This is a genomic window from Proteus hauseri (assembly GCF_004116975.1).
Classification (GTDB): Bacteria; Pseudomonadota; Gammaproteobacteria; order Enterobacterales; family Enterobacteriaceae; genus Proteus; species Proteus hauseri.
The window spans coordinates 576,713-1,499,458 of sequence record NZ_CP026364.1 but is presented as its reverse complement, the minus strand read 5'-3'; the positions used below and the strand labels follow the sequence as shown (position 1 = coordinate 1,499,458).

Sequence of the window (922,746 nt, the reverse complement as noted above, 5' to 3'; positions counted from 1 at the left end):
AGTATGTCACGATCAAGATTATCGATCTGATAAATATTGTCCATAAACTCCCCTTGTTTTTAACGATAATACAATTTTATCGTGTTATTTTTAACGATTTAAAACAGTAAAGGCTATTTTTAATGAAGTATATTGAATTTAGTGCCTGTTTTGTTGCTTAATCTATATCAGCAAATGACGACACCGCCACTAGGGATATAAAAAATGAAAAAATCATTCATTCAAACTCAGCAACAAATTAGCTTTGTTAAATCATATTTTTCATCTGCATTAGAAAAAGAATTAGAGCTGATTGAAGTTCAAGGACCGATCTTAAGTCGTCTTGGTGACGGAACTCAAGATAACTTATCTGGGCATGAGAAGGCGGTACAGGTTAAGGTGAAATCTTTACCAGATTCCACATTTGAAATTGTTCATTCATTAGCAAAATGGAAACGTAAAACATTAGGTCGTTTTGGATTTAGCTCAGGTCAAGGCTTATATACAAATATGAAAGCCTTGAGACCTGACGAAGATCGCTTAACCCAGCTCCACTCAGTTTATGTTGATCAGTGGGATTGGGAAAAAGTGATAGAAGATAAGGATCGCACACTTCCTTATCTCAAACAGACAGTGGGTAAAATCTATCAGGCAATAAAAGAAACTGAAGAAGCCGTCAGCAAAAAATTTGGTCTGGTACCGTTCCTACCAGATCAAATCCAATTTATTCACACTGAAGAACTACTGAGTCGTTATCCTGATCTTGATGCAAAAGGTCGTGAAAAAGCGATAGCTAAAGATTGTGGTGCTGTTTTCTTAATTGGTATTGGCGGTAAACTTTCTAGCGGTGAATCTCATGATGTCAGAGCTCCTGATTATGATGACTGGACAACTCCAAACGAAGAAGGTTTTGCAGGACTAAACGGCGATATCTTAGTATGGAATCCAGTATTGCAAGATGCATTTGAGTTATCATCTATGGGTATCCGTGTTGATCCTGAAACGTTAATGCGCCAATTAACATTAACTGATGATACTAAACGTCTTGAATTAGATTGGCACAAAGCATTAATTCATGGCGATATGCCACAAACTATTGGTGGTGGTATTGGCCAATCTCGTTTAGTGATGTTGTTGCTGCAAAAAGAGCATATTGGACAAGTTCAATGTGGTGTATGGGAAAAAGAAACCCGTTTAGCCTTCGCTGATATATTGTAATTATTGGCGCCAGCGTCTAAGTAAACGACTTTTTAATCCAGTATCAAAACGCCATATATGGTCAAATATTTTCATGATACTGGGTTTACCGTAATTGGATAGGGTAACCGCATGGAAGCGATTGTGCTGTTGCTGTTGGCTTTTTTTAATTTTGTTGATTAGGTTTTCGGGTAACCTTTGGGCAACAAAGTCAGAGATAACGACAGCATCAGCATCTTTCCATATTGGGCTATTAAGTTTATCGGCTACATTCTCCATACAAGCACTCAAATCCGTTCCTCCTCTAAATGTTTGATTCAAAAACTTAATAAGTTCTTGTAATCCTTGAGGTGATGATAATTGATAATGAATGATTTCTGTCGAAAATAGCATCACATGGCATGAACGATTATCGGCAAGCGCGATTTTCATTAATGCTAAGCCGAAAGCTTTAGCGCACTGTTCATTAAAGCCCCCCATGGAACCAGATGTATCAATACAAACAATAAAAGGTCCTCTAGGACGCTCTTCATCATGATGATGGGTTACTGGGCGCAATACAGTGCGTTCTTGCCAGTTATCGCCTTGTAAACGGTAAGTATTAAGCTGTTTTTCTATTAATTTTCGATAAAACTCATACTCTATTTCATCGACACCTAATAAGGCCAGTTCGGTAGGAAGAAGACGTAACACATCATCACTAAGACCGATACCATTCACTTGTTCTGGTGTAGTGTCTGGTGCTTTTTCTACTATAGTGATCGGCTCAAAAATAACACTTTCTTCAGGGAGCGATTTCGCTGTTTTACTGCGGCCTAATAAACTAGCAAGCTTGTGCAATTCAGGTTGTTGATCAAGAAAATCACTATACCTTTGAATTATTTTCTCATCATAAGGGGTTTTTGTAAGAACGCCTTTGCTCATATCCCATAAACGACCCGCAGCACGTTCATTTTCAGCAAAGGTATTACTTAAACTACCGCTTAGTGCGAGGCGCTCTTGAAGTTCTGCTAGTAGTTGTTCTTGCTCTTGTTCAAACAACATTTTATGTAAGGTCGTAACTTGAAATATTAAGCTAATACGCCAACGCTGAATAAATAGTGCCTGTTGTGCTGAAGTAAAAGGTGTGTTGTTTTTACATAGCTGAGAAGCTTCTTCAGTAAAAGAAGATTCTAATTTATTTAATTCAATAAGAATTTGTGCCGTTTTTTGATTAAATAACGCATTACCTAAGGATTGAGTTTGCTGATAAAGTGCAAATTCATCAGCAATCATTGTAGGAACTAATGTTTCTTTTACTCGTTGCTGTAAATTTTTTTTCCACTGATGGATATCTTTTAGTAATGCTTTTTTTAATCTGGGATGTTTTTCAAAAAATACAGCTAATTGAGGAGATGCGAGTAATGCCACAATAACTTCTTCTATTAACTGTCCTTCATTTATTGCTAAAAGCATATCTATCGTTGAAAGTGTTAACATAATATCGTCACTTTATTTGGCTTTTTAATTGTGCCAACTTTTCGTTTAACTGAACAAAGCTTTGCTCAATATAAATAAGCCAATCATCATTAATAAATAGATTTGGTTGATGATGATTAAACTTCTCCTGTTCACTATAAATTTCTTGAGCTAGATTTTTTAATTTATCTAGCCACTCTTTATTATTCTCAACGGTAGTGATTATGGCTTCTTGTTGTTGATAAAGAGAGGTGGTTCGACGGCTAACATCAAGTATTTCTAATACTCCATCTTGGCGGATTTGTGCCGTAATAGGTTGCGGGAAACCAATGCCATTTAAACGTGCAGATAATTCATCACCTTTGTCTAAAAAGTTTTCTAATGATTTTTTTTCAATGGTAATAAAATTAACCTGGATACTGTGGATATGCAGAGGAATATGCAAAAACAGTGTAAATTTATCTGCTTGCATTTTTTCTGATAGATTAAAATGAATTTTTCTACCAAACATGCCACTTTGTTTTTCAAAGCGAAATGCTTGTTGGTCTTGCTTACTTCTTGTTGATTGCATCCACTCAGCCCAGAGTGTTTCTGTTTTTCTTATTAATTCTAGCTGGTGGTAAGCTTGCTCGGTTAATAAACTTTGCAATAATTTATCAAGTAAGGCAAATGATGCTTGGTCATGCCAAAGACAATCACGTAGTAAGATAAAATCAAGCGGTGAAATAGCACTACGGCCATTAAAAAAAGCACTCGCTTGTAAAAGTCGCACTGCTTTTTTCCATCGTCTATCTGAAACATAAGGTGCTGCATCACTTTTTTCTAATGATTGTCTTAGTTGATAAATTAAATCAAATAGATGGTCATCAAGTGTGACTTTTTCTAATTCAGATTGCCAACGATTAAATTCTTCAGCTGTAATTTGCACTTGCTCTGGAACATTAAAAGACTCAACTTCTTTATTGACGAGTAATGCACGAAAATTTTTCTTTTCTTGAACTGGAGTTAGCCAAATACGAACAAGCATACGGTCATAAAGAGCTTCAAGGCTACTATCCGAATCTGGTAATTCATTTGATGCAGAGACTAATAAACGCATTGGAATAGCAATTTCTGTTTCGCCATTACGAAATTTGCGTTCATTTATTGCAGTTAATAATGTATTGAGAATAGCTGGGCCAGCTTTCCATATCTCATCAAGAAAAACAATTTCTGCATTAGGAAGGTAGCCTTCTGTTAAGCGCTGGTATTTTCCTTCATCTTTTAGAGCTTGAATTGATAATGGACCAAAAATCTCTTCTGGTGTAGAAAAGCGGGTCATTAAATATTCAAAAGCTTTAGCATTTTTAAATGCCTCTTTCATTCTTCTTGCTATAAGACTTTTAGCTATACCAGGAGGACCGAGTAGAAAAACACTTTCTCCACTTAATGCGGCAAGCAAGCAAAGGCGAATCGTTGACTGGCGCTCATAAAGCCCAGTTTCAAGGTATTGGCTCAATTGTGAGATCCGTTCCGCTAGTTGCATAAAAACTCCTAATAAGGGGATTTATTATTGCTCTTAAAAGAAAATATCAGAAAACGAAGTACGATATACAGATAAACATTTAATTTGTATTCCTTTCGTTTATAACAAAAATCGATTCAGCTTTATATAGCTTATTTTTGGTTCTTTTTTGTTTTTGCAGCGAAACGTTTCGATAGTGATCACGTTTTTTCATTTATGTTGCTGAGATGATCGGTTTAAAATATTGAATGTCATTTATGCCATACATTTAGAACATATTACCCAGAGAGTAAGGAAAAAATATGGAAGCAAAGAAACTTGTGATTTTAGGTAGTGTTAATGCTGATCATATTCTTAATGTTGCCAATTTCCCGCTTCCTGGTGAGACTGTTTCAGGCAATCATTTTCAAATGGTTTTTGGTGGAAAAGGTGCTAATCAAGCTGTTGCTGCGGGACGTTGTGGCGCTAATATTACTTTCCTTGCTTGTTTGGGCGATGATGATATTGGTAAGAAAGCAAAAGCACAGTTATTAACAGATAATATAGATATCAACAGTATTGAATTAATTGAAAATGAAGCCACGGGCGTAGCGCTAATTTTTGTTAATCAGCACGGTGAAAATGTTATTGGTATTCATTCTGGCGCGAATGGTCGATTAAATACGGATTATGTAGAACGTCATGCTGGCGTTATTAAAGGTGCTGCTGCTTTATTAATGCAGCTTGAATCACCTCTTGATTCTGTTTTAAAAGCGGCTGAGTTTGCCAATCAAGAAAAAGTGCAGGTTATATTAAATCCAGCACCCGCGCAGGCTTTACCAGATAATTTACTTTCTTTAGTCGATATTATTACTCCAAACGAAACTGAGACTGAATATTTAACGGGTATAAAAGTTATCGATGATGAAAGTGCTCAAGAAGCAGCTAATATTTTACATAATAAAGGCATTGATACAGTGCTAATTACTTTGGGTAGTCGCGGTGTTTGGGTAAGCCAGATAGGTCATCAAGGTTGTTGTGTTCCTGCTTTTAAAGTTAAAGCTGTAGATACTATTGCGGCAGGAGATACTTTTAATGGTGCTTTTATTACGGCGTTATTAGAAGAGCAACCAATGATGTCTGCAATTAAATTTGCTCATGCTGCTGCTGCTATTGCTGTAACAAGATCAGGTGCTCAACCATCAGTGCCTTGGCGAGATGAGGTTGATGCTTTTTTATCTGCGTCTTTATAACTCATGAGTGTTCATAAAAAAGAGAGCATCAGCTCTCTTTTTTATTGGGTTTTATTAAGAAATTTATTTTTTTCTCTTTTTATTAGTCAGATTATCGCCATCATGTTTATCTAGTAATAAGAAGACAAAGGAAGATAATAAAGTAATAATACCCACCGTAATGAAGGTGTAATGGAAATTATCTACCGTTGTACCCACATTTTCAGTATCAAAATATCCTAAAATAGATGCACTAACGGCAATACCAAAACTAATTGCCAGTTGTTGGGTAACAGCTAGCACGCTATTTCCTGAACTTGCATTATTGTCAGTTAAGTCAGCTAATGAAATAGTATTCATCGAAGTAAACTGAATCGACATAAAAACACCCAATAGAAATAGTGGTAACACAAGATAATAAATAGACATACCTGGTGATTGTAATGAAAATTGGGCAATCATCAGACCAATAATAATAGTGATAGCAAAGAGTGTTCGCCGATAACTAAATTTCACCAATATGTGGGTAACAAAAGATTTAGCAAATATAGAACCTAATGCCATTGGTGCCATCATCATTCCGGAAACAATGGCGGGATAACCAAATCCCACTTGTAACATAAGAGGCATTAAAAACGGAATACAACCTGTACCTAGTCGAGTCGCAATATTTCCAGCAATACCTACAGAGAAAGTTCGAGTTTTAAATATATTGAGTGGGATCAAAGGTTGTTGGTGGTGCCTTGCATGGTTGATATATAGTATTAATAGAGAGAAGCCACCTAAAATTACAGCAATAGGAATATAGCGAGAAATTGCTCTGTCACCAAAAAGATCTAAGCTGACAGAAAGCATTACTAATCCAAAACCAAAGAAAATAAAGCCAAGTAAATCAAATTTCCGTTTTGGCATCGTAAAATCGGGCATGTGCTTAATGGCATAAAAAATACCAAGTAAGCCGATAGGAATATTAATAATAAATATCCAATGCCAAGATGCATAAGTAACCAATACTCCACCTAATAAAGGTCCAGCAATAGGCCCAACAAGCCCAGGCATAGTCACAAAGTTTAAAATAGGTAATAGCTCGCTACGAGGATAAGCTCTTAATAAAGCAAGGCGAGCAACGGGCATCATCATTGCACCACCTATTCCTTGTAAAATACGAGATATCACAAGAGAAGTTAAGTTAGGAGAAAGTGCGCAAAATAACGACCCGATAGAAAATAAAGAAACAGCAATAATAAATATTTTTCGAGTACCAAACCTATCGGCTAACCACCCACTAACTGGAATTAGTAAGGCCACTGTTAGCGTATAGCTAATTACGGCAGATTGCATTGCTAATGGGGAATGGTTAAGGCTCCTTGCTATATCAGGGAGCGCAGTATTAAGTATCGTTGCATCGAGTGCCTGCATAAAAAAAGCCATCGCGGCTATCCAAGGCAATCCTGACATATTTTTGGCGGATTTAAACATAAATACATATACCGTCTTTGCTCTCTATTTATTTACTCTTCTATTATAAGCAGAGAACTCATTTAATTTGTATTAAAAATATTCAATCACTAGTTAGTAATACTAAACAGAGATCTCTAGCTCTATTTCCGTCACCATCAATAATCGCTTGAACAATTTGATTGTGAGTTTCTGGTTGAACTGTTTCATTACCCACAATAAGGTCAAAGTACTTCTTATAAGCTGAAAGAAATAATGAGCCAAAAGATGCAAAGAATGGGTTACCGCTAGCTTGATAAATAAGATAGTGAAATTGGGTATCAATATCTAACCAGTGCTGCCGATCAAAATGCTCATCAAGTAATTGCATTTCTTTTCCAAATAAAGAAAGCGATTGTTTTTGTGCTTCAGTTGCATTGAATGCAGCTAAATAACAAGCTTGAGGTTCTATTGCTAAGCGGACATGATGGAAATAGTGACTTACTTTGTTAAATTCACCACTATCAATCCACCAAGTAAGAAGATCATTATCTAATAAGTTCCAATTTTGCATTGGCGTAACTCGTGTTCCGATCCTTGGGCGAGGTAAAAGCATACCTTTTGCCGCTAACATTTTTATTGCTTCGCGTATAACAGTTCTGCTAACGGATAACTGTTCTGCCAGTTCTATCTCTCCAGGCAGTAAAGATTCAGGTTCATAAGTAGAAGAAAGGATTTGTTTACCTAGTTTTTCAGCAACAATATAAGAAAGATTTTTTTGGGAAGCTGAACGTTGCTCGCTAAATTGCATAATAATAATTACCTATACCATAATTTGTTGCTTATATTACGTGAGTCAGAGATAGAAAGCTGTTTGGATTTTATGCTATCAGCATAAAATTAGAGCAATTTTCCTTAGATTGTTGAAAAAAAAAGCGAACAGTAATTAATTTCAAATAAACACTTGCGCTAATCTCAGATGTCCCTATAATGCGCATCCACTGACCCACGATGAGCTAACAACAGCCGCGAGGGACAGCGAAGAGAAAAGAAAAAAGTTTGAAAAAACTCTTGACTCTTCAGAGGAATAACGTAATATACGCCTCCTCGCAACAACGCAGAAGACCGGAAACGGCAGCGAATGTTGCACTGCTCTTTAACAAATTATCAGACAATCTGTGTGGGCACTCGCAGAGACGATATCTTCTAAAATATTTAGATGTATATAAGTCTTAAAGAGTGTTTACAAAAGTAAAATTCATTTATGAATGAAGCTAAGTATTCGATTTCTTTGAGCATCAAACACTTTTAATTGAAGAGTTTGATCATGGCTCAGATTGAACGCTGGCGGCAGGCCTAACACATGCAAGTCGAGCGGTAACAGAGGAAAGCTTGCTTTCTTGCTGACGAGCGGCGGACGGGTGAGTAATGTATGGGGATCTGCCCGATAGAGGGGGATAACTACTGGAAACGGTAGCTAATACCGCATGACGTCTACGGACCAAAGCAGGGGCTCTTCGGACCTTGCGCTATCGGATGAACCCATATGGGATTAGCTAGTAGGTGAGGTAATGGCTCACCTAGGCGACGATCTCTAGCTGGTCTGAGAGGATGATCAGCCACACTGGGACTGAGACACGGCCCAGACTCCTACGGGAGGCAGCAGTGGGGAATATTGCACAATGGGCGCAAGCCTGATGCAGCCATGCCGCGTGTATGAAGAAGGCCTTAGGGTTGTAAAGTACTTTCAGCGGGGAGGAAGGTGTTAAGATTAATACTCTTAGCAATTGACGTTACCCGCAGAAGAAGCACCGGCTAACTCCGTGCCAGCAGCCGCGGTAATACGGAGGGTGCAAGCGTTAATCGGAATTACTGGGCGTAAAGCGCACGCAGGCGGTCAATTAAGTCAGATGTGAAAGCCCCGAGCTTAACTTGGGAATTGCATCTGAAACTGGTTGGCTAGAGTCTTGTAGAGGGGGGTAGAATTCCACGTGTAGCGGTGAAATGCGTAGAGATGTGGAGGAATACCGGTGGCGAAGGCGGCCCCCTGGACAAAGACTGACGCTCAGGTGCGAAAGCGTGGGGAGCAAACAGGATTAGATACCCTGGTAGTCCACGCTGTAAACGATGTCGATTTGGAGGTTGTGCCCTTGAGGCGTGGCTTCCGGAGCTAACGCGTTAAATCGACCGCCTGGGGAGTACGGCCGCAAGGTTAAAACTCAAATGAATTGACGGGGGCCCGCACAAGCGGTGGAGCATGTGGTTTAATTCGATGCAACGCGAAGAACCTTACCTACTCTTGACATCCAGAGAATCCTTTAGAGATAGAGGAGTGCCTTCGGGAACTCTGAGACAGGTGCTGCATGGCTGTCGTCAGCTCGTGTTGTGAAATGTTGGGTTAAGTCCCGCAACGAGCGCAACCCTTATCCTTTGTTGCCAGCACGTAATGGTGGGAACTCAAAGGAGACTGCCGGTGATAAACCGGAGGAAGGTGGGGATGACGTCAAGTCATCATGGCCCTTACGAGTAGGGCTACACACGTGCTACAATGGCAGATACAAAGAGAAGCGACCTCGCGAGAGCAAGCGGAACTCATAAAGTCTGTCGTAGTCCGGATTGGAGTCTGCAACTCGACTCCATGAAGTCGGAATCGCTAGTAATCGTAGATCAGAATGCTACGGTGAATACGTTCCCGGGCCTTGTACACACCGCCCGTCACACCATGGGAGTGGGTTGCAAAAGAAGTAGGTAGCTTAACCTTCGGGAGGGCGCTTACCACTTTGTGATTCATGACTGGGGTGAAGTCGTAACAAGGTAACCGTAGGGGAACCTGCGGTTGGATCACCTCCTTACCTAAGAGATACGTGTTATGTGTAGTGCTCACACAGATTGTCTGATGAAGAACGAGCAGAAATACCGGTATAGGCTTGTAGCTCAGGTGGTTAGAGCGCACCCCTGATAAGGGTGAGGTCGGTGGTTCAAGTCCACTCAGGCCTACCAAATCGTATTGATACTGCGTTGTGAAATCACTCGTTTACTGATGTAAACTTCGTGACTCCACGCCTTGTTTCACTGCGATTGGCTCAATTCTTGCTTAGCGGAACGTTTCCAATAAGAAAGAAACCTGAGTAACGAAATCGGTATTAACATTGCATTATGGGGCTATAGCTCAGCTGGGAGAGCGCCTGCCTTGCACGCAGGAGGTCAGCGGTTCGATCCCGCTTAGCTCCACCATAATCTCTTTAAAATATAATTCAGAGTATATTAGCAATAGTATACTGCGAATTATTTTGCTCTTTAACAATCTGGAACAAGCTGAAAAATTGAAAACAAATCAATATATCACCGAGGTATATTGATGAGTCTCTCAAAATCTCAGACCTTGAATTTGTGATACTCCAAGGCGAGTGTCATGAGCGAGCAATAGCAATTCTAGGCGGACAGCGCGCAGTAAGCGCAGCATACATAAGTATGTGAGCATTACGAGCACTGCCCAACAATGAATTGATACTTGTGTAGCCATGACCTTTAAAGTCGTCTTCGAGAGAAACACCTTCGGGTTGTGAGGTTAAGCAAATAAGCGTACACGGTGGATGCCTAGGCAATCAGAGGCGATGAAGGACGTGCTAATCTGCGATAAGCGTCGGTAAGGTGATATGAACCGTTATAACCGACGATTTCCGAATGGGGAAACCCAATATCCAATGGATATTATCATTACGTGAATACATAGCGTAATGAAGCGAACCGGGAGAACTGAAACATCTCAGTACCCCGAGGAAAAGAAATCAACCGAGATTCCCCTAGTAGCGGCGAGCGAACGGGGAACAGCCCAGAGTCTTAATCAATAGCAGCATCAGGAGAACGGTCTGGAAAGTCCGGCAGTAAAGGGTGATAGCCCCGTATCTGAAGATGCTGTTATTGTGAACTCGACGAGTAGGGCGGGACACGTGTTATCCTGTCTGAATATGGGGGGACCATCCTCCAAGGCTAAATACTCCTGATTGACCGATAGTGAACCAGTACCGTGAGGGAAAGGCGAAAAGAACCCCGGCGAGGGGAGTGAAAAAGAACCTGAAACCGTGTACGTACAAGCAGTAGGAGCCTCTTTTATGGGGTGACTGCGTACCTTTTGTATAATGGGTCAGCGACTTATATTCTGTAGCAAGGTTAACCGTATAGGGGAGCCGTAGGGAAACCGAGTCTTAACTGGGCGAATGAGTTGCAGGGTATAGACCCGAAACCCGGTGATCTATCCATGGGCAGGTTGAAGGTTGGGTAACACTAACTGGAGGACCGAACCGACTAATGTTGAAAAATTAGCGGATGACTTGTGGATGGGGGTGAAAGGCCAATCAAACCGGGAGATAGCTGGTTCTCCCCGAAAGCTATTTAGGTAGCGCCTCGTGAACTCATCTTCGGGGGTAGAGCACTGTTTCGACTAGGGGGTCATCCCGACTTACCAACTCGATGCAAACTGCGAATACCGAAGAATGTTATCACGGGAGACACACGGCGGGTGCTAACGTCCGTCGTGAAGAGGGAAACAACCCAGACCGCCAGCTAAGGTCCCAAAGTCATGGTTAAGTGGGAAACGAAGTGGGAAGGCTCAGACAGCCAGGATGTTGGCTTAGAAGCAGCCATCATTTAAAGAAAGCGTAATAGCTCACTGGTCGAGTCGGCCCGCGCGGAAGATGTAACGGGGCTAAACCATGCACCGAAGCTGCGGCAGCGACACTTAGGTGTTGTTGGGTAGGGGAGCGTTCTGTAAGCCTGCGAAGGTGTGCTGTGAGGCATGCTGGAGGTATCAGAAGTGCGAATGCTGACATAAGTAACGATAATGCGGGTGAAAAACCCGCACGCCGGAAGACCAAGGGTTCCTGTCCAACGTTAATCGGGGCAGGGTGAGTCGACCCCTAAGGCGAGGCTGAAAAGCGTAGTCGATGGGAAACGGGTTAATATTCCCGTACTGGTGGTAACTGCGATGGGGGAACGGAGAAGGCTAGGTTGTCCGGGCGACGGTCGTCCCGGTTCAAGCATGTAGGCAGAGTGATTAGGCAAATCCGGTCACTTAATGCTGAGGTGTGATGACGAACCACTAAGGTGGTGAAGCAATTGATGCCCTGCTTCCAGGAAAAGCCTCTAAGCTTCAGGTTACCAACAATCGTACCCCAAACCGACACAGGTGGTCAGGTAGAGAATACTCAGGCGCTTGAGAGAACTCGGGTGAAGGAACTAGGCAAAATGGTGCCGTAACTTCGGGAGAAGGCACGCTGGCGGTAAGTGAAGTCCCTTGCGGACGGAGCCCAAGCCAGTCGAAGATACCAGCTGGCTGCAACTGTTTATTAAAAACACAGCACTGTGCAAACACGAAAGTGGACGTATACGGTGTGACGCCTGCCCGGTGCTGGAAGGTTAATTGATGGGGTTATCCTTAGGGAGAAGCTCTTGATCGAAGCCCCAGTAAACGGCGGCCGTAACTATAACGGTCCTAAGGTAGCGAAATTCCTTGTCGGGTAAGTTCCGACCTGCACGAATGGCGTAATGATGGCCAGGCTGTCTCCACCCGAGACTCAGTGAAATTGAACTCGCTGTGAAGATGCAGTGTACCCGCGGCAAGACGGAAAGACCCCGTGAACCTTTACTATAGCTTGACACTGAACATTGAGCCTTGATGTGTAGGATAGGTGGGAGACTTTGAAGTGTGGACGCCAGTCTGCATGGAGTCAACCTTGAAATACCACCCTTTAACGTTTGATGTTCTAACCTAGGTCCATAATCTGGATCGGGGACCGTGTCTGGTGGGTAGTTTGACTGGGGCGGTCTCCTCCTAAAGAGTAACGGAGGAGCACGAAGGTTGGCTAAGCATGGTCGGACATCATGCGGTTAGTGCAAAGGCATAAGCCAGCTTGACTGTGAGAGTGACGGCTCGAGCAGGTACGAAAGTAGGTCTTAGTGATCCGGTGGTTCTGAATGGAAGGGCCATCGCTCAACGGATAAAAGGTACTCCGGGGATAACAGGCTGATACCGCCCAAGAGTTCATATCGACGGCGGTGTTTGGCACCTCGATGTCGGCTCATCACATCCTGGGGCTGAAGTAGGTCCCAAGGGTATGGCTGTTCGCCATTTAAAGTGGTACGCGAGCTGGGTTTAGAACGTCGTGAGACAGTTCGGTCCCTATCTGCCGTGGGCGTTGGAAGATTGAGAGGGGTTGCTCCTAGTACGAGAGGACCGGAGTGAACGCACCACTGGTGTTCGGGTTGTCATGCCAATGGCATTGCCCGGTAGCTAAGTGCGGAAGAGATAACCGCTGAAAGCATCTAAGCGGGAAACTTGCCTCGAGATGAGTCTTCCCTGTCACCTTGAGTGACCTAAAGGAACGTTTAAGACTAAGACGTTGATAGGCTGGGTGTGTAAGCGTAGCGATACGTTGAGCTAACCAGTACTAATGAACCGTGAGGCTTAACCTGACAACACCGAAGGTGTTTTGTCTGAGAGAAGAGACTAACATCAATAAAGTAAGCTTGTTTTAAGATTGAATTACTGGTTACGTGGAGAGATTGGCGTAACGGGTAATAACAGAATTTGCTTGGCGGCCATAGCGCAGCGGTCCCACCTGATCCCATGCCGAACTCAGAAGTGAAACGTTGTAGCGCCGATGGTAGTGTGGGGTCTCCCCATGTGAGAGTAGGGAACTGCCAGGCATTAAATAAGACGAGAAAGCCAACCCACTGGGTTGGCTTTTTTGCGTTTAAATTTTAGTATTTTTTAAAAAGTGAGAAATAATCGTTATCACTCTGCAATCTTGGATTATTTTATAATTTATTTAAAGATAATTATTAAATAATACCTTGGCTCCAACGTGTAAATTGATTAAATCCCATATGTTTTAATATATAGCAAAACCATACACTGTAATCAGAGGGGTTTTGTTCAATATCTTGATAAAGAGAATCGAGAGATATCCAACGATAATTCTAACGTCCGTCGTGAAGAGGGAAACAACCCAGACCGCCAGCTAAGGTCCCAAAGTCATGGATTACTTCATTCGGATTACACTGAGGAGTTTGATCAGTGAAACCAAGGTATAAATGATCAAATTCATGTTCTATCAGATTATCTGTCACTTTTTCATTATATAGAACTTGTAGGATTTTTATCCTAGTCTATTATTTGCTTTAATTTATCTACTTTAATTGCTGATAAAGCAAAGATCCCGCAGCTGCCCTTGCAATATCATAAGCAAAATCATGCCAACTCCATTGTTGCTAGCCTTTTTGAGATTATGTTTAATATCTATTCTCATAATTACTAAATACTTAATAGATTTAACTCAATAAACATAACCTTTCTTTATGAATGGTTACGCTAAATGAGTAAAGATGAAGCAATAATAAAATATTAAATTAGTTTATTGAGGTTCTTGCTGTTCTGATTTTAATAAATTGTAGTTTAAGATATTTTTATTCCCATCAATAACCATAATTGATTTTCTTTCTTGATAGCAATAACTTAATGGTGAATTACACGCTTTAGGAGAAGTATGTTTTATACCTAACCAATCACTAAGTAACCAATAATTATCGACTGTAGAATAAGGCTTAGTTAAGTGTTTAGCATCAATATTTGGATGTGTAGATGATGGACTATACCAAATAAATAATGGAATATCATAAGCCTCTTTTCTTGGGCTATTTACACCATGGTGGTAGCGGATCTCTCTATTCTTATCAAAACGCTGTAAGGCGTGATCAGAAAAATAAAGAAGAGTTGCGGGCTTATTGTTAACTTTATTAATGATCTGTTTTATAAGCTTATCTGTATAAGCTATAGAGCTATCGTAACAGTTATCATCTTCTTGTTGGGTAAAGTTAATAAGCTCACTGGCAGGAAACCGGTTACATGAAGGTTCATGGCTACCATAGGTATGTAATACGATTAACTTTTTCTTCGATGAATCATCATTCAGTGCTTTATCCAAATAAGAAAGTAATTCTTCATCATAGCCAATAAATTCATTCCATTTTTTATTCTGTGCCATATTTGCAATTACGGATATTACACTTGTTTTTTGGCTACTTTTACCCTGATTACTTAACCAGTAAGTTTTAAAACCTGCATGATTTGCGAGAGAAATAATATTATCCGCGTAAAGATTTTTATTTTGTAATTGGTCTAAGTCAATATTTGAAAGAGATATAGGTACAGAAAGTATCGTTACTGGAGCGGGAGAATACACTTGATTAAATAACAAAATATTCTCTTTTTCTTTGGCTAAGTTAGGTGTTGTATTGTAAGGATAACCATATATGCCTAAATGATCACGACGAACAGATTCGCCAATAATAAGAATATAAATCTCTGTTTTATTATCATTTTTAGTATATTTATAAGTTACTTCTTGAGTGGCTATTTTTCTTATCTGTTGATTTTCATGAAGTGTTCTTACTAGTGCAGCTGCATTGTAAAATGGAGTATTAAGCAAGATTGTTTCAGCGATTAATTTGTTATTATTCTCTCTTAAATTTAATTTTTCATAAAATGGAATAATTAAAATTAATACAATAATTGCAATTAGGTTCTGCTTGCTTTTTTTTATTGTTAAATAATTAGCACTTTTATGAATAAGAAAAAAATAAGTTACAAAAATACCAATATAAAATAAAACATAATACTTATTATAAGAAAGCATTCCTACAGTTTCACTACCATTTGTATTAATAAAGGTTTCTGCGATAGATGATGAAAAAGCAATATCATGCTCACGATAAAAAAATAAAGAAATAGAGAGATTTAAAGACCATAATGCACTAATGATAAAGGTAATACCCTTTCCAATTATTGAGTGATAAATACCACCGCATGTTAGCATGATAAGCCAACCCATTATGATGATATAAAACTTTTGCTCAATATGTAGTGTTGCCCCCCTAGCATTGCGGGCATTATAGATAAAATAAACAAAAGTAAGTAACTCGTTAATTTGGGCATAGTCTATTTAAAGTTGTCACCTTTTTTACATGGACTAAAAGTTAACCATTTACCTTTTGATAATACAAGTATTGATTGACTAAAGTGAATCTGAAATTGTTATCTTAGCTATTTTTTTACAGTGATTTATGGTTTTTTATGAGGATAAATTGTGTGATATTTACAAAGCGGAAAGTCTATTAAAAATGATAATTTATTGATTTTTATTTTAAATAATAATTATTTAATAAATAATATTACTATTATTTAAAATATCGTATAGATATGTATTTAAAAGTTTAATTATTTAAATTTAAAACCAAAATAGTTATAGAAAGGCCACTATTGTAGTAATAGCTAATAAAAACAAAAAAGTGCTAAATAATGTCAGCACTTTTTTGCAAATTTGATAAGACTAATTAATCCTTATTAATGTGATTTACCCTCTTCTATACCTAGTCCTATCTGAGAACGAATAAATTGCGCTTGGAACTTTATCTTTTCTTGCTGACCCAAAGATGATTTATCTGTGATAGAAAATAACCATGAGACAACAAAAGCAATTACCATAGAAAATAGTGCTGGATATTCATAAGGATAAATAGGTTTTTCATGACCTAGTATATTTACCCAAATCGTTGGACCTAAAATCATGAGAGTTACTGCGATTAATAATCCAGACCATCCTCCTGCAACAGCACCTCTGGTGGTTAACCCTTTCCAATACATCGAAAGTAAAATAATCGGGAAGTTACAGCTTGCAGCAATAGAGAATGCTAGACCCACCATAAAGGCGATATTTTGTTTTTCAAACAGAATACCTAGCCCAATAGCTACAATTCCCAAAATAACAACGGTAATTTTAGAGACGTTTAACTCTTTTCTTTCATCCGCATTACCGTTTTTAATCACATTGGCATAAAGGTCATGAGAAACAGCTGAAGCACCCGCTAAAGTTAGTCCCGCAACAACGGCAAGAATGGTGGCAAAAGCAACTGCGGAGATAAATCCAAGAAAGAAATTACCACCAACAGCATCTGCTAAATGAACTGCTGCCATATTGGTTCCACCAATTAAAGCACCAGCGGCATCTTTGAACAGAGGATTAGGGCTAACGAGTAAGATAGCGCCGAAACCAATAATAAAAGTGAGAATATAGAAATAGCCGATAAAACCTGTTGCATAGAATACACTCTTACGGGCTTCTTTAGCGTCGCTAACAGTAAAAAAGCGCATGATGATATGAGGGAGTCCTGCGGTACCAAACATTAATGCTAGCCCTAAAGAAAGCGCAGATATAGGATCTGACACCAGCCCGCCTGGACTCATAATAGAAAAGCCTTTTTGATGGACATTGACGGCTTCTTTAAATAGCGTATTAAAATTGAAGTTAGCGACTTTCATTACCATTACCGCCATAAATGTTGCGCCAGCAAGTAATAAAATCGCTTTAATGATTTGTACCCATGTGGTGGCTAACATCCCGCCAAAGAGAACATAAAGCACCATTAAGATACCAACAAGAACCACTGCAATATGGTAATTTAATCCAAAAAGAAGCTCGATTAACTTACCTGCACCCACCATTTGAGCAATAAGATAAAGTGCAACAACGACAAGCGATCCAACAGCAGAGAGTGTTCGGACTGGTTTAGGACTTAATCTATAAGAGACAACATCGGCAAATGTGTAACGACCTAAATTACGTAATCGTTCAGCAATAATAAATAAAATAATAGGCCAGCCAATGAGAAAGCCTATCGAATAAATTAAACCATCATAGCCTGAAGTATAAACCAGAGCAGAGATACCTAAAAAAGAGGCTGCTGACATAAAATCGCCCGCAATAGCCATCCCATTTTGAAATCCAGTTATTTTGCCACCTGCAGTATAATAATCAGAGCGTGAGCGCGTTCTCTTTGAGGCCCAATAAGTAATATATAGAGTTAATCCTACAAATATCAGAAACATGATAATTGCCTGAATATTCATAGGTTGCTTTTCACCACTTTCAGTAATTGCTGCGGCATAACTCAATGTTGATGAAAGCATAAATAGACTTATAACGTAGAGTAGCTTTCTCATTTTTCTACCTCACGAATGATTTCAGTCGTTAATTTGTCAAACTCAGTATTCGCCCTGATAACATAAATGCCAGTGAGTACGAATGAAGCAACAATTAAACCAATTCCAATAGGAATTCCCCTTGTTATATAAGATCCCTCATAAAGTGGGGTTGCTAGCCATTGTGGGTAGAAAGCAATAAGTAATATAAAAGAGACATACATTGCCAGCGTGATAATAGAGAGTGTCCATGAAAAACGACTACGTTTTCTAACCAGTTCTTTAAAGCGAGGGTTATCTTCTATCTCTTGATAAATATTAGAATTCATCAGAGTTCTCCTCTATATAATTGTTTGGTTTATCACATGACTTAGAGGCGTAAATCCCCGCATTTCATGATTTTTAGGTGAGACAGCCTAGCAAAGGCATCGAAATGCCTTTGCGCGTAGTTTTAATGAGAAACTCTTTTTATTAAGCCACCTTTAAATGAGTGGCTTTTAATAGAACATTAAGCTGTTAGTGACAGAGACTGTTTTTCTTCTAACAGTTTATCTACAACACCAGGATCAGCGAGTGTTGAGGTATCTCCGAGATTGGTTGTATCGCCAGAAGCAATTTTACGTAAGATCCTACGCATTATTTTTCCTGAACGAGTTTTGGGTAAGGAATCTGTCCAATGAAGGATATCGGGAGTCGCTATTGGTCCTATCTCTTTACGTACCCAGTTACGGACTTCAGCGTAAAGTTCAGGAGTCGGTTCTTCGCCATGATTTAAAGTGACATAGGCATAAATCGCCTGCCCTTTAATATTATGAGGAATACCTACCACGGCAGCTTCTGCAATTTTAGGGTGAGCAACAAGTGCAGATTCTATTTCTGCTGTACCTAGACGATGGCCTGAAATATTAAGTACGTCATCAACACGTCCTGTTATCCAGTAATCACCATCTTCATCACGGCGAGCGCCGTCACCAGAGAAATACATTCCTTTGAATGTGGAAAAATAGGTCTGTTCAAAGCGGTCGTGATCACCAAAGAGTGTTCTTGCTTGGCCTGGCCATGAGTCAACAATAACTAAATTACCTTCACAAGCACCTTCTTGAATTTCGCCCATATTATCGACAATAGCGGGCTGCACACCAAAGAATGGGCGTGTTGCTGAGCCTGGTTTTAAATCCATTGCACCTGGCAATGGCGTTATCATAAAACCACCTGTTTCAGTTTGCCACCAAGTATCTACAATAGGGCACTGACTGCGTCCCATCTTCTGATAGAACCATTCCCAAGCCTCTGGGTTGATAGGTTCACCTACAGAGCCTAAGATGCGTAGTGATGTGCGCTGAGTGCCTTCTATTGCTTTATCACCTTCAGCCATTAAAGCGCGGATTGCAGTTGGTGCAGTGTAAAGGATATTGATTTGGTGTTTATCAACCACTTGAGCCATTCGGTTGACAGACGGATAGTTAGGAACGCCTTCAAACATCACCGTTGTGGCTCCATTAGAAAGCGGGCCGTAAAGTAGGTAACTATGCCCTGTTACCCAACCAACATCAGCAGTACACCAATAGATTTCACCTTCATGATAATCAAAAGTGTATTTAAATGTCATTGAGGCATAAACCAGATAACCACCCGTGGTATGCAATACACCTTTTGGTTTTCCTGTTGAACCTGATGTATACAGAATGAATAGCGGATCTTCAGCATCCATAATTTCCACATCGCATTCGGTGTTTACACCTTTAATGGTTTCATCCCACCATAAGTCACGCCCCTCAATCCACTGATCTGTGTGTCCTGTGCGGCGAAAAACAACGACATGACTAATCGGTGGGATATCAGCATGATTTAAAGCGTCATCGACATTTTTCTTTAATGGAATTGCTCGACCTGCACGTAATCCTTCATCTGCGGTGATAACGAGCTTTGCTTTTGAGTCAATAATACGACCAGCAACGGCTTCTGGTGAGAATCCACCAAAAATAACAGAGTGAATGGCACCGATACGGGTACAGGCTAACATGGCAACCGCAGCCTCAGGTACCATTGGCATATAAATAGCCACTACATCGCCTTTCTTAATACCCAAATTTTTTAATACATTAGCGAATTGGCAAACATCTTGATGAAGTTGTCGATAAGTGATTTTTTTCGACTCATTAGGTGAGTCTCCCTCCCAAATAATAGCAACTTGATCTGCTCGGGATTTCAGATGGCGATCAAGGCAGTTCTGGCTAATATTTAGTTGCCCGTCTTCAAACCAGCGAATGCGGACATGACCAGGGTCAAATGAAGTGTTCTTTACCACAGTATAGGGTGTTATCCAGTCAATAATTTTCCCTTTATCTGCCCAAAAGGCCTCTGGGTTTTTGATGGATAATGCATAATCTTTTTGGTATTGCTCTTTATTGATCAGGGCATGTTCTGCAATGTTAGCAGGAATATGATGTTGATTTATTTTTGTCATAGTAGTTCTCCTCACTATTGTTAATATTATGTCAAAAAGTGGTTAACAAAAGAGGGTAAATAAACATTGTTTCTTTTTTGCGCAGAAGATCACGAAATAATGGAAGTGGTTTTCATGGTGTGATCAATTAGTGCTAAAGCAAGTGGCATATGATTTATCTACTTTTTTCTTGTTTAATAGCGTTTTGATTTATTGAAATGCTTTTAAATTGAAATAATATGCTATGAAAATGAATCGGACAGTGCGGTATAAAAAACCACAAAAATAATATGGATATGATAATGATTTTCATTAGCGTTTTTTTAACTATAATGAGAAAGATAAGTCACATGGTGTGATCGAATATAAAACAGCACTGGAGATTAATATGAGCTATACATTACCTGCACTTCCTTATGCTTATGATGCATTAGAGCCACACTTTGATGAACGTACAATGGAAATTCACCATACTAAACATCATCAAACTTATGTGAATAACACCAATACAGCATTAGAAAAATTACCAGAACTCGCTGGTTTAGATATTGATGAATTAGTTAAAAATTTACATAAAGTTCCAGCTGATCAACGTACATTTTTACGTAATAACGCAGGCGGCCACTCTAACCATTCTTTGTTTTGGAAGGGGCTAAAATTAGGTACTCAACTGCAAGGTTCTTTAAAAGATGCTATCGAACGTGATTTTGGTAGCGTAGATGCATTTAAAGAACTCTTTGAAAAAGCAGCTGCAAGTCGCTTTGGTTCAGGTTGGGCTTGGTTGGTACTTAAAGATGATGGCAAATTAGCCGTTGTTTCTACTGCAAACCAAGATAGTCCATTAATGGGTGAAGAGTTAGCTGGCGCATCTGGTTATCCTATTGTTGGCTTAGATGTTTGGGAGCATGCATATTACTTAAAATATCAAAACCGTCGCCCAGATTACATCAAAGCTTTCTGGTCAGTTGTTAACTGGGATGAAGCGCAAAAACGTTATCAGAGCAAAGCGTAATTTTTCTTTTCTCTTCTGATTTTTCAATGCCGACTTTTGTCGGCATTGTTTATTGACGCCACTATCATTTACTATGGGTTACTCTTTTTGTTTAGGTAGTGAATTATGCGCTATTTACCCGCTGTTTTTATTGGCAATATCACAACAATATCCAATGGATTTACCAGTGCGATCACAAAAAGGCTGGTGGATGGTAATATTCAATTAACGCCTATTGGATTAATTGGAGATGAACAAGCAGAAAAAGCCTTTCATGGCGGGCCTGATCGCGCATTGTGCCATTATCCTCAAGAACACTATCTGTATTGGTCTGAACAATTTCCTGAGTTAGCAGATTTTTGTAATGCTCCTGCTTTCGGTGAAAATATTTCAACCGTTGGCATGACGGAAGAGAATGTTTTTATTGGTGATGTTTACCAATGGGGCAATACTTTTATTCAAGTCACCCAACCGCGTTCGCCTTGTTACAAGTTAAATACAGTAACGGATGTCAGTAATTTTTCACAAATTATGCAAGATAGTGGCTATTGTGGCTGGCTTTATCGAGTTATTGGTACTGGCGAAACAGGAAGTCATCATCCACTGGTTTTGGTGTCTAGAAATAGCGATGTTTCTGTTAAAGAAGCAATTTCTATCGCCTTTCATATGCCATTTGATGAAGAGCTTTATCGACGTTTATTAAGCGCAGCAGGGCTATCTGCCAGTTGGAGTAAGACAATGCAGTTACGATTGCAAAACCAAAGTATTGAGAGTTTTGATAGACGACTGTTTAAAAAAGCGTGAAATAAAAAAGGCCAGAAATGATATCTGGCCTTTTGAGTCAATATTACGGATGAGCAATAAATCCTATTGCGTCATACACTTTATCTAGTGTTGCTTGGGCACGAGCTTTGGCTTTATCTGCACCTTCTTTCATGATTTTATTCAGTAAAACATCATCATTACGGAAAGTATTAAAACGCTCTTGAATATTGGTTAGCATCTCTGAAACAGCATCAGCGACAGCACCTTTTAGATGACCATACATTTGGCCTTCAAATTCAGCTTCTAACTCAGGGATCGTTTTGCCTGTTACGCCAGCTAAAATATCTAACAGGTTAGAAACACCTGCTTTATTTTCAAGATCGTAAATAACACGAGGTGGTTCTTCAGAATCTGTCATTGCGCGTTTGATTTTTTTGGCGGCTGCTTTGGGATCTTCAAGCAATGCGATAACGTTATTACGGTTATCATCAGACTTAGACATTTTCTTGGTCGGATCTTGCAGTGCCATAACACGAGCACCACCTTTCGGAATAAAAGGATCTGGCACAGTGAAAATATCACCATAAATAGCATTAAAACGCTGTGCAATATCACGACTCAATTCAAGGTGTTGCTTTTGGTCAATACCAACCGGAACTTGATTCGTTTGGTAAATAAGAATATCTGCCGCCATCAATACAGGGTAATCAAATAGACCCGCGTTAATGTTTTCTGCGTGGCGTGCTGATTTATCTTTAAATTGAGTCATTCGGCTCAATTCACCAAAGTAGGTATAGCAGTTTAGTGCCCAGCTTAGTTGTGCATGTTGTGGAACATGAGACTGAACAAAGATGGTACTTTTTTCAGGATCAATACCACAAGCAAGATAAAGCGCTAAAGTATCTAAGGTTCTCTTTCTTAGTTCTTTAGGATCTTGGCGAACAGTAATGGCATGCTGGTCGACGATACAGTAAATGCAGTCATAATCATCTTGCATTTGTACCCATTGACGTAATGCACCCATATAGTTACCAATAGTTAATTCACCTGAGGGTTGTGCACCACTGAATACTATCGGCTTGTGAGCCGTTTTTTCTACTGAAGTCGTCATCTTAATTCTGTTCCACAGTTGTCATTGGCGAGATGTCGAGGATAGAAAGCAAGTCAGCAAAATTATCAAGAGTAAAGTCTGGTTTGCTGTCTGCAATAGGTTCGCCATAGTTGTAACCGTATGTCAGACCAACACAAGGACATTGCGCTTCTTGGGCTGCGATAATATCGTTGCGAGAATCCCCAACAAAAAGAAGTTCTTCCTTTTTAACACCAAAAGTACCCATTGTTAAATATAATGGTGCTGGATGTGGTTTTTTTTCTTTGACATCATCACCACCTAATATCATAGAGAAATATTTTTCGATCTCTAATTGTTGTAGCAGTGGAGCGATAAATGGTGAGGGTTTATTCGTGACTATACCCAGAGGAATACCTTGAGCAAATAGTGTTTCAAGCGTTTCTTTTACGTGAGGGAAAAGGTCACTGCCAGTTTTCACTGAAGTCGCATAATGTTCGTCAAATAGGTCACGCATCTCTTTTAATAAGCTATCAGTGACTTTCTCAACGCCAGAATGATGCAAAGCACGGGTTAACAGCATATCAACGCCATTACCTACCCATATTGTGACATTATGTTTACCAGCAGGAGGAAAGCCTTTTGATTGTAATGCATAATCTGTTGCTTCTGTTAAACCTACAGCGCTGTCAGTCAATGTGCCATCAAGATCAAAGGCGATAGCACGAATACCTTTGAGTTTTTTATCAGTCATTACGATACCTTTTCTAATTCACGGCGCATGTTATCTATAACATGCTTATAGTCTGGTTGGTTAAAGATAGCGGAGCCAGCCACGAACATATCTGCACCTGCTTGTGCAATTTCAGCGATATTATCTACCTTCACACCACCATCAATCTCTAAACGAATATCATAACCACCATCATCAATCATTTTACGAACTTGGCGTAATTTATCGAGAGAGTTTGGAATGAAGGATTGGCCACCAAATCCAGGGTTAACCGACATGATAAGAATAAGGTCGAGTTTATCCATTACATAATCAAGATAGCTTAATGGTGTTGCAGGATTAAAGACGAGGCCCGCTTTACAGCCACAATCTTTAATTAATTGAATAGTGCGATCAACATGGTCGCTGGCTTCTGCGTGAAACGAAATATAAGTTGCGCCAGCCTCTGCAAAATCAGGGATGATGCGATCAACCGGTTTTACCATTAGATGGACATCAATAGGTGCGGTAATGCCATACTTGCGCAGGGCTTTACAAATAGGAGCACCAAAGGTGAGATTTGGCACATAATGGTTATCCATCACATCAAAGTGGACAACATCGGCACCAGCAGCAAGTATTTTGTCTGTATCTTCACCAAGACGAGCAAAATCAGCCGATAAAATAGAAGGGGCAATCAGAAAGTCTTTCATCGCATTCTCCTGACAACACTCCCATTGTCGGGAGGTGTTAACAATTATTTATATAAGGCAAGTAATTCATTCACTTTGCTACGAGCGAGTGTGTTGCTACTAATTGTTCTTCTGACTTTCACACTATGTAGCTCTTTAGCATCGGCATACCACTCTTTGGTTAAAGTAGTATCGTGATTTGATATTAACACGGGTATCTGTCTCTCGTAAGCCAGCATTGAAGCAAGTTGAGCGAGATGTTCTTGCTCTTGAAAACTAAAACTATTCGTGTGATATGCCGTAAAGTTTGCTGTTGGTGACAGTGGAGCATAAGGGGGATCACAGTAAATGACCGACCCATCAGGCGCATTTGTCATGGTAGATGAATAGCTTTGGCAAATAAAAATGGCTTTTTGTGCTTTTTCAGAAAACCAGTTCAATTCAGTTTCTGGAAAATAAGGTTTTTTATAACGCCCAAAAGGAACATTATATTCACCTCTTGAATTATATCGGCATAACCCATTGTAGCAATGACGATTTAGATAGAGGAATAATACACTACGCTGATAAGGATCTGTGGATAAGTTAAATCGTTGTCTTAACTTATAAAATTCATCAGCTGTGTTCATTTGAGGTGTGAATAACAAACGAGCATCATTAATAAATTTTTCAGGATGCTGTTTTACCGTGTTATAGAGATGGATTAAATCGCTATTTATATCGGCAAGAATATATGAATCGTACTCTGTATTTAAAAAAACAGAACCCGCACCCATAAAAGGTTCAATTAAACAGTTACCTTCTGGTAGATGACGTTTAATATCATCTACCAAAGGATACTTACCACCAGCCCATTTTAGGAATGCGCGTTTTTTTTTCATGCCGTCCAAATTTCTCAATCGTTTCAGAGTCGCCGATTGTACTCTGTTTCAGACAGCATATCAGCGGTGAACTTCGTCTTAATTATTTTTTTAGGTCTAGATGAACATGTTTCATCGGTCTAACCCAAGGTTGTTTCGCTTGAACAGGTGCTGGTAATGAAGAAACCGCCTGTTTTGCTTCGCTTATATTACGATAATTACCATAGATGAGCACATACCAAGGGTTACCATTACGTTGGGTCTTATAAATCGTATAGTTCCCATTTAAGTTCTTTTTAGCGAAAGCTTCTAAAGTGTCTTGGCGACTCGCACCACTTAACTGCAAGGTATAATTCGTTGCTGGAATCGACGCAAGATTAGCTGCAGATAATTGACCTGAAACGACGGGTTTTGTCGTTGGTTTACTTGGTTGAGTTGCTGGTGGCGTTACTGGTTTTACTGTTGGTGCTTTCACTTCAGGTTTTTGCACCGGTTGTTGTGTTGGTTTGGTAACCGGAGCTGGAGTTACAGGTTGCGGTGTTTGAGGCTGATTTTGTGCATTAAGTTGTTGTTGATTAACGGCATGGTTAATACCTGGTTGTTGCTGATTTAAAGAATCAACAATATCACCTGGTAATTCGACTCGTTGCCCTTGAGAGTCAATCATCGGTGGTAAATTTTGTGCTGGAGCCGGAGTTGGCTCAGTTGACGGTTGGATCGGCTGGCCAGAAATCTCTTGTGGTGAAGATGGTGTATTTTCTGTTGGCGTAACGGATGATGGCTGCTGAGAAAGATCGATATTTCTTTCTGTATTTGCCTGATTTGTTGGTTCAGTTGTTTCAGGTGATTTTAATGCGGAACTGATTGCAATAATCAACAGAATTAAGACAAGAACCCCAACACCAATCATCATCTGCTGACGGGATACAGAAAAACGAGCATTTTTTAATGGGTTATTGCGCGGTCGGTTGGTTCGACGCTCGGGTCTATCCGATGTATCAGGTTTGAGTGTGTTATCACTCTTTGTTTCATTTTCAGGTTTGAACTCGTCCATTATGCCCTCCGTCAGAGCGTCAAAAAGCGAAGATAATCTATTCAGCCTTAGCCATTACCTATTAGTATAAGGATGAAACGCTTTTTACGAAACGTTGCATTTGACAATATTAACCAGAATTATCCTTAAAACAGATAAATTGGTTTCTCTCTAGTCAGGTAATGGGGAGCTTAATTTGCATTAATGCAAGATGTTATCGCTTTGTGCACCTGTTCGCGAGAAATATCCGCTCGCAGTTCTGATTGGCCGATACCTTTTGGTAAAACAAGGTGTAATTTGCCACCAGAAACCTTTTTATCTCGCATCATATGCGGTAAATAATCATCAGGAAGCATTTCTTTAGGGCCAGAAACAGGAAGTTTTGCTTTTTCAAGCAATTGAATAACACGTTGCGTTTCTTCAGGAGAGAATTGGCCAAGAGCCTGCGCTGTTTTTGCTGCCATAACCATGCCAGCAGAAACAGCTTCGCCATGTAGCCAAACACCATATCCCATATGTGCCTCAATAGCATGACCATAAGTGTGGCCAAGATTCAGTAATGCACGTAAACCGCTAGTTTCTTTTTCATCGGCAGCGACTACATCAGCTTTAATTTCGCAGCAACGACGAATGCAATAAGCAAGAGCTTGAGGATCAAGTGCTAAAAGTTTATCAATATTATTTTCAAGCCAGATAAAAAATGCTTTATCTAGAATGATGCCATATTTGATAACCTCAGCTAAACCTGATGATAATTCTCGAGAGGGTAAAGTCGTCAAACAATCGAGATCGATAACAACAGAGGCTGGTTGATAAAAAGCGCCAATCATATTCTTACCAAGTGGATGATTAACCGCCGTTTTTCCACCGACTGATGAATCCACTTGTGAAAGTAAGGTTGTCGGTACCTGAATAAAACGTACACCACGTTGATAGCTTGCAGCTGCAAAGCCTGTTAAGTCACCGATAACACCACCACCTAAAGCGATAAGTGTTGTATCTCGATTGTGATTTTTTTCTAAAAGTGCAGTAAAGACGTCATTCATTATAGAAAGTGATTTATACTGCTCACCATCAGGTAAAATTACGCTATCTACCAGAATACCTTGGTTTTTTAAGGTAGTCATTACCCTTTCTAAATAAAGCGGCGCGAGAGTCTCATTAGTGACTATCATCGCTTGTTGTCCCGCTTTTAAAGGTAAAAATGTTTCTGGTTGGCGAAAAAGGCCAGAAGCAATGGTAATGGGATAGCTTCTTTCACCTAATGTAACAGCGATACTTTCCATAAAAGTAGCCTTCTTTTATCGTCTTTATTTGTTGCTTAATTTACTGAGAATATTAGTTTTTTTCTAACATTTCAATGATTTGGTTGGCAACAATTTTTGCGCTTTGATCATCTGTGTGAATGGTGATATCTGCAATTTCTTCGTAAAGAGGATTGCGTTCTTCAGCCAATGTTTCTAGTACATCACGTACAGGTTCTACACCCTGTAGTAATGGACGTTTCTTATCACGTTGAGTACGAGCTAATTGTTTTTCGATATTAGTTTCTAAATAAACAACAACACCGCGTGCAGATAGTCGGTTACGGGTTTCTCTCGATTTTACCGAACCACCACCTGTTGCTAGCACAATGCCTTGCTTTTCAGTAAGTTCGTTGATTATTTTTTCTTCTCGTTGACGGAAGCCTTCTTCGCCTTCTACATCAAATACCCAACCTACATCCGCACCTGTACGCCGCTCAATTTCCTGATCGGAATCATAAAACTCCATACTAAGTTGTTGAGCTAACTGACGACCAATAGTGCTTTTGCCGGCACCCATAGGCCCAACCAGAAAGATATTACGTTTCTCTGCCATGTTTTTGGTATTACTAAGATATTCGTTAATGATAACCCGCCCCGCCAAATTCATTCAGCGACGGGACCTAAACTGAAATTATGAGTGTCTATCTAATTCACGCCTGATAACGTTTCTATCTACTCTCATATCAAGATTGAGTTTTTTCAGTAGATCGCCATAAAATAACTACATGGTGTCGCAAGCGACATCATAAGATAAAAATCCCTTTGCCTACAGTACATAACAAGATACTACTAAAAAAAATCAATCATCTTTGTTGGCAATGCGGAGATTCTAACACAATTTAGTCAGAAAACTGTATCTGATCACTTTGTCTTTTTAGTCATCTGGCAATCAATATTACATATAAAAAGCCCTGCCTCCAATAATAGAGGAAGTGCATAAAATGTATCCGTATTATAGTTGCGATAATTCAGGCTCACTCAATTAGCTAACCCTTGTAAGCTAAATCGTCCTCAGCGTCAAATCTATAAATAGAGATTATAAGAAAAAACAATGAATAGCAGTTCATTTTATTGCAGATAAAAATACTTAATTAGTTGTATTTTATAGTTAAATTATTTATCGTTCTAAAGATTAGATTAATTTGGGTGTAATAAAAATAACCAATTCATGGCGACTGTGTTGCTCTCTTTTGTGGCTAAAAAGTGTCCCAAGTAATGGTATGGACGATAAGAGCGGAATTTTTGCGTCATGCTCTTGTTGTTTTTGTTGGAAAATTCCTCCTAACATTAAGGTTTCACCATCATTAATCATGACTTCTGTACTAATTTCTTGTTTATCGATAGAAAGATGTTCACTTCCCCCTTGAACAAGTGTGACACCTGGTGTGTTTTGCGTAATTTTTAGTATCAATCTAATTTTTTTGTTTCTTTGAATGATTGGCGTCACTTCCATACCTAATACTGCTTCTTTAAATTGTATTCTGGTAATTTCATTATTACTGCTGATATAAGGGATTTCTGTTCCTTGTTTAATCGAAGCCATTTTTTCATGTGCCGCTGTTAGTCTAGGGCTTGCGATAATTGATAGTTGTTTTTCTTGTTCTAGTGCACTGAGTTCAAGTTCTAATAGACGACCATTAATTCTCGCAATATTTAATGCGAGGTAGTGAAGAGGGTTTTTAGTATTTTGATGAACGGATAATGCAGAAAGAGAAGGGGCTCTGAGAGTGTTATGCGTCGTCGATGATAATGCTGTGGAGGTATTTTCTGTGGAAGGGAAACTTTCTGTAGCGAGAGGTTTTGGTGTTTGTAATCCCCATTGAACACCTAATTCGTTTAATGCATCCTGACTGCTGCTAATAATATATGCTGTAATATGAACTTGCTGTTGTGGCATATCTTTCATTTTTAACCAATCTGCAATTTCAGACAGCGTTTCATCATCATCCATAATAGAAAGGCTATTTGATTCTATATCTGCAATAACTCGCCCTTGTGAGCTTAATAGAGGTATTACATCAGAGTGTAATTGAGCTGCAAGATCTTCAGCATTGGCATAATTTAATAGATAAATACGCCTATGTAGGCGCTTGTTAGGTTCTATTTTTTGTTCTGCTATTTTTTTATTTACTTGGTTCTCTTCTACTGATACTGAAATTATTTCGGGAAAAAAAGGGTCTCTAGCATCAGCAAAAAGAGTATGAGTTATCAATAATGAGGCAAAGAAAGAAAATAAAAATTTCATGATTTTTCACTCAATAATAAGGTTGATATTGGTTGGTTTAGATCGATTAAGTGAAGTTGTACTGAAAGTATTAGGGAATTTATTGGTATAACATTAATGGAAGAAAGAGAAAATCCCACTTGGCTAACATGTTCTAATAACATTAGAAATCGTGAATAAGAGAGTGTGAAGCGAAGTTTATAAAAGGTATTGTTATCGCGCTCCCAACTATCAGGAATAAATTGATGTTTATTTAATACTTGTTGTAGTCGCTCATCGGCAGAAATTGAGTTGAAAGGGATATGATAGTCATTTTGTAATGCCTTTAATGAACTAATAGAAGGCATATTATCTAATGTTGTTCGATATTGTTTAATACGTGTTTGACTTTGTGTTATTGCTGCTTGTTGTATTTCTATTTGTTGAAGATAGTTAGCAAATATAAAGGTACAGCTGATAAAGCCAATACTCATTGGAGCAAAAAAGCTCAATACTAATTTTTTCCAAAAAGGGAGAAAGACAAGATATTGTGCCCACCGAAAGTTAGTCATCGCTGTTTCCTTCTTCCTGTTTTTCTCTCCCCTTATTATCTGTTTTTTTGTAGTTATCTGTATCCCAATCACCATTAAAAAATAGCTCTGTATGTGCTGGCTGAGTGACACTTTTTTGTAATGTATTTAGTGTCAGCACAGAAAGCATAGGGTGGTGATAAAAATATGACATCAGTAAAAGTGATTGTTCATAAGGTAAGATCAAATGCAAAGAGAGTTTATTATCCATCTCTGAAAATTGGCTTATCCAGCCTGTTGTAGGCAAGCAGGTTTCTATAGATTGAAAAAAAGTGATATAGCGTAAGTAGCGATACCAATTTTGATAGTGTAACCAGTAGTGCTGATAATCTAATTCTGTTCGTTCTTTTTCTTGATGGCGCTCAGCAATATGTTGAGTAAGCAAAGCTTCTTGGTATTGATATTGGCGTTGTAGTGTTGTGAGTAAATGTGATTTTTTTGCTAAGTGATTAGTATAATAACTACAAGTAATTATACTAATAACAATAAGTGATAAGGTTTGATAAAGCCAGTTTTGGGCTTTTTTGCTCATAAAAGAACTGCGCCAAGGAAGGTAATTTACTTGATACATAATTCCTCCCAAGGGCGTAATGCTAATCCTAATGCGATAAGTGGAAGTTCTTTTTTTTGTGTTACTTTTTGAAAAAGAGGGTTCGTAATATCAGGCCAAATAGGCATAAGATGGCTAAAATTATGTGAATTATCGCCAGCGAAATAGCATTGTTCTCGCTGCCATTGATATTTCTTTGCTAGTTGATGAAAAGAGATTTCTTGTGCTCTCTCATTTTCATAATAAAGTGTGCCGTAATGCGGCATATTTTCATCGGATGAAACCCAATACATTTTTTTATCTTCACAATAAATAAGTGTGCAATCAGAGGGTAAGCCAAGATAAGACGCTAAATAACGTAATGAACAAGCAGGCGTGTCGATGGCAGATATTGCTAAATTTAAGCTAGAAAATAACGCAATATAGTGGTCAATAGGATTTTTAGGATACAAATGAATGGCGAGATTTTGATTATTTTGCCGATAATCATAATTAACCACTGTTTTGGTTGTTTGTGTATGCGATGTTGCATGTAGTTGAGCTAACCGATAACACGCCGCTGGTGTAAGAGAAATAGGGTTAGGTAAAGGAATAGTATGATAACTTTCATAAATATCAGGCAGTGAGACAGTAACATTATTGATGGGAGGTAATGTTTGTCGCCAAGGCCTTAAGATATTTCTTAATTTTAAATGATCTATATTGTTATTAAAAGGTAAAAGGAATTGCCAAAATGCATTGATTTTCCATCGTCTATCTTGCTGTGAGACCAATACTGCATTGATATAATTGATATTAATTTCAATACCAATCTGGTGATTGAGTGTTTTCATAAATGATATCCATATCGATTGAATTCGTAACAGCCTATTTTCAGTAAGGCGTTACCTTTATACTACGCACTGTTTGTTTATAAACTGCCCAATCCACATTACATGGGAAATTTAAGGTGAAGTTCTTAAAATATTTTTTCATCTTCGTTTTTGCTTGCATAATTTTGGGAGCAGCCTCGATATACGGTATGTATAAGTATGTTGAGCCTGAGCTTCCAGATGTAGCAACATTAAAAGATGTTCGTCTACAAACCCCAATGCAGGTTTTTAGTGCAGACGGAGAGTTGATGGCACAATACGGTGAAAAGCGCCGTTTACCTCTGACGTTGCAGGAAATGCCACCTCAGTTAATTAATGCTTTTATTGCGACAGAAGATACTCGTTTTCGTGAACACCATGGTATTGATCCAATAGGTATTTCTCGTGCGGTAATGGTCGCGTTAACCTCAGGACAAGCATCACAAGGTGCTAGTACGATTACACAGCAATTAGCTCGAAATTTCTTTTTAACACCAGAAAAGAAATTAATGCGAAAAGTTAAAGAAGCGTTCTTAGCTATTCGTATTGAAAAAGAGTTAACTAAAGATGAAATTTTAGAGCTTTATCTCAATAAAATTTATCTTGGTAACCGTGCTTATGGGGTGGGAGCTGCTGCTTATGTCTATTTTGGTAAAAGTGTACATGATCTTAGCTTAAGTGAGATGGCAGTGATTGCAGGGTTACCTAAGGCGCCTTCTACGCTAAATCCTCTCTATTCTTATGATCGTGCATTTAAACGACGTAATATTGTTTTACAACGTATGTTTGAAGAGAACTATATTACTCGAGCACAGTATGAGAGTGCTAAAGCAGAACCTATTGTTGCTAAATATCATGCACCTCAAATTGATTTTTCTGCGCCATATTTGACTGAAATGGTTAGAATGGAAATGTATGAACGCTATGGTGAAAATGCTTATACTGATGGCTATAAAATCTACACCACAGTGATACGAAAAGATCAGCTTTCAGCAGAAAAAGCGTTACGAGATAACGTTATTGATTATGATATGCGTCATGGTTATCGCGGAGCACAAGAAGTACTTTGGAGTGCAGGGCAAACGCCTTGGGATAGCAAAGCAATTAGCGAAAAATTAAAAGGAATTCAGACTTATGGTCCGCTTATTCCTGCCGTTGTGTTATCGGCTGATGCTAAAGAAGCCAACGTTGTATTAAAAAACGGTGACACCATTTCGCTTGATTTAAAAGCAGTACGTTGGGCGCGTAAATTTATTTCTGATACATCTCAAGGTGCTACACCGTCTAAAGTAGATGCAGTTGTTCATGCGGGTGAGCAAATATGGGTTCGCCAAGATAATGCAAATAACTGGGTTTTAGGGCAACTACCAGGTGTAAATGCGGCTTTTGTTGCATTGAATCCGCTTGATGGCAGTATCATTGCGCTGGTTGGTGGTTTTGATTTTGAGATAAGTAAATTTAACCGTGTTTCTCAATCATTACGTCAAGTCGGTTCAAATATTAAACCTTTCTTATATGCAGCAGCATTAGATAAAGGTTTAACCTTATCAACGCTTCTTAATGACTTACCTATTAGTCGATGGGATGCAGGTGCGGGCACCGATTGGCGTCCTAAAAACTCACCTCCAACCTATGCGGGGCCTATTCGTTTACGCCAAGGATTAGGTCAGTCTAAAAACGTTGTTATGGTACGAGCCATGCGTGCAATGGGGGTGGATTATGCCGCTGATTACTTATTACGATTTGGCTTTCCTAATCAAAATATCGATAGAACTGAGTCGTTAGCATTAGGTTCTCCGTCATTTACGCCAATGCAGATGGTTCGTGGTTTTGCCGTTATGGCTAATGGTGGTTATTTAATCGAGCCTTACTTTATTCAACGTATTGAAAACGCTGAAGGTGAAGTGTTATTTACCGCTAAACCTAAAATCGCCTGTCCTGAATGCACCGATATTCCAGTTATTTATGGTGATACCAATCGTTCTATCGCATTATCTGATGATTACATGGAAAATGTAGCGCAATCTAGAGCCGCTCAGCCTTCAAATGTGGCACCAGACATTGAGTTAGAAGCTGCACCATTAGCTGAAACAGTACAAGAAAGCCAATATGCACCTCATGTTATCAGTACACCTCTTGCCTTCTTAATGCATGATGCATTAAGAACGAACCTTGTTGGTGAACCGGGTTGGTCGGGAACAGGATGGCGAGCTTTGCGTGATCTGAAACGACAAGATATTGGTGGCAAAACAGGTACCACAAATAGCTCTAAAGACGCATGGTTCTCTGGATATGGTGCCAATATTGTCGCAACCGCATGGATTGGTTTTGATGATAGCAGTCGTAATTTAGGGCGCACTGCAGCAAGTGGCGGAGAGGCGGGCGCTAAAACCGCACAACCTATTTGGAATGACTTTATGAAAGTCGCACTTGATGGTGTTCCTGTGAATATGATGCCAGCACCAGAAGGTATCGTTGCAGTTCAAATTGATAGGAAAACAGGTAAGTTGGCTGGCGATGGCCCTTCAATGAAAGAATATTTTATTGAAGGAACACAACCAACGGAAAGAGCAAAAAACGAAGTGGGTACACAGATTTTTGAAGATAACGGCGAATCTAATGAGTTATTTTAATTAATCTAGTTAAAAAGCCGGATGTAATAATCCGGCTTTTTAGTTTCTTACTATTGCTGTTTTTGTAAAAAACGATGAGCTAGAAATAGCGCACTGACACTGCGTGCTTCAGTAAAATCTGGGTGATCGAGTAAATCCATCATTTTTGCGATAGGCCAACGAACTTGGATCAATGGTTCTGGCTCGTCACCTTCAAGTTGTTCTGGATAAAGATTATCAGCAATAACAATATTCATTTTGCTAGAAAAATAAGAAGGAGCCATAGAGAGTTTTGCAATTTCAGTTAAACAGTGGGCACCATAACCAATTTCTTCTTTGAGTTCTCGGTTAGCTGCTTGAATTGCATTTTCGCCTGGATCAATCGCTCCTTTAGGAAAACCAAAATCATAGCTTTCGATACCAACAGCATATTCACGAATAAGAATAAGGTGATCATCAATAATTGGAACAATCATCACCGCTTCACGATTAGCGGGTTTCATACGCTCGTAAATACGTTTTTCCCCGTTACTAAATTCCAGATTAACGGATTGGATCTGAAATAATCGAGAACGGGCAATGTTATCAATATTAAGTATATTTGGTTTTTTTAGTTGGTTCATAACAGCCCCTGACAATAAAAGAGATTAACCCGAATTTAACACATTAATGACAAAATAAATCTAACAATTAGATTTAGCTTTTAAGGGAAAATTGAGTACACTCCGCTACTACACCCAGTTATTGATTGATTTTTTGAGAATATTATTATTTATTGATTCGCTATTTTAATTGAAGATAGCGCAGTAGGCGGATATAAAATTGATAAGAGTTATAAATTATAACGCGACTACAAAAATATAATCTATTGTATTTAAATAAAAAATAGAACAAAAGAATAGGAATTGCCTTATGTTAGGCAGGGTTTCAATTTTGTTATTGTTATTACGCAGCATCAGTATAAGCATGGGGAAAAAATGAGATTATCAGTCATTATATTGGCTATCTTTATGATTAGCCTATTTATAATGGCCGCCTTTCTATTCTTTAAAAGAAGGCGGCTTGATGACTCACATCATCTTCCCTCGCTTGCAAAACCCACTCATCGTAAACTTACCCCAGATGATTATGGGCTTATTGCTGATTATTTATCTTATTTTGGTACATCAGATTTTTCTTCGGGTTATTCATTACAAAACTTTCCTGAAATACCCGCCAAAGGCGAGGTGGTGACGACATTACGCAATATCGTTAATCGATTTGCTGGTTCTGCCGAAGGGTTAAACCATTGGCGCTATTATATTGATGCCGTAGAAATTCATATTCCCCCTTTATTAGTCCCTTATCTCCAACAAGAGAATGTTTTAGATGTTGTTTGTACCCCATCAATCCCTATTGTTGTGGGTGTTAATGGGCACTTTTTAAAAGATGAGAAATCACATTTTTCTGCATTAAGCCTAAAACAACTTTCAGAACCTATATTGGCAAATGGTTCATCAACCATTCAAAAAAATGAGGGTGATGCAGCCCATTTATTGCAGATCCGTGAAGAAACTAACGAAGAGTACCGATTACATAATTCATCAGGCTTTTGGGATGGCTCTTTTGTTTGTATTGGGCTGACATTATGGCTAACAGCATTGATGATGCCCCAAGTTTTTCTCCCTTTGATTTTAGCAACTGGTGGTGCCTTTTTTCTTCTCGGAATATTTCTCATTCACCGACCACTCATTAAACCACGTAAACAAGAAGTTCACTGTTTTAAAGGTCGTTTAAAGCGTTGGGGGCTTTTTGGTAACTTTGATCATGGGCAAGTTAAAAATATCTCTTTAGGGGGTATTGATCTTGTTTATCCCCCACATTGGGAGCCTTATATCCAAAATGATATTGATAAAGTTACTTATTTAGAAATGTATCCTAATCATCATGTAATAAAGCAAGGTAGCTATCTTTCTTTGCATGATGAAGAAAAAAATTATCCATATAAACGTTATATTAAAAATATTATTTTCGTTTTATGGAGTCTTTTTATTATTGTGATGTTGTATCTTTATCAACCCCTTTCTCTTTCTATGAAATTAAGTTTTTCATGGTTGAAAGATACCGAACCTCATTTAGTGACAAATTTTACAGAGTTGGAAACCACGACATTGCATGTGGGTGATATTATTCAGGCTAAAGGGGTAGGGATGTGCTATATGCCGCCTAACCTTTCAAGTAAAAATAATAAAACAATTTTTGCTCCCTTTGATTGTTCAGGAATTTATTGGAATAACAGTAATCCGATGCCAATGCCAGAATCAAGTACGATAGAAAAAGCAGCGGCTTTACTGCATACGGTTGAAGAACAACTACATCCTATTTCTAATAATCGGGTGAACCCAAGTTTAGGACAAGCAATTACCAAATCGGGTATGAATCTTTTAGATAATTTCGATGGAATTATATTGAAAACACAAGATTTATGCCCAAGAGAAAATGAATGTATTCGGCTTAAAATGGCGTTGGTTAATTTAAGTAACGTCAATGATTGGCCAGCGTTAGTACAACGAGCAGAAAGTGGCAAATTGACGGGTACCAATGTTTTATTACGTGCAGTTAGTGCTGAGGCCTTGGAAAAGCTCATCGACACCACCACATCTTCTTTTATCTATAGAGAAATAGATAAAGCCGCAATACTGTTAAATAGCCCTCCACCAGGAGGTGTGCTGTTAATCAGTGATGAAAGAAAGCAGCTCGTTGATTACGCGTCAAATTCAAATTCTGTATTTGAACCAACCCCGCTAGAACAATGGCGAGAACTTCAACGTTTATCAGATATTTTATTACATACACCTTTTGATACTGGTGGTGTTATCACCGGAATGGTTGTTGATGCGAATGGCACTTTACAGATCTTTTTGCATAGCCTGCCAGACTCAATGACGATGTTATATTATATCGGTAATACGTTATTATTACTCGTTGCTATAGGGTTCCTTATGTTGAACCTATTTCTTATCATCCGGCGTCGGCGACATAATAACCAACGCATGAATAAAATCAGCCTCTATTACGAGCACTGTTTTTATCGCCCTCCTCAGTAAGCACTTTGTTGTGGAAGGCTATGTGTTATCACTATCGCCTTCACAAAGAAGCTTAAGGAGAAAGGATGAGTCAACTATCGCAAGAAAGCGGTGTCCGTTTAGATAAATGGCTTTGGGCTGCACGTTTTTATAAAACACGAGCTATCGCACGCACGATGATTGAGGGCGGTAAAGTCCATTACAATGGTGTGCGAGGTAAGCCGAGTAAAACCGTTGAAGTCGGTGCTGAAATACGTCTACGACAAGGTAATGATGAACGGACGGTAACCATTTTAATGGTAAGTGCACAGCGACAAGGTGCTACACAAGCACAGGCACTGTATTGCGAAACGCCAGAGAGTATTGCTAAAAGAGAAAAAATTGCTCTAGCAAGGAAAATGAATGCGTTAACAATGCCTCATCCTGAACGTCGTCCTGATAAAAAGGAAAGACGCACCTTACTTCGCTTCAAACAGACAAATTTACAAGAGTCGGATTAACCGACTCCCTGAAATGAGAGAAAATTATGTCTAAAAAAGACTCTTTATCACGTTTTTTATTTGAAAAAAACGCGGTACGCGGTGAAATAGTCAATGTGACTGAAACCTATCAATCAATGTTAGAAAATCATCATTATCCTGAGCCAGTTCAATGTCTTCTGGGTGATTTACTCGTTGCAACAAGTTTGTTAACAGCAACGCTTAAATTTGAAGGAGATATTACGGTTCAATTACAAGGTGATGGTCCTGTTCGTTTGGTCGTAATTAATGGTAATAACAACCAACAAATGCGTGGTGTTGCACGCGTTGGCGAAGAAGATGTTAAAGCAGGAAGTACACTAAAAGAGATGATCGGTAATGGTTTTATGGTTATCACTGTTACACCTAAAAAAGGTGAACGTTATCAGGGGATTGTTGCCCTTGATGGTGAAACCATAGAAGCTTGTATTGATAACTATTTTAAACAGTCTGAGCAGTTACCTACTCAAGTCTTCATTCGTAGTGGTATGCAAGCGGGTAAAGCCGCAGCGGCTGGTATGCTATTGCAAGTGCTACCCGCTACTGAAGAACACTCCGTAGAACAGACTGCGGAACATTTTGAATTATTGACCCAACTGACCCATACGATAAAAGCAGAAGAGCTGTTTGCTCTTGATACTAAAGAGATATTGCATCGTTTATATCATGAAGAAGATGTGACGCTTTATGAGCCTCAACGTGTTGAATTTCGTTGTACTTGTTCTCGAGAAAGATGTGAAGATACATTAGTAACATTGTCAGAAGAAGATGTGAATCACCTGTTGCAAGAACAAGGAAATATTGATATGGAATGCGAGTATTGTGGTACACACTACATCTTCAATGAGGATGATATTAAGAATATCAATAAGTTAGATAAGTCAGAATTGCACTGATTCGATTTAGCAAGGTGATATTATAAGAAGGGTGCTATTTTGCACCCTTTTTTATTCAACAATTTTACTGTAGTTTTGTGCATTAGCTCTCGTTCTGAACATAAAAAAATTATAAATTTTCAAAATATTGATAACAATCGCTGTTAATAAATCGTAACACCTTAATATTGTTCATAGAAAAGTCTATTTATCAGGAGCAAAACTATGAGCGTTAAAGGTCTTACCCCAAAGGATCTCCAGCAATATGGTATCCATGACATTAGTGAAATCGTTTATAACCCTAGCTATGAGCTGTTATTTGATGAAGAAACTAAACCTGAATTAACAGGTTATGAGCGTGGCACCTTAACTTCATTAGGTGCTATTGCCGTTGATACTGGTATTTTCACTGGACGTTCTCCGAAAGATAAATACATTGTTCGTGATGATATAACCCGTGACACAGTTTGGTGGGCTGATCAGGGTAAAGGTAAAAATGATAATAAGCCGTTATCTCAAGAGGTTTGGGCTGATTTAAAATCATTAGTTACTGAACAACTATCAGGCAAACGATTGTTTGTTGTTGATGCTTTTTGTGGTGCCAACGCAGACACTCGCTTAAAAGTTCGTTTCATCACGGAAGTGGCTTGGCAGGCGCATTTTGTTAAGAATATGTTTATTCGTCCTGAACAAGAAGAGTTGGTGAATTTTACACCAGACTTTATTGTGATGAACGGTGCGAAATGTACAAATCCAAATTGGAAAGCACAAGGGCTGAATTCAGAGAACTTTGTTGCATTTAATTTAACTGAACGCATTCAGTTAATTGGTGGTACTTGGTACGGTGGTGAAATGAAGAAAGGGATGTTCTCTATGATGAACTACTTCCTTCCTCTTAAAGGCATCGCCTCTATGCACTGTTCTGCAAACGTTGGTGAAAGTGGAGATGTTGCCATATTCTTTGGTTTATCGGGTACAGGTAAAACCACACTTTCTACAGATCCTAAGCGTAAACTGATTGGTGATGATGAACACGGTTGGGATGATGACGGCGTATTTAACTTTGAAGGTGGATGCTATGCAAAAACTATTCATCTTTCAAAAGAAGCCGAGCCAGATATTTACGGTGCAATTAAACGTGATGCTCTATTAGAAAACGTAGTGGTGTTATCTGACGGTTCAGTTGATTTTGACGATGGTACAAAAACAGAAAATACCCGAGTTTCTTATCCCATTTATCACATCGATAATATCGTTAAACCAGTGTCTAAAGCGGGCCACGCTAAGAAAGTTATTTTCTTAACTGCAGACGCCTTTGGTGTATTACCCCCTGTTTCACGGTTAACACCAGAGCAAACGCAATATCACTTCTTATCTGGTTTTACCGCAAAATTAGCAGGTACAGAGCGTGGTGTAACAGAACCTACGCCAACATTTTCTGCATGTTTTGGTGCGGCTTTCTTATCTTTGCACCCAACGCAATATGCTGAAGTATTGGTAAAACGTATGCAAGATTCAGGTGCTAAAGCTTATCTTGTTAATACGGGGTGGAATGGAACAGGTAAACGTATTTCAATTAAAGATACCCGTGCGATTATCGATGCCATCTTAAGTGGTGATATTGATAAAGCGCCAACGAAAACATTACCAGTGTTTGATTTAGAGATCCCAACTGTGCTACCCGGTGTTAATGGTGAGATTTTAGATCCCCGTGATACTTATACAGATAAAACTCAGTGGGATGTAAAAGCAGATGATCTTGCAGATCGTTTTGTGAAAAACTTCGATAAATATACGGATACACCAGCAGGTCAGGCTCTCACAAAAGTTGGACCAAAACGTTAGTTATTAGTTAATTGCTAAATAATCATTAATAATACAGTCCCAAAGTCGGTAGTTTACCACTTTGGGATTTTTTACCGAAAAATAAGTAAAAAAACCCCTGAACTACTTTCGTCATTCAGGGGATTCAAAAGAAAACAAAGTGAAATAGGTTGTTTAGAGAAAAAGTGACTTTAGGGTGGTAACCCAACTATGCTGTTACTGCTGGCAAATCAAACAGTAAAACCTCACTGTCTTCGTCGCCAACGAAACGAATAATATCCTCATTTGAGATAGCAACACCATCACTCGTGGTCGCAATTGTGTCATTAATAGTTATTTTACCTTTGACTATTTGTAACCAAACATTTCGACCTTGTTCTAGTTGATATTCGGCTAGCTCGCCTTTTTTCAAGTTCCAACGCCATAGCGTCATATCTTGAAAAACTTTTAACGAACCATCGCGAGCATCTGGCGATAAGATCAACTGTTTGCTTTCTGTTGTATCAAAGCGGCGTTGAGCGTAACGCGGTGTAATACCTAGGGTGTCTGGCATAATCCAAATTTGGTAAAAATGCAGCCCTTGCTGACGATTAGGATTATATTCAGAATGAGTAATTCCAGTACCTGCACTCATTATCTGAAATTCACCAGCCGGTACATTTTCTTTGTTACCCATGCTGTCTTTATGTTCAATGTTACCTTCAAGTACATAGGTTAAAATTTCCATATCTTTATGAGGATGCGTACCAAAACCTTCACCTGCAAGAACACGATCTTCGTTAATCACGCGTAAAGCAGAAAAACCCATAAAGTTTTGATCATAATAATTTGCGAAAGAGAAGGTATGCCAGCTATCTAGCCAACCATGATTAGCATGTCCTCTTTCATTTGCTTTGCGTAGATAAATCATTGTGTATTTCCTTCTCTGAAGTTGTTGAACACAGTTTACGCAATAGCACAAAGTAAAACAGCGGAGGAATTTAATCTGAGGATCCAAATAATTTGAATAAGAGAGAACAAAAACATCGAAGAAGAACTTAGTGGAAGAAGATAAAAGTAGGAAAGAAAAAAGCCAGCACCCGGCTGGCTAAAATAAAACACTGGAAGCAATGTGAGCAATGTCGTTCTTTCATATGACCCTGAAGGAGGTGCATCTGAAAGTGTTGATAATGATAATGGTTCTCAGTATCATTTGTAAAGTCTTTTTTTTAAACAAAATACGATAAAACATAGAAATACAGTTAACCCTCTGATTAAAGAGTTATTTTATTTTTCTTTTTTTTTAAAAGATTAATATAACCAAAGAGTTAATCATATTCTTTGTAGGGTTATTAAAGTAGAAATAGGAGTAAAATATCGATTATATCCATATTAAAATAGAGGATATGGCAAGGTTATGAGAATAAATCAAAAATTAAATAATAATAAGCCATCAATGATTGATGATGGCTGTATTTGGTATGTTGTAATTTATAATTTTTAAACTCAATAATATTTATTTAGGCGTTGAAATAAGTGCCTGAGCACAGGCATAAGCTGAACTCCATGCCCATTGAAAGTTATATCCGCCTAACCAGCCTGTTACATCAACCACTTCGCCAATAAAATAGAGTCCTTTAACGCTGGAGGCTTCCATCGTTTTAGAGGAAAGGGCGCGAGTATCGACGCCTCCTAATGTGACTTCGGCTGTACGATAGCCTTCAGTGCCATTGGGTTGTACTTGCCATGATTGTAGTAGCGTTACAATTTGCTCTATACGTTCATTACTTAGTTGAGCTAAAGCCACATCAGGTAGTTGCTTTGTTTCAATCATTATTTCGATAAGACGTTTTGGCAATAAACGAGAAAGGGTATTTTTTAATGATTGATTAGGGTGCTCTTGGCGTTTTGCTTGCAACGATGCTTGAAGATCAATATTAGGAAGTAAGTTGATGCTCACATACTCACCAGGATGCCAATAGCTTGATATTTGCAAAATAGCTGGGCCAGAAAGTCCACGGTGAGTAAACAAAATATTTTCTTTAAAGCTAGTACCATCTTTTGCAGTCACTATTGCGGGTACCGCAACACCAGAAAGCGAATTTAGCTGTTCTAATAATGGTTTATGCAAAGTGAAAGGGACTAAGCCTGCTCGAGTAGGTAAAACGGGAAGGTTAAATTGCTCTGCGATGCGATAACCAAAGGGGGTAGCACCTAAGCCTGGCATGGAAAGACCACCGCTTGCTATCACTACTGAAGGGGTCGAAATTTCATTACCATCAACAAAAATCGTAAACCCGTCTGCCATTTTTTCTATTTGAGTCACTTCGCTACGTAAGCGAATACTCACTTTCCCTTTTTGGCACTCTGTGAGCAATAAATCAACAATTTGCTGTGCTGAGTCGTCACAAAATAGCTGTCCTAATGTTTTTTCATGATAGGCAATTTTGTATTTTTGTACTAACTCAATAAAATCCCATTGTGTATAGCGAGCAAGTGCTGACTTACAAAAATGGGGATTTTCTGACAAATAGGCAGAAGGTTCGATATACATGTTAGTAAAGTTGCAACGACCGCCCCCTGACATAAGAATTTTTCGACCGGCTTTTTTGCCATTATCGAGCACTAAAACAGATAAACCGGCTTGTCCTGCTATTGATGCACAAAAGAGCCCAGCGGCTCCTGCACCTATAATTACTGTATCGAATGATCCCACAATAAAGTCTCGTTTTTGGTTATCTCTAATTACTTATCAATGATTTTTGCGTAAGATCAGAGTAAATTTGTAAAATTATATGGAGAAATCCACATTTTTCACCTAAATTCTTATTAGCAAGCTGAAATATTGACAGAAATTTACTTTTTTTATTTTTTTGCTAATCTAATGATATATAAAGTATTATTAGGGAAACACTTTGAGTTTCTTAGTTATCAAATCAAAAAAAGGTTAAATTTCGCTTCCACCGTTCGCATTTGTCCATGATAATGCGCCGCGTTCATGTCCAACTAACTGGCTTAACGTCTATGCTACATTTGTTTACTGGCCTGGAATTTCATACAGGTTTAATGTTGGTTTTAGCACTTATTTTTGTGCTATTTTACGAAGCTATTAACGGCTTCCATGATACCGCAAATGCGGTAGCAACTGTTATCTATACTCGTGCAATGCGAGCGCAATTTGCGGTCGTGATGGCGGGTGTGTTTAACTTCCTCGGGGTTTTGCTCGGTGGGTTGAGCGTAGCTTATGCTATTGTTCATTTGTTACCGACAGACCTTCTGCTAAATGTGAGCTCTTCACATGGCCTCGCCATGGTTTTCTCGTTGCTGTTAGCCGCCATTATCTGGAACTTAGGTACGTGGTATTTAGGTATTCCAGCATCAAGTTCACATACGCTAATAGGTGCAATTATTGGTATCGGTTTAACGAACGCTATCATCACGGACTCGTCCATTGTTGATGCGTTAAACGTACCAAAAATGATCAGTATCTTCCTTTCACTCATTCTTTCCCCAATTGTTGGTTTAGTTATTGCGGGTGCGATGATTTTTATTCTACGCCGTTACTGGAGTGGAACGAAAAAACGCCGCCGTATTCACCTAACACCAGCAGAACGTGAGAAACAAGATGGTAAGCGTAAGCCACCATTCTGGACTCGTACTGCGCTGATTTTATCTGCGATAGGTGTGAGCTTCTCTCATGGTGCGAATGATGGGCAAAAAGGGATTGGTCTTATCATGCTGGTTCTTATTGGCGTGGCGCCTGCGGGCTTTGTCGTCAATATGAATGCGAGTGGATATGACATCACTCGAACCCATGATGCCGTTGTACATTTACAACAGTATTATGAAAAACATCAGCCAGCATTACAGCACGCTATTGAAAATACACCAGCAGTATCAGCCGAATCTGTAACAGCTGACGATGAATTTCATTGTAATAGTGCAAGAACACCAATTGTTCTTAATCAAACAGAGCAAATGCTTGCAAATATAAGCTCTTACGATGAACTGAGTGCAGACCAACGTGCTCAAATGCGTCGATTACTGATGTGTATTGCCGATACAGCAACAGAAGTTGCTAAACTACCAGAAACAAGTACCCAAGATGCGCGGTTCTTAAAAACATTGAGCCGTGACCTGCTAAATACAGTGGAATATGCTCCAATTTGGATCATTATCTCTGTTGCTTTAGCGCTCTCTATTGGGACTATGGTTGGTTGGAAGCGTGTTGCCGTAACTATTGGTGAAAAAATTGGTAAGAAAGGTATGACTTACGCTCAAGGTGTTTCTGCTCAGGTAACTGCAGCGGTTTCTATCGGTGTGGCAAGTTATACAGGTATGCCTGTATCAACGACACAAGTCCTTTCTTCTGCCGTTGCTGGTACTATGATTATTGATGGTGGTGGTGTTCAAACTAAGACAGTGAAAAGCATTGCTTTGGCTTGGATTTTAACTTTACCTGTCAGTATCATCTTATCCGGTGTGCTTTATTGGATATCGTTATCACTTCTCGTGAGCAGCTGATAACAGTAACAAGATCCTAATTATTGAAAAACGGTGACTTTTAGTCACCGTTTTTTTATCTATAATTAGCAAAATAATAAGGCGATTAGACTAGCGACGACAAGAATACAAAAACGGCTGATAAGGTAAAATTGTCGATAAATTCGCTCGCAGCGCATGATGACTTCAGGATCATGATGGTTAGTATATTGTCGCTGATTAATATAACGAATAAGACGTAGCTGTTTTGAAAACTGTCCATGCGTAGTAAAAAAACCATTGCCATCAACAGATTGATAAAGCAAAGGATCCGATTGGCGCAATATGGATAATAATACCCGAATAGATGAGAAATAACGCATCATATTAATCAGGCAAAGAATACACAGCGCCCAAAATATAACAATGACACTAAACATAATCCCCTCCCTAGAATAATTGATTCTGAGATGAGAAAACCTTTACCTACAGAGGTTATTTTTTCTCTTATTTAAGTTTAGGTGAAATTACCAAATAAATAAAAGCGACTTTATCAAGTTGATTAGTTTTTCAAAGAATGGATTAAAAATTAACTCTAAAAGGGTGTTTTTATTATTTTTTGTACTAAATTCACATTATTATGCTCATTTCGATGGCAGCTAGATAGTGCTAATGTAAAATGTAGTATATTGTTATTTACCGATAGATGCTCTCTTGATGTAATTTGCGTTAAGTTGTGATCTAGACGACATCTAACTTTCATCTTAAAACGTTATATTTAATGTAAAGGATATAGGCGTAAAGCCTTTCCGACCGATTAATCAGCTTATGGAAGGAGTTCACGATGGCTTATAAGCATATTCTAGTGGCAGTTGATTTATCCCCTGAGAGTAACGTCTTGGTACAGAAAGCTGTATCTATGGCAAAACCCTATAATGCCAAAGTTTCCTTAATTCACGTTGATGTTAACTATTCTGATCTGTACACGGGTCTAATTGATGTCAACCTTGGTGATATGCAACAGCGCATCACTGATGAAACCCGTAACGCATTAAAAGACCTGTCTGATAACTCTGGTTATGAAATTCAGGAAACACTCAGTGGTAGTGGTGATTTAGGTCAAGTCCTTGTTGATGCAATTAAAAAATACGATATGGATTTAGTCGTTTGTGGTCATCATCAAGATTTCTGGAGTAAGTTGATGTCATCAGCGCGTCAGCTCATCAACACGGTCCATGTTGATATGTTAATTGTTCCTCTAAAAGATGATGAAGAATAATTAATTGCTTTTTTAAGCAAAAAAAATGCCTGCTTATGCAGGTATTTTTTTGCCCACAATTCCTGATTTGAATACCCTTGCGAAGGGTCAAGCTTTTTTTTTTGTCTAATTATGAAAAAAATGTCTTGAAGTGTGAATGTGTTTTAATGATATATTCAAGAGGCAAAACAATATCGACCTCACAAAACCCAAAAATATTCCGAATAAATGAGGTTATACACACATCACATCACACAAAAAAGGAATAGCTGAATGACTATATCTGGCTCGTTGTCTTCATTTTTAGAAGGGGTAGAAAAATATAACGCTCATCAACCTGAGTATCATCAGGCGGTACGTGAAGTATTTACTACTTTGTGGCCTTTTTTAGATAAAAATCCACAATATCGTGAACAATCATTACTTGAGCGATTAGTTGAGCCTGAACGTATTATTCAGTTTCGTGTTTGTTGGTTAGATGACAAAGGACAAGTCCAGGTTAACCGCGCATGGCGTATTCAGTTTAACTCTGCTATTGGCCCTTACAAAGGAGGGATGCGTTTCCACCCTTCAGTTAATCTATCAATCCTAAAATTCCTTGGTTTTGAACAGACTTTTAAAAATGCATTAACTACATTGCCAATGGGTGGCGCTAAAGGCGGTTCAGACTTTAATCCTAAAGGTAAAAGTCATGGTGAAGTAATGCGTTTTTGTCAGGCATTAATGACTGAGCTTTATCGTCATTTAGGGGCAAATACGGATGTGCCTGCAGGTGATATTGGCGTAGGTGCACGAGAAGTTGGCTTTATGGCAGGGATGATGAAAAAACTGTCTAACAGCAATGAATGTGTATTTACGGGCAAAGGGCTTTCTTTTGGTGGTAGTTTAATTCGCCCAGAAGCGACAGGTTACGGTTTAGTTTATTTTACTAACGCAATGCTTAAACGTCATGGTATGTCTCTTGATGGGATGCGTGTAGCGGTTTCTGGCGCAGGTAATGTGGCGCAGTTTACTATCGAGAAATGTTTAGAGCTAGGTGCAAAAGTTGTCACTGCGTCAGATTCTGGTGGAACGGTTGTTGATGAAGCCGGTTTTACAACGGAAAAGCTTGCACGCTTAACTGAGATTAAAAATAACTATGGTCGTGTTGAAGAATATGCCAAAGAGTTTGGTCTGACTTATCTTGCAGGGCAACAACCTTGGGCTGTTGCTGTTGATATTGCACTGCCTTGTGCAACACAAAATGAATTAGATCTTGAAGCGGCTAAAGTGTTAATCAAAAATGGCGTTAAAGCCGTTGCAGAAGGCGCGAATATGCCAACGACAATTGCAGCAACGGATGCCTTTATTGAAGCTGGTGTTTTATTTGCTCCAGGTAAAGCCGCCAATGCCGGTGGTGTTGCCACATCAGGTTTAGAGATGGCTCAAAACGCAGCACGTTTGAGTTGGAAAGCTGAGAAGGTAGATGCTCGTCTACATCATATTATGTTAGATATTCATCACGCTTGCGTAAATTACGGCGGTGAAGGTAAGCAAACTAACTATATTCAAGGTGCCAACATTGCGGGTTTTGTAAAAGTTGCCGATGCGATGCTAGCGCAAGGTGTATTGTAGTATTTTTCTTTATTCTGAACGGGTGTTAAACACCCGTCAGACTTTGCCAGATAATCCCCTTATATTCTTAGCCTAATTTTTCATCTGCTATGCTTAAAAGAGTGGCTCTTTAATTGAGTATTCATTTTATAGCAGGAGGATGTATGGCAACTCAGATTGATTTTACACTCCAAAACAAAGTCGCGGTGATCACGGGGGGTGGTGCTGGTATAGGGCTTTCAATGGCTCAAATGTTTATTGAGAAAGGCGCTAAAGTCGCATTATTAGATAGATCAGAACAGGTCGAGCAAATCGCTCAGCGGTTAAATAATGCGGTGGGTATTCAGTGCGATGTTTCAAATGATGAGTCTGTAAAAAGAGCTATACATTCGGTGATTGAAGAGTTTGATCGTATTGATATTTTGGTAAATTGTGCAGGTATTGTGGCATTAGCACCCGCAGAATCACTTTCCCTTGATGATTGGAATAAAACCTTGTCTGTCAATTTAACAGGTACATTTTTATTATGCCAAGAAGTCGGTCGACATATGTTGCAAAGGGGACAAGGTAAAATTATTAATTTAGCTTCTCAAGCAGGGGTTATCGCATTGCCTGAACATATTGCTTATTGTGCCAGTAAAGCGGCAATTATTAATATGACAAAAGTTATGGCATTAGAATGGGCGCCAAAAGGATTACAAATCAATGCAATATCGCCAACTATTGTGATGACCGATTTAGGAAAGAAAGCGTGGGAAGGTGAAAAGGGAGAAAACATGAAGGCTCAAATTCCTGCAAGACGTTTTGCAGAGCCTGAAGAAATAGCGGCCGCTGCTGTGTTCTTAGCGAGTAACGCTTCAGATATGATAAATGGCCATAATCTTGTCATTGATGGTGGATATACCATTCAATAAGCTGAAAAATTAGTATTACAAAAAATTAAAAACTAGTAGCAAAGAGGGGCTAAATGCCCCTCAACTATTTTGTTATTACGAATAAATTGTTATTACGAATAAATTAAATGCAGGGATAAATATCAAAACGATGATTTTTGGTTGTTACACTAGCATGTGAAGGCTGATTGTTTAACGGCTCAGCATAATCAGGACGCTTTACGACTACTCGTTTTTTCGCCAAATTCATTGCTGGTGTCAGTAATGCATTTGCATCTTCATCTGCACCCACTAAAGATTGAAATACGCGCATCTCTTTTTTAACTAATGCACTTTTAGTTTTATGAGGATACATAGGGTCTAAATAAACCACATCGGGTGGGGGGGTTATTTCCGTTAGTGCTTGGATTGATGAAGCATGGATTAACTTCATGCGCTCTTGCATCCACTCACCAATATCCGCATCTGCATAAGCGCGTGTTAAACCATTTTCAAGCAATGCAGCAACAACAGGATGACGCTCGACCATTCTTACGTTACAGCCAATAGAAGCAAGTACAAAGGCATCTCGACCTAATCCGGCTGTTGCATCCACAACATCGGGTAAATAATCTTTTTTAATACCGATAGCTTTTGCAACAGCTTCGCCACGGCCACCACCAAATTTACGACGATGCGCCATAGTGCCACCAACAAAATCAACGTAAATACCCCCTAATTTAGGCTCATCTTGCTTACGTAGCTCAAGGTGAGTTGGCGTTAAAACTAACGCCATTACTTGAGTATCGTCGTGAACCAATCCCCAACGCGTGGCTAAATCAGATAAGGCGCTGTTATCAGCGCCTTCTTCACAAACTAAACAGATATTCACAGATTACCCTTTAATACCATAGCCTTTGAGCATTGCATCAAGCTTAGGCTCACGACCACGGAAGCGTTTAAATAGTTCCATTGGTTCTTCTGAACCACCACGCGTTAAAATGTTATCAAGGAATGATTGGCCTGTTTCGCGGTTAAAAATACCTTCTTCAGAGAAACGAGAGAATGCATCCGCAGCTAAAACATCCGCCCATAAGTAGCTGTAATAGCCCGCAGCATAACCGCCTGCAAAGATATGACTAAAGGCATGAGGGAAACGTGCCCACGGTGCAGAAGGTACCACAGAGACTTTCTCTTTCACGCTATTTAAAATTTCCATAATACGAGCCCCCTTTTCTGGTGAGTACTCAGCGTGTAAACGGAAATCAAATAGACCAAATTCTAATTGGCGTAACACAAACATTGCGGATTGATAATTTTTTGCTGTTAACATATTTTCTAACATTGCTTGTGGCAGAGGTTCACCAGTTTCGTAATGTCCAGAAATAAAGGTTAATGCTTCAGGCTCCCAGCACCAGTTTTCCATAAATTGGCTTGGCAATTCGACTGCATCCCAAGGCACACCATTAATACCTGCAACATCAGCGGTATCAATTTGCGTTAGCATATGATGTAAGCCATGACCGAATTCATGGAATAGCGTTGTGACTTCATTATGAGTGAAGAGTGCAGGCTTATCGCCTACAGGTTTATTGAAATTGCAGGTGAGATAAGCAACTGGGTTTTGTAGTGAGCCATCAGCATGACGCATTCTGCCAATACAATCATCCATCCATGCACCGCCACGCTTATGTTCACGGGCATATAAATCGAGATAGAAACTGCCGCGTAGGGTATTGCTCTCATCATAAAGCTCAAAGAAACGCACATCATCATGCCATGTGTCGATATCTTTGCGTTCTTTAGCGGTTAAACCATAAATACGATGAACTACTTCAAATAATCCACTGAGCGCACGTTGTTCAGGAAAATAAGGACGTAATTGTTCATCATCGATGGAAAATAGATGTTGTTTTTGTTTTTCACTGTAATAAGCCAGATCCCAAGGTTCTAACTTATCAACACCATAGTGTTCTTTGGCAAATTGCGTTAATTCAGCGAGCTCTGCTTCACCTTGAGAATGAGCGCGTTGTGCTAAATCGGTTAAGAAATTAAGGACTTGCTCTGGTGATTGTGCCATTTTAGTTGCTAGTGATTTTTCAGCGTAGTTTTTAAAACCTAACAACTGTGCTAATTCATGACGTAACGCTAAGATTTCAGCCATAATCTCACTGTTATCCCACTGACCTGCGTTAGGGCCTTGATCAGAGGCTCGCGTGCTATAAGCGATGCTCATCTCTTTTCTAAGTTCGCGGTTATCAGCGTAAGTCATTACAGGCAGATAACTAGGCATATCAAGTGTTAATAAATAGCCCTCTTGTTCTTTAGACTCTGCAATAGCTTTGGCTGCATCAATAGCACTTTGTGGCATCCCTGCTAAGTCATTTACATCGGTAATTAATTTAGACCAACCCATTGTTGCATCTAACACATTATTACCAAATTTTGCGCCAAGCTCTGACATACGCGCACTAATTTCACCAAAACGTTGTTGTTTTTCTTTTGGTAAGCCAATACCAGATAGCTCAAAATCGCGTAGTGCGTTTTCTATGGCTTTTTTCTGTGGTTGGGTGAGGTGATTAAAATCAGCACTTTCTTTTATTGATTTATAGGCTTGATATAACCCTTCGTGTTGACCCATCCAAGTACTAAATTCAGAGAGTAATGGTAAACTTTGTTCATAAGCTTCGCGCAATTCAGTACAGTTTTTTACTGAATTTAAATGACTAACAGGAGACCATGCTCGGGCAAGTTTATCGCCCGCTTCAGCTAAAGGCTGGCAAAGGTTATCCCAGCTAAATTGAGTATTGTCAGCGAGTAATTTCTCAACAGTTGCGCGATAGGTTGCTAAAATTTCTTTCAGTGCAGGTACAACGTGTTCTGGTTTTATTTGGGAGAATGCAGGTAATCCCGTTGTGCTAACTAATGGATTTGACATAAAAACATCCTGTTAATTGGGTTGTAGTGATATGAAACACACCACTAATGTTTATTCGTTATAGATAGTAAGATGAGGATGAAACAGTATAAGTTCAATAGTATCGCGGTCATTATCAGCAGTTTTACTCAAAAATGGGATTATTTTCTTTGAAAGAGGTTTTATTGATTTAGGATACTTGGGAATATAAATGATTCAGCGTATAATCAGCTCGTTATTTCCTAATAATACTCCTAAAAAGGAAGATCATCGTCCCCGGTGGGGCGGCTGGACTTCAAATCCAGATGGGGCCGCCAGCGGTCCTTGGCAGGTTCGACTCCTGTGATCTTCCGCCACTCAAGTTCAATACACCTCCACAAATTTCAATTAATTCCTTATAATATCAGCTATTAAGCCACGTTCAACTCAACTGATGTCAACCAAAGTCAACCTACATCAATAGGTTTTTGGAGACACATTCAGGGGCACTAAAAATTCTCCCAAAATGAGGTGCCCCCAATGACACTAACAGCCCGTCAAGTTGAGACTGCAAAGCCTAAAGAGAAGTCATATAAATTCATTGATGGCGGTGATTTATATCTTGGTTACAGCTAAAGGCTCACGCTACTGGAGAATGAAGTATCGCTTTGGTAAAGAGCATCAATGCTTACAGGAGAATTTAATCAAGGGAGGATTATCTGGTCGGAGCGCTAAAGGTAAGTGGGCTCGCACTCGTTCAGTGAATGGCATCGATGGTGATATTAAATTGAATAAAGCACTGTGGGTGATGACAGAAAAAATGCATGAGTGTTTTTCTGGCAGAGAGAGAATATAAAAATGGGAGCACATTGTTTTTACATAAAATAATGTGCTTGATATCTATTCATTGATGGCCTTATTTTTTTGTTAAATATGCTATATTGTTGTTCATAGTTTATGCATAACGTATAGAGAGTGGAGGCAATTTCATAGTTTATGTATAACGGATAGAGTGGAGGCCATTTGATGAGATGCTCGAACGCATCCGTAATATTCGCGCCAGTTAGCGGCGGGTGTATTTACGGGTGAAAGAAATATTCATTATGACAACGGCAGAGCTTATTGCCAGTCGCGCAGATGCCAGTCAGCCTTAATCAACTATAAATCGGACGAAGTGCGTAAAACGGATGTTACGATTGCGAAGAATTATCTACGTGAAAATGAGCTCAAAGAATTAAACCGTATCGTCAATATGTGGCTCGACTTTGCTGCGCCATAAGCTGGTTTTTTCACAGGATTGGGATATAAAACTAGATCAGTTTTTAAGTTTCAATGACCGTGAAGCATTGCAAGGTGCTGGTGGGATTAGTAAGAAAAATCACTATTTTTAACTTTAACTAAATTGTTAAAGCCAGCTTTATGCTGTGAGTTAAACGGTTCATAACAACGAAAAGTATATTAAGAACCTTCTAGTATTAGTGGGTCATTACAGATTTTAGTTGGGTTGATTTTATAACTAGAAATCAGTCTTAGAAAAACCAGTCATATCATCCAGCCCCATTTCGCGGCCTAATGCCGTCATTGGGTGGACAATTATCAAGCCTCGCACTGCTTTCTTCAGCTTGCCAATATCAGCTTGTTCTTTCTTAGTAATAGGGCGTTTAAATGGCATATTTACTAATTTCTGCGCTTCTTTGCTTAGTTTATTGTTACGTACCGCCTTCAGACGAACGATTTCAGTTTCTAGCGTCGCTTTTTCTTTCTCAAGTTCTGTGTACTTTTCCGCTTCGTTCGTCAGTTGCATATTTGCCATCTGGTGACGAATACTATCTAAACGGTCGCTAAGAAGTTTAATTTGTGCTTTTTCGATTTCTTTCATTATTAATTAACCGTGAATAACTTTCTTGTCAGCGAGTATACACCATTGTGCGTAAGAGAGCGAAAAGGGATACTTATTGATAGCTATTTACCAATTTAATCTGGCTGTTAGACTGACTATCAAAATACTTCTATTTCGTTATTTTCTAACCATCATCCCATTCAAAAAACAATCTAGGGGCATTTATTCCTCTATGACATCCTTTTGCGTATGTTAAATACTCGCAAATAGATTGAGCCATAATATCTGTCGGATAATGAAGCTATTTGAAGGCTTTTCGGATTAAAAGCATGATAAGAGCACAGAGTAAAATCGAGAACTTAGCTGTTTTTGTTTTAATGCAATAAAACCCTTATTTTTACTCATCTTATTAGGAGAAAATCCTCACTAAAAAGCGAGGATTTTGTCAGCTGTCGAAATAACAGCAACCAACAGGTTGCTGTTATTAGTATTAATTATTCACTATCTTTATTGCTCTTATCATCATGTACTAAATGATAAGTCGAACGTGCACGAGGGTGAATAAAAAAGTGGTTGGTTGGCGCATTGTGCGTTTTGATGTGTACCATCACAACGCCGGTTTTCTTACCTTGTTTGTTATGAAGCGCATAAACAATAAACGGCAGTAAGAAAATAACCACAAAACTTACTACAAGCAGTGTTACATAAGTATTATCGCTAGTTCCACCTGGTAATGAACTTGGTGGGAAGAATGAAACGATAAATGCCAATATAGAGACAATCAACCCGACTAATGCGACGATAACTTTAAATGTTTTACCACCCGGAATACTGAATGCCCGTTTTTTCTCTGGCTGTTTACGCACTAAATGTATATAGCCAAGGAATAGCATAAAGTAACTGCATAGGTATATAACGACGGTCAGTGCTAAAGCGATTAGGAAGGACATATTACCGCCGCCCCCTGTATTCGTTAGCACAATAATGGCAACCGTTGTAATCAATAACTGGCAGATAACCAGTGTGACTGGTACACCATTTTTATTCACTTTAGCAAAGCTTTGCGGCAAAATTCCTTTTTGAGCAGCAACATACATACCGCGTGATGGCCCTACTATCCACGAAGCTATCTCTGCAAGCACTCCCAGTAGCAGTAATGCAGCAATAATTCTTACAGCCCATTCAAGAGTTGAATTAAAATGAGTGACTAATACATTAAAGGTTTGAACTACACCCGCAGAAAGGTTTATCTCACTGTTTGGGATCACCGCAGCAACAGACAGCCCACCTATTGAACTTAAACAAATTGCGGCTATCATGAGTAAAAACATCGCGATAGGGTAATCTCTACCAGGGTTTTTCATTTCATTGACATGAGTGGCAGAAGCTTCTACCCCCATGTAGCTTAAGATAAAGGCAACAAAAACGACTAGCGTACCGATTTTAGTGAAATCAGGGAAAAAGGTGTCAGCACTGATTTCGATAGCTAAAGGAGCGCCATTAATTAAATAACTGATAGCTAAAAATACTAAAATGAGTGCGGGTAATAATATACCTGCGAAGAAGCCGGCTTTAGCAATGGTTGCGGTGTATTTTGTCCCACCAAATTGGGTAAATGCTAGTACCCACAAAATAACCAGTGCCCCAATAGTTTTGGTTATTGGGTCGGTGTTGAGTTCAGGCCAATTGAGGATATAAGACAGTGCACCCAATACAAAATACAGCATTGGAATAAAGCCTATCGCAATTTGTAGATAACCAAATGAAATTGCCGCAAAGCCCCAACGCTCGCCAAGGGTATTTGAAACCCAAGCAAATACCCCTCCTTCTTCCCAACCTTCAACTGTGGCCATTTCAGCTGCACACAAGGCAACAGGAATAAACCACAACAATCCACCTAATAATAAGAAGAAAACTAAGCTAAAACCTGACGTTGCAAATGTCGGGTATTCGTAGACTGCCATCACCATTGAGGCAGTAATAGCAAAAAAGCCTAATAATGTCAGCTGTTTTGCGGCTGGAGCTGTCGTTGTTGTTGCCATACGAGTTCTCCTAAAATCCATAAATAATCTGCTTTACTGCACAGATCCCAATAAAAGCCAAAGAACCTTGAGTTCTTTGGCTTCATAGCGACAAAACAAATTAACTATGATTAAAGCCGCCACCTTCTTCTTCGGTTAACGGTTTATTGACGGGGTGTTTATCAAAGTACTCAAGAGTACGTTTGAAATCTTCAATTAATAATGCGGCCAAGTCTAAGCTCACACCGTGGCGCACTAAAATACGTTGGACAACCAGATCTTCTCGGTTAGCAGGCATTGAATAAGCAGGAACTTGCCATCCACGGCTGCGTAGTTTGTCTGCGATGTCATATAGGGAATAATTACTGGTGGCTGCCCCTTTTTTCAGTTTCCAAGCCAGAGCAGGGATCCCTTTTTGGCTATCACCATCAAAAATCATTTCGAATGGGCCGAGTTTTTCTATTTCACGAGCAAGATATTGTGCGGTTGCGTAACAGGCGTTATGAATTTTGGCATATCCCTCACGGCCTAGTCTTAAGAAGTTATAATACTGTGCGATGATTTGACCACCAGGGCGAGAGAAGTTGAGTGCGAACGTTGGCATGTTGCCGCCTAAATAATTCACATTGAAAATGAGTTCTTCTGGTAAGTCTTTTGCTTCACGCCAAATTACCCAGCCAGCACCCAGCGGTGCTAATCCAAATTTATGGCCAGAGGAGTTAATCGATTTTACGCGAGGTAAACGAAAATCCCATTCTAATTCTGGAGCACAAAACGGCGCTAAGAAACCACCACTCGCACCATCGACATGGATAGGAATATCAAGTCCAGTCTCTTTTTGTAGCTTATCTAATGCATCATGAACAGCTTTAACCGGTTCATATTGGCAAGTAAATGTAACGCCTAAGGTCGGTACAACGCCGATAGTATTTTCATCGACACGTTTGAGGACTTCTTCTGGGTTCATGATGAGACGATCACCTTCAAGTGGGATCTCTCTGAGTTCTACATCAAAGTAACGTGCAAATTTGTGCCAGCATACTTGAACAGGACCGCAGATCATATTTGGCTTATCTGTTGATTTACCTTGAGCTGCGCGTTTTTTACGCCACTGCCACTTAAGTGCTAATCCACCTAGCATCGCGGCTTCGGATGAACCAATGGTTGAACAGCCTAATGTGTTAGCGGCATCTGGCGAGTGCCAAAGATCTGCTAACATATGGACGCAACGGTTCTCAATTTCAGCAGTTTGAGGGTATTCATCTTTATCTATCATATTTTTATCGATAGATAAGTCCATCAGGCTTCGAATTTCATCATCTACCCATGTTTGACAGAACGTCGCTAAATTTTGACGCGAGTTTCCATCTAACATTAATTCATCACGTACTGCACTAAATACATTACGTGGATCTTGTTCTTTTAATGGAAATTTATTTTTCGGCAATGATTTCGATAATTCTAATGACGCGTAAACATCATCCATTCCACTGTGTTTTGGATTTAATGAATTATTACTCATATTTTAACTTCCTCAATAACTATGTGGCAATTAAGTGGTATTAATATTGAGATCAATATTAAATATACGCCTATTTTGTAAAATTACCAAAGTCATAGCCTAAAAAGATTTAATTTAATGAATGAAGTCTTAATTAGAGCATTATTAGGGTAATAACAGTGTGATGTAAGATAAAATGATATATTTTATATTAGCGCTTAAATAACACGTGAAAAGTTTATTTAATTTTATCTTTCTGGTTTTATTGTTTTGATTACTCTGTTGTTGATGATTTAAATCAGCGTTTTATTTTTATAATCAATTGATAAAATTAAGTATTTTATTATTTTTAGCTATCTTTATTAATATTAACACGCTGATTCTTATCATATTTAAAATCGAGTTAAATTATTAATAGACAAATATGGTATTCTAAATAAGATGTATTCAGACGAAATTTTGAAGTTTAACCTTGGCAATATGGCTGAAAATAAACGGATATTTATATTATAAAACGAGTAAATGTATAAACTCATGGTTTAAGTATCAAATCACTTTTTCTATATTATTCAGGTGTAAGTTATGTATAAATATACAACTAATACTCATAACCATACGAAACAATTACTATGAAAAGTAAAATCTTTAATAAAGTTTAATTAATGTTAAATAATCTCGCGAGTTCTCATCTTTTCTTGTATTAGGCCATCGTTTCATTTTAAATTTTAATAAGATGCTATGGTATTAATTAGGCGATAGCTCATTTCGAGAGTATCAAGAACTTCGCGTTCACATTTAGCCATATCTGCTATTTTGAAAGACGCAAAGCATAAACGCAGTATTTCAATCCGATTGTTTAATTTGATTGGTATATAAATTTAATTCATCAATATTAATAAGATATATAAAGTTTTTTGTATCAGTTTTTAACACTATTGGCGATGATCCTTTAACCGATACCTTATTGCCTCTACAAAAGCCATAAAAGCAGGTGAAGACTGACGACGGTTTGGATAATACAGATGAAAACCTTCAAAGTAAGGACTATAGTCGGTTAATACCGATAGCAGCTCACCTTTGGCAATATAAGGTTCTGCTAAATGTTCCGGAATATATGCTATTCCCATACCATCAAGCGCTGCATTTAACTGATGTAGTGTGCTATTGAAAACTAATTGCCCATCTACCTTTATACTTGTTGTATGACCCTCTTGTTTAAATTCCCACGCATAAATAGCACCCGCCGCACGATGACGAATATTGATACATTTATGTTCAGACAAATCGGTAGGAATAAGAGGCTTAGAATATTGTTTAAAATAAGCTGGGGAAGCTACTGCAACTAAACGCCAATCGGGCCCAATACGTACCGCTATCATGTCTTTATTTATATCATCACCAATTCGTATTCCCGCATCGAAGCGTTCTTCAACAATATTTGTAAAACCATAATCTACATATATTTCTAACGTGATATCAGGATATCTTTGTAAAAAATCATTCAATATTGGGCGGATATAAATTTCAATTTGGTCATCTGTACAACTTAAACGAATAGTTCCACGAGGATTATCCCTTAACTCACCTAACGCATTAAGTTCAGTTTCAATTTGTTCAAATAATGGGCTGATAGCGTTCATCAGTTGTGCGCCGGCCTCTGTCACAGAGACATTCCGGGTTGTTCTTGCGAGAAGCCGAATACCTAAACGCTCTTCTAAAAGTCGTATTGTATGGCTTAAGGCCGAGGGTGTTACACCAAGTCTTGCTGCCGCTTTTGTAAAACTTTGCTCTTGAGCAACGATAAGAAAAGCATGCAAGTCATTCATTTTACTTTTAGTCATTAGTGAATTTTTCTCACAAGTTTATAAAGATTATACCTACTAATTAAATTATCACCTGTATGTCATGATGATGTCCATTAAATATCCTAGTCAGAAAGGCAAATAGAACAGATGGATAATGCAATTTTTCAACAGCAAAAATCCCCTGAAAGGGCGAATTGGAGCGCAGTCTTCGCCATGACGCTATGTGTTTTTGTATTAATAGCTTCAGAATTTATGCCTGTTAGTTTGTTGACACCTTTAGCGATTGATTTTCAGGTGACTGAAGGGATGGCGGGACAAGGGATTACAATATCAGGGGTATTTGCTGTCATAACAAGCTTATTTATTTCCGTGCTTACACGTAATTTAAATCGCAAAGCTTTGTTACTAGGGCTTGCGCTCTTGATGGGAATGTCAGGGGCAATGATTGGTTTAGCACCCAATTATTATATTTATATGCTTGGTCGTGCACTAATCGGTGTTGTCGTTGGTGGTTTTTGGTCTATGTCTGCTGCGATAGCCATGCGCTTAGTTCCGATAGAACAAGTTCCTAAAGCACTTGCTATTTTTAATAGTGGTAATGCGTTAGCAATGGTTATTGCTGCACCATTAGGGGCTTATTTAGGCGCAGTAATTGGCTGGAGAGGCGCTTTTCTTTGCCTAATACCTATCGCGATAGTAACAATTTTCTGGCTATGGATCAGTTTACCTACAATGCCAACTGATTTAGCTGGTCATCAAAATACCTCACCGGTTTTTAGCATTTTTAGCTTGTTTAAAAACCGTGTTGTGACATTGGGTATGCTTGCTATTGGGCTATTTTTTATGGGGCAATTTACTCTATTTACGTATGTACGCCCTTTTCTCGAAACCGTGGTAAAAGTCGATATTTCGATGGTGACATTTATTTTGTTACTGATTGGTATTGCCGGATTTATCGGAACACTGTTTATTAATCGCTTATTAAAAACAGGTTTTTATCAGACATTAATCGCTATTCCATTATTAATGGCCAGCATTGGCGCATTGTTAATTTTCTTTAGTTATTCCATTTTTATTGTCATCGTATTACTGAGTTTTTGGGGTTTTATTGCAACCGCAGCACCTGTTGGCTGGTGGAGTTGGGTACCTCGAGTATTTTCAAATAATGCAGAAGCAGGAGGTGGGCTGATGGTTGCTGTGATCCAACTTTCCATTGCCTGTGGCGCGTCGATGGGAGGCATATTATTTGATGCCGGAGGCTATGAGAGTGCTTTTGTTGTCAGTGCATTATTGCTTGTTGTGGCAGCAATACTTGTCCCCTGGGCGGATCCGCTGAGGAAAAATAACCTATGAACTGAATATCTACAATTTAAATCACTAAAAAAACGGTAATTGAACCTACTCAAGAAAATAAATAGAAGAGGGTGCACATATGAACAATGAACGTCGACATTTATTAAAATTAACGGGTGCGAGTCTTGCTGTTGCAAGTATGGCGTCAATAATGGCATCTCCAACATTAGCGCAATCAGATATAGCTGTTAGTAATCAATGGGATAAAACCTTTGTGAAAAATAAAAAAGTTGAACATAAAAAGGTCATGTTCAAAAATCGCTATGGTTTAGTTTTAGTAGGGGATTTATATCAACCGAAAAATATTAACGGTTCATTAGCTGCGATAGTATTAAGTGGTCCGTTTGGTGCTGTAAAAGAGCAGTCCTCGGGGTTATATGCGCAAACATTAGCAGCGCGTGGTTTTATTACGCTAGCGTTTGATCCTTCTTTTACTGGAGAAAGTGGTGGTGAGCCTCGAAATGTTGCTTCTGCGGATATCAATACGGAAGATTTTAGTGCCGCTGTCGATTTTTTAGGCCTACAGCCAAATGTTGATCGCGACCGTATCGGTGTATTAGCTATCTGTGGATTAAGTGGTATGGCTTTAACTGCCGCAAGTAGTGATTCGCGCATTAAAGCGATTGCGACGGCATCAATGTACGATATGTCTCGCAGTATCAGTCGTGGATATCAAGATAGTTACACTCTTGAAGAACGACATAAAGTTATTGATTATCTTAGTCAGCAGCGTTGGAAAGATGCAAAAAATGGATACTATGCTTTGGGCTATCATGAGGTACCATTCGATAACAATAATCATATTATTGAAGGACAACGTGTTTTACCCGAAGTCTTGCCAGAGAATGCACCACCTGTATTAGCGGCATTTTTTGATTATTACCGCACGCCTAGAGGCTTCCATCCTCGTTCAATTAATTCGACAACAGCATGGACAGCAACAACACCCATGTCTTTCTTCAATTTCCCAATGTATGCCAATATTGCAATGATATCGCCAAGACCGATTTTACTGATTGCTGGGGAAAATGCACATTCTCGTTATTATTCTGAAGATGTATATAAAGTGGCATCAGCGCCTAAAGAGCTATTGATTATCCCAAATACTGATCATGTTGATTTATACGATAATTTAAACAAAATTCCGTTTGATAAACTCACTACATTTTTTCAACAGAATTTATAAGTTTTGAGGTAGTTTACTCAAACATTGAGTTTGAGCAGAAAGGATGAATTTTCTCTTGTATCAAACCGTCATTCCACCTCATCGTTTCACCCAAAAAACCAGAGGCATATAAAGGCACTGATGTTTATCCAACTTGATAAGCTGATTAATATCAATGCCATTACCCATTAAAGACGGCTTTTATAGTTGATTATTTCTTCTTATTAATCATCGACTTTAAATCAGCAAAAGGATTATAGGTTGCTGCATCAATATCTTTTTGTGCATCCTCTCCTGCAATTACTGTGGTGCCGTATTGGTCTGCTTGAGTATATTTAGAGTGCTCGTGATCATGACAAAATAGGCATAGCAACTCCCAGTTACTACCATCTTCAGGGTTATTAGTATGGTCATGATCAATATGATGAACGGTTAATTCGCGCAGGTTTGAATATACAAATTCTCGTGCACAGTGTCCACATACCCACGGATAGATTTTTAATGCTTTCTCACGATAGCCGCTTTCTAGTCGCGCGTAGTTTTTGGGGATCAGAGCCATTGCTATTATTACCTGTTATAGAGAGAGTTTTACGATAGTGTTTTCAATATACTCCGAATGCACTAATTGGTTCAAATTTTGCTAAAACCACTCACCCTATTTTAGTTATAGTTTAATTATTTTTGTGCCAATCATCGTCGCTTGCCCACCAACTTTAACACGGTTAATTGCTCCATCTTGTGAATCAATACTTACTTGAATAAGAGATGAACATTTCATTGCTCGCCCTTGTTCTAATTGAAAGTGAGAGCTATTGGGGTAAACATAATTCACTAAATAACATCCTAGTGCACCACTAGAGCTACCCGTTGCAGATTCTTCCTCGATGCCGTAAAGCGGTGCGAAATTGCGGCAATGAGCAGTGATGGACTCTTCTGGGCTTAATTCAAATACGTGAAAACCTATCGTGTTAAATTCACGGCTTAAATTTGCGATCAGGCTATAATCAGGTTGCAAAACATCTAATTGGCCAAGCTGTACTGGAACTAAGATATCAGGTAATCCAGTCGAGATTATCTTAATAGGCAAGCCTGTCGCTTCAATAGCTTTATGATCTATACCAAGGGCTGTGGCAATATCGTTAATGTCAGGGCCTTGGCGTATCATTGGTAACGTCTGTTCCATAACAACACCATCAGGACTGACAGAAACACGTAAAATACCCGCTTTGGTTTTTTGTGTGTAATGACCTGATGTCAGCAATTTAAGTGAAGATAAGGTGAAGAAAACAGCTAATGTTGCGTGTCCGCAAAAATCAACTTCGCCTTCAGGGGTAAAAAAATCCACCTCGAAATCGGTCTCTTTGCCCTGATAAACAAATGCAGTTTCAGAGAAGCCTACTTGTCGTGCAATAGCTATTTTTTGTTCAACACTCAACGCTGGTGGGGAGAGAACAACCCCAGCAGGATTACCGCCAGTATTATTTCGAGTAAATGAGTTCACAAGATAGACTTTAATATCGTGCGTTGCCGTGTGTATTTCTTCATTTTGCATTTATTATTCCTGTGTAACGCCTAATCCAACCAATATTTTCTATCACCTTTTAAGAATAAAAGCATATAAAAGCGTTTACTTTTTGTTTGTTATCTTTAAATTCGTTTCTCTAATTAGAGATAAATAATAAACAATTAAATATTAATTATCACTAATGCCCAATATTGCAACCTAATGCAGTCTTAGAAATTACAGGTATAATCGTTTAAATTATTTCCCTGATTCAGAGATAAAAATGGCCAAACTTACTTTACAAGAGCAAATGTTAAAAGCCGGTCTTGTGACCAGCAAAAAAATGGCAAAAGTGCAGAGAACAGCTAAAAAATCACGCATTCAGGCTCGTGAAGCGAGAGAAACGGTAGAAGAAAATAAAAGAGCACAGCTTGAGCGTGATAAGCAGCTTAGTGAGCAACAAAAGCAGGCGGCTTTGTCTAAAGAGTATAAAGCGCAGGTAAAACAACTGATTGAAATGAATCGGATCACACCATCAAAAGGTGATATTGATTTTAATTTCACGGATAACAATTTAATTAAAAATATTGTGGTCGATAAGTTAACACAATCTCAATTGATTAGTGGTCGTCTCGCCATTGCTCGCTTGGTGACGGATAACAGTGGTAAAACGGAATACGCCATTATTCCAGCCAGTGTTGCTGATAAAATTATGCAAAGAGATGCCAACAGCATTTTACTCAATAATGCACTTAGCCAAACTGAACAAGATGAAGATGATCCTTATGCTGATTTTAAAGTACCAGATGATTTGATGTGGTAATCATTTTATCAAAATGGGCTCGCACTGTGAGCATTGATTGGTGCTTTGTTTATAGGATGCAAAAAATGCAATTCACTGGCATGTAGCATTAGCCGTGGCGTTTTTTCAGTACCTGTTGGTAAAAGACCACCATATAAATCACAGCCTAAAATAGGATAACCTAAATACTGACAGTGAATGCGTAGTTGATGCGTACGCCCTGTTTCGGGGGTGAGTTGAACTCGTGTTAATGGCACAGATGTGCCATCTTCTCGCGTTTGGTAAAAACGTTCGATAACACGATAGCGAGAACGAGCCGGTTTACCTTGTGTGGCACTAATAGACATAAGCGGAAATAGCGCAGGATCTTTAGCAATTGGCGCATCTATAACACCGCAGTCATCACTTAAATGTCCACAAAGTAGCGCATGATAGACTTTAGTCACTGTACGCTGGCTAAATTGCTGACAAAGTATCGCATTTATCACTTTATTGCGAGCCACAACCATCACCCCTGAAGTACCAAAATCTAAACGATGAACAAGTGTACAACCAGGAAAAACTTGTACTAATCGATAATGTACAGAATCTAAATTCTGTGGATTTTTTCCTGAAAGGCTGAGTAGTCCAGAAGGCTTATTGATAACAACTAAATGTTCATCTTGATAGAGATATTCAATTTCGTCATAGCAAGGTGGCGCAATAAAGGTATCAATAATCTTAGACATTGGTTTATCCAGCGAAGAGTAGGCGAGAATAATAACCAACTTTAGGTTGATTAGCGAATGACACCTAGAACACACTTGTTTACACATTGTAGAAATTTCTCATCTAGACTTAAACTAAAGGCATAGTCTGTATAAGCATTGTGCTTTATACTGCGCGCTGAAAAAATTGGTTAGATAATGATTAAGAGGCGGTAATAGCGATGGATGGAACGATCACAACGTGGTTTGAAGATAAAGGTTTTGGATTTATCAAAGATGAAAACGGTGATAATCGTTATTTTCATGTGGTTAAAGTCTCTAACCCTGATCTGATTAAAAAAGGTGCTATAGTAACTTTTGAACCGACCACGAATACTAAAGGTTTGTCAGCTTACGCTGTTAAAGTTATTCCAGATAGCAAATATATTTATATTGCGGGTGAGCGCATCAAACTTACTGCTATTAAGTCTTATGTGGTTTATAGCGAAGAAGTGCCAGCAGATACCCGCATTGATAAAGAAAATGCGGTATTGTCTATAGGCGCTCTGATGAATAGCATTAGACCAAAATCGGCTAATCCTAATGAAATGCGCTCACTAAAAAAATTAGCGATAACGACGCTTCATGGAACGATATTAACTTTTTCTGAAGATGAAATAGATATCGATGCGACAGTAAAAGTAATTAAGAACATTTAATATCAGATAATAAGTCTCCACTCTAAACTTTTGAGGGCGATCTATGAATAATGAAATACCATTTAAATATTATGACATCGTGGAAGAGTACGCGATGGGTTCGGCAAAATCTGTAGATAAAGCCGAAGAAGACGCGCTTGCTCGTTATTTTCAGTTATTGCTGGCTCGTTTAACAAATAACGAAGAAATAAGCGAAGAAGCACAAAAAGAGATAGCGAAAGAAGCGGGTATTAATGAACAGCGCATTGATGATATCGCGACATTTTTAAATCAATGGGGGAATGAATAGCGCTGAATCTCTTGCTTGAAAGGTATCTAATAAACGCGACACAATATCAAATTCAACGTCGCGTTTTGAGGCTATCATGATTGGTTGTAATTATTACTTCAATTCACAAAATACTGCTCTAACACTATATAACTCTCTGATTTAACGTATACTCAAAACACGAACGATGGACTTTAATTCACACCATTTTAGATGATGATAAACACGAATTTTTAGACTAATTGATTGGGTGAGATATGCTGGATTTTTTAAAAAATTATGACAACTTAACAGTCAGCGAAAAAAAAGTATTAAAATATCTCACTGATAATATTGCCGATATACCCTTCTTAAATATTAATGAGTTAGTAGAAAAAACGTTTGTATCAAAAACGGTAATTATTAATTTATCGCAAAAATTAGGATTTAGTGGGTTTAAAGAACTTAAATTTCAAATTAACAATTATAATTTAACAAAAAATAAAGCAGAAAAAATAAACTCTTCATCTTATAAAAAACAGCTAGAAAAAAACATTAATAAAAGTTTTACATTAATTAATGAAGAACAGATCCATGATTGTGCTAAAACGTTACGTCATTCTAGAAATATCTTTATTGTTGCTAGAGGTACCAGCAAAGCGGTGGGATATTACCTTGAGCATTTATTATTTGCATTGGGGTTACACTGTTTTTTTATTAATGATTACAATCTGTCTGATTCTTTTACTCGGTTAGTTAATGAAGATGATACTGTGATATTTATCTCCCTTTCCGGTGGTACTAAAAAAATTATTGAAACGGCTAAAATTGTTCAATTAAAAGATGCCAATATTATTAGTATGACGGCATTTCATACCAATGAACTCACTGCTTATGCCAATAATACTTTGTTTTGTTTTGCTGATAGCCACGATACGAAAAGAGATGATACAAAATCTAGAATAGGTTTTTTTATTTTGGTGGACTTGTTGATTAACGAATTAGAAAATTTACTTTAAATTTTTATAACGATAATGCTATTAGTCATAAAGGTTGGTATTTTTATTACTTTTTATCTATTAATATTAATAAACTATTCTAGTATTAAAAATAATAATTAAAAAATTTAACTCAATAATAACAGCTGTTTCTTTCTGATTTTCTTTTTTTTAAATAATAATATATAAAAGATATAAAACTATTTTATATCTTTTATTCCTATACCTATTTTCCTTACAAGACCTAGGTCATAAATAATGACTTAAGATAATATTTAAAACCGCAACGTCATTCATTTTATAGAACACCCAGTGCTAGAGTAGCTCTGTAATTATTTATATTCAGAGTCATAAGGAAAAAAATATGGCCAGAAAAAAGTTCAGTGAATCCATTCAACGCTTTGGTAGAACCCTACTCCTACCTATCGGCGTTTTGGCGCCTATTGGTATGATACTGGGTATCAGTGGTGCTCTAGTTCAGTCTTATATGATTGCACGATTTCCATTCTTAGGAAATGAAACAGTCAATGCATTATTAGTCAGTATCCGTTCTATTGCTGGCGTTATTTTTGACAATATTCCACTGCTATTTGCTATGGGGGTGGCTTATGGTATGAGCCATAAAGATAAGGGAATTGCCGTTTTTGCCTCTGTAGTCGGGTATTTAACCTTGATAAGTACTATCAATATCTGGCTGGTATTGACAGGTAAGCTTGCCGATCCTGCGATTATGACGCAAGTGGGGCAAATCAAGGTGTTAGGTATACAAACCATGAATATCAGTGCTGCTGGGGGATTATCACCGGATTAATTGCCGCTTGGGCGACTGATAAATTCTATAACCTTGAACTTCCTACCGCATTTGCTTTCTTCTCTGGTAAAAAATCTGTCGCCATTATTATGGTTGGATTGATGATCGGTGTCGGTTCATTGTTACCGTTTATTTGGGAAGTCTTAGTGATGGGGTTAACTAAGCTCTCAGCCGTGTTTTTAAGCCCAGTTGGCCCATTCTTTACTGCGGGTGGTGAACGACTGTTTATTCCATTTGGTTTACACCATGTATGGAACGTTCTGTTTAGATTCACTGAAGCGGGCGGCTCTTACATCATTGATGGACAAACCTACGTTGGTGTAGTTCCTGCAATGACAGAAGTGTTATTTAACCAAGGACCAAGCAGTGAATATTGGGCAATGATGCCAAGTCTGACGCGTTTTATGGCTCAACAGCAAATGTTGGTGACGCTATTCTTATTTCCTGCTATTGCATTGGCTATTTACAAAACCGCTAAAAAAGAAAATCGCGTTGAAGTGAAGTCGATGTTAGTCACTATGGTCTTGACGGCGATGCTCGGAAACGTAACTGAGCCGTTAGAATTTACCTTCGTCTTTATCGCGCCGCTCTTATATTTAATCTACGCCATTATCGTGGGTATCGGTGCGGTTCTACTCTCGTTTGCTGGTGTGGCTATCGGTTATATCCGAGGAACTATTTTTGACTTCACTATCTTTGGCTTACTTTACGAAAATACCAACTGGATTTTCTTAGTCCTTATTGGCACCAGTTTAGCTGTTGTGACTTACTTTATCTTCTGCTGGGCTATTGTGAAATTCGATATCAAAACACCTGGTAGAGAAGAATCAAGTAATCTTAAAAATACATTAATCAAAGAAAAACGTTATGGCGAAATTGCAGAAATATTAATTCAAGCATTAGGTGGAAAACAAAACATTCGCAACGTTGATAACTGTATTACTCGACTTCGAATTGATATTTCAGAAGTTAATCAAATAGATAAAGAATTAATGTTGGAGTCAGGTTGTACAGCATTCTTTATACCTGCGGCAAATCATGTCCATGTTGTTTACGGACCTAAAGTCGAATTTGTCCGAAATGCTGTTGATGAAGCAATGAAGAAATAAAAAAGGATACATGATGAGAGCGTTATACGATTCTAAAAGTAAAACAATTGATGATCGCGGTATAAAAGAGCTGCTATCCAATGAAGCCAAATATTCAACTTGGTTAATGTTTGAATCAATGTTAGCTCAAGCTCAAGCAGAACAAGGTTTTATTCCACAATCAGCTGCAGATGAAATTAAAGAAAAGGCAGTCATTGAAAATATAGATTTTGAAGAGATGAACCGTATTTATCAAAAAATCGGTCATGGCTTTGTGCCTTTTTTAAAGGTATTAGTGAATGCGTGTTCAGAAGAGAGTGGTAAATATATTCACTACGGTATTACTACGCAAAATATACAACAAAGTTCACAGCTCTATATGATGAAAACTGTGCACCATAAATTTATGCTGCTCTTAAGTGAGATCATCGAAAATTTATCAGGTTTAGCCGAGAAAACTAAGCATATGGTTATGGCGGGGAGAACACATGGACGCCATGCTATTCCTATCACTTATGGTTATAAAGTTTCTGTTTGGATAAGTGATTTTATCGACTGCTATCAGCGCATGAGAGAGTGTGAAAAACGAGTATTCACTATCATGATGGGCGGGGCAGTTGGTGCATTTAACTCAATGCCTGAAGTAGGAATAAAAGTACAAAAACGTGTTGCTGAATTAGTGGGGATGAAGGCAATGGAAGTCCCTTCTCGTAACCTCAGCACTCATAAATTAGAATATATGGCTAATTTAGCGCTGATGGCAAATATCTGTCATAAAATTGGCGAAGAAGTGTATAGCACAACACTTGAAGAAATTGCTGAAGTTTCGGAAGGGTTTACTAAAGGCACAGTGGGCAGCAGTACAATGCCCCATAAAATAAATCCCAAATTAGCAAAAGGAATTATTGCTAACTCACAAAAACTTTATTCTCTGCCAAGTGTGGGGATGTATTCCGCAGTGAGGCCTTATGAGGGAGATAGTAGCTCTTATATGTTATTTGATGGATTACTTGAAGAAGCTTTAGAGCTGACAACAGAAATTCTATTAAGAACAGAAGAGCTGTCTAGAACGATAGTTCCTCATGAAGAGAGAATGCTGCATAACGTATTAAGAAATAAAGGATTAGATAATACCGAATACGTTATGATGAAAATGGCAGAAAAATTAGGTAAAGATAAAGCCCACTCTCTGTTATATGAAGAAGCGATTAAAACCGCCGCAGATGGTGAAGATTTCTATACTAATCTGATGAAAAATAAAACTATTACAGCTGCCTTTAATGCTGATGAAATTAAGGCGATGTTGGATCCTCGCTCTTATATTGGCTTATCTGTAGAGATTGCTGAAAAAGAAGCAAAACGTGGCATGGCGATAGTTAAAGAAATTAAGCAGCATTACAAATAACAAAGTAGAGTAATTAAGTATCCATTAAGGTAGTAATTACATATTAAATAGAGAGTTACCTGTTTTTATATCAACATCAGGTAGCTCTCTTTTTATTTCAATATTCAGATAAACTTCTGTCTTTTCTACAAGTTCGACAATAAGGCCATTGCCAAGTTAGTCGTAATATCATTATAAAAGCAGTATAAAAATCGCTCTATACTGCTTTTGATTTTATAGTTTAACCAATCAATCCATGAACTAAAATAACACCAATACATAATGGGCCGATATAACGCCATACCAGCAATAAACATTGGCGTTTTAATCCCACAATATTCTCAGGAATTAATGCGCTTGCTCTACGTGACCAGCCAAAAATAAGACACATCGCAATACCAAACAAAGGCATCAGAATATTTGAGGTCAGGTAATCCAATAAATCAAATATTGTTTTTCCGCCTAATGTCACATCGCTCATAGGGCCAAAGGATAATGAAACAGGAATACCCATTAACATAATCGATGCGGTAACGACTAAGCCAGCTCTGCGACGAGTCCATTGAAAACGCATTTGTACATAAGCAACAATATGCTCAAGTAATGAAATTGCAGATGTTAATGCCGCCATCAATAACAATACAAAAAAAGTGACCGCTAAAATATTGCCACCAGGTAAGTGAGCAAAATAGACAGGCATAGTCATAAAGGTTAAGCCGGGGCCTGCATTAGGTTCTAAACCCGCAGCCGATAATGCAGGAAAAATCATCAAACCGGCTAATACACACACCAAACAAGAAAGGATAACAACCCATACACTTGAATTGGCAATGCCTTTATTGTCCGCTAAATAGGCGCTATAGGTGATGTGAATACCTAAACCAATAGACAATGAGAAAAAGGCTAATCCCAGCGCATCTAACACACCTTGAGGTGTTAATTTACTAAAATCAGGATATAAAAATAATTTTAAACCTTCGGAAGAACCCGGTAAGCTAATGCCGACAATAATCAGTAAAATCATAATGATAAATAACATTGGCATCATGATTTTAACCGCTTTTTCTAATCCTCGCTGTACTCCAGCTAATACCACAAAACAAGTTAAGCCAGAAAAGACGAGATGAGCAAGTATTGGCCACCACGGATCACTAATAAAACGCGTAAAAATACCTGTTAATTCAGTGCTATCAGTAATATTTAACTCACCAGTTGCTGCCATTACGGTATAACCAATGGTCCAGCCGCCGACAACACTATAAAAACTATAAATACACCATGAGCTGAAAACACCAATTACGCCAATGACAGCCCAATTGCGTCCCATCATCTTCTTAAAAGCATTAACAGCTTCAGCTTGAGTACTGCTCCCAAGAATGTTTTCGGCAAGTAATACCGCAAGCCCGATAATAAAACTAAATAATAAAAATACGACGAGGAAGGCACCGCCACCATTATTTGCAGCAACGTAAGAAAATTTCCATATCGCGCCAATACCAATTGCAGAACCTGCGGCAGCTAAAATATGTCCAAATCGAGATGTCCATTGTTGGCTCATTTTTCCTCCTGGTTAATTGTTTTAGTCGTGGAGGTTATTGCCAAACAATAGATTGAAGATAACGCGTTGTAATTCATAATCTTTGTGGTGAAACTAAACATCATAGAACTCCCTAAAAATCAGTTCCACCAGTAGGTTACAAACAAAAAAGCCACCTTACTGGTGGCTTTTGCAAAAGATGAATAAGCGCAGCCACCTAACGAAGTAGTAGGTTTAGGCTTAGTAGTCGTAAATTATTGATACTCGCTTTCATACTTTTGCTCTTTATTGATATGAATATAGTTGAATGCAGGGTTTTTGTGGACACCACTGCTAAAACTCGACCCTTTTTTTATATCACAAAAATAAATTAAAGAAAGCCTTATTTTTAAAGTCGTTAGTATATAGAGAGTTTTATTTGCTTTGTTTTCACCTCGTTTCAACAACATGTTGTATTAAAGGCCAAGTACATTTTTAAATAAAAATTAATACTAATAATGAAAGTATTAACGGCAAGAACAGCCTTATACCTATAAAGATTGTTTTTTGTCGTCAAAAATGTCGAAGTCTATTTATTTCTCACTAAGATTATCTCTATTTTATTGATAATTAATAAAATATTTATTGGCATAATTTGTGCTTAGTTGAAAGTTCTTTATGACTCTTTTACTCCCTAGTTAGGGGAAAGGATATCACATGAACAAAATCAACTCCGTCTGTCCTTATTGTGGCGCTGGCTGCAAAATCAATCTCTGTGTCGAAAATGGTAAAATAATCAAAGCTGAAGGCGCTAATGGTGTCACCAATCAGGGCGAGCTATGTTTAAAAGGGCTCTATGGTTGGGATTTTTTAAACGACAATAAATTGCTAACAGCCAGAATTCATGAACCCATGATCCGCCGACAAAAGGGAGGTGATTTTGAAATAGTGAGTTGGAATGAGGCTATTAGTTTCACCTCTCAAAAACTGCAAGAAATAAAAGATAAATACGGTGCAAAATCAATTATGTGCACAGGTTCTTCTCGTGGTACAGGGAATGAAACCAATTTTGTTATGCAGAAATTTGTCCGAGCTGTATTAGGTAATAATAATGTCGATTGTTGTGCCCGAGTTTGTCATGGCCCTTCTGTTGCAGGTTTACAAGAAACATTAGGTAATGGCGCAATGAGTAATTCAATCGCTGATATTGAAGATTCTGATTGTTTATTGGTATTTGGTTATAACTGTGCAGATTCTCATCCTATAGTGGCTAGACGCGTTGTTAAAGCAAAACAGAAGGGTGCCAAAATAATTGTTTGTGATCCGCGAAAAATAGAAACCGCTAAAATTGCTAATCAATACTTACCCCTAAAGAATGGAACAAATATGGCATTAGTTAATGCCTTTGCTTATACACTAATAGAAGAAAATCTTTACGATAAAGATTACGTTAGCCGCTATACCGAGGGTTTTGATGAATATAAAAAGCAATTAGAAAACTATAGCCCTGAGGCGGTGCAAGATATTGTTGGTATTCCTGCTATCGAAATTCGTAAAGCAATGCGCACTTATGCGAGCGCTAAAACTGCAACTATTATGTGGGGTATGGGGGTTACGCAATTTGGTCAAGCTGTTGATGTTGTTAAAGGATTATCGGGCCTTGCATTATTAACTGGAAATTTAGGTAAGCCGCATGTGGGGGTAGCCCCCGTTCGTGGACAAAATAATGTTCAAGGTGCGTGTGATATGGGAGTTTTACCCAATATGTTTCCGGGTTATCAATATGTCACAGATGAAAAGACGCGCAAAAAATTTGCTCAAGCGTGGAATATTCCTGTTGAAAAACTCGACCCAGAAGCGGGTTACCGCATCACCGAAGTACCTCATTTGGCTATTGAAGGTAAGGTGAAAGCCTATTACATCATGGGTGAAGATCCACTCCAAACAGAGGCTGATTTAGGGTTAGTGAGAAAAGGATTTGAAGCCCTCGATTTTGTAGTAGTACAAGATATTTTTATGACTAAAACGGCAGAGCAAGCGGATGTTATTTTACCTTCTACTAGCTGGGGTGAGCATGGCGGCATTTTTACTTGTGCAGATAGAGGTTTCCAACGCTTTGAAAAAGCCGTTGAAGCAAGAGGCAATGTAAAACGTGATTGGGAAATTATCAGTTTATTAGCCACCGAAATGGGATATCCAATGTCGTATGCTGATAATGAAGAAATCTGGAATGAAGTCAGAGAGTTATGCCCACTATTTTATGGTGCTACTTATGAGAAGTTGGCTGGTTTAGCGCATATTCAATGGCCTTGTACTGATTTAGACCACCCTGGTACACCTTATTTATATTCAGAAAATGAATTTAATACGCCATCAGGTAAAGGAAGGCTTTTTGCGACACAATGGCGAGCACCGGCTGAATTACCTGATGCTGATTACCCGATGATCCTCTCTACTGTACGTGAAGTAGGGCATTATTCTTGCCGTTCAATGACGGGTAACTGCAAAGCATTAGCCTCATTAGCCGATGAGCCGGGTTACGTTCAAGTGCATCCAGAAGTTGCAAAAAAAGCAGGAATTCGCGACCAAGAAATTGTCTGGGTTGAATCTCGTCGCGGAAAAGTGATGTCTCGTTGCAATGTTAATGAAAGCATTAATGAGCAAGCTATTTATATGACGTATCAATGGTGGATTGGCGCTTGTAATGAACTAACACAAGATAATCTTGATCCTGTTTCAAAAACACCAGAAACAAAATATTGTGCTGCAAAAGTCATTAAAATTGATGACCAAAAATGGGCTGAAAGCCAAGTTTCTCAAAGCTATCATACGATGAGAAGTCGTTTAATTAATTTAGTTGAACAGGCTAAAACAGCAGCACATTAAACGTGGTATACAGTTATAAAAATAGAAATGGAGGCGTTTTAGCCTCCATTTTTTCTCACACATTAATTAAGCCGTTTATTATTTTGGTGTATTTTTATTTTCTGCTGCTTTTTTCTCTTCGTCTAAAATCTCACGATACCAACGAGGGTGATGCTTTTTAGCCCAGCCGCGAGTTACCCAACCTTCAATCATGCTACGAATCGAGCCTTTAACCCAAAACGCGGCATAAGCATGAACAATAACAGTAATAATCAGTAAAATTGCTGAAATTGAATGCGCTAGTAATGCGATACGAATGACTGGAATAGAGAAATAATCAGCAAAATAAGGACGCCAAATGATAACACCACTAATGGTGAGAACGATAAGGCTGATACTTAAAGTCCAATAAATTCCTTTTTGGCCTAAGTTGTAATGCCCGATATCACCCGCTTCTTCATTTTGCAGTACTTTGTGAATATTTTTAGCCCACACTAAGTCATCTTTATCAATAAAGTTGTGCTTCAAGTATCTGAAGAACATAAAAATAAAGAAGAACACCATCGCAAGACCCACAAATGGGTGCAGTAAACGTGAAAGTTGTGGTGTACCTAAAATATTCATAAACCAATTTAATGAGGGAAAGAAAAATCCTAACCCACTAAAGGTAGTGAAAATAAAAAAGATAGCGACAACCCAGTGGTTAATTCGCTCTGATGCGGTATGGCGAAGAATTTTATCGCTTTTCTTCTTCATTATTTTTGCTCCTCTTTATTTGCAGAGCTTGATGTTTTAGAAGATGCTTCCATTTCTTTAAGCGCTTCTTCTTCGTCTTCTTCTGTTGTATGGTTAGGGCCAATACCTAAGTAATGGAACATTGCGCCAGCAAATGTTGCTGCAAAACCAACAGCAGCCAGTGGTTTCCAAATGCCTTTCCAGAATTTAACCGTTGAGCTAATTTCTGGGTTTTCTGGTAAGCCATGATACAAATTAGGTCTATCCGCATGATGAAGTACGTACATTACATGAGTCCCACCTACACCTTGTGGATCGTACAAGCCCGCTTTGTCATAACCACGCGTGTTAAGTTCAGCAACACGCTCATTAGCCAGATTGATCATTGATTCTTTAGAACCAAAATGAATCGTGCCAGTAGGACATGTTTTTACACATGCAGGTTCTTGACCAACTTCAACACGATCAACACATAATGTGCATTTATAAGCGCGGTTATCTTCTTCGTTAATGCGAGGCACATCGAAAGGACAACCCGCAATACAATAACCACAACCAATACAGTGTTCAGATTGGAAATCCACAATACCGTTAGCATATTGAACTATCGCGCCTTCAGCAGGACAGGCTTTTAAACAACCTGGATCAGCACAGTGCATACAGCCATCTTTACGAATTAACCATTCCAGTTTGCCGTTTTCTTCAACTTCAGAAAAACGCATGACTGTCCATGATTTGGCCGTTAAATCCATAGGATTATCATAAACACCCACGTTAAGACCGACTTTGTCACGAATATCGTTCCATTCAGAACAAGCAACCTGACAGGCTTTACAGCCGATACACGTTGTGACATCGATGAGTTTTGCTACTTCTTCTTTAAAATCGCGCACGTGTGGTGCTGGCGTTAAGGAGTTGGTAGCAGAGCGACGAATAATATCTTGAGATTGCAATGACATTAGTTTCCCCTTATGCCTTTTCGATGTTAACTAAAAACGCCTTATATTCTGGCGTGAACGAGTTCGCATCACCTACAGACGGCGTTAATGTATTAGCAAGGAAACCTTTACGTGTTGCACCTTCAAATCCCCAGTGACAAGGAATACCTATCGTATCAACGACGTTACCGTTGATAGTGAGTGGTCTAATACGCTTAGTGACAACGGCTTTTGCTTTTATATAACCGCGTTTTGCACTAACTTTGACTTCATCACCCGCAACAATACCTTTGCGTAATGCCAATTGCTCACCAATCTCGATAAATTGATCGGGCTGTGCTATCGCATTGATTAATGAATGTTTAGTCCAATGGCGGAACAATTCGGTAATTGAATAGGTTGTTGCAACAAATGGAAATTCGTCAGCTTTACCTAAGTGATCAGCATCGTAGCTATATAAGCGTGCAACAGGGTTACGTGAAACCTCTGGGTGTAAAATATTATGCTCAACAGGTGATTCAAATGGTTCGTAGAATTCTGGGAATGGACCATCAGCCATTTTATCGACAGCAAATAAGCGGCCCATACCCTCAGCTTGCATAATAAAAGGTCCAACACCGCTATTTGGGGCAGCATTATTGTAGTCAGGCACATCAGGGCCTACCCATTGCGAACCATTCCATTTGATAAGCTGGCGTTTTTCATCCCACGGTTTACCCTGAGGATCGACAGAAGCACGGTTATATAATACTCGACGGTTTTGAGGCCATGCAAAAGCCCAACCCGGCGTACAACCTAATCCAGATGGATCTGAGTTATCGCGATTGGCCATTTGGTTGCCTTTTTCAGTCCAGCAACCAGAATAAACCCAACAAAAGCTTGCTGTTGAACCATCAGATTTCAACTGATGGAATCCATCAAGTTGCTGTCCTTTTTTAAATAATAATTTGCCTGAATCATCGTAGATATCACGCATTGCTTGGCCATTAGCTTCTCTTGCCACTTCTTCTGGTTGAGGATCATAAGGGTCGACATAATTCCAAGCTAGATTCATCACAGGTTCAGGACATGCGCCGCCTTCTTCGCGATATAATTCGCGTAAGCGCATTAATAAATGCCCTAAAATTTTACCATCGTGCCATGCTTGTGCTGGTGGCTTAGCACCAGCCCAGTGCCATTGTAACCAACGACCTGAGTTAGCAATTGAGCCGTTTTCTTCAGCAAAGCAAGACGAAGGTAGACGAAATATCTCTGTTTGAATATCCGCAGAGGTAACATCGTTCATTTCACCGTGGTTTTGCCAGAAGTTAGAAGATTCTGTCACTAACGGATCGATAACGACCATATATTTCAATTTGGCTAATGCGGCACTGCATTTATTTTTATCAGCAAATGCGGCTAATGGGTTAAAGCCTTGAACAATATAACCATTCATTTTGCCATCAATCATCATTTGCGTTTGCGCCATGATATCGTAGCTTTTATCCCATTTAGGTAACCAGTGATAACCCCATTCATTACTTTCTGTCGCACTATCCCCCCAAAAACTTTTTAATAAGCTAATAAAAAAGTCAGGAGTTCTTTTCCAGTAGTTGATTTGGTCAGCAACGACAGTTTTAGGCGTAATTTGCGATAAATAAGTTTCTAATGAAGTCTGTTTTTCATTAGGTAATGGCATATAGCCTGGTAAATTTAATGATAATAATCCGAGGTCACTATAGCCTTGAATATTTGAGTGACCACGCAGTGCGTTAACACCACCACCCGGCATTCCTACATTCCCTAATAACAGTTGGATCATCCCTGCGGCACGAATAGTTTGTGCTCCACCGGTGTGGTGAGTCCAACCTAAGGCATAAAGAATAGTTGAGGTACGATCATTAACACTTGTTGAAGCTAATGCTTCACAAATATAGAGAAAATCTTCTAATGGTGTGCCACATAAAGAGGTCACCATTTCAGGGGTATAACGCGATACGTGGTGCTTTAGTAAATTCCAAACACAACGGGGGTGTTGCAGAGAATCATCTCTTAACGCTAAACCATTTTCATCAAGTTCATAGTGCCATGAGGTTTTATCATAGCTTTGGTTTTCTTTATCAAACCCGCTGAAAAGGCCTTCATCGAAGCGATAGTCTTCGCGAATAATTAATGGTGCATTGGTATAGGCTTTAACATATTCATGCTGAATTTTATCATGCTCAATTAGATAATTAATGACGCCTAATAAAAAGGCGGTATCAGAGCCTGCACGAATAGGAGAATATAAATCAGCTACAGCGGCGCTGCGGTTAAAGCGAGGGTCAACGACAATAACCTTAGCATTATTTTTAGTCTTTGCTTCAATTACCCACTTAAAACCTACAGGGTGTGCTTCGGCTGGATTGCCCCCCATAATTAATACAACGTTGGCATTTTTAATATCAACCCAGTTGTTAGTCATTGCACCACGACCAAAGGTGGGCGCTAATGCCGCTACCGTTGGCGCATGGCAGAGTCTTGCCTGACAATCGATAGCAATCATGCCTAATGAACGTGAGAATTTGTTATCTAGAATGCCAGTTTCATTACTTGCCGCAGATGAACACAACATACCTGTTGTTAGCCAGCGGTTTACTTTTTGTCCTTTTTCGTTATGAGTAACAAAGTTTTCATCACGATCTTTTTTCATTAAACGTGCGATTTTGTCTATCGCCTCATTCCATGAAATTCGTTCCCATTTATCTGAGCCTGGTTTGCGATATTCTGGGTATTTTAAGCGGTTTTCACTATGAATATAGTCGACAAGGCCAGCGCCTTTTGGGCATAAAGAACCACGGCTGACGGGATGGTCGGGGTCGCCTTCAATGTGATAAATGCTTTTATCTACGTTTTTTGCACCATCGCCTAAGCTGTACATTAAAATGCCACAACCTACAGAACAGTAAGTACAGTTATTGCGCGTTTCTATAGAACGTAAGAGTTTATATTGACGAGAGCTTGCCGCGACTTCAGGTGAAAAGCCGAGTAATGCCGCAGATGTACCAGCCATTCCGCCAGCACAGATCTTAAAGAACGATCTCCGACTGATTTGCATCAGAGTCTCCTGGTTAATTGATAAATAACATCCGTACCGGGCGTTTAAAAAACGTCCAGCAGAGAATAAGAATTCATTTTTCAATCATTCAAGACAGACCTGAGTATCTTTAAGCGAACTCAATGTGATGAACTACTACTTAAAATGACGGGAGAATTATAACGAGTAAAATAAATAAATCCATACTAACAATGCGGATACAAATTATATTAAAAAATAACAATTTGATTTGATTCTAGTCATATTAAATAACCAATTTTTCAATTAGCACACATGGTATTAATGATGAAAAATAAATTGCCTTAATGGTTTTATTTGTTATGCATCTAATAAATTTAAAGTGGTTTTTTCATATCAAAGCCATATTACATTCACTCCTTATTTTGAAATTTTCACTATGACAGTAAGTCCCTTTAGTCATAATCGTCAGACGCATTATCGTATTAAATTGCAATTTAATTTTTAATTTCCATTAAAGAAAACAAGCTAAATAAAGAGGGAGAATGATAAGAATATCATTCTCCCTCTTTATTTTTATTATTTATCAGTTGGTTACAGTCTTTCGTTTATTGTTTGATCCTCTTCACAAATTGTCTTTTTTTTGATTGAGAAATCAAACTCCGTAAAATATTATAATTTGGAGTTATATTTCAAAAAAAGAGAGCGGTGTATTAAAAATGGCGCTAATTAAAACAATGATTAAAGATATTCAACAAAAAGGTGGGTTAATTGTGTCTTGCCAGCCTGTTGATAATAGTCCAATGGATAAGCCAGAAATTGTTGCTGCAATGGCTCAAGCCGCAGTAAATGCTGGTGCTATCGCTGTGCGTATTGAGGGAATTGATAATTTAAAGGCAACTCGTCCACTTATCGATGTACCGATTATTGGCATTGTAAAGCGTGATTTACCCGATAGTCCTGTGAGGATCACGCCGTGGCTTAGTGATGTTGAGGAATTAGCGGCAGAAGGTGCAGATATTATTGCTTTTGATGGCACTGATCGTGAGCGTCCCGTGGCGGTGAAAGCGTTATTGGCCCGTATTCATTATTTAGGAAAATTGGCGATGGCTGATTGCGCTACTTTTAATGAAGGCATGTATTGCCAAGAATTAGGTACAGAATTTATTGGTTCAACAATGTCAGGTTATACCGGCGGTGAAATACCGAAATTACCTGATTTGGATTTAGTGACTGCATTGGCAGAAAAAGGATGTCGAGTGATTGCTGAAGGGCGTTATAACACGCCAATGATGGCAGCAAGAGCTATGCAAGCAGGTGCTTGGGCTGTCACTGTGGGATCAGCATTAACGCGTCTTGAGTGTGTATGTGATTGGTTCACTCAGGCATTAAAGTGGCAGCAGGAGCTAGATAAATGAATACATTAGCAATTGATATTGGAGGAACAAAAATCTCGGCGGCATTAATTAGTCGAGATAACCAATTGACACAACATACTCAAATCACCACACCAGCCAGTGCATCACCAACACAACTTTATGAGGCGTTAGTTGCCATTATTACACCACTAAAAGCTCATGCTGATAGTGTTGCGGTGGCATCAACAGGGATTATTTGTAATGGCGTTTTAACAGCATTGAACCCTGATAATTTAGGTGGGCTAAGGAATTTTCCTTTAAAGGAAAAATTATTTGAGCTTACTGGATTGCCATGTTGGTTACTCAATGATGCTCAAGCGGCAACATGGGCTGAATATAATTACCGTCGCGAAACCATCTCTGATATGGCGTTTATTACTGTATCGACAGGTGTTGGCGGTGGCGTTATTCAGCAAGGACAACTCTTTATAGGAAAACGAGGTATTGCAGGTCATTTAGGTCATACATTAGCTGATCCTCATGGGCCACGTTGTGGGTGCGGTCGTTACGGTTGCGTTGAAGCAATTGCCTCAGGCCGAGCGATAGCGGCACAAGCGACCAATGAACTTGCCGGAAAAGATGCTAAAGCGATTTTTGCAGCCTTTCATCAGGGAAATCCGCAAGCAAAATCAATTATTGAACGTTCAGCAAACACAATCGCAAATTTGGTGGCAGATATTAAAGCAACAACCGATGCCGATTGTGTCGTCCTTGGCGGTAGTGTTGGGTTAGCAAAAGGGTATATAGAGCTCGTTCAAGCAGCCATGACACAACAACCATTAACATTACAAGTGCCCATCTTATCGGCTCATTATCATCATGATGCTGGGCTCTGGGGTTCAGTTCTTTGGGCCAGAGAGCAATAAAAAACTGTCGTAAAACTTACCCTTTACCCTACATATGGCAGGACTAAAAAATGCAATTACATGATTTTGGTTTCGTTAATTATGCAGTACTGTTCGGTTATTTAGCGGCAATGTTACTTGTTGGCGTTTATTTCTCTAAACGTCAAAAAACAGCAGATGACTATTTCCGTGGTGGTGGTCGTGTTCCGGGTTGGGCTGCAGGTGTCTCCGTTTTTGCAACCACATTGAGTTCTATTACTTTTATGTCCATTCCAGCAAAGGCTTATACCTCAGACTGGACTTTTATTCTTGGGCAATATTTAGCTATCGCTATTTTGCCATTAGTTTTTTATTTCTATATTCCTTTTTTTAGGAAATTAAAAATAACATCGGCCTATGAATATTTAGAAGCACGTTTTGATGTACGCAGCCGCTTATTTGCTAGCCTTTCATTTATGTTATTTCATATTGGTCGAGTTGCCATCATTACTTATTTGACTGTACTTGCGCTGCGTCCTTTTATGGGGATCGATCCGGTAGTATTAATTGTGTTGATTAGTTTGCTATGTATTATCTATACATGGATGGGGGGTATTGAAGGGGTTATTTGGACCGATGTTATTCAAGGGTTATTACTTTCTGGTGGTGCCGTACTTATCTTTATTATGATCTGCTTTAAAGTCGATGGTGGAATTAGTGAAGTATTCACAATGACATCACAAGCAGATAAATTTTTCCCGACAACTCAATTTCGTTGGAGTTGGACGGATAGCACTATTCCTGTTTTGATGATTGGATTTTTGTTCGCTAATATTCAGCAATTCACAGCGAGTCAGGATGTCGTACAACGTTATATTGTGACGGATTCAATTGAAGAAACTAAGCGTACGTTGATCACAAACGCCAAATTAGTTGCCATTATTCCTATTTTCTTCTTTGCTATCGGCTCGGCGCTATTTGTGTATTACAAACAAAATCCTAGTTTATTACCTGAAGGTTTTAATACCGGCGGTATTCTACCTCTATTTATTGTGACTGAAATGCCAGTGGGTATTGCAGGATTAATTATTGCAGCCATTTTCGCTGCTGCTCAATCTAGTATTTCCAGTAGTTTAAATAGTATTTCCAGCTGCTTTAACTCTGATATATACACTCGCTTAAGTAAGGTCGAACGCAGTGCTGAACAAAAAATGAGAATAGCCAGACTCGTTATTATTGTTGCTGGTGTGTTCAGTAGTTTCGCGGCAATTTGGCTTGTTTTATCTGATGAGGCTGAAATTTGGGATGCTTTTAATAGCTTGATCGGTTTAATGGGTGGTCCAATGACAGGGTTATTTATGCTTGGTATTTTTGTTAAACGTGCCAATGCAGGTAGCGCTGTTGTAGGTATCATTGTCAGTATTATTGCGGTATTAGCAGCGCGTTATGGTAGTGATCTTAATTTCTTCTTTTATGGCGTCATTGGCGCGATGTCTGTGGTGATTGCTGGGTTTATTACGGCACCACTTTTTGCATCAGCAAAACAAATTTCATTAAATGACAGTGAAATATCAGAAAATTAATAAGGGATAACCTATGTTATTTGGACATATATCAGATCTGAAAATGATGCCAGAAATGAATTCAGCGCTACGTGGTGCAATAGAAAAAGCATTAGCACTTGATCCCGCCTCTCTTGCTCCAGGTAGTTATAAAATTGAAGATGAAACGCTGTTTATGAATGTGATGACATTTGAAACGCAACCTCGAGAGCAAAAGCGAGCTGAGTTGCACCAGCGTTATATTGATATTCAAATACTGTTATCAGGTGAAGAGATTATTGATTTTGGTATAAAAGGTTCGGCGCAAGATACGACACCTTATAATGAAGCAGATGATTATCAACTTACGGATACAATAACTCATCGACAAACATTATCACTCTCACCGAATATGTTTGCTATTTTTATGCCTTATGAACCGCATAAACCGGGAATAGCGGGTGAAAAAAGTGTAAATACAGTAAAGAAAGTTGTTATTAAGTTAGATATTGCAGCATTGTGTGACTAATCGCGGTTGTTTTAATAACGTGCTTTATTTCTGATGTATCAGTAAGTTATATCATGATGATATTGGAAATAAAGCGCTTTGTTATTATCACATTATTGTATGAGCAAGGCTTTTTTTAACGTGTTGGAATTGGTACTCTTGTTGGCAGAATTCTTTTTCCGTGTATCTTCTGCAACCAAGGATAATGTCCATGACAGAACAGGCAACGACTCGACTAAAGCCGGGTAAAATACTTGATACGCTAGGTGCAATGAAAAATAGCTTAACGCGAGTATCACAGCGTATTGCAGACTATATCCTGTTTCATCCTACAGAAGTAACTCAACTTTCTATTGCTCAACTATCACAAGCGACAAAAGCAGGTGAAGCCACGGTTGTACGTTTTTGTCGTACATTAGGTTATAAAGGTTTTCAAGATTTTAAAATGGATTTGGCAATTGAGATGGCAACTTCAGATAGTGAAGAGTCACCTATCCTTGATGCTGAAGTGAGTCACGAAGACGATATCCATACTATTGGTTTAAAACTACAGGCAACAATTAATAACGTATTGTCGGAAACATTGAATTTGCTCGATATGAAACAAGTTCAAGGTGCGGTAAATGCTTTATTGCCAGCCAACTATATTTTTATTTGTGGTGTAGGTTCTTCAGGTATTACCGCAGAAGATCTTAAAAATAAGCTCATGCGAATTGGCCATCGAGTTGATGCGGTAACAAATAACCATTTTATGTATATGCAGGCCTCATTATTAAAACCAGGCGATGTTGCTATTGGGATTAGTCATTCGGGTAACTCACCTGAAACTGTTCATGCCCTTAAAGTTGCAAAAGAAGCAGGAGCAATCACCATAGCACTGACTCATAATTTGGGTTCACAGATAATGGAATATGCAGATTATCATCTGATTAATGGTAATCGCCAAGGGAAACTGCAAGGTGACTCTATTGGGACCAAAACAGCACAGCTTTTTGTGTTGGATCTCCTCTATACGTTGTTAGTTCAAGCCCAGCCAGAATTGGTAAAAGAACAAAAACTTCGAACATTGAACGCATTAAAACACACTCATTGCGCATAAGTTTATTTCTGTATTGTGTGGTTTTTAGCAAAAATCTGTGAAAGATCACACTTTCATTTTTCTCTTCCTTTAACGCTGATTTCGTTATTGCGTTCTGAAGTTTTGCTCTCTAATATAGAGCAAAGCTCCATTATATAAATAATAAAGAAATTAACCTCCAAAGGAAGTCATCATGAATAAACTCTCTGGATTGATTGCCGCTCCTCATACTCCTTTTGCGACAGACGGTAGCGTTAATTATCCTGTCATTGATGAGATAGCAAAACACCTTATTTCAAGTGGTGTAACCGGTGCTTATGTATTAGGAACAACAGGTGAAGGTATTCATTGCTCCGTTGAAGAACGTAAAAAAGTTGCCGAGCGCTGGGTTGCTGCGAGTCAGGGTAAATTAGATTTAATTATTCACACCGGTGCGTTAAGTATCGCTGATACTATCGAACTTGCTCACCATGCTGAGACTTTAGAGATTAAAGCAACATCAGTGATTGGCCCTTGTTTCTTTAAACCGGGAAATGTTGATGATTTGGTTGAATATTGTCGTTTAGCAGCAGAAAGCGCACCGTCTAAAGGTTTTTATTATTATCATTCCACCATGTCAGGTTTGAGCATTGATATGGAAAAATTCTTACAAGCTGCGGGTAAAAAAATTCCAAATCTATCGGGTATGAAGTTTAATTCTCCTGATATGTATGAATTTCAGCGTTGTTTGCGTGTAGACAATGGTAAGTATGACATCCCATTTGGCGTTGATGAGTTTATTCCAGCAGGACTAGCCTGCGGTGCACTAAGTGCAGTAGGCAGCACTTATAATTATGCTGCGCAGTTATACCTTGAAATAATTGATAAATTCAATGCAGGTGACCATAAAGCTGTTGCTGCCTGTATGGATAAAGTGATTACGATAATTCGAGTTTTAGTTGAATACGGTGGTGTTGCGGCAGGAAAAGTCGCGATGCAATTGCATGGTATTGATGTTGGTGATCCTCGTCGCCCATTGCGTCCAATGACTGCGGAACAAAAAGCCGATGCATTAGCGAAGTTTAAAGCTGCTGATTTTCTGTAATCCCTTTGATTTTGATTGAGTATTTATAAGTAACCCCATCTTTTAACATCTCCCCCTTTGATGTGACTGTGGCTTTTTATTAGAAGGCCACTTTTTTATCATTTGCGCTAAAACTTGATTTTCCAAACCACGCAAACCAAAGTGTTAGTAATAATCTTATTTTTACTAAGGCATATTTATGGCTTATGAGTTTTTGACACAAGCAACTGGTAGAAAACTAGCAACAGGCGAAGCGTGGTTAAAGCAGGTGAATGATGAAACAATAATTGATATTAGTTTAAACGCAGGGCAATTAGCGGTAAATGAAAGAGAAGCTGATAAAGATTTTATCGCTATTGTTCAGCAACTTGATATTTATTGTCGAAAGCTTGAAAGGTTATTTCCGTTTATTAAGTTTACTCAAAAAGCAGATTTCCATTCTACACTGCTCGCTATTTTTAACCGAAAACAGCAAAATTTTATTAGTAATAAAGAGATATTACACCAATGGTGTAGTGAAATAGCTTGCTTATTTCAGCGACACAACACCATTGAACTTATTTTTAGTGAAGTCGTGTTAACGTCAAATGGTAGCGTGGTATTAACTGCAATTTCACCAGAATTAGAGCATTTTCGCCAAAGGGTTTATAAAGATATTCCTATTGATACTGGTTTACATAAGAATATTGTTCATCTTACATTGGGGCGACTAAGCAAAAATACGTCATCAAAAGAGATAAAAATTTTTTACGACTATATTATTAATAATAATCTTGATACGGTTTTCTCATCACCCATACCTTGTTGGAAAATAGTAAAGCCTAAGTTTGTTATTAGCCAAGGTTCATTATCGAGCAAAGTTATTTTAAATATTACCCATGATTTTAATCAGATATGGTTTGGGAATTATTAATTTATAGATAAAAAATTAGTATATAATTTTGAGATTGTTATTAATTGGGATTATGTACTGAGTAATGAATATTAAATATCGTGCTGATGTTGATGGGCTTAGAGCGGTTGCTGTTATTCTCGTGCTCCTTTTCCATTTTGATAAGAATATTGTCCCTTCTGGTTTTATTGGCGTTGATATTTTTTTTGTGATCTCTGGGTTCTTAATTTCCTACATTATTAAAACCGCTCTAGAAAAAGGGAATTTTTCACTAACAGATTTTTATAATCGTCGTTTGTGGCGATTACAACCGCTTTACCTGATGCTATTGATTGTAGTTTTACTGATATCAGGTGCTTTTTATCTGCCAAGTGATTTTCTAGATATTACCAATAGCGAAAAATATGCCTCTGCGTTTATCTCAAATAAATATTTTGCAAGAGCAACAACCAGCTATGCTGCACAAGATGCGCTATTTTTACCGTTATTACACACTTGGTCTTTAGCCATAGAATGGCAATGGTATTTATTTTTACCTTTTGCCCTTTACGGACTACATAAATTTAATCGTAAAGAAAAGATAAATCATTTTTATATTGTTGTTGTTATTACGATTCTGGCTTTTCTGATAGCAATGCATTATCAAAAAGATCAGCCCCGTAACTACTATTTTTTTACGGCTAGAATATTTGAATTTATGCTGGGAGTTTGCGCTGCTTATTTTCCTCGTAAATTTAAACTTCATCCAATTATTAATCATATTATTAGCTTAATTGCACTGGGAAGTATTTTTTGGATCGCTTTTCAAGATGACGTTATTTTAGGTTACCCAAATTATCAAACACTTTATGTCTGTTTAGCTGCTGCATTGATAATTTATACCGGGCAACAAGGTAGTGTTATTGAGAAAATACTCGCATTCAAACCTATTGTTATTATTGGTCTATTATCTTATTCGCTTTACCTATGGCATTGGCCGTTATTTGCGGTCGCACGTTATGTGGGTGTCTTTGATACGGCAACACAAAAAGGACTTATTTTAGCCCTAACGGTATTACTCTCTGTAAGTTCTTATCTGCTTATTGAAAAACCATTTAGAAGAAAGCGTTTGGCATTTAAATATTCGATAACATTACTGTTAATTGTTCCAATCTTAATCACATTGAGCCTAAATGCGTTAAATGAAAAATACCAAGGTTTAGGTGTAAGGCTAGGGCAAAATTACGTTAATCTAGAGCATAAATTACAGCAATTTGAGTATGTAAATCGTTCTAAGTGCATGAACTTTGAAGCGATAAATCCTGATGAAATATGCCATATTGGTGAGATAACCAGTAAGAAAAAAGCATTTCTATTGGGCGATTCTCATGCAAATCATTTTTGGGGTTTTATCGATATATTGGCTAAAGATGCACACTTAGATGTATATGCTCAGGCAACTTCATCTTGTATAACTTTGCCCAATATCTATCTTTATGATTGGTCAAATCATAAAGATGCAGTTTATCAACGTTGCTATGATCATACGGTTAAATATTATCAAATGATCAAACAAGGTCATTTTGATTATGTGATATTTGGACAAGTTTGGAATAACTACGCTTCAAATCATGTAATTAATAAAGTAGGAGATAAAAGAACGCTTGATGATTCAAGAACACGGGTCGAAAAAGCAATGCGTGAGGCGTTGGATATGGTTATCGCAACAGGCGCGAAACCTGTGATAATTAAAAGTATAAATGCAATGCCAAGCGGGTTTATGACCTGTTTTTATGAAAATGCAAAATTAAGAAAAGATTTTGCGGATAATAACTGTAATCCTAAAAATTACAAAAGTGAGGATAACAGTTGGTTTAATCAATTATTTGCAAAACTGGAAATAGATTATCCCACTTTAATTGTTATCGATCCTAAAGATGTACAATGTAATAAAAATAGTTGTTTAACCGATATTGATGGTGTGCCGGTTTATCGCGATGTTGGTCATATTACAGATTATGCTTCTGTGTTGTTTGGTCAGATGTATATAGCGCGCATTGGCAACCCACTAAAAGAAAAATAACTAAATTTAATTAAAATAAAAAATGCCACTTTTAATAAATAATAAAATTATTGGTGGCATTTTTGATTAGGAATTTATGCTCGCTGTTTTAACCAGTATATTAGTGTAGATCAGTGATCAAGAGAAACCGAATGAACATGATCTAATTGTTTTAATGAGCAATAAAACTCAGGTAAAGTTACTTTTTGACGTACTAATAATTTTAAATTTACTTCTACTCGTTCTTTTTTAATATCTCGTATAGTGAGGTTTTCTATAACATCTTTATGATTATTTAAATACTCAATTAATAGCGGTACACCACGCTCATGGGTAAATAACATACGTACTTTAATTTTACCTAATCGCTGATTTTTCATCTGAAATAGCACCACTTGTGGGCTAAGTTGAATAGCCAGAAAAAAGAGAATAGTCACAATAATGGCATGCCAATAAAATCCAGAACCACAGGCAATGCCAACTCCCGCAGATGCCCATACAATAGCGGCAGTTGTTAATCCTGAAATGGCATCATCACGACGATGTAATATAACTCCTGCACCTAAAAAACCTACCCCACTGATAATTTGTGCCGCTAATCTCATTGGATCGCTACGGATATTGTCAGAAATATTGGCATAATATTCTGCTGACTGAATTGAAACGATTGTTAATAAACAGCTGGCAACCGCAATAATGACACAAGTTTTAAACCCAACTGGTTTTCCCTTTGATTCACGTTCTAAGCCAATAAGACCGCCCAAAACAAAGGCGGCCAGTAATTTAGCAATACTTGATAGTGATAAAGGGCCAACAGTATCAACAAACTGTATTAATGCGTTCATGGTTTGCTCCTGATGTTGGCTTATTCCTTTATTAATGTGGTATTAGGGTGTGGCAATACCTTCTTGTGTTTTTTTATCTTCATTATTTTGCTTTTTAGACACATCGTCTTTAAAGAAGAAGATAAAGAACACAGTGACAACAGCAGCAACAATGGCAGGGTAATACCAGAATGTTGACCATTGAGGTAAGGCTGCATTGCCTGTTTCTGTTACGGTTGAATTAAAGATTTGACCACAAATAGTGGAAGCAAATAATAAGCCGAAACCATTAGAGACAATAAAACGTAAACCCTGCGCTTGAGCACGAATTTCAGGTTTTGCTTTGCGGTCAACATAAATATCACCAGCAGTAAAGAAGAAATCCCAACATAATCCCTGTAGCATTAATCCGATAACGATAAAATAGAAACCGGAATCAACTGCAGCATAAGAAAATAAAATAGAGCGAATAATCCAACTTACAGCACCAAGCAGTAAGGTAATTTTAAAGCCGAATTTCATTAAGAAAAACGATAGAACAAACATAAATAGCACTTCACACGCAATACCAATTTGCATAATAGAAGCAGCGTTATTAAATCCTAATGCTTTAATAAATACAGGGATATAAGCAGAATAAGCGGTTTTAGGGATCATCAAAATAAAGATGCTAAACATTAAAATAGCGAAATAGCGATCTTTAAATAATGACAACGCATCTAAGCATAAAATATCTCGCGCTGAGAAAGGTTTCCCTTTGGCTTTTGGTGGCGTATTTGGCAGCGTGAAGCAATAAAAGCCTAATACAACCCCGACGGCAGAAGCGATATACCAAGTCATGGTACTACCAGAGAAACCCATTTCTCCTAAAATAAATCCTATCGCCATAAAACCAAATGTACCGAAGACGCGAATAATCGGGAAATATTTCACACCATTAATGTGAGAGAAACTGATACTGTTAGAAAGTGCAGTTGTTGGGTAAAACAGTAAACCAATGATGAAAATCATAAATAATGTCATACCACTGTTTTGCGCCTCAATAAATTGAGGTACACAAACAATGACTGCGGCATTAATAAGATGCAGTATGCCCATGACTTTTTGTGAAGCAAAGAAACGGTCGGCCACCATACCAATAAACAGTGGGGAGATAATAGTCGCGACACCTAATAAAGCGTAGGCGTTACCAATAATACTTGCCATGCCATAGCTGCTTAATACTAATCCCATTGTCATATTCCATGCACCTTGCATAAAATATTGGACGAACATCATGATTAGTAAACGAGAGGTAATTTTCATATCCATCATCGTTCTCCTCTTAATTTGTTTCTAACGTTAATCCGTCGTATGCAACGCGGATATTATGAGGAGCACAAATTGCTTCTAATTCGTGATGAAGCAATTTACCACTGTGTGAAATATGCGAAACAGCAATTTGGCTATCTTGATGTAAACAACCTTGTTGTTGCAGTTTTTCTTTAGCTGCAAATACAGTTTCAAGGCTCATATGATTATCTGTGCGATCTTTACCATTTAAGCCATAAGTACATTCAAAAACCACGATATCTAATGGTTTATTTTCTAACCATTTCCATGTTAATTCAGGGAACCAACCTGAGTCGTGGCCATAAAAAATAACCTTGCCATCTTTTTCAATATGATAAACATAGCAAAGTTCCCACTTGGCGTGATTAGCCAGTAATGGTGTAATTTTATAGCCATTTCTTTCTACGGTAACAAAAGGAATTAAACAGTGAAAAGCGAATCGCTCTTTGCTGTAGCCGGGTAAGACTTCAATACAGCCGTTAATTGCGCGATCATTACCAAAAATATGTAGTGCGTGGTTAATTTCAAAACCATAGCCTTCCATACGACTGAAAAGCTCGCCAACATTAAAATGATCTGGGTGAGTATGAGTAAATAGCAAGCTTTCAAAGCCTGTTGCATCCATACCATCACGCATTAATTGATAGCTAAATGTAGGTGATACGTCGATCAACATCAGATCATCAACGATTGCAGAAGAGTGCGTTCTAATATCTTTTCCTGCGAGTTCTCGTGCTTTCAGACAGTGTTCACAACGGCAGAATGGGTTTGGAATGCCTTCAGAGGCAGCCGTCCCTAAAAAATGAAGTTTCATAGAAAATCCCCTTATCTTATTGTTTTATTATAAGTTTATTAAAATTCTGGTGCTGGTTATCTATAATGAATAGATGAATTTGAACGTTCCAATAATAAAGTGGCCATTAAAATTTGCCAATAAATGAAGTTGAGATCAGTGATCACATTCAAATTATATTTTTTATCTATTTGATAAATATGATTATTAAAAATTAATGATATTGATAATCATTAATTTGGTAATAAAATATATGAGGTTGTTTTATAAACAAATTTGAAGTGGAACGATCAAATCAATTATCGGTAGTCGTGATAAATAATTCAGGTATGCTATTGAGTGAGAAAATTGAGGTGGAAATAGACAAATGGCGACGATTAAGGATATTGCAAAATTAGCGGGTGTTTCTCATGGTACTGTTTCTAACGTATTGAATAAGCGTGGAAATGTCAGTGTAGAAAAAATTGAAGCGGTGTATCAAGCAGCTAAACAAATGGGTTATCAGCTAAATACACAAGCTCAAATGCTAAGAACCAATAAGAGCCATAAAATTGCGATACTTTTGCCACAATTAGTGTCCGAAAAATATGCTGTTTTCTTTAACTCGTTAAGGCAGTCTATCGTCCATTTTTCAGAGATAACTTACGATCTTTTTTTAACCGATGATCTTGAAACCACAGAGTTAGAGGCATTGCAAAAGATTGCGGCTGGGGGATATAAACAGGTTATTTCTGTTAGTTGCCTTAAAGATGCCTCAATCTATTTTGAAACGTTAAAATTACCTCCTGCTCAAATCGCTTTTATTTATCGCCGCCCTTTAAATGCTGTGCGCTTTTTTACCTTAGATTTTTCACAAGCAGCTGATGTTATTTGCCAGCAATTAGCCCAAACAAGCAGTAAATTAGTGGGAATATTTATTGATAATCGAGACTATTTAAATAGTCAGATTTTCGCTAGTGAATTGCAAAATAAAATTAGCCAATATTCACCAGATAAAAAATCCGTTGTGCTGAGTGCCTCAGATGAAGAGAGTTATAAAATTGCATTTGATTTTTTCTCTATGGAGCAAGTGCCAGATATTTTTATTACGCAGGACATCGAAAAAGCACGCTATTTAACCCAAGCCAGTTATTTTGGTAGCCATAATGATTGCTCCCCTATTTTTGCTTTAAGTGACAATATTCCTCCTGTTTTAAAGGGGTTGTATTACTTTCCGATGAACTATGCGCAGCTAGGTTTAGAAGTTATTGATTGTCTGATACAAGAATTAGATAACGATAGCGTCACTGATAATATTATTTGTGTGCGTAATCAAGGTGAACATCTTTATACTGCGACACCAGCAATAATAAATAAAGACGAGCAAGATATTAGTCTCAATTTATTGATATTACCCAGCCCATCCACAAGCGCATTAAAAAAACTATTGCCTCATTTTTATCGTCAAACGGGTATTCAAGTTAATTTAGCGGTTCACCCTTATGATGAGGTTTATCAAATATTAAGCCAATTACATCTACATCCTTATTATGATTTGTTACGTATTGATATGGCGTGTTTTCCTTGGTTTGCAGAGCGCGTATTGCAACCGTTGGATAAAATTGGTAATGGATTAACTGATTTACTAAAGAATTTTTCTTTACCCACACAGCAAAAATTTAGTTTGGTAAATAATACGGCATATGCAATGCCATTTGATGCGAGTGCACAATTACTGTTTTATCGTAAAGATTTATTTGAAGACACTATTTTAAAAAGAATGTATTACGAGAAAACAGGCAATGAATTAACTGTGCCAGAGACGTTTGAAGAATATGATCAAGTTACCCAGTTTTTTACAGAAAATTATGAAGTTGGGCAATTTTCTCGACCAATGGGCGCGTCAACAACATTGGGTAGTGCCGGTCTTATTGCAACAGAATATTTATTACGTTACTACGCACAAGGTGGTCGGTTAATTGGTGATGACAATATTCCTAAGCTAACAATGCCATTAGCTGGCAATATTCTTAAAGAATATCTACATCAGTTGTCGATCACCGAAAATATTCATAATAAATGGTGGAGTGAGTCAGTTAGGCAATTTGAGCAAGGTAATTTGGCAATGCTTATTGCTTATATGAATTTATTTAACGATGTCGCTCATAGCGATATTTTACCTAAAATTGGTTTCGCTCCTGTGCCTGGTGGTGTTCCTCAGTTAGGTGGTGGTGTGTTAGGGGTTTCTCGTTATAGCCAAAAAGCGCGATACGCAGAACAGTTTTATCGTTGGTTATATTCGCCAGTTGTTATGGATCACCTGATTTTGTTAGGAGGAAATAGTAATCATCAAAACTTTAGCCATAATCAGGAAATTAGCCATCGTTATCCGTGGATGACATTAGCGTATCAGGAAATTAATAAAGGGATCCGTGAATCTTCAGTGCCTAATGGTAAGTTGTTTAATCTGAGGCAAGCTGAAATTATTATTGGGCAAGGTATTACAAACGTTGTTAATAATATTATGACCATAGGTGAGACAATTGAATATATTAATCAACGTTTATTAATAGATACGCAAGGTGAGCGCTAGTTTTATTATTACTATTTGAAAAATAGTAGGGGGGTAAAGAATACCCCCACTAATTATCAACATTATTCGCCAGCTAAAGCTCTTGGAAATAATAAGTTATTTTCTAAGCTAATATGATTCATTAAATCGTCAATAAATTCATTAATTCCATTATAAAGTACACGCCATGTGGTGCAGGCTTCGGGTGGTGGTGTCACATTTTTAGTAATAAATTTAATTACCTCAACAATTTCACCCGCATCATCGTGTTCATGTTCCATTACACTAATAGGTGCCCCCGCTTGGCTGCCAAGGCCATTTTTTATCATAGGAAAGAGTACTCGTTCTTCTTTCATCATATGACTAGTTAGCTCTTCAAGTAATAACGATAACTGGCGAGCTAAGCCTTTAGGAACAGTAGGTTTAGCCTCATGAACACGCTCTACTTTTTCAGCTTGTAAAATTAGCTCAGGTAATTGTGCACGGTGTTTATCGTGATAACGGACAATAATAAAATCAATAATTTCGCTTAAAGGTACTTTGCGCCAATCTTTTTCTAATGGTTGTTGTGAGAGTGCGAGTAATTTATTTTCAATTTCATCAATATCTAATCCGGCTTTTTCTGCGGATTTAATGAGAGTTCTTTTTCCACCACAGCAAAAATCGAGATTATATTGACGAAATATAGCGCTTGCGCCTGAAATAGAGAGCGCTAATTGTCCTAGTGGTTGATCACGTAAATTCATTGTATTCACCTATTTTTAAATAATCATAGATGCTAATTAAGCATTCTAAATTTAAGCATTAAGAGCACGTAATAGAGCAAAGGTTTCTTTTACTTGTTCTTGAGTCACCACAAAAGCGCGAAATATATCATTTGTATCATAGCCTTTAGCAATAATACCGGATTGTGTGGTGTTGATAGTCCAATTTAAATCGCTGCGTGTTGTCTCGCCAGCAAGATGCAGTGGCATTAAGGGGGTTTTCACTCGAATTATCATTGGCGGTAAAGACAGCGGTGCGGTATTTTCCCCCACTAATGTTTTAGCTAAATGCATAGCACTTAATTGAATTGGCTGTAAAAACGGTAATAAGTTACCGTTAATTTGTGCACAATCTCCTAAGGCATATATATCTTTTTCGCTACTTTGCAGATATTCATTTACAGTAATTCCACGATCAGTATGTAAGCCAGCAAGCTGAGCTAATTCAATATTAGGAGAAAGCCCAGTTGCCGCAATAACACAATCAACCGTTAATTGATGATGCTGATTAAAAGTAGCCAAAATACCTTTATCTATTTGGGTTAATGACTGTAGTGGTGATTTTAAAAGTAAGCGAACACCAATATCAGTCAAATTTGCTTGTAAGCGGCCACTTAATTCAGAAGGAAGTAGTGACGCCAGCAAATTACCAGAGATATCAGCAAGTGTTACTTCTTTACCCGCTCGACAAAAATCCATCGCTAATTCTGTACCAATTAACCCAGCACCTAAAATTAATACGCGTTTAGCATGATGAATTTGGGCTTCATAAGTACGATATTCTTGTTGGCTATTTAAGGTAAACATCAGTTCATGTCCTGATATAGCCGGGCAATACGTTTTGGCGCCGGTTGCTAATACTAATTTATCGTAGTGCCATTGCTTACCTTGCGTACTTTGAATAAACTTTTCGGTTCCATCAATATAGGCAATTTGCGTATAAGGATGAATATTCAATTGATATTGCTGTGCAAAATCCTCTGCTGTCTGTTTTGTTAAATCATCGGCAGTTTGTGCTTGGCTAATAACATGGCTTAAATCTGGTTTGTTATATTCATCAATACTGTCCGATGCGATTAAAGTGATCGGAATATCTGTATTAAATTTGCGAATGCTTTTGACTAATTGGCGAGCTGCAAAACCCGCCCCAATTATCACTATGCCGTGGTTTATATTCGTTGTGCTCATTTTGTTTCCTTTGCTATCGCATCAAAAACATCTTTACCTAATGAGCATTCAGGGCATAAGAATGAATCAGGAACCTCACTCCACGGTGTATTAGGTTGTACGTTTTGAATTGGCTCACCTATCGCTGGGTCGTAAATCCATTGGCAAACACTGCATTGCATACAAGAACCTAGGTTGACAGCTGTTATTTCAGGTGTGACTTCTGGTGGCAAAACGGTGTTTTTGATAGGTGTTGGTAAAGGCGCTAATGCCCATTGGCGAGCAAGCTCTCTACCATATTCACGGCAAATTTCTTGTGCATCCATATCAGGACGCCATTTGGTTTTTAATGCCAACGCAGTTTCAAAACCAGCATCCATTAAGCGAGTTTGAATGCGGTCAACCGCACCGCCATTCCAGCCATAACTACCAAATGCAGCCGCTTTTTTATTACGAAAACGTAGGCCTGTCATTTCTTCAAGCATGGCGGCAATTTTTGGCATCATCACATTATTCATTGTGGATGAACCCACTAGAACACCTTTAGAGCGAAATGCACTGGTAATGATGTCATTTTTATCACTTTTGGCGACGTTATAGCTTTTTACAAACACATTTGGGTCAATTTCATTAATACCCTGCGCAATAGCATCCGCCATCATGCGTGTATTATTTGACATGGTGTCATAGAAAATAGTGATGCGATCTTCTTGGTAGTCAGCTGCCCATTTTAGATATAACTCAACGATTTGAGTCGGATTATCGCGCCATACCACACCATGAGATGTTGCAATCATATCGACAGGTAAATTAAAGCCGAGAATTTCATTAATTTTTGGTGTTACAAGGCGGCTAAAAGGGGTCAAAATATTAGCGTAATAACGTTGGCATTGTTCAAATAATTCAGTTTGGTCAACTTCGTCGTTAAATAATCGTTCATCACAATAGTGCTGACCAAAAGCATCATTACTAAATAAAATTGCATCACCAGTTAAATAGGTCATCATGCTATCTGGCCAATGTAGCATTGGGGTTTCAACAAAAATAAGCTGTTTACCGTTACCAATATCCAAACTATCACCGGTTTTAACGATATTAAAATTCCACTCTGGGTGATGATGATGACCATTAATAGAATCGATAGCATTGGCTGTGCAATAAATCGGAGTATTAGGAATAAATGACATTAATTCTGTTAATGCACCTGCATGATCTTCTTCTGCATGGTTAATAATAATGTAGTCGATATCTTCTAAATTAATTTGTGTGCGTAGGTTCTGTACAAATTCGCGGCTAAATTTATGATCAACAGTATCAATAAGTACATTTTTTTCTTCACAAATTAAATAGCTGTTATAGCTGCTACCTAATAATGTTTTATATTCAGTACCATGAAAATCACGAACTTCCCAGTCACGTTGCCCAACCCAGTTAACATTATTTTTTACATGAATAGCCATTTTGTATTGTTCCTTTGATTAATCTTTTTATCGGGATATATATTGATATAATCAAGAAGCGTGCCAGTTTTTATCTTATTGTTTTAAATCGATTTTTATTTATAAGTTAATTAAAGTATTGTCAATATGACTATCTTTATCATGTCAAAATGACCATAATAGGGGTCATAATGACTATGAGGTGTTTTTATGGGATTTTCGGTTGATGTGCTGGCTAAAATAGCCATTGAATTGCAAAAAGATGTGGGTCATCAAGACCGTTTTCAGCGTTTAGTAACGACTCTTCGACAAGTGCTCGGTTGTGATGCTGCGGCCTTGCTGCGCTATGAGCCTCATCAGTTTATTCCATTAGCCATTGATGGTCTTGTGCCTGATGTATTAGGTCGTCGCTTTTTACTTGAAGGCCATCCTCGACTTGAAACGATAGCTCGTGCCGGTGATGTGGTGCGTTTTCCTGCTGATAGCGACCTGCCTGATCCTTACGACGGACTTATTCCTGATAGAGAGCATTTAAAAGTTCATGCTTGTGTGGGTTTACCACTATTTGCAGGACAAGATTTAATTGGCACATTAACGCTCGATGGTATGGATCCGCATCAATTTGATACCTTTAGTGATGAAGAATTACGTTTAATTGCGGCATTAACCGCGGGCGCATTAAATAACGCATTATTGATTGAGCAGCTTGAAAATCAGAATATGTTATTTACCCCAACCACTTCATTTAAGCCCACGGTAAAAACGGAAATTATTGGTTTATCTACTTTGATGGAGCAATTAAAAAAAGAAATAGAGATAGTTGCTCCCGCTGATATGAATATTTTAGTAAGTGGTGAAACGGGCACAGGTAAAGAGCTGGTGGTGAAGGCGATTCATGAGATGTCTAATCGTGCAGATAATCCGTTGGTTTATTTAAATTGTGCCGCACTACCTGAAAGCGTTGCGGAAAGTGAATTATTTGGTCATGTAAAAGGTGCATTTACTGGGGCAATTAGTCATCGTAGTGGTAAGTTTGAGATGGCCGATAATGGCACCTTATTTTTGGATGAAATAGGTGAATTGTCGTTAACACTACAAGCTAAATTACTACGAGTATTACAATATGGTGATATTCAACGTATTGGTGATGATCGTAATTTACGCGTCAATGTGCGTGTATTAGCTGCGACTAATCGTGATTTATGGGAAGAAGTATTAGCTGGGAATTTTCGTGCCGACTTATTTCATCGTTTAAGTATTTTCCCTCTTCATGTACCGCCATTACGTGAACGTCACGACGATATTTTGTTATTAGCTGGCTATTTTTGTGAGCAATATCGTCAGCGTTTTAATTTATCTCAAGTTGTGATTAGCCCTGAATTGCGCCGTTATTTATTACATTATTCTTGGCCTGGTAATGTGCGTGAATTAGAGCATACCATTCACAGAGGTATTGTACTCGCCAGAGCAGGAAGTAAAGCTGACAGCCTTATTTTGCAGGTGAGTCATTTTGCCTTGGGATCAGAAAACCAAGTTATTCCGACACCGCACTCTTTGCCTTCGGTAGATAAAAACTTAAAACAAGCAACAGATGAATTTCAGCGTGATTTAATTAAACAAGCCTTGCTGCGTAATAATCATAATTGGGCTGCAACTGCACGAGAATTAGCGATAGATCCGGCCAATTTACGCCGTTTAACTAAGCGATTAGATTTAAAGTAGTATTATTCTGAGAGCACATTGAGCAAACAAAATAGAAAAAGGTAATTTGGGTGCGTCGTCCAAATTACCTTGAAGCATTATGTTAGGATGATAAGTCTTTAATAAATATTACTTTCTAAATTCATTCACCGTGATGGATACCAGTTCTGTTAATGCACTATAAAATTGGCTATAGCCACTCATCTTTAATTTATTTAAATATAAGGGCAGCCAGGTTTTTAAATGATGGGTCAATAATTCATCAACCGCCGTTTCTCTTTTTTCAGAGGCTAATACCGCTGCCTGAAATAGGACTAAACCAATATGATCAACCGATTCAGGAAATGGGGTATTTATCTTTAAACGTTCACGTTTTAAAAACTCACTTAGGGCAAATGTTGAGTCACCCTGTAATAAACCTTCCGGATCTAAATAAACTGAGCCCCAAGGTGGCGCTGGTAATGCATTAGGGTCAATAAATAAATTTTCCCACTGTGTTTTTAACTGTTCAGTGCCAATAGAGACTGAATTAATTAAACGTTCACAAAGACGATTTTCTATTTTGCAAGGCCACTGTGCTGCAAAATTGCCGGTTTTAAAAAAGCTGAGTGCTGTTTTATTGGTATCGTCATCTGGTGGGAATAAATAACAAATTCCCAATAAATTAAATGCAGCCGCGTAATAAGAGAGTCTGCTCATAATTTGTGATACTTCCTTAAACAAACCCCAAATATTTATTTGAGGTTTTCTTTTTTATTATTTAAAAGTCGTTATAGCGTGTGGTTAGTGAATCGAGTAAAAAACATAGCGCAATATAAAGTCAGCAATAATTGCCAGTACACAACCAATAACAAATAACGATTCTGTTGATGTTGCTTGGTTTTTTTGCGTTAGGAATTTTACTAAGCTATATCCACTTGCAATCACCGCAAGTGTAGCAAGTACCCAACAAGTGATGCGAAGTGTGCCAATTGAGTGATAAACCTCTATTGGTGACAGCGGAAATGTCACGGATTTTTGGCTATATAATGTACTTGTTAAATATTGCTGATAAAAAGGTTGATACAGTAATCGGGTGATTAAGCTAAATGCCATTATTCCCCATAATTGCCATTTCCAGCGAATAGGTAGTGGTACTTGTGGAATTTCAATGCCTAATTTATGTCCAATGTTTTGTAATATTTTAAGTAATAAAAAGAAAATGGCGGCACCAAGTGTCAGCATTGCACCAAAGAACATAATATAAGTATTGTGATCCATCCATGTCAGTATGGAGGTATGGCGGTAAATAGATGCCATGCAATAAATATCAAATAGACCAATAAGAATACTGCTAGTTAATAACAGCATTGAGAGCTTGCGGGTACGCCACAACCATAAAAAGGTTAGCCCTAGGCAGCCAACAAAAATAGCAGTAACAACAACTTCACGGCTTAACCATGCAGAGAAAATATTTCTGACCGCATTAGGGGCGTTTAATGGCACACCTAAGTGAGTAATAGAAGCAATAGAGCCTAGTCCGGCTAATGCGCAAATTACAAAGAGAGTGAGTAACATAAAGCGATAATAGCTTTCGGCATTGAGATAATCAGCAAGGCGACGAGCAAAAATACCTGTAGTTAGCGCTAACCCAATAGTGGCATTCATCATGAATGTGAAGATTAATAACGACCATTCATTCATTTTCTTTCTCCCTTATTATTTATACCGTCGTTATTCGCACCTTGATGCGGGTTAATAACGAGGTTGGGATGTGTAATTGATGGATCAGGTAAGCCTGTTACATAGTCTAAATCGCCATAACGTTCACGAAGTTCATCAATAGGGCCAAATTGGATTGCACCGAGAGGACAAGTCGCAACACAAACCGGTTGCTCCCCTTTTTGCTGTAGATCGACACAGAAATCGCATTTCGACATCTGTTTAGTTTCTGGATTCATTTGTGGTGCGCCATAAGGGCAAGACCACGCACAAGCACCACAACCAACGCATTTATCAGTATCAACCATAACAATGCCGTCACCTTTACGTTTGTGCATCGCTGTTGTGGGGCAATTTTTTACACAAACAGGATCTGCACAGTGATTGCATGAGATTGATAAGGTATAAGCAAAAACGTTGTTAATTAACGCGCCATTGGTATTACGAGTGTAACCACCTCCCGTAATTTCATAAACACGACGGAATTTACGTCCCACATCAAGATTGTTTTTATCTTTGCAACCAACCTGACAGGCTTTACACCCCGAACAACGGGCGCTATCAATATAGAATCCTAACTGCTTGCGACTTACAGCGGGATAAACGATAAATTTACTCATGCTTTTGCTACCTCAACCAATAATGTTTGGTGAGCATTGCCATGTGCCATTGCGGTGCTACGAGATGATGTTAATACGTTGGCACATCCACCTTGATCAATACCTTTCGCATCAGGTTGCCACCAAGCACCTGCTTGCAATGCGACAACCCCGGGCATAATACGCTGTGTCAATTTGACGGGGATCATCGTGATACCTCGGTCGTTATAGACTTTGACCTTTTCACCCTCTTTGATATTTCTATCTTGCGCATCAAGCGGATTTATCCATAACTCTTGGCGCTGAACTTCTTGTAACCAAGGGTTAGCAAATTGTGTGGAGTTAGCACGATTACGGCCTTTCCACGTAATTAGCTGAAGTGGAAACTTACCCGTTAACTTATCTTCGGGGCCTTCAATTGCTGGTACATAGTGCGATAAGGCAGGGATATCGAGGTTATTCATGTCATAAAGACGTTTAGAGAAAATCTCAATTTTTCCTGATGGTGTTGGGAATGGATTGTTCTCAATATCTTGAATATTTTTTTCAAATCCGACATTTTGGGTGTGTGGACGATGTTTTAATAAATGACGACGTTTAACGAGTAACTCATTAAAGGTAGGGATGCCGTCCTCAGGGCGTTTAACGCTAGCGTCATTGACTAAATATTCAATCCAATCGCGGTCGGTTTCTTTCCCTTCGCTAAATTGTTCACCAACGCCTAATTTATCTGCAACTTCACGTAACCAATCGTAGTCAGTTCGACGTTCAAATTCTGGTTCAATGACTTTTTCAGATAAAATAATGTAGTCGCCATAACTCCATGTGCCGCCGATATTCCAACGTTCTAAGAAACTAGTTTCTGGTAGTAGAATGTCGGCATATTTTGCACTTGGCGTTAAATAAAGATCACTACAAACGATAAACTCAACCTTAGATTCGTCTTCTAACACGTTAGCCGCATGAAGAATATCGGTGTTTTGGTTGGTCATGTAGTTACCCGCCATTGAGAAAATCATCTTGATTTCAGTATCAAGTTTCTCGGCATTGAGTAACCCGTTTTGTGGAGTGACTAGCTTTTTATTTTCACAAGCTTGTACCCAGTTGGTGATATTGATTTTTGCCTTAACTGGATTTGTGAGTAAGCTTGGTCCTGCAATGGTCTTGCGTAAATCTGGGTTTAACGCCATACCATAACCCGCAGCCCAACCACCACGCACACCAACGTTACCTGTAATAGTTGCCAATAATGTCGCACCACGCGCTGTACGTTCACCACAAATATGACGTTGCGGCCCCCAGCCTTGCATTAATGCTGCTGGTTTTGTTGATGCATATTCACGAGCTAATTGACGAATAATATCTGCTGGTACTTTAGTAATAGGTTCTGCCCACTCTGGTGTTTTCACCACACCATCTTTTTTACCCATTAAATAGGCAACTAATGATTCGTTTTCACCAACACCATCTGGCATTTGGTGTTCATCAAATCCAAGGGTGTATTTATCAATAAAGGCTTGGTTATGCAGATTTTCGCTGATGATGACATACATCATCGCGTCCATCATGGCGTTGTCAGTGGTTGGTAATAGTGGGATCCACTGGTCTGCTAATGAAGAGGCGGTATCAGAATAACGCGGATCAACGACAATAAACTTAGTGCCGTTTTTCTTCATTTTTTGGAAATAATGATTGGTATGGCCAAACACAGTTTCGTTTGGATTATGACCCCATAAAATCACTAATGGTGTGTTTTCTAAGGTATCTAAAGTGCTGCCACTTGCGGATGTGCCATAAGTGTAAGGGGTAACCGCCATCGTGTTACCGTTACTTACTGAGTGGTAGTTTTCTAGAAATCCGCCAGTGATATTAAACAATCGACGCAGCATATTGGCACCAGAGAATATTCCGCCAGTCACACCCGTACTTAAGCTTACAAAGCGAGAAGCAGGGCCGTATTGTGCGTTAATTCGCTGCATATTTTGTGCGATGAGTGTTGTTGCCTCTTCCCAACTAATTCGTTCAAATTTACCTTCGCCCCGTTTGCCTACGCGTTTCATTGGGTATTTTAAACGGTCGGGGTGATAGACAAATTTACGGTAGCCTCGCCCACGTACACAGGCGCGCATAATGGGCATTTCTTCGTCTAAATCAGCGTCAGGGCGTGTGCTAATGCGCATCACTTTGCCATCTTTAACATGGGCGCGAATGTCACATTTACCGCCACAGTCAAAACTACTACAAGTAGAAACAACACGTTCGCCATCTTCAGTTGTTATTGGTTTTACAGCGCTAGCATCATCAATGGTTGCAGCAATAGATCCTGATGCAAGAAAAGGGAGGGTAACTAATGCCGAGCTGGCTTGTAAAAAGTGGCGGCGGCTAACATCGCTAAGAATATTCTTTTTATCACTATCGTGATCGGACTGATTGCTCATAATGAACTCTACCTTAAACATAATAGGCGGATCCCGATATACCCGATACTTGATATAAAGAATTAGTGTGGTTTTTCTAGGCTATGAATATAGGGAATGTCTGGTATCCGCTGCATTATTATTGAATGCATAGATAATTGCAGAACGTCCGAAATAACGTCTGCGAGAGGGATAGTAGTTGATTAATCTTTTGCCAACATTCTAAAACCAGACAATGACATCTGAATTTCAGCCTATTTACGATAGGTGTTAAAAGCGCGTTTTTTGATTGTTAATGAGGTTTATTAAATAGATATCAGTAAGGTTTAAATTTAACATAAGTTAATATCGTTATTTATTTAAATATATAGCGAATTTAATAATATGACCTTTATTTGCCGGTGTGCGGATAGAGGGATAGCTGTTATATTAAATAAGACAAAAATAAGAAGAGAGCGACCCAAACTGTGAGAAATGTGCCTTTAAAAAGCGTTGATTCACTTGACCGAGATATTATTGCGCTTGGTACAGATTATTTGCCTAATACACTATTAGAAACGCATCAGCATCGTCGAGCACAGTTTTTATATCCTGCGACAGGACTTATTGAAGTAAGTACTGACGATGGCGAATGGGTTATTCCTCCTTCTTGTGGCGTGTGGATCCCACCGCAAACAGGCCACGAAACACGTATGCTTGAAGTCAGTACTCGCAGTTTATATATAGAGCCTTTAGCTGCTCCTCGTAATAGTAAGCAGTGTGAAGTATTGAGTGTTTCACCATTATTTCGTCAACTGTTATTAGAGGCAGTTGATGTGCCGGCAAAATACGATAAAAAAGGTCGCGATGGTATTTTAATGCAGTTAATCTTATGTGAATTAGCTAAAGCGAAACCCTTGCCATTTTTTGCTCCGATTCCTCAAGATAATAAATTAGCGACGCTGTGTCGTGATTTTATCCGTGATCCCAAAATAGATTCATTGCCTCAACAATGGGCTGATAAATTACATAAAAGTGAGCGTTCTTTTAGCCGTTTTTTCCGTCAACAAACAGGAATGTCATTTTCACAATGGCGTCAGCAAGTTTGCTTATTGAATTCATTAACTCAAATTTTATCGGGCCGAGGAATTACCGAAATTGCTTTTGACTTGGGTTATAACAGCGCGGGTTCGTTCTCAACTATGTTTAAAAAGCAGATGGGGTTATCGCCTTCTCACTTTAGTATGGATGCCTTGGATATTGATCGGTTTTAGTTATTTAACGTATTAACCTCATTATTAAAACGCGCCAAAATGGCGCGTTTATTTTGTAGAATATCTTTGTTTTTAAGCCACTTTTTTCCGTATTGTATTGCGTAAGCAATAAGGTAAAAAAATCAGATTTAATGCTGTAATAATCGCGGTAGCAATTAAAACAACTAAAAAAGCTTGCTCAAATGCGGTGTTAGCTTGAGTAATTAATAAAGTCGATAATGTGTCTGGTAATTTTTCAGACACAATTAATGCTTCATCTAAACTGTCATAAACGACATCACTGACATTTAGTGAGTCTGGTAATATCAGCTTTAAGGTGTATACCGTACTCATTAAACTTCCCATAAACGTAACACCAATAACACTACCTAATTCATAAGCCACATCTTCAATTGAGGCTGCCATACCAGCTTGTCTATCTGCCACGCTTAACATAATAGAAGTGGATGCTGTGGTAAAAATCATTCCTAAACCAAAGCCAATTAAAAATAGACTACCGATTAATACCATTGGTGATGTAGTTTGATACACTGCGATTAACCAAATATTTCCCACTAAAGTGAGTGTAAATCCGGCGATAATTAACCGAACTTCGCCTAATCGTGCTAAAAAATAACCGGTTAATGGGGATGCTAAAACAGAGCCAATGGGGATGGGTAAAATAACTAGCGCTGCATTTAATGGAGTAAAACCTGCCACTAATTGTAAACGTTGGCTTAGTAATAATTCTATACCAACGATTATCACCATTGAAAGTACCGCCATCGCAATACCAATACTAAAAAATCGATTTTTAAATAAGCAAAAATCAATCATTGGGTGAGTCTGTTTTCTTTGACGCAAGGTAAAAATAGTTAGAAAAACAACGGCAATAAGGGTTGCAATAGCCGCTTCACTCCACTGTGTGTAAGGTTTTCCTAGCTCTTTTAAAGCATAAATTGCGCTGACTAAACCAATTAGAATAAGTACAGAGCTTAAGTAATCAATTTTATGTTTACCATGCCCAGCATATTGAGGAATAAGCCAAATCGCAAAAGGTAAAACAATCAGGACTATCGGCACATTAATTAAAAATACCGAACCCCACCAAAAGTTATTTAATAAAGCACCGCCAATTAATGGCCCTAAAGCTGCACCTCCAGAAGCAACCGCAGACCAAATACCGATAGCCACTGCACGCTCTTGTGAATTGCTAAACACTTGGCGAACTATCGAAAGAGTCGCTGGCATACTCATTGCTGCACCAATCGCTAAGAAACCACGAGAAGCTATTAATGCTGTGGCAGTAGGGGAAAATGCGGCACAGAGTGAGGCAATTGCAAATAGCGGTAGCCCACTAATAAATAGTGTTTTATGGCCGATACGGTCAGTTAACATGCCTGCTGCTGGTAATAATCCCGCAACAATCAGAGGATAAGCATTCATTATCCAAAGTTTTTCAGAAGCACTGGCGTTTAAATCATGGGTTAAACGAGGTAACGCGGTATAGAGCACTGTGACATCAACGACAATCAGAAACAGCATACTCGATACTAAAAGCAGTATGATCCAGCGTTTATAATCTCTTAACATAAAAATCTCAGTTATTATCATGGGTATTATTTTGTTGCTAACAGTAGTAATATAAATCCATACGACCGTATTGAAAAGAGGTTTTTTTAAATGGGACGCCAAAGAACAATTGATAGAGATAAACTGCTTGAAGCCATTTTTGATATCGTTATGGAGCAAGGTGCTGCGGCATTGACGATAGATACCGTTGCTAAAAAAATGGGCATTTCGAAAGGCGGTGTTCAATATTGCTTTAGCAGTAAAGAAGCGATGATTGATGCAATGTTTGAGCATTGGGAAGGTGGGTATGAAGCCCGATTTAATGAAATTGCAGCAAAAGAAAACTCACCAGAAAATCGCGTTACTGCACATATTCATGCAACCCATAATCATGACCAAGTTTCTTTTGCCAAAGGCGCTAGTTTGATGGCGGCACTGTTGCAAACCCCTGAATATTTGCAAAGTACCAAAGAGTGGTATCAACAACGATTAGCAGGGTTAGAGACAACAACAGAAGCAGGAAAGCGGGCAAGATTGGCATTTTTAGCAACAGAAGGTACTTTTTTATTACGCTATTTCGGTTTGATGGATATTGATGATGCAACATGGCAATCAATATTTGAAGATATTAATTCAACGCTGATTCAACCAGAAAAAAAATCAGAAAAGAAATCATAAAAAAGCATGTTATTTAAGATGAAAATAACATGCTTTAGTCTTTGTTGAATTAGTAATACATTGCGATGAGCTTGTTATCAAGCTCTTTGATTTCAACAGGAGTATCGAAAATATCTTCGATAATCTCTGCTTTCATGATCTCTTTTGGTGAACCATGATAATAGAGTTGCCCATTACGCATTGCTAAAATATAGTCAGAGTAAACAGATGCAAAGTTGATATCATGAATAACAATAATAATGGTTTTTCCTAACTCATCAGCGGCTTTTCGCAGAAGTTTCATCATTATTACTGCATGTTTCATATCTAGATTATTTAGTGGTTCATCTAGCATAACGTATTCAGTATCTTGGCAAAGAACCATCGCTACATAGGTACGTTGGCGTTGTCCACCAGATAATTCATCAAGATAACGGTGACGAAATTCGGTTAGATTTAAAAAATCTAATGACTCATCAATGACTTTTTTATCTTCAAGTGTCAGACGGCCTTTGCTATAAGGATAACGACCAAAACCTACTAATTCTTCCACTGTTAAACGGCTCACAAACTGGTTTTCTTGGCGTAGAATTGATAGGTTTTTGGCTAGTACATCGCTATCTGTGGCAGCAACATCCATACCATTAACACTTACCATGCCACTTTCAGGAATTAATAAGCGTCCAATAACAGAAAGCAGTGTAGATTTACCTGCACCATTAGGACCAATGATCGAAGTAATACCGCCACGTTGAATCGTTGTTGTAATATTATCTAAAACAGTAATATCTTGATAATGTTTCGATATTTTGCTGATTTCAATCATGTTAAAGTCTTCTTAATACTAAATAGATAAAGAACATCCCACCAATAAACTCAATAACAACAGAAAGTGTGCCTGTCATTTTCAAACCGTATTCTAATATTAACTGTCCGCCAATTAAGGCAATCGTGCCGAGTAAAAATGCGACGGGCATAAGAAAACGGTGTTGGCTGCTACCACTGATATGATAAGCAAGGTTAGCAACAATTAATCCTAAGAAGGTTAAAGGACCCACTAATGCAGTAGAGACAGCAACCAATACTGAAATCAATAACAGGATATAAGTGGTCTGTTTACGGTAATTAATTCCAAGGTTAATCGCATTGGCTTGGCCTAATGCCATGACATCAAAGCTATAGCGCATACGCCAAAGTAGCACACCCACAACGACGATGATGGCTAATGCACAGAAGATAAGATCAGGTGTTGCTCTGGTGAAGGTGGCAAACATGCGACCTTGCAAAACAGAGAACTCATTGGGATCCATTAGGCGCTGTAATAAGGTGGCGGAGCTGCGAAAGAGCGTACCTAGAATAATACCGATCATCAAAACTAAGTTGATATTAAAGCGAACCGAGCTAAATAACCATCGGTATAACAACACAGAAAACAGCACCAATAACGCGGATTCGATAAAAAATTTGGTGATATTGAGCATCCACGATGCTGGCATATCACTTTCAAAGAAGACAAACAGCGTTTGTAGCAACACAAACAGTGCTTCTAATCCCATTAATGATGGGGTGAGGATCCGGTTATTGGCGATAGTTTGAAACAGTATGGTCGAAACACCCGCAGAAAAAGCGACAATAATCATTGTCAGTACAATATAAGCGCGATGAGTCAAAATATAAGCGATATTGCCGCTTAGGTTGATCGACATAAATAGAGCGATAGCCAGCAACGATGCACCTAGCAATAACCCAATTCGGGTAGTAGGCGAAAGGCACTTTTTTTCGCGTAAGGCAGCGCCAGTACATTTGCTGATAAGTGATGAGTTAACTTTTTGCATAACGTTGCTGCTTTAGTAGTAAGAATAAGAAAATTACTGCACCCACAGCGCCTAAAATCACACTGGCTGGAATTTCAAAGGGATAGCGAATTAAACGACCAATAACATCACAAAGTAAAACTATTGCTCCACCGCTTAAACAGACCCAAGGGATGGTTTTACGGATATTATCGCCCATTACCAAACTGACCAAGTTTGGCACAATCAAACCAAGAAAGGGTAAAGCACCGACAACGGAAACCACTACGCCACTGATTAATGCGATAATTGAAAGGCCAATGATCATCACCTTACGGTAATTTAATCCGACGTTAATGGAAAACTCTCGACCCATTCCGGCAACAGTAAAGCTATCGGCGACCCAACAGGCCATTAAGGCTAATGCGCCAACCAGCCAAAGAAGTTCATAACGACCCTGTAATACGCTAGAAAAATCGCCACTAGTCCAGGCATCTAATGATTGCAATAAATCAAAATAGACCGCTAAAAAGACGGTTAATGCACCAATAACCGCGCTGAGCATAATGCCAACAAGAGGAACAATAAGCGCTGTTTTTAGAGTTATTCTTTGTAATAGCATCATAAACAGTATTGTGCCAAGCATGGCAAATACAGTTGCTACCATCATTTTGGTGAAGATGCCTGCTGCTGGGAATAGCAGCATAACGACTAATAATCCAAGGCTGGCAGATTGTGTGGTTCCTGCTAAAGACGGCTCTACAAAGCGATTTTGTGTTAGTAATTGCATAATTAATCCAGCAACACTAATGGCTCCACCGGCAAGCAATAATGACAGGGTTCTTGGAATACGGCTGATAAAGAAGATATCGCGCATATCAGGATCAGCAAAAAGCGAAGCAGGAGTAATATCTCCTGCGCCGATAAATAGACTGATCATTGAGAGGATAGCAACAAGTCCTATCCCCAATGATAAATGATACGTTTTCATTCAGTTACTTTATTTTTTTATTATCCAAAGCCTGATTAATAGTATCCATTAAGCGAGAGTAAGTTTGGATCCCGCCTGAAATATAAATCGAGCTTGAATCAAGATAGATAACTTGGTCTTTATTCCAAGCATTCACTTTTCTAACCAACGCGTTATCTAATACTTGCTGTGCAGGTTGTGAATCTTCTCGACCAATAGCAGCGTCGCGGTCAATCACAAACATCCAGTCTGGGTTTAATTTCAGTAATAATTCTGAGTTTACAATATTACCGTGAGAACCTGGGCTATCAAATGTGTAAGCCGGTTTAAAACCAAGTACATCATAGATAAAGCCAAAGCGAGAGCCTGGGCCATAAGCCGAGATTTTTCCGCCGCTGACTAAAACCACCATTGCTGTACCCGCATCTGATGTTTTTGCTTTTACGGTATCAATTTTGCTATTGAAATCAGCCAGTAATTTTTTGGCTTGTTCTTCTTTACCAAAAATTTGACCAAGTTCTGTCGTGCGCTCTGACAGACTTTCGATAAAGCGTTTGCTGTCGATATCCATAGAAATTGCAGGTGCAATTTCACTTAATTTTGGATAAGCATCACGAGCACGGCTACCACTTAAGATAAGGTCTGGCGCAGTGTTGCTCAGTTTTTCGTAGTTAGGCTCAAATAATGCGCCTTCATTGATGTAGTCGTTGCTGTTGGTGTATTTAGATAAGAATTCAGGTAAGTGAACATTCGTCTGTGGAAGTCCAACAATAGGCACACCTAGCGCATCAATAATGTCTAAGGTTTCCATATTCATCACAACCACTTTTTGTGGATGTGCTGGGATTTCGGTTGTCCCTTGAAAATGTTCAATCGTGAGAGTTTGTTTCTCTGTTGATTGTGCTGTTGATGTGTCTTGAGCGTTATCACAACCTGCGATAACAAGTGAAGAAAGTAGTAAAAACAGTGGGTTTAATGACTTTTTAAACATTCTCTTTCCCATATTGTTGCAACTCGAAATAAGACGGATCTTTACAGCAACGGCCTAAATCTCGATCCACTAAAAGACAATAATAACATCAAAACGATAAAGAGTAATGATACTAATTCACATTCTCATAATAATAAAGAGTTAACTTAATTAAAGTGATGAATTTTTGCGAGAGATCATATGGGCTTGATTGATGCTTAAAGAGGGGAAAACCGAAGAAAACTAAAGATTATTTGCTCAATTTGTGAAGAGTGTCAAAAGAGTAGGTCAAGGAGAAACAATTCTTATCTGCTAGGAAATATCGTTCCCTAGTATCATTGCGTATACTTTATTCAAGCAGAAACAATCCTTATTTTAATCTTATTTCTGTTTCTGTACTGACACAGTAATGAATGCACATGAGAAAGCATGGTTATCTCTAGGGCAAATCGTTGCCAACTCAAGAGGGTTTTATGCAAAAGAAATATATTTATCTATTTTGTTCTGCCGGCATGTCAACATCTCTTTTGGTTACAAAAATGCGCGCGCAAGCAGAAAAATATGATGTTCCTGTCGTGATTGAAGCATTTCCTGAAACATTAGCAGAGCAAAAGGGACAGGAAGCTGACCTTATTTTACTCGGACCTCAAATAGGTTGGATGCTTTCAGATATTCAAAAATTATTACCGAATAAACCTGTCGAGGTTATCGATTCTTTGTTATACGGAAAAGTGGATGGTTTAGGTGTGCTAAAAGCGGCCGTTGCCTCTATTAAAAAAGCAGTAGCAACAACAAATTAATTTTTTATTTTTGAATTTTATTTTTATTTCAGTCAAAGAGTGAATTTTTCAGCTAGCCGTGCTGTTAGCGGCATTTTAAGGGTATTTTTCTATGAGTAAGTTCATCGGTTCACTTGAAAAGGTACTCCTTCCTTTTGCGGTTAAAATTGGAAAGCAACCTCATGTCAACGCCATTAAAAATGGTTTTATCCGTTTAATGCCGTTAACCCTAGCAGGGGCGATGTTTGTTCTTATCAATAACGTTTTTCTTAGTTTTGGTGATGGCTCCTTCTTTTATTCTCTCGGTATTCGTCTTGATGCATCAACAATAGAAACACTCAATGGTTTTAAAGCGATTGGGGGTAATGTCTATAATGGTACATTGGGTATCATGTCATTAATGACGCCTTTCTTTATCGGCATGGCATTGGCAGAAGAACGAAAAGTAGACCCAATTGCCGCTGGGTTACTTTCTATTGCCGCCTTTATGACAGTAACACCTTATAATGCGGGTGGTGCTTATGCTGTTGGTGCCAACTGGTTAGGTGGTGCAAATATTATCTCTGGTATTATTATCGGTATTGCGGTTGCCGAAATGTTTACCTTTATAGTGCGTCGTAATTGGGTGATTCGATTACCGGATAGCGTACCTGCCTCTGTTTCCCGCTCGTTTTCTGCGTTAATTCCTGGCTTTATTATTCTCTCAATTATGGGGATTATTTCTTGGGGACTGGCACACTACGAAACGCATTTCCATCAAATCATCTTAGATTCCATTTCAACTCCATTAGCTTCTATGGGTGCCGTTGTTGGTTGGGCCTATGTGATTTTCACTTCATTGTTGTGGTTCTTTGGTATTCACGGATCGCTCGCACTCGCAGCACTTGATAGCGGAATTATGACGCCTTGGGCGTTAGAGAACGTAGCAATTTATACAGAATATGGTTCTGTTGACGCAGCATTAGCCGCAGGTAAGAGCTTCCATTTATGGGCTAAACCAATGTTAGACTCCTTTATTTTCTTAGGAGGGACTGGTGCAACGTTGGGGCTTATTCTGGCAATCTTTATCGCTTCTCGTCGTGCCGATCACCGTCAAGTTGCCAAGCTCGCATTGCCAGCAGGTTTATTCCAAATTAATGAGCCGATTATTTTTGGTTTGCCAGTCATTATGAACCCAGTGATGTTTATTCCCTTTATTCTTATTCAGCCTGTTTTAGCTGCAATTACTGTCACGGCTTATTATTTAGGGATTATTCCACCTGTCACGAATATTGCACCTTGGACAATGCCTACAGGACTAGGTGCATTCTTTAATACCAACGGAAGCATTGCCGCATTATTACTAGCGCTGTTTAACCTTGGTGTCGCAACGGTGTTCTACTTGCCTTTTGTTATTATCTCTAATAAAGCACAAAGTGAGATTGAGAAAGAAGAGAGTGAAGAAGATATTGCCAATGCATTGAAGTTTTAAGTTAGAAAAAATAGGTGCAGAGTTTTCTCTGCACCTAAAAGTCAAAGAGGAAATACGATGTTAGATATTGAAAATGCCGAAGACAGTTCAGCAACAGAAGATGAATTTGAAGAGATAGTTATGGGGCTTATTATTAATTCGGGGCAAGCGCGTAGTGTGGCTTATGGTGCATTAAAAAAAGCCAAAGAAGGTGATTTTGAGGGTGCAAGAAAATTAATGGAGCAATCTCGCGCAGCATTAAATGAAGCCCATAAAATTCAAACGCGCTTAATTGGCGATGACCAAGGATTAGGAAAAACCAAAGTCAGCTTAGTATTAGTGCATGCACAAGATCATTTAATGACCTCTATGTTAGCAAGAGAGCTGGTTACGGAATTAATCGAATTACATGAGAAGATAAAATAAGATGAATAGGGTGGTGGAGTCATTAAAAGCCCAAAGCGAAATACGTATGGTCTATGAGGACCAGCTATTTAATGGCAAAAACTTTCATGTGTTTATTTATAATAAAACAGAAAGTGTCAGCGGATTGCATCAACATGACTATTATGAATTCACCATTGTTTTAACTGGGCGCTATTATCAAGAGATTAACGGTAAAAAGATTTTATTAGAACGTGGGAATTTTGTTTTTATTCCTATAGGTTCTCATCATCAAAGTTTTTATGAATTTGGTGCGACTCGTATTTTAAATGTGGGTATTAGTAAATCTTTTTTTGAAAAACATTATTCTTCTTTATTGCCTTCTTATTTTATTGCATCACAAGTTTATGAACTAAAAAATGAATTTCTCTCTTATATTGAATCCGTTATTAGCTCATTAAATTTTCGTCATACTGAATTTAATGAATTTATCGAAATAGTCACCTTCAATGTGGTTAACCGTCTACGACATCATAGAGATAATCGTATCGAAGATGATATTCCTTTATGGCTAAGAGATACGGTAGCAGAAATGCACGATAAACAGAAATTTGGTGAAAATGCTTTAGCTAATATGGTGATATTATCAGGGAAATCACAAGAATATTTAACCAGAGCGACGCGACGTTATTACGATAAAACACCAATGCAAATTATTCATGATATTAGGATTAACTTTGCAAAAAAACAGTTGGAAATAACCAACTATTCGGTAACGGATATTGCTTTCGATTCTGGCTATAGCAGCCCAAGTTTATTTATTAAAACATTTAAAAAGGTTACTTCGTTAACACCAAATAGTTATCGAAAAAATTTATACAGTATTAAAGAAACAAATTAATTCATTATTAAGCGTAAAAATTTAATCAATAAATAAATTGATTTTATTTAGCCATTTAAATGAAAAGAAAAATTAATTGATTTTTCTTAGGGGCTTTTACGCCTGAAATTCACCATTAATACACAAATAACAGCATTATTATGTTGTATGGGAGTATTTTATGAGTCATAAATTAAAAGTGGTTACCATTGGTGGTGGCAGTAGCTATACACCTGAGTTATTAGAAGGCTTTATTAAGCGCTACCATGAGTTACCTATTACAGAGCTGTGGTTAGTGGATGTTGCTGAGGGTAAAGAAAAGCTCGATATTATTTTTGAGCTTTGCCAGCGGATGGTAAAAAAAGCGGGTATTCCTTTAACTATTCATAAAACATTAAATCGTCGTGAAGCACTAAAAGATGCCGATTTTGTCACAACACAATTACGTGTTGGGCAATTAAAAGCGAGAGAACTTGATGAGTCTATTCCTTTAAGTCATGGTTATTTAGGTCAAGAAACTAATGGTGCTGGTGGCTTATTTAAAGGCTTACGTACTATTCCCGTTATTTTTGACATTATTAAAGATGTTGAAGAAATATGTCCAAATGCGTGGATTATTAATTTCACCAATCCAGCAGGCATGGTGACAGAAGCCGTTTATCGTCATACCAATTTTAAAAAGTTTATTGGTGTTTGTAATATTCCTATTGGTATGAAGATGTTTATTACAGATGTTCTGGATCTTACAGATAAAGATGAGCTTTCTATTGATTTATTTGGTTTAAATCACATGGTGTTTATTAAGGATGTAATTGTAAATGGTCAGTCTCGTTTCCCTGAGTTATTAGATGGTGTTGCTTCTGGCACATTAACTGCGGGCTCAGTAAAAAATATTTTTGATTTACCATTTAGTGAAGGATTAATTCGTTCTCTTAATATGCTGCCGTGCTCTTATTTGCTGTATTACTTTAAGCAAAAAGAGATGCTAGCAATAGAGATGGGAGAATATTATAAAGGCGGTGCTCGCGCTAAAGTGGTGCAAAAAGTCGAAAAACAATTATTCGACCTTTATAAAGACCCGGACTTAAATATCAAACCTAAAGAGCTTGAATTACGAGGTGGTGCTTATTATTCCGATGCTGCCTGTGAGGTCATTAATGCCATCTATAATGACAAACAAGCTGAGCATTATGTCAATATTCCACATCATGGGCATATTGATAATATACCTGCGGATTGGTCGATAGAGGTAACGGCTATTTTAGGGCGCGATGGCGCTAAACCACACCCGCGTTTAACGCATTTTGATGAAAAAGTGATGGGATTAATTCATACCATTAAAGCCTTTGAAATTGCGGCAAGTAAAGCGGCAATAACAGGCGAATTAAATGATGCATTGTTGGCAATGAATTTAACACCATTAGTGCTTTCAGATAAAGATGCTGAAGTATTAACGCGAGAATTATTATTAGCACATAAAGCGCATCTACCTAATTTTGCTAAAGCGATAGCACAGTTAGAAAAGAACGCTCATTAATCATTAAAATGATGCGAAAATAAGTAAAAAGGAGACAAAATGGCGCGTTTATTGATTGTTAATGCAGATGATTTCGGGCTTAGCAAGGGACAAAACTATGGCATTGCAGAGTGTCATCGTTATGGTGTGGTGACATCAACAACCGCATTAGTTAACGCCGAAGGCATTGAACATGCAGCGCAATTACGTAAAGAGTTACCTAACTTGGGTGTAGGGCTTCATTTTACGCTGACAATGGGTAAGCCACTGTCTCCTTTATCCTCTTTAACGCGTGATGGTGTATTAGGTAAGTGGGTTTGGCAGATGGCAGAAGAGGGTGATTTACCTTTAGATGAAATACGCATTGAATTACAGGCTCAATATCAGCGCTTTATCGATATTTTTGCTTGTGAACCCGACCATATTGATAGCCACCATCATGTACATATGTTTAAGCAAATTTTTCCTATTGTTGCGGAGTTTGCAAAAGAAAAATCACTGCCATTACGAGTGGATAGACCTTTGGCAAAACAAGATTCTATTGAAACTCAAGGTGTTTTAAGTAGCGATGGTTTTGATAGCCAATTTTATGGTGATGAAATATCACAAGCACTATTTTTAAAAGTACTTGATGAATCATTAGCGCGTAAAGAGCATTCTTTAGAGGTGATGACGCATCCCGCGTTTATTGATAATCCATTACGTGCAAGCGGTTATTGTTTTCAACGTTTAGCGGAGCTTGAAGTATTAACAGAATTATCGTTAAAAAAAGCAATAGTAGAGCGAGGATATCAATTAGGCACTTATCAAAATTTAATTTAATCATGTAGTTTTTTAAAACGGATGTATTAGTGTTATACCCTGGTGTGAGTCATTTTGGTTTTTAATTTGCCTCTGTTTTTATATAAAGCAGAGGCGTTTTTATTTGAATAAATGTTATCGTATTATTTTAACTAAGATAAGCACATACTATATTAATAATATATGCTCGCTGTGATTAAAAACGATAACCAATATTGGCGATAAAGCCATCGATAATCATTTTATTTTTAGCAATTTCGCTAAATTTATAGCGGCTATTTTCATATCCTAAAGAAATAGACAGCACTTCAGTTGGGTTAATCATAATACCCGCCCCCCAGCTAAATGCATTTTTTTTAACTTTATTTTTATTAAATTCGCTTTTATCTATATTTTTAAATTGTATTTGACTGATACCCGCAACACCATAAACACTAAAATAATCATTTAAGCGTAAAGTAGGTCCTGTCATAACAGAATAATAACGAGTATTAATATCTTTTAATACTCTTTTGACTGATTTATCTAAATCATATTCGTTCTGGGTATAGGTGGTGGTTGCTAAAATACCAAATTGTTTATTGAGTTCTTGACGAAGTGAAATAACACCGCCATGCATTGGATTTTGACCTTCCATTTTTATCTGTGAATAACCCGCAGAAAGTGTTGTCTTACCAAATTGTAGATCATCATGTGCATTGGCAGAAGAAATAGAAAATAAACCTGTGATAAGTAAAGCTGATAGCAATTGTTTTTTCATTTGTTATATCCCTTTATTAATCGTAAAGAAGCGGGATTATAGTAATGAGGATATTTTTTAGGATATTAAAAAAGGTTCTTTAATTTGATAACTGTGTTTTTTATAAAAAACACATAACTAATTTAGAATTAATTTAATGTCAGCATTATAATTAACTATATTTTTTTAATTATAACTCCCCATAAATTATATGGGGAGTTATAAAGTATTTTACTTCAGCCCTAAATCACTTTGTAAATCGATCACTTTATTTTGTAGACCTTCTAACTCGAGCTGTTTTTCCATCACTGATTTTGATGGATTGTTTTGTACAGCTTTCATTCTTTTATCAATATCATCAATTTGTTTTTGAATATCACCTTGGCCTTTGGTTTTTTGGCGAATTTGATTTAACAAATTATTCATTGATTGATTTAAAGCGCGTTGATTAGCTTGTTGCGTTTTTAAATCAGCGTTGCTTTGCTGTTTTTCTTTCTCAATAGCAGCAAGTACTGCTTTAAACTCAGTATTTAATGCTTGTTCATTACCTAAGACTGCTTTTTTCTGCTCTATGCGATTATCATAAGTGCCTGAATAATTACAATTAAATTTTGTAATAATACTGACATCACCTGTGGTAGGGTCGCAATCTGCTGGATTTGTTACACAACCACTTAACAGTAGTGTCATACCCACAAGGGAGAGAGGTAAAAGTTTCATTATCATCCTTTTTAACTAAGTCTTATTGCAGTGCGTTGAGAGTAGAGGCTATCTAGCTCTTCTTGTAAAGAGGCTACTTGTTGTTTCATCCCAGTGATTTGCTTATCAAGTTGCGCTGTTTTTATACCGTCATCACGACTTTTAGCCGCAATATCTCGCCATTCTGCTTCACGTTTTGTCATATCAGATAAACGAGAACGCAAAGCGGCGATATTGGCATCGATACCTTTTAATTGTTTTTCAGCTGCGGCTTTATTTAAGCGTTGCTGCTTCATATCTTGCTCGATTTTAGCTAATGCTTTTTTGTCGTCATCAATGACAGCTCTTGCTGCATTAGATGCACTTTGTAAATGCTGATTCTCTTTTTTAATATCAGCAATCATCGAGTTAAGCATCTCTTCCTTAGAAGAATAATCTTTACGTTTATTATCTAAATAGGCGTTAGCACCAATACCCACACCACAGCCAGCAACTGCGGCGATAAGCATACATGCGCCTTTGTTACTTGAATTTGATACTAAGCAACCTAGAGCACCAATAGCAGCACCACCAGCACAAGCTGTAATACCTGATTTGCTGAAGAACTCCATATCGCTATTGTTGGTGATACGAGGATCTGCGCCATTATTGCTTTGACATCCCGATAAGACCAACACAGTACTTAAGCCAAGCACAGCCATTAACTGCTTTTTCATTTCACACCCATCTCAAGTCAATGTTATTGTTTTTTGCACGCTTCAAGCCATTCGTTCCGTGAAACCTTACCATTTGTCCAATATCCTTGGAGCCCTTGCATATAAGTTGAAAGGTACGTATTTAAATTTGATTTTCCTCTTGCTTCCATGAGTTGACGGACAACATCAACCTGAGGCTTCACAAGTGATGCATCATAGGTTGTTGCCATATCCACCAAAGTGTCAGCGTAATAGCTAACAACAAAATCGAGTGTTTTCTTGTGTTCGTTAACTTGTTCTTGGCGACGTTCACAGGTGGCATCTTTTGTGCCAGCAGGGCAGTTTTTATTATGAAGCGCAATGAGCCGGTCATAAAACTCGCCATCATCTTTTAATTTAGTGCAAAGAAATGCACCTAATTGCAATGAGGTTCTAATTGCTTGATCTCGTTGTTCATCACGCAGTTGAGCATTGGCTCGTAAGGTATTTTTTAACTCAGCCAATTGCTTTTTCAGCGCTTCATCTTCAACTTGCGTGGATAATGTATTTAAACTATTAATTGAGTTATCACTATTGGCTTTCGATTTATTGTTCGCCGGCTTTTCATTTCCTAACTGCTGCCACTCTTTTTCGATCTCTTTAATTTTGTCTCTAGACGTTAAGGTTGGCGCTACAATCGCTAAACGAAAACCAGTGTATTTATTTTTATTTGCACCCGTATTGGTGTAATAAGGCTCTTCTTGACGCCATGAGCTGCGCATATCGCTTTCTGGTGTTAAATAACTTCCGCCTCGTACAATAAAGCCACCGGCTTGGCCATGTAAGCGGTCGAGTTTATTCAGTCTAAAAGGTTCAAACATCATTTCAGCCGCGTTACCTAACATATCGTGTAATCCCAACGGGTTTGGCGATAGTAATCCAGTGAGTTGTAAAGAGCCGTTAGCGGATTGACTTCCTGCCGACCAAATGTAGTTTTTCGCGCCTTCAGGCATTGGAAAGCGGGTATCACGAAATTCTGAAGCAGATACTTTTAAGCCACCGCGAGCAGCAAATTCCCACTCAGTTTCTGTTGGTAAACGAGCAAAACCTTTGGTGCCATCTTCTACGGGTAAGGCTTCAGGGTGTTTGCTTCTTAGCCACTGATTATATTGATCAGCAAATTGCATTGCTTCATACCAGCTCACATTCACTTTAGGTAAACGTAATTTATTAGATGCTGTTGGGCACTCTTTACCATTAATCACAGCTTGCATTGCGTTAAATTGCAAATCAGTTACCGGGTATTTAGCCAGTAAATAATAGCGCCCTTTTTCTTTGGTTTTTAGCGGGAAACTGCCTGAAATATATTCAGCGCGTGATTGTTCTAAGTACCCCCATTCATCACCTTCTTGCCCTAGTGTCACACTGTAATCTTGTAGCGGCTGACTAAGTGGAATAGCGACTTGGCGAAAAACCATGGAACCTTCACAAGGAAAGGGCAAAACCACATCATCAGGCAGGGGTTTTGGATTAACAAACTTGTTATCCCACGCCGCAGATGCTGTGAAACTGCTAGATAACAGCGTGAATGATAAAGTTAATAGCGATAAATTAAATTTCACGTAAGCTCTCCGCGGGTTGAATAGAGACAGCGCGTAATGCGCCAATGCCAGCAACCACAAACGCCACTAGCAATGCACTGCCCATTGCAATCAATAAATCCCCAAATGTGAGCTGGCAAACAAATGCCTGTTCAGGAAGATGGGTACCTAATAATGTTGTAAATAGCTGGCTACCAACGCCATAGAGCATCAGCGCTAATATAAAGGCGAGACTGGTTAACAATAGGGCTTGCAGTACGATATATAAAGAAACCGCAAATTGACGAAAACCTAATAAGCGCAATACCGCCATATCTTTGCGTTTGCGGTCAATATTGGCAAGAAAAGCACCAATAAGAGATGCAACACAACCCAATAAAGAAACCCATGCAATGACAGAAAAAATGACATTCAGCACATAGCTAATCGCTTTAACCGAGTCAATTTGGCTTTTTTGCGTGATTACATCGATATGTTGTTGCGTAAACCAGTTATCTAAAGGCGCGATAGCATCTAAATCAGTGGCATAAAGGCGGGCTTTAGCAAATTGATTACGCGGTTTTGCTTCAACCCCCTCATTAATACCAAAAAGGGGAGCTTGATAGCCGTCACGATAATCTTCCATTGCAACTAATACATCAAGAGAGACAAATGCTGCCGCTCTTGGAAATTTGCTATCACTGATAATGGCACCAACAACAAAAGTACGTTTAGCCCGTTCATTAACGCCATTAAGTTTACGGCCGATAAACAAACGGACATTATCCCCTACATTGGCTTGGAGTTTTTGCGCAGCGTTAGCGGAGAGCACCAAGGTGTCATTATTTTGTGGAATAGCGACGTCTTCTAATAACGGGTCATTTTTCGCTGTTGGAATAATTTCTGCATTATCAATAAAATGCTGGCCATCAATAACAATATCAGCTTGTGTATTTAGGCTACGAGTCAGAGGAATAACAAAACGAACTTCTTTTTTTTGCGCAATCTCATCAAACCACGATGGTGGGTAATTGCCATTACCTAACATACGAATTTCGAGGTTACGAGGATCGTTAAGTAATTGGTGATGCAACTGCGTCACAATGCCATTTTTCAAACCAAATAGCAGAAGTAAAGGTGCAATCACAGAAACCAATGAAAACACAATACATAACGCGACCTTGCGATCATAAAGTAAGTCACGCCATGCTAATGAACAGAGTAATCCAAGGCGATTAGGTGTCTGGTTATTGTTTGATAAAGACACTGCCGCCTCCTTCTAATTGAGCGTGGTAATGGCTAAAGCCAAAGCGTTCAACCAAAGACCAATCGTGACTCACCACTAATGCTGAAATATTAAGTTGCTTTACCATCTCAACAATAAGCGCATATAACGCTTGTGCGTTATGAGGATCAAGCGCTGCTGTTGGCTCATCAGCGAGCAATAATGCCGGTTCGTGGGCGATAGCTCGAATAAAAGCAGCACGTTGGCGTTCGCCAATAGAGAGCTGGCGAGGTAGACGATTAAGCAAAGAACGCAATTGTAAATGGTCGATAACGTGATCAAGCCAGTCAGAATGAGGAGATAATCCCAACATTTTTCGTGGTAATTGGATATTTTGCATGACGGTTAAAAAAGGCAATAACCCGCCATTTTGCAGCATAAACCCCAGTTTTTCAGCACGTAGTGCAGAAAGTTGAGCTTGTTCATTACCTAATACGGCTTGTGTTATCGAGAAATTATCACCTAATTGAAATTGACTGAGCTCATCAGGACGTAAAATAAGCCCAATCATTTCTAGTAAAGTGCTTTTACCACAACCACTTAATCCCGTTAATGCACCAATTTCGCCTTTATCAAGCATTAGTGAAGGAAGCGCAACCCGAAAACCTTGTTGCGCATCACCACGGGTAATTGCCATTCCTTCAATCTGGATCATTAAGGTAAGTTTTCCAGAGGCACAGGATAAACGTGATCGCGAGGATCGCTTTGTGGTGCAAGGGATATCCAACGATCTACATCTTCGTTATAACGCTGATAATACTGTAGTTTCGTATTTAAGCGGCGAATAAATTTCTCTTGCTCAAGGCCATCCCAGCTTTTCCATGTTTCTTCATCTAAACCCAATACCTCACTAAGGTAAGGCAGGTTTTCGACGTATTCACCTAATAAGCCCATTTCGCCAAGCTTAGTGGCTGTACCTTGTTTGATTTGATTTGGATCGTTACCCATTGTTGCAGCAATAGAGCGTAAATCTGCAAACATATTGTCAGGTGAAATCAGTCCTTCGTTAGCGGCATTAACGATTTTTTTCATTACATCACTTAAATCGCTCAACTCACTTTTGGTCAGTAAAACCTGAACCTCTGTGGTGGGTACATTTTGTTGTAATAAATCGCGATCACTAATCCATGCTTTAAATACAGGCGGTGCTTTTGTACCTTGCTTTTCACCTAAATAGGCCAAACGCATGGCGTAACCTAAATCATGAGCATCGTTTAGTAAGGTGTTTGTTTCTTTATCTTTGCTATAGGTAGGATCGGCATTTAATGCGCTACCCACGGTTGCTTCACCACGATAAGCGGTCTGAATTTGTGTCGTGACCGCGGTGGCTAAGCTGTCGACCATTTTACCAAAATTATTTACGTCACCTGAATTGATGGGGTAGTAAAGTGATTTGTGTAAAAACGGATTTAGCGTTAACGCTTCATACTGCGCTTGCGCAGAGGCGTGATTTTTAGCACCGGATGGTGTTTTTAAATGCAGAGTATAAAGCGCAACACCACGATAAGCGGCTTCTTGACGAATTTGCTCTGCATCGAGTTTGGTTGATGAAAGCGGGTCATCGCCAGTTAACGCGCCAGCATCAGTAATTAAAATCACATAACGGGCACCAAAACGGGTCCAATCAACATCATCTAGCGCTTGCATAACACCAGCATAAGCATCTTCATCAAAACGACTACTTGAGACTTTTGCTTGGCGTAGCTCTTTTACTTTATTAAGGAAATCAGGACCATCTTTCACATCATTGGGATTAACAAACATTTTGCTGTCATATTCCAATGCAGGTACGGCTTTGATATTAGAGCGGAATGCAACTAAGCCAAATTTTACCTTATCAAGCATGTTGTCTTTTTCGACTTGAGCATAAACCTTTTGAATCGCTTCTTTGGTTCTATCAATATAAGGATCCATTGAAATGGTCGAGTCAATAACAAACACCACTGCCGCAGAGAAACCTTGCATCATATTTTCTGCATTAGCATCTTCTGGTGAGGTTGGTTTAGTTTTATTGGTAGTATTGGTATTTTGCGCTTCTTTGTTGTCTTTGGTTTGTGAAGAGACGGAAGCTACATTTAATACACGTACTTTATAGCCCGCATCAGTAAAGACCTCATCTGAATCTAAAACAGGTAATAGATAAAAATTGCTTTTCTGATCAATCATATAATCAGGCTCTTTTGCTAAAATCGCCGGATTAACTTTTTGATTTTTAATGTCAGTTAAGAATGGTTGATATTGTTTTTTAGGATCAGGGCTATCTAATAAGCCTTCTAAGGTCTGTTTCTCTTTAAAAAACAACATAGGATTACGACCCGCTGGGTTAGTAAATGCCAATGTTAATTGCATTTTCCACTCAGAAGTACAGTTTGCATTCATCCAACCACTAACATGACCTAAACTATCTGGCCCTACTTGTAGCCACTCATCTGCACCTTGTTTTTGGCGTTGATAAACATAAAAACGGCTAAAAGCAGGTTGTTCTTTTCCTGTTTTACCCACTGCATCTGTAATTTGGCAGCCAGGATAAGTTAATACACGTTGGTACAACGTTTTTTTGCCATCTTGTAACAGTGGTTTTTTCTCTTCAGCACTTACGGGTGCTGCCAGTATTAAACTACTGAGAATAAGCGTGAGCCAATGAGCTTTTTTCATCTGACTTTCCTATTTTTTCAGTGCTTCAAGACGCGTTTTTGCTTCGCTATTTTGTGAGTCGTGATTTAACACGGCTTCATACCAATAAATAGCAGTCTCTTTATCAGCATTAAAACAACCTTGTGAAGATGCCGACGCAGGGTCGTATTCACGGGCATAATTTAGTGCGATTTCAATATCTCCAGCCTGTGCTTTATAAGCATATAAACGCTGAGCGATATCACACTGTTGATTTTGTTTTGCTTGTTCAATAATCGTGATAATTGCTTTGCTATCAGGTTGGCTTTGTAGACAACTTTGAACAAAAGCTAGCGCTGTACCTGTTTTCATATTTTCGACACTACAAACCGCAGGCGCTGATGGTTCTGGGGTCGGTTCTGGTGCGGGTTCTCCGGCAGGATTACCACGAAGTAAGAAGAACCATGTTAATACGCCAGCCAGAATAACAATTAAAATAATGGCGAAAATAAGGCCATTTTTTGATTTTTTAGGTGTGGGTGTAGGGCGATGAGGGGGCTCATCTGCTGTTATTTCAGGAATAATCGGTTCGGGTTCTACAATAGATTCTGGTGCTTTGATTGGCTCGGGTTCAGGGCTATTTTCTACCACTGGTGCTGGTGGGATAGCTTGCTGATTAAGTGTTGCTGTTGATTTTAACGACTCACTCTGACCTTGTGCTTGTGATGCTAATACACCATCGCGAATACGTAATCGGCCAATATCTTGCGTTTCGTTATCGTCTTTTAACGTAAACTGGTACGCCATTTGTAAATTACTGACTAATGGATCGACCAAGGTTTTATCAAGAACAATTTGATAGCCGTCATCACACTCATCAAGAGAAAGTTGGTGAAAAAAGGCATTACCTACCCATTCACCTTGATCATTGAGAAAATAACGGTCTTGGTTACGCTGAATACTTAAATAAACAGGGGAAGCTTCACCTTCCCAATTACGAATACTTAATACTGCAAAGCCAGGACGGGCAGGTTGTACGGGTTTTAATTCTGGATTAAACACGAATTATGACTCCACGACAGAGGATTTCATGGTTTGAATAATTTGACCTAACAGTGCATTTTGTTCAGCACTGATTTCTCTACCTGCGGAATGTCCTGCATTCTCTGTGATAATTGCTGATAGAGCGATAAGCCAGTCAAATACAAACAAAAAGGTGTAGTTAACAGGCGTGGTAGGTAAACGAACTAAACGTTCGTCGTTACCCCATTGCACACTGTTACTGTCAGGTCTTTCAAAGATTTTATGACCTGCGTTAATTTTACTATCAGGACGCTCAGCATCGACATCTTTGAAATTAAACCAAGTAATAAAATCACCCAGTACATTATGAACACGAGAAGATTGCTGCTCAGCTAAGTCGTCACGACGAGCAATGGCTTCAGTACCCGCGAGTATTTTTAACATACGTTGTTCAACACCAAGGCGATTAATTGCGGTGATTAGTTCATCAACTAATAACACCATGATTTCTTGATCAATCCCTAGATAACTTAATAAGGCATTGTTATCAGGCAAGCTGCGTAGGTGGTTTATCCATAGCGCCATTACTTTGCGAGGATAAGCGACTTCGTTACCATGCCCTTTCGGCGCGTCATCTTCTTGTGGTACTAATGAAATTGGTGCATCACCTAGCAAATCAAAAGTGGGTTGTTCCATTGCGGCAAAGGCAGAAACCGGTGCCGGTGAAACCGCTTTTTTATCTGCGCTATTTAAAGTATTGAGCACTTCTTTTTCTTGCATATACAAGTCGTAAAGCGCTTTACGAGGTGGTAGCAGATAATCTAACAATGCCCCTTGAAGATAAGGGCGGCTTTGCATAAAACGTAAAATAGTTTCTGCATTACGACGCTTCACCAGTAACTCTTCTTCACCACCAGACTGATACCATTTTTCAAGATGATGACCAATTAAGTCACGCTGTACTTCTTGTAGTTGCTCGTTAATTCGCTCTAATTTTAGAGATTTCAGTGCAACAGTTTCAAGATAGCTTGCAAGGCGCTGCATACCACCATCGTTAAGCGATAGCATGGCATCCCAAGCTTGGTCTGGCTCTTTAATATAACGTTGGACGGTCTCATCTTCAGCAAAGGTTTTTTTCATCAAGCGTAGCTGTGAAACACTACCATCATTTAAGACGATTTCTTTGCCATTATCGATTTGAATAAAGGGTGTAGGCACACCTGGTTTACGCACTAAGAAGGTGTTATTAAAGGCTTCGCCATTCACCCAATCAGACATCCAAGGATATTGGCCAAAACGCTCTAACATGGCCATTTTGATCATGCCACCTTTACCCCATGACTGACGAAGTAATGCTTCATTCATATTCAGTGAGTTGGTGATACGCATATCAAACATTGTCATCGCCCAGATTAAACCTGAGGGACGCTTAGCGCGTGTTTGGGCATCTTTACCTTGAGTGTTATGGATCCACTCAGTTAATACGCCACCGACTTCTTTTACGTCAGATTGTTTATTTGATGCGGTACAAACAACCAGTACGTTCATTTCTTGATTATCGGTATAACGCTCAAAAAGATAGGCGACTTTACCACGTAAAATAAGCTGAGCCAGTGGGTTTGCACTATCATCATTAACCTGACGACGTACATCATCCATTGTTTCAACGCCTAAACGGCCGCGATAACCCGGAAAATCGAGTAATTCAACGTGTTCAAATAACGCTTTACTTGGTGCATCTAACAGCGGCACAACTAACTCAACCGTTAAGGCGGTTAGCTCTGCTAATGAGAGCCTAACAGGAGCTCCGACGCTGTCAGCATTAACAGGACAAACGCTAATTTGACTGTCGTTTTCAGTATTCAGACGCTCTAGCATATCAACGTTCATAATGCTGTCGTTTTGTACCAACATGCCGTCTTGCTCTTTGACTAGCGCAGACAGTGGTGCTAACACTAATGGCGCATGACCAAGTTGGCTTAATGTGGTACTAAAACGTTGATAAGCTGCGGTAAGTTCATCAATTTCACCCCACAATACAGCAAATAATTTTGCACGTTGTGCAATGGTGAGGTAAGGCGCGAGTTCAATTGCTTTAGGCCAAAATGTGGTTGCTAGTTTCTTCTGACTTTTCTCAGCATGACGTTGTAAATAGTCCCATAACGAGACGACATCGTCATGTGTAATACCCGCGATAGGCGTTGCATTTCGTTGGGTACTTAAGGTATTGATTAAGCGAGAAACCTTCTCTTCATCTAACTCAAAATCAATTTTTTCCTGATTAAAATCATACAGATAAGCATTGGCGAGAATTTTGATGATTTCGATTTCACTAAACAGATGCAGCTCAACAGGGTGATCTTGCGTGCCTTTAGTTGGTTTGCGGCTAAAGCGTGTGACTAACCCGGTCGCTTCTTTACCACCACCCGGTGGGTTAATATGTTCAATAAAATCAAGGGTTTTACCAGACATGCTGGTTTTAAGTCGGCCGTCTTCACCCGCTGCTAATGCGGAAATTAAGTAAGATTTGCCTGCTTGTGATAAGCCAAAAAAGCCCACAGACATTGGTCGCTGGGTTGCTAATGATAAGTTTTTTGCCATATTACGACTACGGCGTAGGCGATAAATTAGGCTATCGGCTTCAGTATTTAAGCGTGGAGCATTACCTCTGACGGAGGTTATCCAATCGATAGCTTTATCTGCACCTTGATAAATTGCATCCCACTTAGCGGTTAACTGTTTTTCATCAATCATATTCATTTACCTAATACACTCCCGCTATCTAGCCAATAGGATGTTTCACCAATACCACTATCTGCTAACGTATTGAGTTTAAAACTTAATTCATTTTTCGTTGCTCTGCCGTTAGTAATGCTGACTTCTTCAATTCGTAGTTTCTCTGATTTACTGTCATCATTTTCATGGCTAGATGCCCCTCTTTCGCTACCCAGTTTGATATGCAATACGCTATTTTCTTGGCTTAATTGCTGCGCAAGTTTTTGGCTCTTAATACGTAAAGTATAAAGTGGCGATGCTGGCCAACGTGCATTATCTAACTGACGGAAACCTAAGCGAATACCACCTCTTACTTCAAAGTAGGTATCAGGGTCAGGCTCAAATTTATCTTGGATATCACGATAATAAACATCGTTATCAGAGATAGTATTGTTGTTATCTAACATGCCCAAATAGCGTACTGTTGAGTAAGTTTTAAAGTTACCCGTTGAGAAATAAAAATTGAGTAAACGTGCATTCTCAGCCATTAAACACAGCATTGCGCCTACTGCAGCTGTCGATTTCGGGTCATCAATGCGACCTTTTTTATTAAACGGATACCAGCCACCCGTTTTATAACCATGTAGCGGTAAAATGCGCGATGGCGGTACAGGTTGTAAGACTTTAAATAGTGCCTGAATACCCGGTAAGCGAGATGGACGACCCGTCAGTAATAAAACATCACAAGAGTAGTAATAGAGCACTTCACACAGCGCTTTTAAGCTACGAGTGATATTGATCCGTTCACCAGAAATAAATTCAGCATGAAGTTGTGCAAAGTTAATTTGAACAGGTACATTTAAAATAGAGAATGCATCGCCACCGCCTAGCTCTTTATTGGCTGCGTCATCAATATAACGACGAACGTGTTCAGTCGGTTGAACCGCTAATAATTCACCAAAGGTACTGTTAATCCCCTCATGAGGAACCAGTGGGTCGTAATTTTCATATTGACTTAAAATACGCAACCCAATAGGGCTGAAGATTTGTAATGTGAGCTGTTGGCGTAACACTTGCTGTCCGGCATCTAATCCTTCACTACCAAAGAGTGAAGACATCAATGCATCAGCATCAGTAATGCCCGCATCTGTTAATGCAGTGCGCAACGCGGGTAAAACACAAATTTGAATGATATCTAATAAGATATCATCACCAGCAATTTTGAATCCTTCACGAAATAGTTGTGTTGGAATAATTTTAACGTTGCTACCTGTACCGGTATCGAGTTTATAGCGTGTGATAACCAAGTCGGTCGTACCACCGCCAATATCAATAGAAGCGATTTTTAGTGTGCTATCACCGGTGAGTAAGCGGTTGTCTTCGCGTACTTGGCTGGCAAAAAAGGCTTCAGTACGTTCACCAAATTTAATTTGAGTTTCGTTATAAAGATAAACCAGCTGACCACAGGTTGCTTCATCCCATTTAACGTGAATTTTTGGTAGTGGTGGACGACATTGTTCATCTTTGCCATCAAAACGCAGCTTTTCATCCGTTGGATCCCAATTCATTGCTTTCCAAATTAAACCTAATGCATTTTCCATACAGGTTTCAAAAATGGCGCGCTCTGGTTTTGGCATCGCTGGTGGAATGGTCAAAATGATATTGCGCAATTGGCGAGGGGCGCTTGCATGACTCATTTTAAGGCGCTGAGCTGGGCTGTTCATTTGCGTTAATGCTTGTGCTAACACTTCGGTTAGCATCATGGTCATTAGTGAACTACGCGTATAGTTTGGCGTAAAAACAGGCATCCGATCATCAGCGTCTAAGCGAAATAGTGGCTCACCATGATCGTTTAATAAATAGGTCATTGGAACAGCGGTAGCTAAAGGTTCTCTGTCGGTTTGACCAAAAGAGTGACTAAAACGCCAGCCCGGCGAATAAGGCGAATCATCCCATAAATAACGTTTTGGACTTGAAATCCCGGTTGATCCTTCAGTACCTAAACGTTGTGCCGCCATGCGATTAGCTTCTGGGCCAACTCGCCCAATTGTCGGCCACATAAAGGCGTTATTGCGTCCACTGCTCACTGAAAAATCTTGTTTACCAAAATCAGCTTGAGCAAATTCAACGCGACTTTCAAAAGGCTCGTTATAGATTTGATAAGGGCGATTTAAATCACGCAGTGTCATTTCATAAAGTTGCGTTAGCCCTTTGTTATCGTTGATATGGTCTTCAATTAAAATGCCACAAGTACGAGAGTTGCCTACATCAAGAATAAGATCTACTTCTATCGCAGGCTCTTGTGCTTTGGTTTCATTAATTTTGATCTCAGGTAGGCGAATTTTCTCACCTAATATATTGAGCAAATTAAGATAATGCGCTTGATGTTGAAACTCTTTTAGCGCCTCTTCTAACTCATCGTGGTACATCTTACTGACAGTCAGTGCTTTTTCGCTAAACACTTCTTTTAACCAACCATCAATCCACGGTATTTCAAGAAAGTTTTCAACTTCATAGCCTAAGTAGGCAAGGGCAAACGCGACACCAGAGCGAATATCTTCTTCGTTAGGAGCAAGATAAGCGGTATTGGCGCGATTAGGTTCAATACGGGTATCAAACGCCACAACAATGCGATGAGTATGACCATCTTCATCAGGCTCAGGCAGTTGATGGAACATCATTCTTACCCAGTTATCAGGGCCTTGAGAAAAAGCACGTGGTGGATTAAAGCGGAAAAATGGCACTGGTAGCCATGTTTCATTTAATAAGGTGAGTGATTCTTCAAGTGAAAAGCTAAGTTCAGCTTCTCTTGGGGTTTGAGGCTGATTTTTTGGCGCTGGGTAAAGGTAGTTATCATCACGCTCATTATAGATGAGTCGCATTAACGGGCCGTTCTCGCCTTTTTTAACAAATTCACCGTACTCTTTACGCTGAGGCAGTGTAAAGCCAAAATCCAGAAACTGAATATTACTGTCACGGATAAGGGTAATTTTATCTTTATAATCGGTCAGTGGCGCTAACATGAATTATTTATTCTCCCGCTTCATTGATAATGGGAATGGCTGGCTGTTGTCATATTTCCCTTGGCAATCAGCGATATTTTGACTTCCTGGTTGGCAGATAATATTTGGCATGAGGTAATTAGAACCATCGCTACAATTTGCCTGACCTTGATTGTTAATATTTAAGCCGCCTTGATTAACGGCTGCATTAACGGGTGCCTTACAGGTCACACCATCACTACGTGTCATCACGACGTGCCCTTTACCGTTATCTAATTGGTAATCTAGGCTTAATGGTTTACCTGTTTTTTGATCTTGAATGCCTGCACCTGCACGCCATTGACCATTTAAAAAGTCAGTTGAACCATTGGCTAATGCGCTAGCTGGTATGGTAAGCGGTGTGGTGTTATTGGCACTAGCGGGTGGTGTGACATCAGGAGGTAAAGGTTGTTCCTGATTATTTGCAGTTTTATTATCAGTTCCTTTTTGTTCAGTACCACTATTTTGTCCATCATCGGTTTTATTGTTGTCAGTTTGAGGCTGTTTATTTTGCGCTGATGGGTCAACGGGCGGCACTTCTGGCGGTTGTGTACCTTCTGGTAAAGCACCTTGATTGTTGTCTGTCTGAGCATCAACTAAAGGCAGACCCGTATTAGGATCGATGACTGTACCATCAATGGCGAGTCCATTCGTATCAACACCACCAATAACACCATTTGTTCCGGTAGCAATAGTGCCAGTAGGTACTTTAACACTGTGTCCATTGGTAACAACTGTAGGCAGTTGTGGTTTTTCTAATGTTGGATCTGGCAACGCTGGTTTTTCGATAGTTGGCGTATTGATATTCACCAATGGCAGTGATGGCGTTGAAAAACAGCCTCGTAAAAATAAGATAGCCAGCAAAAGAAGTAACAAAGGCAGTAACCACCATAAAAAGCGCCACCAAGGGCGTTTTCGTTCGGTTATTACGGCGGTTTCTTGTACTGGTGGAATAATTGTTGCGGCAGGTTGTAGAGGGGGTGCGACAGCAGGTTTAAGACAGGCAACAGGGTCGACTCTCAATACCTGATTTGCGCTAACAAAGCCCCAAAAAGTGATAACAGGCTGCCCATTAACGATAAAAACGTGGTTTTCATCAGGAAATTGGATCGTTTTGCTGAGTAAGGCACCAAACAGTTGACTCTCTTTGTCTGCTTTTTGCTGTTCTTTCTCGCTAAAAGCCAGTAAATCAGCCTGATTTTGCTTTAATATCTCATAAGCTGATGTCCGCTCTTCTTCTGATGCTGCGGACCAAGGGATCACAGAACCATCAATAGCTGAATACCAGTCAATACGTTCTCCGGTTTCATTTGGCTGAGGAATAGCGAGACATTGAGAAATGTGCGCTTTTCCTCTTAATCGGAGTGTTTCACGCAGCTGCAATGCAGAGATATAAACAGCCTGTCCATTTTCCCCCATTGGGAGGTAACTTTCTAATTTACCACTTCGTAAGAATGCTTTATTCACGACGATCATTCCGCTAGGCAAGATTATCTATGGGTAAGTTGGCTTATCCGTAAATAGGCTTTGAGGCTAAAAATATACATATATAATTTGAATGTATTTTATATTATCAGAAATTGAGTGTCTATCTAGCGGATTATTTAACAATAGCTAACTGATTATTATTAAACACTTTTTAGTTTTTCTTGATAACAATGGCGAATATTAAAATAACATAATAGAGAATAACCGCGTGGCATTACATAATGCGCTATATTTTCTTAAATATATGGCGTAAATCACCGATATATTACCTTTTTCATTAAAAAATAACGCTGTTAGATTGAATTGATAAGGAATATAAAAGAATAGCCCATCAAAAATATAAGATTGTTGTGATAATAATCACAAAATATCCTTATTTTTAATCATGTTAAAAATATTTAAAACATAAAAAAAGCTAAAAATAAAGAATAGTCTTAATTAGCTTAGTGATTGATTAACTCTGCGTATATTAGTGTTCGAAAGAATAAGCCCTCAATTATTAACTAAAAGAGGGCTAAGAAATTATTAGTAAATGTTATCAATGATTATCGGCAGTTTTTAGGAATATAATCATCAATTGCCTTTTTCATCATCACATTAACTTCGTTAGCATTGCGTGCAGTAAAGACTTGGCCACCAGTTGCTTTAGCTACGCAGTTACCTGCACCAGTACCTAAAATATCAACAACATTAATGACAGCTCGAGGGTGTGCACGTTTTAATGCACTCGCGGCAGCGCAAGGGTCTTGGTCACAAGATTCTAAGCCATCTGATAACAACACAATCAGTGTATCGCGGTTGTTACTCTGAATTAACGAGCCAGCTCGTTTAATTGATTCGGCTAAAGGCGTGCCGCTATCAGGTTCAATACGTTTGATATAGCTCAATAGTTTAGAACGTTCATTACCACCATAAGCAGGGCTTGATTTCACCACACCACAATCAGAGGCTACCACGGTAGTGATTTTCATATCTGATGGAATGCTATTAATAATTTTAGTCGCGGCATTTCTTGCTACGGTAATTCGGCGAGGTTCTGCATCATAGCCAGCAAATAACGTACCTGTATTAGCAATAAAGTCTAAATCGTCTTCCGTTAAGTTCATGCTAAGTGCCATCGAACCGGATGCATCAAAAATTAAAATAACTTGTGGAGCCAACTCAGCAGGGCGTTCAGATGGACACATCTGTTTAATCTTATTGGCTAAACGATTTTGACACGTTGCGTTTGCCGTTTTCTCGCTCACCCCTGATTGTTTTAGCTCATCTTGGACACAAGCTTCTAGTGGCGTGAGTTTTTTCGGTGGTACAGCCGGTTTTGGCTCTGGTTTAGGTTCAGGCACAGGAACGGGTTCAGGAATAGGTTCTGGTATTGGCTCAGGTACAGGTTCAGGCGTGGGTTCTGGCTCGGGTACAGGCTCTGGTGGAATAACCTGTTGTGGTTTTTCGTCAATAACAGGGGGAACGGCTTTAGGGTCAAAACAGCCTTTTAGCCAAGATGCCAATAGCAGTAAAAAGAGTAAGAATAAAAATAATAATAACCAGCGTAACCAACGGCGACGCGTTTTGGCTGGAATATTAGCAAGCGCAGCACCTGCCGCAGCGGCAGAAGCACCTCCTGTGATTTGTGCAATAGGAGGTGGCAATGGTGTTGTTCTTGGCCACCATGTAATAACCGGTTGGCCATTAATTACATATATACTTTCAGTATCGGGTAGTGTGGACGCGGTATCTAAAAGATGGCGTTCTTCATCCGAGATCCTATTTTGTGATGCTAATAACGCTGTTTGCGTTTTAATATCATTAAGGCGCTCATCTAAAATACGTCTTATTTCTTGTTGTTCTTGCCCTTGCAATGAAGAGAGAGCGATAGGATTGCCTGAAACCACGCTATACCATTCAATAACGCCATCTGATTTTTTTTCAGGCGTCGCAAAAAGAGTACGATATTTTATCGGAAAATGTTGCGTCAACAATTGAAGTAATTGCTGCTGATGGGTTAAGGCAAAATCGGCGCGTGTTATATCAGCCGTTAATCGTGATATTCGATTCATATTTAGCGAGCCTTATTCTACGGCTATATTTGTTTAATAATGGATATTATTGTCTATAAAGATTATTGACTATAACGCGTTTATAAAAAAGGTAAAATTAACGTATTAATCTTTCAGACTATGGATTAAAAATCAGATCTTGGTTTTATTTTGCGCTTTTATTTAAGAATTCGCGCAAATTATTACTATATCTTCGCAATCCCCTTTCTCTGCACATAATCTGTTTGCTTAGTTATCTTACTCCATCTTAGGATGCACATTATTGAGTATCGATATGTTCACAAACTAATGATAAGCCTTAATTGATCACTAATGTTCATTGATATAGCACATAGAGCATACAGGGGTTACAGGGTATGTTAGCCACACTAAAAAATAGTCAACGCCTCTCTTTTTGGGAATAAATTCCTCTCTTTACGTTGATACAACAGCAGGTTTCTGATGACAAATAATATTAACAATAGCCAATTACTTAATGATGTTACCCGCTACTGGAATATCAGAGCAGAGAGCTATAGCGAGTCAAATCAGCAAGAATTACTCAGTGAAAAACAACAAAAATGGCGTCATTTGCTGCTAAGTCACGTTAAAGAAGGTGAAACCTTAAAAGTATTAGATATTGGGACTGGGCCTGGTTTTTTCGCTATTTTATTAGCGTTATCTGGGCACGATGTCACGGCAATTGATGCAACTCAAGGCATGTTGTTAGAAGCAAAAAATAATGCAGCTCATCATAATGCCAACATTCAATTTGTTCGTGGCGATGTGCATCAACTGCCTTTTGGTCATGAACAGTTTGATTTAGTTGTGAGTCGTAATGTGACATGGAATTTAAAAGCACCACAACAGGCATATCAAGAGTGGTTTCGAGTACTTAAACCCGGTGGCAGTTTGATTAATTTTGATGCTAATTGGTATTTACATCTTTTTGATGATGCATATTGGCAGGGTTTTCTGGCTGATAGAGAACAAGCAGCAAGCCAGCAAGTCTCTGACCATTATGTCAATACGGATACCAAAGAGATGGAAAGAATTGCGCGCCAGTTACCCTTAAGTCGAATTAAACGCCCTCAATGGGATCTTAATACTCTAATGGATATTGGATTTAGTCGTTATATGGTGGATCTCAATATTGGTGATTTAGTCTGGGATAAAGAAGAAAAGATTAATTATGGCTCGACACCAATGTTTATGATCCACGCACAAAAACAGAAAACACGTTAATAAAAAAGAAGGAGATGAGTGTGAAACCCTTATTTTCAGTGATACCAACGCTATTATTAACGTTGGCATGTGCTTTCCCTGCGTTAGCAGATAAAAGCAATAATATGTTGGATTATGCCAGCACAAAAGATATTCGTGATATTAATCCGCATCTTTATTCTGGCGAAATGGCCGCGCAGAATATGGTGTTTGAATCATTAGTATTAAATACGGATAAAGGCGTAGCACCTTATTTAGCTGAGCGTTGGGATATTTCACCTGATGGCAAAACCTATACTTTTTTCTTACGCCATGATGTGACTTTTAGTGACGGTGAGCCCTTTGACGCGCAAGCAGTAAAACTGAATATGGATGCGGTATTAGATAACTATGAGCGTCATGCATGGTTAGAGTTAGTGCGCCAAATAGATAGTGTGGATGTGGTTGATGAATTTACGGTTAAGCTGAACCTTAAAAACCCTTATTATCCAACTTTAACTGAGCTAGGTTTAACCCGACCTTTTCGTTTTATTTCGCCAAAATCATTTATTAATGGCAAAACAAAAACAGGTGTCAGCGATTATATTGGTACAGGTCCTTGGGTGCTAACAGAACATAAAAAAGATCAATATGCCCAATTTAAAGCTAATCCGAATTATTGGGGTGAAAAACCCGTATTAAATGGTGTGGTATGGCGAGTGATCCCCGATAGACAAACTATGCTACTTTCTCTGCAAAAAGGCGATATTCAGCTTATTTTTGGTGCAGATGGCGATATGTTGGATATGGACTCTTTTGCAGCATTAATGAATTCAGATAAGTTTAAAACACAAATGAGTGCACCTATTGCTTCTCGTGCTTTGGTGTTAAATAGCAGTCGTGCTATTACATCAAGTCAAAAAGTACGCCAAGCCTTGCAATATGCGGTAGATAAAGAAGGCATTGCGCAGGGTATTTTGGCGGGTAGTGAAAAAGTTGCAGATACTTTAATGGCGCGTAGTGTGCCTTATTGTGATTTTGATTCACCAACCTATGATTACGAAATACAAAAAGCGGCCATGTTGCTAGAGGCCGATGGTTGGGTGCTACCAAAGGGTGAAACTATTCGTGAAAAGCAAGGGCAGAAGCTACAATTATTGCTCTCTTACAATGTGAATAACGCGGTTGAAAAAGAGATAGCCGAGCTTATTCAAGATGATTTCAAAAAAATTGGTGTTGCTTTAACGGTATTAGGTGAAGAAAAACAAGCCTTTTTAGATAGACAAAAAAATGGTGATTTTGATTTACAGTATTCGCTTTCATGGGGAACGCCGTATGATCCTGCCTCTTTTGTTTCATCCTTTAGGATCCCTGCTCATGCTGATTATCAAGGGCAAAAAGGATTAGCTAATAAAGCACAACTTGATGCCATGATTGGTGAATTATTAATTACACCAGATGAAACACAGCGTCAGACACTTTATAAAACCTTGTTTACTACTTTAGCAGATGAGGCAGTTTATATTCCTTTAACGTATTCACGAACTAAGGCGATTCACCGTAGTGAGCTGGAAAATGTTGGCTTTAATCCGTCACAATATGAAATACCGTTTGAGAAAATGCGTTTTAAACCTTAACTTTTAGACTTTATTAGAAATAGGTTATTTAACTTTAACAAGTGTGGTGACTTAAATGAGTTACCACACTGATGAAAAACTATGCTGCGTTATATATTCTGGCGTTTACTGGCGATAATTCCGCTAGTATTAATAATCTCATTTTTTGCTTTTATTTTGCTGGATCTTGCGCCGTCAGATCCAGCGGAAGTCGCTTTGCGCATTAATGAAATTGTACCCACACCAGAAGCTATTGAAGGAATGCGTCAAGAATTAGGTCTTGATAAGCCCTTTTTCACTCGCTATTTCTTATGGTTGGCAGCCAGTTTACAATTTGATTTTGGTACTTCTTTTCTTACCAGAACGCCTGTTATTCAGGAAATGCTCAGAGCGTTACCTCCGACATTGTGGTTGGCATCAACGGCGCTTTTCTTTACGATAATTCTGGCACTGCCTTTGGCTTTATGGTGTGTTGCTAAACCACAAAGCTTTGCTGATAAAAGTATTCGTTTTGTTGTTTTTGTTTTAACTGCAATTCCTAACTACTGGCTGGGGCTTTTATTAATTTGGGGCGTTGCTGTTTATTTAGATTGGTTACCTGTTAGTGGTATGTTATCGCCACAATCGGTTATTTTGCCTGCATTAGCATTGGCTTTGGGTTATATCGGTACTTATTTGCGTTTATTACGAGGGGCGATGTTAAACCAATGGCACCAGCCTTATGTATTTTATGCCAGAGCAAGAGGTTTACCCGATAACCTGATTTTACGCCGCCATATTTTACGCAATTCGCTTTATTCATCATTAACTGCCTTGGGTATGAGTATTCCTAAACTTATTGCAGGAACAGTGGTTATTGAGAATATATTTGCATGGCCAGGCGTGGGGCGTCTTTGTATTAGCGCTATATTTGGTCGTGATTATCCTATGATACAAGCCTATATTTTATTGATGTCTTTACTCTTTCTCTTTTTTAATTTTTTAATGGATATCATTCAAATTGCGGCTGATCCTCGGTTGAGGAAATAATTATGTGGCAACTTTTCTGGCAAAGACTCTCTCAAGATAAAAGCGCACAACTGTGCTTTTTCGTGATTATTGTTGTTATTTTTGCTGGAATATTTGCGCCTTGGATTGCGCCACATGATCCGACTTTAACCTCGATACGCTTAAAATTTCAGCCAATAAGTATTAATTACCCACTAGGTACTGACAATCTTGGGCGCTGTATTTTCTCGCGCTTATTATTTGGTATACGCACCACGGTTTTTTACGCGTTATTGGCAATGTGCGTCACCTTAATAATGGGTTGGTTAATGGGGATGTTAGCCGGATATTTTCAGGGCAAAACAGACACCTTTATTATGCGATTATGTGATGTGGTGCTGTCATTTCCTGCTGAAATAATGATTTTGGCATTAGTAGGAATTATGGGCCCTGGAATTGGTAATATTTTAATTGCCGTTATTTTAGTGAAATGGGCATGGTATGCCCGAATGATACGCGGCGTAGTACGACAATATTCTCATCGTAATTACATTGCTTATGCTCGTGTTATTGGTGCGCCATCTAGCCATATTTTACGTCGTCATTTATTACCAGTGACGCTGGCAGAAACTATTGTTTTAGCCTCAGCTGATATTGGTAGTGTTATTTTAATGATCTCTGCACTCTCATTTTTGGGATTAGGTGTGCAACCACCAACGCCAGAATGGGGAAATATGCTAAGCGAAGCTAAAAACGTGATGATATTACACCCAGAACAAATGCTACCCGCAGGTATTGCGATAACAGTGGTGGTGACGGCATTTAATTTTTGGGGTGATTTTTTACGAGATGTGTTTGATCCTGATAATCGTCAGTCAGTAGGAAAAAAAGATGAACAAATTACTGACGCTTAACTCAATTTCAGTAATACATAAAAACTCAGAAAAAAAGCTAATTGAAGATGTTTCATTTTCTGTCAACCAAGGGCGTACTTTAGCTATTGTTGGTGAAAGTGGCTGCGGAAAAAGCCTTCTTAGTAAAGTGATTATGGGCTTATTACCAGAAACATTGCAATTTTCCGGTGAAATTTATTTGGCAGAAAAACCTATTGAGCATCAATCTTTATCTCAGCGACGCGCTTTATTAGGTACTACTTTGGGCGTGATTGTACAAAATGGCATGAGTGCTTTTGATCCCCTAATGACCATTGGTAAACAATTTAGCCAAACGTTAATTTATCATTTTGCATTAAATAAAAAGCAGGCAGAAGCTCAAACCTGTGACGTATTATCTCATATTTTTCCGACACAATATCAAACAGTCATACGTGCTTATCCAAACCAATTAAGTGGTGGCCAATTACAACGCGTAATGATAGCTATCGCGCTGGCGTTATCACCGAAGCTTTTAATTGCAGATGAACCAACAACTGCGCTAGATGCACCACTACGGCGAGATATTTTACAATTACTTCAGCAGGTAATTGAAAGTCAAAAATCGACACTGATTTTTATTTCTCATGATTTGGGATTAGTTAATGAAATTGCCGATGATATTTTAGTGATGAAAAAAGGGCGAGTGGTGGAATATGGTGAAAAAAACCAAGTATTAAATTATCCCACACAGGACTATACCCGTTATCTTATTGATGCGAGAACGCGGCTTTCGATACGCTTTAATCAATTAATTAATCGAGAGTGATAGAAAATCATACTTAAAAAGAGGGAGCGATAAATAATGTTATTGCGGGTCGATAATATCAGTAAATATTACTCACAAAATGGTTCTCTTTTGGGACGTAAAAATAAAACTGTAATAGATTCACTCTCCTTTAATATTGCCAGTGGCGAAGCTTTCGGTTTGGTGGGCGAAAGTGGTAGTGGAAAAAGTACCTTAGCACGATTAGTGGGTGGTTTAGAGTTACCCAACAGTGGGGCTATTTATCTAAATAATAAGCCTGTCAGCCAAAGGTTGCATCGCCAAGGTATTATTAGCATTGTTTTTCAAGACTATACGACATCAGTCAATCCTACATTAACCGTGGGTGAAATTATTGCTGAGCCAATACGGATCATGAATAGCACGTTGACGAATCAAGGAACACAACAGCTTATTTTTTCTTTATTAGATAGAGTAGGTTTAGCTAAAAGTCACTATCAACGTTATATTTATGAGCTTTCTGGTGGACAAGCACAACGAGTCTGTTTATGTCGTGCTTTGGCTTCTTATCCTCAATTTATTGTATTAGATGAAGCACTGAGTTCTTTAGATTTACCGACACAAGTACAAATACTCGATCTATTAAAATCATTAAAAGAAGAGTTTCAATTATCTTATCTTTTTATTAGCCATGATATTCAAACAGTGGCTTATTTTTGCGATAAAGTGATGTTTTTCTCTCAAGGAAAAAAGATTGAGCAATGTAATATCACTGAGCTTAATCAAGTGACTCAAGATTATTCTAAACAACTTTTAGCTAGTGTTATTTAAACAATAGCGATTTAAAAAAGTTAAATCGCTATTTATCAGATAGGTATAAAAGAGTGATTAAAGATTATTCATTAAATATTCTTGTACTGCTTTTGCATCATTGCTCGCATTAAAATCGATACCAAATAACAGTGTACCTTCTTTTATATCAATAGTACGTGGTGTTGCTTTTGTGCAGGTAATATTCTGAATTTTCTCTTTTACTGTTTCTTGTGCTGCTTTGGAGCTTTCACACACATTAATGACACCGGTTAAACCCTCGCTGCAATAGCCATCAACGCCTGTTGTTTTTAGCTCATCAGCAGTAAATGCAGTCCAATCAAATGCCACATTAATATTAGCGTTACAGCTTTTATTAACGTCGGTGATACGAGATTGAATATTATCTTCAAATTTCTGTTGTAGTTCTTTTTCAGCTAATGTGGCTGAAAATGCAGAAGTTGAAATGAGTAATAAAGAAAAAGTCATTATGTATTTCTTAAACATATTAAGATGCTCCAAAATTGAATAGACATAAAAATCAATATCTATTTAATGTAGTCGTATATAAATTGATATCAATAAGAATGGTTTTAATTTTTTACTATTTTAATGATATTTAAATTGTATTTATAATATTACTTTTTGAAAATACACTTATTATTTGTTATTTAATCAATAATGACTTTAAATAAGTAAATTAATTATCTAATTAAACATAATTTGAGTATTATTACTTAGTATTGTTTGTATTTTTTTTATTTTGTTATGCTCGTTATTTTAATAGCGAACATAATCGATTCAGTCGCTATATTTCTATGTTGATTTTCTTCATTTATTAAATATTCAATTAAATCAATCAAATAAATTATCTATGTAGATCTGTATCACAATATAGTCTCATTGAGATTGTTTTTTCATCATGCTCGAATTAACGTGCTAACTCGAAGTAGCAAAAATTAGCATAGCGTTAGCAAATGATGAGGGTTCGCATGGAACAACAATATTTTATTGGCGTTGATGTTGGCTCAGCCAGTGTCCGTGCAGCGGTATTTAATCGCAATGGAAAGCGTTTAGGCTTTTCTGTTCGGCCTATAGCTCAGTTTCGTCCTAAAACAGATTTTGTTGAGCAATCTTCGCGTGATATTTGGCAACAGGTTTGCACAACAGTAAAAGAGTCTGTAAAGCAATCTGCTATTGACCCTGCTCATGTGAAATCTATTGGCTTTGATGCCACTTGTTCTTTGGTTGCTGTTGGTGAGCAAGGAAAAGCGCTATCAGTTTCGCCAAGTGGCCATCCTGAGCAAGATATCATCATGTGGATGGATCATCGTGCAGTCGAAGAAACGATGACGATTAATCTGACCAATGATTCTTCACTGAGATATGTCGGTGGTGAAGTCAGTATTGAAATGGAATTGCCCAAAATTCTTTGGTTGAAGAATAACTACCCTGAACGTTATCAGGATGTTTGGCGATTCTTTGATTTAGCCGATTTTTTAGTATGGAAAGCAACCACAGGAGATGTAGCAAGTACTTGCACATTAACCTGTAAATGGAATTACCTTGCTCATCAAAGCCAGTTTAGCGAGACCTTGTTAGCCGATGTAGGATTGGATGAATTATTAGAAAAAGTACCTCAAACCATCCTTGCTTTAGGTGAACAGGCCGGCTGCCTTAGTGATCCTGTGGCTGAGGCTTTCGGATTACATACGGGAGTGATTGTTGCTTCCGGCATTATTGATGCCCACGCAGGTGGACTTGCTTTAACAGCGGCACAGCCTGAAGGCAGCTTGGCAATTATTAGCGGTACATCTAATTGCCATATGATTGTTAGCCAATATCCAATTATGGTTCCGGGAGTTTGGGGGCCTTATTTTGGCGCTATGTTGCCTGATTTATGGTTAAACGAAGGTGGACAAAGTGCTGCTGGTGCATTGGTTGAATGGTCGATCCGTCGCCATGAATCATGGGCTGAATTATCGCTAGAAGCTGAACAAAAAGGCGTGAGTTATTACGCATTGCTTAACGATGCGGTTGCAGAATTAGAAACATTAGAAGCTTATCCAACAGCTCAATTTCATGTTTTAGCTGATCACCACGGCAATCGTTCTCCTCGTGCTAATTCATCAGCAAAAGGCATGGTAAGCGGTTTAACACTCGAAAGTGGCCGTGTATCACTGGCTCGTTATTATCTAGCCACATTGCAATCTATCGCTTATGGCACTCGCCATATTATCGACACCCTTGAAGATGCTGGACACCAAATCAACCGTATTGTTATGTGTGGCGGTGCAACGAAAAATGCATTGTGGTTACGCGAGTATGCCAACGCAACAGGTCGTGAAATTCATTTGGCACAAGAAGAAGATGCGGTGAATTTAGGCGCTGCCTTGTTAGGTGCTGTTGCATGTAAAGCATTTGATGATTTCTCTCAAGCCGCCAGTGCTATGGTGCGTGAAGGCGGTGTAATTACACCCGATAGCGATACTTACGCATTCCATCAAGCCAAATATCAAGTTTATTTACAGATGTATCAAGATCAGCAGCGCTACAACGAGATGATGTCAGATTGCTGAGCATCGATAACGAACGAATTTACTTCACCAGGGATATCTTATGTTGAACTTAAACCTACCAAAATTACCAGAAACCATCACCACAGGTCCGAAAGAGATCTTGATGGTAACTAACGCAGACTTACGTGAGCCTGCAAACGTGACTTGTTGGCCTGTACAGAAAAAATTTGAAGATAAATTAGAGTCAGCATTGGCTGCGCAAGGCTACAAAATGAAACGTGCTCATGCAATCAATGAAGCACGTGGTCATGGTTTTATCAGTAGTCAGCGCGAAGGTTGCGATATGTTTGCTGCTATCGACCCTGATGCACCAGTTATTGTGTTATTAACTGCATGGCAATATTCACATCATATTGCTTCTTCATTAGCGCATCACCGTGGCCCAATTTTACTATTGGCTAACTTTGATGGTACATGGCCAGGTTTAGTTGGAATGCTGTGTTTAGCCGGCACCATGACCAGCTTAGGTAAAAATTATTCACGTTTATGGTCAGAGAATTTTGATGACAAATTCTTTGTTGATGGATTGGCTACTTGGTTAGATTATGGCTCGGTAAATCATAAGCTTAGCTATTTAAAAGATATCGCACCAACGCATAAAGTGATGGCGACAGAGGCCGGAAATGTTGGTCGTCAAGTCGGCGAATACATAATTAAAAATAAAGAAATCATTGGTTTGTTCGATACATTCTGTATGGGAATGATTAACGGAGTCTTCCCACAACAGGCAATGATTAATATTGGTATGCCAATTGAATCACTTTCTCAGTCTGCGTTACTGGTCGAAATGGCCAAAGTGCCAGTGGAATTAAGAGAAGCGTGTTTGCAGTGGTATGAAGATAACGGGATGACGTTTATGTTTGGTCAGGATGACAAAACTGAATTGACTCGTGAACAGGTAAGGGAGCAGTGCGCCATGATGATTGCAATGGCGCGTTTCGTGAAACGTTTCGGTTTAACCGCAGTGGGTGTGCAATATCAGCAGGGCTTAAAAGATTGTTGCCCTGCATCTGATTTTGCTGAAGGTGCAATTGGTTCAACAGCACGCTTCCCTCTGCCTGACGAAAATGGCGAAATCATCTGCCCTAATACGCCAATTCCTTGTATTAATGAAGTGGATATGGGAACGGCTATTCCTCAAACGATGTTATGGCGTTTATTAACTTCGTTAGGATTACCAGCAGAAACCACGCTGCATGATATTCGTTGGGGTAGTGAATACGAAGGAACATTCTACTGGGATATGGAAATTTCAGGTTCTGTTCCATTCGAGCATCTCAAAGGTGGCCTTAAAGGTGCGACAGGTTATAGACAGCCTGCAATGTTCTTCCCTAAAGGGGGCTCAACAATTGCGGGACAAGGTAAAGCAGGACGCCTGCTATGGGGTCGTGCACACTATGAAGGTACTGATGTGATTATGCATATCGGTACGGGTGTTGCCGTTGAATTACCAGAAGCAGAATTTGAGCGCCGCCGTAGAGCAACTAACTATGAATGGCCATTATTGAACTGCACGTTAGATGGCGTCACTCGTGATGACCTTATGGGTGGACATCAAAGTAACCACATTACTGTGGCTTATATCGATGAAGATAAACTGGCGTTTGTGCTGCAGGCATTTGTTGCTCAGGCATTAACACAAGGTATCAAAGTGAAAGTGGCAGGCGATGCCATTAACTTACTGTAAGGACATCACGATGAATCAGCAAAAATACGTTGGTATCTGGCCTGTTATGCTCACCCCCTTTGATGCTAAAGGGGAGATTGATTGGGCGTCATTAGAACGCCTTGTAGACTGGTATATCGATTCGGGTGTACATGGGCTATTTGCTGCCTGTCAATCAAGTGAAATGTTTTATTTAAGTGATGAGGAAACTCAAGCACTGACCCGTTTTATCGTCGCAAAAACAGATGGAAGAGTACCTGTAGTTGCTTCTGGTCATACTGCAACAGCATTGAGTCAGCAAAAAGAACAATTGCAAGCAATGGCTGCAACGGGCGTCGATGGCGTCATTATGATCAGTAACCGCTTGGCTTTAGTCGGGGAGCCTGATGAGAAAGCGTTAGAAACACTACAAGTTTTAACAGCTGTTGTACCACAAGAGATCGATTTGGGCATTTATGAATGCCCTTATCCATATAAACGATTGTTATCAGAAGAAATTGTCGAGTGGTGTGCGAAAAGCAATCGCTTTACCTTTATCAAAGATACCTGTTGTTCTCTGCCGATGATAGAACGTCGTTTGGCATTATCAAAAGGAACTCGTCTGCATCTTGCAAACGCCAACAGTCAAACGCTATTAGCTTCATTCCAAGCGGGATGTCAGGCATATAGCGGTGTTATGGCAAACTTCCATCCAGAGCTTTATGTTTGGCTTTATGAGAATTGGAAAGATAAACCAGAGCAGGCTGCGGTGTTAGCAGATTATTTATCAACAGCAGCGATGACCGAAACACTGGATTATCCAGCATGCGCCAAATATCATCAGCGCCTTATTGGTAATTTCAGTACGCTGGTCTGCCGTTCCCGTAACAGCAGCCAGTTTGAAAATTCATTTTTCCCAAGTGCCGTTAACAGTATGACGGCGTTAGGTGAAAATATGAAGAAATGGCTTTCGTTATCTTAATTTAGGACACAGGAGTAGGAATATGCCTTTCGTGATGAAGGAAACTCAGTTTGTGCTAGATAATGCACATTCACTTTTTAATCACTGCCATGCTTCAACGATTGTGCGTGTGCCTAATACTGAGCGTTTGTTAACCGCTTTTTTCGCTGGTGATAAAGAAGGTAGTGGTAATACTGCTATCTGGCTGGCGATAAAAAAAGGTGATAGTTGGCAACATGCTCAGCCTGTTGTTAAAAATCTGGGCGTTGCACATTGGAATCCGGTCTTACATGTTGAGCCATCAACAGGTAATATCTGGCTGTTTTACAAAACTGGCCCCGATGTACATAGTTGGACAACCCACTATGTTATTTCGAAGGACGGCGGAAATAGCTGGAGTTTACCTAGTGAGCTGGTTTCTGGTGATGTGACACCTAGAGGTCCTGTGAAAAATAAAGTATTAGTGATGTCAAATGGCGAGTGGTTGGCACCAGGGTCGGTCGAGGATGACCAATTCTGGGATGCGTTTGTCGATATTTCTGGCGACAATGGTCAACACTGGCAGCGAGTGGATATTCCAATAGAACACCATCAAGGTGGGCAAGCGGAACATGAAATCTGGCAAGGCTTAAAGGATGATGCCTTATGGGAGACAGATCTACAGCGCGTTTTTCAATGGGACGGCGTAATACAACCAACACTATGGGAATCCCGGCCTGGACATGTGCATGCCATGATGCGAAGTACTCGCGGCGCTATTTATCGCAGCGACTCAACGGATTATGGCCGCAATTGGTGTCCGGCATATGCAACAATATTACCAAATAATAATAGCGGCATTGATGTCGTCTCCTTCGCAGATGGTCAGTTGGCATTGGTGTATAACCCGAATTCAGGAAACTGGAGCCGACGTTATCCCATCTCTGTCAGTCTTTCATCCGATAATGGCAGTACTTGGTCTGAACCGTTCGATTTACTGGATGGGGAAGGCGAATTTTCATATCCGGCTATTATTGCTCAAGACAATACCCTACATGTTACCTTTACATGGAACAGAAAAAACATTGTCTATCAGCAACTAGTAGCTACTCAATAAAAAAGTGGAGAAAGGGTTTTATGAAAAAGAGTCTACTCGCAGCGTTGGCGATTACGATGACACTGGGCATGGGGAATGCAGTAGCCCAACAGTTAACGTATCCTACAAAAAATATTGATGTAATTATCCCGAAAAATCCGGGTGGTGGTACAGATACTTCTGCGCGCACTATCGCTGAGTTTGCGAAAGATGTTATGCCAGCCGGTCGTATTTTTGTTCCAGTGAATAAACCAGCAGGTAATGGTTTAACAGGTTTGATTGAAGTTGCAAATGCTCGTCCTGATGGTACTAAGTTAGTCATGACAACGGTTGAGTTGGCGATGTTCCCACATCAGGGTAAATCGCCGGTCACTTATAAAGACTTTACACCGATTGCGACCACAATAGCTGACCCTGTTGTATTAGTCGTTAATGCTAATTCACCTTATAAAACACTACAAGAATTTATCGATGGTGCGAAAGCGAATCCAGGTAAATTAAAAGTAGGTAACTCTGGTATGGGAGCAATCTTCCACCTTGCGGGTGTGAATATCGAACGTACTACGGGAACTAAGTTTAACCATATCCCTTACAACGAAGGTACTGGCCCATCTATCGCAGCATTAGTGGGTGATCATATTGATGGCGTATTAACGACTCCGGGTGCAGTAAAATCCCAAGTTGATGCTGGTATTTTACGTGTATTAGGTGTAATGGATGAGCGCCGATTCCCATTATTCCCAGCTGTTCCTACCTTTAAAGAGGCATTGAAGTTAGATACTAACGTGAAAATGCGTGCTTGGGCTGTATTAGCAACAACGGCCGATGTGCCAGATAACGTTAAAAACGAGTTAGTGGGTGCTTTCTCTGAAGTTGTTCAAAAGCCTGAATATCAAGAAGCGCTGAAAAAACAAGGCATTATGCCTGTATTCATCACGGGTGACGATGCTTACCAAATGATGAAAGAAGACCACGAGATGTACGCTGAATTAATTTCAACAACTCTGAAAAAATAACCTTTCTATAAACCACCCTATCCGCTAGCCGGATAGGGTCGGGGAGATCCCGACATGACTAAAATCAATACAATCATCGGTGCGATTTCAGTAGCTTTTGGGTTACTAATTATCTATCTCTCCCGTGATATGAGTATGTTTGATGAATATGGTGTACCAGGGGAGCGTTTTTGGCCTTATGGTTTAGCCATCTTATTTGTTTTACTGGGGATTTTTCAATGGATAAGTGTGGTTGTGCAAAAAGTTAAGCATATCCATCAATCTGTTGATCTAAGTTCGACTGCAGTTAAGCGTGCTTATGGCTTAGGTATTTTTATGCTGCTGTATGCAACCGGCTTGCATTTCTTAGGCTTTATTATTCCGTCATTGCTTCTTATCCCAATCATTATGTGGTTGATGAATGAGAGAAAACCTATCGCAATGGTCATTATTCCTATCGTGATTGTTGCTGCTGTTTATGTCTTTTTTGACATTATCTTTAATTCACCTCTGCCAACCTCTGTCTTTTTTGAGTAAGCGGTAAAGGAGCTTTGGTATGGAAATATTAGATGCTTTAATGGTCGTTTTCAGTTTGGAAACGATAACGATGATCCTGTTAGGGGTATTTGCGGGTATTATTATCGGCGCATTACCTGGTCTAACAGTAAATATGGGAATTGCCCTTCTTCTTCCATTGACTTATTCGTTTCAAGGAATGACAGGAATTCTATTACTACTTGGTATGTATTGTGGTGCGGTATATGGCGGGTCTATTACAGCAATATTAATTAGTACACCGGGAACACCTGCATCAGCTGCAACGGTATTGGATGGTTATCCAATGGCGAAAAAAGGTGAAGCTGGGCGCGCTTTAGGTTTATCTACGATGGGGTCGATGTTTGGCGGGATCTTCAGTACCATCGCACTTATTGTGATTGCGCCGCAGTTGGCCAAAGTGGCAACGGGGTTTTCCGCTGCTGAATACTTTGCGCTTGCTGTATTTGGCATAAGTATTATTACCAGTGTATCATCGCAATCGATTGTGAAAGGATTGATGGGGGGCGCAATTGGTTTAGCTATCGCAACTATTGGGCTAGACCCGATGACATCAGGCTCTCGTTTTACTTTTGATACCGTGTATTTAATGGGGGGAGTTTCTTTTATTCCAATTCTGGTTGGGCTGTTTGCATTCTCTCAAGGATTAATTAGCTTTGAAGAGGAATACCGCGAGCGTAAACAGAAGAAGAGTGAAAAGATTAATGCTCGTATTCATCGTGTATTACCAACTTGGTCTGATTTTAAACGTGTACTGCCAACCTATTTCCGCTCATCTGCAATAGGTACGACCATTGGTGCTATTCCGGGAACGGGTGGAGATATCTCATCATTTATCTCTTACAACGAAGCAAAGCGTTGGTCAAAACACCCTGAAGAGTTTGGCCACGGTTCACCAGAAGGTGTTGCTGCACCAGAAGCCGGTGCAAACTCAGTAACCGGTGGAACAATGGTACCTTTAATGACCTTAGGGATCCCCGGTGATGGCGCAACAGCCATTATTATGGGTGCCTTTATGGTGCAAGGACTTGCTTTAGGACCACAGCTTTTTACTGATAATCCCGTTGAGGTTAATAGTATTTTTATTGGCTTAATGATGGCGAATATATTCCTTGGTATCTTAGGTTTCTTATGTATGAAACTCTTTGTTCGAGTGATGGATGTACCTCGTCGCGTTTTAGTCCCCATTATTTTTGTATTATGCAGTGTGGGTGCATATTCAGTTAATCATAGTATCATTGATGTATTTGTGATGATGGGGGCTGGGTTATTAGCTTATATCATGATTAAGCTTGATTTCTCTATGTCACCGGTTGTGATAGGTATTATTCTTGGGCCGATGGCGGAATCTAATTTACGTCGTGCGTTAATGATGTCTCAGGGTGATTTATCTATTCTGTATACACGCCCAATTACCGCAACATTTTTAGCAATTGCACTATTAACGCTGGTATTGCCGATAGTGGGACCAACGTTAAAATCAATGTGGAAGAAATGGCGAGCTAAACCCGCTCAATAATGGTTAACCCGCCCTCACTGATAAGGTGAGGGCAATCTTAATGATGGAATATTAATGGCAAAAACAGTTGAACAGATTGCAAATGACCTGAATTTGTCTATTACCACAGTTAGATTAGTATTAAATGGTAAAGGTGACCAATATCGGATCAGTGCAAAAACACAAAAGAAAATCGCTGATTATGTTGAAGTTTTTGGTTATACCGTTAACCATGCAGCAAGAAGCTTAAAACTGAATAAAACAGATACCTATGGTCTGGTTATTCCTCGTCTCTCCAATCCATTTTTTGCAGCTTTAGCTGAAAAATTAGAAATGCATTGTCACCAAATTGGTTGTCAGCTCACAATTAGCTGTACCTATGGTGATATCAAAAATGAAAATAAGCTTGTTAAATCAATGGATGAACGCAATGTCGATGGCATTTTTATTGTATCGGCAAGTCGAAAAAATCAGCTACATCATGTTAAACATCGCCAGAAACCTTTAGTTTTTTTAGATAGAGATTTTTCTGTACCTGATGCAATTTGTGTTGCTTCAGATAATTGCGACAGCGGTTTGCAACTAACTAAAGCCATGATAAGAGATAATTCACCCATTCATTTTTTTGCGGGAGATGCTTTGCTGCCGACCATTGCTGCGCGTTTACGTGGTTATATTCAAGCTATTAAAGCGCATTATGGCGATGATAACCAAGTGACGGTCTCTTATGCTGAACACAACACCACAAAAGATGGTGAGCAGATGATGAGGCAATATTTAACGCAATACCAACAAATACCTTCTCATTTTATTGCGTCTTCATTGCCTGTTTTGGAAGGAATATTAAGCGTAATACGTCAACAACAGGGTGCTATTCCTGAGCATTTGCATATTGGCACATTTGATGAACATATTATGCTGAGTTTTTTACCTAATAATGTGTGGTCAATGAAGCAAGACGAGGCATTACTGGTAGAAAAAGCCTTTAAAATCATGGCGGCAAAAATTTCAGGTGAAACTGTAAAAGCACCGCCATTGGTTAAAACTCAGCTGATCGAACGCCTTATTTCTGCTTAGATAAGGCAATTAATTTTCTTATTTTGCTTACTTTATGAAGTTAAATAGAGTCATTATTTGTCTCATTGTGGTGTATTTAACACACTATCGTGACATTAGTCCGCTTGTTTTATTGCTATTCTTTTTTTTATTTCTTTTATTGCGCGTTACCCTATCTGTTGTCTTAATGAAAATAGCAGCCCTTGATTATCATTAATCAGAGGCTCATAATTTAGGCAGATAGTTCCATTTTATTAATATAAAAGGATATTAAAGAAAGATGAACGATGATGTTGACCGATGTCCTGAGTGTCAAGTAAGGGCATTTTATACGGATAAATTTGTTCGTGTTTATCAAGCCTACTCGAATACAATTGCTCAGAGCGCAGTCGCAAACGGGACTTTTGTTTCCCCACCTTTCAGCTTAACGCGTATGACATGGGTAAAACCCTCTTTTCTTTGGATGATGTATCGTTCTGGTTGGGGACGTAAAGATCCTAATCAAGCCTCTATTTTGGCGGTTGATATTACCCATGAAGGGTTTCAAACGATGCTTACCAAAGGCGTTATAAGTCATTTTGATCCAGACAGCTACGCAAGTGGTGAAGCATGGAAAAAAGCAGCCGAAGCTAGTGATATTCGCATTCAATGGGATCCAGAGCGAGATATTTATCTTAACCGATTAAATTATCGCACTATTCAAATCGGTTTACGTAATCAAGCCGTTGAACAATATTGCAAAGATTGGATTGTGAATATTACGGATATCACTGATAAGGTTCATCAAATTGATGCCTGTATCGCAAATGGTGATTTAGATACAGCTTATCGCTTATTGCCAGTAGAAAAACCTTACTGTTTTGGTGAGTAGTCTTCGCCAAAAAGTCACCCCGCTATATTGATTGGCGGGGTAATTGTTTTTTATGCTGTTACCAGTTCTGGACGTACACCCAGTGTATGACAAATTGCATAAGTTAATTCTGAGCGATTAAGTGTATAAAAATGAAAGTCTTTCACGCCTTCACGACTTAAAATTTTCACCATATCAATAGCGATAGATGCGCCCACCAAACTACGTGTTTCTGCGTCATTTTCTAGCCCATCAAACATTTTATTCATCCAACCAGGAATTTTAACATTAGTTAATCCAGCAAAACGGGTAAGCTGTTTAAAGTTGGTCACGGGTAAAATACCTGGAATGATTTCGACGTCTATTCCTGTTGAAACACAGCGGTCACGAAAACGTAAATAGCTTTCTACATCAAAGAAAAACTGTGTAATTGCTCGGTTTGCTCCTGCGTCCACTTTTTTCTTTAAATTGATTAAATCGGCTTGGGCGCTTTTTGCTTCAGGGTGAACTTCTGGATAAGCGGCGACAGAAATATCAAAATCACCCACACTTTTCAGTAAATGCACTAAATCAGTGGCATACATTTGCGGTTTTTTTGAGTTATCAGGTAAATCACCACGTAATGCAACAATATGACGAATACCGCTTTGCCAATAATCTTGGGCGATATGCTGTAGTTCTTCATGGCTTGCATCTACACAGGTTAAGTGTGGTGCAGCTTCTAATCCTGTGCGTTCTTTAATTCCTTTAATAATTGAATGTGTTCTATCTCGCTCACCTGAATTTGCACCATAAGTCACAGAAACAAAACGAGGTTTTAAGGTATTTAAACGTGCGAGCGATTGCCAAAGTGTATTTTCCATCTCTTCGGTTCGAGGCGGAAAAAACTCAAAAGAAACATCAATCTTGCCATTTAACTCAGCTAGATTTTGGTTAAGTGCCTCATGTTGGCTTGCGTGATAAAAGCTCATACCTATACCTCATTGATGTAATGTCACTGTATTTTTTATTTTTATTTTATTACGTATTACTGCTTATTTAACCGTCCAAACGTTTAGACGTCTAGATGTAGACTCTCTTAATTAGGTTATTTAGTCAACAGTTATTCACCTTATTTTTGATGAGGATAATTCAATGGAAATAAGAAAAAATTTCATGTTGAGGTAATGGCTTACGTAGAGTTTAAGAAAGAAAAAGGGTACTAAGGCGAAAAAATAAGGACTTTGTCTGATAAATAAAAGTCGTTATCTTCTACAATAAAACTAAATTAGGTTGTTATTGGGGGCTAAATGATTATATGTAAGCGAGTTTATGATGATAAAGAAAGCGAGAATGAAGGTTATCGAGTATTGGTTGATAGACTTTGGCCTAGAGGCATTAAAAAAGCAGATTTTCATTATGATGAGTGGAATAAGAATGTTGCGCCATCATCTGAATTAAGAAAGTGGTTTCATGGCGGTGAGGGCGATTTTATTGAGTTTACTCAGCGCTATATTAAAGAGCTGGAAGTCGCTCCTGAAAATTGGCAGCCGTTGTTGCAAATAGCCAAAAAGAAAACATTAGTTTTACTCTATTCAGGTAAAAATGAGCAGCAAAATAACGCAATAGTACTAAAGGATTTTTTAGATAAAAAGCTCTGATATCAGTAGGTTATTATTTAAGAGACTCTTTGTAAAAAAGCAAAAAAAGTGGCGCGGTATAAGGCGCCACAAAAATTGCTAATAAGAACATTAAACAGAGTCAGAGAATATGTTTACCGCTTGTGAGTTAAACAGTTGCTTTTGTATTGGTCTCTAGCCATTGGGTAATACGTTGTTTTTGTTCGTCATTTAACCACATACCGAGTTTGGTACGACGCCAAATAGCATCATCAACACCAATTACCCACTCATGTTTTACTAAATAACGCAATTCAGCTTCATACAGATTATGGCCAAAGTTCTCGCCCATACCGGCTAAATCGCTAATACCTTCAAGTAGCAATTCAGTATTGCTACCATAAGTGCGAGCAAAACGCAGAGCCAATGCTTCTGGTAACCATGTATGACGTTGACGAATTAAGCGTGAATAGCCATCACGGTCACAACCTTCTAAATTACCACCGGGTAACTGTCCTTCTTTAGTCCAAGGTTTACCCATATTAGGGAAATAGGCATTAAGTTTATCAACGGCATGCTCACCTAATTTACGGTAAGTGGTTAATTTACCACCAAAAACAGACAGCAGTGGCGTTTTACCATTGTCATCATGTACATCAAGAGTGTAATCACGGGTGATGGCTTGTGGTGAATCAGATTCATCATCACATAATGGGCGAACACCGGAGTAATTCCAAACAACGTCATCTTTAGTCAGTTGTTTCTTGAAGTGATCATTGTAGACTTTCAGTAAGTATTGAACTTCGTTGTCATCAATGGCCACATCTTTAGGATCACCGTTATATTCTACATCTGTTGTACCGATGATAGAGAACTCATCCATCCAAGGAATAACGAATACAATACGATTATCTTCGTTTTGTAAGATATATGCTTGTGGCTCGTTATGGGCACGAGGAATAACAATATGGCTGCCTTTAATGAGACGAATACCATAAGGTGATTTGAGTTTTAAGCCTTCATCAAATAAGGTTTTAACCCAAGGCCCAGCCGCATTAACTAAAGCTTTGGCTTGATAACACGTGGTTTCGCCAGAACGCATATCTTGTGCTTCGACCATCCACAGATCATTTTCGCGCCATGCACGAGTGACTTTGGTGCGAGTTCGCACTTCACCACCACGACGAACGATTTCTTGCGCATTAAGTACGACTAAACGCGCATCATCAACCCAACAGTCTGAATATTCAAAACCACGAGTAAAATCAGTTTTTAGTACAGAATTTGCACCGAATTTGATGCCCTTACTGCTTGGTAAACTCACGCGTTTTCCTAAATGATCATAAAGGAACAAACCAATACGGATCATCCATGCTGGGCGCAAGTGGGGTTGATGTGGCAAACGAAAACGCATTGGAAATGCGATATGTGGTGCCAGTCTTAATAATACTTCACGCTCAGCCAGCGCCTCGCTAACTAAACGGAATTCGTAATGCTCTAAATAGCGTAAGCCACCATGAATTAGTTTTGAACTAGCGGAAGACGTTGCGCTTGCCAAGTCTTGAGCTTCCAGCATTAACACTGAAAGGCCTCGGCCTGCTGCATCCGCCGCAATTCCAGCGCCGTTTATTCCGCCGCCGATGACAATCAAGTCTTTGGTTTCCATAACATCCTCCTAAGAATGCGCGAAAAAATTCTTTAATGTTCGTTTTCGCTCATAATTGTAATGATATTTGCAGAAAATGCCAACTATATAACTGATAAAAAACATTAGTGCGTGATATAGATAACAATTTATTATCATATCCCCACAAATTGTGTGTTTATTAGTGCAAAGGGAACATGGCTAATTGATTGATAAAAATAGAAAAGATAATTAATGAAGAGAAAGTATAAAGAATAGACGAAAATAGAAAAACAATAAGGAAAACGAGAGAAAGTTAATAGGTCGAAATATAAAAGAAAAAGTACCTTAAAAGGTACTTTTTCTAGTCAGATATAAAGTTAGCAAAGTTCTAACTGGACGTTATGTTGCTCTACTATCTTCTGTATACCGGCGGGTGGCTCTTGGTCTGTAAAGAGATAATCAATGAGGTTCATATTGCCAAGATTAACCATTGCATTACGACCAAATTTTGAATGGTCAGTCACTAACATGACACAACGTGAATTTTCGATAATTGCGCGCTTTGTGCGAACTTCATGATAATCAAACTCAAGTAATGAGCCGTCCATATCAATACCGCTTATCCCTAAAATACCGTAATCAAGACGGAATTGAGAGATAAAATCAAGGGTTGCCTCGCCTACAATACCGCCATCTCGTGTGCGAACTTCACCACCCGCAAGAATTAATCGAAAATCCTCTTTTCCCATCAGTAGAGTAGCAACGTTGAGATTGTTGGTCACAATTCGCAGATTTTTATGGTTAATTAGCGCATGTGCTACGGCTTCTGGCGTAGTGCCGATATCAATAAATAGCGTTGCGCCATCAGGTATTAAACTGGCGACACGTTGTGCTATACGTGATTTTTCATCAGACCACATGATTTTGCGATCATGATACGCTGTATTGACGGAGCTAGAAGGTAATGCAGCGCCACCGTGGTGACGTTGGATTTTGTTCTTTTCCGCTAATTCATTTAAATCACGTCGGATTGTCTGTGGGCTGACTTCAAAATGCTCCACCAATTCTTCGGTGCTGACATAGCCTTGTAGGCGTACCAGTTCGATGATGGCATCATGTCGTTGTGTTTGCTTCACAGGTATCCCCTAATGTTAAAAATATCATGTTAATTTTATTATGATCGACGAGATAATTGGTGTCGATTATCCCACAAAGCCATCAATAAGCCGATAAGGAAACCTGCGAAATGTGCAGCATTCGCAATTGAATCACCTAATGCTCCCATTTGGCCGGCAACAATCCAAATAATCGAGAAAATAATCAGCCCTGTTGGTACGCCAATGCCTTTTTCTGGGTGACGTAAACCCGTCAGTCCCACATAACCAATGAGCGCATACACCACGCCAGATAGCCCGCCAAAATTGGATTCAGTAAACAGCGATTGCGCCCAATTACTAAATAGCGCCGAAACCAACATAATGACAAAAAGCTTTCCTGTACCTAATTTTTGTTCGGTTTGGCTCGCCAGATACCACCACATCGCAAGGTTAAACGCGATATGAGTGAGTGAAAAATGGACAAATGCAGGGGTAATATAGCGCCAAATTTCTAGGTTTAAACTTTCATCATATGGCCAGGCCAGATGAATCATAACATCGTAGTCACCAACCACTTGCTGCCAAATATAAATAAGCACACACAAGATCACCACAAGTACAGTTAAAGGACCTGATTGTTGCACCATGTTTTTTAGTGAAAAGGATGGGCGATATTTAATACCCGTGCTTTGCGGATTACCCGCTTGCCAGCTTGCAGCTTGATATCGTGGGTGGAAAGGCTCACGAAGAAAAGTTTTTAGTTCTTTTTCAACCAGTTCTAACTGTTGTTGGTCTTCTAACCAAAGGCTGACTTGCTGAGATTCTACTTGTGTATGAATGCGAACATGTTGTGTCGCCATATAATTAACAAATAGATCAGCGAGTTGAGGATTGGATAGCGTGATAATGTGGATCATCGGGAAACTCATCTGTAGTTATTGCAGAGAAGTTATCGCTTGTGGAAACTCTCTTCGCCACGCTTCAAAACCCCCATTTATACTATAAACGGTTTCAAAGCCCATATTGACCAGATATTGTGCGGCACCTTGACTGCTATGGCCGTGGTAACACATTACCATTACTGGAATATCATAATCAGCATCTTGTAAGAACTGATTTATAGTTTCATTGGTGAGATGAAAAGCACCTGTTGCATGACCAAGTCTGTAACTCTGTGGATCTCTTACATCAACTAAAATGGCTGATTGAGATACCCAGAACTGATAAGCTTGTTCAATACTAAGAAATTGAAAACGATCCATAATTGTCTTGTTTATTATATTGTTAAGTAATTTATTATGTTCTGAGCGAGAGAACGATACATCTATAATAGCGTCAAATTAGTAAAAATGACGTTAGCTTTTGTAAATGATAATTTTTGTATACAAATCCCCAGTGATATCAGTGCAGGTGAATACCAAAGGGGATTTGAAACTGAGGATCAGTAGTAGGAGTGCTCACCACGTTGGTGTTCAGTTAAATCTTTCACACCTTTTAATTCATCAGGGAATAGGTTGAGAAGTTCTTTTTCGATGCCGTCTTTTAAAGTGACATCTATCATTGAACAACCGTTACAACCACCACCAAATTGTAAGATAGCATAGCCATCTTCGGTGATTTCCATCAGGCTAACACGACCACCATGACCGGCTAATTGAGGGTTAATTTGCGACTGAAGCACATATTCAACGCGTTCAATTAATGGAGCATCAGCATCTACTTTACGCATTTTGGCGTTAGGTGCTTTCAGTGTTAATTGTGAACCTAATTGGTCAGTAACGAAGTCGATTTCAGCTTCTTCCAGAAAAGGGGCGCTAATATCATCAACGTAGGCAGAAATTTTTTCGAACTTAATTTCAGTATCGTTAGGTTCAACTGCATCTGGTGGGCAATAAGAAACGCCACATTCAGCGTTAGGCGTTCCGGGATTAATAACAAATACGCGGATTTGGGTGTTGGGTTCTTGGTTAGCCAGTAGTTTGGCAAAATGCGCCTGTGCGGCATCAGTAATTGTAATCATATCGTCTTGCTCAATAGTTGACTGTTCTGGTTGGTTATCATACGCCCAATTGGCGGTTAACTACAAGGTTCGACAAATTGCCCATACCTCAACAGAGCGTGCTCCCGCACGAATTAACAACGGCACAATGGCATTGAGTGTCGCACCTGTAGTGATAACATCGTCAATCAGTGCCAGATTTTTCCCTGATACCGACACTGTGTTATTTAATACAAATGCATGGTCTAAATTCTGTTGCCTTTGACGGGCACTCAGATGACTTTGCATCAGTGTAGCACGAGTTCTTATCAAGGTATCTGACTGATAAGGACAATTTAACCACATAGCCAAAGGCTTAGCGATAACGCTGACTTGGTCAAATCCTCGATGCCAACGACGGTATCGATGCAAAGGTACACTAATAATTCTATCTGGTTTATGCACGATATTTTCTCGACGATGTGATAACCACCGTAATAAAAAAAGTCGTGCAAGACATAAGGCTATTTGAGGGCGAGGATGGTATTTATAAAGGTGTAATAATTTATTTAATGGCGGGCGATAATCTGCCACCGTCAACATCTGTTTCCATTGAGGGGGCGATTTTAAACATCGGCCACATAATATCATTGAATGCGTTGAAGGATACAGGCAAGTAGGACAACGATTTTTTTGCAGTGGTAAATGGCGAATACAAATTGAACAAATACCTTTATTATCATAATGCAATGGTTGGCGACATACCCAGCAATATCCTGCTATCGTTATAAGCATAAAGAAAGCCTTAGTAAGAAGAGAAGAGAGCATAACAATGAATAAACTGTATTGGCAGACAATTGGAGAAGGTAAAACGCATCTTGTGCTATTGCATGGATGGGGCTTGAACGCACAGGTCTGGCAATCATTAATAATGCGATTGAACTCGACATTTACTTTGCATCTTGTGGATTTACCAGGATATGGGCGTAGCCAAGGTTTTCCTGTATTAACGTTAAAAGAGATGGCTGATGTTGTGTTTGCACAAGCGCCGGAAAATGCAATTTGGCTAGGCTGGTCATTAGGTGGATTAGTTGCAAGTCGCATTGTGTTAGATAATCCACATCAAGTTGCAGCGTTAGTGACAGTTGCTTCTTCACCCTGTTTTAGTGCTCATCAAGATTGGCCGGGTATCAAATCTGAAGTATTAAAAGGCTTTGAACAGCAGCTCAGTGAAAATTTCCATCGTACTGTTGAGCGTTTTTTAGCCTTGCAAACATTGGGGACACAAAGTGCTCGTGAAGATATGAAAGCGTTAAAATCAGTGGTATTAGAACAACCGTTGCCATCTGTTGAAATACTTAATGGTGGTTTAGAAATACTTCGTTCAGAGGATTTACGTGAAGAATTAAAAACAGTGAGCTGCCCATTTATTCGTTTTTATGGCTATCTAGATGGGCTAGTGCCGAGAAAAGTGGTTAATTTATTAGATGAAATATATCCTGATTCTCCGAGTGTTATTTTCCGTAATGCGGCTCATGCACCTTTTATTTCACACCCTGATGAGTTTAGTCAGGCACTAGTTAATGCGGTTAAAAATATCCATTAAATAGCCAAGTGATGTTATTTCTCTATCGCCTTGATTTTATAATCAGCCCTGATCTTAGGGCTGTACATATTTAAACGGCGATATCCTCAGTACTCTTTTCGAGACTGTATGACGTCTCACAAATAGGGGGATTTTTAATGGTATCAAAGACAGGACAAGTACGTTCAATAAAGGCAATAAACGCAGCTATTTCTTCTTCGCTATTATCTGCCTGAATAAAAAAGTGTGTTGTGATTTTACTGAAGCCAATTTTGGCTTGTTTGTTTTTACCTGTAAAACCATCAGTATCAAGCTCACCTTTGACTTCAATGCGGATATCATTGAGCTTAATGCGATGCATACGAGCAAAGCTTTTAGCGACAATACCTTTACATGCACCTAAGGTTCCTAATAGCGCTTCCACAGGGTTCATGGCGCTATCTTTTCCGCCTAATGATGTAGGTTCATCGAGTAAAAGCTGAAACTGGCGTGATGCGCACTGCATTTGTAACCCACCTTGTTCGCCACTTGTTACTATTGATGAAAATTCGGTTATCGGCATATTTCATATCCTTATTGTAATATATTATTTTTAATATAAATGGACGTCTTTACATCTAAAGATAAATCAAATTATGCCGTGATGATGAGAAAAGTAAATCAAGAAGTAGGAAGATGAAAATGGTTCATTTTGGCGCTTTGTGTGAAAAATCGGGTGATGATGGATAAAAAAAATCCCCAATTTTGTCGGGGATTTTTTATCAAGACGAATGAGTTTAGCTTAATTGATAAAGCTTTGTCTGACACGCAGTGGCTTCAGGGCAGCTTTTGCAACTGCCACTAAGGCACTCTTCCACATCCACTTCATCAAGCTTACCCATCTGGGTGAGTCGCTCAAGCATAGCCTGCACCAATGGTTCTGGTGCGTTTAATTGATGGCTAATGAGTCGAGCATCAGCTCGGCCATTAAGTGCGACACAATCACGGACCTGTATCAAACTTGCCATCTTACTTTTCCTTTATCACTTAGTGACAATTACCTTTAGAACAACACTGTTTTGCGAATGAATGTTTGTTACTTAAGTTAATTGTTAGGCGATTACGCGATTTACGCAATAGAAGAAAGATAATTAAGTTAAATATGACTACGCCAGCAATGGTAATAGCGCTACTTTCTGGGTGCTCGCTAAATGTTGCTACTTGATAGAACAACGCTGCTAGCGAGTAAGCAATATTTAAGCCCCAAAGAATGGAGAATGTCATCCATCCACGGCTAGTTTCACGGGCAATTGCACCCATGACAGAAACACAAGGCACATACAACAGAACGAAAATCAGATAGCTATAAGCTGCAATACCGGAACCAAATTTAGCACCCATGGTGCCCATCGTCCCAGTATCCATTTCGCCATCACCTTTACTGGCTTCAATTGGATTAGAGAGTGCGGCTAAAGTAAAAGTCTCTTTTAAGCTATCCCATGTTTCACCAAAGGCATCGCCAATCTCGCCCAAAAGATCAAACTCTTCGGCATTAAATGGCTCATTAACAATGCTTTCAGCGGTATAAAGGGTATTTAATGTACCCACGACCACTTCTTTTGCCATTGCACCTGTAACTAAGCCGACAGTCGCTTGCCAGTTATCATTATGCACACCAATAGGTTGCAGTAATGGAGTGATAACTTTACTAACAGAAGCAAGTGCAGAGTCGTTGATGTTATCTGCAGGTTTACCTGAGAAGGTAAAGCTATTTAACGCACCGATAAACATACTGGCGATAATAATGACTTTACCCGCACGGACAACAAAGCCCTTTAAACGCTGCCATGTTTGCAGTAATAATGTTTTTGCATGAGGCACATGGTAAACCGGCAGCTCCATAACAAATGGAGATGCATCACCGCGCATAATGGTATGTTTCAGTAGTAAGCCGGTTAAGATTGCAACCAAAATACCAAGGATATAAAGGGAGAAAACAACACTCGCGCCATTTTTGCCAAAGAATGCAGCGGCAAAAACCGCAAAGATTGCTAAGCGAGCACCACAAGACATAAACGGTGCCATTAAAACGGTAATTAAACGTTCTCTAGGTGCATCTAATGTACGAGCACCCATAATAGAAGGAACGTTACAACCAAAGCCAACAATGAGAGGAACAAAAGATTTACCTGGTAAACCTAATGCCTGCATTAATCTATCCATTACAAAGGCCGCTCGAGCCATATAACCAGAGTCTTCAAGAATAGATAGAAAGAGATACATCATCCCTATTTGTGGTACTAATGGTAAAACAGTATTAATACCGCCACCAACACCTTGAGCAAGGAAAATAGTCAGCCATTCAGGGAAGTTAAAGGTTGCCCCAATCCATTGAATACCATGAATAAAGATAGCTTCAGAGCCGCCTTCAAATGCAGGCTGCAAAGCACCACCAATATTAATGGCTAGCACGAACATTAAATACATCACAAATAGGAAAATAGGGACACCTAACCAACGGTTTAATATCACTTTATCGATATTTTGCGTGAGTCGATTGGGTTTTATCGCTTCCATATTAATAACAGCATGACAAATACGTTCAATATTTTGATAACGGGCATCTGCAATGACTAATTCAGCTTCGTTATTATGTTCATCTTGAATACGTTGACGAATAGTTTTGATATCTTCCGCAGTTACTTGTGCACGCTGGTGGGTGTAAATATCACCTTCTAAGCACTGTAATGCCATCCAACGACGTTGTTGAATATTGAATTCGTCATGATTAATTTTTCCCGCTAATGCCTCTACTTCATTTAATAACCAAATTGGGTATGAAGTAAGGAGTTCTTGAGGTTTTTTCTTTTCAGCAGGAAAAGCATCAATAGCTTCTTTTAATTTATCAATACCAGAGGCTTTGGTGGAAACCATCGGAATAACAGGGCAACCCAGTTGTTGTGAAAGCGCCTCAATATCAATTTGTATATCTTGATGCTCTGCAATATCTAACATGTTTAACGCCACAATGCAGGGAATACCAAGCTCAAGTAGTTGTAATGTTAGATAAAGATTTCGTTCTAAGTTTGAGGCATCAACAACGTTGATAAGCATATCGGCTTCATTGCTAAGAATGAAATGGCAGGCGATTTGCTCATCAAGAGATGTTTGTTCTGAAATTGTGGTTAATGAGTAAGTGCCTGGTAAGTCAACTAACTCAATTTTATGGTTAGCCGTCGTAAAGCGGCCCACTTTACGTTCAACCGTTACACCCGCCCAGTTTCCCACACGTTGGCGGGAACCTGTCAGCTGGTTAAAGAGTGTTGTTTTACCGGCATTAGGATTACCGATAAGACCAATAGTGAGAGGAGTCATAATTGTGATGCCAATAGTTGCGTTGCCAGAGTGAGAGAGAAATTAACGGTTATTTTTCGTTATGGATCACTTCGCTAAGATTAATTAGCGCGAGATCTTTTTTTCTCAGAATTAAAGATACGCGGTGTGTCTCTATCTGAATGGGATCGCCAAGTGGTGCGATACGGATAACGTTAAATACAGCTCCTGGTAGCATTCCTAATGATAATAATTTTTGGCGATAAGCGGGGCTTATCTGAGGTGAATAGCCCAGGATTTTATAACTATGATTTGGGATTAGAGACATAAGTCGTCCTTCCACAGATGTTGATACAAAAAATAATGATACTGATAATTATTAACGCATGTAAAAAATGATCACACAAGATAATTAAGGTAATTATAATAAATATTTTTAATGCTAATGAGAATTATAACTATCCTTATTGGGTATAATTTAGCCTACTCTAGGCTTACCTACTCTTGATTTAAATCAATTCTAGAAAAGATAACCAAGGGAAACTGAGCGTTAAATGTAGAGTGGGCGCTGTTTGTTACTAGAAAAAAAATGAAATGTAATTTTTTTAGCTGATGATGTAGCAACAAACTAACAACTAATTAATGGTGTTAACGGGTCACGGCACTAAAATAGATTGTCAAAATAATAAATTTGCGGGTTTTCTTTCATAATAAAGCTGAAATAGCCCGCATTATTCGTAGGGATAATGAAAAATTAGTGAGTTTGTTGATGGCTAAATAATTGATAAATATTATTAGGGGTATAATTATTATCTTGATAAGTAATCACCCAATCTGTTATTAACGCAATATCAATAGGATATACTTTCCCCTCGTCCATATCTTCAATATAAAATGGTACGTTAATCAATTTGGCATATACCGTATTACCATTGAGAGATTGAGGAATAAACCACATATGTTCTAGTTCTTTCTCTTTTTCATTTTTACCATAAGGGATGCCAAACTTAATCATAAATTGCCACGAGTTATCGGTTTCTTCCGTTTTACCTTTACCCAGCCATTTTGAGAATAAGTTATTTTTTTGTTCTACAGGGGGCTGATTATAATTATTAAACATCGATACAAAATATTCCCAACGAAGTTTCGCTTTTTCTGACATTTCATAAGTTTCTTCATTGGTGCGCAATAGCATTATTGCTTGTTGTTCTTCATAGCCTTTGAAGAACGTTTCCAATACGGGATTTTCTTCATTGGTACGAAATAGCATAGAGGAGGGGTGCTGATGATATTCATCACGGTCAGCCATATCACCTAAAAATATGCCATTAGGTGCATCATTGGTGTCATAACGCATTTCTTCTAAAGAACGAAGATTATCAAGCGGTGTAGATTGATTTACGTGACGAATACCTTCTTCGTAAGGTAATGCCACAAGGTATTCTAAGCCGGAGGAAGTTTGCCCACAAAGCATAGGCTCACCAAATTCGATTTGCTGATGATTGATGCTGTTATTAACAAAGCAGCGAAAAATATCAGGAATACCATAATAAGATTCAAGCATACTAGGAATGACTAAATCGACTTCGGTTAGACCACAACGTTCTAAACCATGAGTATGGAACCAAAACATTGTTGGTGGATCATTTTCAGTATCATAAACTGCATGAATAACATACAGACTTTCAACTTCAGGATAAAGATCCGGTGTTTCTAACTGAAAACGTATCCACTCAGGTGTTAATGCTTTACCTGCTGCGGATTCATCGAGTGCCAATACCATTTCTGGCGCAATGATATTAAGAAAATTAAGCTGATGGTGATAACTTGCAAGAGGATGCAACGCATCCGAAAACAAGGTTTCTAATAAAATATCTTGAGTGGTCGCATTAGCATGTGCCAGTAATTCGGGAGTGAGTGTATCTGTAGAATAAGCTGGGCAAATTTTATAATCAGGAGAACGAGCTAATAGACAGACAAAAAAACGCAGTTCATCGCCATCTTGCTGGCAGGTATAAAAGAAACCGTCTTCAATATCTTCAGTTAAATAATCAATTTCACCTTCTGTATAATCGGTCTGCTGTTCTAGACGTTGCTCAATTAAAGCATAGTTTAGCGGCTGTGCAGGAAATGCCACTATACGAGAGGGTTCTTTTTTTCCTTGCCCTGTGATGATATCTAAATATTGTTGTTTATTATCCATGTTTTTATTACTCGTATATTTAAAATAGAAAATAATAATATCAGGGTTAGTAGCGAAGAAATAGATGGAGTAATCTTAGCTTTTATTTTATTTATTTAAATCATCGCAAGTTACACTTATAAAGAGTAATTAACAGCGAAATCATCATTAAAGATTTATTTATCTAAAAAACAGGATATCATAATGAAAAAAATAGATAAGATTATTATTAATTATAAAAAATGATTTGATGAAAAATAAGATGTTGAACGCTTATCTGCTGCGCTGGCCTATGTTTAGTGCAACGAAAATAGCATAGTATTTGAAATACGCTATGAGTGTTTATGTAAATGTAATATTTTAATCACATAATTAAAATATGATAAAGCAACACAGATCAGTAATAGATTAATAAAGCTATCAAAATTAAATTTTATTTATATGCGTGGAGTTTATTACGTCAAATTAATAATATATTAATAAAGATGGGTGTAAATGAAAATAAATAAAAAAGAGAGATATTCAAATTTAAATAAAAATACAAAAAGTCTGACAGAGACCTGTTATTGGTTTCTGTCAGATAAAATTCAGTAAGATAAATTACTTACCTTTTAATAACTGCATGATGTCTTCGGTTTTTTCTTCGTCGTCATCATCTTCAAACTCAATACCTAACTCAACCATTAGCTCATCAATACGATCAAGTGTTTTTTCAGTATAAGCTTGTTCTTCGGCCGTTAATTTTTCACCACTTTCAAGACGAGATAGAAGTTCATCTAAACGAGCATCATTTTCTAACAGCTCTAGCTCTTCTGCTGGTGATAAGCGAACGGGTTCAGCTTTTGCTGGAGCCGCTTTTTTAACTGCTTTTGTTGCTTTTGGTTTATCAGCCACGATCAACGGAATAGGTTTTTTACTACCAATACGTGGATCTTTCGGCTCTTGAGCTTGTGTTTTTTTGTTATCAATGGATTCCTGCTGACGGTTACCAGCAGGATTGCCACGGTGTTTCTTTTGACGCTTACGGTCGCGTCCTTCCGCATTTAGCTCTTCACGCGTTTTTCTACGAACTTTTGCGGCTGGCTTTCTTTTAATCATATTCATAATGGTAACTCGGCTTGTGATCTTCTGGTTGCGCAATCTATCAGAAACTATTTTGTGATAAAAGCGCGATTTTAAGACAATTTAATTTTTGCTCACGTACAATACACGGCTCGTTTCACTATACTTTACTGTGTTGTGACATCAATTAACTATAAATTTAAATTTATCAACTTAACTTTTTTTTATTATGACATTATCATCTGCTCAATTACGCAAACCAGTATATTGGTGGATTATTGGTTATGCGACGTTATGGATTATCGTCAGTTATATGTTCGATCCTACTGTGCCTTATGATGCAGTGGAAGCGGTCAATTGGGGTACTAATGGAGAATGGGGTTCCCCTAAGAATCCGTGGTTTGTTGGCTTTTTAATGTGGCCTGCTATCTATGGTGGCATCGATTTTAGCTTTTATTGGTATTTTATCCACTTTATTGTGATTGCCATAGGGTTATTAGGTGTTTGGAATCTGGCTTATCAACTAACAAAAAATCAGTATTTAGCTTGGTTTGCCCTGTTAGGGCTTAATTTATCAGGAATAATTAATTTTGATATTATTCCTTACAATGATAATTATATTTTAGTTGGTTGTTGGGCTTGGGCACTTTATTTCTTTGTTTTTGCTATTAATGAGAATCCTAAGTATTGGCTTTGTTTTGCTATCACCATGGGTATTGCAACCATGGGAAAATATTCTTCGCTCGCCATTATTGGTTCCGTTTTTTTATTAAGCCTATTTGTTCCTAAAGTACGTCAAAGCTATTGTTCACCTTATTTTTATCTGGCTATCGCTATCTGGCTTGCTTTTGTTATACCCAACTTTATTTGGTTATGGCATAACGATTTTGCTGCTTTTAAATGGGTCGATTCACAAATAGATCACCGCTTTAATCTGCGTACTGCGCGTGCTGCATTAACGGTATTTTACCCTGTGATTATTATGTGGGGTATTTTGCACTTATATGGTGGGCGTGTTAGTTGGTCGGCATCTCAAGATAGCCGGTTACTCAATTTTATTTTGCTATTTCCATTGGCGATTATTTTTGTCTGGTTTAGTTTTAATGACGGTGGACGAATTACCGAGTGGCTACAACCTTTTATGTCGGTAGCAACAGCGTTATTTGTCAGCTCAATTACAGTTATGCCTAAGCGTTCATTACGTGGCGCACTCTATGGTTTAGGTGTATTTGGGATGTTGGTGTTGTCAGGCTATACCGTAGTACAAGCTGCAAACGTGCGTGATGCAGGGCAAAAATTTATTGGTGTAAAAACATTTGTGCAAGAGGTTGAACAGGCTTGGTATCAACGTTATCACACACCTTTATCATATGTTGGTGGTGAGTATTTGCATGAATGGATTACATTTTATGGCAAAGATAGGCCTTTATCATCGCAACCTTGGCTATTAGAAGAAAATATTCAACCGCCAAATATTTATAATCGACACATCACCTTACAACAGCTTGAAGATAAAGGCGTTGTATTGGTTTCAAAAGTCGGTGATAACTGTACAAATGCGCATTTTGATACAGGATTAAAGCATTGGCCAAGTTTGAAAATAGCGAGTACTCAAGAAATTTTATTTCGCTCTGAACCAACGGCTATAGCAGAGCCAGTATGCATTGCTTTTGTTGCGCCGAAATAAAAAAAGGAAAATAAATCATGCATTATGCAGATGTTCGTATTGAAACGCAGCGGTTGTTATTGCGTCCATTTGAAATGAATGATGCACAGTCTTGGTTTCAGATGATGAGTTCACCTGAGGTCACTCGTTACTGGAGCCATCTTCCTTGGCTATCCTTGCAAGAAGCAAAAGAAGATATTGTTCAAGATATTACTCACATGGAGAGAAAAGAGTATTTGCGTTTAGCAGTAATAGATAAAACCAGTGGCGTTATGCAAGGAATGTGCGTCTTTTTTAATCATTACCCTAATTCGCAACGTGGCGAGATTGGCTATTGTCTTGATACGCAATATCAGGGCAAAGGGATTATGAAAGAGGCGATGGTTGCATTTATTGATTATTTGCAAACGTATTTATCTGTTCGCCGTTTAGAGGCTGATATTCATCCAAGTAATAAAGCCTCTGCTGCATTACTCGAAAAGCTGGGTTTTGAACAAGAAGGGTATCTTAAACAGCGCTGGGTTGTGGGTGATGAAATTTCAGATTCTGCAATTTATGGTTTGTTACTCACTACGAAAACGCAATAACCACTATTTTTGCTATAAAACACAAGTGGTGTGTACCACTTGTGTTTTATTACTGATTATTTTGCTAGAAATAATGCTTGATTTTGTCGGCTTAAGGTTTGGTTTATCGCAAATATTTCACCGCGAACTTCAGGTACACCAAAAGATTTTAAGCGAGCACTGTGTTTTTCTAGGTAAGCTTGTGCATCTGAAACAGATGTAAAAAGATAAATACCGCCCGCTTTCTGAGTCTCTTTATTTTCTGTCCAAATCTTCCAAATAAAACCAGGCTCTTGATTTATCGAGGTTGATAATGTGTCCATTGCCTGAGTCATTTCTTCACCCCAAGGCCCTTGGTAAGGGAAATCTACTTGTAGAATAATTTGCATAATGACCTCTTCTATTAACACAAAACGGCACATAAGTGCCGCTTTGCTATTTATCTAACAATATCAATTTATTTTAAAATAAATTATTTAAATCAATAACATGAGTGTCGATAAGTAGGATTTTTAAAATAAAGAGTAATGATACAACAACGACACACAGGTTGATTTCTTTCCAGCGGAAAGTCCCTATTTTCATCACACAATAAGCGATAAAGCCAAGAGCGATACCCTCAGTAATAGAAAAGCTAAATGGCATCATTACTGCTGTGATAAAGGCTGGAACAGATTCAGTTAAATCATCCCATTTTACACGCGTTAAGCTTGAGGTCATTAATACCCCAACATAAATCAGCGCACCCGCAGTGGCATAACTTGGCACCATGCCTGCTAACGGTGAAAGGAAAATAGCGAGTAAGAATAAAATACCCACAACAACCGCAGTCAAGCCTGTACGTCCACCGACAGAGACGCCAGATGTACTTTCAATAAATGCAGTTACTGAAGATGTTCCCATTGCAGAGCCTGCCACAGAACTTAAGCTATCCACATAAAGTGCTTGTTTCATACGAGGAAACTTACCTTTATCATCAGTAAGGCCTGCTTTATCAGTTACACCAATTAAAGTACCAGATGAGTCAAATAAGTTAACCAACATAAAAGCAAAAATAACACCAGACAAGCCGATATCTAAGGCACCCATAATATCAACTTTACCTACAACGGTAGTGATAGAAGGCGGAAGAGAGAAAATACCTTGATAGTGGACATCACCTAATAGCAAACCAATAACGGTGGTGATCACAATAGAAATCAAAATTGCAGCATGAATATTACGCGCAGCTAAAATGGCGATAATAAAAAAGCCTAAAGCACCAAGTAAAACGTTATGGGAAGCGAAGTTACCAATGGTAACGATGGTATCGTTATTAGGAATGATAATACCGGAGTTTTTTAATCCCATCATAGCGATAAAAAGGCCGATACCGCTGGTAATACCGACACGTAAGCTTAGTGGAATATGGGCAATTATCCAGTAACGAATACGGAACAAAGTGAGAAAAAATAATCCAACTGCACCCCAGAAAATCGCTCCCATAGCGACTTCCCATGAATAACCCATAGCACCAACAACCACAAAAGCAAAAAAGGCGTTAAGGCCCATAGCGGGGGCGACAGCGATAGGTAGATTGGCCACTAATCCCATTAAAATACTGCCAAAAGCAGCAATTAAGCAGGTGGTAACGAAAACTGCTTTAATATCCATATTCGCCGCAGCGAGGATTTGAGGATTAACGAAGATAATATAAACCATCGTTAAGAAAGTTGTGATACCCGCAATCAGCTCTGTGCGGGCTGTTGTTCCGTGTTCTTGCAGCTTAAATACTCGCTGAAGCAAACCCTGCGGTGCAGAGTTTGGTGATGACATGCTCATAGACAAAAGATCCCAAAAAAAATGTTTTTCGCTTTATCCTACACAAATAAAACTAGAACTGCACCTAAAAAAGTAATCGATTGCGTCTGTAAAGGATGAAATTTAGATAAGCTGGGGAAATGTCTTGTTATTAATACGTAGAAACAAATAGTCGTATTATCTTAAAAATATTAAATTTTTATACAGTATTGATTATAAGTTTTTTCCGTATATTTTATTCCTTAAGGATAGAAAAGGAGATAGGGAATGTCGGGTAGGCGTTTAATGGAAATAATATATCTAGTATCAGGTATTTTATTTGTTATTTTCTCTATAGAGTTATATCTCTCAATAGAGAGCTATATCAATTATTTTCTTCTTGTTGAAAAGTTTCAGTTTTCATTTAAAACATCTATTTTCTTATTTACTGTACCTGCTGTTTTTTATCTTATTTATTTATTGGTCTTTCCATCATCAAAAAAGAGAACAATAGAAAAAAGTAAAAGATTAATGATGTTTTTTCTCATGCTCTTTCTTTTTGGCTATATCTTTAGCTTTTTCTTTTCCAATTATGTCGAAAAAGATCTTCTTTCTAAAGGCTATTTTATTTGTGAAACAAACGATTTTACAGAATCTAATCTCTATGTTAAATCACTTATGATGTGTAATTAATTATGGATACTGAAGTTAAAGATAAAATTTATTTAATCTCATTAATTGTTCTCCCTCTCATTCTTTTTGTTATCTATGCGTCAATCATGGATTATGCGGACTATTTCTTTTTAGCAGAAAAAATAAAATTTTCTGTTGTCACAGCAAGCATACCTTTTACGCTGCCTTTTGTTTGTTATCTTTTTTCTTTATTATTGATATCTGCAATAAAAGATAAGTTAATAAAAATTAATAACAAACTCTTTATAGCAACTGTAATGATATTTCTTTTTGGTATTATATTTGGTATTTTTTTTAATTTATATGTGAGATATGAGCTTGTCTCGCAGGGATATTTTATTTGTAAAGAAGTCCCCTCGCCTAAATCAAATACTTATGTGATATCGCCAAAGTTATGCCGTTAGCAGCATAACTTTTATTTAGAAAATGAGTGTTTTTGAGTGATTAACCTAAACGTTTCTCAATGAATTTCTGTTTTTTAACAGGAAAGATTATTTGCCAAAAAGGATGTTTTTCTTTTTGTGTTGAAAATAATTTGGCTATTTTGTTGGCGATAATTTCCAATGAAACACAGAGCACAAAGTAAATAAAAGCAACAAATAAAAATACTTCCATTGGATAGACCATGCTGCGGTTATTGACTTGTGTGGCTAAGAAAGAAAGTTCTCCTACTCCCACAACATAAGCTAAAGAAGTGTCTTTAATTAATGCTATCCATTGATTAATAAAAGAAGGCACCATCATACGTAATGCTTGAGGTAACACGATATGCCATAGTACTTGCCAACGATTAAACCCAAGTGATAATCCAGCCTGCCATTGCCCTTTGCCTATTGCTAAAATGCCAGCTTTTACACCATGCGCGATATAAGAGGAAGTAATAAGCGCCAAGGCACAAATCACGGTAGTAATTTCAGGAATATCCATTCCAAGTACAACAGGTAATAAAAAATAGACCCAAAATATCAACATAATGACGGGAATGGCGCGGAAAAAGCCTAAAAATGCAGCAAATAGGTTAACCCATACACCTCTTAGCATCGCTAATGCAATGCCTCCCAATGTGCCTAAAATAATAGAGGCAATACCTGCGATTAGACTAATAAAAATCGTTAGTGCAGCACCTTCTAAAGGACCCTCTGGATAAGCGCCAAACAGGAGGTACTGCCAATTATCAGCAATAACAGTAAAGTCCATATCAATACCCCTGTGCTAATTTACGTTGTTGGTGCCATTGTCCCCATGCTTCCATTAGTGCAATAGCAGCAATATAAAGTATTGTTGCAACACCAAAAGCTTCAAAGGTGCGTAGTGATTCTGTTTCTACTTGTCGGGACGCATAAGAGAGCTCTGCGACACCAATTGCCATTGTTAGTGATGAGTTCTTTATCACATTCATATACTGACCTAACAAAGGAGGAAGCGCGATGCGAAATGCTTGAGGCAAAATGACATAACGCATTGATTGCCATTGCGTTAAACCTAATGCCAGTGATGCGTATTTTTGCCCTTGTTTTACCCCTTGGATACCTGCGCGTAGTTCTTCCGCAATAAAAGGCGCAGAATAAAATGTCAGCCCAATAACGCCTGCTAAAAATTCAAAAGAAGGCCAAGAGAGTGTGAGACCGAGTAATGAGACTTCATGAGGTGTGTTTAGCCATATCATCGCAGCTTGTGGCAAAATTTCGCCGGAAGCAAAATACCAAAAAAAGAGTTGCACTAACAAAGGGGTATTGCGAAATAGAGATGTATAAATTGCTGCTAACCAGCGTAAAGGAGCCAATGTGCTGTCGCGTGCCGCAGTGAGTAAAAAACCCAACAACGTAGCGATGATTATCGTCCAAAAAGAGATGAGCAAGGTGATTAAAAAACCATTCCATAGCCAACTCAAATAATGAGGTTCAAGAAGGTAGTGGGTAAGAAATTGCTCAAACATAATATTACCTATGCAGACACCAAACCCCGCTTAAGCGGGGCCGATGTTTTAATAAAAGAATAATTTTTTTATTAATTAGCTGAGTTATTAACTAATTCTTAGATAATTAAGATTGTGGTGCTTGCTCAGATAATGGTGCAAATTTAAAGTCGCCACGAGGCTGCGCTGATTTTGTTTCAGGGCCAAACCAACGGTTATAAATCTCGTCAGCTTTACCTTCTTTTTCTAATCTTAATAGCGTGTTATTAATTTCATTGATTAAGCGATCTTCACCTTTTGCGGCTGCAACGGCTTGGTATTCACGAGTAATACTAAAAGGTGAAATTTCAAAGTCTGCTTTTATTGCATCAGGCAGATTTGCTAATAATCCCACCAGCTTAGCATCATCTTGGGTAATCGCTTGGACGTTACCATTGCGCAATGCAGCGAAGGCAAGAGGAGTATCATCGTATGAGATAACTTTGGTGTCAGGATAACGCTCACGCAGCGTAATTTCTTGCACTGTGCCTTTATCTGCGCCAATACGCAGCGAGTGAATTTGGTCTGGGTTAGTTAACACGCCTTTACGCGCAATAAATTTTTGTCCCGTTGCAAAATAAGGTACTGAGAAATCAACTTGTTTGGCTCGTTCTTCAGTAATCGTGAAGTTAGCTGCAATTAAATCAATTTTCTTTGAGCTAAGAAGAGGAATTCGGTTTGCAGGATTAGTAGGGCGTAACTCAAGTTTAACACCTAAATCTTTTGCGATTTCATTCGCGATATCAGCATCATAACCGGCTAGCTTTTTGGTTTGTGGATCAACAAACCCAAAAGGCGGGTTACTATCAAAAATAGCAATACGGACTACACCTGCTTTTTTTATGTCATCTAATTTATCGGCTTTTGCGATACCAGAAAATAATACAGAGCCTGCAATTAATGCAGTTGCCAGAACACGTAATTTCATTATTCACCCCAGAAAAAGAATTATCATCATTGTTATGTTGAGTATCACGCTATCAAGTTGATCTAAGTTCATAAAATAATAAAAACTGATATGAATATTCTTTTATGGAATAAGCCTTAGAAAGTTGTCGCGTTAATTTGATTCAAAATTAGGAAAGTGAAAGGTAATAAATAAAAAAACAGAGGCTAAAAAGCCTCTGTAAAATAAGAGAGTAAAGAGATTGATCGGTTTATTTATTGAGATGATGAATTGTTATCATTTCTTGTCAGCATTTTTTCAACTTGGTCACCACCAATATGGCGGAAATCATGACCTTTAACGTAGTAGAAAATAAACTCACAAATATTTTGGCAACGGTCGCCAATACGCTCAATAGAACGTGCGCAAAACAGCGCTGTAAGTACGCTAGGGATGGTGCGAGGATCTTCCATCATATATGTCATTAGCTGACGCACAATACCTTCGTATTCATTGTCGATTTTGGCATCTTCATGATAAATACGCACCGCTTCTTCTAAATCCATACGCGCAAAAGCATCAAGCACATCATGCAGCATTTGCACCGCGTGCTGACCTAAAGATTCTAAGCTCACTAACAGTGGTTGATGCTGATGTGAAAACTTCTCAAGTGCGGTATGACAAATTTTTTCAGCCACATCACCAATGCGTTCTAATTCGGCGATAGTTTTTGAAATCGACATAATTAAGCGCAAATCACTGGCTGTTGGCTGGCGTTTTGCAATAATGCGAACACAAGCATCATCAATAGCCACTTCCATCATATTGACTTTGTGATCATCTTGAATTACTTCATTCGCTAATGCTTGGTCTTGGTTATGCATCGCCATAATGGCTTTTTTTAGCTGTTCTTCAACTAAACCGCCCATAACCATTAATTCAGTGCGGATATGCTCTAACTCAGCATTAAATTGACCAGAAATATGCTTATTGTGATTTAAATTATCCATTCTTTGCCTCGTTATCAGCCATAACGCCCAGTGATGTAATCTTCAGTTTGTTTTTTCGCAGGACGCGTAAATAACGTATCCGTATCGCTAAATTCAATTAACTCGCCTAAATACATAAATGCAGTGTGGTCTGAACAACGCGCGGCTTGTTGCATATTATGTGTAACGATAACGACGGTATATTCTGATTTAAGTTCGCTAATAAGTTCTTCTATACGACCTGTAGAAATGGGGTCTAATGCTGAACACGGCTCATCAAGAAGCAATACTTCAGGGCGAATTGCAATACCTCTAGCGATACATAAACGCTGTTGTTGACCACCAGACAAACTATATCCACTTTGATGTAGTTTATCTTTTGTTTCATTCCATAATGCGGCTTTAGTCAAAGCCCACTGAACGCGATCATCCATATCAGCACGAGATAATTTTTCAAATAAGCGCACACCAAAGGCAATATTGTCATAAATCGACATTGGGAATGGTGTTGGTTTTTGGAACACCATACCGACTTTGGCACGTAAAAGTGCGATATCTTGCTTATCTGTCAGAATATTGTTGCCATCTAACAGGATCTCACCTTCTGCACGCTGCTCGCCATAAAGCTCGTACATTTTATTAAAAGTACGTAGTAAGGTTGATTTACCACAGCCTGAAGGCCCGATAAATGCAGTGACTTTATTCTTGGCAATATCTAACGAGATGTTCTTTAGCGCATGGAATTTACCGTAGTAGAAGTTCAAGTCACGAACTTGGATTTTATTTCCAGCGTTATCATTAACCATTGTCATTAAACGTTCTCTCTTACTTAGCTTTGGCGTTAACCATGCTTGTTTTTAGCAAACAGCACGCGCGCAATAATATTGATAAATAGAACACAGAGGGTGATAAGTAATACGCCAGCCCAGGCAAGTTGTTGCCACTCCGCAAATGGACTCATGGCGAACTTAAAGATAGTCACTGGTAAGTTGGCTATCGGTTCGTTTAAATCTGTGCTCCAGAATTGATTTGATAGTGAAGTAAATAACAGGGGTGCTGTTTCGCCAGCTATACGGGCTATCGCTAATAAAATCCCAGTAATAATGCCCGACACCGATGCTTTTAAGGTGATCTTTAAGATCATCTTCCACTTAGGTGTACCTAAAGCGTAAGCGGCTTCACGTAAGCTATCAGGAACCAATTTCAACATGTTTTCAGTGGTACGGATGACAATAGGTATTTGTAATAGTGCTAATGCCACAATACCGGCCCAACCTGAAAAGTGCTGCATTTGTGCGACAACGATGGTGTAAACAAATAAGCCGACCACTATCGAAGGTGCTGATAGCAAAATATCATTAATAAATCGTGTGACTTCTGCTAGCCACGACCGGCGACCATATTCTGCAAGATAGATACCTGCAAGAATACCTAATGGTGTTCCGATAACCGTTGCCCATAAAATTAATAGGCCACTACCTACTATCGCATTTGCAAGACCACCACCTTCTGTATTTGGTGGTGGTGTCATCTCTGTAAACAGAGCCAGCGACATACCATCAAAACCTTTGGTTACCGTAGAAAATAGGATCCAAACTAGCCAAAAGAGGCCAAATGCCATTGTTGAAACAGAAAGAAATAATGCAATACGGTTTTTCTGACGACGCCATAGCTGTCGTTTATGGCGTGTACGTAATTGGCCTTCTGTTTGACTCTGTAATGAAGCAGGTGATGTTCTAGACATATCAACGCGCTCCTTCATTTTTAGATAAACGTAGTGTCATAAATTTAGATATCGCTAACACAATAAACGTAATGACAAACAGGATAAGACCCAATTCCATTAACGCTGCAGTATGTAATCCGGTTTCTGCTTCTGCAAATTCGTTTGCTAATGCAGAGGTAATACTGTTACCTGGCATAAACAGAGACACGGAATCTAATTGGTAGGTATTACCGATGATGAAGGTCACCGCCATAGTTTCCCCTAATGCTCGACCTAAACCTAGCATTACGCCACCTATTACCCCATTACGAGTGTAAGGTAGAACGATATTCCAGATAACTTCCCATGTTGTGCAACCAATACCGTAAGCGGATTCCTTCATCATGGTTGGTGTTTGTTCAAACACATCACGCATAACAGAGGCGATATAAGGAATGATCATAATGGCCAAAATAACACCGGCAGCCAAAATACCAATACCGAAGGCTGGGCCAGAGAACAATTCACCAACAATAGGAATTGTAGATAACACATTACCAACGGGCTCTTGAAAGTAGGTTGCAAATAGTGGTGCGAAGACAAAAAGCCCCCACATACCATAAACAATACTTGGAATAGCCGCTAATAGCTCAATAGCTATCCCTAACGGGCGTTTTAACCAATTAGGTGCTAGTTCTGTTAAAAAGAGTGCAATACCAAAGCTCACCGGAACTGCAATAACGAGTGCAATTATTGAGGTGATAATGGTGCCGTAAATAGGAACTAAAGCACCAAATTCTTGTGCCGGTGGATCCCACTCTTTTGTCCATAAGAAGGAAAGGCCGAATTGTTGAATACTTGGCCATGAAGCAAAAATCAGTGAAACAATGATACCTGTTAAAAGCAAAAGCGTAATCAACGCAGCTAGTCGGACTAGTGCGCTGAAAATAACGTCCCCTCGTTTACTAGGGGCCTTTATTACCGTTGTGTGCTCGGCCATAAAGCCTCTTTTATTTAGTACCCCCTGTTTTAGCAGGGGGTGAACGTTAACTTATCTCTCAATGGTTGCCGTGTTATTAGTAAATTGGCTGACCATTACTGTCTTTGATACTGGTTTTCCATGCTGCACGAATTTGTTCTACAACTTCTGTTGGCAATACTGCGTAATCGAGGTTTTTCGCTTCCTGATTACCCTTATCGTAAGCCCAGTTGAAGAAGTTCAGCACTTCTTTTCCTTTTACTGCATCTTTCTGAGTTTGGTGCACTAAAATAAAGGTGGTTGAAGTAATTGGCCATGCATTCTCACCTTTCTGGTTAGTCAGGTCTTGTGCAAAGCTTTTACTCCAATCAATTTTTCTTGCTGCTGCACTAAAGCTATCTGCAGTTGGTGAGATAATTTCACCATCAGCAGTTACTAATTTAGTATAAGCAAGGCTATTTTGTTTTGCGTACGCATATTCAACATATCCGATAGAACCCGGTACACGCTGAACAAAAGCCGCAATGCCATCGTTACCTTTTCCACCTAAACCTGTTGGCCATTTCACGGTAGAACCTGCGCCGACTTCATCTTTCCATGTGCTATTTACTTTTGCTAAGTAGCTAGTGAAAACGAATGAAGTTCCTGAACCATCAGCACGACGGATAACGGCGATATTTTGGTCAGGTAGTTTAACGTTAGGATTGAGCTTAGTGATAGCGGGGTCATTCCATTTTTGGATTTTACCCAAGTAGATATTACCAACAGTTTCACCATCTAAGGTTAATTCACCCGATTTAATGCCAGGGATGTTAACTGCAAGTACAACGCCACCAATAACGGTTGGAAATTGGAACAAGCCATCAGCTTTTAATTTTTCATCTGTTAATGGCGCATCTGAAGCACCAAAATCAACAGTGTTGGCAAGAATTTGTTTTACACCACCAGAGGAACCAATGCCCTGATAGTTAATTTTGTTACCTGTTTCTTTTTGATAGGAATCTGCCCATTTAGCATAAACTGGGGCAGGGAACGTTGCGCCAGCACCAGTCAGCGAGGTCGTTGCCTGTGCAGAAAGAGCGGTCATTGAAAACGCAGCGGCAATGACACTAGTCAGGGTGGTACGCATCAGTTTCATAATCCCTCCTGTGGGATAGGTAGAATAACTTCGACATCTATCAACTTCGGTTTCGGTACGCACAGACAATAGGTCAGTTAGATGACAATTAAATGTCTTAATTATGACAGTTTTATGACAATGAGAAAAAATGATGAAAAATAGTGAGGAATTGCGGGAAAAAATAATAAATAGAGAAAAATGAGATTAGTAATGATGTTTAATCATCGTCATCTTCACGTTCTTTTAATGGGAAGTTTGCTCTGATTAATAATCCACCCTTGACGCTATCATCTAGTTCAACATAACCACCATGAGCATCCATAATACGGCGAATAATCGAAAGCCCTAAACCTGCTCCCATTGTACTTCTTGCTTGTTCACCTTGAACAAAAGGTTGAAATAACCGCTGTCTATCTTCTAATGGAATACCGGGGCCATCGTCTTCTACTTGAAACCATGCAAATTCTTCATTTTTGCCGCTAGAAACACTTATCCAACCATTGCCGTAACGAGTCGCATTCACAATCATATTGGCGAGTGCGCGTTTCACCGCAATGGGATTCGCCGTAATATTAATAGGATAAGGATAAAGATGTTCTTCGCTAATTTTGCCAGAGTTAGATTCAGCACAGAGAACTTCTTGTAATAAACAGTTCATGTCGCACAGTTCTAATGACATCTCTTTTCCTGTGCGTATATAGTCTAAAAATTGTCCAATAATGGCGTCACAGTCTTCAATATCTTTATTAATAGAATCAGCAAGATAGCTATCTTCTGAGCTCATCATTTCAGTTGCCAGACGAATTCGTGTTAAAGGTGTTCGCAAATCGTGACTGACACCGGCCATAACTAAGGTTCGATCATTATCTAAAGAGCGAATACCTGATGACATTTGATTAAATGCTCGAATGATCGAACGCATCTCTGATGAACCTGATTCTGGGATAGGGGGAGGAATAACGCCTTTACCAATACGACGAGCTGCATATTCCACTTCGTTTAATGGGCGATTTTGAAAACGGTTATATAACCAGAAAAAGGCAATAACAATAATAATAAAAATAATTGCTTGGCGATAAACTGGCAGCAAGAAATTTTGCCCTAATTCAGTGAGTGGAACCCGGATCCATAAAGAAGGTGAAATATAGGTGTTAATCCATAAAACAGGATATTCCAGTGTGCTCTCAATCCAAATTACGGTTTCACCATTAAGGTATTCAGACATCTGTTGGCTAAGTTCATCATCTTCTTTTGCCCAATGAAGCCCTTCTTTTAATGCTGTTTTTTTATCAAAAAAGGAAATACCTAATTCATTGTAGATTTTATTACGCAGAGCAGGGGAAATTTTAAGCGGAGTGCCATCAACTAAAATGAGCTCCTCGGGGATGAAAGTTCGTATTTCATAAGCTAATACTTTATTAAATTGCTGTAGGCTTGGACCCACAATAAGATGCTGTACAACAAGGTAACTGGCTATCAAACTAAAAAAAAGTAGTGAGATAACCAGAAACAGAGAACGCGTTAGCTTATTGTGTGGTGAAAGCCTCAGCCTTCTCATTGCACGCTGGTTCCATCTGGCACAAATACGTAGCCTAGCCCCCAAACCGTTTGAATATAACGTGGATGAGTTGGATCTTCTTCAATCATGCGGCGTAAACGCGAAATTTGAACGTCGATAGAGCGTTCCATTGCGCTGTATTCACGACCACGAGCTAGGCTCATGAGTTTGTCTCGTGACAGTGGCTCACGAGGGTGAGATACCAACACTTTAAGTACTGCAAACTCACCACTGGTCAGAGGCATATGCTCTTCTTCGTGGAACATTTCACGTGTACCTAAATTCAGCTTAAATTTACCGAAAGAAATAATGGCGTTATCTTGAGATGGTGCGCCGGGTAATTCGTTAGCTTGGCGACGAAGCACCGCACGAATACGAGCAAGTAATTCTCTTGGGTTAAACGGTTTGGATATATAATCATCGGCCCCGATTTCTAGCCCAACAATTCTGTCAACCTCTTCCCCTTTGGCAGTAACCATAATAATAGGGATTGGGTTATTTTGGCTGCGCAACCGGCGGCAAATAGATAATCCATCTTCACCTGGAAGCATTAAATCAAGTACGATAAGGTGGATAGATTCGCGAGTTAATAGACGATCCATTTGATCGGCGTTTGCAGCAGTACGGATTTGAAAACCTTGCTCTGTTAAATAGCGCTCTAATAGTGAACGTAAACGCAAATCGTCATCCACGATTAGAACTTTGTAACTTTCTTGCATTTTTTAAGCCCCCGAAGTGCAAATGCTCTTATTAGCGAATTCTATCATTGATAAGAATATTAAACCAAAAACAAAGAATAAACGTTAATGATTTACAGAGAAAACTTGTCTTGTCATCTATTTAAAGACAAAACAACTTTTTATTTATCTTATTCCGAATGATATTTGATAGATAATATGTGGTAGTTAACCTCACCACCCGGTGTTTGAACACTAATTTCGTCATCAACCTTTTTACCAATAAGTGCTCTGGCAACGGGAGAATCAATTGAAATCCACTGTTTTGACGGATCAAACTCGTCCGGCCCTACTAGTCTAAAGGTTTTGACGTTCTCGTCATCATCTTCAAGGGTTACCCAGGCACCAAAATAGACTTTGCCTTCTTGGCGAGGATCTGGGTCAACAATTTTTAGCTCATCAAGACGTTTAGATAAAAAACGAACCCGTCTATCTATTTCACGTAGTCGCTTTTTTCCATAAATATATTCAGCATTTTCTGAACGGTCACCTTGTGCCGCTGCTTCTGAAACGGATTGTGTGACTATCGGGCGCTCTACTTTCCAAAGATATTTTAGCTCTTTGTCTAAAGCGTGCCAGCCATCACGGGTAATATAGTTACTTTTTGCCATTACAGATAAAAATTATCATCAACATTGAATTTTATAAAGATACTATAGCGTGAATGATAAAATAATCTGTTATTTTCCTCATAATTGTTGAGGTTGATTTGCAATAAGCAGAATTTTTCTGGTGTTCAGCGTGTATAATAGCCATCTTTTTTAACCACTCCTCTCGGTAGGTAAAATATATTATGAATGAATCATTAAGCCGAATTATTGCTCAAGAGCTGACAGTTAAGCCTCAGCAAGTACTTTCGGCCATTACGTTACTGGATGAAGGGAATACGGTGCCGTTTATTGCCCGTTACCGAAAAGAGGTGACGGAAGGGTTAGATGACACTCAGCTACGTCAATTGGAAACCCGCCTGAGTTACTTACGGGAACTCAATGATCGTCGCCAAACTATTTTAAAATCGATTGAAGAACAGGGTAAATTAACACCAGAATTATTATCTTCAATCAATGAGACCCAAAGTAAAACTGAACTTGAAGATCTCTATCTTCCTTATAAACCTAAAAGACGCACCCGTGGGCAAATCGCGATAGAAAATGGTTTAGAGCCATTAGCCGATTTATTGTGGAATGAACCACAAAACTCGCCAGAAGAAGCGGCTAGCGCTTATATAGATGCAGAGAAAGGGATTAATGATACAAAATCAGCCCTTGATGGTGCGCGTTATATTTTAATGGAACGCTTTGCTGAAGATGCTGGATTATTGGCAAAAGTACGTCAATATTTATGGAAAAATGCACATCTTGTGGCCAAAGTGATTGATGGGAAAGAAGCAGAAGGCGCTAAATTTAGTGATTATTTTGATCATCATGAGCCTATTGCTACTGTACCTTCTCATCGCGCATTAGCTATGTTTCGCGGTCGTAATGAAGGCATTCTTCAACTATCACTTAATCCAGACCCTCAATTTGAAGAAGCGCCAAAAGAGAGCTATGGCGAGCAACTCATTACAGAGCACTTAGGTCTACGTTTAAATAACCAACCTGCTGATAGCTGGCGTAAAGCCGTTGTTAGTTGGACTTGGCGTATTAAAGTATTAATGCATATCGAAACTGAGCTTATGGGGCAGTTGCGTGAAAAGGCAGAAGAAGAAGCAATTAATGTTTTTGCCCGTAATTTAAATGATTTGTTAATGGCGGCACCTGCTGGAATGCGCACAACCATGGGACTTGATCCTGGTTTGCGTACTGGGGTAAAAGTTGCGGTGGTTGATAACACTGGTAAACTTATTGCAATTGATACAATTTATCCTCATACAGGACAAACTGATAAAGCAGCGGCAAGTGTTGCGGCACTGTGTATAAAGCATAATGTGGAACTTGTTGCGATAGGAAATGGTACAGCATCTCGTGAAACAGAGCGTTTCTTTGCTGAAACAGTAAAACGTTACCCTGAGATAAAAGCACAAAAAGTGATTGTTAGCGAAGCGGGTGCTTCTGTTTATTCTGCGTCTGAACTTGCAGCTAATGAATTTCCTGATTTAGATGTATCAATTCGTGGTGCAGTTTCTATTGCTCGCCGTTTACAAGATCCGCTAGCTGAATTAGTTAAAATTGATCCTAAATCTATTGGTGTGGGTCAATATCAGCATGATGTTAGCCAAACCCTATTAGCAAGAAAGCTTGATACTGTGGTTGAGGACTGTGTTAATGGCGTTGGTGTTGATTTAAATACGGCATCAGTACCGCTATTAACCAGAGTTGCAGGTCTTAGCCAATCTATTGCACAAAATATTATTAATTGGCGCGATGAAAATGGCCGTTTTGTCGATAGAAAACAGCTATTAAAAGTAGCACGTTTAGGACCAAAAGCGTTTGAACAATGTGCTGGTTTTTTACGTATTCGTGATGGTAAAAATCCGCTTGATGCTTCTACTGTTCACCCAGAAACCTATCCTGTAGTAGAAAATATTCTGCAAGCAACGAATCAAAAAATAGCTGACCTGATGGGAAATAGCACGCTATTAGCACAAGTTAATGCGAGAGATTTTATTACTGAGCAATTTGGTCTTCCGACGATTAATGACATCTTAAAAGAGTTAGCAAAACCAGGCCGCGACCCTCGTCCTGAGTTTAAAACTGCAACTTTTGCAGAGGGTGTTGAAACGATGAATGACCTTGTTAGTGGTATGATCCTTGAAGGAACAGTGACTAACGTAACTAATTTTGGTGCTTTTGTGGATATTGGTGTTCACCAAGATGGCTTAGTTCATATTTCATCTTTAGCAGATAGATTTATTGAAGATCCTCATACGGTAGTAAAAACCGGTGATATCGTTAAAGTAAAAGTACTCGAAGTTGATTTAGCGCGTAAGCGTATTGCTTTAACGATGCGTTTAGATGAAGTTGCTGCTGATAGTCATAGCCGTGCTACACCCAGTACAGTAAAAGCAGATAACTCAAAAAGCAAAGGACAAAAGCCAGCGAGAAGTAGTCGTTCATCAATAAATAATACAGGTAGTAATTCAGGCAATAGCGCAATGAGCGATGCATTAGCTGCTGCATTTGGAAAAAAACGCTAATAATGTTTATTATTAATTGCGCGATAATTTTTTTCTGAAATCAAATATAAAGAGAGGAGGAGTAATTTATTATTTCTCCTTTTTTATTTTTGTTTTTAAGATTATTGAAAAGAAGAATGAGGCAATGCTTGTAGAAAGAATATGAATTATCTTATAAGGATATTCTTACTCTTAATTATTAAAACCAGTGTTAAAATAAAACTGACTTAAGGTATATTTTCAAGATAATAAAGAGTATGATTTTCGCTTTATCCTATATTTATTTGTTATTGTTTTTCTATTCCTTTAGCTATTTCCTCTGTTATACAATGCCATTATATTATTGTTATCTGGCTTATTTAACCTTATAACTTTTAGGGTTATAGCTTTTATGTTAAATAATATTAAAAACAGAAAGTATCATCGTTATCTATTTTGCTTTTTATACTAATAAATAAAAAGTATGTATTTAGATCTCCACTTCATCTTTACTAGGTCATTAAAATGAAACTAAAACAGTTATCTCTAGGTGTGATTGTCATTTCAGCAACATTACTTGCTGGGTGTGCATCGGAATCATCACGTTCTTTAGAAGTCGCTAAAGTTGCAACTTATAATACAACTTATGCGGGGCCTAAAAGCGCTATTTCAATTGGTAAGTTTGATAACCGTTCAAGTTATATGAATGGTATTTTTTCGGATGGTGTTGATCGATTAGGTAATCAATCCAAAACGATTTTAATGACTCATTTACAACAGACTGGCCGCTTTAATGTATTAGATCGCGCTAACTTGTCTGAGTTAAAAGAAGAAGCAGGAATTAAAGGTCAAACCCAACAATTAAAAGGTGCAACTTACGTTATTACGGGTGATGTTACTGAGTTTGGTCGTAAAGAAGTGGGTGATCGTCAATTATTCGGTATTTTAGGTCGTGGAAAAACCCAAGTAGCCTATGCAAAAGTCAATTTAAACGTGGTTAATGTTCACACTTCAGAAGTTGTTTTCTCTTCTCAAGGTGCGGGTGAATATGAGTTATCTAACCGTGAAATCATCGGTTTTGGTGGTACAGCAAGCTATGACTCAACATTAAACGGTAAAGTGCTCGATTTAGCTATTCGTGAAGCAGTAAATAATCTTGTTGCAGGGATTGAAAGTAATGCTTGGCAGCCGTCTAAGTAACACTTAATTTTATAAGGATATAGAAAATGTCAAAATTATTGATAAGTCTTGCTATGGGCGTGTTGCTACTAACAGGTTGTACTAGTGCTCCAAAACCACTTTACAACTGGGATAGTTATCAAAGTGTTGTGTATCAATATTATCAGCAAAGTGAAAGCGACCCCCAATCTCAGATTGATGCATTGAAGCAAAGTATTGAGCTTTCTCGTGCTAAATCATTGGGTATCCCACCGGGATTACATGCACATTTAGGTATGTTATATGGGGCTACAGGTGCATTAGATCTAGCGATGGCAGAGTTTAATGAAGAGAAAACGCTTTACCCTGAATCCGCAGCGTTTATGGATCACCTGATGAAAAACAAAGGAATGCAAAAATGAGACGCTTATTAACCTTGATGTGTGTGATATTTGCTTTTGTATTGACCGGTTGTGCTGAACCCGTGAAAACGGACTACAGTGCATTTAAACAGAGTAAGCCAAAAAGTATTTTAGTTTTATTGCCACAAAATCACACGCCAGAAGTTGATGCTGGGCATAGCTTTCTATCTCAAGTGACTTATCCTTTAGCGGAAGCAGGTTACTACGTTTTCCCTGTTGCGGTTGTAGAAGAGACATTTAAGCACAATGGGTTATCCACAGCCGGTGATATCCAAGCCGTCAGCCCTAATAAGTTACGTGAAATTTTTGGTGCTGATGCCGTGTTATATTTAGATATCACTGAATATGGTACGACTTATCAAATTATTTCTAGTGATACTCGAGTTACTGTTGGCGCTAAATTAGTTGATTTGCGCAATGGTGAATTGCTTTGGAGTGGTACTGCAACGGCTTCAAGTACAGAAAATGATTCTTCATCAAGCAGCTTAGTGGGAATGTTAGTCTCTGCGGTTGTGAATCAAGTCGTAAATACAGTAGCAGATAAAAGCCATCAAATTGCAGGAATAACGAGTGTTCGTTTACTTTCTGCTGGTGGCGCGAATGGCATTTTATACGGGCCACGTTCTCCTAACTATGGTAAAGATGCTAAGTAAATTTTCGTTATAAAAGCATCATTCAAAGGGCCTCGATTATATTATTAAAATAAACGAGGTCTTTTTTATAAGTAAATAATAATTATTCTTATTACTGGTTATTAAATAATAGAGAATTTCTAAAACATCAAAATAAAAGAGAATATTTTTTTGATTTTAAAAATATAAAAGGAATTAAATAGGCATTGCTATGAAAAGATAAACCATCCTTGGTTGCTTGTCCGTATCCTTCCGTGGTTAATAATCCTTAATCGGGTATAAAAGAGACTGATCAAATAAGAGGTATATAAAAAAGAATAAGATAAGGTATGGGGGATGCTATCTTTCCATGTAATATAGCGACCTTTATTCTTTAAATGATTCTCGAATTTAAATCAAAACACGACTTAACTGGATATTAATCAATGTTTGAATCTAGAGTATGTAATATTATAAATGAGGTAAAGGTATAATTGTTACTATTATTACAATCATCGGATTATGAGAGAATAAAAGAATAATAAAATTAAGATAACGATATAATGAATTAATTTAAATCGTATTTTGAGTAATTTCTTTTTTAAAAGTCGGCGTAAAAATAGTCATAAGAAATTATCTAATTAGAATAAACGACTAACATATTGAATAAACTTAATTTATTAACAAATTTTTTTAAAAAATAAGATTATTTTATTATAATGTGATTTATGTCACATCCAGTGAGTGCGTTGATTAGCATCGCTATAAAAAGAGAGATATCTTTGTTTTTATCAGATCTTTCTTTCATATTCAGCCAATCATTTATTGGTTACACTACTATTTCAGATGTTAATAATATCTGTTTGCTGGTATGACACACCAGCAGTTCACTTTTGGAAGGTAGAGGCATGTCAGAGCAAACAATTATTTGGGATCTTGACCTGATCCATAAGTATAACTATTCAGGTCCTCGCTACACATCATATCCAACAGCACTGGAATTTAATCAACAATACGGTGATGCTGATTTTATTAAGGCGACTCAACGTTATCCTGAGCGCCCGTTATCACTCTATATTCATATTCCTTTCTGCCATAAGCTGTGCTACTTCTGTGGTTGCAATAAAATCATTACCCGCCATAAACATAAAGCAGATGAATATCTTGATGTGCTAGAAAAAGAAATAATTAATAGAGCAACTTATTTTCAATATAGATGTGTAACCCAAATGCATTGGGGTGGTGGAACGCCTACATTCCTTGATAAAAAACAGATCAGCCGATTAGTTGCTTTATTACGTAAGCACTTTCATTTTGTAGAAGATGCTGAGCTTTCGATAGAAATAGATCCACGTGAGATTGAATTAGATGTTATCGATCATTTACGCAATGAAGGTTTCAATCGTTTAAGCATGGGTGTGCAAGATTTCAATAAAGAAGTACAGCAAAAAGTTAATCGTGAACAAGACGAAGCTTTTATTTTTTCGCTTATTGAACGAGCTCGCGAAGTTGGATTTCATTCAACCAGTATCGATTTAATTTATGGTTTACCAAAGCAAACTAAAGAGAGTTTCGCTTTTACACTAAAACGCGTTATTGAATTATCGCCAGACCGTTTAAGTGTGTTCAATTATGCACACCTACCCAATTTATTTGCAGCCCAACGAAAAATAAAAGATGAAGACCTTCCTTTAGCAGAAGAAAAACTCGATATTTTGCAAGAAACTATTTCAACATTGACGACAAATGGCTATCAATTTATCGGGATGGATCACTTTGCTAAACCTGATGATGAACTGGCTATTGCTCAACGTAACGGTATTTTGCATCGAAATTTTCAAGGGTATACCACTCATGAAGAGTGCGATTTATTAGGTATGGGTGTTTCCGCGATTAGTATGTTAGGCGATAACTATGCGCAGAATGAAAAAGTGCTAAAGGACTATTATGCGCGTGTGAATAATGAAGGAAATGCCTTATGGCGTGGGCTTTCTTTAACTAATGATGATTGTATTCGCCGTGATGTTATTAAAACACTTATTTGTAATTTTAGTCTCCATTTTACGGAGATTGAAAAATCTTATGATATTGTTTTCCAAGATTATTTTAAAGAAGATTTAGAATTGCTTGTACCAATGGAAAACGATGGTTTAATCGAAATTACAAATAGTCATATTCAAGTTACGCCAAGAGGGCGTTTACTTATTCGCAATATTTGTATGTGCTTCGATACTTATTTGCGTAATCAAATGCGTCAGCGTCAATTTTCGCGCGTGATCTAATTCATTAAGGTATGGAGGGTTAATAATCCTCTATACCCAATTCTTTAAGTTTGCGTGTTAGCGTATTTCTACCCCAACCTAACAACCGCGCTGCGTCTTGTTTATGGCCTTGTGTATAAGCAAGGGCACTTAATAATAGTGTGCGTTCAAATTGTGGCAGTGCATCATTAAGAATATTTTCTTTGCCTTCACCTAAAGCTTCATCTGCCCATAAAGAGAGATGTTGCGACCAATGTTGAGATGTAAGCCGATTAATATTTTTTGCTTTCTCGTCAGCTAAGCGGATCTCAGACGGTAAATCTTGTGGCATGATTTCTTGGCTTGCAGTCATAACCGTCAGCCAACGACACACATTTTCGAGTTGTCTTACGTTTCCAGACCAAACGTATTCCATCATGGTTTTTAAGCTTTGTTCATGCAGAGATTTGGTTTCAACACCCAGCTCTTTTGCCGTTTTTTGCAGAAAGTAGCGCGCTAAACTAGGAATATCTTCTGTTCTATCGCGAAGAGGTGGTAATTGGATGCGAATAACATTTAGGCGATGGTAGAGATCTTCACGAAAATCGCCTTCATTCACTCGTTTTTCTAAATCCTGATGGGTTGCTGCAATAATTCGGACATCCACTTTAACAGGGGCATAGCCTCCAACTCGATAAAATTGCCCTTCAGCCAATACGCGTAATAAACGAGTTTGGATATCTAATGGCATATCACCAATTTCATCCAGAAAAAGAGAACCACCATTGGCTTGTTCAAAACGGCCTTGACGAATTTGAGAAGCGCCAGTAAACGCACCTTTTTCATGACCAAAGAGTTCAGATTCAATTAAATCTTTGGGGATCGCCGCCATATTTAGGGCAATAAATGGAGCCAAAGCACGAGGGCTATGACGATGAAGCGCGTGAGCAACAAGCTCTTTACCGGTACCCGATTCTCCATTAATTAGCACACTAATAGATGAGCGAGAAAGTCGACCGATAATACGATAAACTTCTTGCATTGCAGGGGCTTCGCCAATCATATCAGAAACAGATTGAAGTATATTTTCAGTATTATTCGGCTGCTTTTGCTCTCGATAGTGTGTGATTGCTCTCTCTATTAGTGCAAGCGTTTCATCGATATCAAAAGGTTTTGGTAAGTAATCAAAAGCACCTTGTTGATAAGCATTCACTGCGGCATCAAGATCAGAATGTGCAGTCATAATAATAACGGGCAGTGTAGGATATTGTTCTTTTATTATTTTAAGTAGAGATAAACCATCCATATCAGGCATACGAATGTCTGATAATAATACATCAGGCTGTTCGCTATTTAGCGCCTTGAGCACATCGTTAGCATGTTCAAAAGCACGACATAACATATCTTCTCGTGTAATTGCGCGTTCAAGGACCCAGCGAATTGAGCTGTCATCATCAACAACCCATACATTTCCTTTTTGCATTGGTTATCTCCTATTTTATTGGCAGGTAAATAGAAAATTCGGTATTACCCGGCCAACTAGTAAATTCAATTTTACCTGCGTGCTGATCAACTAAATTACGAGCGATAGATAATCCTAAGCCATTTCCGTCTTCTCTTCCGCTTACCATTGGATAGAAAAGGGTATCTTGTAAATGTGGGGGAATACCGCTTCCGGTATCTATCACATCGATGCGTGCAACAAGTCTGTGACGCTCACCATGAAGAGTGACTTGAAACGCGGTGCGAGTACGTAAAATTATCGTCCCACCTGTTTTTTCAACCGCTTGTAAGGCATTACGCGTAATATTGAGTAGTACTTGTTCTATTTGATCTGGGTAATGAGAAAGTTCAGGTAAGCTTGGGTCGTAATCTTTTAATAATGTGACGTTTTCTGGGCATTCCAGTAAAATTAATTGGGCTACACGCTCAACAACATGATGAATACTTTGATGTGTTTTTGTACCAGGATGCTGAGGGCCTAACAGTCTATCAACCAGTGTACGCAAACGGTCTGCTTGTTCGATAATGACTTGTGTGTATTCCATCAGCGCGGGATCAGGTAACGATTTTGCCAGTAATTGTGCGGCGCCTCGCAATCCCCCTAGCGGGTTTTTAATTTCATGTGCCAGCCCCCGAACCAATTCCCTTGCAGCTATTTGTTGGGCTTGTTGGATCTGCTCTTGGCTTAACCGACGTTGACTATCCATAGGCGCCAGTTCCAACAAAATATGTTGCTCGGAAATAGGTTGGGCACTGAGCGACATAGTGTGTGATTGGTTATGAATAACCAAAATTACTTCGTTATCAGTGAAACTTTGTCCGTTTGCTAAGGTTTCTTGCATAAGTTCAGCATCAAATGAATGATAACTAAACAAATCGGTAAAAGGTGTTTCAAATAATTTGCGACGGCTTTGTGCCAAAACTTGTAACGCAGCGTGGTTTGCATAACAAATAATGAATTCTTGATTGATAACCAGCACTGAATGGATTAAAGAGTCTAAAATCAGTGTGTTATCAGGTAAGTTTGCCGTTTCCATATTGAATACCCCATTGCACCATTTTAGTGCATCTTACCTTTTTTTTTATAAATGAACAGATGCGTAAGCGAACTGACCGACTCCTTAAGTGGGAGAAAAGTGCCCATCCGAAGATGGGCAAAATAGCTTCACGGCAACAAAAAATCATTATCTACAGCAATGCATTAAATGTAATGCAAAAAGTTTAAGCACTGTAATACATTTCGAATTCAAGAGGATGTGGCGCCATACGAACACGCTGAACGTCAGTACGTAAAAGCGCTAAATAGGCATCAATTGAGTCATTAGTGAATACACCACCATGAGTTAAGAATTCACGGTCTGCATCTAATGCATTCAGTGCTTCTTCTAATGAACCCGCTACTGTTGGGATCTCTTTTGCCTCTTCTGGCGGTAAGTCATAGAGGTTTTTATCCATAGCATCACCTGGGTGAATTTTATTGGTAATGCCATCAAGACCTGCCATTAACTGAGCAGCAAAAGCAAGATAAGGGTTCGCGAGTGGATCTGGGAAACGTACTTCAATACGACGCGCTTTCATGCTGGCAACAACTGGGATACGAATAGACGCTGAGCGGTTACGTGCAGAGTAAGCCAGCATAACAGGTGCTTCAAAACCCGGAACTAAGCGTTTGTATGAGTTGGTTGTCGGGTTGGTAAACGCATTTAATGCGCGAGCATGTTTGATAATGCCGCCAATGTAGTACAGCGCCATTTCAGATAATCCGCCGTATTTGTCACCCGCAAATAGATTGGTTCCATTTTTAGACAGTGACATATGGCAGTGCATACCTGAACCGTTATCACCCACAAGTGGTTTTGGCATAAAGGTCGCCGTTTTGCCAAATACGTGAGCAACGTTTTGTACTACGTATTTATAAATTTGGGTTTCATCTGCTTTTTTGGTCATGGTATTAAAACGTGTTGCGACCTCGTTTTGACCTGCCGTTGCGACTTCGTGGTGATGAGCTTCAACCACTAATCCCATCTCTTCCATAATGTTACACATGGTAGAGCGAATATCTTGAGATGAATCAACGGGTGGTAATGGGAAATAACCCCCTTTTACCATAGGACGATGGCCTTTGTTACCATCTTCATATTTGGTATTGGTGTTCCATGCTGCTTCAATGTCATTGATAGCGTATGACGCGCCTGAAATATCATTTTTAAAACGAATATCATCAAATAAGAAGAATTCAGGTTCTGGCCCAAATAAAACAGTGTCGGCGATACCGCTTGATTTTAGGTAATCTTCAGCTCGTTTTGAGATAGAACGAGGGTCGCGATCATAACCTTGCATTGTGCCTGGTTCTAATACATCACAACGAATAATCAGTGTTGGATCTTGAAAAAATGGGTCAAGCATTGCTGTAGAAGCATCAGGCATCAGTACCATGTCTGATTCGTTAATGCCTTTCCAACCGCCAATAGAAGATCCATCGAACATTTTTCCTTCTTCAAAGAAATCATCGTTAACCTGATGGGCAGGAATAGTCAGATGTTGTTCTTTGCCGCGGGTATCAGTAAAACGTAAGTCAATATATCTAACTTTATGTTCTTCAATCATGGATAATACATGTTCAAGGGACATATAAACTCTCCTGGCGAGTGGTTTTATTTAGTGCAGTGGCCTTACACATTTTTTGGTGAATTGTTTGCTCACCAAAATACTATTGCGAAAACCATGCCAACTTATATAAAAAGGGATATATACTGTATTCATGAAGTTTAGTGTAGAATACCTCATGTGATTTTTTAATTATTGCACAATACTGGTGCAAATTAAGCCTAATTGAGCGCACTGTTTTGGTGCAATCATGTAATGCCACTAAATTCTGAGGCGTGAAAAGGATCACAATTCAATTAATTGCATATTGTTAAGCAATCATTATTGTGATCTTGTTTAGTCTCTCGTCTAAAGCGTGTACAATAACGCGCTTATTTCTACAATGCCTGAGGCAAATTTTGTGATCGAAAACTTGCGTAATATCGCCATCATCGCCCACGTTGACCATGGTAAAACTACTATCGTCGATAAATTACTACAGCAGTCCGGTACGTTCGGTGAACGTGAGACGCTGGCTGAGCGCGTGATGGATTCAAATGATCTCGAAAGAGAGCGCGGAATTACTATTCTTGCGAAAAATACAGCGATTAAATGGAATGACTATCGTATCAATATCGTAGATACCCCAGGACACGCCGATTTCGGTGGTGAGGTAGAACGTGTTATGTCTATGGTAGACTGCGTTCTATTGCTGGTTGACGCGATGGATGGCCCAATGCCACAAACTCGTTTTGTGACACAAAAAGCGTTTGCTAACAACTTAAAACCTATCGTTGTTATCAATAAAGTTGACCGCCCTGGTGCGCGTCCAGACTGGGTTGTTGATCAGGTATTTGACCTGTTCGTTAACCTTGGTGCGACCGACGAACAACTTGATTTCCCTATCATTTATGCATCTGCATTAAATGGTATTGCGGGAACAGATTATAATGACATGGCTGAAGATATGACTCCGTTATATGAAGCTATTGTCAAATATGTAGAGCCACCGAAAGTGGATCTGGATGGTACATTCCAGATGCAAATTTCTCAGTTGGACTACAACAACTATATGGGCGTTATCGGTATCGGCCGTATTAAGCGTGGTAAGGTTAAACCTAACCAACAAGTCACTATCATTGATAGTGAAGGTAAAACCCGTAACGGTAAAGTCGGTAAAGTGTTAGGTCATCTTGGCTTAGAGCGTATCGAAGTTGAAGTTGCTGAAGCAGGCGATATCATCGCAATTACTGGTTTAGGTGAACTGAATATTTCAGATACTATTTGCGAAACAGGTGCTGTTGAAGCGCTGCCTGCATTAGCCGTTGATGAACCAACAGTTAGCATGTATTTCTGTGTTAACACCTCACCTTTCTGTGGTCGTGAAGGTAAATTCGTGACTTCTCGTCAGATTTTAGATCGTCTGAAGAAAGAGTTAGTTCATAACGTTGCACTACGCGTAGAAGAAACTGAAGATCCAGATGCATTCCGTGTATCAGGTCGTGGTGAGCTTCACCTGTCAGTTCTGATTGAAAATATGCGTCGTGAAGGTTTCGAATTAGGTGTATCTCGCCCTAAAGTTATCTTCCGTGATATCGACGGTCGTAAACAAGAGCCTTTTGAACAAGTTACTATCGACATTGAAGAACAGCACCAAGGTGATGTGATGCAAGCGATGGGTGAACGTAAAGGCGAAATGCGTGATATGCAACCAGATGGTAAAGGTCGTGTACGTTTAGACTACATTATCCCTAGCCGTGGTCTGATTGGTTTCCGTACTGAATTTATGACAATGACATCAGGTACTGGTTTACTGTATGCAACATTCAGTCATTATGATGATGTTCGTCCGGGTGAAATCGGTCGCCGTAATAATGGTGTTATGATCTCTAATGGTCAAGGTAAAGCCGTTGCTTACGCTCTGTATAGCTTACAAGATCGTGGTAAATTATTTGTTACTCATGGTGCCGAAGTTTATGAAGGCCAAGTCATTGGTATTCATACTCGTTCTAATGACTTAACAGTAAACTGCTTAACAGGTAAGAAACTGACCAATATGCGTGCTTCTGGTACTGATGAGGCGACAACGCTGACTCCACACCTGAAACAAACATTAGAGCAAGCGTTAGAATTTATTGATGACGATGAGTTAGTTGAAGTTACTCCGCAGTCTATCCGTCTGCGTAAACGTTATCTGTCTGAAAATGATCGTCGTCGCGCTTACCGTAGCAAAGACTAATTGATTGTTTTAGACAACATAATTCTTAGGGCGCGTTAGCGCCCTGAGTTCTTTATGTGATAAGACGAATGCGGTGGAAAATAATCACCACCGCATAAGTTTTCTTATATATTGTCCTTTCCCTATTTTTATCTCCTCTTCATCTCTTCCTTTTTACTGCTAATTTATTTTCCTTGAGTCATTGTCAATTTACATGTTGTTTTATAGCTATCTGTTATCTGTTATCTGTTATCTGTTATCTGTTATCTGTTATCTGTGACGAAATACAACGTATATTTTAGAATAATTGTGCATCTCATATCGCTTTTCCTATATCACTGTTCTGGTTTTATGTTTTACAAAAAAATTAAGAGCGATTCTTGTACTTTTTTATTGTTTAAGCCTGTTCAGTAAGATGATTTATGATTAAAGTAAAATGAGTTTTCTACAATGGAGAGGATTTATGCTTTATATCTTTGATATGGGTAATGTGATTATTGATATCGATTTTAATCGGGTATTCGCGGTATGGGGTAAGCTCAGTGGTGTTCCATTGGCAAACATAAAAAGTAACTTTACTGCGGGAGAAACCTTTAAATTACACGAGCGCGGCAATATTACAGATATAGAATTTGCTGAAGCAATTAGTTCAGAATTAGGTATTAGCTTGAGCTTTGAACAATTTGCTGAGGGATGGCACGCCATTTTTGTTGCACTACGCCCGGAAGTTATTGATATAATGAATAAATTAAGAGAACAAGGACATCGAGTTGTAGTACTATCAAATACTAATCGATTACATCAAGACTACTGGCCTCAACATTATCCTGAAATTGCAGCCTCTGCTGATTTCCTTTATTTATCTCAAGATCTTGGCATGAGAAAACCTGATCCTGAAATTTACAAATACGTTTTACAATCTGAAGACGTTAACGCTCAAGATGCCGTTTTCTTTGATGATATAAAAGAAAATGTTGATGCGGCAATCGCTGTAGGGATGAAAGGCGTACATGTCATTGATAAACACACAGTAGTAGACTACTTCAAAGATCATGATTTTACCCTTTCGGTGGAAGAATAATGATATCGTAAGGATAACAATAGATTGAAATTGTTATCCTTTTTTATTGGTTTATTTTTTCATGTATTTATCAGGAAGAGAGCATGATTGCGTTAATTCAGCGAGTCACACAAGCAAAAGTAGATATTGGCGGTAAAACCGTCGGGGCGATTAATCAAGGTTTGTTAGTTTTATTGGGTGTTGAAAAAGAAGACAACGAGCAAAAAGCGAAAAGATTGTGTGAGAAAGTGTGTGGCTACCGTATATTCAGTGATGAAAATGACAAAATGAATCTAAATGTACAGCAAGCCGAGGGCAGCTTATTGGTTGTCTCTCAATTTACCCTTGCGGCAGAAACACAAAAAGGTATGCGTCCCGGTTTTTCTAATGGAGCTCCTCCTGAATTAGCTGAAAAGCTCTATCACTATTTTATTGAACAGTGTCAGCAACAAGGTTTAGCAACACAAACAGGGCAATTTGCTGCAGATATGCAAATTACTCTAACAAATGATGGCCCCGTGACATTCTGGCTACAGGTTTAATTTTAACGACAGTAATGTTAGAAGGAGCACAGATATGTACCATTTACGAACCCCAAAAACAGAGGCTGAATTCGCAGCCTATTACTCTTTTCGCTGGGAAATGCTTCGTAAACCATTACATCAGCCTGAAGGCTCCGAAAAAGATGGCTATGACACCACTGCGCATCACCAAATGGTTGTTGATGAAGAGGGGCAACCTGTTGCGATAGGGCGACTTTACATCAATGCTGATAATGAAGGTGCTATTCGTTTTATGGCAGTACGAACGGATGCACAAGGCAAAGGATTAGGCACGCTTGTTGCAATGGCATTGGAGTCTTTAGCACGACAAGAAGGTGTAAAACGGATTGTATGTAGTGCACGAGAAGAATCTGTCAGTTTTTTTCAAAAGTTAGGGTATGAGAATTGTGGATTAGTGACTGGACCACAGACAACGCCCATTAAACATTACTTTATGAAAAAAAGTATTGAGTCTTTAGATGATATTTTACACCGGCCAGATTGGTGTGCTGAATTACAAAAACAGTGGCATCAGCATATTCCATTAAGTGAAAAAATGGGATTACGTATTACGCAATACACAGGAACCCGTTTTTACACCACCATTCCTGAGGCTGGAAATCAAAACCCGCACCATACTATTTTTGCTGGAAGCCAATTTTCTTTAGCAACCTTAACTGGCTGGGGACTTATTTGGTTATTGATGCAAGAGCATAAACTTCAAGGCGATATTGTGCTGGTGGATGCGCATATTCGCTATCGCAAACCAGTCTCTGGGCGTCCTGTGGCTATTGCAGATATGGAAAACTTAAGTGGTGATTTAGGGCGATTAGCAAAAGGTAGTAAAGCGCGAATTAAGTTGGATGTTGATATTTGTGGTGATGAAGGGGTTGGCGCGGTATTTAGTGGTACTTATCTTGTTTTGCCGTCATTAAATAAGCAGTGCTAGTCATGTTACATATTAATTAATTGAAATTAAATTACTTTTTTATCCATTACCCCCCTTTTTTTACTCTTAAAGTATGGATATAAAAAATCTATGCTTTAATGCTTATCTTATAGAGTTTCTATCGCTATCCAATTGATGTATATTTCGCAGTTTACGGAGGGAAGCATGGACACCAATTTATCTACTCGTCTTAATAAATATATCAGTGAAAGTGGGATTTGCTCTCGGCGCGAGGCTGATCGCTATATTGAGCAGGGGCTTGTTGTGATTAATGGCAAACGCGCCAGTATTGGCGATCAAGTTTTTGCTGGCGATGAAGTCAAAGTTAATGGTCGATTGATTGAGGCAGAGAATAACTCTGAATTAGTTTTAATCGCACTAAATAAGCCTGTTGGTATCGTGAGTACCACTGATGATGGCGAGAAAGATAATATTGTTGATTATGTAAACCACAGTACTCGAGTGTTTCCTATCGGCCGCTTAGATAAAGACTCTCAAGGCCTTATTTTTCTGACTAACCACGGGGATTTAGTGAATAAAATCTTACGTGCAGGGAATGATCACGAGAAAGAGTACCTTGTCACGGTTAATAAACCGATCACTGATGAGTTTATTTATGGAATGGCTGCCGGCGTTCCGATAATGGGGCAAAAAACAAAAAAATGTAAAGTAAAAAAAGAAGCACCAATGGTGTTCCGTATTACTTTAGTTCAAGGTTTAAATCGTCAAATTCGTCGGATGTGTGAATATTTTGGTTATGAGGTGACTAAACTAGAACGCATTCGAATTATGAATGTAAGTTTGTCTGGGTTGCCTGTTGGTGAATGGCGTGACTTAACGGATGATGAGTTAATTACGTTATTTGATGCTATTGAAAAATCGAGCTCTGAAGCACCAAAAGCGAAACAAAATAAACCTAAAAAACAGCTCAGTAATGCTAAAGCATTAGGGATCCATATTCCTCAAACTAAAGTGAAAGAGACAGAAAATAATTCTCGTAAACGTTTTGTTCAGCCTGGCCGTAAAAAGAAAAAACGTTAATTGCAGTTGCTTATTTTTTATTGAGAATAAAAAAACACCTTATTAGGTGTTTTTTTGTTTGAGCATCGCTATAAAAATATTAATTAGTCTAAATCAAGTTCATCAAGTTTCTTTTGGCGGCGTTCAAGTACAATAGCTGCAAGTTCTGCATCCATCACCCGGCTAATCAGACAATCATAATCTTGTTTAGAAAGGCAATAAAATAGAGGGGTTTTATCCGTATCGCAAACTTCAACGGTGCTGTTTTCTTCAAGCGCAGTTAAAGGAGAGTGTTGGAACTTGGTCAAAGATATTTTTTGTGGGGAAAAATCGTCGTCAGACATGAAAACTCCGCAATAAGAAAACAGGAAAGATAATGCATTGTAACGCTTTTTATTAAGGGCGCAATCCGTGCTCCCCTTGAAAATAGAGATTATAAGTTATTAATTATTTCACCATTTTTCATGGTCGCATTGATGATTTGTTGCTCGTCTTTTTTACCCAGTAATGTGCCATTTAATGTAGGGTTAATCGTCTTAGCGCGTAAATCTCCGCTCAATTTTAATGTGAATTGGCCTTTTTCATTTAATGGTGCTGTTTTCCATCCCATTTCATTGGGGATAGATAAGGGGACGTTTAACCCATTCGCTATTAATGAAAAGGTTCTTTGGTTATTCGATTGTACTAATGCGGCTGATCCTCGAACTATACCTTCATCAATAAATGCGGAAAATTGTTCTGCAATTGCATTATCTTGCAAGGTAGCAATTTTTAAATCTGGGCGGCGCAACTCAATACGGTTTAGTGTTCCGCTATCCGCATTTAATATGGCAGAGCCCTGCCATAATCCCCATTCGCCTTCTTTTGCAACTATTAGATTTTGCAGTTTTCCCGTTAATCCAGTGAATTGGAATGGAAAGCTTGGGCTAATATCAATGAGTATGGATTGATTAATAGAGAGCTGCTCAATATTGATATTTTGAATATCGTTATTGAGAGGAGATGCAAAAGTAGATAACCAATCTTCAGGCAGTGTATATAAAATACCCGAAAGTGTACCGTCTTGAATGGTTAAGGTTTTATTATTTTGATCCCAACTGCCTGCTAATTTAATCAATCCTTTTTCATAGCGTAAGCTTAATGAATCGAGATTAAGTCGATTATTTTGTTGGTTCATTTTAGTAATAACATCAGTAAAATGCTGATTGTCTATCACTACATCATTGGTGTTAAATTCACCCGAAGAAAAAGAAACCTTTTTATCAATATTTAATTGAGCAAATTTCCCATCAAACCCACTCACAGCCCACTGTTTACCTTCTGCTGTAAAATCGATAATATTTAATAGTCTTATATTAATCGGTGGGTATTGGTTAAATGAGTGGATTAACTCCTCTAAGGATTGAGGTGATTGCCAACGTATGCCGTTTAAATATACTTCGTTTAATTTCCAGTGGTTATCTTGATATCGCCCCGTTAGCGATAAGGTACCATTTAGTAATTTTGTACCTAATTTCTCAATGTTAATATCATTAGGTTTATATTCACCCGAAATAATAAAATTACTGAAATTGTTATTATTTATGGTTCCTTCTGCTATCGAAAACTGAAAATGCCCAGAACCCAGTGTATCTGTTGATGTTGGTTTCCAAGGTGCTATTCCGCCAGTTATTTTTTCAGCAGTAAAAGACAAATCTGATTTAACACGACTTAATGCCATATTTTTAAATTGCAAAATATCAGCACTTAAAGGGATAGCGAGTGTTGTTTCAGCTAAAACAATATTGCCGTTTTCTAAGGTGATTTTTTGTAGATGAGAAGGTGTGGTAAAAAACTGCCAGTTAAATTTTATTTGTGCTGATTTTGCAGAAACTATGGTTTTATTTTGTTTAGGATTGATAGAGAAATCGTGTACAACGATCTGTTCTGGCTGAGTAAAATTATGCTCTACACCCGAAAAACGCACATCATAATTGCTGTATTCGGTTAACCATTCGCTGGTTTTTTGCGCTCCCCATTGGGTTTGAATAAAGGCATAAATTATAATAATAAATAAAATGACGATAAGTATCAGAGATACCAAACTTTTTATCAGCCAGCGCATTGTATTTCTCCTGTTTACCACCCTCCAAAAGATTATACATTTATGCCTGAAAACTGGACTATGCTCAAGTATTCACCGAATTAAAGATTATTTATTTTTAACCTCCATAGTAATTGCTGCTATTTTTTTTTGTAATGAAATAAATTGCTCAGATCTTTTTTCTACGGTGTTGTCATCATCTTTTGCTTCTCGTGTCGGAGGTTTAATATTTATAAGATCGTCAGCTATCTCTTTCATCCCTTTTTTAGCAAGTTGAATATATTCCGTTTGGTCGAGTGAATTTTTATCTGCATTATTAATGTAGTTAATTAGTTGGGTGAGGAGTTCATTGGGCTCAGAATCACCTGAGTGATAAATATTGTAGAGGTTAACTTGAATTTTGGATTGCGTTGGTAAATACGTAAACGCGTAATTTACATAGTTTGCATTATCTTTTTTTGAACTATCGTTAAGAGCTGTATTTTTAATAAAGGTAACAACATCTTTTACCATCATTGTTAAATTAAACTCTGCCACGGTCTTATTCTCTAAAGAGGTAAATTTGTGGTTAGAATTAAATAGGGCTAAAAACTCATCTTTTATGCGAATAAAAAATTTCCGTAAACTGGTAATTTCATATTGCGATGTTGATGAATGTGTTTTCAAAAAACGAAGTGATGGACTGTTTGAAATACCACTATGAATAGGCATATTTTTCTCGACTATGATATTGATAGTTAAGAAATAATAAATATAAAAAGGAAAATCTTTCAGAAAAAATACAAGTGCTTGAGATCTAAAAACGTAGTTCCTATTTATTATAAAGAAACTACGTTTTGTATTTAGATCAAATATAATTGGTATCGATAAGATTATTTTTCTTGTGGAAAAATCAGGTTAAGAATAATTGCAGTTAATCCCCCAGCTGCAATACCTGATGATAATAAAGTTTTTAACCAATCAGGTGCAAATTGCAATATTTGAGGTTGTTGTGAAACCCCTAAGCCTATTGCTAATGAAATAGCGAGGATCATTACAGCTCGGCGGTTTAATGCCTCTTTAGAGACAATTCGTACACCAGATGCGGCGATAGTACCAAACATCACCAGTGTTGCTCCACCTAATACGGGTTCTGGAATTTTCTGCACAAATTCTGCAACTGAAGGAAATAGGCCAAGAAGGATAAGTAGTGCTGCAACAAAATAACCCACATAACGGCTAGCGACACCGGTTAATTGAATCACACCATTGTTTTGACCAAAACACGAATTTGGAAAGGTATTGAAAAAAGCCGATACCATAGAGTTTATACCATTGGCTAACACACCACCTTTAATTCGTTTCATATATACAGGGCCACTAACAGGTTGCTCTGATACATCTGAGGTCGCGGTAATATCGCCTATGGTTTCAAGGGATGTGATCATAAAAACTAGCATCAGTGGAACCAGCAAATGCCAATCAAATGATAATCCATAATAAAATGGCTCAGGAATGGTAATAAATGGTGTTTCTTGATGCTCTGGCGGTGTTGGTAGCATATCTAATGCCCATGCAAGAAGGTAACCTACAGCCATTGCGATTACTAACGAAGCGACGCGTAAATAAGGATTTTTTTGACGATTAAGAAGAATAATGACAGCAAGTACGGATCCAGCCAGTAATAAATTTTGTGGTGAACCAAAGGTATTATTTTCAATAGCCGCATAACCTCCACCAATAGAGGTTAAACCGACTTGAATTAAAGAAAGTCCGATAATCATCACAACAATGCCAGAAACTAAAGGGGTGATAATACGTCTTGCTAGATGCAGTACACGAGAAAGAACTATTTCGGTCAGCGATGCTACCATTAAGGTACCAAAGAGGGCTGCCATCATCGTTGGGGTATCAGCACCTCCATTTTTCAGCGCTAATCCACCCATGATTAAGGGGGCGACAAAATTAAAACTCGTACCTTGAATAGAAAGTAAGCCAGAGCCCACTGGCCCCCAAGCACGAATTTGGATCAGTGATGCAATACCTGATGCAAATAACGACATACTGATAATGCGTTGAGTATCGTGAGCCGGCAGCCCTAATGCTTGGCAAATTAAAATTGCGGGTGTAATAACCGCGACAAACATCGCTAATAAATGTTGCCCTGCGGCAAAAAGAGTTTGGGGTAATGGCGGCTTTTCTTCAAGAGCAAAAAGGAGCTCGCTATTTGCTTTACTGGCAAGATCACTACTTTGTGGCAATTTTTGATTTTCTGAAGTAACCATGATGTGAATTTCTTATCCGACAAAAAACGTATTTTAATGATCTCCGCCACAAAAGCAATCGTTTGCGCAAGATTAATGTTATTAAAATGCATAAGAGAGGCTCACATTTTTATATGTTTTAACTTGTGTTTGTCGCGGATTTTTTTTCTAATCGGGGTTACCTGCTTTTGGCGTTGTTTATGGATGAACGTAGCGTCGTAGTATTTTTATATAAAATTAACAAATAAGACGGGGTACATAAATGTATCATCTCGATGTTTATGGCACGCTAGTCGCGGCCACTTTGGTTCTATTGCTCGGACGTAAGTTAGTGAAATCTGTTCCTTTTTTAGAACGATATACGATCCCAGAACCCGTTGCAGGTGGATTACTTGTTGCAGTTCTTTTATTAGCTTTTAAATCATTGATGGATTGGGAGGTCAGTTTTGATCTCTCATTAAAAGATCCATTAATGCTCGCTTTTTTTGCAACCATTGGTTTGAACGCAAACCTTTCAAGCTTAAAAGCGGGAGGAAAAGCACTTTTTATTTTTGTTTTTGTTGTTGTAGGGTTACTGCTTGTCCAAAACACGGTGGGTATTGCACTGGCAAAAATGTTAGGTCTTGATCCTTTAATGGGATTACTTGCTGGTTCGATAACTTTATCTGGTGGGCACGGTACAGGTGCTGCTTGGGGTAAAACCTTTGTTGAAAGCTATGGTTTTAAGAGTGCTTCAGAAGTCGCGATGGCGTGTGCAACATTTGGATTAGTTTTAGGGGGACTCATAGGTGGCCCCGTTGCTCGTTATCTTATCCGCAATATTCCTACTCCAGGATTATGTGCTGATGATCACGAAATGCCAACAGCATTTGAAAAGCCAACAACAGGTAGAATGATAACCTCAATGGTATTGTTAGAAACCATTGCGATGATTGCTATCTGTTTAATGGCGGGAACCTTCTTATCGCAATTACTTGAAGGCACCGCATTCTCACTACCAACGTTTGTCTGTGTTCTTTTTATTGGTGTGATTTTAAGTAACAGTTTATCAATGCTTGGTTTTTATCGTGTATTTGATAGGGCGGTTTCTGTTTTAGGTAACGTTAGTTTATCGCTCTTTTTAGCGATGGCATTAATGAGCTTAAAACTATGGGAACTGGCATCCTTGGCACTACCTATGATTGTGATCTTAGGTGTGCAGGCGGGTGTGATGGCTCTATACGCTATTTTTGTCACCTTCCGTGTTATGGGTAAAAACTACGATGCTGCAATTTTAGCTGCGGGTCACTGTGGTTTTGGCTTAGGTGCTACACCAACCGCTATCGCTAATATGCAAGCGGTCACAGATCGTTTTGGACCTTCACATCTCGCGTTCTTAGTGGTTCCAATGGTTGGAGCATTCTTTATTGATATAGTGAATGCGATAGTGATAAAACTTTATTTACTCTTACCATTCTTCCCCACTATTGCTGGGTAAGTTATTTCGTTATAAATTCTTTGTAAATTGATCAATGCCACAGATTGTTCTGTGGCATTTTCTGTTGTAATACTCTGTATTTTATAGATAAATATACTAATATCTCATGTTATTTATCATATTGAGATATTGAGAGATAATTTCAGAAATATTGCCTTGATATATAAGCAAGATGAGCTGACATAGGATAAATAATCGCTGTTAGCGCCCTAACGCAATGCTACAGCGATTAATTATTGATAACCTAAGCTTGGCTATACTGTGTCTTTGCAGGTAGCCAGCGTTCGATTAAGGCTTGTGAGTGCTTAGGATAATGTTGATGTAAATAACGCGCAATTCGTTGTACTTCAGGAATTAGTCCTTGGTCGCGTAATAGGTCGGCGACTTTAAATTCGGCATTTCCGGTTTGTCTTGTTCCTAATAGCTCCCCTGGCCCACGAATTTCAAGATCTTTTTGCGCGATAACAAAGCCATCGTTACTATCTCTTAAAACCTGTAAACGCAATCGCGCTGTCTGTGTTAACGGTGTTTTATAGAGCAGCACGCAATGTGATGCGATAGCTCCTCGACCCACTCGACCGCGTAATTGGTGTAATTGCGCTAATCCTAATCGCTCAGGATTATCTATAATCATTAAGCTGGCATTAGGCACATCTACCCCAACTTCAATAACAGTTGTTGCCACTAACAGTTGTAACCCATTTTCTTTAAATGCAGCCATCACGGCTTGTTTTTCAACGGGTTTCATTCGGCCATGAACTAAGCCTATTTTAATCTCAGGCAGTGCTAGCGTAAGCTCTTCATAGATAACTTGTGCCGCTTGGGCTTCTAAAACCTCTGAATCTTCGATTAAGGTACATACCCAATAGGCTTGGCGTTTTTCTTCTGTACAAGCAAGTCGAATTCGTTCGATGATTTCATCTCGTCGTGTATCTGGAATAGCTACAGTGGTAACGGGTGTTCTACCTGGTGGTAGTTCGTCAATAATCGACGTATCCATATCCGCATAAGCGGTCATTGCTAATGTGCGTGGAATGGGTGTTGCGGTCATGACTAATTGATGAGGATGAAAACCTTGTTCTTCCCCTTTTTTCCATAAAGCAAGACGTTGGTGTACGCCAAAACGATGTTGCTCATCAATAATAACGAGTGCTAGAGAATGGAATTTTACCTGTTCTTGGAAAATCGCATGTGTACCAATAATGATAGAGACTTCACCATTGGCGATAGCATTTTGTTGCGCTTCTCTGGCTTTGCCTTTTTGCTTACCCGCCAACCAACCAACTTGAATACCAAAAGGTTCAAACCATTTTCTAAAAGTTAAAGCATGTTGTTCAGCGAGCAATTCTGTGGGCGCCATTAACGCCACTTGTTTACCGTTAGCAATTGCACGTAATGCGCTTAATGCAGCAACTAATGTTTTTCCTGATCCTACATCACCTTGGATTAATCGCATCATCGGGTAGTTTTTTTCTAAATCCACTTCAATTTCATGTACAACTCGTTGTTGTGCATGAGTTGGTGTGAATGGTAATGAAGCGAGAAATTGTTGTCTCAATGTGGATGATACTGGCATAAATAACGGCTCAGCGCGGTAAGACTGCGCTCCAGCGCGTGCATTTAACATTCCTAAATTATGAGCAAGCAGTTCTTCAATAATGAGACGTTTTTGAGCAGGATGCTGCCCTTTTTCGAGTTCAGTAAATTCAATATCAGGAGGCGGGGTGTGCAACGTTCGTAATGCGTCCGCTAATGGTGGTAAACCATGAATAAATTGCTCAGGAAGTAATTCGTTAATAGCACAAGTATCAAGTAATTCAAGCGCTTGATCAATTAACTTACGTAATGAAGTTTGTCGCAGACCTTCAGTAGTTGAATAAATTGGTGTGAGTGTTTTTTGTAATTCAACATCAGTGCCAGCAACTTTGATTTTATATTCAGGATGAATAATTTCAGGGCCGCGGCTTCCGCGTTTGACTTCACCATACGCAGTGACTTGTTTACCTTGAGCAAGGTTATTTTTCATCGCAGCAGTAAAATTAAAGAATCGTAAGGTGAGAATGCCAGAGCCATCCGAAATTTGGCATGTCATCATTTTACGACGGCCAAAACTGACTTCTGTACGTAATATTTCACCTGAAACGGTCGCAGGAATACCCACAAGTAAGTCGCTTATTGCGTATAGATGAGTTTGATCTTCATAACGTAAAGGAAGGTGAAGAAGTAAATCTTCAATAGTCACTAACCCTATTTTTGCCAGTTTATCTGCCTGACTTGCACCTACGCCGTGAAGAGTGGTTAAGGGGATTGCATCAAGCAGTTTTCCTTTCATGGGAAAGTCACTCCGTCTTTTTTAATTTCCTAAGTTGTTTCTGCGTCATTTGCATCTGTGCCCACCATGAGTCGGGTGCTTCAATTTCACCGCAATCATTAATATAAGGGCGAGTTAATCCTTTACGACGAGAAACTTCAGCTAATACCGGATAGCCGCCTTCAAACAACAAAATTTGCTGTTCTTCTGCTGTTAGGGTGCTTTCTGTCCGATTATACATGCCCGCAGCCTGACGTTGGCGTTGTGCCTCATATAAAATCAGGGCGCTAGCAACAGAAACGTTGAGCGATTGTACCATCCCCATCATGGGAACGATAATATCTTGATCGGCAAGTGCAATGGCATCTTGTGAAATACCCGTTTTTTCTTGTCCCATAATAATACAGGTAGGGCGGGTGTAATCAATGTCACGAAAATCAATCGCTTTATCAGAAAGATGCGTAGCAAGAATTTGCATTCCGTTATTGCGAAATGAAGACACCGCATCAGTAATTGTCGGGTGTGTTTCAACATTCACCCAGCTATTACTACCCGCTGCGGGTGATACCAACATGCGCATTTTTTCTTCAGGCCAAATAGCATGAATTTTAGGAATACCAACAGCATCAGCAGTTCTGATTACGGCCGCAACATTATGGGATTTATGCACTTCTTCAAGGCAAACAGTGAGGTCAGGTTGCCGCATCGCCATCATTTGGCAGATGCGGGCATATCGAATTGGATTCATTATTAATTTTTATTGCGGCTAACGCGTAATACGTCAGGCATGATACGAAGCTTACGCATGATATTGGCGAGTTGGATACGGTCTTTTGCGGTTAATCGTATAAATGCGCAATAAACTCGGCCATCTTTCTCTTCTGTATTCATGCTTTGAATACTTGAGTTTGCATCATTAATAGCAGCAGTTAAATTTGCTAAAGCACCTTGGTGATTTATCATATCGACTTTTATTTCAGTAATAAAATCGCTATCAATATCTTTATCCCACTCAACAGGCATAAATTTTTCAGGTTCTTTTTGGTAGCCACGAATATTACGACAAGATTCATGGTGAATAACTAAACCTTTACCTGGGCTAATATGAGCAACAATGGGGTCACCTGGAATAGGGCGACAACATTTCGCAAACGAGATAAGTACGCCATCAGCACCTTTAATCGGTAATTTCGGTGTTTCGCCATTAGTTGTTGTGGCTTCATCTTGATGTTGTAAATCTAAGAGTAAGTTGCGCGCCACTACGACACTCATTGCGTTACCTAAACCAATCTCAGCCATTAAATCATCGACTGAATGTAGCTTCATTCGCTTTAATTCGCGTTCAATATTTTCAGCTGAAATATCGGCTAATTTACTATTGCCTAAAGCATGGTTGAGTAAACGACGGCCTAGGTTGATGGAGTCTTCGCGTTTTAGATTTTTTAGCAATTGCCTAATTTTGGATCGCGCCCTGGAACTGACGACAAAATTTAGCCACGCTGCATTTGGTCTTGCACCTGGGGCGGTAATAATTTCAACCGTCTGACCCGTACGCAATGATTGAGAAAGCGGATAAGGTTGGCGATCAACTCTAGCACCAACACAAGCATGACCAATATCAGTATGTACAGCATAAGCGAAATCGACAGGAGTTGCGCCTGTTGGTAACTCCACAATGCGGCCTTCTGGGGTAAAAACATAAATTTCATCAGGAAAGAGATCTGATTTTACGTTTTCAATAAATTCAAAAGAACTACCTGCACTTTGTTGTAATTCAAGTAGACTTTGCATCCAACGTTGAGCTCTAACTTGTGCGGTAGTACCAGGTTGCTCACCTTGCTCTTTATAAGCCCAATGTGCTGCAACACCCATTTCAGCCATTTGATCCATATCTTCAGTACGGATTTGCACTTCAACAGGGACACCATGAGGGCCAATTAATGACGTATGCAGAGATTGATAGCCGTTGGCTTTAGGAATTGCAATGTAATCTTTTACCCGACCTGGACGGGGTTTATAAAGACTGTGCATTTGACCTAAGACGCGATAACAGGTATCCACTTCTTTCACGATAACGCGAAAAGCATAAATATCCATTATCGAGTGAAAACGTTGCTCTTTAAGTAACATTTTCCGGTAGATAGAGTAGAGGTGTTTTTCGCGACCGTTAACTTTACACTCAATATGTGCTTCGGTTAAACGTCCGTCTATCTCAGAGAGGATTTTATTAATCATCTCTTTACGGTTACCACGAGCAGCCTTAACGACTTCTTTGATAACTCGGTAGCGATTAGGGTGGAGTGCCTCGAAACCCAGCTCTTCAAGTTCTGTTTTGATATGATGTATACCTAAACGGTGAGCAAGAGGACTGTAGATTTCGAGTGTCTCACGCGCAATACGGCGACGTTTATCTGGGCGTAATGAGCCCAGTGTGCGCATATTGTGAGTGCGGTCTGCCAGCTTGATCAAAATGACGCGGATATCTTTTACCATCGCCATGATCATTTTTCGGAAGTTTTCTGCCTGAGCTTCTTTTTTGTCTCTAAATTTGAGTTTATCAAGCTTAGAAACGCCTTCAACAAGACCTGCAACCGTATTACCAAAAAGGTTTTCGATATCTTGAAACGTCGCAGGTGTGTCTTCGATAACATCATGCAGTAATGCGGCCATCAAGGTTTGATGGTCTAATCGCATATCGGCAAGAATACAAGCCACAGCAACGGGGTGAGTGATATAAGGCTCACCACTTGAGCGAGCTTGTCCCTCGTGGGCATCTCTGGCGACGATAAAGGCTTTTTTTAGTTGTTCTACTTGCTCATCAGGCAAATATTTCTGAACAATTTGATTCAGGCTTTCAAACAGGTACAAGGCAGACCTACCCCTATTTTATAAACGACTAACGACGACCTTCTGCTATCGCTGAAACAGCTTGTAATTCAGCTGCTTCTTGTTCTTGTTGCTCTTGACGTTCACGAGCATCAAGAATTTTGCCGTTGATCAGGCCTTCTTCAATTTCACGTAGCGCGACAACAGTCATTTTATCATTCTCTTCTGGAACTAAAGGATCTTTAGCGCCAATTTGTAACTGACGCGCACGACGTGCAGCGACCAGAACAAGGTCAAAACGGTTACCAATTTTTTCTACAGCGTCTTGAACGGTTACGCGTGCCATATTTGTGTTACTCCACCATTAACGAAATGACTGGGCATAATACTGAAACTTATCTCAGTCTGCCAATAATTTGCTGATTAAATCACCATGTCGTAGCGTTTGACGATCAAGGCGTAATTTTTCAGAGCGAATAATTGATTGTAAATCAGCAAGCGCAGTATTGAAATCATCATTGATGAGCAAATAATCATACTCATTAAAATGATCCATTTCAGATACAGCTTGCGACATGCGTTTTGCAATGACTTCTTCGCTATCTTGTCCACGTCCACGAAGTCTACGATAAAGCTCTTCTTTTGAAGGTGGCAGAATAAAAATACTGCGGGCTTCTGGCATTTTATTGCGAACTTGCTGAGCGCCCTGCCAATCAATATCAAGAAAAACATCAACACCACTGGCTAATATCTCATTGATAACTTTACCCGAAGTACCGTAATAGTTACCAAACACACAAGCATGTTCGAGGAAATCACCGCTTTCGATCATGCTTTTAAATTCGGCTTCAGTGACAAAGAAATAATGTTCACCATGGTTCTCTCCTGGTCGCATTGGACGCGTTGTATGAGAGACAGAAACCTGAGTGTCATATAAAGGCTGTGTTTTTAACAGTGCCTGAATAAGACTTGATTTACCCGCACCGCTTGGGGCGGAAACAATATAAAGTGTTCCTTGGATCATGATGACTTTCTGAATTTGACTGGAGAATTAAGTATAAATACATGTTTAGGGTGCAAGTCCCTGACATATTATACACGTACAACGGATCACATACAGTGTCCATGCTGAATACTGGGCTATTTTTTTCTTATAGCATTATTCTTATGCCAATTTAAACAGGAGAAAAATTAAACTATCTCAATATTAACATACAATTAAAGGCGAAGTGATAGGAATCACCTTTTATCATAATAGGTGGGATAAGTTATATTTTGAGATACACCACAGAATCTACAATAACTACTGTTGTTAAAACCGCGATTAGTTAATCTTGATTCTCATAATTAAATACAGGTAATCCCAGTTTATAACGAATAGCAAGTAAACGAGCAGTTAACCCAGCGACAAGTGTAATAATAATAATAACGTCTTTAGGAAGGGGCGTGTAGAACTGAAGTCCCATATAAAGCCACGCTGCGCCAAAGGCAATACCGGCATAAATTTCTTTTTGGAAAACGAGTGGAATGGTATTACAGAGCATATCTCTTAAAACACCACCAAAAGCACCCGTAATAACAGCAGCAATGGCTGCAATAATGGGGCCATATTCCATATCAAGAGCGATTTGTGCACCAATGATAGAGAAAACCATAAGACCAATGGCATCTAAGATGAGGAATAACCGCTGTAGATGTTTCATCATGGGGGCTACCCACATGGTAATAACAGCAGCACATGCAACAGTGACGATATATTCAGGATGTTTTACCCAACCTAAAGGGTAGTGTCCGAGCAAGATATCTCTTACAGAGCCACCGCCAATTGCGGTTGCTGATGCAATAATGATAACGCCAAAGACATCCATTTTACGACGACCAGCTGCAAGCGCGCCAGTCATGGCTTCTGCGGTAATACCGATAATATAGAGAACACTAAGTAACATGATTTTTTAATTTTCTGACTATTTAGTGAGGATAGAGTAATCACCTTGCGAAAAAGTCTCGACTGAGTTTTTTTAGTGCCAGGTAAAATCAATTAGTTTTTATAATGTGGAAATTTATTTCCCGATAAGGATAAATATGTCTTTTCAGGAACATCAGATTACGTTTGATAGCCGTCATCATCAGTTAACTAATATAAATGTTTGGACACCAGATAGCCAGTGGTTAGTTTATGATGTGCGTCCTAATGGGGGATCTTTTACCGGTCTAACCATAGAAAAAATTCATGCGAAAACAAAACAGCAACAGATCATTTACACAGCTAAAGACGGGGCTTATGCCGGCGTTGTCACTGTAAGCCCAACAGAACCAGTACGTTATGCTTTTATTCACGGGCCAGAAAAGCCAGATGATGAATGGCATTATGATTTTCATCATCGTCGAGGTGTGATTGTTGATGAATCAAAAAATAATCGTGCTGCTAATATTGATGCATGTTCCCTTACATCGCCATATCAAGCAGGTGCATTACGTGGTGGTACACATGTCCATGTATTTAGCCCAGATGGTACGCGCCTTAGTTTTACTTATAACGATCATATTATGCATCAGTTGGGTGACGGGTATGATCAACGCAATGTAGCAGTAGCTGTACCTTTAAAAGCAGTCAATGTTTCAAAATCACATCCTCGTGAATATGATGGAGAATATTTTTGTACTGTTATTAGCCAAACAGTGACTCAGCCACAAAAAGGTAGTGATGAAATCAACAAAGCTTATGAAGAGTGTTGGATTGGAACTCATGGCTATATAAAACAGGATGGTTCACAACAACGTTGGGCTATTGCTTTCATTGGCGATACGGTGAGTGAACAGGGTGATAAAATACCTGAAATTTTTATAGTTGATTTACCTGAGGATAATGCGGATTTTAATATTGAGGGTGATAAGCCTTTGGCAGGAACCGATTTTGCATTACCTGCACCGGCAAAAGGGATCCATCAAGTTAGACTGACTTATACTGCTGATAGAAAATATCCTGGTGTATTAAATCAGCCTCGTCATTGGTTAAGAAGTTCACCACAAGATGGTGCAATTGCCTTTTTAATGAAAGATGATAACGGTGTTGTGCAGTTATATACCGTTTCGCCAAGCACTAAAGAAATAACACAAATCACGTCTCAAGCATGGGATATTCAATCTGCATTTACATGGAATAATAATGGGCAATATCTGACCTTTATTTGCGATAACAGTGTGATGTTATGTAATGCAAAAACAGGTGAGTTAACTCGATTAACCGAAAAAATGGCACAAGCACCAAGTAGCGATGCTGTCGTATTTTCCCCAGATAATAAATATATTGCTTTTATGCGTGATATTGACGGATATCGTCAATTATTTACGGTAGAAACAGGTTTGTAGGTATTTATTATGCTAGAAAAACAGAGTCTATATAACATAGTCTCTGTTAATAAATTAAAAGTGTTTTTGAGTGTAAATAAAAATTTTTATATAAATCTCATTTGAAATAAATAAAAAAACCGGCATTGCTTTTACAATGCCGGTTTACGCTTAATTAAGTTTTACAGATTATTGTAAAACGGAAATATCAGCGACTTTTAAGAATAACTCACGTAACTGACTTAGCATGGTTAAACGGTTAATACGAATGGCTTCGTCTTCATCCATTACCATAACTTTATCAAAGAAGTTATTCACAACATCACGTAAAGAAGCTAATTCAACTAATGCTTCTTGATATTTACGTTCTGCAAATAACGGCGCTAATTTATCTTGTAATACAGCAAGATTAGCCGCTAATTGAACTTCTTCTGGTGCTTTTAATACGGATGCTAATACTTTATCGTTTAATTTAACGTTAGCTGATTTCGCTAAAATATTAGAAACACGTTTATTTGCTTCTGCAAGCGCCGATGCTTCTTCTAAAGAACGGAAGTAAGTTACCGCTTTTACGCGCGCATTAAAGTCTGCTGGTTGTGTTGGGCGGCGAGCAAGCACAGCTTGAATAGTATCAATGCTGTAACCTAGTTCTTGATACCAAGAACGGAAACGGCCTAACATAAACTCAACCACATCACTGACAACATTTTTGTTCGTCAGCTTATCACCATAAAGACGAGCAGCTTCTTGTGTTAACTCTTCAATATCTAACGGTAAATCTTGCTCAACGATAATGCGTAATACACCTAATGATGCACGACGCAGAGCGAATGGGTCTTTATCCCCTTTAGGATGTTGACCAATACCGAAGATACCAGCAAGAGTGTCCATCTTTTCTGCAATAGCCAGTGCACTTGCGACAGGGTTTGATGGTAGCTCATCACCAGCAAAACGTGGTTGATACTGTTCTTTTAGTGCGACTGCCACTTCTTCTGCTTCACCATCATGACGCGCATAATGCATACCCATAACACCTTGGGTATCAGTGAATTCGAAAACCATATTGGTCATTAAGTCACATTTTGATAGTAAACCCGCACGGGTGGCTTTATTAACATCAGCCCCCATTTTGCCGGCAATAAAGCCAGCTAATGCTTGAATACGATCTGTTTTATCACGCAATGTGCCTAAATCTTTTTGGAATAGGACAGTTTCAAGTCGTGGCAAGTTATCTTCTAAACGTTGTTTACGGTCAGTTTTAAAGAAGAATTCCGCATCAGCCAAACGAGGGCGTACTACTTTTTCGTTACCGCTGATAATCTGTTGTGGATCAGAAGACTCAATGTTAGTAACAAAAATAAAGTTTGGTAACAGCGCGCCTTGTTTATCGTAAACAGGGAAGTACTTTTGGTCACCTTTCATGGTATAAACGAGTGCTTCAGCAGGCACTTCGAGGAATTTTTCCTCAAATTTTGCTGTTAACACCACAGGCCATTCAACCAAAGAAGTCACTTCTTCGACTAAGCTATCGCTTAAATCGGCAATACCACCTAATTTTTCTGCGGCAAGACGAGCATCATGCAAAATGATTGATTTACGTGTTTCGTAATCAGCAATTACTTTTCCGCGCTCATACAGAATTTCAGGATATTGATCAGCGTTATCAATAGTAAATTCAGCTTCACCCATAAAGCGGTGACCACGAATAATACGGTCACTTTGGATGCCTAAAATTTCACCATCAATAACGGTATCACCTAATAATAAGGTAACAGTATGAACTGGGCGGACAAAGTGAGTGTCCTTATCGCCCCAGCGCATTAGTTTTGGAATTGGCAGTTTAGATAATGAGTTGCTTACCATGCCAATAAGCAAATTATTAACAGCTTCGCCTTTTACTTCCGCGCGATAAAATAGCCATTCGCCTTTGTCTGTTGATAAGCGTTCAGCTTGATCAACAGTGATGCCATTACCTCTTGCCCAACCTTCAGCTGCTTTTGTTGCTTTACCCTCAGCATCAAAAGCTTGTGAAATAGCAGGGCCGCGTTTTTCAACGATTCTATCTGCTTGCGATTTAGCAAGGTTAGCCACTTTGATAGCTAAACGGCGAGGCGCTGCAAACCAAGTGACATCACCATGAGCAACGTTGGCGTTATCTAATTCAGTCGTAAAGTTGGCAGCAAAAGATTCGGCTAAAGAACGAAGCGCTTTCGGCGGTAACTCTTCTGTGCCGATTTCCACAAGGAAAGTCTCAGTTGTCATGATAGCCTCTTAGTCCTTTTTACACATAGGGAAACCAAGCGCTTCACGAGAGGCATAATAAGCCTCAGCAACCGCTTTGGTTAAAGTACGGATACGTAAAATATAGCGCTGACGCTCTGTCACAGAGATAGCTTTACGTGCATCCAATAAGTTAAAGGTGTGTCCTGCTTTTAAAATTCGTTCGTAAGCAGGTAAAGGCAGAGGTTTTTCTAACGCTAACAACTCGCGAGCTTCTTTTTCATATTGCTCAAAGCAAGAGAATAAGAAATCCACATCAGCATATTCAAAGTTATAAGTAGATTGCTCAACTTCATTTTGATGATAAATATCACCATAAGTGGTTTTGCCTAATGGGCCATCGCACCAAACTAAGTCATAAACACTATCTACACCTTGAATATACATCGCAAGGCGTTCTAAACCGTAAGTAATTTCGCCAGTCACTGGTTTACATTCTAATCCACCGACTTGTTGGAAATAGGTAAACTGAGTGACTTCCATGCCGTTGAGCCAAACTTCCCAGCCTAAACCCCAAGCACCCAGTGTTGGGTTTTCCCAGTTATCTTCAACAAAACGAATATCGTGAATAGTTGGATCTAAACCGAGTTCTCTTAATGAACCAAGATAGAGCTCTTGGATATTATCTGGAGAAGGTTTAATGATAACTTGGAATTGGTAATAGTGCTGTAAACGGTTAGGGTTTTCACCGTAACGTCCATCAGTCGGACGGCGTGAAGGTTGTACATAAGCCGCTGCAATAGGCTCAGGACCTAATGCTCGTAAACAGGTCATTGGGTGTGACGTACCTGCACCAACTTCCATATCTAATGGTTGGACAATGGTACAGCCTTGACGAGCCCAGTAATCCTGTAGTGTCAGGATAAGCCCCTGAAAGGTTTTGGTATCAAACTTTTGCATGTTATATCCGCATGGCGATACATAGAATAAAAAGAAAGGTTTCAGTATACCTTCTAGACGAAAGATATACAGCAAGGAATGCTGGCAATTTTTCTTCGATTAAAAAAATAATACCTTAATCTTATTCATGACTATGCTCAAATAATTAGATTGATTTTTTATTCACTTATTTACATGTATATATATACAGTATATAAAATGGTGATATTAATAGTTGTTTAAAACAAGGAATAAAAAATGAGTAAATCGCGCTGTGATTGGGTAACGAGTGATCCTGAATATCTTGCTTATCATGACAATGAATGGGGTGTGCCAGAAAAAAATAAAAATAAATTATTTGAGATGCTTTGCCTTGAAGGACAACAAGCAGGATTATCTTGGTATACCGTTTTGAAGAAGCGCGAGGGATATCGTCGCTGTTTTTTTGAATTTTCACCAAACAAAATTGCTGCGATGACAGAAAAAGATGTCGAAGCACTATTACAAGACCCTTCTATTATTCGTCATCGCGGTAAAATTAATGCCATCATCAATAACGCCCGTATTTTTCTGGCGATGGAAGAGCAAGGCGAAGATTTCAGCGAATTTATTTGGCAATTTGTTGAAGGCCAACCGATAGTGAATCAATGGGATGATATTTCACAAGTTCCTGCTTCAACTGAAATATCAGATAACATGGCGAAAGTATTAAAGAAAAAAGGATTTAAATTTGTTGGTACCACAACTTGTTATGCGTTTATGCAAGCCGTAGGTCTGGTAAATGACCATATTCTTTCTTGTTTTTGCCGACTATCGCCAGAGAATATAGTGAATAAGAAGTAATAATTTAGCTGAGTTATCTATAGTTTAGATTATTGATGGTTTTCTATTTCAATATTTACCTTCGTGTTGATATTGCTGTTCAATTATCCCAACTTTAACTATTGATGCAGCGTAATCCTCGCGGTATGGTGTTTATCTAACAAAAAGCAACATAGAAGAAACCTGCAAAGATGACTCAACTATCACAATTTGGGCAGAAGTTCGCCCGCCATTCAGGCATTGCTCGCCTAATGCAAGATTTAAATGATGGGATCCGTACCCCTGGCGCTGTGATGTTAGGGGGAGGAAATCCTGCTCATATTCCCGAAATGGATAATTATTTTCGTCAATTACTCAAAGAAATGACAGAAAATGGCACCTTAAGTGATGCGCTGTGTAATTACGATGGTCCTCAAGGTAAAGATGCCATGCTGCAAGCATTGGCTGCAAGTTTAAAAGAAAAATTAGGTTGGAATATTTCGGCAAAAAATATTGCGCTGACTAATGGCAGCCAATGTGCTTTCTTTTATTTATTTAATTTATTAGGTGGAACCACAAAAGAAGGGAAAAAACGCAAAATTCTTTTTCCTATCGCACCTGAATATATTGGTTATACCGATTCAGGTTTAGATGAAGATCTCTTTATCGCGAATAAACCCACTATTGAAATGCTGCCTAATGGGCAATTTAAATATCATGTCGATTTTGCTCATCTAGAAATTGGTGATGATATTGGCGCCATTTGTGTATCAAGACCAACGAATCCTACGGGTAATGTTATTACTGATGATGAAGTGAAAAAGTTAGATGAATTAGCGAAACAACATAATATTCCTCTAATTATTGATAATGCTTATGGTGTTCCTTTTCCGGGAATTATCTTTACGCAAGCAACGCCACATTGGAATGATAATACTATTTTATGCATGAGCTTATCGAAGCTTGGCTTACCAGGAACGCGTTGTGGCATTATTATTGCGAATGAGGAGATAATTTCAGCAGTAACAAATATCAACGGTATTATTAGTTTAGCACCAGGTGGTATTGGGCCTGCGATGGCATTAGAAATGCTGAGACGAGATGATTTAATTCGTTTGTCACAAGAAGTGATTGGCCCTTTTTATTATCAGCGAGTTCTGGAAACAATAGATATTATCCGCCGATACTTACCTGAGGATCGTTGCCTTATTCACAAACCTGAAGGGGCAATTTTCCTTTGGTTATGGTTTAAAGACCTTCCCATTTCCTGCGAAGAACTTTATAACCGACTGAAAAAACGCGGTATTTTAATGGTTCCGGGGCATTATTTCTTTCCAGGATTAGAAGATTCTTGGGAACATGCTCACCAATGTATGCGTATGAATTATGTGCCTGAACCAGAATTAATTGAGAAGGGAATAAAAATTCTGGCTGAAGAAATCGAAAACGCTTATCAGCCAGTGAATATTTAATAAAAAATAAAAATGCCCCTTCAGCGAGAAGAAGGGGCAAAGACAATAACGAGGACTTTTGAGCATAAGTTTGACGGAAAGAAATTGATTACTAAAGTTAGCAATCCGTCTCAATCTAAATTTCTTAGCACAGGAAGTATTAAAACAGATATTGATAAAATCTATGGCTTAAATAAGCGCCATTCGGTGCCTTAATTATCCCACTGCTAAGTGAAATAGTGATTTTGATAACATATTCAATGCAACTTGTTAATATATTTATTCTTTTTGCTACAAAGTCCAAATTATTATCGCCATTAATTGTGGCGTGATAATTCGTAAAAACATGGCTAATGGATAAACTGTGGCATAAGACAGAGCCGCAGCACCACTGGAGCTATGAATTGAATTAGCAAAAGCAAGAGCGGGTGGATCTGTCATTGAACCGGCTAACATACCACAAAGGCTAAGATAGTTTAGTTTAAAGAAAACTCGCGCTATTACACCAACAATCAGTAAAGGCAGTAAAGTGATTAAAATACCGTATCCTACCCAGCTTAGCCCTTGCCCATAAACAAGAGTATCAATAAAATCCCCACCAGAATTTAGCCCTACTACGGCGAGAAACATGACAATACCTAATTCTCGCAATGCGAGATTTGCACTAGGTGGCATAAACCAATAAAGTTTTCCAAATGTACCAATGCGCCCCAAAATTAAAGCCACAACAAGAGGACCACCTGCCAATCCTAATTTAAGTGCGACAGGAATACCGGGAATAAAAATTGGAATTGACCCAAGTAAAACCCCTAAACCAATACCAATAAATACCGGAAGCATTTGCACTTGCTCTAATTTTTGGCGTGCATTACCTAATAATACGGTGATTGCCTCTATGGATTCAGGACGACCAACAATATTAAGAATGTCACCGAACTGTAATGCGCTGTTATTACTAGGAATAAGATCAATACCAGCACGATTGAGTCGAGTGACAACCACATCATATTTTCTTTTTAGATCAAGATCTTTTAAGCGCTTACTTAATACAGAATCATTGGTAACAACGATTCGAACGGATTGTAATAAGTTTGTCGATGTTGAGAGAGAGGCATCAACCTCTTCACCTAATACAAGGCGTACTTTATTTAGATCTTCTTTTGAACCCACGATATGAAGTAAATCACCCAACTGTATGATAGTTGAAGGCATTGGTACCATAATATTGTCACCTCGTTTTAAACGAGAGCAAACAATGGCATCCTCATTAAGTAAAGGAATATCTTGCATTAACAATCCATCTAAATTGGGATTTTTTATTGCAATATTAATGGTGTGTAGCGCATCTTTAGCACTATGTTGCAAACTACTAAATACTTTTGCCTCTTGTTCAATATTAACTTTAAAAAAGACACGAATTAACCACATAATTAATAGAATGCCGCAAATCCCCATTGGGTATGCCATTGCATAGCCCATTCCCATTTGCCCTATTGTAGTGGGATCAACATGAAGGTCGGTGAGTATCTGCTGACCTGCTCCTAAGGACGGGGTGTTAGTGACAGCCCCAGAAAAAATACCCAAAATAATAGGCAAAGGGACATCAAATAGGCGGTAAATAGAGGCGGTAATGATTGAACCAAGCAGAATAATTAAGATAGCAAATGCATTTAGTTTCAAACCAGACACACGTAAAGAGGAAAAAAATCCGGGACCAACTTGGATCCCTATAGTATAAACAAACAAAATAAGCCCAAACTCTTGAATAAAATGTAGCATTTGAGCATTAAGTAATAGGTCATAACGTTGAGCAATGTGGCCGATAATAATACCGCCAAATAATACACCGCCTATTCCTAAACTAACTCGGTAGATTTTGATATTACCAATCCACAGTCCTAGAGCGCCTGCCAATGACAACATTACCATCGTTAATGCAATATCACTCATAAAAAGTACATCCTGTTTCAATTAACATAAATAAGGAAAAGAAACGTTATGATAATAACTAAAAAGAGATAAACTTATTTTGGCAAAAATATAAGAAAACCACTGTGTCTTATCGCACAAATTCAGCATATAAGCAGATCAAAAAAATAAGAAAGATAAATAAATAGGTTAAACATGTATTTAAAATAAATAGGGTTGAAATTTAATATTAGTGAAACATAATAATAAATTATATTACTGTGCCGTTATTAACTAAAATTAATTAACATAGTGTGATAATTAATGAATCTAAATTTTATTAAAATAAGATCTTTTACATCATCTTTCTCTTGTTCTATAGGAGAAAACAGGTTTAACTATATGTTAAAGGGAGTTGATTCCTTATTGTCATTTTATAGGTGCCTTATGATATACAGAACGACTAAAAAATTAACCTTAATAACCCTTTTTATGACATCGCTTACGGGCTGTTCTAGTGTCATGACCCATGCTGGGCCTAATAAAGATCTTTATTCTGGCACTAAAAATAACGTAAGTATGCTTTCTGATGAGGAAACAGGCTGGGCAATAAAGCCATTAGTTATTCTTGATTTCCCATTTAGTGCAATATTAGATACGTTATTGTTACCTTATGATTATTACACAATATCTGATGATAAGAGTGATAACTCACCAAAAGAACGTATCAAAAAACTCGATAGCACTAATACAAGTAATGTCACTCATGAAAATAAGAATTAATCGCAAATAATGGCTAAAAAATAAATAATTAATTTAGCCATTATTTGTTATTTTTTTATTTTTTAGAGATGATTTCTTTAGGTCCAAACATTTCATTTAGACTTTTTAATTCCTGCATTCCTTTTTCACATATCTCTTTTTGCTTTGCTAAGGAAGCGGCACTTATCTGCTTTTTATTTTGTTCAAAGTTACTGCTAATTTCTGGCATGTTATGCTTTAAATCATCACGAGTAGAAATATACGCAAGAAATTTATCTGCTTCTTGAAAATAAACACGGCATGTGTGTGCTGTTGACGCTTGAACTGAAAGTGTTGTTGATAATAGCAACAATGCAACACCCCACCATAGTGATTTCATTCTCTAAACAACCCACCTTATTTGACATAAGACAATTATATAAAAATCGAATAAAAGAAACGATAAGATTAAGGAATAATTTTGTCATTTTTCTTCTATTTTTCTTGTTGGTGTAAAGAAGTCATGTAAAGCATAGCCAGTAAAATTTAAATGTTAAAATGGCCGCTAATGATGATAAAAAAGTTAAAAATCAATCGTTTTGATTGAAAACCATACGAACGATCAGGGTTTAGTAAAAAAGTATTGACGACATGGGCTTCTGGCAGTAAGATGCACCTCGATTTCGGCGAGTAGCGCAGCCTGGTAGCGCAACTGGTTTGGGACCAGTGGGTCGGAGGTTCGAATCCTCTCTCGCCGACCATATTAAAAACCCCGCTTTTAAAGCGGGGTTTTGTCATTTCTAGCTCAGTAAAATGTAAACCTCTCTACTAAAAAACATTCATTTTTCATCTCGTTTTCGCCTTTAATTTAAAATGACGTTTTTCCTAAATTAATGTTCTCTTATTTACCTTATATCTAGCACCCTATTTTCCTGCATAAGAGTATAAAGTGGATGCATATTGGGTTACTTATCTTAATTACTGGTATTTTTTTTGTTTATCACAGCACTTCTTTTGCTGATGGGAATGAGACTATTGCACCAACAACGTTTTCCATTCCATCAGAAGATATGTTTAGAAAGGAAGACATACAACAAGATAAAGGTTCTTCCCCTCAGCTTTCTCATTCTAAAGAGATTCATTTTTCCTCATCTTCTCCCCAATGCTTTCCTATTAAAAATGTGATTCTACATAATCAAAAAGTATTTAATCAGTATTCAATTCAGCGAGCATTTAATCAGTGGAAACAGCAATTAGAAGGATATTGCCATTTTGAAGCGTTATTAGAACAAGATATAAATATCTTAAATGCGATACTTTATGATGCAGGATATGTAACCAGCGAAGTGGGTGAAGTAAATTTATTCGCAGATCGAGAGCTGTTAGATATTACTTTAAAAGCAGGAATGGTTGATGCAGTAATATCTGACAAATCGACAAAACATTATTTAATCTCGCAAGCAATGCCGGTGAAAGCGGGTGAGGTATTAAATATTCGCGATATTGAACAAGGCATCGCGAATCTGAAAGATAAACCAAATAGTGATGTGAAAATTGAATTAAAAGCGGCCTCTCCAAATGAGAATAATAAAGAAAATAAAAAAACGGTAATTTCAATTAATCACATAGGTAAGCGTACTTTTAATGGCTCACTAGCTATCCATAATAGAGAGCAAAAAAGTTATGGCGATTGGTTTGGTACTGCTCGATTTAGCTTTGGGAATTTATTTCAACTGAATGATTCTGCTAGTATTATTCTCTCTAGCAACATAGATAAAATGAAGCTTCAAGGAATTAGTAAACAGATTTTCTTTCTACAAGTACCTTATCACTATTGGCGATTTTCATTGTTTGGCTACAATATTAAATCTAAAAATAAAATTATAGAAAGGGACACTAAATTACAGACAACTCAGCAACAGCATCTGTCTTTTGAAGTACAGCGTTTCTTTCGACCCTCTTCGCAACGGACTGTTACACTGATGGGAGGGTTGCAATATTATACTTATAATAATCGTATCTTAAATAAAGAAATATCTGTGCATACTCGTCGTAGCCCTTATATTACTGCAAGTATTGAACAAAATTATCGTTTTCAACGAGGCGGAAATATTCACGTCAAGTTTAATTATAAACAGAGTATTCCCTTGAAGGGCGCACGTCTTTCGCCAATAAAATCGGTTAATGGTGTACCTATTTTTAATTTTAATCTTGATAGTGTGATCCCATTTTCTATTGCGTCTCAACAACTGTTTTATCAGCCAAATATTAATATACAACTCACAAAATCTGCTATTGATGGCTTGTTAGATAAAAGCACTATTGGTGGGTTTTATAGTGTATATGGTTTTTCTCCAGACCAAGGATATTCAGCCGAAAATCAATTTCTATTTCGACAAAAATTATCTTGGATAACCCCCATTAATAATCAGATCCTTTTTTCTGCCTTAGATTATGGCTCTGTTTCAGAGGCTCGTGGAAATATTTTCCATAATGAAAAAAAATATTTAGTGGGTATTGCGTTGGGGCTAGAAGGAAGTTTTCAAAAATTGAGTTATCAATTTTCTTATGGAATTCCTTTATTAATGCCAAATAAAAAATCAAATCACTCTTCCCAATTCCATTTTAATGGGCAGTGGAACTTCTGATAATGATATTTAACTTGTTATTTTTCACTATTTTTTCATTAATAGGTATTGGTTAATCACTAAAAAAAGTAGCTCTGTTAGCAGAGCTATTTGTTAATCGGTCTGTTGTTATTTCTCTTTGTATTTACCTTGCAATTATTAGGGTATTTACCTTCTGGTTATGTGATTATTCAACTCGACTAGCAGAATAAATCACCAAGTTCTTTGTTTTATTTCAAAACATTCGTTCAATATTTAAGCGGTTAATCACAAATCATCGTTTTTTTTAAAATAGTCATTTAACTTAAGTATCTCTGAATATGTGGTTTTATTAACTGCAAAGTGAGTGCAGAGTCACTTTATTATCCTATAATTGTTCAATATTCGTTTAATTTATGTTTATAACTTGTTCTTTTTACCCTAGAGCTCCTTATTGACGGCAGGGGTTTCAGTTGGTTAATTGAACAATGACAAAATAAAAAGGCATTCCGTTTTAAAAAATAGGAAGCCAAAAAACACAACAGAACAATTTCGGAGAGTGATGATGAAAAGCTCCAAAAAGCAGGCAGGAATTTTAACCGCAACTATCGGATTATTAGCATTAGCTATTTCCGCTGGCGTGCAGGCAAAAACGTTGGTGTATTGCTCTGAAGGTTCACCCGAAGGCTTTAACCCTCAATTATTTACTTCCGGTACAACCTATGATGCAAGCTCGGTACCACTTTATAACCGTTTAGTTGAATTTAAATTAGGTACCACAGAAATTATTCCTGGCTTAGCTGAAAGTTGGGATGTGAGTGATGACGGTAAGGTATATACCTTTCACTTACGCAAGGGCGTAAATTGGCATACCAGTAAAACATTCAAACCTAGCCGCGAATTTAATGCAGATGACGTTATGTATACCTTTATGCGTCAAATGGATCCGAAACACCCATATCATAAAGTTTCAGGTGGAAGTTATGAGTACTTCACTGGAATGGATATGAACAATATGATCGAGAAGATCGAAAAGGTTGATGATTACACTGTTCGTTTCGTCCTCACTCGTTCAGAAGCACCTTTTATTGCTGATATGGCAATGGACTTTGCTTCTATTCTTTCTGCTGAATATGCAGATAATATGCTGAAAGCGGGTACACCAGAAAAAGTCGATTTAGATCCTATCGGTACTGGGCCGTTCCAACTATTACAGTACCAAAAAGATTCTCGTATTCTTTTTAAAGCGAATGACCAATATTGGGGTAAAAAACCTGAAATTGATCGTTTAGTTTTCTCTATTACTCCTGATGCCTCAGTTCGCTATGCAAAACTGCAAAAAAATGAGTGTCAGGCGATGCCTTATCCAAACCCTGCTGATATCGCTAAAATGAAGCAAAATAACGATATCAATTTATTGGAACAACCGGGTTTAAACGTCGGTTATATCTCGTTTAACGTTGAGAAAAAACCTCTTGATAATCAAAAGGTTCGTCAAGCATTAAGTATGGCTGTAAATAAAGACGCCATTATTGAAGCGGTTTATCAAGGTGCTGGACAAAAAGCGAAGAATTTAATACCACCTACTATGTGGGGTTATAACGATGATATTACAGATTATGAATATAACCCTGAGAAAGCCAAAGCTTTACTAAAAGAAGCGGGTCTTGCTGATGGTTTCACTATCGATTTATGGGCAATGCCAGTACAACGTCCATATAACCCAAATGCACGTCGTATGGCTGAAATGGTACAAGCGGATTGGGAAAAAATTGGTGTGAAAACCAAGATTGTTAGCTATGAGTGGGGTGAATACCTTAAGCGTGCTAAATCGGGTGAACACCAAGCTGTAATGATGGGATGGACGGGGGATAATGGTGATCCTGATAATTTCTTTGCCACACTATTTAGCTGTGCAGCTAAAGAGCAGGGATCTAACTATTCAAAATGGTGCTATAAGCCATTTGAAGATTTAATCCAACCTGCACGAATTACGGCAGATCACGATAAGCGCGTTGAGTTGTATAAACAAGCTCAAGTGGTCATGCATGATCAAGCTCCCGCACTGATTATTGCTCACTCTACAGTCTATGAGCCAGTCAGCAAAAAAGTTGAGAACTATGTGGTTGATCCATTAGGAAAGCATCACTTCGACAATGTTTCAGTTAAATAATTGAGATGTCATAACGTTTGAACTGCCTTAAGTACGGTGTCTGCTGATTATAAGAAGACACCGTAATTCAATAATAATGAATACATTCAGTACACTGTGAGCGCAGGGGAATTTCTCCTGATTTATCAGCGCTATCTTTTAGCTGATGTCTAAAAAGAGAATTAGGATATGCTGCAATTTATCCTTCAACGCTTGGGACTCGTGATCCCAACGTTTATCGGAATTACATTACTTACGTTTATTTTCGTCCATCTTATTCCCGGTGATCCGGTGATGATTATGGCAGGTGAGCGTGGTTTATCACCCGAGCGCCACGCCTATTTAATGGCAGAATTGGGACTAGATAAACCTTTATGGCAACAATATTTGAACTACCTAAATGGTGTTCTTCATGGTGATTTAGGTATTTCTTTAAAAAGTCGAATTGCTGTTTGGGATGAGTTTTTACCTCGCTTTAAAGCAACCCTAGAATTAGGTGTTTGCGCCATGGTATTTGCGGTTTCAGTGGGTATTCCTGTTGGCGTACTTGCTGCTGTAAAACGCGGTTCTATTTTTGATCATACTGCGATAAGCGTTTCTTTAGCTGGTTACTCTATGCCAATTTTCTGGTGGGGGATCATGCTTATTATGCTGGTTTCTGTGCAGTGGGATCTCACTCCGGTATCAGGAAGATTGGATGACAGTGTCTTTTTGGATGATAGCTACCCTTTAACGGGTTTTATGCTAATTGACACGCTATTTTGGGGGGAAGAAGGCGACTTTTGGGATGCCATCCATCACATTATTTTACCTGCAATAGTATTAGGTACCATTCCTCTTGCGGTTATTGTGCGAATGACGCGTTCATCAATGCTAGAAGTATTAGGTGAAGATTATATTCGTACGGCTAGAGCAAAAGGATTAAGCCGTGGCCGAGTCATCCTTATTCATGCCTTACGTAACGCGATGTTACCTGTTGTGACTGTTATCGGATTACAAGTTGGAACGATGTTAGCTGGCGCGATTTTAACTGAAACCATTTTTTCATGGCCAGGATTAGGTCGCTGGTTAATTGATGCACTTCAACGTCGTGATTACCCTGTGGTGCAAGGCGGCGTGTTATTAATTGCGACGATGATTATTTTTGTCAATCTTCTAGTCGATGTTCTATATGGCATCGTGAATCCTCGCATCCGTCATAAGAAATAAGGAATGCATAATGACTGAAAATAAAGTAACACCGGTCATCAATGCACCGGAGCCTATGACACCTTTTCAAGAATTTTGGCACTATTTTAAACAAAATAAAGGTGCTGTTGTTGGATTGGTTTACATTGTTATTATGTTGCTAATTGCTTTACTTGCTGGCGTGTTAGCGCCTCATGCGCCTAATGAACAATTTCGTGATTTTTTACTCAATCCCCCTGTTTGGCAAGAAGGTGGAAACTGGAGTTTTATCTTAGGTACTGACGATGTGGGACGAGATATTTTGTCTCGTTTAATGTACGGCGCTCGTCTCTCGTTATTAGTTGGCTGTATTGTTGTAGTACTTTCATTAATTCTTGGAATTATTCTTGGATTAATGGCGGGATATTTCGGCGGTATTGTGGATATTTCAATCATGCGAGTGGTTGATATTATGTTGGCATTACCGAGCTTACTACTTGCACTTGTACTGGTTGCTATTTTTGGACCTTCTATTGTTAATGCCTCTATTGCATTGACTTTTGTTGCTTTACCTCACTATGTTCGATTAACCAGAGCTGCTGTGCTTATCGAAGTTAATCGTGACTATGTTGTTGCTTCTCGTGTGGCAGGAGCAGGGGCGATCCGTCAGATGTTTATTAATATATTACCTAACTGTCTTGCTCCTTTGATTGTTCAAGCTTCTTTAGGCTTTTCTAATGCCATCTTAGATATGGCGGCACTGGGCTTTTTAGGAATGGGCGCTCAACCACCAACACCAGAATGGGGAACAATGTTGTCTGATGTTCTTCAATTTACACAAAGTGCGTGGTGGGTAGTAACGTTTCCGGGATTAGCAATTTTGTTTACCGTTTTGGCCTTTAACTTGATGGGCGATGGTTTACGTGATGCTCTTGATCCAAAATTGAAGCAGTAACGGGGTAATAAAATGGCACTATTAAATATTAATCAATTATCTGTTCACTTTGGTGATGAAGATACTCCGTTTCGAGCGGTAGACCGTATTAGCTATCAAGTGGAAGAAGGGCAAGTTGTTGGTATTGTTGGTGAATCAGGTTCAGGTAAATCAGTAAGCTCATTGGCAATAATGGGATTGATTGATTTTCCCGGGCGAGTGAGTGCACAAGAATTACAATTTGATGGACGAGATTTAATGAAAATCTCAGCGTCAGAGCGGCGTAATCTGGTTGGTGCTGAAGTGGCGATGATATTTCAAGATCCCATGACAAGCCTTAATCCTTGTTTTACTGTGGGCTACCAGATTATGGAAGCCTTAAAAGTGCATCAAGGGGGTAGCCGCCGAACTCGTAAGCAAAGAGCCATCGATCTATTAACGCTAGTTGGTATTCCTGATCCTGCTTCTCGTTTAGATGTTTATCCGCATCAACTTTCAGGGGGGATGAGTCAGCGGGTGATGATTGCAATGGCGATAGCCTGTCGTCCTAAGCTATTAATTGCAGATGAACCTACAACAGCACTCGATGTTACCATTCAAGCGCAAATTATTGAGCTTCTGCTTGATTTGCAAAAGCAAGAAAATATGGCATTGGTGCTGATAACTCATGATCTGGCCTTAGTTGCAGAAGCCGCAGATACCATCATTGTGATGTATGCAGGGCAAGTGGTTGAAGCGGGGCTTGCAACCGAAATTTTTAAAGCGCCTAGACACCCTTATACGCAAGCTTTATTAAGGGCTTTACCTGAATTTGCGCTGAATAAAGCACGGCTAGAGTCTTTACCTGGTGTTGTTCCGGGGCGTTATGATAGGCCAACAGGGTGTTTGTTAAATCCACGCTGTCCCTATGCTCATGATGAGTGTTATCAACTTGAGCCTGAATTGAAAGAGATAGGAACACATCGAGTGAAATGTCACACACCGTTGGATAGTACAGGGAGACCAACATATGGCTGAAAATAATTCAAACTTACACACTCCCTTATTAAAAGCGGTAAATTTAGCAAAATATTACAGCGTTAAAGGAGGGATCTTCTCCAAAGAGAAAACCGTTAAAGCACTTGATGGCGTTTCTTTTGAACTTGAACGTGGAAAAACCTTGGCTATTGTGGGTGAGTCGGGCTGTGGTAAATCGACACTAGGGCGATTATTGACCATGATTGAGATCCCAACATCAGGCGAACTCTCTTATCTTGGGCAAAATTTGCTTGTTAGAGACAAAACCGCTGAAAAACTGCGCCGGCAAAAGATCCAAATCGTTTTTCAAAATCCTTATGGATCACTAAATCCACGTAAAAAAGTGGGACAGATCTTAGAAGAGCCTTTGTTAATCAATACGTCGTTAACTGCGCAACAGCGTAAAGAAAAAGTATTATCAATGATGGCAAAAGTAGGTCTAAAAACAGAGCACTACAGTCGTTATCCTCATATGTTTTCAGGAGGACAACGTCAGCGTATCGCTATTGCTCGAGGATTAATGTTAGAGCCTGATATTGTGGTTGCTGATGAGCCGGTCTCTGCACTTGATGTCTCTGTTCGTGCACAGGTGTTGAATTTAATGATGGATCTTCAGCGTGATATGGGACTTTCTTATGTTTTTATTTCCCACGATCTTTCCGTTGTTGAACATATTGCTGATGAAGTGATAGTGATGTATTTAGGGCGCTGTGTTGAAAAAGGTACGAAAGCCCAGATTTTTGAAAACCCTCAACACCCTTATACGCAAGCTTTATTATCTGCAACGCCAAGATTAACACCAGAATTACGCCGTGAGAGAATTAAACTGACAGGAGAATTACCTAGTCCATTAAATCCTCCGCCAGGATGTGCGTTTGCAGCGCGTTGTCGCCGAGCATTTGGTATTTGCAGTCAATTACAGCCAACATTGAAAGAATATGATGGTCAGTTAATTGCCTGTTTTGCTGTTGAACAGGATAATGCAGAGCATTAAATAAAAAAGTATAGATTTGATAAAATAAGAGCAATATGATATTTCATATTGCTCTTATTTTTTATCTATCGATTTAATAAATATTTTATTTAATTTTAATAATAGAGTGATTTTAATAATATTATTATTTCTTATGTTTATATTTATTTTCTTATTAAATATGCCTCAGTTTAAAAAATTAATTTATTAATGGAACGCAATAAATAAGTAAATTTAGTATTTAAATTTGCTTATTATAGAATTTAATTAGGTTGATTTAATTAAGTGATTTTTAATTTAAGATAGGGGTAGTGTTTTTTGGTTATTTATGTTTTTTATTAAAAAAAAGTAAATTAACTGTAAAATAAATAAGGGATAGAATCTATGTTTAAGCTATTTTATTATTTTTTATTGGTTACTTTACTAGAATATTTGACGCTTATTATTAATATTACTTCGTCTAAACGAATGGACTATCTTTATAGCGATATTTTCTTTATTGAAGAATGATACACAAACAAAAAAATACAGTATAATCATTATTGTTCAAGTGTGTTTACTGGAAATAGCTGTGATGAAACCTCACCTTAAACGTTCATTAACAATAAAACAGATGGCCGCAGTAGCGGGCGTCACGTTGGTGACTATTGCTATTTTTATCAGTATTCAACTTGTTTATTTGATTGATCAACGTCGTGATGATTATCAAAATCAGCTTTTTAATGCCGGAGTCAGTATTCAGCAACCACTTGCAAATGCATTATTGCGTTCAGATTTAAACGAAGCTAAGCAACTGATTGTGGGATTAAAAACAACCGGTATTCTGGGTAAAGCGATTGTTATGCAACCAGAAAATACTCAGGTGTTAAACCTTGATTTTGCGCCTAAAAAACCAGTTTCTGATTTTTCACAGTGGCTTTTTGGTATTCCTGTTGAAATTTCCATTCCTTTACAGCCGTTAGGAATAACTGCAACAGATGATAAGTCCTATACAGGTCACCTTATTTTACAAGCGGATACTAATCGCTTTTATCGTTTTGCCAGTAATACTGTCGCATTAATGCTCACCACTTATTTACTGATGGGGCTAACTTTAACCGTTGCTATCAGTTGGTGTATTAATCGTATTGTGATAAAACCATTACGTAAAATTGCGGTTACGCTTAATCAAGATAATCAGGTATCTGCATTATCTTGCACAGAATCTCATCGTGATGATGAAATTGGTTTGTTGGTTAAAGGATATAATCATCAAAAATCTGATCAAAAATTACCAAAGGTCTGAACCTTCTGATGCCACAATGAGTCTAATCTCTATCGTGGTTTAGTTTTATGATTTTATGGTGATTAAGAATGACAAATATAAAAATAGACATTAAACATCTAACATGTCTTCTGGCACTTATTGTTAAACCTCATAAGTGGTTTAATACCAAGGATTAATAAAAAGAGGTTCACATGCAGGGTGTAATTACACGAGTTTTATTAGGAAGCGTTATGTTAGGCGCTGTTGTTTGCCAAGTTCAAGCTGAAGCTTTGCAGCCTGATCCTGCGTGGCAAGAAGGGCGTTTAGCAAATGGTTTTCAGTGGCAAATACTACAAACCCCACAACGTCCTAATGACCGCATACAAATTCGTCTGTTGGTGAATACTGGCTCATTATCCGAAAAATCAAATGAGACAGGTTTTTCATCACTGGTTTCAAAATTAGGTGTATTAGAAAATACAGGGCTTTCTCCTGTTAAACGCGATAATTTATGGAAAAATGCATTAGATCCTGATTATCCACTGCCGCCAATGATTGTTTCTTACGATTTTACGGTTTACAACCTAAGCTTACCAAATAACCAGCCAGAGCTACTTAAAGATGCGTTTGCATTACTTGCTGGTATTGCTAAACCCGCAGAATATACAGAAGATTCCGTTCGTAATGCTGTTCAATCACAGCTTCCTGTGGTGACATTCCCTGCTAATATAGAAGACCCTGTTTGGCGTGCTCGTCTTGAAGGTTCTAATTTAAAAGGGCATAACCCAGGTAAACCCGTTAACCACTCTGTTAATACCAAAGAACTTTCTGATTATCAGCAACGTTGGTATACCCCAGATGTGATGACGCTGTATGTCGCGGGTAACGTAGATAACCGACTACTAACAGAAAGCATTAATCAAGCATTTTCCCCACTTAATGGAAAACGTGTTTCGCCAGTTCCCGTTCCTGTACTGGCGGATATGAAGCCTGAAACATTGTATGTGCAAGAACCAATGCGCACTAACGACCAAATTTCTTTAATTTGGGACTTGAATTGGTCGCCAGTAAAAGATTCGGACACATTAAATAAATACTGGTTGAGCGATCTGGCACGAGAAGTGATTTTTGTTCACCTAGGCCGTAGCCTTGAGCAACGAAAAGAGAAAGATAACACCCTTGTTAACATTGATTGCCGCGTACAATATCAGCGTGCCAGTTGCTCACTTAATGTCGACACAACAACGGCGAATGTACCTGTTATTGCATCGTGGGTTGGTGAAGAACTTGGCAAGTTACGCAATCAGGGTATTAGTGATGAATTGTATCAAGAGCTTCAACAAGAGAAACAACTTCAGTTAACTCAGTTATTTGCGCGTTATGCAAAAACCAGTACTGCACTTTTGATTAATCAACGTTTGTTATCTCAGCAAAGTAATATTATTGATATTCCACCTGAGCAATATCAACGTTTGCGCCAAGCTTTTTTAGCAAATTTATCGAAAGAAATGTTGAACCAAGAGTTATCTAAAGTTTTATCTGAGGATATTACTTTTGTATTAACTCAAAGTGGTGAGACACCAACGGTTAATTTAGGTGAGTTGCGTATTCAGTTTGAAAAACAAGTTCATCCTGAATCAGCAATTATTCGTGAAGCTCAGCCTAATACAGCAATAGCGCCCGCACCTGTGGTCGATTCTGAAACTGTAAAACCAGCGATATCTGCAAAAAAATAGGTAAATCAGCATCAATTATTTAGTTTGCTGACAAAATATAGAAAAGCCGAAAATATGTTAATTATATTTTCGGCTTTTTTTGAATTAAAGGCGCTTAAATGCTTCTTTAATAATAGCAATGAGTGCTTCACGATCATTACGTTGTGTGATAAATCCGGCTATAGCAATACGCTTTTCTGGTAAATAATAAGCAGCAGATCCCCAATAACCAAGATGATAATAAAGTGTACCTAACTCTGTATCTTCGGCCATTAAACCTAATCGATAATTAGCTGCACCAGTATGATTACCTTGCCAATACATCTCTTTTAATGTTGTGGAATGGGTATAAACGCGGCCTTCAAATAAATCCGCTGTAAACTTAGCAAGCTCGAGTGTTGTCATGACTAATCCCCCGCCGCCGAATGCATCCATAGAGGCATTGATATATGTACCTTCATGTTTGCCTGTAAATTGTCTTGCGCGAGGTTTTGCATGCGTTGGTGATGTTTCTAATGATTCCCACCAGATTTGAGATAAATCTAAGTCTTGAAAATGGAGTAGCTCTCTCACTGAGGTGGCCATATTTTTTTGGGTGAATTGAGAGAGAATATCACCAAGCAAAATATAACCAGTATCAGAATAAATAAAACGCTTTCCTGCGGGAATAATGGGAAAACCTTGCTGAGCATAATGTGTTATTTGTTCTTCACGAGTCCATTGATGTGAAGGATTTTTAATAACTTCTTCAAGGTAAGTTTCATTAGCATGATCAAATAAACCGCTACTATGGCTTAATAAATGACGAAGTGTGATGGTTTTTAGGTCATATCCAAGTTCTGATAATGTTTGTTGATAGGTTGAACTGAGATATTTAGTTATATCATCATCTAACGAAAGTGCATCTTGCTCCCATAAACGTAAAAATGCCGCAGCTAAAAATGTTTTCGTATTACTTGCGATGCGAAAAGGTGTATCGACGGTTAATTTCTTCTTGGTGCTTTCATCAGCAAATCCATGTGCTATACCGAAAGGATACTTAACACCTTCACCCATAATATAGATGGCGCTTGATGAGGGTAAAGCATGAAAAGCATCAGTAATTGATTGAACCATTAATCACTTCCTTATCCGTCAGGAAATTGGTCAGAAAAAAGGGTGTACTTGGCACCCCTTAATATTTATATGTTGAGATTACTTATTTTTTGCTGCTGCTCGTAAATCAGTCACCGTTTTACCGCCTATTCCCCAATTATCGGTATCAACCTCATCAATAACGACAACAGTTGTTGCGGGGTTTTTACCTAATACATCCACTAAAAGTTGTGTTGCACCTGCAATAAGTTGCTCTTTTTGCTCGGCTGTTGCACCTTCTCGTGTAATTTTGATATTAACGTATGGCATTATTTTTTCCTTATTACGTTATTTAATAGGTGGTTAATGCACAGTGTTACCCATATAGTTAACGATGTAGTTTTATCATAAATTTAAGATACTGATGACGCTTCAGATAACTGTTCTTTTCGCATATTTGGTCCATCAGTTGCAATCCAAGCAGCGCAAAATAGTGTTAATCGTGCAAAAAAGTAGAAAAAAGCCATTAATCCGATCACCGAACCAAAAGCAGCACCGGAAGGTGAACTTGCAATTTTAGGTAGCATCCAGGTCATAACCGATTTTAAAATCTCAAAACCAATTGCTGCGATTAATGTTCCTTTGACTAATGATATCCGTTGAGGCTGGTGGCGAGGTAAAATCCAAAGTATCCACAAAAAGAGCAAATAGTTTGCTGTAATTGAGATAGTTAAGCCAAAGACTGTCCAAGCTGGGGTAAGCCATTCAATACCCTCTAAGCCGAGTGCATGAACAATTATTTTTTGCGCGGAGCCTGCTACTGATGTCAATGTAATGGTGATAATCAGTGCAATCAATAAGCCAATCAGCGCTAAAAAATCACGAAAATAACGAAAGTAGATTTTTTCTTGTTCTTCTGTATTACGTTCCCAAATCGGACGAGATTGTGCCAAAATAGCTTGGCGTAAATTACCAACCCAATTAACACCGGAGTAAAGTGCGATAGCTAGTCCAGTCAAACCGACGGTAGTACGTTGGCGCACGGCGGTGTCTATGCTTTGCTGAACTGTTGATGCTAAGGTGGGATCATCAATACTATTTGCAACGCCCGTAATCAGTTTTGCTAACAAATCTGGGTTTGATGCTAAAATAAAACCCGCACATGCAAAAGAGAGCATGAGTATAGGAATTAATGATAAAAATGAGAAATAAGTGATAGCTGCACCAAATTGGTTTCCCATTCTGTCAGTAAAGCGTTCTGCGGCACGAATAAGATGTGCAATAAACGGAATATTAGTAATAAAATTGGTTATTTTTATTCCTAACCCAATTGCTTTTTTCCCATTATGAAGCCCTTTTTCTAACCCTTTTTTAATAGGTTGAGTCAGTTGAGTTTTTTCTTTTGATGTTTGTTCCTGTCTCTCTTCTGACATATATCCTCTTTAATTAAATCAGTCCACTTTCAATGAATTAGTCATGTTACTATAGATTTTACTAAAAAATATCATAGCTTAATTAATGTTACATATCTTACACTTATTATAATTAGTTTGTAATTTTAGCAGTCTATTGTTTTGTGTTGATTTAAGTGTAGATGATGTTCTCTTAAGTGGAGATATCACTTCTTACTTCCGATTAATAAAACCAACATTGTTATTAAAAAAATAAGTTTAGGATTAATAGAATAAATTGCTACTCACTTATCATTCTATTTATTAAGAGAGCAGCAATTATAATTATGGCTATTATTTGGTAAGTAAATTTAACTCATTTTCAAGTTCTTTAAGTTCTACTTTTGCTTCTGCTAACTTATTTTCTCGTTTTGCAATTTTATCAGCATCACCTTTAAGTTGTGCTTCTTGTAATTCAAGCTCTCGCTCTTTTACATCAAGTTGTTTTTCACGTAGTTCAAGGCGGGTATTTTCGACTACCTTCTCAGGTGTGCAATAGCGTTCAACATTTTGTAAAGCTCGCTCTAATCCTTGTAAACGATATTGGTTACCATGAGCTTTAGCGTATTCTATTTGTCGCTGAATATTCTGCTTCTTTATCTCACAACCATTCACCGAGGTATTTGCATATGCACTACTCGCCACCATACTAAACGCGATTACTGCAAAAAATATTTTTCTCATAATTTTCCCTTTCTGACTTAAGTTAAATAATCATTCATCATAACGGTTGAAAATCAAGACACAATGATTCTTTCGCTTTCAATAAAGAAGTTCGGTTTTTTCTGATACACTTAGCAGCATAACTCTTTTCAGAGTAAGTTAATTACTTTGCTATACCCATTTCTAACGGAAGATAAAGAATGCTGAGCTATCGCCATAGTTTCCATGCTGGTAACCACGCTGATGTTTTAAAACATATTGTTCAAACCCTTATTATTGAGTCGTTAAAAGAGAAAGAAAAACCGTTTCTTTATCTTGATACTCATGCTGGCGCTGGACGTTACCAATTGACCAATGCTCATGCGAGTCGCACTGGCGAATATTTAGAAGGTATCGCACGTTTATGGCAGCAAGAAGAGGTGCCTGAACTTATCCTTCCTTATTTAGAAGTTGTGGGTGCGTTAAATTCAAAAGATGAACTACGTTATTATCCTGGTTCACCTTTATTAGCTGCAAAATTATTACGTGAATATGATTCATTAGCGTTAACAGAACTGCATCCAACTGATTTTCCAATGTTACGTACTGAGTTTTCTCGCGATGATCGCGTTCGTGTTGCTCGTGAAGATGGTTTTGGCCAATTAAAATCAAAATTACCGCCAGCAAGTCGTCGTGGATTCGCATTAATTGATCCACCTTATGAGTTAAAACAAGATTACTCTGCGGTAATAAGCGGCGTTGTCGAGGGTTATAAACGTTTTGCTACAGGGACTTATGCAATCTGGTATCCCGTTGTCCACCGCCAACAAATTAAGCGTATGCTAAAAGAACTACAATCAACCAGTATTCGCAAAATCTTGCAAATTGAGCTGGCAGTAAAACCGGATAGTGATCAATTAGGAATGACAGCATCTGGCATGATAGTCATTAATCCACCTTGGAAACTAGAATCACAAATGAAATCCATACTACCTTGGTTACATAAAACATTAGTGCCAGAAGGTATTGGGCATACATTAGTTGAATGGGTTGTACCGGAGTAACCGTTGTTTATCACGGTTTTTACCTATTACTGTAAAAGCTAAAACCTGACGTCCTATATCACAAAATTTGTCATAATAGACTTTATAATGTGTAACACTTAGGCTGTTAGTTACCTATTTTTCTACAGATAAATGGATTAGAGAAACGATGAGCAAACATTACGATTATATCGCCATTGGCGGTGGTAGCGGCGGTATCGCATCAATAAACCGTGCTGCGATGTATGGCCAAAAATGTGCATTGATTGAAGCAAAAGCTTTGGGTGGCACTTGTGTTAACGTGGGCTGCGTTCCTAAAAAAGTGATGTGGCATGCAGCGCAAATTGCTGAAGCTATTCATCAATATGGTCCAGACTACGGTTTCGACACTACAGTAAATCGTTTTGATTGGGATACATTAATCAGTAGTCGCTCAGCGTATATTGATCGCATTCATCAATCATATGATCGTGTGTTAGGTAACAATAAAGTAGATGTTATCCAAGGTTTTGCACGCTTTATTGATGCGCATACTGTCGAAGTCAATGGAGAAAAGATAACTGCAGATAATATACTGATTGCAACAGGGGGGCGCCCTGTTCAACCTAATATTCCAGGTGCGGAATATGGTATTAACTCTGATGGTTTCTTTGAACTTGCAGCATTACCAAAACGTGTTGCTATTGTGGGTGCAGGTTATATTGCAGTAGAGCTGGCTGGCGTACTTAATGCACTTGGCAGCGAAACGCATTTATTTGTGCGCAAACATGCTCCTTTACGTAGTTTTGATCCTTTAGTTGTCGACACGCTTTTAGAAGTGATGGAAGCTGAAGGACCTAAATTACATACCCATGCGATACCAAAAGCGGTTATTAAAAATGCAGATGGTAGCCTAACATTGCAGTTAGAGAATGGTACAGAGCAGACGGTTGATACTCTAATTTGGGCAATTGGCCGTGAGCCTGCCACGGATAATCTTAACCTTGCGGTGACAGGTGTTGAGCTTAATGACAAAGGTTATATCAATGTTGATAAGTTCCAAAATACCAATGTGAAAGGTATTTACGCTGTTGGTGATAATACCGGTGCTGTGGAGCTTACGCCTGTTGCTGTTGCTGCTGGTCGTCGTTTATCTGAACGTTTATTTAATAATAAACCGAATGAGCATTTAGATTACTCGAATATTGCCACTGTCGTCTTTAGTCATCCACCAATTGGCACGGTGGGATTAACAGAACCACAAGCTATTGAGCAATTTGGTGAAGATCAGGTGAAAGTATATAAATCTTCGTTTACTGCGATGTATAGTGCAGTTACTCGTCATCGCCAGCCATGTCGTATGAAACTCGTTTGTGTGGGTGCTGAAGAGAAAATTGTCGGCATTCATGGTATTGGTTTTGGTATGGATGAGATGTTACAAGGTTTTGCTGTTGCACTAAAAATGGGTGCAACGAAGAAAGACTTTGACGATACTGTCGCTATTCACCCAACAGCCGCTGAAGAATTTGTCACAATGCGCTGATCCCCCCGTTATAACGACTTAGTTTCCTTAAAAGCAGATATTACATTGTTGATATCTGCTTTTTATTTATCTAATCGTGCGATAATTTCGCCTATTTTGTAAACAAAACTTTACTCTTATTCTTAGCTTATTTGTTGCAATTATTTAACAAAATAGACGGCTCATTTTTTTCTCGCTTTCGCTCTCTTGCTAATCTTTCCTTTATTTATCATTGAATAGAAAATTATTTTTTAAATACAGATCATTTTATTAATGATCTTTTACACGGATGGCCTAATTACGTAACCATAATGTATCTGCAGTTATTGTTATTACTGGAAATGGTTAACAAATTATTATAACTGTTAACAATATAATAAATTATTGATACTATAAGTATTCTAATATTCAGTCTAATAACAATATAAATGGTAAGGCCATTACTGAGGTAGAAGATGAAAATTTCAAGGAGAAAACTGCTTTTAGGTGTTGGTGCTGCGGGCGTATTAGCTGGCGGTGCCGCTTTAGTTCCAATGGTTCGCCGAGATGGTAAATTCGTTGAAGCTAAATCAAGAGCATTGTTTGTAGAAGGTACTGAGGGTGCTCTGCCTAAAGAATCAGATGCAGTTATTATTGGTGGCGGTATTCAAGGTATCATGACCGCTATCAACCTTGCTGAACGTGGCATGAGTGTCACTATTTTAGAAAAAGGCCAAATTGCGGGTGAGCAATCAGGCCGTGCATACAGCCAAATTATTAGCTATCAAACATCACCAGAAATTTTCCCCCTACATCATTATGGAAAAATTTTATGGCGCGGCATGAACGAAAAAATTGGTGCTGATACCAGTTATCGTACACAAGGCCGTGTAGAAGCACTTGCTGATGAGAAAGCGCTTGCAAGTGCACAAGCGTGGATTAAACAAGCAGAAGAAACCGCAGGATTTGACGTCCCATTAAATACAAGAATTATTAAGGGCGAAGAATTATCTAAACGTTTAGTTGATGCTCAAACACCTTGGACTGTCGCTGCATTTGAAGAAGATTCAGGATCTGTTGACCCAGAAACAGGTACACCAGTATTAGCGCAATACGCTAAACAAATCGGTGTTAAAATTTATACTAATTGCGCAGTAAGAGGCATTGAAACCGCGGGCGGTAAAATTTCTGATGTGGTAACTGAAAAAGGTTCTATCAGAACATCCAATGTTGTTCTTGCTGGTGGTATTTGGTCACGTTTATTTATGGGTAATATGGGTGTTGATATTCCAACACTGAATGTTTACTTATCACAACAACGTGTATCAGGCGTTCCAGGTGCACCACGAGGTAACGTGCATTTACCTAATGGCATTCACTTCCGTGAACAAGCTGATGGTACTTATGCTGTTGCACCGCGCATTTTCACCAGCTCTATCGTTAAAGATAGCTTCTTGTTAGGGCCTAAGTTCCTACACTTATTAGCCGGTGGCGAGCTTCCATTAGAATTCTCTATTGGTGATGACTTATTTAACTCATTCAAAATGCCAACGTCATGGAAATTGGATGAGAAAACACCGTTTGAACAGTACCGTGTTGCCACAGCAACGCAAAATACTGAGCACTTAGATGCGGTATTCCAAAGAATGAAAGCTGAGTTCCCAGTATTTGAAAAATCGCAAGTTGTTGAACGTTGGGGTGCAGTCGTAAGCCCAACCGCAGATGAACTGCCAATTATTTCTGAAGTTAAAGAATACCCAGGACTAGTTATTAACACTGCGACTGTTTGGGGTATGACCGAAGGTCCTGCTGCGGGTCAAGTGACAGCAGATATTGTGACTGGTAAAACACCGATTATTGATCCTACACCATTTAGTATGGATCGCTTTAAGTAGTAAATAACCCCTTGTTTTACTGTATATTTAACACGTTAAGGAGTTTCTATGCGCTATAAAAGTTTACTTGTTGCTCTGCCTTTTGTTTTTGGTGTAGCAAGTGCAAATGCGGAGGGTGTTGTGCACCATAAATTAAACGGCATGCCTATTTCTGAATCAGTTGAAGTGAGCGCAGGTAATAATCTGGTTTTCTTAAGTGGTAAAGTGCCTGCTAAAAAATCAGCAGACGCGCCAGAAGGCGTATTAGCCTCTTATGGTAACACTGAAGAGCAAACTATCAGTGTGTTAGAGCAAATCCAAACTCACCTGAAAGAACTTGGCCTAGACATGAAAGACGTTGTTAAAATGCAAGTCTTCCTAGTTGGTGGTGAAGAAACTAAAGGCGAGATGGACTTTAAAGGCTTTATGGATGGTTATTCTAAGTACTTTGATGCTTCGAAAACTGACCAACTGCCAGCACGTTCAACTTTCCAAATCGCAAAACTGGCTAATCCAGCATGGCGTGTAGAGATTGAAGTTATTGCAGTTCGTCCTGCAAAATAAGGCGATAGTTTTTACTCAATTTTGAGTAAAACATAATCCAATAAAACGCCAAAGAAGGGAAACTTTCTTTGGCGTTTTTTTATGGTATCGACATGTTATGGAGATATGTCGATAAAATGGATTTTTATAAACATAATGGTGTGACATGTTTATGGTATCGACATGTTATGGCGATATGTCGATATAAATGAGTTTTATAAACATAATGGTGTGACATGTTTATGGTATCGACATGTTATGGCGATATGTCGATAAAATAGATTTTTATAAACATAATGGCGTGACATGTTTATGGTATCGACATATTATAGCTATATGTCGATATAAATGAGTTTTATAAACATATGAGCTGGTCTTCTAAAATACCCTATAACGATCTACCACTATTGCCACCAGATCTGGAACTCATTGAAACACGTGAAATATTGAAAGCGTGCATCAATGCGCGCTCAGCAATTGCTGAGTTGAAAACAGCGGGAGAGTTAATTCCTGATCAGGAATTATTGATAAATATTCTTCCTATATTGGAGGCAAAAGACTCTTCACGTATTGAAAATATTGTCACAACCAGTGATCAGCTTTTTCAGTATATTGATCATGAAGAAGGCGCAGATCCTGCAATTAAAGAAGCGCTTCGTTATCGTACTGCTCTTTATGATGGTTATACTCATCTTGAAACCTATCCACTTTGTACTAATACTGCGATAGCTATCTGTACCAAATTACGTGCAATACAAACTGATATAAGAAAAACCCCAGGTACTGTATTACGTGATCAGAATCAGCAGGTGGTATATACGCCACCAGAGGGTGAAGAGTCTATTCGTAATTTGCTGTCAAACTGGGAGCGTTTTATACACAACGAAGATGATTTAGATCCATTAGTAAAAATGGCTATTGCACATTATCAGTTTGAATGCATTCACCCATTCCCTGACGGGAACGGCAGAACGGGGCGAATACTCAATATTTTGTATTTAATTCAAAGCGAATTACTTACATTACCCATTCTTTATTTATCTCGCTTTATCTTAGAAAAGCGTGATGATTACTACCTGCTTTTACGTAAAGTGACAGAAGAAGGTGATTGGGGATCTTGGATATTATTTATGTTAAAGGCTGTTGAAAATACATCTCGATGGACAACAAGTAAAATATTATCTATACGTAAATTAATGGAAGAAACAATTCATTATGTGCGTGAAAATCTTCCTAAAATATATACTCATGAGCTAATTCAAGTTCTTTTTACACAGCCATATTGCCGGATTGATAATCTTGTTCAACATGGTATAGCTAAGCGGCAAACTGCATCAATATATCTCAAACAATTGGTTGAAATTGGTGTATTGGAAGAAATGATTGTTGGTCGTGAAAAGCTGTATCTCAATACAAGATTATTACAAGAGTTGAATTAATAACGTTTTTTATTGCCTCTATAACTGAGAGGCAATAAAGGAATAATTGAGTTCATAATAGATGTTTTAACTACTTTCACCTTGAATAAATTGAATCGGTAATACGGTCACTTTTTCTGTGATTATTTTGTTTTCAATAAGAGAAGTAATGATATCTACACTTTTTTGTGCTAATTGTTCAAAAGGTTGTTCAATACAGGTTAGTGTATTAAGAGTTTGTTTTAACCAAGGGCTGCCATCATAAGCAACAATTTTCAATTGTTCTGGAATTGTAATATTTCGTCTTAATGCTTCATTGAACAGCGCGATAGCAGGAATATCTGCAGCAAAAATGGCATCTACATCAGGATGGAGTGTAAGTGTTTTTTTTGCAAAAGTATGGAAATAATCTTTTTCTTCTTCTTTCCAATTGACTCTGCAAGGGATAGGCGTAATACCCGCATTATTTAGTGTTTCTTTAAATGCTAAGCAGCTTTTATAAGATGGCGTAGAGGCAAGATAGCTAGAATTATCTTCAATATAAAGGATTTTTTTACACTGTTTTTCAATCAGATGTTCTGCTGCTAATTTGCCGCCAGTTGAGTGATCGGAACAGACCAGAGGAATGTCAACAAGGTGTCTATCTAATGTAACGACAGGCTTTTGGATATGTTGATACTCTTTATCATCAAGTACCAGATACTCTGCAATAATACCGTCAATCTGACCTCGTTTTAGCATATCAAAGAAAATACGCTCACGTACTTTGCTATTTTGAGTTGCACACAACATCATGCTATAGCCATTTTCAGCGAGTTTTTGTTCAATGAAACGCGTTACTGTCGCAAAATAAGGGTATTCAAGGCTATTAATAATTACGCCAACTACAGCGCTTTTCTGTTGGTATAAGTTTCTTAGCCACGTATCAGGAATATAATCTAATTCTTCTACGGCTTTCCTTATTTTTTCTCGTGCGGCTTGTGAAACGTAACCACTGTTATTTAGCGCTCTTGAAACAGTGCTTGCGGCGACATTTGCTCTTTTTGCGACATCTCGGATCCCGGCCATTGAATATCCAGTTGTTCCTCTAAGTAAGTTGAACTCTTAATATATCTCAATGTGATTATGTTAAAAGCACAGTTACTGAGGTAATTGTGTTTTTTTAATATGAGCTATTTCACATTTTTATATGTTTATTCGCTTATCTCAAATTTTAGTGCTTATAGTAAATATATGGAACAGTTCCACAATTAATTTATTATTTCTGTGAGGTGCATATGTCTAGTGCTTGGTGGAAGGAAGCGGTTGTCTATCAAATTTATCCTAAGAGCTATTATGATAGTAATGGTGATGGTATCGGAGATTTAGCTGGGATCACTGAGAAACTAGATTACATTCAGTCATTAGGTACGAATGTTATTTGGTTATGTCCCATCTTTAAATCTCCTATGAAAGACAATGGCTATGATATTGCTGATTATTCCGTTGTAGATCCTATTTTTGGTGATAATAAGGCATTAGACAGACTTATTAGTGAAGCAAATAAGCGTGAGATAAAAATATTACTAGATCTGGTTTTAAATCACTCTTCTGATGAACATCCCTGGTTTAAAGCGGCTTTGAATGATCCTAATAGTCCTTATGCAGATTACTATATTTTTAAACAGTGGGATAAACCAACACCACCAAATAATTTACGCACCTATTTTGATTGCTCAGTGTGGAGTCGAGTTCCTAATACTAATCGTTGGTACTTTAATTCTTTTGGACCTGAGCAACCTGATTTAAATTGGGAAAATCCGCAATTACGCCAAGATATTATTGATATGATTAATCTTTGGATTAAAAAAGGTGTTGCTGGATTTCGTATTGATGCGATAGGTAATTTAAAGAAATCCCCAGAAGCATTGTCTGAATATCAATTTGAACCAGATAAAGATGATGGTTCAGCGTCTTTAGTACCGTGGGTATTAAATCAGCCGGGCATTGATAAGTTTTTAACTGAGTTAACAGAAAAAACATTTAAGCCAGCAAATAGCATGACCGTCGCAGAAATTGATGTACCAGAAAAGGATTTACGCGCTTATGTTGGTGAAAATGGTTATTTTTCAATGGTATTTGATTTCAGTATTGCCGATTTAGATATTCGCAATGAGAAGCCATTTACAATAAATCCAATTACAGGCGAAAGATTAAAACCTATTTTTATTAAGAGCCAATTAGATACCCAGCGTGTTGGTTGGGGGGCTCCTTATCTTGAAAATCATGATCAGCCTCGCTCATTAAATAAATTTCTACCTGAAGGAGGAGTAAACCTTATTAGTGCAAAAATGTTAGCAACATTTTTATTAACTCAAAGAGGAACGCCTTTTATTTATCAGGGACAAGAAATAGGTATGACAAATTGCCCTATGAAGCTTGAAGAACACGATGATTTACACGTATTCAAATTGCATGAATGGGGTAAAAAATTAGGATATAGCGATGAGCAAATAATTCGTTATTTTAATGCTCGTAGCCGAGATAATTCACGGACACCTTTTCAATGGAATAATAAACCCAATGGCGGATTCACTACGGGGAAACCTTGGTTAAAAGTAAATCCTAATTATGTGGAGATTAATGCAGAGCAAGAAGTCGCAGAAAATACTTCTTTATTTAAATATTATCAACAAATTATAGCATTAAGACGTCATTCAGATATTAGTGATATTTTAATTTATGGTGAATTTTCGCCGTTAATTTCGCCTGAAAATGTGATTGCTTTTAAGCGTACCTATAAAGGTAAGTCAGTAAGTATTTTCTGTAATTTTGCGAATCAAATAGAATCATTATCAGTAAGTGCAACGCAAGTTTATTTGTGTAATAGCCCTATAGTGAAAGATGAAACAGGTGCTTTACTTCTACAGCCTTATCAAGCGATTATTTTTTCTTAATGATTTTAAAACTCAGTGCTTTTGAGTACTGAGTTTTTCTTCTTAAGTAGCCTTAAGTTGTATGGAGTACTAATTTAATTGCTTGAGCCAATTGGCAATAAATTCTGCAATAATCTCTGGGTTATTGATATCCAGTAATGGGAAATTGATATCTAAACTGTGGTCACTCGCAACAGCAATAACATGTTCATCCAGTAAATCATTAAGATCACGCTCGTTAATATGACGATAGAGGGCAATTTTTGGGATCGTTTCACCTTTAAAGCCTTCAACTAAGATTAAATCCAACTTATTAGTATCAAAACGTGAAGCAAGGTAATATAAATCTAATTCAGGCAGATCTGGTGTTTCTGTCATTAATGCCCATCGTTGTTGGCTGGCGACTAAAGTCTGGTCAGCACCAGCTTTACGAAGTTCATAGCTATCTTTCCCCGGTTTATCAACATCCATATCATGGTGAGTATGTTTTATCATACCAACACGTATTTCTCTTTTACGTAATTCAGGAATAAGCTTTTTTAGTAATGTTGTTTTGCCTGTACCACTCCATGCGGTAATGCCTAAAAGAGGTAGATGTGCCACAGTTATAGCTCCTGTTGTTTTAATTTATTGGCTTTTTTAATATCGTCTGAGGTATTTAAATTCACAAAAGCATTTGCCTGATTAGCAAATAAAATAGGGCGTGCATTTATTTGTTTCATAAACAGCATAAGTTTGCGATCACCTTGAGCTAAATAAGCTTCAAGAGTAGGAATAATACGACGATTTAATAATGCGAGAGTGGGATGTTCACGTTCTCCATCATCAACATATGTCGCTAATGCTTCTCCTTTTTGAGTATATAATGTTTCAACTAAATTTGATGGGAAGTAAGGAACATCACAAGGAACAAACACAACCCACTGCGTTTCAGCCTGTTTTAATAAAGCGAGCATTCCGGCTAAAGGACCCGCAAATTCGGTTGTCTCATCGGTAATAACGGGATAATGGCTTTGGCGATACAAATCAATATTTCGATTTGCACTAATTAAGATAGTTTCAACTTGTGTTGAGAGTTTCTGTGCAATATGCCAATACAGAGGCTTTCCGTGTAGGATCTGTAGCCCTTTATCAACACCACCCATTCGGGTTGCTTGGCCACCAGCAAGTATGCCACCAGTAATATTCTTATTTTTCATATTCAATATTTGTGAATGAATCAGCTAAAAATTCCGAACGATATTTATCAAGTAAAAACGATATAGTAATAAAAAGCACTTACTTATTGGTATTTCATGTAAAGCAACAGCAATTTTGCTTAAAAAAGCGTAATATTTACGCAGATTGACAGAGGTTTTCTTTTTCTATCGGATAATACTTGATACTTTGTTGTTGTTTTTAATAATAAGGATTTTTTGTATGAAATGTCACCGTCTTAATGAGGTTATGGAATTACTGCACCCTGTTTGGGAAGAAAACTCAGATTTAAATCTAGTTCAATTATTGCAGAAATTAGCAGATGAAGCGGGTTATCAAGGTCAATTATCTGATCTGACAGATGATATTTTAATTTATCATCTAAAAATGCGTGGAACAGCAGCAACTGATGTTATTCCAGGATTGAAAAAAGACTACGAAGAAGATTTCAAAACTGCCATTTTACGTGCTCGTGGTGTCATTAAAGATTAACCTCAGGATAGAACATGGAAATGTCTGCCTCATTTAATTTTCAGGGACTTTCACCTGATAACATTTGGGATGCACTAATTAAGATTGGTTTTTATCCTGAATCAGGGCTGACCGAACTAAATAGCTATGAAAATCGTGTTTTTCAATTTATGGATGAGCAACGACAACGTTATGTGGTTAAATTTTATCGCCCACAACGATGGTCTTATCAACAAATAAAAGAAGAACATGAGTTTGTTTTGGCACTAAAAGAAGCTCAAGTTTCTGTGGCCGCACCTTTAATTATTAATGGTGAAACAGTACATATTTCTGATGATGGTTTCTATTTTACGTTATTCCCTAGTATTGGTGGACGAGCTTATGAAACCGATAATCTTTTTCAGTTAGAAGAAGTGGGACGAACACTTGGACGCATTCATAAAATTGGTAAAAAAAATAGTTATCAGTATCGTCCAACAATTTCTATTGCAGAATATCTGGAAGTGCCAAAATTAGATTTTGAGAAAAGCCATTTAGTACCAAATAGTCTAAAACCTCAGTTTGTTGAGGTTATTGATAAACTTATTCATTTGGTCAGGCCTAAAATAGAGAACCCAGAGTGGAAAATATTACGCTTACACGGGGATTGTCATCCAGGAAATATATTGTGGCGTGATGAAGTTGTAATGGTTGATTTTGATGATTCCCGTATGGGAACAGCAATACAAGATTTTTGGATGTTATTAAATGGCTCCAAGCAAGATCAGGTCATACAGTTAGATACACTGCTTGAGTCTTATAGTGAATATCAGGATTTTGATTTAAAAGAGCTGTCATTAATTGAGCCATTAAGAGCTATGAGAATGGTGCATTACCTTGCGTGGGTACTGAAACGCTGGAGTGATCCTGCTTTTCCAAGAGCTTTTGTTTGGTTTCAAGAACCCGATTTTTGGCTTAAACAACTCGTATTATTTCAGGGGCAAGTGGAGCAATTAAATGAACCTCCGTTACAACTTCGCCCAATGTATTAATTTTTAGGAGACGATTAGAAATGAAGAAAATTTGGCTAGCGTTAGCAAGTATGGTGTTAGCATTTAGTGTTTCTGCTGCTAATATTTCTGAAGGAAAGCAATATACAAATCTTTCAAAACCAGTGGCCGGTGCACCTGAAGTCGTTGAGTTTTTCTCTTTTTATTGCCCCCACTGCTATCAGTTTTCTGAAGTTTATAAAGTAAACAGTACTGTTGAAAGTAATGTGCCAGAAAATACCAAAATGGTTCGCTATCACGTTGATTTTCTTGGGCCTCTAGGTAAAGATATGACACGTGCTTGGGCTGTGGCAATTGCATTAGGTGTTGAAGATCAAGTTTCTCCAGCATTATTTAAAGGTATTCAGGAAACTCAATCTATTCGTTCTGTTGATGATATCCGTAATACATTCATCAATGCAGGTGTGAAAGCAGAAGATTATGATGCTGCAATCAACAGTTTTGTCGTAAATTCATTAGTAAGCCAACAACAAAATGCAGTGGCTGATTTTCAAATCAATGGTGTGCCAGCTATGATCATTGATGGAAAATATAAAATGAAAAATGATGGCATTAATGCTAAGTCACCTGAAGAATATGCTAAAGCATACTCTGATATTGTTAATCAGCTACTGATAAAAAAATAAGATATAGCGGAAGTTTTAATAAATACTACGTATAATTGTTTAGATGTAATATATAAAAATAGCGTTCATGTACATTGAGCGCTATTTTTTTTGAGTTCATATTCTTGTCATAATATAACTATCCACATTATCTACCTTTTAACTTATTAATTTATAGTTTTTAAAAAATTTAGCTAACTCATTGATTTTTTAATTATGTTAATGAAATGAAAATAAGGCTAACTTATTAATATAGCTAGAGTTACAAATCTATTCACAGAGTTATCCACAGGTTGTTGTGTCTTAGTGAAAACAGAAACGGAAAAAGATGAATAAAATGTGACGTTAATGTGAAGGCATATTTTTCTTATACTGGGATTGCGTATTTATCCATTGGGTGTTTTTTAAAAGAGACATAAAAAACAAAAAAGAAAAAACTCTTTTCAGATTAATGCATTAGCATATCACCAAAAATAAAAAATGAGTTATTAAAATGTAAAATTAAATTATTTAAATGATTAGGTTTATAAATGTAATAGTAGTGTGAAATCGGAAGAAATACCTTTCTATTAAAAGAGAGATAGAAATTAATCGGTAATTTGACAGGTTTATTTTAATTGTGTTAAAACAATAAAGCTAAAGGCATTTATCGCAATAAAAATTGTAGCAATGATATTTAGCCGATTAGAAGAGTAGAAGTATTACTCTATATAAATTAAAAAATATGTAGCCAATAATAAAAATAATTTAAGTGGAGGAAATCACAGGCTACCGAAAAACGGAGGCTTAATGCAAACCGATACTGATACAGAAAATCTTACTTTAATAAACAGAACAACGAATAGTACTGCGAACACGTTTATTAGTGCTTTAAATAATCAAATAGCTGGATTATTTAAAGTATTATCAGCCAAAGTTGCCGGTATAACAGAAATCAATACTATTACTTTAGTTAGCTGGATAGCAACAGTAACCGCGTGTGGTATGTATGTTTCTTATATCCCACAAATAGTTGATAATCTTAATGGGATTAAAACAAGTCCATTTCAGCCTTTTGTTGCCGCGATTAACTGTTCTCTTTGGACATTCTATGGTGTGAAGAGTAAAGAATATCCTGTTGCTATTGCGAATGCACCGGGTATTATTTTTGGTGCAATTGCATGTTTGACTGCTATTATTTAATGTTATTTCTATTATTTATTAAAAAATAAAGTTTGATAGAGTTAATAACAAATTAATAAAAATTATTAAGGCAATAAAAAATTAAAATATTTTTTTAATCACTCTAAAATAAGTCTATTAGGGTGATTTTTTATTTTAGTCGATTTTATTTAATATAGAATTATCAACCTTATAATGACAACTTATAAATAATAGATGATGGAATACGGATAAGCGTAGATAAAGAAATATATTGCTTTATTTATGTACGATGCCTAATTTTAAAAACAGGTAATATTCGTCTATTGGACTGCATTGTGGCATTCTAGTCATATTAATGAACCTCAAAACAATGATGAACAGATTATGGTCCAGATAGCAGAAAACCCCTTTATCCTTGTAGACGGCTCCTCATACCTTTACCGTGCTTACCATGCTTTTCCTCCGCTAACAAATAGCAAAGGAGAGCCGACCGGTGCTATGTATGGTGTGCTTAACATGTTGCGCAGTCTGATAATACAGTATAAACCGAGCCATGTAGCGGTTGTGTTTGATGCTAAAGGCAAAACATTCCGTGATGAGTTGTATGAGGAATATAAGTCTAATCGTCCACCAATGCCTGATGATTTACGCGAACAAATAGAGCCTTTGCATGAAATGGTGCAGGCAATGGGTTTGCCACTGTTATCTATCACAGGTGTTGAGGCTGATGATGTTATTGGCACGCTAGCATTAAAAGCAGCCGCAGAAGGTAAAAATGTATTAATCAGCACGGGTGATAAAGATATGGCGCAGTTAGTTACGCCAAATGTCACTTTGATAAATACAATGACTAACGTCATTCTTGGTCCTGATGAAGTAAAAGAAAAATATGGTGTCCCACCTGAGCTTATTATCGATTTTCTTGCCTTAATGGGTGATTCTTCAGATAACATCCCTGGTGTTCCGGGGGTTGGTGAAAAAACAGCATTAGGTCTTTTACAAGGTATTGGCAGTTTAAATCAGATTTATCAGCAACTAGATACTATCGCAACATTAGGTTTTCGTGGTGCAAAAACACTGGGTGCAAAAATGGCAGATCATGAAGAGATCGCCATGCTCTCTTACAAACTTGCGACCATAAAAACAGATGTCGAGCTGGATAAAACCTTTGACGACCTTACTGTTAATGAGCCTAATTTAGATAAATTACTGGAAATGTTCACACGTTATGAGTTTAAGCGTTGGATTAGTGATTTACACAATGGTGGATGGTTAGCACAGCGTAGTAGCCGTAAAGCAGCAGTGCCTTATACTACTAATATTGCAGAAGCTAAAGAAAAACGAGTATCAACCGATTTTCCTGTTATTACACAAGAAAATTATGAGGCAATATTAACGCATGAAAATCTGATGCGTTGGGTTGAAATCCTAAAAAAAGCACCAGCTTTTGCATTTGATACTGAAACAGATAGTTTAAATAATATCGATGCTCGCTTAATTGGTATGTCATTTGCGGTCGAAGTAGGTAAAGCGGCTTATATTCCATTACGTCATGAGTATCTTGATGCTCCTGAACAATTACCCGTTGATGACGTTCTCGCTGCGTTAAAACCTATTTTAGAAGATGAGTCAATCTTAAAGATTGGACAAAATCTAAAGTTTGATCGCGGTATTATGGAAAATGAAGGCATTGAATTAAAGGGTATTCATTTTGATACTATGCTGGAATCTTATGTGCTTAATAGCGTAAGTAGTCGCCATGATATGGATACCTTGGCTGACAAACATCTAAACCATAAAACGACTACTTTTGAAGAAATAGCAGGTAAAGGCAAAGGACAACTGACGTTTAATCAGATTGAAGTTGAACAAGCTACGCTATATGCCGCTGAAGACGCTGATATTACATTATTACTGCATCAGGCATTATATCCTCAAGTGGAAGCTATTCCATCGCTTAAACACGTTTACAGAGATATTGAGATGCCATTAGTCCCTGTACTTTCCAGAATGGAACGTACAGGTGTACTTATTGATGCACAAGTTCTCGCTGTGCAATCTCAAGAAATTACACAACGATTAGCTGAAATTGAAAAAGAGACATTTGAATTAGCGGGTCAAGAATTTAACCTCTCTTCACCAAAACAGTTGCAGGAAATCCTATTCGATAAATTAGCATTACCTGTCATTAAGAAAACACCAAAGGGTGCACCTTCAACCAATGAAGAAGTATTAGAAGAGTTAGCGCATAGCCATGCATTACCTCGTTTAATTCTAGAGCATCGTGGATTAGCTAAATTAAAGTCAACTTATACCGATAAGTTGCCACTAATGGTTAATGGCAAAACTAAACGTGTTCATACTTCTTATCATCAGGCGGTGACAGCAACCGGGCGACTCTCTTCTCGTGACCCTAATTTGCAAAATATCCCAGTTAGAAACGAAGAAGGTCGTCGTATTCGCCAAGCCTTTATTGCTCGTGATGGTTTTAAAATTGTGGCTGCCGACTATTCACAAATTGAATTGCGTATTATGGCGCATTTATCTCAAGATAAAGGTTTGTTAGATGCCTTTGCTCAAGGTAAAGATATCCATCGTGCCACAGCGTCGGAAGTATTTGGTATTCCATTAGATGAGGTGACTTCTGAGCAACGTCGTAGCGCTAAAGCCATTAACTTTGGTTTAATTTATGGTATGAGTGCCTTTGGTTTGTCTCAGCAAATTGGTGTAGAGAGAAGAGAAGCTCAGCGTTATATGGATCTCTACTTTGAGCGTTATCCTGGTGTGTTGGATTATATGGAGCGAACTCGCCAGCAAGCATCAGCGCAGGGTTATGTTGAAACTCTTGATGGACGCCGTTTATATCTACCCGAGATTAACTCAAAAAATGCTATTCGTCGTAAAGCATCAGAACGTGAAGCAATCAATGCACCAATGCAGGGAACTGCAGCAGACATCATCAAAAAAGCGATGATTGTGGTTGATAATTGGATTTGCAATGAATGCCCTGACGATGTGCATATGATTATGCAAGTGCACGATGAATTAGTGTTTGAAGTCCGCGAATCTTATTTAGATACCGCCAATGCAATGATCCACCAATTAATGGAAACGAGTATGGAACTGGCCATTGCGTTAAAAGTAGAAGTGGGTATTGGTAATAACTGGGATGAAGCACACTAAATTTTTATTTTAAAATAAAGAAAGGGCGCTATTGATAGCGCCTTTTTTTTAATCTTTAAGTTGTGTTTCAAGCTCTAACTCCTCAAATTCAAGAAAATCTTCATGTAATCCTTGGATAAGCCTATCAGTTGTTGTGCCATGTTCATCCAATTCCATTAAAGTCCAGCCGACTTTTTCATTTACGCCATAGAGATAACCTTCATCTAACATATCAATCACCATTCCAATGATAGATTTGCCATAAATATGCAGAAATTCGTTGAGTTCTTTTGTATCGATTTGAGCTGTGAGTTTGTTATAGATATTTTTTGCATTATCCGAGTAGGTATCTATTTCAGAAATATTTCCTTCTATGTCGCGATAAATATCAGTAAGGCCTTTTAAAACAAGAAAACGAGCAAATTGAGGAATGTTTTCTTGTAACTCACTGTTCGCCCAAGATTTAGGATGGATAGCTCCTGCAGCTTTGAGTTGTTCGCATAATTGCGTAAATTGTTTTTTTTCCATTTTAATCTCGGTGATGTGTTTATTATTGAGGTCGTTATTTTATCGAAATTAGTAGTAAAGTCTGTGAGGTATTGTCTGTTTAACGAGGGGAAAAAGAAGGGGATATTTAAATAAAAAAAGCTCAATCATTAAAATAACAACTGAGCTTTTGTGTCAGTATTTTTCAAAATATGAAAAATACATAAGTGAATAATTAAGCAACTTGAGTATCAGTCATTTTGCTCAGTTTCTTCTGTTTTTTCTCAATGCGTTGACGTTTCAACGGAGATAAATGGTCAATAAATAGCTTACCATCTAAATGATCGAGCTCATGTTGAATACAGCCTGCAAATAGATCTGCGGCCTCAAGCTCAATATCATCGCCATTTCTATCCCATGCTTTGACCTTCAGAAAGCGAAAACGCTCTGTAGGTGCAAAAGACTCAGGAATAGAGAGACAACCATCCATCATATCCATTACTTCATCTTCAGTACTAATAATGACCGGATTGATTAAGGCTATAGGTTGATCTCGGTTTTCAGAAACATCAATAACAACAATGCGTTTAGATACATTAATCTGAGGTGCGGCTAATCCGATACCTCTTTCTGCGTACATGGTTTCAATCATGTCATCGATTAATGCGCGTATTTCGTCATCTACTTTTTCCACCGGCATAGCGACTCTGCGCAGACGCTCATCTGGAAAACGCAGTAGCGTTAATACAGCCATGGATACCTCATTTTTATCGCTAATTTACAAATTTACTACGGTCTCGCGATAAGACTATCACAAAATTAGCAAGGAGAAACCGCATCATTTGTGTGATTTGTTCTATTTTTAATCACATTCTTCTAAGTGATTAAAGTCTCATAAATATGTAATTAAGCTACATTAATTTGCGTTTTGAATACATAAACGCAAGCTGAATCGTATCGGCACGTGAAAAAAAATTACAAAAGGGCTTTTATTAACCAATAAAATGGAGTACATTATCTCTCGTAGGGTACAGAGGTAAGATGTTCTATCTTTCAGACCTTTTACTTCACGTAATCGGATTTAGCTGAATATTAGCTGCCCCAGTCGACTTTTATTTCGACTGGGGCATTTTTTTGCCTAAAATTCACTAAAAGAGAAAAATTGATGGGGAAAAGAAATCTCCCCCATGATTAAGACAAGTTTGTACTTGATTGGTAGGCAGTGGTGTCTAAGCGTTATCTTCTGTTGCTTCTACTTCAGAAGTACCGGAATACCAGCCATTTAGAGTGTCACGAAGTTTATCAATACCAATTTTCTTCAAGGAAGAAAAATATTCAACGCGAATATCTCCTGATTTATTTGAAAGTTCATTGCGAACATCCATTAACTGCTTTTTACGTGCGCCAGAAGCGAGTTTATCAGCCTTAGTAAGTAGAACGAGTGTGGGTAGTTCAGATTCAACTGCCCAATCAATCATCTGCATATCTAAATCTTTTAATGGATGACGGATATCCATTAAGATCACGACACCTTTTAAACATTCTCTTTTTTGTAGGTATTCACCTAAAGAACGCTGCCATTTACGTTTCATCTCTTCTGGGACTTGAGCATAACCATAACCTGGTAAGTCAACGAGACGTAAACCTTCTTCAATTTGAAAAAGGTTAATTAATTGTGTTCGACCAGGGGTTTTACTGGTACGAGCAAGGCCATTTTGCTGGGTTAGTGCATTTAATGCGCTGGATTTTCCTGCATTGGAACGACCCGCAAAGGCAATTTCAATTCCTGTATCTGGCGGCAAATGACTGATATCAGGTGCACTAATAATGAAATGTGCTTTTTGGTAGTTAAATTGGGTCATTATGGTATTAGCCTCTCTGAAATAATGCTGCATCTCATGCATACTCACATTGGCTCTGCATTGAGAATGAATATCTATAATATCTACTTGCTCTATTTTGGCGCAATTTAGGCGGTTATGACAGTGATTAAAAATTAAAATTTCCACTGTTGTAAACAAAACTCGTTAATTAAGCGTAAATAAAGGTAAATGATTAGCACTATTTACCTCAGCGAATTAGAATCGCTGCATATTAAGTAAGTTGTAGACTATTAAAGTAAAGGATCCCTGCATGTTAAAACGTTTTCTTGTCACCTTCGTTACCGCTTGCACTTTAACAACAGCGCCTTTTGCAATGGCAACGGGAGAGACCTTCGTTAAATTAGTCACATCTGAAGGTAATATCGAACTTTCACTGGATAATAAAAAAGCACCTAACACAACGAAAAATTTTATTCAGTATGTTGAGGATGGATATTATAACGGTACAACTTTTCATCGCGTCATTCCTGGTTTTATGGTTCAAGGCGGTGGTTTTACTGCTGATTTGCAACAAAAACAAGCTCGTGAACCAATTAAAAATGAAGCCGATAATGGGTTACGCAATGTAAGAGGTACTATTGCGATGGCACGTACTTCAGATAAAGACAGCGCAACGAGCCAATTTTTTATTAATGTTGCTGATAATGCTTTCTTAGATCATGGTCAACGTGATTTTGGTTATGCTGTGTTTGGTAAAGTTGTCGATGGTATGGATGTTGTGAATAAGATTTCGCAAGTTCAAACTCGTAATATTGGTCCTTATCAGAATGTACCCGTTAAAACAGTGACGATCCTCTCTGCTGAAGTCATCAAAAAATAACGCGTTATTAGGATAGGATCCTTACTTATCCTAATAAGCTAAAATACTAATCAACCGGAATGAACGTGTTTCATTCCGGGATTTTTACTACAAAAAAAATATTTTTTACCACCGTTTTATTTATGTGTTCATCTGTCATAAGTACTCATTACGTTATTAACAACTCTATTCATCATTAATTACCGCCATTATTGTTATTGCGCAATAAATCAGCAGGTTTTCTTGCTTACTATTCATTTTTTATACCTGTGCTATGATAATCGGCTTTGTTGTACCCACGTCGGTTAAACAACGAGCTATTTTGGCAGGGATACAACGGTTTCAAAATAGCAATAAAATATAAAATGATAAAAAAATCAGTCGGATAGGCTAATATGCTGTTACTTATTGATAATTACGACTCGTTTACTTACAACCTCTATCAATATTTTTGTGAATTGGGTGCTGAGGTTGTTGTTAAACGTAATGATGAGATTGGGCTTAAAGAGATAGAAAAGATGATGCCAGCACATCTTGTTATCTCCCCAGGACCTTGTACTCCAGATGAAGCAGGGATCTCTCTTGAGGCTATACAGCGATTTGCCGGTGAAATCCCGATCCTTGGGGTTTGTTTAGGACATCAAGCTATTGGACAAGCTTTTGGTGCATCAGTAATAAGAGCACGTGAAGTGATGCATGGTAAAAACTCACTTATCCATCACAACCAACAAGGCGTATTTAAGGGACTTAACCGACCTTTAAATGTGACTCGTTATCACTCTTTGGTGATTGATGCAGCTACATTACCAGTACCATTTGAAGTCACTGCCTGGAGTCAACATGATGGAAATGTTGATGAAATCATGGGGATACGACATCGGACACTACCGATAGAAGGTGTGCAATTTCATCCAGAAAGTATTCTTAGTGAACAAGGACATGAATTATTAAATAATTTCCTTAAATATTAAATAGATAGAATTATTTTACCTAAATAACGCATTTTTACCCTCAACCAGATTTGATTTTTTATTCATATTTAGTGATTATATTTTCACATTAGAAATAAATATCGATCAGGTGGGGTAATGACAACGCAAAGCATCAACCGGGCAACTTACGATCAAGTAATGTTGCCAATCTATTCACCCGCAGAGTTTATTCCAGTTAAAGGCAAAGGAAGCCGTGTTTGGGATCAACAAGGCAAATCTTATATCGATTTTGCTGGTGGGATTGCCGTATTAGCATTAGGGCACTGTCACCCAGCACTCAATCAAGCACTTAAAGAACAAAGTGAGCAGCTTTGGCATGTCAGTAATGTTTTTACTAATGAACCCGCATTGTGTTTGGCGCAAAAATTAATCGATAACACTTTTGCTGAACGTGTTTTTTTTGCGAATTCCGGTGCAGAAGCGAATGAAGCTGCATTTAAACTGGCTCGTCATTATGCAATAACGCGTCATAGTCCTTATAAAACCAAAATTATTGCCTTTCATCATGCTTTTCATGGGCGAACGTTATTTACGGTTTCAGTTGGTGGGCAACCTAAATATGCGGATGGTTTTGGTCCTAAACCTGCCGATATTGTTCATGTGCCTTTTAATGACCTAGAAGCGGTGAAAGCGGTAATGGATGATCATACATGTGCCGTTGTGCTAGAACCCGTTCAAGGTGAAGGCGGGGTTACACCAGCAACAGCTGAATTTATGAGAGGACTTCGAGAGCTGTGTGACAAACACCAAGCGTTATTAGTGCTTGATGAAGTACAAACGGGTATGGGGCGTACAGGCAAGCTATTTGCCTATATGAACTATGATGTTATGCCAGATATCATCACGACAGCAAAAGCATTAGGCAGTGGTTTTCCATTAAGTGCGATGCTGACAACGCAAGAGATTGCTTCTGTAATGGGTGTAGGGACTCATGGTACAACATATGGCGGTAATCCATTAGCATGTGCAGTTGGTAATGTAGCATTTGATTTAATTAATACACCCGCATTGCTTGATGGTGTGCAAATGCGTTATCAATGGATTGTTGACGAATTAACTGCAATCAACCAAAGCTACTCTGTATTTACACAAATTCGAGGTCAGGGTTTGTTAATTGGCGCTGAATTAGCGCCCAAATATGCAGGTAAGGCGAAAGTGCTATTAGGGCTTGCTGCGCAACATGGATTAATGATGTTAAATGCAGGTCCTGATGTAATGCGGTTTACACCGTCATTAATTATTACTCAAGAAGAGTTACAAGAAGGAATGGCGGCATTAAAAGTTGCAGTTGCCGAATTTGTTAAAATAAATTAATGCCTCTTTCCAACTAAAAAACCCCATCAAATCATGATGGGGTTTTATGCAGAAATCATTTTTAATAGCCCATTTTGGAAATGGGCTATTATTTGTTCTAGGTGACTAAACTTAGCGGGTGCCGTAAACGACGATAGTTTTACCGTGTGCAGAGATCAGATTTTGATCTTCCAGCATTTTTAAAATACGGCCTACCGTTTCGCGTGAACAACCTACAATCTGACCAATTTCCTGACGTGTAATTTTAATTTGCATGCCATCAGGGTGGGTCATTGCATCAGGTTGTTTTGCTAAGTTAAGTAAGGTTTGTGCAATACGTCCTGTTACATCAAGGAAAGCAAGGTTACCTACTTTTTCTGATGTTGTTTGCAGTCTATTCGCCATTTGGGCAGAAAGACGCATAAGAATATCAGGATTAACCTGAATTAATTGGCGGAATTTTTTATAGGAAATTTCTGCTACTTCACAGGCTGTTTTTGCTCTAACCCATGCACTACGTTCTTGATCTTCTTCAAATAATCCAAGTTCACCGATGAAATCCCCCTGATTTAGGTAGGAGAGGATCATTTCTTTTCCTTCTTCATCTTTAATAAGAACAGCTACGGAACCTTTAACAATATAATAAAGTGTTTCCGCTTTCTCACCTTGGTGGATCAGCGTGCTCTTGGATGGATATTTGTGAATATGGCAGTGAGACAAAAACCATTCAAGAGTCGGGTCTGTTTGCGGCTTGCCGAGAACCATTCGCGTTATCCTCTGTACGTTAAATGCAGCCTTTCAAAACGGATAGGTTCCCTTTTGAGACAGCATGCTTAAAAATCCTATCTTTACCGATTAACTTCCTGAGAACACGGAAAGTTAATATGGAATAGATTATAATAAATGAGAAAATAATGCATTGATCTTAACCACTATCATCAAGCAGATATTGTTTTTAGCACAGTTAACGCATTAAGTCTCGTTTTACGCAGTCAGCATAATAAACCTATTTGCTAATTGCCAGTTGAATTATGAGAATGTACTCTTTTAGTTTCTGTCTTATTGAGGATAAATAAATGGAAGCACGGGTTAAATGGGTTGAGGATTTATCTTTTCTAGGGGAGTCTTCTTCAGGCCATCAAATCATGATGGATGGTAATTCTGGCGATAAAGCGCCAAGTCCAATGGAAATGCTATTAATTGCAGCTGGTGGATGTAGTGCGATAGATGTCGTGAGTATTTTACGTAAAGGCCGTCACCAAGTGACTGATTGTGAAGTAAAATTAACTTCTAATCGTCGTGAAGAAGCGCCTCGTTTATTTACCGATATCAATTTACATTTTATTGTTTCTGGTAAAGAGCTTACGGATAAAATTGTTGAACGAGCTGTTCAATTATCGGCAGAAAAATATTGTTCGGTTTCTTTAATGTTGGGTAAAGCGGCAACTATTACTCATTCATTTGAAATAAAAGACTCTGAATAAATTTGATATTTTAAAATAGTTTTTAACTAATAAAATAATATCCCTTTTACCGATGGGATATTATTTTTTTACTAAATAGAAATAAGTCTATTTAACTAATTTTTTCACCATTTAATAATTTACTGACTAATGGCGCCATAATTAATTCCATTGCTAAACCTAATTTTCCACCAGGAACAACTATCGTATTTATTGTTGACATAAACGAACCATGTAACATAGCCAGCAGATAAGGAAAGTCAATATCGGTAAGGCCACGAAAGCGGATCACAATAAAGCTTTCATCTAAAGTCGGAATTGCTTTGGCTGAAAATGGATTTGAGGTATCAACAGTAGGCACACGCTGAAAGTTAATATGGGTACGAGAAAATTGAGGAATAATATAATTAATATAGTCATCCATTGAGCGAACGACCGAATCTTTTACGGCTTCTTGAGAATGGCCTCGTTCTGTTGTGTCACGAGTCAATTTTTGTATCCACTCAAGATTGACTATCGGGACAACACCCACCAGTAAATCGACATGTTGTGCAACATTGTGCTCTTGTGTGACAACGCCACCATGTAACCCTTCATAGAAAAGTACATCTGTTTTTTCAGGTAATGGTTCCCAAGGTGTGAAAGTACCTGGTAGCTGATTGTAAGGCGTTGCTTCGTCATAAGAGTGAAGGTATTTACGACACTCGCCTTGGCCTGCTTTGCCGTAATTGTGCAATGTCGAACTTAGTAGGTTAAAATCATTTGCTTCTGGACCAAAATAACTAATGTGCCGACCTTGTTCTTTGGCTTTTCTAATGGCCATATCCATTTCAGGGCGAGTGTAGCGATGAAAACTATCTCCCTCAATTAATGCCGCATTCGCATTAATTTGTTGGAATATTTTACGGAAAGCTTGGCTTGTAGTGGTGGTTCCAGCGCCGCTAGAACCGGTGACGGCAATAATAGGGTGTTTGATAGACATAAAAACGTTGCTCCTTTATCAAAGCAAGGGGAGCCGGTCCCTTGCGGGTAGATGCCATGCCGTCAACTGAGCTTAATTAATCAGGGCGAAACTGTGATGCAGGCATAATATTGACGCTTTCATGCAACTCTGACCAGACTAATACTGCTTCACCAGATGAAAGTTGTTTCTTTACATCCGCAACTTTTTGTTCGAGCGTCTTCTCTTGGATACCATAATCAGTCCCTTCACGTAAAACAAAACTTTCAATTAAACTATCTAGTGTATCCGCTGAAAGCTCTTTCCAAGGAATGATCACTTCGACTTCTCCAAATAGGTTGTTAGCCAATCAGGGATCCGGCTTTCAAGCCACATGACTGGTTTTGATAATTTGCCACTGACAAAGCCCACATGCCCACCAAATTCAGTTAATTGATACTCAATATTATTAGGCAACGAAGCGACATCTGGGATGACATCAGAAGACATAAAGGGATCGTCTTTCGCATGGATAATCAGCGTTGTTTTCTTTATCTGATTTAATAAAGGTAATGCACTGCATTGGCGATAGTAATCTAACGCATCCTTAAAACCATGAATTTTTGATGTTATAAGATCATCAAATTGACGTAACTTTTTAATCGACTTAATGCTTAATAAGCTAATCGGTAATGATTGTGGATAGCGAATCAATTTTCGTGTGGCATTACGTTTTAACTCTTTAAGCAAATACCATTGATAAAAACGTGAAAAACCGTGTTCAATTTTCGTGGAGCAAGGTTCTAACATTAAGGGCGCTGAAACTATTACAGCAGCATCAAGCACTGCGCTTTCTCCACTCTCAGCTAGATAATACGCTAACATATTGCCACCAAGAGAATAACCTACAGCGGCAGTGGGTTGTTCACCAAACTCTGTTTTTAGCCAATTGAGAAAATACCGCGCATCTTCTGTTTCACCAGAATGATAAATTCTTCTTTGTCTATTAGGTTCACCGCTGCATCCTCTAAAGTGCATCACAACGCCCAGCCAACCACGTGCTTTTGCTGCAGCTAACATGCCATGAACATAAGGGCTATTAAAGCTACCTTCTAGGCCATGAAAAATAACCAAACGTGGTTTTTGTTGTGCCTGAGTTGGATCTTCACTCCACGCCAAATCGACAAAGTCATTGTCAGGCAAATTAAGACGTTGCCAGTGAGGTGTTAAAAGTGGAGTTCTGCGCACTATTCGTGGCAAAAGTGTTTGTAAATGCGGATTTTTAGCCCAGCGCATGGGATTAAAGTATTGAGACATATTTTTGTTTATCAAAATGAATTAACACTTGTTTGCTAAATAACATACTGCTATTTTCGATGAAAATAAAACATCTGTCACATCTTTGAGCTTTATCATGACAACCAGCCTCGTTTTTTCTTTAAGTATTTTTCTGTTTATCGCCGCTATAACACCAGGGCCCAACAATTTATTGTTAACATCTTCTGGCGCACATGTGGGATTTAAAGGCTCATTAAAATTGATGGCAGGTATTATACTCGGAATGCAGTGCGTTTTGTTTAGTTCTGCATTTGGTATCGCTGCATTATTGATTATTTATCCGGCTTTGCATATAGGATTAAAGTTGGTTGGTAGTGTCTATCTGCTCTGGTTAGCTTGGAAAACAGCAACCTCTAATTATCAACGTCTTGATATACCAGCACAAATGGCACAAAGTGTTAGTTGGTTTCAGGGTGGATTATTGCAATTTCTTAATCCTAAAGCATGGATGATGGGATTAGGTGCTGTAGGTAGTTTTAGTCTCTTTGGCGATGCCTATTTTAGTTCAATCGGTGTGATTAGTGTGGTTATGGTGATTGTTAATTTAGTCGCAGGTATCGCGTGGATCCTGGGTGGGACGCTTATTAGCTTATTTTTACAAAGCCGGCACTCCTGGTTTATTTTTAATATCACTATGGGGCTATTAACCGCTGCCTGTGTTCCATTAATATGGTTTGAATAAATTTATTAGCTAATAAGAAGAAATAAAAGAGTAGTGCGCTCCAGCCCTAAATAAAATAATATTTTTTTAGGTTTAAGTAATAGGTTATTTTATTTTTTCTATTAAAAATAGCGAATATCACCATTAAAAAGGATTGTTTATATTATCAATAATTCTGTTAATCTATGATACAGTTAGTATAATATTTAGTATAAATTTATTTCTTATGCTAATTATCCTCACTGTATTGGTAATTAATGTAAGTTAATAGTGATTATTAATGCTGTACATTAATAGTCAAAAACTCAATATTCTATTTTTTTAATGTTATTCCTAAATTTTTATGAATAAAATGTCATGTAAAGGAATTATTTATTCCATTTAATTGGTTGTAATTAAGGTATTTTTGTTTCTTATGTTTTAGGATAAGAAACCTTATCTATTAATGCATTATATTTTAAATTAATTTTATTAAGTGTGAATGAACTAAGTTATATCACCTCATTGACTTAAAGGAATAAATTATTTATTTGGTAAAGAACAAATGCTTTCCAAAAGTATATCTATTCAATAGAATGGCATGAGTAGAAAATAGCTATAAAACATCATTATTATAAAAATAATTTTATTCATAAGGTTATTGCTTTCGTAATACTTAATAAAATAGTTCTTCTTGTTTTTAATTGATTTTATTCCAAAAACTTAATTATTGAAGGCGATAAATTCGTTATCAAAAATTAGACCATTATAACTATATAGTACTCTGAGTGGATATTGTCATTATGCCAACATTAACGAAGATTGCGTGGATTAAACCAGGGATGGCTACAAATCAACGTAAAATAGCTGATTACATTCTAGCAAACCCCGAAAAAACGGTCACACTTTCATCACAACAATTAGCTGAGATTATGGGCGTTAGTCAATCCGCTATTGTAAAATTTAGCCAAAAAATAGGGTTTAAAGGTTTTCCGTCATTAAAACTGGCTATTAGTGAAGATTTAGGCCGTAAAAATGCCAGCTTAGGAACAACTTCAAACCTATTACATAATCAGATTGGTGCAGATGATAGCTTAGTCGTTATCGCTCAAAAACTGGCACAAGAGAAAAATAATTCTATTAGTGATACCACTCGCCAAATTAATTACCTCCATTTTGAAAAAGTGATCCAACTTATTGATGAAGCTGCAAGAGTGCAAATTATAGGGATCGGTGGCTCAGGATTGGTTGCGCGAGATTTAAGCTATAAGCTACAAAAGATAGGTATTACGACATTAATTGAAACAGACCACCATGTGCAGATTTCTGTTGCTCAGATGTTAAGCCCTAAGGATTTGCAGATAGTCATTTCTTATTCAGGAAAGAGAAAAGATATGCTTGTTGCTGCAACTGTCGCCAAAAAACAAGGGGCTAAAATTATTGCAATCACAGGTGAAAAGCATTCACCTTTAGGACGACTAGCCGATTATATATTAGAAACAATTGCGGATGAAGGCGAGTGGCGAAGTGCATCCATCTCTTCACGTACTGCACAAAATACAATTACAGATCTTATTTTTATGGCGTTATTAAAGACTCGTGATGAAAATGCGAAGATTTTAGTCTTAAGCTCACAAACATTAATTAATAGTCTTGATGATTAAAAATTTTGAACTGATTCAAAAATTTAATATTTAAATGTAGGTATTTACACTTATTGTTAAAGTTATTCTCTCTACGGCCGAAACGGTAGTTATTTGAGCGATCTTTTTTGGTTGAGAAGTTTTATTTCAATGTCGAGGAGAGTAACTAATGCGTAACAACCAACCGGTGACACAGCGAGAATATCCGGTATCTGAAAACGCAACATTGATGTCAACAACAGACCTTGATGGCAATATCATTTATGCCAATGAGGACTTTGTTGAGGCCAGTGGGTTTTCAGTTGATGAACTAGTGGGACAACCCCATAACATTGTCCGGCACCCAGATATCCCTTCTGAAGTGTTTAAGGATATGTGGAGAACATTAAAACAAGGGAGTGTTTGGACGGGTATTGTTAAAAATAGACGTAAAAATGGTGATTACTACTGGGTAAGAGCAAATGTCACCCCAATCATTCGTCAAGGAAAAATACAAAGTTTTATGTCTGTAAGAACTTGTGCTAAAAAAGAGGAAATAGCACAAGCCTCGGCACTATATAACGGATTTAATCAAGGAAACTACCCATCACAAACCTTTTTAAAAGGCGCTTTCATTTATAAGGGATGGCAACGTTGGCGCTCGTGGAACCAAACGATTTCGTTAAAACAGCGCCTTCGCTTACTTATCTTATTACCCCTTCCATTTATGCTACTCAGTGCATGGTTTGCAGGGCTAAGCGGCTATGCGCTTTTATGTCATGTTGTCATTTTACTTCTATTGTTGATGTTTAATGAGAGGGTACTTTATTTTCAAATCATTAAGCCGATTAGGTTATTGAATGAGCATGCAAATCGCGTTGCTACAGGCGATGAGCATAACGTCGCTTATCTAAACCGTATTGATGAGATAGGGATGACACAGCGCTCGGTCAATCAACTTGGGCGAATGTTTCGATGGTTGGTAAATGATGTTAGCCACCAAATTCATCAGGTGGATATTTCTTGTGATCAACTTGCAGCTGGAAACCGTGATTTGTACGTCAGAACAGAGCAAACTGCCAATAATGTAGAAGCCACCGCTTCAACGATGAATGAGTTAACAACAGCAGTAAGTAGTAATAGTGAAACTGCAGGACAAGCCAATAACTTATCTAATATCACTTGTAGTGCTGCAATTAAAGGTGGCACAGCAATGGATAATATCGTTAACACGATGAATGATATTGCCAAAAGCTCTGATCGTATCAGCAATATTATTGGCGTGATTGATAGCATTGCTTTTCAAACTAATATATTGGCGCTGAATGCTTCGGTCGAAGCTGCGAGAGCCGGAGCTCAAGGACGCGGCTTTTCTGTGGTAGCAACCGAGGTGCGTAATTTAGCGCAGCGCAGCGCTGAAGCGGCAAAAGAAATAAAAATGCTAATTAATACATCTAGCAATAATATTCGAGTGGGTTCAAAACAAGTTAATGAAACGGTAGGCACAATGGAAGATATCGTTGTGCATGTTAAGAATGTCACTGACCTTATCGGTGAAATTAGCCTTGCCTCGTCAGAACAGAGCGCAGGATTAAAAGAGCTAGGTCGAGCTGTCGAAAAGTTGGAGTCGATAACTCATGAAAATGCTGATTATGTTTCTAAGGCATCAACAATTTCAGGTGAAATGAAAGTACAAACTAACTATTTAGTCAGTGCTATCAACGTATTCCATTAGTTTTTTTGAAAAAAAAGACACCTAAATAGATTAGGTGTCTTTGTGTTAAAAATGAGCTTGCGACTTAAACTTAAAAGCTTGTCCAGTCGTCATCTTCATCATGATTTATTATCGGTTCTTTGGTTGTTTTCTTTTCTTTAATAACGTCGTTTTTCACTCTAACACGGGTCTTAGTGCTCTCTTTTTGCCGTGAGTTTTCCGTAATAGTGTAATTTTCTACGCTATTTTTAGGGTTGGTATTTTTCTGTTGTTCACTTTCAGCAGTTTTAAACTGTTCAACTATTTGCTCTAAATTACCCGCTTCTTCAGTTAGCAAACTCGCTACGGCTGATGATTGTTCTACCATTGTGGCGTTTTGCTGAGTGGCTTTATCCATCTCATTAACCGCAAGGGTAACTTGTGTGATCCCTCGAGTTTGTTCTTCAGATGCAGAAAGAATTTCTGTCATCGAGTCTTCAACATGTTTTACGGAGGTCAGTATTTCACTCATTGAAATACTGACTTGTTCAACTAAGTCGTTACCATGACGGACTCTGCTGATTGAAGCATCAATTAACTCTTTGATCTCTTTTGCCGCTTCAGCGCTGCGTTGAGCTAATTCTCGTACCTCCGTTGCTACCACAGAAAAACCCCGCCCTTGTTCACCGGCTCTCGCAGCTTCTACTGCTGCGTTTAAAGATAAAATATTGGTTTGGAATGCAATGCTATTAATAACAGCCGTGATTTCGCCAATTTTTTGTGAGCTTTCAGCGATGTCAGTCATGGTTTTCACCATTCTATTTGTGACGTCTCCACCTTTACTCGCAATGTTCGAGGTTTGATTGACTAAATGTGAGATTTCTCGCGCGCTTTCAGTATTATTCCTTACTGTTGCGGTGAGTTGCTCCATACTTGAAGCGGTTTCTTCTAGTGCACTGGCTTGCTCTTCAGTACGACAAGAGAGGTCTGTATTGCCAGCTGAAAGCTCTTGAACACCTGTATAAATATGGTGGCTCGTTCCACGAATCGCATTCACAATTAACGAAAGCTCAGTACGCATATACTGAATGCCATAAATTAATTGGTCGATTTCATTATTGCCTCTGACTTTTATCTCATTGTTTTCAATTAAGTTTCCTTGAGAAATTTCAGACATATATTCGATAATTTGATTGATACGCAAAACGATGTTTCGACGTAGCCAAATCATGACAAGAACGGTAAATGCAATAAAAATACACATAAAAACAAAGGCAAGTATTAAGGCTCGCTCATAGTTACCTTGTGCAGCTTTAAGTGCGTGGGCTACAACATTATCACTTAAGTGGTCGCTGGCCTCATACAACGCGTTAGTAAAACGTTCATTGGTGTTGTGTGCATAGAGCGATTGAAAACCGTAAAAGTCTCGAATTTCTAAAGCAGAAACTAATTGGTCAAGATCGTAGAGAACACGAGTGAATAGTTTTTTCATGGCATCTAGCTTTTCTGGATCGTAGTCTACTTTTTGAGCGACATTAAAGTAGTCTGCCATGATAGAAGAAACTTCTTTTTTTCGCTCTGGATAGGTAGCGATAAAAGAAGTTATTTTTTCTTGTGCAATATCCGGTGTGAGTTGCGCATCAAGTAATACATTGAGCATATCCTCACGTAACTTATTGAGTTTTGCATAACCGTAATCCATCGTTTTCATCTGTTCAAAGCCATGGGCTAATTGTGAGATCCGCTTATTGGTTAAATTAGAATCACGGATACTCATTGCGCCAGAAAAAAGTTGAATAGCGCAAAACAGTATTAAGATAAACATCAAGCCATTAGATATTTTTATTCGTTTAAGCATAGCCTTACCTATTTAATAAATTTGTAGGATAAACAGCAAGGAACGACAAACATACATCAATTAAACTTATTCGGCTTAATATCTGAAAACTTTAATATTTCTATACTATTTGCGACTAAAGATGACTTGTTTTTCTTTTTTTAGCTTTAATTAACAGCTAATAACTAAAATTTTCTAATGACACCTACAATTGTCTATAAGTAAATTATCTTACTCATTAGTGATGTTGATTGTTAATTATTAAGATTTAATAATGTTTTTATTGGGGAGGCTTGTTATTACTGTGTGGTTTTATTATTGGGCATTTTTTTATTTTTTGATAAGTAAAATGAAATTTAGCTGTTATCAAACTTAATTTGCTGACTTTTAGTACAAACTATTTCTTCTATTTCATAAAATTGAGAAATCTTAATTTTTATATCTCTTAACGTTAAGACAAATATCCCCAATCTAATGATTGGGGATCGTGTAGGTAGAGGTTTTTTATGCGTAATATATATAACTAATGAACACCATGATGCTAATTAAGTTACAACACTAAATCAGAAACTTTCCCAATTATCATCAGCTTCATTGTTATTTGGCTTGATGGTTGGCGTTTTTGGTGTTTTTACTACTTCTGGTTCATATTTTTTTGCTGAGAAGGTTGGTAATGGTGTCGATGTTTCTTGCTCTACTTTAAATGTATTCACAATCATATCTAACATACCCGCCTGCTCACTTAATGTGGCCGATGCAGCCGTTGATTGTTCAACCATTGCTGCATTTTGCTGAGTGGCTTTATCCATTTCATTAACGGCAAGGCTAATTTGAGCAATACCACGAGTTTGTTCTTCTGAAGCAGATAAAATTTCTTTCATTGAACCCGAAACATGGTTAACGGATGTTACAATCTCGCCCATTGAAATACTGACTTGTTCAACAAGATCATTGCCTTGTCTGACACGTAAGATAGTGGACTCGATTAATTCTTTGATCTCTTTTGCGGCTTCCGCGCTGCGCTGAGCAAGGTTACGTACCTCACTTGCAACAACAGAGAACCCCCGGCCTTGCTCGCCTGCTCTTGCTGCTTCAACGGCCGCATTCAATGCCAGAATATTGGTTTGAAAAGCAATATCATCAATAACAGCTGTGATTTCGCCAATTTTTTGCGAGCGATCAGCAATGTCAGTCATTGTCATCACCATCTTGTTACTGTGCTCGCCACCTTGGACAGCAATATCTGCAGTGCTAATAACGAGTTCTGTCACTTCACGAGCGCTTTCTGTATTGTTACGAATAGTCGCCGTCATCTGTTCCATACTCGATGCGGTTTCTTCTAATGCGCTAGCTTGTTCTTCGGTTCTGCTTGATAAGTCATTATTACCTGCTGCAATTTCTTGTACGCCAGTATAAATATGGCTACTGCTATTTCGAATAGAAGTCACCATCTCTTTTAAACGAGCACGCATTTGTTGCAAGCCAAGCATTAATTGGTCAATCTCAGTATTACCTGAAACGTCACTATCCATGCGACTGACTAAATCACCTTTAGCAATAGTTTCCTGATAAGTGATCATTTGATTAATACGAGCAATGATGTATTTACGGATCCAAATAAGAACTAATGTCGTGAAGATAAGGAAAATACCCATAAAGGTAGATGCTATCCATAACATGCTGTAGTAGTTCTTTTCCGCTTCAGTGACCGAAGGATTAACAACGTCATCGGTAATAAAGTCAGTTGCTTCATACAATGAGTTGGTAAAATTGGTATTTGCTGGGCTTTTTAAGATCAACGTAATTGCATTCACATTACGTTCACCTAAATATTGTGCGAGAAGATCTAAATCAGTGCGACTTTTTTGATAAAGCTGTTTGATTTGTGCCATTCGCTGTTGGTCAAAGCCTGTTTGGGCTGATAAATCAACATACTCATTCATCAATTTATCAACGTCAGCCTTGCGTGTATTTATGGTTTGCATAAATGCAGTTACATTAGCATCTTCTTTGCTTGGATTTGATATGTAACTAAATGCTTGAGCAATGATATCTGTGCGTAATGTATTTAATTCCGCATAGGTATTATCCATAGTACGCAGTTGATCAAAACTGTATGAGATTAATTTAAGTTTATTTTGTGTCTGGTAAGCATCATGAATACTTTGCACGCCAGAAATTACCTGAATAATACAAAACAGAGTCAGAACACACATTAAACCTTGAGAGATTTTAATTCGTTTTAACATAACCCTACCTATTAGCTTTGTCTTCACTTTTGTAAGTGGGAGGTCCACTTAGCAGAATGATTAATTCGGCTGGAATGTTAAAAACTTTAGAGCGAAATAGTTTATTTCCTTTACTAAATACAAATGATAGGTAAATAAAAGATAGGCTATTATTTTAATTGGGTTATTGCGACAAAGGTCGATATTATCTTTTGTGTAATTCGTGCGGTAGTAAAATGAAATAAATGCACTAAGTAAAATGAGTTGTATAAGTTTTTAGAATGAATAAGGCAATAAAAAACAAGAGAGCTGCTTATTTCTAAAACAGTTCTCTTATTTATATGTTAAGTATTATTATTGTGATTCAAATTCTGCTGTCATTTCTTCAAGCGTTTCTTGTAATGTCATCCATTCCATTTCAACTTCTTCAAGCGCTGATTTTGCGACACCTTGGCGGCTTAAATAGTCAGAAAGCTCATTTTTACGGTTAGTGTCATAAATACTACTGTCTGAAAGCGCAGTTTCAATATTAGCTAACTCTTGGCTTAACTTATCCATTTTACTTTCTAAGGTGGTTAGTTTTTTACGTAAAGGTTGAGTTTGTTGTCTAAACTCTGCTTCTTTGCGTTTTTGCTCTTTTTTATCTTGAGCGCTTAAATTAGTGGTGTTAGTACTGTTATCCTTTTCTTGTTGGCTCTTATTAGCTTGAGTTTCTTGACGATTTTGATCAACCAGCCATTGCTGATAGTCATCAAGGTCACCATTAAATGGCTCGACTTGACCATCATGAACCAGATAAAGATCGTCGGTGGTTGAGCGTAATAAGTGACGGTCATGGGAAACCACAACGATAGCCCCTTCAAAGCTAATTAACGCTTCAGTTAATGCTTGTCGCATATCTAAATCAAGGTGGTTGGTCGGTTCATCCATTAACAGTAAATTTGGACGCTGCCAAACCAGTAGAGATAAAACAAGGCGTGCTTTTTCACCCCCTGAAAATTGCCCACAAGCATCTGTAACTTTATCACCATGAAAACCAAAGCCACCGAGATAATCACGTAGTTTTTGCTCCGTTTCTTTCGGTGCTAAACGCGTTAAATGTTGTAATGCTGATTCATCTGAGCGTAAAAACTCTAATTGATGCTGAGCAAAATAACCGAGCTTAATTCCTTTTGATAAACCAATCTTACCTTGTAGTGGCTCAATTTCGTTAGCAAGTAGTTTAATTAAGGTCGATTTACCTGCACCATTGCGGCCAAGTAAGCCAATCCGAGAGCCAGGGATTAAATTAAGCTTAATATCATTGAGAATGACTTTATCGCCGTAGCCCGCACTGATTTTTTCCATTGAAAGTAACGGATTAGGCAGGCTTTCTGGTTGACGAAAACTAAAGTGGAAAGGGTTATCTAAATGCGCAGGGGCAACACGTTCCATGCGTTCGAGCATTTTTACGCGGCTTTGTGCTTGTTTCGCTTTTGTCGCCTTGGCTTTAAAGCGGTCGATAAAACTTTGTAGGTGAGCAATTTTACCTTGCTGATTTTCAAATAATGCTTGCTGCTGAGCCAATTTTGTTGCTCGTTGCAATTCAAAGGAAGAGTAATTTCCTGAATATTCAAATATCTTTTCTTGCTCAATATGTAAAATTTTATCTACGATAGGATCAAGAAAATCGCGGTCATGAGATATCAAAATTAACGTGCCTGTATAACTCTTTAACCATTTTTCTAGCCAAATAACGGCATCTAAATCTAAATGGTTGGTTGGTTCATCAAGCAATAATAAATCAGAACGACAAATCAGCGCTTGAGCAAGGTTTAAACGCATTCTCCAACCACCGGAAAATGATTTTACTGGCTCATTGAGCTGTTGTTGACTAAAGCCTAATCCATTGAGTAGCGTGGCCGCACGAGATTGAATAGTCCATGCATTAATTGCGTCTAATTGCCCATGAATCAGAGCAATAGCATGGCCATCGTTAGCGTTATTAGCTTTTTGTAAACGTTGCTCAAGTGTGCGGTATTCTCTATCACCATCAATGACATAATCAATTGCAGGAATATCAAGTGCAGGGGTTTCTTGGTTTACCCACGCCATCGCCCAAGAGCTTGGGAATGTCACATCACCGGCTTCAGCTTGTAGCTCGCCTTTTAATAATGAAAGCAGTGTGGTTTTACCACAGCCATTTTTGCCGACTAAACCAATTTTCTGTCCTGGGTTAATAGTTGCACTGGCATTTTCCAGTAGCACCCTAACGCCACGGCGAATTTCTAAAGAAGAAAAAACAATCATAGATATCGTCTATTAAGAGTATGTTAAATTAATATATAGAATAAGTTGTTCGTAACAGTTGGTCACAATGCGTGCATGGTAACGGAAAAATCTGTTTCTGACACGCTTTGTAAGGAGGAGTGATGTCAAACGCATCAAATGTATTACTAATCTATGTACATCCCGAACCGCGACAATCTGTCGCCAATAAGGCGTTATTGAATGCGGTGAGGGATTTAGAGAACCTAACTATTCATGATTTGTATGCAGTTTATCCTGATTTCTTTATCGATATTCATCATGAGCAGGCTCTATTATGCCAACATCAGGTGATTGTGTTTCAATTTCCATTACAAACTTACAGTTGCCCAGCATTGCTAAAAGAGTGGCAAGATAGGGTGCTTACGCGTCCTTTTGCGGGTTCGAATCGTGTTAGTCGATCACAATTAAAAGGGAAATCATTTCGCTGTGTCGTCACAACGGGTGAACCTGAATATGCTTATCAGCACAATGGAAAAAATCGTTATACGTTATCTGAATTATTGAGACCTTTAGAATTGATGGCTGAAATGTGTGGTATGCGTTGGTTGTCTCCTATGATTATTTATTCCGCAAGACAGCAATCTCCAGCAACATTAACCCATATTAGTGATGCTTATCGCCAATGGCTAATCGCCCCTCTTGAAGGAGAACACGCTTAATGGACGATAATTGGATGATAAAAGCGGTGCTATTTTTCCTTTGTGCTGCTGTGGTCATGGTGCCTATTGCCCAGCGTATTAAAATTGGTGCTGTTTTGGGCTATTTAATCGCCGGTATCGTGATTGGGCCTTGGGGATTCGGGCTATTTAAAGACGTCGATAATATTTTACATTTTGCTGAGTTAGGGGTGGTTTTTTTAATGTTCTTGATAGGACTTGAATTAAACCCTGCAAAACTTTGGCAATTAAGACGCTCAATTTTTGGCGTAGGCTCAATGCAGGTTGTGTTTACCGTTTCTATTTTCGCTGGGCTAATTTTGCTGTTTACTTCATTTTCATGGCAAGCCGCGGTGATTGGAGGTTGTGGTATTGCAATGTCATCCACGGCAATGGCGTTGCAGCTGATGAACGAAAAGGGCATGAACCATAATGAAGGGGGGCAACTTGGATTTTCGGTTCTACTCTTTCAAGATATGGCTGTGATCCCCATTTTAGCCATTATCCCGTTATTAGCGGGTGAAACAGCAAGCAGTGATTGGTATAAGATTGGCTTAAAAGTTATGTCATTTGCTGTTTTACTGATTTGTGGCCGTTTTTTATTGCGTCCACTGTTTCGCTTAGTTGTTAAATCAGGCGTAAGAGAAGTTTTTACCGCGGCGGCGTTATTAGTGGTGTTAGGTGCCGCTTTGTTTATGGAAACACTCGGCTTTTCTATGGCAATGGGAACCTTTATTGCGGGTGTCTTATTGGCCGATTCTGAATATCGTCATGAGTTAGAAATTTCTATTGAACCATTTAAAGGGTTACTTTTGGGACTCTTTTTTATCTCTGTTGGTATGTCGTTAGATATTGGTATTTTATGGCGTTACTTACTCGAAGTTTTGCTTGGCGTGCTAGTTCTTGTTTTGGTTAAAGCCGCCATCCTTTATGGTATTGGCTGGTTAGCTGGTTTACGTTTTTCAACACGATTGCAATTTTCTGCTGTTTTAAGCCAAGGTGGTGAATTCGCTTTTGTTGTGTTTTCTACATCTATGGCGATGGGCGTGTTGGATAGTCAGCAAATGGCATTATTGCTGGTGGTTGTGACACTTTCCATGATGACAACACCTCTTGTGATGCAACTGACAGACGTTGTGTTATCTCGCCGTTATAATGAGGAACAAACCGATGAAGAGCCTTTTGTGGAAAATAATCAGCCTGAAGTAATTTTGGTTGGATTTGGCCGTATGGGGCAAGTAGTGGGACGCTTGTTAATGGCGAATAAAATTAATACTACTGTATTAGAGCATGATGTGGGGATCTTAAGCACCATGCGTAAATATGGTTATAAAGTTTATTATGGTGATGCAACGGATCTCAATCTATTACGAGCCGCAGGCGCAGAACATGCCAAAGCGATAGTTATCACTAGTAATGAACCAGAATCTACGATGGATATTGTCCATTTGTGCCAGCAGCATTTCCCTAATTTACATATTATTGCTAGGGCTAGAGGGCGTGTAGAAGCTCATGAGTTACTAAAAGCGGGTGTGACAGAGTTTAGCAGAGAAACATTTTCTAGTGCGTTGGAATTAGGTCGTAAGACATTGATTGAACTTGGAATGCATCCTCATCAAGCTTATCGCGCTCAGCAACATTTTCGTCGTTTAGATATGCAGCTGCTAAGAAAGTTGGTTGATGAATCTCCAGAAGAGGTATCAAACGTTTCACGTGTTAAAGAGGCTCGTAGAGAGCTAGAAGAGCTTTTTCATGAAGAGATCCTACAAGAACATCATCAACCTGATATTTGGGATGAATCTTTAACCGAAGCCATTCCTCAAACAATAAGAGAAAAAAAATCTATTGATAAACAGGAGAATTGACCCCATGTCTGCAATCCGTAAACGCTTTATCGCAGGAGCAGTGTGTCCTCACTGTCAAGCTCAAGATACATTAAAAATGTGGCGAGAAGATAAAGTGGATATCGTGGAATGTGCTCAATGTGGCCATCAGCAAAGACAAATAGATGGTGAGGTAAATTCACTTGTTCGTGAAAATGAACAGGTCATTGGGATCTTTACACCACAATAATTGTAGGTTTTTTGATATAACCCGATACAGAAGATTTATTTTTCGTTACAATCGGGAAAATTTTGCCCACGGGTATGTAGGAGATGTCATGAAAGTAGCAAACGACTTGGTAGTTAGTCTGGCTTATCAAGTAAGAACAGAAGACGGTGTTTTGGTTGATGAGTCCCCGGTGAGTGCACCGTTAGACTATCTGCATGGCCGTGGTTCTTTAATCAGCGGTTTAGAAAATGCTTTAAATGGTCGCGAAGTCGGTGAGAAATTTGACGTAGAAGTTGCATCTGATGATGCTTACGGTCAATACGACGAAAACTTAGTTCAACGCGTACCAAAAGATGTTTTTGTTGGCGTTGATGAATTAGAAGTTGGTATGCGTTTCTTAGCGGATACAGATCAAGGCCCAGTACCTGTAGAAATCACAGGTATCGAAGGTGATGACGTTATCGTTGATGGTAACCACATGTTAGCAGGTCAAAACCTGAAGTTTCATGTTGAAATCATTGCTGTTCGCGAAGCAACAGAAGAAGAACTGGCTCATGGTCATGTTCACGGTGAAGAAGATGAGCACGAATGTTGTGGTGGTCATGGTCACGGTGAAGAAGGCGGATGTTGTGGCGGTGGACATGGTCACGACCACGGTGAAGAAGGCGGATGCTGCGGTGGCGGCGGACATGGTCACGATGGTCATGGCCACGGTAATGGCGGTTGTGGTTGCCAGCACTAATCTTTATTTAGATATGTTAAAAGGAGCGCTTAAACGCTCCTTTTTTGTTGTCTAATAGGGGTTAATGTGCTGATTTATTACAAATTAATAATGAGGAGGTGGGGTTTCATCCTCAGGTCTAGCAAGCATTGAAGGTTGAGTGGCTTTTAATCTTTCCGTTACCACTTTTAAATGCTCTTTAAATCGGCTCATCTCAATTTGTTGCTGTGTGACCACTTGATTGAGTTCTTCAATGGTGGCATCTTGAAAAGCAATTTTACTTTCCAACTGAATGAGTAACTCTTCTATTTCCTTAATATCCATTGTGTTTTTCCTCCTTTAATACGTCTTATTACGACGAATATAGTCAATTAGCTCACGAAATTTAATCTTATTTACTGATATATACACAGGAAGACATAAATCTGGTTTGAGATAAAAGACTATTTTGTTAATGTGATAACACTCTGCGTTGACAAAAATCCTAACATTAACTGTTAAGAGTGTCGGCAAATTTTTTAAATTCATATAAAATTGCTAACAGCGGATGAGATCTACTCCGCAATGACAGCAAGAAGTGGTGCTAATCGTTTTTGCTAAGATCTATGATGATCGTTTGCACAAACGTAGCGATTCACTAATAAATACTGGAGAATGGGATGAAAGCTTTATTAAAAACGACGTTGCTGGCAACAAGTTTAGCATTTGCATTCAGTGCGCCAAGCGCATTTGCTGAAGAAGTCGCTAAAGTGCCAACATTAAACAGCGCGTTTAAGACTCAGGATGAGCAAAATGCATATGCTTTAGGTGCATCAATGGGTCGCTACATGGAAGCTGCATTGCAAGAGCAAAAAAATATCGGTATTACTTTAGATTCAAAACAACTGTTAGCCGGTGTTCAAGATGCATTTAATAGCAAATCAAAATTGTCTGATGCTGAAATCGAATTAACGTTAGCTGCATTTGAAGACCAAGTTCGTAATGCTGCAACCATTAAAATGGAAAAAGAAGCCACTGAAAATAAAACAGCGGGTGATAAATTCCGTACAGAATTTGCAGCAGAAAAAGGTGTCGTTAAAACTAAATCAGGTTTACTGTATTTAGTTGAAAATGCGGGTAAAGGTAAAACGCCTACTGATGCTGACCGCGTAACAGTAAACTATAAAGGTATGCTTATCGATGGCAAACAGTTCGATAGCTCTTATGATCGTAAAGAGCCGCTGACTATTAGCCTGAAAAGTGTTATCCCTGGTTGGACAGAAGGTCTGAAATACATCAAAGAAGGCGGTAAAATCAAACTGGTTATTCCACCAGAATTAGGTTATGGCCAACGCGCAACTAGCGGTATTCCTGCTAATTCAACATTAGTATTTGAAGTTGAATTATTAAGTGTTGAAAGCGATAAATAATATTTAAAACGCTATTGAATCGTTTTGTCATTTGTCATAAAGATGATTCATTAGCGGGTTAATAAAATAAAAATGCTGGATAGACTCCAGCATTTTTTTATGTATTTTAAACTGAAAAATTACTCCATCTTTTCTTCTACAATAATCGCTTTTGGTTTTTTAAAGACAAAAAGTAAACCAATAATAATTGCACCCATTCCGGCTAAACTTAACCAAGACATTTTATTACCCAAAAAGATATAGTCCATTAATGCAGTAACGCCAGGGACTAAATAAAACAGGCTGGTAACATTAACGAGGTTTCCTGTGGTGAGTAAGCGATATAACAGCAATTGAGCAACAACAGAAATAATAATAGCGAGCCATAATACAGGAATAATAAAGCCAATATCGAAAGAGACTTTAATAGGTTGAAAAGGCACAAATAATAAACATAATGCGAGGCTAACGACATATTGCAAAGGCAATGCATCCATTGGCGCTAATTGAAGTTTCTTTTGTGAAATCGCACCAAAACTCATACACAATAAAGCGACGAGTGCATAAATCATCCCAGTCAACGAAAGTGCTGTATTAAATAAACTCTGAGCCACAACAAGAACAAGACCCGCAAGTGCAATAAGAAGTCCGAATAATCTCGTTGCCGTAAAATTGCGCTCAATTATCCATAACGTAATTATGGGTTGAATGCCCATAATTGTTGCTAACATACCCGGTGTAATACTATTAGCTAAGGCTAAAAGATAACAAATAGAATAACCACCAATAATAAGCAAACCGACCCACGCTGTTTTTAGGCGACGCCCTTTTGGCGGTAAAAAACGATGGCGTTGAAAACATAAAACAGCGAGAAAAGCTAAAGCTATCACAAAGCGCCAAGTTAAAATGGCAAAAGAACTTCCGTTATCTAAGCCCCAACGTGAAAATATTGCGCCACTACTCCAAAGTAAGACGAATAATGTTGTTGGGCCAAACTTAGCCCAATATTGGCGTAATTGCATAGCGACACACCTGTAACATAGGAAAAAATATATTTAATATTTTAGCGTGGCTTAGAATGAGTGAATTAGATTTAAAAAAAATACTCATTTATGATTAACATTAATAAATATCGATTAAATCTAGTGATTAATCTAATCGAGTAAATTAAGCAAAAAAACTGCGACAACAACTATTGTATTAACAATAACCACTTTTTTTGAAAGAGGTGAAGATAAGGGGAACAATAATAGGTATAGGAGCAGCAAGTATTAATGCAATTATTTATGTAGTTTGCTCAAATTTATGAACTACCAGTCTATTCATAGGATTAACAACGTTTTAAGATAATAATTTCTCGAACGTAGGAAATCTATAGCAGAGTGTCAAATTTTATTGCTTTCCTCTTAAAAGAGGTAAATTACAATAAAGAATTGCGTGATAGCTAAAGAAATACAAAGAAAATAGTGAAAAGCTGTGACCTATCACAAAGCTCTTATTCTAAGTAACTTGACGTTAATGTCCTTGCGATCTAACGTCGGAATTGTTCCTAATTCCGTTTTTACATTAAAAAAAATTAAATTGAATTGATTCACAGTGATGAATCGTTATAAAAAATAGAACCTCAAGTCATTATCATAATTAAAGCCTTTAAGGATTATATAATCAATGTCTAGCCCATTATTTTATGGTGACAGCAGCGAGTTCGAAAAACTTGATAGCCGACCTTTTGCCCAAACTGATCACGAGATTTTAAAAGCGTATGAAGCAGCGGTAGATGGCTTAGCGATGCTGATTGGTAACCATTGTGAAATCGTATTGCACTCTCTGGAAGATTTGAAATGTTCAGCGGTTAAAATTGCTAATGGGGAACACACTGGTCGTAAGATCGGTTCACCTATTACTGATTTGGCATTACAAATGTTACATGATATCACAGATGAAGATTCAAGTTTTTCAAAGGCTTATTTTACAAGAGCCAAAAGTGGTGCATTGATGAAATCTATCACTATCGCTATTCGTAATCGCGAACGTCGTGTGATCGGATTGTTGTGTATCAATATGAATCTTGATGTCCCATTCTCGGATATAATTAAAACCTTTATTCCAGAAGAGACTCATGACGTTGCTTCTGATGTTAACTTTGCCTCTTCTGTTGATGATTTGGTTGCCCAAACATTAGAATTTACGATAGAAGAAGTGAATAATGATAGAGAAGTGGCAAATAACGCGAAAAATAAACAAGTTGTTTTAAGTCTTTATGAAAAAGGTATATTTGATATTAAAGATGCCATTAATCAAGTCGCTGATAGATTGAATATTTCTAAACACACTGTGTATCTTTATATCCGTCAATTTAAGAATGGAGAATAAAGTAACACAATGAATTCCCTGACGTATTGCTTGATTGTTACAGGCCCTCATTATGGTACAGAACAAGCATCAAGTGCTTATTTGTTTGCAAATGCACTCATAGAAAAAGGGCATAAAATTGCCCAAGTTTTTTTCTATCGTGATGGCGTAACTAATGCGAATAAATTAGTTTCACCTGCTAGCGATGAATTTAATCTGCCAAAAGCGTGGCTGGCGTTTGCAAAAGAACATCATATTCCATTGCAAGTGTGTGTTGCTGCAGCGTTACGCAGAGGAATTATTGATGAGCAGCAGGCAAAAGAGCAGGGAATTGATGGCGCTAATTTAGCATCAGAGTTTGAGTTAAGCGGATTAGGTTCACTTGCTCAAACAATGCTAACGTGCTCTCGGGTGGTGCAATTTTAATGAAAAAAATAAATTCGGTCGCATTTGTTTTTACTCAAGCTCCGCATGGTAATGCAACAGGCCGTGAAGGGTTAGATGCATTACTTGCTACCTCTGCATTAACTGAAGATATTGGTGTGTTTTTTTTATCTGATGGCGTCTTTCAGTTAGTTGACAATCAACAGCCTGATGGCATCTTGTCGCGTCATCATGCTGCGACATTTAAAGTACTACCCCTGTATGATATTACAAGCATCTATGTATCACAGGAAGACATAACACTTCGAGGCTTGTCAGCACAAACATCGTTTGTGTTAGCAGCCCAAAAATTATCATTTCATGATATTACACAAAAATTACATGATTATGATGTGGTGTTGCGTTTTTAACAGTGGAGTTAGTCAGGAAGGTTGCACAGTTATGTTGTATACTTATTCCGTTTCTATTTATCAGAGTGATTTAGAGACATTTTTATCTTTACTGACAAAACAGGATGAAGTTTTGTTAATACAAGATGGGGTACTTGCTGTCTTAGAAGGTAACCCGCTACTTAAATTTTGTCTTAAACAGCAAATTCCAATTTATGCGTTAATTGACGATGTTGTTGCCCGAGGTCTAAAAGATCAAGCTTCTCATCACATTACCTTAGTCAATTATGGTGATTTTGTCGATTTAACTGTAAAACATCCCCAACAAATGCACTGGGGAGTGTAGAATTGCTGTATAATTCTTGACACATGAGCCCGTCAGCAATAAAATTCTGCGTCCTCATGTTTTGTCTTGTTGACAAGACAGAGTTCAAATCCGTGTTTACGAAGCAAAAACCAGGAGCTTTTTTTAAATGGCAACTATTAACCAGCTGGTGCGCAAATCTCGTAGCTCGAAAGTTGTTAAAAGCAACGTTCCAGCTCTGGAAGCTTGCCCGCAAAAACGTGGCGTATGTACTCGTGTATATACTACCACTCCAAAAAAACCAAACTCAGCACTGCGTAAAGTATGCCGTGTTCGTTTGACTAACGGTTTCGAAGTTTCTTCCTACATCGGTGGTGAAGGCCACAACTTGCAGGAACACTCCGTTATCCTAATCCGTGGTGGTCGTGTTAAAGACTTACCAGGTGTGCGTTACCACACTGTTCGCGGCGCGCTGGACTGTTCCGGTGTTAAAGACCGTAAACAAGGTCGCTCTAAGTACGGTGTGAAGAAGCCAAAGGCTTAATGGTTCTCCGTTAAGTAAGGCCAAACATTTTTCACTATTAATGTCAAAATAAACTCATTGAGTTTTGGACAACCCTGAATTTAAACGGAGTATTTCCATGCCACGTCGTCGTGTAATTGGTCAACGTAAAATTCTGCCAGATCCTAAGTTCGGATCAGAACTGCTGGCCAAATTTGTTAACATTCTGATGGTAGATGGTAAAAAATCTACAGCAGAATCTATCGTTTATAACGCGCTTGAGACCCTGGCTCAGCGTTCTGGCAAAACTGAACTGGAAGCGTTCGATATCGCATTAGATAACGTTCGCCCAACTGTGGAAGTTAAGTCCCGCCGTGTTGGTGGTTCTACTTACCAGGTTCCAGTTGAAGTTCGCCCAGTTCGTCGTAATGCATTAGCAATGCGTTGGATTGTTGAAGCTGCTCGTAAACGCGGTGATAAATCCATGGCTTTACGCCTGGCAAATGAATTATCTGATGCGGCTGAAAACAAAGGCGCTGCTGTTAAGAAACGTGAAGACGTTCACCGTATGGCAGATGCAAACAAGGCGTTCGCACACTACCGTTGGTAATCCACGGAGTATTGCAACTCTTTTCAGGACAGCTCTGCTGTCCTTTACCTGAATTGAACGCCCACGAGAGAGGAAAAAATGGCTCGTCAAACCCCCATAGCACGTTACCGTAACATCGGTATCAGTGCGCACATCGATGCCGGTAAAACCACTACAAGTGAACGTATTCTGTTTTATACCGGTGTAAACCATAAAATTGGTGAAACTCACGAAGGTTCAGCAACAATGGACTGGATGGAGCAGGAGCAGGAGCGTGGTATTACTATCACATCCGCAGCAACTACTGCATTCTGGTCTGGTATGGCTAAACAGTTTGAGCCTCACCGTGTAAACATCATCGACACCCCAGGTCACGTTGACTTCACTATCGAAGTTGAACGTTCTATGCGTGTTCTTGATGGCGCGGTTATGGTTTACTGTGCAGTTGGTGGTGTTCAGCCTCAGTCAGAAACAGTATGGCGCCAGGCTAACAAATATCATGTACCACGTATCGCGTTCGTTAACAAAATGGACCGTATGGGTGCAAACTTCCTGCGTGTTGTTGAGCAAATCAAAACGCGTCTGGCTGCAAACCCAGTTCCTCTTCAGATCCCAGTAGGCGCTGAAGAACATTTCACCGGTGTTGTTGATTTAATCAAAATGAAAGCAATCCGTTGGAGTGAAGAAGATCAAGGTGTTACCTTCGAATACGAAGACATTCCTGCAGAGCTGCAAGATTTAGCAGACGAATGGCACAACAACCTGATCGAATCTGCTGCTGAAGCATCAGAAGAACTGATGGACAAATATCTGGGCGGCGAAGAATTGACAGAAGCAGAAATCAAAGCTGCTCTGCGTAAGCGCGTTCTGGATAACGAAATTATCCTGGTTACCTGTGGTTCTGCATTTAAGAACAAAGGTGTTCAGGCAATGCTGGATGCGGTTATTGAATACCTGCCAGCACCAACAGATGTTGCTGCAATCAATGGTATGTTACCAGATGGTAAAGATACCCCAGCAGAACGTCATTCAAGCGATGAAGAGCCATTCTCTGCACTGGCATTCAAAATTGCTACAGACCCATTTGTTGGTAACTTAACATTCTTCCGTGTGTACTCAGGTGTTGTAAACTCTGGTGACACAGTTCTGAACCCGGTTAAAGACAGAAAAGAACGTTTTGGCCGTATTGTTCAGATGCATGCTAATAAGCGTGAAGAAATTAAAGAAGTTCGTGCAGGCGACATCGCTGCTGCTATCGGTCTGAAAGACGTAACTACAGGTGATACTTTATGTGCGATAGATGCACCAATCATCTTAGAACGTATGGAATTCCCAGAGCCAGTTATCTCTGTTGCTATCGAACCTAAGACTAAAGTTGACCAAGAAAAAATGGGTATCGCTCTGAACCGTCTGGCTCAGGAAGATCCATCTTTCCGCGTATCAAGCGACGAAGAAACTGGTCAAACAATCATCGCTGGTATGGGTGAGTTACACTTAGACGTTCTGGTTGACCGTATGCGTCGCGAATTTAAAGTTGAAGCGAACGTAGGTAAACCACAGGTCGCTTATCGTGAAACAATTCGCGATACAGTAACTGATATCGAAGGTAAACACGCGAAACAATCTGGTGGTCGTGGTCAGTATGGTCATGTTGTTATTGACCTGTCTCCATTACCAGCAGGTGGTGAGCAAAACTACGTGTTTGAAAACGATATCGTTGGTGGTGTAATTCCTAAAGAATTCATCCCAGCTGTTGATAAAGGTATTCAAGAACAGCTGAAATCTGGTCCATTAGCAGGTTATCCTGTTGTGGATATTAAGGCTCGTTTACATTATGGTTCTTACCATGATGTTGACTCCTCAGAAATCGCGTTTAAAATTGCCGCGTCAATGGCATTTAAAGACGGCTTCATGAAAGCTAAGCCAATTCTGCTTGAGCCAGTCATGAAAGTTGAGATTGAAACGCCAGAAGATTACATGGGCGACGTTATCGGTGACTTAAACCGTCGTCGTGGTATGGTTGAAGGTATGGACGATTTGCCTACCGGTAAGATCATCCGTGCTCAAGTACCACTGGCTGAAATGTTCGGTTATGCAACTGACCTGCGTTCACAAACTCAGGGTCGTGCTTCTTACTCTATGGAGTTCTTGAAGTACAGCGAAGCGCCTAGCAACGTCGCTCAGGCTATTATCGAAGCTCGTAAAGCGAAATAAGATCCTTTCGAGTTCAATTTAGTTTACGCTCCCTCTGCTAGAGGGAGCGATATTAAGGAATATAGTCGTGTCTAAAGAAAAATTTGAACGTTCAAAACCGCACGTTAACGTTGGTACTATCGGCCACGTTGACCACGGTAAAACAACTCTGACTGCTGCAATCACTACAGTTTTAGCTAAAACTTACGGTGGTGCTGCTCGTGCATTCGATCAAATCGATAACGCACCAGAAGAAAAAGCTCGTGGTATCACCATCTCTACTTCACACGTAGAATATGACACCCCAAGCCGTCACTACGCACACGTAGACTGCCCAGGTCACGCCGACTATGTTAAAAACATGATCACTGGTGCTGCGCAAATGGATGGCGCTATCCTGGTTGTTGCTGCGACTGATGGCCCAATGCCACAAACTCGTGAGCACATCCTGTTAGGTCGCCAGGTTGGTGTTCCTTACATCATCGTATTCCTGAACAAATGTGACATGGTTGATGATGAAGAACTGCTGGAATTAGTAGAAATGGAAGTTCGTGAACTTCTGTCTCAGTACGATTTCCCAGGTGATGACACTCCAGTAATCCGTGGTTCAGCGCTGAAAGCACTGGAAGGCGAAGCTGAGTGGGAAGCACAAATTGTTAAATTAGCAGAAGCACTGGATTCTTACATCCCAGAACCAGAGCGTGCAATTGACAAACCATTCCTGCTGCCTATCGAAGACGTATTCTCAATCTCTGGTCGTGGTACAGTAGTAACAGGCCGTGTAGAGCGTGGTGTTGTTAAAGTTGGTGAAGAAGTTGAGATTGTTGGTATTAAAGACACAGTTAAAACAACTTGTACTGGCGTTGAAATGTTCCGTAAATTACTTGACGAAGGTCGTGCAGGTGAGAACGTAGGTGTTCTTCTGCGTGGTACTAAACGTGAAGAAATCGAACGTGGACAAGTACTGGCTAAACCAGGTTCAATCAAGCCACACACTAAATTCGAATCAGAAGTTTATATCCTGAGCAAAGATGAAGGTGGTCGTCACACTCCATTCTTCAAAGGTTACCGTCCACAGTTCTACTTCCGTACAACTGACGTAACTGGTACTATCGAATTACCAGAAGGCGTAGAAATGGTAATGCCAGGTGACAACATCAACATGATCGTTGAACTGATTCACCCTATCGCGATGGACGACGGTTTACGTTTCGCTATCCGTGAAGGTGGCCGTACAGTAGGCGCAGGTGTTGTTGCTAAAGTATTAAGTTAATTTCTAACTTATTGCTTGAAAAGGGCATCGAATGATGCCCTTTTTATGCGTTGTTTGAAAAAGAACCTATCTCATCACTAGTTTTAACGAAATTATTGGTGAGATAGGCTCTGATACAACAAATCGAGTCCAGTATCTTGCAGATACGAATGTCATAGATAATATGACGCTGTGTCAGATGCAATCATAGCTGATTTTATGGTTAGTCTGATTTGTTTTGCTCTTGCGAGGCAAGCTGGCTATTTATTTACATCATAGTGACAGGTTAATTTATGAGTGCGAATAGCGGAGCTCAAGATAGCAAACGCGGTGGTGATATTACCAAATGGATCGTTGCCGTTTTACTATTGGCAGTAGCTGTGGGTGGCAACTATCTTTATCGTGAATTTAACCTTGCTTTACGAGCTTTGGCTGTAGTTGCTTTGTTCGTAGCAGCAGGCGGGATCGCATTGTGGACAACACAAGGCAAGGCAACATTAGCTTTTGCACGCGAAGCCCGTATTGAAATGCGTAAGGTAGTATGGCCAACGCGTCAAGAAACATTGCAAACAACATTAATTGTTGCTGCGGTGACGGCTATTGTGTCATTAGTTCTTTGGGGACTGGATGGCATTCTGGTTCGTTTAGTTTCATTTATTACTGGCCTGTGAGGTGTCCATGACTGATTCTCCAAAAAAACGCTGGTATGTCATTCAGGCATTTTCTGGCTTTGAAGGCCGTGTTGCACAGTCTTTACGTGAACATATCAAGTTAAACGAAATGGAAGACTCATTCGGCGAAGTTATGGTTCCAACAGAAGAAGTTGTTGAGATCCGTAGTGGACAACGTCGTAAAAGTGAGCGTAAATTTTTCCCAGGTTATGTACTTGTCCAAATGGTCATGAATGATGCGACTTGGCATTTAGTACGTAACGTACCACGTGTGATGGGTTTTATCGGCGGAACATCAGACCGCCCAGCACCAATTAGCGACAAAGAAGTTGATGCGATAATGAATCGCTTACAACAAGTTGGTGATAAACCTCGTCCTAAAACACTGTTTGAACCAGGTGAAATGGTTCGTGTTAGTGATGGTCCATTTGCTGACTTTAATGGTGTTGTAGAAGAAGTGGATTACGAGAAAAGCCGCTTAAAAGTTTCTGTTTCTATCTTCGGTCGTGCGACCCCAGTTGAACTAGACTTTGGTCAGGTAGAAAAAGGCTAAACCTTTTTACATCGCTTTTCTTGCAAAAGGTGGAAAAGTTAACTACAATTTTCCACCTTTCGTTTTGAGTTGTCTTGCAATTGCGTGAGGCAAAGTAAAATCGGGGAGCCCTAGCCGGGCGATATACCCAAATTGAGGAATTAATTAATGGCTAAGAAAGTCCAAGCCTATATCAAGCTGCAAGTTTCAGCAGGTATGGCTAATCCAAGTCCACCAGTTGGTCCAGCTCTGGGTCAACAAGGTGTTAACATCATGGAATTCTGTAAAGCGTTCAATGCTAAAACTGAAAGCGTTGAAAAAGGTTTACCAATCCCTGTTGTTATTACTGTTTACGCAGACCGTTCTTTTACTTTCATTACCAAAACGCCTCCAGCAGCAGTACTGCTGAAAAAAGCTGCGGGCCTGAAATCAGGTTCTGGTAAACCGAACAAAGAGAAAGTAGGTAAAATTACTACTGCTCAAGTTCGTGAAATCGCGGAAACTAAAGCTGCGGACCTGACTGGTGCTGATATTGAAGCTATGATGCGTTCAATTGAAGGTACTGCTCGTTCCATGGGCCTGGTAGTGGAGGATTAATCTGATGGCTAAACTAACCAAGCGTATGCGCAACATCCGTGAGAAAGTAGAAGTAACTAAACAGTATGACATCGCTGAAGCGATAGCATTACTGAAAGAACTGGCTACTGCTAAATTCGTTGAAAGTGTTGATGTTGCTGTTAATCTCGGCATCGATGCTCGTAAATCAGACCAAAACGTTCGTGGTGCTACTGTTCTGCCACACGGTACTGGCCGTTCAGTTCGCGTTGCTGTATTTGCACAAGGTGCAAATGCTGAAGCTGCGAAAGAAGCTGGTGCAGAATTAGTGGGTATGGATGACTTAGCTGCTAAAGTTAAAGCTGGCGAAATGGACTTTGACGTTGTTATCGCATCTCCAGATGCAATGCGCGTTGTAGGTCAATTAGGTCAAATCTTAGGACCACGTGGCTTAATGCCAAACCCGAAAGTGGGTACTGTAACTCCTAACGTTGCTGAAGCAGTTAAAAATGCTAAAGCAGGTCAGGTTCGTTACCGTAACGACAAAAATGGTATTATCCATACCACTATCGGTAAAGTTGATTTCAATGAAACTCAGTTGAAAGAAAACTTAGAATCACTGTTGATTGCTCTGAAAAAAGCAAAACCATCAGCAGCGAAAGGCGTTTATATCAAGAAAGTAAGCCTGTCTACCACTATGGGTGCAGGTGTTGCTATTGATCAAGCTGGTCTGAACGCAACAGTTTAATCTTCGATTAGACTTTGAGTCATAAAAGACTTTACCTTGGCGTCAAATTTGTATAGAATTTGACGCCTTGAGTTTAGCTATGTTACATTTTTTATTTGAGTGAACATAACTAAATTCCCAAATTTCGGTTGGAGTCTGGCCTATCCAGACCCCGTCCAAGACCGCAGGTGTAAGTAATTACTTAATTTTCCTGCGTAGACGGTGAGAGAGCCAAAAAGAATTTTATATTCTGGATTCTGCTCACCGTGTTTTAGCGCTTATTTCCATTGTGGTAATAAGTGATGTGAGTCCGAGTTTTACTCGGTTAATCCAGGAGCAAGAAGCTAATGGCACTAAATCTTCAAGACAAACAAGCGATTGTTGCTGAAGTCAGCGAAGTTGCCAAAGGTGCGCTTTCTGCAGTTGTTGCGGATTCTCGCGGCGTAACTGTAGCAAAAATGACCGAACTGCGTAAAGCATGTCGTGATGCTGGTGTTACTGTACGTGTAGTACGTAACACACTGCTGCGTCGTGCAGTTGAAGGTACTTCTTACGATGTACTGAAAGACGTATTTGTTGGTCCAACCTTGATTGCTTTCTCTTTCGAACATCCGGGCGCTGCAGCTCGTTTGTTCAAAGATTTCGCTAAAGCGAACCCAGCATTCGAGATTAAAGCAGCTGCCTTTGAAGGTGAGTTTATCCCAGGTTCGAACATTGATCGTCTGGCTACACTCCCAACTTACGATGAAGCAATCGCACGCCTGATGGCAACCATGAAAGAAGCCGCTGCCGGCAAATTGGTTCGCACTCTGGCTGCTCTACGCGATCAGAAAGAAGCTGCTTAATAGCCAATTTCTTCGTTGCTTTATTTACGTATAAACTTTTTCTGAATTTTAGGAACACTTGTTATGTCTATTTCTAAAGACGATATCTTAAACGCAGTTGCTGAAATGTCTGTAATGGACGTTGTTGAACTGATCTCTATGATGGAAGAAAAATTCGGTGTATCTGCTGCTGCAGCTGTTGCTGTTGCTGCGGGTCCAGCAGAAGCTGCTGAAGAGAAAACTGAATTTGACGTTATCCTGAAAGCTATCGGCGGTAACAAAGTAGCAGTAATCAAAGCAGTACGTGGCGCTACCGGTCTTGGCCTGAAAGAAGCTAAAGACTTAGTAGAATCTGCACCAGCAGCTCTGAAAGAAGGCATCAGCAAAGACGACGCTGAAACTCTGAAGAAAGCTCTGGAAGAAGCAGGCGCTGAGGTTGAAGTTAAATAATTTAACTTCCCAGAGTGCAGCCTAACGGCTGATGGCTGGTGATTATTTGGTCACCAGCCTTTTTGCGCTGTAAGGTAAGAGTAGCTTTTTCACACTTTTTGGCTTCCTCTTCACCTAAATATTTTTTGCTATTGACGACTTAATATACTGTATTACGACTACGATCCACGTTTTTCCAAAAGCTCGGTAGTCATACAATGCAATGAAATGGTTTAAGAGTAATAGCAATAAGTATTATGGAAAATGTTAATTTTCCTACCTACAAAAAATAGTGTTAGCAGAATGTCGTGTCGTCCTTAATAACTAAGTGCCGGCAAAGTGGGTCACTTTTCAGCGAGCTGAGGAACCCTATGGTTTACTCCTATACCGAGAAAAAACGTATTCGTAAGGATTTTGGTAAACGTCCACAAGTTCTGGACATTCCCTATCTCCTTTCTATCCAACTTGACTCGTTCCAGAAGTTTATCGAGCAAGATCCTGATGGACAAAATGGTCTGGAAGCAGCTTTCCGTTCCGTATTTCCAATTCAAAGCTACAGTGGTAATGCTGAACTACAATATGTCAGTTACCGCCTTGGCGAGCCTGTTTTTGATGTTAAAGAATGTCAGATCCGCGGTGTAACTTATTCTGCACCATTGCGTGTAAAACTGCGTCTGGTCATTTATGAACGTGAAGCGCCAGAAGGCACCGTTAAAGACATTAAAGAACAAGAAGTCTATATGGGTGAAATCCCATTAATGACCGATAACGGTACTTTTGTCATCAATGGTACTGAGCGTGTTATCGTTTCCCAGTTACACCGTAGCCCTGGTGTGTTCTTTGATAGTGACAAAGGTAAAACACACTCTTCAGGTAAGGTATTGTATAACGCGCGTATTATCCCTTATCGTGGCTCTTGGTTAGACTTTGAATTCGACCCTAAAGATAACCTTTTTGTCCGTATTGACCGTCGCCGTAAATTACCAGCGACTATCATTTTACGCGCAATGAACTACAGCACCGAAGACATTCTGAATCTGTTCTTCGAAAAAACAACGTTTGAAATCAGCAACAACAAACTGATGATGACGTTAGTGCCTGAACGTCTGCGTGGTGAAACTGCTTCATTTGATATCGAAGCAAACGGCAAAGTATATGTCGAAAAAGGCCGTCGTATTACTGCTCGTCATATCCGTCAATTAGAGAAAGAAGAAGTTAACCGCATTGAAGTACCTGTTGAATATATTGCAGGTAAAGTGGTTGCTCGTGACTATATTGATGAAGCTACAGGCGAATTGATTTGTGCTGCTAACATGGAAATCTCTTTAGATGTGTTAGCTCGCCTAAGTCAAGCCGGTCATAAGACGATAGAAACTCTGTTTACCAATGACTTAGATCATGGTGCTTATATTTCAGAAACTGTTCGTGTCGATCCTACCAATGATCGCTTAAGCGCATTAGTTGAAATTTATCGCATGATGCGTCCTGGTGAACCACCTACACGCGAAGCCGCAGAAAACTTATTTGAGAATTTATTCTTCTCTGAAGATCGTTATGATCTTTCTGCTGTTGGTCGTATGAAGTTCAACCGTTCTTTAAACCGTCAAGAAATTGAAGGGTCAGGTATCCTGAGCCAAGAAGATATCATTGAAGTGATGAAAAAACTGATTGATATCCGTAATGGTAAAGGCGAAGTGGATGATATCGACCACTTAGGTAACCGTCGTATCCGTTCTGTCGGTGAAATGGCTGAAAACCAATTCCGTGTTGGTCTGGTGCGTGTTGAACGTGCAGTTAAAGAGCGTCTATCTTTAGGCGATCTTGATGCACTGATGCCACAAGATATGATCAACGCTAAACCGATTTCTGCTGCTGTCAAAGAATTCTTTGGCTCAAGTCAGTTATCACAGTTTATGGATCAGAATAACCCGCTATCAGAAATTACGCACAAACGTCGTATTTCTGCATTAGGCCCAGGTGGTTTGACCCGTGAACGTGCAGGCTTTGAAGTTCGAGACGTACACCCAACGCACTATGGTCGTGTGTGTCCTATCGAAACGCCTGAAGGTCCAAACATCGGTCTTATTAACTCATTATCTGTTTATGCACAGACCAATGAGTACGGATTCCTTGAAACGCCTTACCGTGTTGTTGAAAACAACGCTGTAACAGATGAAATTCACTATCTGTCAGCAATTGAAGAAGGTAACTTCATCATTGCTCAGGCTAACTCCGTATTAGACGATGATAACCACTTTGTGGAAGAGTTAGTTACTTGCCGTCATAGAGGTGAGTCAAGCTTATTTAGTCGTGATCAAGTTCAGTACATGGACGTTTCAACTCAACAGGTTGTTTCTGTCGGTGCATCACTGATCCCATTCCTTGAACACGATGACGCCAACCGTGCATTGATGGGTGCGAACATGCAACGTCAGGCTGTTCCTACACTTCGTGGTGATAAACCACTGGTAGGTACAGGTATGGAGCGTGCTGTAGCGGTTGACTCAGGTGTTACTGCTGTTGCAAAACGTGGTGGTACTGTTCAGTACGTTGATGCTTCTCGTATCGTTATTAAAGTTAACGAAGAAGAGACTTATGCTGGCGAAGCGGGCATTGACATTTATAGCTTGACTAAATATACCCGTTCTAACCAGAACACATGTATTAACCAAACACCTTGTGTTTCTTTAGGCGAACCTGTTGAACGCGGTGATGTGCTAGCTGATGGTCCTTCAACAGACCTCGGTGAATTAGCATTAGGTCAAAACATGCGCGTGGCATTCATGCCATGGAATGGTTATAACTATGAGGACTCCATCCTCGTATCTGAACGTGTTGTTCAAGAAGACCGTTTCACTACTATCCATATTCAAGAACTTGCTTGTGTGTCTCGTGACACCAAATTAGGGCCTGAAGAGATTACTGCGGACATCCCTAATGTGGGTGAAGCTGCATTATCTAAACTGGATGAATCAGGTATCGTTTATATCGGTGCTGAAGTGAAAGGCGGAGACATTCTAGTTGGTAAAGTAACACCTAAAGGTGAAACTCAACTGACCCCAGAAGAGAAACTGCTGCGCGCAATTTTTGGTGAAAAAGCGTCTGATGTTAAAGACTCTTCTTTACGCGTTCCTAACGGTGTATCTGGTACAGTTATCGACGTACAAGTATTTACTCGTGATGGCGTAGAAAAAGATAAACGTGCATTAGAAATTGAAGAATCACAGTTACGTGAAGTTAAGAAAGACTTAACTGAAGAACTGCGTATCTTTGAAGCTGGTCTTTTCGCTCGTATCCGTGGTGTTCTGATTGCTGGCGGTATTGAAGCTGAGAAATTAGACAAATTACCTCGCGAACGTTGGTTAGAACTGGGTATTGCTGATGAAGAGAAGCAAAACCAGTTAGAACAATTAGCTGAACAGTATGATGAACTGAAGGCTGAGTTTGCGAAGAAACTGGAAGCTAAACGCCGTAAAATCACCCAAGGTGATGACTTAGCACCTGGCGTGCTGAAGATCGTTAAGGTTTATCTGGCTGTTAAACGTCAGATCCAACCGGGTGATAAGATGGCGGGTCGTCATGGTAACAAGGGTGTTATCTCTAAGATTAACCCAATTGAAGACATGCCATACGATGAAAACGGTAATCCTGTTGACCTCGTACTGAACCCACTGGGCGTACCATCACGTATGAACATTGGTCAGATCCTAGAAACCCACTTGGGTATGGCTGCAAAAGGTATCGGTGATAAAATCAACGCGATGCTGAAACAGCAACAGGAAGTGGCTAAGTTACGTGAGTTTATCCAGAAAGCTTATGATCTGGGTATGGCACCTCGTCAGAAAGTTGACTTAGATACTTTCAGTGATGAAGAAGTGTTACGTCTGGCTGAAAACCTGAAAAAAGGTATGCCAACCGCAACACCAGTGTTTGATGGTGCTGAAGAGATGGAAATTAAAGAGATGCTTAAATTAGCAGATCTTCCAACCTCAGGTCAGATTACACTATTCGATGGTCGTACTGGTGAACAATTTGAGCGTCCAGTAACTGTTGGTTACATGTACATGCTGAAACTGAACCACTTAGTTGATGACAAGATGCACGCCCGTTCTACAGGTTCGTACAGTCTGGTTACTCAACAACCTCTTGGTGGTAAAGCTCAGTTTGGTGGACAGCGTTTCGGGGAGATGGAAGTGTGGGCACTGGAAGCATATGGTGCAGCTTATACTCTTCAAGAAATGCTTACTGTTAAGTCAGATGACGTTAACGGTCGTACCAAAATGTATAAAAACATCGTTGATGGTAACCATCAGATGGAACCAGGTATGCCAGAATCGTTCAACGTATTGTTGAAAGAGATCCGCTCACTGGGTATCAACATCGAATTGGAAGACGAATAACGGATTCCATAAAGGTAGACTGTCAGAAATGGCAGTCTACTAAACAGTGACTACACTGGATTAAAGGGGTGAATGACAGGGGTCATTTGCCTGGCAGGTCTAACTCCGACAGGAGCCATTTCGTGAAAGACTTATTAAAGTTTCTGAAAGCGCAAACCAAGACCGAAGAGTTTGATGCGATCAAAATTGCTCTGGCATCACCGGACATGATTCGTTCATGGTCATTCGGTGAAGTGAAAAAGCCAGAAACAATTAACTACCGTACGTTCAAACCAGAACGTGACGGTCTTTTCTGTGCCCGTATTTTCGGACCAGTAAAAGATTACGAATGTTTGTGTGGTAAATACAAACGTTTAAAACACCGTGGTGTTATTTGTGAGAAGTGTGGCGTTGAAGTTACACAAACTAAAGTTCGTCGTGAACGTATGGGTCACATCGAATTAGCTTCTCCTGTAGCGCACATCTGGTTCTTAAAATCATTGCCGTCCCGTATCGGTCTGCTGCTGGATATGCCACTGCGCGATATTGAACGTGTGCTGTATTTTGAATCTTACGTTGTTGTTGAAGGCGGTATGACTAGCCTTGAACGCGGTCAAATCTTAACAGAAGAGCAATACCTCGACGCATTAGAAGAATTCGGTGACGAATTTGATGCGAAGATGGGTGCAGAAGCTGTTCAGAACTTGTTACAGAGTATGGATCTGGAACAAGAGTGTGAAACGTTGCGTGAAGAGTTAAATGAGACTAACTCTGAAACTAAACGTAAGAAACTGACCAAACGTATCAAGTTACTTGAAGCATTCATTCAATCAGGCAATAAACCGGAATGGATGATCTTAACTGTACTGCCTGTGTTACCACCAGACTTACGTCCACTGGTTCCACTTGATGGTGGTCGTTTTGCGACATCTGACCTGAATGATTTATATCGTCGCGTGATCAACCGTAACAACCGTTTAAAACGCCTGCTTGATTTAGCAGCGCCAGACATTATCGTACGTAACGAAAAACGTATGTTGCAAGAGTCTGTGGATGCGTTATTAGATAACGGTCGTCGTGGTCGTGCAATTACAGGTTCTAACAAACGTCCTCTGAAATCTTTGGCTGATATGATCAAAGGTAAACAAGGTCGTTTCCGTCAAAACCTGTTAGGTAAACGTGTTGACTATTCTGGTCGTTCTGTAATCACCGTTGGTCCATACCTGCGTCTGCATCAGTGTGGTCTACCGAAGAAAATGGCTCTTGAATTATTCAAACCATTTATTTACGGAAAACTGGAAACCCGTGGTTTAGCGACAACGATTAAAGCCGCTAAAAAAATGGTTGAGCGTGAAGAAGCGGTTGTTTGGGATATCTTAGATGAAGTTATCCGTGAACACCCAGTTATGTTAAACCGTGCACCAACACTTCACCGTTTAGGTATTCAGGCATTTGAACCTATCCTTATCGAAGGTAAAGCTATTCAGTTACATCCACTCGTTTGTGCGGCATATAACGCCGACTTCGATGGTGACCAAATGGCGGTTCACGTACCACTGACATTAGAAGCACAGTTAGAAGCTCGTGCGCTGATGATGTCAACAAACAATATCCTGTCTCCAGCAAGTGGTGACCCAATCATCGTTCCTTCACAGGACGTTGTATTAGGTCTGTACTACATGACGCGTGACTGCATTAATGCCAAAGGTGAAGGCATGGTGCTCAGTGGGCCAAAAGAAGCAGAACGCGTTTATCGCGCTGGCTTAGCTTCACTGCACGCTCGCGTAAAAGTACGTATTACTGAAGAGATCAGAGATGGCGAAGGTAACGTCACTACAAATACTAGCTTAAGAGACACGACAGTTGGTCGCGCTATTTTGTGGATGATCGTACCTAAAGGTCTACCTTATGAGTTGGTTAACCAACCATTAGGTAAAAAAGCCATTTCTAAAATGCTTAATACCTGTTACCGCGTAATGGGCTTGAAGCCAACGGTTATTTTTGCTGACCAAATCATGTATACCGGTTTTGCTTACGCTGCACGTTCTGGTGCCTCTGTAGGTATCGATGACATGGTCATCCCTGCGAAAAAAGCAGAGATCATTGCAGAAGCAGAAGCGGAAGTTGCAGAAATTCAGGAACAGTTCCAATCCGGTCTGGTAACAGCGGGCGAACGTTATAACAAAGTCATCGATATTTGGGCTGCGGCGAATGAGCGCGTAGCGAAAGCGATGATGGAAAACCTGTCTACAGAAACTGTAATTAACCGTGATGGCGTTGAAGAACAACAAGTATCGTTTAACAGCATCTTTATGATGGCTGACTCCGGTGCTCGTGGTTCTGCTGCACAGATCCGTCAGTTAGCAGGTATGCGTGGTCTGATGGCTAAACCAGATGGTTCAATCATCGAAACCCCAATCACAGCGAACTTCCGTGAAGGTCTGAACGTACTCCAGTACTTCATCTCAACTCACGGTGCTCGTAAAGGTTTGGCGGATACCGCACTGAAAACAGCAAACTCCGGTTACTTGACTCGTCGTTTAGTTGACGTTGCACAAGACTTAGTCGTAACAGAAAGTGACTGTGGTACTACCGAAGGTGTCATGATGACTCCGGTCATCGAAGGTGGTGATGTTAAAGAACCACTACGTGAACGTGTATTAGGCCGTGTGGCTGCAGAAGATATTCTGAAACCAGGTACCGCTGATATTCTTGTTCCACGTAACACACTGCTTAACGAAAAACTGTGTGACCTGTTAGAAGAAAACTCAGTTGACAGCGTTAAAGTTCGTTCAGTTGTAACCTGTAACACAGACTTTGGTGTGTGTGCTAACTGTTATGGTCGTGACCTTGCTCGTGGTCATATCATCAACAAAGGTGAAGCTATCGGTGTTATTGCGGCTCAGTCAATCGGTGAGCCGGGTACACAGTTAACGATGCGTACATTCCACATCGGTGGTGCGGCATCTCGTGCGGCGGCAGAATCAAGCATTCAAGTACGTAACAAGGGTACTTTGAAACTGTTTAACGCTAAATTTATCGCTAATACAGCAGGTAAATTAGTTATCACTTCTCGTAACACTGAATTACGTCTTATTGATGAATTCGGTCGTACGAAAGAGAGCTATAAAGTACCTTACGGTGCTCAGCTGTCTAAAGGTGATGGTGAAGCTGTTAACGGTGGCGAAACAGTTGCAAACTGGGATCCGCATACAATGCCAGTTGTGAGTGAAGTCTCTGGTATCATTCGTTTTGCTGACATGGTTGATGGTCAAACCATCATTCGTCAGACTGATGAATTAACAGGTCTTTCTTCACTGGTTGTTCTGGATTCAGCAGAGCGTACAGGTAGCGGTAAAGATTTACGTCCAGCATTGCGCATCACCGATGCACAAGGTAAAGATGTATTAATCCCGAATACTGATATGCCAGCTCAATACTTCCTGCCAGGTAAAGCTATCGTTCAATTAGACGATGGTATTGCAATCAACGCAGGTGATACTTTAGCGCGTATTCCACAAGAATCTGGCGGTACTAAAGATATCACCGGTGGTCTGCCACGCGTTGCTGACCTGTTTGAAGCTCGTCGTCCTAAAGAGCCTGCAATTCTTGCTGAAATCAGCGGTATTGTATCGTTTGGTAAAGAGACGAAAGGCAAACGTCGCCTGGTTATCTCTCCATTAGATGGTAGCGACGCATACGAAGAGATGATCCCTAAATGGCGTCAGCTTAACGTATTTGAGGGTGAGGTTGTGGAACGCGGTGATGTAATCTCCGATGGTCCAGAATCACCACACGACATCCTGCGCTTACGTGGTGTTCATGCGGTAACTCGCTATATCACTAATGAAGTACAGGAAGTTTACCGCTTACAAGGCGTTAAGATTAACGATAAACACATCGAAGTTATCGTTCGTCAGATGCTACGTAAAGTCACTATCGAGAATGCAGGAAGTTCTGAATTCCTCGAAGGTGAACAAGTTGAATACGCTCGCGTTAAAGTATCGAACCGTGTTCTTGAAGATGATGGAAAAGTACCAGCGACTTATGCTCGTGACCTATTAGGTATCACTAAAGCATCACTGGCAACTGAATCCTTTATCTCAGCAGCGTCGTTCCAAGAAACAACGCGCGTTCTGACAGAAGCAGCTGTCGCGGGTAAACGTGACGAATTACGTGGCTTAAAAGAGAACGTAATTGTTGGTCGTTTAATCCCAGCAGGTACTGGTTTTGCTTACCATCAGGATCGTATCAAACGTCGTCATCAGCAGTTACCAACTGATGAAACTGAAACAACAGTCAGCGCTGATGAAGCATCTGCTAACTTAGCAGAATTACTGAATGCTGGTTTCGGTGGCTTCAAAGAATAAAATCTGATTTATATTAGATTGAAATGCCCTCCATTGTGAGGGCATTTTTTGTTTCCGTTCTACATAAGTAGGCAAAAAAATGGTAAAAGTAATTACTAATCAATTGATTATTTTATTTTTTGTTTTTACCGGTACTGTATGGGCAAATACCTCAGAAAGAGGGGTCCCAACAGAAGCTCAATGGGATTTAGCAACACCACCCACAACGCTTATGCAACTTCGTCAGCAAAAAACGCTTTATGCTTTTGTTGGTGACAAACTTCGTGCAGTTGCAGAGCTTTATCCTAACCAAGGTTTTTATCTTTCTGAATCTGCTGGGGATTACCATAAATTACAGTTTGGTAATGCTCATGGTTATCTTGAAAGCGGCTATCTTGAAGATGGTTATTTTGAAGATGTTGCACGTATTCAACCTCATAAGAAAACACATTTTCTATCTAGTGATGCTAGCCAATTAGATTACCCAATCTACGAATACCTCATTACAACAAAAAATACGCCTGTTTATCGAGAAGACGATAAAGCCAGCGCACCTATCGCGACATTATTATCAAATTTACGTTACCCTGTTTTATCTCGTATAACTAAAAACGCTCAAGATGGTAGTCAATTATCTTGGTTTGTTATTTCTTTGGGAGATCGCCTTGGTTATATCTCGGCTTATGATGTGAAACCTGATTTAGGCATACCTGTACTGACTTACCATCATATTTTAAAGACAACAGAAAACCGTAACTTTTGCCATACGTCAACAACCACATCATTGACTGCATTTACAGAACAAATGAATTATTTAAAAGAGGCGGGCTATGAAACGCTTTCTCTTAATCAAATTGCAGGATATTTAAATAAAGATGTAAATTTACCGGGGCGTGCGGTGGCGGTAACATTTGATGATGGGCTGCAATCAGTTTATCGCTATGCTTATCCGATTTTAAAACAAAATGATCAGCGAGCGACGCTATTTGTTATTTCATCAAGAGTAAAATCAAAAATGCAAAAATGGGCACCAGACACATTACAATTTATGAGCTGGCAAGAGCTAAAAATAAGCCGTGATGTTTTTGATATTCAGTCACACTCCCATTTTTTACATCGGCTAGATAAACAAAAAAGACCGATAATTTTTAGTCGTCAATATCATTCTATCGTGCTTGATTTACAACGGTCACAGCGAGTATTACGTTTGCTTAACCCTCATCAATATGCTTTTGCTTATCCTTTTGGTGGATATAATCAACAAGCCATCGATGCTTCAAAAGCGGCGGATATGTCGGTGGCGGTGACAACACAACAAGGAAAAGTGCGTTTAGGTGATAATCCTTATGCATTAAAACGTTTATATGCATTAAGTACCGATTCGGTAGCAAAATTTGCCCGAATGGTTGGTAATGATGAATATGAAGTGATTAATAAACATATTGTAGTAGATAAATAATCAGTGATAGAGCTTATATAAAGTATGTTTTATCTGGTTTATTAAACAATAGACTGATACTGAATAAGTCTTAATAAATAGCCTCGATAAATATCGGGGTTATTTGGGGGTATTCTTACAAATTTATTTAAGATTTATAATTAACTTATATATTTCAGATAATTATGATGACTTTCTATTAAGGAAAATACATTTTTTTCTGTAAGCTAGCAGTCCAAATTCGCCATGGAGCTCGCTATGAATAAGCCTATATCAATATCTTCTCATGATTCTGCATTTAAACGTTTTATGATGAATGTCAGTAATGCCAAAGATTTTTTCTTTATCCATTTGTCTGAAGAGTTAAAAAGTTATTGTGATTTCTCAACTTTGCAATTACAGAATTCTTCTTTTATTGATATCAAATTACGTTCTCGAATGTCTGATATTTTGTATTTGGTGAAAACAAAAGAGGGTGATGTTCCAATATATTTACTGATAGAGCATCAATCTAGGCCGGATAAAATGATAGCTTGGCGTATGATGCATTACGCATTTTGCACAATGAATCAGCATTTACAACAAGGTTATAAATCTTTGCCTCTCGTCGTTCCAATCTTGTTTTACCATGGAAAGAAAAAACCTTATCCTTTCCCAGTTAATTGGATGGAATGTTTACCCCTTTCTTCACTTGCTAACAAGCTTTATTTTAATGATTTCTCTTTAATTGATTTGACCTCAATTGATGATGGTATTTTATTGACACATAAGAAAGCAGCCGTAATGGAAATTGCTATGAAACATGTTAATAGTTGTAGTGATCTTAATAAGGTTGCGATGCTTCTATCAAAAGCAATAAATCAGAAAAATTGCAGGGATGAAGATACTGTTGCTGTTATACAATACTTATTCTCAATCATGGATGCATCAGACTTTGAATTTATTATAAATAAGATAGCTGAACAAATAGGTAACCACAGAGAGGTAATTATGAATATAGCATGGCGATTAGAAAATAAAGGATTTAAATTAGGTATAGATGAAGGATTCGAAATAGGTAAAACAGAAGGTATTGAATTAGGTAAAACAGAAGGTATTGAATTAGGCAAAACAGAAGGTATTGAATTAGGCAAAACAGAAGGTATTGAATTAGGTAAAACAGAAGGTATTGAAATTGGAAGGAAAATAGTGCAGTTAGAATTAGCACAAAATTTATTGAAAGAGAATTTCGAACTTTCATTTATCGAAAGAGTATCGGGTTTAAGTATGCAAGAACTTGAAGAGTTAATTGTCGTATAGCAATATATGGTAAATATAATTATTTATTCTTATGTAACTCTATAAAAATAAAACTGTAAGCTAATTATCTAAGTTTGAAAGAATATTTTAGCTATTATTTATAACAAAAATGTTATCTTTTCTTATTATATTTTATTGAGTGTTATTTATTATTAAGTTTTTTAATAAAAACCGCCCTTGTTATTATTTTTTAATAAACTAAGGTGCGGTTTTATATTATTCCAATGTTTATTAACGACCTAAATAATTATCCCAGTCTTTCCAAACAGGTTGTAACCCCCGCGCTTTTAGTGCATCAATAACATCATTTACATGGCGATTATCATTTGGTGAAAACTGTTCTAGTTCTTCATGGCTATCAGAGTAGCCGCCGGGTTGGGTTTTTGAACCCGCGCTGATGTTATTGATCGCCAAAGGAACAGTATTATCGCGAAAATAAGGCGATTCACGGGTAGAAAGCGAAAGTTCCACATCAGGCGCTAAAATACGAAATGCACAGATCAGTTGCACTAGTTCTGCTTCGCTCATCACGGATGCGGGACTAAGACCACCAGCACAAGGACGTAAACGAGGAAAAGAGATAGAATAGCGGCTTTTCCAGTAACGTTTTTGTAAAAATAGCAAATGTTCTGCGACCATATAACAATCAGTGCGCCATTGTCCTGAAAGCCCAATCAGTGCCCCTAAGCCGATTTTATCAATACCCGCTTGCCCTAACCTATCTGGTGTTTGTAATCGCCAATGAAAGTCTTGTTTTTTCCCTTTCAGATGATGTAGCTGATAAGTAGGTTCGTGATATGTTTCTTGATAAACCATCACGCCATCGATACCTAAGGTTTTTAGTTCAGCATATTCATCAGTTGCTAGAGGTTGTACTTCCATCATTAATGAGCTGAAGTGGCGGCGAATTAGAGGGATATATTGACGAAAATAGTCCATACCCACTTTTCTTTGATGTTCACCAGTAACGAGTAGTAGGCTATCAAAACCTAATTGGCGAATACTATTGCACTCGGCAATTATCTCACTTTCATTGAGTGTTTTACGCTTAATAGCATTACTCATTGAAAAACCGCAATAAGTACAGTCATTTGCACATAAATTAGAGAGATAAAGTGGAACATATAAACCAATAACGTTACCAAATCGCTGACGAGTAAGTTGCTGAGCACGTTGCGCCATTGGCTCTAGATAATGACGAGCTGCAGGTGATATTAGTGCCATAAAATCATCTAAAATCAGTATATCGCGGCTTAATGCAGTCTCTACATCAGCGTTAGTTTTGCTATTTAATTTTAGTGTTAAGTCATCCCAATTGAGCTGTTGCCAATAATCAGAAAAAGTCTCCATTAGAAAGCCCCTAAATACTGGGTTAATGGACTTGAGGCCTGTGCTTGCGAGGTGGATATGGCTAAACCAGATTGTTTCGCAAGTTCTCCGGACTCAAGCGCCATTTTAAACGCTTGAGCCATTAATACAGGATTTTTTGCTACCGCTATCGCGGTATTCACTAATACAGCATCAGCACCTAATTCTAATGCATCAAGTGCATGGCTTGGTGCGCCAATGCCAGCATCGACCACGACAGGAATAGATGCTTGCTCAATGATAATTCGCAGAAAATCGCGAGTTTGTAGCCCTTGATTTGAACCTATCGGTGAGCCTAACGGCATTACAGCAGCACAACCAACTTCTTCTAATCGACGGCATAAAACAGGATCAGCACTGCAATAAGGCAATACTACAAAGCCTTCTTTTACTAAGGTCTCTGCGGCTTTTAATGTTTCGATAGGATCAGGAAGTAGATATTTGGTATCTGGATGAATTTCTAATTTTACCCAATGAGTACCAAATGCTTCTTTAGCTAGCCGAGCGGCAAAAATAGCTTCCTGTGCTGTTTTTGCACCAGATGTATTAGGTAATAATTTTACGCCTAATGATTTGAGTGGTGCGATTAAATCATCGTTGCCACTTTTTAAATCGACACGTTTCATCGCCATAGTCACTAACTGACTGCCTGAAGCGCGGATAGCTTCAGTCATTATTGTCGGTGTGGCAAATTTACCTGTACCAGTGAAAAGTCTTGATGTGAATGTGGTATCAGCAATTTTTAACATATCAGCCCCCTGCAATTGCTTGAAAGAGAAGGATCGTATCGCCATCATTAATAAAATGAGTGTCCCAATTTTCACGAGGAACAATGGTTTCATTGATGGCGAGCGCCACACCTATTGGTGGCTGTTCTAACTGAATAAGGAGCTGACAGATAGTGACAGGCATATCCAGAGATAGTTGTTCGTCATTTACGGTAATATTCATGCTAATCCTCGACAAACAGGACATGTTTTTGATGGCGTCAAACGCAACGTACTCCAATTTTGTTTTTTTCCATCAAAAAGACGAAGTTTTCCGCTGAGAGAACTCGGTAAGCCAGATAGCAATTTAATCGCTTCAAGCGCTTGAAGTGTGCCTATAACACCAACTACAGGGCCTAAAATTCCAGCTGTTTTACAATTTCTTTGCGGTTCAGTTTTATCAGGATAAAGACAGTGGTAGCACCCCTGAATAAAAGGGGGTTCAAACACCATTAGCTGGCCACTAAAACCAACGGCACTGCCGCTAACAAGTGGTGTTTTTTGAGCAACACAAGCACGATTAATAGCCTGTCGAGTGAGCATGTTGTCAGTACAATCAAGGACTAAATCGACGTGTTTAACTAAATCAGGTAACACATCATCATCAAGCCTTTGTTTGTAAGCGGTAATGGTGATATCAGGATTTAACGCGAGTAGTGATTGCTTTGCGATATCTGATTTGGCATCAGGAATATCTTTAGTGCGATAAAGGATTTGGCGCTGAAGATTAGAAACATGTAAAACATCATCATCGACCAAAATAAGCTCACCCACACCAGCACCAGCAAGATAAAGCGCAGCAGGAGAGCCTAAACCACCTAGTCCGACAATTAATACTTTGGCTTGCTGAAGCTTATTTTGACCTTCTAAGCCAAAGTCTTCTAACATCACTTGTCGGCTATAACGCATAAAATCATTATCATTTAGCATGATGGCTTTCCTTCTACTAATTCTAATAATTTCTGTGTTACTTGTTGCCAGTCTACTGCTTTTGTAATGGCACTGACTAAAGCAACACCACCAACACCTGTTGCAACCACACTTGGCACTCTTTCTAATGAGATCCCACCAATAGCCACAGTGGAATAATCGGTGGTTTGTTCAACCTGTTTACGAAGAGCAACTAATCCTTGTGGTTGAGATGGCATCTCTTTGGTGCTGGTTGGGAAGATATGACCGAGTGCAATGTAAGAAGGGTGTAAAGCTTTTGCTCTTTCCAGTTCGAATTCGTCGTGAGTGGAAATGCCAAGACGTAATCCTGCTTGTCTAATAGCATTGAGATCCGCAATATCCAAATCTTCTTGGCCAAGATGCACACCATAAGCGTGATGTTTAATCGCAAGTTGCCAATAATCATTGATAAATAGCCTGGCGTTATAATGCTGGCCTAAATTTATTGCTGCGATAATATCTTGTTCGACTTCTGTCAGTTGCTTATTTTTAATACGCAATTGGATAGTAGTAACGCCTGCTTTTAACAGGCGTTCAATCCATTCAATGGAATCAACAACAGGGTAAAGACCCAATTTTTTTTCTGTTAATGCAAAAGGGGCGCTAGAGGATCTGTTCATTATCAGCAACCTCTGCACTATGATAAAGCTCGCTACCATGTTCTTTAAAGGCTTGCGACATTTGCTCCATACCTGCGGCATAATCGCGTACTTCTTGAGTAATTTTCATTGAACAGAATTTAGGGCCACACATTGAGCAGAAATGGGCAACTTTACCTGATGCTTGAGGTAAGGTTTCGTCGTGATATTTGCGTGCAGTTTCAGGATCAAGTGCCAAATTAAACTGATCTTCCCATCTAAATTCAAAACGTGCTTTAGACATCGCATTATCACGAATTTGAGCCCCAGGGTGTCCTTTGGCTAAATCGGCAGCATGAGCCGCAATTTTGTAAGTGATAAGCCCTTGTTTAACATCTTCTTTATTGGGTAAGCCAAGGTGTTCTTTAGGGGTGACATAACAAAGCATTGCACAACCAAACCAACCAATCATTGCGGCACCGATACCAGAGGTAAAGTGGTCATAACCCGGTGCGATATCCGTTGTGAGAGGCCCTAATGTATAAAATGGTGCTTCATGACAATGTTCTAATTCTTCTGTCATATTGCGGCGGATCATCTGCATTGGTACATGGCCCGGGCCTTCAATCATAACTTGAACATCATATTCCCATGCAATTTTGGTTAATTCACCAAGGGTATGTAACTCAGAGAATTGTGCTTCATCGTTGGCATCTTGAATAGAACCAGGTCTTAAACCATCACCCAGTGATAATGAAACGTCATAAGCGGTACAAATCTCACAAATCTCACGGAAGTGTTCATAGAGAAAGTTCTCTTTATGGTGCGATAAACACCATTTCGCCATAATTGAACCACCACGAGAAACTATCCCTGTTAAACGTTTAGCTGTCATTGGCACATAACGCAGCAGAACACCCGCATGAATAGTGAAGTAATCTACACCTTGCTCTGCTTGTTCAAGCAAAGTATCACGGAATATTTCCCATGAGAGATCTTCTGCAACGCCATTTACTTTTTCTAATGCTTGATAAATTGGCACAGTACCAATAGGCACGGGGCTATTGCGAATGATCCACTCACGGGTTTCATGAATATAACGACCTGTCGAGAGATCCATTACGGTATCGGCACCCCAACGCGTAGACCAAATTAATTTTTCTACTTCTTCTTCAATTGAAGAGGTAACTGAGGAATTACCAATATTTGCATTCACTTTTACCAAGAAATTACGACCAATAATCATTGGCTCTGATTCAGGGTGATTGATGTTGGCAGGAATAATCGCACGACCCGCAGCGACTTCTTGGCGTACAAATTCAGGTGTAATATTATCAGGAAGATGAGCACCGAAGCTAAAGCCAGCATGTTGTTGGCGTAATACTTCGCTATGAATACGTTCCCGACCCATATTTTCACGAATGGCGATAAATTCCATTTCTGGTGTGATAATACCTTGTCGAGCATAGTGTAGCTGGGTGACTCTTTTCCCTGATAATGCTTTTTTAGGGCTTGGTTTTAAAGGGAAGCGAAGATGTTCTAATCCTGCATCAGAAAGGCGCTGCTGGGTAAAATCAGAACTAAGCAGTGTTAAGGCCTCGGTATCTTTACGCTCATCAATCCAAGGTTGACGTATCTTTTTTAAGCCTTTATTTACATCGAGTTGAGAGGTTGGATCGCCATAAGGGCCTGATGTGTCATAAACCGGAACAGGTTCATTATCTTCAAAAATAGGATCTTCTTTTGTACCACCCGTTAGTGTTTGAGCTAACTGGATTTCACGCATTGGAATTTGAATATCAGCACGGCTGCCTTCGAGGTAAATGCGATTTGAATTGGGAAAACTGACACCTTGAATAGTGCTGATAAAGGCTTGAGCCGCATCACGTTGCTCTTTTCTCGGACGCTGTTTTTCTGAAATAATCGTTGCTGTTGGTGAAATATCTTTAACAGATATAGATTGTTTTGTGGACATAGCATTTCCTAATAAATATCAATCAAGCGCGAGGCTTGTCGGGTGGATATTGAGAAAAATGCTTGTCTGGAGGTCGCAGGGAGTATCGACAGATAGGTGTGTAAAAAATATACGCGTAGATGCTATCAAAAGGTCGAATCACTCTTGTTCCCTTCGCGGGTATTAACCCGATCAGGTTCCGCGGATCCCGAATAAACGGTCTCAGCCTGTGCTTATAACAACCTTATAAACACTAGGCACTCCGACAAGAAGATGACCAGTATATGAAAGATTTTAAAAACTACAAGTCCGATATCTATTATTGATTTAAATCCCAGTGTAATTGTTTCCAACCGTTATTTATTGCGATTTGGGCTAAGAGAACATCAGCATTAACAGTGATTACCTCATCAGCTTGATAGCATAATGGGAGATCGTTACTAGAGTCAGTATAAAAAAATATATAATTATTATTAATATTATTCTCGTTTTTCCAGTGATTTAATCGTGTCACTTTACCTTCTCTAAATGTTGGTATTCCTTCAATTTTACCGTTGTAATAGCCGTTATTTATTTGCATGTCAATACCCATAGAGGCATCTATATTGAGTAATTTTGCGATAGGGTGAACCAGAAAAGACATCGTAGCTGAAATGATAATAACGGGAATGTTTTCTTGTTGATATTGAGCAATAATATTGATCCCTTGGGGGTAAAGTAATGGCTTAATAATAGTTTGAATATAATCATTAACCCAGTGATTAATCATATCTACAGTAAATTGGTTGAAATAAGAGATATGTTCAAAAAGGTAATGTTCAATATTGAGTTTGCCTGCGTAGTAGTCCTTCATCATTTGAGAATCAAGAGCTAAAAAAGCAGGGTCTTGAACGATTTTTCGATCCCAAAGATAATTTGTCCATAAGCGACTTGAATCGCCACACAATAATGTTTCATCAAGATCAAAAATGGCGAGAGATTTTTTTTTATTCATAGTTATCTAACGTATTTTTCATTAATTTTTTTTATATATTTTCATTAAAAAATAGTACTGAATGATAAGGATTTTACATGATACATTGAGATAATTGGTTTAAAGAGAGTATCCTCTAGTCTATATCATTATTTTGGATAGAATCATCGTTATGCATTTATATACATTAACCGGATCAGAAAAAGGCTGGTGGACTGTTAGCCTTGGTGGGCGAGTTTGGTTACCTCAAGGCGATCTACCTTTTGGTACTGCTCAGAATTGGGGGTTAACAGGTAAACAAGCCAAAGTTGTTGGTGAATGGCAAGGGGAAAATGTTTGGCTTATTCATGGCAAAATGGATAACGATATGTGTTCTCCCAGACTGATAGCCTCTCAAGACGAAAAATTATTTAAGCTTGTTGGAAGAGGTGTACAGTTAGCCGAATTTTACCGTTCTCATCGTTACTGCGGTTACTGTGGTTCTAAAATGAGACATAGTGAGAGTGAATGGGCTTGTTTATGTGATAACTGCCACGAACGTTATTATCCACAAATCGCCCCTTGTATTATTGTGGGTATTAGAAACCAAGATAAAATTTTATTAGCTCATCATGTAAGACATAAACACTCGCCTCTTTATACTGTGTTAGCTGGTTTTGTCGAAGTAGGAGAAACCCTCGAAGAAGCGGTAGCGCGTGAAGTTTTTGAAGAGAGTAATATCCATATTCGTAATATTCGGTATGTCTCTTCTCAGCCTTGGCCTTTTCCTCATTCTTTAATGATGGGCTTTTTAGCTGATTATGACGGTGGTGAGTTACGTCATGACCCGGCTGAATTAACGAGTGCAGGTTGGTATCGCTATGATAAATTACCACAAATTCCACCATCAGATACCATTGCTAGGCGTTTAATCGAAGATACGATAGCGAATATTCGTCAAGATGAAACAAGAAATAAATAAAGGCGCAGTCTGCCAACAGTTATTTTTCTAACATGTTACAATCTAAGCTATTTTGCGGCCCTATTACTGTTAATGGAGTTAGTCATGAGTGAGTTGAAAAACGACCGCTATTTACGTGCGCTGTTGCGCCAACCTGTTGATGTCACCCCTGTTTGGATGATGCGTCAGGCAGGCAGATATCTTCCTGAATATAAGGAAACACGGGCACAGGCGGGGGATTTCATCTCATTGTGCAAAAATACAGAGCTCGCATGTGAAGTCACACTGCAACCATTAAGACGCTTTCCTCTTGATGCTGCCATTTTATTTTCTGATATTTTAACTATTCCTGATGCAATGGGATTGGGGCTCTATTTTGAAACGGGTGAAGGCCCTCGTTTTCATTCGCCAATAAAATGCTTTGATGATATTAAAAAATTACCTATTCCTGATCCTGAAGATGAATTAGGTTATGTGATGAATGCAGTACGTGCTATTCGTCATGCATTACAAGGTAGTGTTCCATTAATCGGTTTTTCTGGTAGCCCTTGGACACTTGCCACTTATATGGTTGAAGGTGGAAGCAGCAAGGCATTTACAAAAATTAAAAAAATGATGTATGCCGAGCCACAAGCGTTACATCTATTACTGGATAAACTGGCAGATAGCGTTATTCTATATTTGAATGCTCAAATTAAAGCGGGCGCCCAATCTATTATGATTTTTGATACATGGGGTGGCGTATTAACAGGACGCGATTACCAACTGTTTTCACTCAACTATATGCATAAGATTGTTGATGGTCTTATTCGTGAATATGATGGTAGAAAAGTCCCCGTCACTTTATTTACTAAAGGTGGTGGGCGCTGGTTAGAAGCCATGGCAGCAACAGGTTGTGATGCATTAGGTCTAGATTGGACAATTGATATTGAAGATGCACGCCATCGAGTCGGCGATAAAGTTGCATTACAAGGCAATATGGATCCTTCAATGCTATATGCACCGCCAGCAAGAATTGAACAGGAAGTTGAAACCATCCTTGCTGGATTTGGCAAAGGTAATGGTCATGTCTTTAATCTTGGGCACGGTATTCATCAAGACGTTCCACCAGAACATGCTGGTGCGTTTGTTGATGCGGTTCACCGTTTATCAAAGCCTTATCATCAGGATAATGATTAATACTCAACAACTGCGTCAAGAGCAGACAGAAAAAGCTCAACAAATTATTTTAACCGATCAATATTCAGCACCTACTTATATCGCCGGTGCTGATGTTGGTTTTGAAGACGGTGGCGCAGTCACTCGCGCTGCCATCGTTATATTACATTACCCTTCTTTTGAAATTCTTGAATACCAAATAGCGCGAATTCCCACATCACTCCCTTATATTCCAGGTTTACTTTCTTTTCGTGAATGTCCCGCGTTATTAAAAGCGTGGCAGGCATTAAAACAAAAGCCTGAACTTATTTTTGTCGATGGGCAAGGTATCGCTCATCCAAGGCGATTTGGTGTTGCAAGTCATTTTGGTTTGCTTATTGATACTCCTACAATTGGCGTTGCTAAAAGTCGTTTATGTGGAGTTGATAAACCTTTAAGTGAAGATGTTGGAAGCTATGAAACGTTAATGGATAAAGATGAACAAATAGGGTGGATTTATCGCAGCAAGAAAAAATGTAAACCACTCTATATTTCTCCAGGTCATAAAGTGAGTATGAAGAGTGCGTTAGCGTGGGTTGAGCGCTGCATGAAAGGCTATCGATTGCCTGAACCAACTCGTTGGGCTGACGGTATAGCTTCAAATAGGCGAATATTTGAGCGATTGAATAAGAATAAGCTCTAAATAGTCGGGAAATATGTGGATATTCTGAATTTTCAGGTAAACTGCGGCTAAGTTAAGAAAATGAGTAATTACGAATGTTGAAGAACCCAATCCATTTACGTCTAGAAAAGCTTGAAGGCTGGCAACACCTGACGTTTATGGCATGCCTGTGTGAGCGCATGTATCCGAATTATCAGGTATTTTGTCGTGAAACAGGATTTACCGATCCAATGCTTTATCGTCGTATTCTCGATTTGGTTTGGGAAACTTTAACGGTAAAAGATGTAAAGGTGAATTTTGATTCACAATTGGAAAAGCTAGAAGAAGCTATTCCTGATGCATCTCAATTTGATATTTATGGTGTTTATCCCGCCATTGATGCCTGTGTTGCGCTAAGCGAAATAGTACATTCCCGTTTAAGCGGAGAATCATTAAGCCACGCTATTGAAGTAAGTAAAGTATCTGTTGGTACTGTTGCAGCACTCGAAATGACACAAGCAGAAAGAGAAATGAGCGAGGAAGAACTGAAAGATCTTCCTGCGGTTATTGATGAATTTGATATCCAATGGGAAATTTATCGCCTGTTGGTTGAGTGCGAAGAACGAGATATTGAACTGATAAAAGGTCTGCGAACAGACCTTCGCGAAGCTGGAATGAGCAATATCGGTATAGAATTAACACACTAAATCAGAAAAACGTGATTTAGTGCTTGAAAAGCGACGTTTAAAGACTTCACATCACCCCAGTGTATGTTCTACATTGGGAACGAACAGAAGTGGCTCAGGTGTTTTTACTTAATTAGTACTTTTAAAATACTCATTAAGTTTTTTCACCAGATGTTTTTCAAACGATAAAACATACTTTAAGGACTATTTTATGAACAAAGCTGAATTAACCGAATCAGTTGCTGAAAAAGCGGATCTGACAAAAACTCAAGCAAAAGCTGCTATTGAAGCGTTTATCGATTCAGTAACAGGCGCTCTGAAAGAAGGCGATTCTGTACAGTTAGTTGGTTTCGGTACATTCAAGGTGAATCACCGTGCAGAACGTACAGGTCGTAATCCTCAAACTGGCAAAGAAATTACTATTGCAGCAGCAAACGTTCCTGCATTCACTGCCGGTAAAGCACTGAAAGACGCTGTAAAATAATTCCTTTGAACGGAATGAACAATAGAGGGGGAGTTATTCCCCTTTTGTTGAAACGACAGGGGCTGTTTGCTATAGGATTAGCGTCTTTGCTCAGCGCCTGCTCTTCTACTCCACGACTTCCTGAGTTTTCTGCAACCGGTTATATTGCGGACGAAGGTGTTGTTAGGTTATGGCGCCTGAATAATCCAGCGTCGGAGCCTCAAGTTATAATGAGTGTGTATAGTTTTTATAAAAAACCTGAAACCATCATCACATTCTATGAATATCGCCAAAATCAGCTCTGGCAAGTCCGCAGTGAAATTGTAAATCCTACCAACCCGTCCTCTTGGCATCTCCGATTAAATCAACATGGCGAAACGATTTTTATGCAGCAAGAAAATCAAGGTCAAAAACGACAGTTAAGCGAAGATGAACGCCTAATCATGGTTTTCTCAGCATCAAAAGAGCGTGAAATCAGTGAAGCATTAACCATTGGACAAGTTAATTTAGTACAAGGCGTTTGGAGCCAAAATACCATGACAACATGTGCTGGTGAAAAAGTGAATGTGTCATTTGAAGCCCCAGAGCAGCGTTGGCTAAAGAGACGAGCACTAAATTCGAATAAACCTGTTTATGTGGCATGGCTTGATTCGCCAGAAGGTAAACAATTATTGATGGTTGCTGAACATGATTTTTGTAAATGGGAACCAACAAAAGAGAGTCTGTAATAACTCCCTTTTGTCGTTTTAGCTTACTTTTTTAAACGTGCAATAGCACGATAGCCAATATCATGGCGATAAAAACTACCATTCCAATGAATATCTTTTGCTAAAGCATAAGCATTTTTTTGTGCTTGTTCGATATCATCACCTAAGGCCGTAGCACATAAAACACGACCGCCAGCAGTGATAACCTCACCTTTATCATTTAATACCGTACCTGCTTGGAATACTTTTGCTGTTGTTGATGAGGTTTGGGCTAAACCATAAATAATATCACCTTGGCGATAATCAGCAGGATAACCACCGGCAGCAATCACAATACCTAAAGCAGGACGAGGATCCCAAATTGACGCTTTACCCTTTAATTCGCCTTTTGCACCGGCCAAACAAAGCGCGACTAAATCTGATTGCATACGCATCATAATAGGTTGAGTTTCTGGATCACCAAAGCGGCAGTTAAATTCAATAACCTTAGCGACGCCTTGTTTATCAATCATTAATCCCGCATAAAGAAAACCTTGATAACGGTGACCTTCTGCCGCCATACCTTTTACTGTCGGATAAATCACTTTTTCCATTACTTGCTGGTGGATGGCATCAGTAACAACGGGAGCTGGCGAGTAAGCGCCCATTCCACCTGTATTTGGGCCGGTGTCGCCATCGCCAACGCGTTTGTGATCTTGGCTGGTTGCCATCGGGATAACATTTTCGCCATCAACCATGACAATAAAACTGGCTTCTTCGCCATCAAGAAATTCTTCAATGACGATACGATGACCTGCATCCCCAAAAGCATTACCCGCAAGCATATCTTTAATCGCATTTTCGGCTTCAGCCTCAGTCATTGCAACAATGACACCTTTTCCTGCAGCTAAACCATCAGCTTTAATGACAATAGGCGCACTGACTTTCTTTAAATAGTCTAAAGCAGGTGCGACTTCAGTAAAGTTTTGATAGCTCGCTGTTGGGATGTCGTGACGCGCTAAAAAATCTTTAGTAAATGCTTTTGAACCTTCAAGTTGTGCTGCACCTTTAGTTGGGCCAAAAATCGTTAATCCAGCTTCTTTAAATGCATCAACGACACCAATAACAAGTGGTGCTTCTGGACCAACAATAGTAAGTCCGATATCATTTTCTTTAGCAAATTCAACGAGAGCGGAAATATCTGTTGCGGCGATGGCAACATTTTCTACGCCGGCTTCTAATGCGGTTCCTGCATTACCTGGTGCGACAAAAATTTGTGCCGCAAGTGGTGATTGAACGGCTTTCCATGCAAGAGCATGTTCACGACCACCATTACCAATAATTAAAATTTTCATATTGATATCCTATTAGTGGCGGAAATGGCGCATGTTTGTAAAGATCATCGCAATGTTATGTTCATTTGCAGCAGCAATAACTTCATCATCACGAATTGAACCGCCAGGTTGAATAACACAAGTTACGCCTGCCAGTGCCGCTGCATCAATACCATCTCTAAATGGGAAAAATGCATCTGATGCCATAGCGCAGCCAGCAACTTCTAAACCTTCATCAGCTGCTTTAATTCCTGCAATTTTGGCGGAATAAACTCGACTCATTTGTCCTGCGCCAATCCCGACAGTCATATCATTCTTGGCGTAAACAATGGCATTTGATTTAACAAACTTAGCGACTTTCCAGCAAAACAGAGCATCTTTTAATTCTCGTTCACTAGGTTGGCGTTGTGTAACGACTCTTAAGTTTTCTTCTTTAACCATACCCAAGTCACGATCTTGTACTAACAGTCCACCATTTACGCGTTTAAAATCGAATGCAGGCTTTGCTTCTTGCCATTGACCACAAGCTAATACGCGAACGTTAGGTTTAGTTTCTAAAATAGGTAACGCTTCTTTATTAATAGAAGGAGCAATAATGACTTCAACAAATTGACGTTCGATAATCGCGCTTGCTGTTTCTGCATCTAATGGGCGATTGAAAGCAATAATACCGCCAAATGCAGAGGTTGGATCGGTTTTAAATGCGTTGTCATACGCTTGTACGAGGCTATTCGCAATAGCAACGCCACAAGGGTTTGCATGTTTCACAATAACACATGCTGGTTCGGAAAATGATTTCACACATTCTAATGCTGCATCAGTATCAGCGATGTTGTTGTAAGAAAGCGCTTTACCTTGTAATTGTTCGGCTGTCGCAATTGATGCTTCTTCTATATTCTCTTCTATATAGAAAGCAGCTTGCTGATGAGCATTTTCTCCATAACGCATATCTTGCTTCTTTATATAGTTAAGATTCAATGTACGAGGAAAATGACCTGATGGCTGTGAAGTGTCGCCATAATAAGGCGCAACTTTTTGACCAAAGTAATTTGCGATCATGCTGTCATAAGCGGCAGTGTGTTCAAATGCTTTTATAGCTAAGTCAAAGCGGGTATCTAAAGTAAGACTATTTTCGTGATTATCCATTTCTTCAATCACTCTTTCATAATCATTACTATTTACTACGATAGTGACATCTTTATGATTCTTTGCGGCAGAGCGAACCATGGTTGGCCCACCTATATCAATGTTTTCTACAGCATCTTCTAATGTACAGTCGATACGAGCAACCGTTTTAGCAAAAGGATAAAGATTAACAATTACCATATCGATAGGGCGAATATGGTGTTCTTCCATTATTGAATCGTCTTGTCCGCGGCGACCTAAAATGCCGCCATGTACTTTAGGATGTAATGTTTTAACTCGACCATCCATCATTTCAGGAAAACCTGTGTAATCGGAGACTTCAATAACAGGTAAACCTGCTTCTGCTAATAGACGCGCAGTTCCGCCAGTCGATAATAGTTCTACATTTCTTTCAATAAGCGCTTTAGCAAATTCTAAAATACCCGTTTTATCTGACACGCTTAATAGTGCACGGCGGATAGGACGAAGATGTTGCATGAGTTTTATCCCTTGGTTTTCGTATTACGGTAATGATGGTGAAGTTAAATCACATTAATACAGTGAAATTGTGTTTGCTTAACTAACATTTCAGAAGCTGAACACAAAATCAATCTAACTTATTTAGTGCGCATAATAACGCAATCGTTTGCGTTTGGCATTCGAAATTTGAATGGAATATCAGTCTGTGGATAAATTTGTTGATAAAGTGGTATAAGTGGGGGTTTTGCTGTGGAATTAAGCAAACGATTTTTTTTCTTAAAAAAACTATTGCCAGCCTCAGAAAACTCCCTATAATGCGTCCTCGTTGTCACGGCAAACCACGCTAAGTGAGTTAGCCGAGAGAACAAAAAATAAAGTGAAAAGCCTTATAAAATAACGCTTGACACTGAATGAGGAAGATGTAGAATGCACCTCCTCGCAACAACGCAGAAGACCGGAAACGGCAGCGAATGTTGAACTGCTCTTTAACAAATTATCAGACAATCTGTGTGGGCACTCACAGAGACGATATCTTCTAAAATATTTAGATGTATATAAGTCTTAAAGAGTGTTTACAAAAGTAAAATTCATTTATGAATGAAGCTAAGTATTCGATTTCTTTGAGCATCAAACACTTTTAATTGAAGAGTTTGATCATGGCTCAGATTGAACGCTGGCGGCAGGCCTAACACATGCAAGTCGAGCGGTAACAGAGGAAAGCTTGCTTTCTTGCTGACGAGCGGCGGACGGGTGAGTAATGTATGGGGATCTGCCCGATAGAGGGGGATAACTACTGGAAACGGTAGCTAATACCGCATGACGTCTACGGACCAAAGCAGGGGCTCTTCGGACCTTGCGCTATCGGATGAACCCATATGGGATTAGCTAGTAGGTGAGGTAATGGCTCACCTAGGCGACGATCTCTAGCTGGTCTGAGAGGATGATCAGCCACACTGGGACTGAGACACGGCCCAGACTCCTACGGGAGGCAGCAGTGGGGAATATTGCACAATGGGCGCAAGCCTGATGCAGCCATGCCGCGTGTATGAAGAAGGCCTTAGGGTTGTAAAGTACTTTCAGCGGGGAGGAAGGTGTTAAGATTAATACTCTTAGCAATTGACGTTACCCGCAGAAGAAGCACCGGCTAACTCCGTGCCAGCAGCCGCGGTAATACGGAGGGTGCAAGCGTTAATCGGAATTACTGGGCGTAAAGCGCACGCAGGCGGTCAATTAAGTCAGATGTGAAAGCCCCGAGCTTAACTTGGGAATTGCATCTGAAACTGGTTGGCTAGAGTCTTGTAGAGGGGGGTAGAATTCCACGTGTAGCGGTGAAATGCGTAGAGATGTGGAGGAATACCGGTGGCGAAGGCGGCCCCCTGGACAAAGACTGACGCTCAGGTGCGAAAGCGTGGGGAGCAAACAGGATTAGATACCCTGGTAGTCCACGCTGTAAACGATGTCGATTTGGAGGTTGTGCCCTTGAGGCGTGGCTTCCGGAGCTAACGCGTTAAATCGACCGCCTGGGGAGTACGGCCGCAAGGTTAAAACTCAAATGAATTGACGGGGGCCCGCACAAGCGGTGGAGCATGTGGTTTAATTCGATGCAACGCGAAGAACCTTACCTACTCTTGACATCCAGAGAATCCTTTAGAGATAGAGGAGTGCCTTCGGGAACTCTGAGACAGGTGCTGCATGGCTGTCGTCAGCTCGTGTTGTGAAATGTTGGGTTAAGTCCCGCAACGAGCGCAACCCTTATCCTTTGTTGCCAGCGCGTAATGGCGGGAACTCAAAGGAGACTGCCGGTGATAAACCGGAGGAAGGTGGGGATGACGTCAAGTCATCATGGCCCTTACGAGTAGGGCTACACACGTGCTACAATGGCAGATACAAAGAGAAGCGACCTCGCGAGAGCAAGCGGAACTCATAAAGTCTGTCGTAGTCCGGATTGGAGTCTGCAACTCGACTCCATGAAGTCGGAATCGCTAGTAATCGTAGATCAGAATGCTACGGTGAATACGTTCCCGGGCCTTGTACACACCGCCCGTCACACCATGGGAGTGGGTTGCAAAAGAAGTAGGTAGCTTAACCTTCGGGAGGGCGCTTACCACTTTGTGATTCATGACTGGGGTGAAGTCGTAACAAGGTAACCGTAGGGGAACCTGCGGTTGGATCACCTCCTTACCTAAGAGATACGTGTTATGTGTAGTGCTCACACAGATTGTCTGATGAAGAACGAGCAGAAATACCGGTATAGGCTTGTAGCTCAGGTGGTTAGAGCGCACCCCTGATAAGGGTGAGGTCGGTGGTTCAAGTCCACTCAGGCCTACCAAATCGTATTGATACTGCGTTGTGAAATCACTCGTTTACTGATGTAAACTTCGTGACTCCACGCCTTGTTTCACTGCGATTGGCTCAATTCTTGCTTAGCGGAACGTTTCCAATAAGAAAGAAACCTGAGTAACGAAATCGGTATTAACATTGCATTATGGGGCTATAGCTCAGCTGGGAGAGCGCCTGCCTTGCACGCAGGAGGTCAGCGGTTCGATCCCGCTTAGCTCCACCATAATCTCTTTAAAATATAATTCAGAGTATATTAGCAATAGTATACTGCGAATTATTTTGCTCTTTAACAATCTGGAACAAGCTGAAAAATTGAAAACAAATCAATATATCACCGAGGTATATTGATGAGTCTCTCAAAATCTCAAACTTTGAATGTGTTTTTGACATCAAAGTGGGATGCGCGAGCAATTTACAGTTCGAGGCGGACAGCGCGCAGCCAGCGCAACATACATAAGTATGTGAGCATGGCGAGCACTGCCCAACGACGAAATGTAATCTGCACAGCCATCACCACCAAGATTATCTTCGAAAAAGACACCTTCGGGTTGTGAGGTTAAGCGAATAAGCGTACACGGTGGATGCCTAGGCAATCAGAGGCGATGAAGGACGTGCTAATCTGCGATAAGCGTCGGTAAGGTGATATGAACCGTTATAACCGACGATTTCCGAATGGGGAAACCCAATATCCAATGGATATTATCATTACGTGAATACATAGCGTAATGAAGCGAACCGGGAGAACTGAAACATCTCAGTACCCCGAGGAAAAGAAATCAACCGAGATTCCCCTAGTAGCGGCGAGCGAACGGGGAACAGCCCAGAGTCTTAATCAATAGCAGCATCAGGAGAACGGTCTGGAAAGTCCGGCAGTAAAGGGTGATAGCCCCGTATCTGAAGATGTTGTTATTGTGAACTCGACGAGTAGGGCGGGACACGTGTTATCCTGTCTGAATATGGGGGGACCATCCTCCAAGGCTAAATACTCCTGATTGACCGATAGTGAACCAGTACCGTGAGGGAAAGGCGAAAAGAACCCCGGCGAGGGGAGTGAAAAAGAACCTGAAACCGTGTACGTACAAGCAGTAGGAGCCTCTTTTATGGGGTGACTGCGTACCTTTTGTATAATGGGTCAGCGACTTATATTCTGTAGCAAGGTTAACCGTATAGGGGAGCCGTAGGGAAACCGAGTCTTAACTGGGCGAATGAGTTGCAGGGTATAGACCCGAAACCCGGTGATCTATCCATGGGCAGGTTGAAGGTTGGGTAACACTAACTGGAGGACCGAACCGACTAATGTTGAAAAATTAGCGGATGACTTGTGGATGGGGGTGAAAGGCCAATCAAACCGGGAGATAGCTGGTTCTCCCCGAAAGCTATTTAGGTAGCGCCTCGTGAACTCATCTTCGGGGGTAGAGCACTGTTTCGACTAGGGGGTCATCCCGACTTACCAACTCGATGCAAACTGCGAATACCGAAGAATGTTATCACGGGAGACACACGGCGGGTGCTAACGTCCGTCGTGAAGAGGGAAACAACCCAGACCGCCAGCTAAGGTCCCAAAGTCATGGTTAAGTGGGAAACGAAGTGGGAAGGCTCAGACAGCCAGGATGTTGGCTTAGAAGCAGCCATCATTTAAAGAAAGCGTAATAGCTCACTGGTCGAGTCGGCCCGCGCGGAAGATGTAACGGGGCTAAACCATGCACCGAAGCTGCGGCAGCGACACTTAGGTGTTGTTGGGTAGGGGAGCGTTCTGTAAGCCTGCGAAGGTGTGCTGTGAGGCATGCTGGAGGTATCAGAAGTGCGAATGCTGACATAAGTAACGATAATGCGGGTGAAAAACCCGCACGCCGGAAGACCAAGGGTTCCTGTCCAACGTTAATCGGGGCAGGGTGAGTCGACCCCTAAGGCGAGGCTGAAAAGCGTAGTCGATGGGAAACGGGTTAATATTCCCGTACTGGTGGTAACTGCGATGGGGGAACGGAGAAGGCTAGGTTGTCCGGGCGACGGTCGTCCCGGTTCAAGCATGTAGGCAGAGTGATTAGGCAAATCCGGTCACTTAATGCTGAGGTGTGATGACGAACCACTAAGGTGGTGAAGCAATTGATGCCCTGCTTCCAGGAAAAGCCTCTAAGCTTCAGGTTACCAACAATCGTACCCCAAACCGACACAGGTGGTCAGGTAGAGAATACTCAGGCGCTTGAGAGAACTCGGGTGAAGGAACTAGGCAAAATGGTGCCGTAACTTCGGGAGAAGGCACGCTGGCGGTAAGTGAAGTCCCTGCGGACGGAGCCGAAGCCAGTCGAAGATACCAGCTGGCTGCAACTGTTTATTAAAAACACAGCACTGTGCAAACACGAAAGTGGACGTATACGGTGTGACGCCTGCCCGGTGCTGGAAGGTTAATTGATGGGGTTATCCTTAGGGAGAAGCTCTTGATCGAAGCCCCAGTAAACGGCGGCCGTAACTATAACGGTCCTAAGGTAGCGAAATTCCTTGTCGGGTAAGTTCCGACCTGCACGAATGGCGTAATGATGGCCAGGCTGTCTCCACCCGAGACTCAGTGAAATTGAACTCGCTGTGAAGATGCAGTGTACCCGCGGCAAGACGGAAAGACCCCGTGAACCTTTACTATAGCTTGACACTGAACATTGAGCCTTGATGTGTAGGATAGGTGGGAGACTTTGAAGTGTGGACGCCAGTCTGCATGGAGTCAACCTTGAAATACCACCCTTTAACGTTTGATGTTCTAACCTAGGTCCATAATCTGGATCGGGGACCGTGTCTGGTGGGTAGTTTGACTGGGGCGGTCTCCTCCTAAAGAGTAACGGAGGAGCACGAAGGTTGGCTAAGCATGGTCGGACATCATGCGGTTAGTGCAAAGGCATAAGCCAGCTTGACTGTGAGAGTGACGGCTCGAGCAGGTACGAAAGTAGGTCTTAGTGATCCGGTGGTTCTGAATGGAAGGGCCATCGCTCAACGGATAAAAGGTACTCCGGGGATAACAGGCTGATACCGCCCAAGAGTTCATATCGACGGCGGTGTTTGGCACCTCGATGTCGGCTCATCACATCCTGGGGCTGAAGTAGGTCCCAAGGGTATGGCTGTTCGCCATTTAAAGTGGTACGCGAGCTGGGTTTAGAACGTCGTGAGACAGTTCGGTCCCTATCTGCCGTGGGCGTTGGAAGATTGAGAGGGGTTGCTCCTAGTACGAGAGGACCGGAGTGAACGCACCACTGGTGTTCGGGTTGTCATGCCAATGGCATTGCCCGGTAGCTAAGTGCGGAAGAGATAACCGCTGAAAGCATCTAAGCGGGAAACTTGCCTCGAGATGAGTCTTCCCTGTCACCTTGAGTGACCTAAAGGAACGTTTAAGACTAAGACGTTGATAGGCTGGGTGTGTAAGCGTAGCGATACGTTGAGCTAACCAGTACTAATGAACCGTGAGGCTTAACCTGACAACACCGAAGGTGTTTTGTCTGAGAGAAGAGACTAACATCAATAAAGTAAGCTTGTTTTAAGATTGAATTACTGGTTACGTGGAGAGATTGGCGTAACGGGTAATAACAGAATTTGCTTGGCGGCCATAGCGCAGCGGTCCCACCTGATCCCATGCCGAACTCAGAAGTGAAACGTTGTAGCGCCGATGGTAGTGTGGGGTCTCCCCATGTGAGAGTAGGGAACTGCCAGGCATTAAATAAGACGAGAAAGCCAACCCACTGGGTTGGCTTTTTTGCGTTTAAATTTTAGTATTTTTTAAAAAGTGAGAAATAATCGTTATCACTCTGCAATCTTGGATTATTTTATAATTTATTTAAAGATAATTATTAAATAATACCTTGGCTCCAACGTGTAAATTGATTAAATCCCATATGTTTTAATATATAGCAAAACCATACACTGTAATCAGAGGGGTTTTGTTCAATATCTTGATAAAGAGAATCGAGAGATATCCAACGATAATTCATTACTTCATTCGGATTACACTGAGGAGTTTGATCAGTGAAACCAAGGTATAAATGATCAAATTCATGTTCTATCAGATTATCTGTCACTTTTTCATTATATAGAACTGTGCCAATGGTTCGAATTTCATTACACTGCATTCCTAATTCTTCATCTAAGCGTCGATGAATTGCTTGTGAAAGTAATTCATTAGGGCGAGGATGGCTACAGCATGTATTTGCCCATAAACTTCCTGAGTGATATTTAGTAATAGCTCTTTGCTGAATAAGTAGTTGTTTTTTCGAATTGAAAATAAACAATGAAAAGGCTCGATGTAAGGCGCCTATAATATGAGCTTCTAATTTAGGCATTGTGCCAAGCTCATTATCATTTTTATCTACAAGAACGACAGCGTCTTCCACAAAAATCACCTTAGTAAAATAATATGCAGTTATAGTGGGAATATAACATGTCTGTATATCAAATAACGATTTATTGCATTGTACTTTTTACAGCATCACAAATTTATGATGCCTTATTTTATATTATTGAGTTTTTATGGCGTATAGTATTGAACACCAATCTTAATTAACTCTCGTCCCTGAGACTTGCGATATTTATTTGTATCTCGTAATGAATAAATACAACCACAGTATTCTTGTTGATAAAATTGTTCTCTCTTACTAATTTCTATCATTCGAGCTGCTCCCCCTTTTTTACGCCAGTTATATTCCCAATAAATCATATTTGGATATGGTGCTGCCGCTCGCTTTCCGCAATCATTAATTTGATTCATATCCTTCCAACGTGAAATACCTAGCGAGCTTGAAATAACAGAAAAACCATTTTCGGCAGCATAAAGTGCAGTTCTTTCAAAGCGCATATCAAAGCACATTGTGCAGCGTATTCCACGCTCGGGTTCTTTTTCCATTCCTTTTGCGCGTTCAAACCAATTATCAGTATCATAATCTGCATCAACAAAAGGAATATTATGTTTCTTAGCGAAACGAATATTTTCCTCTTTACGTATTAGATATTCTTTCTGAGGGTGAATATTAGGATTATAAAAAAAGACAGTATATTCAATGCCCGAAGCCTGTAATGCTTCCATAACTTCACCAGAGCAAGGTGCACAGCATGAATGTAATAATAGTTTAGTTTCATTCGCAGGTAATGTGAGCTTTTCTCTTATAAGTGTCATTGATATTCCTAAACTGATTTTTTAATATAAATATATTATTATTTTATTATAAGTAATAGCGCGTAGTTTTTCTGCCTATTTTATTTTTAATTATCTAAAACTAACTTATTGTTTTAGATAAACTAAATTAAAATCATAACTATGACTAGATTGATAATATCTATCAGAGAGTTTACTAGATTCATATTCTGATGAGAGGTAAGATGAAATACTAATTCTGCTACTATTTGTTTGTAGCAAAATCTAAAATAAAGGAATTTAGTTATGTCGTCTATATTACCTCGCTCTGTCACTTCACCAAAAAAATTCTTTATTGGCAGTCAATTACTTAGCTCTGTCGGAAAATACGTTAAAGATTTTGGTGATAATGCTTTTATCATTAGTGATGAATTTTTCTTAGATAAAGTAAATAAAGAAGCTATCCCTTCACTTAAAGAAAGCGGTTTATCTGCACTTGTTGAAAAATTTAATTATGAGTGTACAGAAGTAGAAGTTAATCGACTTGGGCAATTAGCTATTAGCAATAAAGCAAATGTTATTATTGGTATTGGCGGTGGTAAAACTTTAGATGTCGCTAAAGCAGTTGCTTATTATCAGCATATTCCTGTTATTTTATTTCCTACTATCGCTTCTACAGATGCACCTTGTACGGCTCTTTCTGTTCTTTATAAAGAAAATGGTGAGTTTGATAAATACCTCTTCTTACCACAAAATCCAGATGTCGTGATTGCAGATACGGCTATTATTGCTTCTGCCCCGCAACGCTTTTTTTCTGCGGGCGTGGGTGATGCGTTAGCAACTTATTTTGAAGCTCGTGCTTGTTACCAAGCTGATGGCCTGAACTTAGTTAATCAACGTCCATCACGTACGGGGCTTGGACTTGCACAGTTGTGTTTTGAAGTATTGAGCGAGAATATCGATAAAGCAATGGATGCTATTCGTCATAAAATTACAACTCCTGCACTGGAAGAAACCATTGAAGCAACAATCTATCTTAGTGGTGTTGGTGCAGAAGCCGGTGGGTTAGCAGCTGCTCACGCAGTTAATAATGGTATGTCTGCAGTTGAATCACTGCATCATGTTCAGCATGGTGAAAAAGTTGTTTTTGGCTTATTAACTCAGTTAGTACTGGAAAATGCCCCGCAAGAAGAGATAGATGAAGTTATCCGTATTATTAAAGCAGCTGAACTGCCATTAACACTTGAAGATATGGGAATGAAAGAATTTATTGAGAGTGAATGGCGTATGGTAGCAAAAATTGCTTGTGCAGAAGGTGACACCATGGGGAATATGCCAATGAAGATCACTGAAAATGACGTTTATAATGCAATGATCGCAGCTAATGCTTTGGCTCATCGTTACAAATAATATTAAATAAGTCTATTTGTGATATCAAACCCCAAATTTATTTTTGGGGTTTTTTGTTTATTCGAGTGTCGGATTCATTTCAGCAAGATCAAACGGCGTAATTTGATAAACGTAGTAATTGAGCCAATTAGCAAAGAGCAGATGTCCGTGACTACGCCATGATACAATAGGTTTTTTATCTGGGTTGTTATGAGGAAAATAGTTTTCAGGTAGTTGAGGTTCAAGACCTGCTTTTACATCTCGGTGATACTCATCAGCGAGCGTATTTGGATCATATTCAGGATGGCCTGTAGCAAATACGAGTCTTTTATCTTTTGAAGCAAAGAGGTAAGCGCCGGCATCTTCAGAAGTTGCAAGGATTTCTAAGTCTGTGTTTTTCTTAATAATATCTATTGGGAATCCAGCATGGCGAGAATGTGGTGCAAAAAATGTTTCGTCAAATCCGCGTGTTAACAGCGCTAATGGATCACAAGTTGTGTGACTATATACTCCTGAGATTTTCTTTTTTAAGGTGTATTTAGGTAAGTCATATAAAATATTCAGTCCAGCTTGTGCTGCCCAACAAATAAAGAGAGTTGATGTAACATGCTCCTTTGCCCAATTAATCACTTCACTAATTTCATTCCAATAAGCAACGTCTTCAAACTCAACCAATCCTAATGGTGCACCTGTAACGATAAGCCCATCAAAATTTTGTGTTTTAATTTGCTCAAAATCACAATAAAAAGTATCAAGGTGCTCTACGGGGGTATTTTTAGGAACACGATCGTCGATACGTAATAATTGAATATCTATTTGAAGAGGGCTGTTCGAGAGTAAGCGTAAAAATTGATTTTCGGTCTCTATTTTCTTTGGCATCAAGTTAAGTAATAGCACTTTTAGCGGGCGAATATCTTGAATACTTGCTCGACTAGATGGCATTACAAACACATTCTCTTTTTGTAAACAACTCACTGCAGGGAGTTCATCAGGTACTCTAATTGGCATTTCAACAACCTCTACTAAAACATCTAGACATCTAGAAGCCTAAATTTAGCTAATAACCTCTATAATGTCGAGGTCTTCATATTGTTAATGAAGAATATTCATATAAGTAAAAGTTATATAGGTAAAATCAGCAATTAAATTGAGATTTAATCGTTCAATATTTCATCTGCTCAATGATCCTCGAGTAATTACTGCAACACTCAAATTTGTACAATAAAAAAACGCTGATGTAATCACATTGTTAAAAGTTTTTTAAATAAAAATGGAATTCATTTTTGATTTTTGTAAAAACTGCATTAATCTTAATCTGGTGTGCAAAAGATTTTAGGGGAATGCAAAATGTCACAAACATTAGTAACAGAAGAATTAAGTTTTACTCAGCCTTTTTGTAAGCAAGATAAAGATATCATAAATCATGATGTTAAGCAGCTTTTGACAGATTTGGTGAATCATTTTTCTGGGAGAAGGGAGGCTTTATTAAATGAAAGGAATAACTGGAAACATAAAGTTGATAATGGTTTTCTTCCTAATTTTATTTCGGAATCTAATTCCATTATCAATTCAGAATGGAAAGTAAATTCAATTCCCAAGGATCTACAAGACCGGCGCGTAGAAATCACAGGGCCAGTTGATCGCAAAATGGTCATTAATGCGTTAAATGCTAATGTAAAAGTATTTATGGCTGATTTTGAAGATTCACTAGCACCAACATGGGAAAAAGTTATTGATGGGCAAGTTAATTTACGAGATGCAGTTAAAGGCACTATTTCTTATACCAATGAACAAGGTAAATGCTATCAGTTAAAAGATTCACCTGCCGTACTTATTACGCGTGTAAGAGGGTTACATTTGCCAGAAAAACATGTGTTATGGAAAGGCGAGCCTATTGCTGGTTGTTTGTTTGATTTTGCTCTTTATTTCTCCCATAACTACAAGGCGTTATTAGCAAAAGGAAGTGGCCCTTATTTTTACCTTCCTAAATTGCAAACATGGCAAGAAGCTAAGTGGTGGAGTGATGTTTTCCATTTTACAGAAAAACGTTTTGGTTTAGCAATTGGTACAATTAAAGCAACAGTATTAATTGAAACGCTACCTGCAGTATTTCAGATGGAAGAGATTTTATTTCATATGAAAGAGCATATTGTGGGTCTTAATTGTGGTCGCTGGGATTATATCTTTAGTTATATCAAGACATTAAAAAACCACCCAGATCGAGTGTTGCCTGACCGACAAGGTATCACAATGACCCAACCATTTTTAAGTGCTTATTCCCGTCTATTAATTCAAACCTGTCATAAGCGCGGTGCTTTTGCTATGGGAGGGATGTCGGCTTTTATTCCAAGTCGAGATCCTGAGCAAAATGGTGCGATCTTACAAAAGGTTTATGACGATAAAGAGCTTGAAGCAAGCAATGGACACGATGGTACCTGGATAGCACATCCAGGGCTTGCTGAAACAGTTTTAGCCGCTTTTGATGCAGTATTAGGGGATCGTTTAAATCAGTTAGATGTACAGCGCAATGACAAAATTACGGCTGAAATGTTACTTGCTCCTTGTACTGGTGAGAGAACTGAAAAGGGCATGAGAGCAAATATTCGTGTCGCTGTGCAATATATCGAGGCTTGGATCTCAGGAAATGGCTGTGTCCCTATTTACGGCCTAATGGAAGATGCAGCTACGGCCGAAATATCACGAACTTCTATTTGGCAGTGGATCCGTCATCAGAAAACATTATCTGATGGACAAGTTGTTACCAAAGCGCTATTTCGCACAATGCTAACAGAAGAGCTTGATGTGATTCGCCAAGAATTAGGTGAGGAACGTTTTTTATCAGGACGCTTCAAAGAAGCTGCTGTATTGATGGACGATATTACAACCCAAGATGAATTGGTCGATTTTCTGACCTTACCGGGTTACCAACTTTTAAATTAAAAAAGATACGTAAAACGTATTTATAAACTGCAAACACCATCACTACCGTATTTATAGGAGCTGTTTTTATGACTATTAGTAGATCAGAGCAAATTGCCCAATTAGAGAAAGAGTGGGGACAATCTCGCTGGAAAGGAATTACTCGACCTTATAGCGCTGAAGATGTGATTAAGCTACGAGGTTCAGTTAACCCAGAACATACCTTAGCACGACGCGGCGCACAAAGGCTTTGGTCATCATTAAATGGAAAATCGAAAAAAGGTTATGTAAATGCACTCGGCGCATTAACGGGAGGGCAAGCACTACAACAAGCTAAAGCTGGATTAGAAGCAGTTTATCTTTCAGGTTGGCAAGTAGCAGCTGATGCAAATACTGCCGCAAGTATGTATCCAGACCAATCTTTATATCCTGTTGATTCAGTGCCTAATGTTGTGCAGCGTATTAATAATACCTTTAGACGAGCAGATCAAATTCAATGGTCTAATGGTATTGGGCCTCAACATAAAGACTATATTGATTTCTTTTTACCTATCGTTGCTGATGCAGAAGCTGGTTTTGGTGGCGTGCTTAACGCATTTGAATTAATGAAAGCGATGATTGAAGCAGGTGCTGCAGGTGTTCACTTTGAAGATCAGCTCGCCGCAGTAAAAAAATGTGGTCATATGGGAGGAAAAGTTTTGGTTCCTACTCAAGAGGCTGTACAGAAATTGGTTGCAGCAAGATTGGCGGCAGATATCTCTGATGTACCTACTCTATTAGTTGCAAGAACAGATGCTGATGCTGCTGATTTATTAACGTCTGATTGTGACCCTTACGATAGCGCCTTCTTAACAGGGAAACGTACATCAGAAGGTTTTTTCTGTACTCATGCTGGTATTGATCAAGCTATTAGTCGTGGTCTTGCTTATGCTCCTTATGCCGATTTAGTGTGGTGTGAAACATCAACACCAGATCTGAAAATGGCGGCTAAATTCGCTGAAGCTATTCATGATAAATATCCGGGTAAGATGTTGGCTTATAACTGTTCACCTTCTTTTAACTGGAAGAAGAATTTAGATGATCACACTATTGCTCATTTCCAAGACGAGCTTTCTGCAATGGGTTATAAATTCCAGTTTATTACCTTGGCAGGTATTCATAGCATGTGGTTCAACATGTTTGATTTAGCTCATGACTATGCTCAAGGTGAAGGAATGAAACACTATGTAGAAAAAGTGCAGGAAAAAGAGTTCACATCACAATCTAAAGGTTATACCTTCGCATCCCACCAGCAAGAAGTTGGTACAGGTTACTTTGATAAAGTCACAACAATTATTCAAGGAGGGGTGTCTTCAGTAACCGCATTAACGGGCTCTACAGAAGAGCAACAGTTTTAATTTGATTAAATATCGTTAATACCTTTTGTGGTGATAATTCAGGAGCAGGATGCTCCTCTTTTTTGCGAGGTTATTTGATGACATCAGAAGATTTAATTGCTCAAACTATTTTACAAGGTTTTGATGCACAATATGGCCGCTTTCTAGAGATAACGGCAGGTGCTCAATATCGTTTTGAGCAGGCAGATTGGCATGGTGTACAACTGGCAATGAAAGAACGAATTCGTTTATACGATAATCATGTTGGTTTGGTTGTGGCGCAATTAAAGTGTATTCGACATAATATTGATAAAGAAAGCCTTTTTCTGCAAAAAGTGAAAGAAAAATATACTCAATTATTACCTAATTATCCCCGTTTTGAAATTGCAGAAAGTTTTTTTAACTCAGTTTATTGTCGCTTATTTCATCATCGTGAGTTAAATAAAAAAAATCTATTTGTTTTTTCTTCTCAACCTGCATACCGCTTTAATCATGCGCCAAGGCCATTATCTAAACAGTTTGTAATACAAACAAACTTATCAGAATTATTGCAAGATATTGTATCCCGTTTACCTTTACGTTTGCCTTGGCAAAATAAAGTTAGAGATATTCATTTTATTTGCCAATCGCTTACTGCTCTGTTTTCAGAGCAACAGTTAAAAAGTGCAACTTTTCAAATAGCCAATGAACTTTTTTATCGAAATAAAGCAGCATGGTTGATTGGTAAAATTATTGTTAATGGAAACTACACACCATTTTTATTACCTATTCATAATATTGAGCAACAATTAGTTATTGATACTTGTTTAACAACAGCAGACGAAGCCAGTATCGTATTTGGATTTGCTCGCTCATATTTTATGGTCTATGCCCCATTTCCTTCCGCGCTAGTGGCATGGTTACGAGATATTTTACCAGGAAAATCTATCGCAGAACTTTATATGTCTATTGGCTGCCAAAAACACGGTAAAACTGAGTATTACCGTGAATATCTTGCCTTTATGAATTTTTCCTCAGAGCAATTTATAGAAGCGCCAGGAGTTAAAGGTATGGTGATGTTGGTGTTTACCTTACCAACTTATGATCGCGTTTTTAAAGTCATTAAAGACAAGTTTGCTCCTCAAAAAACGATCACTGCTGAGCGAGTGAAAGAGTGCTATCAATTAGTTAAAGAACATGATCGTGTAGGAAGAATGGCTGATACTCAAGAGTTTGAGAATTTTATTATTGAGAAAAAACGGATCAGTCCTGAATTAATGGCGATCTTTCAACAAGAGATCCCTAATAAATTAGAAGATCTTGGTGATAAGCTGCTGATCCACCATTTATATATGGAAAGGAGAATGACACCATTAAATATTTATATGGAACAATGTGATAGTAATCAACTCCAGGCTGTTGTCGAAGATTATGGTCAAGCATTGAAAGAACTTATTGCCGCTAATATTTTTCCTGGTGATATGCTGTTTAAAAATTTTGGTGTGACTCGTCACCATCGGGTTATTTTTTACGATTATGATGAAATTAGTTATATGACAGACATGAATTTTAGAGCAATTCCACCGGCTCGTTATCCTGAAGATGAATTAGCTAGTGAACCTTGGTATAGCGTTGGTTTAAATGATGTTTTTCCTGAAGAGTTTCGTTATTTTTTATGTAGTGATAAACAAGTTTGTCAATATTTTGAACAGCATCACCAAGACCTATTATCAGCCGATTATTGGCAGCAACAACAGCAAAGAATTAGAGATGGATATATTGAGGATGTTTATGCCTATTCACAAACTAAACGATTTAATTATCGCCATAGTGGATCATTGGATATTCAGAAATAAAAAACAGGTGTAAGAGGAACACCTATTTTTTATAAATACATTAATAATGCAACATTGAGCGCTAGATCATAAAAGTATTAACGCTGAGCGCCAGAGACAGCCTCTTTTGCTAACTCAGTGATACGTTGATAATCGCCCGATTTTACAGCATCGTTAGGGACTAACCACGAACCACCAATACAAAGCACACTTTCGAGTGCAAGATAGTTACGATAGTTCTCTGGTGAAATACCACCCGTTGGACAAAAACGAATTTGAGAGAATGGCCCCGCAATGGCTTTTAATGCTTTAACGCCACCATTGGCTTCTGCTGGGAAGAATTTAAACTCTTTTAAACCGTAACTCATACCCAACATTAATTCAGAAACTGTCGAAATACCTGGAATTAATGGAATAGTGCCCGCGACTGAAGCTTTTAATAACGCTTCGGTTAAACCTGGGCTAATAGCAAATTGAGCTCCCGCTTCAGTAACTTGAGCTAATTGCTGAGGGTTGATAACCGTACCAGCACCAACTATCGCCTCAGGAACTTCTTTAGCGATAAGTCGGATAGCCTCAATTGCGCACTCTGTACGTAGTGTAACTTCTAATACTTTTACGCCACCAGCGACAAGCGCTTTAGCAACAGGTACAGCATCTTTAATATCATTAATTACAATAACAGGAACAACAGGCCCTGATTTCAGTACAGATTCTGCACTTGTATTCCAATGATTCATCATTTGTATTCCCTAATTAGAGATTGAAGAACGAACGGTATGCATTCGCTCTTAGTAAGTCGTTAGGTACTAAAAATCGATACAGCAAGCACCTTGCTCTGCGCCTGATAAATGGCGGCGTAAGTTAACAAATAATTCGCGACCACAACCTATGTTATTAGTACTAAGGTCAATGCTAACTTCTCGGCGTGAATTAAGTTCCTGCTCATCAACGAGTAGGGTCAATTCACCAGTTTTACCATTAACACGAATAATATCGCCATCACATACTTTTGCTAATAATCCACCATTAACAGCTTCAGGAGTGACATGAATCGCTGCTGGCACTTTTCCTGAAGCGCCTGAAAGGCGTCCATCAGTGACTAATGCAACTTTATAGCCTTTATCCATTAATACCCCTAACGGTGGCATTAATTTATGCAATTCAGGCATACCATTAGCTTGGGGACCCTGATAACGGACAACGACAACGCAGTCTTTGTTTAACTCTCCCGCTTCAAATTTTGTGGTAATGTCATGCTGACTATTAAATACTACGGCGGGTGCCTCTATTATCTTATTTTCGTCTGGCACCGCAGAAGTCTTCATTACAGCTCGACCCAAATTACCCTGCATTACCTGAGTACCGCCGTGAGGTGAGAAAGGGGTATTGATATCAGCTATAACATTCTTATCTAAAGAACTGATAGCGCCTTCTCGCCAAGCTAATTGACCATTATTTAACCACGGCTCTTGGGTATAGCGTTCAAGGCCAAAGCCAGCAACAGTATTTACATCACGATGAATTAACCCTTTTTTTAGTAATTCACGAATAATTAATGCAATACCGCCTGAAGCTTGGAACTGATTAATATCAGCTGGGCCATTAGGATAAATTCTAGCAATTAATGGGATAACTTGAGAGAGCTCAGAAAAATCATCCCAATTAATAATAATGCCTGCGGCTCTAGCCATAGCAACTAAATGCATGGTGAGATTAGTTGATCCACCAGTAGAAAGTAATGCAATAATGCCATTCACAATTACTTTTTCATCAACAAGATGGCCGATAGGTAAATAGTTACCTGAATTTTCTGTTAAACGAACAATTTGGTGTGCTGCGGCTTCAGTTAAAGCATCACGTAAAGGGGTATCAGGGTGAACAAAAGATGCACCGGGTAAATGTAAACCCATCATCTCCATAACCATTTGATTAGAATTAGCGGTGCCATAAAAAGTACAAGTACCCACGCTATGATAAGATGCCGCTTCCGCTTCTAACAATGCATCACGATCTAACTTTCCTTCGGCATAGAGTTGGCGAATACGCACTTTTTCTTTATTAGGCAAACCGCTTGTCATTGGACCGGCAGGAACAAAAATCGCAGGAAGATGACCAAAAGAGAGAGCGGCCATTGCTAAGCCAGGAACGATTTTATCGCAGATCCCTAAATAAAGCGCACCATCAAACATATTATGAGATAAACCCACCGCCGCTGACATGGCAATCACATCGCGACTAAGTAGCGATAACTCCATTCCATCTTGCCCTTGAGTTACGCCATCACACATAGCGGGTACGCCACCTGCGACCTGACCTACAGCACCAACAGTGTGCAATGCTGCTTTAATTTGTTGTGGATAAGATCCGTAAGGCTTATGAGCGGAAAGCATATCATTGTAAGAAGTGATAATGGCAATATCATTATGAACCATATTTTTTAAGCGATTTTTATCGTCAGCCTGACAAGCTGCAAAGCCATGAGCCAAATTCCCACAAGCGAGTTGAGCACGGTGTACGGTTTGACTTTTTGCCGCTTCAATTTTTTGCAGATATGCATGACGCGTAGGTTGTGAACGAGCAATGATACGTTCTGTAACTTGTTTTACGATTTCATTGAGTGGAGCAAAATTGGCATAAAAATTATCTTGGTTTTTCTGGCTCATAGTGATGCATCCTTTGTTTACACAAGGGAGATGAGCTTGTAAATATTTCGCCAACTCATCATTTGAAACCCTAGTTACAGTTTTTGTTACCGGTAACATTGTTACGGGTAACAAATAGAGTTGCAATACTCTTGATGCAGCAAACGTAACATCTGTGATCAACATCAATTTTTTCTTGCTGAAACGTAACAGTTCTTCAACATTCAATAAAAATTGGCTGATAAAGATTAAAAATAAATAATAAGAAGCAAATAAGGATAAAAGCAGTATGCAGTATATCTTCCTTATTACTTTTATTATTAGTAGTAATAAGGAAGATATTTAAAATCAATATCTTACGCCACCATATTCACGACTTATTTGTTTAGCCGCTTTAATTACAAGTGCGCCCAATTCAGTAATACGAGAATCAGTCATTCGTGATACGGGGCCTGAAAGTGAAATTGCGGCAAAAGGCTGGTGGTGTTCATCATAAATACAGGCACCAATACAACGTAAACCTAATGCATGTTCTTCGTCATCAAAAGAGAATCCTTGTTTGCGAGCTTGTTCTAAATTCTCTTTCAATGATGATGGTAGGGTTCTTGTGTGAGGGGTATAGGCCATTAACCCTTTTTTCTGTAGTAATGGCAGTAATTTGTTTTCTGGTAAGGTTGAAAGAAAAGCTTTACCTGCGCCGGATGCATGCATAGGTAATTTTCCACCAATAGGTGCCGACATTCTCATTAACGCATTACATTGCACTTGGTCGACAATAACCGCATCAAATTCAATTTGATCTAGAATTGCTAAATTAACGGTTTCGCCTGAGTCTTCCATTAACTGGCGCAAAATTGGATGTACCATAACTAAAAGATTACGAGTTTGCAGAAAACTACTACCAACAATAAACGCGTGAGTGCCTACAACCCAAAGCCCTAAATCACCCACTTGGCGCACAAACCCGTGTTGTTGAAGTGTAGTCAATAAACGATGTGTTGTTGAATTAGGTAATCCAGCTTGGAAAGCAAGATCAGTTAAAGCAATACCACCAGGAGATTCGGAAATATATTCCAATAACGTTAGACCACGACTTAATGATTGAACGGGCCCTCCTTGTGCAGTGCTTTGAGTAGCAGGTGTTTTCGTCTTACGAACTTTTTTATTTGTAGGGGAGACTGTCATGCTTACACTCCAGAAATGCTGTCCATATTAAGCGCTATTATGAACTATATAGTGTAATAAAACTCCTCTGATCTGTGTGTTTTTGTAGGTTATCGCACATTTCGATGGATATAAAACTAGATTAATAAATTGAAAAATGATGAATCGTTATTATCAAGATCAAAATTGGTGTTTTTATCTTTAAAAAATGGATTTAATAGATTTCTTATAATTTAAATAATCCTTTTTACACCTATTAAGTATATTTGATTGGAAGATTTTTAATTACTGTAAATAATTTACTTCTTGGTTGTTTCATTTTTATTTTTTATGATTAATAAATATTTTAAAATAATACGAATAAGCAATTTTAATAAGGATAACTTAGGGTTGTCCTTTTTTCGTTATCAATAATTTTATAATGAAGATGAAAATCTCTCATCTTTGTCTTAGAAATCTTTATAAAAAGATATGGTAGGATAAAAAAACAACGAAATAAAAATAACAAAAGTAGTCTTTTTACGAGGATAATAATGTGGCAAGCATAACTCAACAACTTACTGCAGCATTAAAACAACGGATATTAGTGCTTGATGGTGCAATGGGTACCATGATCCAGCAGTATAAATTAAACGAAGCCGATTATCGTGGCGAGCGATTTGCTAATTGGTGTTGTGATGTAAAAGGTAATAACGATCTCCTTGTTTTGACTCAGCCTGAAATTATCAGTGATATTCACGATGCTTATTTCAAAGCCGGTGCTGATATCATTGAAACTAATACATTTAATGCAACGTCTATTGCCATGGCTGATTACCAAATGGAATCACTATGCGCCGAAATTAATGAACAAGCCGCTCGTTTAGCCAAAAGTAGCGCAAATAAATGGAGCGCTTTAACGCCAGAAAAACCGCGTTATGTTGCTGGTGTTTTAGGGCCAACAAATCGTACAGCGTCTATTTCTCCTGATGTAAATGATCCTGCTTTTCGTAATACTTCTTTTGATAAGCTGGTGGTTGCTTATCGAGAAGCTATTCGCGGATTAGTAAAAGGTGGTATCGATTTAATTATGGTGGAAACTATTTTCGATACACTCAATGCTAAAGCTGCTATTTTTGCGATTAAAAGTGAATTTGAAGTACTTAATATTGACCTTCCTGTGATGATTTCTGGCACTATTACCGATGCATCAGGAAGAACGTTAACAGGTCAAACGACAGAAGCGTTTTATCACTCATTGCGTCATGCCGATGCGCTCTCTTTTGGCTTAAATTGTGCTTTAGGCCCTAAAGAATTACGCCAATATATTCAAACACTCTCGCAAATTTCTGAAACTTATGTCAGTGCTCACCCTAATGCTGGGTTGCCTAACGCATTTGGTGGATATGATTTAGATGCGAAAGAAATGGCTGCAGAAATTAAAGAGTGGGCTGAAGCCGGATTTTTAAATATTGTTGGTGGTTGTTGTGGAACAACACCTGAGCATATTTATGCAATTTCTCAAGCTGTAAAAGATATTCCGCCAAGACAATTACCAAGTATTAAAAAGGCTTGCCGCCTTTCGGGTCTTGAGCCATTAATTATTGATAAAAACTCGCTATTCGTGAATGTAGGCGAAAGAACTAACGTCACTGGATCAGCAAAATTTAAGCGCTTAATAAAAGAGGGGCAATATCAAGAAGCGCTCGATGTCGCGCGCCAGCAAGTTGAAAATGGCGCGCAGATAATTGATATCAATATGGACGAAGGCATGTTAGATGCCATTGAAGCTATGACTCGTTTCCTTAATATGATAGCTGGTGAGCCAGATATAGCTAAAGTGCCAGTTATGATTGATTCCTCAAAATGGGAAGTTATCGAGCAAGGCTTAAAATGCATTCAAGGCAAAGGGATCGTGAATTCAATTTCGATGAAAGAAGGTGAGCTCCCTTTTCTTGAACACGCTAAATTGGTACGTAAATACGGCGCGGCTGTTGTGGTTATGGCATTTGATGAAGTGGGGCAAGCGGATACCCGAGAGCGTAAAATTCAAATTTGTCGTCGTGCTTATCAACTATTAACGGAAGAAGCCCATTTCCCAGCGGAAGATATTATTTTTGATCCAAATATTTTTGCCGTTGCGACGGGTATTGCTGAACATAATAATTACGCAGTAGATTTTATTGAAGTGTGCGCTGATATCAAAGCACAATTGCCTTATGCCTTGATTTCTGGCGGTGTTTCTAATGTTTCATTTTCTTTTCGTGGTAACGATCCTGTTCGTGAGGCTATTCACTCGGTTTTTCTTTATTACGCAGTGAAAAACGGTATGGATATGGGAATTGTAAATGCGGGACAACTCGCTATTTACGATTCATTGCCAGACGAACTGCGTAATGCGGTGGAAGATGTGATCCTTAATCGCCATGAAGATAGCACGGATAATCTACTCGCATTGGCAGAGCGTTATAAAGGCACTAAAAGTGATGAACAAAACCATCAACTTGCCGAATGGCGGCAATGGGATGTTGAAAAACGCTTAGAATACGCATTAGTAAAAGGCATAACGGAATTTATTATTGAAGATACGCAATTATGTCGCCAACAAACTTCAAGCCCTATTGAGGTTATTGAAGGGCCGTTGATGAATGGTATGAATACGGTCGGTGATTTATTTGGTGAAGGTAAAATGTTTTTACCTCAAGTGGTAAAATCAGCAAGAGTGATGAAACAGGCTGTCGCCTATCTTGAGCCTTATATTCAAGCATCAAAACAAGCGGGTAGTTCAGCGGGTAAAATATTATTAGCAACCGTAAAGGGTGATGTTCACGATATCGGTAAAAATATTGTTGGTGTGGTATTGCAGTGCAATAACTATGAAATTATTGATTTAGGCGTAATGGTACCTTGCGATAAAATCTTACAAACTGCTATTGATGAAAAAGTCGATATTATTGGGCTTTCTGGACTTATTACACCATCGCTTGATGAAATGGTAAATGTGGCAAAAGAGATGGAAAGGCGAGGTTTTTCATTACCATTAATGATTGGGGGCGCAACTACATCAAAAGCGCACACCGCAGTGAAAATAGAACCTAATTACAGTCATCCTACCGTTTATGTACAGAATGCATCGCGCACAGTGGGCGTGGTTGCAGCACTATTATCGGCAACGCAAAAAGCGGATTTTGTTGCGAAAACGCGTCGCGAATATGAAGTGGTACGCCAGCAATATGCAAGAAAGAAACCGCGTACTCCGCCTGTTTCATTAGAAATTGCTAGAGCCAATGCATTGCAGATTGATTGGCAAGATTATACACCACCAAAACCAAATCAATTAGGTGTACAAGAGATAACTGCAAGCATTGAAATATTGCGTGAATATATTGATTGGACGCCATTTTTTATGACTTGGTCATTAGCAGGAAAATATCCACGTATTTTAGAAGATGAAGTCGTTGGTGAAGAGGCGAAACGTGTATTTGCTGATGCCAATGCTATGCTTGATAAACTGAGTGAAGAAAAACGATTAACGCCAAAAGGAATAGTAGGTTTATTTCCAGCTAATCGCCTTGGTGATGATATTGTGATTTATCAAGATGAAAGTCGGCAATCCGAGTTATTACACTGTTGTCATTTACGTCAACAAACAGAGAAAAAAGAGTTTCCTAATTACTGTTTAGCTGATTTTGTGGCACCAGTTGAAAGTGGGGTTGCTGATTACTTTGGTGCTTTCGCGGTAACGGGTGGGCTTGAAGAAGATACATTGGCAAAGGCTTATGATAACGCTCATGATGATTACAATAAAATTATGGTAAAAGCGTTATCAGATAGGTTAGCAGAAGCTTTTGCTGAATATCTTCATCAGCAAGTTAGAACGAAAATTTGGGGATATAGCCCTAATGAAAATCTTTCTAATGACGAGTTAATTAGAGAAAAGTATCAAGGTACACGTCCAGCACCAGGTTATCCGGCCTGCCCTGAGCACACTGAAAAAGCTAAAATCTGGCAATTGCTTGATGTGGAAAATCGCATTGGTATGAAACTAACCGATGCTTATGCGATGTGGCCAGGAGCTTCTGTTTCGGGTTGGTATTTCAGTCATCCTGAGAGTAAATATTTTGCAGTAGCTCAAATTCAAAAAGATCAGGTAGAAGATTACGCTAAACGCAGAGGGATGAGTATCAGCGAAGTTGAACGTTGGTTAGCACCTAATTTGGGGTATGATGCGCAATGATCTAATGAGTAACTTAAGTTACTCTAAAAACCAAAGAGATATTACTCTCTCTTTGGTTTTTTCTGGCAGTTCCCATTAAACCTGTTTAAGCTGTGTGTCTGTATCAGAAAAAAGGATATTATGATGAGCTATACTTTATACCTTCAGCAACCCCCCCCTGCTGGCACTGAGCTTCCTTTTCCTACCTTAGTTAAAGGTACTTATCCATTAAATGAAGTATTAATTAATGCTTTTTTAAATCTGATGCAGTTAACGGGTGCTTTAGATATCGATGCCATTATTGACGATCAAGCATTTGATAAAATCTGGCTTAAAGCTGAAATGACACCCGCGAGAATAGAAGAAGTTGGTGACTATATTTATCATAAAATTCCTACATCACCAGAACCTGTTGAAGAAGAGATCCAGTTATTTAAACAAGCAATGAAAGAAGAAGAAGCAATTTTAGCTAAAGAGAGTGAAAAAGAAGGCTGCATTCCTATTTATAAATTTGCCACGAATGATGGTTGGATTATTACTACTAAAGAGTGTGAAATTATAGCGTCAACATTAACAACGAAACTACTTGAAGAAAATCGTGTTTTTGTTGAGAAAATAGCAAAGATGTCTCATCTAGCTCATCGTTCTTTAGAAATTGCCTTAATTGATTTTGGTGAATTTAATCAATTTGCTAAAAAATATGGCGGTTATCGGGTTTATTAATTTGTTAAAAGATAGGCTTCCAAAAAAGAAGCCTATTAGAATGTTTTAATTTAGCTTTATTTAAAATATTAATTAATTTGTAGGTTCATTTCTTTTAATTTATCCATATGATAATTTAGCATATTTAAAATTACATCATCAGGTAATTTTAAATAGCGATCGCTAAGTATGTCTAATTCATGTTTATATCTGTGAGTAATATTATTTGTGCTTTCAATAAACTTATTTAGATTATTATCATGTTCTTGAAGTTTTTTTACATATTGCCTAAGTTCAGTAAGGTTCTTTAAATCTTCATTGTCAATTTCACAGTTATTTATTTTATCAAGAATTTCGGATTTATATTTGTTATATTCATTTATTTTTTCAGGGATTTTTTTACCATCAATATTTTCAATTTCTTTTGTTATTTCCTGAAAGCATTGATAATGTGCATTAATCATTTCTTTTAATTTTTTGTTGGGCTTTTCTATTTTATTAAATAGCTTTTCTTTCTTTTCCAAAAGAATTTCTCTTTTACTTATTTCACTTTCTTGACTTATTTTTCTCTTATGTTCTTTTTCAAGATTATTTAATAGTATTCGGTATTGTTTGATTGTAGCTATATTTTTGTTTTTACATGCATTATTGATTTTTATCATTGATTCGATACATTTTTTATCTAATAAAATATTATATTCTATATCATGAGGAGAAGAATTTTTTAGCTCAATTTTTTTTCAAAATAGAGATCGTATTTTTCTCTACTGTTGTATAAATCTGATTTGAGTTTTCGACCGAGGAAAGCTGATTTTTTATTTTATTTAAAGTATTCTTTGCGTTAAAAGATGTTATTTTTTCTGCACTGTTTTTGATAACGTTACAAAGGTTATCACCAATTTTCATTTTTATTACTCCATTAATAAAATTAGATTTTAATTCTAATTATTATTAAATGAAGCTCTTTAAAGCTTACACCTTTTCAATAATAAAGGTTGAATTTTGAGAGAGGTAAAAATTATCTCTCTCAAAATAATTTAATTAAAACAACGTATCGTGCAGTTTACGCACGATATTATCAGCATCTTTGCCATCTACTAATAAACAAAGATTATGTGTACTTGCGCCGTGGGTGATCATTCGAATATTGTAGTTTTCTAATGCGCCAAAGATTTTAACGCCTAATCCATTCACTTGTGATAAGTCGTTACCAATCACTGCGACTAAAGCTAAATCTTCTTCAACTTCAACACGACACAGGGCTGAAAGCTCAGTTAATAACGCATTAGTTAATAAGCTTCCTGAAGAACTTGTGGTGCCGGTTGTATCTAGCGTTAAAGCAATGCTCACTTCCGATGTGGTTATCACATCCACAGAAATATGGTGACGCGATAAAATAGTAAATATCTCAGCTAAAAAGCCTCGTGCATGAAGCATTTTCAGGCTGTGTAATGTGAGTAAAGTTTGTTTTCTACGCAGTGCAATAGCACGAAAAACAGGTGGGTTTTCAGTTTGTGCACAAACCAATGTGCCACCTTCTTCTGGGGCTTTACTTGAACCTACAAAAACGGGAATACCACTGCGTACAGCCGGTAATAGCGTGGCTGGATGCAATATTTTAGCACCGAAGGTAGCCATTTCAGCGGCTTCATCGAAGGCAATTTGGTCGATTCGATGTGCTTGCGGCACAATTCTTGGGTCTGTACTGTAAATACCAGGAACGTCAGTCCAAATATCCACTCGACAAACACCTAACGCTTCGCCAATTAATGCTGCGGTATAGTCGCTACCGCCCCGACCTAATGTCGTGGTTCGTCCTTTCGATTCTTGACCTATAAAGCCCTGAGTCACAATTACCGTTTCTTCTAGACGTGGTTGAATTAAGCTTTGTGTGAGTTCGGTTAATTGCGTCATATCAGGCTCTGCATGACAAAATAGGTCGTTAGTTTTCATTACTTTTCTGACATCAAACCAATCTGCACGCACGCCTTTTTCACGTAATAGTTCAACAAAGAGTAATGTTGACATTAATTCACCGTGGCTGACTAACTCGTCTGTTAATGCATCAGAAGTTGCTAATGAGGCCGCCTCTGACAACATTTCAATATTCTCAAGTAATCGATTTATTTCTTGAGAAATAATTTCAGGCTGAGATAGCTGGTTGATAATGGCATACTCAATATCACGCACTTGCTTAAGTAATTTTTCTCGTTGAGATGGTTCAACACCTGCTGCCAGTTCAATTAATAGGTTAGTGATACCTGCAGAAGCCGAAAGGACCACAACACGTACTGACTTTTGTTTCAGGATAATATCTGCACATTTTTCCATTGCTGAATAGTTTGCAACACTTGTGCCACCAAATTTAGCAATAGTGTAAGGCGAAGAAGAAGGCGTAGCAGTATTATCGGTCATTGTCGTATTCCTTTAGGCAAAAATGAGATGTTGGACACAATTAGAAATATCGGTTATTGAATAGAGAGTCAATGCAGAGTGAAGAATAATCAATTTAATTAATAATCACTCTATTATTATCGTTTTTACCTATGTTAGTAATTAGTACTAGAATTACTGGATGCTTTTGACCAATATCATCAAATGAGAAAGAATAGACTGTAACTATTAAATGTCAGGCTACAATCTGATGAGATTAGATTGAAACCTTAAGAGAGTATTGTGAATGAAAAATGTAAACCCAACTCATACCTTGGCATGGAAGGCATTAGAAGACCATTTTTCAGTGATCAAAAACACTGAAATGAAAACATTGTTTTCACAGGATCCATCTCGCTTTGAACGCTTTTCCAAAACGTTTTCAGATCAAATTCTAGTGGATTTTTCAAAAAACCGAATTACGGAAGAAACATTAGAAAAATTACAGGCTTTAGCTAAGGAATGTGATGTTGCTGGCGCGATAAAAAGTATGTTTGCTGGTGAAAAAATTAACCGTACTGAAGATCGTGGCGTATTACACACGGCATTACGTAATCGTAGCAATACCCCAGTGATTGTTGATGGTAAAGATGTCATGCCAGAAGTTAATGCGGTACTGAATAAAATGAAAAAATTCAGTGAGCGTATTATTGGTGGTGAATGGAAAGGCTATACAGGTAAAACAATTACTGATGTGGTCAATATCGGGATTGGCGGATCAGATTTAGGCCCTTATATGGTGACGGAAGCGCTGCGCCCATATAAAAATCACCTTACTATGCATTTTGTTTCTAATGTTGATGGTACGCATATCGCAGAAACATTGAAAAAATGCGACCCAGAAACAACACTATTCTTAATCGCTTCTAAAACATTTACAACGCAAGAAACCATGACTAATGCGCATTCAGCAAGAGACTGGTTTTTAGCATCAGCAAAAGACAGTGCCTTTGTTGCCAAACATTTTGTCGCGTTATCAACTAACAGTACTGAAGTTGAAAAGTTTGGTATTGATACTGCGAATATGTTTGAGTTTTGGGACTGGGTTGGTGGTCGTTACTCATTATGGTCAGCTATTGGTTTGTCTATCGCACTTTCCGTTGGTTATGATAATTTTGAGCAATTATTGGAAGGTGCTCATGCAATGGATAACCATTTCCAAACGACAGCTGCTGAAAATAACCTACCAATGATCCTCGCGCTGATTGGCATTTGGTATAACAATTTTTTTGGCACAGAAACTGAAGCGATTCTGCCATACGATCAATACATGCATCGTTTTGCCGCCTATTTCCAACAAGGCAATATGGAGTCAAATGGTAAGTATATTGATCGCGATGGTAACGTAGTTAACTATCAAACTGGACCTATTATTTGGGGTGAACCAGGAACCAATGGTCAGCATGCGTTTTACCAATTAATTCATCAGGGTACAAAAATGATCCCTTGTGATTTTATTGCGCCTGCAATTAGTCATAATCCATTAAGTGATCACCATGCTAAGTTGATGTCTAACTTTTTTGCACAAACAGAGGCATTGGCCTTTGGTAAAACTCGTGAACAAGTTGACGCTGAATTTGCCGCAGCAGGAAAAGATCCTGCAACTATGGATTATGTTGCACCCTTTAAAGTTTTTGTAGGTAATCGTCCGACAAACTCTATTTTACTGAAAGAGATCACCCCTTATTCATTGGGTGCATTAATTGCGATGTATGAGCATAAGATTTTTGTTCAAGGCGTTATTTTTAATATTTTCACCTTTGACCAATGGGGGGTTGAGTTAGGAAAACAATTGGCTAATCGAATTCTTCCTGAATTAAAAGGTAAGGAAAGTGTTAACAGCCATGATAGCTCAACAAATAACCTAATTAATCGTTATAAAGCATGGCGTTAATAAAATAAAACGAGTGTATGTAATAGGTTAGATAAAAGGAGGTTTATATAACCTCCTTTTTTTCTTATTGGAAGTTGTTGGATAATTTCCTGTTCTTAGCTATTTTTTAGGTTATTTATGCGAAATGTTATTAGCTTTTAACTTCCGCTAGTCACATCATGATATCCTTAAGGCATAATGATTCACAAAGTTAGGATCATCAACATTTGATGATGAAAGAATGCTCAAGAAATCAATAATTACCCATATACCTATCCATTGGCTATCTAATGAGGAACAATCTAATGTCGAAGAAGAGACATTAAGTTGGTTAATGGAATTAGGCTCGATGACTCGGCGTTTTGAGCAGCATTGTCAAAAAGTCACGGTAATGCCTTATCAAGAAGGATTTATCGATATTATTGAACCCGATGAGGAGAGCGCTTGTTTACCTCAAAGTCGGCGCTATTGGTTAAGAGAAGTTGTGTTGTGTGGTGATGATGTGCCTTGGTTGTTAGGACGTACTTTAGTACCAGAAGAGACACTGACAGGTGAAGATCGCAAACTTGTGAATTTGAGAACGGTTCCTCTTGGGCGCTATTTGTTTCAGGAAACGACACTAAGTCGTGATTTTATTCATATTGGGCAACAAAATGGGTATTGGTTACGCCGTTCTCGTTTCCAGCTTTCAGATAAACCTTTATTATTAACCGAGGTATTCTTACCAGCATCACCAGTGTATGAAAAGTAGTTAAGGGGAGCTAAAAATTGGAGGGAAGTATGACGCACAATAAATGGCAGGCATATAGCCGTTTAATGCGTATAGATAAGCCTATCGGAGCGCTATTATTACTTTGGCCAACTTATTGGGCTTTATGGATTGCCGCAAAAGGCTTTCCTGATTGGCATATCCTGATTGTATTTACTATTGGTGTGTTTTCTATGCGTGCCGCTGGGTGTGTAATAAACGACTTTGCTGACAGAAAAATTGACGGCAGTGTTGAACGAACTAAAAACAGACCCTTACCTAGTGGAGTCGTAACAGAAAAAGAGAGCAAAATAATCTTTATTGTTTTGGTTCTTTTTTCATTTGGATTAGTGCTGACATTAAATACGATGACCATTTGGTTATCTGTTGCTGCATTAGCGCTGGCATGGTTTTATCCCTTTGTAAAAAGATTCAGTAATTTACCTCAACTTATTTTAGGTATGGCATTTGGTTGGTCAATTCCAATGGGATTCGCTGCTGTTTCTGAAAGCTTGCCTTTTGTATGTTGGCTGCTGTTTTTGGTCAATATTATTTGGTCAGTCGTTTACGATACACAATATGCAATGGTTGATCGTAATGATGATTTGAAAATTGGCGTGAAATCTACTGCGATTTTATTCGGTCGTTACGACAAAATTATTATTGGTATTTTACAATTAATAATGTTAGCGCTATTAGTGGCTATCGGTATTATTTTAAACCTAAAAGGTATCTATTATTGGTCTCTTTTATTGGTTACAGCGCTGTTTATTTATCAACAAAAACTTATTGCAGAGCGTGAACGCGCCCCGTGTTTTCAAGCCTTTATGAATAATAACTATGTTGGCTTTGTTTTATTTGCGGGTATTGTATTTAGTTATTTTTAAGTTGAGTTTACTGCTAACTATTAGTGATTTATAAAATAAAAAGGGATAAGCCACGGCTTATCCCTTTTACTTTTTATTAGATTAATATTGTTGCCAAACTCAATCTATATAAGCAATTATTTATCAGCTTGCTTGGTCGTCTCTTTATCTTCAGGAATTGCTGTATTGTTATCTTCAGCAATGCCTACGCTTTCAATGGTTAAACGAATTTCAGGTGACATCAATTTCGCAATCACTTGATAAAGCGCGGAAGCATCTGCTTTTAGGATATCTTCATTATCGTTGAGATAGCCTTCTTCGCGTAGCGTCGAGACTAATGTTGAGAATACTGCCTTATCAAAGAATTCAGGTGCATTAATACCATGCAACACGGAAAGACGCTGAGCCAAGATACGACTCTCTTTTTCGAGTAAAGAACGACTGATTTCTGGTGCGAAATTCAGTAAAGAGAGGGTAATGCCATAGCGTTGTAAGGTTTCTCTCACACTAGCAGCTAAAAGTTGTAATGGGCGAATACGTGCTGGATTGATACGTAGTAAGCCATCATTATCACAACTAATAAGACGCTGGCGACACAGTTCCGCAATCAGAGTATTAATGACTTCAGGAAGTTCTTCCTTTTCATAACGGATAAATAGCTCCGATTTGATAAGAGGAAAAATTAACTCAACCTGTTTCATTAAATCATCACGATGGATACGTTCGTGGTGCAGAATAATACTGGCGATCAATGACGGAGTTATCACCAAGTGAATCGTATTATTGCGATAATAGGTCATTAATACCGCACTTTCACGAGGAAGTACCACGATATCGCCAAGACTGTCTTTTTCGACTTGGAATTTATCTGTTTGCAGTGCATGTTCTAATAATGCTTCAGCATTTTTATCAGAAACAATCATATCGCTCGAATATGGAACATTGCGCAACAGTTGAAGATAACTATCGATTTGCTCTAACAGCTGTTCTCTGGTGAGCGCACGCTGACGCGATGCGAGTAGTGCTGTTGAAACGAGGTTAATCGCATTAATCGATGCCGCGTTATTAATATTCACCATAATGTTATCAGCCAACGAGCTTACCGCCGGGTTTAACCAGCTTGGGCGTTGTGGCTCGATAGGATCAATATCGTCACGCCATTGTGGCACAATTTGATTAAGATATTGTGCTACAGAGATAGGTTCACCAAAGTTAACATAGCCTTGACCCAGATTACGCAATTTACGTAACCCTTTGATCATCTGCATAAAGCCTTCTTTCTCTTTAGTTGCACCACGTAATTCTTTGGCATAAGTAGCCACTTCCATAACGTGTTCATAACCAATATAAATAGGCACTACAGAAATAGGACGAGTTTCACCGCGTAACATGGCTTGAACAGTCATTGAAAGAGTTCCTGTTTTAGGATCTAACAATCGGCCTGTTCGTGAACGTCCACCTTCAACAAAATATTCAATAGAGTATCCACGAGAGAATAGCTCACCTAAATATTCACGGAAAATGGTGGAATAAAGCTTATTGCCTTTAAAGGTTCTTCGTATAAAGAATGCCCCTAAACGGCGAAATATCGGGCCTGCTGGCCAGAAGTTAAGGTTAATTCCTGCTGCGATATGCGGTGGTACTAACCCTTGATGATAAAGGACATAGGAAAGAAGCAAGTAGTCCATATGACTACGATGACAAGGTACATAGACAATTTCATGTCCATCTTGTGCCAATTGGCGAACACGTTCAGCGTTGTAAACGTTAATACCTTGATAGAGCTTATTCCATGTCCAGCTTAATACTCGGTCACTAATGCGCACGGCTTCATAAGAGAAGTTAGCTGCAATTTCTTCCATAATATCAGTGGCATTTTTGCGAGCTTTATCCAACGAGATTTTTTTCGCTTTTGATTCATCTTCAATTGCTTTTTCAATGGCTTTTGATGCCAATAATTTCTTGAAGAGATCTTGGCGCGCTGGCAGCTTAGGACCAACCGCAGCGAGGCGTTGGCGAGAAAAGTGAATACGAGCAACACGTGCAAGTTTTCTCGCTATACTGGTATCAGTGCCATGTTCATTTGCCATATCTCGCATCGAGACGGTTGGCGAGAAACGAACAAAGCTATCTCGTCCAAGCCACAGGATCGCCATAAATTTCTGGATCCCATTAAGCAATCTTAGGTGAGGAACGCCATTATGACCTTCTCGACCAGGAGATCGACCAAACATCACAGAAACAGGCAACATCTCTATATCAAGATGAGGATTATTGCGATGAGCATCGAGATACGCATGAAACGTTTTTACCGAGTCTTTACGCGGGTCTGGTGAATAATAGCGAAAGAGCCTTGGGCCATCATCAATAAAGACGTAGGCAGGTAATTTGGTTCCGCTAATGTCTATTGGCTGCAGTGGATCAGGCAGGCCTAAAGACAAACATTGCTGTCGTAATGTAAGTAAGTCAGCCTTAGAATGATAAGGCAGAACATAAAGGAAAGATCGCGACGTATCTAACCCTAATTCTGTGATAGGATTAGTCGGGACTCGTTTGCTTTTTACCAGTAATTTTAGTGGTAAATTCAATGTGTTATAATATATTTTACGCCAAGCTGACATAAATAGTTGTAGCCTCTTATTAGCAATACTTTGAAAGCATAACAGAAAGTCTTTCTGAGATCTGTGGTGCTGTGACAATATTAATAGAGAAAAGTGGCAAATTAATAGTTTGTTTTCGATAGAGTTTATTATGGCTAATCAAAATAAAGGTTTTACCCGGATCATAAAAGCGGGTGGTTATTCATACAAGGGCATTCGTGCGGCATGGCTTAATGAAGCTGCATTTAGACAAGAAGCCGTTGTAATGTTAGTGGCAATTATCCTTACATTTTTCATTGATGTCAGTGGGCTAGAGCGCATTTTACTCATCGGTTCCGTCGTGCTGGTGGTTATTTTAGAACTGGTTAATAGCGCAATAGAAGCCGTTGTAGACCGCATTGGCCCTGAATATCATGAACTTTCAGGACGAGCCAAAGATATGGGCTCTGCCGCCGTTCTTATTGCTATTATATTGGGATTATTTACTTGGGGAACTATTCTTTGGGGACATTTTTTCTCTTAAAGGTAAAAAAGTCGGTTTTAGCCTGAAAATAATCTAAAGATGAGTGTTTTATATTCATTTGTGGTTCCAAATCTGCATATACCTGTATATACTCACAGTCTGACTGTATAAACAAACAGGGGGCGGAATGAAAGCATTAACTGCAAGGCAGCAACAGGTTTACGATTTGGTTCGTGATCACATTTCGCAAACGGGTATGCCACCAACACGGGCTGAAATAGCATCTCAACTTGGGTTTCGCTCACCAAATGCGGCAGAGGAGCACTTAAAAGCTCTTGCTCGTAAAGGCGTGATAGAAATTATCTCTGGTGCATCTAGAGGTATCCGTTTGCTACTAGAAGAAGAGCCAGATGGCTTGCCATTAATTGGGCGAGTTGCTGCTGGTGAACCTCTTTTAGCGCAAGAACATATCGAAAGCCATTATCAAGTAGATCCTGCATTATTTAAGCCAAGTGCAGACTTCTTATTACGTGTTAATGGTATGTCGATGAAAGATATTGGTATTATGGATGGCGACTTACTTGCTGTGCATAAAACCCAAGATGTACATAACGGACAAGTTATTGTTGCCCGCATTGAAGATGAAGTTACGGTAAAACGCTTTAAGAAAAGCGGTAATAAAATTGAGCTTCATGCAGAAAACCCTGAGTTTTCACCCATTATTGTCGATTTACGTGAACAAAGCTTTACTGTTGAAGGTTTAGCGGTAGGTGTTATTCGTAACGGTGAATGGTTATAATTTGTACCAAAGTAAGTCAAAACAACTTATTTTATAAAAATGCAGATGATGTGTTTATTCACTAAATCATCTGCATTTTTTGTTTGTTCTAAACGCTATCAACGTGGCTTATAGTCGCCCGTTTTTCTATGTTTAAGATTTTCATCAATACTATGGTCATGATGACAACCTTCAGGATGTGTACACTCTTGTGCTTCATGGCATTGTGAACATAAGCCGTGAATTTCAATCACACTATGGCGTAAATGAAAACCACCATCCTTTGCTAAAATTGCTATCGCATCTTCGATTTTATGGCTGTTTTTTTCAGTAACAGATAAACAGCGATCACAAATCAACATCACAGAAGTGTGCTCAATATCATCAAAATGATGACACAGCACATAACTATTGGTGGATTCTATTTTATGGATAAATCCTTGCTCGAGTAAAAATTCTAGCCCGCGGTAAACCGTTGGCGGTTTTGCTTGTGGCTCAACTTGGCGTAGTAAATCTAATAAATCGTAGGCGCTGATAGCAGAAGGTTGCTGCATGATCAGACGCAATACTGCCAGACGTTGTGAAGTCAGGCGAACACCTCGTTTCTGGCAGATCTTTTCTGCCTGAGCGAGCAATTTCTCTTCATTCATGGGGATAAGATGCTCTCAGACGTTATTAATTGCCCAGATCCTACCATATTTTTCAAGAGTAAACCTTTGTGTAAAGTGGGGTTTTATGAAAATAACTTTGCTTGTTTATTTTGTTGTTACACATTGTTTATTGGTGTTTTATTTGGATAAAAAAGCAGTTTTGTATTTGGTTTGGATTATAAATGTGAATGGTGTGTGCTTACTTTACACACCTAGTATAAGGCTGCTTTATTAGGTAAAGCGCTTTATATAAGAAAAATATAATTCGCTAATTATAAAAAACCCAGCGATAAGCTGGGCTAATTCTTTACGAACCAGTTCTTAGATAAATCTATCAGAACGGAATATCATCATCGAAGTCGATAGGGGGTTCGTTGCTTTGTGCTGGGGCAGCAGGTTGTTGAGCAGGGCGAGATTGTGTGCCACCACCGCTAAATTGTTGTGATGCTTGTGGCTGTTGTGGTTGACCCCAACCGCCTTGACCACCTTGTGAAGGTGCGTTGTCTTGTCCTCGACCGCCGCTACCTAACATCTGCATGGTGCCACCGATATTAACGACAACTTCAGTGCTATATCTGTCTTGACCACCTTGGTCTTGCCATTTACGAGTTTGTAATTGGCCTTCGATATAAACTTGTGAACCTTTGCGCAGATATTCGCCTGCAATTTCAGCTAACTTGCCGAAAATTACCACACGGTGCCACTCGGTTTTTTCTTTCATTTCACCGGTTTGTTTATCGCGCCAGCTTTCTGAAGTTGCCAGTGTCAGGTTTGCTACTGCACCACCACTAGGCATATAACGGATTTCTGGATCCTGCCCTAAATTACCGATAAGAATAACTTTGTTTACGCCTCTGCTCGCCATGTGCGGTACTCCTGCGAAAGTAAATTTTTTGAAATCATAAGCGAATAAGTTTATCACGTACGCTAAAATTTGAATATGAACTTGATGAATTTCTCATTTGAGGAGGTCGTCGAGATTTTTTGTTTCAAACTGTGTGTTTACATTATCATCAAGTTTCACTTTATATACTGTATATCCATTCAGTTGGTTTTGTGTAATAATAATCCGATTATTTCTTTTTCGGCGACTCTCTTAATCCGGGATATGTTCATGGATAAAATCGAAGTACGGGGCGCTCGCACCCATAATCTAAAAAATATCAATTTGGTCATTCCTCGCGATAAACTTATTGTTATTACGGGGCTTTCTGGCTCAGGCAAATCTTCTTTAGCCTTTGATACCCTCTATGCAGAGGGACAGCGACGCTATGTTGAATCGCTTTCAGCTTATGCTCGCCAGTTTCTTTCATTAATGGAAAAGCCAGACGTTGATCATATTGAAGGTTTATCACCCGCTATTTCGATAGAGCAGAAATCGACATCACATAACCCGCGCTCTACGGTGGGTACTATTACTGAAATTCATGACTACTTGCGTCTATTATTTGCGCGAGTTGGTGAGCCTCGTTGTCCTGATCACGATATTCCATTAGCGGCACAAACCGTCAGCCAAATGGTAGATAACGTTTTAGAACAACCAGAAGGTAAGCGCTTAATGTTGCTTGCCCCAGTTGTTAAAGAGCGAAAAGGTGAACATATCAAGTTGCTCAATAACCTTGCTACACAAGGTTATATTCGTGCACGTATTGATGGCGAAGTGTGTGATCTCTCTGATCCACCAACACTAGAGCTACAGAAAAAACACACTATTGAAGTAGTCATAGATCGTTTTAAAGTGCGAGATGATCTAGCGCAGCGTTTAGCGGAATCTTTTGAAACCGCATTAGCGCTTTCTGGCGGCACTGCTGTTATTTCTGATATGGACGATAGTAACGCTGAAGATATTGTTTTCTCTGCTAATTTTGCTTGTCCAGTGTGTGGTTATAGCATGAGCGAATTAGAACCTCGCTTATTCTCATTTAATAACCCAGCGGGTGCTTGTCCTACTTGTGATGGCTTAGGTGTACAACAATTTTTTGATCCGGAATTAGTCATCCAAAATCGTGAAATTTCTCTTGCTGGTGGTGCTATTAAAGGCTGGGATCGTCGTAATTTCTACTATTTTCAGATGTTACGATCTTTAGGTGAACATTATCATTTCGATGTTGAAGCGCCGTTTGATTCACTGCCAGATAATATCCAAAAAGTGATTTTAACGGGGTCAGGCAAAGAAAATATTGAATTTAAATATACTAATGATCGTGGTGATGTGGTTGTTCGTCATCATCCATTTGAAGGTGTATTAAATAACATGGAACGCCGTTACCGCGAAACAGAATCAAGCGCGGTACGTGAAGAACTTTCTAAATATATTAGTAATTGTTCTTGTACTTCTTGTGGTGGTACACGTTTGCGCCGTGAAGCGCGTCATGTGTATGTTGAAAACACGACGCTGCCTGAAATTGCTGATTATAGTATTGGTCATGCGATGACCTTTTTCCAAAATTTAAAACTTAGCGGTCAACGCGCTAAGATTGCTGAAAAAGTGCTGAAAGAGATTGGTGACAGACTTAAGTTTTTAGTTAATGTGGGTCTAAATTACCTCACACTTTCTCGTTCTGCTGAAACTTTATCGGGCGGTGAAGCGCAACGTATTCGCTTGGCAAGCCAAATTGGTGCAGGTCTTGTGGGTGTAATGTATGTATTAGATGAACCTTCAATTGGGTTACATCAACGAGATAATGATCGCCTACTTGAGACATTGATCCATTTACGTAATTTAGGTAATACTGTGATCGTGGTTGAGCACGATGAAGACGCGATCCGTGCCGCTGATCATATCATTGATATTGGGCCAGGTGCGGGTGTTCATGGTGGTGAAATTGTTGCTCAAGGAACACTAGAAGACATCATTAATAATCTCGATTCACTCACTGGTAAATTTTTAAGTGGTGAACGCCGTATTGAAATACCCAAACAACGAGTACCTGTTGACCGTGAGAAAATGCTCACTATTTTAGGTGCTAAAGGGAATAACTTACAAAACGTTAATTTGAAATTACCTGTTGGATTATTCACGTGTATTACTGGTGTTTCAGGTTCAGGGAAATCAACGTTAATTAATGACACGTTATTCCCTATCGCACAGCGCCAATTAAATGGTGCAACTAATATCATTCCCGCACCTTATTTAGATGTTGAAGGCCTAGAGCATTTCGATAAAGTTATTGATATTAACCAAAGCCCAATAGGACGAACTCCTCGTTCAAACCCTGCAACTTATACTGGTGTATTTACGCCTATTCGTGAGTTATTTGCAGGAGTGCCTGAATCTCGTACTCGTGGTTATACACCGGGTCGTTTTAGTTTTAACGTAAAAGGCGGACGTTGTGAAGCTTGCCAAGGCGATGGTGTTATTAAAGTCGAAATGCACTTTTTGCCAGATGTATATGTACCTTGCGATCAATGTAAAGGTCAGCGTTATAACCGTGAAACATTGGAAGTGAAATATAAAGGAAAGAATATTCACGAAGCGTTAGACATGACTATCGAAGAAGCGAGAGATTTTTTTGATGCGGTGCCTGCTTTAGCACGTAAATTACAAACGCTTATTGATGTCGGGCTTTCTTATATCCGTTTGGGACAATCAGCCACAACACTTTCTGGTGGTGAAGCTCAGCGAGTCAAACTGGCGAAAGAATTGTCAAAACGTGGTACAGGGCAAACGCTATATATTCTGGATGAACCCACAACGGGACTTCATTTTGCTGATATTGAACTGTTACTTGAAGTGCTTCATCAGCTACGAGATCAAGGTAATACTATTGTTGTGATTGAGCATAATCTTGATGTTATTAAAACGGCTGACTGGATTATCGATTTAGGGCCTGAAGGTGGTAGCGGTGGTGGGCAGATTTTAGTATCAGGCACACCAGAAAAAGTCGCTGAGTTTGAAGGCTCACATACAGCAAGATTCTTGAAGCCAATTTTAGAACGTGGTTATTAATAACTAACTTAGTTATTCCTTTATAATCTAAGCGCTACAGATTGTCAGTCAATGACATTTTGTAGCGCTTTTTCTTTCAAAAAAAATCAAAGCAATATTGTAGAATTTAATTCTCCTGGAAGAATGTCCCTTTCTGCCTATAATCCTCTTCATATATTTTTATCATCTAAATGAGCTTTTTTTATGAAAAACAAATTAAATAGTTAAATATGCTGTTTTTTAACTATAGATTAACTAAATACGGTAGAAAGATGTTAAATAGAAAAGATTATCATAGGGTATCGTGATAGACAGCACAGTTTATTTAGGGATTTGTTTCAATTGTTATACTTGACTAACATTGTATAACAATAGTAAGTTTTTCAATTTTATCAAGTGGTTATGTTTTTATAAGGGTTGCGATAAGTGGAAGGTTATTATTTACTGTTCTCTTTGAACAGATAATCCTACTTTTCTCCTTACAAGAGAAAACTTTTCCAATTCATTTCTATCTATCACGATTTATAACAACTTTTTTCTCCGTAATATTCCCTATCATTTAGCCATAACTAGAAATACCTGCAAGCTGTAAGGTTATTGTGTCATCGCAATATGAAAATACCTTTTTTTACCCCCAAAATTCGTTTTGCTATTTACAATTACAATATAAAAAGTGAGTACTAATATGGAAACGGCTTCCTCAAAAACAGAGACAACAAGCTATCCCGCAACTAGTGCTGGTGCACGCCGCGCAGGTATGACTGAAGAACAATGGCGCGCAGCAATTAAATTCGACAGCAATGATGTGGGCTGGGTTATTATGAGTATCGGTATGGCTATCGGTGCAGGTATTGTGTTTTTACCTGTTCAGGTTGGCTTAATGGGATTGTGGGTTTTCTTACTTTCATCCGTTATCGGTTATCCAGCAATGTATTTATTCCAACGTTTATTTATCAATACGTTGGCAGAATCTCCAGAATGTAAAGACTATCCTAGTGTTATTACCGGTTACCTTGGTAAAAACTGGGGAATTTTATTAGGTGCGCTTTACTTCGTTATGTTAGTGATTTGGATGTTTGTTTATTCAACTGCTATTACTAACGACAGTGCCTCTTACCTACAAACCTTTGGTGTGACAGAAGGCTTATTATCAGAAAACCCATTCTATGGTCTGATTTTAATCTGTGCATTAGTGGCTATCTCTTCTCGTGGTGAACAATTATTGTTTAAAGTATCCAGCTTCATGGTACTTACTAAGCTGCTTGTGGTTGCTGCATTAGGGATCTCAATGATTGGTATGTGGCATCTTTACAACGTTGGTGCGTTACCACCAGCAGGACGTTTAATTAAAGAAGCGATTATTACACTACCATTTACACTCACTTCAATCCTATTTATTCAGACATTGAGTCCAATGGTGATTTCTTACCGTGGCCGCAATAAAAATCGTGAAGTTGCTCGTCATAAAGCATTGCGTGCAATGAATATCGCCTTTGGTGTGCTGTTCTGTACTGTATTCTTCTATGCAATCTCATTCACTTTAGCAATGGGCCATGATGAAGCGGTTAAAGCTTACGAACAAAATATTTCTGCTTTAGCAATTGCTGCAAAATTCTTCCCTGGTGGTTGGGTAACGGTTGTTAGCGTAATGCTAAACATCTTCGCAGTAATGACTGCATTCTTTGGTGTTTACTTAGGTTTCCGTGAAGCAACGCAAGGGATTGTGATGAACATCCTTCAGCGTTATATTCCCGCTGAAAACATTAACCAAAAATGGGTACAAAACGGCATCATGATTTTCGCTGTGCTATTAGCATGGGGGGCAATCATCCTTAACGCACCTGTACTGAGCTTTACTTCAATTTGTAGCCCAATCTTCGGTATGGTGGGTTGTCTTATCCCTGCTTATTTGGTTTATAAAGTACCGATGTTGCATAAATACAAAGGTGCTTCACTTTACCTGATTATCTTTACTGGTTTACTGCTCTGCATCTCTCCGTTCTTGGCATTCTCATAGTCGCCAGCTTCGGTTTTATCAGGAGTTTTTTTAGAAACTACAATTAATCCAAGGTGTTAGGTTATGAGCCAGAATAGAAATTCTCATTTATGGTCACAGTTTGTTCGTCAATTACGTGAAGGTGTGAAACCCGCAGTAGGTTGTACTGAGCCGATTTCGTTAGCACTTGCAGCCGCGAAAGCCACTGCATTGTTAGGTGAGTCAGTTATACGTATTGAAGCATGGGTTTCACCAAATCTAATGAAAAACGGAATGGGCGTAACAGTGCCTGGAACGGGAATGGCCGGTTTGCCTATTGCTGCTGCACTTGGTGCCACAGGTGGAGATCCCGAAGCAGGATTAGAAGTTCTGCTAAAAGCCTCTCCCGATGCAGTAGCGCAAGCTAAAACACTGGTTGCTCAAGGTAAGGTTACAGTGGGTGTGAAATCACCTTGTGAAGACGTACTTTACTCTGAAGCTAAAGTATATGGCTTGTCTGGTTATGCAACAGTCAGTATTGCTAGAGAGCATACACATGTTGTTCGTTGTGAATGCAATGGCAGCGTTGTTTTTGCAGAAGATAAAACATCGCTAACAAATGATAGTCAATGTGCTAGTGATAAACCTTTTACTGATGTTTGTGCAGAAGATATTTATCAATTTGCACTGAATGTTCCGGTAAGTGATATCGAGTTTATGCTTGATGCTGCTCACTTAAACGGTGCGTTATCAGAAGAAGGGCTTCGTAATGCCTATGGATTAGCTATTGGCCGTACTTTAATTTGTCAGCAGGAAAAAGGTTTATTAGGTAAGGATTTACTTAATGAAATCATGATACGTGCATCTGCTGCATCTGATGCGCGAATGGGGGGCGCTGTATTGCCTGCAATGAGTAACTCAGGATCAGGTAATCAGGGTATTGCAGCGACATTGCCTGTAATGGTTGTTGCCGAATTTATTAAGGCCGATGATGAAACTCTATTACGTGCGTTAGTTTTATCACACTTAATGGCGATTTATGTTCATAGTCATTTCCCGCCACTTTCTGCTCTTTGTGCTGCGACTACCGCTTCAATGGGAGCCGCCGCAGGAATGGCATGGTTACTCACAAAAGACTTTAATACCGTCAGTATGTCTATCAACAGTATGATTGGCGACATTAGCGGCATCATTTGTGATGGTGCTTCTAATAGTTGTGCCATGAAGGTATCGAGCAGTGCTGCGTCAGCTTATAAGGCTGTCTTAATGGCGATGCAAAATCAAGGTGTTGCAGGAACTGACGGAATTGTGAGTGACGATGTCGATAGCTCAATCGCAAATCTTTGTGCATTAGCAACTCATGCTATGCAGCATACAGATATTCAAATTATTGAGATCATGGAAGAAAAGGCACGTCGAAATGCTGGGGAAAATAAGCAAGCTGTCAGCCTATAATAGATTAAAAGCCTAAAATGGCAGTAGAGATTGTGATGTAGTAAAAAACAGTGAAAGAAGAGGCCTACTTATTTTTATTAGTAGGTCTCTTTTCATTTAGATACTCACGGCAGCAAAGGCTTGAGCAATGCGTTGCACGTTATTAGTATTCACACCAGCCATACAAACACGACCAGTACCAACCAAATAAATACCAAATTCATCACGTAGTCTATCAACTTGTGATTGTGAAAATCCGGTATAGCTAAACATGCCACGTTGGCGCAATAAGTGATCAAAGCTTTTTTCAGGTAGTGCAACTTTAAGTGCTTCAACAAGTGTTGTGCGCATTTCTTTAATGCGATCACGCATATGAGCAACTTCTTTTTGCCATTGCGCAGTTAATACTTGGTCTGAAAGTACCTGATTAACAATTTGAGCACCGTAATTAGCTGGGCTTGAGTAAATACGACGCACCCCAGCTTTAAGCTGACCTAAAACGTGTTCGCACTCTGTCGCATTACCACAAACAATCGATAATCCGCCGGTACGTTCACCGTAAATACCAAAAATTTTTGAAAATGAGTTACTGATTAACACAGGCAACCCTGCTGCAGCCATAGTACGAATAGCATAAGCATCTTCATCTAAATTTTCAGCAAATCCTTGATAAGCAATATCTAAAAATGGAATTGCTTGGCGGGATTTTAATACTTCGGTGATTTGATCCCACTGTTGTGTGGTTAAATCTGAACCTGTTGGGTTATGGCAACAAGGGTGCATGAGTACAATGCTTTTTTCTGGTAGATTTTTAAAGCAATCTAGTAGCGCTTCAAATTTAACGCCTTTGGTTTCTGGGTCGAAATACGGGTAGTAATTCACTTTAAAGCCAGAGCCAGCAAAAATAGAGGCGTGGTTATCCCATGTAGGATCACTAATCCAAACTTGTGATTCAGGGAAGTAGCGATGTAGAAAATCAGCACCTACTTTTAATGCACCTGATCCACCTAGCGATTGTATTGTCGCTATTTTTTTCTCGGCTATCAGTGGATTATCAGCACCAAAGAGTAATGCCTGTATTTCACTGCGATAAGGTGCGAGGCCTTCCATCGGTAAATAAAGTGTTGCGGTGGGTGTCATGGCGTTGAGTTGCTGACGCGCAACAGAAACAGTTCCTAAAATAGGGGTTTTGCCTTCTTCATCATAATAAAGACCAATGCTTAAATTAATTTTATCCTGACGCGGGTCTTTATTATAAACATCCATCAATGAGAGAATGGGATCTCCCGGAAACGCTTCAACCTGTTGAAACACGGCTTATTCTCCAATCACTTTTTGTGTGTCAGATTTATACAATATCTTGTGTATTATCGTTCGTCTAGGTATTCCATAATGACGCGAGAGGTTAATTTGGTGATCAACTCATAGGCACTAATACCACTATATCTGGCAATTTCTTCAACAGGCAGCACATCACCCCATAAGATAGCTTCATCACCTACATGATCAATAAGTTCAGAGCCCAGATCAACACTGATCATATCCATAGAAACACGACCAACAATAGGTACTTTTCTGCCATTAATCCAAATAGGCGTACCTGAAGGTGCACTACGTGGATAACCATCACCATAACCTATGGCAATAACACCAAGATAAGTATCTTTATCACTTACCCATGTACCACCATAACCGACGGGTTCACCAGCTTTATGTTTACGTACAGCAATTAAACTAGTTTTGAGTGTCATTGCGGGGATTAAACCAAAGTTAGTTCCTGTTTTTTCATCACCCGTAGGTGAAATGCCATAAGTGATAATGCCAGGGCGAACCCATTGATAGTGGACTTGTGGCCAAAATAAAATACCAGCAGAAGCAGAGATAGACTTCTCTCCTGTTTTATTTTGGATAAAGTTTTGAAATAGATTGATTTGATTCAGTGTTACTTCAGGAATTTCAGGCTCATCCGCGCGGCTAAAATGGCTTACAATATTGACAGGTTGCTGCACATTTTTACAAGCACAAAGGCGCTGATAGAAAGCATCAGCATCTTCTGGCCGAACACCTAAACGATGCATACCTGTATCTAGCTTCATCCACACTTTTACAGGTTCTTCTAAATCAGCTTGTTCTAAAGCATCAAGTTGCTCAATGCTGTGGACAACTGTTTCAATATGATTAACAACTAAGATAGGCAAATCTGCGGCATCAAAAAAGCCTTCTAGCAGCAGTATAGGTTGAACAATACCGCCACTACGCAGTATGAGTGCTTCTCCTATACGCGCAACACCAAAACAATCAGCGTTATCCATTAAGGTGAACGCTGTTTCTAGTAACCCATGGCCATAAGCGTTTGCTTTCACGACAGCTATCAGGCGGCTATGTGGTGCATAGTCTCTCACATGCTGAAAATTGTGACGCAGAGCGCGGCGGTCTATCACTGCAGTTGCCGCTTTCATATTATTCCAAAATTCCTTCTAATTGAGGTCATGCTAGGTCGTTATTCTTCGTCGTAAGAAGGACCTGCGTAATTATCAAATCTAGACCACTGACCATTAAATGTCAGTCGTACTGTACCAATAGGGCCATTACGCTGTTTACCAATAATTATCTCGGCAATACCTTTTAAATCACTATTTTCGTGATAAACCTCATCACGATAAATAAACATAATAAGGTCGGCATCCTGCTCGATAGAGCCTGATTCACGTAAGTCAGAGTTTACTGGTTTTTTATCAGCACGTTGTTCCAAACTACGGTTTAACTGTGAAAGTGCAACGACAGGAACTTGCAGTTCTTTAGCTAGTGCTTTCAAAGAACGCGAAATTTCAGCAATTTCTAAAGTACGGTTATCAGAGAGTGAAGGTACTCTCATTAACTGTAGGTAGTCAATCATAATAAGGCTTAAACCACCATGCTCACGATAAATACGGCGAGCCCGAGATCGCACTTCAGTCGGCGTTAATCCAGAAGAGTCATCAATATACATATTGCGTTTTTCAAGCAAAATACCCATAGTGCTTGAAATTCGAGCCCAATCTTCATCATCAAGCTGACCGGTACGAATTCTTGTTTGGTCAACCCGTGAAAGGGATGCCAACATACGCATCATGATTTGGTTGCCTGGCATCTCTAAGCTAAAGATCAATACGGGTTTATCTTCTGTCATTGCTGCGTTTTCGCATAAGTTCATCGCGAAAGTGGTTTTACCCATAGAAGGACGAGCTGCAACAATAATTAAGTCAGATTTTTGTAATCCTGCTGTTTTTTTATCTAAGTCTTGATAACCACTTGAAACACCGGTAACACCATCATGAGGCTTTTGATACAGTTGTTCTATTTTTTCGACAGTCTCTTCTAAAATAGCATCAATAGCTTTTGGGCCTTCGTCTTTATTGGCGCGAGTTTCTGCAATTTGGAACACTCTTGATTCAGCGAAATCAAGAAGATCTTCACTGGTGCGACCCTGTGGGTCAAAGCCAGCATCTGCAATTTCATTGGCAACTTTTATCATATCGCGAACAACGGCACGCTCTCGGACGATATCAGCATAAGCATTGATATTCGCCGCACTTGGCGTATTTTTGGAAAGCTCTGCTAAATAAGCAAAACCGCCAACATTTTCTAATTCGTTATTTTGTTCTAATGCTTCTGATAAAGTAATTAGGTCAATAGGTTTACCTAATTCGAGCAACCGTTGCATCTGCATGAAAATAGTACGGTGAGGTCGGCTATAAAAGTCTTCTGCGGTAACACGCTCAGAGACATTATCCCAACGTTCGTTATCTATCATCAGACCGCCTAACACGGACTGTTCGGCTTCTAGCGAATGGGGAGGAAGTTTCAGCCCCTCCATTTGTCGGTCTTTGATATCAGACATCAGCTTGTCAGTGGTCTTATTTCTGGCCATAAATCCTGCGCAAAGTCGAAAAAAAGTCAATCAGCGCTTCAGTATACGCTAACCCAATTATCTGTGCCTTGTAGAAATAACTTTCATTTGTCATTATCTCTTCAGGTCTTTAGAACGCTCGCTTATTTTACCCTAGAAAAATGATGGAGATCACAATGGCTAAACGCATCCAATTTGCAGCTCATGGTAGTGCAGATGTTCTTGAGCTAGCAACATTTACCCCAGCACCTCTTGGCGATAATGAAGTACAAGTCGCCAATAAAGCAATTGGCATTAATTACATTGATACTTATGTGCGTAGCGGGTTATATCCAGTGAATCAATTCCCAAGTGGATTAGGAACTGAGGCAGCAGGCATTGTTATAAAAACGGGCGCTAACGTCACTTCACTAAAAGAAGGGGATAGAGTTGTATATGCGCAATCTCCACTAGGGGCATATAGCGATACGCATAATGTACCAGAAAATAAAGTTGCTCGCCTGCCTGATAATATCTCTTTTGAGCAAGCCGCAGCCTCTTTCTTAAAAGGGCTCACGGTCTATTATCTCTTCAATCAAACGCATAAATTGCAGGCAGGAGAAACCTTCTTATTTCATGCGGCAGCGGGTGGTGTTGGATTAATCGCTAGCCAATGGGCAAAAGCGATAGGTGCCAAAATGATAGGTACCGCGGGTAGTGATAAAAAGGTAGCAACAGCAAAAGCAGCGGGTGCATGGGAGGTGATTAATTACCAAACTGAATCTATTGTAGAACGTGTATTAGCGCTGACCAATAATCAGAAAGTGCCTGTAGTTTATGACTCTGTTGGTAAAGCCACGTGGTTAGATTCATTAAATTGCTTACAGCGCCGTGGTTTAATGGTGAGCTTTGGTAATGCATCCGGTGCAGTAACGGGGGTTGATTTGGGTATTTTAAATAAACATGGTTCGTTATACGTAACTCGCCCATCGATTTCAGGTTATATCACGACTCGTGAAGAGTTAGATCAGGCTAGTGCTGCACTATTTGATTTGATTGGTAGTGGTAAAATTGATGTGAGTGTGCCAGAAAATCAAAAATTTGCTTTAGCAGATGCTAAAGAAGCGCATTATTACCTTGAGAGTCGTCAATCTCAAGGTTCAAGTTTACTTATTCCTTAATTATTATTTCAAGATTAAAATTTGCCTAAATAGATTAGGTAAATTTTAATCTTTAATTAATCCAGATAATTTATTTTTCTTATTTTATTATCAAGAAATAACCATTATTTTTATTTTAGATTTATTTTTCTCTCTTTTAATTTATATTTCTATCGGGTTTCATTAATTAAGTATGGAGTATTTATGCAAAAGGATGAATTAAAAGACTTTATTGATTTTATATATGAAGATAATCGTGTAAGTAATGTTGAGTTACAATTTATTCGTGATGTTGCTGATGAAAAAATTGAAGCGTTATTTATGCGTTTTGGTGAGAATAATAATTTATCTGCATTTCAAAAATCTATGGACGTATCAGTTCAATTAATGCAAAACGCATTCTTTGATATTAAGAAAAAAGAAGGTAGTGAAGAAGGAAAATGTGAAGTTAAAGAAGCATTTGAATTCCAAATCGCTTATTTAGTTGCAAACTATAATCGTTTTTTTTCTTTACTTTAATTGATATGAAAATAAATAAAACCAGCCTTGATAGGCTGGTTTTATTTTGTGGCTTATTTTTCAGTCACAAATTTTAGTGCATTCTCTAAAACAGACAAATCAGCACCTTGTTTATGTGCATTTTCGCTTAAATGACGACGCCATTGTCTTGCGCCTGGAATTCCTTGAAAAATTCCTAACATATGGCGAGTAACATGACCAAGATAAGTACCTTGTAAGAGTTCTTTTTCAATATAAGGATACATAGCTCTTACAGCACTAACAGAGTCAGCAATAGCTAATTGGTTATCAAATAATTCATGATCCACATGCGCTAATATTGATGGATTTTGATAGGCTTCACGACCTACCATTACGCCATCCATATGTTTTAAATGTTCTTTTGCTTCTTCTAATGACTTAATACCACCATTGATTGCCATTGTTAGATGTGGAAAATCGCGTTTTAATTGATAGACACGTGGGTAATCCAGTGGCGGTACTTCTCGATTTTCTTTCGGGCTTAAGCCAGATAACCATGCTTTACGAGCGTGAATAATAAAAGTATCACAATTATTATTTGCACTTACTTTTTCAATAAAATCACACAAAAATGCGTAACTATCTAATTCATCAATACCAATACGTGTTTTAACCGTAACGGGGATATCTACTACGTCACGCATTGCTTTTACGCAATCGGCAACGAGTTGTGCTTCTCCCATTAAGCAAGCACCAAAACGTCCATTTTGTACGCGATCAGAAGGGCAGCCCACATTTAAGTTAATTTCATCATAACCACGCTCTTGTGCCAATTTTGCACATTGAGCTAAAGCTTGTGGATCACTTCCCCCTAATTGCAAAGAAACGGGATGCTCTTCTTCACTGTATTTTAGGTAATCGCCTTTACCATGAATAATGGCTCCTGTTGTTACCATCTCGGTATAAAGCAGCGTATTTTTACTTAATTGACGAAAGAAATAACGACAATGGCGATCAGTCCAATCAAGCATCGGTGCAACAGAAAAACGGTTTAAATTATACGTTTTTAAATTGCTATTAACATCATGATTTTTTGTTGTTTTATTTAATAAATTCGTTTCGGACATGCTGTGATTCTTTCGTCTATTTAGGCGCTAGTGTAACCCTATTTTAAGATAAGGGCATAAAATAAGCGCGCATTATAGCATAGAGAATAGCGTGTGTATGAGTTCTCTTATATTAGAGAGCACAAGCAAGTTGTAAAACAATCTCTTCTCTTAGTTATTGAACTGTACAATATAAAGATAAATTTATCTCAATATGCTTTATATTGTTTTTCTAAATAAAAATTACTTTTTTATAAAATAGAAACTAAACAATCAACAGCAAAAAGGAAACGATAATGACATCAAAAAAAAGAAGTTTGCCTTATTTTAAGTATCATCCTGAACCATTAAAAACAGAAGCATTTCTAACAGGTAACACGGTTATTTGCGATAGCTGTGGTAAAGAAACAGATATTTATTATGCGAGTCCTTTTTACTCAGTAGAAGATGTTGATGTACTTTGCCCTTGGTGTATTGCTGATGGCTCAGCGAGTAAAACATTTGATGGTGAATTTCAAGATAGTGCAAGTATTGAAGGCGGAGAAATATTATATGATGATGACGGCGAATATTGTGGCTCTACCTTGTCCCCAATATCTCAAGATGCACTTGATGAATTAACAAAGCGAACACCAGGTTATCATGGTTGGCAGCAAGAACATTGGTTAATACATTGTGGCGAGCCTTGTGCTTTTATTGGTTATGTTGAATGGAAAGATATTGCTAATAAATTAGAACAGTTTGTTTGCTTAGAACAAGATATTAATGATATTGGCTTTGAATTGTCTGATTTGCCTGATCGTTTATGGAGTGACGGTGCATGTCAGGGGTATTTATTTAAATGTTGTTGTTGCAATAAATTACGTTTACATATTGATTTTAGCTAATTACTTATTTTTATTTATTATACAATCTCGTTAGAATAATTTATCTTTAATCAGCCTGGCGAGATTGTAATAATAAAGTTAAGTCTTAATTTTATATTGTTCCTATCAAAAATGAAAATAGTCAATGTTCAATTATTTACGCTATAAAAGCAAAAAAATAATAAAGGAGCATTGAGTATGAATATTCAAAGAAAAATCCTGATAAAAACAAAGAATATAAATAAATCTGATTATGATAATAAAATGTTTTCATTATATGATTGTTGTAATAAGTATTGCGATTTTTTATCTAAGATATTATTAATACCTGTTGTTCCCGCTATGTCACAAATACCACCAAGAGTAAATACAGTATCAATCGCGATTAATTTTAATGAGTTAAATAATTACTATTATATTTTTCCTCCTTACGATAGTGAATATTCGTTAGATAAAATGAATGATATATTAAAACAACATCCTGATATTGAATATACACAAATTATTCCTATTCAACCGGTGGAGCCGCCAAGTTTTACACCAGATTTTATTCAGCATCAACACTACTTAAAAACACCTAATAAAGTATTAAGTAGTTATGAAATAAAAGGATTAGGAATAGAAGAAGCATGGCAGCAAAAAGCTTATGGACAAGGCATTCAAATTGCGGATATTGAATGGGATTTTAATCTTTCTCATCATGACTTAGCGACAAATAATATCACGCCTTTACTGCCTTTTAATGAAAAAACAAATCAAGCTGATCATGGCACCGCTGTTGCTGGACTCATTATGGGGAAAAAGGATGGAAAAGGGATCACGGGATTAGCTCATAAATTAGATATGTTTTATGCCATATCAGAACTTACTTGTGGGCGAATTGACGCCATTATTGCAAGTAAAAGAATATTAAATGAAGGTGATATTGTTCTGTATGAAATGCAAACAGTTTGTGAACAACAAGCTTTTGTACCAGCTGATTATGAGATGCATATTTGGGAGGCCACTAGAGCATTAACTGATGCGGGGATTATTGTTATTATGGCTGCAGGAAATGGAGGTGTTAATCTTGATTTACCCGCTTATGTCAATTATCGAAAACGTAACGATAATTGCTCAATACGTGTAGGCGCGGGTTCTCCCTACACATTAAATAGATTACCTTTCTCAACTTATGGATCCCCCATACATGTGCAAGCATGGGGGGAAGAAGTGACAACAGCAGGTTATGGAGATTTATTTCATAGCGATGAAAACCATACATATACAGCTAATTTTAGTGGAACATCGTCAGCCAGTGCATTAGTTGCGGGTGCTGCTGCGATTATTCAGTCATGGTATAAAAACAAAACACAAAATGTTTTAAGCCCAATACAAATGCGCAATTTATTAATTAAAACAGGAACCTTCCCTCTATTAAAAGATAATATAGGGCCTTTGCCTAATGTTAATAATGCTATTTTATACTTAAAAAGAATTATAAAATTAAAATAACAATAAAAGAATGAGCTTTATAAATAAGAAAAAAGACCACTAAAATTAAAGGTGGTCTTTTATTTTTAATAATTGAAAATCATTTTTTAACTAAGTGGTTAGGAAGGCTTTTCTTTAATATCTGCCAAAAATTTTCTGCTGTTTTATTGAGTCGAGTATCCATTCGATAAATATATGCTTCTATTGGAATTGTTAATTCAGGAGTATTAAGGAGAACGAGTTTTTTTTCTTTTAACTCATGTTCAATTGAGTAAATAGGTAACCAAGCAATACCATGTCCATCTAATGTCATATTTTTTAATAATTCACTCATAGAAGACATAAAAAGTGTACGAGTAGTAATTTCACCAACTTCGCGTAGCCGTTTATTTACCAAACGGCCCATATAAGAGGCATCGGTGTAATTTAATAAAGGAACTTGAGGCTGATAAATATCATACATTGGTTTACCATCTGCTGTTGCTGCACATACTGGATACATTTCAGATTCAAATATTTTTAAACAACAAAAAGGAGGCTGCATTAAATCTTCATCATAAAAGGAGATAATAAAATCACTTCGACCTTCTCGTAAGGCGTTTACGACCTGCACAACATCGATGGCTTCTACATGATAAACAAACTCTTCACTAAATTGTGAAAGTGAGTGAATAAGCTTAGGAAGTAAAGTTAATGATAAAGAATGTGCTGCGGCAATATTAATATTAGGAATACTCAAAATGTTGTAGCCAGATAATTCGTTTAAATTACATTCTAGCTGTTGTAAAAGACTTCGCGTTTGTGAATGAAAAAGTTTACCTTCTTCTGTGAGTTGTAAAGGTAGCGTTGTTCTATCAAATAATGGCACACCAATGGCGGATTCTAATGCTTGAATTCGTCGACTAAACGCAGGTTGCGAAATATTACGTTGCTCTGCTGCATGTGAAAAATGACGACAAGCTTCTAGCGTTAGAAAATCATAAAGCCATTTAGTTTCTATATTCTTCATCATAATGTTTTCCCCTTTATTTATTCTTTATGTAATGTTCATTATTCACGTTTAATTCTTATATTTATGGTTAAATATTAGTTATTAAATTTATCTTATTATGTTTTATTCCAATTCGAATTATGCATTGCACCTTCACTTTAGTTATTACGACATAATAAAATTAAATATCAACACTAGGCTTATCTGGTTGTAATGTTATTTATCTTGTTAATTTAATTGATAAATATATATTAAAGATAGCAAGTGTAATTTAAATCTTAATGCGGGATCTGCATAATCCCATACTTACTTGCATTTCTCTTTTAGCTAAAAACAAGCTTAGATATTAATCATCTTATTTTTATAGAAGTTATTAGTAATCAATTTTTGTTATTTTATTTTTTAGAAAATGATTAATGATTTTTATCAAATGGCTATCACTAAAGAGAGTTTTCTATGAAAGGTTTAATTGGTGTTCTTGGTGGAATGGGGCCTGCGGCGACTGCTGATTTATTTAATAAGTTTATTGCTTTTACTAAAGCTAATTGTGATCAAGAGCATATTCCACTTATTATTTCTTCAATTCCTAATATCCCTGATCGTACGCAAGCATTAATGCATGATGGAAACTCCCCATTACCATTAATGCAAAACTATCTACAGTTATTAGAAAGCGCAGGTGCAGAATGCATTGTTATTCCTTGTAATACGGCTCATTACTGGTTTTCTCAATTAAAAGAGAGTTGCCATGTTGAGCTGCTTAGCATTATTGATTCCACAATGCAGGTGGTCGTTAATTCAAAGAAAAAAAATATTGGATTACTTGCAACTAATGCAACGGTTTATATGGGGTTGTATCAACAAAAAATAGAAGAACTAGGTTTGAATTGCTTAACACCCAATAAAGAAGAACAACAAAAAGTAATGGAAAGTATTTACTTATTAAAATCGGGGGAAATAGAAAAGGCTGAGAATTTAATGAAAGAAATAGCAGGGCAGCTTTTTAAACAAGGTGCCGAAATTATTGTTCTTGGTTGTACAGAAGTACCTGTTATTTTGAATAAAGAGATTGATAAATATAAAGATAAATATATTGACTCAACCAGTGCATTAGTTCACGCGGGTATTAATTGGTATCAAAAAAGACAGCGAAATTAAATTTATGGTAAAAAATTTTGATAATTTTTTAATAATGAAGCCATAAAGTAATTAATGAAAATAAATAAGTGTAATTACAATAATTAAATTCAAACAATATATCTCTCATAAATAGAATTATTAATTTAAATATCTACTGGAGCCAATTATGATTTGGTTAGAAATCCTCGTGGTATTAGGTGCCATATTCTTCGGTATTAGAATGGGAGGAATTGGTATTGGTTTATGTGGCGGATTAGGATTAGTTATATTAACTATTGGATTAGGGTTACCAATAGGCTCTCCTCCTGTTGATGTCATTTTAATTATTATGACCGTTGTTGTTGCTGCATCTGCATTACAAGCAGCGGGCGGGATGGATTATTTAGTACGTCTTGCGGGCAAATTTATGCGCAAGAATCCTAAATATATAAATATTATTGCGCCAATGATTACTTGGACAATGACCATTTTAGCAGGAACAGGGTTTATTGTTTTCTCAACCTTACCGGTTATTGCTGAAATTGCTAAAGACTCAGGTGTTCGTCCTTCACGTACCCTCGCTGGCTCTGTGGTTGCTTCACAAGTTGCTATTTCAGGATCACCCATTAGTGCTGCAATGGCTGCTATGTTAACGATCATGGAAGTGAATGGTGTGTCGTTTATCACTGTAATGGCGGTTTGTTTACCTGCATCATTTGTTGCCGCAATGGTCGCTGCGTTTATTGCGTCTCGCCAAGGGTGTGAATTAAAAGATGATGAAGTTTATATTGAGCGTCTAAAAGCGGGTTTAGTTAAAAAGTACGAAGAGAAAAAAGGTAATGATACCGCTTGGGCTAAATTTTCTGTCGTATTATTCCTATTATCTACAATTGCAGTCGTAGCCCTTGCGGCTTTCCCAGAATTACGTCCAGGTTTTGATTTGGGAAAAACAATGGGAACACGTGACATCATCGTGATTTGTATGTTAAGTGCAGCTTGTCTGATGGTAGTTTTTTGTAAAACTTCTCCTGATGCCATTGTCATGACACCAACATTTCGCTCTGGTATGAGTTCGTTAGCAGTTATTTTAGGGATCGTGACATTAGGTACTACTTTTGTTGATTTTCATATTGAAGAAATAAAAGCTGTCGCAGGAGATATTTTAACGGCTTATCCTATTTTACTTGCTGCCGTGCTTTTCTTTACCTGTGCGTTGTTATATTCACAAGGCGCAACAACCCCGTTAATTATTCCACTGGCGATAGCTTTAGATGTACCAACATGGGCTATTTTGGCTTCTTATGTTGCAGTTACTGGTGTATTTGTATTACCGACCTATCCTACATCACTTGCTGCGATTGAATTTGACTCAACAGGATCAACGCGAGTAGGAAAATACATATTAAATCACCCATTTATGCTACCAGGCCTAGGCGGAATTATTGCTGGTGTACTTTTTGGCTTTATCGTTGCACCAATGATTGTTTAAAAGGGGCGGGTAATAATTCAAGTCGTTAATGACAATATTAATAAGCAAATAATCTTTATTGAGAAAGAAAGTGTTATCAAGAAAACCGCTTTTTAAGCACAAATAAGAACCGTGCTTCTTGAAAAATACAAATAAAATGCTTTGTCAGAGTAGCGGAGCGTGTCATATCTTTTATTACCCCTGATCATAATGGATTTGTGATCAGGGATTTCCTTTTTAAGAATAAATATTAATCAAAATAATAAAAATGCAATAGGAATTAATAATAGGAAAAACAACCTAATAGCCCTTTAAATAGTTTGTTATTTTTATTGCTATCATAGTGAACTAATTAAGTTAATCAGCTAGATTTTGGTTTAAATACGCTATTATTATGTTGTTTAGATGGCAAAAATTAATTAATCATAAAAATGAGTGAATTTGTTTAATATATAATAAATATTAGCTTTCTGATTTTATTGTATTTTCTTCTTATAAATATAAAAAGATGATTTATGAGGAAATGCTTAAATATGAATAGTTTTTCATATCTAAAGTGCCTTTTTGCTTTCAATTTGACGTCGCTGCGTTTATCATTTGCCCCTTGTACTATTATACATACGGCGTTGCTGGTTTTGGGCTTCTGTGGAGCATAATGCTCCGGCAGCTCACACAGTCTTTTCCGGCGGCGGTTCTATCTGCATTATTCTTCGGGATAGAGTATTACCTTAAATGACTGAGAAAACATCTCTGATACCACTTGTCGAATTAAAATCCTTAAGTAAAGGTTTCGACGGAAAACAAATCATTTCCCGCCTCGATCTCACTATCAACCATGGCGAGTTTTTAACAATACTTGGCCCTTCAGGTTGTGGTAAGACGACGGTTTTACGCTTAATCGCAGGCTTGGAAGACGTTGATGATGGTCAAATCATCCTCGATGGGCAGGATATTACTCATCTCCCTGCTGAACAACGTTTTGTAAATACTGTATTTCAAAGTTATGCACTTTTTCCACATATGACTGTGTTTGAAAATGTGGCGTTTGGTTTACGTATGCAGAAAAGACCTGCTGACGAAATCAATCACCGTGTTGAAGAAGCATTGCGTATGGTGCAACTTGAAGATTTCGCCCAACGTCGTCCTGCACATCTTTCAGGTGGACAACAACAACGTGTTGCAATTGCTCGTGCTGTTGTGAATAAACCAAAAGTCTTATTACTTGATGAATCATTATCTGCGCTGGATTACAAATTACGTAAACAGATGCAAAATGAACTAAAAGCCTTACAACGAAAATTAGGAATAACCTTTATTTTTGTTACTCATGATCAAGAAGAAGCGCTGACAATGTCAGATCGCATCGTGGTTATGCGTGAAGGGCGAATTGAGCAAGATGGCACACCTCGTGAAATTTATGAAGAGCCAACCAACCTGTTTGTTGCGCAGTTTATTGGTGAAATAAACATCTTTGATGCTCGTGTTTTACATCGTATTGATAAAGCACGTATTCGAGCAGATGTCGAAGGGCATGAGTGTGATATTTACACGACATTGCCTGTGAAACCTAATCAGCAACTTAAAGTATTACTAAGGCCAGAAGATCTTCGTGTAGAAGAAATTCATGATCTGGAGAACCTCCCTGGACTTATTGGTTATGTACGTGAGCGTAACTATAAAGGGATGACGCTGGACTCTGTTGTTGAAATGGAAAATGGCAAAATGGTGATGGTCAGTGAATTCTTTAATGAAGATGATCCTGATGTAGATCATTCGTTAGATCAAAAAATTGCAGTCACTTGGGTTGAAAGCTGGGAGGTCGTGCTGGCTGATGAAGAAAACACGTAAACTATTTCAAAACATCGTTATTACGGGTGTTGTGGGTTGGTTGATGGTGTTCGTCTTCTTGCCGAATATCATGATCATTGCGACCAGTTTTTTAACCCGTAATGATGCTAACTTGGTTGAAATGGTATTTACACTCGATAACTACTATCGCTTATTTGATCCCATGTACGCAGAAGTTCTGCTGCACTCTATCAATATGGCGTTAGTGGCGACATTAGCGTGTTTATTGTTAGGTTATCCTTTTGCTTTTTTTCTTGCAAAAATGCCTAAAAAATTACAACCGTTAATGCTGTTTTTATTGATTGTACCATTTTGGACTAACTCATTAATTCGTATCTATGGATTAAAGATTTTCCTAAGCACTAAAGGCTATTTTAACGAATTTTTATTGTGGATTGGGCTGATTGATAAACCATTAAGAATTATTTATACCCCTGAAGCCGTTGTATTGGGATTGGTCTATATCTTATTACCTTTTATGGTATTGCCACTCTACTCCAGCATTGAAAAGCTTGATAAACCTTGTTTAGAAGCAGCGCGTGATTTAGGTGCGAATAAATTGCAGACTTTTATCCGCATTATTATTCCACTCACAATGCCTGGTATTATTGCGGGTTGTTTATTAGTGATGTTGCCAGCAATGGGACTATTCTTTGTTGCGGATTTAATGGGAGGGGCGAAGAACTTATTAATTGGCAACGTAATAAAAAGCCAATTCTTAAATATTCGAGACTGGCCATTTGGTGCAGCGACCAGTATTTGTTTAACTCTGGTAATGGGGTTAATGCTATTTGTTTATTATCGCGCTGTGAAGCTACTGCATAAGAAGGTGGAAATAGAATGATAGGACGGTTATTGCGTGGTGGATTTATGTCCATTATTTACGCGTATCTTTATATCCCGATTATCATTCTGATAGTTAATTCATTTAACTCATCACGCTTCGGGATTAACTGGAAAGGTTTTACCACAGATTGGTATACCATTTTATTTAATAATGATAGCCTGCTTCAAGCTGCAGGGCACTCATTAACAATGGCTGTAACATCAGCCACTTTTGCCACATTAATTGGTTCTTTAGCGGCTGTTGCGCTATATCGCTATCGTTTTCGTGGTAAAAAATTTGTTGGTGGTATGCTGTTTGTTGTGATGATGTCTCCAGATATCGTGATGGCAATTTCGCTTCTCGTATTGTTTATGATATTGGGTGTTTCATTAGGTTTTTGGTCGCTGTTATTTTCACATATTACATTTTGTTTACCCTTTGTTGTGGTAACGGTTTATTCACGACTCAGTGGTTTTGATGTAAAAATGTTAGAAGCGGCTAAAGATTTAGGTGCAGGTGAATTTACTATTTTACGTAAAATCATTATGCCTCTTGCGATGCCTGCAATAGCTTCAGGTTGGTTATTAAGTTTTACATTATCGATGGATGACGTTGTGGTTTCCTCTTTTGTAACTGGCCCTAGTTACGAAATATTGCCATTAAAAATTTACTCAATGGTAAAAGTTGGCGTATCACCAGAGGTTAATGCGTTAGCAACGATCCTTTTAGGTCTATCATTAGTATTAGTATTAATTAGCCAGTTGATCTTAAGAGATAGAACAGGAAAAACGGCGTAATTTACACGTATTAGTACGATTTTTCGTACTTTTTGGGGTCTATAGGACCAATCTGTTGGAGGTAGGCTGACTGCCTATTTGATATTAACGCATCAACCACTGAAGGAAACATAAATGAAAAAGTGGTCCTCTGTGCTTGCTGCCAGCGTAATGGCATTGAGCATCGGTACAGCATCGGCTGATGATAGTAAAACATTATATTTCTACAATTGGACGGAGTATGTGCCGCCTGGTTTACTTGAACAGTTTACGAAAGAAACTGGGATTAAGGTTATCTATTCAACCTATGAATCCAATGAAAGCATGTATACCAAACTAAAAACCTATAAAGATGGGGCTTATGATTTGGTCGTTCCTTCAACTTATTTTATTTCTAAAATGAGTCATGAAGGGATGTTACAAAAGATTGATAAATCAAAATTAACTAATTTTGATAACCTTGATCCAAGTTTATTACATAAATCTTTTGATCCTGAAAATGACTACTCCATTCCTTATATTTGGGGTGCTACAGCCATCGGGATTAATGGCGATGAAATTGATGCGAGCAGCGTGACTTCATGGGCTGATTTATGGAAACCTGAATATAAAGATAGCTTACTGCTGACGGATGATGCCCGCGAAGTTTTCCAAATCGCATTATTAAAGCTGGGATATTCAGGTAATACTACTGATCCGAAACAGATTGAAGAAGCTTATAAAGAGCTACAAAAGTTAATGCCAAACGTATTAGCTTTCAATTCTGATAACCCTGCTAACCCTTATATGCAAGGGGAAGTTAATTTAGGGATGATTTGGAATGGTTCTGCCTTTATTGCACGAGATGCGGGTGCGCCTATTGATATGGTGTGGCCAAAAGAAGGTGGGATTTTTTGGATGGATAGCTTAGCGATCCCTGCTAATGCAAAGAATATTGAAGGCGCTCATAAGCTTATCGATTTCTTATTACGTCCTGAGATTGCGGCAAAAGTCGCTGAAAATATTGGTTATCCAACACCTAATTTAGCGGCTCAAAAATTGCTGCCAAATGTTATTACTGAAGATAGCTCACTTTATCCAAGTGAAGAGATTATTAATAAAGGTGAATGGCAAAATGATGTGGGTGATGCCACAATATTATACGAAAGCTATTACCAAAAATTAAAAGCAGGGCGTTAATTGCGTTTTTATTGCTAAAAAGCCACCTTTAGGTGGCTTTTTTTATGTCAAAATGAGAGAGAAATTTCCATTAAAAATCATAGTAAAAATAAATTAGAAAGGCAGAATTAGTAAAGTATAATAAAAAAATAAGTATAATTTATATTATTTTTTTATACAGCATTCAGCAACAAGTCTATTATTCTTTTCTTGAGTTTTATGTTGTTGTTCAATATTAATTAAATAATTACTTTGTAAAAAATAGCTAATATGAACATCAAATTTTTCAGAAATTAGATAAATAAGTTCAATGCTGATCCTATTTGTCCCTCGTTCATAGCGAGAAAGTTGTTGTTGACTTATTCCTAACTCTTGAGCAAATAATGTTCCTGAGTATTTTAATTTTTTTCGTAAATGGCGTATTCGTTGTCCTATACGAAAATTAATGGTTTTGCTGTTATCAATCATTTAATCAGCCTTAAAAATTCAAATCATTATTGATAAGAAAAAGTCAGACTGGCTAACCTGTTTGTTTTATCAGGTTTTAATGCTCCAGTCGTGATATAATGTGTTGGCAGATTTAATATATAGTTTTCGTTATTAGAGTTTATGCGATGAATTAAAGATTGTTTCAATTGTTCAATGAAAGTAGAAGTAAGATTTATTTTTTTTATGTTATAGTGATAAAAAATATATAAAGAAAATAATTTAACACTATATAAATAAGCTGTTTTTATAAACAAAGGGATGGTTAACAATATAAGTGCCTTTTTTATAATAATTTAAAATAACGGAATAATAAATTATATGGCTATTTTTTTGATAAAAAGATATGCCATCCTTAGCATTAAAATATCAATCAAAAGTAATAAATCAATTATAAATGAGTCACTATAAATATTGGAAATTTTTTATTGCTCACTCTAATTTGTTTTAATAAGAGAGTTTATCTAAATAACCTAAATATTATAATTTGTATTTCAAATGCTAATAGGTTATCCCATAAATATGATGTTATTTAAAAAATAATAATGACTTTGCCGGTTTAACTTAAGTCAAATTTTCATGAATTATAAATGTGTTAAATAAATTAGAGAAATCGTTTTAAACGATCATTTTTGTGATTTTTTATAGTTAAAACCTATTGATCAATTGATAATTATCGGTATTTTTTAACTTAAAAAACAAGATAATTCATAATTTTATCTAATGTGTTTTTGTGTGTTTTATTATCTCATTGATATTTATTGCTTTTATTTTTATCTGTTTTTATTTAACTTGGTCTAATAAGGAACATCTTAAATAGATGTGATGTATTTACTGATAAAGTAATGTTTCATAGAACATATTTCAAAGTGAAATTATTTATAAATTATCACAAAAATTTATATTTTTTGAGTAAGGAAATATAGAATAGAAAGATTTTTTATAAAAATAAAAAATATGAATTTATTTTTCATTGAAAAAATAGAAATAATATTTATTCATTTTTGATTGAAATTAAAAACGATAATTTTTTTATTTTTAATTGATACTCCATTTTTTACAACCAGCGAGAGTAAAATGGTGTTTTTTATCTTTACGATTAATTGTAACAAAATGTTTCATTGTCCGAAGGCTCTTTGAATTTTTGTATGCTAGTAATTAAAGCAATTAATTGGATTCTGTTTTAATATCGACCCTAATGACAAAATCTAACATGTGAAGGCACAAAATGATTTCTAGCTCATCAAAAGGCACGTTGTATGGCATTGTTGCTATTTTACTTTGGAGCACGATTGTTGGATTGATTCGTAATATCAGTGAGTATTTTGGTGCTGTGGGTGGTGCCGCATTAATTTACTCAACAGGAACGCTTTTCCTTATTTTATTATTTGGTTGGCCTAAGTTATCGCTTTATCCTAAAAAATATCTTTTCTGGGGGGGCTTATTATTTGTCACCTATGAAGTCTGTTTATCATTGGCGCTTGGATTTGCATCAAATCGAACGCAAGCAATAGAACTGGGTATGGTCAACTATTTATGGCCAAGTTTCACACTGGCGCTGGCGGTTATACTCAATAAGCAGCGTTTTTCTATTTTGTTGGTTATCGGATTATTATGTTCATTTAGTGGTTTGATTTGGGTTGTGAGTGGCGATAATCCATTAACTATAGATGGATTATGGAAAAACATTTGTTCGAATCCACTGAGTTATATTTTGGCGTTTTCTGGCGCTATTTTATGGGCGTTTTATAGCAATTTAACTCGTCTTATTTCTGGCGGGTATAATGGCATTGTTCCTTTCTTCTTATTGACTTCATTAGCCTTGTGGGGGCAATACATCTTTTCATCGCCCGTTGAATGGGTGATAAATAGTAAAAGCATTTCATTATTGCTAATTACGGGGGCCGCTATCGGTCTGGCTAATGCAGCTTGGACGATGGGAATGATAAAAGGTAATGTCACACTATTGGCGACTCTTTCTTATTTTACCCCTGTAATTTCGACGGCATTCTCATCTTTATTATTATCAACCGCACTCTCTTTTTCTTTTTGGCAAGGTGTGATGATGGTGACAGCGGGCTCTTTAATTTGCTGGTTAGCTACTCGTCAAAAAACGATTAAATCACCTAAAATGGCTAAATAGCACGAAAATTAGCTTCAATATAAACCAAATTGTGTATTTATTGAGAAGTGAATTTTATTCGTCTTTCAGTTAATTAATCGAAGTTGAAATTATTTCACTATGCGATAGGTGAAATATCAGCTTATCTATATTAGTTATAAACTAAAAGATCCTACTTCGATTTAGTATCTAAGTAATACGATAAGAACAAATGCAACAAAAAGGGATTGCTATGAAACTTGAGACACTTTCTATTCACGCCGGTTATTCACCTGATCCAACCACAAAAGCTGTTGCTGTACCTATTTATCAAACGACTTCTTATGCGTTTGATGATACGCAACATGGTGCTGATCTATTTGATTTAAAAGTACCTGGAAATATTTATACCCGCATAATGAACCCAACCAATGACGTATTAGAAAAAAGGGTTGCGGCGTTAGAAGGGGGAATAGCATCTGTTGCCGTGGCGTCAGGTATGGCGGCAATTACTTACGCAATTCAAACTATCGCCCAAGTCGGTGACAATATTGTTTCTGTCGCGAAGCTTTATGGCGGTACCTATAATTTAATGGCACATACATTTCCACGAATTGGTATTGAAGCGCGTTTTGCTCCTCATGACGATATTGCTGCACTTGAAGCGCTAATTGATGAAAATACCAAAGCGGTATTTTGCGAAACAATAACAAACCCTAGTGGAAATATTGTTGATATTAAAGCATTAGCAGATGCTGCTCATCGTCATGGTGTGCCTTTAATTGTTGATAATACGGTTGCAACACCTTATTTATGCCGTCCTTTTGAACATGGTGCGGATATTATTATTCATTCGTTAACCAAATATATAGGTGGTCATGGTAATTCCATTGGCGGCATTGTTGTGGATTCTGGTAAATTCCCATGGGCAGAACATAAAAATCGCTTTGAAATATTAAATACACCCGATGTTTCTTATCATGGAGTGAATTATGTTGAGCATTTTGGTGCAGCTGCTTATATAGCAAGATGTCGTGTTGCACCTTTGCGTGGAACAGGTGCAGCATTATCACCTTTTAATGCTTTTTTAATTTTACAAGGTTTAGAAACGCTGGCTTTACGTATGGATAGACATACTGAAAATGCGCAAAAGGTGGCAGAATATCTGCAAAGTCATTCTCAAGTGGCATGGGTAAAATATGCCGGATTAAGCAATCATCCTGAGCACCATTTAGCCGTACGTTATATGTCAGGTAAGCCCGCAGGTATTCTCTCTTTTGGTATTAAAGGCGGTGCTGAATCGGGTGCTAGATTTATCGACGCGTTACAATTAATTGTACGTCTTGTAAATATTGGTGATGCTAAGTCATTAGCTTGTCACCCTGCATCAACGACACATCGCCAATTAAATGATGAAGAATTAGCACGAGCAGGTGTTTCACGAGATTTAATTCGTTTATCTATTGGTATTGAGCATATTGACGATATTTTAGAAGATTTAGAGCAAGCATTAAAAGCCAGTATTTAATTAGCCATTCAAATAATTCAAATTAAGCCTTCTTTATTTAAAGGAGGTTTTTTTATATTTAAACTTTGTAGTTTTATTAATATCTGACACTTAATTTAATGCTCATCTATTTAATATAAGGATATATTATGAGTGTTGTTTCATTTCTTAGAGATACCGCTAGTCAATTTACTACAGGAGCGCTAAAATCAATCAATAATATTGTTGATTTTTTTTCTAGTCTTAGTTCTGGTATAACTCGTTTATTTAATAGTAGTGTTTCTTTTAAAAATGTTAGTTCAGAAAACTCTAGAGATAAAGTTGATTATGAAAATAATATATATATGAGAGTATCTAATAAAACCCCATATAGAGAAGAAGGGGAGAGATTAAATAATGTAGTGGGAAATAACAAATCAAATGAGAGTTTATATTGTGAAATTAAAAATGATTTATATGGTATTTTAGATTATGAGTCTAATTTAAATAAGGTTATTGTTAAATGTTCAAGTGAGAATTTTTCAGATATACCAGAAAGTGGAGAATATAAATTGGAGGGAGATCAGGAGGAAAATATACATGAAGAAACATATAATATAAAAGAGAATAAACATAGAATATATTATAATGGTTGTCTTATTAAAACTATAGAGGATTTTAAAAGAGTAAACAATATAAATGAGAGTAATTCTCTCTCGCTTATAAATATATTTGTTGATACGTGTGAAAGTGAATCTGCCAAAGAACATGTGTATGAAGAAATAAACGCCAAAGAAGAGCCTATATATGAAGAAATAAATTTTTCTAATAAAGATGAAAATAATAAAGAAATTAGAAAGAATTTAATAATAAATCAAAGTGTTTATAGTGAATCTCAAGACTCTGCTTATTCTTCCAGTGAGAGTATTTATAGTCAACCTCTAGACTCTACTGACCCTTTAATTGAAAATATTTATGATACTCTCGATCACTTGAAAAGACTTTAAATAAATATGAGAATAAATTTATGATGATGAGAGATAATATATAAGACATTGGTTTTAACTTGGAAGGTATTTCTAATAAAGTACAGAGTAAATACTCTACAATATAATGAATTATATATTTTAATTTAAAATAAAGAGTTCATTTCTCGATGTTCTCTTTATTTTATTTAATCAATGATTTTAATTTTTTGTTTAATATTTGTACGGGATTTTATTGATAGTAATCAAGTTATATTTATTCTCGTTAGGTAATTATATTATTTAGATCAATTCTGTAAAATAATTTTATTTTTTAAATTAATCTTGATTAAAAATAAAGGAATGTGAAGTCAACTGCATTATTTACATATAATAAGCATCAGTCGAAATCAAATTGATTTCGATCAATAAGGAACATACCGACTGGTCGGTATTATCCTTGTCATGAATACAACTGCGCATCACCGAAAAAAAGACCCAATCCGAGTTCAAGAACAATTATTGGAAGCGGCAAGCGTTATTGTGGCTAATGAAGGAATAGCCTCTCTCTCTTTAAATGCCGTAGCAAAAGAAGCAGGGGTAAGTAAAGGTGGTCTACTGCATCATTTTCCTGGCAAGCTAGAATTAGTTCATGCGGTTTTTAAACGTCTATTAGGTATTATGGATAGTCGTATTGCGGTGATTATGGAAAATGATCCTATAGAAGTAGGGCGTTTTTCTCGCGCTTATTTAACTTATATTTCTGATTTAAAACAGTCAGATGAAAGTCGTCAATTAGCCATACTGTCTTTAGCCATGCCAAATGAACCTATTATGCGTAAATGCTGGCGTGACTGGATGTTAGAACATTTGGCTAAAGGCGATAAATTAGATAATAGTTATTTAGGAACATTAATTCGTTATGCCGCTGATGGGCTTTGGTTATCTGAGTTAACAGAAGGTCCGACTATTTCTCAAGAAGAGCGTAGCGCATTAGTTGGAAGATTATCTGAGATGACATTTGACTATATGGCAAATACAGCAAATCAGTAATTTTAATCAGGATGAATGAGGGCACAATGAAATACAAAATAAATGCCTTAATTTATTACGACGCAACGGATGGCGCAATTTCATTAGAAAAAGATAGCGTAGATACGCATCTTTCTATTACCGCTAATGCGTTACTTTTTTATTTTATTCAACATCCCGGTGTGGTTAATCGCGATGAAGTATTAAAATGCGTTTGGGATGATAATGGGCTGGTATCTTCAAATAGTAATTTAAACCAATACTTAAGTTTATTACGCAAAACGTTTCGCCATTATGGTATTGAAAATATTATTGTCACTATTGCCAAAGGGCGATTAGAGTTTAATCCTGATATCTCGATAGAGCTAATTGATGATTCAACATTATTACCCATAACTCAACTTAATACAGAAACAGCCACACCCAATAATGAACAATCGTTATCTGTAAAAAATATATCAGAGATTGTATCAGTAGAAGTAATATCCGAGGAAAGCCAAAACAGTAAAGAGAATCTATTATCAGAACATTTGCAACAAAAAGCAAAACGCCCAGATATTTGCTGGTATTTAGCTAGTATTGGTTTTCTTTTTGGGGCGTTATTTTTGGTGATAATTACTTTCTTTAATCAACATCATTCAAAACCAATTACGCTTACCCCATTAGCGCATAATGATTGTGAATTGCTCTCTAATGAAGCGATGATTAATTCAGCGGTCAGTGATAATTACGTGCAAAATTTTGATGCAGTACGAAATAAGCTCAATTTACAGTGTGTAAAAGGTGAGCGATTTGTCTTCTTCTATGGGGATAAATTACAAACCAATGGATTAGGGCGCGTATTTTTAGCGCATTGTGCAAAGAACGAAGATAATCCATTTAGTTATTGCGACAATTACTTTTACTATTCTTGGAAATACTAATGAAAATCTCAGGGAAACTTTTATGTCTGTTTTCGGCCCTGATTTTTATCTTGGTCGCATTATATTCAGCTACAATATTTCTTTCTGCTAAGAACGATGGCGTAATGGTATGTTCTACAAAAGGCATTATGCGTTTTGAAAATATGGAGGCAGAAAATGTAAATGGTAATATTCACTTCTCATTTGGTGCCAATGGTAAAGGTTCGATAGTTGTTGAAGGATATACAGATTCTAAAGCAGGTTGGCTTTATTTACAGCGCTATGTGAAATTTGATTACACAACAAAGCGAGTTTCACCCACAGAACGACACTATTTTGTTAGTCAGTGGGGATCTAGTGCTTCTTCGATAGATGAATCTCCCAATGTTATTTTTGACTATTTTATGCGTGAAATGTCAGATAGTCATGATGGGTTATTTCTTAATGCCCAGAAGCTTAATGAAAAAACTATTTTATTAAGCTCACTCAACTCACCACTCTATATTTGCACCTTAAAACCTGGCAGTAAATTTGATTGATTTCATTTTATTAAATACCCGTATGTTGTCGGGTATTTAATTGCTACTGGTTAACTCTTTGGTTAAATAACTTACTCACTTCTTCATTCATTAATTTACTCACTCACTGATAACAGTCATTTCTTTCAATTCTGTATGTCATTAACGTAATTATCTTTCTACCAAGTCTATTGGTGATTTGTCGATAATTTAATGCAGATTTTCCTAAGCTTTTTATCTCTTGAGTGATTACATTTTTATAATCGCGATAGGTTTATTTCGTTGAGGTGACTAAAAATACGTTATAGCCCAAGAAATAGCACGATTTGTATATAGACTCGATTTAGCCCTTTTTTGTTATTGATCTTACGCTGAAATATCAGTGATGTTCCGCACATCTTTTTCTCTTATATGTACTCGATTTTTGCACCTTATCAACATCCTTCTAACAAAGTTAATTTGCCTATTTTTTAATCTGTTGTTTGTATTTTCTTATAAACTTAAAACAATGAAAAAAAGAAATTATCAGCATAGTTAAATAAATATAGGCATAAAAAAGGCTAAATATTAGTGTTAAATACTATATGTTTTCTTAATATGGATTTATATGTTGTTTTATTTTTTAGTCGTTATAGTGGTTTTGAAACCAAAGTCTGCGTTTAAAAAATCACCACGCAGACACAATGGGCAAACGTAAACCGTTAAACGGCTTCTCGGAGGAAATGAAAATGGGTGATGCATTAGGTCTGATCGAAACCAAGGGTCTGGTGGCATGTATTGAAGCCGCTGACGCTATGTGTAAAGCCGCGAACGTTGAACTAATTGGCTATGAAAATGTTGGTTCAGGTCTCGTGACTGCGATGGTGAAAGGCGACGTAGGCGCAGTGAAAGCTGCTGTGGATTCAGGTGTGGAGTCAGCACAACGCGTGGGTGAAGTGGTTACATCACTCGTGATTGCTCGTCCTCACAATGACATCAACAAGATTGTTATCAAGCACAAGGCATAATTCTTGCCTTAGGAGAACGTATGGGTGATGCATTAGGACTTATCGAAACGCAAGGCTTAGTTGCTTGTATTGAAGCAGCTGATGCGATGTGTAAAGCCGCCAATGTTGAGTTAATTGGCTATGAAAATGTCGGCTCTGGCCTAGTAACCGCGATGGTGAAAGGTGATGTAGGTGCTGTGAAAGCTGCCGTAGAGTCCGGTTTAGAAGCGGCTCAACGTGTTGGCACTGTAGTGACTTCATTAGTAATCGCTCGTCCACACAACGATATTCAAAAAATCGTTGCCCAGTACAAAGTGACTGAATAACGAAGGAAATTGATATGAAAGAAGCACTTGGTCTGATTGAAACCAAAGGTCTCGTTGCCTGCATTGAAGCGGCTGATGCGATGTGTAAAGCCGCCAATGTTGAACTGATTGGTTATGAAAATGTCGGTTCGGGTCTGGTAACAGCCATGGTGAAAGGCGATGTCGGTGCGGTAAATGCAGCGGTTGAGTCTGGTGTTGAAGCGGCAAAACGTATCGGCACTGTTGTGACTTCTCGTGTTATTGCAAGACCGCATAACGATATCGAGAAAATTGCCGAGCAGCATAAAGCCTGATTATTCAGGTGCAGTAAAGCAAAAAAATAAGTTATTCAGCTAAATTTTTTAACTCCTGTATGGGGGATACCATGGTTGCATTAGATAAAGATTTGCAATCCAGACAACTGGCTCGTGAGCTAGTTCGTAATGCGAAAAACGCACAGCATATCTTCGCTAAATTTTCGCAGGAAAAAATCGACAGTATTGTAAAACACATCGCATTTGAAGCGGCTCGCCACGCAGAAGAGCTAGCAAAAATGGCAAACGAAGAGACAGGCTTTGGTAAGTGGGAAGATAAAGTACTGAAAAATACCTTCGCGTCATTGCGTGTGTATGAACATATGAAAGATATGAAGACCGTTGGCATTATCAATGACGATAAAGTGAAAAAAGTCATGGATGTTGGCGTGCCTTTAGGGGTTATTACCGCACTGGTGCCTTCAACTAACCCAACATCAACCATTATCTATAAAACCCTTATTGCACTAAAAGCGGGTAATGCGATTATTTTTTCACCACACCCTAATGCAAAACAGTGTAGTTTTCGTGCCTTAGAGATCGTGAAAAAAGCGGCATATGAAGCGGGTGCGCCAGAAGGTATTGTGGATGGCGTGACTTTACTGACACTAGAAGCAACCAAAGAATTAATGCACAGCAAAGATGTGTCATTAATTTTAGCGACTGGTGGTGAAGGCATGGTACGTGCCGCTTATGCATCTGGTACGCCAACCATCAGTGGCGGCCCTGGTAATGGTCCTGCATTTATCGAGCGTAGTGCGGATATCAAAAAAGCAGTTAGCGATATCATCACTAGTAAAACATTCGACAATGGTGTTATCTGCGCATCAGAACAATCCATTATTGTAGAACGTTGCATTTATAACGAAGTACATCGCGAATTATTAGCGCAAGGTGCTTACTTTATGAATGACGAAGAAGCAGCGAAAGTGGCTTCAATGTTATTACGCGCAAATGGCACCATTAACCCGGCGGTTGTGGGTAAAGATGCGATTTATTTAAGCCAACGAGCAGGCTTTAGCGTACCAGCAAGTACTCGCGTATTAATCGCGCTGCAAGATACGGTTTCACCTAAAAATCCGTACTCACGCGAAAAACTTTGCCCAATCTTAGGTATGTATATCGAAGAAGATTGGAAGTCAGCCTGTGATCGTGTGGTTGATTTGCTGACTAACGAAGGTTTAGGTCATACCTTAGTTATTCATACTCAAAACGAAGATGTTATTCGTCAGTTCTCATTAGAAAAACCAGTAAACCGTATTTTAATTAATACCCCAGCTGCATTAGGCGGTATTGGTGCAACAACCAATATAACGCCTGCATTAACGTTAGGCTGTGGTGCTGTTGGTGGCGGTTCTAGTTCTGACAACGTCGGCCCAATGAATTTACTTAATATTCGTAAAGTGGGTTATGGCGTACGCACCGTTGAAGAATTAAAACAACCTTGTCCTTTAGCACAAGAAGCGGCTCAGTCAGTTGTTTCTGCTTGTTCTGTTTCAAGTTCAAATCATCAAACAAGCATCCTTGAAGACGCTCGTTTTCAATCACCTTCTTTAACACCTGTTCATGCTGAATGTGCAACTGCGCAGCGCCAGACTCAAGGTGATGATCGCTTTGGTGCGACATCTTCTTATGCACAAGCCAGTGAATGTGTGCAACAAGTGGTGGCACATGGTGATATTACCGAAGAAAACGTGGAACGCATTATCAAGGAAGTTCTCGGACGTCTGAGTAAATAACTCATTGATATAAGGCGATATAAACCATGATCCTCGCAAAGGTTATCGGACACGTAGTAGCGACACAAAAAAGCCCAGAACTCAAAGGCAGTAACTTGCTGATGATAGCAACGTTAGATGATGAGCTTAAGCCACTGAAAAACAAAACCTATGTTGCAGTGGATAGTGTAGGTGCGGGTATCAACGATGTTGTGTTGGCTGAAGAATACTTTGCACTGAATAAAGATCGTTACAAAGCGATGTCTGTGGTTGCCATTGTTGAGAAGGTTTATCGGGACAGTAAGGAGTAATAACGACATGAGTGAGTTTCTGATAAAGCCCAAAATTCAGTTTGGCACCAATGCACTGAATTTCCTAGCTGGGTTAACTGCCCGCCGCGCATTTGTGGTGACAGATAAAGCAATGGTGAAGTTTGGCTTTGCAAATAAAGTTACTGACAAGCTACTGCAACGGGGGATTGAGTTTCAAGTCTATGATGATGTGGCATCTGATCCTGATATTTCAGCCATTGTTAGTGGTATGAAAATGATGGATGCCAACTATCCAGACTTGGTTATTGCACTCGGTGGTGGGTCTGTTATCGATGCCGCGAAAGCCGTTATGTACTCCCTCTGGCATACCCGTAAAGAGAGCAACAGAGTTAAACCGCAATTTATTGCGATCCCAACGACCAGTGGTACAGGTTCAGAAGTAACCTCATTTTCAGTGATTAAATCACGTAATGAAAAACTGGTTTTGGTTGATGAATTTATGTTGCCTGATGTCGCCATTCTCGACCCTGAGTTAGTGAAATCTGTACCTCCAGCAATTACTGCTGATACCGGTATGGATGTGCTGTGCCATGCGCTCGAAGCTTATGTATCTAAAGCAGCCTCTGATTTTACCGATGCAATGGCAGAAAAAGCAGTCAAGTTAGTGTTTAGTCACTTGATTGATTGTCATCACCAAGGTGACAACCTGTTAGCTCGCGAAAAAATGCATAACGCCTCTTGTATTGCGGGTATGGCATTTACTAACGCTTCTTTAGGTATTACGCACAGTCTTGCTCATGCGTTAGGCGGCGTGTTCCATGTACCTCATGGCCGAGCTAATGCGTTATTGATGACACATGTCGTTGCATTTAACGCCAATCTTCACGGTGATTGTGGTAGTGAAGCAGCACAACGTTATGCCTATCTCGCTCAAAGTTTAGGGCTACCAGCCAATACAGTAAGAGAAGGGGTAACCAGTTTAATTGTTGCTATCAATGTATTGAAAGATGAAATGGGTATGCCGAAGAGTATTCGCGATACCGGTGTTAGTGAAGCGGACTTTTATGCCCGTTTAACGGAGATGGTCGGACAGGCTTTGCGTGATAGTTGTACGCCGACAAATCCGCGTGACGTAAACACACACCAATTAGAAACATTATATCGTCAGGCATTTGCCGGTGTATCACACAGCTAATGCTCAACCGAATTAATACCGATTAGGTCAAGTAAAGAACATCAGGAGAGCCCCACATGGCCAAATATTCTTTGACGCCACGCGTAAAAATGCTGGCAGAACGTTTAGTCTCACGTAATAGCTCAATAAGCACCGAGCGTGCGACCATTTTTGATTCATTAGACAGCAGCATTGCCGGTGTACCACAAGCGATTAAACCAGCGCAACGTTTCTATGAATTTATTCGTCATTTCCCAAGCTATATCGCACAAGATGAATTGCTCATTGGTAGCCAATCTTCGACACCTCGTGGTGCTATTTTTCACACTGAAGAAGAAGTTCGCAGTGCTTCTATTTACCGCTTTTTAAGTGGTCAAAATAACGTTGGATCACCAGATTATATGCTGGTGGTTAATCAAGGCTTTTTAGCGATTAAAGCGCAACTTGAAGACAGAATTAGAAGTATTGGTAGTGCGGTAAATCGTAGTAGCATGGATGAAGCAAATTTTTGTAAATCAGCTATCTATGCCTGTGATGCGGCACTGTATTTTGCTCAAATTCTTTCTGCAAAAGCAGAAAATTTAGCAGCAATGGAAGGTAATCCATATCGTAAAGCCGAATTACTAGAAAATGCAGCTATTTTACGCAAAGTGCCAGCAAAACCAGCTGAAACATTTAAAGAAGCAAGCCAAGTATTCTATTTACTGCAATTAATCTTACATCTGGAAAACGGCAGCTATGCCGTTAATCCAATGGGGTTTGATAAAGCACTTTATCCGTTCTATCAACGTGATATCGATCAAGGCCGTTTAACACAAGCACAGGCTTATGAAATTGTTGAAAGTTTATGGCTGAAATTGGCTGAGCTTTCAGAAGTTCGTGCAACGAAAGAAGTTGATGGCTACCCAATGTTTGATGCGATGGTACATGGCGTTGATATCAACGATCCTCGCATTAGTATTAATGAATTATCAGAAATGTTGTTGTCAGCTCGCACTAACCTTTCAACATTACACAGCGCCCTACAAGTTCGCTTATATAACGGACGTATGAATAGCCAGCCTGAATATTCTGCACCATCAGCAGGTTTTGTTGCACCAACAGCACAAGCTGATAGCGAATTTAAAGTAATGGAAGGCTTAACGCCTCGTCTGCAACGCTTACGTAATCGCTATTTAGAAGCGCGCCCAAGTGTTTCTATTTATAGAGCTTTAGCATTTACTGAAATCGTACGTGAAAACCCTGGTTTACCGCCAATTTTGCTGCGAGCTAAAGCTTTCCGTCGAGCTTGTGAAACCGCGCCAATTTTAATTCAAGATGAAGAACTGATTGTTGGGCATCCCTGTGGAAAACCGCGTGCTGGCGCTTTCTCTCCTGATATCGCATGGCGTTGGGTTCGTGATGAACTCGATACCATGAGTACGCGTCCACAAGATCCCTTTGTTATCTCAGAAGAAGACAAAAAAGTGATCCGTGAAGAGTTAGTTCCTTTCTGGGAAGGCCGTTCTCTTGATGAAATTTGTGAAGCTCAGTATCGCGAAGCCGGTGTTTGGGAATTCAGCGGAGAAACCTTTGTCAGTGATCTTTCTTATCACCAAATCAACGGTGGTGGCGATACTTGCCCCGGTTATGACGTTTTACTGTTCACCAAAGGGATGAATGGTATTAAAGCTGATGCTCAGGCAAAACTGGCTGAATTAAGCATGGATAATCCTGCTGATATAGACCGTATCTATTTTTATAAAGCATCGATTGAAAGTTGTGAAGGGGTTATTGCTTATGCTCATCGCATTGCTGAATATGCGCGTGAACTGGCTTCAAAAGAGAGCAATCCACAACGCCGTGAAGAGTTACTGACCATCGCGCAAGTTAATGAAAACGTACCAGCTAATCCGCCAAAAACGTTGCAAGAAGCATTGCAAAGTATCTGGACTGTTGAATCACTGTTTGAAGTTGAAGAAAACCAAACAGGTCTTTCTTTAGGCCGATTAGACCAATATTGCTTCCCAATGTATGAAAACGACATCAAAACGGGCGTTTTAACCCGTGAGCAAGCACTGGAGATGATGCAAGCCTTTATCATCAAATGTGCTGAGTTAATGTGGATGTCGAGTGAGTTAGGTGCAAAATATTTCGCTGGTTATCAGCCATTTATCAATTTAACCGTGGGTGGGCAAAAACGCACTGGTGGCGATGCGTGTAATGACTTAACGTTCCTAATTATGGATGCCGTGCGCTTTGTGAAAGTGTATCAACCTTCATTGGCATGTCGTATTCATAACCAGTCACCACCACAATATATGGAAAAAATCGTTGATGTAGTTAAAGCGGGTATGGGTTTTCCTGCATGTCACTTCGATGATTCTCATATCAAAATGATGTTACGTAAAGGCTTCGACTTTGAAGATGCACGTGACTACTGCTTAATGGGTTGTGTTGAACCACAAAAATCAGGTCGTATTTATCAATGGACATCAACAGGTTACACCCAATGGCCAATTGCGATTGAATTCGTATTAAATCGCGGTCGTATGGTGCTGTTTGATAGCTATCAAGGCTTAGATACTGGCGATTTACGTGATTTACGTACTTATGAAGACTTTGACAGAGCGGTTAAAGAACAAATTGCGCATATCGTTCGTTTATCTGCGATAGGTACTGTTATTAGCCAGCGCGTACACCGTGATGTTGCGCCAAAACCATTGATGTCGCTGTTAGTTGAAGGTTGTATGGAACAGGGCAAAGACGTTACTGCGGGTGGTGCGATGGTTAACCATGGTCCGGGTCTTATCTTCTCTGGCTTAGCAACCTATGTTGATTCAATGGCTGCTATTCGTAAATTAGTTTACGACGATAAAAAATATAGCTTAGAACAAATCCGTGATGCGCTATTAGCTAACTTTGAGGGTTACGAAGAGCTATTACGCGATTGCTTAAATGCACCAAAATTTGGTAACGATGACGATGTTGTTGACCAATACGCATTAGATATTACGGAATGGACTGAGCGCGAATGTCGTAAATACAAAATGCTCTATTCCACATTGAGTCACGGTACGCTGTCTATCTCTAACAATACGCCAATTGGTGAGTTAACCGCAGCCACACCAAATGGCCGTTTAGCATGGAAACCATTGTCAGATGGCATCAGCCCAACACAAGGTGCTGATAAACATGGTCCAACTGCGATTATCAAATCTATCAGCAAAATGAATGTTGAAACCATGAATATTGGTATGGTTCATAACTTCAAATTCTTGAAAGGATTGTTAGATACCAATGAAGGCCGCCAAGGTCTAATCACCTTACTAAGAACCGCTTCAATTCTGGGTAATGGCCAGATGCAGTTTAGCTATGTCGATAATGAAGTACTGAAAAAAGCGCAAATTGAACCTGAAAAATACCGCGATTTAATCGTTCGTGTTGCTGGTTATAGTGCTTACTTCGTTGAATTATGTAAAGAAGTTCAGGATGAAATTATCAGTCGTACTGTGATTGAGAAATTCTAAATCATAGCTATTAGGGATGGTAAAACACCATCCTTTTTCATCGACAAGACAAGATTTAAATTTATCAAACAAGGATGTTTGATGCTGATTTGGAGGCGCAATGATGGAAACGGCGGCAGAAATTAGAGGCCGGATATTTAATATCCAAAAATACTCTATTTATGATGGTGATGGTATTCGTACTCTGGTTTTTTTAAAAGGCTGTAATATCCGCTGCCCTTGGTGTTCAAATCCAGAAGGTCTTAGCAGTGAATTCCAAGTGATGTATTCCCACGATAAATGTGTTGATTGCGGTAAATGTGTCGATGTTTGTCCGGCGGGTGTGCATTACATGACAACCAATGAAAATGGAAAACAAGTTCATCGGGTTGATCGTGCAATAGATTGTATTGGTTGTCGTAAATGTGAAGAAGTCTGTATTTCAGATGCGCTTGATATTATGGGAAAAGATGTTTCTGTCTCTGAATTAATGTCGATCATTATGCAAGATTACGATTTCTATGTTTCTTCGGGTGGTGGCGTCACGATAGGTGGAGGAGAGATGAGTTTACAAACTGATTTCGCCGTTGCGCTATTGCGTGAATGCAAAAAGATGATGATCAACACCGCCATTGAAACACAAGGTACAACGAATGTGGCTAATTATGAAAAATTGGCAGAAGTTGTTGACCAATTTCTTTTTGATATCAAACACATCGATACTCATCAGCATAAAGCGTTATTTGGTATTGGTAATGAGAATGTACGCCGTAATTTAGAACGATTAATGGAATTAGGGGCAAATGTGGTGATCCGTATGCCATTAGTACGCGGTTATAACGACTCTTATGATGCCATTACTGGTGCAATAAATTACGCCATGGAGTTATCGAAACGCGGCAATATTCAGCGCATTGATATTCTTCCTTATCATCAGTTTGGACGTAATAAATACGAAAAATTGGAAATGATCTATCCAATGAAAAGCGATCCAAGCTATACGCCAGAAGAATTAGACAGCTTAGAAGCCTTCTTTAAGAAGTTTGATTTCGATATCCGCCTTGTCCGTCACTAAGTAGGAGAGAATGATGAAAAGTTTAGGTGTTATTGAAACACGAGGATTAACCGCCGCCATTCAAGCCGCAGATGCCGCGTGTAAAGCAGCGAATGTTGAAATTGTTGGATACCGAAAAGTGGGTTCAGGGTTGGTATCTGTTTGTTTTCAAGGTGAAATTAGTGCAGTGAAAACAGCGATAGATCATGGTGTCGAGGTTGTGAGTCAATCTGAATTAGTGATTGGATCATTGGTGATCGCAAGACCTGAGCCAAGTGTTATTACTAAATTACTGACCATCAAAAGTAAGAAAAAAGTATCATCGGTTGAGGCTGTTAAATCTCAAACTGTCGTAAACAACATAGTTGATACAGTGGCAGAGAAAATCGCAGAAAAACCGGTAGAGCAAGTGATAGAAAAACCGATAGTGTCTTCATCAGTAAAAGAACTGGCTGATCCTCTTACACACAATGTGGTATCTGAAACCAAAGCGGTAGCGGATAAAACAGAAAGTAGTAAAAAAGAGAACAAGCCAGAGAGTCGTAAAGGTAAAAAATAATGATTAATCAACAGCTCATGGGAAAAATTCTCTCTCGTTTACCGGCTCAATGCATGGTGATGGGAGAAACGCAAGGAATGGCTATCCCTGTTGGTATTTCTAATCGACATGTACATCTTTCACAGCAAGATGTTGAAGCATTATTTGGTCAAGGTTATCAGCTTACCCCATTTAAAGATCTAAAACAGCCGGGTCAGTTTGCAGCAAAAGAGTGTGTGATTGTGGTGGGATCTAAAGGTTCGATAAGTAAAGTGCGTGTATTGGGACCCGTTCGCCCACAAAGCCAATTAGAAATTTCGAAAGCAGACTGTTTTGCTTTGGGTATTAAAGCGCCAGTGCGTGAATCGGGAGATTTAGTTGGTTCTGGCAATGCCGTTTTAATGGGGCCTGCTGGCCATGTTGAACTGAAAGAGCAAGTTATTTGCGCTCAACGCCATATTCATATGAGTGAAGTGGATGCGACAGTATTAAATGTGAGCAATGGGCAAAAAGTGCACGTTAAAACAGAAGGTGAACGTAGCCTGATTTTTGATGAAGTGGTTGTTCGTGTAAGTAGCAAATTTGTGTTGGAATTTCATATTGATACTGATGAAGCCAATGCGGCAGGACTTCGCAATAACGACAGCGTGTTTATTGTCAGCTAAGACAATGAGGTGACGTAATGGACAATCAGCTAATAGAAAGGATTGTAGCAGAAATAGAAAAACGAATGAAAAAATCGGTGCTGTTGGCATTAACGCCAGCGCCAGGATATCGAGATGAAATCTGTCAACGTATCGGGACTTTTTCAGTAATTCGATTTTCTCTTTTTGTCACAGCACAAGCTCAAACCTGTCATGATTTGTCGAAATGGTGTCATCTAGGTGATATATATAAAGCAGATGAGTTTGATATCAACCAATTATCTTCTTATGGTGCTTTATTTATTCCCTATTTTGATAAAAAGCTGGTGGGTGAAATTGTTAACGGACTATTTATTAGTGAAGAAGGGAAATTAATTCATTCAGCACTGGCTCAAAATATTCCCGTTATAGCACTACCTTATTTTTGCCAACCAGAAAGTGAATTAAATGAGATTTTAGGTTTAAATAAAAATAAAGAGTATAACCTGCTTATTCAGGAAAATATTAATCGATTAAAATTATTAGGTGTTTGTTTTTACTCTATCAATGAAGTAGAAACTTATTTAGTTAATAATGATGTTAATCTTAATAAAAAACTTGAACATTATCCTGAAATAAAAAAAGAGAATAATAATCGCTATATTACTTTAAATGAAGTAATGAATAAGCCTGGAGAATACTGTTTATCACAAGATAAATTAACTGATTCTGCTATTGAATATTTAAAAAGTTTGAAAAATTAATATTAAATTATATCTGATAACTCAGGAGTCTTATTATGTCACCAAAAGCTAAATCATGGCTTTGGATGCTGGCGGTTATTATTTCAGAAACCTCAGCAACCTCTACATTAAAAATGTTTGATAATAGTGAAGGTACAACCAAAACATTATTATTAGGTTTAATTGTTGTTCTTTATGTTATTTGTTATTACTCATTATCACGCGCAGTGAAAAATATTCCAGTTGGTTTAGCTTATGCCACTTGGTCTGGCACGGGTATTTTAGTTGTATCCTCGTTGGGTATGGTTTTTTATGGCCAGCACCCTGATACAGCAGCAATGATAGGTATGGCGGTGATTGCCAGTGGTATCGTGATTATGAATCTCTTCTCGAAAATGGGCTCAGAAGAGGAAGAAGAAACCACCGAAACACAACCGGTTAAACAAGCTGCATCGTCAGCCAATAAATAACGCTATTTATTAGCAAATAAAGAATAGATAACAACGTTATTAATATAAATAAGGATAACAATTATGCTTACCGGATTCTTATGGCTGGCACTCTCTATTGGTTCTGAAATTACAGGAACCTCAATGATTAAAAAAACCAATGGCTTTAGTAAATTAGCTCCTTCTGTTTTAGTGATTGCTGCTTACTGTATTTGTTATTTCGCCTTAACGCGTGCAATGGGATATATCCCTGTGGGTGTCGCGTATTCATTATGGTGTGGATTTGGTATTGTGGGTGTAACATTAGTTGCCATGATTCTATATAAACAAAAACCAGATTTACCGGCTATATTTTCAATGGCGCTAATTATCTCTGGTGGGATAATTATGAATACTTTTTCTACAATGTAATTGAATAATTTAAATCAGATACTTAATTTATCTTATTAATTTAAATGTCGATATGTGATTAATCATTATCGGCATTTTTATCATTGAATATTTTCTCTTTCTTAAAATGAACATTAGTTAGAGAAGATGTTTTTTTTTAAATTTTTATAAATATAATAATTGGTAGGCTGTTATTTAAAAATAATTCACATAAGGATGATATATGCTTGGAATAAATTTTGGTATGGATATGTATATTAAAAAAATAAATAGTAGTTCTACAGAAAACTATTCCAAGGGAAAAGCTATTGATAGTAGTATTAGTCATATTTGTAATAAAAATACAAATTTTAATATATCTAATCGAGTTGAAAAAATAGTAACAAAAATATCTTCTCAATTAAATGATAAGATTGAAGAGCAAAAAATATATAATCAATCAGGTAGTATTGATATTCCGCCAGAATTACCACTTAGAAAAATAAAAGCAAACATTCCGCCAAAATTACCACCTAGAAGAATGCACGCAAATATTCCATCTAGAGTCTTAAAAAAGACTACACTGGATTTGAATACACTAGTACCTACTCAGACAATATCATCCAGTATTTTAAAATCTACACCTCATATTTTTAATAAGGAAGGTAAAGGAAAAGTAGCAAATTCTTCGGATTTTTTAACAGCTGTAAACAGTAGACTAAAGCATGATGTGTTAGATAAAGAGGATAAATTAAATGAGAGTGAAAAATTTTTTAATAATTTAATATCAAAGGATTATTTATCTTCTAGATATGAAAAAGTAGATAGTTCTAGATTTAATATTAAATTAAGTAGAGAAACTCTATTAAAATGTAATAATGATAATAAGTTACCTGCTAATATAATGAGCGGTACTAAAAATAACGCCTTAAGAATTGCTTCGCAATACCCCTTAAGTGATACAGGAAATATGGAGAATTATTTAAATTCTCTAATAGAGAATGAAATTGATACCGTTTATATTCTCGCATCAGATGATGATATTAAAAATAAATTAAATAATGAGAAATATTTTAGAGATAATAATAAATATAATGATGTAAAGATAGAGGATAACTCTGATAAGTCTAAAATGATTCTCAGTGGTAAACAAGATCTTTTAGATCTAAAAGTTTATCCTAAAAGAATATATTCATTATTGAAAGAAAGAAAAGTAAATTTTGTCCATATTCATAATTGGAAAGATCACACTGCAGTAGATGCAACAAAACTAAAAGAGACACTCGCCTTATCAAAAAAGAAATTAGATATTTCTCCTGGTTCAAATAGTTTGATACATTGCCTTGCTGGTGTTGGTAGAACGATGGAAATGTTTCTTGTTGAAAAAATGATGAATATGTCGTCTGCTGAAAAACAAAATACAAGTTTAGAAGAAATGGTACATGAAATAAGAGAAAAAAGAACACCATTAGCACTGTATCAAATTGAACAGCTTGCAGAATTAACAGTATTTGCTTTGGAAAACGATATTCCATTATTAAAAAAATAACTCCCATTAAATAAAATCCCCATTGCATTCACAATGGGGATGTTTCTACGACATTACTGCTATTACTTCTTATTATTTATCCGTTTTACAACTCACTCACTTTTTCTAGCTGTTTTTGACGTTCAGTTTGTGCACTAATTTGATGGTTTCGGGCTAAGAAGCTGTACATTGTTGGTAATACAAACAAGGTAAATAATGTGCCAACTAACATACCTGATACAATAATTAGTCCTAATCCAAATCGGCTATTCGCACCAGCGCCACTGGCAAATAACAGTGGAATAAGTCCAATTACCATTGCCGCCGTGGTCATTAATACAGGACGTAAGCGTATTTTAGCGGCTTCAATAATAGCATCATGGCGATTAAGATTTTTATGAGTTTGTAACTCATTGGCAAATTCCACCATTAAAATTCCGTGTTTACTAATTAGCCCAATTAATGTCACTAAGCCTATTTGCGTGTAGATATTGAGTGTTACCATGCCTAAAGCCAATGGTACTAATGCACCGCAAATCGATAATGGAACAGTGATTAAAATAATCAGCGGATCAACTAAGCTTTCATATTGCGCGGCTAATACTAAATAAATAATGATAAGCGCTGCAATAAAGGCAAATATTAATGTATTCCCTTCTTGTTTAAACTGACGAGAATCAGACTGCCAATCGTGGCTAAAGCCTGCTGGTAATGAATCTGCCACGTTTTCAAGAAACGCGACCGCTTGCCCCATGGTGACACCCGGTGCGGGGATCGCTTGGAAAATGGCTGCATTTTGTTGATTAAATTGCGTTAATTTATTAGGTTCAACTTGAGTGGTAATATTCACCACAGTAGATAATGGAATTAAGACATTATCTTGAGTGCGAATATAATGGCCAGCCAGTGCTGTCGGCGTTAAGCGCTGGTGTTTCACACTTTGTGGAATAACGTCATAAGAGCGACCATCCATACCAAAACGGTTAATATAGTGCTCGCCCACTAACAGAGAAAGTGATTCACCAATATCTTGCATACGAATGCCTAAACTATTGGCTTTAGCTCTGTCTATTGCAACTTGAACAACAGGGTTGTTGTAATCTAAGTCGCTATCAACTACGACAAATAGACCGCTTTCTCGTGCTTGTTGTTTTATATTTTCCATGGTTTCAAACAATATTGGGTAGCCTAATGGGCTACGTAGTACCATTTGTACGGGCAACCCACCCACAGATCCGGGTAATGAAGCTAATTGGAATGCAAAAATGCTGGTTCCTTCAACATTATTAACCCGATTTTGTAAGTCAGCTTGAATTTGGTCTGCATTGCGGTCACGTAAATCCCAGCCATCAAAGTTAATACCACCAAAACTGGCTGATGGGCCATCGGTGCCATTAATTATCCATGTGCTGTCTGTTTCTGGCAGGCTCATATAAATTTCATCAAGCTTTTGATTGAAATGTTCTGCATAAGCTAAATTTGCATGTTGTGGTGCTTTCACTGCTGTTAACACGCTGGCTTGATCTTCTGATGGAGCAAGCTCTTGTTTTGCTTGGCCGTATAAAAATGGCAAGCTGACAAAAACGGCTAAGGCAAAAAGAACGGTTATCCAACGGCGAGCTAACGAAAAATTCAATAAATAGCCGTAATAGTGCGCCATTTTATCAAATACAAACTCAGCGGCTTTTGCCATTTTGCCTTCATTCTCTTTAGGTTTAAGCATAAGCGAGCTCATCACTGGTGATAATGTTAAGGCGACAATACCTGAAACAATCACACTGCCAGCCAGGGTGATGGCAAATTCTTTAAATAAAGCACCGGTTAAGCCGGCCATTAATCCAATCGGCGCATAAACCGCAGCAAGCGTTATCGTCATCGCAATAACTGGGCCTGCAACTTCTCGCGCCCCAACTAATGCCGCTTGGATAGGGGATAAACCCTCTTCGATATGACGATGTACGTTTTCAACCACTACAATGGCATCATCCACCACAAGACCAATTGCTAATACCATCGCTAATAAAGTGAGTAAATTAATACTAAAACCAAATGCCAGCATTAATCCCGCCGCACCCAGCATTGATAATGGGATCGCTAAAACAGGAATGATAACCGAACGAAATGATCCTAAGCAGAGGTAGATCACGGCGATCACGATCAAAATTGCTTCAATTAAGGTTTGTACTACTTGGTTGATCGAGGCTTTAATAAAACGCGATGTTTCAAATGCTAATTCAACATTTACATTGGGCGGTAAGGTTTTTTCAATATCGGTAAGATGTTCACGAATACCATCCACAATAACCAATGGGTTACCTGTAGGTGTTGGAAATAAACCTAGAAAAACAGCTTTTTTACCATTCATTATGCCGCTAGTTTCTGTTGTAGCAGCACCTAATTCAACTGTGCCGATGTCGCGTAAACGTACCAAACTGTTGCCATCGTTGCTGATAACCATATCTTTAAATTCATCGACATTAGTTAAATCAGTATTTACATAAACGTTGGCAATAACAAACTCCCCTTCAACTTTACCCGCAGCGGCTTGATAGTTATTACGACGAACAGCCTCTGCCACATCACTTGCAGTTAAATTGCGTCCTGCCAGTCGATCAGCATCTAACCATAAGCGCATTGCCAGTTGTTGACCGCCAAATACTTGAACTTTAGCCACACCATTAATAGATGAAAACATGGGTTCAACAACGCGAGAAAGATAATCGGTTAGCTCAGGAATAGAGAGCTGTTCACTAGAAAAACCGACATATGCAACGGCTGTTGATTCACCAGATGAAAGTTCTACTACAGGATCATAAGCTTGTTCTGGCAACTTATAACGAACCTGATTTACCTTTGCCATCACTTGCGTGAGTGCTTGTGTAGGGTCGCGGTTTAGCTCCATTCTTACAGTAACTAAGCTTTTTCCTTGTACTGAAGATGATGAAATATAATCAACACCTTCAACAGAAGAGACAGCTTGCGTGATTGGTTGGGTAACAAATCCTTGCATTAGCTCTGAGGACGCCCCGGGGTAGTCTGTTGCTATCGTGATCGTTGAGTTTTTTAGCATTGGATATTGGCGAATAGGTAATTTACTAAATGCAAAGGCACCTAGTAAAAAAATTAGTGTGCTAACGACTAACGCCAATACAGGTCGCCGAACAAAAATATCGGTAAACTTCATTATTAGCTCCTGTTATGGCTTAGTGCTGACTAATTGAGTCAGTGTATCTTGATCAATGGGCTCAATCGCGATGCCATCACTGAGTTTTATTTGACCGGATGAGACCACGTGATCACCAAGAGATAATCCTTCTTTGATCTCAATAAGGCCGTTGTAGCGCAATCCAACTTTCACAGAGACACGCTTAGCGATAAGGTTTTTTTGATTGTCGGATTGCGCTACAAACACGGTATCTCCATAGGCTGTATAAGTGACAGCGGTTTCCGGTACGGTTAACACCGATGGACTATTTGGAGATGTCACTTGAACGCGAGCAAACATACCCGCTTTCAATTGATTGTTTTTGTTTGGTAAAACAGCTTGTATTTGTACAGTACGAGAAGGTCCTATGAGTGGGTCAATGGCATTAATTTTCCCTGAAAATATGATGTTGGGATAAGCATCTACTTCAATATTAATTGGTTGTTTTGTTGAGATTTGCGGTGCAACTTGTTCATCTAATGAGAAATTTAATTTTAGATGACTAGCATCAACTAAAGAGGCAACACGTTCACCTGCGTTGAGGTATTGACCTTCATGGACTTGTTTAATACCTACAATGCCATCGAAAGGTGCTTTAATGGTTTTTTGTGTAATACGCGCTTTTACTTCACGAATTGAGGCTGCAATCATATCGCGTTCTGATAATGTGCTATCTAATTGCGCGGCTGCTGCAACATTTTTACTATAGAGCTGGCGAGTGCGTGAATAGAGCTTCTCAGCATTTATGAGTTGCGCTTGTAGTCGTAATAATTCAGCTTGTTCAGGTTCGTCATTTAGTTTTGCAAGTACTTGACCTGTTTTAACAATTTGCCCTGATTCAAAATTAATCATTGCAATACGACCACTGGTTTCAGCGGCAAGATAAACTTGTCGAGCTGCTTCTAATTCACCCACACCTTGCATATTGTTAGGAAGCTCTGAAGTTTGCACAATAGCTAATGCGACTTTCGTTGGTGGGTAAGTAAATTGCTGTTTTTCATCTTTATTAGCAGTTGTATTAGTGGCATAAATCATGACACTAGCACTCAATAAAAGCAGTGATACACAAAGAGACAGGATGGTTTTTTTATTCATTTTGTTGCAGGTTCCCTAGTGATAATTTTCTATTTTTATGATTTTATGCGTTGGTTCTTTTCCATAACGCTCTGAAATAGCTCGCTATTGCTATTGCCATTAATCCGCCGATGACTGAGATGTGCTCTATGGCGAAATATATCGATAACATGGCTAAATCACCTGTCATATTCCAAAACGTATGTACAATTACAATGGTTAAAAATAAGAAAACAGCTAATGCGCCAGTACCTAGCCATAGATAGCTCTCAAAGAGCACTAAAAATGAGCAAGAAAATAAAATAATTACGGTGGCAATATTAAAAAACCAATCAGGGTTTAATCCAGCCGCTCGCATTTCAGCCAAGCTATTTTCATAATCAAAGACTTTGGCAAAACCAGATGAGATAAATAGTAATAAAATTAATAGCCTGGCAATAAACCACAATGTTTGACTTTCAAGAATACGGGCAATTGAGTTAGGCATTTATCGATCCTCAATAAGCTTAAAAATTTAAATCAGCTATCCCACTGACTTGACTTAGTGAGAAGAGGAGATGACTATAAAACCTCAAGTTAAGTTGAGGTCAAGCGGAAGAATGGAAAAAGAGAAAATAGATTTTAATCGCGCATTAACTGTTGGAGAGGTTGCAAAACGAAGTGGTGTGGCAATATCAACACTGCATTTTTATGAAGAGAAAGGATTGATTGAAAGTTATCGAAGTGCAGGTAATCAGCGACGATATCCACCTGTTGTATTGCGTTATATCGCAATTATTAAAGCAGCCCAAAGTACAGGGATCCCATTAAAAGAAATTCAAGAGATCCTTGGAAAATACCCGCCAAACAGTAAATTAACCGCAGATCAATGGCACGAAATATCAACGGATTGGAAAGTGAGATTAGATGAACGAATTCGTCGCCTTAAACGGCTGCGCAATGGGCTTGATCACTGTATTGGCTGTGGCTGCCTCTCTTTAAGTGATTGCCCATTACGTAATCCAGATGATGTATTGGGTGAAAAAGGGCCAGGAGCGCAAATTTTATAATTTAGAATGAAAATGTTGTGCTATCAGGTTTGAAAAATTCGGCGTACTCTTCTTGGTTATCTATCATTCCCGTCATTTCTAATACAAATTGATGATAGACACCTTGAAAAGAAAGGTAAGAGAGTAAAGCTTGATTAATTATCTCTTTATTCTCAGTCTGTTCTAGTTCACTTTTTTGATGAGTATAGGTTAAGAGTGCGAGTTGACGTTTTTCTTTTACTGTTTGATTTCCTTCGTTTTTTACATCAAAATTCTTAAGAAAATTCAGCACATCTTTGGGGGTGTTAATGGACTCTTTTTGTAGTTGCTGATAGAAATAGGGATTTAATGTCGCCATTAATGGATCAAACTGAGCATTTCCTAACGAGGATGAAGAAATTGATGTTGGTCGCTGTATTGATTGCTGATTATGTAGGCTATGTGATGAATTTAAGGCATCAATCTTCATTATTGACCTCACTATCTATATCAGAATCGGATTTAGAATTAGGTTGAACTTGTGCATCATCAAGTACATCGAATTTAGAAATATAATTAATTAATATCTCTTTGATTTCTTTATTAAAAATAGGTTGATAGCTTTCAGTAAAAGGTTGATGAAACTGCGACTGTAGATCTTTTATTAAAAGAGCGGGATCAAAAAATGTAATTTGATCACCTGTATTTATTGATATCACGGTACTATTATGAGTAATAAATTCTATATTTTGATTATTCAGCGCTTTTTCGAGGTAATCCTTTAAAGTAGATGGTATTTCCAAGGTGATCTTTTGATTTGGTGGCGACACAGCTATAAGACGTTGGACTAATTCAATTTGTATTTCTGGTGACTGAAAAAATTGTGCAATAGTTGCTGTTATTTGTTCTCTTTGTTTTATTTCATACTGTGATAATTTATCTTGATATTTTGCACAAAATCGTAATATATCTCCCAGTAATATTTTTAATCCGTTGCTATACGCTTGTTTTATAAAAACTTCTTTTTTGATCTCTAGTTTTTTATCTATATCTTTAATTAATTTTTTAGCGCGATTTTTTGCTACTAGGTTTATTTTATGAATATCATCCAGTTGTCGAATATAACGGGATCGTATAATTACACCTTCACAAGTGTATTTTAAAAGTGTTTCAGGCAGTGAGCGCAGCATAATTTAATACCAAAAGAAAAAGAGAATGAGATAAAACAGGAGAATCAGATAATGTTATTTGTGACATTTGGATATCAAAAAGAAAAATAAATCGTTGGGATAATGCTAACGAAATAGTAGAAATAAAATGAAATAGTAAATGATAACCAATGGTGAGAGGCGGTACTCCCTGAAATTGATTATCATTATTTATATTAACAATAGGATATAATGATAAAAATGCCTGTAGCGATTTATCTAAACGATAATAATTTTCAGATAGTAAAATAAAATTACGCGAATAAAAATAACCAAGAAATAGTGCACAACGAGGAAGTAAGTGCCAATAATTAATTATTTTTTCTGTAATACCATTGATAGGACAATCTAATTCAGTCATCAGATTATATTGTTTAATTAATTTGCTATTTGCGATTTTTTGCCAAACTAAATGATCGCTTGTAGAGGCTAATGTAGGATAGCTAGAGTGAATATAGCTCAGAGGGTCATACATAACACCTGAAAATAGCTCAAATTGTTTAGTTGTTAGGTTCATTTTCTTTCTCAATTAGAGTCATTTTTTTATGACGATAAAACATAAAAATGACAGTAAAAATAATGACAACTCCCACCAATAATAAAGCAAAAAATACCCATAAATTAGAGAATAGAAAGCTATTTTCTGATGGGGATTTTTCTTTTATTACATTGAATTTATTTATATTTCTTGGGTAAAGTAATACAGTTATATTATCCTCATCCATATCACTAAATGCATTGTGGATAAAGGAACGTATATCTTCGCCAAGTTGATCGCTATTAATTATGCTGTCTTCATAAAAAACAAGTGCTGAAGAGTGAGGTTTTGGAATAGTACGTTCAGCCGGGGAAAGTGGGTAACTAATATGAACTCTTGCATCAATAATATGATCAATAACGAGCAAAGATTGTTCTAGTCGTTGTTCAATTGCTGAAATCAGTCGAGCTTTTTCTGCTTGTGGGGATGAAACCAATGCATCTGAAGGAAAAAGTTGAGTTACTTCAATTCGAGCAACGGTAGGTAATTGATACTCTTCTAATATTTGAATCGCAAGAGCTACATTTTCTTGTTTTACTGCAATATCAAATAGTCCTTTTCCTAGAGCTGTACGTGTACTGGGTATTTGATGTTTTTGTAAAACAGCTTGGATTTCAGTTGCCTGACGTTGATCTAAATTAGTGAGTAGTGATTGCTCCTTACAACCACTTAGCAATGAAACCAAGCCGAATAGAAAAATAAAGAGTAAATATCGATTTTTCATTACTATTGTGCCTTGAGTAATGTTTCAACAATATTTAGTGATTTGCGAGCAAGAGTACTCGCTAAATTCATAGTAATCGTATAATTATTTAATGTTGTTTGTAATCTTGTATAGCTTTGAATATCAGAAAGCTGACTTAGTGATGCTAATTTCTCTTGAATCTGAGCCTCATATTGAAACCCATTAGCAACACTGGTTTTTATTATGGATGACAGTGTTTCACCGTTATTATTATCTTCACTTTTCAATGAAGATAAGTTAACGGAAGTAATAGGCGTAATAGCCATACGTTTTCCTCATATTAAAATTATCGCATATTACCAATAATGCTCATTGCTAGATCTTTCACGACTTTAATCGATGTTGATTCTGCATTACGAGTAATATTATATTCAGCTAATCTTGCTTGATAGTCTGCTAATGATGCTGCATTTGAACTATCTGTTTTTAAAGCAGCTAATGCAGATTTTAATGCATCGCTTTGATCTTTGACTGGTTGTTTAAAATATTCATCAATGGCTTTTATTGAACTTACATCATCATTTGGGGGGGTTGCTGTTGTTGGCATAATATAAATCCTCTAAATTTAGATATTAGCTATAACCCTTGTGGGAAATAGCGATGTTGATTGTTAATAAAAATATACCCTTTATCTTCTTGTAATATTGATTTATTTTTTAAATAAATATCGTCTATATTTTCATTATAAAAAATAAATTTTCTACCAAAAATAGAAGTCTGTTTTTTTATATAATTATCGAGAATAGATTTGTTACCAGATGTTAACTTCTCATCAAAAATAAATATGATTCCATTCTTTTTTTCCTGTATGGTATAACCAATACTTTGCGTAAATGAAAATTTATTAATCTCATCAATTATTTTAGGTAGTGAAAATCTATTAATATTAGCTTGGCAGTTTGAAGGAAAAGATTTATTTATTATTTTTATAATGCTTATCTTTTCATTTTCATTATGATAAATAAAATTAATAATAGGTTTTTGCTTGTTTTTTAATGTTAGGTTATAAATTTTATTATTGAGTGATGATTTAATATTTTTGATATCTATATATATAATATTACTATTGATTTGATATTTTTTTCTCCATTCAGAAAATGTATCATCATAAATACAGTAATAATTATTCTTCCCATTAAATCCCTTTAGATTTAAATCTTCTAAAGAATTTAATGCTATTTTTTTTACTTCAATAGGTGAAATCGGTGATGGAGACATAAATAAAAAAAATGAAATTAAAGTTAACATTATTAATAATAATGTTCCTACTGTTATTTTTTTATTTTTTGATATTTTTTTTGTTTTTTTTAAATGAATTGATGATAAAGGTGAGTTATCCTTGTTGCTAATTAAAAAAACAGGAATATCATTGAGATAAAAAACCTTATCTATTTCTAATTGGAATTTCTTTCCTATTTCATCTGCTATTTTGCTATTCTCTATTTTAATTTTATTGTTTTTTACATTTGATTTATCAAGAGTAATAGAAAGCATTTTTTCTTCTACTTCTTCATAGCAAGGAATATGGAGTACAGCGCTATCAGCATTGATATCTTCTGATTTGTTTTTATACAGAGAGATAAAATAATGACTAGCAGTCAAGGGGAATATTGTTCCTTTTAATGGGCCATGAAGAATATATATATAATAGAACATAGAGTTAGCCTGATGATAAGATATTATTAATTTAATATAAATATAGTTTAATTTCCTTCTGAAAAAAATTCTTTTAAAAAAAACACATGTTTTTTATTTGTTACCTGGTTTTATTTTATCGATGTGTTTTTTTAAATAATAAACGAAAATATCGTACAGTTTACTTTTATGGTTAATTATTGGTGATATTATTGTAAGAACATATAAAATAACAAAAGTAAGATTCCTTTCATTAACAAGTCTATGCAGTTAATTATTTTTTGAAATTATTTGAGGTATTTAGCATGTTGATTAATGATGTAAAAATAAGTGGCGATAAAAATATATTAATGGGGAATTCATTATTCTTTTGTATTCCCGATGGTAATGAATTTCCTATAAAAATATGTGATGAAAAAAATAATAAAGTAATAAAAGGAAATGCATTTATTTATAGTGCAAAAACAAGTGATGTTGTTTTCCAGTTTGAAAATAATTCATGGAAAATAGAAAAACGTTCTTTTTTTATTTGTGCACGATTATTAGCATTTATTGATTACGCTCGTGATTTTTCAAAAATGACAGCAATAGGATCTGAATTTGATATTAATCAACAGATTTTTTATATAGAAAATATCAATGGAAGTTTAGAATATGTTTTGATTAGTGAAGCATTAAAAAAAGAAAGTCAATTAGAACCACTTTTTGTCACGATAAGACATAGTGAAAGCTATTGGCTAATTTTACATCTAATTAGTTATTTAGATGAGAAAAAAAGCAATATTGCACAAATAGGAGAGCGATATGGTGTATCAGGTACACATTTTAGACGGTTATGTAAACGTTACTTAGGTAACTGCGGTAAAAGTCAATTACGCTCGTGGCGAGCGGCATCATCTATTTTAACCACATTATCTACTGATGAATCCTTAACTCAAATTGCTGTAGATAACGGATTTAGTTCGGCATCTCATTTTTCTAATGAAATTAAGATGCTATTTGGTATTACTCCGACTGAATTTCGTCGAATTGGCCATCTTCTTTATGAAAATAAAAAATAAGATTTATTGCATTGCTATACTAGTTCTATGTTGTAGTTTTACTGTTCAAATACAGGCTACAGAAGGAAAAGTAATTTATACACATCAGGTTAAAAAACCAGATATGTTTATAGCTGTAGATACGAGGATTGAACAATTTTTTTATGTGTTATCAGATAAACTAAATAAACCATTTATTCTTAGTAATGCTGTTAAAAAGATGAGAATAACAGGAAATTTTGATATTTCTTCACCAGAAGAAGCTTTTGAGCTGATAGTGAGAAGAATGTCATTACTCTATTTTAATGATGGTAAATCAGTTTATGTTTATGATAATAATGAAATACGGCAAGAGCTTTTTCAAGTCAAGAATATAGATATGAATGAGCTTAAAGGCTATTTACAAGATGTTGGATTATATGATCAACGCTTTCCATTACGCTCTGGTAGAGATCAACGAACCTTCTATATTTCTGGCGCTCCAATTTATATTAAATTAGTAAAGGCAGCCTCTGATTATTTAGATAATAATGCTCAAGAAGAAATAAGTGAAAGTATTAATAATCAAATACCAACAGGAAGCTCTCGTTATGGTGATGAATTTGTTCAAATTTTTCAATTAAAAAATATATTTGTTCAAGATAGAACATTTTCTCTGCGAGATGAAAAGGTGGTGTTGCCAGGGATTACTTCTGTTCTACAGCAATTATTTATGTCATCGGCTCACGATCCAAAGAATACGAGGCCTACTCGGATAATAGGTAGTACAGATGTATCACTAGAAAATAATAGAGAAACTGATGATGAACAGGATAATAAAATTGATAATTTATCAAGTTCTTCAATTATAACAAAAATAGGTCAATATAATGTTGAGTTAGTGCCATTACCTGCATCAAATAGTTTGTTAGTTAAAACTAGCCGAGAAGGATTAGCATTAGTCAGTAATTTAATTTCTCAACTAGATAAGCCAAAACGACAAGTAGAATTATCGTTATGGATTATTGATATTTCTAAAAATACAGCAGATAGCTTAGGTGTAAATTGGCAAGCAAGTTATGGTTCAAATAAAGGTTCATTCTTTTTTAATTCAGCAAGTTTAAGTGCTGCATCTGGATTAAATTTTTTAGCAAAAATTAAAGCATTAAGTGAAAATGGCGAAGCTCAAATGGTTTCTCGTCCTATTATTTTAACTCAAGAAAATACACCTGCTATTTTTGATAATAACACTACGTTTTACACTCAAATTAAAGGTGAGCGAGTTGCTTCATTAGAATCAACGACTTTTGGAACTATGATTAGTGTATTACCAAGAATAAGTGAATTGAATAAAGAAATTGAAATGATCATTGATCTTGAAGATGGAGCAGAGAAAAAAGATGGTAATGGTGATGATGAGAAAGTTGAAAATATACCGGTTATTAATCGAACAAATATTAGTACTGTTGCTCGTGTTTCAGAGGGCGGAAGTTTATTAATTGGTGGTTATACTCGTGAAAATAATATTAAAGCTGAGTCTAAAGTTCCTGTATTAGGTTCAATACCTCTAATTGGCGGGTTGTTTCGTTATCATTCTGATAATAATAATAAAATGGTACGTATATTTATGCTACAGCCTCGTTTACTAGAAAAAACAGAAACAGAATTAATGGAATCTTTAACTCAAAATCCATTTAAACCTATAAATAAGAAAACATCACAAGCATTACAACAACTTCAAATATTTATGAGATAAAGTAATGATTGGACCGATTAATTACACTATTTCTACAGCATCAGCAACTAAAGAAAGTAATATCAGTAAAAAAAGTCAGCAAGAAACAGAATATAAACAGCCTAATATAAATGAAAGACAAAATTATCAAAACCAATTAGCAGAAATTGCTGATGATATGTCTATGGTTGCAACGCAGTTTTCACAAAACTTTAGTAAAAGATTAGATAGAAAAGCAGATAGAGGTAAAAATACTCTCTATATAATAGAAGAAGGGGCAGATAGCAAACTTAATAAAGTAATGATGATGTTTAAAAAATCAGGGCGAAGTTTGCAAGAATTACTTAGCTTTTTACGTAAAATGTTCCCCGATGAAAGTGACCTCATCATGGTATTACGTGAGTTATTAAGAAAAAAAAAATTAGGTGCACAATTAGATGCAGGTATAGAGAATGAAATAAATTACTTACTTAATAGTGAAAATGCAAAAAATATTCGTGCAGGGATAAATATTGCTCTTCAGGCGAAAACGTTTGCTAAATTACTTTCTTTAAACCCATCCTCTTTACGAGGATTATATCGTAGTTATCTTAATCTAGATCTAGACCCTATTTATTTTTTTAAATTGTGGGTTAATGAATATGATATTACTCAATGCAATATTATATTAAATTTTCTTACTCAAAGTTTGGTTTGTGATATGCAATCATTAATGCCAAGTTGTTCTCAAAGTTCAGAGTTTGGTCAATTATTAGGACGCGTTAATAAACTACGTAGTTTATATAGCTTTATTGATATAAGTATGAGGATTTTTTCTAGAAAAGAGCTTCAGAACAAAATAACGGAAAAAGATTTATATCAATTAATATTATATGGAATGACATGTCCTGAGGATATGAATATATTTTTATCCACTTTATTAAATGATAAGTGGTTTAACTTTCTTATAAGTATAAAAATGAAATTATTACAAGAAATAAAGAATATGTTTAATAATTATCCTGAATCATTATACCTATCAGATGAATTTAGAAAAAATTGCCAAATAATAATACAAAAAATTATAGATAAATATATCTTTGTAGAACAATATCAAATAAGAAAATAATATAATAAACCAATAATGATTAATGGATAATTCTATGATTTATAGATTTCTTTTGGCAATAAAAAATAGGCCAGAACTTATAGTGCTAGCTATTATGATCCTTGTGATCATGATGTTAATTATTCCATTACCAACTTACATTGTTGATTTTTTAATAGGATTAAATATTACTATTGCTCTACTTATTTTTATGAGTTCATTTTATATTATAAAAATATTGAATTTCATGACGTTCCCTGCGCTATTACTCATCACCACGCTTTTTCGCTTAGCTCTTTCTATTAGTACTAGCCGATTAATTTTATTAGATGCTGATGCTGGTGAAATTATTACTTCTTTTGGTGAATTTGTTATTGGTGAAAATTTAGTTGTGGGTTTTGTCGTTTTCTCTATTGTTACTATTGTGCAATTCTTGGTTATTACGAAAGGTTCTGAGCGAGTTGCCGAAGTTGCTGCACGTTTTTCTTTAGATGGTATGCCCGGAAAGCAAATGAGTATTGATGCTGATTTGAAATCAGGCATCATTACTAATGAAGAGGTGCAAATAAGAAGAAAAGAATTAGGGCAAGAAAGCCAACTTTATGGTTCATTTGATGGAGCAATGAAGTTTATTAAAGGTGATGCAATCGCCGGTATTGTGATTATTTTTGTTAATTTAATAGGGGGTATATCTGTTGGCATGGCACAAATGGATTTATCTATTTCGCAAGCCTTACATACCTATACACTATTAACAATCGGTGATGGATTAGTTGCTCAAATACCTGCATTACTAATTTCTATTAGTGCTGGGTTTATAGTCACTAGAGTTGGAGGTGAAAATAAAAATTTAGGTTTTAGCATAATGAATGAGCTATTAGCTCAAGATTTTGCTTTACTAGTTACAGCAATACTTGCTTTTATTATTGGTTTTTTACCTGGCTTTCCTACTCCTGTTTTCCTTATATTATCTGCAATATTAGGAAGCTATTTCTTTAGAAAACAATGGAAAAATAAGAAAAAAGAAAAAATAGCTATACTTAATAATGAAAGTAGTGGAGATAAAAAAGAAGAAGTAGAGGGTAAAAAAGGATTAATTTCGAATCTTTTTTCTGGAAAAAAAGAGGAAGAGGAAAATAGCTTATTAACTGAAAATATTTCACTTTCACAAGCAGAAACAATACCTTTAATTATTACAGTATCAGACAAGAAAAAAGAATACCTAACAAAAATAGTATTTGATAAGTGGCTAAAAAAAGAATTTATATTACAGTATGGTGTGCTGTTGCCTGATATAAAAATTCATTACTCTGAAAAAGTTGATGAGAATAAAGTTATTATCTTAATTAATGAAGTAAAAGCAGAAGAGTTTGATTGTCCATTTCCTTTAAATTTTGTTGAAAATCCTAATGATGAATTTACCTCACTAGAGTTTAAAGTAATAGAATTAGAAGATAAAAATATAAAGAACTATTGGGTAGATAAAAAAGATAAAGAAAAATTAGAAAAATTAGGGTATGTATTAAAATTACCAGAATGTTTTTTTTATAAAAAATTCTCTTATTTAATGACATTAAATATTGTTGAGTTTTTAGGAATACAAGAAACAAAAAATATTTTAGATAAAATAGAAGAGAAATCTCCAGAGCTTTTGAAAGAATGTTACCGACAAGTTTCTATACAACGAATTAATGAAGTATTACAACGTCTTATACAAGAAAAAATACCTATTAGAAATATAAAAACTATTATTGGCGGGTTGGTACAATGGGGTGGTAAAGAAAAAGATCCAATACTATTAACTGAGCATATTCGTACATTACTCTCACGTTATATTAGTCATTTTTTCTCAAAAGATAATTGTATTAATGTAATTATATTATCTCATGAATTAGAAGATATTATTCGCAGTGGAATAAGGCAAAGCTCTTCAGGGACATTTCTAAATTTAGAGCCAGCTGAACTTGACATGATAATAGAAAAAATAACGCTGGCAATAGATGATATAAAATATATTCAAAATTATGTATTTTTAACTGCAATAGATATAAGAAGATTTGTAAGGAAATTGTTGGAATCTCAATATCCACAATTATCAGTATTATCTTATGATGAAATATCATCAGATATTGAAATTAATGTTTTGCAATCTATTTAGGAGATGTTATGTCTTTTGATCTTGCCAGTTTAATCATGGATGCGATGAATGTAATTGGTCGTAATGACCTTTTTTCAGAAGGGAAGTCTATTGATAACCATTCAACAATTACAATTAGTTTAGGAGAGATGCCTGATATTAATTTATTAGTTGTGGATGATGTTCCTATGATTTGGTCCGTATTACGTGATTATGATGAAAGTCTATTAAAGCAATGTGGGTCTGAAATGTTAATCGATAATATTAATAATCAAACTGAAAGCTTTTATCCGGGTCAACCTGCGTTAGTAAAAGTTGAGTCAGAATTAGAATTACGTGCTTCTTTTATGCCTATTGCCCTACAAAATGGAGAATCTATGGCAAAAGCAATTGATGAGTATTTCCAAGTTATGAATAGAATACATCAGCAATTTATCGGTTAATAATGAATAACGCATTTTCTATTTTTCATTACGCAGCTCATCCAACTAGAATACAAGGAAATATTCTTGAAGTGATGCTGCGTAATGTATTTATTGGAGAAATTTGCCTAATAAAGGAATCTATTACCAGTGAAAAAAATATTGGTGAAGCCGTTATTATTGGATTTCGAAATGGTGTAACTATTTTAAGTATGATGGGGAGCTCTCAGGGATATTCTTTACAGGTAGTTATAGAGCCAACGGGAAATTCATTTTCTGTTGCGCTAAGTCCTAATGTGTTAGGAAGTATGATTGATATAAAAGGAAATTGTTTGTTTCGTTTTAATGATAATAAAATTGTTGACGATGTATTTTATACGAATTTTCCCATAGAAGGTCATCCACCTTTATTTAGTGAAAGAAAACCAATTACAACGATATTTGAATCAGGAGTTCGAGCTGTTGATGGATTGTTGAGTTGTGGATTAGGTCAACGAATGGGAATTTTTGCAAGTGCAGGGACAGGTAAAACAATGTTGATGAATATGTTCATTCGTTTTTCTCAAGCCGATGTTTTTGTTATTGGATTAATTGGTGAAAGAGGGCGCGAAGTTACAGAATTTATTGAAGAATTAAAACAAGATAAACGATGTGAAAAAACGGTATTGATTTGTTCAACATCGGAACAGCCAGCTATTGAGCGTTGTAATGCTGCTTTAGTTGCAACAACAGTTGCTGAATATTTTCGTGAGCAGGGAAAAAATGTTGTTTTATTTATTGATTCGATGACTCGTTACTGCCGAGCATTGCGAGACGTTGCGTTGACCGCAGGTGAACTGCCTGTTCGTAAAGGTTATCCTGCCTCTGTATTTGATAAATTACCTGCAATTTTAGAACGACCAGGTGTTACAAATAGTGGTTCTATTACGGCATTTTATACTGTTTTACTAGAAAGTGATGATGAGCCCGATGCTATTGGTGAGGAGATACGCTCTATTCTTGATGGACATATTTATCTTTCTCGCAAAATTGCCGCTTCGGGACATTATCCGGCTATCGATATTTTAGGAAGTGTTAGTCGTGTTTTTCAACAAATTACTAGTATTCAGCAACAAAAAGCAGCGTTAAAAATAAGACAAATTTTGATGCGTTTGCAGGATATTAAATTACTACAAGAACTTGGTGAGTATCATCATGGTGAAAATGAATTAAATGATGATGCTATTAAGAATCAAGCTTTAATTGAAGCATTTCTTATTCAATCATATAAAGAAAATGCTGAATTTCAACAAACATTGAAACAACTCTATGCGCTTGCCTCTTAACCAGCAACAATTAATTGATACTATTGCGAAACGACAAAAAAGAATAGAGAACGAGCAAAAAAAGAATCAACAGTTAATTACTGAAGCTGAAGTAAAGAAACTAGAGCAACAACAATTATTTTTTGCCTTAAAAAAGGAAGTTCCTACATATGAAAAAATAGGAATTTATTCTTTAATTTCACTAAATCAACAAAAGCGTAAACAAGCTATTATTTTATCATCATTAAATTACAGCACTACTCAAATTAAAGAAATTGAATATAAAATAGAAACTTTAAAAAATAATAGTCTATCTTTAAAAAAAGATAGACTGCGGACTATAAAAAAACAAAATAAAATGAAGCTTTATTTTGAAAGAAAAGCATTGGAAAAAGAGTTATATATTGAACGGTTAGAACAAAATGAAATACAGGAGATGGCATTATATGATTCACATAATATCTAACGGTAATAAAATAAGTTTGAATTCAATGATTGAATTGAATGTAAATGATATTTTAAAATCTGTATTAAAAATAGACCATGTAATGCACGAAAGTTTTGATATTTCAAAACTTTCGCCTGAAAATATAAAAAAATTAAAGAAAAAATTAAATTTAATGGATCAACTTACAAAAAAAGAGAGTGCATTAATAAAAAAAACCTCACTTACAGAAGTAAAAGAAAGTAAAAATAGTAAAAAGGAGAATCATGATGAAGAACAGCTTGAGAAGCTTGAAGGTTTATTGTTAAGTAATCAATTGTTTTTTTCTCCTACCTACGATAATTTAAAAAAACAACAGCTACATATAATACAAAAAAGCGATTCTATTAATGAAAAGATTTTTGATAAACCGACTAGTATGATTAAATCAGAATTTTATAATCCTCTTAATAAAATAAAAAATAAAAAAATAGAATTAATAACTCATCCTAATGGTGACATAAAAAAAATTACATCTATTTTTGTTGGAGATAAAAATAATTCGTTACCATTAACCTCTAATAAAATAGAAAGTAATAATAGTGAATTGATGGAAGAAATAATAAAAAATAAATTAGACTTTAAGAAAGAAGATCTTTTATCAAATGATTCAATTAATTATAAAGAAAGGATTAAACGCAAAAATGTTAATAATACGTTAGTTACAAAAGAATTTATAGTGAACCGACAACCAATTGAAAAAAATGATGAGTTAGAGATAATTAATAAGTTAAATAATGATTTTTTAAATGTTAGAACAGGAAATAATAAAAATATTTTTAGCCATAAAGGGAATGTAAAAAATAATTTTAAACTCATTAAGGATGGAGTAACATTATTGTTACAAAGAGTAATAAATTTAGATATAAAAAAAGAATTAAATAATAAAAATGAAAAAATAATAGATCCTGATGCTATCGAATTTTATAATATTCAAAGTATACAAACTCCATCAACAGTAATATTACCCAAGACAATAGATAAAGTGCTTGAGATCCCAGCATGGAAAGTTTTACAAAAAAAAGTATCAAATACCACTTTGCCACCAAGTATTATTTATGTTTTCAAACAATGGGGAAGTAATGCCCATCAAATGCAAATTAATTTTATAGATAGACAGCTACAATTAATTGCATCTACTGGCCGAGTTTATCAATCGTCTTTGGATAATTTTAATCAATATCAAGGTCGACTTTCTCTAGCATTAAACTCTGATAATAAAAGTATCCACTGGCATATTGGTGCTATTGATACAAGTACTGATAAAGAGAATGAAAAAGAATGACGGATGAGTTTGATTTAAAAAAAACAGAGAGTAATAATAAAGTTAATAATACAATGAAAATATTATCATCTTTATTTACGCCCCAAGAAATAAAAGTATCTGAACGCTATTTTTTAATCAAGGGAGAAAGCTTTTCTGGCTCATTTACTGGACTGGTTTCGGTTAATCAAGCTATGGATATTGCCTATCCTAAAAAAAATATTAATTGGACACAAATTCCTTTTTCTTATCTACAATCACTGCTTTCTATGCTTTTCTCACAAATATTATTTCCTTTTTCAAAAGAACCCATGACGTTAATTATCGATAATATTTGGGTTAATGAGCAAAAAAAAATACTTTACCCCGTAGTGAGTACTGAAATAGGTGATATATTTATTAGTGACATAAAAGGTAAGTATGAATGGATTTCTTTATCAGAAAAAAGAATTGGATCAATAGCTAAATTTAATTTTGGCTATAGTAAAATATCTATTTCCTTATTAAGAACGCTTTCTATAGGCGATATTTTTTTAATTGATAATGTTTCGTTGTTGCTCTTAATTGGTGAAAAAAAATGGATGAGCTTCAAATGGGAAGGGGAAGATGTCGTGGAATTAAATAAATTATCTGATGATTTAGAAAAAGAAGAAAAAACAAATATTGAGGAAGTATCACAAGAAAAAAAAGATCTAAAACCTATCGGTACGATCCCAGTTACGGTATCTTTTTTATTGGCTAGCAAAGTTTTATTAATTGAGCAAATCGAGAGTTTGGTGGTAGGACAGCAGATTTCATTACCAGAAAATGCTTCTCGTCATATTACATTGGCTGTAAATGGAACACCAATTGCTCAAGGTGAACTTATTCAGGTTGGTGAAAGATTTGCTGTGGAAATTCAGCATTCATATCCTTCTTACGAGCAAACTTATGGATAGTTCAACAAACTTAATTTTAACATTAGCTGTGGCGACGCTAGCACCTTTTATTATTGCGGCAGGAACATGCTATCTAAAATTTTCTATTGTCCTTGTTATGACCCGAAATGCACTTGGTGTTCAGCAAGTACCTTCTAATATGGTACTTAATGCTATTGCCTTGATGATGGCATTATTTGTAATGACTCCTATAGCAAAAAATACGTATCAATATCTTATAGATAACCCTATTGATATATCATCCCCCGATTCTTTTGAACAATTTTCGGATGATGCATTAGGAGAATATAAACAATATTTATATAAATATTCCGACCCCGAATTATTAAATTTTTTTGAAGAAGCCCAGGGTAATAGGCCTAGCGGTGATGGTAATAAAGAAAATATAGAGAGCTCTTTATTATCTTTGTTGCCTTCATATGCATTAAGTGAAATAAAGTCTTCCTTTATTATCGGGTTCTATCTTTATTTACCTTTTATTGTTATTGATTTAGTTGTTTCATGTATTTTATTAGCACTTGGTATGATGATGATGAGCCCAATTACATTATCAGTACCATTAAAGTTGATTTTATTTATTGCAATGGATGGTTGGACGTTATTATCGAAAGGATTAATTAATCAATATCTGGATTTAATGGCGGTGAATTAATGGATATGGTCTATGCTGCAAATAAAGCTATTTACTTGATTATTATACTTTCTGCTGGACCTATTGCAATAGCAACTTTTATTGGACTTGCTATTGGGTTATTGCAAACAATTACTCAAGTACAAGAACAGACATTACCTTTTGGTATTAAATTAGTAGGTGTTCTTGTTTGTTTATTAATAACTATGGGTTGGATGAGTGATAAAATATTAGTGTATGCAAAAGAGATGATAGCAATAGGGTTATCAGGATAAATGGTATGTTAATATTATTTGATTATATAAAGTTTTATTTAGTTGATCTCTTTTTGCTTACTGCGAGATTAATTCCCGCTTTTATGTTTATACCATTTTTAAATAGTCGGGTGCTTAACAGCCAGTTATTAAAATATATCGTTGTTTTTTATATAGCTATGGGTATAAAACCTAGCATTCTAATTGTTGAATCTATAAGAAATTTATGGGGTATTGTTTTAATAAGTGAATTAATTGTTGGTATTTTTATTGGCTTATTACTTGCTACACCATTTTGGATAGCATCCGCTTTTGGTGAATTTGTTGATAACCAAAGAGGTGCAAGCATTGGTGATACTATAAATCCAACCACAGGTATTGAATCTTCTGAATTTGCATCATTAACAGGGTTATTTTGTATGGCTTACTTTTTATCAACAGGTGGGTTACCAATATTAATGAATACATTAAAAGATAGTTACGATGTTTTTCCAATTGGATATTTTAACAATAAAATAGGATATGTTTTTATCGGTAATTGGTTAAATAATATGATAAAAACTGCAATTATTTTAGTTTCTCCTGTTTTAGTTATTATGTTTTTAAGTGAAGTTGCATTAGGTGTTTACTCTTTATTTTGCCCTCAATTGAATGCGTTTTCATTATCACTATGTATAAAAGGTATAATCGCATTTGCATCATTATTATTATTTTTTACTTCTGCACTGACAAATGAATTATCTAAATTTTTTAATAATAGATACTTTTATGAAATTTTCATGAGTATTTATCATGGCTGAAAAAACAGAAAAACCAACTCAGAAAAAGCTTGATGATTCAGCAAAAAAAGGTCAAAGCTTTAAAAGTAAAGAGCTAACCTCAGGTCTAGTTTATATTATTGGCATTATGTATCTATTTCATCAAGTTAGTTTAGATGAATTTAGTCGATTCTATCAATCATTATTACTACATCCTAGAAATATTACATTAAAAAGTTATATAGAAATAATAGTAAAAATATTCTTTGATATCGTTTTACCTATATTAGCTGTTACCATTTTATCAGGAACAATTCCCTCATTGTTTTCATCACGATTTAAATTAGCGACAGAAGCTATAAAATTTGATCTTAATCATATTAATCCTATTTCTGGGTTTAAAAAAATATTTAATATTAGAACGATAAAGGATTTTTTTAAAACATTATTATTTATACTTGTTTTTTTTATTGCTTGTTATTTATTTATTATTTTACATGGGCATGAAGTATTTTTATTATATCGTTCTAGCTTAGAACAGGTTATTGATAAATGGTGTTCTCTTGTTGTTAATTTTATATTTGTTTTCTTTGTTTTATCTATACCTATTATTATTTTAAATATTATTGCTGATTTTTTTCTTTTTATGAAAGATATGATGATGGAAAAGCATGAAGTAAAACAAGAAAATAAAAATATGGAAGGTGACCCAGAAATAAAATCAACACGTAAACAGCTACATCAAGAACTACTTGATGAACCAATGAAGCAAGTTATTCGTGATTCGTCAGCTGTAATTGTCAATCCTACGCATGTTGCTATTGGTATCTATTTCGAACCAGATAATGGCATTATGCCTTTAGTTTCATTACGTTGTATAAATGCACAAGCATTGGCTGTTAAGGCTTATGCAAAGAAAATTGGTACACCTGTTGTACGTTATCCTGAACTAGCAAGAAAAATTTATCATAAATATCATTTATTTGAAGTAATGATGGATAACGATTTATTAGATGTTATGGATATTTTAATTTGGCTTAAGAGGATAGAAATAGAAGGTATGCTAAGAGAAGAAATGGATTATATAAAAAATAATTAAATATTAATTATAGTTTGAATTTAAATGATAAAAAACATGTTTATTTTTATAAATATGGGTGTGTGTTTTATTAAAGTAATTAAATAATAACTTATTTAGTATCTAACCATTAATTATTCATCTTGGATGAAAGGATTAACATAATGTCATTATATGAAAAAATGTCAGAAAAAGAACTTGACCAATTAGCAAGCTACATTGTTTCAATTGTTCAAAATGGAACTTCACTTAAGGACGAAAGCTTAATTCCAGAAGGATTTATGGAAGGAATTTATTCATTTGCTTATGACTTCTACCAGAAAGGAAAACTGGATGAAGCTGAGGCTATTTTCAAATTTTTATGTCTTTATGATTTTTATAATGTTGATTATATCATGGGGTTAGCTGCAGTTAATCAACTGAAAAAACAATACCAAGCTGCTGTTGACCTTTATGCACTAGCTTATCTTAATGCTAAAAATGATTATCGACCGGTTTTTTATGCAGGACAATGTAATTTATCTTTAGGTGAAAAAGAAAAAGCAAAATATTGTTTTAATCAAGTTTTTGAAAAAATAAATGATAAATCAATAAAAGAAAAAGCCAAAGTTTATTTAGAGTCATTAAAAGATATACCACTTATTCTTATTGAAGAAACTAATAAGGAAGAACAATATGAGTGAGAAAATAAATAGTGACCATAATATAAAGGGAGTTTTCTCCTCTTTGATTAGTCATGAAGTGGAGAAAATGAAAAAAAATAATATTAATGAGTCTCAAAGAGTCGCTGCAACTGTTAATTCTCATTATATAACATATAAACTTTCAGATGAAAAAAAACATAATGATGCACCTATATTAAGAGCACCTTTGGAACAAGAAAAAAGCAATGAAAAAATTGATTTAAAATCTGATTCTAAGTATAAGATTGGCGCTTTTTCTGTTCAAGATAAACAAGGAGGTTTTATCTTGAAAAGTTCTAATATGACAGAGGGTTCTTTATCTAGAAATAAAAAAAATGAATTATTAACGGTTCGAAAAAATTTTTATGATGATGAAAATAATAATTTATTAAGTTCTAATTTAGAAGAAAAAAAATATGAATCGATATTATCCAATAAGCAAAATAAATTATCTAATAAGATAGAAAATAGTCCAACCCCGAAGTTAATTACTGAGCCATCGCAGAAAGAAAACTCAACTTACGACTTCTTATACCTTCAATTATCTTATCAAAACCTTATACACCAAAATATTTTAGATAAAATTAAAAATACAGATAAATATGAATATTATCTAAATAGATTAAAAGATCTTTCTAAAGGCGTTGATGGATTAAGAGAAAATTATAAACCTACTTTAGATAAAGTAAATAAATATAAAGATGCTTTTATTGATTATTGGATGGAAATCAATAAAGAGATAAAGGATAGAAAAATTACAACAGAGAGTGATCTCGCCGCATTTTTAGCTAATAAAAATATTAAAAATTCAGTTTTAAAAGATCTTCTTAGTAAGAAAATTAATAGTCGTGCAGAAATGGAAAGTTTTTTAAAAAGCAACTTTTCATTTATGAATTTACCTAGTGATATTAGTAAGTTTGATTTATCTGAACTAGATAATTTATATAGTCAAATTTCTAGTTTCTTAGATAATGCTTTTAAATTTATGCCAAATGTAGTGATGAGTGAAGATAAGCTAAGTTCAATCTCTTCCCATCACAATGAACTGAAAGCATTGATTAATAAAAACCAGGATAAATCAATTAGCGATGGTTTAATTAGTTTACAAGAGCAATATCGTAATATTGTTGGTGTACAAAGTAAGATTGAACTAGAAATAATGTCTGATTCTTTGTCTGGGATGGCTTTATTAACCTTTTTGTTAGCTAAAGTTCGTGAACTGACAATGAAAGTCATGCTGCAACGTTCTGAAAGTGAGCAAAAATTATTTGATGAGATGCAAGATGTTACAACAAGAACACTAAAAGAGAAAATTGAAGATCAAAAAGCCCAAATTAAAAAACAAGAAGAAATTCAATTTTGGGCTGGTATTGGATTAAAGATATTAGGAGGACTTTTAACGCTTGTTGCTGGTGTTGCGGCTATTTTTACTGCAGGAGCTTCGTTAGCACTGGTTGGTGTTGCGGTTGTGATGATGGTAGCAAGTGTGACTTTAACTGTCGCAGATGAGATTTATCAGGCTATTCATGGCAGTTCTTTTATGGAAGAAGCGATGAAGCCTATTTCAGAAGCTATAGGTGAGGCGATAGATAAAATTGCCGATTTCATTGTTGATATGTTGAACACAAGCCTCAATATCTTAAAAGATTTTGGTATGCCTACTGACATGATAGAAAAAATGAAAGAGGCTATGAAAAATAAATTAAAAATGGCAATTAAAATAATTACCGGAGTTGCTCTTCTTATTGGTGCTGTTGCATTAAGTTTTGTGGCAGGTCCAGCTTCTAATGCATTAACAAGTGTTGCGCAAAAAGTCTTTACTGAACAAGTTAAAGAAACTTTAAAGAGAATATTAAATGATTTTCTTGAAGCAATGCTAGGAAAAATGATTAAGAAAATTATTATTGAAGCTATGGAAGAGATGCTAAAAACATTTAATAAATTTTTATCTAAGAATATTGCTGGAGAAGCTTTAAATTTAGTACATAAAACTTTAGCGGTATCAAAATTAATGACAGCCAGTGCTGCAAATATAGTGAATATATATACTGCAACAATAACAGATAAAATTATTCGTTCCGTAGCCGAAAGTAAAAAGCTTGAGGAGATTTTAAAAATTATTCAACTATTAATGGATAGATTAATGGAGAGTTATCATGAACAAGTTGAGTCACTTACTGAAATGTTGAATGCAATGAGTGAACAATCATCTATTAGTAATAAAACCAAATCAAATATTATAAAAAATATCTCTATTTGATATTTTTGGAGAAATATGAATATGGCAACTAATATAAGTAATATAAGTTTAAAAAAAAATACTATTGCAGATTTAGTTAGTGAAAAAGAGGACGTTGAAACTAAAAAAATAAATGATAATATACTTAAAAATAATGAGGATAGTTTTTTTAATGCTATTAAAAATGTAGAAGTAAGTGAAGAGAAAATTAATAAGGTTAAACCTGAATTAAAAAAACCAGAAGCTGAAGTAGAAAATGTACAATCTTTAATTGAACAGTTACAGAACGATAAGAACTTACAAAAAAATAATCCAATATCATCAAGTAATTTTAATTTTTTATCTGATGAGATGATGAGTATTATCGGATTGATGATTCAGTATTTAAAAAATATGATAAAAAAATACGAATCTTCAAGAGAACTCGGTAATTTATTTATGCAAATAAGTTTAGATATAGCAGACAAAATGAAAAACGATCTGTATAAAAAAGCAGATCTTATGTTAGGTGCTGCTATCTCAAGTGCTGCGGTTTCAATGGCTATTCATGGTATAGGTGCTTTTACCTCTATAAAAGGGTTAGGAAAGTCAACGGTTGCAAATACAAATACAAACTCCATGATGATTAAGGGTACATTTTTTACATCATTAGCTGATCCTATTTCAAAAATAGTTGACCAATCAATTCAAATGGATGCACACCGTATAGAGGGTGATATTAAAGTGCTAGAAGCAAGAACTCATGCTATGGGACAAGTTGCTAATAACAATAATGATATTCAACGAGAAGCATTAGACATTGTTAAAGCACTAGTGCAAGCAATGGATGCTATTATTCGGGCTAATCAAGATGCTGCATCTTCTATCGCTGCAACTTTAAGAGGATAAAATGGTAAACCCAACTAGCTGTTATAAAAATAATAATGAAGTTAATATAAATAAAAATAACAATATAAAAGAAGATATAAATTACTCATGTGAAATAGCGAATGAAGAAAATTTAAAGGAGGAGTTTAATAAAGAAATTGAGATCGTAAAAGAAAAATTAGAGGAAAAAATAAAAGATTATATTCCTAAAGTTCCAGATTATTCAAAAAAATATTTTTCTATAGCAGAAGAGTCAATAATTAATGAAGGGAAATATGCAGTTAATAATAGTAATGTTGACAGTTTAATAAGAAATATATCAACAATTCAACAAGTAGAACTTAAAGTAAATAATAATACACCGCCAGTATCACATTCATTACGTGATTTTTTTAGTGAAGTGAAAAGCACTATTGTTGCAGGAAAAAATGATTACTTAGATGTTTTAAAAAATAATTTTTCAAGCTATATGAATTATGTAAATGATCTTAGAAATGTAATATCTGCGTTAACTCAATACACCAAATCGGCTAGTAAAGATGGGTATATTAGTGTGAATTTTAAATTGTTTCATGAGAAATTAAGTGAAATTAAGAATAAATATGAAAATATGACAGGGGAAAACTCTTTTTTTTACGCCCACTTTATTTTTGAACATGAGAATCATGGTGTTTATACAAGAGAAATAAATGGAAATAAATTATCTTATCGTAATAAAAATCAAGTTCATGATGCGATAATGACTATTGAAAAAGTATTAAAAGAGTTAAAAGGAATACAAATAACGAAAGTTGATAAAGAAATAAAAGAAAATATTGATATTAAATTAATCGCTAATATTGACTTGTCTGATTTTAATAAATTTATAGATAGTATCGATACTAGTGTGTCTGAAATTAAAGGGATATTATCAGAATCAGAACTAAAAGAAAAAAGAGAAGAATTAATATATAATAATACAAGTTTATTTGGTTTGACTAGGCCTGGCTTTGATATTGAAGCAGAAATGAGTGTGGTCATAAAAGAAAATGATCGAAAAAAGGAAGAAGCAAAATGTCGTAATATATTACAAACTGAATTTGATCTTTTTAAAAAATCACTCGATACACTAGAAAAAAGAATCAATACAAATCTAGAAGAACTTTCTAAAAAATTCAGTGCTGCAAATAGCAACTTCGATAATTTTATTAAAATTGTTAGTAGTACAATGAATACTTTATTAGAAATGGCTAAGGGATTTTTGCGTTTTTAGTTTTTTATATATATTTTATAATTATATTTTGATGGTTTTGAGAAAATAGATATAAATTATGCTGGTACTTAACATGCAACTCTTAAGAATAAATTTATTTTTATCTTTTGAGTCGCTTCTTTATTGCACGCATATAAGAGGTTAATAATGCTAAATCCAGCGATTAATAATTTAAATAATAATATAAATGAAAATAAAAGTAGATTAAATAAAAAAATTCTTGAAAGAGACAGTGAAAGTATTTTTAATGAATTAAATAATGAGTTAGAGTTAGGGCAGTTTAATGAAGAAAAATATAAAGTAAAAGAACAGTTAAGATATCAAGTTAATAATTTTGATATAAACTCTGTTGTTAATATTGAAAAAAATTATTCGCTTAAAAATGTTGCAATAATTAATGAAAATAATTATGCGAAAAATAGTAATAATTCAAGAGTGTTAACGGAGGAAATATCATTAATTCAAAATACAGATGATAAAAATAATTCATCATCTGACTCATTACATGATTTTTTTAATGAAGTTAAAAAGTCTATAGTGGTAGGTAAGTGTGATGGATTAGATATACTAAAAGACATATTCTCTAAATATATGGATTATGTCAATGAGGCAAGAACTATATTATCTTCATTTAGCCAGCATGTTAAAGCGGGAAGTAAAGATGGATATATTAAATTTGATTCAACCAATTTATTTAATGATTTAAATAAACTAATAAAAAGTATGTCAGATGGTTTAACAATAAAGAAATTTCATTTAACATTTGAAAGTAATGGTAAGGGGGATATAACAGAAAAGTTAAGGATGGTTCTAAAGATGTTAATATTTATTATGAAAATTACGATGCTGTTAACCAAAATATACAAGCAGTAGAAAAAACATTAAGTGAAATTAAAGGGTTAATATTTAAGAAAGAGGATAGATCAAAAGATCCTTATACTCGTATCTATTTTAGTTTGACAACTGACTTTTCAGATGTAATAAAGTTGCAACATGCTATAGCTAACGACTCTAAAGACATATTACAAACTGAATTTGATTTAATAAAAAAATCAATCGATGCATTTGAGAAAAAAATAAATACAAACCTAGAAGAACTTTCTAAAAAATACAGTGCGGCAAATAGTAACTTTGATAACTTTGTTAAAATCGTTAGTAGCACAATGAATACCTTATTAGAAATGGCTAAAGGTTTTTTACGTTTTTAGTCTTTTATATATAATTTATAATTATAGTTTTATAGTTTTGAGAAAATAGATACAAATTATGCTGGTGTTTAATATGCAATTCTTAGAATAAATTTTATTTTTATACTTTGAGTTGCTTCTTTATTGTACGCAATATAAGAGGTTAATAATGTTAAATCCAGTCAATAATGATTTAAGTGATAATGTAAATAAAATGAAGGATAGATTAAATAGAAATAAGCTTAACAAAGGAAGTGACTATATTATAGGTGAAGGTAGCAATGAAGCAGATTATGCTGCATTTATTGAAGAAGAGTATAAAGTTAAAGATCAATTAAAATATAAAATTAATAATTTTGATATTAACGCTCCTATTGATATTAAAAATAATTACTCAATTTAAGAGAGTGAAATAATTAATGAAATTATTTATGCTAAGAGTAATAATAATGCAAGAGTGTTAGCAAAAGAAATATCATTAATTCAAAACATTGATGCTAACAATACTTCTTCATCGGATTCATTACATGATTTTTTTAACGAAGTTAAAAACTCAATCATTACAGGGAAGAATGATTATCTTGATGTTTTAAAAGATGTTTTTCAAACTACATGAAATATGTTAATACTTTAAAAGATGCAATGTCATCACTAAGTAAATATAAAAAAGCAGGTGGTAAAGATGGATATATTAATATAGACTTTGAAAAATTTTATAATGAACTTCAAAGCGTGAAAAAATTAAGCGCTAATGCTCCAAATTTGGATGGATATTTTTATCAATTTGAAGCTAGTTTTGCACATAAGGATAATGGTGAGTTTAATCGTATATTGAATAATAACGAGATGACATATGAAAGTAATGCGGCTGCAAATGAAATAATACATACAATAATAGAGCTATTAACTGGGGTAAAAGGTCTAAATACATCAAATAATAATCACGCTTCTACTCCACCAAATATATATTTGAAGATTATTGTATCTATTGATTTTTCTGATTTAGATAAAATGATAGCAGATCTAGATAATAGAATAAATAAAAAAGTTGATATATTGCAAGCAGAGTTTGACTTGTTTAAAAAATCATTAGATGCACTAGAAAAAAGAGTAAATACTAATCTAGAAGAATTATCTAAAAAATACAGTGCCACTAATAGTAATTTTGATAACTTTGTTAAAATCGTCAGTAGTACAATGAATGCTTTATTAGAAATGGCCAAAGGTTTTTTACGTTTTTAATTTTTTATTAATGGAATAAAAAATGATAGTTATATTATGAATGATAAAAACGCGCTGTTATTTATAAAATAGCAGCGCGTTTATTTAAATCACAAAATTATGATCAGAATTTATATTCAACGCCTAACCAGTAATTACGGCCATCTTCCATATAACCTTGAGTATATTCATAAGATTTGTCGAACAGGTTATTGATTGATGCATTAGCAGAAATGCCATAACCAAAATCATAATCTAAACGAAGATCTGTTTTTGCATAGCCTGCCAATTTGTCATCTTCATCAATACGGTTATAAGTCCAGCCTTGTGCTTCTTCCATAATAGTAAAGCGAACTTGTTCAACGGGAATAAAAGTAACCCACATATAAGCTTTGTGTTTTGGTAAGCCTTCGATGTGTTCAATTTGTTTAGGGTCACTATGGATATAGCTATAATTTAAGCCAAGTTCTAACCAATCAGCCACATTCCCCTTTGTACCTAAATCTAAACCAACATAATCAATACGTCCGCTATTTTGATTTTGGAAAAAAGCCGTGCCATTGCGATAAACTGTGTGAGCCATAATCGCATCACTTACACGATTATAATAAACACTTGTTTGATAACCCCATTTATCGTTGATATGTCCTTCATAGGTTAAATCGAAAGAGAGTGCGCGTTCAGGATCTAAATCAGGATTGATAATTCCTTTTGAGCCATCTTTTGGTTTTTCCGTGGTGTAACGCTCTTTTTGTGTAGGTAAACGGCTACGATCAGAAACAGAGAAACGAACCGCATCATTATTAACTAAGGTGTATTTTGCCATCATCTCCCAGTTAAATGCGGTTTGTTTGTTATCGTCAGCGCCTTTATCAGTATCAACACTATCACGCCAGTCATAGCTAATTGCACCGACTAAATCTAAATCATTAGTCACAGCCCATTGATATTCAGAAGCAAGTGACCATGTTCTGTCTTTATAGCGCATCCAATCGCCACCTTTTTCTTTTTGAGAGCGGTGAACGTCATCTTTCCAGTGCGCAGCAAAAGAGAGCAGGTCATTTTCGCGTGCATCAATGCCTAATTGTAATGCTGCGCCCGTGCTGTAATCGTCGTAATGGCTATAGTCAACGTAGTTGCCTTTTTTAGGATACATATAGAGAGTATTTTCAAATTTATCGTGATAGGCGCGACTTTGCAGATTGATGCCATCTGTAATTTGCGTTACCCCGTTATAATAAAAACTCTCTTTATTGTAATCAGGCCATGCCCAATATTTATATTTGCCTTTCGCATTACTGCTGGTATTGGGTGGGCTATTTTTTTCGCCATCTTGTTTAATATAAGTGAAGGTATATTCATCAGAAGCGCGCGGAGTCCAGCCTATTTTTATCATGCCGCGTTTGTCGTCAGTCGCTGAGTTAGCACGACGGCCATGTGTTCCGGCGTTCTCATTATTTTCATCAGCACCCGGGATAGGTGTAAAGCGTTGTTTTAATTGACTGCCGCTAACTTGAATAAAGCCAAGTTCGTTACGAACGCCTAAACGTGCGCTCATATTGTGTGCGTAATCAGCGCCACGCGCAAAACCTTGAGAATAAGCAATGCTACCTTCTAATGGTTTTTTCGGTATTGCTGTGGTGATATTTATCGCGCCACCCATTAAGTTCGGGCCTTGCAGTAATGAGGTATAGCCTTTGTTAACTTCGATGCTGGCAAGATCATTTGTGGTAAAACGCGCTAAATCTAAGTTGCCGTCATAAGGTACATAAGTAGGAATACCATCAAAGAATACCGGTACTTGGCGGCTATCAAATCCACGTACTTTAATGGTGTATTCATTGCGATTACCTGATTTTTGCATCACAACGCCGGGTAATGTTGAAATGGCTTGTGCCGCATTAACTTTATTTTGTTCCAGCATTTGTGATTGCGTTAGCACATCTGGATTGGCTGCAATTGGGCTACTCCAAACCGTGAGTAAGTCAGGCGTTGATTGACCATAAGTAGTATCAGCAAGTGTAATATTTGGTAGTAGGGCAAGAGATAAACAGCAGCATAGAGGTTTTAATTTCATCATTCCAATCTCAATTCACAATCTATATATAAATTTTTATATAACGATATGCGTAAAAATAAATAAAATGAGCACTTACTAACTTGTAAGTACTCGGTTTGCTTATCAAACAAATTCATCGCGTTGAAAGTGACTCAAGTACGGCGAGATTTCCTCTATGCCGACACTACCGCCTCCTTGTAGCTTACTTCACTGTATTTACAACGCGCATTGCCTTTGTTTATTATTGACTAAATACGTAAACACTTACTAACTTGTAAGTTGCTATTTTTATTTAATCTTTTGGGCGCAGACGAACTTTAATATCTGCCGGTGGAGCATAATAAGGTGCAGACGTTACCATTAAGGTGATGCCTGTTTGTGCATATTTTTCTATCGTATGAAGATTAATACCGCCAGCCAATGAAAGATGGCAATGAGGGGCAGTTCTAGGCGCTTCTTGTTGAAGTAGTGCGATATCTTCAATAGAGAACTTATCGAGCTGTAAGATATCTGGTTGAGCTTTTAACGCTTCTCTTGCTTGTTCAATATCATCGGCCTCTACAACAATGCTTTTTTCAGGGGCTGCTTGGCGTAATTGTTTAACATGCAGCGCCCAATTATCGGGTTCAACTAAAAAATGACGATGATTATCAAACAGTAAAATAGTTTCTGAGCAGCCTTGGCGGTGAATAATTCCACCTCCTGCAAGCACTGCTTGTGTCGCAAGCAATTTAGTATTAGGGATATTTTTGCGTGTACAAGCAATTTGTCCTTTAGGTTGATAGCGATGATAAATAGCTAACATTTTCGCCATATAATCACTAACACCACAGCTCCACTCTAATACGTTTTGTACCACTTTCCAGCCTTGATGAAGCGCATCGGCACGACCTTCCGCGGTAATTAGCAAAGCACCTTGATCGGCAAAATTACCGTCTTGCAGATGAGTTGTTATGTTTAAGCCTAGTTTTTCAAGTAAGCGACGAGCAAGTTCAATACCGCTGATACAGCCTGCTTCGCGGCGTGTAAAGGTCATAATCCCCAGCTTGTCTTGAATATTCAGCGCGCGGCTTGTTAAATCACCATATTGAATATCTTCCATCAATAGGTTATCTAAAAAGGCATCAGGGTAATAAATCATAATAATAACTCACTTTCAGGTACCACATCCCAAGAGACCATCGCCCAATCGCGGGTTGGCGAAATCAGTGAAACACCATTTTTAATACTCTCGTGGTGATATTTTTGTAAACGGGCGATTTCATCTTCACTTAATGGACCTACTGAGAAATTAATACCTTCAATAAATTGCTCTAGTGTATTGAAATTACTTTGACAATTACGACTACGAATGTAATCAACTCTAGGGTGAATACCCATTTGATTAAGCATATTAACCGCATAAATGTAGGTGGGCAGAGTAGGAACTTCACGGCCTAACAAGCGAATAATACGTTGATCAACAAAGGTTGGTGAAACCGTATGAGTTGTATAAACACGCAGTTTGGCTTGGCGATTAAGCTTAATCAGTGCGGTTTTTAAATCCATTACAAGCGTAGAACGAGAAGCAACGGCAATATCACAACGAGGCAGTTCATCCCAGTTATCTTCCCATGAGCAAGTGATAAATTGCGCGTGATTAATGCCTGCTTGTTCGGCTCTGCGCTTAGCAACAGTTAACATCCCAGTACTGTAATCAATACCAATGATTTGTTTGAATTTATCTGCAACGTGAATGCTTATAGAGCCGGGGCCGCAACCGACATCAAGTAATGTTTCAGCGCCGGTAAAATCCATCATTTCACGAAATTTAATTAAATAAGGATCGTTAGGATTAGCGCAGGTTTCTGCCATTTTTTCAGCACGTTTATCCCAATGTTCAGGCTCTTTTTTGGTTCTTTCTGCCTGTACCATATGGTTTTTATATAGTTCATCAAAATCTGTTGTTTCTATCGTATTCATATTCTTGCCTATATTCTGTTTTTATTATCTGAGTAGGCGTGAAAATGCGCCTGAATATCTGTTGGTTTTACACCATAAAGGTGCGCTAAATTATCGGGTGTCAGTAAAATATTAGGACTATCTTGCAAAATGTGAGTATGTGATGTGAGCAAAATGACATCATCAGCCAATATTGCCGCATGTTGTGGGTGATGAGTGGACATAAATACACTAATCCCGAGCTGTTTTAATGCTTTAACTTGAGTAAGTAACTTGATTTGATTACCAAAATCTAAGCTCGCAGCTGGTTCATCCATCACCAGTAGCTGCGGTTTTTGCACTAATGCTCGCGCAATTAATACCATCTGTTTTTCGCCGCCACTTAGGGTATCAAAGGTTCTATTGGCGAGATGAGAAAGCGAAAGCATTTCTAAGGTTTCCATCGCCATGGCTTTATCTTGTTTATTAGGCATAGAAAAAAAAGATAAATGCGCACCACGCCCCATAATCACCATATCGATTACATTAAAAGCAAAGGGAATATGGCTAGCTTGTGGCACATAAGCAATGACTTTGGCTAACTCTGTTGGTGACCACTTTGTTAGCGATTTATCCGCTATCGTAATCGTGCCACTGATTGTAGGTAATAAGCCCAGCAAGGTTCTCATTAATGTCGTTTTACCACAGCCATTTGCCCCTAATAGGCAGATAATTTGCCCTTGTTTGATTCTAAATGAGAGATTTGTTATTAAGGCTTTATTTTTATAACCAATAGCGAGTTGATCCGCTTTCGCAATAATCATCCATCTCTCCTTGTTCTGAGTAATAACATCAAGAAGAATGGAGCACCAATAGCTGACGTTAAAATGCCTAAAGGAAGTTCAATATTGGCGATAGTACGGGCTAAGGTGTCAGTGATTAACAGCATTATTGCACCTACAAGCAAGGAAACAGGCAACTGTTGACTAAAGTTGGCACCCACTAACAATCTAGCAATATGGGGAACGATTAATCCTAACCAACCAATAATTCCCGCAATAGAGACAGCACTTGCCGTAATTAATGTCGCTGAAAGAATAAACACAAGCCGTGTGACTTCAACATTTAATCCGAGTGATCGTGCTTCTTCATCGGATAAACTGAGTATGTTCATTCTCCAACGAAGTAAAATTAGAGGAATAAAACCTATCAACATCAGTGGTGCGACAGAGAACAAATCAGAAGCCGTAATCGCAGAAAGTCCTCCTAGCAACCAAAATGTAATGGAAGGCAGTTGAGTATAAGGATCTGCGAGAATTTTCATTAACGAAATGGCAGAGCCACATAATGCGCTAATGGCAATTCCGACTAAAACCAGAGATAAAACAGGATCGTGTTGTCGTGCTAATTTGGCAATAAAGTAAACGAGGGCAACCGTAGCAAGCCCGCCAGCAAAGGCGAAAAGCTGAATAGAGAGCATCGATTGACCAAGAAAAATACCTAAAACCGCACCAACACCCGCACCGGATGAAACACCTAGAATATCAGGGGAAACTAATGGATTACGAAACATCCCTTGATATGCCGCCCCCGCTAATGCTAGCCCACCACCAATTAATATGGCGGCTAAGACACGAGGAAGTCTAATTTGCCAAAAAACGGTCTCAGTACGGCTATACTCAAGACTACCTGAAATTTTGTTGCTGATGAGTGTCCACAGCTCATGAGTGGTAAGTGAATACTTACCACTCGTAATAGCGATTAACGCAGTAAGAAAAAATAACGCCAACAAAAGCGTGATGCGCGCCGATTGACTCATGAAGACCCCAGCAATTGCTGACATTGCTCAGCATTTAATTGCGTATGGTAAAAATGAGCAAAATAGTTTTGTAAATCATTAGCGGCTGATTTTTCTAATCGAGGGTCAAAATGACTTTGCAAACGACGCATACCTAATAGACGATTAATACCAGGGGGCCCATCTAACCAGCCAAAAGGCAGCCCTTTAAATAGCAGTACATGTTTGTTTTTAACGGCTTGGGTGCTTTTCCATATTGAGTCTTGTGTGATTTGCTGATAGGCATTTTCATCTTGTGTGATGATAATTTCGGGATCCCACATTAATAGCTGTTCGGGTGAAATATCAGTTAGTCCCGTAAAATCAGGTACATCTACCACATTTTCAAAACCAAGCATTTCAATTGCTTCGGTATGAATAGAACCTCTGGCTCCTGTTTGTAGCCCTTTTGCTCCTCGAGCAAGATAAAAACGAGGTTTCTCTTTTTGCTGTGAAGCAAACAACAACGCATCATCAATATATTGTTGAGCAATTAATGCCAGCGTTTCTGCTTTTTCATTTACCCCTAACAAGGCTCCAGTTTGTCTTAATTGTGCTGGGCTATCTTTTAGTGTGCCATCAATCAAAACATAAGGGATACCCGTTTGCTCTGATACGCGTTTTGCTAATGAACGGTAGGTTTCATCAACATTTCCCACATCAAGAATAATATCGGGAGCTAAGCTCATTAATGCTTCTAAAGAGAGTGTGCTTCCTCGCCCTGAAAGCCGGCCTAAGCGAGGTAATTGACGTAATCCTTCAGCAAATATTGGGCTTTTTTCTAAACTTAGCGAGGAAAAACCCAACAGTTTTTCAGGCGTTAACGCCAGTAATAGTTGATCTGTTGGTGGACCTGCGCTGATTACCCGATGAATAGCATCAGGTGCGGGTATATGTCCAAACTGTGCGGCGATACGAGATGTAATTGCCGCTCTTACGGAGTGAGGCAGTGCTGAAAGTGTTGCGATAGTTGTGAGGTAGGTAAGAAATAATCGTCGATTGATAGCCATAATTTTACACTGTTATATTGATATCGTTATTTCATCTATTATATAGCGAAAGATACTATATTTCTCTTGGTTTAAGTCAAGGGATTGGCAGACAAAATCAAATCTCACTACACAGCCGATAAACTTTATGCAAAATAGTGTATAACGTAGGGATATAATCGATTTATTGAAAAATAAAACGCATAGTAATAATGATGATGTTTGCGGATAACTACGATATAAAATGAAGAAAAAACGCCCCTCATTACAGGATGTTGCGGATCGAGTTGGTGTCACTAAAATGACAGTAAGTCGTTTTTTGCGTAATCCAGAACAGGTCTCTGAAGCTTTACGAGAAAAAATCGCTCGTGAATTAGATAGCCTTAATTATATTCCTAATCGTGCTCCCGATATTTTATCTAACGCGACTAGCCATGCGATAGGTGTTTTATTGCCTTCGCTGACTAACCAAGTGTTTGCTGAAGTTATCCGAGGCATTGAGTCGGTAACGGATAAATATGGTTATCAAACCATGTTAGCGCACTATGGTTATCGTGCTGAAAAAGAAGAAGAACGTCTGCTTTCTTTGCTCTCTTATAATATTGATGGGCTTATTCTTGCCGAACGTCATCACACACCTAGAACCTTAAAAATGCTAGAAACAGCGGGTATTCCTGTTGTTGAAATTATGGATAGTGTATCCCCGTGTTTTGATTCTGCGGTGGGATTAGATAACGTTGAAGCCTCTTACCAAATGGTAAATGAGATGATCCAACGTGGTTGTAAGCGAGTGATTTACCTCGGAGCAAGGCAGGATGAGCGTACAATTATGCGTTTGCAAGGCTATGAAAAAGCGATGCATAATGCCAACCTACCAACAGGCAATGTGATGACACCTAAAAGTTCTTCTTATTCATTAGGTGCTGAGTTATTACACGCCGCACGTCAGCAATATCCTGATTTAGATGGGCTTTATTGTACCAATGATGATATTGCTATCGGGGCTGTGTTTGAATGTCAGCGTGTAGGTATTGCCGTACCTAATGAGATAGCGATATCTGGTTTTCATGGTCATGATGTAGGTCAAGTAATGACGCCACGTTTAGCCAGTATTTTTACGCCTCGTGATGAAATGGGTCAGCAAGCCGCTGATTTATTACTTAAACGAATGAAAGGCAAAATGACTCGTGGACAAATTATTGACGTTGGTTTTCGCATTATTACAGGCGAAAGTATATAGTATTATTAGGTGATTGATTTATATTAAAAAAATCAGGAAATTTTTTTAACCCTATTATTATATAAAAATAATAGGGTTTTTTATTGTCATAAGTTTTTAATCATATTTTGCTTTCTTTATCTTTATAAGCGAGTTGTCGGTTTTATGAGATATTGTTCTTTATCAGGCGTGAGATAATGTCGCAAAAATTTATCAGTAATAAGGCAATTTGTTGTAACTTTGTTGATTACTCGATATTCATTTGCGAGTAACTTCACATTTTCACTTCTTAGTTTACTTTCGCTGTTGTTTTTATCTTCACTGTTCAGGTAATGTTACCCGTAACAGTTACGGGTAACATTACAAGAAAAAGACATCAATGTCTGCCTTAAGGAGCAATATATGAGCGATACCCAATCCCTACACCATGTGTTCATTTTAATGGGGGTATCAGGCAGCGGTAAATCTGCAGTGGCAAGTGGTGTTGCACAACATACAGGCGCTGCATTTTTAGATGGAGACTTTCTTCATCCTCGTGCCAATATCACCAAAATGGCGTCAGGTAATGCGCTAAATGATGAAGATCGTAAACCTTGGCTAAAAGCATTAAACGATGCCGCCTTTGCGATGCAACGTACTAATGAAGTTTCACTAATTGTTTGTTCTGCATTGAAAAAGCAGTATCGCGATTTGCTAAGAGACGGCAACCAATGCTTACACTTTTTGTATTTAAAAGGTGATTATTCTCTGATCGAAAGTCGCTTAAAAGCACGTAAAGGGCACTTCTTTAAACCTCAAATGCTAGTGACACAGTTTGAAACATTAGAAGAACCAACGAAAGATGAAAAAGATGTGTATGAAATTGATATTTCAGCGCCTCTTGATGCGGTTATCAAACAAGTAATCAACACCGTTAAATCAGTAACGGCGCTTTCTGAGGAGAATAAAGTATGAGCACTTTAACGCTTGTATTAACTGCGGTTGGTTCTGTATTACTGCTACTCTTTTTTGTTATGTATGCACGCTTACATGCCTTTATCGCCTTAATGATTGTTGCTATTGGTGCCGGTATCTTTTCAGGAATGCCGTTAGAAAAAATCACTCAAACTATGCAAAACGGGATGGGAGGTACACTTGGGTTTCTCTCTATCGTGGTCGCATTGGGGGCCATGTTCGGTAAGGTGCTACACGAAACCGGTGCATTAGACCAAATAGCAGTTCGATTATTAAAATACTTTGGTGAAAAGCGCGCTAACTATGCGTTAGGTATTGCGGGTCTTATCTGTGCGTTACCTTTATTTTTTGATGTGGCAGTGGTGCTATTAATTGGTGTGGTATTTGCTGTTGCTCGTCGAACTGGCGGCAATGTCGTTAAAATGGCTATTCCTCTTTTTGCGGGTGTTGCAGCAGCGGCCGCTTTCTTATTACCAGGCCCTACACCAATGTTATTAGCTGACCAGATGGGTGCTGATTTCGGTTGGATGATTTTAATCGGTTTATCTGCAGCAATTCCAAGTATGTTACTTGCAGGCCCTATTTTTGGTAACTTTATTAGTCGTTACGTTACATTAGAATTACCAAAAGATTTAGAAGAACCAAGTTTAGGTCATAACAAAATGCCTTCTTTTGGTTTTAGTCTTGCCTTGGTTCTTTTCCCTTTAATTTTAGTGGGATGTAAAACCATTGGCGCGCGTTTTGTTGAGCAAGGTACTCGTTTATACAATATCTTAGAATTTATTGGTCATCCTTTTATCGCGATTTTAGTGGCTTGTTTAGTTGCGATTTATGGCTTAGCGATTCGCCGTGGTATGAGTAAAGAAAAGGTGATGGAGATTTGCTCTGCTGCTATTCAACCTGCGGGTATTATCTTATTAGTTACCGGTGCGGGGGGCGTTTTTAAACAAGTATTGGTCGATTCTGGTGTAGGCCCTGCTTTAGGTAATTCATTAATTAGTGCAGGAATGCCAATTGCAATAGCGTGCTTTGTATTAGCGGGCGCAGTGCGAGTGATTCAAGGCTCCGCGACAGTTGCTTGTTTAACAACAGTGGGCTTAGTTTTACCCGTTATTGGCGAGCTAGGCTATAGCGGTGCACAAATGGCTGCACTTTCTATTTGTATCGCGGGTGGTTCTATTATTTTAAGTCATGTAAACGATTCTGGTTTCTGGTTATACGGTAAATTTACCGGTGCGACAGAATCACAAACCTTAAAAACGTGGTCATTGATGGAAACGATTTTAGGAACGACAGGGGCGATTATTGGTATGGTTTTCTTCGCCTTCTTATAAAAAAGAGTATTCACTTTTTTAGAAATGGCACATCAATGTATGTGCCATTTTTCATTGCTATAAATAACGATAAATTATGACAGAAAATAATTAGCAGCTAATTAATCTACAGGCTTATTTGCTTAGAGAACAAGGTGGAGATCATAACTTTATGGTCGATTATAATTCGCTGTTTATTCAACATACTGATTGTAATATTCATACGATTACTCTTATCAGAGATTCCATTTTGACATCCAGTCAAAAGCTCCATGATAGGCTTGTATTATTAGATGAGATGGAGCAACTATTTCATGACATGTTAGATAATGCTCAATCATTGGCTTCATTTTTAAATGAAATTGATGGGCATTTTACCCATAGCAATGAAGAAATTGAAAACTTCTCTAGTTGGTTAAAAAAAATCAAAGACAGCGCAAGCAATATTGACCGGCTTTCAAGTCAGGCAAATATTTTATCTATTAATTCAGCCATTGAAGCGGGACATATTGGTAGAGAGGGTGCGGGTTTTTCAGTATTAGCTCAAGAAATGAAAAAACTGTCGTTAGAAATTCAGCGCCAAGCTTCGGCTATTGCGACAATTAATAATAATGTCAGTTCTCGATTTATTCCGGTAAAAGAAAATACATTAAAAAATCAGCAACAATTACAAGAAGTTAAAAAAATTGTTACTGAAGGGCATGAAAACTTAAGTGCGCTTGCAGAACATGCAGGTGAGCTTAAACATATCTGCCAATTTATGTCGATGCAGCAATTTTTTAACACCGTTAAACTTGATCATGTTTTGTGGAAAGAAGCGATTTATGTTCATTTACTCAATAATGATGATGAAAATTGTGTTAATCAACATACTGAATGTCGCTTAGGAAAATGGTATTACCAAGGTGATGGACGTAAATTTGCCGGCACAGAAGCTTTTCGCCGTTTAGAAGAACCACATAAATTAGTGCACCAATGTGGACGTCAGGCATTAGCTGCAAATTTAATCGGTGATGAAAATGCAGTAAAACACTATATTGAGCAAATGGAACAAGCCAGCGTTAATGTGATTAAATATGTTGATGTATTGCTGGGATCCTTCAATAACTAAATAATTTAGTGATTTTTGTTACTAAAATTAAAAAAGGAGCAAGAAGCTCCTTTTTAGTCATCATAAAAGCCAAATTAGCCTTTTTTGATTAGTGCTGATAACTGTCCATATAAGGTATTTGCGCTGCTTTCATAACCTTCGCGAGTAAGATGGACACCATCTGGTCGCGCTAAATCATAAATTGCCCATGCTTTAATGGAACATTCACCACCCATATAATTACGCCAATCCCAAAATAGCGTTTTCTCTTGCTGAGCAACTTCTTTTTGGATTTTTACAATATCAGTCAGCCATTGTGGCTGTTGAGAGCGACAATCTGGCGCTTCTTTATTTTTGATAGAGTCGGAAGGGCCAATTAATAAAATTGCGCTATTAGGGGCTTGTTGGCGAATTTGGCGAATTTTATTGGTTAACTGTTGACGATAAGCGACTAAATCAAAAGTATCGTTAAAGGCTTCATTGGTGCCATAAGCCAAAATCACCATATCAGGATGTAATTGACCTAACGTTTCCGTCCATTGGCTACCCCATTTATCCATCATATTAATAGTTGCACCATTAATACCTAAAGTAGATAGCATCACTCCCGGCTTTTGATTGCTAATTAACCACCCTCCTAATTTTACTGGTTGGCTTTTATTTAGCGTAACATTCACTGGGAAGGTGACTGGTGTAGGGTTTGAAAATCGCCATTCACCATGAGTTTGCGATAACGATAGTGTTCGTGAATTTGACGACTGAACACTTATTTGCGCTGCTGTAGGGGCTTTATATAACGCTTGTAATTGATAGCGTTGCTGAGTCACTGGGTTTTCTGATAACTGTATTTTTGCCCATTTTGCTTGAGGCTCACTGATAAATCCACCTAGTGGGAAATCAGGATCACTATCTTTGCGGCTTGAAAGTAACGTCCAGGCCTTTTTATCACTTTGATATTGCATATTGGCAGTACGCTGCCCCGGGATAGTATTGGGTGGCACAAAACCAATCCCCGCATTACCATAATCCGCCTGAAAACGATCACGTAACTTGCCACTAAAGAAATCAGCCGCAGTATGCGAATCACCTAACTGAACAATATGTACAGTCTGATGGCCTTGCTTTAGCTTTTGCACAAAACGAGTAAAGTTCGGGTCATGATAATTATAAAGCTGTCTTGAACCATCAGCTGGCAACACAGTTGGTGTTGGCAGCTTAACAGTTTTTTCTTGCTCTTGATTACAAGCCACTAAGAGGGAAACTAAAGCCAGTATAATTGCGCTACCGACTAAGGTTCTACGCTCAAGGATGTGCGTTATTTGTTTCATTTGAGATAACCATATTTTTATCTTTTGTATCTACATTATCTACGGTTTCATCTTTCGGTTCTTCTTGAAGATGAATTCGCGAGAATACGTGTTGGGCAATAATTTGCTGGCCTTTCCAACTGAAATGGATCCCGTCGCCAGCACGTAATTTTACTTGGCTGCTGCCATCACCCATATAATCAGAGTAAATATCTTTCTTGTATTTAAACATATCATTGACAGAAAGATAAATTTCGCCCTGTTTTTCGGCCTCTTCGCGATAAAGATTATCAAGATAAGCCATACCTTCTGATAACTTCTGTTTGCGCATATTAGGCGGGCCTATCCAAATGACAGTAACATTATTTTGGCGCGCATTTTCCATAATGCCAGCAACACGGGCGCGATAAAGTGACTCCCAAGCTTCGCTGGCAAATTTAAGATAACGGCCACCACCGTCAGGTGGCATATCCCAAGGATCGTTAGGCCCTAAAAAGACAACTAAAAGCTTAATGGAATCGTCGCTTGCTAAACGGTTGGCAATGGTCTGTGGCCAATTGAAAAAACGAGGGTAAGCTAAACCTGTGCTTTGCTTACTTAAATCGATGCTACTGATTTTATAATCAGATTGAAGCTGGCGTTTAAGTAAAGGTGCAACACCTTGCATCATTGAGTCGCCAGCAAATAAGACTTTATCTTTTGGTAATAAAATGACTTCGGTTTTTTGTACTATCGGTTTTGGTGCTTCTAAAGCAGCATTAGAAATGTCTGTTGCTGACATATAGGGTAATGCACCTTTGGCATGTTGTCGTTGCAATAATTGCGGAAAGCGCTGAGTTAGCTGATAAGCAGGACGAGTATACCCATTGAAAAAATGCAGTCCCACAGCAAAGCCTTCTGGCAATTGTTCAGTCACATCGACTTTCACCCTCGGTTTGGCTTGATTATCTGGGTGATGAATGCGTAGATAATCACCATAACTTTCAGCAGCAATAAAAATTCCGTCACGTAATTGACCACCAATTTGCCACCCGTAATGATTAGATAATCCAGACCAAGGTGCAGGACGATGATATTGCTGTTGCCAAAAACGCTCTAACGAGGTTTGGTTTAGCCAAATGAGTAACAAGGCAGTTGCAAGTGCCATAAAAGCAACTTTTGCTGTCTTTTTTAAATTTGAACAGAAATCAAAAGCTGGCATAAATAAACCCCGGAACCCCATCAGGAGACAACATAAAAATGACTGTCAAAATAAGTGCTAAAGGAATTGGATAGACATACCACGGTATTCTACGTTCAAGTCGGATAATAACTTCTCTTAATGTGACAAAACACGGATAGAGGAGGAATAAACCCCAGAACATTGTTAGCGTTAATCCTTGCGCTTGTAATGAGGCCCAAGCACCTGCGCTAAAAAGTTGTTGGATAAGTACTATTGCATCACTAACAGTTTGGCTGCGGAAAAATATCCAAGCAAAACAGACAAAATGGAATGTAATTATCCATGACAACAACATATTTAATGAAGATAAAAAGTTAGGTGCCGCATTTTTACGCGCAGGGAACAGGCGGTGTTTAATATTTAATAACACCACACCAATACCATGAATAGCACCCCAAATAATAAAGGTCATTGCTGCGCCATGCCATAAGCCTGAAATAACCATAGCTGCAAAAGCATTAAAATTTTGTCTTATCGCACCTTTGCGATTTCCCCCTAAAGGAATATAGACGTAATCACGAATAAAGGTTGATAAACTAATATGCCAACGACGCCAGAAGTCCGCTAAGTTAATCGCTAAATAAGGTGCATTGAAGTTACGAGGAACCACAAATCCAAGTAATAATGCAATGCCTGTTACTAGGTTGGTATAACCCGAAAAGTTAAAATAGATATGCCATGCATAAGCATAAATCGCAGTTAATACTTGTCCACTCTGCGCCAAATCGGGTGCATTAAATACCGGATCAACATAGTTAGTCGAAAACCAGCCGCTTAACCAAAATAGCTTCATGATGGCTAAGACAATAAGCATTAACGCCCCTTTATAATCAATGATCTTTCGGGTTGGCGCTTGAATTTGAGGTAGAAACTCTTTAGCTCTATTAATTGGCCCTGCAACAATACTAGGGAAAAAGCACAGATAGAGCACGACATCAAGAAACGGGGCTTTGGGGATTTCTTTTTTACAAACAGAAACCACATAACTAACGGAATGAAAAATATAAAAAGAGAGCCCTAATGGCGCAAGTAACTCAATCAGTGGGAGCTCAACGCTGAGTCCCCATTGCTGGAAAACTTGAGTTAAAGATTCTTGGAAAAATGAGTAATATTTAAAAAGGGTAAAGTAAATGGCAACTAATATACCTAATAGCCAATAAATAACTTTAGCCGAAGTATATCGGGTTAATATGTTGGTAATTAAATAAATACAGAGTGTATAACTTAATAAGACTATCGCAGGACGATAATCCGCATAAAATAAGAACCCATAACTTACTGTTATAAGTAAGATATTTTGTATTTTGACCTGCTTTTGGAAGAGCCAATAGACAACAAAAAAGCTAATAAAGGCTCCGAGAAACTCGAATGAAAAAAAATTCATAAATGGCTCTAAGGGTATGGTTCAAAAGTCATATCAAACATGTTTACCCATATATTATGAATTCTTAGCAGGCTTTCAATCAAAAGATTATATTGTGATAAATAAAAGCCACTTTTCCTTATACAGAAAAGTGGCTTTTTTCATTATGAAAGCCTATTAAGGCTTAACTATTCGGCTTCGATTGCAACTGAACTTGAGAGATCAGTTTTTTATTTGAGTCGAACATTTCGGTGAGATAATCGTTATAACTTGAACCAAGTTCTGAATATCCCCTTAAGTCAGTGATTAACTGACGCGAATCAAGTTGCTGTTGTGTCATTCTTTGTTGTGCTCTTGATGAACGCAACGAAGTATAAGCACGGTGCGTATTAAGATTACGCACATAAGCAATTACAGAGCCTTCAATATCAGGGTAGGCTGCATAGCCTTTGGTTTTCCCTGGTACATTATTGCAAGACTGACTTGCGCACCGCATGCCGAATAAATTATTATTTTGTTGTGCCAATTTTGATGTTCCCCAGCCAGATTCTGTAGCTGCTTGAGTTGCGACAAAGTGTGTCGGAACAATATCAACGCGAGCCATTAACGAATCCCAATTTACCTTTTTTGGACTGGTACATGTAATGCCATAGTATTGACAGATATCACGCAGTTTTTTTAAATCTGCGCTGCCCCAGTGCTGGGCTTTACGTTGAGCGAGTAACCACTCACGATCCTGCAATATCTTATTATTGACTTGTTCAATAATAGGAACAATGACATTTAAAAACGCTTTCTTACGCTGTGTTCCCGAAGGATATTTTCTCAAATCAGGCAATGATGTTGACACACCTTTGAGAGAATACTCCTGCAGCATATGGGAACTGCCGGTACTGGTGGAAGCAAAACTTACCCCAGTAAAGAGTAGTGAAATCAAGAAAGCGAAGACGGCACTTGTCCTCATCAATTGAGAGGGCATTGCTTCTCCTCGTTTAACTGGATAAAAATCGAACGAATACTAGCAAATTACTTTTTTCATAGCTACAAAATATCGTCTCACATTAGGATAACTACGAGTGACTTACTAGGTAAAAACACCTATGTTGATGGAACGTACCGTTTTATAATCAATTTTTCTTTTAACAAAAAATGCTTTTTCTCGGTAATATTTAATTTATCTTATGGAAAATAGTGCAATTTAACTCAAATTTACTTTAAAAAGGGATTTTTAATGTATACTTTTTGTTTAAAAATCACTCAAATCTTGTTGTTTTGGGGCTTATTTTGCTATCTGTATAAAGCGCTTTTTCCGCTAAATCAGTAAAATCCGCTTCGCTCCAGTAGGTTTTAGGAATAGGTAAATCTTCCATATGTTCTGTTTTCCAAAGCTGAAATTCTGCTAATTGTTTTAAGTTATAACCCAAGTAAATACTTGGTAATGTGAGAAAATGAGGCGTGCCATTTTCTTCAAACGGTAACAGCGGAACACGTCTATCTGAAATATTATAATCACGCTTTAACACGAGAAATTTTTCAGGTACTCGCTGCTGACTATCCCACCATTGACCATCTATAACATCAAACCATTGCTGGGTTAGTGCGCGAGGTTGAGCTTCTAATTGAGCTAATGCTGAAGGAATAATGCCCTGCATAGATTGATTGTAATGTTCTAGTGTAGTGGCATGGCCATTCACAATCAGCGTAAGAGCAAGGCGTGCACCCATCAAGTTAGAATAAAGATCTTCAGGGGAAAAGGCCGAAATGCTTTCTGAAAAGCCGGGAACCGAACGAAATCCATACCATTGTGCAATTTCATGCCATACGGCAAGGCGAAAGCCAAGTCGAGCTGCAAGATAAGCGCTTAAGGTGTAACGTTGCGCTTTATCTTCAGGCGGTGTAAAGGCTTTAAAATGAATTTTACGTTCTGCTAGCTCATCACTAAGAGTGAGAGTCCACTCTTTTCCTAAGTTAGGGTAAATATGGGTAAATAAGTAATAAGTGTAATCGGCAGTATCGCGGACATGGGCAATATCAATAAATCCTCCTTTATGAGAATAAATTAAGCCAGACTTCTCACTACCAATTCCAAATACTGCTGCGGTGCCTAACCAAAAATTATCGTTATAACGGTGGTTACCTAATGTTGAGCTTTCAACCACATTATCAATACGATAAAAAGGAATGGGGATCCCTAACGCTTTGACTTTTAAATTGTAGCCAAAAGCACAGCATGGCCTTAAGCCATTAGGCGCTTCAAGTGGCGCAGGTACTTGCCAAGCTTGAGCGGCTTGTTCTTGTGTTTCGGTTTCAAGGTTAGCTGAAAGCGGTTTTACAGAAGCAACATTGGTACAGCCCGATAGCAGTAGAAAAAAAGCAATAATTTTAAGAAAAGGAAAAAACCTCAACATCAAAATGCCTCGCCAACCTGAAAATAAAAGCCAGTGCTCTCTTTACCAATACCGAAATCCAAACGCACATTCATACGTGGTTTAAATTCAAACCTATAGCCGATACCAATACTTGGCAACCAATGACCTTTACCTAAATCACGCGCTTGATCACTGAGCGTTCCACCACCCGCCCATAGTGCAATACCATGACGCCAATTCAGCTTCTGACGATATTCTATTTGGCTAGAAAATACATGGTTATCTTGGTAACGCCCTTCGTAATAGCCACGCATTTGATGTCCATTACTTAATTTAGAAAGTTGGCTCCAAGGTACTTCGCCAGAAGTAAAGCGCGCGTAATTATCAAATGCTAATACTGAATTATTACTTAAAGGATAATAGTAATTATATTGTAGTTGAGTTGCATTAAATCGATTATTGCTACCCGTATCTGGGGAGTAGTGTGTATAGCTAATATCAAAAGCCTGCCCTTGGTGAGCATTAGGCAAAAAATCACGGCTATCATAACTAAAGCGCACACTTAATCCTGAGCTGGTGGAACGTAACGGTAAATTACGTTCATTCATATATTGTTTGAATGGATTATCTGGTGCTGCTGCTTGTAAGTTAGAGTAATCCCATCCCAAACCAATATAGGTATTCTTAGTGATTTGGCGCAGTAGTGTAGGGGTTAGGCGTAATTCTTGAGAGCGATACTCACCAAAGTGCTCGTTAACTCGCCCTTCGTGATAGCCCGTTCCCCAAAAATTCGTTGGTACATTATTTAGTGTGCCAGTGAGATAAAAGCGCCAAGTGTCATCCGCAAGATAAGTGTAGTTGCTAAAAGTCATGCCAAAAGCACCGGTCGATGAACCAAAGCCACTTAATGAAATTGAGGATATTTTGCTATCAGGGCGCATATCTGCTTGATAAAGCCCTACTAAAGCGATGCCAACACCAAATTCTAATTCTGGCGTATAGAAAGGCCCTGGAAGGATCCCCCAGTCAATAGTTTTGCTGCGATCAAAGCTATTTTCGCCCCCTAATTCGGCAAGCCATTGGTCTATTTGTTGCCTATCAGGAAAGAGTTGTGCTTGTGCTGTGTGCGAAATAAAGAGGCTGGCAAATGCCAGCCCAAAAATAAAAGGGTACTTAACCATTAAAAACGGAACTCACCTGAAACAAGGAAACTATTACGATTATTAAAACCAAATTCAGTTACGATATTGAAGTTACGAGTTAATTCTAAACGCGCACCTAAAGTTTGGTTCCATTTGTGGGCAAGATGTTGCTCAACATCAAATTTAATATTACCCATCATTGATGGTGGCAGTATATTCATCATACCATCAAGTTCTTCAGGTAAATTTAGTCGACTAACATCACCTTTAAAACGTTGGGTAATATTTTGGTACATAGCACCTGTCCACACTTGTAATTTTGTATTACCTTGACCTGTGATTAGTGGGGCAAATACAAATTCATAACCCACGCGAGGAGTGATCACTAATGCTTTAATATCACCATCTAAAATATCTAAATTAGTTTTGGTATAGTTTAAATCAAAAGTACCAAAAAATTGGTTATAACCCCCCGCAAAAGTAAAGCCACCACCAAAAGTTTTACCTTCATAATTTAAATTGAACGGCAAATCATTAGCGATTTCTTGTCCACCTAAAGTAACAGCATTCAATTGGGCCGTAGAAGAACCTTTGGTTTTTCCGTAGACACCATAAATATTCATAAATGGAAAAATCCAAGTATCAAGTTTCATCATATGGGATTCATTACTACTACGAGTATGGCCAACATCAACACCCACAATTGAAAGAATATTTTGTCCTAACGGTTTATCCGAGCCAAACGCGATTTTATCTACGATGACATCTTGGCGTAGATTCATATAGTTATAACCAATCCCAAAAGGCTCAGCTAAATCATAACCACGGGCGCGGGCTTCATCACCCCAAATAGGAAGAACACGAGATTGGCTTGCTGGGGTGCGCGTATCTAATGATCCTTCATTATTTAAGGCAGTACCACCTGATTGATTAACGCTTAAAGAGAACAGTGGGCGGTCACTGTCTGCATAAGATAAGCTAGTGGCGAGAAGAGAGGCAGTGAAAACCACCTTATTTAAATTGGAAAAGTGCATACATAACCCACAAAAAAATTAGAAAATAAGTAATTAGAAAGAGTAGCCGAAAATTTTAATCTCTTTTAAGTTAATGGTCACCAGCTATATGTGCGAAGTAGAGATAAATACACTTATATTTGCTGTTATAACGGGATAGATCAGTAATTTTTTAATAAAAATCCTTATATCTCCTAATCTATTCTTAATAAAACTAGTGAATGTTAAAAAGAGAAAAATAAATTCTAGTCAGAAATAGAACTAATTATATTTTATTTGCTTATTTACCTGATTAAATTGGCATCAAAAGTAGGGAGCTGTTATAACCCCCTAGTGATTATTGATAATAATAATCACCTAGCATGGAGCTACCTTATTAAGGAACTTATATGACCTATGAAGAGTTATACCAATACGCTGTTTTTATGTTGTCTCGTCGTGATTATGGCGCAACTGAACTTAAACGCCGCTTAGAACGAAAAATAAGAGAAACAGATAGAGCAAAAGAAACAGTTACCGATGAAGAGTGCTTGCCACAAGTTATGGAGCGCTTATTAGAAAGCCAATATCTTGATGATAGCCGCACTGTGTACACTTTTTTTCGTAGTTACCTTAATAAATCTTATGGTCCTTTACGTATTCGCCAAGAATTAAGAGTAAAAGGTTTTCCCTCTGAAATTATAGAGCGTGTATTAGAAGAGACCGACACAGATTGGTACGAACTGTGCAAAGAACTTAAAGAGCGCAAATTTGGTACGAATAAACCAAAAGATTTTAAAGAAAAAAGTAAACAAATTCGGTATCTACAATATCGAGGATTTACTTCTGAATATATGAGCGCCTTATTTTAATAGACTAAAATGTCAAAAAATTAAGGCACTCAACAGCGTTATCGTAATGTCATGATTAACGTAATGTCATGGCAATATCGGCCAAGTCTTTCTGGTTATCTTTTTTAAAATAGACTTTTTGATGCAGTAACACATCAAACGGAAAAGGTGATCGTATAAATTGCACTTGTTCATTAGTAATACTTGAAATGAAGTGCGCATTTTCTGGAATAAAACAGTAACCTGCGCCTTCATTAATAAAGTGCAAAACATCTGACATCTCTGTTAAACCTAAGGTATGACACTGATAACCTTTTTCTTTAAGCCGATTAATCGTTGATATAAAAATAGGATTTTGCAATGTGCTACTTCTTTGTATCAGAGTTTCTTCCTTAAAAAACTGCTTCATACTCTGATTTTTATGCTTATCTAATAATATTTTGTGGGTCAGCATACCGACTTTTTGGGTACATAAATCCACAGATTGAATATTCTTATTTGAATATTCAAAATCGAGAGAAGAGATAACTAAATCAAACCCATCTTTAAACAGTTCATTTTCAATATTATCGATATAGCCATCGGTTAAAGACAGATTGTAGCAATGACTATTTTGTTTAATTGACAATAATTTTATTTTTAAATCTGGGTAATAAAGGCCATCAAGTTTAATTGCTAGGTTTTGCTTATCTTCTTTAGTATTTGAAATTTGGTTTTCTATGCTTTTTATCTTTTCATAATACGGGAAAAGTTTTTCATATAATGCTTTACCCGTAGGGGTCAGTGTTACGCCGGTTTTAGAACGTTTAACGAGTGATCTACCTACTTGACTTTCAAGCTCATTAAGCCCGTGGCGTAATGCAGATGGAGTAACGTTGATTAAATCGGCTGCTTTTACAAGGCTCTGACAGTTCGCAACAGCAAAGAACTGATTGATTTTTTTGAGAAAAACATGGTGTTGTTCCCTAAGTACTCCGAGGCGCTAATAATTGATATCGATACGCGTATACTCTGCCTATTTGCATTTGCTTTATTGATATTTGTCAATCTCCCTATCAGCCCGACTAAAAATGATAGAAAAATGGATAATATATAAAATGTGATAAAAATATAAAAGTATTGGCAATAAATTTAATAGCGAGTAATAAATTTAATGGCTAGTAATAAAATCAATCGATTGTTTGTTTTTTATAATTTTAAAACTTTATAATTATTTATTTTCTATTTTTTAGTGAAATTACTAGTGAAACCTAAGAAGCATAAAAAAACTCAATTCAGTGAATAAAATAGTTCAATTTTCTAATTTGTTTTTTCTGTTATTTTTATTTTCGACGCAAAGATAGATATTTTTAATTTCTATTTTTAAATTAACTTTAAATAAATAATATTAGGAAAGATTTAATGAAAACCATTAATACACTTTTAACGAAAATGAACTCTTCTACTTCAGAAGTTATTACATTAAAAGAACTAGCACCATTGTCTCTTCATGAAATTCGTGCATTAAGCGAAGAAAAACTAAGTTGGCATGAGGCAAAAATATTATATACACACGCACAAGAAGCAGCAAAAATTAATAAGCTTAATGAAGCTCATCATTTAGCTCGTAATAATCCACAAGTGCAAAATGCCGTGGCGTTAGGTGTTCAACAACAATCAGCACAAAGCCGTGCATTAGGTGATTGGATCCCTGAAAAAGGGGATCTATTTGTCGATAGTAAATCTGTGGCATCGATGTTTTCACCCGCAGGTTATTTAACTGAACTTTATCGTGAAGCAAAAGCCTTAGATGCAGAAAATTCAATTTATCACTTGGATAAACGTCGCCCTGATTTAGCGCAATTAGTGTTATCTCAAGATAATATGGATAAAGAAGTTTCTACCCTCTCTTTATCAAATCAAATTTTAACCACAGCATTGCAGAGTAAATTAGGTAGTGGTAAAGATCTATTTCAAGAGCTAGCAACAACCCGCGTAATGGGTGAAAATCCTTATCATCGACCTTATGAAACTATTCGACAAACATTATTATTACGCGATGGTTTGATTGATAAATTGGTAAAAGCTAAAGATCATCTAGATATTTTAGATACAGAATGGATCTCAACGATTAGCTCATCTATTTCTCCTGAATTATATGCTATTTTAACAGAGGTAATCTCTGATGATAATATTGATGAACTAATAGAGAAAAATTTTGGCAATAAGGAAATTAGTTTAAGAAATAATTTAAAATTACTATCAGAATATTATTCTATTGCAGAAGAAGAAATATCACTATTATTTAATATACTTAAAGAAAATAATGAATTATCTTCAAAAGATATGTTGTTCTTAAATAAGATTGTTCGCTTGCATAAAGCAACGGGGATCTCTTTTGATAATCTAATTATTTTAATTAAAACAAAAAATAATGATAATAATATTGATTCTGAGGTTATCCGTTCTATTCTTCATGTTCAATATATTATGGAAAAATACAATATTAATGTTGAGCAATCTATAGTACTTAATAGTGCTAATATTAATCAATACACATTGAATAACTCTTTATCGCTATTTGATGTTTTATTTAACTCCCCTCCATTAGGCGAAAATAAATTTATTGCAGATAATAAAGCACTTGATTTTAATTCATCATCTCCAGATGATATTATACGTATTAATACCTTAAAGCGCGCATTTCATGTCGATGATATTGGTATTGTCGCTATGTGTAAATTGGCTTTTGGTAAACCAACTGAATTTACTTGTTCTATAGAAAATATATCACTGTTATATCGCGTGTATTTATTAGCAACGGTACATGGTCTAGATATTTATTCTCTTTCTTTATTACTCGATATGCTACCTGAGCCTTTCAGTAACCCCATTAATAAACAATCTTTATCAGATGATGCAGGTAATTTAATTTATACAATAGATAATTATTGCAAGTTTATCAAGGAATATAAGTTTAATATTCCAGAACTATATTTAATGACAGCGAAGAAATATGATTTGTCCTATACGAACGAAATGAAAAATCTTATTGAAGAGTTAATGAAAGTTAAGTTTTCTGATGAGGATGAATTATCTGTACGAAAAATCATAGCGTCCTATTTACCTATATTATCCTATCATTTACATCTTTCTTCTTCAACTCTTGATTATTCTGTATGGGAATTTCTCGAATTTGGTGATTTATTAAATTTATCTATTGATGATTTTAAAAACTTAGTAAATAAGGATGATAAAACATTAGAAGATAAAAATAACATTGTCTCTTATATACAAATGTTATGTCAAATAATTTCTATATTTACTAAGTTAGGATTAAATGAAAACGAAATATATATATTGGGAGAAAAACGTTTACTTAATTATGAATCTGTCCTTCCTAATATCGAATCAATAAAAGATATATCTGAATTCCATCGTTTCTATTTAGATAAAATAAATAATAAAGATGAGCTAATTAACCTTTTTAGCGGTTATGGAGCGGTTTCAATTTTATCAAAGGCATATGGAGTCTCTGATGAGGTGATTGAGCAAATTTTCTCTTTATTAAAACTGGGTAATAATATTAAATTTAATAATATCAAAGAAATCTCTAGCTATATTGATATGGTTAAAACATTTAATATCACACCAAATAATTTTAGTCTATTAACGCAGTTAAAATTTTCTACAAGTGAGAATAAAGAAAAAGACTACTTAAATTGGGATAGAATTAGTAAAGTTTTACAAAGCGGGTTAAATGCTCAACAAGTTATTTTGCTAAAAGATAAAATGGATGAAAAAGAAAGTGTTGTATTCAGTGCGTTTTATATTCATCAACTTAGTGAATTAAATTTATTAAATAGCGATGATATTTATAATTATTTATTAATTGACAATAAAGTTTCATCTGAAATAAAAACCACAAAGATAGAGCAAGCTATTGCAAGCATACAGTTATATATTAATGAATTTTTATCGTTGAATGAAAAAAACACTAATACACCTGTTGCTTCTCGTCAATTTTTCAGAGATTGGGATAAATACAATAAGCGTTATAGCACTTGGAGTGGTATCTCTTTATTAGCATATTATCCTGAAAACTATGTTGATCCTACAGTACGTATTGGTCAAACTAAAATGATGGATACGCTGTTACAGACGATCAGTCAAAATAGTATTAATAGTGATACGATTGATGATGCATTTAAAACATATTTAACTTCTTTTGAGCAAATTGCTAATTTAGAAGTGATTAGTGGTTATCATGATGGTGTGACATTAAAAGAAGGATACACTTATTTTATTGGTTGTAATGCATCAGAAAAAGCCAGTTATTATTGGCGTAGTGCGGATCATAGTAAAATCAAAAAAGGAGTCATGGCAGCAAATGCTTGGACAGAGTGGACTAAAATTGAGAATGGTGCGAACCCTTACAATAATTTAATTCGTCCTGTTATTTTTAATAATCGATTATATGTTGCTTGGATTGAACAGAAAGAAATTGAAAATAAAGAGTCTGAAAATAAAGAGTCTGAAAATAAAGAAAAAAGTACATCTACACCACTTTCTAAGCAGACAAACTATAGTTTGAATTTATCACACATCCGTTATGATGGTACTTGGAGCACATCTGTTAATTTCCAATTACCTGATAAATTTATGGACAATAAAAAAGGTAATTTTCATTTAAGCTATAACCAAGAACTTGATAAGTTATATTTTTTAACTTATATCATAAGTGATAGCTATAAAGATGAAAATAAGGAGTGTCAAGTTTATTCTATTAATAATGAAATGGTGCTTTCTAATATATCTGATTTAAATAGTGAAGATGCGAAAAATATTTATATTAACGTGAAGTCTGAATTTGATGTGGCTGGTGAAGAATTCACTAAGAACATTAATAATAGTTTTGTTTTGAGAGGTGAATTAGCTTACTCAATATCTCATGATCCTATTGATGATATAAAAACTACTGATTCTAAAAATGTTTCTCTCTCAGGAAGTTTAATTAATGCTGTAAATGTAGAGTCGAACAATAAAACATTATCTTGTTATCTTTCTGCTTTTATTAATTGTAATATTGATTATGGATATTTTGCTCCTGAACCTATTAAAGACATCTTTAAAGGTTTATTAAAAGATGGCGCTGAATTAGAAGATATTGTTTATACTTCAGGTAGTGTTGGTAAGTTGATAACTCTTTTTTTCAATGGAAAAACGGATTATAGCTATTATTTAGGTTTTGATGTTAAAACAAATACAATTTACTTTTTTATTTATGACAATACTAACGGTACGGTAATTAAAGGTTCAGATATTAATCATGGAGGAGATTATGATGTAGAACTGTCTTTTTTCACTAAACAGTCAAATGATTTATTAAGTTATACATCGAAAAATAATGTTGCCTTTACGCTTTCTAATGAATTAGGCAATTTTTCGTTACAAAGTTTCCTAAATAAAGAAACACCAAGATTTCTTTTTTATGTTTCAAGAAAAGAAACGGGTCAATTGTTTATGGGAATATATGGAAAAGAAGTGTCTATCCCATTAACTATTAGTAAGTTAAATAAAGTTACCTATAGTAATGACGAAGTAGTTAATGATATTAAGATAACATTATCTTCTAGCCCAGATCACAAAGTGATCTACTCTCTTGAACAATGGTCTAACGCGAATACTTCTTTAATTGAAGGTAGTAACAGCTTTAATAGTAAAAATAAAGAGCTTAAGCTTGATGTGCCTCAGAGTGAATTTAATGACAATGGTGAGTTTATATTAACTGCAAATGTAACCGCGGTTAATAAGAGCCAAAAAATTATTTCTGAAAGCCAATGTTACTTTAAAGTCAGTGAATTAGAACATATAAACGAGAGTATTATTAGCCTAAAAACAAATAAAAAGCATGCTCAATATATTTCAATGACAGTGGAAGATGAACCTGTGTTAGTGCGTTTAAATACATTATTTGCACGTCAATTAGTCAAACGTGCGAATAACGGAATTGATGCTATTTTAACGTTAAGTTCTCAGAGACTGCCAGAACCTGCTTTGGAAAAAGGCGCTGATGTACCGATGGATTTTAATGGAGCTAATGCCCTTTACTTTTGGGAACTGTTCTATTACACCCCGATGATGTTAGCCAATGTGATGTTAGAAGGACAAAATTACGATGAAGCTAGCCGTTGGTTGCGTTATGTATTTAATCCAAACGGTTATATTGATAGTGATACTCATTCTCATCGTATTTGGAATTCACAGCCATTATTAGCCGATACAGCTTGGGACAATGATCAACTAGATTCAACTGATCCTGATGCAGTCGCGCAAACTGATCCTATGCATTATAAATTGGCTACCTTTATGAAGTGCCTTGATATTTTTGTGGCGCGGGGCGACAGCGCTTATCGCCTATTGGAGCGTGATACTTTAAATGAAGCTAAAATGTGGTATATGCAGGCGCTGAAATTATTGGGCGATGAAACTGAGTTATTAGGTAATAACGTTTGGTCAGCACCTAAATTAACCGATGCGGCATCAAAAACAGAACAGCCAACACGCGCTATCAATGAAGAAAGTGAAGAAGCGGCATCACCGCGGACAGCAAATTCATTAACATCGCTGTTTTTGCCACAAATTAATGAGAAGTTAGCGCAATATCACAACACGTTAAAAGCGCGTTTATTTAATTTACGTCACAATTTATCGATTGATGGGCAACCACTGTCGTTGCCAATGTATGCAACGACAGTAGATCCTAAAATGTTGCAAAATACAGCAGTGAATCAATCACAAGAGAACGGTGCATTACCAAATGCGGTGATGCCAACACAGCGCTTTCCTGTGATCTTAAATAGCGCAAAATCTGTGGTTAACCAGCTGATGCAGTTTGGTAGTTCGCTGTCTAGCATTACCGAACGCCAAGATGCTCAAGCGTTGTCAGAATTACTCACAACACAAGGTAGTGAAATTATTCTGCAAAACATGAAGTATCAAGTGAAGAGCATTGAAGAGTTTACTTATAACGAGAAAGCGTTAAAAGCGTTACGGGCTGGTGCAAAACTCCGCGTTGATCACTATAGCAAACTGTATGATGAGAATATCAGTACACCAGAACAGCAAGCAATGGATCTCTATTTGAGTTCTTCAGTGCTCAATACAGCGAGTCAAGGACTAAATATGGCAGGTGCCGCAGCAGATCTCGTGCCAAATATTTATGGTATGGCTGTTGGTGGTTCACGTTTAGGTGCTATTTTTAATGCAACATCCATTGGCCTGCAATTGTCTGCTTCTGCAACCCGTATTGCGGCAGACCGATTAAGTCAATCAGAGTTTTATCGTCGTCGTCATGAAGAGTGGGGCTCATTACGTGATACCGCACAATCCGAATTAGAGCAGTTTAATGCTCAACTTGCCGCCCTGAAAGTACGAAAAGAAGCCGCGAATTTGCAGTTAGATAGCATGAAGTTACAACAGCAGCAAGCGCAAGAGCATTTAACCTTCTTACAAAATAAATTTACCAATAAAGCGCTGTATAACTGGTTACGCGGTAAATTAATGGCGATTTATAAGCCTTTCTACGATTTAGCAGTATCTCGTTGTCGTATGGCAGAATTGGCTTATCAGTATGATTTAGGTGAAACACAAACCTTTATTCGTCCTGGTGCATGGCAAGGTAATTATTCTGGTTTGATGGCGGGTGAAGGCTTAATGCATAACCTGACTCAAATGGAAAACAGCTACCTTGAGAAAGATAAACGTGCGCTGGAAATCACCAAAATTGTTTCGTTAGATGATGTGTACCAAGGCTTAAGTAGCGATAAGTTTGGTTTTGAGCAAGTGGCAGATGTGATTAATCAGTCGAAAACACAGCTTGGTACAGCAGAAAATGGTATTAGGCTGAAAGAGAGTCAATTACAAGCTTCTATTAAGCTCTCTGATTTGGCGATAGAGAAAGATTATCCTGCGGGATTAGGTAAATTACGCCGTGTTAAACAGATTAGTGTGACATTGCCAGCGTTAACAGGCACTTATCAGAATATTCGAGCGGTGCTGAGTTACGGCGGTAGTGCGGTGAAACCGCGAGGTTGCAACGCGATTGCGATCTCTCATGGCATGAATGACAGTGGTCAATTCCAACTGAATTTCAATGATGATCGTTATCTGCCATTTGAAGGTTTACCAGTGAATGATACCAGTACACTGACTTTAAGCTTCCCTGATGCGACAGATAAGCAAAAAGAGATGTTACTGACACTGAGCGATATCATTCTCCACATTAATTACACCATTCGTTAATTATCCAAATCTTAATTAATTACAGGCTCCTTAGGGAGCCTGTCAGGAGCTTTACATGCAAAATTCAGAGAAATTGACCTTTGACGCGCCAAATTTACCCAAAGGGGGCGGTGCAGTCACAGGATTAACCGGCAATATGGGCGCTGTTGGCCCTGATGGCGCAGCTACTTTTAACTTGCCGTTGCCCATTAGCCAAGGCCGGGGTTATGCGCCATCTTTAGGCTTAACGTATCAAAATCAAGCCGGTAATGGCGCGTTTGGTTTTGGTTGGTCTGTTGGTGTGATGTCGATTCGTCGTCGTACGACAAAAGGTGTGCCAACTTATACTCAATTAGATGAGTTTATTGGTGCTGATGGCGAAGTTATTGTGCCGATGATGAATAAAAAAGGTCAAATTGAAACGGCACAACGCAATGAATTATTAGGCATAAGATTAGCCCATCAATATCAAGTGACTGCTTATCGTTCTCGTATTGAAAAAAGCTTTAGTCGTTTCGAATATTGGTCACTCAATGACAGCAAAGCATCAGCGAATACACCAACACAATTTTGGGTAATGTATAGCGCAAATGGGGATGCACATTTATTTGGTTATGAAACCACAGCACAGATTGTAGATAGCCAAAACAGTACACATATCGCCCAATGGAACCTAAATGCTTCGGTTTCAGCAACGGGTGAACAGATCGAATATCACTATCGCACAGAAGATGAACAAGGTTGTGATAAACAAGAAATTCAATCACATTCAAATGCTAATACACAACGTTATTTAGAAAAGGTGTATTACGGTAATCCGGTGGGTGAACGAGCTTTTTCTTGTGTCAAAACCGATAACACATTACCTAACAATGCATTATTTACACTGGTATTTGATTACGGTGAGCGTAGCAGTGCATTAGCAACTTATCCGCAGTGGCAGGGCAATTCAACATGGGCATTGCGTAAAGACTGCTTTTCGCTTTTTCATTACGGTTTTGAACTGCGTACCCGCCGTTTATGTTGCCAAGTGCTGATGTATCACCGTATTGAAAGTTTAGAAAAACAAACTGCACTAGCGGAGACACCCGAATTAGTCGCCCGATTAACGCTTACTTACGATGAGTCAGCATCAGGTACTGTTTTAGTTTCAGCACAACAATCGGCGTTTAACGACAATAAAGACACTCAATCGTTAGTGACATTACCGCCAGTAAAATTTGATTGGCACAGGGTAGGCGCGACTAAACAAGCACAGTGGCAATCACTCGATGAACTTGCTTCATTTACGCCACAACAGCCTTATCAATATGTCGATCTATTTGGCGAAGGGCTTGCGGGGGTGCTTTATCAAGATAGCGGCGCTTGGTGGTATCGCGCGCCAATGAGAAAAATTGATAAGCAAAATCCTAATGCGATGTCATGGGATAAAGCTAAAAAACTTCCTGTTATTCCATCGTTACGAAATTCATCGATGCTGACCGATGTCACGGGTGATGGAAAACTGGAATGGTTAGTCACACAAGGTGAGGTGAATGGCTATTACACCCAAGATGAAACAAAGGCAGAAAATTGGCTCAATTTTGTACCACTTGATGCACTACCGATGGAATATTTTCATCCTAAAGCTGAAATCACTTCATTAACAGGCAGCGGATTTGCCGACTTAGCCTTAATTGGCCCTCGTAGTATTCGCCTTTATGCCGGTTCGGCCCAAGGGTGGAAAAAAAGTAAAGAGGTGATGCAAACTGATGGTGTGATTTTGCCGATTAAGAATATTAATCGTCGTACCTTAGTGGCATTTAGTGATGTATTAGGTTCGGGTCAGCAACACCTGATTAAAATTGATTACCAAGGCGTAAGTTGTTGGGTTCATCTTGGTGATGGCAAGTTTAGCGCGCCTATTACGATCCCAGGCTTCTCTGCGGATCGCCTTAAATTTAATCCGAATCAGCTCTATTTAGCGGATTTAGATGGTAGCGGTACAACCGATATTATTTACGCCCAATCGACCCATTTAGAGGTTTATTTTAACCACAGTGGAAATCAATTTGTGCGTGGTGATGATATCGCATTACCTAAAGATATGCGTTTTGATAACCATTGCCAGCTGCAAGTTGCCGATGTGCAAGGTTTGGGTGTTGCCAGTATTTTACTGACAAAATCTTATCCTGCACCGCAGCATTGGGTGCTTTCTTTGCAAAATCAAAAACCGTGGTTATTAACATCGATTAATAACAATATGGGGCTGATGCAAAATCTGCATTACCGCAGTTCAGCGCAATATTGGTTAGATGAAAAATTAACGCAAAATCAGCAAGGTAAAGTTAAAACAGTCAGTCACCTGCCTTTCGCGCTGCATACGCTTTGGAAAACTGAAACTGTTGATGAAATTACACAAAGTCGTTTAACTCAAACTTATCACTATCGTCATGGTGTATGGGACGGTAAAGAGAAAGAGTTTCGTGGATTTGGTTGTGTTGAAGTCACTAATGCTGAGTCATTTAAAAGTGAAGAAAATACAACAGATAAAACGCCAAGTGCGTTAACCCGCCAGTGGTTTTCAACCGGAAAGTCTTCGGTTGATGCTCAATTTTCTGATGAATTTTGGCAAGAGGATAAGGCCGCATTTCCGTTGTTTTTACCACGTTTTACTCAAGGTAAAGGAAGCACAGAAAAGGTCTGTGACGACTCACTGCGTCAACAACATACGTATTGGCTTGAGCGTGGGCTACAAGGTCAGTTACTCAGAAAAGAAGTATATGGGTTGGATAATACTGCTATATCAAACATTCCTTATGCAGTAACAGAGTCGCGGCCACAAGTGCGCCTAATTGAAGCACAAGGGCGTTCACCCGTGGTGATGCCTTCTGTCGTTGAAAGTCGCGAATATCATTATGAACGTATTGCGGCAGATCCCGCGTGTCATCAACAAATTACCTTAGAACAAGATAGCTATGGTTTTGTGACTAAAGCGGTTTCTATTGATTACCCAAGACGCGCTAAAGGTGCTAAAAATCCTTATCAGTATTATGAGAGCCTACCAGAGACATTATGGGCATCAAGCTATGACAAACAACAACAAACCTTGCGTTTAGGCTTATCGCGCCAAGCTTGTCATCATCTTAATTACCCTGAAAAACAGGTTTATCAGCTCAGTATTACAAAAGCCAGTCGCCAAGATATTTGGACATTTGGCGCTGAGCAACAGCCTGAACAAGGAATAAATATAGAGGCATTATTAGCCAGCAATAATTTACTGACACAAAAGGCCACATCAGTGTTTGCTGGGCAACAGCAGCTCGTTTATCTAGATGCAGAAAATAAAGCCACATTAGCAGAACCTGGTTTTCCTGCTCGTTTAGCCTACAGCGAAACGGCGGAATTAGATGAAGAAACCGCAACAGCCATTTCTCAGCCATACCCTGATTTGCAACTTGATGAAGTGATGAAAAGAGCGGGTTATCAGCAACGTGGTTATCAGTTTGCTGATACAACAGAAAATGACAAAAAACTGTGGGTAAAACCGTTATTAGGGATTAAAACTTATGGTTCATTAGCGCAGTTTTATAAGCCACTAGTGTACAAAAAAACGGTACTCTCTTGTGACTATAAGTTGTTATGGGATAAGCAATTTTGTGTGTTAATGGGGAAAATGTCACCAAGAAATATGCAAGATTTTCATCTCACTTACGATTGGCGTTTTTTATCGCCTAATTCGATTACTGATGAAAACCATAATCTTCATCAAGTCACTTTTGATGGTTTTGGTCGTGTTACCACAACACGTTTTTCAGGTACCGAAAATGGTCAACAAAGCGGTTATAGCGATAAAACTTTCACTATGCCGACAACCGTAAAGGATGTCTTAGCGTTGGCTTCGACACTGCCTATTGCCACAGGTTTTGTTTATGTTACCGACAGTTGGATGTCAGCATCCTCAAAAATGCCACCTCATGCACTGCAAATCATGACAGACCGTTATGACAGCGATCCACAACAGCAAATTCGCCAACAAATCACTTTTAGCGATGGTTTTGGCCGCTTATTGCAAACTTCCGTCAGAGTTGAAGCGGGTGAGTCCTTTTTACGTAGTGAAAAAGGTGAGCTGGTGGTTGATCGTACACAACAGGCACAACAAAAAAGTACCACAACACGTTGGGCAATTTCAGGTGAAACAGAATATGACAATAAAGGAAATGTAAAGCGCGTTTATCAGCCTTATTTTCTTAATGACTGGCGTTATATTTCGGATAGTTCATCTCAGCCAAATCGTTTTGCGGATACCCATTATTACGATGCATTAGGTCGCTTATATCGAGTGAATACCGCAAAGAGCTATCAACGTAATACGATAGTGACACCGTGGTTTGTAGCTCAGGAAGATGAAAATGACACCCTAGTGTAGGTGATTTATTACGCGGATAAATGGGGGATCCCGTTTTATCCGCTTTATTTAGGAATTTTATTATGCTGGTAGCAATCCCATCTGAAAGCGATGCGCTGGCTTGGATGATTATCGGTGGATTTTCAGCCTGGGGAGGTATCGTGAGATATTTAATGGAAATTAGGCAAAAGCAAATTCAGTGGTCTTGGTGTGGCATTGGTAGCCAGATCGTGATTTCAGTATTTACAGGGTTATTAGGCGGATTATTAAGTTTTGAAAGTGGTGCAAGCCGCTATATGTCTTACATGATCGCAGGACTTTTTGGATCAATGGGGAGCACAACGTTGATTTGGCTATGGAATCGTATTTTTGGCATGAACAACCTTAAGGAGCCTAAATGAATACCTATACATTAAGTCAACGTAGCCAAAGCAACCTAAACGACGTACATCGAGATTTAGTCCGTATTGTTTATCTGGCACTGACATTCAGTGAATATGATTTTGTTGTTATTGAAGGTGTGCGTTCATTGACTCGACAAAAAGAGTTGATGAAAGAAGGTAAAAGCAAAACGCTCAATAGTCGTCATTTAACCGGGCATGCTGTGGATATTGTACCGTTAGTGAATGGTGTTATTCCTTGGCAAGATTGGTCAGCGTTTGAATCAGTATCAAAAGCGATGAAGAAAGCTGCTTATCAATTAGGTATTTCAATTAATTGGGGAGGGGATTGGGTATCGTTTCGTGATGGGCCTCATTACGAACTTTGCCGAGAGGTATACCCATGAATATTGCCACTTTTTTACGCCTAGGAGTAAAAGGCGGGGTGTTGCTGATTATAGCTGTCACATTGTTGGTGATCCGTTATCAACACAATCGAATTAATCAGTTATCGGAACAAAATAGTCAGCTTGAATATCAGCAACGTACACTGCAATCACAGTTATTGCAGTGGCATAAACAAGCAGAAAAAGTCTCTGAAACACTCACGCACCAACAAGAGGAACAACGTTATTTAGAGGAAGAAAATCATGTTATACGCCAAGAGCTACGCCAACTTATGGCACATACGCCTTGTGCTAATGAGTCTGTGCCTAGTGCTGTTATCCAGCTGCAACAAAGCACCATTAACCATCGTGGAAGTGCCCAATAAGTTTGTACCAACACATTTATTACAACCGTGTTCTGCGCCATTTTTTAATGTGCAAGTGTGGGGAGATTATCCCGATTATGTGGCACGCTTATTATTGGTATTAGAAAAATGTAATACCGATAAAAAAGCAGTCGCCAACTTATTAGTCGTAAAAGAAGCAACGTAAAAATATAGAGTTATAAATAAAAAAATAAATTAAGGAATTATAGAAATATGTCTAATCAACAATTATATGCACGAACTCCGACTGTGGTTATTCATGATAATCGCGGATCAACAATCCGTGAAATTAACTATTGTCGTCATCCCGATGCAATTAACCAAACCGATGAGCGTATTACGCGTCACCATTATCATGCGCGCGGTTATTTAGAACGCAGTATTGATGCAAGATTGTATGAAACACAACAGTCAGACTCAACTATTCAACCAAATATCCAGCAAACAGTGAGTTTAGGTGGATTATTGTCTGCAATTAAAAGTGTAGATAGTGGTAATAGTTTCAATATCAGTGATATTGAAAATAAAAAAGTGATGGATATTAATGGGTTGGGGTTAGTGACTGAATATCACTATACAAAGCCAGAATTTGTTTCACAACTTATTGCGATTATGGAGTCTTCCCCGACGTCCAAACAGATATTAAAAGAGCGCTTTACTTGGGGTGAGGCTGATAATAAAAATATTGCCAATAACTCCGTCGGTAAATGTACTCATCATGACTTTCTTGCTGGAAGAACGGAATATGGTGCTTATGCCTTAACAGGGCAAAGTTTAATTGAATTACGGTTTATCACTGCTAATGCTAATACCGTTAAAATACCCGCGCATTCCCAATATCAAACACGCAATATTTATGATGCTACAGGCCAATTATTAAAACAAATTGATGCTTCAGGGCATGAGCGTGAATGGCAATATGATAGAGCGGGTTTTTTAAAACAAAGTAGCGTGCAATTACACAGTGATAAAAAACAACTCGTGATTAAAGCGATCAATTACTCGGCAGCAGGGCAAAAATTACGCGTTGAGCACGGTAATGGGATAGTGACAACGTATGAGTACGAAGCTGAAACTCAGCGCTTACTGCATGTCAAAACCCAGCGTCCTCAAGGCCATGTTTTGGGTGCGAAGATCATGCAAGATCTGCGCTATGAGTATGATCCTGTGGGCAATATTATTTGTCTTAAAAATGATGCTGAAGCGACTCGTTACTGGCGTAATCAGAAAATCGTGCCTGAAAATCGTTATGTGTATGACTCCCTGTATCAATTAGTGAGTGCAACAGGGCGTGAATCTGCAAACCAAAAAAACCCTGCTTCAATGCAATCTCAACAAATTACTACGCGGGTGAAAGATACACAAAGTTATACCAATTATACCCGTTTATATACCTATGACAGCGGTGGTAACTTAGTCCAACTTCGCCATCTATCGGGAATAGCACAACAGAGTTTTACCCAGAATATCTGTGTCTCCAAGAAAACCAATCGGGCATTACTTGAAACACAACAGGTGGCTATTGAACAGATTGATCAGCAATTTGATGCTTTAGGTAATCAAAAACATTTATCAACGGGCGATGCATTACAGTGGGATCTTCGCGGTACATTGGCACAAGTGAATAAGAGAGGGAATTCAGAACACTATGTTTATGCAAGCGCATCTCAACGATTAATGAAACAACAGGTACAGAGATTATCAGAGCGGCACATTATCACGGAAACTCACTATTTACCGAATTTAGAAATATGGCAATCAACGCAGGGGGGGCATCTTACCGAACATCGAGACGTGGTTGATATAACAGGAAATGTGAGAGCCTTATGTTGGAAAGTGGGCTTCCCAAAAGGGATTAAGAATAACCAACTGCGTTATAGCTATGATGATGGTGTGGGTAACAGTGGATTAGAAACCGATGGTCAAGGGCAATTAGTCAGTTATGAAGAGTATTACCCTTATGGGGGTACCGCGATTTGGTTTAGCCAAAATGCAGTAGAAGCCAATTACAAAACTATTCGTTATTCAGGCAAAGAGAAAGACGCGACAGGGCTTTATTACTACGGTTATCGTTATTATCAGCCGTGGATTGGTCGTTGGTTAAGTGCCGATCCGGCAGGTACGGTGGATGGGCTGAATTTATACCGCATGGTGCGCAATAACCCAGTGACATTGCGTGATCCTGATGGGCGAATGCCTAGTAGCAGTTTTTCTCTCTTCTTTTCATCAGATGATACAAAGCTACAAAAGGGATCTATTACTCCTTTACGAAATCGTGGATTATTTGTGGGGAGTAATAACGAGAGTGTTGAGACGACATTGCCATTTGTCATTAGTCGATTTGATTTGATTGAGCATAATCCCGTGCTAAGAGAGTACAGCCCACAATTATTGCAAAAGGGTGGGGATTTATACAATGCTATCCATAATTTCAATGGATCTCTGGTTTCTTCCAGCGAATATGGTTCTGGAACAATAGGAACTTATTGGGGGCACAAAATACTTTCTAATAATCTTACCGCCATTAAAGTTATGAGTGGTATGTCTGGCAGTGTAGGTATTAGCATTCGGTTGAATGATATTAAGGAGGGGAAACCCGTAGTGATCACTTCAGGAGCTTTGAGTGGTTGTACAATGCTATACGCTGTAGATAAAGAGAAATTCTATGCGTTACATACTGGACAAAGACCTGGTGATAATAACTGGAAAACGGGGATTCAGGGAGTGAAAACAGCACAAACCAGCCTTAATGCCTTATCAGGTAAGAATTTATCGGTATCAGGGGATCACAATAATGACTTGATTGGTACATTAAGTGAGTTTGAAAATTCGGCAATAACTTATTTTGGGAAACAAGGCACGAAGATCGATCATGTCCAAGAAAATGTCGCTGCATTTGATTATAATCTTGAAGCTAAGTTGCCTAGTTTCTCCGCCAGGGCTGGTTATAGTTATGCTCTATTGGCCAAGGATTCAGGAAAAGTTAATGTAAAAGTATTGTCGGAAGATGTGACTATCGATATGAAGACGAACAAAATTAGTGTTCTTAACTCAATGAAAACTCGTTTACATTAATACATCGCAATTACAGAATGACATCAATTACGATTGTATATTGCTATATTGTAATCACGTTAAAACATATCCCCAAATATACAACCCAGAGAGACAGCATTTCTATTTTTTTGGATTGTTTTTATCTTATACCGATGATTTGAGTCTTTTTAATAAAAGATAAAAGAAAGTATTAAAAACAATTTAATTTATTATTTTTATGATTTTTAGTTTAGAAATAAATTAAGAATATATCGTAATGACAAAATATATTTATTCTCCGCTAATCACTAACGAAATAATCATTAATGATAAAGAGAAAATCACAAGGAATTAAAAATATGTCAAATAAACAATTACACACAAGAACCCCAACCGTGGTAGTTCTTGATAACCGCGGATCAACAATCCGTGAAATTAACTATTGTCGTCATCCCGATGCAATTAACCAAACCGATGAGCGTATTACGCGCCATCACTTTCATGCTCGCGGTTATTTAGAACGCAGTATTGATGCAAGATTGTATGAAACACAACAGTCAGACTCAACTATTCAACCAAATATCCAGCAAACAGTGAGTTTAGGTGGATTATTGTCTGCAATTAAAAGTGTAGATAGTGGTAATAGTTTCAATATCAGTGATATTGAAAATAAAAAAGTGATGGATATTAATGGGTTGGGGTTAGTGACTGAATATCACTATACAAAGCCAGAATTTGTTTCACAACTTATTGCGATTATGGAGTCTTCCCCGACGTCCAAACAGATATTAAAAGAGCGCTTTACTTGGGGTGAGGCTGATAATAAAAATATTGCCAATAACTCCGTCGGTAAATGTACTCATCATGACTTTCTTGCTGGAAGAACGGAATATGGTGCTTATGCCTTAACAGGGCAAAGTTTAATTGAATTACGGTTTATCACTGCTAATGCTAATACCGTTAAAATACCCGCGCATTCCCAATATCAAACACGCAATATTTATGATGCTACAGGCCAATTATTAAAACAAATTGATGCTTCGGGGCATGAGCGTGAATGGCAATATGATAGAGCGGGTTTTTTAAAACAAAGTAGCGTGCAATTACACAGTGATAAAAAACAACTCGTGATTAAAGCGATCAATTACTCGGCAGCAGGGCAAAAATTACGCGTTGAGCACGGTAATGGGATAGTGACAACGTATGAGTACGAAGCTGAAACTCAGCGCTTGCTGCATGTCAAAACCCAGCGTCCTCAAGGGCATGTTTTGGGTGCGAAGATCATGCAAGATCTGCGCTATGAGTATGATCCTGTCGGCAATATTATTTGTCTTAAAAATGATGCTGAAGCGACTCGCTACTGGCGTAATCAGAAAATCGTGCCTGAAAATCGTTATGTGTATGACTCCCTGTATCAATTAGTGAGTGCAACAGGGCGTGAATCTGCCAATCAACAAACGCCCGCGTTAACACAATCTCGGTCTGTGACGACCTTAGTGAAAGATGCACAAAGTTATACCAATTATACCCGTTTATATACTTATGACAGCGGTGGTAACTTAGTCCAACTTCGCCATCTATCAGGAATAGCACAACAGAGTTTTACCCAGAATATCTGTGTCTCCAATAAAACCAATCGGGCATTACTTGAAACACAACAGGTGGCTATCGAACAGATTGATCAGCAATTTGATGCTTTAGGTAATCAAAAACATTTATCAACGGGCGATGCATTACAGTGGGATCTTCGCGGTACATTGGCACAAGTGAATAAGAGAGGGAATTCAGAACACTATGTTTATGCAAGCGCATCTCAACGATTAATGAAACAACAGGTACAGAGATTATCAGAGCGGCACATTATCACGGAAACCCGCTATTTACCGAATTTAGAAATATGGCAATCAACGCAGGGAGGGCATCTTACCGAACATCGAGAGGTGGTTGATATAACAGGAAATGTGAGAGCCTTATGCTGGAAAGTGGGCTTACCGAAAGGGATTAAGAATAACCAACTGCGTTATAGCAATGATGATGGTGTGGGCAATAGTGGATTAGAAACCGATGGCCAAGGGCAATTAGTCAGTTATGAAGAGTATTACCCTTATGGGGGTACTGCGATTTGGTCGAGCGAAAATGCGGTAGAAGCCAATTACAAAACCATTCGTTATTCAGGCAAAGAAAAAGACGCGACAGGCATGTATTACTACGGTTATCGTTATTATCAACCGTGGATTGGTCGTTGGTTAAGTGCCGATCCGGCAGGTACGGTGGATGGGCTGAATTTATACCGCATGGTGCGCAATAACCCAGTGACATTGCGTGATCCTGATGGGCGGGCACCTACTCCTACAAGTGAACATTTTATCAATAGATTACCGACTTCATTTCATAAAATAAAAACAGATGAATGGGGGGAATCGATTATTCAACAGGCTGAAACTTGGAATCAAGAAGATTTACTCGACTTTAAAAGAGAAACTCATTATGCAGTCAGTAAGTTAGGCCGGCATTTTTCGCTCTATTCAACTCCTGATCATCCATCAAAACAACTTATTGTTAATGCTCATGGTGGTTTTAACTTAAACAGTGCAACTGTTCGAATACCGGATAGAATGACATTGGAATTCTTAAATCCACACAGAACTTATTTAATAGATCCTGGGCTTGATAACATCGTAGTAGATAAGAGTCTTACGTTATTTTCCATTTCCAATCGTTATCTAAAATTACATAATCGATTCGCAATTGAATCAATGGAATTGTTGGGAATAAGGACAGTAACAGGCGCGTATAACGATATAATTTGGAAAGAAATTAAACCGTATAATAAAATGAATTGGAAAGTAGCAGGAAATGATAGGAACGGGGTAATTAATATTACAAATTATGAATTAACCACATATGAGAATGAGACACCCGACACAATAAGTAATGCATTGGCTGCCAATCGAGCAATTACGCAAACAAATCAAGAACAAACAGTAAGAACGGATATTGTCACAGTAAGTGATACGATCACTTCTGATGGGTTCTCTTTTCCTTCAATTACGACAATAGGAAGGCTTTTCAATGATTTAAAGGCAAATAATATTAAATATGACAATATTGTCTGCGAATTTTGTCGTGGCAAAGATGACAGGCCCAATATGGACTATATTCCTAAGCTACAGAGACTAGAATAATCTTATTGTAACGCTCTTAATAATACTTAGAGGCTAAGAACCAAGTACGATTAAATTAATCACGAGGTATTTAGCCTAGAAATAAATTAATAATATATCGTAATGAAAAAATATATTTATTCGCCGTTAATCACTAATGAAATAATCATTAATGATAAAGAGAAAATCACAAGGAATTAAAAATATGTCAAATAAACAATTACACACAAGAACCCCAACCGTGGTAGTTCTTGATAACCGCGGATCAACAATCCGTGAAATTAACTATTGTCGTCATCCCGATGCAATTAACCAAACCGATGAGCGTATTACGCGCCATCACTTTCATGCTCGCGGTTATTTAGAACGCAGTATTGATGCAAGATTGTATGAAACACAACAGTCAGACTCAACTATTCAACCAAATATCCAGCAAACAGTGAGTTTAGGTGGATTATTGTCTGCAATTAAAAGTGTAGATAGTGGTAATAGTTTCAATATCAGTGATATTGAAAATAAAAAAGTGATGGATATTAATGGGTTGGGGTTAGTGACTGAATATCACTATACAAAGCCAGAATTTGTTTCACAACTTATTGCGATTATGGAGTCTTCCCCGACGTCCAAACAGATATTAAAAGAGCGCTTTACTTGGGGTGAGGCTGATAATAAAAATATTGCCAATAACTCCGTCGGTAAATGTACTCATCATGACTTTCTTGCTGGAAGAACGGAATATGGTGCTTATGCCTTAACAGGGCAAAGTTTAATTGAATTACGGTTTATCACTGCTAATGCTAATACCGTTAAAATACCCGCGCATTCCCAATATCAAACACGCAATATTTATGATGCTACAGGCCAATTATTAAAACAAATTGATGCTTCAGGGCATGAGCGTGAATGGCAATATGATAGAGCGGGTTTTTTAAAACAAAGTAGCGTGCAATTACACAGTGATAAAAAACAACTCGTGATTAAAGCGATCAATTACTCGGCAGCAGGGCAAAAATTACGCGTTGAGCACGGTAATGGGATAGTGACAACGTATGAGTACGAAGCTGAAACTCAGCGCTTACTGCATGTCAAAACCCAGCGTCCTCAAGGCCATGTTTTGGGTGCGAAGATCATGCAAGATCTGCGCTATGAGTATGATCCTGTCGGCAATATTATTTGTCTTAAAAATGATGCTGAAGCGACTCGCTACTGGCGTAATCAGAAAATCGTGCCTGAAAATCGTTATGTGTATGACTCCCTGTATCAATTAGTGAGTGCAACAGGGCGTGAATCTGCAAACCAAAAAACCCCTGCTTCAATGCAATCTCAACAAATTACTACGCGGGTGAAAGATACACAAAGTTATACCAATTATACCCGTTTATATACCTATGACAGCGGTGGTAACTTAGTCCAACTTCGCCATCTATCGGGAATAGCACAACAGAGTTTTACCCAGAATATCTGTGTCTCCAATAAAACCAATCGGGCATTACTTGAAACACAACAGGTGGCTATCGAACAGATTGATCAGCAATTTGATGCTTTAGGTAATCAGAAACATTTATCAACGGGCGATGCATTACAGTGGGATCTTCGCGGTACATTGGCACAAGTGAATAAGAGAGGGAATTCAGAACACTATGTTTATGCAAGCGCATCTCAACGATTAATGAAACAACAGGTACAGAGATTATCAGAGCGGCATATTATCACGGAAACTCACTATTTACCGAATTTAGAAATATGGCAATCAACGCAGGGGGGGCATCTTACCGAACATCGAGAGGTGGTTGATATAACAGGAAATGTGAGAGCCTTATGCTGGAAAGTGGGCTTACCGAAAGGGATTAAGAATAACCAACTGCGTTATAGCTATGATGATGGTGTGGGCAACAGTGGATTAGAAACCGATGGTCAAGGGCAATTAGTCAGTTATGAAGAGTATTACCCTTATGGTGGTACTGCGATTTGGTCGAGCGAAAATGCGGTAGAAGCCAATTACAAAACCATTCGTTATTCAGGTAAAGAAAAAGACGCAACAGGGCTTTATTACTACGGTTATCGTTATTATCAGCCGTGGATTGGTCATTGGTTAAGTGCCGATCCGGCAGGTACTATTGATGGGCTGAATTTATACCGCATGGTGCGTAATAACCCTGTGACATTGCGTGATCCTGATGGATTAGCACCATTAAGAACTATCGATAATTTATCAAAAGAGGATCTGAAGGATATAAAAAAATCAATAAGTGAGATGAAGAATTCGACGAGAGTAATATTATCGGATAATGAAAAAATCCATCAAAAATCGAGAGGGTTTGCGGAGGTTCAGGCTAAGTATCACGAGGAATTTGCTTCCCATAAAGGATTACCTGTATCAATTTTGGATGAGGAAGACAAAGGAATAATACGACTTTACAGCAGAAATCAAATTCCCTTTAATAGCTATCTGAAACAAGGGATTAGCATAGATAGTGGTATTAATGGCAATGCTAAAAAACTTGAGAACGCATTAAGTAAAATGGCAAATGCAACGGAAATAAGCTACAGAGGATACGGAATACCGAAAGGTGCATGGGACAATCTTTCTCCAGGCGAGTTAGTCACTAATGATGTATTTATGTCTACAAGTTTATCTATCAGTTATGCCAAAATCTTTACCGAGCGATTTTCACAAGGTAGGGAAGGAGTAATGCTCAAAGTAATGGGAAGGACAGGGAAAAACATTTCATTGCTATCACGCTTTCAGGGAGAAAATGGAGAATCGGAAATACTGTTCTCTCCAAACAGTACTTTTAATATTATGGCTATAAAAAAACATCGGAAAATTAACTATGCTATCGTTCGTGAAGTTAAAAATAATCCTGACCAAAAACGCAGTATATATGATGGGCGATTATTACAGCCTCCTATTCATGAATCTGCATGGACGCCGATGTCATAGGTACTGATTTACCTGTAGCTGGATACGGTGATTACGTAAGCCCGATCCTAAAGATGGGCTACCTGTAGTGGCTTGCAACTTCGCGCTAAGTGAAAATAAAAATTTTTACTTAGGCAGGCATAGAACGTCCAGTTTGGGTAAACCCAAAACAAACAACCCAGAGAGACAGAAATTTTGTCTCATTTGGGTTGTTTTTATCTTATACCGATGATTTGAATTTTTTTAATAAAATAAAATAAAATAAAATAAAATAAAATAAAGTATTAAAAATAATTTAATTTATTATTTCTATGATTGATAGTTATTTAATAAATATTAAATAGCAGTGTTAGTCCCATTTTAATATTAAATTAAATCGCGATATTGCTCACAAATATTCATAAGTGTATTTTTAATTGTTTATTTTTGACTAATATCTAATGTGATTGACATAATCATTATATTTTAAAAAATTTTAATAATTATTGAGGCTTTATTATGAAGAAAAATAAAATTATGGTATTTACTGCAACGTTATTATTATCATCAGCTGGTTTTATTTCAACAGCGTCAGCGGATGTGACGTTAAAACATGGCTATATAGATAAGCCACCTAGCAGAGCTTTTCTTTGTTCATCCAAAGGCAACAACTTAAATAAAAACTGTGGCGATATACAATATGAGCCACAATCTGTTGAAGGCCCTAAGGGATTTCCTGAGGCGGGGCCTAAAGATGGCGAAATTGCGAGCGGAGGAAATGCTAAATTTTCTCAATTAAATCAACAAGGAGCCGACCGTTGGCATAAAGTTGATATAGAAAGCGGAGAATATACCTTTAAATGGACATTAACAGCCCCACATAGTACAGCATCATGGCGGTTTTTTATTACTAAACCGGGGTGGGATGTCAATAAACCTCTTACTCGAGATGATTTTGATTTAACCCCTTTTTGTCAGCGATTTGATAATGGAACAGTACCAATGAAAACAGTAGAATTAAACTGCAATATACCAAAAAGAACGGGGTATCAAGTTATTTTAGGAGTTTGGGATATTGCAGATACAGGGAATGCATTTTATCAAGTCATTGATGCCGAATTTAAAAAATAATCAATTTAATTGAAATGGTTATTTACTATCAATACTAGTATTGGTCTTATCTTATTATATTTAAAATATAAACAAGTTTAAATTTTAAATATAAATTTGAGATATAAGTTAAGATTAGTGCTTGTTTATTGATTAAATAAAAATAATCGCTATTTATTATCGCTATTTAATTAATAGCGCCTTGATATAGGCGCTATTTTCATTAAATCGACTAGAAATCCATCGCGCACAATGCTACTTTCTACGTTATACCTATAATTATTTAGTTTAAAACCAATATCATTGAGGCGCGATTATGGAAATCTATTTAGATACAGCGGATATCGAAGAAGTCAGAAAACTCTCTCAAGTTCTTCCTATTGCAGGAGTCACCACCAATCCCTCCATTATCGCAAAATCTGCGCAAGATATTGAAATGCTATTGCCTGAATTAAAAGCCGCAATGGGCGGTAAAGGGCGTATATTCGCACAAGTGATTGCCAGTGATGTTGATACCATGATTGAAGAAGCGCTGCGCATTGGAAATATTGCTGATAATACGGTGATTAAAATCCCTGTAACCGAAGCGGGGTTAATTGCTATAAAACAATTGAAACAAAAAAATATGCTGGTATTAGGTACTGCGATTTACAGTGTTTCACAAGGCTTAATGGCGGCATTAGCGGGCGCAGATTATATTGCCCCTTATGTGCATCGCATGGATAGACAAGGTTCTGATGGTGTAAGAGTGGTTAAAGAGTTACAAACGCTGATCACCATGCATAATTTACCGACAAAAATCCTAGCGGCAAGTTTTAAAACGCCACGCCAAGTTGTCGATTGTTTATTAGCAGGTGCTTCTGCGGTAACACTGCCAGTTGAACTTGCTTATTCAATTATTCATTCGCCAGTTGTGGATGATGCAGTGAATAAGTTTGCAGATGATTGGCAAAGCACTTTTGAACGTCGATTATTATAAATTTTATTTATAATAAAGAACTATTCCGCGCTATTGAAAAATAATAGCGCTTTTCTATTGTTAGTTTGGTGATAATCTTTGAAAGAATGATAAAACAACGTGTTTAATTAATCGGCTATTTTAAAAGATAAATTCACTATTAAAAATAGTAACAGTATATATCGCTATTATAAGGCGAGATATATAGTAATATTATCTATTGTTATTTATTTTAATAACTTATTTACACTACCTAAGTTTATTTTAGTAATATAATTGGTTGATTAAGTTTAATGGGTTAAAAAATAAGTGATAATAGAATATTGAATCATTTTGATAGCAATACTCTTTAGTTTTTCTAATGTGTTATTGTGATATTCACTTATGGCTAGCAGATGAAGGGAAATCTAATTATTGATTTATATCTAATTATAAGTCACCTTTCTGGTAATCTAAATTTAAATCTATTACTATAATCTTAGTCTAGAAATGGATTAATAATACAATCTGAAATTTTTATTTTACCATTATAAATTAATGTTATTTATCAATTGGTTATTAGTTTATTATATTAAGCTTTAATTTCGTTATTATTTTATAATGGATTTTTAATCCTTTTTTATTCAATTTATTTTTTATTGTTTATAAAATTAATAGTAAAATATCGAGTTGTAAAAAACGTGTTAATTAAAGAGTTTGGTTGTTAATGTAAAACTAAATATTATATTTAAATATAGTTTTAATTACCAAAATTAACAGGGAAAACTGATACTCCGCGGTGCAATAAAAATTAACATATACAGTTATTATCTTTATTTTGAGATAAATAACCTTTTATTGGTAATACTGGAGTAAATATGTGTGAAGAATACATGAATAAACCTCTATATTTGTTAATCGCAGACTGGGTGCAAGAACAGGAGCGTTGGGTTAGCGCAAAAGAGATTGCTAAGAATTTCGATATTCCTCAGTGTAATGCCATTAATATTGTTTCTTACATTCTTTCTGATGTACGAGAAATTGAATGTGAAACCAAGAGTGTTCCTAATCAGCTTGAGGGGAGAGGATGCCAATGCCAGCGTATGATTAAAGTCAGTCATATCGATCCTCAGCTTTATTCTCGTTTGAAAGGCCATCTTCAAACCAAGAATAGCCCAAGCTCACCTGAAAAAATGGCAGATATGATCCCTCATGGATTAAATCATGAGCAAAAATGGCAATGGATGCTGTCTAAATCCCAACGTCGGTAACTGTATTGTTTGATTATGGTTCCGCTTAAAAATACGACAGGCACTTATCACGCCTGTCGCTGTTTGTTACAGGCCTTTGGGCTTAACTTCAGTGGTACTTTTTAACCGAGGACGATTAAGTTCGGGCTCTGTTAGTGGTGTGGTTTCTACTAAACTTTGTCGGCAACGAACAGCTAGGTCTTGATATTCACGCGTGTTCATACGCTTCCATTGCATATCTTCGTTGGTAATATCACGCACGTGTTTTGCAGGACTGCCTATCAACATTTGGCGAGGTTGCCCTTGAAAACCTGCTTTTACAAAACTCATTGCCGCAACAATGCTTTCTTCGCCAATCACCGCGCCATCCATAATTACACTGTTCATGCCGACTAAACTATCACGCCCGATAATACAACTATGCAAAATTGCACCATGCCCAATATGCCCATTTTCTCTCACAATGGTATCCAGATCGGTATAACCATGCATAATGCAACCATCTTGAAGGTTAGCGCCAGCTTCAACAATCAAGCGCCCATAATCGCCTCTTAGTGAAGCAAGAGGACCGATATAAACACCTGCGCCAATAATCACATCACCAATTAATACGGCAGAGGGATGCACATAGGCTGTAGGATGAACCACAGGAATAAGATCTTCAAAAGCATAGATACTCATCAGTTTTCCTTTTCATTGTATTATCGATGCTGGTGATAGTTACCGGCCTTTCCATTCGGGTACGCGTTTTTCAGCAAAAGCGAGCGGGCCTTCGGTTGCATCTTCTGAATGTAAGACACTTGGGTAATTTTTTAATACGCCGCTGCGCATTAATTTATAGCCATCCTCAATAGAAAGTTCGCTGGTGGCGCGATAAATCTCTTTTAGTGCAGCAACAGCTAATGGCGCACTATTAGCAATTTGGTCAGCAAGTTCACGTGCACTTTCCATTAAATTTTCACTACTGACAACGCGATTGGCAATACCCCAACGCAGTGCTTCTTCAGCTGTCATGCGGCGTCCTGTCATCAGCATCTCATTGACTATCGCAGGAGGTAGACGTTTTGGTAAACGCAATACGCCACCGCTATCAGGCACGATGCCAAGTTGTGCTTCTGGTAGCGCAAAAGAGGCATTTTCAGCACATACCATCATGTCAGCGGCTAAGGCTAATTCAAAACCGCCACCAAAAGCATAGCCGTTAACTGCCGCAATGACGGGTTTATTGAGATCAAAAAGCTCGGTTAAACCGGCAAAGCCACCCGCACCAAAGTCGGCATCTGGCGCTTCACCTTCTGCTGCTGCTTTTAAATCCCAACCGGCGGAAAAGAAGCGTTCGCCAGCACCAGTGATAATCGCGACACGTAAGCTCGGGTCATCACGAAAACGCAGAAAAACGTCGCCCATTTCATGGCTTGTTTTTGCATCAATCGCATTGGCTTTTGGTCGGTCTAATACAATTTCAAGTACTGGACCTCGGGTTGTAAGATGAAGTGATTGGCTCATATTCTGTTCCTTTTAGTCATCAAAAATAAAAATTTATGATTGAGGTTATTTTTGCTATTTCTGAAACCAACCTATGTAATCAACCTATGTAATACGTCGATGTAACACACCTTATTTCAAATGCTTTTTAATCACTTTTCCTGAACAGTTACGCGGCAAACCGTCTCGAAATTCTACCCACGATGGCACTTTAAATTTCGCCATGTTTTGTTCACAGAAAAGGAAAAATTCTTCTTCACTCAGCGTTTCACCCTCGACAAGCACTACAAATGCCTTAATGGCTTCATCGCGAATATCATCAGGCACACCAATTACCGCAACATCTTGGATTTTAGCGTGCGCAGTAATGATATTTTCGATTTCAACACAAGAGACATTTTCGCCACCGCGTTTGATCATATTGCAACTGCGGTCAACAAAGTAAAAGAAGCCTTCATCATCCCGGTAACCATAATCTCCAGTATGTAACCAACCTTCAGAATCAAAGGCTTTTGCCGTTGCATCAGGGCGGTTGTAATACTCTTTAAATAAGGTTTTTCCGGGTTCGCCTTTTACACAAATCTCACCCACTTTGCCATCTGCGACTTGGTTATTTTGCTTATCTCTAATTTGTGCTTGGTAACAAAAACCGGGTCTACCAATAGAAGGCCAACGGCGTTTATCACCGGGTCTATCGCCGATTAAGCCAACAATAGTTTCGGTCATGCCATAAGAGGTAAGAAGTCGAACATTAAAGCGTTCAAGAAAGGCGTCTTTTTCTTCATCGGCAAGATTAAGGTAAAATATCACCTCACGTAACTGATGTTGTTTTTCTTGGGGAGAAACAGGTTGTGCCATTAAGGTTCTCATCATCATGGGAATGCATTCTGTTACCGTGGCTTGATACTTAAGGATTTGTTTCCAAAAGGCTCTTGCACTGTATTTTTCAAGCAATACAAAAGTGGCACCAACAGAAAATGCAGCTAAAGAGGCTGTGCACTGGCAGTCAATATGAAAAGCAGGCATTACAGTGAGATAAATATCCTCTTCGCGTAATGCGTTTTGCCATGATGAGTAATAACCTGCAAAACGCAGATTATAGTGAGTAATAACAACTCCCTTAGGTTGAGATGTTGTGCCTGAGGTGAAAAGAATTTCAGCAGTATCATCAACGCTTAAAGGCGTGTGATGATTAAGGGTGACAGGATGAACGGCTTTCTGTTTTAAGAAATCAATAACACCTTTTTCAGCAGGAATTTCGTTGTCAGAAATTAAAAATAGTTGCGTTAAAGGAGATTGCTCATCTTGTAGCATAGGTTGATAAATAGGATAAAAATTATCACGAGTAACAACAACGCGGGCTTGGCAATGATTGATTATCCATGCGCTCTCTTCGTGCATAAAACGCGCATTAATCGGGATCATAACAGCGCCGATTTTGGCAAGCCCAAACCAACAAAAGAAAAATTCTGGGCAGTTATCTAGATGTAAGGCAACGTGGTCGCCTTTTTTTATGCCATAGGCATGAAAGAGATTCGCTGTTTTGTTGATCTCTTCATTTAATTCAGCATAGCTAAATTGTCTGACTGCTCCTTGTGCAGATTCAAAAATTAGTGCTGTTTTTTTACCATAAACATCAGCCAAATCATCCCACATTTGACGTAAGTTTTGTCTGCCAATTACATCCATTAAACTGTTATCCCATTCTTTTGTCGTCAATATAGGCTCAGTTATTGGTGTTTTAGCTGAGCCTGCATTTAACGGTATTACTCTTTAATTTTAGCCAGCCCCTTATCGACCAGCCCCCTAATTTGTTCTTCGTCATAACCGATGTTTTTCAAAATGGCAGAAGTATCCATGCCGTGAGATGGCATTCCACGCCATATTTTTCCTGGGTTATTTTTAAATTTCGGCATGACGTTTGGCCCTTTGCAGGTTTCGCCATTCATGGTTTGCCATTGGGTGATAGATTCACGAGCCACATATTGCGGATTATCTTCAAGCTCAGGAATTGTCAGTACTTTAGCGCTAGCAATATTGAGCTCTGAAAGGCGTTTTAAAACATCAGTAATAGGTTTTTTAGCCAACCATTCATCTAATTTATCTTCAAATAATTGACCATGAGGGCAATTAATACGATGAATAAGTTGAGTACCTTCAGGCACTTCTGGTGTACCAAGAAGATGAGCAAGTCCGATATCTTGGAAGATTTCTTTAATTTGTGTGATACCGACAACTTCCATCACGATAAAACCATCTTGGCAACGATATAAGCCACAACCTGCGTAATAAGGATCTTTCCCTTTGGTCATACGAGGACAAATTTCACCACCATTAAAATAGTCCATCATGAAGTATTGCCCCATACGCAGCATCACTTCATACATTGCAATATCTATGCTTTCCCCTTTACCTGTTTGCTGTACTTTATACAGTGCAGCAAGCGCCGAAGTGGTTGCTGTCATACCTGAGAAATAGTCAGCGGTATAAGGGAATGCGGGCATGGGCTGATCTTTATCACCGTTTTGAATCAAATAGCCACTAAATGCCTGTGCGATAGTGTTATAAGCCGGTAAATTGGTATATTGCGGATCACCATATTGACCAAAACCAGATAAATGCGCGATAACCAATTGAGGATTATGTTCCCACAGCACTTCATCAGTAATACCGCGGCGCGCAAAAGCTGGGCCTTTACTGGCTTCAATAAAGATATCGGTTGTTTCCATTAATTTAAGAAATGCATCACGCCCTTCATCTTTAAAAATATTGAGAGAAAGGGCATGAAGATTACGGCGCGAAAGCTGAGGATAATGAGGTTGAACACGAATAGTGTCAGCCCATGCCACGTTTTCAATCCAAATAACTTCTGCACCCCATTCTGCAAACATTTGTCCTGCAAATGGTCCCGCAATTTCAATTCCTGAAAACACAACACGTACCCCGGAAAGCGGGCCGAATTGTGGCATTGGTAAGTGTTCTGTCATAGCGTCACCTCGTAAGTGGTCTGAGTGAACACACTCTCATTTAATGATGAGAGTGTGTTTCGTGATTAATTAGCGGTACTGTTTAAGTACTGAACGTCCTAATGTCAGGATCTGCATTTCATCAGAACCACCAGATACGCGGTCAACACGCAAATCACGCCAGAAGCGAGAAATACGATGTTCACCCGCAATACCTACACCACCTAATACTTGCATTGCACTATCAACCACTTCAAAAGCTGCGTTAGCACAGAAATATTTACACATCGCGGCATCACCAGAGGTAATTAAGCCGTTGTCACTTTTCCATGCAGTTTCATATAACATGTTGCGCATTGAATTGAGTTTGATCGCCATATGGGCAAATTTTTCTTGAATTAATTGAAAACGACCAATTGCTTCACCAAATTGCACTCGTTGGTTGGCATAACGAGCTGCATCTTCAAAAGCACACATTGCTGTGCCGTAGTTAGTTAACGCCACAAGGAAACGTTCGTGATCAAACTCTTCTTTTACGCGGTTAAAGCCATTGCCTTCACGACCGAACATGTCTTTTTCTTCAAGTTCCACGTTATCGAATGTGATTTCGCAACAGCTATCCATACGTAAACCCAGTTTTTCTAATTTATTTACTTTGATACCTGGCTTGCTCATATCCACAAACCACTCTGTGAAAATAGGTTTATCAGGAGATGCGGCATCGCGGCTCATTACCACCACATAAGGGGTATAAGCACTACTGGTGATAAAGCATTTGCTACCATTGAGGTAAACTTTGCCATCTTTGCGGGTATAAGTGGTTTGTAAGCTACCTACGTCAGAGCCAGCACCTGGTTCTGTGATTGCCGAATTCCACATCTGTTTACCTGTACCACGAAAAGCCATAATTTTGTCGATTTGCTCTTGTGTTCCTTCACGCAATACGGTGTTAAATCCACCCGGTAATTGATAAAGCACATAAGTTGGTGCACCTAAACGGCCTAATTCCATCCAAATTGCGGCAACAGTCACAAAGCCCGCATTTAATCCGCCGTGCTCTTCAGGAATAAGCAGGTTGTCGATTTCCATATCGGCTAATGCTTTGACAAAACGCTCTGGGTATTTACTTTCGCGATCACATTGTGCGAAATAGGCTTCCCAATTCTCACTTGCCATTAGTTCACGGATACCGTCTACAAACAGTTCCTGCTCATCATTTAATCTAAAATCCATGTTAATAACCTCTTAATGTGTCTTGCTTATAGGGGATCAGTCTTTCCAATGCACTTTGGCGTCTTTAATAAAGGACAAGGTGACCATGATATTGACGAAAAATAGTGGACATCCTCCGGCGATAATGGCGGTTTGAATCGGTTTTAAACCACCAAGCGCTAATAGAATGATGCCGATAACACCGACTAGCACAGACCAGCCGATACGCACTAATAAAGGTGGCTCATCACCTTCTTTCATTGAGCGACAAGTGGACATTGCCAGTGTGTAAGAACAGGCGTTAATTAAGGTGACAGTGGCAATAAAACAGAGGATAAAGAAACCCCACATTGTCGCTGTGCTCAACGGTAATGCCGCCCATGTTTCGATAATGGCGCGAGGTACACCGTATTGTTCAATCAGTTGTGGAATGTTGAGAATGTTTTGGTCAATCAGTTGTAAGGTGTTACCACCAAGGATTGTCCAAATTAACCAAGTTCCAGCGGTTAAACCTGACACCATTCCTAAGCAGAGTTCACGAACAGTACGGCCTTTAGAGATACGCGCTAAGAAGATACTCATTTGGATGGCGTAAATAACCCACCATGCCCAATAGAAAACAGTCCAACCTTGAGGGAATCCACCTTTACCGATGGGATCTGTATAGAACAGCATACGAGGCATATACATCATTAACGTACCGACAGAATCGGTAAAGTAGTTAACAATGAAGCTTGCACCACCCACGATAAATACCCAACCCAACATTAAAAAGCTAAGGTAAGTACGAATATCACTGGCGATCTTCACCCCTTTTTGTAATCCAAAAGCGACGCAAATAGCATTAAGCAGGATCCAACAAGAGATAATAATGGCATCTAATAGCAGTGTATGAGGAATACCAAATAAATACTGAATACATTCAGTTACTAATGGTGTTGCTAATCCAAGGCTGGTTCCCATTGCGAGGATTAATGCCACAAGATAAAAGTTATCGATAATAGTACCAACAATACCATTAACGTGTTTTTCACCAATTAGCGGCGTTAAGGTACTACTAGGTCGAATAACTTCCATTTTGCGAACAAAGAAGAAGTAAGCGAAAGCGACAGATAAAAAGCTATAAGTTGCCCAAGGTAATGGCCCCCAGTGGAACAAGCTATAAGCTAGGCCAATTTCTTTTGCTTGTGTAGAGTAAGCTTCCATACCAAAAGGTGGGCTTGAAATGTAGTAGTATATTTCAATTGAACCCCAAAAAAGGACGGCGGCAGAAGTACAAGAAGCAAACATCATAAAGATCCAGCCTGCTGTACTAAACTCTGGTTTGTCTTCACCAAGACGTTTGTTCGCGTAGCGACCAAACACTAACCAGAACCAACCTCCGAACATGATGACCATATACCATTCAAAGGCCCAACCCCAGACATTGGTAACATAGCTGAAAACGGCATTAATCACTTCATTTGAAGCATCAAGATCACGTACCGTTAACCAACATAAAATACCAACAATGATTAATGGCGGAAAAAAAACCTTCGGTTCTATTCCAGCCTTTTTATTATCTTTGCTCATAGGTAAATTTTCCAAATGTATTTAGCGCAGAAGTTAAGTGTTGTTAATTCCTAATATCTAATAAAGCAGTTTTGTTTATTAATAAATATTTCGTCTATTCGAAAAACATCATAATAGAAAATTAAAGTGATTAGCTAATTCTTAAATCAATTAATGATGAGGAATAATGGATATTATAAGAAATCTATTCTGTTATTCACTTCACACTATTCTTTTTGTCGATTTTATGTTACGTTTTATAACGTTTTATTTTCATTGTAACTTGTTGTAAATGCTTTAAAAAACATCTTATGTAATAGGCTTGTTATATAACGACTTTCAATATTGTTGATCTCGGTGGCAATATTGAATGCTAAATAGCTTTATGCTTATTAGGTTCAATATTGTTGATCAAGGTAACAATATTGAACGTTAATTCATTTAATTAACTTTAATTTCAATATTGGTGATGGAGTTGGAAATATTAAGGCTAACTCCATTCTTTATTTAATAATGTTCAATATTGGTGACCTAGGTTTAATTTTTTAATCTCTTAATTGTGTTAATTCTATATTACATTGCCAGAGTAAATGACATTATTTATTAATTTCAGGAGATGTAATGAAGATTATTACATGTTACAAGAGTGTCCCCGATGAGCAGGATATTACAGTAAATAGCGCAGATGGTTCATTGGATTTTTCTCGTGCTAACACCAAAATTAGCCAATATGATTTAAATGCCATTGAAGCGGCGAATCAGCTTAAATCTCAACTTGATGGTATTCAAATCACTGCATTAAGCGTGGGAGGTAAAGCATTAACGAATGCTAAAGGGCGTAAAGATGTGCTCTCTCGTGGCGCTGATGATTTAGTGGTGGTGGTGGATGATCAATTTGAAGCCTCTCTTCCTTATCAAACAGCGATTGCATTAGCCGCTGCTGCTAAAAAAGTAGGCTATGACCTGATCCTTTGTGGTGACGGTTCTGCGGATATTAGTTCACAACAAGTGAGTTTGCTGGTGGGTGAACTGCTAAATATCCCTGCAATTAATGGTATTAACAAAATTGTTTCTCTTTCTAATGATTCCATTACCGTTGAGCGTGAGTTGGAAAATGAAATTGAAACATTAACGCTGCCTCTCCCTGCGGTTATTGCCGTTTCTACTGATATTAACTCTCCTCAAATCCCGTCCATGAAAGCTATTTTGGGTGCGGCGAAAAAACCCGTTCAGCAATGGAGTGTTGCCGATCTTGGTTTAGACAGCATTACACCTCGCTCAGAGCAAACAGTGGCGGCACCAAAACAAAAAGTCCGTCAGCGCATCATTATTGAAGGTGATGGCGACGATCAGATTGCTGAGTTGGCAGAACATTTACGAAAAATTCTTAAGTAATAGGGGGAGTTATGAGCCAGTTTTCAACTATTTGGGTATTTAGTGATGCACTTTCCCGTTTACCAGAATTAATGGGGGGCGCTTGTTCATTAGGTCAATCAATCAATGTATTTACGCTTAATGATGAACAAAGCGTTGCTGCTTTTAAATTAGGGGCAAAACAGGTTTTCCAACTCGAAGGCAAACCAGAAAACGGCATTATCGAAGATTATGCACAAAGTATGGTTGAAACCATCAAACAAAACGGTGATGCAGGTTTAGTGCTACTGCCTAATACACGTCGCGGAAAATTAGTCGCCGCACGTTTAGGTCATCGTTTAGAGGCGGTTGTGTCTAACGACGCACAATCTTTAAATGCAGATGGAGATGCATTAGTAACAAAACACATGGTTTATGGCGGTTTAGCCTTTGGTGATGAAACCCTGAAAACGCCTTATTGTGTTATCACCGCTAGTGTGGGTGCTTTTGAACCCGCTCAAGAGAATGCTTCAGCAACAGGTACTGCACAAGCGGTGGCATGGATTGCACCTGCTCAAACTATTGTGCGCGATAGCGTTCAACCAAGAGAAATTAACGCTGTTGATTTAGATAAAGCGCGTTTTGTTGTCAGTGTTGGGCGTGGTATTGGCAGCCAAGAGAATATCGCTGTTGCAGAAGAATTAGCAAAAGTCATTGGTGCTGAAATTGCTTGTTCTCGTCCTGTGGCTGAAAACGAGAAATGGATGGCGCACGAGCGCTATGTTGGGATCTCTAATCTAATGCTTAAACCTGAGCTTTATTTGGCAGCGGGTATTTCGGGTCAAATTCAGCACATGGTGGGGGCTAATGGTGCACAAACTATTGTTGCTATCAATAAAGATAAAAACGCACCCATCTTCCAATTTGCAGATTACGGCATTGTTGGAGATTTAATGAAAATCTTACCTGCGTTAACTCGCCAATTATCAAACTGACTTATTGGGCAGAGGAGATAACTTCTCTGCCATTTATCGCAAGTTCTGGAGATGTTATGTCCGATTCCGAAGATATTTTCGATGCCATTATTGTTGGCGCAGGATTAGCGGGTTCTGTGGCGGCTCTTGTTTTAGCAAGAGAAGGCGCACAGGTATTGCTAATAGAAAGAGGTAACTATGCTGGCGGGAAAAATGTAACGGGTGGTCGTATGTATGCACATACCCTAGAACGCATCATTCCCGGGTTTGCTCAACAAGCGCCTGTAGAACGTGTTATCACGCATGAAAAACTTTCTTTTATGACTGAAAGCGGTGCAATGACTATCGACTACCAAAATGGAGAAGAATTAAACCCTAAAACGGTTTCTTGGTCTGTGCTACGAGGTGAATTTGACCAATGGTTAATGGAGCAAGCTGAGAATGCAGGTGCACAGTGTATTACTGGGATCCGTGTCGATAAACTCGTAGAGCGTGATGGCAAAATTGTTGGTGTTGAAGCCGATGGTGATGTGTTAGAGGCCAAAGCGGTAATTTTAGCTGACGGTGTTAATTCGATACTTGCAGAGCAGTTAGGAATGACCAAACGTGTTGCGGCTGAAAACGTCGCTGTGGGCGTTAAAGAGATTATCGAATTGCCAGAAAGTGTGATTAAAGATCGCTTTAATCTTAAAGATAACGAAGGTACTGCGTGGCTATTTGCTGGTTCTCCTACTGATGGATTAATGGGTGGTGGTTTTCTTTACACCAACAAATCTTCGCTGTCTTTGGGGTTAGTTTGTGGCTTACATCATCTAAAAGATGCAAAAAAATCAGTACCACAAATGTTAGAAGACTTTAAGCATCACCCTGTCGTGGCACCGCTTATTGAAGGCGGAAAAATGGTGGAGTATGCCGCGCATGTTGTGCCTGAAGCAGGTCTGCGTATGCAAACAGAGTTAGTGCGTGACGGTGTCTTAATCGCGGGTGATGCTGCGGGCATGTGTATGAATTTAGGCTTTACTATTCGCGGTATGGATTTAGCTATTGCTTCTGGTGAAGCAGCAGCAAAAACCGTACTGAGCGCAATGGCAAAAAATGATTTTAGTAAATCAACGCTTAATGACTATCTCAACTATTTAGAAGATGGTCCGTTGCGTGATATGAAAGCGTATCAGCGTATGCCTGATTTACTTGATAACCCTCGTATGTTCACCGCTTATCCAGAAATGGTGGTTGGTATATCGAAAGATCTCTTTACTGTCACTGGGGACGCACCAGTACCGATGCGCAAGACCCTAATGCGTCATACCAAAAAAGTAGGATGGATGAACCTAATTAAAGACGGGATCAAAGGAGTAAAAGCAATATGAGTTCTCCAGTGAATGTCGATGTCAAATTGGGCATCAATAAATTTAATGTCGATGAAGAAAATCCACATATTGTCGTCAAAGAACAACCTGATATGCAAGTATTAGAAACCTTAGTTAAAGCATGTCCTGCTGGACTTTATAAAAAACAAGAAGATGGCACCATCAGCTTTGATTATGCTGGTTGTTTAGAATGTGGAACTTGTCGAATTCTCGGTTTAGATAGTGCGCTTGAAAAATGGGAATACCCACGTGGTACATTTGGCGTGGAATATCGTTACGGATGACGGCTCGCTACTTTTCTCCCAGTGTTGTCTCCGACCTGGGAGCTTTTCTTTTTACTTTTTAAAAAATAGACCAGGATGCAGTCATGCAACCCAGAAACTTTGATGATATTCGTTTTTCCTCAGTGCATCGTCGAGTGATGTTATGGGGAAGTGGCGGGCCTTTTCTTGATGGTTATGTGTTGGTGATTATTGGTGTTGCACTAGAGCAACTCACACCGATATTACAGCTTGATGCTCAATGGATAGGCTTATTAGGCGCTGCGACATTAGCCGGACTTTTTATTGGCACATCATTATTCGGTTATATTTGTGACAAAGTAGGCCGTCGTAAGATGTTCCTTGTGGATATTGTTGCTATTGGTTTAATTTCTATTGCGACGATGTTTGTTTCTACGCCGGTTGGCCTTTTAGTGATGCGGGTATTAATCGGGATTGTTATTGGTGCAGATTATCCTATTGCTACCTCAATGATCACCGAGTTTTCTAATAAAAAGCAACGCGCCTTTGCTGTCGGTTTTATTGCTGCAATGTGGTATATCGGAGCGACTTGCGCCAATTTAGTGGGCTATCTTTTATATGATGTTGAAGATGGCTGGCGTTGGATGCTAGGCAGTGCATTTATTCCTTGTGTCATTATTTTAATTGGTCGCTTTGATTTGCCGGAATCTCCACTATGGTTAATACGCCAAGGGCGAATTAAAGAATGCAATGAAATGATGATTAAACTCTTTGGTGAGCCAGTTGTTTTTGACGCTGAAGAAGAAAAAACTACGCGATTTATTGAGTTATTTAATAAACGTCATTTCTCTTTTGTTCTATTTGTTGCGGTTATTTGGACTTGCCAAGTGATACCAATGTTCGCTATTTATACTTTTGGTCCGCAAATAGTGGGATTATTAGGCTGGGATGCAGGAAGAAGTGCAGCATTAGGAAATGTTTTAATTAGTTTATTCTTTATGCTTGGCTGTGTACCGGCGATGTTTTGGCTTAACAGCACGGGACGACGACCGTTGCTAATTGGTAGTTTTGCCATGATGACATTGGCACTCTTCGTTTTAGGTATTTTCCCTAGTTTAAATATTATCTTTGTGATACTAGCTTTTGCGACTTATGCATTCTTTTCTGGTGGGCCTGGTATATTACAATGGCTTTATCCTAATGAACTCTTTCCTACTGATATTCGAGCCTCTGCGGTAGGTGTGATAATGTCTATTAGCCGAATAGGAACCGTGGTTTCAACCTGCGCACTACCTGCATTTATCGCTAATTATGGTATTAACACCACCATGCTAGTGGGGGCTGCGATTTCTTTATTTGGAATGATTGTTTCAGTATTATTTGCGCCAGAAACTAAAGGACTGACGTTAAATCAAACCTCAACAATGCCAATGCGTCGGGGTAAGAAATAATTTAACTCTATGATGCTGAATTATCTAATATGTCTATTATATAAATATTCTTTTTAGTTGTTATTTTTCTGTGAGTTATTTAAAACAGAATATTACAACAAATAATAATTAATTATTTAAATGTAACGTATTAATAAAAAAGAAATTAATTTATTATTATTTAACTTAAAGAAAATAAAAACAAAATTAAATAGAGTGAGTTATTACATATTTTATAAGGTCTTTGTAAATATGTTACTTAGTTTAATCGTAAGTGTTTTTATTTTCTTTTCTTTTATCTTATTGATGTTACTTTTTAATTTTAATTGATAAGTGTTTTTTATGTTTAAAAGAAATTAACATTGGGAAATAATTCATTAGTAAATGAGTTATCATTTTTATTATTTATTTTATCTCCTTTTATTTATTATTATAAATAACACATTTATAACGCATCAGTTTCAAATCTATTTCATTCCAATTAATTAATCTTTAATTAGTAAATATATTTAACCCGCCAAATCTAGACACCAATCACAAATCTCTCTCAGACTATTCAAATGACGAAAAACAGTTCGTTATTTACCAAGAATGAATAATTTCTCCTACCCAGAATAAGGCCATTACAGAGGCAAACACCATAAAAACAGCGGTTGAGTAGGTATTTATGACCTTATTAAAGATGACAGTTGAAGAATGTCTAAACAATGCAGCAATACGATATTCTTCGCAAACAGCACTGATTGAAAACCAAAGTAAAAGAGCCTTAACTTGGCAAGAATTGCAAGTTGAAGTTAATCGCGTTGCTCGTGGATTCTTAGCAATTGGTTTAAAAAAAGGTGACCGTTTAGGTATATGGTCTGCCAATAGTGCTGAGTGGATTATCTGTTTTCTTGCTGCGGCTCAAATTGGTGTTGCGGTTGTTTGTATTAACTTTCATTTTAAGAAAAGAGAGTTATTTGATTTATGTCGATTAACCGGAATTAAAGCGCTCTGTTTCTCTGATGGTTTTAAAGACAATAACTTTATTGATGTGATTAATTGTCTTTCTAATAAGTCAGACAAGAATAAAGAAGTATTACCAAGCCTATTTATTAGCATGGAAAATAAAAGTGCTGAGAAAAGTATATCTTTGTCGCAATTAAAACTGGCTGCTGAGAGTATATCCGATGTTATTTATCAAAATGCAATTAAACAAGTTAGCGTAAACGATTTACTGACTATTCAAATGACTTCTGGCAGTACCGCAATGCCTAAAGGCGTTATGTTAAGCCAATATAATGTCATTAATAATGCCATGCTGTCAGCACAGCGCTTAGGTGTTATGCATGACGATGTGATTTGTCTTGCGGTTCCGCTATTTCACTGCTTTGGGCTCTCTTCATGTCTATTTTTTGCCTTAACAACAGGCTGCAAGCTGGTTTTATTAGATAACTATTGCGCAGAAGATGTATTAAAAGCCGTACAAAACTATCGTTGTACTGTTATGCATGGCGTTCCTACTATTTTCAGACGCTTAATGCATCATGAGCAGTTCTCTCAATACGATTTATCAAGCTTAAACAAGGGCATTGTCGCGGGTGCGAGTTTTCCACCTGCATTAATTGACGACATTGAAAATATTCTCGGCATGAAGGGCATTAGTGTCTCTTATGGCCAAACAGAAGCCTCTCCTTGTTGTACACAAACATTACTTAACGATCCTTTAGCGATAAAACGCGGCTCGATAGGACAGCCGTTGCCTTTTGTCGAAATGAAAATTATCAATCCTAAAAATGGTGAACTTTGCCCGGTTGGCACATTAGGTGAAATTTGCACTCGTGGTTTTCACGTCATGATGGGATATGACAATGCACCTGAAAAAACCAAAGAAGCTTTAGATGACGCAGGTTGGTTACACACCGGCGATATCGGTTATGTCGATGCTGAAGGTTATTACCATTACGCCTATCGAATGAAAGAGATTGTGGTGCGTGGTGGGGAAAATATTAGTTTGTGTGAAGTCGAAGAAGCTATTGCGGAATATCCTGGCGTTGAAGCAACAAAAGCATTTGGTATTCCTTCGGTTGATTTAGGTGAAGAGGTTTTAGCGGCAATCTGTATCCATCACAGTAATACCGTGTCGGAAACTGAATTACGCGCATTTCTACAAGAACGATTAGCTCGTTACAAAATTCCCAAAGAACTCCATTTCTTTACGCAATTTCCTCACACCCCTTGCGGAAAAATTGATGTGCAAGCACTAAAGCAGCAATTGGGTTATGGCTCACCCACCAAGGGTCAGCAAGCAAAAATTGCGAGTTAAATGATAAATGTTTTTTCAATATTTCGACAACAGCAGTACGAAGTCTAAAAAATTAGGAGAAAAAATGACAAGTCATAAAGCACTGGAAGGTGTCACTGTAGTTGAACTGGCGACCTTTATTGCAGTTCCAGCAGCAGGGCGTATTTTGGCTGATATGGGTGCAAATGTAATTAAAATTGAATCGCCAAGTGGTGATAATCTGCGCTATACCGCACCAACTGAAGGCCGTCCATTAGATCAGCATGAAAACACCAGTTTTGATTTAGAAAATGCGAACAAACGCGGCATTGTATTAAATACAAAAACTGAAGCAGGAAAGAAAATCCTATTTGAATTATTAGAAAAAGCAGACATTTTCTTAACTAACTGGCGTCCCGGCGCAAGAGAGCGTGCGGGTTTAGATTATGAAACGTTAAAACAACGCTTTCCAAAATTAGTTTATGCCAGTGTGACCGGCTATGGCGATGAAGGGCCAGATAAAGATTTACCCGGTTTTGACTACACCGCTTTCTTTGCGCGTGGTGGTATTTTAGGTTCGCTGTATCAAAAAGGCACTGTGCCAATGAACGTGATCCCCGGCCTTGGTGATCACCAATGTGCACTAGGCTTAGTTTCTGGTGTATTAGCCGCTTATATTCGCGCTAAAAATATCGGAAAAGGTGAGTATGTTTCAACTAACTTGCTGCACACCTCTATTTATACTCAAGCGATTATGATCCAAGCTGCACAATATCCTGATTATGGACAGGCTTATCCGATAGATCGCCGCACTACCACCAGCCCATTTATTCTTGCTTATAAAACAAAAGACGACCGCTTTATTCAAGTCTGTATGCCAGTTTATGACGCTTATTACGCCACCTTTATTTCTTGTATTGGTCGCGCAGATCTTGCTGAAGACGCGCGTTATACCCGCTTACAAGAAGTGGCGAAAAATAATCGTTCACCGGAGTTATATGACCTGATTTGGCAACAAATTGAGCAAAAAACAGCGCCAGAGTGGGCTGATATTTTCACTAAGAATGATATCCCATTCAGTATTGCTCAAACTTGGGAAGAAGTGTTGGAGGATAAACAAGCCTGGGCTATCAACACCTTCTACAACATGAAATATAAAAATGGCAGTGAAAAAGCGTTAGTTCGCCCACCAATTGATTTCTTAGAAAGTGGATTACCTGAATACCGCCGTGGACCTCTATTAGGGGAAGATACACCTTCTGTTCTTGCTGAATTGGGTTATAGCGCGGAAGAAATTGCACGCCTTGAAGCAAGTAAAGACGTTGTAACGTGGAAAGAGTAAGCCGTTTATTTTTCTAACTTTCAGGAGAGCAAGGGCATGCAACAGGACATCTTCACAATGGGCGTTGATATCGGATCATCGGCGTCAAAATGCATCATCATGCGAAATGGCAATACGATAGTTGCCAAATCATTGGCGTCAGTAGGGGCTGGAACTTCGGGGCCTGAAAAAGCGATCAATGAGGTATTAGCCCAGTTTGGTGGCGATCTCAGTCAGATCAACTGGATCTGTGCAACAGGCTATGGCCGAAACTCCCTTAAACAAGCCAACAAAGAGGTGAGTGAATTAAGTTGCCACGCTAAAGGTGCGCACTTCCTGTTTCCCGGTGTAAAGACGGTGATTGATATCGGCGGCCAAGATGTGAAGGCGCTGCATATGGATGGTGCTGGTCGTTTATTAAATTTTGTTATGAATGATAAATGTGCAGCAGGAACAGGGCGTTTTTTAGATGTGATGTCGCGTGTATTAGAAACACGTATTTCAGATCTAGCACAAGAAGGGGCGAAATCCACCAAAAAAGTGACAATTAGCTCGACCTGTACTGTGTTCTCCGAATCCGAAGTTATTTCTCACCTCGCTAATAACGAAACAATACCCGACGTTATTAATGGTATTCACCGCTCTGTTGCCAGCCGAATTGCAGGACTTGCAAAACGTGTTGGCGTTGAGGCACCAGTGGTTATGACCGGCGGTGTTGCCAGTAATTTTGAAGTTGTTCGTTATGTTAGTGAAGAACTAAATGCCGCTATCGCGACCTCGCCATTATCACAATATAACGGCGCGATAGGTGCTGCCATTTATGCCTTTGAAGCGTATAGCCAGCAAATTGAAGATGGCTCGCTAACAATAGGAATATCACAATGAGCAATGTAGATATGAATTCGCCGGATTATATTCCAGCGAAAAAACGCCTCCAAAAAATAGCCGCTGATGCTTATCAACGTGCTTGGGATGCTAAAAACAGCGGTGAAAAAATTGGGTGGTGTGCTTCTAACTTCCCTCAAGAAATTGCTGAAACACTGGGTTTATGTGTTGTTTATCCTGAAAACCAAGCCGCCGCCATTGCTGCAAAAGGTGCAGGTTTAAGAATGTGTGAACACGCAGAAAGTATGGGTTATTCCAACGATATTTGTGCTTATGCGCGCATTAGTCTCTCTTACATGGATATCAAACAGTGCGAAGAGATGGACATGCCACAGCCTGATTTCTTGCTGTGTTGTAACAACATCTGTAACTGCATGATCAAATGGTATGAAAACATCGCTTATGAGCTGAATATCCCGATGATCCTTATCGATATTCCTTATAAAAATGACTATGACACCGACGATGTAACGGTAAATTATGTTCAAGCACAGTTTAACGATGCGATTAAACAACTTGAAAAAGTGACAGGTAAAGTGTTCTCAGAGGAGAAATTCAAGGAAGTCTGTGAAATTTCTCAACGTACAGGACGTGCATGGTTAAAAGCGGCGGAATATTGCCAATATGAACCCTCGCCAATGAACGGTTTTGATCTCTTTAATCACATGGCTGTAGCTGTTTGTGCTCGCGGAAAACTCGAAGCAGCACTGGCTTTTGAGCAACTGTGTGAAGAGATGGAACAAAATATCAAAGAGAAAAAATCGACTTATCGTGGCGAAGAGAAATATCGCGTACTGTTTGAAGGCATTGCTTGCTGGCCTTACTTACGCGCCACTTCAACCCCACTGAAAGAGCAGGGCATTAATGTGACTGCAACGGTATACGCCACTGCATTTGGTGTGATTTACCAAAACAGTGAAGAGATGATGCGTGCTTATTCTTATGTGCCTAACTGTGTCTCAGTTGAACGTGCTGCTGATATGCGTATTGATGTCAGCCGTCAAAATAAAGTGGATGGTGCCATTATTCACGTTAACCGCAGTTGCAAGCTCTGGAGTGGCATTATGCCCGAAATTGAGCGACGCATTCGCCATGAATTAAAAATCCCAACTGTTACCTTTGATGGTGACCAAGCTGATCCACGTGTTTTTTCTGAAGCACAGTATGTGACTCGAGTTGAAGCGCTGACTGAAATTATGGCAGCCAACAAAGCAGCAATGAAAAAGGAGAACATCTAATGAACGCATTAACTGAGATGTTTGAAAAATTGCAAGTGGTTGTGGATAACCCTGTTGCTCAACTCGATGGTTTTATTCGTAGTGGTAAAAAAGTTATCGGTTGTTTTCCTGAATATACACCAAATGAGATTGTCTATGCCGCAGGCATGGTGCCTTTTGGTATTTGGGGCGCTGAAGGTCGGGAAATTTCAGAAGCAAAAAAATATTTTCCACCATTTTATTGTGCACTAGCACTTTCTTCTCTGGAAATGGGATTAGATGGCGCACTGAATAAGTTATCAGCGGCATTAATTCCATCACTTTGCGATACCTTAAAATGCTTAGGACAAAATTGGAAAGCAGGTGTACCACAAGTGCCATTTATTCAATTGGTACATCCTCAAAATCGCAATACCCCTGCGGGCGTTATTTTTTTAACGGAGCAGTATAAAAAAATTGCTGCACAACTTGGGGAAATTTCAGGACAGCCAGTAACAGAAGAAACACTAAAAAATGCGATTCATCTATTTAATCAACGTCGTGCGGCATTGCGTGAGTTTTGTGAAATTGCCGCGCAACATCCACATGTTGTGACACCACAACGGCGTAATACCGTGATTAAAAGCGGTTATTTTATGGATGTGGTTGAGCATACCAACGCGGTTAAAGCCATTACAGCACAGTGCAAAGCTTTATCGCCACAGGTATGGAAAGGGCACAAAGTTGTTGTAACCGGCATCATTGCAGATAGCCCTTCTATTTTACAAATTCTTGCTGATAACAACATGGCAGTAGTGGCTGACGAAGTTGCGCATGAATCACGCCAATTTCGCCAAGATATCCCAGAAAGCGGCTCTCCTTATGAAGCGATGGCACAACAAATCGCCAAGTTAGAAGGGTGCTCTTTATTATATGACCCCGAGAAAAAACGCGGCCGTTTAATTGCCGATATGGTGAAAAACACAGGCGCTGATGGCGTGGTCTATTTACTGACTAAATTTTGTGATCCTGAAGAATTTGATGCCCCTATCGTGAAGAAGCTTCTTGATAGAGAAGGCATTCCTTCCATCATCATTGAAATTGATCAGCAAACTAAGACTTACGAACAGGCAAGAACAGCACTGCAAACTTTTGCTGATGTGCTGTCGGCTTAACGATATTAATCAATATTAACAAAAGGCCTGTCGCTATTGCTCAGGCCAATTGAACCCTAACACATATAAGTGGGGCAATTATGGGTATTCTTTGTTTAGTCATTGGGCTAGCGATATTGATGATTATGTGTATGAAAGGTATACACATCTTTATTTCTGTTTTTACCACCAGCCTTTTTCTTGCGGTGACAGCATGGCTGGTATCTCCGAATATGCTTAATCCCGTAGATGCAATTTTACAAGTGTATACCGGTGGATTAGGTGGCTATTTTGGTAGTTTCTTCTTCATCTTCGTATTGGGTGCTATTTTCGGTAAGTTAACCGCAATTAGTGGCGCCGCCGACAGTGTAGCCTCTTTTATCATTGGTAAATTTGGTGAAAGAGCGGTTATTCCATCATTAGTCGCAGCTTGTGCCATTTTAGCGTATGGCGGTGTTTCTGTTTTCGTTGCACTGTTTACTGTCTATTCAATGATGGTCAGTCTATTTCGTAAAGCAAATCTTCCTCGCCGCTTGATCCCTGCGGTGTATTTTGCTGGTGCTGGTACATTTGTGATGATAATGCCAGGATCACCTCAGATCCAAAATCTTATCCCAATGAAATTCTTAGGAACATCAGCAACCGCAGGCTTAGTGCCAGGAATGTTAACTGCGCTATTCCAAATCACTTTAGTGATTATTTACCTCACTTGGTTATTTAAACGCGTAAAAGCAAAAGGTGAAGGCTGGGTTGAAGACGAAAAAACCGCCAAAGCTGATGAAGGCAATAAAAATCGTAAATTACCTAACGTGCTTGTTGCTTTGTTACCGATGCTTATCTTGTTAGTTGTATTGAATATTCTGAAATGGGATCCGGCTATTGCGCTGTTCTGCGCCATTATTGCCGCCTTAGTTGTTTACTTACGTTATCTCGATTGGAAAAAACTCGTTCCAAATTTAGCCGCCGGCACCATGGAAGGGGTGACATCTCTTTTTAATACCGCTGTGATTGTTGGGTTTGGTGCGTTAGTTATGACCTTACCTGCATTTAAAGAGTCTTTCCAAGCTATCGCCCAATCTGGCTTAAATCCGCTGGTGGTGACCGCAATTTCAGTCGGTGCGCTGGTGTTTATTAGTGGTTCTGGTTCTGGAGCGCTAAGTATCGCGATGCCAATGATAGCCACTATGTTCCCAGCCACTGTTGTCGACCAAGGTTCATTACACCGTGTTGCCACTATGGCATCTATGAGTACCACACCACCATTTAACGGCCTGATTATTACGGTCTTTAGCGTTTGTGGTGTCAGCCATAAAGAAGGCTATGGCCCTGTGGGGACATTAACACTCGCTATCCCACTGTTAGCCATGATGTTTATGTTGCTGCTGTACACCTTTTTACCCGCATCTATAGCGACGATGTAAGAACGTTAACCCATTAATGCGTGCGATAAGACGACAAACGCGAAATCGCACGCCATAGAGATAACCATAAATATTCTCAGAGGAAATAAACATGGATTTTCAGCTAACCGAAGAACAAGTTCTGATCCGCGATATGGTCAGAGAGTTCGTTGAAAACGATATCAAACCTATTGCAGGTGAAATTGATAAAGAACACCGTTTTCCTAGTGAAAGTGTTGCGCCAATGGCTGAATTGGGGCTTTTTGGTTTCAATATTGATGAAGCTTACGGCGGTACAGAAGCCGATGCGCTGAGCTATGTGTTAGCGACAGAAGAGATGGCTAAAGTCAGTGCATCTCACGCCATGATTATGGGCTCACAATGTTCATTAACAGGGCCTGTTATTCAAAAATACGCAGATGAAGAAACTAAAGCTCGCATTCTACCGGGGGTGGTTTCAGGTGAAAAACTGGGTTGTTTCTGTTTATCAGAACCAAGCGCAGGCTGTGATGCGGCAGCGCAACAAACAGTTGCAGTACGTCAAGGCGATAACTATGTGATTAACGGCTCTAAATTGTGGATCACAGCCGCACCTCAAGGTGCTTTCTTTATTGTTTTTGCAATGACAGATAAAAGCAAAGGCGTAAAAGGTATCACTGCATTTTTAGTAGAGCGTGATAACCCAGGTATGAGCATTGGTTTACCAGAAGACAAAATGGGCATGAATGGTTCTGAGACATGCTCTGTTAGCTTTAGTGATTGTGTGGTCTCAGCAAGTGCGATGTTAGGTGAAGAAGGTAAAGGTTTTAATATCGCAATGGAAACCTTAGACGGTGGACGCTTGAGTTGTTCAGCGCTTGCATTAGGTATCGCACAAAGCGCATTAGATGCCACTATTACTTACACCAAAGAACGTATTCAATTTGGTAAACCTATCGCTGCTAATCAAGGTATTCAATGGGTATTAGTGGATATGGCAACGCGCGTTGATTGCGCGCGTATGCTGGTTTATCGCGCCGCCGCCGCAAAAATGGCTGGTCTTCCTTACACTCGTGAATCTGCTCAAGCCAAACTTTATGCAGCAGAAGCTGCCACTTATGTGACTCAAAAAGCGGTGCAATTACATGGCGGTATGGGTTACACCAAATCTTATCCAGTTGAACGCCTGATGCGAGAAGCCAAATTGACCGAAATTTTTGAAGGCACCAGTGAGGTGCAACGCATGGTCATCGCAAAACATATTTTGGCTTAATTACATACAAATCTATTAACCCGTTTCATTCATCTGAATGGAGAATTTGAATTATGAAACTTATTGCCTGCTGTAAGGTTGTTCATGACGAACAAGACATCACAACACGGCCTGATCATACACTCGCAACTGATAATGCGGGTTTGAAAATTAGTTTATATGACTTAAACGCGATAGAAACTGCGGTTGAAATTGCAACTGCACAAGGCGATAGCAGTGTTGTTGCATTGAGTGTTGGACCAACAACGATGGTCGAAAACGCGAAAATCAAAAAAGATATTTTATCTCGAGGCCCTGACTCATTAGCGGTTGTTTCTGATGATGCATGTAACGCACTCTATTCAACGGATACCGCTAAAATTATCGCAGAAGCCGCAAAAAAAGTGGGCTTTGATTTATTAGTTTTCGGTGAAGGTTCTGGCGATTTATATGCTCAACAAACAGGTTTAGCGGTTGGTGAGTTTTTAGGTTTACCTTGCGTTAATGCGGTCAGCAAAGTGACCGTTGCAGGCGACAAAATCATTGTTGAGCGCGATTTAGAAAATATCACTGAAGAAGTTGAACTGACCTTACCTGCTGTTATTTCTGTGACATCCAGTATTAACACACCAAAATTACCCTCAATGAAAGCGATTTTAGCGGCAAATAAAAAACCGGTAGAAAAATGGGGACTCGCTGATCTAGGTGTTGATATTTCTGTGCCAACTGTTGTGCAAACAGCGATTTGTGCACCAGAGCAGACAGATCGTCTCGGTATTATTTTAGACGGTGATTCTGACGAGAATATCGCTGCTTTTGCTGAACATTTACGCCAAGCGCTTAATCAATAAGGAGATCCTAAAATGGCTAGTTTACTACCAACTACTTTTGTTTATGCCGAAAAAGCAGATGATTTAGCAAAATTGATTGCGTTTGCTCGTGGATTTGGTGAAAAGGTTAATGTTTTATTTATTGGTAATGATGAAAACACGCGTGAATGTGTGAGTTTAGGTGCTGATTGCGTTTATTGTTTTGCACCACAAGACAATGTGGCTGCTGAAGATTATGCCGCTTCTTTTGCTCAAATTATTCAAGAATCAGGGGCTAATTCATTGGTGTTATTGTCAGCATCAAAACGCGCTAAAGCAATTGCGGCGCGTCTTGGTGTTGCACTGAAGGCGGGTATTGTAAGTGATGCATTAAGTTTACGTGTTGAAAACAATACTGTACTGGCAACACATCAGGTTTACGGTGGTTTAGCGCATGCAACGGCTGAAATTCGTTCTTCTTATGCTGTAGTGACTGTTGGGAGTGCATTGGATGTTGAAGCAATAACTGGCGCACCCAATGCACAAATTGTGCAAAGTACCTTTGTTGCACCAGCCCATGCATTAAAAGTATTAGCACGTAAACCAAAACAAGGTAGTAGTGTTGACTTAGGTAAATCGCATTGTGTTATTGGTGTGGGGCGTGGTTTTGCTAAGGCTGATGATATCGCCTTAGCAACGGCTTTAGCAAAAGCATTACAAGGTGAAGTTGGTTGTTCGCGTCCTATTGCTGAAGGCGAAGGTTGGATGGAACATGATCGTTACATTGGTGTATCGGGTGTGACATTAGGGGCTGATGTTTATATTGCTGTCGGTATTTCAGGGCAAATCCAGCATATGGTGGGTGTTGATCGTACAAAGACCATTATTGCGATCAACAAAGATAAAAATGCACCAATTTTTAATGTCGTAGACTACGGTATTGTTGGCGATCTCTACAAAGTATTACCTGCATTAACCGCGAAGCTTGGTGGTTAATTGCCATCGGTCACTTGGTATTTTGTTGCCAAGTGACCAAACATTATAAAAGGATATAAAAGTATGTCAGACGATATTTTTGACGCCATTATTGTGGGTGGTGGCCTTGCAGGTGGTACGGCGGCTTATGTACTGGCGCAAGCTGGGTGTGATGTTTTAGTCGTAGAACGTGGTAATTTTGCTGGCAGCAAAAATATGACAGGTGGACGATTATATGCACATAGCTTAGAAAAAATTATCCCCGATTTTGCAAAAGAAGCCCCAGTAGAGCGCGTGGTTACTCGCGAAAAAATTTCTATGTTAACGCCAACAGATGGTGTGACACTCGATTATCAACATACTCAAGAAGAAGAGGCTTCTGCACGCTCTTACACGGTATTACGCTCTTCATTTGACCAATGGTTAATGGAAAAGGCTGAAGATGCTGGCGCTCAGGTGATAACCGGGGTTCGTGTTGATGAAGTTTTAGTAAAAGAGGGAAAAGTCTGTGGTGTTAAAGCCGGTGATGATGAGATTGAAGCCAATGTGGTTATTTTGGCTGATGGCGTGAACTCATTATTGGCAAAACAGCTAGGTATGACACAAAAAGTTAATCCTCACACCGTAGCTGTTGGTGTAAAAGAATTATTAGAATTCACTCCACAACAAATGGAAGACCGATTTGGTTGTACTAATGATGATGGTTTAGCATGGCTCTTTGCGGGTGCTCCATCAGGTGGATATTTAGGTGGTGGTTTTTTATATACCAATAAAAATACGGTTTCATTAGGACTGGTTTTGGGGCTACATAATGTCGATAAATTCGAAAAAACAGTACCTCAAATGTTGGAAGATTTTAAACAACACCCCATTGTTGCGCCATTAATTAAAGATGGAAAACTATTAGAATATTCAGCACATATGGTGCCAGAAGGCGGCATGAATATGGTTTCTGAATTAGTCAAAGATGGTGTGTTAGTTGCGGGTGATGCCGCTGGATTTTGTCTGAATGTTGGCTATACCGTAAGAGGAATGGATTTAGCGATAGCATCGGGAGAAGCAGCAGCAAAAGCGGTATTACTGGCGAAAGAGCAAAATAGCTATAGCCAAAAAGAGCTAAGTTGTTATCAATCTTTATTAAATGACAGCTTTGTGATGAAAGATATGAAGCTGTATAAAGACTTACCTTCTTTCTTGGATAATACAAGATTCTTTACTGATTACCCACAAATGGCTGCGAATATCATGCATGACTTATTTGTGATTAATGGGCCTGAAAAACCTGTTCGTAAGAAAATACTGTCTCAAGTTAAAAAAGTCGGAGTAATGAATTTAATTAAAGACGGATTTAAGGGAGTACGATCTTTATGAGTAAGGTAAACGTAGATGTTAAATTAGGGGTTAATAAATTTAATGTAGATGAAGAAAACCCACATATTGTCTTAAAAGATGATATCGAACCGGCACAATTTGAAATACTAATGAAGGCATGCCCCGCTGGATTATATAAACGAGATGAAAAAGGGCAGTATCTTTTTGATTATGCTGGCTGTTTAGAATGCGGCACTTGCCGAGTGTTATGTGGGGATACTGTATTAGCTAAATGGGAATATCCTTGCGGTACATTAGGTATTGAATTTCGTTACGGCTAATAATGACATAATATTGCACCCTTTAATATAACCTCACAGAAATAATATAAAGGGTGCGATAAAATAAGAGTAAAGAACAAATAATATAATTCGTTATCTTAAAGAATGTATTTTACGATATTCCGATGGTGTCATGAAAAACTCAGATTTAAATTTACGACTTAAATTTGAAATATCACTAAATCCACATTCATAAGCAAGTTGGGTAATATTTTTTTCTGCTAATAATGGATTAACTAATGCGGCTTTATAATTATCAAGACGTTTTTGGTGTATCCAACGATGAACAGAAGTATTTTGTTCTTTAAAGAGCATTTGCAAATAGCGCACAGAGATCCCACATGCATTAGCACATTCATTGACACTTAATTCAGGATCAGAAAGCCGCTGCTCAAGGTAATGCTGAGCAAAATAAAATAAGGTAGAGCGCCCAAGGCTTTGGGGTGGTGTTGCGATACTGTATTCACTAAATGCCGAGGTAATTAAATTCAGCAAAATATCAGCAAGTTGTTGTGCATGCTGTGGCGGCATTGAATCTAAAAAAGGGATATAGCGCATAACAAAGCTATATACTAAAGAGCCGGTAATGCTGTTGCCTCGGATAGCTCTCGCGGTTAGGTTTTGTGTATTTCCTAAGCGTGAAGCCAGTTTTTCTCTTGGGATCAGAATTTTAAATAGCGAATAATCGTTATCAAAAGCCCAAGAAACCGGTCTTGCCATATCAAAAATACAAAAATCACCTTGGCGTAAAAATGCAGTTCTACCATCTTGAGTAAGATGGCTAGTGCCTGAACGCTGTAGCTCTATTTGGAAATGTTCTTCAAGGCTGAGTTTATGAGATAAAGGACGGCTACTCGCCCAGTGCCCGTTGGATTCTAGCTGAATAAAACGAATATTTGTCACCTGTTGCTCGACGATATTGGCATAGAATCGAGAGTTAGGCGGTAATTCGACCTCATTGCATTCATAAGAAGATAAAAAGCGGTCTTTTATAGTATCCCTGAATACGGAAAACCGATCTACGTCAGGGACTTCCCTAGTCGTAAACATGCTTTTCATAGTACGCCCACTTTTATTGAAAGTATTTTTGTTGTGTTGCTACTTATCTGGCATAAAACCTGGATTAATCCAGATAAAAATAGAATAATTTTTCATAATAATCTTATTTTAAATGATACGTTGATATTAGTATTAATGTTTATTTATATTGTCTGGATTGTTAATAAATTGAAGCTAATATATTTTCTTAAACTTCAATTATTAAAATAAAATTATTATAAATTATAAAGTTAGTTTATAGCACTTTTGATGCTATCATTTCTATGATGATTAATCCTAAGTTAATTTCTTATCTTTAGAGAGAGATCTCATAAAACTATTTATATTTATTCTTATTAAAAATTCTTTTATTTTATTCTTTTCATTGAATGATTAAATATATAAATTATGTAATTAAGATTGTGGTTTGTTAAATAAATGGTTTTTTATCGTTAATGCAGTGGATGTGTTTTTTATTTTATTATATAACTAATATGCTTTAAAATAATAATAGGATGATTATTAAATAGTTAATTCATTATTAAAATAATGATTCTTAATAGGGTAAATAAAGTGAGATATTTTAATAAACACTATTTTTCTGAGTAAACCTACTAAAATAAATTAATAGTAGGTTTACTCAATAACTTTACTTCATTTAGTTAAGCTAACTTTCCAAGTTCTTGTACGCTCTCAACTAAATTGGCTAATTGGCTAACAACGCGGTCGCCAATATCCGCATTATCACCACCTAACGCTTTATTACGCATAAAGTCTTTTTTAATCTGTTGCCAGCGTATCGACTCTTTTTCTGATAATTTTCCGCGCAGTTCAGTGAGTTTTAATAGGTTTTCTTCGGCACCTGTTGTTAGTAATTGTGCTTCACCAAGATAATGATCATCAAGTAGTCTTTCTAGTTCGTCTTCATTCATCACTGAAGAGACTTTTTCACTAAGCTTATTCATATTACGGTAACTACCCTGTAAGCGAAATGCTGGCTCTGTGCGATATTTATCGGATTGCGCTGCACTGGCAATATATTGTTGATTCACTTTTAAGATAACATTGCGTAATGTGATTAAGTGTTTAAGTACTAAAACGATTTCACTAATTTCTGCATCTGAATAGGGGTAACTTAGTGCGTTAGTAGAGACGGATTTTCCCATCGCTTTATCAACAAAAAGATAGAGGTCGTTTAAATCGCGTAGCGCTAATGGCGCCAAAACGGGATTAGACGTTAGGCTATTTTCGATATAACTCAACGCAAATGCGTCATCCATTCCACCTAATACTTCACCTAAATTATAGATATCAGCACGGTTTGCTAGCATATCAGGGATGCGGAATACTTCTCCTGATTCGGTATAGGGGTTGCCTGCCATGACCACACAGAATTTTTTTCCACGCATATCATAGGTTTTGGTTTTTCCGCGCCAAACACCTTCAATGCGTCTTGTTCCATCACATAATGAGATAAATTTTTGCAAAAATTCAGGGTGAGTGTGCTGAATATCGTCTACATACAGCATCACGTTATTTCCCATTTCAAGAGCGAGATTGAGTTTTTCTAGCTCTTGTCTGGCGGTTGCATTGGGGGCTTGTTCAGGATCTAGTGATAGTACGTTGTGTCCTAATGCAGGGCCGTTTATCTTCATAAAAATTAGCCCTAAACGTGCCGCCGCATATTCCATTAATGTGGTTTTACCGTAACCTGGCGGGGATATCATCAGTAATAATCCCATTAAATCGGTACGTTTACCCTCGCCTAATGCCCCAATTTGTTTTGCCATATTGTCACCAATAATAGGCAAATAAACATCATTAATCAGTTTGTTACGCACAAAAGAGCTTAACGGTTTAGCTTTAAATTCATGAAGTTTTAAACGTGCGCGTTGGTCGATAACGATTTTTTGGCGCAAGGTTTGATATTGACGAAATGCAGGAATAAAGGTTTTTCGCTGCCCTCGCATACGGCTAAAGTAGTCATCTAAACTTAATGATAGTGATTGGTTTTTAATTGTTGGGTGTTCGCCCAATAATCCATTTACCGTAAAGTAGAGGCAAGCTTCGCTATAACGAGCTGAAGCGACTTTATCCAAAATAATGATAGCAATAGCACCCGGAATGTAAGGGGTGAGAGAGGCATATTGCTCAATAGAACATAGTCCTTGTAACCAATTTTGGATTAATGCCCAGCGTTGAGCATAACGAGTAGCTAAATTTTGTTGTGAACGATTAAAATCGATCCACATATGTGCTTCTTCTAATCGACTTTGTAATGCAACGACTAGCTGTTTGGCATATTTACTATAAACAAGCTCAATAGGGGTTCTTGCCAAAATAAAACTAAGATATTCAGCTGCTTGTATTGGCGTATGGCTTTGGCATGAAATCGGATTATCAATTAAGAATAAGCGAATATCTGCCTCAATTTCTGCTTGTAGGTCAATGAGTGCATCGTCGTTATGAAAAAGCTGTTGAATATTTAGCGCTGTTCTCGCACGTTCAGGCCAAAGTGCAGGATATTCATTATGTTGTGTATTTTCCCAGAAAATAGCGGCAATTGCGCGAGCTGTTGGGTTATAACGCAGAAGATCGGCACTTTCTCCTGTCGGGATCAATTGTTTTAAGATAGCGATAGCATCGTGATCGTGGATCCCTTTTTCATACCCTTCTTTATAGCGTGGCGTTGCAAAATCACGTACTAGCTTTTCAAGTTTATCTGGTACAGTCAGCGCATTTTTTAAAATATCATAAGTCAGATTATCTTGACGCTTTGCTGCGGCATAAATAATTGAATAAGCAAGATATTCTGCTCGATAAACGGTATCGGATTCCGATTCAAGTGATGCATCCCAATAGGGTTTAAGCTGTTCAAGTTCCGCATTTTCTATCGGTTCTTGGAAGTCTGTTCCTGTGAGATATAACCACAGTTTTTCGTCTTTAGGTAAAATCGTCAGATCAAGCTCTTGTGTATTAACACTAAAACGATGACGAGGCCCCAATTTAATAATATTTCCGTTATCTTCAAAAATATCGGTTTTATCACGTAATATGCGAATAGCTTGATCACGAGAGGATTTTAGTCGCGCATCAATATCATCTGCTTTTACGTTATCATTGATTTCTCTTAGTTTTTCAATGATCTCTCTTGTTTTTGATGCTAAAGGATCTGAAGCAAAAAAGGCATTTAATTCATCTTGAGATTGAAGCCTTGCGGTTCTGCGCTGTAAGTTTTCTAATAGGCGATCAGCCGCTGTTAATAGATTTTGTGCTCTGCGCTGACGTTCGTCGATCAACGTTTGTTTATGCGATTCAAAGGTTTCTACAAGTTCTTCACGTTTAGTCAGAATATCATCTAAAAATTCATCGTAGCTACTAAACTGGCTCTCAAGTTCTTCTAATTGAACCAGTAAGCGAGAGAGTTGATCGTCACAACGCTCAGGATCAGTTGCAAGAGAGAGCGCATTGGTGATCCCTTGGCTAAATAAGCGAAATTGCGCACCAAATTGTGCAACCGTTTCAATGTTGCTTTGTGATTTTCTTTTTTGTTGTAAGCGTGCTCGTGACTGGTTTAATTGCGCATAAATTTGTGAAATTGCATCGATAATTTGAGTTTGCTGAGTAATATCACTAAATGTTAGCGAGGCCATTAAATTAGATAACATATCCAAATCTGAGGACATTTGTTCCATGTCATTCATTGGAATATCTAACTGGGCGCTGTTTTGTGCTTTCTCTATTAACTCTTCAAAAGCGATAAGCTGTGCTTTAAAAGGTTGTAAGGCTTTTTCGCTAGCAAGAAAAACGGCTGTGGCTTGTGAAACGCGTTGCTGTGCATCGGTGATTTCTTGTTCCATCTCACTGAGCTTCGTTAAATCCATATAACGGAATTCACGTAACGAAATCAAATGACCACGATGTGCATTTAATTGATTTAATCCATCAACAAATTGCTGAATATCGTTCCAACTATCTGGATGAGTTAAAGAAATTAGTGATTTTTGCCGACTAATGGCTTCATTTATTGCTTTAGCAGATTGTTGGCGAATACTTTCAACTTTTTCATATTCATCAAGCACTAATTCGCTGGTTTGGGTGATTTCTTTTAGTGATTTTCCAATACCTAAACAATGTTCGTCGTTAAACCAGTAATAAAGATCGAGTAGATTTTTAGCTTGTTGGCTAAGTTGTTCATAGCGACTAATAGAGACCTGATTACCTTCTATTTCTTTTGCCACATGCAATATTTCAGAAATACCTCGCACTAGATCTGCATTACCTATACGGCCATAAAAGCCATTACGAGGAGGTTGTTTATCAGCAAATTCTTCAGAATAAAACGGTGTTTGCCAAACTTGCATTGGATGAACGCGAGTTGCTTCTTCGTTTTCACCTTCAAATAACACCATTTTTCCATCTTCAAACATCGCGTAACCATGCCCAACTAAAGGCACAGCTAACTTACGTTCAATCATATTGTAATTAAATAGAGCTAGGCGGCCTTGTGTTGGTGAATAGAAAACATATAGTACATCTTCGCCATTAGGTGAGCGGCGCAAACGACGAAAATACATGCCTTCCATCGGTTGATCGAAGGTTTTATATTCACCATTTTGCAGGTAATAGCCGCCAGGGAAAATAATTCCATGATCTTCTGGTAGTTGCACACAAGCTTGTCCGATAGCATCTATGCGCTGCACGCTTTGAGTTAAAGTGTTATAGACCAGATAACGCCAGTTCTCTTCGCGATAAGGCAGGATTTTTAATAAAATTAAGCTGCCTGTTTGTGCATATTCAATAAGTGCATCATCAAGAGATTGGTTTTTATCTAGTACCGCTTCGCGATAAATACCTAAGCCATCTTCGGTGTTATTTTCACATTTAATGGTGAGATCGCCACCTGTAGTTTCAACAAAAACGGTATCGAGAATATTAATATGAGGAAAACGACCATTAACGGTGTTTTCTCTTTGTGTTCTTACCCAAGTAAAATCGTAAGCAGGGGGAAGGGCGATATCGCGCTCGCCGCGATTATCAATATATTCAATACGCTGCTTATCACTGGAAATGGCCCAACGGAAAACACGAACATCTGTAATACGTGCACCTATTTGAAAGCTGGCAAGTAATTTACCATCACGTTCAACTAATTGAAGTAATTGCGTATCTTTATAGTAGGTATAAAGTTCAGTGAAATCCTGAACAAAGCGATAGTCACTTAAAAATGTGTCTTCATAAGCGACAGCTTCAACATCAAATTCACCTTCAGTTTCTGTTAACCGATAGAGCGAAAAGACATCTTCAAGATGCGTTTCTCGTTTGAGCCCAAGAAATACGTTATAGCCAAAAAGAAGCCAATCACCAACGCGAACAATATCTCTTGCTTGGCAATTATTTTCAGTACGAATACGAATGCGCCCAATGATATCCATTTGGCTTTGACCAAATTCATCTAAGCGATGTTGGTTTAATAACGCTGCCTGTTGATGAAGTTGCTGACCTTGTTCTGTTAGGCGTTTGCGTAATATTTCATACGCGCCACCTTGTGCAACAGCGCTGTCGAGTATTTCCTGTTCGCGGTTCGTATCCTGAATATCAGACATGGTATAACGGATTTCCTTGGCTTAATCGATAAATATTATTAAAAGGCATATAACTAAGTTATATGCCTTTTGTATTCCTTTATTTAAAATGAGTCATCTGCTGATGGTTCTGGTTTTTCCGTCACATTTTTAGCAAGTTGACTCGTTCCTTTGGTTGCCATAAATCCATTAATTAAATCTTGGACTTCTGGGTTATTTAATAAGGAAGCAATATCCATTTTTTTATCTTGTTTGGTGCGATTAATTAGTTTTTCTACGTTCTCTTTGGCAAAGCTGCTCTTATCCATAAAACCATCAACGGCTTTACCTAAGCTCAGTGCTTTAGAGAAGGTATTAAAGAAGCTGCCATCACCACCAACAATTTCAATATTGGTTTTGCTTAGCGCTGCGGCCAATACATCAGCTTGTTCGCGAGCAATTTCTTTATTGGCGTCAATTGATGCCATAGCTTGTTCAAATTCTTTCTCAAGACGCATACGGAACTCTTCATGAGAACGCGCAGTATCACTGAGATGATCCATTGATTTGAATTTATCCGTTAAACCATCAGCTTCCGCTTTCAAGCGTTGGCGAATGACTTCGGCTTGTGCGGCACCTAGTTGTCCTTCACCACGTGCTTGTGCTGCTAGTTTTTCTTCAAGAATTTTCGCATCCGCTAAACCTAATTTTTCTTTAGCATTGGCTTGTTGTTCTTCACCACGTGCTTGAGCCATCAATTTTTCTTCTAAAATTTTGGCTTCAGCAAAACCTTGTTTTTGCTCAGCTTGTGCTTTAGCTTCCATCACTTGTGCTTCTGTTAAGCCTTTTTCTTTTAAGCCACGGGCTTCTGCTAACAGTTTTTCTGCTGTGATATTCGCTAAGACTAAACCTTCTTTTTCTTCGGCCTCAGCGGTGGCTTGGCGAACGCGTGCCTCGGCTAAACCTAATGCTGCATGTTCAGCTTCTATACCTTCAGCAAGGCGTTTTTTCGCTTCGGCTTGTTTGGCTGAAGCTTCTAGTTCAGCTTTTGCCATTGTGCTTATTTCTTCGGCTTTATGTTTGGCGCTGACTTCATCGGCTTCAGCTTTTTTTACCTGACGCACTAAAGATTCTTCTGCTTCAGCTTGCGCATTAATCACTGTGATTTGCTTCATACGTTCAGCTTCTGATATTTCACGTACTTCTTTAATGCGTTCTTCTTCTTGAGCAACTGTTTTTTCAACCGCAACACGTTCACGGATCACGCTTGAAATATTTTTGCGCTCTTCTTCTAAGGCTTTTTCTTTTTCAATGCGTTGTAGCTCTACTTCACGCTCGCGAGCAACTATCTCTAACTCACGCGCACGGCTGACTCGTTCTTCTTCAATAGCAACAGCTCGTGTGCGATTTTGTTGTGCAACTTCAACTTCACGCATACGATTTTCTTCGCGAATTTCAATTTCTTGCTGAGTTTGAATTCTCGCTTGTTCTGATTTTAAACGTTCTTCTTCTTGCACCCGCAATGTTTCTGAGGTTTCACGGGCACGAATATTATCGATTTCACGTTTTTGGCGCGCTTCTGCATCAGCTTGCTGGCGTTCTAATGCTAGGCTCGCTTCACGTGTTTCAACATTCTTTTTCTGGATAGCTAATTCTTGATCACGCTCTTTTTGGTTGGTTTCAATATTATGAATAGCTGTGATTTCAGTTATTTTACGAATACCTTCAGAGTCAAAAATATTATTCGGATCAAGAGCTGATTTTGGTGTTTGTTCTAAGTAGTCGATAGCTACGTCTTCTAATGCATAGCCGTTGAGATCTTTACCAATAACATCAACAATGCGATCACGAAAGTTTTGTCTGTCTTCAAAAAGTTTGGCTAAATCAAACTGTTTACCTACAGTTTTTAATGCTTCAGAAAATTTTGCGCTAAAAAGGGCGCTTACAGCTTGGTGATCTGAAGCGCGCTCAACCCCAATGGCTTTGGCAACTTTTAATACGTCTTCAGTCGTTTCATTAACCCGTAAATAGAATGCTACGGTGATATCAGCACGTAAATTATCCTGACAGATAAGGCCATCTTTACCGCGACGATCTACCTCTAATGTCAAAAGAGAGATACGCATAAATTCTTTTTTATAGATGACGGGATAGACCAATGCGCCCGTAAAATGTACTTTTGGCTGCGAGGTCATATCATTGACGATTAATGCAGTACCCTGTGGAACCTTGATATAAAATGCCTTAAACAGTCCAAATAATCCTAAAATTATTAGGATCACACAGCCAATAATGGTCAAAAAAGGCATTATAAAAGCCAAGTCCATATTCTTTCTCCATAAGTTCAACGATGTCGTCGTGTTAAATATTGTCTGTTAGCTAAATGTATTTTCATCGATATAAAGGGTTAGCGACGAAATTCATCTTCCGTAACGACTTGATAACTATGAGTTGCTGCGTCATAACTGATAATAATAACGCTATCACCTCGTTTAATATTTTCTGTTTCCGGTGCTCTTATTTGTAAGATTAAACCTGCGCCACCGTCTTCTAAAATGGCTTCACCTTTAATTTCAGTCACTTTATCAGAGCGAACGGTCGCTAATTTTCCTGCCAGTTGGTGTACTGATTTTGGCTTATTTTGCATTATTAATTTTTTACGGATTGGTTTTAAACATAATGCCGTAAGTTGAAGTGAAATAAAGGCAATAACAATAAATAGAATAAAACCAACAAAGTAATGCAGTAAAGCGGTATCAATATAGCGAATAAACCAATGAACGCTAAAATAACTGATAAACCAACCAAAAAGCGTAAAGAAGGTTAATATAATGGTAATAGGGATACCGGCTAAGCCTAATTTAGTTAGCCAACCTGCAAATCCGGTAGCATCTGCGTTTATATCAAATTCACTATCAATATTGAATAAGTCGATATCTAATAATCCAAATGCAGCACATAGCCAGTAGAAAAGAATAATAATAAGTAGTGCACTAAAAATAATACACGGAAAGGTTAGGCTGTTTTGGAAAAATAAATTCATATAAGCAGTTCCCTTAATTAAAAAATGGTGATTTCACTATCACATTAATAATGTTTATCATACTTTAAATCACTGATAAAGCATGTGGTTATCTCTATATTCTATGTTTATTAGCCTATTTTTATGGTCGATAAACTTTAATATAAGTTATTTCGTTGTGGTTGAATAATATTACTTATTGTCTTTTATAATATCGGATCATTCCCTAAAGGTTAAAGACAAAATATTTAACTATTATTTATCCATAAATTGCGTGCTGATAAGTGTTTTATATAAATGTTAATCTTTTTATTATGTATAAAACGCTAAATTATAGAAAAGGTCATTACCAGTGTATTGTACAGACTGTGCAGTACTATTGGAGCAATAAGAGAGCGAGTACTTATTCTTACCTGACAGAAGATAATACCCATAATAAAAATAAGTGTAAATGTGCTAAGAGAGTGGTATTGCGTATGTATGGCAGAAAATAGTAGAGACGAAGTGATTATGGCAATCCATTTTCCTATATTGCCATACCACATACCGGCATTGAGTAGAAAGCCTCTGAAGATTATCTCTTCCGTAATTGGTGCAATAAATATAATTGAGAGAACAAAGAGAAAAAAAGCAAACCCAGTAATATTATTAGTTAACTCTATCCACTCTTTTTCTTCTGTGCCTAAAAAACCATTAATAAAGATTAAGGCGATAAGTGCTAATAATGGTGCTATTAATTTTCGCCAATGAACGCTGCCTAGTGGCATTAATTTGATATTTTTCTGATAAGCAAACCAAATGATAAAGCTGAAGGGAAGGTAGATAAGAAAAGTTACTAATGTAATTGCATAATTTGATTTTAAAAAATCTTTCACGTTAGGAATAAATAGAATAATAAAAGGTGAAAAATAATAGATTATAAAAGCAAATATGCAGATAAGGGAGTGAAAAACTCGATCTTTAGGAAATTCCATTTGTGTTTGCCCTATTGTAATAAATAATACCCGCTAGTTTTATCTTAATAGGATAGCGTGTTTAAATTGTTAAATCATTAGGTTATTTGAAGAAATTAAAGAGTAAAGTGTCCTTATTACTTTGATTGATTAATATGGAATATAAACATCCTCATATAGAAAAATATATTTAATCATCAATGAAAATAAATTTTATATAAAAGGGATGAGTATGAGAAATATTATTTATTTAATAATTAAAGGTAAAAAGGTTTAATATCATCAGTATGTTTAACAGAGAAATATATTGGTAACGCCTAAGTTTATTATTTTAACTTGGATGCTGTTTCCTGACCTTCTTGAGAATTTTTTATTTTGTAAATATCTTTGGATGTAAATCCATTTTTTATCATTAATCCTTCGATTCCATTCTCCATATTTATCTTCCTTTTTATAAGAATCAATTAATATAGCTAACTTAATTTATTATTGATAGCAATTAAGTCATTGAATTCTTTTTTACCAGCATGCTGTTTTATATAAATGAAAGTACTACTTTAATAGCTAAAAAATAAGAGGGTTGAAAAGCTAAACGGAATTTTTATCCATCAGAATTTAAAGGCGTGAGTGAAGGAGGGGGCAGTTAAATCTAGATTTATTGACCTCTAAATGCAAAAACCCGCCTTTTGGGCGGGTTCTTTAGAATATGGTGCCCGGACTCGGAATCGAACCAAGGACACGGGGATTTTCAATCCCCTGCTCTACCGACTGAGCTATCCGGGCAACGAGGCGCATTAAACCGTATTCAGCGTGATGCGTCAACGTCTTTTTTATAAAAAATGCAAAAATAAGTTCGTTTGCTTTCTTTTTATTCTATCTGAGTTTAAATTTTCGACATGAATACTTTTTTAATGAAAAAAGTTTAAAAAACAATCAGTAACATTATTTGTTTTTTTTATCATCTCACCGACAAATTTCTCTTTTTATGATGATTTAGATTCACTTTCTGGTAAAAAATAGAAAAAATTAGGTGAATGAGAAAAAACAATCACCTTTATCTTTCTAAACAGTCGCTTGATTAACTTAAGGCGCCATTTTTACGGCATTGTGCAATCTTAAGAATATCCTGTGCTAAGAGTTTTGCTGTTGTTATGTCGTCAGAATGATGATTTACCATTAAACGGCTTAAGCAGCCCTCTAGGATGAGCTCCATTTGTTTAGCGACTAATTCATCATCTTCAATATCAAGTTGGCGTAGTAGCGTTCTAGAGTAATCAAAAGAGCTTTGCTTTTGCCGTTGGCTGAGTTGATGTATTTGAGAGTGCTCATCAGGGTATGCGCTACAGGCCGCGACAAATAAACAACCCGGAAAACGGTTTTTCTCTAGACGCATTGCAAGTTGGTCATAACGTGCAAGTAGTTTTTGTTCGACAGTGAGGTTTTCATCTAACATCACTTGGCGTTGCCAAATATCAATTTGTTGGCCGTGATGTCGTAAACAATCAAAAATTAAGGCGTCTCTATCTGGCCAAAATGGGTGAAGTTGCTGTGGAGATAAATCTAACTCTTGAAGAAGCTCAGGTAAAGATGCCGCCAAACCATATTGTTCTAGTTTGATGAGCACATGGTCTAATAACGCTTCACGTTGCACGGAAATCTCCTTAAATCACGTTATAGCGAAAACACCATAATTAGCAGATTTATGTGCAAAATGAAAGGTAGGTAACTCAAAGATAAAGAGGTAAGGAGGATCTTTATTAGTCAGTTTTATTTCGACTAAAATGAAAATACCCCATTCCATGAATGAGGTATTCTCTTTTTATTTTTTGTGCGCTAAACACTTAACAGTTTAGCGCTTTTTGCAATGTTTTATTTTTTACATCAAACTACAAAATCATACTGCCGAAGAGGAAACCAAATCCGACAGCTAATACCACACCAATAGTACCAGGGATAAAGAATGGGTGGTTGAAGACTAATTTACCAATACGAGTCGTACCAGTGTCATCCATTTGAACGGCTGCAACCAGTGTTGGGTAAGTTGGCAGAATAAACAGACCTGAAACCGCAGAGAAAGATGCGATAGCAGTTAATGGCGTTACACCTAAAGCTAAAGCCATAGGCATTAATGCTTTTGCTGTTGCAGCTTGTGAGTATAACAGAGCAGAACAGAAGAAGAAGATTACAGCCAATAACCAAGGGTGGCCTGTGATTAAATCACCCGCAGTCAGTTTGATCCAATCAATGTTACTTGAAACGAAAGTATCACCTAACCATGCAACACCCAGAATACAGATACATGCACTCATACCTGCTTTAAAGGTACTTGAGTTAAGGATGCTGTCAGTTTTTACTTTACAGAAGACTGTAATCAGCGTTGCAACACTCAGCATGATGATAAGAATAGCGTTAGTGGTATTCATTAACTGTTCTTTCACGATACCTAAGCTTGGGCTGTTGACGATGGCATATGTAACAACACAAATAACACCCAGTAAGAATAGCATTACAGAAGCTTTAGCTCCTGGTAATGTTTCTCTGCGAGCTTGGCTACCACGTAATTCAACCAGACCTTGCTCTAAACGCTCACGATAGACAGCATCATCAGACAGTTTTGAGTTAAATACCCAAGAGACGATAAATGACATCAGGATGATAGCAAGGAAGGTTGCTGGTAATAAGATAGACAGCAGGGTGATATAACTTACAGTGTGGCCTTCACCTACCATTGCAGGGTTTTCCATGACAGAAGCCATGTAAACAACTGCAGCAGAAATAGGTGACGCAGTAATACCGATTTGAGCAGCAACAACACCTGTCGATAAAGGACGGCAAGGTTTAATACCTTGTTCTTTTGCAACTTCAGCGATAACTGGTAGTGTTGCTAAAGAGATGTTCCCTGTACCTGCAAATAAGGTTAAGAAATAAGTCACAATAGGCGCAAGAATTGTGATGTATTTTGGATTACGTCTTAACAGTTTTTCAGTTTGGCCAACAAGGTAATCCAAACCACCAGCAACCTGCATTGCAGAGATTGCGGCAATAACAGCCATAATGATGGAGATAACATCAAAAGGGATAGAACCAGGTTTAACACCGATGGCAGCTAAAACTAACACACCTAGACCACCAGCAAACCCGATACCAATTCCCCCAAGTCTCGCACCGAGGAAAATGGCCAGCAGAACGATAATCAATTCTACGGCTAACATAGCGTTTACTCCTTGAGATAATTAAAAAAATGAGAAAGATAAGTTAAATTTTTGTTTTTACAACCAAGTAAAAAGGCACGCCTCTTAAAGAGTTCGTGCCTTGTATTTTTAAGAGCTCATTCTTATGTTTAACAGTGTCATGTTATAAAACACAATTATTAATCATCGAAGCGTTTTGCTTTGTAAGCCGGATTTTTTAAGTTATCAACAGAGAAAATATCATCTAGTTGTTCTTCAGTTAATAAACCGCGTTCTAGAACAACTTCACGTACACTCTTACCTGTTTCTGCACAAATCTTACCAACGATGTCGCCGTTATGGTGACCAATGAATGGGTTCAGATAAGTAACGATACCAATTGAGTTGAATACAAAGTGTTCACAGATATCTTTATTTGCAGTGATACCATCAACACATTTTTCTACTAAGTTACGACATGCGTTGCTTAACAGTGAGATTGATTCAAACATTGCTTGGCCAATTGCGGGTTCCATTACGTTTAATTGTAATTGACCTGCTTCAGCAGCCATAGTGACGCAAGTGTCGTTACCAATTACTTTAAAGCAAGCTTGGTTAACAACTTCTGGAATTACTGGGTTTACTTTAGCTGGCATGATAGAAGAACCTGCTTGTAATTCTGGCAGATTGATTTCTTTCAGACCAGCACGAGGACCAGAAGAAAGTAAACGTAAGTCGTTACAGATTTTAGACATTTTCACAGCTAAACGTTTTAACGCACTGTGAACCATGACATATGCACCACAGTCAGAAGTTGCTTCAATTAAGTCTTCTGCAGGAACACAAGCTAAACCAGTTACTTCTGCTAATTTTTCAACAGATAGTTTTTGGTAGCCAGGTGCAGTGTTCAGACCTGTACCGATAGCCGTTGCACCTAAGTTCATTTCTAACAGCAACTCAGCAGTGCGTTTTAGGTTTTTAATTTCTTCTTTCATTAATACAGAGAAAGCATGGAATTCTTGACCTAAAGTCATTGGTACAGCATCTTGTAGCTGAGTACGACCCATTTTCAGGATATCTTTGAACTCAACTGCTTTTCTATCAAAGCCTGCTTTTAGCAGTTCGATAGATTCAGTTAATTTAATAATAGAGTTATAAACAGCAACGCGGAAGCCACAAGGATAAGCGTCGTTTGTAGATTGGCTCTTATTCACGTGGTCATTTGGATTCAGGTATTGATATTCACCTTTTTGATGACCCATTAATTCCAGACCGATGTTTGCGATAACTTCATTGGTATTCATATTTAATGAAGTACCAGCACCGCCTTGGAATACATCAACTGGGAATTGATCCATGTGTTTACCTGTTTGTAATACAACGTCACAGGCTTTGATAATCGTATCAGCGATTTCACGAGGAATAGTGTGAAGCTCTTTGTTTGCTAATGCAGCGGCTTTTTTCACCATTACCATACCGCGAATGAATTCTGGAACATCATTGATTGTACGATCACTGATGTAGAAGTTTTCGATAGCACGTAAGGTGTGAACACCGTAGTAAGCATCAGCTGGAACTTCTCTTTTACCTAACAGGTCTTCTTCGATACGAGTTTTATTTGACATGAGAACCTTCTTATTAAAATTTTAACTGTCTAGTTATGCGCTTGTTAATAAAATATATCGTTAACGGTTAATAATGTAATATAACTTACCGTTTTGCTTGGTACTGGCACGATCATATTCGGGTTGTAAATAAATACCTTTAAGCTGGATCACTTTATAAGTAAATAACGTTTAATTATTTTCTTTTTGTGATCTATCTCATGGATCCTGCTGTTATCGCTCTCTTTTTTAGGCCCCTTGAAAAGGAGTATTATGCTCCCCATTATTATGTAGATAAACTGAGGAAAAGCGAGTCTGTAAACTAGTAGCTTAGAGATAGTTCACACTCCTTTCTATTAATAATATGAATCTTTTTTATAAAAGGAGAACCAAGTGCGTTGGCTCCCATTGATTGTTATTTGTCTTCTTATTTACATAGAAGCGGTGATTTTTGTACATGTCGCTTCATCTATAGGCGTACTCACAACCTTATTCCTAGTGGTACTGACGTCTTGTGTCGGTATCTCGTTGGTTAAAAACCAAGGCGTAAAAAATATTGCCTCTATGCAACAAAAATTAGCAATGGGTGAAGTGCCTGCTGCTGAAATGGTAAAAAGTGTTTCGTTGGTTTTAGCGGGTATTTTATTGTTGATCCCCGGCTTCTTTACTGACTTTCTTGGCTTACTGTTATTACTCCCACCACTTCAAGCGCTATTGGTGACTAAATTGATTTCGCGTTTTAGAATTTATACGCCAGGAAGTGGGCAAAGTGGATTTTCTTCAGGTCAGGGAGGAAGTACCTTTGAGGGAGAATTTCAGCGTAAAGAAGATAGTCCTAGTAACCAACTGAATAATAAGGCTGATCATCAGGATAACGACCATTATTCTGACAAAAAATAGTTGACTTAAAACATAATCGACTAAAAAGGGAAAAGTTTGAAAAAAAAATAGACTTCTCCCCTTGAAGTTTTACCGGATGCCCCCACTTGTATCGTCATGGTACTGGTTCATTTTAGGCACTGGTATCAACCTTAATCCTGATATGGACTTTTTTATAGGAGATCTATTAATGAAGATTCGTCCATTACATGACCGTGTTATTGTTAAACGTAAAGAAGTCGAAGCTAAATCAGCTGGTGGTATTGTACTGACAGGCTCAGCGGCGGGTAAATCAACTCGTGGCGAAATCTTAGCTGTTGGTCATGGCCGCATTATGGAAAACGGCGAAGTTAAACCATTGGATGTTAAAGTTGGCGATATCGTAATTTTTAACGACGGTTATGGCGTTAAAACAGAAAAAATTGATAACGAAGACGTGCTTATCATGTCTGAAAGCGACATTTTAGCAATTGTTGAAGAATAATTTTTCTCTTTTAAGATCTTCTTAAACTGAACGAATTCAAAGGAAATATACGATGGCAGCTAAAGACGTCAAATTCGGTGTAGATGCTCGTAATAAAATGTTACGTGGTGTTAATGTTCTTGCAGATGCAGTTAAAGTAACTTTAGGCCCTAAAGGTCGTAACGTTGTTTTAGATAAATCTTTCGGCGCACCTGTTATTACTAAAGATGGTGTATCTGTAGCGCGTGAAATTGAACTTGAAGATAAATTCGAGAACATGGGCGCACAGATGGTGAAAGAAGTTGCTTCTAAAGCCAATGATGCGGCAGGTGATGGTACTACAACTGCAACAGTGTTAGCTCAGTCAATTATTGCCGAAGGTTTAAAAGCAGTTGCTGCTGGCATGAACCCGATGGATCTGAAACGCGGTATCGATAAAGCCGTTATTGCAGCAGTTGAAGAACTGAAAAACCTATCTGTTCCATGTTCAGATACTAAAGCTATCGCTCAAGTAGGTACAATTTCTGCAAACGCTGATGAAACCGTTGGTTCTTTAATCGCTCAAGCGATGGAGAAAGTAGGTAAAGAAGGCGTTATCACTGTTGAAGAAGGCACTGGTTTAGAAGATGAACTGGATGTCGTTGAAGGTATGCAGTTTGACCGTGGTTATCTGTCTCCTTACTTCATCAACAAACCAGAAACAGGTACAGCAGAATTAGAAAACCCATTCATTCTTTTAGTTGATAAAAAAGTTTCTAATATTCGCGAATTACTGCCTGTTTTAGAAGGTGTTGCTAAAGCAAACAAACCTCTACTTATTATTGCAGAAGATGTTGAAGGTGAAGCGCTGGCAACATTAGTTGTTAATAACATGCGTGGTATCGTAAAAGTTGCAGCGGTTAAAGCACCAGGCTTTGGTGATCGCCGTAAAGCAATGTTACAAGATATCGCAACCTTAACTAACGGTGCTGTGATTTCAGAAGAAATCGGTATGGAATTAGAAAAAGCAACGTTAGAAGATTTAGGCCAAGCAAAACGCGTTGTTATTAATAAAGACACCACAACTATTATCGATGGTTTAGGTGATCAAAATGCAATTAGCGGCCGTGTATCTCAAATTCGTCAACAAATCGAAGACGCAACTTCAGATTACGACCGTGAAAAATTACAAGAACGCGTCGCTAAATTAGCTGGCGGTGTTGCAGTAATTAAAGTAGGTGCTGCAACAGAAGTTGAAATGAAAGAAAAACGTGCTCGTGTTGACGATGCTCTGCATGCAACTCGCGCAGCAGTTGAAGAAGGTGTTGTTGCTGGTGGTGGTACTGCACTGGTACGTGTTGCTAATGCACTGCGTGAAATGGTTGGCGATAACGAAGAACAAACTGTTGGTATTCGTGTTGCTCTGCGTGCGATGGAATCACCAATGCGCCAAATCGTTGCTAACGCAGGTGAAGAACCATCTGTTGTTGTTAACAACGTGAAAGCAGGTGAAGGTAACTACGGTTATAACGCGGCAACTGATGCTTATGGCGATATGATCGATATGGGTATCTTAGATCCAACTAAAGTAACTCGTTCTGCACTGCAATTCGCTGGGTCTATCGCAGGTCTGATGATCACCACTGAAGCGATGATCACAGATTCACCTAAAGACGATAAAATGGATTTAGGTGGCGCTGGTGGTATGGGCGGCATGGGTGGAATGGGCGGTATGATGTAATTCGTCATCCCCACTGTTTTACCAAAAACCCGAGCTTAGGCTCGGGTTTTTTTATGCTGTTTTACTTCAGAATTATCAGATAATTGATTTTTTATATAATTAGATGCAACTTATTTCTTTACAACTAGATCACAGATCGTTTTTACTGCACCCGATATAAAATATTATATAAATTGGGGTATTCACCATGTCTGTTGTCGCCATTGTGCTGATTTTCTTATTCGCTGTAATCGTGAGTGTGTTTATCTCTCGATTATTATCAGAAAAAATTCCTTTACCTATCATTCAGATAGCCTTAGGTGCCTGTCTTTCTATTTTCGGTTTTGAAGTTGCTTTTGATCCTCATCTCTTCTTGCTTTTGTTTATTCCGCCTTTACTATTTTTAGATGGATGGCGAATTCCTAAAGAAGCGCTATTTCAAGAAATTAAACCGATAATGTCTCTGGCAATTGGTTTAGTTGTGGTCACTGTTATTGGTATGGGCTTTTTTATTCATTGGCTTATTCCTTCTATTTCATTAGCAGTAGCCTTTGCATTAGCGGCAATTTTGTCACCTACCGATCCGGTTTCAGTTTCTGCCATGACTGTTAATTCGCCACTGCCTTCCCGTATGACGCATATTTTAGAAGGTGAGTCGTTACTTAATGATGCCACGGGCTTAGTTTGTTTTAGTTTTGCTGTGGCTGCCGCACTTACAGGTTCATTTTCTATTGTTTCTGCTGCGGGGCAATTTTTATTAGTTGCTCTTGGTGGTGTGGTGATTGGCCTTATCGTTGCTGGCTTAATCGGGCGACTAAATCAGTTTTTAGTTAGACGCACTGGTGAAGATCCGGCTATTCAGATCTTAATTAGTTTATTAATGCCATTTTTTGCTTATTTAGTTGCTGAACATTTTCATGTATCCGGTATTTTGGCGGCGGTGGTTGCAGGTATTGCAATGCACTACGAAAAAATTGTCGGGCGTATGCAAGCCGCAACACGAATGCAAAGTAAAGCGGTATGGGATACGGTTCAAGTCTCATTAAATGGTATGATTTTTATTTTATTGGGTGAGCAATTGCCGGGTATGTGGCGTTCTTTACCTGAAGTGACCGCATCGGCAGGCTCTACAAGCCCTTGGGGTGTTTTAGGTTATGTTGTCATTATTACCATTGGGCTTGCGGTACTGCGTTTTTCATGGGTGTGGATTTCAATGTCGTTAACCGTCTTCCGTAATCCAGAAAAACGTTTATCGCGTCATCATATTCGTTTAATGGCAGTAATGGCAACGGCAGGCGTAAGAGGTGCTATCACCTTAGCGGGTATTTTAACATTACCACTATTGATGTCTGATGGTTCGCCTTTTCCAAACCGACAACTCGCTATTTTTATAGCAATGGGTGTTATTCTTTGTTCGTTATTGATAGCTACTTTCGCGTTACCTATACTGACCAAAGGATTATCAGAAGATTTACCTTATGAAGATGATGAAATTCGCACTCGTTTAGCCTTAAATGAAGCGGCGATAGCACATATTAACGAACTGATGAATCAGCCTTGTGAAGATCTTGATGAGATGTCACTGCGTATCGAAGCAGGCACACATTTACTCGAGATTTATAATCGTCGTCTTGATAACGAAGACGATGCACAAGTTGGTGCGCTTGATCTCAAAAGGCTGTTTAGTATGGAACGCCAATTATCACGTAGCGCGTTAAAAACAGAGCGAGATGCATTACAGCAATTGCGTAAATCGAGACATATTAATGAGCATATTTATCATCGCTTACGTCATGAGCTCGATTTAAAAGAAGAAGCATTAAATCATCATTTAAATTAAGGATCCTATAAAACCTTCAGAGAATGAAAAATTATCTGAAGGTTTTTATAAAATACACAAATAATGTGCTCATACTCGCACTGTATAGGTTGATAATCTATCAAAGCATTTTAAAAGTATGAAAGCGGTGTAGAATAGCCACAATACTGCTTTGTCTATCTCAAAGCTGAATCTGTAAGTTAAAATAAGCTTAAAGCGAAAATATTTTATTTAGACTGCTGACTAAAGTGAGATGGTGATTTATTTTTGCGCATTAGAGGGATGACAAGGTATATTGTTGTCATTACTGAACTGACACTCAAATAAATGAGGGAATCATGCGAATTAAATTGTTATTGGGAGCCACTGCCGCTTTATTGTTAGCAGGGTGTTCTGCGACAACTACGTTGACCACAGCGGGCTCACAGGTACAAATCACTGATACGCAGCCAGGCAGTGAATGCCAGTTATTAGGAACTGTTACCGGTGTTCAAAATAACTGGTTATCGGGTTCCCGCTCTGAAAGCCAATCACTGCGTGGTGCTGCTAACGATTTACGTAACAAAGCTGCTCAAATGGGCGGTAATGTTATTTTTAACGTCGGTACTGGCGCAGGAAGTATTGTTGATAGTTTTGCACCATTAGATAGCAAGATGAGTGGACAAGTTTATAAATGCCAGTAATCGGCATAAACTCATTGTGTATTCGCTAATAGATAATAAAAAGCTGTAGTCACTAAACTGAACTACAGCTTTTTTGTTTTCATGATGATTTAATGGCAAAAGTTATTGTTGACGCAAGCCTAAGTCTAATAATGTTTTACTTGGTTCTCCGCCTATTTCACGTGTTAATTTTGGAACCATATAACCTGAAACTAAGCTCATTAATGTTTTGATAATTTCTCTGGCTTCTATATCAGATACCATAAAATGAGCCGCACCCTGGACTTTATCTAAAACATGAAGATAATAAGGCATCACACCTGCATCAAATAATGCACGGCTTAAATCGGCAAGAGTATGCGCATTATCATTAATACCTCGTAATAAAACACCTTGATTTAATAATGTCACATTGGCCTGTTTTAGTTTTAAACAGGCCTCTCTTAATGCATCGTCAATTTCATTGGCATGATTAATATGCAGTACCATTAATGCTTGTAATCGTGAGCGCTGCAATCTATCGCATAATGTTTGAGTGATGCGAGCGGGGATCACTACGGGTAAGCGAGAATGAATGCGTAAGCGTTTTATATGCGGTATTGCTTCTAATTGTGAAATCAACCAGTCTAACTCGTCATCTTTTGCCATCAGAGGGTCGCCTCCAGAGAAGATGATTTCATCGAGTTTTACGTTATTTTTGATATACTCTATTGCCTTTTGCCAGTTTGCTTTGTTTCCTTTGTTATCTTCATAAGGAAAATGGCGTCGAAAACAGTAACGGCAATTGACAGCGCAACCACCTTTGACCAGAAGCAATGCACGATTCTGATATTTATGTAATAAACCCGGCAGCGCATTTTGTTGCTCATCTAACGGATCTGTAGAAAATCCCGGTGTTAGGGTAAATTCAGCATTTGCAGTTAATACTTGTAAAAGTAATGGATCGTTAGGATCGCCTTTTTTCATGCGTGCAACGAATTCACGGGGAACCCGTAAAGGAAAAAGCCGTCGCGCTTGAGCACCTTTTTGGAGCTCATCGTGATGCTCCAACGCTAAAAGTTGGAGTAATTCAACAGGATCACTGATTGCCTGCGCGAGTTGTGTTAACCAGACTTCTCTGGTGGGGTGATTATGAGTTACAATGTGTGCCATTTTTTGGCTATGCCATTTTAAATTAAAAAAGTTAGAGGATATTCATGGCTTCTTATAATACCAACGATTTTCGTTCAGGTCTTAAAATCATGTTAGATGGCGAGCCAGCCGTCATTACTGAATGTGAATTTGTTAAACCAGGTAAAGGTCAGGCATTTGCTCGTGTGCGTCTGCGCAAACTGATCTCTAATAAATTACTGGAAAAAACATTTAAATCTACTGATTCTGCTGATGGTGCTGATGTCATGGATATCAACTTAACTTACCTGTACAACGATGGTGAGTTCTGGCATTTCATGAATAACGAAACTTTCGAGCAGTTAGCTGCAGACGAAAAAGCCGTTGGCGATAATGCCAAATGGCTGATCGACCAAGCAGAGTGTATCGTAACACTGTGGGATAATCGCCCAATTTCTGTTACTCCACCAAACTTTGTTGAGTTAGAAATCGTTGACACAGATCCAGGTCTGAAAGGCGACACCGCAGGTACAGGTGGTAAACCAGCAACGTTAAGTACTGGTGCTGTGGTTAAAGTGCCACTGTTTGTACAAATCGGTGAAGTGATTAAAGTTGATACTCGTTCTGGCGAATATGTATCACGCGTAAAATAATCGGCTGATTATTCTACTCAGCGCAAGCATGATGCGCGATAAATAAATTACCGCAAATAAAAAATCAATATTTGCGGTTTTTTTATTTTTAAAATCATATTTATTGATGTAATAAACGATTTTTCTTTCTAAAATATTGAGTGATTTGTATTACTGCGCCATATTATTTTTTATGTTATTATTCATCAATCAAATATCTCTGATTTATTTCCACTTAATGCCAAAATAGAATGAAGGATGCTCAATTGGAATTGGCAAAAAATAACCATTTTTTTAGAATGTAGTGGTAGGTTGTTTTGGTAAAGATAACCCACAGCAATATTTATTTTATAAGTTATTTTGATTTCCTTTAAGAGATATTTATGGAGTATAGATAAAAACTGTAATCCTGTAATATTATTGATATTTATTTTATATTTTGTTGTACTAGGGAAACCACTTCCAATATAATTATTTACTCTGAAATATCTCTTTTATTTTTTTACTCTTATTTACCACCTAATTATCATCCTTATTGTCATTTATTCAGTTATGATTTATTGACAATGAATCTTATTATGGAATTGGATTCCATATCATAATATAAGCCATTCTTTTAATTAAATTCAATTTGATAAACCTAATATAGATATATGATCTATACTTTAAGTATTCTCTTTAATAATTTTATCAATAAAAAACTTATTAGTTCTTAATTATCAACTGATTAGCTTTTTACCAGTAATTCTTAAATTAATTTAGGAGGTTATATGGAAAAGAAAACCATTATTATGGGCGCCGACCCATCAGGTTATGATCTTAAAGATGCAGTTAAATCTCATCTATTAGCGCAACACTACACAATAAAAGATATTACTGAGTCTGGGCCTATAGGTTATTGTGATGTAGGTGATCAAGTCGGGGCTATTATCTCTGAACATCCTGAGTATATTGGTTTTATTTTTTGCGGAACCGGTATGGGTGTAAGTATAAGCGCTAATAAACATAAAAATGTTTATTGTGGTGTTTGTGAGAGCGTAACAAGTGCACGTTTTTGTAAAGTTATAAATAACTGCAATATTCTTGCTATGGGTGGACTATTAATAACACCATTTAAAGCTAAAATGATGGTAGATGCTTATTTATCAGCAACCTTTACCGAAGGTTTTACTGAAGCAACACCTGAAGATTTACAGTGTGGTTTAAATACAATGAAAGAAGTTGAAAAGAAAATTTATAAAAACTAAAAAAATCTTCAATATATTTACTATAAGCCTGAATATTCAGGCTTATTTTTTTATTAAAAGGATAATTTTTCCTTATTGAGAGAAATAAGCTTAGCGTCTAGACTGAGAGACGTAGCTAAAATGATAAGACTATTCGTTTTTAATTGTTTAATTCTCAATTGAAAAGTAGGTGAACAATGAAACATCAACTCTCAGATGCGGCAAATTCCCCATTACGAATTACCTCTAAAACCCGTGATGTAGGTGGAATTGAGACCTATCGTGCCTTACCCGATAAAAAGCAACGTTTGATTGGCCCTTGGTGTTTTCTTGATCATTTAGGCCCAACTATTTTTAATGGCAGTGTAGATAAGCTCGCTATCGCGCCACATCCTCATATTGGTTTGCAAACATTTACTTGGATGCTAGAAGGAGAAATATTACATCGCGATAGTTTAGGTTATCAGCAAGTTATTCGCCCTAACCAAGTTAATTTAATGACAGCAGGTCATGGTATTAGCCATTCAGAAGATAGTTATGGTGATAAAAAAGAAGTTCATCTTGCGCAATTATGGATTGTATTACCTAAAGACAAAAGAAATATGCCGCCACGATTTGACCATTATCCTAATTTACCTAAATGGCAATCTGATAATGCAAACTTCACGTTATTAATTGGCAATTATCAACACTATACTTCTTCTGTGCTTTGTCTATTACCTATGGTTGGAATGGGAATAACTGCAAAGAAAGCCACTTGCGTATCATTACCGTTAAAAGAAAAATTTGAATATGGTCTTTTTGTTTTAACGGGAAAAATGACAATAGGGAATGAAGTTTTTAATGCCAACGAATTAGCCTATATCGAAACTCAAAATAGTTCATTAACCATAGAATTAAGTAACGATAGCCAGATCCTCTTTTTAGGCGGTGAGCCTTTAAATGAGAAAATACTAATGTGGTGGAATTTTGTTGGCCGAAGCAAAGAAGAGATTCAAAACGCAATTGCTGATTGGAATAAAGGCAGTGAACGCTTTGGTCAGGTTATTAATGATAATAGAGAACCATTAGTATCACCATTAATGCCGTAATTACTTATTTATTCTATTTTTATCAAAAAATTAAATAGAGCTGAGTTATTGAGATTTAAAAGATAATTCAGTTTTTTATTTTACACTTCTTTTTTACCTGTTTTTATCATTTAGTTACGCCATCTATGTGTCATTTTTAATGACGATCCTGTTTTACTTCTTTTCTCACTGTCAACGTCATAACTGTCGATTCGTCATTTATCGTTATTCTTTTTATTTATAACGAAAATTTATGATTTTATAATTATATGATTTTTATGGAAAATAAATTCAATCCTCTCTTGGCACGAAAAATGCTTTATTTAAAGAAAAATTGACGACAGCGTTGCTGTTAAATGTTTTTCTCGGAGGATGTGGCGAATGAATCGCTTTGTAATTGCAGAGCCACAACGATGCATAGGGTGTAACACCTGTATGGCAGCTTGCTCGGAAGTTCACCAAGCTGTGGGTTTACAGGCGCATCCGCGTCTTACAGTGGTTAAAGTGGAGGATCAAACAGCCCCGATGCTTTGTCGGCACTGTGAGGATGCTCCTTGTGCTCGCGTGTGCCCAGTCAATGCCATCACTCATGAAGATAATGCCATCTTTCTTAATGAGAGTTTATGTATTGGCTGTAAGTTATGTGGTCTTGTTTGTCCATTTGGTGCGATTACACCATCGGGCAGTAAACCCGTTAATTTACCGGCTGTTTTTGATTATTACGTACCTGAAGAGATGTTGGCTGATGTCCCTAGTAGTTTACCAACAGTAAACCCATTTATTGCATGGAATGCAGGCGTCCGCGCTATCGCTGTGAAATGTGACTTATGTAGTTTCTCTGATGATGGCCCTGCTTGTGTCAAAGTCTGTCCAACAGATGCCCTGCATTTAGTTGAAGAAGATAGCCTTGATGAGCAGGTAAAAGCACGTCGATTAGGAACCGCAATGGAACCGATGGCGAGCCTTGACTCTTTATCTACTTTGACACAGGAGCGGAAGTAATATGGAACCTCTTCAGTTACTGCTGTGGTCAGTCATCCTGTATGTTGTTGGTGGCATTATTGCACTGTTTTTAAAAAAGCAGGAAGGGCTGGCAATCCTTATTTCGGGTATCAGCGCAATAATTGGTGGTGTGCTGGGTATTCTTAGTGCATTACCCGTAATTTTAAATGGTGAAACAGTGAGTTTTACCGCAGCAGGGCCTTTTGAATTTGCCGCATTTGTTGTGCGAATGGATATGCTCGCTGCCTTTATGGTGTTTGTTATTTCTCTACTTGTCAGCGTGTGTGCGCTTTATTCTCTCGCCTATGTACAAGAATATAAAGGTCGTGGCGCATGGAGCATGGGATTCTTTATGAATCTATTTATTGCTTCAATGGTGGGGCTGGTAGTAATGGATAATGCTTTTTACTTTATTATCCTGTTTGAAATGATGTCACTTGCATCTTGGTTCTTAGTTATTGCTGACCAAGATGACGAATCTATTCATGCCGGTTTACTCTATTTCTTTATCGCTCACGCAGGCTCAGTGCTTATCATGATTGCCTTCTTCTTGATGTGGCGTGAAAGTGGTAGCCTCGATTTTGATTCATTCCGTCAACTTTCTCTTTCTCCAGCAATGGCTTCGGTGGTGTTTTTACTGGCGTTCTTTGGTTTTGGTGCCAAAGCCGGTATGTTGCCATTACATAGCTGGTTGCCAAAAGCTCACCCCGCAGCACCTTCTCATGCATCGGCATTAATGTCTGGTGTGATGGTGAAAATTGGTATCTTCGGGATAATTAAAGTGGGTATCGATTTACTTGGTGCGACCGAAATGTGGTGGGGGATTGTGGTTCTTGCATTTGGTGCAGTTTCTTCTGTACTCGGTGTAATGTATGCCTTAGCAGAGCATGATTTAAAACGTCTGCTTGCGTGGCACACCGTTGAAAATATCGGCATCATCTTAATGGGTGTTGGCGTTGGTATGGTGGGAATTGCAACCAATCATCCTGTTATTGCTGCGCTTGGTTTATTAGGTGCGTTATACCACTTGTTAAACCACGCCGTATTTAAAGGCTTATTATTCCTTGGTGCGGGTGCCATTATTAACCAAATTCACACTCGTGATATGGATAAAATGGGGGGCTTAGCAAAACTGATGCCTTACACTGCAACCGCCTTTTTAATTGGTTGTATGGCGATTTCAGCTTTACCACCACTGAATGGTTTTGTTAGTGAATGGTATACCTATCAATCACTTTTCTCGATGAGCTACGAAGGTAACTTCGTTATGCGCTTAAGTGGTCCGATAGCGATTATTATGTTAGCCATCACCGGCGCTCTTGCTGCAATGTGTTTCGTGAAAGTTTATGGCGTAAGCTTTTGTGGCGGTCCTCGTAGTGAACAAGCGACTAAAGCAAAAGAAGTTCCACTACCAATGACCATTGCGATGGGATTGTTAGCGCTCTTTTGTATCGTTTTAGGGGTTGGTGCTTCATTCATAGCACCTATTATCGCCAATATTGCGATGTCATTAAGTGAAACCAGCGCATTAACAGTGACTCAAGGCTCGCTACTGATCCCTGATGCGGCATCACAAGCCATGTTCTCTCCTGCCTTAACATTTATTTTATTAATTGCCTTACCTCTTATTCCATTCCTGATTTACCTCGGCATAAAAGGCGGTCAGCCTGCATTTCGCCGTAAAGGTAACCCTTGGGCTTGTGGTTATAACTGGGAAAAAGACATGGCAGTATCAGCAGGTGGTTTTACTCAAGCATTACGCAGTATGTTTGCACCGCTTTATCGTATGCGTAAACAGCTTGATCCATCTCCATTACTGTTGCGTGGTTTTAATAAAACACAGCTCGGTGCTGAAAAGGTCGAACCATTCTGGGATGAACGCATTATTTATCCACTGGTTCGTGGTATCCAACGTTTTGCTAAACGTATCCAATGCCTGCAAGGCGGGGATTTTAGACTCTATTGTCTGTACGTTGTAGCCGCGCTGGTCATCTTGCTTTTAGTTATCGCAGCGTAAGGAGAGGGACTCATGACTTTCCAAGAAGCACCAACGTTCATGATGGGGATTATTGCTCTTATTCAAGCACTATTTTTATTAGCAATAACACCATTATGTACCGGTATTTCTCGCCAAATTCGCGCCAAGATGCACTCTCGTCAAGGCCCAGGAATTCTGCAAGATTACCGAGATATTTTTAAGTTACTTAAACGTCAATCTGTAGCACCTGAACAATCAGGCGTTATTTTCCAAATAATGCCTTATGTGCTGTTAGGTAGCATGCTGGTGGTTGCAATGGCGCTGCCCGTGTTTACATCAACTTCACTGTTTGGTGGTGCTGCTGACTTAATCGCCCTGATTTATCTGTTTGCACTGTTTCGCTTTTTCTTCTCTTTATCGGGTTTGGATTCAGGAAGCCCATTTGCGGGTATCGGTGCAAGTCGCGAATTAACACTGGGTGTATTAGTTGAGCCTATCTTAGTGCTGTCGCTGATTGTTGTTGCCTTGGTCGTTGGTTCAACCAACGTAGGCACTATCAGTGCGACTTTAGCGCAAGGTTGGGTATCACCAACCGCAACATTATTGGCGCTATTAGCCTGTGCTTTCGCTTCATTTATTGAAATGGGCAAAATGCCGTTTGACGTTGCAGAAGCAGAACAAGAATTACAAGAAGGACCATTAACTGAATATTCTGGCTCTGGTTTTGCTTTAGTTAAGCTTGGTATTGGTCTCAAACAAGTCGTGATTGCGGAGCTTTTCCTTGCGGTCTTTATTCCTTTTGGTAAAGCAAGTGAGTTTACGTTTATCGCAATAATTATTGCGTTAGTTTTGATGGCAGTGAAATTATTCGTTGTATTTGTATTGGCGTCATTGGTTGAGAACAGTTTAGCGCGTGGTCGCTTCTTACTGACTCATCACGTGACATGGTTAGGATTCGGTGTTGCGGCACTGGCTCTTGTTTTCTATTTAACTGGTCTATAAGGAGCGATGATTACAATGGAAAATATAGCTCTTGCGACCTTACTCATCCCATTTGCGGGGGCGTTGATTACGTCCTTAATGCCAAATCGGATGGCGAAGTGGTTGTGTACACTGTTCGCACTGCTCGCAACACTCGGTACGGTTTTCCTTGGCTGGCAGTTTTTGGCTGAAGGCAAAGTTGATACCACAATTACGCTAGTACAATACGGTGATGTTGCACTGTTTGGTTTTACTATCGACCGTGTAAGTACTTTAATTGCGTTTGCTGTTGTGTTCTTAGGGTTGCTAGTTAGTTTCTACTCTACCGGTTATCTCACTAGTGGTAACCGTGAGCACCCACATGATGGTACTCGTCGCTATTACGCATTCTTATTAATCTTTATTGGCGCAATGGCGGGTTTAGTGCTTTCTTCGACTATTCTTGGTCAACTCCTGTTTTTTGAAATCACAGGGGGATGCTCTTGGGGACTAATCGGCTACTATCAATCTGATAAATCACTGCGTTCAGCGATGAAAGCGTTGTTGATTACTCACGTTGCATCTATTGGTCTTTATCTTGCTGCTGCGACTTTGTTTGTCAGCACCGGAAGCTTTGAGTTAACCGCTATCGCAACGCTTGATGAACCAACAAAACTGATTGTTTTCGGTGGCATTTTATTTGCTGCTTGGGGTAAATCAGCACAGTTACCATTACAAGCATGGTTACCTGATGCGATGGAAGCACCTACCCCTGTGAGCGCTTACTTACACGCTGCATCAATGGTTAAAGTTGGGGTATATATCTTTGCTCGTGCCATTCTTTCTGGCGGTGAGGTACCTCATATCATTGGTTGGGTGGGTATCACCATGGCAGTCATTACGCTGATTTATGGCTTTATGATGTATCTGCCACAAAAAGATATGAAACGTCTGTTGGCATGGTCAACCATTACCCAGCTTTCTTATATCTTCCTTGCGTTATCTATCTCTATCTTTGGACCTCGTGAAGCATTTAATGGTGGTGTTGCTTATATCTTTAACCATGCTTTTGCAAAAAGCTTGTTCTTCTTAGTCGCTGGTGCGCTGAGTTATAGCTGTGGTACCCGTATGCTGCCCCGCTTAAGAGGGTTAATTAATAGGTATCCATTACTCGGTATAGGATTTTGTGTTGCCGCATTAGCCATAGCTGGTGTTCCACCTCTTAATGGCTTCTTCAGTAAATTCCCAATCTTTGCTGCCGGTTTTGAGTTATCGAGTGTTTTCTGGGTAATGACACCAATTATGGTGTTGGTACTGATTGAATCTGTGGCGAGTTTCACTTGGTTTATCTACTGGTTTGGTCGTGTTGTTCCTGGCAAACCAAGTAATGAAGTGGCAGAAGGACAACCGGTTCCTATTGCGATGCAAATCGTGATTGGCGTGCTGATTGTCATGTCTTTCTGTTCCAGTGTTATCGCGGTCACTTGGCTAGGATAAGGGAGATAAATCATGACTGGAGCTCTTATTGTAAATAATTTGGCGGGGCTAATGATGATAACCTCGCTGCTGGTTATTGGTGCGAAAAAGCCAATCGCCTCTTGTTGGTTCTATGCACTACAATCTTTTGTTTTGGTGATGATTTTTGTCACCTTGGCAAACACGCTAGACGCACATCAATTAACACTTTGGGCAATTACTGCCTTCTTTACTAAAGTTCTGCTAGTGCCACTGATTATGGGATTTGCATTCCGTAAATTGTCCGATCCCAGTGCAAATGTGAGTGTGATTAGTCCGGCTCTATTGATGCTACTGGCGGCTGTTATCGTTATTTTATGCTGGTTTGTGGTTGAGCCAATTCAAATACCAATGGTTGTTGATTTGAAACCTGCGTTAGCCGTTTCATTGGGACACTTTATGTTAGGTCTGCTGTGTATCGTGACCCAACGTAATATTCTAAAACAAGCCTTTGGTTACTGTTTAATGGAAAACGGCTCTCACTTAACCTTGGCATTATTAGCGTGGAGAGCACCTGAACTTGTGGAGATCGGTATCGCAACAGACGCAATTTTTGCGGTGATTGTGATGGCAGTTCTGGCTCGTAAGATTTACCGCACGCTCAACACACTGAACGTGGATCAACTGACCGCGCTGAAGGGGTGAGGAGATGAACCAAACAACCATGTTAACAATTTTAATGTTCGCACCGCTGGTATTTTCGATACTGGCATTTCTAAGCCCGTTATTAAAAGCTGGCGCTCGTCCTGTTGTGACTGGCATTCATGCGATAGGTATTACAGTACTGCTTGTTGCAGCGCTGGGTACTGTGGCTGATGTAATGACTCATGGCGAAATATTGACAGCAGCAAATTGGGTTCATGTTGATAGCTTAGGTGCGTTGTTCCTTGTGATCTTGGGCATTATCGGCTTTTTAACGGGGCTTTATTCAATAGGTTATATGAATCATGAAGTCGATGAGGGTGAAATCTCTGTTCGTACTTTGTGTAATTATTATGGTTTCTTCCACCTCTTTTTATTCACTATGTTATTAGCTATCACCAGTAATAACTTGATTTTAATGTGGGCAGCAATAGAAGCGACAACGCTGAGTTCTGCATTCTTAGTGGGAATTTATGGCCAACGCTCTTCTTTAGAAGCTGCATGGAAATACATCATTATTTGTAGTGTGGGTGTTGCATTTGGTCTATTCGGTACGATTCTGGTTTATGCCAATGCCGCAAGCTTTATGCCAGATCCTGATCAAGCCATCTTCTGGACTGAGGTGCTGAAATATACCGATCAACTTGATCCTACATTAATGCACTTGGCCTTTGTCTTTATCTTAATCGGTTTTGGTACCAAAACAGGTTTATTCCCAATGCATGCATGGTTACCAGATGCACACAGTGAGGCACCAAGCCCAGTGAGTGCGCTGTTATCTGCTGTTTTACTAAATTGCGCGCTGCTGATTATCATTCGTTATTACATCATTATTGATGCAGCAATTGGTACTGATTTCACTCGTAATTTACTACTGATTTTTGGTTTCCTTTCTGTTGCTATCGCGGCGTTCTTTATTCTTATTCAGCGCGATATGAAACGTCTTTTAGCCTATTCCAGTGTGGAAAATATGGGGTTAATTGCCGTAGCTCTCGGTATTGGTGGACCAATTGGTATTCTTGCCGCTTTATTCCATACTTTAAACCATAGCTTAGCGAAAGCATTACTGTTCTGTGGCTCTGGTAACGTGCTGCTGAAATACGGTACAAGAGACTTAAATGTCGTTAAAGGTATGTTTAAAGTGATGCCATTTAGCGCCGCGTTATTTGCTGGTGGTGCATTAGCCTTAGGGGGCATGCCACCTTTCAACGTCTTTATCAGTGAATTTATGGTCGTGGTTGCGGGTTTGGCCGCAGGGCATATTGGTTTAACTATCCTATTATTATTGTTATTAACCGTGGTATTAGGTGGATTAGTTCGCATGGTTGCTAAAACCGTATTTGGTAAAAAACCAGATGCAGTAGCAAAAGGTGAGCTAGGTATTCTAACCACATTACCGATGGTCATTCTGATTGCACTCATGCTGTTAATGGGTACACACATTCCTAAGCCAGTCAGTGAATTACTGGAAAACGCGGCCAATATAGTGATGAATATCGATAACAGCGAATCACCCACTTATACATGGCCACAGGCTTTAATCAGCAATCAATCAACATCGGTTCAGGAGATGTAACGTGAGCTATCAAAATTATGTCAGTAGAAAAGAAGGAAAAGAACTCGGTGCAGGTTATGTTGCTAAAGTCCGAGAGAAATTTCCATCAGCCGTTCTTGATGAAGAGCGTCAAACCGCTGATCAATTGACGATAACAGTAAAAACGGAATCACTGCCTGAAGTGGTGGAATACCTGTATTACGGTTTAGGTGGTTGGTTACCCGTGTTATTTGGTAACGATGAACGTAGCTTAAATGGCGATTATGCCGTTTATTATGCATTATCAATGGAAGAGGGCGAGAAATGTTGGGTAGTAGTGAAAGCCCATGTTAGCCCGATTACTTTAGAATTCCCATCTGTCACTCCACGCGTTCCTGCTGCTGTTTGGGGTGAACGTGAAATTCGTGATATGTACGGTCTTATTCCCGTTGGTTTACCTGATGAACGCCGTTTAGTTTTACCTGATGATTGGCCAGATGAGATGTATCCGCTGCGTAAAGATGCGATGGATTATCGTCAACGTCCAGCACCAACAACAGAAACAGAAACTTATCCGTTTATTAATGATGGTAAAAAAGATGCGCGTGTTGTGCCTATTGGCCCAATGCATATCACATCAGATGAACCAGGACACTTTCGCTTATTTGTTGATGGTGAAAACATTGTTGATGCAGATTACCGCATGTTCTATGTTCACCGTGGTATGGAAAAACTGGCTGAAACCCGCATGGGTTATAATGAAGTTACATTCTTATCAGACCGTGTTTGTGGTATTTGTGGCTTTACTCACAGTGTTGCGTATGTCACCTCTGTAGAAAATGCATTAGGCATCGAAGTGCCTCGTCGTGCTCATACGATTAGAACCATCTTGCTAGAAGTTGAACGTCTTCATAGTCACTTATTAAATATTGGCTTAGCTAGTCACTTTACTGGTTTTGATACTGGTTTTATGCAATTTTTCCGCATTCGTGAAAAATCAATGCAAATTGCAGAAATGCTGACTGGTGCACGTAAAACTTATGGTCTGAATTTAATTGGTGGTATTCGTCGCGATATCTTAAAAGACCAACGTCTAAAAACCATTATGTTAATCAGAGAGATGCGTCGTGAAGTCACTGAACTGGTTGATATTTTGTTATCTACGCCGAATATGGAACAGCGTACAGTCGGTGTGGGTATTTTAGATAGAAAAGTTGCTCGTGACTTTAGTCCAGTAGGGCCAATGATCAGAGCCAGTGGTTTTAAACGTGATGTTCGTTTTGATCACCCATTTGCAGATTATGGCAATCTTCCATTAACACTATTTAGTTATGAAGGTGGCGATGTATTCTCTCGTGTGATGGTTCGTATCAAAGAAGTGCTTGATTCATTATCAATGATTGAATACGCACTGGATAACTTACCAGAGGGGCCATTGTTAACCGAAGGCTTTACTTATCAGCCTTACAAATTTGCACTTGGTTTTACTGAAGCACCACGCGGTGAGGATGTTCACTGGAGTATGTTGGGTGATAACCAAAAACTCTTCCGCTGGCGTTGTCGTGCTGCGACTTATGCTAATTGGCCAGTATTACGTTATATGTTGCAAGGCAATACTGTTTCTGATGCGCCTTTAATTATTGGTAGCCTTGATCCTTGCTATTCCTGTACTGACAGGGTAACGCTCGTTGATGTGAAAAAACGTAAATCCAAAACAGTTTCTTATAAAGAAATTGAACGTTATAGCATTGAACGTAAAAATTCGCCGCTCAAGTGAGGGAATGAACGATGTTAAAATTGTTTAAAACCATTATTAAAACAGGCGAAGCAACGACAAAATATCCATTTAAGCCGCTAGATTTACCTGATGGTTTCAGAGGAAAGCCTGAGTATGATGCTCAGCAGTGTATTGTCTGTGGTGCGTGTACCGCGGCATGTCCTGCCAATGCATTAACGATGGAAAATAATCTGGAAACAGGTGAGCGTTACTGGCAACTATTTCTCGGTCGGTGTATCTATTGCGGTCGCTGTGAAGAGGTATGCCCAACAAGAGCCATTGTTTTATCGGATATGTTTGAAACCGCAGTAACTCAAAAATCGGATCTCTATATTAAAGGGACATTTAAATTATTGAGTTGCCGAGAGTGTCATCAGCCATTTACGCCAAAAAAATCTGTCGATTATGCCATGGCGCTGTTAGTGCACTCTGGTTGGGATGAAGGTACCGTGGAATCGATGCGTCCACAATTTGAAACCTGTCCTGACTGTAAGCGTAAACATAACTTGTTATCCGATGGCCAAGAAAATTTAAGTATGGGTAATATCGGGAGTACAAAAAAATGAGTCTACCAGAAATTACCGTAAATCATCATGTTAGCCAACCTATCACATTAAATGATCAGGTGAAAAAGCTGAAACAGACGTTGCTGAAAGATATTCAACGCTCAGCTTATGTCTACCGTGTCGACTGTGGTGGTTGTAATGGCTGTGAAATCGAAATTTTCTCAGCTATTACCCCAGTTTTTGACGCTGAACGTTTTGGTATTAAAGTGGTCGCATCTCCCCGCCATGCAGATATTTTATTATTTACTGGGGCCGTAACGCGCCAAATGCGTGTGCCTGCATTACGTGCTTATGAATCAGCACCCGATCCAAAAATTTGTATCTCTTATGGCGCATGTGGTTGTGGTGGCGGTATTTTTCACGATCTTTACTGCGTATGGGGTGGTAGTGAATCTATCGTTCCTATTGATGTGTGGATCCCTGGTTGTCCTCCAACACCTGCCGCAACAATTTATGGTTTTGCGGTTGCATTAGGTCTGCTTGATCAAAAACTAAAAGGTGTTTCACACACGGAAGTTGAAAACGAGCAAGCATCACTTATTTTGCCTTCGATCCCATTAGATGCGCGAGTTATGATTGAGCGCGAAGCTCGCCGCCTTGCGGGTTATTATCAAGGAAGACAAATCAGTGATCATTTCCTCACTTTACTTGATGGTGCAACTGTACAAGAGGTGAGTGGTAGAGTGGATGAATGGTTACGCCAAGCGAACGATCCTCGATTATCTGAGATTGTAAAACGACTGGTTCATTCATTAAGCCAAGGAGCAGCCCATGTCTGATGATGCAAATGTTTATTTTTGGTCGTTAAGACAGAAATTTGTTGATAGCGATGATGATGTGCCACCAGAAGCCCAGCAAGTGATGTATTACTCGCTGGCAATAGGCCACCATGTTGGCATGATTGACTGCTTAAAAACGGAATTAATTTGCCCACTTGAAAAATATAAAGCATGGATTGCCCTTCTTCCTGAAGGCGAAGCAAAAAGAAAAATGCAAGGATTGCTGACGTTTGGTGAGATCAATATTAACTCTGAGCACACTCATCTATTAGCATTGGCGTTTGATCCTATTACTAAAAATGAGGATCCTATTTTTAGTAAATGGAGCCAAAAATTAATTGATTTGCTGGGTGAAATTGTCGTTGAACCTGCTATTTATTTAATTGTGAAGAGAAAGCCATGAATAAACAAATGACAGCGCCGAAGGTTGTGTTAACTGTTGGTAATAGCATGATGGGAGATGATGGTGCAGGGCCGCTATTAGCCGATTTAATGGAAACTAATCCTATTGAAGGATGGATTGTGATTAATGGTGGTAGTGCTCCAGAAAATGTCTCTTATCAAGTGAGGGAGTTACAGCCTCAGTGTGTTGTCATTGTTGATGCGGCAGATATTGGTCTAAAACCGGGCGAAATCAGAGTAATAGATCCTGATTATATAGCGGAAATGTTTATTATGAGCACCCACAATATGCCGCTTAATTTTCTTATCGATCAATTAAAAGATGATATTCCAGATATTACATTTCTAGGAATACAGCCAGATCTGGTTGGATTTTATTATCCAATGACGGAAGCAGTAAAAAATGCCGTTGATGAAGTCTATCAAGGTATCAAGTCATGGCGAGTAGATTACTTTCCTGAACTTGAAGTTGGTGATGAAGAAGAGAGTGAATAAATAAACAGTAGTACAGGTATCCACCTATAAATATAAAATAGAAACATCCGCATTTGCGGATGTTTTGCTATTTAAGGTATTTTTTTTAAAATTTAATAATGAATTAGAACTTAGTTTAAAAAATTATTTTAATAGGTTTTAATTTATTGTTTTTAAATGAATAAAAATATAACTTTAAATAAGTATTATTATTTCATTAATCAAAGTTATAGATTTAATTAAGTTTAGCTTAATTTATGCGGCTAGCTAGCATAAATTCAAATATTTATCTGAACGCTAAATTAAGAACAAGGTAATTTTTCAACATTTCAAACGAATTAAACCTGTTATTCTCATGCGGAATATTTTTTAAGTGATTATTATTTCAGCAAGAATAAAAGGTTTTTTATATGTCTCTCTTTACCCCTCAATTGAGTATCATTGTTGCCATTTATAATGGAAGTCAGTTTTTACATAATTTTTTCAATTATTTAGAAAATCAAAAGTTAGAAAGTTGGGAGCTTATACTTGTTGATGATGGCTCTGAAGATAATTCTCTTGATATTATTAATCAATGGAAGGGTAAATTTCCCTCCGTTACTCTTTTAATTCAAAATAATCAGGGAGTTTCATCAGCACGTAATGCAGGATTTAATATTTCAAATGGTCAATATGTTGTTTTTCCTGATATTGATGATGTTATTGATTGCAAAATGTATGGTAGAATGCTTAAAGTTTCTCAAGAGGATAATTTGGACGTTTTAACCTGTAATGGGAATTACGTTTATGAAGATGGGCGGCCTTCTAGGAAAATATTTCCCTCAAATCGATTAAGTACTACAGATATATTAACCGGACCTCAGTGGCTAAAAATCGCGCTAGGATCTAGAAAATTTTTGCATGTCACTTGGCTAAATATTTATCGTCGAGAGTTTTTATTAGCTCATGGCCATCGATTTGAACCCGGATTGCATCATCAAGATATTCCATGGACAACGGAGGTGCTACTTACTGCTAAACGAGTCAAATATATTGATGAGTGTTATTACAACTATTTTATTCACTCTGCTTCTGTTTCTCATACCAAACCTGATGACAGCATTTATGTTAGAACAATACATAATTATATGAAAATAGTAGAAATGTTGGATGCGATTAATATTAAGCATGAAAAAATTGCTAAAAGTATTAATGCTTGTTATTGGCAAATTGCGAAAGAAGGTCTAGGTATTATCCATTCTATTAATTGTATTCAGTCATCTGAAATTAAAAGCCAAATGGCTCAAGAGTTATTTGATCGAGGTATTTGGGCGTTAATTTGGAAAAATGCCAAGGATTTCAGATTACGTTGGCGTTTAGGGCGACGCTATTTTAAATTAAGAAAGCTTCTCAATAATAAATAGGTGCATTAGGTGTTTTATTATTTTGGCAATAAGTAGAAGGGAAACCGATTAATAGAATATCGTAAAAATAACATTTTATTCTCTTTTATGCTCACCGATAAGGATCAGTATAAATTATATAACTTATTTACGAGAAAAATAATGTGGCCTCGCTAGAAGTTTGCCATAATGAGTCGTGTTGCTTAGTAAAAGTTTATGTAAAATCAATAAAATGGCTAATATTATTCGAGTCTTTGAATGAAAAACTTTATGATATTGGCGACTAATTCTTTAGTCTGCATGCGTTATTGCAGTACCTCATAATAACAACCATTACCTTATTTCAGCCTCTTCTTTTACTGATAGAGACTGGTGGTAAGTCATATCTAAAAAATCGGAGAATATTTATGTGTATTCGGTTTAGTTGGCGGAAATCATTAGTTGCACTAACTTGTTTAGCCGCATTTAGCACCCCTTTTACAGTATCTGCACAAACATTAAAATTAGCCATTGGTGAAGAGCCAACCGAGGGCTTTGATCCAATGCTAGGCTGGAGTCATGGTAGCTACTTATTACTTCATAGCCCATTATTAAAACAAAATGCGGATCTGACTTGGTATAGCAATATGCTAAAAGATTATCAGCCAAGTGAAGATGGTAAAACATGGAAACTGACACTGAAGCCAGATTTAAAATTCTCCGATGGTTTGCCATTAACAGCAAAAGATATTGTTTTCACTTATAACAATGCAGCAGCAAGTGGCGGTAAAGTGGATATGGGTAATTTCCTCACTGCAAAAGCAGATGATGATTTGCACGTTACCATCTCGCTAAAAGCACCACAAAGTACCTTCGTTAATGTATTAGGTTCGTTGGGTATTGTTTCCGCTGATAAATATGATGAAAAAACCTATGCACAAAAACCAATAGGTGCAGGCCCTTATCGTATGGTGAGTTTTCAGCCAGGACAGCAGCTAATAGTAGAGGCTAATCCTTATTATGCTGGACAGAAAAACGACTTTGAAAAACTGATTTTTGTCTTCCTTGATGAAGATGCTGCTTTTGCCGCGGCGCAAAGTGGGCAACTCGGTATTGTTCGTATTCCACCTGCAACGGCTGCAATTGCGAAAAACTTACCTAATATCAAATTATGGGAACGCCCAAGCGTTGAGAATAGGGGTATCGTTTTTCCAATGGTGAAATCCGGTGAAAAGAACGATTTAGGCTATGATATTGGTAATGATATCACCGCGGATATTGCTATTCGTAAAGCGATTAACTATGCCCTTGATCGCAAATTATTATCGGAACAAGTACTGGATGGCTACGCTATTCCTGCTTATACCGGTGTAAAAGGGCTGCCTTGGGATCAAACCGAAGCTGCATTTAAAGACGGTGATGTAGAGAAAGCCAAGCAAATTCTTGAAGATGCGGGCTGGAAGCTGAATAAAAATGGTATTCGTGAAAAAGACGGTTTAGAAGCCAAACTCACCTTATGGTATACCAGCGGTGATGCGACTCGTCGTGATTTAGCCGAATCAATCCGTGCTTTAGTGCAACCCTTGGGTATTCAAATGGATCTAAAATCAGGCAGCTGGGATACCGTAGAGCGCTATATGCACTCCAATCCAACCCTATTTGGCTGGGGTAGTCTTGATCCGATGGAGTTGTATCATCACTACAGCACAAATGCCGCGGGTGTGGGTTATTACAATCCGGGCTATTACAAAAACCCTGAAGTTGAAAAGCATCTTCAAGCTGCATTGGATGCACATACATGGCAAGAAGCTGTACCTCATTGGAAAGCTGTGGAATGGGATGGCAAACAAGGCGTGGGTGTGAAAGGTGATGCCGCATGGGCATGGCTAATGAATGTTCAACATACTTATTTAACGGATCCTTGCGTTGATTTAGGGACAGGCACACCAGAAATTCATGGCTCATGGTCATTATTAAATAGTGTAGATACTTGGAAGTGGACTTGTCAGTAATACGTCAAAGTGCGGGATTTTTCCTGCGGCTCTTATGCCTGCTGTTGGTAACAACAGCGGGTGTTTTTATTTTGTTAAGTTTTTCGCCTATTGATCCCATTAAGGCGTATATCGGCAGTGATTTGCTCAATGTGCCACCCGAGCAATATCCGCTGATTGCGGCTCGTTGGGGATTAGACCAACCTCTTTGGATGCGATTCTGGTATTGGTTTAGCCAGATTATTCAGGGGGATTTTGGCTATTCGATGCTTTATAACATGCCTGTGATTGATGTTATTCGAGAGCGTGCAGGGCCATCGTTTATTTTGCTATTTTCAGCATGGATTTTCTCTGGTGCCATTGGTGTTTTAATGGGATTAGTGGCTGGGCGTTATCTTAACCGTTGGCCAGATAGAATAATTTCGACTTTTTCTTATCTCTTGGCTTCATTACCCACATTTTGGGTTGGCTTATTATTATTGTCACTATTTTCTGTCACCTTACATTGGGCACCAATTTGCTGTGCTTGGCCTATGGGAAGTAGTGCTGAAGCTGCAACGGTTAGTCAGCGGTTATCTCACCTTATTTTACCTATGATCGCACTTGGATTATTAGGTACTGGCAATATTGCACTTCACACTCGGGCTAAAGTTGCGGAAGTAATGGGGAGTGAGTTTATCCATTTTGCTAAAGCGCAAGGTGATAAAGGTTGGGCTATGATGATATTTCATGTTCTACGTCATGCCATTACGCCTGCACTTTGCTTACAGTTTGCATCAATTGGTGAACTTCTTGGTGGCTCATTATTAGCTGAAAAAGTATTTGCTTATCCTGGTTTAGGACAAGCGACTGTCGATGCAGGATTACGTGGTGATATTCCACTACTAATGGGTATTGTGGTTTTCAGTACTATTTTGATCTTTATTGGTAACACTATTTCTAATTCGTTATTGCGACGTATTAATAAAGGAATTTTACGAGACTCATGATTTACGACCCAAATAAGCCTCTATTGCGACTTTTATTAGTGACTCTCGCCTTGATTGGGCTGGTGCTGTATGGAATATCGGTTTCTCATACCGATATTGCAATGGACTTTTTGGCAAGAAATCAGGCGCCTTCTGAACAATATTGGTTTGGTACTGATAATCTTGGTCGTTCACTTTGGCTGCGCTGTTTTCAAGGTATGTTAAGTAGCTTAAATATCGGTTTAACCAGTGCTGTAGTGAGTGGGTCGATAGCACTTATTTTTGCTGGTATTTCATCGATTAACTCATATTGTGATTTTCTGGTAAGAGGGATTGTTGATACCCTTTTAGCGTTACCGCATTTACTGTTGCTTATTCTTATTTGTTTTACTCTAGGCGGTGGTCAGCAAGGCGTTATTTGGGCTGTAGCATTAACACACTGGCCTAAGCTAGCACTAATTTTACGTGGCGAAATTCAGCGGGTTCGTGAAGCTGATTATGTGATGTTGTCGCGTCGTATTGGTAATTCGCCATTTGAATGTGTGAGAAAACATTATCTGCCCATGCTATTACCACAATGGATTGTTGGTACATTGCTGATGTTTCCGCATGCGGTATTACATAGTGCAGCATTAAGCTTTTTAGGTTTTGGGCAAGCCGCGCATGAGCCTTCTTTGGGCTTGTTATTGGCTGATGCTCTACGTTATTTAAGTACGGGTTCTTGGTGGATGGTGGTATTTCCGGGGTTAATTTTAATGTGTCTGGTATTGATATTTGATCAATTTGCCAAAGCGATGCAACAGCTTTGGTTAAGAGGTGCAGGATGTTAAGTTTTGAACAATTTTCCATTGATATTGCTCAGTTTCGTTGGTTAGGAAAACGCAGCTGGCAACCCTTACTGAAATCGATATCATTGGATATTAAACCCGGGAAAATGCTTGCTTTAGTGGGTGGCAGTGGAGAGGGGAAAAGCTTATTACTGCAAAGTGCGTTAGGGCTTTTGCCCGCTAATATGCGTGTTCGTGGTGCAATTAAATTAAACGGTCACACATTAACAGAAAGAGAACTTATTGCTTATCGTGGCAATACTTTTTGTTATATTCCACAAGGTGTGACGGCATTAAATCCATTGATTTGTATCGGTGAGCAGCTTAGCCGTTCTGCGCGTTTAAGTGGTGCTGATATCACAACCGAAGATATTGTCGAGCAGCTTGGGCTTTATCATCTTTCTAGCTCATTAGTAAAAACCTACCCAGCGAAACTTTCTGGCGGAATGGCAAAGCGAATTTTGGCATGTAACGCGACATTATCTAACGCACAATATATATTGGCTGATGAAATAACATCGTGGCTTGATGACGAACACGCTAGCTTGCTATTAGGTCATTTGCGAGAACTATGTAATCAAGGCAAATCGGTGTTGTGGGTGACTCATGATCTTGCATTAGCGGCTCGTTTTGCTGATACGATAGCGGTGCTAAATCAGGGGGAGCTTAATGAAATTATTCCTGCCGTTTCACTCCATCATTATGAAGGCAGTGAATGGCTGAAAACACTGTGGAATGCGTTACCGGAGCAGCAGTTCTTATCTCAACATGAAACTTCACTAAACTAATTATTGCAGTCAGCTTATCTGTTTTATTTTTAAATATATCAAGAAATAGATTATTACTGGAGTTATTCCTATGGCGCTTTTAGAGCTACAACAATTATCTGTTAAGCAAGCAGGTAAGCTGTTATGGCAAGACCTCTCGTTCTCTTTAGATGCCGGAGAGAGGTTAGGAATATCAGCACCTAGTGGAACGGGTAAAACAACGCTGGGGCGAGTATTAGCCCAGTGGCAAGCACCTACAAGTGGCAAAATTCTTTTTAATCAACAACCATTGCCTAGCAAAGGTTATTGCCCAATTCAGTTAGTGCCTCAACATCCAGATAAATGTTTTAATCCTTTTCGTGCTACAGGCGATAGTGTGCGTGATGCGTGGTGCCCTGATGAAAGTTGGTTTGAAAAACTAAAAATAAAATCAGAATGGTTATCGCGTAGGCCTAATGAATTATCTGGTGGTGAGTTAGCGCGCATTGCATTATTAAGGGCGCTTGACCCACGCACACAAATATTAATTGCTGATGAAGTCACTGCGCAATTAGATGCAAAAATTCAAGCTGAAATTTGGCAAGTATTAATTAATGAGAGCCTGCGTCGCCCTTTAAGTTTGATTATTTTTAGCCACAATAAAGCGCTTTTAGAAAAAGTATCAACCAAAGTTTGGTGGGTTGATAAAACAAAAGGTTTTTCTACAACAAGTGATTAATTGTTATTTTAATCAGATATTTTTCCACTTTAATCTCTTAATTTAATTCCTGAAAATGAAAAATCTTCCTACACATTAACGCGTAGGAAGATCTGCTTTTATCTCATCAATGATTAAATATTAGAAGCGATAAGTATAATTAACACCAAACTGCATATCGTGATAACGATACTTTGTTATTTCCCAATTTGCTGATGTACCTACTGATGATTGTTTATCAATTTGATACGTTAATCCAATATTAGCGAATGGACGTCGTTTTAACTGTTTTTTATTTTCTGCATATTCAATATGTTGCTGGCCTAAATTTTTAATATGACTGCGGAAATCACGCTGTTGTTGCGATAATTGCCAGAACATACCTGCTTTTGTATTCAGCGTGAGGGATGGGGTTAATAAATAATCTAGATTTACGCCTAATTTAGCAGAAAGAGCCTGCTCTTTTAGTTTTTCATAATGAGCGATAAATTTAGCACCTTCTGTCTCACTATACGCAGATCGAGAAATTTCATTAAATGTAATACCCGCAAAAGGCGTTAATATCAGTTCATTGGTTGCTGAGTATGGATAATAGCCTTGTAACTCAATATGATAACCTGAAAGTTTAGCATTACCTTTACCCATTTCAGTGTCTTCTAACTGCTGACGTTCAATTGATACTTTGCGATTTAAATAAGCGCCTTTTAAGGATAAATGTAATGCATTACTAATCAGTTCATTATTTAAAGAAGGTATTAAATCAAGGCTAAAACCGATAAGCGGTAATGGATATCCTTGGTGTTGGTATCCTTTTGGTAATGATGAATATACATCCGTATCAATTGCTAACCCCATAACGAAAGGAACTCGATTAATATCAAAACGATAAGCACCACTTATTCCTGTTTGTACTGCATTTGATTTATTTAATTTTTGATAATGGGTAAAGCCACTAATACAGGCTTTTTCATTACCAACAGAACAGATTGAAGAGGTAAGGTAACGTAGCTGCCCTTGTTGCATATCAATCAATTTATAGCCATGTTCAGCTGATAGTTGTATTGATTTATAAGTATTTTCAATGTCGATAGGTTTACTGATAACAATTGATGGTTTGTTGTTTTCTTTTGTTAGTTGTTTAAATTCATCTTCTACGGAAGTTAATTCTTTATTATCTTGCTCTGCTTTATCTTTCTCAGCTTGCGCTTTATTTAGGCGGTCTTGTTCTGCTTTAGCATCTGCGCGCTCTTTGTTTAGTCGGTCTTGTTCTGCTTTAGCATCTGCACGCTCTTTGTTTAGTCGGTCTTGTTCGGCTTTAGCATCTGCGCGCTCTTTGTTTAGTGGGTCTTGTTCGGCTTTAGCTTCTGCGCGTTCTTTGTTTAGGCGGTCTTGTTCTGCTTTAGCATCTGCGCGTTCTTTGTTTAGTCGGTCTTGTTCTGCTTTAGCATCTGCACGCTCTTTGTTTAGTCGGTCTTGTTCTGCTTTAGCATCTGCGCGCTCTTTGTTTAGTCGGTCTTGTTCTGCTTTAGCATCTGCACGCTCTTTGTTTAGTCGGTCTTGTTCGGCTTTAGCATCTGCGCGCTCTTTGTTTAGTCGGTCTTGTTCTGCTTTAGCATCTGCACGCTCTTTGTTTAGTCGGTCTTGTTCGGCTTTAGCATCTGCGCGCTCTTTGTTTAGGCGGTCTTGTTCTGCTTTAGCATCTGCACGCTCTTTGTTTAGTCGGTCTTGTTCGGCTTTAGCATCTGCGCGCTCTTTGTTTAGGCGGTCTTGTTCGGCTTTGTCTTTCTCCGCTTGTACTTTGTTTAGGCGGTCTTGCTCTGCTTTGTCTTTCTCAGCTTGCGCTTTGTTTAGGCGGTCTTGCTCGGCTTTAGCATCTGCACGCTCTTTGTTTAGGCGGTCTTGTTCTGCTTTAGCATCTGCACGCTCTTTGTTTAGTCGGTCTTGTTCTGCTTTAGCATCTGCGCGCTCTTTGTTTAGTCGGTCTTGTTCTGCTTTAGCATCTGCACGCTCTTTGTTTAGGCGGTCTTGTTCGGCTTTGTCTTTCTCCGCTTGTACTTTGTTTAGGCGGTCTTGCTCTGCTTTGTCTTTCTCAGCTTGCGCTTTGTTTAGGCGGTCTTGCTCGGCTTTAGCATCTGCACGCTCTTTGTTTAGGCGGTCTTGTTCTGCTTTAGCATCTGCACGCTCTTTGTTTAGTCGGTCTTGTTCTGCTTTAGCATCTGCGCGCTCTTTGTTTAGTCGGTCTTGTTCTGCTTTAGCATCTGCACGCTCTTTGTTTAGTCGGTCTTGTTCTGCTTTAGCATCTGCGCGCTCTTTGTTTAGTCGGTCTTGTTCTGCTTTAGCATCTGCACGCTCTTTGTTTAGTCGGTCTTGTTCTGCTTTAGCATCTGCGCGCTCTTTGTTTAGGCGGTCTTGTTCTGCATTTTCATCTGCAATTTTTTGTTTTTCAGCATTGAAATATTTATCACTGATTTGATCGTTTTCCCAAATAACTTGACGCCAATGATTGTTTATATCAGTCGCTAAACCATAAATCATTCTTCCATCATCAGTAATGGCACGTGCTTCTGAATCTTTACCATTAGTAAGTGTTCCTAAGTCGTACATTCTGTTATTAAAATGAACAAAACCATGGCGATGAAAAATGATATAGGCTGCTGGCCCTTTAATTTTCTTTCCCTTTGACCTATTTTGTTCAATGGAATCGTAATTATAATCGTCAGTTTCAGACCACCCTACAATATATTTACCATCAGCTGAAATATCAGTAGCTCTTGAATTTCTAAATGCTGTTTCGTTACGTTTATTGGAAAGGTTGCCAATATTAATAAGTTTATTTTCTGATAAGTTATAGCGTATCGCTTGACTAAAAAGTGAAGAGGACCCCTTTGTTTCATGAGGTAGATTTATTCGATAATCATCGTGCCAGACTTCTGTCCATCCAACACTGTTGTTTCCATCTGCAGAAATAGCCGTGAGTTTGGAAGAGCCAAAGTTAGAACGAATAATTTCATTTATTGGTCCCTCTTTGGTGGTAACAAACGCAACTTTAGGATAATTCCCCTCTTTTAGTTCTTTATTGGAAAGATCTCGATTGAGTTGACCAATAAATACTTGACCATTATCACTGATTTTTTGAATATCAATACTTCTTCTTTTGATTCCATTGAAGAATGGATATTCAGTTATTGATGAAAGTAGGATATCTTTTTCTGGGTGATTGGCTAAATATTTATTAATATTATTGTTTGTTAATTCAAATTTTTCCTTTTTATTTATATTATATATGTATGATTTTTCTTTATTATAAGTTTTATATTTATATAAAATTAAATTACCATCTTTGGTTAAATATTTAATGGCTATGTTTTTTTCTAAAACAGAAAATGTATTATTATTTATGTTATAGGAAAATGCATAACATTCAGAGTATCCATAGCAATCATTTCTATGCCCCTCTATATGATTATTCTTAATAATATTATCTAATATGGATTTAGATTCTGTGGCATAACCGACAAGTGTTTTTCCATTTTCAGAAAGATGAGACAGATAAAGGGTATCTAATTGTGGGTTGTTTTCTTTATTTATTTTTTTTATGGTTTTACCGCTGTCTAGACTAATAAATAATTCATTTGGTAAGAAATTTTCATTGAAGGCGAACAGCTTTCTAGCATCAAAAGCGGGCATCTCTTGTCGAATGCTACGATTCATATCATCTGCTATATTATTATATATTGAAAGAGTGTGATTATTTATTGCTGTATAGATATGTATACTTCCAAATGGAGTGAATAGTTGCTGGATATAATTGTCTTTTTCTAAAATTTTACCATGACGATGTTTAATATATTTATATCTATTATCTGTAAAATAGTAGTATTGATTGGCACCATCATAAATACTAAAGGGTTTATAAATTGAATGTCCTATATCTTGTATCTTATAATCACCATAAGAACTAATAGGGTATATATATGCGGAGTACAGTATTAATAATATTGACTTATGTTTTATTTTCATTGCAGGAGTCCATTAAATGATTTTTCTGTAGGAGGTTAACTTCTGCATTAATTAAAGTCAATTGGATAAAATGAAATGAATTTAATATACAATAATGATATGTGGATTATTATTATGAGTAAATATTGGGTGTTTTAATTAAATCAATTCCTTTTAATTTTAACTTTTCTTTTAATAATTCAATGTTCTCTTTACTTGCGCTATTCCACGTACTGGCAACACCATAGACGCCATGTTGATGAAATGCATTAATCCTAATTAGTATTGATTCACCAAGTGAATTAATAAAGGAAGAAAGTTCATCTATATATTCTAAATAATCCGTTTTTCCCGGAATATATAAAAGACGTAATTCTGTAAGTAGTTTATTATTCGCTAACCATTTTATTGACTCTTTAATTCGTTTATTTCCTCGACCCGTTAAATAACGATGTGAGTCTTCACTCCAACTTTTTAAGTCGATCATCGTCCCATCCATATAAGGTGCGATTTTTTGCCAGCCGTTAATAGAAAGCGTGCCATTGCTATCAATTAAGCAAGTGAGATGCTGAAGATCGGGAGACTGTTTTATTGCTTTAAAATATTCAATAAGAAAGGGAAGTTGCAGTGTTGATTCGCCACCACTTACTGTTACACCATTAATAAATGTAGCGTATTTACGTGTAATAGCGATTAATTCATCAACGGTATAACTTAATGTCATTGGGCTAGATTGGCGGGGGCATTGTTGAATACAAGTATCACATTGTTCACAGCTGTTGCTGTTCCAACTGATAATTCCTTGTTGCAGAGTAAGTGCTTGCTGAGGACAAGTGGGAATGCAGTCACCACAATTGTCACAGATCCCCATAGTGTAGGGATTGTGGCAATTTTTACAACGCAGATTACACCCTTGTAAAAAGATGGCTAGGCGATTGCCCGGGCCATCGACACAAGAAAAAGGCAGAATTTTATTTATCGAAACGCATCTGCTGTTCATAACTGATAACTCGTGGTTTACGCTCAGTAATATGGCAGTTCGCGGTGGCTTCATCGCCTAACCAAGTGGTGTTTAAACGAGAACCTTCTTCTTTGTATTTTTTCAAATCAGATAAGCGCACCATATAACCGGTGACTCGTACTAAATCATTTCCACCCACGTTTGCTGAGAATTCTCTTAATCCTGAAGCGAAAGCGCCTAAACAGAGTTGCATCAATGCATCAGGGTTTTGTTTAATGGTTTCATCTACCGTTAAAATATCGCTAATGCCTGAAGTATAAAACGCATGATGTGGTGCAACAGTTATTAAATGGGTAACAGGATCTGGCTCTTTACCATAAGGAATACGCGTTGCAGGTGTTGTGCCAATATCTGAGCTAATGCCTGATTGCGCATGTAGCATAGCGCGTTGTTTCCAACCATATTTTACCGGTGTATCCGCAACAAATTGCGCTAACTTTTCACTAATAATATAGCTAAGTTGATTGGCTGATTCATTATCACCATAAGCCGCATTTTTGCCTTCTTTTTCGAGCAACAGAGCAACGGCTTCTGCCATTGCGTAAATACCAAACATAGGGGCAAAGCGATCCGGTGAGATCAAACCCTCTTCCACTAAAAAGCTTTGTTTAAAGAAGTTTGATTTTTCATACAGGAATTCGCAGCGAGCATCGATAATCTCGATTTGTTTTTGCATATAAAACGGCAATATATTTTCAAGAAAATCTTGGCTATTTTGGCTGCGCTTTGCCACTTCTTTTAAGTTAATACGCACTAACGTACTACCGCCACCACTTTGTGGTAATGAGTTATAGCAGCTCACAATACCGTATTCATCTTTCCCAAATACAGCATCTTGTAATGTGCCATTAGCAATATGGGGCTTGCTACTATGGCAAATATTGGTGATTGCCTGATGTAATAAATCAGATGGCGTTAAATTAGTGTCATAAATAAAAGTGAGGTTAGGAGCCACTTGCTGCAGCTCGACATCTACTTTTAGAATTAATCGCGTAATAATCGAGTCTTCAGGACCAATATTGGCATGCATAAATGCATCAGGCAGTGTTCTATCAAGATAGCGCCAGAAACGTTTTAATTTAGGGTAAAGTTGTTCTTCGGTAAGAGAACCGACATAAGGTAGTAAAATTTTATCAATACGCCCTAAGTAAACGGGCATTGAGGTAACTGATGGAACATGATGATAAAGGATGGTCAGCATATTTAAAGCATCATCAAAATCTTGTGCAGGTTCTAGCTCTAAATAGTGAGAACCCTGTGCTAAAAATTTTGCGTAATCAGGTAATACATAACGAGGTTTATAAGGTGCATGACCTTCATACATATCGCAAATGACCCGTTCATCTAATGCGCTAGCTGCATCTTTAGGAAGTGCAGGATAAGGCAGCATATTTTCAGCTTCTAAAGCGAGAAAATGACGTTTTTGTTCAGGGGAAAGGGTTGGGTTTTCTACGATTTGTTGACAACGTTGGATAACAGATTGTTCAGTCATAACCACCTCGGTACTTAAAGAACGAGAAAAAGATCTAAAGCTTATTCTTTTAGGTTAATGAATCGATAAAGGTATTTCTGTGATATTAAACAAATCCCCTTTGAAGATTAAGGGAATAGCACGAAAAGACTCACTTTTCACGCTAATATACGATTAAACGTATTTTAAAAATAAAAAAGAGCTAGCAATAAAATGATTAAATTCAATTGGCTAGCTCTTATAAATTTAAATAGATGCTTTATGTCTTGTTATTTTTCAGACTGTCGATTTTTTCCATATCATCGCTGACATCTTTTTGAGCATTATTATCTACGGCTAATTCTTTGTTATCCGTTTCTATATCGATGGGCTTTTTAAATTCAGTATTGTTCTCATCTTTATTTTTTTTTGCATTATTCTCATCTTTTTCCTCTCCATCTTCCTCTTCTTCAGGGCGAGAATACAAATTTGCCGTGAGTAAATAAGGCGATTGTTGCCAATGGACGGGCGTAAGTTGCAAAAGATTATGAGATAACAAAAAGCCAATGGCCAATGCGACTAATAACATAACTCGTAATAAGTTAGTGGTGTTATCGACTTGGCTTGATTCGGTCACTAATTGGTGGGTATCTAAAGTGAGTCTTAAAAAGCCTTTAGGTTTATCTTTACCTGGTACAGGTACAACAAGCTGATGATTAAATGAACCACCACTTTTTTGCCCTTCCAATGCGAGTCGCTCTTTAACGGTGACATTTTCACCGCTATGGGCGATTTGTGTACCGTCTTCCAAATAGAGACTCGCATCAAGCACCCGACTATTGTGAGTCAGATGATTTAAATTAGCCATAATGAGGGGATTTACGTTATCTTTGCTGCTGTCATCCATATAATTGGATAAAGAGAACGCAACTTGTTCTGCCAGCGTTTTAGCAAGCTCTTCAAACTGAGTAATACGGGCATGCTGATTAGCACGACTAAAATAAGACGCGCCTTGCATAAGAAATGCCAATAATGCGATACAAATCAGTATAATCGCCGTTTTTTGTAGTTTGAATTTTAGTTTATCTTTAAGCATGTTCATCCTTTTGCGTAAGCAAGTATATGCATGTTGCCAGATGAGCCAGAGATAGAATAGGCTGAATAACGATTATTTTGTTCCGACAGGGGAAAACAGGAGAATAAGTATGTCAAATAGTCTGACCTATTGCTATTTACCGGATGAGATCCGTAAATGGCCGGGTCTACCGTTATCATTAAGTGGTGAAGAAGTGATGCCACTTGATTATCGTGCTGGCGATAGCGGTTGGTTACTTTATGGACGTGAACTCGATAAAAAAAGAATAAGTGAGTTCCAACATAAACTGGGTGTCGCTATTGTTGTGGTCTCTTCATGGCGTATTGATGATTATCAAGTTGTTCGAATTGCTGGCAGTTTAACGCGTCGTATTCGCCGTTTATCGGATGAATGTGGTTTAGATGTCGTGCCATTGGGTGAAATTCCGCGTTTGCGCTCACCGGGGCTTTTAGTGATGGATATGGACTCAACCGCCATCCAGATTGAGTGCATTGATGAAATTGCGCGCCTTGCAGGAGTTGGCGATAAAGTGGCTGAAATCACTGAACGAGCAATGCAAGGTGAAATGGATTTTAGTGAAAGCTTAAAACTGCGTGTCGCGCAACTTGAAGGGGCCGATGCCGCTATTTTACAAAAAGTAATGGAAGATTTGCCACTGATGTCGGGTTTAACCAGCTTAGTTCGTAAGCTCCAAGCAATGGACTGGCATATTGCAATAGCATCAGGCGGTTTTACTTATTTTGCTGATAACTTAAAACAAAAATTACGTTTAGTGGCCGCGATTGCCAACCAACTTGAAATTAAAGATGGTAAATTAACGGGCAAAGTAAAAGGTACAATTGTTGATGCCAAATATAAAGCACAAGTGCTTGCGCGATTGGCGAAAGATTTAGATATCCCAATGGAACAAACCATTGCTATTGGCGATGGTGCAAATGATTTAAAAATGATCAGGAAAGCGGGGTTAGGTATTGCTTATCATGCAAAACCAAAAGTGTATGCGCAGGCAAAAGTCGCTGTTCGTCATGCCGATTTAATGGGTGTAATGTGTATTTTAAGTGGTGGTTTAAAACACGAAGAACGCTAAGTTTTTCTGGCATGAGCTGTAATTTAGGATTTGAGTCATAAACGGGAGAGAAGTGTGGCAAAAGCAGCAAAAAGAGCCTTTGTATGTAACGAATGTGGTGCAGATTATCCTCGTTGGCAAGGACAGTGCTCTGCGTGTAATGCGTGGAACACAATAACAGAAATACGTCTTGCGGCTGCCCCTTCTTCTCGTAATGAGCGCTTTAGCGGATTTGCGGGTGATGCAAAAGGTGTTAGTCGGGTTCAAAAGCTATCTGAAATTAGTTTAGAAGCGTTACCGCGTTTCTCAACCGGATTTAAAGAGTTTGACCGCGTATTAGGCGGCGGTGTTGTGCCTGGTAGTGCCATCTTAATTGGTGGGAGCCCAGGAGCAGGTAAAAGTACACTGTTGCTACAAACCATGTGCCGCTTAGCAACCGAAATGAAAACGCTTTATGTCACAGGTGAAGAGTCATTACAACAAGTAGCCATGCGAGCACATCGATTGGGATTACCTACGGCCGAACTGAATATGCTGTCAGAAACCAGCATTGAGCAAATTTGTTTAATTGCATCACAAGAACAACCAAAATTAATCGTGATCGACTCCATTCAAGTTATGCATATGGCAGATATTCAATCATCCCCCGGTAGTGTGGCGCAAGTACGAGAAACAGCGGCTTATTTGACTCGCTTTGCTAAGACCAATGACATCGCCATTATTATGGTGGGTCATGTAACCAAAGATGGCACATTAGCGGGGCCAAAGGTGCTAGAGCACTGTATTGACTGCTCGGTTATGTTAGATGGTGAAACAGACTCGCGTTTTAGAACGTTACGCAGTCATAAAAACCGTTTTGGTGCGGTCAATGAGCTGGGTGTATTCGCCATGACAGAACAAGGTTTACGTGAGGTGAGTAATCCATCGGCTATCTTTTTAAGTCGTGGTGATGAAGTGACATCAGGTAGTTCTGTTATGGTTGTATGGGAAGGTACAAGACCTTTGCTGGTGGAAATACAAGCACTTGTCGATCATTCGATGTTATCGAATCCTCGCCGGGTTGCTGTAGGTTTAGAACAAAATAGATTAGCTATATTATTAGCGGTATTACATCGTCATGGTGGATTACAAATGTCTGATCAAGATGTTTTTGTTAACGTAGTTGGCGGTGTAAAAGTCACAGAAACGAGTGCAGATTTAGCCTTGTTATCTTCTTTAGTTTCTAGCTTTCGTAATCGTCCTTTACCACGAGACTTAGTTATTTTTGGTGAGGTTGGATTGGCGGGAGAAATTCGTCCAGTGCCAAGTGGGCAAGAACGTATCGCTGAAGCAGCAAAACATGGTTTTAAACGAGCTATTGTTCCGCAAGCGAATATGCCAAAGAAAAATCCCCCTGATATGAAAGTTTATGGCGTAAAAAAACTATCAGATGCGTTATCAGTACTTGACGATTTAGAAGACAACTAAAGGAACATAGAATGGGATCTTTTGATTATATCAAACAGGCTATTAGAAAAAATGGTTATACCTTACAGCAAGTTGCTGATGAAAGTGATATGACAAAAGGTTATCTTAGCCAACTTATTAATAATAAAATTAAGAGTCCCAGTGCTCAAAAAATGTCTGCATTGCATCAATTTTTAGGCTTAGAGTATCCAATAAAAAAGAAAACTATTGGTGTTATTTTCGGTAAATTTTACCCACTTCATACAGGGCATATTTATCTTATTCAAAGAGCATGTAGCCAAGTTGATGAGTTACACGTTATTTTATGTCACGACGATCCACGTGATAAAGAGCTATTTATTAATAGTGCTATGTCACAGCAGCCTACGGTTAGCGATAGATTACGTTGGTTATTACAAACATTTAAATATCAAAAAAATATTCGTATTCATGAGTTTGATGAACATGGTATTGAGCCGCAGCCAGATGGTTGGGAAGTGTGGAGTGAAGGTATTAAAGCGTTTCTAAATGAAAAACAGATAACGCCAGATTTTGTTTATACCAGCGAACGTGATGATGCGCATCAATACAATACTTTTTTAGGTATTGAAACGGTACTGATTGACCCTGAACGTTCATTTATGAATATCAGTGGCCGACAAATTCGCCAAGCCCCTTTTAAATATTGGGAATATATTCCTACTGAAGTAAAACCTTTCTTTGTGCGTACCGTCGCTATTTTAGGGGGGGAGTCGAGTGGGAAATCAACCTTAGTAAATAAGCTCGCTAATATTTTTAATACCACAAGTGCGTGGGAATATGGGCGTGATTATGTTTTTTCCCATTTAGGTGGCGATGAAATGGCATTGCAATATTCCGACTACGATAAAATCGCATTAGGACAAGCACAATATATTGATTTTGCGGTTAAGTATGCCAACAAAGTTGCTTTTATTGATACGGATTTTGTTACGACTCAAGCATTTTGTTTGCGTTATGAAGACAAAGAACACCCCTTTGTTCAAGCACTTATTGATGAATATCGGTTTGATTTAGTGATTTTACTCGAAAATAACACCCCTTGGGTGGCTGATGGGTTGCGCAGCCTGGGTAGTGAAAAAGACCGCCGTCGTTTTCAAACGTTATTAATGGAAATGCTTGATAAAAACAGTATTGAATATATTAAAGTGAACTCGCCTGATTATGACGAACGTTTTCTTAGTTGCGTTGAATTAGTCAGAGAATTATTAATGATGCAATCAAAGCATATTGAATAGATTTATATCCAAATATAACAACGCTATTTAAATGGCGTTGTTATTAATAACGTAAAAATTATGTCCTTTACCATCCTTCCAATTACCACCATCTCAAACGAAGTATGATTAATCTTGCGGGTAGATACTCCATGATTGATTGCTTCTCAAAATTAAATCGCTTATTAAAAGAGAAAAATACATAAAAAAAACTGTAAAAAGAGTTATATACATAATAATGCTATTTTTTTCAATAAGGTGAAAAAGGTTACTGAAAATTAATTTTGGATCTCTATTATAGATGTTAGGTATAGATTGATTTGTGTGTATTTCTTTTGCCATAAGGTGTGAGGATCCACATTTTTATCTTTATGTTTATCTTTATGTTATTAGGTGAAGATGTAGAATATTTTTCGTAAAAAGGACAAGAAAATGGCACAACCTTCCCGTGTTTCGCTGCATATCAAGAAAACTGTAATTTCATTAGCGATAGCTGCTTTAGGTTTTACAGCATCATCAAGTGCATTGGCATATCAAAAAGTCCACCAGCCAGATAATAGCTATCAACAATATGTTTCTCAGCGTCAAACTGTTGATATCTTAATTCAAGATGCTTTAGATGCCTTTAAGTCTCCAGCTCGTGTTTCTGATGCTGGATTTACGGGAAAATTGCCGTCCAATATGGAAATTGTGGCGCAAAAATTACAACAGGCTTATAAACTAGAGCCTTATCGCTTAGATTTGTTGTTTAGTGCCGCAAGTGCCTATGTTTATAACAATGATATTGAACGTGCTGTCACTATTTATAAACAGATTTTAGAAGCCGCACCTGATGATATTGATGCGTTAATCTATGTCACTTCGTGGACGCGTTTTGAAGGTAAAGATAAAGAGAGCGAAGCTTATTTCAATAAACTAAAATCGTTAAACCCAGCAAAAGCCGATGAAATAAAACGCTTTTTTGCTGAAATAGACCGCGTGAGTAAAATGCCATTAAGCGATAAACTCACTCAAGCTGATTTAGCAAAACTTAATAAAACCAAAGGGAATAATGCCATTGTGACATTGGGTTATGCGTTAAATCCAGATGGTACAATGAACAAGATTTTAGTTGAGCGCCTAAATAAAACCTTAGAAGTAGCAAAACAATTACCCGACGCGATGATTGTGGTAACAGGTGGCGTGCCTAAAGCACATCAAACAGAAGGTAAATTAATGGCAGATTGGCTGGTGAAAAATGGTATTCCAGCAGAGCGTATTTTCCAAGATAACTATGCGCGTACCACTGTTGAAAATGCCTTGTTTAGCCGTTATGCCTTAACTAAGCATCGTATTAAAACCGCAGTCATTATTAGCTCGGGTAGTCATGTGCGTCGCGCCGATGCCATCTTTACATTAGCAAGTTGGCAAAGTGGCCCAAGTGATATCACCTATTTAACGGTTGTCGCACCAGATAAGCCATTAGCAGAATTGCAAAAAATAAGTAAATCAGACTTACAAGGTATTTATCGTGATGGCTTAAAAGCGTTGGGATTATGGAGTTTCCGTAGTTATCCATTAGAAGAGCGTTGATAGAAACGTTTTTAATATTATTTCCAGCAATAAAAACGCCACAATAATATCAAGGAATTGTGGCGTTTTTATTTTTTATTAAGTCGCCAAATTTATACACCAACGAATTTTCATTGAATTGATAACAATTATCATTACTATAATTTCTCATCTAGTAATAACGAGAAAAATAAAGTGAGAATTCCTCTGATGATATGTGCGCTAATGGTTTCTTTTCCTGCTTTATCAGATTGTTTACCTCTAATTGAAGGAAAAATGATAAAAGGGCAATTTGATAATCACCAAACACACTGCTTTACGTTGGATCTGACAAAAGAGCGTTATGTTGATTTAAAGGTAGAAGGTATACAACATCTGCGTTTAGTAAAACCAGATGGGACTCATATTCGCAGTCTATTAAAAGAGGTACCTGCTGATAGTCAGCAAAAAGTCCGTTTTTTATCACCACAAACTGCACAGTATCAATTAATTGCTCAAGGTGAAGCAAGTACATCGTGGCAATTCACTTTTACCACTCAGCCTTATAAGCCGTTAGAGAAAAATGCAAATATTGCAACTATTAGCCCACGTTTGCAGGTGTTAGCGCAAGATCTGAATAATAAGACACTTCAAGCATTTTGGCAGCACATTAGCCAACAAGGTGCACCATTAATAGAACCTTATGATAATGATAAAAAGTTAGTGACCTTTTTATGGCAAGGGGCTAAGTCGAATGTTTATTTATTAGGATCACCAGAGGGTAATCACGATCCACTAACACGTTTAGAGAATAGCGATATTTGGTATCGTAGCTATATCGTACCTAACGATACATTAATGCAATATAAACTGGCGCCAGATGTACCCACTATTGAAGGCTCAACCGCCTTTGAACAACGTCGTGCTATTTTAACCACAGCACAAGCAGATCCTTTAAATCCTCAAGCGTCACCTCAACAATCAGAAGATGTATATAACCATTTTTCTTTGCTCTCGTTAGATGCACAAAGAGAGTGTCAATTACCAGATATTTTGCAGCGAACCATAAAAGGGAAAACCGAGGTTTTTCGTTTTAACAGCCAAATCTTAAATAACGAGCGTGAAATAGCCCTATATCAACCTGCGCAATTAATGAAAACGCCAAGGATGTTGGTGTTGTTTGATGGACAAACTTATCGTCGAGAATACGGCATTGATAAATTTTTTGATAAACAGATCGAAGAGGGCAAACTTGCTCCTATGATGATCTTATTTGTTGATAGTATTGATAGTGATCGTCGTAGTGTTGAATTACCGCCTAATCCTGATTTTTATCGCTTTTTAGCCGACGAATTATTTGTTTGGTTGGAAAAAGAGAAAGGTATTCGAGTATCAGGTGAAGAGACGATAGTCTCAGGCTCTAGTTACGGTGGCTTAGCCTCTGCTTGGGTGGCTTTTAATCGGCCTGATCGTTTTGGCAAAGTATTAAGTATGTCTGGATCGTTTTGGTGGTCGCCAGAAAAAGAAGATCCCGAATGGTTGATCCGACAATTTGATCAAGCGGATAAAAAACCGCTTACCTTCTTTTTAGAAGCCGGTTTATTTGAATCTCGTGGCGGTTTAGGCGGCATTTTAAATAATAATCGCCATCTTAAACAAGTATTAGAAAACAAAGGATATTCTGTAAAATCGTTAGAAATGGCTAGTGGTCACGATTATATTGCTTGGTGTGAAACGCTTTATATTGGCGCAAAAGCGTTAACTGAAGGTAAATATTAATCTGGTGTATTAGAAAAATATTAAAAGCTTACTGCTGATAATTGGCCATAAGCTTTTTATTTGTCATTAACTCGTCATAAAGCTGTCATCAAAATCGCTTTTAGTTTTCATCTCATTGTCATTTAACTACCGTAAGCTTTTTCTGACTTAAACATTAACCATGTTTTTTACTTTTGAGTGCAAGGAAAAAGCTATGTCTCATCGTTACCAACGTTCTATTTTATCCGTTATTGTAACAACGCTATTGGCTGGTGCGAGTTTCTCTTCTTTTGCAGCTCCCGTTGCTGCGGATGCCATTTTGGCCCAAGATCGCGCAGCAAAAGGTAATATCACTGAATTTGGCGGTGCTCGTCGTATGACTCAGGATCAAACGGAGGCATTAAAAGCCGCGTTACATAATAATCAAGCTAAAAACGTTATCTTATTTATTGGCGATGGCATGGGTGATTCTGAAATCACCGTTGCGCGTAATTACGCCGAAGGTGCGGGTGGTTTCTTTAAAGGCATCGATGCCCTACCAATTACGGGTCAATACACACACTATGCGCTTGATAGAAAAACACAAAAACCTAATTATGTGACAGATTCTGCTGCTTCTGCAACCGCTTGGGCTTCAGGTGTAAAAACTTATAATGGTGCATTAGGGATTGATGTATTCGGTAAAGATCACCAAACCATTTTGGAATTAGCAAAAGCCAATGGAAAGGCAACAGGGAATGTTACAACATCTGAAATTCAAGATGCGACACCCGCCGCACTTTATTCTCACGTTACTGGTCGTAAATGCTACGGCCCAGTTGAAACGTTAGAAAAATGTTCAACGAATGCGCTAGAAAATGGCGGTAGAGGTTCTATCTCTGAACAGCTATTAGTTACTCGTGCCGATATCACATTAGGTGGTGGCGCTAAAAGTTTTGCTCAAACGGCTGTAGCGGGAGATTATAAAGGAAAAACGCTAGAGCAGCAGGCGATAGAACGTGGCTATCAGATTGTAAAAGATGCTAAATCTTTAGATGCGATCACTTTAGCGAATCAAGACAAACCGGTATTAGGCTTATTCCATGACGGAAATATGGCAGTAGCATGGGAAGGCCCTAAAGCAACCTATCACGGTAATCTTAATAATCCGCCTTTAGAGTGCAAACCTAATTCTAAACTTGATCCAAATGCACCCACATTGGCGCAAATGACCAAGAAAGCGATAGATGTGCTGAAAACAAATGAAAATGGATTCTTCTTACAAGTCGAAAGCGCCTCTATTGATAAGCAAGATCACAACGCTAACCCTTGTGGCCAAATCGGTGAAACGGTGGCATTGGATGAAGCGGTACAAATCGGTTTAGATTTTGCGAAGAAAAATGGTGATACATTAGTGATTGTTACCGCAGACCATGCTCACTCTAGTCAAATCATTGAAGCCGATGTGAAATCGAGTGGCTTAACACAAGCATTGATCACTAAAGATGGGGCGGTGATGGTAGTGAATTATGGTAACTCAGAGGAAGAGTCACAAGAACATACGGGTGCACAATTACGCGTAGCTGCTTATGGTCCATATGCGGCTAATGTTGTGGGATTAACTGACCAAACTGACTTGTTCTTCACTATGCGTGATGCGATGGGATTGAAATAATATCAATTTTATCTGATAAGTCTGTCTGATGTTGTAGTCGAATTGCCTTACTAAACTTGTTGTATTTTATCGCGACTTAGAGAGATACCCTCTAGTCGCGTTTTTTTATTGTTAAGTCGAAAAAGAATAAAATGATAATAAATCAATGGGTTATTATTATGCTAGTTTTGAGTATTTTCCCTTTTCTGCTATAATCATCGAGACTTACATATTCATTCATACAAAATTTTTAATTTCTCCATTGATTATTGCACTTAATTTGCAATATCTTTTTGCCTAGTAACATCTGTTTTTTGTTGAGGCATTATCGGCAAAAAATCTTTTCTCAGATAACTTATCTGCTCATGGTCTTTCTCTTTTTTATGAGATTGAAGGAGAACAGAGTCAAATAAACAACGATAAAAAAGGTTATTTCTCTATGCTGACACTGCTTCATTTACTCTCATCCGTTGCACTTCTTGTTTGGGGTACACACATTGTTCGTACTGGAATTATGCGCGTTTTTGGCTCTGATCTGCGCCGAATTCTTGGTAAAAGTATTAATAAAAAATCCCATGCCTTTCTTGCTGGCGTTGGTGTAACTGCTTTAGTGCAAAGCAGTAATGCAACTGCACTATTAGTTATCTCTTTTGTTACGCAGGGGCTTATCTCAATTACGCCTGCTCTAGTCATTATGTTGGGGGCGGATGTAGGTACCGCTTTAATGGCTCGGGTGCTAACTTTTGATCTCTCTTGGCTATCACCATTGTTAATTCTAATTGGGGTTATCACGTTCCTTAGTCGCAAAAAAGAGCGAGTTGGGCAATTAGGGCGTGTAGGTATTGGCCTTGGTTTGATCATTCTGGCACTGCAACTCATTGTTACCTCAGCTGAACCTATTACTCATGCCAGTGCAATGCAGGCGATTTTTACCTCGTTAAGTGGCGACACCGTATTAGCATTATTAGTTGGCGCATTATTTGCGATGGTAAGTTACTCCAGCCTTGCCGCAGTGTTGTTAACGGCAACATTAAGTGCCACAGGCTTAATGCCTTTATATATCAGCTTATGTATTGTGATTGGTTCTAATATTGGTAGTGGATTATTGGCGCTAATGAGTAGTCGAGGGCAAAGTGTTGTAGCACGCCAAGTTGTATTAGGTAGCCTATTCTTTAAATTAATTGGTGCACTAATTGTTCTACCTTGGATAACCTATATTGCAACAAAGATCCAGCAATATAGCTTTTCACCCGCAGAAGTTATTATCTATTTCCATGTGATTTATAATTTTGGGCGCTGTTTACTGATGATCTCTTTTGTGGCACCAATGGCAAAATTATGTCAGCGTTTAATCCCTGAATTACCTACCACAGAATCTGAAATGGCACCACGCTATTTAGATCCGTCAGCTATTGATACTCCTTCTTTAGCTATCGCCAATGCGGTAAGAGAATCATTGCGATTAGGGGATGTTGTTGAACAAATGCTGCAACGTTTTCATGCCTTAATGGAAGGGGATCGCCAGCAAAAAAGAGAAATTAGCCAGCTAGAAGAAGAGGTCGAATTACTTCATAGCAGTATTAAATTGTATATGGCGCAAATTCAGCAGCATGATTTAGGGACAGAAGACTCTCGACGTTGGGCTGAAATTATTGATACAGCGATGAATTTACAGCAATCATCAGCTATTATTGCGCGCATGTCGGCTGAAGTAGTGAGTAAAGGTTTAAACCACCACTTGTTTTTATCGGAGGAAGGACGTCGTGAATTACAGACACTCCTTGAGCGTCTGCAAAGTAATCTGAATTTGGCGATGTCGGTTTTTGTTTCCGGCAATATGGAACATGCTCGCAAACTGCGTCGAGCAAAACATCGTTTTCGTTTACTCAACCAACGTTACTCGTTTGCTCATGTTGAACGTCTTCATTTGCATAATATGCAAAGTATTGAAACAAGTTCGCTGCATACCAGTTTGTTGGGGGATATGAAACGGTTGAATTCCTTGTTCTGTGCAGTGGCTTATCACGCATTAGAACGAAGTGAATCATCTTCAGAACAGGTTAATCAATAATAATGAAAAGCAATATTCGTCAATTAACACGCAATGAAATTCCTTTAGTGTGGGAAATTGATAGAACCGAGCTTATTGAGCAGCTCTATATCTTAAAAGAGGGACAATTAGTTTTATCAAAACAACGTTTTGATATGAAAGATTGGCCTGAAGGTGAAGCTGAACATTACACACCAATATTAATTGAAAGTGTGGATAGAGGTGCCCCTTTTTGGGGTGTTTTTAGCCAAGATAAATTAATTGCTGCTGCCAGTGTTGATCCGCAATGGCGAGGTCAAAATGCGACGCTTTTACAGCTCTCGTTTTTACATATTAGCCACCAACAACGAGGGCAAGGCTTAGGCCGGATATTATTTAATTACTGTGTAGAATATGCAAAAGAAAAAGGTGCAGGTGGATTATATATTTCATCAATACCATCTGAAAATAGCGTCAATTTCTATCAACATTTGGGATGTCGTTTAATTGATGTTCCGGATGCTGAATTATATGAAAGAGAGCCAGAAGATATCCATTTAGTGTTTGATTTTATGGATATGGTTAATGCTTAATTGAATTAGCAAATTCTACTATGTTATCAAACGCTTTATCGTATAACGGTAAGGCGTTTTTTATTTTTCACTGTAATAAAAATTGACTTAACCTCTTAAAAACTAAGGATATAGCATTATTTTTTTTCTTGTTATACGTTGATTTAGTAGGAGTGTTATATATAATAATGAAAATCATTATCATTAGTGGTGTGACATTATGGCTAAATCAACGCGCTTACCTCAATCCGTTTCTTGGACTTCACGTATTAGCTTATGGGAAATGTTAGCTGTCTCTTCACTACTAACAGTAATAACTCACTCCATTGCAGGCACAGCGGCATTTACACTAGTTTTAGTTATCTCAATGTTATTATCAACACTGATGTTATTTCATCAAAAATTACGCATGTGGGTGATGATCCCCGCAGGTGTTGTATTAACCTACAGTTTAATCACGCTTTTAACGTCTTATAATGGGTAGTTGTGAGAGATAATAATATCGAAGCACTCAAGAAAGGAATAAATTGAGTGGTGCGAAGAGGGGGACTTGAACCTCCACATCCGTAAGAATATTAACACCTGAAGCTAGCGCGTCTACCAATTCCGCCACCCTCGCATCTTACTCAATTTGCTATCTTATCTATTAAAATATCTATCACAGATAGACAGGGGATCTTAGGTTTTTTATTTATGACGCCAATTATTTTTTTACAATAAACTTTTCTTGTGATGAAAAAAACATCATAAAAATTGATGCCCTGCCTAGTCAAAACAGGGCTTGTTATTACACTTTCTTCATTGCTTGATAGACTTTAAATTTACCTGTTGAAGCAAGAACTTCATGAGAACCAAATACATGATCAAGAATATCTGGATAAGGGATAAATGAGTTTGCAACTATTCTCAGTTTTCCACCTTTTTTTAAGAAGTTAGGTGCTAGGCGAATAATATCTTCTGCGGCTTCATAACTGGTACCTAAGCCATCATGAAAAGGCGGATTTGAGATAATCCAGTCATAGGTTTCTTCAACCGCAGAGTAAACATTACTTGCGATAACTCGGCCTTCTAATTCATTAACGTTTAATGTTGCGATACTTGAAGAAATAGCTGCTGCATTAACATCACATAGGGTCAGTTTTAGCATCGGGTTTTTCTTACCCAATACGGTGGCTAATACACCACAACCACAAGCCATATCGAGTAGATCACCAACCATAGCATCATCAAATGTAGAGAGTAATAATCGGCTACCTTCATCCAATGCGCTTTGGCTAAATACGCCAGGTAAAGCCATGACGGTAAGATCGTTATGGCGATAAGTTTGCCACCAATTATTACGATCAAACAGTGTTTGATAAGTTTGGGTACCAAAAAAGAGGCTACAGCGGCGAGCGGAGTCTATTTTTTTCAGTTTGGCGATACCATTCATTAACTCAGTCGCGCTTTTTACACCACTACGGTTTTCGCCAACGATAAAAATTTCTGTTCCAACTTGTAAATTAGAGCACAGACTACGAAGTTGAAAGGTGGCTTCATTTTTATTTTTAGGCCAGAAGTAGATAAGAGTATCGCAATATTTAACAAATGATTGATCTGCGACTAAACCAAACAGTGCATTATCGCCCATTGATTTCAGTAATGGTAACCATTGGTGGTATTGGTTTGTATAAGCTCTAACACTTTTTGCCTGAATCTGCGACGCTAGTGTGTCTTGAAGATCGCCCGCAATAAGTACGTGCCTGTCTGCGAAATGATCAAGGTGACGAAGAATAACTTCGCTTGCAGGGGACAGTGAGGACATTATGATTATTACTCCTTAAAAAACATGAGACGCATGATATCAGATATAAAGAAACCGACGCTATTTATTGGCGTAGATTATGCCCTCTGATACTATGTACCGTTGTTCTACACTTGATAGGTAAGCATAATGAGCCGTAAAGACAGAATGTTATCCCAACTTGGAATTAATCAGTGGGTATTACGTAAGCCTGCTGTACTTAAAGGCGATCATTCTGTTCAATTTCCGGGGACAACACGTTTACTTATCATTACTGATGATACCGTTGATCTAAATAACGGGCTTTTCTCTGATATTTTTAGCGCCATGGGGATAGATAAAAGTGAAATCTATTGTATTACAACAGATGATGTGAGCATGCTCACAGAATCATTTGATCTTCCCTGTTGGTTATTAGGCACTGATCTCTCTCTTCCCTCTCAATATACTTCTTTGAGAAGCCCTTCGTTACATCAATTATATTTTGATGCCGATGCAAAACGCGATCTTTGGAAACAAATCTACCAATATGAAGACTATTTCACCACTAGAGCCGGCTGATTTACCTTTGGCATGGCAAATTGAAAAATTAAGTCATTCATTCCCTTGGAGTGAAGCTACTCTTTATAGCAACCAAGGAAGTAATTATTTTAATCTGAAAATTTGCACTGATAATATTATTGTAGGTTTTGCAATTACGCAATTAATATTAGATGAGGCAACACTTTTTAATATAGCCATTCACCCTGATTATCAAGGGAAAGGTTTTGGTAAAACATTGTTAATGCAACTTATTGATACGCTTGAGAAAAAAAACATCTCGACTTTGTGGTTAGAAGTAAGAGAATCAAATAAAAAAGCGTTTAATCTCTATGAATCTATTGGATTTAATTCGGTCTCTGTACGTAAAAATTACTATCCAACAAAGACAGGAAAAGAAGATGCGATAATAATGGCTTATCCTATTTCTTTCTAATTAAATATTATTTTAAGTTAAATTTAAGACGTCTTATTTGGGGCGTTTTTTTATTTTTATTTTAAATAAATAATTTTTAATTTGTATGAATTTTATTTAATTTTATTCTTTTTGTTACCTTAATCGGAATTTATCTAAATAATTTAACTTTTGTTATAGATGTATTTTTTATCTAAGTTATTAGCATAATGTTACAAAACCTAAATATTTTGATAAATAAAGTAAAGCACCTATTTACTTTTGTTTTAAATAAAATCATCTTTATAAAAAATAGATGATATTAAAATCAAAGAGAGATAATTTATTATTCTAATTTTTATCTTCATTCGTCCTTTAGCATAAAATAAAGCGTCTAATTCTTTGCTTTATTAATACATTCTTGGTGTGTTTTATGCTTCTAGTTGTTATTTATTTACTTTGTTAATCAATTTTTGTTGAGATGATGAACAAGAAAGTCGCCTATAAATATAAGACTATGGAGTGGATTTTATAGGTTATTGGGTGAAATGCATGCGATTTAATTATCACAATCACTAGGCTTTAATCTCTTCAGCAGATAAAATAGCAACCATCGATTGTTTATGCAGACAAGATAGGCGAAAATAGCCGCCAATTAAGATTAACTTACGGATTGAATGTCTTTAACCGCCACTTAATTATTATTTATCTAAATATATCAGTGCCTTGCATTCATCCGTCTATCAACCAGAAGATTACCATTGATGTCTAATCCTATTTTTCAGCAAGAAGTTGCTCGTCGTAGAACTTTTGCCATAATTTCCCACCCCGATGCGGGTAAAACAACCATCACTGAAAAAGTGTTGTTATTCGGACAAGCCATTCAGCGCGCAGGAACGGTAAAAGGGCGTGGTTCAAACCAGCATGCAAAATCTGACTGGATGGAAATGGAAAAACAGCGTGGTATTTCGATTACAACTTCTGTGATGCAATTTCCTTATGCCGATTGTCTAGTTAACTTACTCGATACCCCAGGGCACGAAGATTTCTCTGAAGATACTTATCGTACATTAACTGCCGTTGACTGCTGTTTAATGGTGATTGACTCCTCAAAAGGGGTTGAAGATCGTACGCGTAAATTAATGGAAGTGACTCGCTTACGCGATACTCCAATCTTAACTTTTATGAATAAATTGGACCGTGATATTCGTGATCCAATGGAAGTTATGGATGAAGTTGAAACAGAATTAAAAATTGCATGTAGTCCTGTAACGTGGCCTATTGGTTGTGGAAAGTTGTTTAAAGGGGTTTATCATATTCTCAAAGATGAAACTTACCTTTATCAGACAGGGCAAGGCCATACTATTCAAGATTCTCGTGTTATTAAAGGATTAGATAACCCAGATTTGGATATTGCAATAGGCGACGATTTAGCAAAACAATTACGTGATGAACTGGAATTAGTACTCGGTGCTTCTCATGAATTTGATCATGAAGCATTTTTAGCTGGCGAGTTAACACCCGTTTTCTTTGGTACTGCATTAGGTAACTTTGGTGTAAACCATATGCTTGATGGCTTGGTAAAATGGGCACCAGCGCCAATGCCACGAAAAACGGATGTCCGTGAAGTCATTGCATCAGAAGAGACGTTTAGTGGATTTATCTTTAAGATCCAGGCCAATATGGATCCTAAACATCGTGACCGTGTTGCATTTTTACGCGTTGTTTCTGGCAAGTACGATAAAGGCATGAAACTGCATCAAGTTCGTATCAAAAAAGATGTGGTTATCTCCGATGCTCTAACCTTTATGGCGGGTGATCGTTCTCATGTTGAACATGCTTATCCTGGCGATATTATTGGTTTGCATAATCACGGTACCATTCAAATTGGTGACACCTTTACACAAGGTGAAATCTTGAAATTTACTGGCATTCCAAACTTTGCACCAGAATTGTTCCGCCGTATTCGTTTACGTGATCCACTGAAACAAAAACAGTTACTCAAAGGTCTGGTTCAGTTATCAGAAGAAGGCGCGGTACAAGTATTTAGACCACTGGCTAATAATGACTTAATTGTGGGTGCTGTTGGTGTGCTTCAGTTTGATGTGGTGGTTGCTCGACTGAAAAGTGAATATAACGTTGAAGCGATTTATGAGTCAGTAAACGTTTCAACAGCACGCTGGGTTGAGTGCAGTAGCGAGAAAAAACTGGAAGAGTTTAAGCGTAAGAATGAGCAAAACTTGGCGCTCGATGGTGGTGACAACTTAACCTATATTGCTCCTACAATGGTTAACTTAAACTTAACTCGTGAACGTTATCCTGATGTCGAATTCCATCAAACTCGTGAACATTAATTTTTAAGTAAAGCGCGCTTATTGATTAAAAAGTCATGCATTTTTGCATGACTTTTTTGTGGCCTAATTTTACTGTTTTTCTATACTGTTTACTCGCAATTTGCTTTTTTCGTGTCTGTTTTTATGATGATGACTATTTTCTGCATTAGTTAATATCCTATCTAAAAGTCCTTCTTAATAGAGAATTGTTCCTTTTTTTTTCTGTTAGCATAACGCCAAAATATATCGTTATTTATAATTATCTATAAGATTATTTGTAGCTATTAATGACTTTTTTAGAATAAAGTTATTAGGAATACTCTTTATTTGCTATTTTTTGCTTTATTTAACCTTGGTTGTTCATTAGGGTGAATATATTATTTGCCAATAATTTGTATTACTTAACTCAAATATACATATTTCCTATCCACTTATTGTGATTAAGGAGAGAGCAATGAAAAAACAAAAAAATATAAAGCGATTACTCGTTATAGTTGTAGGATTGTCTCTGCTTAGTGCTAATGCGCTAGCTGAAACATCTTGGTACGGTGAAATTAATAGCGGAGTAAATACAACGGGTCATTATCTTAGTGATACGGCTATTTCTAAAAAAATTAAAGACACATTATTGCCTATCCAAGGTATTGATAGTGATTCACTTTCTATTCGTACTGAGTTTGGTCATGTGTTTATTTCTGGCTTTGTTAGCAGTAAAGAACAAGAAGCACAGCTAATTCAAATTATTGAAAAAATTGAAGGTGTTAAAAGCGTTGATTCATCAGCCAATATAAAATAATGGTCTTTAAATGCGTTTATTAGTAAAAAAAATCAACTTTACTCGATTTATTTTGCATTAATACGTAAAAATAATGACGCAAAAAAAATGTACAGGTATCCTTTATTAAGTTGTATAAAGGAGACATTATGGGGAAATATATACCTGTCACATTAAATGATATAAGTGCACTCGAATTTCAGTCGTCCCTTCCTCAAGGCAAAGTGGCTTTAGTATGCGAAGGCGGTGGGCAACGTGGTATTTTTACTGCGGGTGTTCTTGATGAATTTATGCGTTCACAATTTGACCCTTTTGATGTTTTACTTGGGGTTTCTGCGGGCGCACAAAATTTATCAGCTTTTGCCTGTGGACAGCGCGGTTATGCGCGTAAGATCATTAATCGCTATACAACTAATAACCAATTCTTTAATCCTATTCGCTTTGTGCGAGGAGGAAATCTACTCGATCTCGACTGGTATATTGACACGACAGCAAAAGAAATGCCCCTAGATATGCACAAGGCTTTGCGCCGATTTGATGCCGGGCGTGAATTTTATATGGTGGCGTGCCGTGCTGATAATTTTGCGGCTAATTATTTTCAACCAGATGAAATGACTTGGCTCGATATCATTAAAGCATCTAGTGCTATTCCAGCTTTTTATCGCAATGGTGTACTGTTTGATGATGTTGTTTATCATGATGGCGGTATTAGCGATGCTATTCCTGTAAGAGAAGCTTATCGTCGAGGATGTCGCACTATTGTTGTTGTTCGCACCGTACCTTCAGAATATCAATACACTACAGAGTGGGTAGAACGAATGGGAAAATGGTTTGAGAATAGCCGTCTACAACGTTTTACGCATATGGCTCAAGTGCATATTGAAACCTATACTCAAACTCTTGAATTTATTCAGTCTCCGCCAGAAGATGTTGTCATTATTGAGATATTTCCACCCACAACATTGCAATCAAGTGCATTAGGAAGTCGTTTAAATGCGCTAAATCATGATTATCATGTTGGTCGCCGTTGTGGACGTTATTTTCTTGCGACGATAGGGCAACATTTTTCTCATAAAAAATTCAAACAGCACGATAAAAAACTCTTCAGCTTATTTGAAAATGAAGCAAAATCAGATAAAGCAGAAGAAGCACAGATTATTCAAAAAGGGACTCGAAGTGTGCATCCTGATGTACGGAGTATTCAAGAATGAATAAATTTATTGATACCCACTGCCATTTTGATTTTCCTCTCTTCCAACAAGACCTTACTCAGAGTTTGTCGTTGGCACATCTTGCTAATGTAGAAAAAATAATTATTCCCGCAGTTGCTCGTTGGAATTGGGATATTATCTCTGAATTATCAAATAAGTATCATCAATTATATGGCGCATTAGGATTACATCCTTTATATATCAATGAGCATACAGAACAGCATTTAATTGAATTAAAAGAACGATTAGAAACAGCTTCCTGTTGTGTTGCTGTGGGTGAGATTGGGTTAGATAATTATATGGCTGAACCTCAAACAAAAAAGCAGGAATTTTTTTTAATTAAACAACTTAAACTCGCTGCGCAATTCGATTTACCCGTTATTCTTCATTCACGTAAAAGTCATGACAAATTGCATGCACTGTTGCGTCGTTATGATGTGCCTCGTAAAGGGGTTATTCATGGTTTTGCAGGTAGTCAACAGCAAGCAGAAAAGTTTATTGAACTTGGCTATTTTATTGGTGTGGGTGGAACAATCACCTATGAACGAGCACAAAAAACACGTCGTGCAATTACCTCATTACCATTAGATAGATTATTGTTAGAAACTGATGCGCCCGATATGCCGGTAAGTGGATTTCAAGGCGAACCCAATCGACCTGAGCGTATTAAGCATGTCTTCTACCAACTTTGTGAACTACGTCGAGAAACACCAGAGGCTATTGCAAAGCAACTCTATTTGAATAGTCTACAATTATTTCGGTTAAAGGATGATATTGTCTCTTTGAATTGAATTTAAGCTGGATAACTTCCACTTAAATAGATTTTATCTTGTTGATTTAACTAATAAAATAAAATATCTTTACTTTTATATCCTGATAAATTATTGATTAACAATAAACCTATCTTGTTAATTAGATGATATTTTCCTTCTCGTAAAATTGTCTTTTATACTTTTCGTTCCCTTTTATTGTGATCTATATCTCATTTGTAACTTTTATGTTACTTTTTTCGAGCTTTAATTGTGATGGATATAGACGGTTCTTTTTCTGGACTGGGTATAATTATTTCGTAAAAGAGTCAGTAGGCTTGAATTCAAGTGTTACTGATAATCCATTAAATTTTTTAGGTGAACAGGGATCCTTCAATGCAACTCATTATGAGCTTGGTCGGAATGGTAACGTTAGTATTAATTGCCATTCTTTTTTCCAGCAATCGACGAGCTATTAGATTACGTACCGTTGGTGGCGCATTCCTTATTCAGATTGGCTTAGGGGCATTTGTTCTTTACTCTGAAGGAGGGCGTGAGGTACTTCTTGCGGTTTCTGATGCAGTTAAGAATGTTATTGATTACGGCAATAATGGGATGAGTTTCTTATTTGCTGGATTAGTATCAGATAAAATGTTTGAGCTATTTGGTAATGGCGGCTTTGTTTTTGCTTTACGTGTCTTACCGGTTATTGTTTTCTTCTCTTCATTAATCGCAGTACTGTATTACTTAGGCATTATGCAGATTGTGATTAAAATTCTTGGTGGCGGTTTACAAAAAGTTCTAGGAACTTCGCGTACCGAATCAATGTCAGCAACAGCAAATATTTTTGTTGGACAAACCGAAGCACCACTGGTTGTGCGTCCTTATATTGCGCGTATGACAACCTCTGAGTTATTTGCTGTAATGTGTGGTGGATTAGCTTCTGTTGCTGGTTCTGTACTTGCGGGTTATGCAAGTATGGGCGTGCCATTAGAATATTTGATAACTGCGTCGTTTATGGCTGCACCTGGTGGTTTATTATTTGCTAAATTACTGATCCCTGAAACTGAAACGCCTGACGATCAAAAAGATGCACTCGATAAAATGAGTGATGAAGAAAAACCAGCAAACATTATTGATGCAGCTGCGGCTGGTGCATCTTCAGGTTTACAGCTAGCACTTAACGTAGGTGCAATGCTATTAGCATTCGTTGCCTTAATTGCATTAGTCAATGGTATTCTTGGTGGTATCGGTGGTTGGTTCGGTTATGAGAATTTCTCATTAGAACTCGTTTTAGGTTGGGTATTTGCCCCGATAGCCTTCTTGATTGGTGTGCCTTGGAATGAAGCGACTATCGCGGGTTCTTTCATTGGTCAAAAATTAGTTATCAATGAGTTTTATGCTTATTCTGAGTTTAGTAAGTATCTTCAAGAAGATGCCAATGTATTGGCTTCTGGATTAATGGTACTTTCTGATCAAACTAAAGTAATCATCTCCTTTGCACTATGTGGTTTTGCCAACCTTTCTTCCGTTGCCGTATTATTAGGCGGATTGGGCGGTATGGCACCTAATCGCCGTAAAGATGTTGCTCGTTTAGGAATGAAAGCTGTACTTGCAGGTACGCTCTCTAACTTAATGAGTGCGACAATTGCTGGATTCTTCTTTGCATTAACCGCAATGGCTGTTGTTGCTGCGTAATTATTTTTCTGATTAAGAGCAGATAGGTTATTCATCTATCTGCTCTTTTATGTTTGTTTTCTAGTGTGATGTTAACTACTTTTATTATGAGAGATATTTCGCAGATTGTACTGAATATCGCCGATTAGTCTGTTGTTTTGTTTAGATTAAGATTTTTTTGCGTTATAACGACGACTTAATAGCGATATTCGAGTAACATTAAAGCAGAAAATAGCCAAATCGTGACTTCTATCACATTTTAATGTCATTGATTGCAAGTTGCATTTGATTAGTGTGATGTAAAGCACATCTAATTGTTCCTTAGCGTGTTCAAATAAGATGTGCTGAAACTTCATGGAATGGCGAAAGCTCAATGACGGGTCGCCGAAGTGAGCATAGCGCGGTGAGAAGGATCTCAGCTGTCGTTGTGGTGTTAAGCTGCAACAACATCTTCAAGGAACCAAGTCCGCTCGCCAACAAAATTAATCGCTAACCTTAAGCGTAGCCCAAAGGGCTTGAGAAACATCGTTGGAGAGTTTTATGACAGATTTAACCGCTGCAGCGCGCCTTGCGCTGTCTTTGATGGATTTAACTACATTAAATGATGATGATACTGATGCAAAAGTGACTGCTTTGTGTCATCAGGCTAAAAGCCCAGAAGGCAATACGGCCGCTATTTGTATCTACCCTCGCTTTATTCCTTTAGCGCGTAAAGTGTTACGCGAACAAGGTACACCAGACGTTCGTATCGCAACTGTAACCAACTTCCCTCATGGTAATGATGATTTAGATATCGCATTAGCAGAAACCAATGCGGCATTAGCTTATGGCGCAGATGAAGTTGACGTTGTTTTCCCTTACCGTGCATTTATGGCAGGTAACGAACAAATCGGTTTTGATATCGTTAAAGCATGTAAAGAAGCATGTGCTGAAGCGGGTTCATTACTGAAAGTAATTATAGAAACGGGTGAGCTGAAAGATCCTGCGCTGATCCGTAAAGCATCTGAAATTTCTATTAAAGCAGGTGCAGACTTTATTAAAACGTCTACAGGTAAAGTGCCTGTAAATGCAACACTGGAAAGTGCTGAGTTAATGATCCAAGTGATCCACGACATGGGTGTTGGCAAAGAAGTTGGCTTTAAACCTGCTGGTGGTGTTCGTACCGCAGAAGAAGCCGCTCAATACCTTGCTTTAGCTAATCGCATTATGGGTGATAACTGGGTTGATGCCCGTCACTTCCGTTTTGGCGCGTCAAGCTTGTTAGGTAATTTATTAGCCACTTTAGGTCATGGCGAGCAAAAATCGTCTAGTGGTTACTAATCCATTCGTGAAATACGCCCACGGCTAATAAGCATGGGCGTTACTAGTACTATAAAGCCAGGAGGTTGCAGTGTTTCTTGCCCAAGAGATTATTCGTAAAAAGCGTGATGGTCATCCTTTAACTGAGGAAGAAATTCGCTTTTTTATTAACGGTGTCAGAGATAATACTGTTTCTGAAGGTCAAATTGCTGCGTTAGCAATGACTATCTATTTTCATGACATGACTATGCCAGAGCGTGTTGCACTGACATTAGCTATGCGTGATTCCGGTACAGTGCTTAACTGGAAAAGCTTAAACCTAAATGGTCCAATAGTTGATAAACACTCAACAGGTGGTGTTGGTGATGTCACTTCACTGATGTTAGGGCCAATGGTCGCGGCTTGTGGTGGTTATGTACCTATGATTTCTGGTCGTGGACTCGGCCATACAGGTGGAACACTTGATAAACTCGAAGCAATTCCGGGTTTTGATATTTTCCCTGATGATGAAAAATTCCGCGATATCATTCGTAATGTAGGTGTTGCAATTATTGGGCAGACTAACTCATTAGCACCTGCTGACAAACGTTTCTATGCAACCCGTGATATTACTGCAACAGTTGATTCGATTCCGCTTATTACTGCATCAATTTTAGGTAAAAAATTAGCTGAAGGCTTAGATGCATTAGTGATGGACGTTAAAGTTGGATCGGGTGCTTTTATGCCAACTTATCAGAAATCTGAAGAGCTGGCGGAGTCTATTGTAAAAGTTGCTAATGGTGCTGGTTGTCAAACCACAGCGCTGTTAACCGATATGAACGAAGTTCTGGCTTCTAGCGCAGGTAATGCGGTTGAAGTTCGTGAAGCGGTTCAATTCTTAACTGGAGAATACCGTAACCCACGTTTATTTGAAGTTACCATGGCTTTGTGTGTTGAAATGCTAGTATCAGGTCGTTTAGCAGATGATCGCCAACAGGCTCGTCAAAAACTGCAAGATGTATTGGATAATGGCAAAGCGGCTGAAGTATTTGGTCGTATGGTTGCAGCCCAAAAAGGTCCATCTGACTTTGTTGAAAACTACAATAAATACCTGCCAACTGCGGTATTAAGTAAACCTGTATTCGCTGAAACTGCGGGATTTGTTACTGAAATGGATACCCGTGCTTTAGGTATGTCTGTTGTGACACTAGGCGGCGGCCGCCGTAAAGCAACTGATGCCATTGATTATAGTGTTGGATTAAGCGATATCGCAGCGTTGGGTGCTGAAATCAGCTCTGATACGCCTTTGGCGATGATCCACGCTAATAGTGAAAAATCATGGCAAGAAGCCGCTGCTGAAGTACGTAAAGCAATAAAAATTGGTGACAGCAAACGTGAAGCATCACCAATGGTTTACCGCCAAATCAGCGAATAAGAACTCAATTACGATTTATAAGTGACATATCCGTGGTCTACGGAAAATGACACAGGAGAGAGAATTATGAAACGTGTATATATCATGGTATTAGATTCCTTCGGTATCGGTGCTGCCGGTGATGCGGAGAAATTTGGCGACCAAGGTTCAAACACTTTAGGTAGTATCGCAAAAGCGTTTGCTGAAGGTAAAGCAGATAAAGACGGTCGTAAAGGTCCTCTTCATTTACCTAATCTATGCCGTTTAGGTTTAGCCAAAGCAGCAGAAGAATCTGCTGGTGAATTCCCTATTGGTTTAGATAAGAACGCAGATATTATCGGTGCGTATGCTTATGCAAGTGAGATCTCTTCTGGTAAAGATACTCCGTCAGGCCACTGGGAAATTGCGGGTGTTCCTGTTCTGTTCGATTGGGGATACTTTAAAGATCTGAAAAACTCTTTCCCACAAGAATTGTTAGAAAACATCGTTAAGCGTGCAAAATTACCGGGTTACTTAGGTAACTGCCATGCATCAGGTACAGTCATTCTTGATGAGCTGGGTGAAGAACATATGAAAACCGGCAAACCGATTTTCTACACCTCTGCTGACTCAGTATTCCAAATTGCTTGTCATGAAGAAACTTACGGCTTAGATAAGCTGTATGAACTGTGTGAAATCGCTCGTGATGAATTAAATAAAGGCGATTACAATATTGGTCGTGTTATTGCTCGTCCATTTATTGGAGACAAACCAGGCAACTTTGCACGTACTGGTAACCGTCATGACTTAGCCGTTGAGCCACCAGCACCAACCATGTTGAAAAAACTGGTTGATGAGAAACAAGGGCATGTAGTTTCTATCGGTAAAATTGCAGATATCTACGCTAACGTAGGTATTACGAAAAAAGTGAAAGCAACCGGTATTAATGCATTGTTTGATGCAACGATAGAAGAAATGAAACAAGCGGGTGATAACACTATCGTATTTACCAACTTTGTTGATTTTGACTCTTCTTATGGTCATCGTCGTGATGTAGTTGGTTATGGTGAAGCGTTGGAATTATTTGACCGTCGTTTACCTGAGCTGATGGAATTGGTTACTGGTGATGATATTCTTATCTTAACCGCAGACCACGGTTGTGACCCATCTTGGCCGGGTTCAGATCATACACGTGAACATATCCCTGTTTTAGTTTATGGTCCTAAAGTTAAACCTGGTTCATTAGGTCATCGTGAAACATTTGCCGATATCGGACAAACTGTTGTGAAATACTTCGGTGTATCACCTGTCGATTATGGTAAAGCGATGTTTTAATTTTACTTCGGTAGGTATAGCAATATACCTACCGATTTATTTGAATAGTAAGTAAAAAGATTAATTAAAAGGAAGAATTATGGCTACCCCTCATATTAACGCAGAAATGGGCGATTTTGCTGATGTCGTTTTAATGCCGGGCGATCCGCTTCGTGCTAAATACATCGCTGAAACTTTTTTACAAGACGTTCGTCAGGTAAATAGTGTTCGTGGTATGTTAGGTTTTACAGGTACGTATAAAGGCCGTAAAGTTTCTGTAATGGGTCACGGTATGGGTATCCCTTCCTGCTCTATTTATGCGAAAGAACTTATTACTGACTTTGGCGTAAAAGTGATCATTCGTGTTGGTTCATGTGGTGCTGTATTACCTGATGTTGAACTACGTGATGTTGTTATTGGTATGGGTGCATGTACTGACTCTAAAGTTAACCGTCTGCGTTTCAAAGACCAAGATTTTGCAGCTATCGCTGATTACCAATTAGTTCAAAACGCTGTTGATGCAGCGAAAGCAAAAGACATCAAAGTTCGCGTGGGTAATATCTTCTCTGCAGATCTGTTCTATTCACCAGATCCTGAAATGTTTGATGTAATGGAAAAATACGGCATCCTAGGTGTTGAAATGGAAGCTGCTGGTATTTATGGTGTTGCTGCGGAATACGGTGCAAAAGCACTGACTATTTGTACTGTATCTGACCATATCAAGAAAGGTACACAAACGACAGCTGAAGAACGTCAAACTACCTTTAACGAAATGATTGAGATCGCATTAGAATCTGTTTTGTTATTAGAAGACTAATCGATAGAGCCTCGTTGCTTAAAATGAAAAAGCCCAATTTTAATTGGGCTTTTTTTGTTTAGTTTTATTTTTAATAAATAAATTAAAAACTAAGGAGCATAAATATAAGTTTCTAAATAAGGATCAACTTTAATCGTATATTTATCAATATCGCCTAAATTAAGAGATGAAGGCTCTTTGCACTCTTTTTTACTAATAATATTATTATCTTTATAAATGATCACACCATTAAAGTACCAGCCTCGTCCCTCGCCATCATAAACCACATAACTGTAGTTACCGTTTTTAAAGCGTACATAAGTAGAGGCACCGGCCACAAACATCTGATGACCATAAAAAACATTGTTATTTTGTTTTTGAGGAACTGGAAGCGTTATCTCAGTTTTTGCTAATGTGCCATATCGATAAATGGGTGGTTTACCTTGTTCAGCGAAGACGCTGACATATTTTCCATTTTCAAGCTGACAAGAATACTCTTTAGCTTCTACATTTGAGGCTACTAATACGAATACCGCAGCTGCAATAATAGATGCTCTCATATTGTTCTCTCCATTTAACGCCCACCTCATATTGTTTCGAGTATTACTGTAAGTATCGGCTAAGACCGAAAAATATGTAGAGTAAAAACTCCTAATAGTTTAGATATGTAATTATATTTTCACTTTAACTGAAATTTATTAATTATACAGAATAAATAACTAGTTATAGTTATCTATTTTTTCATTTCAAGAAAAATAATAGTGATAGTCAACTTATGTGAAATTTTATTTCTAAGTAGTGATTGAAATTGAATATATAATCTAAATTATAAATAAAAAATAGTGTTTTATTTTTAATTTAAAAGGATTGATTGCATTTAATGTAATCAATTGGAGTTCTATTGTAGGAAAAACAGATTAATATAACTTATCGAATGAAGAGGTTAGTAATATCAGTATGTTAGTTGTAAATGGCTTATTTTTATATATTTATCAACATATTATAATTATTTCATTCAATATCTTTGTTATTAAAGCATTTTTCATTGTGATCTCAATCACATAAAAGAGATTATTAAAATACCTCACTTGTAAACACAACTTTCCATTCTCTTTTAATTTATTGATATATATAACTATTATTGTCCATATAATGTTACCATATGATTATTCATTATCACATAAGTAACTAACTTATTTAATAAGAAATTGTATAGTATTGTTATGCAATTAATTTAAGTTACCATCGGTTTTATTTGGAGAATATAGTGAAAAATCAAGATTTATTAGGTTTATCTTCTGCTAACATTCTAAACGCTGAATTTGAGAAGAAATACCATGACGTTATTGCTCACTTTTTCAGCCGTAATCCGAAGTATTGGCCGATATTTCAGGATAAAACAATCCAATCTATTACACAGTTTAGAAAAACGACAACCAATGATAAGGATCAATTACAGCGTTATTCTAATGGGCCTGAGTTATTTGAACGTTTAATGTCTGATACACAAGTTCAACAGCATATTAATTATCCAGAAAACGATCCTAATGAACTGCTGATGCTCGTTTCTACTCTTTGTAAAAACTGGGAGAATCCATTAGCGGTTGAAAACGTAATCGCAATGCCAAGTGATCCGGGGGTTTATGGTTCAATATTAGGGTTAATGGGTAACCCTAATATGGTGTATTGCGAATACTCTGGTATTGCAGATGGATTAGAAAAAGTCACAATCAAAAAAGTTGCAAAGCTGGTGGGTTATGACCCTGAAGTGGCGTCGGGCGTGTTCACGCAAGGCGGTACCATGTGTAACTTATACGGTTATTTATTCGGGTTACGTAAGTCTATGCCTAATTCTAAGCATTTAGGTATGGCTGCTGATCAAGATTATCGTATTATCAACTCTCAAGGCGGTCATTATTCTAATATGACGAACCTTGCACTGCTAGGTGTTGATGTGGATAACAAAACTATCCGTATTAAAGTAGCTGAAGATAACACTATCGATTTAGATCACTTAGAACACGAATTAAGAGCCTGCTTTACAGTGAAATGTAAAGTGCCAACTATTATGCTCACTACAGGTACAACCGACACTTTTGGTGTTGATGATGTTAAAGGTGTTTGTGAGCTGCGTGACCGCTTATGTGAAGAGTTTGAAATTCCAGTGAAGCCACACGTTCACGTTGACGCCGCTGTGGGCTGGCCTATTATATTCTTCTTAGAATATGATTTTAGTGGCAACCCATTAGCTATTAATGATGCGACATTAGAAGGATTACGTGAGAATGTTGAGAAATTCAAACATCTGAAATATGCCGACTCAATCACTATCGATTTTCATAAATGGGGTTATGTCCCTTACACCTCAAGTATGGTGTTAGTTAAGAATGGTAATGATTTCGTTGCACTAGAAAACGACCCAGAAAACTTTACTTACTTTGAACATGAGCTAGAAGGGCAAACTCACTTACAATCTACTATCGAATGTACGCGTAGTGGTGTGGGGATCTTTGGCGCTTATTCAGCTATGCATTATATGGGCGTTGAAGGTTATCAAACCATTATTGCTCACTGTCTACAAAATGCGAACTATATGCGTCACCAATTATTAGAAATGGGTAATGCAAAGGTTATCGTGCCACAAAACCAAGGGCCAAGTGTTGGTTTTAAACTTTATGATCCTAATTTAGTTAAAGATCCTAATGTTGCTTTTGATTTAGAGCTAACGTGCTCTACGGATAAAGACGCTTATGACTTTATGGTTCATAATACACAGTGGCATAGAAAACTATTCTTACAACGTGGTAGAGAAGGATTATTTACTAACTGGGTAGACTCTATTGCATGTTCTAAATATGCGAAAAATAATCGTTATGTTTATATTCCGGGTGAGAAAGCTGTATTTATGAATCCGAATACAGAGCGGGCACATATTGATAATTTTTTGAAAATATTAACTAAGATGAGCCAAAATCAAAGTTCAAAGAAAGTAGCAAAAATTTAATTAAATAATTGGCTGATTAAATAGAAACAAACTGTACTTTAGTTGAGAGTAATTCATATTGAAGTACAGTTTTTTGTTCTATGCACTAATGCTACAGATTATCTGAGTTGGCTATCTTTACTGCCTCGGCGGTTATAACCACTAAATGCATTATTCTTTTTATCTAAGATGTCTTGGCAGTTTATGCAATAACGTACACCGGGTACGGCTTTTTGCCTAGCAAGAGAAATAGCATCTCCACATTCATCGCAGTACTCAGCACTTTCACCTTGTGCCATTTTATTACGGGCTCTTGCAATTGCGTCATCAATGGTGGCATCTATTTGCTCTTGAACAGCACTATCATTAGCCCATCCACTTGCCATAATATTCTCCTATTCCAACATCGAATATAAATACTATTATTGGGGTGCCGATTAAAAAATCAACACTCACCATTAAAAAATGGCAACTTAAATATTAATAAATTTAGCAAATAAAAATAATTAGAAAGAAAAATCCCCTCATAAAGAGGGGAAAACTTCAGAGGCATAAATATCGTTATTATTGTTTTTGTTCTCTAATAAATAGAGAAAGGATAAAGAATAGAGCAACAAAGACGATGATTAAATTAAAGCCAACAGAAACACTATAGCTTTCTGATACTTGTCCGATTAGTGACCCCGCTAATGCGCCACCTAATCCAGATGCAACATAGATTAAGCCCATTACAGAACCGCTTTTACTGGTTAATTTGGTTGCCACCGCAGCAGCGGTTGGAAACAATACAGATAATGCAAAACCAAACACCATAAATAAATAGACAACATCTTGTACAAAAATACGGCTAATAATAATTGCCACTAAAGAGAATAATGAAAACAGAATTAAGGTTTTACGATCACCTAATGCGAGGTTGATAAAGCCACCAATAAAGCGCCCGATAGTAAATAAGAAAGCAAAACTTGAAATAACATAGGCTGCGGTTTCTGCTTTCTGGGCATTGGTTAAATTACCAATATCCATTGAGGTATAAAAAATAGGGAAGAAGTTTAAAAATGCTGCTTCAGCTGCAACATATAAAGTAATAAATGAGATAACCAGTAGTAACGATTTCTGTGTTAGCAACTCTAAAATGTCACTAAACTTCATATCAACTTGTGCGCTATTTTCTATTTTTAAAGTGCTTAATACCACAATGATCAGTGCGACAATCACGGCAACACCAACATAAAATGCGCGCCATGAAATAGAGTGAGAAAATAGATATTGTAAAATAAGTGGTGTGACAATCATCCCTACGCCAAACATCGCATTAGAGACATTAAACATCATACCGGCTTTTTCTTTATAAAAAGTAGGAATAACGGTAACGATAGACACTAACATCGAACCAATACCTAAACCAATAACTAGATAAAAACCAAAAAATAACATGACATTAAAGGCAAGGCTGGTTCCGGTTAAACCGACAGCCATCATTAATGAGCCAATAAACATCATGATTTTTAGGCCTTTTTTATCGGTAAAATAACCCGTTAATAAACTAGCAACTAAAAAACCAATTTGGAAAAAAGTAATCAACGAGCCGACTTGGCTCATATTTAATGAAATATCGTGTTGAACTTGTTCGAGAATAAGGCCTTTAGTGTTCTGTATGCCACCGAGTAAAAACATCGTGACAAACAGGAGGAAAAAAACTTTCCATTTTTGTTGTTTCGCCATAATTTAATCCTAGTTTTTCTACGGTATATTATTTTTTAATAATGGTCTTATCTTCAGATGTATTGTGTTTACCAATAGCATCAAATAACGCTTGTGTAGCCCAGCCATAACAGTAATAAAGCAGTGAATCACAAGCACTTTCTTCAGCAGCGATAACCGCTTCAATTAATTGATCTGCGGGTAAATTCCACATTTGAATACCGCTATAAATAAAGGTATTTGGTTGTGATATTTGGCGCACTCGATTATTTTGTTCTGCTACAAATCGAATAGGAAAGCCTTGCTGTTGAAATGTCTTGTAAGACAAGTCATAAGGCAGGTCGAATAAGCGTTTAAATGCGGTGAATGCACGTTCTTGGCTCTCACTATCATGAGCAAAATGGTTAATTAGTCCCTGAACATCAGCACCTCCGCCTAATTTATGGTAAGGGAAGTGTTTTAATGTTGAGCAATAGCGGGTTAACTCATGATAATCCTGCCCTAAAATCCAGCTATACGCTGGTGGCCATAAATCAAGCCATAAGGTAATACCACCCGCAGTTTGTTTTGCATCAGTCAGCAATTTTTCAACTAATTGCGTTACGCTTTGCTGGCGAAATTTTTGCCATGCTTTGAGTAATGGCTCTTCTTTTAATGCGGTAACTGGGGTGTCAAAATCACCTTGTTTTAATAAATCAGCTAATGCAGCAAGACGGCTTTTTATTTGCTCGACCGCTAAGCCTTGTTGCACCATTTTCTTTTCGCAATGAGGGCAAAAACAGGTAAATAATCCGGCGGGATTAACTTCTTTACCTGCCCAATCGGGAAAGCGAATTCGGTCGATTAAAAAGGTATCGTAGCCGTAGTTTTGTTTTAATGCTGTGAATGTCTTTTGCCAAAGTTGTGCGACATCAGGGGCGTTAGGACAAAGCCAATGCGCTTGTGGACGCCCTTTAAAATCGACAACTTGATTATTTTCTACCTCGCCAATGAAATCACCGTTGAGGATATTTGCCCAGGGTATGACTTTGTATTTCCCGCCATCTGTTGCTTTTTTAATGACCATTAACGGATCTTCGCCCGCTAAAATAGTCGGATCAACTCGTTGGCTAAGGTGAGGAAAATCGGTATTTGTCTTAATGTGTAGGGTACCCGTGCCCATAACTACATTATGAACAGGGTTATGAGGCAAGTTACCTACAGGATAAGGGTTGCGTTCAAAAATTGTATTAATTTCAACAAAAAGATGCTCCACATGCTTCATACCATCAAGGCGCTGAAGAATGGCTGACATGCCTTCGTCTAAAATATCATGAGGATGAAGATGTATTCCTGCCATGAGTTGCTCCCATCTCGTTTAATAGACTCTTTTATTTAGGGTTATCTCAGTTGGATTTCGGGCATAAACTGAATAGAAGGGTAAGCCGTTGCAAGGGCTAATATGGCGATGCCATATAACGGGCCTTTTTCCCATAGTTCAGAAAGCTCGATACTTACTTTTGTGTTAGCAAATAAATGTCTCTCTAAATTTGCTTGTACACGCGGTAAAAAAGCCTCAGCTGAACGTGTAATTCCTCCGGTTAGTACCACTTTTTCTAGATTCGCAATGGCAACTAAATTCATAATACCTATAGCAAGATAGTCCGCCATTTCTTCAATTAATGACTGAGCAAGTGAGTCGCCTTGTTGAACTGCGTTAATAATTTCAATGGCGCTAAGGTGCTCATCACGTAAACCTGCCATGCGTTCGCTTAAGCCAGAGCCAGAACAAAAGCTTTCAAAACAGCCTTTATTACGCCAGTTACGAAAAAGGTGATCGCGGGCAAACATCATATAGCCAATTTCACCTGCAGCATTGTTTGCGCCGCGGATCACTTTTCCATCCATCAATAGTGCCGAACCTAAACCTGTTCCGATGCCGATTAGTGCACAGCTATGAGTGTGGCGACAACGTCCTTTCCACATTTCCCCCACAAGTGCAGCACGAATGTCATTTTCCAGAACAACCTGTACGCCAAGCTTGTTTGTAAGATGTTGTGCTAATGGCAAATTATCCCATTGTGGTAAATTGGGTGAGCCTTCAAGTACAACCCCATTTTTGATATCGATGATCCCTGGTGTGGCAACGCCGATAACATTGATCTTTTTGCGGTCTACGCCGCTTTTATCGATCACATTCTCAATACTTTGTGCAAATTTGGCTAAAAAGAGTTCACGATCATCCGTGTCAAAGGTTGGTTCTTGATACTCATAAAGTAGGTCAGCATTTAAGTTAAAAACGGCATACGCAATTTTTGTTCCACCTAAATCAACACTCACACCTAGGCTATGCTGAGGATCGTAATTAACTAATATGCCTCTTCTACCTTGCCCTGACTGATCGCTAATTCCACTTTCATAAACGATTTTTTCTTCAAGTAAATCATTGATGATCTCAGATACCGTTGCTTTTGTGATGCCACTTATTTTTGCAATCTGAGCACGTGACAAAGGGCCTTGATGGCGAATGACATTTAATACAAGAGAAGCATTCATTTGCCGTAATGTATTGGGCACGTTAGGTGTCACGCTGTTACTCCATTTGTTTAGAAACAAAACTAAAAGGTGTTTTTTTTATATGAAATCGTTTATTAATGATATTTATGCACCTAATTATATTTTTTGTAAAGTATAAAACAGCTAATTAGTTTGGAAACCATCCCAATTGCGTAACAGATCACAATTTATTGACTTGTTTAATCGGTGACCTCGTTTCTAAAAGATATTTTCTACGGATATTTTTAATTGAATAAAACAACTAAAATAAAAATGTCATTTATTTTATGAAAAAAGGAATGCTGATGAAAAAGGGCGTGATATTAAGAACCATAATTGGGGGAATGTTGTTATTTCCACTTTATTCACAAGCAATTACATTAAGTGGGTATCTTGAAGTAAAACAACTTCTTACGCAGGAAAAAACCAGCGAAGAGTTTAAATCGATTTCTCAAGCTTACTTTAATGGTATTGCTAACGGTTTTAATTTTTATGCAGTTGCAGTAAAAATTCACAATAAAGATACTGATTTTAAATTACTTTATTGTCCACCGCCTAAGACGATACAAAATGCAGATTTTATGGTTGAACATTTGGATAACTACTTGGAAAAAAATCCTTTAGTCAAAAAGAAACAGGCTGATAGCCCTATCGAGTTAATTTATATTGCAGCATTACAAGATGCTTATCCTTGCGAAGATTAAAATAAAAATAGCCACAATCCTTGTGGCTAAAACGATTTGGTGTGCTCTTTTTCTTGTTATTTACTTCAGGTTGCCTCTCTCATAAGCCCCTTGATGGAAGACACTCAAGCTGTTGCTGGTTGTGCTTGTTTTACTGAAACAAGATGGCAGCAATCGCTATCACCGGTTTTCTCAAAAGTAGATAAACGGGTAATTAAGAGTGAATTCATGTCTGTTAATAATCCATCTGCATGTAGTTTTTGCATGATGCTTTCATCGCAATCAGTATGATTTTTGCGTTGATAAGCCACAGGTGTTACACCGCGTAATACAGTGAGCTGCCCTGCTAATACGGGATTATCAGTTAATGCATAAACGGTATTATTTGGCATAAAACGTGATAATAAAGTCACTGATTTGCCGTTTTCTGTCAGAGCCGCAACACTAAGATGTTTGTCATCATGAAATGCTGTTGTTGCAGCAGCTAAGGCTATCCAACGTCCTGTTTGTGCATAATAAGAAGGTGATTGCCACGGATTTTCTGCATTAGCAGCAAAAGAACGTTCTGCACCTTCAGCAACGCGTGCCATTGCGCTTACTGCTTCAACCGGATATTTACCTGCCGCAGTTTCGGCAGATAACATTACGGCATCAGTACCATCGCCTATGGCGTTAGCGATATCCATCACTTCTGCGCGCGTTGGCATTGGGCTTTCAATCATTGACTCCATCATTTGCGTTGCTGTAATCACAGGGCAACCCAAAGCACGACAACGAGCAATTAACTGTTTTTGTGCCCCAGGTAAACTTGCATCCCCAATTTCTACGGCTAAATCGCCACGAGCAACCATAATGACATCAGAGGCGTTAATGATATCGTCCATATTTTCTTCACAGGAAACGACTTCTGCACGCTCTACTTTTGCCACGATTTTTGCATTACTACCGGCAGCGATAATCAGTTCACGAGCGTATTCAATATCTGCGCCATTACGAGGGAATGAAACGGCGATATAATCTGCTTTAATTGCAGCTGCTGTGTGTATGTCTTGCTTGTCTTTATCAGTTAATGCAGGGGCAGATAACCCACCACCCAGTAAGTTAATGCCTTTACGGTTAGAAAGCTTTCCGCCTACAGTAACTTTGGTTTCAATTTTATTATTATTTACGCCACTGACTTGTAATTGAATATTACCGTCGTCCAGTAACAGAATATTCCCTGGTGTAACTTCTTGAACAAGTTGCGGATAATCTAAGCCAACTTGTTGCTCATCACCTAATGTTGCATCGAGATCTGCATTTAGGATAAAGCTATCGCCTTGCTGTAATTGAATAGAATCATTTTTAAAGTTAGCGATACGAATTTTCGGGCCTTGCAGGTCAGCTAAGATCCCGATGAATACACGATGTTTTTCTGCGACCTGACGGATAGTTGCGGCTGTTGCCTGATGTTGTTCGCTAGTGCCATGTGAAAAATTTAAACGAAATACGTTAGCGCCTGCCAGAATCAGTTTTTCAATCATCTGTTCTGAGCAGCTAGCTGGGCCAAGAGTCGCAACAATTTTAGTCTTACGCATAATGACATTCTCTTTTTAAGGAGGGATGCCTAATAGCATCCCTCAGTGACAACTTAATTAATTCATTAATTCATTAATTCATGGTGACTTTTTTCGCATTCCAGACTAGCGTAGCTAAGATCATGGAAACGATGGCAGAACCAATCCAGAAGTACTGTACTGTAGTGAAGTCGTAGTGAGTGATATCGCCAACTTCAGTCACTTTAATCAGTGATGCTGAAATTAACTCTTGAGCAGAGGCTGCGATGTAAGCAAACAGTCCAATAAAGCCTTTTACTGCACCTACTGCGTTTTTCGGCATCAGATCACAAGCGGTTAAACCTGCTAAGAACACAACCAGACCACCCATTGCGAAACCAACCATACTTAATGCAACGGCATCCATTACACGGTTTTGAGGACCCCAGAACATCAGTGCGAAACCTGCGATGTTAGCAAGACCATAAATCAGTGTAGGAATATGACGGTTAGCGTTAAATAGTTTGTCAGACGCCATACCCGCTAAGATTGCGCCAAAGAAGCCAGCAATAGGGTAGGTAGACATTGCAAAACCAGCATCAATCAGTGAGTATCCTTTTGAACCTTGTAGGTAAAGGACAGCCCATGAGCTGATTGCATAGCGAGAGATGTACATTGCCGCACAAGCTGCTGCGATAATCCATACAGTAGGTTGTTTTAAAACAAATAGTTGAGCACGACGAGTTTCTTTCGGGTCACTTGATTTAACGGTTTCTGAATCTTCGCCATAAGCTGTTGCTGGGTCAGGTAAACCATAAGTACGAGGACGGTCTTTTAAGATCATCAGTAAAATGATACCCGCAGCAATACCTGCGATACCTGCACCAATGAAACCTGCACGCCAGCCGAAGAAGCTCACTATAGTGGCTGTTAAGATCCAAGTGATAGCTTCACCGATATTACGTGAACCACCCCAGATGGAATAAACGGTACCGCGTTGTTTTGGTGAGAACCATTGGAAGATCGACACACAAGAAGGTGCTGAACCTACAGATTGGAACCAACCATTAATACCCCATAACAGGATAAAGAACAGGCTAGCGGTTGACATCCCCATAAAAATACAAATGAAAGAAGATGCAATCAATGAGATGGACATAAAGCGTCCGATATTGGCATAATCTGACAAGAAACCGTTAGAGAACTTACCAAATGCGTAGGTAAAGAAGAACGCAGAACCCATTAAACCGAGCTCAGACGTTGTTACGATACCCGCATCCAGCATAGGTTTTTTCACCACACTGAGTGCCATACGGACTACATAGAACATGGCATAGCCAAGAACGAGGCCGAGGAAGACCTGCCATTGATGCTTTTTATATATTGCGCGGATCTTTTCACTTGACGCTTCTAACAGCGGCAGATCCTTTCTGGTTTTAAAGAAACTTAGCATAGAGATGACTCCGAATATTATTCATGTCTGAAGCTGATTTTGGTTTTCAGAGCTGATGCTATTCATTTAGGCCATCTTGTTGCAAAAGTGGGTTTTTGAGTCAGCGATGACACATTCGGCTCAATTGATGAGTCAAATTTGTAACATCGCTATTTGGTGTTGGTTTAAAAATGAGTGAAGATATCGTCGTATCATTTCTACAAATGAGTCATTAAAGACTCATCAGCTAAAAATAATAAATATTGCTAAATATCAGAAGTTTGAAGTTCGACACATTTTTATGTTTATTCAAAATAAAACCAGGGGTATGTCATGAGAATAAAAATAACACTTAGCCTCGTCTGTTTACTGTTTAGTTGGCTGTTTATCACGCCTGTGCGTAGTGATGAACAGCCTCTCATTATTCTGACGACACTTTCTGATACACCAATGCGGCCTTTAACCGAGGCATTTAGCGCTCGTTATCCTGATACAAAAGTTCAGGTTGTGTATCGTCGCGTTGCTATTGCGACGCGTATGATGAAGCAGTATCCAACACAACCTGTTGATATTGTTATGTCATCTTCAGCAAACTTCTTTCATCATTTAGATAGAGAAGGCTTACTGGCACGTTTGCCCGTTAAGTATGAAACGCCAAAATGGTTAATGCGTCATAGCGATATTTTAAATGATAAAATAACCACTGTCGGTTATTCCGGCATTGGTATTATGAGTAATACACAGTATTTACAAAAACATGGTATTCCAGCACCTAGAAGTTGGGTTGATCTGAGTAATCCAATTTATCAAGGGCACCTCACTATGACGACGCCTGCAAACTCTGGCACTATGCAATTGATGGTTGAAAATGTATTGCAAGAGTACGGTTGGGATAAGGGCTGGCAGATTCTCCTTGAGACTAGCGGAAATTTATCTTCCATTTCAGCGCGTAGTGCTCGTGTTGGTGATGCCATTGCTAGGGGCATTGTTGGCGCAGGGCCTATTATTGATAACTATGCTTTTAATCACCAAAAACGCTTTGATTTTGTTGAATTTAGCTATTTCGATAAATCGATCATTTTGCCTGCTTATTTAGCGATAGTGGCTGAAAGTAGTAAACGTGAAACGGCGGCAAAATTTATTGCCTTTCTTTTGTCTGATGAAGGGCAAGAGATTATTTATAAAAGCGATATGGCCAAAATTCCACTAAGCAAAGAAATCTTAGGCAATAACGATGAGCTGGCAAATAACACCGAATTTATCTTAAATAGCAATGAAGCTTATCGTCGAAGTGAAGTTGTTAACGCGCTATTTGACCAAATGATCACCCATAATTTCCCTTTAATGAGACAAGTATGGAATGACATTCATGAAGCCGAAAAACAAGAAAACAAAACACCTGAGCGAGTTTTAGCAATCAGTAAAGCAAGAAAAATAGCCAGTACAGTATTAATTAGTGAGAAAGAAGCCAATTCTCCGACACTTCAAGCGTTATTTATGAAAGAAGCTGATCAACGAGAATATTCAGATCAAGCATTGGCTGTGCTTTATCAATGGCGTACACAAGAAGCACAAAATCTAGAGCAAGCACTGGCTTTACTTAAAGAAACTAAATCACCCTGATCGCCTTGTGGTACAGATATACAGCAGGAAGCGCTGTTTTAATGAAAGGTATTACGGATGAAAATATTGATGCCTAAGCAATTTGGCAAACTAGGTAGACGCCTTTATATGGCGTTTACTTTTAGTTCATTACTCACCTTACTTATTGGTGTAATTATCTTTTTTATGTGGGGAAAACTGGCGACACAAATTAATGCGTCAGTGGGAGATTCTCTACCTATGTTGACCACAAGCTATAATATGGAGCGTTATAGCACCAATTTACAAATGCTATTAAAAGAGCGAGAACAGACTCAACGTAAATCAATTTCAGATCAACAAAAACAAGAGATTCATCAGTTACTTGATAACTTGCGTCAGTTTCCAATAGAACAAAAACCGCAACGAGACTTTTATACTCATTTAGTCGATGAGTTAACAAATATTATTGCTGAACAAGATGTTTTATTAGATAAACGGCGTGAACTCGAAAATAGGCTGGCTCAATTGCTAGGGCAACTTGCGTGGATGCATGATGCTGTGGGAGAAGATATTAAACCGCTACTCAATGAAATTGAGTGGCATGTTAGTCAGATGATCCAAGAGAAAAACGTTCAAGAAAATAGCTTGCAGTTATTGCTGGAATCAACACTCTTACAAGAGTTATTTACGACGGAAAATGAACTTATTAGTTTAGTTGAAGAGATTGCGCATCAACGCTATAGCCGTGATATTGATGTCGCCTTTCACTATATTAATGTTAAAATTGATGAAATTATTGCATTAAATCAAAAGCTAAAAAATTTCCCATCAACCATTGCTCATCGCCAAGTCTTGCAAGAAATTATTGCTATCACTCGTTATGGTGGTGATATTTATCAAACCTTACTTGATGATGTTGAAAACGAAAAAAAGCTTAAAGCATTAACGCCGGAGCTGACTCAAAAACTAACACAATTTGATGATGCTGTACGTGGTAATGTTTTTGCAACCACGGAATCTCTTAATGAGCTAAATGCGAATACACGTAAGCTAATGGGAACAGGAAAAATCGTTATTGTTGTGATTATTGTCGTATCGCTGTTACTCAGTATTATTGTGATGAAAATTCTGATTGATAGACGATTAATCGCAAGACTCAATAAATTAAGTGACGATTTAGCTAATGTGGCGAAAGGGAATTTAACCGAGCCTGTTTTAATTGATGGCCAAGATGAGATTGGTTTGTTAAGTCGGCGTTTACGGCGATTTTGGCGACAAATGAAGGAAGTTGAAACCAGTAATGCGCTAAATTTAATTAACAATACCGATGCAAGTTTAATTACGTGTCATCATGATGGCAGAATAGAAACGGTTAACCCAAGTGCGGCATCTTTATTAGGAACTGGAAAAGAGCAAAGTAACAAGCCGTTATGGCTGCTCTTTAATGGTGAAGCCAGCACTATGTTAAAAGCACAGTTTGGCTCTACTAGTCAGCTTTATCGCTTAGGTCAAAGTGAATGTATTATCCGAATGATAAAAGCAGGAGAACCGCATTTCTTGCAATTTAATATTCGTGAATACCCTCATAAAGAAGAACATAAATATATTGTCACCATTACCGATATTACTCGCCAAGAGTTAAGTCGATTAGAGCTTCAGCGTCTTGTTGCGCTGAAAACTCAAGATTTACAAGAGAAAAACCAGCAGTTAAATGAAGAGATAGTACGCAGAGAGCAAGCGCAAAAGCATCTCATTCAGACACAAGAAGAGCTAGTTCAAGCAGCAAAAATGGCGGTTGTCGGTCAGGCAATGACGAGTTTAGCGCATGAGCTTAACCAGCCACTCTCGGCGATTAATACCTATCTGTATAGTGCAAAACTCACTATACAGATGCAGAAGTATGAGCAATTACCTGATTCTATTGAACGTATCGAAAAACTATGTGCTCGAATGAATCGAATTATTACGGCACTGCGTAATTTCTCAAGAAAATCATCATCTGAAATTAGTTTTGTTTCAGCACCATTAAAAGAGCTGGTGGAAAGCGCTATGGTGTTGGTAGAGTCTCGTTCTAAACGACAGCAATGTAAAATAATTAATAATGTGCCTGATGAGCTGACTATCTGTGCCGATCCGACACAAATAGAGCAAGTATTAGTTAACTTATTTGTTAATGCGATGGATGCGATAGCGGGCATTGGTGAAAGTCAGATTTCAATCGATCTCTTATCTGTTGACCCTAAACGTAAACTAGTTGGTATTGCTGATAGTGGTAAAGGATTTAATCCCGATGTTTTACCTAAACTCTTCACGCCATTTACCACCACAAAAGATGTCGGATTGGGATTAGGGTTATCTATTTGCCGTTCTATTATGCAACGGTTTGGTTATGATATTTATTTGGCATCAGCGTTAAACGGTGGCGCCATGGTTGTTTTGGAGTTTACTAATGACACAATCACTAATGCCTGATGTTGATGTTCTATTAATTGATGATGATGAAGATATTCTTGAGTCTTATCGTCATTTACTCAATCTTGCTGGTATGGTTGCCAGAGTTACTGACTCACCTGAAAAAGCATTAAAGGCATTAACGCCAGAGTGGCAAGGTGCTGTGGTATTGGATATTTACATGCCAGCGATGAACGGTATGGAAGTATTAGAGCGTATTAAACAGATTGATCCTCGTATTCCCGTCATTATGATCACTGGACACGGCGATATACCGCTAGCTGTTGAAGCGGTTAAAAAAGGGGCTTATGATTTTATTGAAAAACCAATAAATCCCCCAGCCTTTTTAGAATTAGTGGCTAAGGCGCACAAAGAACGACTCTCAACCCTTGCGCTTAGAAACACCATGATCAACACCACACAAGAGCGTTTAGTGGGTGATAGTGCACAAATTACGGCGATCAGAGAGCAAGTTCAGCAACTTGCTGATATTGATAAAGATTTAATGATTGAAGGTGAAATGGGCACTGGCCGTCATCTACTTGCTCAGCTTTTGCATGAATTAAGTCCACGTAATGAGCAAAGTATTCAAACTGTTGATTGTCAAAACCTACCTGACATTAAGCAAGTCATTGCTCAAATTGAAACAGAGGGTATTGGCACGCTGATTTTACGTTCACCTTACTATTTATCTTCAGAAGCTCAGCGTTGGTTAAGTTCTTATTTATTAGATATAGAACGTCAAGGTAAGCGCCATTTTAGAACTATTGCTATTTTAGAAAATAACACGCAAGAACTAGTGACTGACGGGCGATTAATTCCTGAGTTCTATTATTATTTCTCGCAAATTACTTTTTCATTGCCGCCATTAAGCGCGCGACGTCCAGATATTATTCCGCTATTTAGGGCTTTTTTACGCCAAAGTGCGCAACGCTTAGGGATCGCTATTCCTAAAATAGATCGTAATTATCTCGATATTTTAAAACGGTATGATTGGCCAGGAAATATTCGTGAACTGCGTAATGTTGCTGAATTGTATGCGGTTGGTATTGTGAAAATGGTCGATAGTGAGCAGCATCGGGCTATTATTCCACCAGAAGGGCCTCTTGATAATTTAGTTGATGAATATGAACGTCGTTTAATTGAAGATGCATTATATCTATTTGCGGGGCGTGTGAGTGATGTGGCAGATTATTTAGGTATTCCACGTAAAAAGCTTTATTTACGTATGAAAAAACATGATTTAGATAAAGATAGCTATAAACCGAAAATGTAATTAGAAGATGGATAAAACCAGCTTTACAGATAATTAATCATAAAGAAGCGCCTAAACGGCGCTCTTTAACATATTCTTTTGCTGCAAGATAAGAACTAAAATTATCGTGAGGCGAGAGTCACAAAATCACCCGACCATTTACTGGTAAATTCAATGCGTAGTGACCCTTCCCATGAGCCATTGGGTAATGATGCTAAAGGTGCTGATTGATTATTATTGATTAGATTAAATAAAAAAGCGCTCTGCATATTTTTAAGCTCACTTTTTTCTTCTTCGCTATTTGTTGCAACTAATCCGCCATTAACCCCTTTATGACTATCAAGAATGGTTATTTCGTTATGTGTAGATAATGGCTTACCATTCCAATGTGTATTAACTGTTAATACTGATTTATCTGCTGGGTTTTTTAGTTCATTGCTAATAATTTTTGAGGTTAATTTAAAATCTGTCGCACCTTCAGCATCTTTAACCGTGATATCAAAAGATCCTGATTGTGAATTAAAACGTTTTTCATTTTCAGCAAATTCAAAATGCAGTGCATTTAAAGGTGTTATTGTTAATTCACTCTGCGGTTTTTTTACTGCTGTTGCACGCCAGCTTGCAGTGGTTTGCAATGATAAAACCTCTGCAGAATAGGCTGCATGAGTAACAAAAAAAGTAAGTAGTAATACTAAATATGAGGTCATTTTTTTCATGGTTTATTCCTAAACGGTAAAGTCGATGTTAATAGCTATATCGGCTAAGAAATATTTTTCATGAATATGTTTATTTTACTATTTAGATAGTCAAAAAACGAGCATCCATAAGAAAAATTATTAAATTAATTTGAAAAATATTTTATTTTAATATTCGTAAAAAATAGGAATAAAGTGTAATAAATTTTTTTAAATGGTGAATGATGTAAAGTTTAAATATATCAATATATTAAAGATATCACCTGGTCAATTGTTGATTGAATTCTTAATGTAAAGCAACATAAATATTAAAAAGGATAAGTTACTCTAAGGAATTATATATTTAAAAAAATAATATATTCTATGTTGTTAAATTATTTTTTTAATAAATTGGATTCAAAAAATGAGAATCAATCAAGGAAAATAGTAAGGAAAATAAGTATAAAAACGTAGCTCTAAGTAAAGAAAAATAGACAGAAGCAAAGGTTAGTATCAGATAATTAAACTAAAAAATAATAAATAGGGAGGTGTAATTATTTGTGATGGACTTATCATAAATAATCTTTAAAATATAATACTGTATGTATTCACAGTGTTCTGTGAAGGTAGACGACACATGAAGTGTCTTTTTAATAAAATAAGGATGTTATTATGAAAAATATTAATATAGAAAAAAGTGCTTACATTAATCAAAATGCTAATGTTTTTGTGGTTAATGATAATGCTAAATTAATGGCAATGGGAGCAGAGCCTGAACCCGCTTATGTTTATTCCCAAAGTAATAACTCAGAAATTGTATGTTTTGAGGAGGGAGCACAAATATACGGCGATTCGAGTGAAGTTATTTATGAAAATCCTGCCGAGTTTACTCCTACGACCAATAATAAATTTGTTACTTTTGCTGAAAATACAATTATCTGTCCTGGCAATAAATCAGTAAACTGTGCTTTTGGTAATGGTGCTATTTTTTATACAGGATATGAGTTATTAAAAGGGCAAGAGTTAACTAATAAAACAAACTCTTATAATGATTATAAATTTTTAGAAAATAGCATTTGTTTTTCTTCTGGAAATGATTCAACTATTTATACATCTCCTTCTAACTATTGTGTTATTAATGCTAAGTTAATTACTACAGGTAATTATTCTCATATCGATGATTATTCACCTGCATCTAATAATATTATTTTATCAACGGGTGATAAAAATAGAGTCGGCTCAAAGGGCTGTCGTGCATTATTATCAACGGGTGATAATGTGTATGCTAGAATTGAAAACGCAGCATTAAGCGAAAAAGTTAATTATCTTGTTGAAAAACAAGAGGTTGTTTGCTTGGGTAAAGAGAGTCGAGTTTCTACTGATAACAAATCAATTGTTATTGTAAAAGAAGATATGGAATGGGTTAAAGTGGGTATCAAAAGTATTTTGGCGGTTATAACCATGATAAATGATCGGCCTGATATTTTGCTTTTTTACACAGAGAATGAAGAGAATGAATATCCGGCCAATATTACGGATACACAAAAAATCAACTCGAGTTGGTATTATAAATTAAATGAAAATAAAGAATTAGTTAAAGTGAATAACCCAAATTATCAACCTTAATTTTATTTAAATAAAAGGTCACTTTGGTGACCTTTTTAATTTAAATAATTATTTTTAGCTATTCTTTAAAACAGTCACTTTTTAATGAAATATAACGATCAAACGCGATAATCAGTTGCTTATGTTCTTTCTTAAGCCAAGAGTGTTGGTAACTTTCACCGGGTAATAATTGTAATATTTTTGCATTTTCTTCTTCTGAATCACATTTATCATTCAGAAGTAGACGGAAATAAGTATTACCTGTATTTGTTATTGTGCCTGCAATATTATCGTGATTATAAGCAAAATTAAGCTCACGAGGACGTATCACCATCACTGTATTTAATCCAACAGTAGGAACCACCAAAGGCTGCTTGGTATTTTCATTATAAGGCACTAAATTTACCGGAGTTTCTTCAATAATAATTCGGTAATAGCGCTCTTTATTATCGCTAGCTCCTTTATAAAATAATTTAAAAAATTCATGCTCGCCAGGTAATAATACTTTCTGCAATGGTGTATAAAGTATTTCACCATTTTCTATGGGAAGTTGCACTTCATCCTTCTCTTTACCACCCGGTTTTTCAATTTTATAAATATGAATTTTATAGAGGTTTGTTCTATCAGTATTATTTAGATAAGTGCGCGAAAAAAAAGTTTTATTTGATTCTAAAGTAAACACCTCAGAATCAACATAAAGTGCATTGGCATAAAAAGAATATCCAAAAAAGATTAGTGCGCCTATCGCTTTTAATAGTGTGTACATAACAGGCTTTCCAATGATAAATTTAAAATAAGTTATCTAATAGTACCGCAAAATTAGAATAATGTGGTGATAATCCTATTAGACATAATAAAAAGAAAACGGATAAAAATAGGTACTTATATCTGTTGGCTATACATTAATGAATATCAGTATCAGACCATTTAGTAAATACAGTTACATAACCGCTTGCTTATACGGTACCAATTCAGTTTTCACATGCTAATAAATAAAGAGAAATACCTTCATTTATGGGAAATGAGAGTTATAAATCAGTATGGTAAAAATAGCCTTCTAGTTGATAAGGATAAAGCCATGTGTTTTCTGTTCATAACGAGTAAGATTAATTGGCGCATTATTACAGGTATTTCTTGCTGATATTTTTGTCCATTTTGGTGGGGGCTAAGACAGATAAGCTGAAAAGGTACGTTATCTTTTGAGGTAAATAAGCAATAAGGCTAGCCTCTAATGGTGGATTGATAACCATCAACCGATGGGGTAATGGTTTGTATTCGACCAATATGGTTATACACTTACGTACTGGCTAACAATTTTGCATCAGATTTTTAAGTAGCCCAATACGGTGATCATTTGTTTTACTTCTGGTTAATGAACGGCGACGTTACTAGAATAAAGCACCACATGTTTCACTCAGCCAGCGGCGATATCAAAACTGTCTTCTCTGTTTTTATTATTTAGTCATTCTAATTTATAAGTGGCATAAGGGAATAAAGTTATTATTACCCTAGGTTAAACTTAATTTTTGCGTGTTTGATGAATTTTAAAATGGATGTATTAATTAATAACCAATTAAGTCTTTTATTGATGTTGATTATTTTTTGTAAATGATTAAATAAATCTTAATCCGATTATTCAATAAAGATGTAAATCAATAATAGTGATTATTATATTTTTAATTTTTATATATTTATAATAAATATTGAAACGTTAATTTAAAGTAAAATAACTATGCCTTATCTCGAATAAATTAAAGGCATAGTTATTTAATTAGTTTGCAGATATAGAGAAGGAGAGTGTGTTTTGGCTTGGCTCTAAAATTAGTTTCTGGTTATGTTGCACACTGAGTAAATCTTCACCTAGTTTGACCAGCATAAATAGTTGTAATTCTGAGGCGATTATTGCGCTATGAGAGCGATGATCTCCTTTGGCAAGCGCTATACCGAGGATCTTATCTCTTGCTAGTTTTATTACCGTTGACGGAAATATCTCTTCAGCAATTAAAATAACGGGGTGTGATGATTTAAAAATAGGCTTTATTTTCTGTTGTAGATGGTAAAGAACTTGATTACACAGATCACGTAAATCAAGTTCGCGTGCACGAATATAAGGATCGTGAAGATTTTGATAAGTTTGTGCGCGTATTTGCATTTCATCAAACCAAGCTTGTTGTGTGCTGAGTTTGTTATTTTTTATGCGCTCAATAACAGATGCTATTAATTCCTCATCATCTAACATCATGATATGGCCAGTAAAAATGGCAGCAACGTGTTCACCTATCTCTTTTTTTGCTTTTTTAGCATAATTTTTCAGATCATTAATTGTTTCATGTATTGCTTGAGTGAGCTGTTGTGTTTGTTCTTCAATAGTTAGTGTTCCTGTCACTTCGTCTGATGGAGCAAGTTGAGTTTCTTGCCAAATAAAAGCAGGAGCTTTAATTGAGGAGGGAGGAACTAATACGCCATGTAATGTCACTTTATCTAAAGAAGAAGTAAGTTCTTCACCGAATCCATTTTCAGCTAACTTAAGAAATGCTGCAATGGCTTCATTTTCTTGTTCGCCAGAGGCGATTAAAGTTATTTCATCACCTTTACGAATTTGTATTAGGGATAATTGATTTAAGCTCAAAGGATTAATTCGGCGATCACCTTTAATTAACTGGTAATCGGCTTGAAAAGTTGAAAGTAACTCGACAAGAGTGGCCGCTGGCCGAACATGTAATCCATTCGGATTAAGTATTACCCAACGGGCTTCTTTACCTTGAATTTTAGTTGGCAAAGTTAGATCACTTTGAGGCTGTGAGAAATTTTCACCTAATTGAATTTTTTTTGGATATAACGATTGTGAGGCTTCTTCTAACACTTTTTCCAGTGAAGCACCTGAAGATGCAGCGACAACTGCGGCTAATGTGCCTTCAACTAATGGTGCAGAACAAAGTGTGACTTTATTAGCTATTTCCGGTTCAAGTAGTTCCAACGCGGTTTCTGTGCTTAAAATAGCACTGCCTAAATCCATCATCACGACTATTGATTGTGCGTCTGCTAATGACTCTATTGCGGCCATAATTTTTATAGCATCAGTCCCAATAACATGTTCATCATCATTAACACCTGCCGCGACAGCGAGCCGACAATGATCAGGATTAATCATTTGGCTTGCAAGTTCTGCTACACCTTCAGCAAGGTGTTTACTATGCGAAACAATAACGATATTAATCATAATTGACCTTTTTATCCTATTGTTATTGTATATTACGCGTTAATACTATTAACAAGCGCTTGCATTATGAGTACAACAGAAGCTGCACCAGGATCTTTATGTCCAATGCTACGCTCACCAAGGTAGCTGGCTCGTCCTTTTCTTGCTTGCATAGGAATAGTTTTTTCAGCTGCTTGTTGAGCTGAGGCGTAAGCCTGTGTTATCGCTTCTTTTATAGTTAAGTTTTGTTGATTAGCGTGTTTTAAGCTATCAATCACTGCCCACCAAACATCGCACATAGTTTTATCATTAGGTTCGGCTTTACCTCTACTAACAATACCTTCAACACCATCTGTTATCATTTCAGTGAATTGGGCTAAATTTAGATATTGGCGTGATATCGTCGGTTTTGCTGCTCGAATAAAAAAGGTACCAAATAAAGGACCACTCGCCCCACCTACATTAGAGAGCAGTACCATGCCTGTATTTTTAAGAATAAAACCGATGTCTTTATCTTCAAATTCTGGTAATTTTTCTGCGACTTTTTTAAAACCCCTATTCATATTTAATCCATGGTCAGCATCCCCAATTTCACGGTCTAGATCGGTCAGATAATCACTATTTTGTTCAAAAAGTTCGGCACATTGTTGTAGCCAAAGAATAATTTGCTGATTTGTTAATGTCATTTTTTATTCCTTTTTAATCTTTATTAAATCGGCTAGTTAACCATTGCAGGCGTAGATACTGTGGCATCCCATAGAGTGAGTAATTCATCATCTACTTTTAATAGGGTAATGGAGATGCCTGACATATCTAATGAAGTGCAATAAGAGCCAATTAAGGTGCGTTCGATGGATAAGCCAAACTTTTCACAACATTCAGTGAGACGATGATAAACGCCGTGAAGTTCAGATAAAGGTGTAGCACCAAGATTGTTCACTAGAGCAATAACATGATCACCGGGTTGTAGGGGATATTTAACTTGAACTTCTTCGACCCAGTCGCCTTTATTTCGATCCCATTGTCGAATGGTGCGCTGATAATGACCATTTTCAATCAAGGTATTGAACATGGCATCTACAGTATCGTTTAGTGAAGTAAACTTCCGGCGATCAATGCCTGGTTCACCATGAATTCCCACGCCAAATTCCATTTCATTTTCAGGAAGAGTAAAAGAGGGTTTTCCCGCTGCTGGAACAGTACAAGCTGCTAACGCAATGCCAATTGAAAAACCATTATTGTTAATCTGATGACCTAGTTTAACCAGTTCATCTAAAGCGTCACCGCGCTCAGCCGCAGCACCAAGTAGCTTTTCCATTAATACCGTATTCGCTACACCACGACGTCCTGCTGTATATAAGCTGTCTTTCACCGCAACATCATCATCAACTAAAACAGAGGCAATTTTGACACCATCATCATGTAGAAGCTCAGTTGCTGTTTCAAAATTGAGCACATCACCCGTGTAGTTTTTAACAATCATTAATACGCCTTCACCGCTATCAATGGCTTTAGCACATTCATACATTTTATCTGGAGTGGGGGATGTGAATATCTCACCAGGGCAAGCACCATCTAACATGCCTTTACCTACAAATCCGGCATGCATAGGTTCATGACCACTGCCGCCGCCAGATAACAGAGCCACTTTTCCTTTTATGGGAGCATCCTGACGCGTGACATAAAAAAGAGAGGGATGTAATTTGATTTCAGGATGAGCTTTTGCAAAACCTTGCAACTGTTCAGATAAAACATCATCAACATGATTAATAAGTTTTTTCATCTTAACGCTCCATTTGAAATGTGGTTTAGCCTAAAAGTGGAAAAATAAATTCTCCATATTAGGTCTTGTGCTTTTTTGATTAGAGACTGGATAACATCATGACTTTTTTAGCAAAACAGCCGAGCTGCTTGTAATAAACATAAGAATTATTTTTCGTTTGGGTTAAAAATGAATCTACATCATTTATGTTTTTATAAGAACATGATAGTCAATTAACCTGCCAAAATGGGAGCAAGATCATAAAAAAAGAAGAGAAGGGAGTTAGTGAGAGAAATTAAACGCCTTGTAATAGTGCTAAAGCTTTTTCTCGTTGCTCTGGTGACAAGTTTTTTATCACACTTAACAATAGTGCATCTTTGTTTTTTGCACTGGGCATTAATGTATGGCTAAAAGTGAGATTTAAAACAAAAGTGTGCCCACATTCAGGATCGCTGCATGCACAATAGAGATCGGATAACTCTTTGTGTTTTCTGTTACTTTTTTTAACCATCGCTTTTTCATTACATTCAGGACAAAAAATTGTTAATACACGCATGTTATTTTTCTCTTTTTTTATTCACCACGAGTTAGATCCTATTTTAGCTAAATTTTGTATTATAACCAGATAATTATTGTTTTTTTATATATTCATTTGTTTTCAATTACTAAAACATAGTTTAAACAAGTTTGTTTGTTTTCAATATTGTGAATATTTCGGTTAAATTCGGTTAATGGCGTTTAACCGATATTAACCGAACAACCTTACTGGCATAAAATACAAACTTTATAGATAATAACTCCACATTAAATCACTCATAAAGATTCCCAACATATTGAATTTATTTGTAATTTAATTTGTTTCTTTGATGGTTGTGTGATGTGAGATAGAAAATGGATAGCCTATCTTAAATTAACAAGGAATTTAGTAGGAATATAACTTTATAGATAATTGTCTGTCATAAAGGGCATTGTGTATATTCCAAAATAAAAGGAACTTGGATTATCTCAATAGCAGTTATCTATTTCGTCGCATAAGGATGTGATTGGCTACAAATTCCGTACAGACTATCTTATTGATACAGGGAGGTAAGGGTTCTTTTTACGGTTTTAAATACTGTAACCAGATACGAGGTATATTCATGGATGAATATGATCACACACTGATATCGTTAGTTATCGTTGGGGCCTTTATTGCTTTAGGGAAAATGTTAGTTGCCAATGAAACTATCACGTTACGCTTATTTATAGGCAGAATTATTTTAGGCTCGGCAGTTTCTGTTGTTGCTGGTGCATTGCTTATCTTATGGCCGGGTATTAATCCTATCGCGGTGTTGGGAATTGGTTCTGCGCTGGGAATTGCGGGCTATCAGTTAGTTGAAATCTGGTTACGTAAACGTGGTAACCAACTGTTCTCAGGGAAGGGAAAAGATGACACTAAGTGATAAGCAGCAACAATTTACTGTTATGGTGGCTAAGCTAATTTTATGGGCTCAATCTAATGGATATGGATTAACCTTTGGCGAAGCTTATCGAACGGCGCAGCAATCTCAATGGAATGCAAAAAATGGAAAAGGAATTCGGCAAAGTTTGCACACTCAACGATTAGCGATAGATTTTAATCTCTTTATCAATGGGGTGTATCAAACACAAAGTGAGGCTTATCGTCCTTTAGGGGAATATTGGTGCTCATTAGGTGGAACTTGGGGAGGGCATTTTTCTTACCCCGATGGTAATCATTTTAGTCTTGAACACCAAGGTATTCGGTGATTTTTCTAGTATTAACGCGATATGCAAGGATTGCACTGTTGGCGTTGAGTAAGGAAATAAGCTAAGGATGGCATCAAGACAGCAGTACGTTAAAACAATGGATGTTGATAACGGCAATAGAAGAGCAGATGCATAAGGATATGCGTCTGCTCTTCAACCTATTTTTAGTGAACGTCAGGACCCGTCCATTCGGCAAATACATTTACGTAGCCACTGGCTTCTACTACGCCTAACCAATCTTCACCTTCCAATGAAAATAGCGAAACACCTTCATCCATTGGAAACGAGAGCTGTAAATCGGTGCGGTAAAAAGAACCTTCTGACTGATAAGGTTCAGGCCATGTAGTTTGTGCCCATAATGCATCTTTAAGATCTACAGGAGCATTATTACAGGCACTTCTTGCTGATATTTTTTGCCCATTTTGACTGGTATAAGAAAGATAAGCTGAAAATGGTACGTTTATCTTTTTATCTTTTGAGGTAAACAAGCAATAAGGCTGACCTCTAATGGTAGTTTGTGGGCCTTCAACCGATGCGGTGATTTTATCAGCTTGACGAAATGCACTCGTGGTAATGATGTAATCGAAGATGAGAGGAGGGGCTTTATTTCCCACTTTCCCTTCACGATAAGGTTTATTGACTAAGTCTTTAGAAACAATACTCACACCATAATCACGTGGCTTAATAATAATGGTATTAGAGGGCGTAAATTCATAAAAGCCAGACTGAGGTACTGCTGTATTGGTAAAACTAAAAGTAAATAAGTCCTGACTTTTTGATAAATCTACGTTTCTTTGAATTAACTTTTTAAGAAAGCTCTTTTTAAAGTGAACGTAAACACCCCCATCACCTATTTTCATTAATAAAGGTACAGATGTTGTAGATGAATAATAGTAAAGAGGCGCTACACCTGCGGAAGAAAGGTAAATATCAGACGGAGCAGGTGTGAATTTTAATGTTGCTGTATCGACTTTCATCGATAAATACATGCTCGAGAATGCAGAACCTGAAAAGTTATAATCAACCATTTTGCAAATAACTTCATCTTTACCTAAATCACAAAATTTAGATCCTAAACCTAATATTGCATTACCTTCGCTATCAACAAAAATCTCTTGTAAGGCATTGGTGGATTTTAATTTGATATGTCCTTCTTTGGTGATGGCAAAACTTTGTTCATAAACAGTCCCTTTAACAGAACGACAAGTTTCACCTAATGAAGGGTTATAATCTTTTTTGGTATAACAGGAAAAATAGTTAAAAAGCTCTACTGCGCCAATAGGAAGTTGTCGTATATACTGATAAAAAGAGTCAGAAAAAACACCACGAGGAATACCTGCTTCACCACCGTGGGTATTCATATAAGCACGGTACATACCATCATTTAGCATCTGTTGAGGTCTTTGCACACCATCAGCAGGACAATCTTTATAGGTTCTCCAACAACGGTTACCAATAAATGGCATTTTAATGGGGGAGTTTTCTAACCAAATATCAAAGTAATTATAGAGAGGAATAGAACCTCCATATCCCATATAGCCCAAGCTGAGTTGGTTAGTTGCACTGTATTTGGTAAATACGTTAGCGCCACTAAAACGTGGGTCAGTGGTTTTAGGTGTAATGAAATATTCATTATCAATATTGTTTTCAATAAACACGATGCTGTTTTTATAGGTAACAGCACTATAAGAAAATGTAGAAAAGAGAGTCAGCATTAAAAATAGGCAAGCTTTTAACATAACATTGTTTCCTTTAATCTCGACTCGCTAAAATAGTTTGAGGGTCACAAATAATATCCCCTACCCATAACACGCCACGGGCTGAAGAAAGATCAAGCTCTGCCTCACAGATTTGTTTGTCGTCTTGTTGCAATGAAATTACTGGATAACGCTTATCAACGTCCATCGCAAATTGCCCTTGAGTATCGGTTTGTGTACGTCCAATGTGGTTACGCACTTGTGCACTGGCTAACAATTTTCCATCAGGGGTTTTTAAGCGGCCAAATACGGTGACCATTTGTTTTAATTCTGGTTGATGAACTGCGACGTTACCAGGATAAAGCACCACATTTTTCACTCTGCCAGAGGCGATATCAAAACTGTCTTCACTATTTTTATCATTCAGTAATTCAATTTTATAAGTGCCATAAGGCGATAACGGAATAAAGTTATTATTACCAGAAAGAATAAAGCGTTGACCATTCACATTAGCCGCAATATTCCCTTTGCCATCAATACCTGTTTTTACAATCACACCAGCATTTTCTTGTTTGCCACTGGCGGAGAAATTCATATCGCTGTATGCAAATGAGCCTCTGGCGGTTAATGTGGTATTGAGTCGGTCATTACTTGGGCGATTCATGGTTAAGGTACCGGCGCTATATTTCGTATCAAACATGCCATAGCCATTCACAGCAAAATCGCTATCTGCACCGTCTTTATCATGTAAAAGTGTTGAAACAGAAAGCCCTGCACTGCGAATAGCCGAGTCTTCAAAGTTTTTCGAGGCAGAAAGTTCGCCACGGACGTTACCATTGCTCGAAGAAACCCCCGCACTGAGCCAAGTGGCTAACGGTAATGAGAAATCGAGGGTGATATATTTTTCATTGGTGCTGTTTTGGTTATCGTAATGATAACGCTGAACACCGGCACGTAAACTCATTGAACCATAACGACCGGTGTATAAAGAGGTTGAATATTCAAAGCTTTTTGATTTGTTTTGGTCACGTAAATCTTTGGTATAAGAATAAGTAATTGAGCCTGCGTATTCCCAAAATTGCGTGAAATTCAGCGTGGTACCAAAAGAGTAGTTATTGGAATCATACATTGGGAAATCATCTTTCATGCTTCCTCGTTCTTTATTGACCCACAATGAACCCAAGCTTTTGGGTAAAGAATATGCCGCGGTTAAAATATTACGATGACTACCATCTTTGGCGATCATCGATTGCCAGCTGGTGGATAAAGTATCGGTTAATTGCAGATTCGTATTGCTTTCTAAAACAGCAATATTATCAAAAGCATAGGTCGAAGCCTGTAAATTTAGCCCAGAGAATACCCCTAATGTTACGGAGCCAGCTCCCCCAACTAACCATGTGTTATCGCCATTGCTGGTCGTGTATTCATTATTATTTTTTCTAACGCGTTTTTTATAATCAACATAACCAGAAAACAGCTCCCAACGAAATTGATTCAGTGTGGCGCCACGCATATTGTAGGATTTATTCACGGTTTGGCGCTGTTTTGAACGCACTTTACCGTCAATAACCACTTCAACATCCACCTCATAAATACCAAAAGAAAGCTGTGAAGTATCTACTTCGAAGCTCCCCATTGGGAAATTTTGAATGCTGACTAATTTGCCATCGCGATAAACGCGTACTTCACCTGCACTAGGTAAGAATACGGTGATCGGTGTGAGTGAAAGTTGAGAATTACTGATCTTTGATGAGGCGTTATTACCGTAGCTTATCCCATACACTTTGCTGCTATTAAGTGCTGACATACTGGCGAGTGATTGCAGATTCCAAGTATTTAATAGACCAAAAGCCAAACGGCGGCCATTAAAATCACGTTCAAACATCGCGCGATAAAAATCAAAGCTTTGATTAGCGGTGCCCAAACCGTAAGCGGTTGCGCTGAGGTTTAAGTGGTTTTCTGCAAAACTTACAATACTATCAATAGATAAGTAACTGTTGGTATTGTCTTTTTGACTTTTAAGTTGATTGTTGTAAACCCCTAAATCGTACGTTGTAACAGCAGAAACATTTCTAACCGTTGATTCTCCCAACATTTCAGTACGGGCTTTTACTTGCGTTGCAAGGCCCGCCTCATTGACGTCCAATGTCATGATAAAGGAGTTTAAATCAAAATTAATCGAAGCATCAGGAGAGAGGACAATTTTACTGCTCTGATCAAATTGCTTATCTTTCAGATCACTTAATAATTGAATCACATTTTCGTTGATCGAAGCAATTTGTGTATCATCAGCATCAAAGGTCGGTGTAACGGAACTAATCGCAATATTATTATCTTTTAGTACCACGAGGGCATCGGCAATTTTATTACGGCTTTGCTCTTCCAACACAGATTGCTGTGAAAGATCGTAGCGTAAGTAAACGGGGATTGTCATCCCCTCTTCCAAGGCAGTGGCGAAGACACTCGGAATAATATACTGACCAATCTTTAAATTGGTTTGGCTATATGTATTCTCAGACAATAGGCATATAGCAATACCCAGTGCCACCATGGATTTACGCACAAGTAATCCTTATAAAAATAAAAAATAAAATTAATTCACAATGATAAAGTCTTCTTTATGCCAAATACCGACTGTGGCTTTCTTACTTTGCACATCGACTTGTTGTAATTTCACTCCTAAGCCAGGCATCACGTAGTAGCGTTCATTGCAACGATTGTTTTCATTACGTGTGACGGCATTGGGCATGCAATCCCCGGTGGCTACAGTACGAAATGCACTATTACCGGTGTTATAGACTACGCGTTTTTCTTTATCGAAACGGTAGCTGAAATTTTCTTGGCGAGGCGCGACCACTAATATGGTACTGATAGTGGCAGAGGTCGTCGCGGTGGCTGATTTTTTATTTTGGGTTGATCCATCTTCAGTGACGGGATCATCACGCCAAACTAAACGGTAATAACGTTCTTGATTGTCAGCGGGACCTTTATAAAAGATCTTAAAACTCTCAGTGGTTTTACCCGGTAAAATTAAATTAGCCGGAGAAGAAAGTAGTTCGTTATTGTCCATCGGAATAACTTGACCATTTTCTAATGGCGATGAAACTCGCTCAATAGATAAGCCAACTAAACGCGCTTGATCGACATTATTTTCAATTTCTTTAGCTAGGATCGTTTGGTCAGAGGTCATCATTTCAGTAATGGCCCCAACATGAATAGCTGCTGCGAAATGACTATAAAAAAATAAAGGACTCAAACACGCTAATATTATTTTTTTCATCACGAATCCTTCAGGGAGAGCGAATATTCGCTCATCCCTTATTGCATTAATAAAATACGTTAGTTGATTTATAACTTATGGAGCTTTAGTGAAGTCACCTTCCCAAGTTGCAGTGAATTGCACTTTTACATCGCCATCCCAGTAACCATCAGCTAAATCAGCAAATTTAGCGTCAGCACCGGCGACTTTTGCCGAAGCGATATTGAAAGCAAATTGGCCTTGACCACTAACACGGTCTTTACCGTTGTAAGCACCGTCTTGTGCTAAGAAGTCCAGACCTGCTGTGGTACCAGCAGCAACGTCAACCATAGTGGTATCTGTTGTTTTGCTTAATTCAGCACCATTCCATTTAACGCCAACTGTTAATTCGCTGTCATCTGCAGCACGAGTTAAAGTGTCGCTGATGATTTTTGAAGTTAATTTAAAATCAGTTGCTTTTTCTTGACCTTGGATTGTGATATCGAAAGCACCATCTTGAGTGTTAAAGCTTTTAATACCTTCAGCGTAATTAAAAGTTAATGATTTTAATGGTGTTACAACTAACATACTTTGAGTATCTTTAATTGCTTTTGCATCCCATGAAGCAACAGCTTGGGCTTTACGAGTGTCTGCTTGAGCAAGGGTAGTCGCACCCATAATAGCAACAGCAAGAACGGCTAATGTCAGCTTTTTCATACAGTATCCTTTAATGATTATCTATAATAGAGCGGGTATCTTTCAAGCAATTAAAGCAGAAAGAAATTTTTATTTATGTTTAATTAATAATGAAAAACACATCTTTAAAATGAATTAATAGCAAATGATTCAGCTTAAAGATTAAGTGTCTAATAAATTAGATTTTATATTCCAGTTATGACGTAAAATTTATTAATTTATATTTTCTCGATATTCTTTATAAGAAAGTAAGTGGAGTTAATACATCCATTACTTTGAAATTAAAAATTAAGACTGGGTTTTTATTACTAATTAAAATACTTATTTTTTACTCTTAATGAGAGTACGGAGGCTAATTTAACGAATAAATATAAGATTTTGCATAAGAATATTCTCATAGGTTTTTATGCTCACAAAATGAAACATAAGAAATATTTATGTTTTATTGTGTTTTTTTATTAAATTAAGGGTTTTTTGATTGGTTTTGTTTAGTTTTTATTATGTCTTTCTGCGTGTGTACTGGTGTAAGTAAACTTAAATTTGTGTTTGTTTGGATTTATATTTCTATTATCTTCTATTTTTTTATATTAAATACTGATTTTTGACTTTTAATGAACCAATTACAAATGATTAAATAGGTTTTCTATCATTAGATATATTAATTCCTATAAAGATAATCTTAATAAGACCTTAATTACGTATTTATTCTTATTGGTGTTTATATATTAGTGATTGAAACAGTAGTTATTATTAACTCAAGTGAGATTGTTATGTGTTTAAATATATTTTAGAAAGGTAAAAATAAGATCTTATTTATTTTATGATCCAGAACAATCATGTTAAATAAATGTAAATAAAAGGTTGCTTGTTATATATTTATTTTCTTGGTGAGTCTAAATTAAATTTAATATAGTTATTGTTGTTATACGTTATTAGTTTTTATTTTTAATGTATTTTTGTTTTTTTATATAATTTAATAACCGTTGTTTCATTTTTTCATTATTTTTTATCAAAAAAACATTTATTATAAAAATCCTTTAATTAAATATTGATTTGTATAATTATTTTTCTGTTATGACTGTCTAATACGTTACTAAATAAACTTAAATATTTTGCTGTTAAACTTTCTATTTGAATAATTTCAATACTTAACTTGTGTTAACTTTGCTTGATTGAGATAGCGTTTGGCTAAAAAGTTTATCTTTGCTTCAAAGTGATATCGTTGTCATTGCACTGATATTAGTATTTGCAATTAGCGTGTTTAATTAGCAATAATGCAAGCTTTGATACTATTTAGGGCTAATCAGTTGCCCTTGTATATCAGCAATACCGATACTTGCGATACAACCTGCATTAAATTGTAAATAGTCGTCTTCAATACCATCAGAGAAAATAATGCCATTTTCTGGCATTAGCGATTCCAATTCTAAAGGCGAATTTGCATCAATAGTGCCAAAAGTAAGGGCGATGCCAGTTGTTTTACTTGGAAAGGGCTCTCTGACACTAAATTGTAGTTTTTTATCTCCCCAACTAAATCCTTGTAAAAAAGGATGGGAGGTGCTGCCTGTAATCGCCATCGCGCCCGCTAAAATAGACTGAAACCAGCCTGTTGAGCCTAATCCAGTTGAAACAATAATCCCTGAAGATGACTGTGCTTCTTTCGCACCTTCCCATTGCAAAATATAACGCGCTGAAGTGTGGCTTTTAGGACCAATAAAGAGGTCATTTACTGCTAATAATGATTGGCCATCGTTAGTTGTTGCTTGGGCAAAAGTGACGGCTTTAAAAGGCATTTTCTCATTTAGCGTATTAATAACAGTTTGTTTTAGTTGTCCAATTTCAAATGGTAAGAGTTTGCCATCCCAACGTGATGGGTCTGGATTTATGGCAATAACTGGCTGTCCTGTAAGATATTTTAGTGTGTTAGCCACAAGCCCATCTTGACCAATGACGACCACAATATCGTGAGCAGCGAATTGATAGCTAGGTAATAACGTTCTTTCCAATAATTGAAAGCGACCAAATGATTTGAGAATTAATTCCGCTTCAGTTAATTGCTTTTGATACAAATTATGTTCGTTGAGGTAATCCTTTACCTCAACATTGTTATGTTCTAAATAAAACTTGGCTTGTGACCAAGTGTTAAAGCGTTCAATTAATTCCTGTAGACGGCTTTTGCGCATCACCAGCACAAATCTAACTTCTTTATTGTTTTCCATTATTTGTTTCCTTTTTTCATAAATTGGCTGAAGAGGTCAGGGGTAATATTTAATTCACCAATTTTTCCTGAATTAAGCGCTAAGGTTTCAAATGCCATTGCCATTAATTGCTGAGAATCCATTTTGGCTAATGCCATGGCTTTTAGATTTTCAACGGGTAATTCACGATAAGCACGCATTGTTGCCTCAATGGCATAGGCATCGGCTTGTGATTGTGTGCGTTGGTTTTCAGCACTTAAAGCGACTAATTCTTTACGCTTGGCTTCTGCATTGACTTTGGCTTCTAATCGCTCTTTTTCAATTTCAGCTTGTTCACGTAATAGCGCACGCTCGTTTTCTAATCGTGCTTCTTCGATTTCTTGTCTTTTACGTTGTACCGATAAGTCGGTTTCTAGCTCAGCTTCTTTAATGGTGCGTTCTTGTTCTACTGAAAATTTACGGCGTGCATAAATAGCGTCATCCGCTTCTTTAAGTAGCGATTCTCTTGCTTGGGCTTCTAATGCTTTTAAGGTTTCTGGTGAAGGTGTAATTGCCGCAATAGAGACATCAAGAATAGCTATTCCTAATGCATCTAATGACGGATGCTGTACAAGTTGTGACATCACAAAAGAGACTAAAGATTGACTCAACAACAAGGCTTCTCGTAGTGGAGTACTTTGAATTTTTGCTTGAATTAAAGTTTGAGCGATACGTACCACACGATCACTGAGCTTTAGTGGATCTTCAGAGGCATACGATTTGCCATTTTTACTTAAGTTAAAATTGAGTACTTCAGCCGCTTTTTCAGGTTCTTTCACTTGAAAAGAGATCTGTCCTTGAATGCGTAAACCTTGGTAGTCCGCAGTTTGAAAATTAAAGATAAAAGGGGCTTCTTGTGCGTTTAAAGGTAATGCTGCAATTGAGGTAGTCGCGGCGTTATACCAAAAACTCAGTCCTTTACCTTGCTGGCGAATTTTGCCGTTAACTGATTTGATAATAAAGGTTGATGAATCTGCTTTGAAATAATTTAAGTTAAACATAGTACGTCTCCAATTAGTGTCCTTATGACAATAACTGCATTGTGTCTTATAGACACTATCATTGTCAACAGATTTAGTGTCTTTATGACAAAATTTGATTTTCCAACATTTCGCTCTAAAATAGAGGCATCTTTTTTTAATAAAGCTGACACCATGAATGAGCAACATTTTTTAGCCAGTTATAACCGTCGTGATTTTTTATCTCCGCTTATCACCGTTGATGCGGTGTTATTTACTTATCATGAAGAGATGTTAAAGGTGCTGGTGGTTAAAAGAGGTGATCACCCTGAAAAAGGGAAATGGGGATTACCTGGTGGGTTTGTCGATGAAGCTCAAGATAGTTGTTTAGAAGATACAGTATTGCGTAAGTTAAAAGAGAAAACGGGTGTTACGCCCCCTTATATTGAACAACTCTGTGCTGTCGGTAATAGTCAGCGTGATGCAAGAGGGTGGTCGGTGACCGTGTGTTATACCGCGTTAATTGCGCATCAAGCATGTGAAACTCATATTGAATCGGTAGATAGCGTTATGTGGCTACCTATAGATGACGTTGCTCAAAAAACATTAGCGTTTGATCATAATGAATTAGTTGATCAAGCAAGAGAGCGCTTGAAACAGAAATCACTCTATTCGATAGTACCTGGTTTTGCATTACCTGAAGTGTTTACCTTGCCCGAATTACAGCATGTACATGAGATTTTAATTGGTAAAGCTATCCAGAAAAAATCATTCCGTAGGCGTATTGAACAAGCAGATTTATTGATTGATACCGGTGAAAAACGTGCTGAAAGAGGACGCCCCGCAAGTCTTTATCGACTAAAAGAGGCGTCAGCAGATTATCGTTTTATTCGTAATCTTGAGTTTTAATCAGTAAGTTGTTTTACAAAATAGTTGGCGCCATCGCGTATGGCGTCATCAGCGATTTTCATCATACGAGAGTAATGTAAAAAGGCATGTAATGTGCCGGAATACATTTTATATTCACAAGGTAAATGGTGGGCTTCTAGAGTTTTAAATAGTGTAATGCTGTCATCAATTAACGGATCATATTGTGCCCCAGCAATAAAACAAGGAGGAATATCGTAAGTTAAGTCATTGTTAAATAAACAGTAATAAGGGGAATTTCTATTGCCCAATGCAGTTAAATAGGCGTTGTCGTACTCTTCTAAATCTTGTTGGCGTAAGCCATCCCATTCACCACCATAAAGTCGGCGGCTGGTGGAATCGCGTAATCCATATAAGCCATACCACAGCAAAGCTGCACAAATATTGCCACAGTGAATGTTGTTATCTCGTAACCAGAGTACAACAGCAAGAGATAACATGGCGCCCGCCGAATCGCCCGCAAAACCAATATTTGACATGTTTATGTCATACTTTTGTGCCTCTTGATGGTAAAACTGACAAATTTGCGCTGATTCTTCAATTGCTTGTGGATAATATGCTTCTGGTGATAATGAATAATCGATACCAATAACCGTACATCCGCTATAACGTGCGAGTAAACGCATAATCCGATCATGAGTATCTAAGTTACCTAAAATAAAGCCCCCACCGTGAAGATAAAATAGTGTTGCTGGTGTTTTTTCTACAGGTTTATAAATACGAGTTAACACTTGTCCATAAGATGTGCTAACTGAAATATCGTTTATGCTAAACATTTCAGGTGCATCGGCATTCCAATAACGTCTATCTTGGTTATAAGCAAGACGCATAGCGGGGTAATCGTTACTTTCAGGCGCTGGCTGCGGATTATCTGCATAAAATTGCATGACTTGCTGCATTTCTGGCGAAATAAGTTCTAGCACATTGATTTTATTTTTAGTTTTCATTAATGCCTCCAATTATCACTGTGCGGTATTGTAAATAATGGAGCTTAATAAACTGGGATCTTGGTAGCCAATATTGAATATTTGCCCATAACTGAGCATGGATGAGTAGAAAATGTGATTTATCTTTTATTTAAGAAAATAGCTAAAATATGACAGATTAGATAATTTTTCTTAACTAAATAATCAATTGAAAATAAAAATAATTATTAGAAGTGTTAATGTATATAAATCTTATATCTGATTTTAAAAGAAGAAGAATGAAAACTAAATTTATCATTTTTAGCTTAGTCAGTAGCATTTTTTTATTTGCTGATTACACCATTCAAACCGCTCAAGCTAATGCACTTGAGACACGACTAAAAGCGCAATCTGATACGCAAAAACCGATACAAAAGGAATTTGATAAACTGAGCGAGGAAAAACCGCAAGCTTTATCACAGCAACTTCCTTATTATCCCGCGCGAGCTAAAGAAGCAAAAATTGAAGGTAGCCTAGAGATTAAGTTTGATGTTGATGAGAATGGGCAAGTACAAAATATTCGAATGTTAGATACCCCTTTAGTGAATGTTTTTGGTTTGTCGCTTATTCATGCTATGGAACACTGGCGTTATGAAACCGGAAAACCTATTAGTGATTTAAAAATGATAATAGAGTTCAAATTATCGAATAGAAACTAATTTCTTAACAAAAGCAGTGTGAAATCACATGAATAAAAAGAGAATAACCCTTTATTAATAATAGGATTATTCTCTAATTATCGTTAATTTGACACTAACTGTACCACAACAAGCCTTCCACCTTCCTCGGCAGATAAAACAAATTGCAGCCCATCAGTTAGAGCAATTTTATCCCCTACTGGGATTGGCTTTTTCTCTGGTAATACCATTAATCCATCAATACGTTCGTTAACTAGCCACCAGGTTGAGTTGTGATAAACAAAGTAACCCACGCGTTTTTTTTGTTCATCTGTAGTGCGCTCATTGGGGGCGATAAGGCGATTAACGTGCCACGGAAAGAGAGACTGATTGCTCCATACCATTAAGCGGTGGTCGTCAGGTCTAAAACTACCGGCTTTACGTGAGGAGTAGAGATTTAAAATCGGTAATTGGCCTTTATAAGGTGTGTGGCAATAAGGGCAAACGGGATGTGTTTTTCCAGAGAAAACATACCATTGCTGTTCGCAATCGTTATTTTGACAGGGCTGAACTAAATCTACCGTTTTTACCAGTGCGGTTTCCCATTCATCTGCTGTTGGGCGTTGGGTTGGGTCGTGTAATCCCGTGATAAAGGCTCTTTCAAACAGCGGCGTTAAATAAGGACCCATAATGGTGTAAGGGATTTTTTGTGGATCAGCCCAAGGCAGAGAAGAAGGTCTCACTTGATTTAATTTTACTGCGTTACTTTTATCTGTAGGGTGTTCAATAAAAAGCGCTTTTTCCCCCATAGAAAGGGTTTCATCTCGCATTTCATCGTCAAGATCGTGAATTTTACCACCACGTAATGGGTGGCGATAAAATAGATACATATAAATCAATACAGCAAGCGCATGTCTGTCTGTTGAGATACTGGGCAATATGCGGTTAGGATCTTCTTTTGGTAAATGGCTGGTTTCCACTACTTCTGGTGCAATAAAATCAGGCGTTCCTACTACATCTGGTGGGTATTTTCCGGGAACGACCAATCCATCAATATCGATAACACACGCATGACCCTGCTCAGGATCGATAAGCACATTTTTATAGCTAAGATCACTGTGACATAAGCCCGCAGCGTGCATTCGGCGTACAGCACGAGCAAGTAATAAACAGACTTTAAGGTAATTCAACATATTGCCGCGTTCACGAGGATCGAGAAATTTATTCTGGTTATTGGCACTCGCAAACCATTTGCCTTCTTTTTCTCGGCCTTTTATCGCCAGAAAGTCGTTATTTTTAGAGCCATATTTAAAGAAGAAATGCGATTGATAAGTTGGGACAACAATACCAATTTTACCTTGATGCTCTACTACATCGGTAGGCCAGCAAAAGAGATTTTTCCAATAATCGCCCCCGCTTTGTTCGAATATATTATGACGATATGAACTGGTTATCATATCGATACGATCTTTTGCCTGCGCATTTTGTTGTGTTTTATAAAAGGCGACAACATAGGTTTTATCAGGGGAAAAATAGACATCTTTCATTGATCCAGAGCCAATGATTTCATTTACATACTGGATTGTTTTTCCACTTTGCGTTGTACAGGTAATGATATCTGCCATAAAAATCACCAATTCTCTTGTTTAAATGATCACCAAGCCACAATAATGGTGCGGTCATCGTGATTACCTGCGGAAAAGAAATTTAACCACTCTACAAGCGCTTTATCTGCATTTTCAGGTATCGCTAAACAAGGTGATATTTCATTAACTAATGCTGTCCATTTATCCGTGTTTTTTAAACCGTTGTCGGTTTCAAAATAGGGATCTGAAACACCGTCTGTCATTAAAATAAGATGAGAAACATCAGTCCATTTACCAATCATAATGCGCAGATTAAAGGCATTATCATTAATTGCGCTATCATCTAGAAAACGAGTTTGTCCAGCATATTCACCACTGTCAGGCACGCCTAATAAGCGCACATTACCAGTAGGACTAAATGCAGCAATAGCGCCATCACCCATCCAGAATGAAGCAGCAAAAATAGCATCATCAATCTGTAAAGAAACAGTCGCTAATAACGTGGTAGAAAAAGATTTTACTGGTTCATTAACGCGGATAGCTTCGTTTTTTAAGTGATTAACGGCGAGCTGTGAAGCATTGTGAAAAAGACGAGAAAAAAAGTTTCCAACTTGTTTTTTCTCATCTTTATTATCCCATTGATGAATAATTTTAAGATAAGGCGCTAACGCTGGGTTTTTATCAACCTTGAGCTGTTCTTGTAGATATTCACTCACAATATTGGTGACAATACGTGAGCCTTCTCGAGAATAGCGCGCACTACCTGCACCATCAGCGACAATTAAAATATTCCATTTACTTTGCTTGTCGTGGTGAATATAAAAGTCATCATCGCGAAATGTTCCTGCATGTTCGTGAGAGCGTCCACGACGGCTGGCTGCGGCAATACTTATGCCATCTTCAATAATAACTTTGCTATCAATATGTTTTTTAGGATACGGGCTATCGGCTGGTGGTTCGTTAATTTTCCATAAACTACGAGGATCAGGATTAATAATGAGTAAGATCTCGTTACTGTAGTGCTCTTGTTCAGAAATCCAATTTACAGTTAGTGTAAAATTACCGCTTTTAGTCGGCATTCCCGTTAACGATTGGGTTTTAGGATCAAAGTGAATACCGAGATCATCAGGGATTAAAATAGATCCTATTTCTGCGTTTTTATGGGTATCTAGCGTTATTCCAACAGTAGAATTAAATTCAGTGCCGACTTTGGCATTTGAAATCGTAATTTGTGCAATTGGTTTGCGAACCAAAGGTTTTTTAGTTAGCAAAGACGAGGCGTTTTGTGGAATTTGACCAGGTTTTAATGTGGTCGTTTCTTCCGTTGTTATTTTATTTATTTCAACTGCTTCAATGTTAGCTATAACTTCTGTTTCTATTTTGGGCATAGTTTCTTGTGCTGGTGGTAAAAGCAGAAGTAACAGAGGATCTTCATTTTTTTGTGTATTATTTTTTTCTTGTGAGTCTTCTGCTTTTATTTTGATTTGCATAGCAATAGCATTGATAGCCTGAGCTAATTCAATATCTTCATACAGTGCAATAAGCATCTCTTCTGATAATGGCAGACGATATTGTGTAATAACGCTATCAATAAGCAGTTTGGTTAGTGTGGCTGTTTTATCCATTAGCCTTTACCTCGTGTTACATCAAAATCAGATTGGTTGCTGTTGTCATTAAAGGTAATTGTATTATCGCACCAAGGGCAAATAACGGTTTCTGGCCCATTAACACAAAGTAGTTTTCCACATTGACAGACTGCAAATGCCGTTGCATTACCGCAATAAGGACAGCTCGGCGTACCGTGTAATTCACTGGTATTTACTTGGTATGTAGTTGCGCTGTGATCACTCCAAGTAAAATAATCTTCATTAAGTGGATAGCAACCCGTTAAGTTAAAACCATTTAAATTAAGTTTAAAATCGAGACCTGAAGAAGCCATTGGTGGGCGTTCATATTTCATTAAATAAGCTGAGCGGGTTTGATTACAGCGACCAACAAAAGTGACACAGGATTCATCATAAGCGCGAGCAATATCATCTTTGGCTAAACGAACAATATGTTCTGTTTTACTTAAAAGTGGTGGCGCTTCTTCGCCAACACTACGGCTATGAGAAACCACGGACATGGTTATCCACTTAATAAAACGAGTAAAATCACCTTCTTGTGCTTCAGTAAATAACAATACGTTTTCTGTTAATTGCGATAGCACATGTAGGTCGGCGCTGGATCCTAATCCAATAGCAATAAGATTAACTCTGTTGGCGTACTTTTCTTTCCAACGTGTGATTTCTTGTGCGTAATCATCAGTAGGACGACCATCAGTAAGAAGATAAACAACGGGTTTCCAATCACCTTTTTGCTCTGTTGTAGTTTTTTTAACTTGAGTTTCAATTTGGTGTGATAATTCTCTTAATGCGCTACCTAAAGAAGTTCCACCCCCAAGAGGTAATTGTGGTGGATAAAAAGAGACAACTTCTGTCAGTGGCACAATAGTTTTAGCCATTCCAGCAAAGGCAATAACAGATACCCAAGCAGTTTCTAGTGCATGAGGATCTTTTCTGAGATCACTAATAATCGTTGTTAGACCATCATTCATCTTTTTTAGATTTTCGCCTATCATCGATTCTGAGCAATCAAGTACAAAAAAAATCGGTAGCCTTCTCATCGTTATACCTTATGTTCTTTTATCAGAGCGTTTTATCGTTATTAAAGTATTGCTTTTATGCGCAAGAAAATATGAAACTTAACAAAACGAGCACATAAAAATAAAGCAAAGCGCAGTAAAGACGCTTTGCTTTGTTTGATTACAATACCAATTGAATTTCAGGTGGCGGCGGCGGTAGGGTGTCTTTGTTATCTGTATTTACACCTGCACTTGAACTTCCTGATGCCACACTCGCTGATACCCACTTAAAAAAGCCTGAAAATGCATTAGAATCTAAGGTTTCTAATGCCACAACTTGAGAAGTTAATGCTTTTAAATGGTCATGCTTTGCTTTTGGGCCTACAGCACAAGCAATAATAGAACCAAACGAGCGTTTTTTAACTTCTTTGATTGCTTCACCATAAGCGTAAGAGTCTGACGGTGTGCCATCCGTCATTAAGAAAACCAGTGGACGCCAATCGCCTTTTTGGTCACCGTTGGAACGTTTAATGTCACGATCAACGCATTTGATTAAGCATTCCAGTGCCGCCCCTGTAAAGGTGCCACCAGAGCTAGGAACGGTGATATCAGAAAATTGAAAATCCTCTAATGCTGTCATTGGAATAAATTCACGAGCTTCATTATCGTAAGTAATAATTGAGATATGTACGCTCTCTAATGCATAAGGATCTTGCCTTAATGCATTAAGCATAGTTTGTATGCCTACGTTAACCGCATGAATAGATTCGCCTCTCATTGAACCTGATGTATCAATAAGAAGATAAACCGGTAATCTTCTCATTTAGGTGAAATCCTTTAAGTAAGAAACAAAGCTATCTGAACTTGAAGGTTCACCAATGGCGTTAAGTTTCCAACCGCTCTCTTCTCTGACTAATTCAGCGAAAAGCATTGAGCGTTGATTATTAAAGGCTTCTCCACCGGATAGATCAAAACGCGCCATTTCTATATTTTTGGCATCGACAGCACGAATAAAAGCATTTTGCACTTTACCAAAGTGTTGTTGCAGCTCTTTGCCATTATAAATCTGAACAATAAAGACGATTTTGGTAAATTTATCATCAAGGGTATTGAGCTTAACAATAATTTGTTCATCATCGCCATCACCCGCACCGGTGCGGTTATCACCCGTTAGCCAGATTTGTCCTGATTTATGTTTTAAGCTATTAAAGAAAATAATATCGCCATTGACTAGAGAAGGTTGGCCACCTTCAATTTGACCCAGATCGTTAACTTTGCCATTAGCACCACACAAAAATGCGATAACGTCTAAATCATACTCTTCACTTTTCTTACCAAAAAGCCCGCCAAGAAACCCACGTTTTTCTTCGTTGATATCCCAACCTAAGCCAATGGTGACAGATGAAAGGTCATATTCATTTTTCTTTAAACTAATACCTTGTCCTTTTTTTAAACTGACAGACATATTCATTCCTTTTTAAAGTACAACATTAACCTCTGGAGGCGGTGGCGGTAAGTCATCAAGATTGCTGATATCTTTTTTGCTGAGATCAACTTTCTGACTACCTACGGAAATACTGGCAGAAACCCACTTAAAGAATGACTTTATGGTTGTGGGATCTGCGGTATCTAACTGCAATACAATTTCGGTAATATTTTTAAGAATATCGGTTTGAGCAGCTTGCCCAGCAGCACATGCAATGACAACTCCTGTTCGTGCTGTTTTGAATTTTTCTATGCCTTTTTTCCACTCATCTGTGGGTGCGCCATCTGTCATGATAAACACGATAGGTCGCCAATCACCTTTGGTTTCAGCTGTGGTTTTCTGTACTTCACGCTCAATGCAGTTTGTTAGTAATGTTAATGCTTCACCAAGGGCTGTAGTGCCACTTGCAGTTAATTCTGGTGATTTAAAATTGATGATATCAGTAAGTGGTACTACTTGTTGCGCAGATGAATTAAAAGTAATGATTGAAACATAAGCTGTTTCTAACGCGTAAGGGTCTTGGCGCAATGTTGATAAGAGCATTTCAACGCCATTTTTGACTGCTTCTATGGGAGCGCCATACATAGAGCCGGAGGTATCAAGCAAAAGGTAAACTGGCAATCTTCTCATGCATTTATCCTGTTATTTAGATAGGAATACGCATTAATATACTAATTGATTCACGTATCCTTTCAATTGAGATTATGCTTAGTTTAATTTAAATAAGGTAAAAAGGCAGTGATGACTATCCAATATTATTAATCTGAAATAAGATCCTATAAAAAGAAAGATAAAAATAATATTAAACTAAAATCTGCTTTTTTCTGTTTTATTGATACTCATTTTTTGAGTATTTAATAAAGGGAGCTGTTAATTTAATCTAAATTAGGATATAAAAAATCAGAAAAAAAACACAAAACAATAAAAATAAAGATTTTAGACTAAATTTCTTATTTTTCATTATGTTGTATGTGATTAACTAAAATAATAGCATTCTATTATAATAATTAATATTTGATGAGTATCATTATTTATATTTAATTAATTATTTTTTATAATAAGGTGTTAATTGAGTTTTAATATAAGATATTTAAAAATAATCAATGACTAGTTAATAATAATTATAAAATAACTTGATATTTAGAGGGGGTTTAAATATCAAGTTTATCAAATGAACAGATAATGAATAACTATTTTTCTTTTTGTGATGCAGCAAGGATTAAGTGTTCAATATAGTTATCAACTAATAATTCAACTGCTTCGCTTCGTGTTGAGTCATTTAAATGTGATAGCCTATCTATTTTACGTAATGCTGACATTTTTAATGATAATGAAACAGATTTTTTCTTATCTTTATCGAGATAAACACGACTAGCCATTTCATGGTGACGCAGCTCTTCATGTGCAGATAGTGCTTCTCGCATACGGCGTAATGTTTTGTTATCAAGCTGTCCGCGCTCAGTCATTTGATAAGCACGAGAGGATTTACTGTATTTTATTTCAGCACCATAGGAGTCTCTTATCTCTTTTAATACACGAGTGAGCGTAGGCTCTGAACATTCAAGAGCTGAAATAATTTTAATTGTTGGAACCTTTTTCCCTGGGCTTAAAAGCGTTGCCAGTGTAAAGACTCTGACCTGACGAGTGCTTAGTTGCATGCTTAGTTACCACTTATCTGTAATTCGTATGTTAAAACATTCAGACATTATTATCTGATATTCTTATGTTCTTTATTTAAGAATAATTTGAAATAAGTCATATGTTAAATATAGTATAAAATAATAAGTAAAGTGAAAAAATATATTATTTTTAACATTACAACATAAAAGAATATTGCTCTTTTATTGAGCTATAACTAAAGAATAAAACTTTAGTTATAGCGGTGTAAGTAAAAAATATTCAAAATAAATATCAACAACAAAATATATTTTAAATATTAAACGTAATATTAATAGCGATAAAAATTAATATCACGTGACATTAAAGCGCTGAGCATTATTTTGTTGATTAGGCATAATGCCATAAATTTTTGCTCTTGTTAAAACACTTAGCGCCCAGCGACGATGTGTTGCGGGTTCGCACATTGCACCTTGAGATTTAAACACCGCTTGTGTGGAGTTTAATATACGTAATGCATCTGAGTGATCCGATTGAGAAACCATTAATGCTTGCTCAATTTTGTGGATCTGTTTTGGATGAATTGCCGTTTTACCAACAAGGCCATTGGCGATATCAAGTGCGAGCTCTTTATCCATAATTTGGTGATCATCAATATGTTCGCAAACAGGTGCTGTTAGTGCAAACTGACGAGCACCAAATACAGCCACTAGCATTTTTATGACATATCCCATCGGGCCATCGTAAAGTGTTAAATGACGATTTCTTCTCAGGGAAATCACATTCATTAAGTCATTTCCACCAATACGCAAAGCAATAATTCGATTGTGACAAGGATGAGTAAGTAGCAAATTTGCCAGCTCAGTCATTTGAATAACATCAAATACTTCTTCAGTTTCAAGGGTTGGCATCATACACAAATGCGTGTTTTCCATGATGTCCCACCAAACGGGTAGCGACGCTTGAGTAAATTTAGGCAATACAAAACCATCAATAGCGCTGAGGTCTAAATTATCAGTGATCCATTGGCCCATTTCGGTATGACGAGGGCGAATAAAAAGCAGTGGCCAATGGCTGCAATCACTGTTTTTCTTGTTTTGTGCCAAGGTGTTTAACAGCGTTTTTAAATTCTGTAATGCAACAGGAATATCTGCTTCACTTACCGCATCTTCTAAACAGATGATAAGTGAGCGTAATCCTGCAATTTTTTGATTAATAACAGTCTGTGCAATGTCAGTACGAGTTGCTGGCATATAGAGTGTTGCCCCTAAATTCCAAGGGGATAATCGTTCAATCATTATTTCACCTTTTTAATGATAGTCACTGCACGATATTGTCCGATAGCATCTCCAGCTTCGATAACAGCGATATTTTTTTCCTGAGCGAGATAAACCAGCAGGGCAACATCGGGATCTGTTATTTTTCTCACTAAAACATGATCGGGTACACGGCGTAATACGGCGCGTGTGGCTTCAGCAATACCGGGTTTTATACGATTGATATTTGAAATATCATATTTTTTTGCAAGTGAACTAACGACGTTTTCGCTAAGTTTTTTTAAATCTGACTGTTGTTCTTTGAAAGTCGCAATATCCACATTTGGGATATCAAGCTTATCAATAGATTTGGCTACTGTATCGACTAGATAGCGGCTGCACTCATATTGTTTTAGGTGTTGGCAGTTTACAAAACCATGAAAACCTTGTTGAGTCCAAATTGAGCGTGAAATCAAACCGGAAACAGGTGCCCCCATAATACCAAAAGGGATTAGCCAATCTTCATCGCTAGCGCTTAACCATGCGCAGCCACAAGGGTCAGCTAATACGACTAATCGGGGTTGAGCTGGGTAGCCTTCTCTTCCTGATAGTGAACGAATTAACTCACCGGTGATTGCACCTTTTCCCGTCCAACCATCAACGAAAACAATACCTTGCGTACCGTGACGTTCTTCTATCCACGAAAGCGCTTGGGTATCAATGCCTCTATCTCTAATGATGCTGATGCCATAGTGATAAGAGTTTTTGCCCATTTTACGGAGCGTTTGTTGCAGCATAACCCCTAAAGGCACGCCAGCACGCACTAAACTAGTTAAAATAATGGGTGTATCACCAAAGCGCTGGATTAACGCTTTCGCTAACATAACCACTTCATTGGCTAAACGAGAGGCTCCCGTTTCAAGTGCTTTTTCAAACAGATCTAAATGCCACTGAGTCGGCTCTGGCTCTTGACTTAACATATCGGAATAGTGAAGTTTACCTGATTGAATCAGTTCTTCTTTTATTTCAACAGGGGTCATTTCAATATTGACGGGTTGCAGTAAAAAATCGACATCACCCGATAAATAAGAGCCTGAAAAAGGCTTATGATCCATCATGGTTGTTCTCCAAAAATTTTGCTATTAATGGCATCCGCAAACTGACTTTGACGCGGCATACCAAACCAGCTACATAATTTCATAAAGCGATGGTCACTTAAGCTATCACCTAAACCAATAACAGGAAAAATACCTCGCTCAGCTTTTAATTTATTGAGCAAATAAGTGACCGCTTTCCCTTTTTCTATTGGTTCAGGTAGCCACGCAATATTGTTACTGTTGCGATGAATATAAAAGCCATCGGTTGAGAGGGTTTCTTCTAACTCATCACCTATAGCATTCAATTCATCGAGTTTTGTGCTGTCATTATGTTTCATCACTAAATAAATAGGTAAATCACCATATTCATAGTTAATTCGTGCCCAACCATCGATTTGACGTTTTGCCATTACATCAGTAATAAATTTTTGCAAGGTAAGTAAGCGTTGAGTATAAGCCGAAAGATGCTGAGTAATCATAGCTTGCCACTGCTTATCTGCTTTACCTTCAGGGGTTAATATGACGGCTCCATGAGTGGTTATCGACCAAGAATGGAACGGAATAGAAACACGGCTGATTTCTTCTGTACCACGTGCGGTAACGGGAATTAAATCAGCGTGTTCCAGTAACCAATTTACTAACATGGCTTGTTCTTCAGTCATAAAACTTCGAGGTTGTAAGCTTCGATCAAGCGCACCAGTTTGATAAGGCTCTAAATTAAGTTCATCAACCATTTTGCGACGCGTTTGAAATAGTGTGTCGTCTAAGTCAGAAAAAATAACCGGTTTAGTCATAACTTAGCACCTCGACAATAGGCGCAACTTTTTGTAGTGCATTAATAAGCTGAGGATCTACGCTCTCTGTTGGCGTTTCGCAGCAAAGAATTATGCGATCAAATTGCTGGTGAGCAACGTTATACACAAAATTAGGAATACCTAAACCATAGTTATCTGTAAATGTAATTGCTGACTGAATAGCAAAATTGGTTGCAATTGGTGAGCGTGTCGTTGAGCTATATTTCACTGATGCACCTTGTCTTTCAAGACGTTCTGCGAGTAAGAATGGTTCCCATACAAACTCGCCAGATCCCAAAACAAGAATTTCTTCATCTTCTGATGCTTGAACAGATGTACCTAAATCATTTGCTGGCGTTGTCATTCCTAAACGTCCCCAGCTCTGTTTTCCAGTAATAGTGACATGGCCAGATGCGGTCACATTTACATTCGGCATTATTGGTAACGGCGCATCAGGGTTGGCTTCCCAGAGCCATTTTCCTTGTACTAATGAAATAGTTTTTACGGGTAATGGTGAACGCTGTGCGATAGCGTTTTCACTCCAATCGGTCAGTGTAACTGTGATAACCTGTTTTATCTGGCATAGGCCGCCATCTTCGCGTAGTGCAGAAAGCAAATTGATAAAGGTATTACCAGTGGTCGCTTCATCATCAATTAATACAACAGTTTGCGCTTGCTGCACCCATTGACGTTGCTGTGTATTTTGCGGTAAATAGAGCAAGTGATCAGTGGCATGGCTGTGATTTTCTTTAAACTCACACAGTAAATCAGCATGATCAATTGGATGACGAGTTGATGTTAAGTACACCGCATTGTTATAACGATTTCTGACTTCATCAAAAATGCCAGCACCAAGGCCAACTGCTGTTTCTGCCATACCAATAAAAAGCACTGGGCCTTCAAGAGTGTCAGGAAATTGTCTAGCAATTTTTTGGTAAACACTGCGCATGGTGTTAGGTGAAACTGGAATATGACGACCTAATACTTTACTTACAAAAAGGAAAGCACGTTTAGGATTGCGTCTTTCAGCAATATCAAATAACTCATCAAGTAACTCTATTGGGCAGTTTGGCGTTACGCTTAATGTGCCACAGGTAAGATGACGACGGTAAACTAAAGGGTCAGTCATGCTATTCATTATTAATTATTATCCGTACTTATTAAGTTTGTCAGTGTGGAATTAAACACAACAGAATCGGTGATTGAACGTATTTTTGTTGGTGAAAAATGGCTATTTTCAGCTTTTGCTGCTTCAACACTCATTAAATCTAATTGGCGTAGGGCAAAAATTCCGGCAAGGTTGATGCCGCAATGTTGGGTATAGCCAATACCGCCAGAAGGGCGCATATTGATTTCAAGTAATAGAGGGCGGCCTTGATGATTATTACGGGTTTGTACATTTACAATTCCGTCGGCTTTCATCGCTGTGGCACAAGCTTTGCCCAACTCATAAGCTTCACCAGAGATTTCTAGGTGCTGAATCGCCCCTTCTTTACGACGAGCGACTGCTGCAATGACCTCGCCTTGTTCAACTACCATATCTACAGAATATTCAGGCCCTGGTAAATAAGGCATGAGCACCATTGGCTCAAAGTGTTCAACTTGTTTTAGCGCATTAAGATATTGCTGAGGATTTACTCGGCGATTTTCAGGGTGACTAAAAATTGCCATTGGTGAAATCGTGTTATCAAAGCACCAAAAACCCATACCATAGATGCCTTTTACTGGTTTGATACACAAAGGGATGTCACCAAAAACGGGGTTTTTAAGCTGCTTTTCTAGCTCATCAATAGCAGTGATACAAATAGAGGGCACTACAGGTAAACCACATTGTTCCATTGCTTGTGCAAATGCGACTTTATCATCAGCAAGTTGCAGCTGTTCAAGGCTAGTAGCGCCTGTTGTTAATTTAACACCTAATGATTCAATGTCGTTACGATGGTTTTCAAACCATGCGCAGTTTCGCCCGGTATGTATGGCATCGACATGGTGTTTTTTAACCGTATCTACGATAAATGCGAGACGTTGAGCCTCATCTTGAGGTTCATAAAAAGCATTATCAGCTAGCGATAAAATCTCATTTCGTGGATGACGATGAGAAGCCAACAACGTAATTTTTTGGTGTTGTTGGTCTGCAAAGCGTTTAACACTTTGAATTATATCGCGTTGGGAAGATAACCCTTCCATTAACCAAATCGTGTTGTTCATTAATCTTTATACCGTGAGATAGGTTGCTAGAAAACTTATCCTACAATCATGATGTTTCCTTTGATTGGTGTCAATCATAATATGATTTATTTCACATAAGTTTAAAAGCTAATAATTTATCTGATTGCTGTTAGGGTTATTCTTAAGTTGCGAGTGGTTGTAATAATAAAAATACATTATATATCAACGCATTGACAAAACTTTAACCTGGAGTTGTAAAAATAGACTTGCTCAACTACTTCATCATGATATGATGTTTTTCATCATAAAGATTTAAATGCAAAAGGCTTTGTTATTTCACTCTACCTCTGAAGGAAGTTAATTATGGTTTCATTAAGCAAGAATCAAACAGTTTCTCTCAGTAAACAAGCACCTACACTGAGTCATTTAATGTTTGGTTTAGGCTGGGATCCGATTAAGAAAAAAGGATTTCTCGGTGGTCTTTTCGGTGGTGGTGGTTCTATTGATTTAGATGCCAGCTGTGTTTTGCTTGATGCCTCTGGTCATCAAATCGATACCATTTGGTTTCGTAAACTAAAATCAAGCTGTCAGTCGGTTGTTCACTCAGGCGATAATTTAACGGGTGATGGCGATGGTGATGATGAAACAATTTTTGTCGATTTAAATCGTTTACCAAGCAATGTTGAATACTTGGTTTTTACGGTAAATAGCTTCCGTGGGCAGACATTTAATGAAGTTGAAAATGCTTTTTGCCGTGTTGTAGATAAAACAACAAGCAAAGAACTCGCTCATTACAAGTTAACTGAACAAGGTTCTCATACTGGTATCGTTATTGCTGCGCTACAACGTAATGGTGGACAGTGGGACTTCACTGCTTATGGTGCGCCTTGTCGAGGCCGCGTAATTAACGACATGATGCCTGATATTTTGGCTACGGTGGTGCGATAAATGAATATGACACCAGGCGGGAATCTTCCTGTACCGACGCAAACATTAATTGTCCGTATTCAATCTGGAGCAGCTGTTGATGCTTCTGCGTTTAGACTTTTCGCTTCAGGTAAAGTCAAAGGTGATACGGATATGGTGTTTTATGGTCAAACAGCAAATGATGACCGTACTATTATTTATGCAACTTCAGGAAATAGCACTTCGTTTACAGTTGATTTAACTCGTTTACGCCCTGATGTTGATAAAATTGCGTTTACAGCAACGTGCGACGGACAACAAACTATTGCAAATTTGCAACGACTCTCTATTCAAGTTGATGCCAACAATGAAGTGGTTGCCAATGGTAATGTCGAAATCAATGGACGCCAAGAAGCGGCATTAATTTTAGGTGAATTATATCGTCGTAATGATAGCTGGAAATTTAGATTTATCGCACAAGGGTTTAATGGTGGTTTAAAACCATTAGCTGAGCATTTTGGTGTTGATATTGCTGATCCTACACCTACACCTACGCCTACGCCAGCGCCGGCTCCAGCAGCACCGACTCCAGCACCAGCACCAAGTAGTGTGAATTTAAGCAAGGTTTCTTTAACTAAAGAAAAGCCTGCTATTAGCCTTACAAAGCGTGATGACTTTGGCAAAATTCGCATCAACTTGAATTGGCACCGTGAAAAGAGCAATAACTCAGGATTACTTGGTGGCTTGTTTGGTGGCAATAAAGGTATCGATTTAGATATCGGTGCATTTGTTGAATTACAACAAGGTTATAAATCGGTTATTCAAGCATTAGGCAACGGTTTTGGTGATTTCCAACGTGAGCCTTATGTTGAGTTACAAGGTGATGATCGTACAGGTGATATTTCTGGTGGTGAGTGGATTTTCGTTAATGGGCGCGAATGGAAAAATATTAAGCAAGTGCTGATTTTTGCTTTTATTTATGAAGGCGTACCAAATTGGAGTAAAACAGATGGTGTAGTCACCATTCATGTACCTGACCAACCACCTATCGAAACGCGTTTAACTGATGGTAATAATGGCCGAGGTATGTGTGCCATTGCTCGATTAGTTAACGAGAACGGCTCGATAAAAGTTGAACGTCTTAATGAGTTTTTTAAAGGCCACCGTGATATGGATAATGCCTATGGGTGGGGATTTCGCTGGACAGCCGGTTCTAAGTGATCTAGTCGATAAAAGGAAAATTAACATGAGTTTTTTCAATAAATTAAAAGAAGGTTTTAATTCAGGTCGTTCTGAGTTAGCTAAACAAGTTAGTCGCTTTAAAAACAAAAAGTTTATGCAAGGTACCGTTGCAGTTTGTGCTCGAATCGCGATTGCGAGTGACGGTGTTAGTTCAGAAGAAAAACAGAAGATGTTGGGTTTTTTAAAAGCATCGGATGAACTTAAGGTATTTGATACTTCCGAAGTTATCGAATTCTTTAATAAGTTAATTACGAGTTTCGAGTTTGATACTGAAATCGGTAAAGGCGAAACGATGAAGTATATTTTGGCGATGAAAGATCAGCCGGAAGCTGCGCAATTAGCTATTCGTGTTGGTATCGCTGTTGCGAAAAGCGATGGTGATTTTGACAATGATGAAAAAGAGGCTGTGCGTGCTATTGCTATTGCATTAGGTTTTGAGCCCGCAGAGTTTGGTTTGTAATTAATTTAATATAGGGAACCGTCCAGGAATTATTATGGTATCCACACATATTGGTTTTCCGACAGAAACTGTCATTGTTTTTATCGTACTTGCGATTGGCGCTATTTTTATCGACTTATTTATGCACAGAGCAGATAAGCCGGTTTCATTGAAGAATGCCATATTTTGGTCGTTATTCTGGGTTGCCATTGCAATGGTATTCGCAGGATTCCTTTACATTCATCATGGTTCAGAAGTCGCCAGCCTATTTGTAACGGGTTATGCGTTAGAAAAAGTACTTTCTGTTGATAACCTGTTTGTCATGATGGCTATTTTCTCATGGTTTGCAGTGCCAGATCGCTTCCGTCACCGTGTGCTTTATTGGGGGATTATCGGGGCTATCGTTTTCCGTGGGATCTTCGTTGCTATCGGTACAGGACTATTAAGTTTAGGGCCATATGTTGAAGTTGTATTTGCGCTAATTGTTGCTTGGACGGCAGTCATGATGCTGAAAAGTGGTAATGAGAGTGAAGAAATTGAAGATTACTCACAACATCTCGCTTACCGCTTAGTAAAAAGATTTTTCCCGATATGGCCAAAAATCAGTGGTCACGCTTTCTTATTAACACAAAAAGAAGTTGATGTTGAGCTGGCTAAGCCAGAAAACAAAGATGTTACGATAGGGCGCGGTACCAAAGCGGCATTATATGCAACACCATTAATGTTGTGTGTGGCTGTCGTAGAGCTTTCTGATGTGATGTTTGCTTTCGACTCTGTTCCCGCTATTATCGCAGTAAGCCGTGAACCACTTATTGTGTATAGTGCAATGATGTTCGCAATCTTAGGCTTACGTACGCTCTACTTTGTGTTGGAAGCGTTAAAACAGTACCTTGTTTACCTTGAAAAAGCGGTTATTGTGCTGTTGTTCTTTATTGCTGCAAAACTTGGTTTGAATGCAACCGACCATATCTGGCAGCATGGATATAGCATCTCCGCGACAACCAGTCTGTTTGTAGTACTTGGTGTTTTAGCTCTTGGAATTATTGCAAGCTTTGTATTCCCAGAGAAAAAGGAAGATGAAGGTAAAAAAGAATAATCAATATTCTTGAGAAATCAGAATATAAAAATCTAAAATTAAAGAGGTTAAAAAATGAGCGTTTCTCTTTCTAAAGGTGGTAATGTCTCTCTGAGCAAAGCAGCCCCAACGATGAAAAACGTCCTTGTCGGACTAGGTTGGGATGCCCGTTCTACAGATGGTCAAGATTTTGACTTAGATGCATCTGTATTTTTGTTAGCAGCGAATGGAAAAGTGCGTAGCGATGCCGATTTCATTTTTTATAATAACTTAAGATCAGCTGATGGTTCTGTTGTTCACACTGGCGATAACCGTACTGGTGAAGGCGACGGTGATGATGAAGCACTGAAAATCAAATTAGATATGATCCCAACTGATGTCGATAAGATTATCTTTGTTGTCACTATCCATGATGCTCAAGCGCGTCGCCAAAGTTTTGGCCAAGTATCAGGTGCATTCATTCGTTTAGTTAATGATGACGACCAAATTGAAGTCGCTCGTTATGACTTAACTGAAGATGCATCAACAGAAACCGCGATGTTATTTGGTGAACTGTATCGCCATAATGCAGAGTGGAAATTCCGTGCTGTTGGTCAAGGTTATGCTGGTGGTTTAGGCTCTGTATGCGCACAATACGGCATCAATGCCTCTTGATAGATTGTTATGAGATATTAATCACTGACAGCCATTATAAATAAATGGCTGCCAGTTTACTCAATAAAGTAGGAGCTTTGATATGGCAGTTTCCCTCGTTAAAGGTGGTAATGTTTCACTAACTAAAGAAGCACCAGCAATGACTGTTGCGATGGTTGGTTTAGGATGGGATGCCCGCGTGACTGATGGCGCTGAGTTTGATTTAGATGCGTCAGTATTCATGGTCGGTGAAGATGGAAAAGTACTTTCAGACGCAAGTTTTATCTTCTTTAACAACAAAGTCAGCTCATGTGGCAGCGTTGAACACCAAGGAGATAACCGTACTGGGGAAGGCGATGGCGACGATGAACAAGTCAAAATCAGCTTGTCAAAAATCCCTGCTGAAGTGAAAAAACTGGTATTCGCAGTGACTATTTATGATGCTGAAAACCGTAAACAAAACTTTGGTATGGTAAGCAACAGTTTTATGCGCGTTTATAATAACGACAATAATACTGAGATTGCTCGTTTTGACCTTTCTGAAGATGCATCAACAGAAACTGCTATGATCTTTGGTGAGTTATATCGCCACGGCGCAGAGTGGAAATTTAAAGCCGTAGGCCAAGGTTTTGCCGGTGGTTTAGGTGCTTTAGCCGCACAGCACGGTGTTAATATCTAAGTTAATGTGTTGATTATTATTTATTAATCAAGCATTACATAAAAAAGCCCTCGTTTAAAACGGGGGCTTTTTATTTTTAATCGCTTTATTACTCGTTATATGTTGATTGTCGGTTATTTTTTTACAGTCACTTTGATTGGCGATTTTTTAGCTTGTGCATTTTTTGTATGAAAATGACGCCAATGAGGATCTTGAGCAGCTAACAGCAATTCATGATCACCGCGCGAATCCCCCCATGCCCTTAAATGGTATTGAGTTAAATCGCCATAAATACTTTCTAAACGCTGTATTTTTTCACCACAACGGCAGTTATTACCAATAATTTTGCCCGTTAATTTACCATCAATGACTTCAAGTTGGGTGCCAATTAGTTTGATGCCTAATTTATCTGCAAAAGGTTGTAGCACCATTGCTGGTGATGCAGAACAAATCGTGACTTCAGCACCAATATTCACTTCTTCGGCAACGGCAATCAGTCCTTTAGGGCGCATTAATTTAGCCCAATAAAGTTGGCAAAAGGTCTCTGCTTTCTCTTTTAACCATTTTTCATCAATGTTGGTTAAAAAGGTTTTTATTAACACTTCTTTTAATTCATCACGCGTCAGTTTGCGTCTAAAACAGCGTAATGTTGGCAACACCATTTTGATTAAACGGCGTGAAAATTTACGTTTCCCAAAAGCAAACTTTAAAAAAGGAATAAAGCTGTCGTGATAGGTTAGCGTGCCATCAAAATCAAACACTGATAACGTTTTTACGGTGTTTTTTGAGTTTTCAAACTGAGGTTGCATAGTAGAGTTAAGCTCCGTAAATCATCAGGGTTCGAAGAAAATTTTACTTATTATATCATTGTTGCAGAAATGAGGTAGAGGAGAGAACGGTAGTTGATAATCGGCTAGATAAGCTCCTATTGTTTTATTATGTTTATTCTTAATAAAATATTAGCTATTAATTAATAATAATATTAGTCGGATTATTTAATAATTTATTAAATTTATAAAATAAAAGATGATAAAAGAAAATAAAATAGCCTTCTTGTTATATAAAAATAATAACTTTAATTAAAATAATAGCTTGGTTTTATTTCTAATTATTTAAATAAAAAATAAACTAGCCGATAAAGAATAAGTTTAATCAATCCAATTATGGCGGTAAAATTTATTGTGAATATTAAAAGAAAATCTCAAATTGGCTCGGTGATATTACTGTTAATATTTTTTATCTCATCAGGAGTATCGTCTTTTCTTATTTATAAAATGCAATCTAATTTTGTTCAGGTTGAAGCGCTCTCTACGCGTTTTATTGATCTGCAAGAAGCGCGATATAATTTGGCGATAATACGCTCGAATATCAACAACTTTCTACAAAATAAAGAAAGTGACAATGCTTATCGTGATAAAATTATTCAACAAAATAAGTCACTTGTAACAACATCAAAAAGTATCATTACCCATTGGGTGAAAGAGAAAAAAATGACAGATGATGCACAAAAAAGTGCAGAGAAAGCAGCTAAATTATTTAATAACCTTGTTGATAAACTAGTATTATCGCTAAATAATACGAGCTCACTAGAGTTTAACAATAAAGCATTTCTTGCAGATTTTAATCAACTGTCTTCATTGTTTGATAATTACTTTACTATTACCTCAAAAAATAATGCCACAATTAGTTTTCAGCAGTCATTAATGACTAAAATTTCTATTTTTTCGACTGTTTTGTCATTTGTTATTACATCAATTCTTTTATGTCTTGTTATTCGGTGGGTAAATAAAACATTTATTTTTAATCTTAATTTACTGTCGGAAATACTAAAGAAAGTGGGTGAGGGTAATTTAATCTTCACATTACCAAACAAGAGAGATGATGAGTTTGGTACTTTATTTTTACATGTTAGTGAAATGCAAAGTGCATTAACGTCAACTATTTTTACTGTTAAAAAAGAGACGTTGGAGATGAAAAAAGAAGCAACTGATATTGCATCAGGCAATCAAGAGCTTTCATCTCGCACTGAAGAACAAGCTAGTGCATTGCAGCAAACGGCTGCCAGCATGGAAGAGATAAAAACAGCTGTCGCTAATAATACAGAAAACACAGTATTGGCTAATGATATCACCACAGAAGCTAATAGCATTGCTATGGATGGGTCAAGTATTATGAAAGATGCCATTAATTCAATGAAAAAAATAGAAAATGGTGCTGTGAAAGTGGGTGAAATTAATGATGTGATTAATAGCATTGCGAGCCAGACCAATATCTTAGCCCTAAATGCGGCTGTGGAAGCGGCAAGAGCGGGTGACCAAGGTCGAGGTTTTAGGGTTGTTGCTGCCGAAGTAAGAAATTTAGCGGCTAAAAGTGCAGAAGCAGCAAAAGAGATCCATCAGATTATTAAGGAGTCTATGGCGGATGTTTCTCATGGCACGGTGTTGGTGAATAAAACCGGTGAGCATATGGAGGCAATGGTTTCTTCAATAACCAAAGTGAATAAAATTATGCAGGGAATAAGCCTTGCCTCTGAAGAGCAACGATTGGGTATTGAACAAATAGCAGTTGCAATTAATCAGATGGATACAGTAGTACAACAAAATGCATCATTGGTTGATCAAAGTGCGACATCTACCATGATGTTAGACGAAAAAGCACAGCTTTTAATGGATAATGTAGCGATATTTCAGATTGAAGAACCTGTGTAATTGAAGCTGAAATAACTCACTCCGATAGACTCTATTGGAGTGAGATTTTTAGGCTGTGATGGTAAATAGAATAACGATAAATAATATTCAATCATAAAAGTGGTTGCACCGTTAGCTGGATCCGCTGATAGCCGGTTATCAACACGAATATAACGCGCACGTAATAGAGTATTGGCTGTAAAGGTAGTTGGAATATTAAACTTAAAAAATCTTCATCAGTAGCGCCAAATACGAGCTGTATACCTACTCCTTTAGCAACAGCTCTACATCATTTACTTCAAAAGGATCAGAGTATTCAGCAATTACTGGATTAACAGATTTTATTGTTACTGTTATTTCGTTCTGATAGCGTTCTGTGAAAGTGTGTTTGTATTCAGAGGTGAAAATCCCCCCTTTTTGCCCAGAATAATAACCTCTAAATGCAGGGTAATTGTATAAGTTAATATCAGAATTTATTCACTTGGTTATACTGCTTTTGGTTTTCATCGTGGATGTTTTATGTTTATCCAATTCCACTGTGTAGTCCGGTGTTTTATAGCTAGATGATGTGACACTAACAGAACCTGTAATATTCCTGTATGAACTTATAAAAGGAAATCCTTCTGCTACCACTTTATTTTTTCGGGATAATTTATATTAAGTTTCATCCTTGCAATATTAGTTAAATTAAAAATGCTGGGTTGAATAGGAATAATTTTAATTAATGAGTAATTTAATACTGGGTGTACCCAATATGTTATATTTTCTAACTCTTTTTCTGAAAGGACACGTTGACCTTCCCAAGAGAGTTTAGAACATTAGGCGATAATGAGCTATTTGTATCTCTATTTGTATAAAATACAATGCCAAGAGTAAGGTTATTGATTCTATAAACATTGGCAGAAATACCAGAACCAATAGCAAGGGTTTCTGTTATATTTATTATTTTTAACTCTTGTCTTTCTAGATAATAAATAGTTTCTAGCTCTGTTGAAGGAACGTTAAAAATACATTTATAGTTTCGAATATAACTGTCGTAATTTATTTTACTTTGGTAAACGAAAGAATCTATAGGTATATCAGATCCAATATAGAGTACGCCATTAATTATCATGGTATGAGTCTCTGAGGGATCAATAACGACACATCTAACTATTTGATCTGCCATTACTTCTGCCACTGAAAAAAGTAAAAGCATTAAAGCTAAGTTTTTTTATTGTAAGCGTTATACTTTATTCTCCACAGACACTAGCCAATTGAACAAAACTATTTGAGTTATTTTTATCTTGAGTAGGTACGTTATAGTTGATTATACATTATTGTATTTCGCACTGTTCCTATTTCACCGTGAACTTGCCAGCGTTGTTATTAACTCGCGCATAGAGAAGTCCTCTTTGATCTATTCTACCTACTTCATTCGTAAGCCACACTACCAAATGAAATTTCACCATTATTACGTTGAATAGTAATGAGCAACGGAACACCAGTATTAGTTTTAAATTCTACTTTAGTCATAGCACCTTCAAATGGTGCAATGTGAGTTTGTGTATTTTGTCACTTAACGTTATTTGACATACCTTTTGGGTTGATTGTGATGCCATTTATTTCATAAGGTGTTAGATAACTATACTTTAATAAATATAAGCTATCCGTAGCAAATAATTTCCCGAATCTAAATTTAAATAATTAAATGTTTTATTTTTATGGTAGGCACTTAGCAAAGTGAAAGCATATTTATTATTTTTTACTTATCAGATGAACAATAGCTGATGTATATAAACCTGCGGAAATACAAATTACTCTTTTTACGCATATTGGTTGTAGATTGCAGTTGTAAAATTACTCCGAACAAATTTCAAATTTTCACTATATGATAAAAATAAATTATTGAATATTTATTATTGATGGTTTTTTATCGGTTTTTATTAAAAGCAATATCTATAAAAATCTATCTAGCGTAATAATCTTTATAAGAAATATCTTTCTTTAGTGGGGCTATTTTTTATGTTATTTAAATAAGAAATTAGGTGTTTTTACTTGGTTTTTCTTGGGGGAAAATGTTATTAATTTACCTTAAGGTATGGGAAATAATATTTACATTAGAAAATTATTTTGATTTGGTTTTGTATAATCCATTGTTAAATAATGGTTTTTAGAGTAAATGATATAAACAATAGGTTGAAGAGCCCAACAAATAGCGAATAATTAGCAAATAATAGAAAAAGATTGTTTTATTGGGCGATATAAAAATAAAAGAGGATTTCATGTCAGAGTAAAATTCTGAATTTAATCACTGATGGAGAAATTAAAAGGAAAAATATACCGATTATTCTGATTAATGAGTAAATAAAATCTATTTCTTGCCGATATAAGAGTGGGTTTTATCAATTGATTACTGAGGTAGATAGTTTCATGAGTATAGAGAGATCGGCTAAAGTTGGTTCCCTTATTTTATTACTAATTTTTTTAATGTCGTCAGCATTGTCATCATTTTTTATTTATAAAATGCAAGATAACTTTGAGTCGCTTAACTCATTGAATACGCGACTCACCAATGTTCAAGAGGCAAGATATGAGTTAGCAACGATTCGCTCTCATGTTAATTACCTTATGTTAATGCAGAGTATGGATAATAAAGAGACGACGACAGCTGCTATTGTTGCAGAAGCTAAAAAGTTGGCAGTTGGATCTAAAGCAACGATTTCACATTGGGTGCAAGTAAAAAAAATTAGCCCTGATGCTCAACGAAATTCAGAAGAGCTATCTGTATTATTCTTTGCGCTACTCGATGAGTTAATCGACCCTATCGACACGATGAGTTATCAAGAAAAAAATCTATCTGGTGATTTTAATAGGCTTTCAGATTTATTTGATGAATACTTTATTATCACCAAAGGTGTTAATGATAGCATTGCAGCGCAACAAGCGTGGATGGTGCAACTTTCCATCTATTCAACGATTATTGCCTTACTGGTAATGTTAACGCTACTTTATGGCGTTGTACGTTGGGTCAATAAATCTTTTATTTTTAATCTTAATACGCTGTCTGACATTTTAGCGAGAGTTGGTGAGGGGGATTTAAGTTTCTCTTTACCAAAAAAGAGAAAAGATGAATTTGGTGTTTTATTCTCTAACGTGGGCGATATGCAACAAGCATTAACTTCAACAATAAAAATTGTTAAAGAAGATGCTATAGAGATTAAAAAAGGTTCTGCGGAAATTGCTTCGGGCAACCAAGATCTTTCATCAAGGACAGAAGAACAAGCAAGTGCATTGCAGCAAACAGCCGCGAGCATGGAAGAGATAAAAACAGCGGTTGTGAATAATACAGACAATGCGATGCTCGCTAATTCTATTACTGCACAAGCGCGTGAACTCGCTGTTGATGGCTCAAACATTATGAATGATGCCATTGACTCAATGAAAAAAATTGAGATTGGTACATTAAAAGTCGCTGAAATTAATGATGTGGTTAATAACATTGCAAGTCAGACAAATATACTGGCATTAAATGCAGCGGTTGAAGCGGCTCGTGCGGGTGAGCAAGGACGTGGATTTACTGTTGTTGCAACGGAAGTCAGAAACTTAGCCGCAAGAAGTGCAGATGCGGCTAGAGAAATTAATCAAATTATTAAAGCATCAGTAATGGATGTGGCTCAAGGCACAGAACTTGTAAATAAAACGGGTGCTCATATGCAGGAGATTGTTTCTTCAATCACTCAAGTGAGCAGCTTAATGCAAGGCATTAGCATCGCCTCTGAAGAGCAAAAAGTCGGTATTGAGCAGATTGCAGTTGCTATTAATCAGATGGATTCTGTCGTACAACAAAATGCTGCTTTAGTGGAACAAGCTGCAACTTCGACAATGATTTTAGATGAGAAAGCACAAAATCTAACGGATAAAGTGTCAGTGTTTCAAATTAAAGAACAATATTAATTTTTGAAATAGCGCTTTAATGTTTGTATTAAAAACAAGCTCACTTTGATAGCAATATTGAAGTGAGTTTTACTATTTGTAAAAGGCGAATACGATGAATATTCCTTCATTAAAAATCTGGTTCATATATACAGATATGAACCAGAAAGATAAGGCTATATGACTAAACATGGCGCATTAGAAACGTGATAGTTTATGGATGATTTATTTGATACGTTAATCATAATTCAGCAGCTTCCATAACTGTACTTAGCACTGAACCCCAAGTAAAGGAAGATGAAGGTAGCACTGCGGAAGCTTCCGCCAGTTCATTATTTATATTTGTCATGGATAATCCCATAACAAGATGAGGTAAACTATTTATTTTTGATGGAGTATAGCCTTTATATGGGTCAACTGATGACTGTGTTTCTTCTACAGAATAATGAGGATTTGTAATAGTTTCTTGAATAATATCACTACCTTTTTTAGTATAGATAGTGACAAGCTCTATTAATTGATTTGGAATATTCATATATGCAGAATATTCTTGTTCTGCAGTTAATACTGCTCTTAATACGTCACTGACACGCTCCTCAATTTTATCATGATAATAATAGACAGTATCTAATGCTGAATAGAAATTATGCGTAGCTCTTATTTGATATATATAAGATTTATTGTCTGTTGAAACATTGAGTAAATCTTTTGCGAATTTTTCACTTGATTTAAAATTTGATGTTGTCGGAATAAATGCAGAGTCTTTACTTCCCCTTCTTCCTGAAACACCATTTACATGAGCATGAAAATTGAGATTATTCCCCCAAGCGAAAAATCCTTTTTTAAACACTTCTTCTGGTGGTCTTGAATCTGCTCGATATACTTTACTGACGGGTCTTGCGTGTGATAGTTGTATATTAAATAAAATAAATAATATAATTAAAATTATTTTTTTCATTATAACCTCTTATGATTTTATAAATGCTTTATAATGCTATGTTATTTTCCTTTTTATTTAATTATGAATTTCTGTATTTTGAGGTAATTAATCTTTTGATAATCCAATCATATATAGGGCATCTTTACCAGGAAAGGTGCTTTCATTCCCAACGCATATAGCTATATTTGTTTGCGTCAGATATGAAACCTTAGCTATATCGTAAAGTGCAGTTGCATTGTATATAATACCATAATGATATGTACCACCAGTTGTAGGCTTAAATTTTATATTGGCAGTTAAAACTGGGTTTTTCCCATTATTATAACTATTAGTTACAACTGTGAGGCTGACAATTTTGCCATTTTTTGCAGTTCCATTTAGGGTTTTGCAATAACCATCAAAATCAACACCTGCGTATGACAATGCTGAAAAAGAAAGAAGACTGATAATAAATAAATTTTTCATTTATAACCTCTGTATTTACTTGCGATATTTATATGTGTTTATTACTTCTTCCATTAATTTAATATCAGATGTTTATTGTCGAGCGTGGTATGCACATCAATATAATGGAAACGATTTAAATATACAGAGGTGGATTATTTTTAAAATATGTATTTTTAATATATTGTAGTGGAAAAATAATAACTATAATATGAATGAGTTGTTTAAGGATTTTATTTGGTGTAAATAAATAGAAATATAATAGGTTGTGTTTTTTCTGAGAATAATATTTTTTGTGGATAAAAGAATTTTAATATTCTATTAATGAAAAGATAAAACTTGAGGTGTAGAAAAGGGTATATGATAAAAGATTGATGAATTAATAGTAAAAGAAATTTCGTATTTATGTGAGAGCAATTTAGATAATATTATTTTTCAGTGGGTTATATATTTTTGAAACTGAAATGATTAATAAAATTTATTTTTGAGATGCTTGATTAACATAGAGTAGGTGAGAATGGATTATCTGGCTTTATTGTTTTTTAATAGCTTTTTTATTCTGTTTGTTTTTTATTAATTATTAAATTTATTACGACTAATTATTTTTAAATAAAATCGATAACTTTCGGCTTTCGGAAGAGCTAGATAAAAAACTCTGTCGCCATTTTGTCGCCACTTGTCTATAAAAACAAAAAAGCCACTTACTAGGAAGTGGCTTAATGTGCTGATTTAACAGCTAAAATTTGGTGGCCCCTACTGGACTTGAACCAGTGACCAAGCGATTATGAGTCGCGTGCTCTAACCAACTGAGCTAAGGGGCCTTAATGGAGTGTGATTATACGTGTCATTTGGCACGAGGTCTAGCCTTTGAATGACTGTATGCGCAATTAATGTGCAATATAAACGAGAAAATAATTAATAAAATAATAACTGTTATATCAATAACATAGTCGAGATGTGGAATGAACGATAATTAAGAGTGGAAAAAATATAAATAAAAAGGTTCTTTTTTATAAAAACAAGGGGATAGCTACTTTTGTTCATTTTATTTCTATGATTGAGCTCATGATAAAAAAACGCCTGTGATTTAAATTTCACAGGCGTTTTATTTTGAGCTTCAGTCACTAAAGATAGTTAGTGAAACACAATCATAGATTACTCATCTAGGAAGCTACGTAAGACTTCAGAGCGGCTAGGGTGGCGTAACTTACGCAGTGCCTTCGCTTCAATCTGACGAATACGTTCACGGGTAACATCAAACTGTTTACCCACTTCTTCTAAGGTATGGTCGGTATTCATATCAATACCAAAACGCATACGCAGGACTTTCGCTTCACGTAATGTTAAGCCAGCTAGCACTTCATGTGTTGCTGAACGTAAGCTTTCTGATGTTGCAGAATCCAGTGGTAATTCGAGAGTCGTATCCTCGATAAAATCACCTAAATGTGAATCTTCATCGTCACCGATAGGGGTTTCCATGGAGATTGGCTCTTTAGCAATTTTCAGTACCTTACGGATTTTATCTTCTGGCATCAGCATGCGTTCTGCTAACTCTTCTGGTGAAGGTTCGCGTCCCATCTCTTGCAGCATTTGGCGAGAAATACGATTCAGTTTATTAATCGTTTCAATCATATGTACCGGAATACGAATGGTACGAGCCTGATCGGCGATAGAACGAGTGATAGCCTGACGGATCCACCATGTTGCATAAGTTGAGAATTTATAACCACGACGATATTCAAATTTATCAACCGCTTTCATCAGACCAATATTCCCTTCCTGAATCAGGTCAAGGAACTGTAGGCCACGGTTAGTATATTTTTTTGCGATAGAGATAACCAAACGTAAGTTTGCTTCTACCATCTCTTTTTTCGCACGACGTGCTTTCGCTTCACCGATAGACATACGACGGTTAATATCTTTAACCTGTTCGATAGTCAGTCCAGTTTCAACTTCAATTTGCTGTAGCTTTTGTAAACTACGTTGTACTTCTTCTTCAATACCCGCCAGTTTTTCTGACCAAGGTTTATTCATTGCGCGAGCAGCAGTAAACCATGTGTCGTTGGTTTCGTTACCAGTAAACAGGGTAATGAAGTTTTTCTTAGGCATTTTTACTTGGTCAACACAAAGACGCATAATGTGTCTTTCTTGTGCTCGAACACGATCCATCATGTCACGCATGTTGTTAACCAGATAATCAAACTGTTTTGGTACTAAACGGAACTGTTTGAATATCTCAGACAACAGTAAAATTTCAATTTCTGTGTCTTTATGGTTGCGGCCTTTAGCTTTGATTGTTTGACGAGTCTTTTCGTATTGCTCTCGAAGTTCTGAGAATTTTTGACGCGCTAATTCAGGATCGATGCTGTTATCATCATCGCTATCACTGTCGCTATCGCTCTCTTCGTCTTCGTCCTCATCCTCGTCATCCGCATCTTCTGCGATTTCTTCGTCTTCTTTACCTAAATTAACATCTTCGCTTTCTGCCACTTCTTCAGCATTAGGATCGATGAAAGCAGTAATTAAATCAGAAAGACGAGCTTCACCGGCTTCAACACGGTCGTATTGTTCTAGTAAATAGGTAATAGCTTCAGGATATTCTGCAACAGAGCATTGAACTTGGTTAATACCATCTTCAATACGTTTTGCTATATCAATTTCACCTTCCCGGGTAAGCAGTTCAACAGTACCCATTTCGCGCATATACATACGCACAGGATCAGTTGTACGGCCAATCTCAGATTCTACACTAGACAGTACCTGAGCTGCGGCTTCAGCCGCATCATCATCAGTGTCATTTGAATTTTCTGCCAGCATCAGATCATCGGCGTCAGGTGCTTCTTCCATAACCTGAATGCCCATGTCGTTAATCATCTGGATGATGTCTTCGATTTGATCTGAATCGACGATATCTTCCGGCAGATGGTCATTGACCTCAGCATAGGTCAGGTAGCCTTGCTCCTTACCTTTAGTGACAAGTAGCTTCAGCTGTGACTGCGGGTTTTGCTCCATAAGACGGTATCCACACTTCAAAGTAATTTGGGTTGGTGTCGGTCGGCGATAACTGTTCAGCCAACAATAACTACGGAGGGGCATTTTCATGTCGATTGCTACGGTCCCCTCAGCGTAGCAAATGTAGGTTTATTTCCTACCGATAGCGGCAATTAAGCCGTGTTTTTAATCTTAATTCTGGTTTTACTTTCTGACACGCGCCTGTATTATCAAACGGACTTCTTCGCGCTCATCTTGTGTCAGACCTTCAGTTCTTTCTTTGGCAATCAGTGAGTTTAGTCGCTCATCCATTGCTGTTAAAAATAGATGGTCTAATGTATCTGTAAATGTTTTTTCTGCAATTTCATCTATATCTATATCGTTCCACATGGCCAGTTTTTCAAGTTGTTTACCGAATTTATTCTCTCTATAGAGTTCGATAATTTGCCCTGTATTAAGGCCTGGCTGAGCTTGGCAAATAGAAACTAATTCAATAAATAGTGATAAACCTGCAATTTTTTCAGCATTTAACCCTTCAAGTGGAGGAACTAATTTAGAAAATTCCGGATTCTGTATCAATAATGCAATCAATATACGCATTGGTGTTGTGCGTAATTTAGTTGCTTGATAAACATTTTCGTGATTTACCGGATTTCTACCAAATAAGCGATCCATTTGCTCAATATCAGGGTTACCCGTTAAGCTTCCCAGTTCCCTTAATAAATAAAGACGTAAGGTTTCACTTGGGATCTGATCTATTAATGGTCGAGCTAAACTATATAACTTACCATTACCTTCTTGGGTGCTAAGATCCACTTGTGGAACCAGTGAATCAAATAAAAATGTTGATAATGAATGTGCTTGCTCCATACGTTGTTCAAATGCGTCTTTGCCTTCTCGGCGAACCAGTGAGTCAGGATCATCGCCTTCAGGTAAAAACATAAAACGTAATGAGCGTCCATCGTTTAAAAAAGGAAGCGCTGTTTCTAATGCTCGCCATGCGGCATCGCGTCCAGCCCTATCTCCATCATAGCAGCAAATAATGTTATCTGTTGTCCTAAAGAGCAACTGAATATGTTCTGCTGTTGTTGATGTGCCTAACGAAGCAACGGCATAATCAATACCAAACTGCGCTAATGCCACAACATCCATATAACCTTCAACAACTAATAGCTTTGTGACGTTATCATTAGACTGTTGTGCTTCATAAAGTCCGTAAAGTTGACGTCCTTTATGGAAAATCTCTGTTTCTGGTGAGTTTAAATATTTAGGTAAATCATCACCTAATACTCGACCACCAAAAGCAATCACTCGGCCACGACGATCTCGGATCGGAAACATAACCCGTTGTCGAAAACGGTCATAAGTACGACCATTATCATTTGTTATTACCATGCCTGCTTCAAGAAGTAGGGTTTTATTATCGGCATTTTGTCCAAAACGTTTGAGAACATTATCCCAACCTGCGGGTACAAATCCGATAGAGAAACGAGTAATAACATCTTCACTGAGTCCACGATTAGCAAGATAATTCCTTGCTTCTTGTGCTTGTGGCGTATTTAGCATACTGCTGTAATAGTGATTGAGTTTCTCCATCACTTGATAGAGATTTTGTCTCATATGTCGTTCAATAGGGCTACTACCAGTTCCTGACTCATAAGGAACTTCTAACCCATGCATTGCTGCTAACTCTTCAATCGTTTCGACAAAATCGAGTCTGTCGTAATTCATTAAAAAATCAATAGCATTGCCATGCGCACCGCAACCAAAACAGTGATAAAACTGTTTGTCGCTATTTACTGTGAAAGAGGGCGTTTTTTCATTATGAAACGGACAACACGCTGAATGATTCTTGCCTTGTTTTTTTAACGGCACTCTAGCGTCGATAAGATCGATGATATCTGTTCGAGCTAATAAATCATTGATAAATGAACGTGGAATTCGTCCAGCCATAAGCCCTTTTTACGCCTGTTGTTGAACGAGAATAAGCCGCGCTTTCATGAGAAAGCACGGCCTTTAACTGCGACTACAGTGTCTGCATAAGTTGCGGGATAAGCCGCAAAATATTAGTACAGACGAGTACGACGTGCGTTTTCGCGAGCTAATTTTTTAGCGTGACGTTTTACTGCTGATGCTTTAGCGCGTTTACGCTCAGTCGTTGGTTTTTCATAAAACTCACGACGACGAACTTCTGCTAATACGCCTGCTTTTTCGCAAGAGCGTTTGAAACGACGAAGAGCAACGTCAAATGGCTCGTTTTCACGTACTTTGATTACCGGCATGTGCCTCTCACCTCAATAGAAATCGGTTTGCGCTGGCATTATTTAAGCCAGCCGACATTTAAAATGGTGCGGAATTTTACTTCAAAGCAGGGCACTTTGTAAAGAGATGCACAAAATTGAAACGCAAACTCTCACTTTAGTGTCTTTTTTGATAAGAACATAAAGCGATAGTCGCTAACCACACATTTAAATTACATAAAATAGGTGGATAATTATAGACCAGAAAAAGAAAGTTGTCACATGTTGCTGTGTAAAAGATGTTGCGAAGGCATATAAAATCACCGAAATAATGATACAATTGCCACATTACGCGATTACGCGAGGAAGAATTTGGAAAGCGTCATGCGAGTTTTAGGTATTGAAACATCTTGCGATGAAACCGGTATCGCAATATACGATGATAAAGCCGGTCTATTAGCGAATCAACTTTATAGCCAAGTAAAGCTTCACGCCGATTATGGTGGGGTTGTGCCTGAGCTTGCATCACGAGACCACATTCGTAAAACGGTTCCTTTGATTCAAGCCGCGTTAAAAGAAGCTAATTTAAGTGCAAAAGATATTGATGCTGTGGCATATACCGCAGGTCCTGGTCTTGTAGGGGCATTACTTGTTGGTGCAACTATAGGTCGCTCTTTAGCTTTTGCGTGGGATGTTCCTGCTATTCCAGTTCATCATATGGAAGGTCATTTATTGGCGCCAATGCTTGAAGAGAGAACGCCAGAGTTTCCTTTTGTTGCTCTGCTGGTTTCTGGTGGGCATACCCAATTAATTAGTGTAACGGGTATTGGCGAATACATCTTATTAGGTGAATCTATTGACGATGCTGCGGGAGAAGCTTTTGATAAAACAGCTAAATTACTGGGATTAGATTATCCTGGTGGGCCTGTGTTATCAAAAATGGCGCAACAAGGTGTTGCTGGACGATTTGTTTTCCCTCGACCAATGACAGACAGACCAGGGCTGGATTTTAGTTTTTCTGGTTTAAAAACCTTCGCGGCCAATACTATTCGTCAAAATGATGATTCTGACCAAACTCGCGCCGATATTGCTCGAGCTTTTGAAGATGCGGTAGTCGATACTTTAGCAATAAAATGTCGTCGAGCGCTAGAGCAAACGGGTTTTAAACGTTTAGTCATGGCTGGTGGTGTAAGTGCTAACCGTACATTACGTGCGAAAATGGAAGCAGTAATGAAGCAAATTGGCGGAGAAGTATTTTATGCGCGCCCTGAGCTTTGTACTGATAACGGAGCAATGATTGCTCTAGCGGGAATGATCCGCTTTAAAGGCGGCACTGAAGGGCCTCTTAGCGTTACAGTGAGACCACGCTGGCCATTAGCTGAATTACCCGCATTAAAAAGTGAATGAAAGTGAATAAAATATCGATAAATACTTTTAGCACCCATTAAAGTAGAAAAAGCCACTTAATTAGTGGCTTTTTTAAATATCAAAATATCAAAAGAGTTACTCAATAAAATCGACGATTAATCCTCTTTTTCTTGCTCTTTTGCTTCTTGAATAATTTCTTTTTCGGTCTTTTCTGTCTTTTTCTTTAACTTATGCCAGATACGGCTTTCTTGACCGCGCCATAAACGTTGAATATTGTCGTGATGACGGTAAAGTACCAGACATGATAGTAAAGCAACGGGATAGGTGAATTCGGGTTTAAACCACCAAACGTAGAATGGCGCTAATAGAGCACTGATTATCGCACCCAGTGAAGAATAGCCACTGAGTAGCACAGTAAGAAGCCATGTTCCTGCGATAAGGCCACTTAAATCCCAACCAATAGCAGCAATAGCGCCAAATGCGGTCGCAACACCTTTTCCACCTTTAAAGTGGAAAAAAGCAGGGTAGATATGGCCAAGACATGCGGCTATTGCCACGATCCCAAGATAAAATGGAGGCACATTTAAATAGTAGGCGATCCAAACGGGGATCATCCCTTTTAGGACGTCGCAAATAAGTACTGCGGCAGCAGCAGCTTTACCGCCGATACGTAAAACATTAGTGGCACCAGGGTTACCAGAGCCAAATTTTCTTGGATCAGGAAGCCTCGCCAGTCGGCAAATCAAAATCGCGCTGGAGATTGAGCCGCACAAGTAGGCGAAGATGATCATTCCAAGTGCGTTAGCACTCATTTGTATTCTCCAATGTTTATGTAAGTTCGTTAGACATGTATGGATAATACGCATATTTCATCAGAAGTGGTATCTGATGGGCAGAAAAAATAAGAGATGGCGTGATGGATATCGTATTTATTGAGCAATTATCCGTAATAACCACAATCGGCGTTTATGATTGGGAAAAAACAATTAAGCAAAAGCTAGTGTTCGATATCGAAATGGATTGGGATAACAAACGCGCATCCCAAACTGATGATGTCACTTATTGCTTAGATTACGCAAGCGTAAGTAATGCAATTATTGATTATGTTGAAAATGGACGTTTTGAGTTAGTTGAACGTGTTGCAGAAGAAGTGGCACAGCTTTTGATTACTCAGTTTGCGGTACCTCGAGTGAAAATTAAATTAGCGAAACCTGGCGCAGTTGCTCAAGCCAAAAGTGTTGGCGTGATTATTGAGCGTCAAGCTTAATGATTTCGCTCTATAAATAATGCGGATTAAAGTCGCGATTTCCATTGGATAATCGCGATTTCTCTTTGTTTTGTAAGCGCTTCTCTAATGGCAATGCCTTTTAAACCACTTGCAATAATTGGTTTAATATCCACACTATTGGCGATATTAAATGCTTGCTGAAGAAAATCTCTTTGTGGATAAACGAGAGCTTCTAAACCTTGACGTCCTCTTGCATCCGCTTCACTCACCATTGCTAATTGAGAAACGCGCTCTGGTTTACGCCATGCATCTATCGCATCGAATAAACGGATCACTTTCGAAGGGCGCATTCTGTCAATACGATGAATATGATCGTGGAATCTAGCCGTTAATCGGGCTAGGTCACGAATATGATTTGGTATGCGATAGCGTTGACATAACGCTTCCACTAAAGGCACACCCGCAGGGCCGTGACCGTGATGATGAGGCCATTTTTCCGCTGGGGTTAATCCTTTACCTAAGTCATGGCAAAGCGCACTAAAACGCACTGCAATATCATTAGTTAGCTGACTGGCAATATTTAATGCCATCATGGTGTGAATACCAGTATCTATTTCGGGATGCCATTTTTCTGGTGCTGGAACACCGAATAATGCGTCAATTTCAGGGAAAAGCACCTTTAATGCACCACATTGGCGTAAAACATCAAAATAGACTTGTGGAGCTTTACTCTCTAGGGCTTTTTCTGTCTCTTTCCAAACGCGTTCGGCAGTTAATGCATTAAGTTCTCCACTTTGAGTCATCTTTTGCATTAATAGCAGTGTTTCTGGTGCGACTTTAAAACCTAAGGGAGCAAAGCGTGCTGCAAAGCGAGCAACCCGCAAAACTCTTAGTGGATCTTCAGAAAATGCGCTAGAAACATGACGAAGTAATCTGGCCTTGATATCGTCTCTACCATGATAAGGATCGACATATTCACCCTCAACACAATAAGCAATAGCGTTGATGGTTAAATCACGCCGTTGCAAGTCATCTTCTAAAGTCACATCAGGAGCCGCATAGCAAGTAAACCCAGTGTAACCAGAACCTGATTTTCGTTCTGTGCGCGCTAACGCGTATTCTTCATGAGTATCAGGATGAAGAAATACAGGGAAGTCTTTCCCAACTTGTTGATAACCCAGATCTAATAGTTGTTTGGGGGTTGCACCAACAACCACCCAATCTCTATCTTTTACTGGCATATTTAACAATTGGTCGCGTACAGCACCACCGACAAGGTATGTTTTCACTGGATTATTATCCTTAATACTGTGCTTTTAGTTCATCCAACGATCATTACGTTTGCGACGGCGTGGAATAATATGAGGAAGGATCAGACCCAAAACAAGTCCAGCACCTGCAACACCACCACCATACATAAACCACTGTAAGATAATATCGCGCTGTCTGTCATCTAGCTGTTGATTAGCAAAATCGAGTTTTTTCTCAGCAACCGCTAGTTTGGTTCTCATTTGCTCATTCTCTTTTTTCAAACCATTGATAATATCATCGCTGCCTGAAACTTTATTTTGCATATCTATCGTACGCTGATTCCAGCTTTGATCGATATTGGCAAGTTTGTCACGTAATGTTTGGATCTCTTTTTCCATTGCAGGAATACGAGTACGCATACTTGGTTGTGTACTTAGCTGATTTTCAGGTAGCCAAACAACGCGATCTTTATCGTCTTTGATTTGCACATAACCCGTTGCTGCATTACGCGAAAGTACAGTAACTGTTGAGCCTGAGTTTAAAGAACCTAAAATTCGATACTGATTTCCTGGTCCACTATGGACATAAGTGGATAATTCATCGGAAACATAACGAGTTTCATTTGCGTGTGAACTTAGTGAAAAGCCTAAGCCAAGTAAGGAAATAAAAAGTAAGGGTAATTTTCGCATTATGTTTTCAACTTTTTTATCTATACAAGAGAATATTTTTACTGATACTAAAGAGTAAAGTTTGCGTAAGCAAATAGTAAACCAGAATGAGAACAGTCTTAACTGATGGAATATAGGGGAAATCTGCCTTTTATTCATCCGCGTAATAAGGCTATCACTTGCTAAATGAAAAATCGTTAAATATTTTACTAATCAATTGATTTACTTAAGGGAAATAGAATGAGCCAAATAGAGACAGAATTAAAACTCAGTGCGATATCCGCCGCTATTCCTCATATTATTCAGCGAATTTCAACGCTTCCTCATCAGCATAGCATCGCTAAAAAGCTGACTAATCTTTACTTTGAAACGCCAGATAATCAAATCCGTCGTTGGGATATGGGGCTACGTATTCGTGGGGTTGATAATCACTATGAAATGACAATTAAAACAGCGGGTAAAGTTGTTGCTGGCTTACATCAACGTCCTGAATATAACGTGAAATTAGATCAACCAAAATTAGATTTAGCACGTTTCCCCGCTGAAATTTGGCCGCAGGATTGCGATTTGTCCCAATTAGAAGCACATTTGCAGGTATTATTTAATACCGATTTTAATCGTGAAATTTGGTTGGTTAACTACCAAAATAGCCAGATTGAAGTGGTGTTGGATCAAGGCGCGGTTCGTTCAGGTAAGAATGAGCTACCTATTAAAGAGTTTGAGCTAGAGCTAAAGGCAGGCAATGTGTCTGATTTAATTGCTTTAGCCACATTTTTGGGTGAAAAGGGCGGATTACGCCTTGCTTCTCGTAGTAAAGCCGCAAGGGGTTATTATTTAGCAAAGGGTAAGCCTGCATTAACCTTGAGTGTCGTTAATCTTTCCCCTGATGAAACTATCGCTCAGCAACTCACTAAATGGTTGTCATCAATTCAATCTTTAGAAGAAGCTATTTTTGCTAATCCAACACCGCCGACAATCACAATGCCTGCAATGTTAGCGTTATTTTCAGATTGGTGTAAAAAACAGCCTGAATTACCAGCGACAATGCAGCAAACGTTAAGTGATATATCACCATTATCATTTACATCAGCGACTGATTATTATCATGTGCTGTGGTTAAGATTTAAATTAGCGTCAATGGCGTGGTTGTTATCTATTGCTTAATTTACTGATAATTTGAGAGCCTATTTATGTCTGCTATCGATGTGTTTCAACAATTGTGGGATAAAACACAATGCAGTTTATCTTCTTCGCTCAATGAGTTAGCACCTTTTAGTGAGCAAGAGCAGCAGTTTTTAACTTTTAGCCCCTTTGCGGCTGAGCATTTGCGTGTAAACCCTCAATGGTTAATCGATATTAGGCAAGCTGAGCCAATAGGTTCTGAATGGAAAATGTATGAAACTCAATTATCAGAAAAACTAGCAAATATTGATAATGAAAATGATTTAATGCGTATTTTGCGTCAATTTCGTCATCAACAATTAGTACGCATTGCGTGGCTACAGTTTTTTCAGTTATGTGATACGCCTTGTACGCTAAAACAGCTCAGTGTATTAGCTGAAACCTTAATTTGTGCAGCAAGAGATACGCTTTATCAGCAGTGTTGTCAGCAGTGGGGCACACCTTGTGATAGTGCAGGAAAACCTCAGCCATTACTTATTTTAGGAATGGGAAAACTCGGTGGTTTTGAGCTTAATTTCTCTTCTGATATCGACCTGATTTTTGCTTATCCAGAAAATGGTGCCACTCAAGGCGGACGCCGTGAGCTCGATAATGCACAATTTTTTACTCGATTAGGACAAAAATTAATAAAAGCGTTAGATCAGCACACTATTGATGGCTTTGTTTACCGTGTTGATATGCGATTACGTCCCTTTGGTGAAAGTGGCCCCTTAGTCATGAGTTTTGCTGCGCTAGAGGATTATTATCAAGAGCAAGGGCGTGATTGGGAACGCTATGCAATGATAAAAGCACGGGTTTTAGGGGCAGAAAAAAGAGATTATTGTCAGATATTACGCCAAATGCTGCGACCTTTTGTTTATCGCCGTTATATCGATTTTAGTGTGATCCAATCACTACGTAATATGAAATCAATGATAAGTCGTGAAGTTCGTCGCCGCGGTATGATCGATAATATTAAATTAGGGGCTGGTGGTATTCGTGAAATTGAATTTATTACGCAGGTGTTTCAATTAATTCGCGGTGGCAGAGAGCCTGAATTACAAAGTAATTCGTTGTTATCTGTGCTAAAAGTCATCTCGAAACTTGAATTATTAACTGAAAAAGAGACGACGCAACTGACTGAAAGTTATCTTTTTTTACGCCGATTAGAAAATTTATTACAATCTATTGGTGATCAGCAAACTCAAACTTTACCTGATGACGAAAATGATAGAAGTCGTCTTACTATAGCGATGGGTTATAACGATTGGGCAACGCTTTATCAGAACATTGGTCAGAAAATGCAGGCTGTTTCTATTATTTTTACTCAATTGATTGGTGATGATGATGATGAAAATGAAGATGAAGCAGATCTTTCTGCTTTTAAAACATTTTGGTTATTAGGCCATTTCCCTGAAGGTTCAGCATTATTTCATCAATCGCTGACTCAAGAAGAAATTGAAACCCTCTGCCAGACATTACAGATTTTTCGCCAAGATATTGGTAAACGAACCATTGGGCCAAGAGGACGTGATGTTCTTGACTCATTGATGCCTAAATTATTAGCCAAAATCTGTCAGCAACCACAATCTGCGATGATATTGCAGCGAGTCACGCCTCTTTTACTCAGTATTGTAAGTCGCACAACCTATTTAGAGTTAATACAAGAATCTGATGAAGTATTAACTCATGTTATTCGTTTATGTGCCGCATCGCCTATGATTGCAGAGCAATTAGCACTGCACCCCCTGCTATTGGATGAATTACTCGATCCTAACTCGCTCTATCAGCCGCTTCCTTTAGATGCTTATCGTGATGAGTTACACCAATATTTACTTCGCGTACCAGAAGAAGATGAAGAACAACGCTTAGAAGCATTGCGACAATTCAAACAAGCACAGCTTTTGCGCATTGCCGCTGAAGATATAACCGGTGTATTGCCAGTGATGAAAGTCAGCGATCATTTAACCTATTTAGCCGAAGCTATTATTCATGCTGTGGTTCATCAAGCTTGGTCATATATGGTAAAACGCTATGGTGAGCCGGAACATTTAGCCCATCGTGATGGTTTAGGTTTTGCCGTTATTGGGTATGGGAAATTAGGCGGTTGGGAATTAGGTTACAGTTCTGATTTAGATTTGGTGTTTTTATTGGATTGCCCACTCAACAGTGTGACAACCGGCGAACGTTCTATTGATGCTCGCCAGTTTTATTTACGTTTAGCACAGCGAATTATTCACTTATTTAGCACCAGAACCTCCTCGGGGGTGTTGTATGAAGTCGATGCGCGTTTACGGCCTTCTGGCGAATCAGGTATGTTGGTGAGTACTATTCAAGCGTTCGATGAATACCAAAAAACACAAGCATGGACATGGGAACATCAGGCTTTAATTCGTGCTCGAATGATTTATGGTGATGATGAATTGCAACAGCAATTTTTACGAATTCGTCATGAAATACTGTGCCTTTCGCGTGATCCGCAGGTATTACAAGATGAAGTAAGAGAGATGCGTAAAAAGATGGTGCAACATTTAGCGCCAACACAAGCCGATAAATTCAATTTGAAAATTTCTGCTGGTGGCATTACTGATATTGAATTTATCGCTCAATATTTAGTGTTACGTTTTTCTCATCAATATCCAGCATTAACACGTTGGTCTGATAATGTGCGTATTTTTGAATTAATGGCGAAATATCAAGTGATGACAGAAGAAGAGGCTCAAGCATTAACACATGCTTATGTTACTTTGCGTAATGAGCTGCATCATCTTGCGTTGCAAGCACTACCCGCGATAGTGGATAGCAGTTGTTTTATACCAGAACGACAAAATGTATTACAAAGTAAAATGAAATGGCTTGATGAATAGCATAGAGAATATGAAACCAATAATCTGATGTGTTTCTCTATTTGGTTATCGAGTTATGGTATTATTTGGGCTTATTTGAAAAATAATGTGGAGTATGGGATGAAAGTAACGCTGCCGGATTTTAATAAAGCCAATGTGCTCGTTGTCGGTGACGTCATGTTAGACCGCTATTGGTATGGCCCAACAAGCCGAATTTCACCTGAAGCCCCAGTACCGGTGGTTAAAGTGGATACAACCGAAGAGCGTCCCGGTGGTGCGGCTAACGTTGCTATGAATATTGCTTCTTTAGGCGCTAATTCGCGTTTAGTTGGATTAACAGGTATCGATGAAGCAGCAAAAGCATTGAGTAACACATTAAGTCAGGTCAATGTGCGTTGCGATTTTGTCTCTGTTGCTACTCATCCAACGATTACTAAATTGCGCGTACTTTCTCGTAATCAACAGTTGATCCGCCTTGATTTTGAAGAAGGTTTTAGCAATGTTGATCCACAGCCTATTTATGAACGTATTCAGCAAGCCTTGCCTTCCATTGGCGCATTAATTTTGTCGGACTACGCTAAAGGTGCACTTTCTCATGTTCAAGAGATGATCCAACTGGCGAGAAAATCTGGTGTGCCTGTTTTAATTGATCCCAAAGGTAGTGATTTTGAACGCTACCGTGGTGCCACATTATTAACACCAAATATGTCTGAATTTGAGCAAGTAGTTGGTGTTTGTAATAGTGACGAAGAATTAGTCGAAAAAGGCGCTAAGCTGGTTCAAGCGTTAGATCTTGAAGCGCTATTAATTACTCGTTCAGAACGAGGTATGAGTTTAATTCGTGCCAATGAAGCGCCATTACATTTACCAACACAAGCACAAGAAGTTTATGATGTCACAGGTGCTGGTGATACGGTGATTGGTGTTTTAGCGACCTCTTTAGCAGCAGGGAAATCATTAGCTGAAGCTTGTTTCCTTGCTAATGCAGCGGCAGGTGTAGTTGTTGGCAAGTTGGGTACTTCTACTGTTTCGCCTATTGAACTTGAAAATGCTATTCGTGGACGTTCTGATAACGGTTTTGGAATGATGGCGGAAGAACAATTAAAAAAGGCCGTAGCATTGGCTCGCCAACGTGGCGAACGCATTGTAATGACAAATGGCTGTTTTGATATTCTTCATGCAGGTCACGTAAGCTATTTGGCTAATGCTCGAAAATTAGGGGATCGCCTAATTGTTGCGGTCAATAGTGATGCTTCTACTAAGCGCTTAAAAGGCGAAACTCGTCCGGTTAACCCATTAGAACAGCGTATGACCGTGCTTGGTGCTTTGGGGGCGGTTGATTGGGTAGTGGCTTTTGAAGAAGATACGCCACAGCGCCTAATTGCTTCTGTATTACCCGATATTTTGGTAAAAGGCGGCGATTATAAGCCAGAAGATATCGCAGGCAGCAAAGAGGTTTGGGCGGCTGGTGGAGAAGTTAAAGTCCTTAATTTTGAAGATGGTATTTCTACCACAAATATTATTAATGCGATTAAAAAGAAATAATAGTGTTAAATTATTAAATATTAAAAGCGCTCTTCGGAGTGCTTTTTTTTGTGTGAAAAAGCGTATTAACAATAATATTCTTTTATGCTAATAATTATTGTTCTCTTTTTAAATGATATTCAACAATATAATCTTGGGTGTTACGGTACATGATCGAGTAATTAATATAATCACCATGAACGCTATATGACAATGTGCTAAGTCTTAATATAGGTATATTTATTTCAACTTGTAGTAGCTGGCAGATATTGTGATCAGGAATGATAGGATGAAAAGTTTCATAACTCCCCGCAATTTTTATTTGGCAAACATTTTCAATAAAATCAAATTTAGAACCTTCTAAATGTTTTAAGGTTAAATTGCTAAAATATTTTACTGGCATATAACTATCTTCAAGAATAAGAGGTTTATTATCGACGTAACGTATTCTTCTAGAATAAAATATGCGTTCATTAGTATTAATTCGTAATTTGCTTGCAATGGATAAAGGACAGTGAATAACACTAAACTCAATAACTTCACTTTTAACGTTATGTCCCGTATTTGCCATTAGCTCTACAAATCCTTTTAAACTGGCATTTTCATGATGAAAATCTTTTTCTTTTATATAAGTTCCTGAGCCATGTTTTCGCTTTAATAATCCAGCATCAACTAAAACATCAATTGCTTTACGTACAGTCATTCTTGAAACACCGTATTGCTTTGCCAATATTTTTTCAGCCGGTAATGCCTCGCCAATTTGATAACCTTCTGAGTTTATTTGTATTCGCAAGTTTTTCGCTAGATTTTTATAGATCACTTTTATACCTCTTAAACTGTTAGAAATAGACATAAAAAATGTAGTTTTATTTAATCTAATTGATTGATAAATAAACTGTTCAATTTATCAGTAAAAATGTGAACGTTATCAAAAAATAAAAAGAGATCTGCAATTTTAGTAAAAAGCAGATCACTTTAGCTAAAAGATTAATATGAATTGGATCACGAATAATTCATTTTTACTGAGAGAATAAATAAAAAAGCACCTAATCTGATTTTACAGAATAAAAATGAAATAAATCGATACTCATTTAAGTGGCAGTAAATAAGAGGATATTTTTATGCTCAGTCAAATACAACGATTTGGCGGAGCAATGTTTACCCCTGTCCTGCTATTTCCTTTTGCAGGTATTGTTGTAGGCATTGCTATTCTATTACAGAATCCGTTATTTGTTAGTGAAGCGTTATTACAGCCCGATAATTTATTTGCACAAATTGTTCATATTATTGAGGAAGGCGGTTGGACTGTTTTTCGTAATATGCCTCTTATTTTTGCAATAGGTTTACCAATAGGTTTAGCAAAATCAGCACAAGCAAGAGCATGTCTTGCTGTTATGGTGAGTTTCTTAACTTGGAATTATTTTATTAACGCAATGGGAATTGTGTGGGGCAATTATTTTGGTGTCGATTTTAGCAATGAAATTGGTGGTAATAGCGGACTAACCATGATTGCTGGAATTAAAACATTAGATACAAGTATTATTGGCGCTATTATTATTGCTGGTATTGTAACGGGAATACATAATCGTTATTTCGATAAACAATTGCCGGTTTTCTTAGGTATTTTTCAAGGCACTTCTTATGTTGTTTTAATTAGTTTCTTTCTAATGTTGCCATTAGCATGGATAACACTATTTATTTGGCCTAAAGTGCAAATTGGTATTCAATCCTTACAAGTATTTATGGTGAGCTCAGGTTCATTTGGGGTTTGGATATATACTTTTCTTGAGCGTATTTTAATTCCTACAGGTTTACATCACTTTATATACGGACCTTTTATTTTCGGACCTGCGATAACTGAACATGGTATTCAAGTCGATTGGGCTCAGAATATGCAGTATTTCAGTCAAAGCACACAACCTTTAAAAGCGTTATTTCCTGAAGGCGGGTTTGCTTTACATGGTAATAGTAAAGTCTTTGGTTCAGTGGGGATTGCTCTTGCACTTTATTTTACGGCGGCACCTAAAAATAGAGCAAAAATTGCTGGGTTACTTATTCCTGCAACATTAACCGCAGTTTTTGTTGGAATAACGGAGCCATTAGAATTTACCTTCTTATTTATCTCACCTTTATTATTTGCTGTTCATGCCGTATTAGCCGCTACGCTAGCGACTACGCTTTACCATTTTGGTGTCGTTGGAAATATGGGGGGCGGAATTATCGATAACTTCCTTCCTATGAATTGGATCCCTATGTTTCACAATCATTATGGAATGATTATTACGCAGATAGTTATTGGGCTTATTTTCACTGTTATTTGGTTTGTGGTGTTTAGAACGTTAATTATCAAACTTAATTTAAAAACACCTGGCCGAGAAGAAGACGAAGAAGAAATAAAACTCTATAGCAAACAAGATTATAAAAATAAGAAAACCCAAACTTCAGACACTTTAGCGTTATCTAAAGAAGAACAGAAACTGGCATTCCCTCAAGGCATTTTAGATGGCTTAGGAGGAACTGCAAATATTAAGTCTTTAAATAACTGTGCAACACGTTTACGTATTGAGGTTATAGATGAAGGGAAAGTCAATACAGACGGTTATTTCAAGGAGTTAGGTGCCCACGGTGTAGTGCGGAAAGGTAATGCTCTGCAAATCATCATTGGGCTACATGTCTCTCAAGTCAGAGATAAAATTGAACAACTTATGAAAGAAGATACCCAAAATATCACCTTGTCGGAGGCTATATAATGAAGAAGTTCTCAGTCGTAATTGCAGGTGGCGGTAGTACATTTACACCAGGTATTATTTTGATGTTACTTGAAAACTTAAAACGTTTTCCATTAAGAGCCATCAAATTTTATGATAATGATGCACAACGGCAAGAGACGATTGCTAAAGCGTGTGAAATTGTTCTTAATGAAAAAGCGCCGGATATTGAGTTTCTCTATACCACTGATCCTAAAACGGCTTTTACGGATGTCGATTTTGTCATGGCTCATATTCGTGTTGGTAAGTATCCAATGCGTGAAAAAGATGAAAAAATCCCTTTGCATCATGGGGTATTAGGGCAAGAAACCTGTGGCCCTGGTGGAATTGCTTATGGAATGCGCTCTATTGGCGGTGTTTTAGAATTAGTTGAATTTATGGAAAAATATTCACCAGATGCATGGATGCTAAACTATTCTAATCCTGCCGCTATTGTCGCAGAAGCAACACGCCGTTTGAAACCCAATGCGAAAATTTTAAATATTTGTGATATGCCAATTGGTATTGAATCACGCATGGCTCAAATCGCAGGATTGAAATCTCGTAAAGAGATGCGTGTGCGTTATTATGGCTTAAACCATTTTGGCTGGTGGACTCAAGTTGAAGACCTTCAAGGTAATGATTTATTACCTGTTATTCGCAAGCATGTTGCAGAGCATGGATATATCCCTAAAGTCGCGGGAGAACCTGTTGAAGCAAGCTGGAATGATACTTTTGGTAAAGCTAAAGATGTGTGGGCATTAGATCCTACTACTATGCCAAATACCTACCTTAAATATTATTTATTTCCTGATTATGTTGTTAAGCATTCTGATCCTAAACATACACGTGCTAATGAAGTTATGGAACACAGAGAGAAGAATGTATTTGATGCTTGCCGAGCAATTACAGCAGCAGGTAAATCATCAGCAGGTCATTTAGAGATTGATGAACATGCTTCGTATATCGTCGATTTGGCAACCGCGATAGCGTTTAATACGCAAGAAAGAATGCTGTTGATTGTGCCAAATAATGGCGCGATTATTAATTTCGATCCTGAAGCAATGGTTGAAATCCCTTGTATTGTGGGAAGTCATGGGCCGGAGCCGTTGGTTATGGGAAAAATCCCATTATTTCAAAAAGGGATGATGAGCCAGCAAGTCGCTGTTGAGAAATTAGTGGTTGAAGCTTGGATTGAAAAATCATATTTGAAACTTTGGCAAGCTATTACGATGTCAAAAACAGTACCAAGTGCAACCGTTGCAAAAGCAATATTGGATGATTTAATTGCAGCGAATAAAGATTATTGGCCTGAGTTAAAATAGTCGTAATTTATATAACAATAACCCTGTATCTTTTTATTATGGATACAGGGTTTTTTTTATTACTGGGTAATAAAGTGGAAATTTACGCTTTATTTTCAGTTGGCGTTTCTACCACTACTCCAGTAATTTCAACTTGGGCCATTTGAGTTTGTTGTCCCGCTTCTAACTCATTTAAACGTTGCTCTAAACGTGATAATTTTTCACGAGTACGTAAGAGTACCTGTGTTTGCACATCAAATTCTTCACGATTAACGAGATCTAATTTGCTTAATTGAGACTGTAGAACAGTACGAATTTTTTTATCAATATCATCACCAAAATCTTTTAGTCCTTGTGGAAGAACATTTTGGATCTGGCGTGCGACCTGTTCAATTTTTTTTGGGTCCAACATGGGATGTCCTCATTAATAAAATAGAAAGCTAGGCTAAGTGTAATATGTAGGCATTGGGAATAAAACCAGATATGAGGATTATTGTTACTTTTTTATTATAAAGAGTTAAATAACACGTATATCGTAAAACGATTATGTGACTCGACAGAGATTGTTACTGATAGATCATTGCCTCTTATTATTTTAAAGCGTATAGTTTCGTTGTTAATCTCAGGGCGGGGTGTAAGTCCCCACCGGCGGTAAATACCTAATTATTCAGGTAAAGCCCGCGAGCGCTTTGCATTGCTATTGTAATTCAAAGGTCAGCAGACTCAGTGTAATTCTGGGGCCGACAGTTAAAGTCTGGATGGGAGAGAGTAAAATAGCATCAGTAGGATAATTGTATCCACCTCTGTTGTTTCTGCTTATTTATTGAGCAGAGATCCACTCCTAAGACTGCCCTGATTCTGGTAACTTTCATTAATTATTGAGGTTTTTTTTACCATGAATCAGACGCTACTTTCCGAATTTGGTTCTCAAATTGAACGTGTAGAACGTGCTATTGAAGCGCTTCGTGCTGGCAACGGTGTGATGGTGCTTGATGATGAGGATCGTGAAAATGAAGGCGATATGGTTTTCGCCGCACAAACAATGACAACTGAGCAAATGGCAATGTCTATTCGTCATGGCAGCGGTATTGTTTGTTTATGTATTACAGAAGAACGCCGTCAACAACTTGAATTGCCGATGATGGTTGAAAACAATACCAGCCATTTCCATACCGCATTTACAGTGACAATTGAAGCAGCACAAGGTGTAACAACGGGTGTTTCCGCTTCAGACCGTTTAACGACAGTTCGCGCAGCAATGGCAGATGATGCTAAGCCTGGTGATTTAAATCGTCCTGGTCATGTCTTTCCATTACGTGGTCAACCTGGCGGTGTATTAACCCGTGGTGGCCATACTGAAGCTTCTATTGATTTAGCCACGTTAGCAGGATTTAAACCTGTAGCGGTGCTATGTGAACTCACTAATGACGATGGCACAATGGCAAGAGCACCTGAAGTTATTACTTTTGCTAAAAAGCACAATATGCCAGTACTGACTATTGAAGATTTAGTCGCTTATCGTCTTCGTGAGGAGAAAAAAGCTGGCTGAAAATAATAGATTGTAAGCGACACTGAAACACACACACACACTTATATCAAGCCGTCTGAGAAAATTCAGGCGGCTTTTTTCATATTTTTTGAATAACTATTTCATACTTCTTTGACTATATTTCAAGTAAGAAGGCAGTATTCTATCGCCATATTATAACAAAGCCATAAGAGGTGATTATGCACACAACAATGATGCCGGCTCTGTTTATTGGACATGGTAGCCCAATGAATGTATTAGAAAATAATACATATACTCGCCTCTGGACGCAGTTAGGAGAGACGCTTCCTCAGCCTAAAGCGATTTTGGTGATTTCAGCACATTGGTATACCGAAGGGACTTATGTGACGGCGATGTCTCAGCCAAAAACAATTCATGATTTTTATGGGTTTCCACCCGCACTCTATGAAATAGAGTATCCTGCAAAAGGTTCGATCAGTTTGGCTGCATTAATTGAAGATCTGATTGATCCTATTAAATTAAAGCTCGATATGGATCAATGGGGATTGGATCATGGCAGTTGGGGAATACTCGAAAAAATGTATCCTAATGCTAATATTCCTGTGGTGCAACTAAGCATAGATGCTCATCAATCTGCGAAATGGCATTATGAGTTAGGGCAAAAACTCACTGAATTGCGTAAAGAAGGTGTGTTAATTATTGGTAGTGGGAATATCGTTCATAACTTAAGAATGATGGATTGGCAAAACAGCGATGCAATGCCTTACCCGTGGGCATTGGCTTTTAGTGATACGATAAAAAGCAGCTTAGAAAGCGACACAATGCAAGAACGTTTATTTACGATATTATCGACTGAAGAAGGGCGGTTATCACACCCAACAGCAGAACATTTTCTACCTGCGTTGTATATTTTAGGTTTAAGGCAACCCAGTGAAAAAGTAACGCTATTGAATAATGATATCGTCAATAAATCATTAAGTATGATGACATTTCAAATTGGATAAATTCATCAAATAAACTTGTTGAAGAGCAGAAAGAGGCTAAATTCACTTTGTGGGATTTAGCCTTTTTATACTTAATTATAATGGTTTTGTATCAATCCAAAATAATATGTGGATAGAAACGAGAGAGATCTTGCGTAATCAGTTCTCTATCTTCTCTGATACAAATACCAGCAGATTGATCATTTACCAGCCAGCTACCAATTAAGGTGTAGCTATCGCCAAATTGTGGCAATGGATGGAAGTCTTGAACAATAAAGCCTTCTTCACCATAAGGGCCATCTGCAACCGCAATATCTTTACCATGATCAACGATACGAATATTTGCACCTTCGCGCGAAAACAGCGGTTTAATCACATAGCGAGATAATGATCCTGGCGCTTTACCATTATAAAAATAAGCAGGTAGCAGATTTGGGTGATTAGGGAACATTTCCCAAAGCATTGGCAATAAGGCTTTATTAGAGATAATGCTTTTCCAAGAAGGCTCTAACCAACGAATACCCGCATCAGCGAGTTTGGTTGAAAAGTCTTCGCGAAACATAAATTCCCACGGATAAAGCTTAAACATATTACTAATGATTTGATCTTGAGTATCTGTTAATTCACCACGCTCACCCAAGCCAATATCTTCAATAAAAACAAAATCTGTTGCTACTTGTGCTTCTACCGCACAATCTTGTAGATATTGTACTGTACCGCGATCTTCTTCAGTATCTTGACAACATGCCATGTGCAAATAGCGCATACCATATTGATCACGTAATTGTGCAAAGCGGTCAATTATCTTTTCTTGAATGCTATTAAATTGATCAGCATTTTGCGGTAAACGACCTGCATTAACTTGGTCTTCAAGCCAAATCCATTGAAAAAAGGCAGATTCATACAGTGAAGTTGGTGTATCTGCGTTATTTTCTAATAGTTTAGCGGGGCTTTTACCATCGTATGCTAAATCAAGGCGTGAATAGAGTGAAGGTTGTGACGTCTTCCATGAGTCACGTACAAAATCCCAGCAGTGGCGGGGTATTTGAAAACGAGTTAGCAGCTCTTCACTGTTTGCAACTTTATCGGCCACTTGCAAACACATTTGGTGCAGTTCTTCGGTTGTCTCTTCTAGCTCTTCAACTTCTTGCATTGAGAATTGATAATAAGCATCTTCAGACCAGTAGGGTTCACCATACATAGTATGAAAATTGAAGCCAAACTCCGTGGCTTTCTCGCGCCAGTCAGGGCGCTCAATAATTAATTCGCGTTTCATGGTTATTAGCCACCTGAACGATAGGAGGATGAACCCGTAGAGCTGCGGTTATTATTGGTTGCCGCTTGTCTCGAAACTGTATTGCCGAAACCACCACGAGTCACAGTAGAGGTTGTTGAAGGTTTTGGCGTCATTGCGGTTTTTGGTACATCCATTTGGCGACCACCGACAGCTGGGCCATAATTACGGCCGGTTGCATCAACAAATTTACCATTAGCAGGGCTTGTTGGGTTACGTGAGCTAAAGAGTGGTTGTGAAGCGCCACCGCCCATCATTCGACCCATCATATAACCTGCCATTAATGGCATAAAGAAGCTGCCACCTGAGTTAGCCTGTGCCATTTGAGTGTTATCTGGATTGAGATTATTGGCATTTTCAGTACTAACAGGTTGACCGTCAATTGATGCAGTTTGTGTACACTGTGCGTCACCGAATTCTGCTACACAGTCTTCAAGCGTCGCATATTTAGGCGCAGTACGCTGAGCTTCTTGTAATGCTGTGCGATAAGAGTCTTCACACTGGGCAGCTTGTGACGGATTAGCTTGCGCACATTCTTGTGCATTCATATACAGTGAAACTGTTTCATCACTCTCTTCACATCCAGAAAGAGCGAACACAGCTGTGATTGCGATAGCGACGGGCGCAAGGCGATAAGGACGAAATGCTTTACGAAAAGCATCACGATTAATCGATTTGGTACGTTTCATTGGCATATTGGTAAGATCCATTAAAAGTAAAACGTTCAAAATAAAAGCTAGGATAGGTTAAATAGTTTATAAAATAAATAAGAAACACCTTATCACAAGGGATAACAGAAAAATTGTGATCTTTATAAGGTTGAGACAGAAGAAATCAGCAGAGTTCTCTATTTTCAAAACTATTATCGTTAATTTTTTTAGAGGTTTAGTTTAATACAAATGGAAAAATACTATCGTAAAACATGAAAAGTACTATCGTAAAAATTAAAGTAAAAAACCGCTTATCAGCATATAACTGAAAGCGGTTTGTTATTTTTAACCCATTAAAAGGGCGTTAACTTAAGGCGCCGGATTAATTGTAGGGCTAGTTAAGTTGCGAATAATATTATCCGGCGAAGTTGAAACTTCTTGACCCAATGCATTATTTAATTGGATTAAATCACTCTCGTTTAGCGTACCGCGAGCATACTGAATATTTAATTGGTTAATTAAATAATCATAACGAGCGCTTGATAGTTTTTGTTTTGCATCGTAAAGCGTAGTTGTTGCATTCAGTACATCAACAATAGTACGAGTACCTACTTGATAGCCTGCTTCAGTCGCATCTAATGAGCTTTGCGCCGAAACAACAACTTGTTGATAAGCTTTAATACTACTGATTGATGCAGAAATATTGTTGTAAGAAGAACGCGCAATTTGCACGATAGTGCGGTAAACAGATTCTAATTGTTCACTTGCACTGGTAAAGCCATATTGAGCTTGTTCAACTTGTGAACTTGTTCTGCCACCAGTGTATAACGGAATGCTTAAAGACAAACCTATACTGTTTTGTCCAGTGTAGCTATTACGGCTACTTTGGCTTGCTGGTGGTAATCCACTGCCGTGGCTGTGGTCATTAGAAACGCCAGTAGAGGCATTTAAATCAACCGTTGGTAAGTGACCTGATTGCGCTAAACGAATATTCTCGCGCGCTAAATCTTGGCCTAAACGAGCGCTTAATAAGCTTAAGTTACGTTCTTCTGCATCTTTTAGCAGTTTTTCAATTGAATCAGGTGGTGTGGTTGAAAAACGACTAATGTTTAGTGATGCAAGATTGATATAGTAAATACCACTGACTTGGCGCAGTTTTTCTAATGCATTATCTAATTCGTTACGACCAGCAACTTCTTGTGCCAGTACGCTATCGTAGTTTGCACGCGCATTTTGGACGTCAGTAATTGCAACTAAACCTACGTTAAAGCGTTGAGTTGTTTGATCTAATTGGCGATAAACTTGTTCTTTTTGTGCTTCAATAAATGATAAAGAATCTATTGCACGTAGCACATTAAAATACGCCGTTGCGGTATCTAAAATCAGCTGTTGTTGGCTAGTTTGATAAGTAACATCGCTTATACCCGCTGTTTTTTCTTGCAGATTAAGTTGACGCCATAAAGACATATTAAACACTGTCTGAGTGAGCGTTAAATTAGCACCGAGAGAGTTTGACTCGGTATTGTTATTATCGCGATAGCCACTTTTATAACCTACAGAAGCGCCTAATCCCAATTGTGGTAATAATGGGCTACGCGCTTCATTAATTTTCTCAAAAGCTTGATTGCGTTCAGCTAATGACTTACGTAACTCAGGGTTACTGTCCTTTGCTTTTTGATAAACTTGAAGCAGATCCTCAGCCTGACTTGCAGTGCTGAATCCTGCCAAACTCATCGCGACCAAAAGAGAAAGCAGTTTTTTCATTTTAATTCCTTGTTGCAACAGTTTCGCTGAGTTGCCTCTGTTAATCTTTAATTGGGATAATTCTAGCAGATTGTTTCCCTAACTAGGGGTAGCCATTTGTGCCATATCCTTTTATTTTAGATTAACCTTACATGATTTTTCGGTAAATTTCTTTAAATCTGTATTAAACGTAAGCAATAAAAAGAGTCTTAAAGATAACTTAAGGAATATTGTATGAAGAAAAAGGAAAATATACCATTTTTATACTCTCGTGATGATGTGAAACTTTTAAGTAAACGAGATTTATATAAAGGTTTTTTTCGACTAACTGAATATCGCTTTAAACATCGCCTTTTTGAAGGGGGGTGGAGTGAAGAGGTTAAACGAGAAGTGTTTGAACGTGGTCATGCTGGGGTATTACTGCCTTATGATCCACAACGTGACGAAGTTGTATTAATTGAACAAATTCGTATTCCTGCTTATGAAACTAGCGAAACCCCGTGGTTATTAGAAGTGATTGCGGGCATGGTAGAAAAAGGCGAAAGCCCAGAAGATGTTGTAAGGCGAGAAGCTCAAGAAGAAGCAGGTGTTGATGTTGCGCGCTGTGAACCTATTATTAGTTATCTTTCCAGTCCTGGCGGTACAAGCGAAAGAATGCATGTGTATGTGGGCGAAGTTGATGCTACAACCGCGAAAGGTATACATGGATTAGCCTGTGAAAATGAAGATATTCGGGTTCATGTCGTGAGCAGAGAACAAGCGTATCAGTGGGTAGAAGATGGAACTATTGATAATGCAGCATCCGTTATTGCGCTTCAGTGGTTACAACTTCACCATGTTGTGTTAAGAAAACGCTGGGCTGAATGCTGATTTATTAATAAGTGGAGTTATGTGTTTCAGCATGTATTCCAAAAGGTGTATTAAAATTGACAATTATCGTTAAGTGTACGATATAAAATGAATTAAATGATAAAATGAAGTGCAAAAAGAATGATTGAGAGCGAGAATATTTCTCAGTAATCTTTTGAAATGTGTAGTGGTTGGCAGATTTTTAATACAAAAACGCGTTAAAATACAGCTATTGAAAGTGAAACAAGGAAACCTTTTGGAAAGCCAGCTTGAATTGTCGGTGATGCAGAAAAACACCGTAAGAATCTTACAAATTACAGATACCCACCTCTTTGCTAATGTGGAAGATACACTGCTGGGCATTAATACCTATCGCAGTTATCACGCGGTATTAAACGCGATTAGAGAGCAAGGATTAGAGGTTGATCTGATTGTCGCTACAGGTGATTTAGTTCAAGACCAAACCTTTGAAGCTTATGAGCATTTTGCGCAGGGCATTGCAACCTTAACACCACCTTGTGTTTGGTTGCCGGGTAATCATGACTATCAACCAGCGATGATTGACGCTTTAAATCAAGCGGGTATTTTGTCGGCAAAACAAGTGGTTATAGGCGAAAATTGGCAAGTGTTGTTGTTAGACAGCCAAATCCAAGGTGTTCCTCATGGTGAACTATCAGATTGTCAACTAGATTGGCTAACTCGTTGTCTTGAAAGTAATAAGCAAAGAGATACGATTATTTTATTGCATCATCATCCAATGGCATCCGGTTGTACCTGGTTAGACCAACATAGCTTAAGAAATTCTCAGGCGCTTTCTGATCGCTTAAAAGGGCATTCTCAAGTGAAAATGATGCTTTGTGGTCATATTCATCAGGAAATGGATGAAATGTGGAATGGTATTCGTTTATTGGCAACGCCTTCAACATGCATTCAATTTCGCCCTCATTGCACTAATTTCACGTTAGATACAGTATCTCCGGGCTGGCGCTATCTCGAATTATCTCTTTCACCTGATGAAAAAGGAAAAATAGAAACTCAAGTTTATCGTCTGAAGGGGACTGAATTTTGCCCCGATCTTGATGCAGATGGCTATTAAGTTATGCCTCGTATTTTGTATTTGCACGGATTCAATAGCTCACCTAAATCCGCTAAAGCGCAAGCATTTCGCCATTGGCTAACGATAACTCATCCTAAAATTGAATTATTGATCCCCCAACTCCCCCCTTATCCTCAAGAAGCGGCTGAGTTGATCGAGACATTAGTAAAAGAAAATGCTGATGATAAGTTAGGATTAGTGGGGTCATCATTAGGTGGATATCTTTCTATTTGGTTATCTCAACGGTTTCATTTACCCGCTGTTGTTGTTAATCCAGCCATTCGTCCTTTTGATTTACTGCAAAATTTTCTTGGTGATAACGAAAATCCATACACAAATCAAAAATATAGATTAGAGCCTTATCATATGGATGAATTGCTCGCATTACGTATCCCCTCGATTACCTCACCTGAACTTATTTGGTTGCTTCAACAAACTGGAGATGAAATACTTGATTATCGTCAAGCGGTTTCATATCTTGGCGCATGTCGGCAAACCATAGAATCGGAAGGAAACCACGCCTTTGTTGGTTTTGAGCGTTTTTTTCCACAAATTATTCAGTTTTTAAAGATAATTTAGCCTTTCGGTCGATTAACCTGTAAAAGATAGGTTGATGCATCTATCCGAAAATTAATATCATATTGCCGCTAACACCTGTTATTATAAACAGTATTTTCAAACAGCGAACCGCAGATTAATACAATGACTCAATCAAGTTATAATGCAAAGGATATTGAGGTTCTAAATGGTCTAGAGCCAGTACGCCGCCGTCCTGGTATGTACACGGATACAACTAGACCGAACCACTTGGCACAGGAAGTGATAGACAATAGCGTGGACGAGGCGCTTGCGGGACACGCAACGAAGGTCGATGTCATTTTATATGGCGACCAATCTATCGAGGTTATTGATAACGGGCGAGGAATGCCTGTCGATATCCATCCAGAATTAAAGGTTTCTGCTATTGAGCTGATCCTAGCTCACCTTCATGCCGGAGGAAAATTTTCTAATAAAAACTATCAATTTTCTGGCGGGCTACATGGGGTAGGGATATCCGTTGTTAACGCATTATCTAAACGCATAGAAGTTACAGTTCGTCGAGATGGCAAAATATATCAAATCGCTTTTGAGAATGGCGATAAAGTTGAAGAACTTCATGAAATAGGCACTTGTGCTAAACGTGATACGGGAACTAGCGTTCACTTTTGGCCTGATGTGTCTTATTTTGATATTCCTCGTTTTTCTACTAAAAGTTTAGCCCATGTCTTAAAAGCTAAAGCGGTACTTTGCCCTGGCGTTAGTGTTTCTTTTGTCGATAAAGTTAACAATACGCAAGAAAACTGGTGCTATGCCGATGGACTAACTGATTATTTATGTGAAGCTGTCGCCGAATTTATTCGTCTACCCGAAGAGCCTTTTACTGGAAAATTTGAAGGTGATAACGAAGCTGTTGAGTGGTCAATGCTTTGGCTACCAGAAGGTGGGGATTTACTCACAGAGAGCTATGTTAACTTAATTCCCACAGTGCAAGGTGGGACTCATGTTAATGGTTTGCGCCAAGGTGTGTTGGATGCAATGCGTGAATTTTGTGAGTTTCGTAACTTGCTACCAAGAGGCGTTAAATTAACAGCAGATGACACATGGGAACGTTGTGCTTATGTCTTATCTGTAAAAATGCAAGATCCTCAATTCGCAGGCCAAACGAAAGAACGTTTATCTTCACGCCAAACTAGTGCATTTGTCGCCAATGCTGTAAAGAATGCATTTATTTTATGGCTTAACCAAAATGTTCAAGTTGGTGAATTGCTGGCGGAGATGGCAATTAGTAGTGCGCAGCGTCGTATGCGTGCATCGAAAAAAGTAGTCAGGAAAAAATTAACGTCAGGTCCCGCGTTACCAGGCAAATTGGCAGATTGTACTTCTCAAGATCTTCGTTATACCGAACTGTTTTTAGTCGAAGGGGATTCTGCTGGTGGCTCGGCCAAGCAAGCGCGTGATCGTGAACATCAGGCGATTATGCCGTTGCGCGGTAAGATCCTAAATACGTGGGAGGTCTCTTCTGATGAAGTTTTAGCATCACAAGAGGTTCACGATATTTCAGTTGCTATTGGTATGGATCCTGATAGCGATGACTTAAGCCAATTACGCTACGGTAAAGTGTGCATCCTTGCGGATGCGGACTCAGATGGCTTACATATTGCCACACTGTTATGTGCTCTATTTGTTCGACACTTCCCAGCATTGGTGAAACAAGGACATGTTTATATGGCAATGCCTCCTCTTTATCGTATTGATTTGGGTAAAGAAGTTCATTATGCCCTTGATGAATCAGAGAAAAATGCCATTTTACAGCGCCTTAGTCGTAAAAAAGGAAAGCCAAACGTACAGCGTTTTAAAGGATTGGGTGAAATGAATCCAATTCAGTTACGTGAAACAACACTCGATCCTAATACGCGCCGTTTGGTGCAACTGGTTATTGATGAAGAAAATTATCAAGAAACACTTGGTATGATGGATATGTTGTTGGCGAAAAAACGCTCTGAAGATCGTCGCAATTGGCTGCAAGAAAAAGGCGATGAAGTTGACATCGAAGTGTAAATGGATACCACAAGAGTCTGAGGAAAATATTGAATGAGTGAATTGACTCATGATGGTGTAGAGCGCCAAGCGCTCCACTTGTTTACGGAAAATGCCTATCTCAATTACTCCATGTACGTCATTATGGATCGTGCATTGCCTTTTATTGGTGATGGGTTAAAGCCTGTTCAGCGTCGTATTATTTATGCAATGTCTGAATTGGGTTTAAGCAACAATGCAAAATTTAAAAAATCAGCGCGTACTGTGGGGGATGTGTTAGGTAAATATCATCCTCATGGTGATAGTGCTTGTTATGAAGCTATGGTGCTAATGGCTCAACCTTTTTCTTATCGTTATCCATTAATTGATGGACAAGGAAACTGGGGAGCTCCAGATGATCCAAAATCATTTGCGGCAATGCGATATACTGAGTCTCGGCTATCCAAATATTCACAAACATTATTAAGTGAATTAGGTCACGGCACCGTTGATTGGATCCCTAACTTTGATGGCACGATGCAAGAGCCAAAAATGTTACCAGCTCGCCTACCTAATATTGTACTAAATGGTACAACAGGCATAGCAGTTGGGATGGCAACGGATATTCCGCCACATAATACGCGTGAAATAGGACAAGCATTAGTAATGCTATTGGATAATCCAGATGCAGGATTATCTGACGTTATGCAATATGTTCAAGGGCCTGATTATCCAACTGAAGCTGAAATTATTACTGCTCCTGACGACATTAAGAAAATTTATAAAACTGGTCGTGGTTCAGTAAGAATGAGGGCAGTTTGGCAGAAAGAAGACGGCTGTGCGGTGATTACAGCGTTGCCTCATCAAGTTTCTGGCGCAAAAGTACTTGAACAAATTGCAGCATTAATGCGAGCCAAAAAACTACCTTTAGTTGAAGATTTACGCGATGAATCTGATCATGAAAATCCAACAAGACTAGTTATTGTTCCTCGCAGTAATCGTGTCGATTTAGAGCAGGTGATGTTCTATCTGTTTGTTAATACTGATTTGGAAAGAAGTTATCGCGTTAACCTTAATATGATTGGGTTAGATAACCGTCCAGCAGTAAAAGGCTTGCTCACTATTTTAAACGAATGGTTGGTTTATCGTCGCCAAACAGTAACAAACCGCTTAAATCATCGCTTAGAAAAAGTGCTACGCAGATTAGAAATTCTCAAAGGCTTATTAGTTGCTTATCTAAATATTGATGAAGTGATTGAAATTATTCGTCATGAAGATGAGCCAAAAGCAGAGCTAATGCGTCGTTTTGAGCTTTCAGATATACAAGCAGAAGCTATTTTAGAATTGCGTTTACGCCACTTAGCCAAACTTGAAGAGATGAAACTGAGAGGCGAGAGCGACGAGCTTGAAAAAGAAAGAGAAAGTATTGAAAAATTACTTGGCTCACCGCGTCGTTTAAGTACCTTATTGAAAAAAGAGATAGAAGCTGACGTAAAAGAGTTTGGTGATGACAGACGTTCACCGATTCGCCCTCAAGAAGAAGCGAAAGTGGTTAATGAACAGGATATGTTGCCATCAGAGCCTATTACTATCGTATTGTCTGAAATGGGCTGGGTTCGTAATGCAAAGGGACATGATATAGATCCTAGTGCGATGAGTTATCGTGCTGGCGACAACTATCATAGTGCTGTACGTGGCATGAGCAATCAGCCAGTGCTTTTTCTTGATTCAACAGGACGAAGTTATACATTAAGCCCAATGGATATGCCATCGGGGCGTAGTCAGGGCGAACCTTTAACCAGCAAACTGACATTCCCACCTGATGCAAGCGTAAAATATATGCTGGCAGGCAGTGCGGGGCAAGAATATTTACTGGCGACAAAAGAAGGCTATGGCTCGGTTCTCTCTTATGAAGAGATGGAAACGAAAAATAAAACAGGTAAAGGTTTATTAACTGTTTCTGAAGATACTGAATTATTAGAACCGTTCTTAGTTGATGCTCAAAAGAAAAACGATCAACATTGGTTAATTATCATCACAGATAAAACCCGTATTTTAGCCATTTCAGCAGAACAACTGAATGAAATGAATAAAAAAGGGCGTGGCACTCGCTTAGTTAGTTTAGGCAAAGAGCAGGGTGATGTTATTGAGCAAATAATTTTAGCACCGAAAAATGAAGCATTAATTTTTACGATTGATGGTCAACATGAAGTGCTAAAAGCAGAAGAAATTAACTATTTCAGTGGTAATGCGGGGGATGAACCCATCCCACTTAAACATCTTCACCCTGAAGCAGTGACGGTGATTATGTCTGAAAATGGTCTGATCCGTTGCCAGAAAGGACATAATATTGATGCCGAATCTGTTGGCTTTAAAGCTGGCGATGGTTACTTTGATGCAATAGAGGGGATGAGTAATCAACCCGTACATTTAATTGATACAACGGGGCAAAGCTATACTGTTGATATTGATGCATTACCTTCAGGCCGAAGTAAAGGTGATACGCTGACTGATAGACTTAAAATTCAAAAAGGTGCGCAGTTACGCCATGTCATCATGGGTGAAAGTACTGATAAAGTCTTAATGGCATCAGATGCGGGATATGGTTTTATTTGTCATGTTGAAGATTTAACATCTAAAAATAGAGCTGGTAAATCATTATTAACACTCCCTGAAAATGCGCTACCATTACCACCACAACGATTGAATAATGAATCAAGTGATCTGATTATGATCATTACTCAAGGTGGCAGAATGCTTATTTTCGAAGCATCAGAATTACCAACAATGGCAAAAGGAAAAGGAAATCAAATGGTTTCTATTCCGGCTGCTCAGGCTGCAAGCGGCGAAGATAAAGTCGCTTGGTTACGTATATTGCCAGAAAATGCATCAGTCACATTGCATTTTGGTAAGCGTAAATTAACGATGTCGATGAATGAATTATTGAGCTTTAAAGCGAAACGTGGACGCCGAGGAACTTCTTTACCTCGTGGTGCACAAACAATAGATCATATTGATATCGAAACAAATTAATTACTCTATTTAAATTAATAATTAGTGGGTCATTTGACCCACTTGTATTAGGACGCTAAAACCTATGTTAGCTATTATTCGTGGCATCATTGTCATTTTGTACACCATTATTGTGGTGACGTTTGGCATGATCTACTGCATGTTTTCACCAAGAAATCCAAAACATGTTATGACTTATGGTCGTTTATTTGGCAAGTTATCGCGCGTTTTCGGTATCAAATTGGTGGAACGATTCCCCAAAAATGCGCAAAATTATGGCCCAAGTATTTATATCGGTAACCATCAAAATAATTTTGATATGGTAACTATGTCGAATGCAGTTCAGCCAAATACCGTGACAGTAGGTAAAAAGAGCTTAGTTTTTATTCCATTTTTTGGACTGCTTTATTGGATCACGGGCAATATTTTGATTGACCGCTCTAATCGTTCTAAAGCACATGGCACCATTTCTCAAGTTGCTGACCAAATCAAGTCAAAGAAAATCTCTGTTTGGATGTTCCCTGAAGGTACCCGTAGTCGTGGTCGTGGCTTATTACCTTTTAAAACAGGTGCTTTTCATGCAGCTATTCAAGCTGGGGTACCTATTATCCCTGTATGTGTCTCTACAACTCAGGGCAAAATAAAGCTAAATCGTTGGAATAATGGTTATGTTATTGTGGAGATGCTACCCCCGATAGATGTATCTAAATACAATAAAGATCAGGTACGAGAGTTGGCTGAAGACTGCCGCCAGATAATGAAAGCTAAAATTGAAGAACTCGATAAAGAAGTTGAAGAAATGAACCAACGAGATTTTGCGGGTAAATTGAATTAATAGAGATAAACTTCACTTAATTATCATAATATAAGCCTGTTTTTCAGGCTTATATTGTTTTTAATGTATGAAAATACACTATGGTATTAACTATTTTTAGGATTTATGTCACATCCGCGCTATTATGCTCCCGTAATTTCATTTAAGTCCCCTGTATTTAAACATCACAGCAGCTTTTTTTTCCTAACACAGCACTTTTTATTGCGAATTAGGAATATTTGTATTTTGTTGCGGAGAAAGTATGTCATTTAGTCGTCGCCAGTTTATTCAGGCTTCAGGCTTTGCGGTATGTCTGGGCTCAATATCTTTTACAGTTCGTGCTGAATCAGCCATTGATAAACAATTACCGATCCCTCCATTGTTAGAATCTCGCAATGGTCAGCCTCTTTTTTTAACGTTGCAAAATGTTCATTGGGCATTTAATGGCACACAAAAAGTTGAGGCTTGGGGAGTCAATGGTTCAATGCCTGGACCTACCATTAAGGTAAAAAGTGGCGATGATATAAAACTGATTTATAGCAATCGTCTTAATGAACCTGTATCGATGACGGTAAGCGGATTATTAGTTCCCGGTACTCAAATTGGTGGAGCCGCAAGACTAATGTCTCCGGGCGCTTATTGGTCTCCTGTGTTGCCTATTCGTCAAAAAGCAGCAACATGTTGGTATCATGCTAATACGCCTTTCAAAATGGCTCCTCACGTTTACAACGGCCTTATGGGAATGTGGATCATTGAAGATGATGAAAGCAAATCATTGCCATTACCTAAGCATTATGGCGTGAATGATTTTCCTATCATCATTCAAGATAAACGAATTGATAATTTTGGTGCTCCTCAGTATGACCAAGAGGCAGTATCAAATGGATTTTATGGTGATACACTCTTAGTGAACGGTCGTGAAGACCCTTATATTGAAGTTTCAAGAGGCTGGATCCGTTTGCGTTTAGTTAATGCCTCTAATGCTCGCCGTTATGAATTAAAAGCAAATGATGGACGCTCACTCTATCTTATCGCTTCTGATCAAGGTTTATTAACAGCGCCTGTTGAGTTGAAATCTATTCCTATGGCTCCCGGTGAAAGACGTGAAATCTTAGTTGATATGTCTGAGGGTAATGAAGTCACAATCACTGCGGGAGAAAACGCAGGTTTTATGGACAAGCTACGAGGTATTTTTGAGCCGTCAAATTTACTGCGTAATGCGAATATTCTCACTATTAGACCAACGGGATTAATGTCATTAATGACAGATAAAGTCCCCCAACAATTAGCAGTAGATGACACACAAATTACGTCTGCAATTCAGCCTAGAAGCATTCAATTACATGATAGTCCCCCTGGTATTAATAATGCCCGATGGGAATTATCTAGAATAGACTTAATGGGTAAGCAAAATGGTTGGGAACGTTGGATGGTCACGGTGCCTAGCCCGCAACCTTTTCATATTGAAGGGGTACGTTTTAAAGTGATTAGTCATAATGGACAAAAACCATCACCTGCTGATTTTGGTTGGAAAGACACTATATGGATTGAAAATCAAAGTGAATTATTGGTGGAATTAAAACAGCCTTCTTACGGACACTTTCCTTTTCTTTACTATAGCCAAATGTTAGAAAATGCAGATAAAGGTATGGTAGGACAAATGGAAATTACGCCTACGGAATAACACGAAAATTAATTAAAAAAAAGACAGTACTTTTAAAATAAAAGGCTGTCTTTTTTTATCAAAAAAGAGTGTTTTTTATTTATTATTTACTAAAGTTAAATAAGCTGAAAATATTTAATTTTTAGAATTGTTAATTAAATTAAGGTTATTGTTTCTTTATGTATTATCTCTTTATTTAATCTATTTAAATATTGAATCAAGGTGCTATAAATTTATTAATCGTTAATTTTTAGCGTTTGTTAAATCGTCTTTATTGATCTAATCTCGTTTCATCTATCTGTGTATTTGTGATTAACCAGTCATTCCATCTATTTTTATGGGTGATTTTTATATTTTTGCGATGTCCTTCAAGTAATTATTTCTATATAAAACAGAGAATCCCTACGCCTTTATTTTTGACTTCTAATTGATGTTATTAATTTAAATTTAACTAAGGTATTAGAATGAACAAAGAAATAGCTTTAAGTCATCATCACAATTCAAAGAAAAAAAATATAATAAATAAAAATGTATTCCAACTTTCTCTTGTTGCATCAGCACTTCTCTTTTCCGGATATTCCGTTGCTTACTCTGAAACCGGGCAACTTGGCGATAAACAAAGTTGGGAAAGTCAAGAATATCAAAAAGATTGGGGGCTTGCGGCCATGAATGCCTCTAGTGCTTACGCATTAGGCTTTCATGGGCAGGGCGCTAAAATTGGTGTAATGGATTCAGGCGCTTTATTATCTCACCAAGAACTGAGTGGCTCACGTTTTCACGCTGTAAAAGCGAAAGGCGAATATGGTACAACGGGAATGCGTTATCCTCAAGAGATGGGGGGGCATTATGAAAAAGGTCAAGCATTTGATGTAGATGGCGGTTGGATAAAAGGCGTAAATGATACACACGGAACGCACGTTACCGGAACAGTAGGTGCTAACCGTGATGGTAATGGCATGCACGGTGTTGCATGGGGCGCTGATGTTTATCTTGGTAATACTGGAGCGACAGACAGTAATAACTATGGTCCTTATCAAGACTATCAATATTTTTATACTGGCTGGAAAGCGATGGTCGATGCGGGTGCGCAGGTAATTAATAATAGCTGGGGGACTAATCCGCGTATTATTAATACTATCCCAACAAAAGGTCCTGATGGCGGTAATACCACTGTACATATGCCTGTTGATACCACAGCACAAACAGAATATGAATATTTTTATTTCAAGAAAGTTTATGGTGATAAACCTTCTTTTGTTGATGCCGCTTATGATGCTGTAAAAGGCACTAATGTAGTGCAAGTATTTACAACGGGTAATCGTGATTTTGCTCAGCCTTATTATCGTCCCCTTTATCCTTATTTTAATCCCGCAGCGGAAAAACATTGGATTGCAGTCGCTGGCCTTGAACAAACCGCAGATAAATCGGGATATCAATTAGTTAAAGTCTTCAATGAAGCCGGTAATGCGAAATGGTGGACTGTTGTTGCACCAGGTCGTGCAATTTACTCTTCAGTTGTTGATGAAGAAGGTAATGCAGGTTGGAATACGTTTAGTGGAACATCAATGGCAGCGCCACATGTTACTGGTGCTATGGGTGTTCTAATGTCACGTTATCAATCTATGGATGCGACGCAAGTACGTGATGTAATGTTTACAACGGCTAATCATCGTAATCCAGACGGAAGTTTATATGATAGCTGGACTGCGGATGAAGGAACACCAGATATTCGTTATGGCTGGGGTACACCCGATTTAGACAAAGGCATGTATGGTCCAGGCCAATTCTTAGGTCAATTTGAGTATAAACTTGATGCTGTGCCATTAGATGTATGGACAAATGATATTTCACAAGCCGCATTAGATTTACGTGAAAAAGAAGATCTCGCATGGTTAAAGGAATATCAAGATAAAGGGATCGCAGCAGGTGGCGATTATAATTTAGGGACTGATTTTGTTATTAATGACGGCAATCCAGATCCGACTTCGCATCTCGTAAGTAAAGAAGACGCTGAAAAATGGCGTAAAGAGTATTACCAAAAACGAGCTGATGCCATTCAAGCTAAAATAGATGCGGGTTTATATAACGGCTCTTTAGTGAAGAAAGGTGAAGGAACATTAGTGATGACAGGTGACAACACATATCGTGGTGGCACAACTGTTGAGCAAGGTACTTTATATGGTTTTACGGAATCATTAGGCACTGAAGCTGTTAATGTGAATGGCGGTAAATTAAGTGTTATTAATCGTTATAACGATACATTCACTCAAAAAGGCCAATTAGCTTCTAATGAAAGCCATAAAGCGAATATTAATATCAACGATAAAGGAACTTATTTAGTTACTGTTGGGCACGATGTTAATGTTGGCGATTTAGTGCTGAATAAAGGTGCTATTTTAGATGTCGGTGCTGATAATGTAGGACAATTACGTGATATTTATCTTAATGATAATGTTACAACCGGAACAGTAAATGCCGATAATTTAACGGATAATCGAGTTAAAACTAAAATATTAGCCGCTAATAATGATGTAGCGACTAACAATGATTATGCGTTATTTGATAAAAATGTTTCCGTAAAAGATAACGCAATTACAGGTACATTAAGTAAGAAAGAAAATACTTCTTTAGCGATATTTGCTAATAATGAAAATGGTCGTTCTATTGCTAATGCTTTAGATAGCAACGGCAGTGGTGAATTATTTAATGCAGTATTACCAATGAATGAAAGAGATTTAAGTAAAACCTATCAGTCATTGGGTAGTGACATGTATTTAAATGCGAATAACGCTAGTGTTGTTAACATATTAGGGTTAACAAGAACAGTGAAAGATCAGGCAATTGGTATAGGTCATGGTCGTTATGCTCAACTTGATAATAGTAATGCGCGTATTTGGATGACAGGTATTGGCCAATGGGGCAGTGCTGATTATGGTCAAAGTAATATGGATGTTGATTTTTATGCCGGCTTATTAGGTGCAGAAATTGATATTACTGAAAATACCAAAGTCGGTCTGTTCTTTGGTGCGGGTTCTACTAAATATAAAGGTAATGAACAAGGTAAAATAGAAAGTAACGATATTCATATCGGTGCTTATGGGGTATCAAATCTTTATGATGTTGCTTCTTTAAATTATGGTATTACTCATACTAATCAAGATAGAGATGCAAAAAGAACACTTTGGGTAGGGCAAAATGCAGGTTATAACTCAACCAGTTATGATGCAAAGATCACTCAAATTTTCTTAGAAGGTGCTTATACCCAATTTAATACTGATAAATACTCTATTGAACCTTATGCTGGATTTAACTGGTTACGTGTCTCAACAGATGATATTAATGAGAATGTGGGTAATATGAAGTTTACTACTCATACTGATTCACAAGATATTCAAGTGGGTACTGTTGGTTTACGTGGTGGTTATCCATTTATGGCTGGTAATGTGAATATGGCATTAAAAGGTGATATTTCTGCCAGTCATCTATTTGGTGATAATCGTCCTGAATCACGTTTATTCTTATCTGATTCTGGTAATGCTACATTACGTGGCGGTAAATTAGATAATTTATTTGGTGCAGGTTTAGGTGTTGATGCACAATTAAGTAAATCAACCACTTTTGGTATTTCTTACCAAGGCCAATATAACAGCGATATCAGTTCTAGTGGTGTAAATGCAACACTGAAAATTAATTTCTAAATTGTATTAATTAATTTAAATATTAAAGCCCTTAGTAATAAGGGCTTTTTTTTGTATGAAAATGCAGGTAAATAAAGGATTATTTTACTATTAAATAAGGAGTCATTATGAATGTAAATGTAAATGATACACGTATCCAAACTACATCAATAACATACTGCAATATAGATAAAAAAGAAAAATATAAAATAAAAAATGAAATTAATGGTATTTTAAATGGTTTTAGTAACTTTTATGTAGGGACGGAAAATAAAAGTTTTTTATCTAAAATATCTTTTTTTATAAAGAAAGTGTTTAATTTAAAGACCTATTTAACCTTTTTGTTAGATAAAGGTCAACATGCTAAGTTAAACAATTTATCTACTTTTTTTTGTGGTGGTGAAAAAATAGAATTTAAGAATTATAAATTAATAAATTCTGACTTTGTTAGTTTTAATAGGGAGTTATTAGATTCGTTCTTTTTAAGTTTAAATACTGCAATAAAAAATGATTGTCATGATTATGCCAAGAGATTAATACAAAATTATCTCTATAAAAAACCAAAAACAAAAGGAGATTTTATTGTTATGCTCAGCATCTCTTTCGATATAATTAATAATTATCAAAAAGAAAAATTTGAACAATTGAATAGGCATAGTTCAGAATGTGATAGTACGTTAAATTATATTAAATTTAACTATAAACAACATATTGATATGGCATTAAATTATGTTTGTAAAGAGATTGATGGAAAAGAATCTAATAAGTTAGGTAATTCAATAATGTATTTTGTTAATACAATGCATGATATTTACTCTATGGAAATGGAGAAGAATTTTATTATAAATATAGCTAAGTGTTTTATGGATAAAGTAATGAAATATAATGTTGGAAATTATACTAATGATAGTTTTAGAAAGTCGATAATAAATCTCTTAGTAAATAAATTAAAGAATAATGAAGGTGTTAAGGAATTTGTAGATAATATGCTTAGTTCAGGAGTTTTAGAATGTGATGACATTATTAAAGAAAAAGAAAAAACAGCAGAAGATAGATTCTTTATATCTGAATATAATCGAAAAATTAAAAATTATTTTTGTGGAAATATAATCAGTGCTGAAATGAAAAATAATATTGCAAATATTATTAGAGATGATTATGAATTTATTTTAAACCAAATGAAAAATAAGTCTAATTATCTTGAGAATGAAATAGTTTTACTAGATGTTATTGATTATTTAAAGAGTGAAAATGATTGGAATTTAAATTTATTATAAATGAGTTATACCTCTTTAATAAATCTTACTAAAGAGGTTTTTATTTAACTCAACGCGACTTTAATCCCCAAACCAATCAGTACTACACCCAGCACTTTATCAATGCTTTTTTGGATTTTATTGAGCATTTTTCTGACTGGCGCACTTTGGATTAATAGAACCAATAAAGGCCAATAGACTAAAGCTAAACCCCAAATAATAAAGGCATACCATAATTTTTCACCGATGCTGGAATCAATACTCAGTACTTGAGTGAAAACCGCAAGGAAAAAGAGCGTTGCTTTGGGATTGAGTAAGTTACATAAAAAGCCTTGCATAAAGGCTTTTTTAAAGCTGATCTGTGAATGCTTTGCTGTGTTTTCATCAATCGTATGATTAGATTTTGACAGTAAGCTTTGTAAGCCAATCCAGAGTAAGTAAGCAGCACCAGCATATTTCAACACAGAAAAAAGCCATGGTGTTGTGGTAATTAATACAGCAATACCCGCAACACAATAAGACATATGAACCAGCAAAGCCGCGACAATACCCATTGCTGTCATCATTGCCGCAGAGCGTTGATAACGCGCCGCATTTTTTACAACGAGAAAAAAGTCTGGTCCCGGAGAGATCATCCCAAGTAAAGCAATTGTAAAAACGACTAAAGAAGTTTCAAGCATAATAGCGCCTTGTATATAACAATATTATAATGATTGTATCTTATATGATTAAGTTAACACTTCGAGTATAAAGCAATTATTTATTATCGAGGAAGCATAATTTGTATCGACTCGGGTTTTAGCTTTACGTATAGTGTGAACAGTTTTTTTCCCCATCTTTACCCGTAGGTGTGTAAATGAATATTAGTTTAATCGCAGCATTAGCGATGGATCGCATTATTGGTATGGAAAAGGCAATGCCTTGGACATTACCTGGTGACCTCGCATGGTTTAAAAAGAATACGTTAAATAAACCCGTTATTATGGGCCGGGTTACTTATGAGTCTATCGGTCGCCCTTTACCGAATCGTCTTAATATAGTATTGAGTAGCCAACCAGGAACTGATAACGATGTTGTTTGGGTTAAATCAGTAGAGGAAGCATTACAAGCCGCTGAAAATCATGAGGAAATCATGGTTATTGGTGGTGGAAAAGTTTATGAACAATTTTTACCAATGGCGAGTTCATTATATCTGACTCATATTGATGCGGAAGTCATTGGTGATACAACTTTCCCTGATTACGAGCCTGATGAATGGGATTCTATTTTTATGGAATATCATGAGGCAGACGAAAATAACTCACATAATTACTGTTTTGAAATACTAAAAAGAAGAAAATAACATTAATTAATTAAAAAGGGAGATTAAATATCTCCCTTTTTATTATTTGTATCTTATTAATACATTTATATTTATAAGGCAACTTTAATATTCTAATAAAAATATTAGAACAAATTAAAATAGCTTTATTATTAAATAATCATTATTTATATTTTAATAAATTTGCTTTAAAAGAATAATATATGAGATATATATACATATATAGTGTTTTTATTCTATAAACACTTAAAAAAGACACTTAATTCACGACGATAAAAAATAACCAATTGAATTTAAAGGTTTTATTTTCATTGGAAAGAAAATAAATCTTTTATACTAATTAATCACCATTATTTGAGTGAAAATAAGATGGTTTATTAGAATAAAGTGGCGGTATAGATATAAAAAGCATAGAAAACAAGCAATTCACCTTGCCGTTCTACGCTTGTATTCTATGTTAAAAAATGAGAGTAAAACAGAAATGTTTATTGTGATGCAGAAAAGCTTGGTTGAGTAAAAAATTGCTTATCTTCCCAGCGTAAGCAAGTAAGATCGCCGCCCCAACAACAACCTGTATCTAATGCATAAACGTTATCAGGTGTGCCTTTGCCTTCAAGAGATGCCCAATGACCGAAGATAATGCTATAGACTTCTGGTAACTGGCTTGGTAAATCAAACCACGGTTTTAACGGTGCTGGGGCTTCTAATGGCTTATCTTTACAAATCATATCGAGCTGACCATTAGGGAAGCAATAACGCATTCGTGTTAATGCATTAGTACTAAAGCGTAAGCGAGCAAGTCCTGTCAGTTCTGGTGACCAGTTATTTGGCATATCCCCATACATTGAGTTAATAAATAGTGGATAGCTATCACTGCTTAATATGGCTTCGACTTCACGAGCACAGGTTTTTGCTGTTTCTAAATCCCATTGCGGTGTAATACCCGCATGTGCCATCACCAGTTTTTTTTCTTCGTCAACTTGCAACACGGGTTGGCGCCTTAGCCAATTGATTAGTTCGTCAATATCTGGTGCATTTAGTAATTCATTCAATCTATCTTTTGGTTTATTGCGACTAATTTTTGCAAAAACACCAAGTAGATGAAGGTCATGATTACCTAATACAAGTTTAAGAGAAGAACCTAAACTTTTTACAAAACGCAATACTTCTAGTGAATCAGGACCTCGAGCAACAAGATCGCCAGTTAACCAAAGAGTATCCTGAATAGGATCAAAATTTACTTTATCAAGCAGATGGCGTAATTCTTGGTAACAACCATGAACATCACCAATTAAATAAGTAGCCATAATTAGTTTATCAATGTCGGAAGTGCAAGACGGAAAACAGGGATCTCTATTTGAAATAATCGGCCATCAGCATCTATCATTTCATAATGGCCTTCCATAGTGCCCATTGGCGTTTCAAGAACCGCACCACTGGTATAGCGATATTGTGTCCCGGGTTCAATTAAAGGCTGTTCACCAACAACCCCTTCACCTTGAACTTCAGTGGTATGTCCCTGAGCATTAGTAATTAACCAATATCTACGCAGGAGGCGAATTGTACACTTATTCAAATTATGAATAGATACTGTGTAAGCAAAAACATAACGTTGGTCATCCGGTGAAGATTGACTTTCAATGTAAACGCTTTGTACTTGTACCGCCACTTTTGATGAGGTGAACATAGTGCCTCCTGTTTCTGGTGTTCTCTTATGCTTCTTGCTTTTGCGATAACCAGTTTGCCACTTTGCAGTACTGCTCAACAGAAATATTTTCTGCACGAGCTGTCGGATCGATACCAAGCGCAATCATATCTTCTGCTGCCAATAATCCACCCAAACTGTTACGCAGTGTTTTACGTCGCTGGTTAAATGCTTGTGCAGTAATACGACTTAACATCGTTAAGTCACTAACTGGATAAGGTTTTTCTTTGTAAGGAATTAAGCGAACTACTGCTGAATCTACTTTAGGTGCAGGTCTGAATGAAGTAGGTGGAACTTCAAGAACAGGAATAATTTGGCAATGATATTGCGCCATTACACTGAGTCGACCATAGGTTTTGCTGCCATGACCTGCAACTAGACGATTTACTACTTCTTTTTGCAGCATAAAAGTCATGTCTGAAATGGCATCTGCAAAACTAAATAGGTGAAACATTAAAGGGGTCGAAATGTTATAAGGTAAGTTACCAAAGACACGTAGAGGCTGCTGGCGTTCTTTCGCTAGAGCAGCAAAATCTATCGTCATAGCATCTTGCTGAATAATGGTCAGCTTGTCTTTTAATGTTGGATGAATCTCTAAGCGCGCAGCTAAATCGCGGTCGATTTCAACAACGGTCATTTTATCCATTCTTGCAGCAACTGGCTCAGTTAATGCACCTAACCCTGGGCCGATTTCAACAACGGCTTCACCTGGCTTTGGATAAATGGATTCAACAATACTTTCGATAATATAGCTGTCGGTTAAAAAGTTCTGCCCGAAGCGTTTGCGGGCAAAGTGACCCTGATGGACTCTATTATTCATTACAATTTTGTATCATATTAATGGCTAAATTTAATGCGGTGCGAAAACTGCCAGCATCTGCGCTTTTAGTACCTGCAAGTTCAAGGGCTGTCCCATGATCAACAGATGTACGGATAAAAGGAAGACCGAGGGTAATATTCACTGCACGACCGAAACCTTCGTATTTTAGCACAGGTAATCCTTGATCGTGATACATTGCCAGAACCGCATCTGCATGAGATAGATATTTAGGCTGAAAGAGTGTATCTGCCGGATAAGGGCCATGAAGATGGACACCTTGATCACGTAATTGTGCTAATGCCGGTTCAATTATATCAATTTCCTCACGACCCATATGACCACTTTCACCGGCATGAGGATTAAGACCACAAACATAAATTTGGGGGGATGTGATACCAAATTTTGTTTTTAAATCATGGTTTAGTATAGTAATTATTTCATTGAGAAGCTGGCCTGTTATTGCATCGGCAACGTCTCTTAAAGGAAGATGTGTGGTAGCTAAAGCGACTCTTAGAGTATCTGTTGCCAGCATCATTACAACACGTTCACAGTGGCTGCGATCAGCAAAAAATTCTGTATGTCCTGTAAACGGTACGCCAGCATCATTAATAATGCCTTTATGTACTGGTCCTGTTACTAATGCAGAAAACTCACCGTTAAGACATCCATCACAAGCCCTTGCTAATGTTTCTACAACATATTGTCCATTACGTGCATCAAGATGGCCAGCAATAACATCAGCATGGATCAGCGGTACTGACAGTATATAGATTTGGCTAGGGATATGTACTAAAGGTGGTGTATTGGGATCGTATTCGACTAGAGTAAGAGGAAGATCTAATAATTGAGCTCTGATTTTCAGTAATTGAGGATCTGCACAGACAACCCAAGGCAGATCCCAATTCATTTGAGCCAATGAAATGATTAGATCAGGACCAACCCCGGCTGGTTCGCCGGGGGTGATAACAAGTGGTTTATTAAGCTTAGTTTGCATTATTATCGTTCATAATTTGTACATAAGCCCCTGCACGCAATTCTTGCATCCAGTTTTGAACCTCTTCACTAAACTTACGATTAAAGAGTAAACGGTAAGCTTGTTCTTTATTTGCTGCATCTGTTTTATCAACACTACGAGTGTCTTCTAGTTCAATTAGATGCCAGCCAAAGTTTGAGCGAACAGGTTGACTCATTTCATTTTTATTTAAACGCATTAAGGCGTCGCGGAATGCGGGATCATAAACATCCGGCATCGACCATCCTAAATCACCACCACGTAATGCGGAACCTGGATCTTCAGAATATTCTTTAGCGGCATCAGCAAAGCTTATTTTTCCGCTACGAATATCTGCTGCAATTTGCTGTAATTTTGCGTAAGCCTGCTCGTCATTCATAATTGGTGAGCTTTTTAACAAGATATGGCGGCCTTTAACTTCAGTAACAGAAATAGTTTTTGAACCACCACGCACATCATTAACTTTGATGATATGCAAACCAACACCAGAATGAATCGGCCCTACAATTTCACCTTTTTGGGCGTTAGCAAGCTCTTTAGCGAAAAGCGTTGGCAATTCATCAATAGATGCCCATCCCATATTACCGCCATTGAGTGCTTGTGGATCGGCAGAATAGGTTGCGGCTAATTTACCAAAATCAGCACCACTTTTAATTTGATTCATAATACGAGCCACAACTTGTTTTGCTTTTTCAATTTCAGCTGGAGCCGGGTTTTCTGATAATGGAATTAAGATATGGCTAAGATTTAGATCAACACTTTGACTACTTTGGTTCTCGATTTGTTTGGCTAAAGAATCAACTTCTTGAGGTAAAATAGTAATGCGGCGGCGTACTTCATTATTACGAACTTCAGCAAGCATCATCTCTTTACGAATATCTTGACGATAATCGTTATAAGAAATGCCATCTGCAGCAAGGCGTTTTTTCAGATTTTCAAATGAGACATTATTTTCAGCAGCAATACCTTTAATGGTTGATTCAACTGCAGCTTCTGGAATATCAATTTGCATTTGTTGGGCCATTTGCAAAATGATGTTATCCATGACTAAACGCTCTAAAATTTGTTGGCGAAGAACTTGCTCATCAGGCATTTCTTGACCTGCATTTTTTGCGTTCATCTTCACGGTTTGTAGCATTCTATTGACGTCACTTTCTAAAACGACACCATTATTTACCACAGCAGATACGCGGTTTAATTCTTGTGCAGCAAATGCTGTTGAGCTGGTGGCTGCACCGACTGTGATCATAAAGCCGATAAACAGCGTTTTCCAATTTTTCATAAGTTTCCCATTATGTGTTTTCCGCATCTTGTTGCGGGGTGACATATTTATTCAGCCAATTTCGTAGTCTGATAACATCAGAATGCTCTTTGATAAGGTAAGATACCGCGTTCAAGCATTTTCTGGCTACCCAAACTATGATTGTTACTTAGGCCTCTGAGTTCCACATTGACAGACCATTTATTATCGATATCGCTGTGGTCTACTTTCCAGCCAACAATTTTGCGTTCATAACCGACGTTTACGGCCCAACAACAGGTATTATATTGTATACCAACCATTTGGCTAACTGGCTCTGATTCTTTGGTATCAAAGTAATAGGAGCCTACAAGTCCCCAGCGTTCAGCTAATGGCCAACTTCCTACCACACCGATTTGAGAAATGCCTTTTTGGTAATCTTTTAACCAATTGTTCTGTGAATCTTCAAGGGTACGAATACGAGTTGCTTGAATATAATCACGGTCTACATAACGATAGTTTAACTGTAGAAGGTGGTCGCTATCTTTACGATATTCCATAATCGCATCACCCATAGACACACTACCTAAGCGGCGGTCATATTGTAATCCACCTCGCATACCCCACTCATCAGAGATACGCCAGTAAGCATCACCCGCCCAAACCATAGAGCCTGATTCATCTTTACTATTAATAATTTCATTAATTTTTGATGAAGGGCCTGTTCTTGGACGTTCAAAGAAGTAGATTTGACCCACAGAAACGTTAAAACGTTCAACCAGTTCGCTATCATAAAAACGCGAAGTTACCCCAGCAGTTAATTGGTTTGCAGAGGCAATTCTGTCTAAGCCGCCATACATTCTGTCGCGAAATAAACCATTGTAGTTTGATTGCAGTAGTGACGAGTCAAAGTTATTGATATTGGTTTGATCTTTATAAGGAACATAAAGATATTGAACGCGAGGTTCTAAAGTTTGTGTGATATCGCCTTGAGTATACTGGCGCTCAAAAACCACTTTCGCATCAGATTTAAATTGGGGCAGTACACGGTTAACATTATCTTTTAATTCATCACCGTATTTTTCTTTGTAAGCATCAGGAATATCTTGGTCATAATGAGTGGCCATTAGCTTTAATTCGTTATTAAAGCTTGCCCAACCATTTGAGAGTGGTAATGAAACGGTAGGTTCGATATGGAAACGATTTGCCTCAGGAGTATTGTCGCCTACGCTAGTAAAGCGGACAAATTGAGCGTAGGTACGAAAATCAAATGGACCAATATCGTTTTTGTAATAATTGAGATCAAGTTGTGGCTCTGCACGATATGCCTTGGCATTTCTATTTTCAGAGAAAATCTGGAATTGTTTCGTGGTGAGTGTGGCATTCCAATTTTGCTGTGCATAACCCGTACTGAATTTTTGTGTTGCGTAACCGTCAGTAGTATTACCGTACTGCGAGGTAAAATCGGTAAAGTATTTATTATCACTTACCTTGGTGTAATCGATATTAAAACGCCAGACGTTATTCATTACGCCATTATGACCCCAGTAAAATAACCAACGACTTGCAGAATCACGAGGTAGATAGCCTGCATTCGCTTCGTTTTTGTCTTTATTATACTGTGTGTCGTGATTTATCCAGTCAACGGCAATAGTACCGCTTCCTGGCGTGGTTAAATAACGGAATTCATTATCTAATTTTAAGCCTCGGCGACTGATATAGTTGGTGGTAATGGTTGCATCGTAATTAGGGGCAATATTCCAGTAATAAGGCAGTAAAAATTCAAAACCAGAACTACGAGAATAACTTCCGTTTGGAATAAGAAAACCAGAGCGACGTTTATCACCAATAGGAAGTTGAAGATATGGGCTGTAAAAAATTGGCACATTTGCGACACGAAAACGTGCATTCCAGATTTCAGCAACTTGTTCTTCTCGGTCTAAGATGACTTCTGAACCTAAAACACTCCAGCTATCATCACCAGGTAAACAAGAGGTGAACATTCCTTTATCCATAATGGTATAGCGGTTTTCTCCACGCATTTGCATTTTATCTGCGTAACCACGGCCTTGACGGCCAACCATTTGGTAATCACCTTCTTCAATATCGGTGTCTTTATTGTTTAAATTAGACCAAGCACGAGGGCCTTTTAAGATGATTTGTGGATCATCGTAAGACACATTACCCGTTGCCGTTACCATTCTTAATGGTACTTCACCCTCAGTTTGTGTTAATTCAACACTATCTGCACTGAGTGTTTGGTTGCCTTGTGTAATACCTACATCACCTTTATATCTAACCATACGCGGGTATTCCCCTTGCATATCATTAGCTTTGATAGTGACTGGTAACTTATTAGGATCACCTTCTACGAGAGGTTTGTTATAAACCGGAACTCCCAGCAGGCATTGAGAGGCAAGATCAGCATAAGCAGGCTGACCATATATTGTGGCCCAAACCAAGGTGGCCAGCAGTGTGGGATAACTTTTTTTCATAAGTATTTATGTGCTTCCGTCATCAGTGGCTTCTTACTGCTAAACAGCCAGAAACTAACGCAGGGAGTTACGCGACATCAGCCCGACGTCCTGAACATTGTTCTAACGGTAACCGAAAAAATGGCGTTAACCTCATTTTTTCGATGTTTCTGTGTTGAAATAGGTTAATAGCTTTATTAGAAACAAAAAAACACCGCGCTTGTGCGGTATTTAATGCTGTATAACAACGCTAAGGTTATTCGTTTGGTCACTCATTTTACTTTAACACAATTTAAACGAAAACAGCATTATCTCTGTATAAAGAGAAAGGGGGATTTCGCTTATTTTAAGAAAATTTCTATTTGATGTCGGCTTGGTGTTAGGTGTGAAAGCAAATGAATAGTATGATAATGCAAATTTGCGAGCAGGGCATTGACGATTTGAGGAGTGTATGCGCTATTGGGGAAAATTATTAGGCCTTATCATCGGTAGCTTTGCTGGTGTGGGCTTTTGGGGAATTGTCATTGGTGTTTTTCTTGGTCATCTTTACGATGTGCAAAGAAGTAAATTAGGCAATGGCGGGCGTTTTACTCGTGATAGACAAGCATTTTTCTTTGCTGCGACATTTCAAGTGCTTGGACATCTTACAAAATCAAAAGGGCGCGTTACACAAACAGATATCACACTTGCTAGTCGTCTAATGGATAGAATGAATTTGCATGGTGCAGCTCGTCAAGCCGCGCAACAAGCCTTTAGAGAAGGTAAAGCATCTGATTTTCCGTTACGTGCAACATTGCAACGAGTGAGACAAAGTTGTGTCGGTCGTAGTGACTTACTTCAGATGTTTCTGGAAATTCAGTTACAAGCGGCATTTGCAGATGGAGAACTTCATCCGAACGAGAGAAAAATGCTGTTTATCATTATTGATGAGCTTGGTTTTTCGCGCGCACATTTTGAACATATATTAGCAATGATGCAGGCTGGCCAAAATTTCCATTATCAAAATGGCAACGCTTATCAACAATCATCTCAAGGCCCAACGCTATCTGACGCTTGTAAAGTCCTCGGTGTTAAAGAGAGTGATGATGTTAAAACGATAAAAAGAGCTTATAGAAAACTGATGGGTGAACATCATCCTGACAAGTTAGTTGCAAAAGGTTTGCCACCTGAAATGATGGAAATTGCAAAACAAAAAGCACAATCTATACAAGTAGCTTACGATTTGATTAAAAAAGAAAAAGGATTTCGTTAATATCTTGTAAATGAAGATGAGAAAAGAGAGAATTATTCCGTGATAGAGATAACTTAGACTAAGTTGAGTTTATTATTTATCACGGTAAAATATAAATGAAATTTAATTATTTCATTCACTCTTCTCTTAAAAAAGGAACTGAATCAATGTCAAACGTCCGTGTTCTTGTTGGGGTTATGGGATTAGCGCTTTGCTTGCTCCTTGCTTCACTAAGTTCGGTGACCGTTTTAGTTTCGTAACAGAAACTAAAAATCTGCAAGGCATTCAAAATGTATCGGCGTATGGAATGCTGGATGCGTAATGAATAATTCTTGAGCGTGTAACTGCAGGCGAGGTGCCATGACTCTTGCCTGCTGGTGAGCATAAAAACGATCTCCTAAAATAGGATGACCCAACGCCAGCATATGTACTCGCAATTGATGAGAGCGTCCCGTAATGGGTGATAACTTTACGCGAGTTGCATTCTCTTCATATTCCAGCACTTCATAGAACGTTTGTGCGGCTTTCCCAGTTTCATAACATACCTTTTGTTTTGGTCTATTTGGCCAATCACAAATCAATGGTAAATCCACCAATCCTTCTTCTTTTTCAAGCCGACCCCATACGCGAGCTATATAGGTTTTTTTAGGTTCACGCTCACGAAACTGGCGTTTCAGTTCTCGCTCTGCAGCTTTATTTAATGCCACAACCATCACACCACTTGTAGCCATATCAAGGCGATGCACTGATTCAGCATCAGGAAATTCCGCTTTAATACGAGACATAATGCTGTCGTGATGTTCTGCTGCTTTACCCGGTACAGAAAGTAATCCACTTGGTTTATTAACAGCAATAATATGTTCATCTTGATAAAGAACATGTAACCAAGGGTCTGTTGGTGGGTTATAAACTTCCATCATGGTGGATATCTCACAAAATAACGGGGAGTGTAGACTCCCCGTTGTCAGTATACTTACTGGTGGGTAACAACAATAAGGCGAATAGCATCTAAGCGCCATGTTGCTTCATCTAAGTGATTTAGAATATGCGTGCGCTCATTTTCAATGGCTTCAACTTCATCATCACGAATATTGGGATTAACAGCACGCAATGCTGCTAAACGAGAAAGTTCATGTGTTAATACACGGTCTGCTTGTGCTTTTGCTTTGCTAATTAGCGCTGTTGCTTCTGTTTCCATTAGTGGTTCAGAGGATTTCAGTACATGGTGAACTTCACTTTGTACAGCATTAACCAATTTACTTGATGTATGACGATTAACCGCATTTAATTGGCGGTTAAAGCTTTCAAACTCAACCTGAGAAGCAAGGTTATTGCCTTTTAAATCGAGCAATAAGCGAACTGGCGTTGCCGGTAAGAAGCGGCTCAAATGCAAATGCTTAGGCGCTTGAGCTTCTACAACATAAATTAGCTCAATTAATAATGTTCCTACTGGTAGCGCTTTGTTTTTCAGCAAAGAAACGGCACAACTTCCTGTATCGCCAGAGAGCACTAAGTCTAAGCCATTGCGAATAATCGGATGTTCCCAACTAATAAATTGAGTATCTTCACGCGATAGCGCTTGCTCTCTATCAAAGGTAATTGTGCAGCCATCTTGTGGTAATCCAGGAAAATCAGGGACTAACATATGATCAGATGGCGTTAATATGATCAGACTATCACTGCGATCTTCTTGATTGATGCCAACAATATCAAAGAGATTAAGTGCAAAGTTAACCAGTTCAGGATCGTTATCTTGCGCTGCAATTTTACCTGCTAATTCAACACCTTTCTCACCACCATTAGAGTGCATTTCTAATAGACGGTCACGGCCTTGTTCTAATTTGAGCTTCATGTCATCGTGCTGTTTACGGCAAGACGCAATAAACTCATCAAAATCAGCAAGTTCATTAGGTTGAGCAAGATAATTAACTAACGCATTGTATTCGTTATCATAAATTGTGCGGCCTGTTGGGCAAGTATGTTCAAAAGCATCTAAGCCTTCGTGATACCAGCGAAGTAAAATAGATTGCGCAGTACCTTCAAGGTAAGGAATGCTGATATCGATATCACGGTTTTGACCAATACGATCTAGACGACCAATACGTTGTTCTAATAAATCAGGATTAAAAGGAAGATCAAACATCACCAGTTGATTTGCAAACTGGAAGTTGCGACCTTCAGAACCAATTTCAGAACATAATAGGACTTGAGCACCTTCTTCTTCAGATGCGAAATATGCCGCGGCGCGGTCACGTTCAAGTAATGACATACCTTCGTGGAACACTGCGGCACGAATAGCCTCACGCTCACGTAGTACTTGTTCTAATTGCAGCGCTGTTGCAGCTTGAGCACAAATAACCAGTACTTTTTCATGGCGATTTGCAGTTAAAAAGCCTAGCAACCACTCAACTCGTGGGTCGAAGTTCCACCAAGTTGCATTTTCACCTTCAAATTCTTGGTAAATACGCTCTGGATAAAGCATCTCTTTTGCTCGAACTTCAATGCTTTTTTTCGCAGCCATAATTTCAGCAACTTTAATGGCTGTTTGATACTGTGTCGGCAACGGCATTTTTATCGCATGAAGTAAACGATTAGGGAAACCTTTAACGCCAGAACGAGTATTACGGAATAGCAAACGGCCAGTACCGTGTCTATCCATTAGCATATGAATAAGCTCTTGGCGTGATTGAGTACGATCATCACCTTTGGTATTTGCCGCTTTAAGCAGCGGCTCAATATCTTGTTCGCTGATCATTTCACTAATGATATTTTGTTGCTCAACACTTAAATCGTCTTCAGACAGTAAAATAGTCACCGCGTCAGCAACAGGGCGATATTTTTGTTGCTCACTAATAAACTCGTTGTAGTCGTGGAAGCGGTTAGGATCAAGTAAACGTAAGCGTGCAAAGTGGCTTTCTTGTCCTAATTGCTCCGGTGTTGCGGTGAGTAGCAGTACTGATGGAATTGAGTCTGCTAACTCTTCAATTACTTGATATTCACGGCTTGGTGCCTCTTCGCTCCACACAAGGTGATGCGCTTCATCAACCACCAACATATCCCATGTTGCTTCAACAAGATGCTCAAAACGTTGTTTGTTTTTGCGCACAAAATCTAACGAGCAAATAATCATCTGCTCAGTTTCAAATGGGTTATCGCTATCAAGCAGCGATTCGCTATAGCGGCTATCATCAAACAGTGAAAAACGCAGGTTGAAACGACGTAACATTTCAACTAACCATTGATGCTGTAAGCTCTCTGGTACGATAATGAGTACGCGTTCAGCACGACCGTCCATTAACTGCTGGTGGATTATCATACCCGCTTCAATGGTTTTACCTAAACCTACTTCATCTGCCAATAACACACGTGGGTTATGTCGTTTACCCACTTCGTTGGCAATATAAAGTTGATGAGGAATAAGGCTGGCACGAATACCGCGCAAACCACTTTGTGCTTGTTTAAATTGCTCGCTCATAAACTTACGAGCGCGATAGCGTAGTGCAAAGCGATCCATTCGATCAATTTGCCCAGCAAATAAGCGGTCTTGAGGCTTATTAAAGGTCAATTTATTATCGAGGAACACTTCACGTAATTGTGTTGTTTCTTCAGTGTCGAGACGAACACCTTGATAGATGAGTAGACCGTTATCCTCTTCAACGTTATCGATCATCAGCTTCCAGCCTTCGTGACTGGTGACGGTATCTCCTGCATTAAACATCACCCGCGTAATTGGGGCGTCGTGACGAGAATAAAGACGGTTCTCTCCGCATGCAGGGAAAAGTAGGGTAACCATACGGGCATCAATTGCCACAACAGTACCGAGCCCAAGTTCGCTTTCTGTATCGCTAATCCAACGTTGACCAAGAGTAAAAGGCATATATATAAACTCAGCTCTCAAATATATAATTTAGAAGTTAATTATTAATGAATGCAGTATTGCGGTGTTGTCATTAAAATCTGGGAGATAAAAAATGTCTATTCTTTAAGCAAAGAAAAGATAATTATCACCAAAGGGGCGTTATGTTAATAGATGCAAGGCAAGCCGTCACCTGCAAAATGACACATCTTAAAATGAGAGTGTCATTTGTCCGTTTAACAAGGTAGAAAAATCATCTTGTATAAAGGGGAGAATAGCATCTGCAATAGGCATTAACTGCTTATTGATATAGTGTTCGTAATCAGGTGCTGAGGTAACATGCTCTAACGGTTCTGGCCCTAAGAGGGTAATTATATAACTAATCCAGCCACCTTGCTGATATTGTTGCGGTCTATTTTTTGATTGATTATATGCATCTGCTAAACGTGCTGCTTTAACGTGTGGGGGAACGTGGTGCTGATATTCTGATAATTTGCGACGTAAGCGCTTACGATAAACAAGCCTATCATCGTATTTTCCTGCTAGCGTATCAGCGACATAATCGCGAATAAATTGTTGATAAGGCTGCTGATGAAATATTCGCATATACAGCTCTTGCTGAAATTGCTGCGCAAGCGGTGTCCAGTCGGTCCTAACGGTCTCTAATCCTTTAAATACCATCTTATCGCCGCTTAATCCGGCATATCGCTTTTTACTGCCCGTATCCATGTTGCGTATAGTTGGCATCAAAAAACGCCGATAATGGGTTTCATACTCAAGTTCTAGTTTACTATCAAGTTGATAAGTTTCTAATAAATAATCTTTCCACCATTGGCTCACTTCTTTTGCCAATTGGTGGCCAATCGCTTTTGCTTGCTGTTCTGTATGCGTTTCTTTTAACCAGACAAAAGTAGAATCAGTGTCACCATAAATAACTTGATAACCCTTGGCTTCAATTAATTTTCGGGTGGTTTTCATAATTTCATGGCCACGCAATGTAATTGACGAAGCAAGGCGAGGGTCGAAAAAACGACACCCAACAGAACCTAATACACCATAAAATGCATTCATGATAATTTTTAATGCTTGAGAAAGCGGTGCATTTTGGTGCGATTTTGCGTTATCCCGCTCATGCCAAATATGCGACACAATTGCAGGTAAACAGTGCTGTTGGCGAGAAAACCATGCATTACGAAATCCGGGAACAGCAAGTTTTTCTTCTGGTTGATAAGCGCCTTCAATCATTCCGACTGGATCAATTAAAAAAGTACGGATAATAGAGGGATAAAGGCTTTTGTAATCTAATACTACGACTGAGTCATATAAACCCGGAGTAGAATCCATAACAAAACCACCGGGGCTATGTTCTTCAGGCTTTTCACCTTGATTGGGCGCCACATAACCAATGCGGTGCATTGAAGGTAAATAAAGGTGAGTAAATGCCGCCACTGAACCCCCGCTTCTATCAACAGAAAGCCCCGTTACACAGGCTCTTTCTAACAGGAAGTCCATGAGCTTTGTTTTATCAAAAATACGATTAACCAGCACACAATCTTGCCAATTATAATAAGCTAGAGCGGGTTTATCTTCTTTAAAGCGTCGGTTGATTTCGTCCATTCTGGCATAAGGCGTATCTATGGCTTTGCCTTCACCTAACAATGTTTGAGCAACAGACTCAAGACTAAAAGAGGGAAAATTCCATGTCGCCATTTTTAGTGCTTCAATGCCATCAATGATTAAACGACCTTGTGCAGAAGCAAAAAAATGTCCTTTTTTAAAACCATGCTCTCGCCACTCTAATGCACTATTTTGGCGACCTAATAGTAGATGTATGCCATAACGTTGTGCATGGGTGTGTAAAATACGCAAATCGAATTGAATTACATTCCAACCAATAATAGCGTCAGGATCGTAATGTTGTATCCATTCGTTAAGCCGTTCAATTAAATGCAAACGGCTGGTGACATAGTGCAGGCGATAGCCTTCTGGCTGCTGACTTTCTTGAACTACAGGTAAACTTTCTGTCAGCATAAACACCACATTATCGCCACAACCAGCAAGACCAATAGAATAAAGCTCACCAAATTCACTGGTTTCAATATCTAAAGAGACAGCGCGTAATGTTGGTCGATAATCGGGAGCTGGTTTTAAACTAACAGTATTATTTGTTTGATAACGAAACCAAACCGGCGCGGTGATAAAACGCTCCATCATATAACGTTCGTGTGGGCGAATATCACCCTCATAAAGCCGAATATTGTGTTCTTTTAATTGTTGTTCTAGCTGCGTTAGCTGGCGGTATTGCTTGCAGTAAAGACCAAAAACAGGATCACGATTAAAATCTTTCAAATCAAGAGCACGAATTTCAATATCGCGATTATTACCCACTAATGAACGCAATTGTGTTTCGTGTTGTTGAGAAACAAAACCGATAGCATATTGTATTGGAACTGTAATTTTACGAGCACCATTCTCAGTTGCTAACCAATAGGAAACGACCACACCTTTTGGTGTATCGCTCCAATGGCGTGTGAGAATAAAACCTTGCTCAGTATGACCAATCATTGAGTTCCTAATAAATACACTAAAAGAATAAAAAACATCATTAAATATGTATTTATTATAGTCAAATCTATGGTTATTTATACAGTTATTTCGGCTGAGCTCAATTTAAAGGAATACCTAAAATAAGTGATTGATCTACTTCACCATTAATCAAGGCTTGTGTATTTCCATCGTAAACAATAGTGCCATTATCAATCACTATTGCTCTTGACGCGATTTTAGCGGCATCTTCAAGGCTGTGAGAAACCATTAATAACGTGAGATTTTTTTCATCACACAGTTGTTCTAATAGCGCTAACATTTCTATGCGCAATGCAGGATCGAGTGCAGAAAATGGCTCATCAAGTAAAAGAATGGGTTGTTCACGCACAAGGCAACGCGCTATTGCGACACGTTGGCGTTGCCCGCCAGATAATTGAGCGGGTAATCGCTCGAGATATTCGCTTAATGAAACTTGTTTGGCGCGGCTTTCTAATAATGTTTTTTGGGGGGGAGTTAGCTTTAATCCGGGATTTAATCCTAAGCCAATATTTTGTCTTACGGTTAAATGTGGAAAAAGGTTATTATCCTGAAATAACATGGAAATAGGCCGTTTTGCTGGTATTGTTTTGGTATGGTTTTCACCATTAAGAGTAAGCGAGCCGTTTTCTGAAGGTAAAAAACCTGCAATTAAACTTAGTAATGTACTTTTTCCTGCACCACTAGGGCCTAATATCGCGATACGCTCACCCGCATTAACATTTAAATTAAATGTAAGATGCTGATGTTCATAGGTGTAAGAAAGTTGCTCTAACTTAATCATGAGATTTTCCTGGTAAGCGTTCTAGCAAACTAAAAAGAGCAAAACACAGTAGTAAAAGGATCATTGCTGTAATTGCACCATCTTGTGTGTGGTATGCCCCAATTTGTTGATAAAGATAAAATGGCAGTGTACGAAATGTTTCATTGCCAAATAAAGCCACAATACCAAAATCACCAATAGAGATAACACACGCAAAAGCAAGAGCTTGCGAAATAGGCTTTTTCAGTGCGCGTAATTCAATCCAACGTAGCCTATTGATACCCCGTAAATTTAATGACTGACATAACAAACTATAGCGAGAGGCAATATCATTCATTGGGTTTTCTAGTACTTTTAATGCATAAGGAATAGCCATTAATGCGTTGGTTAAAATAACCAAAATATAAGGTGATTCAGGCAGACCAATGGTGTTGTTTAATAAGAGGAAAAAACCTGTTGCCAATACAATTCCTGGCATCGCCAGAATAATTAATCCGCTCATTTCCATTGCTTGCCCTGCACGAGTGAAATGACGTAATCGTAATTCGCGGCTACTCCATAACAGCATCATTGTGAGTACAACACAGATAACACCAGCCCCTATTGCAATTACCAATGACGTTTTAAATGCTTGCCAAAGCACGGGTTGCTGTATTACTCGAATAAACTGACTATTCATACCATCTGTTATTACCGCTAAAATTGGCGGTATTAAAAACAAAACGGCAATAGTGATAATAAAAATATCACTAATTTTGGCAATTAATGGATCATCAGGGTCGCGCCAGTGCATTTGCTGGCTATGCCCGACAAATAAGGAACCATTGAGCTTTTGGCTAATTAACACTAAGCCTAAACAGCAAAATAGCTGTATTAGTGCTAATAGTGCGGCGCGATGTAAATCATAGTCATAACTTAATGCTTGATAAATGGCGAGTTCAATCGTTGTTGCTGCGGGTCCACCTCCCAGTGCGAGTACTGTAGCAAAGCTGGCAAAACAGAGCATAAAAATCAGCGCCGCAGTGGGAAGTATTTGACGCCACAAGTAAGGCCATTCAAGAAAACGAAAACGCTGCCAGCCATTCATTCCTAATTGTGATGCTAACTGGCGTTGTTCTGGAGAGATGCTCTCTAGCGCTTGTAACAACATTCTTGTGGCTAATGGCATATTAAAAAAGATATGAGCTAATAATATTCCTTGTAAGCCATAAGGTGTGAATTGGTAATCAATACCAAGCCATGCACAAATATGAGCAATCCACCCCGTTCTGCCATAAACCGTTAAAATACCGAATAGAGCGACTAATACAGGTAGTACAAGGCTCATGGCACATAAACGTAAAAAGAGCGTTTTACCAAAAAATTGACGTCGAAAAAGCGCTTTAGCAAGCCAAATTGCGGGCAAAATAGAAAATAATGCCGATAAAAAAGCCTGCCAAAAGGTAAAGCGAACGACATGCCATAAATAATCATCAGCAAAAATAGAGCTGAATTCACCACTTGGCGCATTAAACCACAATGCACCAAATGAAAGTAATGCAACAACAAGAAGTAAACCCGAGGCTAATAGCCCCGGGATAAGCCAACTTCTCATTAGCGGCTAACCGCAGATTGCCAATCACGAGTCCATTGTTGGCGCTCTTTGGCCACTATATCAGCATCAAATTGCAGCGATTTTTCAGGTTTTGGCATCACAGAGTAGACATCAGGCAGCGGCATATCGATAACAGGATACATCCAATTGGTTGTAGGAATCGTTTCTTGGAATGCGGGCGTTAGCATAAATTGCATAAATTGTTGTGCTAACTCAGGTTGTTGACTTGATTTTAATTTTGCCGCAACTTCAACTTGTAGATAGTGGCCGTCAGAGAAAATAGCGGCTGCATAGTTATCTTTTTTATCCGCGAGGATGTGATAACCCGGAGATGAGGTATAACTCAGCACAAAATCGCCTTCACCTTTTAAGAACAAGCCATAAGATTCGCTCCAGCCTTTGGTCACCGTCAGTGTTTTGTCCGCCAGCTTTTTCCATTCAGCTGCGGTATTTTCTGGATAAAGTGATTGCATCCAAAGCATTAAACCTAAACCTGGTGTGCTAGTGCGCGGATCTTGATACAAAATCTTCCATTTTTCTTTGCTATTTAGCAGTTCAGCCATGCTTTTGGGTGGGGTAGTAATGCGATTTTTATCATAAATAAAGGCAAAGTAACCGTAGTCGTAAGGCACAAAAGTGTCATCTGTCCATTTTTCTGGCAACGCAAGTTTTGATGTGTCGATGTTACTTGGTGCGAAAAGTCCGGTTTCTTTCGCGGCATGAATAAGGTTGTTATCTAATCCTAAGATAATATCTGCTTTGCTTTTATTACCTTCCATTCGTAAGCGATTAAGAAGAGAAACACCATCAGACAGAGCAACAAGCTTTAATTCACAATCACATTGTTGTTCAAAGGCTTTTTTTATCGCAGGACCTGGACCCCAATCAGCAGTAAAGGAATCATAGGTATAAATAGTTAGCGTAGGTTTTTTCGGGGCGGCATTGACTGAAAATGCAGCCATCATGCCTAATACGCCAATAACAAGCGTATGACGAATAGATTTTGTTAGCACGTTACGTTCCTCAGTGAAAAGTCAGGTAGGATCTGAGGAGTAAGGAAGGCAAATTAAGAAGATATTGCTGCATCCTGACTCAAATCCCTACGCCAGTATTAGCTGGATCAGGTTCCACGGGTTTTTCTCAGCCAAAAAGAGGGCACCCCGTTGAGACTTTCCCATTGTAGATAAAACGGGGCGCTGTGCAAAGTCTGTTGATAGAGGTTTACCGTCTGTGAGTAGTATGAAACAATAAGTTATCTTTCAAATTTTGTTATTGAGGTAGTCTGGTGATCGATGATGATGGCTACCGCCCGAATGTTGGGATTGTAATTTGTAATCGGCAAGGGCAAGTTCTTTGGGCCCGTCGCTATGGGCAACATTCATGGCAATTTCCCCAAGGTGGAATTAACCCTGGTGAATCGCCAGAGCAGGCAATGTATCGCGAGTTGTTCGAGGAAGTTGGGTTAAGTCGTAAGGATGTCAAAATTCTTGCCTCCACACGTAACTGGTTACGTTACAAATTGCCTAAGCGTTTGGTGCGTTGGGATACAAAACCTGTTTGTATAGGTCAAAAACAGCGTTGGTTCCTTTTGCAGTTAACGAGTAATGACAAGGACATTAATGTTCAGCAAAGCAAAACGCCTGAGTTTGATGGTTGGCGTTGGGTGAGCTATTGGTATCCGGTTCGTCAAGTCGTCTCTTTTAAACGAGATGTTTATCGACGGGTAATGAAAGAGTTCGCCCCAATTGTTATGCCGTTACAAGAACAAGTGTCTGCATTACGTCAATCTTATGGATATCGCCGTAAAAGATATTAGATAACACTATGCTGACACGCTTACGGGAAATTGTAGAAAAAGTTGCGATGGCCGCTGGGTTGCCGGAAGCGCTTGAACTATTAGTTAAGGAAACGTGTCAAGCTATGCACACGGATGTGTGTTCTATTTATCTTGCGGATATTCAGCGTCGTTGTTTTTATTTAATGGCGACAAAAGGATTAAAAAAACCGAAAGGGCGTGCTGTTAGCCTTTCCTTTGATGAAGGCGTTGTTGGCGAAGTAGGCCGCCTTTCAGAGCTTATTAACCTTGCTGATATTCGTGAACATCCTAATTTCAAATACCTTCCCCAAGTCAACGAAGAGAGTTTAAGAGCTTTCCTCGGTGTGCCAATCGTTTATCGCCGTCAGCTTCTTGGTGTGTTAGTTGTTCAACAAAAAGAACGTCGCTTATTTAATGAAAGTGAAGAGTCTTTTATGGTGACGCTAGCCACTCAACTGGGCGCCATTTTGGCCCAAGCTCAAACCAAAGGACTTTTTGGGCAATATCGTCAAAGCCGCATTAAGGCGCTATCTGTTTCTACAGGCGTAATAATGGCTTATGGTTGGCAAGAGGTTTCTCAGCCTATTCTTGAGCAGGTCTATAAGGCGAGTGCGTTAGACATTAAAGCGGAGCAAAATCGTCTTACTATTGCATTAGAAGATGCAACAGCAGAGTGCCGCCGCTTTAGTAAACGCTTTATGGCAAGTGCACAAAAAGAGAGTGCGGCAATTTTCGATCTTTACTCTCATCTTCTTAATGATCCGCAATTAAAACAGAAAATGACCACAGTGATTACCCAAGGCTATGTCGCTGAATGGGCGGTTAAAGTGGTAATTGAAAAGTTCTCCGCGCAATTTTCTAGCCTTAAAGATGGTTATATGCGTGAGCGAGCGTCTGATTTAAAAGCATTAGGGCAACGATTACTCTTTCATTTAGATGATGAGTTAAGCTTTACCAATACGTGGCCAGATCGCTTTATTCTTGTTGCTGACGAACTCAGTGCAAGCTTATTAGCTGAATTGCCAGAGCAGCAATTAGCCGGCGTGATTGTTCGTGATGGTGCAACCCATTCGCACTCTGCAATTTTAGTTAGAGCAATGGGAATTCCCGCCATCATGGGGGCGGATATTCAGCTCGAACTCTTGCACAATCGAATGCTTATTCTTGATGGGTATCGAGGTGAGGTTTTTATTGAACCCGAACCCTTTATCATGCAGGAATATCGTCAAATTATTGATGAAGAACGTGTTTTAAGTCAAATAGCCGAAGATCAATTAGAACAACAAGCGGTATTAAAAAATGGTGAATCAGTCAGCGTTCAACTTAATGCCGGATTAAGCATTAAATACGAACAACGCATCAGCGTTGGTATTGATGGCGTGGGTTTATATCGCACTGAAATTCCTTTTATGCTACAAAGCGGTTTTCCATCAGAAGATGAACAAAAAAACCGCTATCGTGAAATTCTCTCCTTTTTTCCTGATAAACCCGTTGTACTGCGTGCACTTGATATTGGCGCTGATAAACAGTTGCCTTATATGCCAATTAATGAAGAAAATCCTTGTTTAGGCTGGCGAGGGATCCGGATCTTGCTCGATCAGCCTGAAATTTTTCTTATTCAGTTACGTGCAATGTTAAAAGCAAACCTCGAATTTAAAAATTTGAAAATATTGTTGCCGATGGTGACAAGTATTGATGAAATTGATGAAGCTAAAATATTGTTACTGCGCGCATGTGATGAAGTTAGCCGAGAAATGAAGTGTGAATGTACTCCGCCAGCATTAGGAATAATGCTAGAGGTACCTTCTTTAGTTTTTATGTTGCCGCAATTGGTACATCGCGTAGACTTTATTTCTATTGGTACTAACGATTTGACGCAATATTTGCTAGCAGTAGATCGTAATAATACCCATGTGGCATCACTCTATGATAATTTGCATCCTGCGCTATTACGTTCTCTTAATTTAATTGTAATGGAATGCCAGCGTTACCAAGTTCCTGTCAGTGTTTGCGGTGAAATGGCAGGTACGCCAATAGGTGCATTGCTGTTAATAGGGCTAGGTTTTAGGCAGTTAAGCATGAGTGGACGTAGTTTACCTAGGGTAAAATACTTATTGCGCCATCTTGATCCCGTCGTGTTGCAACCTTTTATGCTACGCATATTGCAAGCGCAAACAGCAACAGAGATCAAAGCGTTGTCTTCTGAATTTATGGAAAGGCAAGGATTAGGTGGATTAATTCGCGGAGGTATTTAATTGACCTTCGTATAAGCCTTTTTCTGTGCTGTGCTATTATTCACAGGCAGAAATATCACTGATTAAATGAAGTAGGGAATAAATGAGCATAAGCTACCTTAAATTTCCAGAAATCGACCCTGTTATGTTCTCTATCGGGCCAGTGTCTTTACATTGGTACGGTATGATGTATTTGGTTGGATTTGTATTTGCGTTATGGCTTGCAAATCGTAGAGCAGCAAAACCAAACAGTGGTTGGAACAAAAATGAAGTAGAAACATTGCTTTATGTTGGCTTTGTTGGTGTGTTTATCGGTGGCCGCTTAGGATATGTTTTATTCTATAATCTGCCTGTCTTCTTAAATGATCCCCTCTATTTATTTAAAGTTTGGGATGGCGGAATGTCTTTTCATGGTGGCCTAATTGGGGTTATTTGCGCCATGATTTGGTTTGCTCGTCGAACTAAACGTCATTTTTTCCAAGTTGCTGACTTTGTTGCTCCATTAATTCCATTTGGTTTAGGTTTAGGTCGTATTGGTAACTTTATTAACGGTGAACTTTGGGGACGCGTTACTTTAGATACTCCTTGGGCTATTTTATTCCCAAGCTCACGTTCTGAAGATTTACAATTGGTTGCTCAAGATCCAGCAACATTACTACCAATTATTCAGCAATATGGCGTGTTACCACGACATCCTTCTCAGCTTTATGAAATGCTATTAGAAGGTGTGGTGCTGTTTATTATTCTAAATATTTTTGTGCGCAAAAATCGTCCTATGGGCAGTGTTTCTGGTTTATTCCTGATTGGTTATGGCGCGTTTCGTATTATTGTCGAATTCTTCCGTCAACCAGATGCACAATTGGGGCTGTTTAGTGGTGTGAGCATGGGGCAGTTATTATCTATCCCAATGATTATTTTAGGTATTTTCTTTATGGTTTGGGCTTATCGCCGCGATAAAAAAACACCTCAAAATTCAACGCCATCGCACTAATTAAATTAATATAAATTTTACTACTTAGTTAACAACAAAAGAGAGTCAACATGAAGCAGTATCTAGCATTGTGTCAACGCATTATCGATGAAGGTGAATGGATTGATAATAAACGGACAGGAACCCGTTGTTTAACGGTCATTAATGCTGATCTGGAATACGATGTTGCTAACAATCAATTTCCATTAATCACCACGCGAAAAAGCTTTTATAAAGCCGCTATCGCTGAATTATTAGGTTATTTGCGTGGTTACGATAACGCGGCTCAATTTCGTGAGATTGGTTGTAATACGTGGAATGCTAATGCAAATGAAAACAGCGCATGGCTAAATAATCCTCATCGTAAAGGTGAGGATGATATGGGGCGTGTGTATGGTGTTCAAGGTCGTCAATGGCAACGCCCTGATGGTACTCACCTAGATCAGTTACGTAAAGTTGTCGATAACCTTGCAAAAGGTATTGATGATCGCGGTGAAATTATTACATTTTTTAACCCCGGTGAAATGGAATTGGGTTGTTTACGTCCTTGTATGCATACACACACGTTTTCATTAGTTGGCGATAAACTCTATTTGACTTCTTATCAACGCAGCTGTGATGTTCCACTAGGTCTGAATTTCAATCAGATTCAATGCTTTGTATTATTAGCGCTGGTGGCTCAAATCACGGGGCACAAACCAGGCAAAGCATTTCATAAAATTGTCAATGCGCATATTTATGAAGATCAACTGCCATTGATGCGAGATGTACAGTTAAAACGCGAGCCATTTCCTTCACCAATGCTACATATCAATCCTGAAATTAAAACACTGGAAGATATTGAAACATGGGTAACTACCGCTGATTTTACGGTTGAAGGCTATCAATGTCATGAAGCAATAAAATATCCGTTTACTGTTTAATCTTATCTATTGAATGTAAAGCCTCTGCTTAGTAATAAACAGGGGCTTTTTTTATGTCTTGAGAAGTATAAATATAAACAAATAAAACACACTTATTCTGTGTTTACTCTGAAAGATTAGTTATTGCGTGGTGGCTCTGAAATGTTGTTTTTCTTTATTTACCATTTTGATATTTGTAGGCATTGTCATCACAGGGAATAAAAGGAAAAAACAGATGGAATATGAACACAATAACCCATATCAGCAATATCAGGTAAATAATGAATTAGGCGTCAGTCTGCTCGAAGTTTTAATCGTCATGACCATTATTGCCATACTGAGCCACTTTTCATTATCGGCTTACCAACAAAACACTAAAAAACAGCAGTTAATTCATAGTGTAAGAGAAACTATTGCATTTCTCTCTTCTCAGCGCCAACAGGCAATTTTATTCAATCATAAAATACAAATAGTATTGTCGTTATCACCAATTAACGACATTACAGCAAGTACTCTATTGTCTTTATCCTCTTTTCAAAATCAAAAACGTTTTCAGTTTAATTCGGATATTCAACTAATACAGGCAACAGCAACGCAATTTACCTTTAGTGGATTACGTCAAACCTTAAAACCGATGAGTTTTATTATTGCTGATAACCGTATTGGTGCTGAAGTGAAAATTATTATTTCTTCATTAGGCCGAATAAGGGCATGCAGTAAGCAAATTAAGGCCTTTTCATCATGTTAAAACCTGCTGTATTTTTATTTTCATCTGGTGTGATGTTGATGGAATGTCTATTCGCCATGGCTATTAGCGGGATCCTATTTGTTTGCATCAGTCGAGTTTATCCTCAGCTAGTCAATACATTGACTCACTCTTATCATCAATATCGATTAGATATTTATTTAAGAGAAAAATTGATTGTATTAGAAACAGAATTAAGGCGTACGGGGTATTGTAAAGGGGGTTGTGATAATAATATTGATAAAGAAAAAAAGACCTTTCTACAAAAATCAGCATTAAAAATAAGCGCTTACCCTAATCAGCCTAACGGCTCATGTATTATTTTCATTTACGACCTAAATAACAATGGGCAATGGGATAATCCATCATCGAAAGAGAGTGATTACTTTGGCTATCGCCTAAAAAATGGGCAATTAGAACAACGCAGAGGTGTAAACGATTGTACTTCAATGGGTTGGCAGAATTTTTTTGAAAGTAATGAAATTAAAGTTACTGAATTTTTATTGAAACCCTATTCGCGCCCACATTCAATTACGGGAGAAATACTTTTTTATTTATCGTTATCATTAAAATTTGAATTAACTGAGGTACCAGAAGTGAAATCTAATTACCAGTCGATCATTTTTTTACGCAATGTATTTTATTTATGATTGATGCTTTATATAACGAGAAAAAACAGGCCGGCTTTATCAGTTTACTCGCTGTAGTGAGTTTTGTAGTGATGAGTTTATCGGTACTTTTTAGTTTTAGTTATCATTACCGACAAGCACAGCAAATGGTGATGCAAGAATTACAGGCAAGACAAACCTTTTTACTCGCTGAATCTGCATTGTTATGGGGGATTACGTTGAATTGGGATATTTCAGTGACATCGTTAAAAAAGTGGCAGTGTCAAGTATTTGGTGATAAAGCGAATATAATGAGCTGTTTTCTTTTGATAAATCAAAACTTGGCTTTACTTCAGGGACAATCAGAAAGTAAAAATGGATATAAAATATATCATTATCAGTGGCTAAATATTTCAAAGAGCATGGGCTCAATTATAACACCTTATAGAAATGGCTGGATTGATTATTGTCCATTAAAACTTGAGGAGTGCGCACCATAATTATTTATCACCGTAAGAGTGAACATGGAACAATTTTACTTAGTATGATGTTTTCACTGCTTTTTTTTAATATCAGTTTTATCACTATTATAGGCTATAGTCAGTCATTACAAATTGATTTTCATAAGCTAATAAAAATTCAACAGACAGGGCAAGCAATTTTTTCCTTATTTGAGCAGGGCTCTCATAAACCGCCATTCACCACTGTCTATAATCAACAAATAATGACACAATCATTTTCATACTCAGTAGGTTGCCAAAAGATAACAGGGTATTTAACTGATGAGCAATTCCCTACAATAAGTTTATATCGCTGGTCATGCTATTAATAAAATGAGGGTCTGATGTTTCATATTTATCATTCAAATCAGTTGTCACTATTAAAATCACTGATGGTGCATTTTATGCAGACAAGACCTTTATCATCACCGTTTGAGCAAGAAGTTATTTTGGTTCAAAGCCCCGGTATGTCTCAGTGGTTACAAATTCAGTTAGCAGAAAGCTTAGGCATTGCAGCCAATATTCACTATCCATTACCTGCAACTTTTATTTGGAATATGTTTACTCGTGTTTTAGACGGAATACCGAAAGAAAGCGCGTTTTCCAAAGATGCGATGACATGGAAGTTAATGACTTTGTTGCCCGATTTTCTTGATAAAGAAGAGTTTAAGCCTCTGCTACAGTATCTTGAAGATGATGAAGACAAACGTAAACTTCACCAATTAGCTGGAAGAGTTGCTGACTTATTTGACCAATATTTAGTTTATCGTTCAGATTGGTTGGCAGCATGGGAAAATGATGAACTAATTGAAGGGCTAAGTGAAAATCAGCACTGGCAGAAAACATTGTGGTTGGCACTGCAACAATACACTCAAACATTAGACCAACCCCTGTGGCACCGCTCCAACCTTTATCAGCAATTTATTTCAACGCTAAATAATGCACCAGAAGGAACACTTCAACACTGTTTTCCGCCTCGTATCTTTATTTGTGGAATATCAGCACTACCTCAGGTCTATTTACAAGCATTACAAGCAATTGGTCGACATACTGAAATCTATTTACTGTTTACTAACCCTTGTCGTTATTATTGGGGTGATATTCAAGATCCTAAATTTTTAGCACGACTAAATAGTAGAAAACCACGACATTATAAGCAGCTTAATGAATTACCTTGGTTTAAAGATGAGGAAAATGCTTCCTCACTTTTCAATGAAGAAGGTGAGCAAATTGTGGGTAATCCACTCTTAGCTTCATGGGGCAAACTTGGTAAAGATAATATCTATTTCTTATCTGAACTTGAGTATAGTAATGTGCTGGATGCTTTTGTTGAGCTTCCTCGTGATAGCTTATTACATCAGTTACAAGCAGATATCTTAGATTTAGAAGATCATTCCCAGTTAGGTAAAACCTTTGAGACCTATAAAAGCAGTGAAAATAAACGCATCATTTCTAATGATGATCATTCTCTGACTTTTCATGCCAGCCATAGTCCACAACGTGAAGTTGAGGTATTACAAGATCAATTGCTTCATTTATTAGAACAAGATCCTGAATTATTACCGAGAGATATCATTGTCATGGTGGCAGATATCGATAGTTATACCCCTTATATTCAGGCTGTTTTTGGTAATGCTCCTTTTGAGCGTTATATCCCTTTTGCTATTTCAGACCGAAAAGCACGACAAGCACATCCGGTTTTACAAGCTTTTATTTCGTTGCTCGAACTTCCTCAAAGCCGTTTTACGGCTGAACAAGTGCTTGCTTTACTTGAAGTTCCAGCTTTAGCAGGGCATTTTTCGATTTTTGAAAACGAATTAAAACTACTGCGTCGGTGGGTTGAAGATTCAGGGATCCGTTGGGGGTTAGATGATGAAAATGTTGCTTCATTTTTACTCCCCACAACAGGGCAGAACACATGGCATTTTGGCTTAATAAGAATGTTATTAGGTTATGCTATGGAAAGCGAAAATGGTCCGTGGAAAGGTGTACTTCCTTATGATGAATCCAGTGGGTTAGCCGCAGAACTTGCAGGGCACTTAGCTGATTTTCTCTATACATTAAGTGAATGGCGCACACGTTTAAGTGAAACTCGTTCACTCGGATCATGGTTAGATATTGGTCAGCAATTAGTTGACGCCTTCTTTGAATCTGATGATGAAACTGAATTGGTTTTAGCGTTAATCACTCAACAATGGCAAAAGGTGATTAACAATGGATTGGATGCACAATATCAAAGCGAAATTCCACTGGTACTTATTCGCGATGAACTTACCGTTCGCTTTGATGATGAAAAAATCAGTCAGCGTTTCTTAGCGGGTAGTCTTAATTTTTGTACATTAATGCCAATGCGTTCGATACCTTTTAAAGCGGTTTGTCTGCTAGGTATGAATGATGGCGTTTATCCTCGTAATATTCAGCCACTAGGTTTTGATTTAATGGCTGAAAAGCGTCGCCGCGGTGATAGAAAACGTCGTGATGATGATCGATATCTATTCCTTGAAGCATTAAGTTCAGCCGAAAAATATTTGTATATTAGTTATATAGGAAAGTCGATTCGAGATGATAGAGAATGTAATCCTTCGGTTCTAATTAAAGAGTTACAAGATTACATAGGACAAAATTTTCGCTTAGAGCAAGATGGCGCATTAAATGTGGATGAAAGTGCAACTCGAGTGAATGCACATTTGCTAACACAACATAGTCGTGTACCTTTTGCTCAAGAAAATTTCCAAGCTAATGCTTTACTTCGCTCTTATGCCGCAGAATGGCTTCCTGCTGCAAGTGGGCAAGGTGAAGCTCATCAGACATTTGCCACGACATTAAATAAAACAATAGAAAAAGTATCACTTGATGAGTTAACTCGTTTTTATCGCCATCCTATTCGAGCATTCTTTCAGCAAAGCTTGAAAACTAACTTTGTGATTGAAGAAACTGAACTACCCGAAGAAGAACCTTTTGTTATTAATTCATTGCAACGTTATTGGCTTAATCAATGGTTATTAAAGGCATTAATTGAAGAGACATCAACGAATGTGCTCTTTGAACGTATCAAAGCCGCTGGGCAATTGCCTGCTAATGCATTTGGTCAAATTTATTGGGAGCAGCAAATACAAGAGTTGCTTCCTTTAGCTGAAAAAGTGAGAAGTGAACGTTCAGAAACACATTCTGTCACAATAGAGCACTGCTTCAGTACGATACCGCTGTTAGGTCGTTTAAATGAAATACAATCTGATGGCTTGCTTCGCTGGCGACCTGCAAGCTTAACGGCAAATGATTTATTACAACTTTGGATTGAACATCTTGTTTATTGTTTAAACCAAGGAACTGGTGAAAGTCGCTATTATGGAAGAATGGACACACAGTGGTATTTATTACCTGTAGATCCGACTTTTGCCTCTGAAACGCTAGATAACTTAATTTGTACCTATCAGGCTGGATTAAATACACCATTAGCATTGTTTTCTAAGAGTGGTTGGGCATGGCTACAAGCTTGTTATGATAAAAAAACAGATCAATTCTTGTTTGATGATGAAGAAACGCTTGAAAAAGCAGAATTAGTCCTGATTCAGTATCTCACTGATAGTTATAATCGAGATGGTGAAATGAGTGATATTTATATTCAGCGAGTATTTCATCAAATAGATGAATCTTTTTTACATGCAGTAAAACAGACCGCATTGACCATATTTAAACCAATAATTCCATTTTTAAAAAAATAAGGGAGCTCATATCAGATGAGAAAATACTTATCGCAACTTTGGATCATGTTGCTATTGATGCTTGTGAGTATCAACAGCTTTGCTGCTGATCCACTATGGCAAGTGTTGCCAGATAGCATTGAGAAAAGTGAAAGTGATCCTAGGCAATATCAAGCGATTAAATTGCCAAATGAAATGACCGTATTACTTGTTTCTGATGAAAAAGCGGTGAAATCACTTACTGCGGTTTCTCTCCCTGTTGGGGCATTAGAAGATCCTGATAGCCAACAAGGTTTAGCTCATTATCTTGAGCACATGGTGCTAATGGGATCAGCGAAATATCCTCAATCTGGCAGTATGTCAGAGTTTTTGCAAAAAAATGGTGGATCTCATAACGCCAGTACAACGACTTACCGTACTGCATTTTATTTAGAAGTTGAGAATAGCGCGATCAACGAAGCCGTAGATCGTCTTGCTGATGCGTTAGCGAGTCCGTTACTTGATCCTAAAAATGCAGATCGTGAACGTAATGCAGTAAATGCTGAACTTACAATGGCTCGTTCTCGTGATGGGATGCGTTTTTGGCAAGTAAGAGCCGAAACACTTAATCCAGCGCATCCAAGCTCACGTTTTATGGGCGGAAATTTAGAAACATTAAGTGATAAACCAGATAGTAAGCTGCAAGATGAATTACAAAAATTCTATCAGACTCACTATTCTGGCAATTTAATGAATGGTGTTATCTATAGCAAAAAACCCCTAAATGAATTAGCGCAATTAGCGTCAGAAACTTTTTCACGTATTCCCAATAAACAAGCCAAAACACTGGTAACAACCGTACCTGCGATGACAGAAAAAGAGAAAGGGCTAATGATCCATTTAGTACCTGCTCAACCACAAAAGACCTTACAAATTGAGTTTGGTATTGATAACAACGTGGCTGATTTTCGTAGTAAAACAGATCAATACATTGGCTATTTAATTGGTAATCGTAGCCCTGGCACTTTGGCTGATTGGCTACAGGAACAAGGTTTAGCTGAAAATATTAGTGCGTTCTCAGAACCTTATATTGATCGTAACCAAGGTTCATTTACGTTGTACGTCTCATTAACAGATAAAGGATTAGCGCAAAAAGATACCGTTATTGCGGCGATATTTTCTTATTTACGTTTAATGCAAAATGAGGGAATTAGCCAACGTTACTTTGATGAAATCGCTAATGTTTTAAATCTTTCTTTCCGTTATGGCTCGATAGTTAGAGATATGAACTACATTGAAGATCTCTCTGACATGATGCTGCGTTATCCAATTAAAAATATCCTTAATGCGGATTACCTTGCTGATGACTATGAGCCTTCAGCCATTAAGTCTCGCCTTGAATCAATGACGCCAGAAAATGCACGTATTTGGGTTATTAGTCCAAATGAACCTTCTAATAAGCAAGCCTATTTTGTTAATGCGCCTTATCAAGTTGATAAATTAACGCAAAAGCAATTCGATACATGGCAAACATTAGCGGATGATATTAAGTTATCAATGCCTACATTGAATCCTTATATTCCAGATAATCTTTCTCTTATCGATGCAGATAGCAAAATAACGAAGCCACAGCTCTTGTGGGAAGATAAAAGCGCTCGCTTATTTTATATGCCATCACACTATTTCTCTGATGAGCCTAAAGCGAGTGTGACATTAAGTTTGGTGAATAAAAGATCCGATATTACGGTAAAACAGCAGGTTATACAGACATTAACGGATTATCTTGCTGGGTTATCGTTAAGTGAACTTTCTTATCAAGCATCTGTTGCAGGAATGAATATTTCTTCGTCACCTGGCCAAGGTATTGATTTTTCAATGAATGGTTATACTCAGCATTTACCTGAGTTAGTTAATGCCACGTTGAAAAGCTATATGACATTTACATCAACACAAGAAGAACTGGATCAAGCTAAATCTTGGTATCGTGAACAACTTGAAGTTACTCATAACTTAAAAGCATTTGAAGCCGCAATGCTTCCTGCTCGTCGTTTGAACACCATTCCTTATTATGAAGAGGCAGACAAACTGAAAGCACTTGAGTCTATTACATTAAAAGATATTAGTGATAATCGACATGAAGTGATTGAAAATGCCACTTTACAAGCATTAGTGATTGGTAATTTAACACCAGAACAGAGCCGTGAAATTGTTAAATCAGCTCATGAGTTGCTCGGAAATAAAGGTACAGAGTATTGGATTGGTGAAACTTTGGTGTTTAACCAATTAAATGAGGTTGAGTTCCAAAATAAATCTAACAGTACCGATAATGCACTAGGTGAATTATTTATCCCTGTTGGTTATGATCGCTTGGAAGGCCATGCCATCTCTTCTGTGTTAGCCTCTGTTATTAAACCTTGGTTTTACGACCAACTTAGAACTGAAGAACAATTAGGCTATGCCGTTTTTGCCTACCAAGCCACGATGGGACAACAGTCAGGATTAGGCTTCTTATTACAAAGTAATGCCAAACCGCCTGTTTATTTAAATGAACGTTATCAAGCATTTTATCAGCAAGCTTATGAGCGATTGAAAAAAATGAGTGATACTGAATTTAACCAATATAAACAAGCATTAATCACTGAGATAAAACAACCACCTCAAACATTCTATGAGGAAGTTTCTCTTTATCGTAATGATTTTTATCGTAACAACATCAAATTCAATGAGCGTGAAAAAATACTAGCTGAATTTAATAAAGTGACTTTAAAACAAGCTATTGAGTTTTATGAAAAAGCAGTAATAAAACCAACGGGATTTGTTTTTGTTTCACAAGTTATCGGCAAAGAAGGCAATAATGCCGATTACGCGCAAGATAAACAGTGGAAGCGTTATTCGACAGTAAGCGAATTACAAAAAACGTTACCTGTTGAGGAAATTAAAGAGTGAGTGAAGTGATACAGGCGCAGCCGTTAAATCCATTTACACTTCCGTTGTATCAGCGACGCCTAATTGAGGCGTCTGCTGGAACAGGTAAAACCTATACAATTGGATTATTGTATTTACGACTACTTCTTGGACTTGGTGGCGAGAGTGCCTTTCTGCGTCCGTTGAGTGTCGAAGAGATTTTAGTGGTGACATTTACGGAGGCGGCAACTGATGAATTGCGAGCTCGTATTCGTAATAATATTCATAAACTAAGGCTTGCCTGTATCCGCAATGATATTGAAAGTAGTAATGATGCTTATAACAAACTGTTAGAACAAATCCAAAATAAAGAATTGGCAGCACAATGGCTGTTAGAAGCTGAGCGGCAAATGGATGAAGCCGCTATTTACACAATTCATGGTTTTTGTCAGCGAATGCTGGCAAATAATGCGTTTGAATCAGGAGTGCTGTTTGAACAAGTACTGATTCAAGATGAATATGAGCTAAAAAAACGTGTTTGTGCTGACTTTTGGCGTCGCCATTGTTATCCACTTTCTTATGATGTTGCTAGTGCAGTTAATGAAATTTGGACGGGGCCAGAGCAACTACTTTATGAAATTCAACCTTACTTGCAAGGTGAAATGCCTGAAATACAAGGTGTCGCATCAGATGCTGAAGGGGGATCGGTTGAACAGCGACATCAAACTGTTATCAATGCCATCAATAAAGTCAAAGAGCGCTGGCGTGAGCATCATCATGAGGTTGAATCATGGATATCAGCTTCTGGTGTTGATAAACGCAGCTATAGTAGCCGTAATCTCCCTAAATGGATTGAGGAGATAACAATATGGGCATCAATAGTTGAAACCAAAAGTTACCTTTTACCTGATTGTTTAGTCCGTTTTTCTCAAGAAACATTGAATGAGAAGGCGTCAAAAGGGCCAGCACCCGAGCATATTCTTTTTACTGAAATCGAAGTGCTTTGCAAACAGAGTTTAACGTTGCGTGATGTTATTTTGGCAAATGCTATTCCTGAAATTCGCCAAGGTATTGAAAACGAAAAAATACGCCGTGGCGAGATGGGATTTGATGATTTGCTTACTCGTTTAGATAAAGCATTAAGGCGAGAAGGCGGTGATCTTCTTGCTCAAGCAATTCGTCAACGTTACCCCGTAGCGATGATCGATGAATTCCAAGATACTGACCCTCAACAATATCGAATATTTAACGCTATTTATCATGACTATGAAGATAGTGGTTTATTGTTTATTGGTGATCCTAAACAGGCCATTTATGCATTCCGTGGCGCAGATATTTTTACCTATATTCAAGCCAGACAACAGACTTCACATCACTATACTCTTAACACTAACTGGCGTTCAGCGCCGGGGATGGTAAGTGCTGTTAATAAGCTATTTTCTCGTTCAAATGCTCCTTTCTTATTTACTCATATTCCTTTTATCGAAGTCAGTTCCGCTGAAAAAAATCAGAATATGGCGTTTGTTTATCACAATAAACCTGTAGCTCCTTTTAATTTTTGGCTGGTTGATGGTGATAGCATTTCAACAGGAAATTATGAACAAGTAATGGCGACACAATGTGCTGTGCAAATTCGTGATTGGTTATCTGCTGGCGCACAGGATCAAGCTTATTTAGTTCGCCATGGTAAAAAAATATCCGTTACCTCTTCAGATATTATGGTATTAGTGCGTAGCCGTAGAGAGGCACTATTAATTCGTGATGCGCTTAATCTTCTATCTATTCAGTCTGTTTTCTTATCCAATCGTGAAAGTGTTTTTGAGACGAATGAAGCAAAAGACTTGCTTTGGTTATTACAAGCTGTCGTCACTCCAGAAAAAGAGCGTGTATTAAGAGCCTCTTTAGCGAGTGCCTTATTTGGGTTTAGCGCCAAACAAATTGATGAGCTTAACCTTGATGAGCAGCGCTGGAACCGTTATGTCGAGCAATTTGCCGACTATTTTCTATTATGGCAAAAACGCGGCGTGCTACCGATGTTACGCAAGGTTATGATAGATAATCATATTGCTGAAAACTTACTAGCAAGTGTGGATGGCGAGCGACGTTTAACCGATATCATGCATATTGGTGAATTATTACAAGAAACGGCCTTATTGCTTGATAGTGAACATGGTCTTATCCGTTGGTTGGCACAGCAAATTTCTCATCCAGATGCTCAGTCTGAAAGTCAGCAAATGCGATTGGAAAGTGATCGTAATCTTGTCCGGATTTGTACTATTCATAAATCGAAAGGGCTTGAGTACCCTATTGTTTGTCTGCCTTTTGCTTGTAATTATCAAGAGCAAAAAGGCGCGCTGTATCACGACAGAGAAAAATTTCACGCAAAACTAGATATTTTTAATCAACCTGAAAGTTTACGTTTAGCCGATGAAGAACGGCTTGCTGAAGATTTACGATTGCTCTATGTAGCATTAACACGCTCTGAGTTTTGTTGTTATGTCGGTGTTGCCCCTTTAGTGAAAGGAAATAGACGTAAATCAGGATTAACAGACCTTCATAAAAATGCTTTAGGGTATCTGCTACAGCATGGTAAAGAAGGTGATAGTGAACTATTGCATCAATCTATTAATGAATTATTAGATGACAATATTAAAGTGACAACACTGGAAGATGTTTCTCTGCATCGCTACCAACCAATACTTCTACCAGAAGTAAAATTAGAAGCAGCAGTGTTTAAACGTAAAATACAAGATAACTGGCGTATAACCAGTTACTCCGGCTTAACTTATCAACATTCAAATCGAGGTTTTCAATATGAAAATGGTGATATTGAAGCATTAGTACAATCTATTGCCCCTGGGTTAGATACAGACGCTAAAGGTGAAAAAGCCGTAGGTGAGACTCAAGCAACGTCTATCCACCATTTTCCTCGAGGTGCTGTTGCTGGTACATTTTTGCATGAATTACTTGAAGTACTTGATTTTTCTCAACCTATTGATGAAATATGGATGCAAGAGCAATTATCTGCTCAAGGTTTTGATCAAAAATGGGCGGCGTTATTGGTGGAATGGATGGAAACACTGTTTCATACCCCGTTAAACGCTCAAGGATTATGCCTAGCAGATATTCCACAAAATCAGCAGCTTGATGAGTTGCAGTTTTATATTCCTATTGAAAAAGAAATGTCATCAGCGAAATTAACCACGCTAATTAATCGCTATGATCCGTTATCAGCTCAATGTTCTGCACTTCAGTTTCAACAAGTGCAAGGGATGTTAAAAGGATTTATCGATTTAGTTTTTTTATGGGAAGGAAAATATTATGTAGTTGATTATAAATCGAATTGGTTAGGTGAATCGAGTGAAGATTACACTCAAGAAGCTATGGCAAATGCGATGATGGATCATCGCTATGATTTACAATATCAGCTTTATACATTGGCGTTACACCGCTTTTTGCAGCAACGCATCCCCGATTATGACTATAAGCAACACTTCGGGGGGATTTATTATCTATTTTTACGTGGTATTGATGTAAAACATCCCGGAAATGGGGTTTATGCATTTTTACCGAAAGAAGACTTTGTACTCGCGCTGGATGCCTTATTTAAAGGTGAAGATATAACAAGTAATAGTGAAACCACGAGTGAGAAAAAAGTATGATTAAATTATTAGAGCAAGCTATCACTCAAAATCTATTACGCCCGTTAGATGTTCGTTTTGCTCAAATGTTGGTAGCAGATAATAATCCTGCTTTGTTGTTTGTTTTTGCTTATTTAAGTGCTCAAACCGGTGCAGGACATGTCTGTTTACCTTTAAGTATTTTACAGCAAGATAGATTATTTGATGGACGACAGCCTGAGTTATCACAAGCTATCTGGCATCAAATGGGAATATCTTCATCACAGCAGTTGATAGATAAATTAACAAACAGTGGTTGTGTTAGTGATGGTAAAAATAGTTCAGCTCCGATTATTTTAGATAACGAATTGCTTTATCTACAAAGAATGTGGAGTTACGAAGAACGCGTTGCTAACTTTTTTAGAACAGAGCATCCAAAAGTTGATTTTGATAACCAAAAGCTGATGGATGTTTTAAATAAATTATTCCCAACATCTAATCAGACTACAGAAACTGATTGGCAAAAGGTGGCTGCATCGGTTGCTATTACTAGTCCTATCTCTGTTATTTCAGGAGGGCCAGGAACAGGAAAAACAACAACGGTTGCAAAAATTCTTGCTGCTTTTGTTATGTTAATGGCTCAAGAAAAGCCCATTATTCAACTTGCAGCGCCGACAGGAAAAGCAGCCGCTCGATTGACCGAATCATTAGGTAAAGCGTTGGATCAGATTTCTTTAAACGATGAAGAAACAAAATGGATGCCAGAGCAAGCTCAAACTATTCACCGTTTGCTTGGCGCTCAGCCTGAAAGTCAGCAAGTACGTTATCATCGAGACAACCCGTTACAGTTAGATATTTTAGTCGTCGATGAAGCCTCTATGGTTGATTTACCAATGATGGCAAAATTAATTGATGCACTTCCCTCTCAGTGTCATGTGATTTTTTTAGGCGATAAAGATCAGCTGGCCTCCGTAGAGGCTGGAGCTGTGCTTGGTGATATTTGTCGTTTTGCGGATGATGGCTTTAGTCAGCATCGATTTGAACAAATCAATATGTTAACGCAAGGCGAATTAAATAAATCAATACCACCAATTCCTGTTTCCCAAACGCCTATTGCCGTGGTGAGTGATTCTCTTTGCTTACTACGTAAAAGTTATCGCTTTGGCTCTGATTCAGGTATTGGCCAGTTGGCCTTTGCTGTTAATAAAGGGCAAACCCAAACAGCTATAAAGCTACTTAATGCAGCTAAAGTGTTATCGGCAAAAAATGAATCTGATTGTGCTTTTGAAGTAAAAGACGTTGATTTTATCCCTTTAGATTCTGACGATAACTATGGAAGAATGTTACAAGATGCGGTAAGTGCATATCATCACTATTTGTTATTGGTATCAAAAGATGCATCACCAGATGTTATTCTTAATGCTTTTAACCAGTTCCGTCTATTATGCGCATTAAGAGAAGGGCCTTTTGGCGTGACAGGATTAAATGAACGCATTGAGATGTTATTGCATCGCCAGCGTTTGATCCGTCGTCCTTCAAGCATTTATCAGCGAGAATATATTGGGCGTCCGATAATGATCCAACGAAATGATAGTACGTTAGGGTTATTTAATGGTGATATAGGGATCATGTTGAATAACGAGGAAGGCGAAATGAAAGCATTTTTTCAATTGCCTGATGGTAAGTTAAAAGCAATTCAACCAAGTCGATTACCTCAACATGAAACAGCCTATGTAATGACTGTTCATAAATCACAAGGTTCGGAATTTGCACATACCGCATTGGTTTTGCCCAATCAGTTTTCACCTGTGGTCAGCCGCGAATTACTTTATACCGCATTGACGCGAGCAAAACAGAAATTATCGCTTTATGCTTCTGAATATATGGTAAAAATGGCAATTCAAACAAGAATTCAACGTCGTAGCGGGTTGGTTGATAAACTGCGTTATTAAATTTATCAAGATAACAAATATGAAAAAGACAGGTATTGAGAGGGACACCTGTCTTTTTTCGTTTTGAATGACTAAAAAGTAAAATTACTCTTTGTGTAAATCTAAAATCAATATTTTAGAACGGCGTTGATAGTTGTATAGCGCTTGTTTTTCTATTGGTAGTTTATCAATTTCAGCTGGTTCAAATCCTTTTTCTTGAAACCAGTGAATGCTGCGGGTTGTTAAAACAAATAATTTTTCTAAACCTATCTGTTTGGCATGAGCTGAAATACGTTGTAGTAAAGCTTCACCACGACAAGAGCTACGATAATCAGGATGAACAGCTACACAAGCCATTTCACCAATTTTTTCGGATTGATAAGGATAGAGTGCAGCACAGGCTATTGTAAGGTTATCGCGCTCAATTATCGTAAATTGGTCAATTTCAATTTCGAGCTGTTCTCTTGAACGACGAACCAGAATACCTTGTTGTTCTAAAGGACGAATAAGTTCAAGGATACCCCCAATATCATTAATATTGGCTCTACGCACTTTTTCTGCGCTTTCCATGACAATTTGAGTACCAATACCGTCACGAGAGAACAGCTCTTGAATTAATGCACCATTAGATTGATAACTTAACAGGTGGCTACGTTCTACACCTCGACGACAGGCTTTTACCGCACCTCGTAAAAATCTCACTGTACCTGAGTGATAATCGCCTTCAGTTTGTAGTTCGCGAATTTTATCTTCGGCTTGATTTGGTAAAAGCTCAGAAAGAATATAGCCATTTTCATCCACAACACCTTGAAAAGAACAAAAGCCAATAAGTTTTTGTGCTTTTAGTTTGATAGCTAACTGAGTGGCGACCTCTTCGGAAGTTAAATTAAAACTTTCCCCTGTAACAGAAACTGCAACAGGCCCAATTAATACGATAGCATTGCTATTTAATTGGCGATGAATAGCTTCTTCATCGATACGACGAATTTTGCCGCTATGGCAATAATCAACACCATCATCAACACCTAAAGGCTGGGCAATAACAAAATTACCACTAACAACATTAATATGTGCACCTTGTAGTGGGGTGTTGCTTAAGCTCATTGACAAGCGAGCAGTGATATCGAGTTGTAATGTACCTGCTGCTTGTTTTACGATCTCAAGTGTTTTGCTGTCGGTTATTCGAGTGTATTTATGATAAAGCGGTGCATATTTTTGCGCTTCAAGTGCGGAATCAATTTGTGGCCTTGCACCATACACAACAACAAGGCGAATGCCTAAACTATGTAATAACCCAATATCATTTATGATCGATGGGAAATTTTCGTGAGCGATTGCTTCACCACCTAACATAATGACAAAGGTTTTGCCTCTATGTGCATTAATATACGGAACCGAGTGGCGGAATCCATCGACCAGTTCGGTGCTGCGCTCTTTCATAAAACCCTCTCAAGTGAATTTTTATTCGCATTTATTGTATTTTTATTCTTTTTGGAGAGGAATGGCAAGTAAAATCCTATCTTATTGTTTTAGCCGAAGGCAGAATATTTGTGTAAATGTGTGTATTTGTGCTGTTTTTAAGTGACAGTGATGAGTGGATTGGGTAAAGTTTTTCGTTCGCAGTCTATTTTATCTCTCTCTTTCGGTATTTATTGGCGTTAATTGTTTTGTGGAATATTTTCAATGAGTCATTCAGAGCATAATCAAACGCGTCGTCGTCTTATTAAAGGAATTGGCGCGTTACTATTATTAAGTGTCAGTCCTGTTGGTTTAGCCGCATCTGCATCTGTTGTTGCAGTAAGGGTTTGGCCTGCCTCGACTTATACTCGTGTGACAATAGAATCGAGTACTCCATTAAAATATCGTCAGTTTACACTGTCAAATCCTGAGCGAATTGTGGTGGACTTAGAAGGTGTTCAGCTTAATAGCGTTTTAAAAGGGGCTGCTAACCAAGTTCAAACGAGTGACCCTTATTTAAAACTTATGCGTGTTGGTCAAAATACGCCAAAAACAGTTCGACTGGTATTTGAAGTGAAAACTCCGGTTCAGCCACAAATGTTTACTTTAAAACCTGTTGCTGAATTTAGAAATCGTTTGGTGCTAGATTTTTATCCAAGTAATGGCGCTTCAGAGATAGAAGATGATCCGTTATTAGCACTGTTACGTGAGTATAACGATGGTGATTTACAACAAGCTGTACCAGCCCAAACGGATACGCGTAAACCCGGTAGAGCCGGGCGCGATAGGCCTATTATTATCATGATCGATCCGGGGCATGGTGGTGAAGATCCTGGGGCTATTGGCAAATATAAAACTCGTGAAAAAGATGTGGTGTTGCAGATTGCTCGCCGCTTAAGAACGCTTATCGATAAAGATGCGAAAATGAAAGCGTATATGACTCGTAATGAAGATGTGTTTATTCCATTAACCGTTCGAGTTGCTAAAGCGAGAAAAATGCAGGCAGATCTTTTTGTTTCTATTCATGCGGATGCTTTTACTAATCGTTCTGCAAGAGGCTCATCTGTTTTTGCATTATCCAAAAATGGTGCAACAAGTAATACTGCGCGTTATCTTGCTCAAACTCAGAATGAGGCTGACTTAATCGGTGGGGTGAGTAAAAGTGGTGACCGTTATGTAGACCATGCCATGCTTGATCTTGTGCAAACAGCAACGATTAATGACAGCCTGAAATTTGGTAGTGAAGTACTCAAGTTACTTGGTGGCATTAATAAGCTTCATAAAAACAAAGTAGACCAAGCTGGATTTGCGGTATTAAAGGCGCCAGAAATCCCATCTATCTTGGTAGAAACTGCATTTATTAGTAATATTGAAGAAGAGAAAAAGCTAAAAACGGCTAAATTCCAACAACAAATGGCTGAATCTATTTTTAAAGGGATTAAAGCGTATTTTGCTAATGGTGGTGAGTTAACTTTAGCGGATCGCTAATTAGTATTTATCATCAAGATTAATATCGACAGTAGAAAGTGTACTCTGCGCTTTTTACTGTTTGCTTTATCGACACTTTTGGTTTTATTTCTAAGATAGGGTGGGGAAATAGCAGATATTAATCAATGACGATCATAACGCAATATTTTAGTTTTGGTTTTTTTGAGAAGTAGTTAAAAATTGGATATTTGAAGAGAAGAAAATCTTTAGAAAAATTGGTTGCGGGAGCTGGATTTGAACCAACGACCTTCGGGTTATGAGCCCGACGAGCTACCATACTGCTCCATCCCGCGACTGAATTATTGTTTATAGAAATTGGTTGCGGGAGCTGGATTTGAACCAACGACCTTCGGGTTATGAGCCCGACGAGCTACCATGCTGCTCCATCCCGCGACTGATTACTATAAAACTTTTACTGCCTTTACTGCTTTGTGAATTGGTTGCGGGGGCCAGATTTGAACTGACGACCTTCGGGTTATGAGCCCGACGAGCTACCATGCTGCTCCACCCCGCGTCTCCACAGAGGGGCACTATACTCAGGATCTGCTGAGTTGCAAGTTTTTTATGAAATTTTTACAGTTTTCTTTTAAAAACGGTCAGAAATAATACATCAAGATGTAAAATTAGCCAGTTATACTTATTGGGCTAGCTTAATTTGTCTTGGTAATAGGAAAAGTTTCTCAAGTGATTGTGTATCCATATCTTTATTGATTTGGCTTTGGTATCTTTCTAACCTTAAAATACAAATTTTAGTAATCAGCGGGCATATAAAATGTTTACTTGGCGCAAATCATTAATCCTAGGCATGTTTATGTTTGCCTTGACGGGATGTCATCGTCCAACAGATTTAGGACAGCAATATAAAGATGGAAAACTTAAACAAGATCTTATTGAAGTAAATACGCCAAATACACAAGGTACTCCTATTAATGGGCCTGATTATCTTCAGCAAGTGGATCAGATAAATCAAACCTCATCCCGTTTATACAACAGTAATAAAGAAACGTTTCAAGCAATAGAAAATTGGTTGCGTTCTGGTGCAGATACCCGTCAACTACGCCAATTTAATTTATCGGCTTTCCAAATGGAAGGTGTTGATAATTACGGAAACGTTCAATTTACGGGTTATTACACCCCGGTACTTGAAGCTCGCTTAACTCAACAAGGTGATTTTAAATACCCTATTTATAAAATGCCGGCTAATAGTCGTTCTAAATTGCCTTCTCGTGCGGCGATTTATAATGGTGCATTAAACCAATCACTTATTGCTGCTTATAGTAACTCGATCATGGATAATTTTATGATGGAAGTTCAAGGGAGTGGTTATGTCGATTTTGGTGATGGTAAACCATTAACTTTCTTTGGTTATGCAGGTAAAAATGGGCATCCTTACCGCAGCATTGGCAAGGTATTAATAGATAACGGTGAAGTCGATAGAAAAGATATGTCGATGCTGGCCATTCGCGAATGGGCAGATAAACACAACGATGTTGAAGTCAGAAAATTATTAGAAGAAAATCCTTCTTTTGTTTTCTTCAAACCAGAACCATTTACGCCAGTTCGTGGTGCAAGTGCTATTCCTTTAATTGCAAAAGCCTCTGTGGCATCAGATAGAAGCATAATCCCACCAGGCACGGTATTACTTGCAGAAATTCCTGTGCTGGATAATACGGGAAAATTTACGGGTGAATACCAAATGCGTTTAATGGTGGCATTAGATGTTGGTGGCGCGATAAAAGGACATCACTTTGATATTTACCACGGTATTGGCAAAGAGGCTGGGCAAATGGCTGGGTTTTATAATCATTACGGCCGTGTATGGGTGCTTAAGAAATCACAACTTAGTTTACTCAATCCTGCTCAATAAATACGATTTACTATCCAACTCACTACTATTAACGGTAAAATCATTGAAACGACATGGCTATTGTTAACAATAGCCATGATTACTTCTGTTATTTAGGTTGTTATAGCATTATGCAAAATTCATTATCAGACTCTTATTTACAACGTTTTTCTGGCATCGGGCGGCTTTATGGACAGCAAGCGCTCTCTTACTTTTCCCAAGCTCATATCTGTGTTGTTGGTATTGGTGGTGTAGGAAGTTGGGCGGCAGAAGCGTTAGCGCGTAGTGGTATTGGCGCAATAACATTGATTGATATGGATGATGTATGTGTAACGAATACAAATAGGCAGATCCACGCTTTAAAACAGAGCGTAGGACAACCTAAATGTGATGTCATGAAACAGCGTATTCTTGAGATCAATCCTGAATGTAAAGTCACGAGCGTTGATGATTTTGTTTCAGTTGATAATGTGGCTGAAATGATGAGTAAAGAGTTTGATTATGTTATTGATGCTATTGATAGTATTCGCCCCAAAGCTGCGTTATTAGCTTATTGTCGCCGTTATAAAATTCCCGTAATTACCACGGGGGGGCTGGTGGACAAATTGACCCGACACAAATCCAAGTGATTGATTTAGCAAAAACTATTCAAGACCCATTAGCGGCTAAACTACGAGAACGCCTGAAATCAGATTTTAATGTGGTTAAAAACAGTAAAGGTAAATTAGGAATTGATTGTGTGTTTTCAACTGAGCAACTTGTTTATCCTCAGGCCGATGGCACAGTATGTGCGGCTAAAAGTACGGCGGATGGGGTAAAACGAATGGATTGTTCAGCAGGATTTGGCGCAGTAACAATGGTAACGGCATCGTTCGGTTTTATTGCTGTATCTCACGCATTAAAGAAAATGCTAGCAAAGGCTCAACGTACTCGTCATATTTCAAGTTGTAGCGTTGTTGACAGCGTTCATTCGCACTAGTCACATACTGATGTATGCTCCTAGCGACTCATTCACTGGTCGCCTAGCTACACCTTGAATTATTTAGAGTATAAAATTAAGGTCAAGATTGAGAGGTGAGTGATTTCAATCGTGCGATAATCGCATTCACTCCGTCAGTGCGAGATTGGCTAATTTGATTAGCCAATCCTAATTGATCAAAAATCGCCAACATATCGATATCAGCTATTTCTTGCGCCGTTTTATTTTCAACTGCGGTTAAAATAATCGTCAATAAGCCTTTTACAATGCGTCCATCACTATCGCCATAAACGTGATATTTACCATTTGCTTTTAATTCAACACCCAGCCAAACACGATTCTCACAACCTTTGATCTCTTTTTCTGTTGTTTTTAATTCATCTGGTAGCGCGGGTAATTTGCGTGAGAGTTGAATCAGTAGGCGATATTTATCTTCCCATGCTTTTGATTTTTGAAAATTAATTAATAATGAATCTAAGGTAATTTCATCACCAAAAGGGTGAATTGTTGTTGGATTTTGTGTGTTGTCGCTCATTTTATTATTATTCATCTTTTAATAGTGTTAGTGCGAAATCAACAGCATCAATAAATGCATCGATATCTGCTGGCTGATTATAAGGCATAAAAGAGATGCGTAAACAGCCCGTTATATTTAAGGCATCGATAAGGGGTTGTGCACAATGTTGGCCTGTTCGTAACGCAATACCTTTTTCAGCAATTAATGTTGCTAAATCACTATGGTGAACACCTGCGAAATTAAAAGAAATAACCGGTGAATTAGATGCTCGATAGCTAACAAATCCATTAAATTCACTCAAACGTTTTTCAGCGTGAATAGCAAGCTCAAGAGCATACTGATTAGCTTGATGCATATTTTGCGTTTTTAGCCATGCTAAGGTTGCTGAAAAGGCGAGTACACCCGCAACATTGGGTGTTCCTGCTTCAAAACGATGCGGAATAGGTGCAGGTGTAAAACCCTCGAATGTCGCGTTAGTCAGCATTTTACCGCCACCATGCCAAGGTGACATCGCTTCTAAGTATTTGCGTTTTCCATAGCAAATACCTAAACCATTTGGTCCATAAAGTTTATGTGCTGAGAAAGTATAAAAATCAATATCTAACGCAGCGACATCTGTAGCGTGGTGTGCGATACCTTGTGCGCCATCAACCACTAATAAGCAGTTGTATTGGTGTACACAACGCGAAACTTTATCTAATGCAATTTGTGCGCCAGTAACGTTCGACATTTGGCTGATAGCAACAACACGGGTGCGTTCATTAAGCAAATTTGACAATGTTTCAATTGAAGGCAAAAAATCATCTTCAATTTGCCAGCGAATAATATGAGCCCCAGTCTGCTGAGCTAATATTAACCAAGGAATAAGATTTGCGTGGTGCTCTTGCTCGCTGACAATAATTTCATCACCAGGTTGTAAACGAGGGCGAAAATACCCTTGAGCAATCAAATTTAGAGATTCGGTTGTTCCTTTTGTCCAAATTATGGTGTCGCTATCAGACGTATTGATTAATTCAGCAACTAATTGGCGTGTAGATTCAAACCGTTGGGTTGTTTCTTTGGCTTGTTGATATTGGCTGCGATGAACAGTCGCTGGGCTATGGCGATAAAACATATCTGAAGCTTCTATCATTGCTAAAGGTTTTAAAGCGGTGGCTGCGCTATCAAGATAGATAGTCTTTTCTTTAATAGCTGGAAATTGTTGTCGAAATAAATCAGCAGAAAATGTGTTCATAATTAGGTTGAGTTAGTCGTCAGATAATTTTTATTGATCTGTAGTAAAAGTCTAGTGTGAAAGTTCTGGGTTAATTATATTTTTTTATAACGGAAAAGCCGCATTTATTGCTTATGGTGCCTGATTGAATAAATGGTAACACGATATAGAAGATGAAAGATCACGCAATTGGATATTACCAAGAGTAATTTTAGATTACATATTTTTGTTTTTTTATTTTGCATAAATTGCTTTAAGTTTTTTTAGCATAATAACAAGATGATCACGCTAGGTTTTGGATTAAAACGTTGAAATGAAGAGGAATAAAGAAAAGAAATAAGTGAAAAATAGTGAATAAAAAAAGCACCGCCTTGGCGGTGCACTATAAAATCACTATGGACAGACAGGGTAAATGTACAGGAAGTGAAAAAAAACAGTAGCATCAGCTACCAAGTCTGGAATTTCCAGACAACTTGCAAACACAACATCACAACCACAAAGCCAAAAGTTTGAAGTATTGCTACTACACAACTTTTCGTTCCGGCTTAGGAAGTGCGCTTACTATAGGTATTTACTGGCTAATCATCAAGGGACAATTTATAATGCTTCGCATAAAAAAAACTAATGATGAATGTTAGGATCTACCAACAGCCAAAATAAGGGTTTAAGAGCCGAATATGTCTAAACGTTTACCTCCGCTAAATGCGCTTAGGGTTTTTGATTCAGCGGCGCGTCATTTAAGTTTTACTAAAGCTGCAGAAGAATTATTTGTTACTCAAGCCGCAGTCAGTCACCAAATTAAAACGCTAGAAGAATTTCTTGGGCTAAAATTATTTAGAAGGCGTAATCGTTCTCTTTTATTAACAGAAGAAGGACAGAGTTATTACCTCGATATAAAAGAGATTTTTTCATCGATTAACGAGGCAACTCGCAAATTGCTTGCTCGAAGTGCAAAAGGCGCATTAACGGTTAGCCTTTCACCAAGTTTTGCGATTCAATGGTTAGTGCCTAGATTATCTGGATTTAATCAAGCCTATCCCGGTATTGATGTACGTATACAAGCCGTCGATAGAGAAGAAGACAAACTTGCTGATGATGTTGATGTGGCTATTTTTTATGGTCGAGGTAATTGGACAGGCTTGCGTACAGACCGACTTTATGCAGAATATTTAATTCCGGTTTGTGCTCCTTCTTTGCTAACAGGTGAAAAACCACTAAAAACACCATCAGATCTGATTTATCATACACTCCTGCATGATACTTCTCGCCGAGACTGGCAAGCATATGTTCGCCAATTAGAGATACAAAATCAGATAAACGTTCAGCAAGGGCCTATTTTTAGTCATAGCTCAATGGTAATTCAGGCCGCTGTACATGGACAAGGCGTTGCATTAGTTAATAATGTAATGGCTCGTAGTGAAATTGAATCAGGTCGTTTAGTAAGACCTTTTCAGGATGTGTTAGTCAGTAAAAATGCATTTTATTTAGTTTGCCAAGATAGCCAAGCTGAACTAGGTAAAATTGCTGCTTTTCGCCAATGGATTTTATCGCAAGCGGCTACTGAGCAAGAAAAACTAGGCTTATTGACAACATCTTAATCTTTGCTTTGGCAAGCACACTTCTATACAGAAAGGAATGAACTGTGAATAGTCGTACATTGCTTATGTTCTCTGCTATTAGTGGTTTCTTTTATGTCGCTTTTGGTGCTTTTGCGACGCATAAATTAGCACCTCATTTATCACCCCAGCACTGGGATTATATTCAACTCGCAATGCGTTACCAAATTGTCCATACGCTGTTATTAGTCGGTATCGCCGCCATGTTGATGCGTAAAACAGTTTTATGGTTTTACTGGGCGGGTATTTTCTTTAGTGTGGGTATTTTACTTTTCAGCGGTAGTCTTTATTGTATGGCGCTGACACAAGTTAGATTATTATCTTATTTTACACCAATTGGTGGATTTAGTTTTCTTATCGGTTGGACATTAATTTTTATTGGCGCTTTGCGTCTAAGGGCACCGGCGTCTCGCCATGAATAAAGTTGCATTATATTGTCGCCAAGGTTTTGAAAAAGAGTGCGCGGCTGAGATAACCGACAAAGCAGGTCAAATTGGCGTGTATGGTTTTCCTCGTGTTAAAGAAGAAAGTGGTTATGTTATTTTTGAATGCTATCAAGAAGGTGATGCAGATAAAATCGCTCGCCAAGTCAATTTCCGTGAATTAATTTTTGCTCGTCAAATGTTTGTAACGGGCGAATTATTAAAAAACTTACCACCTGAAGATAGAATCACGCCTATTGTTGGCATGTTACATAGTGGTGCTGAAAAAGCGGGTGAATTGCGCGTTGAAGTTGCTGACACTAATGAAAGCAAAGAATTATTAAAATTCTGTCGTAAATTTACGGTTCCGCTACGTAGTCAGTTACGTAATGAGAAAATTTTATTAAAAGTAGAGAATTTTAGCAGACCTGTTATCCATGTGTTTTTTATTGCACCGGGTTGCTGTTATGTCGGATATTCGTATAGTTTTAATAACTCTCCATTTTATATGGGGATCCCTCGATTAAAATTCCCATCAGATGCGCCAAGCCGCTCTACGCTAAAACTTGAAGAAGCTTTTCATATTTTTATTCCTTATGAAGAGTGGGAAGAACGTTTAGCGAGTGGAATGAGAGCTGTTGATCTAGGTGCTTGCCCCGGTGGTTGGACTTATCAGTTAGTAAAACGCAGTATGATGGTTCATGCTGTTGATAACGGCCCTATGGCACAATCTTTAATGGATACAGGGCAAGTTCGTCATCATCAAGTAGATGGCTTTAAATTTGAACCTACCTCAAAAAATAACACGTGGCTTGTTTGTGATATGGTTGAAAAGCCAGCTAAAGTGGCGGCATTGATGACAACATGGGTTGTAAATGAATGGTGCCGAGAAGCTATTTTTAATTTAAAGCTGCCAATGAAAAAACGTTATGAAGAGGTTTCTCATATTCTTGAGAAAATCAGAACAGAGCTGGCAGAGAAAGGCATTAATGCTAAAGTTCAAGCTAAACATCTTTATCATGATCGTGAAGAGATTACTGTTCACATTCAAAATATTTGGGCTGCTTATCGTCCTGAACGTGAATTTTAGTTAGAAAATAAGTACTGCTATTTCAATCGATTACTGATAATTTTTTGCAAAAAAAAGCTGAGTTTATAAACACTCAGCTTTTTTGTTTTGATTTCTATTGGTTTAATTTTTTTACTACTTCTATTTCAGATTTTTACTATTTTAAACGTAGCTGTTGAAGGTTGCCGTTTAAGTGAATATCTGTGCGTAATGTAGTTATTTCTCGACTGATAAAAGCAGCTTCTTTATGCGCAATTAGTTTGTTCTGCCATTTTTTAGGCACATTTTCAATATTCTGATAAAGCGACTCTAGATCCGGATAAGCTTGGATCAGTTCTGTCGCACTTTTAGGTCCAATACCAGCAACACCAGAAACTTTACTGCTGCTAACTCCGGTTAGGCCCCAATAGTTTGTTAATTGAGATGGTTCAACTCCAAATTCAGTGCGAATAAAATCAAGATCTAGCCAGCGGCGTTGAAAATAATCACGAATACGTATAGAAGGGGAAAGCAACTGACAATAGCCTTTATCAGTAGAAATAATGGTAACGCGATAACCTGCTTTAGCGACTTTACTCGCAAGGGTCGCAGCAACATCATCAGCTTCATCCCCACCAGAATGCCAACTTTGTATACCAAGATTAAATAACATCGCTTTGATTTCAGGTAACTGTTGACGTAAATCATCAGGCATTGGTGTACGTCCTGCTTTATATTCAGGGAGTAGCTGATGTCGCCAACTGCCATCTCTGTCATCTTCATCAAATACAGCAACAGCATGGGTTGGTTGTGTGTGACCAAGGAGTTGATTAACGCTTTGCTCACACACAGTAAGGCAAGAGGAACCTGATGCCGCATGGATACGGCGGATCAGGTTTAAAGCATCAATAATCAGCAAATGTATCATAATAAATTAGCTGATAATTTCATAACAAGGTTGGTAAGCTGTGCCACCTGGTAATTTCATACGGTGTTGCTCAACAAAACCTGCTAATAAAATATCCATACGACGCATAATATCGCTATCACCGTGGATTTTATAAGGGCCATAAGCTTCTATCGCTTTCATACCGACTTCTTTGACATTACCTGCCACAATTCCAGAGAAAGCACGACGTAAGTCAGCTGCTAATTTTTCAGGTGATTGATCAGTACTTAAGTTTAGTGATGCCATATTTTCATGAGTTGGTTCAAAGGGGTGCTGTAAATCAGCATTAATCTTCATTGACCAGTTAAAACTATAAGCATCACCAGTACTACGGCGATTATCTTTAACCAATGGCATGTATTTCTTCATGATACGAGCCACTTCAGGGGCATCATCAATAATAATTTGGTAATGACGTCTTGCTTCATCGCCTAATGTGTTGGCGATAAAATCATCAAGTACGTGGAAGTAATCTGCACTTTCTTTAGGACCGGTCAAAATAAGAGGTAATACTTGATCCTGATTTTCTGGCGACATTAAAATACCGAGCAGATATAACAACTCTTCTGCAGTACCAACACCACCTGGAAAAATAATAATACCATGTCCAATACGAACGAATGATTCCAGACGTTTTTCAATATCAGGCATGATAATTAATTCATTAACTAATGGATTTGGCGGCTCAGCGGCTATGATTGAAGGCTCGGTCATACCAATAAAGCGGCTATTTCTGTAACGTTGCTGAGCATGACCCACAGCGGCACCTTTCATCGGTGCTTCCATCGCACCTGGTCCACAACCTGTGCAGATATTTAACTCACGTAAACCTAATTCATTACCTACTTTTCTACCATAGAGGTATTCAGTTTCATTGATAGAGTGCCCCCCCCAGCAAACAATCATATTGGGATTTTCATCAATATGTAGTGCTCTGGCATTACGCAAAATAGAGAAAATGGTATTCGTGATATGAGTGCTATTTTCTAAGTTTAAGCGAAGATCGCGTTTTGCTGTGGTGATCTGACCATGAACAAATAGAATATCACGTAGCACTGCAAATAAGTTTGCTTGCAGTGATCGGATAATTTTTCCGTCAACAAAGGCGTCTTCAGGAGGATTGACTAACTCTAGTTTGACGCCTCGTTCGCGGCGCAATACGTTAATATCAAAATCTTGGTATTTAGATAACAGTTCTTTACTACTATCAGTAAGGCTACCAGAGTTGAGTACTGCAAGAGAACAGTTGCGAAATAGCTGGTAAAGATCACTACTTGCTGTTCTTTTGAGCATATCAACTTCTAGCTGTGAAAGCAGATCCATGGAACCTAATGGGCTGACATGAGTTATCACGTAGGACTCCTTTTTCTCCCGAAATAACAAACTGAAGTGCAAACTGATCTTTGTATAACACAGATCATATTAACATACAGGCATTATTCCTGTTATTGTCTGGCTAATCGACCATTTTCTGGAACAAACTCACAATTACTCCGCCAAGGATTAATATCTAATCCGCCACGGCGTGTATATCTTGCATATACAGTTAATGTTTCAGGTGAACATAACTGCATAATATCATTAAAAATTCGCTCAACACACTGCTCATGAAATTCGTTATGTTGCCTAAACGAAACTAAATAACGAAGTAACTTTTCACGGTCAATTTTTTTGCCTTTATATTGGATCATGACGGATCCCCAATCTGGCTGATTAGTAATCAAGCAATTTGATTTTAACAGATGGCTAACTAACGTTTCTTCAACAAATATATCTGTTGTTGATTGGTTTAACCATTGAGTATCGAATTGATAATTATTAATTTCGATATCTTGGTTATCAATACACTCTCCCGCAAAATCAATAATAGGTTGTGATGTAAAATGCGAAAGAGGGTAAAGAGATAGGTTTACGGAGCCTTTGGCACAGGATGTTAAATCTTGACGTAATATTTTTTCAACTGCTTCCCAATTATCAAATCGAGTTTGGTTAAAACTGTTGAGATAAAGTTTAAAACTTTTTGATTCAATCAGATTTTCGCTGGTTGCATCTAATTCAACGTACCCAATGGCAACTTGGGGTAATCCTTTGTTATTTAGCCAAGATAATTCGTAAAGCGTCCAAATATCGCCACCATGAAAAGGCAAATTTTCTGTATTTAGAGATAAAGCATCACGGTTAAGGCTGCGAGGTACACCTTGTAATAATTCTGCATTATATTGTTCGTGATATTGTGTTTCTTTGCCTAATGATAATGATGCGAGGGTTTTATCTCCCTGATATAAAGGCATAATTGGCTTCCTAACGGTCAAAAATAAAAGAGTGCTAATTATACTATTGAAACATCAATAGTATATGAATGCTTTTTTTGCTGCTCTGAATTATCGTTATTATCAGGTAACATAAGGTAATTAACTCTATTTTATCAATATAAAGCAGATAACAATGACAGAGAATATTGCTTCTAAATTAAAAAAACTGACTCAGGAGTATGTCAGTTTATGGCAAGAGAAATCTGGGTTACCACCAGCAAGTCGGGATTTGTATGGTGTTCCATCTACTTGTATTACAAGAACTGGTGATGAAGCCGTTTATTGGTTACCTCAGCCTTTTATAGGGACTCATAAATTAGAAAAAGTTGAAAAAGCGATGGGGATAACTATTCGCCCTGAGTTACATGATTATTTTAGTACTCAATTTGCAGGCGACATGCAGGTTTGCTTTAGAAATATTAATTTCAGTTTGATTCAAATTTGGAGTGAAGAAGATTTTATTCGCTTACAAGAAAACATCATCGGTCACCTTGTTACGCAAAAACGACTTAAACTAACACCAACCCTTTTTATTGGCACAACAGATTCAGAAAAAGATATTATTTCTGTATGTAATGTTTCTGGTGAAGTTATTCTTGAAACCTTTGGTCAAAAGAAAAAAGAAGTACTAGCAGAAAGTCTCTCTATTTTTCTATCAGAATTAACGCCTATTTTTGATGAATAATGTAATCTTTAACCTGTTTTGCATGTGAGATATCTCTTACAAAATGAATCTTATTTCTTGAACTCAGTGTCACTATTTAAAGTAAACATCTTATTTTTTCAGTAAGAGCAATAGGTTAATAATTGATTGTTTTTATTTATGAATTTTAAAATTATATTGCTTTTATACTGTGGGTTGTTTGACTAACTAATTATTGGCATTCTACGTCTACCAACATAGGAATTGTTTGGTGGCCGATATAACGTAAAGTAATCAAGGATGCAGGAAATAAGGATATTTCTATTAATGCGAGATAAGGACGAAGTATTAAGGATAGAATAAAACGGTCTTGCTAGGATGCATGTGCTGTACAGACAGGCATATTTTTGTCTAAAAGGAGTTTCGGCTCCTTTTATTTTTTATTTGTTTTCTGTGAATCACCCCCAATGTTATTCTTACTCTGTATTTTTATAAGGAATAACCAATGACACCTGAAAAACGCATTTTAGCCCAATTGTTACTTATCGAAGAAGAAATGAGAAAAATAGCATTGTGGCAATCAGAGCCACCTTGTGATGGCGCATTTGAAAGTAAAGAGCCTTTCTATATTGATACGATGGCTGCTCATGAGTGGCTGCAATGGGTATTGATACCACGTTTAGTCTCTATGATTGAAAATGAAATGCCATTGCCTAATGCCTTTTCAATTTCACCTTATTATGAAGAAGCTTTTAAAGATGATAGCACTCGTGATTACACTGATTTATTAGTTCATTTACGTGAACTTGATACTTTTTTTAAATAATAAGGTAGATGATGCTAGATATTATTTATCAAGATGAATACCTTATTGCGGTGAATAAACCCGCTGGATGGCTTGTTCACCGCAGTTGGCTCGATAGGCATGAAACTGTCTTTGTGATGCAAACATTAAGAGATCAAATAGGGCAACATGTTTTTCCTGTGCATCGTCTTGACCGACCTACTTCGGGTGTTTTACTGATGGCGCTTTCTTCTGATGTTGCAAGACAACTTTCTCAATATTTTGAACTGCATAAAACAGAAAAAATTTATCATGCAGTTGTTCGGGGTTATGTTGAAGAAGCATCAGTGATAGATAGCCCTCTGATTGAAGAACTCGATAAAATCGCTGATAAATTTGCTACACAACCAGCGCAAATGCAAGAATGTGTGACTCATTGCCAACCTTTAGCTATAGTTGAAAAAGATGTTGCGATAGGTCGTTATCTTACCTCTCGTTTTAGTTTGCTTGAATTACGCCCAGAAACCGGACGTAAACATCAGTTACGTCGGCATATGTCTCATATTCGCCACCCTATTATTGGTGATACTGCTCATGGTGATTTGCGACAAAACCGAGGTGTAGTAAATAATTTTCAGTCCCATCGCTTGATGTTACACGCAAGCCATCTAAACTTAATTCATCCAATAACAGGACAGGCGCTCAATTTAACAGCCAAATGGGATCTACCTTGGCAGCATTTGATCAACCAATTTGGCTGGCGTGGATTAAGGCCAGAATTAGAACAATATGGCGATGATTTAGCTTGCCATTTTTAATTTGTTGCACCGCGTTATTACTCCTTTCCTTCCGTGACCATCAAGGTTTATTTATATAAACCTTGATAGATTGCGCAAATTAAATTTATTTCTAATTATTTGTAAAATATATAATTATTTAAATTGATAAAACTGTATGTTTTGAAACGTGACAGCTATCAACTATTCAACTGATGATTTATTTTATGATGTAAAATAAATAGAGCTTATCATAAGATAAGTTAATGAAATTAACCCACACTAGTACATATAATTAAAAAACCAATAATACATACAAGCCACACTCCGGGAGTCTGCTCGATGTTTAAAAACCTATTTGTTGTTTTACAAAAAATCGGAAAATCCTTGATGTTACCGGTATCTGTGCTACCTATTGCCGGTATTTTATTAGGGGTTGGTTCTGCGGATCTTTCGTGGATCCCTACATCTGTTTCTCAAGTAATGGCTGAAGCGGGTGGTTCCGTTTTCTCTAATATGCCACTTATTTTCGCCATTGGTGTTGCATTAGGATTTACCAACAACGATGGTGTATCAGCACTTGCTTCGGTTGTTGCTTACGGCATTATGTCTAAAACCATGATTGTAGTTGCACCCTGGGTTCTTGGGCTTTCAGCTGCGGATATTGAAGCACAACACTTAACAGATACTGGTGTTTTAGGAGGTATTATTGCTGGTGTTATTGCCGCTTCAATGTTTAATCGTTTTTACCGTATTAAATTACCTGAATATTTAGGATTCTTTGCTGGAAAACGTTTTGTACCTATTATTTCGGGTTTAATTGCAATTTTTGTTGGCGTTATTTTGGCTTTTATTTGGCCACCTATCGGTACAGCTATCCAACGTTTTTCTGAATGGGCTGCTTACCAAAATCCAGCTGTAGCCTTTGGTATTTATGGTGTTGTAGAGCGTGGATTAGTGCCATTTGGTTTGCATCATATCTGGAATGTACCATTCCAAATGCAAGTTGGTGAGTATGTAAATAGTGCAGGGCAAGTTTTCCACGGTGATATTCCTCGTTATATGGCTGGTGACCCAACTGCGGGTATGTTATCAGGTGGTTTCTTATTCAAAATGTTTGGTTTACCTGCGGCAGCAATTGCTATTTGGCACACAGCACGACCTGAAAATCGTTTAAAAGTTGGTGGTATCATGATATCGGCGGCATTAACTGCCTTCTTAACCGGGATCACTGAGCCTATCGAATTCTCATTTATGTTTGTTGCGCCTATTCTTTATGTTATTCACGCTATTTTGGCTGGTTTAGCATTTGTGATTTGTATTTTATTAGGTATGCGCGATGGTACTAGTTTCTCTCATGGTTTAATTGATTTTATCGTTTTAAGTGGCAACAGTAGCAAGCTTTATCTGTTCCCAATTATTGGCTTACTCTATGCTGCAACTTATTACACTATTTTCCGTTTCCTTATTGTGAAATTAAATCTGAAAACACCTGGTCGTGAAGTTGAAGATAAAAATACTCAACAAGTCGATACAAGTGCTATGGGGCAGTCTTTAGTCACTGCTTTTGGCGGAAAAGATAATATTACGAACTTGGATGCGTGTATTACACGTTTACGTATTGGTGTAAAAGATATTGAAAAAGTTGATCGTGAAGGTTTGAAAAAACTGGGAGCAGCAGGTGTGGTAGTGGTCGGTTCTGGTGTTCAAGCAATCTTTGGTCCTAAGTCTGATAATTTAAAAACAGATATGGATGAATATATGCGATCTTTGGATACGACTAAATAATAAATTATTTTTGACTAAATCATAAAAACACTCTTATGTGTAAACTGGGAGTGTTTTTTTATTGAAATAATATAGATGATAATTATGTAATTCTCTTAAGTATTAGTCAGAATTTAGGAGAAAAAATGAGAACTACATTATCAATAGACAATAATAAATATAAAACTTTCGTACTCTCATTAAGTGATAGTAAAGAGATCTCTTTTGAAGAAAAAGATTTATTTTCATTTGTAAAGTATAAGAATGAAGAACTGAAAATTTTTAACAAAGATAAAGAATTTATATTTTCAAAATTTAATATAGAATTGAAAGGTGCACTTGAAAAGTACATATCAAGTAAAAGTAAAAAAGATAGATTTACTAAGTTAAATAAAATTATTATAGATAGTGGGTTATCTGAAAATATAAAAATATCTGAGAAGAAAATGACTATATTACATTTAAATAGTGGTAATGAACTCAATCAATTATTCTCTAAACTTTTAAAAAATAAAACCAAACACAGCACTCTCTTTAAAATGTTATTTAGTGATAAGAATTTAATGATTAACAGATTTATTTCTAAAGATAAAAAAGAAATTTTTCATAGTATTGAGAAAATCGCTAATAACATAAATAAAAATGACTCATTTTTTACATTAAAAAATAAGAAACAATCAAAAATATATAATAAAAAAATGTCAGTGATGTTAGAAGTACCATCGAAAACATCTGATATTATAAATAAAAAAATTGATTTTATTGATAAATCAAGAGGTAATTCAACTCAAGATAATATGATAATAAGTATAAAAAAAAGAGAGGGCAGAGTATCTGAAATAGCAAATGAAGCAAATGAAAAATTAAAAATAATAAGTGAAATTAGTAAAAATGAAGTAAAAATGAATAATATTTTGGGTGTTTTTAATGGTGGGGTATTAAAAACAATCGAATGTATAAATAACTTATCTGTTTTCACTGGTTCTAAACCTGAAGATATTAGTGCTGACTTGAATTTTATTAAGGATAATAATTATTATATTGATAAGTTAAAAAATGTACGAAATAAAACTAATAATATTGATAATTATTTAAACCTGGGCATGGAAGAACTTAATTCAAAATTAAATGAGATAGAATTAACTATTACTATTCTGGATGAAGAAATAAAAAAGATACTTTCTTTTAAAGAGTGCAAATTAAATGTTATTTGTGATTTTTTTAAGTTGCATAAATTTACAACGATTAATGATTTTAATTCAAAAAGTACTTTTCTTGATAAAATAAAAGATATTTCTTCTCAATTATATTTTTATAATGAATCATTAAAAAAACCTAAAGGGATTTTTTCTAGAATATATAAATATTTCTTCCCAAATAAGTATCAAAAAAAACAGAAAGAAAGTAATAATGCTTTTCATAAAGTAAATGAGTTATATAAAAATTTATTTCATTTACTCAACTCTGAAGATTTTAAAAATAACCCTGTACCTGAATGGGCATGTAAAATGGTAGCTAAAACAATAAATGAATCTGTGCCTATGAACGATATTTTTTGGTGTTACTCTAAAGAGCACACTGAATGGAATAAAATTTATAAAGAATTTTTTCTTGAGAAATAAGTGGCATAATTTGTATATAGATAACGATAGTGTGTAGCTTTCTATGTTTATTGGTAATAGGGGACATCATGGCAGAAATTGGCATTTTTATAGGAACTGTTTACGGCAACGCATTAGCGGTGGCGGAAGAAGCACAGCGTATTTTGATTGAGCATAAACATCAAGCCAATGTTTATGAAGACGGTACATTAGCTGATTGGCAAAAATATTCGACAGTTTTAGTTATTACCTCAACTACAGGTCAAGGTGATTTACCAGATAATATCGCGCCGTTATATCATGAGTTACGCGATAATTTGGGTTATCAGCCTAATTTAAATTATGGCTTAATTGCTTTGGGCGATAGTAGCTACGACCATTATTGTGGTGGCGGTATGCAATTTGAAGAACTATTACAAGAACATCAAGCGAAACGTATTGGTGAGATATTGAAAATTGATGGTATAGAAATAGCAGAACCTGAAGTATTTGCTATAGAATGGTTAGAACACTGGGCTAAACTATTAAACTAATATCTGTTAATACTCAATGTTTAAATACTCAATGTTCAAATAACATCTTGCTAAATAATACTTTATTAAAAAATAACGCCGCATAACGATGTTAAATTAGTGGCGTTATTTTTTGTCTTGAGCTGAAAATAATTTTAACTAGACTCTTAGAATAATTTTTATTTAATCTATTAACGACGAGTTAGTTTTTCTAAATCAGCTTCAATTTCAGCAATTTTATTAGCGACAACATGTTCAAGGTGACGTAAATCATCAAGAATTTTATGTTTTAAATCCACTTCAACTTGGTCGCGTTGACAAATTTTATCTAATTCTTCAATAACATAACGTAAGTTAGTGTTAATTTCATTTACTTCTTTAAAACCTTGACCTGATTGGCCATCAGAAATAGTTTTACGTTGGCGTGGATACTTAAATTTTACGCTTTTAGCAAAAAATTCACCTTTATCTTTGCGAAAATAAATTTTAAGAATATCGTTATTGGCTTCTTGGCGTAGAGAGTAGCGGTCAATATCTTCAGGATGCGGGATCCCTAAATTTTTTAAATTATCGTACATATATTGGCACCTGACAGAGAGATGAATGAAAAATAGCGAACAGAAATAATTCTATCCGCTGTTCTTATATTAGTCGATAGTTCTTAACAATTCATTAATGCCTACTTTCCCACGGGTTTTGGCATCTACTTTTTTCACAATAACCGCGCAATAAAGGCTATAACTGCCATCTTTAGACGGTAAATTACCAGAAACGACAACCGAGCCAGCAGGAACGCGGCCATAATGAACTTCGCCAGTTTCTCGATCATAAATTTTGGTGCTTTGGCCAATATAAACACCCATTGAAATAACAGCACCTTCTTCAACGATAACACCTTCAACAATTTCTGAACGCGCACCAATAAAGCAGTTGTCTTCAATAATAGTTGGGTTTGCTTGCAGTGGCTCTAATACACCACCAATACCTACACCACCAGATAAATGAACATTTTTACCAATTTGCGCACATGATCCCACAGTCGCCCATGTATCAACCATACTACCTTCATCAACATAAGCACCAATATTGACATAGGAAGGCATTAATACCGTATTGCGAGCGATATAAGCGCCTTGTCTAACAGCGGCAGGAGGAACAACACGGAATCCCTCTTTTTCAAATCGAGCTTGGTCATAATCTGCAAATTTCATCGGTACTTTATCAAAATAGCGACTTTCACTTCCATCAATCACTTGATTATGATTAATGCGAAAAGAGAGTAAAACGGCTTTTTTTAACCATTGATGTGTTACCCACTGACCATTGATTTTTTCTGCGACACGTAGCTTTCCGCTATCTAGTAATGCAATAACGTTATTAATGGCATCACGAACATGAAGTTCTACGTTATTTGGGGTGATATCAGCTCGGTGTTCAAATGCGTTATCGATAATAGATTGTAATGCTTGCATCAATAGTATTTCCTATATGTATTGTCGTGGGTTCCTATATTTTATCCTTTGAAACTAGGGCTTTTGTCAACCTTTCTGCAACTTCATCCTTCATTTTTTTGTTTAGTGCTTTATTTTCGCTATCTGTTAAAACAAAAAAGTCTTCAACTCGTTCACCAATAGTTGTAATTCTAGCGCCATGTAATGAAAGGGAAAGATCGGCAAACACTTTACCAATAATGGCTAATAAACCTGGGCGATCACGGGCAAAAAGCTCCATATAGGTGCGTTTATTATGATGTGAGGCAACAAAATTAATTTTTGTTGGAACATCGAAATGGCGCAACTTAGCAGGGAGTGTGCGTGTTTTTGCATTGGAATTATAAGGGGCAGAAACAACTTGGATAAGGGCTTTGCGAATGGTGTTATATCGATCTACTGCAAGTGGTTTGCCATTAGGTTCTAACACCACAAACGTATCCATCGCCATATTATCTCGGTTAGTAAATATTTGGGCATTATGAATATTTAGATTACGCCTATCTAATTCTCCAGCAACAGACGCAAACAGTGATGGTCTATCAGCACACCAAATAAAGATTTCGGTACCACCGTGTATGGCTTTTTGGCTAATGAGTACCATGGGATCTGCGCTGTTGTGTTCAACTAATGCCTGACCATGCCAAGCCAGTTGTTCTGGTGTATGACGTAAAAAATAGTCAGCATGACAACGGCTCCATACCATTTGAAGTTTTTCTTCATCAATCTGTTTTTTTTGCAAGATAGTTAGTGCTTGCAAACGATGATGACGAATTCGTTCACGTAAATCAGGAATCGACTTCATTCCTTGGCGTAACTGGTTTTCAGTAGAAAGGAAAAGTTCTCGTAATAGGCTCTGTTTCCAGCTATTCCACAAACTACTGTTAGTAGCACAGATATCAGCAACGGTTAGACAAAGTAAATAGCGTAATCGGCTCTCATTGTTGACTTCAGAGGCAAATTGAAAAATAACATCTGGATCTTGAATATCGCGACGTTGAGCAGTAACGGACATAAGTAAGTGGTGACTAACAAGCCATTCTACTAATGCAATTTCACGCTGGTTAAAACCATGTTGCTGTGCAAAATCACAAATATCTTTCGCACCTAAGAGCGAGTGATCACCTTGACGTCCTTTTGCAATATCATGAAATAGAGCTGCTAAACGTAATAATTCAAGTTGCGGTAATTTAGGGTAAATATCAACGCAAAGTGGGTGTTTTTCGCGGTTTTCTGCGTTCGCGAAACTTTCTAATTTTTGTAAAACACGAATTGTATGTTCATCAACAGTGTATGCGTGAAAAAGATCAAATTGCATTTGACCAACAATATTATTCCATTGAGGAAAATAAGCCCCCAATACACTGTGTTTATGCATTGGAACAAAAGCACCTGATACAGCGCGAGGATGGCGTAGTATCTGCATAAAAACTTGTCTTGCGAGTGGGTACTCACATAAAGGCTGTACAAGATGTCTGCGTGCATAACGTAAATGGCGTAACGTTGTAGAATAAATCCCAGTTATCTCTTCATGCTCAGCCATGCGTAAGAACAGTCGCATGATAACAACAGGATCATCAAGAAAACAGCTTTCATCAATGACATCGATTAACGTGCCTCGGAGTTGAAATTCACTATCTAGTGGGCGTGGTTTTACATTAGGTTGTAATGCTAAAATCGCCTCATCAAATAGTTGAAGTAACATATCGTTTAATTCGCTAACTCGGCGAGTTACTCGATAATAATCCTTCATCATTTTCTCTACTGGTTGGTTTCCCTCCCCCTTGTAATTTAACAGCTGTGCAACGCTTAACTGACGGTCAAATAATAGACGATTGTCATAGCGAGAAAGGACTAAATGAAGTGCAAAACGGATCCGCCAAAGAGTATATTGGCACTCTAAAAGCTCTTGCCCTTCAGCAGGAGTTAAAAAGCCAAAATTAACCATTTCAGCCACAGATGTGGCACCAAAATGACGATGAGCAACCCAAATCAGAGTATGTATATCGCGAAGTCCACCGGGGCTACTTTTAATATCAGGTTCAAGATTATAGCTAGTGCTATGGAAACGTTGGTGTCTTTGTTGTTGTTCTTCAATTTTTGCGGCAAAAAATAGTGGTGATGGCCAAAAACCTTGGCTAAATATATGATTAATTAGTTGTTGATAAAGTGCGTGATTACCACAAATAAACCGAGCTTCGAGTAAATTAGTTGCAACGGTTAGATCAGAAAGCCCTTCTAGCAGACATTCTTCCATCGTCCTTACACTAGCACCCACTTCAAGGCGTACATCCCAAAGCAATGTAATGAGCTTGCTAACAATATCTGCGGCTTGTGGTGACAATGGCTCATCACTTAAAAAAAGCAGGTCGATATCAGAAAGAGGATGTAACTCTTGTCTACCGTAGCCGCCAACAGCCACGATTGTCAGATCAGGATAATTTTCTAATTTTGTATGTCGACAAAGTTGTATCAAAAGTTCATCAATAAAATGACTACGAGCGTGAAGTAATAGAGCAACATCAACATCATGATGAAAAGCATCAGCAAGCCATAACTGAAATTGTTCAATAGAAAGCTTAAGCTCAGCGCAATTTAGCTCATTTTCAGTTAGCAAAAGTGGGGAAGGTGGCGGCACCTGAAATGCATTTTTGATTATCATCGTTGGTCTTCTTACTCAATATTTGCTTATGATATTAAGACTAATGTGAAAACGATAACCTGACTAGCAATTCTGTTAATTCATACTGAAGAAAATAAAAAAAGCGACATATCTCGAAAAAATATGTCGCTTTTACATTTTATATTGTATTGGCGTGTTTTATTCGTTAACTAACACAGCAGAAATAAAGGGTTCTTCTTCTTTACGTAGTGTCATGATTTCACAGCCATTATCTGTAACAACAAGTGTGTGTTCATATTGTGCAGACCAGCCACGATCTTTAGTTTTGACAGTCCAGCCATCTTTCATGGTGCGAATACGGTAATCACCCGTGTTTACCATTGGTTCAATGGTAAAAGCCATGCCTTTTTGTAGCACAACGCCACTGTCATCAGCATCGTAATGAAGAACTTGTGGTTCTTCATGAAAACCTTCACCAATGCCGTGACCACAGTATTCACGAACAACAGAAAAATCATGGCTTTCGACAAATTTTTGAATAGCTCTACCTAATTCACGTAAGCGAATCCCTGGTTTTACCATTTTAATTGCCAGATAAAGGCTTTCTTGTGTGATACGACATAGACGTTCACCTTGGATAGTTGGCTTACCTACAATGAACATTTTTGAGGTATCACCATGAAAGCCATCTTTAATTACCGTGACATCGATATTAACAATATCACCATCTTTAAGAATTTTATCTTCGCTAGGAATACCGTGGCAAATAACATCATTTACAGAAATACAAACCGATTTAGGAAAACCATGATAGTTTAAGCAAGCTGGAATCGCTTGTTGCACATTTACAATGTGTTCATGACAAATACGGTCTAGTTCCCCTGTGTTGACGCCAGGTTTTACATACGGTGCGATAATTTCAAGAACTTCTGCCGCAAGGCGACCTGCGACGCGCATTTTTTGAATATCTTCTTCAGTCTTGATTACAATAGCCATTTGAGTTCTTCGTCTATATTAAAAGCCACAATACAGTGTATTGAGAGATACATTGTATTATAGGTAAATGAATTAGGATGTGAGAAATAATTCTGATTACCATTTATGATATCAGCAGAAACTTTATGTGCCAATAAAGGGGATGAATACAATCTTATGATATCAATATAATGACGAACATACGCTTTCTTAATAGTAATGTCTTTTCATATTGCGCTTTTTTAATTTAGCTCTTTTATCCTGTTTTAAAATGTAATAACGCTATTTTCTCTATTTTTATGTACCTATTTAAATAAATTTATTTTAATAAAGTAGAGTGGATATTATCTAACAGGCTACCTAATTGATATCAGAGTAGTATTCTTTTTTATGCTCATTCTAATGCGTTTTGTTATCTATTTTAGAGGCTTATTTCGCTTGAAAAACGCCCCATTAAAAGTAACTAATAGTGGTTTCTTGCTGTAATTTATGGTATAAAGCGCGCCGGAGTTCTGTTATTGCGTCATTAGCTTATTGCTATGGTGGCGAGTGACAGTAAATCTGAAAAATTCAATTGTGTTAATTACACACACAAATCGACACATACGCCGGGGTGCTCTTATGTAAAGGTTGACCTTTACAGCCGATGAGTCGGTCGTATGGGGTTTGTGGACGAAATAACCCCAAACTTAATTTTATAGAGGTTTAAAATGGCAACTGTTTCAATGCGCGATATGCTGCAAGCCGGTGTTCACTTCGGTCACCAAACTCGTTACTGGAATCCAAAAATGAAACCTTTCATCTTTGGTGCACGTAACAAAGTTCATATCATTAACTTGGAAAAAACTGTTCCAATGTTCAATGAAGCTTTGGTTGAACTGAACAAAATTGCTTCTCGTAAAGGCAAAATCCTGTTTGTTGGTACTAAGCGCTCTGCCGTTGAAGCTGTTAAAGAAGCAGCAGAAAGCTGTGACCAGTTTTTTGTAAACCACCGCTGGTTAGGCGGTATGCTGACTAACTGGAAAACTGTTCGTCAGTCAATCAAACGCCTGAAAGATTTAGAATCACAATCTCAGGACGGTACTTTTGACAAACTGACCAAGAAAGAAGCGTTAATGCGTTCTCGTGAACTTGGTAAGTTAGAAAACAGCCTGGGTGGTATCAAAGACATGGGCGGTTTACCTGACGCTCTGTTTGTTATCGATGCTGAACACGAACACATTGCTATCAAAGAAGCAAACAATCTGGGTATCCCAGTATTTGCTATCGTTGATACTAACTCTGATCCAGACGGTATCGACTTCATTATCCCTGGTAATGATGATGCAATCCGTGCGGTTAAATTATATCTGACCGCTGCAGCAACAGCTGTTCGTGAAGGTCGTTCTCAAGATCTGGCTGTTCAGGCTGAAGAAGGCTTAGTCGAAGCTGAATAATAAGGCACGCTCGTAAGAGCCCTTATTTAACCAGGTATTGCTATATATTGGTTAGGGGGCCTTCATAGGCCCCCTTTACACATCTGCTATGAGAACATCTATGGTTTACCATAGAAATCGAGGAATAAAACAAATGTCTGGAATTACCGCTGCTTTGGTAAAAGAACTGCGTGAACGTACTGGCGCAGGTATGATGGAATGTAAAAAAGCGCTGGTTGAAGCGAATGGTGATATCGAGCTAGCTATCGATAACATGCGTAAATCTGGTCAAGCAAAAGCGGCTAAAAAAGCAGGCCGCGTTGCAGCTGAAGGTATCATCCTGGCAGAAGTTGCTGCTGATGGTAAATTCGGTGCGCTGGTTGAACTGAACTGTGAAACAGACTTCGTAGCAAAAGATGCTGGCTTCATCGCTTTTGGTAAAGATGTTATGGCTGCAGTATTAGCAGACAAAACTGCTGATATTGATGCACTGAAAGCAAAATTTGAAGAAGCACGTACTACTCTGGTTGCTAAAATCGGTGAAAACATCAACATTCGTCGTGTAGCTGTATTAGAAGCTGACGAACTGGGTACTTACTTGCATGGTGCTCGTATTGGTGTTTTAGTTTCTGCTAAAGGCGCTAACGAAGAACTGATCAAACATATCGCTATGCACGTAGCTGCAAGCAAACCAGAATATGTTCGTCCTGAAGATGTTCCTGCTGACGTTGTTGAACACGAACACCAAATTCAGATGGACATTGCAATGCAATCAGGTAAACCACGCGAAATCGCAGAAAAAATGGTTATCGGTCGCATGAACAAATTCACCGGTGAGATCTCTCTGACTGGTCAGCATTTCGTTATGGATCCAAGCAAAACTGTTGGCGAACTGTTGAAAGAAAACAATGCTGATGTTATCAACTTCGTTCGTTTTGAAGTGGGTGAAGGTATTGAGAAAGTTGAAGCTGATTTCGCAGCAGAAGTTGCTGCAATGAGCAAATAATAACGCTTTGCGTTTACAGAGCCGCCTAATGGCGGTTCTGTTTTGTTAGAATCTCCACTGGCTGTTTGTTTACTTCTTCTTATAAAAAGAGAAGGCTATCTAAAACCTCCAATTAACTAATCTGCTTAGGACAGAACACCATGGCAACCAATGCAAAACCCGTATATCAGCGAATTTTATTAAAACTGAGTGGTGAAGCCCTGCAAGGTGCAGAAGGTTTTGGTATCGATGCGAGTGTACTTGATCGCATGGCTCAGGAAATCAAAGAACTCGTTGAATTGGGGATACAAGTCGGTGTCGTAATTGGCGGTGGTAACTTGTTCCGCGGCGCAGGTCTTGCTGCGGCAGGTATGAACCGTGTCGTGGGTGACCACATGGGAATGTTAGCGACAGTAATGAATGGCTTAGCAATGCGTGACGCATTGCATCGTGCATATGTAAACGCACGCCTTATGTCGGCATTTCCTCTAAATGGTGTCTGTGATAACTACAGTTGGGCAGAAGCAATTAGCTTATTACGCCATGGCCGAGTAGTCATTTTCTCGGCTGGTACAGGTAACCCATTCTTTACTACCGATTCTGCTGCGTGTTTACGCGGTATTGAAATTGAAGCTGATGTCGTATTAAAAGCGACGAAAGTTGACGGTGTTTACTCTGCCGATCCAACAAAAGAACCTGATGCAGTACTTTATGAAAGTCTGACTTATCAGGAAGTATTAGAACGTGAATTGAAAGTCATGGATCTTGCTGCATTCACATTAGCCCGAGACCATAATTTACCTATCCGCGTATTCAATATGAATAAACCGGGTGCTTTACGTCGGGTTGTAATGGGTGAAAGTGAAGGAACTTTGATTTCTCACGCTTAATACACAGAGACAACGGTATAATTTGGCGTTACCATCGAGAGTACGCTAATTCATTTATGTCGATATTTAGTTTATCGACTGGAAGATAACCAGTTCCCAAGGGTTTATAACGTGATTAATGAAATCAAAAAAGATGCTCAAGAACGCATGGACAAAAGCGTTGAAGCACTAAAAAGCCAAATTAATAAAGTTCGTACAGGTCGCGCATCACCAAGCCTTTTAGACGGCATTGTTGTGGAATATTATGGCGCACCAACTCCATTAAACCAAGTTGCTAACGTTGTTGCAGAAGATGGCCGTACTCTGGCAATCACTGTATTTGACCGTTCTTTAGCACCTGCAGTAGAAAAAGCGATTATGGCATCAGATTTAGGCTTAAATCCTTCATCTGCTGGTACTATTATTCGTGTTCCACTGCCACCATTAACAGAAGAACGTCGTAAAGACTTAATCAAAGTTGTTCGTGGTGATGCTGAACAAGGTCGTGTTTCTGTTCGTAATATTCGTCGTGATGCTAATGATAAAATCAAAGCATTACTAAAAGATAAAGAAATTAGCGAAGATGACGAACGTCGTTCACAAGACGAAATTCAAAAATTAACTGACATGTTTATTAAAAAAATAGATGAAGCATTAACACTGAAAGAAGCAGAGTTAATGGAATTCTGATTTTTGAAATCCTTTTTTTGATAATGCCGCTTAAAGCGGCATTATTTTTGGGGATTTATCTGAGAGTTTGAGATTAATTCCCTCGGTTTGTCACATTATTTAGTAAAGTTCTCATCTTTTGCCCTCTTTTCTCTCTCCATACTGATATAATTCTCTTTAATTAAAACGTTGTAGATATATAGACAGATTAATAAATGAAACAAATAACTATATTAGGCTCAACGGGGTCTATTGGTACAAGTACACTCTCCGTTATTGAGAATAATCCTGAGGAATATCAGGTTCTTGCCCTAGTGGCAGGGAAAAATGAAAAAATAATGGCGCAACAGTGTCTCTCCTTTAATCCTAAATTCGCAGTAATGGCAGATGGAAACAGTGCTAAAAAACTTAAGCAATTATTAGCGAATACATCGTGTAGAACAGAAATTTTATCAGGCAATAATGCAATTAATGAAATTGCTGCATTGGATGAAGCTGATCAAGTTATGTCAGCAATTACTGGTGTTGCGGGTTTAAAACCAACACTTGCAGCAATAGAAAAAGGTAAACGTATTTTATTAGCGAATAAAGAGTCGCTAATTACAAGCGGGCGTCTTTTCTTTGATGCTGTGGCTAAATATGGTGCAAAAGTGTTACCTATTGATAGCGAACATAATGCAATTTATCAAAGCCTGCCAAAAGCAATTCAAGAGAATTTAGGCCATGCCTCTTTAGATACAGAAGGAGTGACCAGTATTTTATTAACAGGTTCTGGTGGTCCTTTTCGCTATACCCCATTAGAAGAGCTTGATGCAATGACGCCAGATCAAGCATGTGCACACCCAAATTGGTCAATGGGACGTAAGATCTCTGTTGATTCAGCAACAATGATGAATAAAGGATTAGAATATATAGAGGCTCGTTATTTCTTTAATGCGTCAGAAGATGAAATGGAAGTCATTATTCATCCTCAGTCTGTGATTCATTCAATGGTTCGGTATCGTGATGGCAGTATTATTGCTCAAATTGGTGAACCTGATATGAGAACACCGATTGCTTATTCGATGGCTTATCCACATCGCACACAGTCAGGGGCAAAAGCATTAGATTTTTTTGAGATTCAATCTTTAGAATTTATTCGACCAGATTATCAACGTTACCCTTGTTTGGCACTTGCCATTGAGGCATCGAAAAGAGGCCAAGCTTCAACAACAGTGTTAAATGCTGCTAATGAAGTCGTTGTTGATGCTTTTTTGTGCGAAAAAGTGAAATTTACTGATATCGCTAAAATTAATCGTAAAGTTGTTGAACATTTTGACCTCTCAGAGCCTCAAAGTATCGATGATGTTTTAGAAATTGATCAATTGGCAAGGTTAGAAACTAATCAGATCATCGCACAATTTGTATAATGGTGATTATATTTAATATAGGGTGTTTGTTCGTCTTTCTGGCTAATGGTATAGTTGCCAAATCACTAAAGACAATAATGAAAATTAACAGTTCATTACTAAAGCGACCGCTTTAGCAACTTTGAGGCTTTGCCAAAAGCCGTGGATTACACGGTTTTTTTTGTGCATGAGGTATCCGAAGAGGACTGTCTGTATCAGTATCAGATTAGCAAAGGGTTAAATTGAGTGAACTTATCCAGTGACGATTCATCCGCATCAAAACCAAAGCACATAGCTATCATTATGGATGGCAATGGACGCTGGGCTAAAAAGCAAGGGAAACTCCGAGTAACGGGGCATCGCGCGGGAATTAAAGCAGTTAGAGATGCAGTTAGCTTTTCCGTAAAACATAAAATTCAATCACTGACGCTGTATGCGTTTAGTAGTGAAAACTGGAACAGGCCAGAACAGGAAGTTAGTTCTCTAATGGAATTATTTGTGTTTGCTTTAGACAATGAAGTAAAAAGCTTACATAAGCACAACGTTAAACTCACGGTAATCGGTGATATCAGCCGTTTTAGTCGTCGCTTACAAGATAGAATCAAAAGCTCTGTTACATTGACGGCAGGTAATACAGGGTTAAATTTAAATATTGCAGCTAACTATGGCGGTCGATGGGATATTACTCAAAGTGTACAAATATTAGCGACATCTCTCGCAAAAGGAGAAATTAGTGTCGAAGATATTAATGAAAAGTCGATATCTTCACACCTTTGTTTGCATAATCAGCCTGATGTTGACTTGGTTATTCGTACAGGTGGTGAACACCGTATAAGCAATTTTCTTATTTGGCAGATTGCTTATGCTGAGCTCTATTTTACGCAGGTTCTATGGCCTGATTTTGATGAACAAGTTTTTCAGAATGCACTCGATGCTTTTGCTAAACGGGAAAGACGTTTCGGTGGTACTACATCAGAAACAGATACTATAAATCTGGGAGGATAACTTGCTTAAGTATCGTGTCATTACCGCATTAATTTTAATCCCTATTGTTATTGCTGCACTATTTCTTCTTCCTCCTGCAGGTTTTGGATTAGTCATTATTGCTATATCAGGTTTAGCCGGGTGGGAATGGGCTCAGTTTGTGGGCTGGCATTCACAAGGTAAACGTGTAGCTACTGGGGTTGGTTTTGCTGCTTTATTGCTCGTTATGCAATTTTCTTTGCCTGATTTTAATCACCTACTTGACACTCCAATGATAAAAAATGGTTTGTGGGCAGGATTAATCTGGTGGATTGCCGCAATATTATTAGTTGTAAGTTATCCTAATTCAGCAAATATGTGGAAAAATTCAGTTTCTATTAAGTTATTGTTCGGTATATTGACGATTGTTCCTTTTTATTGTGGCATGATGGCGTTGCGTATGTTTGGCTATAGCACCAACTCTTATACAGGAGCATGGTGGCTGCTTTATGTCATGTTACTGGTTTGGGCTGCAGACTCAGGTGCTTATGCGTTTGGCCGTTTGATGGGTAAACATAAAATGGCACCTAAAGTATCACCAGGCAAAACTCTAGAAGGATTAGTCGGTGGCTTAATTACAGCAGGTGTTGCTTCGTGGTTGTTTACTTATTTTGCTCCAATAACGGAAGTTCCTAACCATTTACTGTTAATTTCAGGTGTTGTGGTTATTGTTTCTGTTTTTGGTGATTTGGCTGAAAGTATGTTTAAACGTGTATCAGGTATTAAAGATAGTAGCCAATTAATTCCGGGGCATGGTGGTGTTCTTGATAGAATTGATAGTTTAACGGCTGCTATTCCAGTATTTGCAGGATTAGTATTCCTAATTTCTTCTGGTTTCATACTATAAAGGTAAGTAATGGGTATCCTTTGGAATCTGGCCGCATTTATTATCGTTCTTGGTATTTTGATTACGGTACATGAGTTTGGGCATTTTTGGGTGGCAAGACGTTGCGGTATCTATGTAGAGCGTTTCTCTATTGGTTTTGGCAAAGCAATTTGGCGAAAAACAGATAAGCACGGCACTGAATTTGTTGTCGCATGGATACCTTTAGGTGGCTATGTAAAAATGTTAGATGAGCGGGTAGGTGAAGTTACACCTGAACGTCGCCATCTAGCCTTTAATAATAAAACTGTAGGTCAAAGAGCCGCTGTTATTGCAGCGGGGCCAATTGCTAATTTTCTATTAGCGATTGTCGCTTATTGGATTGTATTTATGATAGGCGTTCCTGCTTTAAAACCTGTTATTGCAGATATTCGTCCTGACTCTATTGCAGAACAAGCAAAATTAATGCCGGGAATGGAACTAAAATCCGTTGCAGGTATCGAAACGCCTGATCAGAATGCAGTTCGTTTAGCATTAGTTAGTAAAATCGGTGCAAAAGAAGTTTCTTTTATTGTATTCGACCCTAACTCTCAAATGGAGAGTGAGAATATACTGAATTTACAACAATGGAGCTTTGATCCTGAAAAGCAAGATCCTATTGCGTCACTAGGCATAATGCCTGTTGGTGCGCGATTAGATTCAAAAATTATTGAGGTAACGGTGGACTCTGCTGCTGAAAAAGCAGGTTTACAAGCAGGGGATCGTATCGTTAAAGTCGATGGTCAGCCAATTGATAACTGGCATCCATTTACTTATTTTGTGCGTCAAAGCCCAAATAAAACGCTAGAACTTACAGTTGATCGTAATGGTTCTATGTTGGCATTAGCGATAACGCCTACAGCTATAGCGCTTAAAGATGGAACCCAAGTGGGGCAAGTGGGTGCTCAATTACAGATACTGCCACCAGATGAGCAATATTTGATAATGCAGCAATACAACCCATTTTCAGCGCTATACGAAGCATCTGATAAAACGTGGCAGTTAATGGGGTTAACTGTCAAAATGATTGGCAAGTTAGTGGTGGGTGATGTCAAATTGACTAACCTCAGTGGACCGGTTTCCATTGCGAAAGGTGCAGGAATGTCCGCTGATTCTGGTTTTGTTTATTATTTGATGTTTATCGCTCTTATCAGTGTCAATCTGGGGATCATTAACTTGTTTCCCCTGCCTGTCTTAGATGGCGGGCACCTGCTTTTCCTGGTTATCGAAAAGATAAAGGGAGGGCCGGTATCTGAGCGTGTACAAGATTTCTGTTATCGCATTGGTATTATGGCATTGATGCTGTTAATGGGACTTGCACTTTTCAATGATTTCTCTCGCTTATAATTGGTAAGCAGAGACCGGTTAGGAAAACACAAAACAACGATGGCGATGAAAAAGTTGCTTATAGCGTCGCTGCTGCTGGGCAGCGCCACTGCATACGGTTCAGACGGATTCGTAGTTCAGGACATTCAATTTGAAGGTCTTCAACGCGTCGCCGTTGGTGCAGCATTACTGAACATGCCTGTCCGAGTCGGAGATTCGGTTGGTGATGATGATATCAGTCGGACTATCCGTTCATTATTTGCAACGGGTAACTTTGATGATGTTCGAGTTCTGCGTGACGGAAATACCCTGATTGTTCAAGTTAAAGAGCGCCCAACGATTGCCAGTATTACCTTTTCTGGTAATAAAGCAGTGAAAGAAGAGATGCTCACACAAAACCTTGAAGCTTCCAATATTCGTATCGGTGAAACTCTTGACCGTACTATGTTGGCAAATATTGAAAAAGGGCTTGAAGATTTCTATTACAGCGTTGGTAAATATAATGCGACCGTAAAAGTTGTTGTTACGCCACTTCCGCGTAACCGTGTTGACTTAAAACTGGTGTTTGCTGAGGGTGTATCAGCAACAATTCAGCAAATCAACATTGTTGGTAATAAAGCTTTTACAACCGCTGAGCTCGTTAATCGTTTTCAATTGCGTGATGATGTGCCTTGGTGGAACTTAGCTGCTGATGAAAAATATCAGAAGCAAAAGTTAGCGGGTGACTTAGAGACCTTAAGAAGTTTTTATCTTGACCGTGGTTATGCGCGTTTTGATATTGAATCAACTAATGTCAGCTTAACACCAGATAAAAAAGGTATCTATATTACGATTAACCTGAAAGAAGGTGAAAAATATACCGTAGAAAATACCGAAGTAAATGGTAATACGGCAGGATACACTAAACAAATTCAGGATCTTATCGAAATAGCACCGGGGTCACTCTATAACGGTGCTCAGGTCACTAAAACAGAAAATGATATTAAAAATCTGTTGGGTCGTTATGGATATGCTTATCCACGAGTAATGACTAACCCTGAAATAAATGATGAAAATAAAACGGTTAAATTGCATGTTAATGTTGATGCAGGTAACCGTTTTTATGTACGCCAAATTCGCTTTGCGGGTAATGACATCACAAAAGATGATGTTTTACGTCGTGAAATGCGTCAAATGGAAGGTGCATGGTTAGGAAGTGATTTAGTTGAACAAGGTAAAGAGCGTTTAAATCGTTTAGGTTACTTTGAAAACGTTGAAACAGAAACTCAACGTATTCCGGGATCACCAGATCAGGTTGACCTTGTTTATCGTGTAAAAGAACGTAATACCGGTTCATTAAACTTTGGTGTCGGTTTTGGTACTGAAAGTGGTGTTAGCTTCCAAGTTGGTGTCACTCAAGATAACTGGCTCGGTACAGGTAACGCAGTAGCAATTAATGCGAGTAAAAATGATTACTCCACTTATGCTGAATTATCTGTGACTGACCCATACTTCACTGTTAATGGTGTGAGTTTAGGCGGTCGTATTTTCTATAACGATTTCCGCGCTAATGATGCAGATTTATCAGGCTATACTAATAAATCTTATGGTGTCGATGGTAGTTTAGGCTTTCCAATAAATGAGTATAACTCTGCTCGTCTTGGTTTAGGTTATACTCATAATGGTCTGTCACGTATGGAACCTCAGGTTGCTATGTGGCGTTACCTTGAAAGCATGGGTCAAAATCCCGATTTTGAAGGCCGTGAATCATTTAATGCGGATGACTATACTGTTAGCTTAGGTTGGACATTTAATAATTTAAACCGTGGTTTCTTCCCAACTTCAGGTGCGAAGAGTAATCTAAGCGGTCGTATTACTATTCCTGGCTCAGATAACAAATATTACAAAGTAACGTGGGATGGCTCTGCTTACTATCCAATCAACGAAAAAGAAACATGGGTCACCTTAGTTCGCGGACGCCTAGGTTACGGTGATGGATTAGGCGGTAAAGAATTACCATTCTATGAAAACTTTTATGCGGGTGGTTCAGGTACTGTTCGTGGCTTCCGCTCAAATAATATCGGCCCTAAAGCGGTTTATTTAGATAAAGATGGCAAGCCAAAACCAGGTGAGCCATCTAGTGATGCTATCGGTGGTAACGCAATGGCAGTTGCTAGCTTTGAGCTAATTACGCCAACACCATTTATTGATGATAAATATTCTTCATCAGTGAGAACCTCACTATTTGTTGATGCAGGTACAGTATGGGATACCAAGTGGAGTAGTACTAACTCAGCTTGGACTGCAGGTATGCCTGATTACAGTAGAGCAAGTGATATACGTGTTTCAACAGGTGTTGCGTTACAATGGTTATCGCCATTAGGCCCATTAGTTTTCTCTTATGCGAGACCGATAAAAGATTACGAAGGCGATAAATCAGAGCAGTTCCAATTTAATATTGGTAGAACGTGGTAGCGATGTAAGTAAAGTTGATGCCTTATTCACTAAATGAAAAGGCATCCAAATTCTGACAAAATATTAGGTTTTAAGGAGTATATCGTGAAAAAATTGTTATGTGCCGCTGCCTTAGGAATGGCATTGACGATGTCAGCAGGTGTTCAAGCCGCAGATAATGTTGCTGTTGTGAATATCGGTCAAGTTCTCCAACAAATTCCTAACCGAGATGCGGTAGAGAAACAATTGGAAAATGAGTTCAAATCGCGAGACACCGAATTACAAAATTTAGGTAAAGCATTGCAAACTGCGGTTGAAAAATATCAGAAAGACGCACCGACAATGAATGCAACACAACGTGCAAATACAGAGAAAGATCTGGTTGCTAAACGTGAAGCTTATGCACAAAAAGCGCAATCTTTTGAGCAAGATTTTAGTCGTCGCCAAGCTGAAGAACGTAACAAAATCATGAAACGTGTATTAGATGCGGTTGATGCTGTTGCGAAAAAAGAAGGCTATGATGTTGTTTTAGATGCTAACACTGTTCCTTATTTTGCAGATGGTAAAGATATTACTGCTCAGGTTCAAAAACAGGTTAAATAATAGATGTCTTCAATTCGATTAGCTTCGCTTGCGCAGCAGTTGAATGCACAGCTACACGGCGATGGTGATATCACCATCGCCGGTCTTGCTTCAATGAGCCTAGCAAATAGTGAACAAATTACATTTCTTTCCGATAGCCGCTATCGTGAAAAATTAGCTGAGTGTAAGGCAGCCGCGGTTGTTTTAACTGAGGCGGATCTTCCTTTTTGCCCAGTCGCGGCACTTGTTGTAAAAAATCCTTATCTTGCCTATGCACAAATGGCTCAGATAATGGATACAACACCAAGCCCAGCGCAAGATATTCATCCAACGGCTGTCATTTCGCCTGAGGCTAAATTAGGTCAGAATGTTTCAGTTGGTGCAAATGCTGTGATTGAATCAGGCGTTGAACTGGGTGATAACGTTGTGATTGGCGCAGGATGTTTTGTTGGTAAAAAAGCATGTATCGGTGATAATAGTCGTTTATGGGCAAATGTATCTATTTATCATGAAGTTATTATTGGTAAAGATTGCTTAATTCAATCTGGTACTGTAATTGGTTCGGATGGTTTTGGTTATGCCAATGAGCGCGGTAACTGGATTAAAATTCCACAACTTGGTTCTGTTGTGATTGGTGATCGTGTTGAAATTGGTGCATGTACGACTATCGACCGTGGCGCATTAGATAACACAGTTATTGGTAATGGTGTTATCATTGATAACCAGTGCCAAATCGCACATAACGTCATTATTGGTGACAATACCGCAGTTGCGGGTGGTGTCATTATGGCGGGCAGCCTGAAAATAGGGCGCTACTGTATGATTGGTGGAGCAAGTGTTATCAATGGTCATATGGAAATCTGTGATAAAGTAACGGTAACAGGAATGGGTATGGTAATGCGTCCTATCACTGAGCCGGGTGTTTATTCATCAGGTATCCCGTTACAACCTAACAAAGCATGGCGTAAAACCGCAGCACTTGTGTTGCGAATTGATGAAATGCAAAAAAGGCTAAAGTCGCTAGAACGTCAAGTAGAAAGTAGCGATAAGTAACAAAACATGTCGTCAGACTATTGTTACCCATTTTGCGACCTGCGAGTTAACTCACTTTTTGAGTCACAGCAGGTCGTGTCATTATTAATTAGACTCAGTTTTATTAGACAGGAAGAGTATTGCAATGAGTGAGAATCATACTCTGCAAATCGAAGAAATTTTAGATTTACTTCCACACCGTTACCCATTCTTATTGGTTGATCGTGTCCTTGATTTTGAAGAAGGGAAATTTCTAAGAGCAGTAAAAAATGTATCTTTTAATGAGCCTTTCTTTCAAGGTCACTTTCCGGGGAAACCTATTTTTCCTGGCGTGTTGATTTTAGAAGCGATGGCACAGGCAACAGGTATTTTAGCATTTAAAAGTGTAGGTAAACTGGAACCCGGTGAACTTTACTATTTTGCTGCTATTGATGGTGCTCGCTTTAAACGTCCTGTCTTACCTGGTGATCAAATGATCCTAGAAGTTGAATTCATTAAAGAACGCCGTGGTGTTGCACGCTTTAAAGGCGTCGCTAAAGTCGATGGAGAAATTGCTTGCGAAGCTGAGATGATGTGTGCTCGCCGCCGTGAGGTTTAGCCTATGATAGATAAATCCGCAGTAATTCACCCTTCTTCAATTGTTGAAGAGGGTGCGGTAATTGGTGCTAATGTTCGCATTGGCCCTTTTTGCGTTATTGGTGGCAATGTTGAGATTGGTGAAGGTACCGATATTAAATCTCATGTTGTTATTAATGGGCATACCCGTATTGGTCGTGATAATCAAATTTATCAGTTTGCCTCGATAGGTGAAGCTAATCAGGATCTGAAATATCGTGGTGAACCGACCGAAGTGATTATTGGTGATCGCAACCTTATTCGTGAAAGTGTGACAATTCATCGTGGCACGACACAAGGTGGCAACTTAACCAAGATTGGTAATGACAATCTACTGATGATCAATACACATGTCGCTCACGACTGTATTATTGGAGATCGTTGTATCATTGCGAATAATGGCACCCTTGGCGGACATGTCACTTTAGGGGATTTCGTTATTATTGGTGGCATGAGTGCGGTCCATCAATTTTGCCAAATTGGTTCCCATGTAATGGTTGGCGGATGTTCAGGTGTTGCACAAGATGTTCCTCCTTTTGTTATTGCACAAGGTAACCATGCAACACCTTATGGACTAAATATCGAAGGATTAAAACGTCGAGGTTTTGCTAAGGAAGATCTTCACGCTATTCGTAATGCTTACAAAATACTTTATCGTAATGGTAAAACTCTGGAAGAAGCACGTGAAGAAATTGGACAATTGGTTGTGGATAATAATAATCCGTATGTCAAAATGTTCAGTGATTTTCTTGAGCACTCAGCACAATCCAATCGTGGCATAATTCGCTAATTAGGATATGACCTTGTCAGGCCAACCATCTATTGTTCAGCGTCCGTTAGTTATCGGCTTAGTAGCTGGTGAAACGTCCGGTGATATCCTGGGCGCGGGTTTAATCCGCGCTCTTAAACTCAAACATCCTAATATCCGCTTTGTTGGTGTAGCTGGTCCTCTTATGCAAGCTGAAGGTTGTGAAGCTTGGTACGAGATGGAGGAGCTCGCGGTTATGGGGATCGTCGAAGTGTTAGAACGTTTACCCAGATTACTTAAGATCAGAAAAGATCTTACTCAGCGGTTTTCAGAACTTAAACCCGACGTTTTTGTTGGAATTGATGCCCCAGACTTTAATATCACCCTTGAAGGGCGTTTAAAGCAAAAAGGGATTAAAACAATTCATTATGTCAGCCCTTCTGTATGGGCTTGGCGTCAAAAACGCGTTTTCAAAATTGGTAAAGCAACGGATTTAGTGTTGGCTTTTCTTCCTTTTGAAAAAGCGTTTTACGATAAATATCAGGTTCCTTGTCGGTTTATTGGTCACACAATGGCAGATGCTATTGCACTTAATCCAGACAAGAATGCAGCTAGAGAACATCTAGGTATTGCTGAAAATGTTACCTGTTTGGCATTATTACCAGGAAGTCGTCATGCTGAAGTAGAAATGTTGAGTGCTGATTTTATAAAAACAGCAAAATTACTAAAACAACATATTCCTACACTACATATTTTAGTACCACTGGTAAATGCAAAACGCCGAGCTCAGTTTGAACAAATTCATCGAGCTGTTGCTCCGGAGCTTGATATTCAGTTGTTAGATGGTCAAGCGAGAGAAGCAATGACTGCCAGTGATGCGACTTTACTTGCATCAGGCACCGCAGCTTTAGAATGTATGCTAACAAAATGTCCAATGGTTGTAGGTTATCGTATGAAACCTTTTACTTTTTGGTTAGCAAAAAAATTAGTCAAAACGCCTTATGTCTCTTTGCCTAATTTATTGGCAGGACGAGAAATTATAAAAGAGTTATTGCAAGAAGATTGTAAGCCAGAGGCGTTAGCAGAACAACTTTTGCCCCTTTTAACTGACAACGAAAAAGTGCAGCAATTAAAAGAGACATTTTTACAGCTACATTCAGCTATTCGTTGTAATGCTGATGAGCAAGCAGCGAATGCAGTATTAGAATTGGCAGGTTAATAATGGAATTTATATATCCAAAAGCAAATTGTATCGCTGGTGTTGATGAAGTTGGCCGCGGGCCTTTAGTCGGCGCAGTTGTAACAGCAGCAGTAATTTTAGATCCCGCTAATCCAATAGAAGGATTAAATGACTCTAAAAAGCTGACGGAAAAGAAACGTAATGCGCTTTATGATGAAATAAAAGAAAAAGCATTGTGCTGGGCAATTGGGCGAGCGGAACCTGAAGAAATTGATGAACTCAATATTCTTTGGGCAACAATGAAGGCAATGGAGCGTGCTGTTGCTGGATTATCATTAACACCAGATATGGTTTTAGTGGACGGTAATCGTTGCCCAGCATTACCGATGGCATCTCAAGCCGTAATAAAAGGCGATAGCCTTGTGCAAGAAATAAGTGCAGCATCGATTTTGGCTAAAGTCACTCGTGATAGAGAAATGGAAGAGTTAGATAAACTTTATCCTGAATATGGTTTTGCTAAACATAAAGGCTATCCAACTGCTTTTCATATGGAAAAACTGGCTTTATTAGGTGCAACACCTTATCACCGAAAAAGTTTTGCTCCTGTAAAACGCGCCTTAAACTTAGAGTAACCCACAGAGTAATTAAAGAATTATGGCAGATCCTCGTTTTATCCATCTTAGGGTTCACAGCGATTATTCAATGATCGATGGATTGGCAAAAACTGGGCCTCTTGTGAAGAAAGTGGCTTCGCTGGGAATGCCTGCTTTTGCGATTACTGATTTTACTAACTTATGTGGGTTAGTGAAATTTTATGGCGCAGCCCACGGTGCAGGTGTTAAACCTATAGTGGGTGCTGATGTTTATCTTGAAACTGAACTATTAGGTGATGAGTATGCTCACCTAACTATTCTTGCACGTAATAATGTCGGCTATCAAAATCTTACGTTACTTATTTCTGAAGCTTATAAACATGGCTATGGCGCTGCCGGCCCTGTTATTAAACAAGAATGGCTAACAACCTATAAAGAAGGGTTGTTGCTAATCTCTGGCGGCAGAATGGGGGATGTTGGTAAATTTTTACTTCGTGGTAATCGACCATTAGTTGACCAATGTCTTGAATATTATCAAACGCATTTCCCTGATAGTTATTATCTAGAGTTGATCCGTACCGGTCGTCCTGATGAAGAAGCTTATCTTCATCAGGCGGTTGCTTTAGCTGCTGAAACGGGGCTCCCTGTTGTTGCAACAAATGAGGTCTGCTTTCTTGACTCGGGGGATTTTGATGCCCATGAAATTCGCGTCGCTATTCATGATGGTTTTACACTTTCGGATCCCAAGCGTCCCAAAAATTACAGTCCACAGCAATATATGCGCACAGAAGAAGAAATGTGTGAGCTGTTTGCTGATATTCCTGAAGCATTAGAAAACAGCGTTGAAATTGCCAAACGTTGTAATGTCACAATTAGGTTAGGTGAATACTTTCTTCCTCAATTTCCAACAGGAGATATGAGTACAGAAGATTTCTTAGTTAAGAAATCAAAAGAAGGGTTAGAGGAACGTTTAGCTTTTCTTTTTCCGGATCCAGAAGAACGTAAAAAGAAACGTCCTGAATATGATGAACGTCTCGATATAGAATTAAAAGTTATTAACCAAATGGGATTCCCGGGTTACTTCCTTATCGTGATGGAGTTTATTCAGTGGTCCAAGGATAATGGCGTACCCGTAGGGCCAGGTCGTGGTTCTGGTGCAGGTTCGCTGGTGGCCTATTCGTTAAAAATTACCGACCTTGATCCATTAGAATTTGACCTACTCTTTGAACGTTTTCTTAACCCTGAACGTGTTTCCATGCCTGATTTCGACGTCGACTTCTGTATGGAAAAACGCGACCGAGTTATCGACCATGTTGCTGAAATGTATGGTCGTGATGCAGTATCTCAGATCATTACCTTCGGTACGATGGCGGCAAAAGCGGTTATTCGCGACGTAGGACGTGTACTAGGACATCCTTACGGTTTTGTCGATAGAATTTCAAAGCTTGTTCCCCCAGACCCAGGCATGACGTTAGAAAAAGCGTTTGAAGCCGAGCCACAATTACCTGAAATTTATAACGCTGATGAAGAGGTGAAAGCCCTTATCGATATGGCGCGTAAATTAGAAGGGGTAACGCGAAATGCAGGAAAACATGCGGGCGGTGTGGTCATTGCTCCGACTAAAATTACCGATTTCGCGCCACTTTATTGTGATGCTGAAGGAAACAACCCAGTTACCCAATTTGATAAGAATGATGTCGAATATGCAGGGCTGGTGAAGTTTGACTTTTTAGGCTTACGGACACTAACAATTATTAACTGGGCATTAGAAATGATTAATGCCCGGCGCGCAAAAAAAGAGCTTGAACCTGTAGATATTGCAGCGATCCCCCTAACCGATCAACGCAGTTTTGATATGTTACAGCGCTCTGAAACTACAGCGGTATTCCAGTTGGAATCCCGTGGTATGAAAGACTTAATTAAACGTCTACGCCCTGACTGTTTTGAAGATATGATAGCCCTTGTTGCATTGTTTAGGCCGGGGCCTTTGCAATCAGGAATGGTTGATAACTTTATCGACCGTAAACATGGTGTTGAAGAAATTTCTTACCCTGATGTGAAATGGCAACATGAGAGTCTGCAACCAGTTTTAGAGCCTACCTATGGTGTTATTTTGTATCAAGAACAGGTTATGCAAATAGCCCAAGTATTGGCTGGATACACACTGGGTGGCGCAGATATGTTACGACGTGCCATGGGTAAGAAAAAACCTGAAGAAATGGCAAAACAGCGCTCTGTATTTGAAGAGGGTGCGATTAAAAATGGTGTCGATGGCGAATTAGCCATGAGGATCTTTGACCTTGTGGAGAAATTCGCAGGTTACGGATTTAACAAATCTCACTCTGCCGCTTATGCTCTGGTTTCTTATCAAACACTATGGCTAAAAACACACTATCCAGCAGAATTTATGGCAGCAGTAATGACTGCTGATATGGATAACACTGAAAAAGTCGTTGGATTAGTGGATGAATGCTGGCGCATGGGCTTAAAAGTTTTACCGCCAGATATCAATAGTGGTCTTTATCATTTTCACGTTAATGATGAAGGTGAAATAGTTTATGGTATTGGTGCAATAAAAGGTGTTGGCGAAGGGCCAATTGAAGCTATTGTTGAGGCGCGTCAGCAAGGTGGTCATTTTAAAGATATCTTTGATTTAAGTGCCAGAACAGAAACGAAAAAATTAAATCGCCGTGTCATGGAAAAACTGATCATGGCTGGTGCATTTGATAAACTTGGCCCTCATCGTGCTGCATTAATGTCTTCATTAGAAGATGCGCTAAAAGCGGCAGATCAACATGCTAAAGCTGAAGCAATAGGGCAATCTGATATGTTTGGTGTGTTAGCTGAAGCACCAGAGCAAGTTGAGCGCTCTTATGCTAATGTGCCTAAGTGGCCAGAGCAGGTTGTTTTAGAGGGCGAAAGAGAAACACTTGGTTTATATTTAACGGGTCATCCCATCACTCGTTATTTAAAAGAAATTGAACGATACGCGGCTGGGACGCGTCTAAAAGATCTGACACCGACTCCTCGTGGCCAAATGGTTAAAGTTGCTGGTTTAGTCTTGGCATCTAAAGTTTTTACCACTAAACGAGGTAATCGAATAGGGGTATGTACCCTTGATGATCGTTCTGGTCGGCTTGAAATTATGTTATTTTCCGATGCATTGGATAAATACCAACATTTATTGGAAAAAGATCGAATTTTAATTGCTACCGGGCAGGTCAGCTTTGATGATTTCAACGGTGGGCTTAAAATGACTGTCCGTGAGCTTATGGATATAAGCGAAGCCCGTGAAAAATATGCAAGAGGGCTTGCTATATCGTTGTCGGACAGGCAAATTAATGAGCAATTATTAAATCGTCTTCGTGGCGTTTTAGAGCCACATCGTTCAGGCACGATACCGGTTCATCTTTATTTTCAAAAGCACGATGCCTGCGCCCGCCTACGATTCGGTGCGACATGGCGTATAACGCCAACGGATATGCTTTTGACCGATCTGCGAACTCTGCTGGGTAATGAGCAGGTGGAATTAGAATTTGACTAGAATAGGAATGTTATGAGTCTTAATTTTCTGGATTTTGAACAGCCAATTGCCGAGTTAGAAGCGAAAATTGATTCGCTGACTGCAGTTAGCCAACATGATGAAAAAATTGATATTAATATTGATGAAGAAGTCTCGCGCCTAAGAGAAAAAAGCCTAGAGCTAACACGTAAGATTTTCTCTGATCTTGGATCATGGCAAGTTGCACAACTTGCTCGTCATCCATTAAGACCTTATACACTGGACTATATTCATCGTATTTTTACTGACTTCCAAGAATTAGCTGGCGACCGTGCTTATGCTGATGATAAAGCGATAGTGGGTGGTATTGCTCGTTTAGATGGTCGTCCTATTATGGTTATTGGGCACCAAAAAGGACGCGAAACCAAAGAAAAAATTCGTCGTAACTTTGGTATGCCTGCACCAGAAGGCTACCGTAAAGCACTGCGTTTAATGGAAATGGCACAACGTTTTAATCTGCCAATTATCACTTTCATTGATACTCCAGGTGCTTATCCTGGTGTAGGTGCAGAAGAACGTGGACAATCAGAAGCTATTGCTCGTAATTTAAGAGAGATGTCACGCCTTGGTGTGCCAATTATCTGTACTGTTATTGGTGAAGGTGGTTCTGGTGGCGCATTAGCTATTGGTGTCGGTGATAAAGTTAATATGCTGCAATACAGCACTTATTCTGTTATCTCACCAGAAGGTTGTGCTTCAATTCTTTGGAAAAGTGCAGATAAAGCCCCTTTAGCTGCAGAAGCGATGGGAATTACTGCTAATCGCTTAAAAGAGCTAAAACTTATTGATAACGTTATTGCGGAACCTTTAGGTGGTGCACATCGTAATTACGATGAAATTGCAACTTCACTAAAAGCGCAAATTAAAGCTGATTTAGAAGAGTTAGATGCATTTGAATCAGAAGAATTAAAGAACCGCCGTTACCAACGTTTAATGGAATACGGTTACTGTTAATTTTTATAACAGCAATTTGGGTTTTATGATTAAGAAAGCAGAATAATAATTATTCTGCTTTTTTTTGTTTTAATTATCAATATGTTTTGTGTTCGTGCAAAAGCGAGGCAAAAGACTTAACATAATCACCAGAATTTTACTGATAAATGATAATGCTATGGCACTGAGTTCTAATCCTATCCTTAATGAAATTAAACAACAAATTGGTCATCACTCGGCATTTTTAGTCGGTTTTAGTGGTGGTGTTGATTCAACGGTTTTATTACAAGGGCTCGTTCGTTTACGTGATGAATACCAGTTACCATTAGAGTTAACTGCTATTTACGTACATCACGGATTAAATGCTAAAGCAGATGATTGGCTAAAACATTGTGAACAGTTTTGCCAACAGTGGAATGTTGCCTTTATCAATGAAAGAGTACAGGTTGAAAGTAAAAGCGCAGGCATTGAAAGTGGTGCGCGAGAGGCTCGCTATCAGGCTTATCGAAAACATCTACAACCACAACAAGTCTTAGTTACGGCACAACATCAAGATGATCAAGCTGAAACCTTTTTTCTGGCATTAAAACGAGGAAGTGGGCCCGCGGGGCTTTCATCTATGCCCGCTAAGATGCCATTTGAGCATAGTTATTTGCTTCGTCCATTATTAAATATCACGCGTAAGCAAGTTGAAGACTATGCCAATCAGCAAAGTTTACATTGGATTGAAGACGATAGTAATCAAGATGATCGCTATGACCGTAATTTTTTGCGCTTACATATCATGCCGCTATTAACTCAACGGTGGGATCACTTCTCTCAAGCTGTCACCCGTAGTGCCGCACTTTGTGGTGAGCAAGAAGCACTGTTAGACGAATTACTTGATTCAGAGCTTAATGTATTAATTGACAAGCAAAATAGCGTTGATATCGATGCTCTTGCAATGTGCAGTACAATAAAACGTAATGCTTTATTAAGACGCTGGTTTGCTTATTTAAACAAAGCGATGCCTTCAAGGGAACAGATTTTACGTTTGTGGGAAGAAGTAGCCTTAGCCAAAGAAGGTGCTGAACCTAGGTTACGCTTTATTGAGGATGAAGTGCGCCGTTATAAGAAACGGCTTTATCTTATTCCTGTCATCAATGAACCGATAGGTAAGGTTATTGAATGGTTATTACCTCAGCCATTAGTTTTACCTGAAGCTTTAGGGGTGTTAATTGTTCATTCAGCAGTAGCACAAGGCCAAGAAATGGTGATCCGAGCACCTTATAACACGGAGAAGGTCACCGTTCGTTTTGGTCTTACTCAGTCATCTTTGCGTATTGTTGGCCGAGAACTTCCAAGACATAGCAAAAAAATCTGGCAAGAGTTGGGTATTGCACCTTGGCGTAGAACTCGCATCCCATTGATTTACTACAATGATACATTAATTACAGCGGTTAATACTTTTGTTACTCTTGAGGGAAAAGCAACATTAGAACAGAACATTATTATCGAGTGGCAAGAGACTTATCAGTAAACAACCGCCTTTGGGCGGTTGTTTACTAGCGATTACTCTGATTTTATAACTACAGTTCCAATTTCGGGATTAGAAAAACTGGCGATAATATCCAGTCGTAAGTCTTTAGAACCGTCAGGGGTCTTTATTTTCAGATACTCGACCTTTTTGCTTAAGAAAAGATCATCTGCAATACCATCAATAAGTTCACCACTATGTAACTCAATGTGGAGATGCATTCCATGCTGGCAAGCTAACTCCAAATTTTCATAGTCATCACAGTTAATTGGTTGATATTCTGTATTTGTTGACATATTCCCTCACCACTCGTTCGTGGCGGTATTGCCGCCAGTGAATAATTCAGAATAAAATCATTATGCTGTTATTCGATGTGAGCACAATAGATATTGTAATAATTTTCTGAAATAGTTCTTAATGAGAGGTTATTTGAGAAATAACTATCAAAGAAGGGTGCATTTATCTTAAAGCTAGTTTTATTAGCCCTTTTTGTTATAAAAAATGCTAGAATCATAAACAGAATGAGTAATTATAAAGTACCCAGAATGAGGGAGTAAATGATGGGGAAAAAACTTTTATGTGCAGCAATTGCTGCTGGGTTATTTGTATTATCAGGTTGCCAAAATAATATTGGCTTATCACTTGATGGTAAGATTGTTGATCAAACATACAATAGTATTTTACCTTGTGCCGATTGCTCTGGTATCGACACAACAATCCTTGTAAATCAAGATGGCTCTTATGTTATGGAGCAGCGTTACCAAGGTTCTGCTGATGATAAAGGTAGTTTTTTTGAATCAGGCACTTGGGCGTTAAGTAAAGATAAACTGGCATTAACTAATAGTTATGGTGAAAAAAGTTATTATCTTCCTAAAGAAGATAAGTTGGTGATGCTAGATATCGATGGTAATGTTATTAATTCAGAATTAAATTATTCACTCGTAAAAGTTCAGCCTCGAAAATTATCGGGTGAATTTACGTATTTAGCTGACGCTGGAACATTTAAAGATTGCCAATCTGGACGCGTTTATGCGGCTCAAGGTTTAACTTTAGAAACAGGTTACTTCTCAACAGGTGTTGAGGGTGGAACGCCAGTTTATCTTGAAGTGGATGGCTATTATAGCATTCGCCCATCAATGGAAGATGGACGCTTTGATCCTGCATTAGTTGTTACTGGAGAGACTCGCTTTAATCGTCATGGTTCTTGTGCTAGTCATCGTGGTAGGGGCTAATACGAAAGATCCTTTTGATAAGCTATTATCATAGAGTATAAAAAAACCCGCTAATGCGGGTTTTTTGTTATTAGTTAACCCCTAAAAAGAGGCAGTTTATTTATTAAGCTAATTGCTCTTTGATAAAAGCAACAACGTCATCAACATTAACTAATGATTTATCATCACTGCGACGGGCTTTATATTCGATTTGATTATTATCGAGGTTGCGATCACCAATAACGATAGTGTGCGGAATACCAATCAATTCCATATCCGCAAACATCACGCCAGGGCGTTCTTTACGATCATCAAACAGAACATCAACACCTTGCGCACGTAACTCGTTGTAAAGTTTGTCAGCGACTTCTTTTACACGATAAGAGCGATGCATATTCATTGGTAAAATAGCAACTTGGAATGGTGCAATGGCATCAGGCCAAATAATACCGCGCTCATCATGGTTTTGTTCAATTGCCGCAGCAACAATACGAGTAACACCGATACCATAGCAACCCATAGTCACGATTTGGTTATGGCCTTCTTCGTTTTGTACGGTTGCTTTTAATGCTTCTGAATATTTTGTGCCAAGTTGGAAGATATGGCCAACTTCAATACCTCGTTTGATAAGCAAAGTACCTTTGCCATCTGGGCTTGGGTCACCTTCAACGACATTACGAATGTCAGCAATTTCAGCAACAGGTAAGTCACGTTCCCAGTTAATACCAAAATAGTGTTTACCATCAACGTTTGCGCCAGCACCAAAGTCACTCATTACAGAAACAGCGCGATCCATAATAATTGGCATTGGTAAATTAACTGGGCCTAATGAGCCAGGGCCTGCATTGACTGCTTGGCGAATTTCAGCTTCTGTTGCAAAAGTTAAAGGTGATGCAACGATGTCACATTTTTCTGCTTTAATTTCATTAAGTTCATGATCACCACGAACAAGTAATGCCACTAAGCTATGACCACTTTCTTTTGTTCCATGAACAATCAGTGTTTTTACTGTTTTTTCTATCGGTAGATTGAATTGCTCAACTAATTCAGCAATAGTTTTTGCATTTGGCGTATCAACTAAACGCATTTCTTCTGTTGCAGCAGCGCGAGGTGTTGCTGGCATTACTGCTTCTGCAAGCTCGATATTAGCAGCATAGTCAGAACCTGTAGAGAAGACGATATCGTCTTCACCACTATCTGCTAATACTTGGAATTCGTGTGATGCGTTACCACCGATAGAACCGGTGTCTGCAAGTACTGGACGGAAATCAAGGCCAATACGAGTAAAGATTTTGCTATAGGCTTCGTACATTCTGTCGTAAGTCTCTTGTAAAGACTCTTGAGAGATATGAAAAGAGTATGCATCTTTCATAATAAATTCACGAGAACGCATAACACCAAAACGAGGGCGTACTTCATCACGGAATTTAGTTTGAATTTGATACAGATTGAGTGGAAGTTGTTTGTAAGAGGTGATTTCGTTACGAACGATATCAGTCACAACTTCTTCATGTGTTGGACCTAAAACAAAAGGGCGCTCGCCTCTGTCAGCAAAACGTAGCAATTCAGGGCCATATTGTTCCCAGCGACCACTTTCTAGCCATAAATCTGCGGGTTGAACAACAGGCATTGAAATTTCAAGCGATCCCGCGTTATCCATCTCTTCACGAACAATTTTTTCAATTTTTCGTAGAACACGAACACCGGTTGGCATCCAGTCATAAAGACCAGATGCAAGTTTACGGATCATGCCTGCGCGAAGCATAAGTTGATGGCTGACAATTTCTGCATCAGCAGGCGTCTCTTTTAAAGTAGAGAGCAAATAGTGGCTAGTACGCATTATTAGGTTCCATTAGAACAAAAATACTTAGGCTGACTGTCACGCCAGTCTACATCAATATAAATAGGGAAAGACTTTAGTCTACCAGTGACTTAAGTCTGCCAAAAGGGGCAAAGCGTTTTTTTCAATCTGATTTGTTCAAAGACAATAGAAGAACTACCAGAGTTTATAAAAATAAGCGCTGATAATTCATCATAGCATTGTATATGACTGTTAGAGCAAATTATCGTGGTTCAATGCTCACTACAAGCGTTTGTTGCCCATTAACTTGCCAGCGAATATTAAATTCGAGTAAATGTGCTGCATATACTCTATCACTTTGTTCCCCTTTTTTATAAGCAGGGCGAGGATCTTGCTGTAAAACTTGGGTAATAAAGCGAGAAAGATTAGGATATTCGTTAGCATAATGTTGCAGTTGTTCTGATGCCTGTTGAGAAAAGAAAACGGCCATTTCATCATCAGGCGCATATTGAGCAAAACCCGCAATTGCATCAGGATGAGATTCAGCAAAAGGAAGATAAGGCTTTATATCAATAATGGGAGTGCCGTCGATAAGATCTAGGCTACCTAATTCTAAAATAACCGATTGATTATCTATTTTTACTTTTTTCAGTTCAACTAACGACATACCAATAGGATTAGGGCGAAAAGTGGAGCGAGTAGCGAATACACCCATTTTTGCATTTCCCCCTAATCGCGGAGGTCGTACTAAAGGATGCCATCCATGTTGTGCTGTTTGGTGAAAGATAAACAGTAGCCACAAATGACTAAATTGCTCTAACCCCCTTACTGCATCGGGATTGTTATATGGAGAATGAAAAATAAGCTGACCACCGCCATCCTGAATTAAACCAGGTTGGCGTGGTACGGCAAATTTCTCTTTATAAGGGCTAACAATATGCCCTATAGGTGTAATTTGAAGGGAATTCATTGGGTAATTAATAGTGCTGTGCCTTCGCAAATCGCTGATTGATAACAACCTAACCCCGTTACAATCTGGCATTCATGTAATAAAACGGCATTGGCATTTTTATAAGCTGCTTTTGTCGCCATTCTTTTTTTCGCAATAGGTAAGCTGGCGGGTGGATCTTGTAATGTTTGTCGACAAGATTCACCAGAAACAATACCCAGATCTTTAAAAGGCGCACCTAAAAGATCTTCTGTTTTCTCAACAACACGAACAGGAGAAATAGTTTTCTCTTTTGGTTTTTGTGGTTGGCCGGGTTTATTTAAACGCATATCCGTAAATTTAGACTGATCAACATCAGATGAATTTTTGACTGAACAGCCTGTCATAAACAGCGCTATGATGCCAATAAGTAGCAAGCGCATGTGCATGGGTTACATCCTCTTTATTATTGTCTATACAAAAATTAAACGACTCTAATTTAATGCAAATTATCCAAGTAAAAAAGAGAAAGGCGAACAAATGTCCGCCTTTTTTATTATTAAGTTAGATAATGAATAATTACCAACCTTTTACAGCACCACCATTAAAGATTTTATTTGCGGCATTATCCACATCATCTGATTGATATGCTTGAATAAATTTCTTCACATTCTCTGAATCTTTATTATCTTCACGAGCAACAATAATATTTACGTAAGGAGAGTCTTTATCCTCAACAAAAATACCATCTTTTGCTGGTGTTAAGTTTACTTGACTCGCGTAGGTTGTATTTATCACGGCTAAGTAGATTTTTTGGTCATCTAAAGAGCGTGGTAATTGTGGTGCTTCTAATTCAACTAATTTCAGATTTTTTGGGTTTTCAGTTATATCGAGGACTGTTGGTAATAACCCGACACCTTCTTTTAATTTAATTAAACCTACTTTTTCTAACAATAATAATGAACGACCTAAGTTAGTCGGATCGTTAGGGATAGCAACTTGTGCGCCATCGGGTAAATCAGCCAAATCAGTGATTTTTTTAGAATAACCTGCAATAGGGTAAATAAAAGTATTACCTACAGCAGTAATCTTATAATTACGATCTTTGATTTGCTGGTCTAAATAAGGCTTATGTTGAAATGCGTTAATATCGATATCGCCACGGCTTAGTGACTCATTTGGCATCACAAAGTCATTAAAAGTAACGAGCTCAACATCAAGACCATATTTATCTTTAGCAACTTGTTTGGCAACTTCAGCTACTTGTTGTTCTGAACCTGAAATAACGCCGACGCGAATATGGTTCGGATCTTTGTCTTTTTCACCACAACCAGCTAATGCCAGTGCGCCTACTAATGCACTTACCACTGCAAGCGATTTGAATTTTAATGACATACATTTACCCTTATTTGATCCGTTTATATAAAAGGCTCTATAGATGATATAAAGCCTTCAATGCTTTTATTTATGAGTTGTAAGCTTAACTAAATGATTACCAATAAACTGAATGATAAAAACAAGAATAACGAGTAGAACAATTACTGTATTCATTACAGTTGCATTATAGCCAACATAACCATACTGATAACCAATCTGCCCTAAACCGCCAGCACCGACAGCACCACCCATTGCTGAGTAACCCACTAATGTAATTAGTGTGATGGTTGCCGCGTTAATTAAGCCAGGTAAAGATTCTGGTAATAAAACCTTTTTAATAATCTGCATTGGTGTTGCACCCATAGAGCGAGATGCTTCAATCAATCCATTTGGAATTTCTAGTAAGGTATTTTCTACCATACGAGCAATAAAAGGTGCAGCACCCACAGTTAAAGGAACAATAGCAGCTTGTAAGCCAATGGATGTACCTACTACCATACGAGTAAATGGGATCATCCATACGAGTAAGATAATAAAAGGAATTGCCCTAAACACATTGACCAATGCTGAAATAGTCCGATAGGTCGATGAACTTGTCATTATTTGCTCAGGACGCGTAACATATAACAATACGCCTAACGGCAATCCAATAACAAAACCGAAAAAGCCAGAGACGAAGGTCATGACTAAGGTTTCCCAGATCCCACCAATTAATAAATAAATCATTCCTTCAGACATAACCGAGAACCTCTACTTTCACATGATGCTCTTCTAAAAATGCAATAGATTTTTCAGTGTTACCATTTTTACCGTGTAATTCAGCTAACATAACGCCAAATTTAACACCACCTGCATAATCCATTTGAGAACTTAAAATATTGATATCTGCATCAAAACGACGGGCGACAATAGACATCAATGGGGCATCGACCGATTGACCATTAAATTCAAGTTTCAATAATGGGAACAAACCTTCTTCCCACTCGGGTTTCATGCGTTCTTGATAATCTTCAGGAATATCCAATTGCAATGTTGATTGAATAAATGCCTGAGAAACGGGGGTCTTAGGGTGAGAGAACACTTGGCTCACAGCATCACTTTCTACTAATTCACCACCACTAATGACTGCCACTTGATCACAAATACGTTTTACTACGTCCATTTCGTGAGTGATCAGTAAAATAGTTAATCCTAAACGGCGATTAATATCTTTTAATAATTCTAAAATAGAACGTGTTGTTGCAGGGTCTAATGCGCTGGTGGCTTCATCACATAATAGAACATTGGGTGAGTTAGCCAGTGCGCGTGCAATTGCAACACGTTGCTTTTGTCCACCAGATAGATTGGCTGGGTAATAATCTTTTTTATCAGATAGGCCAACTAATTCTAGCAGTTCATCTACACGCTTTGTAATATTGGCACGAGGCGTGTTATCAAGTTCTAAAGGTAAGGCTACATTATCAAATACTGTTCTTGAAGAAAGTAAGTTGAAATGCTGAAAAATCATGCCAATACCGCGGCGAGCTTTTGTTAATTCTTTATCAGACAGCTTTGTTAGGTCACGCCCATCAACAAGAACTTCCCCTGAAGTTGGTTTTTCTAACATATTCACACAACGTATAAGTGTACTTTTACCCGCTCCTGACGATCCGATAACACCAAAAATCTGCCCTTGGGGCACATGCAGGTTAATATTTGATAACGCTTGTATTGAACGCGTTCCCTGCTTAAACACTTTGTTTATATTCGTCAGTTTAATCATGTTGTTCTTTATATAAGTAGAATATGGACATAAAGACTATTCTGCCCGAGTTAAAATAGATGTTAAGGCGTCTAGACGGCTAAGTCAATAAAAAACAACTCCTGACTAATAAAGAAAGAAAGGCATGGATTCCATTCTCTATATAAGAGAAAACATGCGATACTAACGACAAATATCTGAATGGAGTAATGCTGGTGAGTAATGGGATTTCTGCGATTTTTCTTGATCGCGATGGAACAATTAATATAGACCACGGTTATGTATCTGAAATTGATAACTTTGAGTTTATTGATGGTGTCATTGAAGCAATGGCGGAACTAAAAGCAATGGGCTATGCCTTGGTTTTAGTGACTAACCAATCGGGAATTGGTCGTGGTTATTATAGCGAAGATCAATTTTTACATCTTACAGAGTGGATGGATTGGTCTTTAGCAGATAGAGGCGTTGATTTAGATGGTATCTATTATTGCCCTCATCATCCAGATGCGAGTGTTGCTGAATATAAACAAGTCTGTGATTGTCGCAAACCAGCGAATGGGATGTTTATGGATGCAAAAGCACAATTAAACATCGATATGGCTTCTTCTTATATGGTTGGTGATAAAAAAGAAGATATGTTGGCGGCAAAATCTGCGGGAGTGGGTAATAAAGTTCTTGTTCGTACAGGAAAAGAGATCACCGAAGAGGCACAAATGTGTGCAGATTTTATCCTAGATAGCTTGGCTGACTTACCAAAATGGATAAAAAGCCACAAAAAATAAGCACTTCGTTTAATTTACCAACAAACGAACGTTTTTTTAAAAAAAACTATTGCCAGCCTCAGAAAACTCCCTATAATGCGTCCTCGTTGTCACGGAACAGGGCGCTAAGCGAACTGACTGAGAGAACAAAAAATAAAGTGAAAAGCCTTATGAAATAACGCTTGACACTGAATGAGGAAGATGTAGAATGCACCTCCTCGCAACAACGCAGAAGACCGGAAACGGCAGCGAATGTTGCACTGCTCTTTAACAAATTATCAGACAATCTGTGTGGGCACTCACAGAGACGATATCTTCTAAAATATTTAGATGTATATAAGTCTTAAAGAGTGTTTACAAAAGTAAAATTCATTTATGAATGAAGCTAAGTATTCGATTTCTTTGAGCATCAAACACTTTTAATTGAAGAGTTTGATCATGGCTCAGATTGAACGCTGGCGGCAGGCCTAACACATGCAAGTCGAGCGGTAACAGAGGAAAGCTTGCTTTCTTGCTGACGAGCGGCGGACGGGTGAGTAATGTATGGGGATCTGCCCGATAGAGGGGGATAACTACTGGAAACGGTAGCTAATACCGCATGACGTCTACGGACCAAAGCAGGGGCTCTTCGGACCTTGCGCTATCGGATGAACCCATATGGGATTAGCTAGTAGGTGAGGTAATGGCTCACCTAGGCGACGATCTCTAGCTGGTCTGAGAGGATGATCAGCCACACTGGGACTGAGACACGGCCCAGACTCCTACGGGAGGCAGCAGTGGGGAATATTGCACAATGGGCGCAAGCCTGATGCAGCCATGCCGCGTGTATGAAGAAGGCCTTAGGGTTGTAAAGTACTTTCAGCGGGGAGGAAGGTGTTAAGATTAATACTCTTAGCAATTGACGTTACCCGCAGAAGAAGCACCGGCTAACTCCGTGCCAGCAGCCGCGGTAATACGGAGGGTGCAAGCGTTAATCGGAATTACTGGGCGTAAAGCGCACGCAGGCGGTCAATTAAGTCAGATGTGAAAGCCCCGAGCTTAACTTGGGAATTGCATCTGAAACTGGTTGGCTAGAGTCTTGTAGAGGGGGGTAGAATTCCACGTGTAGCGGTGAAATGCGTAGAGATGTGGAGGAATACCGGTGGCGAAGGCGGCCCCCTGGACAAAGACTGACGCTCAGGTGCGAAAGCGTGGGGAGCAAACAGGATTAGATACCCTGGTAGTCCACGCTGTAAACGATGTCGATTTGGAGGTTGTGCCCTTGAGGCGTGGCTTCCGGAGCTAACGCGTTAAATCGACCGCCTGGGGAGTACGGCCGCAAGGTTAAAACTCAAATGAATTGACGGGGGCCCGCACAAGCGGTGGAGCATGTGGTTTAATTCGATGCAACGCGAAGAACCTTACCTACTCTTGACATCCAGAGAATCCTTTAGAGATAGAGGAGTGCCTTCGGGAACTCTGAGACAGGTGCTGCATGGCTGTCGTCAGCTCGTGTTGTGAAATGTTGGGTTAAGTCCCGCAACGAGCGCAACCCTTATCCTTTGTTGCCAGCGCGTAATGGCGGGAACTCAAAGGAGACTGCCGGTGATAAACCGGAGGAAGGTGGGGATGACGTCAAGTCATCATGGCCCTTACGAGTAGGGCTACACACGTGCTACAATGGCAGATACAAAGAGAAGCGACCTCGCGAGAGCAAGCGGAACTCATAAAGTCTGTCGTAGTCCGGATTGGAGTCTGCAACTCGACTCCATGAAGTCGGAATCGCTAGTAATCGTAGATCAGAATGCTACGGTGAATACGTTCCCGGGCCTTGTACACACCGCCCGTCACACCATGGGAGTGGGTTGCAAAAGAAGTAGGTAGCTTAACCTTCGGGAGGGCGCTTACCACTTTGTGATTCATGACTGGGGTGAAGTCGTAACAAGGTAACCGTAGGGGAACCTGCGGTTGGATCACCTCCTTACCTAAGAGATACGTGTTATGTGTAGTGCTCACACAGATTGTCTGATGAAGAACGAGCAAAAGCGCGTCTGCGAAGCTGACAAGAGTCCCCTTCGTCTAGAGGCCTAGGACACCGCCCTTTCACGGCGGTAACAGGGGTTCGAATCCCCTAGGGGACGCCAATGCGCGGTATGAGTGAAAGGCGTACCACACTATGTCTGATGAAAATCAGAAAATAGTTAAAATAATTTAAGTAAGTTATTTTAACTATTTATGCTCTTTAACAATCTGGAACAAGCTGAAAAATTGAAAACAAATCAATATATCACCGAGGTATATTGATGAGTCTCTCAAAATCTCAAACTTTGAATGTGTTTTTGACATCAAAGTGGGATGCGCGAGCAATTTACAGTTCGAGGCGGACAGCGCGCAGCCAGCGCAACATACATAAGTATGTGAGCATGGCGAGCACTGCCCAACGACGAAATGTAATCTGCACAGCCATCACCACCAAGATTATCTTCGAAAAAGACACCTTCGGGTTGTGAGGTTAAGCGAATAAGCGTACACGGTGGATGCCTAGGCAATCAGAGGCGATGAAGGACGTGCTAATCTGCGATAAGCGTCGGTAAGGTGATATGAACCGTTATAACCGACGATTTCCGAATGGGGAAACCCAATATCCAATGGATATTATCATTACGTGAATACATAGCGTAATGAAGCGAACCGGGAGAACTGAAACATCTCAGTACCCCGAGGAAAAGAAATCAACCGAGATTCCCCTAGTAGCGGCGAGCGAACGGGGAACAGCCCAGAGTCTTAATCAATAGCAGCATCAGGAGAACGGTCTGGAAAGTCCGGCAGTAAAGGGTGATAGCCCCGTATCTGAAGATGTTGTTATTGTGAACTCGACGAGTAGGGCGGGACACGTGTTATCCTGTCTGAATATGGGGGGACCATCCTCCAAGGCTAAATACTCCTGATTGACCGATAGTGAACCAGTACCGTGAGGGAAAGGCGAAAAGAACCCCGGCGAGGGGAGTGAAAAAGAACCTGAAACCGTGTACGTACAAGCAGTAGGAGCCTCTTTTATGGGGTGACTGCGTACCTTTTGTATAATGGGTCAGCGACTTATATTCTGTAGCAAGGTTAACCGTATAGGGGAGCCGTAGGGAAACCGAGTCTTAACTGGGCGAATGAGTTGCAGGGTATAGACCCGAAACCCGGTGATCTATCCATGGGCAGGTTGAAGGTTGGGTAACACTAACTGGAGGACCGAACCGACTAATGTTGAAAAATTAGCGGATGACTTGTGGATGGGGGTGAAAGGCCAATCAAACCGGGAGATAGCTGGTTCTCCCCGAAAGCTATTTAGGTAGCGCCTCGTGAACTCATCTTCGGGGGTAGAGCACTGTTTCGACTAGGGGGTCATCCCGACTTACCAACTCGATGCAAACTGCGAATACCGAAGAATGTTATCACGGGAGACACACGGCGGGTGCTAACGTCCGTCGTGAAGAGGGAAACAACCCAGACCGCCAGCTAAGGTCCCAAAGTCATGGTTAAGTGGGAAACGAAGTGGGAAGGCTCAGACAGCCAGGATGTTGGCTTAGAAGCAGCCATCATTTAAAGAAAGCGTAATAGCTCACTGGTCGAGTCGGCCCGCGCGGAAGATGTAACGGGGCTAAACCATGCACCGAAGCTGCGGCAGCGACACTTAGGTGTTGTTGGGTAGGGGAGCGTTCTGTAAGCCTGCGAAGGTGTGCTGTGAGGCATGCTGGAGGTATCAGAAGTGCGAATGCTGACATAAGTAACGATAATGCGGGTGAAAAACCCGCACGCCGGAAGACCAAGGGTTCCTGTCCAACGTTAATCGGGGCAGGGTGAGTCGACCCCTAAGGCGAGGCTGAAAAGCGTAGTCGATGGGAAACGGGTTAATATTCCCGTACTGGTGGTAACTGCGATGGGGGAACGGAGAAGGCTAGGTTGTCCGGGCGACGGTCGTCCCGGTTCAAGCATGTAGGCAGAGTGATTAGGCAAATCCGGTCACTTAATGCTGAGGTGTGATGACGAACCACTAAGGTGGTGAAGCAATTGATGCCCTGCTTCCAGGAAAAGCCTCTAAGCTTCAGGTTACCAACAATCGTACCCCAAACCGACACAGGTGGTCAGGTAGAGAATACTCAGGCGCTTGAGAGAACTCGGGTGAAGGAACTAGGCAAAATGGTGCCGTAACTTCGGGAGAAGGCACGCTGGCGGTAAGTGAAGTCCCTTGCGGACGGAGCCGAAGCCAGTCGAAGATACCAGCTGGCTGCAACTGTTTATTAAAAACACAGCACTGTGCAAACACGAAAGTGGACGTATACGGTGTGACGCCTGCCCGGTGCTGGAAGGTTAATTGATGGGGTTATCCTTAGGGAGAAGCTCTTGATCGAAGCCCCAGTAAACGGCGGCCGTAACTATAACGGTCCTAAGGTAGCGAAATTCCTTGTCGGGTAAGTTCCGACCTGCACGAATGGCGTAATGATGGCCAGGCTGTCTCCACCCGAGACTCAGTGAAATTGAACTCGCTGTGAAGATGCAGTGTACCCGCGGCAAGACGGAAAGACCCCGTGAACCTTTACTATAGCTTGACACTGAACATTGAGCCTTGATGTGTAGGATAGGTGGGAGACTTTGAAGTGTGGACGCCAGTCTGCATGGAGTCAACCTTGAAATACCACCCTTTAACGTTTGATGTTCTAACCTAGGTCCATAATCTGGATCGGGGACCGTGTCTGGTGGGTAGTTTGACTGGGGCGGTCTCCTCCTAAAGAGTAACGGAGGAGCACGAAGGTTGGCTAAGCATGGTCGGACATCATGCGGTTAGTGCAAAGGCATAAGCCAGCTTGACTGTGAGAGTGACGGCTCGAGCAGGTACGAAAGTAGGTCTTAGTGATCCGGTGGTTCTGAATGGAAGGGCCATCGCTCAACGGATAAAAGGTACTCCGGGGATAACAGGCTGATACCGCCCAAGAGTTCATATCGACGGCGGTGTTTGGCACCTCGATGTCGGCTCATCACATCCTGGGGCTGAAGTAGGTCCCAAGGGTATGGCTGTTCGCCATTTAAAGTGGTACGCGAGCTGGGTTTAGAACGTCGTGAGACAGTTCGGTCCCTATCTGCCGTGGGCGTTGGAAGATTGAGAGGGGTTGCTCCTAGTACGAGAGGACCGGAGTGAACGCACCACTGGTGTTCGGGTTGTCATGCCAATGGCATTGCCCGGTAGCTAAGTGCGGAAGAGATAACCGCTGAAAGCATCTAAGCGGGAAACTTGCCTCGAGATGAGTCTTCCCTGTCACCTTGAGTGACCTAAAGGAACGTTTAAGACTAAGACGTTGATAGGCTGGGTGTGTAAGCGTAGCGATACGTTGAGCTAACCAGTACTAATGAACCGTGAGGCTTAACCTGACAACACCGAAGGTGTTTTGTCTGAGAGAAGAGACTAACATCAATAAAGTAAGCTTGTTTTAAGATTGAATTACTGGTTACGTGGAGAGATTGGCGTAACGGGTAATAACAGAATTTGCTTGGCGGCCATAGCGCAGCGGTCCCACCTGATCCCATGCCGAACTCAGAAGTGAAACGTTGTAGCGCCGATGGTAGTGTGGGGTCTCCCCATGTGAGAGTAGGGAACTGCCAGGCATTAAATATCGCCTTAATATCTTAAGATGTTAAAGCAAAAAGAATACGCGGAGCGGTAGTTCAGTTGGTTAGAATACCTGCCTGTCACGCAGGGGGTCGCGGGTTCGAGTCCCGTCCGTTCCGCCAACATTAAGAAACCTAAGTCTAACGACTTAGGTTTTTTTTTGCCTTAAATTTATAAAAAAACAAGCAAATAGATATAACAATTTATAAAGTGATGATTTTATATAAAAATAATTAATCTTATTGATCATTATATCCCTTAAAAAGATGAGGGTGTTGGTAAGCTTTGGTATACTGGGTAATAGCAAGAGATCCTATTGCTCATTTGAGGTTGCTAATGGCGAAAAAACCGACTTACTCCGTACGCTTTGTAGCGGGTCAACCTGTAGAAAGGATTGAACCAAGTGCTCCTTTAAATGAAAAAAGTGACTCTTTGCCTATTGGAATGCCACTTTATACCGAAGGCTACCTAAAAATTGCTGTTTGGAACATCTATAAACAGCAGCGGATCAACTGGCGAAATATGTTGGAAGTATTATCCACTGATACCCAACTGATCTTATTGCAAGAAGCTCAACCTACACCTGAACTTGTTCGTTTCGCTGGCGTTCATCATTTAATAGCGGATCAGGTTCCTGCTTTAGCTTTTCAGCAACATCCTGCAGGTGTAATGACTCTTTCTAGCTCCCACCCTATTTATTGTTGTCCTCTAAGAGAAAAAGAACCTTTTTTGCGCTTAGCTAAATCGGCATTAATTACAGTTTATCCATTAATTACAGGCGAACATTTAATGGTTGTAAATGTTCATGCTATCAATTTTAGTTTTGGTGTAGATGTTTATCAGCGTCAATTAAGCAATTTAGCGACCCATATCATGCATCATAAAGGTCCTATTATACTCGCTGGTGACTTTAATGCTTGGAGTCGGCCAAGAATTAATGTACTTAAACGTTTTGCTCGTTGGTTAAAACTAAGGGAAGTCCCTTTTGATAATGATTGGCGTACTCGCGCATTCGGTAAACCGTTAGATTATATTTTTTATCGAGGTTTATCATTGAATAAAGCGGAAGTGCTTATTACTGATGCTTCAGATCATCACCCTTTAATTGCTACATTTTATTAATACTATAAGTAATAACAAAAAATATAATCTCTTAAGCTTATTTAAATTTAAGAGATTGTTTCCCTTATTGACTAGAAAAATTAATTTCTTATTCAACTATCTACATGTATAATATATTGGTTATATTTAATACCTTATCTATACTTTTTAAATTGGTTTAATTCTAATTTGATATAAGGTATTAAATGTCGATGAAAAATATAATTATTATTGGCGGTGGTACCGGTGGGACTATTCTCGCTAATATTCTTTCGAAAAAATTAAACAATGAAATATTTTCAAATAAAATCAAAATAACGCTTATTTCTGATAATCCAAATCATTATTACAAACCTGCTTTTATGTATATTGCATTTAATCTTTTTTTAAAAGAAGAATTAATGCGTTCAGAACGAAGTTTATTAAGACCTGAAATAGAACTTGTTATTGATAAAGCAGAGCGTTTTGATTTTAATAATAAGATTATTTATTGTGAATCGAAGAAAAAATATAATTATGACTTTCTTGTTTTAGCTACTGGATGTATACCCCGTCTTGATAAAATTGAAGGTTTAAAAGAAGCTGGAAATCATTTTTATCAATATGAAGCAGCACGTAATCTTGCTGATAAAATTGCGACAATTGAGAAAGGTCGTGTATTTATTACTGTTACTTTTCCTGAAACACCTAATGTGCCTCATCAATGTGGTATTGCACCAATGGAAACTACATTGATGCTTGATGAATTTTTACGTCAACGTCGTGTCAGAAATAATATTGAAATTATTTATACCTATCCTACTGTTTCCCAGTTATTAAGAAACTGTCTCTTTATGCAACAAGAGGTTTGTGAGGTTCTTCCTGCGGTATTCTCAGAACGTGACATAAAAGCGAAGCGCGGCTTTACGCTAAGTCATGTTGATCCTGATAAAAAGATCGCTTATTCAAAAGAAGGTGAAGAAGAACCCTTTGATATTTTAATGAGTACACCACCTATCACGGCAGTGGAAGCAATTCGTAATACGGGATTAAGCGAATACAAAAATGGAGAAGGGTGGTTACCAACAGATCCTGAAACTTTACAAGTTTACGGACTGAATCAAGTTTATGTTATTGGTGACACCGTTGATCTACCTATTAGCAAAGCCGGTGGAAGTTGTCATAACCAAGCTGGTGTTATTGCTAATAATATTTGCGGAGAGCTTTGCTATGGCTATCCCGCTGCAATATATGACGGACGAGTTCAAGCAGTTGCTCAAATGGGGTTATCTGCAGGTATGCCTTTACAATATGACTATAAACATGATGTGACACCAACACCGCCAACTAAATTAGGTGGCTTATTACGTAATAGTTATAACCGAGGATTATATTGGGCGACAGTGAGAGGATTATTATAGGGGAATAATAATGAGTGAAAATAATTTAAATCTAGTAGAAAGTCAGCTATTTACTGATGAAGATAAAATACACCTTCAACATTTATTAGAAAAAGCAAGACCGCTATTAGCATTAAAACGTTTTGATAATATCGTTGACTTATTATCTTTAATTTCGGACTCAATTGATATTATCGATAATGCAACAGTCGAAAAACTTTCGGTGGCTTTTGAAGAAACGATGATCCCTGTTTGGGAGTTAAGTACAGCGTTTAATATGGCAAAAAAAGAATCTATTTATCAAGATAAAAAATATACATTAGGTTCAACTTTTTCATTATTAAAAAATCCAGATACGTTGAAAGGATTAACTATTGTATTAAGGACACTTCAGATTATTGGCGAGAATAATCAAAAAATAGATGTTTAACTATTATATTAATTAAGGAGATATAATGACACAAAGTAATAGGCAATTTAATACTCAGGCAATACATTATGGTTATTCTCCGTTAGATTATCAGGGAGCATTAGTGCCTCCTATTTTTCAAACATCTACGTTTGCTTTTCCAACCGCTCAATATGGTGCAGCCTGTTTTGCAGGGACAGAACTCGGTCATTTTTATACCCGAATATCCAATCCTACACTCGATTTATTAGAGAAACGATTAGCCCAATTAGAAAATGGTGAAGGAGCTGTCGTTTTTTCTTCCGGCATGGGGGCGATTACCTCAACATGCTGGTCATTGCTACAACCTGGTGATGAGCTGATTGCGGATATGACAATCTACGGTTGTACTTTTTCATACTTTAATCAAGGTCTTGCTAAATTTGGTGTAAAAATAAAACATGTAGATTTAACAGATCCTGCAAAATTAAAAGCTGCAATTACAGAGAAAACAAAGCTAATTTTCTTTGAAACACCCGCAAATCCTAATATGCGAGTGAGTGATATTGCTAAAATATCTGAAATAGCACACCAACATCATATTTTGGTCATGGTTGATAGCACCTATTGTTCTCCTTATTTACAAAAACCATTAGAACTCGGTGCCGATATCGTCGTGCATTCCATGACAAAATATTTATCAGGTCATGGTGATGTAATGGCCGGCGCAATTATTACTACTCATGAGTTAGCCAATAAAATACGCGTTGAAGGCTTAAAAGATATGACAGGCGCCTGTTTATCTCCTCATGATGCTTCTTTAATATTAAGAGGGATAAAAACGCTAGGTATTAGGATGGAGCAAGTTTGTAAGAATGCACAGCATATTGCTCAATTTCTTGAAGATAATCCTAAAGTAGAAACTATTCATTATCCTGGGCTTCCTTCTTTTCCTCAATATCAACTGGCAAAGCAACAAATGCGTTTAGCCGGTGGAATGATAACAATTGAATTAAAAGGTGGAATTAAAGCGGGTAGAGATTTCCTTAATCGCTTAACACTCTTTACTCGCGCTGTTAGCTTAGGAGATTGTGAGTCTCTAGCTCAACACCCTGCAACAATGACTCATGCGACTTATAGCGCAGAAGAACGTCAAAGACATGGTATTAGCGATGGCCTAATACGACTATCAATAGGTCTGGAAGATGTTGAAGATTTAATTGCAGATTTAGATCAAGCACTAGCTTAATTAATTTTTAGTCGCAAAACAAAAGACTGTGAATATTTCACAGCCTTTTTAATTATTGTAGATAATTTATAGCAGATAGGTGCTCATTATTTTGGGGTCATTCTTGGTTTGATACCAACATAATAACCGATAGTTAAAATAGCAACCCACACCATACCGACCACTAATGCCATTCGGGTTGATTCAAAATAACCTAAAATCGCAATAACAAACGCCATAAAGACGATGGTTAATGCAGGTGCAATAGGCCAAAGAGGGACTGGGAATTTTAGTGTTTTTACTTCTTCAGCGCTCATTTTACGGCGCATAGCAACTTGAGAAAGCAAAATCATTAACCAAACCCAAACTGTTGCGAACGTTGCGATAGAAGCAATAAGAACAAAGATCTGCTCTGGGATAAGGTAGTTAAGCACCACGCCTAAAAGCAGCACAACAGACATCACTAACACCGTCATCCAAGGCACACCATTACGGGTGAGTTTCATAAAGGATTTTGGTGCTTGTCCTTCTTGTGCCATACCATACATCATACGACCTGCACCAAAGATATCACTATTAATGGCAGAAATAGCTGCGGTGATAACGACAAGGTTTAAGATATTCGCGGCTGAGTTAATCCCTAGATTTGAGAAAATCTGCACAAATGGACTTCCGTTATGCCCAATTTGTTGCCAAGGGAAAATACACATCAGAATAAAAATTGTTAGTACATAGAATAACAAAATACGAAATGGTACAGCGTTAATCGCTTTAGGAATGGTTTTTTCAGGATCTTTTGCTTCACTTGCGGTAATACCAATAACTTCGATACCACCAAAAGCAAACATCACTATGGCGAGCGAGGCGATAACCCCCTCTATGCCATTAGGCATAAAGCCACCAAACTCCCATAAATTAGAGATACCAATAGGATGCTCGGTTTGTTGACCAAAACCGTACATCATAATGACAACACCACCAATAATCATCGCAATAATGGCAGTGACTTTAATAATAGAAAGCCAAAATTCCATTTCACCGAATATTTTTACATGGCAAAGATTTAAGGCGCCAATAAAACAGACTATCCCCAATACCCATATCCATTGCTCAACATCAGGAAACCAGAGCTTCATATAAAAGCCAAATGCAGTTACGTCAGCCAAACAGACGATAAGCATTTCAAAAACATAGTTCCAACCGGTTAAAAAACCTGCGAGTGGCCCCATGTAATGGCTTGCATATTGTGAAAATGAACCTGCAACAGGGTGATGAACGGCCATTTCCCCTAATGCACGCATAACCATAAAAACGGCAGCACCACCAATAAGATAGGCGAGTAATACAGCGGGACCTGCTTTTTCTATCGCAGCCGCAGAACCATAAAATAACCCTGTACCAATTGCAGAGCCTAGCGCCATGAAACGAATGTGCCGCCCTGACAGACCTCGTGAAAGCTGATTTTCTTTTTGCATCTAAAATATTCCCATCTCTGTCCAACCGAGCAAACCGGTTCTTTTTTCAGTGTCTTCTCGCACGTTAGCTATTCAAAACAAACCATGTACCTTATCATAAAGCCTCTTACGGTGAGATAGTTATCTGTAATAATCATCAGCATTCATTGGATATCAGAGTTTCTTATGCAATACCCCATAAACGAAATGTTTCAAACTTTACAAGGTGAAGGTATTTTTACTGGCGTTCCTGCTCTTTTTGTTCGTCTACAAGGATGTCCCGTTGGCTGCAGTTGGTGTGATACCAAACATACATGGGAAAAAGAAGAAGAAAAAAAAGTTCCTATTGGCGATATTCCAATTAAAACGCAAGAAAGCGATGCTTGGGGAAATGCAACGGTTGATGAAATATTAGCGCTGTTTCAACAACAAGGTTATAGCGCAAGACATGTTGTTATCACAGGAGGAGAACCTTGTTTATATGATTTACGCCCCTTAACGGAAGGTTTGGAACAGGCAGGATTTAATTGCCAAATCGAAACTAGCGGTACTCATGACATTTTATGTAGTGAACAAACGTGGGTTACGCTCTCGCCTAAAGTCGGGATGCGAGGCGGTTTTACGGTATTACCTAGTGCAATAAATCGCGCTAACGAAATAAAACACCCTGTTGGTCGCCAAAAAGATATTGAAGCATTAGATGCATTACTCACATTAAGAACATCGCTGCCAGCACCTGTTGTTGCACTACAACCCATTAGTTGTAAAAATTCGGCGACGAAATTATGTATAGAAACCTGTATTGCTCGAAATTGGCGATTCTCAATGCAAACGCACAAATATTTAAATATCGCCTAATATGATGTTGTTCTCGCAAGCAAAAAAAAATCAGCCAATAACAGGCTGATTTTTTTTTAGGTGACAGATAATTACTCACCGCGATAAATACATCCTGCTGTGCAAGTCTCTTTAACCATCACGGCTGATAACAATGGCAGTGTTGGCTTGACTTGTTGCCAAATCCATTTTGCTAATACTTCGCTGGTCGGATTTTCTAATCCTGCAATGTCATTAAGATAGTAGTGATCTAGGCTATCAAGAGTCGGTTTAAATGCGGCTTTAACATCGGCAAAATCAATTAGCCAGCCTGATTGTGCATCAACTTCACCTGTTAGCTCTAATCTAACAAGAAATGAGTGTCCATGAAGGCGACCACATTTGTGTCCTTCAGGAACATGCGGTAGGTGGTGTGCGGCTTCAAACTGAAAATCTTTAAAGATGGTGGTTATCATCAAAACTCTCTTGACTTAATGAATGAAAAAAGAAACAGATAGAACGAAGTTTACTAGTGTAGCTGATTTGCCGTATCACGCCTAATCGCCTTAACCTCAGTTGCTTATTATATTTCTTTTTGCTTAGTGATTTTATCAATAAAGGAAATCGATAAATAAATTTAGTATTTAAGGTTATTAGATAGAGCAAATGGGTCTTTAATTCATCTTCTGGTCGTGAGATACCTTTCCTTCATCAGAAAAATATTACAAAACAATAAAGCACTATAAAGGTGCCTCGCTTTTTTAAGGCAGGATAAATGAGCAATCAACCCCCGTTTTTATCAATGCTTCCGTTAACGCCAGAGCAATTGAACAAATTACAGGACGTAACCAAAGATTTAGCGCCAGCACAAATTGCGTGGCTTTCAGGCTATTTTTGGGGACAACTTAATCAGCCAGCGAGTACGACCTCTGTTACTTCTGAGTTAACCACCCATCTTATTCCTGAAGTAGAAACGGTCACGATAATTTCGGCTTCTCAAACCGGAAATGCTCGCCGTCTTGCGGAACAGCTACGAGATAATCTAGTCACAAATAAATTAAATGTAGAGTTGTATTCAGCAGGTGAGTACAAATTTAAACAAATCCATAAAGCCACCACCTTAATTATTGTGACATCGACACAAGGTGAGGGCGAGCCACCTGAAGAAGCTATCGCATTTTATAAATATTTAAATACTAAAAAAGCGGCTGAGATGAAAAAAACCTCTTTTGCCGTACTGAGTTTAGGTGATTCATCCTATGAGCAATTTTGCCAAGCAGGTAAAGATTTTGATGAACGTATTGCCCAGTTAGGAGCAACTCGATTATTACCAAGAGTTGATGTGGATGTTGACTATCAAGACATCGCAAATCAATGGATAACAGAGTTAACCAATGTATTAAAAGTGCGAGTACCAACCCAAAATGCGGCGGTGTTACAACACACACAATCCGGTACAACAGACACCATAACTGCCTCTCGCTATCATCGAGATGCACCTTTTACAGCAACCTTATTAACTAATCAAAAAATTACGGGCAGAAATTCTGATAAAGATATTCGTCATATTGAATTCAGCATTGAAGGCTCAGATTTGCAGTATCAACCTGGAGACGCACTTGGTGTTTGGTTTGATAATTCAGTTGAAAAAGTTGATGAGCTAATCGGGTTATTATGGCTAAAAGGTGATGAACTCGTTACGGTAAAATCACAAACTCTAATGTTAAAAGAAGCGTTATTGCATCATTGTGAATTAACGCAAAATAGTGCTCCTATCGTAAAAGCTTATGCTCAGTTAACTCGCCACGAAGATTTACTATCACTTGTTGCTGATAAAACAAAGCTTCAGCAATATGCTGAAAAATATCCCATAAATGAAATGGTGCGCCAATATTGTGCTCAACCTATGGCTCAAGATTTTATTGATATTTTGCGTCCACTCACACCTCGACTTTACTCTATCGCATCCTCTCAACAAGAAGTTGGGGATGAAGTGCATCTCACTTTGGGGGTGGTGCGTTATCAAGTCAATGGTCGTGCTTACGCGGGTGGTGCTTCAGGTTTTCTTGCTGATAGGGCAGAAGAAGGCTCTGCTATCAATGTTTTTATCGAAAAGAATGATCACTTTCGTTTACCGAATAATAACGATGCGCCAGTTATTATGATTGGCCCAGGTACAGGTATTGCTCCATTTCGAGCTTTTATGCAGCAGCGTGAAAACGACGGTGCAACGGGTAAAAACTGGTTGTTTTTTGGTAACCCTCATTTTGTTGAAGATTTTCTCTATCAAGTGGAATGGCAACGTTATGTCAAAAACGGTTTGTTAACTCATATCGATTTAGCATGGTCACGTGATCAATCTCATAAAATTTATGTACAAGATAAATTACGTGAACAAGGCAATCAAATTTGGCAATGGTTACAACAAGGGGCTTATCTCTATGTTTGTGGCGATGCATCACGGATGGCGAAAGATGTTGAACAAACTCTATTAGAAATAGTGATGAAGTATGGCAATAAAGATATTGATGAAGCAGATGAATATTTAAGTGAGCTACGTCTAGAACGACGATATCAGAGGGATGTCTATTAATGAAATCACATACTCAAACGCCCTTGATTGTTGAAGGGAAACTGGCTGATAGCGAACGCATGAAAAAAGAAAGTCATTTTCTGCGCGGTACTATTACAGAAGACTTACAAAATGGCTTAACGGGCGGTTTTGAGGGCGATAACTTCCTATTAATTCGCTTTCATGGCATGTATCAGCAAGATGATAGAGATATCAGGGCAGAACGTGCTGAACAGATGCTAGAACCTCGTCATGCTATGATGTTACGTTGTCGTTTACCTGGTGGCATTATCACCCCCAAACAGTGGCTAAATATTGATAAATTTGCGACAGAAAATACTCTCTATGGCAGTATTCGCATTACTAATCGTCAAACTTTTCAATTTCATGGCATCTTAAAAGGTGATGTAAAACCAGCGCATCAGATGTTAGCTTCGGCAGGCTTAGACGCTTTGGCAACAGCTAATGATGTTAATCGCAATGTTTTATGTACTTCTAACCCAGTGCTATCGTCATTGCATCAAGAAGCGTATGAGTGGGCTAAAAAAATATCAGAACATCTTTTGCCTCGAACCCACGCTTATGCGGAGATCTGGCTAGATAAAGAAAAAGTCGCTACCACTGATGAAGAACCTATTTTAGGTGAGACGTATTTACCGCGGAAATTTAAAACCTCAGTGGTTATTCCACCTCATAACGATGTTGATCTTCATGCCAATGATATGAACTTTATCGCGATTGCTGAAAATGGACATTTAGTTGGTTTTAATGTGCTGGTAGGTGGTGGTTTAGCCATGACACACGGCGATAAAAACACCTTTCCGCGTTTGGCTAGCGAATTTGGTTATATCCCTATCGATAAAACACTGGCAGTGGCAGAAGCGATTGTGACGACTCAACGTGATTGGGGAAATCGCACAGAACGTAAAAATGCCAAAACCAAATACACACTAGAGCGTGTAGGAATAGAGACGTTTAAACAAGAAGTTGAGCGTCGTTCGGGCGTTAATTTTGACGATATTCGCCCTTATGAATTTACTCATCGTGGTGATCAAATTGGTTGGTTAAAAGGTGTTGATAATAAATGGCATCTTACTTTATTTATTGAAAATGGACGATTAATTGATAATCCAGATTCACCATTAAAAACAGGTGTAGCTGAAATCGCTAAAATTCATCATGGTGATTTTCGTTTAACCGCCAATCAAAACTTAATAGTGGCTGGTGTGCCCGAAAATGAAAAAGCCAATATTGAGGCGATTGCACGTCAATATGGCTTAATTAGCGATAACGTAACACCATTGCGCCAACATGCTATGGCGTGTGTTTCATTTCCTACATGCCCACTGGCAATGGCTGAAGCAGAGCGTTTTTTACCTGCATTTACTGACATCCTTGATGGTTTAATGACAAAGCATAGTATTAGCGATGAACACATCGTTGTGCGCGTGACGGGATGTCCTAATGGTTGTGGTCGAGCAATGTTGGCTGAAGTTGGGCTGGTGGGGAAAGCACCAGATCGTTATAACCTGCATTTAGGTGGAAATCGCATCGGTACACGGATCCCAAGAATGTATCGTGAAAATATAACTTCACAAGAAATTATCGGAATACTTGATCTTTTGATCGGTAATTGGGCAATTTATCGAAATTCAAATGAAGGTTTTGGTGATTTTCTTATTCGTACTGATGTGATTAAACCTGTCATTAATTCAGCTGTTGATTTTTATGAGTTGCAGGAGGCGATATGAGCCTATTGCCGCTATCTCAATTAGTGCAATTACCCGCTGATAAACAGAAACTAGCATTAGCGGAAATTAACCAACGACTAGAGCAAAAAAATGCCATAGAACGTGTTACTTGGGCTTTGGAATATTTACCTAAAGAAGGGGTGTTAAGCTCAAGTTTTGGTATTCAAGCAGCTGTTTGTTTGCATTTAATGACTCAGCAATATCCTAATATTTCTGTGATTTTAACTGACACGGGCTATCTTTTCCCTGAAACTTACCAGTTTATTGATACATTAACGCGACAGTTAAAACTCAATTTAAAAGTTTATCAGGCTGAAATATCTTCATCTTGGCAAGAAGCGCGATATGGCAAGCTTTGGGAACAAGGTGTTGAGGGAATTGAACGTTATAACCAAATAAATAAAGTTGAGCCAATGGAAAGGGCATTAACCGAATTAAATGCTCAAACATGGTTTGCGGGGTTACGACGTCAGCAATCAAAGAGCCGAGAACATTTACCCGTGCTTTCTATTGCGAAAGGTACTTTTAAAATGCTGCCTATTGTTGATTGGGATAATAAACAAATTTATCAATACCTTAAGGAAAATAATTTGCCATATCATCCATTGTGGGATCAAGGTTATCTTTCTGTGGGGGATACCCATACAACACGTAAATGGGAAGACGGTATGAGTGAAGAAGATACTCGCTTTTTCGGCTTAAAACGTGAGTGTGGATTACACGAATAGCGTAATAGCTAAATATTAAAATTATTTGGGTAATAGAGAAATTTATTACCCTATTTGTCGTTTTTTTTATTATTTTATTGAAAAATAAAGTTTTTTCTTATTCCTTTCTGTTCCATCTCATAGCTTTTTGTCATTTCATAAGCGCTATTTCTCCTTTTATAGTCATTACTCATAAATTGAACAAATAAATGAGAATACGCGTATGGATTATCTGCCATTGTTTGTGGAATTAAAAAATCGCCCAGTGCTACTGGTTGGTGGTGGCCATGTTGCAGCGCGTAAAGCACTTCTTTTATTACGCTCCGGAGCCAAATTAAAAGTTATTGCGCCTAATCTATGTGATGAGTTGTATCAATATCATCAGCAACAGAAAATTGAGTGGGTATCGGCACAGTACCAGTCAGAACAGTTAATTGGGATGATGTTAGTCATTGTGGCAACAGATGATAGTGAACTGAACCAGCAAGTTTATTTTGATGCTCAAGCTCGGCATATTTTTGTCAATGTGGTGGATTCTCAGCCTCAGTGCTCTTTTATTTTTCCTGCCATTATTGATCGCTCACCTATTTTGGTTGCGATTTCCTCTGCGGGTAAAGCTCCCGTATTAGTCAGAATGCTACGTGAAAAATTAGAGGCGCTATTACCAACATCGTTAGGAACTATGGCGACTATAGCGGGAAAGTGGCGTAGCAGAGTGAAGCAACAATTGCAGACATTTCAAGCGCGCTGCCGATTTTGGGAGCAAGCTTTTAGTGGGAAATTTGCTGCTTTAGTTGCTAGTGAGCAGATTGCCCAAGCACAAGCGCAATTAGAGCAACAACTTCAGCAGCCAAAAAATCATCATCAAGGAGAGCTAGCTCTTGTTGGTGCAGGGCCGGGTGATGCTGGCTTATTAACATTACGAGGCTTACAAGTTATTCAACAAGCAGAAGTTGTACTTTACGACAGCTTAGTGAGTGCTGAAGTATTGGAATTGGTTCGCCGTGATGCTGAGACGATTTGTGTTGGTAAAAGAGCGGGATATCACAGTGTTGCTCAAGAAGAAACTAACGCATTGATTGTGAAATTTGTTCAACAAGGCAAACGCGTTGTTAGGCTAAAAGGGGGCGATCCGTTTATTTTTGGCCGAGGTGGTGAAGAGTTAGAAGTTGCTACTGAACATGGTATCGCTTTTCAAGTGGTTCCTGGTATTACCGCCGCTAGCGGCGCGAGTGCTTATGCTGGTATTCCTTTAACTCATCGTCAATATGCTCAAAGTGTCACTTTTATGACTGGGCACTGTAAAACCGATGGTATCGAGCCTGATTGGGCTGCTTTAGCTAAAGCTAATCATACTTTAGCCATTTATATGGGCACCACTAATGCGCAGCTTATTAGTCAACGCTTAATCGAATATGGTCGCTCGTCATCTACACCTATTGCGGTAATTAGCTGTGCAACACGCACAGAGCAGCAAGTTTTTACGGGAGATTTAACTCAATTAGCTGAATTAGCTGCTAAAGCGCCGATGCCTGCGTTGTTAATTGTCGGCGAAGTGGCCGCTCTTCATCATCAATTGGCTTGGTTTAGTGATAAACAAAGTCAACAAGTACACGCTTCATCGCGTTCATCCTTGATTCATTTTGCCTAAAAAAGGGATTGTTATGAATGAAACACAATTAACGCATCTTCAGCAATTAGAAGCCGAAAGTATTCATATTCTTCGTGAAGTTGTCGCTGAATTTGAAAATCCCGTCATGCTTTATTCAATTGGCAAAGACTCATCAGTGATGCTGCATCTTGCTCGTAAAGCTTTTTATCCCGCTAAATTGCCTTTTCCTTTATTGCATGTTGATACCGGTTGGAAATTTCGCGAGATGTATGAGTTTCGCGATAAAACAGCAAAAGAATATGGGTTCGATTTAAAGGTTTATCGCAATCCACAAGGTGCTGAATTAGGTATTAATCCGTTTACTCATGGTAGTGCAAAACACACTGACATCATGAAAACAGAAGGGCTAAAGCAAGCATTAGATAAATATGGTTTTGATGCGGCATTTGGTGGCGCTCGGCGTGATGAAGAAAAATCGCGTGCTAAAGAACGTATTTATTCATTTAGAGACAGATCTCATCGTTGGGATCCGAAAAATCAACGCCCTGAATTATGGAAAAATTATAACGGACAAATTAATAAAGGCGAAAGTATTCGTGTATTTCCGTTATCAAACTGGACTGAACTCGATATTTGGCAATATATCTATTTAGAAAATATCGATATTGTTCCGCTCTATTTTGCCCAAAATCGTCCCGTTATTGAGCGTGATGGCAACTTAATTATGGTTGATGACGACAGAATTGATCTAAAACTAGGTGAGGTTATTACACAGCAGAAAGTCCGATTTAGAACACTTGGATGTTGGCCTTTAACAGGGGCAATTCTATCACAAGCAGAAACACTACCCGCCATTATTGAAGAGATGCTGATTTCCACCAGCAGTGAGCGACAAGGACGTTTGATTGATAGCGATCAATCCGCATCAATGGAACTAAAAAAACGTCAAGGTTATTTCTAATAGGAGGATGTATGGGATTAGCAGCCATCAAAACAAATCAAATTATTGCGGGTGAAATTGCGCAGCTCGGTGGTGTTGAACGTTATCTTAAAACACAACAAAATAAAGGGTTATTGCGATTTTTAACCTGCGGCAATGTTGACGACGGAAAAAGCACACTTATTGGACGCTTACTTCACGATACGCGGCAGATCTACGAAGATCAGCTTTCTATATTGCAAAATGAAAGTAAAAAAATCGGAACGCAAGGTGAAAAACTCGATCTTGCTTTGCTGGTGGATGGATTAGCCGCAGAACGTGAGCAAGGGATAACTATTGATGTGGCTTATCGTTATTTCTCTACGGCCAAACGCAAATTTATTATTGCGGATACGCCAGGACATGCTCAATATACCCGCAATATGGCGACAGGAGCATCAACAAGTACGCTTTCTATTCTGCTGATCGATGCTCGAAAAGGGGTACAAGAGCAGACTCGCCGGCATAGTTTTATCAGTACTCTATTAGGTATTCGTCATTTAATTGTAGCGATCAATAAAATGGATCTAGTGGATTATCAGCAGGCTGTATTTGAGTCGATCCAACAAGACTACCTTTCTTTTGCTGATCAGTTACCAACCGATCTTACTATTGAATTTGTCCCTATATCAGCGCTTGATGGTGACAATGTTGTTTCTGTTTCACAAACAATGCCGTGGTATCAAGGTAAAACATTGCTCTCATTACTCGAAGATGCACCAATTAAATTAGCTGTTGGAGCTCAATCTCTGCGTTTTCCTGTGCAATATGTTAATCGGCCAGATTTAGATTTTCGCGGATATAGCGGAACTGTTTCTTCTGGCGTGTTGTATCAAGGGCAACAAATAAAGATATTGCCTTCAGAACAAACTTCGACGATTAAACGTATTGTGACGTTTGATGGTGATTTAACTCAAGCCAAAGCAGGGCAAGCGATTACGCTGGTTTTAGCTGATGAAATTGATATTAGTCGTGGTGATATTATTGTTGATGCAAATGAATCAACAATCAATGTTAGTAACCATGCACTGATTGATATTGTGTGGATGTCAGAGCAACCTTTAGTTCAGGGGCAAATACTTGATATCAAAATTGTGGGTAAAAAAAGCCGAGCAAAAATTGAAAATATTCACTACCAGGTTGATGTTAATAATTTAACGCAACAAGTGACTGATAACTTAGGACTTAATGCTATTGGTAGTGTTGAGGTTTCATTTGAAGAGCCATTAGCACTTGATAACTACCAATATAATGCTGATACCGGTGGGATGATTTTTATTGATAGATTGAGTAACGTTACTGTTGGCGCAGGTTTAATTAGAGAGACACTCGCTAATCAACAAGAAACAACCTCACAATACGATACATTTGAGCTAGAACTTAATCAGCTTATTCGACGTCATTTTCCTCATTGGGGTACCAGAGATTTACTTGGAGGAAAATAGATGACGATAAAAAATAATATTGTATGGCATCCTCATACCATAGAACAAAAAGATCGTGAAGCAAGACAAGCACATAAAGGATGTGTGCTTTGGTTTACCGGATTATCAGGTTCAGGTAAGTCAACCCTTGCTAATGCATTAGAACAAGCACTTTATCAATACTCACTCGATAGTGCTCCTATTCGTACCTATTTATTAGATGGTGATAATTTACGTCATGGGCTTTGTGCTGATTTGGGATTCAGTGACATAGATCGTCATGAAAACATTCGTCGTGTTGGTGAAGTGGCAAAATTAATGGTCGATGCAGGATTAATCGTATTAACAGCATTTATCTCGCCTTATCAGCAAGACCGGCAGCAAATAAGAGATCGTTTTGCACAAGGTCGATTTATTGAGATCTTTGTCGATACACCTTTAAGCCTTTGTGAAAAGCGTGATCCCAAGGGGTTATATCAAAAAGCTAGGCGTGGCGAAATAAAGCAATTCTCTGGTATTGATTCACCTTATGAAGCACCTGTTAACCCCGAATTACATTTAAATGGTGCTCTTCCTCTTCCTGAATTAACTCAGCAAATCTTCAGTTTTTTACAAAAAAATCAATTTTACTCATTGAGCTAATTTTGTATTCTTCTTTTTTGTGTGTTCTCTCATCATAGGGAATACACTTTTTTATTATTAATAATGTAATATATTCCAGCGCTTTTGTGGCGTCTGAGTTTGAGTTGTGGGATGATTAGCCCATTAATCTTGGGGGTGGCAATGGGGAAATTGACAATTTTACTTCTGGTTTTACTTGGCTGGCTGCAATATTCATTATGGCTAGGTAAAAATGGTATTCATGATCACACCAAAATGAGCCAAGAAGTTGAATCTGCATTAACGCAAAACGCACAATTAAAAGCGCGTAATGACCGTCTATTTGCAGAGATCGATGACCTCAATGGTGGGCAAGAAGCGTTAGAAGAACGTGCCCGCAGTGAATTAGGCATGATAAAACCTAATGAGACATTTTTCCGTATTGTGAATGATAAATCTCAACCTCGTCGTTAATTTATTGAATTAATAGTGTGTTCTGATACAAAAACCATAATGAATATAATAAATCCTAATCTTCCTATTGTTGCTGTGATCCCTGCCGCAGGTGTCGGAAGTCGAATGCAAGCAATCTGTCCAAAGCAATACCTTAAAATTGGCGGGTTAACTATCCTTGAACATACGATTAATGCCTTATTAAAACACACTCGTATTTCTCAAATAATCATTGCGATTAGTCCCGAAGATGACTATTTTCATACCTTATCATTAGCTAAAGATAAACGAATAATAACTGTTGAAGGTGGCGGTGAACGTGCGGACTCCGTACTTTCAGGCTTGATTTATGTCACTGAGCATTTCCCTAAAAATACATGGGCATTAGTTCACGATGCAGCAAGACCTTGTTTAAGTTTTGGTGATCTTGATAATTTAATTCAACTTATCGATGACAATTATACTGATCCACAATTTTGTGGTGGGATCTTAGCAACACCGGTGCGAGATACCATGAAGCGTAGTCATTTAAAAGATAACCATATTGAACAAACTGTCGAAAGAACAACATTATGGCATGCTTTAACACCTCAATTTTTTCCTGCCGCATTATTAAAACAGAACCTTGAAAATGCACTTTCGCAAAAGGCGACAATTACTGATGAAGCTTCGGCAATGGAGTTTTGTGGCTATGAACCTCTATTAGTGAAAGGGCGTGCAGATAATATTAAAGTGACTCAGCCAGAAGATTTAGCTCTCGCAGAGTTTTTCCTCTCTCGTCAAATTACCAATATAAGGAACACATAATATGAGAATTGGACACGGCTATGATGTACATAAATTTGGCGGAGAAGGCCCGATTATTATTGGTGGTGTAAGAGTACCTTATGAGCAAGGGCTGTTAGCTCATTCTGATGGCGATGTTGTGCTACATGCAATTACAGATGCTATTTTAGGCGCTGTTGCAATGGGCGATATTGGTACGTTGTTTCCTGATACGGATCCGGCATACAAAGGTGCTGATAGTCGTGTGCTATTACGAGAAGCATTTTCACGAGTAAAAGCAAAAGGTTATCGTATCGGTAATCTTGATGTCACTATTATTGCTCAAGCACCAAAAATGCTACCTCATACTCCTCAAATGCGCGTGAATATCGCTGAAGACTTAACCTGTCATATTGATGAGGTTAATGTAAAAGCAACTACAACAGAAAAGCTCGGATTTGTTGGTAGAAAAGAAGGTATTGCCTGCGAAGCAGTTGTTTTATTAATTAAAGAGTCATTACCTGAATGAGTGAATTACCAGAACTCCATTGGCTACATGGAAAACCAGAAGCTACGGGTGTATTAAAATCTATTCCTGAAGATTTTATTGTGCGTGAAGATCTTGGCTTCTCTCTTGATGGAGAAGGCGAACATGTAATGGTTAAAATCAGAAAAACGGGATGTAATACGACATTTGTTGCTGAAAAATTAGCGAAATTTGTTGGGATCCATCAACGCGATGCGAGTTATGCTGGGTTAAAAGACCGTCATGCGGTCACCGAACAGTGGTTTTGTTTACGTATGCCGGGCAAAGAAATGCCTGATTTTAGCCAGTTGATGCTTGAAGGGTGCGAGGTATTAGAAACCACACGCCAGCAACGTAAATTACGTATTGGTACATTAAAAGGTAATCACTTTAACTTAGTGTTGCGCCAAGTTTCAGACAAAGCATTTGTTAATGCACGACTTGAGCAGATCAAAGCAAAAGGTGTTCCTAACTATTTTGGTGTACAACGATTTGGTCGTAATGGCGAAAATTTACGCCAAGCTCAGCGTTGGGCGCTGAATGAAATTCGAGTTAAAGAACGAGGTAAGCGTAGTTTTTATCTTTCTGCGGCACGTAGTGCGATGTTTAATCATATCGTAAGCAAAAGATTAGAACGTGATTTATATTCAAAGGTTGTATTGGGTGATGCGATGCAACTTCATGGGCGTAAAAGTTGGTTTGTTGCACAAGAAGATGAGCTTGCACAATGCCAAACGCGTTATGAACAGCATGATCTTCATATTACAGCGCCAATGCCGGGCGACGGTGATTTAGGAACGCAACATCAAGCTCTGAGTTTTGAAACAGAAAACCTTGCTGGATATGAAACATTATGGACGCTTGCACGACAAGCTCGAGTCGATAACACACGACGAGCGATAAATGTTTTACCCGAAAATATTTCATGGAATTGGCTAGACGACACCACTGTTTCGTTGGCATTCTTTTTACCCGCAGGGAGCTTTGCCACCAGTGTTGTCCGTGAATTAATATCATTAGGAAATGAAGATGCTGAAAATATTGGTGAGTAATGATGATGGTGTAATGGCAAAAGGCATTCAGATCCTCGCCAAAGCTTTACGCCAGCGTTATGATGTTCAAATTGTTGCTCCTGATCGTAATCGCAGTGCCGCATCTAACTCTTTAACAATAGATAGACCACTACGCAAACAAGAATTAGATAATGGGGATATCGCTATTATTGATGGTACGCCTACAGATTGTGTCTATCTTGGTGTGAATCATTTAGTACGCCCTCGGCCGGATATTGTGGTTTCAGGTATTAACCACGGACCTAATTTAGGTGATGATGTTATTTATTCCGGTACTGTTGCTGCCGCGACTGAAGGGCGATTTCTTGGTTTACCTGCAATAGCAGTCTCTTTAGATGGTGAAACTCATTTTGAGACAGCGGCACAGGTGACTTGTGAAGTATTAGCAATGTTACAACGTGTACCTTTACGAGCTGGCAATATTTTAAATATCAATGTGCCAGATATTCCATTAGATGAAATTAAAGGTTTTCGTATCACACGCTGTGGAAGCCGTCATGCTTCTCAACATGTTTATACGCAAACAGATCCTAAAGGGAATTCGCTTTACTGGATTGGGCCTCCAGGTGAAAAAAATGATATAGGGCCTGATACAGATTTTGCTGCGGTTGACGAAGGTTATGTTTCTATCGCCCCGTTACATGTAGATTTAACGGCATATAAAGCACAAGAATTACTACAAAATTGGTTAAATAAAGCAGAGGTCAAAAAAACATGTTAAGTCGGTCAATGAAAGACTTACTGACAATGTTAAAACAACATGGCATCAAGGATGAGAGCCTGTTGGAAGCAATGAGCAAAGTGCCAAGAGAGTTATTTATTGATGAAGCACTCTCTCATAAGGCGTATGAAAATACAGCCTTACCTATTGGTAATGGGCAAACTATTTCACAGCCTTATATTGTTGCTAAAATGACAGCATTACTTGAGTTAAAATCAAGTGATTCTGTCTTGGAAATTGGTACAGGGTCGGGTTATCAAACCGCTGTATTAGCAAATATAGTCCATCATGTTAGCTCTGTTGAGCGTATAAAATTATTGCAATGGCAAGCCAAACGACGTTTTAAGCAACTGGATTTACACAATATATCAACACGGCATGGCGATGGATGGGAAGGGTGGTCATCAAAAAGCCCATTTAATGCTATTATTGTGACAGCAGGTGCAACAGAAGTGCCACAACAACTATTGATGCAATTAGCTGATGGTGGCAGGATGATAATTCCTGTTGGCGAACAACAGCAAATACTTAAGTTTATCCGTCGCTTAGGCAATGATTTTCACTATCAATCTATAGAAGCCGTGAGATTTGTCCCCTTAATTGCGGGTGAGTTAGCATAACTTCCAGATAAATCTTACCGTTTTTTATTACTGCTTTTTAACAGCTTGTCGTAATCTGCACTAATAAATGAAACATTTTCAAAAAATTGCAGTCTTTTTGTTCAACTAAACAAATTGCTAGACGCTAATGCCTTTTAAAGGGAGAAGGAAGTATGAATTCAGAAAGCCCGATTAAGCACATCCGCTGGGCAATCATGTGTTCGGTAATCGGATTTGCGTTAACAGGCTGTGCAGATACGCCTTATCGTCCTGCACCTATTACATCGGTGAATAGTGATAGTTCATCACCGAATAGCACTGTTTCAACGCCACCGGTGATGACAGCTGGTGCAACGCCTATGGAACGAAGCCAACCATTGCAATCGTCTCCTCCTTCTTCAATAAGGGTCGATTCATCTACTCAAAATAATATGGCTAACCAACCGCGTACTCAGCCTCCTGTAGTATCTACACAAAATGTAAATACAGATGATGGTACAGGACGTATTGTGTATAACCGTAACTATGAAAATATTCCTAAAGGGAATTACAACGGAAATACCTATACAGTAAAACGTGGTGATACCATGTTCTATATTGCATGGATAACGGACAGCGATGTAAAAGAGCTTGCATCAATGAACAGTATTTCTGAGCCTTATAGTTTAAATGTAGGGCAAGTACTGAAGATTGGTAATCGCCAAGTCAACACTGGAACTAATACCAATGTTAATACTTCTGTGATTGACCATTCAAGTAGTGCCGGTGTTCAAACAGCACAAACGAAACCTGCAAATAATAATACGGCAATGGGGCCGCTTATTACAAAACCGGCAACGACTACACCACCAACTACACCACCAAAAGCAACATCTACGCCACCTGTAACAACAGCGACAACGCCAACTCCGGCACCGGCTGCAGTAACAGGAAAATGGACATGGCCTGCACAAGGTAAAATTATTGAAAGTTACTCAAGTGCACCGGGTGGTAATAAAGGTATTGATATTGGTGGTACTCGTGGTGATCCTATTGTTGCAACCGCAGCGGGTAAAGTTGTGTATGCAGGTAGTGCATTGCGTGGTTATGGTAACCTAGTTATCATTAAACATAATGATGAATACCTCAGTGCATATGCGCACAACGATACTATTTTGGTTCGCGAACAACAAAGTGTGAATGCAGGCCAACAGATTGCAACGATGGGTAGTACTGGAACGAGTTCGGTGAGACTGCACTTTGAAATTCGTTATAAAGAGAAATCTCTTAATCCTATGAGTTATCTACCTAAAAAATAGGTAAATTATTTTCTTGGATAGTGAATATTCCTAAATTTAAGCACTCTTTTAAAAAATTAAAAGGGTGCTTTTTTTTATGAGTAAAATAATTAAAAGGTTGAAATAAAATAAATTTTAACTACGTAAATACGCTTAATTGAACAGAGAAAGAATGTGTTATCTATATAAAATTATAGATAACGTTAAATTAGACTGTTGATTATCAACCAATGAATGCGTATGCTGAATTGCTAGATAAGAAAATGAATAAAGATTCGTTGTTATTGAAAGTTAATCTATAAATTAAGACTTTGTTTCTAAGGCTATTTTCTTTATTTGATTACTTTTTTAATAACAGTAAATAATATAAATTATTTTATATTATTTTAATATTGTGAGTTTTTATTTGTCTTTTTTAGATGTAAATAGTCACAAGTTATTCATTAGATAGAGTAACAATACGTATAATTAAAAATATGTAAAAATATAATAACAAGATACTGTTAATAACCTGCACTCAATAGTTAATTAAAATATTGAATCAATAAAGAATAAGATTAACAGTAAAATAGATATGTTAGCTTTAATTTTGTAATTCGTTACAAGGGAAAATCAGTAACCCGTTGTGTTATTGCACAACGATAAGCTGGTAAATAGACATCAACACGATAGTCGTTTACCTAAATATCAAGGGTAGGAGCAGCTGATGAGCCAAAGTACGCTAAGAGTAAACGAGTTATATACAGATGATACTGATGAGAACATGGAAGAGTTCGATGAAGTTGCTGCAAAAGAAGTAGAGAATGAGTCTGATGCTCAAGAAGAAATTGAACTTATTGAAGGTGTTAATCAGCGTGCACTCGATGCAACTCAGCTTTATTTAGGAGAAATTGGTTATTCTCCGTTGCTGACTGCTGAAGAAGAAGTTTTCTTTGCCCGTAGAGCGCTGCGTGGTGATATCCCTTCAAGACAACGAATGATAGAAAGTAATCTACGTTTAGTTGTTAAAATTTCTCGCCGTTACACTAATCGAGGCCTTGCCCTGCTTGATTTGATTGAAGAGGGTAATCTTGGGCTTATTCGTGCGGTCGAAAAATTTGATCCTGAAAAAGGTTTTCGTTTTTCAACTTATGCAACATGGTGGATACGTCAAACCATTGAACGTGCCATTATGAATCAAACTCGTACCATTCGTCTTCCTATTCATATCGTCAAAGAGCTTAACGTTTATCTAAGAACAGCAAGAGAGCTAGCACATAAGCTAGATCACGAGCCAAGTGTTGAAGAAATTGCTCAAACATTAGATAAGCCTGTTGATGATGTCAGTAAGATGCTGCGTTTAAATGAACGCATTACCTCTGTTGATACGCCTATTGGCGGTGATTCAGAGAAAGCCTTACTTGATATTATCTCTGATGAAAATGAAGAAGGGCCAGAGGCGACAATTCAAAATAATAACCTCAAGGAAAACATCATAAAGTGGTTATTTGAATTAAATCCAAAACAACGTGAAGTACTTGCTCGTCGTTTCGGATTGTTAGGTTACGAGGCTGAAACTTTAGAAGATGTTGGCAGAGAAATAGGCCTGACAAGAGAACGTGTTCGTCAGATCCAAGTTGAAGGATTAAGACGATTAAAAGATATTCTACAAAGTCAGGGGTTATGTATTGAAGCACTTTTCAAAGCGTAGCTAACAGCAGTATTTCTGTTTATAAAAAGTGTTATAACATGATTATCAAGCCGATTAGCCCATTAGCTAATCGGCTTTTCTTTATCTATATGTTGTATTTTAGTAATAAGAAAGATAAAAAGTGAAAACGTAATATCGACGGTATCTTATAGGAATAATAAAAAGAGATTATGAAAGATTACTTTTTAAACGTTAAATTAGAGCAATGTGATTTTGATCAAGGTGAAATTTCGCCTAAAGGAATGGTAAGAATAATCGCTTCAGGTAACACCTTTTACTTTAATGAAGAAGATTTCACGCAATCTCAAACTTTTCTTAAACGTTTAAAATTAGGGGATGAACTGAAAATTTGCGCTGAATTACTTAAAGATGGTAGTTTTTGGGTGCAATGGATTGCTCATTCAACTAAAGGGCGACTAGAGCCAGAAAGAACGTTCACATTAACGACAAAACAGAAAAAATGGTTTTTTATTGCTTTAATTTCTACGGTGATAGGAAGCTGGTGGACTTATTTTTCATTAATGACGCTAGATTTTAATTTTTTATTAGTGATTTCTACGATACTCGCAATAGGCATTGTTATTGCAGGAACAAGCTATATGGTTGAAAAAATCTATTTTTGTTTTAAGTTACTTAGACCAAAACATAAAAAAAGGCTTAAAGCACTTGATAATGTTCTTGCTAATAAATACAGTATTTTGTCAGATGGTATTCAACTCATTATTCCAAAAGTAAAACAGCCTATATTAGAAAAATTAATTATTAATAAAAAGCCCATTTCTAAATTTAAGCAAAGCCAAGTAAAACGTATTAGAGGAAAAATAAATATCCATCATGTAGATAGAGTGACTATTTATCAACGAGGTAATAATTATTCATTGACTAAAACTTTATTTCAAATAGATAACATACCTTTTATGTTGAGCTACAGAGATCGTTATTTTTACTCTGATCATAATTTATTTATGAGCAATGGTGATGATATTGAACTCTTTTATTGGCAATCTCCAAATAATAGCTCTACTCCTGTAATTCTAGGTGTTTATAATCATACGGATGGTGGTGCTTACACTATTACAGCGCAAGCATATATTAGTCATCAGCAAGCTAAAAATCCTATTATGTTCGCATTTGGTGCAACGACTGCATTTGTTTTTTCTATTTTTGCTTTTTTCGCAATTTCGGAAGTTTATGAAAAGGGTAATTATTGGGATAAATGGGACTGGCTTTCTATTGGTGATACCTTTTTAGGAATGGGGATTATATTTACAGTAATTATGTCAGGGATTATGTTTTTAATTCTTTTGCTTTCAAATCTTTATATTGTATTCTCTGCAAAAGGCATGAGTAGTTATCAAACCTATTTCTTGTTGCAAGAGCAACGAATGAAAAGAGAACAATCTCTTTATATTACGGGGTTGAGCTTATGAATCCTTTTCTTCGTAAAACTTTTATTATTGTCACTTTTTTATTTATTCTGAGTTTATTACTCTGTTATGGGCTGCTATTTAATGGTTTTGAAAAAAAATGGCAATGGGAACAGCCCAGTATTGGGAGTTTATCTGATCACAACATTGAAAATTATAGTTGGAAGCAACATTTTAACTCGCCAGTAGGTATATTAATAAAAGCTGAATCAGATAATTATCGCTATGAGGTTGATATAAATCGCAATGTATATCGTCAAAATACCCCTAAGGAATATGCACTCTATTTTTCCGATAAACAGGGGGTTCGATTTATCACTAAAAGTAGTGAGGAAACTTTTTACAACGCCTACTGCACTGCTGAAAGGTGTATTATATTTTTCAATAAAGGTAGAAAATTTATTGATTTAAATAAATTTACTATTAGCAAATTAGAGTTTTATTCTAATGACCCTAATAAAACCCCAATATCATTGATTGGTGGCAAGATATTTGGGTCTGAATCAACATCACAATTAATATTGGCAGACAATAGTCATATTTATTTTAGTGAAAATGAAGGACTATCTTGGCAGAATGAAATTAATGTCGAAGCATTAATGAAGCAGTATTATGCTGAAGATTTTGGACAGTTTACTTCATTAAATTATGCTCTTTCAGAAGATTCATTACTGATATGGTATAACAATGATTTGACGGCTAATACACTAGAATTAACACTCGATTTAGTTAATAAAAATATTACTCAATCTCGCTGGCTTCCAATTCGTATCAGACAAGTTGCTCAAAATGAGAAAGGCGAAATATATTTTATTGCGCTCTCAGCATCGCGCGAGCTTTTTTCTATTGTGCGTTATCAAACTGATGGTCAATTAACGATATTACTTGAAAAGGGTTATACTTATCTAGATGATATGATCGTCAATAATGATTATATTTTGGTAAATAATAGTCATGGTGATGATCGGCAATTATTAATTATTGATTTAAAAACACAGCAGAAACAATATCGAGAAAAAATTGACCGATATTCAATTTTTAACCCCGCATTATCCGAATTTATTCTTTTCCCTGAACAATACACGACGGATCAATCGTTTTTGTTATTAGGTGAACGAGTAAAATATCAATACGCACCCATTAACTAACAATAAATACTTAATTGTTAGTCGCTAAATATGAATGAGTGAGTATTTTTATAATATGATAAAAAAATGGCTCAATATAGTTTTAGATATTGAGCCATTAATTTTATTAGCAATAATCATTCAGAAAGTTAAAGCTAAACTTATTTTGTCATCTCTTTTAAGCGATAAAGTTGTTCTAAGGCCTGTTTGGGGGTTAGTGAATCAGGATCAATCTTATCTAATGCCAGTTCTACGGCTGATGGTTCTGCGTCACTTAATAGCATTAATTGTGATGTTTCAACATGCCCTGAACTAGAGTGACCCGATACTGCTTCAAGTTCTTTTAGTTTTTGTTTTGCTCGGCGGATCACTTCTTTTGGTACACCCGCTAAAGAAGCGACAGCTAAACCATAACTTTTACTGGCCGCCCCTTCTTGAACACTATGCATAAAGGCAATGGTATCGCCATGTTCTACTGCATCTAAATGAATATTTGCTGTGCCTTCGAGTTTCTCAGGCAATGTGGTTAATTCAAAATAATGTGTGGCGAATAATGTCATTGCTTTTATTCGATTAGCGAGGTTTTCAGCACAAGCCCAAGCAAGCGATAATCCATCATAGGTTGATGTACCTCGACCTATCTCATCCATTAACACTAAACTGTTTTCGGTCGCATTATGTAAGATATTGGCTGTTTCTGTCATTTCCACCATAAAAGTGGAACGACCTGAAGCGAGATCATCAGAAGCCCCTACACGAGTAAATATGCGATCTATCGGACCTATAAGCGCTTTTTCTGCTGGAACAAAACTCCCAATATAGGCAAGTAAGGTAATTAATGCAGCTTGACGCATATAGGTACTTTTCCCCCCCATATTAGGGCCGGTAATAATTAATAAACGGCGCTGAGGGGCAAGTTGTAATGGGTTAGAAATAAAGGGTTCACTTAAAACCTGTTCAACTACAGGGTGGCGACCACCTGTTATTTGAATTCCTGCTTTTTCAGTTAATTCGGGGCGAGTATAGTTTAACGTTTCGGCACGTTCAGCTAAGTTAGCTAACACATCTGTTTCAGCCAATGCTTCAGCACTTATTTGTAACGCAGTAAGGTGAGGCAATAACTGTTCAAAAATCTCATCGTAGAGCATTTTTTCGATAGCCAAGGCTTTGCCTTTCGACGTTAATACTTTGTCTTCGTACTCTTTTAGCTCAGGAATAATATAACGTTCTGCATTTTTTAGCGTTTGACGGCGCACATAATGCATCGGCACTAAGCTGCTTTGTCCGCGGCTAACTTGAATATAGTAACCATGTACACCATTAAAACCGACTTTTAGCGTTTCTATACCCCATTTTTCACGCTCACGAATTTCTAATTTATCTAAGTAATCGCTTGCACCATCAGCAAGTGCGCGCCATTCATCTAATTCTGCATGATAACCAGATGCAATAACGCCTCCATCTCGTACTAATACAGGCGGTGTTTCTACTATCGCTTTTTCTAATAGTTCACATAACTGATCAAACTGATTAATACGCTGTTTTAATTCTTTTATATAAGGCATATCAGTTTGTTCAAGAATGTGGTGAATTTCTTGATATTGTTGGAATGCATGTCGCATACGAGAAAGGTCGCGAGGTCGTGCTGAGCGTAATGCTAAACGTGCTAATACACGTTCTAAATCACCAACTTGGCGTAAAAAAGGCTGCAATTCAAAATAGAGTGGTTGTAAAGCACTAATGGCATCTTGACGCTTAACCAATTGTTCTCGTTTACGTAAAGGTGTGTGTATCCAACGTTTAAGCATTCTGCTACCCATTGGGGTAACACAAAGGTCTAAGACCGAAGCAAGCGTATTATCGCTACCCCCTGCCAGATTTTGGGTAAGTTCCAGATTACGTCGAGTTGCTGCATCTAAAATAATAGAATCTTGAGGGCGTTCCATTGTAATGCTGCGAATATGAGGCAGGGATGTACGCTGCGTATCCTTCACATACTGTAGCAAACAACCCGCAGCACAAAGTGCAAGATGAGCATTTTCGACACCAAAACCAGTTAAATCACGAGTACCAAATTGCATATTAAGTTGTTGTTTGGCTGTGTCGGGCTCAAATTCCCAAATAGGGCGGCGGCGAAGCCCATTTAGACGTTCAATTAGTGCCATTGACTCAAAGGTTTCAGGATAAAGTAACTCAGCGGGGTGAGTACGTTGTAGTTCTGCTGCCATACTATCGCTATCTGACATTTCAGTGACCCGAAAACGGCCCGATGTGATATCTAACGTTGCATAACCAAAAGCACCATTTTTATCCTGCCAAATCGCGGCTAAAAGGTTATCTTGACGTTCCTCAAGTAAAGCTTCATCAGTCACTGTACCTGGTGTGACAATACGCACAACTTTGCGCTCGACAGGGCCTTTACTTGTTGCTGGGTCGCCAATTTGTTCACAAATGGCAACGGATTCACCTAATTGCACTAATTTTGCTAGATAGTTTTCTACCGCATGATGAGGAACTCCCGCCATTGGAATTGGCTGTCCTGCGGATTGCCCTCGTTTCGTTAGCGAGATATCTAATAAGCGAGATGCTTTTTTGGCATCATCGAAAAACAGTTCATAAAAGTCACCCATACGATAAAACAGTAAAATTTCAGGATGCTCTGCCTTGAGTTTCAGGTACTGTTGCATCATTGGTGTGTGAGTGTCTAAGTGTTGGATGTCAGTCATGGTGTCGTCTGTTTTTAGCGTATTGAGTTTAGGTTCATCTGTGAAAGTTTATTATTGCACTAAATATCGTTATATTTCACAAGATTCGCTAGGATCATATCATAAGGATTATGTGATTTGTTTTAATTGAATGAAATATCACACATGGTTAAAAGACAAACGAAAATCTGTTTCTTTGTTCTTGCTATAACTTCTTAAATATAATTAAATTTGTGTATTAAAATAGTATTTACATCATAAAAAACAATTAATTATATTTTTCATATGTATTAATACATTAAGTTGTATAACGAAATCTATAAATAGCTGTTTTAATCACTCAAAACAAGACTTTTGCTAATGTAAATCGGGGATTACTCCACTTTTGCGGCATAACTCGCATAAAGACAACATACTCACCACTTATTGATTTAACAAACTTGAATTTATCTATATTTTCTTAGATGGCTGTGGTCTAGCAAGATATAATGACAGCAAAGATAACTTATTATGTTTAACCTTAGTGACTGATGTGCTTTATCGGCTATAGACGTCTCTAGATGATATATCACCATTGATGATTGAAAGCGCGATGAGTTATGAATATTGTTGGTTTTATTATCCCCTGAGCTTTAATTCTTATAGTTTAATTCGTAGTTTTTTTGTGAGTTTTATTTATGGAAGTAGGCTACAGGGTGATTCAACAATAACGATGCAATTAGCTCGACTGGAATTTAAATACTCGTACCTTATGGGATAAACCAGTGCAGATATTCTTACTATCCATGTTGATATTATAGACGTAAAAACAATCAAACCGATAAAGTAAATAACGTATTATTCTATGCTTTTTTAATAATTAACATATTCTAATTCTGGTTAAAAAAACTATCAGTTTTACTTACTTCTTGTGCCATAAATTAAATATTACTAACTATCGTGATCTTATTCTGAGTATTACTAAGCAATATTGTTGCTGAAGGTTTATTAGGTAAAATATTGAAAAATTACTTTATTTATATCTTGAGCAAGGAAGAAAATCAGTATGAAAACTAAAATTATGAAAGTGGCATTATTAGGTGCGTTAGTATTGCCTTTAGTGGGGTGTGATAATGGAACGCCTAACTGTGATAGCTCAGAAGCAAAAGATTTAGTCGTTGATATTACGAAAGATGAACTACGTGATCAAAAAATGGGTTCTTTGATTGATCAAATTAAGATCAAAGTCGAGAGTGTTCGTACCCGTGAGCATGACGTAAAAAGAGATACTTATTCATGTGCAGCTGATCTTTCTTTTGAAGGTCAAGGCGGTAAAAACTCGATTCCTATTACTTATACGATTGAAAGTACTGATGATGGTAAACAGTTCTACGTCAATGTGTTTGGCTTATAATAAAAAATTATCTTAGAGAAATCATATCAGTGGCTATCATAAATGAAGACAAATGTTATTGCCCATTCACAATCAATTAATAAAATAGTAAGTAAATTAAAGGATGAGTTAGATTTATCAATAATAGGTGTAACACCAACAGAAAAATTAACCAATTCAATTGAACAACTTAAAATAAAATTGAAAGAACGAAATGAAAATGACTTATCTGAATTAGCAAATAATTTAATTCAAACAGCATTTGAAACAGGAGTACATTCTGGGTTTAAAAGAGCTTTAGAACGTATTCAAGATGGTAAAATAGAGGTGCGAAAAGTAAGAAACGAAGATTTATGGCAATTATATTCTTATTCTCAACGTTACCAAATAACTGAAAATATTCCAGCTATGGATGAAGAATATCAAAAAGTAGTCACACACGTAGTATTATCAACCTTTGGTTTTAAGTGATAGATATGTATAGATATATAGGCTAATGCCTATATATCTATTTATAATAAGCCTTACACTAAATCATCTAAAAACTCAGGTGAGGGAACAAAAAATAGCGTTCCTGTTACTGCGGTGCTGAATTTAAGTAGTTTATCAGTATGACCTTCGGGTGTACCTGCAAACATATTTTCTAGCATTCGACGTGTAGTGGAAAAATAACGAGCATAGCCAATAAAATATGTACCATATTCATTTTTTGACGGATTAGAAAATGGCATATTAGCTCTAACGATTTTTAAATCATCACCATTTTTGTCTTGAATATTAGTAACAACATTATGAGAACCCGGTTCTTTCTCATCATCGGTTAATTCAACATCATTGAATTTATGTCTGCCAATAACTTTCTCTTGTTCTATTAGGGGCTGTTTTTCCCACGCTTCCATATCATGGATATATTTTTGAACAAAAGCATAACTACCACCAGAAAATGTAGGATCTTCATCACCGATAACTGCATATGATGCACGCTCATCTTCATATTCTGGATTTTCTGTACCATCAACAAAACCAATAATAGAGCGTCCGTCAAAATATCTAAATCCATGCACTTCATCGACAGGCTTAACAATATTCTTTAGCTTTTGACTGATAATAGATGCGAGCTCATAACAAGCTGAAACTTTTAATGCCCTAATATGAAAAAAGAGATCACCAGGTGTAGAAACTGCGGTATAGGTAGTGCCTTTTATCTCTTTAAAAGGTATTAATTCTTTAGGCTTAGCTTGATTTGGGAATAAATTTGACCATGCATTGGCACCAAATCCCATTACACAGCTGGTTTCTAACTCGGGAAAACGCGTTCTCATACTACGTATGATGCCAGATAAATTATTGCAGAAGTCGATAAGTGTAGAACGCGTTTCGGGTGATCCTATTAAGTTAAAAACTAAAAAATAGGCATTTTCACAAGGGGATTTCGTAACATCTTGGTATTTCATATTGATTCCTAAATGACGAAGAGTAAATAAAATAAGACTACTTTATTAAATATAAATTTAGTTTTACACCTAATCCTTCTATTTTACAAAGATAACTCTGTTTTTTATTAAATAGAAAAATGAGAAAAGTCAAAGCAATACAAAACGTCTCTTTTTTATTGAGTTAAATAAACGTATTAAGTTATATCATTATGGCTGCGGAAAAATAAAGATAATTGAGGATGTTGCCATAAACTTGCTGGTGTGACTGTTGCCATTTTCCAAAGTATTTGTCCAATAAGCTATAACTTCCAAAGTTGTAATTTTAGGTTAAGATTTTTAGTTAATAATTCTTTGAATATTTCAATTTTACCCACTTTAATAGAAAGTGCAGATTTATAAATATCAAAAACAAACTTGGAAAAAAATTGGTGGGAAGGAGCATATTTAAAACCAGTATGATAGAGCTTATGTAATCTTGAGTGAACTTGTGTAATTAATGCATTTCTTTGCTCATCTAATAACTGTGTTTTTAATCAACGTATGCCATAGCATTTTTCTGCAGAACGCTTAATAAAGCGAGTTAAGGTTGTTGTCGTAGACAGTGGGGCTCGGCTTTTTTCGACCAAGTAATCCTCACTATTATGGCCCATAATAATACTTACATGATTACTCTAGCATAAAGGGGCAGGCGAAAAAATTGTCTAAAAAGAGATGTGCTAATACAAGTAAATACAATATCATCAACCACATAATTTATGTGGAGAGTTTATTTTGTTCGTCATTATACGACCTATTAAATATGATATTGTTAAATTATAAAATATTTATTAAATAGTGATCCTTCCATAATTAATATTTTGAATTAAAAACAAAAAATTAATTTAATTTGAAAATGAAATACTAAAAATTAATAAATTATTTATTAACTAATTCAGTGGGAATATCATATTTTACAACTACACTGTTCTTATAAAGAAGCTCAGATTTTAATAATTGAGGAAACGCACCTATATTATTTTTAGTATAGATATCACGCCAAATTTCGTTGCAACGATATATATGCTTACCTTTTTTAATAAAAGAAGCATTTTTTTCATAAATATGATAGCGATAATCTCTGGCTTCACTACATAGTAGTTCACCTTCTAATTGGTGCTCTGCTACATGTAAACGAATTTGATAATCATTAGGCGTTGGGTTGTATAACACCAAATCGATATAGTTATAAAAAATTGCAGCACCCGATCCAAAAGGTAGTACTCGTCCTTCATCAGGAAAAGGATCAAAACTATGATTCGCTTTTTCTATTACTTTTAATTCAGAATGTAATGCAAGCCAGTGAATTAAATTACTCGCCTGACAAATACCGCCACCCACACCGGTTCTGGCTTCACCATAAGAAAGTTGCATACCATCAATAAAACCTCTTTTATAGCTAGGATTTCCCACCAAATAACAAAAAGAAAAATATTCACCAGAACGAATAACAATGCCATCAAGAGCATTTTCAACTAATTTAAGATTAGTTACTTTATTATATTGCAGTTGAATATCGCTTTCGCCTCGTCGGCTAATTAGCTTAGAGGTATGCTTAAGATAACGATGTGAAAGACGTAGCTCAGGTTGTATATTTTTACTGTATTTACGCCCTGAAAATAACCAGCGGCAAGTGCGAAAAAAACGGCGTTGTGCCACTCTTAAACGATAAATAATAGGGTGATAAGACGAGAGTGTTTTTCGCATAAAAATCCTTTTAATCGATATTGGCAATGTGATAAAAATCGAACGCTATCATATCGATTAAATTGAAGGAATTATATGTTTCTCTATTTAATGTAAAACGGAATTAGCTAAAAGTGTAGAAACATATTTAGGTGTTTAGATCTTTAGTGAGGATCTGTGCTTGTGATTGTAATACAGACAAGAAATTCTTAGTGGCTGGTGAGATATATTTCTCTTTATGATAAAAATAACGGATACCACGACTAAAATTAATGTCATCAAAAGCAACTTCACACAACAGCCCAGCTTTTAACTCTTGAGTAATTGATAGCCGAGATAAAATAGAAATTCCTAATCCATGAATAACGCCTTGTTTTATTCCTTCTAGGCTATTTATCTCCATTACATTGTTCAACTTTTTATTATGTTCTTTGATCCTATCTAATAAAAAATCACGGGTGGCTGAATGTTCAGGTTTTATTAAAAAAATCTCAGATTCAATATCAGAAAAACAGCAATGTTTCTCTTTTGCTAACCAATGTTCAGGTGAACAAATAAGCACTAAGGGATCGATTAAAAAGGTATCAAGGTGATATTCAGTCGGATCTAAATAGATATGATCCGACATTATCAAAAACTCAAGCTCTTGAGTATCAAGTTTATGAATAAGCTGTGTTGAGTTTGAAATATCCATACTCAATTTTACTAAAGGCGATAGTTTCCTAAATTGCGCCATAATTTGAGGTAAAAGATATACTCCCACAAAATGACTGGCTCCAAATTTAATTTCACCTTTTGAAGGATCATCAAACTGACGTATATGTTCAGAAGAGGATTGAACTAGGTTGATAATTTGAGTGGCATATTGCTGATAAACTTTTCCTTGAGGTGTCAAATAGAGTCGATTATTTATTCTTTCAAATAATGTTGTCTGTAGCTCTTCTTCCAATTTCTTGATTTTAATACTGATACTGGGTTGAGTGCAAAATAAACGCTCAGCTGTCTCAGTGACGTTAAAACCATTAGCAAGTAACAAAAATGCATCAAGTTGGCTTAAATTCATACAAATACCATAAATTATTTTTATAATAATAATATATTAATACAATTATCTTTATACCTCAATATTCCTATACTGAGCATCCTACCCTACATATTAAGAGGAACCAGTATGGAAAAGACTGCGAAGCGTGATGATATCGCTAAACCAGCGCCATCATCACCAAAACAAAATGGTAAGAAAATAACGTTAAAAACAATAGGAATACCTTTAGCTTTATTCGTGCTACTCGTTTTATTTTTTATGCCAACACCAGAAGGTTTAAGTATTGAAGGGCAAAAAGCCATTGCCATCTTTTGTGCTGCGTTAATTTTATGGGTATGTGGTTCTTTGCCTATTTATTTAACTTCAATGCTAGTCATTGTATTACTGCCACTTACTGGCACTGTCGCAAAAGAGAAAGTTGTTTTTGGAACGTTAGGTTATGACGTTATTTGGTTGATGGTATCTGCTTTCGTTTTAACTTCGGCAATGATTAAATCGAATATAGCCAGACGTTTTGCATTGTGGATGATTACTAAATTTGGTCAGACACCAAAAAAAGCGTTGTTTGTTCTTATTTTAATTAATTTTAGTTTAGTTTTCTTTGTTCCATCAACTACCGCACGAGCCACATTAATGGTGCCTATTTGTATGATCTTATTAGAGATACATAAGGCAATACCAGGAAAAAGTAATTACGGTAAATTAATGATGTTGCAAGGTGTTCAAGCAGATGCGCTTGCAACATCAGGGGTGATGACTGGAACCGCTGCCAATATTATTGCCGTTGGATTTATTAATTCCCAAGCTGGTGGTTCTATTGGTTATATGGATTGGTTAATTGCTTCTTTTCCATTAGCAATAGTTGGTATGACCATCTCATTTTTTATTGGATTAAAACTTTTCTCTTTTAAAGGCGAAGTCGATTTTGAAGGTTCTTTAGAAAAACTAAAAAAAGAGCGTTCACAGCTTGGTGCATTAACTAAGAATGAGAAAAAAGCCATGTATATCTTTTTAATGGCGGTCTTTCTGTGGGCAACGGAGAGCTACCATCAAGAGATGTTCAGCTTTAAAATTAGCGTTTATATGACGGCAGTAATTGCTGCCATTCTCTGTTTAATGCCTCGTATTGGCTTATTAACATGGAATGAGGCTAATATTAAATGGGATCTAATGATATTTGCAGCAGGGGCTTATGCGGCAGGTAATACTTTAGAATCAACCCAAGGCGCACAGTGGTTAATTGGTAAAATGGTCTATGGGCTTGGCTTAGAAAATATGAGCACCACGATGGTTTATGTTGTCGTTGTTTTCATCTGCATGTATAGCCATTTAATTTTCACTAGTAAAACGGTTAAAACCACCATATTAATTCCAGCGATTATTGCCCTTGCTAAAACATTAGGAATGGATCCCGTTACATTAGCTTTAGCAGCATCATTTACTCTGACATACACCATTACTTTACCGCCTCACTCTAAAGTAAATACGATTTATTTTTCTAGCGGTTACTTTAGCGTATTAGACCAAATGAAATATGGATTAATAACCTGTTTTGTTGGTGCAACGGTTATTTCTATAGCCATCTTTACTTGGTTCCAAATTCTTGGATATGGTCTTTAAAATTAAATTAAGGAATAATAATGAGACTTATTTTACTTAGACATGGTGAAACATTATGGAATATGGAATCTCGTTTACAAGGACATGCAAACTCTTGTTTATCACCAAAAGGTATTAATCAAGCAATGGCGATAAAACAGAGTATTCAATTATTATCGCCAACGCGGATTATTACATCAGACTTAGGTAGAACGGTACAAACAGCAGAAATTGTTGGTCATCCTGAAGCGATAAAAGAACCTTTATTGCGTGAATTAAATATGGGTGAATGGACAGGTCAACGTAAGCCAGAACTAATAAGACATCATGCGGATAAATATAAAAATTGGCGAGCGGGAACCTACACGCCACCAAAAGGTGAAAATTGGTTTGATTTCTGCGACCGTATTGGCTCTGCATTACAGCAGTGGGTTCATAAAGAAGATAGTGATTTATTAGCCGTTGTGCATAGTGGTGTTATTCGAGCTGCTTGCAAAGTCTTTTTAAATTTATCACCAGAATTTTTATTACCTGCAACACCAGGCACAATTACTATTTTCAATTTTGATTTTGAATCTAATAAAGCGCCTAAGCTCGAAGGTTATAATATTGGTTCTCATATTCCAGATAGAAACGTTGCTGATTAAAAAGAAGTGGTTTTCAATTTAATCATATTATTCTAAGTATATTTTTTAAGTTTTATTTATTAACTGTATCATTTTATGGTATTTAAAATAAGTCACTGAGCTATTACATCAGAGCAGGGGAAACCTTGCTCTTTTTTTAGCTTTGTTTTCAACTAAATAATATTTATCACATAATTGATAGAATGAAGTGCGAAGAGTCATCTTTTAAAATGACCTGATATACTTATTATTTTATTGTTGGTAGAGAAAAATGATCTACGGCCATATAAGCAGAGAATAGAGCAATGACTTACAAGAGCATTGCTCTATTAATTTCAAAGACCAATTTTCATTCTTACCAATAACCTAATACTTTCCACCATAAGCTACCAATTACAATCCAGACAATTAAGTTAACGACACTCATTACAAAACCAGCTTTCCACCATTCACCTAATGTGGCGTAACCAGAACCAAATATAATTGGTGCTGTGCCAGTACCGTAATGGGTTAGTGACATCATTAATGAAGATGAAAACGCTAATATTAATCCTAATAACATTGGTGGTGCGCCTAAGGTTAGGCCCGCGGCGTAAAATGCAGCAAACATAGCAGTAATATGTGCGGTGGTGCTAGCAAAGAAATAGTGAGAATAAACGTAAATTAGTACCAGTAATATCATGCCGCTTACCCAACTAATTCCCATATTATCAATACTTGTCCCTACACTAATGGATAACCACTTAATTAATCCTAATTTTCCTAAGAAGGAGGCCATCATTACTAAGGCTGAGAACCATACAACGGTGTCCCATGCCCCTTTGTTCTTTAAAATATCATCCCAATTTAATACGCCAGTACATAACAAAATAGATAAACCAATAAATGCAGCTGTTGTGGCATTAATGCTAAAAGCACTACCAAATATCAGCGCCGGTATACCTGCCCACATAATTAACAATAAGGCAAATACAGCTAAAGTGATTTTTTCAGGTAACGATATTGGCCCTAGTTGAGCTAAACGCTCTTTGGCAAAATGAGGTGCGTTAGGTGTACTGGTTATTTCAGGTTTATATAAAAAATAGATAATTATTGGCATTAAAATTAATGAAATGATTGCAGGAACAAAAGCAGCAATAGCCCACATAGACCAGCTGAGTTCATATTCAGGGCTAGTTTCACTAATAATTAAGCTAACAATTAAAGGATTAGGTGCGGTTGCGGTAATGAACATCGCCGAGGTTATTGGATTAATATTATAGTTTACTAACGAGAGATAGCGCCCAATTTTACCACTGGTGCCATCTTCTGCTTTAGAATTAAAACTGTCAGAAATAGAGCGCATGATCGGATGAATAATACCGCCGCCTCTCGCTGTATTACTTGGCGTTACTGGGGCTAAAATAGTTTCAGCAATTGCTAGTGAATAAGCAATACCTATCGTTTTTTTACCAAAAAGAGAAATAAAATAATAACCAATTCTGGCACCTAATCCGGTTTTATTTAAGCTCATTGAAACCATAATAGATATTCCAATTAACCAAATAAGATCGTTAGAAAAACCACTTAATGCATCATTTATTGCAGCCTTGGTCGAATTGGGATTAGTCACTCCTGTAACCGCAACTAATGCGATAGCAATAATAGAAACGGCACCAATAGGTAATGCTTTGCCGATAATTGCAGCGATAGTACCGACAAACAGTGCTAATAAGTGCCAAGCGTTAGGGTCAACACCTTTAGGCACTGGTACAAAAAACCAAATAATTAAGGTAATAGAAACAGCGATTAATGTCGGTATGGGTCGTAATGGAGTTAAATTTTTCATTTGGTTATTCCATTAAAATGCAGGTGAAAGAGATAATTTAAAAAAATATAAAACTAATAAGTATTTTTATTAATTATAATCTTATTAACATATTTTTAAATATTCATTGATGAGAGTCATAAAAATAAAAATAAATATTAACTTAATTCTTTAATGATCATTTTTATGTAACTAAATATTTTCAATAATATACCATTTTTCCATGTCATTGTTTTACATTGTTTTTAAATATATCGAGTAAATATATATAGTAAATTTTTATTCAATAATAGGTGGTATTTTATTTTTATTGTGATATGTATTGTCTTATTAATATCACATATTTATAAATTATTTCCTAGGTAGATAATATATTTATGATAGAGTGTTCGATCAGCTTTAATTTATATTATTTATTTCAACTATAATGTTATTAACAATATGATAAATACAAAAGTATTAAAACAAGAGCTATTCTTGTTATAATACATAAGCCTGAAACAATTCAGCTATATATTGAAAATAACTAAATAGGTGATACACCATGAAGTATGATTTAAACGATCTATATTATTTTGTTAAAGTCGTCGAGTTTGGTAGTTTTTCTCAAGCGGCTGAAATATTAGGGATCCCTAAATCTAAACTGAGTCGTCGTATCGCTGACTTAGAGCAAAAGCTTAATGTCTCTTTGATTTATCGTTCTACTCGCCAATTTCATGTTACCAAAATAGGACAAGCTTTTTATCAGCAGTGTAAAAATGTAGTTGTTGAAGCTGAAATTGCAGAAGAGGTTATTTGCTCTGCGCAAGGGCACCCTCATGGTACTATTAAGCTGTCTTGTCCTGTCGCGCTATTGCAGATTTATATTCAAGATATTCTGGTCGATTTTATGGCGCAATATCCCGATATTAATATTCAAATTTTAGCTATAAATCGACCTGTAGATGTTATTAGTGAAGGATTAGATTTAGCATTACGAGTTAGAGCGTTGCCTTTAGATGATTCTGGTTTAACAATGAAAATCTTAGGTTATTCTCGTCGTGTATTAGTGGCGAGTCCTATTCTTTTTGAATCAAAAAGTATTCCCGGATCACCAGAGCAACTTGCAGATTATCCCATTCTTGCGAATAGCGAACATTCACAGCAATATACTCTTACATTAACGCATACTGATGGCTCTGTATTAACTCAACATGTGACGCCAAAATTAGCGACAACGGATGTACTAACGTTGTATAAAGCAACTCTGAAAGGATTAGGAATAACACGGTTACCATTAAGTGTGGTTGAAAAAGATCTACAAAATGGTTCATTAATTGAAGTGTTACCACAATGGCGTTTTCCAAAAGACGTCATTCATGCAGTTTATCCATCTCGAAAAGGATTACTACCTGCAATTCAAGCATTGCTTGATTACTTATCTGAAAATATGTCGTCATTAAAAGAAGCCTAAAAGCAAGATTAGAAGAGATAAAAAACAGCTCCTGTTATAATTAAAGAGGAGCTGTTTTATTTACATAATGTTCAAAGGTATTAATGCTGTTATTTATTAGATATACGGCCAAATTTTCCCTGGTTAAAATCATCAATAGCTTGTTTTATTTCAGCTTCACTATTCATAACAAAAGGGCCATATCCAACAACGGGCTCATTAATTGGTTCCCCACTTAAAAATAGGATTAATGCATCTTCGGTTGCTTCAATATTTATTGAGCCACCTTCGTTATCTAAAATAACCAAGTCACCTGTTTGTAATTGAGTTTGGCTATCAAGGTAAATACTACCGTGTAATACGATTAAACCTACATGGCGATTTTTCTTGCTCGGCAAATTAACAGATTTACTCGCTTTTAATTGAATATCCCAAACATCAACAGGTGAAAATGTTTTAGCTGCACCTTTTGTATCTTGATAATCACCAGCAATAATCCGTAAATGACCAGCATCATCTGGCAGCGAAATCACTGGAATATTGCTCTGTTTTAATAATTGATAACCTGCTGGCGCTGATTTGGCTTTTGAAGGTAAATTAACCCACAATTGCACCATATCTAAAACACCGCCTTGTTTGGTAAAGGCGTCAGAATGATACTCTTGATGTAAAATACCTGATGCCGCAGTCATCCACTGCACATCACCAGGGCCAATAACCCCGCCTTCACCTGTTGAATCATGGTGTGCCACTTCACCTTTATAAACCAATGTTACCGTTTCAAATCCACGATGGGGATGTTCACCAACGCCTCTATTGTGGTCTGCTGATGCAGGGAAATCAGTTGGGCCAGCTCTGTCTAGTAATAAAAAAGGATCCAGATATTTGCCATGATTGCCATAACTAAATAATGAACGGACATGAAAGCCATCACCAACCCAATGTTGACGAGGGGCTTTATAAATACCAATTATTTTTTTCATGATGATATTCCTATAATATTTCTATAGGGTGTATTTTAAGTAAATAAAAAAAATTAAGTAGTAGCGAAAGTAGATTTCATTATCCTAAAAATAGAACAATTAAACATTTAGTTATTATTCTATTTTTAGAATAGTGTTTATCATAATTAACACTACCGAGATTTTAATTAATTTACTACTGTTTAATAAAGAGTGAGTGAGATGAAATAGATAACGTTTCTTTCTATCACTGTTAATAATCAATATTTATTAATTAAAAGGCAAATTCAAATGAGTACTCCAGCTAATTTTAATGGTCAACTTCCGGTTATTAATCCTGATGATGCGGTGATGTTATTAATTGATCACCAAAGTGGTTTATTTCAAACTGTTGGCGATATGCCAATGACAGAGTTACGCGCTCGTGCTTCTGTTTTAGCTAAAATGGCAACACTTGCTAAGATGCCTGTTATTACAACAGCCTCAGTTCCACAAGGTCCTAATGGTCCATTAATTCCTGAAATTCATCAAAATGCACCTCATGCAAAATATATTGCACGTAAAGGTGAAATTAATGCGTGGGATAATCCAGAGTTTGTTGAAGCGGTAAAAGCAACAGGTAAAAAACAGTTAATTATTGCAGGTACAATTACTAGCGTTTGCATGGCTTTCCCTGCAATTAGTGCAGTTTCAGAAGGATATCAAGTGTTTGCTGTTATTGATGCTTCAGGTACTTACAGTAAGATGGCAGAAGAAATTACTTTAGCTCGTATCGTTCAAGCAGGTGTGGTGCCGATGGATACTGCTGCCGTTGCCTCTGAGATTCAAAAAACATGGAACCGTGCTGATGCGTTAGAATGGGCACAAGCATATACCCAAATTTTTCCTGCTTATCAGTTATTAATTGAGAGTTATAGTAAAGCACAAGATGTTTTAAAAAATAATGAAAAATTAGACTCTCAACGTTAATTTTATTATCAACTATCTTTTGTTTTTTACTATTTAATTTATTTGTAGAATGCCTATAAAGTATATTCTTTATAGGCATTGTTATATCATTAACATTTGTTTTTATTAAAGTTAATTAGAGTTAATAAAATGAAAAGCATTTTACCTTCTGTATTGGCTGTACTATTTTCATTTCTATTTCAGAAGCGACAGAATATAAATTAGAACCAACACATACCAAAGCTATGTTTTATATTAATCACTTTGTTATATCGAAAAATAGTGGTGGTTTTTATGAAATTAATGGTGGTTTTTCTTATTCGCCAGAAAATAAAATAGGTTAAATTAAAGTTTCTATTCCTGTTAAAACATTAAATACGGGTTTAACTGCATTTGATAGCCATATCAAAAGTGCTGATATCTTAGATGTAGAGAAATACCCAATAATTGAATTTACATCGACAAAATGGAGTTTTGAGAATAATAAACCTATTTCTGTTGACGGTTTATTAACCATGAAAAGTAAAACACATCCAGTATAATTAAAAACCACAAAATTTAATTGTTATGAAAGCCCTGTATTTAATGCTTCTGTTTGTGGCGATGATTTTGAAACAACAATTAAACGATCACAATGGGATGTCGATTTCTTAGTAAAAGAAGGAATAGCAGATAGCATGACATTAAAAATACAAGTAGAAGCGATTAAACAGTAAGTTAATTAAACGCCATAAAGCGCTCTCTAATAAATATAGAGTGCTTTTTATTTTATTAAATTAAAGTCAAATGCGAATAATGTAAATTACAAACCTTGGCTAATTTAATATAAATACTGAATTTTATTTGTTGATAATAAGATTTTATTTCTGTATGTTATGAAATTGTTGCGTGATTGGTAAAACCACTTGTTTTATAATGCTTTTATTCTCATTAATTTGTTTCTCATAAGCTAAATTTCTCAATTCATTATTTATTTTTTTATTTTTAAATTAATGTTCCTTTACTCATCATAATTTATTTAATAAATACCCATCGATTAAATGAAAATTTTTTACAATAGATAAGTGTGACTTCAGTCACTCTACATTTTGATATTTCTTCAGTATGTTTATATACAGAGATTCAAATACGAAGATTCAAAAATATTATTAAATATTGCTTAAGTACATAAGCAAATAGGCTTTTTATTATCAAAAAAACGAAATGCAAATAAATATGTGGCATTACATATATTAAATGCGTTAAGGATATCATAATGATCCATGCTTTTATTAAAAAAGGGAGCTTTCAGGATTCAGTAAGCCTGATGATTATTTCCCGAAAATTAAGTGAAGCCCCAGAGGTGGAAGAAATTTCCGTCATGATGGGTACACCAGCGAATAAATCTCTTCTTGATGTCACCGGTTTTTGGCATGACATGTTCAATGAAGCTACTCCAAATGATATCTGTGTTTCTATTAAAGCAGAATCAGATGATCCTGCCATTATCGATATGATTTCTACTGCGTTAGAAGATGCATTAACAGATATCGCTAATGGTCAGAAAGGTGGCAATAAATTAACCACAGTTCGTAGCTGGCGCACCGCGAATCAAAAAAATCCTAATGCCAATATGCTGCTTATCTCAATTGCAGGTGAATATGCTGCGGAATTAGCAGATACCGGATTAGATGATGGCTGTAATGTCATGTTATTTTCAGACAACGTTTCTATTGCTGATGAGAAAGCACTGAAAGAAAAAGCAGCTGCTAAAGGTTTGATTGTTATGGGACCGGACTGTGGTACTGCAAATATCGCAGGTGCACCATTAGCTTTTGCTAACATCGCACCGAAAGGTTCTATTGGTATTGTTGGCGCATCAGGAACAGGTATTCAAGAAATTACCTCACAAATTGTTTTGCAACGTCAGGGAATTTCTCACTCTATTGGTTTAGGTGGGCGTGATTTAACAGAGCAAATTGGCGGAATTAGTGCTGTAACCGCAATTAATATGCTAGCGGCTGATCCTAATACTCGCGTAATTGCTTTTGTTTCAAAACCACCGGCACCGGCTGTACGCCAAAAAATTATCGCTGAGATGAAGCGTCATAATAAGCCTATAGTGGCCCAATTCTTAGGTACAACTCCTGAAAAATTCCAAGACGATAACATCTATTTCACTCGTACTTTAGATGAAACCGCACGTATTGCGGCGGAGTTAGCGCGTGTCGAAGATATCGCGGCTGAATTACCGAAAGTTGCTGGTAAGAAAATTATTGGTCTTTACGCTGGCGGTACCTTAGCTGCTGAGTGCGCGATGTTGTTATCTGAAAAACTCAATATTGAGGTCGATAACGAGCACAAGCAAGGCACTATGCTAGATGCTGATGGCCATAAAATCATCGATATGGGCGATGATTTTTATACTCAGGGTAAACCACACCCAATGATCGACCCTTCAACACGTAATAAATTTATTAGTGAGCTGAGTGATAAAACAGAAGCTGGCGTGTTACTGGTTGATTTTGTTATCGGTTATGGCGCAACGCAAGATCCTGCTGGCGCACTGATCCAAGAAATCAAAAAGCTAAACGAAAAACGTGGTGAAACCAATCCATTAATCACTATCGCCACTATTACAGGTACAGAAGACGATCCACAAAACCGCAGTGAGCAGCAAAAGCAGCTTAAAGAAGCGGGCATCATTGTGATGGATACTTTGCCAGAAGCGGTGTTATTAGCCAAAGAATTAATCCAGCCACACCCAGTAGAAGCACATGCTGAAGTTTCGCCACTACTTAACGGGATCTCTGTGATCAATGCAGGATTACGTAGTTTTGCAGACGATCTGCAATCAAGTGGTACGCCTGTTGTTCATTATCAGTGGGCACCTGTCGCGGGCGGTAATAAAAAACTGGCTGAAATATTAAAGAAATTGAAATAAGGAATTGCAGATATGTACACAACTATCGAACAAGCGAATGAAGCAGTAATCGAGCGTATCCGTGAAGCCCGTCCTCACTGGTGTGATGTTAGTCTTGCCAAAGAACTCGTTCCACAATTAGAAAGTGGTAAAAAATTACTGCATGCAGGCCCCCCTGTTACTTGGGAAGAGATGAGCGGTCCTGTGCGTGGCGCATGTATCGGTGCTTCTTTATTTGAAGGCTGGGCACAAAACGAAGAACAAGCTTTGGCTATGTTAGCGGCGGGCGAAATTGAGTTTATTCCTTGTCACAACGTGAATGCAGTAGGCCCAATGGGCGGTATTACTTCTGCGCATATGCCAATGTTGGTTATCAAAAACCACGTTCACGGCAACTATGCTTACTGCAACATGAACGAAGGTATTGGTAAAGTGATGCGTTTTGGTGCTTATGGCCCAGATGTTCAAGAGCGCCTGCACTGGATGCGTAATAGCTTAGCTCCAGTTTTAAAAGCGGCATTAGCTACTATCGAAAATGGTATTGACCTAACTGCGATTATGGGTCAGGCAATTACTATGGGTGATGAATTTCACCAACGTAATATCGCCGCCTCTGCATTATTACTGCGTGAATTAGCACCAATTCTAACCACGTTAGATATAGACGATGCTGAAATCACTAAAGTAATGAAATTCTTAAGTATTACAGACCAATTCTTCTTGAACTTAGCGATGGCTTACTGTAAAGCGGCGATGGATGCAGGAGCCCAAATCAAACAAGGTACTATCGTCACCGTTATGACACGTAATGGTAGTAATTTTGGTATCAAAATCAGTGGAATGGGTGACCAATGGTTTACTGCACCTGTTAATACGCCACAAGGCCTGTTTTTCTCTGGCTTTAGTCAAGCTGATGCTAACCCAGATATTGGTGATAGCGCGATTACTGAAACCTTTGGTATCGGTGGTGCAGCAATGGTCGCAGCCCCAGGTGTGACTCGCTTTGTTGGTGCGTCAGGTGGTATGGATGCAGCGCGCGATGTGACAGAAGAAATGGCTGAGATCTACCTTGCTCGTAACATGATGTTGCAAATTCCAACTTGGGATTTCCAAGGTGCATGCTTAGGGTTAGACGCTCGTCGTGTTGTTGAAACAGGTATCACTCCACTGATTAATACAGGTATCGCTCATAAAGATCCTGGTGTTGGTCAAATTGGTGCAGGTACAGTGCGTGCACCTTTAGGCTGTTTTGAAAAAGCGATAGTTGCGTTAGCTGAAGAATTAGGTATCGAAGCTTAATTTCGCTTTGTAATGACAAAAGCACCGCACTAAGGGGGCAGTATGCAAATTCAGGCACTTCAAACCAGTCAGCATATCACTGATTTTGAAGGTGACATTAAATGTGTGGGAATTTATGACCATGCACTGAATTTCATTTGCCCTCAGCAACGCTTAATCACTTTTCATCGTGAAGGAAGAGGATTAAGCCCGATGGGATGGTTACTTGAGCAAGATGATTTTGACCATCTAGCAAAACAATGCCATCCCTCGGTGATGATGAAGATAAAAAATAATCAGGCGACATTAGCAAACCAATTAACTGTAATTTCCGGTCGTACTGAGTATTTGAAATTACAAGATAAAGCGGATTTAGATTTGCGTTGGTTAGAGAGCTTTTTTTCTCTGTTATCGCCAGCGATAGCAACAGGGCTTTATGGTCCTTTGAAAAATTATCGTCAAATCGCACAAATTAGTGAAATTAGATTACTAACTAAGCTATTTCATAACCAGCTGGCAGGCAATGCGGTTAACTGGGCAATTTTTACAGGGAAGGGCCCAGGTTTAACGCCAAGTTCAGATGATATGCTGGTGGGAATGTTATTTGCACATTATTTAACTGAACCAGAGAAAAGTCTTAGTCATTTTTTTAATGACACACCGCCTTTATCTTTATTAACAACCATTGTCAGTAAACATTATTTGGAATATGCCACACAGGGAATATTTTCTACCTATCTCATTCAATTAGGTAAAAAAATAAAAAATAAAGAGATTATTTTTAAGGATATGTTGGAAATACTTTCTATTGGTCATCATTCAGGAGCAGATACTTTACTGGGATTATGGATTGGTTACCAAACTAAAAAACAACAACAGCATATTGATTAATTTTTTTAATAAAAGAATTTATATAAACATTCGGATACGGATAATTATGAAAACAATTGTTATTGCTTTAGGCGGAAATGCATTATTGCAACGCGGAGAAGTTTTGTCTGCAGAGAATCAATATAAAAATATTGAATTGATGTCAGAGACAATTAATAAATTAGCGCAAGAGTATCGTGTTGTATTAGTACATGGTAATGGGCCTCAGGTTGGTTTGCTTGCATTACAAAACCTTGCTTATCAAGAAGTTCCTGCGTATCCATTGGATATCTTGGTTGCAGAAAGCCAAGGTATGATTGGTTATATGATGATGCAAAAGATTAATCAACATCATCCAGAACAAGCAATTACCACAGTAATGACGCGTGTTTCAGTTGATATTAATGATGAAGCGTTTAATGACCCAAGTAAATTTATCGGTCCTATTTACAATAAAGAAAATATGGAGCAATTAATCGAGAAGTATCAATGGACATTTAAACAAGATGGGAAACATTATCGTCGTGTAGTGCCATCACCAACACCGAAAAAGATTATTGATATTGATGCAGTAAAACTTTTATTAGATAAAGGTCATATTGTTATTTGTGGTGGTGGGGGCGGTATTCCAGTTAATAATACTAATAACGAATTTATTGGTAGTGAAGCTGTTATTGATAAAGATTTAACTGCAGCTTTAATTTCTCGTGAATTAGATGCAGAGCATTTTGTTATTTTAACAGAAGCAGATGCTATTTATAAAAATTGGGGAACACCAGAACAAGCGGCTATTCGTGAAGCAACACCAGAAGAGCTTGCACCAATGGCAGTTGCTGATGGCGCAATGGGACCAAAAATCATGGCTGTCAGTGATTTTGTTAATGCAACAGGGCAACAGGCTCATATTGGTGCATTACAAAACATCCAACAAGTTATTGAAGGTCAGTCTGGCACTTTAATTTATAAGTCTTAATAAGAAATTCTTTCAGGAGCGTCATTATGAACGATGCACAAGTGAATGAGAGTAAAGGCAAGGTCCCTTATTGGGTCAAGCTGACGATTATCTTCTTCTTTGGTTGGATTGCGCTTTATGGTAGCCGCGCAATTGTTGGGCCATTGATGGTTAATATTGGTGCTGAATTTGATTTAACCAAAGCACAACTTGGTTCAATTATGAGTATCTTCTTTATCGGATATACTGCATTAAATATTCCATCAGGCATGATTGGTGATTATTTAGGTAAGAAAAAAGTATTAGTTACTGGTGTGATCTTATTTGGTGGCTTCACCATGATCGCGGGTATGATGCCGACTTATGTAACCTTTATGTTCGCATGGGTTATGGTTGGGGTTTTCCAAGGTTTCTACTATGGTCCTCAGTACGGTTTATCATCAGAAGCGATACCAAAACATCGTATTACATTAGGTAGTGCGATTATCAATAGTGGTATGGCATTTGGTCTATCAATTGGTTACTACATCTCTAGTATTTCTGTTGGTGAGATGGGGATGAGTTGGCGTGCGCCGTTCTATATTATTGGTGTACCAATTATTATCATTGGTCTGATGATGTTATGGATTATTAAAGATAAGCCAAAAAATAAAGCGTCTTCCACAGATCCTGATGCGCCAAAACAAAAAACTAAACTAACTTTTAAAGACTTGTTTGGTAACCGTAATATTAACCTAGCTTACATCACTATTTTCTGTTCAATTTATGGCTTCTTTGTATTAGTAACATGGTTGCCGTACTACCTTGAAACAGAGCGTGGCATTACAGGAACACAAATCTCAACTATCGCATCATTAATGCCTTGGTTTGCTATTCCGGGTTCATTAATATTTAGCTGGATCTCAGATAAATTAGGTCGCCGTAAGCCAGTATTGTTAGTGATGTTACCACTGTCTTTAGTGGCAATTCTTGCGGTACCGATGTCAGAATCAATGCCAGTATTAATTGGTGCACTGATCCTTTACGGTATCGTCGGTAAAATTAGTACTAACCCAGTTTTAGTTGCTGTTGTTGCTGATAACTCACCGCGCCATGCGTTAGGAACCTCCTTTGGTGTTTATAACTGTATCGGTATGTTAGGTTCTGTTTTCGCACCAACGCTTACCGGTTTCTTATCTGATAAAACAGGAAGTATGGACTCCGGTTTCTATTTTGCTGCAATACTTATTTGTGTTGGTATTGTTGCTAGCTTATTTATTAAAGAAAGCCCAGAAGCAACACCAGCAAAATAACCAGTTATATAAGGTTATAAAGTGTGAACCAAAGGGCAAACTTAGGTTTGCCCTTTTTAATTTAAGGGATCATAAAAAGATTGCACACTAGGGTGACTTTGTTGAAATAGTTCAACTAAATAACTGACGACAGCACCTTTTTTATCTTCACACCAAGCAAGCGAAAGTGGCGAATTATGACGTCGATTTTTGACTTCTTTTGCAATTAACTGCCCACTATCAATTAATGGTTTGCATAAACTTAATGGCAAAAATCCGATACCGACCCCTTTTAAATGACAAGCTAGTTTAGTATGTAAATCAGGAACTCTAATTTCATGTTGCCCTGATAAACGCCAAGCAGTACGCTTAGAAAGGTGGCGAGATGTATCTTCTACGTTTACAGCAGAATACATACGCATTTGATCGTCACTCAATATACCCGTTACATTTGCTAAAGGATGATTTGGGGCGACAACAAATTGCCACTGAATTTCTCCCATAGCACAAATGTTAATATTATTCTTAAGGGATTCATTGCCTGTTACACCTATCGCAAAATGATAATCTTCATTAATTAACGCATCCCAAACACCCATATAAACTTGGCGTGTAATATGAAACTGAGTTGATGGAAAACGTTGATGTAGGCAAGCCAACATACTGGCGACAGCAGTGCGATCATAAAGCAGATTATTAATGACAATATTAACCTGGTGTTCAACACCTGCGTTCATTTGTTGCAGCTCAATAGGCATTGATTCTAACCACACAATCCATTGACGACATTTTTCTAAGAGGTATTCGCCAGCTGGCGTTAATGTCACGGTTCTTGTGGTACGATTAAACAATTGAGTGCCAATATTTTCCTCTAACGTTTTTATTCGATAACTAATAGCAGCTGAGGTTTTATGAAGTACATCAGCGGCTTTAGTAAAACTTTGACAATCTGCAACCTGTATAAAAGTACGGATCATTTCTTGATCTAACATATTTTTTATCCTGATGGTATGAGAGGAAAAAATCAGCGAAATATTCTGACTTAAAAAATAAGAATAAAAATAAAGTAAAGCTTACCTATCTTTTTTATCGTCTATGCAACAATGTAAGTGACGTCTTTATAGTGTTAATAATTTTTATGATGTCTTACTTTTTATTGTGCATTGTATGAAATTTTGATTATTTAAAGATAAGCAATAAAGCATACTAACAAAGATTTCATCTTATGATGGGAGAAATCAGAAAATCTGCATCATAATAGTGTGATTCTCTTCACATATCGTTATTCCTTTTTACCTGCGAAATAATCACGTAAGTAAAAAGAAATAACAAATATTAGAATAAGACAAAAAATAATATTGTGATTAAGCAACTTTAAAAGGATAGGTAAAGAAGAGTAGATGAGTCAGATTAAGCGCAAAATGAAATAGGGTTGCTACCCAAAGTTTACCACTCCACATCCATGCTAATCCGTAAATTATCCCCGCTAGCGATGCAAAGACAACAAGCAATATTCCACCTACAAAATGTGCTAAGCCAAAAATAATCGCCGCAATAAATAAGGCAATATAAGGTGGAAGATAACGCGATAATAACTGTTGGATCGTACCGCGAAATAATGCTTCTTCCGCAAGTGAAACAAAAAAGAGATTCGCAAGAATAAATGCAGGTAACCAATTTGGTAAGTGGAGTTCAATGGCTAAACCACCAAGTGCTGTAGCAAGTAATAATAATGTTGGAACAGCAAGAATGAGTATTCCCCATTGACGGGTAGATGCTGCTTTTAGTGGTGAACGATTAAAAAGAGTTGGTATAAAAATAAGCAGAATAAAGGGCAACAAGGCTTTATCTGCATTGAAATAAAAAGAAAATGGAGCGCTATGTAGTCCTAGTGGTGTATGTGAAAGGTAACGAAGGTTATTAAAACCTGGAATAAAATGAAAAGCTAATGCAAAAGCAATTAAGAGTAGCGCTAGTGTAATTATCCCATGGATTAATTTTTGCTGCTGGTAACGATAATAAGCAATGGCTAACAGAATAGTGGCAACAATAATGGGAAGCGCTGGCCATGTTATGACACCGGTTAAAAAGGCGCTGATTGTCGTTATTGCTAAAGTAATAAGTGCAAGTGTGCGGTTGAACCCTAATAAAAGCAAAGCTAAAGCAAGAAGTAACCAAGTAATCATAATAAATTGTGTTTAAGAATAAAAAAGGGAGAGTAGGGTAAAAGATAGCACTGTTTTAAGCTATCACAATGAGTATAAAGCGAATGAATAGAGAGTAATAAATTAGGAGTTTATGCAGTAATGAATTGTTTTTAATAGCAAAAAACCAATATTTGATTTTTTGTAAAAAATTAAAACAAACGTTTAATTGATTTGGTGATAATGTTGATATGTCATTGAGTTAATTAAATAATACTTATTATGTTTTTAGAAGCAGCCCCATTGATGAGATAATGAGTACTGCTTTTTAATCAATAGTAAGAAACGTTATATAAACTATACGTAGAAATAGCGAATAACATGAAAGAAAATGGGGGCTGCAAAGCAGAGTGAATCCATTCTATCCATCATACCGCCATGACCTTCTATCATTGTGCCAAAGTCTTTTACACCACTGTCTCTTTTAATTGCTGACATACATAATCCACCAGCAAAACCCGCAAGCGTAATAACCAGTGAAAGTAAAAATGCCGCCCACCATGAGAATGGCGTAGCCCACCAGAGCATCATACCAATTAAGCTTGCCGAAATAATGCCACCGAAAAAGCCTTCTACAGTTTTATTTGGACTTAATTTTGGCACGATAGGATGTTTGCCAAAGAGTTTACCAAAGACGTATTGCAGTACATCAGAAACCTGAACCACGATCATCAAAAAGAGTAATAAATTAATATTACGGCCTTCAAAACCTTCTATTGGTAACATTAATAGCGCTGGGGCATAACTTAAGCAGTAAATAGCAATCATTACACTCCATTGTACTTTTGCCATGCGCTCTAAAAAGTGGTTGGTATCTCCAGAAAGTGCCATACGTGTTGGAATAAGTAAAAATGCATAAACCGGAATAAAAATAGCCATCAGGTTATACCATTGCACACCAACTAAAATATATTGAATGGGGAGAATAACGAAGAAACACCAGAAAAGGGCTTCGTGATCACCACGATGTGTAGGTGTTAGAGTAATTAGTTCACGTAATGCGAGCCAAGATATTAAAGTGAAAAGTACAACAGAACCAATTTGCCCAATTCCAATAGCAACAGCGGCAATAATGCACATAACCCACCATGCATTTATCCGCGAATTAAGATTAGCAATAGTGGAGGTTTTGCCTTTAATTGCCGCAAGAATAGCACCTGTAATACTCGCGATAATTAAGAAAGAGAAGAGCCCAATAAAAATCCATAATACTTCATTACTAATACGTTCCATTGTGTAACTCCTCTAGTGCAATTTTGGCTCTGATCAAAAATTCTTGTTTACTCTCTTCTTCGGTTGTTGATTCAATAGGCGCTCCAAAGAAAGCACTACAAATAACCGGTACGACTAAACGAGAACCTTTAGGTAACACACGATTTAGATTTTCAAGGTAGATGGGCACGAGTTGTACATTCGGATTTTTACGAGATAAATGCCATAGACCCGCTTTAAAATCTTGAATAGATTCACCATTACCTCGTGTTCCTTCCGGAAAAATAATCAAAGACTCACCTTTGTCTAATATTTTTTGCATTAATTCGAGTGCATTGACCTTATTTTGAGTTGGTGCTGACAGGTCATTATTAGTTGATGATTCTTTTGTTAATTCGACTTGTTCCTGACTTTCAGTGGGGTATTCAGAAAAGGCCATTTTTGTTGCATGACGAGGGATCAGTACGGCCCTAAAAATTCGTCGTGATAAATAACGGCGCAGGCGGTTTTTATTCCAATAGTCTTCCGCAGCAACAGGGTGAATATAAGGACGAATATCTGGAGCCAGACAAGACCAAATAACCAGACCATCAAGATGGCTGGAATGATTGGCGTAATAAATACAAGGCGTGTTATCGGCAATAGGGGAGGTTTGTTTAGCCCGTATTCCTGTTAAAAAACGACAAATAGAAACAAGAATAGATGAAACAATTTTTGCATCGAAAGAAAGCCTGCCATTTTTCATTAATCAGCACCTTGTGATAAATCCCGTAAAATCCGACGGGTTCTGAAAATAGTGGTTAATGCTGCACCAATGATAATCATCGATAATGCAATCATAAATAACCATGCTCCCCAAATAATGGGCGTAAATGCGGCGATAATAGCAATAAAAGTCAGTAACGCCATTCTATGTTGCTTTGCCATCGGGCCTGTAAAACGTTGTTCTAATCCACAACTTCCACCTAACACACGAACATAAGCGGTTATAACCGAAAAGAATGCAGCAATCCAACCTAATGTAATGGCTATGGGAAAATGGGATGACAAACCATAACCTACACCAATAATAATTAGCGTGTCGGCTATTCTGTCTGGCAATTCATTATAAACCGCACCAACAGGGCTTTTCATGCCGCCTTCAACGGCAACCATGCCATCTAATAGGTTACATATAAGCCGGCCTTGGATCATTAAAGCACCGATAATAAACAAACTTGCCCGAATGATGTAGTGAGTGTCGGAGAAGGCGAAGAATAGTGCAATACCTGCGAGTGCAGCGAAGAGAATACTAAACAGCGAGATGCCATTGGGTGTTGCGCCTTTTTTTTGTAGCCAGCGACTACAAGTGGTTGCCCAGTAAGTTTGTCTTGCTTTAATAGGGCGGCGATTCTTATCTTGATTGTTCATTGTTATCTGTAAAAGGATATTATGGAAGTGACTAGGATAATTCTATTAGAGCCATAATAGTATAAGAATAAACGTATAAGTTTATCTAATATTTTTATGATGCAAAATGAGGTTTAATCGTAGTCATCAAATTAAGAGTAAAAAATTTATTAATAATGAATAGTTAACTTTATAGGTGTTAGTACTTATCTCAAATTAAGGTGTTATACTTACGGGTGTTATTCTTAAATAGATGATCTTTTTATGCCTACCAATTAAGTATAGTTGATTAGATTTGTATTACAAAAATTAAAGTATAAAGAGAATGAATTTCTAAAATAGAAACCAATATAAAGAAAAATAGTTATTGTTTTCCCTTTTTATATTATGTCAATAATAAAAAATAAATAATCTAAATTAGATTTTTCTGATAATAATTTATTGTTTAATAGGCGTAGGTGTACATAAGCATGCTTCATTATAGCATAAAAAAGAGATTGCAATTTCATTTGTATTCTTTTTTAATCACTAATATTTTTCTTCGTGAAATAAGAAAAATAAATAAAGGAATGAGAATGAGGAGGATTATGTTTATTAAAAGTGGAGTAATGAGTTGTATCAAAATAAATACTTTATCTAATCTTATATTGTCATTATTAAGAAAAATTTATTCTCAGTTATTAATAATAGCGATTGTGAAAATTTAATATACGATTGTTGTAATTTGAAATTAAACGAATATTAATGAAGGGGAGGCATCAAAATAAGATTGCCTTCCTTCTATTTTAGAATGGATCCTAGTGTATGAATTATTCCCATATTCGGTTTTAATCATCAAAAATAGAATGTTTTTATAAGTACAGGCTACCCTCATTAATAGAAATTAATGAAGTTTAAACAGGCCGTATTGTTATCTCAGAAGATAATTAAAAACCTATTTATAAATAAAAATCCTGAATGATTAATTGGTTCTTAAGTCATATTTCCTAAAAAAATCATACTCTTGAACTAATTGCGGTAGTGATCTTATTTTTAACTTTGTATACATGTTTGAGCGGTGAACTTCTACTGTTCGAGGAGAAAGAGAAAGTTTTTCAGCCGCTTCTTTACTGGTATTTCCGTCTAAGATCATTTCCATAACCTCTTTTTCTCTATTCGATAACTTACTAAATTTATCTTTTAAAGAGATATATGTTCTAAATTGTTCTACTTCACTTTCATAATGAAGAAAAGCTTCAGAGACAATATTAAGAAGTTCATTAACATTCAATGGTCTAGTTAAATATTCAAAAGCGCCTGATTTAAATGCACTACGACAACTTTCAATCGCATTATCCCCAGAAATAATAATAACAGGGATGATGTTTTTCAGTTTATTTAGCTCTCTAATCAGTGCAATTGATGGTGATGCACTATTTTTAGTGTTAATGATGATGCATTCTTTATGTGCTCCTTTGGCTGATGAAAAATAATATTTTAAAAATGCTTGTTCTGTTGAATAAGTTTTCACATTAGCTGCTAATGAAGAAAGTACAGCTTTAAGTTGAACTTTTGTACTGTCATCTTCAAATGTGATTAAGTGGATTATTGATTCCATATGTTGCTCCTGGTTTTATTCTGCTCTTAACTAAGAGTGAATGAGTAACTAAATTTGACTAATTTATAAGTTTTTTGTGTAGGGTGACATTCACGTAACGGAGCCATATTTAGAACATTTAAAATTAAAAATGATTAATACTTCTGTATTATATTATAGATAAAATATCAGAACTTTGTTTTGTTTCAATATTTCTATTTTATAGATAAGATTATTTTATTTCTATAATGAGAATGCAGATAACTATTATTAATTGTAACTAAGTTTTTTAACGTAAGTGTTTTTAACTATATTAAACTCAATTACTGCGTAAAGAATAATATGGCTATTTGTTTTTTGACGTTCAAATTAATTGAAATATTTAGTTACAATATCATTGAGCTGGTAGATCTTGCCCTTTACTTATTGTAAAATAGGCCAATTATTTAGTTAACTCTATTCATAAACCTATCGAGCCAATATTATGGCCTCACTGAAAGATGTCGCACGACTCGCATCCGTTTCTTTGATGACAGTCTCTAGAGCGATTAATAACCCTGAGTTATTAAAACCTGAAACATTAAAACAGGTTCAAAGCGCTATCGATGAACTGAACTATGTTCCAGATTATTCGGCTCGAAAAATTCGAGGCCAAGGTACCAAAGTGTCATCTATTGGTGTGCTTGCTATTGATACCGCAACAACACCATTTTCTGTTGAAATGATTTTGTCCATAGAGCAAACCGCACGAGAATTTGGTTGGAGCTCGTTTGTGGTCAATTTGACAGCTCAAGATTGTTATGAACGCGCTATATGGCAATTATTAGCACAAAGACCCGATGGCATTATCTATACAACTATGGGACTAAGAGAAATCTCTGTTCACGAAAAGTTGCGAGATAAAAATTTAGTACTGGCAAACTGTTTGGATCTAGAACAGGCTTTCCCTACATATATTCCCGATGATTATCATGGACAGTATTTTGCAATAAAAAAAATTATCGAAAAAGGCTATCGTAATCCATTGTGTTTTTATATTCCTGAAGAATCTGTCGCAGGCCCAATTCGCCGTAAAGCCGTTGAAGATGCTTGGCTCGATGCCGGATTACCGTTATCGTCATTACGTCAATATACAATGTTGTATGGTGATGAGCATTATCGAGATATTATCGAGATATTAAAAAAACATTGCTCATACCAAAAAGCAGATTTTGATGTCTTAATTTGTGGTAATGACCGTATTGCTTTTTTGGCTTACCAAGTGCTGCTCTCTATGGGATTACAAATTCCTGAGCAAGTTGCGGTGTTGGGATTCGATAATATGATTGGTACTGGAGAGTTGTTTTATCCTCCTTTAACAACAGTACAGTTACCTCATTATGATTTAGGTAAAGAGGCGACTCTTCATATTATTCAAGCACGCAAACATCGCGATACCATTCAGCTGCCTTGTCATTTAGTAGAACGTGAATCCCTTTAAGGGACTCACGTTTTGTCGTTATATTATGAGCGCATCTTAAAAGTTAATTTATTTATTGATGCTATTTAGCTGCCAATACTCCCCTGAAATAAGTTGAGCACTTCCACTCGTTGCAAATAGTTGTAATTGACGATCATTATGATCAGCATAATATCGGCTGCTAAAGGTTAGATCCCCTTGATTTACAAAGATTTCAATAGATGATCGGTCAATGAAAATACGTAAGTTTATTTCACTACCTGCAGGTAATGGTGCGCTTCGATAACCGCTAATGTCATATTGTGGATAGTGACGATTGATAATTAATCGATTAGATTGTTTATCAATAAATACCTCTAATCCTTTTCCTAGCCAAAGGCCAAATTTTTCCGCTTGGCTGTCTAACGACCAAGTGAGATCTAATTCAACAGATTGAGCATTATCCATCAATTTAATAGATTGATTTGTCAGGTTAATTTGCTGAATTGTGTTTTTTTCGCCACGTAAGCTTTCTAGCTCTTTTACTGGGATCATACGTAAGCGATTTTGGCGTTTATCGAAAATAATTTCACGAGGTAGAGTAAAACAGCCTGCCCAAAACTCATTTTTTGATGGCATTGGCGAGTTCCACATATCCATCCAACCCATCGATACACGACGACCATCCGGCGTTTGAAATGATTGTGGCGCATAATAGTCATGCCCATTATCAAGTTCAAGAAAGCCACCTCGTAAATCAAATGTCTTTTCTGGTGACCATTTACCAATTAAAGAACCTGTCTGAAATTGGTTACGAAATTGATAGCCTTCAGCGTGTTTTCCTTGAGGCGAAAAAACCAATGCAAAATCATTTTCATTACTGATAGGGAAAAAATCAGGACATTCCCACATATAAACGTTTTTATCATCAGTTTTGCCTAAAACGGTGTATTGCGTATTCCATTGATGACCTTCTTCAAACAGCGTTTCGCTGGAAAAGAGAAGAACTTGCCCTTGATCTTTCTCATCACGAGCACCTACAACCATCCACCATTTACCTGCTTGATACCACACTTTAGGATCGCGAAAATGCATATAGCCTTCAGGTGGCGGCAAAACGATGCCTTTTTTCTCAAAGTGAATACCATCTTCACTAACAGCAACACATTGAGCTTCATAAATTTGGCTATCATCGCCTTCTTCACCTAGCCAGTTGTGGCCAGTATAAAAAAGATAGAGTTTTCCTTCATGACTAATTGCGGAGCCAGAAAAACAGCCGCTTTTGTCATAATCATCACCAGGAGCAAGTGCAATAGGTTGATGTTGCCAATGGATCATATCGTTACTTGTGGCATGACCCCAATGCATTGGCCCCCAATGTTCAGAAAATGGGTGGTGTTGATAAAATGCATGATATAAACCATCGTGATAAATAAGCCCATTAGGATCATTTAACCAACCAGCGGGGGGCGCTAAATGGAACGAGGGATAAAAATCATTGCCTCGTTTTTCAATCAAGGTTTTTAAAGCCGCGTGTGATTGTTCTAAACGTTGTTTCATATCATTATCCTTATCTTACTAAGCATCAGAGGTTATTTTGGTTATGCGCTAGTAAAAATTATCGCTTTTATTTTGTTATGTTAACGATAACATTTAATGTCAAAAAATGGAGGAACAGCAGATTTACTTTATCATCTTACTTTATTATGTTAACGTTATCAGTATTGATTTACGAGTAATATCTTCATTTTTTAGTTATCAACACTAATCAAAACAGAATATAGTGAATAAAAATAATTGCTTATCTTCAGGAGAGATTATGAAAGTCTGGTCTTTAGGTGATGCTGTTGTTGACTTAATCCCACTACAGAACATGCAATATGAAGCATGTGCAGGGGGAGCACCAGTAAATGTAGCTGCTGGAGTGGCAAAATTAGGTCAACAAAGTGGCTTTATTGGGCGTGTTGGTGAAGATGCCTTTGGCCACTTTATGCAAAAAACACTATTTGATCTTGGTGTTGATACTAGTGCAATGGAATTTGATGAACTCCATCGAACCAGTACGGTTCTAGTGTCTTTGCAAGAGAATGGTGAGCGTGATTTTACGTTTTTAGTTGCAGAATCTGCCGACCAATTTTTAACTGATAAGTCATTACCAGTATTTGAAAAAGATATTTTGCATTTTTGCTCATTGGCGTTGGTGAATCCTATTTGTCGAACCACGCTCGATAGCGCAATACAACAAGTTAAACAAAGCGAGTCACTACTGAGTTTTGATATTAATTTGCGTCCTCAGATGTGGCTAGATCATGAAGAGATGCGCGAGATTATTGATAATTATGCACATAAAGCGGATGTGTTGAAATTATCTGAAGATGAACTCACTTGGATGACGCAAGAAATTACCCTCAATAATGCGTTAAAAAAATTAGAAGAATATCCTGCGCGTTTAAAAGTGATCACCCAAGGCTCAAAAGGATGTTTGGTTCTTACACCGAATACACAAGTTGCGTTAAGTGCTTTTACGGTTGATTGTGTTGATACAACGGGTGCTGGCGATGCGTTTATGTCTGGTTTATTAGCCGCGGTTGCTGAATATGGTTTTGCTGAAGATGAGCAATATTTATCAAAAATTGTAACACAAGCAGCTGCTTGTGGCGCATTAGCAACAACGCAAAAAGGCGCTATTGCAGCGGCTCCTAGTCGAAAAGTATTACGTGATTTTATTAGTAAGCAGCCACCGTTACATGTGCGTGATATTTTTTAAAAGATAATTTCACCTGTTTTCTGGTCGTAGTTCTTTACTGTAGTTTTCTATTTACGGTTTTTAGTTATATTGATCTTCATTGATATTTTCTCGCAAAAGTATTAATGGAGATTTTTTTTTATTTTTTTATATGGTCTTGATTTGCTAAACCATTAATCAACGTACTGGATCATATTGTTTCTCTGGTTTTGAGCGTATAATAATTAGTCCTATTTACTTTTTATAAGGGAATGCTAAATGTGGGCTCAGTCGGGCGCGGTATTAGCCATCTTTTCTTATATTCTGTGGGGAATAACCCCTCTGTTTTATCGGCTTTTACCCGGAGCTCAACCATTAGAGATGTTGGCTCAACGTCTTATTTGGTCGATTCCTTTATTATTGCTTGTTCGTTTATTTATAAAAAATAGAACCCGTTGGCACGCTGTCTTTCAAGATAAACGCTCCATTTTTATGTGTTTATTTAGCTCATTAGCGATGGCTGTTTCGTGGTGTACATTTACATATGCCTTAACTCATCAACAAGTCTTAGAAGCCAGTTTGGGGTATTTTATTAATCCCTTATTTTCTATTTTATTAGGTGTGGTTTTCCTTAAAGAAAAATTGAACTCAGCAGAAAAAAGTGCGGTTATTCTGATCTGTGCGGGTGTCGGTTATCAATTGTGGATGTATGGCGAATTACCCGTATTGGCTATTATGATGGGCGGTGCTTTTGCGGTTTATGGGTTGATCAGAAAGTTTATTCGCTTTGATATTATTACATCGCTATTTATTGAAACCCTATGGTTAATACCATTAGCTATAGGTGTTACCATCTGGTTATTTTCTCGAGATGAAAGTGCACTTTCTTCTGCTGATAATCTGACTCGCTTTTATTATATTTTAACGGCACCTGTGACTATTTTGCCGTTATTATTCTTCACTGCTGCAATCAAGCGCACTACATTAACCGTTATAGGTTTAGCACAATATATAGAACCCACTATTCAGTTTTTATTGGCGGTATTCTTATTTCATGAAGCGTTTGATGAAGTGAAAGGGGTGAGTTTTTCACTGATTTGGCTCGGATTATTGTGCTGTATTGTAGCGCTTATTCGCCGGCGACTTAATTCATTAAAAATTTCAAAAGGCAAACGTAGCCAAAGTTTATAATTCTTTTTTTGTGATATCGCTATTTTTCTATCACATAAAATCCGTTATGCTATGCAAAAGCAAACGTTTGCGCGTGATGGGTTCTTATTGAATTGAGGATGAAAAATGACAGTGCTGGGTACGGCTCTTTGTGCAAGTGCAACAAAAATAATGCTATTAGGTGCGGGTGAACTAGGCAAAGAAGTTGCGATAGAGTGCCAACGTTTAGGTATTGAAGTCATTGCGGTAGATCGCTATCCAAATGCGCCCGCAATGCATGTTGCTCATCGTCATTATGTCGTTAATATGCTTGATAGCAATGCATTAAAACAGGTTATTGAACAAGAAAATCCTGATTTTATTGTGCCTGAGATTGAAGCTATTGCGACCTCTTTACTGGTGGAGTTGGAGCAACAAGGACAAAAAGTGGTGCCTTGTGCGCGTGCTGTTAAATTAACGATGGATAGAGAGGGAATACGTCGTTTAGCTTCGGAAATACTACATTTACCTACATCAAACTATCAATTTGTCGATGATGAAGCTGCATTTAGCGCGGCCGCTATTGAGATTGGCTTCCCTTGTATTATCAAACCGGTAATGAGCTCTTCAGGAAAAGGGCAAAGCGTGATACGCAATGAAGATGACTTAACACATGCATGGGCTTATTCGCAAGAAGGCGGGCGGTCTGGTAAAGGTAGAGTGATTGTCGAAAAGATGATCCCATTTGATTTTGAAATAACGTTGTTAACTATTCGCGCTGTCGATGGGATTCATTTTTGTTCTCCTATTGGTCATCGTCAAGAAAAAGGTGATTACCGTGAATCATGGCAACCGCAAAAGTTGAGTGATATCGCTTTAGCTAAAGCGCATCATATTGCTAGTCAAGTTATTGAGAATTTAGGTGGTTATGGTTTATTTGGTGTCGAATTATTTGTTCAAGGCGATGAGGTTTTCTTTAATGAAGTTTCACCTCGTCCACATGACACTGGATTAGTGACGCTGATTTCACAAGATCTTTCAGAATTTGCATTGCATGTTCGTGCTTTTTTAGGTTATCCGATAGGCGGGATCCGCCAGTTAGGTTGCTGTGCTTCTGCCGTTATTTTACCTACATTAGAGAGTACTAATTTGGTTTATTCGGGTATTGAAAAAGCATTGAAAACTAACCGACAAATTCGCCTCTTTGCAAAGCCTGAAATCGCGGGTAGCCGCCGCTTAGGCGTTGTATTAGCTCATGCCGATACTATTAAACATGCTCTTGATGAAGCCAAAGCAGGGGCTCAAGCCATTTCCGTAAATGATGCTGTCGATTAAACGCATTGGTTGTTGATAACTATCTTCTCTTTTTTACCGCTATTCATTGACGATATAGGTTCAGTTAGCGGTAAGAAACCCGCATCAACAAAATAGTGTTTGGCATAAGGAGAGAGTATCTCTTGATATAAGCCATAGGCTTGAGCATCAATCAATGCAGCACAATAATGAGCCATTACGTTAAAAGGATTAGGTATAGTAAACACCATTAATTCAGGAAATTGGCTTAATGTGTGTTGATAATGTTGATAACCAATAAAAAGATCGGCTTGTTGTGTGGTAATTAAATAATGCGCAGCCATTTTTCCGACTGGAATAGTAAGTGAATGCTTACCCCCAACTAATGGTATAGCACGCTGTTTTAATTGTTTACCTAAACTCGGATTAGTCTGTTCGATTTTTTCAAAAAGTTGCCAGCAATAGTCGCCAGAAGGGTCTGATTTTGGTGTGGATGTACCCAGTTTAAGTGCTGGATTTGCAAGTAATGAGAGCCAAGTATCATGTTCACTAACACAATCGCGATGAGCTGTAATGCATAGCTGATTGCCAATAAATGGCGCATATTGCAGAGCCATCCCTTGTTGGATTAGTTGTTGAGTATTATTTTCATCAGCAGATAAAAATAGATGACAAATTTCACCTTGCTCAATACGTTGACGTAATAAGCCCGCAGGGCCAAATGTAAGTGTCCACTCTTCTCCTGTTTTTTGATGATATTGTTCGATAAAGGCTGGCAAAGTAGCCCGTAGGCTACCCGCTGCAAATAGTGAAAGTCCCATTGTTCTACACCTTATTCTGCGCCTTGATATTGAGTGCGATAGAATTTTTGATACCAATCATTTGCTGTTTTTTGCATATCAATATCGTTAAATTTTTCGGGGTAAAGCTTTTTTGCCATCCATAATTCGCCAATTGCCATTGCTTCTGGCATAGGGTAGCCCCAGGCTTTAGCGTATTCTGGCATCAAATAAATACGATTATTTTTTACTGCACTAATAACCTGCCAACGAGCATCTTGTTTAATTTCATCAACAACTTGTGGATAGCGATCTTGAATAAAAATAACCTCAGGATCCCATGCAATAACTTGTTCTAAAGCAACTTGTTTATAGCCTTTTACACTAGACGCAGCGACATTTAGTGCGCCAGCATGATCCATCATTAATCCGGTATATTTTCCTGAGCCATAGGTTGTTAAATCTGGGTTTGCCATATAAGCACGAACGCGTTGCTCTTTGGGAATATCTTGTAAGCGCTGACTAACTTGCTGGCGTTGATCAAAAGTCGCGGCAATAAGTGCGTTAGCATTGTCTGATTTATTGACAATATCACCAATCAGCAAAATGCCTTCTTTCAAACCTTCGTTATAGGCTTGCTCTTCATTTAACAAGGTAGGGTTAAGGTTTGATTTATCATCATTAGCTTCTTTGCGTAACGAAATTGCGACAACTGGAATGCCAAGATTAGAAATTTTTTCGATCATCTCTTTCGGAGCATAGTTGGTAACAAAAACAACTTGAGGTTGTAATTTGACTAAGCTTTCAGCATCAAAACTGGTGAGATCGCCTACCTTTGGCGTATTTTCTAACGATGGCGCTAGTTTTACATAGCCATCGCCAAGTTGTTGTTTCCAATTAGACATTACACCTATGATTTTATCACTAGCATCAAGCTGAATTAATAAATTAAGCGTTTGATGTTGTAAAACAACAGTTCTTTCAACTTTATCAGGAATTGTGACTGTTCGGCCAATTTGATCCACAATTTGCCTATCAGCATAAGAGAGGGTAGTAAGCGAAAATAAACCAAGACCCAATAAACAATGATGCAATAGCGATTTCATAATAATAAACCTGAGTTAATATCGTTGTATATTAAAATATACAGCAAGTATTATTTCAGCTCAATTTTTAATCCAGCTAACGTGATTAATGGTTTTTATCAGCTTAATTTTTTATTTCTCCCTTGAAACTTACTTAAGTATCCCCACCTTTTAGTCATATCGATTTTTTTCGCCAAATTAGGACAATTGAGGTAAAAATGAGTATGAAAGGTCAAGAAACAAGAGGATTTCAATCTGAAGTTAAGCAACTTCTGCAATTAATGATCCATTCTCTTTACTCCAATAAAGAAATTTTCCTTCGCGAACTGATTTCGAACGCATCGGATGCCGCTGATAAATTGCGTTTTCGTGCATTATCTGACGCTGCGTTATATGAAAATGAGGGGGAACTCCATGTTCGTATTGCTACAGATAAAGAAAAACGCACACTGACTATCAGTGATAATGGTATCGGGATGACTCGCGATGAAGTCATTGATAATTTAGGTACTATTGCAAAATCAGGCACTAAATCATTCTTAGAATCTATTGGTCAAGATCAAGCTAAAGATAGCCAACTGATTGGTCAGTTTGGTGTGGGTTTCTATTCTGCATTTATTGTTGCGGATAAAGTGACTGTTCGTACACGTGCAGCAGGCGAGCCTGCGGATAAAGGCGTTTTCTGGGAGTCTGCTGGCGAAGGCGACTACACGGTTGCAGATATTGAAAAAGCAGATCGTGGTACTGAAATTACCCTTCATTTACGTGAAGGTGAAGATGAATATTTAGATGATTGGCGTCTGCGCAGTATTATTAGCAAATATTCTGATCATATTTCTCTGCCCGTTGAAATTGAAACTAAAAATGAAGAAGACGGCACTGTAACTTGGGAAAAAATTAATAAAGCACAAGCGTTATGGACACGTAATAAAGCTGAAGTCAGTGATGATGAATATAAAGAGTTTTATAAACATATTTCTCATGACTTTGCTGATCCGCTAAGTTGGGCTCATAACCGAGTTGAAGGTAAACAAGAGTACACCAGCCTGTTATATGTACCTTCTAAAGCACCTTGGGATTTATGGAATCGTGATCACCGCCACGGTTTAAAATTGTATGTACAGCGCGTCTTTATTATGGATGAAGCTGAACAGTTTATGCCTAATTACCTGCGTTTTATTCGTGGGCTAGTGGATTCTAATGATTTACCACTGAACGTTTCGCGTGAAATATTACAAGATAGCTCAGTAACGCGTAATTTACGTAGCGCATTAACTAAACGTGCATTACAAATGCTGCAGAAACTCGCAGACAATAACCCAGAAGAGTATCAATCATTCTGGAAAGAGTTTGGCTTAGTATTAAAAGAAGGCCCAGCAGAAGATTCATCTAATATCGAAACGATTGCTAAATTATTACGTTTTGCTTCAACTCATAATGATAGTAATGCTCAAACCGTTTCATTAGCAGACTACGTAAGTCGTATGGTTGAAGGACAAGATAAAATCTATTACATCACGGCTGATAGCTATGCAGCGGCGAAAAATAGTCCTCATTTAGAGCTATTTCGTAAAAAAGGTATTGAAGTTCTTCTGTTATCAGACCGTATTGATGAATGGATGATGAACTATCTTACTGAGTTTGATGGTAAAACATTCCAATCTGTTAGCAAGGCCGATGAGTCATTAGATAAACTTGCTGATGAAGAAAAACAAGCTGAACAAGAAGAAACAGATAAACAATTAGCGCCGTTTGTTGAGCGAATTAAAACATTGCTGGGCGATAGAGTAAAAGAGGTTAAATTAACGCATCGTTTAACCGATACACCTGCCATTGTGACAACAAGTGCTGATGAAATGACCACACAAATGGCAAAACTCTTTGCAGCAGCAGGGCAAGATGTGCCTGAAGTAAAATACAACTTTGAGCTCAACCCAAATCACCCATTAGTGAAACAAACAGCTGAATTAACCGATGAAGCACTATTTTCTGATTGGGTAAATTTACTGTTAGATCAGGCATTATTCGCTGAACGTGGCTCATTAGAGGATCCAAACCAGTTTATTCGCTTGGTAAACCAACTGTTAGTCCAAAAAGCGTAACTGTTTTCGTTTTCAAACATTTAAACCACGTTTCTCTTCAAGAGAACGTGGTTTTTTTCCTTTACGATAAAAATAAAATGCAATCGCTACCGTGATTTCTTGAGCGATGACCTCACAAAATGGTATGGTAATGCGTTTTCGAGTTTAAATATAAAAAATTAAATGCAAGGGGATTTACGCGATGCGTATCATTCTGCTAGGCGCTCCGGGCGCTGGTAAAGGCACTCAGGCTCAATTCATTAAAGAAAACTATGGTATCCCACAGATTTCTACTGGTGATATGTTACGTGCTGCGGTTAGCGCAGGTACGGAATTAGGACTGAAAGCAAAAGAACTGATGGATAATGGTCAGTTAGTGACTGATGAATTAGTCATAGCGTTAGTAAAAGAGCGCATCAAACAAGACGATTGCCGTAATGGTTTCTTGTTGGATGGGTTCCCAAGAACAATTCCACAAGCTGATGCAATGAAAGAAGCGGGTATTGATGTTGATTTCGTTCTGGAGTTTGCTGTTCCTGATGAAATTATCGTTGATCGTATTATTGGACGCCGTGTTCATGCGCCATCAGGCCGTGTTTATCATATCAAGTTCAATCCACCTAAAGTAGAAAACCGCGATGATGTTACGGGTGAAGAATTAACTACACGTAAAGACGATCAGGAAGAAACGGTTCGTAAACGTCTAGTTGAATATCATACTCAAACAGCACCTTTAGTCTCTTATTATCAAAATGAAGCTAAAGCAAGCAAAGCTAAATACTACAAAATCGATGGTACTCAAAAAGTCAGCGAAATTAATGCTGAGCTGAAAAATATCCTCGGTTAATTCTGTAGTGCCTATATTAATCCCGGTTAATCCGGGATTTTTTTTATTTTAAGACCAGAAAAAAAAGACTGAGTGATCGATCCAATAAATTGACAAGCGAAATGCATTATTTTCCTTTATGCTTCTACTCTTTGGTTATCCTGATAAAAATAACTCTAAGGAGTCATAGTATGAATGATGCTAAGTATGGTGTTCTTTTGGTTAATCTCGGCACGCCTGATGCACCGACAACCGCTGCTGTTCGACGTTATTTAGCTCAATTTCTTAGCGATCCGCGTGTTGTCGATACATCTCCTTGGATTTGGAAACCAATATTACATGGTGTGATTTTACCTTTCCGCTCGCCTAAAGTTGCAAAGCTGTATCAACAAGTGTGGATGAGTGAAGGGTCTCCTCTTTTAGTTTATAGCCGTGCTCAACAACGTGCTTTAGCGCAGCGACTGCCCAATATTCCTGTTGAATTGGGCATGTGTTATGGCAATCCATCCCTCAATGAGGGAGTGACTAACTTATTGCAGCAAGGTGTTGAAAAAATTATTCTATTACCGCTTTATCCACAATATTCTTGTTCTACGTCAGCTGCGGTATTTGATGGTGTGAGTCATATTTTTAAAACAATGAGAACCATCCCATCGTTACATTTTATTCGTAGTTATGCTGATCATCCGCTTTATATCAACGCATTAGTGAGCTCAATTGAAAATAGTTTTAAGCAACATGGTAAACCAGATCGCTTAGTGCTCTCTTTTCATGGTATCCCAGAGCGTTTTATTAAAACGGGAGATATTTATTATGATGAGTGTTGTTTAACTACAGAAAAACTAAAAGCACAGTTAGATTATCCTGCTGAAAAAGTAATGTTGACGTTTCAATCTCGTTTTGGTCGTGAGCCATGGTTATCACCTTATACCGATAAAACAATGGAAAAATTAGGTAGTGAAGGCGTTGAACATGTTCAGGTGGTTTGCCCAGGTTTTTCTTCTGATTGTTTAGAAACATTAGAAGAAATTAATGAACAGAACAGAGAGTTCTTTATTCACGGTGGGGGGAAACAGTATGAATATATCCCTGCACTTAATGATAATTCAGCGCATATAGACCTGCTAGAAGCTATAATTCGTGGGATATGCAAAAAATAATCAATGAGTTCTGTAAATAAAATTATCGGATTAGATGATATATTCATTTGATCATAATTCAGTTATATATAAACTTATCTTTTCTCTTTTTTTAAGCATTTTAGCTATAATCACTAGAATTGCTGATAAACGGACACTGCATTACATAAATTTAGGCAGGAAAATGAATAGTAAGCTTTCAAAACCACAATCTTCAGAAATTGATAAAGGGCATTTCGACGATTTCTATCTAAAGCAGAATGACGAAATCGATCTTTTTGAACTATTTTCTGTTTTATATAAATCAAAATTCGTCATTATTGGTGTAACTCTGTTATTTGCTATCGTTGGTTTTACGGTTGCCAGCTTTCTGCCACAAAAGTGGACCAGTCAGGCAGCAATTACAAAACCAATGCTAAATGAAATGAAACAGTTAAGAAACACACTGACTGAACTGAGTTTGGTTGATGTGGATACTGGCGTAAATGCGTCTTCTGTTTACCAAAAATTTATCAATAACTATAACTCCCGTGTATTACGTGAAGAGTTTTTAGTAAGTACGGATTATTATAAAAATTTATTAGCTAAAATTGAAAATCCAACACCATTGGATCAGCGTCGCTTAATCGAAGATATCGTAACAAAAGACATTTCATTAAAAGCGTCTGATGGTAAAGATAAAGATGATGAGTTCAGTGGTGAAATTAATTTAAGTTTTACTGCGCCAACTTCCGATGCAGCTTATGATTTGCTTTCAGGTTATATCCGCTTTATTTCTACTCAAGTAAGAATTGAAGTAAAAGACGAAATTGATGACCAAATTGAGCGTAAATTAAGTTTTGCACAAAAAGCATATGAAATGGATCTAGAACGTATTGCTAATGCGCGTAATATCACGGTTCAACGTTTAAAATATGCGCTAGAAATTGCTAACGCTGCTGGAGTTAAAAAGCCAATTTCAAGTGAAGGTGCGCAAATTAAAGATGATCCAGATTACTCTATTGCTATGGGTTCTGATGCACTGAGCAGTAAATTAACCATCACTGAGTCAATTAAAGATCCAACAACAGTAAGCGCTGAACTGAAAAACCGTTTATATAATATTCAGCAATTAGAAAAGGTAAAATTAGATGAACTTCAATTTGTACCTTTTAAATATATGATGAAGCCTTATGAACCAACTAAAAAAGATGCACCTAAACGTGCGCTGATTTTAGTCGGTGCTGCATTTGTCGGTTTTATCCTTTCTGTTATGGCTGTTTTATTAGGCTATATGGTAAGAAGTCGTCGTAAAACAGCATAAAAATATCCTCAAATAAGTAGGTGTACTGACGTACACCTACTGTCTCTACAATAATATTGTGTTAACATTGCGCATCTTTTTTAGCTGTGTAGCATCGTTCACAATGAAATTCCCTGGCAAACGAAAATCCAAACACTATTTTCCCGTTAGTTTACGTGATCCTTTATTACAACCGATCATTAATATGGCTGATAGCGAATCGTCACGCGCTTACATTGTTGGTATTGACCAAACTTTGGTTGATATTGAAGCCAAAGTCGATGAAGAGTTTATCCATCGTTATAACTTGAGTCAGGGACACTCTCTTGTTATCGAAGACGATATCGCGGAAGCGCTTTATCGTGAATTAACTGACAAAAATTTAATCACCCACGAATTTGCTGGTGGAACAATAGGAAATACGTTACATAACTATTCTGTACTTGCCGACGACCGCTCTGTGTTGTTGGGTACGATGTGTAATAATATTCAAATTGGTAGCTATGCTTATCGTTATTTATGTAACACTTCAAGCCGTACTGATCTTAACTATTTGCAAGGTGTTGATGGTGCCATTGGGCGCTGTTTCACGCTTATCACTGAAAATGGTGAACGTACTTTTGCAATTAGCCCCGGCCAAATGAATCAGTTAAAACCAGAAAGTATTCCTGAAGACGTTATTGCAGAAGCTTCAGCATTGGTTTTAACGGCTTATTTAGTTCGCTGTAAACCGGGTGAACCAATGCCTTTAGCAACCATGAAGGCCATCGAATATGCAAAAAAATACGATGTTCCTGTGGTGTTAACCTTAGGGACTAAATATGTCATTGCTGACGATCCTCAATGGTGGCGTGATTTCTTAAAAGAACATGTATCTGTTGTGGCAATGAATGAAGATGAGGCTTTTGAATTAACAGGGCATGCTGACCCATTATTGGCTTCAGATGTGGCATTAGAGTGGGTTGATTTAGTGCTTTGTACAGCAGGTCCAGCTGGACTTTATATGGGCGGTTATACTGAGCATGATTTTAAACGTCTAACTACTCATCCATTGTTACCGGGTGCGATAGCTGAATTTAATCGTTATGAATTTAGCCGTGCTATGCGTCGTAAAGACTGTGAGGCGCCAGAAAAGGTTTATTCTCATATCGAACCTTATATGGGTGGCCCTGAAAAAATTATGAATACCAATGGTGCTGGAGATGCGGCATTATCGGCGTTATTACATGATATTACAGCAAATAGTTATCATCGGGTGAATGTACCTAATTCAAGTAAGCATCCACGAGCCTATCTAACTTACTCTTCATTAGCACAAGTGTGTAAATATGCTAATAGAGTGAGCTATCAAGTATTAAGTCAGCACTCACCACGTTTAACGCGTGGTTTGCCTGAAAAAGAAGATAGTTTAGAAGAAGCATACTGGGAACGCTAAGCGTTATTTCAATATTTCCTTTATTGATGATACCAAAAATACACAAGAATAATTAATCAAATCTATTGGTTGGTTATCTTGTGTATTTTTATATCACTGACTACAGTTATAAAGACTTAATAAAGGGGAATATAGATGCACAAGAGTACGGTTGTTTTATTTTTAGCTTTGTTTTCTGCTGGAGCATGTGCTGATAATATTTATTTAAAGAATGGCGATCAAATATCTGGTGCTATTTCTATTATTGATAGTAATAAAATTCTTGTTAAAACAGATTATGCTGGAGAAATAAGAATTAGCCTTGATGATGTTAAATCTTTCACCGTCAATACGCCATCTCTGATTAAAAATGAAACGTTTTCAAAATGAACATCAATAAATTCAATTGAGCGTTCGTCTGATGGAGAAATTACATTAATAACAGATAAGAATAAAGAGAGTGTGCCACTCACTAGCTCTCTAGTCTTAAGTAAAAGTAAGATAGATAACAAATTAAGTGAGTTATCAAGAGAGAATAAAATAACAGGAAGTTTGAATGCAGGAGCCGCTTATAATAAAGGTTCTTCTACCAATGAAAAATATTCGATAGATGGAAATATCAATATTGCTAATGATGTATGGCGCCAAAATCTTACAGGTGCGATGTTACGTAATAAAGATGATAGTAATGTTAGTACTTATTACTATAATTTAGGCTATGATCTTGACCGTTTTATTAACCCTTATTTTTTCTGGCGTGGTTATGTAAGTTATCAACATGATTGGGTTGAAGATATTAAAGAAAAAACGGGTGTTGGTACAGGTCCTGGTTGGCAAGTCTGGAATGATGAATTAAGTTCATTATCTTTTACCACCTTATTAAGTTACCAAAACTTAAAATATCGCCATGATGGTAATGCTAATTATCTCCAAGGTGCATTAGGTTGGGATTATAACCAATATCTTTTTGCTAAAAAAGTAACTGCTTATACTAAAGGGCGTATTGGTCGTAGTTTTGATAATGATGTGAGTCTTGATCTAAATGCTAAAATTGGTCTTATGTATAATCTCACGGAGAGCATTAATCTTAATGCAAATATCGTGAAAGAGAAGATTAAAGGTGAGAGAGCGGATTCGAGTAATACCAATTATACTTTTGGTGTCGGTTATCGCTGGTAATAAAAGCGGTTTATTTCATTGCTATAAATAATAAAAAAGCAACACCTCAAATAAATTAGGCGTTGCTTTTTTCGTCATCTTAGTAATAAGGTTGTATTATTGCCCAGTACTTGGCGCAATAATTTGTTGACCATTTTCAGGTGTATCATCAATAGCACAACCAAATTCAACTTCTTTAATGAGCATTTCAGCCATTGCAGTTGCAGTTTGGTCTTCATCAATAATTACGTGATTTGCGCCTTTTTCGAGAATAAAAGAGGCCTCTTCGTCGTAGTTAGCACGAACAATAATATCGTCAAAGTGAGCACGAACAATGATATTTAAATCAGGGTTCATACTCCTTGCTGTTTCTGCGATATCAGCAGCTTCATATCCATTAGGAATTGTGAGTAAAAGCGATTTTGCGCAATCGATGCGTGCTAATGCAAGAGAATCCTTAGTCGAGGCATTACCAAGCACTGTATTGAATGCTTTCTCTTTTAATTCAGCAAATTTATTACGGCTATTTTCAATAATCACTAATGGGATTGATTGAGCTAAGAGTTTTTCTGACAACATGCTTCCTGCTCGGCCATAACCAACAATAATGGCATGACCACAAATATCAACAGGAACTGGCATTTCCTCTTCTAACTCTTCTTGTTGCTGTTGTTCCATTTCTTCTTTCGTTTCGGTTTTCGCTAAATAACGATCCAATAAAGTGAATAGAACAGGATTTAGCATAATAGAAACTAATGCACCAGCAAGAACAAGGTTTCTCGCATCGGGTTCTAATACATTGAGAGCAACACCAAGACCTGCAAGAATAAAGGCAAACTCACCTATTTGAGCTAGGCTTGCTGATATCGTTAATGCGGTTCGCCGAGAATGGCCAAACATTCGCACTAAGACTAAAGCAGCGGCAGATTTACCTATAATAATGATGGCGAGTGTCGCCAAAATACCTAATGGATGCTCAATTAATACCATTGGATCAAAAAGCATACCAACAGAAACAAAGAACAATACGGCAAAAGCATCACGTAGCGGTAGGGTATCTTGTGCTGCTCGATGACTTAAGTCTGACTCATTAAGCACCATCCCCGCAAAGAATGCGCCTAAGGCAAATGAGGCATCAAATAGCGTTACTGCCGCATAAGCGATACCTAAAGCAAGAGCTAACACACAAAGGGTAAATAGTTCACGCGAACCCGTGGCGGCCGTTTTTGCTAAAATCCAAGGGATCAGCTTACGTCCTATAACCATCATGATTAATATAAAGGCGACAACTTTACCTATCGTGATACCTAAATTAATCATTAATTGTGAAATGCTAGTCTGATCGTTGCTCTCTATCATATTGGCAGCCGCAGGTAGTAGAACAAGCGCCAAAACCATAGCTAAATCTTCAACGATTAACCAGCCTATTGCTATTTGCCCACGCTGGCTATCGATTAACCCTCGTTCTTCAAGTGCACGTAAAAGTACCACGGTACTTGCAGTTGAAAGACACAAACCAAATACAATGCCACTGAATAGACCCCAGCCAAAAAATGCTGATAATCCCAATCCTAATAATGTCGCGACGGCAATTTGTGCAATAGCACCGGGGATCGCTATGGCTTTTACTGCCATAAGATCTTTTAATGAGAAGTGTAAACCAACGCCAAACATTAAGAGAATAACGCCAATTTCGGCGAGTTCAGGAGCAAGAGAGGTATCAGCAACAAAGCCTGGAGTAAATGGGCCAGCGAGTACACCCGCAGCAAGATATCCTACTAAAGGTGAGATTTTTAGCCGTTGAGCAATCATGCCTAAAATGTAAGCAAGTGCTAACCCACCAACAATGGTGGTAATAAGGGGTGTTGAATGCGGCATCAATTCTCCTTCTTTTTATAAAACTATATTTAGGGGGGCAAGTGGTACAGCAGGTGAATAGTTTAACGTATTTATGCAATAAATTCGCTAAAAATTATTGATTATTTATAAAAACAGCAAGTTGATTGATTTTTCTGACGCAAATGCGTGTTTTTATGTTATTTTAATAAGTCATCTTGATTAAGGCTGGTTTATCCCTGTCACGGCTTTATTACAGCAACAAGGATAATCGCAGACTATTTGGTTTTATCTACCCCAATGTTAGGTAGAAGAATTGTGAAAATGCCAAGTAGAGGCAAATAAGCACAAATATGATAGACATATTCAATACTTTTCTGATCTGCTATGTAACCTAGCACTGCGGCACCAATACCTCCCATCCCAAATGCAAGGCCAAAGAAAAGCCCAGAAACCATGCCTGTTTTACCCGGGATCAACTCTTGAGCATAAACTAAGATAGCAGAAAATGCTGAAGCTAAAATTACACCAATAAAGACAGTTAAAATGCCGGTCCAATAAAGGCTGGCATAAGGCAGTAGTAAGGTAAAAGGTGCAACACCAAGAATAGATCCCCAAATAACATATTTTCTGCCTATTTTATCCCCAACCGGCCCACCAATCATGGTGCCTGCTGCAACAGCAAAAAGAAAAACAAACAGGTGAATTTGGGCGTTTTGAACAGAAACACCAAACTTGTGTATTAAGTAAAAAGTATAGTAGCTGCTGATACTTGCGAGATAAAAATATTTAGAAAAAATAAGAATAAGTAAAATAGCTAATGATCCGAATAATGCTTTACGAGGTAAAACAGCATGAGTTTGCACTGTTCGTGGTTGTTTTTTCTGAGCTTCTTGCTGAATTTTATACCAGCGGCTAACTTGTAAAAGCACTACAATGGCTAACAATGCAGCAAAAGAGAACCAACCGACATTGCCTTTACCATAAGGTGCAATAATAAGTGCAGCAAGTAGTGGCCCTAATGAGCTTCCTAAATTGCCCCCAACTTGGAAAAGGGATTGGGCCAGGCCGTGCCTTCCTCCTGATGCCATTCTAGCAACGCGTGATGATTCAGGATGGAAAACAGAAGAGCCCGTGCCGACTAATCCAGCAGCAAGCAACAACATGGGGAAGGTATCAGCAAAGGCTAATAAAATAAGCCCTGTAAGGGTAAATCCCATGCCTATAGGTAATGAATAGGGTTTTGGGTATTTATCAGTATAAAGGCCAATAAAAGGTTGTAGTAGCGATGCTGTGATTTGATAGGTCAGCGTTATCATGCCAATTTGCACAAAACTCAGTGAAAACTCAGATTGCAACATCGGATAAATCGCCAAAATCAATGATTGGATCATATCATTAAGCAGATGCGAAAAGCTGATAGCGGTTAAGATAGTAAATACTGTATTCCGCTTGTTGGCTTTTTGCTGCAAAACTTTGGGATCTTCAGATTGAAGAGTGGAATCTATATTGCTCATTTCATTTCCCTGTCACATCTATTTGTTAATGAATTGTTTCTATTTTTATTAATCTAGTTTACATCTATTTCTAAAACAGTACTTTTCTAAGAAATAGAGTTTGATTCATGTCTCAAAAAAACTATTGAAACAATGAAATAATAAAAAAATTATATAACCTACGTCATAAAATACAGCAAAAGTATTTAACTTCTGTCTTTTTTTTCTACAGTAAATACTTGGCAGAGCCTTTTAATAATGAATATACATGGGGATATACCATGAGCTTATCTTTTAAATTATCTACATGCGCATTGACGGTTTCTTTAGCAATGACGCCTGTGATGTCTCAGGCATGGGAAAAGGATAAAACCTACGAAATTACTATTCTTCATACCAATGATCACCACGGCCATTTTTGGCATAATGATCGTGGCGAATATGGTTTAGCTGCACAAAAAACAGTTGTTGATGATATTCGTAATGAAGTCGCTAAAAAAGGCGGTAGTGTGTTGCTATTATCTGGTGGTGATATCAATACAGGTGTTCCTGAGTCAGATTTACAAGATGCAGAGCCAGATTTTAAAGGTATGAACCTCGTTGGCTACGATGCAATGGCATTGGGTAACCATGAATTCGATAATCCGTTAGATGTATTGCGCCAACAAGAAAAGTGGGCAACATTCCCCTTCTTATCTGCCAATATTTATCAAAAAAGTACGGGTGAGCGTCTATTCAAGCCTTATACCATTTTTGATAAGCAAGGCGTAAAGATCGCTGTATTAGGTTTAACAACCGATGATACAGTTCGCATTGGTAATCCTGCTAACTTCCCTGATACTGAATTCCGCGCTCCTGCTGATGAAGCTAAAAAAGTTGTTGAAGAGCTGCGTACAACTGAAAAACCGGACATTATTATCGCTGCAACCCATATGGGGCACTATGATGACGGTCATCATGGCTCTAATGCCCCTGGTGATGTTGAAATGGTTCGTGCTTTGCCAAAAGGCTATTTAGATATGATTGTGGGCGGTCACTCACAAGATCCTGTCTGTATGTCTCAAGAAAACAAAAACTATAAGCAAGCGGATTATGTTCCAGGAACCCCTTGTGCACCTGATAATCAGAATGGTACATGGATTGTTCAGGCCCATGAGTGGGGCAAATATGTAGGTCGTGCAGATTTTGAATTCCGTAATGGCGAATTCACTTTAAAACATTATCAGTTAATTCCAATTAACTTGAATCAAAAAGTGAAAAAAGACGATGGCACAACAGAGCTGGTCTATTACACGAAAGAGATTGCACATAACCCAGAAATGATGAAATTGTTAACACCTTACCAAGAAAAAGGTGGTGAGCAATTAAATGTTAAAGTGGGTGAAGTTGTTGGTAAATTAGAAGGTGATCGTAGCAAAGTTCGCTTTGTTCAAACCAATATGGCGCGTTTATTGTTATCTGCACAAGCTGAGCGTGCTAATGCTGATTTTGCTATTATGAGTGGTGGTGGTGTTCGTGATTCTATTGAGTCTGGCAATATCACTTATAAAGATGTGCTTAAAGTTCAGCCATTTGCTAATGAACTGGTATATGTTGATTTCAAAGGTGAAGAGGTTGAGCCATATCTTTCTGCGGTTGCTTGCATGAAGGTAGATTCTGGTGCTTATGCTCAATTTTATAATGTAAGTTTAACTGTGGATGCTGATTGCAATGTTAGCGATGTGAAAATTGCAGGTAAGCCACTGGATAAAACCAAATCTTATCGTATGGCGACATTAAACTTTAATGCTATCGGCGGTGATGGTTACCCTAAAGTAGATACTCATCCAGCTTATGTAAATACTGGTTTTGTTGACGCTGAAGTATTAAAAGGCTATATCGAAGCACATTCTCCACTGAAAGCAGCAGATTTTGAGCCTAAAGGTGAGATTGTTTATAAGAAATAATTGATATTATTCAATAGATAATAATTATTTATAGTTAAAAGGCGGCTTAATAATAGGTCGCCTTTTAAATGTCTGGGGATTAAGATCCTTTGCGAATAAGGGCAAATTGAGCACCGAGCACGCTGGCTAAATCTTTGGCTGCTAATTCAATATCTAAACCACGCTTACCGCCAGAAACAAACATTGTATCAAATTCTAACGCTTGCTCATCAATTACGGTTGGTAGACGTTTCTTCTGCCCTAATGGGCTAATTCCACCGACTAAATAGCCTGTGACTTTTTGAGCGATTTGAGGATCTGCCATATCCGCTTTTTTGGCTTTAAAGCATTTTGCGACTAATTTTAAATCTAACTGACCTGAAACCGGTGTAACTGCAACAGCTAAATTTTTTGCATCACCATTTAATGCCACTAATAAGGTTTTAAATACTTGGCGATTATTTAAACCTAACTTTTCTACTGCTTCATCACCAAAATTGTGGACATTAGCATCGTGTTCATAAGGATGTAGCGTGAATTTTATTTTTTGTTTTTCCAGTAAATTTACAGCGGGAGTCATAATTTTTCCTACTAAACGATGATATGTAATTTTCTTTTTATGCCTGCTTAGTTAATAAATCAACTAAGTTTTGTTCACCAAAGAGATGCAATGCGCCAACAGTAACAACATAACGGCCACTAGGAAGTTGTGATAATATTTTTGCCCAATTTTGGTTACGTTGATCCATTAAAATATCAAATACAGCTTTGCTAAATGTATTTGGTAAAGGGGGCTGTTTCTCTTTACTATTATAATTTAACCACCAATTGATCATAATTTGCAATGTGCGTGCATTATCGTGCCAATTTTTCAGGGTATCTTGCAGCAATTGTTGACCATCATCAGGAAAATCTAATAAAAGGGCGACTTGACTTTTTATACCTTCAAGCTCAATCAGTGGTTTTTGATATTTGTTAGCATATTGAATAACTTGATAATCAATACCATGTTGTGGTTGAAGGCCTAATTGAGTGGCTTGTGTAGATTGCAAAATAAGTGCAATTTGCCAAAGTGGTTTATCGTCGATTTGAAAAAGCGGGATCTGTAAACTTTCACATTGTTGAATAACTTTTGTAAGAAAAATATCATTAATTCGCGTATTTATAGGCTCTCTAAAAAGAGATTGCTGATCAAAAGCTTGAGTTTCAGTTGAAATATCCGCTTCAATAATAATAGCATCCGCTTGCCTGATTTCGCTAATGAGCACTTCTGATAGTGGCGACATGGTCGGTACACCCATATGTATGCTGCCCACTAAATGCAATGAGATATTATTGGGTAAAGTAATATCAACGGCAGGGTAAGGATAGTGAGTAGTTTTATTTATACCTATCCATTTTTTTATTTGCTGAACAATACCCACCATTTTAATCTGCTCCTGCTGAGGAATAAAATAACAAGTCCCCAGCATAACGGATTTAGAGATGAATGAAATAACGAAAATTAAGCTTTATTTCGCTTTCGCTGTTTTTATGTTATTTACCAACTTATGCCAACACCACCAGCAGAGACCCAATTATTGCTTTCATTCCACGCAGTAGAAGCCCTTACTTTTATATTTTCATTAATACGGTATTGCATACCCCAAGCAAGAGCTGTGGCATTGCGATAATTACCGATGCCAATAGCGGTACTAAATGTAGCATCATCAGTAAAAGGTAAATTACTCATTGCGGCTACAGAGGCAATGCCTTGATTGGCACGTTTTTCAACTTTATAAAAACGATTTTGGGTATCAGATTTAAAATGTTCAAAATTCTCTTTAAGTGCATTAAATTGGCTTCTACCTATTGATTGTTGATTATATAAATGAGAAAGATGATTTTTTAGCGGAAGCCTAACTCCATTAATATTAACATCATTAATAGTGTTTTCTTTTATATCATTGATTTGCAATGTATTTTCGTTGATGTTATTTGTATTTTTAATGATTGTGATTCTACTTTCATCAATAGCATCTGCATTTTCATCAATTTTATTTTTGTTAATATTAATATTATCTTTATTGCTTTTAATGTTTGTTTTATTTGCATTTGAATTCACTGCATTTGTGTTAGACATATGTTCAATAGATAATATTTTCATTCTGTTTTTATTGATGTTGTTTTTATTATCTATTGTATCTTTTATTGTATCTTTATTTTCATTAGTCTCATCTATATGTCTGTTTAGTTTATTCATTGCATAATCTATTCTATTATCTAACATGTTATCTTTTCTACTTATTTTTTGATATTGTTCTTCTTGTTTATTCTGAATAGCAGTGATTTTTTTTACAAAATTATCTTCTAATTTAAGTACTGTTTCTTTTGGGGTACTCACGCCTTTTCCTCTTAGTATGTTTTTTTCTAATTCATTAAGTTTTGAATCAGGTAAGCGATGATGCCTTTGAATCAGTATTTTATTCTTAGTATTAGCAAGTTTATCAATTTTATTTTTATTAAAAGAAACAGGTTCATTTGAATTTGGAATAAGGATTGGAGTATCTGTATGGATTGAAAAGTTAGCAAGATAACCCAATACTGCTTCTTTAAAATTACCACTTGTATTATCTAAATCTATTGATTTATCCCTGAGTTGATTATCTGTAATCAGAGTTTTCTCTATATCAAAATTTTCTTTGTGGTATTGTTTTTTTATTTCTTTATCCATTTTTCTTATTATTTCATCTGTTATTCTGATGATTTCAACAGTTTTTCCAGAATTGTCACTAGGACTATGATTATACGAATTCACATGATAAATATAAAAATCACTTACAAATTCATCAAGAATAGGTCTGGTAATTTCATTTTTAATAGGAGGTGAGGCTAGAGGTGTAGAATTAATCGGGTTATCATTAAAATAAGTATTTTCAGGTGAAATAAAATCCCCCTCTGTTATTGTTTTTGCAATAGAAAAAGCATTCATAGAATAAATTAGAGATAAGCTAAGCATGGCGATTTTTTTTAGTTTCATGATTAATTCCTTTTAATATAAGATCCTTGTTAACTATTTAATTCTAAAATTAGAATAATAAACTAGCAATGTTAATATCTTTTGAAATGTTTTTATGGCTATTTTATATAGGAATTTAATTGTATATATGAATAATAAAGTTAATGAAAAATTTATAGTATATTGCTATTCTAGGACTAAGAGGGCGGAGTGATGACTCTCTTGTATAATGAAAAATTCCTCTTTGACTGGCCGATAGAAATATCGGCTTTTTTTTAACATGTTGATAAGTAAACTGATAACTATTTTATAATAAAAAAAAACCTCTTTTACCCTGAAGATAAAAAAGGTTTAGAGATAGTGCGCTTAGCCTTAACGCAGCATTTATATGGTTTTATTGCTTAGGTTTAAAACGTAATAAGCGGTTCGCATTACTTACAACCGTGATTGAAGATAACGCCATTGCTGCACCAGCAACAACTGGGTTTAGTAATGTACCTGTTAATGGGTATAAAATACCTGCCGCAATTGGGATACCTAAGCTGTTATAGACAAAGGCACCAAAGAGGTTTTGTTTCATATTACGTAGTGTGCCTTTTGAGATCTCAACGGCATCCGCAACACCATGTAAGCTATGGCGCATTAAGGTAATTGCCGCAGTTTCTATCGCAATATCACTACCACCACCCATCGCGATACCGACATCCGCTTTAGCTAATGCTGGCGCATCGTTAATACCATCACCAATCATAGCAACGCGATGGCCTTGTGCCTGTAACTCAGTAATTGCTTGCGCTTTGCCTTCTGGCATTACACCCGCAATAACTTGGTCAATACCGGCTTCTTTTGCTATAGCATTGGCTGTAATCGGGTTATCACCTGTTAACATCACTAAGCGATAACCTTGATTGTGTAAGCGTTGCAATGCACTTACGGTATCTTCTCTAAGTGGATCTCGAATAGATAATAGTGCGGCTATTTTGCCATCTTGAGCAAGTAAAACGGGTGTAACCCCTTTTGCTGCTTGAGTTTCAATAAGTGTATTGATTTCACTAATATCAATACCCGATTCACTCATTAGTTTAGGGTTACCTAAAAGTACTGTTTTACCCTCAATATCACCACTTAACCCCATTCCTGCGAGGGTGCGAAATTGGTTAATCTCAGGTAAATTAATTCCTTTAGCTCGAGTTAAAATCGCTTTGGCTAATGGGTGATTAGAGCCATTTTCAAGTGATCCCGCTAATGCTAATGCTTGAGCTTCACTCACTTGATTAAAGGTATGAATTTCAGTTACCTGAGGCATCCCTTCTGTTAATGTACCTGTTTTATCAAATACTAACGTATCAAGGTTGCTCGCTTGTTGAAGTGCGTCAGCATCGCGCACTAATACGCCATATTCAGCTGCACGACCCACACCTGAAATAATCGACATTGGTGTTGCCAGACCCAGCGCACAAGGGCAGGCGATAATCAGCACTGTTGTGATAATTACTAATGCATAGGTAATTTGTGGCGATGGGCCAAAGAAATACCAAATAGCGCCAGCTATTAGCGCTATCACAACAACAACAGGCACAAATACGCTTGAGATTTTATCGGCTAATTGCCCAATTTCAGGTTTACTACTTTGGGCTTGTCGGACTAATTTTATAATGCGAGCAAGAGTTGTTTTGCTACCAACAGCTGCGGCTTTAAATAGTACTGAGCCGTCTTGCACCGTTGTACCAGCATGTATGATGTCACCGATGGTTTTTTGCTGTGGAATTGGCTCACCAGTGAGCATAGCCTCATCCATCCATATTTCACCTTGAATGATTTCACCATCAACAGGCACTTTATCACCGGTTGCTAAACGTAAAGTCATTCCTTGTTTAACATCAGCAAGTGGCATTGCAATTTCACCTTTGTCAGTGACAACTCTTGCCGTTGGTGGTGTTAAATCTAATAGTCGTTCTAGTGCTTTAGATGAACGTTGGCGAGCCCTTTGTTCAAGCATATGACCAAGATTGATTAAACCAATAATCATCGCACTGGCTTCGTAATAGAGATGTCGCGCTTGTTCAGGGAAAACCTCTGGCCATAGATTTACTGTAATAGAGTAAAGCCAAGCGGTTCCTGTTCCTAATGCAACTAAGGTATCCATTGTTGCACTACGATTTTTTAAGCTTTGCCATGCACTACGATAAAAATGTCCACCAGCGACAACCATCACAAAGAGGGTGGCAATACCAATAGCTAACCAAATACTGTGATTAGCTTCTGTTAGCATCATATTATCGCCGATCATTCCCCAGACCATAACTGGAATACCAACGACCAATGCTAATGCCGCTTGCCAACGAAAACGTTTCATATTAGCGACAGCGACCTCTTGCTGGCGTTCTCTACGTTTTACATCGTCTTGAATAATTTCAGCACCGTAGCCTGCTTTTTCAATGGCACTGATTAATGCATCATGATCAACATCACCTGTTACTAACGCGCTACGCTCAGCAAGATTAACTCTTGCATTATCAACACCTTCAACACTTTGTAATGCTTTGTGAACCTTACTAACACAACTTGCGCAAGTCATGCCATCAATTAAGAGCTGAACACTACCATCGTCATCAGCATCTATATCTACATCGCTATTAGGAATATCTGCATTTTCAACTGGAATATCACAAACAGCCGCTGACGATGCTTCCAGTTGTGCATGCGTTTGCGTCAGCGGCTCAGTTTTTGGGTGTTCAGTACTCGCTAATTCAGCTTCAAAACCAACATCCTTAATCACATTAATTAATTGTTCTGCTGAAACTGAGCCTGTGACTTTAGCGTGAGTTAGCTCTACATCTACGTTTTCTACGCCTTCTGTTCCTTCAAGCGCTTTTTTTACTAAGCCAATGCAGTGGCCGCAATTTAAACCAGAAAGGGTTAATTCAATAGTATTATTTGTATCAGCTAAGCTTGCTTTAAAGCCTTCAGCTTCAATGGCAGAAATTAAGGTATCTGCGTTTGCATCACCAAAGATATCAGCCGATTCTTTAGTGACATTAACATCTACAACACCTTCAACCGCTAACAGCGCTTTTTCTGTTTTGCCCACACATTTCATGCAGTTAAGACCGCTTAGGCTTAATTTAACATCAGGGTGGCTTGCTATTGTCGCTTCATATCCAGCTTCTTCTATCGTTTTGATTAAGCTTTCAGCAGTTGCATCACTATCAATTTTAGCGTATTGAATAGTTACTAAGGACTGTTCTATATCATTGCGGGCATCAAGTGATTTTTTTACACTGTTTACACAGTGGGAGCATGAAAGCCCTTGTAGCGCGAGAAGCGTATTTTTTGCCATGATTTTTTATCTCCGAAACAAAAAAGCGAATACCTCTATTATTACGCAATATTAGGTAACTTGCTTTCTTTAAAGGTTTTTATTATCTGAGATAAAGGCTAAACCTTTCCGCAAGGGGAAGGTCAAGGGGGAATTTTGAATATTAGTGAAATCGCAAGTAAAACAGGATTAACAGCCAAGGCAATCCGATTTTATGAAGAAAAAGATTTAATCACACCGCCAGGAAGAGGTGAAAATGGCTATCGCTATTATCGACCTCAACACCTTGAAGAGTTGACTCTGTTACGACAAGCCAGAGAAGTGGGTTTTAATTTAGAAGAGTGCCGATCATTATTAATGTTGCTGAGAAATCCATCACGACATAGTGCTGATGTTAAAGAGGCAACATTAAAAAAAGTTGCTGAAATTGAGAAAACGATTAACGAATTAAATGCAATTCGTCATCGTCTTCTCTCATTAGCCAGTGAATGCCCTGGTGATGATGGTGCCGATTGTCCAATAATTAATCATCTTTCTGGGTGTTGCCACCAGCCGAAGTGATCGCGATAACGTGCAATGTAATACCATCAATGGCAACAACTTCAACTTTATCACCAGCATGTAGTGGCGTGTCTGAATAAACACGCCAGCTACCATCAGCAAGTTTCACGCGACTAAAGCCGTTTTCTGTATCTGACAATAAAACGGCTTTCACACCCATAAGTTGATGACTTTTTTGATTTAAATTCTCAGCTTCTTTTGATAATTTTCTTCGCTTAAGCCAAATTCGCCAAAGGATTGCACTAATAACAGTAAGCAAAGCAAACAGAATACCTTGAATAGGCCAACCAATAGGTAATATCCATGCAAGCAAAGAAACGCATAGCGCTGCAATACCTGACCATAATAGATATCCCGCGGTTCCTAGCATTTCTGCTATTAACAGCAAACCACCGAGGCCAAGCCAGAAAAGCGCAGGTTGAGCACTAATCAGTTCAATCATCATTAATTGCTCTTGTTACCAGAATCAGTTTTTTTCGTGTTACTAATTAGCTCTGAAATACCGCCAATTGCTCCCATTAAATTACTTGCTTCTAATGGCATCATAATGACTTTGCTATTTTCAGCAGAACCAATTTGTGACAGTGCATCAGTATATTTCTGCGCAATAAAGTAGTTAATGGCTTGCATATCTCCTTTAGCGATAGCATCAGAAACCATTTGAGTTGCTTTTGCTTCTGCTTCTGCCGCACGTTCACGTGCTTCTGCTTGCAAGAATGCTGATTGCCGCTCACCTTCAGCTTTTAGAATTTGGCCTTGTTTTTCACCTTCTGCTTTTAAGATAGCAGCCTGACGAATACCTTCAGCTTCTAAAATATCGGCACGTTTTGTACGTTCAGCTTTCATTTGCGCATTCATCGCAGAAATAAGCTCTTTTGGTGGACGAACATCACGAATTTCGATACGGGTAATTTTAATACCCCATGGGTTTGTTGCGTCATCAACAATTAGTAAAAGACGGCTATTGATTTGGTCACGTTGAGATAAAATTTCATCAAGCTCCATCGAGCCTAATACGGTACGAATATTTGTCAGCGTTAAGTTAATAATTGCCAGTTCAAGGTTATTAACTTCATAAGCGGCTTTTACAGGATCAATAACTTGGATAAAACAGACAGCATCAATACTGACGTTGGCATTATCACGAGAAATGACTTCTTGAGAAGGGATATCAAGAACTTGTTCCATCATATTAATGCGACGGCCAATACGGTCAACAAATGGGATCAGAATTTGAAGACCTGGCGAAAGTGTACGTGTATAACGACCAAAACGTTCGACAGTCCACTGATAACCCTGTGGCACGGTTTTAACACCACTTAACACTAAAATAACAGCAAATAAAATGATAATACCAATGACTATTTCCATATACCTGTCCTAAACTCGTTTCAGTGAGTAAAAGTTAATAAAGTAAAGAGTACATCATACGGCGATATTTAGATGCCAGACTGTCATTAGCCCCTAAAGCCGACAAAATATCCATCAGGGTTTTCTTAACTTGCCCTTCACCTGCATTGAGATCTTTTTTCAAGAAACGATAAAGTAATTCTAATGCTTCTTCATTACGAGCAACTTCATGTAATTTTAGTGCAAGTTGAGTCGCCAGCGCGGTATTTTCAGGTTGTTGATTAAAATCGTCTTGTAACTGCTGAATCTCAGGGGTATCAGCTGCTTGTTTTTGCAATTCAATTTGCGCTAATAGGCTGTGATAGTAGCTATCTTGGTCTTGTAATGGGATGGTTGTTAATAACTCTTGAGCTTCTTCATTTTTATTCAATGAAATTAAAGCGCCAGCTAAAGCTAAGGTTATTTCACTGTTTTTAGGTGCTAGTTGATGTGCTTCTTTTAGCAATGGTAGTGCTTCATCAGCTTTACCTTCTGCCAGTAACTCAGCCGCCTGTGCTGCTTTTAGCTCTTCTGGTTTTGGTAGAGTCTTACCCAGAATATTGCGAATAACATCGTCAGGTTGAGGGCCTTCAAAGCCATCAACAGGCCGGCCTTCTTGTAAAATATAAACAGTCGGGATTGCTCGTAAGCCAAATTGAGAGGCAATCATTTGTTCAGCATCGCAATCGAGTTTGGCTAAAATAAATTGATCTGCATATTCTGCAGCGAGTTTATCTAGTGTTGCACCAAGCTCTGCACAATGTGGGCTGCGTTCTGAATAGAAATACATCATGACAGGCTTTGTCATAGATTGTTCTATAATTTGCTGAATATTTGATTCATTTACATCAACAATATGTGCAGTTGCTAACATTAACTTGTCCCTTTTTGAGAATTCTGAAAATAAATACTATTTTTAAAGCTATTTAGTTAATAAATAGGGATGAGATCCATAAATATCAAGCCTTGCCACTTTGACGACTTAAAACAGCATCCATTAATGCATCAGGTAAAAAGCGTTTTAATATTCTGACAGCGTAAGTTAATAGGGTCACGGAATAACGTAACTTAGGTTTTGGACTTTCTAAAGCATGAATTAGCTTTTTCACTACGTCATCAGGTGTTAATGTGAAACGGCTCGCAATCCCTGGGTTTTTTACCGGTTTATCTTTTTCTGCTTGAGCAACGTTTTTAGTAAAAGAGGTCTGTATTGGGCCGGGTTCAATTAAACAGACTTTTACACCAGAGTGTGCGATTTCCATCCTTAATGCATCAGACCATGCTTCTACCGCATACTTACTCGCCGCATAAGCACCACGACCTGGTGTGGAAATAATTCCCATTACAGAGCTGGTTTGAATAATACGGCCTTCACCATGAGGTAGCATGGCGGGCAGTAATAGCATTGTTAATTGATGCATACCAAAAAAGTTAGTAGAAAATTGTTTTTCCATCTGTTGGCGGCTAATGGCATCTAACGGGCCATAAACACCAAAACCGCCATTATTAAATAATCCATATAAACGACCATTTGTTAGATGAATAACTTCTAATGCCGCTTTTTCGACACTTTCAGCATCATCAAGATCAAGGTAAATAGGCTCTAATCCCAGTGTTTCCATACGCTTAAGGTCTTCATCTTTACGGCAAGCGGCAAGCACACGAAAACCTCTTTCTTTTAAGGTTTTTGCAGCACAAAGGCCAATTCCACTGGAACTTCCTGTTATCAATACCGTTTTTTGCATAATTTTACAATTAATCTCGTTTAATCTAGCTTAACTACTGTCAGAATAGTCTAGTGTGTTAAATAAGGGGATAACGTTTTGTCCATCCACTCAGCAATAAAAGGTTGAGCTACTTCGTTGGGATGAATGCTATCACTTTGCATCCACTCTGGTTTATCTGCTATTTGCACCATATAGAATGGAATTAGTGGTAGTGCGTTATTTTTAGCTAATTCTGGATAAATAGCGGAAAACGATTGTGTATAACGTTTACCGTAATTAGGGGAAATTATTATTTGCATAAACAAAGGTGTCGCGCCGGCATTTTTCACTTGTGTGATGATGTTTTGCAGTGCTTCTTTTGTTTGTGCAACAGGGTATCCTTGTAAGCCATCATTTGCACCTAGTTCAATCAATACCCAGTGAGGTTGATGCTGTTTTAATAAATCAGGTAGCCGATTTTGCCCTTGAAATGCAGTTTCACCACTAATGCTAGCATTAATAACCTTGATTTCAGGGTAGGTCGTTTTCCATTTATCAGTAAGGCGCTGTGGCCACGCGCTCTCAATAGGAAGGCGATATCCGGCACTTAAGCTGTCACCAAAGATTAAAAATGTATCAGCAGCAATTGCCTTAAAGCTAAACATCATGATAACGATAAGGAAAAATGTATGTCGTCGGAAAAGGTTCTTGAAGTTCATCAGTTAACCAAACAAGTAGGACAGGGTGATAGTCAGATCTCTATATTGCAGGGTGTTGAGCTTGTTGTCGAGTCTGCACAAACAATTGCGTTAATTGGTGAATCAGGATCGGGCAAATCCACCTTATTAGGTATAATTGCAGGATTAGATGATGGCAGTGCAGGTTCTGTAAAATTGATGGGACAAGATTTAACGACCATGAATGAAGAGCAGCGAGCGATGTTACGTGCTCAGCATGTGGGATTTGTCTTTCAATCATTTATGTTGATCCCGACATTGAATGCACTTGAAAATGTGCAGTTGCCCGCATTATTAAAAGGGGAGTCAGAAAAACACAGCCATACGCGTGCAGTTGATTTACTAAACCAGTTAGGATTAAGCGAGCGGTTATATCATATGCCAGCGCAACTTTCTGGTGGCGAACAACAACGAGTCGCGCTGGCGAGAGCTTTTTGTACTCAACCTGCAATTTTGTTTGCTGATGAGCCAACAGGAAATCTTGACCGTAAAACGGGAGATAAAATAGCCGATTTACTGTTTTCACTTAATCGTGATTATGCGACCACGTTGATTTTAGTTACTCATGATAATGAGCTTGCAGCACGGTGTCAGCGTCGGTTACGTTTGGTTGATGGTCAGCTTAAGGAGGAGTCATGATTTGGCGTTGGTTTTGGCGTGAATGGCGTTCTCCCGCTTTATTAATTGTTTGGCTATCACTCGCTTTAGCTGTAGCTTGCGTTTTAGCATTAGGGCGGATTGGTGATCGCATTGATAAAAGTATTTACGCCCAAAGCCGTGATTTAATTGCGGGTGATTTAGTTTTACGTGCATCTTATCCCGTGGATGAAAATTGGCTAAATGAAGCTAAAACAATGGGATTAATGCTGAGCCGCCAAATGCAATTTACGACCATGTCGTATGCACCAGAAGGCGATACACCACAACTTGCCTTAGTTAAGGCTGCGGATAATTTATATCCACTTTATGGGGAATTAGAAACCCAGCCTGTAGGCTTAAAACCAGAAAAAGGGCAAGCGTTAGTAGATGCTCGATTATTAGCATTATTAGATATCAATGTTGGAAGCAAAATTGATGTAGGTGATGCCACATTTACGATAGCAGGTATTTTAATTCAAGAGCCTGATAGTGGATTTAATCCTTTTCAAATCGCACCTAGGATTTTAATTAGTTTAGATGATGTTGAAGCAACGGGGGCAATTCAACCGGGAAGTCGACTCACTTATCGGTATATGTTTGCGGGTAATGAATCTGCAATTGATGCCTATCAGCAACGTTTTGATCCTCAGCTAAAGCCAGATCAGCGCTGGAATAGTTTAAAACAAGATACTGGTGCACTCTCTCAATCTATGGAAAGAGCGAAAAATTTCTTATTGTTATCTGCACTATTAACGCTGTTATTAGCTATCTCCGCCGTTGCTGTTTCTATGACTCACTACTGTCGTAGCCGTCATACCTTAATTGCAGTATTAAAAACATTAGGCGCTGATAAACGGGCATTGCGTAAATGGATTGTTGGGCAATGGGGCGTTATAATTTTTGCCGCAATTATTGTGGGTTCATTGGTTGGTTTGGTTTTTGAAACGATTTTGCTACAGATATTAGCGCCAGTGTTACCAAAAACATTACCCGATGCCAGCCTATTACCTTGGCTGTGGTCGGTGGGTTCTTTGCTGTTAATCGCTTTATTAACAGGTTTAAGGCCTTATCACCAATTAATGTCTACGCAGCCTTCTCGCGTATTACGTAGTGATGTTACTGCTCCTGTTTGGCCTCTGAGATATTATTTGCCAATAGTGATATTAATCGTAGTTGGTGCTTTAACGCTATTTGCGGGAACTGGAGTATTGCTATGGTCTATTTTATTGGGTGTTGTCGTTATTGCATTTTTATTAGGTATTATTGGCTGGTTAGGGCTGTGGATCTTAAAACAGTTTAAATTTCGCCAATTAAGTGCGCGTTTAGCCGTGACACGATTGTTACGTCAGCCATTTCAAACCATGACGCAATTAGCCGCTTTTGCATTATCGTTTATGTTACTCACACTGTTGGTGCTAATTCAGGGAGATTTACTTGAAAAATGGCAAAAACAGCTACCCGAAGATAGCCCAAATTACTTTCTAATTAATATGTCGCAGCCACAGGTACAAGAAATTAATACCTTAATGGCGCAATACAAAGTAACACCAACCGATGCTTATCCTGTGGTACTCGCGAGGCTTACGCAAATTAATGGTAATAATGCTAAAGAGTGGGCTGATGCGCGAGATAATGGCAACAATACGGTTCGTCGAGAATTGAATTTAACGTGGCATAGCGAGTTACCAAAAGATAACCTGATTATTGAAGGAACTTGGCCTCCTGTTGGCAATGGCGTTTCACTTGATCAAGGTGTTGCTGAAAAACTAGAAATTAAATTAGGTGATGAATTAACCTTTGTGGGTGATACCCGCGAATTTAAATCCGTTGTCACTAGTATTCGCCATGTTGATTGGGAAAACCTTCGTCCTAACTTCTTCTTTATTTTTTCAGAAGAAGGATTGAGTAATCAACCTGAGAAATGGATGAGTAGTTTTTATTACCAAGGAGATGGTTCGTTGATCACGGCATTGAATCGACAATTTCCGACAGTGAGTGTGCTAGATACAGGCGCGTTGATTCAGCAAGTTCAGCAGATCTTACAACAAGTCAGTCGTGCGTTAGAGATAATGGTTGGGCTTGTGATGATTTGTGGTGGGTTATTACTGATCGCTCAGATTCAAGTGGGAATGACACAACGGCGTATTGAGCTGGTGGTTTATCGTACATTAGGCGCAGGAAAATCACTGTTACGCAGAACTTTATGGGCCGAGTTTGCATTATTAGGTTTAATGGCAGGGCTCGCCGCCGCTATCGGTGCCGAAGTTGCCTTAAGTTTATTGCAAAAATCAGTATTTAATTTTCCTTGGCAGCCTCAGTGGCTAATGTGGATCACGGTTCCTTTATTAGCAGCACTTTTACTCTCACTTTGTGGCAGTGTATTAGGTGTTAGATTATTGCAAGATAAAGGGCAATATCGACGGATCCAAGGCGAGTAATAATCAAATTAGTGTCATCAAATAAAAATGCTGATGTGCAGTTTATTAAAGACATCAGCATTTTTATATTTAGTCATATATAAATTAGTTAGTTTTTTAGAACATAAGCATAAATACCTTTACTACCATCTTCTTCATGATGGGTATAAACACCTTGTAATTCTGTTGAAAATCCCGGCAGTTGATTGATGGTAACTTCAAGGGCTTGGAAATAACGTAATACAGCGCCATCCCAAACTTCACCAGGAACTGCACACAATACACCCGGTGGATATGGCAACGCACCTTCTGCCGCGATCCTACCTTTTAATTTACTGAGTGGTAAAAGCTCAATATTTCCACGCACAAATTCAATATTTGCTTGTTGTGGGCTAAGTGCTCGTTTGGGGAAATGTGATTTTCTAAACATCTGCTTTTGCAGTAATTTAATATTATAAGTAACACAAAGATTGTGCATTTCCTGACAGAGTTGACGCAAGGTGTAATCTTGATAGCGTGATTGATAACGATGACAAATAGACGGTAATACTTGATCTAGTGGCGCATCTTCAATTAATAGTTTTTCAAATCTAATAATCAATGATATTAAGCGTTCAAATTTCTCGCTATGTTCAGCTGGTGTTAATAAAAATAAAATAGAGTTCAGATCGCTTTTTTCAGGAATAACGCCATGCTCGCGTAAATAATTTGCCAATATAGTTGCTGGTACGCCAAAAGCCTCATATTCACCAGTATGAGGATCAATTCCTGGTGTAGTCAGCATTAATTTGCATGGGTCAACAAAATATTGATTATTGGCATAGCCTTCAAAAGAGTGCCAATTATCATTAGGAATAAAATTAAAGAATCGTTGGTCGTGGGCTATTTCATCGGTGTTATGATCTTGCCAAGCAATGCCATCAACCATTTCAGGAATAAAAGGTTTAATAAACTGACATTGTTTTATTAATGATTTACGTGCTTCAATGCCTTGTTTCACACAATCCATCCACATTGCCTCACCACTTTTACCTGCGTGCATTTTTGCATTGATATCTAATGCAGCAAACAGAGGGTAAAAAGGGCTGGTGGATGCATGCATCATAAATGCATTATTCATACGTTTATGATTGATATAACGCTGTTGTCCTTTTATATGAACATCTTTCTTATGAATTTGAGAAGTTTGCGAAAAACCAGCTAATTGCTTATGCACCGATTGTGTGACTAATATTCCGGGATCAGTTTCATTTAGTGTGAGTAACAATGGAGAGCACTGTTTCATCATCGGAATGAATTGCTCATATCCTACCCATGCTGAATCAAACAGAATGTAATCACAGAGATGTCCAATTTTATCAACGACTTGTCGTGCGTTATAAATTGTACCGTCATAAGTACCTAGCTGTATAACAGCTAAACGGAAAGGGCGTTTATCATATTGGCGTTCTGGGGTGATTTCTGCAATTTGTTGACGCAGATAATCCTCTTCAAAACAGTGGGCATCAATGCCACCAATAAAGCCAAAGGGATTACGTGCTGTTTCTAAATAAATAGGTATCGCACCCGCTTGAATCAATGCTCCATGATGATTTGATTTATGATTATTTCTATCAAATAACACTAAATCATTCGGCGCTAATAGTGCATTTAAAGCAACTTTATTTGAAGAAGAAGTGCCATTTAGAACGAAATAGGTTTTATCAGCATTAAATACTTGTGCAGCAAAGGCCTGCGCATCATAAGGCGCACCTTCGTGGATCAGCAAATCTCCCATTTCGACATCAGCATTGCAGAGATCAGAACGAAATAAATTCTCGCCAAAATATTGATAAAATTGCTCTCCAGCAGGGTGGCGACGGAAAAATTCACCACCTTGATGACCAGGGCAATCAAAAGCGACATTCTTTTGTGCGACATAATTAACTAAACGTGAAAAGAAAGGCGTTGTAAGACTTTCTTCATATTGAAGTGCTGCTTTTTCAATTAATATGCTGTTTTTTTCATTAGCACTGTTCTCCATAATAACAATACCTTCAACTTGACTAAGTACATCAGCAGAAAGAGTGTCGCTAAGACCAACAGCAATAAATATAGGTAATTGGAATTCTGTTTTTTGAATACGTTTTAATTCACCTGCATTAACTGCATTTAACGACAATATCACTGCTGATATTTGCGTTAAATTGGCGCCTGTAATGTCAATAACTGTGCGTTCAGTCGTAAAATAGTGTGAAACCGTTGGGCTAGATGCCAATTGCATTTTTTTCATTAGGCTTGGATTTTATTATGGGTCAACAAATATGCCGCCAATATACTTGGTTGTTTATATGAATGGAATGTATTAAAAGAAAATTAGTATCGTTTTATGCGGTTATTTTGCATAAAAAAACATTTTGATTATAAGGGAATAGAGTGAATAAAAAGCAAGAGAGGTTTATAGCTCAGCTATAAACCTCTCCCTGTAATTACTGTGGTGCTAATGGTGATGATTTTTCAATATAAACAGTTTGAGATGGAAAGGCAAAATCAGCGCCATGTTTATGCACAATATCTATCATCTTTAAATAAACTTCTTGTTGGGCGGCTAACCATTCGCCCCACACTGTTGTTTTGGTAAAACAATACACCATGATATTAAGAGATGAGTCAGCAAATTGATTAAAATAGACCAGAATAGTTTGCTGAGTGTCTATTTTTTCATTTTGCATTAACATATTACGGATATCTTCTACTATCACACCGATTTTATCTGAATCTTCATAACGTAAACCAATTTCTGTTTCGATACGCCTATTGGTCATCCTGCCTGGGTTTTCAACGCTAATGGATGAAAATACAGAATTGGGAATATATAAAGGTCGATGGTCAAAGGTAATAATTTTGGTAATACGCCAGCCAATTTCCACTACTGTACCTTCAATATTACGATCAGGAGAACGTACCCAATCACCAATATTAAAAGGGCGATCAAAATAGAGCATTACACCGGAAAAAAGGTTGCTCATGACATCTTTACTTGCCATACCAATGGCAATGCCGCCTAAGCCACCAAAGGTCATTAATCCCGACAAACTCATGCCAAAATGTTCACCAAATAATAAGATGATAACGACGAAAAGGGTGATTTTAAAGACACGAGAAATAATACGTGCTGATGTAGGGTCACTTCCTTTTTTAATTTGGTTTTGCTCTAATCTATTAATCAGCAAAAAGAATTTTCGCATTAAAATTAAGGCAATAGCCGCAGAGGTAAAGAAATTAACCAGTTTGAAAGAGATAAAGTGGAGATTAAAATCCACTATCGCCATTTCAACGTATTCTCCTAAGATAATCACTAAACTACATAGTAAGATAGCTTGGCTAATATGAATAATAATATTTCTTTGGCGTTTTTTCTTTTTGTGTTGAAAAAAAGAAATAATCAAAAAGCCAATAAAACAGGCTAAAACAATCCCCACACCAATGGAGTATTTCATTATTAATGCTTCATTCATCAGCCTAACGTCTCCTTATAAAATCGCTTTTATATGATGCTACTTTAGTTATTAAGCTACCTTGCTGATTTAATAAAATAACTGCTTATTTCTGTTTTTCACTAGCATGTTGATAAGTTGGATAAGCGGGTGGCCGCATAAATAATGTTACCGCTAAGATAAGCAAAACAGGAATAGTCAGAATAAGAAAAGCAGGAGTAAAACTGCCCGATATATCTTTAATCGCACCGGCAAAAAAAGGTGCTAAACAAGCCAGTGTTGAAATTAAATTCATTACTGAGAAAAGCTCAAGATAGGGTGCACGACCAAAATAATTAGCTAATAATACACTTGATGCTAAAAAGGTCATGCCATAACCAATACCCACACAGATGGTAAATAAAATCAGATAGAGCCATGAATTCGCCATACTTAATGCGAATAAGCCGATAATAATAATACTCAAGCTTGCGATAAGTAGTTTTTTCGGTTCTAGCCATTCACCTATCGCACCACCCGCTAAGCGTGAAAATGCATTGATAAATGCCATCGTACTTAATAGTGTTGCAGCAATGGTTTCACTAAAGCCATTTTCAATAATATGAGCAACGGCAAAGCTATTTACGGTAATACCACACCAAAGAAATGCTGTGTAAGTGGCGGCGATAACATAAAACTGCCATGTTCTTAAAGCATGGCGAGCTGTCCAAATCTCTTTGGTTTGATAGATACGTTTAGTAGTTTGCAGTTGGCTAATTTTTTTAGCATGTTCTTGTTCTGTTTTTCCTTCACGCAAAAATAAAATGGTGATTAAGGTAATAATAGTGAGTGCTATGGCAGAGATAAGCCAATGCATACGCCATGTATGCCATAAATGCGTTGCTAAAAAATAGATCCAAGGGCCTGCAACGCCACCTAAACCACCAATAGTAAAATAGACACCAAAAGCAAAGGACTGTTTTTCAAATAACCGAGAGATAACATAGGTGCCGGGAACGGTTGCCAGCAGAGTAAAACCAATACCTAACAGTGCGGTACCAAGAAAATAGCGAGCGATAGTGTAGGTTTCATATAAAAAATAGAAACCACTGACAAAAATCATTAAGCCAATTAATAGTGTAAGACGAACACTGAGCTTACGGATGAGCAGAGTAGGCAAAAAACTGGCAAGTCCACAGGTTAATCCTAACAAAGTAAAACCGAGACCTGCTTGTGTCCAGTTCCACTCTAGCTCATTTATCATGCTTGGGAGAACGACACCTAACGAAGTAAACGTAGTTGCTGTGGCTAAAAAATACACCAAACCCAGTAATATCAGCATAGTCCACTGATACACGGGGCCAAAAATCTGTTGCGTGGCTTGCATCCTGACTCCATCAAACGGGTGCAGTAACCTGAATAATCAGGAGAAAATAGCGAATGACAGACCTTTATTTTAAAGGTCTGTTCGTTAAGGGCTATTATTCTCTAACTTTATGAGTCGGACTGCTAGCTTAATTTTTCTAAAGCCCATTTGATAGGATACTGATAAGCCTCATCAAGCAGAGGGCTTAATTGAGTTAATGTGTTTTGAAGTGATTGGTTATCATTGTGTGTGATATTTAAATGTCCCACTTTACGCGCTGGACGCACTTCTTTTTCATACCAATGAAGATGGACTAAAGGTAACGACAGCCACTGGGGATGCACTTCAGTACCAATAAGATTTACCATTACCGAGGTTTGACTCACTTCAGGTGTTGGCATCGGTAAATTTAATATGGCGCGTAGGTGCAATTCAAATTGGCTAATTGATGCACCATTTTGAGTCCAATGACCGCTGTTATGTACGCGAGGCGCTAATTCATTGATAAGTAGTTTATTGCCAAGGATAAAACACTCCATTGCCATTACACCAACATAATTAAGCTTATTAAGAATAGCCTCAAGCATTTGCTGGGCTGATTGTTGTAGTGTTGGTGATGGCGTTGGTAGTGCGACACTCATGCGTAAAATACCATCTTGATGAAGGTTATGTGTTAAAGGGTAAAAAACACAATTGCCGTTGTTGTCTCTAGCACCAATTAATGATACTTCGCCAGAAAATGGGATCCCTTGCTCAACGATGCATTCGCCATAAATTTCTGCAGGAAGTTGGTTTTCTTCGCCTGGATGAATACGCCATTGGCCTCTGCCGTCGTAGCCACCAACACGGCGTTTTACAATTATAAAATCACCAAGTTGAGCATAAATATCTGGCCATTGATCAGGGGATGTTAACGGCATCCAAGGTGCAGTTGCTAAATTGAGTTCATCAAGTAACTGTTTTTGCGGTAAGCGGTCTGCAAGTAGCGGAAAAATATCACGATTAACAAAGTTAGAATGACGCTCAAGTTCCTTAGTTAATGCCGTTTGTGGCCAACGTTCGATTTCTGCCGTTATAACACTTTGTTGATAAGGCACAGCTTCGGGTTCTGCATCTAACCCAATAGGATAAACTGAAATACCTAGGGGTTCCCCAGCTTGGCGCAGCATTCTACCAAGTTGACCATTCCCAAGGACACAAACGGGTTTCATAGCGCCTCCCTAGGATCTGGGTTATTCAGTACATCGTCAGTTTGCGTAGTTCGCCATGCTGTTAATGAATCAAAAATAATAGGGTTATGTAAGGCTAAAATTTGTGCTGCTAATAAAGCCGCATTAGCTGCACCAGCCTTTCCGATAGCTAAGGTGCCAACTGGGATACCTTTTGGCATTTGAACAATAGAATAAAGGCTATCAACGCCACTTAATGCAGCACTTTGTACCGGTACGCCTAAAACAGGAACTAATGTTTTTGCTGCTAACATTCCTGGTAAATGAGCTGCACCACCTGCACCTGCGATAATTACATCAAAGCCGTTATCTTTTGCTTTTTCAGCAAAGCTAAATAGCTTATCAGGTGTGCGATGTGCAGAGACAATTTCAACATGATAAGGAAGTTGCAGTGCATCTAATACATCAGCAGCATGAGACATTGTTGCCCAGTCACTTTTAGAACCCATAACTATGGCAATTTGTGGCGAAGGAGTATTTAGACCAACTTGAGAAGACATTACTTAACTGCTCCTGTAAGCATAAACAGAGATAGCCTGATAAACAGAAAGTGATAGTATCACGCTAACACGTCAAGGAAAACGTTTGCGTAAAGAAAAAAACGTCTTTTTATCGAGTAAATGACAGTGGTAAATTAAAAGGGAAAAGAGATTAATTCAATGTTTTCAGCGGTGACTTTAAACATAGAGCCTTCTGTGTGCCATGCGCCTAATACACCGCGGTAATGATCCTCTCCCTCAATCTCAACTGTGTGAATAGCGGGGCGATGGGTGTGGCCATGGATCATCCATTGGGTATTAAAATGCTTAAAAGTATCGATAACTGTTTGAGAATTTACATCCATAATCGCTTCAGATTTATGACGATTGGCATGTTGGCTGCGTGTTCGCATTTTATCTGCAATACGAAGCCGGATAAAAAGAGGAAGAAGCAAAAATAGGCGTTGAATAAGCTTATTATGTACTTTTTTTCGATAACGTTGATAGGACTCATCGTCGGTACAAAGCGTATCACCATGTAAAATTAAGATGCGATGCTGATAAATCTCAAGTACTTTTTCTTGCGGCAATATTGTGATGCCACTCTCTTTGGCAAAACGTGAACCAATTAAAAAATCACGATTTCCATGAATAAAATAACAAGGAATACCTGCATTTTTCAGTTGCATTAATGCTTGAGATATTTGTTGATGTAATGGATTTGGGTCATCGTCACCAATCCAAAAATCAAAAAAATCACCTAAAATATAGAGCGCATCGGCATAAACAGCCTGTTCTTTTAAAAAGCGAAGAAAACCGGCAGTAATTGCCGGTTCATGTTCACTTAAATGTAGGTCTGCGATAAACAGCGTACACATAAAAAGTGGCTGCTTATTCGCTAACAGTAACGCTGTTGATTACGATATCTTCACGAGGAACATCTTGGTGGGAACCGCTGCGACCCGTAGATACTGCTTTGATTTTATCAACAATATCCATGCCTTCAACAACTTCTGCGAATACACAGTATCCCCAGCCATTTGCATTTTCAGCACGGAAGTTTAAGAAATCGTTGTCTGCTACGTTGATAAAAAATTGTGCAGTTGCAGAGTGTGGATCGTTAGTACGAGCCATTGCCAATGTGCCACGGTTATTTTTTAAGCCATTGTTTGCTTCGTTTTTAACGGGTGCTTTGGTCGCTTTTTGCTTCATACCAGGTTCAAAACCACCACCTTGGATCATAAATCCATTGATAACGCGGTGGAAAATAGTGTTATCGTAGAATCCTTCTTTACAGTAGTCTAAAAAATTCTCTACGGTTGCAGGTGCTTTATCTGCAAATGTATTAATCACGATATCGCCGTAATTGGTATGAAAAGTAACCATATTTAGATCCTAATATAATTTTAGCTTTACCCAGACTTGGGCAGAAACAATTGTGCTTTTTTTTATACCACAATTACCTTATTTAGTCAGTATTCATCTTTTTTCATGGGTCTTTTTCGCTTAAATCTGTGAGTAAAATAAGTAAAAAACACTTTTAGTCAAATTTTTAGCTAATAAAGCGAAATTTGATTGTTCACAGTCAACGATTGGGCAGTGAAAATAAGTGCAGAGCAGAGTAATATAAGCGGTTGTTAATCTGAATTGCTTTTGTAATTGGTGTTCAAAACCCTTATAAAGGTAATGTTATATTGGTATTTTATCGTCGTAATTACTATTTTTATTATTACATACGTAATTTGCGTATATAGACATGTAATAAACACGTACAGTTGAAAACGGGAACGTCCTCTGATGCTAAAGATTTATAATACTCTCACTCGCCAAAAAGAAGAATTTAAGCCTATCCATGCAGGGAAAATAGGTATGTACGTGTGTGGCATCACTATTTATGACCTATGTCACATTGGTCATGGACGTACATTTGTGGCGTTTGACGCTATAACCCGTTATCTGCGTTTTTTAGGATACGATGTTAATTATGTCCGTAACGTCACGGATGTTGATGACAAAATTATCAAACGTGCGATAGAAAATAATGAAACCTGTGATCAACTAACAACTCGAATGTTAGCTGAAATGCACAAAGATTTTGATGCACTGAATATTGCTCGTCCTGATTCTGAGCCACGTGCAACTCATCATATTGCTGAAATTATTGCGTTAACAGAGAAACTGATTGAACGTAAACATGCTTATGTTGCTGATAATGGCGATGTGATGTTTGCGATAGATACAGACTCTGATTATGGTTTACTTTCTCGCCAAGATCTAGAGCAACTGCAAGCGGGTGCTCGTGTCGAAATTGCTAATGCAAAACGTAACCCAATGGATTTCGTACTATGGAAAATGTCTAAACCAGGAGAGCCAAGTTGGGAGTCTCCGTGGGGAGCTGGTCGTCCTGGTTGGCATATCGAATGTTCTGCGATGAATGGTAAAGAGTTAGGCCATCATTTTGACATTCATGGCGGTGGTTCTGATTTAATGTTTCCACATCATGAGAACGAAATTGCACAATCAACTTGTGCTCATGATGGTCCTTACGTTAATTATTGGATGCACTCTGGTATGGTGATGGTAGACAAAGAAAAAATGTCTAAATCGCTAAATAACTTTTTTACTATTCGTGATGTGCTTGCGTATTACGATGCTGAAACTGTTCGTTATTTCTTATTATCAGGTCATTATCGTAGTCAGCTAAATTATACTGAAGAAAACTTAAAACAGGCTCGTACCGCGTTAGAGCGTTTATATACGTCATTACGTGGTACAGATTCAAATGCGCAACCCGAAGGAGGCGAAGCATTTGAAGCTCAGTTTATTGAAGCAATGAATGATGATTTCAATACACCTGAGGCTTATTCAGTACTATTTGATTTAGCTCGTGAAGTTAATCGCCTAAAAGTGGTTGATATCAATGGAGCCAATGGATTAGCAGCCGTACTACGTAAGCTTGCTAAAGTACTTGGTTTATTAGAACAAGAACCAGAGCACTTTTTACAAAGTGGCGCTAAAACTGAAAGTGCGGATGATGTCGCAAAAATTGAAGCGTTAATTCAGCAACGTAATGATGCGCGTAAAAATAAAGATTGGGCAGCCGCTGATATTGCTCGAGATGCATTAACGGCGATGGGAATTGTATTAGAAGATAGCTCACAAGGAACAACGTGGCGTCGTAATAACTAATATTTTTCTGAGGTAATATTTGTCTGAGATGCTCAGTTAAATAAGCTAAATAAAAATATCGGATATTTATTATCCGATATTTTTTGTTCATTATATTGAGTTGTTATTATCATCTAATGAGCCGTTGGTAGGCGAGGGAGCATAAAGGTATATTTATAATTTTAATGGTGTTAATTCAACTTCAGTCATCATACGAGCGAGTTGCTCGCGATCTGTAATACCTACATTGGTTTGGCTAACCGCTAGGGCTGAAACGGCTGTTGCAAGGCGTAATGTATGTTCACTTGTTTGGCGCATCATTAAACCATAAATAAGCCCACCAACCATAGAGTCACCCGCACCTACAGTGCTTACAACATCACATTTAGGTGGTTTAGCCATCCAAGCACCAGATGCATTGACCCACATTGCTCCTTGTTCACCTAATGAGATTACAACATGAGCAATGCCTTGCTGACGCAAATCTTGTGCCGCTTGCACGATATCTGAAAGTTCGGGTAAAGGTTTACCAGCCCAAATCTCTAGCTCATGGTGATTAGGTTTTACCAACCAAGGCGATGCTTTTAATCCAGCGACAAAGGCATCTCTGCTACTGTCGAAAATAATACACATGCATTCACTGCGTAGTTTTGTCATCCAGGCAGTAAAATCATTTAAATCAACACTAGGGGGAACACTCCCACTAACACAAATCATATCAAACTGACCCGCCCAACTTAGCGAGTCGTTAACGAATTTATTCCAATCTTGTTTAGTGATATCAAAGCCTGAAAAATTAAAATCTGTCACTTCACCATTTGGCTCAGTCAGTTTTACATTTATACGTGTACGACCTTCAACCAATTGAAATCGATTCACAATACCAGATTCACTAAATTCTTTTTGAAAACCATCTTGATTTTCTTTACCCAAAAAACCACCTACAGTGACATCAACGCCTAAGCTTTTTAAGACTTTGGCAACATTGATACCTTTGCCTGCTGCATGAAAACCCGCTGTTTTAACGCGGTTAACTTCACCAAGTTCAATAGGTGCACTTAATCCCACGAGATCATAAGCAGGATTGAGGGTAATGGTCGCGACTCTGCGTCTCATGCTAATTTCTTACCCTAAGCAATAGAATAGGTAAGCATTTTTTCTCTGTAATAAGAGTAAAAACGTTACCTTGAATAGGTTGGTTAAGCATAAGATCTCCTGTTAGATAAAACATCAAATAATGCATAAATAGCGTAAAACTGCTTGTTAAATAATATCACTAGGCTGAATCGTTTCAAATTATAAGTTGTAATTTAGTACAAACAATGCTCTTTTGCCTATCTAAAGTAAGGAAAAATTAGATCTAAATCACGTTTTAGCACTTTAAATCAATAATAAACAGACAAAATAGTCACTGAAAGATTGTTGTTTTAGTTTTGAATATTATATCTATAATTAATATTTATATATAAAACAATACATTATGTTTTACATTGTTATGTTATATCTTTGAAAATGATAAATATATTCTTTTTAAGATAATAGATTATAACCATAAATGATGTTTAAAAAGATGATTTAAATTAGATAATTTGAGTTTTATATTAATAAAAATATTAAAATTCAAATCGTTATCTTATTTTTTATTTTAGAGATTAAAATAAAAGAAGATAAAACAACTCAAAAAACAAGATAGAGAGGAAAAAAGCATTAAAAATAAGAAAAGCGCTACTTACAAAGTAACGCTTTGGGTAACACAATCAAATTGCTGATTATTTGCTGACGGTGGCTGAAAACTCACCAAAGGTTACAACTTTGCCTGCTATAATCTTACAGCGTTTACGTGTTTCCACTTTGCCATCTACGCTGACTTTACCTTCAGCAATAAGATTTTTTGCTGCAGCACCACTTTCTGTCCAGCCTTGAAGTTTTAATAAATCACAAAGCTCAACATAGTCGTGCCCATCTAATTGAAATTTTTCCATTGCTTAATAATTACCTGTTTCAGGATCATGGTACTCTTCACATGCCTGTAAAGTGTTTTGAATAAGAGTTGCTACTGTCATTGGGCCTACGCCACCAGGAACCGGTGAAATCCAGCCTGCGCGCTCTGATGCTTGTGCAAAATCGACATCACCTGTTACTTTACCATTTTCAAGGCGATTAATACCTACATCAATAACGATAGCACCAGGTTTTATCCATTCTCCAGGAATAAAGTTAGGTTTACCTACAGCAACGATTAACAAATCAGCATGTTCGACATGAAAACGCAAATCTTTGGTGAATCTATGAGTAACAGTTGTTGTGCAGCCTGAAAGTAATAGCTCTAAGCTCATTGGACGGCCAACAATATTAGATGCACCAACAATAACGGCATTTAAACCATACAAATTGATATCGCAACGTTCTAGCAGTGTGACAATACCGCGCGGTGTGCAAGGGCGCAATTTAGGTGCACGTTGACATAAACGTCCAATATTGTAAGGATGAAAACCATCAACATCTTTATCAGGATGGATGCGTTCTAATACTTTGACATTATCGATACCAGCAGGAAGAGGAAGCTGTACTAAGATACCATCAATAGTGTCATCATTATTAAGTTGATCGATTAGGTTTAATAAATCAGCTTCACTGGTTGTATCGGGTAAATCATAAGAACGAGAAACAAAGCCTACTTCATCACAAGCACGGCGTTTGCTAGCGACATAAATCTGCGATGCTGGGTTATCACCCACTAAAACAACAGCTAAACCAGGGGCGCGTTTGCCTGCTTCAAGACGCTGTTTTACTTTTTCTGCAACTTCACTTCTAATGGTCTGCGCAATCGTTTTCCCATCTATAATTCTTGCTGACATCTGTACATCCAAATTATCTAATTACGGTATGTGTCTATTTTGTCAGATCAAGAGCAATCTGTCAGTCGCTTCCTTGCCATATTTTAACCACATAGATTGATATCGTTGAAAAAGCGTTGACTCTCAGAATGTTGAACGTATAATTCACACCCGTTATCAGCACGAACGATGACGCCTATCTTTTCTAGGCGCCCTTAGCTCAGTTGGATAGAGCAACGGCCTTCTAAGCCGTAGGTCACAGGTTCGAATCCTGTAGGGCGTACCATTTAAAATCAAACAGTTACACTCATTTTAAATTCTCTACTTTTCTTAAGTGGGACGGATTTGGGACGCAAGCGCCAAAAATACTGTCTATTTGCTTTGCATGCTCGGTTAAATGATTTGGCGCTAGGTGTGCATACCTTCTAACCATATCAACTGACTCCCAACCACCCATTTCTTGCAATACTGAAAGCGGTACTCCTGACTGAATTAACCAACTCGCCCATGTATGGCGCAGATCATGAAAGCGAAAGTTTTCTATTCCAGCTCTTTTTAGTGCCGTCCTCCATGCCGTGTTAGAATCAACTCGCATTTTTCTAACACTTGGCGTTAATGTTCCATCTGGTCTTTTCTTTGATTCAGTGTGAACAAATACCCATTTGTGATGGTTTCCTATTTGCTCCTTAAGAACCTGACAAGCAGTGTCATTTAAAGCAACACCAATTGCTTGGCCTGATTTGCTATCCTCTGGGTTTATCCATGCAACTTTCCTTTGCATATCAATTTGACTCCACTCTAAATTGATAATATTGGATCGCCTTAATCCAGTGGACAATGCAAATGTAACTACGGATTTCAGTGGTTCAGGGCATTCTTGAATCAGTCTTTTAGCTTCATGATGCTCTAACCACCGAACCCGCTTTTCTCTGATTGTTGGAACTTTGATAACGGGAGATTTTTCTAACCATTTCCAGTCACGTTCAGCAGCTCTTAACAGAGATTTCATGATGGCGAGATGCTTTGCTTTGGTTGCGTTACTGACAGGGACATCAGTAAATGCGGGGATTTCCTTTCCCTTTCTTTTAGCTGATTCCGCTTGTTTTTCCCATCTCTCCCTTGCTTTTCTGTTTACCATCTTATTGATAGCAGAATATATTTTGGCTTCTGTAATATCTTTAAGTCGGCATCCTTCAAAGTGGTCCAGCCAAAAAGAAAGCCTACCTTTATCGTCATCGAGTGATTTTTTGTCTGCTTTCTCTTCTATCCATCTCACAATAGCTTCTTCAAAAGTAACATCAGGAAAGTCACCAAGTCGCTCTATGCGCCATAGCTCGACCTTTCTTGTGTCGTGCAACTCCTGCGCGAGCTTCTTGTCCTCTGTGCCAAGAGATTCCTTGATTCTTTTACCGCTTGGCGTCGTGTAGTTTCCGTACCATATTTTACCTCTTCTGAATAAAGACATGATTTTCCCTCTCGTGTCTCACCAGCGTTCACTGGTATATTGTGAATTGATTTATTAGCTGCCGCAATACATGCAGCTCTCGTAAATAGGTATGGAGAGTTTTTCTTTGATGGATCCTTTCTTGTGTATGCAATCAATCCTAGCTTGCACCAACGAGAAAGAGTGTCTTCTGATATACCAATAAATTCCGCAGCTTCTTTCCTAGGTATAGTTATTCCTTCCATCTTTCTCTTCCTTTTGTAATTTCCGTAGGTAATACGATAGAACCATCTTGTCCTGATAATTCATGTTATTTAAAGGCTTAAACTTTGGTGTGTATTTATTGAGGATTTTAGTTGTTAATTTGTCGTTGGGTATTCCGTGGCTTCTGAGTTCGATGAGGCATTCCTTTGCTATTTGCCTTCGTGCGTTTTCCATTGCTTGTGCATTCATAGTCTTTGCCTTTTATTACGCAAAGTGACCATATATGATTTACGACAGTTTTCTATTTCGACGGGATAAATATTCTTTCCTATCTTTATTTTGTGGCTAACGATTATTCCAGTTCGATTATATTTCTTTTTATGGGCTTCCAGTGCCTCATTAATAGCAATCCTTTCTATGGGTGTGACTTCACCGCGAATTATTAATCTCATAATTCACCTATGCTATTTTCTATTTATTTAATATTTGATGAAAGGTATTTAATTATTAAACTCGATAACCTTTAACTGATATATTTCCGTTTTTCTTTCTTATTATCCATGCTTGCATATTATTAAGTGAATAAGCACACTCATTTTCACCACGCATTAAGAAATCAGATAGGCAATTACCAGTGAAACGAATTAATTCATTGTCATCTTTATTTTTAACTGTTGTTGTTATTCTCATTCTCAGAATCCTTTTTTAATAAATAAGCAATGCATATCGCGCGAGTTAGTTTTTTATCTTCCACTGTATTCCAGCCTACCCCACACTCCCAAACATCACCTCTTGGATTAATCGCAATTCTATTTGTTTTAACTAAGTTCATTGCCATCCCTTCATCAAAGAAATCAATCCATTCTGTTTCTTCCCATGCTTCTTCGTTATCATTTTTTATGGTGGCTTTTAATTGACGCTGAAATAATTGTAAATTACCAGTTCGTTGCTTAATGTGTTTGTATTGAATGCAGTTATCTTCACACTCGCAAATGAATACATTTTTATTAATCTCGAAATTAGATAGTTCGGTGTATTTATTCATTGATTAATCCTTAACAGTTATTTTGTAATTTCCTGCGTGTGATTTTTTACCATACGCTGTTTTTCCATCACCAGTAGCCACAGCTAACGCATTAACATCTGGTTTATTGCTGATAATTGTTTTTGCTACTTCAAGAGCAAATAAATACTCATTATCTTTACATTCAATTGTTATTTTCATGAATCACCTCTCCACAAATAACCTCAATATTCCTCACTGACATTAAATATTCAGCACGTTTATTGCATTCCGATTGCGTGTATATATCTTCCGTTACAGGCACAGCAGAACCCTGTATTAGCATAAGTAATACATATCCGATTATTTGCATTAATTGTCACTCTGAAATTTAGGTATAAAAAACCCTGCTAGTGCAGGGTAGATGTTAGTCATTAAATTTAGTTATGTTATATCTTATTTTTTCTTTTGTTTCATTTAAAAAATCAGTAAGCAATTCCCTTTCTACATCTGATTGAAAGTAATCTGATATGCCAGGTATATAATTTCCAGCATACTCATGGCTATATTTAATATAATATGTTGTTTTATTGAAAAATACTTCGCTTAATAGATCAACTTCCATTGCGAATTTGAATAAATCTAAGCTTGCCCATACCGCATGCCTATCCAAAAATTCATTCTTGTTTTTAAGTCTTAGATTTTTTTTATAAAACCTTGGATTATCATCCTCCGGTATTTCAACATAACATAACGAGTCATCTTCTATTTTAATGTGTTTGTATTCATTTTCATTTTGAATTAAAAACAAAACGTGGTTTATTTTTTCTATAAAATCAGATGTTTTAATGTTAATAAAATGAAGCAACTTTACATCAATTTCTTTTTGTTTTTTATTTTCACTTGATTTTTGGTTTAAATAAATAACAACAGAAACAATTATTCCTAATGATGATATTACAGTGAAAAATGCTGAAAACTTGGTAACTGACTCATCTTCGGAAATAAAAAGAAATTTTATTACCATAAATAAAGTAACAACCCCAAAAATAATAAATAGCGTTATTCTCGTTAGTTTGGCAACTCGGCGCTCTTTATTAACTGACATAACCCCTCCTTATTTAAAGCGGGGATCATACTCACATCCATGTGACTAATCCACTGTCAAAATACCTCCTTAGTCTACTTTGCTAAAATCAATAACCCATACCCATTCGTTATTATTCCAACTATCTTCTCCGTAAACATCTATCCATGCATCAGCGAATTTATCGTACGGTGTGAATGTCTCACCGCCACTGTCTGGGTCACTATAAGTAGGTCGCCACCCAGTAAGTTCAAATCCTTCAGCGTGTGCATCATCTTGTGATACTTCCTGAACTTGCTGAACCCAAACATTGGTAATTTCAATTTTCCCTTTGATATTACCATCCTTGTCTGCAATGTTAATGATGTTGCCAGTTTCACCATACGGACAATCAACATTAACAAATCCATGCCGCCATGCTGCACATACTTGCTCTGATAGTGTGTAACCTTCTTGCCATGCACTAAGGTTTCGTAACTCTTCTTCGGTTACTTTGGGCTGTGGCTCAATTGGTCTGCGCATCTGCGTTTTTCTGCCATCCATGACAGCCGATAACATAGCATTGTTGAATTTAATACTGTCTTTCATAATTACCTCTATTGATATGTTTTTGAGCAAAACATGTAATCTGTAAAGCCATGTTTTAAAAGGTTTATTTATTTAATTATTGGTGATATGATCGATTTTCAACCATTAACGAGGAAGAAGAAAAATGAGTAATCGATATTATGAAATAGAAGTGTTTGGTAGGAATTATCAGTTGATAGCTAGAGAATCTAGTGATACTAATTTAACGTTTAAATTGGATGATAACTCCAAGTTTCCGCCAATTTATAATGTACATGCAAAGAACAAGCTTCCACTTAAAATAAAAATGCCTAATGGTTTTTACAATCAGGCTTATGTAAGTAGAGCTCCTTTCGGCATGTTTATAGCTAGCTTTATCTAAATTTGCATCTGCCAAGGATTGGCATTCATTCCTCTTCATTGCATCCCTGCGAGTTAAATTAAGCCGCCCTACTATATTTGTGTTTTTAATAATTCAATGATTTGACGAATGCCTTCGTTAAGTTCAACGCCTTCTCCTTTGCAATAATCAAAAATCACATCTTTCATTTTGTATTCGTTAATTTTATTTGAATCCAAGAATGGAGATACACGAACCTCAAATAACATAGCTAGAGTGTTTTTCTCTACTTCCGCTTGGTCATCTCTACTCATGGCGTTCCACTGGCTCTCGGTAACACTTAGCGAAACTCCGTTCACTTCATTGCCGCATTCATCGTATGCGGTTAATTTCATCTTTTTTGTCATATCTATCTCCTGTTTGCATCCTTGCACTGAGTCCGTTGGTTAATTACATGATTAAAACGCCATTTTTTAACGTGATATCATCAGGTGTAACGCCTAGCTCTTTTGCTACTTCGTGTTTGAGTGATATATATCTATACACGAAATCAGGGTTCTTAATTTCTTCTTCGCTCACCTCTTTACCAATAAAACTAAATCGACCACTGAAGTATGACCCGTGTTGTGTGTAGTCGTCATTCAGTAAATATTCGATTGACTCCTCATCAATAGTTACCTTTTCCATATCAGTGCCAACAATCAACTTTGGCTCGTAATCAATACTCATGGTTATATCCTTTGGTTAAACGGGTAGGGTGGTTAGAAGGGTATTTTTTGATCATCCCAATCTTGAGGTGGTTCATTTTGTGGTGCTGGCTTCTGCGGTTGCTGTGGTTGACCCCATCCTTGCGACTGTGGATTCTGGCTTCCTGCCTGATTACCACCGTTACCGCCTAGCATCTGCATTGTTCCACCAATATTGACTACTACTTCCGTTGTGTGTCGGTCTTGCCCGCCTTGGTCTTGCCATTTTCTGGTTTGTAGAGAACCTTCGATATATACCTGACTTCCTTTTTTCAGATATTCACCTGCAATTTCTGCTAATTTGCCGAAGATGCATACTCGATGCCACTCTGTTTTTTCCTTCATCTCACCAGTTTGTTTGTCGCGCCACGATTCCGATGTGGCTAGTGTCAGGTTTGCTACTGCACCACCACTAGGCATATAACGGATTTCTGGATCCTGCCCTAAATTACCGATAAGAATAACTTTGTTTACGCCTTTACTTGCCATTATGCAGCCCCTTTTAGTTCTTTAATTCGAATACCTGTCACACGTTCACATTCCTTTTGTGATTCAGTGCCAGCCAATGTATTCCATGCTTTTTTGTACTCATCCATGATTTGTGACTGATTTGTCGCTGCGCCAAGAAAATTGGTGTAATCAGCCAATACTTGCTCTGCCGTCCGTGGCGCTACATTATGAGCTTCAGCATCTGCATCAATTGCTGTTTCTTCTGTTGGAATACAGAATGCCTGAAATGCCGCGTATTTATACGCGATAGACATGGCTTTGTTTGTGGCTTTATCTCCGCTATCCATAGCCTCACCATAGGTCACTACCGTGTGCTTACTGCCATCTTCCGTGGCAACAAAATCAAATTCAGCCTTAACCACAACGTAGAATAACTGACCACCTCTTTGCGTTTGTCTTTCCGTGACTGAGCGCTCAATGATCCGTGGAAGAATAAGTAATCCATGCTTAACTAGAGCAGGGGCGAGCGCGTTATATACTGCGTCAATCCCTCTGAACATAAATCCTTGCTGTTGATTTTTACTTTCCTTTTTAATTCCTATTTCTGCCATTTCCTTGGCAACATTGCTTATTGCTTTGTATACAGCGGTCATATTAATCTCCAAGATATTGACCAGGACGCTTATTACCCCCGTAATAATCGACATCAATGTTTTCACTAAATGATGACTTCCTTTCTGCATCACGTAACGCTTGAATGTGAGGAGGCAGAGGAGGGTGATTTTTCGATGCTTCGAGATTCATGCAATGTAATTGCATTGCTAACTTCTGCTCTTGCATTGATGGCGTATCATTTGGCGCTTTTCCATCTATTACAGCGATAGCGTGAGCAAGAGCCTCATCAAAATTCCTTTTTTGCATCGAGGCACCATGCCGAGGGTATGCCGTGGTTGGATAAGCCTTATTACTAAATGTATTCATTGAAAATCTCCTGCAAAGTCCTTTATTGGTATTGGCAATCCCTGCTGTCCTAACACTTCCGTTTGGTACATAAACTCACTGTATTCGCGTTCCTGCGATTCTTTACGCTTCCTGCGTAATTCTTCTAACCATTGTTGATGCTGAGTCACGCAACCCTCCTTAGTAGGTTCATCTTAGAAACAGGTGCATCCTTGCTTGCTTCATTGACAATCCTGTCAATCTCTTCCTTGTCGAACTGCATAATCCATTGCAGAGCTTCAACTGGGTCGATTTCTGTTACCTTAGCCAGCTCACTGAAACTTCCTGTCTCAATACTGAGCTTGCTACTGTCGTCAAATTCCATGACTGTTTTATCGTCCGTGTTAACCCTCATTCCTTGAGCATTTTTGAAGGCTATTTGCATAAACCCTCCTGATAGCTTTCTTTGAGCAATTCCATTGCTAACCACCAGATATCCTCACATTTCTGGCGAATAGCTACCTGCGCCTGAGCTTGCGCCAGACGGAAAATATCTTGGTTAATTTTCATAATTTACCTTGCGATAATTAGACTTAATGAAATGACTGCGAATAGAAGTAGGGCGCTGAATATAGTGTCTATGTTCATGCGAAATTCTCACTATTGAGATAGCGATTGTTATTTGGTTTCTCTGGTGTTGGTGCGGTGGGTTAGTAGTGAATTTTTACGTTTGATACTAAGTTTTTAGCGATAGCGATAATGCAATTCTTGGCACACTCTTCTGGAATGCCAGCATCAATTAAACCTTGCATAGCTTTATTGTTAACTGCTTTCTGATGTTCCTTATCAGCCTGACGTTTAGCATCTTCCTGACGTTTACGCTCTTCCTCAGCTAATCGTGTTTGCTCAGCTTCCTGTGCTTTCTTGCGCTCAGCTTCGATAGCTAATCGCTTCTCGCGTTCTGCTCGTTCCTGAGCCTCTTTTGCTGCTTGCTCTGCACGTTGAATTGCCTCCTGCTTTTCACGCTCTGCACGCTCAGCAGCTTCTCTAGCTTCACGTTCACGTTTAGCTGCTGCTTCAATTTCTTGCTGTGCTTTACGTTCAGCTTCAAATCGTGCCTGTTCCGCAGCTTGCCTCTTCATTTCTTCTTCGCGAGCAATGCGTTTGCGCTCTTCTTCGGCTTTGCGTAAATCAAACAACTCGTTCATTTGCAGCGCTTCTTCGTGGTCAAGCTCGATTTGCTTTTTAAGCGCTTCGGCTTCTTCACGAGCCTTTTCTTGCGCTTCCCACTCTGTTAGTGGGCTGCGGATGTCTGTGCTTAATGCATCTAATTCGTCACGAAATAGCTTACGACTAGCATCAACCTTTTTAGGTAGCTCTTTTAACTTATCAACAACTGCTTTACCTTCCTTGTCGATATACTTTTTTGTTTGAGCGACCTTGTACGCCAGAGAAGCAAATGCTTTTCGGTTTTTAACTACTGATAAATCGCTATCGAGTTCTTTTTGCTCTTCTTCTGCAAGAGATTTAATGCGCTCTAGCATCTGATTTACTTTTTCAGGTGCTGTAAACAAATCCAGCGCCGTTGCTTGCTCGATTACGACTAATTCATTTGCCATTTCCTATCTTCCTTATGTGCGTATTCCTCACTATTAATAGCGATATTAAATGTGTTTGATGGGGGTTATTTAGATACTGCGTTGTTCCAGCGTTTTATTAGCTCTCTTGGGTCATCATATGTAGGTGAACCATTCCAAGCGCAACATTTTAGGGTGAATATATTTAAACTTTGCGGTTTAGGTGAAATAAAATGGCTGTATGCATTTAGTGATGGGGCTTTCTTACAAAACGGACACTCAGATATATTCTCACATCCTGTGAAGGCTATCTCAGGATTTGTTTCGTCATCCTCCATCCACTCAAGATCACCTGGAACATGTAAACGATACCCATCCCAATAATCAAACTCTGGTGATAAGACTGATTGATAACCTGCACCTCTACTTCGCATTCGTTTTCTTGCGATTACCTTTTCGCCTTTAACTGTTTTACTATCCATTCGCCAGAGATAAACACCTGCTTTTTCTGGCTTTTGTTCTGAGTATTTAATCCACTGACTCATGATGATTTCCTATTTATATGAATGATTAAGTGGTGGGGTTACTGCTGACCGAGGGTTGCCATACCCCCTCCGTTATTAACTAAACACGATGCTATTTACTGTTTGATAAATCGTAAAATACGCCGTAGGTTATCTCTTCAAAGCAATCTGGAATGTTTGGTTGATTATCCATACCTCTCTCATGATTTGGTATGGCACAAATAAGAAAGCTTTTGTCGGTTTGTGGGTATCCGACAATCGTCTCTAGCATTCGCATTCCAGCACCGCTACCGTGCTGGCTAATAGAGCAGCATTGAATATCAAACTTATTGATGATGTAGTCTTTAAAGCATGGTAAATCTTTGAGCTTGTCATTGAGTTCATCTTTCGCTGCGTCTAATGCGGCGTTAAACTCTTTACCTTTCTTCGAGTTAGCTTTTGCTCGAATAACTTTTAATTCGTTAGCTCTATGAATTTCCTTTATTGCAAAATCAAATTCCTTATCCACACTAAAAGCGAATGATCGAATGGTTGTTCCGTTATCGCCCCATGAATTACTAAAGCTAACGCCTTTAGCTCCAACACTTTCAATGGCTTCGTGGAGTAGTTTCTGCCGTTTAGCTTGGATTTCGTCAGTTTCTTTTTTGATTTGCTCGGTAGCTTCTTTGCTAATTTTATAAAATCGATAATCCCTTGGTTCCATCTCTATCTCCTATCTATTAATCAACTCACCACAGCCCACGGAATGGACTGTAATTAGCTAACTAACTTTCACTCCGCCGTGCTTTTCAATCAAAGCAATAACAACCTCTTTTGGAACGTATGGATAAACCGTTTCTGTAAAGCAATCATCACATTCTGCATAGGCGTTTATTAGTTGATCATCCTCAGATGGTAAGTCTTGACGCGGTGAGCAGTAGTGTCCATAACTTGCTTGAATACTTACATAATATCCATCATTGCAGTGAACCCGCTTACATAGAAACCCATCCGTTCTACTGCTATTCATAAATTCAAATAACGTCATATCTACCCCCTCGCCGTAACCCCGAATTCACTGTTCGGCTGTTTTGTTTTAACTCCTGAAAATACTGCTACATTAGGTAAGCAGCAGTTATCTACTGACGGCTGGTATTTTGTTTGTTTGAGTGATAGAACAGGGCGTTCTGGTTTCTCAACGCCAAATATTGAATCCCAAATTTCTTCCACTGAGCGACTTCTCATAGCTATCTTTCGAGCCAAAAACTCACCTTGCCTTCTGCGCCTGCGAATTTTTGAGCTCTCTTTAAAAGTTATTGTTGCCATATTTGCCTCCTAAGTGATCTTTGGTGGTGCGGGCAATCTACTTGCTATCTCCATGCTTCACACATGGCGCCCTAAGCTTTTGCTGTCAGCCTGCCTGCATCGTGCGCACTCAGCAGGCACTTGACGGCGTATTGCAACCGTAATGACTATCGCGAATAGTTCACTTCCGATTCACAGCGGGCTACCGCACCCCAAAAACCACTCAGTGGTTGCTCTGAAAATTTATTCTGAGCGTTCTTAATTGTTAAAGAGCGAACATCCTGTTTATCTATGGCTCCTTGCCTTCGATGAGTTATATTTAAAACTATAGTTGTTTTGTTGTCAACAACCAAAGTTGTTTATATTGGTGTTTTTATATTACCTTGGTTTTATTTTGTTGTTTTTGTTGGTAATTTATTTTCAAATAAATCTCAGATTGGAATGCAGATCACTTCTTTGGAGGGGAGAGAGCACAAAAAAGCCCTCGCGTGGAGGGCTGGGGTTATCTATGTTTTGTTAAGTCTATAAGAGGCTTAAGGCTTTCTACTATCTGCTGTCTTACATCGTCTTCTAAAGTTGGTTTGTGATACTTATCCCACTTAATCATTGATACAGCATCACAAAACTCCTTATAAGCCACTATCAGTTTTTCTCTTTCCTTTTCTTTCATATGGATAGAAAGATTTAATATTTCTTTTTCATTAACTAAAGAACGGTGAACACATAGCCCTAAATCTAGATCTTTCTTGGCTTTAATGAGCCTTATGTAGATAGGGTCTGCAACTGAATTAAACTCTTTGCGCAGGTCGTTGCGTCTGTTCGAATAAACACCAATAAAGTATGATGCAATTATTGCAACGATTGATATAATCCTTTCAGTATTTGCAATAACCCACTTAACTATTTCATCCACTATCGAGGTTCCTATGCCTAACTTGGAAGCCAAAATCATTGAATTAGAAAAGGCGAATGCAGTATTACAAAGCCAGTATGGAAACCTATTGGCTATTTGCATTGGACTTATCGTAGTTATGTTTATAGCCATCTATCGGTTAAAATAAGATTATTAAAACGTGTCGTCAGGCCATTGGGTTAACCGTGGAACCTATATTTTATTGATTGGCTAACTAGCACTTTAGCGTGGATATAAAGACCGCTAATGGCTTCCTCATCTAAATACCAAGTCTCATACCTTGAGTTATCTGATATGACAGCTAGGCGCTTATGCTGCTTCTGTAATCTCTTTATGTAGAGCTGGTTATCCAGAACGAACACATAAATCCCGTCACCGTCAAAAAAGTTTGTGGTTATATCTACGAATATCTGATCTCTAGGTTCAAATGTTTCTGACATAGAGTCACCTTTTACAGTGATCATCTTTATCGTATTTGAAGGTCTACCACCAAATAATCTTTTGGCTTCATCAGCTGAATACTCAATAGCCGTGATTGTCTCAATGAAATCATCGATAACCATCACTCCTGGTCCTGCGCTAGCTTGAATGTCTAGTATCTCAACCTTATAAGCATTACTAACACCAGACCCAATCTCTGAATGTGTAGCGGTATTTATATTACTTACTTCGGATGTATGGATAGCAGGCAGTGTTGGATCATCGCCATTACCAGACGACAACCATTCAGGAGAGACCCTCAAAACCTTAGCTATTTCTATTAGCTTGGTTGAGTTTTGCGCGCTTCCCACCTCAATCTTTTGAATTGCGGCTTGGGATACACCTACAGCTTCACCTAATTCCTTTTGAGATAGGCCAGACAATCTTCGAGCCTTTTTTAATCGTTGTGCAAGAGTAGTTTTCATAGTCATAAATATACAACCAAGGTTGTTGTCATTCAAACGAATATAGTTGTTGATTAAAAACAACTAAGGTTTTATTATATGAAGATAAACAACGGAGGTTTTTTTATGAATGAAGCAATTAAAACCGCCATTGATATCGTAGGGACACAGAAAAAACTAGGTGAAGCATGTGGCATTACACAGCAAGCAGTTTTTAAGTGGCTACATAACAAGGCAAAAGTATCACCTGAACACATCCCGTTAATTGTTAAAGCTACAAATGGTCAAGTTAAAGGAAAAGACATTCGCCCTGACTTACCACACTTATGGGATTTGGGTAATAAATACTGGTAACACAAACGCTCTTTAACATCACTAGCCAGCTCAGAGTAAATTCTCAGAGCAAACAATCCGCTCATATGGAATGAGCCACGGATCATTACTGCTGTTCCCAATATGGGAAGTAATCTAAGAAGGAATTTAACAAATGGAACTATCAAAAACTATCAAAGTTGAATGTTCGTCAAATGAATTGATGAGCTTCTATCTAAAACAAATGTATTCAGTCGGAAATAACGGACTGGCAAAAATGCTAGGCGTTCATCCATCAACTTCAAGTCGTGATAAAAATCGAATATTTGAGCTTGCTTGCAAAGCAATAACAGAGCTTGGATTGCCACCTGATTCAGTCGCCATTAGCGAGAAACCAACAAAGGTTGTCATTGAAGGTGATTACGCAGAGAGATTAATTCAGATGCTTGAAGTGAAGGGAAAGATTAAAAGAAAAGCCCCAGCGGTCACTGAGGCTTCTCAACAAATGGATTTAACCATTTAGACTAACAAATACACTGTATCAATAACCAGTAATTACGACAAGAGAAATTTAGGTTTCTCTTGTCTGATACAGCTTAGGAATAAGGGAATTATACCATGAAACAACGATTTAATCATAGTGCTGTGCATAAAAACAACGCTAGAAATCGCTTTAACAGATTGGTTACTCAGGACGGTGTTAAGTGCCTCAGAGAAATACTTGAGGACGCAAAAATACGCACTGAACATCGTCAACAGGTACTAGGAGGTAAGAGCGATGAATAGCAATGTTGCATATGCGGATTTTGGTAATCAACGACGGCAAGAGAGGTCAACAGTGGCAAATCTTGAAGATGGTTACACAAGAATAGCCAACGACCTACTTGAAGCTGTTATGTGTGCAGATTTAACAGCGAGACAACTAAAAGTCGTTATGGCGATCATCAGAAAGACATACGGCTTCGGCAAAAAGTTAGACCGTATTACAAATACTCAAATAGCTGAAATGACAGGCATTCATCATACTCATGTTTGCAAAGCGAAGAATGAAATGATTGCTATGAATATTGTTATTTCATCAGGTAATAAAATTGGAATTAACAAAGATTTTACTGAGTGGAACTTCAATATTAGCCAAGTTAGCGAAACATTAGCTAAGTCGGCTAATAAAACATTAGCTAAAACGGCTAATTCACATAAGCCAAGTCAGCTAAACACAAAAGAAACTATTACAAAAGAAAAGAAAGAAAGTAATACACCCCTTACCCCTCACGAGGTGAAAGGGGGGGAATCAGTAAAACCTACCAAGAGAAAATCAACTCCAATTAACTACGATGAATATCTCAACGCCTACAACGAGGAAGTTGGCGACAGACTACCTCATGCTGTTGAAGCTAACGAGAAACGTAAAACACGGATCAGGAAGATAATCAAAAACCTTGCAACGGCAAATGTTGATGGTTGGCGAGCCTACGTTAGAGCTTTTGTTCGAATGGCTAAGCCATTTTATTTTGGTGAAAACGATACAGGTTGGACGGCTGATATTGATTATCTGCTAAGAGAAACAACGTTGACAGGTGTTCGAGAAGGTAAATTTGCTGACAGGGGGTTTTAAGTGATCAATACGGAATTTGAAGCAAGTGTTATTGGCGGTTTGTTAATTTCAGGGTTAACACCTGATGCCTCGGATGTTTTAGCCACTTTAGAGCCTGAATCATTTTCAGTTAGGTTCTATCGCGAAGCCTATCAAGTTATTCAAAAACAGGCTAAGTCTCGCGGTGTCATCGATATGATGATGGTTGCTGAAGGGATGGGTAGTGAGCATCTAGCTAGTATTATCCAAACAGCCAAGGATTGTCCGAGCGCAGCCAACCTGAAAGGCTACGCCAAGATGGTGACCGATAATCACAATCGTAGAGCGATGATCCGGCTAATGGATTCTGTGCGCGGTGTGATTGAAAACGGAACCATTGAACAAGCCAGTGAGGCAATGGAAAGTTTTCTTGCTCAGGCATCTGATATGCACTCATCGAAAGGTGATATTTCTCCCGTTCATGTATCGTCGTTAATCGAAGATTACACAGAGGTTTTACAAGAACGTGTTAACAAAGGCGAGGAGTCAGACACGCTAAAAACTGGGATCCGTGAATTAGATGAAATTATGGGGGGTATCAATCCTGTTGACCTAGTCATTATCGCCGCTCGACCGGGTATGGGTAAAACAGAAATTGCGCTGAAAATTACAGAAGGCGTTGCCTCTCAAAATGTTATCGGCACTGACACCAAAAAAGGCGTTTTAATTTTCTCGATGGAAATGGATTCTCAGCAAATTGTAGAGCGTCAGATTGCAGGATCAGCGAACTTATCTGTTAGTGCATTGAGAAACCCATCTCGTATGAGTGACGAAGATTGGGGAAGGGTATCAATGGGGGCAGGTAATTTACTTGGCTTGAATGTCTGGGTTGTCGATGCCAGCAAGTTAACCGTTGAACAAATCACTGCAATTTCAACAAGACACAAGAAACGTCATCCCGAATTATCGTTGATCATGGTTGACTACTTAGGGTTGATCGAGAAGCCTCGCGCAGAGCGTAACGATTTGGCTATTGCTCATATTTCAGCAACGTTGAAAGGGTTGGCTAAAAACATCAGAACGCCCGTTATCTCACTAAGCCAGCTATCTCGTGATGTTGAAAAGAGACCAAACAAACGGCCCACCAATGCGGATTTAAGAGACTCAGGAAGCGTAGAACAAGATGCGGATAGCATCATCATGCTTTACCGCGATGCAGTCTATAACGAGAACTCTCCAGCAGCAGCTTACGCAGAAATAATTGTGACAAAAAACCGATTCGGGAAATTAGGAACCGTTTATCAATTATTCAAAAATGGCCACTTTCTTGACACCGATCAAGCTCAAGCATCTAGCATCTGTCAACAAAGTAGCAGACCACAACAACGCCGATTCCAAGGTGCCAACGTTTAACACGCAAGAGGATTTTTAGATGAACTTATTAAAAAGCACTGTCACCAAGGTATTAGGTGATCCGGTTCGTCACACTTACAAATCGGATGATGGAACAGAAAATGAATATTACCTAACGCCAGTTGAGTGTGATTGCTGGGGTGATATTTCAAACACAAAAGTAATGACTAATACCTTAGAGCAAGCCAAGGCAATTAAAGTCGGCTATGAGTGGGAATCGTGAGGATTTTTAGATGAAAGGAATATTGTTTCACAAGGGTTATGACTATTCAGCATCCAATGAGTGTTTTAAAAACTATGAATTACTACTCGATAAGCAGCAATCACGAGAAGTAAAACTATTCTATTTTGATGGCGCCAAACCAAAAAGCAAGACGCACAATTTGGATCGAAAACTTAATCGATGCTTCCCAAGAGGAAGGGCGTATCTAAAGGTTTCTAACTCAGGGATTTTTAACAGAATGTAACCTACTTTAAGAGAGGTGTTGAGTGATGAAAGGAACAGAACTTAAAAAACTGATGTGGCTCTACGCTGATGAAGCAATGATGCGTAAGCGTAGATATGTGAGAGGTGGGAAAAAGACAGCGGATCGCAATCGAAAAATGCATAAGCCGTATCGTTGTGAAAAAGTTATGACGAGACTATTTAGGCTTGAAAGTAATCAGTTAAAGATTACCTCGAGCCAGCAGGAGGCATCTAATGCAGGGAGCTAATTGGGTTAAGGTGAGTGAGAGATTGCCAAAAATAGGCGAGCCATTACTAATTATTGTCGATTGTAAAATTAGAACTGTAACATATTTCATGGAGATGATTGATTGCGCAGAGTCTTATCGATTTTTTGAATTTAGCGATTATGGGAATGATAGCAATTGGGAGTCAATACATAGAGTCACTCACTATATGTACTTAAGAGACATAACAATGCCAGAGGGTGAATGATGAAGATAAAACGCAAAGTTCACAATAAGCTATTTCCAACTCGTAGATTGTCATTTTATCAACATTCAAAAGTGGATGAATGGAACTCGCTAGAGTGCTACATGGACAAGTGGTTATTAGTTATTTTATTTATCCCGATTGTTGTTATTGGGACGCTAGTAGCTGGTTTTCCTACGGCATTCAAAGAGGCGACGGTTTATTTCAACAATCCATATTCAGTCGATAGTCTGACGCTTGCAGAAGTAGAGTCAATCAAGCGCCTTCAGGAGAAATAGCATGAACGAACTCAAGAAATGCCCTTTTTGCGGATGTGATGCAAGCATCAGAAGTACACGAAGTTGGCACTTTCTAGAAGCTGAACATGATGATGATTGTATATTTGAAACAGGTAGCGTTATTCAAGTTCCAGCGTCAGATGAACAGCGTGAGTTATTAGTTAGAGATTGGAACAGGAGAGCTAACAGTGAGTGATGAAACATACAAATGGATAGTAGCCACGTTATCAATGATGGGCTACGTGTGGATTGTTACACAAGCGTTTTGCTGGTTCGCAAGTTTGATATTCAGAAAGCTTTTCAAGCGTAAGTCAAAAGAACGAAAGAAGGCTGCAATAGCTGAATTTTATGAGGCTTATGAGCTTGATAAAATAAATGAAAGTCAAATGGTAAGGGTCACAACAAAACACGGACTTGTTATTGTAATTTATCGAGAGCCAAAAGGTGACGATGAATAGGAGGCTAACTTGGAAGCAGATTTTCTCTTCCACGAATCAACCAAAACCGCAGCATGGCAACACCTCAAAGAAGCTCTAGCAACAAACCAACCACACCGAATCATCATTAAGCCTTGGAAAAACAAGCGTTCATTATCTCAGAATGCAACTTTTCATTTGTGGTGCACAGAGATAAGCAAATACCTATGTAAGAACAACGCCAATTACACACCTGAAACCGTTAAGGAGATGCTTAAGCATACATTCTTAGGTCATGAGGTGGTCGATATGGTTGACGTTACTACACAGCTTACAGAGCGCGTAAGGACACTTCGGAAAACATCAAAACTTGATACAGGTGAAATGTTCCACTTTATGGAGCAGGTTGAACGCTGGGCGGTAGGTATAGGTTGTTTCGTGACGATACCTGATAACTCTGAATATATGAAATTGAAAAGGGAGCTGGATGAATGACAGAAGAACACAACGGAATTTACCTCCGAATCAATGGTGATCAATATCGGCATATTTGGGTGGTTGGTGATATTCACGGATGCTTCAATTTATTAAAAAGGAATATGCATCAAATTGATTTTGATAAAGAAAAAGATTTATTGATTTCAGTTGGTGACCTAATAGATAGGGGGGATCAGAATGTAGAATGCCTAGACCTGATTAATGAAAGATGGTTTAGAGCGGTACGTGGGAATCATGAGCAAATGGCTATTGATGCCTTGTTTAATGGTGGGGATGTCAATAACTGGCTATACAACGGTGGTAATTGGTTTTTTCTGCAAAATTATGAGGAGGATATTTTATCCCGCGCCTGCTTAGTCAGAGCAGAGAAACTGCCATTTATTATCGAAGTAAATACAGATGGGAAAAAGACTGTCATTGCACATGCTGATTATCCATCCGATGAATACGAGTTCGGCAAACCAGTAGATGAGCAGTATGTGATTTGGAGCCGTGAGCGCATTGGTGACGATAACATCCGTGAGATTAAAGGTGCGGACCTATTTCTATTTGGTCACACACCAATGATTAAAGGTATCGAAAAGCGCGCTAATCAGGAATACATCGATACTGGGGCAGTGTTTGGTTATGGGCTAACTATGAGGCAAATCAAATGAACTGCATGTCATGCAATAGACAGCTAACAGATGCAGAAATTTACGTATGTAGCCAGTGTGCTGATGAATACGCTCATTTGGAAGTGATGGAAAAAATCAAAGGGGAAGGAGATGGCGAAGTTACGCAAAGAAGCTCGAGGTCGTGAATGTCAAATAAGAATACCTGGTGTCTGTAATGGCAATTCTGAAACTGTCGTCTTAGCTCATTATCGAATGTCTGGCATTTGCGGTACCGGAATAAAACCTAATGATATTTTTGGTGCTTGGGCATGTAGCGCTTGTCACGATGAAATAGACCGAAGAACACGAATTACTGACGCGGAATACGCAAAGCAATGTCATTTAGAGGGTGTTATTCGTACTCAGGATATTCTCATCAAGGAGGGTAAGATTAAGGCATGAGCGAGTATCACTTAAAGCTGCCGTGGCCACCGAGCAATAATACGTACTGGCGGCATTGTAGAGGGCGGCATTACATCTCAACCAAAGGCACCAACTACCGAAAGCAAGTAACAGATTACATCAAGCAACATAACCTAGACGTCAAAACCACTTCCCGCATCAAAATAGCCATCACTGCAAATCCACCAGATAAACGACAAAGAGACCTCGATAACTTGCCTAAAGCGGTTTTCGATTCGTTAACTCATGCCGAATTTTGGGGCGATGATAGCCAAATTGATGATATGCGGATCCGTCGAGGTGAAAAGGTTGCTAATGGCTCATTAGATATCACGATATGGGAGATAGATGATGTTCACTGACTTAATCGCAGCTATTGAAGAATGCAGGTTTAGGGCGTTGACAGAACGAACAGGAAATAAACCAAAGCGTTATTTATCTGTTATCCAGCTTAACAATGGCTTCATGAGGATAGTTGAAACAACCCAAGCAAAGCAGTTTGGGAACCGGATCATGTACTCGGTAGGTTGCGATAGACATCACACAGTATTACCGGAGGCGAGATGAGCTATATCGGAGAAAGGGAATTAACGGATGAGCAGTTTCGCTGGCTAGATGGTTGGTTAAATCTGTGGGGGGCGTGGGTATATTCTGGTCGTATTGATATTCGCATGATCAACATGATTTATAAATTCATGCAAACAGTAGAGCCAAGTAAAAACCCATCAAGACCTATGTGCAATGACGATGAAGGAATGTTGATTTCTCAGGTCGTAGATTCAGTCATCGCCACCGACACAAAGGCTTATGGAATATTACTAAGTTATTACGCTCATGGCTCATCTAAGTTGTCGATTGCATCTTACTATCACCGAGTTGCAAAACCACGCAAAATGCAAACGAGAGGAGGGAATAAGTACGCCAAGCCATCTCATAGAACTTGCAGGAGAGAAGTTGACGAAAAACTCAAAGCTGCTCAGTGGTTATTGTACGAACCTCTGCGAAATGCAATGAATAATCGCAAACGTGTAGATAAAGTAAAGAAAATAGCTGAGCTTTGCTATTGACATTAATGGACAAATGGACAACAATTATAGGGTAAGTTGCTTTACGTGACTCTTAAGTTTACTTACCTCATTCAAGACCTCGCTTCGGCGGGGTTTTTTGCTATCTAGCACACTCTTCATTTTGGAGGGTTGTGTGATTAGTGGCACCAGATATCCGTCGATCAAAACATCATCTGGTGTCCCTTTCTATTTTAATTCCCCCGAATTCGAGGGAATAGCAACCTGTAAGCAATCCTTACAAGTTCAACTCTCCGGAAATTCCGGATAGTTCACATGTTCGGTTATTCCGAACAACTCATTCAGAAGATCGCTTAGGCGGTCTTTTTTCGTATATGCCGACCACAGAATCAATCACAACACCTCACATTCACACAAGAGCTGTGAGTCGGCGTTCTATTAACTAATTCCTCCAAAAAGGAGGCGGTATGACACGAATGGACGAGAAAGACAAATTCAGTGCCACCGCATGGGGTGTCATATTCGCTATATCCCTATACGGCGGATTGGCTAGATACATTATTGACAATAAACGTAACGGGTATCGGTGGAGTTGGGTAGGGGCAATTATGCAAATGTTCGTATCTGGCTTTGCTGGAATGATGGGCGGTCTTATATCAATAGAGCTTAACGCCTCATTCTATTACACGTTATTTACGGCTGGCTTATGTGGTTCTGCCGGCTCTTTAGCATTGGACTTCTTCTGGGATAAATTTACAGGAGGCAGGAAGTGAGTAAGTTTAGATTAAGTAGACGTAGCGAAGAAAATCTCCGTGGCGTTCATCCTGATTTGGTTAAGGTAGTACATCGAGCATTAGAAATTACCGATATTGATTTTATGGTGATTGAAGGTAAGCGCAACGAAGCTCGACAGCGACAATTAGTTGCAAGTGGTAAAAGTCAAACGATGAATAGTCGTCACTTAACTGGCCACGCTGTTGATTGTGCTCCGCTGGTAAATAATCAGATCCCTTGGAGCGATTGGTCATACTTTAAAAAAGTAGCTGATGCCATGATGCAAGCTGCGAAAGAGTTAAGCGTTGATATCGAATGGGGCGGTAACTGGAAAACATTTAAAGATGGCCCTCACTTCCAATTAACTCATAAGACATATCCAGCATGAATACGCTAACTAAGGTATTAGCTGGTCTACTGGCAATATCTGCATTCTGGCTGTGGTGGGTGATGGATGATTACGACAAGTTAAGCAAAGATTACAACACAGCAACCAATCAGTTATCACAACAAATCAACATCAACAAAGACTACCAAGCCCGTATCACTCGATTAAACCAACTCGATATTCGTCACTCACAGGAGTTAGCCAGTGCAAATAATGAAATCAATACTCTTCGCGACGCTGTTAGCTCTGGCAATAAGCGGGTGTACGTCAAAGCCGAGTGTCCAACAGTCACCAAGAATTCCACCGAAAGCGGAAGCGATGAAGCCACCGCACGACTTAACAAAGCAGTTGAACAAGATTATCTACGTCTCAGAGAAATGATAGTCGAGAACGAACAGCAAACTTTGTATTTGCAGAATTACATTAAAACGGAGTGTTTACGATGAGGGCTAGGCTGTTAGCAATTCTTATTGATGTGGTGGTTGCTGCATCACTTTATTTTGGGTTGACTCTGAACAATGAAGGGCTAACTAATATCGGGTATTTCACAGGGTGGCTATTTGCTGTCATGGGGATATTACTTATCTTCGTTGATAAAGAGAAATTCGCAAAAAACCACAAACACCAGTCTATAGCGTGGCGAACTTATGATGTATTAACCGATGTGGCTTATGTAACTTTTGCTGCATATTCTGGCTGGTTCGTACTTGCTACATTCTTTGCTATTGCTTCGATAATCAAAGCTGCAATAAAGAGTGACACTGAAAAATCTTTACTAAAAGCCCAACAAGAAAGCAATACGAGAAATTGAAAAAGCGAGGATGTCCCCGCTTTAACTAGTTAGCTAATTTGACGGTATTTGTAGCCAGCTTTTTTAATATTCACATCAAGGTATTGACCTTTCGAACTTGCATTCATTAGGCCTTGATGGAGCTTTGATGGAACATTTAAGTACTGATAAACACTGCCACTATGGAATGCTACTTCCAAAGTTTGAGTGGCTTGATCATAACCAACTGATTGAAGGTTTGAAGATGAAACAGGAACGCGATTCAATTTCTAAATCTCCTATTAACGGGAAAAGTCCCGAGGAAATATTAGAACATTTTAAGAAATATAACTTCGTGGATGATCACGGACACAGGTTAGAGTTCTGTCAGGACTTTATTGATCTAGTGACCTTAGCCACAAAGTAAAGAAAATCTTAATTATGCCTCGCAATAGCGGGGCTTTTTTATGGATGCAATTCCGCCAATAGAAGAGTGATCACTATCTTGACTGCCAGGAACAGACTAGAAGCAACTTGATTAACGTGGTGATACGTGATGATGGTTGCGAACTCTAAGCATTTCACCGCTCATTCACAGAGCAATTCAAAAACGTCGAATCCAATCACTTTGATATGAGCCTTCGAGGAAGTCAGTTATAGCTGGCGAGCTTCGACGGGCTGATTTTCTATGTGAACGAGGGTTCATTTCAAATGAAGGTAATACGTTATGACTAATACAGTGGTTATCCCTGAATTTAATTTTCAACAAATGGTTATGGCATCTGATGGTCAAGTGTTTACGACTAGCAAAAAGATTGCAGAGTATTTTGGTAAAACACACAAGAATGTACTGAGGAAAATAAAGCAAACAATCAACGATTGCCCTGAGGAATTTGCTGAGCTCAATTTTGAGCCCACTGATTACATTGATAAAAATGGTGATATCCAGCCAATGTATAAACTATCGAAAGACGGCTATATGCTTCTGGTGATGAGTTTCACAGGAAAAGCAGCGATGCTTATTAAGATAAAATTTATCCAAGCATTTAACTGGATGCATGAGCAAATGAATCGCTGGAAAGATTTAGGCGAAGAGGCTCAACATCGTCATGCATTAAAAGCGGCTAAATCAGAATTGAAAGGTCGCCTCGGTAGCCAGTTAATGAATAAGCGGAAGAAAGAGAAGAAAGCATTGCAATTGGAATATGAGCAAATACTTTCACTCACTCAACCAAAATTATTATTTGTAGGTGAATAGGCCCTAGTGGCCTTTTTTATTGGGTGGAATATGAAAACAGGAACACTGCATTACAAAATGACACTGCGCCGTTACATGTACCCATTGTTTATTATCGGCGCTTTAATTAACAGCACTTGGTTAGTGAAGCTCTGCTACAAGAAAGAAATTGTGTTTAAAGAAATTTAAAGGAATGGATATGGCACTCACCGATAAACAGGAAATGTTTTGTCGTGAGTACCTCGTTGACTTGAACGCTACACAGGCGGCTATTCGTGCGGGGTACAGCGAAAAAACTGCACGAAGTGTTGGGAATGAAAACCTGACAAAACCTGACATTGAAAAACGAATTCAGGAACTAATGAATGATCGCAGTGAGCGATTAGAGATAACTGCTGATTACGTTCTCAATAGGCTTGTTGAAATAGACCAAATGGACGTTCTGGATATCCTTCATGATAACGGAGGCATTAAACCTATTCATGAATGGCCAAAAGTTTGGCGCACATCATTAAGTGGCATGGACTTAGCTGAAATGTTCGAGTCTAAAGATGGTGAGCGTGATTTAGTCGGCATCATGAAGAAAATCAAATGGCCTGACAAAGTGAAGAACCTTGAGTTATTAGGCAAGCACAAGAATGTCAGTGCTTTCGTAGATAAAGTTGACCTAACCGCTGACGTGAAAGTAGAGAATCGCTCTATCAAGGATATATTCGATGGCTAACCCTTACTTTAAGCCATTTGCAGCAAGCGCTCCTTATAAGGTGGCTTACGGTGGTCGAGGTAGTGGTAAATCATACTTCTTTGCGGAACTAGCTATTGAAGTCGCGCGCAGAATCAAAACAGTTATTTTGTGTACTCGTGAGTTTCAGGGTTCGATTAGTGACTCAGTACATAAGTTGCTTTGTGAAACCATCGACAGGTTAGGTTACACGAACGAGTTCGAGATACAAAAGAATACAATTATTCACCTTGGTACTGGCGCTTCATTCGTATTCGCTGGCATTAAAAACAACGTCACCAAGATTAAATCAATTCAGGGTGTTGGCATTTGCTGGATTGAAGAGGCTGAGGCGGTAGTCAAAGATTCATGGGAAGTATTACTGCCCTCCATTCGTGGTGATAAAAATGCGGAAATATGGGTTAGCTTCAACCCTAAGAACATTCTTGATGACACTTACCAGCGATTCGTTGTTAAGCCGCCAGAGGGCGCAATAGTCCTCAAAGCTAATTACGATGTTAATCCCCACTTTTACGACACGCCACTTCCCAAGCAAATGGAAGAGTGCAAAGAACGTGATCCTGAACTATACCGACATATCTGGCTTGGCGAACCAGTAGCAGATTCAGCACTGGCAATTATCAAGCCAGCATGGATTGAGGCGGCTGTCGATGCGCATATAAAACTAGGCTTTGAGCCAAGAGGTAAGCGAATTGTCGGTTTCGACGTTGCTGATGATGGTGAAGATGCTAACGCAATAGTGCTTCGTCATGGATCGGTTGCTTTATCTGTTGAAGAGTGGCGAGGTCAAGACGTCATATTTAGCGCTGACAAGGTCTATGCTGATGCGGTTAAGAATAACGTAGATACAGTTATCTATGACTCAATCGGCGTTGGCGCTGGCGTTAAGGCTCAATTTAACCGCAAAGATAATCGCATTGTTACTGTCGGGTTTAACGCAGGGGCTTCCGTCGAGAAGCCAGAAAGCAACTATAAGCCCGGCAAAACAAATAAAGATATGTTCTCCAATTTGAAAGCGCAGCAATGGCAATTAGTTGCTGATCGCTTCTATAACACTTGGAGAGCTATCGAGCATGGCGATAAATTTACCGATGACCAGTTAATTAGCATATCCAGCGATATGAAAGATATCGAATACCTCAAAGCCGAATTATCACGCCCTCAAGTCGATTATGACAATAACGGGCGCGTAAAGGTTGAGAGTAAAAAGGATATGAAGAAACGAGGCATCCCAAGCCCAAACAAAGCCGATGCGTTCATTATGGCGTTCTCTAGCGCTAAACAACCATTCCGTATTCCAGACGAGATACTCCGATGAGCAAGAGTAAAAAAACACAACAGCCTGTCGGAAAACAACCGTTCAGGATTAAAGATATTGATTTAGAAAAAGCTTCCGCATCAGGTGAAGAGAAGAAATATGCTCACTTCGAGCGATATGAGCCATTGCCGGGTGTGGTTCCTGAATCTAAAAAGGAAGCTGTATTTGCAATGGATGCCACGCCATACGACATGCTTAATACGATGTCGATTGGTGATGAGTATTCAGGGTTTCGTGGATATCCACAGTTAGCGGCAATGTCTCAGCAAGTAGAATACTCAAACATGCACAGTGTATTCGCTGATGAGATGACCCGTAACTGGATTGAAGTTAAAAGTCGTAAAGAGGGCGATCCTGATATTGAACTGATGGAAAACGCACTCGTTAAATATGATGTAAAGCGATTAATTCACGATGCGGTTAAGCAAGACTCTCAGTATGGTGTTGCTCATGTTTACATTGATGCTGGCGCAAAGACAGATTATGAGTTGGAAAAGCCTTTATTCTTAGACCCAAGGAAGATACCAAAAGGATCACTAAAAGGCCTTAGAGTTGTTGACCCGACTTGGATTTATCCTGCCATGTACAACACGCAGTGGCCGTTGGCTGATGATTTCTATAAACCAAGCGCGTGGTTTGTTATGGGCAAAACAGTTCATGAATCAAGGTTTATGGATATTGTTAGTCGCCCAGTGCCAGATATTCTCAAGCCGTCCTACAACTTTGGCGGGCTATCTCTCACTCAGTTAATGGAGGATTACGTTGTTGACTGGCGTGATGCTAAGAAAAACGTAATCAAGATACTCCGCACATTGAGAATGAGGGCGCTTAAAACTGATATGGACGCGCGGTTACAAATGCCGGGCGAGTTTGATAAGCGCATCAAGATGTTTACGCAATATCAGGATAACTTCGGTGTTTGGGTAATAGATACAGGAGAAGATTTAATTCACATGCAAACTTCGCTAAGTGAATTATCCAATCTGCTATCAAACTATCAGGATCAACTATGTATTCCTTCGCGCATCACCAATTTAAAACTCCTAGGGAACGCTCCAGCAGGTTTAAATGCCTCGGGTGAGTCAGAGTTATCTACATGGCATGAAACTGTGTCAGGGTATCAGGACGGAAATCTAAGACGACCTTTAGAGAATATCTTCAAGATTATCCAGCTTTCAGAGTTTGGAGAAATAAAAGAGGATATTTACTTTGAGTTCAGGCCGCTTGATGAGATTAGCGAAAAAGAACGCGCTGAAATCACGAAGATTCGCGTTGATGCTGTGGCGGTTGCTGCTGACAGTATGTTGGTTAGCTCAGAGGAAGCTAGGGATGCTCTCAAGGGTATAGAGGGTGCTGGTTTCGAAAACTTGGACGGTGATTATGAGCCAGAAGACAACGAGACTGAAGCCTATTAACTATAATGCTGGCAATATCAAGTGGTATCAAAGGCAGTTGCTAGCCGAAATTAGAGAAATGAACGACGAGGTTAGACGCGAAATAGTTAACGCCATTCGCAACAATCCTCTTGCTCAAGATGCTAATTTAGCCATGGATGCTAATCCTGTTACTTTTATCAAAAGACTGCTTGATTCTCTAGCAAGAAAATGGGTTGACCGATTCATTAATAAGGCACTTCCAATATCAGATGAGTTAATGGATAAAACGCAAAGCGCAGTCGATAGAGGTTTATTGGCTGCAGCTAGGCGCGAGTCTATGACTATCAATATGCAATGGACTGACGCCATGTTAGAGAAGCGTGAGGCGATCATTGCTGAGAATGTTTCTCTTATCCGCTCTATCCCTGAGAAATACTTTACTGAAGTAGAAGGCATGGTATATCGCGCCGTTGCTCGTGGCGGTGATAGAAAAATGCTTGCTGATGAAATAGAGCGTAACTTTGGCAAACGTCATGGCATTACACGGCGTAGAGCTGAGTTTATCGCTCGTGACCAAACACGCAAGGCAACAAGTGCGTTATCGGCAGCAAGGCAGCAAACTGCTGGTATCGTTGAGGCTGAGTGGGTGCATAGTGGTGGTGGTAATAAACCTCGCCATAGTCACGTTAAAGCAGGTCGAGAAAGAAAGAGATTTAAGCTATCTGAAGGCTGCTTGATTGATGGCGAATATATTATGCCCGGTCAATTGCCTAATTGCGGTTGCGTGTGGCGACCTGTGTTGCCGTTCTAATAACAGATCACTTCGGTGGTCTTTTTTTACGTCTGAATAAAGGTAAGCCATGAAAGATGTGAAATTTGCCTTTGATAAAGCAAGCGTCAGGACTTACGACGAAGATGGGATGATGCACGTTGCATTAACACCGATCAGTAAATCCAATGTCTGCATCTACTATGGCAAGGAAATACCCAACTCCGAAGAGTTAGGTTTAGAACCAAATAAAGCCTATCGACTACTACGTGATCCAGAAGAGCTCAAGAAAGCCGTCAGTACATTCAATAATAAACCTGTGCTCAATAAACACATCGGCGTAACCGTTATTGACCCACCAAAAGACGCGATTGTCGGCTCTACTGGAGAGCGTGCAGAGTTCGATGGTACTTATCTTAAAAACTCAATGGTTATTTGGGATCTGGACTCAATTCTCGGAGTGGAGACGGAGAAGCAAAAAGAAATTTCCTCATCTTATCGTTATCGACTTGATTTGACAGCGGGAGAGTATGAGGGAGAAACATACGATGGCGTAATGCGTGACATCGTTTGTAACCATGTGGCCATAGTGCCAAGTGGTCGGGCAGGCCCCGACGTATTTGTTTATGACTCGAAACCAATAGGAATCAAACTGATGTCAAAATTAGAAAAACTTTGGGCGTATTTGCTACCTAAATTAGCTAGCGATGCAGATCCAGATGAAGTTAAAAAAGAAGTCGGAAATGTCATTAAAGATGAAGCTACACAAGCTGAAAAAGATAATGAGTCCGAAGCAGAGCGCTTAAAGCGTGAAGAAAAAGAACTCAAGGAGCGTGAGGCGCGAGAAAACAAAGATCGCGAAAAAGACCGCAAGGCGGCGGATAACGACAATAGCAAAGATGATAAGTCCAATAAAACCGCTAATGACAACGATGACGACAAAAAAGCCAAAGACAACAAAATGGCTATGGATGCCGCCATTAGCGCCGTAGAGCGTAAATTTATGGAGTTACGTCAAGCTGAGCGTGATGTTCGTCCAGTTGTTGGAGAACTAGCCTGTGATAGTGCAGAAGATGTTTATCGGACAGCTTTAAAGCAAATGGGCTGTGAAGATTACGCATCAATCCCTGCATCAGGACTGCGTTCTGTTTTCAATGCCTACTCAAAAGTGCCTACGATGGCTCAAGACTCCGCACCTATTGCGGCATCCTCTCGCGATAATGTTCGCAAGTTCTTTGATGGAGATAAATAACTATGGCATTTCAATCAAGTGTTCGCCTTTACTCAGGTGTAGGTCAGGAAGGCCAACCAGCATCTAATAGCCCAATTATTGCAGCGGCAGGCGGTGCTGGTGCGTTCAAGGCAGGTGATAACGGCCTTAATATGTGTCGTTTCGCTTGGCGTGACGCGAAAGACCCTAAAAAATTAAACAACAAAGGTACTGGCAAACCAGTTGGTTTTGTCTACAACAATGCTAATGCCACCATTGATTACCTGAAAAGCAATAGCTTGTTAATCCCGAAAGGGCGTGAAGCATCTCCGATTGTTGGTGGTGATTTTTGGGCTAAATCAGCAACACAAGCGATTGTTGGTCAGAAAGTATTTGCGGTATTAGCAGACGGCACAATCAAAACTGGTGATGCTGGTGAAACTGTTGATGGCGCAATCGAAACCGAATGGTATGTAGCAAGCGCTGCCGCTGTTGGTGATTTATTCGTAATTTCTACATGGAGCAAAGCATAATGCCACAATTAACACAGGCTGATTTCTCAGCATTTAAGAAGGAAGCAGAATCTCGCGGTTTTTACCTACCGCCTTCTGTGACTAAATTCGCTATGGATGCGGAAGTTCAGCCGTCCATGCCAGCGAACGGTGGTATTCCTGCTATCGTTTCGACATTTATTGATCCTGAAATTGTCCGCACTATCTTTGCTAAGCAAAAAGCAACTGACATTTTAAGTGAGAGAAAGAAAGGCTCATGGGCACAAGATACCATGATGATCCAGCGCGTTGAGCAGTCTGGTGACGTGGTCGCGTATGATGATTACAGCGAACAAGGTGCAAACCAAGTTACAAACGCATGGGAAAATCGTCAAGTGTTCCGTTATCAAACAATGGTAACTTACGGCGAGTTAGAGCAAGAGCGATATGGTTTAGCTATGTTGCCTTATGTTGCAGAAAAACAACGCGCTGCAGCTTGGACCATGAATCAGGAGCAGAATAAGTTCTACTTCTATGGTGTTGAAGGTTTGCTTAACTACGGCATTCTGAATGACCCTGCATTACCAGCACCAATCACCCCTGCTACAGTTGATGGAAAAACGCAGTGGAAAGATAAGCAAATTATTGATATCTATAACGATATCCTGTCGCTTTACGCAGACCTGATTGCTCGTACTAATGGCGCGGTGGGTGATGGTGTTGATATGGCATCTCCATTAGTTCTTGCAATGAGCCCTAAAGCTTCCGTTTGGTTTAAAAAATCAAATGAAATCTTTGGCAACTCCGTTGAGAAAATGGTTAAAGATACGTTCACTAATCTACGCATTGAAGTCGCGCCACAATACGACACTGATGCTGGCGAACTGATCCAGATGTTTGTTGAAACCGCTCAAGGTCAAAGTGCTGGTTATTGTGCATTTAGTGAAAAGCTTCGCGCTCACCCAGTTATCACAATGTCCTCAAGCTGGAAGCAAAAATATTCTGGCGCAACTTACGGTGCGGTAATCACTCAGCCGTTCTTATTTGCTCAAATGCTAGGGGTGTAAAGTGGCTAAAGTTTCAAGTTATGTTATTGGTTGTAAATTACCTAACGGGATCACCTTTAAGCATGAAGGCAAAGATATCACGCTATTGGGTGCCAACTCATCCGCTGTTCTGAATGGGTTTGGTATCACTCGTGATGTTCCTGCTGATGCTTGGGAAGCCTTTGAGAAGTCATTTAAAGACCAGAAAATATTCCTTAATGGCATTGTGTTTGCTGTGACGGATTATAAATCTGCCGAAGATGCCTCAAAAGAGCGCGCCAAACAGAAAACAGGATTAGAGCAAGCCAGTGCTAAATCTGCTGGGGTGGAACCACTAACAGAGGATTAATTATGGCAATCGTGGAACTGAATAAAACTACGTTCCGCGCCATGTTCCCAGAGTTTTCCAACATATCAGACGATTTATTACTTTTCCTTTTCGACCAAGCCACCGATTACCTCGATAACACTGAATTCTCATTGGTCTATCAGGCTGATAAGCGAGAGAGATTGCTCTACTTGCTTATGGCTCATTTGGCATATATGAGATACGGCGATAAGGACGGAAAAGGTGGCTCGGGAATGGTTGGTAGAGTGTCGTCTGCAAGTGAGGGAAGCGTGTCTGTATCTTCTGAACTTGGTGCGATTGAGTTTAGAAATGCATGGTACACGCTTAGCCCTTACGGAATGGATTACTGGCAGGCCACAAAAGTTTATCGAATGGCTAGCTACTATCCGGGGAGCATTTATGGCTAATGGGCTAGAAAAATACCTAACGGATTTAGCTGCGAGACTGGATGCTACGGAGGTTAAGGCAGGGTTTATTGATGGCACTACCTATCCTGATGGTACGAGTGTAGCTGAGGTTGCTTATAAGAACGAGTATGGGGTTCCTGAAAATAATCAGCCGCCCAGACCATTCTTTAGAAATGCCATTAATAGTAACAAGGAGGAGTGGGTTAGAGGGATATCGAGAGGATTGGCTTCCGGTGTCAGTTCCAGAGATGTTCTTGAGGTGATTGGCGCAAGAATGAAAGGTGATATTCAAACATCAATTTCTGAGCTGGTTGATCCCCCTCTATCTCCAACTACTTTAAAAATAAGAAGAATTAGAAAGGTTATGCCTAACTCATCAAATAAACCACTGGTAGATACGCGGGTAATGATTGGTGATGTTAACTACGAGGTGATTGATGATCAAAGTTAGAGCTATTGCCAACTCAGCTATTCAAGTCGTTAATAAAAACCTACCTGCGACCCTAATCGCCAACGAGGGATTTGAAATTATCCCCGGAGGTAAGCAGGTTCCTAAATTCTCCTCGTATGAAATAAGCGTCCAAATGCAAAGCTTGAGCACTCAAGACCTTGAACATTTAGGCGTTATCAATCAGCAAGGTGAATTCATCTACTGTTATGCGAGAGGGCAAATCGAAGCCATTCGCAGAGCAAAAGATAAAGGGGCTGACAAGATTAGTTTCGTTGCATACGGTGAATCCGAACCATCTGAATGGCTGGTCACCAAGGTCATAGAATCATACCCATCATGGGTTAAGGTGCTTTTATGGCGACAATAAGCATTACTGAAGATGATCTCTTTCTTGAGCTATGGACTTACTTAACTGATTTATTTGGCTGCCCTGTCGTTCGTGGTTATGAAAATAATGTACCTGTACCCAAAGACGGTATTGTCATGCACATGCTGTACGAAAGAGATTTGGATTACACGGCAGATTATTGGGAAGCGCCAACGGAAAAGGTAACAGCACAGCGATCAGTAGAGGCCACCTTTCAGTTTGATTTTTACGGTGAGGAGGCCAATAACTGGTCAAGAGTTGTAGCAAATCTCTGGAAGTCATCATACACAACCGACCGACTCAAGAAATGCAAACCTTTAGACAGCGGAAGTCCAAAGAAAAACGTATTGGTTAATGAAGCAAATCAATACGAAAACCGCATGATGCTAGACGTTACCCTGCAATATAACCCTGAAGTCTCTTATCACACCGATGGTGTCAATCGCGTCTCTATCACTACTACTCAAGTTTAAAAGGTAAAAATATGAATTCTATTCCAGCAAGCGATATCGTCCAGATATTGCCCGGTGTCGTTGGCACTGGTGGTAACCCTCTAGCACTTAACGCGCTGTTTATTACAAAGAAAAAAGCAGAATCAATGCTAGGTGTTCGTTCATTCGGATCTGAAGATGAAGTTGGCGAAGTGTTCGGCATTGACTCTGATGAATATCGAGCCACTCAAATCTATTTCGCTGGGTTTGTTAACTCAACCTCTCGACCTGAATCACTCTATATTGCCTATATGAATGGCGAAGCGGAGTCAGCAAAACTCATTGGCTCTAAAGTCCCTGTTCGCACTGAAAGTGATTTCAGCCCACTACCAAGCGATTTAACTTTAACCATTGATGGTGAGAAAATTTCCGTGACCATTGATGGTGAAGTAACAAGCTACTCTGCCTTAGCTCAAGCCGCTACTGCTTCATTGGGTGCAAAAGGTCAGTGCGCTTATGACGCGCTATCGCAAACTTTCGTTATCTATGGCGCTACAAAGGGAGCAAAAGGCAATATCTCATTTGCTGTTGGTGATTTAGCTGAATTTATGGGCCTTACTGAATCATCTGGTGCACAGAAAAATGACGGTATCGATGCCGATTCTATTGAAGAGCTGATGCCTCGCATTACCAAAGAAACACGTAACTTTGTTTCGGTAATGACTCTGGGTGACTTCTCATTAAGCGAAAAACTCACAATCTCTCGCTGGGTTTCATTGCAGAATGATCGCTACATTCACGTACTGTACCACTCAAATGATGATGATTTAAAAACCATCTCGGATGCGATTATTGGCGCAGAAGTTGGCGGAACAATGCTGATGTACGGTGATTATACTCACGGTGCTTTCGTGTGTGGCTATCCTGCCTGTCTTAACTTTGATGAATTGAACGGACGCACAAACCTGTCATTCCGTTACCAAGAAGGGTTAGCGCCATCAGTTGATGAGAAATCAAAGGCAGATGAGTTAATTAAATTGGGATTTAACTTCTATGGTGCATACGGCACAGCCAATGACCGATTCATCTTTGTTTATCCAGGCTCAATCTCTGGCAAGTTCAAATTCATGGATAGCTACGTTAATCAGGTGTACTTCAACAGCCAGTTACAACTAGCACTCATGACTATGTTAGTGAGCAATAAGAGTGTTCCTTACAATGATGCAGGAAGAGCTATGCACCGCGCAGCAGTAACCGATCCTGCTAATCAAATGCTTAACTTTGGTGGTATTCAGCCGGGCGTTGAATTATCAGAACAACAGAAGAAGCAGATTAACTACGAAGCTGGTTTTGATGCGGTATCGCAACTGAAAACCGCAGGATGGTGTATTCGTGTTGGTGAAACCCCAGCGCAAACCCGAGGATTACGCAAATCCATGCCATTAAAACTCTGGTACGCAGACGGCGGTAGTGTCCAGAAAGTTAATTTACCGTCAATTAACGTTCAATAGGAGTAATGAATTATGGGTATGGGCCATAACGAAAGAACAATTACCTCGGCAAACTCAGTCATGATGATCCGCTGTAAAGGTATTTATGATGACTGGGTGCGCATTCAAGGCTTCCAAGCTGACAACGCATGGGAGTTCGGTGACGCAAATATCGGCGAAACTCGCATGGGTGTGGATGGTAAACAGTCCATTGGTTACACGCCACATGAAACGCCGTGGACGCTGTATTTGGAAGCTAACAGCGCATCTATTGAAGTAATGGAAACTATCCGTAAAGACTTCAACAGCAATATGGAAGTCCGCCCGATTGAAATCATTATTGAAATGCCGTCAATCGCTAAGCGTTACACAGGTAAAGGCGGTTTAACCACTATGAAAGGTGGGCCAAGTGGTAAAAAAATGCTTGATGGCACAACTTACAATTTCAACATGGTTACAGAAGGCGCAGAGGAAATATAATGTCATTAAAAACAAAAACTATCACCATCGAAAAAGGTCGTGATGAAGGTAAAACATTCGTTATTACTGAAATGCCAATCACCAAAGCTGATAACTGGGCAATGCGTGCTTTATTTGCTATTGCTAACGGTGGTATCGATATCGAAGGCATTAACCCTAACATGGGTATGCTTGGAATGGCTCAGGTGGCAATTAAGGCGTTATCTGGCATTAAGCCTGATGTTGGTATTCCGTTACTTGATGAGTTGTTAGAGTGCGTCCAAGTACTTCCTAGTAGCGGTAATGCGCGAGCGTTGATTATCGACTCAGATATTAAAGATTTAAGTACGATGTTCACACTCCGCAAAGAAGTGTTAGCCATCCATATTGATTTTTTAACTCAAGGCGGTGGGTCAGACTTGAAAAGCTAAAAGCTGGTCTACCGCTAAAGGATGGCGTACTCGCTGAAACCGCTAATGTGTCTAGTGTGGTGTCTCAGGTCATTACATCTGGTCACGCCACACTGCATGAGCTATCGACGGTATATAGTCTCGAGGACTGCATGAATCTGATAGAGATACATCAGGTCAGTGAGTACAACAAGCAATTAATGAAAGAACTCAGTGAGTCTGAGTAAGTGCCACAAATGTGGCTTTTTTATTGCCTGAAATTTGAGGTAACACTATGGCTACAGTTGTGGAATCACTGATTGTCTCACTTAAATTAGACAACACTGAGTTCGGACGAGCAGTAAAACAAGCAATTGAAGATAACGAACAATTATCTGATGCTGTTAATGGTGTTGGTGATGCGTCAAAAGATGCGGGTATTAATATCAACATCTATACACAGCAAACAAAGAAATCCAACGACGAAACAGATAAAGCCAAAAAGAAAAATAAGGATTTAGAGAAAACAATAAACGGAGTTGTAAAGGCTTTATCTGGCTTATTCACCACCATATTTGTTTCAACTGGCTTACAAAAACTGATTGATGAAACCAGCAAAACCAATGAACAACTCTATTTCTTAAGTAAAAACTTAGGCATGAATGCAACCGACATTAAACGGTGGCAGAACATGGCAGAGATGACAGGCGGTAGCGCTGATGGAATGGCAGCGAGTTTATCAGGCTTGAGCCAATCCCTGTGGAATTTAGTAACCACAGGTGATGCTTCTATTCTCCCTTGGTTTAATGCGCTCAATGTCGATGTGGTGAACTCTGGCGGTCAAATTAGAGACCTTAACGATATCCTGCTCGATGTATCTGACAGTCTGTCGAAAATGTCACGCCCTCAGGCATATAACATCGCCAAAAATATGGGGTTCGATGACGGCACAATAAATCTGTTGCTTGAAGGTCGTCAGGCTATGCAACAGATGCTAGAAACTCAAAAGCACATCGTTATCTCCAGCGAAGAAGAGTTAAAGCTCAGCCGTCAACTTAACCAACAAAATGCATTAGTCAGCAAGCAGTGGGAGGGTTTAAAAACACTCATTGCGAACTACTTAATGCCTTACTTCCTCCGCTTCTCTGAGAAAGTCTCAGGCTGGCTTGATTACCTCAATAAAAATAGAGATGTAGCCAAAGACCTGTTTAAGGGGATGGCGGTTGTACTCACCTTGTTTCTGATCCCTGCACTAATAAAGGGTGCAGTCGCAATGGCTGCCATGTTTGCACCGCTGTTAACTGGCACTGGCTTAGTGTTGGCCTTGGCTGCTGCATTGGTGTTGTTATACAGAGATTATCAAGGGTGGAAACAAGGTAAGGATTCTGTATTTGACTGGACTGAGTGGTCTGAAACAATAGAGATGGTTCTTGGTTGGTTGGATGGCTTATCTGAGTGGTTTAAGAATACATCAATAGGTAAGTGGTTTACTGATCAGGATGGTAAGGTTGATGGATGGAAACTTGCACTGGGCGGATTGCTTGCATTCTTCACTGGTAAGTTTGCAGCGGGATTTGGTAAAACAATACTATCAATTGGTAGTGCTTTTGCTGGGCTTCTGGGGTGGCCTGGAGTAATTATCGCGGCAGTTGCAGGCAGCCTATTATGGTTTAAAGATTTTGTTGATAACTTAGATCTCGGCTCACTTGCTCCTGAAATGGCAAACGTCACGATGACGGGAGTTAAAACGGCAGATGCTTTATCCCACGTTTCAAAAGACAAAAGTAATGCCGAAAATGCGAACGTTATTTTAAGTTCGTTAGACTGGTTGATACCGGGTGGAAAGGCTATTGGTCATGCCACGGAAGAGATTGACAAAAAAGGAATTCGTGGTGCCACAGAGTCATTTGTTAATGATGCAGGCGGGTTTCTAAAAAGAGTCATTAGCGCAAATAAACCAGATAAAGATCAATCTGAAACAACACCAAAATTAGGAAATACTAGAGGAGAAAGAAATAACAATCCTCTTAATATGAACTTTGTTGGTCAGAAAGGCGCTACTTTAGAAGAAGGAAAGAACGCTAGGTTTGCTAAGTTTGAGACTCCTTATGAAGGACTGGAGAGAACAGTAAAGCAATTAATGCTGTATTTTGATGGTAAATCAAGGGCGGTAGGGAACAGGAAGCTACAAACAGTACAGGATATTGTTAAGGCTTGGGCACCAAGCGCTGATAATAATGATACTAAAGGGTATGTAAAAAGAGTTTCAGAAAAACTATCGGTGTCACCTACTGAGATAATAAATCTTAACGATCCAGAAGTGATGTACGCACTAATGAATGCAATGAGTAAGGAGGAGATAGGGAAACAATTGCCTTATGATAAATCATTAGTTATGGCCGCCATTAAGGGGCAAGGAGATCCGTCAGCTAATTTAGTAAATAACTTAAACTCTTTCAATAAAGCAATTAGCAAGCCTATCGTGTCAAATACAGGGCTTGAAGCTCAAAACTTCTTATCCCAAACCCAGAAGTTAAATAGTCAACCTAAAACGGTAAATAATAAAACCGAGGTAACTGTGAATGGTGGTATCAATGTTACAAGCACGGCAGATACCATTAAGGGGACTGTTGAGGATGGCAGAGTAGCAGCAAGGGAATCTCTATCACAGATTATGCCAACAATGATCTAATTTGCTGGAGGTTGCAATATTATAATATCAAAATAATTATCTTTATCTCTGGAGTGATTTAAATGTTGAAAGTTTTTATGATGTTAATATTGTTTTTTACAATTAACTATTCTTATGCAGGGAATTTTACTGATTTTAAGGATGGTGAAGGAAATATGAGTATACGGAACGGAAATTACAGGTGTGGGTATAAGGTGTTAAATGACGCCAAGGAAAGCGAAATGAGTTCAGATGATATTTTTCTTTATATTGAAAGAGTGGGCAATGGAATTAATTTTATTATAAATATGCCAGATGAATCATCTATATCATCACCATATTTACCTCAAGTAATAAAAACAAAAAACATAGCATCTTATGTTGGTAGTGAAGAGAATGGATTATCATACTTAATTACAAATGTTAAGTCTGATGGTATTTTTCTTTCCATAGGAAATTCAAATAATTCACTATTGATTGGTAATTGCAATCTATCTAGAGATCTTGAATAGCAAAACGTATTTACTTGCTTCAAATTGCACCAACCCAGTGGCACAATTGCTTAAACGTTATTTATTAAGGATGAGAAATGTTAAAGAAAATAGTCATTGGGTTGCTGTTATTGCCATGTGTTGTATTGGGGGGCGATAACTCGATATTGGTAAGTAAAGGAAATGATGGTCATAATCTACTTATCGATGGTAATTATGAATGTTTTTATAACAATTTCGAAAAAGCAAATCAGGGTGATAATAAATTATCTGGTGCTGAGTTGTATATTGAAAAAATGGAGAATGACACCGTTCTGTTTATAGCCTCTCTACCGGGTGATATATCATTTAATCCCCCAGTAGCGGAAAGAAACAAGCAAAAGAAAGACTCAACTTCTTATTACACTGAAGATGATAACGGAAGTGGTTTTGTTGTTGGGTATATTGAAGATATAGGATTGGTGTCTGCAATTAACATAGATTCAGGATCGGTGAAGGCTAATATACTTATATATGATTGTAAAATAATAAGAAATTTAGAGAGCCCAGTTAGTACAAAATAACATTCAAAAAGTTAACATGAATATCAGTGAGAATAATCATGGTTAAAAAATTATTTATTATTGCTATCACATTCTCTTTATCATCATGCGCTATTTGGGAAGGCCCTAAATTTAGTAAGCCTGTTAAGCAAGATGTGGATTATGAAGCATACGTAGTAAGAAATGGTAATTATCTCTGTATTTATGATGTTGTGGATAATTACAATAGATCATTATTGATAAATAGTGTCAGATTAAGGAAAGCTCCGCTAGCAGCATTAGACATTAAAAGAGTGGATGATTACAAGGCTACTGCTGTTTTAGTTTTGGATAATGGTAGAATGTATAAGGGAGGAAACCTTAAACTACAAAGACCAGAAGAAAATTCTACAAGCTACGAACAAAGACCATCTCCACAAAATATAACTAAGTCTTTTTACACATTTGGATTTACTTATCACACTGATAAAAATAAAAACCTAAAGGGAGTGGTGGCTTATCATACGGATCTATCAACTGAACTAACAGTCGTTGCAAAGTGCTTTAGTGATGAAAAAGTTAAAAGCATGATGAGTAAGCCTGGATATGGATTTTACCAATAAATCCTCCTCAACCACAAAGACTAAACAAGGGCATCCGTGCCCTTTGTTTGTTTTTTGAAAGCGCTAATCCCAATTAATCCGAAGATAGCCAAGTGACCGCATCGATAGGTAACTGGCGGAAGATATTACCCTTACAACCCTCTATAACCGCTTATAACCGTAAAAAACAAGCTTTAATTGATAAATCTTGGTTGTAATGACGTCAAGATGACTCTATTATAAATATGCCACTGGTCGAAAGGTTCACAAAAAATAATCCAGTACCCACTAACAGTGTGGGGAATTTTGTACATGCAGAGTAACTGCAATAACCTCAAAATTGTCTATTTTGTATATATACCAGAGATTCTGGTAAGAGGATATTCATATGAGTCACGCACTGAGAAAGGCTAGTCGCTTAGATATACCGCCTCGTGACAAAAGTAAAATTGCGTCTCCTAGAGCGGTAGTTGGATATAATTGCTCGCATAAAGATCAAGTGAAAAATGCTTTCAACCTTGGATTTGATCGTTATGAGACGGCTATGGATAAATTATCTAAGGTGTGATAGATGTCTATGGGGTTTGGTTATAATGCTGAGGGCGTAAATTATTTATCCGTTGATGATATAATTTATATTAATGAGGCCCTTATTAAAGCGCAAACGCCAGATGAGCCAATACGAGTTCTAAACCAAAGTAACCTAGAATCTTCACAAGCTAGACCTAGCTTAACAAGATATTACGAACAAACAGAGGATATGTTTAGATTATCCTCTGTTCTTATTGAAAGCCTGATCCAAAACCATCCTTTCGCTAACGCTAATAAAAGAACAGCTATGATGTGTGGTTATGTTTTTTTATTAATAAATGGCTATGAGCTTACTGCGCCAGGTGATGATATGGTTGATATTGCATCTGGTTTAGCCACTAAAAATTATAGTTGTGAAGATCTTGAGGATTGGCTATGTCATTGGTCTAGGGAGTATGACGCAGCAGAATTATGTAATCCTGATTTTGGCAAACTATGCTGTAGTGTGATTAAATTAAAAAACACCTAATCTTACTCAATCGAAAACCCACCCACTCAGGTGGGTTTTTTATTGCCCAAATTTCACCACGCCTCTTAACTGAGGCTTTTCACGTTGGAGATAACAATGTTCGGAATGCCAGATATACCAAACTGGAAGGGATTACCTAATGCTGGATTAGATGCAGGAATTAGTCTAGGCGGTGCTGCGTTAATTAATTCCTTATTCGGTAACTACTGGGGAATATTCAATGAATATGGTGTTCCGTTATTACTCGCTGATAACGTGATATCACTCCAGTATGAAAACAAAAGCCGTGTTGTAAATGCGCCTATTGAAAGAGGCACATTTGCCAGCTACAACAAAATAAGCGATCCGTGGAAAGCAACCGTACAAATGAGTAAAGGTAGCGGTGGTGCTTTAGAGCGTGGTGCTTTCTTGGCTCAACTTGAAATTCTATCTAAAAGCACATTGCGATTTATCGTTATCACGCCTGAGTTTGTCTACAAGTTTGCAAATATCGTCGGGTATGACTTAGCGAGAGAAGCTAAAGATGGGGCGACACTTATTAAAGTAAACGTACATCTTGAAGAAATTCGAGAGGTAACGGTTAGCTACGCAGAGGAAGAAGTCACTAAGCCAGGCGATTCAAAGGTGAAAGATACTGGAGATCAGACTCAAAAGGTGGAGTCTCAGGGAATATTTGACTGGGATGATAATAAAACCGAGTTAAAGAATATACTGGATATAGCAGAAAAATCTCTAGAGTCGATTAAGAAAGTTTTTAATTTTGCACAACAACAGGTGTCAGGAGGGTAAATGCTATTTGAAATAAAACTATCACCCACACCAAACCAATCAACCTCATTCACTATCAATAACACACTTTACGAACTCACGTTAGAAACCCGACTTGAAAACCTATTTGCCACAGTAAAACGAGATGGTGAATATCTGGTATGTAATCGCATTTGTCGAAACCTTACTTACATTTGCCAGTGGTTGATATTTGTCGATATCGAGGGGAATACAGATCCAGTGTATTCAGAGTTAGGCTCACGTTATAAATTGGTATGGAACGATGGCATTCAATAGAAAAGTTTTGCGCATAACATTAACGCTGTCCGGTGAGAATCAATCATTTTCTACTGAGAATAAAAATAGCCTGTCTGCTATTGGATTGAGGGCGAGTGCTGAAATTAACTATGGCAATGGCTCTCCTGCACCTAGTGCCAGAGTGAAGATTTACGGCTTACCGATTGAGACAGCGGATAAGTTACTGCGCATTAAATTCAATTCGTTAAACGGACTAAGAGACACAATAGTAATAGAGGCAGGGGATCAGGATAGTGAGCTAGTGCCTGTATTTAAAGGTGGTATTACATTTGCTTACCCTGATTTTGGTGATGCGCCTAATGTTGCTCTGATTATTGAATCACAAACAGCAGTGCTTGAAAGTATGGCTCCTGTTGATGCTGAAAGTTACAAAGGCTATCAGGACGTGGTCAATATTATGGGGCAGATATGCGAAAGGGTGGGCTATACGTTAGAAAGCAACGATGTGAATGCAAAGCTTAATGATGTTTATCTTTGTGATACCGACATGAAGAAAATCAGAAAGTTGGCTGATGATGCTGATCTTGACCTTTATCTTGAAAATAATCTTGTGGCCATAACGCCAAAAGGACAACCAAGGAAAATTAAAATCCCCGTTATATCTCCTGAAACTGGGTTAATTGGCTATCCCACTCCGACAATGATTGGTGTCGATTTTAAGTGTTTCTTTGACCCTTTAATTCGCTTTGGTGGTATTGCTAGAATCAAAAATAGCACCATTGAGCGCTGTAATGGCGATTGGTTGATTTATGGCTCACGTTCCATTTTAGAAACCGAGCAAGAGTCGGCAAGGTGGCATATGGAAATATCAGCACAGAACCTAGAGGATAGTAAGAATGTCGCAATCAAAAAATGAGACAGCTTCACTCTATGGCCCTAAAGATATGGCTGGCGGTATTGGCACTCAAGAGATGATTATTAACTCATTGATTGGGCGTGTAGCTACTACCACTGTCTGTAAGGTTGTGGCGATTAAACCAAGCGGAACTGATGAGGTTGGATTATTAGACATTATGCCTCTGGTGCTTCAAGTTGACGGAGCGGGGAATACTTACAAAAACGCAGTTATCCATAACGTTCCTTACTTTCGTTATCAGGGCGGTGCTAACGCGGTAATTATCGACCCTAAAGTAGGTGATTTGGGTATTTGCCTTGTTTGTTCTCGTGATATCTCAAAAGTTAAACGCACAAAGGATGAAGCTGCGCCAGATAGCAAGCGTCGATATGACTGGGCTGATAGTTTGTATATCGGGGGGATACTTAATGGAGCGCCTGCCCAATTTATCCATTTCCTAGAAAGTGGAATAGATGTTGTATCGACTGGCGTTATTAAAATGAAAGGAACTAAGGTTGTTTTAGATGCTCCAGTAGAAACCACCTCAACATTACAATCAGCAAGCCATATTACTGACAATACTGCGCAGGGCAACACTCAAACAATGGCCTCAATGCGAACCACTTACAACGGTCACACTCACAGAGAAAACGGTCAAGGTTCTGATACGAACCAACCAAACCAGCAGGTATAAAATGAAAACATTATTTCTACTACCTGATACATGGGATCTGACCCTTGATGTATCGGGAAACCTCGCTATTGCCTCTGAACAGTATGAGACAGCTCAATCAGTTGCTAATAAGTGCCGAGTGTTTATGAAAGACCTTTATTACTCACAAAATGAGGGAATTCCTTATTTGGAGGATATCTTAGGTAAGAATCGCTACTCACTTTCTCTATACCGGCAGAATTTAGAAGAGGCTGCGCTTTCCGTTCCCAATGTCGTTACGGCTACCGCTGAATTATCAACGGCAAATGACAGAGTGGTTAGAGGCAGGATTTTATTCACTGACAATAAAGGAAATAAAGGGAGTATTTCATTATGATCCCACCAGTACAAATACTTCCTCAGGGTATCGTCGCACCAACCACTCAGGAAGTGATAGATGGTTTATGGCAGTTAATGAAGGGGTGCTTTGGTGAGAACATCAATACATCAATGGATACACCTCAGGGTCAGTTAGTCACCACATTATCAGCCGTTATTACTGATGAACGAAACTTCATGATTAACCTATTAAACAACTTTGACCCACGCTATGCATCAGGGCAAATGCAGGACGCGCTAGGTTACATCTACTTTATGCAACGAAAACAAGCAACACCTTCTGTGGCTGAATTAACTTTTAACGGGTTGAGTGGTGCTGTGATACCTGAAAATTATCAGGTAAGTGATGATAGAGGGTTATTCTGGGAAACATCTGAAGAGTCAGTAATTAATGAATCAGGTGTTGCGGTAGTTAAGGCTAACTGTTTAACCTCAGGTGCTATCGATGCACCAGTAGGTGTTATTAATCGACTAACTAAAAGCATTAGTGGACTGGATTCTGTATCAAACAGAACCGCAGGAATACCTGGTAGAAATGCTGAAAGTAGACAAGAGTTCGAATATCGCAGATCTGAATCTGTCGCAAAGAACGCTAAGAATACAAATTCAGCAACTTATGGTGCAGTAGCTAATCTAAAAGGCGTTATTGATTGCTATGTTATTGATAACCCATCAGATGCAGCTATTCAGGTAGGTAAAACAAAATACTCTTTAATCAGAAACTCAATCGCTGTTTCAGTGGTAGGTGGAGATAACGAAGAAATTGCACAGCAAATATTAACGAAAGCTGGTACTGGATGCTCGTTCGTAGGCAATACAACAGTTACTTACGAAGATAAAGAAAACTTTCCTTACATGCCACCTAAGTACACGGTGAAATTTATTCGACCATCGGATATCGCTGTTACATTCACAATTACCGTTGAAGATAAAACACAATTAACTCACCAAGCAAAGCAAACCATCATTAAAGCTATTACCGAGGAATTCACGACTGGTAGAGGAAAAGGTCAAATCGGAAAGAGATTAATTGCGAGTGATTATGTATGCGGTGTAGCTCAAGTAACAACATCAAGATTAATCAATATTCAGGTTGGTAGAAAAGGCTCTGCTCTGGCTAGTTACATTGATTTTGGGATAGATGAGTTCCCAGTGTTATCGGTAGATGACATAAGGATAGAGTAATGATTGATATTAGAGAAACATTACTCAGCCAATATGCCAACTCCCCCAATATCCTTGCAATACTAAAATCAGCAAATCAATCCATCGACCCACGTAGCCATGTAGAGGAATTCTACAATATGGCGGTCAACTTACATTCTGCTGTTGGGTTCGGTCTGGATATATGGGGGAGAATAGTTGGCATAGGCAGAGGGCTTTCAATTCCAGATCCTGATGATAATTACTTTGGGTTTGAGGGAACAGAAAAATTTAGTCCTTTTGGACAAGCGCCTTTTTTCGGAGGTAATCCGGGTGATGTGACTTATGAAATGTCTGATGACACTTATCGTGAGGTTATCATCATAAAAGCCCATTCAAACATCCTTTATGCAACAGCACCAAATATTAACGCTTTTCTTAAAGCATCATTCACAAGAGGAAAAGCCTATTACCTGATCACTGGTCACATGCAAGCAAGATATGTATTTGAGTACCGGTTATCAGAATTCGAAAAAAACTTAATATTTCATCACAACATTTTACCTCGACCATCAGGTGTTGATGTCGGAGTAAATGAGCTTCCTACAAATGAATATTTTGGATTCTACGGCAGTGGATTCCAGCCATTCAATCAAGCGCCTTTCACTAAATAGGTAATAAATGAAAAACCCAAAATTAATATCTAAGCCTTTCGCACAGAACGGGCAGAAAAACGTCATCCCTGAAAAATACGAAACCAGCATGGAAAGTAACCAAGCGACATGGGATCAGGGGTTTGGTCAGATTACTATGCTACCAGTTAGTGCTGGCGGCTTACCTCCTAAAGGGCAAGACTTTAATGGCATACTAAACCAGATGTGTGAAACCATCGTTCACATCTCAAAAGGTGGTGTTTTTAAATTCTCTGCTGATTATGCAACAGCTATTAATGGATACCCCAAAGGGGCTATTCTCCAATCAGAAGATGAGAAAAAGTACTATCAAAGCCTGATTGATAATAATAAGGTCAATTTAAACACCGCAAGCCAAGATCAGATAAAAACATCTTGGAAATTGGTAATGACTGATGACCTGCTTGATCAGTTATCAAAAAAACTAGAATCATCCGCAGTAGTTCAATCCACAGGCACATCAACAACCAGCGTAATGAGCCAAAAGGCGTCTACTGATGCGTTCCAATTTAAGGGCACATACCCAACAACGCCAGAAATGAATGTTGAGCTTAATAAAAAGGTGGATAAAGCCAATATTTCTCAGCAATTAGCAAATGATGTTAATAAAGTGCCGAGCTTGGATTTAGTAACTAAAGAATTAGGAAAGAAACAAGCATCGGGAAATTACGCCGATAAATCATCAACTGCTAATCAATCATTTTTAGGTGCTATTGAGTCTAAATACATTACTTCTGCTGATGGAAATGAGCGACAACTTGGCTTGAGAGCGCGTGCAGACGATGATAGGGTTTTTATTTCAAATAAAAAAGGCTCTCAATATTATGAAATAACTGTACCTGATAGAGCTGGAACTATGGCTTTATCTGGTGACTTATATAATAAAATTGAGTGCGATGCTAAATTCCAACCGAAGGGTAAATATCAAGAGGAAGGATATAGTTATTCTAAAAGCGAGTCAGATAACAAATTCCAACCCAAAGGAAATTACGCCGATAAATCATCAACTGCTAATCAATCATTTTCAGGTGCTATTGAGTCTAAATACATTACTTCTGCTGATGGAAATGAGCGACAACTTGGCTTGAGAGCGCGTGCAGACGATGATAGGGTTTTTATTTCAAATAAAAAAGGCTCTCAATATTATGAAATAACTGTACCTGATAGAGCTGGAACTATGGCTTTAATCAGTGATATTGAATCTACAGAACTCGTTCCTCACCCTATCCCCTGGTCATTACCTACAGCACCAGTAGGTTATCTAATTTGCCAAGGTCAAACATTCAACAAAGCCACATATCCAAAACTAGCTATTGCATATCCATCTGGAAGACTTCCTGAATTACGTAGTGAATTTATCAGAGGTGCGGATGCAGGGAGAGGGATTGATGTTGGACGCGAGGTGCTATCTTCACAGTCAGGTAACAGCTTGTTAAGTGCTCGAGGAATGGGGGGTAATAGCGAGTTTTCTTTAAAAATGAGTGCTGGTTCTGTTGGTACTGATAATCAGGGACAGCGTGAAATTTATCAGCAAATCGAAGGGCAGAACGGCAACGAAACTCGTCCACGTAACATTGCATTTTTATACATAGTGAGATCTGCATAATGAGTAAATATAATTTAGATATTCAAAACGGGAAAATTGGTGAGAATGGTTTGGCGGAAGTTGCTGGATGGGTGAAGTGCTATTTATCACACCCTCTGACTCGTGAATACATGGGGGCAACAATGGAAAACGTTATGTTTGATGTTTCATTGCAAGCAGGGGCATATCTAGATGAACCTACGTTGCCGAAAAAAGAAAATCAGGCAATAAGACGCAAGATTGATGGTAGCGCGTGGGAAATTGTCGATGACTACCGCGGGCTTACTGCATATCACACACAAACAAAGCAACCAGTAAACATTGATTTTATCGGATCATTACCTGATACATTAACACTATTACAGCCGAGGAGTGAGTTCGATAAGTGGAATGGTGAAAGCTGGGTTGCTGATGAACAAGCGATTAAAGAAGCACAAATTAACTCAGCCAAGAAACAAAAAGTAGATTTATCACAAGAAGCTGAAAATCGCATTGTGCAATTAGAGCGAAAAATTAAATTGGAAATGGCAAGTGATGTGGAAGTAGAGATGCTGAAATCATGGGAGATTTACACAGTAAAACTCGACGATGTAAATCCAGAATTAGCGCCAGACATTGAGTGGCCACAA

792 protein-coding genes, 15 tRNA genes, 9 rRNA genes, 8 pseudogenes and 3 riboswitches (2 of these 827 only partly in view) are annotated in these 922,746 nt (G+C 38.2%); of the genes and pseudogenes, 480 read left to right on the top strand and 344 right to left on the bottom strand.

Annotated features, from left to right (window positions below; genetic code table 11):
• Positions 1-44, bottom strand: the start of a protein-coding gene (asnC, locus tag PH4a_RS06785) for a transcriptional regulator AsnC (protein WP_129038752.1). The gene continues 418 nt to the left of window position 1, outside the view; the window shows 44 of its 462 coding nt (coding positions 1-44); its start codon is at positions 42-44; the stop codon falls past the left edge of the window.
• Between the two features lie 160 nt (positions 45-204).
• Between asnC and asnA the strand changes: the two genes are divergently transcribed.
• Positions 205-1,197: an aspartate--ammonia ligase gene (gene asnA, locus PH4a_RS06780; protein WP_129038750.1), complete on the top strand. Its 993-nt coding sequence runs from the start codon at positions 205-207 to the stop codon at positions 1,195-1,197.
• Here the strand turns inward: asnA and viaA are convergent, their stop codons facing one another.
• Both viaA and ravA read right to left on the bottom strand, forming a co-directional pair.
• Positions 1,198-2,655 (bottom strand): ATPase RavA stimulator ViaA, encoded by a 1,458-nt coding sequence (viaA, locus tag PH4a_RS06775; RefSeq protein ID WP_129038747.1) that lies wholly within the window; start codon positions 2,653-2,655, stop codon positions 1,198-1,200.
• 7 nt (positions 2,656-2,662) lie between these two features.
• On the bottom strand, positions 2,663-4,159 hold the full coding sequence (gene ravA / locus PH4a_RS06770) for an ATPase RavA (protein WP_129038745.1): 1,497 nt from the start codon (positions 4,157-4,159) through the stop codon (positions 2,663-2,665).
• A gap of 281 nt (positions 4,160-4,440) precedes the next feature.
• Between ravA and rbsK the strand changes: the two genes are divergently transcribed.
• The gene (gene rbsK / locus PH4a_RS06765; RefSeq protein ID WP_129038743.1) at positions 4,441-5,370 is read left to right on the top strand and encodes a ribokinase; all 930 of its coding nucleotides are present in this window, start codon (positions 4,441-4,443) and stop codon (positions 5,368-5,370) included.
• A gap of 63 nt (positions 5,371-5,433) precedes the next feature.
• Here rbsK and mdtD read toward each other — a convergent pair whose 3' ends face one another.
• Complete coding sequence (mdtD, locus tag PH4a_RS06760) at positions 5,434-6,828, bottom strand: multidrug transporter subunit MdtD (RefSeq protein ID WP_129038741.1); 1,395 nt, start codon at positions 6,826-6,828, stop codon at positions 5,434-5,436.
• A gap of 82 nt (positions 6,829-6,910) precedes the next feature.
• Complete coding sequence (locus tag PH4a_RS06755) at positions 6,911-7,597, bottom strand: FadR/GntR family transcriptional regulator (RefSeq protein ID WP_129038738.1); 687 nt, start codon at positions 7,595-7,597, stop codon at positions 6,911-6,913.
• 498 nt (positions 7,598-8,095) lie between these two features.
• On the opposite strand from PH4a_RS06755, the gene PH4a_RS06750 reads away from it, so the two are divergent.
• The 5 genes from PH4a_RS06750 (at position 8,096) to rrf (PH4a_RS06730) (ending at position 13,491) form a co-directional block, all read left to right on the top strand.
• Positions 8,096-9,638: ribosomal RNA gene (locus PH4a_RS06750) — 16S ribosomal RNA — on the top strand.
• A 71-nt stretch (positions 9,639-9,709) separates the two neighbouring features.
• Positions 9,710-9,786, top strand: a tRNA-Ile gene (locus PH4a_RS06745).
• A gap of 158 nt (positions 9,787-9,944) precedes the next feature.
• Positions 9,945-10,020, top strand: a tRNA-Ala gene (locus tag PH4a_RS06740).
• A gap of 332 nt (positions 10,021-10,352) precedes the next feature.
• Positions 10,353-13,257: ribosomal RNA gene (locus tag PH4a_RS06735) — 23S ribosomal RNA — on the top strand.
• Between the two features lie 118 nt (positions 13,258-13,375).
• Positions 13,376-13,491 (top strand): 5S ribosomal RNA (gene rrf, locus PH4a_RS06730).
• The 16S, 23S and 5S rRNA genes sit together here with 2 tRNA genes alongside, the layout of an rRNA operon.
• 707 nt (positions 13,492-14,198) lie before the next feature.
• On the opposite strand, the gene PH4a_RS06725 is transcribed toward rrf (PH4a_RS06730), so the two are convergent.
• The 4 genes from PH4a_RS06725 to acs form a co-directional block, all read right to left on the bottom strand.
• Positions 14,199-15,659, bottom strand: coding sequence for a phosphoethanolamine transferase (locus tag PH4a_RS06725; protein WP_244212943.1), 1,461 nt, complete (start codon positions 15,657-15,659; stop codon positions 14,199-14,201).
• 527 nt (positions 15,660-16,186) lie between these two features.
• Entirely contained in the window at positions 16,187-17,842 is a 1,656-nt protein-coding gene (locus tag PH4a_RS06720; RefSeq protein ID WP_064718330.1) for a cation acetate symporter, read from the bottom strand.
• On the bottom strand, positions 17,839-18,150 hold the full coding sequence (locus PH4a_RS06715) for a DUF485 domain-containing protein (protein WP_064718329.1): 312 nt from the start codon (positions 18,148-18,150) through the stop codon (positions 17,839-17,841). Before PH4a_RS06715 ends, PH4a_RS06720 begins: the two co-directional genes overlap by 4 nt.
• Before the next feature lie 179 nt (positions 18,151-18,329).
• Entirely contained in the window at positions 18,330-20,288 is a 1,959-nt protein-coding gene (gene acs / locus PH4a_RS06710) for an acetate--CoA ligase (RefSeq protein WP_129038736.1), read from the bottom strand.
• A gap of 367 nt (positions 20,289-20,655) precedes the next feature.
• Here acs and sodA point away from each other — a divergent pair, with 367 nt between their 5' ends.
• Positions 20,656-21,279: a superoxide dismutase [Mn] gene (gene sodA / locus PH4a_RS06705; protein ID WP_129038734.1), complete on the top strand. Its 624-nt coding sequence runs from the start codon at positions 20,656-20,658 to the stop codon at positions 21,277-21,279.
• A gap of 105 nt (positions 21,280-21,384) precedes the next feature.
• Entirely contained in the window at positions 21,385-22,062 is a 678-nt protein-coding gene (gene yiiM, locus PH4a_RS06700; RefSeq protein WP_129038732.1) for a 6-hydroxyaminopurine reductase, read from the top strand.
• A 43-nt stretch (positions 22,063-22,105) separates the two neighbouring features.
• Here the strand turns inward: yiiM and trpS are convergent, their stop codons facing one another.
• The 11 genes from trpS to PH4a_RS06645 all read right to left on the bottom strand — a co-directional run bounded on the left by trpS (position 22,106) and on the right by PH4a_RS06645 (position 31,872).
• A complete protein-coding gene (gene trpS, locus PH4a_RS06695; RefSeq protein ID WP_129038730.1) occupies positions 22,106-23,134 on the bottom strand; it encodes a tryptophan--tRNA ligase in 1,029 nt (342 codons plus the stop codon).
• A gap of 1 nt (position 23,135) precedes the next feature.
• Positions 23,136-23,846, bottom strand: a complete 711-nt coding sequence (locus PH4a_RS06690) for a phosphoglycolate phosphatase (protein WP_064718324.1) — start codon at positions 23,844-23,846, stop codon at positions 23,136-23,138.
• Positions 23,846-24,517, bottom strand: coding sequence for a ribulose-phosphate 3-epimerase (rpe, locus tag PH4a_RS06685; protein WP_129038728.1), 672 nt, complete (start codon positions 24,515-24,517; stop codon positions 23,846-23,848). Before rpe ends, PH4a_RS06690 begins: the two co-directional genes overlap by 1 nt.
• Before the next feature lie 44 nt (positions 24,518-24,561).
• The gene (gene dam / locus PH4a_RS06680; protein ID WP_129038725.1) at positions 24,562-25,377 is read right to left on the bottom strand and encodes an adenine-specific DNA-methyltransferase; all 816 of its coding nucleotides are present in this window, start codon (positions 25,375-25,377) and stop codon (positions 24,562-24,564) included.
• Between the two features lie 82 nt (positions 25,378-25,459).
• Positions 25,460-26,410 carry an SPOR domain-containing protein gene (locus PH4a_RS06675; protein WP_129038723.1) on the bottom strand — a complete coding sequence of 317 codons (951 nt, stop codon included), beginning with the start codon at positions 26,408-26,410 and terminating at the stop codon, positions 25,460-25,462.
• Between the two features lie 170 nt (positions 26,411-26,580).
• Positions 26,581-27,675 carry a 3-dehydroquinate synthase gene (aroB, locus tag PH4a_RS06670; RefSeq protein WP_129038721.1) on the bottom strand — a complete coding sequence of 365 codons (1,095 nt, stop codon included), beginning with the start codon at positions 27,673-27,675 and terminating at the stop codon, positions 26,581-26,583.
• A 52-nt stretch (positions 27,676-27,727) separates the two neighbouring features.
• Positions 27,728-28,249 carry a shikimate kinase AroK gene (gene aroK / locus PH4a_RS06665; RefSeq protein WP_064718334.1) on the bottom strand — a complete coding sequence of 174 codons (522 nt, stop codon included), beginning with the start codon at positions 28,247-28,249 and terminating at the stop codon, positions 27,728-27,730.
• 579 nt (positions 28,250-28,828) lie between these two features.
• A complete protein-coding gene (gene pilQ, locus PH4a_RS06660) occupies positions 28,829-29,941 on the bottom strand; it encodes a type IV pilus secretin PilQ (RefSeq protein WP_129038719.1) in 1,113 nt (370 codons plus the stop codon).
• Entirely contained in the window at positions 29,938-30,471 is a 534-nt protein-coding gene (locus PH4a_RS06655; protein ID WP_129038717.1) for a hypothetical protein, read from the bottom strand. Before PH4a_RS06655 ends, pilQ begins: the two co-directional genes overlap by 4 nt.
• Entirely contained in the window at positions 30,464-31,060 is a 597-nt protein-coding gene (locus PH4a_RS06650; RefSeq protein ID WP_129038715.1) for a fimbrial assembly protein, read from the bottom strand. Before PH4a_RS06650 ends, PH4a_RS06655 begins: the two co-directional genes overlap by 8 nt.
• The gene (locus PH4a_RS06645) at positions 31,048-31,872 is read right to left on the bottom strand and encodes a hypothetical protein (RefSeq protein ID WP_129038712.1); all 825 of its coding nucleotides are present in this window, start codon (positions 31,870-31,872) and stop codon (positions 31,048-31,050) included. Before PH4a_RS06645 ends, PH4a_RS06650 begins: the two co-directional genes overlap by 13 nt.
• Before the next feature lie 116 nt (positions 31,873-31,988).
• On the opposite strand from PH4a_RS06645, the gene mrcA reads away from it, so the two are divergent.
• Positions 31,989-34,523 carry a peptidoglycan glycosyltransferase/peptidoglycan DD-transpeptidase MrcA gene (gene mrcA / locus PH4a_RS06640; RefSeq protein WP_129038710.1) on the top strand — a complete coding sequence of 845 codons (2,535 nt, stop codon included), beginning with the start codon at positions 31,989-31,991 and terminating at the stop codon, positions 34,521-34,523.
• Between the two features lie 50 nt (positions 34,524-34,573).
• Here mrcA and nudE read toward each other — a convergent pair whose 3' ends face one another.
• The gene (nudE, locus tag PH4a_RS06635) at positions 34,574-35,125 is read right to left on the bottom strand and encodes an ADP compounds hydrolase NudE (RefSeq protein WP_129038708.1); all 552 of its coding nucleotides are present in this window, start codon (positions 35,123-35,125) and stop codon (positions 34,574-34,576) included.
• 354 nt (positions 35,126-35,479) lie between these two features.
• Between nudE and umoB the strand changes: the two genes are divergently transcribed.
• The 4 genes from umoB to pckA all read left to right on the top strand — a co-directional run bounded on the left by umoB (position 35,480) and on the right by pckA (position 40,805).
• Complete coding sequence (gene umoB / locus PH4a_RS06630; protein ID WP_129038706.1) at positions 35,480-37,588, top strand: flagellar biogenesis regulator UmoB; 2,109 nt, start codon at positions 35,480-35,482, stop codon at positions 37,586-37,588.
• A gap of 65 nt (positions 37,589-37,653) precedes the next feature.
• The gene (gene hslR, locus PH4a_RS06625; protein ID WP_064718312.1) at positions 37,654-38,067 is read left to right on the top strand and encodes a ribosome-associated heat shock protein Hsp15; all 414 of its coding nucleotides are present in this window, start codon (positions 37,654-37,656) and stop codon (positions 38,065-38,067) included.
• A gap of 26 nt (positions 38,068-38,093) precedes the next feature.
• On the top strand, positions 38,094-38,981 hold the full coding sequence (gene hslO / locus PH4a_RS06620) for an Hsp33 family molecular chaperone HslO (RefSeq protein WP_129038704.1): 888 nt from the start codon (positions 38,094-38,096) through the stop codon (positions 38,979-38,981).
• A gap of 204 nt (positions 38,982-39,185) precedes the next feature.
• Complete coding sequence (gene pckA / locus PH4a_RS06615) at positions 39,186-40,805, top strand: phosphoenolpyruvate carboxykinase (ATP) (protein WP_129038702.1); 1,620 nt, start codon at positions 39,186-39,188, stop codon at positions 40,803-40,805.
• 187 nt (positions 40,806-40,992) lie between these two features.
• Here the strand turns inward: pckA and PH4a_RS06610 are convergent, their stop codons facing one another.
• A complete protein-coding gene (locus PH4a_RS06610) occupies positions 40,993-41,694 on the bottom strand; it encodes a pirin family protein (RefSeq protein WP_129038700.1) in 702 nt (233 codons plus the stop codon).
• 585 nt (positions 41,695-42,279) lie between these two features.
• Entirely contained in the window at positions 42,280-43,479 is a 1,200-nt protein-coding gene (locus tag PH4a_RS06605; protein ID WP_129038697.1) for a BaiN/RdsA family NAD(P)/FAD-dependent oxidoreductase, read from the bottom strand.
• A gap of 308 nt (positions 43,480-43,787) precedes the next feature.
• Here PH4a_RS06605 and pitA point away from each other — a divergent pair, with 308 nt between their 5' ends.
• Positions 43,788-45,287, top strand: a complete 1,500-nt coding sequence (pitA, locus tag PH4a_RS06600) for an inorganic phosphate transporter PitA (protein WP_129041834.1) — start codon at positions 43,788-43,790, stop codon at positions 45,285-45,287.
• A gap of 65 nt (positions 45,288-45,352) precedes the next feature.
• Here the strand turns inward: pitA and uspB are convergent, their stop codons facing one another.
• On the bottom strand, positions 45,353-45,685 hold the full coding sequence (gene uspB / locus PH4a_RS06595) for a universal stress protein UspB (RefSeq protein ID WP_064718307.1): 333 nt from the start codon (positions 45,683-45,685) through the stop codon (positions 45,353-45,355).
• A gap of 404 nt (positions 45,686-46,089) precedes the next feature.
• On the opposite strand from uspB, the gene uspA reads away from it, so the two are divergent.
• The 3 genes from uspA (at position 46,090) to PH4a_RS06580 (ending at position 49,010) form a co-directional block, all read left to right on the top strand.
• Positions 46,090-46,524 carry a universal stress protein UspA gene (gene uspA / locus PH4a_RS06590; protein ID WP_004246661.1) on the top strand — a complete coding sequence of 145 codons (435 nt, stop codon included), beginning with the start codon at positions 46,090-46,092 and terminating at the stop codon, positions 46,522-46,524.
• 252 nt (positions 46,525-46,776) lie between these two features.
• Entirely contained in the window at positions 46,777-48,117 is a 1,341-nt protein-coding gene (gene gdhA / locus PH4a_RS06585; RefSeq protein WP_129038695.1) for an NADP-specific glutamate dehydrogenase, read from the top strand.
• A gap of 143 nt (positions 48,118-48,260) precedes the next feature.
• On the top strand, positions 48,261-49,010 hold the full coding sequence (locus PH4a_RS06580; protein WP_129038692.1) for an SDR family oxidoreductase: 750 nt from the start codon (positions 48,261-48,263) through the stop codon (positions 49,008-49,010).
• Positions 49,011-49,113: 103 nt separating this feature from the next.
• On the opposite strand, the gene rsmJ is transcribed toward PH4a_RS06580, so the two are convergent.
• Positions 49,114-49,860, bottom strand: coding sequence for a 16S rRNA (guanine(1516)-N(2))-methyltransferase RsmJ (gene rsmJ / locus PH4a_RS06575; protein WP_129038690.1), 747 nt, complete (start codon positions 49,858-49,860; stop codon positions 49,114-49,116).
• A 3-nt stretch (positions 49,861-49,863) separates the two neighbouring features.
• On the bottom strand, positions 49,864-51,906 hold the full coding sequence (gene prlC / locus PH4a_RS06570) for an oligopeptidase A (protein WP_129038687.1): 2,043 nt from the start codon (positions 51,904-51,906) through the stop codon (positions 49,864-49,866).
• A gap of 240 nt (positions 51,907-52,146) precedes the next feature.
• On the opposite strand from prlC, the gene PH4a_RS06565 reads away from it, so the two are divergent.
• The 4 genes and pseudogenes from PH4a_RS06565 to rhuM form a co-directional block, all read left to right on the top strand.
• A tRNA-Sec gene (locus PH4a_RS06565) sits at positions 52,147-52,241 on the top strand.
• 163 nt (positions 52,242-52,404) lie between these two features.
• Positions 52,405-52,543, top strand: a pseudogene (locus PH4a_RS18165) (Arm DNA-binding domain-containing protein); the annotation flags it as partial.
• Positions 52,544-52,720 (top strand): annotated as a pseudogene (locus tag PH4a_RS18160) (DUF932 domain-containing protein); the annotation flags it as partial.
• Between the two features lie 166 nt (positions 52,721-52,886).
• A pseudogene (gene rhuM, locus PH4a_RS06555) lies at positions 52,887-53,240 on the top strand (RhuM family protein); the annotation flags it as partial.
• A 140-nt stretch (positions 53,241-53,380) separates the two neighbouring features.
• Here the strand turns inward: rhuM and PH4a_RS06550 are convergent.
• The 4 genes from PH4a_RS06550 to PH4a_RS06535 all read right to left on the bottom strand — a co-directional run bounded on the left by PH4a_RS06550 (position 53,381) and on the right by PH4a_RS06535 (position 59,067).
• The gene (locus PH4a_RS06550; RefSeq protein ID WP_129038685.1) at positions 53,381-53,743 is read right to left on the bottom strand and encodes a YibL family ribosome-associated protein; all 363 of its coding nucleotides are present in this window, start codon (positions 53,741-53,743) and stop codon (positions 53,381-53,383) included.
• A gap of 455 nt (positions 53,744-54,198) precedes the next feature.
• Positions 54,199-55,746, bottom strand: a complete 1,548-nt coding sequence (gene gadC, locus PH4a_RS06545) for a glutamate/gamma-aminobutyrate antiporter (RefSeq protein ID WP_129038683.1) — start codon at positions 55,744-55,746, stop codon at positions 54,199-54,201.
• A 100-nt stretch (positions 55,747-55,846) separates the two neighbouring features.
• The gene (gad, locus tag PH4a_RS06540) at positions 55,847-57,247 is read right to left on the bottom strand and encodes a glutamate decarboxylase (RefSeq protein WP_129038680.1); all 1,401 of its coding nucleotides are present in this window, start codon (positions 57,245-57,247) and stop codon (positions 55,847-55,849) included.
• A 911-nt stretch (positions 57,248-58,158) separates the two neighbouring features.
• Positions 58,159-59,067, bottom strand: a complete 909-nt coding sequence (locus PH4a_RS06535; protein ID WP_129038678.1) for a LysR family transcriptional regulator — start codon at positions 59,065-59,067, stop codon at positions 58,159-58,161.
• A gap of 111 nt (positions 59,068-59,178) precedes the next feature.
• On the opposite strand from PH4a_RS06535, the gene PH4a_RS06530 reads away from it, so the two are divergent.
• Complete coding sequence (locus PH4a_RS06530) at positions 59,179-60,384, top strand: MFS transporter (protein ID WP_129038676.1); 1,206 nt, start codon at positions 59,179-59,181, stop codon at positions 60,382-60,384.
• Between the two features lie 79 nt (positions 60,385-60,463).
• Positions 60,464-61,570: an alpha/beta hydrolase gene (locus tag PH4a_RS06525; protein WP_129038674.1), complete on the top strand. Its 1,107-nt coding sequence runs from the start codon at positions 60,464-60,466 to the stop codon at positions 61,568-61,570.
• 190 nt (positions 61,571-61,760) lie between these two features.
• On the opposite strand, the gene yajD is transcribed toward PH4a_RS06525, so the two are convergent.
• Both yajD and PH4a_RS06515 read right to left on the bottom strand, forming a co-directional pair.
• The gene (yajD, locus tag PH4a_RS06520) at positions 61,761-62,108 is read right to left on the bottom strand and encodes an HNH nuclease YajD (RefSeq protein WP_064718287.1); all 348 of its coding nucleotides are present in this window, start codon (positions 62,106-62,108) and stop codon (positions 61,761-61,763) included.
• 105 nt (positions 62,109-62,213) lie between these two features.
• Positions 62,214-63,101, bottom strand: coding sequence for a PhzF family phenazine biosynthesis protein (locus PH4a_RS06515; RefSeq protein WP_129038672.1), 888 nt, complete (start codon positions 63,099-63,101; stop codon positions 62,214-62,216).
• Between the two features lie 235 nt (positions 63,102-63,336).
• Here PH4a_RS06515 and PH4a_RS06510 point away from each other — a divergent pair, with 235 nt between their 5' ends.
• Positions 63,337-63,876 (top strand): DUF2058 domain-containing protein, encoded by a 540-nt coding sequence (locus tag PH4a_RS06510; RefSeq protein ID WP_129038670.1) that lies wholly within the window; start codon positions 63,337-63,339, stop codon positions 63,874-63,876.
• 8 nt (positions 63,877-63,884) lie between these two features.
• On the opposite strand, the gene PH4a_RS06505 is transcribed toward PH4a_RS06510, so the two are convergent.
• On the bottom strand, positions 63,885-64,583 hold the full coding sequence (locus PH4a_RS06505) for an RluA family pseudouridine synthase (RefSeq protein WP_129038667.1): 699 nt from the start codon (positions 64,581-64,583) through the stop codon (positions 63,885-63,887).
• A 194-nt stretch (positions 64,584-64,777) separates the two neighbouring features.
• Between PH4a_RS06505 and PH4a_RS06500 the strand changes: the two genes are divergently transcribed.
• The 5 genes and pseudogenes from PH4a_RS06500 (at position 64,778) to PH4a_RS06480 (ending at position 69,809) form a co-directional block, all read left to right on the top strand.
• Entirely contained in the window at positions 64,778-65,260 is a 483-nt protein-coding gene (locus tag PH4a_RS06500; RefSeq protein ID WP_129038665.1) for a cold-shock protein, read from the top strand.
• Between the two features lie 43 nt (positions 65,261-65,303).
• A complete protein-coding gene (locus PH4a_RS06495; protein WP_129038663.1) occupies positions 65,304-65,549 on the top strand; it encodes a DUF2543 family protein in 246 nt (81 codons plus the stop codon).
• Positions 65,550-65,785: 236 nt separating this feature from the next.
• Positions 65,786-66,526 carry a MurR/RpiR family transcriptional regulator gene (locus PH4a_RS06490; protein ID WP_064718281.1) on the top strand — a complete coding sequence of 247 codons (741 nt, stop codon included), beginning with the start codon at positions 65,786-65,788 and terminating at the stop codon, positions 66,524-66,526.
• Between the two features lie 343 nt (positions 66,527-66,869).
• Positions 66,870-68,425, top strand: a pseudogene (locus PH4a_RS06485) (PTS transporter subunit EIIC).
• A 13-nt stretch (positions 68,426-68,438) separates the two neighbouring features.
• Positions 68,439-69,809 (top strand): class-II fumarase/aspartase family protein, encoded by a 1,371-nt coding sequence (locus PH4a_RS06480; protein WP_129041832.1) that lies wholly within the window; start codon positions 68,439-68,441, stop codon positions 69,807-69,809.
• Positions 69,810-70,029: 220 nt separating this feature from the next.
• Here the strand turns inward: PH4a_RS06480 and PH4a_RS06475 are convergent, their stop codons facing one another.
• Entirely contained in the window at positions 70,030-71,346 is a 1,317-nt protein-coding gene (locus tag PH4a_RS06475) for a sodium-dependent transporter (RefSeq protein WP_064718278.1), read from the bottom strand.
• A 675-nt stretch (positions 71,347-72,021) separates the two neighbouring features.
• On the opposite strand from PH4a_RS06475, the gene fdhF reads away from it, so the two are divergent.
• On the top strand, positions 72,022-74,190 hold the full coding sequence (fdhF, locus tag PH4a_RS06470) for a formate dehydrogenase subunit alpha (RefSeq protein ID WP_129038661.1): 2,169 nt from the start codon (positions 72,022-72,024) through the stop codon (positions 74,188-74,190).
• Positions 74,191-74,268: 78 nt separating this feature from the next.
• Here the strand turns inward: fdhF and fdoI are convergent, their stop codons facing one another.
• From fdoI to fdnG, 3 genes are read right to left on the bottom strand one after another with little or no spacing between them, the layout of a single operon-like run.
• The gene (fdoI, locus tag PH4a_RS06465) at positions 74,269-74,928 is read right to left on the bottom strand and encodes a formate dehydrogenase cytochrome b556 subunit (RefSeq protein WP_129038659.1); all 660 of its coding nucleotides are present in this window, start codon (positions 74,926-74,928) and stop codon (positions 74,269-74,271) included.
• On the bottom strand, positions 74,925-75,863 hold the full coding sequence (gene fdxH / locus PH4a_RS06460) for a formate dehydrogenase subunit beta (protein ID WP_129038657.1): 939 nt from the start codon (positions 75,861-75,863) through the stop codon (positions 74,925-74,927). Before fdxH ends, fdoI begins: the two co-directional genes overlap by 4 nt.
• A 10-nt stretch (positions 75,864-75,873) precedes the next feature.
• The gene (gene fdnG / locus PH4a_RS06455; protein WP_129038654.1) at positions 75,874-78,918 is read right to left on the bottom strand and encodes a formate dehydrogenase-N subunit alpha; all 3,045 of its coding nucleotides are present in this window, start codon (positions 78,916-78,918) and stop codon (positions 75,874-75,876) included.
• 340 nt (positions 78,919-79,258) lie between these two features.
• On the opposite strand from fdnG, the gene PH4a_RS18485 reads away from it, so the two are divergent.
• The 9 genes from PH4a_RS18485 (at position 79,259) to PH4a_RS06410 (ending at position 88,262) form a co-directional block, all read left to right on the top strand.
• Complete coding sequence (locus PH4a_RS18485) at positions 79,259-79,384, top strand: oligogalacturonate-specific porin KdgM family protein (RefSeq protein WP_164971534.1); 126 nt, start codon at positions 79,259-79,261, stop codon at positions 79,382-79,384.
• A gap of 211 nt (positions 79,385-79,595) precedes the next feature.
• Complete coding sequence (locus tag PH4a_RS06445) at positions 79,596-80,294, top strand: N-acetylmannosamine-6-phosphate 2-epimerase (protein WP_129038652.1); 699 nt, start codon at positions 79,596-79,598, stop codon at positions 80,292-80,294.
• The gene (gene nanK, locus PH4a_RS06440) at positions 80,291-81,160 is read left to right on the top strand and encodes an N-acetylmannosamine kinase (RefSeq protein ID WP_129038649.1); all 870 of its coding nucleotides are present in this window, start codon (positions 80,291-80,293) and stop codon (positions 81,158-81,160) included. Before PH4a_RS06445 ends, nanK begins: the two co-directional genes overlap by 4 nt.
• A 50-nt stretch (positions 81,161-81,210) precedes the next feature.
• On the top strand, positions 81,211-82,701 hold the full coding sequence (locus PH4a_RS06435) for a sodium:solute symporter family protein (RefSeq protein ID WP_129038647.1): 1,491 nt from the start codon (positions 81,211-81,213) through the stop codon (positions 82,699-82,701).
• Between the two features lie 13 nt (positions 82,702-82,714).
• The gene (gene nanQ, locus PH4a_RS06430; RefSeq protein WP_129038645.1) at positions 82,715-83,188 is read left to right on the top strand and encodes an N-acetylneuraminate anomerase; all 474 of its coding nucleotides are present in this window, start codon (positions 82,715-82,717) and stop codon (positions 83,186-83,188) included.
• 190 nt (positions 83,189-83,378) lie between these two features.
• Positions 83,379-84,266 (top strand): MurR/RpiR family transcriptional regulator, encoded by an 888-nt coding sequence (locus PH4a_RS06425; RefSeq protein WP_129038642.1) that lies wholly within the window; start codon positions 83,379-83,381, stop codon positions 84,264-84,266.
• A 172-nt stretch (positions 84,267-84,438) separates the two neighbouring features.
• Positions 84,439-85,329: a dihydrodipicolinate synthase family protein gene (locus PH4a_RS06420; RefSeq protein ID WP_129038640.1), complete on the top strand. Its 891-nt coding sequence runs from the start codon at positions 84,439-84,441 to the stop codon at positions 85,327-85,329.
• A gap of 178 nt (positions 85,330-85,507) precedes the next feature.
• Positions 85,508-86,221: a hypothetical protein gene (locus tag PH4a_RS06415; protein ID WP_129038638.1), complete on the top strand. Its 714-nt coding sequence runs from the start codon at positions 85,508-85,510 to the stop codon at positions 86,219-86,221.
• Positions 86,222-86,285: 64 nt separating this feature from the next.
• Complete coding sequence (locus PH4a_RS06410) at positions 86,286-88,262, top strand: acyltransferase family protein (protein ID WP_129038636.1); 1,977 nt, start codon at positions 86,286-86,288, stop codon at positions 88,260-88,262.
• 110 nt (positions 88,263-88,372) lie between these two features.
• On the opposite strand, the gene PH4a_RS06405 is transcribed toward PH4a_RS06410, so the two are convergent.
• From PH4a_RS06405 to PH4a_RS06395, 3 genes are read right to left on the bottom strand one after another with little or no spacing between them, the layout of a single operon-like run.
• Entirely contained in the window at positions 88,373-89,086 is a 714-nt protein-coding gene (locus PH4a_RS06405) for an MgtC/SapB family protein (RefSeq protein WP_064718264.1), read from the bottom strand.
• A 42-nt stretch (positions 89,087-89,128) separates the two neighbouring features.
• A complete protein-coding gene (locus PH4a_RS06400) occupies positions 89,129-90,376 on the bottom strand; it encodes an MFS transporter (protein WP_064718263.1) in 1,248 nt (415 codons plus the stop codon).
• Between the two features lie 13 nt (positions 90,377-90,389).
• Entirely contained in the window at positions 90,390-91,211 is an 822-nt protein-coding gene (locus PH4a_RS06395) for an MBL fold metallo-hydrolase (RefSeq protein WP_129038634.1), read from the bottom strand.
• A gap of 346 nt (positions 91,212-91,557) precedes the next feature.
• On the opposite strand from PH4a_RS06395, the gene PH4a_RS06390 reads away from it, so the two are divergent.
• The gene (locus PH4a_RS06390) at positions 91,558-93,762 is read left to right on the top strand and encodes an extracellular solute-binding protein (RefSeq protein WP_129038632.1); all 2,205 of its coding nucleotides are present in this window, start codon (positions 91,558-91,560) and stop codon (positions 93,760-93,762) included.
• 62 nt (positions 93,763-93,824) lie between these two features.
• On the opposite strand, the gene ytfE is transcribed toward PH4a_RS06390, so the two are convergent.
• Genes ytfE through norV form a run of 3 tightly spaced genes read right to left on the bottom strand, consistent with a single transcriptional unit; the run spans position 93,825 to position 97,132 of the window.
• A complete protein-coding gene (gene ytfE / locus PH4a_RS06385; RefSeq protein ID WP_064718260.1) occupies positions 93,825-94,487 on the bottom strand; it encodes an iron-sulfur cluster repair protein YtfE in 663 nt (220 codons plus the stop codon).
• 51 nt (positions 94,488-94,538) lie between these two features.
• Positions 94,539-95,678, bottom strand: a complete 1,140-nt coding sequence (norW, locus tag PH4a_RS06380; RefSeq protein WP_129041828.1) for an NADH:flavorubredoxin reductase NorW — start codon at positions 95,676-95,678, stop codon at positions 94,539-94,541.
• A gap of 11 nt (positions 95,679-95,689) precedes the next feature.
• Positions 95,690-97,132 (bottom strand): anaerobic nitric oxide reductase flavorubredoxin, encoded by a 1,443-nt coding sequence (gene norV, locus PH4a_RS06375; RefSeq protein WP_129038630.1) that lies wholly within the window; start codon positions 97,130-97,132, stop codon positions 95,690-95,692.
• A gap of 189 nt (positions 97,133-97,321) precedes the next feature.
• Between norV and norR the strand changes: the two genes are divergently transcribed.
• A complete protein-coding gene (gene norR, locus PH4a_RS06370) occupies positions 97,322-98,833 on the top strand; it encodes a nitric oxide reductase transcriptional regulator NorR (protein WP_064718258.1) in 1,512 nt (503 codons plus the stop codon).
• Positions 98,834-98,941: 108 nt separating this feature from the next.
• Here norR and PH4a_RS06365 read toward each other — a convergent pair whose 3' ends face one another.
• From PH4a_RS06365 to PH4a_RS06350, 4 genes are all read right to left on the bottom strand, one after another.
• The gene (locus PH4a_RS06365) at positions 98,942-99,511 is read right to left on the bottom strand and encodes a molecular chaperone TorD family protein (RefSeq protein ID WP_129038628.1); all 570 of its coding nucleotides are present in this window, start codon (positions 99,509-99,511) and stop codon (positions 98,942-98,944) included.
• Between the two features lie 84 nt (positions 99,512-99,595).
• On the bottom strand, positions 99,596-100,495 hold the full coding sequence (locus PH4a_RS06360) for a dimethyl sulfoxide reductase anchor subunit family protein (protein ID WP_129038626.1): 900 nt from the start codon (positions 100,493-100,495) through the stop codon (positions 99,596-99,598).
• Positions 100,492-101,133, bottom strand: coding sequence for a DMSO/selenate family reductase complex B subunit (locus PH4a_RS06355; RefSeq protein ID WP_129038624.1), 642 nt, complete (start codon positions 101,131-101,133; stop codon positions 100,492-100,494). The genes PH4a_RS06360 and PH4a_RS06355 overlap by 4 nt, the downstream gene beginning before the upstream one ends.
• The gene (locus PH4a_RS06350; protein WP_129038622.1) at positions 101,130-103,550 is read right to left on the bottom strand and encodes a DMSO/selenate family reductase complex A subunit; all 2,421 of its coding nucleotides are present in this window, start codon (positions 103,548-103,550) and stop codon (positions 101,130-101,132) included. Before PH4a_RS06350 ends, PH4a_RS06355 begins: the two co-directional genes overlap by 4 nt.
• Before the next feature lie 446 nt (positions 103,551-103,996).
• Here PH4a_RS06350 and PH4a_RS06345 point away from each other — a divergent pair, with 446 nt between their 5' ends.
• Positions 103,997-104,782: an AraC family transcriptional regulator gene (locus PH4a_RS06345; protein ID WP_129038620.1), complete on the top strand. Its 786-nt coding sequence runs from the start codon at positions 103,997-103,999 to the stop codon at positions 104,780-104,782.
• 72 nt (positions 104,783-104,854) lie between these two features.
• On the opposite strand, the gene PH4a_RS06340 is transcribed toward PH4a_RS06345, so the two are convergent.
• On the bottom strand, positions 104,855-106,354 hold the full coding sequence (locus PH4a_RS06340) for an MFS transporter (protein WP_129038618.1): 1,500 nt from the start codon (positions 106,352-106,354) through the stop codon (positions 104,855-104,857).
• A gap of 90 nt (positions 106,355-106,444) precedes the next feature.
• On the opposite strand from PH4a_RS06340, the gene PH4a_RS06335 reads away from it, so the two are divergent.
• Positions 106,445-107,011 carry a TetR/AcrR family transcriptional regulator gene (locus PH4a_RS06335; protein WP_129038616.1) on the top strand — a complete coding sequence of 189 codons (567 nt, stop codon included), beginning with the start codon at positions 106,445-106,447 and terminating at the stop codon, positions 107,009-107,011.
• A 49-nt stretch (positions 107,012-107,060) separates the two neighbouring features.
• Here PH4a_RS06335 and PH4a_RS06330 read toward each other — a convergent pair whose 3' ends face one another.
• The 4 genes from PH4a_RS06330 to PH4a_RS06315 are packed head-to-tail and all read right to left on the bottom strand — an operon-like array spanning position 107,061 to position 110,744.
• Positions 107,061-107,816, bottom strand: a complete 756-nt coding sequence (locus PH4a_RS06330; RefSeq protein WP_129038614.1) for an iron ABC transporter ATP-binding protein — start codon at positions 107,814-107,816, stop codon at positions 107,061-107,063.
• Between the two features lies 1 nt (position 107,817).
• On the bottom strand, positions 107,818-108,825 hold the full coding sequence (locus PH4a_RS06325; protein WP_129038612.1) for an iron chelate uptake ABC transporter family permease subunit: 1,008 nt from the start codon (positions 108,823-108,825) through the stop codon (positions 107,818-107,820).
• Positions 108,812-109,774, bottom strand: coding sequence for an ABC transporter permease (locus PH4a_RS06320; RefSeq protein WP_129038610.1), 963 nt, complete (start codon positions 109,772-109,774; stop codon positions 108,812-108,814). The genes PH4a_RS06325 and PH4a_RS06320 overlap by 14 nt, the downstream gene beginning before the upstream one ends.
• Before the next feature lie 4 nt (positions 109,775-109,778).
• Positions 109,779-110,744: a siderophore ABC transporter substrate-binding protein gene (locus PH4a_RS06315; RefSeq protein WP_129038608.1), complete on the bottom strand. Its 966-nt coding sequence runs from the start codon at positions 110,742-110,744 to the stop codon at positions 109,779-109,781.
• A gap of 452 nt (positions 110,745-111,196) precedes the next feature.
• On the opposite strand from PH4a_RS06315, the gene PH4a_RS06310 reads away from it, so the two are divergent.
• The 6 genes from PH4a_RS06310 (at position 111,197) to chbG (ending at position 116,554) form a co-directional block, all read left to right on the top strand.
• Positions 111,197-111,523 (top strand): PTS sugar transporter subunit IIB, encoded by a 327-nt coding sequence (locus PH4a_RS06310; protein ID WP_064718246.1) that lies wholly within the window; start codon positions 111,197-111,199, stop codon positions 111,521-111,523.
• Positions 111,524-111,614: 91 nt separating this feature from the next.
• On the top strand, positions 111,615-112,973 hold the full coding sequence (chbC, locus tag PH4a_RS06305) for a PTS N,N'-diacetylchitobiose transporter subunit IIC (protein WP_129038606.1): 1,359 nt from the start codon (positions 111,615-111,617) through the stop codon (positions 112,971-112,973).
• Positions 112,974-113,030: 57 nt separating this feature from the next.
• On the top strand, positions 113,031-113,378 hold the full coding sequence (chbA, locus tag PH4a_RS06300; RefSeq protein WP_129038604.1) for a PTS N,N'-diacetylchitobiose transporter subunit IIA: 348 nt from the start codon (positions 113,031-113,033) through the stop codon (positions 113,376-113,378).
• Between the two features lies 1 nt (position 113,379).
• The gene (gene chbR, locus PH4a_RS06295; RefSeq protein WP_129038602.1) at positions 113,380-114,237 is read left to right on the top strand and encodes a transcriptional regulator ChbR; all 858 of its coding nucleotides are present in this window, start codon (positions 113,380-113,382) and stop codon (positions 114,235-114,237) included.
• A gap of 160 nt (positions 114,238-114,397) precedes the next feature.
• Positions 114,398-115,753, top strand: coding sequence for a 6-phospho-beta-glucosidase (locus PH4a_RS06290; protein WP_129038600.1), 1,356 nt, complete (start codon positions 114,398-114,400; stop codon positions 115,751-115,753).
• A 39-nt stretch (positions 115,754-115,792) separates the two neighbouring features.
• Entirely contained in the window at positions 115,793-116,554 is a 762-nt protein-coding gene (chbG, locus tag PH4a_RS06285) for a chitin disaccharide deacetylase (RefSeq protein WP_129038597.1), read from the top strand.
• Between the two features lie 175 nt (positions 116,555-116,729).
• Here the strand turns inward: chbG and PH4a_RS06280 are convergent, their stop codons facing one another.
• The 12 genes from PH4a_RS06280 to PH4a_RS18135 all read right to left on the bottom strand — a co-directional run bounded on the left by PH4a_RS06280 (position 116,730) and on the right by PH4a_RS18135 (position 134,444).
• Complete coding sequence (locus PH4a_RS06280) at positions 116,730-117,293, bottom strand: Ail/Lom family outer membrane beta-barrel protein (RefSeq protein WP_129038595.1); 564 nt, start codon at positions 117,291-117,293, stop codon at positions 116,730-116,732.
• Positions 117,294-117,503: 210 nt separating this feature from the next.
• Positions 117,504-117,992, bottom strand: a complete 489-nt coding sequence (locus PH4a_RS06275) for a hypothetical protein (RefSeq protein ID WP_244212941.1) — start codon at positions 117,990-117,992, stop codon at positions 117,504-117,506.
• 11 nt (positions 117,993-118,003) lie between these two features.
• Positions 118,004-118,687 carry a hypothetical protein gene (locus PH4a_RS06270; protein ID WP_129038593.1) on the bottom strand — a complete coding sequence of 228 codons (684 nt, stop codon included), beginning with the start codon at positions 118,685-118,687 and terminating at the stop codon, positions 118,004-118,006.
• A gap of 23 nt (positions 118,688-118,710) precedes the next feature.
• A complete protein-coding gene (locus PH4a_RS06265; RefSeq protein WP_208730478.1) occupies positions 118,711-120,267 on the bottom strand; it encodes an SUMF1/EgtB/PvdO family nonheme iron enzyme in 1,557 nt (518 codons plus the stop codon).
• Positions 120,257-121,492, bottom strand: coding sequence for an ABC transporter permease (locus tag PH4a_RS06260; protein ID WP_129038591.1), 1,236 nt, complete (start codon positions 121,490-121,492; stop codon positions 120,257-120,259). Before PH4a_RS06260 ends, PH4a_RS06265 begins: the two co-directional genes overlap by 11 nt.
• Positions 121,473-122,165 carry an ABC transporter ATP-binding protein gene (locus PH4a_RS06255; protein WP_129038589.1) on the bottom strand — a complete coding sequence of 231 codons (693 nt, stop codon included), beginning with the start codon at positions 122,163-122,165 and terminating at the stop codon, positions 121,473-121,475. The genes PH4a_RS06260 and PH4a_RS06255 overlap by 20 nt, the downstream gene beginning before the upstream one ends.
• Positions 122,165-124,165: a vWA domain-containing protein gene (locus PH4a_RS06250; RefSeq protein ID WP_129038587.1), complete on the bottom strand. Its 2,001-nt coding sequence runs from the start codon at positions 124,163-124,165 to the stop codon at positions 122,165-122,167. The genes PH4a_RS06255 and PH4a_RS06250 overlap by 1 nt, the downstream gene beginning before the upstream one ends.
• Positions 124,166-124,174: 9 nt before the next feature.
• Entirely contained in the window at positions 124,175-125,185 is a 1,011-nt protein-coding gene (locus tag PH4a_RS06245) for a hypothetical protein (RefSeq protein ID WP_129038585.1), read from the bottom strand.
• A 3-nt stretch (positions 125,186-125,188) separates the two neighbouring features.
• Complete coding sequence (locus PH4a_RS06240) at positions 125,189-127,906, bottom strand: putative virulence factor (protein ID WP_129038583.1); 2,718 nt, start codon at positions 127,904-127,906, stop codon at positions 125,189-125,191.
• Positions 127,903-130,884 (bottom strand): virulence factor SrfB, encoded by a 2,982-nt coding sequence (locus tag PH4a_RS06235; RefSeq protein ID WP_129038581.1) that lies wholly within the window; start codon positions 130,882-130,884, stop codon positions 127,903-127,905. The genes PH4a_RS06240 and PH4a_RS06235 overlap by 4 nt, the downstream gene beginning before the upstream one ends.
• A 3-nt stretch (positions 130,885-130,887) precedes the next feature.
• On the bottom strand, positions 130,888-132,369 hold the full coding sequence (locus PH4a_RS06230) for an SrfA family protein (protein ID WP_129038579.1): 1,482 nt from the start codon (positions 132,367-132,369) through the stop codon (positions 130,888-130,890).
• 566 nt (positions 132,370-132,935) lie between these two features.
• Positions 132,936-134,444 carry a vWA domain-containing protein gene (locus tag PH4a_RS18135; RefSeq protein ID WP_164971533.1) on the bottom strand — a complete coding sequence of 503 codons (1,509 nt, stop codon included), beginning with the start codon at positions 134,442-134,444 and terminating at the stop codon, positions 132,936-132,938.
• Between the two features lie 441 nt (positions 134,445-134,885).
• Here PH4a_RS18135 and PH4a_RS06215 point away from each other — a divergent pair, with 441 nt between their 5' ends.
• The 6 genes from PH4a_RS06215 to PH4a_RS06190 all read left to right on the top strand — a co-directional run bounded on the left by PH4a_RS06215 (position 134,886) and on the right by PH4a_RS06190 (position 140,719).
• The gene (locus PH4a_RS06215; protein ID WP_064718229.1) at positions 134,886-135,668 is read left to right on the top strand and encodes a class I SAM-dependent methyltransferase; all 783 of its coding nucleotides are present in this window, start codon (positions 134,886-134,888) and stop codon (positions 135,666-135,668) included.
• 20 nt (positions 135,669-135,688) lie between these two features.
• Entirely contained in the window at positions 135,689-137,263 is a 1,575-nt protein-coding gene (gene nikA, locus PH4a_RS06210) for a nickel ABC transporter substrate-binding protein (protein WP_129038574.1), read from the top strand.
• 81 nt (positions 137,264-137,344) lie between these two features.
• The gene (gene opp1B / locus PH4a_RS06205; RefSeq protein ID WP_129038572.1) at positions 137,345-138,271 is read left to right on the top strand and encodes a nickel/cobalt ABC transporter permease; all 927 of its coding nucleotides are present in this window, start codon (positions 137,345-137,347) and stop codon (positions 138,269-138,271) included.
• Positions 138,272-138,273: 2 nt separating this feature from the next.
• The gene (gene opp1C, locus PH4a_RS06200; RefSeq protein WP_064718226.1) at positions 138,274-139,143 is read left to right on the top strand and encodes a nickel/cobalt ABC transporter permease; all 870 of its coding nucleotides are present in this window, start codon (positions 138,274-138,276) and stop codon (positions 139,141-139,143) included.
• On the top strand, positions 139,121-139,930 hold the full coding sequence (locus PH4a_RS06195; RefSeq protein ID WP_129038570.1) for an ABC transporter ATP-binding protein: 810 nt from the start codon (positions 139,121-139,123) through the stop codon (positions 139,928-139,930). The genes opp1C and PH4a_RS06195 overlap by 23 nt, the downstream gene beginning before the upstream one ends.
• Before the next feature lie 36 nt (positions 139,931-139,966).
• On the top strand, positions 139,967-140,719 hold the full coding sequence (locus PH4a_RS06190; RefSeq protein ID WP_129038568.1) for an ABC transporter ATP-binding protein: 753 nt from the start codon (positions 139,967-139,969) through the stop codon (positions 140,717-140,719).
• 57 nt (positions 140,720-140,776) lie between these two features.
• Here the strand turns inward: PH4a_RS06190 and PH4a_RS06185 are convergent, their stop codons facing one another.
• Positions 140,777-141,205, bottom strand: a complete 429-nt coding sequence (locus PH4a_RS06185; protein ID WP_129038566.1) for a hypothetical protein — start codon at positions 141,203-141,205, stop codon at positions 140,777-140,779.
• Positions 141,206-141,690: 485 nt separating this feature from the next.
• Here PH4a_RS06185 and PH4a_RS06180 point away from each other — a divergent pair, with 485 nt between their 5' ends.
• The 9 genes from PH4a_RS06180 to PH4a_RS06140 all read left to right on the top strand — a co-directional run bounded on the left by PH4a_RS06180 (position 141,691) and on the right by PH4a_RS06140 (position 151,933).
• Positions 141,691-143,277, top strand: a complete 1,587-nt coding sequence (locus PH4a_RS06180; RefSeq protein WP_129038564.1) for an FGGY-family carbohydrate kinase — start codon at positions 141,691-141,693, stop codon at positions 143,275-143,277.
• A 40-nt stretch (positions 143,278-143,317) separates the two neighbouring features.
• Positions 143,318-144,964: a signal transduction protein gene (locus PH4a_RS06175; protein ID WP_129038562.1), complete on the top strand. Its 1,647-nt coding sequence runs from the start codon at positions 143,318-143,320 to the stop codon at positions 144,962-144,964.
• A gap of 10 nt (positions 144,965-144,974) precedes the next feature.
• Entirely contained in the window at positions 144,975-145,904 is a 930-nt protein-coding gene (locus tag PH4a_RS06170) for a dihydrodipicolinate synthase family protein (protein ID WP_129038560.1), read from the top strand.
• 22 nt (positions 145,905-145,926) lie between these two features.
• Positions 145,927-146,979, top strand: a complete 1,053-nt coding sequence (locus PH4a_RS06165; RefSeq protein ID WP_129038557.1) for a sialidase family protein — start codon at positions 145,927-145,929, stop codon at positions 146,977-146,979.
• A gap of 20 nt (positions 146,980-146,999) precedes the next feature.
• Entirely contained in the window at positions 147,000-147,974 is a 975-nt protein-coding gene (locus PH4a_RS06160) for a tripartite tricarboxylate transporter substrate binding protein (RefSeq protein ID WP_129038555.1), read from the top strand.
• Between the two features lie 54 nt (positions 147,975-148,028).
• A complete protein-coding gene (locus tag PH4a_RS06155) occupies positions 148,029-148,490 on the top strand; it encodes a tripartite tricarboxylate transporter TctB family protein (RefSeq protein ID WP_064718217.1) in 462 nt (153 codons plus the stop codon).
• A 19-nt stretch (positions 148,491-148,509) separates the two neighbouring features.
• Positions 148,510-150,027, top strand: a complete 1,518-nt coding sequence (locus PH4a_RS06150) for a tripartite tricarboxylate transporter permease (RefSeq protein ID WP_129038553.1) — start codon at positions 148,510-148,512, stop codon at positions 150,025-150,027.
• 54 nt (positions 150,028-150,081) lie between these two features.
• Positions 150,082-151,083 (top strand): LacI family DNA-binding transcriptional regulator, encoded by a 1,002-nt coding sequence (locus tag PH4a_RS06145; RefSeq protein WP_129038551.1) that lies wholly within the window; start codon positions 150,082-150,084, stop codon positions 151,081-151,083.
• 259 nt (positions 151,084-151,342) lie between these two features.
• Entirely contained in the window at positions 151,343-151,933 is a 591-nt protein-coding gene (locus PH4a_RS06140; protein WP_064718214.1) for a DUF4291 domain-containing protein, read from the top strand.
• Positions 151,934-151,983: 50 nt separating this feature from the next.
• On the opposite strand, the gene metF is transcribed toward PH4a_RS06140, so the two are convergent.
• Positions 151,984-152,883, bottom strand: a complete 900-nt coding sequence (metF, locus tag PH4a_RS06135) for a methylenetetrahydrofolate reductase (RefSeq protein ID WP_129038549.1) — start codon at positions 152,881-152,883, stop codon at positions 151,984-151,986.
• A gap of 318 nt (positions 152,884-153,201) precedes the next feature.
• Here metF and PH4a_RS06130 point away from each other — a divergent pair, with 318 nt between their 5' ends.
• On the top strand, positions 153,202-153,552 hold the full coding sequence (locus PH4a_RS06130; RefSeq protein WP_129038547.1) for a DUF488 domain-containing protein: 351 nt from the start codon (positions 153,202-153,204) through the stop codon (positions 153,550-153,552).
• A gap of 127 nt (positions 153,553-153,679) precedes the next feature.
• On the opposite strand, the gene glpD is transcribed toward PH4a_RS06130, so the two are convergent.
• The 6 genes from glpD to gntX all read right to left on the bottom strand — a co-directional run bounded on the left by glpD (position 153,680) and on the right by gntX (position 159,007).
• Entirely contained in the window at positions 153,680-155,176 is a 1,497-nt protein-coding gene (gene glpD, locus PH4a_RS06125; protein WP_129038545.1) for a glycerol-3-phosphate dehydrogenase, read from the bottom strand.
• Between the two features lie 338 nt (positions 155,177-155,514).
• Positions 155,515-156,273 (bottom strand): DeoR/GlpR family transcriptional regulator, encoded by a 759-nt coding sequence (locus PH4a_RS06120; protein ID WP_006534541.1) that lies wholly within the window; start codon positions 156,271-156,273, stop codon positions 155,515-155,517.
• A 38-nt stretch (positions 156,274-156,311) separates the two neighbouring features.
• Positions 156,312-157,151: a rhomboid family intramembrane serine protease GlpG gene (glpG, locus tag PH4a_RS06115; RefSeq protein WP_129038543.1), complete on the bottom strand. Its 840-nt coding sequence runs from the start codon at positions 157,149-157,151 to the stop codon at positions 156,312-156,314.
• A gap of 18 nt (positions 157,152-157,169) precedes the next feature.
• Positions 157,170-157,496 (bottom strand): thiosulfate sulfurtransferase GlpE, encoded by a 327-nt coding sequence (glpE, locus tag PH4a_RS06110; protein WP_064718209.1) that lies wholly within the window; start codon positions 157,494-157,496, stop codon positions 157,170-157,172.
• Between the two features lie 179 nt (positions 157,497-157,675).
• The gene (gene nfuA, locus PH4a_RS06105) at positions 157,676-158,254 is read right to left on the bottom strand and encodes a Fe-S biogenesis protein NfuA (RefSeq protein WP_064718208.1); all 579 of its coding nucleotides are present in this window, start codon (positions 158,252-158,254) and stop codon (positions 157,676-157,678) included.
• Positions 158,255-158,314: 60 nt separating this feature from the next.
• Positions 158,315-159,007, bottom strand: a complete 693-nt coding sequence (gntX, locus tag PH4a_RS06100; RefSeq protein ID WP_129038541.1) for a DNA utilization protein GntX — start codon at positions 159,005-159,007, stop codon at positions 158,315-158,317.
• Between the two features lie 37 nt (positions 159,008-159,044).
• Between gntX and bioH the strand changes: the two genes are divergently transcribed.
• Positions 159,045-159,818, top strand: coding sequence for a pimeloyl-ACP methyl ester esterase BioH (gene bioH / locus PH4a_RS06095; protein ID WP_129038539.1), 774 nt, complete (start codon positions 159,045-159,047; stop codon positions 159,816-159,818).
• Positions 159,819-159,888: 70 nt separating this feature from the next.
• Here bioH and PH4a_RS06090 read toward each other — a convergent pair whose 3' ends face one another.
• From PH4a_RS06090 to yihI, 6 genes are all read right to left on the bottom strand, one after another.
• Positions 159,889-160,359, bottom strand: a complete 471-nt coding sequence (locus PH4a_RS06090) for an OsmC family protein (protein WP_129038537.1) — start codon at positions 160,357-160,359, stop codon at positions 159,889-159,891.
• Between the two features lie 214 nt (positions 160,360-160,573).
• Positions 160,574-160,804 carry a FeoC-like transcriptional regulator gene (locus PH4a_RS06085; RefSeq protein ID WP_129038534.1) on the bottom strand — a complete coding sequence of 77 codons (231 nt, stop codon included), beginning with the start codon at positions 160,802-160,804 and terminating at the stop codon, positions 160,574-160,576.
• 19 nt (positions 160,805-160,823) lie between these two features.
• A complete protein-coding gene (gene feoB, locus PH4a_RS06080; RefSeq protein ID WP_129038533.1) occupies positions 160,824-163,151 on the bottom strand; it encodes a Fe(2+) transporter permease subunit FeoB in 2,328 nt (775 codons plus the stop codon).
• Positions 163,152-163,200: 49 nt separating this feature from the next.
• A complete protein-coding gene (gene feoA / locus PH4a_RS06075) occupies positions 163,201-163,437 on the bottom strand; it encodes a ferrous iron transporter A (protein WP_064718202.1) in 237 nt (78 codons plus the stop codon).
• Positions 163,438-163,863: 426 nt separating this feature from the next.
• The gene (locus PH4a_RS06070) at positions 163,864-165,312 is read right to left on the bottom strand and encodes a DUF4026 domain-containing protein (protein ID WP_129038531.1); all 1,449 of its coding nucleotides are present in this window, start codon (positions 165,310-165,312) and stop codon (positions 163,864-163,866) included.
• A gap of 579 nt (positions 165,313-165,891) precedes the next feature.
• Positions 165,892-166,395 (bottom strand): Der GTPase-activating protein YihI, encoded by a 504-nt coding sequence (gene yihI, locus PH4a_RS06065; RefSeq protein WP_129038529.1) that lies wholly within the window; start codon positions 166,393-166,395, stop codon positions 165,892-165,894.
• A gap of 187 nt (positions 166,396-166,582) precedes the next feature.
• On the opposite strand from yihI, the gene PH4a_RS06060 reads away from it, so the two are divergent.
• Positions 166,583-168,040: a glycosyltransferase family 39 protein gene (locus PH4a_RS06060; RefSeq protein ID WP_129038527.1), complete on the top strand. Its 1,458-nt coding sequence runs from the start codon at positions 166,583-166,585 to the stop codon at positions 168,038-168,040.
• 17 nt (positions 168,041-168,057) lie between these two features.
• Positions 168,058-168,606, top strand: a complete 549-nt coding sequence (locus tag PH4a_RS06055; RefSeq protein WP_129038525.1) for a GNAT family N-acetyltransferase — start codon at positions 168,058-168,060, stop codon at positions 168,604-168,606.
• 56 nt (positions 168,607-168,662) lie between these two features.
• Here PH4a_RS06055 and PH4a_RS06050 read toward each other — a convergent pair whose 3' ends face one another.
• Together PH4a_RS06050 and PH4a_RS06045 are read right to left on the bottom strand one after the other, a co-directional pair.
• Complete coding sequence (locus PH4a_RS06050) at positions 168,663-168,974, bottom strand: monooxygenase (protein ID WP_129038522.1); 312 nt, start codon at positions 168,972-168,974, stop codon at positions 168,663-168,665.
• A gap of 73 nt (positions 168,975-169,047) precedes the next feature.
• Positions 169,048-170,400: an NCS2 family permease gene (locus tag PH4a_RS06045; protein WP_425273735.1), complete on the bottom strand. Its 1,353-nt coding sequence runs from the start codon at positions 170,398-170,400 to the stop codon at positions 169,048-169,050.
• 252 nt (positions 170,401-170,652) lie between these two features.
• Here PH4a_RS06045 and PH4a_RS18480 point away from each other — a divergent pair, with 252 nt between their 5' ends.
• Both PH4a_RS18480 and PH4a_RS06035 read left to right on the top strand, forming a co-directional pair.
• Positions 170,653-171,057 (top strand): DUF1240 domain-containing protein, encoded by a 405-nt coding sequence (locus PH4a_RS18480; protein ID WP_129038518.1) that lies wholly within the window; start codon positions 170,653-170,655, stop codon positions 171,055-171,057.
• Positions 171,058-171,059: 2 nt separating this feature from the next.
• Complete coding sequence (locus PH4a_RS06035; protein ID WP_129038516.1) at positions 171,060-171,461, top strand: DUF1240 domain-containing protein; 402 nt, start codon at positions 171,060-171,062, stop codon at positions 171,459-171,461.
• Positions 171,462-171,501: 40 nt separating this feature from the next.
• Here the strand turns inward: PH4a_RS06035 and PH4a_RS06030 are convergent, their stop codons facing one another.
• The 11 genes from PH4a_RS06030 to greB form a co-directional block, all read right to left on the bottom strand.
• Complete coding sequence (locus PH4a_RS06030) at positions 171,502-172,254, bottom strand: amino acid ABC transporter permease (RefSeq protein WP_129038513.1); 753 nt, start codon at positions 172,252-172,254, stop codon at positions 171,502-171,504.
• Position 172,255: 1 nt separating this feature from the next.
• Positions 172,256-172,993 (bottom strand): amino acid ABC transporter permease, encoded by a 738-nt coding sequence (locus PH4a_RS06025; protein WP_064718192.1) that lies wholly within the window; start codon positions 172,991-172,993, stop codon positions 172,256-172,258.
• 106 nt (positions 172,994-173,099) lie between these two features.
• Positions 173,100-173,939 (bottom strand): ABC transporter substrate-binding protein, encoded by an 840-nt coding sequence (locus PH4a_RS06020; protein WP_064718191.1) that lies wholly within the window; start codon positions 173,937-173,939, stop codon positions 173,100-173,102.
• A gap of 233 nt (positions 173,940-174,172) precedes the next feature.
• On the bottom strand, positions 174,173-174,907 hold the full coding sequence (gene phoU, locus PH4a_RS06015) for a phosphate signaling complex protein PhoU (protein ID WP_129038511.1): 735 nt from the start codon (positions 174,905-174,907) through the stop codon (positions 174,173-174,175).
• Between the two features lie 14 nt (positions 174,908-174,921).
• A complete protein-coding gene (gene pstB, locus PH4a_RS06010; RefSeq protein ID WP_064718189.1) occupies positions 174,922-175,698 on the bottom strand; it encodes a phosphate ABC transporter ATP-binding protein PstB in 777 nt (258 codons plus the stop codon).
• Between the two features lie 29 nt (positions 175,699-175,727).
• Complete coding sequence (gene pstA, locus PH4a_RS06005; protein ID WP_129038509.1) at positions 175,728-176,630, bottom strand: phosphate ABC transporter permease PstA; 903 nt, start codon at positions 176,628-176,630, stop codon at positions 175,728-175,730.
• A gap of 1 nt (position 176,631) precedes the next feature.
• Entirely contained in the window at positions 176,632-177,591 is a 960-nt protein-coding gene (gene pstC, locus PH4a_RS06000; RefSeq protein WP_064718187.1) for a phosphate ABC transporter permease PstC, read from the bottom strand.
• Between the two features lie 76 nt (positions 177,592-177,667).
• Complete coding sequence (gene pstS / locus PH4a_RS05995) at positions 177,668-178,708, bottom strand: phosphate ABC transporter substrate-binding protein PstS (RefSeq protein ID WP_064718186.1); 1,041 nt, start codon at positions 178,706-178,708, stop codon at positions 177,668-177,670.
• Between the two features lie 199 nt (positions 178,709-178,907).
• Entirely contained in the window at positions 178,908-180,248 is a 1,341-nt protein-coding gene (gene envZ / locus PH4a_RS05990; RefSeq protein ID WP_129038506.1) for a two-component system sensor histidine kinase EnvZ, read from the bottom strand.
• On the bottom strand, positions 180,245-180,967 hold the full coding sequence (gene ompR, locus PH4a_RS05985; RefSeq protein ID WP_023583230.1) for an osmolarity response regulator transcription factor OmpR: 723 nt from the start codon (positions 180,965-180,967) through the stop codon (positions 180,245-180,247). The genes envZ and ompR overlap by 4 nt, the downstream gene beginning before the upstream one ends.
• Positions 180,968-181,116: 149 nt before the next feature.
• Positions 181,117-181,596: a transcription elongation factor GreB gene (gene greB, locus PH4a_RS05980; RefSeq protein ID WP_064718184.1), complete on the bottom strand. Its 480-nt coding sequence runs from the start codon at positions 181,594-181,596 to the stop codon at positions 181,117-181,119.
• Positions 181,597-181,778: 182 nt separating this feature from the next.
• On the opposite strand from greB, the gene PH4a_RS05975 reads away from it, so the two are divergent.
• From PH4a_RS05975 to hemN, 5 genes are all read left to right on the top strand, one after another.
• A complete protein-coding gene (locus PH4a_RS05975) occupies positions 181,779-184,121 on the top strand; it encodes a Tex family protein (protein ID WP_129038504.1) in 2,343 nt (780 codons plus the stop codon).
• Positions 184,122-184,604: 483 nt separating this feature from the next.
• On the top strand, positions 184,605-185,279 hold the full coding sequence (locus PH4a_RS05970) for a CsgG/HfaB family protein (protein ID WP_064718182.1): 675 nt from the start codon (positions 184,605-184,607) through the stop codon (positions 185,277-185,279).
• Positions 185,280-185,305: 26 nt separating this feature from the next.
• Positions 185,306-185,659, top strand: coding sequence for a DUF4810 domain-containing protein (locus PH4a_RS05965; protein WP_129038502.1), 354 nt, complete (start codon positions 185,306-185,308; stop codon positions 185,657-185,659).
• Positions 185,656-186,312: a DUF799 domain-containing protein gene (locus tag PH4a_RS05960; protein WP_129038500.1), complete on the top strand. Its 657-nt coding sequence runs from the start codon at positions 185,656-185,658 to the stop codon at positions 186,310-186,312. The genes PH4a_RS05965 and PH4a_RS05960 overlap by 4 nt, the downstream gene beginning before the upstream one ends.
• A gap of 866 nt (positions 186,313-187,178) precedes the next feature.
• Complete coding sequence (hemN, locus tag PH4a_RS05955) at positions 187,179-188,552, top strand: oxygen-independent coproporphyrinogen III oxidase (protein WP_129038498.1); 1,374 nt, start codon at positions 187,179-187,181, stop codon at positions 188,550-188,552.
• A 19-nt stretch (positions 188,553-188,571) separates the two neighbouring features.
• On the opposite strand, the gene glnG is transcribed toward hemN, so the two are convergent.
• The 3 genes from glnG to glnA all read right to left on the bottom strand — a co-directional run bounded on the left by glnG (position 188,572) and on the right by glnA (position 192,644).
• Positions 188,572-189,993 (bottom strand): nitrogen regulation protein NR(I), encoded by a 1,422-nt coding sequence (gene glnG, locus PH4a_RS05950; RefSeq protein ID WP_129038496.1) that lies wholly within the window; start codon positions 189,991-189,993, stop codon positions 188,572-188,574.
• Positions 189,994-190,003: 10 nt separating this feature from the next.
• Entirely contained in the window at positions 190,004-191,050 is a 1,047-nt protein-coding gene (gene glnL, locus PH4a_RS05945) for a nitrogen regulation protein NR(II) (protein WP_129038494.1), read from the bottom strand.
• Between the two features lie 184 nt (positions 191,051-191,234).
• Entirely contained in the window at positions 191,235-192,644 is a 1,410-nt protein-coding gene (gene glnA, locus PH4a_RS05940) for a glutamate--ammonia ligase (protein ID WP_064718176.1), read from the bottom strand.
• Between the two features lie 358 nt (positions 192,645-193,002).
• On the opposite strand from glnA, the gene typA reads away from it, so the two are divergent.
• From typA to rluF, 5 genes are all read left to right on the top strand, one after another.
• Entirely contained in the window at positions 193,003-194,838 is a 1,836-nt protein-coding gene (gene typA, locus PH4a_RS05935) for a ribosome-dependent GTPase TypA (protein WP_064718175.1), read from the top strand.
• A gap of 442 nt (positions 194,839-195,280) precedes the next feature.
• Entirely contained in the window at positions 195,281-195,898 is a 618-nt protein-coding gene (gene yihX, locus PH4a_RS05930) for a glucose-1-phosphatase (protein WP_129038492.1), read from the top strand.
• Between the two features lie 83 nt (positions 195,899-195,981).
• Positions 195,982-196,419, top strand: a complete 438-nt coding sequence (gene dtd, locus PH4a_RS05925; RefSeq protein WP_129038490.1) for a D-aminoacyl-tRNA deacylase — start codon at positions 195,982-195,984, stop codon at positions 196,417-196,419.
• 34 nt (positions 196,420-196,453) lie between these two features.
• Positions 196,454-197,368: a fatty acid biosynthesis protein FabY gene (gene fabY / locus PH4a_RS05920; RefSeq protein WP_129038488.1), complete on the top strand. Its 915-nt coding sequence runs from the start codon at positions 196,454-196,456 to the stop codon at positions 197,366-197,368.
• Positions 197,369-197,533: 165 nt separating this feature from the next.
• Complete coding sequence (gene rluF / locus PH4a_RS05915) at positions 197,534-198,409, top strand: 23S rRNA pseudouridine(2604) synthase RluF (protein WP_129038486.1); 876 nt, start codon at positions 197,534-197,536, stop codon at positions 198,407-198,409.
• A gap of 83 nt (positions 198,410-198,492) precedes the next feature.
• Here the strand turns inward: rluF and PH4a_RS05910 are convergent, their stop codons facing one another.
• The 4 genes from PH4a_RS05910 to PH4a_RS05895 all read right to left on the bottom strand — a co-directional run bounded on the left by PH4a_RS05910 (position 198,493) and on the right by PH4a_RS05895 (position 202,735).
• A complete protein-coding gene (locus PH4a_RS05910) occupies positions 198,493-198,732 on the bottom strand; it encodes a hypothetical protein (RefSeq protein WP_129038484.1) in 240 nt (79 codons plus the stop codon).
• 89 nt (positions 198,733-198,821) lie between these two features.
• Positions 198,822-200,492 carry an AsmA family protein gene (locus tag PH4a_RS05905; protein WP_129038482.1) on the bottom strand — a complete coding sequence of 557 codons (1,671 nt, stop codon included), beginning with the start codon at positions 200,490-200,492 and terminating at the stop codon, positions 198,822-198,824.
• A gap of 87 nt (positions 200,493-200,579) precedes the next feature.
• The gene (locus tag PH4a_RS05900; RefSeq protein WP_129038480.1) at positions 200,580-201,182 is read right to left on the bottom strand and encodes a hypothetical protein; all 603 of its coding nucleotides are present in this window, start codon (positions 201,180-201,182) and stop codon (positions 200,580-200,582) included.
• Between the two features lie 161 nt (positions 201,183-201,343).
• Positions 201,344-202,735 carry a uracil-xanthine permease family protein gene (locus PH4a_RS05895; protein ID WP_129038478.1) on the bottom strand — a complete coding sequence of 464 codons (1,392 nt, stop codon included), beginning with the start codon at positions 202,733-202,735 and terminating at the stop codon, positions 201,344-201,346.
• A 241-nt stretch (positions 202,736-202,976) separates the two neighbouring features.
• On the opposite strand from PH4a_RS05895, the gene gltS reads away from it, so the two are divergent.
• Positions 202,977-204,191, top strand: a complete 1,215-nt coding sequence (gene gltS / locus PH4a_RS05890; protein WP_129038476.1) for a sodium/glutamate symporter — start codon at positions 202,977-202,979, stop codon at positions 204,189-204,191.
• Positions 204,192-204,435: 244 nt separating this feature from the next.
• On the opposite strand, the gene recG is transcribed toward gltS, so the two are convergent.
• The 6 genes from recG to PH4a_RS05860 form a co-directional block, all read right to left on the bottom strand.
• On the bottom strand, positions 204,436-206,523 hold the full coding sequence (recG, locus tag PH4a_RS05885; protein WP_129038474.1) for an ATP-dependent DNA helicase RecG: 2,088 nt from the start codon (positions 206,521-206,523) through the stop codon (positions 204,436-204,438).
• A 7-nt stretch (positions 206,524-206,530) separates the two neighbouring features.
• Entirely contained in the window at positions 206,531-207,250 is a 720-nt protein-coding gene (trmH, locus tag PH4a_RS05880; RefSeq protein ID WP_064718164.1) for a tRNA (guanosine(18)-2'-O)-methyltransferase TrmH, read from the bottom strand.
• 2 nt (positions 207,251-207,252) lie between these two features.
• Complete coding sequence (gene spoT / locus PH4a_RS05875; RefSeq protein WP_129038472.1) at positions 207,253-209,370, bottom strand: bifunctional GTP diphosphokinase/guanosine-3',5'-bis pyrophosphate 3'-pyrophosphohydrolase; 2,118 nt, start codon at positions 209,368-209,370, stop codon at positions 207,253-207,255.
• 28 nt (positions 209,371-209,398) lie between these two features.
• Complete coding sequence (rpoZ, locus tag PH4a_RS05870; RefSeq protein ID WP_064718162.1) at positions 209,399-209,674, bottom strand: DNA-directed RNA polymerase subunit omega; 276 nt, start codon at positions 209,672-209,674, stop codon at positions 209,399-209,401.
• Positions 209,675-209,728: 54 nt separating this feature from the next.
• Positions 209,729-210,352: a guanylate kinase gene (gene gmk / locus PH4a_RS05865; RefSeq protein ID WP_129038470.1), complete on the bottom strand. Its 624-nt coding sequence runs from the start codon at positions 210,350-210,352 to the stop codon at positions 209,729-209,731.
• Positions 210,353-210,656: 304 nt separating this feature from the next.
• On the bottom strand, positions 210,657-211,274 hold the full coding sequence (locus tag PH4a_RS05860) for a trimeric intracellular cation channel family protein (RefSeq protein WP_064718160.1): 618 nt from the start codon (positions 211,272-211,274) through the stop codon (positions 210,657-210,659).
• 136 nt (positions 211,275-211,410) lie between these two features.
• Here PH4a_RS05860 and PH4a_RS05855 point away from each other — a divergent pair, with 136 nt between their 5' ends.
• Positions 211,411-212,697: a YidR family protein gene (locus tag PH4a_RS05855; protein ID WP_129038468.1), complete on the top strand. Its 1,287-nt coding sequence runs from the start codon at positions 211,411-211,413 to the stop codon at positions 212,695-212,697.
• 168 nt (positions 212,698-212,865) lie between these two features.
• Here PH4a_RS05855 and glyS read toward each other — a convergent pair whose 3' ends face one another.
• Entirely contained in the window at positions 212,866-214,938 is a 2,073-nt protein-coding gene (glyS, locus tag PH4a_RS05850; protein WP_064718158.1) for a glycine--tRNA ligase subunit beta, read from the bottom strand.
• A gap of 9 nt (positions 214,939-214,947) precedes the next feature.
• On the bottom strand, positions 214,948-215,856 hold the full coding sequence (gene glyQ, locus PH4a_RS05845; protein WP_129038466.1) for a glycine--tRNA ligase subunit alpha: 909 nt from the start codon (positions 215,854-215,856) through the stop codon (positions 214,948-214,950).
• 237 nt (positions 215,857-216,093) lie between these two features.
• Between glyQ and PH4a_RS05840 the strand changes: the two genes are divergently transcribed.
• Complete coding sequence (locus PH4a_RS05840) at positions 216,094-216,678, top strand: DNA-3-methyladenine glycosylase I (RefSeq protein ID WP_129038464.1); 585 nt, start codon at positions 216,094-216,096, stop codon at positions 216,676-216,678.
• 170 nt (positions 216,679-216,848) lie between these two features.
• Positions 216,849-218,108, top strand: coding sequence for a valine--pyruvate transaminase (locus PH4a_RS05835; RefSeq protein WP_129038462.1), 1,260 nt, complete (start codon positions 216,849-216,851; stop codon positions 218,106-218,108).
• Between the two features lie 270 nt (positions 218,109-218,378).
• Here PH4a_RS05835 and PH4a_RS05830 read toward each other — a convergent pair whose 3' ends face one another.
• Complete coding sequence (locus tag PH4a_RS05830; RefSeq protein WP_129038460.1) at positions 218,379-220,037, bottom strand: putative transporter; 1,659 nt, start codon at positions 220,035-220,037, stop codon at positions 218,379-218,381.
• Between the two features lie 405 nt (positions 220,038-220,442).
• On the opposite strand from PH4a_RS05830, the gene PH4a_RS05825 reads away from it, so the two are divergent.
• A complete protein-coding gene (locus PH4a_RS05825) occupies positions 220,443-220,778 on the top strand; it encodes a YceK/YidQ family lipoprotein (RefSeq protein ID WP_129038458.1) in 336 nt (111 codons plus the stop codon).
• A gap of 55 nt (positions 220,779-220,833) precedes the next feature.
• On the opposite strand, the gene PH4a_RS05820 is transcribed toward PH4a_RS05825, so the two are convergent.
• Positions 220,834-221,136 carry a DUF5339 family protein gene (locus tag PH4a_RS05820; protein WP_129038456.1) on the bottom strand — a complete coding sequence of 101 codons (303 nt, stop codon included), beginning with the start codon at positions 221,134-221,136 and terminating at the stop codon, positions 220,834-220,836.
• Between the two features lie 284 nt (positions 221,137-221,420).
• On the opposite strand from PH4a_RS05820, the gene PH4a_RS05815 reads away from it, so the two are divergent.
• From PH4a_RS05815 to PH4a_RS05775, 9 genes are all read left to right on the top strand, one after another.
• Positions 221,421-221,497: transfer RNA gene (locus PH4a_RS05815), tRNA-Pro, on the top strand.
• 192 nt (positions 221,498-221,689) lie between these two features.
• Positions 221,690-223,384 (top strand): ShlB/FhaC/HecB family hemolysin secretion/activation protein, encoded by a 1,695-nt coding sequence (locus tag PH4a_RS05810; RefSeq protein WP_129038454.1) that lies wholly within the window; start codon positions 221,690-221,692, stop codon positions 223,382-223,384.
• Between the two features lie 523 nt (positions 223,385-223,907).
• Positions 223,908-225,515: a dipeptide ABC transporter periplasmic-binding protein DppA gene (dppA, locus tag PH4a_RS05805; RefSeq protein ID WP_129041823.1), complete on the top strand. Its 1,608-nt coding sequence runs from the start codon at positions 223,908-223,910 to the stop codon at positions 225,513-225,515.
• A 168-nt stretch (positions 225,516-225,683) separates the two neighbouring features.
• Positions 225,684-226,703: a dipeptide ABC transporter permease DppB gene (dppB, locus tag PH4a_RS05800; protein ID WP_129038452.1), complete on the top strand. Its 1,020-nt coding sequence runs from the start codon at positions 225,684-225,686 to the stop codon at positions 226,701-226,703.
• Between the two features lie 10 nt (positions 226,704-226,713).
• Complete coding sequence (gene dppC / locus PH4a_RS05795) at positions 226,714-227,616, top strand: dipeptide ABC transporter permease DppC (protein WP_129038450.1); 903 nt, start codon at positions 226,714-226,716, stop codon at positions 227,614-227,616.
• Between the two features lie 12 nt (positions 227,617-227,628).
• Positions 227,629-228,612, top strand: a complete 984-nt coding sequence (dppD, locus tag PH4a_RS05790) for a dipeptide ABC transporter ATP-binding protein (protein ID WP_129038448.1) — start codon at positions 227,629-227,631, stop codon at positions 228,610-228,612.
• Complete coding sequence (dppF, locus tag PH4a_RS05785) at positions 228,605-229,606, top strand: dipeptide ABC transporter ATP-binding subunit DppF (protein ID WP_129038446.1); 1,002 nt, start codon at positions 228,605-228,607, stop codon at positions 229,604-229,606. Before dppD ends, dppF begins: the two co-directional genes overlap by 8 nt.
• Before the next feature lie 553 nt (positions 229,607-230,159).
• On the top strand, positions 230,160-230,870 hold the full coding sequence (locus PH4a_RS05780; RefSeq protein WP_129041821.1) for a HAMP domain-containing protein: 711 nt from the start codon (positions 230,160-230,162) through the stop codon (positions 230,868-230,870).
• Positions 230,871-231,043: 173 nt separating this feature from the next.
• On the top strand, positions 231,044-232,567 hold the full coding sequence (locus PH4a_RS05775) for an insulinase family protein (protein WP_244212938.1): 1,524 nt from the start codon (positions 231,044-231,046) through the stop codon (positions 232,565-232,567).
• 84 nt (positions 232,568-232,651) lie between these two features.
• Here the strand turns inward: PH4a_RS05775 and PH4a_RS05770 are convergent, their stop codons facing one another.
• The 4 genes from PH4a_RS05770 to PH4a_RS05755 all read right to left on the bottom strand — a co-directional run bounded on the left by PH4a_RS05770 (position 232,652) and on the right by PH4a_RS05755 (position 235,755).
• Positions 232,652-233,662 (bottom strand): serine hydrolase domain-containing protein, encoded by a 1,011-nt coding sequence (locus tag PH4a_RS05770; RefSeq protein WP_129038444.1) that lies wholly within the window; start codon positions 233,660-233,662, stop codon positions 232,652-232,654.
• A 78-nt stretch (positions 233,663-233,740) separates the two neighbouring features.
• On the bottom strand, positions 233,741-233,950 hold the full coding sequence (locus PH4a_RS05765) for a 2-hydroxymuconate tautomerase family protein (RefSeq protein WP_064718142.1): 210 nt from the start codon (positions 233,948-233,950) through the stop codon (positions 233,741-233,743).
• A gap of 83 nt (positions 233,951-234,033) precedes the next feature.
• Positions 234,034-235,053: an inner membrane protein YhjD gene (gene yhjD / locus PH4a_RS05760; protein WP_129038442.1), complete on the bottom strand. Its 1,020-nt coding sequence runs from the start codon at positions 235,051-235,053 to the stop codon at positions 234,034-234,036.
• A gap of 312 nt (positions 235,054-235,365) precedes the next feature.
• A complete protein-coding gene (locus tag PH4a_RS05755; RefSeq protein WP_129038440.1) occupies positions 235,366-235,755 on the bottom strand; it encodes a DUF1090 domain-containing protein in 390 nt (129 codons plus the stop codon).
• Between the two features lie 179 nt (positions 235,756-235,934).
• Here PH4a_RS05755 and PH4a_RS05750 point away from each other — a divergent pair, with 179 nt between their 5' ends.
• The 5 genes from PH4a_RS05750 to fic all read left to right on the top strand — a co-directional run bounded on the left by PH4a_RS05750 (position 235,935) and on the right by fic (position 242,092).
• Positions 235,935-236,777, top strand: a complete 843-nt coding sequence (locus PH4a_RS05750; protein WP_064718139.1) for a 23S rRNA (adenine(2030)-N(6))-methyltransferase RlmJ — start codon at positions 235,935-235,937, stop codon at positions 236,775-236,777.
• A 148-nt stretch (positions 236,778-236,925) separates the two neighbouring features.
• Positions 236,926-238,278, top strand: coding sequence for a glutathione-disulfide reductase (gorA, locus tag PH4a_RS05745; RefSeq protein WP_129038438.1), 1,353 nt, complete (start codon positions 236,926-236,928; stop codon positions 238,276-238,278).
• A 434-nt stretch (positions 238,279-238,712) separates the two neighbouring features.
• Positions 238,713-240,131: an NAD(P)/FAD-dependent oxidoreductase gene (locus PH4a_RS05740; RefSeq protein WP_129038436.1), complete on the top strand. Its 1,419-nt coding sequence runs from the start codon at positions 238,713-238,715 to the stop codon at positions 240,129-240,131.
• Between the two features lie 48 nt (positions 240,132-240,179).
• Positions 240,180-240,674 carry a RidA family protein gene (locus tag PH4a_RS05735; protein WP_064718136.1) on the top strand — a complete coding sequence of 165 codons (495 nt, stop codon included), beginning with the start codon at positions 240,180-240,182 and terminating at the stop codon, positions 240,672-240,674.
• A gap of 344 nt (positions 240,675-241,018) precedes the next feature.
• On the top strand, positions 241,019-242,092 hold the full coding sequence (gene fic / locus PH4a_RS05730) for a protein adenylyltransferase Fic (RefSeq protein ID WP_129038434.1): 1,074 nt from the start codon (positions 241,019-241,021) through the stop codon (positions 242,090-242,092).
• Positions 242,093-242,158: 66 nt separating this feature from the next.
• Here the strand turns inward: fic and PH4a_RS05725 are convergent, their stop codons facing one another.
• Positions 242,159-243,139, bottom strand: coding sequence for a LacI family DNA-binding transcriptional regulator (locus tag PH4a_RS05725; protein ID WP_129038432.1), 981 nt, complete (start codon positions 243,137-243,139; stop codon positions 242,159-242,161).
• 209 nt (positions 243,140-243,348) lie between these two features.
• Between PH4a_RS05725 and PH4a_RS05720 the strand changes: the two genes are divergently transcribed.
• Complete coding sequence (locus tag PH4a_RS05720; protein ID WP_129038430.1) at positions 243,349-245,007, top strand: alpha-glucosidase; 1,659 nt, start codon at positions 243,349-243,351, stop codon at positions 245,005-245,007.
• Between the two features lie 69 nt (positions 245,008-245,076).
• Here PH4a_RS05720 and mobB read toward each other — a convergent pair whose 3' ends face one another.
• Entirely contained in the window at positions 245,077-245,595 is a 519-nt protein-coding gene (gene mobB / locus PH4a_RS05715; protein ID WP_129038427.1) for a molybdopterin-guanine dinucleotide biosynthesis protein MobB, read from the bottom strand.
• Positions 245,592-246,185: a molybdenum cofactor guanylyltransferase MobA gene (gene mobA / locus PH4a_RS05710; protein ID WP_129038425.1), complete on the bottom strand. Its 594-nt coding sequence runs from the start codon at positions 246,183-246,185 to the stop codon at positions 245,592-245,594. The genes mobB and mobA overlap by 4 nt, the downstream gene beginning before the upstream one ends.
• Positions 246,186-246,405: 220 nt before the next feature.
• On the opposite strand from mobA, the gene PH4a_RS05705 reads away from it, so the two are divergent.
• From PH4a_RS05705 to polA, 5 genes are all read left to right on the top strand, one after another.
• Complete coding sequence (locus PH4a_RS05705) at positions 246,406-246,675, top strand: YihD family protein (protein ID WP_129038423.1); 270 nt, start codon at positions 246,406-246,408, stop codon at positions 246,673-246,675.
• Positions 246,676-246,689: 14 nt separating this feature from the next.
• Positions 246,690-247,685 carry a serine/threonine protein kinase gene (locus PH4a_RS05700; RefSeq protein WP_129038421.1) on the top strand — a complete coding sequence of 332 codons (996 nt, stop codon included), beginning with the start codon at positions 246,690-246,692 and terminating at the stop codon, positions 247,683-247,685.
• 20 nt (positions 247,686-247,705) lie between these two features.
• Positions 247,706-248,329 carry a thiol:disulfide interchange protein DsbA gene (dsbA, locus tag PH4a_RS05695; RefSeq protein WP_064718128.1) on the top strand — a complete coding sequence of 208 codons (624 nt, stop codon included), beginning with the start codon at positions 247,706-247,708 and terminating at the stop codon, positions 248,327-248,329.
• 768 nt (positions 248,330-249,097) lie between these two features.
• The gene (locus PH4a_RS05690; protein ID WP_129038420.1) at positions 249,098-249,490 is read left to right on the top strand and encodes a SemiSWEET family transporter; all 393 of its coding nucleotides are present in this window, start codon (positions 249,098-249,100) and stop codon (positions 249,488-249,490) included.
• Positions 249,491-249,835: 345 nt separating this feature from the next.
• Positions 249,836-252,634, top strand: a complete 2,799-nt coding sequence (polA, locus tag PH4a_RS05685; RefSeq protein ID WP_129038417.1) for a DNA polymerase I — start codon at positions 249,836-249,838, stop codon at positions 252,632-252,634.
• 48 nt (positions 252,635-252,682) lie between these two features.
• Here polA and PH4a_RS05680 read toward each other — a convergent pair whose 3' ends face one another.
• Complete coding sequence (locus PH4a_RS05680) at positions 252,683-253,141, bottom strand: hypothetical protein (RefSeq protein WP_129038414.1); 459 nt, start codon at positions 253,139-253,141, stop codon at positions 252,683-252,685.
• A gap of 193 nt (positions 253,142-253,334) precedes the next feature.
• Positions 253,335-253,853, bottom strand: a complete 519-nt coding sequence (gene def, locus PH4a_RS05675; protein WP_129038411.1) for a peptide deformylase — start codon at positions 253,851-253,853, stop codon at positions 253,335-253,337.
• Positions 253,854-254,140: 287 nt separating this feature from the next.
• Here def and spfP point away from each other — a divergent pair, with 287 nt between their 5' ends.
• Entirely contained in the window at positions 254,141-254,188 is a 48-nt protein-coding gene (gene spfP / locus PH4a_RS18525) for a small protein SpfP (protein ID WP_438361642.1), read from the top strand.
• A gap of 140 nt (positions 254,189-254,328) precedes the next feature.
• Here the strand turns inward: spfP and yihA are convergent, their stop codons facing one another.
• Positions 254,329-254,961: a ribosome biogenesis GTP-binding protein YihA/YsxC gene (gene yihA, locus PH4a_RS05670; protein WP_064718123.1), complete on the bottom strand. Its 633-nt coding sequence runs from the start codon at positions 254,959-254,961 to the stop codon at positions 254,329-254,331.
• Between the two features lie 271 nt (positions 254,962-255,232).
• On the opposite strand from yihA, the gene ppiA reads away from it, so the two are divergent.
• The 3 genes from ppiA to argD all read left to right on the top strand — a co-directional run bounded on the left by ppiA (position 255,233) and on the right by argD (position 258,087).
• Positions 255,233-255,802, top strand: coding sequence for a peptidylprolyl isomerase A (gene ppiA / locus PH4a_RS05665; protein WP_064718122.1), 570 nt, complete (start codon positions 255,233-255,235; stop codon positions 255,800-255,802).
• A gap of 374 nt (positions 255,803-256,176) precedes the next feature.
• On the top strand, positions 256,177-256,752 hold the full coding sequence (locus tag PH4a_RS05660; RefSeq protein WP_023583284.1) for an aminodeoxychorismate synthase component II: 576 nt from the start codon (positions 256,177-256,179) through the stop codon (positions 256,750-256,752).
• A 117-nt stretch (positions 256,753-256,869) separates the two neighbouring features.
• Positions 256,870-258,087 carry a bifunctional acetylornithine/succinyldiaminopimelate transaminase gene (argD, locus tag PH4a_RS05655; RefSeq protein WP_129038409.1) on the top strand — a complete coding sequence of 406 codons (1,218 nt, stop codon included), beginning with the start codon at positions 256,870-256,872 and terminating at the stop codon, positions 258,085-258,087.
• Positions 258,088-258,198: 111 nt separating this feature from the next.
• Here argD and crp read toward each other — a convergent pair whose 3' ends face one another.
• Positions 258,199-258,831 carry a cAMP-activated global transcriptional regulator CRP gene (crp, locus tag PH4a_RS05650; protein ID WP_004246872.1) on the bottom strand — a complete coding sequence of 211 codons (633 nt, stop codon included), beginning with the start codon at positions 258,829-258,831 and terminating at the stop codon, positions 258,199-258,201.
• 311 nt (positions 258,832-259,142) lie between these two features.
• Between crp and PH4a_RS05645 the strand changes: the two genes are divergently transcribed.
• Positions 259,143-259,550 (top strand): OsmC family protein, encoded by a 408-nt coding sequence (locus PH4a_RS05645; protein ID WP_129038407.1) that lies wholly within the window; start codon positions 259,143-259,145, stop codon positions 259,548-259,550.
• Positions 259,551-259,641: 91 nt separating this feature from the next.
• Here the strand turns inward: PH4a_RS05645 and PH4a_RS05640 are convergent, their stop codons facing one another.
• The 3 genes from PH4a_RS05640 to PH4a_RS05630 all read right to left on the bottom strand — a co-directional run bounded on the left by PH4a_RS05640 (position 259,642) and on the right by PH4a_RS05630 (position 261,786).
• Complete coding sequence (locus tag PH4a_RS05640; RefSeq protein WP_129038405.1) at positions 259,642-260,511, bottom strand: phosphoribulokinase; 870 nt, start codon at positions 260,509-260,511, stop codon at positions 259,642-259,644.
• 76 nt (positions 260,512-260,587) lie between these two features.
• Positions 260,588-260,809, bottom strand: a complete 222-nt coding sequence (locus PH4a_RS05635; protein ID WP_064718118.1) for a YheU family protein — start codon at positions 260,807-260,809, stop codon at positions 260,588-260,590.
• Positions 260,806-261,786: a hydrolase gene (locus tag PH4a_RS05630; protein ID WP_129038403.1), complete on the bottom strand. Its 981-nt coding sequence runs from the start codon at positions 261,784-261,786 to the stop codon at positions 260,806-260,808. The genes PH4a_RS05635 and PH4a_RS05630 overlap by 4 nt, the downstream gene beginning before the upstream one ends.
• A 97-nt stretch (positions 261,787-261,883) precedes the next feature.
• Here PH4a_RS05630 and PH4a_RS05625 point away from each other — a divergent pair, with 97 nt between their 5' ends.
• From PH4a_RS05625 to PH4a_RS05615, 3 genes are all read left to right on the top strand, one after another.
• Complete coding sequence (locus PH4a_RS05625; protein ID WP_129038401.1) at positions 261,884-262,489, top strand: LysE family translocator; 606 nt, start codon at positions 261,884-261,886, stop codon at positions 262,487-262,489.
• A gap of 761 nt (positions 262,490-263,250) precedes the next feature.
• Entirely contained in the window at positions 263,251-264,111 is an 861-nt protein-coding gene (locus tag PH4a_RS05620) for an SIS domain-containing protein (RefSeq protein WP_129038399.1), read from the top strand.
• A gap of 148 nt (positions 264,112-264,259) precedes the next feature.
• Complete coding sequence (locus PH4a_RS05615) at positions 264,260-265,804, top strand: methyl-accepting chemotaxis protein (protein ID WP_129038397.1); 1,545 nt, start codon at positions 264,260-264,262, stop codon at positions 265,802-265,804.
• A 70-nt stretch (positions 265,805-265,874) separates the two neighbouring features.
• On the opposite strand, the gene PH4a_RS05610 is transcribed toward PH4a_RS05615, so the two are convergent.
• The 3 genes from PH4a_RS05610 to PH4a_RS05600 form a co-directional block, all read right to left on the bottom strand.
• Positions 265,875-267,620, bottom strand: a complete 1,746-nt coding sequence (locus PH4a_RS05610; protein ID WP_129038395.1) for a methyl-accepting chemotaxis protein — start codon at positions 267,618-267,620, stop codon at positions 265,875-265,877.
• Positions 267,621-268,162: 542 nt separating this feature from the next.
• On the bottom strand, positions 268,163-269,848 hold the full coding sequence (locus PH4a_RS05605; protein WP_129038393.1) for a methyl-accepting chemotaxis protein: 1,686 nt from the start codon (positions 269,846-269,848) through the stop codon (positions 268,163-268,165).
• Between the two features lie 333 nt (positions 269,849-270,181).
• Positions 270,182-272,116: an ABC transporter ATP-binding protein gene (locus PH4a_RS05600; protein WP_129038391.1), complete on the bottom strand. Its 1,935-nt coding sequence runs from the start codon at positions 272,114-272,116 to the stop codon at positions 270,182-270,184.
• A gap of 122 nt (positions 272,117-272,238) precedes the next feature.
• On the opposite strand from PH4a_RS05600, the gene kefG reads away from it, so the two are divergent.
• The 4 genes from kefG (at position 272,239) to slyD (ending at position 275,587) form a co-directional block, all read left to right on the top strand.
• Entirely contained in the window at positions 272,239-272,796 is a 558-nt protein-coding gene (gene kefG / locus PH4a_RS05595; RefSeq protein WP_129038389.1) for a glutathione-regulated potassium-efflux system ancillary protein KefG, read from the top strand.
• Positions 272,796-274,658: a glutathione-regulated potassium-efflux system protein KefB gene (kefB, locus tag PH4a_RS05590; RefSeq protein ID WP_129038387.1), complete on the top strand. Its 1,863-nt coding sequence runs from the start codon at positions 272,796-272,798 to the stop codon at positions 274,656-274,658. Before kefG ends, kefB begins: the two co-directional genes overlap by 1 nt.
• A gap of 4 nt (positions 274,659-274,662) precedes the next feature.
• Positions 274,663-274,866, top strand: a complete 204-nt coding sequence (locus PH4a_RS05585; RefSeq protein ID WP_129038385.1) for a YheV family putative zinc ribbon protein — start codon at positions 274,663-274,665, stop codon at positions 274,864-274,866.
• An 88-nt stretch (positions 274,867-274,954) separates the two neighbouring features.
• Positions 274,955-275,587, top strand: a complete 633-nt coding sequence (gene slyD / locus PH4a_RS05580) for a peptidylprolyl isomerase (protein ID WP_064718108.1) — start codon at positions 274,955-274,957, stop codon at positions 275,585-275,587.
• A gap of 84 nt (positions 275,588-275,671) precedes the next feature.
• Here slyD and PH4a_RS05575 read toward each other — a convergent pair whose 3' ends face one another.
• Positions 275,672-275,890 (bottom strand): SlyX family protein, encoded by a 219-nt coding sequence (locus PH4a_RS05575; RefSeq protein WP_064718107.1) that lies wholly within the window; start codon positions 275,888-275,890, stop codon positions 275,672-275,674.
• 335 nt (positions 275,891-276,225) lie between these two features.
• Here PH4a_RS05575 and fkpA point away from each other — a divergent pair, with 335 nt between their 5' ends.
• On the top strand, positions 276,226-276,975 hold the full coding sequence (fkpA, locus tag PH4a_RS05570; RefSeq protein ID WP_129038383.1) for an FKBP-type peptidyl-prolyl cis-trans isomerase: 750 nt from the start codon (positions 276,226-276,228) through the stop codon (positions 276,973-276,975).
• Between the two features lie 119 nt (positions 276,976-277,094).
• On the opposite strand, the gene PH4a_RS05565 is transcribed toward fkpA, so the two are convergent.
• Positions 277,095-277,976 carry a DMT family transporter gene (locus tag PH4a_RS05565; protein WP_129038381.1) on the bottom strand — a complete coding sequence of 294 codons (882 nt, stop codon included), beginning with the start codon at positions 277,974-277,976 and terminating at the stop codon, positions 277,095-277,097.
• A 646-nt stretch (positions 277,977-278,622) separates the two neighbouring features.
• Here PH4a_RS05565 and PH4a_RS05560 point away from each other — a divergent pair.
• The 18 genes from PH4a_RS05560 to PH4a_RS05475 all read left to right on the top strand — a co-directional run bounded on the left by PH4a_RS05560 (position 278,623) and on the right by PH4a_RS05475 (position 300,122).
• On the top strand, positions 278,623-279,327 hold the full coding sequence (locus tag PH4a_RS05560) for a helix-turn-helix transcriptional regulator (protein ID WP_129038379.1): 705 nt from the start codon (positions 278,623-278,625) through the stop codon (positions 279,325-279,327).
• A 9-nt stretch (positions 279,328-279,336) separates the two neighbouring features.
• Positions 279,337-279,732 (top strand): sulfurtransferase complex subunit TusD, encoded by a 396-nt coding sequence (gene tusD / locus PH4a_RS05555; protein WP_129038377.1) that lies wholly within the window; start codon positions 279,337-279,339, stop codon positions 279,730-279,732.
• The gene (gene tusC, locus PH4a_RS05550; RefSeq protein ID WP_129038375.1) at positions 279,732-280,100 is read left to right on the top strand and encodes a sulfurtransferase complex subunit TusC; all 369 of its coding nucleotides are present in this window, start codon (positions 279,732-279,734) and stop codon (positions 280,098-280,100) included. Before tusD ends, tusC begins: the two co-directional genes overlap by 1 nt.
• Before the next feature lie 31 nt (positions 280,101-280,131).
• Positions 280,132-280,425, top strand: coding sequence for a sulfurtransferase complex subunit TusB (gene tusB / locus PH4a_RS05545; RefSeq protein ID WP_129038373.1), 294 nt, complete (start codon positions 280,132-280,134; stop codon positions 280,423-280,425).
• 127 nt (positions 280,426-280,552) lie between these two features.
• Positions 280,553-280,927 carry a 30S ribosomal protein S12 gene (gene rpsL, locus PH4a_RS05540; RefSeq protein ID WP_004246896.1) on the top strand — a complete coding sequence of 125 codons (375 nt, stop codon included), beginning with the start codon at positions 280,553-280,555 and terminating at the stop codon, positions 280,925-280,927.
• Between the two features lie 97 nt (positions 280,928-281,024).
• Positions 281,025-281,495, top strand: a complete 471-nt coding sequence (gene rpsG / locus PH4a_RS05535; protein ID WP_064718100.1) for a 30S ribosomal protein S7 — start codon at positions 281,025-281,027, stop codon at positions 281,493-281,495.
• Positions 281,496-281,573: 78 nt separating this feature from the next.
• Positions 281,574-283,688: an elongation factor G gene (gene fusA / locus PH4a_RS05530; RefSeq protein ID WP_129038371.1), complete on the top strand. Its 2,115-nt coding sequence runs from the start codon at positions 281,574-281,576 to the stop codon at positions 283,686-283,688.
• A 67-nt stretch (positions 283,689-283,755) separates the two neighbouring features.
• The gene (gene tuf, locus PH4a_RS05525) at positions 283,756-284,940 is read left to right on the top strand and encodes an elongation factor Tu (RefSeq protein WP_129038369.1); all 1,185 of its coding nucleotides are present in this window, start codon (positions 283,756-283,758) and stop codon (positions 284,938-284,940) included.
• A gap of 272 nt (positions 284,941-285,212) precedes the next feature.
• Positions 285,213-285,590 carry a preprotein translocase subunit SecE gene (gene secE, locus PH4a_RS05520; protein WP_064718097.1) on the top strand — a complete coding sequence of 126 codons (378 nt, stop codon included), beginning with the start codon at positions 285,213-285,215 and terminating at the stop codon, positions 285,588-285,590.
• Between the two features lie 7 nt (positions 285,591-285,597).
• Complete coding sequence (nusG, locus tag PH4a_RS05515) at positions 285,598-286,143, top strand: transcription termination/antitermination protein NusG (protein WP_064718096.1); 546 nt, start codon at positions 285,598-285,600, stop codon at positions 286,141-286,143.
• A gap of 147 nt (positions 286,144-286,290) precedes the next feature.
• Positions 286,291-286,719, top strand: a complete 429-nt coding sequence (gene rplK, locus PH4a_RS05510) for a 50S ribosomal protein L11 (RefSeq protein ID WP_129038367.1) — start codon at positions 286,291-286,293, stop codon at positions 286,717-286,719.
• Positions 286,720-286,723: 4 nt separating this feature from the next.
• Positions 286,724-287,425 (top strand): 50S ribosomal protein L1, encoded by a 702-nt coding sequence (gene rplA / locus PH4a_RS05505; RefSeq protein ID WP_064718094.1) that lies wholly within the window; start codon positions 286,724-286,726, stop codon positions 287,423-287,425.
• A gap of 326 nt (positions 287,426-287,751) precedes the next feature.
• Positions 287,752-288,249 (top strand): 50S ribosomal protein L10, encoded by a 498-nt coding sequence (rplJ, locus tag PH4a_RS05500; protein ID WP_064718093.1) that lies wholly within the window; start codon positions 287,752-287,754, stop codon positions 288,247-288,249.
• A gap of 63 nt (positions 288,250-288,312) precedes the next feature.
• Complete coding sequence (rplL, locus tag PH4a_RS05495) at positions 288,313-288,678, top strand: 50S ribosomal protein L7/L12 (RefSeq protein ID WP_064718092.1); 366 nt, start codon at positions 288,313-288,315, stop codon at positions 288,676-288,678.
• 350 nt (positions 288,679-289,028) lie between these two features.
• The gene (gene rpoB, locus PH4a_RS05490) at positions 289,029-293,057 is read left to right on the top strand and encodes a DNA-directed RNA polymerase subunit beta (protein WP_064718091.1); all 4,029 of its coding nucleotides are present in this window, start codon (positions 289,029-289,031) and stop codon (positions 293,055-293,057) included.
• Positions 293,058-293,179: 122 nt separating this feature from the next.
• Entirely contained in the window at positions 293,180-297,406 is a 4,227-nt protein-coding gene (gene rpoC / locus PH4a_RS05485; protein WP_129038365.1) for a DNA-directed RNA polymerase subunit beta', read from the top strand.
• Positions 297,407-297,485: 79 nt separating this feature from the next.
• A complete protein-coding gene (locus PH4a_RS05480) occupies positions 297,486-298,844 on the top strand; it encodes a polysaccharide deacetylase family protein (protein ID WP_129038363.1) in 1,359 nt (452 codons plus the stop codon).
• Positions 298,845-299,081: 237 nt separating this feature from the next.
• The gene (locus PH4a_RS05475; RefSeq protein ID WP_129038361.1) at positions 299,082-300,122 is read left to right on the top strand and encodes an Rpn family recombination-promoting nuclease/putative transposase; all 1,041 of its coding nucleotides are present in this window, start codon (positions 299,082-299,084) and stop codon (positions 300,120-300,122) included.
• 231 nt (positions 300,123-300,353) lie between these two features.
• Here the strand turns inward: PH4a_RS05475 and thiH are convergent, their stop codons facing one another.
• The 7 genes from thiH to PH4a_RS05440 all read right to left on the bottom strand — a co-directional run bounded on the left by thiH (position 300,354) and on the right by PH4a_RS05440 (position 306,734).
• Complete coding sequence (thiH, locus tag PH4a_RS05470; protein ID WP_129038359.1) at positions 300,354-301,472, bottom strand: 2-iminoacetate synthase ThiH; 1,119 nt, start codon at positions 301,470-301,472, stop codon at positions 300,354-300,356.
• Positions 301,472-302,239, bottom strand: a complete 768-nt coding sequence (locus tag PH4a_RS05465; RefSeq protein WP_129038357.1) for a thiazole synthase — start codon at positions 302,237-302,239, stop codon at positions 301,472-301,474. The genes thiH and PH4a_RS05465 overlap by 1 nt, the downstream gene beginning before the upstream one ends.
• 1 nt (position 302,240) lies before the next feature.
• Entirely contained in the window at positions 302,241-302,441 is a 201-nt protein-coding gene (gene thiS, locus PH4a_RS05460; RefSeq protein WP_129038355.1) for a sulfur carrier protein ThiS, read from the bottom strand.
• A complete protein-coding gene (locus PH4a_RS05455) occupies positions 302,438-303,187 on the bottom strand; it encodes a HesA/MoeB/ThiF family protein (protein ID WP_129038353.1) in 750 nt (249 codons plus the stop codon). The genes thiS and PH4a_RS05455 overlap by 4 nt, the downstream gene beginning before the upstream one ends.
• Complete coding sequence (thiE, locus tag PH4a_RS05450) at positions 303,181-303,828, bottom strand: thiamine phosphate synthase (RefSeq protein ID WP_129038352.1); 648 nt, start codon at positions 303,826-303,828, stop codon at positions 303,181-303,183. The genes PH4a_RS05455 and thiE overlap by 7 nt, the downstream gene beginning before the upstream one ends.
• Positions 303,812-305,761 carry a phosphomethylpyrimidine synthase ThiC gene (gene thiC / locus PH4a_RS05445; protein WP_129038349.1) on the bottom strand — a complete coding sequence of 650 codons (1,950 nt, stop codon included), beginning with the start codon at positions 305,759-305,761 and terminating at the stop codon, positions 303,812-303,814. The genes thiE and thiC overlap by 17 nt, the downstream gene beginning before the upstream one ends.
• A 131-nt stretch (positions 305,762-305,892) precedes the next feature.
• Positions 305,893-306,015, bottom strand: a riboswitch (TPP riboswitch).
• 44 nt (positions 306,016-306,059) lie between these two features.
• Positions 306,060-306,734, bottom strand: a complete 675-nt coding sequence (locus PH4a_RS05440; RefSeq protein WP_129038348.1) for an HAD family hydrolase — start codon at positions 306,732-306,734, stop codon at positions 306,060-306,062.
• A 151-nt stretch (positions 306,735-306,885) separates the two neighbouring features.
• Here PH4a_RS05440 and nudC point away from each other — a divergent pair, with 151 nt between their 5' ends.
• From nudC to PH4a_RS05410, 6 genes are all read left to right on the top strand, one after another.
• On the top strand, positions 306,886-307,674 hold the full coding sequence (gene nudC / locus PH4a_RS05435; protein WP_129038346.1) for an NAD(+) diphosphatase: 789 nt from the start codon (positions 306,886-306,888) through the stop codon (positions 307,672-307,674).
• Positions 307,675-307,758: 84 nt separating this feature from the next.
• Positions 307,759-308,832 carry a uroporphyrinogen decarboxylase gene (hemE, locus tag PH4a_RS05430; RefSeq protein ID WP_129038344.1) on the top strand — a complete coding sequence of 358 codons (1,074 nt, stop codon included), beginning with the start codon at positions 307,759-307,761 and terminating at the stop codon, positions 308,830-308,832.
• Positions 308,825-309,493: a deoxyribonuclease V gene (nfi, locus tag PH4a_RS05425; RefSeq protein WP_129041819.1), complete on the top strand. Its 669-nt coding sequence runs from the start codon at positions 308,825-308,827 to the stop codon at positions 309,491-309,493. Before hemE ends, nfi begins: the two co-directional genes overlap by 8 nt.
• 74 nt (positions 309,494-309,567) lie before the next feature.
• Positions 309,568-310,158: a YjaG family protein gene (locus PH4a_RS05420; protein ID WP_129038342.1), complete on the top strand. Its 591-nt coding sequence runs from the start codon at positions 309,568-309,570 to the stop codon at positions 310,156-310,158.
• Positions 310,159-310,348: 190 nt separating this feature from the next.
• Positions 310,349-310,621, top strand: a complete 273-nt coding sequence (locus tag PH4a_RS05415; protein WP_064718078.1) for an HU family DNA-binding protein — start codon at positions 310,349-310,351, stop codon at positions 310,619-310,621.
• 44 nt (positions 310,622-310,665) lie between these two features.
• Positions 310,666-311,328: a DUF1481 domain-containing protein gene (locus tag PH4a_RS05410; protein ID WP_244212937.1), complete on the top strand. Its 663-nt coding sequence runs from the start codon at positions 310,666-310,668 to the stop codon at positions 311,326-311,328.
• 23 nt (positions 311,329-311,351) lie between these two features.
• On the opposite strand, the gene purD is transcribed toward PH4a_RS05410, so the two are convergent.
• Positions 311,352-312,641 (bottom strand): phosphoribosylamine--glycine ligase, encoded by a 1,290-nt coding sequence (gene purD / locus PH4a_RS05405; protein WP_129038338.1) that lies wholly within the window; start codon positions 312,639-312,641, stop codon positions 311,352-311,354.
• A 12-nt stretch (positions 312,642-312,653) separates the two neighbouring features.
• Complete coding sequence (gene purH / locus PH4a_RS05400; protein ID WP_129038336.1) at positions 312,654-314,243, bottom strand: bifunctional phosphoribosylaminoimidazolecarboxamide formyltransferase/IMP cyclohydrolase; 1,590 nt, start codon at positions 314,241-314,243, stop codon at positions 312,654-312,656.
• A 620-nt stretch (positions 314,244-314,863) separates the two neighbouring features.
• Here purH and PH4a_RS05395 point away from each other — a divergent pair.
• The 5 genes from PH4a_RS05395 to rrf (PH4a_RS05375) all read left to right on the top strand — a co-directional run bounded on the left by PH4a_RS05395 (position 314,864) and on the right by rrf (PH4a_RS05375) (position 320,257).
• A 16S ribosomal RNA gene (locus PH4a_RS05395) occupies positions 314,864-316,406 on the top strand.
• Between the two features lie 71 nt (positions 316,407-316,477).
• A tRNA-Ile gene (locus tag PH4a_RS05390) sits at positions 316,478-316,554 on the top strand.
• 158 nt (positions 316,555-316,712) lie between these two features.
• A tRNA-Ala gene (locus PH4a_RS05385) sits at positions 316,713-316,788 on the top strand.
• Between the two features lie 331 nt (positions 316,789-317,119).
• Positions 317,120-320,023 (top strand): 23S ribosomal RNA (locus PH4a_RS05380).
• Positions 320,024-320,141: 118 nt separating this feature from the next.
• Positions 320,142-320,257, top strand: a 5S ribosomal RNA gene (gene rrf / locus PH4a_RS05375).
• 135 nt (positions 320,258-320,392) lie between these two features.
• Here rrf (PH4a_RS05375) and idi read toward each other — a convergent pair.
• Both idi and PH4a_RS05365 read right to left on the bottom strand, forming a co-directional pair.
• The gene (gene idi, locus PH4a_RS05370; RefSeq protein ID WP_244212936.1) at positions 320,393-320,932 is read right to left on the bottom strand and encodes an isopentenyl-diphosphate Delta-isomerase; all 540 of its coding nucleotides are present in this window, start codon (positions 320,930-320,932) and stop codon (positions 320,393-320,395) included.
• A 134-nt stretch (positions 320,933-321,066) separates the two neighbouring features.
• Complete coding sequence (locus tag PH4a_RS05365; RefSeq protein ID WP_129038332.1) at positions 321,067-321,711, bottom strand: epoxyqueuosine reductase QueH; 645 nt, start codon at positions 321,709-321,711, stop codon at positions 321,067-321,069.
• Positions 321,712-321,975: 264 nt separating this feature from the next.
• Here PH4a_RS05365 and PH4a_RS05360 point away from each other — a divergent pair, with 264 nt between their 5' ends.
• A complete protein-coding gene (locus tag PH4a_RS05360; protein WP_064721300.1) occupies positions 321,976-323,079 on the top strand; it encodes a glycerol dehydrogenase in 1,104 nt (367 codons plus the stop codon).
• Positions 323,080-323,136: 57 nt separating this feature from the next.
• Here PH4a_RS05360 and metA read toward each other — a convergent pair whose 3' ends face one another.
• A complete protein-coding gene (gene metA / locus PH4a_RS05355; protein ID WP_129038330.1) occupies positions 323,137-324,066 on the bottom strand; it encodes a homoserine O-acetyltransferase MetA in 930 nt (309 codons plus the stop codon).
• Positions 324,067-324,405: 339 nt separating this feature from the next.
• Here metA and aceB point away from each other — a divergent pair, with 339 nt between their 5' ends.
• The 3 genes from aceB (at position 324,406) to aceK (ending at position 329,188) form a co-directional block, all read left to right on the top strand.
• On the top strand, positions 324,406-325,998 hold the full coding sequence (gene aceB / locus PH4a_RS05350; protein ID WP_129038328.1) for a malate synthase A: 1,593 nt from the start codon (positions 324,406-324,408) through the stop codon (positions 325,996-325,998).
• A 68-nt stretch (positions 325,999-326,066) separates the two neighbouring features.
• Positions 326,067-327,374 (top strand): isocitrate lyase, encoded by a 1,308-nt coding sequence (gene aceA, locus PH4a_RS05345; protein WP_129038326.1) that lies wholly within the window; start codon positions 326,067-326,069, stop codon positions 327,372-327,374.
• 77 nt (positions 327,375-327,451) lie between these two features.
• Entirely contained in the window at positions 327,452-329,188 is a 1,737-nt protein-coding gene (gene aceK / locus PH4a_RS05340) for a bifunctional isocitrate dehydrogenase kinase/phosphatase (protein ID WP_129038324.1), read from the top strand.
• A 77-nt stretch (positions 329,189-329,265) separates the two neighbouring features.
• Here aceK and PH4a_RS05335 read toward each other — a convergent pair whose 3' ends face one another.
• The 3 genes from PH4a_RS05335 to iclR all read right to left on the bottom strand — a co-directional run bounded on the left by PH4a_RS05335 (position 329,266) and on the right by iclR (position 332,997).
• Complete coding sequence (locus PH4a_RS05335; RefSeq protein WP_064721304.1) at positions 329,266-329,907, bottom strand: bifunctional 4-hydroxy-2-oxoglutarate aldolase/2-dehydro-3-deoxy-phosphogluconate aldolase; 642 nt, start codon at positions 329,905-329,907, stop codon at positions 329,266-329,268.
• Positions 329,908-329,976: 69 nt separating this feature from the next.
• Positions 329,977-331,833 carry a phosphogluconate dehydratase gene (gene edd / locus PH4a_RS05330; RefSeq protein WP_129041817.1) on the bottom strand — a complete coding sequence of 619 codons (1,857 nt, stop codon included), beginning with the start codon at positions 331,831-331,833 and terminating at the stop codon, positions 329,977-329,979.
• 327 nt (positions 331,834-332,160) lie between these two features.
• Complete coding sequence (iclR, locus tag PH4a_RS05325; RefSeq protein WP_129038322.1) at positions 332,161-332,997, bottom strand: glyoxylate bypass operon transcriptional repressor IclR; 837 nt, start codon at positions 332,995-332,997, stop codon at positions 332,161-332,163.
• A 514-nt stretch (positions 332,998-333,511) separates the two neighbouring features.
• Between iclR and metH the strand changes: the two genes are divergently transcribed.
• Both metH and PH4a_RS05315 read left to right on the top strand, forming a co-directional pair.
• On the top strand, positions 333,512-337,192 hold the full coding sequence (gene metH, locus PH4a_RS05320; RefSeq protein WP_129038320.1) for a methionine synthase: 3,681 nt from the start codon (positions 333,512-333,514) through the stop codon (positions 337,190-337,192).
• A 120-nt stretch (positions 337,193-337,312) separates the two neighbouring features.
• The gene (locus tag PH4a_RS05315) at positions 337,313-337,894 is read left to right on the top strand and encodes a hypothetical protein (RefSeq protein WP_244212935.1); all 582 of its coding nucleotides are present in this window, start codon (positions 337,313-337,315) and stop codon (positions 337,892-337,894) included.
• A gap of 68 nt (positions 337,895-337,962) precedes the next feature.
• On the opposite strand, the gene PH4a_RS05310 is transcribed toward PH4a_RS05315, so the two are convergent.
• From PH4a_RS05310 to lysC (PH4a_RS05305), 3 genes are all read right to left on the bottom strand, one after another.
• Positions 337,963-338,535, bottom strand: coding sequence for a hypothetical protein (locus PH4a_RS05310; protein ID WP_129038316.1), 573 nt, complete (start codon positions 338,533-338,535; stop codon positions 337,963-337,965).
• Positions 338,536-338,602: 67 nt separating this feature from the next.
• On the bottom strand, positions 338,603-338,779 hold the full coding sequence (locus PH4a_RS18130) for a hypothetical protein (RefSeq protein WP_164971532.1): 177 nt from the start codon (positions 338,777-338,779) through the stop codon (positions 338,603-338,605).
• A gap of 135 nt (positions 338,780-338,914) precedes the next feature.
• On the bottom strand, positions 338,915-340,288 hold the full coding sequence (lysC, locus tag PH4a_RS05305; RefSeq protein WP_129038314.1) for a lysine-sensitive aspartokinase 3: 1,374 nt from the start codon (positions 340,286-340,288) through the stop codon (positions 338,915-338,917).
• Positions 340,289-340,553: 265 nt separating this feature from the next.
• On the opposite strand from lysC (PH4a_RS05305), the gene pgi reads away from it, so the two are divergent.
• The 3 genes from pgi to ubiA all read left to right on the top strand — a co-directional run bounded on the left by pgi (position 340,554) and on the right by ubiA (position 343,814).
• Positions 340,554-342,200 carry a glucose-6-phosphate isomerase gene (pgi, locus tag PH4a_RS05300; protein ID WP_129038312.1) on the top strand — a complete coding sequence of 549 codons (1,647 nt, stop codon included), beginning with the start codon at positions 340,554-340,556 and terminating at the stop codon, positions 342,198-342,200.
• Between the two features lie 220 nt (positions 342,201-342,420).
• Positions 342,421-342,930 carry a chorismate lyase gene (gene ubiC, locus PH4a_RS05295; RefSeq protein ID WP_129038310.1) on the top strand — a complete coding sequence of 170 codons (510 nt, stop codon included), beginning with the start codon at positions 342,421-342,423 and terminating at the stop codon, positions 342,928-342,930.
• A gap of 29 nt (positions 342,931-342,959) precedes the next feature.
• Positions 342,960-343,814, top strand: a complete 855-nt coding sequence (ubiA, locus tag PH4a_RS05290) for a 4-hydroxybenzoate octaprenyltransferase (protein WP_129038308.1) — start codon at positions 342,960-342,962, stop codon at positions 343,812-343,814.
• A 116-nt stretch (positions 343,815-343,930) separates the two neighbouring features.
• On the opposite strand, the gene plsB is transcribed toward ubiA, so the two are convergent.
• Positions 343,931-346,414 (bottom strand): glycerol-3-phosphate 1-O-acyltransferase PlsB, encoded by a 2,484-nt coding sequence (plsB, locus tag PH4a_RS05285; protein WP_129038306.1) that lies wholly within the window; start codon positions 346,412-346,414, stop codon positions 343,931-343,933.
• Positions 346,415-346,544: 130 nt separating this feature from the next.
• Between plsB and PH4a_RS05280 the strand changes: the two genes are divergently transcribed.
• Together PH4a_RS05280 and lexA are read left to right on the top strand one after the other, a co-directional pair.
• Positions 346,545-346,916 (top strand): diacylglycerol kinase, encoded by a 372-nt coding sequence (locus PH4a_RS05280; RefSeq protein WP_129038304.1) that lies wholly within the window; start codon positions 346,545-346,547, stop codon positions 346,914-346,916.
• A gap of 127 nt (positions 346,917-347,043) precedes the next feature.
• A complete protein-coding gene (lexA, locus tag PH4a_RS05275; protein ID WP_064721284.1) occupies positions 347,044-347,655 on the top strand; it encodes a transcriptional repressor LexA in 612 nt (203 codons plus the stop codon).
• 98 nt (positions 347,656-347,753) lie between these two features.
• Here the strand turns inward: lexA and zur are convergent, their stop codons facing one another.
• Both zur and PH4a_RS05265 read right to left on the bottom strand, forming a co-directional pair.
• Positions 347,754-348,284: a zinc uptake transcriptional repressor Zur gene (gene zur / locus PH4a_RS05270; protein WP_129038301.1), complete on the bottom strand. Its 531-nt coding sequence runs from the start codon at positions 348,282-348,284 to the stop codon at positions 347,754-347,756.
• A gap of 334 nt (positions 348,285-348,618) precedes the next feature.
• Complete coding sequence (locus tag PH4a_RS05265) at positions 348,619-349,149, bottom strand: single-stranded DNA-binding protein (protein WP_129038299.1); 531 nt, start codon at positions 349,147-349,149, stop codon at positions 348,619-348,621.
• Between the two features lie 249 nt (positions 349,150-349,398).
• Between PH4a_RS05265 and uvrA the strand changes: the two genes are divergently transcribed.
• The 3 genes from uvrA (at position 349,399) to PH4a_RS05250 (ending at position 355,642) form a co-directional block, all read left to right on the top strand.
• The gene (gene uvrA / locus PH4a_RS05260) at positions 349,399-352,233 is read left to right on the top strand and encodes an excinuclease ABC subunit UvrA (protein WP_129038297.1); all 2,835 of its coding nucleotides are present in this window, start codon (positions 349,399-349,401) and stop codon (positions 352,231-352,233) included.
• A gap of 664 nt (positions 352,234-352,897) precedes the next feature.
• On the top strand, positions 352,898-354,229 hold the full coding sequence (locus tag PH4a_RS05255; protein WP_064721280.1) for an SLC5/6 family protein: 1,332 nt from the start codon (positions 352,898-352,900) through the stop codon (positions 354,227-354,229).
• Positions 354,230-354,292: 63 nt separating this feature from the next.
• The gene (locus tag PH4a_RS05250; RefSeq protein WP_129038295.1) at positions 354,293-355,642 is read left to right on the top strand and encodes an L-cysteine desulfidase family protein; all 1,350 of its coding nucleotides are present in this window, start codon (positions 354,293-354,295) and stop codon (positions 355,640-355,642) included.
• Positions 355,643-355,738: 96 nt separating this feature from the next.
• Here the strand turns inward: PH4a_RS05250 and PH4a_RS05245 are convergent, their stop codons facing one another.
• From PH4a_RS05245 to dnaB, 3 genes are read right to left on the bottom strand one after another with little or no spacing between them, the layout of a single operon-like run.
• Positions 355,739-356,935, bottom strand: coding sequence for an amino acid aminotransferase (locus PH4a_RS05245; RefSeq protein ID WP_129038293.1), 1,197 nt, complete (start codon positions 356,933-356,935; stop codon positions 355,739-355,741).
• A gap of 53 nt (positions 356,936-356,988) precedes the next feature.
• Entirely contained in the window at positions 356,989-358,080 is a 1,092-nt protein-coding gene (gene alr, locus PH4a_RS05240; RefSeq protein ID WP_129038291.1) for an alanine racemase, read from the bottom strand.
• A gap of 41 nt (positions 358,081-358,121) precedes the next feature.
• Entirely contained in the window at positions 358,122-359,531 is a 1,410-nt protein-coding gene (gene dnaB / locus PH4a_RS05235; protein WP_064721276.1) for a replicative DNA helicase, read from the bottom strand.
• A gap of 155 nt (positions 359,532-359,686) precedes the next feature.
• Between dnaB and PH4a_RS05230 the strand changes: the two genes are divergently transcribed.
• Positions 359,687-360,670 carry a quinone oxidoreductase gene (locus PH4a_RS05230; protein ID WP_064721275.1) on the top strand — a complete coding sequence of 328 codons (984 nt, stop codon included), beginning with the start codon at positions 359,687-359,689 and terminating at the stop codon, positions 360,668-360,670.
• Between the two features lie 183 nt (positions 360,671-360,853).
• On the top strand, positions 360,854-361,168 hold the full coding sequence (locus PH4a_RS05225; RefSeq protein ID WP_064721274.1) for a hypothetical protein: 315 nt from the start codon (positions 360,854-360,856) through the stop codon (positions 361,166-361,168).
• Between the two features lie 53 nt (positions 361,169-361,221).
• On the opposite strand, the gene dusA is transcribed toward PH4a_RS05225, so the two are convergent.
• The gene (gene dusA, locus PH4a_RS05220; RefSeq protein WP_129038289.1) at positions 361,222-362,256 is read right to left on the bottom strand and encodes a tRNA dihydrouridine(20/20a) synthase DusA; all 1,035 of its coding nucleotides are present in this window, start codon (positions 362,254-362,256) and stop codon (positions 361,222-361,224) included.
• Positions 362,257-362,531: 275 nt separating this feature from the next.
• Between dusA and cbrC the strand changes: the two genes are divergently transcribed.
• Together cbrC and PH4a_RS05210 are read left to right on the top strand one after the other, a co-directional pair.
• Positions 362,532-363,122, top strand: coding sequence for a PF03691 family colicin E2 tolerance protein CbrC (cbrC, locus tag PH4a_RS05215; protein ID WP_129038287.1), 591 nt, complete (start codon positions 362,532-362,534; stop codon positions 363,120-363,122).
• A gap of 177 nt (positions 363,123-363,299) precedes the next feature.
• Positions 363,300-364,595, top strand: a complete 1,296-nt coding sequence (locus tag PH4a_RS05210; RefSeq protein WP_129038285.1) for a S8 family peptidase — start codon at positions 363,300-363,302, stop codon at positions 364,593-364,595.
• 79 nt (positions 364,596-364,674) lie between these two features.
• Here the strand turns inward: PH4a_RS05210 and hypT are convergent, their stop codons facing one another.
• A complete protein-coding gene (gene hypT / locus PH4a_RS05205; protein WP_129041815.1) occupies positions 364,675-365,583 on the bottom strand; it encodes a hypochlorite stress DNA-binding transcriptional regulator HypT in 909 nt (302 codons plus the stop codon).
• 438 nt (positions 365,584-366,021) lie between these two features.
• Here hypT and cuyB point away from each other — a divergent pair, with 438 nt between their 5' ends.
• The 6 genes from cuyB (at position 366,022) to potD (ending at position 372,781) form a co-directional block, all read left to right on the top strand.
• On the top strand, positions 366,022-366,723 hold the full coding sequence (cuyB, locus tag PH4a_RS05200; RefSeq protein WP_129038282.1) for a cysteate racemase: 702 nt from the start codon (positions 366,022-366,024) through the stop codon (positions 366,721-366,723).
• Between the two features lie 148 nt (positions 366,724-366,871).
• Positions 366,872-368,173, top strand: a complete 1,302-nt coding sequence (locus PH4a_RS05195; protein WP_129038280.1) for an anaerobic C4-dicarboxylate transporter — start codon at positions 366,872-366,874, stop codon at positions 368,171-368,173.
• 711 nt (positions 368,174-368,884) lie between these two features.
• Entirely contained in the window at positions 368,885-370,000 is a 1,116-nt protein-coding gene (gene potA, locus PH4a_RS05190) for a spermidine/putrescine ABC transporter ATP-binding protein PotA (RefSeq protein ID WP_129038278.1), read from the top strand.
• A complete protein-coding gene (potB, locus tag PH4a_RS05185; RefSeq protein WP_064721267.1) occupies positions 369,984-370,844 on the top strand; it encodes a spermidine/putrescine ABC transporter permease PotB in 861 nt (286 codons plus the stop codon). Before potA ends, potB begins: the two co-directional genes overlap by 17 nt.
• On the top strand, positions 370,841-371,623 hold the full coding sequence (gene potC, locus PH4a_RS05180; RefSeq protein WP_064721266.1) for a spermidine/putrescine ABC transporter permease PotC: 783 nt from the start codon (positions 370,841-370,843) through the stop codon (positions 371,621-371,623). Before potB ends, potC begins: the two co-directional genes overlap by 4 nt.
• A 114-nt stretch (positions 371,624-371,737) precedes the next feature.
• Entirely contained in the window at positions 371,738-372,781 is a 1,044-nt protein-coding gene (gene potD / locus PH4a_RS05175) for a spermidine/putrescine ABC transporter substrate-binding protein PotD (protein ID WP_129038276.1), read from the top strand.
• Positions 372,782-372,925: 144 nt separating this feature from the next.
• On the opposite strand, the gene PH4a_RS05170 is transcribed toward potD, so the two are convergent.
• The gene (locus PH4a_RS05170; RefSeq protein ID WP_129038274.1) at positions 372,926-373,228 is read right to left on the bottom strand and encodes a helix-turn-helix domain-containing protein; all 303 of its coding nucleotides are present in this window, start codon (positions 373,226-373,228) and stop codon (positions 372,926-372,928) included.
• Positions 373,229-374,474: 1,246 nt separating this feature from the next.
• Here PH4a_RS05170 and yddG point away from each other — a divergent pair.
• From yddG to PH4a_RS05065, 20 genes are all read left to right on the top strand, one after another.
• The gene (yddG, locus tag PH4a_RS05160) at positions 374,475-375,389 is read left to right on the top strand and encodes an aromatic amino acid DMT transporter YddG (RefSeq protein WP_129038272.1); all 915 of its coding nucleotides are present in this window, start codon (positions 374,475-374,477) and stop codon (positions 375,387-375,389) included.
• 211 nt (positions 375,390-375,600) lie between these two features.
• Positions 375,601-376,875 (top strand): bifunctional O-acetylhomoserine aminocarboxypropyltransferase/cysteine synthase, encoded by a 1,275-nt coding sequence (locus PH4a_RS05155; RefSeq protein WP_129038270.1) that lies wholly within the window; start codon positions 375,601-375,603, stop codon positions 376,873-376,875.
• A gap of 128 nt (positions 376,876-377,003) precedes the next feature.
• Entirely contained in the window at positions 377,004-377,840 is an 837-nt protein-coding gene (locus PH4a_RS05150; protein WP_129038268.1) for a hypothetical protein, read from the top strand.
• A gap of 423 nt (positions 377,841-378,263) precedes the next feature.
• Positions 378,264-378,851, top strand: a complete 588-nt coding sequence (locus tag PH4a_RS05145; RefSeq protein ID WP_129038266.1) for a TetR/AcrR family transcriptional regulator — start codon at positions 378,264-378,266, stop codon at positions 378,849-378,851.
• 26 nt (positions 378,852-378,877) lie between these two features.
• Positions 378,878-379,753, top strand: coding sequence for a transcriptional regulator (locus tag PH4a_RS05140; RefSeq protein ID WP_129038264.1), 876 nt, complete (start codon positions 378,878-378,880; stop codon positions 379,751-379,753).
• Positions 379,753-380,271: a FidL-like protein gene (locus PH4a_RS05135; RefSeq protein ID WP_129038262.1), complete on the top strand. Its 519-nt coding sequence runs from the start codon at positions 379,753-379,755 to the stop codon at positions 380,269-380,271. The genes PH4a_RS05140 and PH4a_RS05135 overlap by 1 nt, the downstream gene beginning before the upstream one ends.
• Before the next feature lie 707 nt (positions 380,272-380,978).
• Entirely contained in the window at positions 380,979-381,257 is a 279-nt protein-coding gene (locus PH4a_RS05130) for a BMC domain-containing protein (RefSeq protein WP_004249182.1), read from the top strand.
• Between the two features lie 20 nt (positions 381,258-381,277).
• Positions 381,278-381,562 carry a BMC domain-containing protein gene (locus PH4a_RS05125; RefSeq protein WP_006536329.1) on the top strand — a complete coding sequence of 95 codons (285 nt, stop codon included), beginning with the start codon at positions 381,278-381,280 and terminating at the stop codon, positions 381,560-381,562.
• A 14-nt stretch (positions 381,563-381,576) separates the two neighbouring features.
• Entirely contained in the window at positions 381,577-381,855 is a 279-nt protein-coding gene (locus PH4a_RS05120) for a BMC domain-containing protein (RefSeq protein WP_064721255.1), read from the top strand.
• Positions 381,856-381,926: 71 nt separating this feature from the next.
• A complete protein-coding gene (locus PH4a_RS05115; protein WP_129038260.1) occupies positions 381,927-383,594 on the top strand; it encodes an acetaldehyde dehydrogenase (acetylating) in 1,668 nt (555 codons plus the stop codon).
• Between the two features lie 26 nt (positions 383,595-383,620).
• On the top strand, positions 383,621-383,884 hold the full coding sequence (locus PH4a_RS05110) for a EutN/CcmL family microcompartment protein (RefSeq protein WP_064721253.1): 264 nt from the start codon (positions 383,621-383,623) through the stop codon (positions 383,882-383,884).
• A gap of 7 nt (positions 383,885-383,891) precedes the next feature.
• Positions 383,892-385,040 carry a 1-propanol dehydrogenase PduQ gene (locus tag PH4a_RS05105; RefSeq protein WP_129038258.1) on the top strand — a complete coding sequence of 383 codons (1,149 nt, stop codon included), beginning with the start codon at positions 383,892-383,894 and terminating at the stop codon, positions 385,038-385,040.
• A gap of 56 nt (positions 385,041-385,096) precedes the next feature.
• Positions 385,097-388,528 carry a choline trimethylamine-lyase gene (cutC, locus tag PH4a_RS05100; RefSeq protein WP_129038256.1) on the top strand — a complete coding sequence of 1,144 codons (3,432 nt, stop codon included), beginning with the start codon at positions 385,097-385,099 and terminating at the stop codon, positions 388,526-388,528.
• A gap of 103 nt (positions 388,529-388,631) precedes the next feature.
• Positions 388,632-389,582, top strand: a complete 951-nt coding sequence (gene cutD, locus PH4a_RS05095; RefSeq protein ID WP_129041813.1) for a choline TMA-lyase-activating enzyme — start codon at positions 388,632-388,634, stop codon at positions 389,580-389,582.
• 13 nt (positions 389,583-389,595) lie between these two features.
• Positions 389,596-390,120: a BMC domain-containing protein gene (locus PH4a_RS05090; protein ID WP_129041811.1), complete on the top strand. Its 525-nt coding sequence runs from the start codon at positions 389,596-389,598 to the stop codon at positions 390,118-390,120.
• Entirely contained in the window at positions 390,120-390,764 is a 645-nt protein-coding gene (locus PH4a_RS05085; RefSeq protein WP_129038254.1) for a phosphate propanoyltransferase, read from the top strand. The genes PH4a_RS05090 and PH4a_RS05085 overlap by 1 nt, the downstream gene beginning before the upstream one ends.
• Before the next feature lie 17 nt (positions 390,765-390,781).
• Entirely contained in the window at positions 390,782-391,486 is a 705-nt protein-coding gene (locus PH4a_RS05080) for a hypothetical protein (RefSeq protein ID WP_129038253.1), read from the top strand.
• 35 nt (positions 391,487-391,521) lie between these two features.
• Positions 391,522-391,935 (top strand): DMT family transporter, encoded by a 414-nt coding sequence (locus tag PH4a_RS05075; RefSeq protein WP_129038251.1) that lies wholly within the window; start codon positions 391,522-391,524, stop codon positions 391,933-391,935.
• A gap of 63 nt (positions 391,936-391,998) precedes the next feature.
• Positions 391,999-392,325, top strand: a complete 327-nt coding sequence (locus PH4a_RS05070; protein ID WP_164971531.1) for a DMT family transporter — start codon at positions 391,999-392,001, stop codon at positions 392,323-392,325.
• 202 nt (positions 392,326-392,527) lie between these two features.
• Positions 392,528-393,832, top strand: coding sequence for a protein-tyrosine phosphatase family protein (locus tag PH4a_RS05065; RefSeq protein ID WP_129038247.1), 1,305 nt, complete (start codon positions 392,528-392,530; stop codon positions 393,830-393,832).
• 85 nt (positions 393,833-393,917) lie between these two features.
• Here the strand turns inward: PH4a_RS05065 and PH4a_RS05060 are convergent, their stop codons facing one another.
• The 3 genes from PH4a_RS05060 to PH4a_RS05050 are packed head-to-tail and all read right to left on the bottom strand — an operon-like array spanning position 393,918 to position 398,577.
• Positions 393,918-396,995 carry a MexW/MexI family multidrug efflux RND transporter permease subunit gene (locus tag PH4a_RS05060; protein WP_129038245.1) on the bottom strand — a complete coding sequence of 1,026 codons (3,078 nt, stop codon included), beginning with the start codon at positions 396,993-396,995 and terminating at the stop codon, positions 393,918-393,920.
• A gap of 12 nt (positions 396,996-397,007) precedes the next feature.
• A complete protein-coding gene (locus PH4a_RS05055; RefSeq protein ID WP_129038243.1) occupies positions 397,008-398,111 on the bottom strand; it encodes an efflux RND transporter periplasmic adaptor subunit in 1,104 nt (367 codons plus the stop codon).
• 43 nt (positions 398,112-398,154) lie between these two features.
• On the bottom strand, positions 398,155-398,577 hold the full coding sequence (locus tag PH4a_RS05050) for a DoxX family protein (protein ID WP_129038241.1): 423 nt from the start codon (positions 398,575-398,577) through the stop codon (positions 398,155-398,157).
• 112 nt (positions 398,578-398,689) lie between these two features.
• On the opposite strand from PH4a_RS05050, the gene soxR reads away from it, so the two are divergent.
• The gene (soxR, locus tag PH4a_RS05045; protein ID WP_064721241.1) at positions 398,690-399,139 is read left to right on the top strand and encodes a redox-sensitive transcriptional activator SoxR; all 450 of its coding nucleotides are present in this window, start codon (positions 398,690-398,692) and stop codon (positions 399,137-399,139) included.
• Position 399,140: 1 nt separating this feature from the next.
• On the opposite strand, the gene PH4a_RS05040 is transcribed toward soxR, so the two are convergent.
• Genes PH4a_RS05040 through PH4a_RS05010 form a run of 7 tightly spaced genes read right to left on the bottom strand, consistent with a single transcriptional unit; the run spans position 399,141 to position 403,244 of the window.
• Positions 399,141-399,587 (bottom strand): hypothetical protein, encoded by a 447-nt coding sequence (locus tag PH4a_RS05040; protein ID WP_129038239.1) that lies wholly within the window; start codon positions 399,585-399,587, stop codon positions 399,141-399,143.
• Positions 399,577-400,287, bottom strand: a complete 711-nt coding sequence (locus tag PH4a_RS05035; protein ID WP_129038237.1) for a type III secretion protein — start codon at positions 400,285-400,287, stop codon at positions 399,577-399,579. Before PH4a_RS05035 ends, PH4a_RS05040 begins: the two co-directional genes overlap by 11 nt.
• Positions 400,268-400,822 (bottom strand): type III secretion protein, encoded by a 555-nt coding sequence (locus PH4a_RS05030; protein WP_129038235.1) that lies wholly within the window; start codon positions 400,820-400,822, stop codon positions 400,268-400,270. The genes PH4a_RS05035 and PH4a_RS05030 overlap by 20 nt, the downstream gene beginning before the upstream one ends.
• Complete coding sequence (sctJ, locus tag PH4a_RS05025) at positions 400,806-401,567, bottom strand: type III secretion system inner membrane ring lipoprotein SctJ (RefSeq protein WP_129038233.1); 762 nt, start codon at positions 401,565-401,567, stop codon at positions 400,806-400,808. Before sctJ ends, PH4a_RS05030 begins: the two co-directional genes overlap by 17 nt.
• A 2-nt stretch (positions 401,568-401,569) precedes the next feature.
• Positions 401,570-401,854: a type III secretion system inner rod subunit SctI gene (sctI, locus tag PH4a_RS05020; RefSeq protein ID WP_129038231.1), complete on the bottom strand. Its 285-nt coding sequence runs from the start codon at positions 401,852-401,854 to the stop codon at positions 401,570-401,572.
• Between the two features lie 20 nt (positions 401,855-401,874).
• On the bottom strand, positions 401,875-402,135 hold the full coding sequence (gene sctF / locus PH4a_RS05015; protein ID WP_129038229.1) for a type III secretion system needle filament subunit SctF: 261 nt from the start codon (positions 402,133-402,135) through the stop codon (positions 401,875-401,877).
• 29 nt (positions 402,136-402,164) lie between these two features.
• Positions 402,165-403,244, bottom strand: coding sequence for a PrgH/EprH family type III secretion apparatus protein (locus tag PH4a_RS05010; protein WP_129038227.1), 1,080 nt, complete (start codon positions 403,242-403,244; stop codon positions 402,165-402,167).
• A 284-nt stretch (positions 403,245-403,528) separates the two neighbouring features.
• On the opposite strand from PH4a_RS05010, the gene PH4a_RS05005 reads away from it, so the two are divergent.
• The 21 genes from PH4a_RS05005 (at position 403,529) to PH4a_RS04905 (ending at position 423,804) form a co-directional block, all read left to right on the top strand.
• The gene (locus PH4a_RS05005) at positions 403,529-404,284 is read left to right on the top strand and encodes a helix-turn-helix domain-containing protein (protein ID WP_129038225.1); all 756 of its coding nucleotides are present in this window, start codon (positions 403,529-403,531) and stop codon (positions 404,282-404,284) included.
• Positions 404,268-405,998 carry a type III secretion system outer membrane ring subunit SctC gene (gene sctC / locus PH4a_RS05000; protein WP_129038223.1) on the top strand — a complete coding sequence of 577 codons (1,731 nt, stop codon included), beginning with the start codon at positions 404,268-404,270 and terminating at the stop codon, positions 405,996-405,998. Before PH4a_RS05005 ends, sctC begins: the two co-directional genes overlap by 17 nt.
• Before the next feature lie 4 nt (positions 405,999-406,002).
• A complete protein-coding gene (sctW, locus tag PH4a_RS04995; RefSeq protein ID WP_129038221.1) occupies positions 406,003-407,085 on the top strand; it encodes a type III secretion system gatekeeper subunit SctW in 1,083 nt (360 codons plus the stop codon).
• Between the two features lie 34 nt (positions 407,086-407,119).
• Positions 407,120-409,222: an EscV/YscV/HrcV family type III secretion system export apparatus protein gene (locus tag PH4a_RS04990; protein WP_129038219.1), complete on the top strand. Its 2,103-nt coding sequence runs from the start codon at positions 407,120-407,122 to the stop codon at positions 409,220-409,222.
• An 8-nt stretch (positions 409,223-409,230) separates the two neighbouring features.
• Positions 409,231-409,644: an InvB/SpaK family type III secretion system chaperone gene (locus PH4a_RS04985; RefSeq protein WP_129038217.1), complete on the top strand. Its 414-nt coding sequence runs from the start codon at positions 409,231-409,233 to the stop codon at positions 409,642-409,644.
• 2 nt (positions 409,645-409,646) lie between these two features.
• Entirely contained in the window at positions 409,647-410,948 is a 1,302-nt protein-coding gene (gene sctN, locus PH4a_RS04980; protein ID WP_129038215.1) for a type III secretion system ATPase SctN, read from the top strand.
• Positions 410,932-411,393: a type III secretion protein gene (locus tag PH4a_RS04975; protein WP_129038213.1), complete on the top strand. Its 462-nt coding sequence runs from the start codon at positions 410,932-410,934 to the stop codon at positions 411,391-411,393. The genes sctN and PH4a_RS04975 overlap by 17 nt, the downstream gene beginning before the upstream one ends.
• The gene (locus PH4a_RS04970; protein WP_129038211.1) at positions 411,374-412,696 is read left to right on the top strand and encodes a hypothetical protein; all 1,323 of its coding nucleotides are present in this window, start codon (positions 411,374-411,376) and stop codon (positions 412,694-412,696) included. The genes PH4a_RS04975 and PH4a_RS04970 overlap by 20 nt, the downstream gene beginning before the upstream one ends.
• Complete coding sequence (locus PH4a_RS04965; RefSeq protein WP_129038209.1) at positions 412,693-413,613, top strand: FliM/FliN family flagellar motor switch protein; 921 nt, start codon at positions 412,693-412,695, stop codon at positions 413,611-413,613. Before PH4a_RS04970 ends, PH4a_RS04965 begins: the two co-directional genes overlap by 4 nt.
• Positions 413,606-414,265: an EscR/YscR/HrcR family type III secretion system export apparatus protein gene (locus PH4a_RS04960; RefSeq protein WP_129038206.1), complete on the top strand. Its 660-nt coding sequence runs from the start codon at positions 413,606-413,608 to the stop codon at positions 414,263-414,265. Before PH4a_RS04965 ends, PH4a_RS04960 begins: the two co-directional genes overlap by 8 nt.
• Positions 414,265-414,519 carry a type III secretion system export apparatus subunit SctS gene (gene sctS, locus PH4a_RS04955; protein ID WP_129038204.1) on the top strand — a complete coding sequence of 85 codons (255 nt, stop codon included), beginning with the start codon at positions 414,265-414,267 and terminating at the stop codon, positions 414,517-414,519. Before PH4a_RS04960 ends, sctS begins: the two co-directional genes overlap by 1 nt.
• A 5-nt stretch (positions 414,520-414,524) precedes the next feature.
• Entirely contained in the window at positions 414,525-415,298 is a 774-nt protein-coding gene (sctT, locus tag PH4a_RS04950) for a type III secretion system export apparatus subunit SctT (RefSeq protein WP_129038202.1), read from the top strand.
• Positions 415,291-416,355, top strand: a complete 1,065-nt coding sequence (locus tag PH4a_RS04945) for an EscU/YscU/HrcU family type III secretion system export apparatus switch protein (protein ID WP_129038200.1) — start codon at positions 415,291-415,293, stop codon at positions 416,353-416,355. Before sctT ends, PH4a_RS04945 begins: the two co-directional genes overlap by 8 nt.
• 143 nt (positions 416,356-416,498) lie before the next feature.
• Positions 416,499-417,017: a type III secretion system translocator chaperone SicA gene (gene sicA / locus PH4a_RS04940; protein WP_129038198.1), complete on the top strand. Its 519-nt coding sequence runs from the start codon at positions 416,499-416,501 to the stop codon at positions 417,015-417,017.
• Entirely contained in the window at positions 417,010-419,277 is a 2,268-nt protein-coding gene (sctE, locus tag PH4a_RS04935) for a type III secretion system translocon subunit SseC family protein (protein ID WP_129038196.1), read from the top strand. The genes sicA and sctE overlap by 8 nt, the downstream gene beginning before the upstream one ends.
• A gap of 21 nt (positions 419,278-419,298) precedes the next feature.
• A complete protein-coding gene (locus tag PH4a_RS04930; protein ID WP_164971530.1) occupies positions 419,299-420,144 on the top strand; it encodes a type III secretion protein in 846 nt (281 codons plus the stop codon).
• Position 420,145: 1 nt separating this feature from the next.
• A complete protein-coding gene (locus tag PH4a_RS18245; protein ID WP_244212934.1) occupies positions 420,146-421,375 on the top strand; it encodes an IpaD/SipD/SspD family type III secretion system needle tip protein in 1,230 nt (409 codons plus the stop codon).
• Between the two features lie 147 nt (positions 421,376-421,522).
• Complete coding sequence (locus tag PH4a_RS04920; RefSeq protein ID WP_129038192.1) at positions 421,523-422,248, top strand: hypothetical protein; 726 nt, start codon at positions 421,523-421,525, stop codon at positions 422,246-422,248.
• Positions 422,249-422,361: 113 nt separating this feature from the next.
• Positions 422,362-422,583, top strand: coding sequence for an IpaD/SipD/SspD family type III secretion system needle tip protein (locus PH4a_RS18125; RefSeq protein WP_164971529.1), 222 nt, complete (start codon positions 422,362-422,364; stop codon positions 422,581-422,583).
• Positions 422,584-422,731: 148 nt separating this feature from the next.
• On the top strand, positions 422,732-422,965 hold the full coding sequence (locus PH4a_RS04910) for a hypothetical protein (RefSeq protein ID WP_129038189.1): 234 nt from the start codon (positions 422,732-422,734) through the stop codon (positions 422,963-422,965).
• A 209-nt stretch (positions 422,966-423,174) separates the two neighbouring features.
• Positions 423,175-423,804 (top strand): IpaD/SipD/SspD family type III secretion system needle tip protein, encoded by a 630-nt coding sequence (locus PH4a_RS04905; protein WP_129038186.1) that lies wholly within the window; start codon positions 423,175-423,177, stop codon positions 423,802-423,804.
• Between the two features lie 103 nt (positions 423,805-423,907).
• On the opposite strand, the gene PH4a_RS04900 is transcribed toward PH4a_RS04905, so the two are convergent.
• The 6 genes from PH4a_RS04900 to PH4a_RS04875 form a co-directional block, all read right to left on the bottom strand.
• Positions 423,908-425,860, bottom strand: a complete 1,953-nt coding sequence (locus PH4a_RS04900; RefSeq protein ID WP_129041806.1) for a TonB-dependent receptor plug domain-containing protein — start codon at positions 425,858-425,860, stop codon at positions 423,908-423,910.
• 274 nt (positions 425,861-426,134) lie between these two features.
• Positions 426,135-426,983: a ModD protein gene (gene modD / locus PH4a_RS04895; protein WP_129038184.1), complete on the bottom strand. Its 849-nt coding sequence runs from the start codon at positions 426,981-426,983 to the stop codon at positions 426,135-426,137.
• On the bottom strand, positions 426,980-427,804 hold the full coding sequence (locus PH4a_RS04890) for a class I SAM-dependent methyltransferase (protein WP_129038182.1): 825 nt from the start codon (positions 427,802-427,804) through the stop codon (positions 426,980-426,982). Before PH4a_RS04890 ends, modD begins: the two co-directional genes overlap by 4 nt.
• A gap of 8 nt (positions 427,805-427,812) precedes the next feature.
• Positions 427,813-428,586: an ABC transporter ATP-binding protein gene (locus PH4a_RS04885; RefSeq protein ID WP_129038180.1), complete on the bottom strand. Its 774-nt coding sequence runs from the start codon at positions 428,584-428,586 to the stop codon at positions 427,813-427,815.
• Positions 428,583-429,581: a FecCD family ABC transporter permease gene (locus PH4a_RS04880; protein ID WP_129038178.1), complete on the bottom strand. Its 999-nt coding sequence runs from the start codon at positions 429,579-429,581 to the stop codon at positions 428,583-428,585. The genes PH4a_RS04885 and PH4a_RS04880 overlap by 4 nt, the downstream gene beginning before the upstream one ends.
• Entirely contained in the window at positions 429,578-430,609 is a 1,032-nt protein-coding gene (locus PH4a_RS04875) for an iron ABC transporter substrate-binding protein (protein WP_129038176.1), read from the bottom strand. The genes PH4a_RS04880 and PH4a_RS04875 overlap by 4 nt, the downstream gene beginning before the upstream one ends.
• A gap of 223 nt (positions 430,610-430,832) precedes the next feature.
• Here PH4a_RS04875 and gntR point away from each other — a divergent pair, with 223 nt between their 5' ends.
• From gntR to PH4a_RS04855, 4 genes are all read left to right on the top strand, one after another.
• Entirely contained in the window at positions 430,833-431,828 is a 996-nt protein-coding gene (gene gntR, locus PH4a_RS04870; RefSeq protein ID WP_129038174.1) for a gluconate operon transcriptional repressor GntR, read from the top strand.
• Between the two features lie 381 nt (positions 431,829-432,209).
• Entirely contained in the window at positions 432,210-432,761 is a 552-nt protein-coding gene (gene gntK, locus PH4a_RS04865) for a gluconokinase (RefSeq protein WP_064721209.1), read from the top strand.
• On the top strand, positions 432,758-434,095 hold the full coding sequence (gene gntU / locus PH4a_RS04860) for a gluconate transporter (protein WP_064721208.1): 1,338 nt from the start codon (positions 432,758-432,760) through the stop codon (positions 434,093-434,095). The genes gntK and gntU overlap by 4 nt, the downstream gene beginning before the upstream one ends.
• Before the next feature lie 151 nt (positions 434,096-434,246).
• A complete protein-coding gene (locus PH4a_RS04855) occupies positions 434,247-435,185 on the top strand; it encodes a methyl-accepting chemotaxis protein (protein ID WP_129038172.1) in 939 nt (312 codons plus the stop codon).
• 74 nt (positions 435,186-435,259) lie between these two features.
• On the opposite strand, the gene PH4a_RS04850 is transcribed toward PH4a_RS04855, so the two are convergent.
• The 7 genes from PH4a_RS04850 to PH4a_RS04820 form a co-directional block, all read right to left on the bottom strand.
• Positions 435,260-436,492: an SGNH/GDSL hydrolase family protein gene (locus tag PH4a_RS04850; protein WP_129038170.1), complete on the bottom strand. Its 1,233-nt coding sequence runs from the start codon at positions 436,490-436,492 to the stop codon at positions 435,260-435,262.
• Positions 436,467-437,672 carry an SGNH/GDSL hydrolase family protein gene (locus PH4a_RS04845; protein ID WP_129038168.1) on the bottom strand — a complete coding sequence of 402 codons (1,206 nt, stop codon included), beginning with the start codon at positions 437,670-437,672 and terminating at the stop codon, positions 436,467-436,469. Before PH4a_RS04845 ends, PH4a_RS04850 begins: the two co-directional genes overlap by 26 nt.
• Complete coding sequence (locus PH4a_RS04840; protein ID WP_129038166.1) at positions 437,659-439,077, bottom strand: MBOAT family O-acyltransferase; 1,419 nt, start codon at positions 439,075-439,077, stop codon at positions 437,659-437,661. The genes PH4a_RS04845 and PH4a_RS04840 overlap by 14 nt, the downstream gene beginning before the upstream one ends.
• A 163-nt stretch (positions 439,078-439,240) precedes the next feature.
• Positions 439,241-440,035: a protein bax gene (locus PH4a_RS04835; RefSeq protein WP_129038163.1), complete on the bottom strand. Its 795-nt coding sequence runs from the start codon at positions 440,033-440,035 to the stop codon at positions 439,241-439,243.
• A 274-nt stretch (positions 440,036-440,309) separates the two neighbouring features.
• Positions 440,310-441,464 carry a DUF4056 domain-containing protein gene (locus PH4a_RS04830; protein WP_129038161.1) on the bottom strand — a complete coding sequence of 385 codons (1,155 nt, stop codon included), beginning with the start codon at positions 441,462-441,464 and terminating at the stop codon, positions 440,310-440,312.
• The gene (locus tag PH4a_RS04825; RefSeq protein ID WP_129038159.1) at positions 441,464-442,606 is read right to left on the bottom strand and encodes a BamA/TamA family outer membrane protein; all 1,143 of its coding nucleotides are present in this window, start codon (positions 442,604-442,606) and stop codon (positions 441,464-441,466) included. Before PH4a_RS04825 ends, PH4a_RS04830 begins: the two co-directional genes overlap by 1 nt.
• On the bottom strand, positions 442,606-443,601 hold the full coding sequence (locus PH4a_RS04820; RefSeq protein ID WP_129038157.1) for a hypothetical protein: 996 nt from the start codon (positions 443,599-443,601) through the stop codon (positions 442,606-442,608). Before PH4a_RS04820 ends, PH4a_RS04825 begins: the two co-directional genes overlap by 1 nt.
• Positions 443,602-443,969: 368 nt before the next feature.
• Between PH4a_RS04820 and PH4a_RS04815 the strand changes: the two genes are divergently transcribed.
• Entirely contained in the window at positions 443,970-444,431 is a 462-nt protein-coding gene (locus tag PH4a_RS04815; protein ID WP_064721200.1) for a regulatory protein RecX, read from the top strand.
• A gap of 55 nt (positions 444,432-444,486) precedes the next feature.
• On the opposite strand, the gene PH4a_RS18240 is transcribed toward PH4a_RS04815, so the two are convergent.
• Entirely contained in the window at positions 444,487-445,038 is a 552-nt protein-coding gene (locus PH4a_RS18240) for a hypothetical protein (RefSeq protein ID WP_244212933.1), read from the bottom strand.
• Between the two features lie 150 nt (positions 445,039-445,188).
• Positions 445,189-445,347 (bottom strand): annotated as a pseudogene (locus PH4a_RS18475) (helix-turn-helix domain-containing protein); the annotation flags it as partial.
• Between the two features lie 464 nt (positions 445,348-445,811).
• On the opposite strand from PH4a_RS18475, the gene PH4a_RS04805 reads away from it, so the two are divergent.
• The 12 genes from PH4a_RS04805 to caiF all read left to right on the top strand — a co-directional run bounded on the left by PH4a_RS04805 (position 445,812) and on the right by caiF (position 470,631).
• The gene (locus tag PH4a_RS04805) at positions 445,812-452,693 is read left to right on the top strand and encodes a Tc toxin subunit A-related protein (RefSeq protein ID WP_129038154.1); all 6,882 of its coding nucleotides are present in this window, start codon (positions 445,812-445,814) and stop codon (positions 452,691-452,693) included.
• Between the two features lie 55 nt (positions 452,694-452,748).
• Positions 452,749-457,080, top strand: coding sequence for a SpvB/TcaC N-terminal domain-containing protein (locus PH4a_RS04800; protein WP_129038152.1), 4,332 nt, complete (start codon positions 452,749-452,751; stop codon positions 457,078-457,080).
• Positions 457,081-457,142: 62 nt separating this feature from the next.
• A complete protein-coding gene (locus PH4a_RS04795; RefSeq protein WP_064721195.1) occupies positions 457,143-457,460 on the top strand; it encodes a phage holin family protein in 318 nt (105 codons plus the stop codon).
• Positions 457,457-457,846 (top strand): M15 family metallopeptidase, encoded by a 390-nt coding sequence (locus PH4a_RS04790; protein WP_129038151.1) that lies wholly within the window; start codon positions 457,457-457,459, stop codon positions 457,844-457,846. Before PH4a_RS04795 ends, PH4a_RS04790 begins: the two co-directional genes overlap by 4 nt.
• Complete coding sequence (locus PH4a_RS04785; protein WP_129038148.1) at positions 457,843-458,211, top strand: DUF2570 domain-containing protein; 369 nt, start codon at positions 457,843-457,845, stop codon at positions 458,209-458,211. Before PH4a_RS04790 ends, PH4a_RS04785 begins: the two co-directional genes overlap by 4 nt.
• A complete protein-coding gene (gene lysC / locus PH4a_RS04780; protein WP_164971511.1) occupies positions 458,195-458,377 on the top strand; it encodes an Rz1-like lysis system protein LysC in 183 nt (60 codons plus the stop codon). Before PH4a_RS04785 ends, lysC (PH4a_RS04780) begins: the two co-directional genes overlap by 17 nt.
• Before the next feature lie 47 nt (positions 458,378-458,424).
• A complete protein-coding gene (locus tag PH4a_RS04775; protein WP_129038144.1) occupies positions 458,425-461,286 on the top strand; it encodes a cytotoxic necrotizing factor Rho-activating domain-containing protein in 2,862 nt (953 codons plus the stop codon).
• A gap of 320 nt (positions 461,287-461,606) precedes the next feature.
• Positions 461,607-464,432 (top strand): RHS repeat protein, encoded by a 2,826-nt coding sequence (locus PH4a_RS04770; protein ID WP_164971527.1) that lies wholly within the window; start codon positions 461,607-461,609, stop codon positions 464,430-464,432.
• Between the two features lie 184 nt (positions 464,433-464,616).
• Positions 464,617-467,355: an RHS repeat-associated core domain-containing protein gene (locus PH4a_RS04765; protein ID WP_164971526.1), complete on the top strand. Its 2,739-nt coding sequence runs from the start codon at positions 464,617-464,619 to the stop codon at positions 467,353-467,355.
• A 477-nt stretch (positions 467,356-467,832) separates the two neighbouring features.
• Entirely contained in the window at positions 467,833-468,444 is a 612-nt protein-coding gene (locus tag PH4a_RS04760; protein WP_129038138.1) for a lytic polysaccharide monooxygenase, read from the top strand.
• Positions 468,445-468,739: 295 nt separating this feature from the next.
• Entirely contained in the window at positions 468,740-469,402 is a 663-nt protein-coding gene (fsa, locus tag PH4a_RS04755) for a fructose-6-phosphate aldolase (RefSeq protein ID WP_064721189.1), read from the top strand.
• Between the two features lie 836 nt (positions 469,403-470,238).
• The gene (gene caiF, locus PH4a_RS04750; protein ID WP_064721188.1) at positions 470,239-470,631 is read left to right on the top strand and encodes a carnitine metabolism transcriptional regulator CaiF; all 393 of its coding nucleotides are present in this window, start codon (positions 470,239-470,241) and stop codon (positions 470,629-470,631) included.
• Positions 470,632-470,697: 66 nt separating this feature from the next.
• Here the strand turns inward: caiF and caiE are convergent, their stop codons facing one another.
• The 6 genes from caiE to caiT all read right to left on the bottom strand — a co-directional run bounded on the left by caiE (position 470,698) and on the right by caiT (position 477,845).
• A complete protein-coding gene (gene caiE / locus PH4a_RS04745) occupies positions 470,698-471,291 on the bottom strand; it encodes a carnitine operon protein CaiE (protein ID WP_129038135.1) in 594 nt (197 codons plus the stop codon).
• 39 nt (positions 471,292-471,330) lie between these two features.
• Positions 471,331-472,116: a crotonobetainyl-CoA hydratase gene (caiD, locus tag PH4a_RS04740; protein ID WP_064721186.1), complete on the bottom strand. Its 786-nt coding sequence runs from the start codon at positions 472,114-472,116 to the stop codon at positions 471,331-471,333.
• A 111-nt stretch (positions 472,117-472,227) separates the two neighbouring features.
• Positions 472,228-473,784, bottom strand: a complete 1,557-nt coding sequence (caiC, locus tag PH4a_RS04735) for a crotonobetaine/carnitine-CoA ligase (protein WP_129041802.1) — start codon at positions 473,782-473,784, stop codon at positions 472,228-472,230.
• A 77-nt stretch (positions 473,785-473,861) separates the two neighbouring features.
• Entirely contained in the window at positions 473,862-475,082 is a 1,221-nt protein-coding gene (caiB, locus tag PH4a_RS04730; protein WP_129038133.1) for an L-carnitine CoA-transferase, read from the bottom strand.
• A gap of 69 nt (positions 475,083-475,151) precedes the next feature.
• Positions 475,152-476,294 carry a crotonobetainyl-CoA dehydrogenase gene (gene caiA / locus PH4a_RS04725; protein ID WP_064721183.1) on the bottom strand — a complete coding sequence of 381 codons (1,143 nt, stop codon included), beginning with the start codon at positions 476,292-476,294 and terminating at the stop codon, positions 475,152-475,154.
• 36 nt (positions 476,295-476,330) lie between these two features.
• Positions 476,331-477,845: an L-carnitine/gamma-butyrobetaine antiporter gene (caiT, locus tag PH4a_RS04720; protein ID WP_129038131.1), complete on the bottom strand. Its 1,515-nt coding sequence runs from the start codon at positions 477,843-477,845 to the stop codon at positions 476,331-476,333.
• A 600-nt stretch (positions 477,846-478,445) separates the two neighbouring features.
• On the opposite strand from caiT, the gene fixA (PH4a_RS04715) reads away from it, so the two are divergent.
• From fixA (PH4a_RS04715) to PH4a_RS04640, 16 genes are all read left to right on the top strand, one after another.
• On the top strand, positions 478,446-479,219 hold the full coding sequence (gene fixA / locus PH4a_RS04715; protein ID WP_129038129.1) for a putative electron transfer flavoprotein FixA: 774 nt from the start codon (positions 478,446-478,448) through the stop codon (positions 479,217-479,219).
• An 11-nt stretch (positions 479,220-479,230) separates the two neighbouring features.
• Positions 479,231-480,172: an FAD-binding protein gene (locus tag PH4a_RS04710; protein WP_129038127.1), complete on the top strand. Its 942-nt coding sequence runs from the start codon at positions 479,231-479,233 to the stop codon at positions 480,170-480,172.
• Between the two features lie 56 nt (positions 480,173-480,228).
• The gene (gene fixC, locus PH4a_RS04705; protein WP_064721179.1) at positions 480,229-481,521 is read left to right on the top strand and encodes an FAD-dependent oxidoreductase FixC; all 1,293 of its coding nucleotides are present in this window, start codon (positions 480,229-480,231) and stop codon (positions 481,519-481,521) included.
• Positions 481,518-481,805, top strand: a complete 288-nt coding sequence (gene fixX, locus PH4a_RS04700; protein WP_023582978.1) for a ferredoxin-like protein FixX — start codon at positions 481,518-481,520, stop codon at positions 481,803-481,805. Before fixC ends, fixX begins: the two co-directional genes overlap by 4 nt.
• 83 nt (positions 481,806-481,888) lie before the next feature.
• Positions 481,889-483,214 (top strand): MFS transporter, encoded by a 1,326-nt coding sequence (locus tag PH4a_RS04695; protein ID WP_129038125.1) that lies wholly within the window; start codon positions 481,889-481,891, stop codon positions 483,212-483,214.
• A gap of 646 nt (positions 483,215-483,860) precedes the next feature.
• Positions 483,861-485,498, top strand: coding sequence for an AMP-binding protein (locus PH4a_RS04690; protein WP_129038123.1), 1,638 nt, complete (start codon positions 483,861-483,863; stop codon positions 485,496-485,498).
• A 64-nt stretch (positions 485,499-485,562) separates the two neighbouring features.
• Positions 485,563-486,798 (top strand): CaiB/BaiF CoA transferase family protein, encoded by a 1,236-nt coding sequence (locus PH4a_RS04685; RefSeq protein WP_129038121.1) that lies wholly within the window; start codon positions 485,563-485,565, stop codon positions 486,796-486,798.
• Between the two features lie 36 nt (positions 486,799-486,834).
• Positions 486,835-487,662: an acyl-CoA dehydratase activase gene (locus tag PH4a_RS04680; RefSeq protein ID WP_129038119.1), complete on the top strand. Its 828-nt coding sequence runs from the start codon at positions 486,835-486,837 to the stop codon at positions 487,660-487,662.
• Entirely contained in the window at positions 487,659-488,900 is a 1,242-nt protein-coding gene (locus tag PH4a_RS04675) for a 2-hydroxyacyl-CoA dehydratase subunit D (RefSeq protein WP_129038117.1), read from the top strand. Before PH4a_RS04680 ends, PH4a_RS04675 begins: the two co-directional genes overlap by 4 nt.
• The gene (locus tag PH4a_RS04670) at positions 488,900-490,033 is read left to right on the top strand and encodes a 2-hydroxyacyl-CoA dehydratase subunit D (protein WP_129038115.1); all 1,134 of its coding nucleotides are present in this window, start codon (positions 488,900-488,902) and stop codon (positions 490,031-490,033) included. Before PH4a_RS04675 ends, PH4a_RS04670 begins: the two co-directional genes overlap by 1 nt.
• An 80-nt stretch (positions 490,034-490,113) precedes the next feature.
• On the top strand, positions 490,114-491,433 hold the full coding sequence (locus PH4a_RS04665) for a GntP family permease (RefSeq protein ID WP_064721172.1): 1,320 nt from the start codon (positions 490,114-490,116) through the stop codon (positions 491,431-491,433).
• A 91-nt stretch (positions 491,434-491,524) separates the two neighbouring features.
• The gene (locus PH4a_RS04660; RefSeq protein ID WP_129038113.1) at positions 491,525-492,664 is read left to right on the top strand and encodes an acyl-CoA dehydrogenase family protein; all 1,140 of its coding nucleotides are present in this window, start codon (positions 491,525-491,527) and stop codon (positions 492,662-492,664) included.
• A gap of 53 nt (positions 492,665-492,717) precedes the next feature.
• Positions 492,718-493,494 carry a putative electron transfer flavoprotein FixA gene (fixA, locus tag PH4a_RS04655; RefSeq protein WP_129038110.1) on the top strand — a complete coding sequence of 259 codons (777 nt, stop codon included), beginning with the start codon at positions 492,718-492,720 and terminating at the stop codon, positions 493,492-493,494.
• Between the two features lie 12 nt (positions 493,495-493,506).
• On the top strand, positions 493,507-494,448 hold the full coding sequence (locus PH4a_RS04650; RefSeq protein WP_129038108.1) for an FAD-binding protein: 942 nt from the start codon (positions 493,507-493,509) through the stop codon (positions 494,446-494,448).
• A 63-nt stretch (positions 494,449-494,511) separates the two neighbouring features.
• Positions 494,512-495,798 (top strand): FAD-dependent oxidoreductase, encoded by a 1,287-nt coding sequence (locus tag PH4a_RS04645; protein WP_129038106.1) that lies wholly within the window; start codon positions 494,512-494,514, stop codon positions 495,796-495,798.
• Positions 495,795-496,079 carry a ferredoxin family protein gene (locus PH4a_RS04640; RefSeq protein ID WP_129038104.1) on the top strand — a complete coding sequence of 95 codons (285 nt, stop codon included), beginning with the start codon at positions 495,795-495,797 and terminating at the stop codon, positions 496,077-496,079. Before PH4a_RS04645 ends, PH4a_RS04640 begins: the two co-directional genes overlap by 4 nt.
• A gap of 93 nt (positions 496,080-496,172) precedes the next feature.
• Here PH4a_RS04640 and PH4a_RS04635 read toward each other — a convergent pair whose 3' ends face one another.
• From PH4a_RS04635 to aspA, 9 genes are all read right to left on the bottom strand, one after another.
• The gene (locus PH4a_RS04635) at positions 496,173-497,138 is read right to left on the bottom strand and encodes a helix-turn-helix domain-containing protein (protein WP_129038101.1); all 966 of its coding nucleotides are present in this window, start codon (positions 497,136-497,138) and stop codon (positions 496,173-496,175) included.
• Positions 497,139-497,779: 641 nt separating this feature from the next.
• On the bottom strand, positions 497,780-502,723 hold the full coding sequence (locus PH4a_RS04630) for a DNA repair ATPase (RefSeq protein ID WP_129038099.1): 4,944 nt from the start codon (positions 502,721-502,723) through the stop codon (positions 497,780-497,782).
• Between the two features lie 83 nt (positions 502,724-502,806).
• Positions 502,807-505,008, bottom strand: a complete 2,202-nt coding sequence (locus PH4a_RS04625) for a flotillin family protein (protein WP_129038097.1) — start codon at positions 505,006-505,008, stop codon at positions 502,807-502,809.
• Between the two features lie 80 nt (positions 505,009-505,088).
• Positions 505,089-505,724, bottom strand: a complete 636-nt coding sequence (locus PH4a_RS04620) for an OB-fold-containig protein (protein WP_129038095.1) — start codon at positions 505,722-505,724, stop codon at positions 505,089-505,091.
• Between the two features lie 305 nt (positions 505,725-506,029).
• Positions 506,030-506,677 carry a CPBP family intramembrane glutamic endopeptidase gene (locus tag PH4a_RS04615; protein WP_129038093.1) on the bottom strand — a complete coding sequence of 216 codons (648 nt, stop codon included), beginning with the start codon at positions 506,675-506,677 and terminating at the stop codon, positions 506,030-506,032.
• Positions 506,678-507,363: 686 nt separating this feature from the next.
• A tRNA-Phe gene (locus PH4a_RS04610) sits at positions 507,364-507,439 on the bottom strand.
• 295 nt (positions 507,440-507,734) lie between these two features.
• Complete coding sequence (gene dicD / locus PH4a_RS04605) at positions 507,735-508,307, bottom strand: division control transcriptional repressor DicD (protein ID WP_129038091.1); 573 nt, start codon at positions 508,305-508,307, stop codon at positions 507,735-507,737.
• 235 nt (positions 508,308-508,542) lie between these two features.
• Positions 508,543-509,868: an anaerobic C4-dicarboxylate transporter gene (locus PH4a_RS04600; protein WP_129038089.1), complete on the bottom strand. Its 1,326-nt coding sequence runs from the start codon at positions 509,866-509,868 to the stop codon at positions 508,543-508,545.
• 158 nt (positions 509,869-510,026) lie between these two features.
• On the bottom strand, positions 510,027-511,451 hold the full coding sequence (gene aspA, locus PH4a_RS04595) for an aspartate ammonia-lyase (RefSeq protein ID WP_129038087.1): 1,425 nt from the start codon (positions 511,449-511,451) through the stop codon (positions 510,027-510,029).
• Positions 511,452-511,823: 372 nt separating this feature from the next.
• Here aspA and PH4a_RS04590 point away from each other — a divergent pair, with 372 nt between their 5' ends.
• The 5 genes from PH4a_RS04590 (at position 511,824) to PH4a_RS04570 (ending at position 516,973) form a co-directional block, all read left to right on the top strand.
• Positions 511,824-512,330, top strand: a complete 507-nt coding sequence (locus tag PH4a_RS04590; protein ID WP_064721156.1) for an FxsA family protein — start codon at positions 511,824-511,826, stop codon at positions 512,328-512,330.
• A gap of 169 nt (positions 512,331-512,499) precedes the next feature.
• Positions 512,500-512,793, top strand: a complete 294-nt coding sequence (locus tag PH4a_RS04585; protein ID WP_064721155.1) for a co-chaperone GroES — start codon at positions 512,500-512,502, stop codon at positions 512,791-512,793.
• Between the two features lie 52 nt (positions 512,794-512,845).
• Positions 512,846-514,492 (top strand): chaperonin GroEL, encoded by a 1,647-nt coding sequence (gene groL / locus PH4a_RS04580; RefSeq protein ID WP_129038083.1) that lies wholly within the window; start codon positions 512,846-512,848, stop codon positions 514,490-514,492.
• A 187-nt stretch (positions 514,493-514,679) separates the two neighbouring features.
• The gene (locus tag PH4a_RS04575; RefSeq protein ID WP_064721153.1) at positions 514,680-516,311 is read left to right on the top strand and encodes a Na+/H+ antiporter; all 1,632 of its coding nucleotides are present in this window, start codon (positions 514,680-514,682) and stop codon (positions 516,309-516,311) included.
• A gap of 317 nt (positions 516,312-516,628) precedes the next feature.
• Positions 516,629-516,973: a DUF4156 domain-containing protein gene (locus PH4a_RS04570; protein ID WP_129038081.1), complete on the top strand. Its 345-nt coding sequence runs from the start codon at positions 516,629-516,631 to the stop codon at positions 516,971-516,973.
• 102 nt (positions 516,974-517,075) lie between these two features.
• Here PH4a_RS04570 and epmB read toward each other — a convergent pair whose 3' ends face one another.
• Positions 517,076-518,104, bottom strand: a complete 1,029-nt coding sequence (epmB, locus tag PH4a_RS04565; protein ID WP_129038079.1) for an EF-P beta-lysylation protein EpmB — start codon at positions 518,102-518,104, stop codon at positions 517,076-517,078.
• Positions 518,105-518,148: 44 nt separating this feature from the next.
• Between epmB and efp the strand changes: the two genes are divergently transcribed.
• The 20 genes from efp to PH4a_RS04465 all read left to right on the top strand — a co-directional run bounded on the left by efp (position 518,149) and on the right by PH4a_RS04465 (position 539,251).
• Positions 518,149-518,715, top strand: a complete 567-nt coding sequence (efp, locus tag PH4a_RS04560; RefSeq protein WP_064721150.1) for an elongation factor P — start codon at positions 518,149-518,151, stop codon at positions 518,713-518,715.
• 749 nt (positions 518,716-519,464) lie between these two features.
• Positions 519,465-519,941, top strand: a complete 477-nt coding sequence (locus tag PH4a_RS04555) for an RpiB/LacA/LacB family sugar-phosphate isomerase (RefSeq protein ID WP_064721149.1) — start codon at positions 519,465-519,467, stop codon at positions 519,939-519,941.
• 176 nt (positions 519,942-520,117) lie between these two features.
• Positions 520,118-521,011 (top strand): pirin family protein, encoded by an 894-nt coding sequence (locus tag PH4a_RS04550; RefSeq protein ID WP_129038077.1) that lies wholly within the window; start codon positions 520,118-520,120, stop codon positions 521,009-521,011.
• A 360-nt stretch (positions 521,012-521,371) separates the two neighbouring features.
• Positions 521,372-521,992 carry a 4Fe-4S dicluster domain-containing protein gene (locus PH4a_RS04545; RefSeq protein WP_129038075.1) on the top strand — a complete coding sequence of 207 codons (621 nt, stop codon included), beginning with the start codon at positions 521,372-521,374 and terminating at the stop codon, positions 521,990-521,992.
• A gap of 1 nt (position 521,993) precedes the next feature.
• Positions 521,994-524,009 carry a hydrogenase 4 subunit B gene (gene hyfB, locus PH4a_RS04540; protein WP_129038073.1) on the top strand — a complete coding sequence of 672 codons (2,016 nt, stop codon included), beginning with the start codon at positions 521,994-521,996 and terminating at the stop codon, positions 524,007-524,009.
• Between the two features lie 12 nt (positions 524,010-524,021).
• A complete protein-coding gene (locus tag PH4a_RS04535) occupies positions 524,022-524,972 on the top strand; it encodes a respiratory chain complex I subunit 1 family protein (RefSeq protein WP_129038070.1) in 951 nt (316 codons plus the stop codon).
• Positions 524,973-524,978: 6 nt separating this feature from the next.
• On the top strand, positions 524,979-526,427 hold the full coding sequence (locus PH4a_RS04530) for a hydrogenase 4 subunit D (protein ID WP_129038068.1): 1,449 nt from the start codon (positions 524,979-524,981) through the stop codon (positions 526,425-526,427).
• A gap of 12 nt (positions 526,428-526,439) precedes the next feature.
• Positions 526,440-527,090 carry a hydrogenase 4 membrane subunit gene (gene hyfE, locus PH4a_RS04525; RefSeq protein WP_064721143.1) on the top strand — a complete coding sequence of 217 codons (651 nt, stop codon included), beginning with the start codon at positions 526,440-526,442 and terminating at the stop codon, positions 527,088-527,090.
• A 4-nt stretch (positions 527,091-527,094) separates the two neighbouring features.
• A complete protein-coding gene (locus PH4a_RS04520; RefSeq protein ID WP_064721142.1) occupies positions 527,095-528,663 on the top strand; it encodes a hydrogenase 4 subunit F in 1,569 nt (522 codons plus the stop codon).
• A 1-nt stretch (position 528,664) separates the two neighbouring features.
• Positions 528,665-530,398 carry a hydrogenase large subunit gene (locus PH4a_RS04515; protein WP_064721141.1) on the top strand — a complete coding sequence of 578 codons (1,734 nt, stop codon included), beginning with the start codon at positions 528,665-528,667 and terminating at the stop codon, positions 530,396-530,398.
• An 11-nt stretch (positions 530,399-530,409) separates the two neighbouring features.
• Complete coding sequence (hyfH, locus tag PH4a_RS04510) at positions 530,410-530,964, top strand: hydrogenase 4 subunit H (RefSeq protein ID WP_129038066.1); 555 nt, start codon at positions 530,410-530,412, stop codon at positions 530,962-530,964.
• Entirely contained in the window at positions 530,961-531,743 is a 783-nt protein-coding gene (locus tag PH4a_RS04505) for an NADH-quinone oxidoreductase subunit B family protein (RefSeq protein WP_064721139.1), read from the top strand. The genes hyfH and PH4a_RS04505 overlap by 4 nt, the downstream gene beginning before the upstream one ends.
• Positions 531,736-532,146 (top strand): formate hydrogenlyase maturation HycH family protein, encoded by a 411-nt coding sequence (locus tag PH4a_RS04500; RefSeq protein ID WP_129038064.1) that lies wholly within the window; start codon positions 531,736-531,738, stop codon positions 532,144-532,146. The genes PH4a_RS04505 and PH4a_RS04500 overlap by 8 nt, the downstream gene beginning before the upstream one ends.
• Complete coding sequence (hycI, locus tag PH4a_RS04495) at positions 532,143-532,640, top strand: hydrogenase maturation peptidase HycI (RefSeq protein ID WP_129038062.1); 498 nt, start codon at positions 532,143-532,145, stop codon at positions 532,638-532,640. Before PH4a_RS04500 ends, hycI begins: the two co-directional genes overlap by 4 nt.
• 389 nt (positions 532,641-533,029) lie before the next feature.
• The gene (locus tag PH4a_RS04490; protein ID WP_129038060.1) at positions 533,030-534,022 is read left to right on the top strand and encodes a glycosyltransferase; all 993 of its coding nucleotides are present in this window, start codon (positions 533,030-533,032) and stop codon (positions 534,020-534,022) included.
• Positions 534,023-534,408: 386 nt separating this feature from the next.
• Positions 534,409-535,992, top strand: a complete 1,584-nt coding sequence (locus tag PH4a_RS04485) for an ABC transporter substrate-binding protein (protein ID WP_129038058.1) — start codon at positions 534,409-534,411, stop codon at positions 535,990-535,992.
• Positions 535,977-536,960, top strand: a complete 984-nt coding sequence (locus PH4a_RS04480; RefSeq protein WP_164971524.1) for an ABC transporter permease — start codon at positions 535,977-535,979, stop codon at positions 536,958-536,960. Before PH4a_RS04485 ends, PH4a_RS04480 begins: the two co-directional genes overlap by 16 nt.
• Positions 536,957-537,769, top strand: a complete 813-nt coding sequence (locus PH4a_RS04475) for an ABC transporter permease (protein ID WP_064721134.1) — start codon at positions 536,957-536,959, stop codon at positions 537,767-537,769. The genes PH4a_RS04480 and PH4a_RS04475 overlap by 4 nt, the downstream gene beginning before the upstream one ends.
• Entirely contained in the window at positions 537,763-538,554 is a 792-nt protein-coding gene (locus PH4a_RS04470) for an ATP-binding cassette domain-containing protein (RefSeq protein WP_064721133.1), read from the top strand. Before PH4a_RS04475 ends, PH4a_RS04470 begins: the two co-directional genes overlap by 7 nt.
• 70 nt (positions 538,555-538,624) lie before the next feature.
• A complete protein-coding gene (locus tag PH4a_RS04465; protein WP_129038056.1) occupies positions 538,625-539,251 on the top strand; it encodes an ATP-binding cassette domain-containing protein in 627 nt (208 codons plus the stop codon).
• Positions 539,252-539,371: 120 nt separating this feature from the next.
• Here the strand turns inward: PH4a_RS04465 and PH4a_RS18235 are convergent, their stop codons facing one another.
• The 4 genes from PH4a_RS18235 to PH4a_RS04445 form a co-directional block, all read right to left on the bottom strand.
• Positions 539,372-542,941, bottom strand: coding sequence for an autotransporter outer membrane beta-barrel domain-containing protein (locus PH4a_RS18235; RefSeq protein ID WP_244212932.1), 3,570 nt, complete (start codon positions 542,939-542,941; stop codon positions 539,372-539,374).
• A gap of 421 nt (positions 542,942-543,362) precedes the next feature.
• Positions 543,363-544,229, bottom strand: coding sequence for a YjjW family glycine radical enzyme activase (locus PH4a_RS04455; protein ID WP_129038054.1), 867 nt, complete (start codon positions 544,227-544,229; stop codon positions 543,363-543,365).
• Positions 544,201-545,742, bottom strand: a complete 1,542-nt coding sequence (locus PH4a_RS04450) for a YjjI family glycine radical enzyme (protein ID WP_129038052.1) — start codon at positions 545,740-545,742, stop codon at positions 544,201-544,203. Before PH4a_RS04450 ends, PH4a_RS04455 begins: the two co-directional genes overlap by 29 nt.
• 238 nt (positions 545,743-545,980) lie before the next feature.
• A complete protein-coding gene (locus PH4a_RS04445) occupies positions 545,981-546,796 on the bottom strand; it encodes a YtjB family periplasmic protein (RefSeq protein ID WP_341868152.1) in 816 nt (271 codons plus the stop codon).
• 109 nt (positions 546,797-546,905) lie between these two features.
• Between PH4a_RS04445 and serB the strand changes: the two genes are divergently transcribed.
• The 9 genes from serB (at position 546,906) to PH4a_RS04400 (ending at position 558,570) form a co-directional block, all read left to right on the top strand.
• Positions 546,906-547,883: a phosphoserine phosphatase gene (gene serB / locus PH4a_RS04440; RefSeq protein ID WP_129038050.1), complete on the top strand. Its 978-nt coding sequence runs from the start codon at positions 546,906-546,908 to the stop codon at positions 547,881-547,883.
• 54 nt (positions 547,884-547,937) lie between these two features.
• Positions 547,938-549,329 carry a DNA repair protein RadA gene (radA, locus tag PH4a_RS04435; RefSeq protein ID WP_064721121.1) on the top strand — a complete coding sequence of 464 codons (1,392 nt, stop codon included), beginning with the start codon at positions 547,938-547,940 and terminating at the stop codon, positions 549,327-549,329.
• Positions 549,330-549,340: 11 nt separating this feature from the next.
• A complete protein-coding gene (gene nadR, locus PH4a_RS04430) occupies positions 549,341-550,585 on the top strand; it encodes a multifunctional transcriptional regulator/nicotinamide-nucleotide adenylyltransferase/ribosylnicotinamide kinase NadR (RefSeq protein WP_064721120.1) in 1,245 nt (414 codons plus the stop codon).
• Between the two features lie 411 nt (positions 550,586-550,996).
• Positions 550,997-552,136: an ElyC/SanA/YdcF family protein gene (locus PH4a_RS04425; protein ID WP_129038048.1), complete on the top strand. Its 1,140-nt coding sequence runs from the start codon at positions 550,997-550,999 to the stop codon at positions 552,134-552,136.
• A 174-nt stretch (positions 552,137-552,310) separates the two neighbouring features.
• Positions 552,311-553,873, top strand: a complete 1,563-nt coding sequence (locus PH4a_RS04420; protein WP_244212931.1) for an alpha/beta hydrolase-fold protein — start codon at positions 552,311-552,313, stop codon at positions 553,871-553,873.
• Between the two features lie 193 nt (positions 553,874-554,066).
• Positions 554,067-555,506, top strand: a complete 1,440-nt coding sequence (gene phoA, locus PH4a_RS04415; RefSeq protein WP_064721118.1) for an alkaline phosphatase — start codon at positions 554,067-554,069, stop codon at positions 555,504-555,506.
• Positions 555,507-555,924: 418 nt separating this feature from the next.
• Entirely contained in the window at positions 555,925-557,556 is a 1,632-nt protein-coding gene (locus PH4a_RS04410) for a Na/Pi cotransporter family protein (RefSeq protein WP_064721117.1), read from the top strand.
• A 2-nt stretch (positions 557,557-557,558) separates the two neighbouring features.
• The gene (locus tag PH4a_RS04405; RefSeq protein ID WP_129038046.1) at positions 557,559-558,107 is read left to right on the top strand and encodes a GNAT family N-acetyltransferase; all 549 of its coding nucleotides are present in this window, start codon (positions 557,559-557,561) and stop codon (positions 558,105-558,107) included.
• Positions 558,108-558,306: 199 nt separating this feature from the next.
• Positions 558,307-558,570 (top strand): DUF1435 family protein, encoded by a 264-nt coding sequence (locus tag PH4a_RS04400; protein ID WP_129038044.1) that lies wholly within the window; start codon positions 558,307-558,309, stop codon positions 558,568-558,570.
• Positions 558,571-558,618: 48 nt separating this feature from the next.
• Here PH4a_RS04400 and PH4a_RS04395 read toward each other — a convergent pair.
• Positions 558,619-558,705, bottom strand: a tRNA-Leu gene (locus tag PH4a_RS04395).
• A 168-nt stretch (positions 558,706-558,873) separates the two neighbouring features.
• Positions 558,874-559,890 carry a 16S rRNA (guanine(1207)-N(2))-methyltransferase RsmC gene (gene rsmC / locus PH4a_RS04390; protein ID WP_129038042.1) on the bottom strand — a complete coding sequence of 339 codons (1,017 nt, stop codon included), beginning with the start codon at positions 559,888-559,890 and terminating at the stop codon, positions 558,874-558,876.
• Between the two features lie 129 nt (positions 559,891-560,019).
• On the opposite strand from rsmC, the gene PH4a_RS04385 reads away from it, so the two are divergent.
• The 11 genes from PH4a_RS04385 (at position 560,020) to deoD (ending at position 572,350) form a co-directional block, all read left to right on the top strand.
• The gene (locus tag PH4a_RS04385) at positions 560,020-560,430 is read left to right on the top strand and encodes a DNA polymerase III subunit psi (protein ID WP_129038040.1); all 411 of its coding nucleotides are present in this window, start codon (positions 560,020-560,022) and stop codon (positions 560,428-560,430) included.
• Positions 560,399-560,845, top strand: coding sequence for a ribosomal protein S18-alanine N-acetyltransferase (gene rimI, locus PH4a_RS04380; protein WP_129038038.1), 447 nt, complete (start codon positions 560,399-560,401; stop codon positions 560,843-560,845). Before PH4a_RS04385 ends, rimI begins: the two co-directional genes overlap by 32 nt.
• Positions 560,846-561,567: 722 nt before the next feature.
• Positions 561,568-563,157, top strand: coding sequence for a peptide chain release factor 3 (gene prfC / locus PH4a_RS04375; protein ID WP_129038036.1), 1,590 nt, complete (start codon positions 561,568-561,570; stop codon positions 563,155-563,157).
• 433 nt (positions 563,158-563,590) lie between these two features.
• On the top strand, positions 563,591-563,932 hold the full coding sequence (locus PH4a_RS04370) for a BON domain-containing protein (RefSeq protein ID WP_129038033.1): 342 nt from the start codon (positions 563,591-563,593) through the stop codon (positions 563,930-563,932).
• 128 nt (positions 563,933-564,060) lie between these two features.
• A complete protein-coding gene (locus PH4a_RS04365) occupies positions 564,061-565,122 on the top strand; it encodes a patatin-like phospholipase family protein (protein ID WP_129038031.1) in 1,062 nt (353 codons plus the stop codon).
• The gene (locus PH4a_RS04360; RefSeq protein WP_129038029.1) at positions 565,119-565,913 is read left to right on the top strand and encodes a TatD family hydrolase; all 795 of its coding nucleotides are present in this window, start codon (positions 565,119-565,121) and stop codon (positions 565,911-565,913) included. Before PH4a_RS04365 ends, PH4a_RS04360 begins: the two co-directional genes overlap by 4 nt.
• 354 nt (positions 565,914-566,267) lie before the next feature.
• The gene (locus PH4a_RS04355) at positions 566,268-567,569 is read left to right on the top strand and encodes a NupC/NupG family nucleoside CNT transporter (protein ID WP_064721107.1); all 1,302 of its coding nucleotides are present in this window, start codon (positions 566,268-566,270) and stop codon (positions 567,567-567,569) included.
• Between the two features lie 519 nt (positions 567,570-568,088).
• Entirely contained in the window at positions 568,089-568,868 is a 780-nt protein-coding gene (deoC, locus tag PH4a_RS04350; RefSeq protein WP_064721106.1) for a deoxyribose-phosphate aldolase, read from the top strand.
• Positions 568,869-568,938: 70 nt separating this feature from the next.
• Complete coding sequence (gene deoA / locus PH4a_RS04345) at positions 568,939-570,261, top strand: thymidine phosphorylase (RefSeq protein ID WP_064721105.1); 1,323 nt, start codon at positions 568,939-568,941, stop codon at positions 570,259-570,261.
• A 66-nt stretch (positions 570,262-570,327) separates the two neighbouring features.
• Positions 570,328-571,554 (top strand): phosphopentomutase, encoded by a 1,227-nt coding sequence (gene deoB, locus PH4a_RS04340; protein WP_064721104.1) that lies wholly within the window; start codon positions 570,328-570,330, stop codon positions 571,552-571,554.
• Positions 571,555-571,633: 79 nt separating this feature from the next.
• Complete coding sequence (deoD, locus tag PH4a_RS04335; protein WP_064721103.1) at positions 571,634-572,350, top strand: purine-nucleoside phosphorylase; 717 nt, start codon at positions 571,634-571,636, stop codon at positions 572,348-572,350.
• Positions 572,351-572,439: 89 nt separating this feature from the next.
• Here the strand turns inward: deoD and PH4a_RS04330 are convergent, their stop codons facing one another.
• Positions 572,440-572,889, bottom strand: coding sequence for a hypothetical protein (locus PH4a_RS04330; RefSeq protein WP_064721102.1), 450 nt, complete (start codon positions 572,887-572,889; stop codon positions 572,440-572,442).
• A gap of 707 nt (positions 572,890-573,596) precedes the next feature.
• Between PH4a_RS04330 and PH4a_RS04325 the strand changes: the two genes are divergently transcribed.
• Positions 573,597-575,333, top strand: a complete 1,737-nt coding sequence (locus PH4a_RS04325) for a pyridoxal phosphate-dependent decarboxylase family protein (protein WP_064721101.1) — start codon at positions 573,597-573,599, stop codon at positions 575,331-575,333.
• 98 nt (positions 575,334-575,431) lie between these two features.
• Here the strand turns inward: PH4a_RS04325 and PH4a_RS04320 are convergent, their stop codons facing one another.
• The 4 genes from PH4a_RS04320 to PH4a_RS04305 all read right to left on the bottom strand — a co-directional run bounded on the left by PH4a_RS04320 (position 575,432) and on the right by PH4a_RS04305 (position 579,584).
• Complete coding sequence (locus PH4a_RS04320) at positions 575,432-575,698, bottom strand: DksA/TraR family C4-type zinc finger protein (RefSeq protein ID WP_129038027.1); 267 nt, start codon at positions 575,696-575,698, stop codon at positions 575,432-575,434.
• Positions 575,699-575,876: 178 nt separating this feature from the next.
• Positions 575,877-577,037: an MFS transporter gene (locus tag PH4a_RS04315; protein WP_129038025.1), complete on the bottom strand. Its 1,161-nt coding sequence runs from the start codon at positions 577,035-577,037 to the stop codon at positions 575,877-575,879.
• 28 nt (positions 577,038-577,065) lie between these two features.
• The gene (locus PH4a_RS04310; RefSeq protein WP_129038023.1) at positions 577,066-578,355 is read right to left on the bottom strand and encodes a hypothetical protein; all 1,290 of its coding nucleotides are present in this window, start codon (positions 578,353-578,355) and stop codon (positions 577,066-577,068) included.
• A gap of 41 nt (positions 578,356-578,396) precedes the next feature.
• Positions 578,397-579,584 carry an ROK family transcriptional regulator gene (locus PH4a_RS04305; protein WP_244212930.1) on the bottom strand — a complete coding sequence of 396 codons (1,188 nt, stop codon included), beginning with the start codon at positions 579,582-579,584 and terminating at the stop codon, positions 578,397-578,399.
• Between the two features lie 272 nt (positions 579,585-579,856).
• Between PH4a_RS04305 and PH4a_RS04300 the strand changes: the two genes are divergently transcribed.
• A complete protein-coding gene (locus PH4a_RS04300; protein WP_129038021.1) occupies positions 579,857-580,255 on the top strand; it encodes a Rap1a family protein in 399 nt (132 codons plus the stop codon).
• A gap of 104 nt (positions 580,256-580,359) precedes the next feature.
• Here PH4a_RS04300 and pyk read toward each other — a convergent pair whose 3' ends face one another.
• Both pyk and PH4a_RS04290 read right to left on the bottom strand, forming a co-directional pair.
• The gene (pyk, locus tag PH4a_RS04295) at positions 580,360-581,811 is read right to left on the bottom strand and encodes a pyruvate kinase (RefSeq protein WP_129038019.1); all 1,452 of its coding nucleotides are present in this window, start codon (positions 581,809-581,811) and stop codon (positions 580,360-580,362) included.
• A gap of 73 nt (positions 581,812-581,884) precedes the next feature.
• Positions 581,885-583,222 carry an MFS transporter gene (locus PH4a_RS04290; protein ID WP_064721095.1) on the bottom strand — a complete coding sequence of 446 codons (1,338 nt, stop codon included), beginning with the start codon at positions 583,220-583,222 and terminating at the stop codon, positions 581,885-581,887.
• A gap of 312 nt (positions 583,223-583,534) precedes the next feature.
• Here PH4a_RS04290 and PH4a_RS04285 point away from each other — a divergent pair, with 312 nt between their 5' ends.
• The 3 genes from PH4a_RS04285 (at position 583,535) to PH4a_RS04275 (ending at position 588,512) form a co-directional block, all read left to right on the top strand.
• Positions 583,535-584,824 carry an ABC transporter substrate-binding protein gene (locus PH4a_RS04285; RefSeq protein ID WP_129038017.1) on the top strand — a complete coding sequence of 430 codons (1,290 nt, stop codon included), beginning with the start codon at positions 583,535-583,537 and terminating at the stop codon, positions 584,822-584,824.
• A 69-nt stretch (positions 584,825-584,893) separates the two neighbouring features.
• Positions 584,894-587,257 carry an ATP-binding protein gene (locus PH4a_RS04280; protein WP_244212929.1) on the top strand — a complete coding sequence of 788 codons (2,364 nt, stop codon included), beginning with the start codon at positions 584,894-584,896 and terminating at the stop codon, positions 587,255-587,257.
• Positions 587,235-588,512, top strand: coding sequence for a sigma-54-dependent transcriptional regulator (locus PH4a_RS04275; protein WP_129038013.1), 1,278 nt, complete (start codon positions 587,235-587,237; stop codon positions 588,510-588,512). The genes PH4a_RS04280 and PH4a_RS04275 overlap by 23 nt, the downstream gene beginning before the upstream one ends.
• Before the next feature lie 101 nt (positions 588,513-588,613).
• On the opposite strand, the gene PH4a_RS04270 is transcribed toward PH4a_RS04275, so the two are convergent.
• Complete coding sequence (locus PH4a_RS04270) at positions 588,614-589,207, bottom strand: common pilus major fimbrillin subunit EcpA (RefSeq protein ID WP_129038011.1); 594 nt, start codon at positions 589,205-589,207, stop codon at positions 588,614-588,616.
• Positions 589,208-589,837: 630 nt separating this feature from the next.
• Between PH4a_RS04270 and PH4a_RS04265 the strand changes: the two genes are divergently transcribed.
• Positions 589,838-590,791, top strand: coding sequence for a hypothetical protein (locus tag PH4a_RS04265; RefSeq protein ID WP_129038009.1), 954 nt, complete (start codon positions 589,838-589,840; stop codon positions 590,789-590,791).
• Positions 590,792-590,849: 58 nt separating this feature from the next.
• Here PH4a_RS04265 and PH4a_RS04260 read toward each other — a convergent pair whose 3' ends face one another.
• The 5 genes from PH4a_RS04260 to PH4a_RS04240 form a co-directional block, all read right to left on the bottom strand.
• Complete coding sequence (locus tag PH4a_RS04260; RefSeq protein ID WP_129038007.1) at positions 590,850-591,536, bottom strand: fimbrial biogenesis chaperone; 687 nt, start codon at positions 591,534-591,536, stop codon at positions 590,850-590,852.
• A gap of 1,005 nt (positions 591,537-592,541) precedes the next feature.
• Entirely contained in the window at positions 592,542-593,990 is a 1,449-nt protein-coding gene (gene dhaM, locus PH4a_RS04255) for a dihydroxyacetone kinase phosphoryl donor subunit DhaM (RefSeq protein ID WP_129038004.1), read from the bottom strand.
• A 32-nt stretch (positions 593,991-594,022) separates the two neighbouring features.
• The gene (gene dhaL / locus PH4a_RS04250) at positions 594,023-594,655 is read right to left on the bottom strand and encodes a dihydroxyacetone kinase subunit DhaL (RefSeq protein WP_129038002.1); all 633 of its coding nucleotides are present in this window, start codon (positions 594,653-594,655) and stop codon (positions 594,023-594,025) included.
• 32 nt (positions 594,656-594,687) lie between these two features.
• A complete protein-coding gene (dhaK, locus tag PH4a_RS04245; RefSeq protein ID WP_129038000.1) occupies positions 594,688-595,752 on the bottom strand; it encodes a dihydroxyacetone kinase subunit DhaK in 1,065 nt (354 codons plus the stop codon).
• A gap of 274 nt (positions 595,753-596,026) precedes the next feature.
• Positions 596,027-596,287: an Ogr/Delta-like zinc finger protein gene (locus tag PH4a_RS04240; RefSeq protein ID WP_129037998.1), complete on the bottom strand. Its 261-nt coding sequence runs from the start codon at positions 596,285-596,287 to the stop codon at positions 596,027-596,029.
• 583 nt (positions 596,288-596,870) lie between these two features.
• On the opposite strand from PH4a_RS04240, the gene PH4a_RS04235 reads away from it, so the two are divergent.
• Both PH4a_RS04235 and PH4a_RS04230 read left to right on the top strand, forming a co-directional pair.
• Positions 596,871-597,173, top strand: coding sequence for a phage holin family protein (locus PH4a_RS04235; RefSeq protein WP_129037996.1), 303 nt, complete (start codon positions 596,871-596,873; stop codon positions 597,171-597,173).
• Positions 597,160-597,498, top strand: coding sequence for a M15 family metallopeptidase (locus PH4a_RS04230; RefSeq protein WP_064721083.1), 339 nt, complete (start codon positions 597,160-597,162; stop codon positions 597,496-597,498). Before PH4a_RS04235 ends, PH4a_RS04230 begins: the two co-directional genes overlap by 14 nt.
• 164 nt (positions 597,499-597,662) lie before the next feature.
• Here PH4a_RS04230 and PH4a_RS04225 read toward each other — a convergent pair whose 3' ends face one another.
• The 6 genes from PH4a_RS04225 to PH4a_RS04200 form a co-directional block, all read right to left on the bottom strand.
• Positions 597,663-599,237 carry a fimbrial protein gene (locus PH4a_RS04225; protein ID WP_129037994.1) on the bottom strand — a complete coding sequence of 525 codons (1,575 nt, stop codon included), beginning with the start codon at positions 599,235-599,237 and terminating at the stop codon, positions 597,663-597,665.
• A 13-nt stretch (positions 599,238-599,250) separates the two neighbouring features.
• Positions 599,251-601,758 carry a CS1-pili formation C-terminal domain-containing protein gene (locus PH4a_RS04220; protein WP_129037992.1) on the bottom strand — a complete coding sequence of 836 codons (2,508 nt, stop codon included), beginning with the start codon at positions 601,756-601,758 and terminating at the stop codon, positions 599,251-599,253.
• 30 nt (positions 601,759-601,788) lie between these two features.
• Positions 601,789-602,475, bottom strand: a complete 687-nt coding sequence (locus PH4a_RS04215) for an EcpB family pilus assembly chaperone (protein WP_064721080.1) — start codon at positions 602,473-602,475, stop codon at positions 601,789-601,791.
• A 75-nt stretch (positions 602,476-602,550) separates the two neighbouring features.
• The gene (gene ecpA, locus PH4a_RS04210) at positions 602,551-603,150 is read right to left on the bottom strand and encodes a common pilus major fimbrillin subunit EcpA (protein WP_129037990.1); all 600 of its coding nucleotides are present in this window, start codon (positions 603,148-603,150) and stop codon (positions 602,551-602,553) included.
• A 1,268-nt stretch (positions 603,151-604,418) separates the two neighbouring features.
• Positions 604,419-605,348, bottom strand: coding sequence for a diacylglycerol kinase catalytic domain-containing protein (locus PH4a_RS04205; protein ID WP_129037988.1), 930 nt, complete (start codon positions 605,346-605,348; stop codon positions 604,419-604,421).
• Positions 605,348-606,367 (bottom strand): SPFH domain-containing protein, encoded by a 1,020-nt coding sequence (locus PH4a_RS04200; RefSeq protein WP_064721077.1) that lies wholly within the window; start codon positions 606,365-606,367, stop codon positions 605,348-605,350. The genes PH4a_RS04205 and PH4a_RS04200 overlap by 1 nt, the downstream gene beginning before the upstream one ends.
• Before the next feature lie 153 nt (positions 606,368-606,520).
• On the opposite strand from PH4a_RS04200, the gene PH4a_RS04195 reads away from it, so the two are divergent.
• Positions 606,521-607,234 (top strand): NUDIX hydrolase, encoded by a 714-nt coding sequence (locus PH4a_RS04195; RefSeq protein WP_129041792.1) that lies wholly within the window; start codon positions 606,521-606,523, stop codon positions 607,232-607,234.
• Here the strand turns inward: PH4a_RS04195 and aes are convergent.
• Positions 607,231-608,199: an acetyl esterase gene (aes, locus tag PH4a_RS04190; protein WP_129037986.1), complete on the bottom strand. Its 969-nt coding sequence runs from the start codon at positions 608,197-608,199 to the stop codon at positions 607,231-607,233. The genes PH4a_RS04195 and aes overlap by 4 nt on opposite strands.
• Before the next feature lie 257 nt (positions 608,200-608,456).
• Between aes and PH4a_RS04185 the strand changes: the two genes are divergently transcribed.
• A complete protein-coding gene (locus tag PH4a_RS04185) occupies positions 608,457-608,876 on the top strand; it encodes a TonB family protein (RefSeq protein ID WP_164971523.1) in 420 nt (139 codons plus the stop codon).
• An 83-nt stretch (positions 608,877-608,959) separates the two neighbouring features.
• On the opposite strand, the gene PH4a_RS04180 is transcribed toward PH4a_RS04185, so the two are convergent.
• The 12 genes from PH4a_RS04180 to PH4a_RS04125 form a co-directional block, all read right to left on the bottom strand.
• Positions 608,960-610,459, bottom strand: a complete 1,500-nt coding sequence (locus PH4a_RS04180; RefSeq protein WP_129037982.1) for a helix-hairpin-helix domain-containing protein — start codon at positions 610,457-610,459, stop codon at positions 608,960-608,962.
• A 29-nt stretch (positions 610,460-610,488) separates the two neighbouring features.
• A complete protein-coding gene (locus PH4a_RS04175; RefSeq protein ID WP_129037980.1) occupies positions 610,489-612,045 on the bottom strand; it encodes a PP2C family serine/threonine-protein phosphatase in 1,557 nt (518 codons plus the stop codon).
• Positions 612,045-613,085 (bottom strand): TerY-C metal binding domain-containing protein, encoded by a 1,041-nt coding sequence (locus PH4a_RS04170; protein WP_129037978.1) that lies wholly within the window; start codon positions 613,083-613,085, stop codon positions 612,045-612,047. Before PH4a_RS04170 ends, PH4a_RS04175 begins: the two co-directional genes overlap by 1 nt.
• 139 nt (positions 613,086-613,224) lie before the next feature.
• Positions 613,225-613,866, bottom strand: a complete 642-nt coding sequence (locus PH4a_RS04165) for a vWA domain-containing protein (RefSeq protein WP_129037976.1) — start codon at positions 613,864-613,866, stop codon at positions 613,225-613,227.
• Positions 613,867-614,508 (bottom strand): TerD family protein, encoded by a 642-nt coding sequence (locus PH4a_RS04160; RefSeq protein WP_129037974.1) that lies wholly within the window; start codon positions 614,506-614,508, stop codon positions 613,867-613,869.
• A gap of 12 nt (positions 614,509-614,520) precedes the next feature.
• Positions 614,521-615,159 carry a vWA domain-containing protein gene (locus PH4a_RS04155; RefSeq protein ID WP_129037972.1) on the bottom strand — a complete coding sequence of 213 codons (639 nt, stop codon included), beginning with the start codon at positions 615,157-615,159 and terminating at the stop codon, positions 614,521-614,523.
• A gap of 560 nt (positions 615,160-615,719) precedes the next feature.
• Positions 615,720-616,187, bottom strand: a complete 468-nt coding sequence (locus PH4a_RS04150; RefSeq protein WP_064721068.1) for a hypothetical protein — start codon at positions 616,185-616,187, stop codon at positions 615,720-615,722.
• Between the two features lie 312 nt (positions 616,188-616,499).
• The gene (locus PH4a_RS04145; RefSeq protein ID WP_129037970.1) at positions 616,500-617,444 is read right to left on the bottom strand and encodes an HpcH/HpaI aldolase/citrate lyase family protein; all 945 of its coding nucleotides are present in this window, start codon (positions 617,442-617,444) and stop codon (positions 616,500-616,502) included.
• Entirely contained in the window at positions 617,444-618,520 is a 1,077-nt protein-coding gene (locus tag PH4a_RS04140; protein WP_129037968.1) for a cysteine protease StiP family protein, read from the bottom strand. The genes PH4a_RS04145 and PH4a_RS04140 overlap by 1 nt, the downstream gene beginning before the upstream one ends.
• Complete coding sequence (locus tag PH4a_RS04135; protein ID WP_129037966.1) at positions 618,517-619,293, bottom strand: HAD family hydrolase; 777 nt, start codon at positions 619,291-619,293, stop codon at positions 618,517-618,519. Before PH4a_RS04135 ends, PH4a_RS04140 begins: the two co-directional genes overlap by 4 nt.
• On the bottom strand, positions 619,286-620,431 hold the full coding sequence (locus PH4a_RS04130) for a phosphoribosyltransferase domain-containing protein (protein ID WP_129037964.1): 1,146 nt from the start codon (positions 620,429-620,431) through the stop codon (positions 619,286-619,288). The genes PH4a_RS04135 and PH4a_RS04130 overlap by 8 nt, the downstream gene beginning before the upstream one ends.
• A gap of 2 nt (positions 620,432-620,433) precedes the next feature.
• Positions 620,434-621,501: an ATP-grasp domain-containing protein gene (locus tag PH4a_RS04125; protein ID WP_129037962.1), complete on the bottom strand. Its 1,068-nt coding sequence runs from the start codon at positions 621,499-621,501 to the stop codon at positions 620,434-620,436.
• Positions 621,502-621,825: 324 nt separating this feature from the next.
• Here PH4a_RS04125 and PH4a_RS04120 point away from each other — a divergent pair, with 324 nt between their 5' ends.
• The 6 genes from PH4a_RS04120 (at position 621,826) to PH4a_RS04095 (ending at position 626,436) form a co-directional block, all read left to right on the top strand.
• Positions 621,826-622,410, top strand: a complete 585-nt coding sequence (locus tag PH4a_RS04120; RefSeq protein WP_064721062.1) for a TerD family protein — start codon at positions 621,826-621,828, stop codon at positions 622,408-622,410.
• Positions 622,411-623,589 (top strand): TerD family protein, encoded by a 1,179-nt coding sequence (locus tag PH4a_RS04115; protein ID WP_129037960.1) that lies wholly within the window; start codon positions 622,411-622,413, stop codon positions 623,587-623,589.
• A 25-nt stretch (positions 623,590-623,614) separates the two neighbouring features.
• Positions 623,615-624,070, top strand: a complete 456-nt coding sequence (locus PH4a_RS04110; protein ID WP_129037958.1) for a tellurite resistance TerB family protein — start codon at positions 623,615-623,617, stop codon at positions 624,068-624,070.
• Positions 624,071-624,104: 34 nt separating this feature from the next.
• Positions 624,105-625,145 carry a TerC/Alx family metal homeostasis membrane protein gene (locus tag PH4a_RS04105; RefSeq protein ID WP_064721059.1) on the top strand — a complete coding sequence of 347 codons (1,041 nt, stop codon included), beginning with the start codon at positions 624,105-624,107 and terminating at the stop codon, positions 625,143-625,145.
• A gap of 54 nt (positions 625,146-625,199) precedes the next feature.
• Complete coding sequence (locus PH4a_RS04100) at positions 625,200-625,778, top strand: TerD family protein (protein ID WP_064721058.1); 579 nt, start codon at positions 625,200-625,202, stop codon at positions 625,776-625,778.
• 82 nt (positions 625,779-625,860) lie between these two features.
• Positions 625,861-626,436, top strand: a complete 576-nt coding sequence (locus PH4a_RS04095; RefSeq protein ID WP_129037955.1) for a TerD family protein — start codon at positions 625,861-625,863, stop codon at positions 626,434-626,436.
• Positions 626,437-626,549: 113 nt separating this feature from the next.
• Here the strand turns inward: PH4a_RS04095 and PH4a_RS04090 are convergent, their stop codons facing one another.
• A complete protein-coding gene (locus PH4a_RS04090; RefSeq protein ID WP_129037953.1) occupies positions 626,550-627,224 on the bottom strand; it encodes an HAD family hydrolase in 675 nt (224 codons plus the stop codon).
• A 372-nt stretch (positions 627,225-627,596) separates the two neighbouring features.
• On the opposite strand from PH4a_RS04090, the gene PH4a_RS04085 reads away from it, so the two are divergent.
• On the top strand, positions 627,597-629,123 hold the full coding sequence (locus PH4a_RS04085; RefSeq protein WP_129037951.1) for a methyl-accepting chemotaxis protein: 1,527 nt from the start codon (positions 627,597-627,599) through the stop codon (positions 629,121-629,123).
• 745 nt (positions 629,124-629,868) lie between these two features.
• Here PH4a_RS04085 and PH4a_RS04080 read toward each other — a convergent pair.
• Positions 629,869-630,270: a hypothetical protein gene (locus tag PH4a_RS04080; RefSeq protein ID WP_129037949.1), complete on the bottom strand. Its 402-nt coding sequence runs from the start codon at positions 630,268-630,270 to the stop codon at positions 629,869-629,871.
• A 1,244-nt stretch (positions 630,271-631,514) separates the two neighbouring features.
• Here PH4a_RS04080 and PH4a_RS04075 point away from each other — a divergent pair.
• Positions 631,515-633,038: a methyl-accepting chemotaxis protein gene (locus PH4a_RS04075; protein ID WP_129037947.1), complete on the top strand. Its 1,524-nt coding sequence runs from the start codon at positions 631,515-631,517 to the stop codon at positions 633,036-633,038.
• A 220-nt stretch (positions 633,039-633,258) separates the two neighbouring features.
• On the opposite strand, the gene PH4a_RS04070 is transcribed toward PH4a_RS04075, so the two are convergent.
• From PH4a_RS04070 to rpsU, 6 genes are all read right to left on the bottom strand, one after another.
• Entirely contained in the window at positions 633,259-633,975 is a 717-nt protein-coding gene (locus PH4a_RS04070) for a scabin-related ADP-ribosyltransferase (protein WP_129037945.1), read from the bottom strand.
• Between the two features lie 87 nt (positions 633,976-634,062).
• Positions 634,063-634,422, bottom strand: a complete 360-nt coding sequence (locus PH4a_RS04065; protein ID WP_129037943.1) for a hypothetical protein — start codon at positions 634,420-634,422, stop codon at positions 634,063-634,065.
• A gap of 723 nt (positions 634,423-635,145) precedes the next feature.
• Positions 635,146-635,222, bottom strand: a tRNA-Ile gene (locus PH4a_RS04060).
• Between the two features lie 334 nt (positions 635,223-635,556).
• The gene (gene rpoD / locus PH4a_RS04055; RefSeq protein ID WP_129041790.1) at positions 635,557-637,413 is read right to left on the bottom strand and encodes an RNA polymerase sigma factor RpoD; all 1,857 of its coding nucleotides are present in this window, start codon (positions 637,411-637,413) and stop codon (positions 635,557-635,559) included.
• Positions 637,414-637,596: 183 nt separating this feature from the next.
• Entirely contained in the window at positions 637,597-639,345 is a 1,749-nt protein-coding gene (gene dnaG, locus PH4a_RS04050; protein ID WP_064721051.1) for a DNA primase, read from the bottom strand.
• A gap of 113 nt (positions 639,346-639,458) precedes the next feature.
• Positions 639,459-639,674, bottom strand: coding sequence for a 30S ribosomal protein S21 (gene rpsU, locus PH4a_RS04045; protein WP_001144069.1), 216 nt, complete (start codon positions 639,672-639,674; stop codon positions 639,459-639,461).
• A 342-nt stretch (positions 639,675-640,016) separates the two neighbouring features.
• Here rpsU and tsaD point away from each other — a divergent pair, with 342 nt between their 5' ends.
• Positions 640,017-641,039, top strand: a complete 1,023-nt coding sequence (tsaD, locus tag PH4a_RS04040; RefSeq protein ID WP_129037941.1) for a tRNA (adenosine(37)-N6)-threonylcarbamoyltransferase complex transferase subunit TsaD — start codon at positions 640,017-640,019, stop codon at positions 641,037-641,039.
• Positions 641,040-641,155: 116 nt separating this feature from the next.
• Here tsaD and plsY read toward each other — a convergent pair whose 3' ends face one another.
• Positions 641,156-641,812, bottom strand: coding sequence for a glycerol-3-phosphate 1-O-acyltransferase PlsY (plsY, locus tag PH4a_RS04035; protein ID WP_129037939.1), 657 nt, complete (start codon positions 641,810-641,812; stop codon positions 641,156-641,158).
• Between the two features lie 104 nt (positions 641,813-641,916).
• Between plsY and folB the strand changes: the two genes are divergently transcribed.
• Entirely contained in the window at positions 641,917-642,267 is a 351-nt protein-coding gene (gene folB, locus PH4a_RS04030) for a bifunctional dihydroneopterin aldolase/7,8-dihydroneopterin epimerase (RefSeq protein ID WP_064721048.1), read from the top strand.
• Between the two features lie 26 nt (positions 642,268-642,293).
• Here folB and PH4a_RS04025 read toward each other — a convergent pair whose 3' ends face one another.
• Both PH4a_RS04025 and PH4a_RS04020 read right to left on the bottom strand, forming a co-directional pair.
• A complete protein-coding gene (locus tag PH4a_RS04025) occupies positions 642,294-643,517 on the bottom strand; it encodes a multifunctional CCA addition/repair protein (RefSeq protein WP_129037937.1) in 1,224 nt (407 codons plus the stop codon).
• 27 nt (positions 643,518-643,544) lie between these two features.
• Positions 643,545-644,168 (bottom strand): TIGR04211 family SH3 domain-containing protein, encoded by a 624-nt coding sequence (locus PH4a_RS04020; protein ID WP_064721046.1) that lies wholly within the window; start codon positions 644,166-644,168, stop codon positions 643,545-643,547.
• Positions 644,169-644,387: 219 nt separating this feature from the next.
• Between PH4a_RS04020 and PH4a_RS04015 the strand changes: the two genes are divergently transcribed.
• From PH4a_RS04015 to hldE, 3 genes are all read left to right on the top strand, one after another.
• Positions 644,388-645,311, top strand: a complete 924-nt coding sequence (locus tag PH4a_RS04015) for a CYTH domain-containing protein (RefSeq protein ID WP_129037935.1) — start codon at positions 644,388-644,390, stop codon at positions 645,309-645,311.
• A 26-nt stretch (positions 645,312-645,337) separates the two neighbouring features.
• Positions 645,338-648,175 (top strand): bifunctional [glutamate--ammonia ligase]-adenylyl-L-tyrosine phosphorylase/[glutamate--ammonia-ligase] adenylyltransferase, encoded by a 2,838-nt coding sequence (gene glnE, locus PH4a_RS04010; protein ID WP_129037933.1) that lies wholly within the window; start codon positions 645,338-645,340, stop codon positions 648,173-648,175.
• A 99-nt stretch (positions 648,176-648,274) separates the two neighbouring features.
• Positions 648,275-649,699 carry a bifunctional D-glycero-beta-D-manno-heptose-7-phosphate kinase/D-glycero-beta-D-manno-heptose 1-phosphate adenylyltransferase HldE gene (hldE, locus tag PH4a_RS04005; RefSeq protein ID WP_129037931.1) on the top strand — a complete coding sequence of 475 codons (1,425 nt, stop codon included), beginning with the start codon at positions 648,275-648,277 and terminating at the stop codon, positions 649,697-649,699.
• A 94-nt stretch (positions 649,700-649,793) separates the two neighbouring features.
• Here hldE and PH4a_RS04000 read toward each other — a convergent pair whose 3' ends face one another.
• The gene (locus tag PH4a_RS04000; protein WP_064721042.1) at positions 649,794-650,498 is read right to left on the bottom strand and encodes a GntR family transcriptional regulator; all 705 of its coding nucleotides are present in this window, start codon (positions 650,496-650,498) and stop codon (positions 649,794-649,796) included.
• A 301-nt stretch (positions 650,499-650,799) separates the two neighbouring features.
• Between PH4a_RS04000 and PH4a_RS03995 the strand changes: the two genes are divergently transcribed.
• Together PH4a_RS03995 and PH4a_RS03990 are read left to right on the top strand one after the other, a co-directional pair.
• A complete protein-coding gene (locus PH4a_RS03995) occupies positions 650,800-652,428 on the top strand; it encodes an alpha-glucoside-specific PTS transporter subunit IIBC (protein WP_129037929.1) in 1,629 nt (542 codons plus the stop codon).
• Positions 652,428-653,750 carry a 6-phospho-alpha-glucosidase gene (locus PH4a_RS03990; protein ID WP_129037927.1) on the top strand — a complete coding sequence of 441 codons (1,323 nt, stop codon included), beginning with the start codon at positions 652,428-652,430 and terminating at the stop codon, positions 653,748-653,750. Before PH4a_RS03995 ends, PH4a_RS03990 begins: the two co-directional genes overlap by 1 nt.
• 82 nt (positions 653,751-653,832) lie before the next feature.
• On the opposite strand, the gene ubiK is transcribed toward PH4a_RS03990, so the two are convergent.
• Positions 653,833-654,141, bottom strand: coding sequence for a ubiquinone biosynthesis accessory factor UbiK (gene ubiK, locus PH4a_RS03985; protein ID WP_129037925.1), 309 nt, complete (start codon positions 654,139-654,141; stop codon positions 653,833-653,835).
• 202 nt (positions 654,142-654,343) lie between these two features.
• A riboswitch (FMN riboswitch) is annotated at positions 654,344-654,503 on the top strand.
• Positions 654,504-654,624: 121 nt separating this feature from the next.
• On the opposite strand from ubiK, the gene ribB reads away from it, so the two are divergent.
• Together ribB and ygiD are read left to right on the top strand one after the other, a co-directional pair.
• A complete protein-coding gene (gene ribB / locus PH4a_RS03980; RefSeq protein ID WP_064721038.1) occupies positions 654,625-655,278 on the top strand; it encodes a 3,4-dihydroxy-2-butanone-4-phosphate synthase in 654 nt (217 codons plus the stop codon).
• Positions 655,279-655,457: 179 nt separating this feature from the next.
• Positions 655,458-656,243 (top strand): 4,5-DOPA-extradiol-dioxygenase, encoded by a 786-nt coding sequence (gene ygiD / locus PH4a_RS03975; protein ID WP_129037923.1) that lies wholly within the window; start codon positions 655,458-655,460, stop codon positions 656,241-656,243.
• A gap of 91 nt (positions 656,244-656,334) precedes the next feature.
• Here the strand turns inward: ygiD and PH4a_RS03970 are convergent, their stop codons facing one another.
• From PH4a_RS03970 to tolC, 3 genes are all read right to left on the bottom strand, one after another.
• Complete coding sequence (locus PH4a_RS03970) at positions 656,335-657,498, bottom strand: glutathionylspermidine synthase family protein (protein WP_129037921.1); 1,164 nt, start codon at positions 657,496-657,498, stop codon at positions 656,335-656,337.
• Between the two features lie 5 nt (positions 657,499-657,503).
• A complete protein-coding gene (locus tag PH4a_RS03965) occupies positions 657,504-658,211 on the bottom strand; it encodes a DUF1190 family protein (RefSeq protein WP_064721035.1) in 708 nt (235 codons plus the stop codon).
• A gap of 324 nt (positions 658,212-658,535) precedes the next feature.
• On the bottom strand, positions 658,536-659,930 hold the full coding sequence (gene tolC / locus PH4a_RS03960; protein WP_064721034.1) for an outer membrane channel protein TolC: 1,395 nt from the start codon (positions 659,928-659,930) through the stop codon (positions 658,536-658,538).
• Positions 659,931-660,143: 213 nt separating this feature from the next.
• Between tolC and nudF the strand changes: the two genes are divergently transcribed.
• From nudF to PH4a_RS03915, 9 genes are all read left to right on the top strand, one after another.
• Positions 660,144-660,779: an ADP-ribose diphosphatase gene (nudF, locus tag PH4a_RS03955; protein WP_129037919.1), complete on the top strand. Its 636-nt coding sequence runs from the start codon at positions 660,144-660,146 to the stop codon at positions 660,777-660,779.
• Positions 660,780-661,014: 235 nt separating this feature from the next.
• Positions 661,015-661,854: a 3',5'-cyclic-AMP phosphodiesterase gene (cpdA, locus tag PH4a_RS03950; RefSeq protein WP_129037917.1), complete on the top strand. Its 840-nt coding sequence runs from the start codon at positions 661,015-661,017 to the stop codon at positions 661,852-661,854.
• A 3-nt stretch (positions 661,855-661,857) separates the two neighbouring features.
• Positions 661,858-662,433 carry an esterase YqiA gene (gene yqiA, locus PH4a_RS03945; RefSeq protein ID WP_129037915.1) on the top strand — a complete coding sequence of 192 codons (576 nt, stop codon included), beginning with the start codon at positions 661,858-661,860 and terminating at the stop codon, positions 662,431-662,433.
• A 123-nt stretch (positions 662,434-662,556) separates the two neighbouring features.
• The gene (parE, locus tag PH4a_RS03940; protein ID WP_129037913.1) at positions 662,557-664,452 is read left to right on the top strand and encodes a DNA topoisomerase IV subunit B; all 1,896 of its coding nucleotides are present in this window, start codon (positions 662,557-662,559) and stop codon (positions 664,450-664,452) included.
• A gap of 33 nt (positions 664,453-664,485) precedes the next feature.
• Complete coding sequence (gene parC / locus PH4a_RS03935; RefSeq protein WP_129037911.1) at positions 664,486-667,443, top strand: DNA topoisomerase IV subunit A; 2,958 nt, start codon at positions 664,486-664,488, stop codon at positions 667,441-667,443.
• Between the two features lie 64 nt (positions 667,444-667,507).
• A complete protein-coding gene (locus PH4a_RS03930) occupies positions 667,508-668,257 on the top strand; it encodes a 1-acylglycerol-3-phosphate O-acyltransferase (protein WP_064721026.1) in 750 nt (249 codons plus the stop codon).
• A 241-nt stretch (positions 668,258-668,498) separates the two neighbouring features.
• Entirely contained in the window at positions 668,499-669,920 is a 1,422-nt protein-coding gene (gene ftsP, locus PH4a_RS03925) for a cell division protein FtsP (RefSeq protein ID WP_129037909.1), read from the top strand.
• A 443-nt stretch (positions 669,921-670,363) separates the two neighbouring features.
• A complete protein-coding gene (gene pta / locus PH4a_RS03920) occupies positions 670,364-673,597 on the top strand; it encodes an autotransporter Pta (RefSeq protein WP_129037907.1) in 3,234 nt (1,077 codons plus the stop codon).
• Positions 673,598-673,704: 107 nt separating this feature from the next.
• The gene (locus PH4a_RS03915) at positions 673,705-674,853 is read left to right on the top strand and encodes a hypothetical protein (RefSeq protein WP_129037905.1); all 1,149 of its coding nucleotides are present in this window, start codon (positions 673,705-673,707) and stop codon (positions 674,851-674,853) included.
• 44 nt (positions 674,854-674,897) lie between these two features.
• Here PH4a_RS03915 and PH4a_RS03910 read toward each other — a convergent pair whose 3' ends face one another.
• A complete protein-coding gene (locus PH4a_RS03910) occupies positions 674,898-675,512 on the bottom strand; it encodes a LysE family translocator (RefSeq protein WP_129037903.1) in 615 nt (204 codons plus the stop codon).
• A 176-nt stretch (positions 675,513-675,688) separates the two neighbouring features.
• On the opposite strand from PH4a_RS03910, the gene folA reads away from it, so the two are divergent.
• On the top strand, positions 675,689-676,174 hold the full coding sequence (gene folA / locus PH4a_RS03905; RefSeq protein ID WP_064721018.1) for a type 3 dihydrofolate reductase: 486 nt from the start codon (positions 675,689-675,691) through the stop codon (positions 676,172-676,174).
• Positions 676,175-676,638: 464 nt separating this feature from the next.
• On the opposite strand, the gene apaH is transcribed toward folA, so the two are convergent.
• From apaH to lptD, 6 genes are read right to left on the bottom strand one after another with little or no spacing between them, the layout of a single operon-like run.
• Positions 676,639-677,460 (bottom strand): bis(5'-nucleosyl)-tetraphosphatase (symmetrical) ApaH, encoded by an 822-nt coding sequence (gene apaH / locus PH4a_RS03900; RefSeq protein ID WP_129037901.1) that lies wholly within the window; start codon positions 677,458-677,460, stop codon positions 676,639-676,641.
• 2 nt (positions 677,461-677,462) lie between these two features.
• Positions 677,463-677,840 carry a Co2+/Mg2+ efflux protein ApaG gene (apaG, locus tag PH4a_RS03895; protein WP_129037898.1) on the bottom strand — a complete coding sequence of 126 codons (378 nt, stop codon included), beginning with the start codon at positions 677,838-677,840 and terminating at the stop codon, positions 677,463-677,465.
• Between the two features lie 25 nt (positions 677,841-677,865).
• Positions 677,866-678,678 (bottom strand): 16S rRNA (adenine(1518)-N(6)/adenine(1519)-N(6))-dimethyltransferase RsmA, encoded by an 813-nt coding sequence (gene rsmA, locus PH4a_RS03890; protein ID WP_129037896.1) that lies wholly within the window; start codon positions 678,676-678,678, stop codon positions 677,866-677,868.
• On the bottom strand, positions 678,671-679,672 hold the full coding sequence (gene pdxA / locus PH4a_RS03885) for a 4-hydroxythreonine-4-phosphate dehydrogenase PdxA (protein ID WP_129037894.1): 1,002 nt from the start codon (positions 679,670-679,672) through the stop codon (positions 678,671-678,673). Before pdxA ends, rsmA begins: the two co-directional genes overlap by 8 nt.
• Entirely contained in the window at positions 679,662-680,999 is a 1,338-nt protein-coding gene (gene surA, locus PH4a_RS03880) for a peptidylprolyl isomerase SurA (protein ID WP_074379368.1), read from the bottom strand. Before surA ends, pdxA begins: the two co-directional genes overlap by 11 nt.
• A 50-nt stretch (positions 681,000-681,049) precedes the next feature.
• Positions 681,050-683,425: an LPS assembly protein LptD gene (lptD, locus tag PH4a_RS03875; RefSeq protein ID WP_129037892.1), complete on the bottom strand. Its 2,376-nt coding sequence runs from the start codon at positions 683,423-683,425 to the stop codon at positions 681,050-681,052.
• A 430-nt stretch (positions 683,426-683,855) separates the two neighbouring features.
• On the opposite strand from lptD, the gene djlA reads away from it, so the two are divergent.
• Positions 683,856-684,656, top strand: a complete 801-nt coding sequence (djlA, locus tag PH4a_RS03870) for a co-chaperone DjlA (RefSeq protein ID WP_129037890.1) — start codon at positions 683,856-683,858, stop codon at positions 684,654-684,656.
• 245 nt (positions 684,657-684,901) lie between these two features.
• Here djlA and rluA read toward each other — a convergent pair whose 3' ends face one another.
• The 6 genes from rluA to thiB all read right to left on the bottom strand — a co-directional run bounded on the left by rluA (position 684,902) and on the right by thiB (position 694,396).
• Positions 684,902-685,555 (bottom strand): bifunctional tRNA pseudouridine(32) synthase/23S rRNA pseudouridine(746) synthase RluA, encoded by a 654-nt coding sequence (gene rluA / locus PH4a_RS03865; protein ID WP_129037888.1) that lies wholly within the window; start codon positions 685,553-685,555, stop codon positions 684,902-684,904.
• Between the two features lie 53 nt (positions 685,556-685,608).
• On the bottom strand, positions 685,609-688,512 hold the full coding sequence (rapA, locus tag PH4a_RS03860) for an RNA polymerase-associated protein RapA (RefSeq protein ID WP_129037886.1): 2,904 nt from the start codon (positions 688,510-688,512) through the stop codon (positions 685,609-685,611).
• A 189-nt stretch (positions 688,513-688,701) separates the two neighbouring features.
• Entirely contained in the window at positions 688,702-691,056 is a 2,355-nt protein-coding gene (locus PH4a_RS03855) for a DNA polymerase II (protein ID WP_129037884.1), read from the bottom strand.
• A 100-nt stretch (positions 691,057-691,156) separates the two neighbouring features.
• Positions 691,157-691,858 (bottom strand): thiamine ABC transporter ATP-binding protein ThiQ, encoded by a 702-nt coding sequence (gene thiQ, locus PH4a_RS03850; protein WP_129037882.1) that lies wholly within the window; start codon positions 691,856-691,858, stop codon positions 691,157-691,159.
• Positions 691,851-693,431, bottom strand: coding sequence for a thiamine/thiamine pyrophosphate ABC transporter permease ThiP (gene thiP / locus PH4a_RS03845; protein ID WP_129037880.1), 1,581 nt, complete (start codon positions 693,429-693,431; stop codon positions 691,851-691,853). The genes thiQ and thiP overlap by 8 nt, the downstream gene beginning before the upstream one ends.
• Positions 693,431-694,396 (bottom strand): thiamine ABC transporter substrate binding subunit, encoded by a 966-nt coding sequence (gene thiB, locus PH4a_RS03840; protein WP_208730486.1) that lies wholly within the window; start codon positions 694,394-694,396, stop codon positions 693,431-693,433. Before thiB ends, thiP begins: the two co-directional genes overlap by 1 nt.
• A gap of 114 nt (positions 694,397-694,510) precedes the next feature.
• A riboswitch (TPP riboswitch) is annotated at positions 694,511-694,604 on the bottom strand.
• Positions 694,605-694,716: 112 nt separating this feature from the next.
• Between thiB and rppH the strand changes: the two genes are divergently transcribed.
• From rppH to recD, 11 genes are all read left to right on the top strand, one after another.
• On the top strand, positions 694,717-695,247 hold the full coding sequence (gene rppH, locus PH4a_RS03835) for an RNA pyrophosphohydrolase (protein WP_064721006.1): 531 nt from the start codon (positions 694,717-694,719) through the stop codon (positions 695,245-695,247).
• A gap of 8 nt (positions 695,248-695,255) precedes the next feature.
• Complete coding sequence (gene ptsP, locus PH4a_RS03830) at positions 695,256-697,502, top strand: phosphoenolpyruvate--protein phosphotransferase (protein WP_129037876.1); 2,247 nt, start codon at positions 695,256-695,258, stop codon at positions 697,500-697,502.
• Positions 697,503-697,584: 82 nt separating this feature from the next.
• Positions 697,585-698,472 carry a prolipoprotein diacylglyceryl transferase gene (gene lgt, locus PH4a_RS03825; RefSeq protein ID WP_129037874.1) on the top strand — a complete coding sequence of 296 codons (888 nt, stop codon included), beginning with the start codon at positions 697,585-697,587 and terminating at the stop codon, positions 698,470-698,472.
• Positions 698,473-698,522: 50 nt separating this feature from the next.
• Entirely contained in the window at positions 698,523-699,374 is an 852-nt protein-coding gene (locus tag PH4a_RS03820) for a thymidylate synthase (protein ID WP_129037872.1), read from the top strand.
• 214 nt (positions 699,375-699,588) lie between these two features.
• Positions 699,589-700,101 carry a prepilin-type N-terminal cleavage/methylation domain-containing protein gene (locus PH4a_RS03815; protein WP_129037870.1) on the top strand — a complete coding sequence of 171 codons (513 nt, stop codon included), beginning with the start codon at positions 699,589-699,591 and terminating at the stop codon, positions 700,099-700,101.
• Complete coding sequence (locus tag PH4a_RS03810; protein WP_129037868.1) at positions 700,095-700,748, top strand: prepilin peptidase-dependent protein; 654 nt, start codon at positions 700,095-700,097, stop codon at positions 700,746-700,748. Before PH4a_RS03815 ends, PH4a_RS03810 begins: the two co-directional genes overlap by 7 nt.
• Positions 700,745-701,206: a DUF2509 family protein gene (locus tag PH4a_RS03805; RefSeq protein WP_129037866.1), complete on the top strand. Its 462-nt coding sequence runs from the start codon at positions 700,745-700,747 to the stop codon at positions 701,204-701,206. The genes PH4a_RS03810 and PH4a_RS03805 overlap by 4 nt, the downstream gene beginning before the upstream one ends.
• Before the next feature lie 344 nt (positions 701,207-701,550).
• Positions 701,551-704,928: an exodeoxyribonuclease V subunit gamma gene (recC, locus tag PH4a_RS03795; protein ID WP_129037864.1), complete on the top strand. Its 3,378-nt coding sequence runs from the start codon at positions 701,551-701,553 to the stop codon at positions 704,926-704,928.
• A gap of 15 nt (positions 704,929-704,943) precedes the next feature.
• Entirely contained in the window at positions 704,944-707,832 is a 2,889-nt protein-coding gene (ptrA, locus tag PH4a_RS03790) for a pitrilysin (RefSeq protein ID WP_129037862.1), read from the top strand.
• Positions 707,829-711,452, top strand: a complete 3,624-nt coding sequence (gene recB / locus PH4a_RS03785) for an exodeoxyribonuclease V subunit beta (RefSeq protein WP_129037860.1) — start codon at positions 707,829-707,831, stop codon at positions 711,450-711,452. The genes ptrA and recB overlap by 4 nt, the downstream gene beginning before the upstream one ends.
• The gene (gene recD / locus PH4a_RS03780) at positions 711,449-713,362 is read left to right on the top strand and encodes an exodeoxyribonuclease V subunit alpha (RefSeq protein ID WP_129037858.1); all 1,914 of its coding nucleotides are present in this window, start codon (positions 711,449-711,451) and stop codon (positions 713,360-713,362) included. Before recB ends, recD begins: the two co-directional genes overlap by 4 nt.
• A gap of 84 nt (positions 713,363-713,446) precedes the next feature.
• Here recD and argA read toward each other — a convergent pair whose 3' ends face one another.
• Positions 713,447-714,781 carry an amino-acid N-acetyltransferase gene (gene argA / locus PH4a_RS03775; protein ID WP_064720992.1) on the bottom strand — a complete coding sequence of 445 codons (1,335 nt, stop codon included), beginning with the start codon at positions 714,779-714,781 and terminating at the stop codon, positions 713,447-713,449.
• A gap of 243 nt (positions 714,782-715,024) precedes the next feature.
• On the opposite strand from argA, the gene amiC reads away from it, so the two are divergent.
• Positions 715,025-716,287: an N-acetylmuramoyl-L-alanine amidase AmiC gene (gene amiC / locus PH4a_RS03770; protein ID WP_129037856.1), complete on the top strand. Its 1,263-nt coding sequence runs from the start codon at positions 715,025-715,027 to the stop codon at positions 716,285-716,287.
• 216 nt (positions 716,288-716,503) lie between these two features.
• Here amiC and PH4a_RS03765 read toward each other — a convergent pair.
• The 3 genes from PH4a_RS03765 to PH4a_RS03755 all read right to left on the bottom strand — a co-directional run bounded on the left by PH4a_RS03765 (position 716,504) and on the right by PH4a_RS03755 (position 716,801).
• Positions 716,504-716,580 (bottom strand) — tRNA-Met (locus PH4a_RS03765).
• A 23-nt stretch (positions 716,581-716,603) separates the two neighbouring features.
• Positions 716,604-716,680: transfer RNA gene (locus tag PH4a_RS03760), tRNA-Met, on the bottom strand.
• A gap of 44 nt (positions 716,681-716,724) precedes the next feature.
• Positions 716,725-716,801 (bottom strand) — tRNA-Met (locus PH4a_RS03755).
• A 258-nt stretch (positions 716,802-717,059) separates the two neighbouring features.
• On the opposite strand from PH4a_RS03755, the gene mltA reads away from it, so the two are divergent.
• Both mltA and tcdA read left to right on the top strand, forming a co-directional pair.
• Positions 717,060-718,154 (top strand): murein transglycosylase A, encoded by a 1,095-nt coding sequence (gene mltA, locus PH4a_RS03750; RefSeq protein ID WP_129037854.1) that lies wholly within the window; start codon positions 717,060-717,062, stop codon positions 718,152-718,154.
• A 110-nt stretch (positions 718,155-718,264) separates the two neighbouring features.
• Positions 718,265-719,112, top strand: a pseudogene (tcdA, locus tag PH4a_RS03745) (tRNA cyclic N6-threonylcarbamoyladenosine(37) synthase TcdA).
• 82 nt (positions 719,113-719,194) lie between these two features.
• On the opposite strand, the gene csdE reads toward tcdA, so the two are convergent.
• Positions 719,195-719,647: a cysteine desulfurase sulfur acceptor subunit CsdE gene (csdE, locus tag PH4a_RS03740; protein WP_129037851.1), complete on the bottom strand. Its 453-nt coding sequence runs from the start codon at positions 719,645-719,647 to the stop codon at positions 719,195-719,197.
• Positions 719,648-719,654: 7 nt separating this feature from the next.
• Complete coding sequence (csdA, locus tag PH4a_RS03735) at positions 719,655-720,863, bottom strand: cysteine desulfurase CsdA (protein WP_129037849.1); 1,209 nt, start codon at positions 720,861-720,863, stop codon at positions 719,655-719,657.
• A gap of 656 nt (positions 720,864-721,519) precedes the next feature.
• On the opposite strand from csdA, the gene PH4a_RS03730 reads away from it, so the two are divergent.
• Genes PH4a_RS03730 through rlmM form a run of 3 tightly spaced genes read left to right on the top strand, consistent with a single transcriptional unit; the run spans position 721,520 to position 723,970 of the window.
• Positions 721,520-722,440, top strand: coding sequence for a transcriptional regulator GcvA (locus tag PH4a_RS03730; RefSeq protein WP_064720988.1), 921 nt, complete (start codon positions 721,520-721,522; stop codon positions 722,438-722,440).
• 44 nt (positions 722,441-722,484) lie between these two features.
• Positions 722,485-722,880, top strand: coding sequence for a DUF423 domain-containing protein (locus PH4a_RS03725; RefSeq protein ID WP_064720987.1), 396 nt, complete (start codon positions 722,485-722,487; stop codon positions 722,878-722,880).
• Complete coding sequence (rlmM, locus tag PH4a_RS03720) at positions 722,873-723,970, top strand: 23S rRNA (cytidine(2498)-2'-O)-methyltransferase RlmM (protein ID WP_064720986.1); 1,098 nt, start codon at positions 722,873-722,875, stop codon at positions 723,968-723,970. Before PH4a_RS03725 ends, rlmM begins: the two co-directional genes overlap by 8 nt.
• A gap of 136 nt (positions 723,971-724,106) precedes the next feature.
• On the opposite strand, the gene xni is transcribed toward rlmM, so the two are convergent.
• From xni to queF, 3 genes are all read right to left on the bottom strand, one after another.
• Complete coding sequence (xni, locus tag PH4a_RS03715) at positions 724,107-724,856, bottom strand: flap endonuclease Xni (RefSeq protein WP_129037847.1); 750 nt, start codon at positions 724,854-724,856, stop codon at positions 724,107-724,109.
• A 6-nt stretch (positions 724,857-724,862) separates the two neighbouring features.
• Positions 724,863-726,230 carry a nucleotide 5'-monophosphate nucleosidase PpnN gene (ppnN, locus tag PH4a_RS03710; RefSeq protein WP_129037845.1) on the bottom strand — a complete coding sequence of 456 codons (1,368 nt, stop codon included), beginning with the start codon at positions 726,228-726,230 and terminating at the stop codon, positions 724,863-724,865.
• Between the two features lie 92 nt (positions 726,231-726,322).
• Positions 726,323-727,168 (bottom strand): NADPH-dependent 7-cyano-7-deazaguanine reductase QueF, encoded by an 846-nt coding sequence (gene queF, locus PH4a_RS03705; protein WP_129037843.1) that lies wholly within the window; start codon positions 727,166-727,168, stop codon positions 726,323-726,325.
• A gap of 154 nt (positions 727,169-727,322) precedes the next feature.
• Between queF and syd the strand changes: the two genes are divergently transcribed.
• The 6 genes from syd to PH4a_RS03675 all read left to right on the top strand — a co-directional run bounded on the left by syd (position 727,323) and on the right by PH4a_RS03675 (position 733,293).
• Positions 727,323-727,874, top strand: a complete 552-nt coding sequence (syd, locus tag PH4a_RS03700) for a SecY-interacting protein (RefSeq protein ID WP_129037841.1) — start codon at positions 727,323-727,325, stop codon at positions 727,872-727,874.
• Between the two features lie 463 nt (positions 727,875-728,337).
• Complete coding sequence (locus PH4a_RS03695; RefSeq protein ID WP_064720981.1) at positions 728,338-728,658, top strand: YqcC family protein; 321 nt, start codon at positions 728,338-728,340, stop codon at positions 728,656-728,658.
• 11 nt (positions 728,659-728,669) lie between these two features.
• A complete protein-coding gene (truC, locus tag PH4a_RS03690; protein WP_129041786.1) occupies positions 728,670-729,434 on the top strand; it encodes a tRNA pseudouridine(65) synthase TruC in 765 nt (254 codons plus the stop codon).
• 300 nt (positions 729,435-729,734) lie between these two features.
• Positions 729,735-731,180 (top strand): PTS glucose transporter subunit IIBC, encoded by a 1,446-nt coding sequence (gene ptsG, locus PH4a_RS03685; RefSeq protein WP_129037838.1) that lies wholly within the window; start codon positions 729,735-729,737, stop codon positions 731,178-731,180.
• A gap of 125 nt (positions 731,181-731,305) precedes the next feature.
• Complete coding sequence (locus PH4a_RS03680) at positions 731,306-732,781, top strand: hypothetical protein (RefSeq protein WP_129037836.1); 1,476 nt, start codon at positions 731,306-731,308, stop codon at positions 732,779-732,781.
• A 68-nt stretch (positions 732,782-732,849) separates the two neighbouring features.
• Positions 732,850-733,293 carry a flavodoxin gene (locus tag PH4a_RS03675; protein ID WP_129037834.1) on the top strand — a complete coding sequence of 148 codons (444 nt, stop codon included), beginning with the start codon at positions 732,850-732,852 and terminating at the stop codon, positions 733,291-733,293.
• A 170-nt stretch (positions 733,294-733,463) separates the two neighbouring features.
• Here PH4a_RS03675 and PH4a_RS03670 read toward each other — a convergent pair whose 3' ends face one another.
• The 4 genes from PH4a_RS03670 to map all read right to left on the bottom strand — a co-directional run bounded on the left by PH4a_RS03670 (position 733,464) and on the right by map (position 738,381).
• Entirely contained in the window at positions 733,464-733,850 is a 387-nt protein-coding gene (locus tag PH4a_RS03670) for a DUF3461 family protein (RefSeq protein ID WP_064720975.1), read from the bottom strand.
• A 69-nt stretch (positions 733,851-733,919) separates the two neighbouring features.
• On the bottom strand, positions 733,920-734,744 hold the full coding sequence (gene dapD, locus PH4a_RS03665; RefSeq protein WP_064720974.1) for a 2,3,4,5-tetrahydropyridine-2,6-dicarboxylate N-succinyltransferase: 825 nt from the start codon (positions 734,742-734,744) through the stop codon (positions 733,920-733,922).
• 34 nt (positions 734,745-734,778) lie between these two features.
• A complete protein-coding gene (glnD, locus tag PH4a_RS03660; RefSeq protein WP_129037832.1) occupies positions 734,779-737,424 on the bottom strand; it encodes a bifunctional uridylyltransferase/uridylyl-removing protein GlnD in 2,646 nt (881 codons plus the stop codon).
• Positions 737,425-737,583: 159 nt separating this feature from the next.
• The gene (gene map / locus PH4a_RS03655) at positions 737,584-738,381 is read right to left on the bottom strand and encodes a type I methionyl aminopeptidase (protein WP_064720972.1); all 798 of its coding nucleotides are present in this window, start codon (positions 738,379-738,381) and stop codon (positions 737,584-737,586) included.
• 689 nt (positions 738,382-739,070) lie between these two features.
• On the opposite strand from map, the gene rpsB reads away from it, so the two are divergent.
• From rpsB to tilS, 18 genes are all read left to right on the top strand, one after another.
• Positions 739,071-739,796, top strand: coding sequence for a 30S ribosomal protein S2 (gene rpsB / locus PH4a_RS03650; RefSeq protein ID WP_036934040.1), 726 nt, complete (start codon positions 739,071-739,073; stop codon positions 739,794-739,796).
• 133 nt (positions 739,797-739,929) lie between these two features.
• Positions 739,930-740,781 (top strand): translation elongation factor Ts, encoded by an 852-nt coding sequence (gene tsf / locus PH4a_RS03645; protein WP_064720971.1) that lies wholly within the window; start codon positions 739,930-739,932, stop codon positions 740,779-740,781.
• A gap of 140 nt (positions 740,782-740,921) precedes the next feature.
• Positions 740,922-741,650: a UMP kinase gene (gene pyrH, locus PH4a_RS03640; RefSeq protein WP_064720970.1), complete on the top strand. Its 729-nt coding sequence runs from the start codon at positions 740,922-740,924 to the stop codon at positions 741,648-741,650.
• A gap of 111 nt (positions 741,651-741,761) precedes the next feature.
• Positions 741,762-742,319, top strand: a complete 558-nt coding sequence (frr, locus tag PH4a_RS03635; RefSeq protein ID WP_129037830.1) for a ribosome recycling factor — start codon at positions 741,762-741,764, stop codon at positions 742,317-742,319.
• A gap of 194 nt (positions 742,320-742,513) precedes the next feature.
• Entirely contained in the window at positions 742,514-743,707 is a 1,194-nt protein-coding gene (gene ispC / locus PH4a_RS03630; protein WP_129037828.1) for a 1-deoxy-D-xylulose-5-phosphate reductoisomerase, read from the top strand.
• Positions 743,708-743,989: 282 nt separating this feature from the next.
• Positions 743,990-744,691: a polyprenyl diphosphate synthase gene (uppS, locus tag PH4a_RS03625; RefSeq protein ID WP_244212960.1), complete on the top strand. Its 702-nt coding sequence runs from the start codon at positions 743,990-743,992 to the stop codon at positions 744,689-744,691.
• 1 nt (position 744,692) lies between these two features.
• Positions 744,693-745,556 (top strand): phosphatidate cytidylyltransferase, encoded by an 864-nt coding sequence (cdsA, locus tag PH4a_RS03620; protein ID WP_129037824.1) that lies wholly within the window; start codon positions 744,693-744,695, stop codon positions 745,554-745,556.
• 9 nt (positions 745,557-745,565) lie between these two features.
• Positions 745,566-746,918, top strand: coding sequence for a sigma E protease regulator RseP (rseP, locus tag PH4a_RS03615; protein ID WP_129037822.1), 1,353 nt, complete (start codon positions 745,566-745,568; stop codon positions 746,916-746,918).
• 39 nt (positions 746,919-746,957) lie between these two features.
• A complete protein-coding gene (gene bamA / locus PH4a_RS03610; protein WP_064720964.1) occupies positions 746,958-749,351 on the top strand; it encodes an outer membrane protein assembly factor BamA in 2,394 nt (797 codons plus the stop codon).
• Positions 749,352-749,435: 84 nt separating this feature from the next.
• Positions 749,436-749,933, top strand: coding sequence for an OmpH family outer membrane protein (locus PH4a_RS03605; protein ID WP_129037820.1), 498 nt, complete (start codon positions 749,436-749,438; stop codon positions 749,931-749,933).
• Positions 749,934-749,936: 3 nt separating this feature from the next.
• Positions 749,937-750,965, top strand: a complete 1,029-nt coding sequence (gene lpxD / locus PH4a_RS03600) for a UDP-3-O-(3-hydroxymyristoyl)glucosamine N-acyltransferase (RefSeq protein ID WP_129037818.1) — start codon at positions 749,937-749,939, stop codon at positions 750,963-750,965.
• Between the two features lie 124 nt (positions 750,966-751,089).
• Positions 751,090-751,542 carry a 3-hydroxyacyl-ACP dehydratase FabZ gene (fabZ, locus tag PH4a_RS03595; RefSeq protein WP_069367254.1) on the top strand — a complete coding sequence of 151 codons (453 nt, stop codon included), beginning with the start codon at positions 751,090-751,092 and terminating at the stop codon, positions 751,540-751,542.
• A 3-nt stretch (positions 751,543-751,545) separates the two neighbouring features.
• On the top strand, positions 751,546-752,349 hold the full coding sequence (lpxA, locus tag PH4a_RS03590) for an acyl-ACP--UDP-N-acetylglucosamine O-acyltransferase (protein ID WP_129037816.1): 804 nt from the start codon (positions 751,546-751,548) through the stop codon (positions 752,347-752,349).
• A 7-nt stretch (positions 752,350-752,356) separates the two neighbouring features.
• Positions 752,357-753,526: a lipid-A-disaccharide synthase gene (gene lpxB, locus PH4a_RS03585; protein ID WP_129037814.1), complete on the top strand. Its 1,170-nt coding sequence runs from the start codon at positions 752,357-752,359 to the stop codon at positions 753,524-753,526.
• Between the two features lie 2 nt (positions 753,527-753,528).
• Positions 753,529-754,119, top strand: coding sequence for a ribonuclease HII (gene rnhB / locus PH4a_RS03580; RefSeq protein ID WP_129037812.1), 591 nt, complete (start codon positions 753,529-753,531; stop codon positions 754,117-754,119).
• 22 nt (positions 754,120-754,141) lie between these two features.
• Positions 754,142-757,624 carry a DNA polymerase III subunit alpha gene (gene dnaE, locus PH4a_RS03575; protein ID WP_129037809.1) on the top strand — a complete coding sequence of 1,161 codons (3,483 nt, stop codon included), beginning with the start codon at positions 754,142-754,144 and terminating at the stop codon, positions 757,622-757,624.
• Positions 757,625-757,636: 12 nt separating this feature from the next.
• A complete protein-coding gene (gene accA / locus PH4a_RS03570) occupies positions 757,637-758,596 on the top strand; it encodes an acetyl-CoA carboxylase carboxyl transferase subunit alpha (protein ID WP_064720956.1) in 960 nt (319 codons plus the stop codon).
• Positions 758,597-758,753: 157 nt separating this feature from the next.
• Positions 758,754-760,094, top strand: coding sequence for a tRNA lysidine(34) synthetase TilS (gene tilS, locus PH4a_RS03565; protein ID WP_129037807.1), 1,341 nt, complete (start codon positions 758,754-758,756; stop codon positions 760,092-760,094).
• A 32-nt stretch (positions 760,095-760,126) separates the two neighbouring features.
• On the opposite strand, the gene rof is transcribed toward tilS, so the two are convergent.
• A complete protein-coding gene (rof, locus tag PH4a_RS03560) occupies positions 760,127-760,387 on the bottom strand; it encodes a Rho-binding antiterminator (protein ID WP_064720954.1) in 261 nt (86 codons plus the stop codon).
• 261 nt (positions 760,388-760,648) lie between these two features.
• Between rof and nlpE the strand changes: the two genes are divergently transcribed.
• Positions 760,649-761,323 carry an envelope stress response activation lipoprotein NlpE gene (gene nlpE / locus PH4a_RS03555; protein ID WP_082918457.1) on the top strand — a complete coding sequence of 225 codons (675 nt, stop codon included), beginning with the start codon at positions 760,649-760,651 and terminating at the stop codon, positions 761,321-761,323.
• A gap of 103 nt (positions 761,324-761,426) precedes the next feature.
• On the opposite strand, the gene proS is transcribed toward nlpE, so the two are convergent.
• The 6 genes from proS to metN all read right to left on the bottom strand — a co-directional run bounded on the left by proS (position 761,427) and on the right by metN (position 767,170).
• Entirely contained in the window at positions 761,427-763,142 is a 1,716-nt protein-coding gene (proS, locus tag PH4a_RS03550) for a proline--tRNA ligase (RefSeq protein ID WP_129037805.1), read from the bottom strand.
• Positions 763,143-763,365: 223 nt separating this feature from the next.
• Entirely contained in the window at positions 763,366-764,073 is a 708-nt protein-coding gene (tsaA, locus tag PH4a_RS03545; RefSeq protein WP_064720951.1) for a tRNA (N6-threonylcarbamoyladenosine(37)-N6)-methyltransferase TrmO, read from the bottom strand.
• Positions 764,070-764,480: an Rcs stress response system protein RcsF gene (gene rcsF / locus PH4a_RS03540; RefSeq protein WP_129037803.1), complete on the bottom strand. Its 411-nt coding sequence runs from the start codon at positions 764,478-764,480 to the stop codon at positions 764,070-764,072. The genes tsaA and rcsF overlap by 4 nt, the downstream gene beginning before the upstream one ends.
• A 130-nt stretch (positions 764,481-764,610) precedes the next feature.
• Positions 764,611-765,426, bottom strand: coding sequence for a MetQ/NlpA family lipoprotein (locus PH4a_RS03535; protein ID WP_129037801.1), 816 nt, complete (start codon positions 765,424-765,426; stop codon positions 764,611-764,613).
• Between the two features lie 66 nt (positions 765,427-765,492).
• Positions 765,493-766,146, bottom strand: a complete 654-nt coding sequence (locus PH4a_RS03530) for a methionine ABC transporter permease MetI (RefSeq protein ID WP_064720949.1) — start codon at positions 766,144-766,146, stop codon at positions 765,493-765,495.
• Complete coding sequence (gene metN, locus PH4a_RS03525; RefSeq protein WP_064720948.1) at positions 766,139-767,170, bottom strand: methionine ABC transporter ATP-binding protein MetN; 1,032 nt, start codon at positions 767,168-767,170, stop codon at positions 766,139-766,141. Before metN ends, PH4a_RS03530 begins: the two co-directional genes overlap by 8 nt.
• A gap of 194 nt (positions 767,171-767,364) precedes the next feature.
• Here metN and gmhB point away from each other — a divergent pair, with 194 nt between their 5' ends.
• The 10 genes from gmhB (at position 767,365) to PH4a_RS03475 (ending at position 777,659) form a co-directional block, all read left to right on the top strand.
• Entirely contained in the window at positions 767,365-767,931 is a 567-nt protein-coding gene (gene gmhB / locus PH4a_RS03520; protein WP_129037799.1) for a D-glycero-beta-D-manno-heptose 1,7-bisphosphate 7-phosphatase, read from the top strand.
• 399 nt (positions 767,932-768,330) lie between these two features.
• A 16S ribosomal RNA gene (locus PH4a_RS03515) occupies positions 768,331-769,873 on the top strand.
• An 84-nt stretch (positions 769,874-769,957) separates the two neighbouring features.
• Positions 769,958-770,033: transfer RNA gene (locus tag PH4a_RS03510), tRNA-Glu, on the top strand.
• 366 nt (positions 770,034-770,399) lie between these two features.
• Positions 770,400-773,304: ribosomal RNA gene (locus PH4a_RS03505) — 23S ribosomal RNA — on the top strand.
• 118 nt (positions 773,305-773,422) lie between these two features.
• Positions 773,423-773,538, top strand: a 5S ribosomal RNA gene (gene rrf, locus PH4a_RS03500).
• Positions 773,539-773,587: 49 nt separating this feature from the next.
• Positions 773,588-773,664: transfer RNA gene (locus PH4a_RS03495), tRNA-Asp, on the top strand.
• A gap of 214 nt (positions 773,665-773,878) precedes the next feature.
• On the top strand, positions 773,879-774,664 hold the full coding sequence (locus tag PH4a_RS03490; protein ID WP_129037797.1) for an endonuclease/exonuclease/phosphatase family protein: 786 nt from the start codon (positions 773,879-773,881) through the stop codon (positions 774,662-774,664).
• A 191-nt stretch (positions 774,665-774,855) separates the two neighbouring features.
• The gene (locus PH4a_RS03485) at positions 774,856-776,043 is read left to right on the top strand and encodes an NAD(P)/FAD-dependent oxidoreductase (protein WP_129037794.1); all 1,188 of its coding nucleotides are present in this window, start codon (positions 774,856-774,858) and stop codon (positions 776,041-776,043) included.
• A gap of 10 nt (positions 776,044-776,053) precedes the next feature.
• On the top strand, positions 776,054-776,452 hold the full coding sequence (locus tag PH4a_RS03480; RefSeq protein ID WP_129037793.1) for a helical membrane plugin domain-containing protein: 399 nt from the start codon (positions 776,054-776,056) through the stop codon (positions 776,450-776,452).
• A 25-nt stretch (positions 776,453-776,477) separates the two neighbouring features.
• A complete protein-coding gene (locus PH4a_RS03475; RefSeq protein WP_129037791.1) occupies positions 776,478-777,659 on the top strand; it encodes a methionine gamma-lyase in 1,182 nt (393 codons plus the stop codon).
• Between the two features lie 86 nt (positions 777,660-777,745).
• Here the strand turns inward: PH4a_RS03475 and PH4a_RS03470 are convergent, their stop codons facing one another.
• Positions 777,746-779,113, bottom strand: coding sequence for an amino acid permease (locus PH4a_RS03470; RefSeq protein ID WP_129037789.1), 1,368 nt, complete (start codon positions 779,111-779,113; stop codon positions 777,746-777,748).
• A gap of 165 nt (positions 779,114-779,278) precedes the next feature.
• Here PH4a_RS03470 and queE point away from each other — a divergent pair, with 165 nt between their 5' ends.
• The gene (queE, locus tag PH4a_RS03465; protein WP_129037786.1) at positions 779,279-779,950 is read left to right on the top strand and encodes a 7-carboxy-7-deazaguanine synthase QueE; all 672 of its coding nucleotides are present in this window, start codon (positions 779,279-779,281) and stop codon (positions 779,948-779,950) included.
• Between the two features lie 71 nt (positions 779,951-780,021).
• Here the strand turns inward: queE and queD are convergent, their stop codons facing one another.
• Positions 780,022-780,387, bottom strand: a complete 366-nt coding sequence (queD, locus tag PH4a_RS03460) for a 6-carboxytetrahydropterin synthase QueD (protein WP_164971522.1) — start codon at positions 780,385-780,387, stop codon at positions 780,022-780,024.
• A gap of 296 nt (positions 780,388-780,683) precedes the next feature.
• Here queD and cysJ point away from each other — a divergent pair, with 296 nt between their 5' ends.
• The 17 genes from cysJ to PH4a_RS03375 all read left to right on the top strand — a co-directional run bounded on the left by cysJ (position 780,684) and on the right by PH4a_RS03375 (position 799,232).
• Positions 780,684-782,501 (top strand): NADPH-dependent assimilatory sulfite reductase flavoprotein subunit, encoded by a 1,818-nt coding sequence (gene cysJ / locus PH4a_RS03455; protein WP_129037785.1) that lies wholly within the window; start codon positions 780,684-780,686, stop codon positions 782,499-782,501.
• Positions 782,501-784,231 carry an assimilatory sulfite reductase (NADPH) hemoprotein subunit gene (gene cysI / locus PH4a_RS03450; RefSeq protein ID WP_129037783.1) on the top strand — a complete coding sequence of 577 codons (1,731 nt, stop codon included), beginning with the start codon at positions 782,501-782,503 and terminating at the stop codon, positions 784,229-784,231. The genes cysJ and cysI overlap by 1 nt, the downstream gene beginning before the upstream one ends.
• Positions 784,228-784,959: a phosphoadenylyl-sulfate reductase gene (locus tag PH4a_RS03445; RefSeq protein ID WP_129037781.1), complete on the top strand. Its 732-nt coding sequence runs from the start codon at positions 784,228-784,230 to the stop codon at positions 784,957-784,959. Before cysI ends, PH4a_RS03445 begins: the two co-directional genes overlap by 4 nt.
• 202 nt (positions 784,960-785,161) lie before the next feature.
• Positions 785,162-786,589, top strand: coding sequence for a siroheme synthase CysG (gene cysG, locus PH4a_RS03440; RefSeq protein ID WP_129037779.1), 1,428 nt, complete (start codon positions 785,162-785,164; stop codon positions 786,587-786,589).
• Between the two features lie 13 nt (positions 786,590-786,602).
• Positions 786,603-787,511: a sulfate adenylyltransferase subunit CysD gene (gene cysD, locus PH4a_RS03435; protein ID WP_129037777.1), complete on the top strand. Its 909-nt coding sequence runs from the start codon at positions 786,603-786,605 to the stop codon at positions 787,509-787,511.
• 11 nt (positions 787,512-787,522) lie between these two features.
• The gene (gene cysN, locus PH4a_RS03430; RefSeq protein WP_129037775.1) at positions 787,523-788,974 is read left to right on the top strand and encodes a sulfate adenylyltransferase subunit CysN; all 1,452 of its coding nucleotides are present in this window, start codon (positions 787,523-787,525) and stop codon (positions 788,972-788,974) included.
• On the top strand, positions 788,975-789,595 hold the full coding sequence (cysC, locus tag PH4a_RS03425; protein WP_129037773.1) for an adenylyl-sulfate kinase: 621 nt from the start codon (positions 788,975-788,977) through the stop codon (positions 789,593-789,595).
• Positions 789,596-789,736: 141 nt separating this feature from the next.
• Positions 789,737-790,027 carry a cell division protein FtsB gene (ftsB, locus tag PH4a_RS03420; RefSeq protein ID WP_192876383.1) on the top strand — a complete coding sequence of 97 codons (291 nt, stop codon included), beginning with the start codon at positions 789,737-789,739 and terminating at the stop codon, positions 790,025-790,027.
• A gap of 39 nt (positions 790,028-790,066) precedes the next feature.
• Positions 790,067-790,813: a 2-C-methyl-D-erythritol 4-phosphate cytidylyltransferase gene (gene ispD, locus PH4a_RS03415; RefSeq protein ID WP_129037771.1), complete on the top strand. Its 747-nt coding sequence runs from the start codon at positions 790,067-790,069 to the stop codon at positions 790,811-790,813.
• 1 nt (position 790,814) lies between these two features.
• The gene (ispF, locus tag PH4a_RS03410) at positions 790,815-791,300 is read left to right on the top strand and encodes a 2-C-methyl-D-erythritol 2,4-cyclodiphosphate synthase (protein WP_064720930.1); all 486 of its coding nucleotides are present in this window, start codon (positions 790,815-790,817) and stop codon (positions 791,298-791,300) included.
• Positions 791,297-792,349 carry a tRNA pseudouridine(13) synthase TruD gene (truD, locus tag PH4a_RS03405; RefSeq protein ID WP_129037769.1) on the top strand — a complete coding sequence of 351 codons (1,053 nt, stop codon included), beginning with the start codon at positions 791,297-791,299 and terminating at the stop codon, positions 792,347-792,349. Before ispF ends, truD begins: the two co-directional genes overlap by 4 nt.
• A complete protein-coding gene (gene surE / locus PH4a_RS03400) occupies positions 792,327-793,091 on the top strand; it encodes a 5'/3'-nucleotidase SurE (RefSeq protein WP_064720928.1) in 765 nt (254 codons plus the stop codon). Before truD ends, surE begins: the two co-directional genes overlap by 23 nt.
• On the top strand, positions 793,085-793,711 hold the full coding sequence (locus PH4a_RS03395) for a protein-L-isoaspartate(D-aspartate) O-methyltransferase (RefSeq protein WP_064720927.1): 627 nt from the start codon (positions 793,085-793,087) through the stop codon (positions 793,709-793,711). The genes surE and PH4a_RS03395 overlap by 7 nt, the downstream gene beginning before the upstream one ends.
• Before the next feature lie 152 nt (positions 793,712-793,863).
• Positions 793,864-794,988 (top strand): murein hydrolase activator NlpD, encoded by a 1,125-nt coding sequence (gene nlpD, locus PH4a_RS03390; RefSeq protein WP_129037767.1) that lies wholly within the window; start codon positions 793,864-793,866, stop codon positions 794,986-794,988.
• 685 nt (positions 794,989-795,673) lie between these two features.
• The gene (rpoS, locus tag PH4a_RS03385) at positions 795,674-796,657 is read left to right on the top strand and encodes an RNA polymerase sigma factor RpoS (protein ID WP_064720925.1); all 984 of its coding nucleotides are present in this window, start codon (positions 795,674-795,676) and stop codon (positions 796,655-796,657) included.
• 170 nt (positions 796,658-796,827) lie between these two features.
• Positions 796,828-798,087 (top strand): hypothetical protein, encoded by a 1,260-nt coding sequence (locus PH4a_RS03380; protein WP_129037766.1) that lies wholly within the window; start codon positions 796,828-796,830, stop codon positions 798,085-798,087.
• A complete protein-coding gene (locus PH4a_RS03375; protein WP_129037764.1) occupies positions 798,084-799,232 on the top strand; it encodes a hypothetical protein in 1,149 nt (382 codons plus the stop codon). Before PH4a_RS03380 ends, PH4a_RS03375 begins: the two co-directional genes overlap by 4 nt.
• Before the next feature lie 140 nt (positions 799,233-799,372).
• On the opposite strand, the gene mutS is transcribed toward PH4a_RS03375, so the two are convergent.
• Entirely contained in the window at positions 799,373-801,937 is a 2,565-nt protein-coding gene (gene mutS, locus PH4a_RS03370) for a DNA mismatch repair protein MutS (RefSeq protein WP_129037762.1), read from the bottom strand.
• A 544-nt stretch (positions 801,938-802,481) separates the two neighbouring features.
• Between mutS and PH4a_RS18470 the strand changes: the two genes are divergently transcribed.
• From PH4a_RS18470 to PH4a_RS03355, 3 genes are all read left to right on the top strand, one after another.
• Positions 802,482-802,676, top strand: coding sequence for a transglycosylase domain-containing protein (locus tag PH4a_RS18470; RefSeq protein WP_425273734.1), 195 nt, complete (start codon positions 802,482-802,484; stop codon positions 802,674-802,676).
• Between the two features lie 285 nt (positions 802,677-802,961).
• Complete coding sequence (locus tag PH4a_RS03360) at positions 802,962-803,309, top strand: hypothetical protein (RefSeq protein WP_129037758.1); 348 nt, start codon at positions 802,962-802,964, stop codon at positions 803,307-803,309.
• A 42-nt stretch (positions 803,310-803,351) separates the two neighbouring features.
• Positions 803,352-803,759 carry a hypothetical protein gene (locus tag PH4a_RS03355; RefSeq protein ID WP_129037756.1) on the top strand — a complete coding sequence of 136 codons (408 nt, stop codon included), beginning with the start codon at positions 803,352-803,354 and terminating at the stop codon, positions 803,757-803,759.
• Between the two features lie 53 nt (positions 803,760-803,812).
• Here the strand turns inward: PH4a_RS03355 and PH4a_RS03350 are convergent, their stop codons facing one another.
• The 4 genes and pseudogenes from PH4a_RS03350 to PH4a_RS03335 form a co-directional block, all read right to left on the bottom strand.
• On the bottom strand, positions 803,813-804,742 hold the full coding sequence (locus PH4a_RS03350) for a Dyp-type peroxidase (protein ID WP_129037754.1): 930 nt from the start codon (positions 804,740-804,742) through the stop codon (positions 803,813-803,815).
• 176 nt (positions 804,743-804,918) lie between these two features.
• Positions 804,919-805,481, bottom strand: a pseudogene (locus PH4a_RS03345) (YebB family permuted papain-like enzyme).
• 158 nt (positions 805,482-805,639) lie between these two features.
• Positions 805,640-806,467 carry a VanW family protein gene (locus PH4a_RS03340; RefSeq protein WP_129037752.1) on the bottom strand — a complete coding sequence of 276 codons (828 nt, stop codon included), beginning with the start codon at positions 806,465-806,467 and terminating at the stop codon, positions 805,640-805,642.
• 127 nt (positions 806,468-806,594) lie between these two features.
• Positions 806,595-807,509, bottom strand: coding sequence for a LysR family transcriptional regulator (locus PH4a_RS03335; RefSeq protein ID WP_129037750.1), 915 nt, complete (start codon positions 807,507-807,509; stop codon positions 806,595-806,597).
• Between the two features lie 108 nt (positions 807,510-807,617).
• Between PH4a_RS03335 and PH4a_RS03330 the strand changes: the two genes are divergently transcribed.
• Both PH4a_RS03330 and PH4a_RS03325 read left to right on the top strand, forming a co-directional pair.
• A complete protein-coding gene (locus PH4a_RS03330) occupies positions 807,618-809,111 on the top strand; it encodes an SLC13 family permease (RefSeq protein ID WP_129037748.1) in 1,494 nt (497 codons plus the stop codon).
• Positions 809,112-809,131: 20 nt separating this feature from the next.
• The gene (locus PH4a_RS03325; protein WP_129037746.1) at positions 809,132-809,737 is read left to right on the top strand and encodes a histidine phosphatase family protein; all 606 of its coding nucleotides are present in this window, start codon (positions 809,132-809,134) and stop codon (positions 809,735-809,737) included.
• A gap of 334 nt (positions 809,738-810,071) precedes the next feature.
• Here the strand turns inward: PH4a_RS03325 and PH4a_RS03320 are convergent, their stop codons facing one another.
• Positions 810,072-811,544 carry an anion permease gene (locus PH4a_RS03320; RefSeq protein WP_129037744.1) on the bottom strand — a complete coding sequence of 491 codons (1,473 nt, stop codon included), beginning with the start codon at positions 811,542-811,544 and terminating at the stop codon, positions 810,072-810,074.
• Between the two features lie 523 nt (positions 811,545-812,067).
• Here PH4a_RS03320 and PH4a_RS03315 point away from each other — a divergent pair.
• The gene (locus tag PH4a_RS03315) at positions 812,068-812,976 is read left to right on the top strand and encodes a LysR substrate-binding domain-containing protein (protein WP_129037743.1); all 909 of its coding nucleotides are present in this window, start codon (positions 812,068-812,070) and stop codon (positions 812,974-812,976) included.
• Positions 812,977-813,065: 89 nt separating this feature from the next.
• On the opposite strand, the gene PH4a_RS03310 is transcribed toward PH4a_RS03315, so the two are convergent.
• Positions 813,066-813,938: a pirin family protein gene (locus tag PH4a_RS03310; protein ID WP_064720911.1), complete on the bottom strand. Its 873-nt coding sequence runs from the start codon at positions 813,936-813,938 to the stop codon at positions 813,066-813,068.
• Between the two features lie 270 nt (positions 813,939-814,208).
• Between PH4a_RS03310 and PH4a_RS03305 the strand changes: the two genes are divergently transcribed.
• The 7 genes and pseudogenes from PH4a_RS03305 (at position 814,209) to PH4a_RS03275 (ending at position 822,159) form a co-directional block, all read left to right on the top strand.
• Complete coding sequence (locus PH4a_RS03305) at positions 814,209-814,886, top strand: hydrolase (protein WP_129037741.1); 678 nt, start codon at positions 814,209-814,211, stop codon at positions 814,884-814,886.
• A 129-nt stretch (positions 814,887-815,015) separates the two neighbouring features.
• Positions 815,016-815,581 (top strand): annotated as a pseudogene (locus PH4a_RS18445) (YceI family protein).
• Positions 815,582-816,120: 539 nt separating this feature from the next.
• A complete protein-coding gene (locus PH4a_RS03295; protein ID WP_129037739.1) occupies positions 816,121-817,788 on the top strand; it encodes an acyl-CoA synthetase FdrA in 1,668 nt (555 codons plus the stop codon).
• A gap of 12 nt (positions 817,789-817,800) precedes the next feature.
• Entirely contained in the window at positions 817,801-819,066 is a 1,266-nt protein-coding gene (locus PH4a_RS03290) for a YlbE family protein (protein WP_064720908.1), read from the top strand.
• Between the two features lie 42 nt (positions 819,067-819,108).
• Complete coding sequence (locus tag PH4a_RS03285) at positions 819,109-819,936, top strand: oxamate carbamoyltransferase subunit AllH family protein (protein WP_129037737.1); 828 nt, start codon at positions 819,109-819,111, stop codon at positions 819,934-819,936.
• A 46-nt stretch (positions 819,937-819,982) separates the two neighbouring features.
• Positions 819,983-820,888, top strand: coding sequence for a carbamate kinase (locus tag PH4a_RS03280; RefSeq protein ID WP_129037735.1), 906 nt, complete (start codon positions 819,983-819,985; stop codon positions 820,886-820,888).
• 26 nt (positions 820,889-820,914) lie between these two features.
• A complete protein-coding gene (locus PH4a_RS03275; RefSeq protein ID WP_064720905.1) occupies positions 820,915-822,159 on the top strand; it encodes an MFS transporter in 1,245 nt (414 codons plus the stop codon).
• A gap of 56 nt (positions 822,160-822,215) precedes the next feature.
• Here PH4a_RS03275 and allS read toward each other — a convergent pair whose 3' ends face one another.
• From allS to PH4a_RS03245, 6 genes are all read right to left on the bottom strand, one after another.
• Complete coding sequence (gene allS / locus PH4a_RS03270; protein WP_129037733.1) at positions 822,216-823,130, bottom strand: HTH-type transcriptional activator AllS; 915 nt, start codon at positions 823,128-823,130, stop codon at positions 822,216-822,218.
• 372 nt (positions 823,131-823,502) lie between these two features.
• Entirely contained in the window at positions 823,503-824,324 is an 822-nt protein-coding gene (locus PH4a_RS03265; RefSeq protein ID WP_129037731.1) for a CPBP family intramembrane glutamic endopeptidase, read from the bottom strand.
• 315 nt (positions 824,325-824,639) lie between these two features.
• Positions 824,640-825,575 carry a phosphatidate cytidylyltransferase gene (locus tag PH4a_RS03260; RefSeq protein WP_064720902.1) on the bottom strand — a complete coding sequence of 312 codons (936 nt, stop codon included), beginning with the start codon at positions 825,573-825,575 and terminating at the stop codon, positions 824,640-824,642.
• Positions 825,562-826,299 (bottom strand): lysophospholipid acyltransferase family protein, encoded by a 738-nt coding sequence (locus PH4a_RS03255; protein WP_129037729.1) that lies wholly within the window; start codon positions 826,297-826,299, stop codon positions 825,562-825,564. Before PH4a_RS03255 ends, PH4a_RS03260 begins: the two co-directional genes overlap by 14 nt.
• The gene (locus PH4a_RS03250; RefSeq protein ID WP_129037727.1) at positions 826,299-826,964 is read right to left on the bottom strand and encodes a CDP-alcohol phosphatidyltransferase family protein; all 666 of its coding nucleotides are present in this window, start codon (positions 826,962-826,964) and stop codon (positions 826,299-826,301) included. The genes PH4a_RS03255 and PH4a_RS03250 overlap by 1 nt, the downstream gene beginning before the upstream one ends.
• Positions 826,965-827,904: 940 nt before the next feature.
• On the bottom strand, positions 827,905-828,540 hold the full coding sequence (locus tag PH4a_RS03245; RefSeq protein ID WP_129037725.1) for a response regulator transcription factor: 636 nt from the start codon (positions 828,538-828,540) through the stop codon (positions 827,905-827,907).
• A 463-nt stretch (positions 828,541-829,003) separates the two neighbouring features.
• Here PH4a_RS03245 and PH4a_RS03240 point away from each other — a divergent pair, with 463 nt between their 5' ends.
• Entirely contained in the window at positions 829,004-829,999 is a 996-nt protein-coding gene (locus tag PH4a_RS03240; RefSeq protein ID WP_129037723.1) for a LacI family DNA-binding transcriptional regulator, read from the top strand.
• Positions 830,000-830,047: 48 nt separating this feature from the next.
• On the opposite strand, the gene PH4a_RS03235 is transcribed toward PH4a_RS03240, so the two are convergent.
• Positions 830,048-831,517, bottom strand: coding sequence for a glycoside hydrolase family 32 protein (locus PH4a_RS03235; protein ID WP_129037721.1), 1,470 nt, complete (start codon positions 831,515-831,517; stop codon positions 830,048-830,050).
• 259 nt (positions 831,518-831,776) lie between these two features.
• Between PH4a_RS03235 and PH4a_RS03230 the strand changes: the two genes are divergently transcribed.
• The 3 genes from PH4a_RS03230 to purT all read left to right on the top strand — a co-directional run bounded on the left by PH4a_RS03230 (position 831,777) and on the right by purT (position 835,166).
• Positions 831,777-832,724, top strand: a complete 948-nt coding sequence (locus PH4a_RS03230) for an aminoimidazole riboside kinase (RefSeq protein ID WP_129037719.1) — start codon at positions 831,777-831,779, stop codon at positions 832,722-832,724.
• 237 nt (positions 832,725-832,961) lie between these two features.
• Entirely contained in the window at positions 832,962-833,873 is a 912-nt protein-coding gene (gene rarD / locus PH4a_RS03225; RefSeq protein WP_129037717.1) for an EamA family transporter RarD, read from the top strand.
• A 105-nt stretch (positions 833,874-833,978) separates the two neighbouring features.
• Positions 833,979-835,166: a formate-dependent phosphoribosylglycinamide formyltransferase gene (purT, locus tag PH4a_RS03220; RefSeq protein ID WP_129037715.1), complete on the top strand. Its 1,188-nt coding sequence runs from the start codon at positions 833,979-833,981 to the stop codon at positions 835,164-835,166.
• Here the strand turns inward: purT and PH4a_RS03215 are convergent.
• Positions 835,163-835,945: a substrate-binding domain-containing protein gene (locus PH4a_RS03215; RefSeq protein WP_129037713.1), complete on the bottom strand. Its 783-nt coding sequence runs from the start codon at positions 835,943-835,945 to the stop codon at positions 835,163-835,165. The genes purT and PH4a_RS03215 overlap by 4 nt on opposite strands.
• A gap of 11 nt (positions 835,946-835,956) precedes the next feature.
• Positions 835,957-837,009 (bottom strand): ABC transporter substrate-binding protein, encoded by a 1,053-nt coding sequence (locus tag PH4a_RS03210; protein WP_129037711.1) that lies wholly within the window; start codon positions 837,007-837,009, stop codon positions 835,957-835,959.
• Positions 837,010-837,212: 203 nt separating this feature from the next.
• On the opposite strand from PH4a_RS03210, the gene htpG reads away from it, so the two are divergent.
• The 7 genes from htpG (at position 837,213) to PH4a_RS03180 (ending at position 844,909) form a co-directional block, all read left to right on the top strand.
• Entirely contained in the window at positions 837,213-839,090 is a 1,878-nt protein-coding gene (gene htpG, locus PH4a_RS03205; protein ID WP_208730484.1) for a molecular chaperone HtpG, read from the top strand.
• A gap of 181 nt (positions 839,091-839,271) precedes the next feature.
• A complete protein-coding gene (gene adk, locus PH4a_RS03200) occupies positions 839,272-839,916 on the top strand; it encodes an adenylate kinase (protein WP_064720890.1) in 645 nt (214 codons plus the stop codon).
• Between the two features lie 170 nt (positions 839,917-840,086).
• Complete coding sequence (gene hemH, locus PH4a_RS03195) at positions 840,087-841,055, top strand: ferrochelatase (RefSeq protein WP_064720889.1); 969 nt, start codon at positions 840,087-840,089, stop codon at positions 841,053-841,055.
• Positions 841,056-841,218: 163 nt separating this feature from the next.
• On the top strand, positions 841,219-842,337 hold the full coding sequence (gene wzz(fepE) / locus PH4a_RS03190; protein WP_129037707.1) for an LPS O-antigen length regulator Wzz(fepE): 1,119 nt from the start codon (positions 841,219-841,221) through the stop codon (positions 842,335-842,337).
• Between the two features lie 103 nt (positions 842,338-842,440).
• Positions 842,441-843,751 carry an inosine/guanosine kinase gene (locus tag PH4a_RS03185; protein ID WP_064720887.1) on the top strand — a complete coding sequence of 437 codons (1,311 nt, stop codon included), beginning with the start codon at positions 842,441-842,443 and terminating at the stop codon, positions 843,749-843,751.
• Between the two features lie 135 nt (positions 843,752-843,886).
• On the top strand, positions 843,887-844,120 hold the full coding sequence (locus tag PH4a_RS18220) for a hypothetical protein (protein WP_244212928.1): 234 nt from the start codon (positions 843,887-843,889) through the stop codon (positions 844,118-844,120).
• Between the two features lie 72 nt (positions 844,121-844,192).
• Positions 844,193-844,909 (top strand): DUF481 domain-containing protein, encoded by a 717-nt coding sequence (locus tag PH4a_RS03180; RefSeq protein WP_244212927.1) that lies wholly within the window; start codon positions 844,193-844,195, stop codon positions 844,907-844,909.
• A gap of 96 nt (positions 844,910-845,005) precedes the next feature.
• Here PH4a_RS03180 and ybaL read toward each other — a convergent pair whose 3' ends face one another.
• The gene (gene ybaL, locus PH4a_RS03175) at positions 845,006-846,766 is read right to left on the bottom strand and encodes a YbaL family putative K(+) efflux transporter (protein ID WP_129037705.1); all 1,761 of its coding nucleotides are present in this window, start codon (positions 846,764-846,766) and stop codon (positions 845,006-845,008) included.
• A gap of 236 nt (positions 846,767-847,002) precedes the next feature.
• Entirely contained in the window at positions 847,003-848,241 is a 1,239-nt protein-coding gene (locus tag PH4a_RS03170) for an MFS transporter (protein ID WP_129037703.1), read from the bottom strand.
• A gap of 260 nt (positions 848,242-848,501) precedes the next feature.
• Between PH4a_RS03170 and ushA the strand changes: the two genes are divergently transcribed.
• Positions 848,502-850,166 carry a bifunctional UDP-sugar hydrolase/5'-nucleotidase UshA gene (ushA, locus tag PH4a_RS03165; protein WP_129037701.1) on the top strand — a complete coding sequence of 555 codons (1,665 nt, stop codon included), beginning with the start codon at positions 848,502-848,504 and terminating at the stop codon, positions 850,164-850,166.
• Between the two features lie 79 nt (positions 850,167-850,245).
• Here the strand turns inward: ushA and ybaK are convergent, their stop codons facing one another.
• The 4 genes from ybaK to copA form a co-directional block, all read right to left on the bottom strand.
• Entirely contained in the window at positions 850,246-850,725 is a 480-nt protein-coding gene (gene ybaK, locus PH4a_RS03160) for a Cys-tRNA(Pro)/Cys-tRNA(Cys) deacylase YbaK (RefSeq protein WP_129037699.1), read from the bottom strand.
• Between the two features lie 37 nt (positions 850,726-850,762).
• Positions 850,763-851,572 carry a TraB/GumN family protein gene (locus PH4a_RS03155; protein ID WP_129037697.1) on the bottom strand — a complete coding sequence of 270 codons (810 nt, stop codon included), beginning with the start codon at positions 851,570-851,572 and terminating at the stop codon, positions 850,763-850,765.
• A gap of 113 nt (positions 851,573-851,685) precedes the next feature.
• Complete coding sequence (locus tag PH4a_RS03150; RefSeq protein WP_129037695.1) at positions 851,686-853,164, bottom strand: YadA C-terminal domain-containing protein; 1,479 nt, start codon at positions 853,162-853,164, stop codon at positions 851,686-851,688.
• Positions 853,165-853,537: 373 nt separating this feature from the next.
• Positions 853,538-856,483: a copper-exporting P-type ATPase CopA gene (gene copA / locus PH4a_RS03145; protein ID WP_129037693.1), complete on the bottom strand. Its 2,946-nt coding sequence runs from the start codon at positions 856,481-856,483 to the stop codon at positions 853,538-853,540.
• Positions 856,484-856,618: 135 nt separating this feature from the next.
• Between copA and cueR the strand changes: the two genes are divergently transcribed.
• Positions 856,619-857,023: a Cu(I)-responsive transcriptional regulator gene (gene cueR / locus PH4a_RS03140; protein ID WP_129037691.1), complete on the top strand. Its 405-nt coding sequence runs from the start codon at positions 856,619-856,621 to the stop codon at positions 857,021-857,023.
• Here cueR and PH4a_RS03135 read toward each other — a convergent pair.
• From PH4a_RS03135 to tesA, 5 genes are all read right to left on the bottom strand, one after another.
• Positions 856,986-857,465: an NfeD family protein gene (locus PH4a_RS03135; RefSeq protein ID WP_129041785.1), complete on the bottom strand. Its 480-nt coding sequence runs from the start codon at positions 857,463-857,465 to the stop codon at positions 856,986-856,988. The genes cueR and PH4a_RS03135 overlap by 38 nt on opposite strands.
• A gap of 2 nt (positions 857,466-857,467) precedes the next feature.
• On the bottom strand, positions 857,468-858,394 hold the full coding sequence (locus PH4a_RS03130) for an SPFH domain-containing protein (protein WP_064720878.1): 927 nt from the start codon (positions 858,392-858,394) through the stop codon (positions 857,468-857,470).
• Between the two features lie 34 nt (positions 858,395-858,428).
• Positions 858,429-859,286: a co-chaperone YbbN gene (locus tag PH4a_RS03125; protein ID WP_129037689.1), complete on the bottom strand. Its 858-nt coding sequence runs from the start codon at positions 859,284-859,286 to the stop codon at positions 858,429-858,431.
• Between the two features lie 85 nt (positions 859,287-859,371).
• Positions 859,372-860,157: an SDR family oxidoreductase gene (locus tag PH4a_RS03120; RefSeq protein WP_129037687.1), complete on the bottom strand. Its 786-nt coding sequence runs from the start codon at positions 860,155-860,157 to the stop codon at positions 859,372-859,374.
• 50 nt (positions 860,158-860,207) lie between these two features.
• Positions 860,208-860,837, bottom strand: a complete 630-nt coding sequence (gene tesA, locus PH4a_RS03115; protein WP_129037685.1) for a multifunctional acyl-CoA thioesterase I/protease I/lysophospholipase L1 — start codon at positions 860,835-860,837, stop codon at positions 860,208-860,210.
• Here tesA and ybbA point away from each other — a divergent pair.
• Both ybbA and ybbP read left to right on the top strand, forming a co-directional pair.
• On the top strand, positions 860,808-861,494 hold the full coding sequence (ybbA, locus tag PH4a_RS03110; protein ID WP_129037683.1) for a putative ABC transporter ATP-binding protein YbbA: 687 nt from the start codon (positions 860,808-860,810) through the stop codon (positions 861,492-861,494). The two genes, tesA and ybbA, sit on opposite strands and share 30 nt — an antisense overlap.
• Positions 861,491-863,932, top strand: coding sequence for a putative ABC transporter permease subunit YbbP (gene ybbP / locus PH4a_RS03105; RefSeq protein WP_129037681.1), 2,442 nt, complete (start codon positions 861,491-861,493; stop codon positions 863,930-863,932). The genes ybbA and ybbP overlap by 4 nt, the downstream gene beginning before the upstream one ends.
• Before the next feature lie 88 nt (positions 863,933-864,020).
• On the opposite strand, the gene PH4a_RS03100 is transcribed toward ybbP, so the two are convergent.
• The 7 genes from PH4a_RS03100 to ppiB all read right to left on the bottom strand — a co-directional run bounded on the left by PH4a_RS03100 (position 864,021) and on the right by ppiB (position 871,826).
• Positions 864,021-866,183, bottom strand: coding sequence for an ornithine decarboxylase (locus tag PH4a_RS03100; protein WP_129037679.1), 2,163 nt, complete (start codon positions 866,181-866,183; stop codon positions 864,021-864,023).
• 196 nt (positions 866,184-866,379) lie between these two features.
• Entirely contained in the window at positions 866,380-867,408 is a 1,029-nt protein-coding gene (locus tag PH4a_RS03095; protein WP_129037677.1) for a mechanosensitive ion channel family protein, read from the bottom strand.
• 85 nt (positions 867,409-867,493) lie between these two features.
• Positions 867,494-868,753 (bottom strand): MFS transporter, encoded by a 1,260-nt coding sequence (locus PH4a_RS03090; protein WP_129037675.1) that lies wholly within the window; start codon positions 868,751-868,753, stop codon positions 867,494-867,496.
• Positions 868,754-868,875: 122 nt separating this feature from the next.
• The gene (gene purK, locus PH4a_RS03085; protein WP_129037673.1) at positions 868,876-869,943 is read right to left on the bottom strand and encodes a 5-(carboxyamino)imidazole ribonucleotide synthase; all 1,068 of its coding nucleotides are present in this window, start codon (positions 869,941-869,943) and stop codon (positions 868,876-868,878) included.
• Positions 869,940-870,461, bottom strand: coding sequence for a 5-(carboxyamino)imidazole ribonucleotide mutase (gene purE, locus PH4a_RS03080; RefSeq protein WP_129037671.1), 522 nt, complete (start codon positions 870,459-870,461; stop codon positions 869,940-869,942). Before purE ends, purK begins: the two co-directional genes overlap by 4 nt.
• 134 nt (positions 870,462-870,595) lie before the next feature.
• Positions 870,596-871,318, bottom strand: a complete 723-nt coding sequence (lpxH, locus tag PH4a_RS03075; RefSeq protein ID WP_129037669.1) for a UDP-2,3-diacylglucosamine diphosphatase — start codon at positions 871,316-871,318, stop codon at positions 870,596-870,598.
• Between the two features lie 13 nt (positions 871,319-871,331).
• Positions 871,332-871,826: a peptidylprolyl isomerase B gene (gene ppiB / locus PH4a_RS03070; protein ID WP_064720866.1), complete on the bottom strand. Its 495-nt coding sequence runs from the start codon at positions 871,824-871,826 to the stop codon at positions 871,332-871,334.
• A gap of 411 nt (positions 871,827-872,237) precedes the next feature.
• On the opposite strand from ppiB, the gene cysS reads away from it, so the two are divergent.
• Positions 872,238-873,629: a cysteine--tRNA ligase gene (gene cysS / locus PH4a_RS03065; RefSeq protein WP_129037667.1), complete on the top strand. Its 1,392-nt coding sequence runs from the start codon at positions 872,238-872,240 to the stop codon at positions 873,627-873,629.
• A gap of 153 nt (positions 873,630-873,782) precedes the next feature.
• Here cysS and fruK read toward each other — a convergent pair whose 3' ends face one another.
• From fruK to folD, 3 genes are all read right to left on the bottom strand, one after another.
• The gene (gene fruK, locus PH4a_RS03060; protein WP_129037665.1) at positions 873,783-874,724 is read right to left on the bottom strand and encodes a 1-phosphofructokinase; all 942 of its coding nucleotides are present in this window, start codon (positions 874,722-874,724) and stop codon (positions 873,783-873,785) included.
• A 653-nt stretch (positions 874,725-875,377) separates the two neighbouring features.
• Positions 875,378-875,590, bottom strand: coding sequence for a ribosome-associated protein YbcJ (gene ybcJ / locus PH4a_RS03055; RefSeq protein ID WP_064720863.1), 213 nt, complete (start codon positions 875,588-875,590; stop codon positions 875,378-875,380).
• Positions 875,591-875,593: 3 nt separating this feature from the next.
• Entirely contained in the window at positions 875,594-876,466 is an 873-nt protein-coding gene (gene folD, locus PH4a_RS03050; protein ID WP_064720862.1) for a bifunctional methylenetetrahydrofolate dehydrogenase/methenyltetrahydrofolate cyclohydrolase FolD, read from the bottom strand.
• A gap of 188 nt (positions 876,467-876,654) precedes the next feature.
• On the opposite strand from folD, the gene PH4a_RS03045 reads away from it, so the two are divergent.
• Positions 876,655-876,731: transfer RNA gene (locus PH4a_RS03045), tRNA-Arg, on the top strand.
• Between the two features lie 21 nt (positions 876,732-876,752).
• On the opposite strand, the gene PH4a_RS03040 is transcribed toward PH4a_RS03045, so the two are convergent.
• The 7 genes from PH4a_RS03040 to PH4a_RS03015 all read right to left on the bottom strand — a co-directional run bounded on the left by PH4a_RS03040 (position 876,753) and on the right by PH4a_RS03015 (position 880,771).
• Positions 876,753-877,910 (bottom strand): tyrosine-type recombinase/integrase, encoded by a 1,158-nt coding sequence (locus PH4a_RS03040; protein ID WP_129037663.1) that lies wholly within the window; start codon positions 877,908-877,910, stop codon positions 876,753-876,755.
• 428 nt (positions 877,911-878,338) lie between these two features.
• Positions 878,339-878,545, bottom strand: a complete 207-nt coding sequence (locus PH4a_RS03035) for a DUF4060 family protein (protein ID WP_103004601.1) — start codon at positions 878,543-878,545, stop codon at positions 878,339-878,341.
• A 55-nt stretch (positions 878,546-878,600) separates the two neighbouring features.
• Complete coding sequence (locus tag PH4a_RS03030) at positions 878,601-878,783, bottom strand: hypothetical protein (RefSeq protein WP_129037661.1); 183 nt, start codon at positions 878,781-878,783, stop codon at positions 878,601-878,603.
• Entirely contained in the window at positions 878,761-879,138 is a 378-nt protein-coding gene (locus tag PH4a_RS03025; protein WP_129037659.1) for a hypothetical protein, read from the bottom strand. Before PH4a_RS03025 ends, PH4a_RS03030 begins: the two co-directional genes overlap by 23 nt.
• A 3-nt stretch (positions 879,139-879,141) precedes the next feature.
• Entirely contained in the window at positions 879,142-879,318 is a 177-nt protein-coding gene (locus PH4a_RS18120) for a hypothetical protein (RefSeq protein ID WP_164971521.1), read from the bottom strand.
• A gap of 205 nt (positions 879,319-879,523) precedes the next feature.
• Positions 879,524-880,204, bottom strand: coding sequence for a hypothetical protein (locus PH4a_RS03020; RefSeq protein ID WP_129037657.1), 681 nt, complete (start codon positions 880,202-880,204; stop codon positions 879,524-879,526).
• Positions 880,205-880,273: 69 nt separating this feature from the next.
• Positions 880,274-880,771: an ASCH domain-containing protein gene (locus PH4a_RS03015; RefSeq protein WP_129037655.1), complete on the bottom strand. Its 498-nt coding sequence runs from the start codon at positions 880,769-880,771 to the stop codon at positions 880,274-880,276.
• A 124-nt stretch (positions 880,772-880,895) separates the two neighbouring features.
• Between PH4a_RS03015 and PH4a_RS03010 the strand changes: the two genes are divergently transcribed.
• Positions 880,896-881,132, top strand: coding sequence for a hypothetical protein (locus PH4a_RS03010; RefSeq protein ID WP_129037653.1), 237 nt, complete (start codon positions 880,896-880,898; stop codon positions 881,130-881,132).
• Positions 881,133-881,203: 71 nt separating this feature from the next.
• Here PH4a_RS03010 and PH4a_RS03005 read toward each other — a convergent pair whose 3' ends face one another.
• From PH4a_RS03005 to PH4a_RS02945, 15 genes are all read right to left on the bottom strand, one after another.
• The gene (locus PH4a_RS03005) at positions 881,204-881,497 is read right to left on the bottom strand and encodes a hypothetical protein (RefSeq protein ID WP_129037651.1); all 294 of its coding nucleotides are present in this window, start codon (positions 881,495-881,497) and stop codon (positions 881,204-881,206) included.
• A gap of 43 nt (positions 881,498-881,540) precedes the next feature.
• On the bottom strand, positions 881,541-881,819 hold the full coding sequence (locus PH4a_RS03000; RefSeq protein WP_129037649.1) for a hypothetical protein: 279 nt from the start codon (positions 881,817-881,819) through the stop codon (positions 881,541-881,543).
• Between the two features lie 32 nt (positions 881,820-881,851).
• Complete coding sequence (locus tag PH4a_RS02995) at positions 881,852-882,325, bottom strand: single-stranded DNA-binding protein (protein WP_129037647.1); 474 nt, start codon at positions 882,323-882,325, stop codon at positions 881,852-881,854.
• Complete coding sequence (locus PH4a_RS02990) at positions 882,325-882,939, bottom strand: ERF family protein (RefSeq protein WP_129037645.1); 615 nt, start codon at positions 882,937-882,939, stop codon at positions 882,325-882,327. Before PH4a_RS02990 ends, PH4a_RS02995 begins: the two co-directional genes overlap by 1 nt.
• A gap of 1 nt (position 882,940) precedes the next feature.
• Positions 882,941-883,267: a hypothetical protein gene (locus PH4a_RS02985; RefSeq protein WP_129037643.1), complete on the bottom strand. Its 327-nt coding sequence runs from the start codon at positions 883,265-883,267 to the stop codon at positions 882,941-882,943.
• The gene (locus PH4a_RS18115) at positions 883,264-883,416 is read right to left on the bottom strand and encodes a hypothetical protein (protein ID WP_164971520.1); all 153 of its coding nucleotides are present in this window, start codon (positions 883,414-883,416) and stop codon (positions 883,264-883,266) included. The genes PH4a_RS02985 and PH4a_RS18115 overlap by 4 nt, the downstream gene beginning before the upstream one ends.
• Positions 883,413-883,670, bottom strand: coding sequence for a hypothetical protein (locus tag PH4a_RS02980; protein ID WP_129037640.1), 258 nt, complete (start codon positions 883,668-883,670; stop codon positions 883,413-883,415). The genes PH4a_RS18115 and PH4a_RS02980 overlap by 4 nt, the downstream gene beginning before the upstream one ends.
• Positions 883,661-883,795, bottom strand: a complete 135-nt coding sequence (locus PH4a_RS18415; RefSeq protein WP_255310961.1) for a hypothetical protein — start codon at positions 883,793-883,795, stop codon at positions 883,661-883,663. Before PH4a_RS18415 ends, PH4a_RS02980 begins: the two co-directional genes overlap by 10 nt.
• A 140-nt stretch (positions 883,796-883,935) precedes the next feature.
• Positions 883,936-884,844: a cell envelope biogenesis protein TolA gene (locus PH4a_RS02975; RefSeq protein WP_129037638.1), complete on the bottom strand. Its 909-nt coding sequence runs from the start codon at positions 884,842-884,844 to the stop codon at positions 883,936-883,938.
• A gap of 65 nt (positions 884,845-884,909) precedes the next feature.
• Positions 884,910-885,347, bottom strand: coding sequence for a hypothetical protein (locus tag PH4a_RS02970; protein WP_129037636.1), 438 nt, complete (start codon positions 885,345-885,347; stop codon positions 884,910-884,912).
• A gap of 91 nt (positions 885,348-885,438) precedes the next feature.
• Positions 885,439-886,029 (bottom strand): DUF5420 family protein, encoded by a 591-nt coding sequence (locus PH4a_RS02965; RefSeq protein ID WP_129037634.1) that lies wholly within the window; start codon positions 886,027-886,029, stop codon positions 885,439-885,441.
• Between the two features lie 57 nt (positions 886,030-886,086).
• Positions 886,087-886,353: a hypothetical protein gene (locus tag PH4a_RS02960; RefSeq protein WP_129037632.1), complete on the bottom strand. Its 267-nt coding sequence runs from the start codon at positions 886,351-886,353 to the stop codon at positions 886,087-886,089.
• Positions 886,354-886,355: 2 nt separating this feature from the next.
• The gene (locus PH4a_RS02955; protein ID WP_129037630.1) at positions 886,356-886,631 is read right to left on the bottom strand and encodes a hypothetical protein; all 276 of its coding nucleotides are present in this window, start codon (positions 886,629-886,631) and stop codon (positions 886,356-886,358) included.
• Between the two features lie 481 nt (positions 886,632-887,112).
• Positions 887,113-887,523 carry a hypothetical protein gene (locus tag PH4a_RS02950; RefSeq protein ID WP_129037628.1) on the bottom strand — a complete coding sequence of 137 codons (411 nt, stop codon included), beginning with the start codon at positions 887,521-887,523 and terminating at the stop codon, positions 887,113-887,115.
• Between the two features lie 179 nt (positions 887,524-887,702).
• Complete coding sequence (locus tag PH4a_RS02945; RefSeq protein WP_129041783.1) at positions 887,703-888,428, bottom strand: XRE family transcriptional regulator; 726 nt, start codon at positions 888,426-888,428, stop codon at positions 887,703-887,705.
• A gap of 105 nt (positions 888,429-888,533) precedes the next feature.
• On the opposite strand from PH4a_RS02945, the gene PH4a_RS02940 reads away from it, so the two are divergent.
• The 19 genes from PH4a_RS02940 to PH4a_RS02845 all read left to right on the top strand — a co-directional run bounded on the left by PH4a_RS02940 (position 888,534) and on the right by PH4a_RS02845 (position 897,890).
• Positions 888,534-888,761, top strand: coding sequence for a transcriptional regulator (locus PH4a_RS02940; RefSeq protein WP_036907955.1), 228 nt, complete (start codon positions 888,534-888,536; stop codon positions 888,759-888,761).
• A 133-nt stretch (positions 888,762-888,894) separates the two neighbouring features.
• Positions 888,895-889,242 carry a hypothetical protein gene (locus PH4a_RS02935; RefSeq protein ID WP_110229455.1) on the top strand — a complete coding sequence of 116 codons (348 nt, stop codon included), beginning with the start codon at positions 888,895-888,897 and terminating at the stop codon, positions 889,240-889,242.
• A gap of 255 nt (positions 889,243-889,497) precedes the next feature.
• The gene (locus tag PH4a_RS02930; protein ID WP_129037626.1) at positions 889,498-890,334 is read left to right on the top strand and encodes a replication protein; all 837 of its coding nucleotides are present in this window, start codon (positions 889,498-889,500) and stop codon (positions 890,332-890,334) included.
• 3 nt (positions 890,335-890,337) lie between these two features.
• Positions 890,338-891,705, top strand: a complete 1,368-nt coding sequence (locus PH4a_RS02925; protein WP_129041781.1) for a replicative DNA helicase — start codon at positions 890,338-890,340, stop codon at positions 891,703-891,705.
• A gap of 19 nt (positions 891,706-891,724) precedes the next feature.
• Entirely contained in the window at positions 891,725-891,928 is a 204-nt protein-coding gene (locus PH4a_RS02920; RefSeq protein WP_123822269.1) for a hypothetical protein, read from the top strand.
• 269 nt (positions 891,929-892,197) lie between these two features.
• Entirely contained in the window at positions 892,198-892,419 is a 222-nt protein-coding gene (locus tag PH4a_RS02915) for a MarR family transcriptional regulator (RefSeq protein ID WP_129037107.1), read from the top strand.
• Positions 892,406-892,645, top strand: coding sequence for a DUF551 domain-containing protein (locus PH4a_RS18465; RefSeq protein ID WP_129037105.1), 240 nt, complete (start codon positions 892,406-892,408; stop codon positions 892,643-892,645). Before PH4a_RS02915 ends, PH4a_RS18465 begins: the two co-directional genes overlap by 14 nt.
• The gene (locus PH4a_RS02905; protein WP_129037103.1) at positions 892,642-892,920 is read left to right on the top strand and encodes a hypothetical protein; all 279 of its coding nucleotides are present in this window, start codon (positions 892,642-892,644) and stop codon (positions 892,918-892,920) included. Before PH4a_RS18465 ends, PH4a_RS02905 begins: the two co-directional genes overlap by 4 nt.
• Position 892,921: 1 nt before the next feature.
• Positions 892,922-893,116: a Lar family restriction alleviation protein gene (locus PH4a_RS02900; protein WP_129037101.1), complete on the top strand. Its 195-nt coding sequence runs from the start codon at positions 892,922-892,924 to the stop codon at positions 893,114-893,116.
• Positions 893,109-893,378 (top strand): DUF4752 family protein, encoded by a 270-nt coding sequence (locus tag PH4a_RS02895; RefSeq protein ID WP_064497299.1) that lies wholly within the window; start codon positions 893,109-893,111, stop codon positions 893,376-893,378. Before PH4a_RS02900 ends, PH4a_RS02895 begins: the two co-directional genes overlap by 8 nt.
• A 9-nt stretch (positions 893,379-893,387) precedes the next feature.
• Positions 893,388-893,831: a YbcN family protein gene (locus PH4a_RS02890; protein ID WP_129037624.1), complete on the top strand. Its 444-nt coding sequence runs from the start codon at positions 893,388-893,390 to the stop codon at positions 893,829-893,831.
• Positions 893,828-894,490 (top strand): metallophosphoesterase, encoded by a 663-nt coding sequence (locus tag PH4a_RS02885; RefSeq protein WP_129037622.1) that lies wholly within the window; start codon positions 893,828-893,830, stop codon positions 894,488-894,490. The genes PH4a_RS02890 and PH4a_RS02885 overlap by 4 nt, the downstream gene beginning before the upstream one ends.
• 111 nt (positions 894,491-894,601) lie before the next feature.
• Positions 894,602-894,892 carry a DUF1364 domain-containing protein gene (locus PH4a_RS02880; protein ID WP_129037093.1) on the top strand — a complete coding sequence of 97 codons (291 nt, stop codon included), beginning with the start codon at positions 894,602-894,604 and terminating at the stop codon, positions 894,890-894,892.
• A complete protein-coding gene (locus tag PH4a_RS02875) occupies positions 894,889-895,254 on the top strand; it encodes a RusA family crossover junction endodeoxyribonuclease (RefSeq protein WP_129037091.1) in 366 nt (121 codons plus the stop codon). Before PH4a_RS02880 ends, PH4a_RS02875 begins: the two co-directional genes overlap by 4 nt.
• Positions 895,255-895,455: 201 nt before the next feature.
• The gene (locus tag PH4a_RS02865; protein ID WP_129037089.1) at positions 895,456-895,959 is read left to right on the top strand and encodes an antiterminator Q family protein; all 504 of its coding nucleotides are present in this window, start codon (positions 895,456-895,458) and stop codon (positions 895,957-895,959) included.
• 425 nt (positions 895,960-896,384) lie between these two features.
• A complete protein-coding gene (locus tag PH4a_RS02860; protein WP_064720841.1) occupies positions 896,385-896,690 on the top strand; it encodes a phage holin family protein in 306 nt (101 codons plus the stop codon).
• The gene (locus PH4a_RS02855) at positions 896,687-897,079 is read left to right on the top strand and encodes a M15 family metallopeptidase (RefSeq protein WP_064720840.1); all 393 of its coding nucleotides are present in this window, start codon (positions 896,687-896,689) and stop codon (positions 897,077-897,079) included. Before PH4a_RS02860 ends, PH4a_RS02855 begins: the two co-directional genes overlap by 4 nt.
• Positions 897,076-897,525: a lysis protein gene (locus tag PH4a_RS02850; protein WP_129037087.1), complete on the top strand. Its 450-nt coding sequence runs from the start codon at positions 897,076-897,078 to the stop codon at positions 897,523-897,525. The genes PH4a_RS02855 and PH4a_RS02850 overlap by 4 nt, the downstream gene beginning before the upstream one ends.
• Positions 897,522-897,890 carry a hypothetical protein gene (locus tag PH4a_RS02845; RefSeq protein WP_129037085.1) on the top strand — a complete coding sequence of 123 codons (369 nt, stop codon included), beginning with the start codon at positions 897,522-897,524 and terminating at the stop codon, positions 897,888-897,890. The genes PH4a_RS02850 and PH4a_RS02845 overlap by 4 nt, the downstream gene beginning before the upstream one ends.
• Before the next feature lie 29 nt (positions 897,891-897,919).
• Here the strand turns inward: PH4a_RS02845 and PH4a_RS02840 are convergent, their stop codons facing one another.
• Positions 897,920-898,135 (bottom strand): KTSC domain-containing protein, encoded by a 216-nt coding sequence (locus PH4a_RS02840; RefSeq protein WP_129037083.1) that lies wholly within the window; start codon positions 898,133-898,135, stop codon positions 897,920-897,922.
• A gap of 440 nt (positions 898,136-898,575) precedes the next feature.
• On the opposite strand from PH4a_RS02840, the gene PH4a_RS02835 reads away from it, so the two are divergent.
• From PH4a_RS02835 to PH4a_RS02685, 30 genes are all read left to right on the top strand, one after another.
• Complete coding sequence (locus tag PH4a_RS02835; protein ID WP_129037081.1) at positions 898,576-899,106, top strand: Rha family transcriptional regulator; 531 nt, start codon at positions 898,576-898,578, stop codon at positions 899,104-899,106.
• A gap of 178 nt (positions 899,107-899,284) precedes the next feature.
• A complete protein-coding gene (locus PH4a_RS02830; protein WP_129037620.1) occupies positions 899,285-899,809 on the top strand; it encodes a terminase small subunit in 525 nt (174 codons plus the stop codon).
• Positions 899,802-901,145 (top strand): PBSX family phage terminase large subunit, encoded by a 1,344-nt coding sequence (locus PH4a_RS02825; protein ID WP_129037618.1) that lies wholly within the window; start codon positions 899,802-899,804, stop codon positions 901,143-901,145. Before PH4a_RS02830 ends, PH4a_RS02825 begins: the two co-directional genes overlap by 8 nt.
• Entirely contained in the window at positions 901,142-902,560 is a 1,419-nt protein-coding gene (locus tag PH4a_RS02820; protein ID WP_129037616.1) for a phage portal protein, read from the top strand. The genes PH4a_RS02825 and PH4a_RS02820 overlap by 4 nt, the downstream gene beginning before the upstream one ends.
• Positions 902,526-903,332: a phage head morphogenesis protein gene (locus PH4a_RS02815; RefSeq protein WP_244212925.1), complete on the top strand. Its 807-nt coding sequence runs from the start codon at positions 902,526-902,528 to the stop codon at positions 903,330-903,332. The genes PH4a_RS02820 and PH4a_RS02815 overlap by 35 nt, the downstream gene beginning before the upstream one ends.
• Before the next feature lie 49 nt (positions 903,333-903,381).
• Entirely contained in the window at positions 903,382-904,542 is a 1,161-nt protein-coding gene (locus tag PH4a_RS02810; protein WP_129037614.1) for a DUF2213 domain-containing protein, read from the top strand.
• Positions 904,543-904,544: 2 nt separating this feature from the next.
• Positions 904,545-905,033, top strand: coding sequence for a structural cement protein Gp24 (locus tag PH4a_RS02805; protein ID WP_129037612.1), 489 nt, complete (start codon positions 904,545-904,547; stop codon positions 905,031-905,033).
• Positions 905,033-906,058, top strand: a complete 1,026-nt coding sequence (locus tag PH4a_RS02800) for a hypothetical protein (RefSeq protein WP_129037609.1) — start codon at positions 905,033-905,035, stop codon at positions 906,056-906,058. The genes PH4a_RS02805 and PH4a_RS02800 overlap by 1 nt, the downstream gene beginning before the upstream one ends.
• Position 906,059: 1 nt before the next feature.
• Positions 906,060-906,386 (top strand): hypothetical protein, encoded by a 327-nt coding sequence (locus tag PH4a_RS18170; RefSeq protein WP_208730477.1) that lies wholly within the window; start codon positions 906,060-906,062, stop codon positions 906,384-906,386.
• A gap of 2 nt (positions 906,387-906,388) precedes the next feature.
• The gene (locus tag PH4a_RS02790) at positions 906,389-906,793 is read left to right on the top strand and encodes a DUF4054 domain-containing protein (RefSeq protein ID WP_129037607.1); all 405 of its coding nucleotides are present in this window, start codon (positions 906,389-906,391) and stop codon (positions 906,791-906,793) included.
• A complete protein-coding gene (locus PH4a_RS02785; protein WP_129037605.1) occupies positions 906,786-907,244 on the top strand; it encodes a hypothetical protein in 459 nt (152 codons plus the stop codon). Before PH4a_RS02790 ends, PH4a_RS02785 begins: the two co-directional genes overlap by 8 nt.
• Positions 907,231-907,611 (top strand): hypothetical protein, encoded by a 381-nt coding sequence (locus PH4a_RS02780; protein WP_208730476.1) that lies wholly within the window; start codon positions 907,231-907,233, stop codon positions 907,609-907,611. The genes PH4a_RS02785 and PH4a_RS02780 overlap by 14 nt, the downstream gene beginning before the upstream one ends.
• Entirely contained in the window at positions 907,599-908,084 is a 486-nt protein-coding gene (locus tag PH4a_RS02775) for a phage neck terminator protein (protein WP_129037603.1), read from the top strand. Before PH4a_RS02780 ends, PH4a_RS02775 begins: the two co-directional genes overlap by 13 nt.
• Positions 908,085-908,095: 11 nt before the next feature.
• Positions 908,096-909,553, top strand: a complete 1,458-nt coding sequence (locus PH4a_RS02770; RefSeq protein WP_129037601.1) for a DUF3383 domain-containing protein — start codon at positions 908,096-908,098, stop codon at positions 909,551-909,553.
• Positions 909,554-909,565: 12 nt separating this feature from the next.
• Positions 909,566-910,012 carry a phage tail fiber protein gene (locus tag PH4a_RS02765; RefSeq protein ID WP_129037599.1) on the top strand — a complete coding sequence of 149 codons (447 nt, stop codon included), beginning with the start codon at positions 909,566-909,568 and terminating at the stop codon, positions 910,010-910,012.
• Positions 910,012-910,422 carry a hypothetical protein gene (locus PH4a_RS02760; protein ID WP_129037597.1) on the top strand — a complete coding sequence of 137 codons (411 nt, stop codon included), beginning with the start codon at positions 910,012-910,014 and terminating at the stop codon, positions 910,420-910,422. The genes PH4a_RS02765 and PH4a_RS02760 overlap by 1 nt, the downstream gene beginning before the upstream one ends.
• A 253-nt stretch (positions 910,423-910,675) precedes the next feature.
• Positions 910,676-913,072, top strand: coding sequence for a hypothetical protein (locus tag PH4a_RS02755; RefSeq protein WP_129037595.1), 2,397 nt, complete (start codon positions 910,676-910,678; stop codon positions 913,070-913,072).
• Positions 913,073-913,134: 62 nt separating this feature from the next.
• Positions 913,135-913,563 (top strand): hypothetical protein, encoded by a 429-nt coding sequence (locus PH4a_RS02750; protein ID WP_129037593.1) that lies wholly within the window; start codon positions 913,135-913,137, stop codon positions 913,561-913,563.
• 77 nt (positions 913,564-913,640) lie between these two features.
• Entirely contained in the window at positions 913,641-914,105 is a 465-nt protein-coding gene (locus PH4a_RS02745) for a hypothetical protein (RefSeq protein ID WP_129037591.1), read from the top strand.
• Positions 914,106-914,143: 38 nt separating this feature from the next.
• Complete coding sequence (locus tag PH4a_RS02740) at positions 914,144-914,686, top strand: hypothetical protein (RefSeq protein WP_129037589.1); 543 nt, start codon at positions 914,144-914,146, stop codon at positions 914,684-914,686.
• Positions 914,687-915,242: 556 nt separating this feature from the next.
• Complete coding sequence (locus PH4a_RS02730) at positions 915,243-915,725, top strand: type II toxin-antitoxin system death-on-curing family toxin (RefSeq protein ID WP_129041773.1); 483 nt, start codon at positions 915,243-915,245, stop codon at positions 915,723-915,725.
• A gap of 96 nt (positions 915,726-915,821) precedes the next feature.
• Positions 915,822-916,514, top strand: coding sequence for a phage baseplate protein (locus tag PH4a_RS02725; RefSeq protein WP_129037585.1), 693 nt, complete (start codon positions 915,822-915,824; stop codon positions 916,512-916,514).
• Positions 916,515-916,790 carry a phage baseplate plug family protein gene (locus PH4a_RS02720; protein WP_129037583.1) on the top strand — a complete coding sequence of 92 codons (276 nt, stop codon included), beginning with the start codon at positions 916,515-916,517 and terminating at the stop codon, positions 916,788-916,790.
• Positions 916,777-917,667: a baseplate hub protein gene (locus PH4a_RS02715; RefSeq protein ID WP_129037581.1), complete on the top strand. Its 891-nt coding sequence runs from the start codon at positions 916,777-916,779 to the stop codon at positions 917,665-917,667. Before PH4a_RS02720 ends, PH4a_RS02715 begins: the two co-directional genes overlap by 14 nt.
• Positions 917,648-918,340 carry a phage baseplate protein gene (locus PH4a_RS02710; RefSeq protein WP_129037579.1) on the top strand — a complete coding sequence of 231 codons (693 nt, stop codon included), beginning with the start codon at positions 917,648-917,650 and terminating at the stop codon, positions 918,338-918,340. The genes PH4a_RS02715 and PH4a_RS02710 overlap by 20 nt, the downstream gene beginning before the upstream one ends.
• 1 nt (position 918,341) lies before the next feature.
• Entirely contained in the window at positions 918,342-918,695 is a 354-nt protein-coding gene (locus PH4a_RS02705; protein ID WP_049206563.1) for a contractile injection system sheath initiator, read from the top strand.
• A complete protein-coding gene (locus tag PH4a_RS02700) occupies positions 918,692-919,882 on the top strand; it encodes a baseplate J/gp47 family protein (RefSeq protein ID WP_129037577.1) in 1,191 nt (396 codons plus the stop codon). Before PH4a_RS02705 ends, PH4a_RS02700 begins: the two co-directional genes overlap by 4 nt.
• Positions 919,882-920,514: a baseplate wedge 1 family protein gene (locus tag PH4a_RS02695; protein ID WP_129037575.1), complete on the top strand. Its 633-nt coding sequence runs from the start codon at positions 919,882-919,884 to the stop codon at positions 920,512-920,514. The genes PH4a_RS02700 and PH4a_RS02695 overlap by 1 nt, the downstream gene beginning before the upstream one ends.
• Positions 920,515-920,521: 7 nt before the next feature.
• On the top strand, positions 920,522-922,138 hold the full coding sequence (locus PH4a_RS02690; RefSeq protein WP_129037573.1) for a phage tail protein: 1,617 nt from the start codon (positions 920,522-920,524) through the stop codon (positions 922,136-922,138).
• A protein-coding gene (locus tag PH4a_RS02685; RefSeq protein WP_129037571.1) for a tail fiber assembly protein crosses the window boundary here: on the top strand, positions 922,138-922,746 show its 5' portion. The gene runs 12 nt beyond the window's last position; the window shows 609 of its 621 coding nt (coding positions 1-609); its start codon is at positions 922,138-922,140; its stop codon lies off the right edge, out of view. Before PH4a_RS02690 ends, PH4a_RS02685 begins: the two co-directional genes overlap by 1 nt.

Bases quoted from the DNA above. Each gene is read 5' to 3' on its own strand.
- dnaB (WP_064721276.1), bottom strand. From the start codon at position 359,531: ATGGCCAGAAATAAGACCACTGACAAGCTGATGTCTGATATCAAAGAC.
- PH4a_RS05860 (WP_064718160.1), bottom strand. From the start codon at position 211,274: ATGTTACTTAGTGTTCTCTATATTATCGGTATTACCGCAGAAGCCATG.
- rpsG (WP_064718100.1), top strand. From the start codon at position 281,025: ATGCCACGTCGTCGTGTAATTGGTCAACGTAAAATTCTGCCAGATCCT.
- apaH (WP_129037901.1), bottom strand. From the start codon at position 677,460: ATGGCTACTTATTTAATTGGTGATGTTCATGGTTGTTACCAAGAATTA.
- PH4a_RS03820 (WP_129037872.1), top strand. From the start codon at position 698,523: ATGAAGCAGTATCTAGCATTGTGTCAACGCATTATCGATGAAGGTGAA.
- PH4a_RS06445 (WP_129038652.1), top strand. From the start codon at position 79,596: ATGGCGCTAATTAAAACAATGATTAAAGATATTCAACAAAAAGGTGGG.
- PH4a_RS04775 (WP_129038144.1), top strand. From the start codon at position 458,425: ATGTCTAATCAACAATTATATGCACGAACTCCGACTGTGGTTATTCAT.
- uspB (WP_064718307.1), bottom strand. From the start codon at position 45,685: ATGTTTAGTGTCATTGTTATATTTTGGGCGCTGTGTATTCTTTGCCTG.
- PH4a_RS04840 (WP_129038166.1), bottom strand. From the start codon at position 439,077: ATGAATTTTTTTTCATTCGAGTTTCTCGGAGCCTTTATTAGCTTTTTT.
- PH4a_RS06420 (WP_129038640.1), top strand. From the start codon at position 84,439: ATGAATAAACTCTCTGGATTGATTGCCGCTCCTCATACTCCTTTTGCG.
- gntX (WP_129038541.1), bottom strand. From the start codon at position 159,007: ATGCTTATAACGATAGCAGGATATTGCTGGGTATGTCGCCAACCATTG.
- PH4a_RS05065 (WP_129038247.1), top strand. From the start codon at position 392,528: ATGCTTGGAATAAATTTTGGTATGGATATGTATATTAAAAAAATAAAT.
- dam (WP_129038725.1), bottom strand. From the start codon at position 25,377: ATGAAAAAAAAACGCGCATTCCTAAAATGGGCTGGTGGTAAGTATCCT.
- ptrA (WP_129037862.1), top strand. From the start codon at position 704,944: ATGAGAAAATACTTATCGCAACTTTGGATCATGTTGCTATTGATGCTT.
- PH4a_RS05120 (WP_064721255.1), top strand. From the start codon at position 381,577: ATGAAAGAAGCACTTGGTCTGATTGAAACCAAAGGTCTCGTTGCCTGC.
- plsB (WP_129038306.1), bottom strand. From the start codon at position 346,414: ATGTCAGCTTGGCGTAAAATATATTATAACACATTGAATTTACCACTA.
- secE (WP_064718097.1), top strand. From the start codon at position 285,213: ATGAGTGCGAATAGCGGAGCTCAAGATAGCAAACGCGGTGGTGATATT.
- sctT (WP_129038202.1), top strand. From the start codon at position 414,525: ATGTTAATATTATTTGATTATATAAAGTTTTATTTAGTTGATCTCTTT.
- PH4a_RS03965 (WP_064721035.1), bottom strand. From the start codon at position 658,211: ATGCCAATGAAACGTACCAAATCGATTAATCGTGATGCTTTTCGTAAA.
- PH4a_RS05680 (WP_129038414.1), bottom strand. From the start codon at position 253,141: ATGGAAAAAAAACAATTTACGCAATTATGCGAACAACTCAAAGCTGCA.
- prfC (WP_129038036.1), top strand. From the start codon at position 561,568: ATGTCTAATCCTATTTTTCAGCAAGAAGTTGCTCGTCGTAGAACTTTT.
- PH4a_RS04180 (WP_129037982.1), bottom strand. From the start codon at position 610,459: ATGGCAGATATCATTACCTGTACAACGCAAAGTGGAAAAACAATCCAG.
- PH4a_RS03240 (WP_129037723.1), top strand. From the start codon at position 829,004: ATGGCCTCACTGAAAGATGTCGCACGACTCGCATCCGTTTCTTTGATG.
- PH4a_RS05150 (WP_129038268.1), top strand. From the start codon at position 377,004: ATGAGTGTTGTTTCATTTCTTAGAGATACCGCTAGTCAATTTACTACA.
- bioH (WP_129038539.1), top strand. From the start codon at position 159,045: ATGAATAAACTGTATTGGCAGACAATTGGAGAAGGTAAAACGCATCTT.
- PH4a_RS04625 (WP_129038097.1), bottom strand. From the start codon at position 505,008: ATGGACTTGGCTTTTATAATGCCTTTTTTGACCATTATTGGCTGTGTG.
- PH4a_RS02830 (WP_129037620.1), top strand. From the start codon at position 899,285: ATGGCACTCACCGATAAACAGGAAATGTTTTGTCGTGAGTACCTCGTT.
- gntU (WP_064721208.1), top strand. From the start codon at position 432,758: ATGAGCACTTTAACGCTTGTATTAACTGCGGTTGGTTCTGTATTACTG.
- rpsL (WP_004246896.1), top strand. From the start codon at position 280,553: ATGGCAACTATTAACCAGCTGGTGCGCAAATCTCGTAGCTCGAAAGTT.
- def (WP_129038411.1), bottom strand. From the start codon at position 253,853: ATGGCTGTATTAACGCTACTGCGTTTTCCAGATGAGCGTCTGCGCAGA.
- PH4a_RS04520 (WP_064721142.1), top strand. From the start codon at position 527,095: ATGAACCAAACAACCATGTTAACAATTTTAATGTTCGCACCGCTGGTA.
- PH4a_RS06250 (WP_129038587.1), bottom strand. From the start codon at position 124,165: ATGAAAAAAGCTCATTGGCTCACGCTTATTCTCAGTAGTTTAATACTG.
- dppC (WP_129038450.1), top strand. From the start codon at position 226,714: ATGACTGAAAATAAAGTAACACCGGTCATCAATGCACCGGAGCCTATG.
- PH4a_RS05420 (WP_129038342.1), top strand. From the start codon at position 309,568: ATGTTGAAGAACCCAATCCATTTACGTCTAGAAAAGCTTGAAGGCTGG.
- PH4a_RS06550 (WP_129038685.1), bottom strand. From the start codon at position 53,743: ATGAAAGAAATCGAAAAAGCACAAATTAAACTTCTTAGCGACCGTTTA.
- ppiB (WP_064720866.1), bottom strand. From the start codon at position 871,826: ATGGTTACTTTTCATACCAATTACGGCGATATCGTGATTAATACATTT.
- PH4a_RS02715 (WP_129037581.1), top strand. From the start codon at position 916,777: ATGGCATTCAATAGAAAAGTTTTGCGCATAACATTAACGCTGTCCGGT.
- PH4a_RS18220 (WP_244212928.1), top strand. From the start codon at position 843,887: ATGCACAAGAGTACGGTTGTTTTATTTTTAGCTTTGTTTTCTGCTGGA.
- pilQ (WP_129038719.1), bottom strand. From the start codon at position 29,941: ATGAAATTTTTATTTTCTTTCTTTGCCTCATTATTGATAACTCATACT.
- PH4a_RS18130 (WP_164971532.1), bottom strand. From the start codon at position 338,779: ATGAAAATTGGTGATAACCTTTGTAACGTTATCAAAAACAGTGCAGAA.
- cysD (WP_129037777.1), top strand. From the start codon at position 786,603: ATGAATGAAACACAATTAACGCATCTTCAGCAATTAGAAGCCGAAAGT.
- groL (WP_129038083.1), top strand. From the start codon at position 512,846: ATGGCAGCTAAAGACGTCAAATTCGGTGTAGATGCTCGTAATAAAATG.
- PH4a_RS06505 (WP_129038667.1), bottom strand. From the start codon at position 64,583: ATGTCTAAGATTATTGATACCTTTATTGCGCCACCTTGCTATGACGAA.
- rpsB (WP_036934040.1), top strand. From the start codon at position 739,071: ATGGCAACTGTTTCAATGCGCGATATGCTGCAAGCCGGTGTTCACTTC.
- PH4a_RS04970 (WP_129038211.1), top strand. From the start codon at position 411,374: ATGATTCACATAATATCTAACGGTAATAAAATAAGTTTGAATTCAATG.
- PH4a_RS02935 (WP_110229455.1), top strand. From the start codon at position 888,895: ATGGAACTATCAAAAACTATCAAAGTTGAATGTTCGTCAAATGAATTG.
- PH4a_RS04125 (WP_129037962.1), bottom strand. From the start codon at position 621,501: ATGAACAACACGATTTGGTTAATGGAAGGGTTATCTTCCCAACGCGAT.
- ybbP (WP_129037681.1), top strand. From the start codon at position 861,491: ATGATTTGGCGTTGGTTTTGGCGTGAATGGCGTTCTCCCGCTTTATTA.
- chbR (WP_129038602.1), top strand. From the start codon at position 113,380: ATGAATAGGGTGGTGGAGTCATTAAAAGCCCAAAGCGAAATACGTATG.
- parC (WP_129037911.1), top strand. From the start codon at position 664,486: ATGAGTGAATTGACTCATGATGGTGTAGAGCGCCAAGCGCTCCACTTG.
- lysC (WP_129038314.1), bottom strand. From the start codon at position 340,288: ATGACCGATAATACTGCTACGCCTTCTTCTTCGCCTTACACTATTGCT.
- syd (WP_129037841.1), top strand. From the start codon at position 727,323: ATGACAGAGAATATTGCTTCTAAATTAAAAAAACTGACTCAGGAGTAT.
- aroB (WP_129038721.1), bottom strand. From the start codon at position 27,675: ATGGAAAGTATCGCTGTTACATTAGGTGAAAGAAGCTATCCCATTACC.
- PH4a_RS04880 (WP_129038178.1), bottom strand. From the start codon at position 429,581: ATGAGTCAATCGGCGCGCATCACGCTTTTGTTGGCGTTATTTTTTCTT.
- PH4a_RS06020 (WP_064718191.1), bottom strand. From the start codon at position 173,939: ATGAAATTACGTGTTCTGGCAACTGCATTAATTGCAGGCTCTGTATTA.
- PH4a_RS04120 (WP_064721062.1), top strand. From the start codon at position 621,826: ATGGTTTCATTAAGCAAGAATCAAACAGTTTCTCTCAGTAAACAAGCA.
- rarD (WP_129037717.1), top strand. From the start codon at position 832,962: ATGTGGGCTCAGTCGGGCGCGGTATTAGCCATCTTTTCTTATATTCTG.
- PH4a_RS06410 (WP_129038636.1), top strand. From the start codon at position 86,286: ATGAATATTAAATATCGTGCTGATGTTGATGGGCTTAGAGCGGTTGCT.
- map (WP_064720972.1), bottom strand. From the start codon at position 738,381: ATGGCTATTGTAATCAAGACTGAAGAAGATATTCAAAAAATGCGCGTC.
- rof (WP_064720954.1), bottom strand. From the start codon at position 760,387: ATGTCAACAAATACAGAATATCAACCAATTAACTGTGATGACTATGAA.
- PH4a_RS06580 (WP_129038692.1), top strand. From the start codon at position 48,261: ATGGCAACTCAGATTGATTTTACACTCCAAAACAAAGTCGCGGTGATC.
- PH4a_RS03355 (WP_129037756.1), top strand. From the start codon at position 803,352: ATGAAGACAAATGTTATTGCCCATTCACAATCAATTAATAAAATAGTA.
- PH4a_RS06270 (WP_129038593.1), bottom strand. From the start codon at position 118,687: ATGAAAAAGCAGTTAATGGCTGTGCTTGGCTTAAGTACTGTGTTGGTC.
- PH4a_RS06725 (WP_244212943.1), bottom strand. From the start codon at position 15,659: ATGCTAACATGCGGTGGTATTTATCACTCAATAATTGGAAAGGGTATT.
- PH4a_RS05620 (WP_129038399.1), top strand. From the start codon at position 263,251: ATGCCAACATTAACGAAGATTGCGTGGATTAAACCAGGGATGGCTACA.
- nanK (WP_129038649.1), top strand. From the start codon at position 80,291: ATGAATACATTAGCAATTGATATTGGAGGAACAAAAATCTCGGCGGCA.
- PH4a_RS03815 (WP_129037870.1), top strand. From the start codon at position 699,589: ATGGAATATGAACACAATAACCCATATCAGCAATATCAGGTAAATAAT.
- PH4a_RS03990 (WP_129037927.1), top strand. From the start codon at position 652,428: ATGAAGAAGTTCTCAGTCGTAATTGCAGGTGGCGGTAGTACATTTACA.
- chbG (WP_129038597.1), top strand. From the start codon at position 115,793: ATGGCGCGTTTATTGATTGTTAATGCAGATGATTTCGGGCTTAGCAAG.
- fkpA (WP_129038383.1), top strand. From the start codon at position 276,226: ATGAAAGCTTTATTAAAAACGACGTTGCTGGCAACAAGTTTAGCATTT.
- PH4a_RS02770 (WP_129037601.1), top strand. From the start codon at position 908,096: ATGAATTCTATTCCAGCAAGCGATATCGTCCAGATATTGCCCGGTGTC.
- PH4a_RS02835 (WP_129037081.1), top strand. From the start codon at position 898,576: ATGACTAATACAGTGGTTATCCCTGAATTTAATTTTCAACAAATGGTT.
- ppiA (WP_064718122.1), top strand. From the start codon at position 255,233: ATGTTAAAACGTTTTCTTGTCACCTTCGTTACCGCTTGCACTTTAACA.
- caiA (WP_064721183.1), bottom strand. From the start codon at position 476,294: ATGGATTTTAGATTAAATGATGAGCAGGAACTGTTTGTAGACGGTATC.
- PH4a_RS04080 (WP_129037949.1), bottom strand. From the start codon at position 630,270: ATGGCAGATCAAATAGTTAGATGTGTCGTTATTGATCCCTCAGAGACT.
- queE (WP_129037786.1), top strand. From the start codon at position 779,279: ATGCAATACCCCATAAACGAAATGTTTCAAACTTTACAAGGTGAAGGT.
- acs (WP_129038736.1), bottom strand. From the start codon at position 20,288: ATGACAAAAATAAATCAACATCATATTCCTGCTAACATTGCAGAACAT.
- PH4a_RS05610 (WP_129038395.1), bottom strand. From the start codon at position 267,620: ATGCTTAAACGAATAAAAATATCTAATGGCTTGATGTTTATCTTAATA.
- caiT (WP_129038131.1), bottom strand. From the start codon at position 477,845: ATGAGCAAAGATAATAAAAAGGCTGGAATAGAACCGAAGGTTTTTTTT.
- rluA (WP_129037888.1), bottom strand. From the start codon at position 685,555: ATGATGGAAGTTTATAACCCACCAACAGACCCTTGGTTACATGTTCTT.
- PH4a_RS03305 (WP_129037741.1), top strand. From the start codon at position 814,209: ATGAGTACTCCAGCTAATTTTAATGGTCAACTTCCGGTTATTAATCCT.
- PH4a_RS02790 (WP_129037607.1), top strand. From the start codon at position 906,389: ATGGCAATCGTGGAACTGAATAAAACTACGTTCCGCGCCATGTTCCCA.
- viaA (WP_129038747.1), bottom strand. From the start codon at position 2,655: ATGTTAACACTTTCAACGATAGATATGCTTTTAGCAATAAATGAAGGA.
- PH4a_RS02700 (WP_129037577.1), top strand. From the start codon at position 918,692: ATGATCCCACCAGTACAAATACTTCCTCAGGGTATCGTCGCACCAACC.
- ybbA (WP_129037683.1), top strand. From the start codon at position 860,808: ATGTCGTCGGAAAAGGTTCTTGAAGTTCATCAGTTAACCAAACAAGTA.
- PH4a_RS06035 (WP_129038516.1), top strand. From the start codon at position 171,060: ATGGATACTGAAGTTAAAGATAAAATTTATTTAATCTCATTAATTGTT.
- amiC (WP_129037856.1), top strand. From the start codon at position 715,025: ATGAGTCATTCAGAGCATAATCAAACGCGTCGTCGTCTTATTAAAGGA.
- rapA (WP_129037886.1), bottom strand. From the start codon at position 688,512: ATGCCTTTTACTCTTGGTCAACGTTGGATTAGCGATACAGAAAGCGAA.
- PH4a_RS04920 (WP_129038192.1), top strand. From the start codon at position 421,523: ATGCTAAATCCAGCGATTAATAATTTAAATAATAATATAAATGAAAAT.
- yajD (WP_064718287.1), bottom strand. From the start codon at position 62,108: ATGGCTCTGATCCCCAAAAACTACGCGCGACTAGAAAGCGGCTATCGT.
- PH4a_RS04160 (WP_129037974.1), bottom strand. From the start codon at position 614,508: ATGTCTGTCAGTTTAAAAAAAGGACAAGGTATTAGTTTAAAGAAAAAT.
- kefB (WP_129038387.1), top strand. From the start codon at position 272,796: ATGGACGATAATTGGATGATAAAAGCGGTGCTATTTTTCCTTTGTGCT.
- rpe (WP_129038728.1), bottom strand. From the start codon at position 24,517: ATGAAAGACTTTCTGATTGCCCCTTCTATTTTATCGGCTGATTTTGCT.
- PH4a_RS05615 (WP_129038397.1), top strand. From the start codon at position 264,260: ATGCGTAACAACCAACCGGTGACACAGCGAGAATATCCGGTATCTGAA.
- thiS (WP_129038355.1), bottom strand. From the start codon at position 302,441: ATGAATATTACCGTAAATGACGAACAACTATCTCTGGATATGCCTGTC.
- surE (WP_064720928.1), top strand. From the start codon at position 792,327: ATGCTGAAAATATTGGTGAGTAATGATGATGGTGTAATGGCAAAAGGC.
- PH4a_RS06650 (WP_129038715.1), bottom strand. From the start codon at position 31,060: ATGTATCAAGTAAATTACCTTCCTTGGCGCAGTTCTTTTATGAGCAAA.
- PH4a_RS04795 (WP_064721195.1), top strand. From the start codon at position 457,143: ATGCTGGTAGCAATCCCATCTGAAAGCGATGCGCTGGCTTGGATGATT.
- potD (WP_129038276.1), top strand. From the start codon at position 371,738: ATGAAAAAGTGGTCCTCTGTGCTTGCTGCCAGCGTAATGGCATTGAGC.
- PH4a_RS05975 (WP_129038504.1), top strand. From the start codon at position 181,779: ATGAATGAATCATTAAGCCGAATTATTGCTCAAGAGCTGACAGTTAAG.
- PH4a_RS03005 (WP_129037651.1), bottom strand. From the start codon at position 881,497: ATGACAAAAAAGATGAAATTAACCGCATACGATGAATGCGGCAATGAA.
- PH4a_RS06535 (WP_129038678.1), bottom strand. From the start codon at position 59,067: ATGACTAAAAGTAAAATGAATGACTTGCATGCTTTTCTTATCGTTGCT.
- PH4a_RS02760 (WP_129037597.1), top strand. From the start codon at position 910,012: ATGTCATTAAAAACAAAAACTATCACCATCGAAAAAGGTCGTGATGAA.
- aceK (WP_129038324.1), top strand. From the start codon at position 327,452: ATGACATCAGAAGATTTAATTGCTCAAACTATTTTACAAGGTTTTGAT.
- PH4a_RS02740 (WP_129037589.1), top strand. From the start codon at position 914,144: ATGGTTAAAAAATTATTTATTATTGCTATCACATTCTCTTTATCATCA.
- rplK (WP_129038367.1), top strand. From the start codon at position 286,291: ATGGCTAAGAAAGTCCAAGCCTATATCAAGCTGCAAGTTTCAGCAGGT.
- cysI (WP_129037783.1), top strand. From the start codon at position 782,501: ATGAAATCACATACTCAAACGCCCTTGATTGTTGAAGGGAAACTGGCT.
- PH4a_RS04355 (WP_064721107.1), top strand. From the start codon at position 566,268: ATGCAACTCATTATGAGCTTGGTCGGAATGGTAACGTTAGTATTAATT.
- polA (WP_129038417.1), top strand. From the start codon at position 249,836: ATGGTCCAGATAGCAGAAAACCCCTTTATCCTTGTAGACGGCTCCTCA.
- PH4a_RS06255 (WP_129038589.1), bottom strand. From the start codon at position 122,165: ATGATCCAGATTGAAGGAATGGCAATTACCCGTGGTGATGCGCAACAA.
- typA (WP_064718175.1), top strand. From the start codon at position 193,003: ATGCCTGAGGCAAATTTTGTGATCGAAAACTTGCGTAATATCGCCATC.
- PH4a_RS06645 (WP_129038712.1), bottom strand. From the start codon at position 31,872: ATGAAAACACTCAATCACCAGATTGGTATTGAAATTAATATCAATTAT.
- PH4a_RS04020 (WP_064721046.1), bottom strand. From the start codon at position 644,168: ATGCGAAAATTACCCTTACTTTTTATTTCCTTACTTGGCTTAGGCTTT.
- gdhA (WP_129038695.1), top strand. From the start codon at position 46,777: ATGACTATATCTGGCTCGTTGTCTTCATTTTTAGAAGGGGTAGAAAAA.
- potB (WP_064721267.1), top strand. From the start codon at position 369,984: ATGAAGAAAACACGTAAACTATTTCAAAACATCGTTATTACGGGTGTT.
- PH4a_RS03020 (WP_129037657.1), bottom strand. From the start codon at position 880,204: ATGTCAGTTAATAAAGAGCGCCGAGTTGCCAAACTAACGAGAATAACG.
- PH4a_RS04090 (WP_129037953.1), bottom strand. From the start codon at position 627,224: ATGCAACCTCAGTTTGAAAACTCAAAAAACACCGTAAAAACGTTATCA.
- nfuA (WP_064718208.1), bottom strand. From the start codon at position 158,254: ATGATTACAATTACTGATGCCGCACAGGCGCATTTTGCCAAACTACTG.
- PH4a_RS05140 (WP_129038264.1), top strand. From the start codon at position 378,878: ATGAAATACAAAATAAATGCCTTAATTTATTACGACGCAACGGATGGC.
- PH4a_RS05895 (WP_129038478.1), bottom strand. From the start codon at position 202,735: ATGGTTACTTCAGAAAATCAAAAATTGCCACAAAGTAGTGATCTTGCC.
- PH4a_RS03035 (WP_103004601.1), bottom strand. From the start codon at position 878,545: ATGAGATTAATAATTCGCGGTGAAGTCACACCCATAGAAAGGATTGCT.
- PH4a_RS05750 (WP_064718139.1), top strand. From the start codon at position 235,935: ATGCTGAGCTATCGCCATAGTTTCCATGCTGGTAACCACGCTGATGTT.
- PH4a_RS04805 (WP_129038154.1), top strand. From the start codon at position 445,812: ATGAAAACCATTAATACACTTTTAACGAAAATGAACTCTTCTACTTCA.
- caiC (WP_129041802.1), bottom strand. From the start codon at position 473,784: ATGGATGTAATTGGCAGACAAAACTTACGTCAAATGTGGGATGATTTG.
- cuyB (WP_129038282.1), top strand. From the start codon at position 366,022: ATGAAAGGTTTAATTGGTGTTCTTGGTGGAATGGGGCCTGCGGCGACT.
- PH4a_RS04855 (WP_129038172.1), top strand. From the start codon at position 434,247: ATGGTCGATTATAATTCGCTGTTTATTCAACATACTGATTGTAATATT.
- PH4a_RS02920 (WP_123822269.1), top strand. From the start codon at position 891,725: ATGAACTTATTAAAAAGCACTGTCACCAAGGTATTAGGTGATCCGGTT.
- PH4a_RS03130 (WP_064720878.1), bottom strand. From the start codon at position 858,394: ATGGAAATAGTCATTGGTATTATCATTTTATTTGCTGTTATTTTAGTG.
- PH4a_RS05170 (WP_129038274.1), bottom strand. From the start codon at position 373,228: ATGATTGATAACAGCAAAACCATTAATTTTCGTATAGGACAACGAATA.
- PH4a_RS03030 (WP_129037661.1), bottom strand. From the start codon at position 878,783: ATGAGAATAACAACAACAGTTAAAAATAAAGATGACAATGAATTAATT.
- PH4a_RS06195 (WP_129038570.1), top strand. From the start codon at position 139,121: ATGAACAAATTACTGACGCTTAACTCAATTTCAGTAATACATAAAAAC.
- ravA (WP_129038745.1), bottom strand. From the start codon at position 4,159: ATGCAACTAGCGGAACGGATCTCACAATTGAGCCAATACCTTGAAACT.
- deoB (WP_064721104.1), top strand. From the start codon at position 570,328: ATGAAACGTGTATATATCATGGTATTAGATTCCTTCGGTATCGGTGCT.
- PH4a_RS05835 (WP_129038462.1), top strand. From the start codon at position 216,849: ATGACTCAACTATCACAATTTGGGCAGAAGTTCGCCCGCCATTCAGGC.
- PH4a_RS05360 (WP_064721300.1), top strand. From the start codon at position 321,976: ATGTCGTCTATATTACCTCGCTCTGTCACTTCACCAAAAAAATTCTTT.
- PH4a_RS05565 (WP_129038381.1), bottom strand. From the start codon at position 277,976: ATGCAATTACGCCAATATTGGGCTAAGTTTGGCCCAACAACATTATTC.
- PH4a_RS04490 (WP_129038060.1), top strand. From the start codon at position 533,030: ATGTCTCTCTTTACCCCTCAATTGAGTATCATTGTTGCCATTTATAAT.
- cysN (WP_129037775.1), top strand. From the start codon at position 787,523: ATGGGATTAGCAGCCATCAAAACAAATCAAATTATTGCGGGTGAAATT.
- PH4a_RS06395 (WP_129038634.1), bottom strand. From the start codon at position 91,211: ATGAAACTTCATTTTTTAGGGACGGCTGCCTCTGAAGGCATTCCAAAC.
- PH4a_RS05840 (WP_129038464.1), top strand. From the start codon at position 216,094: ATGAGTAAATCGCGCTGTGATTGGGTAACGAGTGATCCTGAATATCTT.
- ybcJ (WP_064720863.1), bottom strand. From the start codon at position 875,590: ATGGAAAAATTTCAATTAGATGGGCACGACTATGTTGAGCTTTGTGAT.
- nlpE (WP_082918457.1), top strand. From the start codon at position 760,649: ATGATGGGGAAAAAACTTTTATGTGCAGCAATTGCTGCTGGGTTATTT.
- dusA (WP_129038289.1), bottom strand. From the start codon at position 362,256: ATGTCCGAAACGAATTTATTAAATAAAACAACAAAAAATCATGATGTT.
- cbrC (WP_129038287.1), top strand. From the start codon at position 362,532: ATGACATCAAAAAAAAGAAGTTTGCCTTATTTTAAGTATCATCCTGAA.
- PH4a_RS02810 (WP_129037614.1), top strand. From the start codon at position 903,382: ATGAAAGATGTGAAATTTGCCTTTGATAAAGCAAGCGTCAGGACTTAC.
- PH4a_RS02695 (WP_129037575.1), top strand. From the start codon at position 919,882: ATGATTGATATTAGAGAAACATTACTCAGCCAATATGCCAACTCCCCC.
- PH4a_RS02995 (WP_129037647.1), bottom strand. From the start codon at position 882,325: ATGGCAAGTAAAGGCGTAAACAAAGTTATTCTTATCGGTAATTTAGGG.
- PH4a_RS04270 (WP_129038011.1), bottom strand. From the start codon at position 589,207: ATGAAAAAAATGACCTCATATTTAGTATTACTACTTACTTTTTTTGTT.
- PH4a_RS02960 (WP_129037632.1), bottom strand. From the start codon at position 886,353: ATGACGTTATTTGAATTTATGAATAGCAGTAGAACGGATGGGTTTCTA.
- tusD (WP_129038377.1), top strand. From the start codon at position 279,337: ATGAATTCCCTGACGTATTGCTTGATTGTTACAGGCCCTCATTATGGT.
- efp (WP_064721150.1), top strand. From the start codon at position 518,149: ATGGCTTCTTATAATACCAACGATTTTCGTTCAGGTCTTAAAATCATG.
- rpoS (WP_064720925.1), top strand. From the start codon at position 795,674: ATGAGCCAAAGTACGCTAAGAGTAAACGAGTTATATACAGATGATACT.
- PH4a_RS04145 (WP_129037970.1), bottom strand. From the start codon at position 617,444: ATGATTGAACGATTATCCCCTTGGAATTTAGGGGCAACACTCTATATG.
- PH4a_RS04425 (WP_129038048.1), top strand. From the start codon at position 550,997: ATGGCACAACCTTCCCGTGTTTCGCTGCATATCAAGAAAACTGTAATT.
- PH4a_RS04585 (WP_064721155.1), top strand. From the start codon at position 512,500: ATGAAGATTCGTCCATTACATGACCGTGTTATTGTTAAACGTAAAGAA.
- PH4a_RS03320 (WP_129037744.1), bottom strand. From the start codon at position 811,544: ATGAAAAATTTAACTCCATTACGACCCATACCGACATTAATCGCTGTT.
- PH4a_RS05605 (WP_129038393.1), bottom strand. From the start codon at position 269,848: ATGTTAAAACGAATTAAAATCTCTCAAGGTTTAATGTGTGTTCTGACT.
- PH4a_RS05135 (WP_129038262.1), top strand. From the start codon at position 379,753: ATGAAAATCTCAGGGAAACTTTTATGTCTGTTTTCGGCCCTGATTTTT.
- glnE (WP_129037933.1), top strand. From the start codon at position 645,338: ATGTCTGCTATCGATGTGTTTCAACAATTGTGGGATAAAACACAATGC.
- PH4a_RS04065 (WP_129037943.1), bottom strand. From the start codon at position 634,422: ATGAAAAATTTATTTATTATCAGTCTTCTTTCTTTTTCAGCATTGTCA.
- glnG (WP_129038496.1), bottom strand. From the start codon at position 189,993: ATGCAAAAAGGAAATGTATGGGTTGTTGATGATGACAGCTCAATTCGC.
- PH4a_RS04945 (WP_129038200.1), top strand. From the start codon at position 415,291: ATGGCTGAAAAAACAGAAAAACCAACTCAGAAAAAGCTTGATGATTCA.
- serB (WP_129038050.1), top strand. From the start codon at position 546,906: ATGTCAAATAGTCTGACCTATTGCTATTTACCGGATGAGATCCGTAAA.
- PH4a_RS04570 (WP_129038081.1), top strand. From the start codon at position 516,629: ATGCGAATTAAATTGTTATTGGGAGCCACTGCCGCTTTATTGTTAGCA.
- PH4a_RS06480 (WP_129041832.1), top strand. From the start codon at position 68,439: ATGAGAGCGTTATACGATTCTAAAAGTAAAACAATTGATGATCGCGGT.
- PH4a_RS04650 (WP_129038108.1), top strand. From the start codon at position 493,507: ATGGCTAGTTTACTACCAACTACTTTTGTTTATGCCGAAAAAGCAGAT.
- PH4a_RS03295 (WP_129037739.1), top strand. From the start codon at position 816,121: ATGATCCATGCTTTTATTAAAAAAGGGAGCTTTCAGGATTCAGTAAGC.
- PH4a_RS04530 (WP_129038068.1), top strand. From the start codon at position 524,979: ATGATTACAATGGAAAATATAGCTCTTGCGACCTTACTCATCCCATTT.
- umoB (WP_129038706.1), top strand. From the start codon at position 35,480: ATGAGATTATCAGTCATTATATTGGCTATCTTTATGATTAGCCTATTT.
- fic (WP_129038434.1), top strand. From the start codon at position 241,019: ATGAGCTGGTCTTCTAAAATACCCTATAACGATCTACCACTATTGCCA.
- gorA (WP_129038438.1), top strand. From the start codon at position 236,926: ATGAGCAAACATTACGATTATATCGCCATTGGCGGTGGTAGCGGCGGT.
- PH4a_RS04105 (WP_064721059.1), top strand. From the start codon at position 624,105: ATGGTATCCACACATATTGGTTTTCCGACAGAAACTGTCATTGTTTTT.
- uspA (WP_004246661.1), top strand. From the start codon at position 46,090: ATGGCTTATAAGCATATTCTAGTGGCAGTTGATTTATCCCCTGAGAGT.
- apaG (WP_129037898.1), bottom strand. From the start codon at position 677,840: ATGTTCACCTCATCAAAAGTGGCGGTACAAGTACAAAGCGTTTACATT.
- PH4a_RS05630 (WP_129038403.1), bottom strand. From the start codon at position 261,786: ATGTCTCAATACTTTAATCCCATGCGCTGGGCTAAAAATCCGCATTTA.
- PH4a_RS02755 (WP_129037595.1), top strand. From the start codon at position 910,676: ATGGCTACAGTTGTGGAATCACTGATTGTCTCACTTAAATTAGACAAC.
- PH4a_RS04185 (WP_164971523.1), top strand. From the start codon at position 608,457: ATGAAAACTAAATTTATCATTTTTAGCTTAGTCAGTAGCATTTTTTTA.
- adk (WP_064720890.1), top strand. From the start codon at position 839,272: ATGCGTATCATTCTGCTAGGCGCTCCGGGCGCTGGTAAAGGCACTCAG.
- rbsK (WP_129038743.1), top strand. From the start codon at position 4,441: ATGGAAGCAAAGAAACTTGTGATTTTAGGTAGTGTTAATGCTGATCAT.
- PH4a_RS05600 (WP_129038391.1), bottom strand. From the start codon at position 272,116: ATGATTGTTTTTTCTTCTTTAGAAATTCGCCGTGGCGTTAGGGTGCTA.
- PH4a_RS04680 (WP_129038119.1), top strand. From the start codon at position 486,835: ATGCAACAGGACATCTTCACAATGGGCGTTGATATCGGATCATCGGCG.
- PH4a_RS04965 (WP_129038209.1), top strand. From the start codon at position 412,693: ATGACGGATGAGTTTGATTTAAAAAAAACAGAGAGTAATAATAAAGTT.
- PH4a_RS04140 (WP_129037968.1), bottom strand. From the start codon at position 618,520: ATGATGGATCATAAGCCTTTTTCAGGCTCTTATTTATCGGGTGATGTC.
- PH4a_RS05905 (WP_129038482.1), bottom strand. From the start codon at position 200,492: ATGCGCTGGCTGATAAAAAGTTTGGTATCTCTGATACTTATCGTCATT.
- PH4a_RS02845 (WP_129037085.1), top strand. From the start codon at position 897,522: ATGAGGGCTAGGCTGTTAGCAATTCTTATTGATGTGGTGGTTGCTGCA.
- hemE (WP_129038344.1), top strand. From the start codon at position 307,759: ATGAGTGAGTTGAAAAACGACCGCTATTTACGTGCGCTGTTGCGCCAA.
- PH4a_RS05810 (WP_129038454.1), top strand. From the start codon at position 221,690: ATGCATATTGGGTTACTTATCTTAATTACTGGTATTTTTTTTGTTTAT.
- csdA (WP_129037849.1), bottom strand. From the start codon at position 720,863: ATGAACACATTTTCTGCTGATTTATTTCGACAACAATTTCCAGCTATT.
- PH4a_RS03215 (WP_129037713.1), bottom strand. From the start codon at position 835,945: ATGGGACTTTCACTATTTGCAGCGGGTAGCCTACGGGCTACTTTGCCA.
- PH4a_RS05735 (WP_064718136.1), top strand. From the start codon at position 240,180: ATGCGCTATAAAAGTTTACTTGTTGCTCTGCCTTTTGTTTTTGGTGTA.
- PH4a_RS05755 (WP_129038440.1), bottom strand. From the start codon at position 235,755: ATGAGAAAAATATTTTTTGCAGTAATCGCGTTTAGTATGGTGGCGAGT.
- PH4a_RS06085 (WP_129038534.1), bottom strand. From the start codon at position 160,804: ATGGCAAGTTTGATACAGGTCCGTGATTGTGTCGCACTTAATGGCCGA.
- PH4a_RS02730 (WP_129041773.1), top strand. From the start codon at position 915,243: ATGGGGTTTGGTTATAATGCTGAGGGCGTAAATTATTTATCCGTTGAT.
- PH4a_RS06180 (WP_129038564.1), top strand. From the start codon at position 141,691: ATGGAACAACAATATTTTATTGGCGTTGATGTTGGCTCAGCCAGTGTC.
- PH4a_RS06610 (WP_129038700.1), bottom strand. From the start codon at position 41,694: ATGATTTATCTACGCAAAGCAAATGAAAGAGGACATGCTAATCATGGT.
- crp (WP_004246872.1), bottom strand. From the start codon at position 258,831: ATGGTTCTCGGCAAGCCGCAAACAGACCCGACTCTTGAATGGTTTTTG.
- PH4a_RS05280 (WP_129038304.1), top strand. From the start codon at position 346,545: ATGGCTAATCAAAATAAAGGTTTTACCCGGATCATAAAAGCGGGTGGT.
- PH4a_RS03530 (WP_064720949.1), bottom strand. From the start codon at position 766,146: ATGTCTGAAGGAATGATTTATTTATTAATTGGTGGGATCTGGGAAACC.
- envZ (WP_129038506.1), bottom strand. From the start codon at position 180,248: ATGAGAAGGCTGAGGCTTTCACCACACAATAAGCTAACGCGTTCTCTG.
- yihA (WP_064718123.1), bottom strand. From the start codon at position 254,961: ATGACCCAATTTAACTACCAAAAAGCACATTTCATTATTAGTGCACCT.
- dppD (WP_129038448.1), top strand. From the start codon at position 227,629: ATGGCACTATTAAATATTAATCAATTATCTGTTCACTTTGGTGATGAA.
- proS (WP_129037805.1), bottom strand. From the start codon at position 763,142: ATGCGTACTAGCCACTATTTGCTCTCTACTTTAAAAGAGACGCCTGCT.
- PH4a_RS06350 (WP_129038622.1), bottom strand. From the start codon at position 103,550: ATGAGCAATCAGTCCGATCACGATAGTGATAAAAAGAATATTCTTAGC.
- PH4a_RS06675 (WP_129038723.1), bottom strand. From the start codon at position 26,410: ATGGACGAGTTCAAACCTGAAAATGAAACAAAGAGTGATAACACACTC.
- PH4a_RS06330 (WP_129038614.1), bottom strand. From the start codon at position 107,816: ATGATTGAAATCAGCAAAATATCGAAACATTATCAAGATATTACTGTT.
- PH4a_RS04200 (WP_064721077.1), bottom strand. From the start codon at position 606,367: ATGTTTAACTTAAATTATTTCAAAGCAGATTCATCAACCTTTATTATC.
- PH4a_RS04485 (WP_129038058.1), top strand. From the start codon at position 534,409: ATGTGTATTCGGTTTAGTTGGCGGAAATCATTAGTTGCACTAACTTGT.
- PH4a_RS04890 (WP_129038182.1), bottom strand. From the start codon at position 427,804: ATGAATACGATAGAAACAACAGATTTTGATGAACTATATAAAAACCAT.
- fsa (WP_064721189.1), top strand. From the start codon at position 468,740: ATGGAAATCTATTTAGATACAGCGGATATCGAAGAAGTCAGAAAACTC.
- lexA (WP_064721284.1), top strand. From the start codon at position 347,044: ATGAAAGCATTAACTGCAAGGCAGCAACAGGTTTACGATTTGGTTCGT.
- PH4a_RS05315 (WP_244212935.1), top strand. From the start codon at position 337,313: ATGATGAGCTATACTTTATACCTTCAGCAACCCCCCCCTGCTGGCACT.
- PH4a_RS04075 (WP_129037947.1), top strand. From the start codon at position 631,515: ATGAGTATAGAGAGATCGGCTAAAGTTGGTTCCCTTATTTTATTACTA.
- PH4a_RS05830 (WP_129038460.1), bottom strand. From the start codon at position 220,037: ATGAGTGATATTGCATTAACGATGGTAATGTTGTCATTGGCAGGCGCT.
- feoA (WP_064718202.1), bottom strand. From the start codon at position 163,437: ATGTCTCTAATCCCAAATCATAGTTATAAAATCCTGGGCTATTCACCT.
- uvrA (WP_129038297.1), top strand. From the start codon at position 349,399: ATGGATAAAATCGAAGTACGGGGCGCTCGCACCCATAATCTAAAAAAT.
- nadR (WP_064721120.1), top strand. From the start codon at position 549,341: ATGGGATCTTTTGATTATATCAAACAGGCTATTAGAAAAAATGGTTAT.
- PH4a_RS04975 (WP_129038213.1), top strand. From the start codon at position 410,932: ATGCGCTTGCCTCTTAACCAGCAACAATTAATTGATACTATTGCGAAA.
- gmk (WP_129038470.1), bottom strand. From the start codon at position 210,352: ATGATCCAAGGAACACTTTATATTGTTTCCGCCCCAAGCGGTGCGGGT.
- purD (WP_129038338.1), bottom strand. From the start codon at position 312,641: ATGAAAATTTTAATTATTGGTAATGGTGGTCGTGAACATGCTCTTGCA.
- PH4a_RS06655 (WP_129038717.1), bottom strand. From the start codon at position 30,471: ATGACTAACTTTCGGTGGGCACAATATCTTGTCTTTCTCCCTTTTTGG.
- yqiA (WP_129037915.1), top strand. From the start codon at position 661,858: ATGCCTCGTATTTTGTATTTGCACGGATTCAATAGCTCACCTAAATCC.
- yhjD (WP_129038442.1), bottom strand. From the start codon at position 235,053: ATGTCAGAAGAGAGACAGGAACAAACATCAAAAGAAAAAACTCAACTG.
- PH4a_RS04575 (WP_064721153.1), top strand. From the start codon at position 514,680: ATGTCTGTTGTCGCCATTGTGCTGATTTTCTTATTCGCTGTAATCGTG.
- sctC (WP_129038223.1), top strand. From the start codon at position 404,268: ATGAAAATAAAAAATAAGATTTATTGCATTGCTATACTAGTTCTATGT.
- PH4a_RS06415 (WP_129038638.1), top strand. From the start codon at position 85,508: ATGGCTTATGAGTTTTTGACACAAGCAACTGGTAGAAAACTAGCAACA.
- tsaA (WP_064720951.1), bottom strand. From the start codon at position 764,073: ATGAATTCCCTTCAAATTACACCTATAGGGCATATTGTTAGCCCTTAT.
- plsY (WP_129037939.1), bottom strand. From the start codon at position 641,812: ATGAGTGCTAACGCACTTGGAATGATCATCTTCGCCTACTTGTGCGGC.
- PH4a_RS03330 (WP_129037748.1), top strand. From the start codon at position 807,618: ATGGAAAAGACTGCGAAGCGTGATGATATCGCTAAACCAGCGCCATCA.
- alr (WP_129038291.1), bottom strand. From the start codon at position 358,080: ATGAAAGCGGCAACTGCAGTGATAGACCGCCGCGCTCTGCGTCACAAT.
- PH4a_RS04505 (WP_064721139.1), top strand. From the start codon at position 530,961: ATGAGTCTACCAGAAATTACCGTAAATCATCATGTTAGCCAACCTATC.
- hemH (WP_064720889.1), top strand. From the start codon at position 840,087: ATGAATGATGCTAAGTATGGTGTTCTTTTGGTTAATCTCGGCACGCCT.
- PH4a_RS03040 (WP_129037663.1), bottom strand. From the start codon at position 877,910: ATGTCTTTATTCAGAAGAGGTAAAATATGGTACGGAAACTACACGACG.
- PH4a_RS03480 (WP_129037793.1), top strand. From the start codon at position 776,054: ATGAGTGAAAATAATTTAAATCTAGTAGAAAGTCAGCTATTTACTGAT.
- PH4a_RS04815 (WP_064721200.1), top strand. From the start codon at position 443,970: ATGACCTATGAAGAGTTATACCAATACGCTGTTTTTATGTTGTCTCGT.
- metF (WP_129038549.1), bottom strand. From the start codon at position 152,883: ATGAGCTTTTATCACGCAAGCCAACATGAGGCACTTAACCAAAATCTA.
- PH4a_RS03280 (WP_129037735.1), top strand. From the start codon at position 819,983: ATGAAAACAATTGTTATTGCTTTAGGCGGAAATGCATTATTGCAACGC.
- PH4a_RS03170 (WP_129037703.1), bottom strand. From the start codon at position 848,241: ATGAGCAATATAGATTCCACTCTTCAATCTGAAGATCCCAAAGTTTTG.
- gad (WP_129038680.1), bottom strand. From the start codon at position 57,247: ATGAGTAATAATTCATTAAATCCAAAACACAGTGGAATGGATGATGTT.
- fabZ (WP_069367254.1), top strand. From the start codon at position 751,090: ATGAGTGAGAATCATACTCTGCAAATCGAAGAAATTTTAGATTTACTT.
- PH4a_RS06435 (WP_129038647.1), top strand. From the start codon at position 81,211: ATGCAATTACATGATTTTGGTTTCGTTAATTATGCAGTACTGTTCGGT.
- PH4a_RS05040 (WP_129038239.1), bottom strand. From the start codon at position 399,587: ATGAAGATTGATGCCTTAAATTCATCACATAGCCTACATAATCAGCAA.
- ubiA (WP_129038308.1), top strand. From the start codon at position 342,960: ATGACGCACAATAAATGGCAGGCATATAGCCGTTTAATGCGTATAGAT.
- PH4a_RS02880 (WP_129037093.1), top strand. From the start codon at position 894,602: ATGGCGAAGTTACGCAAAGAAGCTCGAGGTCGTGAATGTCAAATAAGA.
- prlC (WP_129038687.1), bottom strand. From the start codon at position 51,906: ATGTCAAATCCATTAGTTAGCACAACGGGATTACCTGCATTCTCCCAA.
- gntR (WP_129038174.1), top strand. From the start codon at position 430,833: ATGAAGAAAAAACGCCCCTCATTACAGGATGTTGCGGATCGAGTTGGT.
- kefG (WP_129038389.1), top strand. From the start codon at position 272,239: ATGTCAAACGCATCAAATGTATTACTAATCTATGTACATCCCGAACCG.
- PH4a_RS02710 (WP_129037579.1), top strand. From the start codon at position 917,648: ATGTCGCAATCAAAAAATGAGACAGCTTCACTCTATGGCCCTAAAGAT.
- dhaL (WP_129038002.1), bottom strand. From the start codon at position 594,655: ATGACATTAACAAATCAGCAAATTATTCTTTGGCTACAACAATGTGCC.
- PH4a_RS05225 (WP_064721274.1), top strand. From the start codon at position 360,854: ATGCAAAAGGATGAATTAAAAGACTTTATTGATTTTATATATGAAGAT.
- PH4a_RS06320 (WP_129038610.1), bottom strand. From the start codon at position 109,774: ATGAAAACGTATCATTTATCATTGGGGATAGGACTTGTTGCTATCCTC.
- PH4a_RS03475 (WP_129037791.1), top strand. From the start codon at position 776,478: ATGACACAAAGTAATAGGCAATTTAATACTCAGGCAATACATTATGGT.
- purK (WP_129037673.1), bottom strand. From the start codon at position 869,943: ATGAAACCCGTTTGTGTCCTTGGGAATGGTCAACTTGGTAGAATGCTG.
- PH4a_RS02875 (WP_129037091.1), top strand. From the start codon at position 894,889: ATGAGCGAGTATCACTTAAAGCTGCCGTGGCCACCGAGCAATAATACG.
- glpE (WP_064718209.1), bottom strand. From the start codon at position 157,496: ATGGATCGTTTTCAATTTCTTAGTATTGAACAAGCTTATCAGTTCTGG.
- dapD (WP_064720974.1), bottom strand. From the start codon at position 734,744: ATGCAAGCATTACAATCTATTATCGATAACGCATTTGAACACCGAGCT.
- nudF (WP_129037919.1), top strand. From the start codon at position 660,144: ATGAAGAAAAAGGAAAATATACCATTTTTATACTCTCGTGATGATGTG.
- opp1B (WP_129038572.1), top strand. From the start codon at position 137,345: ATGCTGCGTTATATATTCTGGCGTTTACTGGCGATAATTCCGCTAGTA.
- PH4a_RS05560 (WP_129038379.1), top strand. From the start codon at position 278,623: ATGTCTAGCCCATTATTTTATGGTGACAGCAGCGAGTTCGAAAAACTT.
- PH4a_RS06715 (WP_064718329.1), bottom strand. From the start codon at position 18,150: ATGAATTCTAATATTTATCAAGAGATAGAAGATAACCCTCGCTTTAAA.
- sctF (WP_129038229.1), bottom strand. From the start codon at position 402,135: ATGCCAACAACAGCAACCCCCCCAAATGATGATGTAAGTTCAATAAAA.
- PH4a_RS03670 (WP_064720975.1), bottom strand. From the start codon at position 733,850: ATGTACGATAATTTAAAAAATTTAGGGATCCCGCATCCTGAAGATATT.
- ytfE (WP_064718260.1), bottom strand. From the start codon at position 94,487: ATGAATTTACGTGATCAACCACTAGGACAATTAGCGCTCTCTATTTCA.
- thiC (WP_129038349.1), bottom strand. From the start codon at position 305,761: ATGTCCACAAAACAATCTATATCTGTTAAAGATATTTCACCAACAGCA.
- accA (WP_064720956.1), top strand. From the start codon at position 757,637: ATGAGTCTTAATTTTCTGGATTTTGAACAGCCAATTGCCGAGTTAGAA.
- PH4a_RS03100 (WP_129037679.1), bottom strand. From the start codon at position 866,183: ATGAAAAAAATGCAATTGGCATCTAGCCCAACGGTTTCACACTATTTT.
- PH4a_RS06365 (WP_129038628.1), bottom strand. From the start codon at position 99,511: ATGAGCAGACTCTCTTATTACGCGGCTGCATTTAATTTATTGGGAATT.
- PH4a_RS04150 (WP_064721068.1), bottom strand. From the start codon at position 616,187: ATGCAACTAAGCACTCGTCAGGTCAGAGTCTTTACACTGGCAACGCTT.
- PH4a_RS04135 (WP_129037966.1), bottom strand. From the start codon at position 619,293: ATGACTAAACCGGTTATTTTTTCTGACTTAGACGACACACTATTTCAA.
- PH4a_RS05210 (WP_129038285.1), top strand. From the start codon at position 363,300: ATGAATATTCAAAGAAAAATCCTGATAAAAACAAAGAATATAAATAAA.
- zur (WP_129038301.1), bottom strand. From the start codon at position 348,284: ATGAATGAAGAGAAATTGCTCGCTCAGGCAGAAAAGATCTGCCAGAAA.
- PH4a_RS02980 (WP_129037640.1), bottom strand. From the start codon at position 883,670: ATGCAAATAGCCTTCAAAAATGCTCAAGGAATGAGGGTTAACACGGAC.
- ubiK (WP_129037925.1), bottom strand. From the start codon at position 654,141: ATGTTGGACCCAAAAAAAATTGAACAGGTCGCACGCCAGATCCAAAAT.
- PH4a_RS05115 (WP_129038260.1), top strand. From the start codon at position 381,927: ATGGTTGCATTAGATAAAGATTTGCAATCCAGACAACTGGCTCGTGAG.
- nudC (WP_129038346.1), top strand. From the start codon at position 306,886: ATGCATTTATATACATTAACCGGATCAGAAAAAGGCTGGTGGACTGTT.
- PH4a_RS04445 (WP_341868152.1), bottom strand. From the start codon at position 546,796: ATGCTTAAAGATAAACTAAAATTCAAACTACAAAAAACGGCGATTATA.
- dppF (WP_129038446.1), top strand. From the start codon at position 228,605: ATGGCTGAAAATAATTCAAACTTACACACTCCCTTATTAAAAGCGGTA.
- fixA (WP_129038110.1), top strand. From the start codon at position 492,718: ATGAAACTTATTGCCTGCTGTAAGGTTGTTCATGACGAACAAGACATC.
- gntK (WP_064721209.1), top strand. From the start codon at position 432,210: ATGAGCGATACCCAATCCCTACACCATGTGTTCATTTTAATGGGGGTA.
- recC (WP_129037864.1), top strand. From the start codon at position 701,551: ATGTTTCATATTTATCATTCAAATCAGTTGTCACTATTAAAATCACTG.
- PH4a_RS18135 (WP_164971533.1), bottom strand. From the start codon at position 134,444: ATGAATCGAATATCACGATTAACGGCTGATATAACACGCGCCGATTTT.
- PH4a_RS03805 (WP_129037866.1), top strand. From the start codon at position 700,745: ATGATTGATGCTTTATATAACGAGAAAAAACAGGCCGGCTTTATCAGT.
- PH4a_RS05130 (WP_004249182.1), top strand. From the start codon at position 380,979: ATGGGTGATGCATTAGGTCTGATCGAAACCAAGGGTCTGGTGGCATGT.
- yihX (WP_129038492.1), top strand. From the start codon at position 195,281: ATGCTTTATATCTTTGATATGGGTAATGTGATTATTGATATCGATTTT.
- queF (WP_129037843.1), bottom strand. From the start codon at position 727,168: ATGCCTTTATATCAGGGAGATAAAACCCTCGCATCATTATCATTAGGC.
- PH4a_RS04670 (WP_129038115.1), top strand. From the start codon at position 488,900: ATGAACGCATTAACTGAGATGTTTGAAAAATTGCAAGTGGTTGTGGAT.
- PH4a_RS04545 (WP_129038075.1), top strand. From the start codon at position 521,372: ATGAATCGCTTTGTAATTGCAGAGCCACAACGATGCATAGGGTGTAAC.
- PH4a_RS04660 (WP_129038113.1), top strand. From the start codon at position 491,525: ATGGATTTTCAGCTAACCGAAGAACAAGTTCTGATCCGCGATATGGTC.
- sctW (WP_129038221.1), top strand. From the start codon at position 406,003: ATGATTGGACCGATTAATTACACTATTTCTACAGCATCAGCAACTAAA.
- pgi (WP_129038312.1), top strand. From the start codon at position 340,554: ATGAAAAATGTAAACCCAACTCATACCTTGGCATGGAAGGCATTAGAA.
- PH4a_RS05265 (WP_129038299.1), bottom strand. From the start codon at position 349,149: ATGGCGAGCAGAGGCGTAAACAAAGTTATTCTTATCGGTAATTTAGGG.
- PH4a_RS06425 (WP_129038642.1), top strand. From the start codon at position 83,379: ATGACAGAACAGGCAACGACTCGACTAAAGCCGGGTAAAATACTTGAT.
- purT (WP_129037715.1), top strand. From the start codon at position 833,979: ATGACAGTGCTGGGTACGGCTCTTTGTGCAAGTGCAACAAAAATAATG.
- PH4a_RS03120 (WP_129037687.1), bottom strand. From the start codon at position 860,157: ATGCAAAAAACGGTATTGATAACAGGAAGTTCCAGTGGAATTGGCCTT.
- hemN (WP_129038498.1), top strand. From the start codon at position 187,179: ATGTCAGAGCAAACAATTATTTGGGATCTTGACCTGATCCATAAGTAT.
- PH4a_RS04115 (WP_129037960.1), top strand. From the start codon at position 622,411: ATGAATATGACACCAGGCGGGAATCTTCCTGTACCGACGCAAACATTA.
- PH4a_RS05910 (WP_129038484.1), bottom strand. From the start codon at position 198,732: ATGTCTGACGACGATTTTTCCCCACAAAAAATATCTTTGACCAAGTTC.
- caiF (WP_064721188.1), top strand. From the start codon at position 470,239: ATGTGTGAAGAATACATGAATAAACCTCTATATTTGTTAATCGCAGAC.
- argD (WP_129038409.1), top strand. From the start codon at position 256,870: ATGACAACGCAAAGCATCAACCGGGCAACTTACGATCAAGTAATGTTG.
- PH4a_RS03695 (WP_064720981.1), top strand. From the start codon at position 728,338: ATGACACCTGAAAAACGCATTTTAGCCCAATTGTTACTTATCGAAGAA.
- PH4a_RS03210 (WP_129037711.1), bottom strand. From the start codon at position 837,009: ATGAAATCGCTATTGCATCATTGTTTATTGGGTCTTGGTTTATTTTCG.
- sctI (WP_129038231.1), bottom strand. From the start codon at position 401,854: ATGGCTATTACGCCTATTACTTCCGTTAACTTATCTTCATTGAAAAGT.
- csdE (WP_129037851.1), bottom strand. From the start codon at position 719,647: ATGAGCGACAACACACAAAATCCAACAACAATTCACCCTTTTGGTGAT.
- PH4a_RS02800 (WP_129037609.1), top strand. From the start codon at position 905,033: ATGCCACAATTAACACAGGCTGATTTCTCAGCATTTAAGAAGGAAGCA.
- PH4a_RS06150 (WP_129038553.1), top strand. From the start codon at position 148,510: ATGGAAATATTAGATGCTTTAATGGTCGTTTTCAGTTTGGAAACGATA.
- PH4a_RS03445 (WP_129037781.1), top strand. From the start codon at position 784,228: ATGAGCCTATTGCCGCTATCTCAATTAGTGCAATTACCCGCTGATAAA.
- nusG (WP_064718096.1), top strand. From the start codon at position 285,598: ATGACTGATTCTCCAAAAAAACGCTGGTATGTCATTCAGGCATTTTCT.
- PH4a_RS04690 (WP_129038123.1), top strand. From the start codon at position 483,861: ATGACCTTATTAAAGATGACAGTTGAAGAATGTCTAAACAATGCAGCA.
- caiB (WP_129038133.1), bottom strand. From the start codon at position 475,082: ATGACAGAACACTTACCAATGCCACAATTCGGCCCGCTTTCCGGGGTA.
- PH4a_RS04900 (WP_129041806.1), bottom strand. From the start codon at position 425,860: ATGAAATTAAAACCTCTATGCTGCTGTTTATCTCTTGCCCTACTACCA.
- rplA (WP_064718094.1), top strand. From the start codon at position 286,724: ATGGCTAAACTAACCAAGCGTATGCGCAACATCCGTGAGAAAGTAGAA.
- PH4a_RS06720 (WP_064718330.1), bottom strand. From the start codon at position 17,842: ATGAGAAAGCTACTCTACGTTATAAGTCTATTTATGCTTTCATCAACA.
- PH4a_RS04470 (WP_064721133.1), top strand. From the start codon at position 537,763: ATGTTAAGTTTTGAACAATTTTCCATTGATATTGCTCAGTTTCGTTGG.
- PH4a_RS02815 (WP_244212925.1), top strand. From the start codon at position 902,526: ATGAGCCAGAAGACAACGAGACTGAAGCCTATTAACTATAATGCTGGC.
- lpxB (WP_129037814.1), top strand. From the start codon at position 752,357: ATGACCTTGTCAGGCCAACCATCTATTGTTCAGCGTCCGTTAGTTATC.
- rplJ (WP_064718093.1), top strand. From the start codon at position 287,752: ATGGCACTAAATCTTCAAGACAAACAAGCGATTGTTGCTGAAGTCAGC.
- PH4a_RS06045 (WP_425273735.1), bottom strand. From the start codon at position 170,400: ATGTCATCACCAAACTCTGCACCGCAGGGTTTGCTTCAGCGAGTATTT.
- tesA (WP_129037685.1), bottom strand. From the start codon at position 860,837: ATGAACTTCAAGAACCTTTTCCGACGACATACATTTTTCCTTATCGTT.
- thiQ (WP_129037882.1), bottom strand. From the start codon at position 691,858: ATGATTAAGTTAGAGCAACTTTCTTACACCTATGAACATCAGCATCTT.
- PH4a_RS03995 (WP_129037929.1), top strand. From the start codon at position 650,800: ATGCTCAGTCAAATACAACGATTTGGCGGAGCAATGTTTACCCCTGTC.
- PH4a_RS18245 (WP_244212934.1), top strand. From the start codon at position 420,146: ATGGTAAACCCAACTAGCTGTTATAAAAATAATAATGAAGTTAATATA.
- PH4a_RS04960 (WP_129038206.1), top strand. From the start codon at position 413,606: ATGGATAGTTCAACAAACTTAATTTTAACATTAGCTGTGGCGACGCTA.
- PH4a_RS04535 (WP_129038070.1), top strand. From the start codon at position 524,022: ATGACTTTCCAAGAAGCACCAACGTTCATGATGGGGATTATTGCTCTT.
- PH4a_RS04820 (WP_129038157.1), bottom strand. From the start codon at position 443,601: ATGCACTTTTCCAATTTAAATAAGGTGGTTTTCACTGCCTCTCTTCTC.
- greB (WP_064718184.1), bottom strand. From the start codon at position 181,596: ATGGCAAAAAGTAACTATATTACCCGTGATGGCTGGCACGCTTTAGAC.
- PH4a_RS05625 (WP_129038401.1), top strand. From the start codon at position 261,884: ATGACAACCAGCCTCGTTTTTTCTTTAAGTATTTTTCTGTTTATCGCC.
- PH4a_RS04615 (WP_129038093.1), bottom strand. From the start codon at position 506,677: ATGGAATTTCCTAAAGATCGAGTTTTTCACTCCCTTATCTGCATATTT.
- pstS (WP_064718186.1), bottom strand. From the start codon at position 178,708: ATGAAACTGATGCGTACCACCCTGACTAGTGTCATTGCCGCTGCGTTT.
- PH4a_RS04130 (WP_129037964.1), bottom strand. From the start codon at position 620,431: ATGAATAGCATGACTGACCCTTTAGTTTACCGTCGTCATCTTACCTGT.
- PH4a_RS04550 (WP_129038077.1), top strand. From the start codon at position 520,118: ATGAAACATCAACTCTCAGATGCGGCAAATTCCCCATTACGAATTACC.
- lpxD (WP_129037818.1), top strand. From the start codon at position 749,937: ATGTCTTCAATTCGATTAGCTTCGCTTGCGCAGCAGTTGAATGCACAG.
- PH4a_RS05055 (WP_129038243.1), bottom strand. From the start codon at position 398,111: ATGAATAAAAAAACCATCCTGTCTCTTTGTGTATCACTGCTTTTATTG.
- PH4a_RS02850 (WP_129037087.1), top strand. From the start codon at position 897,076: ATGAATACGCTAACTAAGGTATTAGCTGGTCTACTGGCAATATCTGCA.
- dnaE (WP_129037809.1), top strand. From the start codon at position 754,142: ATGGCAGATCCTCGTTTTATCCATCTTAGGGTTCACAGCGATTATTCA.
- parE (WP_129037913.1), top strand. From the start codon at position 662,557: ATGACTCAATCAAGTTATAATGCAAAGGATATTGAGGTTCTAAATGGT.
- PH4a_RS06400 (WP_064718263.1), bottom strand. From the start codon at position 90,376: ATGGATATGAAAATTACCTCTCGTTTACTAATCATGATGTTCGTCCAA.
- ushA (WP_129037701.1), top strand. From the start codon at position 848,502: ATGAGCTTATCTTTTAAATTATCTACATGCGCATTGACGGTTTCTTTA.
- PH4a_RS05775 (WP_244212938.1), top strand. From the start codon at position 231,044: ATGCAGGGTGTAATTACACGAGTTTTATTAGGAAGCGTTATGTTAGGC.
- rseP (WP_129037822.1), top strand. From the start codon at position 745,566: ATGGGTATCCTTTGGAATCTGGCCGCATTTATTATCGTTCTTGGTATT.
- PH4a_RS03310 (WP_064720911.1), bottom strand. From the start codon at position 813,938: ATGAAAAAAATAATTGGTATTTATAAAGCCCCTCGTCAACATTGGGTT.
- PH4a_RS04320 (WP_129038027.1), bottom strand. From the start codon at position 575,698: ATGGCAAGTGGATGGGCTAATGATAGTGCTGTTCAAGAGCAAATAGAT.
- rplL (WP_064718092.1), top strand. From the start codon at position 288,313: ATGTCTATTTCTAAAGACGATATCTTAAACGCAGTTGCTGAAATGTCT.
- PH4a_RS05480 (WP_129038363.1), top strand. From the start codon at position 297,486: ATGGTAAAAGTAATTACTAATCAATTGATTATTTTATTTTTTGTTTTT.
- PH4a_RS05705 (WP_129038423.1), top strand. From the start codon at position 246,406: ATGAAATGTCACCGTCTTAATGAGGTTATGGAATTACTGCACCCTGTT.
- aroK (WP_064718334.1), bottom strand. From the start codon at position 28,249: ATGGCAGAGAAACGTAATATCTTTCTGGTTGGGCCTATGGGTGCCGGC.
- PH4a_RS03535 (WP_129037801.1), bottom strand. From the start codon at position 765,426: ATGTCATTAAAATTCAAATCGCTTGCAGTGGTAAGTGCATTAGTAGGC.
- PH4a_RS06475 (WP_064718278.1), bottom strand. From the start codon at position 71,346: ATGAGCCAACAATGGACATCTCGATTTGGACATATTTTAGCTGCCGCA.
- PH4a_RS02785 (WP_129037605.1), top strand. From the start codon at position 906,786: ATGGCTAATGGGCTAGAAAAATACCTAACGGATTTAGCTGCGAGACTG.
- PH4a_RS05585 (WP_129038385.1), top strand. From the start codon at position 274,663: ATGTCTGCAATCCGTAAACGCTTTATCGCAGGAGCAGTGTGTCCTCAC.
- PH4a_RS04990 (WP_129038219.1), top strand. From the start codon at position 407,120: ATGATTTATAGATTTCTTTTGGCAATAAAAAATAGGCCAGAACTTATA.
- PH4a_RS05080 (WP_129038253.1), top strand. From the start codon at position 390,782: ATGGACAATCAGCTAATAGAAAGGATTGTAGCAGAAATAGAAAAACGA.
- PH4a_RS03315 (WP_129037743.1), top strand. From the start codon at position 812,068: ATGAAGTATGATTTAAACGATCTATATTATTTTGTTAAAGTCGTCGAG.
- PH4a_RS04830 (WP_129038161.1), bottom strand. From the start codon at position 441,464: ATGTTGAGGTTTTTTCCTTTTCTTAAAATTATTGCTTTTTTTCTACTG.
- PH4a_RS04455 (WP_129038054.1), bottom strand. From the start codon at position 544,229: ATGAACAGCAGATGCGTTTCGATAAATAAAATTCTGCCTTTTTCTTGT.
- PH4a_RS05250 (WP_129038295.1), top strand. From the start codon at position 354,293: ATGAGCCAGAATAGAAATTCTCATTTATGGTCACAGTTTGTTCGTCAA.
- PH4a_RS05335 (WP_064721304.1), bottom strand. From the start codon at position 329,907: ATGAATCATTGGAATACAAGTGCAGAATCTGTACTGAAATCAGGGCCT.
- PH4a_RS04845 (WP_129038168.1), bottom strand. From the start codon at position 437,672: ATGCCAGCTTTTGATTTCTGTTCAAATTTAAAAAAGACAGCAAAAGTT.
- PH4a_RS03025 (WP_129037659.1), bottom strand. From the start codon at position 879,138: ATGAATAAATACACCGAACTATCTAATTTCGAGATTAATAAAAATGTA.
- epmB (WP_129038079.1), bottom strand. From the start codon at position 518,104: ATGGCACACATTGTAACTCATAATCACCCCACCAGAGAAGTCTGGTTA.
- PH4a_RS03380 (WP_129037766.1), top strand. From the start codon at position 796,828: ATGAAAGATTACTTTTTAAACGTTAAATTAGAGCAATGTGATTTTGAT.
- deoD (WP_064721103.1), top strand. From the start codon at position 571,634: ATGGCTACCCCTCATATTAACGCAGAAATGGGCGATTTTGCTGATGTC.
- rpoZ (WP_064718162.1), bottom strand. From the start codon at position 209,674: ATGGCACGCGTAACCGTTCAAGACGCTGTAGAAAAAATTGGTAACCGT.
- PH4a_RS04330 (WP_064721102.1), bottom strand. From the start codon at position 572,889: ATGAGAGCATCTATTATTGCAGCTGCGGTATTCGTATTAGTAGCCTCA.
- phoA (WP_064721118.1), top strand. From the start codon at position 554,067: ATGTCTCATCGTTACCAACGTTCTATTTTATCCGTTATTGTAACAACG.
- PH4a_RS03015 (WP_129037655.1), bottom strand. From the start codon at position 880,771: ATGAAAGACAGTATTAAATTCAACAATGCTATGTTATCGGCTGTCATG.
- sicA (WP_129038198.1), top strand. From the start codon at position 416,499: ATGTCATTATATGAAAAAATGTCAGAAAAAGAACTTGACCAATTAGCA.
- trmH (WP_064718164.1), bottom strand. From the start codon at position 207,250: ATGAATCCAATTCGATATGCCCGCATCTGCCAAATGATGGCGATGCGG.
- PH4a_RS04225 (WP_129037994.1), bottom strand. From the start codon at position 599,237: ATGTTAAAAGCTTGCCTATTTTTAATGCTGACTCTCTTTTCTACATTT.
- caiE (WP_129038135.1), bottom strand. From the start codon at position 471,291: ATGAGTATCTATGCTTTTGAAGATCTTATTCCTGTGGTTCATCCTACA.
- aspA (WP_129038087.1), bottom strand. From the start codon at position 511,451: ATGTCAAATAAAACTCGTATCGAAGAAGACCTGTTAGGTAAAAGAGAA.
- phoU (WP_129038511.1), bottom strand. From the start codon at position 174,907: ATGGATAATTTAAATCACAATAAGCATATTTCTGGTCAATTTAATGCT.
- PH4a_RS06155 (WP_064718217.1), top strand. From the start codon at position 148,029: ATGACTAAAATCAATACAATCATCGGTGCGATTTCAGTAGCTTTTGGG.
- PH4a_RS04290 (WP_064721095.1), bottom strand. From the start codon at position 583,222: ATGCTAAGTTTCTTTAAAACCAGAAAGGATCTGCCGCTGTTAGAAGCG.
- PH4a_RS03000 (WP_129037649.1), bottom strand. From the start codon at position 881,819: ATGAGTATTGATTACGAGCCAAAGTTGATTGTTGGCACTGATATGGAA.
- PH4a_RS06490 (WP_064718281.1), top strand. From the start codon at position 65,786: ATGCTGGATTTTTTAAAAAATTATGACAACTTAACAGTCAGCGAAAAA.
- lpxH (WP_129037669.1), bottom strand. From the start codon at position 871,318: ATGTGTACGCTGTTTATCGCAGACCTACATTTAAGTGAACATGAACCG.
- PH4a_RS03255 (WP_129037729.1), bottom strand. From the start codon at position 826,299: ATGAAAAATGGCAGGCTTTCTTTCGATGCAAAAATTGTTTCATCTATT.
- PH4a_RS06340 (WP_129038618.1), bottom strand. From the start codon at position 106,354: ATGTTAAGAGATTATAAACGCTGGATCATACTGCTTTTAGTATCGAGT.
- PH4a_RS03245 (WP_129037725.1), bottom strand. From the start codon at position 828,540: ATGGAATCAATAATCCACTTAATCACATTTGAAGATGACAGTACAAAA.
- PH4a_RS06510 (WP_129038670.1), top strand. From the start codon at position 63,337: ATGGCCAAACTTACTTTACAAGAGCAAATGTTAAAAGCCGGTCTTGTG.
- glnL (WP_129038494.1), bottom strand. From the start codon at position 191,050: ATGGAAACGGCAAACTTACCTGATAACACACTGATTTTAGACTCTTTA.
- PH4a_RS05740 (WP_129038436.1), top strand. From the start codon at position 238,713: ATGAAAATTTCAAGGAGAAAACTGCTTTTAGGTGTTGGTGCTGCGGGC.
- PH4a_RS05660 (WP_023583284.1), top strand. From the start codon at position 256,177: ATGCTGTTACTTATTGATAATTACGACTCGTTTACTTACAACCTCTAT.
- PH4a_RS04790 (WP_129038151.1), top strand. From the start codon at position 457,457: ATGAATACCTATACATTAAGTCAACGTAGCCAAAGCAACCTAAACGAC.
- deoC (WP_064721106.1), top strand. From the start codon at position 568,089: ATGACAGATTTAACCGCTGCAGCGCGCCTTGCGCTGTCTTTGATGGAT.
- PH4a_RS04100 (WP_064721058.1), top strand. From the start codon at position 625,200: ATGAGCGTTTCTCTTTCTAAAGGTGGTAATGTCTCTCTGAGCAAAGCA.
- fusA (WP_129038371.1), top strand. From the start codon at position 281,574: ATGGCTCGTCAAACCCCCATAGCACGTTACCGTAACATCGGTATCAGT.
- PH4a_RS02985 (WP_129037643.1), bottom strand. From the start codon at position 883,267: ATGAATACATTTAGTAATAAGGCTTATCCAACCACGGCATACCCTCGG.
- aceB (WP_129038328.1), top strand. From the start codon at position 324,406: ATGTCACAAACATTAGTAACAGAAGAATTAAGTTTTACTCAGCCTTTT.
- sctE (WP_129038196.1), top strand. From the start codon at position 417,010: ATGAGTGAGAAAATAAATAGTGACCATAATATAAAGGGAGTTTTCTCC.
- PH4a_RS06515 (WP_129038672.1), bottom strand. From the start codon at position 63,101: ATGCAAAATGAAGAAATACACACGGCAACGCACGATATTAAAGTCTAT.
- PH4a_RS03250 (WP_129037727.1), bottom strand. From the start codon at position 826,964: ATGAACAATCAAGATAAGAATCGCCGCCCTATTAAAGCAAGACAAACT.
- norR (WP_064718258.1), top strand. From the start codon at position 97,322: ATGGGATTTTCGGTTGATGTGCTGGCTAAAATAGCCATTGAATTGCAA.
- mdtD (WP_129038741.1), bottom strand. From the start codon at position 6,828: ATGTTTAAATCCGCCAAAAATATGTCAGGATTGCCTTGGATAGCCGCG.
- PH4a_RS03730 (WP_064720988.1), top strand. From the start codon at position 721,520: ATGTCTAAACGTTTACCTCCGCTAAATGCGCTTAGGGTTTTTGATTCA.
- PH4a_RS04555 (WP_064721149.1), top strand. From the start codon at position 519,465: ATGGAAAAGAAAACCATTATTATGGGCGCCGACCCATCAGGTTATGAT.
- opp1C (WP_064718226.1), top strand. From the start codon at position 138,274: ATGTGGCAACTTTTCTGGCAAAGACTCTCTCAAGATAAAAGCGCACAA.
- dhaM (WP_129038004.1), bottom strand. From the start codon at position 593,990: ATGATTAATATCGTTATTGTTTCGCATAGTAAACACCTTGCTGAAGGT.
- PH4a_RS05720 (WP_129038430.1), top strand. From the start codon at position 243,349: ATGTCTAGTGCTTGGTGGAAGGAAGCGGTTGTCTATCAAATTTATCCT.
- soxR (WP_064721241.1), top strand. From the start codon at position 398,690: ATGGAAAAAGAGAAAATAGATTTTAATCGCGCATTAACTGTTGGAGAG.
- PH4a_RS05575 (WP_064718107.1), bottom strand. From the start codon at position 275,890: ATGGATATTAAGGAAATAGAAGAGTTACTCATTCAGTTGGAAAGTAAA.
- PH4a_RS18465 (WP_129037105.1), top strand. From the start codon at position 892,406: ATGCAGGGAGCTAATTGGGTTAAGGTGAGTGAGAGATTGCCAAAAATA.
- PH4a_RS04310 (WP_129038023.1), bottom strand. From the start codon at position 578,355: ATGGCAGGAATACATCTTCATCCTCATGATATTTTAGACGAAGGCATG.
- copA (WP_129037693.1), bottom strand. From the start codon at position 856,483: ATGGCAAAAAATACGCTTCTCGCGCTACAAGGGCTTTCATGCTCCCAC.
- PH4a_RS05855 (WP_129038468.1), top strand. From the start codon at position 211,411: ATGTCTTTTCAGGAACATCAGATTACGTTTGATAGCCGTCATCATCAG.
- PH4a_RS04770 (WP_164971527.1), top strand. From the start codon at position 461,607: ATGTCAAATAAACAATTACACACAAGAACCCCAACCGTGGTAGTTCTT.
- pyrH (WP_064720970.1), top strand. From the start codon at position 740,922: ATGGCAACCAATGCAAAACCCGTATATCAGCGAATTTTATTAAAACTG.
- rpoD (WP_129041790.1), bottom strand. From the start codon at position 637,413: ATGGAGCAAAACCCGCAGTCACAGCTGAAGCTACTTGTCACTAAAGGT.
- PH4a_RS06050 (WP_129038522.1), bottom strand. From the start codon at position 168,974: ATGCAAATTATTCTACAAGTAGATTTCCCTTACCAAGGGCCTTGGGGT.
- fruK (WP_129037665.1), bottom strand. From the start codon at position 874,724: ATGAGACGCAGAGTCGCGACCATTACCCTCAATCCTGCTTATGATCTC.
- PH4a_RS05455 (WP_129038353.1), bottom strand. From the start codon at position 303,187: ATGCTAAATGATAATGATTTTATGCGTTATAGCCGACAAGTGATGTTA.
- PH4a_RS05035 (WP_129038237.1), bottom strand. From the start codon at position 400,287: ATGCTGCGCTCACTGCCTGAAACACTTTTAAAATACACTTGTGAAGGT.
- thiH (WP_129038359.1), bottom strand. From the start codon at position 301,472: ATGGAGACTTTTTCTGATTATTGGCAACAGCTCAATTGGGATGACTTA.
- PH4a_RS03395 (WP_064720927.1), top strand. From the start codon at position 793,085: ATGTTAAGTCGGTCAATGAAAGACTTACTGACAATGTTAAAACAACAT.
- PH4a_RS06325 (WP_129038612.1), bottom strand. From the start codon at position 108,825: ATGCAAAAAGTTAACTCATCACTTATCAGCAAATGTACTGGCGCTGCC.
- PH4a_RS05050 (WP_129038241.1), bottom strand. From the start codon at position 398,577: ATGCCTAACTCAATTGCCCGTATTCTTGAAAGTCAAACATTGTGGTTT.
- PH4a_RS04630 (WP_129038099.1), bottom strand. From the start codon at position 502,723: ATGTCTGATATTCAGGATACGAACCGCGAACAGGAAATACTCGACAGC.
- PH4a_RS04230 (WP_064721083.1), top strand. From the start codon at position 597,160: ATGACACTAAGTGATAAGCAGCAACAATTTACTGTTATGGTGGCTAAG.
- PH4a_RS04685 (WP_129038121.1), top strand. From the start codon at position 485,563: ATGACAAGTCATAAAGCACTGGAAGGTGTCACTGTAGTTGAACTGGCG.
- PH4a_RS04905 (WP_129038186.1), top strand. From the start codon at position 423,175: ATGAAATATGTTAATACTTTAAAAGATGCAATGTCATCACTAAGTAAA.
- surA (WP_074379368.1), bottom strand. From the start codon at position 680,999: ATGCGGAAAACACATAATGGGAAACTTATGAAAAATTGGAAAACGCTG.
- PH4a_RS04850 (WP_129038170.1), bottom strand. From the start codon at position 436,492: ATGAAACAAATAACGCACATCCTTGAGCGTAGAACCTTAGTCGGTAGC.
- rnhB (WP_129037812.1), top strand. From the start codon at position 753,529: ATGGAATTTATATATCCAAAAGCAAATTGTATCGCTGGTGTTGATGAA.
- PH4a_RS06030 (WP_129038513.1), bottom strand. From the start codon at position 172,254: ATGGACTTTACTGTTATTGCTGATAATTGGCAGTACCTCCTGTTTGGC.
- PH4a_RS06315 (WP_129038608.1), bottom strand. From the start codon at position 110,744: ATGTTTAAAAAGTCATTAAACCCACTGTTTTTACTACTTTCTTCACTT.
- ispF (WP_064720930.1), top strand. From the start codon at position 790,815: ATGAGAATTGGACACGGCTATGATGTACATAAATTTGGCGGAGAAGGC.
- metA (WP_129038330.1), bottom strand. From the start codon at position 324,066: ATGCCAATTAGAGTACCTGATGAACTCCCTGCAGTGAGTTGTTTACAA.
- mobA (WP_129038425.1), bottom strand. From the start codon at position 246,185: ATGAAAAATAAGAATATTACTGGTGGCATACTTGCTGGTGGCCAAGCA.
- rsmA (WP_129037896.1), bottom strand. From the start codon at position 678,678: ATGAATAATAGAGTCCATCAGGGTCACTTTGCCCGCAAACGCTTCGGG.
- thiE (WP_129038352.1), bottom strand. From the start codon at position 303,828: ATGAACAGATCCTCTAGCGCCCCTTTTGCATTAACAGAAAAAAAATTG.
- PH4a_RS02745 (WP_129037591.1), top strand. From the start codon at position 913,641: ATGTTAAAGAAAATAGTCATTGGGTTGCTGTTATTGCCATGTGTTGTA.
- pstA (WP_129038509.1), bottom strand. From the start codon at position 176,630: ATGTCTAGAACATCACCTGCTTCATTACAGAGTCAAACAGAAGGCCAA.
- dppA (WP_129041823.1), top strand. From the start codon at position 223,908: ATGAAAAGCTCCAAAAAGCAGGCAGGAATTTTAACCGCAACTATCGGA.
- PH4a_RS06390 (WP_129038632.1), top strand. From the start codon at position 91,558: ATGGCGACGATTAAGGATATTGCAAAATTAGCGGGTGTTTCTCATGGT.
- PH4a_RS04205 (WP_129037988.1), bottom strand. From the start codon at position 605,348: ATGGAAAACAATAAAGAAGTTAGATTTGTGCTGGTGATGCGCAAAAGC.
- PH4a_RS04405 (WP_129038046.1), top strand. From the start codon at position 557,559: ATGAAAAGCAATATTCGTCAATTAACACGCAATGAAATTCCTTTAGTG.
- PH4a_RS04710 (WP_129038127.1), top strand. From the start codon at position 479,231: ATGAGCCAGTTTTCAACTATTTGGGTATTTAGTGATGCACTTTCCCGT.
- metN (WP_064720948.1), bottom strand. From the start codon at position 767,170: ATGATTAAACTGACGAATATAAACAAAGTGTTTAAGCAGGGAACGCGT.
- PH4a_RS06160 (WP_129038555.1), top strand. From the start codon at position 147,000: ATGAAAAAGAGTCTACTCGCAGCGTTGGCGATTACGATGACACTGGGC.
- ybaL (WP_129037705.1), bottom strand. From the start codon at position 846,766: ATGCCGCATTCAACACCCCTTATTACCACCATTGTTGGTGGGTTAGCA.
- PH4a_RS05965 (WP_129038502.1), top strand. From the start codon at position 185,306: ATGTCAAAATTATTGATAAGTCTTGCTATGGGCGTGTTGCTACTAACA.
- uppS (WP_244212960.1), top strand. From the start codon at position 743,990: ATGGATGGCAATGGACGCTGGGCTAAAAAGCAAGGGAAACTCCGAGTA.
- PH4a_RS04885 (WP_129038180.1), bottom strand. From the start codon at position 428,586: ATGATTATTGCGAAAGCGGATCAACTCGCTATTGGTTATAAAAATAAA.
- PH4a_RS05900 (WP_129038480.1), bottom strand. From the start codon at position 201,182: ATGCCTATTCATAGTGGTATTTCAAACAGTCCATCACTTCGTTTTTTG.
- PH4a_RS03150 (WP_129037695.1), bottom strand. From the start codon at position 853,164: ATGAAACTAAAAAAAATCGCCATGCTTAGCTTATCTCTAATTTATTCT.
- chbA (WP_129038604.1), top strand. From the start codon at position 113,031: ATGTTAGATATTGAAAATGCCGAAGACAGTTCAGCAACAGAAGATGAA.
- PH4a_RS18235 (WP_244212932.1), bottom strand. From the start codon at position 542,941: ATGAATCGTAGCATTCGACAAGAGATGCCCGCTTTTGATGCTAGAAAG.
- PH4a_RS02990 (WP_129037645.1), bottom strand. From the start codon at position 882,939: ATGACCGCTGTATACAAAGCAATAAGCAATGTTGCCAAGGAAATGGCA.
- yihI (WP_129038529.1), bottom strand. From the start codon at position 166,395: ATGAATATGATTAAAAGAAAGCCAGCCGCAAAAGTTCGTAGAAAAACG.
- PH4a_RS03485 (WP_129037794.1), top strand. From the start codon at position 774,856: ATGAAAAATATAATTATTATTGGCGGTGGTACCGGTGGGACTATTCTC.
- gltS (WP_129038476.1), top strand. From the start codon at position 202,977: ATGTATCATCTCGATGTTTATGGCACGCTAGTCGCGGCCACTTTGGTT.
- hslO (WP_129038704.1), top strand. From the start codon at position 38,094: ATGTCTAAAAAAGACTCTTTATCACGTTTTTTATTTGAAAAAAACGCG.
- ygiD (WP_129037923.1), top strand. From the start codon at position 655,458: ATGCACACAACAATGATGCCGGCTCTGTTTATTGGACATGGTAGCCCA.
- PH4a_RS04400 (WP_129038044.1), top strand. From the start codon at position 558,307: ATGGCTAAATCAACGCGCTTACCTCAATCCGTTTCTTGGACTTCACGT.
- PH4a_RS02930 (WP_129037626.1), top strand. From the start codon at position 889,498: ATGAATAGCAATGTTGCATATGCGGATTTTGGTAATCAACGACGGCAA.
- tsf (WP_064720971.1), top strand. From the start codon at position 739,930: ATGTCTGGAATTACCGCTGCTTTGGTAAAAGAACTGCGTGAACGTACT.
- iclR (WP_129038322.1), bottom strand. From the start codon at position 332,997: ATGACAGTCTCCCCTACAAATAAAAAAGTTCGTAAGACGAAAACACCT.
- rlmM (WP_064720986.1), top strand. From the start codon at position 722,873: ATGAATAAAGTTGCATTATATTGTCGCCAAGGTTTTGAAAAAGAGTGC.
- pdxA (WP_129037894.1), bottom strand. From the start codon at position 679,672: ATGCAAACTAAGCTTAATAAACCACTTGTTATCACCCCCGGCGAACCA.
- edd (WP_129041817.1), bottom strand. From the start codon at position 331,833: ATGAGCCAGAAAAACCAAGATAATTTTTATGCCAATTTTGCTCCACTC.
- PH4a_RS05465 (WP_129038357.1), bottom strand. From the start codon at position 302,239: ATGTTAAAAATTGCTGATACCACATTCACATCAAGACTTTTCACTGGT.
- PH4a_RS05645 (WP_129038407.1), top strand. From the start codon at position 259,143: ATGGAAGCACGGGTTAAATGGGTTGAGGATTTATCTTTTCTAGGGGAG.
- PH4a_RS03915 (WP_129037905.1), top strand. From the start codon at position 673,705: ATGAATGTAAATGTAAATGATACACGTATCCAAACTACATCAATAACA.
- hypT (WP_129041815.1), bottom strand. From the start codon at position 365,583: ATGAAGAATATAGAAACTAAATGGCTTTATGATTTTCTAACGCTAGAA.
- dppB (WP_129038452.1), top strand. From the start codon at position 225,684: ATGCTGCAATTTATCCTTCAACGCTTGGGACTCGTGATCCCAACGTTT.
- glyQ (WP_129038466.1), bottom strand. From the start codon at position 215,856: ATGCAAAAGTTTGATACCAAAACCTTTCAGGGGCTTATCCTGACACTA.
- fdxH (WP_129038657.1), bottom strand. From the start codon at position 75,863: ATGTCATTGCAATCTCAAGATATTATTCGTCGCTCTGCTACCAACTCC.
- PH4a_RS05010 (WP_129038227.1), bottom strand. From the start codon at position 403,244: ATGTTCTATTATATATATATTCTTCATGGCCCATTAAAAGGAACAATA.
- dnaG (WP_064721051.1), bottom strand. From the start codon at position 639,345: ATGGCTGGACGAATTCCACGTTCATTTATCAATGATTTATTAGCTCGA.
- PH4a_RS02965 (WP_129037634.1), bottom strand. From the start codon at position 886,029: ATGGAACCAAGGGATTATCGATTTTATAAAATTAGCAAAGAAGCTACC.
- ybaK (WP_129037699.1), bottom strand. From the start codon at position 850,725: ATGACTCCCGCTGTAAATTTACTGGAAAAACAAAAAATAAAATTCACG.
- PH4a_RS03185 (WP_064720887.1), top strand. From the start codon at position 842,441: ATGAAATTCCCTGGCAAACGAAAATCCAAACACTATTTTCCCGTTAGT.
- gadC (WP_129038683.1), bottom strand. From the start codon at position 55,746: ATGGCAACAACAACGACAGCTCCAGCCGCAAAACAGCTGACATTATTA.
- cysG (WP_129037779.1), top strand. From the start codon at position 785,162: ATGGATTATCTGCCATTGTTTGTGGAATTAAAAAATCGCCCAGTGCTA.
- PH4a_RS04240 (WP_129037998.1), bottom strand. From the start codon at position 596,287: ATGCGTGTATTAACAATTTTTTGTCCTGAATGTAATGAAAAAGCGATG.
- PH4a_RS04285 (WP_129038017.1), top strand. From the start codon at position 583,535: ATGAGAATAAAAATAACACTTAGCCTCGTCTGTTTACTGTTTAGTTGG.
- PH4a_RS03675 (WP_129037834.1), top strand. From the start codon at position 732,850: ATGGCAGAAATTGGCATTTTTATAGGAACTGTTTACGGCAACGCATTA.
- PH4a_RS04875 (WP_129038176.1), bottom strand. From the start codon at position 430,609: ATGGCTATCAATCGACGATTATTTCTTACCTACCTCACAACTATCGCA.
- PH4a_RS04260 (WP_129038007.1), bottom strand. From the start codon at position 591,536: ATGTACACACTATTAAAAGCGATAGGCGCACTAATCTTTTTTGGATAT.
- PH4a_RS05475 (WP_129038361.1), top strand. From the start codon at position 299,082: ATGAATAAGCCTATATCAATATCTTCTCATGATTCTGCATTTAAACGT.
- PH4a_RS06290 (WP_129038600.1), top strand. From the start codon at position 114,398: ATGAGTCATAAATTAAAAGTGGTTACCATTGGTGGTGGCAGTAGCTAT.
- hyfH (WP_129038066.1), top strand. From the start codon at position 530,410: ATGTTAAAATTGTTTAAAACCATTATTAAAACAGGCGAAGCAACGACA.
- rimI (WP_129038038.1), top strand. From the start codon at position 560,399: ATGAAGACTATTTCACCACTAGAGCCGGCTGATTTACCTTTGGCATGG.
- tusB (WP_129038373.1), top strand. From the start codon at position 280,132: ATGTTGTATACTTATTCCGTTTCTATTTATCAGAGTGATTTAGAGACA.
- PH4a_RS06240 (WP_129038583.1), bottom strand. From the start codon at position 127,906: ATGAATATGATTGATGAAAAACAGTTAACCGCTAAGTGGGATGCAATT.
- PH4a_RS04760 (WP_129038138.1), top strand. From the start codon at position 467,833: ATGAAGAAAAATAAAATTATGGTATTTACTGCAACGTTATTATTATCA.
- PH4a_RS04765 (WP_164971526.1), top strand. From the start codon at position 464,617: ATGTCAAATAAACAATTACACACAAGAACCCCAACCGTGGTAGTTCTT.
- fdnG (WP_129038654.1), bottom strand. From the start codon at position 78,918: ATGCAAATCAGTCGGAGATCGTTCTTTAAGATCTGTGCTGGCGGAATG.
- PH4a_RS02975 (WP_129037638.1), bottom strand. From the start codon at position 884,844: ATGGCAAATGAATTAGTCGTAATCGAGCAAGCAACGGCGCTGGATTTG.
- PH4a_RS04275 (WP_129038013.1), top strand. From the start codon at position 587,235: ATGACACAATCACTAATGCCTGATGTTGATGTTCTATTAATTGATGAT.
- PH4a_RS04110 (WP_129037958.1), top strand. From the start codon at position 623,615: ATGAGTTTTTTCAATAAATTAAAAGAAGGTTTTAATTCAGGTCGTTCT.
- ubiC (WP_129038310.1), top strand. From the start codon at position 342,421: ATGCTCAAGAAATCAATAATTACCCATATACCTATCCATTGGCTATCT.
- PH4a_RS05440 (WP_129038348.1), bottom strand. From the start codon at position 306,734: ATGAATAAAAAAAAATCTCTCGCCATTTTTGATCTTGATGAAACATTA.
- PH4a_RS02865 (WP_129037089.1), top strand. From the start codon at position 895,456: ATGAGCTATATCGGAGAAAGGGAATTAACGGATGAGCAGTTTCGCTGG.
- yiiM (WP_129038732.1), top strand. From the start codon at position 21,385: ATGCGCTATTTACCCGCTGTTTTTATTGGCAATATCACAACAATATCC.
- PH4a_RS04930 (WP_164971530.1), top strand. From the start codon at position 419,299: ATGGCAACTAATATAAGTAATATAAGTTTAAAAAAAAATACTATTGCA.
- PH4a_RS18415 (WP_255310961.1), bottom strand. From the start codon at position 883,795: ATGAAAATTAACCAAGATATTTTCCGTCTGGCGCAAGCTCAGGCGCAG.
- PH4a_RS05640 (WP_129038405.1), bottom strand. From the start codon at position 260,511: ATGTCTATCAAACACCCTATTATTGCCGTCACCGGTTCTAGCGGCGCT.
- PH4a_RS06275 (WP_244212941.1), bottom strand. From the start codon at position 117,992: ATGAAACTTTTACCTCTCTCCCTTGTGGGTATGACACTACTGTTAAGT.
- PH4a_RS04155 (WP_129037972.1), bottom strand. From the start codon at position 615,159: ATGAGAAGATTGCCAGTTTACCTTTTGCTTGATACCTCCGGCTCTATG.
- hyfB (WP_129038073.1), top strand. From the start codon at position 521,994: ATGGAACCTCTTCAGTTACTGCTGTGGTCAGTCATCCTGTATGTTGTT.
- glnA (WP_064718176.1), bottom strand. From the start codon at position 192,644: ATGTCCCTTGAACATGTATTATCCATGATTGAAGAACATAAAGTTAGA.
- PH4a_RS04835 (WP_129038163.1), bottom strand. From the start codon at position 440,035: ATGCCCTCTCAATTGATGAGGACAAGTGCCGTCTTCGCTTTCTTGATT.
- trpS (WP_129038730.1), bottom strand. From the start codon at position 23,134: ATGACGACTTCAGTAGAAAAAACGGCTCACAAGCCGATAGTATTCAGT.
- PH4a_RS02725 (WP_129037585.1), top strand. From the start codon at position 915,822: ATGTTCGGAATGCCAGATATACCAAACTGGAAGGGATTACCTAATGCT.
- PH4a_RS04410 (WP_064721117.1), top strand. From the start codon at position 555,925: ATGCTGACACTGCTTCATTTACTCTCATCCGTTGCACTTCTTGTTTGG.
- PH4a_RS04825 (WP_129038159.1), bottom strand. From the start codon at position 442,606: ATGGTTAAGTACCCTTTTATTTTTGGGCTGGCATTTGCCAGCCTCTTT.
- PH4a_RS03970 (WP_129037921.1), bottom strand. From the start codon at position 657,498: ATGAAACGCGAATTAATTATTGAGCGCCCTGACTGGCGCGAGAAAGCC.
- djlA (WP_129037890.1), top strand. From the start codon at position 683,856: ATGCGCTATTGGGGAAAATTATTAGGCCTTATCATCGGTAGCTTTGCT.
- aes (WP_129037986.1), bottom strand. From the start codon at position 608,199: ATGAAAACTAAAAATAAAATCAATGTGCTAGAACTTATTTCGCCAGAA.
- PH4a_RS06335 (WP_129038616.1), top strand. From the start codon at position 106,445: ATGGGACGCCAAAGAACAATTGATAGAGATAAACTGCTTGAAGCCATT.
- PH4a_RS06185 (WP_129038566.1), bottom strand. From the start codon at position 141,205: ATGTTTAAGAAATACATAATGACTTTTTCTTTATTACTCATTTCAACT.
- PH4a_RS03930 (WP_064721026.1), top strand. From the start codon at position 667,508: ATGTTAGCTATTATTCGTGGCATCATTGTCATTTTGTACACCATTATT.
- PH4a_RS02900 (WP_129037101.1), top strand. From the start codon at position 892,922: ATGAACGAACTCAAGAAATGCCCTTTTTGCGGATGTGATGCAAGCATC.
- PH4a_RS02705 (WP_049206563.1), top strand. From the start codon at position 918,342: ATGAAAACATTATTTCTACTACCTGATACATGGGATCTGACCCTTGAT.
- PH4a_RS02940 (WP_036907955.1), top strand. From the start codon at position 888,534: ATGAATGAAGCAATTAAAACCGCCATTGATATCGTAGGGACACAGAAA.
- PH4a_RS06170 (WP_129038560.1), top strand. From the start codon at position 144,975: ATGAATCAGCAAAAATACGTTGGTATCTGGCCTGTTATGCTCACCCCC.
- ribB (WP_064721038.1), top strand. From the start codon at position 654,625: ATGAATCAGACGCTACTTTCCGAATTTGGTTCTCAAATTGAACGTGTA.
- PH4a_RS05075 (WP_129038251.1), top strand. From the start codon at position 391,522: ATGTCACCAAAAGCTAAATCATGGCTTTGGATGCTGGCGGTTATTATT.
- PH4a_RS05085 (WP_129038254.1), top strand. From the start codon at position 390,120: ATGATTAATCAACAGCTCATGGGAAAAATTCTCTCTCGTTTACCGGCT.
- xni (WP_129037847.1), bottom strand. From the start codon at position 724,856: ATGATACATTTGCTGATTATTGATGCTTTAAACCTGATCCGCCGTATC.
- PH4a_RS04985 (WP_129038217.1), top strand. From the start codon at position 409,231: ATGTCTTTTGATCTTGCCAGTTTAATCATGGATGCGATGAATGTAATT.
- PH4a_RS03090 (WP_129037675.1), bottom strand. From the start codon at position 868,753: ATGCAAGCCACGCAACAGATTTTTGGCCCCGTGTATCAGTGGACTATG.
- PH4a_RS05825 (WP_129038458.1), top strand. From the start codon at position 220,443: ATGATATACAGAACGACTAAAAAATTAACCTTAATAACCCTTTTTATG.
- ispC (WP_129037828.1), top strand. From the start codon at position 742,514: ATGAAACAAATAACTATATTAGGCTCAACGGGGTCTATTGGTACAAGT.
- PH4a_RS03810 (WP_129037868.1), top strand. From the start codon at position 700,095: ATGTTAAAACCTGCTGTATTTTTATTTTCATCTGGTGTGATGTTGATG.
- PH4a_RS04175 (WP_129037980.1), bottom strand. From the start codon at position 612,045: ATGGATAAAACAGCCACACTAACCAAACTGCTTATTGATAGCGTTATT.
- PH4a_RS04665 (WP_064721172.1), top strand. From the start codon at position 490,114: ATGGGTATTCTTTGTTTAGTCATTGGGCTAGCGATATTGATGATTATG.
- PH4a_RS03230 (WP_129037719.1), top strand. From the start codon at position 831,777: ATGAAAGTCTGGTCTTTAGGTGATGCTGTTGTTGACTTAATCCCACTA.
- PH4a_RS05105 (WP_129038258.1), top strand. From the start codon at position 383,892: ATGAGTGAGTTTCTGATAAAGCCCAAAATTCAGTTTGGCACCAATGCA.
- rluF (WP_129038486.1), top strand. From the start codon at position 197,534: ATGGACACCAATTTATCTACTCGTCTTAATAAATATATCAGTGAAAGT.
- sctJ (WP_129038233.1), bottom strand. From the start codon at position 401,567: ATGAAAAATCGATATTTACTCTTTATTTTTCTATTCGGCTTGGTTTCA.
- pckA (WP_129038702.1), top strand. From the start codon at position 39,186: ATGAGCGTTAAAGGTCTTACCCCAAAGGATCTCCAGCAATATGGTATC.
- PH4a_RS05110 (WP_064721253.1), top strand. From the start codon at position 383,621: ATGATCCTCGCAAAGGTTATCGGACACGTAGTAGCGACACAAAAAAGC.
- PH4a_RS05090 (WP_129041811.1), top strand. From the start codon at position 389,596: ATGAAAAGTTTAGGTGTTATTGAAACACGAGGATTAACCGCCGCCATT.
- sodA (WP_129038734.1), top strand. From the start codon at position 20,656: ATGAGCTATACATTACCTGCACTTCCTTATGCTTATGATGCATTAGAG.
- PH4a_RS04645 (WP_129038106.1), top strand. From the start codon at position 494,512: ATGTCAGACGATATTTTTGACGCCATTATTGTGGGTGGTGGCCTTGCA.
- PH4a_RS06145 (WP_129038551.1), top strand. From the start codon at position 150,082: ATGGCAAAAACAGTTGAACAGATTGCAAATGACCTGAATTTGTCTATT.
- dhaK (WP_129038000.1), bottom strand. From the start codon at position 595,752: ATGAAAAAACTTATTAATCATGTTGATGATGTTTTATCTGAACAGTTG.
- pyk (WP_129038019.1), bottom strand. From the start codon at position 581,811: ATGCGTAAGACTAAAATTGTTGCGACTCTTGGCCCAGCTAGCTGCTCA.
- PH4a_RS03095 (WP_129037677.1), bottom strand. From the start codon at position 867,408: ATGAATGAAGCATTAATAATGAAATACTCCATTGGTGTGGGGATTGTT.
- PH4a_RS04315 (WP_129038025.1), bottom strand. From the start codon at position 577,037: ATGGCGAAACAACAAAAATGGAAAGTTTTTTTCCTCCTGTTTGTCACG.
- PH4a_RS02955 (WP_129037630.1), bottom strand. From the start codon at position 886,631: ATGGCAACAATAACTTTTAAAGAGAGCTCAAAAATTCGCAGGCGCAGA.
- PH4a_RS06355 (WP_129038624.1), bottom strand. From the start codon at position 101,133: ATGAGTAAATTTATCGTTTATCCCGCTGTAAGTCGCAAGCAGTTAGGA.
- ompR (WP_023583230.1), bottom strand. From the start codon at position 180,967: ATGCAAGAAAGTTACAAAGTTCTAATCGTGGATGACGATTTGCGTTTA.
- PH4a_RS02885 (WP_129037622.1), top strand. From the start codon at position 893,828: ATGACAGAAGAACACAACGGAATTTACCTCCGAATCAATGGTGATCAA.
- asnA (WP_129038750.1), top strand. From the start codon at position 205: ATGAAAAAATCATTCATTCAAACTCAGCAACAAATTAGCTTTGTTAAA.
- slyD (WP_064718108.1), top strand. From the start codon at position 274,955: ATGAAAGTAGCAAACGACTTGGTAGTTAGTCTGGCTTATCAAGTAAGA.
- PH4a_RS02690 (WP_129037573.1), top strand. From the start codon at position 920,522: ATGAAAAACCCAAAATTAATATCTAAGCCTTTCGCACAGAACGGGCAG.
- PH4a_RS02860 (WP_064720841.1), top strand. From the start codon at position 896,385: ATGACACGAATGGACGAGAAAGACAAATTCAGTGCCACCGCATGGGGT.
- folD (WP_064720862.1), bottom strand. From the start codon at position 876,466: ATGTCAGCAAGAATTATAGATGGGAAAACGATTGCGCAGACCATTAGA.
- PH4a_RS02805 (WP_129037612.1), top strand. From the start codon at position 904,545: ATGGCATTTCAATCAAGTGTTCGCCTTTACTCAGGTGTAGGTCAGGAA.
- norV (WP_129038630.1), bottom strand. From the start codon at position 97,132: ATGGCTATTCATGTAAAAAATAATGTTAACTGGGTTGGGCAACGTGAC.
- PH4a_RS06530 (WP_129038676.1), top strand. From the start codon at position 59,179: ATGGATAATGCAATTTTTCAACAGCAAAAATCCCCTGAAAGGGCGAAT.
- PH4a_RS03680 (WP_129037836.1), top strand. From the start codon at position 731,306: ATGAGAACTACATTATCAATAGACAATAATAAATATAAAACTTTCGTA.
- PH4a_RS06525 (WP_129038674.1), top strand. From the start codon at position 60,464: ATGAACAATGAACGTCGACATTTATTAAAATTAACGGGTGCGAGTCTT.
- glnD (WP_129037832.1), bottom strand. From the start codon at position 737,424: ATGATAATCAAAAATGCATTTCAGGTGCCGCCACCTTCCCCACTTTTG.
- ftsP (WP_129037909.1), top strand. From the start codon at position 668,499: ATGTCATTTAGTCGTCGCCAGTTTATTCAGGCTTCAGGCTTTGCGGTA.
- bamA (WP_064720964.1), top strand. From the start codon at position 746,958: ATGGCGATGAAAAAGTTGCTTATAGCGTCGCTGCTGCTGGGCAGCGCC.
- PH4a_RS06060 (WP_129038527.1), top strand. From the start codon at position 166,583: ATGACATTATCATCTGCTCAATTACGCAAACCAGTATATTGGTGGATT.
- lptD (WP_129037892.1), bottom strand. From the start codon at position 683,425: ATGAAAAAAAGTTATCCCACACTGCTGGCCACCTTGGTTTGGGCCACA.
- fabY (WP_129038488.1), top strand. From the start codon at position 196,454: ATGTACCATTTACGAACCCCAAAAACAGAGGCTGAATTCGCAGCCTAT.
- PH4a_RS04170 (WP_129037978.1), bottom strand. From the start codon at position 613,085: ATGAGAAGGCTACCGATTTTTTTTGTACTTGATTGCTCAGAATCGATG.
- tilS (WP_129037807.1), top strand. From the start codon at position 758,754: ATGGCACTGAGTTCTAATCCTATCCTTAATGAAATTAAACAACAAATT.
- dtd (WP_129038490.1), top strand. From the start codon at position 195,982: ATGATTGCGTTAATTCAGCGAGTCACACAAGCAAAAGTAGATATTGGC.
- PH4a_RS04475 (WP_064721134.1), top strand. From the start codon at position 536,957: ATGATTTACGACCCAAATAAGCCTCTATTGCGACTTTTATTAGTGACT.
- PH4a_RS05155 (WP_129038270.1), top strand. From the start codon at position 375,601: ATGAAACTTGAGACACTTTCTATTCACGCCGGTTATTCACCTGATCCA.
- nanQ (WP_129038645.1), top strand. From the start codon at position 82,715: ATGTTATTTGGACATATATCAGATCTGAAAATGATGCCAGAAATGAAT.
- PH4a_RS03290 (WP_064720908.1), top strand. From the start codon at position 817,801: ATGTACACAACTATCGAACAAGCGAATGAAGCAGTAATCGAGCGTATC.
- PH4a_RS06495 (WP_129038663.1), top strand. From the start codon at position 65,304: ATGAATAATGAAATACCATTTAAATATTATGACATCGTGGAAGAGTAC.
- folB (WP_064721048.1), top strand. From the start codon at position 641,917: ATGGATATCGTATTTATTGAGCAATTATCCGTAATAACCACAATCGGC.
- PH4a_RS05725 (WP_129038432.1), bottom strand. From the start codon at position 243,139: ATGGCCGGGATCCGAGATGTCGCAAAAAGAGCAAATGTCGCCGCAAGC.
- PH4a_RS06690 (WP_064718324.1), bottom strand. From the start codon at position 23,846: ATGACTGATAAAAAACTCAAAGGTATTCGTGCTATCGCCTTTGATCTT.
- cutD (WP_129041813.1), top strand. From the start codon at position 388,632: ATGGAAACGGCGGCAGAAATTAGAGGCCGGATATTTAATATCCAAAAA.
- PH4a_RS06190 (WP_129038568.1), top strand. From the start codon at position 139,967: ATGTTATTGCGGGTCGATAATATCAGTAAATATTACTCACAAAATGGT.
- PH4a_RS06055 (WP_129038525.1), top strand. From the start codon at position 168,058: ATGCATTATGCAGATGTTCGTATTGAAACGCAGCGGTTGTTATTGCGT.
- PH4a_RS02825 (WP_129037618.1), top strand. From the start codon at position 899,802: ATGGCTAACCCTTACTTTAAGCCATTTGCAGCAAGCGCTCCTTATAAG.
- ecpA (WP_129037990.1), bottom strand. From the start codon at position 603,150: ATGAAAAAGCTGACATTAGCCGTTCTTGCTGTTGCTATTATGGGTGCG.
- PH4a_RS04235 (WP_129037996.1), top strand. From the start codon at position 596,871: ATGGATGAATATGATCACACACTGATATCGTTAGTTATCGTTGGGGCC.
- PH4a_RS05005 (WP_129038225.1), top strand. From the start codon at position 403,529: ATGTTGATTAATGATGTAAAAATAAGTGGCGATAAAAATATATTAATG.
- PH4a_RS04070 (WP_129037945.1), bottom strand. From the start codon at position 633,975: ATGAAAAAAATAATTTTAATTATATTATTTATTTTATTTAATATACAA.
- PH4a_RS04620 (WP_129038095.1), bottom strand. From the start codon at position 505,724: ATGAATTTATTTTTCCAAAACAGCCTAACCTTTCCGTGTATTATTTTT.
- PH4a_RS03470 (WP_129037789.1), bottom strand. From the start codon at position 779,113: ATGCAAAAAGAAAATCAGCTTTCACGAGGTCTGTCAGGGCGGCACATT.
- cysJ (WP_129037785.1), top strand. From the start codon at position 780,684: ATGAGCAATCAACCCCCGTTTTTATCAATGCTTCCGTTAACGCCAGAG.
- feoB (WP_129038533.1), bottom strand. From the start codon at position 163,151: ATGACTCCTCTCACTATTGGTCTTATCGGTAATCCTAATGCCGGTAAA.
- lgt (WP_129037874.1), top strand. From the start codon at position 697,585: ATGAGCATAAGCTACCTTAAATTTCCAGAAATCGACCCTGTTATGTTC.
- lpxA (WP_129037816.1), top strand. From the start codon at position 751,546: ATGATAGATAAATCCGCAGTAATTCACCCTTCTTCAATTGTTGAAGAG.
- cysC (WP_129037773.1), top strand. From the start codon at position 788,975: ATGACGATAAAAAATAATATTGTATGGCATCCTCATACCATAGAACAA.
- PH4a_RS03360 (WP_129037758.1), top strand. From the start codon at position 802,962: ATGAAAACTAAAATTATGAAAGTGGCATTATTAGGTGCGTTAGTATTG.
- PH4a_RS04635 (WP_129038101.1), bottom strand. From the start codon at position 497,138: ATGAAAAGCATGTTTACGACTAGGGAAGTCCCTGACGTAGATCGGTTT.
- hldE (WP_129037931.1), top strand. From the start codon at position 648,275: ATGAAAGTAACGCTGCCGGATTTTAATAAAGCCAATGTGCTCGTTGTC.
- PH4a_RS06360 (WP_129038626.1), bottom strand. From the start codon at position 100,495: ATGAATGAATGGTCGTTATTAATCTTCACATTCATGATGAATGCCACT.
- PH4a_RS05970 (WP_064718182.1), top strand. From the start codon at position 184,605: ATGAAACTAAAACAGTTATCTCTAGGTGTGATTGTCATTTCAGCAACA.
- PH4a_RS04640 (WP_129038104.1), top strand. From the start codon at position 495,795: ATGAGTAAGGTAAACGTAGATGTTAAATTAGGGGTTAATAAATTTAAT.
- sctN (WP_129038215.1), top strand. From the start codon at position 409,647: ATGAATAACGCATTTTCTATTTTTCATTACGCAGCTCATCCAACTAGA.
- PH4a_RS05770 (WP_129038444.1), bottom strand. From the start codon at position 233,662: ATGGTTCAATCAATTACTGATGCTTTTCATGCTTTACCCTCATCAAGC.
- PH4a_RS05960 (WP_129038500.1), top strand. From the start codon at position 185,656: ATGAGACGCTTATTAACCTTGATGTGTGTGATATTTGCTTTTGTATTG.
- truD (WP_129037769.1), top strand. From the start codon at position 791,297: ATGAGTGAATTACCAGAACTCCATTGGCTACATGGAAAACCAGAAGCT.
- PH4a_RS03010 (WP_129037653.1), top strand. From the start codon at position 880,896: ATGAGTAATCGATATTATGAAATAGAAGTGTTTGGTAGGAATTATCAG.
- hycI (WP_129038062.1), top strand. From the start codon at position 532,143: ATGAATAAACAAATGACAGCGCCGAAGGTTGTGTTAACTGTTGGTAAT.
- PH4a_RS05060 (WP_129038245.1), bottom strand. From the start codon at position 396,995: ATGAAGTTTACCGATATTTTTGTTCGGCGACCTGTATTGGCGTTAGTC.
- thiB (WP_208730486.1), bottom strand. From the start codon at position 694,396: ATGATGGCTGCATTTTCAGTCAATGCCGCCCCGAAAAAACCTACGCTA.
- PH4a_RS05070 (WP_164971531.1), top strand. From the start codon at position 391,999: ATGCTTACCGGATTCTTATGGCTGGCACTCTCTATTGGTTCTGAAATT.
- PH4a_RS04910 (WP_129038189.1), top strand. From the start codon at position 422,732: ATGTTAAATCCAGTCAATAATGATTTAAGTGATAATGTAAATAAAATG.
- PH4a_RS03125 (WP_129037689.1), bottom strand. From the start codon at position 859,286: ATGTTAGCAACTGCACATATTGTTGATGTAAATGAATCAAATATTCAG.
- recG (WP_129038474.1), bottom strand. From the start codon at position 206,523: ATGAAAGGAAAACTGCTTGATGCAATCCCCTTAACCACTCTTCACGGC.
- rcsF (WP_129037803.1), bottom strand. From the start codon at position 764,480: ATGCACATGCGCTTGCTACTTATTGGCATCATAGCGCTGTTTATGACA.
- tusC (WP_129038375.1), top strand. From the start codon at position 279,732: ATGAAAAAAATAAATTCGGTCGCATTTGTTTTTACTCAAGCTCCGCAT.
- mutS (WP_129037762.1), bottom strand. From the start codon at position 801,937: ATGACTGACATCCAACACTTAGACACTCACACACCAATGATGCAACAG.
- PH4a_RS06130 (WP_129038547.1), top strand. From the start codon at position 153,202: ATGATTATATGTAAGCGAGTTTATGATGATAAAGAAAGCGAGAATGAA.
- chbC (WP_129038606.1), top strand. From the start codon at position 111,615: ATGAGTAAGTTCATCGGTTCACTTGAAAAGGTACTCCTTCCTTTTGCG.
- tsaD (WP_129037941.1), top strand. From the start codon at position 640,017: ATGCGAGTTTTAGGTATTGAAACATCTTGCGATGAAACCGGTATCGCA.
- cysS (WP_129037667.1), top strand. From the start codon at position 872,238: ATGCTAAAGATTTATAATACTCTCACTCGCCAAAAAGAAGAATTTAAG.
- PH4a_RS02945 (WP_129041783.1), bottom strand. From the start codon at position 888,428: ATGAAAACTACTCTTGCACAACGATTAAAAAAGGCTCGAAGATTGTCT.
- PH4a_RS03325 (WP_129037746.1), top strand. From the start codon at position 809,132: ATGAGACTTATTTTACTTAGACATGGTGAAACATTATGGAATATGGAA.
- PH4a_RS18120 (WP_164971521.1), bottom strand. From the start codon at position 879,318: ATGAAAATAACAATTGAATGTAAAGATAATGAGTATTTATTTGCTCTT.
- htpG (WP_208730484.1), top strand. From the start codon at position 837,213: ATGAAAGGTCAAGAAACAAGAGGATTTCAATCTGAAGTTAAGCAACTT.
- PH4a_RS06070 (WP_129038531.1), bottom strand. From the start codon at position 165,312: ATGGATAATAAACAACAATATTTAGATATCATCACAGGGCAAGGAAAA.
- ptsP (WP_129037876.1), top strand. From the start codon at position 695,256: ATGCTGACACGCTTACGGGAAATTGTAGAAAAAGTTGCGATGGCCGCT.
- potA (WP_129038278.1), top strand. From the start codon at position 368,885: ATGACTGAGAAAACATCTCTGATACCACTTGTCGAATTAAAATCCTTA.
- PH4a_RS04015 (WP_129037935.1), top strand. From the start codon at position 644,388: ATGAGCCAAATAGAGACAGAATTAAAACTCAGTGCGATATCCGCCGCT.
- ispD (WP_129037771.1), top strand. From the start codon at position 790,067: ATGAATATAATAAATCCTAATCTTCCTATTGTTGCTGTGATCCCTGCC.
- PH4a_RS03260 (WP_064720902.1), bottom strand. From the start codon at position 825,575: ATGGAACGTATTAGTAATGAAGTATTATGGATTTTTATTGGGCTCTTC.
- PH4a_RS06140 (WP_064718214.1), top strand. From the start codon at position 151,343: ATGAACGATGATGTTGACCGATGTCCTGAGTGTCAAGTAAGGGCATTT.
- truC (WP_129041786.1), top strand. From the start codon at position 728,670: ATGCTAGATATTATTTATCAAGATGAATACCTTATTGCGGTGAATAAA.
- PH4a_RS03285 (WP_129037737.1), top strand. From the start codon at position 819,109: ATGCAAATTCAGGCACTTCAAACCAGTCAGCATATCACTGATTTTGAA.
- nfi (WP_129041819.1), top strand. From the start codon at position 308,825: ATGATTAATACTCAACAACTGCGTCAAGAGCAGACAGAAAAAGCTCAA.
- potC (WP_064721266.1), top strand. From the start codon at position 370,841: ATGATAGGACGGTTATTGCGTGGTGGATTTATGTCCATTATTTACGCG.
- PH4a_RS02775 (WP_129037603.1), top strand. From the start codon at position 907,599: ATGGCGACAATAAGCATTACTGAAGATGATCTCTTTCTTGAGCTATGG.
- PH4a_RS04695 (WP_129038125.1), top strand. From the start codon at position 481,889: ATGCAACCCAGAAACTTTGATGATATTCGTTTTTCCTCAGTGCATCGT.
- PH4a_RS03265 (WP_129037731.1), bottom strand. From the start codon at position 824,324: ATGATTACTTGGTTACTTCTTGCTTTAGCTTTGCTTTTATTAGGGTTC.
- PH4a_RS05765 (WP_064718142.1), bottom strand. From the start codon at position 233,950: ATGCCATACGTTAATATCAAAATTACACGAGAAGGTGCAACAGCCGAG.
- PH4a_RS06755 (WP_129038738.1), bottom strand. From the start codon at position 7,597: ATGCAATTTAGCGAGCAACGTTCAGCTTCCCAAAAAAATCTTTCTTAT.
- fixA (WP_129038129.1), top strand. From the start codon at position 478,446: ATGAAGATTATTACATGTTACAAGAGTGTCCCCGATGAGCAGGATATT.
- PH4a_RS02750 (WP_129037593.1), top strand. From the start codon at position 913,135: ATGTTGAAAGTTTTTATGATGTTAATATTGTTTTTTACAATTAACTAT.
- glpD (WP_129038545.1), bottom strand. From the start codon at position 155,176: ATGGAAACCAAAGACTTGATTGTCATCGGCGGCGGAATAAACGGCGCT.
- pitA (WP_129041834.1), top strand. From the start codon at position 43,788: ATGCTACATTTGTTTACTGGCCTGGAATTTCATACAGGTTTAATGTTG.
- glyS (WP_064718158.1), bottom strand. From the start codon at position 214,938: ATGACAACTGAGACTTTCCTTGTGGAAATCGGCACAGAAGAGTTACCG.
- PH4a_RS04265 (WP_129038009.1), top strand. From the start codon at position 589,838: ATGAAAAATATTAATATAGAAAAAAGTGCTTACATTAATCAAAATGCT.
- PH4a_RS04600 (WP_129038089.1), bottom strand. From the start codon at position 509,868: ATGTTAGCCGTAGAATTGATTATCGTTCTGCTGGCCATTTTCCTCGGT.
- PH4a_RS05195 (WP_129038280.1), top strand. From the start codon at position 366,872: ATGATTTGGTTAGAAATCCTCGTGGTATTAGGTGCCATATTCTTCGGT.
- PH4a_RS04385 (WP_129038040.1), top strand. From the start codon at position 560,020: ATGAGCCGTAAAGACAGAATGTTATCCCAACTTGGAATTAATCAGTGG.
- PH4a_RS03490 (WP_129037797.1), top strand. From the start codon at position 773,879: ATGGCGAAAAAACCGACTTACTCCGTACGCTTTGTAGCGGGTCAACCT.
- PH4a_RS04465 (WP_129038056.1), top strand. From the start codon at position 538,625: ATGGCGCTTTTAGAGCTACAACAATTATCTGTTAAGCAAGCAGGTAAG.
- fixC (WP_064721179.1), top strand. From the start codon at position 480,229: ATGTCCGATTCCGAAGATATTTTCGATGCCATTATTGTTGGCGCAGGA.
- fixX (WP_023582978.1), top strand. From the start codon at position 481,518: ATGAGTTCTCCAGTGAATGTCGATGTCAAATTGGGCATCAATAAATTT.
- PH4a_RS05230 (WP_064721275.1), top strand. From the start codon at position 359,687: ATGGCTAAACGCATCCAATTTGCAGCTCATGGTAGTGCAGATGTTCTT.
- tolC (WP_064721034.1), bottom strand. From the start codon at position 659,930: ATGAAAAAACTGCTTTCTCTTTTGGTCGCGATGAGTTTGGCAGGATTC.
- PH4a_RS05030 (WP_129038235.1), bottom strand. From the start codon at position 400,822: ATGAACCTAACAACTAAACAATTTGAGCTATTTTCAGGTGTTATGTAT.
- hyfE (WP_064721143.1), top strand. From the start codon at position 526,440: ATGACTGGAGCTCTTATTGTAAATAATTTGGCGGGGCTAATGATGATA.
- PH4a_RS05415 (WP_064718078.1), top strand. From the start codon at position 310,349: ATGAACAAAGCTGAATTAACCGAATCAGTTGCTGAAAAAGCGGATCTG.
- purE (WP_129037671.1), bottom strand. From the start codon at position 870,461: ATGTCTTCTCAAGTTGGTCTAAATACTCCTTCGCCACAAATTGCCATA.
- PH4a_RS04500 (WP_129038064.1), top strand. From the start codon at position 531,736: ATGTCTGATGATGCAAATGTTTATTTTTGGTCGTTAAGACAGAAATTT.
- PH4a_RS04215 (WP_064721080.1), bottom strand. From the start codon at position 602,475: ATGAAAAAAATAATATTAGCGTGTTTGAGTCCTTTATTTTTTTATAGT.
- PH4a_RS06215 (WP_064718229.1), top strand. From the start codon at position 134,886: ATGACAAATAATATTAACAATAGCCAATTACTTAATGATGTTACCCGC.
- PH4a_RS06280 (WP_129038595.1), bottom strand. From the start codon at position 117,293: ATGAAAAAACAATTGCTATCAGCTTTACTTATCACAGGTTTATTTTCT.
- ftsB (WP_192876383.1), top strand. From the start codon at position 789,737: ATGGGGAAATTGACAATTTTACTTCTGGTTTTACTTGGCTGGCTGCAA.
- PH4a_RS06310 (WP_064718246.1), top strand. From the start codon at position 111,197: ATGCAAAAGAAATATATTTATCTATTTTGTTCTGCCGGCATGTCAACA.
- mltA (WP_129037854.1), top strand. From the start codon at position 717,060: ATGTTTACTTGGCGCAAATCATTAATCCTAGGCATGTTTATGTTTGCC.
- PH4a_RS04360 (WP_129038029.1), top strand. From the start codon at position 565,119: ATGAATAAATTTATTGATACCCACTGCCATTTTGATTTTCCTCTCTTC.
- PH4a_RS03855 (WP_129037884.1), bottom strand. From the start codon at position 691,056: ATGATTGGTCATACTGAGCAAGGTTTTATTCTCACACGCCATTGGAGC.
- PH4a_RS03335 (WP_129037750.1), bottom strand. From the start codon at position 807,509: ATGAATTTAAGCCAACTTGATGCATTTTTGTTACTTGCTAATGGTTTT.
- PH4a_RS04800 (WP_129038152.1), top strand. From the start codon at position 452,749: ATGCAAAATTCAGAGAAATTGACCTTTGACGCGCCAAATTTACCCAAA.
- PH4a_RS02780 (WP_208730476.1), top strand. From the start codon at position 907,231: ATGATCAAAGTTAGAGCTATTGCCAACTCAGCTATTCAAGTCGTTAAT.
- PH4a_RS02915 (WP_129037107.1), top strand. From the start codon at position 892,198: ATGAAAGGAACAGAACTTAAAAAACTGATGTGGCTCTACGCTGATGAA.
- PH4a_RS04370 (WP_129038033.1), top strand. From the start codon at position 563,591: ATGAAAAAACAAAAAAATATAAAGCGATTACTCGTTATAGTTGTAGGA.
- caiD (WP_064721186.1), bottom strand. From the start codon at position 472,116: ATGAGCCAATCACTTCATCTTACAACCCGAGGTCCAGTACTTGAAATT.
- recD (WP_129037858.1), top strand. From the start codon at position 711,449: ATGATTAAATTATTAGAGCAAGCTATCACTCAAAATCTATTACGCCCG.
- PH4a_RS02765 (WP_129037599.1), top strand. From the start codon at position 909,566: ATGGGTATGGGCCATAACGAAAGAACAATTACCTCGGCAAACTCAGTC.
- PH4a_RS02970 (WP_129037636.1), bottom strand. From the start codon at position 885,347: ATGAGTCAGTGGATTAAATACTCAGAACAAAAGCCAGAAAAAGCAGGT.
- folA (WP_064721018.1), top strand. From the start codon at position 675,689: ATGAATATTAGTTTAATCGCAGCATTAGCGATGGATCGCATTATTGGT.
- hslR (WP_064718312.1), top strand. From the start codon at position 37,654: ATGAGTCAACTATCGCAAGAAAGCGGTGTCCGTTTAGATAAATGGCTT.
- PH4a_RS03275 (WP_064720905.1), top strand. From the start codon at position 820,915: ATGAACGATGCACAAGTGAATGAGAGTAAAGGCAAGGTCCCTTATTGG.
- PH4a_RS05255 (WP_064721280.1), top strand. From the start codon at position 352,898: ATGGAAACGGCTTCCTCAAAAACAGAGACAACAAGCTATCCCGCAACT.
- modD (WP_129038184.1), bottom strand. From the start codon at position 426,983: ATGATTTATTACCCTGATGCCTTTTTAGATAACCTATTGATGGAAGAT.
- PH4a_RS06235 (WP_129038581.1), bottom strand. From the start codon at position 130,884: ATGTTAGCGCCACTGACCGATTATAAAGATAAAATTACCCTTATCCGT.
- PH4a_RS03910 (WP_129037903.1), bottom strand. From the start codon at position 675,512: ATGCTTGAAACTTCTTTAGTCGTTTTTACAATTGCTTTACTTGGGATG.
- sctS (WP_129038204.1), top strand. From the start codon at position 414,265: ATGGATATGGTCTATGCTGCAAATAAAGCTATTTACTTGATTATTATA.
- nudE (WP_129038708.1), bottom strand. From the start codon at position 35,125: ATGAACCAACTAAAAAAACCAAATATACTTAATATTGATAACATTGCC.
- PH4a_RS05125 (WP_006536329.1), top strand. From the start codon at position 381,278: ATGGGTGATGCATTAGGACTTATCGAAACGCAAGGCTTAGTTGCTTGT.
- fdhF (WP_129038661.1), top strand. From the start codon at position 72,022: ATGAACAAAATCAACTCCGTCTGTCCTTATTGTGGCGCTGGCTGCAAA.
- ptsG (WP_129037838.1), top strand. From the start codon at position 729,735: ATGTTTAAAAACCTATTTGTTGTTTTACAAAAAATCGGAAAATCCTTG.
- PH4a_RS06090 (WP_129038537.1), bottom strand. From the start codon at position 160,359: ATGCCGATAACCGAATTTTCATCAATAGTAACAAGTGGCGAACAAGGT.
- cutC (WP_129038256.1), top strand. From the start codon at position 385,097: ATGGCCAAATATTCTTTGACGCCACGCGTAAAAATGCTGGCAGAACGT.
- rpsU (WP_001144069.1), bottom strand. From the start codon at position 639,674: ATGCCGGTAATCAAAGTACGTGAAAACGAGCCATTTGACGTTGCTCTT.
- allS (WP_129037733.1), bottom strand. From the start codon at position 823,130: ATGTTAGATCAAGAAATGATCCGTACTTTTATACAGGTTGCAGATTGT.
- PH4a_RS05690 (WP_129038420.1), top strand. From the start codon at position 249,098: ATGCAAACCGATACTGATACAGAAAATCTTACTTTAATAAACAGAACA.
- PH4a_RS06025 (WP_064718192.1), bottom strand. From the start codon at position 172,993: ATGTTTGAGCAATTTCTTACCCACTACCTTCTTGAACCTCATTATTTG.
- PH4a_RS03375 (WP_129037764.1), top strand. From the start codon at position 798,084: ATGAATCCTTTTCTTCGTAAAACTTTTATTATTGTCACTTTTTTATTT.
- PH4a_RS03350 (WP_129037754.1), bottom strand. From the start codon at position 804,742: ATGAAATACCAAGATGTTACGAAATCCCCTTGTGAAAATGCCTATTTT.
- argA (WP_064720992.1), bottom strand. From the start codon at position 714,781: ATGAAAGAGCGCAGCACCGAACTGGTCGATGGATTCCGCCACTCGGTT.
- pstC (WP_064718187.1), bottom strand. From the start codon at position 177,591: ATGGCCGAGCACACAACGGTAATAAAGGCCCCTAGTAAACGAGGGGAC.
- PH4a_RS02720 (WP_129037583.1), top strand. From the start codon at position 916,515: ATGCTATTTGAAATAAAACTATCACCCACACCAAACCAATCAACCTCA.
- dsbA (WP_064718128.1), top strand. From the start codon at position 247,706: ATGAAGAAAATTTGGCTAGCGTTAGCAAGTATGGTGTTAGCATTTAGT.
- PH4a_RS03155 (WP_129037697.1), bottom strand. From the start codon at position 851,572: ATGGTGGGTATTGTTCAGCAAATAAAAAAATGGATAGGTATAAATAAA.
- PH4a_RS05310 (WP_129038316.1), bottom strand. From the start codon at position 338,535: ATGATAAAAATCAATAATGCATGTAAAAACAAAAATATAGCTACAATC.
- PH4a_RS05700 (WP_129038421.1), top strand. From the start codon at position 246,690: ATGGAAATGTCTGCCTCATTTAATTTTCAGGGACTTTCACCTGATAAC.
- PH4a_RS06405 (WP_064718264.1), bottom strand. From the start codon at position 89,086: ATGAACGCATTAATACAGTTTGTTGATACTGTTGGCCCTTTATCACTA.
- PH4a_RS04165 (WP_129037976.1), bottom strand. From the start codon at position 613,866: ATGAGAAGATTACCGGTTTATCTTCTTATTGATACATCAGGTTCAATG.
- rpoB (WP_064718091.1), top strand. From the start codon at position 289,029: ATGGTTTACTCCTATACCGAGAAAAAACGTATTCGTAAGGATTTTGGT.
- nlpD (WP_129037767.1), top strand. From the start codon at position 793,864: ATGAATTCAGAAAGCCCGATTAAGCACATCCGCTGGGCAATCATGTGT.
- PH4a_RS04300 (WP_129038021.1), top strand. From the start codon at position 579,857: ATGAAAAAGGGCGTGATATTAAGAACCATAATTGGGGGAATGTTGTTA.
- PH4a_RS06175 (WP_129038562.1), top strand. From the start codon at position 143,318: ATGTTGAACTTAAACCTACCAAAATTACCAGAAACCATCACCACAGGT.
- PH4a_RS03340 (WP_129037752.1), bottom strand. From the start codon at position 806,467: ATGCGAAAAACACTCTCGTCTTATCACCCTATTATTTATCGTTTAAGA.
- PH4a_RS05820 (WP_129038456.1), bottom strand. From the start codon at position 221,136: ATGAAATCACTATGGTGGGGTGTTGCATTGTTGCTATTATCAACAACA.
- PH4a_RS04195 (WP_129041792.1), top strand. From the start codon at position 606,521: ATGAATGAGCAACATTTTTTAGCCAGTTATAACCGTCGTGATTTTTTA.
- yddG (WP_129038272.1), top strand. From the start codon at position 374,475: ATGATTTCTAGCTCATCAAAAGGCACGTTGTATGGCATTGTTGCTATT.
- pstB (WP_064718189.1), bottom strand. From the start codon at position 175,698: ATGACAATGGTTAATGATAACGCTGGAAATAAAATCCAAGTTCGTGAC.
- PH4a_RS04785 (WP_129038148.1), top strand. From the start codon at position 457,843: ATGAATATTGCCACTTTTTTACGCCTAGGAGTAAAAGGCGGGGTGTTG.
- thiP (WP_129037880.1), bottom strand. From the start codon at position 693,431: ATGAGAAGTTGGCTTATCCCGGGGCTATTAGCCTCGGGTTTACTTCTT.
- PH4a_RS04365 (WP_129038031.1), top strand. From the start codon at position 564,061: ATGGGGAAATATATACCTGTCACATTAAATGATATAAGTGCACTCGAA.
- PH4a_RS03135 (WP_129041785.1), bottom strand. From the start codon at position 857,465: ATGATTGAACTGATTAGTGCTCAACCTGCGCTTTTCTGGCTTGGCCTC.
- PH4a_RS18480 (WP_129038518.1), top strand. From the start codon at position 170,653: ATGTCGGGTAGGCGTTTAATGGAAATAATATATCTAGTATCAGGTATT.
- PH4a_RS04095 (WP_129037955.1), top strand. From the start codon at position 625,861: ATGGCAGTTTCCCTCGTTAAAGGTGGTAATGTTTCACTAACTAAAGAA.
- PH4a_RS02820 (WP_129037616.1), top strand. From the start codon at position 901,142: ATGAGCAAGAGTAAAAAAACACAACAGCCTGTCGGAAAACAACCGTTC.
- PH4a_RS05365 (WP_129038332.1), bottom strand. From the start codon at position 321,711: ATGACACTTATAAGAGAAAAGCTCACATTACCTGCGAATGAAACTAAA.
- rsmC (WP_129038042.1), bottom strand. From the start codon at position 559,890: ATGTCCTCACTGTCCCCTGCAAGCGAAGTTATTCTTCGTCACCTTGAT.
- PH4a_RS02905 (WP_129037103.1), top strand. From the start codon at position 892,642: ATGATGAAGATAAAACGCAAAGTTCACAATAAGCTATTTCCAACTCGT.
- PH4a_RS04450 (WP_129038052.1), bottom strand. From the start codon at position 545,742: ATGACTGAACAATCTGTTATCCAACGTTGTCAACAAATCGTAGAAAAC.
- PH4a_RS04675 (WP_129038117.1), top strand. From the start codon at position 487,659: ATGAGCAATGTAGATATGAATTCGCCGGATTATATTCCAGCGAAAAAA.
- glpG (WP_129038543.1), bottom strand. From the start codon at position 157,151: ATGATCCACATTATCACGCTATCCAATCCTCAACTCGCTGATCTATTT.
- PH4a_RS03235 (WP_129037721.1), bottom strand. From the start codon at position 831,517: ATGAAACAACGTTTAGAACAATCACACGCGGCTTTAAAAACCTTGATT.
- PH4a_RS04280 (WP_244212929.1), top strand. From the start codon at position 584,894: ATGCCTAAGCAATTTGGCAAACTAGGTAGACGCCTTTATATGGCGTTT.
- purH (WP_129038336.1), bottom strand. From the start codon at position 314,243: ATGCAACATCTTCGTCCTATCCGCCGTGCACTATTAAGCGTGTCAGAT.
- PH4a_RS05780 (WP_129041821.1), top strand. From the start codon at position 230,160: ATGAAACCTCACCTTAAACGTTCATTAACAATAAAACAGATGGCCGCA.
- PH4a_RS06165 (WP_129038557.1), top strand. From the start codon at position 145,927: ATGCCTTTCGTGATGAAGGAAACTCAGTTTGTGCTAGATAATGCACAT.
- pta (WP_129037907.1), top strand. From the start codon at position 670,364: ATGAACAAAGAAATAGCTTTAAGTCATCATCACAATTCAAAGAAAAAA.
- aceA (WP_129038326.1), top strand. From the start codon at position 326,067: ATGACTATTAGTAGATCAGAGCAAATTGCCCAATTAGAGAAAGAGTGG.
- PH4a_RS05145 (WP_129038266.1), top strand. From the start codon at position 378,264: ATGAATACAACTGCGCATCACCGAAAAAAAGACCCAATCCGAGTTCAA.